This window comes from Pseudomonas sp. C7.1, from assembly GCF_056312395.1.
This window is the reverse complement of sequence record NZ_JBWDTL010000003.1, coordinates 1,714,757-2,614,567: the sequence shown is the minus strand read 5'-3', so window position 1 is coordinate 2,614,567 and position 899,811 is coordinate 1,714,757. Positions and strand designations below refer to the sequence as shown.

The 899,811-nt window shown below is 59.3% G+C and carries 827 protein-coding genes, 22 tRNA genes, 3 other RNA genes and 28 pseudogenes (2 of these 880 only partly in view); 530 read left to right on the top strand and 350 right to left on the bottom strand.

Features of this window, described 5'->3' with window-relative positions; genetic code table 11:
• The 7 genes from prfB to AC0T4W_RS15705 all read left to right on the top strand — a co-directional run.
• Positions 1-962, top strand: a protein-coding gene (gene prfB, locus AC0T4W_RS15735) for a peptide chain release factor 2 (RefSeq protein WP_476320478.1); it begins 134 nt to the left of the window's first position. Within the gene, positions 1-962 belong to an annotated coding region that runs on past the window's edge; the region does not span the whole gene.
• A gap of 52 nt (positions 963-1,014) precedes the next feature.
• Positions 1,015-2,532 (top strand): lysine--tRNA ligase, encoded by a 1,518-nt coding sequence (lysS, locus tag AC0T4W_RS15730; RefSeq protein ID WP_476320476.1) that lies wholly within the window; start codon positions 1,015-1,017, stop codon positions 2,530-2,532.
• A gap of 355 nt (positions 2,533-2,887) precedes the next feature.
• Entirely contained in the window at positions 2,888-3,601 is a 714-nt protein-coding gene (locus AC0T4W_RS15725) for a TetR/AcrR family transcriptional regulator (RefSeq protein ID WP_476320474.1), read from the top strand.
• 41 nt (positions 3,602-3,642) lie between these two features.
• Complete coding sequence (locus AC0T4W_RS15720) at positions 3,643-4,194, top strand: hypothetical protein (RefSeq protein ID WP_476320471.1); 552 nt, start codon at positions 3,643-3,645, stop codon at positions 4,192-4,194.
• A gap of 17 nt (positions 4,195-4,211) precedes the next feature.
• Positions 4,212-5,507, top strand: coding sequence for a flavohemoglobin expression-modulating QEGLA motif protein (locus tag AC0T4W_RS15715; RefSeq protein WP_476320469.1), 1,296 nt, complete (start codon positions 4,212-4,214; stop codon positions 5,505-5,507).
• A gap of 142 nt (positions 5,508-5,649) precedes the next feature.
• The gene (locus AC0T4W_RS15710; RefSeq protein ID WP_476320466.1) at positions 5,650-6,399 is read left to right on the top strand and encodes a TIGR00266 family protein; all 750 of its coding nucleotides are present in this window, start codon (positions 5,650-5,652) and stop codon (positions 6,397-6,399) included.
• A gap of 92 nt (positions 6,400-6,491) precedes the next feature.
• Positions 6,492-6,797 carry a hypothetical protein gene (locus AC0T4W_RS15705; RefSeq protein ID WP_476320464.1) on the top strand — a complete coding sequence of 102 codons (306 nt, stop codon included), beginning with the start codon at positions 6,492-6,494 and terminating at the stop codon, positions 6,795-6,797.
• Between the two features lie 2 nt (positions 6,798-6,799).
• Here AC0T4W_RS15705 and AC0T4W_RS15700 read toward each other — a convergent pair whose 3' ends face one another.
• Positions 6,800-7,141 (bottom strand): pilin assembly protein, encoded by a 342-nt coding sequence (locus AC0T4W_RS15700; protein ID WP_476320462.1) that lies wholly within the window; start codon positions 7,139-7,141, stop codon positions 6,800-6,802.
• 155 nt (positions 7,142-7,296) lie between these two features.
• Here AC0T4W_RS15700 and ppc point away from each other — a divergent pair, with 155 nt between their 5' ends.
• The 8 genes from ppc (at position 7,297) to AC0T4W_RS15660 (ending at position 15,868) form a co-directional block, all read left to right on the top strand.
• Positions 7,297-9,933, top strand: a complete 2,637-nt coding sequence (ppc, locus tag AC0T4W_RS15695) for a phosphoenolpyruvate carboxylase (protein WP_476320460.1) — start codon at positions 7,297-7,299, stop codon at positions 9,931-9,933.
• A gap of 245 nt (positions 9,934-10,178) precedes the next feature.
• Positions 10,179-10,826, top strand: coding sequence for an adenylate kinase (gene adk, locus AC0T4W_RS15690; protein ID WP_476320458.1), 648 nt, complete (start codon positions 10,179-10,181; stop codon positions 10,824-10,826).
• 195 nt (positions 10,827-11,021) lie between these two features.
• The gene (locus tag AC0T4W_RS15685) at positions 11,022-11,807 is read left to right on the top strand and encodes a 5'-nucleotidase, lipoprotein e(P4) family (protein WP_476320456.1); all 786 of its coding nucleotides are present in this window, start codon (positions 11,022-11,024) and stop codon (positions 11,805-11,807) included.
• A gap of 154 nt (positions 11,808-11,961) precedes the next feature.
• On the top strand, positions 11,962-12,642 hold the full coding sequence (gene tsaB, locus AC0T4W_RS15680) for a tRNA (adenosine(37)-N6)-threonylcarbamoyltransferase complex dimerization subunit type 1 TsaB (protein WP_476320454.1): 681 nt from the start codon (positions 11,962-11,964) through the stop codon (positions 12,640-12,642).
• 134 nt (positions 12,643-12,776) lie between these two features.
• A complete protein-coding gene (locus AC0T4W_RS15675) occupies positions 12,777-13,118 on the top strand; it encodes a hypothetical protein (protein ID WP_476320451.1) in 342 nt (113 codons plus the stop codon).
• Positions 13,119-13,260: 142 nt separating this feature from the next.
• Positions 13,261-14,121: a DUF72 domain-containing protein gene (locus AC0T4W_RS15670; RefSeq protein WP_476320449.1), complete on the top strand. Its 861-nt coding sequence runs from the start codon at positions 13,261-13,263 to the stop codon at positions 14,119-14,121.
• A gap of 13 nt (positions 14,122-14,134) precedes the next feature.
• Complete coding sequence (locus tag AC0T4W_RS15665) at positions 14,135-14,827, top strand: extensin-like domain-containing protein (RefSeq protein WP_476320447.1); 693 nt, start codon at positions 14,135-14,137, stop codon at positions 14,825-14,827.
• A gap of 252 nt (positions 14,828-15,079) precedes the next feature.
• On the top strand, positions 15,080-15,868 hold the full coding sequence (locus tag AC0T4W_RS15660; RefSeq protein WP_476320445.1) for a class I SAM-dependent methyltransferase: 789 nt from the start codon (positions 15,080-15,082) through the stop codon (positions 15,866-15,868).
• A gap of 167 nt (positions 15,869-16,035) precedes the next feature.
• Here AC0T4W_RS15660 and AC0T4W_RS15655 read toward each other — a convergent pair whose 3' ends face one another.
• On the bottom strand, positions 16,036-16,674 hold the full coding sequence (locus AC0T4W_RS15655; protein ID WP_476320443.1) for a TetR/AcrR family transcriptional regulator: 639 nt from the start codon (positions 16,672-16,674) through the stop codon (positions 16,036-16,038).
• Between the two features lie 91 nt (positions 16,675-16,765).
• Here AC0T4W_RS15655 and AC0T4W_RS15650 point away from each other — a divergent pair, with 91 nt between their 5' ends.
• From AC0T4W_RS15650 to AC0T4W_RS15640, 3 genes are all read left to right on the top strand, one after another.
• On the top strand, positions 16,766-17,887 hold the full coding sequence (locus tag AC0T4W_RS15650) for an efflux RND transporter periplasmic adaptor subunit (RefSeq protein WP_476320441.1): 1,122 nt from the start codon (positions 16,766-16,768) through the stop codon (positions 17,885-17,887).
• A 5-nt stretch (positions 17,888-17,892) separates the two neighbouring features.
• Positions 17,893-20,973, top strand: coding sequence for an efflux RND transporter permease subunit (locus tag AC0T4W_RS15645; protein WP_476320439.1), 3,081 nt, complete (start codon positions 17,893-17,895; stop codon positions 20,971-20,973).
• A gap of 245 nt (positions 20,974-21,218) precedes the next feature.
• The gene (locus AC0T4W_RS15640; protein ID WP_476320437.1) at positions 21,219-23,078 is read left to right on the top strand and encodes a DUF3857 domain-containing transglutaminase family protein; all 1,860 of its coding nucleotides are present in this window, start codon (positions 21,219-21,221) and stop codon (positions 23,076-23,078) included.
• Positions 23,079-23,698: 620 nt separating this feature from the next.
• Here AC0T4W_RS15640 and AC0T4W_RS15635 read toward each other — a convergent pair.
• Positions 23,699-24,718, bottom strand: coding sequence for an IS110 family RNA-guided transposase (locus AC0T4W_RS15635; RefSeq protein WP_476316403.1), 1,020 nt, complete (start codon positions 24,716-24,718; stop codon positions 23,699-23,701).
• A gap of 637 nt (positions 24,719-25,355) precedes the next feature.
• Between AC0T4W_RS15635 and istA (AC0T4W_RS15630) the strand changes: the two are divergent.
• Together istA (AC0T4W_RS15630) and istB (AC0T4W_RS15625) are read left to right on the top strand one after the other, a co-directional pair.
• Positions 25,356-26,876 (top strand): annotated as a pseudogene (gene istA, locus AC0T4W_RS15630) (IS21 family transposase).
• Between the two features lie 17 nt (positions 26,877-26,893).
• A complete protein-coding gene (gene istB / locus AC0T4W_RS15625) occupies positions 26,894-27,649 on the top strand; it encodes an IS21-like element helper ATPase IstB (RefSeq protein ID WP_476315466.1) in 756 nt (251 codons plus the stop codon).
• Positions 27,650-28,496: 847 nt separating this feature from the next.
• Here istB (AC0T4W_RS15625) and AC0T4W_RS15620 read toward each other — a convergent pair.
• The 3 genes from AC0T4W_RS15620 to AC0T4W_RS15610 form a co-directional block, all read right to left on the bottom strand.
• Positions 28,497-29,606 carry a hypothetical protein gene (locus tag AC0T4W_RS15620; protein WP_476320435.1) on the bottom strand — a complete coding sequence of 370 codons (1,110 nt, stop codon included), beginning with the start codon at positions 29,604-29,606 and terminating at the stop codon, positions 28,497-28,499.
• Positions 29,607-29,902: 296 nt separating this feature from the next.
• Positions 29,903-30,880: an IS5 family transposase gene (locus tag AC0T4W_RS15615; protein ID WP_476320432.1), complete on the bottom strand. Its 978-nt coding sequence runs from the start codon at positions 30,878-30,880 to the stop codon at positions 29,903-29,905.
• 40 nt (positions 30,881-30,920) lie between these two features.
• Positions 30,921-31,601: a DUF4197 domain-containing protein gene (locus AC0T4W_RS15610; RefSeq protein ID WP_476320430.1), complete on the bottom strand. Its 681-nt coding sequence runs from the start codon at positions 31,599-31,601 to the stop codon at positions 30,921-30,923.
• A 320-nt stretch (positions 31,602-31,921) separates the two neighbouring features.
• Here AC0T4W_RS15610 and AC0T4W_RS15605 point away from each other — a divergent pair.
• Together AC0T4W_RS15605 and AC0T4W_RS15600 are read left to right on the top strand one after the other, a co-directional pair.
• Positions 31,922-32,812 (top strand): annotated as a pseudogene (locus AC0T4W_RS15605) (cache domain-containing protein); the annotation flags it as partial.
• Positions 32,798-33,928 carry a methyl-accepting chemotaxis protein gene (locus tag AC0T4W_RS15600; RefSeq protein WP_476323708.1) on the top strand — a complete coding sequence of 377 codons (1,131 nt, stop codon included), beginning with the start codon at positions 32,798-32,800 and terminating at the stop codon, positions 33,926-33,928. The pseudogene AC0T4W_RS15605 and the gene AC0T4W_RS15600, both read left to right, overlap by 15 nt.
• Positions 33,929-33,985: 57 nt before the next feature.
• Here the strand turns inward: AC0T4W_RS15600 and AC0T4W_RS15595 are convergent.
• The 4 genes and pseudogenes from AC0T4W_RS15595 to plsB form a co-directional block, all read right to left on the bottom strand.
• Positions 33,986-34,582, bottom strand: a pseudogene (locus tag AC0T4W_RS15595) (methyl-accepting chemotaxis protein); the annotation flags it as partial.
• 258 nt (positions 34,583-34,840) lie between these two features.
• A pseudogene (locus tag AC0T4W_RS15590) lies at positions 34,841-35,617 on the bottom strand (CHASE3 domain-containing protein); the annotation flags it as partial.
• A 651-nt stretch (positions 35,618-36,268) separates the two neighbouring features.
• Positions 36,269-37,483, bottom strand: a complete 1,215-nt coding sequence (locus tag AC0T4W_RS15585; protein WP_476316702.1) for an IS110 family RNA-guided transposase — start codon at positions 37,481-37,483, stop codon at positions 36,269-36,271.
• Between the two features lie 356 nt (positions 37,484-37,839).
• On the bottom strand, positions 37,840-40,323 hold the full coding sequence (gene plsB / locus AC0T4W_RS15580) for a glycerol-3-phosphate 1-O-acyltransferase PlsB (protein ID WP_476320428.1): 2,484 nt from the start codon (positions 40,321-40,323) through the stop codon (positions 37,840-37,842).
• Positions 40,324-40,524: 201 nt separating this feature from the next.
• Between plsB and AC0T4W_RS15575 the strand changes: the two genes are divergently transcribed.
• The 7 genes from AC0T4W_RS15575 (at position 40,525) to AC0T4W_RS15545 (ending at position 46,597) form a co-directional block, all read left to right on the top strand.
• On the top strand, positions 40,525-40,824 hold the full coding sequence (locus AC0T4W_RS15575; protein ID WP_476320426.1) for an HvfA family oxazolone/thioamide-modified RiPP metallophore: 300 nt from the start codon (positions 40,525-40,527) through the stop codon (positions 40,822-40,824).
• Positions 40,825-40,846: 22 nt separating this feature from the next.
• Entirely contained in the window at positions 40,847-41,701 is an 855-nt protein-coding gene (locus AC0T4W_RS15570; protein WP_476320424.1) for an HvfB family MNIO-type RiPP peptide maturase, read from the top strand.
• Complete coding sequence (locus tag AC0T4W_RS15565; RefSeq protein WP_476320422.1) at positions 41,698-42,396, top strand: HvfC family RiPP maturation protein; 699 nt, start codon at positions 41,698-41,700, stop codon at positions 42,394-42,396. Before AC0T4W_RS15570 ends, AC0T4W_RS15565 begins: the two co-directional genes overlap by 4 nt.
• A 52-nt stretch (positions 42,397-42,448) precedes the next feature.
• Positions 42,449-43,048 carry an HvfX family Cu-binding RiPP maturation protein gene (locus AC0T4W_RS15560; protein ID WP_476320419.1) on the top strand — a complete coding sequence of 200 codons (600 nt, stop codon included), beginning with the start codon at positions 42,449-42,451 and terminating at the stop codon, positions 43,046-43,048.
• A 227-nt stretch (positions 43,049-43,275) separates the two neighbouring features.
• On the top strand, positions 43,276-44,604 hold the full coding sequence (locus AC0T4W_RS15555) for an OprO/OprP family phosphate-selective porin (RefSeq protein WP_476320417.1): 1,329 nt from the start codon (positions 43,276-43,278) through the stop codon (positions 44,602-44,604).
• Between the two features lie 288 nt (positions 44,605-44,892).
• Positions 44,893-46,017, top strand: coding sequence for a GNAT family N-acetyltransferase (locus AC0T4W_RS15550; RefSeq protein WP_476320415.1), 1,125 nt, complete (start codon positions 44,893-44,895; stop codon positions 46,015-46,017).
• Between the two features lie 103 nt (positions 46,018-46,120).
• Positions 46,121-46,597, top strand: coding sequence for an REP-associated tyrosine transposase (locus tag AC0T4W_RS15545; RefSeq protein WP_476320413.1), 477 nt, complete (start codon positions 46,121-46,123; stop codon positions 46,595-46,597).
• A gap of 88 nt (positions 46,598-46,685) precedes the next feature.
• Here the strand turns inward: AC0T4W_RS15545 and AC0T4W_RS15540 are convergent, their stop codons facing one another.
• The gene (locus AC0T4W_RS15540; RefSeq protein ID WP_476320411.1) at positions 46,686-48,518 is read right to left on the bottom strand and encodes an ABC transporter ATP-binding protein; all 1,833 of its coding nucleotides are present in this window, start codon (positions 48,516-48,518) and stop codon (positions 46,686-46,688) included.
• A gap of 339 nt (positions 48,519-48,857) precedes the next feature.
• On the opposite strand from AC0T4W_RS15540, the gene AC0T4W_RS15535 reads away from it, so the two are divergent.
• Positions 48,858-50,072, top strand: a complete 1,215-nt coding sequence (locus AC0T4W_RS15535; RefSeq protein ID WP_476316702.1) for an IS110 family RNA-guided transposase — start codon at positions 48,858-48,860, stop codon at positions 50,070-50,072.
• Positions 50,073-50,702: 630 nt separating this feature from the next.
• On the opposite strand, the gene AC0T4W_RS15530 is transcribed toward AC0T4W_RS15535, so the two are convergent.
• Genes AC0T4W_RS15530 through AC0T4W_RS15515 form a run of 4 tightly spaced genes read right to left on the bottom strand, consistent with a single transcriptional unit; the run spans position 50,703 to position 53,070 of the window.
• Positions 50,703-52,058 carry an IS1182 family transposase gene (locus tag AC0T4W_RS15530; RefSeq protein WP_476315485.1) on the bottom strand — a complete coding sequence of 452 codons (1,356 nt, stop codon included), beginning with the start codon at positions 52,056-52,058 and terminating at the stop codon, positions 50,703-50,705.
• A gap of 60 nt (positions 52,059-52,118) precedes the next feature.
• Positions 52,119-52,295, bottom strand: a complete 177-nt coding sequence (locus tag AC0T4W_RS15525) for a hypothetical protein (RefSeq protein ID WP_476320409.1) — start codon at positions 52,293-52,295, stop codon at positions 52,119-52,121.
• Positions 52,292-52,729 (bottom strand): hypothetical protein, encoded by a 438-nt coding sequence (locus AC0T4W_RS15520; RefSeq protein ID WP_476316030.1) that lies wholly within the window; start codon positions 52,727-52,729, stop codon positions 52,292-52,294. The genes AC0T4W_RS15525 and AC0T4W_RS15520 overlap by 4 nt, the downstream gene beginning before the upstream one ends.
• 2 nt (positions 52,730-52,731) lie before the next feature.
• A complete protein-coding gene (locus AC0T4W_RS15515) occupies positions 52,732-53,070 on the bottom strand; it encodes a helix-turn-helix domain-containing protein (protein ID WP_476320408.1) in 339 nt (112 codons plus the stop codon).
• 182 nt (positions 53,071-53,252) lie between these two features.
• Here AC0T4W_RS15515 and AC0T4W_RS15510 point away from each other — a divergent pair, with 182 nt between their 5' ends.
• A complete protein-coding gene (locus AC0T4W_RS15510) occupies positions 53,253-53,963 on the top strand; it encodes an XRE family transcriptional regulator (RefSeq protein ID WP_476320406.1) in 711 nt (236 codons plus the stop codon).
• 258 nt (positions 53,964-54,221) lie between these two features.
• Here the strand turns inward: AC0T4W_RS15510 and AC0T4W_RS15505 are convergent, their stop codons facing one another.
• The 3 genes from AC0T4W_RS15505 to AC0T4W_RS15495 are packed head-to-tail and all read right to left on the bottom strand — an operon-like array spanning position 54,222 to position 56,543.
• On the bottom strand, positions 54,222-54,776 hold the full coding sequence (locus AC0T4W_RS15505; protein WP_476320404.1) for a peptidylprolyl isomerase: 555 nt from the start codon (positions 54,774-54,776) through the stop codon (positions 54,222-54,224).
• 12 nt (positions 54,777-54,788) lie between these two features.
• Positions 54,789-55,601, bottom strand: coding sequence for an alpha/beta fold hydrolase (locus AC0T4W_RS15500; RefSeq protein WP_476320402.1), 813 nt, complete (start codon positions 55,599-55,601; stop codon positions 54,789-54,791).
• Positions 55,602-55,616: 15 nt separating this feature from the next.
• Positions 55,617-56,543 carry a PA3225 family LysR-type transcriptional regulator gene (locus AC0T4W_RS15495; RefSeq protein ID WP_476320400.1) on the bottom strand — a complete coding sequence of 309 codons (927 nt, stop codon included), beginning with the start codon at positions 56,541-56,543 and terminating at the stop codon, positions 55,617-55,619.
• 84 nt (positions 56,544-56,627) lie between these two features.
• Here AC0T4W_RS15495 and AC0T4W_RS15490 point away from each other — a divergent pair, with 84 nt between their 5' ends.
• On the top strand, positions 56,628-56,942 hold the full coding sequence (locus AC0T4W_RS15490; protein WP_476320398.1) for a 3-phosphoglycerate kinase: 315 nt from the start codon (positions 56,628-56,630) through the stop codon (positions 56,940-56,942).
• Positions 56,943-57,101: 159 nt separating this feature from the next.
• Positions 57,102-57,701, top strand: coding sequence for an FMN-dependent NADH-azoreductase (locus tag AC0T4W_RS15485; RefSeq protein WP_476320396.1), 600 nt, complete (start codon positions 57,102-57,104; stop codon positions 57,699-57,701).
• Positions 57,702-57,894: 193 nt separating this feature from the next.
• On the opposite strand, the gene AC0T4W_RS15480 is transcribed toward AC0T4W_RS15485, so the two are convergent.
• Positions 57,895-58,548, bottom strand: a complete 654-nt coding sequence (locus tag AC0T4W_RS15480) for a 7-cyano-7-deazaguanine/7-aminomethyl-7-deazaguanine transporter (RefSeq protein ID WP_476320393.1) — start codon at positions 58,546-58,548, stop codon at positions 57,895-57,897.
• Positions 58,549-58,802: 254 nt separating this feature from the next.
• On the opposite strand from AC0T4W_RS15480, the gene AC0T4W_RS15475 reads away from it, so the two are divergent.
• The 3 genes and pseudogenes from AC0T4W_RS15475 to AC0T4W_RS15465 all read left to right on the top strand — a co-directional run bounded on the left by AC0T4W_RS15475 (position 58,803) and on the right by AC0T4W_RS15465 (position 61,561).
• The gene (locus tag AC0T4W_RS15475; RefSeq protein WP_476320391.1) at positions 58,803-60,152 is read left to right on the top strand and encodes a DEAD/DEAH box helicase; all 1,350 of its coding nucleotides are present in this window, start codon (positions 58,803-58,805) and stop codon (positions 60,150-60,152) included.
• Between the two features lie 271 nt (positions 60,153-60,423).
• Positions 60,424-60,693: pseudogene (locus tag AC0T4W_RS15470) on the top strand (DUF1294 domain-containing protein); the annotation flags it as partial.
• 85 nt (positions 60,694-60,778) lie between these two features.
• A complete protein-coding gene (locus AC0T4W_RS15465; protein ID WP_476320389.1) occupies positions 60,779-61,561 on the top strand; it encodes a substrate-binding periplasmic protein in 783 nt (260 codons plus the stop codon).
• 20 nt (positions 61,562-61,581) lie between these two features.
• Here the strand turns inward: AC0T4W_RS15465 and AC0T4W_RS15460 are convergent, their stop codons facing one another.
• Entirely contained in the window at positions 61,582-63,807 is a 2,226-nt protein-coding gene (locus tag AC0T4W_RS15460; RefSeq protein WP_476320387.1) for an LTA synthase family protein, read from the bottom strand.
• A 228-nt stretch (positions 63,808-64,035) separates the two neighbouring features.
• Positions 64,036-64,224: a hypothetical protein gene (locus AC0T4W_RS15455; protein ID WP_169852821.1), complete on the bottom strand. Its 189-nt coding sequence runs from the start codon at positions 64,222-64,224 to the stop codon at positions 64,036-64,038.
• A gap of 302 nt (positions 64,225-64,526) precedes the next feature.
• Here AC0T4W_RS15455 and AC0T4W_RS15450 point away from each other — a divergent pair, with 302 nt between their 5' ends.
• Both AC0T4W_RS15450 and AC0T4W_RS15445 read left to right on the top strand, forming a co-directional pair.
• Complete coding sequence (locus AC0T4W_RS15450) at positions 64,527-65,369, top strand: CvfB family protein (RefSeq protein ID WP_476320385.1); 843 nt, start codon at positions 64,527-64,529, stop codon at positions 65,367-65,369.
• A 94-nt stretch (positions 65,370-65,463) separates the two neighbouring features.
• Positions 65,464-65,539: transfer RNA gene (locus AC0T4W_RS15445), tRNA-Thr, on the top strand.
• Positions 65,540-65,553: 14 nt separating this feature from the next.
• Here AC0T4W_RS15445 and AC0T4W_RS15440 read toward each other — a convergent pair.
• A complete protein-coding gene (locus AC0T4W_RS15440; protein WP_476320383.1) occupies positions 65,554-66,192 on the bottom strand; it encodes a thermonuclease family protein in 639 nt (212 codons plus the stop codon).
• Positions 66,193-66,377: 185 nt separating this feature from the next.
• Between AC0T4W_RS15440 and AC0T4W_RS15435 the strand changes: the two genes are divergently transcribed.
• Complete coding sequence (locus AC0T4W_RS15435) at positions 66,378-66,713, top strand: hypothetical protein (protein WP_476320381.1); 336 nt, start codon at positions 66,378-66,380, stop codon at positions 66,711-66,713.
• 126 nt (positions 66,714-66,839) lie between these two features.
• Here AC0T4W_RS15435 and msrA read toward each other — a convergent pair whose 3' ends face one another.
• From msrA to AC0T4W_RS15415, 4 genes are all read right to left on the bottom strand, one after another.
• The gene (msrA, locus tag AC0T4W_RS15430) at positions 66,840-67,499 is read right to left on the bottom strand and encodes a peptide-methionine (S)-S-oxide reductase MsrA (RefSeq protein ID WP_476320379.1); all 660 of its coding nucleotides are present in this window, start codon (positions 67,497-67,499) and stop codon (positions 66,840-66,842) included.
• A gap of 2 nt (positions 67,500-67,501) precedes the next feature.
• Complete coding sequence (msrB, locus tag AC0T4W_RS15425) at positions 67,502-68,017, bottom strand: peptide-methionine (R)-S-oxide reductase MsrB (RefSeq protein ID WP_476320377.1); 516 nt, start codon at positions 68,015-68,017, stop codon at positions 67,502-67,504.
• A 118-nt stretch (positions 68,018-68,135) separates the two neighbouring features.
• A complete protein-coding gene (locus AC0T4W_RS15420; protein ID WP_476320375.1) occupies positions 68,136-69,173 on the bottom strand; it encodes a GGDEF domain-containing protein in 1,038 nt (345 codons plus the stop codon).
• Between the two features lie 130 nt (positions 69,174-69,303).
• Positions 69,304-69,738 carry a GNAT family N-acetyltransferase gene (locus tag AC0T4W_RS15415; RefSeq protein ID WP_476320373.1) on the bottom strand — a complete coding sequence of 145 codons (435 nt, stop codon included), beginning with the start codon at positions 69,736-69,738 and terminating at the stop codon, positions 69,304-69,306.
• 201 nt (positions 69,739-69,939) lie between these two features.
• On the opposite strand from AC0T4W_RS15415, the gene AC0T4W_RS15410 reads away from it, so the two are divergent.
• On the top strand, positions 69,940-71,262 hold the full coding sequence (locus tag AC0T4W_RS15410) for a phospholipase (RefSeq protein WP_476320370.1): 1,323 nt from the start codon (positions 69,940-69,942) through the stop codon (positions 71,260-71,262).
• Here AC0T4W_RS15410 and AC0T4W_RS15405 read toward each other — a convergent pair.
• The 4 genes from AC0T4W_RS15405 to AC0T4W_RS15390 all read right to left on the bottom strand — a co-directional run bounded on the left by AC0T4W_RS15405 (position 71,240) and on the right by AC0T4W_RS15390 (position 74,449).
• Positions 71,240-72,127: a hypothetical protein gene (locus AC0T4W_RS15405; protein ID WP_476320368.1), complete on the bottom strand. Its 888-nt coding sequence runs from the start codon at positions 72,125-72,127 to the stop codon at positions 71,240-71,242. The genes AC0T4W_RS15410 and AC0T4W_RS15405 overlap by 23 nt on opposite strands.
• Before the next feature lie 357 nt (positions 72,128-72,484).
• Positions 72,485-72,811 carry a DUF2025 family protein gene (locus tag AC0T4W_RS15400; RefSeq protein ID WP_476320366.1) on the bottom strand — a complete coding sequence of 109 codons (327 nt, stop codon included), beginning with the start codon at positions 72,809-72,811 and terminating at the stop codon, positions 72,485-72,487.
• Positions 72,812-72,937: 126 nt separating this feature from the next.
• Positions 72,938-73,558, bottom strand: a complete 621-nt coding sequence (locus tag AC0T4W_RS15395; RefSeq protein ID WP_476320364.1) for a putative periplasmic lipoprotein — start codon at positions 73,556-73,558, stop codon at positions 72,938-72,940.
• 189 nt (positions 73,559-73,747) lie between these two features.
• Positions 73,748-74,449, bottom strand: a complete 702-nt coding sequence (locus AC0T4W_RS15390; protein WP_476320362.1) for a YebC/PmpR family DNA-binding transcriptional regulator — start codon at positions 74,447-74,449, stop codon at positions 73,748-73,750.
• 204 nt (positions 74,450-74,653) lie between these two features.
• Between AC0T4W_RS15390 and AC0T4W_RS15385 the strand changes: the two genes are divergently transcribed.
• Complete coding sequence (locus AC0T4W_RS15385; RefSeq protein WP_476320360.1) at positions 74,654-75,538, top strand: EamA family transporter; 885 nt, start codon at positions 74,654-74,656, stop codon at positions 75,536-75,538.
• A 4-nt stretch (positions 75,539-75,542) separates the two neighbouring features.
• Here AC0T4W_RS15385 and AC0T4W_RS15380 read toward each other — a convergent pair whose 3' ends face one another.
• The 3 genes from AC0T4W_RS15380 to sstT all read right to left on the bottom strand — a co-directional run bounded on the left by AC0T4W_RS15380 (position 75,543) and on the right by sstT (position 77,600).
• Complete coding sequence (locus AC0T4W_RS15380; RefSeq protein ID WP_476320358.1) at positions 75,543-75,794, bottom strand: hypothetical protein; 252 nt, start codon at positions 75,792-75,794, stop codon at positions 75,543-75,545.
• A gap of 152 nt (positions 75,795-75,946) precedes the next feature.
• The gene (locus tag AC0T4W_RS15375; RefSeq protein ID WP_090248458.1) at positions 75,947-76,228 is read right to left on the bottom strand and encodes a peptidylprolyl isomerase; all 282 of its coding nucleotides are present in this window, start codon (positions 76,226-76,228) and stop codon (positions 75,947-75,949) included.
• Positions 76,229-76,379: 151 nt separating this feature from the next.
• On the bottom strand, positions 76,380-77,600 hold the full coding sequence (gene sstT, locus AC0T4W_RS15370; protein WP_476320356.1) for a serine/threonine transporter SstT: 1,221 nt from the start codon (positions 77,598-77,600) through the stop codon (positions 76,380-76,382).
• A gap of 273 nt (positions 77,601-77,873) precedes the next feature.
• Here sstT and AC0T4W_RS15365 point away from each other — a divergent pair, with 273 nt between their 5' ends.
• Positions 77,874-78,533 carry a YceH family protein gene (locus tag AC0T4W_RS15365; protein WP_476320354.1) on the top strand — a complete coding sequence of 220 codons (660 nt, stop codon included), beginning with the start codon at positions 77,874-77,876 and terminating at the stop codon, positions 78,531-78,533.
• Positions 78,534-78,583: 50 nt separating this feature from the next.
• Here AC0T4W_RS15365 and AC0T4W_RS15360 read toward each other — a convergent pair whose 3' ends face one another.
• On the bottom strand, positions 78,584-78,937 hold the full coding sequence (locus tag AC0T4W_RS15360; RefSeq protein ID WP_476320352.1) for a phage infection protein: 354 nt from the start codon (positions 78,935-78,937) through the stop codon (positions 78,584-78,586).
• Between the two features lie 446 nt (positions 78,938-79,383).
• Between AC0T4W_RS15360 and AC0T4W_RS15355 the strand changes: the two genes are divergently transcribed.
• The 4 genes from AC0T4W_RS15355 to AC0T4W_RS15340 all read left to right on the top strand — a co-directional run bounded on the left by AC0T4W_RS15355 (position 79,384) and on the right by AC0T4W_RS15340 (position 83,447).
• Entirely contained in the window at positions 79,384-80,625 is a 1,242-nt protein-coding gene (locus AC0T4W_RS15355; protein ID WP_476323705.1) for a glutamine synthetase family protein, read from the top strand.
• A 196-nt stretch (positions 80,626-80,821) separates the two neighbouring features.
• A complete protein-coding gene (locus AC0T4W_RS15350) occupies positions 80,822-82,150 on the top strand; it encodes an MFS transporter (protein WP_476320350.1) in 1,329 nt (442 codons plus the stop codon).
• Entirely contained in the window at positions 82,147-82,839 is a 693-nt protein-coding gene (locus AC0T4W_RS15345) for a TIGR04283 family arsenosugar biosynthesis glycosyltransferase (RefSeq protein WP_476320348.1), read from the top strand. The genes AC0T4W_RS15350 and AC0T4W_RS15345 overlap by 4 nt, the downstream gene beginning before the upstream one ends.
• Complete coding sequence (locus AC0T4W_RS15340; RefSeq protein WP_476320346.1) at positions 82,836-83,447, top strand: TIGR04282 family arsenosugar biosynthesis glycosyltransferase; 612 nt, start codon at positions 82,836-82,838, stop codon at positions 83,445-83,447. The genes AC0T4W_RS15345 and AC0T4W_RS15340 overlap by 4 nt, the downstream gene beginning before the upstream one ends.
• Here AC0T4W_RS15340 and AC0T4W_RS15335 read toward each other — a convergent pair.
• The 4 genes from AC0T4W_RS15335 to flgA form a co-directional block, all read right to left on the bottom strand.
• Complete coding sequence (locus AC0T4W_RS15335; RefSeq protein ID WP_476320343.1) at positions 83,444-84,193, bottom strand: flagellar brake protein; 750 nt, start codon at positions 84,191-84,193, stop codon at positions 83,444-83,446. The two genes, AC0T4W_RS15340 and AC0T4W_RS15335, sit on opposite strands and share 4 nt — an antisense overlap.
• 81 nt (positions 84,194-84,274) lie before the next feature.
• Positions 84,275-84,742: a flagella synthesis protein FlgN gene (locus AC0T4W_RS15330; RefSeq protein WP_476320341.1), complete on the bottom strand. Its 468-nt coding sequence runs from the start codon at positions 84,740-84,742 to the stop codon at positions 84,275-84,277.
• An 85-nt stretch (positions 84,743-84,827) separates the two neighbouring features.
• A complete protein-coding gene (flgM, locus tag AC0T4W_RS15325; RefSeq protein WP_476320339.1) occupies positions 84,828-85,172 on the bottom strand; it encodes a flagellar biosynthesis anti-sigma factor FlgM in 345 nt (114 codons plus the stop codon).
• A 157-nt stretch (positions 85,173-85,329) separates the two neighbouring features.
• Entirely contained in the window at positions 85,330-86,088 is a 759-nt protein-coding gene (flgA, locus tag AC0T4W_RS15320) for a flagellar basal body P-ring formation chaperone FlgA (RefSeq protein WP_476320337.1), read from the bottom strand.
• Between the two features lie 73 nt (positions 86,089-86,161).
• Between flgA and AC0T4W_RS15315 the strand changes: the two genes are divergently transcribed.
• Together AC0T4W_RS15315 and cheR are read left to right on the top strand one after the other, a co-directional pair.
• Entirely contained in the window at positions 86,162-87,094 is a 933-nt protein-coding gene (locus AC0T4W_RS15315; protein ID WP_476320334.1) for a chemotaxis protein CheV, read from the top strand.
• Between the two features lie 44 nt (positions 87,095-87,138).
• A complete protein-coding gene (gene cheR / locus AC0T4W_RS15310; protein ID WP_476320332.1) occupies positions 87,139-87,966 on the top strand; it encodes a protein-glutamate O-methyltransferase CheR in 828 nt (275 codons plus the stop codon).
• 71 nt (positions 87,967-88,037) lie between these two features.
• On the opposite strand, the gene AC0T4W_RS15305 is transcribed toward cheR, so the two are convergent.
• The 6 genes from AC0T4W_RS15305 to metR form a co-directional block, all read right to left on the bottom strand.
• The gene (locus AC0T4W_RS15305) at positions 88,038-91,121 is read right to left on the bottom strand and encodes a transglycosylase domain-containing protein (RefSeq protein ID WP_476320330.1); all 3,084 of its coding nucleotides are present in this window, start codon (positions 91,119-91,121) and stop codon (positions 88,038-88,040) included.
• Positions 91,122-91,484: 363 nt separating this feature from the next.
• Complete coding sequence (locus tag AC0T4W_RS15300; protein WP_476320328.1) at positions 91,485-92,225, bottom strand: glutathione S-transferase family protein; 741 nt, start codon at positions 92,223-92,225, stop codon at positions 91,485-91,487.
• A 129-nt stretch (positions 92,226-92,354) separates the two neighbouring features.
• Positions 92,355-95,501 carry an efflux RND transporter permease subunit gene (locus tag AC0T4W_RS15295; RefSeq protein ID WP_476320325.1) on the bottom strand — a complete coding sequence of 1,049 codons (3,147 nt, stop codon included), beginning with the start codon at positions 95,499-95,501 and terminating at the stop codon, positions 92,355-92,357.
• 1 nt (position 95,502) lies between these two features.
• The gene (locus AC0T4W_RS15290; RefSeq protein WP_476320322.1) at positions 95,503-96,585 is read right to left on the bottom strand and encodes an efflux RND transporter periplasmic adaptor subunit; all 1,083 of its coding nucleotides are present in this window, start codon (positions 96,583-96,585) and stop codon (positions 95,503-95,505) included.
• Positions 96,586-96,590: 5 nt separating this feature from the next.
• On the bottom strand, positions 96,591-97,247 hold the full coding sequence (locus AC0T4W_RS15285) for a TetR/AcrR family transcriptional regulator (protein WP_476320320.1): 657 nt from the start codon (positions 97,245-97,247) through the stop codon (positions 96,591-96,593).
• A 262-nt stretch (positions 97,248-97,509) separates the two neighbouring features.
• On the bottom strand, positions 97,510-98,427 hold the full coding sequence (gene metR / locus AC0T4W_RS15280; RefSeq protein ID WP_476320318.1) for a transcriptional regulator MetR: 918 nt from the start codon (positions 98,425-98,427) through the stop codon (positions 97,510-97,512).
• Between the two features lie 267 nt (positions 98,428-98,694).
• On the opposite strand from metR, the gene metE reads away from it, so the two are divergent.
• Both metE and AC0T4W_RS15270 read left to right on the top strand, forming a co-directional pair.
• Positions 98,695-100,998 carry a 5-methyltetrahydropteroyltriglutamate--homocysteine S-methyltransferase gene (metE, locus tag AC0T4W_RS15275; RefSeq protein ID WP_476320316.1) on the top strand — a complete coding sequence of 768 codons (2,304 nt, stop codon included), beginning with the start codon at positions 98,695-98,697 and terminating at the stop codon, positions 100,996-100,998.
• Positions 100,999-101,316: 318 nt separating this feature from the next.
• Complete coding sequence (locus AC0T4W_RS15270; RefSeq protein ID WP_476320314.1) at positions 101,317-102,306, top strand: alpha/beta fold hydrolase; 990 nt, start codon at positions 101,317-101,319, stop codon at positions 102,304-102,306.
• A gap of 13 nt (positions 102,307-102,319) precedes the next feature.
• Here the strand turns inward: AC0T4W_RS15270 and AC0T4W_RS15265 are convergent, their stop codons facing one another.
• The 4 genes from AC0T4W_RS15265 to AC0T4W_RS15250 form a co-directional block, all read right to left on the bottom strand.
• Entirely contained in the window at positions 102,320-102,826 is a 507-nt protein-coding gene (locus AC0T4W_RS15265) for a DUF1993 domain-containing protein (RefSeq protein ID WP_476320312.1), read from the bottom strand.
• Between the two features lie 30 nt (positions 102,827-102,856).
• Positions 102,857-103,327 (bottom strand): MaoC family dehydratase, encoded by a 471-nt coding sequence (locus tag AC0T4W_RS15260; RefSeq protein ID WP_476320310.1) that lies wholly within the window; start codon positions 103,325-103,327, stop codon positions 102,857-102,859.
• A complete protein-coding gene (locus AC0T4W_RS15255; RefSeq protein ID WP_476320308.1) occupies positions 103,324-104,286 on the bottom strand; it encodes a lysophospholipase in 963 nt (320 codons plus the stop codon). Before AC0T4W_RS15255 ends, AC0T4W_RS15260 begins: the two co-directional genes overlap by 4 nt.
• A 72-nt stretch (positions 104,287-104,358) precedes the next feature.
• Positions 104,359-104,994, bottom strand: a complete 636-nt coding sequence (locus AC0T4W_RS15250; protein WP_476320306.1) for a substrate-binding periplasmic protein — start codon at positions 104,992-104,994, stop codon at positions 104,359-104,361.
• Positions 104,995-105,077: 83 nt separating this feature from the next.
• Between AC0T4W_RS15250 and AC0T4W_RS15245 the strand changes: the two genes are divergently transcribed.
• Positions 105,078-106,097: an IS110 family RNA-guided transposase gene (locus AC0T4W_RS15245; protein WP_476319515.1), complete on the top strand. Its 1,020-nt coding sequence runs from the start codon at positions 105,078-105,080 to the stop codon at positions 106,095-106,097.
• Positions 106,098-106,408: 311 nt separating this feature from the next.
• Here AC0T4W_RS15245 and AC0T4W_RS15240 read toward each other — a convergent pair whose 3' ends face one another.
• A complete protein-coding gene (locus AC0T4W_RS15240) occupies positions 106,409-107,764 on the bottom strand; it encodes an IS1182 family transposase (protein ID WP_476315485.1) in 1,356 nt (451 codons plus the stop codon).
• Between the two features lie 412 nt (positions 107,765-108,176).
• Here AC0T4W_RS15240 and fadD2 point away from each other — a divergent pair, with 412 nt between their 5' ends.
• On the top strand, positions 108,177-109,865 hold the full coding sequence (fadD2, locus tag AC0T4W_RS15235; RefSeq protein WP_476320304.1) for a long-chain-fatty-acid--CoA ligase FadD2: 1,689 nt from the start codon (positions 108,177-108,179) through the stop codon (positions 109,863-109,865).
• Between the two features lie 384 nt (positions 109,866-110,249).
• Positions 110,250-111,938 carry a long-chain-fatty-acid--CoA ligase FadD1 gene (gene fadD1, locus AC0T4W_RS15230; protein WP_476320302.1) on the top strand — a complete coding sequence of 563 codons (1,689 nt, stop codon included), beginning with the start codon at positions 110,250-110,252 and terminating at the stop codon, positions 111,936-111,938.
• A 59-nt stretch (positions 111,939-111,997) separates the two neighbouring features.
• On the opposite strand, the gene AC0T4W_RS15225 is transcribed toward fadD1, so the two are convergent.
• The 4 genes from AC0T4W_RS15225 to AC0T4W_RS15210 form a co-directional block, all read right to left on the bottom strand.
• Positions 111,998-112,369: a hypothetical protein gene (locus AC0T4W_RS15225; RefSeq protein WP_476323702.1), complete on the bottom strand. Its 372-nt coding sequence runs from the start codon at positions 112,367-112,369 to the stop codon at positions 111,998-112,000.
• 2 nt (positions 112,370-112,371) lie between these two features.
• On the bottom strand, positions 112,372-113,178 hold the full coding sequence (locus AC0T4W_RS15220) for a putative RNA methyltransferase (protein ID WP_476320300.1): 807 nt from the start codon (positions 113,176-113,178) through the stop codon (positions 112,372-112,374).
• Positions 113,175-114,329 carry a succinyl-diaminopimelate desuccinylase gene (gene dapE / locus AC0T4W_RS15215; RefSeq protein WP_476320298.1) on the bottom strand — a complete coding sequence of 385 codons (1,155 nt, stop codon included), beginning with the start codon at positions 114,327-114,329 and terminating at the stop codon, positions 113,175-113,177. Before dapE ends, AC0T4W_RS15220 begins: the two co-directional genes overlap by 4 nt.
• 93 nt (positions 114,330-114,422) lie before the next feature.
• Entirely contained in the window at positions 114,423-117,017 is a 2,595-nt protein-coding gene (locus AC0T4W_RS15210) for a glycosyltransferase (protein ID WP_476320296.1), read from the bottom strand.
• Between the two features lie 249 nt (positions 117,018-117,266).
• Between AC0T4W_RS15210 and tcdA the strand changes: the two genes are divergently transcribed.
• Positions 117,267-118,082: a tRNA cyclic N6-threonylcarbamoyladenosine(37) synthase TcdA gene (tcdA, locus tag AC0T4W_RS15205; RefSeq protein WP_476320294.1), complete on the top strand. Its 816-nt coding sequence runs from the start codon at positions 117,267-117,269 to the stop codon at positions 118,080-118,082.
• 106 nt (positions 118,083-118,188) lie between these two features.
• The gene (locus AC0T4W_RS15200) at positions 118,189-118,974 is read left to right on the top strand and encodes a substrate-binding periplasmic protein (RefSeq protein ID WP_476320292.1); all 786 of its coding nucleotides are present in this window, start codon (positions 118,189-118,191) and stop codon (positions 118,972-118,974) included.
• Here the strand turns inward: AC0T4W_RS15200 and AC0T4W_RS15195 are convergent.
• From AC0T4W_RS15195 to map, 7 genes are all read right to left on the bottom strand, one after another.
• Positions 118,953-119,384, bottom strand: coding sequence for a SufE family protein (locus tag AC0T4W_RS15195; RefSeq protein WP_476320290.1), 432 nt, complete (start codon positions 119,382-119,384; stop codon positions 118,953-118,955). The two genes, AC0T4W_RS15200 and AC0T4W_RS15195, sit on opposite strands and share 22 nt — an antisense overlap.
• Positions 119,381-120,586, bottom strand: coding sequence for an aminotransferase class V-fold PLP-dependent enzyme (locus AC0T4W_RS15190; RefSeq protein ID WP_476320288.1), 1,206 nt, complete (start codon positions 120,584-120,586; stop codon positions 119,381-119,383). Before AC0T4W_RS15190 ends, AC0T4W_RS15195 begins: the two co-directional genes overlap by 4 nt.
• 126 nt (positions 120,587-120,712) lie before the next feature.
• Positions 120,713-121,747, bottom strand: a complete 1,035-nt coding sequence (dapD, locus tag AC0T4W_RS15185; RefSeq protein ID WP_476320286.1) for a 2,3,4,5-tetrahydropyridine-2,6-dicarboxylate N-succinyltransferase — start codon at positions 121,745-121,747, stop codon at positions 120,713-120,715.
• 39 nt (positions 121,748-121,786) lie between these two features.
• On the bottom strand, positions 121,787-122,134 hold the full coding sequence (locus AC0T4W_RS15180; RefSeq protein WP_476320284.1) for an ArsC family reductase: 348 nt from the start codon (positions 122,132-122,134) through the stop codon (positions 121,787-121,789).
• Positions 122,134-123,345, bottom strand: a complete 1,212-nt coding sequence (dapC, locus tag AC0T4W_RS15175) for a succinyldiaminopimelate transaminase (protein ID WP_476320281.1) — start codon at positions 123,343-123,345, stop codon at positions 122,134-122,136. The genes AC0T4W_RS15180 and dapC overlap by 1 nt, the downstream gene beginning before the upstream one ends.
• A gap of 73 nt (positions 123,346-123,418) precedes the next feature.
• A complete protein-coding gene (locus AC0T4W_RS15170) occupies positions 123,419-126,121 on the bottom strand; it encodes a [protein-PII] uridylyltransferase (RefSeq protein ID WP_476320279.1) in 2,703 nt (900 codons plus the stop codon).
• 42 nt (positions 126,122-126,163) lie between these two features.
• Positions 126,164-126,946 carry a type I methionyl aminopeptidase gene (gene map / locus AC0T4W_RS15165; RefSeq protein WP_476320277.1) on the bottom strand — a complete coding sequence of 261 codons (783 nt, stop codon included), beginning with the start codon at positions 126,944-126,946 and terminating at the stop codon, positions 126,164-126,166.
• A gap of 284 nt (positions 126,947-127,230) precedes the next feature.
• On the opposite strand from map, the gene rpsB reads away from it, so the two are divergent.
• The 23 genes from rpsB to ispD all read left to right on the top strand — a co-directional run bounded on the left by rpsB (position 127,231) and on the right by ispD (position 152,932).
• A complete protein-coding gene (rpsB, locus tag AC0T4W_RS15160; RefSeq protein WP_476320275.1) occupies positions 127,231-127,974 on the top strand; it encodes a 30S ribosomal protein S2 in 744 nt (247 codons plus the stop codon).
• 183 nt (positions 127,975-128,157) lie between these two features.
• Positions 128,158-129,024: a translation elongation factor Ts gene (tsf, locus tag AC0T4W_RS15155; protein ID WP_275961184.1), complete on the top strand. Its 867-nt coding sequence runs from the start codon at positions 128,158-128,160 to the stop codon at positions 129,022-129,024.
• Positions 129,025-129,214: 190 nt separating this feature from the next.
• Complete coding sequence (gene pyrH, locus AC0T4W_RS15150) at positions 129,215-129,964, top strand: UMP kinase (protein WP_090248393.1); 750 nt, start codon at positions 129,215-129,217, stop codon at positions 129,962-129,964.
• Positions 129,954-130,511, top strand: coding sequence for a ribosome recycling factor (gene frr / locus AC0T4W_RS15145; RefSeq protein WP_476320272.1), 558 nt, complete (start codon positions 129,954-129,956; stop codon positions 130,509-130,511). Before pyrH ends, frr begins: the two co-directional genes overlap by 11 nt.
• A 16-nt stretch (positions 130,512-130,527) precedes the next feature.
• On the top strand, positions 130,528-131,283 hold the full coding sequence (uppS, locus tag AC0T4W_RS15140; RefSeq protein WP_430696843.1) for a polyprenyl diphosphate synthase: 756 nt from the start codon (positions 130,528-130,530) through the stop codon (positions 131,281-131,283).
• Positions 131,283-132,098 carry a phosphatidate cytidylyltransferase gene (locus tag AC0T4W_RS15135; RefSeq protein ID WP_476320270.1) on the top strand — a complete coding sequence of 272 codons (816 nt, stop codon included), beginning with the start codon at positions 131,283-131,285 and terminating at the stop codon, positions 132,096-132,098. Before uppS ends, AC0T4W_RS15135 begins: the two co-directional genes overlap by 1 nt.
• The gene (gene ispC, locus AC0T4W_RS15130) at positions 132,095-133,279 is read left to right on the top strand and encodes a 1-deoxy-D-xylulose-5-phosphate reductoisomerase (RefSeq protein WP_476320268.1); all 1,185 of its coding nucleotides are present in this window, start codon (positions 132,095-132,097) and stop codon (positions 133,277-133,279) included. Before AC0T4W_RS15135 ends, ispC begins: the two co-directional genes overlap by 4 nt.
• A 21-nt stretch (positions 133,280-133,300) precedes the next feature.
• Positions 133,301-134,653 carry a sigma E protease regulator RseP gene (rseP, locus tag AC0T4W_RS15125; protein WP_476320265.1) on the top strand — a complete coding sequence of 451 codons (1,353 nt, stop codon included), beginning with the start codon at positions 133,301-133,303 and terminating at the stop codon, positions 134,651-134,653.
• An 89-nt stretch (positions 134,654-134,742) separates the two neighbouring features.
• Positions 134,743-137,091 carry an outer membrane protein assembly factor BamA gene (bamA, locus tag AC0T4W_RS15120; protein ID WP_476320263.1) on the top strand — a complete coding sequence of 783 codons (2,349 nt, stop codon included), beginning with the start codon at positions 134,743-134,745 and terminating at the stop codon, positions 137,089-137,091.
• Between the two features lie 44 nt (positions 137,092-137,135).
• A complete protein-coding gene (locus tag AC0T4W_RS15115) occupies positions 137,136-137,639 on the top strand; it encodes an OmpH/Skp family outer membrane protein (protein WP_090238860.1) in 504 nt (167 codons plus the stop codon).
• Positions 137,639-138,700, top strand: coding sequence for a UDP-3-O-(3-hydroxymyristoyl)glucosamine N-acyltransferase (lpxD, locus tag AC0T4W_RS15110; RefSeq protein WP_476323699.1), 1,062 nt, complete (start codon positions 137,639-137,641; stop codon positions 138,698-138,700). Before AC0T4W_RS15115 ends, lpxD begins: the two co-directional genes overlap by 1 nt.
• Before the next feature lie 47 nt (positions 138,701-138,747).
• Positions 138,748-139,188 carry a 3-hydroxyacyl-ACP dehydratase FabZ gene (fabZ, locus tag AC0T4W_RS15105; RefSeq protein WP_476320261.1) on the top strand — a complete coding sequence of 147 codons (441 nt, stop codon included), beginning with the start codon at positions 138,748-138,750 and terminating at the stop codon, positions 139,186-139,188.
• Complete coding sequence (lpxA, locus tag AC0T4W_RS15100; protein WP_476320259.1) at positions 139,185-139,961, top strand: acyl-ACP--UDP-N-acetylglucosamine O-acyltransferase; 777 nt, start codon at positions 139,185-139,187, stop codon at positions 139,959-139,961. The genes fabZ and lpxA overlap by 4 nt, the downstream gene beginning before the upstream one ends.
• Before the next feature lie 3 nt (positions 139,962-139,964).
• Entirely contained in the window at positions 139,965-141,098 is a 1,134-nt protein-coding gene (gene lpxB, locus AC0T4W_RS15095; RefSeq protein WP_476320257.1) for a lipid-A-disaccharide synthase, read from the top strand.
• The gene (rnhB, locus tag AC0T4W_RS15090; RefSeq protein WP_476320255.1) at positions 141,098-141,694 is read left to right on the top strand and encodes a ribonuclease HII; all 597 of its coding nucleotides are present in this window, start codon (positions 141,098-141,100) and stop codon (positions 141,692-141,694) included. Before lpxB ends, rnhB begins: the two co-directional genes overlap by 1 nt.
• Before the next feature lie 152 nt (positions 141,695-141,846).
• On the top strand, positions 141,847-145,368 hold the full coding sequence (dnaE, locus tag AC0T4W_RS15085; protein ID WP_476320252.1) for a DNA polymerase III subunit alpha: 3,522 nt from the start codon (positions 141,847-141,849) through the stop codon (positions 145,366-145,368).
• 161 nt (positions 145,369-145,529) lie between these two features.
• Positions 145,530-146,480, top strand: a complete 951-nt coding sequence (locus AC0T4W_RS15080; protein WP_476320250.1) for an acetyl-CoA carboxylase carboxyltransferase subunit alpha — start codon at positions 145,530-145,532, stop codon at positions 146,478-146,480.
• Positions 146,481-147,794, top strand: coding sequence for a tRNA lysidine(34) synthetase TilS (gene tilS, locus AC0T4W_RS15075; protein ID WP_476320248.1), 1,314 nt, complete (start codon positions 146,481-146,483; stop codon positions 147,792-147,794).
• Positions 147,795-147,962: 168 nt separating this feature from the next.
• A complete protein-coding gene (locus AC0T4W_RS15070; protein WP_476320246.1) occupies positions 147,963-149,594 on the top strand; it encodes a CTP synthase in 1,632 nt (543 codons plus the stop codon).
• 3 nt (positions 149,595-149,597) lie between these two features.
• Positions 149,598-150,443, top strand: coding sequence for a 3-deoxy-8-phosphooctulonate synthase (gene kdsA, locus AC0T4W_RS15065; RefSeq protein WP_476320244.1), 846 nt, complete (start codon positions 149,598-149,600; stop codon positions 150,441-150,443).
• 145 nt (positions 150,444-150,588) lie between these two features.
• Positions 150,589-151,878 (top strand): phosphopyruvate hydratase, encoded by a 1,290-nt coding sequence (gene eno, locus AC0T4W_RS15060; RefSeq protein WP_476320242.1) that lies wholly within the window; start codon positions 150,589-150,591, stop codon positions 151,876-151,878.
• 65 nt (positions 151,879-151,943) lie between these two features.
• Positions 151,944-152,225, top strand: coding sequence for a cell division protein FtsB (gene ftsB / locus AC0T4W_RS15055; RefSeq protein ID WP_090248365.1), 282 nt, complete (start codon positions 151,944-151,946; stop codon positions 152,223-152,225).
• Positions 152,222-152,932 carry a 2-C-methyl-D-erythritol 4-phosphate cytidylyltransferase gene (gene ispD, locus AC0T4W_RS15050; RefSeq protein ID WP_476320239.1) on the top strand — a complete coding sequence of 237 codons (711 nt, stop codon included), beginning with the start codon at positions 152,222-152,224 and terminating at the stop codon, positions 152,930-152,932. Before ftsB ends, ispD begins: the two co-directional genes overlap by 4 nt.
• A gap of 138 nt (positions 152,933-153,070) precedes the next feature.
• Here the strand turns inward: ispD and AC0T4W_RS15045 are convergent, their stop codons facing one another.
• Positions 153,071-153,958, bottom strand: coding sequence for a LysR family transcriptional regulator (locus tag AC0T4W_RS15045; protein ID WP_476320236.1), 888 nt, complete (start codon positions 153,956-153,958; stop codon positions 153,071-153,073).
• 126 nt (positions 153,959-154,084) lie between these two features.
• Here AC0T4W_RS15045 and AC0T4W_RS15040 point away from each other — a divergent pair, with 126 nt between their 5' ends.
• The 9 genes from AC0T4W_RS15040 (at position 154,085) to rpoS (ending at position 162,138) form a co-directional block, all read left to right on the top strand.
• Complete coding sequence (locus tag AC0T4W_RS15040; RefSeq protein WP_476320233.1) at positions 154,085-155,197, top strand: S-(hydroxymethyl)glutathione dehydrogenase/class III alcohol dehydrogenase; 1,113 nt, start codon at positions 154,085-154,087, stop codon at positions 155,195-155,197.
• 40 nt (positions 155,198-155,237) lie between these two features.
• Positions 155,238-156,080, top strand: a complete 843-nt coding sequence (fghA, locus tag AC0T4W_RS15035) for an S-formylglutathione hydrolase (RefSeq protein ID WP_476320231.1) — start codon at positions 155,238-155,240, stop codon at positions 156,078-156,080.
• Positions 156,081-156,209: 129 nt separating this feature from the next.
• Positions 156,210-156,683: a 2-C-methyl-D-erythritol 2,4-cyclodiphosphate synthase gene (gene ispF / locus AC0T4W_RS15030; protein ID WP_476320229.1), complete on the top strand. Its 474-nt coding sequence runs from the start codon at positions 156,210-156,212 to the stop codon at positions 156,681-156,683.
• Positions 156,680-157,738 (top strand): tRNA pseudouridine(13) synthase TruD, encoded by a 1,059-nt coding sequence (gene truD, locus AC0T4W_RS15025; protein ID WP_476320226.1) that lies wholly within the window; start codon positions 156,680-156,682, stop codon positions 157,736-157,738. The genes ispF and truD overlap by 4 nt, the downstream gene beginning before the upstream one ends.
• Positions 157,726-158,475, top strand: coding sequence for a 5'/3'-nucleotidase SurE (surE, locus tag AC0T4W_RS15020; protein ID WP_476320223.1), 750 nt, complete (start codon positions 157,726-157,728; stop codon positions 158,473-158,475). Before truD ends, surE begins: the two co-directional genes overlap by 13 nt.
• A gap of 41 nt (positions 158,476-158,516) precedes the next feature.
• Positions 158,517-159,152, top strand: coding sequence for a protein-L-isoaspartate(D-aspartate) O-methyltransferase (locus AC0T4W_RS15015; protein WP_476323696.1), 636 nt, complete (start codon positions 158,517-158,519; stop codon positions 159,150-159,152).
• A gap of 24 nt (positions 159,153-159,176) precedes the next feature.
• Entirely contained in the window at positions 159,177-160,115 is a 939-nt protein-coding gene (locus AC0T4W_RS15010) for a polyprenyl-phosphate transporter (RefSeq protein ID WP_476320221.1), read from the top strand.
• A 77-nt stretch (positions 160,116-160,192) separates the two neighbouring features.
• A complete protein-coding gene (locus AC0T4W_RS15005; RefSeq protein ID WP_476323693.1) occupies positions 160,193-161,023 on the top strand; it encodes a peptidoglycan DD-metalloendopeptidase family protein in 831 nt (276 codons plus the stop codon).
• Positions 161,024-161,127: 104 nt separating this feature from the next.
• On the top strand, positions 161,128-162,138 hold the full coding sequence (rpoS, locus tag AC0T4W_RS15000) for an RNA polymerase sigma factor RpoS (protein ID WP_476320218.1): 1,011 nt from the start codon (positions 161,128-161,130) through the stop codon (positions 162,136-162,138).
• A gap of 635 nt (positions 162,139-162,773) precedes the next feature.
• On the opposite strand, the gene AC0T4W_RS14995 is transcribed toward rpoS, so the two are convergent.
• Together AC0T4W_RS14995 and AC0T4W_RS14990 are read right to left on the bottom strand one after the other, a co-directional pair.
• Complete coding sequence (locus AC0T4W_RS14995; protein ID WP_476320215.1) at positions 162,774-164,483, bottom strand: amidase; 1,710 nt, start codon at positions 164,481-164,483, stop codon at positions 162,774-162,776.
• Positions 164,484-164,569: 86 nt separating this feature from the next.
• Complete coding sequence (locus AC0T4W_RS14990; RefSeq protein ID WP_476320212.1) at positions 164,570-165,274, bottom strand: glutathione S-transferase N-terminal domain-containing protein; 705 nt, start codon at positions 165,272-165,274, stop codon at positions 164,570-164,572.
• A gap of 134 nt (positions 165,275-165,408) precedes the next feature.
• Between AC0T4W_RS14990 and AC0T4W_RS14985 the strand changes: the two genes are divergently transcribed.
• Together AC0T4W_RS14985 and AC0T4W_RS14980 are read left to right on the top strand one after the other, a co-directional pair.
• Positions 165,409-165,846, top strand: coding sequence for an HIT family protein (locus AC0T4W_RS14985; protein WP_476320209.1), 438 nt, complete (start codon positions 165,409-165,411; stop codon positions 165,844-165,846).
• A 127-nt stretch (positions 165,847-165,973) separates the two neighbouring features.
• A complete protein-coding gene (locus tag AC0T4W_RS14980; RefSeq protein WP_476323690.1) occupies positions 165,974-166,399 on the top strand; it encodes a 3-isopropylmalate dehydratase in 426 nt (141 codons plus the stop codon).
• Between the two features lie 102 nt (positions 166,400-166,501).
• Here the strand turns inward: AC0T4W_RS14980 and AC0T4W_RS14975 are convergent, their stop codons facing one another.
• The gene (locus AC0T4W_RS14975; protein ID WP_476320207.1) at positions 166,502-167,230 is read right to left on the bottom strand and encodes a substrate-binding periplasmic protein; all 729 of its coding nucleotides are present in this window, start codon (positions 167,228-167,230) and stop codon (positions 166,502-166,504) included.
• Positions 167,231-167,259: 29 nt separating this feature from the next.
• Complete coding sequence (locus AC0T4W_RS14970) at positions 167,260-167,871, bottom strand: LysE family translocator (RefSeq protein ID WP_476320205.1); 612 nt, start codon at positions 167,869-167,871, stop codon at positions 167,260-167,262.
• A gap of 620 nt (positions 167,872-168,491) precedes the next feature.
• Here AC0T4W_RS14970 and AC0T4W_RS14965 point away from each other — a divergent pair.
• Genes AC0T4W_RS14965 through AC0T4W_RS14955 form a run of 3 tightly spaced genes read left to right on the top strand, consistent with a single transcriptional unit; the run spans position 168,492 to position 170,463 of the window.
• Entirely contained in the window at positions 168,492-169,625 is a 1,134-nt protein-coding gene (locus AC0T4W_RS14965; protein ID WP_476323687.1) for a beta-ketoacyl-ACP synthase III, read from the top strand.
• Positions 169,625-170,236 carry an RNA polymerase sigma factor gene (locus tag AC0T4W_RS14960; protein WP_476320202.1) on the top strand — a complete coding sequence of 204 codons (612 nt, stop codon included), beginning with the start codon at positions 169,625-169,627 and terminating at the stop codon, positions 170,234-170,236. Before AC0T4W_RS14965 ends, AC0T4W_RS14960 begins: the two co-directional genes overlap by 1 nt.
• A complete protein-coding gene (locus tag AC0T4W_RS14955; RefSeq protein ID WP_476320200.1) occupies positions 170,230-170,463 on the top strand; it encodes an anti-sigma factor family protein in 234 nt (77 codons plus the stop codon). The genes AC0T4W_RS14960 and AC0T4W_RS14955 overlap by 7 nt, the downstream gene beginning before the upstream one ends.
• A gap of 33 nt (positions 170,464-170,496) precedes the next feature.
• Here the strand turns inward: AC0T4W_RS14955 and AC0T4W_RS14950 are convergent, their stop codons facing one another.
• Positions 170,497-171,030: a hypothetical protein gene (locus AC0T4W_RS14950; protein ID WP_476320198.1), complete on the bottom strand. Its 534-nt coding sequence runs from the start codon at positions 171,028-171,030 to the stop codon at positions 170,497-170,499.
• A 234-nt stretch (positions 171,031-171,264) separates the two neighbouring features.
• On the opposite strand from AC0T4W_RS14950, the gene AC0T4W_RS14945 reads away from it, so the two are divergent.
• Together AC0T4W_RS14945 and AC0T4W_RS14940 are read left to right on the top strand one after the other, a co-directional pair.
• Positions 171,265-172,008, top strand: coding sequence for a Crp/Fnr family transcriptional regulator (locus AC0T4W_RS14945; RefSeq protein WP_476320196.1), 744 nt, complete (start codon positions 171,265-171,267; stop codon positions 172,006-172,008).
• 134 nt (positions 172,009-172,142) lie between these two features.
• Entirely contained in the window at positions 172,143-172,847 is a 705-nt protein-coding gene (locus AC0T4W_RS14940; protein WP_476320194.1) for a Crp/Fnr family transcriptional regulator, read from the top strand.
• Between the two features lie 57 nt (positions 172,848-172,904).
• Here the strand turns inward: AC0T4W_RS14940 and AC0T4W_RS14935 are convergent, their stop codons facing one another.
• From AC0T4W_RS14935 to AC0T4W_RS14925, 3 genes are all read right to left on the bottom strand, one after another.
• Positions 172,905-174,863, bottom strand: a complete 1,959-nt coding sequence (locus AC0T4W_RS14935) for a GGDEF/EAL domain-containing response regulator (protein WP_476320192.1) — start codon at positions 174,861-174,863, stop codon at positions 172,905-172,907.
• 31 nt (positions 174,864-174,894) lie between these two features.
• Positions 174,895-175,020, bottom strand: coding sequence for a hypothetical protein (locus tag AC0T4W_RS14930; RefSeq protein WP_476320190.1), 126 nt, complete (start codon positions 175,018-175,020; stop codon positions 174,895-174,897).
• 94 nt (positions 175,021-175,114) lie between these two features.
• On the bottom strand, positions 175,115-175,414 hold the full coding sequence (locus AC0T4W_RS14925; RefSeq protein ID WP_476320188.1) for a hypothetical protein: 300 nt from the start codon (positions 175,412-175,414) through the stop codon (positions 175,115-175,117).
• Between the two features lie 455 nt (positions 175,415-175,869).
• Here AC0T4W_RS14925 and pgm point away from each other — a divergent pair, with 455 nt between their 5' ends.
• From pgm to AC0T4W_RS14910, 3 genes are all read left to right on the top strand, one after another.
• Entirely contained in the window at positions 175,870-177,528 is a 1,659-nt protein-coding gene (gene pgm / locus AC0T4W_RS14920) for a phosphoglucomutase (alpha-D-glucose-1,6-bisphosphate-dependent) (RefSeq protein ID WP_476320185.1), read from the top strand.
• Between the two features lie 123 nt (positions 177,529-177,651).
• Positions 177,652-177,810, top strand: a complete 159-nt coding sequence (locus AC0T4W_RS14915) for a DUF3309 family protein (protein WP_476320183.1) — start codon at positions 177,652-177,654, stop codon at positions 177,808-177,810.
• Positions 177,811-178,219: 409 nt separating this feature from the next.
• A complete protein-coding gene (locus AC0T4W_RS14910; RefSeq protein ID WP_476320181.1) occupies positions 178,220-178,585 on the top strand; it encodes a winged helix-turn-helix domain-containing protein in 366 nt (121 codons plus the stop codon).
• Here the strand turns inward: AC0T4W_RS14910 and AC0T4W_RS14905 are convergent.
• The 3 genes from AC0T4W_RS14905 to dksA form a co-directional block, all read right to left on the bottom strand.
• Positions 178,580-187,084 carry a GH36-type glycosyl hydrolase domain-containing protein gene (locus AC0T4W_RS14905; protein ID WP_476320179.1) on the bottom strand — a complete coding sequence of 2,835 codons (8,505 nt, stop codon included), beginning with the start codon at positions 187,082-187,084 and terminating at the stop codon, positions 178,580-178,582. The genes AC0T4W_RS14910 and AC0T4W_RS14905 overlap by 6 nt on opposite strands.
• Before the next feature lie 296 nt (positions 187,085-187,380).
• A complete protein-coding gene (gene gluQRS, locus AC0T4W_RS14900) occupies positions 187,381-188,268 on the bottom strand; it encodes a tRNA glutamyl-Q(34) synthetase GluQRS (protein WP_476320177.1) in 888 nt (295 codons plus the stop codon).
• 60 nt (positions 188,269-188,328) lie between these two features.
• A complete protein-coding gene (gene dksA / locus AC0T4W_RS14895; RefSeq protein ID WP_090251641.1) occupies positions 188,329-188,772 on the bottom strand; it encodes an RNA polymerase-binding protein DksA in 444 nt (147 codons plus the stop codon).
• A gap of 195 nt (positions 188,773-188,967) precedes the next feature.
• On the opposite strand from dksA, the gene AC0T4W_RS14890 reads away from it, so the two are divergent.
• Entirely contained in the window at positions 188,968-190,149 is a 1,182-nt protein-coding gene (locus tag AC0T4W_RS14890; RefSeq protein ID WP_476320174.1) for a pyridoxal phosphate-dependent aminotransferase, read from the top strand.
• Positions 190,139-190,846: a DNA/RNA nuclease SfsA gene (gene sfsA / locus AC0T4W_RS14885; protein WP_476320171.1), complete on the top strand. Its 708-nt coding sequence runs from the start codon at positions 190,139-190,141 to the stop codon at positions 190,844-190,846. The genes AC0T4W_RS14890 and sfsA overlap by 11 nt, the downstream gene beginning before the upstream one ends.
• Before the next feature lie 245 nt (positions 190,847-191,091).
• On the opposite strand, the gene AC0T4W_RS14880 is transcribed toward sfsA, so the two are convergent.
• The 3 genes from AC0T4W_RS14880 to AC0T4W_RS14870 form a co-directional block, all read right to left on the bottom strand.
• Complete coding sequence (locus tag AC0T4W_RS14880) at positions 191,092-192,270, bottom strand: glycosyltransferase family 4 protein (RefSeq protein ID WP_476320169.1); 1,179 nt, start codon at positions 192,268-192,270, stop codon at positions 191,092-191,094.
• A 71-nt stretch (positions 192,271-192,341) separates the two neighbouring features.
• Positions 192,342-193,073, bottom strand: a complete 732-nt coding sequence (gene cysZ, locus AC0T4W_RS14875) for a sulfate transporter CysZ (RefSeq protein WP_476320166.1) — start codon at positions 193,071-193,073, stop codon at positions 192,342-192,344.
• A 380-nt stretch (positions 193,074-193,453) separates the two neighbouring features.
• A complete protein-coding gene (locus AC0T4W_RS14870; protein WP_476317714.1) occupies positions 193,454-194,809 on the bottom strand; it encodes an IS1182 family transposase in 1,356 nt (451 codons plus the stop codon).
• Positions 194,810-194,947: 138 nt separating this feature from the next.
• Between AC0T4W_RS14870 and trxB the strand changes: the two genes are divergently transcribed.
• Both trxB and AC0T4W_RS14860 read left to right on the top strand, forming a co-directional pair.
• On the top strand, positions 194,948-195,895 hold the full coding sequence (trxB, locus tag AC0T4W_RS14865) for a thioredoxin-disulfide reductase (protein WP_476320164.1): 948 nt from the start codon (positions 194,948-194,950) through the stop codon (positions 195,893-195,895).
• 296 nt (positions 195,896-196,191) lie between these two features.
• A complete protein-coding gene (locus AC0T4W_RS14860; protein WP_476316702.1) occupies positions 196,192-197,406 on the top strand; it encodes an IS110 family RNA-guided transposase in 1,215 nt (404 codons plus the stop codon).
• A 235-nt stretch (positions 197,407-197,641) separates the two neighbouring features.
• Here the strand turns inward: AC0T4W_RS14860 and AC0T4W_RS14855 are convergent, their stop codons facing one another.
• The 6 genes from AC0T4W_RS14855 to folM form a co-directional block, all read right to left on the bottom strand.
• Positions 197,642-198,229: a putative glycolipid-binding domain-containing protein gene (locus AC0T4W_RS14855; protein WP_476320161.1), complete on the bottom strand. Its 588-nt coding sequence runs from the start codon at positions 198,227-198,229 to the stop codon at positions 197,642-197,644.
• Positions 198,230-198,414: 185 nt separating this feature from the next.
• Positions 198,415-198,759 (bottom strand): HopJ type III effector protein, encoded by a 345-nt coding sequence (locus AC0T4W_RS14850; protein ID WP_476320158.1) that lies wholly within the window; start codon positions 198,757-198,759, stop codon positions 198,415-198,417.
• Positions 198,759-199,049 carry a DUF1244 domain-containing protein gene (locus tag AC0T4W_RS14845; protein ID WP_160013515.1) on the bottom strand — a complete coding sequence of 97 codons (291 nt, stop codon included), beginning with the start codon at positions 199,047-199,049 and terminating at the stop codon, positions 198,759-198,761. Before AC0T4W_RS14845 ends, AC0T4W_RS14850 begins: the two co-directional genes overlap by 1 nt.
• Before the next feature lie 121 nt (positions 199,050-199,170).
• The gene (gene folX, locus AC0T4W_RS14840; protein WP_476320156.1) at positions 199,171-199,542 is read right to left on the bottom strand and encodes a dihydroneopterin triphosphate 2'-epimerase; all 372 of its coding nucleotides are present in this window, start codon (positions 199,540-199,542) and stop codon (positions 199,171-199,173) included.
• Positions 199,542-200,102 (bottom strand): GTP cyclohydrolase I FolE, encoded by a 561-nt coding sequence (gene folE / locus AC0T4W_RS14835; RefSeq protein WP_476320153.1) that lies wholly within the window; start codon positions 200,100-200,102, stop codon positions 199,542-199,544. The genes folX and folE (AC0T4W_RS14835) overlap by 1 nt, the downstream gene beginning before the upstream one ends.
• A 22-nt stretch (positions 200,103-200,124) precedes the next feature.
• Positions 200,125-200,835 (bottom strand): dihydromonapterin reductase, encoded by a 711-nt coding sequence (gene folM / locus AC0T4W_RS14830; protein ID WP_476320151.1) that lies wholly within the window; start codon positions 200,833-200,835, stop codon positions 200,125-200,127.
• A gap of 265 nt (positions 200,836-201,100) precedes the next feature.
• Here folM and AC0T4W_RS14825 point away from each other — a divergent pair, with 265 nt between their 5' ends.
• A complete protein-coding gene (locus AC0T4W_RS14825; protein WP_476320149.1) occupies positions 201,101-201,397 on the top strand; it encodes a DUF6482 family protein in 297 nt (98 codons plus the stop codon).
• Positions 201,398-201,402: 5 nt separating this feature from the next.
• Here the strand turns inward: AC0T4W_RS14825 and AC0T4W_RS14820 are convergent, their stop codons facing one another.
• Positions 201,403-201,828 carry a thiol-disulfide oxidoreductase DCC family protein gene (locus tag AC0T4W_RS14820; RefSeq protein ID WP_476320147.1) on the bottom strand — a complete coding sequence of 142 codons (426 nt, stop codon included), beginning with the start codon at positions 201,826-201,828 and terminating at the stop codon, positions 201,403-201,405.
• A gap of 91 nt (positions 201,829-201,919) precedes the next feature.
• Here AC0T4W_RS14820 and AC0T4W_RS14815 point away from each other — a divergent pair, with 91 nt between their 5' ends.
• Positions 201,920-202,873 carry a MerR family transcriptional regulator gene (locus tag AC0T4W_RS14815; protein ID WP_476320145.1) on the top strand — a complete coding sequence of 318 codons (954 nt, stop codon included), beginning with the start codon at positions 201,920-201,922 and terminating at the stop codon, positions 202,871-202,873.
• 197 nt (positions 202,874-203,070) lie between these two features.
• Positions 203,071-204,849 carry an acyl-CoA dehydrogenase C-terminal domain-containing protein gene (locus AC0T4W_RS14810; RefSeq protein WP_476320143.1) on the top strand — a complete coding sequence of 593 codons (1,779 nt, stop codon included), beginning with the start codon at positions 203,071-203,073 and terminating at the stop codon, positions 204,847-204,849.
• 141 nt (positions 204,850-204,990) lie between these two features.
• On the opposite strand, the gene AC0T4W_RS14805 is transcribed toward AC0T4W_RS14810, so the two are convergent.
• Both AC0T4W_RS14805 and AC0T4W_RS14800 read right to left on the bottom strand, forming a co-directional pair.
• Positions 204,991-205,596 carry a hypothetical protein gene (locus AC0T4W_RS14805; RefSeq protein WP_476320141.1) on the bottom strand — a complete coding sequence of 202 codons (606 nt, stop codon included), beginning with the start codon at positions 205,594-205,596 and terminating at the stop codon, positions 204,991-204,993.
• A 45-nt stretch (positions 205,597-205,641) separates the two neighbouring features.
• Positions 205,642-206,103: a PAS domain-containing protein gene (locus AC0T4W_RS14800; RefSeq protein WP_476320139.1), complete on the bottom strand. Its 462-nt coding sequence runs from the start codon at positions 206,101-206,103 to the stop codon at positions 205,642-205,644.
• Positions 206,104-206,215: 112 nt separating this feature from the next.
• On the opposite strand from AC0T4W_RS14800, the gene AC0T4W_RS14795 reads away from it, so the two are divergent.
• The 5 genes from AC0T4W_RS14795 (at position 206,216) to AC0T4W_RS14775 (ending at position 210,955) form a co-directional block, all read left to right on the top strand.
• Positions 206,216-206,668 (top strand): flavodoxin, encoded by a 453-nt coding sequence (locus AC0T4W_RS14795; protein ID WP_476320137.1) that lies wholly within the window; start codon positions 206,216-206,218, stop codon positions 206,666-206,668.
• 196 nt (positions 206,669-206,864) lie between these two features.
• Positions 206,865-207,647, top strand: a complete 783-nt coding sequence (locus AC0T4W_RS14790) for a class II aldolase/adducin family protein (RefSeq protein ID WP_476320134.1) — start codon at positions 206,865-206,867, stop codon at positions 207,645-207,647.
• Positions 207,644-208,528 carry an alpha/beta fold hydrolase gene (locus AC0T4W_RS14785; RefSeq protein ID WP_476320132.1) on the top strand — a complete coding sequence of 295 codons (885 nt, stop codon included), beginning with the start codon at positions 207,644-207,646 and terminating at the stop codon, positions 208,526-208,528. The genes AC0T4W_RS14790 and AC0T4W_RS14785 overlap by 4 nt, the downstream gene beginning before the upstream one ends.
• Before the next feature lie 641 nt (positions 208,529-209,169).
• A complete protein-coding gene (locus tag AC0T4W_RS14780; RefSeq protein WP_476320130.1) occupies positions 209,170-210,081 on the top strand; it encodes an SDR family oxidoreductase in 912 nt (303 codons plus the stop codon).
• A gap of 106 nt (positions 210,082-210,187) precedes the next feature.
• Complete coding sequence (locus AC0T4W_RS14775; RefSeq protein ID WP_476320128.1) at positions 210,188-210,955, top strand: crotonase/enoyl-CoA hydratase family protein; 768 nt, start codon at positions 210,188-210,190, stop codon at positions 210,953-210,955.
• Between the two features lie 377 nt (positions 210,956-211,332).
• On the opposite strand, the gene AC0T4W_RS14770 is transcribed toward AC0T4W_RS14775, so the two are convergent.
• The 3 genes from AC0T4W_RS14770 to AC0T4W_RS14760 form a co-directional block, all read right to left on the bottom strand.
• Positions 211,333-213,000 (bottom strand): hypothetical protein, encoded by a 1,668-nt coding sequence (locus AC0T4W_RS14770; RefSeq protein WP_476320126.1) that lies wholly within the window; start codon positions 212,998-213,000, stop codon positions 211,333-211,335.
• A 329-nt stretch (positions 213,001-213,329) separates the two neighbouring features.
• Positions 213,330-214,868 (bottom strand): sigma-54-dependent transcriptional regulator, encoded by a 1,539-nt coding sequence (locus AC0T4W_RS14765; protein WP_476320123.1) that lies wholly within the window; start codon positions 214,866-214,868, stop codon positions 213,330-213,332.
• 21 nt (positions 214,869-214,889) lie between these two features.
• A complete protein-coding gene (locus tag AC0T4W_RS14760; protein ID WP_476320121.1) occupies positions 214,890-215,957 on the bottom strand; it encodes an AraC family transcriptional regulator in 1,068 nt (355 codons plus the stop codon).
• A 157-nt stretch (positions 215,958-216,114) separates the two neighbouring features.
• On the opposite strand from AC0T4W_RS14760, the gene AC0T4W_RS14755 reads away from it, so the two are divergent.
• The gene (locus AC0T4W_RS14755) at positions 216,115-217,941 is read left to right on the top strand and encodes a long-chain-acyl-CoA synthetase (protein ID WP_476320119.1); all 1,827 of its coding nucleotides are present in this window, start codon (positions 216,115-216,117) and stop codon (positions 217,939-217,941) included.
• 41 nt (positions 217,942-217,982) lie between these two features.
• Here AC0T4W_RS14755 and AC0T4W_RS14750 read toward each other — a convergent pair whose 3' ends face one another.
• Positions 217,983-218,282 carry an I78 family peptidase inhibitor gene (locus tag AC0T4W_RS14750; RefSeq protein ID WP_476320116.1) on the bottom strand — a complete coding sequence of 100 codons (300 nt, stop codon included), beginning with the start codon at positions 218,280-218,282 and terminating at the stop codon, positions 217,983-217,985.
• A gap of 160 nt (positions 218,283-218,442) precedes the next feature.
• Between AC0T4W_RS14750 and AC0T4W_RS14745 the strand changes: the two genes are divergently transcribed.
• From AC0T4W_RS14745 to AC0T4W_RS14725, 5 genes are all read left to right on the top strand, one after another.
• Positions 218,443-219,372, top strand: coding sequence for an ABC transporter ATP-binding protein (locus AC0T4W_RS14745; RefSeq protein ID WP_476320114.1), 930 nt, complete (start codon positions 218,443-218,445; stop codon positions 219,370-219,372).
• Positions 219,369-220,130: an ABC transporter permease gene (locus AC0T4W_RS14740; RefSeq protein ID WP_476320112.1), complete on the top strand. Its 762-nt coding sequence runs from the start codon at positions 219,369-219,371 to the stop codon at positions 220,128-220,130. Before AC0T4W_RS14745 ends, AC0T4W_RS14740 begins: the two co-directional genes overlap by 4 nt.
• Positions 220,131-220,414: 284 nt before the next feature.
• Complete coding sequence (locus AC0T4W_RS14735) at positions 220,415-220,828, top strand: HPF/RaiA family ribosome-associated protein (RefSeq protein WP_476320110.1); 414 nt, start codon at positions 220,415-220,417, stop codon at positions 220,826-220,828.
• A gap of 245 nt (positions 220,829-221,073) precedes the next feature.
• Positions 221,074-221,544 (top strand): hypothetical protein, encoded by a 471-nt coding sequence (locus AC0T4W_RS14730; RefSeq protein WP_476320108.1) that lies wholly within the window; start codon positions 221,074-221,076, stop codon positions 221,542-221,544.
• Positions 221,545-221,669: 125 nt separating this feature from the next.
• Complete coding sequence (locus AC0T4W_RS14725; RefSeq protein WP_476320106.1) at positions 221,670-222,521, top strand: CAP domain-containing protein; 852 nt, start codon at positions 221,670-221,672, stop codon at positions 222,519-222,521.
• Between the two features lie 203 nt (positions 222,522-222,724).
• Here the strand turns inward: AC0T4W_RS14725 and AC0T4W_RS14720 are convergent, their stop codons facing one another.
• Both AC0T4W_RS14720 and AC0T4W_RS14715 read right to left on the bottom strand, forming a co-directional pair.
• Entirely contained in the window at positions 222,725-223,126 is a 402-nt protein-coding gene (locus tag AC0T4W_RS14720; RefSeq protein WP_476320104.1) for an NUDIX hydrolase, read from the bottom strand.
• Between the two features lie 29 nt (positions 223,127-223,155).
• On the bottom strand, positions 223,156-223,842 hold the full coding sequence (locus tag AC0T4W_RS14715) for a GNAT family N-acetyltransferase (RefSeq protein ID WP_476320102.1): 687 nt from the start codon (positions 223,840-223,842) through the stop codon (positions 223,156-223,158).
• A 195-nt stretch (positions 223,843-224,037) separates the two neighbouring features.
• On the opposite strand from AC0T4W_RS14715, the gene AC0T4W_RS14710 reads away from it, so the two are divergent.
• Positions 224,038-224,784: a class I SAM-dependent DNA methyltransferase gene (locus AC0T4W_RS14710; protein WP_476320099.1), complete on the top strand. Its 747-nt coding sequence runs from the start codon at positions 224,038-224,040 to the stop codon at positions 224,782-224,784.
• Here the strand turns inward: AC0T4W_RS14710 and AC0T4W_RS14705 are convergent.
• Both AC0T4W_RS14705 and AC0T4W_RS14700 read right to left on the bottom strand, forming a co-directional pair.
• A complete protein-coding gene (locus tag AC0T4W_RS14705; protein ID WP_476320097.1) occupies positions 224,726-225,190 on the bottom strand; it encodes a hypothetical protein in 465 nt (154 codons plus the stop codon). The two genes, AC0T4W_RS14710 and AC0T4W_RS14705, sit on opposite strands and share 59 nt — an antisense overlap.
• Before the next feature lie 238 nt (positions 225,191-225,428).
• Entirely contained in the window at positions 225,429-225,830 is a 402-nt protein-coding gene (locus AC0T4W_RS14700; RefSeq protein ID WP_476320095.1) for a hypothetical protein, read from the bottom strand.
• A gap of 150 nt (positions 225,831-225,980) precedes the next feature.
• Between AC0T4W_RS14700 and AC0T4W_RS14695 the strand changes: the two genes are divergently transcribed.
• The 5 genes from AC0T4W_RS14695 to AC0T4W_RS14675 all read left to right on the top strand — a co-directional run bounded on the left by AC0T4W_RS14695 (position 225,981) and on the right by AC0T4W_RS14675 (position 230,288).
• Positions 225,981-226,352, top strand: coding sequence for a hypothetical protein (locus tag AC0T4W_RS14695; RefSeq protein ID WP_476320093.1), 372 nt, complete (start codon positions 225,981-225,983; stop codon positions 226,350-226,352).
• Positions 226,353-226,474: 122 nt separating this feature from the next.
• A complete protein-coding gene (locus AC0T4W_RS14690; protein WP_476320091.1) occupies positions 226,475-226,822 on the top strand; it encodes a hypothetical protein in 348 nt (115 codons plus the stop codon).
• Positions 226,809-228,221 carry a TolC family protein gene (locus AC0T4W_RS14685; RefSeq protein ID WP_476320089.1) on the top strand — a complete coding sequence of 471 codons (1,413 nt, stop codon included), beginning with the start codon at positions 226,809-226,811 and terminating at the stop codon, positions 228,219-228,221. Before AC0T4W_RS14690 ends, AC0T4W_RS14685 begins: the two co-directional genes overlap by 14 nt.
• A 16-nt stretch (positions 228,222-228,237) precedes the next feature.
• Complete coding sequence (locus tag AC0T4W_RS14680) at positions 228,238-229,650, top strand: multicopper oxidase family protein (RefSeq protein WP_476320087.1); 1,413 nt, start codon at positions 228,238-228,240, stop codon at positions 229,648-229,650.
• Between the two features lie 320 nt (positions 229,651-229,970).
• Positions 229,971-230,288, top strand: coding sequence for a copper-binding protein (locus AC0T4W_RS14675; RefSeq protein ID WP_476320085.1), 318 nt, complete (start codon positions 229,971-229,973; stop codon positions 230,286-230,288).
• 36 nt (positions 230,289-230,324) lie between these two features.
• Here AC0T4W_RS14675 and AC0T4W_RS14670 read toward each other — a convergent pair whose 3' ends face one another.
• A complete protein-coding gene (locus tag AC0T4W_RS14670; RefSeq protein ID WP_476320083.1) occupies positions 230,325-230,696 on the bottom strand; it encodes a glutaredoxin family protein in 372 nt (123 codons plus the stop codon).
• A gap of 134 nt (positions 230,697-230,830) precedes the next feature.
• Between AC0T4W_RS14670 and AC0T4W_RS14665 the strand changes: the two genes are divergently transcribed.
• The 3 genes from AC0T4W_RS14665 (at position 230,831) to AC0T4W_RS14655 (ending at position 231,815) form a co-directional block, all read left to right on the top strand.
• Positions 230,831-231,067 (top strand): DUF3820 family protein, encoded by a 237-nt coding sequence (locus AC0T4W_RS14665; protein ID WP_476320081.1) that lies wholly within the window; start codon positions 230,831-230,833, stop codon positions 231,065-231,067.
• A 194-nt stretch (positions 231,068-231,261) separates the two neighbouring features.
• Positions 231,262-231,534 (top strand): CopG family ribbon-helix-helix protein, encoded by a 273-nt coding sequence (locus tag AC0T4W_RS14660; protein ID WP_476320079.1) that lies wholly within the window; start codon positions 231,262-231,264, stop codon positions 231,532-231,534.
• Positions 231,522-231,815 (top strand): type II toxin-antitoxin system RelE/ParE family toxin, encoded by a 294-nt coding sequence (locus AC0T4W_RS14655; protein WP_476320076.1) that lies wholly within the window; start codon positions 231,522-231,524, stop codon positions 231,813-231,815. The genes AC0T4W_RS14660 and AC0T4W_RS14655 overlap by 13 nt, the downstream gene beginning before the upstream one ends.
• A gap of 151 nt (positions 231,816-231,966) precedes the next feature.
• On the opposite strand, the gene AC0T4W_RS14650 is transcribed toward AC0T4W_RS14655, so the two are convergent.
• From AC0T4W_RS14650 to AC0T4W_RS14630, 5 genes are all read right to left on the bottom strand, one after another.
• Entirely contained in the window at positions 231,967-233,562 is a 1,596-nt protein-coding gene (locus AC0T4W_RS14650; protein ID WP_476320073.1) for a malate:quinone oxidoreductase, read from the bottom strand.
• Between the two features lie 408 nt (positions 233,563-233,970).
• Positions 233,971-234,519, bottom strand: a complete 549-nt coding sequence (gene folE / locus AC0T4W_RS14645; protein ID WP_476320070.1) for a GTP cyclohydrolase I FolE — start codon at positions 234,517-234,519, stop codon at positions 233,971-233,973.
• Between the two features lie 86 nt (positions 234,520-234,605).
• Positions 234,606-235,163: a Smr/MutS family protein gene (locus AC0T4W_RS14640; RefSeq protein WP_476320067.1), complete on the bottom strand. Its 558-nt coding sequence runs from the start codon at positions 235,161-235,163 to the stop codon at positions 234,606-234,608.
• A 377-nt stretch (positions 235,164-235,540) separates the two neighbouring features.
• Complete coding sequence (locus AC0T4W_RS14635) at positions 235,541-235,861, bottom strand: hypothetical protein (protein ID WP_476320065.1); 321 nt, start codon at positions 235,859-235,861, stop codon at positions 235,541-235,543.
• A gap of 123 nt (positions 235,862-235,984) precedes the next feature.
• Complete coding sequence (locus tag AC0T4W_RS14630) at positions 235,985-236,581, bottom strand: cysteine hydrolase family protein (RefSeq protein WP_476320063.1); 597 nt, start codon at positions 236,579-236,581, stop codon at positions 235,985-235,987.
• Positions 236,582-236,739: 158 nt separating this feature from the next.
• Here AC0T4W_RS14630 and AC0T4W_RS14625 point away from each other — a divergent pair, with 158 nt between their 5' ends.
• Positions 236,740-236,874 carry a hypothetical protein gene (locus tag AC0T4W_RS14625; RefSeq protein ID WP_476320061.1) on the top strand — a complete coding sequence of 45 codons (135 nt, stop codon included), beginning with the start codon at positions 236,740-236,742 and terminating at the stop codon, positions 236,872-236,874.
• A gap of 84 nt (positions 236,875-236,958) precedes the next feature.
• Positions 236,959-237,891 carry a 50S ribosomal protein L3 N(5)-glutamine methyltransferase gene (prmB, locus tag AC0T4W_RS14620; protein ID WP_476320059.1) on the top strand — a complete coding sequence of 311 codons (933 nt, stop codon included), beginning with the start codon at positions 236,959-236,961 and terminating at the stop codon, positions 237,889-237,891.
• Here prmB and AC0T4W_RS14615 read toward each other — a convergent pair whose 3' ends face one another.
• Complete coding sequence (locus tag AC0T4W_RS14615) at positions 237,892-241,368, bottom strand: hybrid sensor histidine kinase/response regulator (protein WP_476320057.1); 3,477 nt, start codon at positions 241,366-241,368, stop codon at positions 237,892-237,894.
• Between the two features lie 242 nt (positions 241,369-241,610).
• On the opposite strand from AC0T4W_RS14615, the gene AC0T4W_RS14610 reads away from it, so the two are divergent.
• Entirely contained in the window at positions 241,611-242,180 is a 570-nt protein-coding gene (locus AC0T4W_RS14610) for a GNAT family N-acetyltransferase (RefSeq protein ID WP_476320054.1), read from the top strand.
• Between the two features lie 31 nt (positions 242,181-242,211).
• Here the strand turns inward: AC0T4W_RS14610 and AC0T4W_RS14605 are convergent, their stop codons facing one another.
• The gene (locus AC0T4W_RS14605) at positions 242,212-243,009 is read right to left on the bottom strand and encodes a hypothetical protein (protein WP_476320052.1); all 798 of its coding nucleotides are present in this window, start codon (positions 243,007-243,009) and stop codon (positions 242,212-242,214) included.
• 64 nt (positions 243,010-243,073) lie between these two features.
• Positions 243,074-244,069, bottom strand: coding sequence for an alpha/beta hydrolase (locus AC0T4W_RS14600; protein WP_476320050.1), 996 nt, complete (start codon positions 244,067-244,069; stop codon positions 243,074-243,076).
• A 162-nt stretch (positions 244,070-244,231) separates the two neighbouring features.
• On the opposite strand from AC0T4W_RS14600, the gene aroC reads away from it, so the two are divergent.
• From aroC to AC0T4W_RS14580, 4 genes are all read left to right on the top strand, one after another.
• The gene (gene aroC, locus AC0T4W_RS14595; protein ID WP_476320048.1) at positions 244,232-245,323 is read left to right on the top strand and encodes a chorismate synthase; all 1,092 of its coding nucleotides are present in this window, start codon (positions 244,232-244,234) and stop codon (positions 245,321-245,323) included.
• A gap of 88 nt (positions 245,324-245,411) precedes the next feature.
• The gene (locus AC0T4W_RS14590) at positions 245,412-246,563 is read left to right on the top strand and encodes an MFS transporter (protein WP_476323684.1); all 1,152 of its coding nucleotides are present in this window, start codon (positions 245,412-245,414) and stop codon (positions 246,561-246,563) included.
• A 39-nt stretch (positions 246,564-246,602) separates the two neighbouring features.
• Positions 246,603-247,151: an acireductone dioxygenase gene (locus AC0T4W_RS14585; RefSeq protein ID WP_476320046.1), complete on the top strand. Its 549-nt coding sequence runs from the start codon at positions 246,603-246,605 to the stop codon at positions 247,149-247,151.
• Positions 247,152-247,227: 76 nt separating this feature from the next.
• A complete protein-coding gene (locus tag AC0T4W_RS14580) occupies positions 247,228-247,419 on the top strand; it encodes a PLDc N-terminal domain-containing protein (protein ID WP_476320044.1) in 192 nt (63 codons plus the stop codon).
• Between the two features lie 31 nt (positions 247,420-247,450).
• Here AC0T4W_RS14580 and AC0T4W_RS14575 read toward each other — a convergent pair whose 3' ends face one another.
• Both AC0T4W_RS14575 and AC0T4W_RS14570 read right to left on the bottom strand, forming a co-directional pair.
• The gene (locus AC0T4W_RS14575; RefSeq protein ID WP_476320042.1) at positions 247,451-247,957 is read right to left on the bottom strand and encodes a methylated-DNA--[protein]-cysteine S-methyltransferase; all 507 of its coding nucleotides are present in this window, start codon (positions 247,955-247,957) and stop codon (positions 247,451-247,453) included.
• Between the two features lie 56 nt (positions 247,958-248,013).
• Positions 248,014-249,084: an AraC family transcriptional regulator gene (locus AC0T4W_RS14570; RefSeq protein WP_476320039.1), complete on the bottom strand. Its 1,071-nt coding sequence runs from the start codon at positions 249,082-249,084 to the stop codon at positions 248,014-248,016.
• 119 nt (positions 249,085-249,203) lie between these two features.
• On the opposite strand from AC0T4W_RS14570, the gene AC0T4W_RS14565 reads away from it, so the two are divergent.
• The 5 genes and pseudogenes from AC0T4W_RS14565 to AC0T4W_RS14545 form a co-directional block, all read left to right on the top strand.
• Positions 249,204-250,679 (top strand): flavin-containing monooxygenase, encoded by a 1,476-nt coding sequence (locus AC0T4W_RS14565; RefSeq protein ID WP_476320037.1) that lies wholly within the window; start codon positions 249,204-249,206, stop codon positions 250,677-250,679.
• Positions 250,663-251,592: an alpha/beta hydrolase gene (locus tag AC0T4W_RS14560; RefSeq protein ID WP_476320035.1), complete on the top strand. Its 930-nt coding sequence runs from the start codon at positions 250,663-250,665 to the stop codon at positions 251,590-251,592. Before AC0T4W_RS14565 ends, AC0T4W_RS14560 begins: the two co-directional genes overlap by 17 nt.
• Positions 251,593-251,727: pseudogene (locus AC0T4W_RS14555) on the top strand (SDR family NAD(P)-dependent oxidoreductase); the annotation flags it as partial.
• 342 nt (positions 251,728-252,069) lie between these two features.
• Complete coding sequence (locus tag AC0T4W_RS14550; protein ID WP_476320033.1) at positions 252,070-252,405, top strand: ribonuclease E inhibitor RraB; 336 nt, start codon at positions 252,070-252,072, stop codon at positions 252,403-252,405.
• A 112-nt stretch (positions 252,406-252,517) separates the two neighbouring features.
• A pseudogene (locus tag AC0T4W_RS14545) lies at positions 252,518-252,679 on the top strand (type 1 glutamine amidotransferase); the annotation flags it as partial.
• A gap of 104 nt (positions 252,680-252,783) precedes the next feature.
• Here the strand turns inward: AC0T4W_RS14545 and istB (AC0T4W_RS14540) are convergent.
• Positions 252,784-253,539, bottom strand: coding sequence for an IS21-like element helper ATPase IstB (istB, locus tag AC0T4W_RS14540; RefSeq protein ID WP_476316371.1), 756 nt, complete (start codon positions 253,537-253,539; stop codon positions 252,784-252,786).
• 16 nt (positions 253,540-253,555) lie between these two features.
• Positions 253,556-255,076, bottom strand: coding sequence for an IS21 family transposase (istA, locus tag AC0T4W_RS14535; RefSeq protein ID WP_476317286.1), 1,521 nt, complete (start codon positions 255,074-255,076; stop codon positions 253,556-253,558).
• Positions 255,077-255,272: 196 nt separating this feature from the next.
• Here istA (AC0T4W_RS14535) and AC0T4W_RS14530 point away from each other — a divergent pair.
• From AC0T4W_RS14530 to AC0T4W_RS14510, 5 genes and pseudogenes are all read left to right on the top strand, one after another.
• Positions 255,273-255,830: pseudogene (locus AC0T4W_RS14530) on the top strand (type 1 glutamine amidotransferase); the annotation flags it as partial.
• Between the two features lie 284 nt (positions 255,831-256,114).
• The gene (locus tag AC0T4W_RS14525; protein WP_476320031.1) at positions 256,115-257,524 is read left to right on the top strand and encodes a circularly permuted type 2 ATP-grasp protein; all 1,410 of its coding nucleotides are present in this window, start codon (positions 256,115-256,117) and stop codon (positions 257,522-257,524) included.
• 2 nt (positions 257,525-257,526) lie between these two features.
• On the top strand, positions 257,527-258,477 hold the full coding sequence (locus AC0T4W_RS14520; protein ID WP_476320029.1) for an alpha-E domain-containing protein: 951 nt from the start codon (positions 257,527-257,529) through the stop codon (positions 258,475-258,477).
• The gene (locus tag AC0T4W_RS14515) at positions 258,474-259,277 is read left to right on the top strand and encodes a transglutaminase family protein (RefSeq protein WP_476320027.1); all 804 of its coding nucleotides are present in this window, start codon (positions 258,474-258,476) and stop codon (positions 259,275-259,277) included. Before AC0T4W_RS14520 ends, AC0T4W_RS14515 begins: the two co-directional genes overlap by 4 nt.
• Before the next feature lie 51 nt (positions 259,278-259,328).
• Positions 259,329-260,561, top strand: a complete 1,233-nt coding sequence (locus tag AC0T4W_RS14510) for an MFS transporter (protein ID WP_476320025.1) — start codon at positions 259,329-259,331, stop codon at positions 260,559-260,561.
• A 192-nt stretch (positions 260,562-260,753) separates the two neighbouring features.
• Here the strand turns inward: AC0T4W_RS14510 and AC0T4W_RS14505 are convergent, their stop codons facing one another.
• On the bottom strand, positions 260,754-261,221 hold the full coding sequence (locus AC0T4W_RS14505) for an Lrp/AsnC family transcriptional regulator (protein ID WP_476320023.1): 468 nt from the start codon (positions 261,219-261,221) through the stop codon (positions 260,754-260,756).
• Positions 261,222-261,423: 202 nt separating this feature from the next.
• Between AC0T4W_RS14505 and AC0T4W_RS14500 the strand changes: the two genes are divergently transcribed.
• Together AC0T4W_RS14500 and AC0T4W_RS14495 are read left to right on the top strand one after the other, a co-directional pair.
• Positions 261,424-264,891 (top strand): indolepyruvate ferredoxin oxidoreductase family protein, encoded by a 3,468-nt coding sequence (locus AC0T4W_RS14500; protein ID WP_476320021.1) that lies wholly within the window; start codon positions 261,424-261,426, stop codon positions 264,889-264,891.
• 158 nt (positions 264,892-265,049) lie between these two features.
• A complete protein-coding gene (locus AC0T4W_RS14495) occupies positions 265,050-266,102 on the top strand; it encodes a Glu/Leu/Phe/Val dehydrogenase dimerization domain-containing protein (RefSeq protein ID WP_476320019.1) in 1,053 nt (350 codons plus the stop codon).
• A 135-nt stretch (positions 266,103-266,237) separates the two neighbouring features.
• On the opposite strand, the gene AC0T4W_RS14490 is transcribed toward AC0T4W_RS14495, so the two are convergent.
• Positions 266,238-266,717, bottom strand: coding sequence for a GNAT family N-acetyltransferase (locus AC0T4W_RS14490; protein WP_476320017.1), 480 nt, complete (start codon positions 266,715-266,717; stop codon positions 266,238-266,240).
• A 134-nt stretch (positions 266,718-266,851) separates the two neighbouring features.
• On the opposite strand from AC0T4W_RS14490, the gene AC0T4W_RS14485 reads away from it, so the two are divergent.
• A tRNA-Arg gene (locus AC0T4W_RS14485) sits at positions 266,852-266,926 on the top strand.
• 169 nt (positions 266,927-267,095) lie between these two features.
• On the opposite strand, the gene AC0T4W_RS14480 is transcribed toward AC0T4W_RS14485, so the two are convergent.
• The 3 genes from AC0T4W_RS14480 to AC0T4W_RS14470 are packed head-to-tail and all read right to left on the bottom strand — an operon-like array spanning position 267,096 to position 269,549.
• Positions 267,096-268,265, bottom strand: coding sequence for an MFS transporter (locus AC0T4W_RS14480; protein WP_476323681.1), 1,170 nt, complete (start codon positions 268,263-268,265; stop codon positions 267,096-267,098).
• Positions 268,266-268,300: 35 nt separating this feature from the next.
• Complete coding sequence (locus tag AC0T4W_RS14475) at positions 268,301-268,549, bottom strand: DUF1272 domain-containing protein (protein WP_476320015.1); 249 nt, start codon at positions 268,547-268,549, stop codon at positions 268,301-268,303.
• Entirely contained in the window at positions 268,542-269,549 is a 1,008-nt protein-coding gene (locus tag AC0T4W_RS14470; protein ID WP_476320013.1) for a GlxA family transcriptional regulator, read from the bottom strand. Before AC0T4W_RS14470 ends, AC0T4W_RS14475 begins: the two co-directional genes overlap by 8 nt.
• A gap of 493 nt (positions 269,550-270,042) precedes the next feature.
• On the opposite strand from AC0T4W_RS14470, the gene AC0T4W_RS14465 reads away from it, so the two are divergent.
• Positions 270,043-270,816 carry a hypothetical protein gene (locus AC0T4W_RS14465; RefSeq protein ID WP_476320011.1) on the top strand — a complete coding sequence of 258 codons (774 nt, stop codon included), beginning with the start codon at positions 270,043-270,045 and terminating at the stop codon, positions 270,814-270,816.
• 47 nt (positions 270,817-270,863) lie between these two features.
• Positions 270,864-271,451, top strand: a complete 588-nt coding sequence (locus AC0T4W_RS14460; protein ID WP_476320009.1) for a hypothetical protein — start codon at positions 270,864-270,866, stop codon at positions 271,449-271,451.
• 181 nt (positions 271,452-271,632) lie between these two features.
• On the opposite strand, the gene AC0T4W_RS14455 is transcribed toward AC0T4W_RS14460, so the two are convergent.
• Positions 271,633-271,770, bottom strand: coding sequence for a hypothetical protein (locus AC0T4W_RS14455; protein WP_476320007.1), 138 nt, complete (start codon positions 271,768-271,770; stop codon positions 271,633-271,635).
• Between the two features lie 590 nt (positions 271,771-272,360).
• Here AC0T4W_RS14455 and AC0T4W_RS14450 point away from each other — a divergent pair.
• From AC0T4W_RS14450 to AC0T4W_RS14440, 3 genes are all read left to right on the top strand, one after another.
• A complete protein-coding gene (locus AC0T4W_RS14450) occupies positions 272,361-273,083 on the top strand; it encodes a hypothetical protein (protein WP_476320005.1) in 723 nt (240 codons plus the stop codon).
• A 150-nt stretch (positions 273,084-273,233) separates the two neighbouring features.
• Complete coding sequence (locus tag AC0T4W_RS14445; RefSeq protein WP_476320003.1) at positions 273,234-273,935, top strand: helix-turn-helix domain-containing protein; 702 nt, start codon at positions 273,234-273,236, stop codon at positions 273,933-273,935.
• Positions 273,932-274,522 carry a hypothetical protein gene (locus AC0T4W_RS14440; protein ID WP_476320001.1) on the top strand — a complete coding sequence of 197 codons (591 nt, stop codon included), beginning with the start codon at positions 273,932-273,934 and terminating at the stop codon, positions 274,520-274,522. Before AC0T4W_RS14445 ends, AC0T4W_RS14440 begins: the two co-directional genes overlap by 4 nt.
• Before the next feature lie 13 nt (positions 274,523-274,535).
• Here the strand turns inward: AC0T4W_RS14440 and AC0T4W_RS14435 are convergent, their stop codons facing one another.
• Positions 274,536-275,351: a hypothetical protein gene (locus AC0T4W_RS14435; protein WP_476319999.1), complete on the bottom strand. Its 816-nt coding sequence runs from the start codon at positions 275,349-275,351 to the stop codon at positions 274,536-274,538.
• 218 nt (positions 275,352-275,569) lie between these two features.
• Here AC0T4W_RS14435 and AC0T4W_RS14430 point away from each other — a divergent pair, with 218 nt between their 5' ends.
• From AC0T4W_RS14430 to mobV, 10 genes are all read left to right on the top strand, one after another.
• Entirely contained in the window at positions 275,570-275,827 is a 258-nt protein-coding gene (locus AC0T4W_RS14430) for a DUF3077 domain-containing protein (protein WP_476319997.1), read from the top strand.
• Positions 275,827-276,882 carry a hypothetical protein gene (locus tag AC0T4W_RS14425; RefSeq protein WP_476319995.1) on the top strand — a complete coding sequence of 352 codons (1,056 nt, stop codon included), beginning with the start codon at positions 275,827-275,829 and terminating at the stop codon, positions 276,880-276,882. Before AC0T4W_RS14430 ends, AC0T4W_RS14425 begins: the two co-directional genes overlap by 1 nt.
• Positions 276,882-277,061 carry a hypothetical protein gene (locus AC0T4W_RS14420; RefSeq protein ID WP_476319993.1) on the top strand — a complete coding sequence of 60 codons (180 nt, stop codon included), beginning with the start codon at positions 276,882-276,884 and terminating at the stop codon, positions 277,059-277,061. The genes AC0T4W_RS14425 and AC0T4W_RS14420 overlap by 1 nt, the downstream gene beginning before the upstream one ends.
• Positions 277,058-277,654 (top strand): hypothetical protein, encoded by a 597-nt coding sequence (locus tag AC0T4W_RS14415; RefSeq protein WP_476319991.1) that lies wholly within the window; start codon positions 277,058-277,060, stop codon positions 277,652-277,654. The genes AC0T4W_RS14420 and AC0T4W_RS14415 overlap by 4 nt, the downstream gene beginning before the upstream one ends.
• A 277-nt stretch (positions 277,655-277,931) precedes the next feature.
• A complete protein-coding gene (locus tag AC0T4W_RS14410; protein ID WP_476319989.1) occupies positions 277,932-278,606 on the top strand; it encodes a helix-turn-helix domain-containing protein in 675 nt (224 codons plus the stop codon).
• Positions 278,607-278,612: 6 nt separating this feature from the next.
• Positions 278,613-279,380 carry a terminase small subunit gene (locus AC0T4W_RS14405; RefSeq protein WP_476319986.1) on the top strand — a complete coding sequence of 256 codons (768 nt, stop codon included), beginning with the start codon at positions 278,613-278,615 and terminating at the stop codon, positions 279,378-279,380.
• Between the two features lie 351 nt (positions 279,381-279,731).
• Positions 279,732-280,127, top strand: coding sequence for a hypothetical protein (locus AC0T4W_RS14400; RefSeq protein ID WP_476319984.1), 396 nt, complete (start codon positions 279,732-279,734; stop codon positions 280,125-280,127).
• Positions 280,128-280,238: 111 nt separating this feature from the next.
• Positions 280,239-280,406, top strand: coding sequence for a hypothetical protein (locus AC0T4W_RS14395; RefSeq protein WP_476319982.1), 168 nt, complete (start codon positions 280,239-280,241; stop codon positions 280,404-280,406).
• On the top strand, positions 280,358-280,957 hold the full coding sequence (locus AC0T4W_RS14390) for a lysozyme inhibitor LprI family protein (RefSeq protein WP_476319980.1): 600 nt from the start codon (positions 280,358-280,360) through the stop codon (positions 280,955-280,957). Before AC0T4W_RS14395 ends, AC0T4W_RS14390 begins: the two co-directional genes overlap by 49 nt.
• Before the next feature lie 165 nt (positions 280,958-281,122).
• Positions 281,123-282,139 (top strand): MobV family relaxase, encoded by a 1,017-nt coding sequence (gene mobV / locus AC0T4W_RS14385; protein WP_476319978.1) that lies wholly within the window; start codon positions 281,123-281,125, stop codon positions 282,137-282,139.
• Between the two features lie 487 nt (positions 282,140-282,626).
• Here the strand turns inward: mobV and AC0T4W_RS14380 are convergent, their stop codons facing one another.
• From AC0T4W_RS14380 to AC0T4W_RS14365, 4 genes and pseudogenes are all read right to left on the bottom strand, one after another.
• Positions 282,627-283,034, bottom strand: coding sequence for a type II toxin-antitoxin system HicB family antitoxin (locus AC0T4W_RS14380; RefSeq protein WP_476319976.1), 408 nt, complete (start codon positions 283,032-283,034; stop codon positions 282,627-282,629).
• Between the two features lie 29 nt (positions 283,035-283,063).
• Complete coding sequence (locus AC0T4W_RS14375; protein WP_476319974.1) at positions 283,064-283,246, bottom strand: type II toxin-antitoxin system HicA family toxin; 183 nt, start codon at positions 283,244-283,246, stop codon at positions 283,064-283,066.
• A gap of 183 nt (positions 283,247-283,429) precedes the next feature.
• Positions 283,430-283,582 carry a hypothetical protein gene (locus AC0T4W_RS14370; protein ID WP_476319972.1) on the bottom strand — a complete coding sequence of 51 codons (153 nt, stop codon included), beginning with the start codon at positions 283,580-283,582 and terminating at the stop codon, positions 283,430-283,432.
• 109 nt (positions 283,583-283,691) lie between these two features.
• Positions 283,692-284,006: pseudogene (locus AC0T4W_RS14365) on the bottom strand (Rha family transcriptional regulator); the annotation flags it as partial.
• Between the two features lie 251 nt (positions 284,007-284,257).
• Here AC0T4W_RS14365 and AC0T4W_RS14360 point away from each other — a divergent pair.
• Positions 284,258-284,875: a recombinase family protein gene (locus AC0T4W_RS14360; RefSeq protein WP_476319970.1), complete on the top strand. Its 618-nt coding sequence runs from the start codon at positions 284,258-284,260 to the stop codon at positions 284,873-284,875.
• A 219-nt stretch (positions 284,876-285,094) separates the two neighbouring features.
• On the opposite strand, the gene AC0T4W_RS14355 is transcribed toward AC0T4W_RS14360, so the two are convergent.
• The 11 genes from AC0T4W_RS14355 to AC0T4W_RS14305 all read right to left on the bottom strand — a co-directional run bounded on the left by AC0T4W_RS14355 (position 285,095) and on the right by AC0T4W_RS14305 (position 291,080).
• Positions 285,095-285,961, bottom strand: a complete 867-nt coding sequence (locus AC0T4W_RS14355; RefSeq protein WP_476319968.1) for a hypothetical protein — start codon at positions 285,959-285,961, stop codon at positions 285,095-285,097.
• Positions 285,962-286,010: 49 nt separating this feature from the next.
• Positions 286,011-287,381: a replicative DNA helicase gene (locus tag AC0T4W_RS14350; RefSeq protein WP_476319966.1), complete on the bottom strand. Its 1,371-nt coding sequence runs from the start codon at positions 287,379-287,381 to the stop codon at positions 286,011-286,013.
• Entirely contained in the window at positions 287,378-288,163 is a 786-nt protein-coding gene (locus AC0T4W_RS14345; protein WP_476319964.1) for an ATP-binding protein, read from the bottom strand. Before AC0T4W_RS14345 ends, AC0T4W_RS14350 begins: the two co-directional genes overlap by 4 nt.
• Positions 288,144-289,016: a Pyocin large subunit-like protein gene (locus tag AC0T4W_RS14340; RefSeq protein WP_476319962.1), complete on the bottom strand. Its 873-nt coding sequence runs from the start codon at positions 289,014-289,016 to the stop codon at positions 288,144-288,146. The genes AC0T4W_RS14345 and AC0T4W_RS14340 overlap by 20 nt, the downstream gene beginning before the upstream one ends.
• Positions 289,016-289,177, bottom strand: coding sequence for a hypothetical protein (locus AC0T4W_RS14335; RefSeq protein WP_476319961.1), 162 nt, complete (start codon positions 289,175-289,177; stop codon positions 289,016-289,018). Before AC0T4W_RS14335 ends, AC0T4W_RS14340 begins: the two co-directional genes overlap by 1 nt.
• Before the next feature lie 141 nt (positions 289,178-289,318).
• Positions 289,319-289,540, bottom strand: coding sequence for a hypothetical protein (locus AC0T4W_RS14330; protein ID WP_476319959.1), 222 nt, complete (start codon positions 289,538-289,540; stop codon positions 289,319-289,321).
• Positions 289,537-289,914, bottom strand: a complete 378-nt coding sequence (locus AC0T4W_RS14325) for a DUF7673 family protein (RefSeq protein ID WP_476319957.1) — start codon at positions 289,912-289,914, stop codon at positions 289,537-289,539. The genes AC0T4W_RS14330 and AC0T4W_RS14325 overlap by 4 nt, the downstream gene beginning before the upstream one ends.
• On the bottom strand, positions 289,911-290,201 hold the full coding sequence (locus AC0T4W_RS14320; protein WP_476319955.1) for a hypothetical protein: 291 nt from the start codon (positions 290,199-290,201) through the stop codon (positions 289,911-289,913). Before AC0T4W_RS14320 ends, AC0T4W_RS14325 begins: the two co-directional genes overlap by 4 nt.
• A complete protein-coding gene (locus AC0T4W_RS14315; RefSeq protein WP_476319953.1) occupies positions 290,198-290,695 on the bottom strand; it encodes a helix-turn-helix transcriptional regulator in 498 nt (165 codons plus the stop codon). The genes AC0T4W_RS14320 and AC0T4W_RS14315 overlap by 4 nt, the downstream gene beginning before the upstream one ends.
• Entirely contained in the window at positions 290,692-290,850 is a 159-nt protein-coding gene (locus tag AC0T4W_RS14310) for a hypothetical protein (RefSeq protein WP_476319951.1), read from the bottom strand. The genes AC0T4W_RS14315 and AC0T4W_RS14310 overlap by 4 nt, the downstream gene beginning before the upstream one ends.
• Before the next feature lie 68 nt (positions 290,851-290,918).
• Entirely contained in the window at positions 290,919-291,080 is a 162-nt protein-coding gene (locus tag AC0T4W_RS14305; RefSeq protein WP_476319949.1) for a hypothetical protein, read from the bottom strand.
• A gap of 98 nt (positions 291,081-291,178) precedes the next feature.
• Here AC0T4W_RS14305 and AC0T4W_RS14300 point away from each other — a divergent pair, with 98 nt between their 5' ends.
• The gene (locus tag AC0T4W_RS14300) at positions 291,179-291,481 is read left to right on the top strand and encodes an Arc family DNA-binding protein (protein WP_476319947.1); all 303 of its coding nucleotides are present in this window, start codon (positions 291,179-291,181) and stop codon (positions 291,479-291,481) included.
• 31 nt (positions 291,482-291,512) lie between these two features.
• Here AC0T4W_RS14300 and AC0T4W_RS14295 read toward each other — a convergent pair whose 3' ends face one another.
• Positions 291,513-291,887, bottom strand: a complete 375-nt coding sequence (locus AC0T4W_RS14295; RefSeq protein ID WP_476319945.1) for a hypothetical protein — start codon at positions 291,885-291,887, stop codon at positions 291,513-291,515.
• 373 nt (positions 291,888-292,260) lie between these two features.
• Between AC0T4W_RS14295 and istA (AC0T4W_RS14290) the strand changes: the two genes are divergently transcribed.
• Positions 292,261-293,781 carry an IS21 family transposase gene (gene istA, locus AC0T4W_RS14290; protein ID WP_476319710.1) on the top strand — a complete coding sequence of 507 codons (1,521 nt, stop codon included), beginning with the start codon at positions 292,261-292,263 and terminating at the stop codon, positions 293,779-293,781.
• A gap of 16 nt (positions 293,782-293,797) precedes the next feature.
• Positions 293,798-294,553: an IS21-like element helper ATPase IstB gene (gene istB, locus AC0T4W_RS14285; protein WP_476315342.1), complete on the top strand. Its 756-nt coding sequence runs from the start codon at positions 293,798-293,800 to the stop codon at positions 294,551-294,553.
• A gap of 288 nt (positions 294,554-294,841) precedes the next feature.
• Here the strand turns inward: istB (AC0T4W_RS14285) and AC0T4W_RS14280 are convergent, their stop codons facing one another.
• The 7 genes from AC0T4W_RS14280 to AC0T4W_RS14250 all read right to left on the bottom strand — a co-directional run bounded on the left by AC0T4W_RS14280 (position 294,842) and on the right by AC0T4W_RS14250 (position 301,562).
• On the bottom strand, positions 294,842-296,173 hold the full coding sequence (locus AC0T4W_RS14280; RefSeq protein WP_476319942.1) for a hypothetical protein: 1,332 nt from the start codon (positions 296,171-296,173) through the stop codon (positions 294,842-294,844).
• A gap of 100 nt (positions 296,174-296,273) precedes the next feature.
• A complete protein-coding gene (locus AC0T4W_RS14275; RefSeq protein ID WP_476319940.1) occupies positions 296,274-297,566 on the bottom strand; it encodes a tyrosine-type recombinase/integrase in 1,293 nt (430 codons plus the stop codon).
• A gap of 169 nt (positions 297,567-297,735) precedes the next feature.
• Positions 297,736-297,809, bottom strand: a tRNA-Gly gene (locus AC0T4W_RS14270).
• Between the two features lie 94 nt (positions 297,810-297,903).
• Entirely contained in the window at positions 297,904-298,788 is an 885-nt protein-coding gene (locus AC0T4W_RS14265) for an alpha/beta fold hydrolase (protein WP_476319938.1), read from the bottom strand.
• Positions 298,789-299,188: 400 nt separating this feature from the next.
• Positions 299,189-299,881 carry a pseudouridine synthase gene (locus AC0T4W_RS14260; RefSeq protein WP_476319936.1) on the bottom strand — a complete coding sequence of 231 codons (693 nt, stop codon included), beginning with the start codon at positions 299,879-299,881 and terminating at the stop codon, positions 299,189-299,191.
• Positions 299,882-299,883: 2 nt separating this feature from the next.
• A complete protein-coding gene (locus tag AC0T4W_RS14255; RefSeq protein WP_476319934.1) occupies positions 299,884-300,093 on the bottom strand; it encodes a cysteine-rich CWC family protein in 210 nt (69 codons plus the stop codon).
• A complete protein-coding gene (locus AC0T4W_RS14250; RefSeq protein WP_476319932.1) occupies positions 300,090-301,562 on the bottom strand; it encodes a sensor domain-containing diguanylate cyclase in 1,473 nt (490 codons plus the stop codon). The genes AC0T4W_RS14255 and AC0T4W_RS14250 overlap by 4 nt, the downstream gene beginning before the upstream one ends.
• Positions 301,563-301,793: 231 nt before the next feature.
• On the opposite strand from AC0T4W_RS14250, the gene AC0T4W_RS14245 reads away from it, so the two are divergent.
• Together AC0T4W_RS14245 and AC0T4W_RS14240 are read left to right on the top strand one after the other, a co-directional pair.
• Positions 301,794-302,456 (top strand): class I SAM-dependent methyltransferase, encoded by a 663-nt coding sequence (locus AC0T4W_RS14245; protein ID WP_476319929.1) that lies wholly within the window; start codon positions 301,794-301,796, stop codon positions 302,454-302,456.
• Between the two features lie 335 nt (positions 302,457-302,791).
• Complete coding sequence (locus AC0T4W_RS14240; protein ID WP_476319926.1) at positions 302,792-303,043, top strand: DUF1145 domain-containing protein; 252 nt, start codon at positions 302,792-302,794, stop codon at positions 303,041-303,043.
• A gap of 14 nt (positions 303,044-303,057) precedes the next feature.
• On the opposite strand, the gene AC0T4W_RS14235 is transcribed toward AC0T4W_RS14240, so the two are convergent.
• Complete coding sequence (locus tag AC0T4W_RS14235; protein WP_476319924.1) at positions 303,058-303,696, bottom strand: ion channel; 639 nt, start codon at positions 303,694-303,696, stop codon at positions 303,058-303,060.
• A 432-nt stretch (positions 303,697-304,128) separates the two neighbouring features.
• On the opposite strand from AC0T4W_RS14235, the gene lapD reads away from it, so the two are divergent.
• A complete protein-coding gene (lapD, locus tag AC0T4W_RS14230) occupies positions 304,129-306,063 on the top strand; it encodes a cyclic di-GMP receptor LapD (RefSeq protein WP_476319922.1) in 1,935 nt (644 codons plus the stop codon).
• Positions 306,064-306,131: 68 nt separating this feature from the next.
• On the opposite strand, the gene AC0T4W_RS14225 is transcribed toward lapD, so the two are convergent.
• From AC0T4W_RS14225 to AC0T4W_RS14205, 5 genes and pseudogenes are all read right to left on the bottom strand, one after another.
• Positions 306,132-306,470 (bottom strand): tryptophan synthase subunit beta, encoded by a 339-nt coding sequence (locus AC0T4W_RS14225; RefSeq protein ID WP_476319920.1) that lies wholly within the window; start codon positions 306,468-306,470, stop codon positions 306,132-306,134.
• Positions 306,471-306,542: 72 nt separating this feature from the next.
• Entirely contained in the window at positions 306,543-307,151 is a 609-nt protein-coding gene (locus AC0T4W_RS14220) for a type I secretion C-terminal target domain-containing protein (protein WP_476319917.1), read from the bottom strand.
• Positions 307,081-318,072, bottom strand: a complete 10,992-nt coding sequence (locus AC0T4W_RS14215) for a VCBS domain-containing protein (protein WP_476319914.1) — start codon at positions 318,070-318,072, stop codon at positions 307,081-307,083. The genes AC0T4W_RS14220 and AC0T4W_RS14215 overlap by 71 nt, the downstream gene beginning before the upstream one ends.
• Positions 318,065-322,990, bottom strand: coding sequence for a beta strand repeat-containing protein (locus tag AC0T4W_RS14210; RefSeq protein WP_476323678.1), 4,926 nt, complete (start codon positions 322,988-322,990; stop codon positions 318,065-318,067). Before AC0T4W_RS14210 ends, AC0T4W_RS14215 begins: the two co-directional genes overlap by 8 nt.
• A 108-nt stretch (positions 322,991-323,098) precedes the next feature.
• A pseudogene (locus tag AC0T4W_RS14205) lies at positions 323,099-323,461 on the bottom strand (retention module-containing protein); the annotation flags it as partial.
• A 344-nt stretch (positions 323,462-323,805) separates the two neighbouring features.
• On the opposite strand from AC0T4W_RS14205, the gene AC0T4W_RS14200 reads away from it, so the two are divergent.
• The 3 genes from AC0T4W_RS14200 to AC0T4W_RS14190 are packed head-to-tail and all read left to right on the top strand — an operon-like array spanning position 323,806 to position 328,698.
• Positions 323,806-325,149 (top strand): TolC family outer membrane protein, encoded by a 1,344-nt coding sequence (locus AC0T4W_RS14200; RefSeq protein ID WP_476319911.1) that lies wholly within the window; start codon positions 323,806-323,808, stop codon positions 325,147-325,149.
• Positions 325,150-325,196: 47 nt separating this feature from the next.
• Positions 325,197-327,332, top strand: a complete 2,136-nt coding sequence (locus tag AC0T4W_RS14195; protein ID WP_476319908.1) for a type I secretion system permease/ATPase — start codon at positions 325,197-325,199, stop codon at positions 327,330-327,332.
• 19 nt (positions 327,333-327,351) lie between these two features.
• A complete protein-coding gene (locus AC0T4W_RS14190) occupies positions 327,352-328,698 on the top strand; it encodes an HlyD family type I secretion periplasmic adaptor subunit (RefSeq protein ID WP_476323675.1) in 1,347 nt (448 codons plus the stop codon).
• A 162-nt stretch (positions 328,699-328,860) separates the two neighbouring features.
• Here AC0T4W_RS14190 and mmsB read toward each other — a convergent pair whose 3' ends face one another.
• The 5 genes from mmsB to AC0T4W_RS14165 all read right to left on the bottom strand — a co-directional run bounded on the left by mmsB (position 328,861) and on the right by AC0T4W_RS14165 (position 334,796).
• Complete coding sequence (mmsB, locus tag AC0T4W_RS14185) at positions 328,861-329,745, bottom strand: 3-hydroxyisobutyrate dehydrogenase (RefSeq protein ID WP_476319905.1); 885 nt, start codon at positions 329,743-329,745, stop codon at positions 328,861-328,863.
• Positions 329,746-329,914: 169 nt separating this feature from the next.
• Positions 329,915-331,018, bottom strand: a complete 1,104-nt coding sequence (locus AC0T4W_RS14180) for an enoyl-CoA hydratase/isomerase family protein (protein WP_476319902.1) — start codon at positions 331,016-331,018, stop codon at positions 329,915-329,917.
• Positions 331,019-331,125: 107 nt separating this feature from the next.
• Positions 331,126-331,944 (bottom strand): enoyl-CoA hydratase, encoded by an 819-nt coding sequence (locus tag AC0T4W_RS14175; RefSeq protein WP_476319899.1) that lies wholly within the window; start codon positions 331,942-331,944, stop codon positions 331,126-331,128.
• A gap of 120 nt (positions 331,945-332,064) precedes the next feature.
• Complete coding sequence (locus AC0T4W_RS14170) at positions 332,065-333,231, bottom strand: isobutyryl-CoA dehydrogenase (protein WP_476319897.1); 1,167 nt, start codon at positions 333,229-333,231, stop codon at positions 332,065-332,067.
• A gap of 71 nt (positions 333,232-333,302) precedes the next feature.
• Positions 333,303-334,796, bottom strand: coding sequence for a CoA-acylating methylmalonate-semialdehyde dehydrogenase (locus tag AC0T4W_RS14165; RefSeq protein WP_476319895.1), 1,494 nt, complete (start codon positions 334,794-334,796; stop codon positions 333,303-333,305).
• 185 nt (positions 334,797-334,981) lie between these two features.
• Between AC0T4W_RS14165 and AC0T4W_RS14160 the strand changes: the two genes are divergently transcribed.
• Positions 334,982-335,863, top strand: coding sequence for an AraC family ligand binding domain-containing protein (locus AC0T4W_RS14160; RefSeq protein ID WP_476319893.1), 882 nt, complete (start codon positions 334,982-334,984; stop codon positions 335,861-335,863).
• A 209-nt stretch (positions 335,864-336,072) separates the two neighbouring features.
• On the opposite strand, the gene AC0T4W_RS14155 is transcribed toward AC0T4W_RS14160, so the two are convergent.
• A complete protein-coding gene (locus AC0T4W_RS14155) occupies positions 336,073-337,563 on the bottom strand; it encodes a P-loop ATPase, Sll1717 family (protein WP_476319890.1) in 1,491 nt (496 codons plus the stop codon).
• 441 nt (positions 337,564-338,004) lie between these two features.
• Between AC0T4W_RS14155 and ung the strand changes: the two genes are divergently transcribed.
• Positions 338,005-338,700 (top strand): uracil-DNA glycosylase, encoded by a 696-nt coding sequence (gene ung / locus AC0T4W_RS14150; RefSeq protein ID WP_476319888.1) that lies wholly within the window; start codon positions 338,005-338,007, stop codon positions 338,698-338,700.
• Here the strand turns inward: ung and AC0T4W_RS14145 are convergent.
• The 7 genes and pseudogenes from AC0T4W_RS14145 to AC0T4W_RS14115 all read right to left on the bottom strand — a co-directional run bounded on the left by AC0T4W_RS14145 (position 338,697) and on the right by AC0T4W_RS14115 (position 344,311).
• Entirely contained in the window at positions 338,697-339,563 is an 867-nt protein-coding gene (locus AC0T4W_RS14145) for a DUF6279 family lipoprotein (protein WP_476319885.1), read from the bottom strand. The genes ung and AC0T4W_RS14145 overlap by 4 nt on opposite strands.
• A gap of 333 nt (positions 339,564-339,896) precedes the next feature.
• A complete protein-coding gene (locus tag AC0T4W_RS14140; RefSeq protein ID WP_476319883.1) occupies positions 339,897-340,931 on the bottom strand; it encodes an AbrB family transcriptional regulator in 1,035 nt (344 codons plus the stop codon).
• A complete protein-coding gene (locus tag AC0T4W_RS14135; protein ID WP_476319881.1) occupies positions 340,924-342,432 on the bottom strand; it encodes a tripartite tricarboxylate transporter permease in 1,509 nt (502 codons plus the stop codon). Before AC0T4W_RS14135 ends, AC0T4W_RS14140 begins: the two co-directional genes overlap by 8 nt.
• A gap of 2 nt (positions 342,433-342,434) precedes the next feature.
• Positions 342,435-342,878, bottom strand: coding sequence for a tripartite tricarboxylate transporter TctB family protein (locus AC0T4W_RS14130; RefSeq protein WP_476319879.1), 444 nt, complete (start codon positions 342,876-342,878; stop codon positions 342,435-342,437).
• A 136-nt stretch (positions 342,879-343,014) separates the two neighbouring features.
• Positions 343,015-343,992, bottom strand: coding sequence for a Bug family tripartite tricarboxylate transporter substrate binding protein (locus AC0T4W_RS14125; protein ID WP_476319876.1), 978 nt, complete (start codon positions 343,990-343,992; stop codon positions 343,015-343,017).
• 65 nt (positions 343,993-344,057) lie between these two features.
• A pseudogene (locus AC0T4W_RS14120) lies at positions 344,058-344,168 on the bottom strand (OprD family outer membrane porin); the annotation flags it as partial.
• Entirely contained in the window at positions 344,150-344,311 is a 162-nt protein-coding gene (locus AC0T4W_RS14115) for a hypothetical protein (protein WP_476319874.1), read from the bottom strand. The pseudogene AC0T4W_RS14120 and the gene AC0T4W_RS14115, both read right to left, overlap by 19 nt.
• Positions 344,312-344,517: 206 nt before the next feature.
• Between AC0T4W_RS14115 and AC0T4W_RS14110 the strand changes: the two genes are divergently transcribed.
• Together AC0T4W_RS14110 and AC0T4W_RS14105 are read left to right on the top strand one after the other, a co-directional pair.
• On the top strand, positions 344,518-345,189 hold the full coding sequence (locus AC0T4W_RS14110) for a response regulator (RefSeq protein WP_476319872.1): 672 nt from the start codon (positions 344,518-344,520) through the stop codon (positions 345,187-345,189).
• Between the two features lie 16 nt (positions 345,190-345,205).
• Positions 345,206-346,621, top strand: coding sequence for a sensor histidine kinase (locus AC0T4W_RS14105; protein WP_476319870.1), 1,416 nt, complete (start codon positions 345,206-345,208; stop codon positions 346,619-346,621).
• Position 346,622: 1 nt separating this feature from the next.
• On the opposite strand, the gene AC0T4W_RS14100 is transcribed toward AC0T4W_RS14105, so the two are convergent.
• The 3 genes from AC0T4W_RS14100 to ygfZ form a co-directional block, all read right to left on the bottom strand.
• Positions 346,623-347,393 (bottom strand): substrate-binding periplasmic protein, encoded by a 771-nt coding sequence (locus AC0T4W_RS14100; RefSeq protein ID WP_476319868.1) that lies wholly within the window; start codon positions 347,391-347,393, stop codon positions 346,623-346,625.
• 68 nt (positions 347,394-347,461) lie between these two features.
• Positions 347,462-348,298 carry an HDOD domain-containing protein gene (locus AC0T4W_RS14095; RefSeq protein ID WP_476319866.1) on the bottom strand — a complete coding sequence of 279 codons (837 nt, stop codon included), beginning with the start codon at positions 348,296-348,298 and terminating at the stop codon, positions 347,462-347,464.
• Positions 348,299-348,348: 50 nt separating this feature from the next.
• Positions 348,349-349,290, bottom strand: a complete 942-nt coding sequence (ygfZ, locus tag AC0T4W_RS14090; RefSeq protein ID WP_476319864.1) for a CAF17-like 4Fe-4S cluster assembly/insertion protein YgfZ — start codon at positions 349,288-349,290, stop codon at positions 348,349-348,351.
• 250 nt (positions 349,291-349,540) lie between these two features.
• Between ygfZ and AC0T4W_RS14085 the strand changes: the two genes are divergently transcribed.
• Together AC0T4W_RS14085 and AC0T4W_RS14080 are read left to right on the top strand one after the other, a co-directional pair.
• Positions 349,541-349,795, top strand: a complete 255-nt coding sequence (locus tag AC0T4W_RS14085; protein WP_476319861.1) for an FAD assembly factor SdhE — start codon at positions 349,541-349,543, stop codon at positions 349,793-349,795.
• Positions 349,779-350,231: a protein YgfX gene (locus tag AC0T4W_RS14080; RefSeq protein WP_476319859.1), complete on the top strand. Its 453-nt coding sequence runs from the start codon at positions 349,779-349,781 to the stop codon at positions 350,229-350,231. Before AC0T4W_RS14085 ends, AC0T4W_RS14080 begins: the two co-directional genes overlap by 17 nt.
• Here the strand turns inward: AC0T4W_RS14080 and nadB are convergent.
• Complete coding sequence (gene nadB / locus AC0T4W_RS14075; protein ID WP_476319857.1) at positions 350,200-351,816, bottom strand: L-aspartate oxidase; 1,617 nt, start codon at positions 351,814-351,816, stop codon at positions 350,200-350,202. The two genes, AC0T4W_RS14080 and nadB, sit on opposite strands and share 32 nt — an antisense overlap.
• A gap of 421 nt (positions 351,817-352,237) precedes the next feature.
• On the opposite strand from nadB, the gene rpoE reads away from it, so the two are divergent.
• The 12 genes from rpoE to pdxJ all read left to right on the top strand — a co-directional run bounded on the left by rpoE (position 352,238) and on the right by pdxJ (position 362,701).
• A complete protein-coding gene (gene rpoE / locus AC0T4W_RS14070) occupies positions 352,238-352,819 on the top strand; it encodes an RNA polymerase sigma factor RpoE/AlgU (RefSeq protein WP_476319855.1) in 582 nt (193 codons plus the stop codon).
• A 31-nt stretch (positions 352,820-352,850) separates the two neighbouring features.
• Positions 352,851-353,444 (top strand): sigma-E factor negative regulatory protein, encoded by a 594-nt coding sequence (locus AC0T4W_RS14065; protein WP_476319853.1) that lies wholly within the window; start codon positions 352,851-352,853, stop codon positions 353,442-353,444.
• A 22-nt stretch (positions 353,445-353,466) separates the two neighbouring features.
• On the top strand, positions 353,467-354,414 hold the full coding sequence (locus AC0T4W_RS14060) for a MucB/RseB C-terminal domain-containing protein (protein ID WP_476319851.1): 948 nt from the start codon (positions 353,467-353,469) through the stop codon (positions 354,412-354,414).
• On the top strand, positions 354,411-354,866 hold the full coding sequence (locus AC0T4W_RS14055; protein WP_476319849.1) for a SoxR reducing system RseC family protein: 456 nt from the start codon (positions 354,411-354,413) through the stop codon (positions 354,864-354,866). The genes AC0T4W_RS14060 and AC0T4W_RS14055 overlap by 4 nt, the downstream gene beginning before the upstream one ends.
• Positions 354,867-354,948: 82 nt before the next feature.
• Positions 354,949-356,331: a DegQ family serine endoprotease gene (locus AC0T4W_RS14050; protein WP_476323672.1), complete on the top strand. Its 1,383-nt coding sequence runs from the start codon at positions 354,949-354,951 to the stop codon at positions 356,329-356,331.
• Positions 356,332-356,493: 162 nt separating this feature from the next.
• Positions 356,494-358,293 carry a translation elongation factor 4 gene (lepA, locus tag AC0T4W_RS14045; protein WP_476319847.1) on the top strand — a complete coding sequence of 600 codons (1,800 nt, stop codon included), beginning with the start codon at positions 356,494-356,496 and terminating at the stop codon, positions 358,291-358,293.
• Between the two features lie 6 nt (positions 358,294-358,299).
• Positions 358,300-359,154, top strand: a complete 855-nt coding sequence (lepB, locus tag AC0T4W_RS14040; RefSeq protein WP_476319845.1) for a signal peptidase I — start codon at positions 358,300-358,302, stop codon at positions 359,152-359,154.
• A 105-nt stretch (positions 359,155-359,259) separates the two neighbouring features.
• A complete protein-coding gene (locus AC0T4W_RS14035) occupies positions 359,260-359,637 on the top strand; it encodes a DUF4845 domain-containing protein (protein WP_476319843.1) in 378 nt (125 codons plus the stop codon).
• Positions 359,634-360,323 carry a ribonuclease III gene (gene rnc, locus AC0T4W_RS14030; protein ID WP_476319840.1) on the top strand — a complete coding sequence of 230 codons (690 nt, stop codon included), beginning with the start codon at positions 359,634-359,636 and terminating at the stop codon, positions 360,321-360,323. Before AC0T4W_RS14035 ends, rnc begins: the two co-directional genes overlap by 4 nt.
• The gene (era, locus tag AC0T4W_RS14025) at positions 360,316-361,218 is read left to right on the top strand and encodes a GTPase Era (RefSeq protein ID WP_476319838.1); all 903 of its coding nucleotides are present in this window, start codon (positions 360,316-360,318) and stop codon (positions 361,216-361,218) included. The genes rnc and era overlap by 8 nt, the downstream gene beginning before the upstream one ends.
• 45 nt (positions 361,219-361,263) lie before the next feature.
• Positions 361,264-361,962 (top strand): DNA repair protein RecO, encoded by a 699-nt coding sequence (gene recO, locus AC0T4W_RS14020; protein ID WP_476319836.1) that lies wholly within the window; start codon positions 361,264-361,266, stop codon positions 361,960-361,962.
• Entirely contained in the window at positions 361,955-362,701 is a 747-nt protein-coding gene (gene pdxJ, locus AC0T4W_RS14015; RefSeq protein WP_476319834.1) for a pyridoxine 5'-phosphate synthase, read from the top strand. The genes recO and pdxJ overlap by 8 nt, the downstream gene beginning before the upstream one ends.
• 89 nt (positions 362,702-362,790) lie before the next feature.
• Here the strand turns inward: pdxJ and cmoB are convergent, their stop codons facing one another.
• From cmoB to AC0T4W_RS14000, 3 genes are all read right to left on the bottom strand, one after another.
• Complete coding sequence (gene cmoB / locus AC0T4W_RS14010; RefSeq protein ID WP_476319832.1) at positions 362,791-363,759, bottom strand: tRNA 5-methoxyuridine(34)/uridine 5-oxyacetic acid(34) synthase CmoB; 969 nt, start codon at positions 363,757-363,759, stop codon at positions 362,791-362,793.
• A complete protein-coding gene (gene cmoA / locus AC0T4W_RS14005; protein ID WP_476319830.1) occupies positions 363,756-364,532 on the bottom strand; it encodes a carboxy-S-adenosyl-L-methionine synthase CmoA in 777 nt (258 codons plus the stop codon). The genes cmoB and cmoA overlap by 4 nt, the downstream gene beginning before the upstream one ends.
• A 132-nt stretch (positions 364,533-364,664) precedes the next feature.
• Complete coding sequence (locus tag AC0T4W_RS14000) at positions 364,665-365,060, bottom strand: protease inhibitor I42 family protein (RefSeq protein WP_476319828.1); 396 nt, start codon at positions 365,058-365,060, stop codon at positions 364,665-364,667.
• A 291-nt stretch (positions 365,061-365,351) separates the two neighbouring features.
• Between AC0T4W_RS14000 and AC0T4W_RS13995 the strand changes: the two genes are divergently transcribed.
• From AC0T4W_RS13995 to AC0T4W_RS13975, 5 genes are all read left to right on the top strand, one after another.
• Positions 365,352-366,104, top strand: a complete 753-nt coding sequence (locus AC0T4W_RS13995; protein ID WP_476319826.1) for a helix-turn-helix domain-containing protein — start codon at positions 365,352-365,354, stop codon at positions 366,102-366,104.
• A gap of 166 nt (positions 366,105-366,270) precedes the next feature.
• Complete coding sequence (locus tag AC0T4W_RS13990) at positions 366,271-366,957, top strand: methylamine utilization protein (RefSeq protein WP_476319824.1); 687 nt, start codon at positions 366,271-366,273, stop codon at positions 366,955-366,957.
• Positions 366,944-369,280, top strand: coding sequence for a putative bifunctional diguanylate cyclase/phosphodiesterase (locus AC0T4W_RS13985; protein WP_476319822.1), 2,337 nt, complete (start codon positions 366,944-366,946; stop codon positions 369,278-369,280). Before AC0T4W_RS13990 ends, AC0T4W_RS13985 begins: the two co-directional genes overlap by 14 nt.
• 2 nt (positions 369,281-369,282) lie before the next feature.
• Entirely contained in the window at positions 369,283-370,140 is an 858-nt protein-coding gene (locus tag AC0T4W_RS13980) for a DUF3034 family protein (protein ID WP_476319820.1), read from the top strand.
• A gap of 2 nt (positions 370,141-370,142) precedes the next feature.
• Positions 370,143-370,562: a group I truncated hemoglobin gene (locus tag AC0T4W_RS13975; RefSeq protein ID WP_476319817.1), complete on the top strand. Its 420-nt coding sequence runs from the start codon at positions 370,143-370,145 to the stop codon at positions 370,560-370,562.
• On the opposite strand, the gene AC0T4W_RS13970 is transcribed toward AC0T4W_RS13975, so the two are convergent.
• A complete protein-coding gene (locus AC0T4W_RS13970; RefSeq protein ID WP_476319814.1) occupies positions 370,559-371,416 on the bottom strand; it encodes an HDOD domain-containing protein in 858 nt (285 codons plus the stop codon). The two genes, AC0T4W_RS13975 and AC0T4W_RS13970, sit on opposite strands and share 4 nt — an antisense overlap.
• A gap of 444 nt (positions 371,417-371,860) precedes the next feature.
• Here AC0T4W_RS13970 and putP point away from each other — a divergent pair, with 444 nt between their 5' ends.
• From putP to AC0T4W_RS13800, 34 genes are all read left to right on the top strand, one after another.
• Entirely contained in the window at positions 371,861-373,351 is a 1,491-nt protein-coding gene (putP, locus tag AC0T4W_RS13965) for a sodium/proline symporter PutP (protein WP_476319811.1), read from the top strand.
• A 256-nt stretch (positions 373,352-373,607) separates the two neighbouring features.
• Positions 373,608-373,829: a VF530 family protein gene (locus AC0T4W_RS13960; protein ID WP_476319809.1), complete on the top strand. Its 222-nt coding sequence runs from the start codon at positions 373,608-373,610 to the stop codon at positions 373,827-373,829.
• Between the two features lie 115 nt (positions 373,830-373,944).
• Positions 373,945-374,274: a flagellar hook-basal body complex protein FliE gene (gene fliE, locus AC0T4W_RS13955; RefSeq protein WP_476319806.1), complete on the top strand. Its 330-nt coding sequence runs from the start codon at positions 373,945-373,947 to the stop codon at positions 374,272-374,274.
• 15 nt (positions 374,275-374,289) lie between these two features.
• A complete protein-coding gene (fliF, locus tag AC0T4W_RS13950; RefSeq protein ID WP_476319804.1) occupies positions 374,290-376,083 on the top strand; it encodes a flagellar basal-body MS-ring/collar protein FliF in 1,794 nt (597 codons plus the stop codon).
• Entirely contained in the window at positions 376,076-377,092 is a 1,017-nt protein-coding gene (gene fliG, locus AC0T4W_RS13945; RefSeq protein WP_476319802.1) for a flagellar motor switch protein FliG, read from the top strand. Before fliF ends, fliG begins: the two co-directional genes overlap by 8 nt.
• A gap of 25 nt (positions 377,093-377,117) precedes the next feature.
• A complete protein-coding gene (fliH, locus tag AC0T4W_RS13940) occupies positions 377,118-377,981 on the top strand; it encodes a flagellar assembly protein FliH (RefSeq protein WP_476319800.1) in 864 nt (287 codons plus the stop codon).
• Positions 377,971-379,332 carry a flagellar protein export ATPase FliI gene (gene fliI, locus AC0T4W_RS13935; RefSeq protein ID WP_476319798.1) on the top strand — a complete coding sequence of 454 codons (1,362 nt, stop codon included), beginning with the start codon at positions 377,971-377,973 and terminating at the stop codon, positions 379,330-379,332. The genes fliH and fliI overlap by 11 nt, the downstream gene beginning before the upstream one ends.
• Positions 379,333-379,335: 3 nt before the next feature.
• Complete coding sequence (fliJ, locus tag AC0T4W_RS13930) at positions 379,336-379,788, top strand: flagellar export protein FliJ (RefSeq protein ID WP_476319796.1); 453 nt, start codon at positions 379,336-379,338, stop codon at positions 379,786-379,788.
• 156 nt (positions 379,789-379,944) lie between these two features.
• Positions 379,945-380,250: an STAS domain-containing protein gene (locus AC0T4W_RS13925; RefSeq protein WP_476319794.1), complete on the top strand. Its 306-nt coding sequence runs from the start codon at positions 379,945-379,947 to the stop codon at positions 380,248-380,250.
• 14 nt (positions 380,251-380,264) lie between these two features.
• Positions 380,265-381,959, top strand: a complete 1,695-nt coding sequence (locus AC0T4W_RS13920) for an ATP-binding SpoIIE family protein phosphatase (protein ID WP_476319791.1) — start codon at positions 380,265-380,267, stop codon at positions 381,957-381,959.
• Positions 381,960-381,989: 30 nt separating this feature from the next.
• Positions 381,990-382,343 (top strand): Hpt domain-containing protein, encoded by a 354-nt coding sequence (locus AC0T4W_RS13915; protein WP_476319789.1) that lies wholly within the window; start codon positions 381,990-381,992, stop codon positions 382,341-382,343.
• A gap of 116 nt (positions 382,344-382,459) precedes the next feature.
• Positions 382,460-383,722, top strand: coding sequence for a flagellar hook-length control protein FliK (locus tag AC0T4W_RS13910; protein WP_476319787.1), 1,263 nt, complete (start codon positions 382,460-382,462; stop codon positions 383,720-383,722).
• Positions 383,723-383,955: 233 nt separating this feature from the next.
• Positions 383,956-384,483 carry a flagellar basal body-associated protein FliL gene (gene fliL / locus AC0T4W_RS13905; protein ID WP_476319785.1) on the top strand — a complete coding sequence of 176 codons (528 nt, stop codon included), beginning with the start codon at positions 383,956-383,958 and terminating at the stop codon, positions 384,481-384,483.
• Positions 384,484-384,496: 13 nt separating this feature from the next.
• Complete coding sequence (gene fliM / locus AC0T4W_RS13900) at positions 384,497-385,468, top strand: flagellar motor switch protein FliM (protein ID WP_476319783.1); 972 nt, start codon at positions 384,497-384,499, stop codon at positions 385,466-385,468.
• Positions 385,469-385,500: 32 nt separating this feature from the next.
• Positions 385,501-385,986 carry a flagellar motor switch protein FliN gene (gene fliN, locus AC0T4W_RS13895; RefSeq protein ID WP_476319781.1) on the top strand — a complete coding sequence of 162 codons (486 nt, stop codon included), beginning with the start codon at positions 385,501-385,503 and terminating at the stop codon, positions 385,984-385,986.
• Positions 385,987-385,988: 2 nt separating this feature from the next.
• Positions 385,989-386,420 (top strand): flagellar biosynthetic protein FliO, encoded by a 432-nt coding sequence (fliO, locus tag AC0T4W_RS13890; RefSeq protein WP_476319780.1) that lies wholly within the window; start codon positions 385,989-385,991, stop codon positions 386,418-386,420.
• On the top strand, positions 386,420-387,205 hold the full coding sequence (fliP, locus tag AC0T4W_RS13885) for a flagellar type III secretion system pore protein FliP (protein WP_476319778.1): 786 nt from the start codon (positions 386,420-386,422) through the stop codon (positions 387,203-387,205). The genes fliO and fliP overlap by 1 nt, the downstream gene beginning before the upstream one ends.
• 2 nt (positions 387,206-387,207) lie before the next feature.
• Positions 387,208-387,477: a flagellar biosynthesis protein FliQ gene (gene fliQ, locus AC0T4W_RS13880; RefSeq protein ID WP_275963048.1), complete on the top strand. Its 270-nt coding sequence runs from the start codon at positions 387,208-387,210 to the stop codon at positions 387,475-387,477.
• A 1-nt stretch (position 387,478) separates the two neighbouring features.
• Positions 387,479-388,255: a flagellar biosynthetic protein FliR gene (gene fliR, locus AC0T4W_RS13875; RefSeq protein ID WP_476319775.1), complete on the top strand. Its 777-nt coding sequence runs from the start codon at positions 387,479-387,481 to the stop codon at positions 388,253-388,255.
• A 3-nt stretch (positions 388,256-388,258) separates the two neighbouring features.
• On the top strand, positions 388,259-389,395 hold the full coding sequence (gene flhB / locus AC0T4W_RS13870; protein WP_476319773.1) for a flagellar biosynthesis protein FlhB: 1,137 nt from the start codon (positions 388,259-388,261) through the stop codon (positions 389,393-389,395).
• Between the two features lie 309 nt (positions 389,396-389,704).
• A complete protein-coding gene (flhA, locus tag AC0T4W_RS13865) occupies positions 389,705-391,828 on the top strand; it encodes a flagellar biosynthesis protein FlhA (protein WP_476323669.1) in 2,124 nt (707 codons plus the stop codon).
• A 15-nt stretch (positions 391,829-391,843) separates the two neighbouring features.
• Complete coding sequence (gene flhF, locus AC0T4W_RS13860) at positions 391,844-393,145, top strand: flagellar biosynthesis protein FlhF (protein WP_476319771.1); 1,302 nt, start codon at positions 391,844-391,846, stop codon at positions 393,143-393,145.
• 77 nt (positions 393,146-393,222) lie between these two features.
• Positions 393,223-394,053 carry a flagellar synthesis regulator FleN gene (gene fleN / locus AC0T4W_RS13855; RefSeq protein WP_476319769.1) on the top strand — a complete coding sequence of 277 codons (831 nt, stop codon included), beginning with the start codon at positions 393,223-393,225 and terminating at the stop codon, positions 394,051-394,053.
• Positions 394,050-394,796, top strand: a complete 747-nt coding sequence (gene fliA / locus AC0T4W_RS13850) for an RNA polymerase sigma factor FliA (protein WP_167145311.1) — start codon at positions 394,050-394,052, stop codon at positions 394,794-394,796. Before fleN ends, fliA begins: the two co-directional genes overlap by 4 nt.
• Positions 394,797-394,893: 97 nt before the next feature.
• Complete coding sequence (locus tag AC0T4W_RS13845) at positions 394,894-395,268, top strand: chemotaxis response regulator CheY (RefSeq protein WP_178091816.1); 375 nt, start codon at positions 394,894-394,896, stop codon at positions 395,266-395,268.
• A gap of 19 nt (positions 395,269-395,287) precedes the next feature.
• Complete coding sequence (locus AC0T4W_RS13840) at positions 395,288-396,076, top strand: protein phosphatase CheZ (RefSeq protein WP_476319766.1); 789 nt, start codon at positions 395,288-395,290, stop codon at positions 396,074-396,076.
• Positions 396,077-396,087: 11 nt separating this feature from the next.
• Positions 396,088-398,286, top strand: coding sequence for a chemotaxis protein CheA (locus AC0T4W_RS13835; RefSeq protein WP_476319764.1), 2,199 nt, complete (start codon positions 396,088-396,090; stop codon positions 398,284-398,286).
• 43 nt (positions 398,287-398,329) lie between these two features.
• Positions 398,330-399,442 carry a protein-glutamate methylesterase/protein-glutamine glutaminase gene (locus AC0T4W_RS13830; protein WP_476319762.1) on the top strand — a complete coding sequence of 371 codons (1,113 nt, stop codon included), beginning with the start codon at positions 398,330-398,332 and terminating at the stop codon, positions 399,440-399,442.
• Positions 399,442-400,182 (top strand): flagellar motor protein, encoded by a 741-nt coding sequence (locus AC0T4W_RS13825; RefSeq protein WP_476319760.1) that lies wholly within the window; start codon positions 399,442-399,444, stop codon positions 400,180-400,182. Before AC0T4W_RS13830 ends, AC0T4W_RS13825 begins: the two co-directional genes overlap by 1 nt.
• Before the next feature lie 12 nt (positions 400,183-400,194).
• Positions 400,195-401,064 (top strand): flagellar motor protein MotD, encoded by an 870-nt coding sequence (gene motD, locus AC0T4W_RS13820; protein WP_476319758.1) that lies wholly within the window; start codon positions 400,195-400,197, stop codon positions 401,062-401,064.
• A gap of 193 nt (positions 401,065-401,257) precedes the next feature.
• On the top strand, positions 401,258-402,046 hold the full coding sequence (locus AC0T4W_RS13815) for a ParA family protein (RefSeq protein ID WP_476319756.1): 789 nt from the start codon (positions 401,258-401,260) through the stop codon (positions 402,044-402,046).
• Positions 402,047-402,133: 87 nt separating this feature from the next.
• Positions 402,134-402,991 (top strand): CheW domain-containing protein, encoded by an 858-nt coding sequence (locus AC0T4W_RS13810; RefSeq protein ID WP_476319754.1) that lies wholly within the window; start codon positions 402,134-402,136, stop codon positions 402,989-402,991.
• A gap of 105 nt (positions 402,992-403,096) precedes the next feature.
• The gene (locus tag AC0T4W_RS13805; protein WP_476319752.1) at positions 403,097-403,576 is read left to right on the top strand and encodes a chemotaxis protein CheW; all 480 of its coding nucleotides are present in this window, start codon (positions 403,097-403,099) and stop codon (positions 403,574-403,576) included.
• A gap of 3 nt (positions 403,577-403,579) precedes the next feature.
• Positions 403,580-403,984 (top strand): DUF2802 domain-containing protein, encoded by a 405-nt coding sequence (locus AC0T4W_RS13800; protein ID WP_476319750.1) that lies wholly within the window; start codon positions 403,580-403,582, stop codon positions 403,982-403,984.
• A gap of 23 nt (positions 403,985-404,007) precedes the next feature.
• On the opposite strand, the gene AC0T4W_RS13795 is transcribed toward AC0T4W_RS13800, so the two are convergent.
• Together AC0T4W_RS13795 and fliK are read right to left on the bottom strand one after the other, a co-directional pair.
• The gene (locus AC0T4W_RS13795) at positions 404,008-404,334 is read right to left on the bottom strand and encodes an EscU/YscU/HrcU family type III secretion system export apparatus switch protein (RefSeq protein WP_476319747.1); all 327 of its coding nucleotides are present in this window, start codon (positions 404,332-404,334) and stop codon (positions 404,008-404,010) included.
• Positions 404,331-405,875 (bottom strand): flagellar hook-length control protein FliK, encoded by a 1,545-nt coding sequence (fliK, locus tag AC0T4W_RS13790; protein WP_476319745.1) that lies wholly within the window; start codon positions 405,873-405,875, stop codon positions 404,331-404,333. Before fliK ends, AC0T4W_RS13795 begins: the two co-directional genes overlap by 4 nt.
• 306 nt (positions 405,876-406,181) lie before the next feature.
• Between fliK and ccmA the strand changes: the two genes are divergently transcribed.
• The 9 genes from ccmA to ccmI all read left to right on the top strand — a co-directional run bounded on the left by ccmA (position 406,182) and on the right by ccmI (position 413,189).
• The gene (gene ccmA, locus AC0T4W_RS13785; RefSeq protein WP_476319743.1) at positions 406,182-406,817 is read left to right on the top strand and encodes a cytochrome c biogenesis heme-transporting ATPase CcmA; all 636 of its coding nucleotides are present in this window, start codon (positions 406,182-406,184) and stop codon (positions 406,815-406,817) included.
• A complete protein-coding gene (gene ccmB / locus AC0T4W_RS13780; RefSeq protein WP_090252142.1) occupies positions 406,814-407,485 on the top strand; it encodes a heme exporter protein CcmB in 672 nt (223 codons plus the stop codon). Before ccmA ends, ccmB begins: the two co-directional genes overlap by 4 nt.
• Before the next feature lie 73 nt (positions 407,486-407,558).
• Entirely contained in the window at positions 407,559-408,317 is a 759-nt protein-coding gene (locus AC0T4W_RS13775) for a heme ABC transporter permease (protein WP_476323666.1), read from the top strand.
• Entirely contained in the window at positions 408,314-408,490 is a 177-nt protein-coding gene (gene ccmD / locus AC0T4W_RS13770) for a heme exporter protein CcmD (RefSeq protein ID WP_339412084.1), read from the top strand. Before AC0T4W_RS13775 ends, ccmD begins: the two co-directional genes overlap by 4 nt.
• On the top strand, positions 408,487-408,975 hold the full coding sequence (gene ccmE / locus AC0T4W_RS13765) for a cytochrome c maturation protein CcmE (protein ID WP_476319740.1): 489 nt from the start codon (positions 408,487-408,489) through the stop codon (positions 408,973-408,975). Before ccmD ends, ccmE begins: the two co-directional genes overlap by 4 nt.
• Positions 408,972-410,945: a heme lyase CcmF/NrfE family subunit gene (locus tag AC0T4W_RS13760; protein ID WP_476319738.1), complete on the top strand. Its 1,974-nt coding sequence runs from the start codon at positions 408,972-408,974 to the stop codon at positions 410,943-410,945. Before ccmE ends, AC0T4W_RS13760 begins: the two co-directional genes overlap by 4 nt.
• Positions 410,942-411,478, top strand: a complete 537-nt coding sequence (locus AC0T4W_RS13755; protein WP_476319736.1) for a DsbE family thiol:disulfide interchange protein — start codon at positions 410,942-410,944, stop codon at positions 411,476-411,478. Before AC0T4W_RS13760 ends, AC0T4W_RS13755 begins: the two co-directional genes overlap by 4 nt.
• Entirely contained in the window at positions 411,475-411,987 is a 513-nt protein-coding gene (locus AC0T4W_RS13750; RefSeq protein WP_476319733.1) for a cytochrome c-type biogenesis protein, read from the top strand. Before AC0T4W_RS13755 ends, AC0T4W_RS13750 begins: the two co-directional genes overlap by 4 nt.
• Complete coding sequence (ccmI, locus tag AC0T4W_RS13745) at positions 411,987-413,189, top strand: c-type cytochrome biogenesis protein CcmI (protein WP_476319731.1); 1,203 nt, start codon at positions 411,987-411,989, stop codon at positions 413,187-413,189. The genes AC0T4W_RS13750 and ccmI overlap by 1 nt, the downstream gene beginning before the upstream one ends.
• Before the next feature lie 290 nt (positions 413,190-413,479).
• Here ccmI and AC0T4W_RS13740 read toward each other — a convergent pair whose 3' ends face one another.
• From AC0T4W_RS13740 to AC0T4W_RS13730, 3 genes are all read right to left on the bottom strand, one after another.
• The gene (locus tag AC0T4W_RS13740) at positions 413,480-414,232 is read right to left on the bottom strand and encodes an MlaA family lipoprotein (RefSeq protein ID WP_476323663.1); all 753 of its coding nucleotides are present in this window, start codon (positions 414,230-414,232) and stop codon (positions 413,480-413,482) included.
• 16 nt (positions 414,233-414,248) lie between these two features.
• Positions 414,249-415,547 (bottom strand): serine/threonine protein kinase, encoded by a 1,299-nt coding sequence (locus AC0T4W_RS13735; protein WP_476319728.1) that lies wholly within the window; start codon positions 415,545-415,547, stop codon positions 414,249-414,251.
• 142 nt (positions 415,548-415,689) lie between these two features.
• On the bottom strand, positions 415,690-416,262 hold the full coding sequence (locus AC0T4W_RS13730; RefSeq protein ID WP_476319726.1) for a hypothetical protein: 573 nt from the start codon (positions 416,260-416,262) through the stop codon (positions 415,690-415,692).
• Between the two features lie 106 nt (positions 416,263-416,368).
• Between AC0T4W_RS13730 and AC0T4W_RS13725 the strand changes: the two genes are divergently transcribed.
• Entirely contained in the window at positions 416,369-416,737 is a 369-nt protein-coding gene (locus AC0T4W_RS13725) for a hypothetical protein (protein ID WP_476319724.1), read from the top strand.
• Here the strand turns inward: AC0T4W_RS13725 and AC0T4W_RS13720 are convergent, their stop codons facing one another.
• From AC0T4W_RS13720 to AC0T4W_RS13700, 5 genes are all read right to left on the bottom strand, one after another.
• Positions 416,738-418,297: a glycoside hydrolase family 17 protein gene (locus AC0T4W_RS13720; RefSeq protein WP_476319722.1), complete on the bottom strand. Its 1,560-nt coding sequence runs from the start codon at positions 418,295-418,297 to the stop codon at positions 416,738-416,740.
• 105 nt (positions 418,298-418,402) lie between these two features.
• Positions 418,403-418,627: a DUF2061 domain-containing protein gene (locus tag AC0T4W_RS13715; RefSeq protein WP_476319720.1), complete on the bottom strand. Its 225-nt coding sequence runs from the start codon at positions 418,625-418,627 to the stop codon at positions 418,403-418,405.
• A 253-nt stretch (positions 418,628-418,880) separates the two neighbouring features.
• Positions 418,881-418,957: transfer RNA gene (locus AC0T4W_RS13710), tRNA-Pro, on the bottom strand.
• A 9-nt stretch (positions 418,958-418,966) separates the two neighbouring features.
• Positions 418,967-419,042: transfer RNA gene (locus AC0T4W_RS13705), tRNA-Asn, on the bottom strand.
• Positions 419,043-419,109: 67 nt separating this feature from the next.
• Complete coding sequence (locus tag AC0T4W_RS13700) at positions 419,110-420,306, bottom strand: amino acid aminotransferase (protein ID WP_476319718.1); 1,197 nt, start codon at positions 420,304-420,306, stop codon at positions 419,110-419,112.
• Positions 420,307-420,646: 340 nt separating this feature from the next.
• On the opposite strand from AC0T4W_RS13700, the gene uvrB reads away from it, so the two are divergent.
• Complete coding sequence (gene uvrB / locus AC0T4W_RS13695) at positions 420,647-422,662, top strand: excinuclease ABC subunit UvrB (RefSeq protein ID WP_476319716.1); 2,016 nt, start codon at positions 420,647-420,649, stop codon at positions 422,660-422,662.
• A gap of 100 nt (positions 422,663-422,762) precedes the next feature.
• Here uvrB and AC0T4W_RS13690 read toward each other — a convergent pair whose 3' ends face one another.
• The gene (locus AC0T4W_RS13690) at positions 422,763-423,659 is read right to left on the bottom strand and encodes an EamA family transporter (RefSeq protein WP_476319714.1); all 897 of its coding nucleotides are present in this window, start codon (positions 423,657-423,659) and stop codon (positions 422,763-422,765) included.
• 229 nt (positions 423,660-423,888) lie between these two features.
• Between AC0T4W_RS13690 and gltX the strand changes: the two genes are divergently transcribed.
• The 5 genes from gltX (at position 423,889) to AC0T4W_RS13665 (ending at position 426,141) form a co-directional block, all read left to right on the top strand.
• Positions 423,889-425,370, top strand: coding sequence for a glutamate--tRNA ligase (gltX, locus tag AC0T4W_RS13685; RefSeq protein WP_476319712.1), 1,482 nt, complete (start codon positions 423,889-423,891; stop codon positions 425,368-425,370).
• A 289-nt stretch (positions 425,371-425,659) separates the two neighbouring features.
• Positions 425,660-425,735: transfer RNA gene (locus AC0T4W_RS13680), tRNA-Ala, on the top strand.
• 63 nt (positions 425,736-425,798) lie between these two features.
• A tRNA-Glu gene (locus AC0T4W_RS13675) sits at positions 425,799-425,874 on the top strand.
• A 51-nt stretch (positions 425,875-425,925) separates the two neighbouring features.
• A tRNA-Ala gene (locus tag AC0T4W_RS13670) sits at positions 425,926-426,001 on the top strand.
• A gap of 64 nt (positions 426,002-426,065) precedes the next feature.
• A tRNA-Glu gene (locus tag AC0T4W_RS13665) sits at positions 426,066-426,141 on the top strand.
• An 84-nt stretch (positions 426,142-426,225) separates the two neighbouring features.
• Here AC0T4W_RS13665 and AC0T4W_RS13660 read toward each other — a convergent pair.
• The 4 genes and pseudogenes from AC0T4W_RS13660 to AC0T4W_RS13645 all read right to left on the bottom strand — a co-directional run.
• Positions 426,226-426,927: pseudogene (locus AC0T4W_RS13660) on the bottom strand (IS1595 family transposase); the annotation flags it as partial.
• Between the two features lie 107 nt (positions 426,928-427,034).
• On the bottom strand, positions 427,035-427,790 hold the full coding sequence (istB, locus tag AC0T4W_RS13655) for an IS21-like element helper ATPase IstB (protein WP_476316371.1): 756 nt from the start codon (positions 427,788-427,790) through the stop codon (positions 427,035-427,037).
• A gap of 16 nt (positions 427,791-427,806) precedes the next feature.
• A complete protein-coding gene (gene istA, locus AC0T4W_RS13650; RefSeq protein ID WP_476319710.1) occupies positions 427,807-429,327 on the bottom strand; it encodes an IS21 family transposase in 1,521 nt (506 codons plus the stop codon).
• A 190-nt stretch (positions 429,328-429,517) separates the two neighbouring features.
• A pseudogene (locus AC0T4W_RS13645) lies at positions 429,518-429,679 on the bottom strand (transposase); the annotation flags it as partial.
• A 185-nt stretch (positions 429,680-429,864) separates the two neighbouring features.
• Here AC0T4W_RS13645 and AC0T4W_RS13640 point away from each other — a divergent pair.
• Together AC0T4W_RS13640 and AC0T4W_RS13635 are read left to right on the top strand one after the other, a co-directional pair.
• On the top strand, positions 429,865-430,404 hold the full coding sequence (locus tag AC0T4W_RS13640) for a TetR/AcrR family transcriptional regulator (RefSeq protein ID WP_476319708.1): 540 nt from the start codon (positions 429,865-429,867) through the stop codon (positions 430,402-430,404).
• A gap of 11 nt (positions 430,405-430,415) precedes the next feature.
• Positions 430,416-431,255 (top strand): alpha/beta fold hydrolase, encoded by an 840-nt coding sequence (locus AC0T4W_RS13635; RefSeq protein ID WP_476319706.1) that lies wholly within the window; start codon positions 430,416-430,418, stop codon positions 431,253-431,255.
• Here the strand turns inward: AC0T4W_RS13635 and AC0T4W_RS13630 are convergent.
• Complete coding sequence (locus AC0T4W_RS13630) at positions 431,225-433,096, bottom strand: sensor domain-containing diguanylate cyclase (RefSeq protein WP_476319704.1); 1,872 nt, start codon at positions 433,094-433,096, stop codon at positions 431,225-431,227. The two genes, AC0T4W_RS13635 and AC0T4W_RS13630, sit on opposite strands and share 31 nt — an antisense overlap.
• 85 nt (positions 433,097-433,181) lie before the next feature.
• Between AC0T4W_RS13630 and AC0T4W_RS13625 the strand changes: the two genes are divergently transcribed.
• The 5 genes from AC0T4W_RS13625 (at position 433,182) to AC0T4W_RS13605 (ending at position 437,938) form a co-directional block, all read left to right on the top strand.
• Positions 433,182-433,862: a 6-phosphogluconolactonase gene (locus tag AC0T4W_RS13625; RefSeq protein WP_476319702.1), complete on the top strand. Its 681-nt coding sequence runs from the start codon at positions 433,182-433,184 to the stop codon at positions 433,860-433,862.
• 76 nt (positions 433,863-433,938) lie between these two features.
• Entirely contained in the window at positions 433,939-435,747 is a 1,809-nt protein-coding gene (gene edd / locus AC0T4W_RS13620; RefSeq protein WP_476323660.1) for a phosphogluconate dehydratase, read from the top strand.
• A 36-nt stretch (positions 435,748-435,783) separates the two neighbouring features.
• A complete protein-coding gene (locus tag AC0T4W_RS13615) occupies positions 435,784-436,434 on the top strand; it encodes a bifunctional 4-hydroxy-2-oxoglutarate aldolase/2-dehydro-3-deoxy-phosphogluconate aldolase (RefSeq protein ID WP_476319700.1) in 651 nt (216 codons plus the stop codon).
• Positions 436,431-436,880 (top strand): acyl-CoA thioesterase, encoded by a 450-nt coding sequence (locus tag AC0T4W_RS13610; protein ID WP_476319698.1) that lies wholly within the window; start codon positions 436,431-436,433, stop codon positions 436,878-436,880. The genes AC0T4W_RS13615 and AC0T4W_RS13610 overlap by 4 nt, the downstream gene beginning before the upstream one ends.
• A 77-nt stretch (positions 436,881-436,957) precedes the next feature.
• Complete coding sequence (locus AC0T4W_RS13605) at positions 436,958-437,938, top strand: tRNA dihydrouridine synthase (RefSeq protein ID WP_476319696.1); 981 nt, start codon at positions 436,958-436,960, stop codon at positions 437,936-437,938.
• On the opposite strand, the pseudogene AC0T4W_RS13600 reads toward AC0T4W_RS13605, so the two are convergent.
• Positions 437,915-438,046 (bottom strand): annotated as a pseudogene (locus tag AC0T4W_RS13600) (NAD(P)-dependent oxidoreductase); the annotation flags it as partial. The gene AC0T4W_RS13605 and the pseudogene AC0T4W_RS13600 sit on opposite strands and share 24 nt — an antisense overlap.
• Positions 438,047-438,203: 157 nt before the next feature.
• Here AC0T4W_RS13600 and AC0T4W_RS13595 point away from each other — a divergent pair.
• The gene (locus tag AC0T4W_RS13595) at positions 438,204-438,650 is read left to right on the top strand and encodes an Hsp20 family protein (RefSeq protein ID WP_476319694.1); all 447 of its coding nucleotides are present in this window, start codon (positions 438,204-438,206) and stop codon (positions 438,648-438,650) included.
• Positions 438,651-438,698: 48 nt separating this feature from the next.
• Here AC0T4W_RS13595 and AC0T4W_RS13590 read toward each other — a convergent pair whose 3' ends face one another.
• Entirely contained in the window at positions 438,699-441,998 is a 3,300-nt protein-coding gene (locus AC0T4W_RS13590) for a PAS domain S-box protein (protein WP_476319692.1), read from the bottom strand.
• Positions 441,999-442,101: 103 nt separating this feature from the next.
• Entirely contained in the window at positions 442,102-442,995 is an 894-nt protein-coding gene (locus AC0T4W_RS13585; protein ID WP_476319690.1) for a LysR family transcriptional regulator, read from the bottom strand.
• A 182-nt stretch (positions 442,996-443,177) separates the two neighbouring features.
• Between AC0T4W_RS13585 and leuC the strand changes: the two genes are divergently transcribed.
• The 14 genes from leuC (at position 443,178) to AC0T4W_RS13515 (ending at position 459,817) form a co-directional block, all read left to right on the top strand.
• Positions 443,178-444,605, top strand: a complete 1,428-nt coding sequence (gene leuC / locus AC0T4W_RS13580; protein WP_476319688.1) for a 3-isopropylmalate dehydratase large subunit — start codon at positions 443,178-443,180, stop codon at positions 444,603-444,605.
• 10 nt (positions 444,606-444,615) lie between these two features.
• Positions 444,616-445,263: a 3-isopropylmalate dehydratase small subunit gene (leuD, locus tag AC0T4W_RS13575; RefSeq protein WP_476319686.1), complete on the top strand. Its 648-nt coding sequence runs from the start codon at positions 444,616-444,618 to the stop codon at positions 445,261-445,263.
• 101 nt (positions 445,264-445,364) lie between these two features.
• Positions 445,365-446,447: a 3-isopropylmalate dehydrogenase gene (leuB, locus tag AC0T4W_RS13570; protein WP_476319684.1), complete on the top strand. Its 1,083-nt coding sequence runs from the start codon at positions 445,365-445,367 to the stop codon at positions 446,445-446,447.
• A 54-nt stretch (positions 446,448-446,501) separates the two neighbouring features.
• Complete coding sequence (gene asd, locus AC0T4W_RS13565; RefSeq protein ID WP_069521323.1) at positions 446,502-447,614, top strand: aspartate-semialdehyde dehydrogenase; 1,113 nt, start codon at positions 446,502-446,504, stop codon at positions 447,612-447,614.
• Positions 447,615-447,758: 144 nt separating this feature from the next.
• Positions 447,759-448,769, top strand: coding sequence for an aspartate-semialdehyde dehydrogenase (locus AC0T4W_RS13560; protein ID WP_476319681.1), 1,011 nt, complete (start codon positions 447,759-447,761; stop codon positions 448,767-448,769).
• Positions 448,770-448,923: 154 nt separating this feature from the next.
• Entirely contained in the window at positions 448,924-451,749 is a 2,826-nt protein-coding gene (locus AC0T4W_RS13555) for a motility hub landmark protein FimV (RefSeq protein ID WP_476319679.1), read from the top strand.
• A gap of 3 nt (positions 451,750-451,752) precedes the next feature.
• The gene (gene truA / locus AC0T4W_RS13550) at positions 451,753-452,619 is read left to right on the top strand and encodes a tRNA pseudouridine(38-40) synthase TruA (protein WP_476319677.1); all 867 of its coding nucleotides are present in this window, start codon (positions 451,753-451,755) and stop codon (positions 452,617-452,619) included.
• A 51-nt stretch (positions 452,620-452,670) separates the two neighbouring features.
• A complete protein-coding gene (locus AC0T4W_RS13545) occupies positions 452,671-453,291 on the top strand; it encodes a phosphoribosylanthranilate isomerase (protein ID WP_476319675.1) in 621 nt (206 codons plus the stop codon).
• 216 nt (positions 453,292-453,507) lie between these two features.
• Positions 453,508-454,392 carry an acetyl-CoA carboxylase, carboxyltransferase subunit beta gene (gene accD / locus AC0T4W_RS13540; protein ID WP_476319673.1) on the top strand — a complete coding sequence of 295 codons (885 nt, stop codon included), beginning with the start codon at positions 453,508-453,510 and terminating at the stop codon, positions 454,390-454,392.
• Positions 454,389-455,696, top strand: coding sequence for a bifunctional tetrahydrofolate synthase/dihydrofolate synthase (gene folC / locus AC0T4W_RS13535; protein ID WP_476319671.1), 1,308 nt, complete (start codon positions 454,389-454,391; stop codon positions 455,694-455,696). Before accD ends, folC begins: the two co-directional genes overlap by 4 nt.
• Positions 455,680-456,288: an SPOR domain-containing protein gene (locus AC0T4W_RS13530; protein ID WP_476319669.1), complete on the top strand. Its 609-nt coding sequence runs from the start codon at positions 455,680-455,682 to the stop codon at positions 456,286-456,288. The genes folC and AC0T4W_RS13530 overlap by 17 nt, the downstream gene beginning before the upstream one ends.
• A 122-nt stretch (positions 456,289-456,410) precedes the next feature.
• The gene (locus AC0T4W_RS13525; protein ID WP_476319667.1) at positions 456,411-456,965 is read left to right on the top strand and encodes a CvpA family protein; all 555 of its coding nucleotides are present in this window, start codon (positions 456,411-456,413) and stop codon (positions 456,963-456,965) included.
• 45 nt (positions 456,966-457,010) lie between these two features.
• Positions 457,011-458,519, top strand: coding sequence for an amidophosphoribosyltransferase (gene purF / locus AC0T4W_RS13520; RefSeq protein ID WP_476319664.1), 1,509 nt, complete (start codon positions 457,011-457,013; stop codon positions 458,517-458,519).
• A gap of 86 nt (positions 458,520-458,605) precedes the next feature.
• On the top strand, positions 458,606-459,817 hold the full coding sequence (locus AC0T4W_RS13515; RefSeq protein WP_476319662.1) for an O-succinylhomoserine sulfhydrylase: 1,212 nt from the start codon (positions 458,606-458,608) through the stop codon (positions 459,815-459,817).
• Between the two features lie 234 nt (positions 459,818-460,051).
• Here AC0T4W_RS13515 and gspD read toward each other — a convergent pair whose 3' ends face one another.
• Both gspD and AC0T4W_RS13505 read right to left on the bottom strand, forming a co-directional pair.
• Positions 460,052-462,001: a type II secretion system secretin GspD gene (gene gspD, locus AC0T4W_RS13510; RefSeq protein ID WP_476319660.1), complete on the bottom strand. Its 1,950-nt coding sequence runs from the start codon at positions 461,999-462,001 to the stop codon at positions 460,052-460,054.
• 4 nt (positions 462,002-462,005) lie between these two features.
• Positions 462,006-462,575 (bottom strand): type II secretion system protein N, encoded by a 570-nt coding sequence (locus AC0T4W_RS13505; RefSeq protein WP_476319658.1) that lies wholly within the window; start codon positions 462,573-462,575, stop codon positions 462,006-462,008.
• Between the two features lie 325 nt (positions 462,576-462,900).
• Here AC0T4W_RS13505 and gspE point away from each other — a divergent pair, with 325 nt between their 5' ends.
• From gspE to AC0T4W_RS13445, 12 genes are all read left to right on the top strand, one after another.
• A complete protein-coding gene (gene gspE / locus AC0T4W_RS13500) occupies positions 462,901-464,388 on the top strand; it encodes a type II secretion system ATPase GspE (protein WP_476319655.1) in 1,488 nt (495 codons plus the stop codon).
• Positions 464,389-464,391: 3 nt separating this feature from the next.
• Positions 464,392-465,609, top strand: coding sequence for a GspF family T2SS innner membrane protein variant XcpS (gene xcpS, locus AC0T4W_RS13495; RefSeq protein ID WP_476319653.1), 1,218 nt, complete (start codon positions 464,392-464,394; stop codon positions 465,607-465,609).
• Positions 465,610-465,612: 3 nt separating this feature from the next.
• On the top strand, positions 465,613-466,038 hold the full coding sequence (gspG, locus tag AC0T4W_RS13490) for a type II secretion system major pseudopilin GspG (protein WP_267807418.1): 426 nt from the start codon (positions 465,613-465,615) through the stop codon (positions 466,036-466,038).
• Positions 466,039-466,043: 5 nt separating this feature from the next.
• Complete coding sequence (gspH, locus tag AC0T4W_RS13485; RefSeq protein WP_476319650.1) at positions 466,044-466,586, top strand: type II secretion system minor pseudopilin GspH; 543 nt, start codon at positions 466,044-466,046, stop codon at positions 466,584-466,586.
• A complete protein-coding gene (gene gspI, locus AC0T4W_RS13480) occupies positions 466,583-466,972 on the top strand; it encodes a type II secretion system minor pseudopilin GspI (protein ID WP_476319647.1) in 390 nt (129 codons plus the stop codon). The genes gspH and gspI overlap by 4 nt, the downstream gene beginning before the upstream one ends.
• Positions 466,969-467,664 (top strand): type II secretion system minor pseudopilin GspJ, encoded by a 696-nt coding sequence (gspJ, locus tag AC0T4W_RS13475; protein ID WP_476319646.1) that lies wholly within the window; start codon positions 466,969-466,971, stop codon positions 467,662-467,664. Before gspI ends, gspJ begins: the two co-directional genes overlap by 4 nt.
• On the top strand, positions 467,661-468,626 hold the full coding sequence (gene gspK / locus AC0T4W_RS13470; RefSeq protein WP_476319644.1) for a type II secretion system minor pseudopilin GspK: 966 nt from the start codon (positions 467,661-467,663) through the stop codon (positions 468,624-468,626). Before gspJ ends, gspK begins: the two co-directional genes overlap by 4 nt.
• Positions 468,623-469,759 (top strand): type II secretion system protein GspL, encoded by a 1,137-nt coding sequence (gene gspL / locus AC0T4W_RS13465; RefSeq protein ID WP_476319642.1) that lies wholly within the window; start codon positions 468,623-468,625, stop codon positions 469,757-469,759. The genes gspK and gspL overlap by 4 nt, the downstream gene beginning before the upstream one ends.
• Before the next feature lie 2 nt (positions 469,760-469,761).
• Positions 469,762-470,277, top strand: a complete 516-nt coding sequence (locus AC0T4W_RS13460; protein ID WP_476319639.1) for a type II secretion system protein M — start codon at positions 469,762-469,764, stop codon at positions 470,275-470,277.
• Between the two features lie 125 nt (positions 470,278-470,402).
• Positions 470,403-470,478: transfer RNA gene (locus AC0T4W_RS13455), tRNA-Val, on the top strand.
• A 32-nt stretch (positions 470,479-470,510) separates the two neighbouring features.
• A tRNA-Asp gene (locus AC0T4W_RS13450) sits at positions 470,511-470,587 on the top strand.
• 100 nt (positions 470,588-470,687) lie between these two features.
• Positions 470,688-470,764: transfer RNA gene (locus AC0T4W_RS13445), tRNA-Asp, on the top strand.
• Positions 470,765-471,052: 288 nt separating this feature from the next.
• Here AC0T4W_RS13445 and AC0T4W_RS13440 read toward each other — a convergent pair.
• Positions 471,053-472,093 (bottom strand): AraC family transcriptional regulator, encoded by a 1,041-nt coding sequence (locus tag AC0T4W_RS13440; protein ID WP_476319636.1) that lies wholly within the window; start codon positions 472,091-472,093, stop codon positions 471,053-471,055.
• 230 nt (positions 472,094-472,323) lie between these two features.
• Here AC0T4W_RS13440 and AC0T4W_RS13435 point away from each other — a divergent pair, with 230 nt between their 5' ends.
• The 5 genes from AC0T4W_RS13435 (at position 472,324) to AC0T4W_RS13415 (ending at position 478,613) form a co-directional block, all read left to right on the top strand.
• Positions 472,324-474,357 (top strand): oxidoreductase, encoded by a 2,034-nt coding sequence (locus tag AC0T4W_RS13435; RefSeq protein ID WP_476319634.1) that lies wholly within the window; start codon positions 472,324-472,326, stop codon positions 474,355-474,357.
• A 126-nt stretch (positions 474,358-474,483) separates the two neighbouring features.
• Positions 474,484-474,852, top strand: a complete 369-nt coding sequence (locus AC0T4W_RS13430) for a nuclear transport factor 2 family protein (RefSeq protein ID WP_476323657.1) — start codon at positions 474,484-474,486, stop codon at positions 474,850-474,852.
• Positions 474,853-475,115: 263 nt separating this feature from the next.
• Complete coding sequence (locus tag AC0T4W_RS13425) at positions 475,116-476,486, top strand: chromosome partitioning protein ParA (RefSeq protein ID WP_476319632.1); 1,371 nt, start codon at positions 475,116-475,118, stop codon at positions 476,484-476,486.
• A 2-nt stretch (positions 476,487-476,488) separates the two neighbouring features.
• A complete protein-coding gene (locus AC0T4W_RS13420) occupies positions 476,489-477,436 on the top strand; it encodes a 1-aminocyclopropane-1-carboxylate deaminase/D-cysteine desulfhydrase (RefSeq protein ID WP_476319630.1) in 948 nt (315 codons plus the stop codon).
• A 67-nt stretch (positions 477,437-477,503) separates the two neighbouring features.
• The gene (locus AC0T4W_RS13415) at positions 477,504-478,613 is read left to right on the top strand and encodes a cyclic nucleotide-binding domain-containing protein (RefSeq protein WP_476319628.1); all 1,110 of its coding nucleotides are present in this window, start codon (positions 477,504-477,506) and stop codon (positions 478,611-478,613) included.
• Between the two features lies 1 nt (position 478,614).
• Here the strand turns inward: AC0T4W_RS13415 and AC0T4W_RS13410 are convergent.
• Positions 478,615-479,563 (bottom strand): annotated as a pseudogene (locus AC0T4W_RS13410) (DUF1853 family protein).
• 109 nt (positions 479,564-479,672) lie between these two features.
• Here AC0T4W_RS13410 and AC0T4W_RS13405 point away from each other — a divergent pair.
• From AC0T4W_RS13405 to AC0T4W_RS13360, 10 genes are all read left to right on the top strand, one after another.
• Entirely contained in the window at positions 479,673-480,569 is an 897-nt protein-coding gene (locus AC0T4W_RS13405; RefSeq protein WP_476319626.1) for an NAD(+) kinase, read from the top strand.
• Positions 480,559-481,533, top strand: a complete 975-nt coding sequence (locus AC0T4W_RS13400; RefSeq protein WP_476319624.1) for a metallophosphoesterase — start codon at positions 480,559-480,561, stop codon at positions 481,531-481,533. The genes AC0T4W_RS13405 and AC0T4W_RS13400 overlap by 11 nt, the downstream gene beginning before the upstream one ends.
• The gene (locus tag AC0T4W_RS13395; RefSeq protein ID WP_476319622.1) at positions 481,530-482,396 is read left to right on the top strand and encodes a rhomboid family intramembrane serine protease; all 867 of its coding nucleotides are present in this window, start codon (positions 481,530-481,532) and stop codon (positions 482,394-482,396) included. The genes AC0T4W_RS13400 and AC0T4W_RS13395 overlap by 4 nt, the downstream gene beginning before the upstream one ends.
• Before the next feature lie 52 nt (positions 482,397-482,448).
• Positions 482,449-482,709: a YeaC family protein gene (locus AC0T4W_RS13390; RefSeq protein WP_476319620.1), complete on the top strand. Its 261-nt coding sequence runs from the start codon at positions 482,449-482,451 to the stop codon at positions 482,707-482,709.
• Entirely contained in the window at positions 482,709-483,545 is an 837-nt protein-coding gene (locus tag AC0T4W_RS13385) for a DUF2797 domain-containing protein (protein WP_476319618.1), read from the top strand. The genes AC0T4W_RS13390 and AC0T4W_RS13385 overlap by 1 nt, the downstream gene beginning before the upstream one ends.
• 54 nt (positions 483,546-483,599) lie before the next feature.
• A complete protein-coding gene (gene pepN, locus AC0T4W_RS13380) occupies positions 483,600-486,260 on the top strand; it encodes an aminopeptidase N (RefSeq protein ID WP_476319616.1) in 2,661 nt (886 codons plus the stop codon).
• Between the two features lie 636 nt (positions 486,261-486,896).
• Positions 486,897-488,864 carry a DUF1302 domain-containing protein gene (locus AC0T4W_RS13375; protein WP_476319614.1) on the top strand — a complete coding sequence of 656 codons (1,968 nt, stop codon included), beginning with the start codon at positions 486,897-486,899 and terminating at the stop codon, positions 488,862-488,864.
• A gap of 66 nt (positions 488,865-488,930) precedes the next feature.
• A complete protein-coding gene (locus AC0T4W_RS13370) occupies positions 488,931-490,301 on the top strand; it encodes a DUF1329 domain-containing protein (protein WP_476319612.1) in 1,371 nt (456 codons plus the stop codon).
• A 195-nt stretch (positions 490,302-490,496) separates the two neighbouring features.
• Positions 490,497-491,582: a YCF48-related protein gene (locus AC0T4W_RS13365; RefSeq protein ID WP_476319610.1), complete on the top strand. Its 1,086-nt coding sequence runs from the start codon at positions 490,497-490,499 to the stop codon at positions 491,580-491,582.
• An 18-nt stretch (positions 491,583-491,600) separates the two neighbouring features.
• Positions 491,601-493,955, top strand: coding sequence for an efflux RND transporter permease subunit (locus AC0T4W_RS13360; RefSeq protein WP_476319608.1), 2,355 nt, complete (start codon positions 491,601-491,603; stop codon positions 493,953-493,955).
• A 460-nt stretch (positions 493,956-494,415) separates the two neighbouring features.
• On the opposite strand, the gene AC0T4W_RS13355 is transcribed toward AC0T4W_RS13360, so the two are convergent.
• Genes AC0T4W_RS13355 through AC0T4W_RS13330 form a run of 6 tightly spaced genes read right to left on the bottom strand, consistent with a single transcriptional unit; the run spans position 494,416 to position 501,231 of the window.
• Positions 494,416-496,056 (bottom strand): BatD family protein, encoded by a 1,641-nt coding sequence (locus AC0T4W_RS13355; RefSeq protein WP_476319606.1) that lies wholly within the window; start codon positions 496,054-496,056, stop codon positions 494,416-494,418.
• The gene (locus tag AC0T4W_RS13350; protein ID WP_476319604.1) at positions 496,053-497,813 is read right to left on the bottom strand and encodes a VWA domain-containing protein; all 1,761 of its coding nucleotides are present in this window, start codon (positions 497,811-497,813) and stop codon (positions 496,053-496,055) included. The genes AC0T4W_RS13355 and AC0T4W_RS13350 overlap by 4 nt, the downstream gene beginning before the upstream one ends.
• A complete protein-coding gene (locus AC0T4W_RS13345; RefSeq protein ID WP_476319602.1) occupies positions 497,810-498,841 on the bottom strand; it encodes a vWA domain-containing protein in 1,032 nt (343 codons plus the stop codon). Before AC0T4W_RS13345 ends, AC0T4W_RS13350 begins: the two co-directional genes overlap by 4 nt.
• Complete coding sequence (locus tag AC0T4W_RS13340; protein ID WP_476319600.1) at positions 498,834-499,328, bottom strand: DUF4381 domain-containing protein; 495 nt, start codon at positions 499,326-499,328, stop codon at positions 498,834-498,836. Before AC0T4W_RS13340 ends, AC0T4W_RS13345 begins: the two co-directional genes overlap by 8 nt.
• Positions 499,325-500,266 (bottom strand): DUF58 domain-containing protein, encoded by a 942-nt coding sequence (locus tag AC0T4W_RS13335; RefSeq protein ID WP_476319598.1) that lies wholly within the window; start codon positions 500,264-500,266, stop codon positions 499,325-499,327. The genes AC0T4W_RS13340 and AC0T4W_RS13335 overlap by 4 nt, the downstream gene beginning before the upstream one ends.
• Positions 500,267-500,271: 5 nt before the next feature.
• Complete coding sequence (locus tag AC0T4W_RS13330; protein WP_136662503.1) at positions 500,272-501,231, bottom strand: AAA family ATPase; 960 nt, start codon at positions 501,229-501,231, stop codon at positions 500,272-500,274.
• A 185-nt stretch (positions 501,232-501,416) separates the two neighbouring features.
• Here AC0T4W_RS13330 and AC0T4W_RS13325 point away from each other — a divergent pair, with 185 nt between their 5' ends.
• The gene (locus AC0T4W_RS13325; RefSeq protein ID WP_476319594.1) at positions 501,417-506,258 is read left to right on the top strand and encodes an NAD-glutamate dehydrogenase; all 4,842 of its coding nucleotides are present in this window, start codon (positions 501,417-501,419) and stop codon (positions 506,256-506,258) included.
• A gap of 115 nt (positions 506,259-506,373) precedes the next feature.
• On the opposite strand, the gene rnt is transcribed toward AC0T4W_RS13325, so the two are convergent.
• Together rnt and pyrC are read right to left on the bottom strand one after the other, a co-directional pair.
• Positions 506,374-507,048 (bottom strand): ribonuclease T, encoded by a 675-nt coding sequence (gene rnt, locus AC0T4W_RS13320; protein WP_476319592.1) that lies wholly within the window; start codon positions 507,046-507,048, stop codon positions 506,374-506,376.
• A complete protein-coding gene (gene pyrC, locus AC0T4W_RS13315; protein ID WP_476319590.1) occupies positions 507,045-508,091 on the bottom strand; it encodes a dihydroorotase in 1,047 nt (348 codons plus the stop codon). The genes rnt and pyrC overlap by 4 nt, the downstream gene beginning before the upstream one ends.
• A gap of 205 nt (positions 508,092-508,296) precedes the next feature.
• Here pyrC and AC0T4W_RS13310 point away from each other — a divergent pair, with 205 nt between their 5' ends.
• The 3 genes from AC0T4W_RS13310 (at position 508,297) to gloA (ending at position 511,305) form a co-directional block, all read left to right on the top strand.
• Positions 508,297-509,220, top strand: coding sequence for a flagellar protein MotY (locus AC0T4W_RS13310; protein WP_476319588.1), 924 nt, complete (start codon positions 508,297-508,299; stop codon positions 509,218-509,220).
• A gap of 337 nt (positions 509,221-509,557) precedes the next feature.
• Positions 509,558-510,775, top strand: a complete 1,218-nt coding sequence (locus tag AC0T4W_RS13305) for an argininosuccinate synthase (protein ID WP_476319586.1) — start codon at positions 509,558-509,560, stop codon at positions 510,773-510,775.
• A gap of 137 nt (positions 510,776-510,912) precedes the next feature.
• Positions 510,913-511,305 (top strand): lactoylglutathione lyase, encoded by a 393-nt coding sequence (gene gloA / locus AC0T4W_RS13300; protein ID WP_476319583.1) that lies wholly within the window; start codon positions 510,913-510,915, stop codon positions 511,303-511,305.
• A 425-nt stretch (positions 511,306-511,730) separates the two neighbouring features.
• Here gloA and AC0T4W_RS13295 read toward each other — a convergent pair whose 3' ends face one another.
• Positions 511,731-512,633, bottom strand: coding sequence for a crotonase/enoyl-CoA hydratase family protein (locus tag AC0T4W_RS13295; RefSeq protein ID WP_476319581.1), 903 nt, complete (start codon positions 512,631-512,633; stop codon positions 511,731-511,733).
• 116 nt (positions 512,634-512,749) lie between these two features.
• On the opposite strand from AC0T4W_RS13295, the gene AC0T4W_RS13290 reads away from it, so the two are divergent.
• Positions 512,750-513,379 carry a TetR/AcrR family transcriptional regulator gene (locus AC0T4W_RS13290; protein ID WP_476319579.1) on the top strand — a complete coding sequence of 210 codons (630 nt, stop codon included), beginning with the start codon at positions 512,750-512,752 and terminating at the stop codon, positions 513,377-513,379.
• A 200-nt stretch (positions 513,380-513,579) separates the two neighbouring features.
• Here the strand turns inward: AC0T4W_RS13290 and AC0T4W_RS13285 are convergent, their stop codons facing one another.
• From AC0T4W_RS13285 to metG, 9 genes and pseudogenes are all read right to left on the bottom strand, one after another.
• Positions 513,580-513,759, bottom strand: coding sequence for a PA3496 family putative envelope integrity protein (locus tag AC0T4W_RS13285; protein ID WP_476319577.1), 180 nt, complete (start codon positions 513,757-513,759; stop codon positions 513,580-513,582).
• A 249-nt stretch (positions 513,760-514,008) separates the two neighbouring features.
• A pseudogene (gene nth, locus AC0T4W_RS13280) lies at positions 514,009-514,645 on the bottom strand (endonuclease III).
• Entirely contained in the window at positions 514,642-515,355 is a 714-nt protein-coding gene (locus AC0T4W_RS13275; RefSeq protein ID WP_476319575.1) for an electron transport complex subunit E, read from the bottom strand. Before AC0T4W_RS13275 ends, nth begins: the two are co-directional and overlap by 4 nt.
• Positions 515,348-515,962, bottom strand: coding sequence for an electron transport complex subunit RsxG (gene rsxG / locus AC0T4W_RS13270; RefSeq protein WP_476323654.1), 615 nt, complete (start codon positions 515,960-515,962; stop codon positions 515,348-515,350). The genes AC0T4W_RS13275 and rsxG overlap by 8 nt, the downstream gene beginning before the upstream one ends.
• 29 nt (positions 515,963-515,991) lie before the next feature.
• Positions 515,992-517,023, bottom strand: coding sequence for an RnfABCDGE type electron transport complex subunit D (locus AC0T4W_RS13265; RefSeq protein ID WP_476319573.1), 1,032 nt, complete (start codon positions 517,021-517,023; stop codon positions 515,992-515,994).
• Positions 517,024-517,163: 140 nt separating this feature from the next.
• Complete coding sequence (gene rsxC, locus AC0T4W_RS13260) at positions 517,164-519,497, bottom strand: electron transport complex subunit RsxC (RefSeq protein ID WP_476319571.1); 2,334 nt, start codon at positions 519,495-519,497, stop codon at positions 517,164-517,166.
• Entirely contained in the window at positions 519,494-520,069 is a 576-nt protein-coding gene (gene rsxB, locus AC0T4W_RS13255) for an electron transport complex subunit RsxB (RefSeq protein WP_430697557.1), read from the bottom strand. Before rsxB ends, rsxC begins: the two co-directional genes overlap by 4 nt.
• A complete protein-coding gene (gene rsxA, locus AC0T4W_RS13250) occupies positions 520,066-520,650 on the bottom strand; it encodes an electron transport complex subunit RsxA (protein WP_160346121.1) in 585 nt (194 codons plus the stop codon). Before rsxA ends, rsxB begins: the two co-directional genes overlap by 4 nt.
• Before the next feature lie 233 nt (positions 520,651-520,883).
• On the bottom strand, positions 520,884-522,926 hold the full coding sequence (gene metG / locus AC0T4W_RS13245; protein ID WP_476319568.1) for a methionine--tRNA ligase: 2,043 nt from the start codon (positions 522,924-522,926) through the stop codon (positions 520,884-520,886).
• A 156-nt stretch (positions 522,927-523,082) separates the two neighbouring features.
• Here metG and apbC point away from each other — a divergent pair, with 156 nt between their 5' ends.
• Positions 523,083-524,174 carry an iron-sulfur cluster carrier protein ApbC gene (gene apbC, locus AC0T4W_RS13240; RefSeq protein ID WP_476319566.1) on the top strand — a complete coding sequence of 364 codons (1,092 nt, stop codon included), beginning with the start codon at positions 523,083-523,085 and terminating at the stop codon, positions 524,172-524,174.
• Positions 524,175-524,279: 105 nt separating this feature from the next.
• On the opposite strand, the gene AC0T4W_RS13235 is transcribed toward apbC, so the two are convergent.
• The gene (locus tag AC0T4W_RS13235; RefSeq protein ID WP_090242762.1) at positions 524,280-524,489 is read right to left on the bottom strand and encodes a cold-shock protein; all 210 of its coding nucleotides are present in this window, start codon (positions 524,487-524,489) and stop codon (positions 524,280-524,282) included.
• Between the two features lie 323 nt (positions 524,490-524,812).
• On the opposite strand from AC0T4W_RS13235, the gene dcd reads away from it, so the two are divergent.
• Positions 524,813-525,379, top strand: a complete 567-nt coding sequence (dcd, locus tag AC0T4W_RS13230; protein ID WP_325509281.1) for a dCTP deaminase — start codon at positions 524,813-524,815, stop codon at positions 525,377-525,379.
• A gap of 61 nt (positions 525,380-525,440) precedes the next feature.
• Here the strand turns inward: dcd and nadE are convergent, their stop codons facing one another.
• The 5 genes from nadE to AC0T4W_RS13205 all read right to left on the bottom strand — a co-directional run bounded on the left by nadE (position 525,441) and on the right by AC0T4W_RS13205 (position 530,464).
• Positions 525,441-526,268 (bottom strand): ammonia-dependent NAD(+) synthetase, encoded by an 828-nt coding sequence (gene nadE, locus AC0T4W_RS13225; protein WP_476319563.1) that lies wholly within the window; start codon positions 526,266-526,268, stop codon positions 525,441-525,443.
• Between the two features lie 361 nt (positions 526,269-526,629).
• Positions 526,630-529,167 (bottom strand): penicillin acylase family protein, encoded by a 2,538-nt coding sequence (locus tag AC0T4W_RS13220; RefSeq protein WP_476319560.1) that lies wholly within the window; start codon positions 529,165-529,167, stop codon positions 526,630-526,632.
• 118 nt (positions 529,168-529,285) lie between these two features.
• Positions 529,286-529,750 carry a DUF2489 domain-containing protein gene (locus AC0T4W_RS13215; protein ID WP_476323651.1) on the bottom strand — a complete coding sequence of 155 codons (465 nt, stop codon included), beginning with the start codon at positions 529,748-529,750 and terminating at the stop codon, positions 529,286-529,288.
• 7 nt (positions 529,751-529,757) lie between these two features.
• The gene (locus AC0T4W_RS13210; RefSeq protein WP_476319558.1) at positions 529,758-529,961 is read right to left on the bottom strand and encodes an SEC-C metal-binding domain-containing protein; all 204 of its coding nucleotides are present in this window, start codon (positions 529,959-529,961) and stop codon (positions 529,758-529,760) included.
• 5 nt (positions 529,962-529,966) lie between these two features.
• Positions 529,967-530,464, bottom strand: a complete 498-nt coding sequence (locus AC0T4W_RS13205; RefSeq protein WP_476319556.1) for an LEA/WHy family protein — start codon at positions 530,462-530,464, stop codon at positions 529,967-529,969.
• Between the two features lie 112 nt (positions 530,465-530,576).
• On the opposite strand from AC0T4W_RS13205, the gene AC0T4W_RS13200 reads away from it, so the two are divergent.
• The 3 genes from AC0T4W_RS13200 to AC0T4W_RS13190 all read left to right on the top strand — a co-directional run bounded on the left by AC0T4W_RS13200 (position 530,577) and on the right by AC0T4W_RS13190 (position 532,799).
• Positions 530,577-531,152 carry a hypothetical protein gene (locus AC0T4W_RS13200; RefSeq protein ID WP_476319553.1) on the top strand — a complete coding sequence of 192 codons (576 nt, stop codon included), beginning with the start codon at positions 530,577-530,579 and terminating at the stop codon, positions 531,150-531,152.
• A gap of 206 nt (positions 531,153-531,358) precedes the next feature.
• Positions 531,359-532,189 (top strand): nucleoside triphosphate pyrophosphohydrolase, encoded by an 831-nt coding sequence (gene mazG / locus AC0T4W_RS13195; RefSeq protein WP_476319551.1) that lies wholly within the window; start codon positions 531,359-531,361, stop codon positions 532,187-532,189.
• A gap of 70 nt (positions 532,190-532,259) precedes the next feature.
• Positions 532,260-532,799, top strand: a complete 540-nt coding sequence (locus AC0T4W_RS13190) for a DUF2058 domain-containing protein (protein ID WP_476319549.1) — start codon at positions 532,260-532,262, stop codon at positions 532,797-532,799.
• Between the two features lie 65 nt (positions 532,800-532,864).
• Here the strand turns inward: AC0T4W_RS13190 and AC0T4W_RS13185 are convergent, their stop codons facing one another.
• The 3 genes from AC0T4W_RS13185 to purM are packed head-to-tail and all read right to left on the bottom strand — an operon-like array spanning position 532,865 to position 535,314.
• Positions 532,865-533,581, bottom strand: a complete 717-nt coding sequence (locus AC0T4W_RS13185; protein WP_476319547.1) for a DUF3108 domain-containing protein — start codon at positions 533,579-533,581, stop codon at positions 532,865-532,867.
• Between the two features lie 12 nt (positions 533,582-533,593).
• Positions 533,594-534,244: a phosphoribosylglycinamide formyltransferase gene (gene purN, locus AC0T4W_RS13180; RefSeq protein ID WP_476319545.1), complete on the bottom strand. Its 651-nt coding sequence runs from the start codon at positions 534,242-534,244 to the stop codon at positions 533,594-533,596.
• Positions 534,245-534,255: 11 nt separating this feature from the next.
• Complete coding sequence (gene purM, locus AC0T4W_RS13175) at positions 534,256-535,314, bottom strand: phosphoribosylformylglycinamidine cyclo-ligase (protein ID WP_476319543.1); 1,059 nt, start codon at positions 535,312-535,314, stop codon at positions 534,256-534,258.
• A gap of 311 nt (positions 535,315-535,625) precedes the next feature.
• Here purM and AC0T4W_RS13170 point away from each other — a divergent pair, with 311 nt between their 5' ends.
• From AC0T4W_RS13170 to hda, 3 genes are all read left to right on the top strand, one after another.
• Complete coding sequence (locus AC0T4W_RS13170; RefSeq protein ID WP_476319541.1) at positions 535,626-536,675, top strand: DUF2066 domain-containing protein; 1,050 nt, start codon at positions 535,626-535,628, stop codon at positions 536,673-536,675.
• A 126-nt stretch (positions 536,676-536,801) separates the two neighbouring features.
• A complete protein-coding gene (locus tag AC0T4W_RS13165; RefSeq protein WP_476319538.1) occupies positions 536,802-537,893 on the top strand; it encodes an AI-2E family transporter in 1,092 nt (363 codons plus the stop codon).
• Positions 537,890-538,594 (top strand): DnaA regulatory inactivator Hda, encoded by a 705-nt coding sequence (hda, locus tag AC0T4W_RS13160; RefSeq protein WP_476319536.1) that lies wholly within the window; start codon positions 537,890-537,892, stop codon positions 538,592-538,594. The genes AC0T4W_RS13165 and hda overlap by 4 nt, the downstream gene beginning before the upstream one ends.
• Before the next feature lie 51 nt (positions 538,595-538,645).
• On the opposite strand, the gene AC0T4W_RS13155 is transcribed toward hda, so the two are convergent.
• From AC0T4W_RS13155 to arsC, 3 genes are read right to left on the bottom strand one after another with little or no spacing between them, the layout of a single operon-like run.
• The gene (locus tag AC0T4W_RS13155; protein ID WP_476319534.1) at positions 538,646-539,056 is read right to left on the bottom strand and encodes a DUF2069 domain-containing protein; all 411 of its coding nucleotides are present in this window, start codon (positions 539,054-539,056) and stop codon (positions 538,646-538,648) included.
• Positions 539,049-539,654 (bottom strand): NAD(P)H:quinone oxidoreductase, encoded by a 606-nt coding sequence (wrbA, locus tag AC0T4W_RS13150; protein ID WP_476319532.1) that lies wholly within the window; start codon positions 539,652-539,654, stop codon positions 539,049-539,051. The genes AC0T4W_RS13155 and wrbA overlap by 8 nt, the downstream gene beginning before the upstream one ends.
• Positions 539,651-540,004, bottom strand: a complete 354-nt coding sequence (gene arsC / locus AC0T4W_RS13145; RefSeq protein WP_476319530.1) for an arsenate reductase (glutaredoxin) — start codon at positions 540,002-540,004, stop codon at positions 539,651-539,653. Before arsC ends, wrbA begins: the two co-directional genes overlap by 4 nt.
• A 104-nt stretch (positions 540,005-540,108) precedes the next feature.
• Between arsC and AC0T4W_RS13140 the strand changes: the two genes are divergently transcribed.
• Positions 540,109-541,338, top strand: a complete 1,230-nt coding sequence (locus AC0T4W_RS13140) for a virulence factor BrkB family protein (protein ID WP_476319528.1) — start codon at positions 540,109-540,111, stop codon at positions 541,336-541,338.
• Positions 541,339-541,505: 167 nt separating this feature from the next.
• The gene (locus tag AC0T4W_RS13135) at positions 541,506-541,727 is read left to right on the top strand and encodes a hypothetical protein (RefSeq protein WP_476319525.1); all 222 of its coding nucleotides are present in this window, start codon (positions 541,506-541,508) and stop codon (positions 541,725-541,727) included.
• A gap of 51 nt (positions 541,728-541,778) precedes the next feature.
• Here the strand turns inward: AC0T4W_RS13135 and AC0T4W_RS13130 are convergent, their stop codons facing one another.
• Positions 541,779-542,171: a hypothetical protein gene (locus AC0T4W_RS13130; RefSeq protein WP_476319523.1), complete on the bottom strand. Its 393-nt coding sequence runs from the start codon at positions 542,169-542,171 to the stop codon at positions 541,779-541,781.
• Positions 542,172-542,310: 139 nt separating this feature from the next.
• On the bottom strand, positions 542,311-543,720 hold the full coding sequence (locus AC0T4W_RS13125; RefSeq protein ID WP_476319521.1) for a PilZ domain-containing protein: 1,410 nt from the start codon (positions 543,718-543,720) through the stop codon (positions 542,311-542,313).
• Between the two features lie 30 nt (positions 543,721-543,750).
• Here AC0T4W_RS13125 and AC0T4W_RS13120 point away from each other — a divergent pair, with 30 nt between their 5' ends.
• Positions 543,751-544,230, top strand: coding sequence for a TlpA disulfide reductase family protein (locus AC0T4W_RS13120; protein ID WP_476319519.1), 480 nt, complete (start codon positions 543,751-543,753; stop codon positions 544,228-544,230).
• 4 nt (positions 544,231-544,234) lie between these two features.
• On the top strand, positions 544,235-544,510 hold the full coding sequence (locus AC0T4W_RS13115; RefSeq protein WP_476319517.1) for an acylphosphatase: 276 nt from the start codon (positions 544,235-544,237) through the stop codon (positions 544,508-544,510).
• A gap of 356 nt (positions 544,511-544,866) precedes the next feature.
• On the opposite strand, the gene AC0T4W_RS13110 is transcribed toward AC0T4W_RS13115, so the two are convergent.
• The 3 genes from AC0T4W_RS13110 to AC0T4W_RS13100 form a co-directional block, all read right to left on the bottom strand.
• Positions 544,867-545,886, bottom strand: coding sequence for an IS110 family RNA-guided transposase (locus tag AC0T4W_RS13110; RefSeq protein WP_476319515.1), 1,020 nt, complete (start codon positions 545,884-545,886; stop codon positions 544,867-544,869).
• Between the two features lie 199 nt (positions 545,887-546,085).
• A complete protein-coding gene (locus AC0T4W_RS13105) occupies positions 546,086-547,039 on the bottom strand; it encodes a hypothetical protein (RefSeq protein WP_476319513.1) in 954 nt (317 codons plus the stop codon).
• A gap of 26 nt (positions 547,040-547,065) precedes the next feature.
• Entirely contained in the window at positions 547,066-548,781 is a 1,716-nt protein-coding gene (locus AC0T4W_RS13100) for a proline--tRNA ligase (protein WP_476319511.1), read from the bottom strand.
• A 111-nt stretch (positions 548,782-548,892) separates the two neighbouring features.
• Between AC0T4W_RS13100 and AC0T4W_RS13095 the strand changes: the two genes are divergently transcribed.
• Positions 548,893-549,303: a PaaI family thioesterase gene (locus AC0T4W_RS13095; protein ID WP_476323648.1), complete on the top strand. Its 411-nt coding sequence runs from the start codon at positions 548,893-548,895 to the stop codon at positions 549,301-549,303.
• A 65-nt stretch (positions 549,304-549,368) separates the two neighbouring features.
• On the opposite strand, the gene AC0T4W_RS13090 is transcribed toward AC0T4W_RS13095, so the two are convergent.
• Complete coding sequence (locus AC0T4W_RS13090) at positions 549,369-550,664, bottom strand: OprD family porin (protein WP_476319509.1); 1,296 nt, start codon at positions 550,662-550,664, stop codon at positions 549,369-549,371.
• 754 nt (positions 550,665-551,418) lie between these two features.
• On the opposite strand from AC0T4W_RS13090, the gene AC0T4W_RS13085 reads away from it, so the two are divergent.
• Both AC0T4W_RS13085 and AC0T4W_RS13080 read left to right on the top strand, forming a co-directional pair.
• Entirely contained in the window at positions 551,419-551,844 is a 426-nt protein-coding gene (locus AC0T4W_RS13085) for an HIT family protein (RefSeq protein WP_476319506.1), read from the top strand.
• A gap of 3 nt (positions 551,845-551,847) precedes the next feature.
• Positions 551,848-552,051, top strand: coding sequence for a SlyX family protein (locus AC0T4W_RS13080; RefSeq protein ID WP_476319503.1), 204 nt, complete (start codon positions 551,848-551,850; stop codon positions 552,049-552,051).
• Positions 552,052-552,105: 54 nt separating this feature from the next.
• Here AC0T4W_RS13080 and AC0T4W_RS13075 read toward each other — a convergent pair whose 3' ends face one another.
• The 5 genes and pseudogenes from AC0T4W_RS13075 to AC0T4W_RS13055 all read right to left on the bottom strand — a co-directional run bounded on the left by AC0T4W_RS13075 (position 552,106) and on the right by AC0T4W_RS13055 (position 555,963).
• Complete coding sequence (locus AC0T4W_RS13075) at positions 552,106-552,330, bottom strand: cold-shock protein (protein ID WP_169852850.1); 225 nt, start codon at positions 552,328-552,330, stop codon at positions 552,106-552,108.
• Positions 552,331-552,387: 57 nt separating this feature from the next.
• Positions 552,388-552,708: pseudogene (locus AC0T4W_RS13070) on the bottom strand (cold shock domain-containing protein membrane protein); the annotation flags it as partial.
• A 166-nt stretch (positions 552,709-552,874) separates the two neighbouring features.
• The gene (locus AC0T4W_RS13065; protein WP_476319501.1) at positions 552,875-553,942 is read right to left on the bottom strand and encodes a GGDEF domain-containing protein; all 1,068 of its coding nucleotides are present in this window, start codon (positions 553,940-553,942) and stop codon (positions 552,875-552,877) included.
• A gap of 282 nt (positions 553,943-554,224) precedes the next feature.
• Positions 554,225-554,695: a Dps family protein gene (locus AC0T4W_RS13060; protein ID WP_476319499.1), complete on the bottom strand. Its 471-nt coding sequence runs from the start codon at positions 554,693-554,695 to the stop codon at positions 554,225-554,227.
• Positions 554,696-554,844: 149 nt separating this feature from the next.
• On the bottom strand, positions 554,845-555,963 hold the full coding sequence (locus AC0T4W_RS13055) for an HD-GYP domain-containing protein (RefSeq protein ID WP_476319497.1): 1,119 nt from the start codon (positions 555,961-555,963) through the stop codon (positions 554,845-554,847).
• Between the two features lie 291 nt (positions 555,964-556,254).
• Here AC0T4W_RS13055 and aspS point away from each other — a divergent pair, with 291 nt between their 5' ends.
• From aspS to nadA, 16 genes are all read left to right on the top strand, one after another.
• The gene (aspS, locus tag AC0T4W_RS13050) at positions 556,255-558,030 is read left to right on the top strand and encodes an aspartate--tRNA ligase (RefSeq protein WP_476319495.1); all 1,776 of its coding nucleotides are present in this window, start codon (positions 556,255-556,257) and stop codon (positions 558,028-558,030) included.
• A 151-nt stretch (positions 558,031-558,181) separates the two neighbouring features.
• The gene (locus tag AC0T4W_RS13045) at positions 558,182-558,931 is read left to right on the top strand and encodes a YebC/PmpR family DNA-binding transcriptional regulator (RefSeq protein WP_476319493.1); all 750 of its coding nucleotides are present in this window, start codon (positions 558,182-558,184) and stop codon (positions 558,929-558,931) included.
• Between the two features lie 255 nt (positions 558,932-559,186).
• Positions 559,187-559,711 carry a crossover junction endodeoxyribonuclease RuvC gene (gene ruvC, locus AC0T4W_RS13040; RefSeq protein ID WP_476319491.1) on the top strand — a complete coding sequence of 175 codons (525 nt, stop codon included), beginning with the start codon at positions 559,187-559,189 and terminating at the stop codon, positions 559,709-559,711.
• 23 nt (positions 559,712-559,734) lie between these two features.
• Positions 559,735-560,340, top strand: a complete 606-nt coding sequence (gene ruvA, locus AC0T4W_RS13035) for a Holliday junction branch migration protein RuvA (protein ID WP_476319489.1) — start codon at positions 559,735-559,737, stop codon at positions 560,338-560,340.
• On the top strand, positions 560,340-561,392 hold the full coding sequence (gene ruvB, locus AC0T4W_RS13030; RefSeq protein ID WP_476319486.1) for a Holliday junction branch migration DNA helicase RuvB: 1,053 nt from the start codon (positions 560,340-560,342) through the stop codon (positions 561,390-561,392). Before ruvA ends, ruvB begins: the two co-directional genes overlap by 1 nt.
• Before the next feature lie 52 nt (positions 561,393-561,444).
• Positions 561,445-561,897 carry a tol-pal system-associated acyl-CoA thioesterase gene (ybgC, locus tag AC0T4W_RS13025; RefSeq protein ID WP_476319483.1) on the top strand — a complete coding sequence of 151 codons (453 nt, stop codon included), beginning with the start codon at positions 561,445-561,447 and terminating at the stop codon, positions 561,895-561,897.
• 2 nt (positions 561,898-561,899) lie between these two features.
• Entirely contained in the window at positions 561,900-562,595 is a 696-nt protein-coding gene (tolQ, locus tag AC0T4W_RS13020; RefSeq protein WP_475253270.1) for a protein TolQ, read from the top strand.
• Between the two features lie 34 nt (positions 562,596-562,629).
• On the top strand, positions 562,630-563,082 hold the full coding sequence (gene tolR, locus AC0T4W_RS13015; RefSeq protein ID WP_311091431.1) for a protein TolR: 453 nt from the start codon (positions 562,630-562,632) through the stop codon (positions 563,080-563,082).
• On the top strand, positions 563,082-564,044 hold the full coding sequence (gene tolA, locus AC0T4W_RS13010) for a cell envelope integrity protein TolA (protein ID WP_476319480.1): 963 nt from the start codon (positions 563,082-563,084) through the stop codon (positions 564,042-564,044). The genes tolR and tolA overlap by 1 nt, the downstream gene beginning before the upstream one ends.
• Before the next feature lie 26 nt (positions 564,045-564,070).
• Complete coding sequence (tolB, locus tag AC0T4W_RS13005) at positions 564,071-565,342, top strand: Tol-Pal system beta propeller repeat protein TolB (protein ID WP_476323645.1); 1,272 nt, start codon at positions 564,071-564,073, stop codon at positions 565,340-565,342.
• 66 nt (positions 565,343-565,408) lie between these two features.
• Positions 565,409-565,906, top strand: coding sequence for a peptidoglycan-associated lipoprotein Pal (gene pal / locus AC0T4W_RS13000; protein WP_304870625.1), 498 nt, complete (start codon positions 565,409-565,411; stop codon positions 565,904-565,906).
• A 6-nt stretch (positions 565,907-565,912) separates the two neighbouring features.
• Positions 565,913-566,728 carry a tol-pal system protein YbgF gene (ybgF, locus tag AC0T4W_RS12995; RefSeq protein WP_476319477.1) on the top strand — a complete coding sequence of 272 codons (816 nt, stop codon included), beginning with the start codon at positions 565,913-565,915 and terminating at the stop codon, positions 566,726-566,728.
• Between the two features lie 117 nt (positions 566,729-566,845).
• The gene (queE, locus tag AC0T4W_RS12990) at positions 566,846-567,493 is read left to right on the top strand and encodes a 7-carboxy-7-deazaguanine synthase QueE (RefSeq protein ID WP_476323642.1); all 648 of its coding nucleotides are present in this window, start codon (positions 566,846-566,848) and stop codon (positions 567,491-567,493) included.
• A gap of 1 nt (position 567,494) precedes the next feature.
• Entirely contained in the window at positions 567,495-568,169 is a 675-nt protein-coding gene (gene queC, locus AC0T4W_RS12985) for a 7-cyano-7-deazaguanine synthase QueC (protein ID WP_476319474.1), read from the top strand.
• A 57-nt stretch (positions 568,170-568,226) separates the two neighbouring features.
• Positions 568,227-568,302 (top strand) — tRNA-Lys (locus AC0T4W_RS12980).
• A 169-nt stretch (positions 568,303-568,471) separates the two neighbouring features.
• Positions 568,472-569,530: a quinolinate synthase NadA gene (gene nadA, locus AC0T4W_RS12975; RefSeq protein ID WP_476319472.1), complete on the top strand. Its 1,059-nt coding sequence runs from the start codon at positions 568,472-568,474 to the stop codon at positions 569,528-569,530.
• A 57-nt stretch (positions 569,531-569,587) separates the two neighbouring features.
• On the opposite strand, the gene AC0T4W_RS12970 is transcribed toward nadA, so the two are convergent.
• Positions 569,588-571,021, bottom strand: coding sequence for a M48 family metalloprotease (locus AC0T4W_RS12970; RefSeq protein WP_476319470.1), 1,434 nt, complete (start codon positions 571,019-571,021; stop codon positions 569,588-569,590).
• 106 nt (positions 571,022-571,127) lie between these two features.
• On the opposite strand from AC0T4W_RS12970, the gene AC0T4W_RS12965 reads away from it, so the two are divergent.
• Positions 571,128-571,379: a sulfurtransferase TusA family protein gene (locus AC0T4W_RS12965; protein WP_476319468.1), complete on the top strand. Its 252-nt coding sequence runs from the start codon at positions 571,128-571,130 to the stop codon at positions 571,377-571,379.
• Positions 571,380-571,475: 96 nt separating this feature from the next.
• Positions 571,476-572,540, top strand: a complete 1,065-nt coding sequence (locus AC0T4W_RS12960) for an AI-2E family transporter (protein ID WP_476319466.1) — start codon at positions 571,476-571,478, stop codon at positions 572,538-572,540.
• A 276-nt stretch (positions 572,541-572,816) separates the two neighbouring features.
• Here AC0T4W_RS12960 and AC0T4W_RS12955 read toward each other — a convergent pair whose 3' ends face one another.
• Positions 572,817-573,290, bottom strand: coding sequence for a peroxiredoxin (locus AC0T4W_RS12955; RefSeq protein ID WP_476319464.1), 474 nt, complete (start codon positions 573,288-573,290; stop codon positions 572,817-572,819).
• A 13-nt stretch (positions 573,291-573,303) separates the two neighbouring features.
• Entirely contained in the window at positions 573,304-573,861 is a 558-nt protein-coding gene (locus tag AC0T4W_RS12950; protein WP_275963534.1) for a glycine cleavage system transcriptional repressor, read from the bottom strand.
• Positions 573,862-574,095: 234 nt separating this feature from the next.
• Between AC0T4W_RS12950 and dapA the strand changes: the two genes are divergently transcribed.
• From dapA to AC0T4W_RS12930, 4 genes are all read left to right on the top strand, one after another.
• Positions 574,096-574,974, top strand: coding sequence for a 4-hydroxy-tetrahydrodipicolinate synthase (dapA, locus tag AC0T4W_RS12945; protein ID WP_476319462.1), 879 nt, complete (start codon positions 574,096-574,098; stop codon positions 574,972-574,974).
• Between the two features lie 17 nt (positions 574,975-574,991).
• Positions 574,992-576,110, top strand: a complete 1,119-nt coding sequence (gene bamC / locus AC0T4W_RS12940) for an outer membrane protein assembly factor BamC (RefSeq protein WP_476319460.1) — start codon at positions 574,992-574,994, stop codon at positions 576,108-576,110.
• Positions 576,111-576,197: 87 nt separating this feature from the next.
• Positions 576,198-577,067, top strand: a complete 870-nt coding sequence (locus AC0T4W_RS12935) for a phosphoribosylaminoimidazolesuccinocarboxamide synthase (protein ID WP_476319458.1) — start codon at positions 576,198-576,200, stop codon at positions 577,065-577,067.
• A gap of 194 nt (positions 577,068-577,261) precedes the next feature.
• Positions 577,262-577,351 (top strand) — tRNA-Ser (locus tag AC0T4W_RS12930).
• A 103-nt stretch (positions 577,352-577,454) separates the two neighbouring features.
• On the opposite strand, the gene AC0T4W_RS12925 is transcribed toward AC0T4W_RS12930, so the two are convergent.
• Together AC0T4W_RS12925 and AC0T4W_RS12920 are read right to left on the bottom strand one after the other, a co-directional pair.
• Positions 577,455-577,739, bottom strand: coding sequence for a type II toxin-antitoxin system RelE/ParE family toxin (locus AC0T4W_RS12925; protein ID WP_476319455.1), 285 nt, complete (start codon positions 577,737-577,739; stop codon positions 577,455-577,457).
• A complete protein-coding gene (locus AC0T4W_RS12920; RefSeq protein ID WP_476319453.1) occupies positions 577,739-578,014 on the bottom strand; it encodes an antitoxin of toxin-antitoxin stability system in 276 nt (91 codons plus the stop codon). Before AC0T4W_RS12920 ends, AC0T4W_RS12925 begins: the two co-directional genes overlap by 1 nt.
• A gap of 804 nt (positions 578,015-578,818) precedes the next feature.
• On the opposite strand from AC0T4W_RS12920, the gene AC0T4W_RS12915 reads away from it, so the two are divergent.
• Positions 578,819-579,580, top strand: a complete 762-nt coding sequence (locus AC0T4W_RS12915; protein ID WP_476319451.1) for a hypothetical protein — start codon at positions 578,819-578,821, stop codon at positions 579,578-579,580.
• Between the two features lie 56 nt (positions 579,581-579,636).
• Entirely contained in the window at positions 579,637-581,661 is a 2,025-nt protein-coding gene (locus AC0T4W_RS12910) for a BbrUII/HgiDII family restriction enzyme (RefSeq protein WP_476319449.1), read from the top strand.
• A 68-nt stretch (positions 581,662-581,729) separates the two neighbouring features.
• On the opposite strand, the pseudogene AC0T4W_RS12905 reads toward AC0T4W_RS12910, so the two are convergent.
• The 3 genes and pseudogenes from AC0T4W_RS12905 to tnpB (AC0T4W_RS12895) form a co-directional block, all read right to left on the bottom strand.
• Positions 581,730-582,209, bottom strand: a pseudogene (locus AC0T4W_RS12905) (IS1595 family transposase); the annotation flags it as partial.
• A 44-nt stretch (positions 582,210-582,253) separates the two neighbouring features.
• Entirely contained in the window at positions 582,254-583,819 is a 1,566-nt protein-coding gene (gene tnpC / locus AC0T4W_RS12900; RefSeq protein ID WP_476319447.1) for an IS66 family transposase, read from the bottom strand.
• A gap of 18 nt (positions 583,820-583,837) precedes the next feature.
• Entirely contained in the window at positions 583,838-584,197 is a 360-nt protein-coding gene (gene tnpB / locus AC0T4W_RS12895) for an IS66 family insertion sequence element accessory protein TnpB (RefSeq protein ID WP_476316920.1), read from the bottom strand.
• A gap of 742 nt (positions 584,198-584,939) precedes the next feature.
• Here tnpB (AC0T4W_RS12895) and ltrA (AC0T4W_RS12890) point away from each other — a divergent pair.
• Complete coding sequence (gene ltrA / locus AC0T4W_RS12890; RefSeq protein ID WP_476319445.1) at positions 584,940-586,130, top strand: group II intron reverse transcriptase/maturase; 1,191 nt, start codon at positions 584,940-584,942, stop codon at positions 586,128-586,130.
• Between the two features lie 50 nt (positions 586,131-586,180).
• Here the strand turns inward: ltrA (AC0T4W_RS12890) and AC0T4W_RS12885 are convergent.
• Together AC0T4W_RS12885 and AC0T4W_RS12880 are read right to left on the bottom strand one after the other, a co-directional pair.
• Positions 586,181-586,669: pseudogene (locus AC0T4W_RS12885) on the bottom strand (transposase); the annotation flags it as partial.
• An 85-nt stretch (positions 586,670-586,754) separates the two neighbouring features.
• Positions 586,755-587,798 carry a DNA cytosine methyltransferase gene (locus AC0T4W_RS12880; RefSeq protein WP_476319443.1) on the bottom strand — a complete coding sequence of 348 codons (1,044 nt, stop codon included), beginning with the start codon at positions 587,796-587,798 and terminating at the stop codon, positions 586,755-586,757.
• Between the two features lie 923 nt (positions 587,799-588,721).
• Here AC0T4W_RS12880 and AC0T4W_RS12875 point away from each other — a divergent pair.
• Positions 588,722-589,123, top strand: coding sequence for a type II TA system antitoxin MqsA family protein (locus AC0T4W_RS12875; RefSeq protein WP_476319441.1), 402 nt, complete (start codon positions 588,722-588,724; stop codon positions 589,121-589,123).
• Between the two features lie 270 nt (positions 589,124-589,393).
• Here the strand turns inward: AC0T4W_RS12875 and AC0T4W_RS12870 are convergent, their stop codons facing one another.
• Entirely contained in the window at positions 589,394-590,029 is a 636-nt protein-coding gene (locus AC0T4W_RS12870) for an HD domain-containing protein (RefSeq protein ID WP_476319439.1), read from the bottom strand.
• 59 nt (positions 590,030-590,088) lie between these two features.
• On the bottom strand, positions 590,089-590,625 hold the full coding sequence (locus tag AC0T4W_RS12865; protein WP_476323639.1) for a DUF3087 domain-containing protein: 537 nt from the start codon (positions 590,623-590,625) through the stop codon (positions 590,089-590,091).
• A 164-nt stretch (positions 590,626-590,789) separates the two neighbouring features.
• Between AC0T4W_RS12865 and AC0T4W_RS12860 the strand changes: the two genes are divergently transcribed.
• Positions 590,790-591,362 (top strand): COG3904 family protein, encoded by a 573-nt coding sequence (locus AC0T4W_RS12860; RefSeq protein ID WP_476319437.1) that lies wholly within the window; start codon positions 590,790-590,792, stop codon positions 591,360-591,362.
• Positions 591,363-591,734: 372 nt separating this feature from the next.
• Positions 591,735-592,463: a trypsin-like peptidase domain-containing protein gene (locus AC0T4W_RS12855; protein WP_476319435.1), complete on the top strand. Its 729-nt coding sequence runs from the start codon at positions 591,735-591,737 to the stop codon at positions 592,461-592,463.
• 10 nt (positions 592,464-592,473) lie between these two features.
• On the opposite strand, the gene AC0T4W_RS12850 is transcribed toward AC0T4W_RS12855, so the two are convergent.
• A complete protein-coding gene (locus tag AC0T4W_RS12850; protein ID WP_476319433.1) occupies positions 592,474-593,028 on the bottom strand; it encodes a hypothetical protein in 555 nt (184 codons plus the stop codon).
• A gap of 255 nt (positions 593,029-593,283) precedes the next feature.
• On the opposite strand from AC0T4W_RS12850, the gene AC0T4W_RS12845 reads away from it, so the two are divergent.
• The 3 genes from AC0T4W_RS12845 (at position 593,284) to AC0T4W_RS12835 (ending at position 594,744) form a co-directional block, all read left to right on the top strand.
• The gene (locus AC0T4W_RS12845; RefSeq protein WP_476319431.1) at positions 593,284-593,445 is read left to right on the top strand and encodes a hypothetical protein; all 162 of its coding nucleotides are present in this window, start codon (positions 593,284-593,286) and stop codon (positions 593,443-593,445) included.
• An 85-nt stretch (positions 593,446-593,530) separates the two neighbouring features.
• The gene (locus AC0T4W_RS12840) at positions 593,531-593,935 is read left to right on the top strand and encodes a DUF4398 domain-containing protein (protein ID WP_476319429.1); all 405 of its coding nucleotides are present in this window, start codon (positions 593,531-593,533) and stop codon (positions 593,933-593,935) included.
• The gene (locus tag AC0T4W_RS12835; protein ID WP_476319427.1) at positions 593,932-594,744 is read left to right on the top strand and encodes an OmpA family protein; all 813 of its coding nucleotides are present in this window, start codon (positions 593,932-593,934) and stop codon (positions 594,742-594,744) included. The genes AC0T4W_RS12840 and AC0T4W_RS12835 overlap by 4 nt, the downstream gene beginning before the upstream one ends.
• A 194-nt stretch (positions 594,745-594,938) precedes the next feature.
• Here AC0T4W_RS12835 and AC0T4W_RS12830 read toward each other — a convergent pair whose 3' ends face one another.
• From AC0T4W_RS12830 to AC0T4W_RS12820, 3 genes are read right to left on the bottom strand one after another with little or no spacing between them, the layout of a single operon-like run.
• A complete protein-coding gene (locus tag AC0T4W_RS12830) occupies positions 594,939-595,283 on the bottom strand; it encodes a YdbL family probable chaperone protein (RefSeq protein WP_476319424.1) in 345 nt (114 codons plus the stop codon).
• Positions 595,284-595,294: 11 nt separating this feature from the next.
• A complete protein-coding gene (locus tag AC0T4W_RS12825; RefSeq protein WP_476319422.1) occupies positions 595,295-595,486 on the bottom strand; it encodes a YnbE family lipoprotein in 192 nt (63 codons plus the stop codon).
• A gap of 15 nt (positions 595,487-595,501) precedes the next feature.
• Positions 595,502-598,090, bottom strand: a complete 2,589-nt coding sequence (locus AC0T4W_RS12820; RefSeq protein ID WP_476319419.1) for an intermembrane phospholipid transport YdbH family protein — start codon at positions 598,088-598,090, stop codon at positions 595,502-595,504.
• A gap of 149 nt (positions 598,091-598,239) precedes the next feature.
• Here AC0T4W_RS12820 and AC0T4W_RS12815 point away from each other — a divergent pair, with 149 nt between their 5' ends.
• The 4 genes from AC0T4W_RS12815 (at position 598,240) to AC0T4W_RS12800 (ending at position 601,909) form a co-directional block, all read left to right on the top strand.
• Positions 598,240-598,608: an antitoxin Xre/MbcA/ParS toxin-binding domain-containing protein gene (locus AC0T4W_RS12815; protein ID WP_476319417.1), complete on the top strand. Its 369-nt coding sequence runs from the start codon at positions 598,240-598,242 to the stop codon at positions 598,606-598,608.
• 223 nt (positions 598,609-598,831) lie between these two features.
• On the top strand, positions 598,832-599,584 hold the full coding sequence (locus AC0T4W_RS12810; protein WP_476319415.1) for an RES family NAD+ phosphorylase: 753 nt from the start codon (positions 598,832-598,834) through the stop codon (positions 599,582-599,584).
• Between the two features lie 381 nt (positions 599,585-599,965).
• Positions 599,966-600,370, top strand: a complete 405-nt coding sequence (locus AC0T4W_RS12805; RefSeq protein WP_476319413.1) for a tetratricopeptide repeat protein — start codon at positions 599,966-599,968, stop codon at positions 600,368-600,370.
• A gap of 177 nt (positions 600,371-600,547) precedes the next feature.
• The gene (locus AC0T4W_RS12800) at positions 600,548-601,909 is read left to right on the top strand and encodes a DNA recombination protein RmuC (protein WP_476323636.1); all 1,362 of its coding nucleotides are present in this window, start codon (positions 600,548-600,550) and stop codon (positions 601,907-601,909) included.
• A 99-nt stretch (positions 601,910-602,008) separates the two neighbouring features.
• Here AC0T4W_RS12800 and AC0T4W_RS12795 read toward each other — a convergent pair whose 3' ends face one another.
• The gene (locus AC0T4W_RS12795; protein WP_476319411.1) at positions 602,009-602,950 is read right to left on the bottom strand and encodes an alpha/beta fold hydrolase; all 942 of its coding nucleotides are present in this window, start codon (positions 602,948-602,950) and stop codon (positions 602,009-602,011) included.
• A 314-nt stretch (positions 602,951-603,264) separates the two neighbouring features.
• Positions 603,265-604,521 (bottom strand): MgtC/SapB family protein, encoded by a 1,257-nt coding sequence (locus AC0T4W_RS12790; RefSeq protein ID WP_476319409.1) that lies wholly within the window; start codon positions 604,519-604,521, stop codon positions 603,265-603,267.
• A gap of 148 nt (positions 604,522-604,669) precedes the next feature.
• Here AC0T4W_RS12790 and AC0T4W_RS12785 point away from each other — a divergent pair, with 148 nt between their 5' ends.
• The 3 genes from AC0T4W_RS12785 (at position 604,670) to AC0T4W_RS12775 (ending at position 607,716) form a co-directional block, all read left to right on the top strand.
• Entirely contained in the window at positions 604,670-605,383 is a 714-nt protein-coding gene (locus AC0T4W_RS12785; protein ID WP_476319407.1) for an AzlC family ABC transporter permease, read from the top strand.
• A complete protein-coding gene (locus AC0T4W_RS12780) occupies positions 605,383-605,712 on the top strand; it encodes an AzlD domain-containing protein (RefSeq protein ID WP_476319405.1) in 330 nt (109 codons plus the stop codon). The genes AC0T4W_RS12785 and AC0T4W_RS12780 overlap by 1 nt, the downstream gene beginning before the upstream one ends.
• 129 nt (positions 605,713-605,841) lie before the next feature.
• Entirely contained in the window at positions 605,842-607,716 is a 1,875-nt protein-coding gene (locus AC0T4W_RS12775; protein WP_476319403.1) for an MFS transporter, read from the top strand.
• A 108-nt stretch (positions 607,717-607,824) separates the two neighbouring features.
• Here AC0T4W_RS12775 and sugE read toward each other — a convergent pair whose 3' ends face one another.
• Positions 607,825-608,139 (bottom strand): quaternary ammonium compound efflux SMR transporter SugE, encoded by a 315-nt coding sequence (gene sugE, locus AC0T4W_RS12770; RefSeq protein WP_476319401.1) that lies wholly within the window; start codon positions 608,137-608,139, stop codon positions 607,825-607,827.
• A gap of 162 nt (positions 608,140-608,301) precedes the next feature.
• Positions 608,302-609,222, bottom strand: a complete 921-nt coding sequence (gene rdgC, locus AC0T4W_RS12765; protein WP_476319399.1) for a recombination-associated protein RdgC — start codon at positions 609,220-609,222, stop codon at positions 608,302-608,304.
• A gap of 289 nt (positions 609,223-609,511) precedes the next feature.
• Between rdgC and AC0T4W_RS12760 the strand changes: the two genes are divergently transcribed.
• The 4 genes from AC0T4W_RS12760 to AC0T4W_RS12745 all read left to right on the top strand — a co-directional run bounded on the left by AC0T4W_RS12760 (position 609,512) and on the right by AC0T4W_RS12745 (position 611,419).
• A tRNA-Val gene (locus tag AC0T4W_RS12760) sits at positions 609,512-609,587 on the top strand.
• Positions 609,588-609,608: 21 nt separating this feature from the next.
• A tRNA-Asp gene (locus AC0T4W_RS12755) sits at positions 609,609-609,685 on the top strand.
• Positions 609,686-609,873: 188 nt separating this feature from the next.
• A complete protein-coding gene (locus tag AC0T4W_RS12750; RefSeq protein ID WP_476319397.1) occupies positions 609,874-610,593 on the top strand; it encodes an FKBP-type peptidyl-prolyl cis-trans isomerase in 720 nt (239 codons plus the stop codon).
• Positions 610,594-610,963: 370 nt separating this feature from the next.
• Positions 610,964-611,419, top strand: coding sequence for a YkvA family protein (locus tag AC0T4W_RS12745; RefSeq protein ID WP_476319395.1), 456 nt, complete (start codon positions 610,964-610,966; stop codon positions 611,417-611,419).
• 12 nt (positions 611,420-611,431) lie between these two features.
• On the opposite strand, the gene AC0T4W_RS12740 is transcribed toward AC0T4W_RS12745, so the two are convergent.
• A complete protein-coding gene (locus AC0T4W_RS12740; RefSeq protein WP_476323634.1) occupies positions 611,432-612,136 on the bottom strand; it encodes a substrate-binding periplasmic protein in 705 nt (234 codons plus the stop codon).
• Positions 612,137-612,288: 152 nt separating this feature from the next.
• Between AC0T4W_RS12740 and AC0T4W_RS12735 the strand changes: the two genes are divergently transcribed.
• Genes AC0T4W_RS12735 through AC0T4W_RS12725 form a run of 3 tightly spaced genes read left to right on the top strand, consistent with a single transcriptional unit; the run spans position 612,289 to position 613,450 of the window.
• Complete coding sequence (locus AC0T4W_RS12735; protein ID WP_476319393.1) at positions 612,289-612,618, top strand: helix-turn-helix domain-containing protein; 330 nt, start codon at positions 612,289-612,291, stop codon at positions 612,616-612,618.
• Positions 612,615-612,980 (top strand): hypothetical protein, encoded by a 366-nt coding sequence (locus AC0T4W_RS12730; protein WP_476319391.1) that lies wholly within the window; start codon positions 612,615-612,617, stop codon positions 612,978-612,980. The genes AC0T4W_RS12735 and AC0T4W_RS12730 overlap by 4 nt, the downstream gene beginning before the upstream one ends.
• Entirely contained in the window at positions 612,980-613,450 is a 471-nt protein-coding gene (locus tag AC0T4W_RS12725; protein ID WP_476319389.1) for a sel1 repeat family protein, read from the top strand. Before AC0T4W_RS12730 ends, AC0T4W_RS12725 begins: the two co-directional genes overlap by 1 nt.
• 21 nt (positions 613,451-613,471) lie before the next feature.
• On the opposite strand, the gene AC0T4W_RS12720 is transcribed toward AC0T4W_RS12725, so the two are convergent.
• Together AC0T4W_RS12720 and AC0T4W_RS12715 are read right to left on the bottom strand one after the other, a co-directional pair.
• Positions 613,472-615,232 (bottom strand): bifunctional diguanylate cyclase/phosphodiesterase, encoded by a 1,761-nt coding sequence (locus AC0T4W_RS12720; protein ID WP_476319387.1) that lies wholly within the window; start codon positions 615,230-615,232, stop codon positions 613,472-613,474.
• A 95-nt stretch (positions 615,233-615,327) separates the two neighbouring features.
• A complete protein-coding gene (locus AC0T4W_RS12715) occupies positions 615,328-617,409 on the bottom strand; it encodes a carboxy terminal-processing peptidase (protein ID WP_476319385.1) in 2,082 nt (693 codons plus the stop codon).
• 128 nt (positions 617,410-617,537) lie between these two features.
• On the opposite strand from AC0T4W_RS12715, the gene AC0T4W_RS12710 reads away from it, so the two are divergent.
• From AC0T4W_RS12710 to ahpF, 3 genes are all read left to right on the top strand, one after another.
• Entirely contained in the window at positions 617,538-618,503 is a 966-nt protein-coding gene (locus AC0T4W_RS12710; protein WP_476319383.1) for an NAD(P)H-quinone oxidoreductase, read from the top strand.
• Between the two features lie 114 nt (positions 618,504-618,617).
• Entirely contained in the window at positions 618,618-619,181 is a 564-nt protein-coding gene (gene ahpC, locus AC0T4W_RS12705; protein ID WP_476319381.1) for an alkyl hydroperoxide reductase subunit C, read from the top strand.
• Between the two features lie 247 nt (positions 619,182-619,428).
• The gene (gene ahpF, locus AC0T4W_RS12700; protein ID WP_476319378.1) at positions 619,429-620,982 is read left to right on the top strand and encodes an alkyl hydroperoxide reductase subunit F; all 1,554 of its coding nucleotides are present in this window, start codon (positions 619,429-619,431) and stop codon (positions 620,980-620,982) included.
• Positions 620,983-621,046: 64 nt separating this feature from the next.
• On the opposite strand, the gene zapE is transcribed toward ahpF, so the two are convergent.
• From zapE to AC0T4W_RS12660, 8 genes are all read right to left on the bottom strand, one after another.
• Complete coding sequence (gene zapE, locus AC0T4W_RS12695) at positions 621,047-622,168, bottom strand: cell division protein ZapE (protein WP_476319376.1); 1,122 nt, start codon at positions 622,166-622,168, stop codon at positions 621,047-621,049.
• Positions 622,168-622,605: an arsenic resistance N-acetyltransferase ArsN2 gene (gene arsN2 / locus AC0T4W_RS12690; protein WP_476319374.1), complete on the bottom strand. Its 438-nt coding sequence runs from the start codon at positions 622,603-622,605 to the stop codon at positions 622,168-622,170. Before arsN2 ends, zapE begins: the two co-directional genes overlap by 1 nt.
• Positions 622,606-622,946: 341 nt before the next feature.
• Positions 622,947-623,600 (bottom strand): HAD family hydrolase, encoded by a 654-nt coding sequence (locus AC0T4W_RS12685; protein ID WP_476319372.1) that lies wholly within the window; start codon positions 623,598-623,600, stop codon positions 622,947-622,949.
• Positions 623,600-624,589 (bottom strand): ABC transporter ATP-binding protein, encoded by a 990-nt coding sequence (locus AC0T4W_RS12680; protein ID WP_476319370.1) that lies wholly within the window; start codon positions 624,587-624,589, stop codon positions 623,600-623,602. Before AC0T4W_RS12680 ends, AC0T4W_RS12685 begins: the two co-directional genes overlap by 1 nt.
• The gene (locus AC0T4W_RS12675; protein WP_476319368.1) at positions 624,586-625,380 is read right to left on the bottom strand and encodes an ABC transporter permease; all 795 of its coding nucleotides are present in this window, start codon (positions 625,378-625,380) and stop codon (positions 624,586-624,588) included. The genes AC0T4W_RS12680 and AC0T4W_RS12675 overlap by 4 nt, the downstream gene beginning before the upstream one ends.
• A complete protein-coding gene (locus tag AC0T4W_RS12670; protein WP_476323632.1) occupies positions 625,367-626,206 on the bottom strand; it encodes an ABC transporter permease in 840 nt (279 codons plus the stop codon). Before AC0T4W_RS12670 ends, AC0T4W_RS12675 begins: the two co-directional genes overlap by 14 nt.
• Positions 626,206-627,012 carry an alkaline phosphatase family protein gene (locus tag AC0T4W_RS12665; RefSeq protein WP_476319365.1) on the bottom strand — a complete coding sequence of 269 codons (807 nt, stop codon included), beginning with the start codon at positions 627,010-627,012 and terminating at the stop codon, positions 626,206-626,208. Before AC0T4W_RS12665 ends, AC0T4W_RS12670 begins: the two co-directional genes overlap by 1 nt.
• A 56-nt stretch (positions 627,013-627,068) precedes the next feature.
• Positions 627,069-628,127, bottom strand: a complete 1,059-nt coding sequence (locus AC0T4W_RS12660) for an ABC transporter substrate-binding protein (RefSeq protein WP_476319363.1) — start codon at positions 628,125-628,127, stop codon at positions 627,069-627,071.
• Positions 628,128-628,463: 336 nt separating this feature from the next.
• Between AC0T4W_RS12660 and AC0T4W_RS12655 the strand changes: the two genes are divergently transcribed.
• Complete coding sequence (locus AC0T4W_RS12655; RefSeq protein WP_304865229.1) at positions 628,464-629,180, top strand: UTRA domain-containing protein; 717 nt, start codon at positions 628,464-628,466, stop codon at positions 629,178-629,180.
• Between the two features lie 135 nt (positions 629,181-629,315).
• On the opposite strand, the gene AC0T4W_RS12650 is transcribed toward AC0T4W_RS12655, so the two are convergent.
• The gene (locus AC0T4W_RS12650) at positions 629,316-630,605 is read right to left on the bottom strand and encodes a M18 family aminopeptidase (protein ID WP_476319360.1); all 1,290 of its coding nucleotides are present in this window, start codon (positions 630,603-630,605) and stop codon (positions 629,316-629,318) included.
• 72 nt (positions 630,606-630,677) lie between these two features.
• Complete coding sequence (locus AC0T4W_RS12645) at positions 630,678-631,388, bottom strand: 4'-phosphopantetheinyl transferase family protein (RefSeq protein ID WP_476319357.1); 711 nt, start codon at positions 631,386-631,388, stop codon at positions 630,678-630,680.
• Between the two features lie 545 nt (positions 631,389-631,933).
• Between AC0T4W_RS12645 and AC0T4W_RS12640 the strand changes: the two genes are divergently transcribed.
• The 3 genes from AC0T4W_RS12640 to AC0T4W_RS12630 all read left to right on the top strand — a co-directional run bounded on the left by AC0T4W_RS12640 (position 631,934) and on the right by AC0T4W_RS12630 (position 634,802).
• Positions 631,934-632,539, top strand: coding sequence for a hypothetical protein (locus tag AC0T4W_RS12640; RefSeq protein WP_476319355.1), 606 nt, complete (start codon positions 631,934-631,936; stop codon positions 632,537-632,539).
• 206 nt (positions 632,540-632,745) lie between these two features.
• A complete protein-coding gene (locus tag AC0T4W_RS12635) occupies positions 632,746-633,423 on the top strand; it encodes a response regulator (protein WP_476319353.1) in 678 nt (225 codons plus the stop codon).
• Positions 633,420-634,802, top strand: a complete 1,383-nt coding sequence (locus AC0T4W_RS12630) for an ATP-binding protein (RefSeq protein WP_476319350.1) — start codon at positions 633,420-633,422, stop codon at positions 634,800-634,802. Before AC0T4W_RS12635 ends, AC0T4W_RS12630 begins: the two co-directional genes overlap by 4 nt.
• A 141-nt stretch (positions 634,803-634,943) precedes the next feature.
• Here AC0T4W_RS12630 and AC0T4W_RS12625 read toward each other — a convergent pair whose 3' ends face one another.
• Together AC0T4W_RS12625 and AC0T4W_RS12620 are read right to left on the bottom strand one after the other, a co-directional pair.
• Entirely contained in the window at positions 634,944-635,606 is a 663-nt protein-coding gene (locus AC0T4W_RS12625) for a glutathione S-transferase family protein (RefSeq protein ID WP_476319348.1), read from the bottom strand.
• 51 nt (positions 635,607-635,657) lie between these two features.
• Complete coding sequence (locus AC0T4W_RS12620) at positions 635,658-636,425, bottom strand: hypothetical protein (protein ID WP_476319346.1); 768 nt, start codon at positions 636,423-636,425, stop codon at positions 635,658-635,660.
• Positions 636,426-636,649: 224 nt separating this feature from the next.
• On the opposite strand from AC0T4W_RS12620, the gene AC0T4W_RS12615 reads away from it, so the two are divergent.
• The 4 genes from AC0T4W_RS12615 to AC0T4W_RS12600 all read left to right on the top strand — a co-directional run bounded on the left by AC0T4W_RS12615 (position 636,650) and on the right by AC0T4W_RS12600 (position 637,059).
• Positions 636,650-636,725, top strand: a tRNA-Glu gene (locus AC0T4W_RS12615).
• Between the two features lie 42 nt (positions 636,726-636,767).
• Positions 636,768-636,843 (top strand) — tRNA-Gly (locus AC0T4W_RS12610).
• Positions 636,844-636,886: 43 nt separating this feature from the next.
• A tRNA-Glu gene (locus tag AC0T4W_RS12605) sits at positions 636,887-636,962 on the top strand.
• Positions 636,963-636,983: 21 nt separating this feature from the next.
• Positions 636,984-637,059: transfer RNA gene (locus tag AC0T4W_RS12600), tRNA-Gly, on the top strand.
• Positions 637,060-637,187: 128 nt separating this feature from the next.
• Here AC0T4W_RS12600 and AC0T4W_RS12595 read toward each other — a convergent pair.
• Positions 637,188-637,598, bottom strand: a complete 411-nt coding sequence (locus AC0T4W_RS12595; RefSeq protein WP_476319343.1) for a PA2817 family protein — start codon at positions 637,596-637,598, stop codon at positions 637,188-637,190.
• Positions 637,599-637,668: 70 nt separating this feature from the next.
• Positions 637,669-640,116: an acyl-CoA dehydrogenase gene (locus tag AC0T4W_RS12590; RefSeq protein ID WP_476319341.1), complete on the bottom strand. Its 2,448-nt coding sequence runs from the start codon at positions 640,114-640,116 to the stop codon at positions 637,669-637,671.
• A gap of 493 nt (positions 640,117-640,609) precedes the next feature.
• Between AC0T4W_RS12590 and AC0T4W_RS12585 the strand changes: the two genes are divergently transcribed.
• The 3 genes from AC0T4W_RS12585 (at position 640,610) to AC0T4W_RS12575 (ending at position 643,162) form a co-directional block, all read left to right on the top strand.
• A complete protein-coding gene (locus tag AC0T4W_RS12585) occupies positions 640,610-641,542 on the top strand; it encodes an ABC transporter ATP-binding protein (RefSeq protein WP_476319339.1) in 933 nt (310 codons plus the stop codon).
• A gap of 11 nt (positions 641,543-641,553) precedes the next feature.
• Positions 641,554-642,333: an ABC transporter permease gene (locus AC0T4W_RS12580; RefSeq protein WP_476323629.1), complete on the top strand. Its 780-nt coding sequence runs from the start codon at positions 641,554-641,556 to the stop codon at positions 642,331-642,333.
• A 151-nt stretch (positions 642,334-642,484) separates the two neighbouring features.
• The gene (locus tag AC0T4W_RS12575) at positions 642,485-643,162 is read left to right on the top strand and encodes a PA2778 family cysteine peptidase (protein WP_476319337.1); all 678 of its coding nucleotides are present in this window, start codon (positions 642,485-642,487) and stop codon (positions 643,160-643,162) included.
• 66 nt (positions 643,163-643,228) lie between these two features.
• Here the strand turns inward: AC0T4W_RS12575 and AC0T4W_RS12570 are convergent, their stop codons facing one another.
• On the bottom strand, positions 643,229-644,512 hold the full coding sequence (locus AC0T4W_RS12570) for an NAD(P)/FAD-dependent oxidoreductase (RefSeq protein ID WP_476319335.1): 1,284 nt from the start codon (positions 644,510-644,512) through the stop codon (positions 643,229-643,231).
• A gap of 185 nt (positions 644,513-644,697) precedes the next feature.
• Here AC0T4W_RS12570 and AC0T4W_RS12565 point away from each other — a divergent pair.
• The 19 genes and pseudogenes from AC0T4W_RS12565 (at position 644,698) to AC0T4W_RS12475 (ending at position 660,138) form a co-directional block, all read left to right on the top strand.
• A tRNA-Val gene (locus tag AC0T4W_RS12565) sits at positions 644,698-644,774 on the top strand.
• A gap of 241 nt (positions 644,775-645,015) precedes the next feature.
• Positions 645,016-646,938, top strand: coding sequence for a threonine--tRNA ligase (gene thrS / locus AC0T4W_RS12560; RefSeq protein WP_476319333.1), 1,923 nt, complete (start codon positions 645,016-645,018; stop codon positions 646,936-646,938).
• Entirely contained in the window at positions 646,938-647,489 is a 552-nt protein-coding gene (gene infC, locus AC0T4W_RS12555; RefSeq protein ID WP_476323627.1) for a translation initiation factor IF-3, read from the top strand. The genes thrS and infC overlap by 1 nt, the downstream gene beginning before the upstream one ends.
• A gap of 58 nt (positions 647,490-647,547) precedes the next feature.
• Positions 647,548-647,742: a 50S ribosomal protein L35 gene (gene rpmI, locus AC0T4W_RS12550; protein WP_090241698.1), complete on the top strand. Its 195-nt coding sequence runs from the start codon at positions 647,548-647,550 to the stop codon at positions 647,740-647,742.
• A 26-nt stretch (positions 647,743-647,768) separates the two neighbouring features.
• Complete coding sequence (rplT, locus tag AC0T4W_RS12545) at positions 647,769-648,170, top strand: 50S ribosomal protein L20 (RefSeq protein WP_476319330.1); 402 nt, start codon at positions 647,769-647,771, stop codon at positions 648,168-648,170.
• 190 nt (positions 648,171-648,360) lie between these two features.
• On the top strand, positions 648,361-649,377 hold the full coding sequence (pheS, locus tag AC0T4W_RS12540) for a phenylalanine--tRNA ligase subunit alpha (RefSeq protein WP_476319328.1): 1,017 nt from the start codon (positions 648,361-648,363) through the stop codon (positions 649,375-649,377).
• Positions 649,378-649,422: 45 nt separating this feature from the next.
• On the top strand, positions 649,423-651,801 hold the full coding sequence (pheT, locus tag AC0T4W_RS12535) for a phenylalanine--tRNA ligase subunit beta (RefSeq protein ID WP_476319326.1): 2,379 nt from the start codon (positions 649,423-649,425) through the stop codon (positions 651,799-651,801).
• Between the two features lie 3 nt (positions 651,802-651,804).
• Entirely contained in the window at positions 651,805-652,107 is a 303-nt protein-coding gene (gene ihfA / locus AC0T4W_RS12530) for an integration host factor subunit alpha (RefSeq protein ID WP_003243414.1), read from the top strand.
• Entirely contained in the window at positions 652,088-652,444 is a 357-nt protein-coding gene (locus AC0T4W_RS12525; RefSeq protein ID WP_476319324.1) for a MerR family transcriptional regulator, read from the top strand. Before ihfA ends, AC0T4W_RS12525 begins: the two co-directional genes overlap by 20 nt.
• A gap of 90 nt (positions 652,445-652,534) precedes the next feature.
• A tRNA-Pro gene (locus AC0T4W_RS12520) sits at positions 652,535-652,611 on the top strand.
• A 608-nt stretch (positions 652,612-653,219) separates the two neighbouring features.
• Complete coding sequence (locus AC0T4W_RS12515) at positions 653,220-653,651, top strand: hypothetical protein (RefSeq protein ID WP_476319322.1); 432 nt, start codon at positions 653,220-653,222, stop codon at positions 653,649-653,651.
• On the top strand, positions 653,648-654,913 hold the full coding sequence (locus AC0T4W_RS12510; protein ID WP_476319320.1) for a Y-family DNA polymerase: 1,266 nt from the start codon (positions 653,648-653,650) through the stop codon (positions 654,911-654,913). The genes AC0T4W_RS12515 and AC0T4W_RS12510 overlap by 4 nt, the downstream gene beginning before the upstream one ends.
• A gap of 212 nt (positions 654,914-655,125) precedes the next feature.
• Positions 655,126-656,640, top strand: coding sequence for an IS21 family transposase (gene istA, locus AC0T4W_RS12505; RefSeq protein WP_476319217.1), 1,515 nt, complete (start codon positions 655,126-655,128; stop codon positions 656,638-656,640).
• A gap of 17 nt (positions 656,641-656,657) precedes the next feature.
• Positions 656,658-657,413: an IS21-like element helper ATPase IstB gene (gene istB, locus AC0T4W_RS12500; protein ID WP_476319214.1), complete on the top strand. Its 756-nt coding sequence runs from the start codon at positions 656,658-656,660 to the stop codon at positions 657,411-657,413.
• 245 nt (positions 657,414-657,658) lie between these two features.
• A pseudogene (locus tag AC0T4W_RS12495) lies at positions 657,659-658,076 on the top strand (PAAR domain-containing protein); the annotation flags it as partial.
• Positions 658,077-658,193: 117 nt separating this feature from the next.
• On the top strand, positions 658,194-659,174 hold the full coding sequence (locus tag AC0T4W_RS12490) for an S-type pyocin domain-containing protein (protein ID WP_476323624.1): 981 nt from the start codon (positions 658,194-658,196) through the stop codon (positions 659,172-659,174).
• Positions 659,174-659,635: a DUF6392 family protein gene (locus AC0T4W_RS12485; protein WP_476319318.1), complete on the top strand. Its 462-nt coding sequence runs from the start codon at positions 659,174-659,176 to the stop codon at positions 659,633-659,635. Before AC0T4W_RS12490 ends, AC0T4W_RS12485 begins: the two co-directional genes overlap by 1 nt.
• A gap of 78 nt (positions 659,636-659,713) precedes the next feature.
• Positions 659,714-659,989 (top strand): hypothetical protein, encoded by a 276-nt coding sequence (locus tag AC0T4W_RS12480; RefSeq protein WP_476319316.1) that lies wholly within the window; start codon positions 659,714-659,716, stop codon positions 659,987-659,989.
• Positions 659,986-660,138: a hypothetical protein gene (locus tag AC0T4W_RS12475; RefSeq protein ID WP_476319314.1), complete on the top strand. Its 153-nt coding sequence runs from the start codon at positions 659,986-659,988 to the stop codon at positions 660,136-660,138. The genes AC0T4W_RS12480 and AC0T4W_RS12475 overlap by 4 nt, the downstream gene beginning before the upstream one ends.
• A 35-nt stretch (positions 660,139-660,173) precedes the next feature.
• Here AC0T4W_RS12475 and AC0T4W_RS12470 read toward each other — a convergent pair whose 3' ends face one another.
• The 3 genes from AC0T4W_RS12470 to AC0T4W_RS12460 form a co-directional block, all read right to left on the bottom strand.
• The gene (locus AC0T4W_RS12470; protein WP_476319312.1) at positions 660,174-660,536 is read right to left on the bottom strand and encodes a histone-like nucleoid-structuring protein, MvaT/MvaU family; all 363 of its coding nucleotides are present in this window, start codon (positions 660,534-660,536) and stop codon (positions 660,174-660,176) included.
• Positions 660,537-660,550: 14 nt separating this feature from the next.
• Positions 660,551-661,534 (bottom strand): hypothetical protein, encoded by a 984-nt coding sequence (locus tag AC0T4W_RS12465; protein WP_476319310.1) that lies wholly within the window; start codon positions 661,532-661,534, stop codon positions 660,551-660,553.
• Positions 661,535-662,148: 614 nt separating this feature from the next.
• Positions 662,149-662,595: a hypothetical protein gene (locus tag AC0T4W_RS12460; RefSeq protein WP_476319307.1), complete on the bottom strand. Its 447-nt coding sequence runs from the start codon at positions 662,593-662,595 to the stop codon at positions 662,149-662,151.
• Between the two features lie 220 nt (positions 662,596-662,815).
• On the opposite strand from AC0T4W_RS12460, the gene AC0T4W_RS12455 reads away from it, so the two are divergent.
• The 4 genes from AC0T4W_RS12455 to AC0T4W_RS12440 all read left to right on the top strand — a co-directional run bounded on the left by AC0T4W_RS12455 (position 662,816) and on the right by AC0T4W_RS12440 (position 666,396).
• On the top strand, positions 662,816-663,793 hold the full coding sequence (locus AC0T4W_RS12455; RefSeq protein WP_476319305.1) for an AAA family ATPase: 978 nt from the start codon (positions 662,816-662,818) through the stop codon (positions 663,791-663,793).
• 286 nt (positions 663,794-664,079) lie between these two features.
• The gene (locus tag AC0T4W_RS12450) at positions 664,080-664,397 is read left to right on the top strand and encodes a hypothetical protein (protein ID WP_476319303.1); all 318 of its coding nucleotides are present in this window, start codon (positions 664,080-664,082) and stop codon (positions 664,395-664,397) included.
• Between the two features lie 604 nt (positions 664,398-665,001).
• A complete protein-coding gene (locus AC0T4W_RS12445) occupies positions 665,002-665,502 on the top strand; it encodes a hypothetical protein (RefSeq protein ID WP_476319301.1) in 501 nt (166 codons plus the stop codon).
• Positions 665,503-665,781: 279 nt separating this feature from the next.
• On the top strand, positions 665,782-666,396 hold the full coding sequence (locus AC0T4W_RS12440; protein WP_476319299.1) for an antitoxin Xre/MbcA/ParS toxin-binding domain-containing protein: 615 nt from the start codon (positions 665,782-665,784) through the stop codon (positions 666,394-666,396).
• A 270-nt stretch (positions 666,397-666,666) separates the two neighbouring features.
• On the opposite strand, the gene AC0T4W_RS12435 is transcribed toward AC0T4W_RS12440, so the two are convergent.
• On the bottom strand, positions 666,667-668,073 hold the full coding sequence (locus AC0T4W_RS12435; RefSeq protein WP_476319297.1) for a hypothetical protein: 1,407 nt from the start codon (positions 668,071-668,073) through the stop codon (positions 666,667-666,669).
• A 410-nt stretch (positions 668,074-668,483) separates the two neighbouring features.
• On the opposite strand from AC0T4W_RS12435, the gene AC0T4W_RS12430 reads away from it, so the two are divergent.
• The 4 genes from AC0T4W_RS12430 to AC0T4W_RS12415 all read left to right on the top strand — a co-directional run bounded on the left by AC0T4W_RS12430 (position 668,484) and on the right by AC0T4W_RS12415 (position 670,515).
• A complete protein-coding gene (locus AC0T4W_RS12430) occupies positions 668,484-668,657 on the top strand; it encodes a hypothetical protein (RefSeq protein WP_476319295.1) in 174 nt (57 codons plus the stop codon).
• A gap of 118 nt (positions 668,658-668,775) precedes the next feature.
• The gene (locus AC0T4W_RS12425; RefSeq protein ID WP_476319293.1) at positions 668,776-669,732 is read left to right on the top strand and encodes a TIR domain-containing protein; all 957 of its coding nucleotides are present in this window, start codon (positions 668,776-668,778) and stop codon (positions 669,730-669,732) included.
• 85 nt (positions 669,733-669,817) lie between these two features.
• Positions 669,818-670,027, top strand: coding sequence for a type II toxin-antitoxin system VapB family antitoxin (locus AC0T4W_RS12420; RefSeq protein WP_476319291.1), 210 nt, complete (start codon positions 669,818-669,820; stop codon positions 670,025-670,027).
• Positions 670,028-670,278: 251 nt separating this feature from the next.
• Positions 670,279-670,515, top strand: a complete 237-nt coding sequence (locus tag AC0T4W_RS12415) for a hypothetical protein (protein WP_476319289.1) — start codon at positions 670,279-670,281, stop codon at positions 670,513-670,515.
• Positions 670,516-670,524: 9 nt separating this feature from the next.
• Here the strand turns inward: AC0T4W_RS12415 and AC0T4W_RS12410 are convergent, their stop codons facing one another.
• Positions 670,525-672,468 (bottom strand): ATP-binding protein, encoded by a 1,944-nt coding sequence (locus AC0T4W_RS12410; protein WP_476319287.1) that lies wholly within the window; start codon positions 672,466-672,468, stop codon positions 670,525-670,527.
• Positions 672,469-672,791: 323 nt separating this feature from the next.
• On the bottom strand, positions 672,792-673,664 hold the full coding sequence (locus tag AC0T4W_RS12405; protein ID WP_476319284.1) for a helix-turn-helix transcriptional regulator: 873 nt from the start codon (positions 673,662-673,664) through the stop codon (positions 672,792-672,794).
• Positions 673,665-673,969: 305 nt separating this feature from the next.
• Between AC0T4W_RS12405 and AC0T4W_RS12400 the strand changes: the two genes are divergently transcribed.
• The 4 genes from AC0T4W_RS12400 to AC0T4W_RS12385 are packed head-to-tail and all read left to right on the top strand — an operon-like array spanning position 673,970 to position 681,232.
• Positions 673,970-675,442, top strand: a complete 1,473-nt coding sequence (locus tag AC0T4W_RS12400) for an ATP-binding protein (RefSeq protein ID WP_476319282.1) — start codon at positions 673,970-673,972, stop codon at positions 675,440-675,442.
• Between the two features lie 4 nt (positions 675,443-675,446).
• Positions 675,447-678,173 (top strand): Z1 domain-containing protein, encoded by a 2,727-nt coding sequence (locus AC0T4W_RS12395; RefSeq protein WP_476319280.1) that lies wholly within the window; start codon positions 675,447-675,449, stop codon positions 678,171-678,173.
• Positions 678,163-679,179, top strand: a complete 1,017-nt coding sequence (locus AC0T4W_RS12390; protein ID WP_476319278.1) for a PD-(D/E)XK motif protein — start codon at positions 678,163-678,165, stop codon at positions 679,177-679,179. Before AC0T4W_RS12395 ends, AC0T4W_RS12390 begins: the two co-directional genes overlap by 11 nt.
• The gene (locus AC0T4W_RS12385) at positions 679,166-681,232 is read left to right on the top strand and encodes an AIPR family protein (RefSeq protein ID WP_476319276.1); all 2,067 of its coding nucleotides are present in this window, start codon (positions 679,166-679,168) and stop codon (positions 681,230-681,232) included. The genes AC0T4W_RS12390 and AC0T4W_RS12385 overlap by 14 nt, the downstream gene beginning before the upstream one ends.
• On the opposite strand, the gene AC0T4W_RS12380 is transcribed toward AC0T4W_RS12385, so the two are convergent.
• Positions 681,195-681,716: a very short patch repair endonuclease gene (locus tag AC0T4W_RS12380; RefSeq protein WP_476319274.1), complete on the bottom strand. Its 522-nt coding sequence runs from the start codon at positions 681,714-681,716 to the stop codon at positions 681,195-681,197. The genes AC0T4W_RS12385 and AC0T4W_RS12380 overlap by 38 nt on opposite strands.
• Before the next feature lie 55 nt (positions 681,717-681,771).
• Between AC0T4W_RS12380 and AC0T4W_RS12375 the strand changes: the two genes are divergently transcribed.
• Positions 681,772-683,382 carry a DNA cytosine methyltransferase gene (locus AC0T4W_RS12375; RefSeq protein WP_476323621.1) on the top strand — a complete coding sequence of 537 codons (1,611 nt, stop codon included), beginning with the start codon at positions 681,772-681,774 and terminating at the stop codon, positions 683,380-683,382.
• Positions 683,383-683,708: 326 nt separating this feature from the next.
• Here the strand turns inward: AC0T4W_RS12375 and AC0T4W_RS12370 are convergent, their stop codons facing one another.
• A complete protein-coding gene (locus tag AC0T4W_RS12370) occupies positions 683,709-684,980 on the bottom strand; it encodes an IS4 family transposase (protein ID WP_476319272.1) in 1,272 nt (423 codons plus the stop codon).
• Positions 684,981-685,805: 825 nt separating this feature from the next.
• Here AC0T4W_RS12370 and AC0T4W_RS12365 point away from each other — a divergent pair.
• The 7 genes from AC0T4W_RS12365 (at position 685,806) to AC0T4W_RS12335 (ending at position 697,181) form a co-directional block, all read left to right on the top strand.
• Positions 685,806-686,687, top strand: coding sequence for a hypothetical protein (locus AC0T4W_RS12365; protein ID WP_476319270.1), 882 nt, complete (start codon positions 685,806-685,808; stop codon positions 686,685-686,687).
• 1,413 nt (positions 686,688-688,100) lie between these two features.
• Positions 688,101-690,173 carry a type VI secretion system Vgr family protein gene (locus AC0T4W_RS12360; RefSeq protein WP_476319267.1) on the top strand — a complete coding sequence of 691 codons (2,073 nt, stop codon included), beginning with the start codon at positions 688,101-688,103 and terminating at the stop codon, positions 690,171-690,173.
• The gene (locus AC0T4W_RS12355) at positions 690,158-690,991 is read left to right on the top strand and encodes a DUF4123 domain-containing protein (protein ID WP_476319265.1); all 834 of its coding nucleotides are present in this window, start codon (positions 690,158-690,160) and stop codon (positions 690,989-690,991) included. Before AC0T4W_RS12360 ends, AC0T4W_RS12355 begins: the two co-directional genes overlap by 16 nt.
• Entirely contained in the window at positions 690,988-694,008 is a 3,021-nt protein-coding gene (locus tag AC0T4W_RS12350) for a hypothetical protein (protein WP_476319263.1), read from the top strand. Before AC0T4W_RS12355 ends, AC0T4W_RS12350 begins: the two co-directional genes overlap by 4 nt.
• Positions 694,001-694,969 carry a tetratricopeptide repeat protein gene (locus AC0T4W_RS12345; RefSeq protein WP_476319261.1) on the top strand — a complete coding sequence of 323 codons (969 nt, stop codon included), beginning with the start codon at positions 694,001-694,003 and terminating at the stop codon, positions 694,967-694,969. The genes AC0T4W_RS12350 and AC0T4W_RS12345 overlap by 8 nt, the downstream gene beginning before the upstream one ends.
• On the top strand, positions 694,959-695,942 hold the full coding sequence (locus tag AC0T4W_RS12340; protein WP_476319259.1) for a tetratricopeptide repeat protein: 984 nt from the start codon (positions 694,959-694,961) through the stop codon (positions 695,940-695,942). Before AC0T4W_RS12345 ends, AC0T4W_RS12340 begins: the two co-directional genes overlap by 11 nt.
• A gap of 423 nt (positions 695,943-696,365) precedes the next feature.
• On the top strand, positions 696,366-697,181 hold the full coding sequence (locus tag AC0T4W_RS12335) for a pentapeptide repeat-containing protein (RefSeq protein WP_476319257.1): 816 nt from the start codon (positions 696,366-696,368) through the stop codon (positions 697,179-697,181).
• A gap of 232 nt (positions 697,182-697,413) precedes the next feature.
• Here AC0T4W_RS12335 and AC0T4W_RS12330 read toward each other — a convergent pair.
• Positions 697,414-697,518: pseudogene (locus AC0T4W_RS12330) on the bottom strand (IS5/IS1182 family transposase); the annotation flags it as partial.
• A 353-nt stretch (positions 697,519-697,871) separates the two neighbouring features.
• Positions 697,872-698,135: a helix-turn-helix domain-containing protein gene (locus AC0T4W_RS12325; RefSeq protein ID WP_476319254.1), complete on the bottom strand. Its 264-nt coding sequence runs from the start codon at positions 698,133-698,135 to the stop codon at positions 697,872-697,874.
• A 205-nt stretch (positions 698,136-698,340) separates the two neighbouring features.
• On the opposite strand from AC0T4W_RS12325, the gene AC0T4W_RS12320 reads away from it, so the two are divergent.
• From AC0T4W_RS12320 to AC0T4W_RS12305, 4 genes and pseudogenes are all read left to right on the top strand, one after another.
• Positions 698,341-698,979, top strand: a complete 639-nt coding sequence (locus AC0T4W_RS12320; RefSeq protein WP_476319252.1) for a hypothetical protein — start codon at positions 698,341-698,343, stop codon at positions 698,977-698,979.
• A gap of 35 nt (positions 698,980-699,014) precedes the next feature.
• Positions 699,015-699,623, top strand: coding sequence for a hypothetical protein (locus AC0T4W_RS12315; protein WP_476319251.1), 609 nt, complete (start codon positions 699,015-699,017; stop codon positions 699,621-699,623).
• A gap of 47 nt (positions 699,624-699,670) precedes the next feature.
• Complete coding sequence (locus tag AC0T4W_RS12310) at positions 699,671-700,558, top strand: hypothetical protein (RefSeq protein ID WP_476319249.1); 888 nt, start codon at positions 699,671-699,673, stop codon at positions 700,556-700,558.
• Positions 700,559-700,737: 179 nt separating this feature from the next.
• Positions 700,738-700,899: pseudogene (locus AC0T4W_RS12305) on the top strand (transposase); the annotation flags it as partial.
• A 322-nt stretch (positions 700,900-701,221) separates the two neighbouring features.
• Here AC0T4W_RS12305 and AC0T4W_RS12300 read toward each other — a convergent pair.
• The 3 genes from AC0T4W_RS12300 to AC0T4W_RS12290 all read right to left on the bottom strand — a co-directional run bounded on the left by AC0T4W_RS12300 (position 701,222) and on the right by AC0T4W_RS12290 (position 702,935).
• Positions 701,222-701,566, bottom strand: a complete 345-nt coding sequence (locus AC0T4W_RS12300) for a hypothetical protein (RefSeq protein ID WP_476319247.1) — start codon at positions 701,564-701,566, stop codon at positions 701,222-701,224.
• A 10-nt stretch (positions 701,567-701,576) separates the two neighbouring features.
• Positions 701,577-702,137, bottom strand: coding sequence for a lipoprotein (locus AC0T4W_RS12295; RefSeq protein ID WP_476319245.1), 561 nt, complete (start codon positions 702,135-702,137; stop codon positions 701,577-701,579).
• Positions 702,138-702,470: 333 nt separating this feature from the next.
• Complete coding sequence (locus AC0T4W_RS12290) at positions 702,471-702,935, bottom strand: hypothetical protein (protein ID WP_476319243.1); 465 nt, start codon at positions 702,933-702,935, stop codon at positions 702,471-702,473.
• 879 nt (positions 702,936-703,814) lie between these two features.
• On the opposite strand from AC0T4W_RS12290, the gene AC0T4W_RS12285 reads away from it, so the two are divergent.
• Complete coding sequence (locus AC0T4W_RS12285; RefSeq protein ID WP_476319241.1) at positions 703,815-705,308, top strand: ApeA N-terminal domain 1-containing protein; 1,494 nt, start codon at positions 703,815-703,817, stop codon at positions 705,306-705,308.
• Between the two features lie 341 nt (positions 705,309-705,649).
• Here the strand turns inward: AC0T4W_RS12285 and AC0T4W_RS12280 are convergent, their stop codons facing one another.
• On the bottom strand, positions 705,650-706,342 hold the full coding sequence (locus AC0T4W_RS12280) for a S1 family peptidase (RefSeq protein ID WP_476323618.1): 693 nt from the start codon (positions 706,340-706,342) through the stop codon (positions 705,650-705,652).
• 840 nt (positions 706,343-707,182) lie between these two features.
• Between AC0T4W_RS12280 and AC0T4W_RS12275 the strand changes: the two genes are divergently transcribed.
• Entirely contained in the window at positions 707,183-707,830 is a 648-nt protein-coding gene (locus AC0T4W_RS12275; RefSeq protein WP_476319238.1) for a competence protein CoiA family protein, read from the top strand.
• Positions 707,831-708,168: 338 nt separating this feature from the next.
• Here AC0T4W_RS12275 and istB (AC0T4W_RS12270) read toward each other — a convergent pair.
• Positions 708,169-708,893: pseudogene (gene istB / locus AC0T4W_RS12270) on the bottom strand (IS21-like element helper ATPase IstB).
• A 16-nt stretch (positions 708,894-708,909) separates the two neighbouring features.
• Positions 708,910-710,403, bottom strand: a pseudogene (gene istA, locus AC0T4W_RS12265) (IS21 family transposase).
• A 159-nt stretch (positions 710,404-710,562) separates the two neighbouring features.
• Between istA (AC0T4W_RS12265) and AC0T4W_RS12260 the strand changes: the two are divergent.
• Both AC0T4W_RS12260 and AC0T4W_RS12255 read left to right on the top strand, forming a co-directional pair.
• On the top strand, positions 710,563-711,369 hold the full coding sequence (locus AC0T4W_RS12260) for a phospholipase D-like domain-containing protein (protein ID WP_476319237.1): 807 nt from the start codon (positions 710,563-710,565) through the stop codon (positions 711,367-711,369).
• Between the two features lie 15 nt (positions 711,370-711,384).
• Entirely contained in the window at positions 711,385-712,302 is a 918-nt protein-coding gene (locus AC0T4W_RS12255; protein ID WP_476319235.1) for a deaminase, read from the top strand.
• Positions 712,303-712,832: 530 nt separating this feature from the next.
• Here the strand turns inward: AC0T4W_RS12255 and AC0T4W_RS12250 are convergent.
• Both AC0T4W_RS12250 and AC0T4W_RS12245 read right to left on the bottom strand, forming a co-directional pair.
• The gene (locus AC0T4W_RS12250; RefSeq protein ID WP_476319233.1) at positions 712,833-714,239 is read right to left on the bottom strand and encodes a relaxase/mobilization nuclease domain-containing protein; all 1,407 of its coding nucleotides are present in this window, start codon (positions 714,237-714,239) and stop codon (positions 712,833-712,835) included.
• 14 nt (positions 714,240-714,253) lie between these two features.
• Positions 714,254-714,616: a hypothetical protein gene (locus AC0T4W_RS12245; protein ID WP_476319231.1), complete on the bottom strand. Its 363-nt coding sequence runs from the start codon at positions 714,614-714,616 to the stop codon at positions 714,254-714,256.
• A gap of 511 nt (positions 714,617-715,127) precedes the next feature.
• On the opposite strand from AC0T4W_RS12245, the gene AC0T4W_RS12240 reads away from it, so the two are divergent.
• A complete protein-coding gene (locus tag AC0T4W_RS12240; RefSeq protein WP_476319229.1) occupies positions 715,128-715,442 on the top strand; it encodes a hypothetical protein in 315 nt (104 codons plus the stop codon).
• On the opposite strand, the gene AC0T4W_RS12235 is transcribed toward AC0T4W_RS12240, so the two are convergent.
• A complete protein-coding gene (locus tag AC0T4W_RS12235; RefSeq protein ID WP_476319227.1) occupies positions 715,429-716,172 on the bottom strand; it encodes a metallophosphoesterase in 744 nt (247 codons plus the stop codon). The two genes, AC0T4W_RS12240 and AC0T4W_RS12235, sit on opposite strands and share 14 nt — an antisense overlap.
• 390 nt (positions 716,173-716,562) lie before the next feature.
• Here AC0T4W_RS12235 and AC0T4W_RS12230 point away from each other — a divergent pair, with 390 nt between their 5' ends.
• Genes AC0T4W_RS12230 through AC0T4W_RS12220 form a run of 3 tightly spaced genes read left to right on the top strand, consistent with a single transcriptional unit; the run spans position 716,563 to position 717,770 of the window.
• Positions 716,563-717,060 (top strand): hypothetical protein, encoded by a 498-nt coding sequence (locus tag AC0T4W_RS12230; RefSeq protein ID WP_476319225.1) that lies wholly within the window; start codon positions 716,563-716,565, stop codon positions 717,058-717,060.
• On the top strand, positions 717,044-717,553 hold the full coding sequence (locus AC0T4W_RS12225; RefSeq protein ID WP_476319223.1) for a hypothetical protein: 510 nt from the start codon (positions 717,044-717,046) through the stop codon (positions 717,551-717,553). Before AC0T4W_RS12230 ends, AC0T4W_RS12225 begins: the two co-directional genes overlap by 17 nt.
• Positions 717,546-717,770: a helix-turn-helix transcriptional regulator gene (locus AC0T4W_RS12220; protein WP_476319221.1), complete on the top strand. Its 225-nt coding sequence runs from the start codon at positions 717,546-717,548 to the stop codon at positions 717,768-717,770. Before AC0T4W_RS12225 ends, AC0T4W_RS12220 begins: the two co-directional genes overlap by 8 nt.
• 67 nt (positions 717,771-717,837) lie before the next feature.
• Here the strand turns inward: AC0T4W_RS12220 and AC0T4W_RS12215 are convergent, their stop codons facing one another.
• Positions 717,838-718,023, bottom strand: coding sequence for a helix-turn-helix transcriptional regulator (locus tag AC0T4W_RS12215; RefSeq protein ID WP_476319219.1), 186 nt, complete (start codon positions 718,021-718,023; stop codon positions 717,838-717,840).
• 331 nt (positions 718,024-718,354) lie between these two features.
• Between AC0T4W_RS12215 and istA (AC0T4W_RS12210) the strand changes: the two genes are divergently transcribed.
• Positions 718,355-719,869 (top strand): IS21 family transposase, encoded by a 1,515-nt coding sequence (gene istA, locus AC0T4W_RS12210; RefSeq protein ID WP_476319217.1) that lies wholly within the window; start codon positions 718,355-718,357, stop codon positions 719,867-719,869.
• Positions 719,870-719,886: 17 nt separating this feature from the next.
• Entirely contained in the window at positions 719,887-720,642 is a 756-nt protein-coding gene (gene istB, locus AC0T4W_RS12205) for an IS21-like element helper ATPase IstB (RefSeq protein WP_476319214.1), read from the top strand.
• Positions 720,643-720,795: 153 nt separating this feature from the next.
• Here istB (AC0T4W_RS12205) and AC0T4W_RS12200 read toward each other — a convergent pair whose 3' ends face one another.
• From AC0T4W_RS12200 to AC0T4W_RS12190, 3 genes and pseudogenes are all read right to left on the bottom strand, one after another.
• On the bottom strand, positions 720,796-722,229 hold the full coding sequence (locus AC0T4W_RS12200; protein ID WP_476319212.1) for a tyrosine-type recombinase/integrase: 1,434 nt from the start codon (positions 722,227-722,229) through the stop codon (positions 720,796-720,798).
• Positions 722,230-722,560: 331 nt separating this feature from the next.
• Positions 722,561-722,662: pseudogene (locus AC0T4W_RS12195) on the bottom strand (integrase); the annotation flags it as partial.
• 110 nt (positions 722,663-722,772) lie between these two features.
• A complete protein-coding gene (locus AC0T4W_RS12190; protein ID WP_476319210.1) occupies positions 722,773-723,051 on the bottom strand; it encodes an HU family DNA-binding protein in 279 nt (92 codons plus the stop codon).
• A 210-nt stretch (positions 723,052-723,261) separates the two neighbouring features.
• Here AC0T4W_RS12190 and istA (AC0T4W_RS12185) point away from each other — a divergent pair, with 210 nt between their 5' ends.
• From istA (AC0T4W_RS12185) to ffs, 3 genes are all read left to right on the top strand, one after another.
• Positions 723,262-724,782 (top strand): IS21 family transposase, encoded by a 1,521-nt coding sequence (gene istA / locus AC0T4W_RS12185; protein WP_476319207.1) that lies wholly within the window; start codon positions 723,262-723,264, stop codon positions 724,780-724,782.
• A 16-nt stretch (positions 724,783-724,798) separates the two neighbouring features.
• Positions 724,799-725,554 (top strand): IS21-like element helper ATPase IstB, encoded by a 756-nt coding sequence (gene istB / locus AC0T4W_RS12180; protein WP_476319205.1) that lies wholly within the window; start codon positions 724,799-724,801, stop codon positions 725,552-725,554.
• A 443-nt stretch (positions 725,555-725,997) separates the two neighbouring features.
• Positions 725,998-726,094: signal recognition particle sRNA small type (gene ffs, locus AC0T4W_RS12175), an RNA gene on the top strand.
• A gap of 259 nt (positions 726,095-726,353) precedes the next feature.
• Here the strand turns inward: ffs and AC0T4W_RS12170 are convergent.
• Positions 726,354-726,641, bottom strand: coding sequence for a DUF3509 domain-containing protein (locus AC0T4W_RS12170; RefSeq protein WP_476319203.1), 288 nt, complete (start codon positions 726,639-726,641; stop codon positions 726,354-726,356).
• A 70-nt stretch (positions 726,642-726,711) separates the two neighbouring features.
• Entirely contained in the window at positions 726,712-726,933 is a 222-nt protein-coding gene (locus AC0T4W_RS12165) for a hypothetical protein (protein WP_430698360.1), read from the bottom strand.
• A gap of 465 nt (positions 726,934-727,398) precedes the next feature.
• Between AC0T4W_RS12165 and dnaX the strand changes: the two genes are divergently transcribed.
• The 4 genes from dnaX (at position 727,399) to AC0T4W_RS12145 (ending at position 731,834) form a co-directional block, all read left to right on the top strand.
• Positions 727,399-729,489, top strand: coding sequence for a DNA polymerase III subunit gamma/tau (gene dnaX, locus AC0T4W_RS12160; protein ID WP_476319199.1), 2,091 nt, complete (start codon positions 727,399-727,401; stop codon positions 729,487-729,489).
• 18 nt (positions 729,490-729,507) lie between these two features.
• Entirely contained in the window at positions 729,508-729,834 is a 327-nt protein-coding gene (locus tag AC0T4W_RS12155; protein ID WP_007162246.1) for a YbaB/EbfC family nucleoid-associated protein, read from the top strand.
• 143 nt (positions 729,835-729,977) lie between these two features.
• Complete coding sequence (recR, locus tag AC0T4W_RS12150; RefSeq protein WP_476319197.1) at positions 729,978-730,577, top strand: recombination mediator RecR; 600 nt, start codon at positions 729,978-729,980, stop codon at positions 730,575-730,577.
• Positions 730,578-730,685: 108 nt separating this feature from the next.
• Positions 730,686-731,834, top strand: coding sequence for an acyl-CoA dehydrogenase family protein (locus AC0T4W_RS12145; RefSeq protein WP_476319196.1), 1,149 nt, complete (start codon positions 730,686-730,688; stop codon positions 731,832-731,834).
• A 76-nt stretch (positions 731,835-731,910) separates the two neighbouring features.
• Here AC0T4W_RS12145 and AC0T4W_RS12140 read toward each other — a convergent pair whose 3' ends face one another.
• The 3 genes and pseudogenes from AC0T4W_RS12140 to AC0T4W_RS12130 form a co-directional block, all read right to left on the bottom strand.
• Positions 731,911-732,123 carry a cold-shock protein gene (locus tag AC0T4W_RS12140; protein WP_069516724.1) on the bottom strand — a complete coding sequence of 71 codons (213 nt, stop codon included), beginning with the start codon at positions 732,121-732,123 and terminating at the stop codon, positions 731,911-731,913.
• A gap of 475 nt (positions 732,124-732,598) precedes the next feature.
• Positions 732,599-733,483: an SDR family NAD(P)-dependent oxidoreductase gene (locus AC0T4W_RS12135; RefSeq protein ID WP_476319195.1), complete on the bottom strand. Its 885-nt coding sequence runs from the start codon at positions 733,481-733,483 to the stop codon at positions 732,599-732,601.
• Positions 733,480-735,034 (bottom strand): annotated as a pseudogene (locus AC0T4W_RS12130) (flavin-containing monooxygenase). Before AC0T4W_RS12130 ends, AC0T4W_RS12135 begins: the two are co-directional and overlap by 4 nt.
• A 115-nt stretch (positions 735,035-735,149) precedes the next feature.
• On the opposite strand from AC0T4W_RS12130, the gene AC0T4W_RS12125 reads away from it, so the two are divergent.
• Positions 735,150-735,872, top strand: coding sequence for a TetR family transcriptional regulator (locus AC0T4W_RS12125; protein WP_476319194.1), 723 nt, complete (start codon positions 735,150-735,152; stop codon positions 735,870-735,872).
• A gap of 264 nt (positions 735,873-736,136) precedes the next feature.
• Here AC0T4W_RS12125 and AC0T4W_RS12120 read toward each other — a convergent pair whose 3' ends face one another.
• From AC0T4W_RS12120 to fnr, 4 genes are all read right to left on the bottom strand, one after another.
• Positions 736,137-736,967, bottom strand: coding sequence for a metal-dependent hydrolase (locus tag AC0T4W_RS12120; protein ID WP_476319193.1), 831 nt, complete (start codon positions 736,965-736,967; stop codon positions 736,137-736,139).
• A gap of 301 nt (positions 736,968-737,268) precedes the next feature.
• Positions 737,269-738,084 carry an ion transporter gene (locus AC0T4W_RS12115; RefSeq protein ID WP_476319192.1) on the bottom strand — a complete coding sequence of 272 codons (816 nt, stop codon included), beginning with the start codon at positions 738,082-738,084 and terminating at the stop codon, positions 737,269-737,271.
• A 97-nt stretch (positions 738,085-738,181) separates the two neighbouring features.
• Positions 738,182-738,730: an adenine phosphoribosyltransferase gene (locus AC0T4W_RS12110; RefSeq protein WP_476319191.1), complete on the bottom strand. Its 549-nt coding sequence runs from the start codon at positions 738,728-738,730 to the stop codon at positions 738,182-738,184.
• 28 nt (positions 738,731-738,758) lie between these two features.
• On the bottom strand, positions 738,759-739,493 hold the full coding sequence (gene fnr / locus AC0T4W_RS12105; RefSeq protein ID WP_476319190.1) for a fumarate/nitrate reduction transcriptional regulator Fnr: 735 nt from the start codon (positions 739,491-739,493) through the stop codon (positions 738,759-738,761).
• A gap of 154 nt (positions 739,494-739,647) precedes the next feature.
• On the opposite strand from fnr, the gene AC0T4W_RS12100 reads away from it, so the two are divergent.
• Complete coding sequence (locus AC0T4W_RS12100; RefSeq protein ID WP_476319188.1) at positions 739,648-740,112, top strand: hypothetical protein; 465 nt, start codon at positions 739,648-739,650, stop codon at positions 740,110-740,112.
• A 17-nt stretch (positions 740,113-740,129) separates the two neighbouring features.
• Here AC0T4W_RS12100 and hemN read toward each other — a convergent pair whose 3' ends face one another.
• From hemN to ccoN (AC0T4W_RS12030), 14 genes are all read right to left on the bottom strand, one after another.
• Complete coding sequence (gene hemN / locus AC0T4W_RS12095; protein ID WP_476319186.1) at positions 740,130-741,512, bottom strand: oxygen-independent coproporphyrinogen III oxidase; 1,383 nt, start codon at positions 741,510-741,512, stop codon at positions 740,130-740,132.
• A 92-nt stretch (positions 741,513-741,604) separates the two neighbouring features.
• Positions 741,605-742,288, bottom strand: coding sequence for a sulfite exporter TauE/SafE family protein (locus AC0T4W_RS12090; protein WP_476323615.1), 684 nt, complete (start codon positions 742,286-742,288; stop codon positions 741,605-741,607).
• Complete coding sequence (ccoS, locus tag AC0T4W_RS12085; RefSeq protein WP_476319185.1) at positions 742,281-742,499, bottom strand: cbb3-type cytochrome oxidase assembly protein CcoS; 219 nt, start codon at positions 742,497-742,499, stop codon at positions 742,281-742,283. The genes AC0T4W_RS12090 and ccoS overlap by 8 nt, the downstream gene beginning before the upstream one ends.
• Positions 742,500-742,581: 82 nt before the next feature.
• A complete protein-coding gene (locus AC0T4W_RS12080) occupies positions 742,582-745,047 on the bottom strand; it encodes a heavy metal translocating P-type ATPase (RefSeq protein WP_476319184.1) in 2,466 nt (821 codons plus the stop codon).
• 8 nt (positions 745,048-745,055) lie between these two features.
• Positions 745,056-745,580: a FixH family protein gene (locus tag AC0T4W_RS12075; RefSeq protein ID WP_476319183.1), complete on the bottom strand. Its 525-nt coding sequence runs from the start codon at positions 745,578-745,580 to the stop codon at positions 745,056-745,058.
• 12 nt (positions 745,581-745,592) lie between these two features.
• A complete protein-coding gene (gene ccoG / locus AC0T4W_RS12070; RefSeq protein ID WP_476319182.1) occupies positions 745,593-747,005 on the bottom strand; it encodes a cytochrome c oxidase accessory protein CcoG in 1,413 nt (470 codons plus the stop codon).
• A 136-nt stretch (positions 747,006-747,141) separates the two neighbouring features.
• Entirely contained in the window at positions 747,142-748,131 is a 990-nt protein-coding gene (ccoP, locus tag AC0T4W_RS12065; protein WP_476319181.1) for a cytochrome-c oxidase, cbb3-type subunit III, read from the bottom strand.
• Entirely contained in the window at positions 748,128-748,313 is a 186-nt protein-coding gene (locus tag AC0T4W_RS12060; protein WP_476319180.1) for a cbb3-type cytochrome oxidase subunit 3, read from the bottom strand. Before AC0T4W_RS12060 ends, ccoP (AC0T4W_RS12065) begins: the two co-directional genes overlap by 4 nt.
• Before the next feature lie 6 nt (positions 748,314-748,319).
• On the bottom strand, positions 748,320-748,928 hold the full coding sequence (gene ccoO, locus AC0T4W_RS12055) for a cytochrome-c oxidase, cbb3-type subunit II (protein ID WP_476319179.1): 609 nt from the start codon (positions 748,926-748,928) through the stop codon (positions 748,320-748,322).
• A complete protein-coding gene (ccoN, locus tag AC0T4W_RS12050) occupies positions 748,928-750,385 on the bottom strand; it encodes a cytochrome-c oxidase, cbb3-type subunit I (RefSeq protein WP_476319177.1) in 1,458 nt (485 codons plus the stop codon). Before ccoN (AC0T4W_RS12050) ends, ccoO (AC0T4W_RS12055) begins: the two co-directional genes overlap by 1 nt.
• A gap of 378 nt (positions 750,386-750,763) precedes the next feature.
• On the bottom strand, positions 750,764-751,702 hold the full coding sequence (gene ccoP, locus AC0T4W_RS12045) for a cytochrome-c oxidase, cbb3-type subunit III (protein ID WP_476319176.1): 939 nt from the start codon (positions 751,700-751,702) through the stop codon (positions 750,764-750,766).
• Entirely contained in the window at positions 751,699-751,884 is a 186-nt protein-coding gene (locus AC0T4W_RS12040) for a cbb3-type cytochrome oxidase subunit 3 (protein WP_476319175.1), read from the bottom strand. The genes ccoP (AC0T4W_RS12045) and AC0T4W_RS12040 overlap by 4 nt, the downstream gene beginning before the upstream one ends.
• Positions 751,885-751,888: 4 nt before the next feature.
• Entirely contained in the window at positions 751,889-752,497 is a 609-nt protein-coding gene (gene ccoO, locus AC0T4W_RS12035) for a cytochrome-c oxidase, cbb3-type subunit II (RefSeq protein ID WP_476319174.1), read from the bottom strand.
• Positions 752,497-753,948, bottom strand: a complete 1,452-nt coding sequence (ccoN, locus tag AC0T4W_RS12030; RefSeq protein ID WP_476319173.1) for a cytochrome-c oxidase, cbb3-type subunit I — start codon at positions 753,946-753,948, stop codon at positions 752,497-752,499. The genes ccoO (AC0T4W_RS12035) and ccoN (AC0T4W_RS12030) overlap by 1 nt, the downstream gene beginning before the upstream one ends.
• Positions 753,949-754,196: 248 nt before the next feature.
• Here ccoN (AC0T4W_RS12030) and AC0T4W_RS12025 point away from each other — a divergent pair, with 248 nt between their 5' ends.
• Positions 754,197-754,898, top strand: a complete 702-nt coding sequence (locus tag AC0T4W_RS12025; protein ID WP_476319172.1) for an alpha/beta family hydrolase — start codon at positions 754,197-754,199, stop codon at positions 754,896-754,898.
• An 89-nt stretch (positions 754,899-754,987) separates the two neighbouring features.
• Positions 754,988-755,572, top strand: coding sequence for a Fe-S biogenesis protein NfuA (gene nfuA / locus AC0T4W_RS12020; protein WP_436070165.1), 585 nt, complete (start codon positions 754,988-754,990; stop codon positions 755,570-755,572).
• Between the two features lie 54 nt (positions 755,573-755,626).
• Here nfuA and AC0T4W_RS12015 read toward each other — a convergent pair whose 3' ends face one another.
• A complete protein-coding gene (locus AC0T4W_RS12015; RefSeq protein WP_476319171.1) occupies positions 755,627-756,658 on the bottom strand; it encodes an RNA methyltransferase in 1,032 nt (343 codons plus the stop codon).
• A gap of 300 nt (positions 756,659-756,958) precedes the next feature.
• Here AC0T4W_RS12015 and AC0T4W_RS12010 point away from each other — a divergent pair, with 300 nt between their 5' ends.
• Positions 756,959-757,261, top strand: a complete 303-nt coding sequence (locus tag AC0T4W_RS12010; protein WP_090256153.1) for a DUF1883 domain-containing protein — start codon at positions 756,959-756,961, stop codon at positions 757,259-757,261.
• A 65-nt stretch (positions 757,262-757,326) separates the two neighbouring features.
• On the opposite strand, the gene AC0T4W_RS12005 is transcribed toward AC0T4W_RS12010, so the two are convergent.
• Complete coding sequence (locus tag AC0T4W_RS12005) at positions 757,327-758,223, bottom strand: DMT family transporter (protein ID WP_476319170.1); 897 nt, start codon at positions 758,221-758,223, stop codon at positions 757,327-757,329.
• A 201-nt stretch (positions 758,224-758,424) separates the two neighbouring features.
• On the opposite strand from AC0T4W_RS12005, the gene aceK reads away from it, so the two are divergent.
• The 4 genes and pseudogenes from aceK to AC0T4W_RS11985 all read left to right on the top strand — a co-directional run bounded on the left by aceK (position 758,425) and on the right by AC0T4W_RS11985 (position 763,394).
• The gene (gene aceK, locus AC0T4W_RS12000) at positions 758,425-760,155 is read left to right on the top strand and encodes a bifunctional isocitrate dehydrogenase kinase/phosphatase (protein ID WP_476319169.1); all 1,731 of its coding nucleotides are present in this window, start codon (positions 758,425-758,427) and stop codon (positions 760,153-760,155) included.
• A 5-nt stretch (positions 760,156-760,160) separates the two neighbouring features.
• Positions 760,161-762,200, top strand: a pseudogene (locus AC0T4W_RS11995) (TonB-dependent receptor family protein).
• Positions 762,201-762,298: 98 nt separating this feature from the next.
• Positions 762,299-762,430 (top strand): PA1414 family protein, encoded by a 132-nt coding sequence (locus tag AC0T4W_RS11990; protein ID WP_306109729.1) that lies wholly within the window; start codon positions 762,299-762,301, stop codon positions 762,428-762,430.
• A gap of 349 nt (positions 762,431-762,779) precedes the next feature.
• On the top strand, positions 762,780-763,394 hold the full coding sequence (locus tag AC0T4W_RS11985) for a tRNA-uridine aminocarboxypropyltransferase (RefSeq protein WP_476319168.1): 615 nt from the start codon (positions 762,780-762,782) through the stop codon (positions 763,392-763,394).
• 5 nt (positions 763,395-763,399) lie between these two features.
• On the opposite strand, the gene AC0T4W_RS11980 is transcribed toward AC0T4W_RS11985, so the two are convergent.
• Genes AC0T4W_RS11980 through AC0T4W_RS11970 form a run of 3 tightly spaced genes read right to left on the bottom strand, consistent with a single transcriptional unit; the run spans position 763,400 to position 768,305 of the window.
• Positions 763,400-764,758, bottom strand: coding sequence for an HlyD family type I secretion periplasmic adaptor subunit (locus tag AC0T4W_RS11980; RefSeq protein WP_476319167.1), 1,359 nt, complete (start codon positions 764,756-764,758; stop codon positions 763,400-763,402).
• An 8-nt stretch (positions 764,759-764,766) separates the two neighbouring features.
• The gene (locus AC0T4W_RS11975; RefSeq protein ID WP_476323613.1) at positions 764,767-766,917 is read right to left on the bottom strand and encodes a type I secretion system permease/ATPase; all 2,151 of its coding nucleotides are present in this window, start codon (positions 766,915-766,917) and stop codon (positions 764,767-764,769) included.
• Positions 766,918-766,949: 32 nt separating this feature from the next.
• The gene (locus AC0T4W_RS11970) at positions 766,950-768,305 is read right to left on the bottom strand and encodes a TolC family outer membrane protein (protein ID WP_476319166.1); all 1,356 of its coding nucleotides are present in this window, start codon (positions 768,303-768,305) and stop codon (positions 766,950-766,952) included.
• A gap of 432 nt (positions 768,306-768,737) precedes the next feature.
• On the opposite strand from AC0T4W_RS11970, the gene AC0T4W_RS11965 reads away from it, so the two are divergent.
• Positions 768,738-776,309, top strand: coding sequence for a retention module-containing protein (locus tag AC0T4W_RS11965; RefSeq protein WP_476319165.1), 7,572 nt, complete (start codon positions 768,738-768,740; stop codon positions 776,307-776,309).
• 70 nt (positions 776,310-776,379) lie between these two features.
• Here the strand turns inward: AC0T4W_RS11965 and tnpC (AC0T4W_RS11960) are convergent, their stop codons facing one another.
• Both tnpC (AC0T4W_RS11960) and tnpB (AC0T4W_RS11955) read right to left on the bottom strand, forming a co-directional pair.
• On the bottom strand, positions 776,380-777,924 hold the full coding sequence (gene tnpC, locus AC0T4W_RS11960; protein ID WP_476319164.1) for an IS66 family transposase: 1,545 nt from the start codon (positions 777,922-777,924) through the stop codon (positions 776,380-776,382).
• An 18-nt stretch (positions 777,925-777,942) separates the two neighbouring features.
• Positions 777,943-778,302, bottom strand: coding sequence for an IS66 family insertion sequence element accessory protein TnpB (gene tnpB / locus AC0T4W_RS11955; protein ID WP_476316920.1), 360 nt, complete (start codon positions 778,300-778,302; stop codon positions 777,943-777,945).
• Positions 778,303-778,469: 167 nt separating this feature from the next.
• Here tnpB (AC0T4W_RS11955) and ltrA (AC0T4W_RS11950) point away from each other — a divergent pair, with 167 nt between their 5' ends.
• Positions 778,470-780,236, top strand: a complete 1,767-nt coding sequence (gene ltrA, locus AC0T4W_RS11950; RefSeq protein ID WP_476319163.1) for a group II intron reverse transcriptase/maturase — start codon at positions 778,470-778,472, stop codon at positions 780,234-780,236.
• Positions 780,237-780,322: 86 nt separating this feature from the next.
• Here ltrA (AC0T4W_RS11950) and AC0T4W_RS11945 read toward each other — a convergent pair whose 3' ends face one another.
• Entirely contained in the window at positions 780,323-781,195 is an 873-nt protein-coding gene (locus AC0T4W_RS11945; RefSeq protein WP_476319162.1) for a DUF6685 family protein, read from the bottom strand.
• 225 nt (positions 781,196-781,420) lie between these two features.
• Between AC0T4W_RS11945 and AC0T4W_RS11940 the strand changes: the two genes are divergently transcribed.
• Positions 781,421-781,642, top strand: a complete 222-nt coding sequence (locus tag AC0T4W_RS11940; RefSeq protein ID WP_476319161.1) for a DUF2835 domain-containing protein — start codon at positions 781,421-781,423, stop codon at positions 781,640-781,642.
• An 80-nt stretch (positions 781,643-781,722) separates the two neighbouring features.
• On the top strand, positions 781,723-782,751 hold the full coding sequence (locus AC0T4W_RS11935; RefSeq protein WP_476319160.1) for a quinone-dependent dihydroorotate dehydrogenase: 1,029 nt from the start codon (positions 781,723-781,725) through the stop codon (positions 782,749-782,751).
• 162 nt (positions 782,752-782,913) lie between these two features.
• Here AC0T4W_RS11935 and rmf read toward each other — a convergent pair whose 3' ends face one another.
• The gene (rmf, locus tag AC0T4W_RS11930; protein WP_090255928.1) at positions 782,914-783,129 is read right to left on the bottom strand and encodes a ribosome modulation factor; all 216 of its coding nucleotides are present in this window, start codon (positions 783,127-783,129) and stop codon (positions 782,914-782,916) included.
• A gap of 426 nt (positions 783,130-783,555) precedes the next feature.
• Here rmf and rlmKL point away from each other — a divergent pair, with 426 nt between their 5' ends.
• Positions 783,556-785,829 carry a bifunctional 23S rRNA (guanine(2069)-N(7))-methyltransferase RlmK/23S rRNA (guanine(2445)-N(2))-methyltransferase RlmL gene (gene rlmKL, locus AC0T4W_RS11925; protein WP_476319159.1) on the top strand — a complete coding sequence of 758 codons (2,274 nt, stop codon included), beginning with the start codon at positions 783,556-783,558 and terminating at the stop codon, positions 785,827-785,829.
• A 57-nt stretch (positions 785,830-785,886) separates the two neighbouring features.
• Here the strand turns inward: rlmKL and mnmC are convergent, their stop codons facing one another.
• The 4 genes from mnmC to AC0T4W_RS11905 all read right to left on the bottom strand — a co-directional run bounded on the left by mnmC (position 785,887) and on the right by AC0T4W_RS11905 (position 791,643).
• On the bottom strand, positions 785,887-787,866 hold the full coding sequence (gene mnmC / locus AC0T4W_RS11920; RefSeq protein WP_476323610.1) for a bifunctional tRNA (5-methylaminomethyl-2-thiouridine)(34)-methyltransferase MnmC2/FAD-dependent 5-carboxymethylaminomethyl-2-thiouridine(34) oxidoreductase MnmC1: 1,980 nt from the start codon (positions 787,864-787,866) through the stop codon (positions 785,887-785,889).
• An 11-nt stretch (positions 787,867-787,877) separates the two neighbouring features.
• Entirely contained in the window at positions 787,878-788,375 is a 498-nt protein-coding gene (gene greB / locus AC0T4W_RS11915; RefSeq protein WP_476319158.1) for a transcription elongation factor GreB, read from the bottom strand.
• An 86-nt stretch (positions 788,376-788,461) separates the two neighbouring features.
• Positions 788,462-790,960 carry an ABC transporter permease gene (locus AC0T4W_RS11910; RefSeq protein WP_476319157.1) on the bottom strand — a complete coding sequence of 833 codons (2,499 nt, stop codon included), beginning with the start codon at positions 790,958-790,960 and terminating at the stop codon, positions 788,462-788,464.
• Complete coding sequence (locus AC0T4W_RS11905; RefSeq protein WP_305592617.1) at positions 790,960-791,643, bottom strand: ABC transporter ATP-binding protein; 684 nt, start codon at positions 791,641-791,643, stop codon at positions 790,960-790,962. The genes AC0T4W_RS11910 and AC0T4W_RS11905 overlap by 1 nt, the downstream gene beginning before the upstream one ends.
• A 10-nt stretch (positions 791,644-791,653) precedes the next feature.
• Between AC0T4W_RS11905 and AC0T4W_RS11900 the strand changes: the two genes are divergently transcribed.
• The 3 genes from AC0T4W_RS11900 to AC0T4W_RS11890 all read left to right on the top strand — a co-directional run bounded on the left by AC0T4W_RS11900 (position 791,654) and on the right by AC0T4W_RS11890 (position 793,639).
• On the top strand, positions 791,654-792,259 hold the full coding sequence (locus tag AC0T4W_RS11900; RefSeq protein WP_476319156.1) for an arylesterase: 606 nt from the start codon (positions 791,654-791,656) through the stop codon (positions 792,257-792,259).
• A 58-nt stretch (positions 792,260-792,317) separates the two neighbouring features.
• Positions 792,318-792,599 (top strand): hypothetical protein, encoded by a 282-nt coding sequence (locus tag AC0T4W_RS11895; RefSeq protein WP_476319155.1) that lies wholly within the window; start codon positions 792,318-792,320, stop codon positions 792,597-792,599.
• Between the two features lie 86 nt (positions 792,600-792,685).
• The gene (locus tag AC0T4W_RS11890; RefSeq protein WP_476319154.1) at positions 792,686-793,639 is read left to right on the top strand and encodes a L,D-transpeptidase family protein; all 954 of its coding nucleotides are present in this window, start codon (positions 792,686-792,688) and stop codon (positions 793,637-793,639) included.
• Between the two features lie 135 nt (positions 793,640-793,774).
• Here AC0T4W_RS11890 and oprI read toward each other — a convergent pair whose 3' ends face one another.
• Complete coding sequence (oprI, locus tag AC0T4W_RS11885) at positions 793,775-794,026, bottom strand: outer membrane lipoprotei OprI (RefSeq protein ID WP_090242095.1); 252 nt, start codon at positions 794,024-794,026, stop codon at positions 793,775-793,777.
• Positions 794,027-794,543: 517 nt separating this feature from the next.
• Here oprI and AC0T4W_RS11880 point away from each other — a divergent pair.
• A complete protein-coding gene (locus AC0T4W_RS11880; protein ID WP_476319153.1) occupies positions 794,544-794,825 on the top strand; it encodes a GNAT family N-acetyltransferase in 282 nt (93 codons plus the stop codon).
• A 67-nt stretch (positions 794,826-794,892) separates the two neighbouring features.
• On the opposite strand, the gene AC0T4W_RS11875 is transcribed toward AC0T4W_RS11880, so the two are convergent.
• Positions 794,893-795,627 (bottom strand): phosphoadenylyl-sulfate reductase, encoded by a 735-nt coding sequence (locus tag AC0T4W_RS11875; protein WP_476319152.1) that lies wholly within the window; start codon positions 795,625-795,627, stop codon positions 794,893-794,895.
• A gap of 189 nt (positions 795,628-795,816) precedes the next feature.
• Between AC0T4W_RS11875 and thrH the strand changes: the two genes are divergently transcribed.
• From thrH to AC0T4W_RS11845, 6 genes are all read left to right on the top strand, one after another.
• Positions 795,817-796,434, top strand: a complete 618-nt coding sequence (thrH, locus tag AC0T4W_RS11870) for a bifunctional phosphoserine phosphatase/homoserine phosphotransferase ThrH (protein WP_476319151.1) — start codon at positions 795,817-795,819, stop codon at positions 796,432-796,434.
• 395 nt (positions 796,435-796,829) lie between these two features.
• Positions 796,830-798,452 carry a hypothetical protein gene (locus AC0T4W_RS11865; protein WP_476319150.1) on the top strand — a complete coding sequence of 541 codons (1,623 nt, stop codon included), beginning with the start codon at positions 796,830-796,832 and terminating at the stop codon, positions 798,450-798,452.
• Positions 798,453-798,497: 45 nt separating this feature from the next.
• Complete coding sequence (locus AC0T4W_RS11860; RefSeq protein WP_476319149.1) at positions 798,498-800,333, top strand: hypothetical protein; 1,836 nt, start codon at positions 798,498-798,500, stop codon at positions 800,331-800,333.
• Between the two features lie 18 nt (positions 800,334-800,351).
• Positions 800,352-802,760 carry an SAM-dependent methyltransferase gene (locus tag AC0T4W_RS11855; RefSeq protein WP_476323607.1) on the top strand — a complete coding sequence of 803 codons (2,409 nt, stop codon included), beginning with the start codon at positions 800,352-800,354 and terminating at the stop codon, positions 802,758-802,760.
• Positions 802,760-803,611, top strand: coding sequence for a phytanoyl-CoA dioxygenase family protein (locus AC0T4W_RS11850; RefSeq protein ID WP_476319148.1), 852 nt, complete (start codon positions 802,760-802,762; stop codon positions 803,609-803,611). The genes AC0T4W_RS11855 and AC0T4W_RS11850 overlap by 1 nt, the downstream gene beginning before the upstream one ends.
• A 30-nt stretch (positions 803,612-803,641) precedes the next feature.
• Positions 803,642-805,309 (top strand): hypothetical protein, encoded by a 1,668-nt coding sequence (locus AC0T4W_RS11845; protein ID WP_476319147.1) that lies wholly within the window; start codon positions 803,642-803,644, stop codon positions 805,307-805,309.
• A gap of 167 nt (positions 805,310-805,476) precedes the next feature.
• On the opposite strand, the gene pabB is transcribed toward AC0T4W_RS11845, so the two are convergent.
• Positions 805,477-806,826, bottom strand: coding sequence for an aminodeoxychorismate synthase component I (gene pabB, locus AC0T4W_RS11840; RefSeq protein ID WP_476319146.1), 1,350 nt, complete (start codon positions 806,824-806,826; stop codon positions 805,477-805,479).
• A 163-nt stretch (positions 806,827-806,989) separates the two neighbouring features.
• Here pabB and AC0T4W_RS11835 point away from each other — a divergent pair, with 163 nt between their 5' ends.
• From AC0T4W_RS11835 to AC0T4W_RS11805, 7 genes are all read left to right on the top strand, one after another.
• Entirely contained in the window at positions 806,990-809,707 is a 2,718-nt protein-coding gene (locus tag AC0T4W_RS11835; RefSeq protein WP_476319145.1) for a winged helix-turn-helix domain-containing protein, read from the top strand.
• A complete protein-coding gene (locus AC0T4W_RS11830; RefSeq protein WP_476319144.1) occupies positions 809,700-812,423 on the top strand; it encodes a helix-turn-helix transcriptional regulator in 2,724 nt (907 codons plus the stop codon). The genes AC0T4W_RS11835 and AC0T4W_RS11830 overlap by 8 nt, the downstream gene beginning before the upstream one ends.
• A gap of 233 nt (positions 812,424-812,656) precedes the next feature.
• The gene (locus tag AC0T4W_RS11825) at positions 812,657-813,091 is read left to right on the top strand and encodes a DUF6160 family protein (protein WP_476319143.1); all 435 of its coding nucleotides are present in this window, start codon (positions 812,657-812,659) and stop codon (positions 813,089-813,091) included.
• 87 nt (positions 813,092-813,178) lie between these two features.
• Positions 813,179-813,940, top strand: a complete 762-nt coding sequence (locus tag AC0T4W_RS11820; protein ID WP_476319142.1) for a C39 family peptidase — start codon at positions 813,179-813,181, stop codon at positions 813,938-813,940.
• A 38-nt stretch (positions 813,941-813,978) separates the two neighbouring features.
• Positions 813,979-814,986: a transporter gene (locus AC0T4W_RS11815; protein WP_476319141.1), complete on the top strand. Its 1,008-nt coding sequence runs from the start codon at positions 813,979-813,981 to the stop codon at positions 814,984-814,986.
• An 18-nt stretch (positions 814,987-815,004) separates the two neighbouring features.
• On the top strand, positions 815,005-816,597 hold the full coding sequence (locus AC0T4W_RS11810) for an outer membrane protein transport protein (RefSeq protein WP_476319140.1): 1,593 nt from the start codon (positions 815,005-815,007) through the stop codon (positions 816,595-816,597).
• Positions 816,598-816,606: 9 nt separating this feature from the next.
• Positions 816,607-817,755 (top strand): MalM family protein, encoded by a 1,149-nt coding sequence (locus tag AC0T4W_RS11805; protein WP_476319139.1) that lies wholly within the window; start codon positions 816,607-816,609, stop codon positions 817,753-817,755.
• A gap of 58 nt (positions 817,756-817,813) precedes the next feature.
• Here AC0T4W_RS11805 and AC0T4W_RS11800 read toward each other — a convergent pair whose 3' ends face one another.
• Genes AC0T4W_RS11800 through rloA form a run of 3 tightly spaced genes read right to left on the bottom strand, consistent with a single transcriptional unit; the run spans position 817,814 to position 820,885 of the window.
• Positions 817,814-818,800, bottom strand: a complete 987-nt coding sequence (locus tag AC0T4W_RS11800; RefSeq protein ID WP_476319138.1) for an alpha-L-glutamate ligase-like protein — start codon at positions 818,798-818,800, stop codon at positions 817,814-817,816.
• A gap of 4 nt (positions 818,801-818,804) precedes the next feature.
• A complete protein-coding gene (gene rloB / locus AC0T4W_RS11795) occupies positions 818,805-820,331 on the bottom strand; it encodes an osmotic stress tolerance membrane protein RloB (protein WP_476319137.1) in 1,527 nt (508 codons plus the stop codon).
• A gap of 5 nt (positions 820,332-820,336) precedes the next feature.
• The gene (rloA, locus tag AC0T4W_RS11790; RefSeq protein ID WP_476319136.1) at positions 820,337-820,885 is read right to left on the bottom strand and encodes a retropepsin-like aspartic peptidase RloA; all 549 of its coding nucleotides are present in this window, start codon (positions 820,883-820,885) and stop codon (positions 820,337-820,339) included.
• 301 nt (positions 820,886-821,186) lie between these two features.
• Between rloA and AC0T4W_RS11785 the strand changes: the two genes are divergently transcribed.
• The 5 genes from AC0T4W_RS11785 (at position 821,187) to prpF (ending at position 828,031) form a co-directional block, all read left to right on the top strand.
• Positions 821,187-821,942, top strand: coding sequence for a GntR family transcriptional regulator (locus AC0T4W_RS11785; RefSeq protein WP_476319135.1), 756 nt, complete (start codon positions 821,187-821,189; stop codon positions 821,940-821,942).
• On the top strand, positions 821,939-822,835 hold the full coding sequence (prpB, locus tag AC0T4W_RS11780) for a methylisocitrate lyase (protein WP_476319134.1): 897 nt from the start codon (positions 821,939-821,941) through the stop codon (positions 822,833-822,835). Before AC0T4W_RS11785 ends, prpB begins: the two co-directional genes overlap by 4 nt.
• Before the next feature lie 68 nt (positions 822,836-822,903).
• Complete coding sequence (gene prpC / locus AC0T4W_RS11775; protein ID WP_476319133.1) at positions 822,904-824,064, top strand: bifunctional 2-methylcitrate synthase/citrate synthase; 1,161 nt, start codon at positions 822,904-822,906, stop codon at positions 824,062-824,064.
• Positions 824,065-824,069: 5 nt separating this feature from the next.
• Positions 824,070-826,679 carry a Fe/S-dependent 2-methylisocitrate dehydratase AcnD gene (acnD, locus tag AC0T4W_RS11770; protein WP_476323604.1) on the top strand — a complete coding sequence of 870 codons (2,610 nt, stop codon included), beginning with the start codon at positions 824,070-824,072 and terminating at the stop codon, positions 826,677-826,679.
• A 164-nt stretch (positions 826,680-826,843) separates the two neighbouring features.
• The gene (gene prpF, locus AC0T4W_RS11765) at positions 826,844-828,031 is read left to right on the top strand and encodes a 2-methylaconitate cis-trans isomerase PrpF (RefSeq protein WP_476319132.1); all 1,188 of its coding nucleotides are present in this window, start codon (positions 826,844-826,846) and stop codon (positions 828,029-828,031) included.
• A gap of 125 nt (positions 828,032-828,156) precedes the next feature.
• Here the strand turns inward: prpF and ppsR are convergent, their stop codons facing one another.
• Positions 828,157-828,975, bottom strand: a complete 819-nt coding sequence (gene ppsR, locus AC0T4W_RS11760) for a posphoenolpyruvate synthetase regulatory kinase/phosphorylase PpsR (protein WP_476319131.1) — start codon at positions 828,973-828,975, stop codon at positions 828,157-828,159.
• 198 nt (positions 828,976-829,173) lie between these two features.
• Between ppsR and ppsA the strand changes: the two genes are divergently transcribed.
• Positions 829,174-831,549, top strand: a complete 2,376-nt coding sequence (gene ppsA, locus AC0T4W_RS11755) for a phosphoenolpyruvate synthase (protein ID WP_476319130.1) — start codon at positions 829,174-829,176, stop codon at positions 831,547-831,549.
• Positions 831,550-831,686: 137 nt separating this feature from the next.
• Positions 831,687-832,697: an alpha/beta fold hydrolase gene (locus tag AC0T4W_RS11750; protein ID WP_476319129.1), complete on the top strand. Its 1,011-nt coding sequence runs from the start codon at positions 831,687-831,689 to the stop codon at positions 832,695-832,697.
• Positions 832,698-832,887: 190 nt separating this feature from the next.
• Here AC0T4W_RS11750 and AC0T4W_RS11745 read toward each other — a convergent pair whose 3' ends face one another.
• A complete protein-coding gene (locus tag AC0T4W_RS11745) occupies positions 832,888-833,580 on the bottom strand; it encodes an XRE family transcriptional regulator (RefSeq protein WP_476323601.1) in 693 nt (230 codons plus the stop codon).
• 198 nt (positions 833,581-833,778) lie between these two features.
• Here AC0T4W_RS11745 and AC0T4W_RS11740 point away from each other — a divergent pair, with 198 nt between their 5' ends.
• From AC0T4W_RS11740 to AC0T4W_RS11730, 3 genes are read left to right on the top strand one after another with little or no spacing between them, the layout of a single operon-like run.
• Positions 833,779-834,129 (top strand): helix-turn-helix domain-containing protein, encoded by a 351-nt coding sequence (locus tag AC0T4W_RS11740; RefSeq protein WP_476319128.1) that lies wholly within the window; start codon positions 833,779-833,781, stop codon positions 834,127-834,129.
• Between the two features lie 2 nt (positions 834,130-834,131).
• Positions 834,132-834,569 carry a hypothetical protein gene (locus AC0T4W_RS11735; protein ID WP_476316030.1) on the top strand — a complete coding sequence of 146 codons (438 nt, stop codon included), beginning with the start codon at positions 834,132-834,134 and terminating at the stop codon, positions 834,567-834,569.
• Positions 834,566-834,805, top strand: a complete 240-nt coding sequence (locus AC0T4W_RS11730; RefSeq protein ID WP_476319127.1) for a hypothetical protein — start codon at positions 834,566-834,568, stop codon at positions 834,803-834,805. The genes AC0T4W_RS11735 and AC0T4W_RS11730 overlap by 4 nt, the downstream gene beginning before the upstream one ends.
• A 2-nt stretch (positions 834,806-834,807) precedes the next feature.
• Here the strand turns inward: AC0T4W_RS11730 and AC0T4W_RS11725 are convergent, their stop codons facing one another.
• Positions 834,808-835,071, bottom strand: a complete 264-nt coding sequence (locus AC0T4W_RS11725) for a hypothetical protein (RefSeq protein WP_476319126.1) — start codon at positions 835,069-835,071, stop codon at positions 834,808-834,810.
• 22 nt (positions 835,072-835,093) lie between these two features.
• Between AC0T4W_RS11725 and AC0T4W_RS11720 the strand changes: the two genes are divergently transcribed.
• The 40 genes from AC0T4W_RS11720 to AC0T4W_RS11525 all read left to right on the top strand — a co-directional run bounded on the left by AC0T4W_RS11720 (position 835,094) and on the right by AC0T4W_RS11525 (position 857,566).
• On the top strand, positions 835,094-835,441 hold the full coding sequence (locus tag AC0T4W_RS11720) for a hypothetical protein (protein ID WP_476319125.1): 348 nt from the start codon (positions 835,094-835,096) through the stop codon (positions 835,439-835,441).
• Entirely contained in the window at positions 835,434-837,482 is a 2,049-nt protein-coding gene (locus AC0T4W_RS11715; RefSeq protein WP_476319124.1) for a DNA-binding protein, read from the top strand. The genes AC0T4W_RS11720 and AC0T4W_RS11715 overlap by 8 nt, the downstream gene beginning before the upstream one ends.
• A gap of 17 nt (positions 837,483-837,499) precedes the next feature.
• Positions 837,500-838,219: an AAA family ATPase gene (locus AC0T4W_RS11710; protein ID WP_476316021.1), complete on the top strand. Its 720-nt coding sequence runs from the start codon at positions 837,500-837,502 to the stop codon at positions 838,217-838,219.
• Positions 838,219-838,830, top strand: coding sequence for a hypothetical protein (locus AC0T4W_RS11705; protein ID WP_476316018.1), 612 nt, complete (start codon positions 838,219-838,221; stop codon positions 838,828-838,830). The genes AC0T4W_RS11710 and AC0T4W_RS11705 overlap by 1 nt, the downstream gene beginning before the upstream one ends.
• Positions 838,827-839,207, top strand: a complete 381-nt coding sequence (locus AC0T4W_RS11700) for a hypothetical protein (protein WP_476316016.1) — start codon at positions 838,827-838,829, stop codon at positions 839,205-839,207. The genes AC0T4W_RS11705 and AC0T4W_RS11700 overlap by 4 nt, the downstream gene beginning before the upstream one ends.
• Positions 839,191-839,526, top strand: coding sequence for a hypothetical protein (locus AC0T4W_RS11695; RefSeq protein WP_476316013.1), 336 nt, complete (start codon positions 839,191-839,193; stop codon positions 839,524-839,526). Before AC0T4W_RS11700 ends, AC0T4W_RS11695 begins: the two co-directional genes overlap by 17 nt.
• Positions 839,527-839,536: 10 nt before the next feature.
• On the top strand, positions 839,537-840,157 hold the full coding sequence (locus tag AC0T4W_RS11690; protein ID WP_476316011.1) for a DUF3164 family protein: 621 nt from the start codon (positions 839,537-839,539) through the stop codon (positions 840,155-840,157).
• A gap of 1 nt (position 840,158) precedes the next feature.
• Complete coding sequence (locus AC0T4W_RS11685; protein ID WP_476316008.1) at positions 840,159-840,362, top strand: hypothetical protein; 204 nt, start codon at positions 840,159-840,161, stop codon at positions 840,360-840,362.
• Between the two features lie 2 nt (positions 840,363-840,364).
• Positions 840,365-840,844 carry a hypothetical protein gene (locus AC0T4W_RS11680; RefSeq protein ID WP_476316005.1) on the top strand — a complete coding sequence of 160 codons (480 nt, stop codon included), beginning with the start codon at positions 840,365-840,367 and terminating at the stop codon, positions 840,842-840,844.
• Positions 840,845-841,279 (top strand): hypothetical protein, encoded by a 435-nt coding sequence (locus AC0T4W_RS11675; protein ID WP_476319123.1) that lies wholly within the window; start codon positions 840,845-840,847, stop codon positions 841,277-841,279.
• A 12-nt stretch (positions 841,280-841,291) separates the two neighbouring features.
• Positions 841,292-841,510: a hypothetical protein gene (locus AC0T4W_RS11670; protein WP_476319122.1), complete on the top strand. Its 219-nt coding sequence runs from the start codon at positions 841,292-841,294 to the stop codon at positions 841,508-841,510.
• A gap of 13 nt (positions 841,511-841,523) precedes the next feature.
• Entirely contained in the window at positions 841,524-841,820 is a 297-nt protein-coding gene (locus AC0T4W_RS11665) for an HU family DNA-binding protein (protein WP_476319121.1), read from the top strand.
• An RNA gene (locus AC0T4W_RS11660) (hammerhead ribozyme type II) lies at positions 841,819-841,891 on the top strand. Before AC0T4W_RS11665 ends, AC0T4W_RS11660 begins: the two co-directional genes overlap by 2 nt.
• Positions 841,892-841,903: 12 nt before the next feature.
• A complete protein-coding gene (locus AC0T4W_RS11655; protein WP_476319120.1) occupies positions 841,904-842,575 on the top strand; it encodes a DUF2786 domain-containing protein in 672 nt (223 codons plus the stop codon).
• Positions 842,574-842,643: hammerhead ribozyme type II (locus tag AC0T4W_RS11650), an RNA gene on the top strand. The genes AC0T4W_RS11655 and AC0T4W_RS11650 overlap by 2 nt, the downstream gene beginning before the upstream one ends.
• A complete protein-coding gene (locus tag AC0T4W_RS11645; RefSeq protein WP_476315991.1) occupies positions 842,643-842,924 on the top strand; it encodes a hypothetical protein in 282 nt (93 codons plus the stop codon). Before AC0T4W_RS11650 ends, AC0T4W_RS11645 begins: the two co-directional genes overlap by 1 nt.
• Positions 842,921-843,133, top strand: coding sequence for a hypothetical protein (locus AC0T4W_RS11640; RefSeq protein ID WP_476315988.1), 213 nt, complete (start codon positions 842,921-842,923; stop codon positions 843,131-843,133). The genes AC0T4W_RS11645 and AC0T4W_RS11640 overlap by 4 nt, the downstream gene beginning before the upstream one ends.
• Positions 843,130-843,531, top strand: a complete 402-nt coding sequence (locus AC0T4W_RS11635) for a gp16 family protein (RefSeq protein ID WP_476315985.1) — start codon at positions 843,130-843,132, stop codon at positions 843,529-843,531. The genes AC0T4W_RS11640 and AC0T4W_RS11635 overlap by 4 nt, the downstream gene beginning before the upstream one ends.
• Entirely contained in the window at positions 843,528-843,959 is a 432-nt protein-coding gene (locus AC0T4W_RS11630) for a Mor transcription activator family protein (protein WP_476315982.1), read from the top strand. Before AC0T4W_RS11635 ends, AC0T4W_RS11630 begins: the two co-directional genes overlap by 4 nt.
• A gap of 62 nt (positions 843,960-844,021) precedes the next feature.
• Positions 844,022-844,573, top strand: coding sequence for a DUF4124 domain-containing protein (locus AC0T4W_RS11625; RefSeq protein WP_476315979.1), 552 nt, complete (start codon positions 844,022-844,024; stop codon positions 844,571-844,573).
• Between the two features lie 59 nt (positions 844,574-844,632).
• A complete protein-coding gene (locus AC0T4W_RS11620; protein ID WP_476318869.1) occupies positions 844,633-844,974 on the top strand; it encodes a hypothetical protein in 342 nt (113 codons plus the stop codon).
• Positions 844,964-845,464 (top strand): lysozyme, encoded by a 501-nt coding sequence (locus AC0T4W_RS11615; protein WP_476315973.1) that lies wholly within the window; start codon positions 844,964-844,966, stop codon positions 845,462-845,464. The genes AC0T4W_RS11620 and AC0T4W_RS11615 overlap by 11 nt, the downstream gene beginning before the upstream one ends.
• Positions 845,461-846,096: a DNA-packaging protein gene (locus AC0T4W_RS11610; RefSeq protein ID WP_476315970.1), complete on the top strand. Its 636-nt coding sequence runs from the start codon at positions 845,461-845,463 to the stop codon at positions 846,094-846,096. Before AC0T4W_RS11615 ends, AC0T4W_RS11610 begins: the two co-directional genes overlap by 4 nt.
• Positions 846,096-846,464, top strand: coding sequence for a hypothetical protein (locus AC0T4W_RS11605; RefSeq protein ID WP_476315967.1), 369 nt, complete (start codon positions 846,096-846,098; stop codon positions 846,462-846,464). Before AC0T4W_RS11610 ends, AC0T4W_RS11605 begins: the two co-directional genes overlap by 1 nt.
• Entirely contained in the window at positions 846,461-846,772 is a 312-nt protein-coding gene (locus AC0T4W_RS11600; protein WP_476315964.1) for a hypothetical protein, read from the top strand. Before AC0T4W_RS11605 ends, AC0T4W_RS11600 begins: the two co-directional genes overlap by 4 nt.
• Before the next feature lie 3 nt (positions 846,773-846,775).
• Positions 846,776-847,288 (top strand): DUF3486 family protein, encoded by a 513-nt coding sequence (locus tag AC0T4W_RS11595; RefSeq protein ID WP_476315961.1) that lies wholly within the window; start codon positions 846,776-846,778, stop codon positions 847,286-847,288.
• A complete protein-coding gene (locus AC0T4W_RS11590; protein WP_476315959.1) occupies positions 847,285-848,826 on the top strand; it encodes a hypothetical protein in 1,542 nt (513 codons plus the stop codon). The genes AC0T4W_RS11595 and AC0T4W_RS11590 overlap by 4 nt, the downstream gene beginning before the upstream one ends.
• Positions 848,826-850,403, top strand: coding sequence for a DUF935 domain-containing protein (locus AC0T4W_RS11585; RefSeq protein WP_476318873.1), 1,578 nt, complete (start codon positions 848,826-848,828; stop codon positions 850,401-850,403). Before AC0T4W_RS11590 ends, AC0T4W_RS11585 begins: the two co-directional genes overlap by 1 nt.
• The gene (locus tag AC0T4W_RS11580; protein WP_476319119.1) at positions 850,400-851,188 is read left to right on the top strand and encodes a phage head morphogenesis protein; all 789 of its coding nucleotides are present in this window, start codon (positions 850,400-850,402) and stop codon (positions 851,186-851,188) included. The genes AC0T4W_RS11585 and AC0T4W_RS11580 overlap by 4 nt, the downstream gene beginning before the upstream one ends.
• A gap of 387 nt (positions 851,189-851,575) precedes the next feature.
• Positions 851,576-851,779 carry a Com family DNA-binding transcriptional regulator gene (locus AC0T4W_RS11575; protein WP_476315947.1) on the top strand — a complete coding sequence of 68 codons (204 nt, stop codon included), beginning with the start codon at positions 851,576-851,578 and terminating at the stop codon, positions 851,777-851,779.
• A complete protein-coding gene (locus AC0T4W_RS11570; protein ID WP_476319118.1) occupies positions 851,739-852,536 on the top strand; it encodes a Mom family adenine methylcarbamoylation protein in 798 nt (265 codons plus the stop codon). Before AC0T4W_RS11575 ends, AC0T4W_RS11570 begins: the two co-directional genes overlap by 41 nt.
• A gap of 33 nt (positions 852,537-852,569) precedes the next feature.
• A complete protein-coding gene (locus tag AC0T4W_RS11565) occupies positions 852,570-853,565 on the top strand; it encodes a phage protease (protein WP_476315941.1) in 996 nt (331 codons plus the stop codon).
• Positions 853,565-854,473 (top strand): Mu-like prophage major head subunit gpT family protein, encoded by a 909-nt coding sequence (locus AC0T4W_RS11560; RefSeq protein ID WP_476315938.1) that lies wholly within the window; start codon positions 853,565-853,567, stop codon positions 854,471-854,473. Before AC0T4W_RS11565 ends, AC0T4W_RS11560 begins: the two co-directional genes overlap by 1 nt.
• A gap of 12 nt (positions 854,474-854,485) precedes the next feature.
• The gene (locus AC0T4W_RS11555; protein ID WP_476315935.1) at positions 854,486-854,911 is read left to right on the top strand and encodes an HI1506-related protein; all 426 of its coding nucleotides are present in this window, start codon (positions 854,486-854,488) and stop codon (positions 854,909-854,911) included.
• Between the two features lie 3 nt (positions 854,912-854,914).
• The gene (locus AC0T4W_RS11550; RefSeq protein WP_476315932.1) at positions 854,915-855,325 is read left to right on the top strand and encodes a gp436 family protein; all 411 of its coding nucleotides are present in this window, start codon (positions 854,915-854,917) and stop codon (positions 855,323-855,325) included.
• Positions 855,322-855,765, top strand: coding sequence for a phage virion morphogenesis protein (locus AC0T4W_RS11545; protein ID WP_476315929.1), 444 nt, complete (start codon positions 855,322-855,324; stop codon positions 855,763-855,765). The genes AC0T4W_RS11550 and AC0T4W_RS11545 overlap by 4 nt, the downstream gene beginning before the upstream one ends.
• The gene (locus AC0T4W_RS11540) at positions 855,758-856,222 is read left to right on the top strand and encodes a hypothetical protein (RefSeq protein ID WP_476319117.1); all 465 of its coding nucleotides are present in this window, start codon (positions 855,758-855,760) and stop codon (positions 856,220-856,222) included. The genes AC0T4W_RS11545 and AC0T4W_RS11540 overlap by 8 nt, the downstream gene beginning before the upstream one ends.
• Positions 856,223-856,231: 9 nt before the next feature.
• Positions 856,232-856,426 (top strand): hypothetical protein, encoded by a 195-nt coding sequence (locus tag AC0T4W_RS11535; protein WP_476319115.1) that lies wholly within the window; start codon positions 856,232-856,234, stop codon positions 856,424-856,426.
• Between the two features lie 3 nt (positions 856,427-856,429).
• Positions 856,430-857,167 (top strand): phage tail tube protein, encoded by a 738-nt coding sequence (locus AC0T4W_RS11530; protein WP_476319114.1) that lies wholly within the window; start codon positions 856,430-856,432, stop codon positions 857,165-857,167.
• Between the two features lie 51 nt (positions 857,168-857,218).
• Complete coding sequence (locus tag AC0T4W_RS11525) at positions 857,219-857,566, top strand: hypothetical protein (protein ID WP_476319113.1); 348 nt, start codon at positions 857,219-857,221, stop codon at positions 857,564-857,566.
• A gap of 100 nt (positions 857,567-857,666) precedes the next feature.
• On the opposite strand, the gene AC0T4W_RS11520 is transcribed toward AC0T4W_RS11525, so the two are convergent.
• Positions 857,667-857,807, bottom strand: a complete 141-nt coding sequence (locus AC0T4W_RS11520) for a hypothetical protein (protein ID WP_476315914.1) — start codon at positions 857,805-857,807, stop codon at positions 857,667-857,669.
• Here AC0T4W_RS11520 and AC0T4W_RS11515 point away from each other — a divergent pair.
• From AC0T4W_RS11515 to AC0T4W_RS11460, 12 genes are all read left to right on the top strand, one after another.
• A complete protein-coding gene (locus tag AC0T4W_RS11515; protein WP_476319112.1) occupies positions 857,806-860,916 on the top strand; it encodes a tape measure protein in 3,111 nt (1,036 codons plus the stop codon). The two genes, AC0T4W_RS11520 and AC0T4W_RS11515, sit on opposite strands and share 2 nt — an antisense overlap.
• Positions 860,913-861,431 (top strand): hypothetical protein, encoded by a 519-nt coding sequence (locus AC0T4W_RS11510; protein ID WP_476319111.1) that lies wholly within the window; start codon positions 860,913-860,915, stop codon positions 861,429-861,431. The genes AC0T4W_RS11515 and AC0T4W_RS11510 overlap by 4 nt, the downstream gene beginning before the upstream one ends.
• Positions 861,431-863,164: a hypothetical protein gene (locus tag AC0T4W_RS11505; RefSeq protein ID WP_476319110.1), complete on the top strand. Its 1,734-nt coding sequence runs from the start codon at positions 861,431-861,433 to the stop codon at positions 863,162-863,164. The genes AC0T4W_RS11510 and AC0T4W_RS11505 overlap by 1 nt, the downstream gene beginning before the upstream one ends.
• A complete protein-coding gene (locus AC0T4W_RS11500; RefSeq protein ID WP_476319109.1) occupies positions 863,161-863,481 on the top strand; it encodes a hypothetical protein in 321 nt (106 codons plus the stop codon). The genes AC0T4W_RS11505 and AC0T4W_RS11500 overlap by 4 nt, the downstream gene beginning before the upstream one ends.
• The gene (locus AC0T4W_RS11495; RefSeq protein ID WP_476319107.1) at positions 863,474-865,219 is read left to right on the top strand and encodes a hypothetical protein; all 1,746 of its coding nucleotides are present in this window, start codon (positions 863,474-863,476) and stop codon (positions 865,217-865,219) included. The genes AC0T4W_RS11500 and AC0T4W_RS11495 overlap by 8 nt, the downstream gene beginning before the upstream one ends.
• Before the next feature lie 8 nt (positions 865,220-865,227).
• Positions 865,228-865,977: a hypothetical protein gene (locus AC0T4W_RS11490; protein WP_476319106.1), complete on the top strand. Its 750-nt coding sequence runs from the start codon at positions 865,228-865,230 to the stop codon at positions 865,975-865,977.
• Positions 865,978-866,310: 333 nt separating this feature from the next.
• Entirely contained in the window at positions 866,311-866,799 is a 489-nt protein-coding gene (gene rraA, locus AC0T4W_RS11485; RefSeq protein WP_233685127.1) for a ribonuclease E activity regulator RraA, read from the top strand.
• A 20-nt stretch (positions 866,800-866,819) separates the two neighbouring features.
• Complete coding sequence (locus AC0T4W_RS11480) at positions 866,820-867,815, top strand: zinc transporter ZntB (protein WP_476319104.1); 996 nt, start codon at positions 866,820-866,822, stop codon at positions 867,813-867,815.
• A gap of 54 nt (positions 867,816-867,869) precedes the next feature.
• Positions 867,870-868,115 (top strand): CrfX protein, encoded by a 246-nt coding sequence (locus tag AC0T4W_RS11475; protein ID WP_090255899.1) that lies wholly within the window; start codon positions 867,870-867,872, stop codon positions 868,113-868,115.
• Between the two features lie 2 nt (positions 868,116-868,117).
• Complete coding sequence (locus tag AC0T4W_RS11470) at positions 868,118-868,933, top strand: mechanosensitive ion channel family protein (RefSeq protein WP_476319103.1); 816 nt, start codon at positions 868,118-868,120, stop codon at positions 868,931-868,933.
• A gap of 88 nt (positions 868,934-869,021) precedes the next feature.
• On the top strand, positions 869,022-869,621 hold the full coding sequence (sigX, locus tag AC0T4W_RS11465; RefSeq protein ID WP_275962586.1) for an RNA polymerase sigma factor SigX: 600 nt from the start codon (positions 869,022-869,024) through the stop codon (positions 869,619-869,621).
• 102 nt (positions 869,622-869,723) lie between these two features.
• Entirely contained in the window at positions 869,724-870,686 is a 963-nt protein-coding gene (locus AC0T4W_RS11460; RefSeq protein WP_476319102.1) for an OmpA family protein, read from the top strand.
• Between the two features lie 139 nt (positions 870,687-870,825).
• On the opposite strand, the gene cobA is transcribed toward AC0T4W_RS11460, so the two are convergent.
• The 5 genes from cobA to AC0T4W_RS11435 form a co-directional block, all read right to left on the bottom strand.
• Positions 870,826-871,563: a uroporphyrinogen-III C-methyltransferase gene (cobA, locus tag AC0T4W_RS11455; RefSeq protein ID WP_476319100.1), complete on the bottom strand. Its 738-nt coding sequence runs from the start codon at positions 871,561-871,563 to the stop codon at positions 870,826-870,828.
• Between the two features lie 295 nt (positions 871,564-871,858).
• Positions 871,859-873,526, bottom strand: a complete 1,668-nt coding sequence (locus AC0T4W_RS11450) for a bifunctional protein-serine/threonine kinase/phosphatase (protein WP_476319099.1) — start codon at positions 873,524-873,526, stop codon at positions 871,859-871,861.
• Positions 873,527-873,610: 84 nt separating this feature from the next.
• Positions 873,611-874,822 (bottom strand): nitrate/nitrite transporter, encoded by a 1,212-nt coding sequence (locus tag AC0T4W_RS11445; RefSeq protein ID WP_476319098.1) that lies wholly within the window; start codon positions 874,820-874,822, stop codon positions 873,611-873,613.
• Between the two features lie 862 nt (positions 874,823-875,684).
• A complete protein-coding gene (locus tag AC0T4W_RS11440) occupies positions 875,685-876,131 on the bottom strand; it encodes a thioesterase family protein (protein ID WP_476319097.1) in 447 nt (148 codons plus the stop codon).
• Between the two features lie 81 nt (positions 876,132-876,212).
• Positions 876,213-878,057 (bottom strand): sulfatase-like hydrolase/transferase, encoded by a 1,845-nt coding sequence (locus tag AC0T4W_RS11435; protein ID WP_476319096.1) that lies wholly within the window; start codon positions 878,055-878,057, stop codon positions 876,213-876,215.
• Positions 878,058-878,454: 397 nt separating this feature from the next.
• Between AC0T4W_RS11435 and AC0T4W_RS11430 the strand changes: the two genes are divergently transcribed.
• Positions 878,455-879,810: an IS1182 family transposase gene (locus AC0T4W_RS11430; RefSeq protein ID WP_476315485.1), complete on the top strand. Its 1,356-nt coding sequence runs from the start codon at positions 878,455-878,457 to the stop codon at positions 879,808-879,810.
• A gap of 235 nt (positions 879,811-880,045) precedes the next feature.
• Here AC0T4W_RS11430 and AC0T4W_RS11425 read toward each other — a convergent pair whose 3' ends face one another.
• The 4 genes from AC0T4W_RS11425 to AC0T4W_RS11410 all read right to left on the bottom strand — a co-directional run bounded on the left by AC0T4W_RS11425 (position 880,046) and on the right by AC0T4W_RS11410 (position 883,791).
• Positions 880,046-880,837, bottom strand: a complete 792-nt coding sequence (locus tag AC0T4W_RS11425; protein ID WP_476319095.1) for an ABC transporter ATP-binding protein — start codon at positions 880,835-880,837, stop codon at positions 880,046-880,048.
• A gap of 39 nt (positions 880,838-880,876) precedes the next feature.
• Entirely contained in the window at positions 880,877-881,728 is an 852-nt protein-coding gene (ntrB, locus tag AC0T4W_RS11420) for a nitrate ABC transporter permease (protein ID WP_476319093.1), read from the bottom strand.
• A gap of 14 nt (positions 881,729-881,742) precedes the next feature.
• Positions 881,743-883,026 (bottom strand): CmpA/NrtA family ABC transporter substrate-binding protein, encoded by a 1,284-nt coding sequence (locus AC0T4W_RS11415; protein WP_476319092.1) that lies wholly within the window; start codon positions 883,024-883,026, stop codon positions 881,743-881,745.
• Between the two features lie 447 nt (positions 883,027-883,473).
• A complete protein-coding gene (locus tag AC0T4W_RS11410; RefSeq protein WP_476319091.1) occupies positions 883,474-883,791 on the bottom strand; it encodes a transcriptional regulator in 318 nt (105 codons plus the stop codon).
• 211 nt (positions 883,792-884,002) lie between these two features.
• Here AC0T4W_RS11410 and AC0T4W_RS11405 point away from each other — a divergent pair, with 211 nt between their 5' ends.
• On the top strand, positions 884,003-884,395 hold the full coding sequence (locus AC0T4W_RS11405; protein ID WP_476319090.1) for a hypothetical protein: 393 nt from the start codon (positions 884,003-884,005) through the stop codon (positions 884,393-884,395).
• 36 nt (positions 884,396-884,431) lie between these two features.
• On the opposite strand, the pseudogene alaC reads toward AC0T4W_RS11405, so the two are convergent.
• The 3 genes and pseudogenes from alaC to AC0T4W_RS11390 all read right to left on the bottom strand — a co-directional run bounded on the left by alaC (position 884,432) and on the right by AC0T4W_RS11390 (position 887,642).
• Positions 884,432-885,657 (bottom strand): annotated as a pseudogene (alaC, locus tag AC0T4W_RS11400) (alanine transaminase).
• Between the two features lie 208 nt (positions 885,658-885,865).
• On the bottom strand, positions 885,866-886,444 hold the full coding sequence (locus AC0T4W_RS11395; RefSeq protein ID WP_160014173.1) for an ANTAR domain-containing response regulator: 579 nt from the start codon (positions 886,442-886,444) through the stop codon (positions 885,866-885,868).
• Position 886,445: 1 nt separating this feature from the next.
• A complete protein-coding gene (locus AC0T4W_RS11390) occupies positions 886,446-887,642 on the bottom strand; it encodes a CmpA/NrtA family ABC transporter substrate-binding protein (protein ID WP_476319089.1) in 1,197 nt (398 codons plus the stop codon).
• Between the two features lie 301 nt (positions 887,643-887,943).
• Between AC0T4W_RS11390 and AC0T4W_RS11385 the strand changes: the two genes are divergently transcribed.
• A complete protein-coding gene (locus AC0T4W_RS11385) occupies positions 887,944-888,987 on the top strand; it encodes an IS110 family RNA-guided transposase (RefSeq protein ID WP_476319088.1) in 1,044 nt (347 codons plus the stop codon).
• Between the two features lie 286 nt (positions 888,988-889,273).
• Here AC0T4W_RS11385 and AC0T4W_RS11380 read toward each other — a convergent pair whose 3' ends face one another.
• Positions 889,274-890,629, bottom strand: coding sequence for an IS1182 family transposase (locus AC0T4W_RS11380; protein ID WP_476317714.1), 1,356 nt, complete (start codon positions 890,627-890,629; stop codon positions 889,274-889,276).
• 487 nt (positions 890,630-891,116) lie between these two features.
• Positions 891,117-893,726 (bottom strand): bifunctional aconitate hydratase 2/2-methylisocitrate dehydratase, encoded by a 2,610-nt coding sequence (gene acnB, locus AC0T4W_RS11375; RefSeq protein ID WP_476323598.1) that lies wholly within the window; start codon positions 893,724-893,726, stop codon positions 891,117-891,119.
• Positions 893,727-894,132: 406 nt separating this feature from the next.
• On the opposite strand from acnB, the gene AC0T4W_RS11370 reads away from it, so the two are divergent.
• A complete protein-coding gene (locus AC0T4W_RS11370; protein WP_476319087.1) occupies positions 894,133-894,609 on the top strand; it encodes a DUF1289 domain-containing protein in 477 nt (158 codons plus the stop codon).
• 63 nt (positions 894,610-894,672) lie between these two features.
• Here the strand turns inward: AC0T4W_RS11370 and AC0T4W_RS11365 are convergent, their stop codons facing one another.
• The gene (locus AC0T4W_RS11365) at positions 894,673-895,536 is read right to left on the bottom strand and encodes a universal stress protein (protein ID WP_476319086.1); all 864 of its coding nucleotides are present in this window, start codon (positions 895,534-895,536) and stop codon (positions 894,673-894,675) included.
• A 242-nt stretch (positions 895,537-895,778) separates the two neighbouring features.
• On the opposite strand from AC0T4W_RS11365, the gene AC0T4W_RS11360 reads away from it, so the two are divergent.
• Positions 895,779-896,384, top strand: a complete 606-nt coding sequence (locus tag AC0T4W_RS11360) for a MiaE family protein (RefSeq protein WP_311091667.1) — start codon at positions 895,779-895,781, stop codon at positions 896,382-896,384.
• A 40-nt stretch (positions 896,385-896,424) separates the two neighbouring features.
• On the opposite strand, the gene lpxH is transcribed toward AC0T4W_RS11360, so the two are convergent.
• Together lpxH and AC0T4W_RS11350 are read right to left on the bottom strand one after the other, a co-directional pair.
• Complete coding sequence (lpxH, locus tag AC0T4W_RS11355) at positions 896,425-897,150, bottom strand: UDP-2,3-diacylglucosamine diphosphatase (RefSeq protein WP_476319085.1); 726 nt, start codon at positions 897,148-897,150, stop codon at positions 896,425-896,427.
• Positions 897,151-897,155: 5 nt separating this feature from the next.
• Positions 897,156-897,650, bottom strand: coding sequence for a peptidylprolyl isomerase (locus AC0T4W_RS11350; RefSeq protein ID WP_476323595.1), 495 nt, complete (start codon positions 897,648-897,650; stop codon positions 897,156-897,158).
• Between the two features lie 308 nt (positions 897,651-897,958).
• Here AC0T4W_RS11350 and AC0T4W_RS11345 point away from each other — a divergent pair, with 308 nt between their 5' ends.
• Together AC0T4W_RS11345 and cysS are read left to right on the top strand one after the other, a co-directional pair.
• A complete protein-coding gene (locus tag AC0T4W_RS11345) occupies positions 897,959-899,623 on the top strand; it encodes a glutamine--tRNA ligase/YqeY domain fusion protein (RefSeq protein ID WP_476319084.1) in 1,665 nt (554 codons plus the stop codon).
• 62 nt (positions 899,624-899,685) lie between these two features.
• Positions 899,686-899,811, top strand: the 5' end (the start) of a protein-coding gene (cysS, locus tag AC0T4W_RS11340; protein ID WP_476319083.1) for a cysteine--tRNA ligase. Its footprint extends 1,257 nt past the window's final position; only the first 126 of its 1,383 coding nucleotides appear in the window; it begins with the start codon at positions 899,686-899,688; its stop codon lies off the right edge, out of view.

Below are 899,811 nucleotides of genomic sequence, written 5' to 3'. Positions count from 1 at the left end.
TCTGGAACAATCCGGAGTACGCGCAGAACCTGGGCCGCGAGCGCGCTTCCCTGGCGCTGATTGTAGACACTCTGGATGACCTGCACGGCAGCCTTGCCGATTCGCGCGACCTGCTCGATATGGCCGTTGAAGAAGACGACGAAGGCGCGGTAAATGATGTTGCCGCCGAGATCGAACGCCTGCGCGAGATCCTCGAAAAGCTCGAATTCCGCCGCATGTTCAGTGGCGAGATGGACCCCAACAACGCCTATCTTGATATCCAGGCCGGCTCCGGCGGCACCGAAGCTCAGGACTGGGCCAATATGCTGCTGCGCATGTACCTGCGCTGGGCTGACAAGCGCGGTTTTGACGCCACCATCATGGAGCTGTCCGCCGGTGAAGTGGCCGGGATCAAGGGCGCGACCCTGCATATCAAGGGCGAGTACGCCTTTGGCTGGCTGCGCACCGAGATCGGCGTGCACCGCTTGGTACGCAAGAGCCCGTTCGACTCCGGCAACCGTCGCCACACCTCGTTTACCGCTGTGTTCGTTTCGCCGGAAATCGATGACAACATCGAAATCGAAATCAACCCGGCGGACCTGCGTATCGACACCTACCGTTCATCCGGTGCCGGTGGTCAGCACGTAAACACCACTGACTCGGCCGTACGGATTACCCACGTACCGACCAACACCGTGGTCAGCTGCCAGAACGAACGTTCCCAGCACGCCAACAAAGACACCGCGATGAAGATGCTCCGCGCGCGTTTGTACGAGCAGGAAGTGCAGAAGCGCAACGCCGCCTCCCAGGTGCTGGAAGACAGCAAGTCGGACATTGGCTGGGGCCACCAGATTCGCTCCTATGTACTCGATGCCTCGCGGATCAAGGATCTGCGCACCAACATCGAGCGCAGCGACTGCGACAAGGTGCTTGACGGCGACATCGACGAATACCTCGTAGCCAGCCTAAAGCAAGGCCTGTAACCCTTACCCTACCAAACCCATGTGCATTTACGCGCCAGGCAGATAAACGACCATGAGCGACCAACAACTCGACCCGCAAGCCCTCTCCCACGAAGACCAGCAGCAGGAAGAAAACAAGCTGGTTGCCCTGCGCAAGGAAAAACTTGCTGCCATCCGTGAGCAGGGCAACGCCTTCCCCAACGACTTCCGCCGCGACAACTACTGCGCCGACCTGCAGAAACAGTACGCCGAGAAGACCAAGGAAGAGCTGGCCGAGGCCGCGATTCCGGTCAAGGTGGCTGGGCGCATCATGCTCAACCGTGGCTCGTTTATGGTGATTCAGGACATGACCGGGCGCATCCAGGTCTACGTCAACCGCAAGACCCTGCCGGAAGAGAAACTTGCCGAGGTCAAGCACTGGGACATGGGCGACATCATCTCCGCCGTCGGCACCCTGGCTCGTTCCGGCAAGGGCGACCTGTACGTGGAAATGACCGACGTGCGCCTGCTGACCAAATCGCTGCGCCCGTTGCCGGACAAGCACCATGGCCTGAGCGACACCGAGCAGCGCTACCGCCAGCGCTACGTTGACTTGATCGTCAACGAAGACGTGCGCCAGACCTTCCGCGTGCGTTCGCAAGTCATCGCGCATATCCGCAGCTTTCTGATGCAGCGCGACTTCCTCGAAGTGGAAACGCCGATGCTGCAGACCATTCCCGGCGGCGCTGCGGCCAAGCCCTTCGAGACCCACCACAACGCCCTGGACATGCAGATGTTCCTGCGTATCGCGCCGGAGCTGTACCTCAAGCGTCTGGTGGTTGGTGGTTTTGAGAAAGTCTTCGAGATCAACCGTAACTTCCGTAATGAAGGTGTCTCGACCCGGCACAACCCTGAATTCACCATGCTTGAGTTCTACCAGGCCTACGCCGACTACGAAGACAACATGGACCTGACCGAGGAACTGTTCCGCGAGTTGGCCCAGCTGGTGCTCGGCACCACCGACGTGCCCTACGGCGACAAGGTGTTCCACTTCGGCGAGCCGTTTGTGCGCCTGTCGGTGTTCGACTCGATCCTCAAGTACAACCCTGAGCTGACGGCCGATGACCTGACCGATATCGACAAGGCCCGTGCCATCGCCAAGAATGCCGGCGCCAAGGTGCTTGGCTTTGAAGGCCTGGGCAAGCTGCAGGTGATGATTTTCGAAGAGCTGGTCGAGCACAAGCTGGAGCAGCCGCACTTCATTACGCGCTACCCGTTCGAAGTCTCGCCGCTGGCCCGTCGTAGTGATGATGATCCGAGCGTTACCGACCGCTTCGAGCTGTTTATCGGTGGCCGCGAGATCGCCAATGCCTACTCCGAGCTCAACGACGCCGAAGACCAGGCCGCACGCTTTATGCAGCAGGTGGCCGACAAGGACGCCGGCGACGACGAAGCCATGCACTATGACGCCGACTTCGTTCGCGCCCTGGAATACGGTATGCCGCCGACCGCGGGTGAGGGTATTGGTATCGACCGCCTGGTGATGCTGCTGACCAACTCACCGTCGATTCGCGACGTGATCCTGTTCCCGCATATGCGCCCGCAAGCCTGATGCTGAGAAGCCGCCTCCGGGCGGCTTTTTATTACCTGTTTTTTGGCCTGCCAGCCGTTGCGGCCATTCTTTATGGCTATTTACCCGTTAGGTGTTGCGCGCAATGGGTAGAGTGCGCCATACGCATCAGCGCAGGATCACATGTGTAGGTTGGGTTGAGGAGCAGCGCGACGAAGCCCAACGAGACATGCTGCGACTTGTTGGGCTTCGCTGCGCTCAGCGCCAACCTACGGCTTATTGCCTTGCAACACGCAATGGGTACAAAACCTTCTTTATTAGCGCCCAGTGGATTAATTTTGCGATTTACTGACTAAGTCATTATTAATCGTGAATTCCCGACAGAGGATCGTCAGCTGTGACAGCCAAGCCCGCCCAAGAAAGCGCCACCCTGGTGGCCAACGCCGTCGCTGAGAGTGTGCAGTACCAGGGCCGCAAAGCCAGCCGTCAGGGCAGTGAGCAGCGCCGCCAGGCTATTCTCGATGCCGCCATGCGCATTATCGTGCGTGAAGGCGTTCGTGCCGTGCGCCACCGAGCCGTAGCCGCCGAGGCCGAAGTGCCGCTGTCGGCGACCACCTATTATTTCAAAGACATCAATGACCTGATCACCGACACCTTCGCCCAGTTCGTCGAGCGTAGCGCGGCGCACATGGGCAAGTTCTGGAGCAGCACCGAAGGTTTATTGCGTGAGCAGGTCAGCCGCTTAGATGGCAGCGCCGAGGCGCGCCGGCGGTTGGCCAATGAAATTGCCCGGCTGGCGGTGGAATACGTGCGTCACCAGCTACTGACCCGCCGTGAGCACCTGCTGGCTGAACAGGCCTTTCAGCAGGAGGCCCTGCTTAACCCACGTCTGCACGGGTTATTGCGTGCCCATCGGCAGATTCTGCTGCAGGGCGTGACACACTTCTTCGAGGTGCTGGGTTCGCAGCAGGCAGAGCAGGATGCCAAGCTCTTGACGGCGATTATTGTGCGCATGGAGTATCAGGGGCTGCTTGATGGTGTCGATCATCTGGACAGTGAAGAGATGCTGGCCATGCTAAAACGCTATATGCATCTGGTACTGGGCCTATAGCAGGCCTGGCCCCCGGTCAATCCGTTCACAAGGAGAGCTGAATGAAAGCCTGGCGCGCGCTGCTTGCCGTGTCCTTCCTGTTGCTTGGTGGCTGTCTGGTGACCTTCAAAGACCCGATTCCCGCCAATGAAGCAGCCCCGATCCCCTTGCTTGGCGAGTGGTCGCGCAAAAATGAATGGGGCGAACAGCTGTACCTGCAAATCACCCGTGCCGGCTCCAACGTCTACAAGGCGCGGGCCTATGTCGACAGCCTGGACAACCTCGACAGTGTTGAAGAGTACGGCTTTACCGTGGCCCACCATGGTCGCCGCTGGTACCTTTCGGCAGGCTTGCCGAAAAGCCTGGGGGCGAACTTCGCTATCGCCGGTTTCGAGCTGACCACCAGCAATGAGCTGGTGATCTACAACCTGGATGTCGACCGTATTATCCAAGAGCTGGAGCAGGGCGCCTTGCAGGGCGAGGTGATTGACGGTGCAGAAGGCGATGGTGTGCTGATCAGCAGTCCGCTGGAACAGGTGTTTAGCTACCTCGACGATCAGGCTAATTCGGATGTATTTATCGAAGTTGCACGTTATCAGCGGACGGGCGACTAGTGGGTGATGGGGAAAGCATGAACAGTCATACCGAGTTGGACGATTATCAGTTGGTTGTACGCGCGCTGTCCGACCGTCTGGTCGAGGCGCAAACGCCGATTCGCGTGTTGGATGCGGTGAAGTGGGACGACTCGATTCGCAACGACTTTCTCAAGCACAAGGGCAAGAAACCGCCCGCCGTCGACCGCGCTTACTACGCCAACCGGCCGCTGCCCTTTGATGCGGCGGCCAAGAAGCTGGAATTCCAGAATATCGAGCGCGACATTACCCGCCAGCTCGGCCAGTTCAACCCGGTGGGCAAGATCATGCGGCGCATGTGCCGCGAGTACCGTATGGTCATCCGCATGCTCGAAGCACGCGGCACCGAGGATTTCGGCCTGATCAGCCAGGAGCTCTACGGCGCGGCTTCCGATGCCTTCCATGCCGGCGATCCGACCCTGTCCGACCTGGGCCTGATGTTTTCCGACTTTCTCAACAACATTGACAAGCGCGGCGACCTCAAGGACGAGGCCAAGACCTTGACTGCCAAAGAGGCGGTCAACCTGCTGCAGCACCGTCTGAACAAGGTGTTTGGTGAGGAGGAGGGCACCATTCGGGTGTTCGAGTCCGACGGTATTCTTGCTGATGCCGCCGCCGGCGCCGACTACATCAAGATCCGCAGCGACGCGATGTTCAACGAACGCGATGTGCGCGCGCTGGAAGTGCATGAGGGCCTGGTGCATGTGGCCACCACCCTGAATGGGCAGAATCAGCCGATTTGTACCTTTCTGGCCAAGGGCCCCCCTTCGTCCACGGTGACCCAGGAAGGCCTGGCGATCCTGATGGAAGTGATTGCCTTCGCCTCCTATCCAACCCGGTTGCGCAAGCTGACCAACCGCACCCGCGCCATTCATATGGCCGAGGAGGGCGCGGATTTCCTGCAGGTGTTCGACTTCTATCGCGAACAAGGCTTCAGCCAGGAAGACAGCTACAGCAACGCCAACCGGGTGTTCCGTGGCTCCACCCCCAGCGGCCTGCCTTTCACCAAGGATCTGTCCTACCTGAAAGGCTTCATCATGGTTTACAACTATATTCAGTTGGCTGTGCGCAAAGGCAAGCTGGAGCAGATTCCCCTGCTGTTCTGCGGCAAGACCACCCTGGAAGACATGCGCACCCTGCGCCAGCTAGTGGATGAGGGGCTGGTCGTCGCACCCAAGTACCTACCGCCGCAGTTCAGCGACCTCAACTCGCTGTCAGCCTGGATGTGCTTCTCCAATTTCTTGAACCATTTGAGCCTCGACCGCATCGAAGCCGACTACGCCAACATTCTTTGATCAAGTTTCCCCGTGGTAGTGCGTAGGAGCGGGCCATGCCCGCGAGCCTTTTTGCTTGAGTGACTTATCGCGGTCATGGACCGCTCCTACAAAACCGCGTCTCGTTCGGGCAGCCTTACCCGAATCGCCAAGGAGTTCCCGCATGCCCAGCCATCAACTCGACTACGAAATCCTCGGCGCCTCCGCGCAGAGCGTGGAGATCATTCTCGATCCGGGCGAAACGGTGATCGCCGAAGCCGGGGTGATGAATTACATGACCGACGGCATCCGCTTTGAAACGCGCATGGGCGATGGCGCAGCTACTGGTGTGCTGGGTAAGTTGTGGGGCATGGGCAAGCGCATGCTGACCGGTGAATCGCTGTTTATGACGCACTTTTCCAATGCCGGCAAAACCCCAGCGCGGGTGGCGTTTGCTGCGCCGTACCCAGGCACCGTGGTGCCGATTCAGCTGGCTGAGCATGGCGGTACGCTGATCTGCCAGAAGGATGCCTTTCTCTGCGCGGCCTACGGCACGGCTGTCGGCATCAGCTTTAACAAGCGCCTGGGCGCGGGGTTCTTTGGTGGTGAGGGGTTTATCCTGCAGAAGCTCGAAGGTGATGGCTTGGCCTTTGTGCATGCCGGCGGCACGGTGATTCGCAAGGAGTTGAACAACGAGACCTTGCGCCTGGACACCGGTTGCCTGGTGGCCTTTACCGCAGGCATCGATTACGACATCGCCCTGGCCGGCGGCCTGAAAAGCATGCTGTTTGGCGGCGAGGGCATCCTTCTGACCACGCTCAAGGGCACTGGCACGGTGTGGGTGCAGAGCTTGCCGTTCTCGCGGCTGGCCGAGCGCATCTATGAAGCGACGTTCAAGGCCCGCGAGGAAGTGCGCGCTGGCGGCAATAAATGATGCGGCAATCTGGGTCTTTGCAGGCGTAAATGTTTGCTGCAAGCTGCGCCGCCTGTGCTTAGCCCGCTAACTGAAAAATCCGAGAGCTTGTTATGAGTGAAGTAAACCCCATTCCGCTGATCCTCACCGGTATCGGCAGCATCTGCGCCACGGTGGCTGTGCTTGGCTATTACGGTTACCTGCATATCGCCAAGCCGGAAGATGCCTTGCTGCTGTCCGAGTTCACCATGCTCAAAACTGTGCCCGGTGAGGACTACAAAGTATCGCTCAAGCCTGCCAGCCAGGTCGCCCAGTGCATCGACGGCGTGCTGGTGATGTTTGATCTGGAGCAGAAAGGCCTAAGCGGCGTGCTGGTCGACCGGCGCAAGCAAGCCGTGCGCTGCAGCGAAGGCCAGTAAACTCAGTCCGCCTGCTTCTGCTGTTCGCTAAGGCGCTGCAGATGCTGGCGTGACAAGGCGAGGAAGCGCGGCGTCAGGCCGATGTCTTCATACAGCGGGTCGCCCTGCTCATCGCTGGCCACCACCTTGCTGCCCTGAACGTAGGGCAGGCTGGCTTCCAGCTCATCAAGCGCCGCGCCGAGCAATTCCCCCAGCAGTTCTTCAACGTGGTGTTTGGGGTACATCTCCTGCAGGGCCGCTAGGCGCGCTGCGGCTTCCAGGTCGAGCCTTATCTGGTAAGGCGTTGTGCTCAGCCGCCCCTGGGCATTTTCCTGCCAGTACTGAAAAAGCTCGCGAATCTTCATGATTGCCTCGTGTCTGTTCTATGCCCGCCGTTTGTTGGCCGAGCTGCATAGTTAAGACTAGTGCTTAGGCCGATAAGTGCGGTCTGTGCGTCGCGCACTTGTAAGAAGTTGGCGCGCTGGGCACTCTGGAGGCAGGATCAGCGGAGGCAACACTCATGGCAGAAATCGACGCGCGTTTGCGCGAGGACGTCCACCAGCTCGGCGAGCTACTGGGTAACACCATCAGCGTGCAGCATGGCGCTGCTTTTCTCGACAAGATCGAGCGCATTCGCAAGGGCGCCAAGGCATCACGCCGTGGTTCGCAGGAGGGCGCAGAGCAACTCAGTGCAACCCTGAACCAGCTTGATGATGGCGAACTGCTGCCGGTGGCGCGGGCGTTCAACCAGTTTCTCAACCTGGCTAATATCGCCGAGCAGTACCACCGTGTGCGCCGCCGCGCGCCGGGTGAAGCGCAGCCATTTGAAGACAATATTCTCGCAGACCTGCTGCAGCGACTGTCCAGCAATGGCCACAAAGGCGAAGCCCTGGCTCGCCAGTTTAGTCGTCTGGATATCGAACTGGTGCTGACCGCGCATCCCACCGAAGTGGCGCGGCGCACCCTGATCCAGAAATACGATGCGATAGCCGAGCAGCTGGCGGCCGGCGACCATAACGATCTCTCGGCGGCCGAGCGTGAGCAGGTCAAACAGCGTTTGCAGCGGTTGATTGCCGAAGCCTGGCACACCGAGGAAATCCGCCGTAGCCGGCCGAGTCCGGTGGATGAAGCCAAATGGGGCTTTGCGGTGATCGAGCATTCGCTCTGGCATGCCATCCCCAATGTATTGCGCAAGGCTGATCAGGTGCTGCACAGCGCCACCGGGTTGCACCTACCGCTGGATGCTGCGCCGATTCGCTTCGCCTCCTGGATGGGCGGCGACCGTGACGGCAACCCGAATGTCACCGCCAGCATTACCCGCGAAGTGCTGTTGCTGGCGCGCTGGATGGCGGCGGACCTATACCTGCGCGATGTCGATAACCTGGCTGCCGAGCTATCCATGCAGCAGGCCAGCCCGGCGCTATTGGCGCGGGTAGGCGAGAGCGCCGAGCCCTACCGCAGCCTACTCAAGCAGCTGCGTGAGCGTTTGCGCGCCACCCGCAGCTGGGCCCAGGCTGCGCTGAGTGAGCAGGTCTGCGCGCCCGCAGCCGTGCTGCAGGACAACCGAGAGCTGTTGGGGCCGCTGACCCTGTGCTACCAGTCGCTGCATGAGTGCGGCATGGGCGTGATCGCCGATGGCCCGCTGCTCGATTGCCTGCGCCGCGCGGCCACCTTTGGCCTGTTTCTGGTGCGTCTGGATGTGCGCCAGGACTCCAGTCGCCATGCCGCCGCCATGAGTGAAATCACCGATTACCTCGGCCTGGGCCGTTATGCCGAGTGGGATGAAGAAGCGCGCCTGGCGTTTTTGCTGAAAGAGCTGGAAAACCGCCGGCCGCTGCTGCCGGGGCACTTCAAACCCAGCGGTGAAACCGAAGAAGTGATGGCTACCTGCCGTGAAGTGGCCCGCGCGCCGGCGGCATCCCTGGGTTCCTACGTGATTTCCATGGCCGGTGCGGCTTCCGATGTGCTGGCGGTGCAACTGCTGCTTAAAGAAGCCGGGTTGCAACGGCCGATACGCGTGGTGCCACTGTTTGAGACCCTCACCGATCTGGACAATGCTGGCCCCGTGATCAGCCGGCTGCTGGGGTTGCATGGCTACCGCGCGCGCCTGCACGGGCCGCAGGAAGTGATGATCGGTTACTCCGACTCGGCCAAAGACGCCGGCACCACAGCCGCAGCCTGGGCGCAGTACCGTGCCCAGGAAACCCTGGTGCAGGTGTGCCGCGAGCAGGATGTCGAGCTGCTGCTGTTTCACGGCCGTGGCGGCACAGTGGGGCGCGGCGGTGGCCCGGCCCATGCGGCGATTCTGTCGCAGCCGCCCGGTTCGGTGATGGGGCGTTTCCGCACCACTGAGCAGGGGGAAATGATTCGTTTTAAATTCGGCCTGCCGGATATCGCCGAGCAAAACCTCAATCTGTACCTGGCAGCGGTACTCGAAGCTACCTTGCTACCGCCGCCTAGCCCGGAGCCAGCCTGGCGCGAGCTGATGGACAAACTGGCCAGCGATGGCGTCAGCGCCTACCGCGCGGTGGTGCGTGAGCACCCGCAATTTGTCGACTACTTCCGCCAGGCCACCCCGGAGCAGGAGCTGGGCCGCCTGCCTTTGGGCAGTCGCCCGGCCAAGCGCCGCGAAGGTGGTGTCGAGAGCCTACGGGCGATTCCGTGGATTTTCGCCTGGACCCAAACGCGCTTGATGCTGCCGGCCTGGCTGGGCTGGGAGGCGGCGCTGGATAACGCCTTTCAGCGCGGTGAGGGCGAATTGCTCGGGCAGATGCGCGAACACTGGCCGTTCTTCCGCACGCGTATCGACATGCTGGAGATGGTGCTGGCCAAGGCAGACGAGTCCATCGCCCAGCTGTATGACGAGCGTTTGGTCGAGCCAGCCCTGCGCCCGCTGGGCGAGCATCTACGCGGCCTATTGTCGCAGGCGGTGGCTGCAGTGCTGGGTTTGACCGGCCAGTCGCAGCTGCTGGCGCACAGCCCGGAAACCCTGATGTCGATCAGTGTGCGCAATACCTACCTAGATCCGCTGCATCTGCTCCAGGCCGAGCTGTTGGCGCGCTCGCGGCTGCGCGACAATCAGGCTGACAGCCCTCTGGAACAGGCACTGCTGGTCAGTGTGGCGGGTATCGCGGCTGGGCTGCGCAACACCGGCTAGGTGGATTGATGGGGTCCGTGGGGCTTTCGCTGGTGCGTATGTAGCGCGCTGGCGAAAGCACTACCCGCTAGGTGTGGTCGCAGGTGTATCCGACTTTCGGTGGCTTGTGCGCTATGGGTGCGCTGTGTATCTTGAGCGGCCTTTCGGCACTCTGGCCCAGTTTGGCAGCGCTGCTTGAACAATTTTGAGATTGGCCCCACGAGGCGAGTCCGACGATTTTTACTTAAATCTTGAGGAGCACATCGATGCGCGTGATTTTGCTGGGGGCGCCCGGTGCCGGTAAAGGTACCCAAGCTGGTTTCATCACCAAGAAATTTGGTATTCCGCAAATCTCCACCGGTGACATGCTGCGTGCTGCGGTCAAGGCCGGCACTGAGCTGGGCCTGGTTGCCAAAAGCGTAATGGACAGTGGTGGTCTGGTTTCCGATGACCTGATCATCAATCTGGTCAAAGAGCGCATCGCCCAAGCAGATTGCGCCAATGGTTTCCTCTTCGATGGCTTCCCGCGCACCATTCCTCAGGCTGAAGCCCTGAAGGAAGCCGGTGTAGTGATCGACAACGTAGTCGAAATCGCCGTGGACGACGAAGAAATCGTCGGCCGCATCGCTGGTCGCCGCGTGCACCCGGCATCGGGTCGCGTCTATCACACCGAGCACAATCCGCCGAAAGTCGCCGGTATTGACGACGAAACCGGTGATGAGCTGATCCAGCGTGAAGACGACAAGGAAGAAACCGTGCGTCATCGCCTGTCGGTCTATCACTCGCAAACCAAGCCGCTGGTGAACTTTTACCAGAAGCTCGCCGCCGCTGACGGCACGCCGAAGTACAGCGCCATCGCCGGCGTTGGCTCGGTCGACGAGATCACGGCCAAGGTGCTCGCTGCGCTCAGCTAAGCCTTAATGTAGTCAACCAACGGCTCGATTTTGCGGGCCGTTGGCGTTTGTGCGGTTGGCGCGCTGGACTCGCTAAGCGTCGTTCATAGAACAGTAATCTTGCTCGCCTAAGCTAGCATCGGTTCTGGTCTATACCACGATGAAGTGGTCGTAGACTTTAAGCCTTAACCCATACAAAGGAAGAGAGCGCATTCAATGACCAAGAAAACAGCAAAGAGTGCCATCTGGTTGGGCCTAGCGTTAGCGCTGGTGGGGAGTTCTGCAGCCTTTGCCGAGACCCCGGCGACACCCAAGACGGACTGCGCTGTAGCCGAGTTCACCATGGGCCTGCGTTTCCAGCAGCAATCGGCGGAAGTCCAGGCCCTGCAGCTGCAGGCCTACAACATCGCAACACTGAAGTTGGATGCGGCAGTGGCGGCGGCGAAAGACCCCTCCAAGCTAGCCATCGTTACCGACCTGGATGAAACCGTTATTGATAACAGCGCCCTGCTGGCGCGCGACCTGGCCAACTGCCACACCTATGACGCCTGGGATACCTGGTTGCCCTGGGAGCGCGACGGCACCCCGGTGCTGATCCCCGGCGCGAAGAAGTTTCTCGAGCACGCCGATAAGCTCGGAGTGACCATTCGCTACATTTCGGACCGTGCCGAAGAGCAGAAGAAGTACACCCTCGCCACTCTGAAAAAGCTGGGGCTGCCGCAGATATCTGAAGAAAGCGTACTGCTGCTGGGCCCACCCAAGGTCGAGCGCCGCGCCATCGTCAGTGCCGATCATCAGGTTGTGCTGCTGCTGGGCGATACGTTGCATGACTTCGATGGGCGTTTCCGCAAGACACCATTGGCTGATCAGCGCGCCACCGTCGCCGCTGAAGCAGACAAATGGGGCGCCGAGTGGATCGTCTTCCCCAACGCCAGTTACGGCACCTGGTCCAAGGCGCCTTTGCAGGGCTGGGACGCCAAGACCGTTATCGAAGCCTGGTAAGCACGCGTTGCTCAGGCAGCAGCGGGCCGATTCTGGTCCGCTGCTGCCTATGGTGCTGTAAGTCTGCTCGCGTGACAGACCCTAATGATTGGGCTGGAAAAAAAAGCCTCAAGCCGTTCTAATGCCGGTCCATTTCGTCACCTGTCCGAATGCAATGACCACTCTCCTGGCCCTGGATACCGCCACCGAAGCCTGCTCTGTTGCCCTGCTGCATAACGGCCAGGTGCTCAGCCATTACGAAGTGATTCCGCGCATGCATGCCCAGCGTTTGCTGCCGATGGTCAAGCAGCTGCTGGCCGCTGCCGGAGTGCCGTTGTCGGCGCTGGATGCGATTGCCTTTGGCCGTGGTCCGGGCGCTTTTACCGGCGTGCGTATCGCCATCGGCGTGGTGCAGGGCCTGGCGTTTGCCCTGGAACGCCCGGTGTTGCCGGTGTCCAACCTGGCTGTGTTGGCGCAGCGCAGCTTGCGCGAGCACGGCGCGCAGCAGGTGGCCGCAGCCATCGATGCCCGTATGGATGAAGTCTATTGGGGCTGCTACCGCGCCGAGCGGGGCGAAATGCGTCTGGCCGGCGTCGAGGCTGTATTGCCGCCGGAGCGCGCCGTTTTGCCAGGCGATGCTAGCGGTGACTGGTTTGCGGCGGGCACTGGCTGGGGCACCTTTGCTGCGCGTATCCCCGTTGCCGTCAGTGGGCAGGATGCCGCCATGCTGCCTCACGCAGAAGACCTGCTCAGTCTGGCGCGCTTTGCCTGGGCCCGTGGTGAGGCGGTGGTGGCTGACCTGGCGCAGCCGGTATACCTGCGTGACCAAGTGGCCACGCCCAAGGCTCCGGTTTAAACCGCTGGGCATTGGCGCACCTTCTGTCGCGCATATTGCCGCGTTGCACCGCGCTTGATTGCCAAGCCGGTCTGCGGGGGCTAAATTGCCATCACATGTATCCATCGTTGGCTAAGCAGGCCGAGCAGTAATTGATGCGTATCGACGGTTTTACCTCCTCTTATTCGCCAGACCGCAGTGCCCGCCCGGGCTCTGCGGTTACGCCGTTTCGCGAAGCACAGCGCGAGATCGAGGAAAGTCGTCAGCAGCCCGCATCCCCCGCCAGTACCCAAGGTTTCGAGCCGGTTGCCCAAACGCGCAAGGTCGAAGCCAGTAACGCCAGCAGCGACAACCTGCCGTCGCGCCTGCAAGACCAGCTGTACCAGCCGCCCCTGAATAACCGCGCCGCCCAGGCATTGGCCAGCTACAACTCAACTGCCAGTTTCGCTAGCGAGATGGATGCTCAGCAAGTGCTGGGTCTCGATCTTTACGCCTAGAAGACCGTTGCGAAACTACTGCGCTCGGCTATGCCGCGTTGATATCAGCCTCGGAATGCTCATGTACAACTCGTACACTGCGCTTCCTCGGCTGATCTCGCCTAGCCTTCGCTCGCTACATTTCTCAACGGTCTTCAAATTAATGTTGCCTTACTACCTCGGTTGCCCGTCATGGAGCGAGCCCGCCTGGCGCGGTTCTTTGTATCCGGAGGGCAGTCGCAGCGCCGATTTTCTGCCGCTGTATGCCCAGGTGTTCAACGCCGTTGAGGGCAATACCACTTTCTATGCACAGCCCTCGGCCGAGACGGTGACGCGCTGGGCTGAGCGCATGCCGGCGCATCTGCGTTTTTGCGCCAAGCTGCCCCGTGAGATCAGCCATAACGGCGATCTGCGTGAGCAACTGAGCGCCACCGAAGATTTCCGCTGCTTGCTGGCACCGCTGGGTAAACGGGTGGCGCCGTTCTGGTTGCAGTTGTCGGCGAGTTTCGGCCCGCAGCGTTTGGCGGAATTGGCCGCGTTTATCGAGCCCTGGCAGGCTGAGGAGCTGGCCGTCGAGGTGCGGCATCCGGCGTTCTTTGCCAAAGGCGAGGAGGAGCGCAGCCTTAATCGCCTGCTGCATGAGCGCGGCATCGAACGCATTTGTCTGGATTCGCGGGCGCTGTTCAGTTGTGTATCCACAGCGCCGGCGGTGTTGCATGCGCAGGCCAAGAAGCCGCGCCTGCCACTGCGGCCTACGGCTTTTAGCCAGTCACCGCAGTTGCGTTTTATCGGTCATCCCGAGCTGCAAGCCAATGATCCGTTTATGGCGCCCTGGCTGGACAAGGTGGCGGGCTGGATCGAAGAAGGTCGCACGCCTTACGTCTTTTTGCACACCTCGGACAACCGCCTGGCTCCGCAGCTGGCGCAGCGTTTTCATCAGCAATTGATGTTGCGTCTGCCGGGGTTGCTGACCTTGCCGCAGGTGCAATTAGAGGATCAGGTCGAGCAGTTGGGCCTGCTCTGATAGTCTGCGCCCCATGACTTTCTTCCGTACTTTTCTGCTTCTTTGTGTAGTGCTCGCCGGCCTGTTGCTGGCGATTTGGCGTGGCTGGCTCGATGTGCCGCCGCGTTGGAACCCATGGGCGGTGCTGGATATTCGCGAGACGCCGAACCTGCTGACCAGCTTTAAGCTCTGGCGGTTGCAGGATGATCCGGCGCTGTGCCAGCAGGTCTTGAATACCTCCTCACTGCGCTTTACCCCGCAAGCCGACAGCAGCCCGGAGGTGGCCTGTCCGCTGAATAACACCCTGCGGGTTCACAGCGCAGGCGTCGCTTTCAGCAGCAGTTTTATTGCCAGTTGCCCGCTGGCGGCGGCCTTTGCTCTGTTTGAGCAGCATGATTTGCAGCCGGCGGCTCAGGCCGTTTTCGGCCAGCGGGTGGCGCGGGTTGAGCATGTCGGTAGTTTTGCTTGTCGCACCATTGCCGGCAGTCAGCGGCGCAGCCAGCATGCTTCGGCCAATGCGCTGGATATCGTCGGCTTTCGTTTGGCCGATGGCCGGCGCATCAGCGTGCTGCAGGATTGGCCCAAGCAGGGCAAGAACGCCGAGTTTCTGCGTCAGGTGCAGCAGGCCGCCTGCAAACGTTTCAACACCACTCTGGGGCCGGAATACAACGCGGCCCATCGTGACCACTTTCATGTGGATATGGGGTTGTGGCGGATGTGCCGCTAAAAACCTGGTTCTGATCTACTGCGCGTCGGCCCTATTGCAGGCCGATTTTGTTGGGTGGATTAGCGGCGCGTTGAGAGTCGATGGTGTTTTTCTGATCCCGATTAGCGCCTAGCCCGCTTTACGTGGGGCTGAAGTCACATCGAACATGGCGAACTCGGTGCGGCTGGAAGCTGCCGGGTCTGGCAAAATGCCGCTCAAACGGTTGTCGGTCTTTCAAACGGTTAATTAAGTGATTTTTGAGCACATTTTCTGATGAGTGATGAGCGGCTAATAGCCAGAATTCGTATGCAGGCCCTGGCTCCCCATCTGCAGGCGGCAGCTGAAGCCTGGGCCACACGCCTGGGTTTACCGCTGGACGGCGACAGTGAGTTTGTTCTGCAACTGGGTGAGGGCGGCTTGCAGCTGGTGGAGCTGGGGCCGCAGGCGCCAGGGCCGGTGAAAGTGGATTTTGTCGAAGGCGCGGTGGCGCATCGCCGGCTATTCGGTGGCGGCAGCGGGCAGATGATTGCCAAGGCGGTTGGTGTGCAGGCTGGAGTGCGCCCGACTGTGCTGGATGCCACGGCCGGCCTGGGCCGCGATGCTTTTGTGTTGGCCAGCCTGGGTTGCCGCATGACCTTGATCGAGCGTCAGCCGCTGATTGCCGCGCTGCTGGAAGACGGCCTGGCGCGTGCTGCGCTGGATCGTGACGTGGCGCCGATTACCGCGCAGATGCAGTTGCGGGGCGGCAACGCCATCGAGCTGATGCGCGGCTGGCAGGGCGAGCCGCCCCAGGTCATCTACCTCGACCCGATGTTCCCGCACCGCGACAAGAGCGCGCTGGTGAAAAAAGAGATGCGCCTATTCCGGCCCTTTGTCGGTGACGACCTGGATGCCCCGGCGCTGCTGGAGGCCGCGCTGAACCTGGCCAGTCATCGGGTAGTGGTCAAGCGCCCGCGTAAGGCCCCGCTGATCGACGGTGCCAAGCCGGGCTATGCCCTGGAAGGCAAATCCAGCCGTTATGACATCTACCCGAAGAAGAAGCTACAAGCCGCCAGCGAGTAAGTTTGCTCGCCGCGCCGTGAAGTAGCCTGGAATCTTTGAGGTAAGCGTCCCTGGATTGCATCCAGGCTACAACCGGCAGAATTGTGTAGGTTGGGTTGAGGCGCGAAGCCCAACACATGCAGCGTCCTTGCGTTGGGCTTCGCACGCTCAGCGCCAACCTGCGAGGCTTAATCGGCGCGGAAGGCGCGCAGAAAGACCTCAACCGCATCGCGCACATGGGCTTCGGCTGCTGCGCCCTGCAGCGCTTCGCCGCAGCCGATCAGCAGGCGGAAGTTGGCGCCGCCCTTGATCAGGCAGAAAAACTGATCCGCCGCGCTCAGCGGGTCAGGCACGCGTAGCTTGCCGCTCTGGTCGGCGCGGCGCAGCAACTCTTCCATGCCGTGCAGCACGCGCTGCGGGCCAGCTTCGTAGAACATCCGCGAGAGCTTGGAGTCCTGCGCCGCCAGGCTCACCATCACCCGGTGCAGCTCCACCGACTCACGACTGTTGATCAGCTCATTGAAGCCTCGGCCGATATTCAGCAGCAGCTGTGCTACCGACACTTCGCCGTTCAGCTCGAACAGCAACTCTGGCAGTTGCTCCTCACATTTGGACTGCACGGCGGCGGCAAACAGCTTCTCCTTGTCGGTGAAGTGGCTGTACACCGTGAGCTTGGAGACCCCGGCTTCCGCAGCAATCGCATCCATGCTGCTACCGTCATAGCCATTGCTAAGGAATAGGGTCTTCGCTGCTTCCAGAATGGCTTTGCGCTTGGCGAGGTCTTTAGGGCGGCCGGGGCCGCTGGGGGGCAACACTTTGTTTGGCATTGGTCGTTTTTAATACTGGACTAGTGAGTTTGCTATTTTTACTATACCCGTCAGTATAAATATTCAAAAGCCTCCACAAAGGTTAGTCATCATGTTTCGTCATGCACTGTCTGTTGCGTTGCCTGTCAGTCTTATCCTGTTGCTTGGCGCTTGCGGTAATGGCGAGCCCGCCAAGGTTGCCGTGCGCCCGGCCATGGTGGTGCAGCCGCAACTGGCTGGCGACCTAATGGATGCCTACCCCGGTGAGGTGCGTGCGCGCCTGGAGCCGGAGCTGGCGTTCCGTATCGGTGGCAAGGTAGCCAAGCGCCTGGTCGATGTCGGCGCGCGGGTGAAGAAGGATCAGCCCCTGGCTGAGCTGGACCCCCAAGACGTGCGCCTGCAGCTGGAAGCCATCCGTGCCCAGGTGTCGTCGGCCGAGGCCAACCTGCAGCTGGTGCGCGCCGAGCGTGATCGTTACAAAACCCTGCTGGCGCGCAACCTGGTCAGCCGTTCGCAGTACGACAATGCCGAAAATACCTACCGCTCCGGTGAAGCGCGGGTGAAACAGGTGCGCGCTGAGTTCAACGTGGCCAACAATCAGGCCGGCTATGCCGTGCTGCGTGCCTCGCAGGATGGTGTGGTGGCGCGGCGCATGGTTGAAGTCGGCCAGGTGGTTGCCGCTGGGCAAACCGTATTTATCCTGGCGGCTGACGGCGAGCGTGAAGTGCTGATCAACCTGCCGGAGCAAGCTTTCGAGCGCTTTAAGGTCGGTCAGGATGTCGCGGTTGAGCTGTGGTCGCAGCCGGATCAGCGCTTCCCCGGTCGTATTCGCGAGATGTCGCCAGCGGCCGATCCGCAGTCGCGCACCTTCGCTGCTCGCGTGGCTTTCGTAGAAGGCAAGGTGCCGGCCGAACTGGGCCAGAGCGCCCGTGTGTTTATCGCCCACACCGGCGAAGTGCCACTGGCCGTGCCGCTGTCGGCCGTGACGGCGGAGAAGGGCCAGCCTTACGTCTGGGTGGTCGATCCGAAGAAATCCACCCTCAAGCGTACTGACGTGCGCATTGGTGCCTATGGCGAGAAAACCGTGCCGGTGCTCGAAGGTCTGCAAGCCACCGATTGGGTGGTCGCAGCCGGTGGTCAGGTGCTGCGTGAAGGCCAACAGGTGCGTCCGGTTGACCGCGACAACCGTGCGGTGCAGCTGACGGCCAAGGCCGGCCTGACGGTCGAGGAGTAAGCCCGATGGATTTCAACCTGTCCGCCTGGGCGCTGCGCAACCGCCAGATCGTCCTATATCTCATGTTGCTGCTGGCTGTGGTGGGGGGCATTTCCTATACCAAGCTGGGCCAGAGCGAAGACCCGCCCTTTACCTTCAAGGCCATGGTGGTGCGCACCAACTGGCCAGGGGCGAGCGCCGAGGAAGTCTCACGCCAGGTCACCGAGCGCATCGAAAAGAAGCTGATGGAGACCGGCGACTACGACAAGATCATCTCGTTCTCGCGCCCGGGTGAATCCCAGGTCACCTTTGTCGCCCGCGACTCGATGCACTCTGAAGACATTCCCGAGCTGTTCTACCAAGTGCGCAAGAAGGTCAGTGATATTCGCTACACCTTGCCCCAGGGCATTCAGGGGCCGTTCTACAACGACGAATTCGGCACCACCTTCGGCAATATCTACGCGCTGACCGGTGAAGGTTTCGACTACGCCGTACTCAAGGATTACGCCGACCGCGTCCAGCTGCAGCTGCAGCGCGTCAAGGACGTCGGCAAGGTTGACCTGCTCGGCCTGCAGGATGAGAAGGTGTGGATCGAGCTGTCCAACACCAAACTGGCCACTCTCGGCCTGCCGCTGGCCGCCGTACAGCAGGCGCTGGAAGAACAGAACGCTGTTGCTGCGGCGGGTTTCTTCGAGACCGCCTCGGACCGCGTGCAACTGCGCGTCACCGGGCGCTTCGAGACGGTCGAGGAAATCCGCAACTTCCCGATTCGCGTGGCCGACCGCACCTTCCGCATCGCCGATGTCGCCGAGGTTAAGCGCGGCTTCAATGATCCACCCGCGCCGCGCATGCGCTACATGGGCGAAGACGCCATTGGCCTGGCCGTATCGATGAAAGCCGGTGGCGACATCCTGGTGCTGGGCCGAGCCCTGGAAGGCGAGTTCGCCCGCCTGCAGGAAACCCTGCCGGCCGGTATGCAGCTGAACAAGGTTTCCGACCAACCCGCAGCGGTGAAAACCGGCGTAGGCGAGTTTGTGCGCGTGCTCACCGAGGCGGTGATCATCGTGCTGCTGGTGAGCTTCTTCTCCCTCGGTCTGCGCACCGGTCTGGTGGTGGCACTGTCGATTCCGCTGGTGCTGGCGATGACCTTTGCCGCCATGTACTACCTCGGCATCGGCCTGCACAAGATTTCCCTCGGCGCCCTGGTGCTGGCGCTGGGCCTGATGGTGGACGATGCGATCATTGCGGTGGAGATGATGGCGATCAAGATGGAGCAGGGCTACGACCGCATCAAAGCGGCCAGCTATGCCTGGACCAGCACCGCCTTCCCCATGCTCACCGGCACCCTGATCACCGCCGCCGGCTTCCTGCCGATTGCCACCGCGCAGTCCGGCACCGGTGAATACACCCGCTCGATCTTCCAGGTGGTGGCCATTGCCCTGTTGGTGTCGTGGATCGCTGCCGTGGTGTTTGTGCCCTACCTGGGCGCCAAGCTGCTGCCTGATCTGGCCAAGCTGCACGCGGCCAAGCACGGCGGCAGCGCCGACGGCCACGACCCCTACGGCACGCCGTTCTACCGGCGCGTGCGCACGGCGGTGGAGTGGTGTGTACGCCGGCGTAAAACCGTGATCGTGCTGACGATTGCGCTGTTTGTCGGCTCCATCCTGTTGTTCCGCTTTGTCCCGCAGCAGTTCTTCCCGGCTTCCGGCCGTCTGGAACTGATGGTCGACCTCAAGCTCAGCGAAGGCGCGTCCCTGGCCGCAACCGAAGAGCAGGCCAAGCGTCTGGAACAGCTGCTCAGTGGCCATGAAGGCATCGACAACTTTGTCGCCTATGTCGGCACCGGCTCGCCGCGCTTCTACCTGCCGCTGGACCAGCAACTGCCGGCCGCCAGCTTTGCCCAGTTTGTGGTGCTGGCGAAAAGCATCGAAGACCGCGAGAAGATCCGCACCTGGCTGATTGAGGTGCTGAACGACGAATTCCCGACCCTGCGCACGCGCATCTCGCGTCTGGAGAACGGCCCGCCCGTGGGTTACCCGGTGCAGTTCCGCGTCTCGGGCGAGCATATCGACGAAGTGCGCCAGCTGGCCCGTCAAGTCGCCGACAAGGTGCGCGAGAACAGCCATGTGAGCAACGTGCACCTGGACTGGGAAGAGCCGAGCAAAGTGGTGCGCCTGAACATCGACCAGGAACGCGCCCGCGCCCTTGGCGTCAGCACCGCTGACCTGTCGCGCTTCCTGCAAAGCTCGCTGACCGGCTCGCCAGTCAGCCAGTACCGCGAGGGCAATGAGCTGATTGAAATCCTCCTGCGCGGCACCCTCAGTGAGCGTCAGGAACTCGGCCTGCTGCCAAGCCTGGCGGTGCCCACCGACAATGGTCGCAGCGTGCCGCTGTCGCAGATCGCCACCCTGGAATATGGCTTCGAGGAAGGCATCATCTGGCACCGCAACCGCCTGCCAACTGTCACTGTACGCGCCGACGTATATGGCAAGGAACAGCCGGCCAGCCTGGTCAAACAGATTCTGCCGACCCTCGAACCGATCCGTGCGCAATTGCCAGACGGCTACCAGCTAGACGTCGGCGGTACCGTGGAAGACTCCACTCGTGGCCAGGCCTCGGTCAACGCCGGCGTACCGCTGTTTATCGTGGTGGTGCTGACCCTGCTGATGTTGCAACTGAAGAGCTTCTCGCGCTCGGCCATGGTGTTTCTCACCGCGCCGCTGGGGCTGATCGGCGTGACGCTGTTCCTGCTGATTTTCCGTCAGCCGTTCGGTTTTGTGGCCATGCTCGGCACCATCGCCTTGTCGGGGATGATCATGCGCAACTCGGTGATTCTGGTCGACCAGATCGAGCAGGACATCGCCGCCGGCATGGACCGTTGGCACGCGATTATCGAAGCTACCGTACGGCGCTTCCGGCCTATCGTGCTGACCGCCCTGGCGGCGGTACTGGCGATGATCCCGCTGTCGCGCAGCGTGTTCTTCGGGCCGATGGCCGTGGCCATCATGGGCGGCCTGATCGTGGCCACGGCGCTGACCTTGCTGTTCCTGCCGGCGCTGTACGCGGCCTGGTTCCGGGTCAAGGAAGCGGATTCACACGCGCGCTAACGCGCTAGTGGTTGCCTCCTCAAACGCCAGGCCTGCGGGTCTGGCTTTTTTATGTGCGCCCGATTAAAAACAGCTACGAATGAACGTCTTGAGATGCTCAGGTTTTGGGGTTTAGGCGTCTATCTCGGGCCTTTACAGTGAACCTGCGGGCTCAGAAAGTTGATATTTTTTGTTGCGATTGATTTTCATTGGGGCGATCATCGCCGGCCTTTCGGTGCCCGTGGCACCGTTTTACATAGGCGTTTATGCAGAGTTTTTCGTTCTACCGACCGCTGATTGGCATCACTCTGATCGCGGTTACGCACAGCGTATCGGCTGCGCTCCAGCCTTTGGCCGAGGCACCGCTGGCCAGTGATATTGATATGCACTGCCACTTCAGTCGTGATGTCACAACCGACTGCACGACCACCTATCGCTATACCATTCTCAAACCGCTGGGCCGTGAAATGCTCTCGCGCATTGATTTCAGTTATGTCGAAACCGACGAATTTGAGGTGATCAACGCCGAGTATGTGCAGCCTGGCGGCCAACCGACGCCGCTGCATGAAACGCAGATCGATACACGCACGGCGCCCAACCCTGATCAGGGTTTCTCCCGCGAAAAACAAACATCGCTGGCCTTTCCGGCGCTGCGCGTGGGTACTCAAGTTCGTTATACCGTGCGTGAGCGCAGTGCTGCGCCACCTCTGCTCAGCGAGTTCCATTACACCTTGCGGTTTGAACCCAGCGGCGTTCGCCGGGACCGTTTCAAGGCACGCTTCACCGCCGAGCAGCCTATCCAGTGGCGCAGCGAGTTGATGGACGATTTCACCATCTCTGCATCAGCCGATGGCAAGGCACTGGATATCGAACAAAGAGCGCCGGTGTTTAACAGCTACATCAATGAATCAGAGAATGCCTACATACGCCGTATTCCACGCATTGAGCTTGGCAGTACCCTGCAAGTACAGCGCTACTTTGGCGATCTAGCGCAACGCTACAGCCAAATAATCAGCGCCGAACTGCCGCCTGAAAGCGCCCTGGTAGTCGCGGCTGTAAAAGGCCTGCCGCCAGCACAACAGGTGGCCGAACTGATGCAGCATCTAAATGCGCAGTACCGCTACCTGGGTGACTGGCGGGCTTCTGAGCGCGGCTATGTGCCGTTCAATCTGCAGGAAATCGAGCAGCGCGGTTATGGCGATTGCAAGGACCTGGCGACGCTGCTGACCGCCATGCTCAGGGCCAGTGGCATTAGCGCCGAAATCGCCTGGGTCAGCCGGGGCGATGTAGTCGAATCATTGTTGATCCCAGGCACCCATGCACCCAATCATGCAATCGTGCGGGCCCAAGTTGCCGACCAGGTCTGGTGGCTGGACCCCACCAACCCCGTGTTTGCCCCTGGCCAGACAATGTCTGACATTCAGGACCGCTGGGCGTTGGTAAGCGACGTACAAGGGCAGGTGCGTGAAGAACACATTGCCCTGGAGCGTCCTGACGTCAGCATTCGTCTCGATAAACAGGCGCATTTTGATAAAGCTGGGCACGCCGTTACACAGGCCACAGTTGTATTTGCTCGCCAGGCGTTGATGCAGTTGAGCCTGGCCGATAGCTATCAAGGCGCCACCGCTTCCGATCAGAACATCTGCGACAACTTCGGGATGGAAGTCAGCGACTGCAAAGTCCATCGCGAAAGCTTGGGCTTTTTAATGCCCGAGCGCTACAGCGTCAAGGTATCAATGACCAATCAGCGGGCACTTGAGAAGCTTGACGGCGGCTACTTCTACAGGGATTCCTATCTCAACGATAAATGGGCCGACCTGCTCAACTATCGGCGCAACGATCAACATGCCGACCTCTACGTGGGCGTCCCGGACACGGTCGATTACACCGTCACCTTGACCGGTGCGCAGATGGATAAACCGATCCAGCGCTGCGAAGTTCGCTCGCCCTGGTACGACCTCGACTTGGATGGGGAAAAGACCAGCGGTGGCATTCGCTATCACTACCGCCTGACTCAGAAGGTAAGCTGGCTGGGCCACGATGAGCTGGTGAGTGAGCCCTTTGGCGCGATGCTCAGCCAAGCCCGCAGCTGCGCGGCGCAATTGGAGCAAACGGTAAAGCTCTAAACAATGGTGTATGGCGCTGGTGCGCGGCAGCGTGCTTTCGGCAACAGGTCTGAGCGCGCAGTCGAGCACCTCAAAGTAGGTAGCGCAAAAGCAAAACCAGGCTTTACGGTCTGGCTTTTTCACCTGCAGCCAACCCGTTATGCAATGCACCAACCACCGCATTGGCCCGGCTGCTTGCCATGCTAGCCGGGCTCTTGCAGATGCTGGCTTTCTGTTCGGCGACCACCACCACGGCCTCCGGCAAACTGCTGAAGCCAAACCAACGCTGCATAGGATGGGTGGAGCACAGCGATACCCATCAATCAAAACCCCATGGGTATCGCGTTGCTCAACCCATATATGGACTCCTCCCGTTTTGCCAGTGAAATACACATCCAACGAACCTAGGTACGACTGCTTCCGTATATCCGGCTTCTAATAAGGCGTTGGGTGCCTTGAGCCATGATGAATATCCGCTCATGTGTTCCTGATCGCCCTAGCGGCCTTGGTTTACAGAGGGCCTGTGGGTAAAGCAGGTTTTACACATGCCGGCTCGACCGGTTCGTCATCACTGCATGTCACTGTGCAATCGTGGTGGATCTTCTACGGTGTCACTTCATTCCTGCTTGGGTACTTCAGGTTTACGCCTCAGCAGGTTGATAGTCTTCCCCCTTGCTGAGGATTGCCCAGATGATCCGGGCATTCTTGTTCGCCAGGGCGACCGTGGCGATATTTGTGTTGCGTCGACACTGCAACTGCTGCAGCCAGGTGCTGCGTCGATCCGTCTTTTCCTTACAGGTCTTCAGCACCGCACGAGCGCCATGGACCAATAACGTGCGCAGGTAACAGTCACCCTTTTTGCTGATGTGCCCCAGACGTTCTTTGCCGCCACTTGAATGCTGGCTCGGCACTAATCCCAGCCAGGCCGCGAACTGTCTGCCCGAACTGAACTGCCGTGCATCACCCACTGCAGACACCACGGCAGTCGCGCTGATCGGGCCAACGCCCTCCACCTGCAGCAAACGCTGGACACGCTCATCCGTCTTAACCTGACGGTGAAGCATGCCGTCCAGCTGTTTGATTCGCTCATCCTGTCCCTGCAGCTCATCACGCAAGAGCTCCAGCATTTCGTGCAGCTCGCCCGGTAATGTCTGGTGTTCGTCCAGCGCCTGCTGCAGCAACGCGCGGGTGGCCGCTATTCCCTGGCGACTCGCAACCAAACCGAACTCGCCAAGCAAGCCACGTATCTCGTTAACCAACGCTGTACGCGCCCTGATTAACCGGCTTCTGATCCGGTGCACCGACTGCCCAGCTTGCTGGTCGGCACTCTTCACCGCGACATAACGCATCGTGGGTCGGCTGGCAGCCTCGCAAATCGCCTCCGCGTCGTTGGCGTCGTTCTTACCACTCTTGACGTAGGGTTTGACGAACTGCGGCGCAATCAACCGCACTTCATGCCCCAACTTGCCTAGCTCGCGCGCCCAGTAATGCGAACTACCACAGGCTTCCATCGCCACCAGGCACGGCTCTTGTTGGCGGAAGAAATCCAGCATCTGTGAACGCTTGAGCTGCTTACGGCACTTCACCTGCTCGTGGCTATCGACGCCATGAACTTGAAAAACCTGTTTTGCCAAATCGATGCCGATTCGCTTAAGTTTCATGGTGACTCCTCCCTTCGTGGCTGTTTGGTTGTGACAACCTCAGTCTGGCGCATAGACGCCGTAGGAGGGAGGAGTCCATCTCATTGTCCTACGGGGCTTCCACAATTCTGTAGGAGCGGCCCATGGCCGCGATGCTTTGTGGTTTTTGGACTTGGTCTTTGCCGTTTTTTTGCGCCGCTTATGTGTTGTGTGGCCTGCCGGTTGACTCGCTGCGCTCGCCCTGCGGGCCAGCCTGCGGCTATCACTCCGCTGCGCTTCGTTTCGCCCTTACGGCGGGTCACTTCTGGCAAACGCCCCAGAAGTAACCAAGAGGTCTTGCCCCTTGCATCCGGGTCTCGCTGCGCTCGACTTGATTCGCTTCGCTCACCCTGCGGGCCAGCCTTCGGCTGTTACTGTGCTTCGCTCTGTTTCCTCGTTCCATCATTGCTCCAGGGGTGCGGATTCCGCGCTGACTCGGACACCCATTCCACGCACATCCGGACAGTGATTCCACGCTGATCCGGACACCCATTCCACGAGCATCCGGACACTGATTCCACAGCCATCCGGACACTTTCTGGCAGGCAGCTACGCAGGATTTATTCACTACCATTGGCCTCTTTTTCGAAGCAGAGAGGTCGTCGTGGAGCGTTTATCCATGCGTAAAATCCGTGAGGTGTTGCGCCTCAAGTTCGATTGCGGGCTGTCTGTCCGTAAGATCTCCCGCAGTCTGGGCATAGGTCACAGCAGTGCCGGTGATTACCTTTGCCGATTCACGGCCTGCGGCCTCTCCTGACCGCTCCCTACTGAGTTGTCCGACGCCGAGCTGGAGCGGCGCCTGTTCCCGCCACCGCCGGAGATCCCCTCTGAGCAACGACCAACTCCCGACTGGGCCTGGGTGCATGCCGAGCTGCGCCGACCAGGCGTGACCCTGGCGCTGCTCTGGCAGGAGTATCGGCTGGGCCAGCCACAGGGCTTCCAGTACAGCTGGTTCTGCGAGCACTACCGGGCCTGGGCCGGCAAGGTCGATGTGGTGATGCGCCAGGAGCACCGCGTCGGCGAAAAGCTGTTCGTCGACTACGCAGGTCAGACGATGCCGGTGATCGACCGTCACAGCGGCGAGATCCGCCAGGCGCAGGTATTCGTCGCGGTACTCGGTGCCTCCAGCTACACCTTCGCCGAGGCCACCTGGTCGCAGTAGTTGCCGGACTGGCTGGGCTCCCATGCCCGTTGCTTCGCCTTCCTCGGCGGGGTGCCGGAGATCGTGGTGCCGGACAACCTGCGCAGTGCGGTGAGCAAGGCCCATCGCTACGAACCGGACATCAACCCCAGCTACCGCGACTTGGCCGAGCACTATGGCGTGGCGGTGGTGCCGGCGCGGGCGCGTAAGCCCCGCGACAAGGCCAAGGCCGAGGTCGGCGTGCAGGTGGTCGAGCGCTGGATCCTCGCCGCCTTGCGCCATCGCCAGTTCTTCTCCCTGGACGAACTCAACCGGGCCATCGCCGTGCTGCTGGAGCGACTCAACCAACGGCCGTTCAAGAAGCTACCGGGCTCCCGCCAGGCGGCTTTCGACAGCCTGGATCGCCCGGCCCTGCGGCCTTTACCGGAGCAGCCCTACGTCTATGCCGAGTGGAAGAAGGCGCGGGTGCACATCGACTACCACGTCGAGGTCGATGGGCATTACTACTCGGTGCCCTACCAGTTGGTGAAGAAGCAGCTGGAGGTGCGTCTGACGGCGCGCACCGTGGAGTGCTTCCACGCCAACCAGCGGGTGGCCAGCCACGTACGCTCCCTGCACAAAGGCCGGCACAGCACGCAGACCGAGCACATGCCCAAGAGCCATCGCGAGCATGCCGAGTGGACGCCGCAACGGCTGATCCGCTGGGCCGAGCAGACCGGCCCGAACACCGCCGGGGTGATCGGCCACATCCTCGAACGGCGCGTGCATCCACAGCATGGCTACCGGGCCTGCCTGGGCATCCTGCGCCTGGGTAAGCACCACGGCGAAGAGCGGCTGGAAGCCGCCTGCCAACGCGCCCTGAGCCTCGGTGCCTGTAGCTACAAGAGCCTCGAATCGATCCTGCGCCAAGGCCTGGAAAACCTGCCGCTGACTCAACAGAACCTGCCCCTGCTACCGGACGACCATGCCAACCTGCGCGGCCCCGGCTACTACCACTGAACCCAAGGAACCCCACCATGCTGCCCCATCCAACCCTAGATAAGCTCCAGACCCTGCGCCTGCACGGCATGCTCAAAGCCCTCGCCGAACAACTGAAAACGCCCGACATCGACAGCCTGAGCTTCGAAGAACGCCTCGGCCTGCTGGTCGACCGCGAGCTGACCGAGCGCGACGACAAGCGCCTGAGCAGCCGCCTGCGCCAGGCCCGGCTCAAGCACAACGCCTGCCTCGAAGACATCGACTACCGCGCCCCGCGCGGGCTGGACAAGGCGCTGATCCTCCAGCTGAGCAGCGGTCTGTGGCTACGCGACGGCCTCAACCTGATCATCAACGGCCCGACCGGCGTCGGTAAGACCTGGCTGGCCTGCGCCCTGGCCCACCAGGCCTGCCGGGACGGCTACAGCGTGCGCTACCTGCGCCTACCGCGGCTGCTGGAAGAACTGGGCCTGGCCCATGGCGACGGCCGCTTCGCCAAGCTGATGAGCGGCTACGCCAAGACCGACCTGCTGATCCTCGACGACTGGGGCCTGGCACCGTTCACCACCGAACAGCGCCGCGACATGCTGGAGCTGCTGGACGACCGCTACGGCCAACGCTCAACCATCGTGACCAGTCAGATGCCGGTGGACAACTGGCACGAACTGATCGGCGATCCGACCCTGGCCGACGCCATCCTCGACCGCCTGGTGCACAACGCCTACCGGATCAACCTGAAGGGAGAGTCGATGCGCAGGCGGGCGAAGAAATTGACGACGCCGGGCACCTCAGACTAACAATGCATATCCTGCGTCGCTGCGCTCCGACTGCCTGTCCGGATGACCGTGGAACAGGTGTCCGGATCAGCGTGGGCTGAGTGTCCGAATGGCGTGGAATCCGCATCCAGGGGCCCGCCGCGAAGGGCCATCCCTGGCCCATCGCGGCTCTCGATCCATGCCGCTCAACCCCTTCCACAACGACTCCACTCGGCCTCCTGATGGGGCGTTTGGCGTCGTCTGTGAGATTGTGGGCGAATGATAAAAAGGCTAAGCCAGCGCTTCGTAGGATGGGTGGAGCGCAGCGATACCCATCAATCAACCGCATGGGTATCGCGTTGCTCAACCCATCCTACGGGGCCTCCACAATCCTGTAGGAGCGGCCCATGGCCGCGATGCTTTGCCTTTGCCTTCCGCTCTGCTGTCCACAAATCGTCCAAACAACGCGGTCCCCGAATCCCGTCAGGAGGCCGAAACGTAGCGAATCAGGTGATTCACCGTAAAGGCGAAAGGCTGAATCACATTAAAAGCAGAGGCGGCGATAGAGCATGTGATGGTTGGTAATGAAGGCTTGAACATGCGGTGGACAAGCTTCGCGTTGTCCACCCTACGCCCCGCACATTGGTGATCCTGGCGTAGGGGGGACGCTTTTTCATCCACCGTTGCGGCGGTTGTACGGGCTACTTGCTTAGCCAGTGCTCAAAGTAACGGAACTTTGTGGACTGATAGACAGAGCCCCAGCCCTGTAGCGCTCATCAGTAAAAGACTGAATACACGCCACGGTTGCAGCATATGACCGCTACATAGGCTGGAAGAAGTTCAGTATAAGAGTGTTTGATCAGCCCTAAGCTAGTTAGGTATTTAGTATTTACTCGCCTTCATCGGAATCGAATGGCCCATCGTAAGAATCTGCCGCTTCTAAGACAGCATCAAGCGCGCGTTCAGGCGAGGCACGTCCACACACAAGCTTCATCAGGTGTTGGCGAACGTAGAATCGTGATCGCTTTTGTGGGTTCTTGATATTTTCGAGTCCAGCTTTTGAGCACCCGTTTAACGCCTCCTTTGCTTTCGCCACGAGTTCTCTGGGAGAAAGCTCAATTTCAAAAGAAAGTCGTTCATAGCACGCTGCATCAATAATCTCGTTGATCACTGACTGATGCCAGACTGTACCAATCTGTGGGTCTGCTTCTTGGGTAACGCCTAGCCTGCCGACATAGATTCCAGCCAGGATCGCAATCTCTTGTGGGAAGTAATGGGTCGTTCCTCTGATCTGAATTTTGCCATTCGGATTGTAATAAAAGACTGGAGAACCAGACATGCCACTTTTGGATGCGCTATCGATCAAAAATTTAGGCTCTCGGTTCCAGCCATTCTGAACCGATGATGCAATAGTCGCTCGTTTCCATACGGGCTGAGAGTAATAGTCCTGCACGTTATGGGGGTAACCGGGAATAAAAAGCTCTTCTGTTACATCCACAGTATCCAGCCACGACTGAGCAACATCTAAGTCAGGAATCAAGAACTTCTGAATTGGAAAAATTTCCGATTTTACTCCTAGAGCGTTTGTATCGGAGAGGCGCATTGAAATCGTATTCAGCTCTCCATCAGAGTTATACATTTCAGACTTTTGAGGCTCTCGGGGATCAAACGGAATCGCTACAACATCAACTCTTGGCCAGTTTATGGGGTGTATATAAAAAAGAGCTTTTTCATCGTCAGCCAGCGGAAGGACGATTGATATTCGGATACTTCCATACCCTTCCATATTTAGGGCAATCCCTACGACAATGTTATCCGGGACGGCCTTTGAAGCGCTCAGATGCTTCATTGTCTCAGGGTGGAGGCCTGTGACGTTGTGCCAAGCTGTAACAATGAAGTGCTGACCGTTGCGCTCGTACAACACACCAGTGCCGACAGCTAGGACGGTAGTGTTAAACCTCATCGTGAGGTGTACTACGGAATTACTAATAGCCGCCATATCTGCATCCTGCCGTTCCTAATGGAATAGGGAAATGGGGACAGATTTATTTTTCAATAAATAAAATTTCTGCCGTGCCAAAAAAGCCAGACTCAGTCTGGCTTTTTCACATCTACCAACCCCTCTTACAACGCCCCAAACACCTTCTTAGGGAAGATCTGAAGTAGTCCCGTTTTCCAAGCTGATTTTCTCAATGACTCAAAAAAACCGCGTCTCAATCGAAAATCAGGCCATTTTTCACCTTCAAATGCATAGTTTTGCCCTTGAGGGGCGCTTCGCAGGGTTTATTCCCCGCATTACAGGCGCACCTCTCCTGCAAGCATTAACTGTTTGCGCACCATCCACAGGTTCGACAGCGCAAACAGCGTGACCTGCTGGGCTGTGTTTTTCACCAAGCCGCGAAAGCGCACCTTGGTGTAGCCGAACTGACGCTTGATCACACGGAACGGATGCTCGACCTTGGCGCGCACCTGTGACTTGGCGTATTCGATCTTGCGTTTCATTCGGCCAATCAGGCTTTTCTTGCCGTGCTTTTTGTACGAACTAGGTCGGGCGGAAATCGACCAGATCACTTTTCGACCTTCATGTTCGGGGCGCTTGTGGACACCGGTGTAGCCAGCATCTCCGGCCACATGGGTTTCCTCACCATGCAGTAATTGGTCGACCTGAGTCACGTCGGCAACGTTGGCGGCGGTACCCACCACGCTGTGCACCAAGCCCGACTCGGCGTCCACGCCAATGTGCGCCTTCATGCCAAAAAAGTACTGGTTACCTTTCTTGGTTTGGTGCATCTCAGGGTCGCGCTTACCTTCCTTATTCTTGGTCGAACTGGGCGCATGGATAATCGTGGCATCGACGATGGTGCCCTGGCGCAGCAGTAGGCCGCAGTTGCCAAGGTAATCATTGATGACGCCCAGAATCCCCGTAGCCAGGTCGTGCTTCTCCAGCAACCGACGAAAATTGAGGATGGTGGTTTCATCCGGGATGCGCTCCAGCCCCAGCCCAGCAAACTGGCGCAAAATCGTGGTCTCGTAGAGCGACTCTTCCATCGCCGGATCGCTGTAGCCAAACCAGTTCTGCATCAGGTGCACACGCAAGATGGCCATCAACGGGTATGACGGCCGGCCGCCTTCACCCTTCGGATAATGCGGTTCGATCAAGGCAATCAGGCCCTTCCACGGCACCACCCGATCCATCTCGATCAGAAAACGCTCACGTCGGGTTTGTTTACGCTTGCCGGCATACTCAGCATCGGCGAAGGAGATCTGCTTCATCGGAAAACTCAGCGGGTGGAATCCGGCTATTTTGCCAAAGTCAGGAAGTCTTTTTCAGAGTTTCCTTAGGCAAACTGGTCGCCGCACCAGCCGGGTTCTCGCGGATGCTGGCTTCCTGCTCGGCGATCATGGCGAACAGGCCGTCCAGCGCTTGCTCGGTTACATAGTTCTCGATATTCGCGCTTTTCGCGTCGATCACGCCGAAGCTCGCGGCTTGGCCGGCGAAGTTGTTGTATTGCTTGGCCAGGCCGACCTGGTCGGTGGCTTGCTTGACGATGGGCAGGAACTTGGCGCGGATCTGTTCGCGGCTGGTTTTGTTCAGGTACTGGGTGGCGGAGTCTTTCGAGCCGGCGAGGATGCTTTTGGCGTCCTGCACGGTCATTTTTCTCACCGAGTCCACCAGCAGCGTCTGGGCTTGCGGCACGGCGGCTTCGGCGGCTTTGTTCATGCTGGCTTCCAGCTGCTCAACCTGCGCGCCCATGCCCATCATCTTCATGGTTTTTGCGGCTTTGCCGAGGTTGCCCGGCAGTTCGATGCGCACGTCTGGGTTGTTGCTGAAGCCGCCGGGTTTGCCCAGTTGCTGCACGGCCACTTTGGCGCCTTGAGTGAGGGCGTCTTTGAGGCCGCCGCTGGCGTCGCTTTGCGAGAGATCGGCCAGCGACAGGGCGAAGGCGCTGCTGGACAAGGCAAGGCCGGCGGCCAGGGAGATGATACGCAGCATAAAAGGCATCCTTGTGCGGTGGGGGCAATGGATGGAGCTTAACGGACTGGCGCGTACAGGCAAATGCACCTGTGCTGTCATCTGGCTGCTGCAAACCCGCACAGGTGACTGGTCCTACGCGAGTTAAGCGCCACGCCTTGCGCTTATTCATCTATAACTCACTGCATGTATCTGACATATTCATGGTCAAACGGCGCGTACGCCAATTGCATAGGCAATGGTGTATTTGCAGTACCCGATCTTGCTGGTGGAACCAGGAACGGTTCGTAAGCAGTTCTGGCAGTCCCTCTTGAGCATTCTTTCCACGCAGGAGTAATGGCATGGCTTTTGTCCCCGTCCGGTTGTCGCAGCGTTTGACCTTGGGTTGCGTCGTCCTTTTGATTCTTACCGCGCTGGCGGTGTTTGCCGTGATGGCCCTGCGTGGTCAGCCGCGTGTGGTGGCAGCCAGTGGCGAGCTGATTGAGCAGACCGGCAGCGCCATCGTACGTCAGCTGGCGCTGCAGTTAGCCAAGATAGAAGGGGTGACGGCCAGCCTGGCGCACTTGGCCGAAGTGCTGCCGCGTGAGGAGCCGCTGTACCTCAACAGCTTGCCCAATCTGATCGACAGCCAGGGTGATAAAGCGATTGCCGGTGGCGGCGTGTGGCCGGAGCCGAATGCCTTTAGTGAGGGCGCGGCGCGGCGCAGTTTCTTCTGGGCGCGCGGCGGTGATGGGCAGTTGGCCTATTCCGACGATTACAACGCCGCCGATGGCCCCGGTTACCACAATGATGCCTGGTACACCGGCGCGCGCAGCAGCAAGGCTGGCCAGTGCCTGTGGTCAGAGGCTTATCAGGATGCGGTGACCGGTGTGCCGATGGTCACCTGCAGCGTGCCTTATCAGCTTGAAGGACGCTTTGCCGGCGTGGCTACCCTGGATTTGCTGCTGGACGATCTGGCGCGCTTTCTCACCGAGCAGGGCAAGGTCACCGATGGCTATGCCTTTGCCCTCGATCAGGCTGGCAACGTGCTGCACTTTCCCGGCATGACCGGGGCCAAGGGCGGCGACATGCTCAAATTTGCCGGCCTGGCGCAGCAGCACAGCTGGCTTAAGCCGGTGCAGGAGGCGTTGGCCAGCAGCAGTTCAGGGGCGATTCGCAACCTTGATCTGGAAAACGATGAACAGCTCAAGCAGGCCAGCCGCGTCAGCCTGTTTGTGATGCCCGACACGGGCTGGGTAGTCGGCTTGGTGACCCCGCAGGAGCGGGTTACCGGCCTGGCTAGGGCACTGACCTGGGAGATTTTGCTGTTTCTGCTGCCGCTGCTGGCGGTGTTGCTGGCGCTGGCCTGGTTTGCTGGTCGTAAACTGATCGGCCAACTGGAAGAAACCACCGCGCAGATCGACTCCCTGGGCCGTGGCTCGGCCAGCCGCGATGTTGAGCTGAGCGTGGAGCGCGAGGATGAAATCGGCGCGCTGCGTCACGCGGTCAATCGCTATGCCGGGCAGTTACGTACCATGCTCCAGCGCATCGCCGAGGAAGCCGACCATTTGCAGGCCGAAGCCGCACAACTGGGCGGCCTGAGCAGCACCCTGGCCGGTCGCGCCGAGCAGCAACGCCAGGAGAACACCCAGCTGGCGGCGGCGATTACCGAGATGTCGTCGAGTGCCCAGGAAGTGGCGCAGAACACCAACGACTGCGCCAATACCGCGCAGAGCTCATTAGTGGTTGTGCAGGAGGGGCAGCAGAAGGTCGCCTCCAATAGCTCAGCCATCAAGGAACTGTCGGCGGAAATGGCTGATGCGGCCTCAGTGATCAGCCGGCTGGAGAAAGACAGCCAGCAAGTCGGCGCGGTGCTGGATGTGATCAAGGCAATTTCCGAGCAGACCAACCTGCTGGCGCTGAATGCCGCCATCGAGGCCGCCCGTGCCGGTGAGCAGGGCCGTGGCTTTGCCGTGGTAGCCGATGAGGTGCGCACCTTGGCGGGTAAAACCCAAGCCTCGGCCAATGAGATCGGCACCATGATCAGCGCTTTGCAGCAAGCTTCACGCCAGGCGGTACAGGCCATGCAGGCCGGTGAGGCGCGTACCGAGCATGCGGTGGTCGAGGCTGAAGGCGCGGCGACGGCGCTGTCCAGTACGGTGCAAAGCTTCGATGATATTTCCCAGCGCGCTCAGCAGATCGCCGTGGCGGCGCAGCAGCAAAGCCATGTGACTCAGGAGATCAACGAGTTGGCCGTGCGCATCCACAGCATCAGCGAGGAAAACGCCCGTGACGCCCAGGCGCTGGATGAGGTCAGCAGCGCCATGCAGGCGTTGTCGTCACGCTTGACCGGGTTAAGCCGAGGCTAGCCGTTGGCAGAAGAAGGACAGGGCGAGGGGGCGTGTAGCCGCCCCGCCTAGTGGGAGTTACAGGCGGAACGAAGCGACTTGCTTTTCCAGCGCCACGGCCAGGTGCTCCAGGGTTTGTGCGGTCTGCGTGGTCTCTGCGACGGCTTCGCTGTTCTGCACGGACATCTGCGCGATACGTTCGACATTGCGCGCCACGTCTTGACTGGCTTCGCTTTGTTCGCGCAGGGCCAGGGATATCTGATCGACGACGCTGACCACCCGGCTGGAGGCTTCGCGGATGCTGACGATGGCAGTACCCGCCTGATTGGCCTGTTCTACGCCGCTGTTGACCTGCCCCACGCCGACTTCCATGTTGCTCACCGCGCTGCGCGTGCCGGTCTGGATTTTCTTGATCATGTCGGTGATTTCTTGGGTGGAGTTGGCGGTGCGTTGTGCCAGTAGACGCACTTCATCAGCTACCACCGCAAACCCACGGCCCTGTTCGCCTGCGCGAGCTGCTTCAATCGCTGCGTTGAGTGCCAGCAGGTTGGTCTGGTCGGCAATGGCGCGGATCACGCTGACAATCGAAGAGATTTGGTCGGACTGCTTGCCCAACTCATCAATCTGCAGCGCAGCGCCCTGCACGGTGTCAGCGATAAGCTGCATGCTCGAGAGTGTGTTCTGGATGACCGTGCCGCCTTCGGACGACTGGCGGCCTGACTCACTGGACAACTCATGAGCTTCACGCGCGCTGTCGGCAACATGGTTGATGCTTACGGTCAGTTCCTCGACGGTCGCGGCCATGCTCGATGACGCATGGGATTGCTCCTGGGTCGAGACTGAAAGCTGGGTCGAGGCGCTGGAAATATTCTGCGCGGCACCGACCAGTTGTTCGGCGCTGGAGCGAATTTGCCCGATCATCTCGCGCAGGCGTTGTTGCATGGCGGCGAAAGCATCGAGCAGAACGCCGATTTCGTCGCGTCCGGCTGGGTCGATGCGTGAGTCAAGACGGCCCTCGGCGATATTCCGGGCAACCGTTACCGCCTGCTGTAAGCGGCCCGCAATGTTACCTGCAAGGCTATAGGCCACGACGATGGCTAATGCCGCAGCGAGTAGCCCACCGGCCAGAATGATCATCAGGGCCGTCGACTTCGCTGACTGCATGGCGGCGGTGCGCTCAGCAAGTAAGCCTTCCTCCTCTGCTTGCAGCTCACCCAGCAAGGCACGCATGGCATCCATCTTGGCTTTGCTGCTGCCTGCGCTGAAGCGTTGTACTAAGTCGTCCATCGACTGGGTGCCTGCTGTTACTTGTCTGCGCAGGTCGACGTTGGCCGTTACATCCTCGGTCAACCACTGGTTATACAAAGTATTGATGCGATCCAGGCGTTGTTGCTGGGCCGGGTTGTCCCTGGTGAGTGTGCGCAGGGCGCTAAGGTTCTGCTGCGCTGAAGCCTCGCCTTCGTTGAGTGGGGCGAGATTCGCCTCTTGGCCTGTGATGGCGAAACCGCGCATGCCGGTCTCGATGTTGATTAGGCTGCTTAACACAGCATCCGATTTGTCGAGCACACCGTAGGTGTGAATATTGAACTTAACGGCGCTATCGACCTGATCGAAGCCGCGCCAGGTCGATAGGACCAGCAGCAGGATGATCAGGAGGACAATGCCGAACCCGGCATAAAGTTTTTGCGAGATGCTCAGATTGCCAAGCATGAGGAACCTCCTGCGAGCTGCACACCAGGCTCTGCCGAGTGGCCTTATTGGATTCGTTTGTGGGGGGGGCGGTATTTGCTACAAGACATGAACACCGGCAGTTTCACCTTAGTATGTATGCCCAGTTTTGTATCGGCAGCAGGGTAAAAAACCTTTACATAAAGTTAGATTGTGTAAGGGCTTTGTATGAGATGTGAGCAGGAATCAGGCGGCGTGCACGGCTGGCCGGCGTGAGTCGGTGTGGGCTGAGATTGCCCATTCGATCGCCGTCTGGAGGGGGGAGCGCTGGCGGCCATTCAGCCCAATCTGCAGTGCGCCCGCCATTCGTTGGGGGCGCCCTCCGCTAGGAGCCTGTTGAAAAACTACCTGCGTTGCCATTGCGGCGTTAGAAACAGGCTCAAAATGCTCATTTACAGCTCGTAAACTCCGCTTTTTCGCCTGTTTTTGCCTTGCACTGGCTGCCTCGCCAACGTTTTTCAACGGCCTGCTAGGAGCCTGTCGGGCTTGACCATTCGTAGCGAGGGAAAGCCCGGATCGAGTCAGTTTTGTTGGTCTTTCGAGGCGAATAGCGAGCTATTTAGCGTGAAAGAATCCATCTGACAGACGAGCGCGAACCTGCCGGACACCAGCAAAAAAACACTCGGGGGTGGTTTAGCTCGGCAGGTAGCCGAACTTCTCCAGTGCCCTGAGCCAGCGAGCTGAATTGCGTTTGACCGACAAGGCTTCATAGTCCAGGGCGCTGTCCCGGTAGTGTTCGCGCCGCTTGAGCATGTAGTAGACGGTACGTAGCAGTTTGTGAGCCAAGGCGATGATCGCGCGCTTGTAGCCACGTCGAATCACCAGTGCCTGGAACTTGGTTTTGAATACCGATGCAGTGCGGCTGGCCGAGTGCGAGAATTCGCATAACAACCGCCGCACATGAGCATTGCCCTTACGTATCTTTCCAGGTTTGTGTTTACCTGCAGACTCGTTGTTGCCTGGACAGATGCCCACCCAGGAGGCTAATCGATCAGCGCTACCAAAGGCGTCCATGTCACTGCCGATCTCAACGATGAGTAGCGCCGCGCCGATCAAGTCAACGCCGGGCAGGGTCTGCAAAAGAGACAGGGCATTGCGCTCGCTATCGAGTTCGCTGAGCAGGCGGGCTTCGAAACGGGAAATCCGCGCTTCAAGCTCTTCAATGTGCTGCATCAACTCGTCGAGCACAAAACAGTGGCTGGCCGTCGGTTCTCCTTGCAGCGCCTCGAACAGCTCTTCACGGCTGGCCTTCAGGCGGCGCGTGGCGAACTTGAGCACTTCGTGTACGGGCTGACCCGCAATGATCGCCTTGACCATGGCCCGCGCAGAACGCCCATGCAGGTCGCTCACCACGACGCCGAGACGCACCCCGCTGTCGCTCAACACCTTGTGCAAGCGGTTCTTCTCCGAGGCCAACTGGCTGACCAGCTTCTGCCGCTGCCTGGCAATCAGGCGCAACTCGCGCAGCTTGGCCGGCGGCACAAACGAGCCACGCAAGAGCCCAGCGCGCGCCAGGATCGCCAGCCAGTGAGCATCGGCTATGTCCGTTTTGCGCCCAGGTACATTTTTGACATGCCGAGCATTGACCACCTTGGCCCTGATACCCACCGCTTCCAGGGCCGCATAGGGGCTCTTCCAGTAAACGCCGGTGCTCTCCATCACCACATCGTCCGGCTGCAGAGCCGCTACCCACTCGGCCAGCGCCCGACGATCACGCTTGAACGCGCCAAACTGACGGTGCTCGACTGTGATGCGACCATCCGTCTCTTCAATCACCGCGCAGGCAGTGATCTGGGCCTGATGCACATCCAGTCCAACCACACGTTTATAAAGGGCAATCAATTCCATACCCCACCCCTCTGCTGTCTACACTCAAGATCGGGAAGGTGGCGGTGATCGAACTGAATGAGCCTGAAGGGAACAAGTCCCCAACGGCCTATTTAGCGTTCGCTCTCGAAAGAGGCAATCCGGGGTACGAGTCAGTTCGCTGGATCATGTTAACGACGGGGTGTCTCCGCCAAAAAAACTAGCGACCTCTCACCGCCACCTTCCCTATCTATAGCTCTCTTTCATCATCAGGGGTGGCGGGGCTGCCATGACTGTTAACGAGAAAGAGCAGCAAAAATGGCCGAATCCGGATTTTCCGCAGTAGAACAGTGTTAAGTCCGACAGGCTCCTAGATCAAACCGTACCGAGCGCGGTATTTACAGCGGCTCGGCGACATCCTCGTTGCGATCCATAGTCACCTGGCGAATCGACAGGCGAAGCTCTGCCGGCAGCACGCGCTTGGCGGCGCCTTCGGCCAGTTCACTGAGTAGCGGGTGGTGGCTGAGCTTGCCGGCTTCGTCCTGACGCAGCACGCCTTGGTCCAGCAGGCTCTGGATAAAGTGGCGGAACAGGCTCTTGTCGAAGAACTCCGGCGCGTTGAGGCCGTGGAGGATCGACAGACGCTGAGCCATCACGGTGCACAAATCTTCCAGTTCTTCGGCGCTGATGGTGTTCTGCCCGGCATTGAGCAACAGGGCGGTGGCCATATAGAAGCGCTGCAGGGTTTGTACGATGGCGCGGGCCAGCAGGGTGAGCAAAACGAACTCGCGCGAGCTTGGCGCCGGGCGCACGTACATATCGCCGTCGAGCTTGAGCAAGCGCTGTTCGACGAAGGCGGCCAGCCATTGATCGACCACGGCGTCCAGCTCGTCAAGGTTCCAGCGGATAAACAGCTCGGCTTGCAGATAGGGGTAGAGCGCGCGGGTAAAGCGCAGGATCTGCTCGCGACTCATCCGTGCGCTGCTCTGGAAGAAGCTCGCCAGCAGCGCGGGCAGGGCGAAAATGTGCAGCACGTTGTTACGGTAGTAGGTCATCAGAACGGCGTTGTGCTCGTTCAGGTAGAGAATCTTGCCGAGGGCATCCTTCTGTTCGGCGAGCAGGTCCATCTTCTGCATGTATTCGATCAGCGCCTGGCCGTTACCGTCCGGCAGGGTGGTGTGCGGCGAGTAGGGCACGCTGCGCAGCAGAGCCAGGTATAGGTCAAGCACCCGCGCCAGGGCGCGCTCGTCCAGAGCCAGCTTGCTGGTGGATAGCAGCGCCAGGGCCACCAGGTTGACCGGGTTAATCGCCGCCGCCTCGTTGAGGTGCCGGGCTACGCGCTCGCCGAGGTTATTGGTGGCTTCATTGAGCCATGCCGGGCGGTACTGCGTGCCGTAATCCTGCTCGCGCCAGTCGGGTTGCTCGCTGTCGAGGAATTCGGCCAGCTTGATTGGCTCGCCGAAGTTGACCCAGACATGGCCGAAGCGCTGCTTGAGTGCGCCGATGACCTTGAAAATGTCGAAGATCGATTCTTTCTTCTTGCTCGCGCCGCGCAGCTCGCCCAGATAGGTGCGGCCTTCCAGCACCCGCTCGTAGCCGATATAGACCGGCACGAACACCACCGGCAGACGGTTGCTGCGCAAGAAACTGCGCAGGGTGATGGACAGCATGCCGGTTTTCGGCTGCAGCATGCGCCCGGTGCGCGAGCGCCCGCCTTCGACGAAGTACTCGACCGGGAAGCCCTTGCTGAACAGGGTGTGCAGGTATTCGTTGAACACTGCGGTGTACAGCGGGTTGCCCTTGAAGGTGCGGCGCATAAAGAACGCGCCGCCACGGCGCAGCAAGCTGCCGATCACCGGCATATTCAGGTTGATGCCGGCGGCAATATGCGGCGGCGTCAGGCCATTTTTGAACAGCAGGTAGGACAGCAGCAGGTAGTCGATGTGGCTGCGGTGGCAGGGTACATAAATCACCTCATGGCCCTGGGCGACGTCCTGCACCCCTTCAATGTGGTTGACCTTGATGCCGTCGTAAATCTTGTTCCAGAACCAGCTCAGCATCACTTCGAGAAAGCGAATCGCGGTGTAGGTATAGTCCGAGGCGATCTCGTTGCCATAGCGCAGGGCCTGGCTTTCGGCCTTCTCCAGGCTGATGTTTTCGCGTTCGGCTTCCTCGATGATCGCTTGGCGCACTTGCGGGCCGTGCACCAGGCCTTTGACCAGGTTGCGCCGGTGCGACACGTCCGGGCCGATCACGGCGGCCTTCTGGTTGCGGAAGTGCACCCGCAGGATGCGCTGGACCATGCGCAGGGTGCGTTCGTGGCCTTTGTTCTGCTCGACCAGCTCGCGCAAATGGATGGGCGTTGAGAACTGCACGCGGGTCTTGCGGCCGAGAATCAGGATGCTCACCAGCCGGCGCAAACGCCCAGTGACTGCCCAGCTGTCGGCGAACAGCAGCTTCCACGGGCTGGTTTCGCGGTCCGGCGATTGCCCCCAGAACACGCTGACCGGAATGATCTGCGCGTCGTCCACCGCATGCTGGCTCAGTGCGTTTATCAGGCGTTGCAGGGTGGGCGAGATGCCGCGTTTGTCCTGCCGGCCGAGCCAATCGGGCTCAGGCGTCAGGTAGAAGAAGGCGGCAGGCTCCAGCAGCTCACCCACGGCCACCGGCAACACCGGGCGCGGCAGGCCGGCTTTGCGGCATTCCGTATCGACCACCGCCAGGTCACTCATCGACGGCTGCTGTAGCACGTAGAACACCGGCTTGCTGCGGTCGAGCTTGAGGGTAAAGGCGGACTGGTTGATGGTTTCCGAGCGCACCCAGAGGTACAGCACGCGGCGCAGGGTGCCAAAAACGAGACGGCGGAGCGGGGATCGGGTCATTCGGAGTCTGCAGGCTTGAAAACGAGCATTTGCTCGGGGCGCGTAGTGTGCCGGATAGCTTGGTCGGCGGCAAAAATCTTCTAGGGTTTAGCGGAGCGCGGAAATTTTTACGGGCCATCTGTAACAGCCGCGTGTCGGCCACGTCTATTAAGCCGAGGGAGCCAATCGGCTACCACTGTGAACCACCATTGGAGAGTTGCCATGAACCATCTGAACACTGTAGTTGCATCCCTGGGCGCGGTATTGCTGAGCAGCGCGGCCTTCACCGTACAGGCCGCGAGCAACCCCTTTGCTGCGCAGGAGCTGAGCAGCGGTTACAGCCTGGCCGCCGGTGAAAAATCCGCCGAAGGCAGCTGCGGTGAAGGCAAATGCGGCGGCGAGATGAAGAAAGCCGAAGGCGAAGGCAAGTGTGGTGAAGGCAAGTGCGGTGGCGAAGCCAAGGCTGAAGGCGAGGGCAAATGCGGTGAAGGTAAATGCGGCGCCGAGAAGAAAGCTGAGTAATTACTGAGTGCAGGGGCAGAATATGCAGATGGATTTCGTCAGCGGTGCCGGGCTAGGGCTGCGTCGCGGCCTGCTTGGCGCGCTGCAGGACTGCAGCACAGAGGAGGTGGATTTCCTCGAAGTGGCGCCGGAGAACTGGATCGGCGTGGGCGGGCGCTTGGGCAAGCAGTTGCGTGCCTTAAGCGAGCGCTTGCCACTGCTCTGCCATGGACTGTCCCTCAACCTCGGTGGTTTTGCCCCGCTGGATATCGAGTTGCTCAAGGCCATCAAGGGCTTTCTTGAGCAGCATGGTGTGCGCGGTTACAGCGAACATCTGTCGGCCTGCGCGGACCATGGCCAGCTCTATGACCTGATGCCGCTGCCCTTTTCCGAGGAGTCGGTGCTGCGCATTGCCGAGCGCGTGCGCATCGCCCAGGACGTGCTGGAATGTCCCCTGATTATCGAGAACGTGTCGGCCTATGCGCAGTTGCCGGGCGAGCTGGATGAGGCGACGTTTGTCAGCGCAGTGCTGGAACAGGCCGACTGCCAGCTGTTGCTGGATGTGAACAACGTCTTCGTCAACAGCATCAATTTCAACTTCGATGCGGGCGCCTATATCGCCAGCATGCCCAGTGCGCGCATCGCTTATCTGCATGTGGCCGGGCATTACGACCAGGCCAGCGACCTAAAGATCGACACCCACGGCGCGCCAGTGATTGACCCGGTGTGGGCGCTGCTGGAACAGGCCTATGCCGTGCACGGCGTGCGCCCGACCTTGCTGGAGCGCGACTTCAACTTCCCGCCAATTGCCGAGCTGTACGCCGAGGTGGCGCAGATTCGTCAGTTGCAGGCGGCAGCGGCAGCGGCTGCCGCTGCGCATAGAGGCTACGGCACATGAGCGGCGTTGAAGCACAACGCGCCTTTGCTGCGCGGATTCGCCAACCGGTAGAGCAGCCGTTGCTGGATGGCGTTTCGACCGAGCGTATGGCGGTGTATGAAGCGCTGTTCTTCAACAATATTGAAGGCTTTATCAGCGGCGCCTTTCCGCTGCTGCACCGGCTGATCGATGCGGGTCGCTGGCAGCGCTTGGTGCGCAGTTTTATCGCCGAGCATCAGGCGCGCACGCCGTACTTTCTTGAGATCAGCCAGGAGTTTCTTGCCTGGCTGCAGCAGGGCTATGTCGCCGAGGCGGGCGATCCGCCGTTTATCCTGGAGTTAGCGCATTACGAATGGGTCGAGCTGGCGCTGGATGTCAGCGAGGCCGAATTGCCGGAGCAGGGCTGGTCGTCACTGGCCTGGCCGTTGGCGTATCAGTGGCCGGTGCAGCGCATCGGTGTCGATTTCCAGCCTGTTACGCCGCCTGATGAACCGACTTGCTTGCTGGTTTGGCGGGATGCCCAGGACAAGGTGCGCTTTATGCTATTAAGCCCCTTTGCCTATCAGTTGGCAGCGCGCCTGCAAGCCGCTGAAGCGGCCGAGCCCGCGCTGTTGGCACTGGCACAGCAGCATGGCCTGACCGCCGACACGCAGTTTTTCAACAACGCCCAGACCCTGCTGGATGACTGGCAAAGTCAAAGCATCTGGCGTCCTTAAGCCCTCGTTGTACCTGACCCTCGGCGCCAGCGCCGACTTGTGGAGATTTATCATGCTGAGCTTTTTCAATCGTCTCCAGGACGCCCTGGACGCTAGTCGTCGCCTGGATTTTCTCGGGCCGTTATTGCTGCGCTTGTATCTGGTGCCAGTGTTCTGGATGGCCGGTATGCACAAGTTGACGGATATCGACGCCACGGCGGCCTGGTTCGGCAACCCGGACTGGGGCCTAGGTTTGCCATTCCCCGAACTGCTGGCCTGGGCGGCGGCCTTGACCGAGGCGGGTGGGGCACTGCTGTTGTTGTTCGGCCTGGCGGTGCGCTGGGTGAGTATTCCGCTGATCGTCACCATGCTGGTGGCAATCTTCGCCGTGCACCTGCCCTACGGCTGGCAGGCGATTGCCGATGCCGGCGCGCCGTTCGCCAATGAGCGGGTCATGGAATCGGTGGGCAAGCTTGAGCGCGCCCGCGAGTTGCTCAAACAGCACGGCAATTACGACTGGCTGACCAGCAGCGGCAAGCTGGTGGTGCTGAACAACGGCATCGAGTTTGCCGCCACCTACCTGGTGATGCTGGTGGCGCTGTTTTTCAGCGGTGCTGGGCGCTGGTTAAGCCTGGATTACTGGGTGGGCAAGGCCTTACGCAAGCAGCGCTGAGCCGAAAATAGCCCGCCGCCGCAAGGGCGGTGGGCCGCTGGTATGACCGGTTTAGAGCGGTTGCCACTGCGTTATAGGCAAAGGAAGTAAAAAGTTCCGCTGTAATCAAATATTTATATATCGGCAATTGCCCTGAAATATCCCGCCGCCAAGATTCCCTCCAGCACGAACGAGCCCCAGCGCTCGGGTGTTTTCAACACTTAAAAGTCCATTTAGAGGAATCTTCGATGATCCGTAAGCACAGCTTTCGTGGAGTAATGGCCGGCTTCGCAACCAGCGCCCTGGCCCTGGCCGTTTCCGCCCAGGCTTTCGCTGGCACCGTTACCACTGACGGCGCCGACATCGTGGTCAAGACCAAGGGTGGCCTGGAAGTCGCCACTACTGACAAAGAATTCAGCTTCAAGTTGGGCGGCAAGCTGCAGTGGGATGCAAGCAACTTCGACGGACTGATGGCTGGTCGCCAGACTGATCCGTTTGATAGCACCTTCAATACCTTTATTCGTCGTGGTGAAATCGGTTTTGAAGGTGTGGCTTATAAGGACTGGGGCTACGGTCTGCGTGTTAGCTATGATGAGACTGACAGCACTGACTTTGACCGTGCTTACATCACCTACAGCGGCCTTGATTTTGTTGATGTAACCGTTGGCCAGTTCGGCGTTGACTATGGTCTGGAAAATACCACCAGTTCGTCATGGATTACTGCCATCGAACGCCCATTTATGTATGACTTCCTTAATGGCGACGAAGATGCACATTTCGGCGTGAACCTTATGCACGCCGGTGAAAACTACGGCCTGATGGCACAGGCTGCGAACTACGAAAAGAAAGAAAGCGACGGCAACGATGAGTTGTTCGGTTATACCCTGCGTGCTAACTGGGCCCCATACTTGAATGGCACTGACGTAGTGCATTTGGGCGCCAACTACCACAGCAATAATCCTGATGATAATAGCTCCAGCGTTCGCACCCGCATGGGTATCCGCAGCGATGACGATGCGCGTGTTGCCTTCGGTAGCACCGCCAAGACCGATAAAGATGTTGAGTGGGTGCTGGAAGCTGGCGCTCAGTTTGGCTCCTTCCGCGCTGCGGCTGAATACTTCCAGCGTCAGGTCTCTGGCGAAACCGCCGGCGGCTTAGACGCTGACGTAGACGCCAGCGGTTACTACGGCCAGGTTTCCTACATGATCGGTGGCGCTCGTGGCTATAAGGCCGGTGCTGGCAAGTGGGACAAGCCGACCGATATGAAGGGCACTTTTGAAGTGTTCGCACGCTATGAAAGCAGCACCATTGATGCCGACCAGGCTGCTGTTCCAGGTCAGTTGATGAGCGGCATCGTGGGTGTGGTTGCGCAGAACACTAGCAATGACTTCACCGCCGATGCGATGGTAGTGGGTGTTAACTACTTTGCTACTCCGGCAATCCGCATGAGCTTGAATTACGTGGACTACCAAGTTGACAACATCAATACCAACGCCAGTGTTGTGAAGAATGGCAAAACCTACAAAGTTGAAGACGACGGCCAAGCCATCGTAGGTCGTCTGCAGTATGTGTTCTAAGTAACACCGCTTAACCGCTGCTCCTACCCTTGAGCCCCGCCTAGTGCGGGGCTTTTTTTCGCACTTTATTTGTGTGGAGAAGGGCTGGTGCGCGTCTGTGTTGTTACTGATACAGGTTTGAGCCCTGTGGTCTTGGTTGCAGAAGCGCCTTGAACAGCTCCACCCGCGTCAGGCGGTGGTGGGTTGTCTGTATCAACTAGGTTTTCAACGGCCTGCCCGTAAAGCCACCGCAGCGCCAAGGCATTCGGCACTATATAGTGCTGTCTTGCCTGACTCGCCGAGCTGCTGATGTTGTTGAGCCAACTGAATTCCATCAATGAAATTGCCGCCAGTCAGTGGGACGGCCTGCTGACTGATGCGCAGCCTTTCTTGCGTCACGCCTTTCTCTCAGCGCTGGAGAACAGCGGCAGCGTCGGCGGGCGCACTGGCTGGCAGCCGGCCCATGCGCTTTTAAAAGGCGCGCAGGGCCAACTGCTGGCCGCCATGCCGGGCTACATGAAAAGTCATTCCTATGGTGAGTACGTGTTCGACCATGGCTGGGCGGATGCCTGTCACCGCGCCGGTATTGACTATTACCCCAAGCTGCTCGGCGCGATTCCCTTCTCTCCGGTTACCGGTCAACGTCTGCTGGGCACAACGGAAGCGGCCGGGCAACTGCTCGACGAGCTAAGCGCTGGTTTGGAACAACAGGGCCTGTCGAGCCTGCATATCAACTTCACCACCGAGGCTGAAAATGCCCTGCTGCAGGGCCGTGATGGCTGGTTGCAGCGCCTGGGGTGTCAGTTCCATTGGCGCAATCGCGGCTATCGGGATTTTCAGGACTTTCTCGACGCGCTCAGCTCGCGCAAGCGCAAGCAGATGCGTAAAGAGCGCGAGCAGGTGGCGGGGCAGGGCATCGAGTTTGACTGGCGTGAGGGCCATCAGCTTAGTGAGCTTGAGTGGGATTTCGTCTACCTGTGTTACGCCAATACCTACCGCGTGCGTGGCCAGTCGCCGTACCTGACGCGCGCTTTTTTCAGCCTGCTGGCCGAGCGCATGCCCGAGATGATTCGCGTGGTGCTCGCCCATCAGGCCGGAAGACCGGTGGCCATGGCGTTTAGCCTGGTCGGTGGCGACAGCCTCTACGGGCGTTACTGGGGTTGCCTGGCGGAGTTCGACCGGCTGCACTTCGAAACCTGTTTCTACCAGGGCATGGACTATGCGATTGCCCAGGGCCTGCAACGCTTCGATGCCGGCGCCCAGGGCGAGCACAAGCTGATTCGCGGTTTTGAACCAGTGATCACCCATTCCTGGCACTACCTCTGCCATCCGGGCCTGCGCGCAGCCGTGGCGAACTTCCTCGCTGAAGAACAGCTTGGCGTGCGTGGTTATGCCGAACAGGCCCGTGAGCTGCTGCCGTATCGGCAGGGCTGAGGGTTTTCGCGGGCATGGCCCGCTCCTACAGAAACTGCGTGTTGTCAGTCTATCCTCGACGTAGGAGCGGGCCATGCCCGCGAATTTCTCAAGGAGAACGCTTATGGACGAGCGTTACAGCTACCAAACACCGGGGCACGCTGCATTACGGAGTGGTAGTGCATCTATCTGCAATACGGCTTATCTGATCACCACCACAACTCAAAACCGCGAACCGCTGTTTACCCACTTTCCTGCGGCCTGCGCAGCCGCACGCTGTTTCGAAGACGCCGCCGTGCTTAGAAATAACCGCATGCTGGCCTGGGTGTTGATGCCGGATCATGCGCATTGGTTGCTTCAGCTTGGAGAGGCTGAGTGCCTCGGCGATGTGGTGGGACGGCTTAAATCCGCCAGCTCTCGCAATGCTAATCGGAGCCTGAACCGGGCGGGTTCGCTCTGGGCGAAAGCCTTTCATGATCATGCCCTGCGTGAAGAGGAGGATCTGCAAACAGTCGCCCGTTACATCGTGGCCAATCCGCTGCGTGCGGGGCTGGTCAAGCGGCTCGGGGATTATCCGTTCTGGAATGCCGTCTGGCTTTGATCCGGATCGGCGATGGTGGTGTATTCAATATCGTTTTCGCGGGCATGGCCCGCTCCTACGGGGTGGTGGTGTATCTGCGATCTGCGCTTTACTCCACCCCGACAAAACCTCCGGTCTGATGCTGCCAAAGCCGTGCATAGAGGCCGCCTGCGGCGATCAGCTCACTGTGGCTGCCGGTTTCGACGATGCGGCCCTGGTCGATCACCACCAGGCGGTCCATGCGTGCGATGGTAGACAGGCGGTGGGCGATGGCGATTACCGTTTTGCCCTGCATCAGGGTGTCGAGGCTTTCCTGGATCGCCGCTTCAATTTCCGAGTCCAGCGCCGAGGTGGCTTCGTCGAGCACCAGAATTGGTGCGTCCTTGAGTAGCACGCGGGCGATGGCGATGCGTTGGCGCTGGCCGCCGGAGAGTTTCACCCCGCGTTCGCCAATCTGCGCGTCGAAACCATGACCACCCATGCCGTCGTCCAGTAGCGGGATAAAGCTGTCGGCGCGGGCCTTGCTCACGGCGTCGAGCAGTTGCACTTCGCTGGCTTCGGGTTTGCCGTAAAGCAGGTTGTCGCGGATCGAGCGATGCAGCAGCGAGGTGTCCTGGGTGACCAGGCCGATCTGCGCGCGCAGGCTTTCCTGGGCCACCTCGGTAATGTTCTGGCCGTCGATCAGGATGCGTCCGCTTTCCAGGTCGTAGAGGCGCAGCAGCAGGTTGACCAGGGTGGATTTGCCGGCGCCGGAAGGGCCGACCAGGCCGATTTTCTCGCCGGGGGCCACGGTCAGGCTCAGGCCGGCGATCACGCCGTTGCGCTTGCCGTAATGAAAGTGGATGTTGTCGAACTGCACGGCGCCCTGGCTGACTTGCAGCGGTTTGGCCTGCGCTTGGTCGAGTACCTGGCGCGGCTGGACGATGGTTTTCATGCCGTCCTGCACGGTGCCGACGTTCTCGAAAATGCCGTTAACCACCCACATGATCCATTCAGCCATGCCGTTGATGCGAATCACAAGGCCCAGCGCCAGGGCGATAGCGCCGGTGCTGATCAGTTGCTGATCCCACAACCACAGCGCCAGCGCGCCGGTGCCGACGATCAGCATGCCGTTAAGGCAGGTCACCAAAAAATCCAGGGTGGTGATGATGCGTGACTGCAGGCGCACCTTACCGAGCAATTCCTGCATGGCTTCGCGGGCGTAGTGTTCCTCGACCTGGGTGTGGGCGAACAGCTTGAGGGTGGTGATATTGCTGTAGCCGTCGACCACCCGGCCCATGACTTTCGAGCGCGCCGCCGAAGCTGCTGCAGAGCGTTCTTTGATGCGCGGCACGAAGTACCAGAGCGCGGCGCAGTAACCGACTATCCACAGCAGCAGCGGGGCAATCAGGCGCAGGTCGGCGGCGGCAAACAGGTACAACGCGCTGACGGCATACACCAGCACATGCCACAGCGCGTCAACCACCTGCATCGTCGAGTCGCGCAGCGACGGGCCGGTTTGCATGATGCGTTGAGCGATGCGCCCGGCGAAGTCGTTCTGGAAGAAGCTCAGGCTCTGCTTGAGCACATAGCGATGGTTCTGCCAGCGGATCAGATTGGTCAGGCCAGGGTTGATGGTCTGATGGGTCAGCAGGTTGTGCATGCCGAACACCAGTGGGCGGATGACCAGCGCCACCAGTAGCATCCACAGCAGGGTGTGCTGGTGCTGCTCAAAGAACTCACCACTGGGGGTGTTCTGCGTCATATCGATCAGTTGACCGAGAAAGCTGAACAGCGCCACTTCGATCAGTGCGGCGACGAAGCCGACCACCAGCACGGCGATCATCAACGGCCAGACCTGGCGCAGGTAGTGGGCGTAGAACGCCAACATGCCGGCCGGTGGCTCGACATCGGGGCTGGCTTTGAAAACGTCGATAAGGTGTTCGAAACGGCGGAACAGCATGTCAGGCATCCTGCCTAGGTCAGTGAATAGCGCCCGATTCTAACAGGCTGTTGAAAAACTACCTGCGTTGGCAATACTGCGTTAACAGTCATGGCAGCCCCGCCACCCCTGATGATGAAAGAGAGCTATAGATAGGGAAGGTGGCGGTGAGAGGTCGCTAGTTTTTTTGGCGGAGACACCCCGTCGTTAACATGATCCAGCGAACTGACTCGTACCCCGGATTGCCTCTTTCGAGAGCGAACGCTAAATAGGCCGTTGGGGACTTGTTCCCTTCAGGCTCATTCAGTTCGATCACCGCCACCTTCCCGATCTTGAGTGTAGACAGCAGAGGGGTGGGGTATGGAATTGATTGCCCTTTATAAACGTGTGGTTGGACTGGATGTGCATCAGGCCCAGATCACTGCCTGCGCGGTGATTGAAGAGACGGATGGTCGCATCACAGTCGAGCACCGTCAGTTTGGCGCGTTCAAGCGTGATCGTCGGGCGCTGGCCGAGTGGGTAGCGGCTCTGCAGCCGGACGATGTGGTGATGGAGAGCACCGGCGTTTACTGGAAGAGCCCCTATGCGGCCCTGGAAGCGGTGGGTATCAGGGCCAAGGTGGTCAATGCTCGGCATGTCAAAAATGTACCTGGGCGCAAAACGGACATAGCCGATGCTCACTGGCTGGCGATCCTGGCGCGCGCTGGGCTCTTGCGTGGCTCGTTTGTGCCGCCGGCCAAGCTGCGCGAGTTGCGCCTGATTGCCAGGCAGCGGCAGAAGCTGGTCAGCCAGTTGGCCTCGGAGAAGAACCGCTTGCACAAGGTGTTGAGCGACAGCGGGGTGCGTCTCGGCGTCGTGGTGAGCGACCTGCATGGGCGTTCTGCGCGGGCCATGGTCAAGGCGATCATTGCGGGTCAGCCCGTACACGAAGTGCTCAAGTTCGCCACGCGCCGCCTGAAGGCCAGCCGTGAAGAGCTGTTCGAGGCGCTGCAAGGAGAACCGACGGCCAGCCACTGTTTTGTGCTCGACGAGTTGATGCAGCACATTGAAGAGCTTGAAGCGCGGATTTCCCGTTTCGAAGCCCGCCTGCTCAGCGAACTCGATAGCGAGCGCAATGCCCTGTCTCTTTTGCAGACCCTGCCCGGCGTTGACTTGATCGGCGCGGCGCTACTCATCGTTGAGATCGGCAGTGACATGGACGCCTTTGGTAGCGCTGATCGATTAGCCTCCTGGGTGGGCATCTGTCCAGGCAACAACGAGTCTGCAGGTAAACACAAACCTGGAAAGATACGTAAGGGCAATGCTCATGTGCGGCGGTTGTTATGCGAATTCTCGCACTCGGCCAGCCGCACTGCATCGGTATTCAAAACCAAGTTCCAGGCACTGGTGATTCGACGTGGCTACAAGCGCGCGATCATCGCCTTGGCTCACAAACTGCTACGTACCGTCTACTACATGCTCAAGCGGCGCGAACACTACCGGGACAGCGCCCTGGACTATGAAGCCTTGTCGGTCAAACGCAATTCAGCTCGCTGGCTCAGGGCACTGGAGAAGTTCGGCTACCTGCCGAGCTAAACCACCCCCGAGTGTTTTTTTGCTGGTGTCCGGCAGGTTCGCGCTCGTCTGTCAGATGGATTCTTTCACGCTAAAAACGGTCTCACAGCCGGAGGCTGAACGTGCTTCAGCACGGCCCCGAAGGGGTGAGCGAAGCGAATCAAATGCTCATTTACAGCACGTAAACTCCGCTTTTTCGCCTGTTTTTGCCTTGCGCTGACTGCCTCGCCTACGTTTTTCAACGGCCTGTTAACGAGTTTGCTCAGGTGGTGTAAGCGCGCGCCGCTTTTGGCACTAGTTTGCACGGTGTTTGGCACAAGCCGGGCGCGGAAAGTTGAGTCATTTTAGCGGGATGTTTGGCATTTACCTCAATGCCAAACATCCAGGCTATGTCAGAGGTTGAACGTCAAGGTAACAGCACGGACTACACCTCCCTCCCAGTCGCAGGTGTCGTATGCCCACCGCCAAGCAGTCTCTCCGTCTAGGAGCCTGTCGGACTTAACCCGAAAAGGAATGACAGCGCGGGTTTAGGTCTTTGATTGCTCGGGGTCGTTCTTTCTAAGCATCCGAGTTGACTATCGCGAACCCAGGCGGTCCGTTCGTGCACCTGAGCAGCTGCCTGGACGCGGGTGGGCGTACTTTTCGGCCGCGTTACATCGCGCGTAGCACATGCAAACGCTTGATGTTCCAGGCCATGGTCACCAGGCTCCATTCGCCCTGGGCGTTGGCCAGGCCGCGCATGCTCATCTGCCGCCAGCCCATCACTCGCTTGATGATGCCAAACACCGGTTCGACCGTCTGTTTGCGTAGCCTGTACAGCGCTCGACCTTCTTGCGTGCTCAGTCGGTGAGCCATCTGTTCGACTGGGTTACTCGTCTGTGGTAGCGGCGAGTCGGTGGCAAAGCGCTCCAGTACCGGGGTGTGGTGCGACTCGCGTTTGAGCGCCAGAAGCGGTTCGACCTTGGCTTCGTGGCAGGCGCTCACGTTGGCCTGGCTGAAGAAGCCGCTGTCCGCAATCAGGCTTTTCACCTCGCCTAATTCGGCGGGCAAGGTGGCTATGCGCTGTAGCGTGGGAACCACTTCGCGCTTGTCGTTGCAGGCCTGGGTTACATGCTGTGTGACCACCAGCATCGTCTCGGTGTCGACCCCGGCTTGAGCGTTATAGCTCTGCTCGAAGCCGCCACCGGAGACGGGCATGATGCGTGACTCTTCATCGGTCAGATTGACTTGATCGCTGTCTTTGGGGCCCGCTGCGGGCGGTTCTGGATCCTTGCCGCGTGGTTTCTTTCCAGCCTTGCGCTGGGCCTCACGCTTGGCCGTCTTGGCCTCGAATTGCTGTTGCTCAATGGCGTGTCGCTCAGCTGCACGTTGCTCGATCTTCGCTTTGGCCTGGGCTATCGCGCTGAGCCGATCTTCGCGCCGGGCAATCTCCGCCGGCACATCCATGCCATCGGGTACGGCGGCGCAGTCGCTGTTCTCGGCCAGCGCCAGCAACTGCTGGACCTCCTGGCGTAACTGCGCCTCGATCTTGTTGGCGTGCGCCCAGGACAAGGCCTTGTGCTTACTGGCGTTGGCCTCGATCTTGGTGCCGTCGAGAGCGATATGACCGAGCTTGAGCAGCTTCATCTCGCGCGCCAGCATCAGCACCTGGACGAACAGCGATTCAACCTGCTGCCGGAAACGTCGACGGAACGTAGCCAAGGTGTCGTGATCGGGGTGGGTGTTGGCCGCCAGATAACGGAACGCTACCGAGTCATAGGTCGCGCGTTCGATCTTGCGGCTGGAGTGCACGCCATTGGCGTAGCCGTATATCAGCAGCCCCAGGAGCACGGCCGGATGGTGGGCAGCTGAACCCCGCCCCGCATACTGCCCAGTCAGCTCGCTCAAATCGAGTTGCTCGATGACCTCGACCACGAACCGCGCCAAGTGATCCGCCGGCAACCACTCGTTCACCGAAGGCGGTAGTAAATACGCAGTGTCTCGGTCAGCAAGGACAAAACGGCTCATCAGCGGGGCTCTCGATTGCAGGGCCTTGATTGTCGCGAATACTTTCAGCGCAAGGAAGAGTCAGAAAGTCCGACAGGCTCCTAGCCCCACCCAATTAGGATTGAACAGCCGGTTGCGGGCCGGCCGGCCTTTGCCCTGAGCCGGTGTGCGGCCCTCGAAGCGTGCGCGGTACTCAGCTGTGCCAAAGGCCTCGCGAATCAACAGCCAGGTGCCTGGTTTGAGCAGTGAGGGCTTCATTGCTGCTCCCCCATAAGCCGCTTGAGTTCACGCGCCTGGCGCGCTGACTCATCACGGGTACGCTCCAAGCGGCCCAGTTCGGCCAGCAGAGCATCACGCCCATAGGCAACCCGGCCACCGCGCAGTGCCACCTGCCAATCAGTCAGCAGATGGCTGGCGCACACTTCTTCAAGCAGCGTTGCTCTATAGAAAGGCAGGTTGTGGTCAGTGCGGGCCGGGCTGGCCCAGGCGTCGAGCATGTTCTTGCTCACGTCGTCGCCACTCAGGCGCGACATGCGGGCGGCAATCTCATAGCGATCCAGCTCGGAGCCTTTCAGCATCTCGCTGACCAGCTCGCTTACCTGGGCGGCATAGTTGCCGCAGCCCGGCACGGTCAACACCGCTCGGGGTACTTCAAAGATGTCTAACGTGCGGTCGTCTTTTCCGTGGCGCATGTCTAGGCCTCCGTGCCGGTTTTACGGTGCCCTAGGGCACAAGCTGGGTTATTCTTTGCAGTACGCGCTGGCAGGGTTTCCGGACGCTTTGGCCGCATACGGTTTGGGGTGCCATCGGCATTCCAGCGCTCCGGCCAGAGCTTCTCAACATCAAGGGCAAGGGCTTCGGCAATGGCCCGTTCCATGCGCGGGTAGGCAGTACGCTTTACGTTCTTTACTGCTGGGCCTGAAACGCGCAGTTTTCGGGCAAGCTTGGCCAGCGACGTACCGTTGGTGCGGAGCTGGTACTTGATCCATTCCCAGCGAAGGCTTGGGTCAAGTGGGATATCGGCTGTGTTCATGCTTGGCGTCCATTGCAACCACCTGGCAGGGTGGTTTTTTGGGGTGTTTAACGTTACCTACGGCATAAACATAGAACTATAGAGCTTGAAAATCAACACCAAAGAGCTGCTTTCAAGTTTGTTTTCAACTTTAAAGTTCTAGTTGTGCGGAAAATATAGGCAGATCAAGGAGTTGAGAGAACTTGAAAGCAGAAAATAAAAGAGATAAAGCGCTTTCAGGTTCGACCCCTGGACTTGAAAGCGGAAAATTCAGCGAGCGGCTGAGAGCGGCCATTGGCTCCCAGTCGGTTCTGGCCTTCTCTAAGGAGTGCGGAATTAGCGATAGCCTGGTGAGGAAGTACCTTGCAGGCTCTCTCCCTGGTACGGATAACCTGGTGGTCATGGCAAGAGCAGCGGGAGTAAGCATTGCGTGGCTGGCCACGGGTGAAGAGGATGCGCCCCTGCAAAAGCAGCCTGCTCAGGCCCTTGAAGACGATGCTTACGCTTACGTTCCCCTCTACGATGCCCGCTGTAGCGCAGGTAATGGTGCGTGGAACGAGCGCTCCCGCGTCTTAGTGCAGCTGTCGTTTACGCGCTATAGCCTGCGCAAGAAGGGCCTGACGCCCGCTGACCTGGCGTGCCTGCGCGTAGATGGCGACTCGATGACAGGCCTGCTGGAAGACGGCGACACGGTCATGATCGACCAAAGCCGCAACACCCTTGAGGGTGAGGGTGTTTATGTAGTGATGCTTGATGAGCACCTGTATGCCAAGCGCTTACAGCGCCAGTTTGATGGCTCGGTGCTGATCATCAGCCACAACAAGGAATACCAGCCTATGACCGTGCCCAAGGATCGCCTGGCCGAGCTGCACATTGTCGGCCGCGCGGTTTGGGCAGGCGGCTGGCTGATTTGATGCGCCGCATGGAGCTGTGCCATAACCGCTGCGAAATCCGCCCAAATGGCAGTTTTCCAGTTTTGGCACTGTTCCGGCCCGCCACCCACCGCCTGCCGCCCGCAACCCCGCGCCATACTTGGCCCGCCGCCATCACCCGGCTATATCCGCCATCTTCCGGCCGACTCTCCGGGCTATGCCAATACTCCCACTAACTCACAGGTGGGTGTTGCGCAGAAAAAACGCGCGGGATGAGCAGGCCCACCCCGCGTGGGGTTATCAGAGACGCTTGGCTGCGGTGATCAGCACCGGCTCACGCGGCACATTCTGATGGCCGCCACGGTTGGCTGTCGGCACCTGGGCGATCTTGTCGACCACGTCCATGCCCGTCACCACTTTGCCGAACACGGCGTAGCCGAAATCACGCGAGCCGTGGTCGAGGAAGGCGTTGTCCTTGTGGTTGATAAAGAACTGGCTGGTGGCCGAGTCGCGTACCTGGGTACGGGCCATGGCCAGGGTGCCGCGCACGTTGTGCAGGCCGTTGTCGGCCTCGTTCTTGATCGGCGCCTGGGTGTCTTTCTGCTGCATGTCGGCATCAAAACCGCCGCCTTGCACCATAAAGCCCGGAATCACCCGGTGGAACTGGGTGCCGGCGTAATAGCCGCTGTCGACGTAGGCGAGGAAGTTGGCGGTGCTGATCGGCGCTTTCTCGGCATCCAGCTCAATCTCGATATCACCGAGGTTGGTGGTCAGCAGCACTTTCGGGTTTTCGGCCGCCAGCAGGCTGCCGGCAAACAGGATGGAGCAGGCAGCGAGGGTGAGGGTCTTGAACATACGTAGTCGTCCTTATTGTGGCGTGGCAGTGGGGGCGGCCTGTTCGACTTCGGCAAGGAAGGCCAGCAGGCTGCTGTTGAATTGTTCGGGTTGGTCCAGCGGTGTGGCGTGACGCGAATCTTCGATCACCAACAGGCGCGCATTGGCCATTTCATCAACGTAGGCCTGCTTCTGCGCCACCGGGGTGTAGTCGCGGTCGGCCGTGATCACCAGGGTCGGACAGCTGATCCGCGCCAGGCGTTCCCGCACGCCCCAACCGATAATCGCATCCAGGCTGGCAAGGTAAGCACGCTTGTCGTTCTGCGGCCAGCGTTGCAGGATTTTCTGGCGCAGTTCCTCCTGCTCCGGTTTGGGAAACAACAATTTGCCCAGGGCCTTGGCAATGGTGTCGAGGCTGAGCAGGCGCGACAGGCTCCAGCGCTTGGCAATCTCGATATAGTCGCGCGGCTTTTTCGCCTTCACTTCCGGGCCGCTGTTGACGATGCACAGGCTCTTCAGCAGCTCTGGGTGATCCACGCCCAGTTGAAAGCCGATCATGCCGCCCATGGAAATACCCACCAGATGCACCGGCGGCAGGTGCAGGTGCTCAATCAGCGCCGCCACATCCTCGGCGAAACCCTGAATGCTATAGCGCTCGCGAGGTTTGTCCGAGCGGCCATGGCCGCGCACATCGAGGGCGATAACCCGGTAGTGACGGGCCAGCTCGGGAATCTGGTATTCCCAGTCGCGGGTGCTCGAACCGAGGCCGTGGACCAGCAGCACTGGCGCACCGTGGCCGTATTCCTCGTAGTGCAGCTGGCAGTCGTCGTTATTGAAATAGGGCATCTGCTGGACTCCTTATCAGGCCGAGGGCAGGGGCGCAGCAAAGGCTGCATTCAGCGGGGCGGCATCGAAACGCTGGATCAGCTCGACCAGGATCTGTGTGGCCGGGCCCAGGGGCTTGTCCTTGTTCGAGTACAGGAAGAACAGCGGATTGCGGCTGCCGCCCTGATCCAGCGGCAAGGGTTTGAGTAAGCCGTCTTGCAGTTCGCGTTCGATCAGGTGGCGCGGCAACCAGGCAAAGCCCAGGCTGTTGCTAACAAAGGTGGCGGCGGTGGCGAGGCTGCCGACTGTCCAGCGATGCTCCGCGCCGAGCCAGCCGACATCCTTGGGTTGCTGGCGGCCGGAGTCGCGGATCACCACCTGCATCTGGGTTTCCAGATCCTGAAAGGTCACCACCCGCTGCAGGCGATGCAATGCGTGGTCGGGGTGAGCCACGGCGATAAATTCGACGGTGCTCATTTCCGCGCCGAGAAAGCCGGGGATATTCAGCGCGCTGATGGCCAGGTCGGCGCTGCCGTCCTTGAGCACGTCTTCCACGCCGGACAGCACCTCCTCGCGCAGGCGCACGCGGCAGCCGCGGCTTTGCGGCATAAAGGCAGTGAGCGCGCGCACCAGTCGGGCGTTGGGGTAGGCGGCATCGACCACCAGGCGCACTTCGGCTTCCCAGCCCTGTTCCATATGGTGAGCCAGGTCTTCCAGTTGGCTGGCCTGTTTGACCAGTTGGCGCGAGCGGCGCAGCAGCACGTCACCGGCTTCGGTCAGCACCGCCTTGCGCCCGTCGATACGCAGCAGCGGTACGCCGAGCTGCTCCTGCATACGCGCCACGGTGTAGCTGACCGAGGATTGCGAGCGGTGTAGCACCTCGGCGGCCTGGGCAAAGCCGCCGTGATCGACCACCGCCTGCAGGGTGCGCCATTGGTCGAGGGTTACGCGGGGGGCTTTCATAGTGTTTTCCCGGTTACAGGTTCTAGGGTGCAAATAGCGAGGTAATCAACCTAAACTGGCCGTCTTTTGCCGGAGACTGCCCTGATGAAAAAGCTCTGTTGTGCGCTGCTGGCCTTGCTACCGCTGGCTGTGATGGCCTATCCGATCGAGGTGGAGAAACAACTCAATGGCGCTGAAGTCTCGGCCACTACCCAGGAAATCGACCACAACATGGGCGCCGTGCAGCTGTACAACTATGGCCGCAGTGACGCCAAGTGCACGGCGCTGTTCCGCAACGGCCCGGAAGCACCGCGTTCGCGCAAGGTCAGCCTGGCTGCCGGTGAAAGCAGCAATCTGGCGGTGAAGTTCAGCCGCAGCATTATTAAGCTGCGCATCAAGCTGACCTGCGAAATCAACTAGCCAGTTGCGGCCACACGACTGTCCAGAGACTAAGCCTGGGCTGGCTATAAATCAAATTATTAGATTGATTGGCGCAGATAATTGCGCTTTTTAATCGGATTCAGCGCCCCTATTCTTTGCTCCATCGACGTTCAACAACCCTTCGGTGGAGCAAATAACATGGCAAGTGTCCTGGTAATTGAAAGCAGTGCCCGTCAGCAAGGTTCGGTTTCGCGTCAGCTGACTGCGCAGTTTATCGCCAACTGGTCGGCAGCCAACCCGGCGGATCAAATCAAGGTGCGTGATCTTGCGGTTGATCAGGTGCCGCACTTGGACGCCAACCTGCTGGGCGGCTGGATGACCCCTGCCGAGCAGCAGAGCGACGCCGAGCAGGCCGCGCTGGCGCTGTCCAATCTGCTGACCGACGAGCTGCTGGCCGCCGATGTACTGGTGCTGGCGGCGCCGATGTACAACTTCGCCATCCCGAGCACCCTGAAGGCCTGGCTCGACCACGTGCTGCGCGCAGGGGTCACCTTCAAGTACACCGAAACCGGCCCGCAAGGCCTGCTCAGTGGCAAGCGCGCCTTTGTCCTAACCGCCCGTGGTGGCATTTATGCCGGCGGCACTCAGGATCATCAGGAGCCCTACCTGCGTCAGGCGCTGGCTTTTGTCGGTATCCACGATGTCAGCTTTATCCACGCCGAAGGCCTCAACCTGGGCGGCGACTTTCTGGAGAAGGGCTTGAGCCAGGCCAAGGCGCAATTGGCCCAGGCCATCTGATTTTCCCGCTGCATCCTGTTCTTCTGGCGTCCGCTGACCCTGCACGTCTCTGCACGTCTCTGCGCGCGCTGCTGATGCAGCGCGGGTTTTTAGGTCCTGCCTTTTGTGCTGTACAGCTGTTTCAGTGGCTTGCTGTGTCGCTTTGTGGCTGTGGTCTTAACTACAAGCCAGGCGAAATGCAGGCCGCCCCTTGTCAGGCGGTCGCCTGAGCGCGCCCGGCCAGCATGCGCAAAATGGCATTGAGCAACATGCCGTACAGCGGCACGAACAGCAGCAGGCTGACCACCAGCTTGACTCCATAATCGACCGTGGCGATCTCCACCCAGTGCTCGGCCATAAACGGGTTGCTGCTGTTCCAGAACGCCACCGAGAAGAACGCGTAGGTGTCCAGCAGGTTGCCGAAGATGGTCGATACGGTCGGCGCTACCCACCACAGCGACAGCTGGCGCAGGCGATCAAACACCTGGATGTCGAGGATCTGCCCCAGCACATAGGCGAGGAAGCTGGCGATGGAGATGCGCAGAACAAACTCGTTGAACTCCAGTAATGCGCCGAAGCCGCGAAAGCTGGCTTCCTGAAACAGCACCGAGACGATGTAGGAAATCAGCAGCGCCGGCAGCATCACCTGGGCGATCACCAGGCGCGCCGTGCGTTTGCCCAGCAGGCGCACAGTCAGGTCGGTGGCCAGGAAGATAAACGGGAAGCTGAACGCGCCCCAGGTGGTGTGCCAACCGAACAGGGTGATCGGCAGCTGCACCAGGTAGTTGCTGGCGATGATGATCAGGATGTGGAACAGCACCAGTGCAATGAGCGCATTGCGCAGGCGCTGAGGGGCGGTAATTAGCATGACGGCACCTTTTTGCTGAATGGGGTTAGGGAACCCATGCCATCCGGAATTAAATGGCGGCGCGCATTCTACCGGGGTGATGCAGTGCTTGCGTAGTGGTCTGACGGGAGGCCGTCGATCCGTGTCGTTTCAGCATCCTGTTGCAGGGGCGCGAACTGGGCTACAGGCGCCGTTGGCCAGGCCGTTCGGGCTTTTAGCCGGCAGAACCGGTAATCTATGCCGCTGTATTGCTGATTTTTTGTCGAGGTATACCCGTGTTTTCCCAATTCGCCCTGCATGAACGCCTGCTCAAAGCCGTGGCCGAGCTTAAATTTGTCGAGCCCACCCCGGTGCAATTGGCGGCCATTCCGCTGGCGCTGCAAGGAAAAGATCTGCGGGTTACCGCGCAAACCGGCAGCGGTAAGACGGCTGCTTTTGTGCTGCCAATGCTCAATCGTTTGCTTGGTGATGGCGCTTCCCAGCCGCGCATGAGCGTACGCGCGATGATCCTGCTGCCAACCCGCGAGCTGGCCCAGCAGACCCTCAAAGAAGTCGAGCGCTTCGCGCAGTTCACCTTCCTCAAGGGCGGGCTGATCACCGGCGGTGAAGACTTCAAGGTGCAAGCCGCCATGCTGCGCAAGGTGGATATTCTGATCGGCACGCCAGGCCGTCTAATCGAGCACGCCAACGCCGGCAATCTGCTGCTCGATGAGGTCGAGGTGCTGGTGCTCGATGAAGCCGACCGCATGCTCGACATGGGCTTTGCCGAGGACGTGCAGCGTTTGTCCGAGCTGTGCAACGCCGACCGTCAGACCCTGCTGTTCTCCGCCACCAGTGGTGGCGCAGTGCTGCGCGAGGTGGTTGGCAAGGTGCTGAAGGAGCCTGAGCACCTGCAGCTCAACCGCGTCAGCCAGCTCAATGAAGGCACCCGTCAGCAGATCATCACTGCTGACCACAACCACCACAAAGAGCGCTTGGTTGAGTGGTTGCTGAAGAACGAGACCTACGACAAGGCAATCATCTTCACCAATACCCGCGTTCAGGCCGACCGCCTGTATGGCAAGTTGGTCGCCCATGACTTCAAAACCTTTGTCTTGCACGGCGAGAAGGACCAGAAGGATCGCAAGCTGGCTATTGACCGCCTCAAGCAAGGTGCGGTGAAAATTTTGGTGGCCACCGATGTGGCGGCCCGTGGCCTGGATGTCGACGGCCTGGATCTGGTGATCAACTTTGATATGCCGCGCTCCGGCGACGAGTACGTGCACCGCATCGGTCGCACCGGCCGTGCCGGTGCTGAAGGTCTGGCGATTTCGTTGATCTGCCATAACGACTGGGCGCTGATGTCGAGCATCGAGCGCTACCTCAAGCAGCGTTTCGAGCGCCGCAACATCAAAGACCTCAAGGGCATCTACCAAGGCCCGAAAAACCTCAAGGCGTCCGGTAAAGCGGTTGGGCCGAAGAAGAAAAAGATCGACCCGAAAACCGGCAAGAAGCTCGCCACGAAAAAGCCGGCCGCCAAGGCGCCGAAGCGCAACACCATCAACCGGCCGAAACCCGATGCGCCGGTGCTGGTCAGCCAGGACGGCTTGGCGCCGCTAAAGCGCCGCACGCCAGCCGCCGAGTAACGTCGTGGGCCGCTGGTTCTGCTGGCTTGCTGCACTGTTAATCACCGCGCAGGCAATCACCGCGCAGGCGCAGGGCGCGGTGCACAAATGCGTGCAGCCTGACGGTGTGGTGCTCTACACAGATCAGCCCTGCAGCATCGCCCACAGCAACCTGGCCTTGAGTGTCAGCAATTACGCCAGTTACCCGTCGCTGCTGCAGGGGGTTGCGCCGCTCTGGCACGAGCGGGTTCAGCCGCTACTGGTTGGGGTGAATGTGCTGGCCGTGCTGGCGCTGGTTTACGGGCTGATGAGCCTGATCTGCTATATCGCCTACTACCGCGACAAACAATTCGCCATCAAGGGCCAGCAGCGCACGCCCGAGGCGCGCCTGCATCTGTATGAGTTGCTGGGTGGCTGGCCAGGCGGGTTGCTGGCGCAGCGTCTGATCCGCCACAAGAACCGCAAACTGAGTTATCAGTTGCTGTTCTGGTTGATCGTTTTGCTGCACCTGTCCCTGGCAGGATTGGTGCTATGGCTGATCAATACGCCCGCAAGCGGCTGAAGACGGCAGTTTAGCTGCGGCCTTCAGGTTAGCCGCTACTTTTGAGGTCGACAAATTCGGATTAACCGATCTCAGTGATAGAGCAATGCATAGCCATGCCATAGCCGACTATGCTGGGCATTGGTTCAACTCGGGTATCGCCATGAAATGGTTGTGGGTCTGTTGTTTGCTGTTATGCAGCCTGACGGTGTCGGCGCAGCATGCCCTGCGCGTAGGTTTTGGCACGCACAAGCCGCCGTATATCTTTGAGAATGAAGCCCGTGGCTTGGAATACGATATTGTGATGACGGCTGCACGACAGGGCGGGCTGGAGCCCGTGGCTTATTACGCGCCGATGGGGCGGTTGAATTTGATGTTGGACAGGGACCAGATCGACGTTATTGCCACCACTAACGAGCGTAGCGGCGGCTCTATTTTTTACTCGGATGCTTATATCCGTTATCAGAACGTCGCGGTGGCCTTGCGCTCGCGCAACCTGGAGATCCAGCGTATCAGTGACCTGGTGGGCTATTCGGTCAATGCCTTTCAGCGTGCGCGTTTTTTGCTGGGCAGTGAGTTTCAGGCCATGGCTGAAAACAACCCGCGCTACCGCGAGGAAGCCTTTCAGATTGCGCGCAATCGCATGCTCTACAGTGGCCGGGTAGATGTGGTGGTATCGGATATGCGCATCCTGCGTTACTTCAATCGTGAGGTGTACACCCAGGTCGATGTGAGCCAGCCGCTGACTCTGTATCCGATTTTTGCGGCCACCGACTACAAACTGGGTTGCCGCCTGCAGGCTGATTGCGAGCGCTTCAATCAGGGCTTGGCGGCGATTCGGGAAAGTGGCGAATACACGCTTATCGAACGCCGCTACGCCATGCACTGACACGCCTGTGCATCAGCGGGTTATGGCGTGGGTGCAACCTCGTCGAGGCCCTGTTGCGCGGCCAGCAGTTCTTCTTCGGTCTGCAGCGGCGTGCTGCTGACGCTGAAATCGACAATCTCGATGGCGCCCTGACCCTGACCTAGCAGGTGGAAGGAGAACGCCTTGCGCGCTTGCGGGTTGTCGAAGGTAAAGCTGATCGCGACAGGTTTGTCGCGGGTCAGCAGCGGCAGCTGCGGGATCGCCAGGTCGACGTTGCGGTCGTATTCCTTGGTTTTCAATTGCAGCGTGGCGCCCGGTTTATCCATACGCAGGGCGCGGACTTTCAGCGTCACGGTGGTTTGCGTAGCTGCACCCAAGGTCAGGTACTGCGCACCCACCAGGTTGTCTGCCCAATCATCACTGACGCTGGGTTTGAGTTTGATGGGCTGCGGGTTGGCGAACTGGTAGCGCTGCTCGGCCTGGCCGCCGTTGCTCAGTGATTGATCAAGCAGGGCTGCTTGCTGGCTGATCAGGCGTGCCGGTTTGCCGCTGAAACGCCCCAGGTAGCGTGCGCTGTCGGCAATAAAGCCAGGGCTGGCGTAGTGTCGACAGACATTCTGGAAGTCGCACTCGGTCAGCGTACCGTTGCCGTCATGCTGGCGCAGCAGGCCGTTGGTGTAGGAGATAATCTCGCGGCCCGTGGCGTAGTCGCGCAGCAATGAGCGCCCGGCGACAGTGGCCGGCACTGGGAAGGCGAAGTAATCGAGCACCGAAGCGGTCAGGTCGACATGGCCATACACGCCTTGCTTGAGCGCAGGCAGTTGCGCCTGTTCGGGAGCCAGCAGCAGGTTGAAGCCCCAGGCCGAGGCCAGGCGCACGTTCTCCAGGCCGTGAGATTCATCCGAGGTGACAATCACCAAGGTGTCTTTCATCACGCCCTGTTTCTCTAGCGCAGCGAGGAAGTCGGCGACCGCATCGTCCAGGTAGGCAATCGCCGCCAGCTTGGCGTTGGGGTGACGGTCTAGGTAGTCCTGCGGGGCGGAGTAGGGCTGATGAGTGCCTACGGTCAGCAGGGTCAGCATCCAGGGTTGGCGATTTTTGCGCAGCTGTTGCACGTAACCCAGGGCGCCTTCGAAGTAGGCCTTGTCGTCCATGCCCCAGGGGAATTCGATATAGGGCTTGTTCTTGAACCAGTCGCGGCCGAGAGTTTTGTCGAAACCCATCTGCGGCATGATCTGGTCCTTGGCCATAAAGCGCAGGCCGGCCCCTTGTAGAAAGTGCGTGCTAAGGCCGCGTTCGCGTAGCTGCGCAGGCAGGCACTGTTCGCTGCGCGACGGGTTGTTGAGCAGTTCAACGCCCTTCGGGGTGCCCGAGTCGAGTTTGTTGTAGTCGCCGCAGAGCATGGCGTAGAGGCCGCGGATGGTCTGATGGCCATGCAGCACGTAATCGGTGGTGAGCATGCCGCGCTCAGCCCACTGGCTCAGGCGTGGCATCGGGTCTTGCCCATAGCTGCTGCCGATGGCCTGGCGACTGGCTTGCAGGTAGGCCCCGGTTACGCCTTCGAGGGTAATGATCAGCACGTTGCGAGCGCTGCCAGCCTGCTTGAGCAGCGGTGTGCCATTCAGGTCAAGTTGGTTCAGGCCGCTGATATCGGGTGGGGTATTCGGTTCATCACCCACCAGCCAGTCGGCCAGGTGTTGCTGGCCGCTATTGGTGCTTTCTGCCAGCAGCTTATGCGGCAGGTTGAACTGCAGCCATTGGTCCGCTTCGCTGGGTTTGATTTGCTGGCCGACGGTGTGCACGGCAAACAGGGCGAGCGGCAGCAGCAGCCAGGTGCGCGAAAGCGCTACGGCGCGCCGTGGGTTTTGTAGGCTGCGCAGACCTAAGTAAAGCACCACCAGTACGGCCATGGCCAAAGCCAGTAATGGCTGGCTTAAGCCGCTGCCCTGGGTTGAATGGCTGACGAACTGCGCATCGCCCAGGTATTGCAGGTCGGCCGGTTCCGGCATGCGGCCCACGGCATTGACCAGTTCAGCGGTGCTTAAGGTAAAGATGCACCAGGCCGGTAGCAGGACAACGCTCAACAGCCAGGCGCGTTGGTGCACAAGCACCACCAGCAAGCTGCCAATGGCCAGGTCTGAAAGGTAGCCATAGGTGTGCGACCAACCCAACGCGTAGCGGCTGAGCAACGGCAGTACGAGTAATAACAACGCAAGGGTAAGCAGGGTGCTGGAAGGGTGTCGCAGCCAATTGCAGGTAACGCGCACGGGTACTCCTGGGGCGATTGCCATCGTTCAACAGTGGCAATGCCGAAACAGCCGCAAGATGCGGGCTGACATGATTCTGAAACAAGGTTGTGTTAAGCGCCAGTGGGCGAGACGCAAAAGGGCAAAACAACTGATGTTGGGATGAGGGAGGGCGCGAGGGATTAAGAGGCGTTATGCACTGGCCAGCGCCTTGTCATTGCGAGCAAAGCGCTGCATGGCCAGAAAGCGTTACTTTTTGCCGATGGTGATCTGCTTGGTGGTGCCATACACCTGGCCGCTGACGCCTTTGGCAATTTGCTGAATTTCCCCGCCGGATTTCAGGAAGGCTTCGATCTGTGCATCAATCGAGGCGCTGGTTTCCACGGCTGGAGCCGGCTTGGGTTTGCTGTTGGATGCTTTTACGCGCATGACGGCCATTTAACCTACTCAAAAATTAATTTGGCCGCACATAATACTCGAAATACTTGACAATTGCTTGGTAAATAACGCCCGGATATGAAGATATACAGTAAAAATAGTCTGAATAATTGGCTGGTATGCAGTAAGTGATTGTTTTAATACGAATAGGTAGTCCGCACTCAGGCCGTATCTCGCTGCCTGATCCATCGGTCGGATTGCCCCGTAGGATCACCATGCTGGCGTGGTGCGATGGCCGGTAGGCCGAGAAATTAACAGGCGAGTCGGCTAGAATGCCGGCCTGGTAATGAGGGTAGGGCATCATGGCGGTAATTGGACGAATGAATAGTTTGCAGGTCGTGAAGCACACCGACTTCGGCCTGTATCTGGATGGCGGCGCGGATGGCGAGATTCTATTGCCCAAACGCTATATTCCCAGCGATACCCCAAGTGAAGTGGAAGACTGGTTAAACGTCTTTATTTACTTGGACAGTGAAGACAAGTTGATTGCCACCACGGAAAAGCCAAAAGTTCAGGTGGGCGAATTTGCCAGTTTGAAAGTTGTGGATATAAACCGGGTGGGCTTATTTCTTGATTGGGGCTTGCCGAAAGATTTATTGCTGCCGCACTCCGAAGAAAAACGCCCCTTGCAGGTCGGCGATTACTGCGTAGTGCATGTGTTTCTCGACAAACGCAGCAAGCGCATCACCGCCACCGCACGCCTGGATCGCTACCTGGATAACGTGCCGGCCAACTATACGGCGGGCGAGGAAGTCGACCTGTTGGTGGCCGAGTCCACCGATATGGGCTTCAAGGCCATTATCAATGGCAAGCACTGGGGCCTGATCCACAAGAATGAGCTATTCAAGTTCGTGCGCAGCGGCATGCAGGAAAAAGGCTTTATCAAGGAAGTGCGCGCCGACGGCAAAATCAGCCTGAGCCTGCAGCCGGTTGGTCAGGAAGCGGCCAGCAGCCTTGGTGAGCAAATTCTGACCAAACTGCGCGAGCACGATGGCGTACTCAAGGTGAACGACAAAAGCTCGCCTGAAGAAATTGCCGGGCTGTTTCGCGTCAGCAAGGGTAATTTCAAGAAAGCCATCGGCGGTTTGTACAAGCAGGGTCGCATCGTGATCCACGAAGACCGTATCGAACTGCCAAGCAAGTAAGCAGTACCCTACGTTCTGCTGCTGGCTTGCTAGGCTTGGAGTGACAGCTGAGTCGCGTTGCAGTTGCTGTGCTGCGCGATTCAAGCAACATCTTGCCGGTGTAGCTCAGACGGTAGAGCAGCGCACTCGTAACGCGAAGGTCGCAGGTTCGATTCCTGTCTCCGGCACCACCTAACTCAATCTGCTAACCACCACCAAACTGGGAGAACGACGCCGGTCGCCTGGGCGTGTTTTTTTGCGGCGCGGCAATTCTGCCGGCGTAGCGCCAGTCCCAGGGGGCGACTGTGTCTTCGGCGGGAAGCTGCCAGAGGCCTTTGCCCATATTTCTGGCCAGGGTCTCGGCATCTTTGAGCCGGTGGTCCTTCAGTTGTTTGGTGTAGGCCCAGGCTGCGCCCTGGGCGACCAGGGTGTGATTCACGTCAATGCCGCCGACATAGGCGCGCGCCAACGTTCTGCCGTAGCGATCCACTTCTTGCACATGCAGGACCACCTGCTTTTCCAGCACCAGATCAGCCAACGCCTGCTTGGCTTCAACGCCATAGGGTTGCTTTCTTTCCGGGGCGTCAATTTCCGCAAGGCGCACCCGCAGTCTTTTGTTTTCAGTGGTCAGGCAGCTGAAGGTGTCGCCTTCGCTAATGGTCATCACCTGGCATATGAGTTGCTCAGCAAACGTCAAGCCGGGCAGGCAAGCGAGAAGGAGTAAAGCGATACGGATAGTCATCTGGTTGGCGATGCTCAGGTGAATGCATAGCCGTTGATAGTAATAAATGCCCGCTGTGTTAAGCGGGACGGGTATCGCGAAACAGCACGGCGGGTTGTGCACAGTGCTTATCCGGTGCGGGGTAACTGGGATGGGTTGTGCTTTTCAGCGATTCGCGGATGATTGCTCAATATTTGAGCGATTAAACGGCTCGTGGATGCGCCGCCTGGATAAAGGGTCGGAACCGCAGTCGGGCTGGTGTTGCCAAACCTTCAGGTTCATTGCGCGCCGATGGCGCAGAGGTTGTGATGACGATGTGCAGATATGTGCTCAGTCTGGTGGCTTTGCTGCTGGTGACTCCGCTGTACGCCGAGCAGCAGGCGCCGCAGACGCTGCGGGTTATTCCGAAAACCTATATCAGCCCTGGTGCCAGCGGCAGCATCGGCAGCTCGCAGACCATCGAAAGCCATAACCTCTATGGCGGGCAGCCCTTACCTGACGGCCTGCAGCGCCATGAGCAGCGCTACGGCAGCCAAACGATAGAAAACCGTGGGACGATCAAGCAAACCATTGAGTACCCCAATGGCTACCGGGTGCAGCAGTATCCGGGGCAGAGCACTGAATACTACGAGCGCAGCCGTTAGCTCAGGCCGCCATCATCAGCCCCCAGCGCAGTGCTAGAAACGCCAGCAGGCCCAGCGGGCCGAGCATCAGGGTCAGCATACAGCAGTGCCCATCAACTGGCGTGTGTCTGATGATGGGCGCGGTTATTACTTCTTGCCCCAGAGTTGCTCCAGGCGTTGGTCGCGGCCGCAGCCGTTGCGGTAGTAGGTGTAGCGCAGCGGATTACGCTGGTAGTAATCCTGGTGATAGTCCTCGGCTGGGTAAAAGATGCTGGCGGCGAGGATTTCCGTGACCACCGGGGCTGGCAAGCGCGCGGACTTCTCCAGGGCCGCTTTCGATGCTTCGGCCAGTTGCTGTTCTTCTGCGTTGTTATAGAAGATCGCGCTGCGATACTGCGGCCCACGGTCGCAGAACTGGGCGTTGGCGGTGACCGGGTCGATGGTGGGCCAGAAGGCTTCTAGCAGCTTGGCGTAGCTGGTCTTGCTTGGGTCGAAGCGCACGCGCACCGCTTCGATATGCCCGCTGCTGCCGGCCGAAACCTGCTCGTAGGTGGGGTTGTCGACATGCCCACCGATATAGCCTGAGGTGGTTTCAAGCACGCCGGGCACTTTGTCGAAGTCCGACTCGGTGCACCAGAAGCAGCCGCCGGCAAAGATCGCCACGCCAGCGTTTTCCACCACCTGCGCACTGGCTTGTGGCTGGGGTGCCTGCGCGGCGGTGGGTTCACAGGCGGCCAGCAGGCCGCCCAGCGTAAGGACGCTGCTGGCCAGCAGACGGCGGCGCCAGGTAGAGGTGATGGCAGTCATATTCAGCTCCGCAGCTCAGGTAAGGCTTCGCCTTGAGGGATAAAGCGCAAGGCCACGCCGTTATTGCACCAGCGTTCGCCGCGCGGTTTTGGGCCGTCATCGAAGACATGGCCCTGATGCCCGCCGCAGCGTGCGCAGTGGTATTCGGTGCGCGGGAAGAACAGCTTGAAGTCGCGCTTGGTGCCCATGTGGCCGGCAATTGGCCGGGTAAAGCTGGGCCAGCCGGTGCCGCTTTCATATTTATCCTGGCTGGCGAACAGCGGCAGGTAACAGGCGGCGCAGAGGTAGGTGCCGTCACGTTTTTCCTGATTTAGCGGGCTGCTGCCGGGGGCTTCGGTGTCTTCTTCGAAAAGCACGGCATAGGCTTCGGGCGTGAGTAGATCGCGCCAGCCGCTATGGGGTTTATCCAGCGGCGTCACGCTAGTCGCGATGGCTTGCGCCAGGCTGAGTGGGGCGTGGCCGAGCAGGGGCAGGGCTGGCAACAGGGCCATCCCCTTGAGCAGGGAGCGTCTTTTCATGGCAGTGCTCTGTATGAGGTGTGGCCAATAGACCGAGGTGAAGTCGAGTTGTTACAGCCTAGCCGGCTGCGCGCGCGAATTTTCCTGGGCAAGTTGTAAGCAAAGATAAATCGTGCGATCAGGCGATAGGCAGGCTGCTGGTGGTATCGACGCTGTCATCGATGACGATGCAATCACGCCCGGCATTCTTGGCGCGATACAGGCGTTCGTCGGCGCGCTGCAGCATGCTTTCCCAATGTTCGTCGCGGCGCAGGATGGTCCCGCCGACTGACATAGTCACCGCTCCGCCAGGCCCGCGCAGGTGCTGCGCCACTTGTTGCTGCAGGTGTTGCGCGGCCGCCAGCAGGCCGGCACGCTCGGTGTTGGGTAGCAGCAGGAGAAACTCCTCGCCGCCGAAGCGGAACAGCCGGTCTTCCTTGCGTGATGAGCGTTTGATCAGGTCGACAAACTCCACCAGCACCTGGTCGCCGGCCTGGTGGCCGTAGCTGTCGTTGATCCGCTTGAAGTGATCCAGGTCCATCACCAGCACGCCGTAACTGTTGCCATGGCGGCGGTAGATGGAGGCGGCGATCTTCAGCTCTTCATTCATCGCCCGGCGGTTGCGGGCGCCGGTCAGCGGGTCGTGGATGGCCAGTTGCTGCAGCTGATCGCGCTGGCTGCTGGTACGGTAGGCAAACACGAAGCTGAGGATGCTGGCCATCATGCCGGTGACCAGAAATGAAACCATTTGGTAGTCGCTTTCGAACACTGCGCCGGGCTTTAACTGGCCGTAACCAACCAATGCGATGAGCACCAGAATGGTGGCAATCAAGGCCCTGGTGGGTGACACCATAAAAAAGTTGAAGAGAATCAGTGGGTAGATCCAGAACAAGCCGTTGACGCCCAGATTGATGGCGATCAGCGTTGCACCGGCAGAGAAGATGGTAGCCAGGTAAATGCCGGGTTTGATCGTGTCACCGGTGCGCCAGGAATAGAGCACTGCGAGCACGGTGGAGGCGACAATTACGGTGTCGGCGGCGCCTACCAGGTAGTTACCGGTGGCCAGTCGGTAAACGGCATAGGGGGTAATGCCAATCACGCCAAAAAGGCCCATCAAGGTAATGATGGACAACTGAAAATCGTTGCGCAGGCGCCTGAGCAACCGCGATGTCCGCATAGGTAAAGACCATTGTTGTCGTTGTTATGGGCTAAGCATGCAGAGCTTGCCCTGGCGATGGCAATAGTAAAATCCAGCAAAGTGCCAGCATGGACCGCTACCTGCCGAATGGCGCTCGGCCAATCTGGTACTAAGGTTCCAGTCCTTGGGCGAGAAGGCCTGGACACGGCGCGCGGGAGAATGCCAGCAGGCTTTTGCTGCGCTGGTAGCGGGCCAGGCGCTCAGCCAGCGGCTGCGGCAGCTCAATGCAAGGGGCAAACCCCAGGCGCAGGTAGAAGTCGTTCAGCTGCGGATGGCAGAACAGCCAGACCGGCGTGGTGCAATCGGCCAGCGCCGTTTCGATCAACTGCCGCGCCACGCCTTGCCCGCGCCGTGTGCTATCGACCAGTAGGCTGGTCAGCCAGTGGCCGTGCGCGACCTTGTGCAGGCACAGGGCGGCGACGATTTGCTGCTCTTCTGCCACCCATAGCTGGGCGCCGGCCGTGGCGCGCATGGCTGAGCGTTGGCTGCGGTAGAACTTGTCGGCAAGTGGTTTGAGTAGGGCGGGGAGTAGGTGGTAGTGCATTGCGGGTACTGTTGCTGCGGATTAGTGGGGGCTGAATATTCTGGAGCAGAACATCCCCTCGTGGTTAAGCGAGGTTGGTGTTTCGAGTCTACGCCCATGCTGCCCGATCGGTGAATACGCTGACTTGATACGACAGTGCTGGGTGGCTGCTTTGGCGTTAGGCTACATGTCTTTGCCCTGCCATCCGTTGTTGGAGTCCCCGTGAAGCCATTGTTCCTGTTGCTATCTGCCTGTTGCCTGGCGTACCAGCCGTTAAGCGCGCTGGCCTGGTCCAACCATTCGCTGGGCAGCCAGTTGGCGTTGCAGGCTGTGCCTGAGCTGCAACGCACCTTGAGTTACGAGCCGTTAGAGGCCTTTCTCGATGCCCAGGCGCCGGCCATCGAGCAGTTGCTGGATCAGCAGGAAGTCTTTGCTCGCGCACATTTTGCGGATTATCCGGCGCGCCCGGAGGCCTTGCGCTTCAACGCGGCGACAACAGCTGCGGTCGACAGGCGCCGCGCGTTTTTGCAGGCGCTGCGGGTCAATCCGCAGATTCGCCTAGCGGGTTTCGTGCAGCAATTGCCGGGGCAAGCCGAGGAAGGTCGGGCGCGACTGGCCGCTGAACAGGTGTTGGTGTTTCGCAAGATCGGCCCCTGGAGCCACTGGCGTTATCTGGCTTTGCAGCCAGGCGAGGCAGTGAGTGCGGTACAGGTGCTCAGCAGCGCCGCTGATGAGCCGGACTATGGCCACGACATCAACCTGTTCAGCGACAACCCTGGCGAAGTCGGCCAGCAATACAACTTTGGTGTGCAGCCTTTTGGCGATGCGCGCTTCGAATATTCCTCCCAGGCGCCATTCCATATCGGTTACTACCACGAGCCGGCGTTGGTGTTGCAGGCCGCGCCTTATCTGCGCCGCACGTTGCCGCACTGGCGCATCTATCAGTACACCGGCCTGGCACAGCTGGCTTTGGAGAGCGGCCATGATTACTGGGGCTACCGTTTTCTCGGCTGGGCACTGCACTACATGCAGGACCTGACCCAGCCCTACCACGCCAAGACCGTACCGGGCTTTGCCACGGCCGAGCTGATGCTGATCGCCCTCAAAGGCGCAGCCGGTTATCCCGAAGATCGTCTGGCGGCGATTGCCCGGGTCGCGGATCGGCACACGGCCATCGAGGAGTATCAGCTGGAGCGTATGCAGCAACTGATGGACGAACAGGCGTCATCGCCGCTGTTGCAGGCTTATGCACAGAACCCGCCGGGTAGTTATCCGGCCTATTCGGTGGGCTACGCGCAGCAGGTGGTGGCGGCCGAGTCCTATGCCAGTGCCGATGCCCTGGATGAGCTGATTGGCCAGTGGCTGGCGCGCAAGCCGTCGGCTGCGCCGGGTTTCAGTGGCGGTAATCAGTTGGCTCAGGTGCAAGCGGATCCGCTGCTGGAGCAGTTGCTGGTTGTGTTGTTCAAGCGCTTCGGCGCGCACACCCGCAATGTTGTGCAGACTACTCTGGCGCCGCCTGGGCCTAGCGTACCGGCGGCGCAGTGAACCACAGCTCACGCCGCTGCAAGGGCGTGGCGCTGGGCAGCAGCGGGTTATGCAGTTCGATCAGCTGACGCTGGTCGAGTTGCGCACGCCGCAGGTTGGCGGCGAAGTGCTGCTGGAACAGGCGCTCGAATGAGCCATCGGCAATTGCCTTCTCCATGCCCAGGCGCACGGTTTCTGCCAGCTCCGGGCGTTTAGGCGAGAAGAAGAAATACATCGCCGTGGGGTAGTGCAGCAGCACATGCGGGTCGACGACCAGTTGTTTGGCGCGCGGGTGCTCCAGCTCATCCCAGATTTCGATCACCGAGCGCGGAAAGTAGTCGAAACGCTGCGCCTGCAACATGCGAAACAGACTGCCGTAGCTGGATGAAACCCTGACCGGCAAACCATGGCCGCGAAGGATTGTGCTGTCCGGCCAGTCGTGACCCTGGCCGGCGGAGAACTGGCGCAGATCATCAAGGCTGCGCACATTCTTGAGCAGCTGCGCGCGGTCTTTGGGCAGCAGGGCGATGCGCCAGCCGAACAGACCCTTATCCAGCGGAATGCGCACCGGCAGCAGGCGCTGCTCGCGTTCAACGCTGGTCATGCTCCAGGCCACATCGAGGTGGTCGTTGTGTTCCAGGTTAACCAGCGCGCGCTCCTGCTCCATGCTGTAGTGCGAAGGCCTAAGACGCAGCGGGCTGCCGGCTTTATCCAGCGCCAGCTGCAGCTGCGCCAAGGCATAGACGGAGCGAAATTCATCGCCAGCAGCGCGTTTTGGGTAGCGCAGGGTGCCGCTGTCATCGGCCTGGAGTGGTGGGGTTAGCAGGCTGACCAGCAGCAGGCCGCAAAGCCAGCGCCAGGCCGGCCGCGAAAGCGTGCGAGGCATTTCGGTTAGAGTCCTTTCAATACCGGCCCTGCGTTACGTGGGCGGGCTGTGCGGCGCGCATTATGCCAGACTGGCCAGCTGCCGTTATGCCGTAGGTCGCATGCCTTGAAAGCGGGTTACACGTTGCTGCGCAGGAATTGTCCGTAGCCACGTGCAGGGCCCCGGTGACGCAATACCCCCTGTGCGCCGCTGCCATCGAAAAACAGCGTGTTCTTGATCAGTACATCGAACGTCGGCAGGCTCCTGGGCGAATGCAGTCGGCCTGTCGAGTATCGTCGGCCGTGGGCTGCGGCTGTGAGGGAGTAAGTGAACAAGCTGGGGCCTATTCCGCCATGGGCGCGTAAACCCACGAACTACTCAGGCGTTAAGGCGCCGGCGTTCGGCGCTGATTTCTGGCATGTCGGTGCGGCGCACGTAGACCCGCAGCGGTTCGCTGATGTTCAGGCGGTCATCGATGTTTTGCTCCAGCAGCAGTTGCAGGCGCGCGCGGTCGAGGTTCATCAGCTCGCCTTCAAAGGCGCGCCAGACGAATTCGCACGTAGGAGTGATGCTTTTTTCCAGCACGTCGAGGCCGAAGGAGTCTTCGGAGAAGCGCACGATATAGCGCCCGATCTTGGCATTGAAGCCGACAAAGCCCTGCAGTTGGTCGGCAGCTGCGCAGATGCTGGCAGAGGTGATGCTCATGGAAACCTCGTCGATGGCAGTGGAAGTCATCGGCATAGGCTAAGGCGCTATGGGCAGAGCGTCTTGCGATGGATCAATAAATAGCAAACAGAGGCTATGGGTTAGCCCCTGTCCGGCGGGTGCGGATTATTGCGCGCGAGGGGTGGAAAATGCGCTGATCTTGCCGAACGGCGCGCTTTGCATGCCAACCTTGACCGCCATCAGCGGCGAGTTGTTGACCCAGACATCGTCAATCACGATGGTCTGGCCGATGTCGTCGTTGTCGGCGGCCACCAGCAGGTAGTAAGTGCCGTCTTCAGTGGCTTCACCATCCCAGCTCAGGCTGATCTGGCCGACCACTGCTTTGGCGTGCGAGGGTTTGTCGGCAATTATCGCGCCGTAGGCATCCAGCAGCATGGCGCGCGGTTTCAGGGCGTATTTGCTGACGCCCATACACGGTTCGTTGCACAGCGAATGCACATTGAGGGTGTAGCGCTCACCCTTTTTCAGCTGCAGAGAAAAGATTCGGTAGTTGGAGATCGAACTGCCGAAATCCAGGCGCGGCTCATCGGCGCTGATCGGCCATTGCGGCGCCAGCAGGCCGGGATTGAGCGGCAGCGGGATGGCCTGGGTGTTGTGGATGGCCTCAAGGGCGCTCTTGGCCATCGGGCTTTTGCCCGCCTTGACCTCTTGCTGGTAGGTCGTCTGCGGGTTGCTGGCGCAGGCGCCGAGCAGCAGGCTGGCGGCCAGAATCAGAAATTTGTGCACGGTAAAACTCCTGTGTGACAACGTCCTTGTGTACACGCCGGGTGCTGGTGGCGCGGCGGGCGGCGATTCTACCTATTTTGCGCAATGCGTGGAGTAGTCAATGTGCCGGTACGACGAGCTGCGCACATTACAGCGTGCAGATCGTGGGCCCGCGACGCATCCTGCGCGGCGGGCCTGGTCCGCTTGTGCTTAGCCGGAAAGCCCGACATAGACGTTCTGCACGTCATCGTGCGCGTCGAGGGCTTCGAGGAAAGCTTCGACTTCTTCCAGTTGCTCGGCAGTCAGGCTGCTCACCGGGTTTTTCGGGATATAGCCGATCTTCGCCGAGTTGACGCTGAAGCCCTGCTCCGGCAGCGCGCGGCACACGGCGTCGAGGTCAGTCGGCTCAGTGATAAACAGGGTGTTGCCTTCATCGGCCGGCTCGAAATCCTGAGCGCCGGCTTCGATGGCAGCCATTTCCGGGTCGGCATCGCTCTCAGTGCTGGCCTCGATCATGCCGACGTGGTCGAAATCCCAGGTCACCGAGCCGGAGGCGCCCATCTGGCCCTTGCGGAACAGTACGCGGACTTCGGCCACGGTGCGGTTGATGTTGTCGGTCAGGCACTCGATGATCACCGGCACCTGATGCGGGGCGAAGCCTTCATAGGTGGCAGAGTGGAAGGTCACGGTGTCGCCCAAAAGGCCTGCGCCTTTCTTGATTGCCCGCTCGAGGGTTTCCTTGGGCATCGAGGCTTTTTTCGCCTGATGGATCGCCAAGCGCAGCTTGGGGTTCAGGTCTGGGTCGGCGCCGTTGCGGGCGCAGATCATGATTTCCTTGACCAGGCGGCCAAAGATCTTGCCTCTGGCGTTGGCGGCGGCTTCTTTAGGTTTGGCTTTCCACTGGGCGCCCATGGGGTCTCTCGTCGTTGCGGGTGGGTTGATAGGTGAGGCTGCGATTCTAGCCCTTCGAGGCGTTTGCGGCACCTATGGCGCTGCAATCTGCCAAGTAGGCATACGGTAACGCCTGCTGTACGGCTGATTTGCCGGGCCGCTGTATGGGCGTTGCGGCCGTGCTGGCAGCTCTAATAAGGCTTGGTGTGTTGTTGAGGAATGTTCATGCAACCCAAGGATTTATTACTGGCCCTGGTGGTGATCATCGTCTGGGGCATGAATTTTGTGGTGATCAAGATCGGCCTGGATAACATGCCGCCGATGCTCTTGGGCGCGCTGCGCTTTCTGTTGGCGGCTTTTCCGGCGGTGCTGTTTATCAAGCGCCCGCAAATCCCGCTGCGCTGGCTACTGGCCTATGGCGTGACCATCTCGCTGGGGCAGTTTGCCTTTTTGTTCTCGGCCATGTCGGTGGGCATGCCGGCGGGGCTGGCGTCCTTGGTGCTGCAGTCGCAGGCCTTCTTTACTCTGCTGTTTGCCGTGCTGTTCTTGGGCGAGCGCTTTCGCCTGGTCAATCTGTTCGGGCTGCTGGTGGCCGCCGGTGGGCTGCTGCTGATTGGTGCGCAGGGCAATGGCCTGATGACGCTGGCCGGGTTTCTCCTGACGCTGTGCGCCGCAGCCATGTGGGCGCTGGGCAATATCGTCACGCGCAAACTGGGCAAGGTGAATCTGATTGGCCTGGTGGTGTGGGGCAGCCTGATTCCGCCGCTGCCGTTCTTTGCACTGTCCTGGCTGCTGGAGGGGCCGGAGGCGATTGAGGCGGCGCTGCGTGGTTTCAGCCTGAACAGCATGCTGGTGCTGGTCTACCTGGCGTTTGGCGCGACCATTCTCGGCTACGGGCTGTGGAGCCGCTTGCTGTCGCGCTATCCGGCCAGCCAGGTGGCACCGTTCTCGTTGCTGGTGCCCGTGGTGGGGATTACCTCATCGGCATTGCTGCTCGATGAGCGCCTGAGCACTCTGCAGGTGGTGGGCGCGCTGCTGGTGATGCTTGGCTTGCTGCTGAATGTTTGCGGCGGTTGGTTGCAGACGCGCCTGCGTGCGCGCTGGGCCTAGGTTTTTAGCGTTTGCCCATGGCGCGGCGAGTACCACTTGGCGCCGGGCCAATCTTCTTTTCGTGGCTCGATTTGTTGCCCTTCTGGTGCCAGGGCTGGTCGTCTTGCTTGCCGGACAAGGCTTTGGCGGCACCGAACAGCGAGGCAAAGCCGGCGGCTTTAGGTGCGTTGGTGGCGGTGTTCTCGTTAGCGGACGGCGCTGCGCTGTCGGCAGGCTGCACGGCGAGGGTGGGTTCAGCTGCTGGAGTCTGGGTCATGGCAAGGTCCGCGGGTGCGAGAAGAAAAGGCCGGCGAGTATACCTGGCTATTGCCCGAGGTTTGCGCTTGTTGATCAGTGGCGCTGTGCCTGGCGGCGCAGTGCGAAACGAAGGGAATCGCCGGGCCTGGGCGGCCCGGCGAGCAAGCAGGATCAGTCCTGGCGGCTGGTCACTTCCAGTAGGTGATAACCGAACTGGGTCTTCACCGGGCCTTGCACCACATTGATCGGTGCGCTGAATACTACGGTGTCGAATTCCTTGACCATCTGGCCTGGGCCGAACGAGCCAAGGTCACCGCCGCTGCGGCTGGACGGGCAGCTGGAGTTGTCTTTGGCGACCTGGGCGAAGTCGGCACCGCCTTCGATTGCGGCTTTCAGTTCGTTGCACTTGTCTTCGCTGGCAACCAGGATGTGACGGGCAGTGGCGCGGGCCATGGGGATTACTCCATTTAAATAAGCGGGTGAATAAACGAGGGGCAAAGCCTACCGGAATCAGCCGGCTATTCAACCGCCAGGCGGCTAACGTGCGACACCCGGCGGATTTTGCAGGCTTGCCTTGTAGCAAGCCTTCTGACGTTAAGCCGCTTTAGCTGCGCTGTTCTTCGGCGATGCAGGCGGCTGCCGTGAACAGCACGTCGGTGGAGGAGTTCAACGCAGTTTCCGCAGAATCCTGGACGATGCCGATGATAAAGCCGACGGCGACCACCTGCATGGCCACATCATTGGGGATGCCGAACAGGCTGCATGCCAGTGGGATCAGCAGCAGCGAACCACCGGCCACGCCTGACGCGCCGCAGGCGCTGATCGAGGCGAGCAGGCTGAGCAGTAAGGCTGTAGGCAGATCGACGGCGATGCCCAGCGTGTGTACGGCGGCCAGGGTCAGCACCGTGATGGTGATTGCCGCGCCGGCCATGTTGATGGTTGCCCCCAATGGGATCGACACCGAGTAGGTTTCCTCATGCAGGCCCAGGCGTTGGCAGAGCTGCAGATTGACCGGGATATTGGCTGCCGAGCTGCGGGTAAAGAACGCCGTCAGGCCGCTTTCGCGCAGGCAGGTCAACACCAGCGGGTAGGGGTTGCGACGGGTCTTGAAATAAACAATCGCCGGATTGCTCACCAGGGCAACAAACAGCATGCAGCCCACCAGTACCAACAGCAGGTGCAGGTAATCAAGCAGGGCGGACATGCCCGACTCGGCCAGTGTCGCTGCCACCAAGCCGAACACCCCCAGTGGCGCCAGACGAATCACCAGTTTGACGATGCTGGTGACTGCGCCGGAGAGGTCAGCGAGCATCTGCTTGCTGCTGGGGCTGGCATGGCGAAAGGCAAAGCCCAAGGTGATGGCCCAAGCCAGGATGCCGATAAAGTTGCCTGTGAGCAGGGCATTGACCGGGTTATCCACCACATTCAGCAGTAAGGTTTTCAGCACTTCGCTGATGCCGCCGGGTGGCGACAGCTCGGCGCTGTTGCTCACCAGCGTCAGGCTGGGCGGGAAGGCAAAGCTGGCGGCTACCGCGATCAGTGCCGCGCTAAAGGTGCCGACCAGATACAGCAGCAGAATCGGTTTGATATGGGTCTGCTGGCCTTGCTGATGGTTAGCAATCGATGCCGCCACCAGCACGAATACCAGCACTGGAGCCACGGCCTTCAGCGCCGAGACAAACACCGTGCCGAGGAAGCTGACGCTCGCAGCGGCTTCAGGCAGGAACAGCGCCAGGGCGATACCGGCCACCAGGCCGATGACGATTTGCAGCACCAGGCTGGTGCGGTTTAGCAGTTGCAAAAACGGGTGTTGGGCAGTGGTCATGACATGCATCTCTACTTGGCGGGCAGGCCTGCGATCTCTTCCTATTGCCTGCCGGGCTCGGGGCGCCGGGGCTGGATGCATGGCTGCAGTGCGCGTTATGAGGTTTTTCGCGGGGGATGGAACAAGGCCACGCTGAAAAATAGCGCGCGACTTTATCACAGTGACCCGCTGTTGCGCGCTGGCGCAGTACAGGCCCCGCGCTGCGGCGCTTATGCCTATTAACCGGCCGTCAGGCGGGCTAGGCTAGAGACTTTGCGAGGTCATGAGGCTGTTATGTCCAACGAAGATACGAGCGCGCCAGCGCTTGAAACCCTGACGATCACCGAGGCGCGGGTGCTGGGTTGCCTGATTGAAAAGCAGCTGACCACCCCGGAGGCCTACCCCCTGACGCTGAACGCGCTGGTGCTGGCCTGCAATCAGAAAACCAGCCGCGAACCGGTGTTGAATCTCACTGCTGGCCAGGTTGGCCAGGCCCTGCGTAGCCTGGAGGGGCGTGAAATGGCGCGCCTGGTGATGGGCAGCCGTGCGGATCGCTGGGAGCACCGCGCCGACAAAGCGCTGGAACTGGTGGCGGCGCAGGTGGTGTTGCTCGGTCTGTTGCTACTGCGTGGTCCACAGACCCTCAACGAGCTGCTGACGCGCAGCAGCCGCATGCATAACTTTGATGATGTCGAGCAGGTGCAACATCACCTTGAGCGCTTGATCAGCCGTGAGTTGGCTTGCCTGCTGCCACGACAGTCAGGGCAGCGCGAAGACCGGTATATGCATGTACTGGGTGATCCAGCGGACCTGCAGGCGGCATTGGCGGCCAGGGCTAGCGAGCCGCAGCGTGCGACAGTGGGTGGCCAGCAGGATGAGCGCCTGGACGCTCTGGAGGCGCGCATTGCCGCGCTTGAGGAGCGCTTGGCGCAGTTGGAATCGCCCGCGCAATAAACAACAAAGGTGCTCAATTGAGCACCTTTTTGTCTTGCATATCACAGTGATTAACTAAAGCGCAGGCCAGGTGTGCGTTCTGCGCCACCTTCGGCGACGCGGTTGGCACCAGTGCGGTCGGCCCCGTCTTCGGCTACACGCAGACGCTCTTGCAGACGATCAGCACCACCTTCGGCGACGCGGTTGGCACCAGTGCGGTCGGCCCCGTCTTCGGCTAAACGCAGGCGCTCTTGCAGGCGATCAGCACCGCCTTCAGTTTGCAGGTTGCTACCAAAACCCATCAGGGTTTTTACGCTGCTGTCCTGCATTTCACCCAGCAGCGGCTGTGGGTTGTTCTGTGGCAGGGCAAAGGCACTGATGGACAGGCTGCTCAGGATCACGGCGGTAAGGATTTGCTTTTTCATGTTCAGGCTCCTCGTGAGGGCGGGTAGTAGTGAGTACGGAGCCAATAATACGCATGAAAAATTGATGAAGAAGTGCAGGTTGGGCATGGTAATCATCGATGCTATCGATAGTGGTATTAATCCTATATTAAACAGATGGTTATCTTATCTATATGGCGTTGTGAGTAAGGATCTTCAGGTGTTTTAACGCGATTATTAATATCTATTTACTTGATGTGTTTCTGGTAATGGCGGTAACCCCTGACTGTCAGTGTTGCTTTGCTTGAAATATCGAACAGCTGGTGCGTATTTTGTACGAATCGCCGTTTGACTACGGCCTCTTGCAGCTATAAGGACAACAGCAAATGAGTACCCTCGACCGCACCGCCCTGGCTGAGTTGCTGCGTGGTGTTGATGAAATCGAATGCGTGACGCCCGATCTCAATGGCGTGCCGCGCGGCAAGGTAATGACCGCTGAGGGATTTCTGGAAGGGCGTCGCTTGCAGTTGGCACGCGGGGTGCTGCTGCAATGCATCATGGGTGGTTATCCGGCGCCGTGTTATTACGGCAGTGATGACGGTGACCTGGCCTTGAATGCCGAGCCGACGCAGATCCATCGGCTGCCCTGGAGTGAAACGCCGCTTGCGTTGGCCATCTGCGATGCCGATGAGTTGGATGGACGCAGTTCCGGCTTGTCCACCCGTGGCTTGCTCAAGCAGGTGATTGCACGTTACGCCAGCCATGGTTGGCAGCCGGTGGTAGCGACCGAGCTGGAGTTTTTTGTGTTTGCCCGCAATGCCGATCCGCTACAGCCGTTTCAGCCGCCGCTGGGGCTCGATGGCCGACGTGAAGACGGCGGCTCAGCCTTTAGCGTGAGTTCCAACAACGGGCTGCGTCCGTTCTTCCATGAGGTCTATCAGTGCATGGCGGCTCTGGGCTTGCCGCGCGATACCTTTATGCATGAGATGGGCGTTAGCCAGTTTGAGATCAACCTATTGCATGGCGATCCGCTGCTGCTGGCGGATCAGACCTTTCTGTTCAAGCATTTGCTCAAGGAAGTCGCGCTCAAGCATGGGCTCACTGTCGTGTGCATGGCTAAACCACTGGCGCATACGCCGGGCAGTTCCATGCATATTCATCAGAGCGTGGTGGAGCAGGGCAGTGGGCAGAATATCTTCAGTGCGGCCGATGGTCAGGCAACGTCGGTGTTCTATCAGTTTATTGCCGGTCAGCAGGCGGCTATGGCCGACTTCACTCTGCTGTTTGCTCCGCATGTGAATTCCTATCAGCGCCTCTGCCATCCTTATGCGTCGCCGAACAACGCCTGCTGGTCGGAGGATAATCGCGCCGCCGGCCTGCGTATTCCGGCCAGTGCACCGGTGGCGCGGCGGGTAGAGAACCGTTTGCCGGGTGCCGATGCCAACCCTTATTTGGCGTTGGCGGCCAGCCTTGCGGCAGGTCTGTATGGGATTGAGCAGCAGCTGCAACCCACTGCGCCGATCCAGGGGGAGTTCGAAGTGCCGGATGAATTGGCGCTACCCTGTACCATGCATGCCGCGATTGAGCGTCTCAAGCGCAGTACGTTGGCGCTGGAACTGTTCGGCAAAGAGTTCATCGAAGGCTACATTGCCAGCAAGACGTTGGAGCTCACTAGCTTCTTTGACGAAATTACCCCGTGGGAGCGCCGCGTATTGGCGGCCCACGCCTAAGAACCTGTCTACGGTCTGCTGCGCGTCGGCCCTGCTGGGTTAAAAACAGGCTCGGAATGCTCATGTACAACAGTACACTCCGCTTCCTCGCCTGTTTTTTGCCTTGCAGGGCTCTAGCTCGCGAGATCGTAAACAGGCTCTAAAACCTGACCGCCGAACATGCTTTCGGCGGTCCTTTGGAACCATGTGCCGCCCCATGTCTGTGATCCTCAAGTCATTTAGTTCGTTATATTTCGCCACCCTGTTGATGCTGCTGGGCTCGGGCTTGTTGAGTACTTACCTGGCGTTGCGGCTGGCGGAAACAGCCGATGGGTTGTGGGTCGGCGCGCTGATGGCGGCCAACTACCTGGGGCTGGTGCTGGGCGGCAAGATTGGCCATCGCTTGATTGCCCGGGTTGGCCATATACGCGCCTATGTCGCTTGCGCCGGCGTGGTCACCGCTGCGGTGCTTGGGCATGGCTTAAGCGATTGGCTGCCCAGCTGGTTGCTGCTGCGGGTGCTGGTTGGCCTGGGCATGATGTGCCAGTACATGGTGATTGAAAGTTGGCTCAATGAGCAGGCGGAGACCAGTCAGCGCGGCCAGGTGTTTGCCGGTTATATGGGGGCTTCCTACCTTGGCCTGATCCTCGGTCAGTTGGTGTTGGTGGTGCATCCGACGCTCGGTCTTGAGTTGTTGATGCTGGTGGCGCTGTGCTTTGCCTTGTGTTTAGTGCCGGTGGCCTTGACCCGCAAACTACACCCGGCGCCGTTGCATCCGGCGCCGCTGGAAATGCGCTTTTTTATTGACCGCGTGCCATTGGCGTTGACCACCATCGTAGTCGCGGGGTTGCTGATCGGCTCGTTCTACGGTCTGGCACCGCTGTATGGCACGCGTATGGGCTTGTCCACCGAACAGATCGGTCTGTTTATGGGCTGCTGCATTATTGCCGGCCTGGTGGTGCAGTGGCCGTTGGGCTGGTTGTCTGATCGGCATGACCGTGTGCAGCTGATTCGTGGTTGCGCCGCGTTGCTGGCGTTGGTTGCACTGCCCTTGGCGATTCTGCCGCAAGCCAGCTTGCCGGTATTGTTTGCCGGCGGTTTTGCGGTGTGTGCCTTGCAATTCAGCCTTTACCCGCTGGCGGTGGCACTGGCCAATGATCATGTTGAAGCCGAGCGGCGGGTGTCGCTGACGGCCATGCTACTGGTAGCCTTTGGTGTCGGCGCCAGTATCGGACCGTTGCTGGCCGGCGTGCTGATGCGCTTTCTCGGCGCCAACATGCTGTATGCCTTTGTCTGCGCTTGCGCCTTGATTCTGGTGCTGTGTATTCGGCCGGAGCGCGCCACCCACCTGCATCAGGTCGACGACGCGCCGCTGCACCACATCCCCATGCCAGACAGCACCACCAGCTCGCCACTGACAGCGGCACTCGACCCGCGTGTTGATGAGCAGGTGGTGCATGATCAGATGCACGACAACAGCGCAGTGCAGCAGCCTGATACCGAGCCTGCAACTGAGCCGCCCACCCAGTCAGAGCCGCGTCAATGACGCCGCTGCTTAGCGTGGTGATCCCGGTGCGCAATGAGGCCCAGGCGTTGCCGGGTTTGCTGGATGATCTGGCGGATCTACGCGCCACCGGCGCTGAGTTGATCCTGGTCGATGGCGGCAGCAGCGATGGCACCTGCGGGCTGGCGCTAGGGCGGGTTGACCAATTGCTGAGAGCGGCCCCGGGCCGTGCACTGCAGATGAATGCCGGTGCGGCGGTGGCCCGTGGTGACTACCTGTGGTTTGTGCATGCCGATACGCGGATCAGTGCCGCATCACTTAGACGTTTGCAAGAGGTGCTGAGCGAGCGACCGCTGTGGGGGCGTTTCGATGTGCGTCTGTCGGGCTCCGGGCTGGCATTGCAACTGATTGGTGCGATGATCAGCCTGCGTTCGCGCCTTAGCGGTATTGCTTCGGGTGACCAGGGGATTTTTGTTGCTCGCCAGCAGTTCGAGACCTTGGGCGGTTACGCGCAGATTCCGCTGATGGAAGATTTGCAGCTGTGTCAGCGGCTTAAGGTGCTGGCACGGCCGCGTTGTCTGCGTCCTCCATTGTCGACCTCTAGCCGGCGCTGGGAGCAGCGCGGAATCTGGCGTACCGTGTTGCTCATGTGGTATCTGCGGCTGGCCTATTACTGTGGCGCCAGCCCGGACAAATTGGCTCGTCAGTACCGTCGAGGGTCGCTGCTATGAACCTGTCGATCTCATTGCATATGCTTGCGCGCGCACCTGTGGTGGGGCGTGTGAAGACGCGCCTGATTCCGGCGCTGGGCGCTCAGGGTGCCTGTGATGTGCAGCAGTTGCTGCTTGCGCACGCGCTGCAGTTGCCGGCTCATGGTTTTAGCGAGCGCTTTCTGTGGTTGGATGATTTGCCGGATGTTGATCTGCAGCAGCTGGCGCAACGCCTTGACTGGACGCTGGTCGAGCAACCCGCGGGTGATCTGGGCGAACGCATGCGCCGTATTGCTACTCTCGGGCTGGCAGAAAGTGATGCGGTGATTCTGATCGGCAATGATTGCCCGGCGCTCGACGGCGACTATCTGCAGGCCGCTTGCAGCGCGTTGCAGGAAAAATCTGTGGTGATCGGTCCGGCAGAAGATGGCGGTTACGTGTTGCTGGGGCTGCGCAGCATGGCGGCGACATTGTTCAGCGATATGCCATGGGGCACTGAGCGCGTCTTCGATATGACGCTGCAACGCCTGCAGCAACTGGGTTGGCATCCAGCGCTGCTACCTGCGTTGTGGGACGTGGACCGACCTGAGGATCTGTCGCGCTTGGCGGCCTTGAATATCCTGATCTAGAACAGCCCGTCACTCTCGAAACGTCGTGCTTCGCGCTGCAGCTGATAGACAAAACGCTCGACCAGACGCTGTTCCTGGCCATTTATGCGGTGAAAGCGTGCGCCGACAAAGGTGGTGTCGACTTTCTCTTCGTACTGCACGTGACGCATCTCAATGGCGGTGGTCATGGCGCCGAAAGGAAATCGTGCAGTAAAGCGCTCATATACCTGGCCGGCTTGCAGGCTGCTGCTGATATTGCCGGGAAAGCGCAGTTTGCAGCCAGTTGCGGAGATATCCAGCAAATGCCCAGGCATGGCTGTGCGCAATTTGTCGCCGGCCAGCTCGACCTTAATCAGTTCGCTTTGCTTGAGCGGGGCGCGGAAGGCACTGCGCCGCTGGTGATAGGTCACCTCAAGCGGCATCGGGCTGAAGTAGCAGCGCGCGCCTTCATGCTCGGTGATGCGCACGTTCTGTTCGCATTTCCAGGCCACGCGCACACCTTCATGGAACGCTTCAACATTGAACGCCTCGCCGTTGGCCAGATAGCGCTCGCCATCATTAGGCACAAACTCATCGAGAATTAGCACGTTCTTGTCGCGATCAACGTCGATCACGTAGCTCTGGAAGCGTTGGTTGCGTTCGTGGAAGGTGATGATCAGTGGGTCATGGTTTTGTTGCAGTTGGCGCAGGTTAGCAACTATCTCCACCGGTGCTTTGAGCACCTTGGGTGGCTGCGGGCCATCTTCCTGACTAAAAGGACTGGACACGGTCCGTAACTCTCCGAGCAAATGCTATGGCACTAGCATACTGGCAATATGACAGTATGTCCCCTGTGCCTTTTATAGGTTTCAGGCCTGGCTGAGCGGGCGCTGCTGGCCGATTCTAGCGGCACTGCCGCGGCTGTCATAGAGGCTGGGCGTCTCATTACCACGCAGAATGCCGAGCATGCTGTTAGCCGAGGCCTGGCTGGAGCGAATCAGTCGGCCATTACGCAGGTTAGCCGCCTGGCAGCGTTCGAGCAGGGCGTTGAGTTGGTCGCCGCGCTCAAGCAGCAGTTCGCCCTGATTAGATTGCGCGGCAAGTGCTTGTAGGCCGGCGCGGTCGGGGCTTAGCTTGAGACTGGCGAGCAGTTGACTGCGCTCCTTGCCGTGCTGGTCGAGTAGGGTAAGCAGCGGCAATTTTTCCGTCAGGATGTCCTGCAGGCGAGGGAGGTCGCGATCGCTGAGGGCCTGGAATTCGGTGTCGATCAATTCAAGCAACTGCTCGGCGGTGCCGATATCGTTGGTGAACAGTTCAAGCAGGCTGGTGTCGTGCATTGCGGGCTCTTCGGGGTAACAGACATTGCAGTGCGTGGCATGCAGTGTCTATTGGGCGGCCAATTACCCCAGCGTAGCCCGGTGACTAGCGCTGGGATTCGAAATTAAGCAGTTTGCTGGCGACACGCTGACTATCGACCTTGTAGCTGCCGTCTTCGACCGCCTGTTTGAGCTGGGCGACACGTTCTTTATTGACGGTTGGCTGATCGCGCAGCTTTTCGCTGACTTTCTGCAACTGTTGGGCCTCTCGGCTCAGCTGTACCGACTCGCCGCTCTTGCCGGCTTGTTGCGCCTGCTCGACGGGGCTGGGCACGTTGCCAGGTTGTTTAGCGCCGATGGCTTCGTTCTGGCCACCTGCCTGCGCACTGCCGGTCCGCCCCGAATTGGCTGGCGTTGCGGCATTGTTGAGCCGGTTGATGTCAATGACCATGATGCAAAACCTCGAACAGTGTATGGACGCTTGCCTAGCTTGTCGGCATTGCCCTGGAAAACTTTAGGGCAAAAAAGTGTGCGTCGGGTAACAGTCTAAACACAGTGTGGCTAATCGTCAGCTCACTGAATACACAAAGCTAAAACAAGAATCATGCCTACATTGCTACTTCAACCTGTCCAGGCCCAACAACGCGGGCCCGGATCACCCGATTGGAGCGTTGGTTGCGCACGCTGATTTGTTTGCCAATTGTGCCATCTGACAAGGCTTCGCCAAGCATGCGCACACTGATACCGCGGCTGCGGGCGCTGATCACTACTTGATCGCCTTTGCGTATGGCTTCGGCCATTTGTACATGAATTGGCGCAAGCACTTGATCGGGCAGCATGGGTCGCGTCAATTTCTTGCCGACTGCCTGCTTGAGGGCGGTGAGATAGCCTTGGTTGAGCAGGCCGACATCGCGCTCGGCTAGCACTACATCCATATCCGTCAGCAGATTGTCACGTTTGAGTGGGCGGCTGGCGATCACCACTTCGCGGTACAGGCGCACTTGTCCAGGCACGAACACTGTCCAAGGCGCAGCGCTATCGCAGCGCACGCGCAAGGTCACGCGGCCAATCGGCTCGGCAGGGCTTTCCAGGGTCGTGATCAACGGTTGTGAGCACAGCGGCAGGCGCAGGCGTGGGTCAAGCCGGTTGATTTGAATCTCATGGCGGCCAGCGATGTTGCTACGCTGTAAATAATCGCTCACCGCTTGCTCAAGAAAAACTTCGCCAGCGCCGATAAGTTGTTCAGGCCGCGTGGCATTGGCTGATGCCAAGACGCTATAGCCGAGTGCCAGCAAAGCAGGTACAACTGCCAGCCAGTAGCGGCATTTTGCGAGTGAGTGTCGGTTAGTTGTCGTTTCAGTGTTCATGTGGGTTGGGTAGCAAGGCGCGTGCCGCCTGCTACGCTGACAGCAATCTGTTACTCAAATAAGGAGTTTGGGTATGGCCGGTGTGATGGATTCGGTTAACCAGCGAACTCAGTTGGTTGGACAGAATCGTTTGGAATTGTTGCTGTTTCGTCTGAACAGCAATCAGCTGTATGGGATCAACGTATTCAAGGTGAAAGAGGTATTGCAATGCCCCAAACTCACCATCATGCCCAAATCCAGTCCGGTCGTTCGCGGTGTTGCCAATATCCGTGGCGGTACTATTCCGATTCTTGATTTGTCCATGGCCACCGGCAGTGCGCCACTGGCCAATATCGACAACAGTTTTGTCATCATCACTGAATACAACACCAAGGTTCAGGGCTTTCTGGTGCAATCGGTCGAGCGCATCGTCAACATGAACTGGGAGTCGATTCATCCGCCACCCAAGGGCACCGGCCGCGATCATTACCTGACGGCGGTCACCCACCTGGACGACAAGATGGTCGAAATCATCGATGTCGAGAAAATTCTGGCCGAGGTGGCGCCAACATCGGAAGTGATTTCCGAGGGCGTGCTAAGCGCCGAGACCCAGGCGCGGGCGGTGAGCATGCGCGTGTTGACCTGCGACGATTCTTCGGTGGCGCGCAAGCAGGTAACCCGTTGCCTGGAGACTGTCGGTGTGGAGGTGGTGGCGCTGAACGACGGGCGTCAGGCGTTGGATTATCTGAAGGCGATGGTTGAAGAAGGCAAAAATCCTGCAGAGGAATTTTTGATGTTGATTTCTGACATCGAAATGCCAGAAATGGATGGCTATACGCTGACTGCGGAGATCCGCGCTGATCCACGCATGCAAAAGCTGCACATCATCCTGCATACTTCGTTATCAGGCGTGTTTAACCAGGCCATGGTGAAGAAGGTGGGTGCGGATGATTTTCTCGCCAAGTTTCGCCCGGATGACCTGGCGGCACGTGTGGCTGAACGCATCAATATTGCGGCAGGGGACTGAGGGCTTGGCCCTCAGTGAATCATATGTTTGTCGAGGCCTCGCGAGTGTCTACAGGTAATTTGGATTTCGAGCAGTTCCGGACGTTCCTGGAAAAAGCCTGCGGCATTCTGCTTGGCACCAACAAGCAGTATCTGGTTTCCAGTAGGCTCAACAAGTTGATGGAGCAGAACAGCATCAAGAGCCTGGGTGAGCTGGTGCAGCGCATGCAGAGTCAGCCACGCAGTGGTTTGCGTGAGCAGGTGGTTGATGCCATGACCACCAATGAAACCCTGTGGTTTCGCGATACCTATCCGTTCGAGGTGCTGAAAAAACGCGTACTGCCGGAGATGATCAAGGCCAGCCCGGGTCAGCGTCTGCGCATCTGGTCGGCGGCCTGCTCCTCGGGGCAAGAGCCCTATTCGCTGTCGATGACCATCGACGAGTTCGAGAAGACGAATATCGGTCAGCTCAAGGGCGGCTTGCAGATTGTTGCCACCGACCTTTCACCGACCATGTTGATCAACTGCAAATCCGGTGAATATGACAGCCTGGCGATGGGCCGTGGCCTTTCCCAGGAGCGCCTGCAGCGATATTTCGACCCTAAAGGGCCGGGACGCTGGGTGGTTAAACCGGCGATTCGTAGCCGCATCGAGTTCCGCCCACTCAACCTGCTGGACAGTTATTCCAGCCTGGGCAAGTTCGATGTGGTGTTCTGCCGTAACGTGCTGATCTACTTCTCGGCCGACGTGAAGAAGGACATCCTCACGCGCATTCATGCCATGTTGAAACCGGGCGGTTATCTGTTTCTGGGGGCATCTGAAGCGCTCAATGGCCTGCCTAACCACTACCAGATGGTGCAATGCAGCCCTGGGATCATCTACAAGGCGAAGTAATAGTTGCAGGGTTCAAAAAAGCGGGAGGCCATTGGTCTCCCGTTTTTATTGTTGGTAGTTTTGATTCTGACCTACAAGGTGCTGGCCTGGGCCGAGGGTATGGGCGGCAAGCACTGGCTGCGGGTATCCGCCTCAAGGTAGGGCAGCAGAATTGGCGCCATGCCTTTGAGTACCTGCACCGGTAGCGCGGATGTGAAGCGGAAGCTCTCGGCAGCGCGGCCAGGGACGAAGGCGGTGAGGGTGCCGTAGTGGCGCGGGCCGAGGTAGAAGACAAAGGTCGCGGTGCGGTTCATCGCCCTCGAGCTGAGTACTCGGCCACCAGCGCCGACGGTTTCGATGCGGTTATCGCCTGTGCCCGTTTTGCCGCCGACCTTGAGGGGCTGGCCATCAGCCTGGGTAAAGCTGCCGAGCAGACGCCGCGCGGTGCCGGTTTCAACTACATCGGCGAGGGCGCTGCGCAGCGCGGCTGCGACTTGCGAAGCCATGACTCGCTTGCCCTCGGTATGGTCGCGTACCACCAGGGTTTCGTAGGGCGTATCGGCGGCGAAATGCAGGCTGTCGATGCGTGCAGTGGGTTGCCGAATACCGTCGTTCTGGATAATCCCGACGAGCTCGGCCAGCGCCGCCGGGCGGTCGCCCGAGCTGCCGATGGCGGTAGCCAGCGACGGCACCAAATGGGCGAAGGGGTAGCCGAGGTTTTGCCAGCGCCGATGGATATCGAGGAAGGCTTCTACCTCCAGCATGATGCGGATACGGCTGTCACGGGCGCTCTTGTGACGGCTGCGGAACAGCCAGCCGTAGACTTCCTGGCGTTCGTCCTGGCTGGCGGCCACCGCATTACTGAAGCTGGCCTGCGGTTGTTCGATCAGGTAGCCCAACAGCCAAAGTTCAAGCGGATGGACGCGAGCGATATAGCCCTGATCCGGCAGGCTGTAGGTGCCTGGGCCGTAGTTTTTATACAGCTCGCTGATACGCTTATCGCTGAGTTTTTCTTGGGGCAGGTATTTGCGCAAGAAGGCGGCGAAGCTGGCTTCGTCGGCTTGCGGCATTAGATAGCGGTGCACGGCAGCGAGGCGTACCGAGGTGAGGCGCAGGCCGTTGAGGAAGGTATCCAGGCGCAGTTGCTCGGGCTGGCCCTGGTACTTGCGCCAGAAGCGCAGCAGGAAGGTGGTGCCTTCGCGGTCGGCGAAGTCTTGCAGATAGGCCTGCCGGCGCGGGTCCTTATCATCCTTGAGCAGTTCGGCGCTGTTGTTCGGGCCCTGGAAGGTGCTGTAGCGCACCAGGTCGCGCATCAGGCGGATAAACGGCAGGTTAAGCGACTCACGTAGGGCTTCACGCATGCTGGCGATACGCTGGTTATCTTCACGACGGAAGTTGGCAAAGGTGTGAATGCCGCCGCCGGTGAAGAAGCGCTCGGCTGGGCTGGCGGAGTATTTGCGTTCCAGCGCCGCATCCAGCATGGCTGGTAGGCTGGCGTTGGGGGTGCTTTGCAGGTAGCCAATGGCCCAGCGGGTGAGGTTGTCCTGGGCGTTGACTGCGCGTAATTCGCTGTCGCTTTGGCCCGCGTGGCGCTGGTGCAGTTCGGCGATAATTTCCAGGTAGGTGGCCAGCACCCTGAGCTTGGCAGTGGAGCCCAGTTCCAGCTTGCTGCCTTCGTTGATGTCAAACGGCTGGTCGGTGCTGTCGGTCTGCACCCGCACCACGCTGCCGTTGCTGGTGCGTTCGAACAGGGTGAAGCTGTAGCGCACGTCGGCGGTTTTCTCTGGCGACAGCAGGCGCTCGCCAAACAGGCCGATCTGCCCGGCAAACTCCGGGTCGGCCAATTGCTGCAGGTAGTGGCTGGCGGCTTGCTGCAGCTCGTTATTCAGTGTGCTGGTGGCGCTCAGGTCGAGACGGTCGAGGTCGTACAGCGGCATATTGAGCATGGCTGACAGTCGCGCCCGCGAGACGCTAATGCCCTTGTTGCCGTCCACCATCTGCAGGTTGGGCTCTAGGGCCCAGTCGCGGTAGATGAGCGGTTGCTGTAGGGCTGCATCGCGCAGCGCTGAGTCGATCAGGCCGCCACCAGCGAGCAGGCGGATATGGCTATCGGTCAGTTCGGCCAGGTCATTGCGTCCTTGGGCCAGGTAATAGGACGGGCGGCGCTGGGCAATCATCAGCGCGAGTACCTGGCGCAGGGCCAGACCGCGCTTGGCCAGGCTGGCATCCGGTGAGCGTGCGGGGTCGAGCAGTAGGTTGACCTGGGCAAAGTCCGCGCCGAACCAGATGCGCAGGCCATCGGCCAAACCATGCACTTCGCCATGCCCTGGGGCGGCGGAGAGCGGGACGCTGTTGAGGTAGTCGCGCACGATATTTTCCCGCGCGGCCAGTGTCTGCGGGCCGCTCTGGTAGGCGCGTACGCTGGCTGACAGCATCTGCCGCAGTTTCTCCGTAGCCGATAGGGTCAGGCCGTCCGGGGAGTGGCGGTATTTCTCCAGCTGGGTGGCCAGGGTGCTGCCGCCCGCCGATTGGTCCTGCATATCCAGCAGTTTGCCGACCTGGGAGATGGCCGCCATGACAAAGCGCGGCCAGTCCACTGCGGGGTTGGCCAGTGGCTGCTCGGGGTCGAGTAGCTTGCGGTTCTCGATAAACAGCAGGCTGCCAGCTACCAGCGGCGGGATGGCGTTGAAGCTTGGGTAGCGCTGCTGTGGGTAGAGGAATTCATAGAAGGGCGTGCCGCTGCAGTCACTGATACGTAGGCCGCTCTGGATCTTTTCCGGGTAGGGCACAAATAGGCCGCGCTGGGCATAGTCGAGCAGGGCGGGGGAAAACTGCGCCTGTTGCTGCACGATAAAATTGCGCTGGCCAAGGCGTTCCAGCATTAGGGGCAGGTAGGTGTAGCCCTGGCGCTTATCGAAAGGACCTTCCTTGGGGTAGATGATCGACGGGCTGGGGCCTGGCTTGACCCGGTAGCTGAGGGTTTGCGCGTAGCGGCTGAGTTCCTGGGCCTGAAAGCGCGAGGTGCGTGCCTCCTCGACAAGCAAAAAGCCGGCGGCGATGCACAGCAGCAGAACAAGCAGCCAGAAAGTGACCTTCAACTTACTGGTGCGCTTGCGCCGGTTGGGTTGCTCGCCGGCTGGCAGGGTGCTGATGTCGAGTTGCCAAGGTGCGCCCATATTCATTTAGCCTGATGTACTCATCCATAGGTTTGACAGGTTGCTGAATAACATCAGCAGGCTTGAACACTGAGTTCCTCTCAGCTGGCCACTGCCTGCAGTTTAGCCGCTGGTCTATGGGCCGGCAGGGATGGGCTTGGCAGACATAAGTTTTCAGTATTTTTTATGCGTCAAAACGTGGGTTAAGTGATCAGCGGCAACACAGAATGCTCTGCATGGCTTACTGGCAGAAGATGGCCGTCTGTTGATCCAGACTCTGCACCCCTGGCGCGCCTGCAATGGCTGCAGGAGCCGTTGCACCCGGAGAGCGAGCAGCCGGTGTCGCTGTTGATGCTGCTGAGTTCCGAGCGCAACTGAGGTTTATCAGCTGCGGCGCTGACGGTCTTCGGCATAGCGGCGCAGTACCCACTGGCCGGCCGGGTGGGCGTGCAGCTCATCGAGAAAGGCCTGGGTCTTTTCGTCATGCCCGGCGATGTCTGCCCATGGTGTGCCGGCTGGAGTAAATAGCGGGGCGAAAAGCGCGGCGGCGCTGATGTCGGCCAGGGTCAGTTGTTCACCGACCAGATAGCGTGACGGATCGCCGTGGATGCGCGACTCGATCAGCGCCAGGCCTTCAAGCAACTCGGCCTGGGATTTCGCCACGCGCGGTGGAGTCACGCCATACAGGCGCTGCACACCGTTGATCAATACCGGCTTCATCAGGTCGCGCAGGCCTAGCATTGGGCGGTAGACCTTGAGCATGGCGTGCATCACCGAGTCCCACTGCTTGATCTGGCCATACAGCCAACGGCGTACGTGTACACCGAGGCGGTCGAACTGTTCTTCCAGCTCCAGTACCTCGGTACGTTGCGCCGCATCGGCAGGCAGCAGCGGGTTTTCTGGATAGCGCTGTTCCAGATAGAGGGCGATTTGCGTGGAGTCGCCGATCACCTGCTCGCCATCCTTGAGAATCGGCAGGGTGACGATGTCCGCCAGGTGCTTACTCTTTAGCCTATGCAGGCCGGGAAAAAGGTTGTCGACTTGAAAGTCGAGGCCCTTGTGGTCCAGGTGCCAGCGGGTTTTCTCGCAGTAATGGGAAATCGGGAACTGATAAAGCGTGCGCATGGTCGGCCCTCGGCAATGGTGCGCCGAGTGTACGGGCTGGCGGTCTGACTACCCAGTCGTAATCGGCAGTCCAGGCTTTCGTTTGGGAGGGGAGGTGTGCCCAGGCCATTGCTGACCTGGGCTAACGGTTTACGGCGTACGTTGCAACTCGGTCTTACCGCCGGCACTGGCCAGCAAGTGTTCCGGCAAGTCGAGCAGGTCATCGTCGAAGGTCTCCAGCGGCGGTGGGCGCCGCTCGAAGCGCGAGCCGAGTACCAATAGGCAAGGCGTCAGCAGCAGGGTCAGCACGGTGGCGAAGCTCAGACCGCCGGCAATCGCGCTGGACAGCTGGGTCCACCACTGGGTCGACGGCGCGCCAAAGCCCAGGCTTGGGGTGAGCAGGTCGACGTTAACCCCGATCACCATCGGCACCAGGCCAAGTACCGTGGTCACGGCGGTGAGCAGTACCGGGCGCAGGCGCAGACTGCCGGTTTCCAGCGCCGCTTCACGCGGCTCCAGGCCCTGGCGGCGCAGTTGGTTGTAGGTGTCGATGAGGATGATGTTGTTGTTCACCACGATGCCCGCCAGGGCGATCAGGCCCATCCCGACCATGACGATGCCGAACGACTGGCCGTTGACCAGCAAACCCATCAGCACACCAGCGGTGGACAGGACGATGGCCGAGAGCACCAGCAGCGACTGATAGATGCTGTTGAACTGAGTCACCAGGATGATAAACATCAGGAAAATCGCCACCAGAAAAGCCGTGCCGAGGAAGGTCGCGGCTTCACGCTGATCGGCATCTTCACCGGCAAACTTCACCTGCACATCGCTGGATACCTCGCCCATGGCCTCACGCAGGGCTTGCAGGCGTTCGTCCAGGCGCGCGCCTTCGGCTAAGTCGGCTTGCAAAGTGATGGTGCGGTTGCCGTCGACCCGGCGCAAGGTGCCGACCTTGGGCGCCTGTTGCAGCGAGACGAAGTTGCTCAGCGGAATCTGCCCGGCCGGGGTGTTCAGAGTCAGCCGGCCTAGCTGGTCGAGGGAGCGCCAGTTGGCCGGCAGGCGTACGCGGATATCCACCTCATCGGTAGCGTCTTCCGGGCGATAAGTCGCCAGTTTTAGGCCGTTGGTGACCATCTGCACGGCATTGCCCACGCTGAGCACATCCGCACCGAAACGCGCGGCGGCCTCGCGGTCGACCTTGACCCGCCATTCGATGCCCGGCAGGGCGCGGTCATCTTCGATGTCCTTGAAGCCGCCCAGGCGCTGCATCGTGGCGCGCACCTGTTCGACCCATTGATCGGCCTTGGCCGGGTCCAGCGAGCTGACTTGCAGTTTCACCGGTTTACCGCTGCTCGGGCCTTCTTCCTGCTTGCGAAACTCCAGGACGATGCCTGGGATGTCGGCGGTGCGGGTGCTCATGTCGGCGAGAATCTTGCCGGCCGAACGCCGTTCGTGCCATTCGACGAACTGAAACTGCAGGGTGCCGATCACATCCGCACCGAGCTGGCCGTCCGGTTGCGCCAGGGAGCGGGCATACAGCGCCTTGACCTCACTCATACCGAGCAGGCGTTTCTCGACCTGTTGCAGCAGCACATCTTTTTCCTGCACCGACAAGTCGCCCCGGGCGCGCAGCCAGATTTGCCCGTTCTCCGGTTCGACTTCGGGGAAGAACTCCACGCCATGATTGAAGCGGCCATAAGCGGTGTAGATCAGTGCGATCAACGCGAGCATGCCCAGCAGTGTCAGACCGGGGCGCTTCAGCAGCGTACCGAGCAGGCGGCGATAACCGATGGCGCCACGGCCCGGCTGCGTCGCTTGTGGCAGCGGCTGGCCACCGGTAACTGCGCCGAGCACCGGCAAAAACACCAGGGCCATGGCCAGGGAGGCGAGCAGGCAGACGATCACCGTGGCCGGCAGGTATTTCATAAACTGGCCCACCACACCCGGCCAGAACAGCAGCGGTAGAAACACCACTAGGGTGGTGGCGGTGGAGGCGATCACTGGCCAGGCCATCCGCGTGGCAGCGTTGGCCCAAGCCTGGCGCGGGCTCTGCCCTTGGTGCAGGTAGCGGTCGGCCAGCTCAGACACCACGATGGCGCCATCCACCAGCATGCCGGCAACCAGAATCAGGCTGAACAGCACGACGATATTCAGGGTGAAGCCGAGCATCCAGATCAGCAGAATGCCCGTGAGAAAGGCCCCCGGAATGGTCAGCCCGACCAGCAGTGCCGAGCGCATGCCCATGCTCGCCACAACCAGAATCAGCACCAGCACGATGGCGGTCATCACGTTGTTGAGCAGGTCGCTGAGCATGCTCTGCACCTGCTGCGACTGATCCATGATGTAGCTGACTTTGAGGCCTTCGGGTAGCAGCAGCTGGGCTTTGACCATCAGCGCCTTGACCTGCTCGATGGTGTCGATGATGTTGGCGCCGCTGCGCTTGGACACCTCCAGCACCACCGCCGGCTGGCCATTGATCCGCGCAAAACCGGTTGGGTCCTTGAAGGTGCGGTGAATGGTGGCGACATCGCCGAAGGTCACCACGCTGTTGCCGACTACCTTGATCGGCATGCTCAGCACGTCTTCGAGGTCTTCGATCACTCCGGGCACTTTCAAGCTCATGCGCCCAGCGCCGGTGTCTAGGCTGCCTGCGGCGACTAGGCGGTTGTTGCGGCTGACCAGGTTGAACAGTTCGTTGTAATCGATGCCGTAGCTGTCGAGCACTTGCGGGTCGACGACGATTTCCAACAGGTCTTCGCGGTCGCCGCCGATTTCCACCGAAAGTACCTCGGCGATGCCTTCGACGTTCTCTTTCAGGCGACGGGCGATGTACACCAGCTCGGTTTCGGCAATCGGCCCGGACAGGCCAATCGACAGCACCGGAAACAGCGCCACGTTGACTTCATTGACCGTAGGCTCCTCGGCCTCTTCCGGCAGCTTGCTGCGGGCGGTATCGACCTTCTCGCGCACATCGGCGAGGGCCAGTTTGGCGTTGAAGCCGGCATCGAATTCTAGGGTAACCGAGGCATGGCCTTCGCTGGCCATGGAGCGCATTTCCTTGACGCCTTCGAGGCTGCGCAGCTCTTGCTCTAGTGGCCGTACCAGCAGGCGTTCGGCGTCTTCCGGGCTTATGCCTTCAAGCGTTACCGAGACATAGATAATCGGGATGCTGACATCCGGATTGGACTCCTTGGGGATGGCGAAATACGCCGCAAAGCCTCCGAGCATAAGAAACAGCAACAACAACAGGCTGGTGCGGCTGCGATCCAGCGCCGCAGCGATCAGGCCATGCATATCAGCTACCCCCTTTGGCCAACTGGCTGATCACCTGCTGGCCCGGCTCGACAAAGCCCTGGCCGAGGGTAATCAAGGCCACTTTGTGCGGCAGGCCGCTGACCCAGGCGCCCTGGTTGTCGACGCTGATCAGCTGCACCGGGGTGAACTCCACCTGTTGCTGCTCGTTGACCCACTTGACGCCATGCCGGCCGGCTTTATCCAGGCTCAGCAGGGCAGGCGACAGGCGATGGGCCAGGGCTTCGCCGGTCTGTACGTGTAGGGTCGCGCTGGCACCTGCCAGGCGCAGGGCCTGTGGGTTATCAACCTTGACCTCGATGCGGAAGCTACGTGAGCCAGGGTCTGCTGCGGCGGCGATAAAATGCAGCTCGCCCTGCAGCTCGCGGCCATCAAGCAGTTCTATGCGTACGTTCTGGCCCAGGGTCAGTTGGGTGACTTCCTGCTGGGCGATCTGCGCGCTGACCTTGAGCTGGCTGATGTCCACCAGGGTCAGCAGGCTTTGCCCTGGCTGGACGAAGTCTCCTAGCTCGACCATGCGCTGGTCATACACCCCGGCAAAGGGTGCGCTGATCTGCGTATTGCTCAGCTGAATGCGCGCCAGGTCGAGCTCAGCGCGGGCCTTGGCCAGTTCGCTCTGCAGGCGAATCAGTTCGTTGACGGAAACCATGTTGCGCTCGCGCAGGCGTTCGGCCGCGCTGGCATCGGCGGCGCGCTGGCGTACATCGGCCTCACCCTTGGCCACCTGGGCCGGGCGGTTGTCCGTGGACAGGCTGAGCAGCAGTTGGCCTTGTTTGACGGGGTTGCCTTTGTCCTGATCCAGACGCGTCACCGTGCCGCTGATCTGTGAGCGCAACTCGACCCGGCGCCAGGCTTCGACCTGCCCTTGCACCACATGCTGGCGCTGCATAGGGCTGGCTTCCAGCCACTGCACTTCAACCTTGGTCAAGCCCTGTTTTTCCGCCGGCGCATCGGCCGTTGCGGTTTCCTGAGCCTTGAACAGCGAGCCGCTGATTAGCCAGAGTACGAGCAGCAGACTGATGGCGATGGCGATCAACCAGGGGCGTTTGGACAACTGACTGAACATGGCGGCTACTCGTGGCAATGGGGTTGAGCAAGCAGTTCGGCGGCCTGGGTACGCAGGCCGGCAATGATGAAATCGGTGACGCGGGCGAAATACTCATCCAGGGCAATCGGTTCGGCCCAGTGGGCAAAGCCACCGGAAGCGATACGCGCCATCACCCCGTTGACGCAGGCCTCAACGCCCCACAGTAGGTTCTGGCAGTCGGCCTGGCTCAGCGCCTGGTTGTTCAGGGCGACACCGAGCATGTCGCTGAAGAACAACTGGAATTCGCGCTCCATATCGAGAAACTGCCGGCGGTATGGGGGTTCCAGGCGCTCCTGAAACTCTGGGCGGTCGCAGTGCAAACACAGCTGCGCCTGGATCGGGTTGGCCAGCATCTGCTCGAAGGCGCGGCGGATCACCCGGCGCATGGCGTCCGGCGCGGGGCTGGCGGCATGCAGCTGGCGCAGCTCCAGCAGATTGGTACGGCTGAGGTCGAGCACCAGACGCGCATACAACGCTTCCTTGCTGGGGAAGTGCTTGTACACCGTGCCTTTGCCGATACCGGCTGTTATCGCCACCTCGGCAATGGTCACGCGGTCCCAGGGCTGCTCGGCAAACAGCTGACGGGCGGCATCGAGGAGGGCGTTCTCGCGTTGTTCGAAGAGTTGGTCTTGGTAGCGCATGGGTATTTATCGGAGGTTGTGACCGGTGGTCATACTATGACTGTTGGTCACGGCTGGGCAAGCCGGCAGTTGTAACAAGGCGTGGTGCCGCGTTTTGGCGGGGGCATGCTGCTGTGCAACCTGGCTCTGGTAGCCCGGATGCAATCCGGGAGCGGTTTTAAGGCCGTTAGCGCTGCCCTGGATTTCATCCGCGCTACTGGGGTGCGCTTTTCTGGTGGCGCGGCCTTGGCCGCGATGATTGTTCGCCCCTGTGGCCATTCACTCAGCGCGCCACGCTAACCCCTTCCAGATTGGCGAACGAGGTGTCTTTGGCAGTCAGCAGAAAATCACGCATAAACGGCGCGTCGAGCATATCGGTGCGGATGCCGGCATACAGGGTGGCGAACAGGCCCTTGTCGCCCAGGCGTTTGGCCGTGACGTAGCCGCGTGAGCTGTACTCATGCAGCGCCCAGTTGGGCAGGCCGCAGACGCCACGGCCGCTGGCCACCAGTTGCATCATCATCACCGTCAGTTCCGAGGTGCGCACCTGGGCCGGTTCCACATCCGCCGGTTCGAGAAAGCGGGTGAAGATATCCAGGCGGTCGCGCTCCACCGGGTAGGTGATCAGGGTTTCCGTGGCCAAGTCCTGCGGCTTGATGCAGGGTTTGCTGGCCAGGGGATGCTGATTGGCTACGGCCAACATCGCCTCATAGGTAAACAGCGGCACATAGGTGATGCCAGCCAGCTCTAGCGGATCGCTGGTCACTACCAGGTCCAGGTCGCCTCGGGCCAGGGCCGGCAGCGGGGCGAAGGAGAAGCCCGAGGCCAGGTCCAGCTCCACCTCCGGCCAGGCATCGCGGAACTGGTCGATGGTCGGCATCAGCCACTGAAAGCAGCTGTGGCATTCGATGGCCATATGCAGCCTTCCCGCCGTGCCGCCAGCCAATCGCGCCAGATCCCGCTCGGCACCGCGCAACAGCGGCAAGACGGTGTCTGAAAGCTGCAACAGGCGCAGGCCGGCGCTGGTAAAACGCACCGGCTTGGTCTTGCGCACGAACAGCTGCATGCCTAAGCGCTCCTCCAGTTCTTTGAACTGATGGGACAGCGCCGACTGGGTCAGGTGCAGACGCTCGGCGGCGTCCACCAGGCTTTCGCTTTCGCGCAGGGCATGCAGGGTTTTCAGGTGGCGCAATTCGAGCATTGGGGCCTCAGGGTGGGTCGTAGATCTGCTTTGTGTAGGAGCGAGCTGCGACCCACATGGATGTGGGAAGTGCGGTCAGCCGTAGGGAACGGCTTCCGCCTCGCGATGCTTTAACGAACCTGATCGCGAGCAAGCTCGCTCCTACAGATATGTGATTTAGCAGAACATGAGTAAAACTATAGATCAAGACGAATAGGTTGAGTTTGTCTCACGATGGCCCGTTGTCGAGAATGCTCGCCATCTTGTTGATCTATGGAGCGTTACGACATGGCCCTGTCCCATTCCCTTGGTTTCCCACGCATCGGTCGCGACCGTGAACTGAAAAAAGCCCTGGAGGCGTACTGGAAGGGCGAGCTGGATGAGGCCGGCCTGCAAGCTGTGGGTCGCGAGCTGCGCGCCGCTCATTGGCAGTTGCAGAAGGACGCCGGCATCGACCTGCTGCCGGTGGGGGATTTTGCCTGGTACGACCAGGTGCTCACTCATTCGCTGACCTTTGGCGTAATCCCCGAGCGCTTCCGCCCGGTAGACGGCAAACCGACCTTGGATACCCTGTTTGCCATGGCGCGTGGTGCCGTTGCAAACAAGAGCAGCCAGAACACCTGCTGCGGTGCTCATGCCCAAGAGATGACCAAATGGTTTGATACCAACTACCACTACCTGGTCCCCGAGTTCACCGCTGATCAGCAGTTCCAGCTGAGCTGGGAGCAGCTGTTCGATGAAGTAGAAGAAGCGCGCGCCCTGGGCCACAAGGCCAAGCCGGTGCTGATCGGCCCGCTGACCTATCTGTGGCTGGGCAAGGCCAAAGGTAGCGAGTTTGATCGTCTCGACCTGCTGGAGCGCCTGCTGCCGGTCTACGGCGAAATCCTTCAGCGCCTGGCTGCCCAGGGCGTGGAATGGGTACAGATCGACGAGCCAATTCTGGTGCTGGATCTGCCGCAAGATTGGAAAAATGCTTTCGAACGTGCCTACAACCTGCTGCAGCGCGAGCCCGGCAAGAAGCTGGTCGCCACCTATTTCGCCGGTCTGGAAGACAACCTCGGCCTGGCCGCCAGCCTGCCGGTGGATGGCCTGCATATCGACCTGGTGCGTGCCCCCGAGCAGTTTCCGACCATCCTCGACCGTTTGCCGGCCTACAAGGTGCTGTCGCTGGGCGTGGTCAACGGTCGCAATGTTTGGCGCACTGATCTGCACCAAGTTCTGGATATCCTGCAGCAAGCTCAGGAACGCTTGGGCGAGCGCCTGTGGGTGGCGCCAAGCTGTTCGCTGTTGCACAGCCCGGTCGACCTGAACCGTGAAGACAAACTGGATGGCGAGCTGAAAAGCTGGCTGGCCTTTGCCGTGCAGAAGTGCGAGGAAGTCGCGCTGCTGACCACGGCGCTTAATAACCCGCAGGATGCTCAGGTGCAGGCCGCGCTGGCTGAAAGCCGCGCCGTGCAGGCCAGCCGCGCGCAGTCGCCGCGTATCCACAAACCAGCTGTGCAGGCGCGTCTGGCGGCCATTAGCGCCGCCGATAGCCAGCGCCAGTCGCCGTTTGCCACGCGCATCGAGCTGCAGCGCGCGCGTCTGCGGTTGCCTGCGTTCCCCACCACCACTATCGGCTCGTTCCCGCAGACTGCGTCGATCCGCCTGGCGCGCCAGGCATTCAAGGCTGGCAAGCTTTCGGCGGGCGACTACACCGAGGCCATGCACAGCGAGATTCGTCACGCCGTCGAGGTGCAGGAAAATCTCGGTCTGGATGTGCTGGTGCACGGTGAGGCCGAGCGTAACGACATGGTCGAGTATTTCGCCGAGCAGCTCGACGGCTATGCCTTTACCCGTTTCGGCTGGGTGCAAAGCTACGGCTCGCGCTGCGTTAAACCGGCGTTGATCTATGGCGATCTGAGCCGCCCGAAAGCCATGACGGTGGCCTGGATCGGCTACGCGCAAACCCTGACCAATAAGGTGATGAAAGGCATGCTGACCGGCCCGGTAACCATGCTGATGTGGTCTTTTGCCCGCGACGATATTCCCCGCGAGCAGCAGGCGCGCCAGCTGGCCCTGGCGATTCGTGACGAGGTGGTGGATCTGGAAACCGTCGGCATCAAGATCATCCAGATCGACGAAGCGGCGTTCCGCGAAGGCCTGCCGCTGCGCAAAGCGCAATGGCAGGGCTATCTGGACTGGGCCGCAGAAGCCTTCCGCCTTGCTGCCAGCGGCGTGCGTGACGAAACGCAGATCCACACCCATATGTGCTACAGCGAGTTCAACGATGTGATCGAGTCCATCGCCGCCATGGATGCCGACGTGATCACCATAGAAACCTCACGCTCGGACATGGAGTTGCTGGAAGCTTTCGAGCGCTTCGACTATCCCAACGATATCGGCCCCGGCGTGTACGACATCCACTCGCCACGAGTGCCGGACACCCAGGAGATGGTCAAGTTGCTGCGCAAGGCCGCCCAGCGCATCCCTGCCGAGCGGCTGTGGGTCAACCCGGACTGTGGCCTGAAAACCCGCGCCTGGCCGGAGACCGAGGCTGCGTTGGTCAATATGGTCGCTGCCGCCCGCCAGCTGCGGACCGAGTTGGCCTGATCGGCCATTGTGTAGGTTGGTGCTGAGCGCAGCGAAGCCCAACAGGGGACTCCAGATTCTGCTCGACACTTGCCCGTTTGTTGGGCTTCGTCGCAGGCTCCTCAACCCAACCTACCCACTGTCGCGGCTAAAGCCCCTCCCACGGTTCTGATCAGCTGTAGCAGGGGCTTTAGTTGGCGCTTCTTGTCGTTATAGGGAGACCGCTCGTCCCCCTTCATCAAACTGTCACGCTTGTGTGGCAGCGCGCTCGCACAAACATCACCACACTCGCGTCTTAATGGGGTGCTGCGTTCTGCTGTCCCGGGTCTGGGTGATGTTATGCGTAGGTTGATTCTTCTCGCTGCACTGGTGTGCGGCCTGCCGGTTTTTGCGGCGCAGCGTTGTGATGTGCAGGTGCCGACGCACACGGCTGATGTGGGCGAGGTGCGTCTGGCGTACCAGAGCATTGGCCGCGACAGTGATCCGGCGCTGCTGCTGGTCATGGGCCTGGGGGGGCAGCTGATCCACTGGCCGGATGAAGTGGTGGCGCGCCTGTGCCAGCAGGGTTTTCGGGTAATCCGCTTCGATAACCGCGATGTTGGCCTGAGCACGTGGGCTGGCACCGAACCGACAATCAATCTGACCTATGAAGCCTTGCGCTATCGGCTCGGTCTATCGGTGGCTGCTCCCTATGGCCTGCGTGATATGGCGCAGGACGCCCTGGGCCTGCTGGATGCCCTGGCGGTGGATCAGGTGCATGTGCTTGGGGCGAGCATGGGCGGGATGATTGCCCAGCATATGGCCGATCTAGCGCCTGAGCGGGTGCAGAGCCTGACCTTGATCATGACCAGCTCCGGTGCCCAGGGTTTGCCGGCACCAAGCAGCGCGCTGCTGAGCCTGCTGGCCAAGCGCGAAGCGCCTAACCGCGCGATAGCGCTGGAGCAGCAGGCCGATTTGCTGGCGGCACTGGGCAGCCCAACGGTCAGTGATGACCGGCAATTACTGCTGCAACAGGCACAAGTCGCCTACGACCGGGCGTTTAACCCTGACGGTGTGCAGCGCCAGTTGTTGGCGATTCTGGCGGAATCGAGTCGGGTCGAACTGCTTAACCGCCTGCGCGTGCCCACCCTGGTGGTACATGGCACCGCCGATCCGTTATTGCCGGCGATGCACGGTGTGCATGTGGCGGCGCATATCAAAAACAGCGAACTGAAACTGATCCCCGGCCTGGCCCATCGCTTTCAGGAAGCGTTTAAGGAGCCGCTGCTGGCTGCGGTGTTGCCGCACCTGCAGGCCCATCGGGGAGATGGGCAGTGGGCGCGGCTTTAATACGCAGAGCTACTCAGCGGGTGCCGAGGAAGTCGCGTTTGCCGATGGCTACGCCGTTATGGCGCAGGATGGCGTAGGCGGTGGTGATGTGGAAATACAGGTTCGGCAGTACGTGATCAAGCAGAAAGGCTTGACCTTGGAAGTGAGTTTCCTTGTCGCGGCGCTTGAGCGTCACGGTGCGGGCTTCGCTGCCGTCGATCTGCGCCGCATTCAGGCTGGCGAGGAAAGTCAGGGTCTTGGCGATACGTGCTTGCAGTTCGGCGAAGCTGGTTTCGTCGTCGACGTGGCTCGGTGCTTCCACTTCAGCCAGCAGCGCAGCACCGGCTTTGGCGGTGTCGCAGGCGATCTGCACCTGGCGGCTTAGTGGGAACATATCGGGTGCCAGGCGCGTATTGAGAAATACGCTTTGTTCGATCCTCTTCTCTTCGGCATGGGCGGCGGCGATGCCGAGGATGGTCGACAGGTTGTTCAGCTGGCGGGTGAAGACCGCGATGGAGGCTTGGGACATGGACAGTGACATGGTGTTCTCCAGTGAAACAATAAGTGTTGCTTAGCCGATGGTGATCGGCGGCAACGTGGTCAACTCAACAGTCTGCGCTTTGCGCGGGGCGAGGATTTCCGCTTCGCCGTCTACTACTAGTTCGTCGTTCTGGTTGAACACGCGGGTGGCTACGCGTACGCGGAATTTCGGCAGTTTTTCTAGGATTTCCAGGCGCACTGTCAGGGTGTCGCCCAGTTTTACCGGTGCGGTAAAGCGCATGCTTTGGCCAATATAGATGGTGCCTGGGCCAGGTAGCTCGCAAGCCACGGCGGCGCTGATCAACGCACCGCTGAACATGCCGTGAGCGATACGCTCCTTGAACATGGTGGTGGCCGCGTATTCGGCATCCAGGTGCACCGGGTTATGATCGCCGGAGACTTCGGCAAACAGCTGGATATCGCGTTCGCTGACGGTCTTGCTGTAGCTGGCGGTCTGGCCAATTTCAAGGGCGTCGTAGGGCGTGTTGCTGCTCTGGGTCATGGGCGACTCTCTTGGCTCTGTTGGTGGCGCTGGCGCGGTTGGCTAAGGGCCTGTTGCAACCAGCCGATGATGTAGGCGGTCACTTCGTCGCGGTTGCTCTCGTTGAGCAACTCGTGGCGAGCTTCCGGATAGATTTTTATCTGCACATGCGGGTTGCCGGCGGCTTGCAGGGCATTGCCCAGGTCGTGCTGACGATGGCCGTCGCTGACCGGGTCACAGGCGCCGCCAATCACCAGTAACGGCAGGCTGTTGTCGATCTGCGCGAGGCTCTGCAGTGGGGTGATCTGTTGCAGGCCGCCGAGCAGATCGATCCACAGCTGGTTGCTGCAGCGAAAACCGCACAGTGGATCATTGATGTACTTGTCGACTTCCAGCGGGTCGCGGCTCAGCCAGTCGAAGGCGGTGCGGTTGGGCTTGAAGGCCTTGTTGAACGAGCCGAATGAGGCGAATTCGAGCAGGGCGCTATAACCCTGTGGGCCTTGCCGCCAGCGCTCGAAGCGCGCCAGCAACTGACCGATACGGTACAGCGCCACGGGCTGGTAGTTGGAACCGGAAAGAATCGCACCTTGCAAGCTGCTGCTGTGCTGCATCAGATAGGCCTGTGCGATATAGCTACCCATGCTGTGGCCGAGCAGAAAAATCGGCGTTTGCGGGTGGGTCTGGCGGATATGGTGGTTGAGGTGAGCCAGGTCATTGACCACCAGTTCCCAGCCCTTGCTATCGGCGTAGTGGCCCAGCAGGCCATGTTCGGCAGTTTTGCCATGCCCGCGTTGGTCATGTGCATACACCTCGAAGCCTTGCGCCACCAGCGCTTCAGCCAGGCGTGCATAGCGCCCGCTGTGTTCGGCCATGCCGTGGGCCACCATCAGCAACGCCTTGGGCGGCTGTTCGGCATACCAGCGGTTGACAAAGAGGGGCGCTGCATCGGTGCTGTTGAGCCAGAACGCTTGGTGGAGCATGGCGAATCCCTTAAGCCTGCAGAAGCTGCGCATTGTGCACCCCGCGCGGCGCGGCGCAAAGTGCATGCGGACTCAACGATTATGGCTGCGCAGTATTTGCATATATTCGCCGCTGCTGTGCAGGTCGCGCAGGCCCTGTTCAAACACAGCGCTCCAGTCCGGCTCGCCGGGCTTGGCGTGGACGAAGCCGACCAGCAGCGGGGTGCGCTCCAGCACATTACCGTGCCAGCTGAGCTTGCCGCGCAGTTGTTCATCGTTGGCGATCAGGTGGTTACCGACGATGCGTTCGAGCAGCACCATGTCGAAGCGCCGGGCATTGAGTTTGCGCAGGTTGCTGATGTCGTCCACGGCGCCTTCGAGGATCAGCCCAGCGTCGAGAATATGTTGCGAGTAGCCATAACCGCGCACGATGCCCAGGGTTTTGCCGCGCAGCTCCTGCAGTTGAGTGAACTGCAGCGGGTAGTCGTTACGGATAAACAACCCCAGCTCGCTGTAGAACAGCGGGCGGGAGGGCTGTAAATCTTCCTCTTTGATCTCCTTGGGCCATAGCGCCAATGCGCCCTGATAGCTGCCGTTGCCCAGCTCCATGCGCACCCGCGCCCAGGGCAGGAAGTCGATCTGCACCGGGTAGCCGCGTACGGCAAAGGCGCGGCGGGTCAGTTCGACGATGCTGCCCCCTTCAGGCAGGTGCTCAGAGCTGTAGGGCAATGAGATGGACTCCTCCCTCCTACGGCGTCTATGCGCCAGACTGAGGTTGTCACAACCAAACAGCCACGAAGGGAGGAGTCACCATGAAACTTAAGCGAATCGGCATCGATTTGGCAAAACAGGTTTTTCAAGTTCATGGCGTCGATAGCCACGAGCAGGTGAAGTGCCGTAAGCAGCTCAAGCGTTCACAGATGCTGGATTTTTTCCGCCAACAAGAGCCGTGCTTGGTGGCGATGGAGGCCTGTGGTAGTTCGCATTACTGGGCGCGCGAGCTGGGCAAGTTGGGGCATGAAGTGCGGTTGATTGCGCCGCAGTTCGTCAAACCCTACGTCAAGAGTGGTAAGAACGACGCCAACGACGCGGAGGCGATTTGCGAGGCTGCCAGCCGACCCACGATGCGTTATGTCGCGGTGAAGAGTGCCGAGCAGCAAGCTGGGCAGTCGGTGCACCGGATCAGAAGCCGGTTAATCAGGGCGCGTACAGCGTTGGTTAACGAGATACGTGGCCTGCTTGGCGAGTTCGGTTTGGTGGCGAGTCGCCAGGGAATAGCGGCCACCCGCGCGTTGCTGCAGCAGGCGCTGGACGAACACCAGACATTACCGGGCGAGCTGCACGAAATGCTCGAGTTATTGCGTGATGAGCTGCAGGGACAGGATGAGCGAGTCAAACAGTTGGACAGCATGCTTCACCGTCAGGTTAAGACGGATGAGCGTGTCCAGCGTTTGCTGCAGGTGGAGGGCGTTGGCCCGATCAGCGCGACTGCCGTGGTGTCTGCAGTGGGTGATGCACGGCAGTTCAGTTCGGGCAGACAGTTCGCGGCCTGGCTGGGATTAGTGCCGAGCCAGCATTCAAGTGGCGGCAAAGAGCGTCTGGGGCACATCAGCAAAAAGGGTGACTGTTACCTGCGCACGTTATTGGTCCATGGCGCTCGTGCGGTGCTGAAGACCTGTAAGGAAAAGACGGATCGACGCAGCACCTGGCTGCAGCAGTTGCAGTGTCGACGCAACACAAATATCGCCACGGTCGCCCTGGCGAACAAGAATGCCCGGATCATCTGGGCGATCCTCAGCAAGGGGGAAGACTATCAACCTGCTGAGGCGTAAACCTGAAGTACCCAAGCTGGAATGAAGTGACACCGTAGAAGATCCACCACGATTGCACAGTGACATGCAGTGATGACGAACCGGTCGAGCCGGCATGTGTAAAACCTGCTTTACCCACAGGCCCTCTGTAAACCAAGGCCGCTAGGAGCCTGTCGGACTTAACCCGAAAAGGAATGACAGCGCGGGTTTAGGTCTTTGATTGCTCGGGGTCGTTCTTTCTAAGCATCCGAGTTGACTATCGCGAACCCAGGCGGTCCGTTCGTGCACCTGAGCAGCTGCCTGGACGCGGGTGGGCGTACTTTTCGGCCGCGTTACATCGCGCGTAGCACATGCAAACGCTTGATGTTCCAGGCCATGGTCACCAGGCTCCATTCGCCCTGGGCGTTGGCCAGGCCGCGCATGCTCATCTGCCGCCAGCCCATCACTCGCTTGATGATGCCAAACACCGGTTCGACCGTCTGTTTGCGTAGCCTGTACAGCGCTCGACCTTCTTGCGTGCTCAGTCGGTGAGCCATCTGTTCGACTGGGTTACTCGTCTGTGGTAGCGGCGAGTCGGTGGCAAAGCGCTCCAGTACCGGGGTGTGGTGCGACTCGCGTTTGAGCGCCAGAAGCGGTTCGACCTTGGCTTCGTGGCAGGCGCTCACGTTGGCCTGGCTGAAGAAGCCGCTGTCCGCAATCAGGCTTTTCACCTCGCCTAATTCGGCGGGCAAGGTGGCTATGCGCTGTAGCGTGGGAACCACTTCGCGCTTGTCGTTGCAGGCCTGGGTTACATGCTGTGTGACCACCAGCATCGTCTCGGTGTCGACCCCGGCTTGAGCGTTATAGCTCTGCTCGAAGCCGCCACCGGAGACGGGCATGATGCGTGACTCTTCATCGGTCAGATTGACTTGATCGCTGTCTTTGGGGCCCGCTGCGGGCGGTTCTGGATCCTTGCCGCGTGGTTTCTTTCCAGCCTTGCGCTGGGCCTCACGCTTGGCCGTCTTGGCCTCGAATTGCTGTTGCTCAATGGCGTGTCGCTCAGCTGCACGTTGCTCGATCTTCGCTTTGGCCTGGGCTATCGCGCTGAGCCGATCTTCGCGCCGGGCAATCTCCGCCGGCACATCCATGCCATCGGGTACGGCGGCGCAGTCGCTGTTCTCGGCCAGCGCCAGCAACTGCTGGACCTCCTGGCGTAACTGCGCCTCGATCTTGTTGGCGTGCGCCCAGGACAAGGCCTTGTGCTTACTGGCGTTGGCCTCGATCTTGGTGCCGTCGAGAGCGATATGACCGAGCTTGAGCAGCTTCATCTCGCGCGCCAGCATCAGCACCTGGACGAACAGCGATTCAACCTGCTGCCGGAAACGTCGACGGAACGTAGCCAAGGTGTCGTGATCGGGGTGGGTGTTGGCCGCCAGATAACGGAACGCTACCGAGTCATAGGTCGCGCGTTCGATCTTGCGGCTGGAGTGCACGCCATTGGCGTAGCCGTATATCAGCAGCCCCAGGAGCACGGCCGGATGGTGGGCAGCTGAACCCCGCCCCGCATACTGCCCAGTCAGCTCGCTCAAATCGAGTTGCTCGATGACCTCGACCACGAACCGCGCCAAGTGATCCGCCGGCAACCACTCGTTCACCGAAGGCGGTAGTAAATACGCAGTGTCTCGGTCAGCAAGGACAAAACGGCTCATCAGCGGGGCTCTCGATTGCAGGGCCTTGATTGTCGCGAATACTTTCAGCGCAAGGAAGAGTCAGAAAGTCCGACAGGCTCCTAGGTTCGTTGGATGTGTATTTCACTGGCAAAACGGGAGGAGTCCATATATGGGTACTCCAGGGTGGCCATGCGCAGCTGTGGTTCGGCCTGCGCCTGTTGCGCGAAGAGAAACAGCAATATTGCAACGAGCAGAACTGTAGGCATGAAGGGCCTTAAGCGGAAGGTGCAGATTGGTTATAGGCCGCGCGGCAGGATAGTTCCACACGGAGCGGCAAGATTCAGTGCGTCAATGACGCTGCCCGGCTATTTGCCTGTATGGCGTTAGCTGTTAACTTCCAGCCAACTCCGCAGCGCGGATCAGACCATCTCAGGGCAAGAGGATAAAAATAATGCAGCCTGATTTCTGGAGCGACAAACGCCCGGCTGGCGTACCCAACGACATCGACCTGGGGGCTTACAAGTCGGTTATCGAGGTGTTCGAGCGCTCTTGTAAGAAGTTCGCCGACCGACCCGCTTTCAGCAATCTGGGTATCACCCTGACCTACGCCGAGCTTGATCGGCTCTCGGCGGCCTTTGCCGCTTATCTGCAGAAACACACTGATTTGCAGCCGGGCGAGCGCATCGCCGTGCAGATGCCCAACGTGCTGCAGTACCCGATTGCCGTGTTTGGCGCCATGCGCGCGGGTCTGATCGTGGTCAATACCAACCCGTTGTACACCGCCCGTGAGATGCGCCACCAGTTCAAGGATGCCGGCGTACGCGCGCTGGTCTACCTGAACATGTTTGGCAAGCTGGTGCAGGATGTGCTGCCGGATACCGAGATCGACTACCTGATCGAAGCCAAGATGGGTGACATGTTGCCGAGCCTGAAAGGTTGGCTGGTCAACACCGTGGTGAAGAAGGTCAAGAAGATGGTTCCCGATTACCACCTGCCGCAGGCGGTGGCGTTCAAGGATGCGCTCAAGCAGGGCCATGGTCATGCGCTGAAGCCGGTCAAGGTCGGCCAGGAAGACATCGCCGTGCTGCAATACACCGGCGGCACCACCGGCGTGGCCAAGGGCGCGATGCTCACCCACGGCAACCTGGTGGCCAATATGCTGCAGGTCGATGCCTGTCTGTCGCAGCTGGGTGATGACGGTACCCCGCTGATGAAGCAGGGCCAGGAAATCATGATTGCGCCGCTGCCGCTCTACCATATCTATGCCTTCACCGCGAACTGCATGTGCATGATGGTCAACGGCAACCACAACGTGCTGATCACTAACCCGCGCGACATTCCTGGCTTCGTCAAGGAGCTGGGCAAGTGGCAGTTCTCCGCGCTGCTGGGCCTCAACACGCTGTTTGTTGCACTGATGGATAACCCGGAATTCAAGAACCTGGATTTCTCCAAGCTCAAGGTCACCAACTCCGGCGGCACCGCCTTGGTTAAAGCCACGGCCGAGCGCTGGCAGGCGATGACCGGCTGCACCGTAGTCGAAGGCTATGGCCTGACCGAAACCTCGCCGGTAGCCAGCACCAACCCTTATGGTGACAAAGCGCGGCTGGGCACGGTGGGTATTCCGGTGCCGGGCACGGCATTCAAGGTCATCAATGATGATGGCGTCGAGCTACCCCTGGGTGAACGTGGCGAGCTGTGCATCAAAGGCCCGCAGGTGATGAAGGGCTACTGGAATCGTGAAGAGGCCACCGCCGAAGTGCTGGACGCCGAGGGCTGGTTCAAGAGCGGTGACGTGGCGGTGATTGACCCGGATGGCTTTGTGCGCATCGTCGACCGCAAAAAGGACATGATCATCGTCTCGGGCTTCAACGTGTATCCCAACGAGATTGAGGATGTGGTCATGGCCCACCCGAAAGTCGCCAGCTGCGCGGCCATCGGTGTGCCGGACGAAAAGTCTGGGGAGGCGGTCAAACTGTTCGTCGTGGCCCGCGACAGCAGCCTCAACGCCGATGAGTTGAAGGCCTACTGCAAGGAAAACTTCACCGGCTACAAGGTGCCCAAGCAAATTATCTTCCGTGATTCACTGCCAATGACCCCGGTCGGCAAGATACTTCGTCGCGAGCTACGCGATATCGCCTGATCCTCGAAGGCAGTGGCCGTTTCAGCGCTACCGCAGCCTTAACTGCGGTAGCGCTGAAATCTCTTCCGCTCCTAAGCAACGCCTGTAGCTCGCCTGTTTCAGCGAAATCAAGCAGGTGACCAAATGTTTATGGTTGGTCGCTTTTGTGACTGCTGCGGCACTTAATGGTGCTAGTCGCTGTTTGGCAAAGCTGCTACTCTCGGGCGGCTTTTTTGTGATCCGCCATCCATGGCGACCTCCCCTAACCTGGGTCGTCGCTGTACGACGTCAAAAATTGCTCCCGGCAATTTTTTTGCCGTTCAAATCGCAGAAAACACGCAAATCTACAATAAACAACCGTCTACGCACGGTGAAGATCAAGCTGTTGCTGAGGAGTGGGCTTCCATGACCGAAAACTTTTGGAAGGATAAGTATCCCGTTGGGATTGCTGCAGAAATCAATCCTGACCAGTACCCGAACATCCAGGCGGTACTGAAAGAGTCCTGCCAACGCTTCGCCGACAAGCCAGCTTTCAGCAATATGGGTAAAACCATTACCTATGGTGAGCTGTACGAGTTGTCCGGCATCTTTGCCGCTTACCTACAGCAGAACACCGACCTGCAGCCAGGCGACCGCATCGCCGTACAACTGCCCAACGTGCTGCAGTACCCGGTTGTAGTCTTTGGTGCCCTGCGCGCGGGCCTGGTGGTGGTCAACACCAACCCGTTGTACACCACGCGGGAAATGGAACATCAATTCAACGATTCCGGCGCCAAGGCCCTGGTCAGCCTGGCCAATATGGCCCATCTGGCTGAGCAGGTTTTGCCGAAAACCGGGATCAAGACTGTCATCATCACCGAAGTCGGTGACATGCTCTCGCCGCTCAAGCGCCTGTTGGTCAACAGCGTGGTCAAGCACGTGAAGAAGATGGTGCCGGCCTACAACCTGCCGCACGCCGTGAAGTTCACCGCCGCCATGGCCAAAGGCCGTGGTCAGAGCGTGAAAGAAGCAGCCCCGGGCAGTGGCGAAATCGCTGTGCTGCAGTACACCGGCGGTACCACCGGCGTAGCCAAAGGCGCGATGCTCACCCATCGCAACCTGATCGCCAACATGTTGCAGGTCAAAGCGCTGATGGGCTCGGAAATGAGCGAAGGCAGCGAAGTGCTGATCGCGCCATTGCCGCTTTACCACATCTACGCCTTCACCTTTCATTGCATGGCGATGATGCTGATTGGTGGGCACAACGTGCTGATCACCAACCCGCGTGACCTGCCAGCCATGACCAAGGACCTGGCCAAGTACAAGTTCACCGGTTTTGTCGGCCTCAATACCCTGTTCGTTGCCCTGTGTAACAACGAGGACTTCCGCAAGCTGGACTTCTCCACCCTGAAAGCTACCTTCTCCGGCGGTATGGCGCTGCAACTGGCCACCGCCGAGCGTTGGAAGCAGGTGACCGGTTGCTCGATCTGCGAAGGGTTTGGCATGACCGAAACCAGCCCTGTGGCCTCGGTTAACCCGTTCAGCAATATCCAGATAGGCACCATCGGTATTCCGGTGCCGTCGACCCAGTGCAAGGTGATCAACGACGAAGGCGTCGAGCAGCCGCTGGGTTCGATTGGCGAGTTGTGCGTCAAAGGCCCGCAGGTGATGAAAGGCTACTGGCAGCGCCAGGACGCCACCGACGAAATCCTCGATGCAGAGGGTTGGTTGAAGACTGGCGACATCGCGGTGATCCAGGAAGACGGTTACATGCGCATCGTCGACCGCAAGAAGGACATGATTCTGGTGTCCGGCTTCAACGTATACCCGAACGAACTGGAAGATGTGCTCGCCACTTTGCCGGGCGTGCTGCAGTGCGCGGCCATCGGTGTGCCGGATGAGAAGTCAGGCGAAGCGATCAAGATCTTCGTGGTGGTCAAGCCGGGTGAAACCTTGACCAAAGAGCAGGTCATGGAGCACATGCGCGCCAACGTCACTGGTTATAAAGTGCCGAAAGCCGTGGAGTTCCGCGACGTATTGCCGACCACCAATGTCGGCAAGATCCTGCGGCGCGAACTGCGTGACGAAGAGCTGAAGAAACTGGGCAAGAAGTAAACGCCCGGTTAAACCAAACCCCGCCTCGGCGGGGTTTTTTGTGTTTGTCAGCTGCTCAATTAAGTGGTGCGCCAGGTGATTTCCTCTACTCCATCGGCGCTAATGCGCATCCAGCGGTCGGCCTGCTCGTCGCTTTCTTCTTCCTGCCAGCCGCCTGGTGCGCAGCGCACTTCCACGTTCAGCGCAGCGAAGGCGGCCTGGGCGCAGGTCAGGTCGTCGGCCCAGGGCGTGGCGTCGCTTTCCAGGTACAGGCTGTGCCATTTGCCGACGGCCTTGGGCAGCCAGGTGACGGGTACGTTGCCGGCCAGGCATTTGTAGGTCTGGCCTTTCTGCTGCCAAGGTGTGCAGCTTCCCAGTGCGGTGCTCAGCCACTCGCCGATGGCGTTGTGGTCGGCGTCTTTCAGGTAAATCTCGATATCCGGTTGGCGCATGGTCATAGTCTCTCGATCCAGTCGTAGCGGATGGCAACAGTCACGTCGCAGGGTTCGGCGATCACCGCCGCACGCTTTTCGGCGCTGGCGCGCCAGCCGTGTGGGGTCATGGCCAGCAGGTCGGCGCGAGCCTCGCTGCTGGCCAGGTGCAGATTGAAAGTCAGGGTTTCGCTGTGGGACAGGCGCATGCCGTCGGGTATCAGCTCCAGGTGCTTTTGATCATCGTAGTCGCGCACCTCGTCATACAGTTTCTGCCGCAGCTCCATCAGATGCTCACGGGTCGGGCCCATACGCAGCAGGCCGCCGCCCGGTGCAAGCAGGCGCTTGGCTTCCTGCCAGTCGAGCGGGCTGAAGACGCTGGCGAGCAGTTGGCAGCTGGCATCCGCCAGCGGCACGCGGGCCATGCTCGCCACCAGCCAGTTGAGCTGGGGCGCACGCTTGCAGCCGCGCTTGATCGCCTCGCGGGAGATGTCCAGGGCATAGCCGTCGGCTTGCGACAGGGCGTCGGCGATCTGCGCGGTGTAGTAACCCTCGCCGCAACCGATATCCAGCCAGCGCGCCGGGTTGTAGCCGGCCGCCAGTTCGGCCAGGCGCTTGGCCAGCGGTGCGTAATGGCAGCCATCAAGAAAGCGCCGTCGGGCTTCGACCATGGCGGCGTTGTCGCCTGGGTCGCGGCTGTTCTTGTGCTGCACCGGCAGCAGGTTCAGGTAACCCTGACGCGCACGATCAAAGCGGTGGTTGGCCGGGCAGGTGACGCCGTTGTCGAGCGCTTGCAACGGCGCCTGGCAGATGGGGCAGATCAGACTCATGCGAGCAGATTGACCAGGGTTTGATAGTAAATCTCGGTCAGCACATCCAGATCACTGGCCAGTACGCGCTCGTCGACCTGGTGGATGGTGGCGTTGACCGGGCCGAGTTCGACCACCTGAGTGCCGAGGGTGGCGATAAAGCGCCCGTCGGAGGTGCCGCCGCTGGTCGAGGGTTGGGTGTCGCGGCCGGTGACTGCCTTGATGCTGGCGGCCACGGCGTCGAGCAGTGCGCCTGGTTCGGTGAGAAACGGCAGGCCGGAAAGCGCCCAGTCCAGGTGATAGTCCAGGCCGTGCTTGGCAAGAATCGCCTCAACGCGCTGCTGCAGACCCTCGACCGTGGATTCGGTAGAAAAACGGAAGTTGAAGATGGCCTTCAGCTCACCCGGAATAACGTTGGTCGCGCAGGTGCCGGCATTTAGGTTGGAGATCTGGAAGCTGGTCGGCGGGAAGAACGCGTTGCCATCATCCCAGTGCTCGGCGGCCAGTTCGGCCAGAGCTGGCGCGGCCAGATGAATCGGGTTGCGGGCCAGGTGCGGGTAGGCTACGTGGCCTTGCTTGCCGCGCACGCTGAGGGTGCAGCCGAGTGAGCCACGGCGGCCGTTTTTCACCACGTCACCGACCAGAGTGGTGCTCGACGGTTCGCCGACGATGCACCAGTCCAGGCGCTCATTACGTGAGTGCAGGCGCTCGACCACGGCTTTGGTGCCGTGATGGGCCGGGCCTTCTTCGTCGCTGGTGATCAGAAAGGTGATACGGCCTTTGTGGTCCGGGTATTCGGCGATAAAGCGCTCAACGGCGATGATCATCGACGCCAGGCTGCCTTTCATGTCCGCTGCACCACGGCCACAGAGCATGCCGTCTTCGTCGATCAAGGCATCGAACGGTTGATGCTGCCAGTTCTGCACCGGGCCGGTGGGCACCACGTCGGTGTGCCCGGCAAAGCACAGCACGGGGCCGTCATTCTGGCCGTGGCTGGCCCAGAAATTATCCACTTCCTCAATCCGCATTGGCTCGATGGTGAAGCCGCAGGCGGCAAGGCGGCGCGTCATCTGTTCCTGACAGCCTTCATCGAGTGGCGTGACGGACGGACGACGAATCAGCTCGCAGGCAAGCTCCAGCGTCGGGGAGAGGGGCGTGGCGTTGGCGGTCATTGCGGCTCCAAGGCGGCATCAGGCGGAAAGGCCGCCATCTTAAAGCAAAACGGCGACCATTGGCCGCCGTCTGGCATTCGGACATACCCGCGGTCAGCTGGTAGCAGCCGTTTCTTGCTGGCTTGCCTGCGGTGCTGGCAACGACGACAGTAAAGCCATGATCAGCGCAGCCAGGTAAGGCAACGACTGCACCAGCAGCATGGCCACCCAGAACTTCACATCGGCGCTAGGCAGGCCCTGAACAACGCTGATACCAATGGCCGAACCCCACAGCAACAGCATGATAAAGACTTCCTCGCGGGCCTCGGCCAGGGCCACCATAAAGCCGTGGTTGCTGGCCATTTTCGGTGTACGGAAGAACGGGATGGTCTTGGTAAAGGTGCCGTAGAGCACCGCCTTGGCAATCGTGTGCGACAGCGCCAGGCCCGCCAGTGCTGCCTGGAATGAACGCACCAGATCAACGCCCATGGCCTTGCGGTAGAGGAACAGGATTTTACCCAGCTTGAAGAAGAACAGCGCCAGTGGCGGGATGGCGAAGATCATCAGCGGCGGGTCGACCCGCTGCGGCACGATGATCATCGCCGCCGACCAGAGCAGCGCACCGACGGTGAAGAAGATATTCAGGCCATCGGCGATCCACGGCAGCCAACCCGCGACGAAGTGGTAGCGTTGACCGGTCTTGAGTTCGGAATCTTTACCAAGGAACAGGCTGCGCGCATGCCCCTTCATGATCTGAATGGCGCCGTAGGCCCAACGGAAGCGCTGCTTTTTGTAGTCGATAAAGGTGTCCGGCATCAGTCCGCGGCCGAAGCTTTCGTGGGCGTAGGCGGCGCTATAGCCCTTCTCGAATACGCGTAGGCCCAGTTCGGCGTCTTCGCAAATGGTCCAGTCGGCCCACTTCAGTTCGTCCATTACCGTGCGGCGGATCATGGTCATGGTGCCGTGCTGGATGATCGCGTTGCGGTCGTTGCGCGTCACCATGCCGATATGGAAGAAACCTTTGTATTCGGCGTAGCAAAGCTTTTTGAAGATGTTTTCGTCGCCGTCGCGATAATCCTGCGGCGATTGCACCACGGCGATCTGCGGGTCACTAAAGTGCGGCACCATGTGCTTGAGCCAGTTTTTGTCCACGCAGTAATCGGCATCGATCACCGCCACCACTTCGGCGTCTGGTGCGGTATGCGGCAGGATGTAGTTCAGCGCGCCGCCCTTGAAGCCGGCTATCGGCGCGACGTGGAAGAAGCGGAAGCGCGGGCCCAGGACCTTGCAATAGGCTTCTACCGGTTCCCACACGGCCGGGTCCTTGGTGTTGTTGTCGATGATGATGACTTCGTAATCCGGGTAATCCAGTGCGGCCAGGGCGTCGAGGGTCTGTTTGACCATCTCCGGTGGCTCGTTATAGCAGGGTACATGGATCGATACCTTAGGCCGGTAGGCGCTGTCGGCAACCACCGGCTGAAACGGCCGGCGACGGGTGCGAGTCCAGGCGGTTTCGGCCAGCTCATGAGCTTCGGTGAGCAGCACGATAAACACGCCGAAGGCGCCGATACCCAGTAGCAAGCCGACCAGGGTGCTGAACCAGGTGCTGTATTGCTGGCTGTAGTCGTAGCCGATCCACACCAGGGCCGAGCCGCCGGCGAAGGCGACAATGGTCAGGAAGGTGCGTCCGCGCTGGCGCAGGGCGCTGCCGTCGATCAGCATCAGCGCCAGGCTGAGCAGGGCCAGCACCACCGAGCCAATGGCCAGCAAGCGCCACTGCGGGATCGCCACCACGGGGCCTTCGAAGGCGAATTTGGCCTGACGTTCGAGGTTGTAAACGCCCCAATAGGCACCCACCGCGCCTTCATCGCTGGCCTTCCACGGTTGATCGAAGGCTTCGACAACAAAATAGTTGTAGCCCTTGGCGTTCAACGTATTGACCAGCGTACGCAGGTAAATGGCCTGGTCTGCTTGCGAGGCATCAGCGCCGCCGCGCATGCGGCCGTTACTCGGCCAGCCGACTTCGGACAGCAGCAGGGGCTTTTTCGGGAAAAGTTTTTTCAAGTCCTTGGCGCGCTCCAGCACGAAGTCGGTGGAGTCTTCCATCGGCACGAACTCCCAGTAGGGCAGCACGTGGGCGGCGATCAGGTCGACGTGCTGAGCCAGCTCCGGATGATCCTGCCAGATGTGCCACTGCTCGGAGGTGGTCACCGGCACCTTGACTGCCGCGCGCACGCGGTCGATGTAAGCAATCAGGTTCTCGGGCGTCACTTCACTGCGGAACACGGCTTCGTTGCCGACCACCACGCGCACCACGCTGCGTGAGTTATTGGCAATTTCGATGGCTTTGGTGATTTCTCGCTCGTTGCGTTCCAGGTCCGGACTGATCCAGATGCCCAAGGTCACGCGTAAACCGAATTCTTCGGCCAGCAGGGGGATATTGCCCAGCGGGCCGTCTACTGAGTAGGTGCGGATGTTGTCGGTATGCGTACTCAGCAGTTCCAGGTCGGCACGCATCTGCTCATCGCTGGGGTAGGTGTCCTGCTGCGGATTTTGCCCGGCGCGGAAGGGTGAGAATGAAAACCCGGAGATTTGTTCCGGCCAATCCGGTGCGGTGACCGGGCGGTTGTACAGCGCCCAAATACCGGTAAACACGGCGGCAATTGCCAGGAACATGACCAGGTTCAGTCCAAACTTACGCGAAGGCATAGTGTGCAGGTCCAGCGAAGGGGCAAAAAAGCGACGAGCGTCGGGTGGCGCATGCTACGCCGCCGCCATTGGGCTGTATAGCGCGGCGGGTCGGCCTATTGATGGGACGATAGGCAGCCTTGAAGGTTCCGCTAGTGGCGTTGTGCTACTGCTGTTCATCGGTTAGGCCGGCTCAGGCCAATACAGTGCTTGGGTGCAACTCGCCGGCTACCTATAATGCGCGCCCGCTGTGGCTTGCGAGAAAGAAGAATGCCTGTGGATGAACAACGCTTTGCCGGGATCGCCCGTCTGTATGGCCGCCAAGGGGCTGAACGGCTGGCGGCTGCACATGTTGCGGTGGTCGGGATTGGCGGTGTGGGCTCCTGGGCTGCGGAAGCGTTGGCGCGTTCAGGCGTGGGCGAAATCTCGCTGTTTGATCTGGATGATGTCTGCGTTAGCAACAGCAACCGCCAGCTGCACGCACTCGACAGTACGGTCGGTCAGCCCAAAGTCGAGGTGATGGCGGCGCGCATTCGTGCAATCAATCCGGCCTGTGTGGTGCATGCGGTGGCGGATTTCGTCACCCGCGAGACCATGGCTGAGTACATCACCGAGCAGTTGGATGCGGTGATTGACTGCATCGACAGCGTCAACGCTAAGGCCGCGCTGATTTCCTGGTGCAAGCGGCGCAAGATTCAAGTGATCACCACCGGCGGCGCGGGCGGGCAGATTGACCCGACGCAGATTCAGGTTGGCGACCTGAACAAAACTTGGAATGACCCACTGGCGTCCAAGGTGCGCTCCACCCTGCGCCGCGACTACGGTTTCTCGCGTACGCCGGGGCGCAATTACAGCGTGCCGTGCGTGTATTCCAGCGAGCAGCTGCGTTATCCCAAGCCCGACGGCACGGTGTGTCAGTACAAGGGGTTTGTTGGCGAAGGGGTCAAGCTCGATTGCGCCGGCGGTTTTGGCGCGGTGATGATGGTGACCGCCACCTTTGGCATGGTCGCCGCTGCGCGCATCGTCGATAAATTGGTCGCCGGCACGCGGCGACCGGCTGAGCGGCCGCGTGCGCCTGATGTATAGCGGTGTGTGTTGACTAATCTGTAAAACGACCGGTTAAGGTCGCTGTTCAGCAGGGATAGGCTGTTTTCCACTTTTGAGGTGTGCTGTGTTATCCCTGCTGCGTCATGTGTTACGTCAAGTCCCGAAGTCTGTGCTGCTGTTTGCAGCGCTTTGCGCCTGCCTAAGTGCCCATGCCCACCCGGTTGTGCGCATCGGCACCGGTGACTGGGTGCCCTATGTCGATCAGCAGCGTGAAGATGGCGGCGCGTTATCGCGGCTGGTTCGCCATATCTTCAAGGCGGCGAGTTATCAGGTCGAATTCGTCTACTACCCCTGGGACCGCAACCTGCTGATGCTTGAGCACGGCAGCCTGGATGCGGTGATGCCCTATTCCTGTTCAGCCCCGCGCCGGCGCATCAGTGAATGCAGTGACCCCGTGGTGCAGGGCGAGATTGTGTTGTTCCAGCGCGCTGACCAGCAGCTTAACTGGGCACGCATCGACGACCTCAAGGCTTTTAGAGTCGCCACTACCCTGGGCTATTCCTATGGCCCGCAGTTCGATGCGGCAGTTCAGCGCGGGCAGTTGCAGGTGCAGCAAAGCGGCAAGGAGGACACCGGTTTTCGTCTGCTGGAGCTGGGCCGCGTGGATTTTCATCCGCAGGACCGGGCCGTGGGCTACGCCATGTTGCGGCGGTTGTTTAGCCCTGACACGCGCTCAGTCATCACCCATCACCCGCGCGTATTGAATACCGAGCCGCTGCACCTGCTGTTTCGCAAAGGCGACGCCAAGACCGATCAGTTGCGTAAAGTATTCAATGCCGGGCTGCGTCGTTTGGCGCAGAACGGCGAGCTGGAACGTCTGCAGCAGGCCTTGTATTCCGGCAATGCCGATCAGTGGCGCGCTACGCCCTGATCGTCGGCATCGAGTAATTGCTGCATCCTCGCCAGCACGGCCTGTAGGCCATTGCTGCGTGAGGGCGACAGGTGGCGCGCCAGGCCGAGCTGGGTAAACCAGTCCGGCAGATCCAGCTGCGCCATTTCGGCCTGTTCCAGGCCATTGACCCGTGCCAGCAGCAGCGCGAGCAGGCCACGCAACAGCCGGGCATCGCTGCTGGCGCGAAACTGCCAATGCATGCCGTTGCGTTCGGTCAGCAGCCACACCTGGCTTTCGCAGCCCTGCACGCGATTGGCTTCACAGCGTTCAGCGTCACTGAGCGGAGCAAGCTGGTCGCCCCATTGCATCAACAGGCGCGCGCGTTGTTCCCAGCCGGAGCAGGCGCTAAAGGCTTGCAGCGCAGTCTGCGCGCTGGCGGGCAGGTTCACTGCAGCAGCTCCAGGGCTTGATCCAGGGCGCTGAAAAAGCGCTGCAGATCGCTGCCATCGTTATACAAACCCAGCGACACACGAATCGCTCCGCTTAGGCCGAGGCCATGCAGCAGCGGCATCGCGCAGTGATGGCCGGCGCGCACGGCGATGCCCTGTTCGGTCAGCAGGTGGGCGAGGTCGGCGTTGTGCACGCCATCGACCACAAAGCTGGCCAGGGCGACAGTGGGCGAGCCGAGCAGGCGTATGCCCTGGCGTTGTTGCAGTCCGGCGATCAGCTCGGCATGCAAGGCCGCTTCGTGGGTGCTGACGGCATGGGCATCGAGGCTGTTCAGGTAATCCAGGCTGGCGCCCAGAGCAATCACCGAAGCAATCGGCGGGGTGCCGGCCTCGAAGCCCAATGGTGCGGGGCGGAAACTGGCGTTGGCATAGTCGGTGTGCAGCAGCATCTCGCCGCCAAACTGCCAGTGCGCCAGCTGCTCTAGGGCCTGCGGGCGGCCATAAAGCAGGCCGACGCCGTCCGGGCCGTAGAGTTTGTGGCTGGAGCAGATATAGAAGTCGCAGCCCAGGGCCTGCATATCCTGGCGACCGTGTACCACTCCCTGGGTGCCATCGACTACCGTTAGCGCACCCTGGGCTTGGCCCAGGGCCAGCAGTTGCGCCAAGGGCTGCCAGCAACCCAGCACGTTGGACAGCTGGCTGACCGCCAGCAGGCGGGTGCGCGGGCCGATCAGTTGTGCGGCCTGGGGCAGGTCGATCAGGCCATGTCCATCCAATGGCAGCACCACCAGCTTGAGCTGCCGGCGCAGCGCCAGTTGCTGCCAGGGCAGCAGGTTGGCGTGGTGTTCCAGTGCGCTGATGACGATCTCATCGCCCGCCTGGAACTGCTGCTCCAGGCCATAAGCCAGCAGGTTGAAGGCTTCGGTGGCACTGCGGGTGAAGATGATTTGCTGCGCATCGGGCGCATTTATCCAACGTGCGGCTTTTTCTCGTGAGGCTTCGAAGGCGCGGGTGGCGCGCTCGCCCGGCAGGTGCTGGGCGCGATGCACATTGGCTGCGCCGCCTGCGTAATAGCCGAGCAGGGCATCGAGCATGGCCTGGGGCTTTTGCGCAGTGGCGGCGCTGTCCAGATAGGTCTGGCCTTCGGCCGCAAGGGCCAGAATGCCAGGGAAGTCAGCGCGCCAGAGGGAATGGATAGACATGGGCAGGCAATCGAGACCGTAGGATGGGTTGAGCGCAGCGATACCCATAATGAACGTGATGGGTATCGCTGCGCTCAACCCATCCTACAAAACTGCAAGCGTTCGGCTTGCAGTTTGCCGCCAGGGTCAGTTGTGCGCGTGCAGGGCTTCGTTCAGTTCAATGGCGGATTTGTGGGTCTTGCATTCCACGGCGCCGGTTTGCGAGTTGCGGCGGAACAGCAGGTCGGGCTGGCCGGCCAGTTCGCGGGCCTTGAGCACCGTGACCAGTTGGTTGTCGGCATCCAGCAGCGCCACCTTGGTGCCGGCGGTGATGTACAGGCCGGACTCCACCGTGTTGCGGTCGCCCAGCGGGATGCCGATGCCAGCGTTAGCGCCGATCAGGCAGCCTTCACCTACGGAAATCACGATATTGCCGCCACCGGACAGAGTGCCCATGGTCGAGCAGCCGCCGCCCAGGTCCGAGCCCTTGCCGACGAACACGCCAGCGGAGACGCGGCCTTCGATCATGCCTGGGCCGGCAGTGCCAGCGTTGAAGTTGACGAAGCCTTCATGCATCACTGTGGTGCCTTCACCCACGTAAGCACCCAGGCGGATACGCGCGCTATCAGCGATGCGCACGCCAGCCGGTACCACGTAATCGGTCATTTTGGGGAACTTGTCCACTGAGAAGACTTCCAGCAGCTCGCCCTTCAAGCGTGCTTCCAGTTGACGCTCAGCCAGCTCGCCAAGGTCGATAGCACCCTGGCTGGTCCAGGCCACGTTTGGTAGCAGCGGGAAGATCCCGGTGAGGTTCAGGCCGTGCGGCTTGACCAGGCGGTGCGACAGCAGGTGCAGTTTGAGGTAGGCCTCGGGGGTGCTGGTCAGCGCGCTATCTTCTGCGAGCAGGGTGACCACCAGCGGCTTCTGGCTTTCCGCCAGGCGGGTGAGCAGAGCGGACTGGGCAGCATCGACATTTTTCAATGCTTCAGCCAGATCGCTGGCCTGGTTATTGCTGATCATGATGGCCTGGTTGCCACCCTGATAGTCGATTTTCTCGACCACTTTGGCAACGAGTTCGCTGCTCGGGTTAAGCAGTGGCTGGGCGTAGAAGACTTCCAGCCAGTTGCTCTGGCGGTTCAGGGTGCCAACGCCGAAGGCCAGGCTGAAGAGGGTTGTGCTCATATTATTTTCCTTACCGCAAATTCGTGTGGGCCGACGGGTTCAAACCAATTCGGCGGCATAGCGGTCGGCCTTGAAACCAACCAGGGTCTTGTTGCCGAGATCCAGCACCGGGCGTTTGATCATCGACGGTTGGGCGAGCATCAGTTCGATCGCCTTGTGCTGATCGAGGTCGCTTTTTTGCACCTCGTCCAGCTTGCGGAAGGTGGTGCCTGCACGGTTCAGGATGGTTTCCCAACCATGCTCGTTGCACCACTTTTCCAGGTTGCCACGGTCAATGCCGCAGGCTTTGTAATCATGAAAGACGTAGCTTACCCCGTGCTCGTCGAGCCAGGTGCGGGCTTTTTTCATGGTGTCGCAGGCTTTTATGCCAAACAGGGTCTTGCTCATCAGAGGCTCTTCACAAAGTCGCGGATACGTTCGGCTGCGGCTACGCACTCGGCCAGCGGCGCGACCAGGGCCATGCGCACGCGGCCGGCGCCTGGGTTGCGGCCGGCTACGGCGCGCGACAGGTACGAGCCGGGCACCACGGTGACATGCTCGCGGGCAAACAGCTCGCGGGTAAATGTTTCATCGTCTATCGGGGTTTTCGCCCACAGGTAGAAGCCACCATCCGGACGCTGCACATCTAGCACGCCGTCAAGAATCGCCAGCACCGCGTCGAACTTCTCGCGGTACAGGTCGCGGTTGGCTTTGACGTGGGTCTCGTCGCTCCAGGCCACTACGCTGGCCAGCTGGGTTTGTACCGGCATGGCGCAGCCGTGGTAGGTACGGTACAGCAGGAATGATTTCAGAATCTCGGCGTCGCCAGCCACGAAGCCCGAGCGCAGGCCTGGCAGGTTGGAGCGCTTGGACAGGCTATGGAACACCACGCAGCGCTTGAAGTTATGTCGCTCAAGCTCTGCGCAGGCAGTCAGCAAACCAGCCGGCGGATTGCCTTCATCGAAATACAGCTCGCTGTAGCACTCATCCGCTGCGATCACGAAGTCGAATTTATCGGCCAGGGCAATCAGCTTTTTCAGCGTCGGCAGCGGAATCAGCGCGCCAGTGGGGTTGCCGGGCGAGCAGAGAAAGAGGATCTGGCAGCGCTGCCAGACGTCATTGCCGACCGCATCGAAGTCCGGGTTGAAGCCGTGTTCTTCCAGGCATGGCAGGTAGTGCGGCTGCGCGCCGGCGAGCAAGGCTGCACCTTCATAGATTTGATAGAAGGGGTTGGGGCTGACCACCAAACCCGGCCCTTGAGGTGGAGAGTCGTCACGGTTGACCACGGTCTGGGTAAAGGCAAACAGCGCCTCGCGGGTGCCATTGACCGGCAGTACATGGCGCGCCGGGTCCAGTACCCCGGCCGGCAGGCCGAAACGGCGGCCGCACCAGTTGGCGATGGCTTCGCGCAGTGCTGGGATGCCCAGCGTGGTTGGATAGACCGCGAGCTGGTCGAGGTTGGCGGCCAGGGCTTCGGCGACAAAGCTCGGCGAGCGGTGTTTGGGCTCGCCAATCGACAGGGCGATGGGCGACTTGTCCGCCGCCGGCTGGACGCTGCCGAGCAGGGCGCGAAGCTTTTCGAAAGGGTAGGGCTGTAACTGCTGCAGAGCGTTGTTCATGGCGGTTTCCTGGATACTGCGCGCGGCTGCCGGTGGTGGCCGACTCGCCGCTTGTCGCGTCAAGCTGCGGTGATCAGAAGGTAATGGTCAGGCTTTCGGTTTTCTTGCCGGGGTCGTCTGACAGTTGCAGCACTATGGCTTCCTGCAGGCGGGTGCAGAGTTCTGGGTCGGACAGCGGCTGGTTGTCGGCGTCGGTGACGAAAAAGACGTCTTCGACCCGCTCGCCGAGGGTGGCGATTTTGGCGTTTTGCAGCGACAGGTCGAAGTCGAGGAAAATTCGCCCGATCCGCGCCAGCAGGCCGGGGCGATCCGGTGCGGTCAGTTCGAGGATGGTCACCGGGCGATGGGCATCGTTGTGGATGGTCACCCGGGGTGCGAAGGCAAAGTGCTTGAGCTGACGGGCGACCCTGCGCTGGATGATGGTCGGGTAGTCGTCCGGGTTCTTCAGTGCATCGATCAGGCCTTGGCGAATTTCCTTGATCCGCGCCGGGTTCTCGCCGATTGAGTCGCCTTCGCTTTCGAGCACGATATAGGTGTCGAGGGTGAACTGGCTGGTTGAGGTGAGAATCCGTGCGTCATGGATGTTCAGGTTGAGCTGGGCCATGGCTGCCACGGTTACGGCAAAAAAGTCGTGCTGATCCTGGGCGTAGATAAAGATCTGTGTGCCGCCCTCGAACTCACGCTGGGTGGTTTCTTTGATCAGCACCAGCGGGTCGCTGTTGTTGGCGTGCTGCAGGATCGCTTCGCTGTGCCAGGCTACGTCGCTGGCCGTGTGGCGCAGGAAGTAATCGTCACCCAGTTGCGACCAGAGCTGCTCGGCGTCGTCCGGGTCGGTGCCGCCACGCACCAAAATGTCCAGCGCTGCGCTCTGTGTCACGCGAATCTGCTCTTCGCGGTCCAGTGGGTTTTCCAGGCCGCGGCGCAGGGCGCGCTTGGTTTCGGTGTAGAGCTGGCGCAGCAGGCTGGCGCGCCAGGAGTTCCACAGGCTGGGGTTGGTGGCGTTGATGTCGGCTACGGTCAGCACGTAGAGGTAATCCAGGCGGGTCTGGTCGCCGACCAGGCGGGCGAAGTCGAAGATCACCTGCGGGTCGGAGATATCTTTGCGCTGGGCTGTGGTGGACATCACCAGGTGGTGCTGGACCAGCCAGACGATCAGTTTGGAGTCCCAGTTGGGTAGCTGGTGGCGCACGCAGAAAGCTTCGGCGTCGACCGCACCGAGCTCCGAATGGTCGCCGCCACGGCCCTTGCCGATGTCGTGGTAAAGCCCTGCTATATAGATCAGCTCGGGCTTGGGCAGCTTGTCGATCAGCTTGCTGGCCAGGGGGAATTTTTCAGCCAGTTCGGTCCACTTGAACTTACGCAGGTGCTTGATCAGGTTCAGGGTGTGCGCATCGACCGTATAAATGTGGAACAGGTCGTGTTGCATTTGCCCAACAATATGGCCGAACTCCGGCAGATACAGGCCGAGAATGCCGTAGCGGTTCATCCGCCTCAGGTTGCGGTGAATGCCTTGCGGGCTTTTGAACAGCTCGATAAATAGGCTGGTATTGCGGATGTCGCGGCGGAAATCATCGTCGATCAGATGGCGGTGCTCGCGCAGCAGGCGAATGCTGTTGGCGCATACGCCTTTTACATCCGGGTGCTGCGCCATCAGCACAAAGATTTCCATGATGGCAAACGGCGTGCGCTTGAACACGTTGGGGTGCGCAGCCTCGATATAGCCATCACGCAGCAGAAAACGGCTATTAAGCGGTGTGGCCTGGCCGATTTCGCCGGCGTTGAGAATCTGCTCTTCGAAGTGCTGGACGATCAGGTCGCTGAGTTCGGCAATCGCCATCACCACGCGGTAGTACTTCTGCATAAAGCGCTCGATGGCGCGTTTTCTGTCGCTGTCTTCATAGCCAAGCAGGGCCGCTACCCGGCTCTGATGGTCGAACAGCAGGCGGTCTTCGGCGCGACCGGCGAGCATGTGCAGGGCGTAACGTACCTTCCAGAGAAACTCCTGGCTGGAGGCGAGCAGGGCGTATTCGCTCTCCAGCAAAAAGCCTTGGCCGACCATTGAATGCAGGTTCAGCGTGCCGAAATGCCGGCGCGCCACCCAGAGAATGGTCTGGATATCGCGTAGCCCGCCTGGTGAACCTTTGACGTTGGGTTCCAGGTTGTATTCGGTGTCGTTGTATTTGCCGTGGCGAGCGCGCTGCTCTTTGTGCTTGGCCAGGAAGAACTGCTTGCTCGGCCACATCTGCTCGGTGCTGGTGACTGTCTGCATGCGCTGGCGCAGACGCTCGGGGCCGGCAATGGTGCGGCTTTCCATCAGGTTGGTGATTACCGTCAGGTCGGCGCGGGCCTCTTCGGCGCACTCATCCACGCTGCGTACGCTTTGCCCGACTTCCAGGCCGATGTCCCAGAGCAGGGTGAGGAAGCGCTCGATGGGCTCGCGGAAGGTCTCGTGGTCGGCGTTGTCGAGCAGGATTAGCAGGTCGATATCGGAGAAGGGGTGCAGCTCGCCACGGCCATAGCCGCCGACGGCGAGCAGGGCGATATCGGCGTCTTCACTCCAGGACAGGCGGTCCCAGGCCTCGCGCAGGATCTGGTCGACAAACCAGGCGCGGTCCTCGACCAGGCGGCGTACATCGCGGCCGCTGGTGAAGCGCCCGTCGAGCACGTCGCGAGCATGGCGGATGGCCTTCTTGAATGCCGCGATGGGGCTGGCCTTGAGGGCCAGTTCCGCCTGGAACTGGCCGCGGTCGAACAGCTCGGGATCTACCTGCGGCATTGCGGCCTTCCTTCTATCTATACAGCAGACTTAGCGAGAGGCTCAGGCCGATGTGCGGGCAATGGTGTCATCACTGCGCAGGGTGAAAATCTCGTAGCCGTCAGCGGTCACCAGAATGGTGTGCTCCCACTGGGCGGAAAGCTTGCGGTCCTTGGTGATGGCGGTCCAGCCGTCACCCAGGGTGCGGGTTTCTGCGCGGCCCTGGTTGATCATCGGCTCGATGGTGAAGGTCATACCTTCCTTGAGCTCCATTCCGGTGCCGGCGCGACCGTAGTGCAGCACTTGCGGCTCTTCATGGAATACTGCACCAATGCCATGGCCGCAGTATTCGCGCACCACGGAGAAGCCGTTCTTCTCGGCGTGCTTCTGGATCACTTCACCGATGTCGCCCAGGCGTGTGCCGGGTTTGACCAGTTCGATACCTTTGTACATGCACTCCTGGGTGATCTTGGCCAGGCGCTCGGCCCACTCCGGCACTTTGCCCACCATAAACATCTTGCTGGTATCGCCGTGGTAGCCATCTTTGATCACGGTGATATCGATGTTGATCACGTCGCCTTCTTTCAGCGGCTTGTCATTCGGGATGCCGTGGCAGACCACATGGTTGACCGAGGTGCAGATCGACTTGGGGAAACCTTTGTAATTGAGCGGCGCAGGGATGGCCTGTTGCACGTTGACAATATAGTCATGGCAAAGACGGTCGAGCGCTTCGGTGGTGACGCCGGGCTTGACGTGCTCGCCAATCATTTCCAACACTTCGGCAGCCAGGCGACCGGCTACGCGCATTTTCTCGATTTCGTCGGGCGTTTTGATGGTGACGGTCATGTGCGGCTCTCGAACGCGAACAGAAAGGGCGTCATCTTAACAGCTACAAGTCGCCAGCCATAAGCGCCACGTAAAACTGCCGCTGAGTCGGCTGCATATGTTGCACTCTGCGAGTAGATTGCCCCTGGCTTTTATGGTATAAAACGCGCCGCTTTACGGGCTGTGTGCCCGAAAGCTTAAACCCACACACGTATCGACACGGTTTCCTGGGTGCCTTGCGACGAGTTCGCGCGGTTGGAAGCTGGGATACGTGGAGGCCTAACCCGACTTATCAAGGAACTATCATGTCCCAAGTCAACATGCGCGATATGCTGAAGGCCGGTGTGCACTTCGGTCACCAGACCCGTTACTGGAACCCGAAAATGGGCAAGTACATTTTCGGTGCGCGCAACAAGATCCACATCATCAACCTTGAAAAAACCCTGCCAATGTTCAATGACGCGCTGTCGTTCGTTGAGAAGCTGGTTTCGGGCAAAAACAAGATTCTGTTCGTGGGCACCAAGCGTTCCGCTGGCAAGATCGTTGCTGAAGAAGCAGCACGTTGCGGTTCGCCGTACGTCGATCATCGCTGGTTGGGCGGCATGCTGACCAACTACAAAACCATCCGCGCCTCGATCAAGCGTCTGCGTGATCTGGAAGTTCAGTCCCAGGACGGCACTTTCACCAAGCTGACCAAGAAAGAAGCCCTGATGCGCACCCGTGATCTGGAAAAACTGGATCGCAGCCTGGGTGGTATCAAGGACATGGGCGGTCTGCCAGACGCTCTGTTCGTAATCGACGTTGACCACGAGCGCATTGCTATCACCGAAGCCAACAAGCTGGGCATCCCAGTTATCGGCATCGTTGATACCAACAGCAGCCCGGAAGGTGTTGACTACATCATCCCAGGTAACGATGACGCCATCCGCGCCATCCAGCTGTACATGGGTGCAATGGCTGACTCGGTAATCCGTGGTCGCAACCACGCCAATGGCGGCACCGACGAATTCGTCGAGCAAGCCCCGGCTGCAGAAGTTGCAGAAGGCTAAGTAAAACGCGCACAGCGTTTGCTTAGTTCGCAAAAAGGGGGCTTGGCCCCCTTTTTGCCACCTTTAAAACCATCGCCGACGTGCAGTTGCAATCGTTTCTAGTCATCGTCGGCAATGCGTTACGAATTGAGCGCCCGTTTTTCGCGGGTGGAATGGTTAACAACCTATCCAGGGGATTTTGAAATGGCAGAAATTACTGCAGCGTTGGTTAAAGAACTGCGTGAGCGTACTGGCGAAGGCATGATGGATTGCAAGAAAGCCTTGACCAAGGCTGGCGGCGACATCGAAAAAGCCATCGACGACATGCGTGCTTCCGGCGCGATCAAAGCTGCCAAGAAAGCTGGCAACGTGGCCGCCGAAGGCGCCATCAGCATCAAGGAAGACGGCAAGACTGCCGTTATTCTCGAAGTTAACTCGCAGACCGACTTCCTGGCTCTGCAGGACGATTTCAAGAGCTTTGTTGCTGCCAGCGTCGAGAAAGCCTTCGCTGACAAACTGTCTGACGTTGAGCCGCTGATCGCCGCTCAAGAAGAAGCCCGTCTGGCTCTGGTTGCCAAGTGCGGCGAGAACGTCAATATCCGTCGTCTGGCGCGTATTGAAGGTGACGTTCTGGGTTCTTACCTGCACGGCAACAAGATCGGTGTTGTGGTTGTGCTCAAGGGCGGTACTGTCGACCTGGCCAAAGACATCGCCATGCACGTAGCGGCCAGCAATCCTGAATTCCTGCTGCCTTCGGAAGTTTCCGCTGAAGCCATCGAGCGCGAGAAAGCCGTGTTCGTCAGCCTCAACGAAGACAAGATCAAGGGCAAGCCGGCCGAAATCGTCGAGAAGATGGTTGCCGGTCGTATCCAGAAGTTCCTTGCCGAAGCCAGCCTGGTTGAGCAAGCCTTCGTTAAGGACCCGGAAATCAAGGTCGGTGCTCTGGCCAAGAAAGCCGGTGCTGAAATCGTTTCCTTCACCTACTTCAAGGTGGGCGAAGGTATCGAGAAGCCGGTCGACAACTTTGCTGAAGAAGTGGCTGCGCAAGTAGCTGCTGCTAGCAAGCAGTAAGACGGCTAACCGCTGTTGCCCCGAAGAGGCTGCCCGCTAACGCGCGCGGCCTCTTTGTCAAATTGAGGGCATAGCTAAGCTGTGGAGTGGTTGGGGCTTTGGCACCAATGACTCGGGGCGCTGTCAGAGCGCTCGATAAAAGCGAACCGAAGGTTTGCACAGAATTCAAACGCCGCAGGAGAGACTCGCAATGGCTCAGCAGATGAGTGGTCGTCAACCGCGCTACAAGCGCATTCTGCTCAAACTTAGCGGCGAGGCCCTGATGGGGTCGGAAGATTTCGGCATTGATCCCAAGGTGCTTGACCGCATGGCGCTGGAAGTCGGCCAACTGGTTGGTATCGGCGTACAGGTCGGTCTGGTGATTGGTGGTGGCAACCTGTTCCGTGGTGCGGCGCTGAGCGCGGCGGGCATGGATCGGGTCACCGGCGACCACATGGGCATGCTGGCAACCGTGATGAACGCCTTGGCCATGCGCGACGCGCTGGAGCGTTCGAATATCCCGGCCATCGTTATGTCGGCCATCTCCATGGTTGGGGTGACCGATCACTACGACCGGCGCAAGGCGCTGCGTCATCTGAAAACCGGTGAGGTGGTGATTTTCGCCGCTGGCACTGGCAATCCGTTCTTCACCACCGACTCTGCCGCTTGCCTACGCGCCATCGAAATCGATGCCGACGTAGTGCTCAAGGCAACCAAGGTGGATGGTGTGTACACTGCCGATCCGTTCAAAGACCCGCATGCCGAAAAGTTTGATCGCCTGACCTACGATGAGGTGCTCGACCGCAAGCTGGGTGTCATGGACCTCACGGCCATCTGTCTGTGCCGCGACCATAATATGCCGCTGCGCGTTTTCAACATGAACAAGCCCGGTGCCCTGCTGAACGTTGTCGTCGGCGGCGCTGAAGGCACTCTGATTGAGGAAGATAAACATGATCAATGAGATCAAGAAAGACGCTCAGGTACGCATGCAAAAAAGCCTGGAGTCGCTGGTTAACGCCTTCAGCCGAATCCGTACCGGCCAGGCCCACCCGAGCATTCTCGGCGGCGTGATGGTGCCTTACTACGGCTCCGATACCCCGTTGAGTCAAGTGGCCAATATCACCGTCAAGGATTCGCGCACCCTGCAGGTTGTAGCCTTTGAGCGCAACATGCTGGCCGCTGTCGATAAAGCGATCCAGAGTTCCGGCCTGGGCTTCAACCCGACCAACCTGGGTGAGCTGCTGCTGATTTCCATGCCGGCCCTGACCGAAGAAACCCGCAAGGGCTTCACCAAGCAGGCCCGTGATGCCGCCGAAGATGGCCGTGTTGCTGTGCGCAATATCCGTCGCGATGCCCTGAGCCAGCTCAAAGATCTGGTCAAAGAGAAGGAAATCAGCGAAGACGAAGAGCGCCGCGCCGCCGATGAAATCCAGAAGCTGACGGATAAGTTCGTCGCGGAAATCGAAGTCGCAGTGAAGCAGAAAGAAGCGGATCTGATGGCCGTTTAACGGCCAGGACATCGTCATGGAAAAGACCAAAGACGGTAGTCCGTTCGCCGTGCCGCGACATGTGGCAATCATCATGGACGGTAACAACCGCTGGGCGAAGAAGCGTTTGCTGCCCGGTGTTGCCGGCCATAAAGCCGGTGTCGATGCGGTGCGTGCGGTGATCGAGGTGTGCGCCGAGGCGGGCGTCGAGGTGCTGACGCTGTTCGCCTTCTCCAGTGAAAACTGGCAGCGCCCGGCCGAAGAAGTCAGTGCACTGATGGAGCTGTTCCTCAGTGCGCTGCGTCGCGAGGCGAAGAAGCTCGACGCCAATGACATCAGCCTGCGCATCATCGGTGATCGCTCGCGCTTTCACCCTGAGCTGCAAGCAGCGATGCGTGAGGCTGAAGCGCAGACTGCCGGCGACAAACGTTTTGTTCTGCAAGTGGCGGCCAACTATGGCGGCCAGTGGGATATCGCCCAGGCTGCTCAGCGCTTGGCTCGTGAGGTTCAGGGCGGCCATTTGCGCGCCGAAGACATCACCCCCGAGTTGTTGCAGAGTTGCCTGGTGACGGGCGATTTGCCGCTGCCAGATCTGTGCATCCGCACCGGTGGTGAGCACCGCATCAGCAATTTCCTGCTTTGGCAGCTGGCTTACACCGAGTTGTATTTCTCCGACCTGTTTTGGCCGGATTTCAAACACGACGCCATGCGCAAAGCCTTGGCCGATTTTGCTAGCCGCCAGCGTCGCTTTGGGAAAACCAGCGATCAGGTGACTGCTGAGGCCCGTAGCTGATGCTCAAACAACGAATTATCACGGCGCTGGTGCTGTTGCCATTCGCCTTGGGCGGCTTCTTTCTGCTGGATGGCGCGCTGTTTGCGCTGTTTATCGGCGCAGTGGTCAGCCTGGGCGCCTGGGAATGGGCGCGCCTGGCAGGTTTTACTGCGCAGGTGCAGCGCGTGGCCTACGCCGCGCTGGTGGCTGCCTTGTTGTTCGGTTTGTACCTGCTGCCGGCCTTGGCGCCTTGGGTGTTGTTGTTTGGGGTTATCTGGTGGGCAGTGGCGATCTTTCTGGTGCTGGGTTATCCCGCCAGCAGCCGTTACTGGACGCAGGCCCCGGTCAGGTTACTGATCGGGTTGTTGATTCTGCTGCCGGCCTGGCAGGGTCTGGTGCTGTTCAAGCAATGGCCTGAAGCAAACTGGCTGATTCTGGCGGTGATGGTGCTGGTGTGGGGCGCGGACATCGGCGCCTATTTCGCCGGTCGGCGCTTCGGCAAGCGCAAGCTGGCCCCGCAGGTTAGTCCAGGTAAAAGTTGGGAAGGGGTGTTTGGTGGTCTGTTGGCGACGCTGCTGATCTGCGTGGGCGTAGCGATTTATCGGGACTGGTCGTTTGCCAGCTTGCTGCTGGGCTTGGTCGGCACCGCCGTGGTGGTGCTGATTTCGGTGGTCGGCGATTTGACTGAAAGCATGTTCAAGCGCCAATCCGGGGTCAAGGACAGCAGCAACCTGCTGCCGGGCCATGGCGGTGTGCTGGATCGTATCGACAGCCTGACTGCCGCCATTCCAGTGTTTGCCGCGTTGCTGTGGCTGGCGGGTTGGGGCGCGCTGTGAGCCACCCGCAGCAGATTACCGTGCTGGGGGCGACCGGCTCGATCGGTCTGAACACCCTCGATGTCATCGCGCGGCATCCTGAGCGCTATCAAGTATTCGCGTTGTCCGGCTTCAGTCGTCTGGCTGAGCTGGAGGCGCTGTGCATGATCTACCGTCCGCGCTTTGCCGTGGTGCCGCAGGCTCTGCAAGCTCGCCATCTGCAGGAAGGTTTGCGCGGTGCAGGTCTGGCCACTCAAGTGCTGCATGGCCCCGAGGGCTTGTGCGAGGTGGCAGCGCACCCTGAGGTGGATGCGGTGATGGCCGCTATCGTCGGGGCGGCAGGCTTGCCACCGACCCTGGCAGCGGTCGAGGCCGGCAAGAAAGTGCTGCTGGCCAACAAAGAAGCCCTGGTGATGTCCGGCGCACTGTTTATGCAGGCTGTGCGTAAAAGTGGCGCTGTACTGTTGCCGATCGACAGTGAGCACAATGCTATTTTCCAGTGCCTGCCGGGTGACTACGCTCGTGGCCTGCAGCAGGTCGGTGTTCGGCGTATTCTGCTGACCGCCTCGGGCGGGCCATTCCGCGAAATGCCGCTGGAGCAGTTGCATGCGGTTACGCCCGAACAGGCATGCGCCCATCCGAACTGGTCGATGGGGCGCAAAATCTCGGTGGACTCGGCAAGCATGATGAACAAAGGCCTGGAGCTGATCGAGGCCTGCTGGTTATTTGATGCCACACCGGCGCAGATTGAAGTGGTGGTGCATCCGCAAAGCGTGATTCATTCGCTGGTCGATTATGTCGACGGTTCGGTGCTGGCCCAGTTGGGTAATCCGGATATGCGCACACCCATCAGCCACGCCCTGGCCTGGCCGGAGCGTATCGACTCCGGTGTGGCGCCGCTGGATCTGTTTGCTATCGCTCGGCTGGATTTTCAAGCGCCGGACGAGCAGCGTTTCCCTTGCCTGCGTCTGGCGCGTGAAGCGGCGCAAGCTGGCGGTACCGCGCCGGCCATGCTTAATGCGGCCAATGAAGTGGCGGTGGCGGCGTTCCTTGAGCGGCGCATCCGCTTTCCTGAGATCGCGAGTATGATCGAGGACGTTCTGCATGCTGAGCCCGCCCTGGCGGTTGAGAGCCTGGATACGGTGTTGGCCGCAGATGGCCGGGCCCGTGATCTGGCCGAACAATGGCTGAGTCGGCGCTGATCGCCGACGCGGAGAAGTTTGATGAGTGCGCTTTATATGCTGGTCGGCACCCTGGTTGCGTTAGGCGTGCTGGTAACCATTCACGAATACGGGCACTTCTGGGTGGCCCGTCGTTGCGGGGTCAAGGTGCTGCGGTTTTCCGTCGGCTTTGGCAGCCCCTTGCTGCGTTGGCATGACCGCCAGGGCACCGAATTTGTCGTGGCCGCCATCCCGCTGGGTGGCTACGTGAAAATGCTCGATGAGCGTGAAGGCGATGTGCCGCCGGAGCTGCTGCATCAGGCGTTCAATCGCAAGTCGGTCCAGCAGCGTATTGCCATCGTGGCTGCTGGCCCGGTGGCGAACTTCCTGCTTGCGCTGCTGTTCTTCTGGGTTGTGGCGATGCTGGGTAGTCAGCAAGTGCGCCCGGTTATCGGTGCGGTCGAGGCGGGCAGCCTGGCTGATGTGGCCGGTTTGCAGGCTGGGCAAGAGATTGTTGCGGTAGACGGCGAGCCTACCACCGGCTGGGCTGCGGTCAATCTGCAGCTGGTCAGCCGGCTGGGTGAGAGTGGCCGTCTGGATCTGGCGGTACGCGAGCCGGGTTCCTCGGTCGATAGTCCGCGGCAAATCGTGCTGGATAATTGGCTGCGCGGTGCCGATGAGCCGGACCCCATCTCCTCGTTGGGTCTTCGCCCTTGGCGCCCGGCGCTGCAGCCGGTGTTGGCGCAGCTTGATCCTGAAGGCCCGGCATCTGCCGCAGGCTTGCAGGTCGGCGATCGTCTGCTGGCGCTCGACGGTCAGTCTCTGGCCGATTGGCAGCAGTTGGTGGATCAGGTGCGTGGTTTGCCGGGCAAAAAGATTACTTTGCAGGTTGAACGTCAAGGTCAGCAACTGGATGTGCCGCTAACCCTGGCCGCGCGCGGTGAAGGCGAGGCGCTCAGTGGTTATCTGGGCGCTGGCGTGGCGGGTGGTGAGTGGCCGCCTGAAATGTTGCGCGAAGTTAGCTATGGCCCCTTCGAAGCCATCGCTGTAGGGGCCAAAAACACCTGGACAATGAGCGTTCTGACCCTTAATTCGCTGAAGAAAATGCTGTTTGGCGAGCTCTCGGTAAAAAACTTGAGCGGGCCGATAACCATTGCTAAAGTGGCGGGCGCTTCTGCTGAGTCAGGTTTGAGTGATTTTCTGAAATTTCTCGCCTACCTGAGTATTAGTCTGGGGGTTCTTAATTTGTTGCCCATCCCTGTTTTAGATGGGGGGCATCTGCTTTTTTATCTGGTCGAGTGGGTGCGTGGTCGCCCGCTGTCGGAACGGATACAGGGTTGGGGGATGCAGGTCGGCATCAGTTTAGTGATTGGGGTGATGTTGCTGGCCCTGGTAAACGACTTGAGCCGCCTGTAACCGCTGCTGAATTACGCTCTCGGTACGTACAAGACGTGTCGCACTAAGCGGCAGATTTTTTATTGTCAGTTGGAATAAGAAAGGACTTCATGAAACGTCTGCTGCTACCTGCGGTGCTTGCCGCTCTGATGATCACCGAAGTTCACGCCGAGTCCTTCACCATCACCGATATCCGGGTTACCGGTCTGCAACGCGTTTCTGCGGGCAGCGTATTCGGTGCATTGCCCCTTAACGTGGGCGCGCAAGCCGATGATCGGTCCCTGGTTGAGGCGACTCGCGAACTGTTCAAAACCGGTTTCTTTCAGGACATTCAGCTCGGTCGCGATGGCAATGTGCTGGTGGTCACCGTAGTTGAGCGTCCTTCGATCTCCAGTATCGAGATTGAAGGCAACAAGGCCATCAGCAGCGAAGACCTGCTCAAGGGCCTGAATCAGTCAGGCCTGGCCGAAGGCGAAATCTTCCAGCGGGCCACCCTGGAAGGCGTGCGCAATGAGTTGCAGCGTCAGTACGTCGCTCAGGGCCGCTACTCCGCTGAAATCGAAGCCGAAGTGATTCCGCAACCGCGCAACCGCGTGGCCTTGAAGATCAATATCAATGAAGGTTCGGTTGCCGCTATTCAGCACATCAACGTGGTGGGGAACTCGGTTTTTGCCGATGAGGACCTGATCGGTCTGTTCGAGCTGAAGACCACCAACTGGCTGTCTTTCTTCAAAAATGATGACAAGTATGCCCGTGAGAAGCTCTCCGGTGACCTGGAGCGCTTGCGCTCCTATTACCTGGATCGCGGCTATATCAATATGGATATCAGCTCGACTCAGGTATCCATCACCCCGGACAAAAAACACGTCTATGTCACGGTCAACGTCGATGAAGGCGAGAAGTTTACCGTGCGTGAAGTCAAACTCACCGGTGAGTTAAAGGTGCCGGAAGAGGGCGTCCGCGCTTTGCTGCTGGTTCAGGAAGGCCAGGTGTTCTCGCGCAAAGTGATGACCACCACCTCCGAACTGATCACTCGCCGCTTGGGTAATGAAGGCTATACCTTCGCCAACGTCAACGGCGTGCCGCAAGCCCATGATGATGGCACCGTGTCCATTACCTTTGTGGTTGACCCAGGCAAGCGCGCTTACGTTAACCGCATCAACTTCCGTGGCAATACCAAGTCGGAAGACGAAGTACTGCGTCGTGAAATGCGTCAGATGGAAGGCGGCTGGGCTTCGACTTACCTGATCGATCAGTCCAAGACCCGTCTGGAGCGTCTGGGCTATTTCAAGGAAGTTAACGTCGAAACTCCGCAGGTGCCGGGCACCGACGATCAGATTGACGTCAATTACAGCGTTGAAGAACAGGCTTCCGGTTCTATCACCGCCAGTGTTGGTTTTGCTCAGAACGCCGGCCTTATACTCGGCGGCTCGATTACCCAGAACAACTTCTTGGGCACGGGTAATAAGGTCAGTGTCGGTCTGACCCGTAGCGAATACCAGAGCAACTATAACTTCGGTTTTGTCGATCCCTACTGGACGCCAGACGGTGTAAGCCTGGGTTACAACGCGTTCTTCCGTGAAACCGATTACGACGAGTTAAATACCGACGTTTCCAGCTACTCGGTGGACAGCTACGGTGCGGGTGCCAGTATTGGGTATCCAATCAGCGATACCTCGCGCCTGACTTATGGCCTAACCGTTCAGAACGACAGTATTGGCACCGGCGTTTATACCGTTGATGAAATTTTCGACTTTATCAAGGAAGAGGGCGACAGCTACCTGAACCTCAAAGCGTCGATTGGCTGGTCCGAGTCGACCCTGAACCGTGGCGTGCTGGCAAACCGTGGGCACTCGCAGAGCCTGGTATTCGAAACCACAGTGCCGGGCAGTGACCTGTCGTTCTTCAAGGTCGACTACCGTGGCCAGATCTTCAAGCCGCTGAGCGACACCTACACCCTGCGCTTGCATAGCCAGTTGGGTTATGGCGACAGCTATGGTTCTACTTCCGATTTGCCGTTCTATGAGCATTATTATGCCGGCGGCTTCAACTCGGTGCGTGGTTTCAAAGACAGTAGCCTTGGGCCGCGCAGTACGCCGAGCAAAGGGACTAACCCTGGTACTAGTAAAGATCCGGATCAAGACCCACTGCCATTTGGTGGCAACGTGCTGATTCAAGGTGGTGCTGAGCTGCTGTTCCCTATGCCGTTCGTCAAAGACCAGCGCTCCCTGCGTACCGCACTGTTCTGGGATGTGGGTAACGTCTTCGACACCAGCTGCGGCAAGTCCCAGGACGAATGCGGCAGTATTGATCCAGGTAACTTGGCCAGTTCGGTGGGTGTCGGCTTGACCTGGATCACCGCATTAGGTCCTTTGAGTTTCAGTTTGGCCATGCCGATCATCAAGCCAGATGATGCCGATACACAGATTTTCCAGTTCTCTCTCGGTCAGACGTTCTAAGCGTCGGATTTTTGAATACCAACAGTTTTTGCAGGAGTTGCACCGTGCGTAAGTTGACTCAACTGGTTTTGTTAAGCGTTGCCTTGTTGGCAACCCCGGCCTTTGCCGAGATGAAAGTAGCGGTATTGAACTATCAAATGGCTTTGCTCGAGTCTGACGCTGCCAAGCGTTATGCCGTGGATGCCGAAAAGAAGTTCGGCCCGCAGCTGAACAAGCTGAAAACCCTGGAAAGCGACGCCAAGCGCATTCAGGACCGCCTGGTTAAAGATGGCGAAAAAATGCAGACCGCCGAGCGTGAGCGCCTGGAGCTTGAATTCAAGCAAAAAGCCCGTGATTTCCAGTTCCAGTCCAAGGAGCTGAACGAGTCCAAGGCTGTGGCTGATCGTGAAATGCTGAAAAAGCTCAAGCCCAACCTGGACAAGGCTGTGGAAGAAGTGATCAAGACCGGTAACTTCGACCTGGTGCTGGAGCGCGGCGCGGTGATTGATGTCAAGCCACAGTTCGACATCACCCGTCAAGTTATTGAGCGTATGAACAAGCTGCGCTGATCATGACGGCAATGGTTTTTACCCTTGGCCAGTTGGCCAAGCGCCTGGGTGCCACCGTGCGTGGCGACTCAGGTAAGCCGATCAGTGGCTTAGCGACCCTGCAGGAAGCCGGCTCTGATCAGCTGAGCTTTCTGGCAAATGCGCAGTACCGGAAATTTCTCTCGGGCTCTCAGGCTGGCGCGGTGCTATTGACCGCCGCTGATGCCGAAAGCTACAGCGGTAATGCGTTGGTCGTCGGCAATCCTTATCTGGCGTATGCCGAACTCTCCCATCTGTTTGACCGCAAGCCTCAAGCCTTGCCTGGCGTGCATTCCACCGCTGTGGTGGCTGCTGATGCGCAGATTGATGCAACTGCCAGTGTCGGCGCCTATGCGGTGATCGAGACTGGCGTGCAGATTGCCGCCGGGGTAACCGTCGGCGCGCAGTGTGTTGTCGGCGCGCGCTCGGTGATTGGTGAAGGCGGTTGGTTGGCCCCGCGCGTAACGCTTTATCACGACGTACGGATCGGCAAGCGGGTGGTGATTCAGTCGGGCGCGGTGATCGGCGGTGAGGGCTTCGGCTTTGCCAACGAGAAGGGCGTCTGGCAGAAGATTGCGCAGATCGGTGGGGTGACCATCGGTGACGATGTCGAAATCGGCGCCAATACCACCGTCGACCGTGGCGCGCTGTCGGACACGCTGATTGGCAACGGGGTAAAGCTGGATAACCAGATTATGATCGCGCATAACGTGCAGATCGGCGACAACACGGCCATGGCGGGTTGCGCAGGGATTTCCGGCAGCACCAAGATCGGCAAGAACTGCATGATCGCGGGTGGCGTCGGCATGGTTGGGCATATCGAGGTATGCGACAACGTGTTCGTCACCGGCATGACCATGGTCACCCGTTCGATCACTGAGCCCGGCTCCTATTCCTCGGGTACCGCCATGCAGCCGGCGGCTGAGTGGCGCAAGAGCGCTGCACGGATTCGTCAGTTGGATGACATGGCGCGACGTCTGCAACAGTTGGAAAAGCAGTTGGCCGCCGTGACCCCAGCTGCCGACACTCCATCTGATGCCTGAGCCGGTATTTGCCGGCTTCTCTTTTTCTCTTACAGGCTTCTCTGCACATGATGGACATTAACCAGATTCGCGAATACTTGCCGCACCGCTATCCGTTCCTCTTGGTGGATCGGGTGGCTGAGCTGGATATTGAAGGCAAGCGCATTCGTGCCTATAAGAATGTCAGCATCAATGAGCCGTTCTTCAACGGGCATTTCCCTGAGCACCCGATCATGCCTGGCGTTTTGATCATCGAGGCCATGGCTCAGGCCGCTGGTATTCTTGGCTTCAAAATGATGAATCTGAAGCCCTCCGATGGCACCCTCTATTACTTTGTTGGCTCCGACAAGCTACGCTTTCGCCAGCCTGTAGTGCCCGGTGATCAGCTTATCCTTGAGGCGCGTTACCTGAGCAGCAAGCGCAGCATCTGGAAGTTTGAGTGCAAGGCCAGCGTCGACGGCAAGGAAGTCTGCGGGGCAGAAATCATCTGTGCGGAACGCAAACTATGAGTTTGATTGACCCTCGCGCCATTATTGACCCCAGTGCCAAGCTGGCCGACGACGTCGTCGTCGGCCCTTGGTCGATTGTCGGGCCTGATGTGGAAATTGGTGAGGGTACCGTGCTTGGGCCTAATGTGATCATCAAAGGGCCAACCAAAATTGGTAAGCACAACCGCGTTTATCAGTTTTCCTCGCTGGGCGAGGACACCCCTGATCGCAAGTACAAGGGGGAGCCGACGCGGCTGGTGATTGGCGATCACAACATCATCCGCGAAGGTGTGACCATGCACCGGGGCACCATCCAGGATCGCGACGAGACCACCGTGGGTGACCACAACCTGATCATGGCCTATGCCCATGTCGGCCATGACAGCGTAATCGGCAACCATTGCATTCTGGTCAACAATGTCGCGCTGGCCGGCCATGTCCATATCGGTGACTGGGCGATTCTGTCCGGTTACACCCTGGTGCATCAGTTTTGCTATATCGGGGCGCACAGCTTCGCTGGCATGGGCAGCGCAATCGGTAAGGATGTGCCGGCCTATGTCACGGTTTCGGGCAACCCAGCAGGGGCGCGCAGCATGAATTTCGAAGGTCTGCGCCGCCGTGGTTTCAGTGTCGAGGCGATCGCCGCTCTGCGTCGCGCCTACAAAACAGTGTATCGCCAGGGGCTGACCATTGAGGTCGCATTGGCCGAGCTGACCGAGCCGGCCTTGCAGTTTCCTGAAGTCGCGGTGTTCCGCGACTCGATCCTGGCTTCCCAACGCGGCATTACCCGCTAACCCATGGCGGCTCTAATGCGTGTCGCGCTGGTGGCTGGCGAGGCGTCTGGCGATATTCTCGGTGCCGGGTTAATGCAGGCGCTCAAGGTCCGCTATCCCCAGATCGAATTTATCGGTGTCGGCGGCCCGCTGATGCAGGATCAAGGGCTGAGTTCCTATTTCCCGATGGAGCGTCTCTCGGTGATGGGCCTGGTCGAGATACTTGGCCGCCTTCCTGAATTACTGTCGCGGCGCAAGCGGCTGATCAACACCCTGATTGAGGCCAAACCGGACGTATTTATCGGCATTGATGCGCCGGATTTCAACCTGACCCTTGAACTCAAGTTGCGTCAGGCTGGCATCAAGACCGTGCATTACGTCAGCCCGTCCGTGTGGGCTTGGCGGCAGAAGCGCGTGCTGAAAATTCGCGAGGCCTGCGACCTGATGCTGACGCTGTTTCCGTTCGAGGCGCAGTTCTACCTGGATCATCAGGTGCCGGTGCGCTTTGTCGGCCACCCGCTGGCCGATACCATTCCACCGCAGGCGGATCGTGCTGCGGCCCGCGAGGCGCTGAACCTAGCGCAGGATCAGCTGGTGGTGGCCCTGTTGCCGGGCAGTCGGGGTGGCGAAGTGTCGCGCTTGGGCAGTCTGTTTCTCGATGCGGCAGTGCGTTTACGCACCCTGCGCCCTGGCATCCAGTTTGTCTTGCCGTGCTCCAGTCCGGAGCGCCGTGCGCAGCTTGAGCAGATGTTGGTGGGGCGCGATCTGCCGCTCACCTTGCTCAATGGGCGTTCCCATGAGGCGCTGGCGGCCTGTGATGCGGTGCTGATTGCTTCCGGCACGGCGACCCTTGAGGCCCTGCTGTACAAGCGGCCGATGGTGGTGGCCTATAAAGTTGCGCCGTTGACCTATCGCATCCTCAAGCGCCTGGTCACCAGCGCTTATATTTCCCTGCCGAATCTGCTGGCCGAGCGCTTGCTGGTGCCGGAGTTGATTCAGGATGCGGCCACACCCGAAGCGCTGGCCCAGTTGCTGGCACCATTGCTCGATAGCGGCGAAGTGCAGACCGAAGGCTTTGACGTGATTCACCGCGCCCTGCGCCGCGATGCGTCGGTGCAGGCCGCCGATGCGGTGCTTGCGCTAGTAGGGCGGGCCTGATGCAACTAGGGCTGGATTTCACCCTGGTGCAAGAGCTGGTGGCCGGCGTCGATGAGGTTGGTCGTGGCCCGCTTTGTGGCGCCGTGGTGACGGCGGCGGTGATTCTCGATCCGGCGCGGCCGATTCTCGGTCTGAACGATTCGAAAAAGCTGACCGAGGCGCGTCGGGAAAAACTCTTCGACGAGATTCGCGAAAAAGCCCTGGCCTGGTGCATCGCCCGGGCCGAGGTGGAAGAAATCGATCAGCTGAATATTCTCCAGGCCACTATGCTGGCCATGCAGCGCGCGGTCGAGGGCTTGAGCGTCACGCCCAAGCTGGCGTTGATTGATGGTAATCGCTGCCCGAAACTGCACGTGCCCAGCGCTGCTGTGGTCAAGGGTGATAGTCAGGTGCCGGCGATTGCTGCGGCATCAATCCTGGCCAAGGTCAGCCGTGATCGCGAGATGCAGCTGCTCGATGCGCAATACCCCGGCTACGGCATCGCCGGACACAAAGGCTATCCCACGCTGGTACACCTGGAAGCGTTGCGGCGCCTAGGGCCAACCCCGATTCACCGACGCTCCTTTGGCCCGGTAAAGGCGCTATTGGAAACGTAGGATGGGTTGAGCGCAGCGATACCCATCATGTTCGCGCGATGGGTATCGCTGAGCTCAACCTACGCGGCCCGACCCACTCTACCTGCTGTTGTTTGCACCTTGGCCCGGTACAATCCGGGCCTTATCGTTTTTGCGTTTTGTATAGGACTGCCATGACCGCTTCGTTCGTCCACCTGCGTTTGCATACTGAGTTTTCCCTGGTCGACGGGCTGGTACGGGTCAAGCCGCTGATCAAGTCAGTGGCGGCAGCCGGTATGCCGGCGGTAGCGGTCACCGATATGAGCAATATGTGCTCGTTGGTGAAGTTCTATAAGGCGGCCATGGGCGGCGGCATCAAGCCGATCTGCGGTGCCGACATCTGGCTGGCCAGCGCCGATGAAGATGGCCCGCTAAGCCGCATGACCCTGCTGGCGATGAATGCCAAGGGTTATCGCAACCTCACCGAACTGGTCTCGCGCGGTTGGAGTGACGGGCAGAGCAATGACCTGGTGATTATCCAGCGTGACTGGGTCAAGGAGGCGGCCGAAGGCCTGATTGCCTTGTCCGGGGCGAAGGAAGGCGAAGTCGGTCATGCCTTGCTCGATGGCGAACCGGCAGAAGCCGAGGCGGTGCTGCGCGAGTGGATGGCGGTGTTCCCCGAGCGTTTTTATCTGGAAGTGCAACGCACCAATCGGGTGAATGACGAAGAGCATCTGCATGCTGCTGTGGTCCTAGCCGATAAGGTCGGCGCGCCACTGGTGGCGACCAACGATGTGCGCTTTATCAAGCAGGACGACTTCGCCGCCCACGAAACCCGCGTGTGTATTGGAGAAGGCCGCAGCCTGGATGATCCACGCCGCCTGCGCACCTATTCCGATCAGCAATACCTGAAGAGTCCGGAGGAGATGGCCGAGCTGTTCAGCGACCTGCCGGAAGCTCTGGAAAACACCATCGAGATTGCCAAGCGTTGCAATATCGACGTGCAGTTGGGCAAGTATTTCCTGCCTGATTTCCCGGTGCCGGCGGGCCTGACCATGGACGAATACTTTCGCCAGGTCTCGTTCGAAGGTTTGGAGGAGCGCCTGGCCGTGCTCTGGCCGAAGGACACCACACCCAATTACGAAGAAAAGCGTCAGGTCTATATCGACCGGTTGAATTTCGAGCTGGATATCATCATCCAGATGGGCTTCCCCGGTTACTTTTTGATCGTAATGGACTTTATCAAGTGGGCGAAGAACAACGGTGTCCCGGTGGGCCCTGGCCGTGGGTCGGGTGCTGGTTCGCTGGTGGCCTACGTACAGAAGATCACCGACCTCGACCCGCTGGCCTATGACCTGCTGTTTGAACGTTTCCTCAACCCGGAGCGGGTTTCCATGCCCGACTTCGACGTCGACTTCTGCATGGACGGCCGTGACCGGGTAATCGATTACGTGGCCGAGAAATACGGCCGCAACGCGGTGAGCCAGATCATCACCTTCGGCACCATGGCAGCCAAGGCGGTGGTGCGTGATGTGGCGCGGGCTCAGGGCAAGTCCTATGGCTTGGCCGATCGGTTGTCGAAGATGATTCCCTTCGAAGTCGGCATGACCCTGGAAAAAGCCTACGAGATGGAAGAGCCGCTGCGAGACTTCCTCAAGGTTGACGAAGACGCCCGGGAAATCTGGGAGATGTCGCTCAAGCTCGAAGGCATTTGTCGTGGCACCGGTAAGCACGCTGGTGGCGTGGTCATCGCACCGACCAAACTCACCGACTTCTCGCCGATTGCCTGCGATGACGAGGGTGGCGGCCTGGTCACCCAGTTCGATAAGGACGACGTGGAGTCCGCCGGTCTGGTGAAGTTCGACTTCCTCGGCCTGCGTACCCTGACCATCATCAAGTGGGCGATGGAGACCATCAACCGCGAGCAGGCCAAGCAAGGCCTGCCGGACCTGAACATCGACTTTATTCCGCTGGATGACAAGCCGACGTTCAGCATGCTGCAGAAAGCTGAGACCACCGCGGTATTCCAGCTTGAATCGCGCGGCATGAAGGAGCTGATCAAGAAGCTCAAGCCGGACTGCCTGGAAGACATGATCGCCCTGGTAGCCCTGTTCCGTCCGGGGCCGCTGCAGTCGGGCATGGTGGACGACTTTATCAACCGTAAGCACGGCCGCGAGCCGATTTCTTACCCGCATCAGGACTATCAGTACGCGGGTCTGGAGCCGGTGCTGAAACCGACCTACGGCATCATCCTGTACCAGGAACAGGTGATGCAGATCGCCCAGGTCATGGCCGGCTACACCCTCGGTGGTGCGGATATGCTGCGCCGCGCCATGGGTAAGAAAAAGCCCGAGGAGATGGCCAAGCAGCGCGGCGGCTTTATTGAAGGCTGCGCCAACAACGGCATTGATCCTAACCTGGCCGGCAACATCTTCGATCTGGTGGAGAAGTTCGCCGGTTACGGCTTTAACAAATCCCACTCGGCCGCCTATGGCTTGCTCTCGTATCAGACCGCCTGGCTCAAGGCGCACCATTCGGCGGCCTTTATGGCGGCGGTGCTGTCGGCGGATATGCACAACACCGACAAGGTCGTGACCCTGATCGAGGAGTGCCGCAGCATGAAGCTGCGCCTCGATGCGCCAGATGTGAACATCTCCGAGTTCAAATTCGCGGTTAACAACGAAGGCTGGATCGTCTACGGCCTGGGCGCGATCAAGGGCGTGGGCGAGGGGCCGGTGGAGGCCATCGTCGAAGCGCGTCAAGAAGGACCGTTCAAGGACCTGTTCGACTTCTGCTCGCGGGTCGACCTCAAGCGCATCAACAAGCGCACCCTCGAAGCACTGATTCGCAGCGGTGCGCTGGACCGTCTGGGCCCGCACTTCCATGAGGAGCTGAAAGCCTACAAGGCCAATATCGACCGCAATCGCGCGGTATTGCTGTCTGCGATGGAGGAGGCCGTGCAGGCCGCCGAGCAGACTGCGCGCAGCGCCGAGAGCGGGCATATGGACCTGTTCGGCGGCGTGTTTGCGGATGCCGAGGCGGATGTTTACCTCAACCATTTGCGCGCCCGCGAGCTGACGTTGAAAGAGCGCCTCAAGGGTGAAAAAGACACCTTGGGCCTGTATCTGACCGGTCACCCGATTGACGAGTACGAGGGCGAAGTGCGACGTTTTGCCCGCCAGCGCATCGTTGACCTGAAAGCCGCACGCGGCGATCAGACGATTGCCGGCCTGGTGGTCAACCTGCGGGTGATGAAGAACAAAAAAGGCGACAAGATGGGCTTTATCACCCTAGATGACCGCTCCGGGCGCATCGAGGCCTCCCTGTTCGCCGAGGCTTTTAACAGCGCCCAGGCCTTGCTGCAGACCGATGCCCTGGTGGTGGTTGAGGGCGAGGTGAGCAACGACGATTTCTCCGGCGGCCTGCGTCTGCGTGCCAAGCGGGTGATGAGCCTGGAAGAAGCGCGCACCGGCCTGGCCGACAGCCTGCGTTTGAAGGTCGCCAGCAGCGCTCTGCAAGGTGATCGGCTACGCTGGCTGGCCGACTTGTGCGGTCGTCATCGCGGCGCATGCCCGATCACCGTCGACTACAGCGGCAGCGGTGCCAAGGCGCAATTGCAGTTTGGCGAAGCCTGGCGTATTGAGCCGGCTGACAGCCTGATTCAGGCATTGCGTGACCAGTTCGGCAAAGACAACGTCTTTTTGCACTACCGCTGATTTGCGGAGCCCAGGCTCTGCGTTTCAGTTGCGACGCCTTGAACGGCTGCACGGTTTACCTGCAGTCCGGTGTCGACCTGAATGCGCCTGCTGCTATAAGGTAGGACGCGATAACGGATACAGCTCCCGGCCACTTGGCCGTCGACGCAAGACGGATGACTATGAACCCGAATTTTCTCGATTTCGAACAGCCGATCGCCGACCTGCAAGCCAAGATCGAAGAGCTTCGCCTGGTTGGTAACGACAACTCGTTGAACATCGGCGATGAGATCGCCCGCCTGCAGGACAAGAGCAGCTCGCTGACCGAAACCATTTTCGGCAACCTGAGCAGCTGGCAGATCGCCCAGCTGGCGCGCCATCCACGCCGTCCTTATACCCTGGATTACCTGCAGCACATCTTTACCGAGTTCGATGAGCTGCATGGTGACCGCCACTTCTCCGACGACCCGGCCCTGGTCGGCGGCGTTGCCCGTCTGGACGGTGAGCCGGTGATGGTTATCGGTCACCAGAAGGGCCGCGAGATTCGCGAAAAAGTACGCCGCAACTTCGGCATGCCGCGCCCGGAGGGCTACCGCAAGGCGTGCCGTCTGATGGAAATGGCCGAACGCTTCAAGATGCCGATCCTGACTTTTATCGACACCCCAGGTGCCTACCCAGGTATCGACGCCGAAGAGCGCAACCAGAGCGAAGCCATCGCCTGGAACCTGCGTGTAATGGCGCGCCTGAAAACCCCGATCATCGCCACCGTGATCGGTGAAGGTGGTTCCGGCGGTGCCTTGGCGATTGGCGTGTGCGATCAGCTGAATATGCTGCAGTACTCCACCTACTCGGTAATCTCGCCGGAAGGCTGCGCCTCGATTCTGTGGAAAACCGCAGAAAAGGCGCCGGATGCCGCTGAGGCCATGGGCATTACTGCTGAGCGCCTGAAAGGCCTGGGCATTGTTGATCAGGTGATCGGTGAGCCACTTGGTGGCGCGCACAGCGATCCGGCGGCTGCCGCTGAGTCGGTGCGTCAGGCCTTGCTGACGCAGCTGGCAATGCTCAAGACCTTCGATACCGATGCGCTGCTCAAGCGTCGTTATGAGCGTTTGATGAGCTACGGCATCGCCTAAATGACCCTGAGCGCCAGGTTGCTGGATTCTCTGGCGCCCTGGCGCACTGCGCCGGCCTGGCATATCGCTCTGTCCGGCGGGCTGGATTCCACGGTGCTGCTGCACCTGCTGGCCAGCCTCGCGCAGCGCGAGGCATTGCCGCCACTTTCCGCTATCCATATCCATCACGGCCTGCAGGCCGCTGCCGATGCCTGGCCGGCGCATTGCCGTGAGCTGTGCGCGGCCTTGTCTGTAGCGTTGCAGGTCGAGTATGTGCAGGTGGCTCCCGGCGCGAGCCTGGAGCAGGCGGCGCGCGAGGCCCGCTACGCGGCTTTTGCGGCTCGTCTCGGCGCTGGTGAGGTGCTGCTGACTGCGCAACATCGCGATGATCAGGCCGAAACTCTGCTGTTTCGCCTGCTGCGCGGTGCGGGGGTGCAGGGTTTGTCGGCCATGCCGATGAGTCGCGCGCTGGGAGCGGGGCGGCTGGTTCGACCGCTGCTTAACTGCTCGCGCGATGAGCTGTTGGCGTATGCCCGTGAGCACAAGTTGACCTGGGTTGAAGATCCGTCAAATAGCGATGAGCGCTTCTCGCGCAATTATCTGCGCCGTCAGGTGATGCCGGCGTTGCTTAGTCGCTGGCCGCAGGCCTCGACCAATATGGCCCGTAGTGCCGCGCATTTGAGTGAGGCTGCACAGTTGCTTGATGAGTTGGCGCAGCAGGATATAGCTGCCGCTCAAGCGCCGAGTGAGTTTGCCTGGCTGCCGTTAGCAAATCTGGCGCTGCCTGCGCTGCGCAATCTGAGTGAGCCGCGCCAGCGCAATGCCCTGCGATATTGGCTACGGCCGCTAACGGCAATGCCGGATAGTGAGCACTGGGCCGGTTGGCAGGCGCTGCGTGATGCGTCGGTGGATGCCGCGCCAATCTGGAAGCTGGCGGCGGGGGAGCTGCGCCGCAGTGACGAGCGTTTGTGGTGGCTGGCTGGTGATTGGCTCTGCGCGCCCGCGCCGCTCAGTGTTGCCGTTCAAGGCAATCAGCAGCTGGCATTGCCTGCTAATGGCAGTGTGCGAATTGACGGTCAGCTGCCCGCAGGCAATTGGCAGCTGGGCTATCGCCAGGCCGGTGATCAGATGGTGTTGCTTGGGCGCGGGCACCGCGATCTCAAGCGGTTGCTCAACGAACTGCGCGTGCCAGCTTTTGTGCGTGACCGCCTGCCGTTGCTGCGTCTGGATAACCAGGTGGTGGCAATCGCCAACCTGCCAGGTATGCAAGGCGCCGCCGATGGCAGCTGGCAATTGCATTGGCAGCCGCCGACGAGTGATCAAGGTTTGAGCTGATAAGGCCTTTCCGGTAGACTACGCTCCCGTCTTACTAGAGCTTTTGTTGACTCCCCTTGGGAATCGGCAGGGCTGGCTAATTGCGGTGTATTGCAATGGGTCGCTTCACTATTCCTTCGCTTTCCCCGGCGGTACTGACCGCTTAAACGCAGACTTCTAGGGTTTTTCATGACGCGCTACATATTCGTCACGGGTGGTGTTGTTTCTTCATTGGGGAAAGGCATCGCCTCGGCTTCATTGGCGGCCATCCTGGAGGCGCGGGGCCTGAAGGTCACCATGCTCAAGCTGGACCCTTATATCAACGTCGATCCGGGCACCATGAGCCCGTTCCAGCACGGTGAGGTGTTTGTCACCCACGACGGCGCTGAGACTGACCTCGACCTGGGCCACTATGAGCGGTTTATCCGCACCACCATGACCCAGAACAACAACTTCACCACCGGTCGCGTCTACGAAGACGTGCTGCGCCGCGAGCGCCGTGGTGATTACCTGGGTGCGACCATTCAGGTCATCCCGCATATCACCGATGAGATCAAGCGCCGCATCATCAAGGGTGCCGGGGACGCCGACGTTGCCATGGTCGAGATCGGCGGCACGGTCGGTGATATCGAGTCGCAGCCGTTCCTTGAAGCCATCCGCCAGTTGCGTGTGGAAGTAGGTGCCAAGCGCGCCATGCTGATGCACTTGACTCTGGTGCCGTATATCGCCACCGCAGGCGAGACCAAGACCAAGCCGACTCAGCATTCGGTGAAAGAGCTGCGCTCCATCGGCCTGCAGCCGGATGTGCTGATCTGCCGTTCCGACCACCCGATCGATATCTCCTCGCGCCGCAAGATCGCGCTGTTCACCAACGTTGAAGAGCGTGCGGTGATTTCCCTGGAAGACGTCGACACCATCTACAAGATCCCCGGCGTGCTGCATGCCCAGGGCTTGGATGATTTCGTCGTCGAGCGCTTCGGTCTGGAGTGTGGCGGCGCCGATCTGTCCGAGTGGGACCGTGTCGTCGATGCCAAGCTCAATCCAGAGCACGAAGTCACCATCGCCATGGTCGGCAAGTACATGGAGCTGCTGGACGCCTACAAATCGCTGATCGAAGCGATGAGCCATGCTGGCATCCAGAACCGCACCAAGGTCAATCTGCGCTATATCGACTCTGAAGACATCGAGAACAAGGGCACCGCCCTGCTCGAAGGCGTGGATGCCATTCTGGTGCCGGGCGGTTTCGGTCTGCGCGGCGTGGAAGGCAAGATCAAGACTGTGCAGTACGCCCGTGAGAACAAGATTCCCTACCTGGGTATCTGCCTCGGTATGCAAGTTGCGGTTATCGAGTTCGCCCGCAATGTGCTGGGCTGGACCGACGCCAACTCCACCGAATTTGACGCCGTAGGCACGCATCCCGTGGTCGGCCTGATCACCGAATGGCAGGACGCCACCGGCGTGACCGAGCAGCGTACCGATGCCTCTGACCTGGGCGGCACCATGCGTCTCGGTGCACAGGACTGCCAGTTGCAGGCCGGTTCGCAAGTGCACGCGTGCTATGGCAAAGATGTAATAGTCGAGCGTCATCGTCATCGTTATGAAGTGAACAACAACCTGCTGCCGCAACTGATCGAAGCCGGCCTCAAGGTCACCGGTCGCTCCGGTGATGGCGCGCTGGTTGAGGTGGTGGAAGCACCGGATCATCCATGGTTCGTCGCTTGCCAGTTCCACCCGGAGTTCACCTCGACGCCGCGTGATGGTCATCCGCTGTTCAGTGGCTTCGTCAATGCGGCCTTGGCCCAGCAAGCGAAGAAGGCTTAAGGCATGACCCAGAAGATCATCAAGGTTGGCGGGATTGAAATCGCCAACGACAAACCCTTCGTGCTGTTCGGCGGGATCAACGTAATCGAGTCCCGCGATCTGGCCATGCGCGCCTGTGAAGAATACGTGCGGGTGACCGAGAAGCTCGGCATTCCCTACGTGTTCAAGGCCAGTTTCGACAAGGCCAACCGCTCGTCCGTGACCTCGTTCCGTGGTCCGGGCCTGGAAGAGGGCATGAAGGTTTTTGAAGAAATCAAAAAGACCTTCGGCGTGCCGGTGATCACCGACGTGCATGAGCCTGAGCAAGCGGCTCCGGTGGCTGCGGTGTGCGACATTATTCAGCTGCCGGCGTTTCTGTCGCGGCAGACCGATCTGGTGGTGGCCATGGCCAAGACCCAGGCCGTGATCAATATCAAGAAGGCCCAGTTCCTCGCGCCCCAGGAAATGAAGCACATCTTGGCCAAGTGCGAAGAGGCCGGTAATGACCAACTGATCCTCTGCGAGCGCGGCTCCAGCTTCGGTTACAACAACCTGGTAGTGGACATGCTCGGCTTCGGCATCATGAAGCAGACCAACTATCCGGTGTTCTTTGACGTGACCCACGCCCTGCAAATGCCAGGTGGTCGTGCCGATTCCGCTGGCGGTCGTCGTGCCCAGGTCACTGACCTGGCCAAGGCGGGTATGAGCCAGGGCCTGGCTGGTCTGTTCCTCGAAGCCCATCCGGTCCCGGACAATGCCAAATGCGACGGCCCTTGCGCCCTGCGTCTGGACAAGCTGGAGCCGTTCCTCACTCAGCTCAAGCAGCTGGATGATTTGATCAAGAGTTTTGCGCCGATTGAGACTGCCTGAAACGGCAATTCTGCGGTAAAGTGCCTTTTGTATACAATCTGACTGAATAGTCGGTACATGTTGCGCGCCGGGGCAACTTCCAGCGCCCAACGAGTGTGCAGCTCGGTACTACCCTTTTCGTCAACTTTTTGGAGTGCTACACACAATGGCAAAGATCGTCGACATCAAAGGCCGTGAGGTTCTCGATTCCCGTGGTAACCCAACTGTGGAAGCCGATGTAATCCTCCAAGGCGGCATCATCGGCAGCGCCTGCGCGCCGTCCGGTGCCTCCACCGGTTCGCGTGAAGCGCTGGAATTGCGTGATGGCGACAAGAGCCGTTACCTGGGCAAGGGCGTACTGAAGGCCGTGGCCAATATCAATGGCCCGATCCGCGACCTGCTGCTGGGCAAAGATGCCACCGACCAGAAAGCCCTCGACCTGGCGATGATTGCCCTCGACGGTACCGAGAACAAAGCCACCCTGGGTGCCAACGCTATCCTTGCCGTGTCCCTGGCCGCTGCCAAAGCTGCCGCTCAGGCCAAAGGCGTGCCGTTGTACGCGCACATCGCCGACCTGAATGGCACTCCAGGCGTTTACTCCATGCCGGTGCCGATGATGAACATCATCAACGGCGGCGAGCACGCCGATAACAACGTCGATATTCAGGAATTTATGGTTCAGCCGGTTGGCGCGAAAACCTTCGCCGACGCGCTGCGCATGGGCACCGAGATTTTCCACCATCTCAAAGCCGTGCTGAAGGCCCGTGGCCTGAGCACTTCCGTCGGTGACGAAGGCGGTTTCGCGCCGAACCTGGCTTCCAACGAAGACGCCCTGGCGGCTATCGCCGAAGCCGTTGCCAATGCCGGTTACACCCTGGGCGACGACGTCACCCTGGCCCTGGACTGCGCCTCCAGCGAATTCTTCAAGGACGGTCAGTACGACCTGGCTGGCGAAGGCAAAGTCTTTGACGCCGCCGGGTTCGCCGATTACTTGGCTGGTCTGGCCGAGCGTTACCCGATCATTTCCATCGAAGATGGCATGGACGAGTCCGACTGGGCTGGCTGGAAGGTGCTGACTGACAAGATCGGCAGCAAAGTGCAGCTGGTTGGCGACGATCTGTTTGTGACCAACACCAAGATCCTCAAGCGCGGCATCGACGAGTCGATCGGCAACTCGATCCTGATCAAGTTCAACCAGATCGGCACCCTGACCGAGACGCTGGAAGCCATCCAGATGGCCAAGGCCGCTGGCTACACCGCCGTGATCTCGCATCGCTCGGGTGAAACCGAAGACAGCACCATCGCCGATCTGGCTGTTGGTACTGCTGCTGGCCAGATCAAGACCGGTTCGCTATGCCGCTCGGACCGCGTGTCCAAGTACAACCAATTGCTGCGTATCGAAGAGCAGCTGGCTGGTAAAGCTGTTTATCGTGGCCGCGCCGAGTTCCGTGGTTGAGCTCAGGCATGTTAAAAGAGGGGCGGCGCGAGTCGCCCCTTTTTCGTTCGGAAGCTTTTTACGCTATGCGCAATAATTTCTACTGGGTATTTATCGTGCTGATTGCCGTGCTGGCAGGTCTGCAATATCGCCTGTGGGTCGGCGATGGCAGCCTGGCGCAGGTGGCCCAGTTGCAGCAGCAGATCGCCGATCAGCAGGGCGAAAACCAGCAGCTGCAAGAGCGCAACCGGATTCTCGAAGCGGAAGTGCTGGAGCTGAAAAGCGGTATGGAAACCGTCGAAGAGCGTGCACGCCACGAGCTGGGCATGCTTAAAGAGGGCGAAACCCTCTATCAGTTGGCTGAATGAACACTCCCGAACTCCCCCCTTTCTGGGCGTTGATTCCCGCTGCCGGCATTGGCAGCCGGATGCGCGCCGACCGGCCCAAACAGTACCTGCAACTGGCCGGTAAAAGTATTATCGAACACACCCTGGCGTGCTTTCTTGAGCATCCGCAGTTGCGTGCGGTGGTGGTCAGCCTGGCGGCGGACGATCCGTACTGGCCGACCCTGGGCTGCGCCCGTGACCTACGTATTCAGCGCGCCGATGGCGGTGCCGAGCGTGCCGATTCGGTACTCAGCGGCCTGCTGCGCTTAAGTGAGCTGGGTGCTCAGGAGCAGGATTGGGTGTTGGTACACGATGCCGCGCGGCCCAATCTGGCGCGCAGCGATCTCGACTTGTTGCTCAGTGAATTGACTGATGACCCGGTAGGCGGCCTGCTCGCCGTGCCCGCCCGCGATACCCTCAAGCGCGCAGGCGCCGATGGCCGGGTGCAAACGACGGTGGATCGCTCGACCATCTGGCAGGCCTTTACCCCGCAGATGTTCCGTCTCGGCGAGTTGCAGCACGCCCTGGCCGATGCGCTGACTGCCGGTGTGGCGATTACCGATGAGGCTTCGGCCATCGAGTGGTCTGGCCAGGCGCCACGGCTGATCGAAGGGCGCGCAGATAACCTCAAGGTCACACGGCCGGAAGATTTGCGTAGCCTGGCCAGCCTTTGGCACTTGAAAAACTAAGAACCTGCCTACGGTCTGCTGCGCGTCGGTCCTGCTGCGTTAAAAACAGGCTCGGAATGCTCATGTACAAAAGTACACTCCGCTTCCTCGCCTCTTTTTTCCTTGCAGTACTCTAGCTCGCGAGACCGTAAACAGGTTCTAGCGATACTCGCTGCGCTGCGCCAACCCCTGTTTAAGAAACTCCACCAGTTGCCGCACCTTGGGTGATAGGTGCCGCTGCTGTGGGTACAACGCCCACACCGCAGTGTCCGGCGGTTGCTGGTTATCCAGCAACGAGACCAGCGCGCCGCTGCGCAAATGTTCCAGCACGTAATAATCCGGTAGCTGACACAGTCCAAGGCCGCGTAATGCGGCTTCCAGCACGGCCTGGCCACTGTTGCAACGCCAGTTGCCCTGCACCCGCAGGCTCGAATCGCGGCCATCGGCCTGAAAACTCCAGAGATCCGAGCTGCCGATCAAGCAGTTGTGCCGTGCCAGTTCCGACAGTGAATGCGGCCGGCCGTAGCGTTGCAGGTACGCCGGTGCGGCGCACAGATACATTTGCCGGGGCGCCAGGCGCGTAGCCACCAAGCGTGAGTCCTGCAGGCGGCCCAGGCGGATGGCCAGGTCGAGGCCGTCATGCAGCAGGTCGAGGGTGCGGTTGCTCAGTTCGATATCCACCCGCAATTGCGGGTGTTGCACCATAAAGTCGGTGACCAGCGGCACGATAAAGCGCTCGCCGTAGGCCACCGCGCAGGTCATGCGCAGCAGGCCTTTTGGCTCGCTGCCCAGGTCGCCGACCGCGCGCAGGGCTTCCTCGCGGGCATCCTGCAGGCGCTGGCAGTGCTGTAGAAAGGTCTGCCCGGCCTCGGTCAGGGCCACGCGACGGGTGCTGCGGTAGAACAGGCGGGTTTGCAGGCGCTCTTCCAGGCGGGCGATCTGCCGGCTGACCTGGGATGACGACAGGCTCAGGCGTTCGGCGGCGGCGGTGAACTGGCCGCACTCGGCCACGGCAACAAATTCGTCGAGGCCTTCCCAGCGATTCATGGCGTGCATCCTTGGTTGTCGGTTGATTGTCCCTGTATAGCAAGAATGTTTTGTTTTTTGGCGGATTATCTATCTGGATCACTGATCTACACTCTTCGCCACCGTTGAATCCGCTGGAGAGCGACCATGATCAAGTCCCGTGCTGCCGTAGCCTTTGCCCCCAATCAGCCGCTGCAAATCGTCGAAGTCGACGTCGCGCCGCCCAAGGCCGGGGAAGTGCTGGTGCGCATTGTCGCCACTGGCGTGTGCCATACCGATGCCTACACCCTGTCCGGTGAAGACTCCGAAGGGGTGTTCCCGGCGATTCTCGGCCATGAAGGCGGCGGCATCGTCGAAGCCATCGGCGAGGGCGTGACTTCGGTGCAGGTCGGCGACCATGTGATTCCGCTGTACACCGCCGAATGCCGCGTTTGTAAATTCTGCACCTCGGGCAAGACCAATCTATGCAGTTCGGTGCGCGCCACTCAGGGCAAGGGCCTGATGCCGGACGGTACCAGTCGTTTTTCCTACAACGGCGAGCCGATCTATCACTACATGGGTTGCTCGACCTTCTCCGAATACACCGTGCTGCCGGAAGTCTCCCTGGCGGTGATCCCTAAAGATGCGCCGCTGGAGAAGGTCTGCCTGCTCGGTTGTGGCGTGACTACCGGTATCGGTGCCGTGCTCAACACCGCCAAGGTGGAGGAGGGCGCTACCGTGGCGATCTTCGGCCTTGGCGGTATTGGTCTGGCAGCAATCATCGGCGCGAAGATGGCCAAGGCCAGCCGCATCATCGCCATCGATATCAACCCGGCCAAGTTCGATGTGGCTCGTGAGCTGGGGGCGACCGACTTTATCAACCCCAAGGAATTCGCCAAGCCGATTCAGGAGGTAATCGTCGAGATGACCGACGGCGGCGTAGATTATTCCTTCGAGTGCGTGGGCAATGTGCAGCTAATGCGCGCCGCGCTGGAGTGTGCGCACAAGGGCTGGGGCGAGTCGGTGATTATCGGTGTGGCCGGTGCCGGCCAGGAAATCAGCACCCGTCCGTTCCAGCTGGTAACTGGGCGCGTCTGGCGCGGCTCGGCCTTCGGTGGCGTCAAGGGCCGTACCGAGCTGCCGAGCTATGTGGAAAAGGCGCAGAAGGGCGAAATCCCGCTGGATACCTTTATTACCCACAACATGCCGCTGGATGACATCAACAAAGCCTTTGACCTGATGCATGAAGGCAAGAGCATCCGCACTGTTATCCACTTCTGATCACGCTGGGCGGCTTTCACTGCCGCCCAATGGAGGCCCTATGACCTTGGAAAATATTTCCTGCCAGAAGAGTGCTGGTGGCTGGCATAAACGCTATCGCCATCGTTCGGCGGTGCTGGGCTGCGATATGGTGTTTGCCGTTTACCTGCCGCCGCAGGCCGAGCAGGGTGGCAAGCTGCCGGTGCTGTATTGGCTGAGCGGGCTGACCTGCACCGATGAGAACTTTATGCACAAGGCCGGCGCGCACAAGCTGGCGGCCGAGCTGGGGATGATTATTGTTGCGCCGGATACCAGCCCGCGTGGTCCTGAGGTGCCGGATGATCCAGATAAAGCCTGGGATTTCGGTCTGGGTGCTGGCTTCTACGTCAATGCCACTCAGGAGCCCTGGGCGCGGCATTACCGCATGTATGACTATGTGGTGCAGGAACTGCCGGCGTTGATCGAGGCGAATTTCCCGGTATCCGACAAGCGCGGCATCAGCGGCCATTCCATGGGTGGCCACGGTGCGCTGGTTTGTGCGCTGCGTAATCCGGGGCGCTACCAGTCACTGTCGGCGTTTGCGCCGATCAGCAACCCGAGCAATTGCCCCTGGGGTGAGAAGGCGTTCTCGCGTTACTTGGGTGATGAGCGTTCGCGCTGGCGCGAATGGGATGCCTGCGCTTTGCTTAGCGATGCCACGGAGAAGCTTCCGATTCTGGTCGACCAGGGTGATCGTGATGATTTCCTGGAAAACCAGCTCAAGCCGGATGCGCTCAAGGCGGCGGCCCAGGCTGCCGGCCACCCGTTGACCCTGCGCCTGCAGCCCGGCTACGACCACAGCTACTACTTTATCGCCAGCTTTATCGACGACCACCTGCGTCATCACGCCAAGGCGCTCATGTGATAAAAGCCTGTAGGAGCCAGCTTGCTGGCGATCAGCGCTCGGAGCAAAGCATCGCCAGCAAGAACTAGGCGTCCCCCCTGGCTCCACCATGTAGAATCATGCCCTGACTTTTTCAGGGCGTTGTTTCTTATGCGTATTGGCCACGGCTACGATGTGCACCGCTTCGGTGAGGGCGATTTCATCACCCTCGGCGGCGTGCAAATTCCCCATAAATTCGGCCTGCTGGCCCATTCCGATGGCGACGTGCTGTTGCATGCCCTGAGCGATGCCTTGCTCGGTGCGGCGGCGTTGGGTGATATCGGCAAACATTTTCCCGACACCGATCCAACCTTCAAGGGCGCGGACAGCCGCATGCTGCTGCGCCATGTGCTCGGCCTGATTCATGCCAAGGGCTGGCAGGTGGGCAATGTCGACGCCACCATCGTCGCTCAGGCGCCGAAGATGGCCCCGCATATCGACACCATGCGTGCGCGGATTGCCGAAGACCTGCAGGTGAGACTGGATCAGGTCAACGTCAAGGCCACCACTACCGAAAAACTCGGCTTTACCGGTCGTGAAGAAGGTATCGCCGTGCATGCCGTCGCGCTGTTGGTCGCCCGATGAACGAACTCGAATTGCTGGGGCCGCGCGCCTATGGCGAGCCCTGCGGTACGGCGGTGCTTAAGGCCGTGGCGGAAGATTTTCAGGTCGATGAAGTGCTGGATATTCCGCTGGCCGGCGAGGGCGAGCACCTCTGGCTGTGGGTGGAGAAGCGCGAGCTGAACACCGAAGAGGCGGCCAAGCGTATCGCCCGCGCCGCTGGCGTGCCGCTGAAGATGATCAGCTACGCCGGCCTCAAGGACCGTCAGGCCCTGACCCGTCAGTGGTTCAGCTTGCATCTGCCGGGCAAGCTCGATCCCGACCTGAGCGCCGCAGTCGACGCCAGCCTGAGCATCCTCAAGCAGGTGCGGCATACCCGCAAATTGCAGCGCGGTGCCCATGCGGCCAACGGTTTTACCCTGCGCCTGACCCAGCTGGCGGCCTACCGTGAAGCACTGGAGCAACGCCTGACGCAGATCGCCGCCCAGGGCATTCCCAATTATTACGGCTTGCAGCGCTTCGGCTTCGAGGGCGGTAATGTCGCCCATGCGCGGCATTTTGCGGCGAACAAGAGCCTGCCGGAGAAACGCAATGTGCGCTCGCGGGTGCTCTCGGCGGCGCGCAGCTACCTGTTCAACCAAGTGCTGGCCGAGCGAGTCGCTGCCGGCACCTGGAACCAGGCATTGCTGGGGGATCTACTGGCCTTTACCGACAGCCGCAGCTTCTTTGTTGCCGGTGAGGCCGAATGCAACGATCCGCGCCTGGCGATTCTCGATCTACATCCGACGGGCCCGTTGTGGGGCGCTGGTGTTTCTGGCGCCGCGGGTGTGGCGCAAACGCTGGAACAGCAGATTGGTGCGCGCGAAAGTGCGCTGGTCGACTGGTTGGCAGAAGCGGACATGACGCACGAACGGCGTATCCTGCGCCTCCCCATTGGCGGCCTGTCGTGGCATTATCCCGAGCCTGACATTCTGCAACTGGAATTCGTCCTGCCGGCTGGATGCTTTGCCACCGTCTTGGTGCGTGAGCTCGTCGATCTGTTGCCTGCAGGGCAGACGGACAACCCATGCGTATTCTGATTTCCAATGATGACGGCGTTGCTGCGCCAGGCCTTGCTGCGCTGCATGCGGCGCTGGCCGACTATGCCGAGTGCACAGTGATTGCCCCCGATCAGGACAAGAGCGGCGCTAGCAGCTCGCTGACCCTCGACCGCCCCCTGCACCCGACCACGCTGCCCAATGGCTATATCAGCCTGAACGGTACGCCGACCGATTGCGTGCACCTGGGCCTCAATGGCCTGTTGCCGCAGGTGGCGGACCTGGTGGTGTCGGGCATTAACCTGGGTGCCAACCTGGGCGATGACGTGCTGTATTCCTGCACCGTAGCTGCGGCCCTTGAAGGGCGCTTCCTGGCCCGCCCGGCCTTTGCCTTTTCCCTGCTCTCACGTCTGCCGGACAACCTGGCGACCGCTGCTTATTTCGCCCGCAAGCTTGTGGAAGCCCATGAGCAGCTCGATCTGCCGCCGCGTACCGTACTTAACGTGAATATCCCCAATCTGCCGCTGGAGCATATCCGTGGCATCCAGCTGACCCGCCTGGGCCATCGCGCTCGCGCTGCAGCGCCGGTCAAGGTGGTCAACCCGCGCGGTAAAGAGGGTTACTGGATCTCGGTGGCTGGCGATGCCGAAGATGGCGGCCCTGGTACGGATTTTCATGCGGTGATGCAGGGTTATGTCTCGGTCACCCCGCTGCAGCTGGATCGCACCTTTGTCGACGGTTTCAACAGCCTGAAACCTTGGCTGGAGGGCCTGCTGTGATCCGCCGTGAACAGGACGAATTGCACCATCGCGGCATCGGCATGACTTCGCAGCGTACTCGCGAACGCTTGATTCAACGACTGTACGAAGAAGGGCTGTCCAACGCCCATGTGCTGGAAGCCATTCGCCGCACGCCGCGTCATCTGTTTGTCGATGAGGCCCTGGCCCATCGCGCCTACGAAGACACCGCGCTGCCGATTGGCAACAACCAGACCATCTCGCAGCCCTATATGGTCGCGCGCATGAGCGAGCTGCTGCTGGCGGCCGGCCCCTTAGATAAGGTGCTGGAGATCGGCACCGGTTCGGGCTACCAGACCGCGATTCTGGCGCAGTTGGTCGAGCGGGTATTCAGCGTCGAGCGAATCCAGAGCCTGCAGGAAAAAGCCAAGGAGCGTCTGACCCAGCTCAACCTGCGTAATGTGGTATTCCGCTGGGGCGACGGCTGGGAAGGCTGGAATGCCCTGGGCCCGTACAACGGCATTATCGTCACTGCTGCGGCGGCCAATGTACCGCAAGCCTTGCTGGATCAGTTGGCCCTGGGCGGGCGCCTGGTTATTCCGGTCGGCGCAGGCGATGTGCAGGAGCTGATGCTGATCGTCCGTGAAGAAGATGGCTTCTCCCGGCATGTGCTGGATGCAGTGCGCTTTGTGCCCTTGCTCAACGGGCCCTTGGCCTGATTTCGATTGTTTACGGATGAACCCATGAAGAAGTATTTCCTGCTCTACGCCAAAGGCATCGCCATGGGCGCTGCTGACGTGGTGCCCGGTGTGTCGGGTGGCACTGTGGCTTTTATCAGCGGTATCTATGATGAGCTGCTGCGTTCGATTGCCAGTGTGCCGGTGGCCCTGGGTCTATTCCTGCGCGGGCGTGTTGTTGAGGCCTGGAAGGCTGCCAATGCGACCTTTCTGCTGGTGTTGCTGCTGGGTGTCTTGACCAGCGTGCTCAGCCTCGCGCGGTTGATCACCTATCTGCTGGTCGAACAACCGATTCCGGTGTGGTCGTTCTTCTTCGGTCTGATTCTGGTTTCCACACATTTGGTGGTGCGCGAAATCCAGTGTTGGAACTGGACGCGGGTAGTCAGCCTGGTTCTGGGGGCGGCATTCGCCTACTGGATTACCGTGGCGTCGCCACTGCAGTTGGGACATGACCCGCTGAGCCTGTTCTTCGCCGGTGCCATCGCCATTTGCGCGATGATTCTGCCGGGTATTTCCGGCAGCTTTATTCTGGTGCTGCTGGGCCTGTACAGCTTCGTGCTGACGGCGGTGAAGGGCCTGGACATTACGGTGCTGCTGATTTTTGCCAGCGGATGTCTGGTGGGGATTGTCAGTTTTGCCGGGATTCTGCGCTGGCTGTTGGCGCGTTGGCGTGACCTGACCCTCGCGTTTCTCACCGGGCTGATGATCGGTTCGCTGAACAAGATCTGGCCATGGAAGGAGACCCTGACCTGGCTTACCGACAGCCATGGCAAGCAGGTACCGTTGCTGCAAGCCAATCTCTGGCCCGCGCAGTTCGCCGAAATCAGCGGCCAGGACCCGCAGTTGCTGCTGGCAATTGCCCTGGCGATTGCCGGCATCCTGCTGGTGTTGGGCCTGGAATGGCTGGCCGGGCGTAATCCGCAAAGCGCTGGTGATAACCCATAATTGCGGCACAATGCACGCCAGTTAGATGTAAGCCGTTTTGCCCAAGGGAGATGCAGGTGAGTTTCACAGCCATTCAATTGCCGATTCGCGCCAGCAGTGCTCGTACCCTGTTGAGTGGCCTTATCCTCGGTGCGCTGCTTAGCGCCTGCGCGAGCCCACCACCGGGTGGCGTCAAGGTGGTTGACCGGACCCATGGTGGTAGCCAGGCATCGCAGCGCCAGCCAGTCAGCAGTGGGCAGTATCAGGTGCAACGGGGCGATACGCTGTACTCGATTGCTTTTCGCTTCGGCTGGGACTGGAAAGCGCTGGCGGCACGTAATGGCATTGCACCGCCTTATCTAATTCGGGTTGGCCAGATCATTCGCTTTGATGGGCAGTCTGCCAGTCGCCCGTCTGTAGTGGCGACTGCGCCAGTAGTGGTCAAGCCGTCTGGTCGACCGAGCACACCCATTCAGACCCGGCCGGTGCAAACCCAGCGGCCAACACCAGTAAAAACCACCCCCAGCGTCACCGCGCTACCGCCCACGCAGCGTTCTGCATCGGGCTGGTTGTGGCCGTCTAATGGGACTGTTATCGGGCGTTTTTCCTCAAACGGCAGTTTGAATAAAGGCATTGATATAGCCGGAGAATTGGGCCAGCCTGTTTTAGCTGCGTCTGATGGTTCAGTGGTCTACGCCGGGAGTGGTTTACGGGGCTACGGCGAATTAGTGATCATCAAACATAGCGATACCTACGTAAGCGCCTACGGTCACAACCGCAGGCTGTTGGTGCAGGAGGGGCAACGGGTCAAAGCCGGGCAGAGAATTGCCGAAATGGGTTCCACAGGAACCGACCGGGTGAAACTTCACTTTGAAGTACGCCGCCAAGGTAAACCTGTTGACCCGCTGCAATACCTGCCGCGACGTTGATCTTGCGCTAGCCTGTCTCCACCACGTGGGAGGGACAGGCTTTGGTGTAACCAGGGATTCGGTCGCCTAAAGCTTGCTGTCGAACTCAGCAAGGAAAAATAAAAATGGCTCTCAATAAAAAAGAAGCGCCGGGGTCTGACGTCGATGATGAAGTGCTCCTGATGGAGGCTGCTATTGTCCTTGACGATGATTCAGACGAAGAAGCGCAACCGCCACTTTCCCGCAGTAAAGCAAAAGCTTCCACCGCTAGCAGCAAACAGCACAAGTACATCGATTACACCCGCGCGCTCGACGCCACTCAGCTGTACCTCAACGAAATCGGTTTTTCCCCTCTACTAACCCCTGAAGAAGAAGTGTTCTTTGCGCGCTTAGCGCAGAAGGGCGACCCTGCGGGGCGCAAGCGCATGATTGAAAGCAACCTGCGCCTGGTGGTGAAGATTGCTCGCCGTTACGTCAATCGCGGCTTGTCCTTGTTGGACCTGATCGAAGAGGGCAACCTCGGCTTGATCCGCGCAGTAGAGAAGTTCGACCCCGAGCGTGGGTTCCGTTTCTCGACCTACGCCACCTGGTGGATCCGCCAGACCATTGAACGGGCGATCATGAATCAGACCCGTACCATTCGCTTACCTATTCATGTGGTCAAAGAGCTCAACGTCTACCTGCGTGCTGCTCGCGAATTGACCCAGAAGCTCGACCACGAGCCTTCTGCAGAAGAAATTGCCAACCTGCTGGAAAAACCGGTGGGCGAAGTCAAACGCATGCTCGGCCTGAATGAGCGGGTTTCCTCGGTGGATGTCTCATTGGGCCAGGATTCGGACAAAACCCTGCTCGATACCCTGACCGATGATCGCCCCACCGACCCCTGCGAGTTGCTGCAGGATGATGACCTCTCGCAAAGCATTGATCAGTGGCTGTCTGAACTGACCGACAAGCAGCGTGAGGTGGTGATTCGCCGCTTCGGTCTGCGAGGCCATGAGAGCTGCACCCTGGAAGAAGTTGGCCAGGAGATCGGTCTGACCCGTGAGCGCGTTCGGCAGATTCAGGTTGAAGCGCTTAAGCGTCTGCGGGAAATTCTGGAGAAGAATGGCCTGTCGAGTGATTCACTGTTCCAGTGAGCTTGATGCGTTAACACGGAACCCGGCCTTGGCTGGGTTTTTTGTTTTGGGGGCCAGAGGCGGTTACTTCTTTAAGGTGCATCTGCATAACGTCGGAAACCACTCTTAGCGAGTTTTGCGAGTGCTTATGTAAGCTATTGCTTACAGGCTGCGTAAGCCATTGGTGCGCAAAGCGACCAGGAAAAGGTTCTTAATTTTTTAAATTACTGATTTAAAAGATATTTGAGTCTTCAAATATAGTGTGAGCTTCAAGTGGGTGGCATTTTCGGCGCTTGTTAGGAAAGCGTAAATCGCTAGTATTACACCTGTGCTCAGGGACAAGCACAGGTTGTCAGGAAGACAATCAGGACATCGCAAGATGCGATTCATCAAGATGATGAGCTGGGAAATACAGGGACTAGGGACAAAAGAGTGGGCGGCGCGAGCCGCCCCTTTTTTGTAAGCGTTCAGCCGTCCTACCCTTCTGTGAGGCCTACCGCTTTGGTGCGTCCAGTTTCGGTACTCCAGGCTTGCTGTTTCAGGCTGTTTTCAGCCAGTGACACGCTACTCCTTGCCATCCCGGTTCACACCGCGAGTCGTTGCCCTAATTTCATATAACAAAGCCGCTCACGTGAGCGGCTTTGTTGTTTCCGGCGTTAGCCGCGCGACAGCGGTGGCGTACGTGGCGGTACCAGGCGTTTCGAGCCGGTGGACTCGAACGCGGCGGCATAGCGCAGCAGGGCGGAGTCGTCGTAGGCGCGGCCGGCGAAGGTCAGGCCTGCGGGCATGCCGATGTCGGCCATCACGCCCATGGGCACGGTGACGGTGGGCACGCCTAGGTGGCGGATGGCCAGGTTGCCGTTGGCCACCCAAACGCCGTTGCTCCAGGCGATATCGGCAGACGCAGGATTGACGTCGGCATCTGCCGGGCCGACGTCGGCGACGGTGGGGAACAGCACGGCGTCGAGGCCCAGGCTGTCCATCCAGTCTTCCAGGTCGAGCTTGCGGGTGTGTTCCAGGCCGCGCAGGCCGTCGGGCAGGGTTTCGATCTGCTCCCAGGTCTTCAGGCCGCGCTTGGCCATATTGACGTATTCATCCATGCCGGCGGCCAGATCGCCTTCGCGGTTGGGCAGGGTGCCGGGGTCGTGGGGGAATATCTGGGGGCCGTCGACGTCCGCCAGTGTGTTCAGCGTGGGATCGCCGTTGGCGCGCAGGAAGTCGTCAAAGGCCCAGCCGCTCAGTTCCCACAACTCGTCATGGAGGAACTGCGGGGTGACGATGCCACGGTTGTACACGGTCGGCGCGCCGGGGCGATCGCCTTCGCAGTTGGACACCAGCGGAAAGTCGACTTCGATCACTTCGGCGCCGGCGGCTTCCAGCGTCTTGCGCGCGGCTTTCCACAGGTCGATCACCGAGGCGCGGGTGTGGATGCGTTGGCCGGTTGGGCCGCCTATGCCGGGGTTCTCGCTGGTGCCGGCCTCTTCATCCTTGTTGATAAACATGCGTGGCACGCCAAAGCGTTTGCCGGTCAGGGCATCGGCTTTGGCGGCAAGCTCTGCATAGGCGGCTGGGCGTACATCGGAGGCTTTAGGGATTGGCACCCAGGGCTGCAGGCGCCAGAGGTCGCCACGGGTGTCCGGGTCGTCGGCGACCACGATGTCGAGCACTTCGAGCAGATCGGCCATGGTCCGGGCGTAGGGCACCACCACGTCCATGGTCGGCGTCAGCGGCCAGTTGCCGCGCACCGAGATCACCCCGCGCGACGGCGTGTAGGCGCACAGACCATTGTTCGACGCCGGCCCGCGACCGCTCGACCAGGTTTCTTCGGCCAGGCCGAAAGCGGCAAAGCTGGCAGCCGTGGCGGTGCCAGTGCCGTTGGAGGAGCCGGAGGCGAAGGGCGCGGTGAGGTAGTCGGCGTTGTACGGGCTTTCCGCCCGGCCATACACGCCGCGCTGCATGCCGCCGTTGGCCATGGGCGGCATATTGGTTTTGCCCAGGCAGATGGCTCCGGCGCCGCGCAAGCGCTCGACGGTAAAGGCATCGCGATGGGCGACCAGGTCCTTGAACGCTGGGCTGCCGGACGCGGCGGTGAGGCCCTTGACCAGGTAGCTGTCCTTGGCGGTGTAGGGGATGCCGTCGAGCGGGCCGAGGGTTTCGCCACGGGCGCGGCGTGCATCGGAGGCTTGGGCTTCTTTAAGCGCATCGGGATTGCGCACGACCACGGCGTTGAGCTGGGTTGGCGTGTCGGCACCATCGTAGGCGTCGATGCGCGCAAGGTAGGCCTGCACCAGTTCGACCGCCGTGGTCTGGCCGGCGTCGAGCGCGGCGCGCAGCTGGGCAATGGAACGCTCGGTTACCTCGATCATGCTGTCACCGCAGTCTGTTGGATAAGGTTGTTCATATCGGTTCTCGTGGCGCTTTTTACGCGTTGAATGGGTTGCTGGCGACTATTTTAGCCGCGTACTGGTGTGGCCAGACCTTTGATCACGGCCGGCCGCTCGACAAAGGCTTGCAGCACTCGCTGCACATTGCTGAAACGCTCGAATTCCACCAACTCACCCGCCTCGTAGAAGCCCACCAGATTACGCACCCAGGGAAATACGGCGATGTCGGCGATGCTGTAGTCCTCACCCATGATCCAGCTACGGCCTTGCAGGCGTTGCTCGAGCACGCCGAGCAGGCGCTGGGATTCGGCGACGTAGCGGTCGCGTGGGCGTTTGTCCGGGTAGTCCTTGCCGGCGAATTTATGGAAGAAACCGAGCTGGCCGAACATTGGGCCGATGCCGCCCATCTGCCACATCAGCCACTGCAGGGCTTCGTAGCGTGTGGCAGCGTCTTGGGCTAATAGCTGGCCGGTCTTTTCCGCCAGGTAGATCAGAATCGCCCCGGACTCGAACAGCGCCAGCGGTTTGCCGCCTGGGCCGTTAGGGTCGAGGATGGCGGGGATTTTGTTGTTGGGGTTGAGCGAGAGGAATTCATCGCTGAGCTGGTCGTTGCTGTCGAAGCTGACCAAGTGCGCTTCGTAGGCCAGGCCGGTTTCTTCGAGCATGATCGAGGCCTTAACGCCGTTGGGCGTGGGCAGCGAATAGAGCTGCAGGCGCTCGGGGTGTTGGGCGGGCCATTTGTGGGTGATCGGGTAGGCGGAAAGGGCTGACATGAGCGCTCCGGGTTAGCTGGCGAAAGGCGCAGGATAGCGGTGATTGGCCATTTGGTCAGGTCGCAGATTTTTCCCCGCGTGCAGAAATCGGTATGGTTGGGGCCTTCTCAACCCCAGCGTACTGGAGAACCCCAATGAGCCTGCACGGCGAATACGACAACCAGAATATCTTTGCCCAGATCATTCGCGGCGAAGCCCCTTGCTACAAGCTGTACGAAGATGAGGATGTGCTGGCCTTCCTCGATGTGTTTCCGCAGTCCTACGGCCATACGCTGGTGATCCCCAAGCGCGCGGCGGCGCGCAATATTCTGGACATCGATGAAGGCAGCCTGAGCAAGGTGATGGCCGTGGTGCAGAAGCTTACAGGCGTCATCATCGCCGAGCTTGAGCCTGCCGGGGTGCAGGTGGCGCAGTTTAATGGCGCGCCGGCCGGGCAGACGGTGTTCCACATCCATATGCATATCGTGCCGCGCTACGTTGGCGAGACGCTCAGTGTGCACGCCGGTGGCAAGGCGACTCCGCAAGAGCTGGCAGCGCTGCAAGCGCGTCTACTCAAGCGCATCGCCGGCTGATCAATGCCTGCTCGCGGCGGTGCAGCAGGCTGTACTTGAGGCCGGCCACGTCAGGGGCAATACTCAAGCCGTTTTAGCCGTTTCCCTTTGTTGTTTTCTGCGCCCATGGAGGGCTTCCATGCGTCATATGCGATTGATGTGTGCCGTTTTACCGCTGTTGCTGTTGGCTGGCTGTTCGTCCTGGAAGCCTGCGCCAGAGGATGTAAAACCCGTGCCGGCTGACCGCTTGCTGGGCTACCAGGCACCGCTGGTGCAGGGTGGGCAGTTGCAGGTTAATCGCGACTTTGGTGGCATGGGCGGCGGCTGCTATGTGGCGGTGTTGGTCGACCGTAAGGTGGCCGCGCGTATCGGCGTGGGTGAGCAGGTGCGTTTTCAAGTGCCAGTCGGCACGCGGGTGTTGAGCATTGGCATCGACGAGATGGACGACACTCTGTGCGGCATGGGCCGTCTGCGCCGTGAGTTGGCCGTGAAGGTTCAGCCGGGCTCGCAACAGAACTTCCGCATCGTCAGCGATAACCGCAAGGGGTTCGACATCCTGCCGCTTAGTCAGTAACTCGCAGCACACCGGTGCCTGTCGCTGAGGCGCTGGTGTTCTCGCCCGCAACGCTTTTAGACTCTGATTGAGTGCCCGCAGGCGGTATCACCGACGTATGCTTCAGCGGTAACGCGAGAGCAACTCGTCAAATTCGCCAGCCTGTTTCATCTGCACCATGGCGCGTAGCAGGGCCATGGTCGGGACATCCGGGGCGTCGCGGACGATACAGGCGATTGGTTCGGCGGCCACTTCGCCGAGGTTGTAGAGTTTCTGGTCAGGCGCTTGGTGGCGGTTGAACCAGTGCAGCGAGAGTTCGTTGCTGATGGCGTAGCGGTAGCGCCGGGCACTCAGTTTGAGTAGCACCTGCTCTTGGGTGCGCGCGTCTTCGCGCTGGATCTGCTTGCTGGCAAACAGCGGCTCCAGGCGCTGATAGGTGAAACCGAGGACGGTGCCTAAGCGTCCACTGAGCAGCTGTTCGGCTTGTAGTTCCTCGGGATTAACGCCTACCAGCACATCGCGCTGGGTCATAAATGGCAGGCTCCAGATATAGCGATGGTGGCCGCTATTGGCCCAGTTCGGGCTGATGTAGCAGCGTACATCGATTTCGCCGTTATCCAGTGCGTGCTGTACCCGCAGGCGCGGTATCACCACCAGCTCGGCCCTGCGCCCGACTTTGGCGGCTAGGCGCTGTTGCAGATCGACCAGAATACCTTCCACAGCTTTGCCGTCTTCGATGCGCGCCATGGGCATGGCCCAGCTGTCGTTGATCGAGAAGCGCAGCGCCCGCTCAGCGGCGAATGGTGAGCCGCTCAGGGTGAGCAACAGCAGGGCAGGCAACAGATTGGGCACCAGGACAGATCCTTTGCGGTGTAGGCGGTTTAACGGGTTATCGGCAGGGCTGCGCCCATCAAGGCAAACAGCCCACCGCAGCAACGGTTGAAGCCTTTGCCGCTACGTTGCAGCCAGGGCCGAACGCGATGAGCCATACGCGCCAGTAGATATTCGACGCTGCCTTCGACCACGGCAAAGGTCAGCGCCATGATGGCGAACTGCAGCCAGAGGTCACCTCGCGGATCGAGAAACTGCGGCAGAAAGGCACCAAAAAACAGGATTACCTTGGGGTTGGATAACGCCGACAGCAAGCCTTGGCGAAATAGCTTGAAGCCGCTGCGCTCGACAGTTTTCTCGGCCATGGCCAGGTGCAGGGGCGGCGCTCGCCAGAGTTGAATGCCCAGCCAGATCAGGTAGGCACCGCCAAGCCACTTGAGGAGGGTCAACGCCTGCGCTGAGGCTTGCAGCAAAGTGCCGATACCGAGCATCGACAAGGCCATCAGCAGGGTAAAACCGAGCACCCCACCGCTAACGGTAAATAGGGTTTTACGATGGCCATACAAGGCGCCATGGCTGAGCGCGAGCAGGCCGTTGGGGCCTGGGGTCAGCGACAGGCCAAATACTGCTGTAAGAAAAATCAGCCAGGTATGCAGGGCCATAAGACAGGTATCCAGAAACGGGAGAGTGCAGGGCGGGGTCTGGGTGCCTCTGTTCTTTCATGCTGTGACTGGATAGTCAAGCTGCGGGTGCTGAGCGCTACCGGTCGAGGGGGCTTGCCGATGAGGCAGGGCCGGTGTTGTCAGCGTTTAGCTTCCTTGACGTTATCGTCGGAGGGATAAGATTGCTCAAGCGCCGGCTCGCAGGCCCTGGCGGGATGTGTCTTGCGCCACGTTGTGAGCATCTTTGCCTCAATAGCCGGCAGCTTGTTGCAGTTGGCCTGACGTGCTGAGCGGACGAAGCCCCCCTGGCTGTGGCACACTCCGCAGCACGTAACAGGACGTTTCATGGATCGAGTTTGCTGAGCCTGTCAGCCGTTTTTTTGCCCACGGCCTAGGAGCCTGTCGGACTTGACACTGTTCTACTGCGGAAAAGCCGGGCTCGGCCATTTTTGCTGCTCTTTCTCGTTAAATAGCTCGCTATTCGCCTCGAAAGACCAACAAAACTGACTCGATCCGGACTTTCCCTCGCTACGAACGGTCAAGCCCGACAGGCTCCTAACCTGCCCTGGGCGTATCGCATAACTGGCCGCTGCCTGCGGCGAAGAACAAGAGGAATGACTGTGCATAACGTCGTGATCAGTGGTACCGGCCTCTATACCCCGGCAAACAGTATTTCCAACGATGAGTTGGTCGAGTCGTTCAACACCTTTGTGCAGCTGTTTAATGCCGACAACGCCGCAGCCATCGCCAGCGGTGAAGTCGAAGCGCTGAGCGAGTCGAGCAGTGGTTTTATCGAAAAAGCCTCGGGCATCAAGAGCCGCTTTGTCATGGACAAGGCCGGCATCCTTGACCCCAAGCGCATGGCGCCGCGCCTGCCTGAGCGCAGCAATGAAGACTGGGGCATCCTCTGCGAAATGGCCGTAGGCGCCGCCAAAGAGGCTATGGCCCGCGCCGGCAAAACCGCCGCCGATATTGATGGGGTGATCGTCGCGTGCTCGAATTTGCAGCGCGCCTACCCGGCCGTGGCGATTGAAGTGCAGGCTGCGCTGGGCATTCAGGGGTTTGGTTACGATATGAACGTGGCTTGTTCTTCGGCCACCTTCGGCATCCAGGCTGCCGCCAACAGCGTGCAACTGGGCCAGGCTCGCGCGATTCTGATGGTCAACCCGGAAATCTGCACCGGCCACCTGAACTTCCGTGACCGCGACAGCCACTTTATTTTCGGTGACGCCGCCACTGCGGTAATCATCGAACGTGCTGACCAGGCCACTTCGAACTACCAGTTCGATATCGTCGGCACCAAGCTGATCACCCAGTTCAGCAACAACATCCGCAACAACTTCGGCTTCCTTAACCGCTGTGCGGATGAGGACGCCAAAGAGAGCAGCAGTGCGCGCGATAAGCTGTTCGTCCAGGAAGGTCGCAAGGTGTTCAAGGACGTCTGTCCGATGGTTGCCGAACTGATTGCCGCGCACCTGGCCGAGAACAAGCTGAACGTCGGCGATGTGAAGCGCTTCTGGCTGCACCAGGCCAACCTCAATATGAATCTGCTGATCGCCCGTAAGCTGCTGGGTCGCGACGCCGAACCAGGTGAGGCGCCGGTGATTCTCGACACCTACGCCAACACCAGCTCGGCCGGCTCGGTAATCGCCCTGCACAAATACCAAGAAGACCTGCCAAGCGGCGCCCTGGGCGTGCTCAGCTCGTTCGGTGCAGGGTATTCGATTGGTAGCGTGATTCTGCGTAAGCACTAATGGATTACCCGGCCGATCAGGCGCTGCTCACTCGTCTGCGTGCAGGCGAGCAGAAGGCCTACCGCGAGCTGGTCGCCACCTATCAGGGGGCGATGCGCGCGGTGGCCTTTGCCATTGTCGGCAGCCGTAATGCCGATGAAGTGGTGCAGGATGCCTGGCTGGCCGTGGTGCGTAGCCTGGATGGGTTTCAGGCGCGTTCCAGCCTGAAAACCTGGCTGCTGACCATCACGGCCAACACCGCGAAAACCCGCCTCAAGGGCAATCGCCGCGAAGTGCTGCTCGACGATATTCCCTCGCCCCATGGCAGTATTGGCGATGAGCGTTTCAGCGCTGATGGCCATTGGTTGCTGGCCCCGCATGCCTGGCATCACGACTCCCCGGAAGCATTGCTGACCGAGGATGAATTGCGTGAATGCCTGGAGAAAACCCTGGCCAGCCTCTCCGAGCAGCAGGGCAGTGTGTTGCACCTGCGTGAGCGCGAAGGGCTGGAGTTGGAGGACATCTGTAATCTGTTGCAAGTCTCGCTCTCCAATGTGCGGGTGCTGCTGCACCGCGCGCGGCTCAAGGTATTCGCCACCTTGGAGCATTTTGAGGAGACCGGCCAATGTTGAGCTGCAAGGAGTTGGTAGCCCACTCCAGCGAATTTCTTGATGGCCAACTGGGCCTGCGCAAACGCCTGTCGGTGCGCTTGCACCTGGCCATGTGTCAGCACTGCCGGCGGTTTATCCGGCAGATGCGCCTGAGCCAGGCGGTGCTACGCCAATTGCCACCCGGGCAGAACGCCGAATTGGATGCCTTGGCGGCCAAGCTGGCCGAGTTGCGCCGTAATCATTCCTGATCGCCAGGCCGTTAGCCTGGTTCATTTCTGGTTTTATTCGGCTTCTTGCGCGGCTTTCAGCGCTTCATAAGCCGGCGCGGCGTAGATGCCCACTTCCACCGCCAATTCCATCACCCGCGCCAGGTCAGTGCTGTACACCAGCACCGCTTGCAGCTCGTCATCCAGCGGTTCGCTGAAATCCAGCAGCACATAGCCCTGGGTTTGCGGTGACAGGCTGGAAAGTTGCACCTGGATGCGGTTTAGCGCTTTCAGTGGCTCGACTTTCACCAGTTGCTTGGGCTTGAGCACAAAGCTCACCTGCGGGCCAAACGACGCGGTGATTTGCTGGAACAGGGCGTCATAGCTGTCGGCTTGAAACAACACGGTTTCCGGCAGGCTGCCGGCCACCACCCATTCGCCCAGCGGGATCGGGAAGCTGTCGTCGTAATTGATATCCGGGTTGGCGGCGAGGAAGGCCTGTGGGTCGGCGTAGGCCTGCGCCGCTTCATCGGCGATGCGCGTGATTTCTTCAGCCAGCATGCAGCCCGAGCTTATTTTGCTGATCAGTTCTTCGAGCTGGGCGTTCATTTGGGTCATCCTGCGGCATAAAAAGGCTGCCAAGAATAGCCGGAAATGCTCGTCAACGCTGTATTGAGGCCTTTCGTGGGCGCGGCGCGTGGACGTTTTGGTGTTCTGCATGGTGCCATTTGTACGGTACCGTACAGACAAAAAAACAGATTAGATTATGCTGGCGCGCGAAATTAAGGCTCTGTAGCGAGCGCGAATTTATTGCCAGCAGGCCTAAGAGTACCGGAGACAGTGATGTCCATAGCCCCCAACCCCCGACAAAACCATCTGCTAGCCGCTCTGCCCAGTGAGGTGATTGAGCGCTTGTTGCCGCACCTCGAGCTGGTGGACATGCCGCTGGGTGTGGTGCTCTATGAGTCGGGCGACACCTTGCGCCATGTCTACTTTCCCACCGACTCCATCGTCTCCTTACTCTATGTGATGGAAAGCGGCGCATCGGCAGAGATTTCCGTAGTGGGTAATGACGGGTTGATTGGCGTGGCGCTGTTTATGGGCGGAGAAAGCACCACCAGCCGCGCCATTGTGCAAAGTGGCGGCAGCGCCTATCGGGTATCCGGTAAACGCTTCAAGGAAGAGTTCAACCGCCATGGCGAGATGCTGCACCTGATGTTGCGCTACAGCCAGGCGCTGATTACCCAGATGGCGCAGACGGCCGTGTGCAACCGCCACCACTCGATTGATCAGCAGCTGTGCCGCTGGCTGCTGCTATCGCTTGATCGGCTGTCGGGCAACCAGCTGGCCATGACCCAGGAGCTGATCGCCAATATGCTTGGCGTGCGCCGCGAGGGCGTTACCGAGGCGGCCGGCAAATTGCATCGTCAGGGTGTGATCGACTACAGCCGCGGGCTGATCACCGTGCTCGACCGCGACAAGCTTGAGAGCTTGTGCTGTGAGTGCTACGCCGTGGTCAAGCGTGAAACCGACCGTTTACTGCCTTATAAAGTGGGCATTCATAGCGCTGCTTTGTTGCGTGCGTAGTTAACAGGTTAATGCCCGTGCTTGAGTGCCGCAGCGCACAGAGCGCTGCCGCTTGCTGAGGCAAGCTGCAGCGGCGAGAGCGTCAAGCACAGCTGTCGCGCCATTCTTTGGCTAGCCGTGCTCGGGACAATTGAATGTCTGTTAAAGCACCGCTGCAAATTCTCAGCCGCCTGATCGAAGGGCTGCCGAGCAAACAACGCAAACGACTCCTCGAGGGCTGTGAACCGGTGGAACTGGTTTTTGGCAGCGTGTTACACGAGGCCAATCAACCAATTCGCCATGTGTACTTTCCCCTTAGCGGGTTTATCTCGTTGGTCGCCACCCTGGAAGGGCATCAGCCCCTGGAAATGGGTCTGATAGGCAACGAAGGCATGCTCGGTGCAACCCTCGCGCTGGGTATTGGTCTGGCGCCCATGCGCGCAGTGGTGCAGGGCTCCGGCAGTGCCTTGCGCATCAGTAGTCAGTTGTTCAAGCAGGAGCTGCTTAACAGCCCTGCGCTGTTGCGCGTGCTCAAGCGCTATCTGTATGTGGTGATGGCGCAGCTATCACAGAGCGCGGCCTGCACGCGCTTTCATGAGATAGAACCGCGCCTGGCGCGTTGGTTACTGATGACTCACGACCGTGCTCACGCCGATCATTTGCACCTGACCCATGAGTTTCTTGCCGACATGCTTGGCGTGCGCCGCAGTGGTGTATCGATGGCCGCTGCAGCATTGCAGGCGCGTGGCTTGATCAGCTACAGCCGTGGGCAGATCAATATCCTTGATCGCGCCGGGCTGGAGCGTGCGACCTGTGAGTGTTATGCCGCGCTACAGGCCGACTACCACGCGCAGTTCTAGCAGGCCGCTGAAAAACTACCCACGTTGCTGATACTGCGTTGAAAACAGCAGTAGGCCTCAGGAGCCGGTTGCCTGGTACGGTGTGTTGAGCTGCGAGCTGATGCCGAGGCGCAGTAGGTCGCCGAAGCTCCCCGCGCTGACCGGGTGGCTGAACAAAAAGCCCTGGCCTTCGGTGCAGTGAAGGTCGCGCAGGAAATCCAGCTGCGCGGTCTCCTCGATGCCTTCGGCGATCACTCGCTGTTGCAGGCTCTTGCCCATGGCGATCACGACGCTGACGATAATGCCGTTGCTGTTGTGAATGCCCTGAACAAGGGAGCGATCAATTTTCAGCACATCAATGGGGAATTGGCTGAGGTAACTGAGGCTTGAGTAACCGGTGCCGAAGCCGTCCACCGCCAGTTGCACGCCTAGGGCTTTGAGCTGCTGCAGGATCGTGGCGCTGGCCTGGGCGTCACGCATCAGCACGCTTTCGGTGATCTCCAGTTGCAGCTTGTTGGGGTGCAGGGTTGTGATTCTCAGGGCGCTTTCTACGCTGTCGACAAAATCCTTACGGCGAAACTCTATGGCCGAGATGTTCACGGCTATCGAGTCCAGCGTGTAACCACAGTTCTCCCAGCGCTTGGCCTGGACGCAGACTTGCAGCAGTACCCAGCGGCCCAGTGGCACGATCAGGCCGCACGCCTCGGCAACGGGAATAAAGCGTGCCGGCAGAAGCATGCCCCAGGCCGGATGCTGCCAGCGGATCAGGGCTTCGGCACTGGTGATCTGGCCGGTTTGCAGGTCGATCTTGGGCTGGTAATGGAGGGTAAATTCGTTGTTCTCCATGGCCGTGCGCAGGTGCGCTTCGATCAACTGGCGCTCCACTGCGTGAATATTCATCTCTCGGCGGAAAAACTGGTAGTTGTTGCGGCCTTCATCCTTGGCCAGATACATCGCCGTGTCGGCATTATTGATCAGGCTTTGCGCATCCGTGGCATCGTTGGGGTAGGTGCTGATACCGATACTGGCCGTGATGTGCAGCTGCTGTTGGGCAATGCTGTGGGGCACGGCCAGGGCGCTGAGGATTTTTTCGGCCGTACGTGCAGCATCTTCGGCTGACTGATTCTCGCTCAGCAGCACGACAAATTCGTCACCGCCCAGTCGGCTGACGGTATCGGAGTTGCGCACACAGTCGCTCAAACGCAGCGCCACTGCCTGCAGCAGCTGGTCGCCGATGCCGTGGCCGAGTGAGTCGTTGATGTGCTTAAAGTTATCCAGGTCGAGAAACAGCAAGGCCAGGCTGCTGCTGCTGCTACTGCGTTCGGCCAGGGCAATCGCCTGGTTGATCCGGTCATTGAGCAGGGCGCGGTTGGGCAGGTTGGTCAGGGTATCGTGCTGCGCCAGATGGGTCATTTTCTCAGTCATCGCGTGGGTGGCGGTCATGTCGTGGAAGACCATTACCGCGCCTTTGAGGCGTTCTGCCGAGTCGTGAATCGGTGCGGCGGAGTCCTCGATAGCGGCTTCGCTGCCATCGCGGCGGACCAGTATCGTGCCGGGGGCCAGCAGTTTGCGCTCATCGTGTTGCAGTACCTTGAGGATGGGGTTGGGCACTGTTTCGCGGGTTTTCTCGTTGATCAGGCGCATCACCTCCTCAATCGGCCGGCCTTGAGCGGCGTCAAGTTGCCAGCCGGTCATCTGCTCAGCGGCGTGATTGAGGTAGTCGACGTTACCCTGCAGGTCGGTGCTTATTACGGCGTCACTGATTGAGTTGAGGGTGAGTTCGGCCCGGGCTTTTTCGAAGAACAGGGTCTCTTCCACCGCTTTGCGCTGGATGATATTGCGCAGCGATTGCGGCACCAGGTAACTGCTGAAGTGGCCCTTGGACAGGCAGCCCTGGGCTCCGCGCTGGATGGTCTCCCAGGTTTGCTGTTCGTCTTCGAGTTCGTTGAGGATCATGATCGGAATGCTGGGGGCGACGGCGAATAAGCTGTCGAAGGAGTCCATGCCTTGGCTGTCTGGCAGGCTCAGATCGACCAAGATTGCGTCTATGTGCTCCTTTTGGTGCGCTTCAAGGCGCTGCAGGGCTAGTGACCCACTCGATCAAGAAGGGACCGTCTTGCGCCCTTTCCAGCACATCCTCCAGGGTGGCCGCATCGTCAGTATTGCTGGTTATGATCAGAATGCGATTAACCATGATGTCAGTCCTCTTTGCGCAACAGTGCGCAGGGCGTTGAGGCGCTGCGTTGCCAATATGGCGGTAAGCATCGTGGATAAGTAGTGGTCTTCACTTAAAAACGCAGCTTCGGCAAAGGCGGCTCATCGTCTTGCTCAGCCTTTGCCGGTGGGCTGATCCAGCGGCTGCTTGGCAGAGGAATGCTGTCGGCACGCCCAGGCTCTTCTGCTACGGGCCACAGCCCCGCGTTATATAGACTGTTGCGCTCTACGGGCTTGATAGTTGGCGCTTGTTGCTGCTCATGGTTGGGCGCTTCAGGCGCAAACACCTCGGCATAGGCGTTGCCGGTCAGCAGTGCTAGCAGGATCATGGCGCTGTTGCGGGCTATCGCGTGGGTGTATCTAAGCCTGTGCATGCTATTTCTCGACGCTGGTGAACGTTTACCAAGTGCCTTTTTTCCAACGCACAACGTTCTGCTGCGGCGATTTGCCCGCGTTAACGTCGACAGCTGCAACATGGTGACGGCCCATTAAAAGGCGGGTGATAGTGGTTATAAAGGCGCCGCGCGACCTGTGGCTAAACCTGGCCGTTTGGGCGTGGTTATGGGGTGACCCTGGGTCGGTATGCTCATAATCACCTCTTAGGTTCTGTACGAAAGTGGCTGTGCTTTGCTCGACGACTTTTCGTACAGAACCTTATAAATCCCATACGGGCGCAAGTACGCAGCGGTAGCCATAACTATATGGATTGTTCAGGCCTTGTCAGTGCGCTATCGAACTTAAGCGCGGCGGTTAAAGCCTGCGCGACTTAGCAGGTTGGGCTGCTAGACTGGCGCACTTTTCACCGCCCGATCATTTTCTGGAGCTCGAAGTGAACCCGCGTATTCACCCTCTGGCCGGTCAACCGGCGCCTGCTTCCCTGTTGACCGATATTTCTGCGCTGCTGGCAGCCTATTTTGAGCTGCAGCCGGACCCCAGCGTGGCCAGCCAGCGCGTGGCGTTTGGCACCTCCGGGCATCGCGGCAGCTCGCTGGCTTACAGCTTCAATCAGGCCCATGTGTTGGCGATTAGCCAGGCGATCTGTGATTACCGCCGCAGCCAGGGCATCAACGGCCCGCTGTTTATCGGCGCCGATACCCATGCGCTGTCGCAACCGGCGCTGGACAGCGCGATTGAAGTGCTGGCGGCCAATGGCGTGCAGACCATGATTTCGGCAGGCGGTGAGTTCACCCCGACGCCGGCGATCAGTCAGGCCATTCTGGTGCACAACCAGGGCCGCAGTTCGGGGCTTGCCGACGGCATCGTGATTACGCCCTCACACAATCCGCCAGACAGCGGCGGCTTCAAGTACAACCCAAGCAATGGCGGCCCGGCCGACAGCGATATCACCACCTGGGTGCAGAACCGCGCCAATGCATTGCTCGAAGGCGGTTTGCGCGAGGTCAAGCGCATGCCCCTGGCGCAGGCGCGGCAGGCGGCCAATGTGCAGCAATACGATTACCTCAGCGCGTATGTGAATGATCTGGGTAATGTCATCGACTTTGCGCCGATTCGCGCCGCCGGCCTGCGTTTGGGTGTCGATCCGCTGGGCGGCGCCGGGGTGCATTACTGGGTGCGGATCGCCGAGCAGTACGGGCTGAATCTGGACGTGGTCAGTGAGATTATCGACCCGCAGTTCGCCTTTATGAGCCTGGACTGGGACGGGCAGATTCGCATGGACCCATCCTCCAGCCATGCCATGCAGCGCCTGATCGGTCTGAAAAACGGCTACGACATCGCTTTTGCCTGCGACACCGACTACGACCGCCACGGCATCGTCGCACCGAGCGTCGGCCTGCTGCCGGCCAACCACTTCCTCAGCGTTGCCATCGATTATCTGTTCCAGCACCGGCCGCAGTGGAGTGCCAGTGCGGCGGTGGGCAAAACTCTGGTCAGCAGCGCGATGATCGACCGTGTCGCTACGCGCCTGGGCCGGCCGCTGCAGGAGGTGCCGGTGGGCTTTAAGTGGTTTGCCGGCGGCCTGTTCGATGGCTCGTTGGGTTTTGGCGGCGAAGAAAGCGCCGGGGCGACCTTCCTGCGCCGCGATGGTCAGGTCTGGACCACCGACAAGGACGGCATCGCCTTGGCCTTGCTGGCCGCAGAAATGAGCGCAGTGAGCGGGCGTGACCCTGGTGAGTTGTATCAGGGCCTGAGCGATGAGTTTGGCGCGATCCATGCCGACCGCGTCGACGCGCCAGCCACACCTGCGCAGAAGAAAGCCCTGGGCAAGCTTTCGCCGGCGCAAATCAGCAGCCGTGAGCTGGCTGGCGACGCCATCACCCAGGTGCTCGACAAGGCGCCGGGCAATGGCGCGGCGATTGGCGGCATCAAGGTAATCAGCGAAGGTGGCTGGTTTGCCGCGCGGCCATCGGGCACCGAGGACATCTACAAGATCTACGCCGAGAGCTTCCGCGATGCAGCGCACCTGCAGCGCATCTTTAGTGAGGCGCAGCAGATCGTCGATGGCGCGCTGGCAGCGCAAGAAGCGTGAGCATCGTCGGTGCGATAGCGCACCGACAGTTATGGCCGTGGCGTACAGGATGAACAAGCGCTTGGGTGCCATCTCGGCACCTGCTGTTCCGGCGTGTTGCAGTGACTCATCAAGGAGAACGTCATGAGCCTGGGTACCATTCTATTGATCGTGCTGGTGCTGTTGTTGATCGGCGCTATACCGGCTTGGCCACATAGCCGCAGCTGGGGCTATGGGCCTACGGGCGGCTTGGGCGTAGTGGTGATTGTGCTGCTGGTGCTGCTGTTGATGGGCCGAATTTAAAGGCTCTATTCCAAGGCTGTGTTGCAGGCCGCTTTTGTAGGGTGGGTTAGCGGCGCAGGAGCTGGTTGTGGGCATTCACACAATTCGAGCGCCGCGTAACCCACCACTGCGGTTTGCCGGTAGGCCGCAATGGTGGGTTACGGCGCGTTGAAAGTTGATCGTGGTTGCCTGATTCCGGTTAGCGCCTAACCCACCCTACGTATTACCGCGCTCATTCAGCGTATAGCTGTGCGGGACAAGCCAACAGATAAGTCGTAAGTTGGTGTTGGGCGCAGCGAAGCCCAACAGGCTGTGACAGGTCTCGCTGGGTTTCGTCGCGTTGCTCTTCAAGCCAACCTACATACTTGGCGCTTTCGCCTGAGTTAAACAGGCGTTAGCCTGCACAGCGTATCCCCGCTGTGGTCGCCGCATGTACCGTCTCGATCTGAAAATTCGCCTGTATAACGGTTCTGCCATTGCCATCGGCCCTGGCAAGGCCGAGCTGCTGGCGGCTATTGCTCAACACGGTTCGATCAGCGCTGCTGCGCGCGCCATGGGCATGTCCTATCGGCGTGCCTGGCTGCTGGTGGAAACCATGAACTGTAGCTTCAAGCAGCCGTTGGTTAGCACCCTGGCTGGCGGCAAGCAGGGCGGTGGCACCCAGCTCACCGCCTGCGGCGAGCAGGTTCTGCAGCGCTATCACGCCATCTGCGCCGCTGCGTTGGCAACGGTGCAGAGTGGCTGTGACGAGCTGGCCGAATTGTTGGCCGAGCCTTGCGCTAACAGCGATCTATAACTCAATGCGCAGACGATGCTCGGCGCCATCCAGCGCCACTTTCAGCTGCCCTTGCGCGCACTCGATGGCTTGCTCATCCAGCCAGGCTTGGCGAATGCCTTGGCTGCGTTGCGCCGGGTTGCTTAGCTCGATCTGGTAATGACTGCCGGCCAGGGCAATACGCGCGCTAAAGCCCGGCCAATCGGGCGGGATGCAGGGGTTGAGCAGCAGCCAGTCGCCCTCGCGGCGAATGCCGAGAATCCCTTCCACGCCAGCGCGGTACATCCAGCCGGCCGCGCCGGTGTACCAGGTCCAGCCGCCGCGACCGTTGTGCGGCGCCACTGCGTAAACATCGGCGGCCAGCACGTAAGGCTCGACCTTGTAGCGCTGGCATGCCTCAGGGTTGTTGCCGTGGTTGATCGGGTTGACCAGATCAAACAGATCGAACGCCTGCTTGGCCGAGCCGAGCTGGCAGTACGCCAGAATCGCCCACATTGCCGCGTGGCTGTATTGCCCACCGTTCTCGCGCAGGCCCGGCGGGTAGCCCTTGATATAGCCAGGCTGCAGCGGGGTTTTGTCGAACGGCGGGGTGAACAGCAGGGCAATGCCGTCGTCCTCGCGGATCAACTGGCGCTGCATGGAGGCCATGGCCATATTCACCCGCAGCGGGTCGGCACTGCCAGACAACACGGCCCAGGACTGGGCAATCGAGTCGATCCGGCATTCGCTGCTGTGCACCGAGCCGAGCCAGGTGCCGTCATCGAAGGTTGCGCGGCGGTACCACTGGCCATCCCAGGCATAGGTTTCGAGCGCTAAGCGCAGCTGCTCGGCATGCGCCCGCCAGCGTGCTGCGCGGGGGCTGTCATAGGCTTCGGCGTAGGGGCTGAACAGCGCGATGGTGCGCAGCAGCAGCCAGCCCAGCCACACGCTTTCGCCCTTGCCGTGCTCGCCCACGCGGTTCATGCCGTCGTTCCAGTCGCCGCCGCCGATCAGCGGCAGGCCCAGTTCACCGGTCAGTTGCAGGCATTGGTCGAGGCCACGGGCACAGTGCTCGAACAGCGAAGCCGGCGCATCGGCCTGCATCGGCTGGAAGAACGCATCGTGCTCGCCGGCAGCCAGCAGCGGGCCTTCGAGAAAGTCCAGCTGCTCATCGAGAACCGCCGCATCACCGCTGCACTGGATGTATTGCGCGGTGGCATACGCCAGCCACACCCGGTCATCGGAGATGCGCGTGCGCACGCCCTGGCCGGAATGCGGCAGCCACCAGTGCTGCACATCACCTTCGACAAACTGACGGCTGGCCGCGCGCAGGATATGCGCGCGGGTCATGGTCGGGCTGGCGAAGGTCAGTGCCATGCCGTCTTGCAGCTGGTCGCGAAAGCCGTAGGCGCCGCTGGCCTGGTAGAACGCCGAGCGTGCCCAAACGCGGCAGGCTAGGGTCTGATAGAGCAGCCAGCCGTTGAGCATGATGTCCATGGCGCGGCTTGGGGTCTGTACCTGCACCGCGCCGAGCACGCGCTGCCAGTGCGCCTGTACCTTGAGTAGTACGGCGTCTAGATCGGCCTGGCGGTACTGCGCAATTAATGCACTGGCTTGCTGTTGGTTGGCGCATTGGCCCAGCAGCCAGAGCACTTCAACACTTTCCCCCGGTTGCAACTCCAGCTGACATTGCAGTGCTGTACAGGGGTCGAGGCCGGCACCCAGGCTGCCGCTCAGCGGTGTTTGTCGGGCCAGAGCGGCGGGTTGCGCGAGGCTGCTGTTACGCCCGATAAATTCACAGCGGTCGGCCGTCCAGCTGCTTTGCCGGCCGCCCAGGTCGCTGAATGCGCTGCGCCCGGTAAAGGCGATGCTCCAGGGGTTGCGCACCAGGATGGCGCCGGTGGCACTGTCCTGGTGGCTGACGATATACGGCGCGCTGGCCGCCCGCGTGCTGCCCAGCACCCATTCGGCATACGCGCTGACGCTTAGCCGGCGTGGCCGGCCGGAGAGGTTGCGCAGGGTCAGCCGGGAAATCTTGATCGGGTCATCCAGCGGCACGTATTGCAGCAGCTCCATAACAATGCCGCTGGCCTGATGGCTGAAGCGGCTGTAACCAAAGCCATGGCGGGCTTCATAGTGGCCGCTGTCGCGCAGCGGTTGGGCGGTGGGGCTGAACAGCGCCAGGCTGTCCTCGTCGCGCACATACAGGGCTTCGCCTGGCGGGTCGCTGACGGGGTCGTTGGACCAGGCCGTGAGCTGGTTTTCCCGGCTGTTGTCGGCCCAGGTGTAGCCGCTGCCTTCAGCCGAAACCTGAAAGCCGAACTGTGGATTGGCGATCACGTTAATCCACGGCGCGGGGGTGTTGCTCCAGGCATCCAGGCGTACTACATACTCGCGGCCGTCCAGGTCGAAGCCGCCCAGGCCGTTTGCAAACTCCAGCGGGCTGGGTGGCGGCGCGTGGGATATCGGGATGGGCTGCGCGCTATGGTTGCTGGCGCTGGCAGGCAATGGGCTTTCGCAGGGCTGGATGCGCGCCAGTTGTTCGCTAATTGATCCGCGATGGGCCACTAACAGCACCCGCGCTACCGCTTGTAGGTGTTCGCGAAATTCACCGCTGAGCAGGTCGGCGCGCAGTACGAATACCGAGCCCTGCGCCAGTTCGGCGGCAAAGCGTGGGCGCGACTGGCTGCTGCGTACGGCGGTTTCGATGGCTACCTGCAGGTCTTGCAGGTAGGAGGAGGCGTGTTCGTTGACGATCACCAGGTCCACGGCCAGGCGCTTCATCCGCCAGTATTCGTGGGCGCGCAGCAGTTGCCGCACCTGGGCGATGTCTTCGGCGTCGCTGATGCGTAGCAGGACAATCGGCAGGTCGCCGGAAATCCCCTGGGACCACAGCACCGACTGGCTGCCGAGGCCGCGCAGCAGGCTGGCGGCCGCTGCGCGAAAGCGTGCGTCGGCATACAGGATGGGCGCGGCCAGGCGTTGAAAGTCGGCGGCTTCGGCGGCGAGCATGTCGAGGTGACGCAATTGCACCTGGGCCTGGGTCCAGGCCAGGGTTTTCGCCCGTTCGAAGGCGCTGCGGTCATGGTGCTTGTCGATCAGGTCAAGCAGCGCTTCACGGGAGGCGGCCACCACCGTCCAGAACGCCACGCGGGCGATCTTGCCCGGTTCGACCAGCAGGCGCTGACGCAACGAGAAAATCGGGTCAAGCACCGTGCCGACTGTATTGGATAGGCGCTGGCCCTGGCGAATCACCGCTGCGGCGTGCAGCGCGCAACTGCGCCCGAGAAACTTCGCCCGGTCGGACTCGTACTGCGGCTCAGCGCTTAGCTCACCTTCAACCACGGCAAAGTGTGCGGCCCACAACGCGGGTTCGCTGGCGCTGCGTGGTCGGCGCGTGGCAATCAGCGCGGCGAAGGCGGGCAGGTATTCGGTGACCACAAACAGCTTGGAGAACGCCGGGTGGGCGTTGTCGCTGGCGGCGCTGGCCAGTACCAGTTCGGCGTAGGAGGTCAGTTCGATTTCCCGCGCCACGCGACCGCTGTTGGTCAGCGAGACGCGGCGCACTTCGCCGTCGTCTTCGCCGGAGACCAGCACGTCCAGGCGGGTGGTGAGGCTGCCGTCGTGGCGGCTGTAGCTGGCGTAGTCCTCGGCGAATACCACTTCGTCGTAGGGGTTGCCGCTGCTCGGCTGTGCGCCCAGGGACCAGCGCGTGCCGTTGCGGGTATCCCAAAGGAAGATAAAGGAGCCGTGCTGGTCGCGGGTACTGTCTTCCTGCCAGCGAGTGATGGCGATGTCGCGCCAGCGGCTGTAGCCCGCGCCGCTGGCGGTGAGCATGACGCTGTAACGACCGTTGCTGAGCAGGTGGGTAACCGGAGGGTTGCCATTTACATGGTTCAGGCGGCGTTCGTTGTGCAGTGTGCAGTCCGCTTCTGCGGCGCAGGCGCTGACCTCTTCGGCGCGCGGATGGGCGACGGCGACATTGCGCGGCATGCGTTCTTGCAGCAGCAGTTCACAGGCCTGGATCATCGGTTCACGGTGGAATCGTGCTCGCATCTGGCCGTCATGCAGGGTGTTGGCAATGGCGACGATGCTCATGCCCTGATGGTGGGCCATAAAGTTGCGCACGATGGCAAACGGCTGGTCATCCGGCAGGCGCGTGCGGGTGAAGTCCAGCGCTTCATAGAAGCCATAACGGCCCAATGCGCCCATCTCGGCCAGGCGGCGATAGTTGGCCAGGGCACCTTGCGGGTTGACCATGGTGGCCAGCCCAGTGGCGTAAGGGGCAATCACCCGGTTGGCGGACAAGCCACGCTTGAGGCCCAGGCCCGGTACGCCGAAGTTCGAGTACTGGTAGGTCTGCTCCATGTCGCGGGCGTTGTAGGCCGATTCGGAAATCCCCCAGGGGATGCCCTGGGCTTCGCCATAGGCGGCCTGGCGTGCCACCACCAGGCGGTTGGTCTGCTCCAGCAGGCTGCCGGCTGGGGCGCGCATCACCAGTGAGGGCATCAGGTATTCGAACATCGAACCGGACCAGGAAATCAGCGCCGAGCCGTTGCCCAGTGGCGTGGCAGTGCGGCCCAGGCGGAACCAGTGACGGGTGCTGACATCGCCCTTGGCAATGGCGAACAGGCTGGCCAGCCGCGCTTCCGAGGCGAGCAGGTCATAGCAGCTGCTGTCCAGGCTGTTGTCGGCCAGGCCGAAGCCAATCGACAGCAGTTTGCGTTCAGGCTCCAGGAGGAAGGCGAAATCCATGGCCAGGGCCATGCTGCGCGCCTGTTCGGCGACGCAGCGCAGGTCGTTGTGCAGACGTGTGCGTTGGCTATCCGTCAGTTCGGCATCCTGCTGGAGGTCGCTTAGGGCCTGGGCGAGTGCCTGCAACCAGAACAGCAGGTCGCTGGCCTGGCTGTCACTTTCGGGCGGAGTGATGCCGCTGGCCAGTTGCGCAGCTTTCTCACTCAGGCGCAGCAGGGTTGGCAGCAGGCTAAACAGCGGTTGTGCGCCATTTAGTCCGGCTTCTATCTGCTGCAGTAATGCGTGCAGCTGTTGGGCGCGTTCATCACCACCGGCAGGCAGGGCGCCGAGCGCAGTGCGGGCCAGTTGCAGGTTGTCGTCGATGCCCTGGCGGGCGTCCGCGCTGATGGGCGTTTTCAGCCATTCTTCGCAGGCGTTGGCGACCACCAGCAGATGGCCAGCCAGGTTGCCGCTGTCCACCGACGATACATAGGCCGGTGCCAGCGGGCGCAGGTCCTGGGTGTCGTACCAGTTGAAGAAGTGTCCGCGATGGCGTTGCAGTTGCGCCATGACTGCCAGTGTGGCCTGCAGGCGGGCGAGGGTGCGCTGGGTACCGGCCCAGCCGAAATCGCGAGCAGCGATGGCGGAAAGCAGGTAGAGGCCCATGTTGGTTGGCGAGGTGCGATGGGCGATGACCGGCTTAGGGTCTTCCTGAAAATTATCCGGCGGCAGCTGGTTGTCCGCAGCGTTAACGAAGGTTTCGAAGAAGCGCCAGGTGCGCCGGGCGATCAGCCGTAGTTCGATGGTTTGCGCCGGGTCGACCAGCAGGTGTTTGGCCACCTGTGGCGAACGGCTGACCAGCAGGGCAATTGCCGGTGCGCTGAGCCAGAGCAGGGCGAACGGCAGCACCAGCGGCCAGATGGCCGGCGACCAGAGTACGGCCAGGGCGCATAGCAGTAAGCCGAGCAGCGTACCGCCAGCCATGCCGGAGTAGAACCCCAGCAGCTTCAGGCGTGGGCTGATCGCCGCCTGGGCGGCGGTGGTCCATTCCAGCAGGTTGCGCCGGGTGATCACTAGGCGAGTCAGGGTGCGGCTGATCGCATCGAGCATGCGCCAGCTCTGGTCGGCGAGGAACGTCAGGTTTAGCGCGCTTTGCAGCAGGGCCAGCAGCAGGTCATCACGCAGCTTGCCCAGGTGGCTGCGCCAGCGAATACCGGCGCGGGCCGGCAGCAGGCCAAAGCACAGCGGCAACAGGGCCGGGATCAGCAAGCTCGCGATCAGCAGCAGGCTGGCAGTCAGCGCGGCCGGCAAGGGCAGCAGCCAGCTCAGGCCCAGCGCCGCCAGGGTGACGGGGGCCAGCAGGGAGCGGCGCAGGTTGTCGAGCATCTTCCAGCGGCCGATGCTTGGCAGCGCTTGTTTGCCGCGAAACGGCCCGAGAATCCACGGCAGCAGCTGCCAGTCGCCCCGAGTCCAGCGGTGCTGGCGCTTGCCGGCAACGTCGTAACGCGAGGGGAATTCCTCGACCACCTCCACATCCGAGGCCAGGCCCGCGCGGGCGAAGACACCTTCGAACAGGTCATGGCTAAGCAGGCTGTTTTCGCCGACCCGGCCGGCCAGCGCGGCTTCGAAGGCGTCGATGTCGTAGATGCCCTTGCCGGTAAAGGAGCCTTCGCCGAACAGGTCCTGATACACGTCGGACACGGCTGCAGCGTAGGGGTCCATGCCGCCGGGGCTGGAGAAGACTTTCTGGTACAGCGAGCCCTCACGCTGCAAGGGCAGCGACGGGGTGACCCGGGGCTGCAGAATCGCGTAGCCGCCAACCACCCGTTGTAGCGCTGTGTTGAAGCGCGGCTGGTTTAGCGGATGGGCCATCTTGCCGATCAGGCGCAGCGCCGCATCACGCGGCAGGCGGGTGTCGGCGTCCAGGGTGATGACATAGCGCACATCGGCCGGCACGCGCTGGCTCAGCCCTGGCACCTCGGTAAAGCTGGTATCTGCGGCGCCACGCAGCAGGCGGTTGAGTTCATGCAGCTTGCCGCGCTTGCGCTCCCAGCCCATCCAGACGTTTTCACTGGGGTTGAACTGCCGCCGCCGGTGCAGCAGGAGGAAACGGCTGCCAGCAATGCCGGGGCCGTAACGCTGATTGAGCTGGTCGATGGCGGCGCTGGCCAGCTGCAATAGGGCGTCGTCGCTGGCCAGGTGTTCCTGCTCGGCATCCAGACCATCGGTAAGCAGGGCGAAGGTCAGGTCGCCGCCCTGTCCGGCCAGGTGATGGACTTCCAGGCGCTCGATCTGTTCCAGCAGATCAGCCTCGCTGCCCAGCAGGGTCGGCACGGCAATCAGCGTGCGCAGGCTGCTGGGCACTCCTTCGCTAAGCTCCAGGCCTGGTAGGCCCATGGCGCCGAAGCTGCTGCTGACCGCGCGGTTGACCAGTGCGGTGGCCACTTCGGTCGCCGGCAGAAAGCCCAGCACGCCCAGCGCCAGCAGCCAAACGGCCGTGACGCCCTGGCTGGCCAGGCTGAACAGGGCAAGGCCCAGGAGCAGGCTGGCCAGGCCGACGATGGCGCCGACGTAGCCCGGCATGCCGAGGTGGATATGGCCACGGCTAATGCGCAGACGCAGCGGTGGGTGAAAGTCGATGCGCTGCTCCAGCGCCAGGCGGCCTTCGGCGATCAGGTGGTAGCCGGGGTCGGTGGTGCGTGGGTCGGCATGCTCGGTTTCGCGGGTCCGTTGCGTGGCCTGCAGGGCCTGTTCGGCAACCTCCAGCTCGCTGCAGGTGCTGCCACGGGCCAGTTGCTCGATGGCGCTGCGGTATTGGTTGCGGGTGGCAAAGTCCATCGCGGCAAAGTTGCTGCGCGCGCCCAAGCGGGCATCCACCAGGCTGACGTTCTCAAACAGCTGCGCCCAGTCGATGGAGGAGATCAGGCGCATGCTGTTGATGATGTTGCGCACCGTGAGGTTGGACGCGCCCTGGCGCTGCTGCGTGTGCTGCACCACTTCATCGAGGCTGCTGCCCTGTGCGCCAAGGCGTTCTTCCAGCCAGCCCAGTGCCGGCGTGGTGAGCGGGTCATGGTCACGCAGGCGCTTGGCCAGTTGCGCGGCAAAGGGTTCGCTGAGCGGTACACGGGCGCGCTCGTGCAACTCCTTGTCGAGCGCTGCGTGGGGCGCGTCTGGGCCCAGTAGGCGGCTGGCCAGGGCGTCGGCGTCGGCCCGCGCGCTGCGCCCGGTGGTCATCTGGTCGGCGAGGCGACGCAGGTTTTCGATCAGCACGATGCGCAGGGTGATGGCCACTGCCCACAGCTCGCCGATGGTCAACGGCTGGACCTGCTGATAAGCGACGATAAAACGTTGCAGGATGTCCGGGTCGAAGTGGCTGTCGGTGTGGGCGATAAAGGCCCAGGCCATGCCCAGCACCCGTGGATAGCCGGCAAAGGGCCCGCTGGCGAGTTTCGGCAGTTGGCGGTAATAGCCGGGTGGCAGGTCGTCGCGAATCTCGCGAATCTGTTCTTCGACCAGGTGGTAGTTGTCCAGCAACCACTCGGCCGCCGGCACCACGCCACGGCCGTTGGCCAGTTCGGCGGCGCTGGCGCGGTAGGCGGCGAGCAGGACCTTGGCGTTGTCATTCAACCGCCGGTGCAGGGACAGTACGGCAGGTGGCTTGCTGCTCACCGGCTGGGCTGCGGCTAGGGTGTATGCGTGTTGTTCGAGGCGTTCGATGCCGAACAGCTCTTCGCGTACCGGGGCGTGATCAAGCCATGGCGAGGGTGCAGCGGCATGGCTGAATAGAGCAGAGAAGACTGAAGTCATAGGGCGCGGTTCCAGCCGTCATTGGCATGCGCGATAGGCGTCGAGGTGCGAAACCCATCTGAGAAACCGCGACAGCGGACCTACGAAGCCACGATTGCCGTGCCCCTGTTGCTTCGCCGTGCTGATTTTGCATATTGGCCGCAGACGCTGGTGTAACCGGTCAACACCCAAGACCCGGGTACCGCGATGGCGGGGTAACCCTGCACCATCGGGAAGAATGCTGTCGCAGCATTATCGTTACCCTACTGCACGCTGTTGGCTAGCGTCTGTTCGCTAGCGGACATAGGGCGAAATGCTTAGCGAAGTTGGGTTTCGGCCAGGGTCAGGCTGCGCGCAATGCGCGTGGCATCCCAATGCTGACTGGCCCAGCGCAGCAGCTCAGCCGGCTCGCCATACTCGGCACCGTCCGGCACAACTTGGCCCAGTGCGCGCAGGGCGCGCAGCAGCAATGGCGTGGCCTGGTCGGCCGGCAGCGGTGGCGAGCGGTAGGACTTGCCCAGTTTGTGGCCATCCGGTTGGATAATCAGCGGCACGTGCAGGTAGCGCGGTTGCGGCAGGCCCAATAGCTCCTGCAGGTACAGCTGACGTGGCGTTGAATCGAGCAGGTCGGCGCCGCGCACCACATCAGTCACGCCCTGCCAGGCATCGTCGAGCACCACCGCCAACTGGTAGGCATACAGGCCATCACGGCGGCGAATCACAAAGTCGCCTACCTCACGGCCCAGGTGCTGGCGGTAATCACCTTGCACCCGGTCGACAACGTGGTAGCTCAGCTCCGGCACGCGCAGACGAATCGCCGCATCGACAAAACCATGGCCGGCATTGCGGCAGGTGCCGGGGTAAATTCCCTTGCTGCCTTCCAGCTGCTTGCGCGAGCAGGTGCAGGCGTAGGCCAGGCCCTGGCTAAGCAGGCGTTCGACCAGCGCGGCGTACTCGCTGTGGCGATCACTCTGGCGTACCAGTTCGCCATCCCATTCGAAGCCGTAGCTTTCCAGGGTGCTGAGAATGCCTTGTTGGGCGCCGGCGACTTCGCGTGGCGGGTCGAGGTCTTCCATGCGCAGCAGCCAGCGGCCATTGACCGCGCGCGCATCGAGATAGGACGCCAGGGCGGCGACCAGAGAACCGAAGTGCAGGTAGCCGCTAGGCGTAGGGGCGAAGCGACCGATATAGGCGGGTGTGTTCATGTCTGGCGCGCACAGGGAGACAGAAACAACAGAGGGTGCCGAAGCACCCTCTGGGTCAGATCAGGAGCCGATCTGTTTTTCTTTGATTTCCGCCAGCGTCTTGCAATCAATGCACAGCGTGGCGGTGGGGCGGGCTTCGAGGCGGCGGATGCCGATTTCGACGCCGCAGGAATCGCACCAGCCATAGTCGTTGTCTTCGATCAGTTGCAGGGTTTCGTCGATCTTCTTGATCAGCTTGCGCTCGCGATCACGGGCACGCAGTTCCAGGCTGAATTCTTCTTCCTGGCTGGCGCGATCCGCTGGATCGGGGAAGTTGGCTGCTTCGTCCTGCATATGGTGCACAGTACGATCAACTTCCTGCATCAATTCCAGCTTCCACTTGTTGAGGATGCCGGTGAAGTGGGCGCGCATCGGCTCACCCATGTATTCCTCGCCCTTTGTTTCTTTATAGGGCTCGAAACCACGAGTCAGTTGGCTGCTTTTTGCTTTTGCTTTGGTGGGCATGGATGACCGCCTCTCACTCTTCTAATCCACTGCGCAGGACGGTGTCCCTTGCCCGTTCTACGTCGAGTAGAACTGGCCCTGCGGCTGCAAGCGGGCGAACTTACCAGAACAACTCGGCCTGCGCCACTCCCGGTTGTCGTGGTTGTGCTGGGTATGCTTTAGAATCCGCGCCTTATCTTCCACGCAGGCAGCTTCATGGCCCAGTCCTACAGTGCGCGCAGCCGCGCCATAGAACCCTTTCACGTGATGGCCCTGCTAGCCCGTGCCAATCAATTGCAGGCCGACGGTCATGATGTGATTCACCTGGAAATCGGTGAGCCGGATTTCACCACCGCCGCGCCAATCATCGCCGCCGGGCAGGCAGCCCTGGCCGATGGGCACACCCGTTATACCGCCGCGCGCGGCCTGCCCGCCCTGCGTGAAGCCATTGCCGGCTTCTACGCGCAACGCTATCAACTGAGCATAGACCCCGAGCGTATTCTGGTTACCCCGGGCGGTTCGGGGGCCTTGCTGCTGGCTACGAGTCTCTTGGTCGATCCCGGCAAGCACTGGCTGCTGGCTGACCCGGGTTATCCCTGTAACCGTCACTTTCTTCGCCTGGTTGAAGGCGCGGCGCAGCTGGTGCCGGTTGGCCCGGACGTGCGTTATCAACTAACGCCCGGCCTGATTGAGCGATATTGGGACCAGGATAGCGTCGGCGCGCTGGTGGCATCGCCAGCTAACCCCACAGGCACCTTGCTTAGCCGTGACGAGCTGGGCGGGCTGTCGCAGGCGTTGAAAGCGCGTGGCGGCCATCTGGTGGTGGATGAGATCTACCACGGCCTGACCTACGGCGTAGATGCAGCCAGCGTGCTGGAAGTGGATGACGAGGCTTTTGTACTCAACAGTTTTTCCAAGTATTTCGGTATGACCGGCTGGCGCTTGGGCTGGCTGGTAGCGCCACCAGCCGCTGTGCCGGAGCTGGAGAAATTGGCGCAAAACCTCTATATCAGCGCGCCAAGCATGGCCCAGCATGCCGCCTTGGCCTGTTTTCAGCCGCAAACCTTGGAAATTTTCGAGCAGCGCCGCCACGCGTTTCAGCGTCGCCGCGATTTCCTCCTGCCGGCGCTGCGTGAATTGGGTTTCAAGATCGCCGTGGAGCCAGAGGGCGCCTTCTATTTATATGCCGATATCAGCGCCTTCGGCGGCGATGCCTTTGCCTTCTGCCAGCACTTTCTGGAAACCGAGCATGTGGCCTTTACCCCCGGCCTGGATTTTGGCCGCTATCAGGCCACGCAGCATGTGCGTTTCGCCTACACCCAGGACTTGCCGCGCCTGCAGCAGGCGGTGGATCGCATCAAGCGTGGCCTGATCAGTTGGCGGCCCCATGCAGTTTGAGCCGCCGCTGGAAGAAGGCCGACTGCTGCGCCGCTACAAGCGCTTTCTCGCCGATATCGAGACTGCCAGCGGTGAGCTACTGACCATCCACTGCGCCAATACCGGCTCGATGCTCAATTGCATGAGCGAAGGCGCGCGTATCTGGTTTAGTCGCAGCGATGACCCCAAGCGCAAGCTGCCAGGTACCTGGGAGATCGGCGAAACACCCCACGGTCGTTTAGCGGTAATAAACACCGGGCGCGCCAATGCTCTGGTGGAAGAAGCCCTGCGCGCCGGGTTGATCTGCGAGTTAAACGGCTTTACCCAGCTCAAACGCGAAGTGCCTTACGGCCAGGAACGCAGCCGGATCGACTTTCGTCTGGACTACCCGACAGGTGCGGCGTTTGTTGAAGTTAAGAGCGTCACTCTGGGGTTTGCCGATACTCGCGTCGCCGCCTTTCCCGATGCACGCACCGAGCGCGGCGCCAAACACCTGCGTGAGCTGGCTGCGCTGGCCCGTGAAGGGATTCGTGCGGTGCAGCTGTACTGCGTGAATCTGACAGATATCGATGCAGTGCGCCCGGCCGAGGAAATCGACCCCGCCTATGCCGCTGCGTTGCGTGAAGCGGTGAGTGCGGGTGTGGAAGTGCTGGCCTACGGCGCGGCGATCAGCGCGCAGGAAGTGCGGCTGATCAAGCGTCTGGATGTGCTGTTGTAGGCTTTGCTTCAATCATGTGTTGTATGGGCCGGTGAGTAGTCCCGAAATTGTTCCGGATGACCAGGCGTAGGTAGGTTGGTGCTGAGCGTAGCGAAGCCCAACAGGTGCATGCAGGATGTGTTGGGCTTCGTCGCGTTGCTCCTCAACCCAACCTACGCTCTGTTGTAGGAGGGGCTTTAGCCGTTAGCTTTTGCTGCTGTTTCAGATAATGCTTTTCGCGGGCATGGCCCGCTCCTACAGGGGCGTCAATGCTGCGTTCTGCCGGCCGGCAACTCCTGCACAGGCTGCATGGCGCTGCACAGGTGCTGCTCGAACAGCTCAACAATCGCCGGCCAGCCCTGGCGTGAAGCATGTAGTCGCGCATTCAGGCGTACCCGGCGCAGGCCCTCGTGGTCGGTCAGCAGCCAGCTGGCAGCGTCGATAAAGCCCTGTTGATCCTCGGCCCCCGCCAGCGCGCCGCTATGTCCGTGGCGGATATGCTGGGCGGCCGCTGCCTGATCGAACGCCACCACGCCAAGCCCTGAGGCCAGAGCTTCGAGCACCACATTGCCAAAGGTTTCCGACAGGCTGGGAAACAAAAACAGGTCACCCGAGGCGTAATGTGCTGCCAGTTCTTCACCGCGTTGCAGGCCGCAGAACACGGCGTCGGGCAGTTGCTGCTGGAGGCTGGCGCGCTGCGGGCCATCGCCGACCAAAATCAGTTTCAGCCGCCGCTGCGGGTGCGCCTGCTGTAGCGCCTGAAAGCTCTTGCTGAGCAGGGTCAGGTTCTTTTCTGCGGCTAGACGACCGACATGCAGGATGGCAATGTCCTGCTCCGTCAGGCCCCATTGTTCGCGCAAGGCCGCGCAGCGTTTGGCCGGGTGGAACAGCTGGCTGTCGACACCCCGCGAGAGCAGCTGCAGATTGTCGAAACCGCGCCGCTGCAGCTCGATCTGCTGGCTGACACTGGGCACCAGGGTCATCTGCGAGCGGTTATGAAACCAGCGCAGGTAGTTGGTCAGTGCGCGGGTCAGCAGGCTGAAGCCATAGTGCCCGGTGTATTGCTGGAAGTTGGTGTGAAAACCGCTGACCACCGTGATATGCAAGCGCCGCGCGGCGCGCAGGGCGGACAGCCCCAGCGGCCCTTCAGTGGCGATATACAGCACATCCGGGCGCTGGCGTTGCCAGTTGCGCAAGAGCTTGTGCATCGACGACTGCCCCCACTGCAAGCCGGGGTAACCGGGCAGCGGCCAACCTCGGGTCAGCAACAGATCCTGATCGACCGCACCGCGCGGGTCGACGCTCTGTCGCGGACGCACCAGCTGCACACGATGACCACGGCCGCGCAAGCCGTCGACCAGACGACCGAGGGTGTTGGCCACGCCATTGATTTCCGGCGGGAAGGTTTCAGTGATCAGTGCGACAGATAATGAGGATGTGTTCATGGCCGCAGTGTCGGCTGCGGCTATGTAGCAGTTATGACGGTAACGTTGCGGGTTTGTGACCGCTGCGTGGGCTACTCGCCGCGCTCACGCACCCAGAACACCGTGGCGCCGGCCACGGCTGCCGGCATCATCAGGATATTCAGGCCGGGCACCAGCAAGGCGGCGTAGGTGATGCCGCCAAAGCCCAGGCTCTGCCAGCGCTTCTCACGCAACCAGGCGAGCATGTCTTGCCAGCTCATCTTGTTGTTGTCCGCCGGGTAATCGATGTACTGAATCGCCATCATCCACACGCCAAACAGCAGCCACAGCGGCGCGGCGATCAGGTTGACCACCGGGATAAAACTCAGGACCAGCAGGCCAATGGCGCGCGGCAGAAAGTAGCCCAGCTTGCGCAGCTCGCGGCCCATGGTGCGCGGCACCATGGCCATCAGCTCGGCCCAGCTGAACGGCGGAAAGTCGTCCTGGCCGCGTACCACCACTTCGACCTTCTCTGCGAGAAAGCCGTTAAACGGCGCGGCGATGATATTGGCCAGCAGGGTGAAGGTGAAAAACACCATCAGTAGCACCAGCACTACAAACAGTGGCCACAGCACGTATTCGAGAAAGCTCAGCCAGCTCGGCAAGCTGGGCATAAAGGTGTCGACCCAACCGCCGAACTGCTGCATGGCCAGGTAAATCAGGCCAATAAACAGGATCAGATTGATCGTCAGGGGCAGTAGCACAAACAGCCGCAAGCCAGGGCTCAGGACCAGTTTCAGGCCCTCGCTGAGGTATTGCGGGCCGGTCAGTACGGGAGCAGGCATGGGGGTGAGTCTCCGCGAGGTTGAAGTCGCGCCGACCTTACCGGCTTTGTGTTGCAGGTGAAAGCCTCTGCAACGGGCGCTAACGATTGCCTGGGCGCGTTATAGCGCTTGCCTATGCAGGGCATTGGCAAGGCATATTTCCGCCGTGCCCTGGGCGGGCATAGGCTGCGCAGCATCCCTTTGCGGGGCTTCCGACCTTACTGCCTTCCCCTAGGAGCCTGTCGGACTTAACCCGAAAAGGAATGACAGCGCGGGTTTAGGTCTTTGATTGCTCGGGGTCGTTCTTTCTAAGCATCCGAGTTGACTATCGCGAACCCAGGCGGTCCGTTCGTGCACCTGAGCAGCTGCCTGGACGCGGGTGGGCGTACTTTTCGGCCGCGTTACATCGCGCGTAGCACATGCAAACGCTTGATGTTCCAGGCCATGGTCACCAGGCTCCATTCGCCCTGGGCGTTGGCCAGGCCGCGCATGCTCATCTGCCGCCAGCCCATCACTCGCTTGATGATGCCAAACACCGGTTCGACCGTCTGTTTGCGTAGCCTGTACAGCGCTCGACCTTCTTGCGTGCTCAGTCGGTGAGCCATCTGTTCGACTGGGTTACTCGTCTGTGGTAGCGGCGAGTCGGTGGCAAAGCGCTCCAGTACCGGGGTGTGGTGCGACTCGCGTTTGAGCGCCAGAAGCGGTTCGACCTTGGCTTCGTGGCAGGCGCTCACGTTGGCCTGGCTGAAGAAGCCGCTGTCCGCAATCAGGCTTTTCACCTCGCCTAATTCGGCGGGCAAGGTGGCTATGCGCTGTAGCGTGGGAACCACTTCGCGCTTGTCGTTGCAGGCCTGGGTTACATGCTGTGTGACCACCAGCATCGTCTCGGTGTCGACCCCGGCTTGAGCGTTATAGCTCTGCTCGAAGCCGCCACCGGAGACGGGCATGATGCGTGACTCTTCATCGGTCAGATTGACTTGATCGCTGTCTTTGGGGCCCGCTGCGGGCGGTTCTGGATCCTTGCCGCGTGGTTTCTTTCCAGCCTTGCGCTGGGCCTCACGCTTGGCCGTCTTGGTCTCGAATTGCTGTTGCTCAATGGCGTGTCGCTCAGCTGCACGTTGCTCGATCTTCGCTTTGGCCTGGGCTATCGCGCTGAGCCGATCTTCGCGCCGGGCAATCTCCGCCGGCACATCCATGCCATCGGGTACGGCGGCGCAGTCGCTGTTCTCGGCCAGCGCCAGCAACTGCTGGACCTCCTGGCGTAACTGCGCCTCGATCTTGTTGGCGTGCGCCCAGGACAAGGCCTTGTGCTTACTGGCGTTGGCCTCGATCTTGGTGCCGTCGAGGGCGATATGACCGAGCTTGAGCAGCTTCATCTCGCGCGCCAGCATCAGCACCTGGACGAACAGCGATTCAACCTGCTGCCGGAAACGTCGACGGAACGTGGCCAAGGTGTCGTGATCGGGGTGGGTGTTGGCCGCCAGATAACGGAACGCTACCGAGTCATAGGTCGCGCGTTCGATCTTGCGGCTGGAGTGCACGCCATTGGCGTAGCCGTATATCAGCAGCCCCAGGAGTACGGCCGGATGGTGGGCAGCTGAACCCCGCCCCGCATACTGCCCAGTCAGCTCGCTCAAATCGAGTTGCTCGATGACCTCGACCACGAACCGCGCCAAGTGATCCGCCGGCAACCACTCGTTCACCGAAGGCGGTAGTAAATACGCAGTGTCTCGGTCAGCAAGGACAAAACGGCTCATCAGCGGGGCTCTCGATTGCAGGGCCTTGATTGTCGCGAATACTTTCAGCGCAAGGAAGAGTCAGAAAGTCCGACAGGCTCCTAGGTATTCCGGTAAGCCCCTTTTTATTGCTGCCGGTATTGCCGGGAGGAGCTGTTGATGTCTGTCACTCGTCATGCTCGCGTGATCATTTTGGGCTCCGGCCCTGCCGACTATAGCGCTGCGGTGTATGCCGCGCGGGCCAATCTCAAACCGCTGCTGATCACCGGCCTGCAGGCCGGCGGCCAACTGACCACCACCACCGAGGTGGATAACTGGCCGGGTGATGTGCACGGCCTGACGGGCCCTGCGCTGATGCAGCGCATGCAGGAGCATGCCGAGCGCTTCGAGACGGAAATCGTTTATGACCATATCAATGCCGTGGACCTGGCCGGTAAGCCGTTCACCCTGGTGGGTGATAGCGGCACCTACAGCTGCGATGCGTTGATCATCGCCACCGGTGCCAGCGCCCGTTACCTGGGGCTGCCCAGCGAAGAAAGCTTTATGGGCAAGGGCGTTTCCGCTTGCGCCACGTGCGATGGTTTCTTCTACCGCAACCGCGAAGTCGCGGTGGTCGGTGGTGGCAATACGGCGGTGGAAGAGGCGCTGTACCTGGCCAATATTGCCAGCAAGGTCACCCTGATTCACCGCCGTGGTAGCTTCCGCGCGGAGAAGATCCTGCAGAACAAACTGCAAGCACGGGTGGCTGAAGGCAAGATCGTACTCAAACTGCATGCTGAAGTGGACGAGGTGCTGGGCGACAACATGGGCGTCACCGGTGTGCGTATCAAGTTCAAGGATGACAGCCATGCTGAGCTGAGCGTCGATGGCCTGTTCGTCGCTATCGGCCATACGCCGAACACTTCGTTGTTCGAGGGGCAGCTGGCGCTGAAGGACGGTTATCTGGTGGTCAATGGCGGCCGCGAAGGCAATGCCACCGCCACCAGCATTTCCGGCGTATTTGCTGCCGGTGATGTGGCCGATCACGTCTACCGCCAGGCAATTACCTCGGCAGGTGCCGGCTGCATGGCGGCGCTGGATGTTGAGCGTTATCTCGACGGCCAGTAAGAGGCTGCTTATAAATTACTGCGCTCGGCCATGCTGCGTTAACAGTCATGGCAGCCCCGCCACCCCTGATGATGAAAGAGAGCTATAGATAGGGAAGGTGGCGGTGAGAGGTCGCTAGTTTTTTTGGCGGAGACACCCCGTCGTTAACATGATCCAGCGAACTGACTCGTACCCCGGATTGCCTCTTTCGAGAGCGAACGCTAAATAGGCCGTTGGGGACTTGTTCCCTTCAGGCTCATTCAGTTCGATCACCGCCACCTTCCCGATCTTGAGTGTAGACAGCAGAGGGGTGGGGTATGGAATTGATTGCCCTTTATAAACGTGTGGTTGGACTGGATGTGCATCAGGCCCAGATCACTGCCTGCGCGGTGATTGAAGAGACGGATGGTCGCATCACAGTCGAGCACCGTCAGTTTGGCGCGTTCAAGCGTGATCGTCGGGCGCTGGCCGAGTGGGTAGCGGCTCTGCAGCCGGACGATGTGGTGATGGAGAGCACCGGCGTTTACTGGAAGAGCCCCTATGCGGCCCTGGAAGCGGTGGGTATCAGGGCCAAGGTGGTCAATGCTCGGCATGTCAAAAATGTACCTGGGCGCAAAACGGACATAGCCGATGCTCACTGGCTGGCGATCCTGGCGCGCGCTGGGCTCTTGCGTGGCTCGTTTGTGCCGCCGGCCAAGCTGCGCGAGTTGCGCCTGATTGCCAGGCAGCGGCAGAAGCTGGTCAGCCAGTTGGCCTCGGAGAAGAACCGCTTGCACAAGGTGTTGAGCGACAGCGGGGTGCGTCTCGGCGTCGTGGTGAGCGACCTGCATGGGCGTTCTGCGCGGGCCATGGTCAAGGCGATCATTGCGGGTCAGCCCGTACACGAAGTGCTCAAGTTCGCCACGCGCCGCCTGAAGGCCAGCCGTGAAGAGCTGTTCGAGGCGCTGCAAGGAGAACCGACGGCCAGCCACTGTTTTGTGCTCGACGAGTTGATGCAGCACATTGAAGAGCTTGAAGCGCGGATTTCCCGTTTCGAAGCCCGCCTGCTCAGCGAACTCGATAGCGAGCGCAATGCCCTGTCTCTTTTGCAGACCCTGCCCGGCGTTGACTTGATCGGCGCGGCGCTACTCATCGTTGAGATCGGCAGTGACATGGACGCCTTTGGTAGCGCTGATCGATTAGCCTCCTGGGTGGGCATCTGTCCAGGCAACAACGAGTCTGCAGGTAAACACAAACCTGGAAAGATACGTAAGGGCAATGCTCATGTGCGGCGGTTGTTATGCGAATTCTCGCACTCGGCCAGCCGCACTGCATCGGTATTCAAAACCAAGTTCCAGGCACTGGTGATTCGACGTGGCTACAAGCGCGCGATCATCGCCTTGGCTCACAAACTGCTACGTACCGTCTACTACATGCTCAAGCGGCGCGAACACTACCGGGACAGCGCCCTGGACTATGAAGCCTTGTCGGTCAAACGCAATTCAGCTCGCTGGCTCAGGGCACTGGAGAAGTTCGGCTACCTGCCGAGCTAAACCACCCCCGAGTGTTTTTTTGCTGGTGTCCGGCAGGTTCGCGCTCGTCTGTCAGATGGATTCTTTCACGCTAAAAATGGCTTCGGACTGCTCATTTACAACCCGTAAATTCCGCTTCTTCAGCCATTTTTGCCTTGCCTGACCTTCGCTCGCTACTTTTGTAAGCACCCTCTGCGCGAACTGAAAATGCAATAAGCCTCGATTGAATCGAGGCTTATTGCTGTTTGCGGTCTGCTTAAACCCAGGTATTGAGTTTCAAATCCCGCGAACTCATGCGCAGAAACTGGTCACTGGCTTTGACCAACAGAGCGTGTTCGTCGACGGTCAGTTCGCTGCTCTTTTTACCCTGGGCTTCGCTGCGATATAGGGTTCTCCCGCCTTCTTCGCGCAGGCGCTGGTAGCGCTGGCTACGCGCTTCCACTTTGAGCGTTAGCAGGTCGACATAGGCGACTTGCATCAGTTCGCTCTGCCCAGTTTCCAGGGCGCAGCGCTGCAGGGCTGGGGTGTGGGTAAAGGGGGATTCAGAGAGCATCACCTGCTGACATTCGCTGAGGTCCGGGCGTGGTTCGCCGTTGTGAAACCAGTTGCCACGGATGTCGCGCTTGAGGTTGAGGCTGCGTTGACCGTGGTTGTCGACCTTCAACCACAGGCGGCGAAAGCGCCAGCGTGGGTCGCAGCTGAGCACGTAGGTGGCGGCGATGCTGTGGCCTTGCAGGCTCTGCATCAGATTACTGGTGGCGTTGATGCCGTGTTCATCGATGTTCAGGCGCAGATTTTCCACGCCGGGGTTGTGCCATGGTTTCCATACCAAGGTTTGCTGCATCTAAGCGACTCCAAGCCAGGTAGGGGAGGAGAAACCGGGGAAGCGCGGCAATAAAGCAGCACCGAGCACCTTCCCTGGCGTTCTCGTTCAAGTAATGGCGCGCAGCATAAGGGAGTTTAAGTGTGGTGTCTGTCAGCTTTTGGCGACAGTTGCGCAAGTTCTTGCGCGCCGGCTCTGGCGAGTGATTACAAGCTGTTGCGCTGCAGCGATGGTTGCTCGAAGCGCACGCCAGCCAGGCCGGTATCCATCAACGCGCGGATATTGCCGTGGTCGCTGCCGCTCGGGGTTGCCAGCACACTGCGGTAATGTTCGCCAAAGCACAGCAGGGTTTCTTCCACGCTCAGACCTTCGAGTAGGGCCAGGCCAAGGGTCTTGCACGAGCCTTCGTTCTGTCCTGCAGGATTGTGTACGTTGCCATTGCTGAAGGCGCTGGCCTGGTACTGGTAGTGCTCAGCGATAAACGCCAGGGTTTCGGCGAAGGTGAAGTGTTCGCTGCGCAGCTTGGCGCAAAAGTCGTTGAGGCTGCTCATTACTTTTTTCCTTTGCTGAAGGCAGCCTGTTGCTCGGCGCTGGCTTCCTTCTGGTATTTGGCTTTCCACTCGGCATACGGCATGCCGTAGACCTCTTCACGTGCTTCATCCGGGGTGATGGCGACGCCGATGTCGTCGGCTGCGGCCTTGAACCACTTGGACAGGCAGTTACGGCAGAAACCGGCGAGGTTCATCATGTCGATGTTCTGCACGTCTGGGCGTGAGCGCAGGTGTTGCACCAGGCTGCGAAAGGCGGCGGCTTCAAGTTCGAGGCGTTCTTGCTCGGTCATGGCGATGCTCTCTAAAGACAGGCGGGAGTGCGTGGCGGCGATGATAAAAGCATGCCCGCCTGGCGGCAACGACCCGGCGCGGATGCGCCGGGAATCATCCAGGGATTTTTCAGCGTTCTATTTAGCGGTGCCCAGCGAGGGTGATGGACACCGATTCGGCAAAGCGCAGGGCGTGCAGCTTGTCCACTTCCACTTCGGCGTAGCGCACGTCCGGGTTGGCCATGACCAGGTCGAGAATTTCCTGGGTCATGCGCTCCAGCAGGGCGAAGCGGTTTTCTTCGACGTGGCGGATCACTGCCTTGGTGATGGTGCGGTAGTTGAGGGCGTGGTCAATATCGTTGTCACGCACCGCGTCTACTGCCGGATAAAGGATGGTCAGGTTAATCAACACGTCCTGCTTGTTATTGATCTCCTCTTCCTTGATGCCGATGTAGGTGCGCAGGCGCAGGTCCTTGACGCGGATGCGCGCCATCCCAGGTTCCAGTCGCGGCATTACTTGCTCCGTCCGATCAGTTGCAGGAATTCGTGGCGAGTGTTGCAGGATTCACGGAAGGCTCCAAGCATGACCGAGGAGGTCATCACCGAATTCTGCTTCTCCACGCCGCGCATCATCATGCACATGTGTTTGGCTTCGATCACCACGGCCACGCCGGCGGCATTGGTGACCTGCTGGATCGCATCGGCGATCTGCTTGGTGAGGTTTTCCTGGATCTGCAGGCGCCGTGCATACATGTCGACAATGCGTGCCACTTTCGACAGGCCGAGCACTTTGCCGGTGGGGATGTAGGCCACGTGAGCCTTGCCGATAAACGGCAGCATATGGTGCTCGCACAGCGAATACAGCTCGATATCACGGACGATCACCATCTCGTCGTTATCCGACTCGAACAGCGCGCCGTTGACCACTTCCTCCAGGCTTTTGTGGTAACCGTTACACAGGTATTGCATGGCCTTGGCGGCACGCTTGGGCGTATCCAGCAGGCCTTCGCGTTCGGGGTTTTCACCGACGCCAAGAAGGATCTCGCGGTAGTGGTCGGGCAGTTCTGGGGTCATTGCAGGGTCCTCTCGGCCAGGCTCATTTAAGATGGCGGCCGCCGTTGACAGTCAGTGTGGTACCGGTGATGTAGGGGTTGTCGAGCAGGTAGCGCAGGCTTTGGTAGATCACCAGTGGCCCGGGTTCGATGCCCAGTGCCGATTTGTTCAGGGTTTTGTTGCGGTAGTCGGCGTCGTCGTCCGGGTTGAACATGATCAGCGCTGGAGCAATGCCGTTGACCTTGATCAGCGGCGCGAAGCGTGCGGCAAACGACAGCGTCAGACTGTCCAGCCCGGCCTTGCTGGCGCAGTAGGCGGGCCGGTTGGCGCTGCCCTTGCGCGCCACGTCATCGCTGATATGTACGATATCGGCGGGCGTCGAACGATTTAGCAATGCTGCGCAGTGAAGGTTGATCAGGTACGGCGCGAGCATGTGCACATTAAATAGCTGCTGGAAGGCAGCGGCTTCCTCGCCCGGCGTTTCCACCAGCCAATTGGAGGCGTTGTGCACGATGGCGCGTAGGCTGTCGGTGTGCGTTTTGAGCTGTTCTATAAAGGCCAGAATGCCAGCTTCGCTGGCGAAGTCCGCCTGCAGGGCCAGGGCGCCGCGTTGCTTAAGTGCATCAATGCCATCACGTTCACTGCGGTAAGTGACGATCACGGCGTGACCGTCATCAAGCAGGCGTTCGGCGCAGTACAGGCCGATACGCTGGCTGGCTCCGGTTATCAGGATGGGGGCGGCGCTGACGCTCATGCTCAACTCGGCAGAAAGAAAAGGGTGGGTTCAGCGACGCTACGCCGGGTTACCTGACCAGTAGGACGTGGCCTCGACTGAACCAAGCATAAAGTTATACCAGCAGTTGGCTTTGTACAACCATGCGGCCTGTGCGGGTACTGGTCTATTTCAAACCATTCGCCCTATTTCATTGAGCTGTATCGCTATTTTTTGTGCAGGCGGGCTGAATAAAATTGTTTTTATTATGTACAAGAGTGGTTTTACTGTACAGGTGTGTGCCGTTATGAAGCCTTGGCAATTGAGTATTGCAGTGCTGCGCGGGCGTGTGCGCCATGTCGAGGTGCTCACCCTGCGCTGTTCTGGCTACAAGGTGCAGGTGGTCAGCACGACGGGCGGCGTGTGCACGCTGGAGTATGCGCTGGGGCGTCCGTTATGGCCTGGGCTGGCCTTGCTCAAGGCGCGCCTGCGCTGTTGCGGGGTGCGGCAGATGTTGTTGTTGCAGCCGGAAAGCCACGATGAAATTATCGGGCGCCCTGAGTTGCTTGGACCTGATCCAGGGCTGTGGATCAAGTTGCGCTGATGTTCTTAGCGCGGTTTTTTGCTGACGGTGCATGCGGCGCTTTTACAGCGCCGACTGGCGTCCGGGTGGGGCAGCCAGTCGAGGTATGGGCGTAGCCGGCAGAACAGTCGGTAGCCAAGTTCCAGCAGCGGCCGCAATGCCGGCCAGGTCAGCGGCGTGGCCCAGCGGCCAAGGCCGGCTGCGCGCCAGCTCCACAGCGTGGCATCCAGGCCGGTGACCCATTGGCCGTTAGCGAAGCGGGCATGCAGGCGGTTTTGCAGGGTTTCTCGGCTGTGGCCGACGGACTCAGGATGAAAGTCGTTGAGGCTGATATCGACCAGGCACAGACGCTGCACATCGGCGCGCTGGCGTAACAGTTGAATCTCGCGGGCGCACAGCGGACAGTCGCCATCGTAGTAGAGGGTCAAGGGCCAGCAGGGTTGCTTGTTCATGGTTTAACTCTTTGTATAGGTCTTGTACAAAGTATGCCGGAAATAGCTGAGTTACAATGCGCGCAACATTTTTTCTGTGATACCTGCGCCCATGTCCGATCATGTTGGTACTGCGTCCCTGGCTTCGAGTGCCCTCAAGCAGGAAGAGTTATTTCCTATCCGTGAGGTGGCGCGCCTGACTGGCGTCAACCCAGTCACCCTGCGGGCCTGGGAACGGCGCTATGGGCTGATCCAGCCAACCCGCACCGACAGTGGTCATCGCCTGTATTCGCAGGTGGATATCGAGTCGGTGCGCAGCATCCTGGCCTGGATCGAGCGCGGTGTGGCGGTGAGCAAGGTTGGCAAGATTTTGGCCAAAAGCAGCTCAATCAGATCCGCCAGTTCACCGGTCTATGAAGAGGTCAGCGCCAGTGAGTGGGGCGAGTGGCAAGCCCAGCTGCGCCACGCCATCAGTGTTTTTGACGAGCTGCGTCTGGACCGTCTGTACGGCCAGATTTTCTCCAGCTATCCGCTGCCGGTGGTGTTTCAGGACATCCTGATGCCGCTATGGCAGGAGCTGTTGCTGCGCCAGGACGAGTACGGCCAGACCAGCGAATGGCTGTTTCTCGATACCTTCCTACGTGCCCGTACCTTGCAGCGCTTGCAGGTGTTACGCGCTCAGGTCGAGGAGCGCGTGTTGCTGGCAGCCTTGCCAGGCCATTGCCGCGAGCTGGAGCTCTTGGTCGCCGGGTTGCTGCTAAGCAGCTCCGACACCGCCGTCAGCGTGCTGGGGCTGGGTCAGCCGCTGGAAGAGCTAACCCTGATCTGCGAAAAAATGCAGCCCCAGGCCCTGGTGCTGTTCTCCAATCAGCCGCCCAGCGATGACCTGCCCAAGGTGCTCTCGCGTCTGGCGTTGGCGCTGGATTGCCCGCTGGTGATGGCCGGCGATGGTGCCGACCTGGCCGAGGAAAGCCTCAGCGGTTCCCCGATTGCCTGCCTGGGCAATGAAGGGCGCCTGATGCAGCGCCGCCTGCAGCAGTTTCTGGCTGGCCACCTGGATACCTGATTTCTTCTATTAAGCACGCCTGAATAAGCACGGTCGCCGTTATGGCGGCTGCGTTTTCGTGTGTCTGTAATTTATTGTCGATTCCGGTTAGTTGTACAGCTTGTACAGAAAAGTGCTTGCTATCTGGGGTCTTTGGCTATACAAAAGCTCTACATTGTTTGTTTATGTATAGTTTATGCAGCGTGAGGACTAGCAACATGACTCAATACCGCGCACCCCTTCGTGACATGCGTTTCGTTTTTGACGAGGTGCTCAACGCTTATGCCACCTTGCAGTCGCTGCCTAGTCAGCGCGAGTTCGGAGACGACCTCGGTGGCGCCATTTTGGAAGAAGCCGCCAAGCTGGCGGAAAACGTGCTGGCACCGCTCAATGGCCCAGGTGACAAGCAGGGCTGCACCTATGATCCGCAGAGTAAATCGGTGAAGGCGCCGGATGGTTTCCGCGCCGCTTATCAGCAATTCGCCGAAGGTGGCTGGACCGCACTGGCCTGTACCCCCGAGTTTGGCGGTCAGGGTTTGCCCCATGTGTTGAACATGATGGTCGAGGAGATGGTCTGCTCAGCCAATCTGTCATTGGGCATGTATCCAGGCTTGACCCATGGTGCGATCAATGCGCTGACCGCCCATGGTGCTCGTGAGCTGCAGGAGCGCTACCTACCTAAACTGATCAGCGGCGAATGGACCGGCACCATGTGCCTGACCGAACCGCAGTGCGGCACCGACCTGGGCCTGATCCGCACCCGCGCTGTACCCCAGGTAGACGGTAGCTATGCCATCAGTGGTACCAAGATATGGATCACCGGCGGTGAGCACGACTTAGTCGACAATATTCTGCATCTGGTACTGGCCAAGCTGCCAGATGCACCGGATAGCGTGAAGGGTATTTCGCTGTTTCTGGTGCCCAAGTTTCTTCAAGACGGCAGCCGTAATCCGGCGTCCTGCGGCGGCCTGGAACACAAGATGGGCATCAAGGGCTCCGCCACCTGCGTAATGAATTTCGAAGGTGCTCAGGGTTGGCTGATCGGCGAGCCGAACAAGGGCCTCAAGTGCATGTTCACCATGATGAATTCGGCGCGCCTGATGGTTGGCATGCAGGGACTGGGTATTGCTGAAAGCGCCTATCAGGTCAGCCTGGGTTTTGCCAAAGAACGCTTACAGAGTCGCTCGCTGTCCGGCCCGAAAGCGGCGGACAAGCCGGCCGATCCGATCATCGTGCACCCGGATGTACGGCGCATGTTGCTGCGTCAGAAGGTGATGATCGAAGGTTGCCGCGCGCTGGCGTATTTCACCGGGCTGCATGAAGACGTCGCCCATGACCATGAAGACCCTGCCGTACGTGAGCAGGCTGATGACTTGGTGCAGCTGTTGACTCCGGTGGTGAAGTCCTTCCTCACCGATGAAGGTTTCAACTGCGCCAACGAAGGCCTGCAGGTGCTCGGTGGCTCTGGCTTCACCGAGGACTGGGGCATCGAGCAACTGGTGCGTGATTCGCGCATCACCCGCATCTACGAAGGCACCAACGGCATTCAGGCGCTCGATCTGGTCGGGCGCAAGCTGGGCCTGGGTGGCGGTCGCGCGGTGCGTAATTACTTTGCTTTGGTTGAGGGTTGGCTCAAGGCCAATGCCGGGGCCGAGCATGTGCCTGCGGTGGGTGCTGCACTCAAGCAATTGCAGCAAGCCACGCTGTGGATCGCCAGCGAGGGGATGAAAGACCCCGAGCAAGCGGGTGCGGCGGCCACGCCTTACCTGCGTCTATTCGCCCTGACGAGCCTGGCCTGGATGTGGGCGCGTATGGCTGCCGTGGCCAAGGCCAAGCTGGCGGCCGGCAGCACGGAAACCCTGTTCTACGGCGCCAAGCTGAAGTCTGCGGATTTCTTTATGGCGCGTACCCTGACTGAAACCGACAGCCTGCTGGCTGAGGTCAAGGCTGGCAAAGCCACGCTGATGGCCTTCAGCGAAGAGGAGTTTGCTGCCTAAAACGACTGCGCAATCCGATAGCCACAGGTTTCGCCCATTTTCGGTTATCGGATTTTTTTATCCCTGCTGCAGGCGTTTCGCCTGCATTTTAGGCCCGCATTATTGTGGGTCTTTTTTTGCGTGAAATAAAAAGCTCAAGGGTCAAAGCGCGGGCTGTCGCTGTTCCAGAAGGCGATGTTGCTGGTAGATGAACTGGCGCAGTTGCTCATCGCTTTGCGGGTCTAGCGTGTGCAGCTGGTAAGCCAGCAAGCCATTTTCGGTTTCGCGGACGAAAACCCCGGTTACGGCAATCGGCGTGTGCTCGTCTACCGGCAAAACCAGGTGAAAGCGCTTGGGGGCTTTGCGCCGTGCCCGATGCTCGATCAGTGCGCCATGCATCGACAGCTGATGAATCCACAGGTCGCTGGGCTGCGCGTTGGGTTTGTGCAGCGGCAGCGGTTCGGTCAGGAGCGAGCGCCAGGCGCGGTTGATGTCGCCCTCATCGAAAATCTGTGGCGCGCTGAGCTGCAGGCAGGGCGTGCTCTGCTCATCCTGGCTGAGGTTCAGGTTGAAGGTCAGGTGCTGGTTGGCAATATGCGCATGCAGGCTCAGCCGCTCATTGACGGCGCAATGCGAGAGTAATTCGCTGAGCTGTCTGCCAATATCCACAGACAACTGCAATTGGCTGCGTTGCTCGGTGGTCGCGGGGTGGTGCAGTTGGCTGATAAAGGCCAGTTCTGCCTGGGTCAGGAGTGCCTGTTCTTGCATGCTATATCAATCCCTAGATAGTTGTTGTGACCGCGGGTCTGGAAATTAGTTGCTGCCGGTCATCGCCTGAAAGCGTGCCAGTTCGGCCTTCAGGGCCGCCAGCTCGGCTTCCAGTTCCTTGACCCGTTCCTGGGCTTCGACCTGCTCGGTAACGTTCTTCTGGATGCCGATGTAGTAGGTCAACTGGTCGGCATCGTTGACCACTGGGGTGATCGACAGCTCGTTCCAGAACACGCTGCCGTCCTTGCGGTAGTTACGGATGATCTGCCGGCACGGACGGTGCGTCTTCACCGCTTCACGGATAGCGTCCAGGCCTGGCTGGTCGCGGTCGCCGGCCTGGAGGAAGCGGCAATCCTGATAGAGGATGTCTTCGCTGGCGTAGCCGGTGAGTTTTTCAAAGGCGGGGTTGGCATAGATCAGGATGTTGTCATCACCTTCCTGTTCGGCCACCACGATGCCGTCGTTGGAGGCGTTGATCACCAGTTGCAGCAGTTTGGCGTTGATCATGAGGCGATTTCCCAGTCTATGTCGGCTGCATTCTAAAACATCCGGGCGGGCTGTCTACTTGCGGCATAATGCCGGGCTTATTGATTTGCTTCTGACTGTATCGGAGTTTTGCATGAAGATCGTCATCCTTTCCGGTTCGGTGTACGGCACCGCCGAGGAAGTTGCCTGCCACGCCGCGCGCCTGCTCAAGGCCGCCGGCCATGAAGCCTGGCATAACCCTCGCGCCAGCCTGGCGGATATTCAGGCCTTTGCCCCTGAAGCGTTTCTGGCGGTGACCTCGACCACTGGCATGGGCGAATTGCCGGATGACCTGCAGCCGCTGTACTTCGCCATCCGTGACCATTTGCCCGCCTGGTGCGGCTTGCCGGGCGGGGTGATTGCTCTGGGCGACTCCAGTTATGGCGATACCTTCTGTGGCGGCGGCGAGCTGGTGCGCGAGCTGTATGCCGAGCTAGGCATCCGCGAAGTGCAGCCGATGCTGCGCTTGGACAGCAGCGAAAGCGTGACCCCGGAAACCGACGCCGAGCCCTGGCTGGCGGACTTTATTGCGGCGTTGCAGGCCTGATACAGCCCGCCCGCATGGATTGATCGGCGCGACGCAAAAGCTGGCGGGTTGTCGCTGCGCGTCGAAGCCGCCCTACGCGCGGCAATACTCCGAGCAGGTTTGACCCGCAAGGCCACCACCGCCAGAGCGACTCACCTTTGCCGCATCCCTCGCTAGACTCCTTGGCACTTCAATAACAAAAGCCGAGGAATCCATCATGACCGTTGCCCACGCACTGCCTGTCGTCAGCCTCAAGGATCAGGTGTCTGCCGCCGAATGGCAGGCCCGAATGGACCTCGCCGCCTGCTACCGGCTGATCGCCCTGTATGGCTGGGATGATCTGATCTTCACCCATATCTCGGCGAAGATTCCCGGCAGCGAGGATTTCCTGATTAACCCTTACGGCCTGATGTTTCACGAGATCACCGCCTCCAGCCTGGTGAAGATCGACCTGGCCGGTAACAAGCTGGTGGACAGCCCCTTCGACATCAATCCGGCCGGCTACACCATCCATAGCGCCGTGCACGAAGTGCGTCATGACGTGGGTTGCGTGCTGCATATCCACACCACAGCCGGTATCGCTGTCTCGGCGCAAAAGCAGGGGCTGTTGCCACTGTCGCAGCAGTCGCTGTTCGTCCTCGCCAGCCTGGCTTACCACGGCTATGAAGGCGTGGCGCTGAACCATGACGAGAAGGCGCGCTTGCAGGCCGATCTTGGCGACAAGAACTTTATGATCCTGCCCAACCACGGCCTGCTCACCGCCGCCGGCAGCATCGCCGATGCGTTTCTGATGATGTTTATTCTGCAGCGCGCCTGTGAAATTCAGGTGATGGCACAGAGCGGCGGGGCGGAGCTGATCCATATCCCCCAGCAGGTGCTCGACGGCGCCCGGGCGATGGTTGCCGGGGTGATGAAAAGCCCGCAGGGCATGGGCGGCGCACTGCCGTGGCCGGCGCTGCTGCGCAAGCTCGATCAACAGATGCCGGGTTACGCAGCATGACGGCGCTGCCAGGAATTGCCCTGGCGGATTGGCGCAGCGCGGGGCAGGACTTCAGTTTTAACGGTCATGGCATCCGCTACTGGACGGCCGGGCAGGGCGAGCCGCTGCTGCTGATTCACGGTTTTCCCACCGCCAGTTGGGACTGGCATCGTCTATGGGCTCCGTTGGCCGAGAAATACCAGGTAATTACCTGCGACATGCTTGGCTTCGGCGACTCGGCTAAACCGCGTGGCCATGCCTACAGCCTGCTGGAGCAGGCCGACCTGCAGCAGGCGCTGCTGGCGCACCTGGGTATTGCTGAGCCGGTGCATGTACTGGCCCATGACTATGGCGACAGCGTGGCGCAGGAGTTGTTGGCCCGGCACCAGGACGGGCACATTCAGCTCGCCAGTTGCGTATTTCTTAATGGCGGCCTGTTTCCGGAAACCCATCACCCGGTGCTGGTGCAGAAGCTGCTGCTTAGCCCCATTGGTCCGCTAATTGGCCGGCTATTTAGCCGCAAAAAGCTCGCTGCCAGCTTTGCCAAGGTATTCGGCCCGCACACTCAACCGAGCGCCGGTGAACTGGATGATTTTTGGAGTCTGATTGCCGCCAATGACGGCCCAGGCGTGATGCACCGGCTGATCCGTTATATACCTGAGCGCCGTGTCAATCGCGATCGCTGGGTAGCGGCGATGCAGGCCACGGTGGTGCCGATGCGAGTGATCGATGGTGCCGTTGACCCGATCTCCGGCGCGCATATGGTGGCGCGTTACCGTGAGCTGATTGCCAAGCCGGACACCGTGTTGCTGGATGGGATCGGCCATTATCCGCAGACCGAGGCAGCGAATCAGGTGCTGGTCCATTACCTGCAATTCCGTGAACGGTTAGCCGGTAGTTGAAAACCACCTCGGCAAGCCGCTTGCGACTAACGCACTTCAGCGCGACCCGAATGGCGTGTGAAACGAGTCAGGCTTATTTACAGCTCGTAAGCTGCGCTTTATTCGTTGCGCTCACCCTGCGGGTCAGCCTTTTGTTTAGGTTCTGTCCCAATAGCGTGTTGCAAGGGCGATAAGCCGTAGGTTGGGTCGGGTGGCGTTCCGTTGAGGAGCAACGCGACGAAGCCCAACGATCCTGCCCCAAGCTGTTGGGCTTCGCTGCGCTCAACGCCAACCTACCTAGGAGCCTGTCGGACTTGACACTGTTCTACTGCGGAAAAGCCGGATTCGGCCATTTTTGCTGCTCTTTCTCGTTAAATAGCTCGCTATTCGCCTCGAAAGACCAACAAAACTGACTCGATCCGGGCTTTCCCTCGCTACGAACGGTCAAGCCCGACAGGCTCCTAGGCATGCAGGCTGCAGCCGCGCAAAGCGGGGAAATCCACGCGCGCCAGCCCCATACAACACATGTCTGGGACAGAGCCTTTGTTTAGCCTGACTATCCCGCTGCTTATCGCGCACCATTCAGCGCGGCTCGTATCTATTGTGACCAGAGCGTGACTGCTGGACACTCGGGGCATTGTTAATCTGCCGAGGAATGCTGCATGAGCGACGCCATTCGTTTTCAAGATCAGGTTGTAATTGTCACCGGGGCCGGCGGCGGCCTGGGTCGCGCCCATGCGCTGCTGTTCGCCCAGCATGGTGCCAAGGTGGTGGTCAACGATCTGGGCGGCAGCACCCACGGCGAAGGTGCCAATGCGTCGGCGGCCGATAAGGTGGTTGAGGAAATCCGCGCTGCGGGCGGTACCGCCGTGGCCAACCATGACTCGGTGACCGACGGCGAGAAGATCGTGCAGTGCGCCCTGGATACCTTTGGCCGCATCGATGTGGTGGTCAACAACGCCGGCATCCTGCGCGACAAGACCTTCCACAAGATGGAAGACGCCGACTGGGACCTGGTTTACAAAGTCCACGTCGAAGGTGCCTACAAGGTCACCCGCGCCGCCTGGCCGCATATGCGCGAGCAGGGTTATGGCCGGGTGATCTTCACTGCGTCTACCTCGGGCATCTACGGCAACTTCGGCCAGTCCAACTACGGCATGGCCAAGCTCGGCCTGTATGGCCTGACGCGCACCCTGGCCCTCGAAGGGCGCAAGAACAATATCCTGGTCAACGCCATCGCTCCTACCGGCGGCACGCGCATGACCGAAGGGCTGATTCCGCCGCAGGTATTCGAGCAGCTCAAGCCCGAGCTGGTCAGCCCGCTGGTGGTGTACCTGGCCAGCAGCGCCTGCGAAGAAACCTCCGGCCTGTTCGAAGTCGGCGGTGGCTGGATGGGTAAAGTGCGCTGGGAGCGCAGCCTGGGTGCCGGCTTCGACCCGCGTGAAGGCTACAGCCCGGAAGACGTGGCGGCCAACTTTGCGCAGATTTGCGACTTCGAGGGCGCGGCCCATCCGAAGGACAATATCGAAGCGATGAAAGAGATGATGGCCAACCTGCAGAAGTTCGCCCTCTGATTGCGCCACTCTGGCGGGGAGATCGGCCAGCAGGCTGATTTCCACCGCGCAGGGCTTTAAGGTGAAGGCCGGCTATGCAGGCCTTTGGCTTTTTAGGGAGTGGTTCATGAGCGTCATCATCGAAAAAAACGGCCCGGTCACCACCCTGACTATCAATCGCGCCGAGGTGCGCAACGCGGTTGACCGGCCGACTGCCGAGGCGCTAGCGGCGGCCTTGCGCGCCTTTGAAGCGGACGAGCAGGCGCGGGTAGCGGTATTGGCCGGGGCGGGCGGGAGCTTCTGCGCCGGTGCTGACCTGGGCGCGGTGGCCGAGGGTGTCGAGCGCGCCAACCGCCTGGAAATCGAGGGTGATGGCCCGATGGGGCCGAGCCGCATGCAGCTGAGCAAACCGCTGATCGCCGCCATCGAAGGCCATGCGGTGGCTGGCGGCCTGGAGCTGGCGCTGCTCGCCGACCTGCGCGTGATGGCCGATAACGCTGTGCTCGGGGTGTTCTGCCGGCGCTTTGGCGTACCGCTGATCGACGGTGGCACCGTGCGCTTGCCACGGATTATCGGCCAGGGCCGCGCGCTGGATCTGATCCTCACCGGCCGCTCGGTATTGGCCGAGGAGGCGCTGAGCATGGGCCTGGTCAATCGGGTGGTTGCAGCCGGCAACGCGTTGGCCGCCGCGCAGCAACTGGCGCTGGAGATCGCCGGCTTCCCGCAACGTTGCATGCTCGCCGACCGCGCCAGCGCCTACGCGCAGTGGGACCTACCGTTTACCCAGGCCATGACCAACGAATTTACCGGCGGCATGGCAGTGGTCGCCAGTGGTGAAACTCAGGCTGGTGCGCAGCGGTTTAAGGAGGGTGTAGGACGTCACGGTAAGTTCTGAAACGTGGTATTCGCGGCGATTTCTTAAGGCTATGTCTGAGTACGTAGGATGGGTTGAGCTCAGCGATACCCATCACGTGATCGTTCGAGTCGTTGGGTGACGCCCTTAAACCGAAGATTGCATTTATTACCAAGGGCAGTTTTGTTTGGCTTATCTGCTGCTGATGGGTATCGCTGCGCTCAACGCCATCCTACCGCTCCGGGCTTTTCCAGCGGGAGTGACTGGCGGACTTCTGCCGTGTACCGATAAACAGCTATCAGGCTTTGCCCGCAATCCCATATTTGCGCAGACGCATGGCAATCGCGCTAGTTCACTTCAACATGGGATGGGTGCACATTGGCCTGGGTTGCGCAGGTATAGCTGATGATCTCTGCGTGCTAGGGCTTTTGCAGCCGTTCTAGCAGGCTACTCAGCCAGTTCGGACGTGAAGTGGACTGGTCGTTCTTGCCAAAGAAGGCATCCAGGATGTAGCGGTTCTGCCCTTGACCCATATCGGCTGCGGTAGGACGGTGCGATGTGCCAATCACCTGGTCTAGCGTGATGCCCGCCGCCTTACCTTTCTCTGTCACGGACCAGACACCGTTGACGTTGGTGATGTCTGGCTGGAAGGGCTTGAGTTTCACGTCCTTGGACGCGATCAGCACAATGTTGTCCTTGATGCTGGTAATCGGTGTGTAGGTTGTGAACTGGCTACCGAGCGCAGATTGCGTTGCGCTTTCGTTGGAGAACTTCGTCACCATCTGTTCGAGGAAGCCCAGGTCGCTGGTGTTGCTCAGTGCGCCATAACCCGGATTGAGGATGTGGCGCAGAAAGCTCTGGTCAAGACGGGTGCTGTTGATTGCCGAACCGCTCAGAATGCGTGAGGCGGTGGCTGCGTCCTTGTCGTTAAAGCTGACCGTGAGCTGATGCCCATCAATGTCATAGTGGGTGCCGTTGTTGAAGTTCGAGCGCAGGCGACCACTGTCGTGTTGGCGGTAGTCGCCGAGCTCGTCGGCCAGGCGATCTACATAGGTCAGGTCGGCACCTTCGTCCTGTGCATAGGCGTACATTTGCGCTAGTAAAACGCGATCCTCGCGGGTGAGAAATTCATAAGAGCTCCTGCCAATGTTGCTGGTGCTCATGCCTTGGGTCCCGTTGGCCACCGCAGGATCTTTGCCACCGAATAGGCGAGAGACCATGAGATCGTAACCGGACCCGGGTGCACGGGCTGTGGATGCTGTCGGGTTAGCCGCACTGGTGGGCTGCGCGGTTGCAGTGGTTTGCGCTGCCGTGGTTGAGGACGTGCTATCCACTTCCTTGCGGCGGTGGAGGCCTGCGGCGGCCAGTTGCTCGATCAAGTGGGTAGGGCTACTACCCTTGTCATCGGCCTGATAGCTCATGTAGTTGGCGTCGAAACCGTTCATCTCCCGCAGTTTGCTGGTGTAATTCTCGGGATACTGGGCCTGCACGATGGTGGGCAGGCCTTCGTAATGTTCGCGCACCTCAGTGAGGAAGTTGGTCAGCTTGCTGGTGCGGTTGTATTCGTCCATGGCTTTGCCGACGGTTTTCTGCCTCCAAGCCTCTTCCTGGCTGTAGGACTCTTCCCACGCTGCGCGCCGCTCATTGACGGTGAAGGTGCCGCTGTCGTCGTAGGCAATCAGAGCCAGTTGATCGCGGGACATGCTTTTGAAGGGGTTGCTGTCGGAACCGTTGACGAAGTTAGTTGCCTGCTTGGCGCGGGCCATTAGGCTTGGGTCGTTGGTGCCGGGTATCTCGGTATCGTGCTGCGCCTTGTTGGCGAAATAGCTGTCGCCCGTAATCTGGTCTAGCAGCGCAGAGGCCTTCTTGCCGAGGTTCGTAAGATTGAGACTGGCATCGCGAGTTTCGGCGCGAGTGGCGGCATCGCTCAATTGGCTGGCCATGGCTGAGACTGTGCTAGCGCGGCCTGTGGATGGGGTGGCATCGGTCTTGTCATCAATGGACAGAGCTTGAGGCTGCTTCGTGGCACTGGTAGCGCCCGCCAAACGGCTGCCGAACATCGATGTGTAGGTAGTGATGCTAACCATGAGTGCTCTCCATGCGCATGTGGCTGCGAAATTGCTATCCGTACAGACCAATATTCAATGAGTACTGGTTCATCGGCCGCAGAATGAAAAACCTTATCGTTATCCGTAATGGGGAGTATCAAGTGAGCGTGCGAAGCATGTGCCTCGCAGAGTAGAAGGTAGTCACACTCGACCGGATAGATCGTGAGGCTTCTACACCTGTTAGTAGTTATAGCGGAAGGTCGCGGGGTCTTTGCCGGCGAGATAGTCAGGTTGCTGGCCATCTTGCATCCGGTGCCGGATGAGTTTGGCAGGATATGCGCAGTGGGATTTACCGTTTACGCAGGCAATCATTTTTTGCCCGGAATCCCGTATTTGCGCAGACGCATGGCAATTGCGCTGTGCGAGGTGTTCAGGCGGGTTGCCAGTTGCCGGGTCGAGGGGTGGCTGGGGTAGAGCTTTTCCAACAGGGCCTTTTCGAACTGGTCCACCGCAGCTTCCAGGCTGCTGACTTCACCCTCGGCCTGCTGTGCGGCCACAGCGGTGCCGGCGATATCCAGATCATCGATCTGCACCAGGTTGCTTTCGCAGATGGCCGCCGCGCGGAAGATCACGTTCTGTAGCTGGCGCACATTACCTGGCCAGCGGTTGCCCAGCAGCGCCGGGTAGGTGTCCGGTGTCAGGCGGCAGGGCAGGCGCTGGATTTGCGCGCAGGCTTGCTGCATAAAGTGCCGCGCCAGCAGCAGGATGTCCTGGCCGCGTTCGCGCAACGGCGGTACTTCCAGGTTGAGCACATTCAGGCGATAGAACAGATCCTCACGAAACGCGCCTTCGTTGACCATTTTTTCCAGGTCGCGGTGGGTGGCGCTAAGAATGCGCACATTGACCTTGACCTCGCTCTGCCCACCGACCCGGCGGAAGGTGCCGTCGCTCAAAAAGCGCAGCAGCTTGGCCTGCAGGTAGGGTGACATCTCGCCGATCTCATCGAGAAATACCGTGCCCTGGTTGGCCAGCTCCAGCAGCCCCGGCTTGCCACCGCGCTGGGCCCCGGTAAAGGCGCCAGGGGCGTAGCCGAACAGCTCGCTTTCGGCGAGGTTCTCCGGCAGGGCCGCGCAGTTCAGCGCGAGAAAGGGCGCGTTGCAGCGCGCACTGATGGCATGGCAGCCGCGCGCCACCAACTCCTTGCCGGTGCCGGTTTCCCCCTGAATCAACAGCGGCGCATCCAGGCTGGCGACGCGCAGTGCGCGGGTCTTCAGGGTGCGGATCGGCAGCGATTCGCCGAGCAGCGAATCGAAGCCCTCGGCGTGATCATGGTGCAGCGCCGCCAGGCGTTCGCCGATGCGGCTCGGCGCGTACAGGCTGAGCAGGCCGCCGGCCAGGTGACGGGCAGCGCCGTCAACGCCCTCGGTGATCGGCTGCGCATCCAGCAGCAGAGCCTGGCCTTTGAGGGTGACTTCGCGCATCGGCAGGCGGAATTTTTGTTCGAGCAGTTCTGTCTGCAACTGCGTGTCGGCAAACAGCTCGCCAATCCCCAGCCCCTCGGGCTGCTGGCCACAGAGTTCGATCAGCGCCGGGTTGGCCAGCAGCACGCGGCCCTGGCTGTCGACCGCCAGTACCGGATCGGTCATGGCGGCGAGCAGGGCGTCGAGCTGCAGATGGCGGCGCTGGCCGGGAAGGATGTCGACGATGGTCACCGCCTGCACACCGCGCACCTTGAACAGCGCCTCGCGCAGCTCGTCGAGCACTTCGGGGCTCAGGGTCGGCGCGTCGATATACACGTTGGGCGGCACCATCTCTACCGCATCCAGATTGAGATTGCGCCCGCCGAGCAGGGCCAGCACTTCCTGGGTGATGCCAACGCGATCGATAAAGGTGACGTGAATACGCATGGAAACGGGCGGCCGACTGGTTTACAGGTGCGCCAGTATGCCCGGTCTGCCTGGCTTAGTTAAATCTGTCGACTCGTCAGCAGCCTGTTGTTGGTAGGCTTTCGGCGACAGGCCAAACCAGCCCTTGAAGGCTTTGTAGAAGGCACTCGGCTCGCTGAAGCCCAGTTCGCGGCTGAGCGCCTCGACCCGGCAGCCGGGCTGCTGCAAACGTTGCAGCGCATGTTGGCGGCGAACGTGGGCCAACAGTTCAGAGAAGCAGCAGCCTTCTTCACGCAGGTGGCGGTGCAGGGTTTGCCGGCTGATGGCCAGGTGCCGCGCTACACCGTCTGCCGACAGATCACCGCTGAGCAGGTTTTGCTCGATCAACTGCAACACCTGCAGGCGGGTGCTGTGCTGTGTCGGCAACTGAGCCTGCATGGCGCTTACCCGTTGCTGCATCAGGTCCTTGAGATAGGTATTGGCCCCCAGTACCGGTAGCTGTAGGTCGCTCTCCAGCAGGTCGAGGTAATCGAAGGTCTCGGTAAAGCGTGGCGGCACCCCGAACACCTGCCGATAGATCGCAGGTGTTGCCAGTGGTGCATGACGAAAGCCCACGGCCTGCGGCATCACTCGCACCCCCGTGAGTTGACGCGCCCAGCACAGCGCGGAACTGAGGCTGTGCTCGCTGACTACGGCGTGGCCGAGCAGCGGTGCATTGAACAGAAAATGGATGCGCACCCGCCCGGCAAATGCTTCAACGCGCAGGTTCTCGCCTTCGCTCATCACCGGGATATAGCGGCGAAACAGTTCGATGGCCTCACCCAGCGTGGCGCTCTGCGCGGCCAAATGGGCAACCGGCCCACGGGTGTGCAGGCCGCGCTGCTGGCCGACCAGCAGGCCGATTTCCGCACGCGCACCACGGCTGGCCGCGCGCTGCCAGAGGTGCAAGGCCCAGCGCACCGGTACGCGCATCTCCAGATTGTTCAACTGCTCCAGCTCGACGCCCAGTTCCTGCAGGTCATCCGGCCCGATCAGGCCGAACTCCTGCAGTGACAGGTACAGATCGAGTAACTGTGAAGCGGTCGCGCTAGGTGTGTGGGTCAGTGGCATGGGGCGTCCTTTTCCAACCAGGTCCCTCGATTGTGCGCTGCCGGTGAGACAAATTGCCAGTGCGCTGCAACTTCTGGCTATTAAACGCACCGCAGCGAGGGACTAGATTGACCGGCAAACAACATCGAGTGCCACGCACCGCCTGGAGTACTGCACCATGAGTCATGCCGACCTGATCACCTTGCCCCGCTTGCTGTCTCGCTTGCCCCGTCTGCTTGTGGCCCTGCCCGCTATCGTCAAGGGGCTGCATATTGGCAACCGCAGCCGTGGCGCTTACCCCGTCAGCCTGGCCAGTTGTATCGAGGCCGCTGCGCGCAACAACCCAAATGGCGTGGCCTTGATTCAGGGCGACGAGCAGCTCAGTTACGCCGAGTTCGATCGCTGGGCCAACCAGCTGGCGCACTACCTGCGTGCTCAGGGCCTGCGCCAGGGCGACAGCGTGGCGCTGATGTTCGAGAACCGCTTCGAGTTGCTTGCCGGAGTCGTCGCCTGTGCCAAGCTCGGTGCGGTCAGCGCGCTGATCAACAGCAGCCAGCGCGGCCGGGTGCTGGCCCACAGCATCAGCCTGGCAGCGCCGCGTATGGTGCTGGTGGGTGAGGAGCTGCTGGACGCCTTCAGCGAAGTCGCCGCCGAGGTAGCGCTGCCCGCCGATGCCTGCCACTACTTTGCCGACCGCCCGACTTGGCGCGATCCGGGCGAGGCACCGGCCGGTTGGCCGCACCCGGCTGCCGTGCTGCATGATTACCCCGTCGATGCGCCGTTGCTGGAACGCGCAGTGCGCGCCGACGATCCCTGTTTTTATATTTACACCTCCGGTACCACCGGCCTGCCGAAAGCCGTGGTGTTCAATCACGGGCGCTTTATGAAGGGCTATGGGGCCTTCGGTTTCGCCGCCGTACGCCTGGGCCGCGAGGATCGTATGTATGTCAGTCTGCCGTTCTATCACGGCACCGCCATGGTGGTGTGCTGGGGTTCGGTACTGGCCGGCCAGGCAGCGCTGATCATGGTGCGCAAGTTCAGCGCCAGCCGTTTCTGGGATGAGGTGGAGCGGCATCAAGCGACCGCCTTCGGCTATGTCGGTGAGCTGTGCCGTTACCTACTCGACCAGCCATCGCGTCCCAGCGATGCGGATAACCCGATCCGCGTGATGGTCGGCAATGGCCTGCGTCCGAGTATCTGGCAGGCGTTCAAGCAGCGCTTTGCGGTCGAGCGGGTGGTCGAGTTGTATGCCTCCAGCGAGGGCAATGTCGGCTTTACCAACCTGCTTAATCTGGACAACACCGTGGGCTTCTCGCCCTATCCCTTCGCCATCGTCCGTTATGACCCGGAGCGCGAGGCACCGCTGCGCGAGAACGGCCACCTGCAGCGGGTGACCAAGGGCGAGACGGGTCTGCTATTGGGCAAGATCACCGACAAGTCGCCGTTCCATGGTTACACCAGCGCCCGCGACACCGAGCGCTGCATCCTGCGCGATGTATTCGAGCTGGGCGACGCCTGGTTCAACACCGGCGACCTGATGCGCGACATGGGCTTTCGCCACGCCCAGTTTGTTGACCGCCTGGGTGACACCTTCCGCTGGAAGGGCGAGAACGTTTCCACCACCCAGGTCGAGGCTGTGCTGGATGGCGTTGCCGATGTCAGTGAGACCGTGGTCTATGGCGTCGAAGTGGCCAACACCAATGGCCGCGCCGGCATGGCCTGCATTCGCCTGGCCTGTACGCCAGAGGATTTTGATTTCCAGGCCCTGCTTACGCACCTGCGCCAGGAACTGCCGGCATATGCCGTGCCGCTGTTCTTGCGCTTGAGTGCAGAAATGGAAACTACCGGTACCTTCAAGCACAAGAAAGCCCCGTTGAAGGAGCAGGCCTATGACCTCGACCGATGCAGTGACCCGCTGTACGCCTGGCTGCCCGGTGCTGACCGCTACGTACCGCTGACCCGCGAGCTGCAAGCGGCTATCGCCGCCGGTAGCTACCGTTACTAAGGCCTAACAACCTGGCACGCGTTTTCGCGTGTCAGGGGCGCTCAACCGCAGGTCAGGCGGATAATCACTTCGCTCTCATCGATATCGATATTCAGGCGCTGCGGGTTGTAGTCCATGGTGGCGGCGTCGCCGGGGGCGAGGACGCGCAGGGTTTTGGCGTTGGCTTGCTGCTGGATCTGCTCGACCAGCTCGGCGCTGGCGGTTTTGCCAAGCACGCCGTGCACCTGCTCGACACTACAGTCTCCGCTGATATCAGCGGCTTGCTGAGCCGGTGGCTGCGAGCTGCAACCTGCCAGCAGGGCCAGCAGGCTGAGGCTGGCGAGGTGGTGACGAAGAGCCATGGTCTATTTCCTTGTCTGCATAAAACCTGCCCCAGCCTAGCAGCCGCAAGCGCTGTAGCTCAACGTTGGTCTGGAAAATCAGCCAGGTTGCTGCATCAGCATTTCCGCAAGCCCGGGCAACTTCCCTACAATTGCGCTTTTCCCCAGAGCAGGAGGTTCTGTGCAAGCGGTGATCTCGATTCAACAGCTGAGCAAGACCTACGCCAGCGGCCATCCGGCGCTGCAGGACATCAATCTGGACATTCGCCAGGGCGAGATTTTTGCCCTGCTCGGGCCCAACGGCGCGGGCAAGACCACCCTGATCAGTATTATCTGCGGCATCGTCAACCCAGGTGGCGGGCGGGTGCTGGTGGGCGGCAAGGACATCATCCAGGACTACCGCGCCTCGCGCTCGCAGATCGGCCTAGTGCCCCAGGAGCTGGTCAGCGATGTGTTCGAGACCGTCTGGGCGACGGTGAAATTCAGTCGCGGCCTGTTCGGCAAGAAACCCAATCCGGCCTACTTGGAGCAGCTGCTTAAGGACTTGTCGCTGTGGGACAAGCGCGACGCGAAGATTTTCGAGCTGTCCGGCGGCATGAAGCGCCGGGTGATGATCGCCAAGGCGCTGAGCCACGAGCCGCAGATTCTGTTTCTCGACGAGCCCACCGCCGGCGTCGACGTCGAGCTGCGCCGCGATATGTGGAACATGGTGCGGCGTCTGCACGAGCGCGGGGTGACCATCATCCTCACCACCCACTATATCGAGGAGGCCGAGGAAATGGCCGACCGCATCGGGGTGATCAGCAAGGGCCGGATCATTCTGGTGGAAGACAAGCAGGCGCTGATGCACAAACTCGGCAAGAAACAGCTAACCCTGCATTTGCAGCAGCCCCTGGCGAGCATTCCGGCGGAGCTTAATCGCCACCGCCTGGAACTGGTGGATGAGGGCCACGCCCTGGTGTACACCTTTGACGCGCAGAGCGAGCACACCGGCATCGCCGAATTGCTCAAGGACCTGGCCCAGTACGGCATCGACTTCAAGGATTTGCAGTCCAGCCAGAGTTCGCTGGAGGAAATCTTTGTGTCTTTGGTCAAGGAGTCACGCGCATGAATGTCCATGCCATCAAGGCCATCTACCTGTTCGAACTGGCGCGCACCTGGCGCACCTTGTTGCAGAGCATCGCCACCCCGGTGATCAGCACTTCGCTGTATTTCGTGGTGTTCGGTTCGGCCATCGGTTCGAGCATGACCCAGGTGCAGGGCGTCAGTTACGGCGCGTTTATCGTGCCGGGGCTGATCATGCTGGCGCTGCTGACCGAGAGCATTTCCAACGCCTCGTTCGGCATCTATATGCCCAAGTATTCGGGGAGCATCTACGAGCTGCTGTCGGCGCCGGTGTCCTACCTGGAAATCCTGATCGGCTATGTCGGCGCGGCGGCCACCAAGTCGATCATCCTCGGCCTGGTGATCCTGGTCACGGCGCGGCTGTTTGTCGATTTCGAGATTCTCCACCCGCTGTGGATGCTGGCGTTTCTGGTGCTGACCGCGCTGACCTTCAGCCTGTTCGGTTTTATCATCGGCGTCTGGGCCGATGGCTGGGAGAAACTGCAGGTGGTGCCGGCACTGATCGTCACGCCGCTGACTTTCCTCGGCGGCGCGTTCTACTCAATCAGCATGCTGCCACCGGCCTGGCAAACGGTGACCCTGTTCAACCCGGTGGTGTACCTGATCAGCGCATTTCGCTGGAGCTTCTACGGCGTCTCCGACGTCAATGTCGGCCTCAGCCTGGCGATGATTTTCGGCTTTCTGCTGCTGTGCATTTTGGCCGTGGGTTTTATCTTCAAGACCGGTTATCGGCTGAAAAGCTGAGGCGCACTTGATGCGTCAAATTGAACCGATTCAGGCTGCGCGGCAGGAGGCTTGTGCAGCCATGCCGGGCGACATGGAGAGTGGAAAGATTTTGTTCGATTTGCAGCCCTTGTCGTGTAACTCACGGGGCACAAGGGGTGGAGCGTGATTGATGCGCTTGCGTTGCACATTTGTGGCTAAAACCAACGTCTTAGGGCTTGCCTAAAGGGGGGCTTAGTGGCGTAGTCTGGAGTTGTCGCCTTGGTAGGCGACGCTTTCGCGAACAGCTGAAGAAGGAAAGCTTTATGCAAATCCAAGTTCACAGCGATAACCACATCGAAGGCAGTGCTCGTCTGGTTGAGTGGGTGAGTGCCAGTGTTGCCAGCAAGCTGGAGCGCTTTGATGATGAATTGACCCGCATCGTTGTCCATCTGCATGACGACAACGGCGCCAAAGCCGGCGCGCACGACAAACGCTGCCAGATCGAAGCACGGCCAAAAGGCCTGCAGCCTATTTCTGTTACCCACAAGGCCGAGTCATTGGAGCAGGCCATCGACGGCTCCATCGAAAAACTGCATCACGCCCTTGAGCATCAATTCGGCAAGCTGCGCAGCAAGCGCGCCACGCCACTGCACGCTAACGAAGCGAGCGATATTCCCGGCCAAGACGCATTGCTGGAGGAGGACTTCCTCGCCGAGGAGCAGCTGCGCGCCGTTTAACTAAATATCACGGGTAGCCGGCCAGGCTGGTTGCCCATCAATTCCTTGCTCGCGCCCCCGCAGGTTTCTGCGGGGGCGCTGTCGTTTCAGAGCTTGCCCATAGCGGCAAATGCCCGCCTGTCGCGGCAACGCACATCCCCTTCGCTCAAGGCTGAATGGACGAGAAGCCCGGCTTTACTGGGCTGTAGATGGTTGGCCCATATTCTGCAGAAATGCCTGCCAGCTGACCTATGCAGGGATTCGCTATGACCAGTATTTCCAACAACTCGCCGCTGGCGAGCTACTTTGCCAACACCGCCAAGCCCAGCACCACTGGGGCTACAGGCAGTGACAACAGCACAGATAAACCGAGTGCCGCCACAGACCCACTTGCAGAAATCCGCCGTTTTGCCAGCGGCATGGTGGCTAACAGCCGTGGCGGCCTGCTGCGCGCGATGCAGGCCGAAAGCAGCGGTGCCAATAATGCCATTGCCAGTGATCGCTTCCGCCCGGTCGCCGAACAGGCCAGCGATAACTCGAAAATTACCCTGCCGGATGTCGCCGAACTGGACCGCGAAGACGCCGCCAAGCTGCTGGCGCAGATCAACAAGTTGGTCGACGCCGGCCTGGGCAAGACCGACAGCTTTGTTGGCTATAACGGTGATCAGCAGACCGACTCGCTGACCACTTACCGCGATTGGTTGCAGGCGAGAGGCGGCGTCAGCATTTACGTTTAAGCCCTTACGTCTGAGCTCTGCGCACACTGCTTGCATTGGGCTGGTTTCAGCGCGCGAGGTGCGCCAAGATCACCCGACAACAGTTGTGGGTATGCCGCATAGGCATGCTCAGGTCGAGGGGATTTATGGCTAGCAAAGGGTTTATTCGGGCGTTCGCCGCTCTGGGGTTGGCGCTGTCTTGCGCTGCGGGTGCGCAGGCCGCCGAGGATGCGCAGCTGGTCGGGTTGATCAACAGCTACCGTAGCGAAGTACAGCGTTGTGGCGATCAGGCCTCCGCCGAGTTGCCGCCGCTGACGGTCGATCCGCGCCTGGTGCAGCCGGTGGGGCGCTCGGGGGATTTGCAGCAGGCCATGAGCGCGGCGGGCTATCCGATGGTCAACGTGCAGGCTATCAGCCTGTCCGGCCCGCGTGATGCGGTGGCCGCGCTGAAGGTGCTACAGGAGAGCTTCTGCAAGATTGTATTGGACCCACAGTTTGTCGATATTGGCGTTAATCAGCAGGACCGTGAGTGGCGCATCCTGCTGGCCCGGCCGCTGCTAGCTGCGCGACTGGGCGATTGGCAAGCGGAAGGGCAGAAACTGCTCGAACAACTCAACGTCGCACGCGGCACCGCGCGCCAATGTGGCGGCCAGTCCTTTGCCGCCGCCGCACCGCTGGTATGGAATGCCACCCTGGGCAGCACCGCTGAAGCCCACAGCCGGGCCATGGCCAATGGCAATTTCTTCGATCATCAGGACCCTGATGGCCGTACCCCCGGCGACCGTGCGGAATTGGCCGGCTACAGCGGCCAGCTCGTCGGTGAAAACATCGCCGCCGGCCTGGATAACACCCGCAAAGTCATAGACGGCTGGCTGGCCAGCCCCAGCCACTGCGCCAACCTGATGAACCCGCAGTTCAGCGAGCTGGGCGCCGCCTACGCCAACGATCCGAAGAGCGATGCGGGGATTTACTGGACGGCGCTGTTTGGCGCGCCGTAAGGGTGGTAATGCCGATTTAATCCGTTATTTGATCGGCGGGCGGCCCCTGGTTCTGGCCGTGGTGCGCGCAGCCAGGCTTATCAACTGCTGAAACTTCGGGCACTGCAGATGGTTTTCCGCCTGGCAGGAGGCGGCGTGGCAGCACCTACGTAAGATTCTGCTCGTGGCGGGCGATATCGGTCTCGATAATATCCGCCTTGAGGTTATTGAACTGCGGGCCATAGCAACGGCAGCACATGCTCGCGCAGCAACGGCGCCAAATTTGCTGGTGGCACTTCGTCCTGTGCGAGCCAGCGCAGTTCCTCCAGTTCAGCGGCGGCGCTGACGCTGTGCGGCAGGTGGGCCTGGAACACGCTGGCGTCGATCCAGGTGTTGGCCTCGTTGGCCGCCGCCGCGTGGAACTGGCCGAGCGGGCGCAATGCGTTGGCTGGCAGGCTGAGGTTGAGTTCTTCTGCCAGCTCGCGGGTCAGGGCGGTGATGGCATCCTCACCGGGCTCGGCCTTGCCGCCGGGCAGCATAAAGGCCTGGGTGTGGCGTTTGCGTACCAGCAGCAGGCGGCCGGCGTCGTCGATCAGGCAGGCGGCGGAAATGGTCAGGGTGGTCATGGGCTCTTCGCTTGGGTGTGGGGCGGGTTTCAATGCACGGTAAGGCGTTCACGGACCAGCGCCTGTGCGTGCTGGGCCATCTGGTCGAGCAGGCGGTCGCGCTGTTTCTCCGCCTCGCTCATGGCCTTCTTGCCGTGCTGCTTCACCAGGTAGGCGTGAATTTGCCGAACTTCCGTGGAGCGGAAAATCGGCGTCAGATCCTGCACAGCCAGCATGCCGTTCGAGCTGTGACTGTGGGTATTCATCAGCACCTGCGGCCCACGCGCCGTCAGCACTTGAAATCCCATGGCCTCGAAGGTCGGCACTTTGCTGGCAACACAGGCCAGTTCGGCATGCGGGTGCTGGGTGATCATCTTCTGCAGCATGGCCCGGGCTATCCCGCGCCGGCGTTGGCTGGCCTGTACGGCCATATAGGCCAGGCTGCAGGCCTCGGGGTCATCTTTGGTCGGCAGATACAGGGCAAACCCTAGTACCTGGGCCGGGTCGAGATCGTCCAGGGCCAGAATCAGCTGCGCGCTGGTATCCAGGGCGCTGTCCATAGCCTGCAGGTACAGGTGTATCTCGTAGCCAATCACGTACTGGTACAGCTGATAAAGGGGGTTGCTGGGCGTCAGTGACACCGGGCTGATGTCGCTGAGGTAGTCCACCACCATCTGCAGAACCTGGCTTTTCAGCGACTCGGGAGGCGGGGTGTTCAGGTGTGCAAGGGTGAACATCGTCAGTCTGGCTCCGGGCGTGCGCGATTGAGGCGTCGGTGTGGGCGGCATTGTAACGCTCTCGGCTTGGTGCGTTTGCATGGGCTGCTGGGTTGATTGTTGCGCCACGTCCGGCCGGTAGGATCTACACGGGCCTGGCCAGGCTTGGGCTATGATGCGCGCCCGCAAAAGCTGCTTGCCAGTCATCAGGTCACTATGTCCGTTAATGCCCTCTACACCGACCTTTCTGATTATTACGATCTTATGTGCGCCGATATCGACTACCAGGCGCAAAGCCACTGCATTCATCGGCTGCAGCAGCTGTTCGGCAACGCCGGCCTCCGTCACCTCGATCTGGCCTGTGGGACGGGACCGCATGTGCGCCATTTTATCGATGCCGGCTATATCAGCAGCGGCCTGGATATTAATCAGCCGATGTTGGACAAGGCCGCGATTCGCTGCCCGCAAGCGCACTTCGCATTGCAGGATATGTGCAGTCTTACCGTGAGCGAGCGACAGGACCTGATCACCTGCTTTCTCTATTCCATTCATTACAGCGGCGGTATCGAGCGGCTAAAAGCCTGCATCGCCAGCGTGCATGCGGCGCTCGCAGTCGATGGTTTGTTCTGCTTTAACGTGGTCGACAAGGGCAAGATCGACAACAGCCTATTTGCCGCGCACAGCGCCCAATACGCTGACGGCCAGTTCACCTTCAGTTCCGGCTGGCATTATGCCGGCGAGGGCGAGCAGCAGGTGTTGCGGCTACGCATTGAAAAGACCACCGCCGATGAAACCCAGGTGTGGCACGACGAGCATCCGATGGTGGCGGTGAGTTTTGTTGAGCTGCAGGCGCTGTTGCAGCCGTACTTTGATGTGCATGTGTTTGAGCATGATTACCAGAAGCTCATTGCGTGGGATGGGGTATCCGGGAATGCCATTTTTGCCTGCGTAAAGATCGGTTGATCGTCCCCATGCATGAGAGTTCGCGGACAACGTTACCGGCGAACTCTAACTGAGCGGTGGAAACATCGTTGAAGGTCGTTTCAATATCCGCTGGTTGCGCCTGATTCAGCTTGGCAACCAATCTGTCGAGCCCAGCGTTCAACTCGGCGGTCAGCGGGGTCATGCTGTACACCAAGGTGTTATGCGGGTTGTGTGCCAGCAGCGGTTTGCCGTCTTTGATGACATTAATCCCGCTAACGCCCACTTGCTTAACCAGTGCTTTACCGGCGTCGCTCATCTTCGCGTAAACGTGCCCCGTCACCCTCGGCAGAGGTCCATCGCGCAGCGGTGCCAAAATAGCTGTGGCAGCGGCGCGCTGGTGGGCGTTGTGGCTGGTAATTTTGTTGTGCGGCGGGGTGCTGTGCACCAGCGTGGGCGCTTCCGGGGTGATTGGTCACGAAGTGGGTAAAGACGACAAGAAAAATAGCCTGAGCATATAGATGTTTTAGCGCTCATACCGCGAGTGTTGCGGGTTTGATCCGGATGGGTTGAGCTGTGCGATACCCATGGCTTTGCTCTAAAGCCCTTGCCACGTTGAGCGAGGCTGAGCAGCGCATTGGCGCACACCTGCTGACTCTGTCACATACCCACCGTCCCCCAGCCCCTCAGATATCCCGAAACAGGTCATGGGCGTTAAGCAGGTCGTAAGCGATTTCCGGGCGTTTCTCCAGGCCGCGACGGATGGAGGTGGGGATGGCCTGGCGAGTTTTGCGGCAGAGGCCGGGGAGTTCGTCGATATCGATTTTGATACCGCGCATGCTGCGCACCTCATTAAAGCCTGGGGCGATGGCTACGCGCACGCCGAGTTGCTCGTAGATGCGCCGTTGTAGCTTTTCCAGGTCCGCCAGACTTTCAAGGTTTTCCAGGCGCTCTAGCAGGCGCTTTTCCTCGGTACGGGTGAGCAATAGGATGCGTACATCGCTGTTTGCTTGCTGCAACAGCTGCTCGCGCCTGCAATCGCAGGCACCGGGTGGGCAGGGTTGACGCAATGGCAGGGTATTGGTCATGGGCACCGATCATAGCCAGCTACGGGGGCATTTGCCCATGCTCGGGTGTGGACAAATGGCCTATCGGGTGGATAATCCGTCCATCGACCGTGCTGAAGACTAAATCGCGCCATGGGTAAAACGCTGCGTACCGCCCTGATCTGGATGCTAATGCTCGCCCTCCCGGCGCAGAGCATGGCGGCCATCAGCATGCAGTTATGCGCGGTAACCCAGCAGAGCGCGATGGCTCAGGTTGATTCGCAGATGGCGGCGCATCATCCCGGCGCGATGCTGATGGCTCAGGCGACTGATGCCTCTGCCCATGGCGAACATCACGCCAGTGACAATTCCCCAAATGCGACCTCCGCCGATAACAGCCTGTGCAGCCTCTGCGCTTTTTGTGTCGGCGCGGTGGCCCTGAGCACTGTGGTTGCCAGCAATCCGCCACTGCAAGCGGTCGAGCTATCCCTGGCGCGACTGGATCAGTTTGTCGGCTTTATCGCCGAAACCCCCGAAAGACCCCCACGCCTGTTTCTCGCCTAAGCCAAACCGTGCGTTGACGCACCTGGCGCAGTTGCTGCCCAGGCTCGCTTGACGCGTATTTAGCTATTGGTCGGTGTTTGCCTGCGAAATGCAGGCAGCGCCGCTGCACGCGAGACTATTCGATGAAGCGTTTTCCCTTTACCCGCCGGCGGGCTCTCGCCTGTCTGGTTCTGTTGGCGCTGCCGGTCAGCGCCTGGGCCGAGTTGCCCGACCCACTGGATGCCCAGGCCGCCACGCTGGCTGTGCGCTATCAATCGCCGCTCAAGGCCTACCAGGGCTTTAGCGAGCAACCGCTGCAGGACTGGCGCGAGGCCAATGACCTGGTCGGCCGTATCGGAGTCTGGCGCACCTATGCCCAAGAACCGTATGCCCAGCAGCCTTATAGCCAGGAAGCCCCGGTGCCGCAGCCCACCGAGCCGATTGTCATACCGTCGGCCAAGCCAATGGAGCAGCACCATGACCATCACTAAGCAAGGTGGAAGTGCGAAGCGCGCCGGTCTTTGCGCAGTGGTGGTGCTACTCAGTGGTTGCGCCAGCTTTAGCCAGGATGGCGGTTTTACTCAGATCGAGCAGGCCGGCCAACAACTGGACAAGCAGCTCACCTGGGTGAAAACCTCCGAGCAGCGCAGTCAGGTAGCCGAGCGGGTCACCGAGTTGCTGGCCGAACCGCTGATGGTGGATGCCGCCGTACAGGTGGCGCTGCTGAATAACCCCGGCCTGCAAGCGAGCTTCGACCAGTTGGATATCAGTGAGGCCGAACGGGTGCAGGCCGGGCGTATCCCTAATCCTGGCTTTTCCTTCGGCCGGTTGGAGAAGGGCAGCGAGGTGGAGTACGAGCGCGGCCTGCATATCAATCTGGCGCGCTTGATCGCCATGCCGCTGACCTCCGGCATGGAGGCCAAGCGTTTCGAGCAGGTGCAGCGGCAGACCAGCCTGGCGGTGTTCGAACTGGCCAGCCAGACCCGCAAGGCCTGGTACCGTGCGGTGGCGGCGCAGGAGAGCCTGGCTTATATGCAGCAGGTTATGCAGGCGGCCGAGGTCGCGGCTGAGCTGGCCCGGCGGCTGGCGGCAGTGGGCAACTACAGCACCTTGCAACGGGCTCAGGAGCAGAGCTTCTACGCCGATGCCGGGCTTAACCTGATCCGCGCCGAGCAGGCGCGGGTGCAGAGCCGCGAGCAACTGACCCGCCTGCTTGGCCTGTGGGGCGCGCAGCTCGACTTCCGCTTACCCGAGCGCCTGCCTGAGCTACCGGCCACGGCCGATCAGTTGCCGGATGTCGAGCGTCTGGCTATGGCCCAGCGTCTGGATATCCAGGCCGTGCGCCTGGACGCCGAGCGCCTGGCCAAGAACCTGGGGCTGAGCAAGGCCACGCGCTTTATCAATGTGCTGGAACTGGGGGTGGTGAATAACCGTTCCAATGAGGAACCGACTCAGCGCGGCTACGAGATAAGCGTCGAACTGCCGCTGTTCGACTGGAGCGGGGCCAAGGTGGCCAAGGCCGAGGCGCAGTACCGGCAGATGCTCAACCGCGCAGCCGAAACTGCGATCAATGCCCGCTCCCAGGTGCGCGAGGCCTACCTGGGTTACCAGGCCAGCCATGACATTGCCCGGCATTACCGTGACGAGGTGTTGCCGCTGCGCGCGCGTATCGCTGAGGAAAATGTCCTGCAGTACAACGGCATGTTTATCAGCACCTTCGAGCTGCTGGCCGATGCACGCAAACAAATCCTTGCCGTTGACGGCTATCTGCAGGCGCAACGCGATTTCTGGATCGCCAAGGCCGATCTGGATATGGCCCTGCTGGGCGCGCCCAGCCTGTCATCGAGCACACCGGCTATGGCCGCCACCGACGAGCCCGCCGGGCACTGATCAAGGACAACTTCCCATGGTTTCACGACGTGATTTCTTTCTCGGTGCCAGCGCCATCGGCGCTGTCGTAGTGACTTCGGCGGTCAGCCGGGTGTCCCAGGCCGGCGTACCGGAGGTGGTGTCCCAGGGCAGCGCCGATACTCAGCCGCCACTGCAACCGCAGAACGGCCGACCGTATAACCCGGTGGTCACCCTCAATGGCTGGACATTGCCGTGGCGCATGAACAACGGCGTAAAGGAGTTCCACCTGGTCGCAGAACCTGTGGTGCGCGAGCTGGCACCGGGCTACAAGGCCCATCTGTGGGGTTATAACGGCCAGTCGCCGGGGCCGACCATCGAGGTGGTGGAGGGCGACCGGGTGCGCATCTTCGTCACCAACAAGCTGCCCGAGCACACCAGCATCCACTGGCACGGCCAGCGCCTGCCCAATGGCATGGACGGCGTCTCCGGCCTGACTCAGCCGGCGATTCCGGTGGGCAAAACCTTCGTCTACGAGTTCGTCGCGCGCCGTCCCGGCACCTTTATGTACCACCCCCATGCCGACGAGATGACCCAGATGGCCATGGGCATGATGGGTTTCTGGGTCACCCATCCCAAGGCGCATCATCCGTTGATCAGCGAGGTGGATCGCGATTTTTGTTTCCTGCTTAACGCCTACGATATCGATCCGGGTGCGGCCACGCCGAAGATCATGACCATGCTCGACTTCAACCTGTGGACCTTTAACAGCCGCATCTTCCCCGGCATCGACCCGCTGGTGGTGCGTAAGGATGATCGCGTGCGCCTGCGCGTCGGCAACCTGACCATGACCAATCACCCGATCCACCTGCATGGTCACGAGTTCGAGGTGACTGGTACCGATGGCGGACCGACGCCAATAGGTTCGCGCTGGCCGGAGGTGACCACCGATATCGCCGTGGGGCAGATGCGCCAGGTCGAGTTCCTCGCCGACGAGGAGGGCGACTGGGCCTTCCACTGCCACAAGAGCCACCACACCATGAACGCCATGGGCCATGACGTGCCGACCCTGATTGGCGTCGACCACCGCGATATGACCCGCAAGATCGCCAAGCTGATCCCCGATTACATGGTGATGGGCGAACGCGGCATGGCCGATATGGCGGAAATGCAGATGCCGCTGCCGGATAACACCGCGCCGATGATGACCGGCGACGGTCCCTTCGGCTCGGTGGAAATGGGCGGCATGTTTACCGTGCTCAAGGTGCGCAAGGACCAGCCGGCGGGTGATTACCGTGACCCGGGTTGGTTTAAGCACCCGGCCGGCACTGTGGCCTACGAGTGGCAAGGCGAGCTGGCCAAACCGGCGCGCTCAAGCGAGGTGGGCGGGCAGTCCATGCCGCTTAAACAGCCAATCAGCGAGCCGGTTGAGGTGCAGGTGCGTAAACCTAGCGGCCATGCTGGCCATTGAACCGATATTTGATCGTTGATGCGACACGAGTGCCACAACGGGCTTTCACTGTCGCAAACCTGCAGGCGCACGCCATGGGTGCGAACCGCTGGTGCGGCGGAGTGTCGCCCAGTCGCTCTTATCAAAAAAAATAACTCATTGTTTTATATAGATAAATTAAAACCGCACAAAGACCTGTAGGAGCGGGCCATGCCCGCGAAACGCATCGCGGGCATGGCCCGCTCCTACAGGTACCTACAAGCCGAAAGATGCAGCTGCCTCCAGTTTGCTGCGCGACGGGGGATCTCCTACACCCCATAACCAAGCAAGAGGATTAACCATTGAAGACGTTACTGAGTGTTATCGCCCTGACCAGCCTGCTGGCCGGCCCCGTAATGGCTGACCAGCACAGCGCCGCGCCGGCCAGCAGCGCTGCAGCCACAAGCCAGGGCGAGGTACGCAAGATTGATACGGCTAACCAGAAAATCACCCTGCGCCACGGCCCGCTGGCCAATCTGGGCATGCCGCCGATGACCATGGTGTTCAAGGTGCAAAACGCCGCCCAGCTTGAAGGGCTCAAGGTCGGTGACAAGGTGAGTTTTGTGGCGCAGCAGCAGGGCAGTCAGTTTGTCGTGAACGACTTGAAAGCCGCGCAATAGCGAAAAAGGGGCCGCGCTGCGGCCCCGATTGCCCGATCAGGCTGCAGCGAAGCGCTCGTCGAGATAGGCGATGATTGCCTTGGACTCATACAGCCAGGTGCTTTGGCCGTTTTCTTCGATGCGCAGGCACGGCACCTTGATCTTGCCGCCTTGTTGCTCCAGCTCGCTGCGCGCCTGGGCGTCGTTCTTCGCGTCGCGCAGGGCCACTGGCACATTGAGCTTGTGCAGGGTGCGGCGGGTTTTGACGCAGAACGGGCAGGCGTGGAACTGGTACAGCGCGAGGCCCGCGGCGCTTTGCTCGACCGCAGCCTGAGCTGCTGGGGTGCGTTTAAGTTTGGCCGGGCGGCTGATCCAGTCGAGGAAGATGATCAACTGGCCGAGGCCGATGCGCAGTGCCTTGATAATCATGCGGGGCAAACCTTGGGTCGATAAACAGGGGCACGCAGCTTACCCGAGTTTCCCCAACTTGGCGTCGGCGCTGGTCTGGCTCTGCGCCCAACGGCATAATCCGCGCTCGATTGCCGAACCCTGCCGAGCCTGCGATGAAACCCGAAGACCTGCTGTTGCTGGTAACCCGTGAGATGCCTTTCGGCAAACACAAGGGCCGTTTGCTCGCCGATCTGCCGGGTAATTACCTCAACTGGTTTGCCCGCGAAGGCTTTCCCCAAGGTGAGATCGGCCGTTTGCTGGCGCTGATGCAGGAGATTGACCACAACGGCCTGTCTGACCTGCTCGACCCGCTACGGACCAAGCCAAGGGTGCCGTTCAAGGGGCAGTAGGCCAAACACCAGGCAATGGGGTGAGTTGCGCCGCGTTCCGAATGGTGTGATCCCTGGCAATCGCGACATGCGGCTAACCCTCCCTACGAAAACTGCGTGCAACAATTATCCGCATCCTTGGATGCATGGACAGATAAGTCGGACGGCTGATACTTTATCTAGAGGTAATACCTTTAGATAACGAGGGTCCGATTATGGCCACTTCTATCAAGATTGATGACGAGTTGAAACGTCGCATTCAACATCTGGCGGGTCTGCGTCAACGTTCGTCGCACTGGATTATGCGCGAAGCGATAGCGCAGTACGTTGAGCGCGAAGAAGTCCGCGAGGGATTTAAGCAGGAAGCCTTGGCGTCGTGGGCTGCGTATCAAGAAACGGGGCGGCATCTGACCGGTCAAGAGACCCGTGCCTGGCTCAACACCTGGGGCACCGAGGCTGAGGTGGTGCTCCCCAAGTGCCACGATTGATTATTACCGAAGGTGCTGCCCAAGGACTGGAGCGCTGTCGTCAGTTTCTTGTCGAGAAGGGTCCGCAGATAGCGCGGCGAGCAGCCCAGGCGATTGAGCGACAATTCGCTCGACTGGAAGAAGGTCCAGAAGTAGGTCGCCCACTCCCAGATCTACCGGAGCTGCGTGAGCTGGTCATCGAGTTTGGTGATTCCGGATATGTTGCGCTCTATCGGCATGAGCCTACGGGTGATGCTGTCTATGTATTGGCTTTTCGGCATCAAAAAGAAGCCGGCTACTGAAAGTTGCTTTCTGCCGGGGCGGATGATGCCGCCGATAGGTTGGCTCACAAGTGGCCGGTTCTTTGTTGCGTGCCATCCATGGCTGCAGGGTGTTTCGCTGTTAGGCGACGGTAGAAAGTGCTTCTGGCAATCTGCATTGCCTGCAGGCGCTTTACTGTGCCTGGCTGACCTCTGGGGTGAGGGCCAGCGGTGGCACTTCAACGAACTCCAGTTGTAGGCGTTCGCTGCTCCAGGCGCGGGTCTGATTGGTCAGCGCCAGGTCGTCGTTCAGCTTTTGGCCGTAAGACGGGATGATTTCTTTCAGCCTGGTTTGCCACTCAGGGCTCTGCATTTTGTCCTTGAAGGTTTTCTCCAGCACCGAAAGCATGATCGGCGCGGCCGTCGAGGCACCTGGCGATGCGCCAAGCAGGGCGGCGAGGCTGCCATCGGCGGCGCTGACCACTTCGGTGCCGAACTGCAGGATGCCGCCATGTTCGGCGTCTTTCTTGATGATCTGCACGCGCTGGCCGGCCTGGATCAGCTCCCAATCTTCTGACTTGGCATTGGGGAAGTACTCGCGCAGCGAAGCCATGCGATCTTCCTGGCTGAGCATCAGCTGGCCCATCAGGTAGGTGCTGAGCGAGAAGTTATCGATGCCAGCGTGGGCCATCGGCAGGATGTTGTCGGTGGTCAGGGCGCTGAACATATCGAGCAGCGAGCCGTTCTTCAGGAACTTGGTGGAGAAGGTGGCAAATGGTCCGAACAGCAACACCTTCTTGCCATCAATCACGCGGGTATCCAGGTGCGGCACGGACATCGGCGGCGAACCGACCGAGGCTTTGCCGTATACCTTGGCCTGATGTTGGGCGACGAGTTCCGGGTTGCTGGTGGCCAGGAACGAGCCGCCAACCGGGAAGCCGGCATAGCCTTCGCCTTCATTGATGCCGGACATCTGCAGCAGCTTGAGCGCGGCGCCGCCGGCACCGATAAATACGAACTTGGCGTTGATGGTTTTCTCTGCGCCGCCATTGGCCAGGTCGGCCACCCGCACGTTCCAGGTATTGTCGGCGTTGCGCTCGATGCCGCGCACTTCATGCTGCAGGTTGAGGCTGACGTTGTCCTGTTGGCTTAGCGAGCCGAACAGCTGGCGGGTGATTTCACCGAAGTTGACGTCGGTACCAATCGATACGCGGGTCGCGGCGAGCTTCTGCCCAGGCTCGCGGTCTTGCATTATCAGCGGCACCCACTGCTTGATCTGCGCCGAGTCTTCTGAATATTCCATGCCACGGAACAGCGAGCTGGCTTGCAGGGCGGCGTGGCGCTTCTTGAGGAACTCGACGTTGTCGTCACCCCAAACAAAGCTCATGTGCGGCACGTTGTTGATAAACGAAGGCGGGTTGTTCAGCACCTTGCGCTCAACCTGATAGGCCCAGAACTGTTTGGAAATCTCGAAGGATTCGTTGATCGCCACCGCTTTGCTGATATCGATGCTGCCGTCAGCCAGCTGCGGGGTGTAGTTCAGCTCGCAGAAGGCCGAGTGGCCGGTGCCGGCGTTGTTCCAGGCGTTGGAGCTTTCATCGGCGACGCGGTCGAGGCGTTCGTAGATATCGATGCTCCAGCCGGGCTCTAGCTCGTTGAGGTAGGTGCCCAGGCTGGCACTCATGATGCCGCCGCCAATCAGCAGAACATCCACGGATTTTTCCGGCTCGGGGTGCTTGGCGCAGCCGATCACGCTCAGGCACAGCAGAATCAACAGGAGCTTTTTCATTAAACCAACTATCTTATCGGTGAAGTCAAAATGACGACCTGGGTGACACGGGGTCAGGCGTGTGCAATAGCCAACGTGCCCGTCGGCGGACGACAGGCGCGGGGCAGGTGTACAGGGCGTCGTGTGCGTAACGGCAGTGGCTCAGGGCACAGGTGGCGAAGCACTGCGCAAGCGTTGCAAGGCGTGGAGCGACTGCCGTTGTCAGGCATATCGCAAGAAACATGCCCGCCACTGCAAAGCGTTGGACTGCGGCGCGCTGCCGCAGTTGTACTGGATGTCTGGGCGGTTCTCGGTGGCGTGATCTCGCCATCTCCTGGCGGATTCTTTGCGGCTTTTGGCGGAATCTCGCCAGGCTGCAAACAGAAAAAAACCGGCGCTAGGCCGGTTTCTGGTGTCGCAGGGGCTTGATCAGTTATTGACCAGGCTAAGGAACTCGCTGCGCGTAGCGGCGTTTTCGCGGAACTCGCCAAGCATCACCGAGGTGACCATGGAGGAGTTTTGCTTCTCCACGCCGCGCATCATCATGCACATGTGCTGGGCTTCGATCACCACCGCAACCCCGAGGGCACCGGTGACCTGCTGGATGGCTTCGGCGATCTGCCGGCTGAGGTTTTCCTGAATCTGCAGGCGGCGTGCATACATATCGACGATGCGCGCGACCTTCGACAGGCCGAGCACCTTGCCATTGGGGATATAGGCGACATGGGCCTTGCCGATAAAGGGCAGCAAGTGGTGTTCGCACAGCGAATACAGCTCGATGTTCTTCACCAGCACCATTTCGCTGGCGTCGGAGCTGAACAGCGCGCCATTGGTGACCTCTTCGAGCGTCTGCTGGTAGCCCTTGCACAGGTACTGCATGGCTTTGGCGGCGCGCTTGGGCGTGTCGAGCAGGCCTTCGCGGGAGACGTCTTCGCCAAGTTGGCCAAGGATCGCGGTGTAGTTCTGTTCCAGGGACATGGACAATCTCGTAGGTCTTTCTAAAGGGCGCAGGTTAGGCCGAGAGGGTCGGGCTGGCAAGTGCGCAGCCCGCTAGCCACAGGGGCTTATTCGTCGCGGCCATCCATCATGGTGCGCTTGAGCATCACGTACACCGCGCCGGTGCCGCCGTGCTTGGCCAGGCAGGAGGTAAAACCAAGTACCTGCGGATGCTGGCGTAGCCAGGTATTGACGTGGCTTTTGATCATTGGCTTACGGCCGTCCATGCGCACGGCTTTGCCATGGGTGATGCGCACGCAACGGACCTCCAGCTTGTTGGCCTCGGCGATAAATTCCCACAGGGTGTCGCGGGCTTTTTCCACCGTCATGCCGTGCAGGTCGAGGCTGCCTTCGAAGCTGATCTGCCCCAGCTTGAGCTTGCGCATCTGGCCTTCCTGCACACCGTTGGCAGCCCAGTACAACGGGTCTTCGGCACCGACATCGATCACGAACTGATCGGACAGGCCGTCGACCTTGATACTGTCCACGCGCGCCGTGGCGGCCTGGCGCAGGGTGGCCAGCTGGGCACGGTTGGGTTTCGGCTTGCCGGTGTCGGCGCGGTCATGCTTGATCGGCTTGACGCCGCGCAATTCGGCTTTAAAAAGAGAAAAATCGTCGTCTTGCATTAGGGTCTGTTACCGTTTTGTTCGCGGCCGCGCCGGAGCCTGTTTTAGCGCGAGGCAAGGCACGAGACGCGAAGTTTGTTCAGCACATCCATGTGCTTCACCCCTTCGGGGCTGACGCGCAAAAACGCTCCCTGCGTTTTTGTGGTTGTTCCAAATGAGTGTCGAGAAACGCAGTATCGCGCTAAAACAGGCCCGGCCCTTCGGGTTGCGCGAAAAATCTCGCCATGCGGTGTTGGAGGACTTGGCAAGGGAGCGACCATTACCTGCGTCCTCCGCCTAGCCTGGCGAGATTTTGCGCTGCAACGCGGCTCGCGACAAAACGGTAACAGACCCTAGGCCTCCGCGAAGGCCGCTAGTGTACCCAAGCTACTTGGCACTCAGTCGCGCTTTTTCATCAGGTGTGGCGCCATGCTCAGGTCGCTGGGGCGGCGCAGGCGGCGCCGACAGCGGCGCCAGAGCATCACGCCAGCGACCAGTAACAGCAGGCCAATGACGATAAATACGCTGGCCGCGCTAGGCGATTCGTTCAGCGGGCCGAGTGCGACAGGCTGGCCGAGCAGCGTAGCGGTACCGGCCATGCTCAACAGTACGCCGAATGTGGCAAACAGCGCTGCCAGGCCAGCCCCCAGGCGCAGACGCCAGTTGCCGGTATTGTGTGGCCGCAGGCGGCGTGCATCAAAACCATCGGCGTGTTTCATTCCGATTTCCTCATGCCAATTTCCTCGGTGGCTATCGGCGCTATGACCGACGTGTGCTGGCGTGGTTCAACTGTGGCGTGCAGCCCTTGCGCACGTTGCGAACTGCTGCGCGCCTGCGCTTATTCAGATTAGCGCGCTGGCGCGTGGTACCACGGCGGCAAAATTGTCGGCCAGGGCGATCATTTCGGCGCGGTGCATGTCGGCAGCGCTGATCACCTGACCGTCGAGTGTCGGCAGGTCGCGGGTAGCGCAGGCGGCATCGACTACGGTGCAGCGGTAACCATAGTCCTTGGTGGCGCGCACCGTGGTGCTGATGCTCGAGTGGGTCATAAAGCCGCAGACGATCAGGTCCAGATGCCCCAAGGCTTGCAGGCGCTCATGCAAGTCGGTGCCGTTAAAGGCGTTGGGCATGCGTTTCTCGACGATGATTTCCCCCGGCAGCGGCGCCGCTTCAGGCAAGTGCAAGCCGCGTGGGCCACGGGGGTCGAGCAGGCCATCGGGGATGCCAAGGTGTTTGATGTGAACAATGGCGCTGCCTTGGGCGCGGGCGGCTGAGAGCAGTTTGGCGATTTCTTCCAGCGCGGCATCCAGGCCTGGTAGTTGCAACGCGCCGCTGCGGTATTCCTCTTGCGCATCAATGACCAGTAAGGTCGCATTGCTCAGGCTGGCGGGTGCATGGCTGCGGCCGGTGAGGGCGAACATCGTTTTGGGGGCGGACATGGCGGGAACTCCAGGCTGGCATGGACAGTCCACCTATTGTCCGCCTGTGCTGTGCTGCTGTGAACCTTTGTGGTCGGTGATCTTGCATTGCTGCCTATGCGGCGAGCAGAATCGAGGGGCTGCCGAGGGACGGCGATTTCAAGCAAAGGAGGTGTGCTATGAGCCTGATCACCCTGTTTTCCGAACACTTCTGGTTGTTGTTCGCCGTGGCGATTTCTATCGCTGTGCTGCGTGAGCTGCACATCAAACGTGACGAGTCGCCCTCCAGTGAGTCGCGCAGGAACAACCCTTAGCCGTTAGCGGCGTCATGCCACTCTGGAGCCTTTAGTCGGGCGCGCAATGGGCTAGAATGCGCGCTTTATCTGCGGAGAGCTGCCGTGACCGACGCAACACATGCCCACCCAACCCGCCTGCGCAGTGTGCGCGACTATATTCGCTGGGCAGTCAGTCGGTTTCATGGCGAGGAGTTGTTCTTCGGCCACGGCACCGACAACGCCTGGGATGAAGCCCGCCAGCTGGTGCTCGGTGCCCTGCACCTGCCTTACGAAATTGCCGACAGCTACCTCGACTGCCGCCTGGAGAACGACGAGCACGCGCACTTGCATGCCTTGCTCGCACGGCGCATCGACGAGCGCGTACCGACTGCTTACCTGCTGGGCGAAGCCTGGTTCTGCAGCATGCCGTTTATTGTTGATGAGCGTGTGCTGATTCCTCGTTCACCGATTGGCGAACTGATCGAGCAGCACCTAGAACCCTGGCTGGCCATAGAGCCGGCGCGGATTCTTGACCTGTGCACCGGCTCGGGCTGTATCGGTATTGCCTGCGCCTATGAGTTCCCCGAGGCCGAAGTGGTGCTCGGTGATCTGTCCTATGAAGCGCTGGAAGTGGCCAACCAGAATATCGAACGCCATGGCCTGGATGAGCGCGTGTACACCGTGCAGGGCGATGGCTTTGCTGGGCTGCCGGGGCAGCGTTTTGACCTGATCGTCTCCAACCCGCCCTATGTGGATGCCGAAGATTTCGCTGATATGCCGGCCGAATACCAGCACGAGCCTGAGCTAGGCCTGGCCTGCGGTGAAGATGGCTTGAACCTGGTGCGGCGCATGCTCGCCGAGGCGGCTGATCATCTGACTGAGAAAGGCGTGCTGATTATCGAAGTCGGCAATAGCCAGGTGCACGTCGAGGCGCTGTACCCGGAAGTCGATTTCACCTGGCTGGAATTCGAACGCGGCGGCCACGGTGTATTCCTGCTCGCGGCCGCGCAATGCCGTGAGCACCAGGCACTGTTCCGTCAGCGCCTGAGTGGTTGATCAACGTAACGTTAAATGACGGCTAATCAGCGCGCGCAATGCTGCCGGCTTGACCGGCTTGGGTAGGAAGTCGAGGCCGGCGGCATGCACTTGAGCGATCAGCTCGGGGCGGCCGTCGGCGCTGATCACCACGCCCGGTAGCGGCTCGCCCAAACGGGTGCGCAGCCAGGCCATCAGCTCGGTGCCGGTTTCGCCATCATCCAGGTGAAAGTCCACCAGCGCCAGTCGCGGGTGCACGTTCTCACTCAGCAGGTGTTCGCACTCCAGGCGATTGCGCGCCGTCCACACCTGGCAACCCCAGCGTGACAGCAGGCTGTGCATGCCAGCGAGGATGCTGTCCTCGTTGTCGATGCACAGCACCTGAATGCCGGCCAGCGCCTCGCCGTTGTGCTCGGGCTGGCTGAGCACAACGGGCGGCTCGGTGCGCAAGGCCAGGGGAATGGTGACGCTGAATACGCTGCCTTTGCCCGGCCAGGAGCGTACTTCCAGTTGGTGGCCAAGCACTCGGCACAGGCCATCGGCAATCGCCAGGCCCAGGCCCAGGCCTTTTTCGGCGCGGGTCTGGTGGCTGTCCAGGCGCTTGAATTCTTCGAAAATCACCTTGCGCTTGTCCTCGGGAATCCCTGGGCCGCGATCCCAAACTTCCAAGCGCAGGTGCTGGCCCTGACGGCGCACGCCAAGCAGCACGCGGCCCTTGGCATAGCGGAAGGCATTGGTGAGGAAGTTCTGCAGGATGCGCCGCAGCAACTTGATGTCGCTGTCGACCCGCAGGCGGCTGCCGCGCAGGCGAAAGTCCATGCCGTGTTCGGCGGCCAGTACCTTGAATTCTGCACCGAGGGTGTCGAACAGGTTGTTCAGCACAAAGGCGTGGCGATCCGGGGTGATGCGGCCGTTTTCCAAACGAGAGATATCCAGCAGGTCGCTGATCAGGTCTTCGGCCGAGCGCAGCGAGCTGTCCAGGTGACGCACCAGCTCGCGGGCGTCGGCGGGCAGGGCGTCATCCTGATGGGACAGGGCGGCGGAGAACAGCCGCGCGGCATTTAACGGCTGCATCAGGTCGTGGCTGACTGCGGCAAGAAAGCGGGTTTTCGATTGGTTGGCGGCTTCTGCCACGCCCTTGGCTTCAGTCAGGGCCTGATTGAGTTGTGATAGCTCAAACGTACGTGCGGCTACTCGTTGTTCCAGGCCTTCGTTGGCGTCCTTGAGTGCGCGCTCGGCTTCGCGGAATTCGGTGATGTCGGTGAAGCTCATAACAAAACCGCCGCCGGGCATGGGGTTGCCGATCAGCTCGATCACCCGGCCATTGGGGAACAGCCGCTCGGAGGTGTGCGCGGTGCCCTGGCGCATCCAGTACAGGCGCTTGCTGACGTGCGCCTCGATATCGCCGCTGCCGAGCAAGCCGCGTTCGGCGTTGAAACGGATCAGCTCGGCCACCGGGCGGCCGACATATACCTGGCCCTCGGGGTAGTTGAATAGCTCGATATAACGGTGGTTCCAGGCCACCAGGCGCAGTGACTGGTCGACCACGCTGATGCCTTGGGTGATGTTCTCGATGGCGCCCTGCAGCAGCGCGCGGTTGAACTGCAGCACCTCCGAGGCTTCGTCGACGATGCGCACCACATCCTCGACTTGCATCTCGCGGCCTTCGATGGCCGCCTTGACCACCGCGCGGGTCGACGAGGCCCCGAGCACACCGGCCAGCAGGCGTTCGGTGTGGGCGATCCAGTCGCTGTTGGCGGTCTGGTTGGGGTCGAAGGCTTTGCCCTGGCGGAAGGCAAAACGCATAAAGCTCTGCCGCGCGCGGTCTTCGCCGACAAAGCGGTTGGCCAGCAGCAACAGGTCGCCGACCTGCACCGCGAGCATGCTGCGGTTGCTCGGCTTGTTGCCCAGGTCGTGGCCGATAAAGCGCCCGGCCTGCCAGTGCTCGGCCACGCGGGTGCGCGAGAAGTAGGAGACCCAGGCAAACAGCAGGAAGTTGCCAGCCAGCGACAGCACCACACCACGGGTCAGCGGGTCGACCTGAAAGCCAATCGGCCCGTACAACAGGGTTTGCACGCCGGGCAAGGCATCCGCCGGCCAGCCCAGACCGCGCGCTACCAGCGGCATGACCAGGGTGTAGAACCAGATCAGCGCGCCCACGAACAGCCCGGCAAACACGCCCTGACGGTTGGCCTGCTTCCACACCAGCGCGCCGAACATCGCCGGGGCCAGCTGGCCGATGGCGGCAAACGACACCTGGCCGATGGTTGCCAGGCTGGCGTTGGAGCCCAGCAGGCGGTAGCACACGTAGGCCAGCAGCAGGATCACCACGATGCTCACCCGGCGCGCGGTCAGCATCCAGTGGCGGAAGGCCTCGAAGGGCCGCTCGGTGTTCTGCCGGCGCAGCAGCCAGGGCAGCAGCATGTCGTTGGAGATCATGGTAGAGAGCGCCACTGAAGCGACAATCACCATGCCGGTGGCTGCCGATGCGCCGCCGATAAAGGCCAGCATCGCCAGGGCCGGATGCGCCTCGGCCAGCGGCAGGCTGATCACAAAGGAGTCTGGGGTAACACCGGCCGGCAGCAGCATTTGCCCAGCCAGGGCGATGGGCACCACAAACAGCGCGGCGAGTACCAGGTAAGCGGGGAACACCCAGCGCGCCAGACGCAGGTCCTTGGGTTCGATGTTCTCCACCACCGTTACATGGAACTGCCGTGGCAGGGCGATGATGGCGATCATCGCCAGTCCCGTTTGGGTCATCATCGCTGGCCAGTTGACTGTTTCTGCCCAAAAACCCTCTAGCCCGGTGCTGGCTTTGGCCTGGCTGAATAGATCGCCAAAGCCGTTGTACAGGCCGTAGGTGACAAATGCGCCGACGGCGAGGAAGGCCAGCAGCTTGACCAGTGACTCGAAGGCAATCGCCAGGACCATGCCACGGTGGTGTTCGGTGACATCCAGGTTGCGCGTGCCGAACAATATTGTGAACAGCGCCAACACCAGCGAGACGATCAGTGCGGTGTCCTGGGCGCCGGTGCCATTGGCGCCTGCGCCAGCGCCGCTGAGCAGGTTGACCCCGAGCACGATGCCTTTGAGCTGCAGGGCGATATAGGGCAATACGCCGACCAGACAAACCAGCGCGACCACCACCGCCAGGGCCTGGGATTTGCCGTAGCGTGCGGCGATAAAGTCAGCAATCGAGGTGATGTTTTCCTGTTTGCTGATCATCACCATCTTCTGCAGCACCCAGGGCGCGAAGAGCAGAATGATGATTGGCCCCAGGTAGATCGGCAGAAACGACCAGAGCTGTTCGGCGGCCTGACCCACTGCCCCGAAAAACGTCCAACTGGTGCAGTACACCGCCAGCGACAGGCTATACACCCAGGCGCGAATTTTCGGCGGCATGGGCGCGGCGCGGCGGTCGCCGTAGAAGGCGATGGCGAACAGAATGGCCATGTAAATCAGCGCAACCGCAGCGATCAGCCCGCTAGACAGGGTCATGCAAACTCCGAAAACAAACTATAGGGGGCTGCCGGGGTCATATCTGGCAGCGCAGCGGCTGCCCAGAGCCTACTGCATCAGCGTCCACGGCAGATGATGGGTGTCAGTTTCGCAGCAAAGTAGCGGTGCGTCAGGCACGACCAAGGTCGCACTGGCATATAACCTGTTGCTGTTGTGGATTGTGCCCGCTTGCCGGCCCTGTTAGCGTGTCGCGCCTGCGACTCTGTCCGAGGAGGGACCCTATGTTCAAGCCGCAACTGATTACCCTGCAACGTGGTGGATTGCGCATCGAGCCCATGGTGGATGCGGATATCCCTGCGTTAATCAGCCTGGCCGAAGCCAATCGCCAGGAACTGATCTACATGAGTGGCAGCCAGCGACTGGACTGGTACCGCCTAGGGCTGCTTGATCAGCGCGAAGGGCGAGCCTTGCCCTTTACTATCCGTCTGGGCGAGCAGCTGGTCGGGACCACTCGTTTCGGCGACTTTATGAGCACCTTGCCTGCAGCCGAGATTGGCTGGACCTGGCTGGACCGCAGCCAGCACGGCACGGGCCTCAATAGCACCATCAAGTACCTGATGCTTAAGCATGCCTTTGAGAGCTGGCGCATGGTCCGTGTGCAGCTGAAAACCGCTGCCAGCAACCTGCGTTCGCAACGCGCCATCGAAAAGCTCGGGGCGCAGCGTGAAGGCGTACTGCGCAATCACCGCCGGTTGGCCGATGGGCGTCTGGATGACACCGTGCTGTACAGCATCACCGACCATGATTGGCCGACCATCAAACAGCAGTTGGAGGCGCGTTTCAGCGCTTGAGTGATGGCGGACGCCAGATCAGGGCCACTCGCTAGCGCGTGGCCATCCAGATCAGCAACCCCGCCTGGAACACGCAGAAGGCCACCAGGCAGGTGATGGTAAAGCGCAAGCCGCCGTCTTCGCGCTTTAACACGTCAATACGTGCTTCCAGTTTGCGCACTTTCGCTTCCTGCTCGCGTAGGCTCTGGTCAGCTTGCTGCAGCATATTGGCGGCGTCCAGCAGTTCAACGATTTGCACTTTTTCCGTATGCCAGTCGCCATGCAGCGCGCTGACCCGTGGCGCGCCGCACTGGGCTTTGATCTTCAGCGGGTCGAGGTATTCGACGACAAAGCCCTGAGCCTGCAGGCAGTGATCGCGGCGAGCGCGGGCTTCTTCACTGAAGGCGTCCTTGCTGGGCAATGTGGTGTTTGCCACTTGATAGTGAGCGAAGTGCTGGCGTGCCCAGACAATGCCCTGGGCCAGCATAAAGCGTCCCAGGCCACGGTTTTCCGGTTGTACCAGCAGGCCACTTTCGGGGCCGAAGCTAAGCAGACGCTGCTCGTGATCGGCCCAGACTTCGAGGATGTTCTGCTCCTTGCGCACGCGTTGGCCGGGCAGCTGCAAGGTCAGGCGCAGCAGGCTGTGCTGCTTGCCCAAGCGCTCGACGCTGCCGAACTGGATAAACCGCAGCGGCCGCGCGCCGGTATGGCGGTCGGTGGGCAGGGCGGCTAGGCGCAATAGATGAAAGTGTTCGGGGGCCAGCTCGGCCCATGGGTGAGCTGGCTCGACGACTTCCTGCGGGGCGGTGTCGGTGTCTGCGCCGGTTTGCGGCGCGGAGTTGTCGGTCATAAGCGCGAGTCCTGTGCGCGACATCTTCAGGTGTCGCCTGATGCGCTTATCGGCCGCCGCTCGGCTAACTGGAGGCTGGCTTTTTGCCGCTGCGCTGGATGAACTGGGCGATCTGCTCGCCCAGCCCCTGTGCCAACGGTAGCCGAGGATTGTCGTAGCTGGCCAGTTGCGCCGCTAAATCCAGCGCGCTGATGCGCAGCATATGGTTCATCCCTGGGATGATCAGCAGCTCGGCATCCGGCTTGGCCGCTTGCAGCGCCTGTGCATCGGCGACGCTGACCTGAATATCATGGCTGCCCTGCACAATCAGCGCCGGGATCTTCAAACGGGCAAAGGCCTCGCCTGGGTTCTGCCGCAGCAGTGAGATCAAATAGGGCTGCACGCTGGGGCGAAACAGCACCTGTAGTTTTTTCGGCACCTGTGGGCTGAGTTGCCCAGCCACCAGGCGGTCGAGCAGATAGTTGCTTTGTGCCAAAAGAGCCGGCGGCAAGCGTGCGGCCAGTTGTTGGCGTAATAGCTGATCAATCGGTCGCGAGCTGCCGGCAATCGCCACCAGGGCGTCGGCCTGGGCCTGTTCGGCAGCCAGGCTGGCAATCAGCGCGCCTTCGCTGTGGCCGATCAGAATCAGCCGGTCAAACGCCGGGTTGGCCTTGAGCAGCTGCGCCCAACCCACCGCATCGCTGACATAACCCTCGACGCTAAGATTTCGCTCATCCGGCGTGGCAGCGCGGCTGGCGGCCACCCCGCGCTTGTCGTAACGCAGGCTGGCGATGCCCTGTTTGGCCAGGCTTTGGGCCAGACGCTTAAGGCTGTCGTTATGCCCACCTTCCGGGTTGTTACCGTCACGGTCGGTAGGGCCAGAGCCGGCAATCAGCAGCGCGACGGCAACCGCTTTAGTGCTGCTGGGCTTGAGCAGCGTGCCATACAGCGTGCCCTGGTCTGTGTGCAGGCGCATCGGTTGTTGCACGCTGCTGTGTACGGTGCTGTTTGACGCGGCATGCGCTGGGGCGTGTAACAGGGCGCTGCACAGAAGTAGGGGTAACAGCAGGGATCGGATCATGAGTAGGGACTGCCAGAGGTGAGCGGGTTGGACGTTTATCCGCCCTGAAGGTTCGAGGATGATCTGTACGGATGCCACGGGTATACTCGCCGCCTTTACTCAAGTGGGGTTTTGCGCCGGCTGGCGTAGCCTCGGAGCTGATTTTCGCGGAGCGTTCTGCACATGTCCGGCAATACCTACGGCAAGCTGTTCACTGTCACCACCGCTGGCGAAAGCCATGGCCCGGCGTTGGTCGCTATTGTAGATGGCTGCCCGCCGGGGCTGGATATTAGCCTGGAAGACCTGCAGCGTGATCTTGATCGGCGCAAACCCGGCACCAGCCGGCACACCACGCAGCGCCAGGAAGACGACGAGGTGGAAATTCTCGCCGGCGTTTTCGAGGGCAAGACCACCGGTTGCTCGATTGGCCTGCTGATCCGCAACACCGACCAGAAGTCCAAAGACTACTCGGCGATCAAAGACTCCTTCCGCCCGGCTCATGCCGATTACACCTATCACCACAAGTACGGCGTGCGTGACTACCGTGGCGGAGGCCGCAGCTCGGCCCGCGAGACTGCCATGCGCGTGGCAGCTGGGGCCATCGCCAAGAAGTACCTGGCCACCCAGGGCATCGTCATTCGCGGTTATATGAGCCAGCTCGGCCCGATTGAAATCCCCTTCAAGAGCTGGGAATCGGTTGAGCAGAACGCCTTCTTCTGCCCCGACCCGGACAAGGTGCCAGAGCTGGAAGCCTATATGGACCAGCTGCGCCGTGATCAGGATTCGGTTGGGGCGAAGATCACCGTGGTTGCCGAGGGCGTGATGCCGGGGCTGGGCGAGCCGATTTTCGACCGCCTGGACGCCGAGTTGGCCCATGCGCTGATGAGCATCAACGCAGTCAAGGGCGTGGAAATTGGCGCAGGGTTCGACTCTGTGGCGCAGCGCGGCACCGAGCACCGTGACGAAATGACCCCAGAGGGTTTTCTCTCCAACAATGCCGGCGGCATTCTCGGCGGGCTTTCCAGCGGCCAGCCGATTATTGCGCACCTGGCGCTCAAGCCGACCTCAAGCATCACCACACCGGGGCGTTCGATTGATATTCACGGCAACCCGGTGGATATCATCACCAAGGGCCGTCACGACCCCTGCGTGGGCATCCGCGCCACGCCAATCGCCGAGGCAATGATGGCCATCGTGCTGATGGACCACCTGCTGCGCCACCGCGCGCAGAATGCCGATGTGCGCGTCAGCACGCCGGTGCTGCCACAGCTGTGAAGGCCCGCGTAGGTTGGGTTGAGCGCAGCGATACCCAACAATGCGCGCCCTGGGTATCGCTCTGCTCAACCCAGGCTACGACCAAACCATGAACGGCGCATTGCCTTACTGGCGGCTGTCCGGTTTCTATTTCTTCTACTTCTCACTGCTCGGCGCCACCGCGCCGTTTCTCGCGCTGTATTTCGACCACCTGGGGTTTTCTGCCGCGCGGATCGGTGAGCTGATTGCCATTCCCATGCTGATGCGCTGCATCGCGCCGAATATCTGGGGCTGGCTGGGTGACTACAGCGGACAGCGCTTGGCCATCGTGCGCTTTGGCGCGATCTGCACATTGCTGTGCTTTGCCGGCATCTTTATCAGCCAGAGCTATGCCTGGCTGGCGCTGATCATGGCGCTGCATGCGTTCTTCTGGCATGCGGTGTTGCCGCAGTTTGAGGTGATCACCTTTGCCCATTTGAAGGAGCAGGCGGCGCGCTATAGCCAGATCCGCTTGTGGGGCAGCATCGGTTTTATCGTTGCGGTGGTGGGATTGGGCAAGTTGTTCGAGGTGCTTAGCCTGGACGCCTATCCCTGGGCGCTGATTCTGATCATGGGCGGCATCGTGCTGAGCAGCTGGTGGGTGCCCAATGCGCAGCCGCAGATGCGCCCCAATACCTTGGAGCATGGCGGCTTTCTCCAGCAACTGCGGCGGCCGGGGATTCTCGCCTTTTACCTCAGCGCCGGGCTGATGCAGCTGAGCAACGGCCCGTACTACACCTTTCTCAGCCTGCACCTGGAGGCTCTCGGTTATTCGCGCGGGGTGATCGGCCAGCTGTGGGCGCTGGGTGTGGTGGCTGAGATTGTGCTGTTTATGGTTATGGCCCGGTTGCTGGCGCGCTATTCCCTGCGTACCGTGCTGCTGGCGAGCTTTCTGATTACTGCCGTGCGCTGGCTGTTGCTGGGCAACCTGGCCGGGCATTTGCCGGTGCTGCTGTTTGCTCAGTTGATGCATGCCGCGACCTTTGGTGCCTTCCACGCGGCGGCCATGCATTTTGTTCAGCGCAGCTTTGCCGACCGCCAGCAGGGCCAGGGCCAGGCTCTGTACGCCGCATTGGCGGGCGTCGGTGGCGCGCTGGGTGCGTTGTATTCCGGCTATAGCTGGCACAGCTTGGGTGCGGCTTGGACCTTTGCCATCGCCAGCTTGATTGCCCTGGTGGCTGCAGTGATCACCGCGCGTTATGTACGAGATGAGCAGCCCTAGTTTTTATTTGTTGAATTGAACCGTACGAGAGCCCTGACCATGAGCAGCCTGACCGTCTACCACCAGTCTTCGCCCGAGTACCCGAACAAGCTGCTGACTCACGTCGAAGATATCGCCAGCACCTTGGCTGCCGTTGGTGTGCAGTTTAGTCAGGTACCGATAGAGCAGCCAGTTACCGCCGGCACTGCCAGCGATGAACTGATGACGGTCAGCCGCGTACAAGTTGACCAGCTTATGACCGCGCATGGCTACGCCAGTGCCGAGGTCCTGAGCCTGTGTGATGAGCGCGGCGAGGGCAGTGAGCTGGCTCGTGGCCTGCGTTCAGAGCAAAGCTGCCAGCCGGCCCATCTGCATTACTACCTGGCCGGGCGTGGCGTGCTGGCGCTGCATATTGGCGAGTACGTTTACAGCTTGTTGTGTGAGAAGGGCGATCTGTTGCTGATGCCCGCCGGCACTGCGCATTGGTTTGATGGCGGCGAGCACCCACGCTTTGCCGTATTGCGCTTATTCGATAGCCCGCAAGTGCCGGGCTTTGTACTGGTAGAGGGTGATTTTGCCGCAGCGTTTGCCGGGCTGGATGACTGCTGAATCATCAAACTGCTGAACTCTTTTAGCGAGCGGCTATCCTAGCTAGGCGATTTCTTCGCATTAGGAGCGTCAAACTATGGGTTCAGCATTCAACGGTTTACTGGGACTGGTCATTCTGGTTCTGGATATTTGGGCGATTCTCAGCGTGATTAAAAGCAACGCCGAAACGGGCATAAAGGTGTTGTGGATATTGTTGATCGTCTTGCTGCCGGTGATCGGCCTGATTATTTGGGCGTTGATGGGGCCGCGTGGCACGGTCAAGTTTTAGCCACTGGGCGTGGTTTGCAGCGGCGCAGCGGTTAAAAGCCCTGCAGCGGTAGTTGCGCTGGTTGTAATAGCTGCGCCCCTTCCAGTTTGAGCAACAGCGCCTTGCGTGGCAGGCCGCCGGCATAACCGGTGAGGCTGCCGTCGCGGCCGATAACCCGATGGCAGGGAATGATCACGGCAATCGGGTTGGCGCCATTGGCCGCGCCTACTGCACGCACCGCCTTGGGCCTGGCGATCTCGGCAGCGAGGGCGCTGTAGCAACTGGTGCGACCATAGGGGATGGTTTGCAGTGCCTGCCACACAGTCTGTTGAAATGCCGTGCCTTGCGGCGCCAGGGGTAGTTCGAAACGTTGCCGCCGCCCGGCAAAATACTCATCCAACTGGCGGCACACTTCATCCAACTCATCCGTTGCTGCGCGCCAGTGTTCGCCGATGCGCCAGGGCTTACTGTCGATATCCATCAGCAGTTGTTGCAAGCCGGCTTCGTCAGCAGCCAACAGCAGGCGGCCGATTGGGCTGTCGTGGTAGCGGTAAAACATCGGTTCAGCCCTCCGAGCGGCTGATAGCTCAATAACAGGGGGGTTGGCTGTTTGGCTCATGGCTGAACAATAACCGCAGCGCGACTGACTGTCAGTGTAGGACTGACTTTCAAACTCTGGCGGTACTGGCCAGGCGTGAGGCCTTTCCAGCGTTTGAACGCATGCAGAAAGTTCGACACTTCGCTGTAGCCCAGGCGTTCGGCAATCTCCTCCTGGCTCAGGCTAGTGATGGCCAGTAGTTCTTCAGCCAGGGCCTGGCGTACTTCTTCCTGCAGTTGGCGAAAGCTGCTGCCCTGTTGTTCCAAGCGACGGCGCAGGGTGCGGCTGCTGATATTCAGCTCGCCGGCGATCACTTCCATATCCGCCAGCCGCCCCGGTGTGCTCAGCAAGCGATCACGAATCTGCCCGGCCAGACCGCTGCGTATCTGGCGTTTGGCCAGCAAGGCCTGGCACTGCAGCTCGCAGAGCTGGGCGCTGTGTGGGTTGGCGCGGGGCAGCGGCAGGTCAAGCAGCTGGCGCGGGAAGCTGATGCGGTTATGGGCGCAGGCAAACTCCGGCAGCAGGCCGAACTGCTCGATAAAACGTGCAGGATCAGCGGGTGCCGGCATGCTCAGTTGCACCCGACTCAGCGGCACCTTGGCGCCGGTCAGTTCGCGCTGAATCACCATCACCGCCACTGCGTCGCGCAGCAGCAGGAAATTGCGCACCTGGTCTGGTAAATGGCTGCCATCCAGCTCCAGATGCGCGTGACTGGCGTCTTCAAGCAAGGTGATGCGGTTGAAGGCAAAGGTCAGGTCCAGGTAGCGCAGGCCAAGGTCGGCGGCCTGGCGAAAGGTTTGGCTGCTGAGCAGGGCGTAACCCCAGATGCCGTAAGTGGTCAGCTGATAGCGCAGACCGGCCTGCAGGCCCAGATCGTAATGCGCGGGCAGGGCCTCGATCAGGTTGCGGATCAACTGCAGTTCCTGCTCGCCGTCGATTTCGCTGTGCAGCTCGGCCAGTTGCGGGGGGCTGAGGCCGGTGTTGAGCAGGCAGCGTTCGACGCTTAGGCCTTGGTCGAGGCCCAGTTGGGTTAGCAGTTGCGCGCTGGTGATGCTGCGCCGTGGCAAGGTGTAGTGGGCGGCTGCCATGCAGTTGTCCGGTAGTTTGTCCGAAAGTCACAATCCGTTGGCCGACTATGCCATAACCTGCCGGGCGGCTGGCTAGTAGCATCCTGGCATCCGCACTGTTTGCGGTTGGGGATAGCACAATGAATAACACCTCCCAGAATCAGGCTTCCTTGCGCGTGCTGATTATAGGCAGCGGCTTTGGCGGCTTGGGCATGGCCATTCAGTTACAGAAGTCCGGTATTGAGGATTTTCTGATCCTGGAAAAAGCCGCTGAAGTCGGCGGCACCTGGCGTGATAACAGCTATCCGGGCGCGGCTTGTGATGTGCCGTCGCACCTGTATTCGTTTTCCTTCGAGCCGAAAAGCGACTGGAGCCGCAAGTTCGCGCCCCAGGCGGAAATCCACGGCTACATGCTGCATTGCGTGGCCAAGTACCAGCTGCGCTCACGTATTCGCTGTAATGCCGAGGTGGTTTCGGCCGTATTTGATGCGGCGGCAGCGCTGTGGCGGGTGACGCTGAGCAATAGCGAAGAGCTCTGTGCCGAGGTGTTGATCAGCGCCTGCGGTCAGCTCAACCAGCCGGCCTATCCGGCGTTGCCGGGTATCGAGCAGTTCGCCGGTGAGTCCTTTCATTCGGCGCGCTGGCGGCATGATCTGGACCTGACCGGCAAGCGTGTGGCGGTGATCGGCACCGGCGCCTCGGCGATTCAGTTTGTCCCGCAGATCCAGCCCAAGGTGGCGCAGCTGCAGCTGTTCCAGCGCTCGCCGGCCTATGTGTTGGCCAAGCCTGATCGCGCCTATCGGCCGTGGGAGCTGGCGGTAATGCGTCGGCTGCCCTGGCTGCAGCGCCTCGACCGTGGCCTCAAGTACTTGCAGTATGAGATGCGAGGCCTAGCGTTTATCAGCCTGCCGTGGCTGATGAAGCTGATGCGTTTCACCTTTGACCGGCATTTAAACAAGCAGGTCAGTGACCCGCAACTGCGCACCCAGCTGCAGCCGAATTACCCCATGGGCTGCAAGCGTATTCTGATTAGTAACGACTACTTCCCGGCCCTGGCGCAGCCCAATGTGACAGTGATCAGCGAGGCGATCAGCCGCGTCAGCGAGCGCGCAATCATCACCGCCGATGGCCGTGAGCATCCCTGCGATGTGCTGATCTACGGCACCGGCTTTGCCGCCACGGATTTTCTCGCGCCGATGCAAGTTCGCGGGCTCGGCGGTCTGGAGTTGAATCAGGCCTGGCAGGGCGGCGCCGAAGCCTACAAAGGCATCAGCGTCAGCGGCTTTCCCAACCTGTTTATCCTCTATGGGCCCAATACCAATCTGGGCCATAACTCGATCATCTACATGCTGGAAAGTCAGTTCCGCTACGTGCTTGGCTGTATTGATTTGCTGCGCGAGCAAGGTGCCCGTTATGTCGACGTAAAAGTCGCAGTACAGCAGCGCTACAACCAGCAGATTCAGGCCAGCTCACATCGCACGATATGGGAGCAGGGTTGCTCAAGCTGGTACAAAACCGCCTCCGGCAAAAGCACCAACAACTGGCCTGGCTATACCTTTACCTACCGCCAGCAGACCCGCGCACCGGAGCTTGATGACTATGAATGCACCCGTTGAATTCAGCGCGCCGGTGGCCGATCAGGCGCTGCTGCGCAGTGTGCTGCGTACCAGCCTGCGCCTGCTGTTCCGTGGTCTGGTGCGCCCGCCGATGCCGATTGTCGGGCAGCGTGCGGTGTTGCGCCTACTGACTGCCGCCAGCCCGGCGCCGCGTGGTATCACCCGCAGTGCCGGCACCCTGGGCGGGCGACCCTGCGAGTGGCACAAACCGCAGAGCGGCCGTGGCACGGTGCTGCTGTACCTGCATGGTGGCGCTTACCTGATCGGCGGGCCGAATACCCACAGGGCGATTTGCTCCAACCTGGCCAAGCGCGGGCAGATGGAGGTCTGCGCGCTGGATTACCGCCTGGCGCCGGAACACCAATACCCAGCCGCTCGTGACGATGCGTTGTCCGCGTTTCAGGAGCTGCTTACGCTGGGTTACACGCCCGAGCAGATCGTGATTGGCGGCGACTCGGCTGGTGGCAACTTGGCGTTGATTACCAGTTTGCGTTTGCGCGACCTGAACCTGCCGCAACCGGCGGCGTTGGTGTGTTTTTCTCCCGTCACTGACTTTACCGGCACGCAGCTGCACGAGCCGCCAGCCGGTGATCCGCTGATCAATCGCAAATGGGTGGAACAGGCCCTGGCGCTGTATTGCCCGGCGGGCTTGGCTCATGACGACCCTGGCCTGTCGCCGCAGTTTGCTGACCTGCAGGGCCTGGCCCCTATGTTAATACAGGTCGGTGAAGACGAGATTCTGCGTAACGACAGCCTGCGCTTTGCCGACAAGGCCAAGGCGGCGGGTGTAGATGTACGCCTGCAGCGCTATCCGGGTTTGTGGCATGTATTCCAGGCACATGCCGGGATGCTCAACGCCGCCGATTTTGCCCTGGCCGAAGTGGTGAGCTTTCTGCGTGAGCGGGGCTGCTGAGTGAACAACATGCTGATTACCGGTGCCGCCTTAGGGATTGGTGCGGCCACCGCCAGGCTGTTTTATCAACACGGCTGGCAGGCTGGCCTGTTGGGTATCAACCACCAGGCACTGGCCAAGCTGGCCGGTGAGCTTGGCAACGTCTGACATGCCGTGCTGGATGTGGCCGCGAATAGGGCTGAAACAACTTTTGCTGGGCAAACACTGATTGATAGGGCTAGTCTGCAACCAACGCTTCTGACTTGTTCGCCCTGGACAAGCCTGCGTTGGCCAGCCCTGGTCTCAGGTCTGGCTTATGACATATCAGGCAGCACATCGCTTGATTCTCGGGCGGCACTGCAATCGGTGCCGCAACACCGCTGATGCTCTGGCGGTCGCAATGGGAAAGCGTTTATCAGGTCGTTGCACTGCAGTATCGACACCTAGTTGGTTCTTTAGCGTCCTGTAAATTTGTCCATCGCCTGAGGAGGTCACCTTATGAACACAGCCTTGCACGATGATGTCAGTAACGGAGTTTTACGGCGGATGAAGGAAGGTGGCTTCGACTTTGCCAGTTTCCATCCCATCGAGTTCTACGCCTTATTCCCGGATGAGGAGCGGGCCCGTATGGCTACCCGCAAATTTCGAGGTGAGTCCTTACACGCTCTGGTGACCGAGCGTGATGACGGCGTCTGGCACCTGCAAGTCAGTAAAGTAATGTTCGCGACATACCACGGTATTGACGACTTCGAGCATGACCTGGAGTCCGTCGTGGCGCCGCTTGGCGGCAAGCTGGATGGGTGGGGCGTAACCCAGGAGGTCAGGCAGCCATAAAGTCTGAACACTGGCCAGCCATAAGCTGGCCAGTGTCATTTTCAACCTCCGCAAACTATCTCTAACCAATCGTTCCTCGACCCCAGCCTGCGCTTTGTTTCAGACTTGGCGTATGACCGATATCCTGATTTTTACCCATATTGACTACTGCCCACCGGGCCACCTGGGCAAGGTGCTGGAACAGGCGGACCAGCCATTTACCGTGCTGCGCGCAGACCTCGGCGAGTTGGACGGCATTGATCTGGACCGGCCCAAAGCCGTGGCCATCATGGGTGCGGATTCCACGCCATTCGGACACTCAGCCCACGCTGATCCGGACACCTGTTCCACGGTCATCCGGACAGGCAGTCGGAGCGCAGCGACGCAGGATATGCATTGTTAGTCTGAGGTGCCCGGCGTCGTCAATTTCTTCGCCCGCCTGCGCATCGACTCTCCCTTCAGGTTGATCCGGTAGGCGTTGTGCACCAGGCGGTCGAGGATGGCGTCGGCCAGGGTCGGATCGCCGATCAGTTCGTGCCAGTTGTCCACCGGCATCTGACTGGTCACGATGGTTGAGCGTTGGCCGTAGCGGTCGTCCAGCAGCTCCAGCATGTCGCGGCGCTGTTCGTTGGTGAACGGTGCCAGGCCCCAGTCATCGAGGATCAGCAGGTCGGTCTTGGCGTAGCTGCTCATCAGCTTGACGAAGCGGCCGTCGCCATGTGCCAGGCCCAGTTCTTCCAGCAGCCGCGGCAGGCGCAGATAGCGCACGCTGCAGCCGTCCCGGCAGGCCTGGTGGGCCAGGGCGCAGGCCAGCCAGGTTTTGCCGACGCCGGTGGGGCCGCCGATGATCAGGTTGAGGCCGTCGCGCAGCCACTGGCCGCTGCGCAGTTGCAGGATCAGCGCCTTGTCCAGCCCGCGCGGGGCGCGGTAGTCGATGTCTTCGAGGCAGGCGTTGTGCTTGAGCCGGGCCTGGCGTAGGCGGTTGCTCAGGCGCTTGTCGTCGCGCTCGGTCAGCTCGCGATCGACCAACAGGCCGAGGCGTTCTTCGAAGCTCAGGCTGTCGATGTCGGGTGTTTTCAGTTGCTCGGCGAGGGCTTTGAGCATGCCGTGCAGGCGCAGGGTTTGCAGCTTGTCCAGGGTCGGGTGAGGCAGCATGGTGGGATTCCTTTGTTCAGTGGTAGTAGCCGGGGCCGCGCAGGTTGGCGTGGTCGTCCGGTAGTAGGGGTAGGTTCTGTTGAGCCAGCGGCAGGTTTTCCAGGCCTTGGCGCAGAATCGATTCGAGGCTTTTGTAGCTACAGGCACCGAGGCTTAGGGCGCGCTGGCAGGCGGCTTCCAGCCGTTCTTCGCCGTGGTGCTTGCCCAGGCGCAGGATGCCCAGGCAAGCGCGGTAGCCATGCTGCGGATGCACGCGCCGTTCGAGGATGTGGCTGATTACGCCGGCGGTGTTCGGGCCGGTCTGCTCGGCCCAGCGGATCAGCCGTTGAGGCGTCCACTCGGCATGCTCGCGATGGCTCTTGGGCATGTGCTCGGTCTGCGTGCTGTGCCGGCCTTTGTGCAGGGAGCGTACGTGGCTGGCCACCCGCTGGTTGGCGTGGAAGCACTCCACGGTGCGGGCCGTCAGACGCACCTCCAGCTGCTTCTTCACCAACTGGTAGGGCACCGAGTAGTAATGCCCATCGACCTCGACGTGGTAGTCGATATGCACCCGCGCCTTCTTCCACTCGGCATAGACGTAGGGCTGCTCCGGCAACGGGCGCAGAGCCGGGCGATCCAGGCTGGCGAAAGCCGCCTGGCGGGAGCCCGGTAGCTTCTTGAACGGCCGTTGGTTGAGTCGCTCCAGCAGCACGGCGATGGCCCGGTTGAGTTCGTCCAGGGAGAAGAACTGGCGATGGCGCAAGGCGGCGAGGATCCAGCGCTCGACCACCTGCACGCCGACCTCGGCCTTGGCCTTGTCGCGCGGCTTACGGGCCCGCGCCGGCACCACCGCCACACCATAGTGCTCGGCCAGATCGCGGTAACTGGGGTTGATGTCCGGTTCGTAGCGATGGGCCTTGCTCACCGCACTGCGCAGGTTGTCCGGCACCACGATCTCCGGTACCCCGCCGAGGAAGGCGAAGCAGCGGGCATGGGAGCCCAGCCAGTCGGGCAACTGCTGCGACCAGGTGGCCTCGGCGAAGGTGTAGCTGGAGGCACCGAGCACCGCGACGAACACCTGCGCCTGACGGATCTCGCCGCTGTGCCGGTCGATCACCGGCACCGTCTGGCCGGCATAGTCGACGAACAGCTTCTCGCCGACGCGGTGCTCCTGGCGCATCACCACATCCAGTTTGCCCTGCCAGGCCCGGTAGTGGTCGCAGAACCAGCTGTACTGGAAGCCCTGTGGCTGGCCCAGCCGATACTCCTGCCAGAGCAGCGCCAGGGTCACGCCTGGTCGGCGCAGCTCGGCATGCACCCAGGCCCAGTCGGGAGTTGGTCGTTGCTCAGAGGGGATCTCCGGCGGTGGCGGGAACAGGCGCCGCTCCAGCTCGGCGTCGGACAACTCAGTAGGGAGCGGCCAGGAGAGGCCGCAGGCCGTGAATCGGCAAAGGTAATCACCGGCACTGCTGTGACCTATGCCCAGACTGCGGGAGATCTTACGGACAGACAGCCCGCAATCGAACTTGAGGCGCAACACTTCACGGATTTTACGCATGGATAAACGCTCCACGACGACCTCTCTGCTTCGAAAAAGAGGCCAATGGTAGTGAATAAATCCTGCGTAGCTGCCTGCCAGAAAGTGTCCGGATGGCTGTGGAATCAGTGTCCGGATGCTCGTGGAATGGGTGTCCGGATCAGCGTGGAATCACTGTCCGGATGTGCGTGGAATGGGTGTCCGAGTCAGCGCGGAATCCGCAATGGGTGGGCCAATGAGCGTCAACGACCCGCTGCCCTGGTTGCAGACCGAAGTAGCCGCGCTGCAGCATTTTATTCGCCGCGATATTCCGCTGATCGGCCACTGCCTGGGTGGCCAGCTGCTGGCCAAGGCCTTAGGCGCGGAAATTAGCCGCATGCCCTACACCGAAAGTGGCTGGCAGCCGCTAAGTCGCCTGGATCAAGCCGCGCCCAGCCCCTGGTTGCAGCACCTGCCAGAGCAGTTCCCGATGTTTCAGTGGCATGGCGATAGCTTCGCCATTCCGGTTGGCGCACAGCCTTTGCTGAGTAGCCCCTGGTGCAGCAACCAGGCGTTTGCCTGGGGCGACAACGTGCTGGCCCTGCAAGGCCACCCGGAAATGAACGAAGCCCTGGTGCGCCAGTGGCTCGGCGACTGGCATCACCTGCTGGATGAAACCCAGCCCAGCCAGCAGAGCAGGGCGCAGATGCTTGATGAGCTGCCGGCCAAAATCGCCGAGCTGAACCGCGTAGCCGAAGGCTTCTACCGGCACTGGCTGCGTCTGGCCGGGCTCTGAAACTCGGGTAGGGTGGATGACGCTTTACCCATCCACCAGCAGTTGCCCTGTGGTGGATAAAAAGATCGTTATCCCTGCGCGACGGCTTTTGCGCGAGAGGGCCGCAAGCCTCATTTATCGCACGCCTTAAAATGGCGCATCTTGCGACCTGGCGGTCACGATTTCGCCCTGGCTTGGTGCGCTGCTTACTTATAAAGTCATCAAGTCATTGATTTAAAACAGTTATGTTGTATGGCGCGGGCCTTGCAAAGCTGACTCCATGTCCGGGTGACAAGGAGTACGGCATGGCCCGCACCTTTTATGATGAGATGTACGATGCGAGTGGCGCTGTCCGCCCGCATTACCAAGCTTTTTCCCGCTGGTTGGCGGATACGCCGGATGAACTGCTGGCCCAGCGCCGCCGTGAAGCCGATCTGCTGTTCCACCGAGCTGGTATCACCTTCACCCTGTACGGCGACGATCAGGGCACCGAGCGGCTGATCCCGTTCGACATCATCCCGCGCAGCATTCCCATCAGTGAATGGCGAATGGTCGAGCGCGGCTGCAGCCAGCGGGTGCAGGCGCTGAACATGTTCCTCGCCGACCTCTATCACGACCAGCGCATCATCAAGGCCGGCATCATCCCCGCCGAGCAGGTGTTGGCCAATGAGGGCTATCAGATCGCCATGCAGGGCCTTAACCTGCACCGCGACCTTTACGCCCACATCGCCGGCGTCGACCTGGTGCGTGACGGCGACGGCAGCTACTACGTGTTGGAAGACAATCTGCGCACCCCGAGCGGCGTCAGCTACATGCTCGAAGACCGCAAGATGATGATGCGCCTGTTTCCCGAGTTGTTCGCCGCCCAGCGCGTGGCCCCCATCGATCACTACCCGAACCTGCTACTTGATACGCTCAAATCCTCCAGCCCGCTGGATAACCCCAACGTTGTGGTACTGACGCCAGGGCGCTTCAACAGTGCCTATTTCGAACACGCCTTTCTCTCCCGCGAAATGGGTGTGGAGCTGGTCGAAGGCGCGGACCTGTTTGTACGCGACGACAAACTTTTTATGCGCACCACCGCCGGGGCCAAGCAGGTGGACGTGGTCTACCGTCGTCTCGACGATGCCTTCCTCGATCCTCTGGCTTTCAACCCGGACTCCATGCTCGGCGTGCCTGGCCTGCTGGCCTGCTACCGCAGCGGCAATGTGGTGCTGGCCAATGCCATCGGCACCGGGGTGGCGGATGACAAATCCATCTATCCCTATGTCGACGAGATGATCCGCTTCTACCTCAGTGAAGAGCCGATCCTGAAAAACGTGCCGACCTTCCAGTGCCGCAAACCTTCCGAGTTGTCCCACGTGCTGGCCAACCTGGAGCACCTGGTGGTCAAGGAAACCCAGGGCTCCGGTGGCTACGGCATGCTGGTCGGCCCAGCGGCCACCAAGGCAGAAATCGAAGACTTCCGCGCCCGCCTGATAGCGCGGCCCGAGGCTTATATCGCCCAGCCGACCCTGTGCCTGTCGACCTGCCCAACCTTTGTCGAGCGCGGCATCGCTCCACGGCATATCGACCTGCGGCCGTTCGTGCTGTCCGGCAAGGAAACCCGCATCGTCCCCGGCGGCCTGACCCGCGTCGCGCTGCGCGAAGGCTCGCTGGTGGTCAACTCGTCCCAAGGTGGCGGCACCAAAGACACCTGGGTGGTGGAGGACTAATCATGTTGAGTAGAACTGCCTCTGATCTGTACTGGATGTCGCGCTACCTGGAACGTGCAGAAAACCTCGCGCGCATGCTTGAAGTCAGCTATTCGCTGTCGCTAATGCCCCAGGACGGGCGCGGAGATGGCCTGGAAGAGCTGGCCCTGCCGCTGCTGATTACCGGCACCCTGGATGATTACCTGGAGCGCCACGGCCCGCTGCATGCCGAGCGCATGCTGCATTATTTCGCCCTCGATGCGAGTAACCCGGCGAGCATCTACTGCTGCCTGCAGGGCGCGCGCAGCAACGCCCACGCCGTGCGCGGGCGGATCACCGCTGACATGTGGGAAAACATCAACGCCACCTGGCTGGAAATCCACGGCATCGCCCAGCAAGGCCTGAGCCGCTACGGCATCAGCCGTTTCTGCGAATGGGTCAAGGAGCGCTCGCACCTATTCCGTGGTGCTACTTTCGGGACCATCATGCGCGGCGATCCGTACCGCTTTATTCGCCTCGGCACCTTTATCGAGCGCGCCGACAACACCCTACGCCTGCTCGATGCGCGCTACGAAATGCTCGGCGAAGATATCGACGAAGTCGACGGCCGCCCGGCCCGTAGCTACTACCAGTGGACTGCGCTGCTGCGTGCACTGTCTTCGTTCGAGGCCTTTGCCGAGATCTATCGTGGCTCGCCCGGTACGCGCAAAGTCTCCGAACTGCTGCTGTTGCGCGCCGACGTGCCACGCTCGCTGCGCGCCTGCATGGACGAACTCAATCTGATGCTCGCCAGCCTGCCCGGCGACAACGGCCGCCCAGCTCAGCGCCTGGCCGCCGAACTGGAAGCACGACTGCGCTACACCAGCATCGAGGAAGTACTCGACGAAGGCCTGCACGCCTGGCTAACCGATTTCATCCTGTTGGTTCGCCAGCTGGGTCAAGCCATTCAAAGTTCCTACCTGGAGGTCGCATGAGACTGTCCATCAGCCACGACACCACCTATCGCTATGAAGACCAGGTGCGCACCAGCATTCAATACCTGCGCATGACTCCTCACGACAGCGAGCGTCAGCGCGTACTCAGCTGGGAGTTGAGCCTGCCGCGACCGGCGCGCGCGCAACTCGACCCTTACGGCAATATCCTCCATGTGTTGACCATGGACGAGCCCCACGAGTCCATCGTCATCGGTGCCCGTGGCCAAGTAGAAATCGACGAATCGCGCGAGGCCGAGCACGAAAACCAGTCGGCGCTGCCGTTTCTGCGCTTTACCCGCCTGACCGAAGCCGACGAAGCCCTGCGCGAGTTCGCCAAGCTAGAGAGCCGCAGCCGGCCGGACCGCAGCGGCCTGATCGACCTGATGCACGCCCTCAATGCGCATATCCGCTATCTACCGGGCTCAACCGCCGTGGAGACCAGCGCCAGTGAAGCCTTCGCCGGCGGCAAGGGCGTCTGTCAGGATCACGCGCATGCCTTTCTCGCCTGCGCGCGCAGCCTGGGCATTCCGGCACGCTATGTGTCGGGCTATCTGTTTACCGACAGCGAGGATCATTTGGCCAGCCACGCCTGGGCCGAAGCCTGGCTGGATGACGCCTGGTACAGCTTTGACGTGACCAACTGCCTGGCCCGCCCGGAGCGGCATTTGAAGTTGGCGGTGGGCCTGGATTATCTGGATGCTTGCCCGGTACGCGGCATGCGCCGAGGTGGCGGCATCGAGCAGATGCATGCCCAGGTTGAGGTGGAGGTTGCACCGTTGGTGCGGGTGCAACAACAATAGAAGCGCTGCGCAGCGCTTTAATAGGGCACTGCCCACGAAGAGAGGAACCCGATGAACGCCCGTCGCTTAACCCTGCTGCTGTGCGGCGCGGAAACCCTGGGGATGGCCGGCTTTGCCTTGTTCGCCGCGTTGCTGCCGGACTTTCAGGCGCTATGGGGGTTCTCCAATACCGAGGCCGGCTGGATCGCTGGCGGCTTCTTTCTCGGCTATATGGTCGCGGTGCCAATCCTTACCGGGTTGACTGATAAATACGATGCGCGGCTGATCTACCTGGCGGCGATGCTGCTGACCGCCGTGGCCAATGCCGGCTTTGTCTTCGCCGATGGCTTTTGGTCGGCCCTGGCCTGGCGGATGCTGGCCGGTGTCGGCCTGGCCGGCACCTATATGCCGGGGCTCAAGGCATTGTCCGAGCGCATCGAAGGGCCGGCGCAATCCCGCGCGGTGGCCTTCTATACGGCGAGCTTCGGTTTGGGCTCCGCGCTGTCGTTTATTCTCGCCGGCGAGCTGGCCAAGTTCGGCGGCTGGCAGTTGCCGACCCTGCTCAGTGGTATCTGCGCTTTGCTGGCCTGGGCCATGGTCTATTGGGGCCTGCAGCCCAAGGCTGTGGTGCAGCATGCCCCGCGCAAACTGCTGGACCTGGCGCCGCTGAAAAACCGCGCGATTGCCGCCTACTGCCTGGCCTATGCGGTGCACAACCTTGAGCTGTTTGCCCTGCGTGCGTGGGTAGTGGCCTTTGTGGTGTTTTCCGGGCACTTGCAGGGCAGCGATCCCTGGTTGTCCGGCACCTGGGTGGCGATGTTGGGGACCCTGATCGGCATGCCAGCGAGCATTTTCGGCAACGAATTGGCGCTGCGTTTCGGTCGGCAGCGCTGGTTGATCGCGGTGATGCTCAGCTCAACCTTGCTGGCGCTGTTGATTGGCTTAAGTGCAGCGCTGCCGTTCTGGCTGATGTTGCTGCTGGTGCTGCTCTACAGCATCACCGTCACCGCTGACTCCGCCTCGCTGACGGCGGGATTGATTGCCGCTGCGCCGGCTAGTCATCGGGGAGCTGCCATGGCGATTTATTCCTGCACCGGCTTCAGTGGCGCCTTTCTCGGCCCGCTGCTGTTTGGCATCAGCCTGGATGTGTTGGGCGACAAGAGCCTGCTCGGTTGGTGGGCGGCGTTTGCCATGATCGGGGTGATTTTGCTGCTCGGCCCACTGGCGTTGTGGTGGGCGGGAAGGGCGCAGAGCGAGACGAATAACATGGTGGTGATGCCCGCAGAGCCAGCTCGGGTGGGTTAGCCGCCTACCGTACTTACCAGGCGTTATGCGACTTTGGGCGCAGCGTAACCCACCATCGGCGCAACGCGTTCGATTGCTTGGTGGGTTACGCGTCGCACTGCTATCGAAGTTGGATTTTCGAGTGGTGTTCGGCGTCGCTAACCCACCCGAGGCTGTCGCCGCCCGGCCCCTCCCACAATATTCAAGCCATTTTCAATCCAACGGCAATTCAGTGGTGCGCTTCACCTCGCTCATGGCGATATGTGAGTGCGCTTCGAGCACATGCGGGCGTTGCAGCAGGTGGTCGCGCAGGAAACGCTCATAGCTGGCGATGTCCTTGGCCACCACCTTGAGCAGGTAATCCGAGCCCCCGGCCATGGTGAAACACTCCAGCACTTCGGGGTAACCGACTACCGCTTGCTCGAATTCTTCCAGGTTGCTGCGGCCATGGGCCGAGAGTTTGATATCGACAAACACGGTGATGCTGAAGCCCAGTTGTTTGTGGCTGAGCAGGGCAACTTTGCGCTCGATAATGCCTTCTTCCTGCATGCGGTGAATCCGCCGCCAGCAAGGCGATTGTGACAACTCCACCTTTTCGGCGATATCGGCGGCGGAGAGGTCGGCGTTGTGTTGCAGTAGGCGGAGAATCTTGCGGTCGATAGGGCTGAGTTTTTCTTGCATGACTGTTCCGTATTTTTTGTTCTTGTTGGATTAATCATGCGCAGTATCTGCAAATCGGCCAGCAAAAAGAAATAAAAAAGCCGCGCCCTCCGTTCATATTCTTGGCCATGCGCCTTGTGGGGTGATCCCGCACTAGGCTTAACAAAGGGTGGCATTTACCGTTGCCAACCCAGCTCTCGATAAAAATAACAGGAGCACCACTATGTCTCTGGCCGAGATCCGCCTGGATGACAAGTACCGCCTTGCTACCGGTCACCTGTACCTCACCGGCACCCAGGCGCTGACCCGCTTGCCCATGCTGCAGAAGCAACGCGACGCAGCCCATGGGCTGAATACTGCGTGCTTTATTTCCGGCTACCGTGGCTCGCCGCTGGGCAACCTCGACAAGAGCCTGTGGGACGCCAAGCAGTACCTCAAAGACAACCACATCCACTTCCAGCCGGGCGTCAACGAAGAGCTGGCCGCCACCTCGGTGTGGGGTAGCCAGCAGACCAGTCTGTTCCCCGGCGCGCGCTACGACGGTGTGTTTGCGATGTGGTATGGCAAGGGTCCGGGTGTGGATCGCTGCGGTGATGTGTTCAAGCACGGCAACTCGGCCGGCGTTTCCCAGCATGGCGGCGTGCTGCTGCTGGCTGGCGACGACCATGGCTGCAAATCTTCGAGCATCGCCAACCAGAGCGAGCATGCGTTTATCGCCGCCTCGATCCCGGTGCTTAACCCGGCCAACGTTCAGGAAATTCTCGACTACGGCATCATCGGCTGGGAGCTGTCGCGCTATAGCGGTTGCTGGGTGGCGCTGAAAACCATCGCCGAGAACGTCGATTCCTCTGCTGTGGTGGATGTCGATCCGCTGCGTATGCAGGTGAAAATTCCTGCGGACTTCCAGCTGCCGGAAGACGGCGTGTATATCCGCTGGCCGGACCCGCCCCTGGCCCAGGAAGCGCGCCTCAATACCTACAAAATCTACGCCGCCCGCGCCTTCGCGCTGGCCAACAACCTCAACCAGATCAAACTCGATTCGCCTAACCCGCGCCTGGGCATTATCACCACCGGCAAGTCCTACCTCGACGTGCGTCAGGCCCTGGATGATCTCGGCCTGGATGAGGCACTGTGCGCTCAGGTCGGCCTGCGCGTGCTCAAGATCGGTATGAGTTGGCCGCTGGAGCCGGTGTCGGTGCATGAGTTTGCCGAAGGCCTGGACGAGATTCTGGTGGTCGAGGAAAAACGCGGCATCATCGAAGATCAACTGACCGGGCAGCTCTATAACTGGCCCGTGGGTAAGCGCCCAGTGGTGGTTGGCGAGTTCGATGAAGCCGGCCATTCGCTGTTGCCGAACCTCTCCGAACTGACCCCGGCGATGATCGCCCGCGCCATTGCAAAGCGTCTCGCGCCGATCTATAGCAGCCCACAGATTGAGGAGCGTCTGGCCTTTCTTGCTGCCAAGGAAGCCTCCCTGGCAGCGCCCAAGCACCACACCGTGCGCACCCCGCATTTCTGCTCCGGCTGCCCGCACAACACTTCGACCAAACTGCCGGAAGGCAGCCGTGCCCAGGGCGGTATCGGTTGCCATTACATGACCCAGTGGATGGACCGCAACACCGATACCTTTACCCAGATGGGCGGCGAGGGCGCGACCTGGATCGGCCAGGCACCGTTCACCGACACCGCGCATATCTTCCAGAACCTGGGGGACGGCACCTACTTCCACTCAGGCCATCTCGCTGTCCGCGCCGCCGTGGCCTCCGGGGTGAATATCACCTACAAAATTCTCTACAACGACGCGGTAGCCATGACTGGCGGCCAGCCGATTGACGGCGAACTGCGTGTCGATCAGCTCAGCCAGCAAGTGTTTTTTGAAGGTGTTAAGCGCATTGCGCTGGTGACAGATGAGCCGGAGAAATACCCGGATCGCAGCACCTTCGCGCCCATCGTCACCTTCCACCACCGCCGTGATCTGGATGCCGTGCAGCGGGAGCTGCGCGAGTTCCAGGGCTGCTCGGTGATCATCTATGACCAGACCTGCGCCACCGAGAAACGCCGTCGGCGCAAGCGCGGCAAGCTGGTTGACCCGCAAAAGCGCGCCTTTATCAACCCGGCGGTGTGTGAGGGTTGTGGCGATTGCAGCGTCAAGTCCAACTGCCTGTCGGTGCTGCCGTTGGAAACCGAACTGGGGCGCAAGCGCGAGATTGACCAGAACTCCTGCAACAAGGATTTCAGCTGCGTTGAAGGCTTCTGCCCCAGCTTTGTCACCGTGCACGGCGGCAGCCTGCGCAAACCCACGGCTGTTGGCTTGGGCGCGCTATTTATCGCGCTGCCGGAGCCGCGCCAACCGGCGCTGGATCGTCCGTGGAATATCCTTCTGCCGGGTGTCGGCGGCAGCGGCGTGACCACGGTTGGCGCGCTGCTCGGCATGGCTGCGCATATTGAAGGCAAGGGTTGCAGCGTGCTCGATCAGGCCGGCCTGGCGCAGAAGTTTGGCCCGGTGATCACCCATATCCGCATTGCCGCCAAGCAGGACGACATCTTCGCCGTGCGCATCGCCGCCGGGGAAACCGATCTGCTGCTCGGCTGCGATCTGGTGGTCGCTGCCAGCGAAGAGGCCCTAGCCAAGCTGAATGACAAGATCGCCCATGCGGTGGTCAACAGCCATGAAGCCGCCACCGCCGAATTCACCCGCAATCCCGATGCCCAGGTGCCCGGCGCGGCCATGCGTGAGGCGCTGATCGAAGCGGTGGGGGCGAGTAAAACCCACTTCGTCGATGCCAGCCGCCTGGCCACCCGCTTGCTCGGCGACAGCATCGCCACCAATATGTTTATGCTTGGTTTCGCCTACCAGAAGGGCATGGTGCCGGTTTCCGCCGAAGCCATTAACAAAGCCATCGAGCTTAACGGCGTGGCCGTGCAGCTCAATCAGCAAGCATTCCTTTGGGGTCGTCGCGCGGCCCACGATGCAGTTGCGGTGGAACGTCTGGCCAAACCAGACGTGATCGAAGCACCGCATTGCCAGACCCTGGACGAAATCATCGCTGACCGTGTGGTGCGCTTGACCGCCTACCAGAACGCGGCCTACGCCGAGCGCTACCGCGAGCAGGTGGCACGCGTGCAGCAGGTCGACAAGAGTGCTGACCAAGCCCTGAGCAAGGCCGTGGCGCGCTATTACTTCAAGCTCTTGGCCTATAAAGACGAGTACGAAGTGGCGCGGCTGTACAGCGATGGCAGCTTTATCCGCCAGCTGGAGGCGCAGTTCAGCGGCGATTACCGTCTGGAGTTCCACCTGGCCCCCAGCTGGCTGAGCAAGCCAGATGCCGGCACCGGCGAGCCGCGCAAGCGTCAGTTTGGAGCCTGGATGCTCAAGGCTTTCGGCGTACTGGCCACGTTCAAGTTCCTGCGCGGCACTCCGCTGGACCTGTTCGGCTACAGCGCCGAGCGCAAGCTGGAACTGCAGTTGATCGACGACTACGAGCAGGATCTGGAGTACCTGCTCAAAGAACTCAACACCGACAACTACCGCACCGCGCTGGCTCTGGCAGAGCTGCCGGAGCAGATTCGCGGCTATGGCCACGTCAAAGAACGCAGCCTAGCCAAGGTGCGCGAGCAGAGCAGCCAGCTCAAAGCGCGCATGCTGGTTAGCGAGATTCAGGCGGTGCAGCTGTTCGAGCCCGCTGCCTGACAACCAATCCCCTGTAGGAGCCAGCTGTGACCCACATGGATGTGGGGAATGCCGCAAGGCGTAGGGAACGACTGCGGCCTGGCGATCTTCTGGCATCAGTGACACGCCATGACCGCCAGCAAGCTGGCTCCTACACAAGAATCTTTCAAGGAACTCCCATGTCCGTGTTTTCCCATATCGATTTCGACCACCACGAACAGGTGATCTACGGCCACGACAAGGCCAGCGGCTTGAAGGCGATTATCGCCATTCACAACAGCAACCTCGGCCCAGCCCTCGGCGGCTGCCGCATGTGGCCCTACGCCAATGACGATGAAGCGCTGCGCGATGTGTTGCGTCTGTCGCGCGGCATGACCTACAAATCGGCCCTGGCCCAATTGCCGCTGGGCGGCGGCAAAGCGGTGATCATCGGCGACCCGCATAAAGGCAAGAGCGCGGCGCTGTTCCAGGCCATGGGTGATTTTGTCGACAGCCTCGGCGGGCGCTATATCACCGCCGCTGACTCCGGCACCGGCGTGGCGGAAATGCAGATCATGGCCGAGCGCACCCGCCACGTATCCGGCGCCGAGCTGCGCGAAGCCTTCGCTGGCGGTACGCGCAATGGCGACCCGTCACCGGCCACCGCTTACGGGGTGTTTATCGGCATCCAGACCGCAGTCAAACACCGCCTGGGCCGTGATGATCTGCACGGTTTAAAAGTGGCAATTCAAGGGGTAGGGCAGGTGGGTTTCGACCTGGCGCGTCAGCTGAAAGCCGCCGGCGCCGAGCTGTGGGTAACCGATATCGTCGAGGCCAATGTGCGTCGTGCGGTCGAGCAACTGGGCGCAACGGCCGTGCCGCAGCAGGCGATTTTCGGCCTGGATGTGGATGTATTCGCGCCGTGCGCCATGGGCGGCATTATCAACCAACAAACCCTGGAAGCCCTGCGCGCACCGATTATCGCCGGGGCCGCCAACAACCAACTGGCCGACGCCAGCCTGGCGGAAACCCTGCGCCGCAACGAGTGCCTGTACGCCCCGGATTACGCGATCAATGCTGGCGGCATTATCGATGTCTGCTACGAACGCACCGGCGGCAGCGCTGCACAGCTCAAAGCACATATCGAAGGCATCGGTCCGACCCTGCAACAGATCTTCCAACGCGCCGATGCAGCGAGCAAAACCACCGTAGAAATCGCCGATCAATTAGCCGAAGAGCGGTTCGGCCGTTAAAAACAGCGCACTACCGGCAGTCTTTGCAAAACCCGTAGGAGCGGGCCATGCCCGCGAAGCTTTTAGGTCAACATCGATTCGCGGGCATGGCCCGCTCCTACGTCTGACAACCGGCATAGCTTTAGAAATGGCCTCTTAATCCAGCATCAACGCCAAACTAACCCCATGCGGCTTAAAACCCAGGTTGGCATAAAACGCATGGGCAGCTTCACGGCTCTGGCTGCTGGATAGCGCGACCTTGTAACAACCCCAGGCGCGGGCGCGTTCGATGGCTTTGCCCATCAGCGCCTGGCCAACCCCCAGGCCGCGCGCCTCAGCATCCACCACCACATCTTCCAGAATCGCCGAGCGAGCGAAGTTGTGCGCCAGGTGCTCAATCAGGTTGACCGTGCAGGTGCCGAGCAACTTGCCGTCGCGCTCGGCCACCAACACCACCCGGCTCACCGGCAGCTCGCTCAGGCGCAAGGCCAGCAGCTTGGCATCGGCGCGGGGCTCATCGGGCGCAAGCTGCTGCAGCAAGGCTGCCAGGGCGGCAGCATCATTAACGCTGGCAGCACGTAGGTGGAAATCGGCAAAAGGCGAATCCGGCAGATGGTGCGAAGCAGCGGGGCGCATGGCGATCTCCTCTCCTTATAACGGCCGGTTGGCTGTCGGTTGGCAGTATGGTGCGCAGATAATGGCAGCTGCATGACAAAACCGCCCATCCTCGCTAAGATGCCGCCGGCTGGTGGCCCGTCTATCCAGCCTCGGTTCCCATAGTTCAATGGATAGAATAAGCCCCTCCTAAGGGCTAGATACTGGTTCGAATCCAGTTGGGAACGCCATCTACCTCAGCCCGTCAGGTTGTTAGCAAATGCCTGGCGGTGTGCTCGCGCTGCTCAGTGCCTTACGCCGTTTATCCCTGAAAGCAAAAAGCCCCGAAACAGCTTGGTTTCAGGGCTTTGACTTCTGCGATGTGGCGCGAGTGACGGGTTTCGCTTTTATCAACTCATCCTACGAGCTGACTTGCAGGCGGTGTTTGGCCGGTAGCAGCATCAGCAGGGCGAGGCCGACAAAGGGCAGGATCACCAGATTCAGCGCGCTCCAACCGAGGCCGCTGATCAACACGCCAGCACTGAACGCGGCGCCGGCGGCGAGTATGCCGTTGAGTAACTCCATCAAGCCTTGGGCCTGGCCGCGCTGAGTCTCGTCATGCCCTTCGGCAAGCAGCGTGGTGCCGGCTACCAGCATCAGGTTCCAGCCCAGCCCGAGCAGCAGCGAACTGAAGAGAAAGTGCAGCTGTTGCAGACCGCTGAGGGCGATGCTGGCGCTGCCCAGCAGAATCAAGCCGCCTAGCAGAGCCACCCGACGGCTACCGAGACGATCAACCAGTGGCCCGGCCAAAAAGGCAGGCAGGAACATGCCGAGCATGTGCCACTGGATCACCTTGGTGCTACTGTCCAGGGCAAAGCCGCAAAAGCTCATGGCCAGGGGCGTGGCATTCATCACCAAAACCATCAGGCCATTGCCAATCGCGGTGGTGGCGATGGCAGCGCGGATCACCGGGTTGCGCAAGAGCTGCCGCAGCTTCTGGAAACCGGCCTTGGCTTTGGGCGGTGCAGCGCCTTCGCGCAGGCGGCTCATCAGCAGCAACGCAATCAGGGCAAAGGCGGCAATCAGCAGGTAGGCGCTGACAAAGGGCGTGTCCAGCAGGCTTGCGGCGCCCTGCAGTGCGCTGGGTACCAGCAGCGCCGCCAGTACACCGCCACCCACCACATAGCCGCTGGCGCGGCCCTTTTCATTGGTCGCGACGGCTTCCAGCGCCGCAAAGCGGTAGTACATCGCCGAGGCTTGATATATGCCGATGGGTAGTGCGCCCAGGCAAAACAGCGTGAAGTCGCCGAGCCAGACACCCAGCGCGCTAAGCAGACCACCGACTACACCGGCGCCCGCGCCGAGCATCAAGCCGGGGCGCCGGCCATGGCGTTGCATAAACCGCGATAAGGGTTGCACGCTGAACAGGTTGCCGAGCATCCATATGCACAGTGGCAAGGTGGCCAGACTATTCAAAGGCGCCAGTTGCAACCCGACCAGTGCGGTCAGGGTGATGCCGATCATTGAGCACGACCAATACAGCGCCTGGCCGGCGAATAACAGGCGAATCGATGGATTGCGTAACAGCAACATAAGAAGACTCTCGCGAAGTACAGGCGTTGACGTTAGGACGCGGTGCTGCAGCCGGCAGGGTTGTGCACCCGCTCACGTGAAGCTGGAGCACCGTCCAACTTTGCCGCTGGACGAATGGGACGGCGCAGCAGTTCACCACCACAGTTCGGGCAGTGGCCCTGCAAGTGGGTGTCGGCGCAGTCACTGCAGAAGGTGCACTCGAACGAGCAGATGCGCGCATCCAGCGCATGCAGGGGCAGGTCACGGTCACAGCATTCGCAATTGGGGCGTAGCTCAAGCATGGTGAATCTCCCGGCCGAAGCGCTCGGCATATTCCAGGGGGCTGACGCAAAGGTGCTTATGGAAAACCCGACGCAGGTTTTCCGGGTGGCCAAAGCCGGTGAGCCTGGCCACCGTGCTGATCGAGGCCTGGGCGTCTTGCAGCAGGGCGCGGGCCGCCTCCAGGCGAATGCGCTCTACATAGCGTGCAGGTCCGGTGCCCAGCTCTTTGGCGAACACCCTGGACAGCGTGCGCGGCGTCAACCGGGCCTGCTCAGCCAGCGCCTCCAGGGATAAATCCCCGCCCAGGTTGCAGGGAATCCAGGCCAGCAGCTCGGCAAGACGCGGAGTGCGGCTGGGTTCAGGGACGAGCAGGGCGCTGAATTGCGCCTGACCACCGGGGCGGCGCAAAAACATCACCAAACGACGGGCCACGGCCAGCGCCATGCTGCGCCCGAGATCGGCTTCCACCAAGGCCAGGGCCAGGTCGATACCCGCCGTTACCCCAGCAGAGGTAAACAGATGGCCCGCGCGACTGTCGCCGGGGTCATAGGTGTGCAGACAATCGGCGTCCACCTGTAACTGCGCATGCTCGCGCAAGCTATCGACATCGGCCCAGTGAGTGGTAACGCGCTGACCGTCGAGCAAGCCGGTACGGGCCAGGATCAGCGCCCCCGAGCAGACCGAGCCAAGGCGGCGAACGTGCGGTTCAGCACGGCGTAACCAGGCCAGCAAAGCCAGGTTCTCGCACTGCAGGGTTTCGCCAACACCGCCGGGTATCAGCAGGGTGTCCAGCGTGCTGGGGTCGCAGTCCGCCCAACGGGCGTCGGCCAGTAAACGCATGCCGGCGGAGCTGTTCACCGGGCCGGCGTGTTCGCCCAGCAGCAGCAGGTGATAAGCGTCGCCCAGGCCCTGCCGATTACGCTCGACGTTGGCCGAGGCGAAAACTTGTAGCGGGCCAACGACGTCCAGGCTCATAAAGTCCGGGTAGATCAGGGCGGCAATGCATTTGCGGGTGTCCATGGCGATCTCTGCGAGCACGATGGACAAAGTGTGGCCCTGCGCAGGTCTGGCGACAACGACATTAACCCCACAAGTCTCGCCACTTTCTGTGCGTGAGCCGCCCACTTTCGGCCCAGCTATACCCCAAAAAGTAAAAAGCCCCGGAACGGGTTGGTTTCGAGGCTTTAGAAACTGCGATTTGGCGCGGGTGAGGGGAATCGAACCTTCTGTTTCAGTCTGCGTTATCCCGCAAAGCCTTGCTATTCCTGGGCTCTAGCTGACTCATACCTGCTTTGATCCGCATTTATTCGCTGTGATTTCGACACGGCCTCTCTCATACCTTGCGCCTTCCCTGCGCCTTTGTGTATACCTCTAAAATGGTGAAAAAGCGTCACATGTGGCCGTCAACTACGCCTTGTTACATACGCTACTTTCTAAGTAATTGAGAAAATTACCTTTTCTGATTTGTAGACTTTTTTTGGAGTTATATCGATCTTCTCACCACAGGCTTAGTATGGAAAATGATCTAGTTACTTTTATACAACGTAAGCCATTCTTTACCCATCGTTCAATACGAGAATATATGGCGCGGGAGGGGGCTTTTAAGACGCTTTCCGAAAAGTATCAGACAGACGAAGGATTAATTTCTTGCAGGCATATCAAGGTTAGATATAGCGCGGAGGGATATGATCTTGTTTTCTTCGAGAATCCAGACGTTGAAGTATTTCCTGTGCCTGAGTCTGATTTTGTCGTCAATGCTCTGGTGGTTCGGCCGGATCTTTGGTCTCATGCATCTGCTCGATTCACTTACCACCCCTCAATCTCAGGGGCTGCACCGATGTTTGGGGTTCCATTTCGCCGAGCAATCGAGCTTGCGAAGAAATCAGGGCATGAAAAGTCAAAATATTTCCTGCCGGAGCTTCCTTTTGATCAAGGTTATCCATCTTTGCTACTTCATATACGACCAGTTGACGACGTTAGAGGGGCTTTGATGCAAATTGAGGCGTTGCAATATACGCCTGGAAATAATTACGCACATTACTTGCACGCTATGTCGCCGGACTTTGAGGCAGACGTCGTTCATTTAGATGGAGCTATCATACGGTACTCTCATCGCGAACTTGATACGCTTCTGCAAGACAGTAAGAAGGTTAAGGGAGTCGAGTATCGGAAGCACTTCCGAATAGATGGGGACTTTAAGGTTAATGACATGCATGCGCTGGCCACGGCATTCTTGCCTGGAGAAAGGTTATATAACGAGGCTCTCGGTGTAGAGTTGTATGAATAACAATTTAGAAAAGGAATTTCTTGTTCCTCTTTCTCAGAGGTTTTTGCGTGAGTGTGCTGATGGCCCAAGATAGTGTGCTAATCGATTCAGTTGAAAAACGTGCCAGTGAGTTGCTCTCTATTGCTGAAAGCTTGTTCGGCCCTATAACATCAGAATGGAAGTACACAGGGGTTGTGTTCAATGATCAACCTCCACATCTTCACTACTTTCCTGATGATGGCTCTGTAAAAATCTCCTTGAGCTTGAATGCAGTTAAAGATGATTCACAAAGGGATTTTCAGCTTGCTCATGAAATATGCCATTTGCTCTATCCCTCCATTGATAAGTTTAATATCAAACAGCCTCGTACTATCGTCCTTAATGAAGGTATATCGACCTTTTTCTCAGTGATTATTGCTGGCGTTTATCACGGTGAAGAATGTCAGGAGGCAGTGTTAGGATCTCTCAAGCAGAATTCTCCTAAATACTTCAATGCATTCAAGCTTGCGTCAGAGTTGATTCAGCTGGATAAGGACTCTGTTAAGAAGTTGAGGGTCATTCAGCCAATGATAAATAAGATAACTAAAGAAGATTTTGACTCGGCAAATATTGAACTGGATAGCGAAAAAATAATTGCACTTACTGAGTACTTCTAAGTCAGTTGATGACTTCTTGCATGGTTGGCCTGGTCGATATCTACTGTTTTTTACACATTATGTGGCCCGATGCTTGATTAATAGCCTTGCACTCAGGGAGTGCTAAAACTATTTGTTCTGAGGAAAGCATGATTTCACATCGCCGGCGAATGATTCTAATGCTGGCAGGTTGGAATGGCGGTTAAGGGAATGCCGGTTTTTGCCCAGGTGCTGCCCATGTATTTGAGGGGCGTTTTCTGTAGTAGTTACGTGGCTTCTTTTTGCTAGCTGACATCGCTACTGCAATGCCGACTACTAAGGCAATAAAGAAAAACTTCATCTGCTCTCCTTGCTTACTGGCTTTGAGTCCTTTCCTTACGGGCGTACCAGCGTCTAGTCTCTTCCTGAGTGATCGCTATCCCGACCTCTGGGACGATCTGCCCTCTGCCCTCTGCCCACGCACTATGCACATTTGGCTGCGGCCAAACCCAATAGCCGACCCACTTCCGAGCAAGCCACACCCCAGAAAGCAAAAAGCCCCGAAACCATATGGTTTCGAGGCTTTAGATTCTGCAATTTGGAGCGGCGATGGGAATCGAAGTATTCAGTATTTACGGGGGCTTTAACCATTTAAAAAGTTACGCCATACATCACGCCATACACGGCGCCGGCTGCTGGGCTGTTGTTGCGTCGGGCGAAGCGCTCCACCTGAGTAGAGGGAGTGGGCGCGTGAGCATGTCAGTACAGCCACTTTGGGAAAGTCGCGGCGAAGGGGGGAGGGCAGCCCGCTCATCATGGCCTCTTAGGTTCAGGAGGACATACCCATGCAGCAGCCCCACAATCACCAGGCTCAACCCGAACAAGTGCGTGAAGACGCGCGGCATGCTGGCTTCTTCGGTAGCTGGTCGCTGGCCAGCCAGAGCTCCCGCCATGTTTGAGCCCGTCAAGGCCGGTCTCGGCGAGTTCATGCAGGGCTTCTATCGGGAAGTCGTGCCGACCACCAAGCCGTTGCAGGAGTTCGTGGCGCGAGGCTTTCCGTACTGCGTCGCCTGGGCACCAACGCGCATGGTCGATAAGGTCGAAGACATGCTGTCGGCCTGGCAGCGCAACGACACCGATCAGGGGCCGACCAAGCCACCTAAACTGCCGGTGATTCTGGTGGCGGTGGCCAAGGATTACACGCCGACCGGTCGCGACTTTACTACCCAGATTGCCGACCCGGTTGACGTGATGATCCCAGGCGACGACAAGGCGCGGTATTTCCAGATGAAACTGATAGCTGGCGACGTGCGCGCCCAGCTGGCCATCATCGCCACGGATGAGCCTAGCGCCAAAAGCCTGGCTGCCCAGTTCCTGCTGTACATGGACTCGCCAAGCCGGCGCAGCTTTGACGCCCGCTACCCGTTTGCCGGCATGGATCATGAGTTCCCCGTGCAGATTGAGGCACCAGACAACCCGGCCATGAACATTGATACCGGCACCAAGAACCTCACCGTTTTGGCCGTTGATCTGACCCTCAAGTGCTCCGTTCCGCTGTTCATTGCGCCGAAAGAGGGCGAGGCGAACGACGGCAAGGGCGTGCCAGGCACTGCCGACCCGGCAGGCTTTCCGCTGGTTGGGCAGGTCGACACGGCCGCCAAGGAGGTCAAATGATTCGGCTTCAGGCCAATATCGGCAGCTTTTCGAGTAGACCCAAAAAACACTGTCCAAAAACACACATGAGCGCTGGTATTTGGTAGCGTGATAGCTCGCCCGTCCTTGAATTTTGCAAGCGGGCAGGTCGCCAGGACAGGGGAATTTGCAGTGGATCTCAATGAGTCAAGCTTCGACGATGTGAATCTGGCGTTTCTCGGTTCGGGCGCTGTCGCGAGCCTGGCAGTCAGAGCTGTGCGCCCTGGACTTAGGTTGCGCGCAGCGGGCTGGGATAAGCCGAGCCTGCGAGAAGAGGCTGCGTTAAACCGGCTCATCGGTGCTCGAATCTGTGAGGCGCGCGAACTGGCCGGCTTCAACGCGGGAGAGCTTGCGCAGCTTATAGGCCTGGCAACGGTCGATATGGTCGATCTGGAGGCTGGGCGTGCAGAGGTACCTGTTTGGCTGCTGAGGCGAATCGCTGACCGGTGCGTAACCACAGTGGATTTCCTGGTTGGCGACACGGAAGAGTCTGAGCGCGGCGAGATTACGCCGACCCTACGTGATCTACTGGTTCGACAGCAGCAGCACAACGACCGTCTGAGAATGGCCGAAGTCCTCGAGCAGGACAGCCTGCGTACTCGCCTGGACGTGCTTGAAGGCCTTGCGGGCCTTTTCCATGCTGCCGCTCAAGAGGCTGAGCGGGCGCTGCAACGGGTGACAACGCTAAATCCAGAATGGCCGGATATGCGCGGAGGCTCGAAGCTGCAAGACGGCGTGGCGCGCTGTGCTGTCGTGGCCGGCCGACTGGGCCGCCGCATGGCGCGGCTCAAGGCGGCAAAAGCGGCCCAACACAGTCCCTTGGTGCCGGCATGAACAGCGCCGAACGACTGAGTATCTTGACCGCTATTTTTTTCGGCAAGCCTGACGCCAGCCCACGCACTCTACTGATCGCCATACGACGCCTCTGCCGTGTCTACCTTGATGAGCTGGAAGTCATAGCCGATGAACGCCAAGCGCTGCGCCGCAAGGCTGCATATCTTGGCCAGTTCAAGCCGTTCACCGCTGGCCAGGTGATTGACTTTGAGTTCTTCGCCAAACACCACCGGACGCATCACGGACTCAGCCTGCGCGAGGAGCTGGCAGAGATTGGTCGGCATGTGCTGACCGATTCCATAAAGGCTTTCTCCACGCTGGGCTTCGATGGCGTGTGTGACGTGCTAAATGTTAGCCGGGAGCAACGAGAGCGATACCGAGGTGGCGAGCATGTAGACAGCTTAGCCGGCCTCGTGTTCGTGTGGGAGCTGGAGAACTCCAGCGAGACAAAGGGTGCCGGCTGGGCTCAGCGTGGGCCGCTGTACGCTGCCTGTAGCGCGGCCATGCAGGTGGCCAGCCGGCAGCGTCCTGATGTTTTGTATGCGGTGGAAGCCCCGCGGGGGCCGAGGCTATCGCGGGTCAAGTGATCCACGTTGCGCTTTAACGCATCCGGGCGTACTTCCAATCGGCCTGATCCCAAGCGGTCAGGGTACTGAAGGTGATCGGTAGCAGTAGTTCGACGAAACGCCCCAGTTTGTCGACGCCCGAGTGTAACGGGACGCTGATAGTCTCGATCACCAATGGGCCGTAAATGCGGCCCTTGTAGCGAATGCTCAGCAGTGTTGGAGCCTCAGAGGGTAGAGTGGCCTCCATAATGGTCTTTGTTCCTGCGAGGTATTCAAGTGCGCCGCTTAGCATGGTGCCCTCCGGTGCCAGATACTTCGGCAGTGCCCATTTCATCAGTTGGTCAAGAGGGCGCTCCACCTCCAGCCCAGGGTCGCGCCATGCGCGCAGCAAGAGCTGTGCCTGAAACTTGATCGGTGGCGCTCCGCTGAAGACCTGAGTTGAGTTCAGCTTGGTCATGCCGGTGCGCCCGCGCGCCTCATCTACAGTGACCGCCGCGTTCCGGATCTTGTCACCAGCGCCCGTCCCAAGTGCCCTATCGACAACCTTCGCCCCTGCCTCAAGAAGCGGCTGAATGGCTCCCGACTGAACCATGGCCATCACTGTTGGGGCTTTGCTTTCTGGGCCGGCGCTTTCAAAAGGAGACTGCCAGTTAAAGGCCGCCTCCATGGTGAAGTCGCCTGACGGGGCTGCTCGAACGACTGTATCGCCGACTGGGTAGCCTTTGTGGTCAACCTCGAAGATCGAGGCGATCAGGTGCGGGTTGAGTCCATCCCATAGCGAGCCGATCCGGTCGGTCGTATTGGTCGACTTTCGTCCTTGGGTAATCAGCAGGTTCTTCTCTTGCGACATGGTGTTTTCTCGGCAGGATCGGGAGTTTGAGCTGAAATTGTCCGACGCTGTTCCCCGGCCGGCGGTGTGCTTTTCCTACAACCCAAGCATGGAAAGACCTAATCAGGTTTGATTAGGTGGAATCAGGCCTGATTAGGCCTCAAAGTCGGAAAATCCGACCAAGGGCGCGTTCCCTGACACATCAACATGGACTCCATCAATTACCGGGAGCCCATGCCATGCCTCGTACAGCCAAAACCTGCCGCACCCGCTTCAGTGAAATCACCCAAGGGTGCGAGCTGTTCTCCGTAAACGCTGGAGTACCCGCCGAACAGGCCCTGCATCGCGCCGGGCACCTGCTTGATTCCGTGACGGCAGAGTTGGCAGAGGCTGCCATGGGTGAACCCATGACACCTGATCGCGCCTTTCTACTCATGAACGCCGCAAGCGCCGCCCACGCCATCGTGGTGGGCTGCGCAGAAGGGATGGCCGAGTAATGCTTCCCGTCCTGGGCCGACTTGCCGGCGCAACATCTGAGGCCAAGGCGCTAGCCAAGGCTGAGGCAGCGGCACGCAAGACCGCCCCGCGCATTCTCAGCCCGCGCGACATGCAGGGCGATTACGACGCGGCCCGGCTGATTACCACCACCCTCAACAGCTCAGACGGGAAGCCTCGACCGCTGACCGACGATGACCTGGCTGCTTTCCGGCAGAACGCTCGCGCCCTGGGGCAGCGTTTCAAGGGCGGGATAACCGCGCGCCAGATCATTGATATGTCGCTGGCTATCGATCGCAAGCGCGCCCGCGAAGAAATCACCATGGCGGTGCCGGCGGCCGCGCGCGGCACCAAGGACGCTAACCGCAAGGTGGATCGTCTGGAAGTGCGCTTCATCACCAACGCCAGCAAGAAGTACGGCGCGACCCGCCACCACGTCATGGTCGAGTTCCTGGGCTATTCGACCGCAGTGGCCTCCGGCGCTATGTCGGCGACCAAGGCGGCCGCGCTCATGCGCAAACAGAACGTCCGCTTCGACTGCGACTGCGGCCATCACCAGTACCGCCGCCGCTATATCGCCACCATCGGAAACTTCAACGCTGGCCGATCTGAAAACGGCTTTCCGAAGATCACCAACCCTGGCTTGACTGGCGTTGCCTGTAAGCACGTCCTACGAGTCATGGCTGAGGTTGAAGGTGCCGGCCTGGTGCAGGGCTTTCTGGCCCGCGCCATCGAGAAAGGGCGAGCCAGCGAAGACGGTTCCGGCTCTATCCGCACCAGCCAGAAGGAGGCCGACAAACAGGCGGCCAAGCAGGCAGGCCGGCCCACGGTGCGCGGTGCCAGTAGCGGAGACCGCGACTTCGACCGCTCCCGCGCTGCGCTGCGCAAGGCAAGTAGAGCAACCAAGACCGCAGCACCCAAGCGCGTGGCCGGGGGCAGTAAGCGCGTGGCTGCCCTGGCTAACGAGCCGGCCGCCAAGGACATGCTGCTGGGGATCATCAGCCAGCTCGGAATCACACGCGAGCAAGCCATAGCCATCCTGAAAGGGGCGAATTAATGCCCGCTCACCGTCTACAGCTCCGCGTCGAGTTGTGCCGGGTGCAAAAGCGCCTGCTGGCACTCTCGCGCGTACCGGTATCACTCCCACAGCGCCTACGCCTGATCCAGCAGGCCAACCAAATTCATGCCGAGCTGAAGGCCGGCACCGTTCACACCACCAACGAGGAAAGACCATGACCACCGACCCGAAACAGCTGCTGGCCGACGCCGAACTGGTAGACCTGGCGACATCCAAGCCCGATGAGTTCACGGCAATCATCAGTCGCACTCGGCAGACCACGCTGCAACTGCTCCGAACCTGCTCGCAGCCTCAATGGGTTGCGGCTGTCCGCCAGCATGGCAGCGAGCGTGACGCACTGGCCGCCGCCCGCGCTGAACTGGCCGACGTGACCTGTCGCCTGGAGGTTGCCCAACAGGCGCAAGAAGCGCTTCGAGAAGGCAAGACGCGACTGCGCGCCGACGCCCGCTTGCACGACGCCAAGGCGGTGCTGGTACAGAAGAGCCTGGATCACAGTGCGCAGTGCCGGACGCTGGAGAGCGCGATTCAGCAGGCCGAGCGGAGTCGTGACGCCAAGGTGCGCGCCCTTATCGATGACGGTGTGCCGGAGGCGACAGCCCTGTCGGTTGCCCGTCCGAACCTGGGCGAGATTGAGCGCCTGAAAGAAGAGCACGAAGCTATTCCGGCCCAGCAAGCCGAAATCAGGAGACTGGTGGGTATTTCCGCCAACCTGGTTCGTCACGTTTATGCGGAGTTAGGCGAGACCGCGTGAAACCATACAGCGAAGCCGCCACCCCGGAACAGTGTGGCGGTTTTGGAACAGGGTAATCCGAGACAAGAAGGTAAGTCATGAGTATCCCAGCCACTGTAACCACCAGCCGCGGTAAGCAGGCGAAGCCAGACGCCGCCGCACTCAGGGACTACTGGCGTGACCTGCGCGCAGCTGCCGACGCTGGAGACCTTGGCGCCAAGGCGATCCTGATAGCACTGGCCGAGGGGCGCCCGTTGATAGCTGCCCAAGCTGCTCCTAAAGCGGGGGGCCTAAAGCCATGAACGGGGAGCTTCAGGTAGTTAATATGCCCAACCGGCAAGAGCAGGCCGTGCTTGCCCGTCACGTCGGTGAGCGCCTACGTGAATCACGCGAAATGGCAGGGCTTAATCAGCTCACTGCTGCTGGTCTGTTCGGTTACGCCAACAGCTCCAAGCTCGCCAAGATCGAAGGCGGTAAAGATTCCTCCCAGATACCTCTGTGGGTTATCAAGCGCGCCTCCTGCCTGTACGACGTAGCGGTCGACTACCTGCTTGGTAACACCGAAACCATGGAGACGGAAGCCGGTCGCCATGCAGCCCTGCGTGAAACGATGGTGCATATGCGAGAGCACTGGGAGCGCCTACTGGAACGTAACGTGACTATTCAGCGGGAGACGCTTGAGCGGATTGTGGCCGTCGAGCAGGTGCTGGCCGAGATGGGCGCTGCGGCAGTAGACGCGCGTGCGGCCATGGCCAGGATTGCCGAGATAAACCCAGAATGGCAAGACATGCGCGGCGGCTCCCGCCTGCTCGGTGCCATCGAGCGTATCGCTTCTGCCAGATCGCAGCTGGACAGCCTGAGGTTCCCAGAAAATGGACGTCGGCATGGCCGAGAAAAGCTAAATCACGGACACAAAAAACGAGGGGAATCTCGCCGGCCAGCGTACGACAACCGGCAGCCATGCAGTAAGTGAGTAGCCATGAAACTAACCCCGGAACAATGGAATGACGCCCGCCGAGCGTGGGAGGAAGACACGAGAGACGGCTTCACTTGGCTGGTAAGAGAACTGGCCCTTACCGTGTCAGCTCCCGCTGTGCGCAAGACCGCCACCAAGCAAGGCTGGGCGAAGTCAATTGGAGCAGCAGAGAAACCGGCCAGGAAACATCGCGTTGAAGTTATCGAGGCTCCGAAGGCAAAGGTTTCTGTAGCCAAACCAGAGAAACCTGCCAATGGCAGAGAAACCGCCAGAGAAACCACGGATGGGCCGGCACTGACGCCCAAGCAGGAACAGTTCATTGCCGCGTACCTCGCATGCGGCAACGCCTCCGAGGCTTATCGGACGGCTTACAACTGTTCTGGCGCGAGTGATGGGACGATTCAGCGCGAGGCATCCAGGCTGCTCGACCACCCCAAGATTGCCCCAAGGCTGAGTGAGGCCAGAGACCGGGCAGCCGACGCCGCCAGCATCACCCTGATGGGACACTTAGGCGACCTGCTGACGCTTCGTGAAGAGGCGCGCCAGGCGGGCCAGTTCAGCGCCGCCATCGCCGCCGAGGTTCACCGGGCGAAGATCGCCGGACTGGAGCCCGCAAGGCCGCAGTCAATTATTGCCCTAGTCGACAAGCAGGCCATGGACGAGATCTACCGCAACGCCCTGGTGAAGGCTGCCGAGACGCAAGAGCGCATGATGGGCAGGGCCGAGCGACTGGGGCTGATCATGGAGGGCGCTCTGGACGATGGCGACTGACCTGCAATCACGGAAAACCGCGCTTCTCCCCGGTGTGCTGCGTGGGCATTCTGTGGGTGCTGATCTCCAGCAGGGGGCAAGTCGGCAAGTGGCGTACGAAGTAACACCGACAGCTTGCGCGCGGCCCCTTAGATCTTTCCTTGGCGTCGGTGGCCGGCAAAGCCAGCATGGTTCGCCCAGCTGGCTTTTTACTTTTCTGAGGCTATCGCCATGAAACAACCGCCCATCATCAGGTACAACTTACGGGATAGAGGCCGCAAGCGACTTGGTGTAGAGCGCCACTACGATATCGACGCCATAGTCGCGGCGATCAACTCGCCTGAGTGCCAGGAGCGGGTCAGGCGTGGGCTGATGTTGGGCTACCTTGAGCACCGACCGCGTGAGCGCTTCGGTCTGGAGCCTGGTCGGGTTTCCAAACATGTGACGCCAGCAGTGGTTACCAGGCTTTTGCACGCGCACCCAGACGGCACGATCAAGCACCAGACGATGTTTCTCCCGACAGCGCCTGGGCATATTGCAGCGCGTATGGACGCCAGTCGCGTGGGTGGCTTCAGCTTCGCTATTGACGTGAACCGGCCCGAGTTCTTTGGCTTCGACTGGGTGAGCGATCCGAACTACAGCACCAATCGGGGCTATGACCTGAATCTGGATAGCGCAGATTCGCCAGGGGATGCCGAGCAGCGCATTCAGCGCTTTAATGACGACGAATATCGTCGCCTCTACCGTCAGTCCGTGCGCTGGTCGTGAGGAATGCCCTAGCCCCTGAGCGGGCTTGTTGCTGCTGTGGGTGAGAGCGTGCTGGCTGGAAGTGTCTGATAGCCAGTAGAGTGCCCCTACATACCTGCCATGGAGGCACCCATGCTCAAGATTCTCGCCGCTCTCTCCTTATCCCTGATTCTCGGCATGCCTGCCGCGCAGGCCGATAACGACCCGCTGGTGGCCGGCTTCTTCGCCACCCACCTTGAGGGGCTTATTCTATGGGTAACGGCCAGGGCATGGCCTACATGGGCTACGCCAACGACATGATTCTGGTGGTAGACGGCCGATCTATCGACGCACGGGTCGACTCGATAGACCTGAAGAATAAGTCGGTCAACTTCACCGTCATCCGTGGCGACCAGCCAGAGCAGATGACCTTCAAACGGGCGCTCAGCTTCGGGATCATGACCATGGGCGACGGCAGTACCGTGAACATGCGCTATGTTCGGCGCCTGACGGATGCTGACGTTGAGGTGGTCAAGAGGGCCCGCCGCGGCGGCGCAGCAGCGCCCGCACAGGCCGCAGCGACATCGACCAAGCCCAGCTTCGACTGCGTCAAGGCCTCGACAGCCGTTGAAGGCATGATTTGCGGCAACGCCGAGCTGGCCGATCTGGATAGCCGCCTGGCATCGGCCTACAAAACGGTGCGCGCTGGCACCGATGATTCCGCAGTGATGCGTGCCGAACAGGTTCAGTGGATCAAACAGGTGCGCAACGCCTGCAAGACGATGGACTGCCTCCTGCAAGGCTACGGGGAGCGCGTCGAGGATCTGGAGCAGATGGCGCGCTATCTGTCGAAGCCGGCCGAGTTTCGCTGATTCGAGGCGCACCGCGCCGTGGCTTGCTCTTACCGCCGGAGGCCGAACAACCTTGGAACAAGGTGTAGTGAGTACACAAGCCAGAAGGCTTGTGGTGGGGCTTGCGCCCCCTTTTGCTCCACCCGCACGCTGAAGATAGACACATTCAGCGCGGAGGAGGCTCACATGCCGTACGCGATTCTAAGAATAAAAAAGCTGAAGAGCATGGCTGGGGTATTTGGCTCAGGTCGACACACGTTTCGGGAAATTCCCACGCCGAACTCAAACGGTGCGCCGAATCTCCATCTCTCCGGAGCAACCAGCGCAGGGGAGCTTGCCGACCGGGTGCGCGCCATGCTTCCGGAACGGCGCCGCAAGGATGCCGTCCTGTGCATCGAATACCTCATCACGGCCAGTCCGGAAGCATTCACCCGGCACGGTGGTCACCTCGACGATAGCGGCCGACAGCCGGGGCAGAGCATCGGCTATTTCGAGCGAGCCATGGCCTGGTTGAAAGCCCGGCACGGCGGCCAGAACATCGTCTGCGCCATCAGCCATCTGGACGAGCAAACGCCGCACCTGGTCGCCTACGTCGTGCCCATGACCAGGGACGGTAGGCTATCCGCGCGGGAGTTTCTCGGTGGCTCAGCCAAGCTGCGCAAGATGCAAACCGATTTCCACCGCCAGTGCGGCCAGCAGTTCGGCTTGAGCCGTGGCGTCGAGGGCTCGAAAGCCACTCACCAGAGCGTAAGTCGGTACTACCAGGCCCTTGAATCGGCTGCTGCTGCTCCAACGCTGACACGGGCGGACTGTGCCGCGGCGGCGGCGGGTGTCTCCACTGCCAACTTCCTTGCGGTCAAAGCTGCGACGGAGGCCGCCTCAGCCATGCGGGCACAGGAGCAGGCGAATAGCCGGGCTATCGAAAGCCGGCGCGCTGCGCTGGTGACTAAGGAGGCCGAATTGCTGCGGCAGCGTCGCGAGCTGGACGAGCTCGAGGCGAGGCTTGAATCTCAGGCTGCGCTGCTTGGCGAATTTGACCGCGAGCTGACGAAGGCACAAGACGCAGCGGAGCGGTATCAACGTGAAGCCGGTCAAGCCCGGGCGGAGGCGGACAAGCAGCGGAGCCGGGCCGACCGGCTCTTGGAAAGGCTCAAGGCGCTCTGCCGACGCCTCGGGCTTGGTCTGGACGCCCTGGTACCTTGACGTTTCGTACGGTATGGCGAAACGTTATCCTGCACGCGGCCAGGTAACGGATGGGCACGGCCTGCAATACGCCTGGGCAAAAGAAAGGCCTCCGATACCCCCGGGGACGAGCCAGGGACGGAAGCCTTTCCGGGCAGCGTTCCCGCCACCCTTGAGTCCACTCTAGAAGACGATAGCGGCGGAATCAACATCGTCATCCTGAAGGTCATCGACAAGGCCACCGGGCAGCGGCTGAGCGAGCTGGAGGATGTTTCGCCGGAAGCTGAAGCGCCCTCGGCGACGAATGTCGACGACCCAGCCGAGGCCGCAGCAGCTGAACAGCCAGTCGAGTTCGTCACGCCGGACGAAAACCAGCTGGTCATTGCGCCTGAAGGCATTGCCAACACCGTCATGACCGCACGCTACCCAAGCGCCTCGCTGAGCCGTTCCAGCGCTATCTGGCTGTGATAGACCAGCTCAGCAGCTGACCAACCACACCTACGCCATGTCAGGGCCCTTGGAGCGCCCTCAGAGCGGCCTCTGCCAGGAAGCCTGAGCGGCTTTTCTGCTCGGGGTGGTTCTTCACATAGGTGTCGATTCTGGCCACCAAGTACCCTGGCAAGGTGATGTTCAGCTTTTCAGCCTTGCCCATGTACCTGGTCACGTCGACCTCAACCAGCGCCCAAGTACAGCCCGCATGCTCCGGGTTGCTTGCGTGGGCGGTCACACTCCCGGCCTGTGGGATAGGAGCACCATCTTCGGCCAGTATCTCCAGATGGCCTTCAATGGCTTCGCGCGCCATGACCATGGCGTCATCAAGGGTATCGCCAGCAGAGAAACAGCCGGGAATATCTGGCACCTCGACGCCCCATGCGTGCTGGTCATCGCCGGGGGTGATCGCTATCGGGTAGAACATGGCTTTGACTCCTTATGCGTGGTGTGGGCCTATTTGAGCCCGGCCTGTTTCAGGATGCTGCTGGCGGTCTTCGGCAGTAGATCCTTCTTCGGGTGGGGGATTGTCACCAGCCCCGGTTTAATCGGGTGCTTGTAATGGTGGTGACTGCCCTTCACTCGCGCCAGACTCCAGCCGTCGGCCTCGATGAGTTCTATCAGCTGCCGGCTATTCACTGGCGTCTCCCGATTCGCTGGCTTGATGGTGGTTATCATACCTACCAAATATGCGCCGCGCACGTTCTTTCAGGGTACATCCAGGCGCTCGATGAGGTCTGACCGGCAGTGCGTCGAAAACTCTAGATACACGGAGTTCGGGGTATGAGACTCAGCGCTACCTGGCCGTTTTGGCGGACGCACTTAATTGTGAGCCCGGATCACTAACCCCAGCAGCCCTTTTGCGGCCAGAGCGTTCGCCTTTTTGCGGAACTCGCTGTGCTCGATGAGCAACAGGTCGGCCAGCTGTTCACTGGTCATCGTGACGGATGGGGCTGTAATCATAAGGGCGGTCATAGCCCACCACTCCTCGCCAGGCTATCCCGGTATTCCTCAATCTGAGGAATACCTATAGCCGGGGGGGGATCGCCGTGTTCATCCCCCACTGGGGGGCGGACAATTCCCGCGGCTGAGCCTGCCGTGCCTCCAGTTCCTGCCAGCGGTCGACCAGGCGGGCGGTGACCTCAGGGCAGAGCTGAGCGACTACCACGATGCTGTCGCGCTTGCCGCGCTCGCCAGTGAATTGGTAGACCTGAGTGGCTCGACTGCGCCCCATGGTGTCGGCCGATTGTTCGCCCGCCATTGGCGGTTGGACAATTACCTCGCGCCCAACAAGCCTTTCGATGGATCTCTTAACATCGTCATGTCGCGAACCAACCAGCTCCGCAATCTCGCGACTCGACATGCTGACGTTGCCAGACAGTTGCACCAGGGCGGTCATAGCGCACCACCCTTCGCCAGGCTGTCCGGCGTGACGCTTTCCAGGCTGCGGCGTGACGGGTGGATGAGTGCGCGGATGTTTTCTTCCACAGCGGCCCAGCTCCGAGCCATATAAACCGTTATTTTTGGGTGCACGTGAACTGATACGGTCTGGTTGTGCGTGTTTAGGCATTGTCTGATTGATAAATGACACCCAAAGTGAAACACTGTTAAGGAAACGCCTAAATTGATACACCCACAGGGGACGCTGCCATGTTCATTCGCGCATACCTTCGAGCCTCAACCGCCGAGCAGGACGCCAGCCGCGCCCGTGAGATCCTGGAACGCTTCGCCACCGAGCAGGGCAAGGCCATTGCCAGCGAGTATCTGGAGAACGCCAGTGGTGCCAAGGCAGACCGACCCGAGCTGCTGCGCCTGCTGAAGGATGCCCGCAAGGGGGACGTGCTGCTGGTGGAGAGTATCGACCGCCTGTCACGCCTGCCCGCTGAAGACTGGCAGAAGCTCAAGGCTGCAATTGATGGCAAGGGGCTGCGGATCGTTGCGCTTGATTTGCCGACCAGCCACCAGGGCATGCAAAACACAGGTGCCGACGAGTTCACCGGTCGAATGCTGGCGGCGATTAACAGCATGCTGGTAGAGATGATGGCTGCCATCGCTCGCAAGGACTACGAGCAACGCAGGGAGCGCCAGGCACAGGGCATTGAGAAGGCCAGGGCAGCCGGCAAGTATCAGGGACGCCCAGTGGATGAAAGCCTGCACAGGCGCGTTCAGGAGCTGCTGAACGCAGGCCTTGGCATTCGGGCAACGGCAAGGCATGCGAACTGCTCCACCACCACAGTGTTGCGTATCCGAGACCTCGCGACAGCGTGATGGGCTGCGTATCAGGTCGCAAAGGCGGCCCAGCCTGTTGGACACGACTAGGCGGCGCTCAAGGACACCTTGCAGCTTCAAGCCGCCGCGCATGCCACCAATGTCAGGGTATGCACTTTCATCCTCTAACGAGCCTCCTGGGCGGCCTGTGAGCCATCATGGCAACGCCAATAAGCTCCAGGGCATCCAGGCGGCCAGTCTGCATAGTCGGCTCCAGGCTCAGCCAATCAGGTTATCCAGGATGGCCTCTGCCTCGTCACTATCGCGGCGGTCGCCGTACATCAAATGGTGGAACACAGCTTTGGCCTCATCACGGTTGCGCGGCCGTATCTCAGCCATTAGGCCGAACACAAACCACTCGCGCGAAGTTGCCTCGGGCGGGCCTTCGCCGTCCCCTGCGAATTGGCCTGCCGCTTTTCTCAGTCGGTAGAGTCGGTGCCAATAGTCCAGTTCGTGCAAGCAGTCGGCCAGGGTGTGCGGCCGCAGTTCGGGGCAGGCCTTGAATCGCTCGGCTACCTCGTCTTTGTCATAGCTGATAATGCTCGAGTCCAGGCCGGCCAGCGTCTCGATGCAGAATATCTCGGCATCGGTGGCGGCCAGCAGCTCGTCACCAAAGCGCGCAGCCCCCTCGGCCTGTAGCCGGTGCTTCTCGATGGCGCTAGCCGCCAGTGACTCCAGGTCGGCGAAGCCGAACGATGCGAATGTGGCAAAAACGTTACCCGGGTTGGTGGCGATCAGGTGTTGCGTGTAGCGTTTTTCCAGCACCTCGAGCGGGGTCTTGATCTTCTTGGCGGCCTTCAGCGCTGTCTCGATCAGCGCAGCCTGACCGGTGGCGATCACGCTCCGCAGCCAGATGACCGCGTCGACTTCCTTGTCACCTGTGCCGGCTTCCTGCGGCGGCAGCGCCGGCACGCTCGGCAACGTCTCGCCGTTTTCACGGATCGGTGGCAAAGTGAACAGGGCGTGGTGGTTGGTGTTGTCGCGAAATACCCCTGAGCGTGAAACCAGGGTCTTCACTGTGCCCAGTGGCAGGCCGGTGGCTGCGGCCACTTCTCGCAACGAATGCCGGCGGCGTAGGTCGATCACCTGCTGTCGTGTGGTTTCTGAAACCCTCTGTTTCACTGCTGGCCCCCTGTTAATACGCATTGCTGAATCGCCCGGCGAAGCCACGCCCAGTCTCGTCCGAACTAACCTCGCGCATGCCGGCGAAGCCGACGAAGCCGACGAAGCGAGCATATTGTCCCTGCTGTTGGACTAAGCATGAGCCTACCGGGGCATGCCGGCACTTGGTCATCAACAGCTCGGTGACACCGTTCTGGCCCTGCTCGGTGTCCATATCGCGGTGAACCATGATGATCATGTGAGCGTCAGCCTCAATCTCGCCTGAGTCCCGCAGATCGCTTGAGACAGGCTTCTTACCGACGCGCTTGGTGGGGTCGCGGTTGAGCTGCGATAGGAGGATCACCGGCACGCCAAGTTCCTTGGCCAGATTCACCATGGCTTTGCTGATCTTCCCCACCTCTTCCGCGCGGCTGCGACCCTTGGCGTCACCCGGCACCAAACCCAGGTAGTCCACCATCAGCACGTCTAAGCCATGAGCCTTTTGCACCTGACGGGCAACGGAGCGGATTCGTGCCGGCGTCATGCCGGGGCGGTCGCAAATGTAGAGGGGCCTGTCCTTCGCTCTGGATACGGCGGCAGTGATACCGGCCCAATCGGCGTCATGAAGATCGGTGCCAATGTCCAGCCGGCCGATATCGACCGAACCCAGCGAGGCAATGACACGCTGTCCAAGCTCCTCTTCCGGCATCTCCAGGCTGAACACCAGGCCGACGCCAGCGCCGCTGATTGCGACGTGCTGGGCGATTTGCAGCCCGAGGGTCGTCTTGCCGCTACCTGGAAGACCAGCAATCACGTTGACAGTACGAGGGCGCAAACCACGGATGAGCTTGTCCAGATCTGGCAGGCCGGTGGCAAGGCCGTTCGCCTGCTTGCCGTTGAACTTGGCATCAATGGTGTCGATGTTCTTGCTCAGTACCTCATCAAGGCGCTTGTAATCCGGCTCGCCGTCTTCCAAGTCGCGTAGATCGGCCATCGCCTGCTGGGCGCTGGCGATGATCTGCGCAAGAGGAAGATCTTCGCTGGCCATGTCGGTGACGGTCGCCGCGGTGGCCACCAAGCGGCGAAGAACCGCCCTCTCGCGAACAACTTTGGCGTAGGTTGCCCAGTTCGCCACGCTCGGCACCTTGCTAGCGATCTCCCCGGCATAGGCGATGGTCGAATCGCCGCTGGGCAGGCGTTCGCGGAATGTCCCGACGGTTACCGGGTCGATGGGCTGGCCGGCTGCGTGGCAATCAATAATCGTCTGGTACAGCGCAGCGTTTTCAAGATCATGAAAGTCGGCCACCGCGACCTTGCCGCTGATTTCGTCAAACAGGCTCGGGTCGAGCATCATTGCGCCGATAACGCCGTGCTCGGCCTCATCGCTGAACAGCTCGCGGCTCATTGGTGGGCTCTCCGCGCGGAGGGCCAGCGGAACACTACGACGAAGCCTTCGTTCTCGCGGAACCGGTCAATCACCCGATCACCAAGGCAAGCCGGCAGCTCCGTCGGGCCGAGGTTGGAGATGATCACGGTTGGTAGGACATGCCCGTATCGGCCATTCACCACTTCAAACAGCGCGTTACGCTCGAAGTCGGTACCGTGCTGTACGCCAATCTCATCAATGATCAGCAGGTCGAAACGCATCATGTCGTTGTAAATCTGTTGCTCTGTGCGGGTAGAGTCGCGGCTAAAGCTGGCCTTGATGGCTCGAATCAGCTCGCTGGCAGAGATATAGCGCACCGTGGCACCCTGGCGCACTACACCAGCGGCAATGGCGGCTGCCAGGTGGGTCTTGCCTGTACCTACCCCTCCCAACAGCATCAAGCTTCGGCCGGCGCGGTAGTGCTGCTCGAACAGCTCGGCATACTCCCGGCAGGCTGCCAGAGCATTTGCCTGCTCGTCGGTGTCGGCGCGATATCCGTCCAGGGATTTGGTGCGGAAGCGCGGGGGTAGACCGATGTCCAGCAGGGCAGCGTTAAGCCGACGGGCTTGTCGTTGAGCAATTGCCGGGGCAGAGACAGCCGGATCAGCCGCATTCGCGGCATCGAACAGGCAGCGCGGGCAATCGCTCCATTGCGGCTCGCCTGCGAAGGCCTCGATCAGCTGATTCTCGAACTGGCCATGGTGCGGGCAGCAGTCAGTCCGGCTCTTCAATGCATAGGCGTTAGATGCGGTATGAGCCATCAGGGCGGCGCTCCATTCCTGCGGTGTAGTCGATGCTATCGAGGTTGGTGATCTTCGACGGGTGTAGTGGGTGGACATTGGCGGCGGGCTTCACCTCATCTTCCCAGCGCCTGCCGTTCAGCCAGGACGCGGGGTGCGGGATGAACTGGCCGTTGTCCTTGAGCCATTCGTGGCTCAGGCAGTGCTTGGCGAGCGACTGGGTGATCTTTGCGGCCAGCTCGGCATCCGGCTTGAGCTTTACCCAGGCCTTGGTGGCGTTCGCCTTGGCGGTCTTGCGCGGATACTTCTCCCAGAATGCCTCGAAGCCTTCCGGCTGCTCGAACTTGGCCTTTTGTCTCTCAGGCTGGTCAGGTACAGCTGGCGCCTGACCAATTTGCCCCGGCACTGTGGCGCTGGCGCTTTCCCCCTGGGGGGGTAGGGGGGTATTGCTTTTACTCTTCTCTCTTCTTCTCTTCTCTTCTCTGGTAGACGGGTCGGTAGACGATGAACCGTCTACCGATTCGTCTTTCCCCTGTCTCCACCTGGCCTGTCTGGCATTTTTCAGGGCTCTTTCTTTCGCAGATTGGCCGTTGTGGCGGTCATGGTTGGGAACTTCCACCCAGTCTTCTCCAGTCAGCAGCCAGCCGACCTGCACCAAGGCATCGGCAAAACCCTCGCCGCGAACAACGTCATCCACAAGCAGAGACGACGCACCGTCTACACGACCGTCTACGGCGTGCTTATCAGCCCATGCCCAGAAAGCATGCAGGCGGCCGACAACAGAAAACCTGTCGAGCTTCAGCACGCTGGCGATCTTGAAGACTGCGGGGTCGTCACTCAGATCACTGCGCATCTTGATCCAGTCGCCGGCCATCACTCACCCCCTTGGTCGGTATCGGCCTCAGTGGCAATTTGCTCGGCTTGGCGGATCAGCAGCAGCGTGTCCGTCGCCTTGTGGTAAATCTGCATGGCCCATTCGCTGGCCTGCGCCCGATCAATCTGTCCTGTGAGGATAAGGGCATCGAACCAGCTCATGGCCTTTAGTCCTTCGCGCTCCACCTCGCGGGGGCTGGTGGCCCTGGCTACGTCGCTAAGTGAGAGCTGGAAGAGCTGGTGAGGCGTCAGGCAAACCGAGGCCGTCACCGTCTGTGGACGGCACCGAAAGTCATCCATTGATCAGCCCCCCAAGAGTTCGCGGCGACGAGATTTCGCCTGCGTGGCAAGGTGTTCGATGGCCTTTTTGTACTGATTCCGCCCAATTGCCCCTGAGGCATGCAGTGCATACACAGCGCCACGGGCGAATATTTCGTTATTCCGGAGCCCATCAAAGTCAGCGGTACTTTCCACGTCGAGGATTACAAAACTGATGATGTCGGCGGACTGGAGACGGATGCTCATGCTTCCCTCCAGGCGCGACGGTCGCGCTCAGTAGTCCAGGCAGCCTTCAACTCATCCCAGATTGCGCAACCATCCTCGATCAGTTGGTGAACCTCCTTCTCGGGACACTGATCCATGGCCAAGACGGCCATGCAGTCCTGCCACAGCGCGTGGTCGAGAAGGCGAAGGTCGACCAGGCTGAAAGGGTAGGCCGAGCCGTTATACAGGCCCAGCAGGAGGCGGCCACAGACGCGGCTTTGGCCGGTGTCGCGTTGGGCTACGTCGACCAGACGACGCAGGGCTGGGAGACCAGCAGCGCGAGCAGCAGCGGTTCGGGCCCGCTGCTTGGCGAGCAGCTCGGTGATGTCGATAACGGGGATGTCATCGTTGATCATCGCGCGCCCTCCACATCAACCATTTCCGCCAGATCTTCGCCGCGCTCCGCCAGTTGGCCGGCAATGAGCTGAACGGCGTCAAGAAGGCCGCTCAGGGCGGAAGGGCTAAGGAAGTCGCTACCATCCTCAGTCTCAAGTCGGGTGGTGTTCTCGCTGATGAGGGCTGCGATCTCTCCCAAGGCGCGGCCGGAGCGCAGCATTAGGCCGGCATCGCTCGTGGCATGGGCTTGAAAATCCACAACAGGCTGAGTTGGCATATGTGTCTTCAGTTGGGCTACTGTGCTCATTTGGCACCCCCTTCGACAGCTGCGGCTGCTTCGATCAAGCTGCGGCCGAGCTCGGCGGCTGCGGCGGCGCTCAGATGAGCGTTGAACAGCGGGCCAGAGCTGAGATAGACCGTCCCTGCATTGGTCGCCCAGAGATCCACAGTTATGCCGTCAAGCGTACCGGCGGTGCGGTACAGCTCGCTTTTCACAAGTGGTGCGCGGGGATTCAGCGCGTTTGGGCTGTCCTTTCTGGACTTTCTGGGGGGAGGGGGGCTCGGTGCTACCGGCATCTGAGCCGCCGGCTGACTCTTCGGCCCGGCATTGACACGGGCATTGATTGCCAGATTTTCGGCCCAGGCCTCGACCTCATGCCGCACCCAGGCAACTGCACGGCTGCCAAGGGAGACCTGCGCGGGGAATTCACCATCCTTGATCAGGTCATAGATCTTGGTGGTGCCGAGGCCGGCGATCTTCTTCACCTCGGCCAGGCGGATGTACTCGATTGGGGAGCTCATTGGGCCACCCCCATAGCTTCCAGGGCACGAGCCTTGGTCATTGCGGCGTTGTAGCGAGCCAGGCGGATATTCACCGGCGCGCTTTCGCGAAGAGCGGCGACGGCCTTTGTTTTGAGTGCGACAGCTTGAGACGCTGGCGTGCTATGATTTTTCATGACGTTCATTTCCTCGTTGGGTTGTGACGTTGTCCAGCGCCCCACGTGTTGCAGCACGTGGGGCTTTTTTACGCCTGCTTATTGGGTTCATCTCGTTGCATTGCCTCTTCCAAGAGCTTTCCAATCAGCCAGTTCTGGCTCCGCTCTTCCTGCTTCGCTTTGCGCTCCAGCCATTCCTTCGCTACCGGGTTGATCCTGATGACTAGCTGGGCCATCTCGCGGACTTTCATATGCTCTCCTTAAAAATGAACCACCGTGGTTCCTGTGGGGTTGATTAGATCACCGTGGTTCCATTGCCGTCAACACCACCGTGGTTCATTATTTCGCCATGAGTAGAGAAGACGCACAGTTCAAGCTGCGATTGCCTGCGGAGCTGCGGGAGCAGATAGAGCAATCGGCAAAAACCAATCGACGCTCCATAAATGCGGAGATAGTGGCTCGCCTGGTGGAAAGCTTTCCTGGGCAGCCTGAAAGCGAAGGGAGTGGTACCGCGCAAACCGTTGCGCCGTTCAGTGAGCAAGCGCTAGAGCGAGCTGTGCTGAAAGCGATTCTGGCTGTTGAGGGGCGGCTTGCCCTGCGGGCATCGCCCGAGACCGAGCCGTTGCCAGCGAAAGGCAAGCCTAAGGGATAGCTTTCGGCTGAACTGGTGAGCTGGCCGGAAATCATGCAGCGACCCCCAGGCTTCTGCTATCCATCATCCGCACCAAGGCCTTGCGCGCACGGTCGTGCTGGCTTTCCGGCAGGCGGTGGCGAACTACGCGGGTCAGGCCGCCAAAGCGGTTGGGTACCTGCTCTGGCGTGCTTTGGAATAGCAGACCGTAGCGGCTTGCCAGGGCGCTGATAGTGCTTGGCAGGCAGTGATCACCCAGGAGTTCGGCTTCGAAGCGATTCAGCGAACCGCCGGACAGAAGGTTGGCCAGGATGCGAGATTGCTTGCTGAACGAATGGGCGGCTGCCAGAAGGTCGCTCAGGCTGTTATGATCGATTTGCGTTTTCTTTGGGCTGGCCTGTTGGTCGGCCTTTTTTGTGTTTGTCATTTTAGGCAACCCTCGCCTGTAGCTTGCACTGCTGCCAGCTGGCAATCTCAGTTGCTACGAAGAAAGCGCGCGCGGTTCTGGCTTCACCATCCTTGAGGCGCCGCGGAAAGGTTGGATCGGAATTCATCAGCCGGTAGAGACCGGGGCGCGACTTGCGAAGCAGGCCGCATATGCGGATTCCGCGCTGACTCGGACACCCATTCCACGCACATCCGGACAGTGATTCCACGCTGATCCGGACACCCATTCCACGAGCATCCGGACACTGATTCCACAGCCATCCGGACACTTTCTGGCAGGCAGCTACGCAGGATTTATTCACTACCATTGGCCTCTTTTTCGAAGCAGAGAGGTCGTCGTGGAGCGTTTATCCATGCGTAAAATCCGTGAGGTGTTGCGCCTCAAGTTCGATTGCGGGCTGTCTGTCCGTAAGATCTCCCGCAGTCTGGGCATAGGTCACAGCAGTGCCGGTGATTACCTTTGCCGATTCACGGCCTGCGGCCTCTCCTGGCCGCTCCCTACTGAGTTGTCCGACGCCGAGCTGGAGCGGCGCCTGTTCCCGCCACCGCCGGAGATCCCCTCTGAGCAACGACCAACTCCCGACTGGGCCTGGGTGCATGCCGAGCTGCGCCGACCAGGCGTGACCCTGGCGCTGCTCTGGCAGGAGTATCGGCTGGGCCAGCCACAGGGCTTCCAGTACAGCTGGTTCTGCGAGCACTACCGGGCCTGGGCCGGCAAGGTCGATGTGGTGATGCGCCAGGAGCACCGCGTCGGCGAAAAGCTGTTCGTCGACTACGCAGGTCAGACGATGCCGGTGATCGACCGTCACAGCGGCGAGATCCGCCAGGCGCAGGTATTCGTCGCGGTACTCGGTGCCTCCAGCTACACCTTCGCCGAGGCCACCTGGTCGCAGCAGTTGCCGGACTGGCTGGGCTCCCATGCCCGTTGCTTCGCCTTCCTCGGCGGGGTGCCGGAGATCGTGGTGCCGGACAACCTGCGCAGTGCGGTGAGCAAGGCCCATCGCTACGAACCGGACATCAACCCCAGCTACCGCGACTTGGCCGAGCACTATGGCGTGGCGGTGGTGCCGGCGCGGGCGCGTAAGCCCCGCGACAAGGCCAAGGCCGAGGTCGGCGTGCAGGTGGTCGAGCGCTGGATCCTCGCCGCCTTGCGCCATCGCCAGTTCTTCTCCCTGGACGAACTCAACCGGGCCATCGCCGTGCTGCTGGAGCGACTCAACCAACGGCCGTTCAAGAAGCTACCGGGCTCCCGCCAGGCGGCTTTCGACAGCCTGGATCGCCCGGCCCTGCGGCCTTTACCGGAGCAGCCCTACGTCTATGCCGAGTGGAAGAAGGCGCGGGTGCACATCGACTACCACGTCGAGGTCGATGGGCATTACTACTCGGTGCCCTACCAGTTGGTGAAGAAGCAGCTGGAGGTGCGTCTGACGGCGCGCACCGTGGAGTGCTTCCACGCCAACCAGCGGGTGGCCAGCCACGTACGCTCCCTGCACAAAGGCCGGCACAGCACGCAGACCGAGCACATGCCCAAGAGCCATCGCGAGCATGCCGAGTGGACGCCGCAACGGCTGATCCGCTGGGCCGAGCAGACCGGCCCGAACACCGCCGGGGTGATCGGCCACATCCTCGAACGGCGCGTGCATCCGCAGCATGGCTACCGCGCTTGCCTGGGCATCCTGCGCCTGGGCAAGCACCACGGCGAAGAACGGCTGGAAGCCGCCTGCCAGCGCGCCCTAAGCCTCGGTGCCTGTAGCTACAAAAGCCTCGAATCGATTCTGCGCCAAGGCCTGGAAAACCTGCCGCTGGCTCAACAGAACCTACCCCTACTACCGGACGACCACGCCAACCTGCGCGGCCCCGGCTACTACCACTGAACAAAGGAATCCCACCATGCTGCCTCACCCGACCCTAGACAAGCTGCAAACCCTGCGCCTGCACGGCATGCTCAAAGCCCTCGCCGAGCAACTGAAAACACCCGACATCGACAGCCTGAGCTTCGAAGAACGCCTCGGCCTGTTGGTCGATCGCGAGCTGACCGAGCGCGACGACAAGCGCCTGAGCAACCGCCTACGCCAGGCCCGGCTCAAGCACAACGCCTGCCTCGAAGACATCGACTACCGCGCCCCGCGCGGGCTGGACAAGGCGCTGATCCTGCAACTGCGCAGCGGCCAGTGGCTGCGCGACGGCCTCAACCTGATCATCGGCGGCCCCACCGGCGTCGGCAAAACCTGGCTGGCCTGCGCCCTGGCCCACCAGGCCTGCCGGGACGGCTACAGCGTGCGCTACCTGCGCCTACCGCGGCTGCTGGAAGAACTGGGCCTGGCCCATGGCGACGGCCGCTTCGCCAAGCTGATGAGCGGCTACGCCAAGACCGACCTGCTGATCCTCGACGACTGGGGCCTGGCACCGTTCACCACCGAACAGCGCCGCGACATGCTGGAGCTGCTGGACGACCGCTACGGCCAACGCTCAACCATCGTGACCAGTCAGATGCCGGTGGACAACTGGCACGAACTGATCGGCGATCCGACCCTGGCCGACGCCATCCTCGACCGCCTGGTGCACAACGCCTACCGGATCAACCTGAAGGGAGAGTCGATGCGCAGGCGGGCGAAGAAATTGACGACGCCGGGCACCTCAGACTAACAATGCATATCCTGCGTCGCTGCGCTCCGACTGCCTGTCCGGATGACCGTGGAACAGGTGTCCGGATCAGCGTGGGCTGAGTGTCCGAATGGCGTGGAATCCGCACCGCATACGTCGTTGATGGTGAGCCACTGATCCAGCCCAGGGACATGGGTTGGAATTTCTTGAAGAGTTGTATCGGTATGCATCGCCTTGTCTCCAGTTGTTCGGCGATGCAGATATTCGGGCTTGAAGCATCCTCGCCCGCAAGTGTCCCCCTATCCCCTTTTTATGGGAGGGGGAGGCTGGTCAGGCTTGATTGGCGACCTTTCCGGCTGCTCTTAAACCTTCCCAAGCTTTTTCGAAGGTACCCGAGCTGACGAAGAGGTCTTTGCGGGTCTGGAGCAACGCGTCGCGTACTTCAGCTTTAACACTGCGGACGCCTGGCTTGAACACAGGCAATGCGCTTGCGGTATGTCCGCGATCCTCAAGCGCTTTAATGATCGCATCCTCTTGAAGTTGCCCCTTGGGCTTATGCTTAGCTACGCCAGTTACCGGCATGGCCCGCAACAAGTCCTGTTCGGCAAAGTGGCCTACTGCACTTTCTAAGCTACCCGAGTCGCATGGGTTTTCTGCCGTGCATTCACCAGCAGGTTTGGCGGCGTGTGGAGCTTCGGTGGATCCGGCAACTGCGGATGCCTGTGAAGACCACCGGCCTGGCCCGACAGTCATTCGGGCGATTTCTTCAATTTCTGCGGGCTTGAACAAGGGCTCGTAATCTTGAGCCGGAGATATTCGCCATGAGCAGTTTTGTTCCTGCCAGCCGTCGTCGTGGCCTCCTATAAACTCAACTGGCCCGCACAAATAGGTATCTTGCCCTGCCGCTACCAAGGGCGTAACAACTTGGCATATTCCGAGGCCGCGCACGGTTTGCTGAGGAAGGGGCCGATACTTCACCTCGGTTTGTCCTTCCAAGCCTAAAGCGTCGACGTACATTGAACAGTTGCCGAACTCAGCCATTGCATAGAGATAGCTGTCTTCCACTGCCGAGCCGGAGATTATCTCAATCCAGTCAGCTGCCTGCTCCAAGGTAAGCCATTCGAGACTGCGGTATGCCTGAACACTTGATTGGAATGTTTCGTCTTCGGCAGGCGCAGCATTGGGGTTGAGATACCGCTCCAAGGATGATCTGCGAACGACCCAGCGTGCATCCTTGGGCAGCTTTTTTGCTTTTGTGCCATCGGCGTTGAGTAGTTCAACGATTCGATGGAGACGGTTGGTCTTGAAGTGGAGACCTTCAGGTAGAGCATTCCCCGTGTCGTCGCGCCCAATTTGCAACTCGCCGTCGACGATCTCAAATATTTGGCTCGACTCAGCCCAGAGATCAAGGACACCAGAGATTCTCTGGCTGCGCGGAGCTTCCCCATAAGTGATTTTATGCCCGGGCATGCTTATGAGGGCTTCGACTCGGCCGTGATTGCACTTCGCCGCGGACAGGAGCTCGGCAGAAAGCGTTATATGGCCGTTTCTGGCCTCCTGAAAAATATCCAGCTTCTTGAACTTTCTTCCGGTACGTTCCGTTAAAAACTTGGCCGCCTCCTTGATCGGGAGATAATCTACAGCTCTCGTTGAACCTTTCACTTTCTCTCTTCCCCAAGAGCCCCAGACTACGAAAAGAACGACCGGCCTCGCAGGTGGGGTGCCTGCTTTTCGGGAGCTACCCTAGGCCGGCCGAAACCGGTTACGCCCGCTTCACCAGCTCGACGACGTTACTTTCAACTGTGTTGATACGGCGATCAAAGTCCGCGCGTTGGGTTGGTGTTATGCCGTCGGCCAGGCATTCGAGATAGTCGGCATACCACTGCATCATGGCGCGGCGCTGCGGTAAGTACTGGGCCTGGTTGTAGATGCCGGCCACTCCTTCTTCCTTGTGCGCCAACTGCGATTCGACGTGATCCTTCTCCCATCCATGCTCGCGCAGGAGGGTGCTTGCGGTGTGGCGGGTGCCGTGGCCGACCAGCTTGCCCTTGTAGCCGACCTTGGTCAGCGTCAGGTTGATGGTATTTTCACTGATGACTGGCTTCTTGGCACCGATGCCTGGGAACAAGTAGCGCCCTCGCCCGGTTACCCGCTGGAGCTCGCGCAGGGCATCCAGGGCCTGTCGGGAAAGCGGCACCACATGGTCACGGCGCATCTTCATCTTGTCGGCCGGGATCGTCCAGGCCGCTGTGTCGAAGTCGATTTCCGGCCACTCGGCCCACCGCACCATGCCCGGCCTGGATGCCGTCCACAGGCATAGCCAGGTGGCAATTCTGGCCGGCGCCCGGCTGGTACTACCCTTTAACGCATTCAAGAAGGTGGGCAGTTCTGGTTCGAGCAGGTGAGGGTAGGGTGTGGCCTTCGGTCGTTTGGTGGCAATGGTGCCCAGCTCTGAAGCAGGATTGAACACGCAAAGGCCTCTGGCTATTGCCTGGCTGAAGATCTGGCGTAACGCCGAGCGGATCTTGTCACGGGTGTTGGTTGCTCCCCTGGCCTCGATCTTCTCTTGCAGGGCGGCGCAATCCCTTGGAGTTATTTCGTTGACTGGTTTATTGCCCAGGGCAGGCAAGATGTCGTTGTCCAGATAGCCGCGCATCAGCGTTAAGGTACTTTCGGCCAGGCCGTCGTCTACTTTGCGTTGGTACCAGTACGCGGCGGATTCGCGGAAGGGGTTGAGTGTCGCAGCTTCCCGGGCAGCTTTTTGAGCGGCTTTGTGTTGCACCGGGTCAATGCCATCGGAAACCAGATTTTGCGCAGCCTGGGCTTTTTCGCGTGCCTTCTTGGCACTCACGTCTGGGTAGCCACCAAGGCCGTGCCAGCCCCACTTGCCGTTGTCTTTCTTGTAACGAACTTCCCAGCGCTTGCGGCCATTGGCGCTAACCACGAAGTACAGGCGGTCAACGCCATAGGACTCCCGGTACTCTTTGGCCTCTGGCTCCAGAGTTGAAAGCACCGTATCGGCCAGGGGGCGACGCTTGATGTCTGATCGTTTCATGGCATTTTTGTATGGGAAAGTTCGTGGTTTTTCGAACCATACACAGGGCCATACAGAATTTACAAGGATAAGCCGAGACAAGAGCGAACAGGCAGATACAAAAAACCGGCTCTAATGGCCGGTTTCTATGGGCTTGCGAGACATTTCGAGACAAGCCAGAACAAGGAAGTGGAGCGGGCGATGGGAATCGAACCCACAGCTCTAGCTTGGGAAGCTAGGGTATTACCACTATACGACGCCCGCAGCGGGTGCCTTTATACCGGAAGTCTTGGTTGAAATGAAGCCCGCGCCCCGGTTATCTGCAATAACGCGGTGCGGGCGCGGGTGTGTACGGGCTTCATACGGCCAGCGCGTGCAGCACGTCCATCTGTGGGCGGTAGTGGGTTTGGCGCAGTGGCTTGCTCTGCAGGAAGCCCAGTAGTGCGGCCTGGCTCTGCAGCCATGCGGCTTTGTGCTCCATGTCGAGGAAGTGCCCGGCGTTGTCGATGGTGACGAACTGGCAGTCGTTCAGGTGCTTGGCGAACAGGCGCACGCCGGCTGGCGAGGTGTAGGCGTCGTGTTCGCCGTTGACGAATAGCAGCGGGATCTCGATGCCTGCCAGGCACTGCATCTGGCAATGGGCGTCGAGGTGCAATACCTGGTGCACATGGGCATGCATCTGCTGGTATTCGTGGTTGTCCAGGCTGCTGATATGGCGATGGTTGTAGCGCTTGAACAGCGAGGGCAGGTAGCGCCCGATGGTGCTGTTGACCAGGTGACCGAGTTGGTCGCCGTCGAGGGCGTGCAGATGGGCCAGGCCTTGCTCCAGGTAGTCGACCATCGGCTCGTTGAGCAGCGGCGAGAAGGAGGTGATGACCGCCTTTTCAATACGCGCCGGGCGCTGGGCCAGGGCCAGCATGGCGGCGACGCCACCCCAGGAGAACGACATCAGGTAGTCGGCGCGGAACGCCTCGATCAGTTCGAGCAGGATGCTGGCTTCGTCTTCCTTGGTGATCGGCTGGTGGTGATGGTTGTGCGGCTTCGACTGGCCGGAATAGGGCTGGTCGTAGAGCACCACATTGCACTGGGTGCGCAGGTATTTGACCGTTTGCGCGAACGCTGCGGTGGTGGAGAGTGAGCCGTTAACCAGGATGATGGTCTTGCGCGCGCTCGGATTGGCGTAGAACTCCGTGTAGATCTTGTAGATCCCGTGAACATCGACGACAGCGGTGGCTGGCTTCATGTCGTTTTCTCCTGGCGCAAAAATGGGCATGGCCGACGGCGGTGCCGTTGAACCGGGCTAAGCAGGACAATCAGGAAAGCGCCTGGACGTGACAGCAAGATGTCAGGCTGGAGGATTTTATAAGTTATTTATTTTCAATCAGTTAGGGCTGAAATAGAGCATTCGTCCACGGCCCTTTGACAGGTGTAGAGCGGCGTCTTTGACCAGGCAGGAACCCATTTCGCGCAGTGCGCAAGTAACCGATGGAACGCTTGGATGGCTTTCGTGACTATTTGGTCACGATAAGACTTTATGGTTCGATTTAAGCAACCGCGTTCGGGCTGGGGCAAGTGAATATTAGAATATCGAACAACCGTTTGTCGGTTAGCTAGCTAAGTATGTGACTTGAGCAAGGGGCTTCTCAGATGCCGGCGATTTCGGCGCTGTTGAGCGGGCGGTACTGGCCTGGAGCCAGCTGTGGGTCGAGCTGGATGGCGCCCATGCTCAGGCGGTGCAGGTCGATGACCTTGTTCTGGAAGTGGCCAAACATGCGCTTGACCTGATGGTAGCGGCCTTCGTGCAGGGTCAGCAGGGCGTTGTGGTTATCGAGAATGACCAGCTCGGCGGGCAGGGTGGTGAGGTCTTCATAGGCGAAGTACAGGCCACGGGCGAACACGTCGATGTACTCAGGGCTGATTGGCTGTTCGGTTGTTACCCGGTAGACCTTGCCCAGGCGGCTGCGCGGTTCGGTCAGGCGGCGTGACCATTGGCCGTCGTTGGTGATGATCAGCAGGCCGCTGGTATTCAGGTCCAGGCGGCCGGCCAGGTGCAGTTCGGCTTTATCCGGCTCATCAAGTAAATCCAGCACGGTGCGGTGTTGTTCATGCGCGGTGGCGCTGACCACTCCGATGGGTTTGTGCAGCATAAAGTAGCGTGCGGCTTTGCCGGCCTGCAGCAGCTCGCTATCACGCTCGATACGGCTGAACTGGCTGACTTCGTACAAACCATCGCACACCACATGGCCGTCCACCCGTACGCGACCGCTGGCCAGCAACTGGCGCGCGGCTTGACGGTTGAGTTGGGGCAGGTTGCTGAGAAAGCGGTCGAGGCGCATGGCTAATCGGTTGAGGGCTCAGGCGGCAGGCCCTGAGCGCAGCGTGGGCACAGGCAGCTGCGGTTGCGCTGCTCGGGCGGCAGCTTGGTCAACTGCTCGGCATCGACCGCCACGCTAAAACACCAGCACGCGGTCACCGGCGCGTCGGTGCCAGCCTGCGCGCACTGGTTGAGCTGCCCGCAGCAGGGGCAGCGGTGGGTGTCAGTACTCACGCGGTTTCTTCACACAGGCGGTTGCGACCGCCCTGTTTGGCCCGGTAGAGGGCGCGGTCGGCGCGGGTGATCAGCTGCTCCAGTGACTCACCGACCTGCAGTTGCGCCAGGCCGATGCTGGTGGTGATGTGCAGGTGCACGCCGTTGAAGCTGATGCTGTTTTGCTCGGTTTGCTGGCGGATTTTTTCGCCCAGCTCGCGGGCCTGCTCGGGTGTGGTGTCCTTGAGCAGCAGGATAAATTCCTCGCCACCCCAGCGGCAGATGATGTCGGACTGGCGCACGGTGCTGCGCAGGTCGCTGGCAAAGCGGCGCAGCACTTCATCGCCGGCCATATGGCCCTGGCTGTCGTTGAGCAGCTTGAAGTTGTCCAGGTCGAGCATCAGAGCGCATAGCGCGCTTGGGCTGCGACGTACTTCCTGCACGGCCTGGTTGGCTAGTAGGTCGAAGCCACGGCGGTTGGGTAGCTCGGTGAGCTGGTCGGTGGTGGCCAGGGCGCTGATGCGCCGTTGATAGCGGCGCAGCACCAGGCTGACCAGGCCGATGACAATCACGGTGACCACCAGGCAGATCAGCAGGTTGAGGTACAGCGACTTGCGGATACCGGCGACTGCGCCGTCTTCGTGTTTGTCGACAAACAGGTACCAGTTCAGCTCGGGGATAAAGCGCACATTGAGGAAGTGGTCGCGTCCGTGTTCCTGATACTCGAAGTTGCCGCTTTGCGGATGGGGCAGCTTGGCCTGTAGTTCTTCCAGGCCGGGTATTTCGCTGAGCGACTGGCCAACCCGTGCGCCCATCGGCCCGCCGCTGGCGCCGGTGAGGACCAGCAGGCCATTGGTGTCGACGAAAAACACGCTGCGCTCGTAGCGCTGCTGGTAGGTGTCGATCAGTTTGACCACCGCATCCACGGTCAGGCCGACGCCGGTGGCGCCGATAAAGCGCTGCTGGTAATCGAACACCTTGTAGTTGATAAATACGGTCATGCGGTCGTCGTTGGCCATGTCGACGTCGACATTGATCTCGTAAGGCTCCTGCATGTCGCGCACACGGAAATACCAGTCATCGCGCAGCTCATCTTCCTGCACCTGCTTGAGCACGCCCTTGGCCTGGTAGTAGGTATGGGTTTTCTCCGAGACGAAAAAGCTGGTGACCGTGGCGTAATGATCCTGCACCTCGCGCAGGTAGCGGGTGATCTGCTCGGGGTCTTTCTCGCCGCCCAGTACCCAGTCGCGCACGTAGGTATCGCGGGACATCATCGAGGAAATCAGGATGGGCCGAACCAGGTCCTTCTGGATTTCCGAATAGACGTTATCCGAGGTCAGCGGCAGCTCGGTGTTGATAATCCCTGCGCGGATCGATTCGAGGGCGGTGTAGTAACTGGCCAGAGAGGTGGCGAGGAAGCCACAACCGAGCAACACCAGCAGAAGCACAATCAAGGACCATTGACGGGGCAGCGGGGATGGATGAGGCATGCAAGGCTCTGCTGGTTAACTAATCGCCGCATTGTAGCCGTCGGCACCGGCTCGCGCTGCTGAAACATCGGTACCTGGCCGATTTGCCGGCAGCCATGGCGCTTGCTGCACCAGGCCTTGAGGACTAAGGTGCGGCAACACGAAGAGTCTCCTTGGTGACCCGCACCGCCGCCCGGCGTGCGCCTTGCTGATCTGCCCCTGACCGCAGTCCTTTCAGCACACCGAGCCCCCATGCCCAGCGCACCTGCCAGCTATCGCATCAAATATTCCACCCTGAGCATTGGGCTGGAGGACTTTCATCTGTGCTCGCTGCGCGACAAGCTGCAGTTCGCAGACAGTGATGGCCTGGCGGAAAAAGCCGGAATTTCTTCAGCCACCTGGTCGCTGTTTGGCCAGCTATGGCCTGCCGGTGAAGTGCTGGCGCAAACCCTGAGCGGCATGGCGGTAGAGGGGCTGCGCATTCTTGAGTTGGGCTGCGGTTTGGGGCTGACCAGCCTGGTGCTGCAGCGCCTGGGGGCGGATATCACCGCCAGCGATTACCACCCGCTAGCCGGTGAGTTTTTGCTGCGCAATGCCGCGCTCAATCAACTGGCGCCAGTGCCCTATCAGAGCTGCGACTGGGCCGAGGAGTACCTGCAGTTGGGCCTGTTTGATCTGGTAATCGGCAGCGACCTGCTCTACGAACGCGACCACCCCAGATTGCTGGCGGGGTTTATCGCCCGTCATTGCAACCTCCACGCAGCGGTACTGATTGTCGACCCTGGGCGTGGTAACAGCGCACGGTTCTCCCGGCATATGTTGGCGCACGGCTACCTGCAGCTGGCCGATAGCCTAAACCTACTGGATAACCCGGATGCGCCGTTTAAGGGGCGCATCCTCAGTTATCGGCGCTAGTCGGCAGCTATGATCGCGGGCCTTCAATTACTTATTATCAGGTGCAACGCTACCCGGTTTATGTGGTACCGCAGCCGCAGCGCTATAGGACCTATCATCATGACGGGCGATGATCGGCGCGATGAGCGCAAGGGGTGGGAGCGGCAGCGCAACAGACCCTAGGTGCGTTGCGCATCCGGCGCGCTCTCAAGTCACCGGTTTGCAGATTGCCCTGACGCTGCGTCGAGTATTGCTCCTCACTCAACCCGACCAAAGTGCGGACGTACTTGAGGCGCTATCAGGGCAGACTGATCAGGTTTTTCACCTTGCTGACGGACCTGATTAAGGAGTGACTTATGCCTGTTCTGATATTCGCCAAAGGCGCGCTGGCTGCCTTCTGGTTGCTGGCGCTGCTCAACGTGCTCTACCCCATGGGCGAGGGCTGGTACCTGGCGGTCAACCTAGTTGCCGGCGGTATGCTGCTCGCCCATATCGGCGAGATGCTGCTATTCAAGGCGCGCCTAGTCGGCGTGCCACAGCCCTGGTTGCAACGGGTGCAGGTGCTGCTATTTGGCTTTGCTCATCTGCAGGGCTTGGCCAAGGCCTGATCCGTGTTTACCTGCTAGACCTCGTCGTCGCTGTCGTTCATCAGCATTAGGCTGCGGGCCACGGCGATGGCGATAAACATCACCCCGGCCACCGCCTCAGCGCCTGCCAGCAGGCGAGCGGCGGGTGCCAGGGCGTGGATGTCGCCATAGCCCACCGTGGTCAGGGTAACCAGGCTGTAGTAGACGAAATCATGCAGGTGCAACGCGCCGCGGGCATTCCAGAACGCCTCAGGTACAAAGCCATTGATCACTTGGTAGGCCATGGCAAATGCCATTGCCAGTTGCAGGTACAGGGCCAGTAAGCCGTAGATCAGCTCACCGGTAACCGGTCGCTCGTGGATCACGCGGTGAAACAGCGAGGCCATCATTGCCAGGTAGAACACCACCAGACCCAAGCCGTTGCTCAACGGTGCAGGGAGGTTGATCAGTTTCTCCAGCGCTAACAGCAGTAGGTTGGTCAGCCCCAAGCCCAGCAGCAAGGCCATAAAAAGCCGCTTGTGACGCAGGGTATTGATGCCGGCGAGCACCAGCAACAACAAGGCTCCCCATTCCGGCCATAACGTCAGCTTTGGCCAGCCCATGATGCAGGTCAGCAACAGGCTTGCGAAGAACAGCAGACGCAAGCGGTAGTGCAGCAAAAAATTGTTGAGCACGTGGCATTCTCCAAATCAGGTTCGGCAGTCTGAACATGCCGGTTTGGTGGTGTCCAGCGTGGTGCGCCGGTGATTGTGTTTTGCCCCCTTGGCCCTCACCATTACGCTCGTCAGTAGGGGCTGTGGATCAATTTTACAAAATGACTATCGCCCTCGCTTCTGGCTCGGCAGGCTCTGTTATGAGTCTTTGCTGGTCGTTGTAACCGCTGAGTTCAAGGCCCTAGGAGCCTGTCGGACTTGACACTGTTCTACTGCGCAAAAGCCCGACAGGCTCCTAGCTGCACGCATCAGCTGCCGTTATGCCGCATGATTTTTAACTGCCAGGGTCGACGAGCCGCTGGTTGATCGTCAACAGCTGTGGCCTGAGCCACGGTTGCTGAAAAATATTCGGGAAACTGGCTCTTATTGAGGCCCGCCCGACAGGAGTGGTTGATGTCGTTGTTCAAGCAGCTGTTTATCGCCATCTGTGTGCTGATGCTGGTGAATTTCACCGGCAGCTTTCTGGTCAGCGTCGAGAGCTCGCGCGAGCAGCAGGTCAACCAACTCCGCGCCCATGCCCAGGATGCCGCAACAGCTCTGGGCTTGTCGCTCAGTCCGCATGTCAATGACATTGCGATGATCGAGCTGATGGTCAGCTCGATTTTCGACAGCGGCTACTTCGAAAGCATCCGCGTAACTGATCCTGCGTCCGGTAAGTTGCTGGTCGAGCGCACTGGTGTGCCAGTCAGCGGCGAGGCGCCGCAGTGGTTTGCCCAGCTGGTTGATCTGGAGGCCGCGCAGGGCGATGCGATTGTCAGTGATGGCTGGCGGCAGGCCGCGCAGGTTCAGGTGATCAGTCATCCGCTGTTTGCTGTCGGCAAGCTCTGGCAGAGCACCCTGGGCAATCTGATGTGGCTGACCCTGAGCGGCGTGCTGTGTATTGCGCTGGGTGTGCTACTGCTCAAGCGTCAGTTGCGCCCGTTGGACTATATGGTCGAGCAGTCCAATGCCATCGCCCGTCGTGAGTTTCTCAGCTTGCCGGAGCTGCCGAAAACCCCCGAGTTTCGCCGGGTGGTCAACGCCATGAACCAGATGGTTGGCAAGCTCAAGGCGTTGTTTGCCGAGGAGGCAGCGCGCAGCGAGGTGTTGCGCGCTGAGGCTTATCAGGACAGCCTGACCGGGTTGGCCAATCGGCGCTATTTCGATTTGCAGCTGCATGCACGGCTTAATGTTGAGGAACAGGCCTGCAGCGGTTACCTGCTGTTGCTACGGGTTAATGACCTGAACGGCCTCAACCAGCGGTTGGGCGGTCAGCGCACCGATCAACTGCTGGTCAGCATTGCCGAACAGTTGCAGCAGCTTAGCCTGGGCCGTTTTGTCGTAGCACGTAACCGTGGGGGTGAGTTTGCCTTGCTGGCACCGGGGCTTGAGCGCAGCGATGCACTGCAACTGGCCGTTCAACTTGAGCAGACCCTGCACAGCCTGCAGCAGACCGGTGCCAGTGACTGCCTGCCGGTGGCTCACATCGGCTTGACCAGTTTTGTTCCCGGTGCTGCGGAAGATGAGCTATATCGCGCGTTGGATGCTGCCTTGGCACTGGCCGCCAGCCAGGCGCAGCCGAGCTGGGCATTCAATGAACTGGTCGAGCAGTCACTGGCCGTGGATGAAGGGCAAAGCTGGTATCGCCTCCTTGACCAGGCGCTGGAGCAGGGCCGTATTCAGCTGTTCTTCCAGCCGGTGGTGGCGGCTGATGAGCCCGCGCGGGTGTTGCACCACAAGGTGCTGGCGCGGGTGATCGATGAGCAGGGTGCGGTGATTCCCGCCGGGCGTTTTCTGCCCTGGGTGGAACGTTTCGGCTGGGCGGCGCGCTTGGATAGGGTCATGCTCGGTCTGGTGCTGACACAACTGCAGGAGCATCAGGCGGCCGTGGCGCTGAGTCTTTCCGGCACTAGCATTCGCGACCCACAAACCTTGGCAGCGTTGTATGCCCAACTGCAGCAACATCGGCAACTGGGACCGCGCCTGACTCTGGAACTGGATGAAGATCAATTGCCCGATCAAGCCGCGCTGGAAAGTCTGACCCAGCGCCTGCGCGGGCTCGGGTTTGGCCTGGGGCTGCAGCACTTTGGCGGGCGCTTCAGCATGATCGGTAACCTGGCCAAGCTTGGTCTTGGTTATCTCAAAGTTGATGGCAGCTATATCCGCGATATCAATCAGGAAAACGACAAGCGCCTGTTTATCGAAGCCATGCAGCGCGCAGCTAACAGCATCGACTTGCCGCTGATTGCCGAACGCGTGGAAACCGAAGGGGAGTGGCAAGTGCTGCGCGCCATGGGCATCAACGGCGTGCAGGGGCGTTTGTTTGGTGAGCCGGGGCCGTGGCGCTGAGAGCAGCTTTTGTAGGAGCGGGCCATGCCCGCGAGCGGTTGCTAGCCTGACGTATCACTGGTCTTGGATCAGATCAGCTCCGACTCATCGTCATTGATCAAGCGATGCAACCCGCCCAAGGCATCCCGCGCCTTGCTACGGCCGACCAGCTTGCTCTGCGCCGCTTCCGGTAGATCGGTGATCCGTACCACACCCTTGCGGATCAGGACGGTGATCAGATCCTCCAGTACCCGGATCATGTCCAGGTCACTCTGCTTGAGCTGCAGCAGGCTGCTTTCTACTGTCTGATTGGCATACCAGGCTTCTGCTTCCTGACTATCAGCCAGTAACTCGCCATCCATGCCTTCGAAAGGCGCTGCTTCCACCTGCTGCAAATTGCCCCAGGCATCCCGCTTTACATACAACATCGACCGCTCCTTGCCTTGTTGGCCGCCCTGAATAAACAACCCCGCTTCCTTATGGTAGCGGGGTTGTGGTCATCAGCTATGGTCGACTTTGATCGTTGGGTCGGTACCGGCGATCAGTGAGTTGATCATCTGCGAGGAGGTCGAGCCGTAGCTGGAAAGATCGACCGCTGCGCCGTTGTTTTCCAGAGTGATGGTCACGTCCGCTGCGGCGCCCTGAGCAAACTCGCCATGGCTGCTGACTTCCAGCTTGGTCACTCCACCCGTGGTTATCACGCGTAGGAAGTCACCGATGTTGTTTTCGTTCTCGCCTTGGAGCAGATCGCGCAGGTCGATGGTGTCGCTCTCGGCGCCGCTGAGGGTGAAGTCCTTGATGGTGTCCTTGCCGGTATGACCTGCGTGCCAGGCGAAGGTGTCGGCACCCGTGCCACCGTAAAGGATGTCGTCACCTTCGCCGCCGATGAGGATGTCCATGCCTGCGTCACCATTGAGGGTGTCGTTGCCGGCCTTGCCTTCCAGATGGTCGTTGCCCGCATTGCCGTTCAGTGTGTCGACACCGATGCTGCCGAGAATCACATCATTACCGGCGGCACCATTCAGCGCCCCGCTGCCGCTAATTGGCGTGGGAGGGGTGTAGGCGGTGTTGCCGATATTGATGACTGAAGTTGGCGGTATCGCTGTCACCGTCAGGCTGGCTCAGGGTGTAGGTGAAGGTCTCGCTCCTGCCGACGTTGCTGTAGTTGGCGTTTGGCGTGTAGGTGTACGAGCCATTGGCTGCGATGGACAGCGTGCCGTACTGGCCAGTGATGTTGGTGCTTCCGCTACTCGCCACATTGAAACCGTTGACCGCGCTGATCAAGGCATCTTCCTGGCCGACGCTGTCCACTGAACCCCAGGCATTGGTGCTGTCGATGTGGTTATTGACGTCGGTGCGCACATTGCCTTCGGCTGCGGCTGCCTCAATGATCGGTGTTACCAGTGCGGTGACCAGCGCGATGTCGGTCAGAGTGGCTGTTGCATTTCCGCTCCAGTTGTTTCTGTCCAGAACATACAAACGGATTCGATAGGTGCCGGCGGCTAGATTGCTGATGCTGTTGTTACCGCTCTGCAGATCCGTATAGCTGCCGGTAGTCCAGCTGGTGCCATTGCTGTTAAGTGTTTCCAGCGCATACCGGTAGTAGTCGTTGTTGCCTCCGCTAAGGGCGGCGTTGAACGTGATAGTGCCGGTGCCGCCAGAAACGGTCATGGATCCGCTGGTCACCACAGAAGACCCTTCATTGGGGTCAGTATCGCCGCCAAAACTGCGGGTATCGACCACTGAGAACCCGGCCACATTCGTTATGGCCGTGGTTCTTTGGGTTAACACTGCCTGGGCGAAATTATCATTTGCCACCGGTGCTGAGTCCCTATCCGCCTGCAGGTTGATGGTCAGCGTGCTATTGAACGCATCACCATCTTTGTCACTTACGGTGTAGTTGAATGTCGGGGCCGGTACCGGTGTGCCTGCTTGGACTAAGGCATAACCTTTCTCGTTGAGGACGAAGCGGTAACCGCCGTCGGCGCTAGTGGTCAGGGTGCCGTATTCATTGCTCAGGTTGCCCCAGGTCACACTACCGAAACCGTCTGCACCGGCGCTGCCGGCAACGCTGCCCGAGACGCTCGGCATGGACAGGGTGGTGTTTAGGCTGCCGTAGATCTCGAAGGAGTTGCTAGCGTTCTCATTGGTGTAGATGGTGTTGACGATATTGCCGCTGCTGTCCTTGAAGCCCTCAAGCTTGAACGAGTAGGTCTGGCCATTCAGCTCAACGAGTACGTTCTGGCTGGGCAGATTGATGATGTCGCGCGAGGCGATGGGGTCGCTGCCGTTGGTTGTTTCCGTATGATCGAGCAGTACGGTGAATGGCACCTTGACCAAGGTGCCATTGATGACCACATCCATGGTCATGGTCATGGTGATGGTGTCCAGCGACGCTATCGAACCGTTGACTGGCTGATTTACATGGGTGAAGTCCGCTAGTTTGAACAGCGTGCCTGCAGCGATTGTTTGGCCGGTACTGCTGGCCAGTGTGGAGTCATCCACCAGCTCGTAGCTGGAGCGACCGTTGGAGTCGCCCCAGCGGATGGCGTCGACAAGGCTGTCGGAGTCATTGTTGGTGACTTTTGTGACGGACTGGGTGCCGGAGCCGAAGGTCTCATTGTTCCAGCCGCCCTGCAGGTTCTTGATGATGATAGTGTCGACCGATACCTCCAGCGTGCGCACAATAGAGTCGCTCGGCATATCATCTTCAACAACGACCGTCAGGGTGGACGATGTGGAAAGAGCACCATCACTAACGGTTACCCCGACGCCTATTTGCAGTATGTCCTCGACGTTAGTGGTGCCATGATCTAGCGGCTTAGACAGCGTAACTGTGTAGCTACCACTATTGTCGATGCTGACGCGAATAGCTTCATTCGCTGGTACGGCTGACCCGGCATAACCAATAAGCAAACCTGTTCCGGTACCGACCCATGTAATAGCCTGACCGCCAGAGGTCAAGCCAGTAGTTGGTGCATTCAAAGTGACGGTAAGCGCATCATTTTCAGTGTCCTGAATTACCATTTGTCCCGTGATGGTTTTCGCATTACTGAGGTCAGAGACACCAGTAGTGTCAGGACGACCGCCAGCGAGGCCTTCCTCGGATACACGTGCAGTGCTTACCAAAACAATTGGGGCATCGTTGTTGCCATTGATGGTGATGGTCAGGGTAGCGGTGGTGGTTGAACCGTCACCGTCCGTCAGGGTGTAGGTGTAGCTGTCGGTCAAGCTCTGGCCGTTGTTCAAGGCATTAACAGCAGTATTGCTGTTGTTCAGCGCGTAGCTGTAACTGCCGTCGCTGTTGAGGGTCAGGGTGCCGTACCCGTTGGCGCTGGTGAACACACCGGCAGTAACCGGGGTGGCATTGGCATCGGCACCGACGGTGTCGGCACCTGCACCGGTGAGGACATTGCCAATAACGGTGACGGTGTCTTCGGTGATGGCGTTCGTGTCGTTGACGGCGACCGGTGCGGTGTCAGTGATGGCGATGTCGAGGCTGTTCGGTGCACTGGACTGGCCATTGGCGTCGGTGACGCTGATAGCGATGCTGTCGACGATGGCCGTGCTATTGGTGTGGGCCAGTACGCTTGGGTCATAGGTGTAGCTGACCACGCCGGCGTTGAATCCGGTGAGTACCAAGGAGCCTTCACCGGTATTGATGATGACAGGCGTGGTGCCCAGGGCATTGAGCTGGGCGAGGGTGACGGTTGTACCACCCACCGAGAGCGAAGTGATCCCGGCTTCAGCGGCGACAGTGAACGAGCCGGTGGTGGCACCTGCAGTTTCCGGCAGGGTGGTGTCGGTGGTGTTGCCCGCACCATCGGTGTCCGGAACGGTCACGGTAGGCGCACCGTCGGTGCGGCCATTGATGGTGATGGTCAGGGTGGCGGTGGTGGTTGAACCGTCACCGTCCGTCAGGGTGTAGGTGTAGCTGTCGGTCAAGTTCTGGCCGTTGTTCAAGGCATTAACAGCAGTATTGCTGTTGTTCAGCGCGTAGCTGTAACTGCCGTCGCTGTTGAGGGTCAGGGTGCCGTACCCGTTGGCGCTGGTGAACACACCGGCAGTAACCGGGGTGGCATTGGCATCGGCACCGACGGTGTCGGCACCTGCACCGGTGAGGACATTGCCAATAGCGGTGACGGTGTCTTCGGTGATGGCGTTCGTGTCGTTGACGGCGACCGGTGCGGTGTCAGTGATGGCGATGTCGAGGCTGTTCGGTGCACTGGACTGGCCATTGGCGTCGGTGACGCTGATAGCGATGCTGTCGACGATGGCCGTGCTATTGGTGTGGGCCAGTACGCTTGGGTCATAGGTGTAGCTGACCACGCCGGCGTTGAATCCGGTGAGTACCAAGGAGCCTTCACCGGTATTGATGATGACAGGCGTGGTGCCCAGGGCATTGAGCTGGGCGAGGGTGACGGTTGTACCGCCCACCGAGAGCGAAGTGATCCCGGCTTCAGCGGCGACAGTGAACGAGCCGGTGGTGGCACCTGCAGTTTCCGGCAGGGTGGTGTCGGTGGTGTTGCCCGCACCATCGGTGTCCGGAACGGTCACGGTAGGCGCACCGTCGGTGCGGCCATTGATGGTGATGGTCAGGGTGGCGGTGGTGGTTGAACCGTCACCGTCCGTCAGGGTGTAGGTGTAGCTGTCGGTCAAGTTCTGGCCGTTGTTCAAGGCATTAACAGCAGTATTGCTGTTGTTCAGCGCGTAGCTGTAACTGCCGTCGCTGTTGAGGGTCAGGGTGCCGTACCCGTTGGCGCTGGTGAACACACCGGCAGTAACCGGGGTGGCATTGGCATCGGCACCGACGGTGTCGGCACCTGCACCGGTGAGGACATTGCCAATAGCGGTGACGGTGTCTTCGGTGATGGCGTTCGTGTCGTTGACGGCGACCGGTGCGGTGTCAGTGATGGCGATGTCGAGGCTGTTCGGTGCACTGGACTGGCCATTGGCGTCGGTGACGCTGATAGCGATGCTGTCGACGATGGCCGTGCTATTGGTGTGGGCCAGTACGCTTGGGTCATAGGTGTAGCTGACCACGCCGGCGTTGAATCCGGTGAGTACCAAGGAGCCTTCACCGGTATTGATGATGACAGGCGTGGTGCCCAGGGCATTGAGCTGGGCGAGGGTGACGGTTGTACCACCCACCGAGAGCGAAGTGATCCCGGCTTCAGCGGCGACAGTGAACGAGCCGGTGGTGGCACCTGCAGTTTCCGGCAGGGTGGTGTCGGTGGTGTTGCCCGCACCATCGGTGTCCGGAACGGTCACGGTAGGCGCACCGTCGGTGCGGCCATTGATGGTGATGGTCAGGGTGGCGGTGGTGGTTGAACCGTCACCGTCCGTCAGGGTGTAGGTGTAGCTGTCGGTCAAGTTCTGGCCGTTGTTCAAGGCATTAACAGCAGTATTGCTGTTGTTCAGCGCGTAGCTGTAACTGCCGTCGCTGTTGAGGGTCAGGGTGCCGTACCCGTTGGCGCTGGTGAACACACCGGCAGTAACCGGGGTGGCATTGGCATCGGCACCGACGGTGTCGGCACCTGCACCGGTGAGGACATTGCCAATAGCGGTGACGGTGTCTTCGGTGATGGCGTTCGTGTCGTTGACGGCGACCGGTGCGGTGTCAGTGATGGCGATGTCGAGGCTGTTCGGTGCACTGGACTGGCCATTGGCGTCGGTGACGCTGATAGCGATGCTGTCGACGATGGCCGTGCTATTGGTGTGGGCCAGTACGCTTGGGTCATAGGTGTAGCTGACCACGCCGGCGTTGAATCCGGTGAGTACCAAGGAGCCTTCACCGGTATTGATGATGACAGGCGTGGTGCCCAGGGCATTGAGCTGGGCGAGGGTGACGGTTGTACCACCCACCGAGAGCGAAGTGATCCCGGCTTCAGCGGCGACAGTGAACGAGCCGGTGGTGGCACCTGCAGTTTCCGGCAGGGTGGTGTCGGTGGTGTTGCCCGCACCATCGGTGTCCGGAACGGTCACGGTAGGCGCACCGTCGGTGCGGCCATTGATGGTGATGGTCAGGGTGGCGGTGGTGGTTGAACCGTCACCGTCCGTCAGGGTGTAGGTGTAGCTGTCGGTCAAGTTCTGGCCGTTGTTCAAGGCATTAACAGCAGTATTGCTGTTGTTCAGCGCGTAGCTGTAACTGCCGTCGCTGTTGAGGGTCAGGGTGCCGTACCCGTTGGCGCTGGTGAACACACCGGCAGTAACCGGGGTGGCATTGGCATCGGCACCGACGGTGTCGGCACCTGCACCGGTGAGGACATTGCCAATAGCGGTGACGGTGTCTTCGGTGATGGCGTTCGTGTCGTTGACGGCGACCGGTGCGGTGTCAGTGATGGCGATGTCGAGGCTGTTCGGTGCACTGGACTGGCCATTGGCGTCGGTGACGCTGATAGCGATGCTGTCGACGATGGCCGTGCTATTGGTGTGGGCCAGTACGCTTGGGTCATAGGTGTAGCTGACCACGCCGGCGTTGAATCCGGTGAGTACCAAGGAGCCTTCACCGGTATTGATGATGACAGGCGTGGTGCCCAGGGCATTGAGCTGGGCGAGGGTGACGGTTGTACCACCCACCGAGAGCGAAGTGATCCCGGCTTCAGCGGCGACAGTGAACGAGCCGGTGGTGGCACCTGCAGTTTCCGGCAGGGTGGTGTCGGTGGTGTTGCCCGCACCATCGGTGTCCGGAACGGTCACGGTAGGCGCACCGTCGGTGCGGCCATTGATGGTGATGGTCAGGGTGGCGGTGGTGGTTGAACCGTCACCGTCCGTCAGGGTGTAGGTGTAGCTGTCGGTCAAGTTCTGGCCGTTGTTCAAGGCATTAACAGCAGTATTGCTGTTGTTCAGCGCGTAGCTGTAACTGCCGTCGCTGTTGAGGGTCAGGGTGCCGTACCCGTTGGCGCTGGTGAACACACCGGCAGTAACCGGGGTGGCATTGGCATCGGCACCGACGGTGTCGGCACCTGCACCGGTGAGGACATTGCCAATAGCGGTGACGGTGTCTTCGGTGATGGCGTTCGTGTCGTTGACGGCGACCGGTGCGGTGTCAGTGATGGCGATGTCGAGGCTGTTCGGTGCACTGGACTGGCCATTGGCGTCGGTGACGCTGATAGCGATGCTGTCGACGATGGCCGTGCTATTGGTGTGGGCCAGTACGCTTGGGTCATAGGTGTAGCTGACCACGCCGGCGTTGAATCCGGTGAGTACCAAGGAGCCTTCACCGGTATTGATGATGACAGGCGTGGTGCCCAGGGCATTGAGCTGGGCGAGGGTGACGGTTGTACCACCCACCGAGAGCGAAGTGATCCCGGCTTCAGCGGCGACAGTGAACGAGCCGGTGGTGGCACCTGCAGTTTCCGGCAGGGTGGTGTCGGTGGTGTTGCCCGCACCATCGGTGTCCGGAACGGTCACGGTAGGCGCACCGTCGGTGCGGCCATTGATGGTGATGGTCAGGGTGGCGGTGGTGGTTGAACCGTCACCGTCCGTCAGGGTGTAGGTGTAGCTGTCGGTCAAGCTCTGGCCGTTGTTCAAGGCATTAACAGCAGTATTGCTGTTGTTCAGCGCGTAGCTGTAACTGCCGTCGCTGTTGAGGGTCAGGGTGCCGTACCCGTTGGCGCTGGTGAACACACCGGCAGTAACCGGGGTGGCATTGGCATCGGCACCGACGGTGTCGGCACCTGCACCGGTGAGGACATTGCCAATAGCGGTGACGGTGTCTTCGGTGATGGCGTTCGTGTCGTTGACGGCGACCGGTGCGGTGTCAGTGATGGCGATGTCGAGGCTGTTCGGTGCACTGGACTGGCCATTGGCGTCGGTGACGCTGATAGCGATGCTGTCGACGATGGCCGTGCTATTGGTGTGGGCCAGTACGCTTGGGTCATAGGTGTAGCTGACCACGCCGGCGTTGAATCCGGTGAGTACCAAGGAGCCTTCACCGGTATTGATGATGACAGGCGTGGTGCCCAGGGCATTGAGCTGGGCGAGGGTGACGGTTGTACCACCCACCGAGAGCGAAGTGATCCCGGCTTCAGCGGCGACAGTGAACGAGCCGGTGGTGGCACCTGCAGTTTCCGGCAGGGTGGTGTCGGTGGTGTTGCCCGCACCATCGGTGTCCGGAACGGTCACGGTAGGCGCACCGTCGGTGCGGCCATTGATGGTGATGGTCAGGGTGGCGGTGGTGGTTGAACCGTCACCGTCCGTCAGGGTGTAGGTGTAGCTGTCGGTCAAGTTCTGGCCGTTGTTCAAGGCATTAACAGCAGTATTGCTGTTGTTCAGCGCGTAGCTGTAACTGCCGTCGCTGTTGAGGGTCAGGGTGCCGTACCCGTTGGCGCTGGTGAACACACCGGCAGTAACCGGGGTGGCATTGGCATCGGCACCGACGGTGTCGGCACCTGCACCGGTGAGGACATTGCCAATAGCGGTGACGGTGTCTTCGGTGATGGCGTTCGTGTCGTTGACGGCGACCGGTGCGGTGTCAGTGATGGCGATGTCGAGGCTGTTCGGTGCACTGGACTGGCCATTGGCGTCGGTGACGCTGATAGCGATGCTGTCGACGATGGCCGTGCTATTGGTGTGGGCCAGTACGCTTGGGTCATAGGTGTAGCTGACCACGCCGGCGTTGAATCCGGTGAGTACCAAGGAGCCTTCACCGGTATTGATGATGACAGGCGTGGTGCCCAGGGCATTGAGCTGGGCGAGGGTGACGGTTGTACCACCCACCGAGAGCGAAGTGATCCCGGCTTCAGCGGCGACAGTGAACGAGCCGGTGGTGGCACCTGCAGTTTCCGGCAGGGTGGTGTCGGTGGTGTTGCCCGCACCATCGGTGTCCGGAACGGTCACGGTAGGCGCACCGTCGGTGCGGCCATTGATGGTGATGGTCAGGGTGGCGGTGGTGGTTGAACCGTCACCGTCCGTCAGGGTGTAGGTGTAGCTGTCGGTCAAGTTCTGGCCGTTGTTCAAGGCATTAACAGCAGTATTGCTGTTGTTCAGCGCGTAGCTGTAACTGCCGTCGCTGTTGAGGGTCAGGGTGCCGTACCCGTTGGCGCTGGTGAACACACCGGCAGTAACCGGGGTGGCATTGGCATCGGCACCGACGGTGTCGGCACCTGCACCGGTGAGGACATTGCCAATAGCGGTGACGGTGTCTTCGGTGATGGCGTTCGTGTCGTTGACGGCGACCGGTGCGGTGTCAGTGATGGCGATGTCGAGGCTGTTCGGTGCACTGGACTGGCCATTGGCGTCGGTGACGCTGATAGCGATGCTGTCGACGATGGCCGTGCTATTGGTGTGGGCCAGTACGCTTGGGTCATAGGTGTAGCTGACCACGCCGGCGTTGAATCCGGTGAGTACCAAGGAGCCTTCACCGGTATTGATGATGACAGGCGTGGTGCCCAGGGCATTGAGCTGGGCGAGGGTGACGGTTGTACCACCCACCGAGAGCGAAGTGATCCCGGCTTCAGCGGCGACAGTGAACGAGCCGGTGGTGGCACCTGCAGTTTCCGGCAGGGTGGTGTCGGTGGTGTTGCCCGCACCATCGGTGTCCGGAACGGTCACGGTAGGCGCACCGTCGGTGCGGCCATTGATGGTGATGGTCAGGGTGGCGGTGGTGGTTGAACCGTCACCGTCCGTCAGGGTGTAGGTGTAGCTGTCGGTCAAGTTCTGGCCGTTGTTCAAGGCATTAACAGCAGTATTGCTGTTGTTCAGCGCGTAGCTGTAACTGCCGTCGCTGTTGAGGGTCAGGGTGCCGTACCCGTTGGCGCTGGTGAACACACCGGCAGTAACCGGGGTGGCATTGGCATCGGCACCGACGGTGTCGGCACCTGCACCGGTGAGGACATTGCCAATAGCGGTGACGGTGTCTTCGGTGATGGCGTTCGTGTCGTTGACGGCGACCGGTGCGGTGTCAGTGATGGCGATGTCGAGGCTGTTCGGTGCACTGGACTGGCCATTGGCGTCGGTGACGCTGATAGCGATGCTGTCGACGATGGCCGTGCTATTGGTGTGGGCCAGTACGCTTGGGTCATAGGTGTAGCTGACCACGCCGGCGTTGAATCCGGTGAGTACCAAGGAGCCTTCACCGGTATTGATGATGACAGGCGTGGTGCCCAGGGCATTGAGCTGGGCGAGGGTGACGGTTGTACCGCCCACCGAGAGCGAAGTGATCCCGGCTTCAGCGGCGACAGTGAACGAGCCGGTGGTGGCACCTGCAGTTTCCGGCAGGGTGGTGTCGGTGGTGTTGCCCGCACCATCGGTGTCCGGAACGGTCACGGTAGGCGCACCGTCGGTGCGGCCATTGATGGTGATGGTCAGGGTGGCGGTGGTGGTTGAACCGTCACCGTCCGTCAGGGTGTAGGTGTAGCTGTCGGTCAAGTTCTGGCCGTTGTTCAAGGCATTAACAGCAGTATTGCTGTTGTTCAGCGCGTAGCTGTAACTGCCGTCGCTGTTGAGGGTCAGGGTGCCGTACCCGTTGGCGCTGGTGAACACACCGGCAGTAACCGGGGTGGCATTGGCATCGGCACCGACGGTGTCGGCACCTGCACCGGTGAGGACATTGCCAATAGCGGTGACGGTGTCTTCGGTGATGGCGTTCGTGTCGTTGACGGCGACCGGTGCGGTGTCAGTGATGGCGATGTCGAGGCTGTTCGGTGCACTGGACTGGCCATTGGCGTCGGTGACGCTGATAGCGATGCTGTCGACGATGGCCGTGCTATTGGTGTGGGCCAGTACGCTTGGGTCATAGGTGTAGCTGACCACGCCGGCGTTGAATCCGGTGAGTACCAAGGAGCCTTCACCGGTATTGATGATGACAGGCGTGGTGCCCAGGGCATTGAGCTGGGCGAGGGTGACGGTTGTACCACCCACCGAGAGCGAAGTGATCCCGGCTTCAGCGGCGACAGTGAACGAGCCGGTGGTGGCACCTGCAGTTTCCGGCAGGGTGGTGTCGGTGGTGTTGCCCGCACCATCGGTGTCCGGAACGGTCACGGTAGGCGCACCGTCGGTGCGGCCATTGATGGTGATGGTCAGGGTGGCGGTGGTGGTTGAACCGTCACCGTCCGTCAGGGTGTAGGTGTAGCTGTCGGTCAAGTTCTGGCCGTTGTTCAAGGCATTAACAGCAGTATTGCTGTTGTTCAGCGCGTAGCTGTAACTGCCGTCGCTGTTGAGGGTCAGGGTGCCGTACCCGTTGGCGCTGGTGAACACACCGGCAGTAACCGGGGTGGCATTGGCATCGGCACCGACGGTGTCGGCACCTGCACCGGTGAGGACATTGCCAATAGCGGTGACGGTGTCTTCGGTGATGGCGTTCGTGTCGTTGACGGCGACCGGTGCGGTGTCAGTGATGGCGATGTCGAGGCTGTTCGGTGCACTGGACTGGCCATTGGCGTCGGTGACGCTGATAGCGATGCTGTCGACGATGGCCGTGCTATTGGTGTGGGCCAGTACGCTTGGGTCATAGGTGTAGCTGACCACGCCGGCGTTGAATCCGGTGAGTACCAAGGAGCCTTCACCGGTATTGATGATGACAGGCGTGGTGCCCAGGGCATTGAGCTGGGCGAGGGTGACGGTTGTACCACCCACCGAGAGCGAAGTGATCCCGGCTTCAGCGGCGACAGTGAACGAGCCGGTGGTGGCACCTGCAGTTTCCGGCAGGGTGGTGTCGGTGGTGTTGCCCGCACCATCGGTGTCCGGAACGGTCACGGTAGGCGCACCGTCGGTGCGGCCATTGATGGTGATGGTCAGGGTGGCGGTGGTGGTTGAACCGTCACCGTCCGTCAGGGTGTAGGTGTAGCTGTCGGTCAAGCTCTGGCCGTTGTTCAAGGCATTAACAGCAGTATTGCTGTTGTTCAGCGCGTAGCTGTAACTGCCGTCGCTGTTGAGGGTCAGGGTGCCGTACCCGTTGGCGCTGGTGAACACACCGGCAGTAACCGGGGTGGCATTGGCATCGGCACCGACGGTGTCGGCACCTGCACCGGTGAGGACATTGCCAATAGCGGTGACGGTGTCTTCGGTGATGGCGTTCGTGTCAGGCATTAACAGCAGTATTGCTGTTGTTCAGCGCGTAGCTGTAACTGCCGTCGCTGTTGAGGGTCAGGGTGCCGTACCCGTTGGCGCTGGTGAACACACCGGCAGTAACCGGGGTGGCATTGGCATCGGCACCGACGGTGTCGGCACCTGCACCGGTGAGGACATTGCCAATAGCGGTGACGGTGTCTTCGGTGATGGCGTTCGTGTCGTTGACGGCGACCGGTGCGGTGTCAGTGATGGCGATGTCGAGGCTGTTCGGTGCACTGGACTGGCCATTGGCGTCGGTGACGCTGATAGCGATGCTGTCGACGATGGCCGTGCTATTGGTGTGGGCCAGTACGCTTGGGTCATAGGTGTAGCTGACCACGCCGGCGTTGAATCCGGTGAGTACCAAGGAGCCTTCACCGGTATTGATGATGACAGGCGTGGTGCCCAGGGCATTGAGCTGGGCGAGGGTGACGGTTGTACCGCCCACCGAGAGCGAAGTGATCCCGGCTTCAGCGGCGACAGTGAACGAGCCGGTGGTGGCACCTGCAGTTTCCGGCAGGGTGGTGTCGGTGGTGTTGCCCGCACCATCGGTGTCCGGAACGGTCACGGTAGGCGCACCGTCGGTGCGGCCATTGATGGTGATGGTCAGGGTGGCGGTGGTGGTTGAACCGTCACCGTCCGTCAGGGTGTAGGTGTAGCTGTCGGTCAAGTTCTGGCCGTTGTTCAAGGCATTAACAGCAGTATTGCTGTTGTTCAGCGCGTAGCTGTAACTGCCGTCGCTGTTGAGGGTCAGGGTGCCGTACCCGTTGGCGCTGGTGAACACACCGGCAGTAACCGGGGTGGCATTGGCATCGGCACCGACGGTGTCGGCACCTGCACCGGTGAGGACATTGCCAATAGCGGTGACGGTGTCTTCGGTGATGGCGTTCGTGTCGTTGACGGCGACCGGTGCGGTGTCAGTGATGGCGATGTCGAGGCTGTTCGGTGCACTGGACTGGCCATTGGCGTCGGTGACGCTGATAGCGATGCTGTCGACGATGGCCGTGCTATTGGTGTGGGCCAGTACGCTTGGGTCATAGGTGTAGCTGACCACGCCGGCGTTGAATCCGGTGAGTACCAAGGAGCCTTCACCGGTATTGATGATGACAGGCGTGGTGCCCAGGGCATTGAGCTGGGCGAGGGTGACGGTTGTACCACCCACCGAGAGCGAAGTGATCCCGGCTTCAGCGGCGACAGTGAACGAGCCGGTGGTGGCACCTGCAGTTTCCGGCAGGGTGGTGTCGGTGGTGTTGCCCGCACCATCGGTGTCCGGAACGGTCACGGTAGGCGCACCGTCGGTGCGGCCATTGATGGTGATGGTCAGGGTGGCGGTGGTGGTTGAACCGTCACCGTCCGTCAGGGTGTAGGTGTAGCTGTCGGTCAAGTTCTGGCCGTTGTTCAAGGCATTAACAGCAGTATTGCTGTTGTTCAGCGCGTAGCTGTAACTGCCGTCGCTGTTGAGGGTCAGGGTGCCGTACCCGTTGGCGCTGGTGAACACACCGGCAGTAACCGGGGTGGCATTGGCATCGGCACCGACGGTGTCGGCACCTGCACCGGTGAGGACATTGCCAATAGCGGTGACGGTGTCTTCGGTGATGGCGTTCGTGTCGTTGACGGCGACCGGTGCGGTGTCAGTGATGGCGATGTCGAGGCTGTTCGGTGCACTGGACTGGCCATTGGCGTCGGTGACGCTGATAGCGATGCTGTCGACGATGGCCGTGCTATTGGTGTGGGCCAGTACGCTTGGGTCATAGGTGTAGCTGACCACGCCGGCGTTGAATCCGGTGAGTACCAAGGAGCCTTCACCGGTATTGATGATGACAGGCGTGGTGCCCAGGGCATTGAGCTGGGCGAGGGTGACGGTTGTACCACCCACCGAGAGCGAAGTGATCCCGGCTTCAGCGGCGACAGTGAACGAGCCGGTGGTGGCACCTGCAGTTTCCGGCAGGGTGGTGTCGGTGGTGTTGCCCGCACCATCGGTGTCCGGAACGGTCACGGTAGGCGCACCGTCGGTGCGGCCATTGATGGTGATGGTCAGGGTGGCGGTGGTGGTTGAACCGTCACCGTCCGTCAGGGTGTAGGTGTAGCTGTCGGTCAAGTTCTGGCCGTTGTTCAAGGCATTAACAGCAGTATTGCTGTTGTTCAGCGCGTAGCTGTAACTGCCGTCGCTGTTGAGGGTCAGGGTGCCGTACCCGTTGGCGCTGGTGAACACACCGGCAGTAACCGGGGTGGCATTGGCATCGGCACCGACGGTGTCGGCACCTGCACCGGTGAGGACATTGCCAATAGCGGTGACGGTGTCTTCGGTGATGGCGTTCGTGTCGTTGACGGCGACCGGTGCGGTGTCAGTGATGGCGATGTCGAGGCTGTTCGGTGCACTGGACTGGCCATTGGCGTCGGTGACGCTGATAGCGATGCTGTCGACGATGGCCGTGCTATTGGTGTGGGCCAGTACGCTTGGGTCATAGGTGTAGCTGACCACGCCGGCGTTGAATCCGGTGAGTACCAAGGAGCCTTCACCGGTATTGATGATGACAGGCGTGGTGCCCAGGGCATTGAGCTGGGCGAGGGTGACGGTTGTACCACCCACCGAGAGCGAAGTGATCCCGGCTTCAGCGGCGACAGTGAACGAGCCGGTGGTGGCACCTGCAGTTTCCGGCAGGGTGGTGTCGGTGGTGTTGCCCGCACCATCGGTGTCCGGAACGGTCACGGTAGGCGCACCGTCGGTGCGGCCATTGATGGTGATGGTCAGGGTGGCGGTGGTGGTTGAACCGTCACCGTCCGTCAGGGTGTAGGTGTAGCTGTCGGTCAAGCTCTGGCCGTTGTTCAAGGCATTAACAGCAGTATTGCTGTTGTTCAGCGCGTAGCTGTAACTGCCGTCGCTGTTGAGGGTCAGGGTGCCGTACCCGTTGGCGCTGGTGAACACACCGGCAGTAACCGGGGTGGCATTGGCATCGGCACCGACGGTGTCGGCACCTGCACCGGTGAGGACATTGCCAATAGCGGTGACGGTGTCTTCGGTGATGGCGTTCGTGTCGTTGACGGCGACCGGTGCGGTGTCAGTGATGGCGATGTCGAGGCTGTTCGGTGCACTGGACTGGCCATTGGCGTCGGTGACGCTGATAGCGATGCTGTCGACGATGGCCGTGCTATTGGTGTGGGCCAGTACGCTTGGGTCATAGGTGTAGCTGACCACGCCGGCGTTGAATCCGGTGAGTACCAAGGAGCCTTCACCGGTATTGATGATGACAGGCGTGGTGCCCAGGGCATTGAGCTGGGCGAGGGTGACGGTTGTACCACCCACCGAGAGCGAAGTGATCCCGGCTTCAGCGGCGACAGTGAACGAGCCGGTGGTGGCACCTGCAGTTTCCGGCAGGGTGGTGTCGGTGGTGTTGCCCGCACCATCGGTGTCCGGAACGGTCACGGTAGGCGCACCGTCGGTGCGGCCATTGATGGTGATGGTCAGGGTGGCGGTGGTGGTTGAACCGTCACCGTCCGTCAGGGTGTAGGTGTAGCTGTCGGTCAAGCTCTGGCCGTTGTTCAAGGCATTAACAGCAGTATTGCTGTTGTTCAGCGCGTAGCTGTAACTGCCGTCGCTGTTGAGGGTCAGGGTGCCGTACCCGTTGGCGCTGGTGAACACACCGGCAGTAACCGGGGTGGCATTGGCATCGGCACCGACGGTGTCGGCACCTGCACCGGTGAGGACATTGCCAATAGCGGTGACGGTGTCTTCGGTGATGGCGTTCGTGTCGTTGACGGCGACCGGTGCGGTGTCAGTGATGGCGATGTCGAGGCTGTTCGGTGCACTGGACTGGCCATTGGCGTCGGTGACGCTGATAGCGATGCTGTCGACGATGGCCGTGCTATTGGTGTGGGCCAGTACGCTTGGGTCATAGGTGTAGCTGACCACGCCGGCGTTGAATCCGGTGAGTACCAAGGAGCCTTCACCGGTATTGATGATGACAGGCGTGGTGCCCAGGGCATTGAGCTGGGCGAGGGTGACGGTTGTACCACCCACCGAGAGCGAAGTGATCCCGGCTTCAGCGGCGACAGTGAACGAGCCGGTGGTGGCACCTGCAGTTTCCGGCAGGGTGGTGTCGGTGGTGTTGCCCGCACCATCGGTGTCCGGAACGGTCACGGTAGGCGCACCGTCGGTGCGGCCATTGATGGTGATGGTCAGGGTGGCGGTGGTGGTTGAACCGTCACCGTCCGTCAGGGTGTAGGTGTAGCTGTCGGTCAAGTTCTGGCCGTTGTTCAAGGCATTAACAGCAGTATTGCTGTTGTTCAGCGCGTAGCTGTAACTGCCGTCGCTGTTGAGGGTCAGGGTGCCGTACCCGTTGGCGCTGGTGAACACACCGGCAGTAACCGGGGTGGCATTGGCATCGGCACCGACGGTGTCGGCACCTGCACCGGTGAGGACATTGCCAATAGCGGTGACGGTGTCTTCGGTGATGGCGTTCGTGTCGTTGACGGCGACCGGTGCGGTGTCAGTGATGGCGATGTCGAGGCTGTTCGGTGCACTGGACTGGCCATTGGCGTCGGTGACGCTGATAGCGATGCTGTCGACGATGGCCGTGCTATTGGTGTGGGCCAGTACGCTTGGGTCATAGGTGTAGCTGACCACGCCGGCGTTGAATCCGGTGAGTACCAAGGAGCCTTCACCGGTATTGATGATGACAGGCGTGGTGCCCAGGGCATTGAGCTGGGCGAGGGTGACGGTTGTACCGCCCACCGAGAGCGAAGTGATCCCGGCTTCAGCGGCGACAGTGAACGAGCCGGTGGTGGCACCTGCAGTTTCCGGCAGGGTGGTGTCGGTGGTGTTGCCCGCACCATCGGTGTCCGGAACGGTCACGGTAGGCGCACCGTCGGTGATGTTGTCCGTAAATGTGATGAGCACGCTGTCAGCGCCTGCTTGCTCATCCACAGCCTGACTAGCAAAGCCTAGTCCTCCCGTTTCGAATCCAATAGTCGGGTCTAGACGCTGCCCAGTTTCCCCTAGCAGTACAAAACTATGCCCGCCGCCTGCTGCGCCGCCATTACCGCCGGAGCCTGGACCAGCAGCTGGGGCCTCGAGGTCGACGGTGGGGTCGAATCCGGCAGCCAGGGCTTGTTCCAAACCAGAAGTGGGTTCGGCTCTATTATCTTCAGCCTGGACTTCGCTGGTGGGGGCCTGCCAGTTGCTGTTTTGCGCCACATGGACCAATTCACCGCTGGCCAATTGCAAGGTCACTTCGCCGCCCAGGCCGGTGAGGATCTGTTCGCCCATGAGCAGGCGCTCGCCTTCGAACACTTGGCGTTTGAGGCCGTCGAGAGAAACGGCAAAAACCTGGCCAACAAGACTTTTTACGATGGCGACGAGAGTGCTCATATAACGGGCTCCGGAGTGGGCGCGGTAAAATCGTTAAACACGGTGAAGCAATGTTTTGATTTAAAGGCTGATAATCTGACAGAATATTGTCGTCATAAATTTGACTTATTCCATTGTGGAATTGCAGGCATGCCAAACTATTGACCGAGTGCTCGCGATAATAAACAATGCGCGCGCTGATGTCACTTTGATATTGGTTTGTCTCTACTGTGCTGCGTGTCACGCGCTGTAGGCTGTTTATGCATCCTGCGCCACTTTCTATGCATTCTGCGCCACTTTGCGTCAAACACGTCGCCTCTTCGTTGCTCCAAGTCACTAGCCCAGTCTGAAAGGAATTTCATTCAATGCGTTTTTTTGCACTGTTCCCTCTTGCTCTAGCGGTATCGATGGCTGCCCATGGCCAAACGCTTAATGAAGCCATGCAAAGTGCCCTTGAAGTGCATCCAGAGATTCAAGCGGGGATCAATGCGCGTTTGTCCGTTGAAGAGCAGATGAAGGCTGCCAAGGGCGGTTACCTGCCACGGGTTGACCTGCTGGCCGGCTATGGCCGTGAAGGCACCGACAGCCCAGGTACGCGCGGGCAGAGTCACAACACCGAGACCCTGACTCGCGGTGAGTCTAGTCTGCGTTTGCAGCAGATGCTGTTCGATGGTTTTGCCACCAGCAGTGAAGTGGGTCGCCAGCGTGCCACGGTAAATGCCCGTGCTTATGAACTGCTGGGTACCGCCGAGCGCACCGCGCTGACAGTAGCGCAGGTGTATCTGGATGTGCTGACCCGTCAGGAACTGGTGCGTCTGGCCGAGAGCAACTTGGCTAGCCACGAACGTATTTACGACCAGATCACCCTGCGTAGCGAGAGTGGCGTAGGGCGTACTGCTGACCTCGATCAGGCCGAGGCGCGTCTGGCCCAGGCACGCAACAACCTGATCACCGAGCAGACCAACCTGGCGGATGCGCGGGTCAACTATTTCAGTGTGGTCGGTCGTGATGCCAGCGAGCTAAGCCCGCCGCCTGGTTTGGCGGGCCACCTGCCGGAAAGCCTACCAGCAGCGCGCCAGGAAATGCTTGCCAACAACCCCTTCCTGAGTTCGGCCGAGGCCGATGTGCAGGCCAGCGAGCAGCAGTATGAAGCGGCCAAGTCGAGTTTCTACCCGCGCTTTGATGCCGAGCTGTCGCGCGGCATGGACAACAACATCGATGGTGTCAGCGGTCATAGCAACGAGTGGCAGGCCATGCTGCGCATGCGCTACAACCTGTTCGCCGGTGGCAGTAACAAGGCGGATCTGCAGTCCAAGGCCTATCAGACCAACCAGGCGATGGACATCCGCAACAACGCCTTGCGGGTATTGAATGAGGACCTCGGTCTGGCCTGGAACGCGATGGAAAATGCCCGCCAGCAATTGCCGATTGCCCAGCAGTACGTGGACTACAGCAGTCGCGTGCGCGAGTCCTACCAGAAGCAGTTCGGCCTGGGTGACCGTACCCTGTTGGATCTGCTCGACAGTGAAAACGAGTTGTTCACTGCCTCGCGCCGTCTTGAGGAAGTGCGTTACACCGAGCTGTTTACTCAGTACCGGATCAAGGCCACCATGGGCTCCCTGCTCAAGAGCCAGGGTGTAGTCGCGCCGATGGCCGCCGCACCACTGGATGAGATCAAGGCCCAGGCTAATTTGCCGGGGCTGAACTGAGCCCAGTCGTTGATGAGTAAAACCCAGTGGCAGTAGACCCAAGCCCGATGCAAACCCGTAGCGATCCGCGTGATCGCTACGACGACCCTCTGCTCGACAGCCTGTTGTCGCTGTGCGGCCTGCACCAGAAGTCGGTCAGCCGCGCCATGCTCACCGCAGGCCTGCCGCTGCCGGAACAGCGCCTGAGTGCCGAGTTGCTGCCGCGTGCGGCGGCGCGTGCGGGGTTGCAGGGGCGCTGGTTACGCCGAGGCCTGGAGAAGATTCCGGCCCTGGCCATGCCGGCCTTGCTTCTGCTGCACGATGGCCGCAGCGCCATTTTGCTGGGCTGGGATGATCAGGGCCGTGCGCGCATCATGCCCAGCGAAAGCGAGGGCGGTGAGGTGCGTGTCAGTGCTGAGGCACTGGCCGAGGATTACAGCGGGCGGGTGTTCTTTGCCCAGCCGCAGCACAAGTTTGATTTCAACCGTGGCGAGCTGATCCCGCGCGCCACCTCCTGGTTTCGTGACACCCTCAAGCGTTCGCGCTGGTTGTATATCGATGCCATCGCGGCAAGCTTTCTGATCAACCTGATTGGTCTGGCTACGCCGCTTTTTGTGATGAACGTGTACGACCGCGTGGTGCCTAACCAGGCCGAAGCCACCTTGTGGGTGCTGGCGATTGGCATCACCGGGGTGTTCTTCTTCGATCTGTTGCTCAAGACCTTGCGCGGCCTGTGCCTTGATCTGGCGGGCAAGAAGACCGACCTGATCATCTCCGCCACGCTGTTTGAACGCATCGTCGGCATGGCCATGAAGTTCCGACCGGCGCGGGTCGGCAGCTTTGCGCAGAATATTCATGAGTTTCAGAGCCTGCGTGATTTTCTCGCCTCGCTGACCCTGGCCAGCGTCATCGACTTGCCGTTTACCCTGCTGATTCTCGCGGTGATCGCTATGATCGGCGGCCATCTGGTGTGGATTCCCGTACTCGCCTTTCCGCTGGTGGCCTTGATCGGCTGGGCCTTGCAGCGCCCGCTGGCCGAGACCATGCAACGCACCATGGCCCTGGCCGGTGAGCGCCAGTCGAGCCTGATCGAGAGCCTGGCCGGGCTGGATGCGGTCAAGGTCAATAACGCCGAGAGCGAGCGCCAGTATCTGTGGGAGCAGACCATTGGCACCCTCAGCCGCCTGGAGCTGCGCGCGCGCATGCTCTCCAGCCTGGCGATGAACGCCACCATGCTGCTGCAGCAATTGGCGGGCGTGATTGTGATCGTGCTCGGCGTGTACCAGATCATCGACGGCAACCTGAGCATGGGTGGGCTGATTGCCTGTTACATGCTCAGCAGTCGCGCGCTGGGGCCGTTGACGCAGATTTCCGGTTTGCTCACGCGCTATCAGCAGGCGCGTGTGACCCTTGAATCGGTCAACCAGATGATGGAGCTGCCGCAGGAACGTCACGCCGATGAGCGCCCGCTCAAGCGCCAGTCGCTGCAGGGCGCCATCGAGTTCCGTCAGCTGGAATTTCATTACCCGGATCAGCAACAGGCCGCTCTGCTGGGCATCAATCTGGTGGTTCGCCCCGGTGAGAAGATCGGCATCATTGGCCGCAGTGGCTCGGGCAAAAGCTCGCTGGCGAAGCTGATTGTTGGCCTGTATCAGCCTGATGGCGGCAGCCTGCTGGTCGATGGCATTGATGTACGCCAGCTGGATGTCAGCGATCTGCGCCACAACATCGGCTATGTGCCGCAGGATATTCAGCTGTTCAGTGGCACCCTGCGTGACAACCTGGTGTCCGGTGCGCGCTACGTCGAAGACGAGCTGGTGTTGCAGGCCGCCGAATTGGCCGGCGTACACGAGTTCGCTCGGCTACACCCGAAAGGCTACGAGCTGCAGGTCGGTGAGCGCGGGCAAAACCTCTCCGGTGGTCAGCGGCAGAATGTCGCCCTGGCGCGTGCGCTGTTGCTCGATCCGCCGATTCTGCTGCTTGATGAACCCACCAGCGCCATGGACAACACCGGTGAAGAGCGCCTCAAGCAGCGCTTGTCGGCGGTAATCGGCACCAAGACCCTGCTGCTGGTCACCCACCGGGCCTCGATGCTCAGCCTGGTCGATCGGTTGATTATCGTTGATCGTGGGCAGATCATCGCCGATGGGCCGAAAAGTAGCGTGATGGAAGCGCTGAAGAAGGGGCAGATCAGTGTCAGCTAACGCGCCCGAGAAAAGGAGCCTGCGTCAGGCCGTTGCTGCTTATTTCGGCAGCCACGATGAGCTGGGCGATGAACCGCTACCGGAGGTCAACAAGGCGTTGATCGAGGACGCACCACGGGTGGTGCGTCTGACCATCTGGGGGCTGATCGCCTTTGTGGTGTTCTGCCTGCTGTGGGCTAATTTCGCCGTGGTCGATGAAGTGACCCGTGGTGATGGCAAGGCGATTCCGTCCTCGCGCCTGCAAAAAATCCAGAATCTGGAAGGCGGTATCGTCGCCGAGCTGTTTGTCCGGGAAGGGCAGATTGTTGATGCCGGTGATCCGCTGTTGCGTCTGGACGACACCCGCTTCGCCTCCAACGTCGGTGAAACCGAGGCCGATCGCCTGGCCCTGCTGCTGCGTGTGGAGCGCCTGAGCGCCGAAGTACAGGACCGCGAGCTGGTGGTGGCCGATGAGGTGCGCGAGAAAGTGCCGAAGCAAGCGGATAACGAAATCCAGCTGTTCAACAGCCGCAAACAGCAATTACTCGATGAAGTGGCCGGCCTGGAAGAGCAGTTGATTCAGCGACAGCAGGAGCTGCGTGAGTTTGCCTCCAAGCAGGGGCAGTTCCGCAATAGCTTGAGCCTGTTGCGTCAGGAAATTCAAATGTCCGAGCCGCTGGTGGCTCAGGGCGCGATTTCCCAGGTTGAAGTGCTGCGCCTTAAACGTGCAGAAGTGGAGGCGCGTGGCCAGCTTGAAGCCACCACTCTGGCGATACCGCGCGCCCAGTCGGCGATCAAGGAAGTCGAGCGCAAGATTGATGAAACCCGTGGTCGTTTTCGCAGCGAGGCGCTGACCGAGCTGAATGAGGCGCGCACCGAGCTGAGCAAAATTCAGTCAACCGGCAAGGCGCTGAAAGATCGGGTCAACCGCACTCTGGTGATTTCACCGGTGCGCGGCATCGTCAAACAGTTGCTGGTCACCACCATCGGCGGGGTGATTCAGCCGGGCAGCGATCTGGTGGAAATCGTACCGCTGGGTGAGAACCTGCTGGTCGAGGCGCGGATTCGCCCGCAGGACATCGCCTTCCTGCATCCAGGGCAGGAGGCGATGGTCAAGTTCACTGCCTATGACTACACCATCTACGGCGGCCTCAAAGCCGAGCTGGAACAGATCGGCGCCGATACCGTGACCGACGATGATGGCAACAGCTTTTATGTGATCAAGCTGCGTACCAACAAAAGCCACCTGGGTACCGAGGAAAATCCGCTGCTGATCATCCCCGGCATGGTTGCGTCGGTGGATATCATCACCGGCAAGAAAAGTGTGCTCAGTTATCTGCTCAAACCGATTATCCGTGCGCGCAGCGAGGCATTGCGCGAGCGCTAGGTAGCAGATTCTGCCCACAAAAAAGCCGCAGCTCGATGCGGCTTTTTGTTGTTTGCGGGTTAACCAGTTATCGACGTAGGAGCGGCCCATGGCCGCGATTGAAAGCTTCGCGGGCATGGCCCGCTCCTACGGTTTAAGCCCTGCGGGCCAGCAAAGCCGCGTTTATTCAACAAACAGCTGCTGCACCACCGAGAAGTCCTGTTTACCTTTGCCTTGTTTGAGCAGCAGGCGATACAGCTGCAACGCCAGCGCGCCCATGGGTGTGCTGCTGCCGCTGGCCTGGGCCGCTTCCTGGGCCAGGCCCAGGTCCTTGGCCATCAGCTCGGCCATAAAGCCGCCGCTGTAGCCTTTGGACGCCGGGGCGTTTTCCATCACGCCGGGCCAGGGGTTGTACTTCTCCAGCGTCCAGTTGCCACCCGAGCTTTGACGCATGATCTCGGCCAACACGGCCGGCTCCAGGCCGTTGGCCACGCCCATGGCCATGGCTTCGGCGGTGGCGATCATCTGCACCGCCAGCACCTGGTTATTGCACACCTTGGCCACCTGGCCGGCACCGTCGGGGCCGGCGTGGAAGATATTTTTGCCCATGGCCTGGAAGATCGGTTGAGCCTTTGCCAGCGTTTCTGCGGCGCCGCCGATCATAAAGGTCAGGGTGCCGGCCGCTGCGCCGGCGGTGCCTCCGGATACCGGTGCGTCAAGCAGTTCGATACCTCGCTCGGCGGCCGCCTGGTGCACTTTGCGTGCGGCTTCCGGGGCGATGGTCGAACATTCCAACACCAGGCTGCCCGGCTTGAGCGCCTTGATCAGGCCGCCGTCGCCCAGGTACAGGTCTTCGACGTGGCGGCTGGCCGGTAACATGCTGATCACTACCTCGGCATTGTGGCTGGCCTGCAGGGCGCTGGTCGCGGTCTGCGCGCCTTCCTGGGCTAGCTCGTCCATCGCTGCCTGCACCAGGTCGAACACCTGTAAGTTGAAGCCGGCCTTGAGCAGGTTGCGCGCCATGGGCAAGCCCATATGGCCGAGGCCGATAAAAGCGATTGTGGTCATTGTTAGGCTCCTTATCTGGGGCGCTCTCACTGGGTTGTGTGGGGGCGTAGGATGGGTTGAGCGTAGCGATATCCATGCTGCTTGATGGGGCGTGTTGGTGGGTTACGGCGCGATTAATACGCGCGTGTGGCCGATGTCCGTGCCGCGCGCTTAACCCACCCACAACCTGTTACAGATCCGCTAACGGATGTACGCCATCCCATGCCGGGGCGAAGTGTGCGTCGATTACTTGCTGCGGGATGCTCGCTACATCCGGCCAGTGCCAGCGTGGCGCGTGGTCCTTGTCGATCAGTCGCGAACGCACGCCTTCGGGGAATTCCGGGTGGCGGCAGCAGTTCAGGCTGATGGCGTATTCCATGCGAAATACTTCGGCCAGAGACAGCTGCTTGGCGCGCTTGATTTGCTCCCACACCAGATGTCCGGTCAACGGGCAGCCGCCGGCCAGGGTCTTGGCGGCGCGGGCCATGAGTGGGTCGCTATCGTCGTGTAGGGACATGATGGCTTGCCAGGCCTGGGGTAGCTCGGCCACATCCAGCAATTCGTCTATACGGGCGCGGCGCGGCAGCCACTGGGCTTGTGGCAACTCGGTGAGGGCCTGGTTTTCCAGGGCCTTGAGCAGGCTGTGCAGTTGCTGCGGGCTTTGCTCTTGCCAGTTGAGCTGGGCCAGGCCGTTGAGCAGGTCATCCTGCTGGCTGTCGAGCAGTACGCGGTCGGCCAGGTCCAAGTCGAGGGCATCGCGGGCGTTGATGCTGCTGGCGGTCAGGCCGAGGAACAGGCCGAGCTTGCCTGGCAGGCGGGCGAGAAACCAGCTGCCGCCGACATCCGGGTACAGACCGATATTGATCTCCGGCATGCCCAGTCGGCTGCTGGGGGTGACGATGCGCAGGCCAGCGCCCTGCATCAGGCCCATGCCGCCGCCCAGCACATGGCCGTGAGCCCAGCAGATAAAGGGTTTTGGGTAGGTGTGGATGCGGTAGTCGAGGCGGTATTCGTCAGCAAAGAAGCGCCGGGCCAGGGGCGGGATTTCACCCGGATGTTCGCGGCACTGATGCACCAGCTGCACCACGTCGCCGCCGGCGCAGAAGGCCTTGGGGCCGTTGCCGCGCAGCAGTACGCAAGCGATGCTCGGGTCGTCCGCCCAGGCCTTGAGCTTGGCGTCCAGCGCTTCGATCATCGGCAGCGACAGGGCGTTGAGGCTTTTCTCGGCATCCAGGCTGGCGATGCCGATACGGTAGCCGTGTTGGGCGGGGCGTTCTTCGAATTGCACGTTCATCAGGCGTTTCCATCGTAGGGTGGACATGCCGTGGAGCGGCTTGTCCACCGGTAGTGATGGTGGGCAAGGCTGCGCCATGTCCACCCTACGGATTATTTAGTGCGCGGCTATTTATTGCGCCACTGCGGGTCGCGTTTTTCCAGGAAGGCGTTGACCCCTTCGCGGGTGTCGTCGGCGTCGAATAGGTCGACAAAGCGCTCGCGCTCTTCACTCAGCCAGGTATTCGGGCTGCGTTCGCGTGCGCCCTGGATCAGCGGTTTGATGGTGCGCACCGCCACCGGGCTCTGCCGCGCGACTTTGGCCGCCAGCAGCAGGGCATGGCCACGGGACTCGCCGCTGTCGACTACTTGCTCGACCAGGCCGATACGCAGGGCGGTTTCTGCGTCGATGCGTTCGCCGCAGAGGATCATGCGTTTGGCCCAGCCTTCGCCGATCAGCCAGCTCAGGTGCTGGGTGCCGCCGGCGCAGGGCAGCAGGCCCACCGTTGCTTCTGGCAGGGCCATTTGCGCCTGACGCTCGGCAATGCGGATATCGCAAGCCAGGGCACATTCCAGGCCGCCGCCCATGGCGTAGCCGTTGATCGCGGCAATCGATACACCACGGAAATCGCGCAGCGCCTCGAAGGCTTCGCCGAAGCGCCGGGCCATCTCGCGGGCGCGGGCCTTGTCGCCGTCGGCGAACAGCTTGAGGTCGGCCCCTGCGCTGAAGAACTTGCCGCCCTGGCCGGTGATCACCAGGGCGTAGATGTCATCGTCGTGGTTGAGGTGTTCGACTAACTGCTTGAGGCCGATCAGCGAGTCGTGGTCCCAGGTGTTGGCCGGCGGCTGGTTGATGGTGATCAGCGCGGTATGGCCGTGCTTTTCCACGGTGAGTTTGTGGGTCAGGTCGAATACGCCGGGGTGGTAGGCTTCGATGGCGTTGCTCATGGTGTTCCTCGTCTTGTGCAAAGGCGCGAGCGTTATGCGATTACCGTAGGAGCGGGCCATGCCCGCGAATTGCATCGCGGGCATGGCCCGCTCCTACGATTATTCACAGTCCCTAGGTATTTACAGCAAGCGATCCAGCATGCCGCCTTGGTCGAGCAGGCGGCGGGCGATGATCACCCGCATGATTTCGTTGGTGCCTTCCAAAATCTGGTGTACGCGGCTGTCGCGCACCCAGCGCTCCAACGGGTAGTCGTTGAGGTAGCCGTAGCCGCCATGCAGCTGCAGGGCTTCGTTGCACAGGGTGAAGCAGTGATCGGTGGCGAAGCGCTTGGCCATCGCGCAATACAGGCTGGCTTCGCTGTGTCCGTGGTCCAGCTTGTGTGCGGCCAGGCGCACCATCTGCCGGCTGGCGGTCAGGTCAGTGAGCATATCGGCGAGCTTGAATTGCAGGGACTGGAAGTCGCTCAGCGGCTTACCGAATTGCTTGCGCTCCTCGACGTAGCGCAGCGATTGCTCCAGCGCCGCTTGCGCCGCACCCAGGGAGCAGCTGGCGATATTGATGCGCCCACCATCCAGGCCCTTCATCGCATAAACAAAGCCTTGGCCCTCCGGCCCGATACGGTTGCCCGCCGGAATACGCACGCCTTCAAATGTAATGGTGCGAGTGGGTTGGGCGCGCCAGCCCATCTTCAATTCGTTGCGCCCGTACTTCACGCCCTCGGCGTCGGCCGGCACCAGGAAGCAGGACACGCCCTTGGCGCCGCTGTCCTCGCCGGTGCGCGCCATGACGATCAGCACATCGGTGCTGCCCGCGCCAGAGATAAAGCATTTACTGCCATCCAGCACATAGTCGTCGCCATCGCGCTTGGCGCGGGTGCGCAGGTGCGCGGCGTCAGAGCCAGCGTCCGGCTCGGTCAGGCAGTAGGAGGCGAGCAACTCGCCGCTGACCAGGCGCGGCAGCCAGGCATCTTTCAACGCTTGATCGGCGAAGGAGGCGAGCATCCACGAAGCCATATTGTGGATGGTCAGAAACGCCGTGGTGGCGATACAGCCAGCCGACAGCTGCTCGAAGATCAGCGAGGCGGACAGCCGTGATAGGCCCAGGCCGCCGTCGTCTTCCTTGATATACAGCGCCAGATAGCCCTGCTCGGCGGCGCGCTTGATCACATCCACCGGGAAGTGGTGGTCGCGATCCCAGTCGGCGGCATGCGGCGCTAGCTCCCTGGCGGAAAAGGCGCGGGCGCTGTCGACCAGCAGGCGTTGTTCTTCGCTGAGTTCAAAATCCATGGTCAATCCTTAGCGGGCTGGTGTTCCCGATGGTCAAGGCCAGGCCGACTTGTGATCAACCTGGCGTTCGATTATTTAAGCTGAATGGTCATGTTCGCCCCGGCCACCGAGTCTTCATCGAACCAGCGGCTGGTCACCGTCTTGGTTTCGGTGAAGAAGCGCACGCCCTGTTTGCCGTAGGCGTGCAGGTCGCCGTAGAACGAACCCTTCCAGCCGGTAAAGGAGAAGAACGGCAGCGGCACGGGCACCGGTACGTTGATGCCGACCTGGCCGACTTCCACCGCATGCTGATAATGCCGTGCCGCGCCGCCGGAGCGGGTGAAGATCGAGGTGCCGTTGCCGTAGGGGCTGGCGTTGACCAGCTCGATGGCTTCTTCCAGCGTATCGACCTCCATGCACACCAGCACCGGGCCGAAAATTTCCTCGCGGTACAGGCCCATCTTGGTCGTTACGCCGCGAAACAGCGTGGCGCCGATCCAGTTGCCGTTGGGGTAGCCCTCGACCGCGCAGTGCGAGCCGTCCAGCAGGCATTCAGCGCCCTCGGCCTTGCCCTCGGCGATCAGCCGTAGCACGCGTTGTTTGGCCTGCTGGCTGATCAGCGGGCCGAAGGCGGCGTGGCCATCGGTCCAGTAGCCGGGTTGCAGGTCGGCCATCTGCGCCTGCAGCTCGTCAATCCACTGCTTCGACTCACCGACAAATACCGCCACGCTGATCGCCATGCAGCGCTGCCCGGCCGCGCCGCAACTGGCACCGACCAGGTTGCTCAGCACCTGCTGCTTATTAGCGTCGGGCATGATCACCATATGGTTCTTCGCCCCGGCAAACGCCTGCACGCGCTTCAGGTGAGCGGTGCCGGTGCGGTAGATGTGCTGGCCGACCGGCACCGAGCCCACAAAGGAAATGGCGCGGATATCCGGGTGGGTGAGCAGGCTGTCGACCACTTCACGCGCACCGTGCAGCACCTGCAGCACACCCTTGGGCGCGCCGGCTTCGATAAACAACTCAGCCAGGCGGTTAGGCGTCAGCGGGTCCTGTTCGGACGGTTTGAGAATAAAGGTGTTGCCGGCGGCGATGGCCAGGGGAAACATCCACAGCGGAATCATCGCCGGGAAGTTGAACGGGGTGATGCCGATGCACACGCCGAGCGGCTGAATCCAGCTGGCGGTGTCGATGTCGCGGGCCACGTTCTCCATGGTTTCGCCCATCATCAGGCTGGCGATATTGCAGGCCTGCTCGACCACCTCGATGCCGCGCCAGACATCGCCCTTGGCATCGGCCAAAGTCTTGCCGGTTTCGCCTGCGAGAATTTCCGCCAGCTCGTCATGGTGTTCCTTGAGCAGGTGCTGGTAACGCAGCATCACCCGCGCACGATCCGATACAGGCACTTCGCGCCAGGTCAGGAAGGCTGTCTTGGCACTGGCAATCGCCGCTTCGATTTCCTCGGCGGTGGCCTTGGGGGCCAGGGCCAGAACCTCCTGGGTCGCCGGGTCGGTGACTTCGATAAATTCGCGGGCGCGGCTTTCGCGCCATTCACCGTCGATCAGCTGTGGGATTGCCTTGGCCATGCCTTCCTCCGGCGAACCTCTGTGTGGGTTCGATTGTTGTTTTGTCAGTGTTATAGCCGCCTTGCTTGGCTTTGTGGATTGACGATCTTGGCCTGCGGATGGACTATCTTGGGATTTAATGTCTAGTCCGGATGCAATCCGGGACCCTTTCTCCCGGATGGCATTCGGGCTACTTGAGTACCGCAATGCGCGCTTTTGTCGATACCTCCAACTGGCCTTTGCCGGCCAATGGCGTGCGCTTTATCACGCCGCCCAGGCTGCGCCGCCTGTTGACAAAGCATCCCTTGGGGCAAGGCTGCTATCCCTTGGCCCTGGGGTACTACCCCGAGGCGCTGGGCCATCGCATGCAGCGCCTGGTGCCGGAGGATTATCTGCTGATCTATTGCCGCGCCGGGCAGGGCTGGTTAGAAACAAAGGATGGACGATTAGCTGTCAGTGGTGGCGATCTGCTGCTGTTGCCAAAAGGCGTGATGCATGCCTACGGCGCGGACGTGGACAAGCCTTGGACGCTGTACTGGGTGCATTTTGACGGCGAGTTGGTAACGGACTTTCTCAAACCCTTGGGCAAGGGGCCGTTGTGGCGCATCGGCGTGCAGCCGCGCTTGCTGGCCGAGTTCGACGCCTTGCTTCACCTGCGCAAACAGGGCTTGAACCTGGCGCACTTTATCCATGCCGCGCATCAGCTGCAGGTGCTGCTCACCTCGCTGGCGGTGCTGCCGGCGCGCGCCACGCTGAAATCCGGGCGGGTGCTGGATGTGGACGCGGTGCAGGCGGTGATGCGTGCCCACCTGCATGACTCGCTAAACCTCGACGAGCTGGCCGCGCAGTTCAAACTGTCGCGCTTTCACTTCGCCAAAACCTACCGCGCCCTGACCGGGCATGCGCCGATTCAGGACTTTATCCAACTGAAAATGGCTCACGCCTGCCGCCTGCTCGACGAAGGGGAGCAGGGCATCCGCCAGGTGGCTGAGCAGCTGGGCTATGACGATGTGTATTACTTCTCGCGGCTGTTTCGCAAAGTGGTGGGCATGGCGCCCAGTCATTACCGGGCGTTGCATCAGGGGTGAAGTTGAAATGAGTCAGGAATTGGTGGCCGTTTTCGGCCCAGAGCGTGGCCGCTGAAAATAACAGCGGCGTAGGATGGGTTGAGCATAGCGATACCCATCACGTAGTCGTGTGAATTATTGAGCGATGCCTCTTAACCGAAGATGCCATTTAACACTGGCGACACTTCTGCTCGGTTTACCTACGAGCTCATCGTTGAAGAGCATTATTTCTAGACTGCTTTTCCTTGAACTAAATCAAGTGCGTCGCGATATAAAAATGGAACCCAGTAAGTTGCAATATTCTTCTCGTTACGTGCTTCAAAGAAACCAGCTCCAACTAACTGGTCCGCCAGAGATTGGGCTGCGTCCAATGATTCCCCCCAGATTCGCGCAAGGGTATCAACTTTTTGCTCAGCCTTTTCATTTTTAAGTAGCTCGGTATATTTTTTTAAATCAGGGTATTCTGCGCAAAGAGTTTGTGTATACCTCACTGTAGATACCGTGGCCAGTGACTCTTTGAAAACCGCACGATCAAACAATATTTCGGATTCCGGCTCAGGTTTTCCTTGTTCAAACTTTTTTACTTGATTGGAAATCAAACATTCAAGCATGTGAATTATTTCTCGAGGGGCAGTCTTTTTAGTGCCATCTTGTACTCGTGAAATTATCCAGTCAAAGGCGTCAGGGTTTTTTCCCGTATCGACCTTGTCAGGAAGTATTCTTTTGATGATTTGTTCTTGCTTGCTGGCATCACTTATAATTTCAGCTTTTTCGACATTTAAATAATCAATTAGTGTTTGGTTGTTCAGCAGGCGATTAACAACAAGATTTAGCAGGCCGTCACGATCCCATTCAATGGTGTCAGTTTTTATGATGTGGCTAGCTTCGCGGAAACCACCTTCCGTAATTCGTTCCCAAATATCCTTTCGAACGAAAATCTTCGCCTTTATGTTCTCGAGTGGTTTTAAATCAGCGTAGACCCTAAAGAGGGCGCGCAGTGCGGCTCTTTCTAGTTCTGGCGAAGAAGAAAATGAAACGTCAAGTCGATCAAACAGCAGCCATACCTGCAATGAAATTTCGGCTAGCCCTTCGTTGGCAAAACTCAGAAGATCATTTACTGGGACGCTAGATAACCGCGCTTTTGTATCAGTAGGTCCGTAGCTTGCTTTTCTAGTGGCTGTCGGCATGCCGGAAATAGGATCTAATCCGATATTATATTCAACATCCGTCGGATTCTTCTCCGCGAAGCTCTGAACATAATTTTTCGCTCGGGCGAATAAAGAGGCCAGTGTGAAAGACTTAGGGAGTAAGCCTGCCACTTCTAATGCTGAAATAAGTTTACTAGCTACATCGCTTGCAATTGATGCTTTACGCAATTCTGCGGATATCAGCTGAAGAATATAAAGCTTCCAAATGTAATTAAGGTCTGCTTCGTTGTCGGTGTTGTCGTCGATCAGGCCTTGGAAGGCTGATGCCCCTAATGGGTTCTCTGCAGGAACCAACAAAATATTTCGGTCTAAAAAATCTGCAGCATTGTTTGTCAATAAGGAATAAAGCGCACTTTTCCCTGTGCCTTTTGCTCCATAAATTATGTCGATTTCACCGTTTGCTAGCTTGTTCCACTGAGATGTTTTGACGAAATAATTAGCTAATTCATTTTTCTCGTCCTCGGCAACGCGATGACCAATCCGGATAGCACTTAACAAGCTTTTCTTGTTCAAAATATGACTTCCTTGAATATTTCAATACCAAAATTTTTGCCGCGCTCCGGCACATTATCTCGACCCTCGTGAATAATGCCCCGTCGAAGAGAAAAACTGAAGGGAATATCTAAAAAGGTACCCTTCTAACCAAGTGCGAGATGCAGCTTCGGGATGGAAGCTGCTTCACGACTGAGCATCTACTTTCTGGCCGCTAGCCAAAGCTCTTGCTCTCTGCCGCTGATACATGCTCGCATACTAAAACAATATTGGGAAAACAACGGTTTTCGGAAGGTTTAGTCGTGGTCTGTCTCCCGTTTTCTTCCCAAATCCGCACACCCCCCCCACCGTTGGGCTTCGCTGCGCTCAACCACAACCTACGCGGCCATGTGCCGTTCGCCTTGACTTGCCCCGGTGCCTTCCTTAGCGTGCCGCTTCCGTTGAGATAAGCAGGACACAGGCATGAGCGCTGCCGATAACGTCAAACTGGAAGCCGGCTGGAAGGCCGCTCTGCATGAAGAGTTCGAGAAGCCCTATATGCGTGAGCTGGGGGATTTTCTGCGGGCCGAGAAGGCGGCTGGCAAGCAGATTTATCCGCCCGGCGCGCTGATCTTCAATGCGCTCAATTCCACTTCGCTGGCGCAGACCAAGGTGGTGGTGATCGGCCAGGACCCTTACCACGGCCCAGGTCAGGCCCATGGTCTGTGCTTCTCGGTGCAGCCTGGGGTGAAGACGCCGCCGTCGCTGGTGAATATCTATAAAGAGCTCAAGCGCGACCTGAATATCGACATTCCCGACCACGGCAATCTGCAGCATTGGGCAGAGCAGGGTGTGTTGCTGCTCAACACTTCATTGACGGTCGAGCACGGTATCGCCGGCTCCCACGCCAAGATCGGCTGGCAGAGCTTTACCGATAAGGTGATCGAGGTGGTCAGCCAGCAGCAGGAGCGTCTGGTGTTTTTGCTCTGGGGTGCCCATGCGCAGAGCAAGGAAAAGCTGATCGATACCAGCAAGCATCTGGTGCTGAAATCCGTACACCCATCGCCGCTGTCGGCGCACCGTGGCTTTATTGGCAACGGCCATTTCAGCCGTACCAACAAGTTCCTGCAGCAGCATGGGTTAAGCCCGATTGACTGGCGTTTGCCCGAGGCGGCTTAAACGCTGCACTGCTGCTCGGCCAGGTCGCGGCGCAGGTCGCGCAAGCGGTGACTCAGTCGCTCGCGCTGCGCCTCATCGCTGTTGCTCAGCAACTGACTGAACAGTGTGGCCAGCGCCTGGCGTGAGCGGCCATAACTGGCGCGGTATTCGTCGCTATAGAAGCGTTCGCGTTGCTGCAGCAGAGGGGTTAGCCGCTCGGCAAAGTCGGCGCTGCCCCGTTCGGCAACCACCTTGCGCAGCTCGGCTTGCCACAGTTGTCGATTCTCCAGCCACAGACGGTTCTGCTCGCCCAGGTTATTAGCCCAGGCGGCGATATGTTCTGTCTGTGCCTGGTTCAGGCGGCCCAGCCAGGAGCGCAGGCGTTCCTGCATACGTGTCTGCCGTTCGCTGATTTGGGTGGCCAGGGGCGGGTCGAGAAAGTCCTGGCGATCTTCCAGATTGTCTTCATCCAGCGCGGCGTAGAGTTCGCTGACTTGTTGTTCGCTCAGGCTCTGCAACAGTTCGATAGCGGTGGGGGTGATCTCGACGCTGATGCGTTTTAGTGCGGCATCAAATTGGGCAAATTGCTCCAGCAGCTGGGCGCTGTCCGGCTGCGGTTGGGCGAGGATGCTTTTGGTGGTTTGCAGCCAATCGATATAGCGCGGCAGCTCGGCGCTGCAGTGCCATTGCAAGTGGGTTTGCAAACGGGGTTTGAGCCAGGCCTGCTGCTGTCTATCGAGGTTCAGGTAGTCGTTGAGCCGCCAGGGCACCAGCCAATCCAGATTGCGGTACGCCAGGCCGGCGCGGCTGCAGGCGGTGACCAGCAGGCTCAGGCAGAGCAGTAGCAGCAGGGTTTTCACGGCGGGCCAGCGCAGTTCGCTCATTTCAGGGTGCCTCGTTAGATCAGGCCTGAGAGTAGCTCTGAGGAGTGTGCCTGGGTGGCTGCGGACATATTCGTTAAACAAAAACTGCCACGCCGCGGCTAAAAAGAGCCCGCACACGACGTAATACCGTTCACTTAAACCACCTGGACGGGATTTTTCCGTAGATCCTATGTGCATGTGTAAGGTCTACAGCCTCGTAGGGTGGACATGCCGAAGGCTTGTCCACCTTCCGGATACCAGTGGCGGACAAGGCTGCGCCATGTCCTCCCTACCAGCGCCCCGTAAGCAAAAAAGAGCCCGCACAAGGCGGGCTAAACGTGGTCGTCAAAAGTGTTATGCGTTGCGCTGCCAAAGCCTGAACAAGGGCTCGGCGAGAAACATCACCAGAAACAGGCGCAGCACCTGCAGGGCGGTGACCAGCGCCACCGAGAGTTGCAGGGCTTCGGCGGTCAGGCAGAGTTCGGTGATGCCGCCGGGCATCATGCCGAGCATCAGCGCATTCTGGTTCTCCCCGGCCAGCCAGCCCAGGCCCTGACCCAGTGCGGCGGCGGCGAGCATGGCGAGCAGGCAGAACAGCAGGATGCGCGCGAGAAATCCCGGTGCGCTGCGAAAGAAGGCGCGGTCGAAGTGGCAACCCAGGGCGCAACCGATCAGCCATTGGCCAACTTGGCCCAGGCCATCGGGTAAGCCCAGGTGCAGATCGAAGGTCACACTGGCCACTGCGCAAACGGTCAGCGGGCCAAGCATCCAGGGGTTGGGTTGACCCAAACGCCCCCACAACCAGGCCAGCAGCGCGCCTGCCGGTAGCAGCGCTGCCAGCCAGGGCCAACTGACGGCAGCGGGTGCCGGCGGTGCGATGGGCGGTAGGCTCCAGGTGAAGATTGCCGGAATCAGCAGCACCACCAGCAGCAGACGCAAGCTATGGGCGGCGGCCACCTTGGCGGTTTCGGCGTTGTGCCGCTGGGCCAGGTTAACCATCTCGCTGGCGCCACCGGGCATGCTGGCAAAGAATGCGGTGGCGCGATCCAGGCCGGCGCGGCGCAGCACGATAATGCCGATCAGGCTCAGCAGCAGGGTGAGCAGGGCGCCGAGCAGGATCACGCCGAAGTGGCTGAGCAGTTGGCCGAATACTTCGCTGGTGAAGTGCAGGCCGATGGCACTGGATACCAGCCATTGGCCGGTCTTGCGCCCGCCGGGTAGCTCTGTGATCAGCCAGCCGCTGCAGCGGGCGGTGATGACCGCCAGCAGCGAGCCGATGATCCACGGCAAAGGCCAGCCGATCAGGCTGGCCAGATAGCCGCCTAACAAGCCGACCAGGGGCGTGGGCCACCCGCTTTGCCAGCCGGTGAGCACGGGCAGCTTAGGCATTGGCCAGTTGCGCCGCACGGCGCGCACGCCACCAGCGCAGGCCTGGCAGGGCCAGCATCAGCGCGGTGAGTGCCCACAGGCACAGGCTGATTGGGCTGTTCCAGAGGATGTTCAGGTCGCCGGCAGAGATCGACAGGGCGCGGCGCAGGTTGTCTTCCATTAGCTCACCGAGGACGAAGCCGAGGATCAGTGCCGACAGTGGGAAGTCTAGCTTGCGCAGGATATAGCCGAAGACGCCGAGGCCGATCATCAGCACCAGGTCGAAGGTGGTGCTGTGCACCGCGTAGACGCCGACCATGCTGATCACGGTGATCGCTGGCACCAGCACCCAGTTGGGTACGCTGAGCATGCGGGCGAACAGGCCGACCAGGGGAATGTTCATCACCAGCAGAATCACGTTGCCGATAAACAGCGAGGCGATCAGGCCCCAGACCACGTCCGGTTGCTGTTCGAACAGCAGCGGGCCAGGGGTGATGTTGTACAGCGTCAGCGCGCCGATCATCACTGCCGTGGTGCCAGAGCCGGGTACGCCAAGGGTCAGCATGGGGATCAGCGAGCCGCAGGCCGAGGCGTTGTTCGCCGCTTCCGGGGCGGCCAGGCCGCGCAGGTCGCCGTCACCGAACTTGCCGCTGGGGCCGGCCATGCGCTTTTCAGTCATATAGGTCATGGCGCTGGCGATGGTCGCGCCGGCACCTGGCAGTACGCCGATGACGAAACCGGCCACAGCGCTGCGCACCATGGTCCAGAAGGTGAAGCAGAACTCTTTGAAGTTGAACAGCAGGCGGCCGCTGGCCTTCACGGCTTTCTGGCCGTTGTGGGTTTTTTCCAGCATCAGCAGCACTTCACTGACGCTGAAGAAGCCGATGACCACGATGACGAACTGGATGCCGTCCGACAGGCTGACACTGCCGAAGGTGAAGCGATACACGCCGGTGGTCGAGTCCACGCCAACGGTGGCCAGGGCCAGGCCGATCAGGGCAGCCATCAGGGTTTTAACCGGTTTGTCGCCGACCATGCCGCCCAGGCAGGCGATGGCGAAGATCATCAGCACGAAGTATTCAGCCGGACCAAAGGCCACCGCCCATTTCGCCAGGATTGGGGCGAACAGCACCACGCCGCAGGTGGCGATGATGCTGCCGATAAAGGAGCTGACGGCCGACAGCGACAGGGCGATCCCTGCCTTGCCCTGGCGGGCGAGCGGGTAGCCGTCGAGGGTGGTCATCACCGCTGCGGCATCGCCCGGTACGTTGAGCAGAATCGCTGAGATACGTCCGCCGTATTCACAGCCCAGGTACACGGCAGCGAGCAGGATTAGTGCGGTTTCTGGCGACAGGCCGAGGGCGAAGGCCAGTGGCAGCAGCAGGGCCACGCCATTGATTGGGCCCAGGCCCGGCAACAGGCCGACGATGGTGCCGACAAAGGCACCGAACAAGGCCACTAAGAGGTTTTCCGGTCGGGTCGCGACTTCGAAGCCTTGCATCAAGAAATTCAGGGTTTCCACTTTCAGCTCTCCACGAAGGCTTCGAACAGGCCGAGGGGCAGCGGCACATCCAGCAGGTAATCAAACAAGCCGTACAGCAGTACACCCATCAACACGGCGCTGATGGCGCAAGGTAGTGGGCGACCGGTAAACAGCAGACCAAGGGCGAAGGTGGCCAGCGTGGTGCTGATGACGAAGCCGAGCACTTCGAACAGCAGCGCATAGGCCAGCAGCGTCAGTACGCACAGCACAGCGCGTATAGCAGCGCGGGTATTCAGCGTCTCTTCAAGCTGGCCGGGCTTGAACACCAGCCACAGGCTGCCAGCGGCCATAAGGCTCAGCAGCAGCAACGGATAGGCGCGCGGCCCGACCGGGTCATAGGCAAAGGGTGCCTGGAAGCCCCAGGCAATGACGGCGAGAACGGCGCAAAACAGCAGCCAGCTCGCGGCGAACAGGCGAACGTACATGGCGGATTACCTAGTCGAGGGTCAGGGAAAGACCGTGGAACCGTAGGATGGGTTGAGCGCAGCGATACCCATCAATAGGGGGCTGGGCGATGGGTATCGCGATGCTCAACCCATCCTACGAATGCGGCGTGGCCGCTTATTGCATCAAACCGAACTCGCCAGCCAGCGCCTTGTATTCTTCAACTTGCTTAAAGACCAAGGCTTTCAGCTCGTCGCCAGTCACCGAAAGCGGCAGTAGGTCGCGCTGTTCACGCAGGGTGGCGAAGTCTTCACGGGCAAGCAGGCTGTCGAACTGCTGTTTCCACCAGTTGTACTGCTCATCGCTGACCTCTGGACCCATGTAGAAGCCACGGATTACCGGCCAGCTGATGTCATAGCCCTGTTCCTTGGCGGTGGGGATATCGGCCAGCTTGCCTGGCAGACGCTCATCGGAGAGTACGGCGAGGATGCGGACTTTCTTCGCTGCCAACTGCGGGGTGACTTCACCCAGGCCGCTGGAGGTGGCCTGCACATGGCCGCCGAGCATGGCAGTGAGGGTTTCGCCGCCGCCTTCAAAGGCCACGTAACGCAGGTTTTTCGGGTCGATACCCGCCAGACGGGCGATCAGCGCAGTTTGCATCCAGTCCTGGCCGCCGATGGTGGCGCCAGCGCCGAAGACGATGCTCGATGGATCTTTCTTCAGCGCTTGTACCAGTTGATCGAGGTTCTGGTAGGGCGAGTCGGCGCGTACGGTGATCGCGCCGTAGTCGGTGCCCACGGCAGCCAGCCAGCGCACGCCGGTTTCGTCGTAACGGCCGAACTTGCCTTGCGCCAGGTTGAGCAGGGAACCGCTGGAGAACGCGGTGATGGTGCCTGGATCATCGGCACGTTGGGCAATTACGGCGTTATAAGCCACCGCGCCGACACCGCCGGGCATGTAGGTGACGCGCATCGGTTTTTTCAGCAGGCCGCTGTCTTTCAGGCCACTCTGGGCCAGCTTGCAGGTCAGGTCGAAGCCACCACCGGGCTTGGCCGGGGCGATGCATTCCGGGCGCTTGGGTTCGGCGGCCAGCAACTGGCCGGCAAAGGCCATGCAGGCGGTGGCCAGGGCGATGCGGGTAAAGGCAGTTTTCATGGGGTATTCCTCTGAGCTCTTATTGTTTACCAGATCGGCAGGGTGTAGCCGACGATGACGCGGTTCTCGTCCGCATCGCGGGCGAAGTCGTTGATCTGCACAAAGTTGACCAGAAACGGGGCGCTGCCATCGATGTAGGCGTAACCGGTGTCGCCGCTCATGTGCTGAAAGCCCAGGCCCAGGGGCTGGCTGGTGAGCAGGTCGAAGAAGTGCTGTCGGCGACACAGTCGGCGTGGGCAGCGGGGGCGAGCAGTGCGGTGGTGATTGCCAGGCTAAGCAGATGAGCAGGCGCAAGTGCCTGATGAGATGCAGTCGGCATCCTGTGGTCTCCATTGTTGTTTTTGTCACGGCTGCGCACCACTGCGTCAGCCGTTCAGGTCGGTGGATCGAGCCACCTGAAACCGATGCTAGGGCCGCAAGCTTTCACCAGGCTTTCAGTTTGAAAGAAAAGTGCAGGGACGTTCGTAGCAGCCCTTGCCCCGTTACACTGGGCGCATAACAACAAGTTCGTGGAGTGCCATTACCGTGCGAATTCTGCTGGTCGAAGATCATGTGCAACTGGCGGCCAGCGTGGCCCAGGCATTGAAAAGTGCCGGCTGGACGGTTGACGTGCTGCATGACGGCGTGGCCGCCGATCTGGCCCTGAGCAGCGAGGATTACGCCTTGGCGATTCTCGATATCGGCCTGCCGCGCCTGGACGGGTTTCAGGTGCTGGCGCGCCTGCGTGAGCGTGGCAATACCCTGCCGGTGCTGATGCTCACCGCCCGTGGCGAGGTTAAGGATCGTGTGCATGGTCTTAACCTAGGCGCCGACGACTACCTGGCCAAACCCTTTGAATTGAGCGAGCTAGAGGCGCGGGTCAAGGCGCTGCTGCGCCGTACCGTGCTCGGTGGCGAACGCCAACAGCGCTGCGGCAATTTGCTGTATGACCTGGATACCCGGCGCTTTACCCTGGCCGATACTCTGCTGACCCTGACCTCCCGCGAGCAGGCGGTGCTGGAAGCGATGATCGCCAGGCCTGGCAGGGTGATGAGCAAGGAGCAGCTGGCTGCCCAGGTGTTTGGTCTGGATGAAGAGGCCAGTAGCGATGCCATCGAAATTTACGTGCATCGCCTGCGCAAGAAGCTCGAAGGCGGTGGGGTGCGCATCGTGACCTTCCGTGGTCTGGGTTATCTATTAGAGGCAGTCGGTGACTGAGGGTTGGAGACAGTCGGTGACTGAGCGCGACAAACCCGGTGAAAACCAGCCGGGTAGCCTGCGCGGACGGCTGATTCTCCGCCTGGCACTGTTGCTGGCGCTGATTCTGCTGGTCAGCAGCCTGAGTGCCTACTGGAGCGCCCGGCATGCTGCCGATACCGCCTATGACCGCACCCTGCTGGCCTCGGCACGGGCGATTGCCGATGGGTTGTACACCACCGCAGAACAGCTAAATGCCAATGTGCCTTATGTAGCGCTGGACACCTTTGCCTATGACAGTGCCGGGCGCATCTACTACCAGGTGCTGGATGTGCAGGGTGCGCTGGTGTCCGGTTACGAAGACCTGCCGCCACCACCACCCGGCACCAAGCGCACCGAGGATTACCCGGCGCTGGCGCGCTTCTACGATGCCGAATACCGCAACCAGGGCGTGCGGGTGGTCAGCCTGCTGCAGCCAGTCAGTGAGCCGGGAGTCAATGGCGTGGCGGAAATTCGCGTGGCGGAAACCCAGGGCGCGCGTGAACGCATGGCCCGCGAGCTGTTGCTCGGCACCCTGCTGCGCATGGGCGTGCTGTCGCTAAGTGCCTTGCTGTTGGTGTGGCTGGCGGTAAGCGCTGCGCTGCGCCCGCTGGAGGCCCTGCGCCGCAGCGTAGCGGCGCGTACCAGCGACGATTTGCAGCCCTTGTCGGATGTCGGCATGCCGCGCGAGTTGCGCCCACTGATCGATGCACTGAACCAGTTTAATGATCGACTGCGCAACCTGTTCGAGCGCCAGTCGCAATTTATCGCCGATGCCTCCCATGAGCTGCGCACCCCACTGGCGGCGCTTAAGGCGCGGGTCGAGCTGGGCTTGCGCGCGCAGGAACCGGAAACCTGGCGCAGCACCTTGGAAGAAGCGGCGCAGAACACCGACAAACTGACCCATCTGGCCAATCAATTGCTCTCGCTGGCGCGTATCGAAAGCGGTGCGCGGGCGATTGCCGAAGGCGGCGCGCAGCGTTTGGATCTCAGCCAGCTGGCGCGTGAACTGGGCATGGCGCTGGCGCCCCTGGCCCATGCGCGGGGTATTGCTCTTGCTTTGGAGGCAGAGCAGCCGGTGTGGGTCAGCGGTGAGCCGACCTTGCTTAACGAGCTGCTGTGCAACCTGCTGGATAACGCCCTGGCGCACACTGCAGCCGGCGGTACTGTGATTCTGCGGGTCTTGCCGGCCAGGGTGCTGGAGGTTGAAGACGACGGCCCGGGGATTCCCCCAGAAGAGCATCAGCGAGTGTTTGCGCGCTTCTATCGGCGCAGCAATAAGGGCTCAGGGGCGGGATTGGGTTTGGCGATTGTTGGCGAGATCTGCCGTGCGCATCAGGCCGAAATCAGCCTACACCAAGGCCAGCCACAGGGTTTGCTGGTGCGTGTCGCGTTCGCCAGCGCGGACGCTTGAATCAAGGCGCCAGGCTGAGCGGTCGCTGGATTTCCAACAGGTACTGGGCGATCTTGCCGCTTTCGCGCAGTTGCGCGAGGCCCTGATTGAAGCGGGCGATCAGCTCGGCATTGCCGGGTACTTCCCGCGAGAGCAGCAGGTGCAAGCTGTCGCTGCGCAGGGGTTTGGGGTGAAAGCTCAGTTGCGCGCGCTCGGCGGCGCTGAAGTGCTGGTGTAGCGTGTCGAAGCCAACCATCTTGTCCACCGGGAATAGATCGACGCGGCCAGCAATCAGTTGGCGAAATGCAGTTTCATCACTGGTCACTCGGTTGACCCGCAGCTGCCCGCTGGCTTCGGCTTGCTGAAAGGCCTCACCGTAGTCATAGCCACGGGTGCCGACCAGGCGCTGACCCTGCAGGTCGGTCACCTGTTGCCAGTCAAAGTTGTAGCCCTTGCGGTGGAACAGGTAGTAACCGCTTTCCATCACCGGGTCGCTGATAAAGAATTTCGCTTCACGCTCGTCGCTATGCAGCCATACCGCGCTGCCGTCGCGTTTGCCGCGCTCGGCCAACTGCAGAGAGCGCGCCCAGGGGTGGAACTCCCAGGCCACGTTGATCCCTTGCAAGGCAAAGGCCTCGGCGACGATACGCGAGGCGACACCCTTGTGCGGCAGCTGTTCGCCCAGATAAGGCGGCCATTCACCGTTGGTCAGGCGCACCTCTTGCGCAGCGGTAAAACCTGCGCAAAACAGGCTGAGCAGGCTGAGCAGGGTGGATAACAGCAGAGTACGCATGAGCCGTATGCCAAGTACGGGGGCTGTGTTCAGGCTAGTCGCATTCGGCTGCATGCGCGTGAAGGGCTCTACTGGAGCATGCTCATGGCGGCTTCCATGGCAGCGGAAAGGTCTTCGTCTTCGTTCAGGTCCTGGCTTGGATCAAGGCCAAGCTTGGCGAACGCCGGGATCTGGCTCCAGTCCAGTTTGGTGTAGGGGTGCTCGCTGCCGATGTAGCTCTGCAGGGTGGCGACCTGGACTATATCGACATAGTCGACCTTGGCGCTGTCGCGGGTAAAGTCCAGGTACTGGCCGGGCACCATGGCGATCAGCTCGGGGAATTCCCAAGTGCGCAGAATCTTGTCACCGATGATCGGGTGGATCTGCTCAATTACGTGGTTGAGGCTGATAGAGTCGGCCAGTAGCTCGTTGTGCTCTTCGGCGTAGGTGAGGATCGGCAGCACGCCGATCTGATGCACCAGGCCGGCAAGGGTCGCCTGGTCCGGCAACAGGCGGGTGTAGTGCTTGCATAGAACGTGGCAGATGCCGGCGATTTCCGTGCTTTTGTTCCACACTTCACGCATTTTTCGGTCAACCACATCACTGGTGGCCTGGAACATCTGCTCCATCGCCAGGCCCGTCGCCAAGTTACAGGTGTAGTTGATGCCGAGGCGGCCGACGGCCATCTGCAGGTCGGTAATTTCCTTGTTGGTGCGCAGCAGTGGGCTGTTCACCACTTTGATAATGCGCGCGGTCAGGGCTGCGTCATTGCCGATCACTTTGCTCAGCTGCGGGATGCCGATGTCCGGGTCCTCTGCCGCCTCGCGGACTTTCAGCGCGACCTCTGGCAGGGTCGGCAGTACCAGTTCATCGTTCTCGATGGCCTGGATCAGTTCCTTTTGGACTTTCTCGGCAAGCTTGCTCATGGGCAATTCTCTTTAGGCGGTCAGGCAGTAGTAATAAGTGTAGTAAGTGCTTAGCGCTGTATTTCGCGGTCTGAATCCAGTGTATACGGCAAATCGAGCACGCTCAGCGTGCTGCCATCGGCAGAGCCCAGGTGAACAACGCCATTCAGCGCGGCTTCGTCCTGCAGCACGGCGAGCAGTTCGACGCCAGCCTGGCTGCGCGCCGCCAGCACCACTTCGCCGACGCTGGACGCATGCGTGGGCGAAAACAGCGCCGTGGCCGGCTCTGGTACTTGGCTGTCATGCAGCTGCAGGCGATACAGGCGGCGTTTGAGTTTGCCCAGGTACTGCATGCGCGCAACGATTTCCTGGCCGGTGTAGCAGCCTTTCTTGAAACTCACACCGCCCACTGCTTGCAGGTTGATCATCTGCGGAATAAACAGCTCGCGGGTCGTGCCCATAACCTGGCCGATCCCTGCGCGCACTTGTGCGAGTAGCCAGTCATTTAGTGGTGCTTGCGGCAGTTGTGCTGCGATCTGAGCTTTCACCGCATCGGCCTGGGCTGCCGGTATCCAGAGTTCGGCGCGGCCATCGCTCAGGCGCAGGGCCAGCAATTCATTGTTGCGAGCGACGCTGTCGACGACTTCTGCGAGCTGCAAACCAAGGCTGCGCAGGGCCTCATCGCCGCCACTCAGGCCGATACGCAGCCACTCATGGCTTTCATCGGTGAGTTTGGATTTGCTGAAGACGGCGTATTTTTTCAGGTCAGTCAGTTGCGCTTCCAGCAAATCGCTGGCCATCGCCAGCAAGTAGCCGTCACTCACGCTGAGGATGCGAAAGCTCGACTGCATGCGACCCTTGGGGGTGCAGCGTGCGCCCAGGCTGGAGTGGCTGTCGCTTAGGTAGTTGAGGTTGCAGGTGACCTGGCCCTGGAGGAACTTGTTGGCGTCCGGGCCGCGCACGGCGAGGATGCCTTCGTGGCTGAGGGTGCAATAAAACGCGGTATCGGCCATGGTGGATTAGCTATCGCTGGATAAAAGTTAGGGGGCTTATCATAGAGCGCGCCTCGCGGCTTGTCAGTGCTTGCGGCTGCTTCGCTTGAGGGTATTGCCTGGTCGGGTGATGTGTACGGTCAACAGAGGCGTCTTTCATCGGTATACTGCGCGCCTTATTTATGGCCTGTCATTCGTGGCGGCCACCCTTCGGGCCGTCGCTGAGCGACGCTAAAAATGGCTCCATGCCATTTTTTCAAGGAGCATCCCCATGGTCGACTCGGTTGAACTTAATCGCCTGTTTTGGCACAGCCGCCGTGGCATGCTGGAGCTGGATGTGCTGCTGGTGCCGTTCGTCAGAGAGGTGTATCCGCACCTCGATGAGGCTGACCGCGAGCGTTATCGCAAGCTGCTTGAGTGTGAAGACCAGGATATGTTTGGCTGGTTTATGCAACGCAGCGAGCCAGAAGATGCCGATCTCAAGTACATGGTTCGGATGATTCTGGACCGTGTCCAGCCCAAGTGAGGTCTTCGACTGTCAGTGGCAGCCTTCACGGCAGCTGCTGGTTTGCTATGCCCTGATCCAGAGCTTGGCGCTGCTCAGTCTGGCGTTGGTGGATATCCCGCTGTGGGCGCGTTTGCTCGGGATTGGCTTCTGCCTCGCCCACGCCGCTTGGGTGTTGCCACGGCATCTGCTGTTGAATGCGCCGCAAGCCTACCGGGCCCTGCGCTGCACGGCCGATGGTTGGCAGGTGCACAGTACGGCGCAGGGCTGGCAGGCCATTGAGTTACACCCCGATAGCCTGGCCTTGCCGTTGATTGTGTTGCTGCGCTTTCGTCTGATTGGGCAGCGCCGTGTGCGTTCAGTCTGCATCGCCCGCGACAGCTTGGCGCGGGATCAGCATCGACGCTTACGGGTGCGGTTGAAATTCAGTCGCCATAGGTGGGCGGCAGCAGAATAGTGTCCTTGGCCTCGGCCAGCTGCTGTGGGTAGTCCAGGGTGTAATGCAGGCCGCGACTTTCGTGGCGCAGCATGGCCGAGCGGATCATCAGTTCGGCGACTTGGGCAAGGTTACGCAGCTCGATCAGGTCGCGGCTAACCTTGTAGTTACTGTAAAACTCGTGAATTTCGTCGAGCAGCAGGCGCACCCGATGCTCGGCACGCTGCAGGCGCTTGTTGGTGCGCACGATGCCGACGTAGTCCCACATAAAACGCCGCAGTTCGTCCCAGTTGTGCGCAATGATCACGTCCTCATCCGAGTCGGTCACCTGGCTGGCATCCCAGCTGGGAAGGTTGCTCGGCATGCTGACCTGTTCCAGCTGGGCGATGATGTTCTGCGCCGCCGAGCGGGCATAGACGAAGCATTCCAGTAGCGAGTTGCTGGCCATGCGGTTGGCCCCGTGCAGGCCGGTAAAGCTGGTTTCGCCGATGGCATACAGGCCGGGCACGTCGGTGCGGCTGTTCTGGTCGACCAACACGCCGCCGCAGGTGTAATGCGCGGCCGGTACCACCGGAATCGGCTCTTTGGTGATGTCGATGCCGAAGTCCAGGCAGCGTTCATACACGGTGGGAAAGTGCGATTTCACAAAGTCAGCCGGTTTATGGCTGATATCCAAAAATACGCAGTCGATCCCCAGGCGCTTCATCTCATGGTCGATGGCGCGGGCGACGATATCTCTTGGTGCCAGTTCGGCGCGCTCATCGAAGCGTGGCATAAAGCGTTCGCCATTGGGCAGCTTGAGCAGTGCACCTTCGCCGCGCAGCGCCTCGGTGACCAGAAAACTCTTGGCTTTGGGGTGGTACAGGCAGGTCGGGTGGAACTGGTTGAACTCCAGGTTGCCGACCCGACAACCGGCACGCCAGGCCATGGCGATGCCGTCGCCGCAGGCGCCATCCGGATTGCTGGTGTAGAGATAAACCTTGGCCGCGCCGCCAGTGGCGAGAATTACAAAGCGCGCGCTAAAGGTGTCGACCTCGCCAGTGCTGCGATTGAGCACATATGCGCCCAGACAGCGTTGGCCCTCCAGGCCGAGTTTGCGCTCGGTGATCAGGTCGACGGCGACGCGCTGCTCCAGCAGTTCGATATTGCTGCGCTGTCGGGTTTGTTTCAGCAATGTGTTGAAGATCGCCGCGCCGGTGGCATCGGCCGCGTGAATGATGCGCCGATGGCTGTGGCCGCCTTCACGAGTCAAGTGGAACTCGAAGCCGCCGTCCTCGCGAGCAGTCTGATCGTCGCGGGTAAAGGGCACGCCCTGGTCGATCAGCCACTGGATGGCTTCGCGGCTGTGCTCCACGGTGAAACGTACAGCATCTTCGCGGCACAGGCCGCCGCCGGCATTGAGCGTATCCTCGACATGCGATTCGATAGTGTCGGTATCATCCAGCACCGCCGCCACACCGCCCTGTGCCCAGTAGGTCGAGCCGTTGGACAGGTTGCCCTTGCTCAGTACGGCTATACGCAGGTGTTCAGGCAGCGTGAGGGCCAGGGTTAGGCCTGCTGCACCGCTACCGATAACCAGAACGTCGTGTTGGTAATGTTGTGTCATGTCCGAATTCCGCGAAAGGCGGCCCCTGGGGTCTGTTTCCGTTTCGTTCGCGCCCGCGAGGAAGCGGGAACAGACCCTAGTATATAGAGGGGCTGGGCGGCACAATAGCTAGCTTATGACCAACTGCGTTGCTCAGGAACTTTTTAAGTGCTTTGGGTTCCATAGGCGGTTGTTTAGATGGGAATTTGGCCTGTGTCAGGCGGCGTTGCAACGGGCCTGCGGTTTTTGCCTAGCCGGCGGGCAAACCAGACTACAAGCGCAGCAGTGGAGTCCCTTTGCTGCGCTGTTCCGTGCAGGATTTTTAAGTGTTCTGCAGGACGCATGTTTGAAGGAGAGAACTTTTGCGCAATACCCCAGTCTACTTTGGCAGACCGAGTAAAGGGTTGGTGTTGCGCTCCTTCAGACCTAATGAGGAGTTTTCATGCTAACCCAGGAAGATGATCAGCAACTGGTCGAGCGCGTACAGCGTGGCGACAAGCGTGCATTTGATCTATTGGTGCTCAAATATCAGCACAAGATTCTCGGGTTGATCGTGCGTTTTGTGCATGACACCCATGAGGCACAGGATGTTGCGCAGGAAGCCTTCGTTAAGGCGTACCGGGCGTTGGGTAATTTCCGTGGTGACAGCGCGTTCTACACTTGGCTGTATCGCATCGCCATCAACACGGCAAAGAATCATCTGGTATCACGTGGTCGGCGCCCGCCAGACAGTGATGTAAGTGCTGAGGATGCCGAGTTCTACGACGGCGACCATGCCCTCAAGGACATCGAGTCGCCGGAGCGCGCGTTGTTGCGCGATGAGATCGAAGCCACCGTACACCGCAGCATTGAGCAGTTGCCTGAGGATTTACGCACGGCCCTAACCCTGCGTGAATTTGATGGTCTGAGTTACGAGGATATTGCCAGTGTCATGCAATGCCCGGTTGGTACTGTGCGGTCGCGAATTTTCCGGGCGCGTGAGGCCATTGATCGATCCCTGCAGCCGTTGTTGCAGGACACCTGAGACAGCGCCGTCAGTCAAGAGAGGAACCGCCATGAGTCGTGAAACCCTGCAGGAATCGCTGTCCGCAGTGATGGATAACCAAGCGGATGAACTTGAGCTAAGGCGAGTGTTGGCTGCCAGTGATGACCCTGAGCTGCGTGCAACCTGGTCGCGTTATCAGATCGCTCGGGCAGTGATGCATAAAGAGCTGCTGGAGCCGCGTCTGGACATTGCTGCTGCTGTGTCCGCAGCTCTGGCTGATGATGTCGCGCCGGTTGCACCTCAGGTGCAGCGTGGTCCTTGGCGCACTGTGGGTCGCCTGGCTGTTGCTGCTTCGGTTACCGTGGCGGTGTTGGCGGGTGTGCGCTTATATAATCAGGATGACATTACTGGTGTGCAGCTGGCTCAGCAGTCCAATCAGCCAGTGTTGAGTATTCCCCAGGTCAGCGGGCCGGCTATGCTGGCAGGCTTCAATACCTCCGCAGAGCAAGCTGCTCCAGCGGCCAGCGCCGTGGGTCAAGGTCAGCCGGGCTGGCATGAGCAGCGTCTGCCGGCCTATCTGCGCCAACACGCACAACAAGCCGCTATGAGCACCAGTGAAGGTGCACTGCCTTATGCGCGCGCGGCCAGTTTGGAAAATCGTTAACGGTCCGTTGTTAAGGAGTCGCATGCGCTTTGTTTCTTTAGGCGTTCTGTTACTGGGTAGCTGGCTGGCGCTGCCGGCAGTTGCCGATGAGGGGCGGGCCTTGCTGTTGCGTTTGGCGGATGCTGAGCGCACACAGAGTTTTCAGGGCACCTTTGTTTACGAGCGTAACGGTAGCTTTTCGACGCACAGCATCTGGCATCGGGTTGGCGAGGGTGGTGCGCAACGCGAGCGCCTGTTGCAACTGGATGGTTCCGCGCATGAAGTGTTGCGCGTTAATGGTCAGGTGCAGTGCGCCAGTGGTGCATTGGCTGACCAATTGATCGACAGCCAGCTATGGCCCGCTCGGGCACTGGATGCCGAGCAGCTGGGCGAGTGGTATGAACTGCGTGTGCTCGGTAAGTCCCGCGTGGCGGGGCGAGCTACCAGCATATTGGCGCTGGTGCCACGAGATCAGCATCGCTATGGCATTGAGCTGCACCTCGATCAGCAAACCGGCTTGCCGCTCAAGTCCTTGCTGGTAAACGACAAGGGGCAGTTGCTTGAGCGCTTCCAATTTACCCATCTACAAACCGAAGCCCCCGCAGCCACTAACCTTGAGCCTGGTGCAGGGTGTCGGCCGGTGCGTTTGCCTACCGCGCAGAGTGAAGCGGTCGAGGCCTGGCGTTCAGATTGGCTGCCACCAGGTTTTAGCCTGAGTTCGGTTACCCAGCGTCGCAGCCCTGCATCGGATGAGCCTGTCGCCTGTCAGGTGTATGGCGATGGCCTGGCGAGTTTTTCGGTCTTTATGGAGCCGCTGCGTGGCGCGGCAGTTGAGGATGTTCGCACTCAGCTTGGCCCGACTGTCGCTGTTTCACGCCGACTGAAGACAGAAGATGGCGACGTTATGGTCACCGTAGTCGGTGAAATACCTTTGGGCACGGCCGAGCGAGTGGCTTTGTCGATGCGTTCGGCAGCCGAGGTGGCGCAGTGATTGAAGAGCAGGGGCGAGTCGTGGCGGTTGAGTCCGGCGCTGTCTGGGTCGAAACCCTGCGCAAAAGCACTTGCTCCAGTTGCTCAGTTAAAGCCGGTTGCGGTCAGGGTTTGCTTGAGCAGCTCGGGGCAAGCGGTCGTCGTGGTTATGTGCGTGCGCTGTCTGATCTGCAGCTGAGTGTTGGCGATGCGGTCATAATCGGTGTGCGCGAGGATTTGCTGGTGCGCGGTTCGCTGCTGGTATATTTGCTGCCGTTGCTCGGGTTGTTTGCTGCGGCTGTGCTGGCTGAGCAAATGGGTTTGAGTGAGCCCTGGGTGATACTCAGTGCGCTGTTTGGTTTTTTGTTTGCCTGCTGCGCAGTGCGCTGGCGCAGCCGTCTTACGGCCGGTGATCCGGCGTTGCAACCTGTGGTGTTGCGTGCATTGCTTGGCGGTGCCGTAACAGCGTTTTAAGACTTTTGCTGGCCTGATGGGGAGTTGTATGTCTAAGCCTGGTCTGAAATCTTCATTTACTGCTTTGTTTGCCGTGCTGCTGATGGGGCAGGCTCTGTTTGCTCAGGCAAGCCTGCCGGATTTCACCGAGCTGGTTGAGCAAGCGTCACCGGCGGTCGTCAATATCAGTACCCGACAGAAGGTGCCGACTCGCGCAGTGGCCGGCAACGGTCAACTTAATATGCCTGACCTGGAAGGCATGCCGCCGATGTTTCGCGAGTTCTTCGAGCGCAATATCCCTCAGGTGCCGCGTGCGCCTGGCGGTGGTCGTCAGCGTGAGGCCCAGTCGCTGGGGTCGGGTTTTATCATTTCCGCCGATGGCTACGTACTGACCAATAATCATGTGATTGCCGATGCCGATGAAATCATCGTGCGCCTGTCGGACCGCAGTGAGCTGGAAGCCAAGCTGATCGGTACTGATCCACGTAGCGATGTTGCGCTGCTTAAGGTTGAGGGCAGTGGCCTGCCAATCGTCAAGCTGGGGAAGTCGGAAGAGCTGAAAGTCGGTGAGTGGGTTTTGGCGATAGGTTCGCCATTCGGCTTCGACCATTCGGTGACCGCCGGGATTGTCAGCGCCAAAGGCCGCAGCCTGCCGAACGAGAGTTATGTGCCGTTTATCCAGACTGACGTGGCGATCAATCCGGGTAACTCCGGCGGCCCGCTGTTCAATCTGGCCGGCGAAGTGGTGGGTATCAATTCGCAGATTTTCACCCGCTCCGGCGGCTTTATGGGTTTGTCGTTTGCCATCCCCATGAGTGTGGCCATGGATGTTGCCGATCAGCTCAAGACTGAGGGCAAGGTCAGCCGTGGTTGGTTGGGTGTGGTGATTCAGGAAGTGAATAAGGATCTGGCCGAGTCCTTTGGTCTGGAAAAGCCAGCCGGCGCCTTGGTAGCGCAGGTGTTGGAGGAGGGGCCGGCTGCCAAGGGTGGTTTGCAGGTAGGTGATGTGATTCTCAGCCTGGATGGCAAGCCGATCATCATGTCCGCCGATCTTCCGCATCTGGTCGGTGCGCTCAAGCCAGGCTCCACCGCTGAGCTGGATGTGGTGCGTGATGGCGCGCGCAAGAAGCTGAAGTTGAGCATTGGTGCGCTGCCTGAAGACGGTGAAACCTTGGCCGGTACTGCTGCGCCAGGGGTTGAGCGCAGCAGTAACCGCCTGGGCGTCAAGGTGGTTGAGCTGACTGCCGAGCAGAAGAAAAGCCTCGACCTTAAGGGTGGTGTGGTGATTTCCGAAGTGCAGGATGGCCCTGCGGCGCTGATTGGTCTGCGTCCGGGTGATGTGATCACCCATCTGAACAACCAGGCGATCAATTCGGCCAAGACCTTTACCGAGGTGGCGCAGGCGCTGCCGAAGAATCGTTCGGTGTCGATGCGCGTACTGCGTCAGGGGCGCGCCAGTTTCATCACCTTCAAGCTGGCCGACTAACGGCATTGCTTGGCTAAAAGGGCGACTTCGGTCGCCCTTTTGCATGCGGTTCTTTTGCCCGGCGGCGCGGTGCGGCCTTGATGACGTGCAAGGTGGCTTTCGGGTACACTTCGCGGCTATTTTCGGCGGGCAGTCGCCTGCGACCTTTTTGAGTGTTGATCCGTGAGTGATTTGAGTCATATCCGCAATTTCTCCATCATCGCCCACATTGACCACGGCAAGTCGACCCTGGCCGACCGGTTTATTCAGATGCGTGGCGGCCTGGCCGACCGTGAAATGGAGGCCCAGGTACTGGACTCCATGGATCTGGAGCGCGAGCGCGGGATCACCATCAAGGCGCACAGCGTCACGCTGTATTACAAGGCCAAAGACGGCATCACCTACCAGCTGAACTTTATTGACACCCCAGGGCATGTCGACTTCACCTATGAGGTCAGCCGTTCCCTGGCGGCCTGTGAAGGCGCGCTGTTGGTGGTCGATGCCGGTCAGGGCGTGGAAGCGCAGTCGGTGGCTAACTGCTACACCGCTATCGAGCAAGGCCTTGAGGTCATGCCGGTGCTGAACAAGATCGACCTGCCTCAGGCTGATCCGGACCGGGTCAAGGAAGAGATCGAGAAGATTATCGGCATTGATGCCACCGATGCCGTGACCTGCAGCGCCAAAACTGGCTTGGGCGTCGATGAAGTGCTTGAGCGCCTGGTGCATACCATTCCTGCGCCGACCGGTGATATTGAAGCGCCGCTGCAGGCGTTGATCATCGATTCCTGGTTCGATAACTACCTGGGTGTGGTCTCGTTGGTGCGTGTGCGCCACGGTCGGATCAAGAAGGGCGACAAGGTGCTGGTCAAATCCACTGGCAAGGTGCACCTGGTCGACAGCGTTGGCGTGTTCAACCCCAAACACACTGCCACGGTAGACCTCAAGGCCGGTGAAGTGGGCTTTATCATCGCCAGCATCAAGGATATTCACGGGGCGCCGGTGGGCGATACCCTGACCCTGGCGGCCACGCCTGATGTGGAAGTGTTGCCCGGTTTCAAGCGTATCCAGCCGCAGGTGTATGCAGGCTTATTCCCGGTCAGTTCCGAAGATTTCGAAGATTTTCGTGATGCGTTGCAGAAGCTGACGCTGAACGATTCGTCGCTGCAATATTCGCCGGAAAGCTCTGATGCCTTGGGCTTTGGCTTCCGTTGCGGCTTCCTCGGCATGCTGCACATGGAAATTATCCAGGAGCGCCTGGAGCGCGAATACGACCTGGACCTGATCACCACCGCGCCGAGCGTAATCTTCGAAGTACTGCTCAAGACCGGTGAGACGATCTACGTCGATAACCCGTCCAAGCTGCCGGATATTTCCTCGGTTGAGGACTTCCGTGAGCCGATCGTGCAGGCCACCATTCTGGTGCCGCAAGAGCACCTGGGTAACGTAATTACCCTGTGCATCGAGAAGCGCGGTGTACAGCGCGATATGCAATTTCTCGGCTCGCAGGTTCAGGTTCGCTATGACCTGCCGATGAACGAGGTGGTGCTCGATTTCTTCGACCGCCTGAAGTCCACCAGCCGTGGCTATGCCTCGCTGGATTACCACTTTGATCGCTACCAGTCGGCCAATCTGGTCAAGCTGGATGTGCTGATCAATGGCGACAAAGTGGATGCGCTTGCCCTGATCGTGCACAAGGACAACGCCCACTACAAAGGTCGTCAGTTGACCGAGAAAATGAAAGAGCTGATTCCACGACAGATGTTTGACGTGGCGATTCAGGCTGCAATAGGTGGGCAGATCGTTGCGCGGACCACGGTCAAGGCGCTACGCAAGAACGTATTGGCCAAATGCTACGGTGGTGACGTCAGCCGTAAACGCAAGCTGCTGGAAAAGCAGAAGGCCGGTAAGAAACGCATGAAGCAGGTCGGTAACGTGGAAATTCCACAGGAAGCCTTCCTCGCTGTGCTCAGGTTGGATAGTTAAGGTCCTATGTCGATCAATTTCCCGCTGTTACTGGTTATCGCCGTCGCCGTTTGTGGCGCGCTGGCGCTGTTCGACCTGATCTTTCTGGCCCCGCGCCGGCGAGCGGCCATCAGCACTTACCACGGCCAGGTCAGTGAGCCTGATGAGGCAGTGGTGACGCGCTTGAACAAAGAGCCGCTGCTGGTGGAGTACGGTAAGTCGTTCTTCCCGGTGCTGGCAATTGTGCTGGTGCTGCGCTCGTTTCTGGTCGAGCCCTTCCAGATTCCATCCGGCTCGATGAAGCCGACTCTGGAAGTGGGGGATTTTATTCTGGTCAACAAGTTCGCCTATGGCATTCGCCTGCCGGTGCTGGACACCAAGGTGATTGACGTGGGCGATCCACAGCGTGGCGATGTGATGGTGTTTCGTTATCCAAGCGATCCAAACATCAACTACATCAAGCGCGTGGTGGGCCTGGCCGGTGACCGTATTGCCTACAGCAGCGATAAGCGCCTGACCATCAATGGCCAGTCAGTGGCTCAGCAGTTGATTGGTGATGAGCCTGGCAGCCTGGGCAGTGCGGCGTTGTATAGCGAAAAACTCGGTGAGGCCGAGCACCAGATACGTAAAGAAATGCAGCGCTATCGGGTTGAGCCTGGCCGCGAATGGGTCGTGCCGCAAGGGCATTACTTTATGATGGGCGACAACCGCGACAACTCCAACGACAGCCGCTACTGGAATGATCCAGCCATCCCCAAGCCGCTGCTGGGCATGGTGCCGGACCAAAATATCGTCGGCAAAGCCTTCGCCATCTGGATGAGCTGGCCGGACCCGAAGTCGCGCAACCTGCCGAACTTCTCCCGCGTAGGTCTGATTTACTGACCTGCTGACGAATTTGCGACGCTGTTAAATGCAGCGTCGCAGGCTATATATAGTCTTGCCTCCAGCCGTAATGGCTTTCACATAACTCGAATCTTGGGGACAAATATGAAATCTGTGCATTCGCAGAAAGGAATGTCGATTCTTAGTTGGTTGATGGTGCTGGCTATTATTGCCTTTTTGGCCAGTGCGGCATTCAAGGTGTTGCCACATTACTTCGACTATATGTCGTTGGAAAAAATGATTACGTCGGTTGAAACCGACAAAGCTGGCGACGTTCGTAGCATTAGCGACTTCTATAGCCATATCAGCAAGGGGATGCAGGTCAACAGCATCCGCGATCTGGATATGCAGGAGGCGATTAAAATCAAAATCGAAAACAACGAATTCCGCGTGCACATGAAGTACGAGAAGCGCGAGCCGTTGATCGAGAACATCGATCTGGTCGTGCGTTTCGATAAAGAATTCCGCGTGCGTATGCCGTGAGTGCGTCGTTAGCCCGTCTCGAGCGGCAGCTCGGTTATACCTTCAAGGACCAGGAGCTGATGATCCTGGCCCTGACCCACCGCAGTTTCGCCGGGCGCAACAATGAGCGCCTGGAATTTCTCGGTGACGCCATCCTCAACTTTGTCGCTGGCGAAGCGCTGTTTCAGCGCTTTCCCTTGGCTCGCGAAGGGCAATTGTCGCGTCTACGTGCGCGCCTGGTTAAAGGCGAGACCTTGGCCATTCTGGCCCGTGGTTTTGATCTGGGTGAGTACCTGCGCTTGGGTTCCGGCGAGCTGAAAAGTGGTGGCTTTCGCCGCGAGTCGATTCTGGCTGACGCACTGGAAGCGCTGATCGGCGCCATCTACCTGGACACCGGGATGGACGCGGCGCGCGAGCGGGTGCTGGCCTGGCTGACCACCGAGCTGGACAGCCTGACCCTGGTTGACACCAACAAGGACCCGAAAACCCGCCTGCAGGAGTTTCTGCAGTCGCGCGGCTGTGAGCTGCCTCGTTATGAGGTGGCGGATATCCAGGGCGAGCCGCACTGCCGGACATTCGTGGTCGAATGTCAGATTACCTTACTGAACGATAAAACCCTGGGGCAGGGTGCCAGCCGGCGCATCGCCGAGCAGGTTGCGGCGGCTGCCGCGCTGATCGCCCTGGGTGTGGAGAATGGCAATGACTGATGCACCTGTTACACGCTGTGGCTATGTCGCCATCGTCGGCCGGCCCAACGTGGGCAAGTCGACGCTGCTTAACCACATCCTCGGCCAGAAGCTGGCGATCACCTCACGCAAGCCGCAGACCACGCGGCACAACATGCTGGGGATCAAGACCGAGGGCGAGGTGCAGGCGATCTATGTCGACACCCCCGGCCTGCACAAGAACAACGAGAAAGCGCTTAACCGTTATATGAACAAGAACGCCTCGTCGGCGCTGAAGGATGTCGACGTGGTGATTTTTGTGGTTGATCGCACCCGTTGGACCGATGAAGACCAGATGGTGTTGGAGCGTATTCAGTACGTCGAAGGCCCGGTGATTCTGGCGATCAACAAGACCGATCGCATCGAAGACAAAGCCGAGCTGATGCCGCACCTGGAGTGGCTGGCCACCCAGTTACCGAAGGCCGAGATCGTGCCGGTGTCGGCCCAGCATGGGCATAACCTCGACACCCTGGAAAAGCTGGTGGGCGAGCATTTGCCGGAAGGCGTGCACTTTTTCCCGGAAGACCAGGTTACCGACCGCTCCAGCCGCTTCTTCGCCGCCGAACTGGTGCGCGAGAAAATCATGCGCCAGCTGGGTGCCGAGCTGCCGTATCAGATCACTGTGGAAATCGAGGAATTCAAGCGCGACGGGCGCATCCTGCATATCCACGCGCTGATTCTGGTCGAGCGTGACGGCCAGAAGAAAATCATCATTGGCGACAAGGGTGAGCGCATCAAACGCATCGGCCAGGAAGCGCGCAAGGATATGGAGGTGATGTTCGACTCCAAAATCATGCTCAACCTCTGGGTTAAGGTCAAAAGTGGCTGGTCGGACGACGAGCGCGCGCTGCGCTCCCTGGGTTACGACAACATCTGAGTCGCCGCGGGCGCGCCCCTGCGCCCGCTTGCCTGAGTAAGCCCCATGCTTGCCCCTAGCCAGCCCGCCTTTGTCTTGCACAGCCGTGCCTACCGCGAAAGCAGCGCGCTGGTGGACTTTCTCACCCCACAAGGTCGCCTTCGCGCGGTGTTGCGCGGTGCGCGGGGCAAGGCTGGCAGCCTGGCCAGGCCTTTTATCCCGCTGGAAGCCGAATTTCGCGGACGTGGTGAGCTGAAGAATGTCGGCCGCCTCGACCCTGCAGGTATCCCCAATCTGCTGGTGGGCGAAGCGCTGTTTAGCGGCCTGTATCTCAACGAACTGTTGATTCGCCTGCTACCCGCCGATGACCCGCACCCCGCCGTTTTCGAGCACTACGCCCTAACTGTGCTGGCTTTGGCCCAGGGTCGCGCTCTGGAGCCCTTGCTGCGTTCTTTTGAATGGCGTTTGCTGGATGAGCTGGGCTATGGTTTCGCCCTGGATCTGGACAGCGAAGGTCAACCCGTATCCCCGGCTGGTCTGTATCGACTGCAGACCGAAACCGGGCTAGTGCCGGTTGGGCAACTGCAGCCCGGCGTTTTTCAGGGAGCCGAGCTGCTCGCCATGGCCGAAGCTGATTGGGCAGCACCCGGTGCTCTGGCCGCCGCCAAGCGCCTAATGCGTCAGGCTCTAGCCCCCCATTTAGGCGGTCGACCGCTGGTCAGCCGTGAACTGTTTATGACGCTCAAGGAGCCAAGCCGTGACTGATGCCAATCGTATTCTGCTGGGTGTGAACATCGACCATGTCGCCACTTTGCGCCAGGCCCGTGGCACTCGTTACCCGGACCCGGTTAAGGCCGCGCTGGATGCTGAAGAAGCCGGTGCCGACGGCATTACCGTGCACCTACGTGAAGACCGCCGGCATATCCAGGAGCGCGATGTGCGTTTGCTCAAGGAGGTCATGCAAACGCGGATGAACTTCGAGATGGGCGTCACCGAGGAGATGCTCGCCTTCGCCGAAAGCATCCGTCCCGAACACGTCTGCCTGGTGCCGGAAACCCGTCAGGAGCTGACCACTGAAGGCGGTCTGGATGTCGCCGGGCAGGAAGCGCGGATTCGCGCGGCGGTGGAGCGCCTGAGCAAGATCGGCTGCGAGGTGTCGCTGTTTATCGACCCAGACGAACAGCAGATCGCCGCCTCCAAGCGCGTCGGCGCGCCGGCCATCGAACTGCATACCGGCCGTTATGCCGATGCGCATACGCCTGAGGAAGCGGCGCGCGAACTGGCGCGGATTCGCGACGGCGTGGCCTGCGGCTTGGCCCATGGTTTGATCGTCAATGCCGGCCACGGCCTGCATTACCACAACGTCGAGCCGGTGGCGGCGATTGCAGGGATCAATGAGCTGAATATCGGTCACGCCCTGGTGGCGCATGCGCTGTTTGTTGGCTTTAAGCAGGCAGTGGCAGAAATGAAAGCGCTGATCGTTGCGGCGGCCAATCGCGGTTAAAACGTAGGATGGGTTAGCCGCGCAGCGGCGTAACCCATCGATCCGGTGATGGGTATCGCTGCGCTCAACCCATCCTACGTCCTGCTACGTTAGGGTTTGCGTGCAATCAATACGGCGCGGCAAGGCGCCGGCAGGCCTTCCACGGTGCGGCTATGGTCGGCGGGGTCGAGGAACTCCGGCAGTGACTGGAAGCGCATCCACTCGGTCGAGCGCTGTTCGTCCACGCTAGTGGTACTGACATCCACGCAGCGCACATCGACAAAGCCGGCCCGGCGAAGCCACAGCTCCAAAGCCGGTACCGAGGGCAGGAACCAGACGTTGCGCATTTGCGCGTAGCGGTCTTCGGGCACCAGCATCTGCTGGGCATCGCCCTCTACCACCAGGGTTTCCAGTACCAGCTCGCCGTTCTTAACCATGCAATCCTTGAGATCGATCAGGTGATCGATGGGCGAGCGGCGGTGGTAGAGCACGCCCATGGAAAATACCGTATCGAAGCCTTGCAGCTTGCCGGGTAGTTCTTCGAAGGCCAGCGGCAGGTGCCAGGCGGGCAGGTCGGGCAGGTAGTTTTTCATCGCCAGGAACTGGCAGAGGAACAGCCAGTTGGGGTCGATGCCCACCACGCTGTCCGCGCCGGCACCGAGCATGCGCCACATGTAGTAGCCGTTGCCGCAGCCCACATCCAGCACGCGCTTGCCTTTGAGATCGAGGTAGGGCGCGACTCGTTGCCACTTCCAGTCCGAACGCCATTCGGTGTCGACATGCACGTCGAATAAGTGGAATGGACCTTTGCGCCAGGGAATCAGGCCCTGCAGAGCGCTTTTCAGCGCGGCGCGGGTCGGCTCGTCGCAGGGGCCGTTAAAGCTGAAGTTATGCAGCAGTTCCAGTTGTTCGACGTTCAGCTCTGGCAGCGTTTGCACCGCGCCATACCAGCGCGGCAGGTCGCCGTGGCCGATGGCCAGTTTGGCGTCGATCTGCCCAGGCAGGTCGGCTGACCAGTCTTGTAGTGGGGTGCCGGCAAGCGCGGCTTGTAGGGCGTCGAGGTTGAGGCGGTTGATCATGGCAGGGCAATCAAGGAGGCGAAGTTAAGGCACTGGAACCACGGCACCACTTGGCGGAAACCAGCGGCCAGTAGGCGTTCGCGGTGCTGTTCCAGGCTGTCGGGCAGCATGACCTTTTCGATGGCGCTGCGTTTCTGCGCTATTTCCAGCTCGCTGTAGCCGTTGGCGCGTTTAAAGGCGATATGCAGCTCGCCCAGCAAAGCGTGCTGCTCGGCGTCTTCGAATTGCAGTTTTTCCGAGAGAATCAACGCACCGCCGGGCAGCAAGGCCTGGCGAATCCGCGTGAGTAATGCGAGGCGTTGTTCAGGTTGGATAAATTGCAGGGTAAAGTTCAACGCCACCAGCGAGGTTGGCTGAAAGTCGAGGTTGAGAATGTCGGCCTCGATCACCTCAACCGGCAGCAATTCCTGAAACATCGAATCCTGCGCATGCAAGTATTCGCGGCAGCGTTCGACCATGGCGCTGGAGTTGTCCACGGCGATCACTCGGCAATCCTCAATCTGCACATGCCGGCGCAGCGCCTGGGTCACTGCGCCCAGGGAGCTGCCCAGGTCATACAGCACGCTGTGCGGCTGGGCAAACTGGCCGGCGAGTACGCCGATATTCTCGACAATGGTCGGGTAGCCCGGCACCGAGCGCTTGATCATATCGGGGAAGACCCGCACCACGTCCTCGTTGAACACGAAGTCCGGCACTTGGGCCAGGGGTTGGGCGAAAAGACGGTCGGGCTGTTTGCTCACGATGGCTACGCACTGGTCAATAAAGCCGGGCATTTTAGCCAAGTGCGCGGTATAGCCAAACCTTGATTACCGCTATTGGTCGCAAATCTGCATGGGCGATGGCTCAGCGGGGGTGTTTAAAGGCCGAGGCGGCGATGGCGAACATCGTCCCGCCCGTGGCCAGGGCTAGCGAGCCTTAAGCGTGCAGTTAAAGCGCTGAGCAGGCACCACGCCGACTTCCCAAGGGCGTTCATAGGTCAGGGCCAATTGGCCTTCGCCTGCCTGGGCGACCTCAAAGCGCCAGGTGGAAACTCCGGCGCTGCCGACCAGGCCGGCGTCTTCCGGGTTGCTGTAGACCTCGGGGCCGAGGCTTTTCAGTACCTGCGGTGCGGAGTCGCGCAGCAACCAGCGGAAACCGGTGGTGGGGTTGCTCGGCAGGCGCAGGATAAATTGCTGACCAACGTGCAGCGACAGCGGGCATTTGCTCTGCTGGTTCTGCTCCAGGGTGACGCTGCTGGGCTTTTGCGCGCAGGCGGCGAGCAGTGCAAGGCTGAGTATCACTGGCAGGCGAAGGGCAAGCATGGTGAGCTCCTGACGAATATCGAGGCTGCCAGCATAGCCGTTAGGATTGCTGTGCGGGAGCCCGCCGAGCCTGTATGACGCAGGAGCTAAGCTGGCAACCCCCAGCACACAACGTAAAACCACGGCCTCAAGCGTTGTTGATCCCTGGGCGTCTGACGTTCGCCCTGTCTGTTGACGTTATAAGTGAGGCTGGCAGTTTGCGAGCGAGCACCGCCCATTTGTCGTGCGGGGTGCAGTTTTACCGGGCAACGGGTTAAAGTTGCACCTCTGTTTTCCAGGGTTGCACTTTTCATGTTCAACGCGCGTTTAATGCGTCTTGATGACCAGGCCCACGAGCACACCCATGACCATCATCAATTGGTGTTGTCGCTGGCCGGGCGCGCCGAATTTGAAGTGAATGGTCGGGGTGGCGAGGTGTGTCGCATGCGCGCCTGTCTGGTGCCGGGGGATGCCGGTCACCAGTTCGCTGGCATGGGCGATAACCGCATGCTGATCATCGACCTGGATGAGCAGGGCACCTCCAGCGAAGACCTGCAACTGTTGACGCGCCTGTTTGAAACCCCGCGTTACCCGCAACTGGATGCCGACTTTCAGAACCTGCTGAGCTATGCCGGCGCCGAGCTGGAGCGCTATGGCACCGATCCGCTGCTGCCCCGCGCGCTGGGCGGCGTACTGCTGCGCGCCTTGCACCTGCGCCTGTTTGGTGAGCCCCATACGCGGCCTGTAGGTGCGCTGAATCTGGAAAGAATCGACAGCTACATCGTCGAGCACCTGGCGCGACGTATCAGTGTGGCCGAGTTGGCGCAGGTGGCCTGCTTGAGCCCCAGTCATTTCCATGCGCAGTTCAAGGACAGTGTCGGCCTGACGCCGCACCAATACTTGCTGAAAACCCGCCTGGACCGTGCGGTGCGGCTGTTGCGCGAGAGCGGCCTGCCGCTGATTCGCATCGCGGAAGAGTGTGGCTTCTCCAGCCAGAGCGCGCTGACCACCGCCATGCGCCGCTACCTGGGCCTGACGCCGAAACGCCTGCGTAGCGCCGAGTAAACGCACGCTTACCGCCTTGGCTGGCGGTGCTTAGCAGGCGAGGGTTGCCGATCAAACGTGAACTTCTTCACGCTGGCGACTAAGCTGTGGCGCACAGAGATATTTACTGTGTCTGGGCCGGATGCTGTCCAGAGTCAAGTGTGCCCCTAAAGTACGAGTCGTCTTGATGAGCAAACACCTGCACCCATTGTTCGCGTTTTCGCTGCTCGGCATATTGCTGCTCAGTACGCGGTTACACGCCACCAACTTGCAAGCCGAGGTGGTGGATAGTCAGGGGCAACCCTTGGCCAATGCCGTACTCAGTTTGCGTAGCGCGGTTGCACCAGCAGTTGCGCCTGCTGCTGCGGTGATGGATCAAATCGCGCAGCAGTTCGCGCCAAATGTGCTGGCCGTGCGCAGCGGCACTTCGGTGTCGTTCCCTAACAGCGACAACATTCGCCATCACGTCTATTCGTTCTCCCTGGCCAAGCGCTTTGAGTTGCGCCTGTACCAGGGCACGCCGAGCGAGCCGGTGATTTTCGACACGCCCGGTGTGGTGGTGCTTGGCTGCAATATCCATGACTGGATGGTGGGTTATGTGTATGTCACCGACGACCCCTGGTTTGCCGTCAGCGATGCGCAGGGCAAGCTCAACCTGGAGCAGCTGCCAGCCGGCACCTATACGGCCAGCCTGTGGCACCCGCACGCGCCGGAGATGTTGCCGCAGGCTGCGGGTCAGGTGCAGCTGACCGATGCGGGCAACCAGCAGCGCTTTACCCTGACCCTGCAAGCCCCCGTCAGCCAGGCAGCGCCGAGTGCGCCGGCCAGCGCCTTTGGGGATGCGTTCAAGAAGGCTCGCGATGCTGCGCAATAGTTTTCAGGCACGGATTGCCGGCGTGCTGGTACTGCTGCTGTTGGTGGTGATCGGCGCACTCTATGCGGCGGTACAAACCGCCACCAATGCCGCCGTACGCAGCCAGGCCCGTGAGCAGCTTGATGTAGGCAGCTTGGTGTTTCAGCAGCTGCTCGAGGTGCGCGGCCGCCAGTTGCACGATGCGGTGCAGGTGCTGGCTGCCGATTTTGGCTTTAAAGATGCTGTGGCCAGTGGCGACAGCGAGACCATTCGCTCGGCGCTGGCCAATCATGGCGCGCGGATCAACGCCAGCGCGGTGATGATGCTGGGCTTGGATGGCAATCTGGAAGTCAGCAGTGATCGGCAGATCAGCGGTGAGACAGCCCAGCGCTTGAGTGCTCAGGTGATGCAGCGTCAGCGCGAAGGCGTGCATATTTTTCTGATGCCGATTGCCGACAAAATCTACCTGCTGGTGCAGGCCACGGTCACTGCGCCTTTGCCGATTGCCCGGGTGATGATGGGGTTTCAGGTCGATGATGTGTTTGCCGCCGAGTTGCGCGAGTTAACCCATCTGGACCTGACCCTGCGAGCGACCCAGAACGGTGTGGCCGATATCTGGATCAGCACCCTGCAGCCCGCGCAACGTGAGCAGCTGCAAAGCAGCATGGCCGAATTGGGCAATGATGCGATAAGCCTGATCGGTGACGAGTCCTACCTTAATCAGACCCTGGTGCTGGCCAGTGGTGACGGCTTTGAAGTGCACGCGCTGCTGCACAAGTCCCTGAGTCAGGCTCAGCAGGCGTTTGCCCCGCTTGATCAGGATATTCTGCTGATTGCTTTGGTGGCGCTGGCCGCCTCCCTGGTTGGCGCCTTGTTGCTGGCGCGCTCGGTGTCGCAGCCCGTGCAGCAACTGGCGGCCGTCGCTGAGCGGGTGCGCCAGGGCGATTACCAGGCCAGCTTGTACCTACAGCGCGGCGATGAGCTGGGGCGTTTGGCCACCGCCTTCAAGGCCATGCAGCAAGGCATTGCCGAGCGTGAGCGGCAGCTGGCGCACAACGCGCTGCATGATGCGCTGACCGGCCTGCCCAACCGCACTTTGGTGCTGGAACGCCTGGGCAGTGCGATCACCGCTGGGCGGCCGACGGCATTGCTTTACCTGGGTGTGGCGAATTTTCGTGCGGTCAATGAAAGCCTCGGCGCGGAGGGCGGTGATTTGGTGCTGCAGCAGCTGAGCCGGCGCCTGCAGGCGCTTCTGCGCCCTGGCGATAGCGTCGCGCGGATGATCGGTGATGAGTTTCTCCTGCTGCTGGAAAACGCCGACAGTGACAGCGCCGTGGGCGTCGCCGACAAGGTGCAGCAGTTGCTGCTCAAGCCGCTGCGCGTCGCCACCCATGAGTTCGTCCTGGATTGCCGTATCGGCATTGCCAGCTATCCGGTGGACGGTAACGCTCCTGAAGAGCTGCTACGGCGGGCGGGCATCGCCATGCAGGATGCCGCTGGCATGGCCAGCCACCTGCAGGTCTACCAGCGTGGCCGTGATGATGCCCAGCAGCGACAGATCCGCCTGATTCGTGATCTACGCCATGCGCCAAGCAAGGCCGAGCTGCTGTTGCACTATCAGCCGAAGCTAGACATTGCCGCCGGCCAGGTGCGGCAGGCCGAAGCCTTGCTGCGTTGGCAGCATCCGGAACTGGGCATGGTCTCGCCGGGAGAGTTTATTCCGCTGGCCGAGCGCACTGGCAGCATCCAGCTGCTGACCGCCTGGGTGATCGAGGAAGTCCTGCGCCAATTACGTGAGTGGGCCGAGCGTGGCCTGCGTGTGCAGGTGTCGTTGAATATCTCCACCGAAGACCTGATCGACCCGCAGTTGCCGGCACGGGTCAGCGCGCTGTTGACCGAGTACCAGGTGCCGGCCGAGCAGCTGATCTTCGAGATCACCGAAAGCGGGGTGATGCTTAATCCCGAGCTCGCTTTGCAGGTGCTGCATGGTCTGCGTGCATGCGGCATCAGCCTGTCGGTGGATGACTTTGGCACCGGTTACTCGTCGCTGACGCAGCTCAAGCGCATGCCGGTGCAGGAATTGAAGATCGACCAGTCGTTTATCCGCGACCTGGACGATGCCAGCGAGGATTCGGTGATCGTGCGTTCGACCATCGAAATGAGCCACAGTCTGGGCCTCAAAGTGGTGGCCGAGGGCGTCGAATTCGAGCGCAGCCTGCAGCTGCTTGGGCGCTGGCAGTGCGATACCGCCCAAGGCTACCTGATCAGCCGGCCATTGGCGGCGCAAGCCTTTGAAACCTGGATGGCGCAATACATCCACGCCTCCGCGACCCTGGTGCATTGACCATGACTCAACTGCAATGCTGCATTGCCCTGATGCTCGGCCTGCTGGCCAATCTGGCTTGGGCCGATGGCCGCTTGCTGGCCACCGGTGGCGCCAGCAGCATTGAAGGCGCAGCCGGTGGCGGGATTACGCCCTGGGCGGTGCTTTCCGGCTATGGCGAGCGCGGCGAGTGGGGCGCGGACGTATTCGCCACACGGGTGGAAACCGGCGATTACCGCCTGGATGTGGCCGGTATTGGCGTCGCGTTCGATAACCGTATCGAACTGTCCTACGCCCGCCAGCGTTTTGATCTGGGCACCCTGGCGCGCAACCTCAGCCTGCCGGAAAGCAGTCTTAGTCAGGATATTTTTGGCCTTAAACTGCGCCTGTTTGGCGACCTGGTTTACGACCAACTGCCGCAGGTGTCGCTGGGCATTCAGCACAAACGGCAAAAGGATTTTCTGATTCCCAGTCTGGTGGGCGCCCAGCGCAGTGAAGACACCGAAGGCTATATAACCGCCAGCCGACTGATACTCGGCGGCGCCTTTGGCTACAACCTGCTGCTTAACGGCGGTGTTCGTTATAGCCGGGCCAACGAGCTGGGTTTGCTGGGTTTTGGTGGCGAGCGACGTGATCGTCATTCCGTGCTCAAGGAAGGCTCCGTGGCCGTGCTGTTCAACCCGCGCTGGGCGCTGGGCGTGGAGTACCGAGAGAAGCCGGACAATTTAAGCTTTGCCGGCGAAAGCGATTGGGCCGACCTGTTTCTCGGTTATTTCCCCAACAAGAACCTGGCCGTGGTGCTCGCCTATGCGCGTTTGGGGGAAATCGCCACGCTGGATAATCAGGACGGCGTTTATCTGTCTGTCCAGGGGAGTTTTTAAGCATGCGCAGTCTGCTATTGGTCGCTGCGCTCACCCTGACGGCCTGCGCCCAGCAGCCGGCCAAGGACGACAGCCTGTACCGTGACCTGGGCGAGCAGGTCGGGATTACCCGCATCATCGAAGGCATGCTGCTGAATATTGCCGCCGATCCACGCATCGTCCGCCACTTCGAGAATGTCGACATCGTGCGCTTGCGCGACAAGCTGGTGGAGCAGGTCTGCGTTGAAGCCGGCGGCCCCTGCACCTACACCGGCGACAGCATGGAAGAAAGCCACAAGGGCCAGCATCTCACCCCCAGCGACTTCAACGCCCTGGTGGAAAACCTGCAGGATGCAATGAGCGCCCAGGGCGTGCCCATGCCTGCACAAAACCGCCTGCTGGCGCGGCTGGCAGCGATGCGTGCGCAGGTGATTGATCGCTAACGTAAGGTCTGCGCGATTGCCAGAATATCGGCGCGGTGGCTGATCACCAGGCTGAGTTCGCCGTTCTCGCCGATAAAGTCCAGGGGTGGCATCAGTTTCTGGTAGGCGGCCAGTTCCTGCAGTGGCGGCAGTTCGGCGTCTGGGGTGCGCTCCTTGATGGCGTGGTAGAGCGCCAGGTTGACCAAGTCGAGCAATTGCAGGCTATGCCCGGGGCTGCGCTGCCAGTTGCCGGTGTCGCGGATGATCTCGATATATTCGTTATGCACCGACCATTTCTTCAGCACGATGACGCCGAGTGATTTGCTGTATTCGCGGCACAGCTTGGAATACAGCTCGCTGGAGGGCGTGACGCTTTCATTTCTGAACGCCGAAAGCACGGCGAGTGTCCCCACTTCGCTGAGCAGGCTGGCCAGCAGGGCATGCTCAGCCGTGCCATGGCCCAGCAGGCGGGCGAGCATGGCGCTGGTGCTTGCCTTGATCACCAGACGCTCCCAGGCATCGACAAACAGTCGCTTATGCCCTGGGCTGTGCAGGGTGAACAGGCTTTTAATGCTGTGCACCATGGTGATTCGATCAACTTCCGTCATGCCGAGCAGGCTGATTACTTCGCGCAGGGTCTTGGGCGCCAGGCTGTGGCGATACAGTGCGCTGCACGCATGTTTCATCAGCATGGCGCTGAGGGCCGGGTCGCGGCTGATCAGGCGCACCAGGGCATTTAGCGAAATATTCGGATTACCCAGGGCGCGGCGAATATCCAGGGTAATGGTCGGCAGGCTGGGCAATTGTTCTTCGCCTTGCATCAACTGCGAGACGACGCGCCGGTAGATTGAGTAATCGGATGCTTCGCTCTGCAACGCACACCTCCAACCATATGGGTGCAGTCTAGATGGCCGTTGCCCGCTCGCTATATGCAGCGATGGATGGCTGTGATTGGTGTGGTCTGTGGTCTTGTGCTTTAAACGGCTGTTTGCAGGAAGTTCCGCGCCTGGAGTTTTTTGCAAAAACTCCAGAGCTTTTTGTAAGAAGCGGTCATGCCTCTGCCACTAAATTCCGTGCTCGATTCACCCAGTGCGCAGTTTTTGGCCAGGTTGCCTTGGTCGTAACCGCACGTTTGCGCGAGCGCTATTGCCAAACAGCCGTCGTATGAATGAATACTTTCATGTGTCGGCTAAGCTCTATTGCATGTTCCGCCACCGGCACGCGTGCGTTTGGCTGGTGGTTTCAAAGCAGTGGCTGCATACCGTGGCCGCTTAAAATCAGAATCACGGTCCGAGCCGTGCCAATACGAGAACAACAAGATGAACGAGCAGAACGTTTTTGTTGTAGGGGTGACCTTCGTGGTCTACCTGATACTGATGCTGTGGTTGGGCCTGGTAGCCTATAAGCGCACCAGCAATCTGTCCGACTACATCCTGGGTGGCCGCTCCATCGGCCCGACCACCGCTGCTTTGTCGGCGGGTGCTTCCGATATGAGCGGTTGGCTGCTGCTGGGTCTGCCGGGCTACGCCTTGGTTGCCGGTTTTGAAGCCACCTGGATCGCCGTCGGCCTGCTGGCCGGCACCTGGTTGAACTGGCTGTTCGTTGCCCAGCGCCTGCGTATTTACTCGCACACGGCAAATGACTCGGTGACCATGCCGTCGTATTTCGAAAACCGCTTCAACGACAAATCCCGCGCTCTGCGGGTGGTCTCGGCGTTGATCATTCTGACCTTCTTCCTGTTCTACACCAGCTCCGGCCTGGTGGCGTCCGGCAAGCTGTTCGAAACCGTGTTCGGCCTGAACTACACGGTCGCCGTGGTGATAGGTACCTTGGCGGTGGTTTCCTACACCCTGTTCGGTGGCTTCCTGGCGGTGGCCTGGACTGACGTGGTGCAAGGTTTGTTGATGGCTGCAGCGCTGGTGTTAGTGCCGGTATTCGCGCTTAACGCCGTGGGCGGCGTGGATGCCGCATATATGGCCATTCAAGCGAAGAACCCGGAACTGCTGACCTTCTTTAATGATGCCAAAGGCCAGCCACTGGGTATCATCGCGATTCTTTCGCTGCTCGGCTGGGGGCTTGGTTATTTCGGCCAGCCGCATATTCTGGCGCGCTTCAAGGCCATCGCTGATGACAAGGACATGCCGACTGCCCGTCGCATCGCCGTCAGCTGGACTGCTCTGACCCTGGTTGCCGCACTGGCCATCGGCTGGGTTGCCGTAGGTTACCTGGACACCGAGCTGGCTGACGCCGAAACCGTATTTATGGTGCTGGTCAACAGCCTGTTCCACCCCGTAGTGGCCGGTATTCTGATGGCTGCGGTACTGGCAGCCATCATGTCGACTGCCGACTCGCAACTGCTGGTCAGCTCGTCGGCCCTGGCTGAAGATTTCTACAAAGCCATCCTCAAGAAAGATGCCGGCGACGCCGAGTTGGTCTGGATCGGTCGTGGCGCGGTGGTGCTGATCGCCGTTATCGCCCTGGTGCTGGCATTGAACCCGGATAACACCGTGCTGGGCCTGGTGTCCTACGCCTGGGCTGGTTTCGGCGCCGCCTTCGGCCCGGCCATCCTGTTGTCGCTGTACTGGAAGCGCATGAACCGTAACGGCGCCCTGGCCGGCATCATCCTGGGTGGCGTAACCGTGGTGATCTGGAAACAACTGGCCGATCTGGGTGGTGTGTTCGGTCTGTACGAAATTATTCCCGGCTTTATCCTGGCGACCATTGCCATCATCGTCGTCAGCCTGCTGACCGAGGAGCCGGAGGCCGAACTGCAAGCGCAGTTCGACGAGGTGAAGCGCAAGCTGGCCTGATGGAAGTATCCGCACCTGCAGTTGATCGTCTGCAGGTGTGGCAACCGAGTCAGGATTTTATGCTGATGCTCGACTCGGCCCCCACGACGATCCGATAGTGCTTCGCCGGCCCACACCTTTGGTGTTGGGCCGGCTTTTTTATGGTTCACCGTCCATGGCCGGCCACCCTTCGGGCTGTCGCTACGCTTTCGATTGGCCACTGGTTTGGCTAAGGTGGCGGGGTTTGCCCTAATCGAGTTGTCCGTACAGGTTCTGCATGACTCAATCACCGAAAAATCCGCTGCATGGCATCACCCTCGAAGCCATACTCAATAGCCTGGTCGAGCGCTTCGGCTGGGATGGCCTGGCTGAGCGGATTGATATCCGCTGTTTCAAGAGCGACCCCAGTATCAAATCCAGCTTGACCTTCCTGCGCAAGACGCCCTGGGCGCGGGAGAAGGTCGAAGCCCTGTATATCCGCTCACAAGCGCGTAAATAGCCGCTGAAAGCAGGTTCGGTAATCTGGCACTCTTGTTGCAACACCTCAGCAAACGCCGCGAAGCGTCAAAAAATGGCCGGGAGCCATTAAATTAACGCGGCCAGTGGAGGTAGTGATGAGCCAGGGTGTTGAATTCAATCGTTTGATGCTGGAGATGCGTTCCATGCAGGCCGACGCCATGGCGCGTCAGAAGCCTGTCACCAGCACGCCTGAACCCGGTGCGCCGAGCTTCTCCGAGATGCTCGGGCAGGCGGTGAGCAAGGTCAGCGAAACCCAGCAGGCCTCCAGCAAGCTGGCAACCGCCTTTGAAATGGGCACCAGTGGCGTGGATTTGACGGATGTGATGATCGCATCGCAGAAAGCCAGCGTCTCCTTTCAAGCCATGACCCAGGTACGCAATAAACTGGTCCAGGCTTATCAAGACATTATGCAGATGCCGGTTTAAGGGTAGGGCTGAATCATGGCTGAAGCCGTTGCTGCAAACGTACCTGCCACCACCGGTGGGGGTGAGCCGAAAAAACCACTGTTCGGTTTGACCTTTCTGGAAAACCTTGCCGATATGTCGATGCTGCGCCAGATCGGCCTACTGGTCGGTCTGGCTGCCAGCGTGGCCATCGGCTTTGCTGTGGTGCTGTGGTCGCAGCAGCCGGATTATCAGCCGCTGTATGGCAGCCTTGATGGCATGGACGCGTCTCAGGTGATGGAGACGCTGTCCGCCGCCGACATCAAATACACCGTGGAACCCAATTCCGGCGCGCTGCTGGTCAAGTCCGATGACCTGGCCCGCGCCCGTATGCGCCTGGCGGCTGCTGGTGTAGCGCCGAAGGACAATAGCGTTGGCTTTGAAATTCTCGACCAGGAGCAAGGCCTGGGCACTAGCCAGTTTATGGAAGCCACGCGCTACCGCCGTGGCCTGGAAGGCGAGTTGGCCCGCACCGTTTCCAGCCTGAACAACGTCAAGGCGGCTCGCGTCCACCTGGCGATCCCCAAGAGTTCGGTGTTTGTGCGTGATGAGCGCAAGCCCAGCGCCTCGGTGCTGGTCGAACTATATTCCGGGCGCGGTCTGGAGCCCAGCCAGGTGATGGCCATTGTCAATCTGGTCGCCAGCAGCGTGCCAGAAATGGACAAGGCCCAGGTCACTGTGGTCGACCAGAAGGGTAATCTGCTCTCGGATATTCAGGAAATGTCTGAGCTAACCATGGCCGGTAAACAGTTCGATTACAGCCGCCGGATGGAAAGCCTGTTTACCCAGCGCGTGCACAATATCCTGCAACCGGTGCTCGGTTCGGGCCGCTACAAGGCCGAAGTGTCGGCGGATGTGGACTTCAGTGCGGTGGAATCCACCTCGGAAATGTTCAACCCTGACCAACCGGCGCTGCGCAGCGAACAACAGGTTAGCGAACAACGCACCAGTAGCCTGCCGCCGCAGGGCGTGCCGGGTGCTCTGGCCAATCAGCCGCCCGGTGCTGCTGCAGCCCCTGAACAAGCTGGAGGCGCAGCTGCTGTGCCGGGGCCAATCGCCGCAGGGCAGCCGCTGCTGGATGCCAATGGTGCGCAGATTATCGACCCGGCTACCGGCCTGGCCATGCTTGCGCCGTATCCGGCGGACAAACGCGAACAGTCCACCCGCAACTTTGAACTGGATCGTTCGATCAGCTACACCAAACAGCAGCAGGGCCGTCTGCGCCGGTTGTCGGTGGCAGTGGTGGTGGATGATCAGGTCAAGATCGATGCGGCCAGCGGCGAAACCACTCGGGTGCCGTGGAGCAGTGATGACCTGGCGCGCTTTACCCGCCTGGTGCAGGACTCGGTGGGCTTCGACGCCACTCGGGGTGACAGCGTCAGCGTGATCAATACGCCGTTCTCCGCTGTGTTGGGCGAAGATATTGTGGCGCTGCCTTGGTATCAGAGTGAGTTGTTCCTGCTTGCTATGGGGGGGCTCAAGCAACTGATGCCGGCGTTGTTGATCTTTATATTGGTCTGGTTTGTATTGCGCCCGGTTATGAAGAACATCACCGGTGGTGGCGGAGGCCAGGGTGATGGTCGTGATGGCGATGTTGAGCTGGGTGAAATGGGCGCGTTGGGTGGCGATCTGGCCGAGGATCGAGTAAGCCTGGGTGGCCCGCAAAGCATCCTCCTGCCGAGCCCAAGTGAGGGGTATGATGCACAATTGAACGCCATCAAGAGCCTGGTTGCTGAAGACCCAGGCCGCGTAGCCCAGGTTGTAAAAGAGTGGATTAACGCCGATGAGTGACAATCGAACTGCCACTAAATTGAACAAAGTCGACAAGGCCGCGATTCTGCTGCTTTCACTCGGCGAAACCGACGCGGCTCAGGTACTGCGCCACCTTGGGCCGAAGGAAGTGCAGCGGGTCGGCGTAGCCATGGCCGGCATGCGCAATATCCAGCGCGAGCAGGTTGAGCAGGTGATGGGTGAATTCGTCGACATCGTCGGCGATCAGACCAGCCTGGGCGTCGGTGCCGACGGCTATATCCGTAAAATGCTCACCCAGGCGCTGGGTGAAGACAAAGCCGGCAACCTGATTGACCGCATCCTCCTTGGTGGTAGCACCAGCGGTCTGGACAGCCTGAAATGGATGGAGCCGCGCGCAGTCGCCGATGTAATCCGCTACGAGCACCCGCAGATTCAGGCGATTGTGGTGGCCTATCTTGATCCCGATCAAGCTGGTGAGGTGCTGGGCCACTTCGACCACAAAGTGCGCCTGGATATCGTTTTGCGCGTGTCGTCGTTGAACACCGTGCAACCGGCGGCGCTGAAAGAACTCAACCTGATTCTTGAGAAACAGTTCTCCGGCAGCTCCAACACCACCCGCGCCGCGCTCGGCGGGGTCAAGCGCGCCGCCGACATCATGAACTTCCTCGACAGTTCAGTCGAAGGCCAACTGATGGACTCGATCCGCGAGGTCGACGAAGACCTGTCCAGCCAGATCGAGGATCTGATGTTCGTCTTCGACAACCTTGCCGATGTCGACGACCGTGGCATCCAGGCGCTGCTGCGCGAGGTGTCTTCGGACGTGCTGGTGCTGGCGCTCAAGGGCGCCGACGAGGCAATCAAGGAAAAAGTCTTCAAAAACATGTCCAAGCGGGCCGCCGAGCTGCTGCGCGACGATCTGGAAGCCAAGGGTCCGGTGCGTGTCAGCGATGTGGAAACCGCGCAGAAGGAAATTCTCACCATCGCCCGGCGTATGGCCGAGGCCGGGGAAATTGTCCTGGGCGGTAAAGGCGGCGAGGAAATGGTTTAACCCATGGCCGGTAATGGTTTGACGCATGGCCAGTAAAGAGCCGCACAGCGAGCTGATTCGCGCCAAAGACCTCAAGGGCGTTGATGTGTGGGCGTTACCCAGCTTCGATCCGGAGGTGGAGGCGCCTGAGCCTGGCGAAGAAGATCAGGCGTCCGAACCGCCTGTTGATGCAAACGAACAGGCGCCGGCCGAAAGCGAAGAGGTGGCCCTGGAAGACGTCAAACCCTTGACGTTGGATGAGTTGGAGGCAATCCGCCAGGACGCCTACAACGAAGGTTTTACCACCGGCGAGAAGGACGGCTTCCATGCCGGCCAGCTGAAAGCCAAGCAGGAAGCCGATATGGCCTTGGCCGCTAAAATGGCCGGGTTGGAGCAGTTGATGACTCAGCTGTTTGAGCCGATTGCCGAGCAGGACCAGCAGCTTGAAGAGGCCATGGTCAGCCTGCTCGGGCAGATAGTGCGCCAGGTGATTCAGCGCGAGCTGGTTAGCGACTCCAGCCAGATACGTCAGGTGCTTAGCGAGGCACTCAAGCTGCTGCCGATGGGCACCGGCAACATCCGCATTCACCTCAACCCGCAAGATTTCGAGATGATCAAAGCCCTGCGCGAACGTCACGAAGAGAGTTGGCGAATCCTTGAAGACGCTTCCCTGCTGCCCGGTGGTTGCCGGGTGGAAAGTGAGCTCAGCCGTATCGATGCCACCGTGGAAACCCGCCTGGATCAGGCGATCAAGCAGCTATTCGAGCAACAGCGCGAACAGGCGGCGCACCCGCTGGAGGCTGACTTGCATACCGACTTGGATGCCCCGCCCGTGGACGCTCCTCAGATGGATGCCCCTCAGATGGAAGCGCCCAAGATGGATGAGCAGGCGAGCCCGGATGCGCCTTGATCGGGTGAGTTTTGCCAAGCGCCTGGCCGGCTACAGCGAGGCTGTGGCGCTGCCGACTCAGCCGCTGGTCGAAGGCCGCTTGTTGCGTATGGTCGGCCTTACCCTGGAGGCCGAAGGCCTGCGCGCCGCCCTGGGTAGCCGCTGCCTGGTGATCAACGATGACAGCTATCACCCGGTGCAGGTCGAGGCCGAAGTGATGGGGTTTTCCAATGGCAAGATCTTCCTGATGCCGGTCGGCAGCCTGGCCGGTATCGCCCCCGGCGCTCGCGTGGTACCACTGCCGGACACCGGACGTTTGCCCATGGGTATGTCGATGCTCGGTCGGGTGCTCGACGGCACCGGCCGCGCCCTTGATGGCAAAGGCGGCATGAAGGCCGAAGACTGGGTGCCGATGGACGGCCCGGCGATCAACCCGCTCAACCGCCACCCGATCAGCGAACCGCTGGATGTCGGCATCCGCTCGATCAACGGCCTGCTGACGGTGGGGCGTGGTCAGCGCCTTGGCTTGTTTGCCGGTACGGGTGTGGGTAAGTCGGTGTTGCTCGGCATGATGACGCGCTTTACCGAGGCCGACATTATCGTGGTCGGGCTGATCGGTGAGCGGGGCCGTGAAGTTAAAGAATTTATCGATGAGATCCTCGGGCACGAGGGTCTCAAACGTTCGGTGGTGGTGGCCTCGCCGGCTGATGATGCGCCGCTGATGCGTCTGCGCGCGGCGATGTATTGCACGCGAATTGCCGAGTACTTCCGCGATAAAGGTAAGAACGTGCTGCTGCTGATGGATTCGCTAACCCGTTTCGCCCAAGCCCAGCGCGAGATCGCCCTGGCGATTGGCGAGCCGCCGGCGACCAAGGGTTATCCGCCGTCGGTGTTTGCCCGCCTGCCCAAGCTGGTGGAGCGCGCCGGTAATGCGGAGAAGGGCGGTGGTTCGATTACCGCGTTCTACACCGTGCTCAGTGAAGGTGACGACCAGCAGGATCCAATTGCCGACGCCGCCCGTGGTGTGCTCGATGGCCATATCGTGCTGTCGCGTCGTTTGACCGAGGAGGGGCATTACCCAGCCATCGATATCGAAGCCTCGATCAGTCGGGTAATGCCGCAGGTGGTCAGCGCCGAGCACCTGCGCCTGTCACAACGCTTCAAGCAACTGTGGTCGCGTTATCAGCAGAGTCGCGACCTGATCAGCGTCGGTGCCTATGTGCCCGGTGGCGATGCTGACACCGACCTGGCCATCGCCCGCCAGCCGGCCATGGTCAAGTACCTGCGGCAGAACCTGCAGGACAACGAAAGCCTGGAAAGCAGCAGCGCGCAGTTGGCGGCGACCTTCAACCCCGCTGCAACGGGCGCGTAAGCCATGGCGCAAAGCCGCGCCGCGCGGCTGGCCCCAGTGGTCGATATGGCCGAGCGTGCCGAGCGTGAAGCGGCCCTGCAGCTGGGCCACTGCCAGGGGTTGTTGCGTCAGGCCGAAGTGCAGCTGGGGGATCTGGAACGTTACCGTGGGGATTATCAGCAGCAGTGGATCAGCGAAGGCCAGCGCGGCGTCTCCGGGCAGTGGCTGATGAACTATCAGCGCTTTCTCACCCAACTGGAAACCGCCATCGGCCAGCAGCGCAACAGCGTTGATTGGCACCGCGCGAATATGGACAAGGTGCGCGAGGTCTGGCAGCAACGCTACGCGCGCCTTGAGGGGCTGCGCAAACTGGTTAAGCGCTATCAGGATGAAGCACGCCTGGCCGAAGATAAGCGCGAGCAGAAACTGCTTGATGAACTCGCGCAGCGCATAACCGCCCGTGATTCGCACTTTTAAGCGCGAATTGCCGTTTACTTGAAACCGAAGACGACACATCAACACAACCTAAAGAGTTGCTGCATGGGCATTGCGATGCTACATCTTGATCATGCATAACCTGCGTCTGGCCCACCTGAGCGTGCGGCCTGGTCTTTTCGTTGATAGGAGTAATTCATGGCTATCACCTCGCTGCCCTCATCCGATGGGCAAGAGCTGACCATTCTGATTCAGGGACGCTTCGATTTCGGTGCGCATCTGGAGTTTCGCAATGCCTACGAGCGCGTCAATAGCACCCCACAGCGCTATGTCGTAGACCTCAAAGACACCACCTACCTGGACAGCTCGGCGCTCGGCATGCTGCTGCTGCTGCGTGATCACGCTGGTGGCGACAGTGCACAAATCCAGCTGCTTAACTGCAACCCGGATGTACGCAAGATTCTGGCTATCTCGAATTTCGAGCAGCTGTTCAAAATCGCCTGACTGAGGCGCGTGCCATGCCAGAGCGTCTGTCCATTCTGATCGCCGAGGACAACGCGGCTGATCGCATGCTGCTGTCGACTATTGTCAGTCGTCAGGGGCACCGCGTACTGACCGCCAGCAATGGTCTGGAGGCGGTGGCCCTGTTTGAGCAGGAGCGTCCTCAGCTGGTGCTGATGGACGCCTTGATGCCGGTCATGGATGGCTTCGAGGCCGCTCGGCGGATCAAACAGGTGGCCGGTGAAGAGCTGGTGCCAATCATCTTTCTTACCTCACTGACCGAAGGCGAAGCCCTGGTGCGCTGCCTTGAAGCCGGCGGTGACGATTTTCTCGCCAAGCCTTATAACCGAGTCATTCTTGAAGCCAAGATCAACGCCATGGACCGCCTGCGGCGCCTGCAGGACACCGTGCTGCAGCAACGTGATCTGATTGCCATACACAACGAACACCTGCTCACCGAGCAGCGCGTGGCCAAGGCGGTGTTCGACAAGGTGACTCATTCTGGCTGTCTGGACGCGCCCAATATCCGTTACCTGCAGTCGCCCTATGCGGTGTTTAACGGCGATCTGCTGTTGGCTGCGTTCAAACCGTCCGGCGGCATGCATGTACTTTTGGGGGACTTCACCGGTCACGGCTTGCCTGCGGCGATAGGTGCGATGCCGCTGGCTGAGGTGTTCTATGGCATGACGGCCAAGGGCTATTCCCTTGCCGAAGTGCTGCGCGAGATCAACGCCAAGCTCAAACGCATCCTCCCTGTCGGGGTGTTTTGCTGCGCTACCGTGCTGAATATCAGCTTCCAGCGCCAGGTGGTCGAGGTATGGAGCGGCGGTCTGCCGGATGGCTATCTGCTGCGCGGCAGCGGCGAGCGTTTGTCGCTGGTGTCGCGGCATTTGCCCTTGGGCGTGCTGGAGCCGATTGCCTTCAACGACAAGTACGAGGTTTATCCACTGGCGCTTGGTGATCGGGTTTTCCTGCTTTCCGATGGCGTGCTGGAGGCTTGTAACAAGCAGGGCGAGTTGTTCGGCGAGGGGCGCTTGCTTGAGGTGTTCGCGGCTAATCGCCAGCCTACGGCGCTGTTTGCTGAAATCCAGCAGGCCTTGGTGCATTTCAGTGGCGAGCAGCAGGATGACGTCAGCCTGCTTGAGGTCAGCCTGGTCGATGACGCCGAGCTGAACCGGCCGCAGCTGGCTTTTGCCGACAATGGCCAGAGCCATTCACTGGACTGGTCGGCCAGCTTCGAGTTTCGCGGAGAAACCCTGCGCCATTTCAATCCGTTGCCGTTCCTCTTGCAGTTGCTGCTGGAGGTGCAGGGCCTGCGGCCCCAAGGTGGGGCCTTGTTCAGTGTGCTCGCCGAGTTGTATTCAAATGCCTTGGAACACGGTGTGCTGGGCTTGGACTCGGCGCTCAAGGCGAATGCCGAGGGGTTTGCCGAGTACTACCGTCAGCGCAGCGTGCGCCTGGCCGTGCTGACCGATGGTTTCGTACGCTTTCATCTGCAATTACTGCCTGAGGGGGCGGGCGGTCGCTTGATCGTCAGGGTCGAAGACAGCGGCTCGGGCTTCAATGCGCAGCAATTGCCAGTCGAACCCCGCGATGCCTATAGTTTGAGCGGTCGCGGGCTAGCACTGGTCAGGCAGTTGAGTGAGCGCTGCAGTTGGGGCGACGGCGAACCGGGGGTGCGCGTAGAGTTTTCCTGGTTGCCTGGGGCATAATCCGAGGCAATACGCCAGGGGAGCGAGCCGTTGTCCGATATTCACCTTGATAGCGCAGTGCTGGTGGCCTTGCAGGACGTCATGGAAGATGAATACCCGGTGCTGCTGGACACCTTCCTGATTGACTCCGAAGAGCGCCTGTTGGTGCTGCGTCAGGCTGAGCAAGCAGCCGATGCGCAGAGCCTGCGATTGGCGGCGCACAGCTTTAAAGGCAGCTGCAGCAATATGGGTGCATTGATGCTGGCTGGGCTGTGCAAACAGCTAGAGGAGGCCGGGCGGCGCGAGCAGCTGGAACAGGCCCCTGAGCTGGTCGAGCAGATCGAGCGTGAGTTTGCCATAGTGCGCATCTTGCTTAAGTCCGAGCGTCAGCGTTATCGGCACTAGTCTTGCTTTTTCTGCCCCTGTATAGCTGCATTTCCCCCCGCTAAACCTGCCTGCCAACAAGTTGGCCCGCGCCTTGCAAAACTCTTCGCACAACCAACCCCGAACGGAGAGTATCCATGTCCGTTGCCCCCGATCTGCTGCTCAAGTCGGCACCTGAAGTAAAGCCCCGGGCTGCTGCATCAAAACCGCCGGAAAAACCCGCGCAGCCTAATAGAAATGAGGCTTCCAGCTTCTCTCAGGTGTATGCGAAGGAGCGTCAGGCCAAGGCGGCAGAACGCAGTGATGCGCCTGATAAGCCTGCGCGTGAGAGCAAGGTTGATAAAGATGAGCCAGAAGATGCTCAGGCGCAGGCTGCCGCTGGACAGGCCGAAGTTGCCGATAGCGGCAAGCCTTTGCCGACTGACCCGGCAAGCGAGGGTGCGGTGCTCGATCCGCTGCTGTTGCTTGGGATAACTGGCGAGTTGCCGGCGGCGGAGGATGAGGCGTTGGCGCTCGACACCGAGCCTGCGCCACTGCTGGTGACCAGCGGCAACCTGGCCAGCTCAGGGCCGGCAAGCATGACCGAGGCCAGCTTCGATGCTGAGCTGGATGTGCTCAACCAACTGCCGGCAGTGCGCATGGCATTGGAAATGGGTGCGAAGGAAAAAGCGCTGGCCGAACAGGCCGCAGCACCCTTGGCTCAGGCCAGTCTGGCGACGCAGAGTGCAAGTCAGAGCCTGTTGGCCAGCCAGGTAATGCAGGATGAAGTGCCGGTGGAAGGCGATGCCCTAGAGCTACCGGAATTACAGCTCGAAGCCCTCACCGGCAAAAGCCTTGAAGCGCTGAAGGAAGGTACGGCGAATAGCACGCCGGAGAATTTTGTCAGCAAGCTTAATGCACTGACTCAGGCGATAACTCAGCAAGCCACCCAGGCGCGCGCGCCACTGCTGGCAGGCCCGCCGGTGCCTATGCAGCAGGGCGGCTGGAGCGAAGCGGTGGTGGATCGGGTGATGGTGATGTCTAGCCAGAACCTCAAGTCCGCCGAGATTCAGCTTGATCCTGCCGAGTTGGGCCGTTTGGAGGTGCGCATCAGTGTCAACCAGGAGCAGAGCCAGGTCACCTTCGCCAGCCCGCATGCCGGGGTGCGTGAGGCGCTGGATGCGCAGATGCACCGCCTGCGTGAGCTGTTTGCCCAGCAGGGCATGAACCAGCTGGATGTGAACGTCTCCGACCAGTCGCTCAGTCGCGGTTGGCAAGGGCAGGAGGGCAATGGCGGTAAAGGTCGCGGTGGCTCCTCCAACGAGTTGCTCGGCGCAGATGAGGAGCTGCATTCAAGCACTGTCGAATCGGCCCGTGCGACGTCTGTAAGTGCCCGTGGCTTGGTTGATTACTACGCATAGCGTGCTTGCTGCTGTAGTTGCTTGCCCCACTGATCTAAACTGCATTTCGCCCGGCTCCCATGTGTGGGAGTCGGGCGATTTTGTTTGGGGCGTGCGTTTACCTGATGCCTTGGCCACATCACCCTCCGGTGCTGGGTCACCCGCATTGAGCAGGTTTGTTGACAGACTGGCATAACACTTGCTCTTAACCCTTTGAAAACGGATAGAACTCCGAATAACGACGGATTATTGGCATGGCTAAGAAAGAAGCAGCACCTGCAGCGGAAAATGCCGAGGCGAAACCAGCCGGCAAAATGAAGCTGATCATCATCATCGTTATTGTTGTGCTGCTGGCTGTGGGCCTTTCCGTTGGGGGCACCTGGTTCTTTCTGAACAAGAAGGATGCCGGCGCTGATGAGGCCAAGGCAGACGCCAGCGCTGAGCCTGCGGTGCCAGTCAAGCAGGCGGCGATCTATGAAGAGTTGTCGCCGGCCTTCGTGGTGAATTTCAACCATCAGGGCCGTGCCCGTTACATGCAGGTCAGCGTGGCCTTGATGACCCGTGATCAAGCGGCCCTGGATGCGCTCAAGGTGCATATGCCCGTATTGCGCAACCGCCTGGTGATGCTGTTTTCCGGTCAGGATTTTGCTTCCCTGATCACCCCGGTGGGCAAGGAAATGCTGCGCCAGCAGGCGACCGCCAGCGTGCAGGAGCTGGCCGAGAAAGAGACCGGCAAGGTCACGGTCGAGCAAGTGCTGTTCACCAACCTCGTGTTGCAGTAATCAGGAGCCGTATATGGCTGTGCAAGACCTGCTTTCCCAGGATGAAATCGATGCCCTGTTGCATGGCGTCGATGACGGCTTGGTTGAAACCGAGGACGAAGCCGAACCGGGAAGCGTCAAACAATATGACCTGACCAGCCAGGACCGGATTGTCCGTGGGCGCATGCCAACGCTTGAGATGATCAACGAGCGTTTTGCCCGCTATACCCGCATCAGCATGTTCAACCTTCTGCGCCGCTCCGCCGATGTGGCCGTGGGCGGCGTGCAAGTGATGAAGTTCGGCGAGTACGTGCACTCGCTGTATGTGCCAACCAGCTTGAATCTGGTGAAGATGAAGCCGTTGCGCGGCACCGGCCTGTTTATTCTCGACGCCAAGCTGGTGTTCAAACTGGTGGATAACTTCTTTGGTGGTGACGGCCGTCACGCCAAGATCGAGGGGCGCGAGTTCACACCCACCGAGCTGCGTGTAGTGCGTATGGTGCTGGACCAGGCGTTTATCGACCTCAAGGAAGCTTGGCACGCGGTGATGGATATCAACTTCGAGTACGTCAACTCGGAAGTAAACCCGGCGCTGGCCAACATCGTCAGCCCCAGTGAAGTGATTGTGGTGTCCACCTTCCATATCGAGCTGGACGGCGGTGGCGGCGACCTGCATATCACCATGCCCTATTCGATGATCGAGCCGATCCGCGAGATGCTCGACGCCGGCTTTCAGTCCGATGTCGACGATCAGGACGAGCGCTGGGTCAAGGCGCTGCGCGAAGACATTCTCGGCGTCAGCATACCGCTGGGCGCGACTGTTGCCCGTCGTCAGCTCAAGCTGCGCGACATTTTGCATATGCAACCCGGTGACGTGATACCGGTGGAACTGCCGGAAAGCGTGGTGCTGTGCGCCAATGGCGTGCCCTCATTCAAGGTCAAGATGGGGGCGCACAAAGGCAAGCTGGCTTTGCAGGTGCTCGGCCCCATTGAGCGTAACCGCTAATTCCCCTATTCAACGCCAGCCGAGGAAAAACGATGGCAGACGAAAACGAAAATGTAGACGAAGGCGAAGAAGCAAGCTCCCCGGAGGAGCAGGCACTTGCCGATGAGTGGGCGGCTGCATTGTCTGAGGCCGGCGATGCCGGACAGGATGATATAGACGCCATGCTCGCCGCCAGCGACCCGGTGCCGGCGGCGCCGCGTGCGCCAATGGAAGAGTTCGACAGCGCGCCGAAAATGAATTTGCCGGTTAACCTCGATGGGCCGAACCTGGATGTGATTCTGGATATCCCGGTGTCGATCTCCATGGAGGTCGGCAGCACCGACATCACCATTCGCAACCTGCTGCAGCTCAATCAAGGGTCGGTCGTTGAGTTGGATCGCCTGGCAGGGGAGCCGCTTGATGTGCTGGTCAACGGCACCCTGATTGCCCACGGCGAGGTGGTGGTAGTGAATGAGAAGTTCGGCATTCGCCTGACTGACGTGATCAGCCCAAGCGAACGCATCAAGAAGCTGCGCTAACCATGCCTAGAACCCTTCTGCTGGGCCTGGCTCTACCCTTTGCTGCAATGGCTGCCGAGCCGGCAGCGCAAACGGCCGTACCCCTTGCCGGAACGGGCATGGGCGGGCAACTTGTGCAGTTGCTGCTGGGCCTGCTGTTGGTGATTGGCCTGATCTTTCTGCTGGCCTGGCTGATGCGCCGGGTGCAGCAGATCGTGCCGCGTGGCGGCCAGGTGATCAAAGTGCTGGCAACCCAGGCCTTGGGGCCGCGTGATCGCCTGGTGCTGGTGCAGGTGGGTAATGAGCAGGTGTTGCTGGGGCTGACGCCAGGCAACATCACCTCATTGCATGTGCTGAAAGAACCGGTGCATTTGCCGGATGCCGAGCCAGCCTCGACCGAGTTTGCCCAGCGCTTGATGGAGCTGTTGGGCAAGGACCAGAAGGACAAGCCCTGATGCTGCGTTTGTTGCTGGTATTGGTTTTTAGCCTGGGTGCTTCGCTGGCGCTCGCTGCAGATCCGCCGACTGCCAGCACCTTGATTCAGTCGGGCAGCAACCCGCTGTCGATTCCGGCAATTACCCTGAGCACCGACGCGGCTGGGCAGCAGGAGTATTCGGTCAGCCTACAGATTCTGCTGATCATGACTGCGCTGAGTTTTATTCCAGCGTTTGTCATGCTGATGACCAGCTTTACCCGGATCATCATTGTCTTCTCGATTCTGCGTCAGGCCCTGGGACTGCAGCAAACGCCTTCGAACCAGATTCTGGTCGGTCTGGCGCTGTTTTTGACCATGTTTATCATGGCCCCGGTGTTTGATCAGATTAACCGCGAGGCATTGCAGCCCTATTTGAACGAGCAGATGCCGGCGCAGGAAGCGATTCTCAAGGCCGAAGGGCCGATCAAGAACTTTATGCTGGCGCAGACCCGTGAAAGCGACCTGGAGCTGTTTGTACGCCTGTCCAAACGCACCGATATCGCCAGCCCGGAAGAGGCGCCGCTGACTATTCTGGTGCCGGCGTTTGTCACCTCCGAGCTGAAAACTGCCTTCCAGATCGGTTTTATGATCTTTATCCCGTTTCTGATCATCGACATGGTGGTGGCCAGTATCCTGATGGCAATGGGCATGATGATGCTCTCGCCGCTGATCATTTCCTTGCCGTTTAAGATCATGCTGTTTGTCTTGATCGATGGCTGGGCGCTGATTATGGGCACCCTGGCCGCCAGCTTTGGAGGGTTTTAGGCATGACCCCTGAAGTGGCAGTGGACCTGGTGCGTGGAGCCCTGTGGCTGACCGCCAGCATCGTGGCGATCATTGTGGTTCCCAGCCTGATCGTCGGCTTGCTGGTTGCGATGTTCCAGGCCGCGACCCAGATCAACGAGCAAACCTTGAGCTTTCTGCCACGTCTGTTGGTGATTCTGGTGGTTCTGATCATTGCCGGGCCCTGGCTGGTGCGTGAGCTGATGGAGTACACCGAGAACCTGATCATGAACATTCCGCTGTTGATTGGCTGATATGTTCGAGCTAAGCAACGAGCAGATAGGGGCCTGGGTGGGCAGCTTTCTGCTGCCGCTGTTTCGCATTGCCGCGCTGCTGATGTTTATGCCGATCATCGGCACTCAGCTGGTGTCGACGCGCGTGCGTCTGTATCTCTCTCTGGCCATCTGCCTGGTGATCATGCCGACCCTACCGCCGATGCCGGTGATTGATGCCATCAACCTGCAGGCATTTATCTGGATCGCCCAGGAAATACTCATCGGCGTGATGCTGGGCTTTGTGCTGCAGCTGCTTTTCCAGGTTTTTGTAATTGCCGGGCAAATCGTGGCGATGCAGATGGGCCTGGGCTTTGCCTCCATGATTGACCCAGCCAACGGTATTTCGGTGCCGGTGATTGGCCAGGTATTCATGATTCTGGTGACCCTGCTGTTTCTCGCCATGAACGCCCATTTGGTGGTCTTCGAAGTGTTGACCGAGAGTTTTTTCACCCTGCCAGTGGGGGGTGGTTTTCTGGTGCAGAACTACTGGGCAATTGCCAATAAGCTGAGCTGGGTGCTGGCTGCTGCCTTGCTTATGGTATTGCCGGCCGTCACCGCGCTGCTGGTGGTCAATCTGGCATTCGGGGTCATGACCCGCGCTGCGCCGCAGCTGAATATTTTCTCCATCGGTTTTCCGTTGACCCTGGTGCTGGGCATGGTGATCGTCTGGATCGGCATGGCCGATATCCTTGCGCAGTACCAGGTGTTTGCCACTGAGGCTTTGCAATTTCTTCGTGAAATGGCGGGGGCGAGTTAGGCGATGGCCGAATCCGAAAGCGGTGCCGAAAAAAGCGAGGAGCCCACGGAGAAGCGCTTACGCGAATCCCGTGAAAAGGGTCAGATTGCTCGTTCCAAAGAGCTTAATACCCTGGCAGTAACCCTCGGCGGTTTTGGTGGCATGCTGGCTTTTGGCGGCAGTATCGCCAATGCCATGTTCGACATCATGCGTGGCAACTTCGCACTGCCCCGTGACGTGATCATGGATGAGCGCAGCATGGGGCTTTGGCTGGCGGCTTCCGGGCAGGTTGCTATGGAGGCCTTATTCCCGTTGTTTATCCTGCTGCTGATTGTCTCAATTGTGGGGCCGATTTCTCTCGGCGGCTGGCTGTTCTCTGCCGAAGCCATGGCGCCCAAGGCCAGTCGGATGGACCCGCTGGCCGGGCTTAAACGGATGTTCTCCGTGCAAGCGCTGGCCGAGCTGCTCAAAGCCCTGGCCAAGTTCATCCTGATTCTGCTGGTGGGGATAGCGGTGCTGTCTGCTTGGCAGGATGATTTGCTGGCGATCGTCCATGAACCGATTGAGTCAGCCATCTTGCACGCCGTTACCGTGGTGGGCTGGAGCGCGTTGTGGATGTCCTGCGGGTTGATTCTGATTGCCGCTGTGGATGTGCCATTTCAGCTCTGGAGCAGCAAGCAGAAGCAGATGATGACCAAGCAGGAAGTGCGCGACGAGTACAAGGACAGCGAGGGTAAGCCTGAGGTCAAGCAGCGTATTCGCCAGCTGCAGCGGGAAATGGCCGAGCGGCGCATGATGCAGTCGGTGCCCGACGCCGACGTGGTCATCACCAACCCGACGCATTTTGCCGTGGCCTTGAAGTACGACCCTGCCAAGGGCAGTGCGCCGGTGCTGCTGGCCAAGGGTGGCGATTTCACGGCCTTGAAAATTCGAGAAATCGCCAATGAGCATAAGGTCATGGTGCTGGAGTCGCCGGCCTTGGCGCGAGCGGTGTTCTATTCCACCGAGCTGGATCAGGAAATCCCCGCCGGCCTGTACCTGGCCATCGCCCAGGTACTGGCTTACGTCTACCAGCTGCGCCAGTACCAGGCGGGCAAGGGCAAGCGCCCGGGGCCGTTGCCGGATGTGCCAATCCCGCCGGATTTACGCCGCGATGAATAGCGCGAACTGTAGGATGGGTTGAGCGAAGCGATACCCATCGAGCGATTGATGCTCGCCGACTGGCAGGTGGTTTTTCAACGGCCTACTAGTTTCTCGCCCCGCGAGTAGGTTGGGCTAGCAGGCCCGCGCAGCGACGGGTTGCGCCGCCCTCAAATAGTGGCATTGAGCGATTATCGGCTCAGCGGCTAACCCTTCCTGCGCGACTCATCCCTCACCCCGCGCGGGCAAAGTTGGACAGCTTCTTGCAAAACCCTTCCCAAAGGCGCGGTCGCGTCAAAAGATTGAATTGGCTGGGGTAGTGGTGTGGCAATAGATCGCTCACAAATGATCGGTGATGTGCGCAGCAACCTGTCGGGGTTGAAGCAGGGCAATCTGGGCATACCGCTGATGCTGCTGGTCATGCTCGGCATGGTCATGCTGCCGATTCCGCCGTTCCTCCTTGATGTGCTGTTCACCTTCAGTATTGCCCTGTCGATTGTGGTGCTGCTGGTGGCGATCTACGCCTTGCGTCCGCTGGATTTCGCCGTTTTCCCAACCATTCTGCTGGCGGCAACCTTGTTGCGTTTGGCCCTCAACGTCGCCTCCACGCGGGTGGTGCTGCTTAATGGCCAAGACGGTAACGACGCTGCCGGTAAGGTGATCCAGGCCTTCGGCGAGGTGGTGATTGGCGGCAACTATGTGGTCGGTATCGTGGTGTTCGCCATCCTCATGATTATCAACTTCGTGGTGGTGACCAAGGGCGCTGGGCGTATCTCCGAAGTCAGCGCACGTTTCACCCTGGATGCCATGCCTGGCAAGCAGATGGCCATCGACGCCGACCTGAACGCGGGGCTGATTGATCAGGTTGAAGCCAAGAAGCGCCGTTCTGAGGTGTCCCAGGAGGCTGACTTCTACGGCTCCATGGACGGTGCCAGTAAGTTCGTGCGCGGCGATGCAATTGCCGGTTTGCTGATTCTGTTTATCAACCTGATCGGCGGTATCGCCATCGGCATGTTCCAGCACTCTCTGAGTTTTGTTGATGCCGGGCGCATCTACACCCTGCTGACCATCGGTGATGGTCTGGTGGCGCAGATTCCTTCGCTGCTGCTGTCGACTGCCGCAGCGATCATGGTGACCCGCGTATCCAGTTCGGAAGACATGGGTGCCCAGGTTAATCGGCAGATGTTTGCTTCGCCGCGCGCGCTGGCGGTGACGGCTGCGGTCATGATTGCCATGGGCCTGGTGCCCGGCATGCCGCATTTTTCCTTTATCAGCCTGGGCCTGGTGGCTGCTGGCGCTGCTTACTGGATTGCCAACAAGCAACGTGCGACCAAGGAAAACGAGATCAAGGAAGTGCAGCGTCAGCAGGAATTGCTGCCGGCGCAGAAGAGCCAGGAAGTCAAGGAACTGGGCTGGGACGATGTGACGCCGGTGGATATGGTCGGTCTGGAAGTGGGCTATCGCCTGATTCCGCTGGTGGATCGCAATCAGGGTGGCCAGCTGCTGGCGCGGATTAAGGGCGTACGCAAGAAGCTCTCCCAGGAGATGGGCTTTCTCATGCCCTCGGTGCATATTCGCGACAATCTCGATCTGCAGCCCAATGCCTATCGCCTGACGCTGATGGGCGTCAGTGTGGCCGAGGCTGAGGTGTATCCGGATCGTGAGTTAGCGATCAATCCTGGCCAGGTGTTCGGCCCGCTTAACGGCATCGCCGCCAAAGACCCGGCCTTTGGCCTGGAGGCGGTGTGGATTGACCCGACTCAGCGCGATCAGGCGCAGTCACTCGGCTACACCGTGGTGGACGCCAGCACCGTGGTCGCCACCCACCTCAACCAGGTGCTGCACAAGCACGCTCATGAGCTGCTTGGTCACGAAGAAGTACAGCAGCTTATGCAGCTGCTGGCCAAAAGTTCGCCCAAGCTGGCCGAGGAGCTGGTGCCGGGGATGATTACCCTGTCGACCTTACTCAAAGTGCTGCAGACCTTGCTGCAGGAGCAGGTGCCAGTGCGCGATATCCGCACCATCGCCGAGGCCATCGCCAATGTCGCGGTCAAGAGTCAAGATCCCGCCGCGATGGTGGCGGCGGTGCGTGTCGCGTTGGCCCGTGCAATCGTGCAAAGCATTGTGGGACTAGAGCTGGAGCTGCCTGTGATCACCCTTGAACCCAGGTTGGAACAGATATTGCTCAACAGTATTCAGAAGGCCGGTCAAGGCTCCGAGGAGGGCATCCTCCTGGAGCCTGGCATGGCCGAGAAGCTGCAGCGTTCCCTGGTGGAAGCGGCGCAGCGCCAGGAGATGCTCGGCAAGCCAGTGATACTGCTGGTGGCCGGTCCGGTCCGGGCGATGCTCTCGCGATTCGCGCGGCTGGCGGTTCCGAGTATCCATGTACTGGCATACCAGGAAATTCCGGATAACAAGCAGGTCACCATCGTTGCCACGGTGGGGCAGAACTAACCGAGGTTACAGGCCATGCAGGTCAAACGCTTTTTCGCCGCCGATATGCGTACCGCCATGAAGTTGGTGCGTGATGAGCTGGGTGCCGATGCCTCGATCATTGGCAATCGCCGGGTAGCCGGCGGTGTCGAACTGACCGCCGCGCTGGATTATCAGGTGCCTGCCGCACCGGCCCGTCAGCCAAACCCTGCGCTGGAAGCCGAGCTGCGCAAGACCCAGGCAAAAATCGCCACGGCCCAGGCCGAGCTGACCACCCGCACCCAGGTTGATGCCGGCAAGGACCGCCAGCTGTTTGGCGCTGCCGACAGCCTGCCTGCTGACAGCTTGGCTGCCGTGATGCGCAAGTCTCAGGTTGCGCCTGCTGCGGCAACCGATCAGCGTGCCCTGGACGCCATGCGTTTCGAGTTGCATGGTCTGCGTGAGTTGATCGAAGTGCAGTTGGGTTCAATTGCCTGGGGCCAATTGCAGAACCGCCGCCCGCAGCAAGCCAATCTGTGGCGCCGCCTGCAGCGCATGGGGCTGTCTGCCGAGCTGTCGAAAGCCTTGCTGGAGCGTGTCAACACCCTGACAGAGCCCCGCCAGGCCTGGCGCATGCTGCTGGCGCATCTGGCTCACGCGATCAAGACGCCGAAGCAGGAGCCGATGGAAGAGGGCGGTGTGATCGCTCTGGTCGGCCCGGCCGGCATGGGTAAAACCACCACCCTGGCCAAGCTGGCTGCGCGTTACGTGCTCAAGTACGGCGCGCAGCATATTGCCCTGGTTAGCCTGGATAGCTACCGCATCGGTGCTCAGGAGCAACTCAAGACCCTGGGGCGCATTCTCAATGTTCCGGTGACCCTGGTCGATCCGGGGCAGTCTTTGACCCAGGCTCTGGCCCCGCTGGCGCGCAAGCGTGTGGTGCTGATCGATACAGCCGGCCTGCCGGCTAACGATCCGGCCTTGCGCATGCAGCTGGAAACCCTGGCCAGCCGCGGCGTCAACGCAAAAAATTATCTGGTAATGGCCGCTACTAGCCAGGGCCAAGTGCTAAAAGCCGCCTACCATAGTTATAAGCGCTGCGGCTTGTCTGGCTGCATCCTGACCAAAGCAGATGAAGCCACCAGCCTGGGTGAGGTTTTAGGACTGGCTATTAGCCAGCGTCTACCGGTAGCCTATCTCACTGATGGGCCACGCATTCCCGATGACCTGCAGATACCTCGCAGTCATCAATTGGTTAGCCGAGCTGTAGGGCTGCAGGCGACCCAGGATCCAAGTGAGGATACGATGGCGGAGATTTTTGCCGGCCTTTACCAGCAACCCGCACGGCGCGTCAGCTAAGCGTCAGGCTGTTGGGATTGAACCGCGCTTAGCCGGCCAAGTGGCTCCAGTCGAAGTTAGACAAGGTGTTTAGAAATATGGGTATGCATCCCGTACAGGTGATTGCGGTGACTGGCGGCAAAGGTGGCGTCGGTAAGACCAACGTCTCGGTGAACTTGGCGTTGGCCCTGGCTGATCTCGGCCGCCGGGTGATGCTGATGGACGCCGACCTGGGCTTGGCCAACGTCGATGTGCTGCTTGGCCTGAGCGCCAAACGCACTCTGGAAGACGTCATCAGTGGCGAGTGCGAACTGCGTGATGTGTTGCTGCAGGGGCCGGGCGGCATTCGTATCGTACCGGCAGCGTCTGGTATTCAGAGCATGGTGCAGTTGACTCCGATGCAACATGCGGGGCTGATCCAGGCCTTCAGCGATATCAGCGACAACCTCGATGTGCTGATTATCGACACCGCAGCCGGCATCGGTGATGGCGTGGTTAGTTTTGTGCGCGCCGCCCAGGAAGTACTGGTGGTAGTGTGTGATGAGCCGACCTCGATCACCGACGCCTACGCGCTGATTAAGCTGCTCAACCGTGACCACGGCATGAATCGTTTTCGCGTATTGGCCAATATGGCCCACAGCCCGCAGGAAGGTCGCAACCTCTTTGCTAAGCTAACCAAAGTCACTGATCGTTTTCTCGACGTTGCCCTGCAATATGTAGGTGCGGTGCCTTACGACGAGTCAGTACGCAAGGCCGTGCAGAAGCAGCGTGCGGTCTACGAAGCCTTCCCGCGCTCGAAGTGTGCGCTGGCGTTTAAGGCGATAGCCCAGAAAGTCGACGCTTGGCCGTTACCGGCCAACCCGCGCGGCCATTTGGAATTTTTCGTTGAGCGTCTGGTGCAGCAACCGATCGCAGATACGGCCATATGACAGCAGCCTCTGGACTTCGTATGTATAGCAAGGCGCAGGCGCAGGACTCCCAGCACCAGTTGATCGAGCGCTACGCGCCTCTGGTCAAACGCATTGCCTATCACCTGTTGGCCCGGCTACCGGCTAATGTGCAGGTTGACGATCTGATTCAGGCCGGGATGATCGGCCTGCTCGAAGCGTCAAAAAAATACGACTCCAGTAAAGGCGCCAGTTTCGAGACATTTGCAGGTATTCGTATTCGCGGCTCTATGCTTGATGAAGTGCGTAAAGGTGATTGGGCACCCCGTTCGGTGCACCGCAATAGTCGCATGGTCAGTGATGCGATTAGAAAAATTGAAGCCAGAACCGGCAGAGACGCTAAAGATCAAGAGGTTGCGGCCGAACTCCAATTGAGTCTCGAGGATTACTACGGCATTCTTGGCGACACTTTAGGCAGCCGTCTGTTCAGTTTCGACGACCTGTTACAGGACGGTGAGCACGGTGGGCTGGGTGAAGACGCGGGCAGCAACCACCTTGAACCTTCTCGTGATCTGGAAGATGAACGCTTTCAGGCGGCCCTGGCGGATGCCATTGCCAACCTGCCGGAGCGCGAGCGTCTAGTGTTAGCGCTATATTACGATGAAGAATTGAATCTTAAAGAGATCGGCGAGGTGTTGGGGGTTAGCGAATCTCGTGTAAGCCAGCTACACAGTCAGTGTGCCGCTCGTTTACGCGCTCGTTTGGGTGAGTGGCGCGCACATTGAACAGCATTCGTTATCGCTAGGCCGGTTTCACGATTAAAAGCGCATGCAGGTTGCTGGGTGCGTTTGGGACTGTACGGAGGTCGACTTGGACAAGAACATGAAAATCCTCATCGTTGATGACTTTTCAACGATGCGACGGATCATCAAGAACCTCCTGCGTGACTTGGGGTTCACCAACACAGCGGAAGCCGATGATGGCGTCACTGCGCTGCCCATGCTGCAAAGCGGCAGTTTTGACTTTTTGGTGACGGACTGGAACATGCCCGGCATGACCGGTATTGACCTGCTGCGCGCGGTGCGCGCCGATGAGCGCTTGAAAACTCTGCCGGTGTTGATGGTTACCGCAGAAGCCAAGCGTGATCAGATCATCGAGGCAGCCCAGGCTGGGGTTAACGGTTATGTGGTCAAGCCGTTCACCGCCCAGGTACTGAAAGAGAAGATTGAAAAGATCTTCGAGCGAGTCAACGGCTGATGTCTGCCATGAGGGTGCTATGGAACATAAAGATTCCGTTCAGGGTGATCTTGAGTCGACTCTGAAACACAACGCTCGCCAACTGGTAGACAGCCTGGAACAAGGCAAATTTGGTGAAGCGGTAGAACTGATACATGAGCTTAACAAGGTGCGTGATCGTGGCCTGTATCACGAGGTCGGTAAGCTGACCCGTGAGCTGCATAATGCCATCGTCAATTTCCAGCTCGACCCCCGTATGCCGCATGCCACGGAGGTTTCGCAAATCACCGATGCTACTGAGCGTCTGAATTACGTGGTAACGATGACCGAAAAAGCGGCCAATCGCACCATGGATCTGGTCGAGCAGAGTGCGCCGTTGGTTAACGACCTCAGCGATGAAGCGCAAAGCCTGAGTGCTGACTGGGGGCGCTTTATGCGCCGCGAAATGAGCGCCGATGGCTTCCGTGAACTGGCCAAGCGTGTTGAGCTGTTTCTGGCGCGCAGTGAGCGCGATGGTGCCAAATTGTCTGGGCACCTCAACGATATTTTGCTGGCTCAGGACTATCAGGACCTGACCGGTCAAGTGATCAAGCGTGTCACGCAGCTGGTGACTGAAGTGGAAAGCAATCTGCTGAAGTTGGTGTTGATGGCCAGTCAGGTGGACCAGTTTGCCGGCATTGAGCACAACCATGAGTTGCTCCGCGCCGAGCAAGAAAAACAAAAAGAGCCTTCCAGTGGTGAAGGTCCGCAGATTCATGCCGATAAGCGTGAAGACGTCGCATCCAATCAGGATGATGTCGACGACCTGCTTTCCAGCCTGGGATTTTAGGAGCACGTCTTATGAGCTTCGGCGCCGATGAAGAAATCCTCCAGGACTTCCTGGTAGAGGCCGGCGAGATTCTTGAACTACTGTCCGAGCAGCTCGTAGAGCTGGAAAGTCGCCCGGACGACATGAATCTGCTCAACGCTATTTTTCGCGGGTTTCATACCGTCAAAGGTGGTGCCGGTTTTCTCCAGCTCAACGAGCTGGTGGAGTGCTGCCATATCGCAGAAAACGTCTTCGACATCCTGCGCAAGGGTGAGCGGCGCGTCGATTCCGAGTTGATGGATGTGGTGCTCGAAGCACTGGATGCCGTCAACAGCATGTTCACCGAGGTGCGTGAACGCACCGATCTCACTCCCGCCACTCCAGCGCTGCTGGCCGCTTTGGCTCGCCTGGCTGAGCCTGCAGGTGCCGCTGAGCCCGTGCCTGTTGAAGCCGAGCCTGAACCAGAAGTGGAGCAAGCTGCAGGCGATATCACCGACAGTGAATTCGAACACTTACTGGGCGCCTTGGATGAGTCGCCAGCACAAGCACCTAGTGCTGCCAGCAGTGATGAAATCACCGATGATGAGTTCGAGTCTCTGCTTGACCAACTACATGGCAAAGGTCAGTTCGTAGCGTCTGACGTTGCAGCCGCACCTACTGCTCCTGTTGCAGCCAAGCCTGTAGCGGCACCCGGTGATGAAATCACTGATGATGAGTTTGAATCGCTGCTCGATCAGTTGCATGGTAAAGGCCAGTTTGTTCCGCCGCCTGCTGTAGCAGCGCCTGCCGCACCTGCGGCCAAAGCTGAGCCAGCTGCTGCGCCGAGCGGTGATATTACCGACGATGAATTCGAAGATTTGCTTGATCAACTGCATGGTAAAGGCAAATTTGTCGAGCCTGAAGCGATCAAACCTGCTGCACCAGCGCCTGCCGCCAAGCCTGCTGAGCCCGCCAAGGCCGCCGCAAAACCCGCCGCAAAACCTGCTGCCAAGGCGGAACCTGCCAAGGCGCCTGCTGCTCCGGCCGTCGCGCCTATAGCCGAGAAGGCTGCACCGCCTAGCGAGGCGGAAACCACTGTACGGGTCGATACCGCACGGCTGGATGAAATCATGAACATGGTCGGCGAGTTGGTGCTGGTGCGTAACCGCTTGGTGCGCCTGGGAGCCAGCAGCGGCGATGAGGCCATGGCTAAAGCTGTGTCCAATCTGGATGTGGTAACGGCTGACCTACAGACTGCGGTAATGAAAACCCGCATGCAGCCAATCAAAAAGGTCTTCGGGCGCTTCCCGCGCCTGGTCCGCGACCTGGCGCGTCAGCTCAAGAAAGAAATCAACCTGGAGCTGGTCGGTGAGGAAACCGACCTCGACAAGAACTTGGTCGAGGCCCTAGCCGATCCGCTGGTGCACTTGGTGCGCAATGCGGTCGACCACGGTATCGAGATGCCGGAAGAGCGCGAAGCCTCGGGCAAGCAGCGTGGCGGCAAGGTGATACTGTCCGCCGAGCAGGAAGGTGATCACATCCTCTTGTCGATCTCTGACGACGGCAAGGGCATGGATGCTGACCAGTTGCGTGCCAAGGCCGTGGAAAAAGGCCTGCTGGATAAAGACGCTGCTGACCGTCTCAACGAATTCGAGTGCTACAACCTGATCTTTGCACCGGGCTTTTCGACCAAGACCGAAATTTCCGATGTGTCTGGTCGCGGTGTGGGCATGGACGTGGTGAAAACCAAGATTTCCCAGCTCAATGGCACGGTCAATGTGTTTTCGGTCAAGGGCCAAGGCTCGAAGATCATCATCAAAGTGCCGCTGACCCTGGCGATCATGCCGACGCTGATGGTGATGTTGGCCAATCAGGCATTTGCCTTCCCGCTGGTCAATGTCAACGAAATCTTCCACCTCGACCTGTCGCGGACCAATGTGGTCGATGGCCAGGAAGTGGTGATCGTGCGTGATAAGGCCTTGCCGTTGTTCTACCTCAAGCGCTGGCTGATCGGCAGTGCCGCGCATGTGGAGCAGGGCGAGGGTCATGTGGTGATTCTTACCGTTGGCAGTCAGCGTATCGGCTTTGTGGTCGATCAACTGGTCGGTCAGGAAGAGGTGGTTATCAAACCTCTGGGCAAAATGCTGCAGGGCACTCCAGGCATGTCAGGTGCGACTATCACCGGTGATGGACGTATTGCCCTGATTCTTGACGTGCCGAGCATGCTTAAACGTTACGCCCGGCGTATTTGATTGTTAGCGGCGCAGCTATCTGTCGCGTCGTTTAGGAGTGTTTATGGCTGTTAAGGTGTTGGTGGTTGATGACTCCGGCTTTTTTCGTCGGCGCGTATCGGAAATTCTTTCAGCCGACCCGAATATTCAGGTAATCGGTACAGCCACTAACGGCCGTGAAGCCATCGAACAGGCGCAGGCACTCAAGCCCGATGTGATCACCATGGATTACGAGATGCCGATGATGGATGGCATCACGGCTGTGCGGAACATCATGCAGCGTTGTCCTACGCCGGTTCTGATGTTTTCCTCGCTGACCCACGAAGGCGCACGCGTAACCTTGGATGCGCTTGAAGCCGGTGCTGTGGACTTCCTGCCAAAGAATTTCGAGGATATCTCGCGCAACCCGGAGCGGGTCAAACAGCTGCTCTGCGAGAAAATTCATACCATTGCCCGCAGTAACCGCCGTAGCCTGAGCCCGCCTCCTATGGCGGCTCCTGCCGCGAGCCTGGCAGGGCAAGCTAGGCCAGCCGCGCGTCCTGCAGCCACCACCAGCGCGCCGGGTCGCCCCGCTGCTGCAGCACCGACGGTTGCCAGTGCTGCGCCCAAACGCAAATCCTATAAGTTGGTTGCGATCGGCACCTCAACAGGTGGGCCGGTGGCGTTGCAGCGTGTACTGACCCAGCTGCCGGCTAATTTTCCGGCGCCGATTGTGCTGATTCAGCATATGCCAGCAGCCTTTACCAAGGCCTTTGCCGAACGCCTCGATAAGCTGTGCCGCATCAACGTCAAGGAAGCTGAAGATGGTGATGCCTTGCGTCCGGGCTTGGCTCTGCTGGCACCTGGCGGCAAGCAGATGATGATTGATGCCCGTGGCGTGGTAAAAATCCTTCCGGGTGATGAGCGCCTGAACTACAAACCCTGTGTGGACATCACCTTCGGCTCGGTGGCCAAGTCTTATGGCGACAAGGTGCTGGCTGTGGTGCTGACCGGCATGGGCGCAGATGGCCGTGAAGGCGCGCGTCTGCTCAAGCAAGGCGGCAGCCAAGTGTGGGCGCAGGACGAAGCCAGTTGCGTGATCTACGGCATGCCCATGGCCATCGTCAAAGGCAACCTGGCTGATGCGATTTACCCGCTTGATGATATTGGCAGGCACCTGGCCGAGACCTGCATTTAATGGATGTACTGAGCCTTATTGGGGTCATCCTGGCCTTTGTCGCCATCCTCGGCGGCAACTACCTCGAAGGGGGGCATGCCGGAGCTTTACTCAATGGGCCTGCTGCGCTGATTGTGATCGGTGGCACCCTGGGGGCGGCGTTTTTGCAGGCGCCGATGAATGTGTTCAAGCGGGCTCTGGCCATCATCAGCTGGATTTTCTTTCCGCCACGGGTGGACTTGGCCGGTGGCATCAACCGAGTGGTTGGTTGGAGCCTGACCGCACGCAAGGAAGGCCTGCTTGGCCTGGAAGCGGTGGCGGATGTTGAAGCCGACCCATACGCCCGCAAAGGCTTGCAGTTGTTGGTCGATGGCGCGGAGCCTGAGGCTATTCGCAGTATTCTCGAAGTCGATCTATACACCCAGGAAGGCCGTGATATTCAGGCTGCCAAGGTGTTTGAAAGCATGGGCGGCTACGCGCCTACCATTGGTATTATCGGCGCCGTAATGGGCTTGATTCATGTGATGGGCAATCTGGCTGACCCGAGCATGCTCGGCAGTGGGATTGCCGTGGCCTTTGTGGCCACCATCTATGGCGTGGGGTTTGCCAACCTGTTGCTGTTGCCAATTGGCAATAAACTTAAGGCCATTGCCCAGCGTCAGTCGCGTTATCGCGAAATGCTGCTCGAAGGCATCCTGTCGATTGCCGAGGGTGAAAACCCGCGCTCCATCGAGTTAAAGCTGCAAGGCTTTATGGATTGATGGGGACACCACATGGCCCGCAGGCGTCATCAAGAAGAACATGAAAATCACGAACGTTGGCTGGTTTCCTATGCCGACTTCATCACCTTGCTGTTCGCGTTTTTCGTGGTCATGTATTCGATTTCATCGCTCAACGAAGGTAAGTACAAGATTCTTTCTGACAGCCTGACCGGGGTGTTCAATCAGCCTGATCGGGCGATCAAGCCGATTCCGGTGGGTGAGGAGCGGCCACGTATCACCGAGCCGGAGCGCTCGCAGGTGGATGAGGAAAGCGCGCAGTCATCTGCTGATGATTTGCAGAATATTGCCGGCAGCGTGCGTGAGGCATTTGGCGACTTGATTCAGTCCGGGCAGCTCAAGGTCAGTGGCAATGAGTTGTGGATCGAGATCGAACTCAGCTCCAGCCTCTTGTTTACTAGCGGCGATGCTATTCCCAACAATGCGGCTTTCGACATTGTCGAAAAAGTAGCCAAAATTCTGACACCTTACGAGAATCCGATCCATGTGGAGGGCTTTACCGATAATCTGCCGATTCAGACGGCCCAGTTCCCGACCAACTGGGAGCTGTCCACCGCGCGGGCTGCCAGTATCGTGCGTATGCTGACAATGGATGGAGTCAACCCCAATCGTCTGGCGGCAGTGGGTTATGGTGAGTTCCAGCCCGTAGCGGATAACACCACCGCAGAGGGGCGTGGGCGCAATCGTCGGGTGGTGTTGGTGATTTCGCGCAATTTAGATGTGCGCCGTAGCGTGAGTGGTGTGGGCAGTGCCAATGCCAAACCCGATGCGGCCTTGCAGCGGGCTGGCACGCAACCTGCACCAGCACCGGCAGCGCCGGCCCCGCAAGCGGGTGCCGTCAATCCCCCGTCGCCGGCCCCATAACAGGCCGTTGAAAAGCGTAGGCGAGGCAGGCAAGACAAGGCAAAAGCAGGAGAGGAAGCGGAGTTTACTGCTGTAAATGAGCATTCCGAGCCTGCTTTTAACGCAGTATTGCCAACGCAGGTAGTTTTTCAACGGCCTGATAGGGTGGCCCTGTTCTCGGTCTGGCAGCAGCTGTACCGGGAGGATGATAACGATGAGAGTCTGGGCAGTAGCCAATCAAAAAGGTGGGGTCGGCAAGACCACCACATCAATCGCTCTGGCAGGCCTGCTGGCTGATGCCGGCAAGCGTGTGGTGATCGTCGATCTCGATCCCCATGGGTCGATGACCAGCTATTTCGGTCACGACCCGGATAGCCTGGAGCACAGCAGCTTCGATCTGTTCCAACATAAGGGCAGCGTGCCGCGCGGCTTGCCGCAGCAATTGCTGTTGTCTACCAGTGATGAGCGTATTTCCCTGCTGCCGTCGAGCACTGCGCTGGCTACCCTGGAGCGCCAATCGCCTGGGCAGAGTGGTCTGGGCCTGGTGATTGCCAAGAGCCTGGCGCAGCTTTGGCAGGATTTCGATCATGCGGTGATCGACAGTCCGCCCTTGCTCGGCGTGCTGATGGTCAATGCCCTAGCTGCCAGCCAGCAGCTGGTGATTCCGGTGCAGACCGAGTTTCTGGCCGTCAAAGGTCTGGAGCGGATGGTCAATACCCTGGCGATGATCAACCGCTCGCGTCAGCAGGCGTTGCCTTACACCATTGTGCCGACCCTGTTCGATCGGCGTACCCAGGCCTCTATGAGCACGCTGAGGGTGTTGCGCAACAGTTACCCTGAGCATCTGTGGCCTGCGTACATTCCAGTGGATACGCGTCTGCGTGATGCCAGCCGTGCAGGGCTTACGCCGTCAAAGTTCGACAACAATAGCCGTGGTGTAATTGCCTACCGGGCGTTGCTCAAGCATTTACTGTTGCAGCAGATTGCCGCACAGGTCGCCTGAGATGAACGGCTATGCTGAAGATATACGCTCAAGTCTGCCGCTAGCGCGGCCGATAGTCTGTACAGATTGTTATTGCGGGTTGTATTCATGAATCGTCCCCTAACCACCGCTACACGTCCGCAACTGGCCTTGCAGTCCTATCTGGACGGCTTGCTGCAGGAGGCTGCGAGTGAGTTGGATTTGGCCGAAAGCATCACCCTGGATGAGTTCGAGGCGGCGGTGCTGGAGGAACAGGTGCGCGATGCGCGCAGTCTGCCGCAGCTACAGATGCAGGTTCAGGCCACCACGCTCAAACCTGTGGTTGAACTGGCGCCGCGGCCGTTGGTGCTGCCCACTATCGAGATACCTGCGCCGGACATTGAGGTCCACGTCGAGCCGCCGCAAGAAGTGCTTGAAGCGGCCGTAGTAGCCGAGGCGGAGCAGCCTACGCCGCAGGTGCTAGTGGTGCCTGAGCCCGTGCTGCAGGGCCGGCCTGAGTGGGCTCAAGAGCCATTTGAATGCTTGTTGTTTGATGTGGCCGGGCTGACCCTGGCGGTTCCGCTGGCGTGTTTGGGCTCGATTTATCCTCTGGACGGTCAGGAACTTACGCCATTATTTGGTCAGCCGGACTGGTTTCTCGGCATACTGCCGTGCCAGGCCGGCAACCTGAAGGTGCTGGATACCGCGCGCTGGGTGATGCCGGATCGTTACCGTGATGACTTTCGCGAAGGGTTGCAGTATGTGATTTCCGTTGAGGGCTATGAATGGGGGCTGGCGGTTCATCAAGTCAGCCGCTCGATTCGTCTAGATCCCAACGAGGTCAAATGGCGCAGTCAGCGCACCCAGCGTCCGTGGCTGGCGGGTACGGTTATCGAACATATGTGCGCCCTGCTAGATGTCGCATCCCTGGCGGAGTTGATTGCCAGTGGTGCGGCCAAGCGCATGGCTGCCAACCAGATGCATTGAATAACGCCGGGCTGTGCGATGTGCTCAGCTTTGCAACTATAGTAATCACAGCGGGGTATACACCCGCGATCGCCGCCGCGAGCGGTTCATGACGAGGCTAGGGACATGAAGAAGAGTTCTGCACAAGGTTCTGATGATCCGATTCTGCAGTGGGTAACGTTCCGCCTGGACAACGAAACCTATGGCATCAATGTGATGCAGGTTCAGGAAGTCCTGCGCTATACCGAGATTGCCCCGGTGCCGGGTGCTCCGAGCTATGTGCTGGGCATCATCAACCTGCGCGGCAACGTGGTGACCGTGATCGACACGCGTCAGCGTTTCGGCCTGGACTCCACTGAGGTGACCGATAACACCCGTGTTGTGATTATCGAGGCCGACAAACAAGTGGTTGGCATCCTGGTCGATAGCGTGGCCGAAGTGGTTTATCTGCGCCAATCGGAAGTGGAGACCGCGCCGAATGTTGGCAACGACGAGTCTGCCAAGTTTATCCAGGGTGTTTGCAACAAGAACGGTGAGCTGCTGATTCTGGTTGAGCTGGATAAGATGATGAGCGAAGAAGAGTGGTCCGACCTGGAGAGCATCTAAGCGATGCTCGACGCGCTGCTGATCGGGCTGGCCTTGGTTTGTTTGGGGCTGATAGGTGCATGCGTCTGGCTGACCCGGCAGCTACGCGATGCCATACAGCTGCAAGGCGAGCGTGATGCAGTGCGTGACCGGCGGCTCAAGGAGCTTAGCCGGCGTCTGGATGCCTACCTGACCGGCAGCGTACAGATGGGCGAGGAATTGCATGAATTGCGCCGCATTGTCGCGCCTTTACCGGACAAACTCAGTCAGATTGAGCAGCGCGACCCTAGCAGTCTGTCGTTCACCCAGGCCGCGCGCTTGGCCGGCATGGGCGCCAGCGTAGATGATTTGACTCAGTCCTGCGGCTTGAGCAAGGCCGAGGCTGAGCTGGTTAGCAAGATGCAGCAGGCCAAGCTGCAGCGTTCCTGATTTTCCCAATCCTCAAACAGCCCTCAATGTGCGGGGCCTTCCAATAGGCGCAGCGGTGGGGTGATATCCGTATCGCGTTCACTGCCGGCCGGCGATTTACCTTTCAGGTACCAGGCAAAGGCAATGATTTCCGCGATACAACGATACAGCTGCTCGGGAATCGCATCGCCCAGCTCCAGTCTCGCCAACAGGCGCACCAGTTCGGCATTTTCGTAGATAGGTACTTCGTATTCGCGGGCGATGGCGAGAATGGCTTCGGCCAACTCCTCATCGCCTTTAGCGCTGAGTACGGGCGCATTCTGACCGTCGTAGGTGAGGGCGATGGCTTGGCGGGGGGCGGTCTTCTTCATGCGGTTTCATCCACCCAGCGTTGTTCTAGAGTCGTGCGCGGCCCTCGGGGCGGTGTGCCCTGGCTGCAAACCAACTCACCCACCTGCACGCCGGCGCCGTTCAGACGCTGACGCAGGTTATCCAGCTCTGCTTCAATCAGGCTGACGGTGCTGCTGCGTTCGGCCCACAGCTGACTGGACAGGCGACCGAGGGCCAGTTGCGCCTGCACTTGTAAAGGCCCCAGGGGATCAAGATCGAAGGCCAGCTCGACTTTCCACAGGGTTTCCTTTTTCTCGGGTTTGCCTTGCGGGTTACTTTCATCGCGCTGGATTTTTACCTGCAACGGCACCAGTTCCTGCTGGTTGCGCATGGGCAGCTCCAGTTGCCAGGTGGTGAGCAGGTTGCCATCCGGGCCGACCTGGCTCTGTGCCAGGCTGGAGAGCTGATGGGTCTGCAGACGCGAGATGGCGGCAGCGGCCAGCTTCAACAAGGTTTCCAGGTCGGCTTCACCTTCCATTGCCTGCAACAGGCGCGAGGGCAGGGGGAAGTTCAGCGCTTGCTGACGACTCGTAGCTTTACCCAGACTGCTGAGCAGGTCGCGGGCCAAGGCTGGCATCGCCTGGGCCAGGGCTGAGCCAGCATTGGCAGCAGACAGTGGTGTGCCGGCTGACAGATTAGGTAGCAATTGGGTGATCAAGCGCAGCAGGTTGGCTTTCAGGTCGGTTGGCAGCGCTTGCCCCTGGCCGCCAAGCAATTTGCTTTCCAACAGGATGCCGCTGTTTTCCAGGGCCATGGCCAGGCCTTTGGGGCTGCTCAGTTGAGCTGCATCGGGCAGGGCGCCGAAGAGTTTGTCGATGCTGGTGCGCAGGCCTTCACTCATTTGGGCATTGCCGCGCAGCCCTTGCAGGGCGCTGAACAAACCCTCCAGTGAGCCTTGGCGGCTGCTTTGGCTGCCCAGTTGCTGGCTCAGGGCGAGTTGATCGAGACGGCCGCTCAGCGGCAAGAAGTTTAACGACTGACTGCCTTGCACTTGGGCGCTGAGCAGGCTGCCCACAGGCAGTGCCAGCGGGGTTTCCAGAGACAGCTTGCTGCCCGCCATGGGGGTGTTGAGCAGGCTGACCAACACCTTGTAGATGACCTGCTGCGAGCGCCCCTGCAGCAGTTGCTCGCGAGCCACCACCTTGCCCTGCAGCAGAGTGCCAACCGGCAACTGGTCGAGGTTCAGGCTGGTCAGGGGTTTTTCGCCGCCCATCAGTACCGACAGGGCCAGGCGCGTGTCTGACAAGGCTGTTACTGCCAGTGAGGTGCCCTGGGCAAGCGGGCGTGGGCTGCTGGCTTCAAGGGTGGTCTGGCTGCCGTTGTTCAATGTCAGCTTGAGCAACATCTGGAAGCTTTGTGCCACTTCCTTCATGGCAATGACTTCGGCCTTGGCGGTTTCGCCGCTGGCCAGTAGGCCTTGCATGGGCTGCAGCAGTTTTACCGCCAGATCAGCCGCTATGGCGTTGGGGCGAGTGCTGGGGGGCGTTGGCGCAATAGGCCGTGGACTGCTGATTTCGCTCATTGGCGGGTTACACCCTGTCGAAAATGCCCGCTGCGGGTAGCGAGGCTGGGCATGTATAATCGCGCCCCGTCTGAGAGGGTGCTTACAAATTATTGCGCTCGGCCATGCTGCGTTGAAATCAGTCTCAAAATGCTCATGTACTACTCGTACACTCCGCTTTCTCGACTGACTTCGCCTTGCCTGGCCATCGCTCGCTACTTTTGTAAGCACCCTCTGTGCTCGCTGCGCATTCCACTTGCGTCAGTATAGCGGCCAAGACTCTGCCGACTTGAACAGCTTTTGCCATCCATTTTAGGTGCCGATGCCTTGACCAGTCCTCTTCTCGAAACCGTGGCGCTCGCCTGTGAGCGAGACTGGCGCATGCTCTTCGAGCGTTTGGAGCTGCGTCTGGTTCCCGGTGAGATGCTGCAGGTGGCTGGCCCCAACGGTAGCGGCAAGACCAGTCTGCTGCGTTTGCTGGCCGGGTTGATGCAGCCGACTGCGGGTGAGATTCGCCTGAACGGCCGCCCGTTGACGGCGCAGCGCGCCGAGCTGGCGCGCAATCTGTTATGGATCGGCCATGCCGCCGGCATCAAGGGCTTGCTCACCGCCGAGGAGAATCTCGCCTGGCTCTGCGCCCTGCATCAGCCCGCCGAGCGTGATGCCATCTGGCAGGCGCTGGCGGCGGTGGGGTTGCGCGGGTTTGAGGATGTGCCCTGTCACACGCTATCCGCCGGGCAGCAGCGCCGTGTCGCGTTGGCGCGTTTATACCTGCCTGGACCGCCGCTGTGGGTGCTGGATGAGCCATTTACTGCGCTGGATAAAGCGGCGGTGGCGCAATTGGAGAATCATCTGGCCGCGCATTGTCAGCAGGGCGGCCTGGTGGTGCTGACCACCCACCATGAATTGACGGTCAAACCGGCCGGTTACCGCGAGCTTGATTTGGGGCAGCATCCTTTATGAGCAATGTCTTTAGCCTATTGCTCGCTCGCGAGGCGCGTTTGTTGTTCCGGCGTCCGGCCGAGCTGGCCAACCCGCTGGTGTTCTTCGCCATCGTGATTGCGTTGTTTCCGCTGGCGGTGGGACCGCAGACGCAGTTGTTACAAAGCCTTTCGCCCGGGCTGGTGTGGGTCGCGGCCTTATTGGCCGTGCTGCTCTCGCTGGACGGGCTGTTTCGCAGTGATTTTGAGGACGGCTCGCTGGAGCAGTGGGTCCTTTCGCCGCACCCCCTGGCTCTTCTGGTTCTGGCCAAGGTGCTGGCACACTGGCTGTTCTCCGGCCTGGCGCTGGTACTGCTGGCGCCGTTGCTGGCATTGATGCTCGGTTTGCCAGGGCGCTGCCTGCCGGTGCTGCTGATCTCCCTGCTACTCGGTACGCCGGTACTGAGCCTGCTAGGTGCAGTGGGTGCGGCGCTGACCGTGGGCCTCAAACGCGGCGGTCTGCTGCTCGCGTTGCTGATTTTGCCGTTGTACATCCCGGTGCTGATTCTTGGCAGCGGTGCGTTACAAGCCAGCCTGCAAGGATTGCCGGCGGTCGGCCACCTGTTGTGGTTGGCCAGCCTCACCGCATTGGCGGTGACCTTGACACCTTTTGCCATCGCCGCTGGTCTGACGATCAGTGTCGCTGAGTAGACAATAAGCCTAAATGGCCGGTTGATCCGGGTGCCTGCCTGCGCTCTGATCAGCCCTAGCACTGATGAGTAACCTGATGAACTGGACGTGGTTTCACAAGCTCGGCTCGCCCAAATGGTTTTATGAAATCAGCCGCCGCTGGCTCCCGTGGTTGGCCCTGGCCGCTGCAGTGCTGCTGATGGTCGGTCTAGTCTGGGGCCTGGCCTTTGCGCCGCCGGATTACCAGCAGGGCAACAGCTTTCGCATCATCTATATCCATGTGCCGGCGGCGTTTCTCGCTCAGTCGATCTACGTAATGCTGGCGGTGGCCGGCATCGTCGGCCTGGTGTGGAAGATGAAACTGGCCGACGTCGCCCTGCAGCAGGCCGCGCCCATCGGCGCCTGGATGACGGTAATCGCCTTGGTGACTGGGGCGGTATGGGGTAAACCGACCTGGGGCACCTACTGGGTGTGGGATGCGCGTCTGACTTCGATGCTGATTCTGCTGTTCCTGTATTTCGGCGTGATCGCCCTGGGCAATGCCATCACCAACCGTGACAGCGCCGCCAAGGCCTGCGCGGTGCTGGCGATTGTTGGCGTGGTGAATATCCCGATCATCAAATACTCGGTGGAGTGGTGGAACACCCTTCACCAGCCCGCCACCTTCAGCGTGGTATCCAAGCCGGCCATGCCGTTCGAGATGTGGATGCCACTGCTGATTATGGTGCTGGGTTTCTACTGCTTCTTTGGCGCGGTGCTGCTGATGCGTATGCGTCTGGAAGTGCTCAAGCGCGAAGCGCGCAGCAGCTGGGCAAAAGCCGAGGTGAAAGCGCAGGTGGAGAAAGGCCAATGAGCTTTGCCAGCTTTAGCGAATTTATCGCCATGGGCACCCACGGGCCTTATGTCTGGTCCTGTTATGCCATCAGCCTGGCTGTGCTGGGGCTGAATGTGGCGCTGCCAATCCTGGCGCGTCGCCGTTATCTGCAAGACGAGGCGCGTCGTTTGCGCCGGGAGGAGTCGAAGTGAACCCCGTGCGTAAAAAGCGCCTGTATATCGTCCTGGCCATCATTGCTGGTGTCGGCATCGCCGTGGCTCTGGCCCTGAGCGCGTTGCAGCAGAACATCAACCTGTTCTACACCCCCACGCAGATCGCCAACGGTGAAGCCCCGCAGGACACCCGCATTCGTGCCGGTGGCCTGGTTGAGGAGGGCTCGGTGAAGCGTTCCAGCGATTCGTTGGACACCGACTTCGTCGTCACCGATGGCGCCAAGAACGTGACCATCCGCTTTACCGGCATTCTCCCGGACCTGTTCCGCGAAGGGCAGGGCATTGTCGCCATGGGCAAGCTCGACGCCAGTGGCGTGCTGATTGCCGATGAAGTGCTGGCCAAACACGATGAAAACTATATGCCGCCAGAAGTCATGCAGGCTCTGGAGCAGAGCGGTATGCAGCAGAAACACGACGCGGCCAAAGCGGCCAAGCAAGCGTCCCCATCGGAGTACGCACAATGATCCCCGAACTCGGCCATCTGGCCATGATTCTGGCGCTGTGCATGGCGCTGGTGCAGGCGACACTGCCGCTGATTGGCGCCTGGCGCGGTGACCGACAATGGATGAGCCTGGCGCAGCCAGCCGCCTGGGGGCAATTCAGCTTTATGCTGTTCGCCTTTATCTGCCTGACCTACGCCTTTATGGTCGACGATTTCACCGTCGCCTATGTGGCCAATAACTCCAACAGCGCGCTGCCCTGGTACTACAAATTCAGCGCCGTGTGGGGCGCCCACGAAGGTTCGCTACTGCTCTGGGGCCTGATCCTCGCCGGTTGGACCTTTGCCGTATCGATCTTCTCGCGCCAGCTACCGGAAGAGATGCTCGCCCGCGTGCTGGCGGTGATGGGCATCATCAGCATCGGTTTTCTGCTGTTTTTGATCATCACCTCCAACCCCTTCGAGCGCTTGCTGTTCGATACCCCCGCTAATGGCCGTGACCTCAATCCGCTGCTGCAAGACTTCGGTCTGATCATTCACCCGCCGATGCTCTACATGGGCTATGTTGGCTTTTCCGTGGCCTTTGCCTTCGCCATTGCCGCCTTGCTTGGCGGCAAATTGGACGCCGCCTGGGCGCGCTGGTCGCGGCCGTGGACCATCGTTGCTTGGGCCTTCCTTGGCATCGGCATCGCGCTAGGCTCCTGGTGGGCCTACTACGAACTCGGCTGGGGCGGTTGGTGGTTCTGGGACCCGGTGGAAAACGCCTCATTTATGCCCTGGTTGGTCGGTACCGCGCTGATCCACTCCCTGGCCGTGACGGAAAAACGCGGCGTGTTCAAGAGCTGGACCGTGCTGTTGGCCATCGCCGCCTTCTCCCTCAGTTTGCTGGGGACCTTCCTGGTGCGCTCCGGCGTGCTGACCTCGGTGCATGCCTTCGCCAGCGACCCTGAGCGCGGCGTGTTTATCCTGGCGTTCCTGCTGTTGGTGGTGGGCAGCTCGCTGGCGTTGTTCGCCATTCGTGCGCCGGTGGTGAAAAGCCAGGTTGGCTTTGCCTTGTGGTCGCGGGAAACCCTATTGCTGGTGAATAACCTGATTCTGGTGGTGTCTGCGGCGATGATTCTGCTCGGCACCCTCTATCCGCTGGTGCTAGACGCCATGACCGGCGCCAAGCTGTCGGTCGGGCCGCCGTACTTCAACGCCTTGTTTGTGCCGCTGATGGGCCTGCTGATGGCGATGATCGCGGTCGGCGTGCTGGTGCGCTGGAAAAATACCCCGCTGCAGTGGCTGCTGAGCATGCTCGCGCCGGTGCTTATTGGCAGCGTGGTGCTGGCCGTGATCGCAACGTTCCTGGTAGGCGACTTCAATTGGGCGGTGCTGGGCGTGTGCCTGTTGTCTGCCTGGGTAGTGTTGGCTGGAGTGCGCGATATTGTCGAGAAGACGCGCCATAAGGGTCTGTTCAAGGGCTTGCCGAGCCTGACCCGCAGTTACTGGGGCATGCAGACCGCGCACCTGGGCATGGCCGTGTGCGCCATTGGTGTGGTGTTGACCAGCGTTGGCAGTTTCGAGCGCGATATGCGCATGGCGCCGGGCGAGTCGGTGGAAATCGGCGGGTATCAGTTTACCTTCGAGGGTGCCGAGCACTTTGAGGGGCCGAACTTCACTTCCGACAAAGGTACTGTGCGTATCTTCGAGGATGGCAAGCAGATTGCCGTGCTGCACCCGGAGAAGCGTCTGTATACCGTGCAGCAGTCGGTGATGACCGAGGCGGGCATTGACGCCGGCATCACTCGCGACCTATTTGTCGCCCTGGGTGAGCCGCTGGAAAACGGCGCCTGGGCGGTGCGTGTGCACATCAAGCCCTTCGTTCGCTGGATCTGGTTCGGCGCGCTGTTGATGGGCCTGGGTGGTTTTCTGGCAGCCGCCGACAAGCGTTATCGGATGAAGGTGCGCACCCGCGTGCGTGATGCATTGGGCATGGCGGGGGTGCAGGCATGAAGCGCTTATTGCTGCTGTTACCGTTGCTGGCCTTTCTTGGCGTGGCGGTGTTTCTCTACCGTGGGTTGTTCCTCGATCCCACCGAGCTGCCTTCGGCGCTGATCGGCAAGCCGTTCCCGGCGTTCTCTCTGCCCGCAGTGCAGGATGGCGAGACGCTCACCGAGGCTGATCTCAAGGGCAAACCTGCGCTGGTCAATGTCTGGGCCACCTGGTGTGTGGCCTGCCGGGTTGAGCACCCGGTGTTAAACAAGCTGGCCAAGCTGGGCGTGAGCATCTACGGGGTCAACTACAAGGACGACAACGCCGCCGCGCAGAAGTGGCTAGTGGAGTTCCATGACCCCTACCAACTAAATATCAATGATGCGCGCGGCACTCTGGGGTTGGACTTGGGCGTGTACGGTGCACCTGAAACCTTCCTGATCGATAAGGACGGCATCATCCGTCACAAGTTTGTCGGGGTGATTGATGAGCGTGTCTGGCGCGAACAGCTGGCTCCCTTGTATCAAGCGTTAGCCGATGAGGCCAAGCCATGAAGCGCTTGCTGACTGCAGTCGTTCTGGGCCTGGCGTTGCTCGGCACCGCTCAGGCCGCTATCGACACTTACGAATTTGCCACTGAGGCTGAGCGCGAGCGTTACCGCAATCTGGTGGAGGAGCTGCGCTGCCCCAAGTGCCAGAACCAGAACATTGCCGACTCCGATGCGCCGATTGCCATGGACCTGCGTGCGCAGATCTTCCGCATGCTTGAGGAGGGTCAGAGCAATGAGCAGATCATCGATTTTTTGGTCAGCCGCTATGGCGACTTCGTGCTCTACAAGCCGCCGGTAACCGCGCGCACTGTGCTGTTGTGGTACGGCCCGGCTGCTTTGCTGGCCGGTGGTTTTGTCTTGCTTGGAGGCATTCTGTTGCGCCGTCGCAGCAAGCCGGGCGTTGTCGCCAGTGGCCTGTCTGCCGATGAACAGCAGCGTTTGGCTGCATTGCTGAATCAGCCGCCATCCGGCCAACGTCCCGCCAATCAACCGCCTGTGGATAAGAAAGACTGATGATTGAATTCTGGTTATGCGCTGGTTTGCTGTTGCTGACGGCTCTGGCGTTTTTGCTGATCCCGGTGTTGCGTGCGCGCAAGGTTCAGGCTGAAGAGGACCGTACGGCCCTTAACGTGACTCTGTATCAGGAGCGTCTGCTGGACCTACAAGGCCAGCACGAGGCGGGTGCACTGAATGCTGAGCAATTGGCCAATGGCCGTGATGAGGCCGCCCGCGAGCTGCTCGCTGATACCGAAGGTGCGCAGGTTCAGCTGACCCGGCGCACGCTGGGCAGCAAGATTCCGCTGCTTGCCGCGCTGCTGATGCCGCTGTTGGGCTATGGCCTGTACCAGCAGTGGGGGGCCATTGATGACGTCGAGCGCGCGCAAGCCTTTGCCCAGCAGCCGAAAACCATCGAGGAAATGACCGCACGCCTTGAGGCGGCAGTAAAGAACAATCCTAAGTCGGCGGAAAGCTGGTACTTCCTCGGTCGTACCTATATGGCACAGGAGCGTGCCGCCGATGCCGCAGTGGCCTTCGAACGCGCCGTCGAGGTGGCTGGGCGTGAGCCTGAGTTGCTCGGGCAGTGGGCGCAGGCGCTGTATTTTTCCGCAGGCAAACAATGGAATGAACAGCTGCAAGCGCTGACCGATGAGGCGCTGAAGGCTGACCCTGCGGAAGTCACCAGCCTCGGCCTGCTCGGTATTGCCGCCTATGAAGCCGGGCAATTCCAGCAGGCGATTGATCGCTGGCAGCAGCTGGTGGCGGTTCTACCAGCCGAAGACCCTTCGCGCATGGCGATTCAGGGCGGGATTGATCGCGCCCGTGAGCAGCTTGGTGCGTCTGCAGCTGATGCCGCGCCAGCCGCCAGTCCGGGCTTGACCGTACGTGTTGCTCTGGCTGCCGAGTTGCAGGCCAAGGTGCAGCCGGGCGATGCAGTCTTCGTCTTTGCTCGCGCGGTTTCCGGGCCGCCGATGCCGCTGGCGGTCAAACGCCTGAGTGTGGCCGACCTGCCGGCTGAAGTCAGCTTGTCAGACCGCGATGCGATGATGCCGCAGCTGAAAATCTCCGGCTTCGAACAGGTACAACTGGTCGCACGTATCTCCCGCAGCGGCAACGCCACGGCCGGTGAGTGGATTGGCAGCAGCCAGCCTTTGGCCAGCAAGACCACCGCGCTGCAGCAACTGCTGATCGACAGCGCTGACAGCAAGGCGCCCTGAGACCCTTAATCTAGGTTACACCGCCATTCGCGATAAATCGTAGGTTGGTGTTGAGCGCAACGAAGCCCAACAGGCAGTGGCATGTTGGGCTTCGCTGCGTTGCTCCTCAACCCAACCTACGGCAGTTTACGCGCAGGTCGCAGCGGCCAAAGTCAGTGCAGTGGCGCACGGTCTCACTGCTAACAGCGGCGGCTTTGGCCAGTTGGGTTACGGGTTTAATCAATCTCCAGAATCGACAAAGGCCGCGCCAGGCTAAAACCTGGGGCGGCCTTTGGGTCAATCTCGCAGATTTATTCGGCGATCTGCAGCTTGCGCGCCTCGTGGTAAACGAAGCGAATCTTCTCGTACTCGAACGGCGAGTTGAGCTGGCCGTAGCGGAAGTTCACCGTGGAGCGCTGGTCGACGACTTCCAGTAGGGTGATTTCCGGGTGGCTGACGCTGGCTTCGGCAACATTCAGCCAATTGATCTGGCTTTTCGCCGCAAAATCTGCAACCAGTCCGCCGGTATCACGCAGGTTCGACGGCCCGAGCAGCGGCAGAATCAGGTAAGGGCCTGCGGGGGTGCCGTAATAGCCGAGGGTCTGGCCAAAGTCTTCGCGCTGTTTGGGCAGGCCCATGCGCGTGGCAGGGTCCCACAGGCCGGCGACGCCCAGTGTGGTGTTAAGCAGCAGACGCCCAGTGGTTTGCAGGGTGCGCTTGCCCTTGAGCTGCAGCGCACTGTTGAGCAGGTTGGGCACATCACCCAGGTTGCTGAAGAAGTTGCTGACGCCGCTCTGCACCAGGTTGGGGGTGATGTAGCGGTAGCCATCGACAATCGGCAGGAACACCCACTCATCGAAGCGGTAGTTGAAGTGATAAACGCGACGGTTCCACGACTCCAGCGGGTCGTAGACTTGCAGCGCGCTGAGGGTCGAGCGTTCGAACTCGCGCTGATCCAGCCCTGGGTTGAACTGCAGGTGCTGCAATGGCTGTTTGAAGCCATCGTCATCAACGGCGTTTCCTGCGTGCGCCAGGCTGCTGCCCAGCAACAGGGTGAAGAACACAGTAAGGGAAATGGGCTTAGCCACGGAAGAACTCCAGCATAGCGTCGCTATTGACGCGGTAGTTGAGGTTGCCGCAATGGCCACCAAGCGGGTATACGGTCAGGCGGTCGCCCAGGGTGGTGCGTAAAAAGCCCAGGTCACCAGGGCCGAGGATCAGGTCATCGGCGTTATGCATAACGGCGATCTTGCTGCTGTTTTTCAGGTAGTCGGCCACGGCATACAGGCTGACCTGATCGATCAGCTGAGTCAGGCTGCCGCCATCAGTGCGCGCGCGCCACATGGGGATCAGCTGTTCGGTCAGGTAACAGTCGAAGTCACACTGCAAGGCACGGCGAAAGAAAGGAGTGAGGCTGGTGCCCTGGGTGATCGGGTGGTCGACCGGGGTGATCAGGCCACGGCGGTTGATCAGGTCAGAAGTGAAGGCAATGTCGGCAGAGGAGAAGCGAAAAGCCGCACCGATCAGCATGGCCATCTGCTCGTCACTGAGCTGCTCACCCGAGTTCTGGAAATCATAAAGCAGAGCGTCGTTGATATCGATGTAGCCTTTGTTCTGGAAATAGCGGGTCAGCTTGCTCAGCACCAGCTCATAAAAGGTGGTGCTGTTGGTGATGCCCTCAACCTTGGTTTGCACCATGCGGTCGAGGTTGGTGATCGAGGTGTAGAGGTTGACCGGTGGGTTGAGTAGCAGCACGCGCTTGAAGTTGAAGCTGCGACGGGTTTCATCCAACTCGCTGACAAAGGCTGCCTGCAAGGCGCCCAGGCTGTAGCCGGTGAGGTGGTATTCGCTGACTTTCAGGCGTGGGTGCTGCGCCCGTACGGCCTGCATGGCGCGGTACAGGTCGTCGGCGTCTTCGCGGGTAATGCCGGGTGTGGCAAAGCGCGAGGCCGAGGTCATAAAGTCATAGCTGGTGGGCGACGACAATTGCACGACGTGATAGCCGGCGCCGTAGAACAGCTTTTTCAGGTACTCCGGGGTGCTGCTGGCGTAGTGCGCGCCCGTGCCGGCGATGATAAAAATCAGGGGTGCTTCGCCGGATTGCTTAGCCATGCGATAGCGCATCTTGGTGACTGACCAGAAGTTGTCCGGCAGCTCGAACTCGCGCTCTGGGCGCAGCTTGACCTGATAGTCGTCTTGGTTGATGTCGGCATCTGCCGGTAACTCTGGGCGCAGCTCTGGCGGGGTAGTTGCCAGGGTGGCTTCGAAGGGGTTGCTGATCGGGTAGCCGTAGCTGCTGGCGTCAATATCGGCGGCGCTGACGGGGCCGATAAGAGCTATGCAACTGAGAAAGGCAAGCAAGCGAGGGACGTGTGACATGGCTAAATCTCTATAGAGCTAGGGCTGGTGCTGATGCAGCGAGTCAGATGCGGAACGATTTGACCACATAAGTCATGCTAAGTGCCGTTTAGTTATAGAGGAATTGGTTTTCAGGCGTAAGCGCCCTGTCAAAGCTAATGTGCTACGGCAATACAACCAATTGCTCGACCCAAATCAGCTCACAGGCACCGTCACCGGTGTCTTCGCGGCTAAGTGAGCTGGTCCAGTTATAGCCATCGTCGCCGTCGATTTGCACCAGTTGCCCGCTCAGGCGAATCTGCTGGCCTTCTTTAAGCCCGGCCAGGGTGCTGGCTACCTCAGGGTTGGCGGGTATCAGGTGCATATTGGCACAGTGGGTCTCGATCTGCCGACGTTCAATCGGCAATTGCTCGGTGCGCCAGAAGTACCAGCGGTTACGCTGGCTGATGCTGATATGGCGCAGTACCTCGGGGTCGGCCATCGGCCCCCAGCCGAGCGCCAGATCAGTTGGCGAGAGCTTGGCGCCACGGTCGAAGTAGTAGTCTTCACGGCTCAGGATGCGCGCTTCCAGCTGGAAACTCTCCAGCCTGCTGACCGTGTGCTCTGCCACGCGCCAGCTGCCACTGGACAGCGGCGTACTGGGCGGTAGGTAGCTGGGGGCAGGTAACAGGATGACCCACAGCATCCAGAGGCCGAGCAGGCTTGCGGCGATCAGTACCAGGCGACGTATCAGCATGGCTGGATTCTAGCTGGAGACACCGCAAGGGGCGATCTCGGGGGAGGTGTTATCCATGATGTGACGGCTTATCCTACGCAACCTTTTTTATCTGCCAGAGTTGCCCATGTCCCGTTATCTGCCTTTGACTGCTCTGCTGATCGCTGCAGCCCTGTGTCTGGCGATGAGCTTTGCCCTGCGTTACCAGTTGATGGAGGGCGCGCAATGGGTTGGCTTGTGTGTCGACGCCCCGCAGCAGCTGGCTTGCCAGGTGCGCGCGAGCCTCGGCTGGTTGATCCACTTCCGGGTATTGGCCTGGGCTGCGCTGATTATTGCCGTGCTGGCGTTTGTGCTACCGGGTGCCTGGGGCAAGCGCCTGGCAGTACCGGCATTGCTACTCGCTCTGCCGGCGCTGGTGTTGTACAGCGCCAGCCTCGCGGTATTTGCCGTGGTGCTGGCGCTGCTGCGTTGGGTGCGTGCGCCGCAAACCGCCTGATCAGGCGTTTTGCGCGTTAACCCGCAGGCTGCGCCACAGCGCTGCCACCAGTAGCACGCAGGTCATGGCCCAACCCAGAGCCTGCCAGTTGCTCAAAGTTTCCTGGTACAGCTGCGGCGCAATGCACGCGCCGATCAGCAGGGCGAGCAGGGCGATTTCACGGCGGTAGCCGCCCACCGGGCGGCATAGATAGACCAGTGCCGGCAGCAATAGCGCCGCGCTGGGGAAGCTGCGGTAGCGCGCATCCACCACCAGAGCGAGCATCAACACCGCTCCGGCAAAGCCGCTCAGCGCCAGCCAGAGTGCGCCCTTGCTGTGCAGCCAGTTAAATAGACGCACGCGCCAGCCGTTACGGCTGCTTAGTAACAACGCCGCATGGCTCAGTACCAATAGGTTCAAGGCCAGCAGCGCACCAGCCCAGAGCCATTCGCCGAAGTAACGGCTGGTAACCAGCGTCAGCTCGGCAAACAGGCCGATACAGCCGGCGCCCAGCGCCGCCAGCAGTGGCAATAGCAGCGCGGCACGTGGCGAGTGTGGCCGGCCGGCGAGCAGTAGAGTGGCCGCTGCAATGATCAGGCTGAAGGTCAGCCATACCGGCCAGTGCGGCAGGTTGGATACGGGGCCGGCGAGGATCGATTTGTCCTGGCGATCAGCGTCATACAGACCCCAGTAACCGCCCACGGCGCCTTCGCTGACGCGTTTCCACGGCTGGTCAAACGCCTCGATCAGGTTGTAGCGCCAGCCGTTCTGCTCGGCCATGGCGACAAAACCTCGGATGAACTTAGCCTGGTTAACCAGGCTTGGCACGGCAGTTTCACGCTGACGGCCTTCGCTCGGCCAGCCGGTTTCGCCGATCAGGATGTCCTTGGGCGCGTAGGCATTACCAAAGGTCTGGCGTACCTCGGCGACCTCATGCAGCGCGCTTTCGATGCCGGCGGGGTTGTCTTCCCAGTAGGGCAGCAGGTGGATGGTGATGAAGTCCACTGCCGGGGCGACTTCTGGATGCTTGAGCCAGAACTCCCAGACATCGGCATAGGTTACCGGCTGCTCGATCTGCGCCTTGACCTGCTCAATCAGCGCTACCAGTTGCTGCGGGGTGACTTCCTTGCGCAGCAGCGCCTCGTTACCGACGATTACCGCCTGCACCACGTCCGGGTGGGCGTTGGCTGTTTTCACCAGCCCAGCGATCTCAACCGCTGTATCGGCCGGGTTGCGGCTGACCCAGGCCCCGACAATCAGTTTCAAACCATGTTTGCGCGCCATGTTCGGCAGCTCTTCCAGGCCGGTCACTGAGTAGGTGCGCAGGCACTCGAAGCGTTCGGCCAGCAAGGCCAGATCCGCTTCCATGCGTTCGGGGCGCAGCTGCATCGGCTGATCGAAGGGCGATTGGTCCTTGTCGAACGGCGTGTAGGACGCGCACTGCAGTTTGTGCGTGGGCGTTGCGGCATCCGCCAGTTCGACCGGTTGGCCAATGCCAAACCACAGGCCGAACAGCGCCAGCAGGCCAAGTAGACAGGCAAACACGTAAGGAGCAGCAGGGAAGCGAGACGTAGCAGGCATGATCGGACGCGTGTGGTGGCTGAGCCGCGCATGGTAGCGGATTGCCCCCGCACCTCGCTGGCTGTTTTTACACCCGGTTAAATGGTTTTAACCTGACCGCAAACCTTATGCCTGGTGATGCAGCCAGGCATGCTTGGGGCGAGCAGCGGCAGTTGTCGAGCGGCCTTCGATGCGCTGCCAGACCTTCTCGTGGAAGTAAAAGCCCACCGAATTGCACAGCGGTTCGATGGCGGCAACCAGGCCGCTGGCCGCAATGCTGCCGGTCAACGCATACGTGACGCCGAAGGCGATGCAGAAATGCATCAGGGTGAACGTTATAGTCTTGAGCATGGCGCACCTCGAGTGAGAATTATTCTTCATTGAGGTGCAGCCTAGTGGCTCAAGGTTGATTGTGGAAATGTTGCGCTTGAATGGCTTTGATAGTTTTTGATGATTGATGCGCTGAGCCGCCCACGCAGCCGTTCACAGGCCGAGTCAATAAAAGCTGGGAGAAGTTTTTAGCATCACGTAGCGACGGCCCGAAGGGTTGCAGCCATGTGGTAGGCAATAAAAAACCCGCGCTAGGCGGGTTTTTTACTTTAAATGGTCGGGGTAGGGGGATTCGAACTCCCGACATCCTGCTCCCAAAGCAGGCGCGCTACCGGACTGCGCTATACCCCGATGTACTACTGGCTCCGCGACCAGGACTCGAACCTGGGACCCAATGATTAACAGTCATTTGCTCTACCGACTGAGCTATCGCGGAACAACTGCGCGCATCCTACTGATTCACAAAGGGAAGTCAAGCATATGCTGACTTCCCATCAGCTGTTTTACAGTACCTGAGCAATCGCCTGAGTGACGGCCGGCAGGTTGCGCTGGTTCAGTGCGGCGACGCAGATACGCCCGGTGCTGACGGCGTAGATGCCAAACTCGGTTTTCAGGCGCTCGACCTGCTCGGCGGTAAGGCCCGAGTAGGAGAACATGCCGCGCTGCTGGGCAACGAAGCTGAAGTCGCGTTTGCAGTTGAGGGCCGCCAGCTGCTCAACCATGGCCATGCGCGTGCCGCGAATGCGCTCGCGCATGCCGGCCAGCTCTTCTTCCCACAGGCCACGCAGTTCGGGGCTGTTAAGCACGCTGGCTACCACGGTGGCGCCATGGGTTGGCGGGTTGGAGTAGTTGGTGCGGATCACGCGCTTGGCTTGCGACAGCACGCGGCCGGCCTCTTCCTGGCTGTCGGTGATGATCGACAGCGCGCCAACACGTTCGCCGTACAGCGAGAAGGATTTGGAGAACGAGCTGGAGACGAAGAACGGGATGCCGGAGGCGGCAAACAGGCGCACAGCAAAGGCGTCCTGCTCGATACCGTCGCCAAAGCCCTGGTAGGCGATGTCGAGGAATGGCACATGCTCGCGCTCGCGCAGCACTTCCAGTACGGCTTTCCAGTCGTCCAGCGACAGGTCAACGCCAGTCGGGTTGTGGCAGCAAGCGTGCAGCACGACAACCGAGCGGGCTGGCAGGTTTTTCAGGTCTTCGAGCATGCCGGCGCGGTTGATGCCGTGGCTGGCTGCATCGTAATAGCGGTAGTTGTGCACCGTGAAGCCGGCGGACTCGAACAGCGCGCGGTGGTTTTCCCAGCTTGGGTCACTGATCGCCACCACAGTGTTGGGCAGCAGGCGCTTGAGGAAATCTGCGCCGGTTTTCAGTGCGCCAGTACCGCCCACGGCCTGGGTGGTGATCACCCGGCCAGCAGCGATCAGTTCGGAGTCGGCGCCCAATAACAGCTTCTGCACGGCGCTGTCGTAGGCGGCAATGCCTTCAATCGGCAGGTAACCACGCGGGGCGTGGGCTTCAATGCGGGCTTTCTCGGCTTCGGCTACGGCGCGCAGCAATGGGATGCGGCCTTCCTCGTTGTAGTAAACGCCCACGCCCAGGTTGACCTTGGTCGCACGGGTATCGGCGTTAAATGCTTCATTGAGGCCCAGGATGGGATCGCGCGGAGCCATTTCGACGGCAGAGAACAGACTCATGGATGCGGCAGCTCTGAAGAGGAGAAGTGAGTATCAGGCAACACCCGGTTAGGAGCCTGTCGGGCTTGACCGTTCGTAGCGAGGGAAAGCCCGGATCGAGTCAGTTTTGTTGGTCTTTCGAGGCGAATAGCGAGCTATTTAACGAGAAAGAGCAGCAAAAATGGCCGAATCCGGATTTTCCGCAGTAGAACAGTGTTAAGTCCGACAGGCTCCTAGGGGTTGCGTAAGTGCGGCGGTAGTATACCGACGCATAACCTGTGCTGCGACAGCAGGCACACGCTTTTCACCGGTTTTGACGTAGGCTTTCAGGCCGCGTCACAGTCGCTTGTCGAGGTTCGTCATGTCCGAGTTTCAATTGGTCACCCGTTTCCAGCCGGCAGGCGATCAGCCGGAGGCGATTCGGCAGATGGTCGAGGGCCTGGAGGCGGGCCTTTCGCACCAGACATTGCTCGGCGTAACGGGCTCGGGCAAGACCTTTTCCATCGCCAATGTGATCGCGCAGATTCAGCGCCCGACCCTGGTGCTGGCGCCGAACAAGACCCTGGCCGCGCAGCTGTACGGCGAGTTCAAGAGCTTCTTCCCGAACAATGCGGTGGAGTATTTCGTTTCCTACTACGACTACTACCAGCCGGAAGCCTATGTGCCGTCCTCGGATACCTTTATCGAGAAAGACGCCTCGATCAACGACCATATCGAGCAGATGCGCCTGTCGGCGACCAAGGCGCTGCTGGAGCGGCCGGACGCGATCATTGTCACCACTGTCTCCTGCATCTACGGTCTGGGCAGCCCCGAGTCGTACCTGAAGATGGTATTACACGTCGATCGTGGCGACAAAATGGACCAGCGCGCCTTGCTGCGTCGCCTGGCCGACCTGCAATACACCCGCAACGACATGGATTTCGCCCGCTCCACCTTCCGCGTACGCGGTGATGTGATCGATATATTCCCGGCTGAATCGGACCTGGAGGCTATTCGCATCGAGCTGTTCGACGATGAAGTGGAAAGTATCTCGGCCTTCGATCCGCTGACCGGCGAGGTAATCCGCAAACTGCCGCGTTTCACCTTCTACCCCAAGAGCCACTACGTCACCCCGCGCGAGGTGCTGCTGGAGGCGGTGGAGAAGATCAAGGTCGAGCTGGTCGAGCGTCTGGAGTACCTGCGCAGCAATAACAAGCTGGTGGAGGCCCAACGCCTGGAACAGCGCACCCGTTTCGATCTGGAGATGATTCTGGAGTTGGGCTACTGCAACGGCATCGAAAACTACTCGCGCTACCTCTCTGGGCGCGGCCCCGGTGAGCCGCCGCCGACGCTCTACGACTACCTGCCGGATCAGGCGTTACTGGTGATCGATGAATCCCACGTCTCGGTGCCGCAGGTCGGCGCGATGTACAAGGGTGACCGCTCGCGTAAGGAAACCCTGGTCGAATATGGCTTCCGCCTACCGTCGGCGCTGGATAACCGCCCGATGAAGTTCGAGGAGTGGGAGGCGGCCAGCCCGCAGACCATCTTCGTATCGGCCACGCCGGGTAACTACGAAGCCGAGCATGCGGGGCGGGTGATCGAGCAGGTCGTGCGGCCAACCGGCCTGGTCGACCCGCAGATCGAGGTGCGCCCGGCGCTGACCCAGGTCGACGATCTGCTATCGGAAATCGGCAAGCGTGTAGCCATTGAGGAGCGGGTGCTGGTCACGACCCTGACCAAGCGCATGGCCGAGGATTTGACCGATTACCTGGCCGATCACGGCGTCAAGGTGCGCTACCTGCACTCGGATATCGACACGGTGGAGCGGGTCGAGATTATTCGCGACCTGCGCATTGGTGCGTTCGACGTGCTAGTGGGGATCAACCTGTTGCGCGAAGGCCTGGATATGCCGGAAGTGTCGCTGGTGGCGATTCTCGATGCCGACAAGGAAGGCTTCCTGCGCAGTGAGCGTTCGCTGATCCAGACCATCGGCCGCGCCGCGCGTAATCTCAATGGCCGGGCGATTCTCTATGCCGACCGCATGACTGGCTCCATGGAGCGCGCCATCGGCGAAACCGAACGCCGGCGCAATAAGCAGATCGCCTTCAACGAAGCCAATGGCATCACCCCCAAAGGCGTGTTCAAGGACGTGCAGGACATTCTTGAAGGCGCAGTGGTGCCCGGCTCACGCAGCAAGAAGCGCAAGGGCATGGCCCAGGCCGCCGAAGAAAGTGCGCGCTACGAGAACGAGCTGCGCTCACCGAGCGAGATCACCAAGCGCATTCGGCAGCTGGAAGAGAAGATGTACGCCCTGGCCCGCGACTTGGAATTCGAAGCGGCGGCGCAGCTGCGTGATGAAATCCAGAAGCTGCGTGATCGATTGCTGCAGGTTTGATTGAGTGTCGTCGGATGATGAGGTGAACAACCTGTAGGAGCCAGCTTGCTGGCGATCATTGGATCAAGAGCATCGCCAGCAAGCTGGCTCCTACGTTTTATCAGCGGCGGCCGAAGATGATTAACACCACCCCGCCCAGGGTAATGCCACAGGCCAGCATCGCCAGCAAACTGAGGCGTTCACCCAGCAGCAGATAACCCAGCAGCAGCGCCACCACCGGGTTGACGAAGGCGAAGGTCGACACCAGGCTCGGGCGCACCTCGCGCAGCAGCCAGAAATACGCCGGATACACACCGAGGCTGACCGGCAGCGCCAGATAGGCCAACCACAGCCAGGCATTGCCACTCATGGCGCGCAGGTCCAGCGCCTGCCAGTCGCCATGCCACAGGCCGAGCAGGGCCAGCAGCAGTGCACCGATCAACATCTGCAGGCTCAGGCCAAACCAGCTGGAGCGAAACGGTGGGCGTTGGCGCATTAGCCAGGCGCCGCCAGCCCAGAGCAGGGTGGCCAATACCACCAGCAAACCGGCGAACCACTGCTCGGTAGAGGCGCTGTGGTCCAGGCCGTTATTCATCAGCAGCACAATTCCACTACAGGCCAGCGCTAGGCCGCACATCACCCAGAGTGGCGGGCGCTCACCGAGTAGCCATTCCAGGGCCACGCTCCACAGTGGCAGGGTGGTGTAGAGCATCGCCAGCATGCCGGTCGGCAGGTACTGATTGGCGTAGATCAGCGCACCCTGGCCGACCGCAATCAGCGCCAGGCTGCCAATCAACACGCCGCCCCAGTCGCTGCGCTGCATGCGCAGTTGGCCGCTGAGTATCACCCAGGTCAGGGCGAGTAGGCCGGCAATCGAGAACCGCAGGCTGCCGATGACGAATGGCGGCAGCTCCAGCAGCAGAAAGTGGTTGGCCAGGTAAGTGGTGCCCCAGCCGATATAGATAGTGGCAAAGGCGACGATCAGCAGCAGGCTGCGGGTGCGTGATGGGGTAGGCATGGCGATCTGAGCTGACGAGGGCGAGGCGGGTGGCTGAAAAGCGGCGAGGCCCGCAGTAGAGGGCGTCAGTCTAAGCGGGCTGGCGTTGTTGTCCAGCTTGCTGCGCACTACAGGATCAAGGGTTCGCCCGCTGTTGCTGAAATGGCCGCGCTTCTGGAGCCGACGGCGGCCAGCCTGTTAATATCGCTGCCTTGAAAGATTGCCCGTTGCACATTCTCTGAGAGCCGCCATGACCACCGTTCGTACCCGTATCGCGCCGTCGCCCACTGGTGATCCGCACGTAGGCACCGCCTATATCGCCCTGTTCAACCTGTGCTTTGCCCGTCAGCACGGTGGCGAATTTATCCTGCGTATCGAAGACACCGATCAAGTGCGCTCGACTCGCGAGTCGGAACAGCAGATTTATGACGCCCTGCGTTGGCTGGGTATCGAGTGGAGCGAAGGTCCGGACGTTGGCGGCCCGCACGGGCCGTATCGGCAGAGCGAGCGCGGCCATATCTACCAGAAGTACAGCGCCGAGCTGGTGGAAAAGGGCCATGCCTTCCACTGCTTCTGCAGCGCCGAGCGCCTCGATAAGCTGCGCGCCGAGCAGATGGAAGCCAAGCAGACGCCGCGTTACGACGGCCACTGCATGCATCTGCCAGCCGCCGAAGTGCAACAGCGTCTGGCTGTTGGCGAGCCGAACGTAGTACGTATGAAGGTGCCGACTGAGGGCGTGTGCGTGGTGCCGGATATGCTGCGTGGCGAAGTGGAGATCCCCTGGGATCGCATGGACATGCAGGTGCTGATGAAGACCGATGGCCTGCCGACCTACTTCCTGGCCAACGTGGTCGACGACCACCTGATGGGCATCACCCACGTGTTGCGTGGCGAAGAATGGCTGCCGTCGGCACCCAAGCTGATCCTGCTCTACGAATACTTCGGCTGGGACAAGCCGCAGCTGTGCTATATGCCGCTGCTGCGTAACCCGGACAAGAGCAAGCTGTCCAAACGCAAGAACCCGACCTCGATCACCTTCTACGAGCGCATGGGCTTCCTGCCCCAGGCCATGCTCAACTACCTCGGCCGCATGGGTTGGTCGATGCCGGATGAGCGTGAGAAGTTCAGCCTCGACGAGATGGTTGAGCACTTCGACATCAATCGGGTTTCCCTCGGTGGGCCGATCTTCGATCTGGAGAAGCTGTCTTGGCTCAATGGCCAATGGATGCGCGAACTGAGCGTCGAAGAGTTCGCCGCCGGCGCGCAGAAGTGGGCGTTCAACAGCAACTACCTGATGCAGATCGCTCCCCATGTACAGGGCCGGGTGGAAACCTTTAGCCAGATCGCGCCATTGGCCAGCTTCTTCTTCGCCGGCGGCGTGACTCCGGATGCTGCGCTGTTCGAGCACAAGAAGCTCTCGGCCGATCAGGTGCGTCAGCTGATGCAACTGATCCTGTGGAAGCTCGAAGCGCTGCGTCAGTGGGAAAAAGACAAGATCACCGGCTGCATTCAGGCGGTGGTCGAGCACCTGGAGCTGAAGCTGCGTGACGCCATGCCGCTGATGTTTGCCGCCATCACCGGCCAGGCCAGCTCGGTCTCGGTGCTCGACGCCATGGAAATTATCGGCCCTGACCTGACGCGCTTCCGCCTGCGTCAGGCCATCGAGCTGCTTGGCGGCGTGTCGAAGAAAGAGAACAAAGAGTGGGAGAAACTGTTGGCGGCAATCGCCTAAGAACCTCCTTCGGATCTGCTGTGCGTCGGCGATACTGCGTTAAAAATGGCCTCGGAATGCTCATTTACAGCCCGTAAACTCCGCTTCCTCGGCCATTTTTGCCTTGTCTCGCTCTAGCTCGCGAGCTCCGAAGCAGGTTCTAAGCAGCTGAATGCCCCGTCCGGTCGTCGTTTTGGCGCGCCGGGATGGGGTAAGTGGTTGTTCTGTCAGCATAAAGAATGCTGATGCCGGTAAAAATTGTGTTGACAGGTGCGGGGCGCGCTCTTAACATGCGCCCCGTCCTTGAGATGGGGCTATAGCTCAGCTGGGAGAGCGCTTGCATGGCATGCAAGAGGTCAACGGTTCGATCCCGTTTAGCTCCACCATCTTCAAAGCCGTAAGGCTTGCAACAATCAGCTCTAGCAGCTGGTTGGTTGTAGAAGGGTTACGTCCCCTTCGTCTAGTGGCCTAGGACACCGCCCTTTCACGGCGGTAACAGGGGTTCGAGTCCCCTAGGGGACGCCAGTTTGAAAAAGCAGTGCTGGTTTGGGCTGTGAGCCGAGAGGCGATAAATCTGGGGGTATAGCTCAGCTGGGAGAGCGCTTGCATGGCATGCAAGAGGTCAACGGTTCGATCCCGTTTATCTCCACCAATTTTGCAGTCGTTACAACTGCCACGGGGCCAGCGTAAAGCTGGCCTTGTTCTTCGAAGGTTTCGTCCCCTTCGTCTAGTGGCCTAGGACACCGCCCTTTCACGGCGGTAACAGGGGTTCGAGTCCCCTAGGGGACGCCATTTTTGCCCGCTCTGCGGGATTTTGAAGGGTCATTCTTTATTGAATGCCCCTTTTGTTTTTTCGGCCTGAAAAGACTCTCCTGATTAGAAATGATGCTCAGCCATGCGAACCTCCCGCAAGGGTTGCGGGGCGCAGGTAGCGGCGGCCACGATTAATCGCATGTGCAGCGTACTCAGGTCGAAGCGTCGATTAAATCGGTACGCAAATGCGCCCAAATATCGGGCGGCATATTTACTGAATTTGAAGGCGTGATGGCTCCCACTCAAACTGGTTTTGAGGTTGCCGAGAACCGTATTGACCCACTGAAACTGTGGCAGTTCTTTAGGTTTGCGTCCGCCGACTACAGTTCGCTCATGGATACATCCTGCGGCAGTAACTGCGCCGAAGCAGGCCAGACCATCGGAGTGAACGCAGGAGCATTGGGCCAAGCTGGACTTGGCCCAATGCTCAATGGCTTTGGTGCTGAAGCCCGACACGGGGGTCAGCTTAGCGCGCAGGGGATGGCCGTCTTTGCTCAGTGAGACGGCAGCAACAAAAGGGGTCTTATTCTCAGACCCTCTACCGGCTTTACCGCCGCTGTTCTCGCCGCCGAGGTAGGCGTCATCAATCTGAACATGGCCCCCAAGAACATACATTTGTTCACGCGCGGTCATTGCCTGCATCAACTTGTGCTGAACCAGCCACGCTGTTGGATAGCTCACCCCAAGAGAGCGCTTGAGTGCGAGCGCCGAGAGCCCGGTTTTGGCCTGGCTAATAAGATAAATCGCCAGAAACCATAAGGTCAGCGTGCGGATTCCACGCCATTCGGACACTCAGCCCACGCTGATCCGGACACCTGTTCCACGGTCATCCGGACAGGCAGTCGGAGCGCAGCGACGCAGGATATGCATTGTTAGTCTGAGGTGCCCGGCGTCGTCAATTTCTTCGCCCGCCTGCGCATCGACTCTCCCTTCAGGTTGATCCGGTAGGCGTTGTGCACCAGGCGGTCGAGGATGGCGTCGGCCAGGGTCGGATCGCCGATCAGTTCGTGCCAGTTGTCCACCGGCATCTGACTGGTCACGATGGTTGAGCGTTGGCCGTAGCGGTCGTCCAGCAGCTCCAGCATGTCGCGGCGCTGTTCGTTGGTGAACGGTGCCAGGCCCCAGTCATCGAGGATCAGCAGGTCGGTCTTGGCGTAGCTGCTCATCAGCTTGACGAAGCGGCCGTCGCCATGTGCCAGGCCCAGTTCTTCCAGCAGCCGTGGCAGGCGCAGATAGCGCACGCTGCAGCCGTCCCGGCAGGCCTGGTGGGCCAGGGCGCAGGCCAGCCAGGTTTTGCCGACGCCGGTGGGGCCGCCGATGATCAGGTTGAGGCCGTCGCGCAGCCACTGGCCGCTGCGCAGTTGCAGGATCAGCGCCTTGTCCAGCCCGCGCGGGGCGCGGTAGTCGATGTCTTCGAGGCAGGCGTTGTGCTTGAGCCGGGCCTGGCGTAGGCGGTTGCTCAGGCGCTTGTCGTCGCGCTCGGTCAGCTCGCGATCGACCAACAGGCCGAGGCGTTCTTCGAAGCTCAGGCTGTCGATGTCGGGTGTTTTCAGTTGCTCGGCGAGGGCTTTGAGCATGCCGTGCAGGCGCAGGGTTTGCAGCTTGTCCAGGGTCGGGTGAGGCAGCATGGTGGGATTCCTTTGTTCAGTGGTAGTAGCCGGGGCCGCGCAGGTTGGCGTGGTCGTCCGGTAGTAGGGGTAGGTTCTGTTGAGCCAGCGGCAGGTTTTCCAGGCCTTGGCGCAGAATCGATTCGAGGCTTTTGTAGCTACAGGCACCGAGGCTTAGGGCGCGCTGGCAGGCGGCTTCCAGCCGTTCTTCGCCGTGGTGCTTGCCCAGGCGCAGGATGCCCAGGCAAGCGCGGTAGCCATGCTGCGGATGCACGCGCCGTTCGAGGATGTGGCCGATCACCCCGGCGGTGTTCGGGCCGGTCTGCTCGGCCCAGCGGATCAGCCGTTGCGGCGTCCACTCGGCATGCTCGCGATGGCTCTTGGGCATGTGCTCGGTCTGCGTGCTGTGCCGGCCTTTGTGCAGGGAGCGTACGTGGCTGGCCACCCGCTGGTTGGCGTGGAAGCACTCCACGGTGCGCGCCGTCAGACGCACCTCCAGCTGCTTCTTCACCAACTGGTAGGGCACCGAGTAGTAATGCCCATCGACCTCGACGTGGTAGTCGATGTGCACCCGCGCCTTCTTCCACTCGGCATAGACGTAGGGCTGCTCCGGTAAAGGCCGCAGGGCCGGGCGATCCAGGCTGTCGAAAGCCGCCTGGCGGGAGCCCGGTAGCTTCTTGAACGGCCGTTGGTTGAGTCGCTCCAGCAGCACGGCGATGGCCCGGTTGAGTTCGTCCAGGGAGAAGAACTGGCGATGGCGCAAGGCGGCGAGGATCCAGCGCTCGACCACCTGCACGCCGACCTCGGCCTTGGCCTTGTCGCGGGGCTTACGCGCCCGCGCCGGCACCACCGCCACGCCATAGTGCTCGGCCAAGTCGCGGTAGCTGGGGTTGATGTCCGGTTCGTAGCGATGGGCCTTGCTCACCGCACTGCGCAGGTTGTCCGGCACCACGATCTCCGGCACCCCGCCGAGGAAGGCGAAGCAACGGGCATGGGAGCCCAGCCAGTCCGGCAACTGCTGCGACCAGGTGGCCTCGGCGAAGGTGTAGCTGGAGGCACCGAGTACCGCGACGAATACCTGCGCCTGGCGGATCTCGCCGCTGTGACGGTCGATCACCGGCATCGTCTGACCTGCGTAGTCGACGAACAGCTTTTCGCCGACGCGGTGCTCCTGGCGCATCACCACATCGACCTTGCCGGCCCAGGCCCGGTAGTGCTCGCAGAACCAGCTGTACTGGAAGCCCTGTGGCTGGCCCAGCCGATACTCCTGCCAGAGCAGCGCCAGGGTCACGCCTGGTCGGCGCAGCTCGGCATGCACCCAGGCCCAGTCGGGAGTTGGTCGTTGCTCAGAGGGGATCTCCGGCGGTGGCGGGAACAGGCGCCGCTCCAGCTCGGCGTCGGACAACTCAGTAGGGAGCGGCCAGGAGAGGCCGCAGGCCGTGAATCGGCAAAGGTAATCACCGGCACTGCTGTGACCTATGCCCAGACTGCGGGAGATCTTACGGACAGACAGCCCGCAATCGAACTTGAGGCGCAACACTTCACGGATTTTACGCATGGATAAACGCTCCACGACGACCTCTCTGCTTCGAAAAAGAGGCCAATGGTAGTGAATAAATCCTGCGTAGCTGCCTGCCAGAAAGTGTCCGGATGGCTGTGGAATCAGTGTCCGGATGCTCGTGGAATGGGTGTCCGGATCAGCGTGGAATCACTGTCCGGATGTGCGTGGAATGGGTGTCCGAGTCAGCGCGGAATCCGCAGTAAACGACCCCTTCGCAGCGGGGGCAACGAAAGCCCTGAGGCCAACGCACTTGCTCCAAGGCTGCTGAGCAGTCTGGCTCGGTTCCGAAATGCTTAAGAAACTCAGGCAGAGATAGACCGAGTTGGAACTGGATATGATTCATGGCCATGATGCTCACTCCTGATACTGGCTGTGCATACAGTATAGTGATAATTGGGCTCATGGCATCCCAGCTGAAGATCGTTGCTAATCAGGAAGACTCTTACCCGAATGCAGCCGACCAGTGGCCGCGATTGGCGCTTGCGTAAAATTATTACGAGCGTAATATTACCATTGTAATATTCGGAGGCGGCTATGAACGACAAGAAAGCTCAGACCCGTGAACGGATTCTCGCTGCTGCCAGCGCTGCGTTGTTGCAGCGCGGTCCGGCGGAACCCAGCGTCGGTGAAGTGATGGGCGCGGCCGGGCTGACGGTAGGCGGGTTCTATGCCCATTTCGAGAGCAAGGATGCGCTGATGCTGGAAGTGTTCCAGCAGATGTTGTGCCAGCGCCGCGAGTTGATTGAGCAGATGGACAGTCAGTTGCCGGCCGAGGAGCGCCGCGCGTTGTTGGCGGCCTTCTATCTTTCGCGCACGCACCGTGATGCCAGCGAGCAGGGCTGCCCAATGCCCAGTTCGCTGGGTGAGCTGGCACGTCTGCCGGATGGTTTTCGCGCCACGCTGGCAGAGCATATCGAGCGGATGAGCGCGCAGCTTGTGGACAGCCCTGAGGAGACTGATCAGGCGCTGGCCGATATCGCCTTGATGGTTGGAGGGCTGGCGCTGGCACGCGCGCTGGGCCCTGGCGAAATGTCTGATCGAATCTTGCGTGCCGCTAAATCGGCAGTCGTCTGAGGAGAATAGCAATGAACAGCATGAGCTGGGTTCGTGGTTTCAATGCATCGATTGGTCTGCTGGCGCCATATGTTTTGGCCAGCAAGTTGCGCCGGGAGTTTATGACGCCGCATACCTCGCCACCGCGTGACTGGGAGTTGCCGTTGCTGGCGCAGGCCGAGCGCATCACCCTGCGTTTCGGGCTGTCAGCGCTGCGTTGGGGCAGTGGGCCGGCGGTGTTGCTGATGCATGGCTGGGAAGGGCGGCCGACGCAGTTCGCCGTGCTGATCGAGGCCTTGGTCAATGCCGGTTACGGCGTGGTGGCACTGGATGCCCCAGCCCATGGTCGCTCGCCTGGGCGTGAAGCTAATGTGGTGCTGTTTGCCCGCGCCTTGCTGGAGGCCGCCAGCGAACTGCCGCCGCTGAAAGCGGTGATTGGTCATTCCATGGGCGGTGCCAGTGCCTTGTTAGCGACCCAGCTGGGTTTGCGCACTGAGGCGCTGGTGAGCATTGCCGCGCCCAGCCGGATTCTGACCATGCTGCGGCGGTTCTCGCACTATATGGGCTTGCCGCGCCAGGCGCGTGCGCACTTTGTTCGGCTGGTTGAGGAGAAAGCCGGGATTCCCGCTGGGCAGCTTGATAGCGCGCACTACCTGCTGGATTTCCCCGGGTTGATCGTGCATGCGGTGGACGATCCGATGGTGCCTTTCAGCGAGGCTGAGGCGATTCATCAGAGTTGGCTCGACAGTCGCCTGCTGCGTCTGGAAAGCGGCGGACATCAGCGAGTATTGGCTGATCCGCGTCTGTCGCAGGCGGTGTTGGAGCTGCTGGACTCGCTGAGTCAGACTTCGTCCAAGGCGCTGGCCTCATAACCGATAACCTTGTTGCGCCCGGCGGCTTTGGCCCGATAGAGCGCCTGGTCGGCGTGGCGTAGCAGCTGTTCGCGATCACTGCCGCTATTCGGGATCAGCGCATAGACACCGATGCTCAGGCTCAGGTCGATACGCAAACCCTGGTGCAGGCAGGGATGACTGGCCAGGTCTGCGCGCAGCTGTTCGGCCAGATCCATCGCGCCAGAGGGGTCGGTGTCGCAGAGCACGGCGGCAAACTCTTCACCGCCAAAACGTACCAGCAAATCGTTACTGCGCATGCGCTGTTGCATGCGCAGGGCTGCGTGCTGTAGGCAGGCGTCACCGACCAGATGGCCGTGCTGGTCGTTGACCTTCTTGAAGTGGTCCAGGTCCATCATCAGCATGGCAATCGGCTGCTGGCTGCGTTTGGCCTGGGCGAGCATGCGCTCCAGCTCTTCGTTGAGCACCTGGCGGTTGAACAGCCCGGTCAGGCTATCGCGACGGCTGAGTTCGGCCAACTGGCGGTTGGCGGTGGAAAGCTCCTGCAGGGCTTGCTGCAAGGAGGCGGTGCGCTCCTCTACACGGGCTTCCAGGCCTTGGTTGATCTGTTGCTGCAGATCCAGGCTCTTGGCCTGTTCCATGCGCAGTTGATGCTCTTTGGCAAACAAGCGTGCCTGAGCGAGTTGCTGTGCGCTTTGCGCCAGGCGAATGCGTGAGCCGAGGGCAATCGAGAAAATCACCAGCTCAAGCAGGCTGCCGATTTGCTGGGCATGCAGAGTTAGCAGCGAATTGGCGATCAGACCTGTGCCGCTCAGCACGCTGAACAGGCTGGCGATAATCAGGGCTGACCAGCCAAGGGCGAATAACTTGGCTGGCGGGTAGCCGTCGCGCCAGCGCAGCGTGGTGAAGATGCAGCCGAATATCGCGCAGACCAGCAGCAGCACGAAACTGCCGATCAGTGACACGAGATAGGGCGCAACCAACGCCAGCGCCATCACCAGCAGGCTGCTGCCAATCAGGCCACGGCAGATCCAGCTGTAGGCCGGGTGCTGGTTCTTGAGGTCGAGTACGCCGTGGGCAAATAACACGCCGAACAGGGTCGCCAGCGCCGAGCTGAACGGGAAACTCATCTGCTGCCAGGTCAGTGACTCGGGCCAGAGCCATTGCAGGGCAAAACCCAGCTGGATGAATTGGTAGAAACTGAAGCTGGCAACAAACAGGCTGTACCAGAGGTAGTTGCGGTCGCGGGTGATGATAAAGATCGACAGGTTGTAGATCATCATCGCCAACAGGGCACCGAAGAACAGCCCCTGTAATAGCAACATCAGTTGTTCGTGCTGGTTGAAGGCCTGGGCACTCATTAGGCTGGCGCTGAGGTTGGCCGAGCCGTCGGTCTGCATGCGCAGGATCAGCTCACGTTCTTCTCCGGCGGCCAGGCTGAATGGCAGCACCAGTTGGCGGTGCTTGACCCAGCGTTGGTGGAACGGCCGCTGATCGCCAGCCTGATACACTCGGCCGTTGTCCAGGCCGTAGGCGTCCAGGCTGTCGAGCAGCGAATTACCGATCAGCAGCACCCAGTTGATGGTCTTATCTGTCGGGTTGTGCAGGCTTAAACGCAGCCAGTAGGCGTGTCCGCTGTAGCCAAAACTGGCATCGCGACGGGCCACCGGTTGCCAGGCTGACTCAGGCAGTTGGCGAACGCTGTGGATGTCCGCCAGGCCCTCGGGGTCTGCCCAGACCTGCATGGCGGGGCCAGGCAGCAAGGGTGAGTCGCTATCGTGTAGGGACAGGCTGGTGGCCTGCGCCAGTGCCGGCAACAACAGTAGAAGCAGTACGCGCAACAGCAGGATCAAAACAGGCATTCCATGGCAAGGATGTTGGTGAACACGACAAAGGTGCATTATTGCGCGGCCTTATGACATACCGATAGCTTAGCCGGGGTTGCTTATGAGCCAAAATTTGCTGCATTGCCATGCCCAGCGCCACGTGTGTTTGCAAGCGCTGGCTGCCGACCTGTTGGCGCAGCTCCAAACCACGCTGGCGCAGCAGCCCCGCGCCGGGCTGATCCTGCCCGGCGGCAGTAGCCCGCAAGCCTTGTTGCCCTTGCTGGCGCAGCAACTGGATAGCCAGCGCATCGACCTCAGCCCCAGTGATGAGCGCTGGGTACCGGCGCAGGCAGCCGAGAGCAATTGGCAGCTGCTGCATCAGGGATTGCCCACAGCCAATTGCCTGGACCCACGCCAGGGTGCGACGTTGGCGCAGGCGGCCTTGAACTGGGGCGAGCAGCTGGCGCAGTGGCCGCCTTTTAGCGCGGTGCTGCTGGGCATGGGGGAAGACGGCCATATCGCCTCACTGTTTCCCGGTATGCCTGGTCTGGCGGGTGCGCTCGATCCGCACGCCGAGCCTGCAGCCCTGCCGGCCCTGGCCCCGCAGGAGCCGCGCGAGCGTCTGTCACTGAACCTGGCCATGCTGCAGCGTGGTCAATGGCTGGGCTTGCTGGCGTTTGGCGAGCGTAAGCGCGAGTTGATTAATGCCGTACTGGCCGACCAGCCGGCGGCGCGTGAGTTACCGCTGTATGCCTGGCTGCAACGCAGCCCGTTGCCGGTCACTATCTACTGGGCTCCCTGAGCACCTGCTGCGTTAAAGCCAGCTTTAAGCCGTTACACTGTAGGCCTGTACCTCGCCGATAAAGGAACCCGTCATGTTGCATCCGGTTATTGAGCAGGTTACCGCCGCACTTGAAGCGCGCTCGGCCAAGCGCCGTGAGCGCTATTTACAGCGCCTGGCGCTGGCGGCTGGGCGCACCGCGCATCAGGCCCTGGGGTGCTCCAACCTGGCCCATGCCCTGGCTGCGCAACCTGAGGATGCGCGGCTGATCATGAAGCAGGGCGGCTCGCCGCATGTGGCGATCATCTCCAGCTACAACGATCTGCTTTCGGCCCACGCGCCGCTCAGGGAGTATCCCGAGCGTCTCAAGGTAGCGCTGGCCAAGGCTGGCGCGACCTCGCAGTTCGCCGCCGGGGTGCCGGCCATGTGCGATGGCATCACCCAGGGCGAGGGCGGTATGCAGCTGTCGCTGTTCTCCCGCGACTTGATTGCCCAGGCCGCCGCTATCGGCCTGACCCATGGCATTTTTGACGGTGCTTTGTACCTTGGAGTGTGCGACAAGATCGTCCCAGGCCTGCTGATCGGGGCTTTGCACTTTGGCCATCTACCGGCTGTGTTCGTGCCGGCAGGCCCGATGCAATCCGGTCTGCCGAACAAGGAAAAAGCCGCAGTGCGTCAGCGTTACGCCCGTGGCGAAGCCAGTCGTGATGAGCTGCTGGCTGCCGAACTGGCCGCCTACCACCAGGCCGGCACTTGCACCTTCTACGGCACCGCCAATACCAATCAGTTGTTGATGGAAGCCATGGGCCTACATGTGCCGGGCAGCGCCTTTATCCACCCTTACACGCCGCTGCGCGATGCGCTGACTGATGAAGCCGCGCGCCTGGTGGCGCACAACAGCCGCCAGGGCGAGCGCTATCTGCCGGTCGGTCAGCAGATTGATGCGCGGGCGCTGATCAACGCGGTGGTGGCGCTGCTCGCCAGTGGTGGCTCGACCAACCACACCCTGCACCTGCCGGCCATTGCCCGGGCCGCCGGCTATGAGCTGAGCTGGGATGACTTTGCCGCCCTGTCCAAGGTGGTGCCGTTGCTGGCGCGGGTCTATCCCAATGGCGCGGCGGACGTGAATCAGTTTCAGGCTGCCGGTGGTCCGGCCTGGCTGTTGCGAGAGCTGCTCGGCGCCGGCTTGCTGCATGACGATGTCGCCACCGCAGCCGGGCATGGTTTACGCGCTTACACCCGTGAGCCCTGGCTGGATGGCGAGCGCCTGGCTTGGCGCGAGCTGCCGGCGCAGAGCCCGGCGTCCGATATTGTTCGGCCGGTGAGCGAGCCGTTTGCCGAGGAGGGCGGGCTGGTGTTGCTGGCGGGCAACCTGGGCCGCGCCATCCTGAAAACCTCGGCGGTGGACCCAGCCTTCTGGCACATCCGCGCCCAGGCGCGCATCTTCGATTCGGAAGCGGCCGTGCAGGCCGCCTACAGCGCTGGCGAACTGCAAGGTGACCTGGTGCTGGTGGTGCGCTTCCAAGGCCCACAAGCCAATGGCATGCCCGAGCTGCACAAACTGATGCCGCTGCTGGCCAATCTGCAGCAAGCTGGCCAGCATGTCGCGCTGATTACCGATGGGCGCATGTCCGGCGCATCCGGACAGGTTTCCACTGCCCTGCACGTAACTCCGGAAGCGGCGGCAGGTGGCGTTTTGGCGCGCTTGCAGGACGGTGATTGGCTGGTGCTGGACGCGCAAAACGGGCTGCTGCAGGTGGAGCTGAGCGAGCAGCAACTGGCCGCGCGGCCATTGGCGTCTGCCAGTGCCGAGCTGGAATTGGGCTATGGTCTGGAAATGTTCGCCGCACAGCGCCGCTTGGTTGGCTCGGCCGAGCAGGGCGCCAGCAGCCTGTTTGAAGACTGAATGCAACGATTGAATCTTGAGAGCGGGGAGCAAGGCATGAGCCTGACGATGGATGTGGTGCTGCAACAGGCCCGCCCGGTGTTGCCGGTGTTGGTGATCGACGATATCAGCCTGGCAGTGGACCTGGCCCGCGCGCTGCACGCCGGCGGTATTCGCGTGCTGGAAGTGACCCTGCGTACCCCCGGCGCGCTGGATGCCCTGGCGGCGATGCGTAAGGAGCTGCCGGACCTGTTGATCGGCGCCGGCACGGTGATCCACGCCGAACAGTTTCTCGAAGCCCGCGATGCCGGTGCCCAGTTCGCCGTCAGCCCTGGCTGCACTGAACGCCTGGCCGCTGCGGCAGAAGATTCCGGCTTGCCGTATTTACCCGGGGTGATGACGCCGTCCGAGGTGTTGCTGGCGCTGGAATACGGCTACCGCTCGTTGAAGCTGTTTCCGGCCGATGGAGCCACCAGCATCAAAATGCTCAAGAGTTTCAAAGGCCCGTTTACCGGTATTCGTTTCTGCCCAACCGGTGGGGTAACCCCGGACAACCTGTTGGGCTTCCTGCGCCTACCCAACGTCGCTTGCGTCGGCGGCACCTGGATCGCGCCAAGCAACCTGGTACGCGCCCGCGCTTGGGACCAGATCACTCAGTTGGCGGCCGAGGCCCGCGCCCTGGCCGGTAGCCTGGAACAACCGGCATGAGCTGGGACCTGAGCAATCCCTTTGTGATCGATATCCAGGTTACGGCAGAGGATATCGACGGCCTCGGCCACGCCAATAACGCCGTTTATGTCAGCTGGCTGGAGCGCTGCGCCTGGCGGCATTCGCAATTCTTAGGGCTGGATCTAGCCGAATACCGCCGCCTCGACCGCGCCATGGCGGTGCTACGCCATGAGATTGATTACCTGGCCAGCGCCTACGAAGACCAGCAGCTGCAGATGGCTACCTGGATTGTTGAGTCCGACCAGCGCCTGAAGATGGATCGGCGCTTCCAACTGATTCGCCCGGCAGACGGCGTGACCCTGTTGCGGGCGAAAACCACCTTCGTCTGCATCGAGCTGTCCAGCGGCAAACCCAAACGCATGCCGCCAGAGTTTGTCGAAGGGTATGGTGCGGCGTTGCAGCCAGTTTTCCCTATGGAACTCTAAGCGCCGTTGGGCCGATGCCTGGCTGTTGATCCGCCGCGCCGCGTACACTACGCGGCGTTTTTCTGAGAGCTGAATTTATGCAAATCGCCCTGGCCCCGATGGAGGGGTTGGTCGACGAAATCCTTCGCGATGTGCTCACCCAAGTGGGCGGCATCGACTGGTGCGTGACGGAATTTATTCGGGTGACCGAGCGTGTGCTGCCCGTCAGCACCTACGAGAAGCTCGCCCCTGAATTGTTCAGCGGCGCGCAAACGGCCGCCGGTACGCCGCTGCGTGTGCAGTTCCTCGGTTCCGATCCGGCCTGCCTGGCGGATAACGCCGCCTTTGCCTGCACCCTCGGCGCGCCGGTGATCGACCTCAACTTCGGCTGCCCCGCCAAAACGGTGAACAAGTCCCGTGGCGGCGCGGTGCTGCTCAAGGAGCCCGAACTGCTTCACTCCATCGTCCGCGAGGTGCGCCGTGCGGTGCCGGCAGCGATTCCGGTGACGGCGAAGATGCGCTTGGGTTTCGATCACAAGGACTACGCCCTGGACTGCGCTCAAGCCCTGGCCGATGGCGGCGCAGCGCAGATCGTGGTGCACGCGCGGACCAAGGTCGAAGGCTACAAACCGCCGGCGCATTGGGAGTGGGTGGCGCGGGTGCAGGAAGCGGTCAAGGTACCGGTATTCGCCAATGGCGAGATCTGGACCCTGGATGACTGGCGGCGTTGCCGTGAGGTCAGTGGTGTTGAGGACATCATGCTCGGTCGTGGCCTGGTGGCGCGCCCGGACCTGGCCCGGCAGATCGCCGCCGCCAAGGCCGGGCAGGACGTAACACCGATGAGCTGGGCCGAGCTGCAGCCGCTGCTGGCTGATTTCTGGCTGCAGGCACGGCGCAAGATGTCACCGCGTTATGCACCGGGGCGGCTCAAACAATGGCTGGCGATGCTCACCCGCAGCTACCCCGAGGCCACCGAGTTGTTCAACCTACTGCGCCGCGAAAACGACTGCCTGCGTATCGATGGGCTGCTCGGTCTCGATTTTGCCGAAGCGGAGCCTGGCCAGCAGGCGAGTGCTTAGGACGACCGCGCCTTTGGCCGCCGCGTAGTCGATATATTCCCCTGGTGCGCCAAGCCGTGCAGCCACTGAGGATGGGTTGACGATAACGCCGCCGTTACCGCCCTGGCGGCGCTGATCAGCATGACTTTTTCCATCAATCTCCCCTCCCTGTAAGAAAATTTTGCAGAGGCTTGAAATCTATTTGAGTAGCCACATTTTCAGTGATGTGGGATGCCGAAGTCGGGTCCCTCGATTGACTACTCGCTGAAACTCAGGAGATTTAGACATGAGCACTGCATTTTCCATGACCCCGCTGTTTCGCCAGTCCGTTGGTTTCGACCGGTTTAATGATCTGTTCGAGTCGGCCATGCGCAATGAGTCTGGCAGCAGCTACCCGCCCTATAACGTCGAAAAGTATGCCGATGACCGTTATCGCATCGTAATCGCCGCCGCCGGTTTCCAGGAAGACGATCTTGAATTGCAGGTCGAGCGCGGCGTGCTGACCGTTACGGGCGGCAAGCGCGACACCAGCGCCGAGAACGTCACCTACCTGTACCAGGGCATCGCCCAGCGCGCGTTCAAGCTGTCGTTCCGTTTGGCTGACCATATCGAGGTCAAGGCTGCCAGCCTGGTCAACGGCCTGCTGAATATCGACCTGGTGCGCATCGTGCCGGAAGAGGCCAAGGCCAAGCGCATTCCAATCGGGGCCAGCCGCGCTGTACTGCAGAGTTAAGCAGCCACGTTGTTAGCAACAAGGGCACCTGCGAGTGCCCTTGTTGTTTTACAGGGGCGCCGGTATGAAGTTGTCGTGCAGCAACTGGCGGAACTGCTCCAGCGGCACTGGTCTGCTGAACAAGTAGCCCTGGTAGTGGTGGCAGCCCTGTTGCTGGAGGAATTCCAGCTGGTCGGTTTGCTCGACGCCTTCGGCAATAATGCCCAGGCCCAGGCTGCGCGCCATGGCGACAATGGCGCGGATGATTTCCGCATCGTTGGCATCCAGGGTGGCGTCGCGCACGAAGGATTGGTCGATCTTCAGCACATCCACCGGCAGGCGCTTGAGGTAGGTCAGCGAGCTGTAGCCAGTGCCGAAATCGTCCATGGCGAAGGTCACGCCGATGCGCTTGAGACGATTCATCTTGGCGATGGTGTCGTCGATGTTCTGGATCACGATGCCTTCGGTGATTTCCAGCTTGAGCATATGCGGCGGCAGGTGGCTGCTGGTCAGGCTGCGTTCCACCAGTTCGACAAAGTCATTCTGGCGGAACTGCCGAGGGCTGATATTCACGCACAGGCTGAACTGCGTGACGTTGACCATGCCCTGCTCAAGCAGCTGGGCGCAGGCGTGGCAGGCTTCGGCGAGGACCCAGCCGCCGACTTCGAGAATCAGCCCGCTTTCTTCGAGAACATGGATAAATAGCGCCGGCGACTGGGCGCCCAGTGTCGGGTGCATCCAGCGCAGCAGGGCTTCGGCGCCGATAACCTGGTTGTTGCGCGCATCCACCTGGGGCTGAAAGTGCAATTCGAACTCGCCTCGCGCGAGCGCCAGGCGCAGATCATTTTCTAGGCGCAGGCGTTCGCTGGCGGCCTTTTGCATGGTGTTGCGAAACAGCTGGATGCAGTTGCGCCCCGAGTCCTTGGCCCGGTAAAGGGCAATATCGGCGCGCTTGAGCAGGTCCGAGGGGGTATCACCATGGTCGGGAATCAGGGCGATGCCGATGCTTGGGGTAACTTGCAGTTGGTGGCCGTCGAGCTGCATCGGCTCGGCCAGCAGATGGCGCAGTTTTTCCGCTAGGGTGCGCACCTGCTGCACCACCTCTGAGCGTTTGCCTTCCAGGCCGGAAATCAGTACGACAAACTCGTCACCGCCCAGGCGCGCCACAGTGTCTTCCTGGCGCACGCTGGCCTCCAGGCGTGCGGTAACCAGCTTGAGCACGGCATCACCGACGGGGTGGCCGAGTGAATCATTGATGTGTTTGAAGTGGTCGAGGTCGAGAAATAGCAGGGCGCCGCGCAATTCGTGGCGTTTGAGCAGGGATATCTGCTGGGTCAGACGGTCGAGCAACAGCGCGCGGTTGGGCAGGTTGGTCAACGAGTCGTGGTAGGCCAGGTGCTGCACCTGGGCCTGCGCCTCCTTGAGTTCACTGATATCTCGGGCGGTGAGCAGCAGGCAGGGCGTGTTATTGAGTTCGATGGGCTCGACCGATACCTCGACCAGCTTGACCGTGCCGTCGCGGTGCTTGCCGTGCATTTCCATGTGGTAGACATGCCCGTCGCGCTGGAGCTTCTGCACCATCACCTCACGTTCGCAGATATCGGCCCAGACGTTGAGCTCTATGGAGCTGCGGCCGATCACCTCGTCGATGTTGTAGCCGGTCAGGCGGCCGAAGCCTTCATTGACTTCGATATAGCGGCCCGTATCGCGCTCGGTGATGGTGATGGCGTCGGGGCTGGAGTGGAACGCCAGGGCGAACTTCTCCTGGCTGGCCTGTAGCTCGGCCTGAGCTTTCTGCCGCTCGCTGATGTCGCGGAAGGTGGTGAGGATGCAGCGCTGGTTGCTGACAAGTACTACCCGAGAGGAAACCACGCAGGTAATGATGCGGCCACCTTTGGCGCGGTAGTCTGCAACTTCGTTGTGCAGCACTTGGTCGCGTTTAAGCTTGCCGGCTAGGTTATTGCGTTGCTGGAGGTCGGCCCATAACTGGAGATCGGTCATCCTTTTTCCGATCACCTCTTCCGGTTGCCAGCCAAAGGTCTGGCTGAAGCTGGCGTTGATCTCCAAGGCCAGGCCTTCTGGCAGAGTGGTTAGGGTGATCGGGTCTGGACTGGACTGGAACAGGCTGGCGAACTTGGCTTCCGAGGCGGCCAGGCTTTGTTCGCGTCGCACTCGTTCGCTGATATCAATAAGAATGCCGGCCATGCGCTCGGGCTTACCATCGGCGTCGCGGTAGAGTTTGGCGGTGCTTTCCAGGTAATGCACTTTCTTGTTGCCATACACCGCCCTGTAGGTGACCTGATAATCCTCGGTCAGGCCCAGCGCCAGGTTGTTGAAGTGCTTGCGCATGGCGTGGCGGTCTTCCATCGGGACAAAGCTGAAGAACTTGCGGAAATCGTCATGGAAGGGTTCTTCCGTCAGACCGTGCAGTTTGGCGGCACGGGCCGAGCCAAACAGCATATTGCTGGGGATGTGCCAGTCCCAGGTGCCGAGGTCGGCGGAGTCCAGGGCCAGATTGAGGCGCTCCTGGCTGTCGTGTAGTGCCTGCTCCTGCTGGCGTTGCTGAGTAATATCACGCAGCGACAGCACCAGGCAGGGCAGGCCTTCCAGAAGTATTTCACCGCCGAACAGCAGGTTTCTACGAGTGCTGCCATCGCGATGGTAAAGATGTACTTCTAGGCCGTTAAGGGCGTTGTTCTTTACGGCCTCGACCATCCGTTGGCGATCTTCGGCGCGCGCCCAGATGCCCATTTCCAGGGAGGTACGGCCTAGGGTTTGCTTGCTGCTCCAGCCGAACTGGCGTTCGAAGCCGGCGTTGACCTCGATAAAGCGCCCGCTGGCTTTGTCGGTAATTACCACAGCATCGGGGCTGTAATTGAAGGCCTTGGCGAATTTTTCCTCGCTGCTGCGTAGCGCCTGCTCGCGGATTTGTTGGCTGGTGATATCGCGGATAACGCCGATTACGCGCTGTTTGCCTTCGGCATCCAGTTGCAGGCTGCCGCTGATTTCCAGCCAATGCAGGCTGCCGTCTGGCCAGCGAATACGGTGGCGAAAGGCGCGATTGCTCGGGTTGCCGGCGAGCAGTTGTTCGAACAGGCGCATTACACCTGGGCGGTCTTCGATGGGGATCAGCTCGATATAGTCGATGCGTTTTTCCAGCGGCTGCTTGGGGTCGAGGCCAAACAGGGCCTGGGCGCCGCGTGACCAACTGACTCGGCCGCTTTCAATGTCCCAGTACCAGGTACCCAGCTTGGCACCGTTGAGGGCGCGCAACAGGCGTGGGGCATCGTTCCAGGTGCTTTCGAATTCGGCAGGGTCCAGTGCCGGGATAAACGGCAGTGGTGGACGGCGATCACTGGATTTAGCCACGACCCACTCTTCCTTTATCTGCGTCGGTTTCATGGCCTTGGGCTGAACAGCTGGGCTGAGTCATGCAGAAACCTTTCTTATCGTTATAAACCCACGTTAGCCCCTAGTCCCTGGCCATTGCAAGGCCATCACGCTGGGCATCCAGCAGGTTCATAAAGGCCCGCGCAGCGTTCGAAAGGGTGCGTTCGGTGTGGCTGATATAGCCCAACTGGCGGGACAACTGGATGCCCGGTAACGGTAGGCGCGCCACCTGTTCGTCGAGCATGGTGCGCGGCAGCACACTCCAGGCCAGTCCGATGGAGACCATCATCTTGATGGTCTCCAGATAGTTGGTGCTCATGGCGATATTCGGTGTCAGCCCTTGGGCTTCGAATAAGCGCCGCACGATATGGTGGGTAAAGGTGTTGCCGCCGGGAAATACCGCCGGGTGATGCGCCACATCGGCCAGGCTGATCACACCACTACGTGCTAGCGGATGCTCGGGGGCGGCGACGAAGTCCAGCGGGTCGTCCCACACGGCCACTGCATGCACCGGCTCACGGGTTTCCGGGGCCAGGGTGATCACCGCCAGCTCGGCGCGACCATGCAGCACTTCTTCATAAGCCACTTCAGAGTCGAGAAACTGGATATCCAGCGCTACTTGCGGGTGCGCCCGGGTAAAAGCGCGCAACAGCGGCGGCAGGCGATGCAGGCCGATATGGTGACTGGTGGCCAGGGTCAGGCGACCGCTGATCTCGCCATTCAGGTTGGTCAGTGCACGGCGCGTATCATCGAGCACATTGAGAATCTGATAAGCGCGCGGCAGCAGGGCGCGGCCGGCTTCGGTCAGGCTCACCTCGCGGCCCAGTCGGTCAAACAGGCGCACACTCAACTGCTGCTCTAGGCTGGCGATGCGCTTGCTCACCGCCGGTTGGGTCAGATGAAGGCGCTGCGCCGCTTCAGAGAAGCTGCCCAGCTCGGCGATGGCGATAAAGGCATTGAGGGTGGCGAGATCCATGGGGCTGTTCCTGGCAGTGGCGGGGCGCAATGCGCGTTGCTTAAGCTTACTTGTATTCCATTGAGGAATCCTTTGGATGAAAAATATGAATTTGAGTAATTTAATTCAAGCCCATAGGATTACCCCATAAGCCAAAGGGCTATTTGCCCCAGGCATAGAAACAGGTGATGAGGGAACCGCTGATGGCCGGCAAAACGCTGTACGACAAGCTCTGGGAAATGCACGAAGTGAAGCGCCGCGACGATGGTTCGTCGTTGATCTACATCGACCGGCATATCCTCCACGAAGTGACCTCGCCCCAGGCCTTCGAAGGGCTGCGTCTGGCCGGTCGTAAGCCGTGGCGCATCGATGCCAACATCGCCACCCCGGATCACAACGTGCCGACCACCAAGGCCGAGCGTCAGGGTGGCCTGGAGGCCATCGCCGATGAAGTGTCGCGCATTCAGGTGCAAACCCTGGATGAGAACTGCGATGACTTCGGCATTCTTGAATTCAAGATGAATGACATCCGTCAGGGCATCGTTCACGTCGTTGGCCCGGAGCAGGGCGCCACCTTGCCGGGCATGACCGTGGTCTGCGGCGACTCGCACACCTCGACCCACGGCGCCTTCGGCGCGCTGGCCCACGGCATCGGCACCTCGGAAGTCGAGCATGTGCTGGCGACCCAGTGCCTGGTGGCGAAGAAGATGAAGAACATGCAGGTGTTGGTCGAAGGCCAGCTGCCGTTTGGCGTCACCGCCAAGGACATCGTGCTCGCAGTGATCGGCATGATCGGCACCGCCGGCGGCAATGGCCACGCGCTGGAGTTCGCCGGCAGCGCGATCCGCGACCTGTCCCTGGAAGGGCGCATGACCATCTGCAATATGTCCATCGAAGCTGGCGCCCGCGTGGGGCTGGTGGCGGTGGATGAGAAGACTATTGCTTATGTTGAAGGTCGTCCGTTTGCTCCGAAAGGCGCCGATTGGGCCGCCGCCGTGGCGCAGTGGCAGGATCTGGTGTCCGACGCCGACGCGCATTTCGACACCGTGGTTGAGCTGCGCGCCGAAGACATCAAACCGCAGGTCAGCTGGGGTACTTCGCCAGAGATGGTGTTGGCCGTGGATCAGAACGTGCCGGACCCTGCGGTTGAAAGTGACCCGGTGAAGAAGGATTCGATCACTCGTGCCCTGAAATACATGGGCCTCAAAGCCAATCAAGCGATCACCGATATTCAGCTTGACCGGGTATTTATCGGCTCCTGTACCAACTCGCGGATCGAAGACTTGCGTGCCGCTGCTGAAGTTGCCAAGGGCCGCAAGGTCGCCAGCACCATCAAGCAAGCGCTGGTGGTGCCAGGCTCCGGGCTGGTTAAAGCCCAGGCGGAACAAGAAGGGCTGCACCACATCTTTATCGAAGCCGGCTTTGAGTGGCGCGAGCCGGGCTGCTCCATGTGCCTGGCGATGAACCCGGACAAGCTCGGCAGTGGCGAGCATTGCGCCTCTACTTCCAACCGCAACTTCGAAGGGCGTCAGGGCGCCGGCGGGCGTACTCACCTGGTCAGCCCGGCGATGGCTGCTGCTGCTGCGGTGACAGGTCGTTTTATCGATGTGCGCGAATTGATCCAGGCCTAAGGAGCTGACGATGAAAGCTTTTACTCAACACACCGGCCTGGTCGCTCCTTTGGATCGCGCCAACGTCGACACCGACCAAATCATCCCTAAGCAGTTCTTAAAGTCGATCAAGCGCACCGGCTTTGGCCCCAACCTGTTCGATGAGTGGCGCTACCACGATATTGGTCAGCCGAATCAGGACAACTCTCAGCGCCCGGTCAATCAGGACTTCGTGCTGAATTTTGCGCGTTATCAGGGCGCAAGCGTGCTGCTGGCGCGGGAGAACTTCGGCTGCGGCTCATCCCGCGAGCACGCGCCCTGGGCGCTGGAAGAGTACGGCTTCCGCACGATCATCGCGCCGAGCTTTGCTGACATTTTCTTCAATAACAGCTTCAAGAACGGCTTGCTGCCGATCATCCTCAAGGAAGATGAAGTGGGTGCTCTGTTTGAGCAGGCCGAAGCCACGGTTGGTTATCAGCTGACCGTTGACCTGGCTGCGCAAACTGTGACCCGCCCGGATGGCGTGCAGTACAGCTTTGAGGTCGATGCCTTCCGCAAGCATTGCCTGCTCAACGGTCTGGACGATATCGGCCTGACCTTGCAGGACAGCGAGGCGATCAAGACCTTTGAAACCACCTATCAGCAGCGCAGCCCCTGGCTGTTCGGCGCAATCAAGTAAATGAAAGGGTAGGGTGGATGACGCTTTATCCATCCACCTAGTGGCTTTCGGTGGATGGAAGCTGCGCGTTCCGATCTACCCAACCAAGTGTTGAGGATGTAATGAGCAAACAGATTCTGATTCTCCCCGGCGACGGTATCGGCCCGGAAATCATGGCCGAAGCGGTCAAAGTGCTGGAGCTGGCCAACGACAAGTACAACCTGGGTTTCGAACTGAGCTTCGATGACCTCGGTGGTGCGGCCATCGACCGTTACGGCGTACCGCTGGCGGATGAAACCCTGGCCCGCGCCAAGGCAGCCGATGCCATTCTGCTCGGCGCCGTCGGCGGCCCGAAGTGGGACGCCATTGATCCGGCTATTCGTCCAGAGCGCGGCCTGTTGAAGATTCGCTCGCAGCTGGGCCTGTTTGGCAACCTGCGTCCGGCGATTCTCTATCCACAACTGGCCGATGCCTCCAGCCTCAAGCGCGAAATCGTTGCCGGTCTGGATATTCTGATCGTGCGTGAGCTGACCGGCGGCATCTATTTCGGCCAGCCGCGCGAGAGCAAGGTGCTGGAAAACGGCGAGCGCATGGCCTACGACACCCTGCCATACAGCGAAAGTGAAATACGCCGTATCGCCCGCGTCGGCTTCGACATGGCCCGTGTGCGCGGCAAGAAGCTTTGCTCGGTGGACAAGGCCAACGTGCTGGCCTCCAGCCAACTCTGGCGCGCCGTGGTGATTGAAGTGGCCAAGGATTACCCGGACGTCGAACTGAGCCATATGTACGTCGACAACGCCGCGATGCAACTGGTGCGCGCGCCCAAGCAGTTTGACGTGATGGTTACCGACAATATGTTCGGCGACATTCTCTCGGATGAAGCCTCGATGCTAACCGGCTCCATCGGCATGCTGCCGTCGGCGTCTCTGGACGCCAACAACAAGGGCATGTACGAGCCGTGCCACGGCAGCGCGCCGGATATCGCCGGGCAGGGCATTGCCAACCCGTTGGCGACCATTCTGTCGGTGTCGATGATGCTGCGTTACAGCTTCAATCAGACGGCTGCAGCCGATGCCATTGAACTGGCCGTAAGCAAGGTGCTGGATCAAGGCCTGCGTACCGGTGATATCCATAGCGCGGGTACGACCAAGGTCGGCACCGCTGCAATGGGTGATGCGGTGGCCTCCGCGCTGCGTAGTCTGTAATCTTCCAGCCCCGCTGGGGTTGTCCGGTGGGCTGTTTATAAAGGTGTAGTGGTTATGAAACGTGTAGGTCTGATCGGTTGGCGCGGTATGGTCGGTTCCGTGCTGATGCAACGCATGCTGGAAGAGCAGGATTTCGACTTGATCGAGCCGGTGTTCTTCACCACCTCCAATGTCGGCGGCCAGGGTCCTGCGATTGGCAAGGAAACGGCGCCTTTGAAGGACGCCTACAGCATTGACGAGCTGAAAAGCCTCGACGTGATTCTGACCTGCCAGGGCGGCGACTACACCAGCGAAGTCTTCCCCAAGCTGCGCGAAGCCGGCTGGCAGGGCTACTGGATCGATGCCGCCTCGTCGCTGCGCATGGACGACAGCTCAGTCATCGTGCTCGATCCCGTCAACCGCAAGGTGATCGATCAGCAGCTGGATGCCGGCACCAAGAACTACATCGGCGGCAACTGCACCGTCAGCCTGATGCTGATGGCCCTGGGCGGTCTTTACGAAGCCGGCCTGGTCGAATGGATGAGCGCCATGACCTATCAGGCGGCTTCCGGCGCGGGTGCGCAGAATATGCGTGAGTTGATCAAGCAGATGGGCGCGATCAACGCCTCGGTGGCTGATGAACTGGCTGATCCGGCCAGTGCCATCCTCGATATTGACCGCAAAGTGGCTGAAGCCATGCGCGGCGAGTCCTTCCCGGTCGACAACTTCGGCGTACCGCTGGCCGGCAGCCTGATTCCCTACATCGACAAGGAACTGCCGAACGGTCAGAGCCGTGAAGAGTGGAAGGGCCAGGCGGAAACCAACAAGATTCTCGGTCGCTTCAAGAACCCGATCCCGGTCGACGGCCTGTGTGTGCGCATCGGCGCCATGCGTTGCCACAGCCAGGCGCTGACCATCAAACTGAACAAGGATGTGCCGCTATCGGACATCGAAGGCCTGATCAGCCAGCACAACCCCTGGGTCAAGCTGGTGCCAAACCAGCGCGAAGCGAGCATTCGCGAGCTGGGTCCGACGGCTGTAACGGGCACCCTGAGCGTGCCAGTCGGTCGTCTGCGCAAACTCAATATGGGTTCGCAGTACCTCGGTGCGTTCACCGTCGGTGACCAACTGCTGTGGGGTGCGGCTGAGCCGTTGCGGCGTATGCTGCGCATCCTGCTGGAGCGTTAACCGCGCTGCGCTGATACGCAAACAGGCTGTTCAAAAGGGGCGGGCTGTTGGGTGTTCGAGTCAAATCGAGCGCTCAGCAGTCCGCTTCTTTGCATTTGGCGGGTGCAGCTATACAGTGCTGGGCTTATTTCTTCGAGCCTTGTCATGACCCGTACCTTTGATATTGCCGTAATTGGCGCCACCGGCAGCGTTGGCGAAACCCTGGTGCAGCTGCTGGAAGAGCGCGAGTTCCCAGTGGCTAATCTGCATCTGGTGGCCAGTGGCGAGTCGGCCGGGCGCTCGTTGTCCTACAAGGGCAAGAACCTGCGCGTACGTGACCTGGAAACCTTCGACTTTGCCAGTGTGCGGCTGGTGTTCTTGGCTGCCGGCAGCAAGGTGACGCAAAAGTACGCGGCGCAAGCCGCTGCGGCAGGCTGCGCGGTGATTGATCTGGCCAGCGGTTTGCCCGCTGCGCAAGCGCCACGGGTGATCCCTGAGGTTAACCCGGCCGTATTGGCAAGCCTGACCGCGCCCTATCTGCTGACCAGCCCAAGTGCTCCGGGTATTGCGCTTGCTGCAGTGCTGGCGGCGTTGCCTGAGCAAGTCAGCATTCGCCGGGTGAGTGTGACGGCCTGTCTGGCTGTCTCCAGTCGCGGGCGTAAAGGCGTCTCCGAGTTGGCGCGACAGACCGCCGAGCTGCTCAATGGCCGTGCGTTCGAGCCGCAGCTGTTTGATCGGCAAATGGCCTTTAATCTGCTGGCGCAGGTTGAGCAGACCGATAGTGCAGGGCACGCAGCGCTGGAGCGGCAGATTGCCGCTGAGCTCAAAGAGTTGCTGGGGTTGCCTGAGTTGCAGGTTGCGGTGACCTGTATTCAGGTTCCGGTGTTTTTTGGCGACAGTCTGAGCGTTTCGCTACAAACCGAAGCGGCCATCGACCTTAAAAGCGTGTATGCCGCGCTGGATACTGCTCCGGCCTTGGAGTTGGTGGAATTGGATGATTATCCAACTGCCGTTGGCGACGCCGTCGGCCAGGATGTGGTCTATGTTGGCCGAGTGCGCGCAGGTTTGAGTGATCCAGCCGAACTCAATTTGTGGATTACGTCTGATAACGTGAGAAAAGGCGCGGCGCTAAATGCTGTGCAATTAGCCGAGTTGTTGATAAAACACTATCTGTAAAAGATACTTACCTAGAAATTTGAAGAATCTTTCGAGCTTGGCAATACTGGCTGAGTTGATTGCTGAATGGGGTTGCGTCTTTGGACGTAGCAGGCAGCAATGTTCAACATCCTCTCGCTGGTCGAGAAAAAAAGATAAAACAAGGGATAACGCTATGGTTCGGGTTCGCAAACTGGTGCTGGCAATCGCAGCTGCTTCGGCGCTGTCATCCGGTATGGCGCACGCGCTGGGGCTGGGTGAAGTGACCCTGCAATCGGCGCTCAATCAGCCGTTGGTAGCTGAGATTGAGTTGCTGGAGGTGCGTGATCTGGCTTCCAATGAAGTTATACCGACCTTGGCGTCCCCGGAAGCATTCACTAAAGCCGGCGTTGATCGTCAGTTCTTCCTGACTGACCTGAAATTCACCCCGGTACTCAAACCCAATGGCAAAAGCGTCATTCGGGTGACCTCTAACAAACCCATGCGTGAGCCTTACCTGAATTTCCTGGTTGAAGTGCTCTGGCCGAATGGCCGTTTGCTACGTGAATACACCCTGCTGCTCGATCCACCGCTGTATACCCCGCAAAGTGTCACGCCTGCTGCTGCACGACTGCCTGTAGCTGCACCGGCTCCGGCACCACGTGCACAAACTCCAGCTCCTGCCCCGCGCCCAGTAACTGCTGCAGCTCAACCAGCAGCCCCAGCTGCGCCCGCCGCTCCAGCCGCCAAGCCCAAGCCGCTGGAAGGCAATGAATACAAAACCACTGCCAACGACACGCTCTGGGAAATTGCCCAGCGTGCGCGTGCTGGCGGTAGCGTGCATCAAGCCATGTTGGCGATCCAGGATCTGAACCCGGATGCCTTTATCGACGGCAACATCAACCGCCTGAAGAAGGGTCAGGTGCTGCGCCTGCCGGATGCACAGCAGGTCAAGAGCCGCGCACAGGGCGAGGCCATCGCTCAGGTTGCCGAGCAGAACGCCGCTTGGCGTGAAGGGCGCAGTGTTGCCGCCAGCGCGCGTCAACTGGATGCCACTAAGCGCACCAGCGCCGCAGCAACTCCGGCCAAGGTTGAGGCGGGTGATAGCCTGAAGCTGGTTGCTGCTGATAGCGGTAAAGCTACCGCCGGCAGTGACAAAGGTGCAGCCGACAGCAAAGCGCTGACTGACAAATTGGCTGTGACCCAGGAAAGCCTGGACTCCAGCCGTCGTGAAAACGATGAGCTGAAAGGCCGTATGACGGACCTGCAGAGCCAGCTCGACAAGCTGCAGCGCCTGATCCAGTTGAAAGACGACCAGATGGCCAAGCTGCAGGCTGATCTCGCTGCGCAAGGCCAGGCTCCAGCTGTTGCGCCTGCCGTCCCAGCAGCCCCTGTAGCTGAAGCCCCGGTTGCTCCAGCTGAGCCAGCTCCTGAGGCTGCGCCGCAAGAGCCAGCTGCTGCTACTCCTGTAGTACCTGCCACAACTGGCGAGACGGATTTTAATTACAGCGAAGAGCCTGCCGCTCAGCCAGAAGCCGTTGCGCCAGTAGCGGTACCTGAACCGGCACCTATTGCCGCGCCTGAGCCTGCTCCGGCAATACCTGCTGCGCCGGTTGTCGAAGCGCCGGTAGTGGCCGAACCACCTGCTGAAAGCAGCACCCTTGATGACTTGTTGGCCAGCCCGATGTTGCTGGGCGCCGCAGGCGGTGGTGCGCTGCTGATATTGCTGGTGGCGCTGATGATGCTGTCGCGCCGCAATGCCCTGAAAGAAGCCGAATTACAGGAAAGCCTGGCCGCCGATGATGGCTCGTCCGATCTGGGCGCTGGCCTGGATCTGTCGGAGGACAGCTTTGCCGGTATGGCGGATGACCTGGATGGTCAGCAAAGCGACCTGCCGAACGAAGAGCGTGTGACTGCGCAAACCGGTGATGCGCTGGGCGAAGCGGATATCTACATCGCCTATGGCCGCTTCCCTCAGGCTGCTGAACTGCTGCAAGGGGCCATCAACGATGAGCCGCAGCGCAGTGATCTGCGCCTGAAGTTAATGGAAGTCTATGCCGAGATGGGTGACCGCAATGGTTTTGCCCGTCAGGACAACGAATTGCGCGAGATCGGCGGCAGTGCTGCTGAGCTTGATCAGATCAACGCCCGCTACCCTGCCATGGCAGTTGTTGCCGGCGCCGGTTTTGCTGCTGCCGCCGCTGAAGAAAGCCTGGATAGCTTTAGCCTGGACGATCTGGCCCTGGACGAGCCGAGCCCGAACGCCGTCACCGGCGATCAAGACGATGCATTCGATCTGAGCCTGGATGACCTTGAGTCCGAGCTGGATCGTGGTTTGCAGGCTGCCGGTAACAATGCGTCCCTGGATGATCTGGACAGCCTGTCGCTGGATAGCGACCTGGATTTCAGCTCGCCCGTTGAGCAAGCCAATAACAAGGACGACGATCTGGGTTTTGATCTGAGCCTGCCTGATGGCGATGATAACGATCTCGATCTAGGCGGCGACCTGGCTGATTTCAGCCTAGATCTGGATGAGCCTGCCAAGCCTGCGGCAGCTGCTGAAGATGACTTCCTGCTGAGCCTGGATGATGAGCCAAGTGCCGCGCCGGTCGTGGCTGAGTCAAGTTTTGACCTGCCGGATGAGCAAGCGGGTGGCGACTTTGATCTGTCGGCTGATTTTGATCTGGCGCTGAATGATGAGGCGCCTGCGCCGCCATCGAGTGACAGTTTCGCGGCTCAACTGGATGAAGTCAGCGCTGAGCTGGATATTCTGTCTGAGGATCTGGATCAGCCTGCTGATCTGGGGGCGCCAGCAGGTGCCGCCTCGCCCAGCCTGGATAATGACGATGACTTCGACTTCCTCTCGGGTACCGACGAGACGGCAACCAAGCTCGATCTGGCTCGCGCCTACATCGACATGGGGGATGCCGAAGGTGCTCGCGATATCCTCGATGAAGTCATCACCGAAGGTAACGAAGGTCAGCAAAATGAAGCGCGTGAGCTGATCGCTAAATTGGTCTGATACATGTCTGATGGTCTTACTACAACGGCAGCCGAATCGGCTGCCGTTGGCGTTTTCAAGATAGCCCTGGGTGTCGAGTACAAAGGTTCGCGCTATCGCGGTTTTCAGCGCCAGCGTGCCGGCGTGCCTTCAATCCAGGAATCGCTGGAAAAAGCTCTGGCGAAAGTCGCTGGCGGTGTTCCCGTTACCTTGAGTTGCGCCGGGCGTACCGATGCGCTGGTGCATGCCAGTGCCCAGGTGGTGCATTTCAATACGCCGGTCGAGCGTTCCATGCATGCCTGGGTTATGGGCGCGAATATGAACCTGCCCGGTGATATAAGCGTGACCTGGGCCAAGTCCATGCCAGCGCACTTTGATGCGCGTTTTTGCGCTCAAGCGCGGCGCTACCGTTATGTGATTTATAACGATCAGATTCGCCCGGCGCATATGGCTGAAGAAGTGACCTGGAACCATCGGCCACTGGATGTCGAGCGCATGCGTCAGGCGTCCCGTGCATTTATTGGCACCCATGATTTCAGTGCCTTTCGCGCGCGTCAGTGCCAGGCTAAGTCGCCGATCAAGACTGTGCATCACCTGGAGTTGCTGCAGTACGGGCGGTTTATCGTGCTGGATATTCGCGCCAACGCCTTCCTGCATCACATGGTGCGTAATATCGCCGGGGTGCTGATGACCATAGGGGCGGGCGAGCGGCCGGTTGAGTGGGCGCAGGAAGTGCTGGAAACCCGCGTGCGGCGTACGGGCGGAGTGACTGCCCATCCCTATGGCTTGTACCTGGTTCAGGTCGATTACCCCGAGGAATTCGACTTGCCTAAGCGCTATCTGGGGCCACACTTTCTTTCCGGCTTGCCCGATGTGGCGGCTGACGCCTGAAAGGCTATTTGTTAGCATCCGGCTCTGGTCGAATTTCTTGAGGTCATCCCGTTGTCAGTCGTTCGCAGCAAGATTTGTGGGATTACCCGCATAGAAGACGCATTGTCGGCTGTCGAAGCGGGCGCTGATGCGATTGGCCTGGTGTTCTATGCCAAGAGCCCGCGTGCCGTTACGGTTCAGCAAGCGAGGGCGATCATTGCCGCTTTGCCGCCTTTTGTGACCACGGTGGGCCTGTTTGTCGATGTCAGTCGCTGTGAGCTGGGCGAGATTCTCGATGCAGTGCCGCTTGATCTGCTGCAGTTCCATGGCGACGAGAACCCTGAAGACTGTGATGGCTACCACCGGCCTTATATCAAGGCGCTGCGGGTCAAGCCAGGTGATGACATTGCCGCGCAGGTGGCGCTGTACAGGAATGCCAGCGGTGTACTGCTGGACACCTATGTCCCTGGTATTCCGGGTGGCACGGGCGAGGCATTCGATTGGTCGCTGGTGCCACAAGACTTGAGCAAACCGGTGATTCTGGCCGGCGGTCTGACGGCTGAGAACGTCGCGCAGGCCATCGCCCAGGTGCGCCCCTATGCCGTGGATGTCAGTGGTGGTGTGGAAATGGCCAAGGGCATCAAGGATATGGAGAAGATTCGTGCTTTTATGCAGGCAGTAAAGGCTGCTTGAGGCGCTTGGTTGATGTGACGGCGCTGCGGCCTTTGCCGTCCATAACCCTGTTGCAGGTTGGATAAACGCTGCAGGCGGTCGTTCGAGGCGGCGGGTGCGTGAGAGTTGGTAGCAGTGCGCCGGCCCCTGAAACGACTGTACCTATGAATTTTTCCGGATAGGCCTGGTCGCATTTAGCGCAGCCCCTCCGGTTAACAGCTTTGGAGAGTCAAGAGCATGAGCAACTGGTTGGTAGACAAACTGATCCCATCGATCATGCGTTCCGAGGTCAAAAAGAGTTCGGTGCCCGAGGGCCTGTGGCACAAATGCCCGTCTTGCGATTCGGTGCTGTACAAGCCTGAACTGGAGAAGACCCTGGATGTTTGCCTCAAGTGCAATCACCACATGCGTATCGATGCCCGCTCGCGCCTGGATATCTTCCTTGATGCGGAAGGACGTGAAGAGCTGGGTGCCGATCTTGAGCCGGTTGATCGCCTGAAATTCCGCGACAGCAAAAAGTACAAGGACCGCCTCACAGGTGCGCAGAAGCAGACCGGTGAGAAAGATGCTCTGGTGGCCATTCGCGGCACCCTGGAAGGCATGCCGATTGTGACCTGCGCCTTCGAGTTCTCTTTTATGGGCGGTTCGATGGGCGCGATTGTCGGTGAGCGCTTTGTGCGCGCCGCCAATGCCGCCCTGGAGCAGCGTTGCCCGCTGGTGTGCTTCTCTGCATCCGGTGGTGCGCGGATGCAGGAAGCGCTGATCTCGCTGATGCAGATGGCCAAAACGTCGGCTGTGCTGGCGCGTCTGCGTGAAGAAGGCATTCCGTTTATTTCTGTGCTGACCGACCCGGTATACGGCGGCGTATCTGCCAGCCTGGCTATGCTCGGTGATGTGATTGTCGCCGAGCCTCGTGCATTGATCGGTTTTGCTGGCCCACGCGTAATTGAGCAAACCGTGCGCGAGAAACTGCCGGAAGGCTTCCAGCGCAGTGAGTTCCTGCTGGAGCACGGCGCCATCGACATGATCATTCACCGCGCCGAACTGCGTCCGCGCCTGGCGCGTTTGCTGGCCCAGTTTATGGGGCTGCCGTCGCCTGTAGCCTTGCCGGCGACTGCATGACCGAGCGCTCCCTTGCCGACTGGCTGAGCTATCTGGAACAACTGCACCCCAGCGCCATTGATATGGGGCTGGAGCGTCCCCGGGTAGTGCTGCAGCGCCTTGGCCTGGCCACGTTGGCGCCGCAGGTGATTACCGTCACCGGGACCAACGGCAAGGGTTCGACTTGTGCGTTTATTGCCTCGCTGCTGCAAGGGCAGGGGCTCAAGGTTGGTGTTTACAGCTCGCCGCATCTGCTGCGTTACAACGAGCGGGTGCAGGTCGCGGGCGTTGAAGCCACTGATGCTATGCTCTGTGAGGCCTTCGCCGTAGTCGAGGCCGCGCGCGGCGACACCTCGCTGACCTATTTCGAAATGGGCACTTTGGCAGCGTTCTGGCTGTTTCAGCAGGCTGGTCTGGATGCTCTGGTGTTGGAAGTCGGCCTTGGTGGTCGGCTGGATGCGGTCAATCTGCTAGATGCCGACATCGCCCTGGTCACCAGTATCGGCATCGATCATGCCGACTGGCTGGGTGATACCCGTGAGTCGGTTGCCTTCGAGAAGGCCGGTATTTTCCGCGCCGGCAAGCCTGCTTTGTGTGGTGATCTTGAGCCGCCGCAGCCTCTGCTTGATCAGGTGGCGCTGCTCGACGCTCCATTCTTCCTGCGTGGTCGTGACTATGACCTGAGCATTAATGCGCAGGGTTGGTCCTGGTCCGGCCTCAATCATCAGGGTGAGGTGCTGCGCCTGGCGCACTTGCCACTGCTTGATCTGCCCATGGAAAACGCTGCCCTGGCTCTGCAGGCGTATGCGGTGATGCAATTGCCCTGGCAGCCCGAGTTGATCAGTCAGGCACTGCAGCAGACGCGAGTGACCGGGCGGCTGGATCGCAGAATGCTCAATTGGCAGGGTAAGTCACTCACGCTGCTGCTTGATGTTGGGCATAATCCCCATGCTGCCGAGTACCTTGCACAACGCCTGGCTAGCCGGGCGTTGTCAGGCAAGCGCCTGGCCGTGTTTGGTTTGCTGGCTGACAAGGACCTGCCCGGTGTGGTGGCGCCTTTGTTAAGCGAGGTGGACAGTTGGGCGGTGACGGCTTTACCGACCAGTCGCACCCGTGCTGCCGCCGAGTTGCAGGCGCATCTGCATAACAGTGGTGCGCAAGTCGCCGCTTATGCCAGTGTGCAGGCAGCGCTTGAGGCTCAGTGTGAGCAGGCTTCGGATGGCGATGAAGTGCTGTTGTTTGGATCTTTCTACTGCGTGGCCGAGGCCCTGGATTGGCTGGCCCGCCAAGCCAATGGGGGCGTGCAGGATGGCTTTGCTGGATAAGGGATTGAAACAGCGCATGGTGGGTGCGCTGGTATTGCTGGCGCTGGCAGTGATTTTCCTGCCGATGCTGCTGTCGCGTGAAGATGAGTCGCAGCGGGTTCAGGTCGATGCACCGGCAATGCCAGTGGCCCCTGAGGCCCCTGAGTTCGAATTGCAGCCGGTGGCCGTGCCTGAGCCGCAGTTATTGTCCGACGAGCCGATTGGCGCCGAAGCTGCGCAAAGTCTGGCGCCAAGCGAGCCTGTTGTGAGTGAGCAGCCGGCTGCGCCAATCACCTCAACGACGCCAGTGGCCGCGCCTAAGCCTGTGGTAACGCCGCCTCAGCCTGCGCCGAGTAAGCTGGATGCCAATAGCCTGCCGATCAGTTGGTCGGTGCAGTTGGCCAGTCTGTCCAGTAGCGACGGTGCGCAGAAGCTGCAAAAAACCCTGCGCAGCCAAGGCTACAACGCCTATATCCGCAGCGTTGATCGCATGAATCGGGTGTTTGTCGGGCCGCTGATTGAGCGCGCCGAGGCGGATCGTCTGCGCGACCAGCTCAATCGTCAGCACAAGCTCAATGGCTTTGTGGTGCGTTTTCAACCCGAAGCGGGCTGAGCCAAGCTGCCCGGCCCGCCACTTGGCGGGCCGGGCATTTCAGCAGTTGGCGAATCCTTTGCTTACGCCTCGCACAGGTGCTCTGCTAAAATGCAGCGCCTTTCTCGTCGGTAACCTGCATCGTGGCATTCACCTGGGTCGATTGGGCGATTATCGCCGTTGTCGCCGTTTCAAGTCTGATCAGTCTGAGCCGAGGCTTCGTCAAGGAAGCCTTGTCATTGCTTACCTGGATCATTGCTGGCGTGGTCGCCTGGATGTTCGGTGGCGCACTGTCGCAGCACCTGGTGGGTTTTATCGAAACGCCTTCGGCGCGCGTAATTGCAGGTTGCGCGATTCTATTTGTGGTCACCCTGTTGGTCGGAGCCCTGGTCAATTACCTGATTGGTGAATTGATTCGGGTGACCGGGCTGTCGGGGACCGATCGTTTTCTCGGCATGGTCTTCGGCGCGGCGCGCGGTGGCCTGCTGGTGGTGGTGCTGGTTGGTCTGATCAGCCTGGCGCCAGTGCAGCAAGACAGCTGGTGGCAGGAATCAGCGCTTGTACCGCATTTTCTGATGGTTGCTGATTGGTCGAAGAACCTGATCCTGGGTCTGTCCAGTGAGTGGCTGGCCAGCGGCGTTACTGCGCCGGTGGAGTTACCGTTCAAAGAGGCACTGCAGCAGCCTAAACTGCCGTAAGTGCATTGCGAATCATCGTGTTTCATTGAGTAGGGGTTGCGTCACATGTGCGGCATTGTCGGTATCGTCGGTAAATCGAACGTCAATCAGGCGCTGTATGACGGGCTCACCGTCCTCCAGCACCGCGGCCAGGATGCTGCCGGTATTGTCACCAGCCATGATGGCCGCCTGTTCCTGCGCAAGGACAACGGCCTGGTGCGTGACGTGTTTCAACAGCGCCACATGCAGCGCCTGGTCGGCCATATGGGCATCGGCCACGTGCGCTACCCGACGGCGGGCAGCTCCAGCTCGGCCGAGGCGCAGCCCTTCTACGTCAACTCGCCGTATGGCATCACCCTGGCGCATAACGGCAACTTGACCAACGTCGAGCAGCTGGCCAAAGAGATCTACGAGTCAGACCTGCGTCACGTCAACACCAACTCCGATTCGGAAGTGCTGCTCAACGTATTCGCTCACGAGCTGGCCCAGCGCGGCAAGCTGCAGCCGACCGAGGAAGATATCTTCGCTGCGGTCAGCCAGGTACATGAGCGTTGCATCGGCGGTTACGCGGTAGTCGCGATGATCACCGGTTACGGCATCGTCGGCTTCCGCGACCCCAACGGTATCCGCCCGATCGTCTTCGGTCAGCGTCACACCGACGAAGGCGTGGAATATATGATCGCCTCGGAGAGCGTGTCCCTCGACGTGCTCGGTTTCACCCTGATTCGTGATCTGGCGCCGGGCGAAGCGGTGTACATCACCGAGGAAGGCAAGCTATTTACCCGCCAGTGCGCGGCGAACCCGAAGTACGCGCCGTGCATCTTCGAGCACGTCTATCTGGCGCGCCCGGATTCGATCATGGATGGCATCTCGGTGTACAAGGCGCGCCTGCGCATGGGCGAAAAGCTCGCCGATAAAATACTGCGTGAACGTCCGCAGCATGACATCGATGTAGTCATCCCGATTCCGGATACCAGCCGTACCGCAGCACTGGAACTGGCCAACCACCTGGGAGTGAAGTTCCGCGAAGGTTTCGTCAAAAACCGTTACATCGGCCGCACCTTTATCATGCCGGGCCAGGCCGCGCGCAAGAAATCCGTACGACAGAAGCTCAATGCCATCGAGCTGGAATTTCGCGGCAAGAACGTCATGCTGGTGGACGACTCCATCGTGCGCGGCACCACCTGCAAACAGATCATCCAGATGGCCCGCGAGGCCGGAGCGAAGAACGTGTACTTCTGCTCGGCGGCGCCGGCGGTGCGTTACCCGAACGTTTACGGTATCGACATGCCCAGTGCCCATGAGTTGATTGCGCACGGGCGTACCACTGAGGAAGTCTGCGAGCTGATCGGCGCCGACTGGCTGATCTACCAGGACCTGCCGGACCTGATCGAAGCAGTCAGTGGCAGCAAGAAGGTCAAGATCGACAACTTCGATTGCGCGGTGTTCGACGGCAAATACGTGACCGGCGATGTCGACGCGGCTTACCTGGAGAAGATCGAGCAGGCGCGTAACGATGCCTCGAAGGTCAAGTCCCAGGCTGTCAGCGCGATTATTGACCTGTACAACAACTAAGCCCGTAGCCTGGATGCAATCCAGGGGAAGCTTGTTCAATACTTCCCGGATTGCATCCGGGCTACGTTTGATCATGAGGTAGCGACATGACACTGGAATGGGATGCCGGGCGGCTGGACAGCGACCTCGATGGCGTTGGCTTCGATACCCTGGCAGTGCGCGCCGGTCAGCACCGCTCGCCGGAAGGTGAGCACAGCGAGGCGATCTACCCGACCTCCAGCTATGTATTCCGCACTGCAGCCGATGCGGCTGCACGCTTTGCAGGTGAAGTGCCGGGCAACGTCTACTCGCGTTACACCAACCCCACGGTGCGCGCCTTCGAGGAGCGCATCGCTGCCCTGGAAGGCGCAGAGCAAGCGGTGGCGACCTCATCCGGCATGTCGGCGATCCTGGCTATTGTTATGAGCTTGTGTAGCGCCGGTGACCATGTATTGGTGTCGCGCAGCGTATTTGGTTCGACCATCAGCCTGTTTGAGAAGTACCTCAAGCGCTTCGGCGTGCAGGTCGACTACGTACCGTTGGCCGATCTCGACGGCTGGGCTGCTGCATTCAAGCCCAACACCAAGCTGCTGTTTGTCGAGTCGCCGTCCAACCCATTGGCCGAGCTGGTGGATATTTCCGCCTTGGCGGACATCGCCCACAGCAAGGGCGCACTGCTGGCGGTGGATAACTGCTTCTGCACCCCGGCGCTGCAACAGCCGCTGAAGCTCGGTGCCGACGTGGTGATGCATTCGGCAACCAAATACATCGATGGTCAGGGCCGCAGCATGGGCGGCGTGGTCGCAGGCTCGGCCAAGTTGATGACCGAAGTGGTGGGCTTTCTGCGGACCGCCGGGCCGACACTCAGCCCGTTCAACGCCTGGATCTTCCTCAAAGGCTTGGAGACCCTGCGCATCCGCATGCAGGCGCACTGCGCCAGCGCGCTGCAACTGGCGCAGTGGCTGCAGCAACAGCCAGGCATCGAGCATGTGTACTACGCCGGTTTGCCCAGCCACCCGCAGCATGAATTGGCCAAGCGCCAACAGAGTGCCTTCGGTGCCGTGGTCAGCTTTGAGGTCAAAGGTGGCAAAGAGGCGGCCTGGCGTTTTATCGATGCCACGCGGGTGATCTCGATCACCACCAACCTCGGTGATACCAAGACCACCATCGCCCACCCGGCGACCACTTCCCATGGTCGTCTGAGTCCCGTCGAGCGGGCCAACGCCGGAATTCGCGATAATTTGATCCGTGTGGCGGTCGGTCTGGAAGACCTGGCTGATCTGCAAGCCGATCTGGCTCGCGGTTTGGCGGCGCTCTAAGCGCTTTTAAGCGACATTATCAGCGCTATACAAGGGGCCCTGCTTTTATTAAGCAGGGCTATTGCTGGGGGTTTATTCACGCAGATCGATAGCGAGTAGGTTGGGTTGAGGAGCAAAGCGACGAAGCCCAACAAAGCATGCCGCTGTTTGTTGGGCTTCGCTGCGCTCAACGCCAACCTACGATTTGCCGTCTCGCCCACGCAATGGGTAAAGAGTCTTTTATTACTGGAGGGTTTATTCACGCAGATCGATAGCTTCAGGCGCGCCCTGGTCGAACAGTTGCACCGGGTCGCGCGGCAGGATGCCGGGGCGGTAGTTCTCGCGGATGTCGCCCAGCACGCGGATGTCGCTGTATTTCTTCCCAGACAACGCTGCCATCCCGGCCGCATCGCGGATCACGGTGGGGCGCAGGAAGACCATTAGATTGCGCTTGATGCGGGTTTCCTTGGTCGAGCGGAACAGTCGGCCGAGCAGTGGAATGTCGCCGAGCAGCGGCACCTTGGAGTCGGTCTCGGTCACGTCATCCTGAATCAGCCCGCCGAGCACGATGACCTGGCCGTTCTCGGCGAGGATGGTGCTCTTGATCGAGCGCTTGTTGGTGATCAGGTCAACGGCATTCACGCCCTGGCTGGTGGGCGCGATGGAGGAGATTTCCTGTTCGATTTCCAGGCGCAGGCTGGCGCCATCATTGATATGCGGGGTGACTTTCAGTGTCACACCAATGTCCTGGCGCTCGATGGTGGTGAAAGGGTTGTCGGCGCCCGAACCGCTAGTGGTAAAGGAGCCGGTCTGGAAGGGTACGTTCTGCCCGACCAGAATTTCCGCCTTCTGGTGATCGAGGGTCAGCAGGCTCGGTGTCGACAACAGGTTGCTTTTACTGTTGGCCGACAGTGCGGTAATCAGCACGCCGAAACTGTCGGTGCCCAGGCCGATGATCGCGCCGTCCGGCAGGTTGCCCAGGGTGTTGTTATCAGTCTTGCTGCCGCTGTCTTGAATGGCTTGCAATACCCGGCCGACTGACAGCCCGGTGCCGCTGAAGTTGGTGCCGCCCAAGCCGCCCGTGCTGCCACGGCCATCCACGGCCCACTGCACGCCGAGGGCGTCGGTGATGTCGCCGGAAACTTCGACAATCGCTGCTTCAACCATCACCTGGGCGCGCGGTACGTCGAGCTGGCGCACGATGTCTTCCAGGGTTGCTACCACATCGGGCTCGGCCAGCAGCACCAGGGCGTTGAGGCTTTCATCGGCGCGGATTAGCACGGTCTGCGGCTTGCCGGTGGTTTCCCCGCCGGCTTCCGGTTTGAGTTTTTCGGAAATTTCTCCGAGGGTTTCCGCCAGGCTCTTGGCATCGCCATGGCGCAGACGGATGACGCGGGTATTGGCTGAGCGACTGGTGGGGGTGTCCAGTGATTTCGCCAGGGCCACCAGTTTGGCTCGCGCTGCCGGAGGGCCGAGCAGGATCAGGCGGTTGGTGCGCCCGTCGGCAATCACCTGGGTGCCAGATGCCCCCTTGGCCTGGCCACGGTCCACGGCATTGCGCAGCACTTCGGCGGTGTCCATGACCCAGGCATGCTGCAGGTTGAGCACGCTGTAATCGTTCTGGCCTTTCTGGTCGAGCTGACGCAGCAAGTCTTCGATGCGTTCGATATTGGCCGTACGGTCACTGATGATGATTGCGTTGGCGCTGCTGATCGCCGCCAGGTGGCCGTACTGCGGTACTAGCGGGCGAATCAGCGGAATCAGCTCAGTGGCCGAGCCGTGTTGCACCTGGATCAAGCGGGTTTCCAGGCGGTCCGGCGCATTGCGCCCAGCATCCGCATCGGCTTTGGCCTCGGCGTTGGGTACGATACGCGCCTGGTCGCCTTGGGTAATCACGCTGAAGCCGTGGGTGGCCATCACCGAGAGAAATAACTGATAAACCTCGGTCAGCGTCAGCGGACTGTTGGACACCACGCTGACCTGGCCCTTGACCCGTGGATCGACAACAAAGGTTTGTCCGCTGATCTGCGCGACCTGGTCGATAAATTCGCGGATATCAGCGCCCTTGAGGTTGATGGTCCAGCTTTCTTCCTGCTGGTTGGCACTTGGCGCCACGGCGGTAACGGCAGCGCTCAGCGGCAGCGAACTACAGATAAGGCCAGCGGCCAGCAGGGCGAAGGTAAGGCGCGAGAGAGTCGGAGTCATCGTGTCAGTTTTCTTCCATGGGCTGTTCGGTGGGTTCTGCAGCACCCGGCAGGCTGCCGGAGTCCTGCATCTGCTGGCGTAGAGCATCCATACGCTCACGCAGTTGGCTCAGGTCATCGGATTCCATCTCGCTGAGCTGCTCAAGCGGGTCGGCCATCACTTCCTGGGCATTGCTCTGCAGGCTGCCGGCACCCGAGCTATTGAGCGGGAAACTGAGGCTTTCGCGGCGGCCATCACGCAGCAACTCGACGCGGTCGACGGCCACCGAATGCAGACGTACACCGCTGCTGATTTCGCTGTTGATGCTGTAGCGCTGGGCCGTGCTGCCCTCGCTGAGGATGATTGCAGTGGAGCGCTGCGGGTCGGCATGCACAAAGCTGCCGAGCAGGGTCAGGCGCAGGTTAGTGCTGGGGGCGGGGCCATCATTGGCAGCTCTGCTGGCGCCGAACAACTGGCCGATCTCGGGATTAACTGCCGCCACTGGTGCTTCGTCGGTGCTGCTGTTGCTGGTCGCCACTGGCGCACGCAGTAAACGCAGCCAATCGGCACTCTGCCAAGCCAGGCTGACGCTCATAACAAGAATCAGCGCGATGCCAGCAAGAGAGGTCGCTTGACGTTGTAACCAGCGTTGTGGGGCCAAAGGTTGCAAAGGGGGCGTCACTCCGTAACTTATTATTATGTGGTGTGGTTCGCGCGCTGATCATAGACATTTGCCAAGCATTTGGCAGCCCCGGGTTGAGGTAGTGTGTAGACCAGTTCAATGTGCTAAAGATAGCGCGCTGTTTTTCGCTCTATTGCAGCCAACTTACAACAACTATGTTGCAAAACCCCAGTTTTTGAGCTTCCGCTTGATATTCTTGGGTTCACCATCAGCTTTCTGTGCTTAAGGCATATTACGGATGAATGCGCTGCTTACAGAAGTGCCATCACGGCGTTTACCCTTCAGCTTTGCCAGGCGTCACGGTGTGGTCCTCATCGCGGAGGGCGGCGTACCTTGCCTGGCTTATCGGGTCGGCGTCGAACTGGTGGCGCTGGCCGAGGCGCAGCGTTTTGTTGGTGCGCAGCTGCCGTTGCAGGCGCTGACGGCCGAAGCCTTCGAGCAGGCTCTGGGCAAGGCCTATCAGCATGATTCGGCGTCTATGCAACTGGCCGAGGACATCGGCGGCAGTCTGGATCTTGCGGCGCTGGCCGAACAGGTGCCGGAAACCGAGGACCTGCTGGAGCAGGAAGACGACGCACCGATTATTCGCTTGATCAACGCCATCCTCGGCGAGGCGATCAAGGAAAACGCCTCGGATATTCACCTGGAAACCTTCGAAAAACGTTTAGTCGTACGCTTCCGGGTGGACGGCATTCTGCGTGAGGTGCTGGAGCCCAAGCGTGAGCTGGCCGCTCTGCTGGTGTCACGGATCAAGGTCATGGCGCGGCTGGATATTGCCGAGAAGCGCATTCCTCAGGACGGGCGGATTTCCCTGAAAGTTGGCGGCCGCGAGGTGGATGTGCGGGTCTCGACCCTGCCGTCGGCCAATGGCGAGCGGGTGGTGCTGCGTCTGCTCGACAAACAGGCTGGCCGCCTCAACCTGCAGCACCTGGGCATGAGCGCCCGCGACCGCGATCAGATGGAAGCCACCGTGCGCAAGCCCCACGGCATTCTGCTGGTCACTGGGCCCACCGGTTCGGGTAAGACCACCACGCTGTACGCCAGCCTGGTCAGCCTGAATGACCGCACACGCAATATTCTTACCGTTGAAGACCCTATCGAATATCACCTCGAAGGTATCGGTCAGACCCAGGTTAACTCCAAGGTTGATATGACCTTTGCTCGCGGCCTGCGCGCCATTCTGCGTCAGGACCCGGACGTGGTGATGGTCGGCGAGATCCGCGACAAGGAAACTGCTGAAATCGCCGTACAGGCATCGTTGACCGGTCACCTGGTGCTCTCGACCCTGCACACCAACAGTGCCATCGGTGCGATTACGCGTTTGGTGGACATGGGCATCGAGCCGTTCCTGCTGTCGTCGTCCTTGCTCGGCGTATTGGCCCAGCGTTTGGTACGGGTGCTCTGCCCACATTGCAAAGAGGCTTATCAAGCTGACGAAGCTGAGTGCAAATTGCTCGGAATGCCGTTCGCCCAGTCGCCGACTTTGTACCGCGCCCGTGGCTGCGCCGAGTGCCATCAGCAGGGTTATCGTGGCCGTACCGGTATCTATGAGCTGGTGGTGTTTGATGACCACCTGCGCACCCTGATTCACAACGCCGCTTCCGAGCAGGACATGACCCGCCACGCCCGCACCCTCGGCCCGAGCATCCGCGAAGATGGCCGGCGCAAGGTGTTGGAAGGGGCGACCACGGTCGAGGAAGTGCTGCGCGTGACGCGAGAGGAATAGCGCGTGGCAGCCTTCGAATACCTCGCCCTAGACGGCAAAGGCCGCCAACAAAAAGGCGTGCTGGAAGCCGACAGCGCGCGCCAGGTGCGACAAACTCTGCGTGAGCGGCAGCTAGCCCCGCTGGATGTCAAAGCCACCCGTACTCGTGAAAATGCTGGAGCAGGCTCGCACTTCAGTTTTGCTCGCGGTATTTCCGCTCGCGATCTGGCCTTGATCACCCGGCAATTGGCGACACTGGTGCAGGCGGCGCTGCCGATTGAGGAATCCCTGCGCGCAGCGGCGGCTCAGGCCAGTTCGCCACGGATCCAGAGCATGCTTCTGGCGGTGCGCGCGCGTGTGCTGGAAGGCCATGACCTGGCCAGCAGTCTGAAAGAATTTCCTTCGGCTTTCCCTGAGTTGTACCGCGCTACGGTGGCCGCGGGCGAGCATGCCGGCCACCTTGGCCCGGTGCTGGAACAGTTGGCCGATTACACCGAGCAACGCCAGCAGTCGCGGCAGAAAATCCAGTTGGCGCTGCTCTATCCGCTGATTTTGATGTGCGCGTCCTTGCTGATTGTCGGCTTCCTGCTCGGTTATGTAGTGCCGGACGTGGTGCGGGTGTTTGTCGACTCCGGGCAAACCCTGCCGGCGCTGACGCGCGGCCTGATTGCCTTGAGTGACTGGGTCAAAGGTTGGGGTTGGCTGGCGGTTATTCTCGCCATCCTGGGCGTGTTCGCCCTGCGCTGGGCGCTGCGTGATGATGCGGTCAAGGCGCGTTGGCACGGCTTTCTGCTGCGCATCCCGTTGGTCGGGCGCTTGATTCGCGCCACCGACTGCGCGCGTTTTGCCTCGACCCTGGCGATTTTGACCCGCAGCGGCGTACCGCTGGTGGAGGCCCTGGGTATCGGCGCACAGGTGATCGCCAATCGGGTGATTCGCGCTGATGTGGTGATTGCCGCGCAGAAGGTGCGCGAGGGCGGCAGTCTGACCCGCGCGTTGGAAGCCAGTGGGCAGTTTCCGCCGATGATGCTGCATATGATCGCCAGCGGTGAGCGCTCGGGTGAGCTGGACCAGATGCTGGCGCGCACCGCGCGCAATCAGGAAAACGATTTGGGTGCCCAGGTGGCGCTGCTGGTGGGGCTGTTCGAGCCTTTTATGCTGGTCTTTATGGGGGCGGTGGTGCTGGTGATCGTGCTGGCCATTCTGCTGCCGATTCTGTCTCTCAATCAGTTGGTGGGGTAAACAGTGAACAAGCGTCAAAAGGGTTTTACGCTGATCGAAATCATGGTGGTGGTGGTGATCCTCGGCATTCTTGCCGCTCTGGTGGTGCCGCAGGTCATGAGCCGGCCCGATCAGGCCAAGGTCACCGTGGCCAAGGGTGATATCAAGGCCGTGGCGGCCGCGCTGGATATGTACAAGCTGGATAACCATGCCTACCCAAGCACCCAGCAAGGTCTTGAGGCGCTGGTGAAGAAACCTTCCGGCAACCCGCAGCCGAAGAACTGGAACCGCGATGGCTACCTCAAGCGTCTGCCGGTCGATCCGTGGGGCAACGTCTATCAATACCTGGCGCCGGGCACCAAGGGTGCTTTTGACCTGTATTCCCTGGGCGCCGACGGCAAGGAAGGCGGTAGCGATCAGGATACCGATATCGGTAACTGGGACCTCTGACCCTCATGCGTCAGCAACCGAGCCAGGCTGGGGGCTTTACCCTGATCGAACTGCTGGTGGTGCTGGTGATTCTTGGCAGCCTGATCGGTATTGCGGTGCTCAGCGTGGGCATCGCCGGTCCTGGGCGCGAGCTGCATAACGAAGCCGAGCGGCTGGCCGGCCTGATTGGCGTGCTGGCCGAGGAAGCCGTGCTGGATAACCAGGAGTACGGTTTGCTGCTCAGTCGTGAGGCATACCAAGTGTTGCGTTACGACTCGGCGAAGCAGAGCTGGCAGGCGCTCTCGGCCAAACCCCATAAGCTGCCGGGCTGGGCCGAGCTGAGTGTCGAGCTGGAAGGCGCGGCTTTGGAGCTGCCGCAGCCAGAAGGTGAAGAACCGAGCAAAGGCGCACTGACGCCCCAGCTACTGCTGCTGTCCAGCGGGGAGATCAGTCCGTTTCGCTTACGCCTGGCCGAACGCCGCGCCGATGGTTTGCGCCTGCAATTGGTCAGTGATGGTTTTCAGTTACCCAAGGTCGAGAGCGAGCAGCCGGCAGGACGCAAAAAATGAGGCGTGTTCGCGGTTTTACCCTGCTTGAAGTGCTGGTTGCCCTGGCAATTTTCGCCCTGGTTGCCGCCAGCGTGTTGACCGCTACAGCGCGCAGCCTGCAAACCGCCTCGCGTCTGGAAGAAAAGACTCTGGCCATGTGGATCGCCGATAACCAACTGGCTGAGCTGCAACTGTCGAAGACCCCGGTTGCTGATGGCCGCGACCAGGGCGAGGTGGAGCTCGCCGGGCGACGCTGGCAGTGGCAGAGCGAGGTGCAGGCCACCAGCGAGGCGGATATGCGCCGCGTCACCCTATGGGTTGCACCCGCAGAGCAGGGGCGTTTGGGCGGTGATGTGCGCGAGCGTGCGGCAGTCAGCCTGAATGGTTTTCTTGAGGTGGTGCAATGAGGGCGGCGCGCGGCTTTACCTTACTCGAGTTGCTGATTGCCATCGCCATCTTTGCGTTGTTGGGATTGGGCACCTATCGCATGCTCGACAGCGTGCTGCAAACCGACAAAGTCACCCGCGCCCATGAAATGCAGTTACGTGAGCTGGTGCGCGCTATGGCCGCATTCGAGCGCGATGTGCTGCAGGTACAAGCCCGGCCCACGCGCGATCCCTTTGGTGATCCACGTGCTGCTTTGATTGGTGAAGACCTAGATAGCCCGGCTCTGGAGCTGACTCGCAGCGGCTGGCGCAATCCGCTAGGGCAGCCGCGCTCCGGCCTGCAGCGAGTGCGCTGGCAACTCAGTGGCGAGCAGTGGCAGCGCCACTACTGGACGGTGCTGGATCAGGCGCAGGACAGCCAGCCGCAGGTGCAGCAAGCGCTGGATGGGGTGACCCGACTGCAATTGCGTTATCTGGATCAGGAGGGAACCTGGCAGACCAGTTGGCCGCCGCTGGGCAATAACCCGGACGATGCCCTAAAGCTATTACCGCAGGCCGTTGAGCTGGTACTGGAGCATCGTCGTTATGGCGAGCTGCGCCGTGTACTGCGCCTGCCAGAAGGCTTGCCGGAGCGCCTGCAGCAAGCGCCTGAACCTAGCCCGGAAGATCCCGCTGAGCCGGGTGGCGATATTCCCGAGGAGCCGCGCACATGAGTCGCCAGCGCGGCATGGCCCTGATCACCGTGTTGCTGGTGGTGGCGGTGGTGACTGTGGTCAGCGCCGGGATTATCGCCCGCCAGCAGCTGTCGATCCGCAGCAGTGCCAATCAGCTTCATGTGCGCCAAGCCTGGCATTACGCTCTGGGCGGCGAGACCCTGGCCAAAGCCATTTTGCAGCGCGACCTGCGCGAGGGCGATCCGCGTGCCCCGGTGGATCATCCCGACGAGGTCTGGGCCAAAAGCCGTGCGCCTTTTGCACTGGATGAGGGCGGCGCATTGCGGGTGCAGATCACCGACCTGACTGGGCGTTTCAACCTCAACAGTTTGCTGCGCCAGGGCCAGCCCAATCAGGCCGCCGTGGCGCAACTTCGTCGTCTGTTGCTGGGGCTGCAGATCGAAGCGCCCTACGCCGAACGCCTGCTCGACTGGCTGGATGCCGACGATCAGCCCAGTGGCGGTTACGGTGCCGAAGACAATCAATACCTGCTGGCGCAACCGCCTTATCGCTCGGGTAACCGAGAATTGAAGGATGTCTCCGAACTGCGCCTGTTGCTGGAAATGACCGAGGCGGATTACCAGCGCCTGTCGCCCTATGTCAGCGCCTTGCCGGCGGATGTCACGCTTAACGTCAATACCGCCAGCGCGCGGGTGTTGGCCAGCGTGGCTGAAGGGCTGCCACTGAGCACCGCCCAGGGCCTGGTCGCCGCACGGGGCACTGAGGGCTATCGTGATTTACCGAGCTTTACCGCGCAACTCAGTGGCCTGCAGGTACAGAGCCAGGGGCTAGCGGTGGGTAGTCAGTATTTTCAGGTGCTTAGTGAAGTCACTGTCGGTGAGCGTCGTCAGGTTCTACGCAGCACCTTGCAGCGTGCCAGTGATGGCAAGCTGTATGTTCTAGCCCGTGATTTGGGGCAGGGCGGTATGCCGCTCGCGCCCGTTGAGGAAGTCCAACCATGAGTCAGACCTATGTATTTCTGCCGCCCGCCGCCTGTGCCGGCGCGCAGGTGGATCTATCCGTGCAGTGGGTGGCCGATGGGGTGAGTGAAACCCTGACATTTGATGATGCGCAGACGCAGCTTGGCGGAAACTGGACCCTGGTTCTGCCCGTTGAGGCGGTAACCTCCTGCGCGGTCAACCTGCCGACGCGCAAAGCCCGCTGGTTGCGCCAGGCCCTACCGTTTGCTGTGGAAGAACTGCTCGCCGAGGAAGTCGAGCTGATGCACCTGGCGCTGGGCGAGCAACTGGCCGATGGCCGTCATCGGGTGTTTGCCGTGCGCCGCAGCTGGCTGGCCGGCTGGCTGGCGTTGTGCCCCACAGCGCCGCAGGCGATTGCCGTGGATGCCGATCTGTTGCCTGGGCAGGGCACTGCGCTCTTGCCGCTGCACGGTCGCTGGTTGTTGGGCGGTGAGAACGTCACGCGTATGGCGCTGCAGGCGCAGGACTGGCCGCAGCTGAGCCCTTTTTGCGCGCAGCCGCAGGTTGCCTGGTGTGATCCGCAGCATCCTGCGCCACAACCGGTCGATGAAAGTATGGTGGTGGCCGATCCCTTTGTTTGGCTGGCTCAGCAGCCGCTGCGCACTAACCTGGCCCAGGGCGAGTTCGCTGTGCAAAGCAGTAATGGTCAATGGCAACGCTGGCGGCCTTTGCTGGGGCTGGTCGGCATGTGGTTGGTGCTGCAGTGGGGCTTCAATTTAGCGCAGGGTTGGCACCTGCAGCGTCAGGCCGATGAATACGCCGCCGCCAGCGCCGCGTTGTACAAGGAGCTGTTCCCCCAGGACAGCAAACTGGTCAACCTGCGTGTGCAGTTTGATCAACATCTGCAGGCCGGCGCGGGCAGCGGACAAACCCGCTTGCTCGGCTTGCTTGCTCAGGTCAGCGGCGCGCTGGTGGCTGAGGGCGGCCAGGTGCAGATCAGTCAGGTGGATTTCAGCGAGGTGCGCGGCGATCTGGCCATGCAGGTGCAGGCAGCGGGGTTTGCCGAGCTGGAGCGTTTACGCGAGCGTTTGCAGGAAAGTGGTTTGGCGGTGCAGCTGGGCTCGGCCAGTCGAGAAGGTGCCGGCGTCAGCGCGCGCGTGGTGATCGGAGGATGAACATGGTTTCGCAAGGCAAGGGCTTTACCGTGCAGCTGGACAATTCGCTGTTGCTGCAACGCTGGCGTGCGCTGGCGCCGCGTGAGCAGTTCTCGCTCGGCAGTTTGGGGGCGTTTCTGCTGCTAGTGCTGCTGTACCTGACACTCTGGCAACCGACCCAAGAGCGCCTGGCCGCAGCACGTAGTGCGTTTGAAACGCAGCGCGAATTGAACGCCTACCTGCATAGCCAGGCACCTGCGGCGCGCAACCTAGCCAGCACCCCGCAGCAGGCGATTGACCCCGAGCGGCTGCAGGGCACGGTTACGGCCACGGCCGCAACCCAGGGCTTGACCATTGAGCGCTTGGACAACGCCGGCGATGGCGCCGTGCAGCTCAATTTGCAACCAGCCCCATTTGCCCAGTTGCTGCGTTGGTTCACTGTGCTGCAGGAGCAGGGCGTGCAAATCGCCGAAGCTGGGTTGGATCGCGCCGAAGACAATAAGGTTGCTGCTCGGCTCAGTCTGCGGGTGGCGCAATAATGGTGCGGCGTGCCCTGTGATAGCACCTGACAAGGGCAGCGCTTTTTACACTTTTTTAGAAAAACTTGAAGCAGGGTGTTGACTTAGGTGCGGCCCTTGCGTAAATTTCGCGCCTCGCAAGCAGCGGGTGATTAGCTCAGCTGGGAGAGCAGCTGCCTTACAAGCAGCGGGTCGGCGGTTCGATCCCGTCATCACCCACCACTCTTGTGAACCGGACGAAAGTCCACCGACGCGCAGCGGTAGTTCAGTCGGTTAGAATACCGGCCTGTCACGCCGGGGGTCGCGGGTTCGAGTCCCGTCCGCTGCGCCATATTTTCCAGTTTGAGTTCACTCAGGCTGAGATGAAAAAGCCCTCGAAGGCGATTTCATCAGATGAAGCAAGAGTTGTACGGACGCAAGTCCACCGACATGCAGCGGTAGTTCAGTCGGTTAGAATACCGGCCTGTCACGCCGGGGGTCGCGGGTTCGAGTCCCGTCCGCTGCGCCATATTAGAAAGCCCGCTGATAGCGATATGAGCGGGTTTTTTATTGCCTGCAGTTTATGGTCGTCATCCTTGGATATGCCACGCGACAACCTGTCATCTTGCCTTCATCTGCCTGCTCTAGCTTGATTGGCATGCTCCTTGTTTATGCAATGAGCAGTCACTGACATATCGAGTGGGAGGAATAGGCAATGGACGATTATCAGGAAGAACTGCTGGAAGCCCGCGCCGTCGAGCAGGATGTGCCGGAGCGTGACGAAGACGCTACCGAGCTCTGATCCCTATCAGGGCGGCTAAATCGCTCGGCGTTGCTCGCGGCGGTATTCGCCTGGGGTTTGTTGATTCCAGCGTTTAAATGCGCGCTGGAAGGCTTCGGCTGAGGCAAAACCGAGCAGGTAGGCGATTTCGCCGAAAGCCAGTTCGGTGTCGCGTATGTAAGCCATGGCCAAGTCGCGGCGGGTGTCGTTGAGGATGCTGCGAAACTGCGTGCCTTCCTCGGCGAGCTTGCGCCGCAGGGTCCAGGTCGGTAACTGCAGGCGCGCCGCCACTTCTGCCAGATCCGGTTCGCGACCATGTAGCAGCGGGCCGAGCAGCTGAGTAATGCGCTCGCGCAGGTTGCGGGTGCGGGTCAGCTGCGTCAGTTCCCGTTCACAGATTTCCAGCAGGTGCCGCCAGGTGCTTGGGCAGTGCTCGGGGTTACGCATATTCAGGCTCTGTTGGCTCAGGCGCAGCTGGTTGTGCTCGCTGGCAAACTCCACTGGGCAGTTAAACAATTCGCCGTACTGCGCCGCATAGTCAGGTGCAGGAAATTCAATCTGCACTTTCTCCACAGGCAGCTTTTGTTGCGCCAGCTTGCTGAGCTGTTGCGCCCAGCTGGCCAGCACTGAATCGACGACAAAGCGGTTATAGGCGTTGTACGGGCTGATCGAATAGAAGCGCAGCCAGGCGCCCCGATTGTCTTCATGCAGGCTGGATTGGCCACGGTAATTGCTGGCATAAAGTGGCTCGAAGCGAATCAGTGCGCGCGCCGCCTCGCGTACCGTTGGTGCCTGCATGGTCGTGACGCCGGCCAGGCCAAGTTGGCTCAAGCGGCTGGTTTGCCCCATCAGCAGGCCCAGGCCGGGTTCGCTACATTGCTGGATAGCGCTATGGCCCAAGCGCATATAGCGCGGGATCGACAGTCGTGCTCGCGGTTCGGCCAGGCGTGCGGCATCCAGGCCGTAGCTGTCGAGTAGTGGTTGTGGGTCCTGGGCGCAATAGCGCATGGCATCGGCCAGGCTGTCGACAAAACCCACCGACAGATCGCCGAGCTTGACCCGTGTGCTTTTCAGCATTGCGTCGTTATTCCGTCTGCGCCCATTCAGGGTTGGGCGTTTAGCTAAGGCGCAAGGGTAGGTGGGTGCTTGGGATTTGCCAAGGGCTGCTGCTGTTTTTGATCATTAGGTTGTTACTTTGAGTCATTGAGCTGTTCGGCGTTGCTGATTATCGTCTAGACCCTATTCGACCGCGACCCGCCAAGAGGCTGCGGCATCCGTGAAAGCCAACACCCGATGTGGAGATTTCCATGACTGCTCAGTACCCCAATCTGCTGGCCCCGCTCGATTTGGGCTTCACCACGCTAAAGAACCGCACTCTGATGGGTTCGATGCATACCGGGTTGGAGGAGAAGCCAGGCGGCTTCGAGCGCATGGCGGCCTATTTTGCTGAGCGCGCCCGTGGTGGCGTTGGCCTGATGGTCACCGGCGGTATCGGCCCGAATGATGAGGGCGGTGTGTATTCCGGTGCGGCCAAGCTGACCACTGCCGAAGAAGCCGAGAAACACAAGATCGTTACCCGCGCAGTGCACGAAGCAGATGGCAAGATCTGCATGCAGATCCTCCACGCCGGTCGTTATGCCTACAGTCCGAAATCGGTAGCGCCGAGCGCGATTCAGGCACCGATCAACCCGTTCAAGCCGCGCGAGCTGGACGAGGAAGGCATCGAGAAGCAGATTCAGGATTTCATCAACTGCTCCGTGCTCGCTCAGCAGGCCGAGTACGACGGTGTAGAGATCATGGGGTCGGAAGGTTATTTCATTAACCAGTTCCTCGCCGCCCACACCAATCACCGCACCGACCGCTGGGGCGGCAGCTACGAGAACCGCATGCGTTTGCCGGTGGAGATTGTGCGCCGCGTCAGGGAAGCAGTGGGGCCGAACTTTATCATCATCTATCGCCTGTCCATGCTCGACCTTGTCGAAGGCGGCAGCACCTGGGATGAAATCGTCCTGCTGGCCAAGGCCATCGAAAAGGCTGGTGCGACCATCATCAACACTGGCATCGGCTGGCACGAAGCACGTATCCCGACCATCGCCACCAAGGTGCCACGCGCCGCGTTCACCAAGGTCACCGCTAAGTTGCGTGGCGAAGTGAGCATTCCGCTGATCACCACCAACCGAATCAACACCCCGGAAGTGGCTGAGCAGGTGCTGGCTGAAGGCGACGCCGACATGGTCTCCATGGCCCGTCCGTTCCTCGCCGACCCGGACTTCGTCAACAAGGCCGCTGCCGGTCGCAGTGACGAAATCAACACCTGCATCGGTTGTAACCAGGCCTGCCTGGATCACACCTTTGGCGGCAAGCTGACCAGCTGCCTGGTTAACCCGCGCGCCTGCCATGAGACAGAGCTGAATTACATCGCCACCACTGCGGTGAAGAAAATTGCCGTGGTCGGTGCTGGCCCTGCCGGTCTGTCCGCTGCCACTGTTGCCGCTGGGCGTGGCCATAGCGTGACCCTGTTCGACTCGTCCAGCGAAATCGGCGGCCAGTTCAATGTGGCCAAGCGCGTGCCTGGCAAGGAAGAGTTCTTTGAAACCCTGCGCTACTTTAAGCGCAAGCTGGAAACCACCGGCGTTGATTTGCGCCTGAATACCCGTGTATCGGCCGATGATTTGGCCAAGGGCGGCTTTGACGAAATCATCCTGGCCACCGGTATCGCCCCGCGCACCCCTGCCATTCCCGGAATCGAGCACGCCAAGGTGATCAGCTACCTGGACGCCATCCTGCAGCGCAAGCCGGTCGGTCAGAAGGTTGCGGTGATTGGCGCTGGCGGTATCGGCTTTGATGTATCGGAATTCATCACTCATCAGGGTGAGTCCACCAGCCTCAATCGCGAGGCGTTCTGGGAGGAGTGGGGCATTGACGGCGCGTTGGAGGCCCGTGGCGGCGTGGCGGGTATTCAGGCGCATCCGCACCCGGCAGCCCGTGAGGTGTTCCTGTTGCAGCGCAAGAAATCCAAGGTTGGCGACGGTCTGGGCAAGACCACTGGCTGGATTCACCGCACAGGCCTGAAGAACAAGAACGTGCAGATGCTCAACTCGGTGGAATACCTCAAGGTTGATGACGCTGGCCTGCATATCAGCATCGCCGGTGGCGAGGCGCAGGTATTGCCGGTGGATACGGTGATCGTTTGCGCAGGCCAAGATCCGCTGCGCGAGCTGCAGGAAGGCCTGGAAAACGCCGGGCAGAACGTACACCTGATTGGCGGCGCCGATGTGGCCAGCGAGCTGGATGCCAAGCGCGCAATCAACCAGGGCTCACGCCTCGCTGCCGTACTTTGATAGCAAGCGCCCCGCCTAATGCGGGGCGTTTTGTATATGGCTCACAACAATAAGGAAAAGCCAGTGTCCGAGAACCCTCAACTACAACCGGCTGCTGCCGCCACGCTCGCGCAGTGGCATGGTCTTATGCAGAACAATGATCTGAGGTCGTTGCCTGAGCTGCTGCACCCGCAGGCGGCGTTCCGTTCGCCCATGGCGCACAAACCCTATGCCGGCGCGCCCATGGTCTCGTTGATTCTCAATACCGTGAGCAAGGTGTTTGTCGACTTTGCCTATCACCGTGAGCTGGTCAGCGCCGATGGTCTTAACGTGGTACTGGAATTCAGTGCCAAGGTGGGTGAGCGTGAGCTCAAGGGCATCGACATGATTCGCTTCGATGAGGCCGGCAAGATCGTCGACTTTGAAGTGATGGTTCGTCCCATGAGTGGTCTGCAGGCCTTGGGTGAGGAAATGGGTCGGCGTCTGGCGCCGTTCCTGGCTGCCGCCAAAGCCTGAAGCGTTGCACCAAATCCATCACAGTTTCGCCCTGTAAGCCGGGTTTTAGCGCTTGGCTGGCAGGGCGACTGCCAACCCAGTCACATTGCTGGGCTTGGCTTTTCCCCTAGACTGGCCCGAACAAGGGCATAGCGCCTGTAACATGGCTTTTGCTTCGCCCGTCAGAGTGTTGGCAGTCTTGCTATGTGCGCCATCTTTTGCACAGCATAAGCAAGGTAAGTCACCGCTGAGCGGAGCGTCCGTTTCGGCCTAGAGGAAAAGCGATGAGCATGCAGAACAAGCCGCAGATGGTCGAGGCCGTACTGTTCTTCAGTGAGCGCGGCGGCATCTGCAAACAAATGTTCTTCCCCGAATTCGAAGCCTTGCTCGATGGCGTGGTGAATATGCCGGAGTTCGCCGACGAGCAGATGCGCGTGGCATATGTGCTGATCAACCCGCGCTTGCTGATCAAAGCGCTGGTTTTTTTCTATCTGGATTTTGATGAAAAGGGTGCGCCGGATTCCGGTTGGAACATCCCCTTGCAGGCGCTGGCCGAGCGCGCCGGGCGCGGCCCTGACCTGGGCGCCGGGCCTATTCGTCTGGCCTGCCGCAGCCAGTGCCCGGTGTCCTGGCACCAGATGCACCTCTGGGACCCTAGCCTGACTCCAGGTAATAACGACCTGGCGCTGCTGCGCGATGTGGTCAAGCGCAACAGCCTCGGTTTGTTGGCCGAAGACGAAAATGCCCAAGCAGTTGCGCCAGAGCGGTTGCAAATGGCCTCGGAGGATAAGTGGTACGCAGCGGACCCGGCCCAGGAAGAAGCCGCCAAAGCCACCGAAAAGCTTGACCAGGAACAGCGCCTGAAAGCCGCGCAGCTGATTAAACAGCAGCGTTTGCGTATCAGCAGCCTGACCCAGCAGCACGAAGAAGAGCTGGCCAAGTTCAAATTGGCCAGCGATGAACAGAGCAAGAACCTGCAGGCGCAAATCCATGGCTTGCATCAGGCCTTGCGTCAGCAGGAAGAGCACAACGCTGCGCTGAAGGCTCAGTTGGCTGCTCAAGCAGCGAGTTTTCAGACCGCCCGTGAAGAGATGACTGAACAACTGCGTGGGCTGGAGCGTGATGGTCGCAGTGAGGGTGATAGCCTGCGTGCGCAGTTTGAAGGCGAGATGCAGGCCAAGATCGCCTCGGCACTGGCCGAATACAAAGAGCAGATTGCCATTCGCGATGTCGAGTTGGCGTATCGCAGTGAGCAGGACACGCAAGCACTGCAGGAGATCAATCGTCTCAAGCGCGCTTACGCCGACCTGGCCAGCCAGGGGGGGGATCAGATACTCGAACGCCTGGCCAAGCTTGGCGTGGTATTTGTGGTCTATCACCCAGGCGCGGGTCACCTAACCATTGCGCTGCAGGATATCGCCATCTACCAGGACAACCCGTTGGCCTATGCTGCGGCCAAGTGTTTTGTCAGCGAAGAGCAATACCGCCATTGGCTGGTGCACTATCAGCAGCCGAGTTGCGAAGCCTCACTGCCCAGTGGTGAGCGCTGCGCTATCCCGATTGATCGTATTGATACCCCCAGCCGTTTTGCCCTGGGTGAATCCAATTGCTGTGCGCGGCACAAGGCCAGTAGCCGTTTGCGTACTGTCAGTTAGCCTTGGCTGTTGTCCTGCCTGACTGGGCGCCCCATGCCCCTTTGCAGTGTTTTGCGCTGGATTGGTCAGTCGCCGCCGGGGTTGAACTAGCGGTGCTACGCCTGGATCTGCTTGATCCGCTGATCAGCGGTAATAAATGGTTCAAACTCTCTCATCATCTACGTGCCGCAGAGGCCAGTGGCGACTCTGGCGTGATCAGCCTGGGCGGCGCGCATTCCAATCACCTGCACGCCCTGGCCGCCGCCGGTAAGCGCTTCAATTTTCAAACGGTCGGGCTTTTGCGCGGCCACCCGCAGCAGACGCCAACTGTGGCTGATCTGCAGGCCTTTGGCATGCAGCTGCACTGGCTGGGTTACGCAGGTTATCGCGCTCGGCATGCAGTCGACTTCTGGTTGCCCTGGCTGGCGCAGTATCCGGGGTTCTATCCGTTGCCGGAGGGCGGCGGTGGTCTGCCGGGAGCCTTGGGGTGCATAAGCCTGGTGCAACAGGTTCGCCAGCAGCTGCCAAACCTCGGTTGGGCTGATTACGACGCCTGGTGGCTGGCTGCAGGCACGGGCACGACCCTGGCCGGTTTGCTGTTAGGTGAGGCCGGCGTGCATCCTGTCTACGGGGCGTTGGCTGTACCGGCCGATCATGGTGTCGAGCAGCAGGTGCAAGCGATTGTCCAGGCTGCCGGCATGCCCGTCGGGCGCTATCAGTTGCACGAGGCCAGTCGTGGTGGATTTGCCAAGGTGGATGCCGAGTTGCTCGATTTTATGCAGGCGGCAGAAGCACAAGGCGGCGTGCCGCTGGAGCCGCTGTATACCGCCAAGGCATTAATGGCGTTGCGCCAGCAGGTCGAGGCCGGTTACTTTGCTCGCGGCAGCCGCCTGGTGTTTGTCCACACGGGCGGCTTGCAGGGCCGCGCTGCGGCAATGCTGCAGGCGGCTAAAGCTTGCTCGGCCGGTTAACAGGTGGTTTTTCAACAGCCTGTTAGCCCGGCTACACTCAACCTGACCAGCGGAGCCTGGATATTCCATGAGCGAGCCCCTTAAACCCGAACAGCTACGCAGCTTGACGCCACTCAACGTGCTGTCTGAACAGCAGTGGCGCGAGTTGCGTGCGCAATTGGTGCCGCAGCCGCTGCTCGCGGGGCAGTTGCTGTTTCGTCCGGGGGATCAGGCACGCTTGACCTACTACCTCTTGGCGGGCGAGTTGCTGCTGCAATCGGCCGACGGCCAGGAGCAACGCTTGCAGGCCGGCAACGAGGCCAGTTGTCACCCATTGTCGCCAAGCCTGCCGCGCTTGCATGAGGCGCGTGCGCTCACCGACGCCAGCGTGCTGGTGCTGGACACCGCAACCCTCAATCGCCTGCTGACCTGGCGTCTGGCCTATCAGGATTTGTTGCTGGAACTGGGGCAGAACCATGCCGAAATCGAGTGGCTGGAGCGCCTGTTGGAAAATCCGCTGTTTGCCAAGGTGCCACCGTCCAACGTGCGCGCCATGCTGGAGCGTTTGCAGCGTATCGAACTGACTGCCGGCAGCACCGTATTGCAAGAAGGTGATGTCGGTGACAGCTGCTACTTTCTGAAAAATGGCCGGGCTGAAGTGATCCGTGGTTCGGGCAGTGCGCAGCAGGTATTGGCTGAGCTGGAGATCGGCGCCTGTTTTGGTGAGGAGGCCTTGCTGGCTGACAGCCCGCGCAATGCCACGGTGACCATGCTGGAAAACGGCGCGGTGCTGCGCTTGGACCGTCAGGACTTCTTCGCTCTGCTCAAGGCCCCGGTGGTCGATGAAGTATCGCTTGGCGAAGCATCGCGTTTGCTGGCAGCCGGGGCGCAGTGGCTGGATGTGCGCCTGCAGGAAGAATACGAGCGGGCCCATGCGCTGCAATCATTGAATATGCCGCTGCAACTGCTGCGTCTGAAAGCGCGCCTGCTGGATAAGGCGCGCACTTATCTGTGTTACTGCGACAGTGGCAAGCGCAGCAGCAGTGCAGTGTTTCTACTTTCGCAGCTTGGCTATCGCGCCTATGCGCTGCGTGATGGCGTGGATGCCTTACCGGCGATCCAGCGTGATGCGCTGCTGTGTGAGAGTGGTTCGGGCTATCTGGCGCGTTCGGGCGGGCGCACCGAACGCAGTTTGTGAGCTAGCCGGCCGGTTGCGCTGGCCAATGATCATTCACTAGAAACACTCGCTCGGCTTCCAGCCAGTCATTCTTTTGGCCTTCAATCAGGCGTACGAGCAACTGCGCGTTGGCATCGCTCGGTAGCGTCGTGAGCCATTGATTGAACTGCTCGTGCGACCACAGATGCTCTTCTTCTATTCGCGCTGACGCCAACCAGGCATGCCGTGCTAACGGCTGCCAGTGACCTGGGTTGTGCCCGGCAAAACGTGACCATTGCGCGCGATGCAACCAGCGCCCACGCAAGTGCGTTGGGTTGCCATCCGCTGGCGCGGCATAGGCTGGCTGCAGCCAGGAGTAGAACAGATAACCGCCCAACCACAGCGCCGCTTGAGGTTGCTGAATGTCCAGTTCGGCCAAACGCTGTTGGGCTTCGCTGCGTGCTGATAGTGGCAGTTGATGCTGGCCCAGATGCGCCAGTTTGATGTCCAGACGGTCATGGCTGCCTGGGCCGAGCCAGTGCGCCAGCTCAGTGCCACTGCACTGCGGCTGGCCCAGATACAGCTTGATCGCCAGTTCCAGGTGATGCACACCTTCTTCATCGCGCAGCAGCATATCCAGCTCGCCCAGGGTATGACCCTGCTGGCGAATGGGCAGGTTGGCCGCCAGCACCTCGACACCCGGCGCGGCATGCAGGGCAAACTGCCATAGGCGTTCGTAGTACAAACCCAAGCGGCGCACTGAGCTTTGGCTGAGCCACTGCTGCAGGGCATGGCTATCGGCATCCAGGCCCAGTAACCAGTCGGCCAGCGCGCCGGGGTGCTTGTTCCAGTTACTGGCTTTGAGCGGATGACGTTGTGGTCAAGGGCGTATGTGCCAGTAACGGCGGCGCAAGCAGCGCCCAGGCCAGGTCGCGTACGGCGGGCTGGCGCAGCTGCGAGGGCAGATCGGTGAGCATAGGAAAGGGCGTCATGTTGCGAGCATAGCGTTTAACCGCCGTCATAGCAGGTCAGCGGTTTGCCGCTGCCATGGGCTTTCGCCCATAATCTGGCTCATTAGATTTAGAGCCTGGCGGGAGCACCATGGAGCAGTTTCGTAATATCGGCATCATCGGTCGGCTGGGCAGCACCCAGGTACTCGACACCATTCGCCGGCTGAAGAAATTTCTGCTCGCTCGTCATCTGCATGTAATCCTCGAAGACACCATCGCCGAAGTGCTGCCGGGCCATGGCCTGCAGACTTCCTCACGGAAGATTCTCGGCGAGGTGTGCGACCTGGTGATTGTGGTCGGTGGTGACGGCAGCATGCTCGGCGCTGCCCGTGCTCTGGCGCGGCATAAGGTGCCGGTGCTGGGCGTCAACCGTGGCAGCCTGGGCTTTCTCACCGATATTCGCCCCGATGAGTTAGAGGTGAAGGTGGCCCAGGTGCTCGAAGGGCATTACCTGACCGAGAACCGCTTTTTGTTGGAGGCCGAAGTGCGGCGCAACGGTGAGGCCATCGGTCAGGGTGATGCGCTTAACGATGTGGTGCTGCATCCGGGTAAATCCACGCGGATGATCGAGTTCGAGCTGTTTATCGATGGTCAGTTTGTCTGCAGCCAGAAGGCCGACGGCCTGATTGTCGCCACACCGACCGGCTCCACGGCCTATGCGCTGTCCGCTGGTGGGCCGATCATGCACCCCAAGCTGGATGCCATCGTTATCGTGCCGATGTACCCGCATACGCTGTCCAGTCGGCCGATTGTGGTGGACGGCAACAGCGAGCTGAAAATCGTCGTGTCCAAGGACCTGCAGCTGTATCCGCAGGTGTCCTGTGACGGGCAGAATCACTTCACTTGCGCCCCTGGCGACACAGTTACCGTGGCTAAACGGCCGCAGAAGCTGCGCCTGATCCATCCGCTGGACCACAACTATTACGAAGTCTGTCGCAACAAGCTGGGCTGGGGTAGCCGGCTCGGTGGGGGGCTTGATGCAGCTTGATCCTGCTCGCGGCTACGACCTGATCGGCGATATCCATGGCTGCGCGAAAACCCTGGAGCATCTGCTGAGCACCCTGGGCTATCGCCAGCAGGCCGGTGTATGGCGGCATCCGCAGCGTATGGTGATCTTTCTTGGCGATCTGGTCGACCGTGGCCCGCGTATCCGTGAGGCGCTGCACCTGGTGCGCGATATGGTCGTGGCTGGTCAGGCGCTTTGCATCATGGGCAACCATGAGTTCAATGCCCTGGCCTGGAGCACGCCGGCAGCACCCGGCAGCGGTCGGCAGTTTGTCCGTGAACATACGCCACGGCATGCGCGGCTGATCAAGGAGACCCTGGAGCAGTTCGAGGCTTACCCTGCGGAGTGGCAGGCATTTCTCGATTGGTTCTACGAGTTACCACTGTTTATCGATGCCGGGCGTTTCCGCGTGGTGCATGCCTGTTGGGACGACAGTCTGATTGAGCCGCTACGTGCGCAGTTTGCCGATGGCTGCATTGATGAGCATTTTCTCCAGGCGGCGGCTGTGCATGGCAGCTTTGCCAATACCGCGCTGGATCGCCTGCTACGCGGCACCGACATGCGTCTGCCGCATGGCATGACCTTGACCAGCGATGACGGTTTTACCCGCGCGCACTTTCGCACCAAATTCTGGGAAGAAGACCCGCAAACCTACGGCGATATTGTCTTCCAACCCGACGCTTTACCCGAACTGGCGGCGCAGATGCCGCTCAGCGAAATGCAGAAAACCGAATTACTTAAATACGGTGTCGACCAGCCGCTGTTGTTTGTTGGCCACTACTGGCGCAGCGGCAAACCAGCGCCGATTCGCAGCAACCTGGCCTGTCTCGATTACAGTGCTGTGCTCAACGGCAAGCTGGTGGCGTATCGCCTCGACCAGGAAACGCGCCTGGATGCCAGCAAGTTCGTTTGGGTTGATGTTGAAAGCCCGGAGGCAAGGCCATGAGTGCGGTAGCAGCAATGCGTTTGCCTGAGCAGGTCGACTTGAGCGGCTTTATTACGTTGCTGCAGCGCTTGCAGGTGCCGCACCGTGTTGCGGAGGAGGCGGGCGAACAGGTGCTTTGGGTGCCTGGCGAGCAACTGGCCGAGCAGGTGCGCGAGCTGTATGGGCGTTATCCGCAGGGTGATGCCGAGGCGTTGCTTGAGCCAGCACCGGCTTCTGTCGATGCCGCGCCGGGTTTTGTTCAACAGCTGAAAGGCAGTCGCATGACGGCTGTTGTGCTGTTGCTGACCTTTATTGCCGCCGCCATTACCTTGCTGGGCGATAACCTGGCGACGGTTAGCTGGTTGAGCTTTGTCGACTACCGTGTGCAGGGCGATTACATCTACTTCAGCTACCTCAACGACACACTGGCCAGCGGTCAGTGGTGGCGGCTGCTGACGCCGATGTTGATTCACTTCGGTATTCTCCATCTGGCGATGAATAGCCTGTGGTACTGGGAGCTGGGCCGGCGGATTGAGGCGCGCCAGGGTGCCGTGATGCTGTTGGGGCTGACCCTGCTGTTTAGCCTCGCGGCCAACTTCGCCCAGTACCTGCATGCAGGCCCCTCGTTGTTCGGCGGCCTGTCTGGGGTGCTGTACGGCTTGCTCGGGCATTGCTGGATTTTCCAGCGTCTGGCACCGACGCCTGCCTATCGGCTGCCGCCGGGCGTATTGGTGATGATGCTGGCCTGGCTGCTGATCTGCATGACCGGTATTTTCGAGTTGCTGCAATTCGGCGCTATTGCCAACGCGGCGCATGTTGGCGGTCTGCTGGCTGGTTGCCTGACTGGGCTGGTGGGCGGTGCGCTGGCGCGTCGCTCTCGGTAAACTGCCACTTTGTATTTGCAGGGCTGTGTAACGGCCCTTATTTGGAGGCGCTATGTCGTCCTTTCTCGAAGCGATCGAAAACATCACCCCCGAGATCTACCAGAGCCTCAAGCTGGCCGTGGAAATCGGCAAATGGCCGGATGGCCGCAAGCTGAGCCAGGAGCAGAAGGAGCTGACCCTGCAGGCGCTGATCGCCTGGGAAACGCACAATCTGCCGGAAGAAGAACGCATTGGCTATATGGAACAGCAGTGCGAGTCTCACCCTGCACCCAAGCTTGATCTGTTGTTCAAATCCTCGGATACCTTGCACTGATGAGTGAGTTGGCCCGTGGTGCCCTGAGCAAAATGGCCGCGCAGTTGGATGCGCCGGTGCAATACAGCTTTCGCTTGGGCGATGAACTGCTGCCGGTTAATCCGCTGATCGGCAAAAGCCTGCGTCTGGAGTTTTTGGGCGCTATCCATTGCACCCATTGCGGACGCAAAACCAAGAGCAGCTTCAGCCAGGGCTATTGCTACCCCTGCATGCAGAAGCTGGCGCAGTGCGACATTTGCATCATGAGCCCGGAGCGTTGCCACTATGAGGCCGGCACCTGCCGCGAGCCGACCTGGGGCGAGCAGTTCTGCATGACCGATCATGTGGTTTACCTGGCCAACTCCAGTGGCGTAAAAGTCGGCATCACCCGCGCCACGCAGATTCCTACCCGCTGGATCGATCAAGGCGCGACCCAGGCGCTGCCGATTCTGCGGGTCGCCACCCGTCAGCAGTCCGGCTTTGTCGAAGACCTGTTGCGCAGCCAGGTGGCGGATAAAACCAACTGGCGCGCGCTGCTCAAAGGCGACGCCGCACCGGTGGATCTGCTCGCCGTGCGCGAACAGCTGTTTGCCAGTTGCAGCAGCGGGCTCACCGAGTTGCAGCAGCGTTTTGGCATTCAGGCCATCCAGCCGCTTAGCGATCAGCCGGTGGTGCAGATTAGCTATCCGATTGAGGCTTATCCGGCGAAGATCACCAGCTTCAATCTTGACAAGATTCCGCTGGCCGAGGGTACGTTGCTGGGCATCAAGGGCCAGTACCTGATGTTCGACACCGGCGTGATCAATATCCGCAAGTACACCGCTTACCAGTTGGCCGTTCACGAACTGGCCGCCTGAGTTTTCTATTCGCGAATCCGGCGCCCGCGCGCCGCAGACATAGGGCCACAAGCCATGCGCACCGAACAGCCGAAAATGATCTACCTCAAGGACTACCAGGCCCCGGATTATCTGATTGATGAAACGCACCTGACCTTCGAGTTGTTCGATGACCACGCCTTGGTCCATGCGCAACTGGTGATGCGCCGTAACCCGGCAGCGGGCGAAGGTTTACCACTGCTGATGCTGGACGGTCAGCAACTGGAGCTGCTCAGCGTGGCGCTCGACGACCGCGAACTGAGTACCGGCGATTACCAGCTGAGCGACAGCCATCTGACCTTGCAGCCAACTGCGGCTAGCTTCGTCATCGACAGCAGCGTGCGCATCCACCCGGAAAGCAACACCGCCCTGGAGGGCCTGTACAAGTCCAGCGGCATGTTCTGCACCCAGTGCGAGGCCGAGGGTTTTCGCAAAATCACCTATTACCTCGACCGCCCGGACGTGATGAGCAAGTTCACCACCACCCTGAGTGCGGCGCAGCATGACTACCCGGTGTTGCTGTCCAATGGCAACCCGATTGCCAGTGGCCAGGAAGAGGGCGGCCGGCATTGGGCGACCTGGGAAGACCCCTTTATGAAACCGGCCTACCTGTTTGCCCTGGTCGCCGGTGATCTCTGGTGCGTGGAAGACTGCTTCACCACCATGAGCCAGCGCGAGGTGGCGCTGCGCATCTATGTCGAGCCGGAAAATATCGACAAATGCCAGCACGCCATGGACAGCCTGAAGAAATCCATGACGTGGGATGAAGAGGTTTACGGCCGTGAGTACGACCTGGACATCTTTATGATCGTCGCGGTCAACGACTTCAATATGGGCGCCATGGAAAACAAGGGCCTGAATATCTTCAACTCCAGCTGCGTGCTGGCCAAGGCCGAAACCGCCACCGACGCCGCTCACCAGCGCGTTGAAGCGGTGGTAGCCCACGAGTATTTCCACAACTGGTCGGGCAACCGCGTGACCTGCCGCGACTGGTTCCAGCTGTCGCTCAAGGAAGGTTTTACCGTCTTCCGCGATGCCGAGTTTTCGGCCGATATGCACTCGCGCACGGTCAAGCGCATTGAGGATGTGGCCTACCTGCGCACCCACCAATTCGCAGAAGATGCCGGCCCCATGGCTCATCCGGTGCGCCCAGATGCCTTTATGGAAATCTCCAACTTCTACACCCTGACCGTGTACGAAAAGGGTTCGGAAGTGGTGCGCATGATCCGCACCCTGGTCGGTGCCGAGGGTTTCCGCAAAGGCAGTGACCTGTATTTCGCCCTCCACGACGGCCAGGCGGTGACCTGTGATGACTTTATCCGCGCGATGGAAGAGGCCAATGGCATCGACCTGACCCAGTTCAAACGCTGGTACAGCCAGGCCGGCACGCCGCGCCTGGAGGTTAGTGAAAGCTATGATTGCGCCGCTAATAGCTATCGCCTGCACTTTCGCCAAAGCTGCCCAGCCACTCCAGGCCAGGCTGAGAAGCAGCCGTTTGTTATCCCTGTGGAGCTGGCCTTGCTCGATGCCCAAGGTTGTGAGCTGCCGATGCAATTGGTCGGTGAAGATACTGCGGGTGAGCTTTGCCGTGTGTTGCAGGTGACCGAGGCCGAGCAGGCCTTCACCTTTGTCAATCTGGCGGAAAAGCCGCTGCCTTCCTTGCTGCGCGGCTTTTCCGCGCCGATCAAGCTGAGCTTTCCCTACAGCCGTGATCAGTTGATGTTCCTGATGCAGCACGACAGTGATGGCTTCAACCGCTGGGAGGCGGGGCAACAATTGTCGGTGCAGGTGTTGCAGGAGTTGATTGGCCAGCATCAGCGTGGTGAGCCTTTAGTGCTCGATCAGCGCCTGGTCGAGGCCTGTCGTACTCTGCTGGCCGATAATTCGCTGGATCAGGCCATGGTCGCCGAGATGCTCTCGCTGCCAGGCGAGGCCTATCTGGCGGAAATCAGTGACGTGGCCGATGTCGAGGCGATCCACGCCGCCCGTGAGTTTGCCCGTCAGCAACTGTCGACGGCGCTGTTCGATCTGTTATGGGCGCGTTACCAGGCCAACCGTGAGCTTTCGCGAGGCACGGCCTATATCGCCGAGGCCGAGCATTTTGCCCGGCGTAGCCTGCAGAACATCGCCCTGTCTTACCTAATGCTCAGCGGCAAGGCAGAGGTGTTGGCTGCGTGCCTGGAGCAGTTCGAGAACGCCGACAATATGACCGAGCAGCTGACGGCGTTGGCCGTGCTGGTCAACTCACCGTTCGAAACCGAGAAAGCTACTGCCCTGGCCAGCTTCGCCGAGTTCTTCAAGGACAACCCGCTGGTGATGGACCAGTGGTTTAGCGTACAAGCCGCTTGCGCCTTGCCCGGTGCGTTGCAGCGCGTTGAGCAACTGATGCAGCACCCGGCGTTTACCCTGAAAAACCCGAACAAGGTGCGTGCCTTGATCGGTGCCTTTGCCGGGCAGAACCTCTTGGGTTTCCATCAGGCCGATGGCAGTGGCTATCGCTTCCTGGCCGACCAGGTGATTACCCTGAATGCCCTCAACCCGCAGATCGCGTCGCGCTTGCTGGCACCGCTGACTCGCTGGGGCAAATATGGCAGTGAGCGCCAGGCGCAGATGAAGGAGCAACTGCAGCGCATTTTGGCTTCTGGCGAGCTGTCCAGCGATGTATATGAAGTGGTCAGCAAGAGCCTGGCTGGTTAATAAGTGAGCGGTAACAGTGTGGGGTGGCGCCACCACCCTATATAAAGTGGTCGAGTGCGTTTGATTGATTTTTGATCAATGCGTTAACACTAAAGGCCGATCCTGCGGATCTATGTGCAATGCATAGGGTTACAGGTTCTTCGCCGAGCTCTTCTATCCGTATAAAAGTGTTACCCGGTCGAGCCGGGTAACACTTTTATGTTACCTGTCTAAGGGGTAAGCAAAGTTTGCGTAGGTGAGATTGTGTTGCTCGGCTTGACCTTGCTTGATTTTTTTGAGTCAAGTTAAGCGCTCTATTCTGGGGCTGGTAGCGAATCACGCCATATCGTAGGACAAAAAAGGATGAGAGCAGTATTGCTGTCTGTTATTTGTGCGCTGAATGACCAGTCACAATATGGCTGCCTGGATTCTTCCTTGTGAGGTTGATTTTTTATACGGTTGTTTGAATTGGCACCATGGTTGCAGTGCATAAGCTGATATGAGCACTCTGATGGTGCGTTTCTGGCTGAGTAGCGAATGTTGCTCGTTAGAAAAAGTACCCAGTTGACGACTAAAGCTGCCGTTAGTGTGGCTTAGGTTTGTGCCCGAATCCGGGTACGCCAAATAAAAACGATCTGTCCACGGAGTAAGGCCACGATGGAAATTAAATCCCGTAATCCTATGCTGAGCTTTGCGCCGGCTGCTGCCGGCTTTGCTTTCGCAGGCATTTTACCCTTTCTGGTTGCGGCCCAAGCCCAGGCTGTAGAGTTCAGTTTCGCTGACAATGAAATTAGCGGCTCAATCGATACCACCGTGTCGTATGGCCAGCTCTGGCGCGTGCAGGGGCGCGACAAGACTAAAAACGACGTCAACACCAATGATGGCAATCGTAACTTTGATACTGGTCTTGTTTCCGAAGTGTTCAAGCTCACTTCTGACATGGAAGTGACCTATCAGAATTATGGTCTCTTCGTTCGCGGCAGCGCTTTCTATGACACCCAAATCATGGACAAGCGTAACGATTACCTGAGCAATAATAATCCGTCTCAGCCAAACCAGAACCCTTCGCGGCCGAATAGTTTTACCTACGAGACGCGTCATTCGGCCGGTCGTAATGCTGAAATTCTCGATGCCTATGTTTATGGCAACTGGGATGTGGCTGATATGCCGGTGACGGCGCGTGTGGGGCGCCAGGTATTTAACTGGGGTGAGGGGTTGTTCTACCGTGGTGGTATCAATACCACCAATCCAGTTGATGCAGGTAAGTTCAGGCTGCCGGGTGCTGAGTTAAAAGAAGTGCTGGTTCCGGTTGAGGCATTCAATTTAAATATTGGCTTGACCGATAATCTCTCGATGGAAGCGTTTTACCAGTGGAACTGGAAAGAAACAACCATTGACCCGGTGGGTACTTTCTTCTCTGAAACCGATTTGTTTGCGGCCGGTGGTAGCACTGCTTATACAACGGTCAAGGCGCTGAGTAGTCCTACGTTCCAGTCACTTTATCCGACGCTGGCAGGGAGTAATTTCGGCGGGCTGCAGGGCACTGAATACCTTGATTCGAATGGTGTGTTTAAAGTAGCTCGCGTTGGTTCGGACATTAATGCGAAGAACGATGGTCAGTATGGTGTCGCCTTCCGCTATATAGCCGAAGAGCTGAACTCTACAGAATTTGGGTTCTTCTTCGTAAATTATCATTCTAAAGAACCGACGATTTATGCCGATCTGAATCGTAGCTATGCGGGCTTGGATATTGATGGGCTTGCCGGTCTAGGCGGCTTTTCCAGCTACGATGACTTGGTTGCCGCAGGTGCTTTGGGTAACCCGCTTGCTGAACAAGTGCTTGGGCTTGTGAATGGTGCGGCAGCAGTCGATGTGGCGAATCAGGTCAATGCTCGCCGTGAGTATGCAGAAGATATTCGTATGTACGGCTTAAGCTTCAACACTACGATTGCTGATGCATCGGTATTTGGTGAATTGTCTTATCGTCCGAACATGCCAATTGGCATCGCTTCGACTAACGATCTTCTTGGTGATCTGCTGGGGCAGGCTGCTTTGCTAGCTGACGGTCGCACAGTGAATATCGGTGGTCAGGATGTAGTGATTACTGATGAGATTCATAATGGTACTCGTGTTGAGGCGTTTAATTCCTCGTTGGGTACTATTTATAATTTTGGTCCAACTTTGGGTTTTGACTCGTTGTTTGGTGTGGCTGAGTTGGCCTCTGAGCACATTCGTGGTGATAGCCTGCAGTTTACTGCGTATGACGGCACTAACCGCTATTATTCGGGCCGCCCAAATGGCTCTTATGTATCTGGTTATGGTCGTGATGATCAAATCAACAAAAATTCGTATGGCTACACCCTGGTTCTTTCTGGTACGTGGAACGATATTTATGCAGGCGTGAACCTGTCGCCGTTCGCTGTTTATAAGCACGACTTTGAAGGTAACTCACATCAGACAGGTAATTTTATTGAGGGGCGTCAGGCATATACCCTTGGTATGCGTGCGAACTACCTGAATAGTCTTGAGGCCGAGGTTCAATACACCGAATTTTATGGTGCTGGCCAGAATAACTCGGGTACAGACCGCGACAACATCGGCCTGAACGTCAAGTATTCCTTCTAAACATAACTAGAAAATATCGAGTGCCTGCGGGCACTCGGTTGATGACTTTTTTCACGGAGAATCAAGATGCTGAAGAAGCACACGCTGATGGGTGCTGCCATTGCGCTGGCACTGTCCGCTGGCAGCGCGTTCGCTGCAGTTTCGCCTGCGGAAGCGGCCAAGCTGGGCGCAAGCCTTACCCCGTTCGGTGCCGAGAAAGCCGGCAACGCAGCGGGTACCATCCCTGAGTGGACCGGTGGTATTACTCAGGTGCCTGCGGGTTACAAGACTCCGGGCCAGCACCACGTAGACCCATTTGCTGCTGACAAGCCGCTGTTCACCATCACCAAAGCCAACCTGGATCAGTACAAAGCCAACCTGACCCCAGGTCAGGTTGCGATGTTCAACACCTATCCAAACAGCTACCAGATGCCGGTCTACCAGACCCGCCGCTCCGGTTCTGCGCCGCAGTGGGTGTATGACAACACCATCAAAAACGCCAGCACGGCCAAGTTGATTGATGGCGGTAACGGTTTCTCCGACGCTTACGGCGGCATCCCGTTCCCGATCCCGCAAAATGGCGTTGAAGCGCTGTGGAACCACATCGCACGCTACCGTGGCACCTACATCGTGCGCCGCGCTTCGGAAGTGGCGGTACAGCGTAACGGCAGCTACTCCCTGGTGACCTCGCAGCAGGAAGCCATGTTCAAGTTCTACAACCCGAAAGGGACTGCCGCTGACCTGAACAACATCATGTTCTACTACCTGTCCTTCACCAAGAGCCCGGCGCGTCTGGCCGGTGGTGCGGTACTGGTGCACGAAACCCTGGATCAGGTAAAAGAGCCGCGTCAGGCCTGGGGCTATAACGCTGGTCAGCGTCGTGTACGTCGTGCGCCGAACCTGGCGTATGACACCCCGATCGCTGCCGCTGACGGCCTGCGCACTGCAGACGACACCGACATGATCAACGGCTCGCCAGATCGTTATGACTGGAAGCTGATCGGCAAGAAGGAAATCTACATTCCTTACAACAGCTACAAAGTCACCAGCCCAGAGGTGAAGTACAAGGACCTGCTGCAAGTCGGCCACTTGAACCCAGCCTTTACCCGTAACGAGCTGCACCGTGTGTGGGTAGTCGAGGGCACGCTGAAGTCTGGTTCGCGTCACATCTACTCCAAGCGCACCCTGTTCCTCGACGAGGATAGCTGGCAAGCAGCAGTGGTTGATCAGTACGACGGTCGTGGCGAGCTGTGGCGCGTTTCGATTGCCCAGTTGAAGAATTACTACGACCTGCCAACCACCTGGTCGGCGCTGGATACCTTCCACGACCTGCAAGCTCGTCGTTACCACGTGCAGAACCTGGATAACGAAGAGCCAAGCACTATCGACTTCAGCCAGGCTGTGCCGGATGACGGTTACTTCAAGCCTGCTGCACTGCGTCGCCGTGGTACGCGTTAATCCGCGCGTAGCTTGAGCAAAAGGCCGCTACTGTTGTAGCGGCCTTTTGCTATTTGTCAGTCGAACAGGGCATGGTAGACGGGCGGGTTTAACAAAACATAACGTCGCGCCGATTGTCAGGCCTTTTAAAAGCTCAGTAGGATAGGCCCACTGCTAAAAGGGTAGTGCTATCTATAAGAATAAGGGGGAAGGTATATGAGTGAGCCCGTTATGCGGCGCACCCAGGCCGGTCGTGTTGTGGGCTCGTCCCGCGCACCGGCGCTCCGCGTCCACTCACCGATAGCCACAGCGCTGTCGTTGTGCGGTGTGCTGTCCGTGCTGATGTTTATCAGTGCGCCATTGCAGGCTGCTAGCGATGACGCCAGTCATTACTCGATAGCCTCTGCCAAAGCCCAACACAGCTTGCTGCTGGATGTGGCCAGCCTGGGCAAACGTCTGGTCACTGTTGGTGATCGCGGGCATATCCTCTACTCCGACGACAACGGCGCAAGCTGGGTTCAGGCCAAGGTGCCGACCAAGCAGATGCTCACTGCCGTGTTCTTTATCGACGACAGCCATGGCTGGGCGGTGGGTCACGATGCGCAGATTCTCGCCAGCACCGATGGCGGCGCTACCTGGGTCAAGCAGTTCGAAGACCTTGAGAGTGAAGCGCCGCTGCTGGATGTGTGGTTCAAGGACCGCAACAACGGTTATGCCGTAGGGGCTTACGGCGCCTTGTTGGAAACCACCGATGGTGGCGCCAACTGGGAAGATGTCAGCGACCGCATGGATAACGAAGACGCCTACCACCTCAACGCGATTGTCGAAGTAAAAAACTCCGGCCTATTCGTTGTGGGCGAGCAGGGCGCGATGTTCCGTTCTGCGGATTGGGGGCAAACCTGGGAAACCTTGGAAGGCCCTTACGAGGGTTCGCTGTTCGGTGCCCTGGGCACCGATGAGGCCGGTGCGCTGCTGGTCTATGGCCTGCGTGGGCATCTATTCCGTTCGGCAGATTTTGGTACGACCTGGCAGGCGATCAGCCTGAATACCGCCAACAATGGCCCTCTGGAGTTTGGTCTGGCTGACGGCAATCGTCTGGCCGACGGTTCCATTGTGGTGGTTGGGCATGGCGGCACCGTACTCAAGAGCACCGACAACGGCCGCAATTTCAGTGTGACCAATCGTGCCGACCGGCTTTCGCTGGCAGGCGTTGCAGCAATGGAAAACGGCAATCTGATTCTGGTAGGGCAGGGTGGCGTTCACGCTGCTGCGCCTACTGGCGCCGATCTGGGCCAACAATAATAAGCCGGGAGCCTTTGCATGAGTAAGCATCAACAACAACCTGCCTCCTTCCTGGAGCGGTTGATCTTCAACAATCGTCCGGCCGTGATTCTGCTGTGCTTGTTGATCAGTCTGTTTCTGTTCTTCCAGGCGGCGCAGGTGCGTCCGCAGACCAGCTTCGAGAAGATGATTCCGCTGGGACATCCGTATATTCAGAAGATGCTTGAGCACCGCAACGACCTGGCGAACCTGGGTAACACCGTACGTATCTCGGTGGAAGCGGTGGATGGCGATATCTTCAGCAAGGAATACATGGAGACGCTGCGTCAGATCAACGACGAAGCCTTCTATATTCCAGGCGTCGATCGTTCCGGCCTGAAGTCGCTGTGGAGCCCAAGCGTGCGCTGGACCGAAGTGACTGAAGAAGGTTTTGCCGGCGGCGAAGTGATTCCGCAAACCTACGACGGCTCTTCCGAAAGCCTTGAAGAGCTGCGCAGCAACATTCTCAAGTCCGGGCAGATTGGCCGTCTTGTGGCCAACAACTTCAAGTCGAGCATCGTCGATTTGCCGTTGCTGGAAAGCTACGCCGACCCTGAAGACCAGAGCAAACAGATCCCGCTGGATTATCAGAAGTTCTCCCACGAGCTGGAAGAGAAGATCCGCGAGAAGTATCAGGCGCAGAACCCCAACGTTAAAATTCACATCATCGGTTTCGCCAAGAAAGTCGGCGACCTGATTGATGGTCTGATGGGCGTGGCGCTGTTCTTTGCCGTGGCAATCGCCATCACCTTTGTGCTGTTGCTGTGGTTCACCCACTGCTTCAAGAGCACTCTGGCGGTGGTGCTGACTACGCTGATTGCGGTGGTTTGGCAGCTGGGCTTGTTGCACACCCTGGGCTTCGGACTTGACCCGTACTCCATGCTGGTGCCGTTCCTGGTCTTCGCCATTGGTATTTCCCACGGCGTGCAAAAGATCAACGGTATTGCCATGGCCTCGGGTGAGGCGACCGATTCGCTGTCCGCCGCGCGTATGGCCTTCCGTCAGCTGTTTATCCCCGGCTTGGTGGCACTGCTGTCGGATGCCGTGGGCTTTATCACCTTGCTGCTGATCGATATCGGCGTGATCCGTGAGTTGGCCATCGGCGCATCCATGGGTGTGGCGGTGATCATTCTGACCAACCTGATTCTGCTGCCCGTGATGATTTCCTATGTCGGCATCAGCAAGAAGGCGGTGAGGATCAGCCGTGAAGACGCGGCTAGAGAGCATCCGTTCTGGCGCTTCCTGTCCAAATGCGCACACCCGATGGTGGCGCCGATTTCCGTGGTGGTGGCCGTCGTCGCTCTGTCCGGTGGCGTGTGGTACGGGCAGAACCTGAAGATCGGTGACCTCGATCAGGGCGCGCCTGAGCTGCATCCGGATTCGCGCTACAACCTTGATAATGACTTTGTCATCCGTAACTACTCCACCAGCTCTGATGTACTGGTGATCATGGTTAAGACGGCGGCTGAAGGCTGCTCGACTTACCCGACGCTGTCGGCCATGGATGAGCTGATGTGGAAGATGGAGAACACCGAAGGCGTGCAGTCGGCCATTTCCATGGTCACCGTGTCGCGTCAGGTGATCAAGGGCATGAACGAGGGCAACCTGAAATGGGAAACCCTGTCGCGTAACCAGGACGTGCTGAACAACTCCATTGCCCGGGCCGATGGCCTGTACAACGGTGATTGCTCGGTGGCTCCGGTGCTGGTATTCCTCACCGATCACAAGGCGGAAACCCTGACCAGCGTGGTTAACGTCGCCGAAGACTTTGCCAAGGAAAACAACAAGGACGGCCTGGAGTTCATCCTGGCAGCGGGTAACGCGGGTATCGAGGCGGCCACCAATGAGGTGATTGCAGCGTCCGAAACCACCATGCTGATCGCGGTGTATGCGGCCGTGAGCATCATGTGCCTGCTGACCTTCCGTTCGTTGGCTGCCACCCTCTGCGTGATCCTGCCGCTGGTACTGACCTCGGTGTTGGGTAATGCGCTGATGGCCTATATGGGCATCGGTGTGAAGGTGGCAACGCTGCCGGTAATCGCTCTGGGTGTGGGTATCGGTGTCGACTACGGCATCTATATCTACAGCCGTTTGGAGGCTTACCTGCGGCAGGGCCTGTCACTGCAGGATGCCTACTACGAGACGCTCAAGTCGACCGGTAAAGCGGTGCTGTTTACCGGCGTCTGCCTGGCGATCGGTGTGGCCACCTGGATCTTCTCGGCGATCAAGTTCCAGGCCGACATGGGGCTGATGCTGACCTTTATGTTCCTCTGGAACATGATCGGCGCAATCTGGCTGCTGCCGGCATTGGCTCGCTTCCTGATCAACCCAGAGAAGCTGCGCAACAAGGCCTGAGCCTGATACGCAGTAGCAACACTAAAACCGCGGCCCTTGGGTCGCGGTTTTTTATGGTTCTGTCCCAATAGCGTGTTGCAAGGGCGATAAGTCGTAGGTTGGGTTGAGGAGCAACGCGACAAAGCCCAACGATCCTGCCCCAAGCTGTTGGGCTTCGCTTCGCTCAGCGCCAACCTACCTATGCATGCAGGCTGCAGCCGCGCAAAGCGGAGTAATCCACGCGCGCCAGCCCCATGCAACACATGTCTGGGACAGAACCTAGGTTGCATATGATTTTGTAGGCGCTGGCTTGCCCGCGCTGCTACAGAACGCCGTACTTCTGCACAAATAGATGAACCCAGCGCATCCCCCGGTCTGTGCTATGTCAGATGCAATGAACATTTCCCGGGTTTCATCCGGGCTACGGGCTAACCCACCCCACAAAAGCTGTGCGCGCAGGCTTTTGGGGGAGGCAGTGCGGTTAACGTGGATACAGCGGAGGCAGGGCGCTGGTGTCCGGGTTGGCGCTGCTTTCGAGGTCTTCTGCGGCGGGGAGGCTGCGAATAGCCAGCCATAGGTTGCGGCCTTGCCAGTGTTGGCCGCTTTCGCTGTAGAGCGCGCCATTGAGGCCGTCGAGGGCTTCGGACAGTGGGGTAAAGCGTGCGGCCATATCGGCGAGGGTTTCCGGTTGCTGGCGGGCCCAGGCGTCCAGCGCGTGGCGAGTGGCTTGTGAGTCGTTGGCCAGGCAGCTGCGTTTGAGGTCTTCGATCAGGTTGCGTGGGCTGGGACCGGTCTGCTGGCTGGGCAATACCGCAGGCTGACGGCGCGCGCGCCACCACAGGGTAAAACCGAGCAGGGTGGTCAGGCCCAGCAGCGCGGTGCTCAGTTGCCAGGGCCAGAGTTGTACGGTGGCGGCCTCGCCGACTATTGGTCGTGCCGCTTCAACTGGCAGGGTTTCCAGGTTTGGGTTGGCGGCCACCTGCAGGTTGCGCGCGGGCAAGCTGCTGCGTTCCAGTTGATCGGTCGTGGTGTTCCACCACAGCACCTCGATTGCCGGCAGGACAATCTCGCCTTCACGAGTGGCCACCAGTGCTTCGCGCTCTTCACGGCTGGCCAGCAGTCCGTTGTCGCTGGCCTGGTTGGCCAGTTGCGGCTGATCGGGGTAACGGCGCAGGCCGGCAACCTGGGTCGCCGGCAAGGGCGGCAGTTGTGCGCTGGCCAGGCCTTCTACCTTGAGCAGCAGGCTGCGGGTCAGTGAGTCACCGACGCGAGCGGTTTCCGGCTGCGGGCTCCACACTTCACTCAGGCTTAGCGCACGCGCGGGGAGCCAGGGGGCATCGGCTGGGTAGCTGGTCGGTTTGGCTTTTACCGTCAGCGGGATTTCCGGCGAGCGGACCCGCACCACTTTGCCTGGGCGTGGGCCGAATGGGTTGTAGGCATTGCTACCGGAGCGATCAACCGCAGTGGCGGTAAAGGCTTGTGAGGGGATCAGCAGTTCGCCACTTTCCTGGGGGAATATCGCGTAGCGCAGTTCGATCACGCCATGGCGCACGCCGTTGATGTCTTTCTCGTAGGTGCGCGGCTCGCCAAGGGCCTCAACGCGCGCTTGGGGCATGTCCAGTTGGGTCAGGCTGCTGTCGTCGTAAAGCGACACGGAGTGGTAGATGCGCAGCGTCAGCACGGTTTGCGCCTGCACGTAGACGCTTTCCTGATCCAGACTGGCGTCGATAAACACCGGGGCCAGGCGACTGTCGTCGGCGCTGGAAGCCTGCTGTACGTGCAGGGTGATTGGTTCGCTTTGCAGCTGGCCGAGGCTTAGCGGCGGTATCACCACATAACCGCTGTGCTTGGGCTGCAGGGTGACGATCCAGCGGGTGCTGGCCTGGGCGCCAGTGCTGCCGCTGGTCAGGCGGTTGACCTGACGGGTGCCGAGCACCTCGAACAGCTCATTGAGTGGCTGCAGGTCGGGTTTACCGAACAGCGTGGCGTCATCCGATTCCAGGGTCAGTTCAACGCTCTCGCCGGCATCCAGGCGGGTGCGGTCGACGCTGGCGGTCAGGCTTTGCGCGCTGGCGTTCAGGGCCAGCAGGCCAAGCAGAAGGGTACAGAGCAGTCGGCTCATTGCAGTTGTTCCTGGCGCTGTTGTTGTTCCAGCCTGAATTTACGCCGCAGCAGCTCGCCCGGATCGTCGGGGATCTGCCGCAGCCATTGTTCCAATGCCTGGCGCCGTTCGCCGTCGAGGGCTGGCTCGGCGCTGGCTATCTGTTCTTCGCCGCTATCGCTGTCGTCTTCTTCTGGTTGTTTCGGCGGTGTGTCCGCGTCTTCGTCGGCGCCAGGTTGTGCGGGTTTTTCACCCTTGTCCTCTGGCTCTGACGGCTTGGCCGGCGATTGCTCCTGCTGCTGGGCGTTTGGGTCGGGTTGCCCGGCTTGCGGCTGGCTGCTGGGCTGATTCTGTTGTTCGTTGGGTTCTTGTGGGTTGTCGCTTTGATTCTGCTGTTGTTGCTGTTGATTCTGGCGCAGCAGTTCTTCGATCAGGGCTTTGTTCTTTTGCGCCTGGGCCAGGTCGGGTTGCTGTTCCAGCGCCTGGGTGTAGGCATCGATGGCGGCTTCCAGTTCATTGCTGCGCGCCAGGGCGTTGCCACGGTTGTAGTGGTCGCTGGCGCTTTCGCCATTGGCGAAGCGTTCGGCGGCTGCAGCGTAATCGCCGGCTTGGTAGAGCGCCTGGCCTTGCCAGCGCGCATCGTTGAAGCGCTGCGCCGCTGCCGCCGGCTGCTGCGCCTCAAGCAGGCGCTGGCCTTGCTGATCAGCGCGCAGCCAGAGATCGTCGAAGCTGAAGGCGTAGCTGTTCTGCGGCAGGCCCAGCAGTAACAACGGCAAGCACAGCAGCCAGCCGCGACGGGCGGCGCAGGCAGCGAGCAACAGCAGGGGCAGAAGCAGCCAGTGGCTTTGGTCGGCCCAGGCTTGCAGGCGCGTCAGCTCGCCATCACGGCGCAGCTGTTGCGGCGCATCGAGTAGGCCCAGGTTGCGCAGGTCGCGTTCATCCAGGGTGACGCCCTGGTACTGACCGCCCAGCTCATCGGCAAAGCGTTTAAGGCCGTTGCTGTCCAGGCGCGGTAACAGGATGGTGCCTTGGGCATCCTTGAGGAATGAGCCGTCCTCCTGAATGATCGGTGCGCCCTGGGTGCTGCCAATGCCGAGAATACGCAGCCGTTCACCACGGCTGCCGAGGGCCTGGCTAATCGCCTGGCGTTGCGCTTCATCGAGGCTGCTGGTCAGCAGCAGCAAACGGCCATTGCCCTGGGCGCCTTGTGCGAGCAATTGCAGGGCTTTGGTCACGGCCAGGTCGGCGCGTTTACCCGGCTCCGGCATGATTCCTGGGCTCAGTACATCAAGCAGGTTACGGCTGGTGGCCAGGTCGTCGGACAGCGGCACCAGGGTATGTGCGCTGCCGGCATACACGACGATGGCGGTTTGCGCGTCCTGGCGCGCTTCTAGCAGGTCGAGCAGCTTGCGTTTGGCCTGCGCCAGGCGATTGGGTGACGCGTCGCTGGCGAGCATTTCCGGGGTTAACTCCAGCAGCACCACCAGCGGGTCGGCTGGCTTGGGGTTCTGCTGTTCGATGCGTTGCCAGCTTGGCCCGAGCAACGCCAGCAGGGCGAGCAACCATGCCAGGCCGAGGGCCAGCCAGGGCAAGCGGCTGTTGCGCCCGCCAGTGACGGTCAGCAGTGCGGCCTGAAAGGCGGCCGGCAGCAAAGCTTGCCAGCGGCCCGTGCGTTTTTCCCGGTGCCAGAGCTGCCAGAGTAGAAAGCCCAATAGCGGTATCAGCAGTAGCCAGAAGGGCCGTTGCCAGTGCGGCCAGAAGCTGGTCAGTTCGCTCATGACTGTTTCCCCCGCAGCAGTATCAGCTGATTGCGCCAGCGTTGTTGCAGGTTCGGCCAGAGCGTTTGGCTAACCAACAGCAGGCTGAGCAATAGGGCTAGGCCCAATGGCCAGGGATAGAGCGGCAGTGTTGGCCGCGCCAGGGTCGGCTTCTGCGCCACCGGTTCCAGGCGGTCGAGGGTGGCTTCGATGGCTTGCAGCTCTTCGCTGTCGCGGGCGCGGAAGTATTCGCCACCGGTTGCATCGGCAATTGCGCGCAGGCTCGGTTCGTCCAGATCGATACTAGGGTTGAAGCCGAGCATGCCGAGCACGCCGCCTTGTTTGGGTTCGGCACCGATGCCGATGGGGTAAATGGTGATGCCTTCCTCGGCGGCCAGGCGCGCGGCGGTCATGGGATCGATTTCACCGGCATTGTTGGCGCCGTCAGTCACCAGTACCAGCACGCGGCTTTGCGCCGGGCGCTCACGCAGGCGTTTGACCGCCAGGCCAATCGCATCGCCGATGGCGGTCTGCGGCCCAGCGATGTTCAGCTGCGCTTCATCCAGCCAGGTGTGCACGGTCTGCCGGTCGAAGGTCAGCGGCGACTGCAGGTAGGCGCGGCTGCCGAACAGAATCAGGCCGACCCGGTCACCCTGGCGACCGTCGATAAACTCGCCGAGCAGGTGTTTGACCAGGGCCAGGCGGCTGACTTCCTGACCCTCCCAGGTCATGTCGGCGTAATCCATGGAGCCGGACACATCCACTGCCAGCAGCAGGTCGCGGCCGCTGGCCGGCAACGGCAGTGGCTCACCCAGCCATTGCGGGCGCGCACAGGCGAGCAGCAGCAAGAGCCAGATCAGTGCAAACGGCGCCTGTTGCCGTAGGGCTGGCAGCCGCACGCGAGCGCGGCGCCCGCTCAAACCTTCCAGCTCGGCCAGAAAGCTGATTTTCAGCGCTGCCTCGCCGCTGTCCGCAGGTGGTAGCCAGGCCCGCAGTAGCCAGGGCAGAGGGGCGATAAGGAAGACCCAGGGCCAGGCAAACTCAAACATGTTTGCGAATCCAAACCGCCACCGCCTGATTGAGCCCGGCGATGGCCTTGTCATCCAGGCTGCAGCGTGGGCGGTAGGCGCCTTCCACCAGGATCATCCAGCGGGTCAGGCCGGCGGCTGGGCAGCGGCTGTCGAGGAAGGCCAGCCAGGCGCGACTGCTGAGGGTATGGCTGTTGCTTTGCGGGTAACGCTCGCGGCACAGACGTTTGAGGATGGCATTGAGCTGCTGCAACCAGGGGCCGGCATCGACGCCGTCGTAGGGTTTGCTCAGGCGTTCGAGTTCGTTCAGCGCGGCTTGGCGCAGCGGGTCGAGGGGCGCTTCGGCCGACTGCCCGGCAGCCTTGCGGGGCAGGCGTTTAAGCAGCTTGAACGCGCCCCACAAAAGCAGCGGCAACAACACCGCGAGCAGCCACCAGCCGGGTGCCGGCGGCCACCAGCTGATCGGCGCCGGGGCGATCAGCGGTTCGAGTTGGTCCAGCGGGTTCACAGGGTTTTCCTCGGCCGCTGGGCATTCAAGTGTTCACGCAGCTGTTCGATCATCTCGCTCTGGGTGTTCAAGGCCAGCAGCGGCACGCCGAGTTTCTGCGCCAGGCGCTGCCAGCGTGCCTGGCGTGCATCGGCCAGGTTGCGGTAGGCCTGGCGCAACTCGGCGTCCTGGGTGTCCAGCTCCAGTTGTGCGCCGTGTTCGGTAAAGCGCAGCAGGCCAGCGTTGGGCAGGGCATGGTCGAGCGGGTCGGACAGCGGCAGCAGCAGCAGGTCGGTATGCCGGGCGAGCAGCAGCAATTGCTGTTCGCTGCTGTCGCTCAACGTGCGCTCGTCACACAGAATCACCACCAGGCTGCCAGGGCGCAGCACTTCGCGGGCGCGGCGCAGGGCCAGGCCGAGGCTGTCGCGGCCGCCCTGGCTGTCGTTGGTCAGGGCTTGATTGGCCTTGGCCAGGCGGCTGAGCAATTGCAACAGGCTCTGCTTGCTGCGCCGTGGTTTGATTTCGTGGTGTTCCAGATCGCCAAATACCAGGCCGCCGATGCGGTCGTTATGGCCCAGCGCAGCCCAACCGATCAGGCTGGCGGCCTGGGCGGCGAGTACCGATTTGAACATCAGCCCGGAGCCGAAGAACAGCCGCTTGCTCTGTTCGACCATGATGTAGATCGGCCGCTCGCGCTCTTCATGGAACAGCTTGGTGTGCGGCTCCTGGGTGCGTGCGGTAACGCGCCAGTCGATGGTGCGCACGTCGTCGCCGGGCTGATAGACGCGCACTTGGTCGAAGTCCACACCGCGCCCGCGCAGTTTGGAGTGGTGCAGGCCAATCAGCGGGCTGCGCCGTGCCGGCGTGGAAAACAGCTGCACCTCACGCACACGGTGGCGCATCTCGATCAGCTCACCGAGGCTGACGCGAATGCCGGGTTGCGTGGGTTGCTCGTGCATGGGGGTTAGGCGACCGCTACGACGTCGAGAATGCGCTGCACCACGCGGTCCTGATCGATGCCGGCGGCTTCCGCCTCGAACGACAGGATGATGCGGTGGCGCAGCACGTCGAACAGCACCGCCTGGATATCTTCCGGGCTGACGAAATCCCGCCCGGCCAGCCAGGCGTGGGCGCGCGAGCAGCGGTCCAGGGCAATTGAGCCGCGTGGGCTGGCGCCATAGGCAATCCACTCGGCCAACTCCGGGTCGAACTTGGCCGGGGTGCGCGAGGCCATCACCAACTGCACCAGGTATTCCTCCACCGCATCGGCCATATACAGACCGAGGATTTCCTGGCGTGCGGCAAAGATTGCCTGCTGGCTGACCAACTGCTCGGGCTTGGTTTCGCCGTTGAGCGCTTCGCCACGGGCCTGGGCGAGGATCTTGCGTTCCACGCTGGCGTCGGGGAAGCCGATCTTCACGTGCATCAGAAAGCGGTCGAGCTGGGCTTCGGGCAGCGGGTAGGTGCCTTCCTGCTCAATCGGGTTCTGCGTGGCCATCACCAGAAACAGCGGCGACAGATGATAGGTACTGCGCCCTACGCTGACCTGGCGTTCGGCCATGGCTTCGAGCAACGCCGATTGCACCTTGGCCGGAGCGCGGTTGATTTCATCGGCCAGCACCAGGTTGTGGAAGATCGGCCCCTGCTGAAACACGAAGCTGCCGGTCTCTGGGCGGTAGATCTCGGTGCCGGTGATATCCGCCGGAAGCAGGTCAGGGGTGAACTGAATGCGGTGGAATTCGGCCTCGATGCCTTCGGCCAGCTCCTTGATCGCCTTGGTCTTGGCCAGGCCGGGAGCCCCCTCGACCAGCATGTGGCCATCGGCGAGCAAGGCAATCAGCAGCCTTTCGATGAGTTTTTCCTGGCCGAGGATCTGACTTGAAAGAAAATGTCGCAGCGCGACAAGCGCTTCACGGTGTTCCATCGTTAAGCTCACCCAGCAAATGTGACCAGCGAGTCTTGAATCTCGCCAGAGTTAAGTGGCAGCCACTTTAATGCAATCACTGCCTCCTAGACTAACGTTGAACAACAAGGTTGTGGCGGAGGTCATTACTCGCGACTGCCTTGATCGAGTCCCCTGTCGAATAACAAGCCAAACGGAGCAAACCCATGGCGTTCTTTACGGCGGCCAGCAAAGCCGATTTTCAGCATCACCTGCAAACGGCCCTGGCGCAGCACGTCAGTGAACAGGCTCTGCCACAGGTAGCCCTGTTCGCCGAGCAATTCTTCGGCATCATCGCCCTCGAGGAGCTGACCCAGCGTCGCCTCTCTGATCTGGTCGGCTGCACCTTGTCGTCCTGGCGGTTGCTGGAGCGTTTCGAGGCGGTCAAACCCGAAGTGCGGGTATTCAACCCCGATTATGAAAAACACGGCTGGCAGTCGACCCACAGCGCTGTGGAAATTCTGCACAGTGATATTCCGTTTCTGGTCGACTCGGTACGCATGGAGCTGAACCGTCGCGGTTACAGCATCCACACCCTGCAGAACAGCGTGTTCAGTGTGCGCCGCAACAAGAGCGGCGAACTGCAGGAAATTCTGCCCAAAGGTGCCCAGGGCAAGGATGTGCAGCAGGAAGCACTGATGTTCCTGGAAATTGACCGCTGCTCCAGCGCCGGTGAATTGAAGGCCCTGGAAAAAGACCTGCACGAAGTATTCAGCGATGTACGCCTGAGCGTTGCCGACTTCCAACCGATGAAAGCCAAGGCCAAAGAGCTGCTGGCCTGGCTGGACAAGGCCAAGCTCAAGGTTGAAGGCGCCGAGCTGGAAGAGATCAAGGTGTTTATGAGCTGGTTGCTCGACGACCACTTCACCTTCCTCGGCTATGAAGAATTCACCGTCGCCGACAGCGCTGGCGGCAGCAGCATGGTGTACGACGAGAAGTCCTTGCTGGGCATGTCCAAGCGTCTGCGCAGCGGTCTCAAGACCGATGAACTGCATATCGAGCCTGAAGCGGTAGCTTACCTGCGTGAGCCGCAGCTGCTGTCCTTCGCCAAGGCCGCCGTGCCGAGCCGCGTGCACCGTCCGGCCTACCCTGACTTGGTGTCGATTCGCGAGCTGGACGCCAAGGGCAATGTGATCAAGGAATGCCGCTTTATGGGCCTGTACACCTCTGCGGTGTATGCCGAAAGCGTATGGAGCATTCCGTTTATCCGCCGCAAGGTGGCGGTGATCAAGCAACGTTCCGGTTTCGACAGCAGCGCGCACCTGGGCAAGGAGCTGGCTCAAGTCCTGGAAGTGCTGCCGCGTGACGACCTGTTCCAGACCCCGGTGGATGAGCTGTTCAATACCACCATGGCGATTGTGCAGATCCAGGAACGCAACAAGATTCGCGTGTTCTTGCGCCGCGATCCTTATGGCCGCTTTTGCTACTGCCTGGCCTATGTGCCGCGCGATGTGTACTCCACCGAAACCCGGATGAAAATCCAGCAAGTGCTGATGGAGCGCCTGCAGGCCACCGATTGCGAGTTCTGGACCTTCTTCTCCGAGTCGGTGCTGGCGCGGGTGCAGTTCATTCTCAAGGTCGACCCGAAAAACCGCGTGCAGATCGATCCGCTGCGCCTGGAAAAGGAAGTGATCCAGGCCTGCCGTTCGTGGAAAGACGACTACACCAGCCTGATCGTCGAAAGCCTCGGCGAAGCCCAGGGCACAGAAGTGCTCAGCGAATTTCCCGGCGGCTTCCCAGCCGGCTATCGCGAGCGTTTCGCCCCGCACTCGGCGGTGGTGGACATGCAGCACCTGCTCAGCCTGAACAATGAGCGCCAGTTGGTGATGAGCTTCTACCAGCCGCTGACCCAGGCCGGTCAACAGCTGCACTGCAAGCTGTACCACGCCGATACGCCGTTACCGCTGTCGGACGTGCTGCCGATTCTGGAAAATCTCGGCCTGCGCGTGCTGGGCGAGTTCCCCTACAAACTGCGCCGCAATGACGGCCGCGAGTTCTGGATTCACGACTTTGCCTTCACTTACGCCGAAGGCCTGAATGTCGACATTCAGCAGCTCAATGACACCTTGCAGGGCGCCTTCGTCAACATCGTCGGTGGTACAGCGGAGAACGACGGCTTCAACCGTCTGGTGCTGATGGCGGCCATGCCGTGGCGTGATGTAGCGCTGCTGCGTGCCTATGCCCGTTACCTCAAGCAGATTCGCCTGGGCTTCGACCTCAGCTACATCGCCAGCACCCTGGTCAATCACGCGGATATCGCCAAGGAGCTGGTGCGCCTGTTTAAAACGCGCTTCTACCTGGCACGCAAGCTCACCAGCGAAGACCTGGAAAGCAAGCAACAGAAGCTCGAGCAGGCGATTCTCGCCGCGCTGGACAACGTTGCGGTGCTCAACGAAGACCGCATCCTGCGCCGCTACCTGGACCTGATCAAGGCCACCCTGCGCACCAACTTCTATCAAGCCGACGCCAGTGGCGCGCCGAAGAGCTACTTCAGCTTCAAACTCAACCCTCGGGCGATTCCGGAGATCCCACGGCCCACGCCCAAGTTCGAAGTCTTCGTTTACTCGCCGCGAGTCGAGGGTGTGCACCTGCGCTTTGGTGACGTCGCCCGTGGCGGCCTGCGCTGGTCGGACCGCGAGGAAGATTTCCGCACCGAAGTACTCGGCCTAGTCAAGGCCCAGCAGGTGAAGAACGCGGTGATCGTGCCCATGGGTGCCAAGGGCGGCTTCGTGCCACGTCGTATGCCGGTTGGCGGCGGCCGTGATGAAGTGCTGGCTGAGGGCATTGCCTGCTATCGCATCTTTATCTCGGGCCTGCTGGATATCACCGATAACCTGAAAGACGGCGCCGTAGTGCCGCCGGCCAACGTGGTGCGCCACGATGGCGATGATCCTTATCTGGTGGTGGCGGCGGACAAAGGCACCGCGACCTTCTCCGATATCGCCAACGGCATTGCTGCCGAGTACGGTTTTTGGCTGGACGATGCCTTTGCTTCTGGTGGTTCGGCCGGTTACGACCACAAGGGTATGGGTATTACCGCCAAAGGCGCCTGGGTCTCGGTGCAGCGTCACTTCCGCGAGCGCGGCATCGACGTGCAGCAGGACCACACCACGGTGATCGGCATCGGCGATATGGCCGGTGATGTATTCGGCAACGGCTTGCTGCTGTCGGACAAGCTGCAGCTGGTGGCCGCCTTTAACCATATGCACATCTTTATCGACCCCAATCCGGATGCGGGCAAAACCTTTGTCGAGCGCCAGCGTCTGTTCGACCTGCCACGTTCCAGTTGGGCCGATTACGATACCGCGCTGATCTCCCAGGGCGGCGGCATCTTCCTGCGCAGCGCCAAGAGCATCGTCATCAGTGCGCAGATGAAAGAGCGCTTCGATATCAGTGCCGACAAGCTGGCGCCGAATGAGCTGCTGAACGCTTTACTCAAAGCCCCGGTAGACCTGCTGTGGAACGGCGGTATCGGCACCTATGTCAAATCGAGCAAGGAAAGCCATGCCGATGTTGGCGACAAGGCCAACGACTTGCTGCGCGTGGATGGTCGCGAGCTGCGCGCCAAGGTAGTGGGCGAGGGCGGTAACCTCGGCATGACCCAACTGGGTCGCGTCGAGTACGGCCTCAATGGCGGCAAGAGCAACACCGACTTTATCGACAACGCCGGTGGTGTGGACTGCTCCGACCATGAGGTGAACATCAAGATTCTGCTCGGCGAAATCGTCGGCGCTGGTGATATGACCGGCAAGCAGCGCAACAAGCTGCTGGTGGAAATGACCGATGCGGTTGGCGGTCTGGTGCTGGGCAACAACTACAAGCAGACCCAGGCGTTGTCGCTGGCCGAGCGCCGTGCTCGCGAGCGGGTGGGCGAATACAAGCGCCTGATGAGCGCCTTGGAAGCGGCCGGCAAACTGGACCGCGCTCTGGAGTTTCTGCCCACCGATGACGAGCTTAACGAGCGCGCCGCCAATGGTTTGGGCCTGACCCGGCCAGAGCTGTCGGTATTGATCTCCTATAGCAAGATCGACCTCAAGGAATCGCTGCTCAAATCCCTGGTGCCGGACGATGAGTACCTGGCGCGCGAGATGGAAACCGCCTTCCCGCCGCTGTTAGCGAAGAAGTTTGGCGAACAGATGCGTCGCCATCGCCTCAAGCGCGAGATCGTCAGCACGCAGATCGCCAACGATCTGGTCAACCATATGGGCATCACCTTCGTGCAGCGCTTGAAGGAGTCCACTGGTATGAGCGCGGCGAATGTCGCCGGTGCCTATGTGATTGTGCGTGACCTGTTCCGCCTGCCGCATTGGTGGCAGCAGATCGAAGCGCTGGACTACAAAGTGCCTGCCGAGCTGCAGTTGCAGTTGATGGACGAGCTGATGCGTCTGGGCCGCCGTACTACCCGCTGGTTCCTGCGCAACCGCCGCAATGATCTGGACGCTGCCCGCGATGTGGCGCATTTTGCGCCGCGCATCGAAGCACTGGTCGGCCGTCTGGACGAGCTGCTCGAAGGTCCGGCCCGTGAACAGTGGCTGGCGCGCTTCCAGGCGTATGTCGAAGCCGGCGTGCCAGAAGAGCTGGCGCGCGTGGTCGCCGGTACCAGCCATCTGTACACCCTGCTGCCAATCATCGAAGCGTCGGACGTGACCGGGCAGGAGCCGGATCGGGTCGCGGCGGCGTACTTCGCCGTTGGCGGGTCGTTGGAGCTGTCCTGGTACTTGCAGCAGATCACCAGCCTGCCGGTGGAAAACAACTGGCAAGCGCTGGCCCGTGAAGCCTTCCGCGATGACCTGGACTGGCAGCAGCGCGCCATCACCGTGTCGGTCCTGCAAATGGCCGAAGGCCCAGCGGATATCGAAGAGCGCGCCGCCGTGTGGCTGGATCAACACCGCCGTCTGGTGGACCGCTGGAAGGTCATGTTGGGCGAACTGCGCGCGGCCACCAACACCGATTACGCCATGTACGCCGTGGCTAACCGCGAGTTGATGGACTTGGCGCAAAGCGCCTGAGAGAAGCAGCGCAGGCCTGGCCTGCGCTGCTCCTGAAGCAATAAAAAGCCCCGCCAAGTGCGGGGCTTTTTATTGGGCAGGGCCGACGCGCAGCAGATCGTTGCCTTGCACCTACTTACTCGTCGAAGTCCATCCAGCCGCCCATCTCCTTCCAGCGATTGACGATGCCGCAGAACAGCTCGGCAGTCTTTTCGGTGTCGTAACGAGCCGAGTGTGCTTCCTTGCCGTCGAAGTCGATGCCGGCGGCTTGACAGGCCTTGGCCAGTACGGTCTGGCCGTAAGCCAAGCCGGCCAGGGTGGCGGTGTCGAAGCTCGAAAAGGGGTGGAAGGGGTTGCGCTTGATCTCGCAACGGGCCACTGCCGCGTTAAGAAAGCCCAGGTCGAAACTGCTGTTGTGGCCGACCAGAATCGCCCGTTTGCAGCCGTTGGCTTTCAACGACTTGCGCAGACCACGGAAGATTTCCGTCAGTGCATGTTCTTCGCTGACTGCCATACGCAGCGGGTGGTCAAGTTTGATGCCGGTGAAGTCCAGCGCCGCCTGTTCGATATTTGCGCCTTCAAACGGTTCGATGCGGAAAAATTGGGTGTGCTCCGGATAAAGAAAACCGCCTTCGTCCATGCCGATGGTGGTGGCGGCAATCTCCAGCAAGGCATCGGTGGTGCAATTGAAGCCGCCGGTTTCCACATCCACGACTACCGGCAGGTAGCCACGAAAGCGCGCGGCCATCGGGTGGCGCGGGGCTGAATGGCTATTGTTCTCGGTTTCGTCGTCGTACAGGTCTTCACTCACGCTTGGCGCTCCAGCAAACGCCAGCGCAGGGTTTCACCGGCGCGCAGCGGGATAACGGTTTGATCGCCCAGCGGCAAGCTGGCCGGTGCGGTCCAGTCTTCACGCACCAGGGTGATGGTGTCGCTGTTACGCGGCAGGCCATAGAAATCCGGGCCGTTGAGGCTGGCGAAAGCTTCCAGTTTGTCCAGCGCATTGCGCTGTTCGAAGGCCTCGGCATACATCTCGATGGCCGCATAGGCGGTGTAGCAGCCGGCGCAGCCGCAAGCGGCTTCCTTGGCGTGCTTGGCGTGCGGCGCCGAGTCGGTGCCGAGGAAGAACTTGGCGTTACCACTGGTAGCCGCATCCAGCAGGGCGTCCTGATGAGTGTTGCGCTTGAGGATCGGCAGGCAGTAGAAGTGCGGACGAATACCGCCAACCAGCATATGGTTGCGGTTGTACAACAGGTGGTGGGCGGTAATGGTCGCGCCGACGTTGGCCGAAGCGCTTTGCACAAACTCAACCGCATCGCGGGTGGTGATGTGTTCGAACACCACTTTCAGGGTCGGGAAACGCTCCACCACCCGTACCAGATGCTCATTAATAAAGGCCTTCTCGCGGTCGAATACATCGATCTCGCTGCGCGCCACTTCGCCGTGCACCAGCAGCGGCAGGCCAACTTCGGCCATGGCTTCGAGCACCGGGAAAATCGTGTCGATGCTGGTTACGCCAGAGTCGGAGTTGGTGGTCGCGCCGGCCGGGTAGAGCTTGGCCGCATGGACAAAGCCCGAGGCCTTGGCCGTGCGCACATCGTCAGGCTGGGTCAGGTCGGTGAGGTACAGCACCATCAGCGGCTCGAAGCGGCTACCGGCAGGTCGGGCGCTGAGAATGCGCTGGCGATAAGCATCGGCTTCGCTGGCGTTGCGCACCGGCGGCACCAGGTTGGGCATGATGATGGCGCGGCCGAAGGTGCGGGCTACATCGGCGACGGTATACGGCAGAACGCCACCGTCGCGCAGGTGGATGTGCCAGTCGTCGGGACGCAGCAGGGTAAGGCGGTCAGTCATGGAAGCTTCCAGGCGGGCAAAACGTGGCGAGAATGCTACCGGAAAAGCCCCCAGGCAGCACGCTGAAAGCGGGCATGGCGGGTAAAGCTGACTGAAGGCAGGGTTGTACTGTGGCCCTGTCTGTACAAGCGGTATAAAGCGCTGCTCAAGTTTTCCGCCGTGGCACCGATAGACAGAGGGTAAGCCGTATTCCCTGGAGTCTGTCGTGCGACCCTATCCGCTCGTGGTTTTTTGCCTGCTGGCAAGCCAGCCCGTCCTGGCCATCAGTTTCCAGACCCGCCTGGAGAAGATCGAGTGGCAGGTCGAAGGCGATCAGTTCGAGTGCCGTCTGTCGCAACCTATCACCGATTTCGGCTCCGGGGTGTTTGTGCGTCGGGCGGGCGAACAGGTCACTTTCAGCCTGAAAGCCCGTGAACGCTGGCTGGGGGCCGGTAATGCTACCTTGCTGGCAGCAGCGGCGCCCTGGCAGCCAGGGCGCGGTGATATCAACCTAGGCTCGGTCAACGTGGTGCCCGCCGAGGTGCTCTTCAACAGTTCCCAGGAGCAGGGCGCACGTTTGCTCACCGGCTTGCTGGAAGGGCGCAGCCCCGTGGTGAAACATCGCGCCGCCGTGGGTGGTGATGCGGTTGAGGTGCGTTTGCTGCCGGCCAAATTCAACAAGGCTTACAACGAGTACTTAGCGTGCACGGCCAAGTTGCTGCCGGTGAATTTCGATCAGGTCCGCAAGAGTCAGGTCGGCTTTCCGGGCGGCGGTATCAATCTTGAACCGCTGGCCCAGGCCAAGCTGGATATTATTCTGAGCTTTCTCAAGGCCGACCCCAGCGTTAATCGCATCCAGCTCGATGGCCATGCTGACAATAGCGGCAATCGCCTGACCAACCGCGACTTGTCGCGCCGCCGCGCGCTGGCGGTGATGGAATACCTCAAGGCCAGCGGTATTCCCGCCGAGCAGATCACCCTGCGTTTTCATGGTGAGCGCTACCCGGTGGCGCCCAATAACAATGAAGCCAATCGGGCGAAGAATCGCCGGGTAAGCATTCTTCTCGACCGAGTGCCGGAAGCGGCAGTGCCCCCTGCGCCGACCACCGAGCCTGGGCCTGCTGCGGCTGACCCTGCTGCCACCTCCTAGGCGGCCGTTGAAGAACTACCTATGTTTTCAACGACCCTCTAGGAGCCTGTCGGACTTGACACTGTTCTACTGCGGAAAAGCCGGACTCGGCCATTTTTGCTGCTCTTTCTCGTTAAATAGCTCGCTATTCGCCTCGAAAGACCAACAAAACTGACTCGATCCGGACTTTCCCTCGCTACGAACGGTCAAGCCCGACAGGCTCCTAGCGCCTGCTACGCCTCTGTTGTCCAACAATTATCCGTCGCTTGGTCGTCACAAGCTGTCGCGCCTCTGTAAATCAGGCGGCATGGGCAGTAGAATCACGGGTTTTCCCGCACAACCCCGTGGAGTTGATGGCATGGCCGACGTAAACAAGGTAGTCCTGGCATATTCCGGTGGCCTGGACACTTCCGTGATCCTCAAGTGGCTGCAAGACACCTATAACTGCGAAGTGGTGACCTTCACTGCGGACCTCGGCCAGGGTGAGGAAGTCGAGCCGGCCCGCGCCAAGGCTCAGGCCATGGGCGTTAAAGAAATTTACATCGACGACCTGCGCGAAGAGTTCGTGCGCGATTTCGTCTACCCGATGTTCCGCGCCAACACCGTCTACGAAGGCGAGTACCTGCTGGGCACCTCCATCGCCCGTCCGCTGATTGCCAAGCGCCTGATCGAAATCGCCAACGAGACCGGTGCCGACGCCATTTCCCACGGCGCCACTGGCAAGGGCAACGACCAGGTGCGTTTCGAGCTGGGTGCCTACGCGCTCAAGCCCGGCGTAAAAGTGATTGCCCCGTGGCGCGAGTGGGACCTGCTGTCGCGCGAGAAGCTGATGGACTACGCCGAGAAGCACGCCATCCCAATCGAGCGTCACGGCAAGAAGAAGTCGCCGTACTCCATGGATGCAAACCTGCTGCACATCTCCTATGAAGGCGGCGTGCTGGAAGACACCTGGACCGAGCACGAAGAAGACATGTGGAAATGGACTGTCTCCCCCGAGGCAGCGCCAGACGCACCGACCTATATTGAGCTGACCTACCGTGCCGGTGACATCGTCGCCATCGACGGTAAGGCAATGAGCCCGGCAACCGTGCTGGCTGAACTGAACCGCATCGGCGGCGAGAATGGCATCGGTCGTCTGGATATCGTCGAGAACCGCTTCGTCGGCATGAAGTCCCGCGGCTGCTACGAGACCCCCGGCGGCACCATCATGCTCAAAGGTCACCGCGCCATCGAGTCGATCACCCTGGACCGCGAAGTCGCGCACCTGAAAGACGAGCTGATGCCCAAGTACGCCAGCTTGATCTATAACGGTTTCTGGTGGAGCCCTGAGCGTCTGATGCTGCAACAGATGATCGACGCCTCCCAGGCCAACGTGAACGGCGTAGTGCGCATGAAACTGTACAAGGGCAACGTGATCATCACCGGGCGCAAGTCCGATGACTCGCTGTTCGACGCCAATATCGCCACCTTCGAAGAAGATGGCGGTGCCTACAACCAGCAGGACGCAGCCGGCTTTATCAAGCTTAACGCCCTGCGCATGCGCATCGCGGCGGGTAAAGGGCGCAAGATGCTCTAAGGCTGTTGTAGGAGCGAGCTTGCTCGCGAAGCGATCGCGAGCAAGCTCGCTCCTACAGACGAAGCTCACAGCCCCGGCCATAAGCCGGGGTTTGCATTTATAAGCCCGCAAGATGGGCAATGATGAGGAGACACCTGATGAGACTGCTGCACACCATGCTGCGCGTCGGCGATATGGATAAATCCATCGCGTTCTACACCGAAGTGCTGGGCATGACCCTGTTACGCCGTAAGGACTACCCAGAAGGGCAATTCACCCTAGCCTTCGTCGGCTACGGCGATGAAGCGCACAATAGCGTGATCGAGCTGACCCACAACTGGGGTGTGGACAGTTACGAACTGGGCAGCGGCTACGGCCATATCGCCCTGGAAGTAGCCGACGTGTACAAGGCTTGCGAAGACATCCGTGCCCGTGGCGGCAAGATCACCCGTGAGCCGGGGCCGATGAAGCACGGCACCAGCATTTTGGCGTTTGTGGAAGATCCGGATGGCTACAAAATCGAGCTGTTGTCGCCATCGCGCAAGGACTGAGCGACTCCCTGCTTCATCGGGAAACTCGGTAGGTGGACTCTGGGGTTTTTGGCAAAATTAGGACGCCTTTCTCCGGGCGTCTCTACTCGTCCATCTCCAGCTCGAAACGAGCCAGCGTGCGTCTGATCTCATCCCGCTTCTCAGTGGAAATCGGTGTGTCACGCCTCACCGTCACGCGCCTTGCGGTAGGGTCGTTACATCGCACATGTGCGCCCATCAGCAGGTCATCCATCAGCGCTTGTCCAGACCGTGATGGTATGCAGGAGCTGTTGTTGGATGAGGCAGTAGACATCAACGTATCTCCGTCCTTTTGAAGGGATTAACCGCTGCACAGCGGCAGGCCGAAGAAGGCCGCTATGATGACGCAGCGATCAGGATGGCCGACTACTGGGCCTTGTATCGGCCAGGGAGGTGGTGGCGCAGGGTTACTGATTCAATCGTGCCTCCAGCTCCTTGATCAGTTCACGAGCCTCCCCCCGCTCAGGGATCGGACGCCCGCTATCGCGCCACTGTACGGCGGCCTTGAATCCTTCCGCCTGGGCGTAGCGGCGGAACCAGACGCCTTCCGGGTTGTGCCGGGTGATGCCATCGAAGACGGTGGCCATCATCTGGGTCTGCTCCAGCCCCATGGTCAGCATCACCTGGTTCACTACCATCTTGTGCATGGCCAGATGCGACTTGGGAACACCGGCAATTCGCTCAGCAAGTTTCATGGTCGCTGCGTCCAGGTCCTCTCTCGGCACCACTTCGTTGGCCAGCCCCCAGGCGGCAGCCGTGAGTCCATCGATGGGATCGCCCGTGAACATGAGCTGCTTGGCCCTCGCGAAACCGAGGCGGAATGTCCACATGGCAGTGGTCGGGCAGCCCCAGACACGGGTCGGCATGTAGCCGATCTTGGCGTCCTCGGCCATCACCAACAGGTCGCAGCAAAGTGCAATGTCGCTGCCTCCGGCCACAGCGTATCCGTGCACCTTGGCGATGGTCGGCTTGCTGCACCTCCAGAGGCTCATGAAGTCTTCCGTGTTGCGCTTCATGAAGGCGTAATCGACCATTGGGTCCCAAGGGCTGCTTTCCTGCTGGCAGGGATGCTCAAGCATCTGCTCGGCGGAGTCGGCAAGATCGTAGCCACCGCAAAAGCCTTTCCCCGCGCCCTCCACGATAATCACGTGGACCTCGTCATTGGCCTCCGCCCACTCCACGGCCGCCCGAATGTCACGCGGGGTCTGGTCAGTAATTGCGTTGAGTCGCTCCGGACGATTGAGGAGCAGCCGAGCAACTCCTGGGGCTTGAGCATCTTGTGCGATGGAGACAGTGGAAAAAGTTGGCATTTGCGGCTCCGCAGAGTTGGTGGATAGATCAGAAACAGTCAGAATTGACTGTATGTGTCGTCACCAAAACAGTCAATGCTGACTGAACCGATCATTCACCGAGTAAATGCAGGCTTATGCAAAATATGATTAGCGCTTCTGGGTTGACTCTCACCTCGAAAAAGCAAGGCACTCGGCAGCGCCTGCTTGATGCGGCGGTGTCATCGTTGATTGAGCTAGGTGTGGCCAAGACAACCACGCTAGAGGTGCAGCGGAGATCAGCTACCAGCCGAGGGGCATTGCTACATCACTTCCCTACGCATGCGGCCCTGCTCTCTGCCACCATCGAGGAGCTCGTTCGCCGCAATGATGACGCCGTGTGCCGGGCCGAAACGACCATGACCGCGGTTACGAATCCCATCGAGCGTGCGATACGCATACTCATGTCAATGAGTCTCCAGCCTGCGTTCATGGCAGAGCTTGAGCTGTGGGCAGCGTCCAGGACGGATAGTGAACTCCAGGCGGCCATACGCAGTGCCGAGCGCCAAGCGCGAGGGGAACGCGAGCGGGTCATCGCAGGCCTCTTCTCGGCGGTACGGCATCATCCCAACCTCGAAGCCGTTATTGCTTTGAGCATTGAGTTCTTACGGGGCATGGCGCTATCGAGTGTGTTAGTGACGAATCCGGAGCATCACGAGGAACTGGTCACTAAATGGATCTGGGCCATGGATATCTTGCTCCAGACCAACACCACAGATGTTGACTGAAGCAACCGGCCCCTTTGAAGACGTGACAAGAGGCGCGCGCCCTCGTGACGGCCCTCTGATTTCTACAATAACGACCTTACTTGCGCCAAAGCCTTCTTCGAGGTGCTGCTCAACCCGAATGCTCAGCTGGATACTCGTCACCGCAGGTGAGCAACAAAAAAGCCCCGCAATGTAACGGGGCTTTGTTGTTGCTGGCAGGGCTAAAGGTCGAAGTTGTATTCGGCCAATTGCTTGTGCAGACGGCGCTCTTCGAGGAAGTTGTCGATGATGCGACGCTTGGTCAGGTTGGTTTTGGCAACTTCTACCGGTGCTTCGGCTTCATCCGCTTCTTCGGCAACAAAATCTTCGTCGAGCTCAAGTTCTTCTTTATCAGTGCTCATAAATTCACTCCAGGCTACCAGGGCCATTCAGCTGCTGTGAAAACTACTGCGCTCGGCCATGCTGCGTTGGAAACAGACTCACACTGCTCATTTACAGCTCGTAAACTCCGCGTGTTCGCCTGTTTCCGCCTTGCCTGACCTTCGCTCGCTACGTTTTCACACAACCTGATTTGCGCACCTTATAGCGGCAAAACCTGAGCGGGTAAAAAAGATTTTTTCAATGAGCTGATTGAGCGGCTGAATAGCGGCTCAATCGTCGGAGGTTTTTTGTTTGTATTCGCACAAATCTTCGATACGGCAGCTGCCACAGCGCGGCTTGCGCGCCTGGCACACGTAGCGACCGTGCAGGATCAGCCAGTGGTGTGAATCGAGGAGAAATTCCTTGGGCACGAATTTCATCAGCTTTTTCCACCTCCAGCACATTCTTGCCAGGGGCGATGCCAGTGCGGTTGCTGACGCGGAAAATATGCGTGTCCACCGCCATGGCCAGCTGACGGAACGCGGTATTGAGCACCACGTTGGCGGTCTTGCGGCCAACGCCGGGCAGGGCTTCGAGGTCTTCGCGGTTATCCGGTACCTGGCTGCCATGCTTTTCGATCAGCAAGCGGCAGGCCTCAATGACGTTCTTTGCCTTGCTGTTGTAAAGGCCGATGGTCTTGATGTACTGGCTTAGGCCTTCGACGCCCAGGGCGTAGATCGCCTCGGGGGTATTGGCGACCGGGAATAGCTTGGCGGTGGCCTTGTTGACGCTGACGTCGGTGGCCTGTGCGGACAAGGTGACCGCTACCAAAAGCTCGAACGGCGAACTGTAGGCCAGTTCGGTTTTTGGCTCGGGGTTGTCTTCATGCAGGCGGCGGAAGATCTCGTAGCGCTTGGCGGCGTTCACTCGATGACTCCGGTCACCCGCACGCGGCGGCTCTGTACCGGTGTATCGACCTGTTGCGCCTTGGCTCGCTCGGCCAGCACTTCGTCCACGCGGTTTTTGCAGGCGATCAGTAGGCCCAGCACGATAAAGGCGCCGGGCGGCAGGATGGCCAGCAGAAAGCCCTTGTATTCGGGGATCAGCGTCAGCTGCCAGTTGGCGGCGATGGGGCCGAACAGCAGGTGCATATTGGCAAACACTGCGCCGGTGCCGAATAGCTCGCGCAGGGCGCCGATCATCACCAGCACCACGCCGAAGCCCAGGCCCATCATCAGACCGTCATAGGCGGCGCGGGCCGGATCGTTCTTCGCGGCAAAGCCATCGGCGCGGCCGAGGATCACGCAGTTGGTGGTGATCAACGGGATAAAGATGCCGAGAATTTGGTACAGCTCGTAGGTGAAGGCCTGCATCAGCAGTTCGATGCAGGTGGTCAGGGCGGCGATGATCATCACAAAGGCCGGCAGCCGCACAGCAGTGTTGACCACGTCGCGCACCAGCGACACGGCGGTGTTGGAGCAGACCAGCACCACGGCGCTGGCCAGGGCCAGGCCGAGGGCGTTGACCGCCGAGTTGCTCACCCCCAGCAGCGGGCAGAGGCCGAGCAGTTGCACCAAGGCCGGGTTGTTCTTCCACAGACCATTGAATGTGATCTCGCGATAGCTGGGACTAGCCATTGGACTTTACCTGGGCTGCGAACAGCTGCTCTTGATTGGCATCGAAATACTGCAAGGCTTTATGTACCGCCTTGACCACTGCGCGGGGGGTAATGGTGGCGCCGGCAAACTGGTCGAACTCACCACGATCTTTCTTCACCGCCCAGCCATCTTCGGCTGGGTTGCTCAATGACTTGTCGTCGAAGCTGCGAATCCAGGCGCTCTTGGCCAGTTCGATCTTGTCGCCCAGGCCGGGGGTTTCCCGGTGGCCGAGCACACGCACACCGGCCAGGCGACCATCGGCCTGAATGCCGATCAGCAGGTGGATTGCGCCGCTGTAACCGTCCGGCGCGGTGGCGCGCAGGATCACAGCGCTGGGCTGGCCATCTTTCAGGGCGATATAGGCGGTCTGCGGCGACTTGCTGCCAAGCAGCGGGTCGTGCAGCTGGATGCTGTTATCCAGCAGGTGGTTGTCATAGCTGCCTTGCGGCAGGATCTCGCTCAGGGCGCGCACCTGGGCTTCGCGCTCGGCGTTGGCGATGCGTCCGGCGGTGGCTTGCTGCAGCACGGCCACCAGGCCCACAGTGACAATGGCAAACAGCCCGAGCACCAGGGCGTTTTTCAGCATCGAGCGGCTAATTTCAGGCAGGGCCACGGTTACTCTCCCAACTTGAAGCCGCGAGTCGGCTTGCGGTGGCCATAGGTGCGCGGCCGCGTGTAGTAGTCGATGGTCGGGGCTGCCAGGTTCATCAGCAACACAGCGAAGGCGACACCGTCGGGGTAACCGCCCCAGGCACGAATCACGTAGACCAGCACGCCCACGCCGATGCCGAAGATCAGCCGACCGAGGTTACTGGTGGCGCCGCTGACCGGGTCGGTGACGATAAAGAAGGCGCCGAGCATGGTTGCGCCGGTTAGCAGATGAAACAGCGGCGAGCCATGGGAGTCCGAGCCTGAACCGTTCCAGAACAGCAGGCTCATCACGGCCAGGGCTGCGAGCATGCCGACCGGCGCATGCCAGGTGAATAGGCGCTTGTGCAGCAGGTACAGACCGCCGGCGAGGAAGGCCAGGTTGACCGCCTCGGTGGCGGCGCCGCCGAGGTAGCCGAACGCCGGGTTCTGCGCCCACAGCTCATCGATGGTCAGGCTCTTGTTGACCTTGAGCGCGTCCAGGGCGGTGGCCTGGGCCCAGCCATCAGGCAGATTGGCGATGCCGAGAATCTGCTGCAGACCTTCGAGCAGGCCGACGGTATGCGGCGTTGGCCAACTGGTCATCTCGACGGGAAAGGAGATCAGCACCACCACATAGCCGAGCATGGCCGGGTTGAAGGGGTTCTGCCCCAGGCCGCCATACAGCTGCTTGCCGAACAGCACGGCAAAGCCGATGGCCACCAGCGTCAGCCACCAGGGCGAGTAGGGCGGCAGCGCCAGGGCCAGCAGCACGGCGGTGACCAATACGCTGTAATCCTTGAGAAAGAACAGCACCGGGCGCTTGCGCAGCGCCAGGATGGCTGCTTCAAAGCCCAAGGCGCTGACGCCGGCCCACAGCAGATTGATCAGGGTGCCGGCACCGAACAGCCAGGTCAGGGCCAGGATGCCCGGCACCGTAGCCAGCAGCACCTGCAGCATCACTTGCTGGGTGCGATTGCTGCCCTTGGCGTGGGGCGATGTGATGCGGGGCAGGGCCATTGGCGCTCCGGTTGAACAAGCTGTTGTAGGGTGGGTTAGCCGCGTAGCGGCGTAACCCAGCAACTGGCCGTCAGACCAGCGGTTATGGCAGTCCGGCTGCCTTTGGTGGGTTACGCCTGCGGCTAACCCACCCTACGAATTTACGGGCTTTGGTGCTCTGCTAACTGCTGCTCTGCTTCGGCCAAGCGCTGGCGTGCGGCGGCCAGGGCATCGGCGGGACTGTCGGCGTCACGTTCGAGTTTGCGCAGGTCCGCGCGGGCAAAGGCCACTTCGGTTTTCAAGGCGCGGGTGGTTTCGTCGATTGGCTTCTTGTCGGTGCGCACCAGCTCTGGCGCGGGCTTGCCGGATGCATCCTCGGCCTGGTGCAGTGCCTGCTCGGCCGCCGCCAATGCTTCGCGTAGGCTGCCAAGCGCGGCTTCATCGCTGCCGGCTTTCTCGGCCTTTTTCAGTTCGGCGCGTTTCATCGCCAGTTCGATCTTGGCTTTTTTCAGCGGATCGGGGGCTTCTGCAGCAGGCGCTTTTGCGGGAGCTGCCGGCGCCTGGGCTTCCAAGCTGGCCAGTAGTTTTTCGGCGGCTTCCAGCTGGCTGCGCAGTTGCTGCAATTCGCTTTGCTGCTCATCGCTGGGTGCTTCAAGTTTTTCCAGCTTGCGTACTTGGGCGCGGAGCATGGCCGCGTCGATTTTGGCTTTTTTCAGTGCGCCATCGTCAGCAACTGGGGCAGCGGCCGGGGCCGGTGGGTTGGTGGCCATGGCGCTGTCTAGGGCTTGTTGGGCAATGGCTGCAGCGCGGCGCAGTTCGTCGACCTGGGCCTGCAGCTCGGGGCTGGCGTGGGTGGCCAGTTGCTTCTCGGCCTTTTTCAGGGCGACCTGGGCCATGCTGGCTTCAATCTTGAGTTTCTTCTGCTCGTCACTTAGGCCGGCCGGTTTTGCCGCTGCTGCATCGCCGCTGGCGGCGGGTGCGGCTTGAGCCTGGGCGGCCTTGGCTTGCGCCGCTTTGGCGGCGCGGGCCTGGCGTTCGGCTTCCTTTTGTTCTTCGGCGCGGCGCAGGCGTTCCTGGCGCAGCTCGAAGCGCTGCTTCGATTGTTCGGCTTTGAGCTGCTTTTGTTCCAGGTCGCGAATCTCGCCCTTGGCGGCGCGGTAGTACTGCACTAACGGGATGCTCGACGGGCAGACATAGGCGCAGGCACCGCACTCGATACAGTCGAACAGGTTGTGCGCCTTGAGCTGTTCGTGTTCCTGGCCGATGGCGAAGAAGTGCAGCTGCTGCGGCAGCAGGCTGGCCGGGCAGGCTTCGGCGCATTCGCCGCAGCGGATGCACGGCATAGCCGGCGGCGGCGGTGGCAGCTCAGCGGTGGTCGGGGCCAGCAGGCAGTTGGTGGTCTTGATCACCGGCACGGCGAAGTCCGGCAGGGTGAAGCCCATCATCGGCCCGCCCATAATCAGGCGATTGAGCTTGCCTTGATCGAGGCCGGCAAACGCCAGCAATTCACCGACCGGGGTGCCGAGCAGCACCTCGACGTTCATCGGCTGCGCCAGGGCTTCACCGGTGAGGGTGGTGATGCGCGAGATCAGCGGTTTGCCGTGGTTCACCGCGTTGTGGATGGCCACGCAGGTGCCGACGTTCTGGCAGAGCATGCCGATATCCGCTGGCAGGCCGCCGCTGGGCACTTCCACGCCGGTGAGAATCTGGATCAGCTGCTTTTCGCCACCGGACGGGTACTTGGTGGGGAAGACTTTGAGCTGATAACTACGCTCATTCAACGCGCCACGCACGGCGGCGATGGCTTCGGCTTTATTGTCTTCGATGCCGATCAGCACCTGATCCGGCTGGATCAGCTGCACCAGAATGTCGATGCCGCTGATCAGCTCGCTGGCGCGCTCGCGCATCAGCAGGTCATCGGCGGTAATGTAAGGCTCGCATTCGGTGCCGTTGATGATCAGGGTGTGGATCTTCTGCGTTGGCCGCGCATTGAGTTTTACCGCCGTGGGAAAGCCAGCACCGCCCAGGCCGCTGATGCCTGCCTGGCGAATCAGCTCAACCAAGGCGCTGTTTTCCAGATGGCGGTAGTCAGGCTGTGGGTTCAGCTCGGTCCATTCATCCAGCCCGTCGCTGTCGATCACGATGGCCGGGGCGAGCATGCCGGAAACATGCGGGTAGGGTTGCGGGCCAATAAAGCTCACGGTCCCGGAGGTCGGCGCATGCACCGGTACGCTGACAAAGCCATTGGCGGCGGCGATCAGTTGGCCTTTCAGCACGCGCTCGCCCACCGTCACAACCGGTTCGGCCGGCGCGCCAATATGTTGGTTAAGCGGCAGCGTCAGGCGCTTGGGCAGCGGGGCCGGTTGGATTGGCGTGCGGTTGGACAGTTCCTTGCGCTCGGCTGGGTGAATACCGCCCGGAATGTCCCAGATTTTCATGGCGTCAGCGCGGCTTGCCCGCGCTGCGTCCATGTCGTTTTTCGACATGGCACTCATGCTGCTTGCTCCCGGTCGCTGGCAATCAGTTGGCCGGGTAGCAGGGGTTTTTCCCATTTCCAGCTTTGTACCGTACTGCCCACTTCGATCATGTCGATGCAGTCCACCGGGCAGGGCTCGACGCACAGGTCGCAACCGGTGCATTCGCTTACGATCACCGTGTGCATCTGCTTGGCCGCGCCGACGATGGCGTCCACCGGGCAGGCCTGGATGCACTTGGTGCAGCCGATGCATTCGGCTTCGCGGATATAGGCGACCATCTGCGGCTTTTCGCCTTCCACGGCGTCCAGCGGCTCGGCTTCAACGTCGAGCAAGTCGGCCAGTGCCTGGATGGTTGCTTCGCCGCCGGGCGGGCATTTGTTGATCTTGTCGCCGCCAGCAATTGCCTCGGCGTAGGGCTTGCAGCCCGGATAGCCGCACTGACCGCACTGGGTTTGCGGCAGCAGGGCGTTGATCTGCTCGGCAATCGGGTTGCCCTCGACCTTAAAGCGCACGGCCGCGAAGCCGAGGATGGCGCCGGCCACCAGGCACAGGGCGAGCAGGGCAAGAACGGCGATCAGCACCAGGCTCATAGCTTGATCAGCCCGGTAAAGCCCATAAAGGCCAGGGACATCAGCCCAGCGGTGATCATGCCGATGGCCGCGCCCTGGAAGGATTTCGGCACATCGGCAATCGCGATGCGTTCACGCATGGCAGCGAACAGCACCAGTACCAGGGAAAAGCCCAGGCCGGCGGCAAAGCCGTTGGCGGTGGCGGTTATAAAGGTGAATTCGGCTTTGTTGGCGTTGAGCAGAGCGACGCCGAGAACGATGCAGTTGGTGGTGATTAGCGGCAGAAAGATGCCCAGCACGCGGTAGAGCAGCGGGCTGGTCTTGTTGACCACCATCTCGGTGAACTGCACGGTGACCGCGATCACCAGGATAAAGCTGATGGTGCGCAGGTATTCCAGATCCAGCGGCTTGAGCACGTACTGCTGCACCAGATAGCTGCACATGGCGGCCAGGGTCAGCACGAAGGTGGTGGCCAGGGATAGGCCAATGGCCGTCTCGATTTTCTTCGAGACGCCCATAAAGGGACACAGGCCAAGGAACTGGACCAACACGAAGTTGTTGACCAGGATGGCGCTGACCATGATCAAAGCGAGTTCGGTCATTGCGGGTTCCATGGATGGACGGGCAAAGGCCATTTCCCTCATCCGGCGCTGCGCGCCACCTTCTCTCAGAGGTAGAAGGCTAAAAGGATGACGTCGCTGCGCGACTTACTATGTTTGGGGGTGGCTATTATCGGTAAGCCGACCCTGGCATACAAGCCGGCCCAGCCTTCCTGAAGTGTCGTTATAAGGCTAGCGCAGCCTGATCGAGGTGGCTGCGCTGTTGGGTCGCAGGTTTATTTAACCCGCTGGCCCGGCTTGGCGCCGCTGTCCGGGCTTAGCAGGTAGATCTCTTCACCGCCAGGGCCGGCGGCCAGCACCATACCTTCGCTGACGCCGAACTTCATCTTGCGCGCGGCCAGGTTGGCCACGTACAGGGTCAGGCGACCTTCCAGCTTGCTCGGGTCCGGGTAAGCGCTCTTGATGCCGCTGAACACGTTGCGCTTGGCATCGCCAATATCCAAAGTCAGGCGCAGCAGCTTGTCGGCACCTTCGACGAACTCGCATTTCTCGATCAGGGCGATGCGCAGGTCGACCGCTGCAAAGACGTCGAAGGCGATTTCGGCGGCCAGTGGGTCTTTAGTCAGCTCGCCGTTGCCTGGAGTGGCAGGTGCGGCTTCGCTGGCGGCCAGGTCTTCTTTGGAGGCTTCGATCATGGCGTCGATTTTCGCAGGCTCGATACGGGTCAGCAGGGCGCTGAATGGGTTCAGCTGGTGGTTGGCCAGCAGTGTTTGGTGATCGTCCCAGGTCAACGGCGCGATATTGAGGAAGGCCTCGGCGTCGCTGGCCAGTTGTGGCAGTACTGGCTTGAGGAAAATCACCAACTGGCGGAACAGATTGATGCCCAGGGCGCAGATGGCCTGCACTTCGTCCTGCTTACCGTCCTGTTTGGCCAGCGACCAGGGCGCTTTGTCGGCGATCCAGGCGTTGGCGCGGTCGGCCAGGGCCATGATTTCACGCATGGCGCGGGCAAAATCGCGGGCCTCATAGGCTTCGGCGATGCTCGGCGCGGCGGCCTGGAAGGCCTCGGTCAGCTCGGGCGCGGCGTTACCAGCCACCAGCAGGCCGTTGTTACCTTTGTGAATAAAGCCGGCGCAGCGGCTGGCGATATTCACCACCTTGCCCACTAGGTCGGAGTTGACCTTCTGCACAAAGTCTTCCAGGTTCAGGTCCAGGTCGTCCACGCCACGGCCCAGTTTGGCCGCGTAGTAATAGCGCAGGTATTCCGGGTTCAGATGATCCAGGTAGGTGCGCGCCTTGATAAAGGTGCCGCGCGATTTGGACATCTTCTGCCCGTTCACCGTCAGGTAGCCGTGCACAGCCACGGCAGTAGGCTTGCGCAAGCCCGCACCTTCGAGCATGGCCGGCCAGAACAGGGCGTGGAAATTGACGATGTCCTTGCCGATAAAGTGGTATAGCTCGGCGGTCGAATCCTTGCCCCAGAACGCGTCGAAGTCCAGCTCCGGGCGCTTGGTGCAGAGGTTCTTGAAGCTGGCCATATAGCCGATTGGCGCATCCAGCCAGACGTAAAAGTACTTGCCCGGCTCGTCGGGGATCTCGAAGCCGAAGTACGGCGCGTCGCGGCTGATGTCCCATTCCTGCAGGCCGGAATCCAGCCATTCGGCGATCTTGTTGGCCACGGCATCCTGCAACGCGCCGCCACGGGTCCAGCTTTTCAGCATGGCCTCGAAGTCCGGCAGCTTGAAGAAGAAGTGCTTGGAATCGCGCAGCTCTGGCACCGCGCCCGAGATGGCCGAGCGCGGGTTTTTCAGCTCGGTGGGCTCATAGGTGGCGCCGCATTTTTCGCAGTTGTCGCCGTACTGATCTTCCGCTGCGCACTTGGGGCAGGTGCCTTTGATAAAACGGTCGGCGAGGAACATGCCCTTTTCGGGGTCGAAGTACTGGGTCACCGAACGGGTAGCAATGTGGCCGGCGTCGCGCAGTTTCAGGTAGATGGCCGCCGACAGCTCGCGGTTTTCATCCGAGTGGGTCGAATGGTAGTTGTCGAAATTGACCCCGAAGTCGGCAAAGTCGGCGGTGTGTTCAGCCTGCACATTGGCGATCAGTTGTTCCGGGGTGATGCCTTCTTTCTCGGCGCGCAGCATGATCGCCGAGCCATGGGCGTCGTCGGCGCAGACATAGATGGCCTGGTTGCCGCGCAGCTTCTGGAAGCGCACCCACATGTCGGTCTGAATGTACTCGAGCATATGGCCAAGGTGGATCGAACCGTTGGCGTAGGGCAGGGCGCTGGTAACGAGAATCTTGCGGGCTTGGCTCATGGGATCGGCTGCACTGGTAACTCAGGGAAGCCGGCAACTATATAGGGGCGGTGGATATTTTTCATCCTTACGCGGGCAATGCCTGGCGGTGTGCGCCGCTGGAGTCAGCCTGGGGTAATATGCCCGCCTGCTTTACTCAGCCTTTCGGAGCCTTCCATGAGTGTCGTTACCCGCGCAGCGGTCGAAGCCGCCCTGTCCCAATACACCGACCCGCATCTGAATCAGGACCCAGTTAGCGCTGGTTGCCTGCGCGAGGTGGATATTCAGGGTGGGCAGGTCAAGGTGCGTTTGCAGTTGGGTTACGCGGCTGGGCTGTTCAAGAGCGGCTGGGCGCAGATGCTGCAGATTGCTTTGGAAAACCTCGACGGCGTCGAGCGTGCCCAAGTGCAGGTCGATTGTGTAATCGAAGCGCACAAGGCGCAGGATCAGGTGCCGGCGCTGGCCAATGTGAAGAACGTGATTGCCGTGGCGTCCGGCAAGGGCGGGGTGGGCAAGTCCACCACGGCGGCCAACCTGGCGCTGGCGCTGGCCCGCGAAGGCGCCAAGGTCGGCATTCTTGATGCGGATATCTACGGGCCAAGCCAGGGCATCATGTTCGGTATCCCGGAAGGCACGCGGCCGCAGGTGAAAGACCAGAAGTGGTTTGTGCCGCTCAAGGCCCATGGTGTGGAAGTGATGTCCATGGCCTTTCTCACCGATGAGAACACCCCGGTGGTCTGGCGCGGGCCGATGGTGTCCGGCGCGCTGCTGCAGTTGATCACCCAGACCGCCTGGGATGACCTGGATTACCTGGTGGTGGATATGCCGCCAGGCACCGGTGATATCCAGCTGACATTGGCGCAGAAGGTGCCGGTAGCAGGCGCGGTGATCGTCACCACGCCGCAGGACTTGGCACTGCTGGATGCGAAGAAGGGTGTGGAGATGTTCCGTAAGGTGAATATCCCGGTACTCGGCGTGGTGGAAAATATGGCCGTGCATATCTGCTCGAACTGCGGGCATGCCGAGCATCTGTTCGGTGAAGGCGGCGGTGAGAAGCTGGCGGCACAGTTTGGCGTCGATCTGTTGGCATCGCTGCCGCTGTCGATGGCTATTCGCATGCAGTCCGATGGCGGCAAGCCAACTACCATCGCCGATCCGGAAAGCCAGATCGCCATGATCTATCAGGAAACGGCGCGTAACGTCGGTGCACGTATCGCTCAGGGCGCGGCGCAGCAGGCGATGCCGAGTATCGTGATATCAGAAGACTGAGGTATCAGCGCCGTGCAGTTAGTGCGCGGCGGCTTCTGCAAAAATAGCGAGCATAAAAAAGCCCCGCACTAGGCGGGGCTTTTTATCAAGCTAGGTTAGTGCAGGTTATACAACCTGAACTTCCTCAGCTTGCATGCCTTTCTGACCACGGGTAGCGACGAAAGTCACTGCCTGGCCTTCTTTCAGGCTCTTGAAGCCATCGCTCTGGATAGCTTTGAAGTGTACAAAGAGATCGTCACCGGATTGTGGGGTGATGAAGCCGTAGCCTTTTTCATCGTTAAACCACTTGACGGTGCCATTCTGACGATTCGACATGTTATGTCTCCTACTAATTTTATTAACAGCCCTAGAAAAGCCCAGGCCGGGACTGAGTGCAACGGTTACTAGGAGTCGGACGATGTTTGGATCGAAATCTAGGCATCAAGTAGCGATTCGCGGTGACACATGCAGCACAGTGGAATCACCATACTCGCTTTTAACGCTAAGCGCGAATGCTCTGTGCATCTTTCTGTTATTTGGCGTTAGGTAGCCGGTTTGCCATTTTGCGTCCTGCGCGCGTTCAAGAGCCTTTGAACCCTGTCGCTGGCCCCGGTAAGATGCGTGCACTTTTCACCCTTTGTTATAGCAGGACAGCCGCCATGAGCATCAAATCGGATAAGTGGATTCGCCGCATGGCTCAAGAGCACGGCATGATCGAGCCCTTCGTTGAGCGTCAGGTACGCGCCGAGGGCGCACAGCCACTGATTTCCTATGGCGTTTCCAGCTACGGCTACGATGTGCGCTGTGCCGATGAGTTCAAAGTGTTTACCAATATCAACTCGGCCACAGTCGATCCGAAGAACTTCGATGAGAAGAGCTTTGTCGATGTGAAAAGCGATGTATGCATCATTCCTCCGAACTCCTTCGCCCTGGCGCGCACCGTGGAGTTCTTCCGTATTCCCCGCGATGTGCTGACCATATGCCTGGGTAAGAGCACCTACGCGCGTTGCGGCATTATCGTCAACGTCACCCCGCTGGAACCGGAGTGGGAAGGCCATGTGACGCTGGAGTTCTCCAACACCACCACTTTGCCGGCCAAGATCTACGCTAACGAGGGCGTGGCGCAGATGCTGTTCCTGCAGTCCGACGAGCCTTGCGAAGTGTCTTATAAGGACCGTGGCGGCAAGTATCAGGGGCAACTGGGTGTGACGCTGCCAAGGGCCTGATTGGCTGTTTTGATAATAAAGAAGCCGGGCGATGCCCGGCTTTTTCATGTGTATCAGAAACTCAGGGCACCAACGGCAATTCGCGCTTATGGCGGGTGTTGTCGTAGGTGCGCACGATGATGGCGTAGGCCTCATCGCGCACCTGTTGACCATGCAGAAAAGCGTCGATCTCGGCGTAGCTCACGCCGTGGGCTTCTTCGTCCGGTTTGCCAGGGCGCAGCTCTTCCAGATCAGCAGTGGGCACCTTGAGCACCAGGTTCTCCGGGGCGCCGAGGTGTTTGGCGATGGCCCGTACCTGATTTTTCACCAGACCTGAAAGTGGGGCCAGGTCGCAGGCGCCATCGCCGAATTTGGTGAAAAAGCCCATCACCGCTTCGGCAGCATGGTCGGTGCCAATCACCAAGCCGTTATTGGCGTTGGCGATGGCGAATTGGGCGACCATGCGGATACGTGCCTTGATATTGCCGGTGACGAAGTCGCGGCGGGCATCGCTGAGCTTTTGCAGGTGAGTCACCTGCTCGCCGAGGCCCGTTACGCTGCCTTCGATATTCACCGTGTCTTCTTCGTCAGCGCGAATAAATCTCAGCGACTCCTGGGCGTCATGCTCGTCGTGCTGAGTGCCGTGGGGCAGGCGTACGGCGATAAAGCGATAGGCATCGTCGCCGGTTTCTGCGCGCAGTTCTTCCACGGACAGCTGGGCCAGGCGGCCGGCGGTGAGGGAGTCGACGCCGCCGCTGATGCCCAGCACCAGGACTTTTAAACCGGAGTTCTTCAGGCACTGCTTGATAAAGGTTTTGCGCTTGTCGATCTGTGCGACCAGGGAGGCGGTATCGGTGAACGGCGGCACCACGTCGAGAGCGGCGGCAATTTCAGCTTGGCGGTTGCTCATTTCAAAGTCCTCACGGGGAGCAGAACACATGGCTTATGCGGTCGCGCGGTAGAAAACCCCGGCTGTATGGCATCAAGCGTTATCAAAGCGTAAAGCTTACGTTGAACCGGCTGCAAAGTGCACGCTAGAGCTGCATATCTTGGTTAGGCGGGGCGAGTCGCAGGCAAAAAATTGCCGAGAGCTATTTTAAACGTCGCGCAGCGATGACCCGAGGGCGGTCAGAAATAGCAGGCAAAAGAAAGGGCGCTAAAAGCGCCCTAAAACGATGATGATCAATGGAGTAAGTCCATTTGTTCGGAGCGGCCACCGTTGAATTGGTTCAGTGGCGACCGACGAGCGGTCGTTCAGTTGTGGCTGCGCGTCAGTTCGCGGGCATCAGCAGCAGGCGTTTGGTGCCATACACCTTGTCGAGGTTCTGCGACTGGAAGGGGAAGCTCATGTAGCTGCCCTTGAGCCAGGCATCGATGCCGTCGGCGTAGTGTTTGCTGGCGGGGTTGCCGGATTGTCCGGAGCTGTTGAGGCCGATCAGCGGCTCTTCACGGCCGAAGTCGACGACGATGCGCATGGCTGGAATGAGCCAGGTGTCGAAGTTCTCGCCCCAGTTGTAGGCCGCCACGTTCAGCGTGCTGTGGTCACCGCCCGCCGGGTAGGGGCCGCGATCCAGATGGCCCTTGATGGCGTTGATGCTGGTGCGCTGGCTGGCGCTCATGTACTGCGCCAGTTGGCTGGTTTCAGTGGTCCAGTTGTAGGTGTGCAGCTTGCCCCACTGCCAGGCGCTGCGTTCGCTGCCCAGCTTGCTTTCCAGCAGGGCGACTGCGCCCGCCAGGCTGCGCGCGAGAATGGCGGCTTTGTCTTCTTTTTGCGCAGTATGGCGGTCATTCCAGAATGGGCTGTCTTCGCGGCCCAGTAAGTGGTCGGCCTGGGCCGAATAGGAGCTGTTGGCGGTTTCGACAAGAGCCTTCCAGGCAGGTGTGCTGTCCGGGCCGAGTTCGTCGAGGAAGGTGTCCCGCGCACTCTGGTAAAGGAAGGCGCTGTACAGCGCAGCGTCCGCCGAAGTGGCGGTCATTTTGCCGTCGAACTTCATCAGTCGGCTGTGCGCTTCGCGGGCTTTGCTGCGCTCTGCTTTCGGTAGAGCATCGATAGCCGCTTGCATGCCTTCGGCCATGCCGGGGGCGCTGAACATGCTTTGCAGCTTGGCGGCAAAGGGCGAGGTCTGGTCGTGCTGCATGGCGATCATGCTCTGGGTGTCATGCCGGCCGGTTGCTGCCAGCGCGGCGATGCGTTCGGCGCGCTCCGGGTAGAACCAGGAGTTGGACAGCTGCATGCCATAACCACGCGGTACGGTGCGCTGGTTGGCGGTGCCCAGCCAGCCTTCAGGCGGGTCCTGGTCGTAAGGGTGCAGCATCGGGTCGGCGAAACCGTCCCACTCGTACTGGCTATCCCAGCCGGGGGAGGGCATCAGGCCCAGACCGGCGCGGCGATTGGGGAAGTGCCCGGTGACTTGCCAGCCGATATGCTGGGCATCGGCAAACACGATGTTCAGCGGCATGGCGCGCACTTCTCGGATGGCCTCAAAGGCCTGCTCGACCGACTGGGCGCGCGACAGGTCGAAGAAGGCATCCAGGGTCTTGTCTGCTTCGAACTGGGTGGTTTTCAGCGCCAGGCCATAACCGCTGTTCAGCTGCATGGGCTGCAGCGGGTGCTTGCGTTCCCCTAGCACCGAGTTCAGCAGCGGGCCGTGGCGGGTTTCGAAAATGGTTTCGCGGATCGGCCGCTGGCCTTTGATAAAGAAGGTTTCCTGGCGCTGTTGGGCGGGTAGCCATTTGCCGTCGACTAGGTACAACAGTCGGCCGTTTTCCCGTTTGATCTTTTCCAGAAACAGATCCTGATTGTCGCCCATGACCATGGTCATCCCCCAGCCCAGTTTGCCGTTGAAGCCGGCCACCACCGCCGGTACGCCGGCAATCGACACGCCAGCGGCCTGGTATTTGGGTGAGCGGATCTGCACGAAATTCCACACCGAGGGCATGGACAGCGGCAGGTGGGTGTCGTTGGCCAGCAGGCTTTTACCGCTGCGCGTGCGCTGCGGGGCAAAGGCCCAGTTATTGGACGCCGCCACGCCGAGCATATGCGTATCGGCAAATTGGCTGACGGCTGCGCTGACGTTGCTCAGACCGGCCAACTGGCCATTGAGGTTGAGCCCTTTGAGTTTGGCGGCTTCCTCCAGTGGCAAGGGCTCATCGGGGTAGGTCGGCAGCAGCCAGGCCAGCTGCTCGCTGCCAACTTTCTGTGCGAGTACCACTGAGGCGATCTCTTCCTGCAAGTTGACCGACAAGCCGAAGTTCAGTAGGCAGAACACCAGCACCGAGTCTTCGGCCTTCCAGTACGCCGGGCGATAGCCGGATTCGGCGAGGTCCCTCGGCAGCTTGTCGCGGTAACGGAACAGGTAGGCGTTGACCCCGCGCGCATAGACCTCGAAGAAGCGTTTAATCCGTGGTGAGGCGCTGCTGTAGAGCACCTCAGCGCTCTTCTTCAGGTTTACCGCGCGCATAAAGCGATCCATTTCCAACACGCCAGGGCCGGCCATTTCAGCCAGTCGGCCTTCGGCCATCAAGCGCAGGCCGACCATCTGGCTGAGGCGGTCGCTGGCGTGCACGTAGCCCAGGGCGAACAACGCATCATGGAAGGTGGTGGTTTCGATTAGTGGCATGCCCAGCGGGTTGCGGCGGACCACCACGCTTTGCGCCAGGCCTCTGACCCGGACGATGCCCTGGTCTGGGTGCACGCTTTCGCTGTAACGGCTGTTCAGTAATGACTGGCAGCCTGTGAGCGCGACGAGGGCCGTCAATACGGCGGCGAGGCTGAGGTGGGCCATGGGGCGTAACGCGCGCGCTAGCATGCAGCAGGCTCCTTGCAGGTGGAAACGGTCGGTTGAGGCGTACGCTTTTAGGTGCGTGGGCGCGGACGTACTACGTTAGCCAGCGGCTATGCGCCAGACAAGGCGCATAGCGAGCGAATCAGGCGCTTTGCCGCAAGGGTGGCAAGGCCTCGTCAAGCAGCCAGCGTGCTGCGGCGCGAGCGGCTGCCTTGTGCTGCAGCTCCAGTTCGCTGAAGTGCTGCTCATGCTGGCGGCGCACGCTTCTCTCCAGAGCCTTCCATTCGGCGTGGGTCGGCACCTGGGCGGTTGCCGCGAACAGCAGGTGAAAAACCTCACAGCGCGGGTCCTGACTCAGGCTGCTGTCGTAGTTATCCAGCAGTACCTTGATCCGAATGGCACCCTCAATCAGCGGTAACTGACCCTCCAGCAAGCTGCTGGCAAGGATCTGCAGGTCGCCGCCGATGCGTTCGCGCTGTGCGTTGATCGCCTCGGTCTGGGCTTTTTCTTGGGCCCAGACGCGTCGCCACAGCTGCAGGGCGTAGAGCGCCAATGCGGCAATCAACACGGCGCTGCCGATCAGGATGAGTAAAGTGAGGCTATTGATCACACGCTTATGCGCCGTGGCATTTCTTGAATTTCTTTTCGCTGCCGCACGGGCAAGGATCGTTGCGGCCTACGTCTTTTAGAGCGTTGCGCGCCGGTTCCTGATGGCCGTGGTTGCAGTGCGGGCCATGCACGTGACCGTGATCATGGGTGTGCGTGTGATCGTGGTCGTGATTGCAATCAGGGCCGTGGACGTGTTCTTGCTGGGTCATGCGAGTTACTCCGGGATGTAATCGCCGGGAATTATCTCGCCATTGCGCGACATGTGCACGCTCCGTCCGAACATCCAGCCGGTTTTTACTGTGCCTTGCAGCCGATAAGGGATGGGTTCATCCGGGTTGTCCAGGGCTTTGACGATTTGCCGCAGGTGTCGCCAGAGATTGGTGCGCACCGGAACACTGAAGCTATGGTGACTGTGCGCAGGCACCGTGAAGGATGCGTTCGACTCACCTTCGGCCAGTTTTGCCTGATTCAGGTGCACCACGTAGTCTAGCCCGCGCACCGGCAGGCTGAAGTTATTGGGGTTGTCGATGCGAAAGCGCAATGTGAACTGCTGCTCCAGCAGTTTGGCTTTTATTACATCGACTTTGACCAAGCGGACTTCAGGATCTTTAAAGTCACCTGATGACCAAGAGGAACAGCCGCCAAGGCCAGAAATAAGGCCAAAAAATATCGATAGGCTGAGAATTCTTATCGTTTGCGCCTGATAAAACATTACATACTCCGAATGACGCATCAGTGTAACAAGCAACTGCTTGGCTGCAAGCTGTTGTTACGGTAAAAAAACCTGCGCCATACTGAGCAACGAATAGGACAGGAGTATGACCATGGCTCGCTACGAAATTGCCTTTAGTGCGAAGTTGGTCTCGGGTGCCCAGCTGGAGTTGGTGAAGGCCAACCTGGCCAAGTTGTTCCAGGCCGATGAGCAGCGTCTGGCGCTGTTGTTCTCCGGGCGGCGTATCGTGATCAAAAGCAACTTGGATGCAGCCGGGGCAGAAAAATACCGCTCAACCCTGGAGCGCGCGGGGGCTGTGGCTGAAGTGGTTTGCCTGGATGAGGAAGTCGAGGAAATCGAGTTGGCCGCGCCGCCTGCTGCGACTTCAGACCCAATGGCTGCGCCAGTTGCCACACCTGTGCAGGCGGCGGCCGGCAGCACGCCGGCGGAGCGCCTGCAAATCGCGCCGCGAGATGAATATATGGCCGCGTTTGCGCAAGTGGATGCGCCGGACTTCGGCATTGCGCCGCTGGGTGATGATGTGCAGGACGGTAAACCGCAGGTGCAGGCTCCTGCCCTGGATTTGTCGCAGTTCAGCCTGGCACCGCCCGGCAGCGACATGGGCGAGGCGAAAAAAGCCCCGGCCGGGCCGCCACCGGATATCTCCCATCTGAAGCTGCAGGATTAGCCTGTGTAGCGCATCCCGAACGATCACCCGCTACGTCCGTCCCGCCTTGCGGCAGGTGATCTACACCATCCGCTCCGGGCGGCAGCTGGTCGGGCAGATTGATTTCACCTTGCCCCCTCGATGGGTTATGCGGCCTAGCAAATGTGGCTTTGCCCAACTCCCTTTGGGCTGCTAACCCATCGCAGATGTAATCACCGGAGTTTGTCATGTATCAACTCGACGACCTGCTGCACCTGATGGCCCGGCTGCGCGATCCGCAGCACGGTTGTCCGTGGGACCTCAAACAGAACTACGCGACCATCGTGCCGCACACTATCGAAGAAGCCTACGAGGTGGCCGATGCCATCGAGCGCGGCGACTTCGATCACCTGCCCGGTGAGCTGGGTGATCTGCTGTTTCAGGTGGTGTATTACAGCCAGCTGGCGCGCGAGGAAGGGCGTTTCGAGTTTGCCCAGGTTGTTGATGGCATCACCACCAAGCTGATTCGACGCCATCCCCATGTGTTTCCCGATGGCGATCTGTATGGCGCAGTGGACGTGGCCAAGTTGGAGGAGGCCGCAGTCAAACAGCGCTGGGAAGCGATCAAGGCCCAAGAGCGTGCTGAGAAAGCTACGGCTCCTGAGCAACTTTCATTGCTCGATGATGTGCCCACGGCCCTGCCGTCTCTGAGCCGGGCGATCAAATTGCAGAAACGCGCCGCCCAGGTTGGTTTCGACTGGCCGGAAGCTTTGCCGGTGGTGGACAAGGTGCGTGAAGAGCTGGATGAAGTGCTCGAAGCCATGAGCGAGAATAACCCCGAGGCGATTACCGAAGAAATCGGCGACCTGCTGTTTGTGGTCAGCAACCTGGCGCGGCATCTGAAGGTTGATCCGGAAACCGCCCTGCGTGCGGCCAATGGCAAGTTCGAGCGACGCTTTCGTTTTATCGAGCAGGCATTGCGCGAAGTGGGGCGCAACATGGAAGATTGCGCCCTGGACGAGTTGGACGCGCTCTGGGGCGAAGCCAAAAAGTTGGAAAAGCACACCCCGAGTTGTTGAGTTTGCGGGTGCGGTCTGCCTGCTGATGGTGGGTACGCCCGCTTTAAATTGATGGTTGGAAAGGTAGGTTATGGCTCTCTCACTACGCGATCAGCTGCTCAAAGCCGGGCTGGTCAACGAAAAGCAGGCCAAGCAGGCCGGTAAGCAGCAGCAGAAACAGCAGCGCCTGGTGCAGAAGGGTCAGGTCGAGAAGGATGAATCGCAAAAGCTCGCCGCTCAGCAGGCCATGGCCGAGAAGGCCGCGCGCGACCAGGAGTTGAACCGTCAGCAGCAGGAAAAGATCGAGCAAAAGGCCCGTGCCGCGCAGGTCAAACAGCTGATTGAGGCCTCGCGCCTGCCCAAACTGGCCACCGAGGATTACTACAATTTTGTCGACGACAAGAAGGTCAAGCGTCTGTCGGTGAACAAGCTGATGCGCGACAAGCTCAGCAGCGGCTCGCTGGCCATCGTGCGTCATGGTGGCGGCTACGAAGTGATCCCGCGCGAAGCTGCGCTGAAGATCCAGGAGCGCGACCCGCAGCGCGTGGTGCTGCTCAATACGCCGACCGAAGCGGCGGATGCTGATGATCCGTATGCGGCTTATCAGGTGCCGGATGATTTGATGTGGTGATGGCGGGCAAATCAGCGCAATAAAAAACCGAGCCACTGGCTCGGTTTTTTTAAGCTGAAGCTTACTCAGTCGCGGCGGCCTTCGACCGGCTTACCATCGACCGTGCCTTCTTTAAGCATGATCTGATATTCCTTGCCGTCGGTTTCCACCTGATGCAGGCGCACCAGCAGGAATTCCCAATCCTTGGCAAACCAGAGGGTGGTCTTGCGGCTGCTTTGCGTCGGGTCGCGCACGCGCTCGACCTTGATCGCGTCGATCAGGCCGGTCTGGGTGCGCACGGTTTCTTCGCCCAGTACGCGGAAATCGTAGGTTTCCACTTCATCGCCATCGACCACTTGATAGCTCATGCTTTTGGTGCCAGCGGCCACGTCGTACTGCAGGGCCAACTGGTAGGTTGACTTGTCCAGCAGGCCACGGTTTAGCGGTAGGCGCACCGGTGTGCCACGGTCACTGCCGATGACCTGCTTGGCGCTCCAGTCGAAGTCATGCTCGATTTTTTTGCCCTTGCCCAGGCCGCTGCGCCGGTACAGGTAGGTCTGCGGCAGGAGTACTTCTTTATCCACCCGCAGGGTGCTTTGTTCGGTCAGGCTGGCAACCAGCATTGAGGCTTCGAAATTCAGCTGCCATAGCCCATTGTCCAGGGCTTGCAAGCTGCGCTCGGCGCTACCGCTGACGGGCAGTTGCTTCCAGTCGGCGGTGTAGCTGGCGGAAAAGGGCTTCAGCTCGACGGCCAATGCCGGCAGGCAGATAAGCGATAGTGCGAACAGTAAGGCGCGACCCATGGTGTCTCCTGATTACGTTCGGATGAGGTGTCCGGTGCTCGGTAGCAGTTGCTCGTCCAACATGGCCCCTTGCGCTGTCAGTTGCAAACGGCCCTCGGCAAACCAGCGTACGGCCAGCGGGTAAATCACATGTTCTTGCTTGTGTACGCGCTGCGCCAGGCTGATCGGCGAGTCGTCTGACTGTACCGGCACCACTGCCTGTACGACCAGTGGTCCGCCATCGAGTTCCTCGCTGACGAAGTGCACGCTGCAGCCATGCTCGTTGTCACCGGCGTCCAGCGCCCGCTGGTGGGTGTGCAGGCCTTTGTATTTCGGCAGCAAGGACGGGTGGATATTCAGCAGGCGACCGGCGTAATGACGGACGAAACCGGGGGTGAGGATGCGCATAAAGCCTGCAAGCACCACCAACTGCGGATTAAACGCATCGATGGCCTCGACCAGCGCGGCGTCGAAGGCTTCACGGCCGTCGAACTGCTTGTGGTCGAGCACGGCAGTGGCGATGCCGGTCTGTTTTGCGCGCTCCAGGCCATAGGCATCTGCGCGGTTGGCAATCACCGCGCTGATGCGTGCCGGATTGCCGTCATGGGCGATGCTGTCGATCAGCGCCTGCAGATTGCTGCCGGAGCCGGAAATCAGCACCACCACATTGCAGTCAGTTGACATCGGTGCCGACATTAGTGCTGTTTCAGGTTGTTCAGCACGACTTGTGCGGCGCCTTCGGCAGCTTCGCCGATCTGGCCGATTACCCAGGGCTGCTCGCCAGCGGCGGTCAGGGTTTGCAGGGTGATCTCGACCTGGTCCTGAGCCACGCAAATAACCATGCCCACGCCGCAGTTGAGCACGCGGTGCATCTCATGCTCATCCACATTGCCTTTTTCCTGCAGCCAGTCGAATACAGCTGGGCGGGTCCAGCTGGCCACGTCGACCACGGCCTGAGCACCTTTTGGCAGCACGCGCGGAATGTTGTCGAGCAGGCCGCCACCAGTGATGTGGGCCATGGCTTTGACAGCGCCAGTGTCCTTGATCAGCTTGAGCAGCGGTTTCACGTAGATGCGGGTCGGTGCCATCAGCAGGTCGGTCAGCGGCTTGCCGTCAACCTGGGTGGTTTCGATTTCAGTGCCGGACACTTCGATGATCTTGCGGATCAGCGAGTAGCCGTTGGAGTGTGGGCCGGAGGACGGCAGGGCGATCAGGGCGTCACCAGCAGCGACTTTCGAGCCGTCGATGATCTCGGCCTTTTCCACCACGCCGACGCAGAAGCCGGCCAGGTCGTAGTCTTCGCCTTCGTACATGCCGGGCATTTCAGCAGTTTCACCGCCAACCAGGGAGCAGCCGGCCAGTTCGCAACCGGCGCCGATGCCGGTAACTACGGTGGCGGCCACATCCACATTGAGCTTGCCGGTGGCGTAGTAGTCGAGGAAGAACAGCGGCTCGGCACCACACACCACCAGGTCGTTAACGCACATGGCGACCAGGTCCTGGCCGATGCTGTCGTGCTTATTCAGGTTCAGCGCCAGGCGCAGCTTGGTGCCCACGCCATCGGTGCCGGAGACCAGTACTGGTTGTTTGTAGCCAGCCGGGATCTCGCACAGTGCGCCGAAGCCGCCCAGCCCACCCATGACTTCAGGACGCGCGGTGCGCTTGGCCACGCTTTTGATGCGTTCGACCAGAGCTTCGCCCGCGTCGATATCTACACCTGCGTCCTTGTAGCTGATGGAGGGTTGCTTGCTCATAGATCCAGGCCTTTAGGGGAAATTCGGATTGGCACCGGCGCTTTTGGCGGCGGTCTGCGAAGGCGCGCGATTTTATCAGGCTTACCCGGCAGCGGCCACCCGCTCAGGTTGCGGCTGTTGGGGCGGCTGTTTAAGCTCGCAAGCGGGTTGCTGTTGACAGTCTGCGGCTGAAAAGGGCTTTGGTATGGGCCTTAACAGCACCTAAACTCGCAAGCTTGAGCCACTGCCGCCTGCCTTGTGTGGCATGAATTGGCCGCAACTGTTGTTAAACCTGGCCTGCGCGCCACTTTCCGTCCGTCGAGAATCCATCCATGCGTTTGACCGCTCGCCTGCTTCTAATCTTTTTGTCGCTGTCCGGCCTGCCGGCGTTTGCCGCGCCAGTGAGTAATCTGTACCAAGTCCGCGAAGCGGTCAGCAGCCAGCAAGCGGAAGAACGCACTGCCGCCTTGAGCCGCGCGCTGGATACCTTGGTGCTGCGCCTGACCGGCAAGGCCGATGCCGCGCAGAGCCCGGCACTGGCGGCGCTGCGCAAGGACCCGCAACAGATCGTCAGCCAATTTGGCTATGAAGATGACCAGCTGCTGGTCGATTTTGACCCGCTGAGCACCGCGCGCAGCCTGCGTCAGGCGGGCCTGGCGCTGTGGGGGGCGAATCGTCCGAGCATTTTGCTCTGGTGGCTGAGTGATGCCAGCGACGGCAGCCGTCTGCTCGGTGACGGTCAAGCCGCTGCCGCATCGCTCAATCAAGCCGCGCAACACCGTGGTCTACCGCTGCGCCTGCCGTTGGCTGATCTCTCCGAACAACTGGTCGCCGTGCCGGAAAACCTCACCGCGAATGATCCTGCCGCCTTGCGTGAGGCTTCCGAACGTTACGCCGCCGATGCCTTACTGGCCGTTATGGCGCGTGAAGCAAACGGTCAGTGGCAGGCCGAGTGGCGCCTGTGGCTGGGTGACGAGCGTGAGCAGGGCACTGTGCAGGGCGCCGATCAGGCTGCGTTGGCCGACGCCATCCTGCTGGCCGTCCACCAACGTCTGGCCCCTCGTTTTATTGTGGCTGCCGGCGCTGCCAGTGGTTTGACCGTGCACGTGCAGGGTGTCGACCTGACGCGCTACGCCGAATTGCAGCGCATTCTTGAGCCGTTCGCGGCGCAGCTGCTTAAGGTTCAGGGCGACACACTGACCTTTGCCGTCAATGCTAATGTCGAGCAGCTGCGCGCACAGCTGAGCCTGGCACGTTTGCAGGAAGTGCCAGCAGAGGCGCCTGTGCTCGATGCCAGCCAGACGATTACACCACCCGCCACCGGTGCTGAGCCTGCGGCGCAGGCCACGCCGCGTGACAATGTGCTGAGGTTTCGCTGGTAGACTGCGGCGATTGCAACCTGTGCCCTGATTTGAAACCGCAGCTATCGAGCTGCGGTTTTCTTATATAGCGGGCCTCGCACGGTTGAGCATTTTCTGGATAAAACGTTGGCATATGGAGCGCAGGGCATGATTGATTCGCATCGTTGGATATGGATAGTCGGGGCGTTGCTGCTGTGCGGCTTGTTGTACCTGCTGGCGCCAATTCTCTCGCCATTTCTGATCGGTGTTCTGCTGGCTTATATGGGCGACCCGCTGGTCGACCGTATGGAGCGCTGGAAACTGTCGCGGACCTGGGGCGTGGTGGTGGTCTTTGCCCTCATCACCCTGGTCATGGCCATCCTGCTGCTGGTATTGGTGCCCATGCTGGGCAAGCAGTTGGTGCGCCTGTATGAGTTGATCCCGGAAATGCTCGACTGGGCACAGAACCAGGCCCTGCCATGGGTTCAGCTCAAGCTCGGTTTGAGTGAAGGCTTCTGGCGGTTTGATCAACTGAAAAAAGCATTTTCGGGGCAACTGGATAAAACCACCGATATTGTCGGCATGCTGCTGTCCACAGCCACTTCTTCAGGTTTGGCGCTGCTGGCTTGGTTGGCCAACCTGGTGCTGATTCCAGTGGTGAGTTTCTACCTGATGCGCGATTGGGACCTGATTGTCGCCAAGCTGCGCAGCTTGCTACCACGCGGCCGCGAAGGACTGGTTGTGAAACTGTTCGGCGAATGTCATGAAGTGCTCGGCGCTTTCCTGCGTGGTCAGTTGCTGGTGATGCTGGCACTGGGCGTGATGTATGCCACCGGCTTGATGGTGATTGGTCTGGAGCTCGGGCTGCTGATCGGCGTGCTGGCGGGTTTAGCCAGCATCGTGCCGTACCTGGGCGTGGTGGTCGGCATCGGTGCGGCATTGACGGCCGGCCTGTTCCAGTTCGGCATGGACCCCTACCCACTGGTGGCCATCGCTGCAGTCTTTATCATTGGGCAAATGCTCGAAGGCATGCTACTGACGCCGATGCTGGTGGGCGACCGCATTGGCCTGCACCCGGTTGCCGTGATCTTCGCGATCATGGCCGGTGGTCAACTGTTCGGCTTCACCGGCATCCTCCTGGCCCTGCCGGTGGCGGCGGTGATTATGGTGTTAGTGCGTCATCTGCATGATTTCTATAAACTTTCCGATCTTTACGGTGAGCCAGCCAGCGGTTCCGACGAGCCGCCCAACCCAGCATGACACCCATACAACTGCCTTTAGGTGTGCGTCTGCGTGATGACGCCACTTTCGCCAATTACTACCCCGGAGCCAACGCTGCGGCGCTGGGCTATGTCGAGCGTCTGTGCGAGGCCGATGCCGGCTGGACGGAAAGCCTGATCTATCTCTGGGGCGGTGAGGGCGTAGGGCGTAGTCACTTGTTACAGGCGGCTTGTTTGCGTTTTGAGCAACGAGGCGAGCCGGCGGTTTATCTGCCGCTGGCCGAGGTGGTCGAGTACGGCCCGGCGACACTGGACAATCTGGAGCAGTGCGAACTGGTCTGCCTGGATGATCTGGATGCAGTAGCCGGGCGCAGTGACTGGGAAGAGGCGCTGTTTCATTTGTTCAATCGTCTGCGCGACAGTGGCCGGCGCCTGTTGCTGGCCGCCAGCAGCTCGCCGCGCGAGTTACCGGTGCAACTGGCTGACCTGCAATCGCGCCTGACTCTGGCGCTGGTGTTTCAACTGCAATCGCTGTCGGACGAAGACAAACTGCGTGCCCTGCAGCTGCGTGCATCAAGGCGCGGCCTGCATCTGAGTGATGATGTCGGGCGTTTTATCCTGACTCGCGGCGAGCGCAGCATGAGCGCGTTGTTCGAGTTGCTTGAGCGCTTGGATCAGGCATCGTTGCAGGCCCAGCGCAAGCTGACCATTCCCTTCCTGAAAGAAACCCTGGGCTGGTAAAGCGCGCTATAAAACGCTGAGCCTGCGTGCAGCCAGACTCAGCGTTGCCCCCTAGTTTTCCCCAGCCAATTTGCGCTCGTATTGAAAACGCCAGCGGGTAAACATCAGCGCGGCGCAAAACAGGCTGAAGCTCAGCCCTGTCAGTAGCCAGCCGTACAGCGCCTTGCTTGGGTCGAAGGCGGCGAGTACGCCCTGGATAAAGTACAGATTGACCACAAAGCAGGCCCAGGCGTGGGCGCGGGCGTTGCCGAGGATCAGGCCGGGGGCGAGCAGTAGCAAGGGGGCCAGTTGTACACCGAGGATCACCCAAAGCAGTTTGCTGGGCACGTTGGCGAACCACAGGTTCCATACCAGCAGCGCGGCGGCCAGACCAAAAAAGCTCAGTAAGCTGGCGATACGGCTGAGCTTTAGGCGCGGCTCTAGCCATTCCAGGGCTGGCAAGGGTTTGGCGGTTTTAGCCACGGGTGCTCTCCAGTTTTGCCGCAGTTTGCGCCAGGCGCTGGCCGAGTGCGCGGCACAGGGCAATTTCATGTTCATCAAGAGCGCGTTTGCCGTCGGCACCGGCATGGTGGCTGGCACCATAAGGCGTACCGCCGCTACGGGTTTCCAGTAGTGCGGCCTCGCTGTAGGGCAGGCCGGTGATCAGCATGCCGTGATGCAGCAGTGGCAACATCATCGACAGCAGGGTGGTTTCCTGGCCGCCGTGCAGGCTGGCGGTTGAGGTAAATACGCCGGCAGGTTTGCCGACCAAGCCGCCAGTCAGCCATAGGCTGCTGGTGCCATCGAGAAAGTACTTGAGTGGCGCGGCCATATTGCCGAAACGAGTCGGGCTGCCAAGTGCCATGCCGGCGCAGTTTTTCAGGTCATCCAGGCTGGCGTACAGCGCGCCTTCAGCTGGAATATCCGGGGAGACCGCTTCACATTCGGTCGATACTGCGGGCACTGTGCGCAGGCGCGCTTCCAGGCCGCCCATCTCGACGCCACGGGCAATTTGCCGGGCCATTTCTGCGGTGGCGCCATGGCGGCTGTAATACAGCACCAGAATGTAGGGTGCGCTCACGGCAGAATCTCCAGAATATTTTCAGGGGGGCGGCCGATGACGGCCTTGTCGCCGACAACCAGAATGGGCCGCTCAATCAGTTTGGGCTGCTCGGCCATGGCTGCGATCAGCTGTGCGTCAGTCAGTTGTGGGTTGCTGAGGCCAAGAGTCTTGTATTCATCTTCACCAGTGCGCAATAGCTGCCGTGGGCTGATGCCGAGCTTATCGAGTAGCGTCTGCAGCTGGGCGGCGCTCAGGGGTGTTTCCAGGTAGCGCACGATGGTTGGGCTGAGCCCGCGGTCTTCCAGCAATTGCAATGCGCTGCGCGATTTTGAGCAGCGCGGGTTATGGTAGAGCGTCATAGCGGTCATGTTCGGGTCGCCTGTTACCTTCGATGGCGGCTATTCTAACCGCTAACGGTATCCGCGCCTGTGCCTGTAGCAGGTGCCTGGGTACAAATGGTTAAGGAGAGGGCATGCTGCAGCGCGTTAAAAATCTGTTGGAGTTCTGGCGTTTTTTGTTGCAGCGCTTTATCGCCGATAAAGGGACCAGCAATGCGGCGGCTTTAACCTACACCACCCTGTTTGCGGTGGTGCCGATGATGACGGTGACTTTTTCCATGCTCTCGGCCATTCCGGCGTTTCAGGATACTGGCGAGCAGATTCAGAGCTTTATCTTCCGCAACTTCGTGCCTTCTGCCGGTGAAACCCTGCAGCAATATCTGCGCGATTTCACCACCCAGGCGCGGCAACTCACCTGGATTGGTGTGGGGGTGTTGGCTGCGACGGCGTTCTGGATGCTGGTGACCATCGAGAAGACCTTCAACACCATCTGGCGCGTGCGTCAGCCGCGCCGTGGTGTGTCGAGCTTTCTGCTGTACTGGGCGATTCTCAGCCTGGGGCCGCTGCTGCTTGGCGGTGGCTTTGCCATCAGCACCTACTTTACCTCGCTGTCGTTGATTTCCGGGCCAGATGCCTTAATCGGTGCCCAAGTGGTGCTGAAGTTTATGCCGCTGCTGTTTAGTGTGGCGGCGTTCACCTTGCTGTATGCCACGGTGCCGAATGCTCAGGTGCCGGTTCGCCATGCGCTGCTGGGTGGCTTGTTTGCGGCCATCCTGTTCGAAGTGGCGAAGATGCTGTTCGGGCTGTATGTACGTCTGTTTCCCGGTTATCAGCTGATTTATGGCGCGTTTGCCACAGTGCCGTTGTTTCTGTTGTGGATCTATCTGTCCTGGCTGATTGTGCTGTTCGGTGCGGAGTTGGTTTGCAACCTGGGTTTCTCCCAGCAATGGCGCAAGCGTGCGGTGCCGCGTCTGTTGATGGCGCTTGGCGTGTTGCGGGTGTTCTACGAGCGTCAGCAGTCGGGTTTGAAAGTACGCTTGTTGGATGTGCAGCGTCAGGGCTGGTCGCTGGCGGAGCATGAGTGGGAAGAGATTCTGGTGTTTCTTGAGCAGCAGAAGCTAATCGCCCCAACCGGTTCTGGCACCTGGGTGTTGAGCCGTGATCTTGGCCATTATTCGCTGCAGCAACTGCTTAGCCATAGCCCTTGGCCGCTGCCTAGGGCGGAGAACCTGCCTGAGGAACTCGATGAGGTCTGGTATCCGGCGCTGCGCAGTGGCTTGGTGCAGTTGCAGGAAGAGCAGGAGACGCTATTTGGTGAAGATCTTGCGAAGTGGCTGCAGCCAGAAGCTGAGCCGGCAAAGTGACGTAAAACGTCAGTTTGCGGCGTTGTGCTGATGGCGCATGATGGCACCGATGACCATGAAGGTCGCCAAACGCGGTTAAAGGGAAGCTGGCACGCTTCTGGCTATCTGTCTTGCAGATAGCGATCAGGTTGCCAGCAGGGCAGGGATTGGCGGAGTGTGAAGGCGTTATGAAAGCCAATAAAGGCAAAGTGATTCATCTGTACCAGCGTGACCCGCAAGAGGCCCTTGAGCGCCTCAATCGCATCACTGGCCTGCGTTTTAGTAGCTGGCCGCAATCGTTGGTCAATTCCAGCCCATCTGAACAGCCCGGTATTTCTGGCTTATCTGAATGCGTTGTGCAGCCTGATTCCAGCTCCAAGTGCGGGCCCGCAGGAATGCTCTCGGGCTAAACGCAAAACCCCGCGTCGGTGCGCGGGGTTTGTGTGTGGCTGGGGGCTCTATCAGGCGAGTGCTTGGCGGCTATCGGGCTGTGGTAATTCGACCGCTTGCACAAATAACTCCTCTACCACCAGGCTGCTCGCCGGCACGGCAGAGCGTAGGCGCACCTGCATGTCCTCGATCTTCAGCTTCACCGGCAGGCGGGCCACGCTGGAAAGCAGGATCTTGCTGTGCTGATTGACCTTGCCGTGGTCGACCATCACTTCACGGCGGGTGGTGCCGTCGCGGTAGCTGATCAACAGGGATACAGGCAGATTTGCCAGCCCCGGCAGGTGCAGCCAGGCGGCTACGTTGAACTCAGCAACCCGCCCTTCGTATGGAGTGACCTGTAAGCGGGCGAGATTGACGATGGCAGATGGCACGGGGCCGACCAACTTATCGAGGGCTTGAGTCATGGTTGTGTTCCAGGCTAATAACGGATCGCATCAGGCGTGAGTGCGATGAATTATAAGCGTGGCCCACCCGATGAAACTGTGCGCTCGGCCGATGTTCGGCGTGACCGTTCTCGCAGTTTTGACGTACTGGTAATAGCGCCTAAGCCAGCTGCATCGGGTAGCGGGTGACTGATGCGGTGAGCAGATTGGCAGTCGGCAGCGGCAGGATCGCCTGGTTGTGTGCGCTGGCCAGTTGCAACCAAACATTTTCCCCTTCAACAAACTGCCCGTTTGGCAGCCATAAGCCGTGATGCCAGCCGTTACCCGGTGCTGGGGTGCTTTGCAGTACGCCAGGGTGAGTCTGGGCGCTGGGCGCGCGACGCAACCACACCGGACGCGGCAGGCCTTTCAGGTAGCGCAGGCCCAGGTGCAGGCCTTCACTGTTCAGATGTCGCCAACGCACCAGGGCCAGGGTCGGCGTATCACTGCCGGTGATCAATAGCACAAGCTGGCCAACCGAGAGTTGCACGGCTTGGTCGGCATTACACAGCAAGCGTGCGCCGCCTGCGCTTGCATCCAACATCTGCGCGCTGGTGCGCAGTGGTCGTTGTTCCAACAGCTGGGCGTGAATAGCGGGCAGACCGACCACCAGGTTGCATTCCGAGCTGTGGTCGGCGCGCGTATGCCGACGTTGCTGGCGCCCCAGCCAATGCTGTTGCACACGCTCCAGCAACTGGCGTTCTGCTTTGCTCTGTAGCGGTGCTGGCTCATGCAGCGCTACCAGCAGGGCGCCCAGTTCAAAGCGGCGCAAATAGTCAGCACTGCCTTCTGGTATCTGGATATAGCTCAGGCAGGGTTGCGCTTCTGTCAGGTCGATGGTCGGCCCTTCGATCTCATCGTCTTCATCCCAGGGCAGCAAGCGCGCCAGCCCGGCCAGCGGTGAGAGCGCACCGAACAGCAGTGCACATTCGCCCTCGGCGAGATGAAACGGATTACTCAGCGCGAGCAGCAGCATCTGCTGGTAGATGCCGCGCATGGTATTTGCCGGTTGCGGGGTAAAGGCTGCAGCCACCGGCTCGTCCAGGCAGTCCTGATGTTCGCCGATCCAGTACAGCAAATGGCTGTCACGCCACAGGCTCGGCGGCGGTTCCTGATACAGCTGATAGTGGCGCAGCAGGCTTTGCGCGAGAAAATGCTGAGCCATATACAGACACCAGGCCAGGTGCGGGCGTGATGGCTGGCGGCCTTGCAGGATTTGCAGCAGCAGACGTTTAAAACCGATGGCCAGCTCACTGCACAGGTGCACAAACAAGGCTGTAGGGGGACTTTCGCCTTGATAGGCCTTGGTGTAATGCCGGTACTGGTCGCTGAAGCTTTGCAGTGCGCGCTGCCTTTCGAGTAAGGTCATGGCGCTGCGGTTCAGCCTGAAGAGCAGGCCAAGCGCTTGCTGCAAGGCCAGCTCTGGCGATTGCAGGCGGGCCTGAGCCAGTTGTTCGTTGAGGTCCGCCAGCGGCGCGACCTCGGTTTCGAGGATGTCTGGCACTTCCAGGCGCAAGGCATCTAATGTCATATCAACCTTATGGAATCAGGGAGCGAGTGCATGGGAATGCGTTTCCAGGCGATCATTCGTGCTGTTGCGGGCGTAGGCATAGGTCTGATTCTGGCCGGTTGTGCTGAAGACATAGGCGTCGATCAATATGGACGAAAGGTAGCGGTTGAGCGCCTGGAAGGCCAGTGGTTAGTGATTAATTACTGGGCCCAGTGGTGCGCGCCTTGCCGCACCGAGATTCCCGAACTCAATGCCCTGGAAAAACAGCTCAAGGAGCAGTCCGTGCAGGTGCTCGGGGTGAATTTTGATGCGCTGCAGGGCGAGAAATTGAGCAAGGCGGCGCAAGACATGGGCATTACCTTTACCGTGCTGGCGCAGGACCCGGCCGAGCGCTATCAGTTGCCGCGTGCTGAAGTACTGCCGGTGACCTATATCGTCGATGATCAGGGGCGCATGCGTGAGCGTCTACTGGGTGAGCAGACGGCGGCCGGTCTGACCGCTCGCCTGGCTGCGCTCAAGGCGGAGGGCTAGAACCATGGCGCGTATCTGCAAGCATGGTTACGTTAGCGGCCGTGTTCAGGGTGTAGGTTTTCGCCAAACGACTGCGGCGCAAGCTGAGCGTCTTGATCTCGATGGCTGGGTGCGCAATCTGGCTGACGGGCGCGTTGAGGTGTTGTTTGAAGGTGAGGAAGAGGCAGCAGCCGAGCTGGCAAGTTGGTTGGAACAGGGACCGCAGGCTGCCGAAGTGACCGCGCTGGAGCTGCAGGAGCAAGCGTTGCAGGGGGTTGCCGGATTTATCGTACGGCGCTGAGTCGTTGATGGGCTACGCGGCGTATAGAGTTTCCTGCTGTGCTTGCGTCTTGTACTTCACGCCGCTAACCCATATATGGACTCCTCCCGTTTTGCCAGTGAAATACACATCCAACGAACCTAGGTACGACTGCTTCCGTATATCCGGCTTCTGATAAGGCGTTGGGTGCCTTGAGCCATGATGAATATCCGCTCATGTGTTCCTGATCGCCCTAGCGGCCTTGGTTTACAGAGGGCCTGTGGGTAAAGCAGGTTTTACACATGCCGGCTCGACCGGTTCGTCATCACTGCATGTCACTGTGCAATCGTGGTGGATCTTCTACGGTGTCACTTCATTCCAGCTTGGGTACTTCAGGTTTACGCCTCAGCAGGTTGATAGTCTTCCCCCTTGCTGAGGATCGCCCAGATGATCCGGGCATTCTTGTTCGCCAGGGCGACCGTGGCGATATTTGTGTTGCGTCGACACTGCAACTGCTGCAGCCAGGTGCTGCGTCGATCCGTCTTTTCCTTACAGGTCTTCAGCACCGCACGAGCGCCATGGACCAATAACGTGCGCAGGTAACAGTCACCCTTTTTGCTGATGTGCCCCAGACGCTCTTTGCCGCCACTTGAATGCTGGCTCGGCACTAATCCCAGCCAGGCCGCGAACTGTCTGCCCGAACTGAACTGCCGTGCATCACCCACTGCAGACACCACGGCAGTCGCGCTGATCGGGCCAACGCCCTCCACCTGCAGCAAACGCTGGACACGCTCATCCGTCTTAACCTGACGGTGAAGCATGCTGTCCAACTGTTTGACTCGCTCATCCTGTCCCTGCAGCTCATCACGCAATAACTCGAGCATTTCGTGCAGCTCGCCCGGTAATGTCTGGTGTTCGTCCAGCGCCTGCTGCAGCAACGCGCGGGTGGCCGCTATTCCCTGGCGACTCGCCACCAAACCGAACTCGCCAAGCAGGCCACGTATCTCGTTAACCAACGCTGTACGCGCCCTGATTAACCGGCTTCTGATCCGGTGCACCGACTGCCCAGCTTGCTGCTCGGCACTCTTCACCGCGACATAACGCATCGTGGGTCGGCTGGCAGCCTCGCAAATCGCCTCCGCGTCGTTGGCGTCGTTCTTACCACTCTTGACGTAGGGTTTGACGAACTGCGGCGCAATCAACCGCACTTCATGCCCCAACTTGCCCAGCTCGCGCGCCCAGTAATGCGAACTACCACAGGCCTCCATCGCCACCAAGCACGGCTCTTGTTGGCGGAAAAAATCCAGCATCTGTGAACGCTTGAGCTGCTTACGGCACTTCACCTGCTCGTGGCTATCGACGCCATGAACTTGAAAAACCTGTTTTGCCAAATCGATGCCGATTCGCTTAAGTTTCATGGTGACTCCTCCCTTCGTGGCTGTTTGGTTGTGACAACCTCAGTCTGGCGCATAGACGCCGTAGGAGGGAGGAGTCCATCTCATTGTCCTACGGTTTGACGTACCAGCCCGTAGGATGGGTTGAGCGCAGCGATACCCATCTGTGTTGCCGCATAGGCTGGTGCAGCCGTATCGCAACCAGGCGCTGTCGCATTGGGCGTCAGTCGTTGCCAGGGTCGGCGACTAGGCGGCCGGCGTCTGTGGTCAGGGCTTGTAAGAAGACTTTCTGCAGTTCCGGATCATTACGGGTCAGTTCGATCAGGCTCTGTTCCAACTCGCTGGCCTCTTCCTCAAGGCCCAGCTCCGACAGACGTTTGACTCGATGCACCCACTGGGCCACATCGTCGCCCTCGAGGTCGGCGTAGATCAGCTCATGGGCCTCCTGCAGCTTGCCGCGCAGCGTGCGGCTGACCAGCAGTGATGCATCGGCGCGTGCTGAGCCCTGATCATCTTCGACGGTCAGCAGCAAGGTGCTGATGCGCGTGACATCTTCGTCGGCAAACGGGCTGTCGAGCAGGTTCAGGCGCAGGATGCCGTTACGGTCGGTTAGCAGTTCATGGCTCTGCTCGCCAGCTTTAACCAGCACTGGGCGCTCGGCCCAGGGCAGGCTGGAGTACTCCATGCGCGCATCCTGGCGACGCTCTTCAAGGCTGGCGAGGTTTTGCTGCGAGCGACCGTTGGATTCGACGTTCATCGCCGGGTTGAGGCCGGCGAAGCCGTAGCTGATCCAGTCCTTGGTTGCACTGTCCGGCAGGCTGCCAAGCAGCACCACATTGAGCACATTGGCACCGATACCGCCGACCACCGCCAGCGCGCCGAGGGGCACTTCATACAGCTCGCGCCAGGGCTGGTAAGGGGTGTAGCGGTCATAACGGCGCGTCACGTCAAACGCCGTGACCTCGAAGGTCTTCTGTTCATGCACACGTACGCGGCGTTGTGGCAACTCCAGCACGCGTGGCTCACCGACATCGATCTGTAGGCTGTGATCGAGCAGTTTGCGCTCGACGCGTTCCTCGTGTTCGCTGCGCTGCGGCAACTGGTTGGCGCAGCCGCTGAGCAGCAGAGGGCCACCCACGAGGGTGGCGATAAGGCTGAGGGTGCTTCGCTTGAACATGACGACTCTTGCTAAAAAGGCTGAGATCAGTGGCTGATGCGGGCCTGGATAAAGCTCAGGATGTCGACCACAGGCACGGCCTGGGCGTCGGTTTCCTTACGGCTCTTGTATTCCAGGTTGCCTTCGGCCAGGCCGCGATCACTGACGACGATGCGATGCGGGATGCCGACCAGTTCCATATCCGCGAATTTGATGCCCGGGCTGGTCTTTTTGTCACGGTCATCGAGCAGTACTTCGTAGCCAGCAGCGGTCAACTGCGCATACAGCGTGTCGGTGGCTTCGCGCACGGCGTCAGTCTCGTAACGCAGCGGCACCAGAGCGATATGGAACGGCGCCAGAGCATCATTCCAGAGGATGCCACGGTCATCATTGTTCTGCTCGATGGCTGCTGCCACCACACGGGAAACGCCGATGCCATAGCAACCCATGGTCAGGATCACCGGCTTGCCGTTCTCACCAAGAACCTGACAGTTCAGTGCTTCGCTGTACTTGGTGCCCAGCTGGAAGATGTGCCCGACTTCGATGCCGCGCTTGATTTCCAAAGTACCTTTGCCGTCCGGGCTTGGGTCGCCAGCCAGTACGTTGCGCAGGTCAGCAACTTCAGGCAGCGGCAGGTCGCGCTCCCAGTTAACGCCGAAATAGTGCTTGTCATCGATGTTGGCACCGGAGGCGAAGTCGCTCATCAGCGCTACCGAGCGGTCGATGATGCAGGGGATCGGTAGATTGACCGGGCCCAGCGAGCCAGGGCCTGCGCCGATAGCCGCACGAATCTCGGCTTCGCTGGCGAACACCAGTGGGCTGGCAACCAGCTCCAAGTTGGCGGCTTTGATTTCATTGAGTTCGTGGTCGCCACGTACGATCAAGGCGACCAGGGTGCCTTTCTTAGCGCCATGCACCATCAGGGTCTTGATGGTTTTTTCGATGGCCAGGCCAAAACCCTGCACCAGCGCGTCGATGGTCTTGGTGTCCGGTGTCTCAACCATGCGCATGCTTTCAGTCGCTGCACCACGGCTGCTTTCGCGCGGAACCGCTTCGGCCTTTTCGATATTGGCGGCGTAGTCGGAGCTGTCGCTGAAGGCGATATCGTCTTCGCCGGAGTCAGCCAGTACGTGGAATTCGTGGGAGCCGGTGCCGCCGATAGAGCCGGTATCAGCCTGCACGGGGCGGAAATTCAGGCCCAGGCGGGTGAATACGTTGCAATAGGCCTGATGCATGCGGTCATAAGTTTGCTGCAGCGAAGCCTGGTCGACGTGGAAGGAGTAGGCGTCCTTCATGATGAACTCGCGGCCACGCATCAGACCAAAGCGCGGGCGGATTTCGTCGCGGAACTTGGTCTGAATCTGATACAGATTGATCGGCAACTGCTTGTAGCTGTTCAGCTCATTGCGCGCCAGATCGGTGATCACTTCTTCATGGGTCGGGCCTGCGCAGAAGTCGCGGCCGTGGCGATCCTTCATGCGCAGCAGCTCGGGGCCGTACTGTTCCCAACGGCCGGATTCCTGCCACAGCTCTGCCGGTTGAATACCGGGCATCAGCACTTCCAGCGCGCCGGCGGCATTCATTTCTTCGCGCACAACTCGCTCAACCTTGCGCAGCACGCGTAGGCCCATGGGCAGCCAGGTGTACAGGCCGGATGCCAGCTTGCGGATCATGCCGGCGCGCAGCATCAACTGGTGGCTGATGACCACGGCATCGGATGGAGTTTCTTTCAGAGTCGAGAGCAGGAACTGGCTGGTACGCATATTTGGCTGTTCTGTCGGTTGCAAGAGATTTTCAATGGCCGGCATTGTACGGTGCCTGTACAGATGCGTACAGGATGCTGACGTGTGCATATAAAGGAGGGGAGTGTGTCGATATTAACGGCAGAGCAGGTGCAAGCACTGATTCGGGCAGGATTGCCGATAGCAGAGGACATCAACTTGTGTATCGACCGGCTGGATGCCAGCGGTGCGCTGGTACGGGTGCCATTTCACAGCAAATTGGTGCGTCCCGGCGGCACCTTGTCCGGGCCAACCATTATGGCGCTGGCAGATGCTGCGATGTATGCGGTGGTGCTGGGTCGTATCGGGCGGGTGGAAATGGCCGTGACATCTAATTTGAATATCAACTTTCTGGTTAAACCCAAACCAGTTGATCTATTAGCCGAGGCGCGAATATTAAGATTGAGTCGCAGGCAGGCTGTTTGCGAGGTGTCGGTTTACTCGCAGGGCAATGAAGATGAGTTGGTGGCGCATGTGACGGGGACTTATGCGTTGCCGTTGTAGGTTTTTAGCAGGCAAGAAAAAGCCCGACCTAGGTCGGGCTTTCTTTACCTGCTAAACGGTCTGAATTACAGAACGCTCAGTGGGTATTCAAGGATCAGGCGGAAGTCATTGACGTCACCCTGAGCGTTGTCACGATAGAAAGCGTTACGAACGCGGAAGGACAGATCTTTAGCTGCGCCTTCCTGGATTACGTACTTGGCTTCGAGATCCAGTTCGCGCTCTGTGTAGCTATCATCGGCGGTGCCACGGATGTAGCGGGTCATAAAGCTCAGGCCCGGAACACCGAAGGAGGCCATATTGATGTCGTAGCGAGCTTGCCAAGAATTTTCATCTTTTTGGTTAAAGTCGGAGTACTGAACCGAGTTGGCCAGGAAGATGGAACCGCCACCGTCTTCACCGTAGCGATAGCCATCATCGCCTGTGCTGCGCTGGTGAGCCAGAGTGAAGGTGTGAGCGCCGAGAGAGTATGCGCCCGCCAAGCTCCAAATGGTGTTGTCGCGGCTTTCACGAATACCTGGAGTTTTAACGCTACCGTCGTCGTTGAACTTCGTGGTGTATGCTTCAACGTAGCCTTTGTCGTACTTTGACTTATAAACATTGAAGTCAAAGTTCATAGATTGCTCTTCGGCAATCGGCAGGTTGTAGTTCAGATTGGCATAGTACTTCTTGTAAAGATCTTCAGCGTCGGACGCATGCAGTGCACCGCTGAAATTGTCAGTGAAGCTGTAGTTTGCACCGACAATATTGATTCCTTTCAAGCCTGTGCTATCGGTGCCAGTATTTTCTTGAGAGCTTAAGGCTGTGAAGCGACCAGCGCTCAGCTCAAGGCCTTCGATCTCATTGCTGACCAAGTAGGTGCCGGTAGCAACTTCTGGCAGGATACGGCTGTCGTCAGTAGCGAAAACAGGGCTGCCGGTAAACATGTTGCCGTATTTCAGGACGGTATCAGATACGCGGAACTTAATAGCGCCGCCGACTTCGGTCTGGGTGTCGTCACCACGACCGTCGTCAGTTTTACCGAATTGGCCAGTGCCGACACGGCCGCGGCCGCTGTCGAGCTTAATGCTGCTCAGGCTATGAGCGTCGAAGCCCACACCTACGGTGCCTTGAGTGAAGCCGGACTCCAGCAGCAGGCGGATGCCCAGGCCGAACTCTTCACGGTAACCAGCTGGGTTAGCGGAATTGCTCGATGGGTTTGGACCATTGCGGAAATCACGGTTCATGTAAAGGGCGCGATTGAAGATATTGAAGCTGCTGTCTTCAACAATGCCCTTAGACTCAGACTGGCTGGATGCCACTGCCATTTGGGTGGTGCCCGCTGCTACTGCGAGGGCGATTACGCTCCACTTCATCACTTGCATCGTGATTGCTCCTTGGTTTAGAAAAGTTGCGCCATCCGGCTGGTTGTTGTATGGACGGCTCTTTCTTTTTGTGTCGGCGGTAACTTATAGCACGCTGCCAATGTTGGCGATAGTTGCAATCTATTCCTTGCGATTTCTTCACGGCTGTGTCGCAAAAGCTTATGAGTCATGTCGCATTTTTGTGGATGCTGCCTGCGTGCTAGGAGTCAATGCTAACGTATTTTTGCGCTTGCTCGTAGGTTGCCTTCGGCAGCCAAACGGTGCAGTGCTATTCGTCACGGATTGCTTAGCAATAGTCGTGCACAAAAGCCTGAAAGCCAATTTTTTATCCTCGATTTGAGCCGTGTGGTCAAGGTTCTCGGGGTTTGCATTGGTTTATCGTGCATTTTTCAGCGGTTTTTTCTGTTTTTATGGCCGTGGGTGGGCGTTTTTGCGGTCGCTTTCTGCTCTGTTTATTAGTTGCTTGCCGCCTCGTGGCAGCTGCGTAGCATTTTGTCGCTGCTTGGTATTACCGAAGGGAACAGTTTTGGTGCGTGCGTTTGGGGTGGTGATGTCGAGTGCTGTCTATTGGTGCGCAGTGGCGATGGCTTGATCCTGGGTGTCGGGTTTGCTGCTTCGGCGTATCCTGCGCGGCGGGTGTTAACTGGTTATGCTTTGGCGGCCAGTTGATGGCCCCTGTATCAGGTGCTGCTGCTTGGCTTGTTCGATTTATGTCAAAAACCGAGTGGATGGGTTGTCTTAAAGGTAGATCGTTATGTTTGTTCTGGATTCGCGGTTGCAGCAAGACACTGTCTGGGTGGGTGATTACCCATTGTGCAGCCTGCTATTAATGAACGATGCGCAGTACCCCTGGTTTATCCTGGTGCCGCGTCGTGAAGATGTTAGTGAGTTGTTTCAGTTGGATGCGCTTGATCAGCTGCAGCTCTGGGGGGAAACCAACAACCTTGCGCAGGTGCTCAAGGACTGTTTTGCGGCAGACAAAATGAATGTCGCGACCTTGGGCAATGTGGTTAGTCAGCTGCATATGCATGTCATCGTGCGGCGTCGCGAGGATGCGGCCTGGCCGGCGCCCGTTTGGGGCAAGCGCCCGGCGCAGGCGTATACTGCTGAGCAATTGGCCGCACTGAAAGCCCGTCTACGCCTGGTTTTGACCAGGGATTTTTGTTTTGCAGAGAGTTGACTGGTGAAACTAGAAGAGCGCATTAACGACTTGCAAAGCCGGCTGGCTTTTCAGGACGACACTATTCAGGCACTCAACGATGCGCTGGTGGCACAACAGCGGCTTCTGGAGCGTCTGCAGCTGCAGGTGGCTGAGTTGATCAAGCGTCAGGATGAGGTGAATTCGCAGTTTGGTATAGCTGAGGATGAGGCGCCGCCGCATTATTGATCGGCTGTGAAACGCAAAAGGCCCGCTGTGTGCGGGCCTTTTGCGTTTTTGCGATTAACGTCGCGCAGGCAGTGCGGCGATGACGTCTTCGGCTTGCAGACCTTTGTCGCGTTGCATTACGGCGAACTCGACCCGTTGGCCTTCAACCAGTACGCGGTGGCCTTCACCGCGAATGGCGCGAAAGTGCACAAAAATATCGTCACCTGAATCGCGCGAGATAAAGCCGAAACCCTTGGAGGTGTTGAACCACTTAACGGTGCCTGTTTCGCGGTCGCCCAAATCCTGCGAGCTTGCGATGTTGCGTGATTTAAGACGCAGGTTGGCTGCCAGGTGCACGGCGACGGCGGCGGCGATGATCAGCAGGCTAAACAGGATGGCCGGTTGTTCGGCAATTTTTGGTAACGGGGCGAGCAGAATCAAGGCTTGTAGCAGCGTGCCGAGGACCAGGAGGGCAGAAACCAGGTTTTGTGCTTGATGGCGCAGGCCGGCGTGCCAGATGGGTAGTTGGGGTGCAAGCAGTAGGTTTAGCAGGCCGAACAGGGCAAGGCACAGGGCGCTGGGTTGTTCTAAGGATGACTGTGGTGTGTCGCCAAAGTGTGGGGCAAAAGAAAGTAGCAGGGCGATAGCGCCCGTCAGAAGGTGGACAATTTTCAACATGTTCGATGAGCTCGCTTAATTTAAAGAGTCAACAGGAAGAGCTGGCTGCGCGTATTGGGTGCTGCAGGGTAGGGATAAAAGCGCGTGGTACCAGCCTGTGCGCCAAACCATGGAGGCGGTTCAGCGGCACGGGGCGTATTTAACAGCAAAGAGGTGGGGTTCTCAATCAGGCACTGAGTGCTGTTTCGCTTGGGTTGGGGCTTACTTGGTTGCGCCCGTCGCGCTTCGCTTGATAAAGCGCGTCATCGGCGCGGGTGAGCAGGGTTTCCAGAGTATCGCCTTGCTCTGCAAGGGCGAAGCCGAAGGAGGCGGTAATACTGTCGAGAACTTCGTCGGTGCGGCGCACTTTGATGCGCAGCGACTGGATCTTTAGACGCAGCTGTTCGGCAAAAGCGTATGCCTTGGCGTTGTCATTGCAGTCACGCAGGATGATGCAGAACTCCTCACCGCCATAACGTGCGGCCATCGCGCGAGCGGGCAGCAGGTCGCGTAGCAGTTGGCCGACGTGCTGCAGTACGCGATCCCCCAGGGGGTGGCCGTATTGGTCGTTGAACTGTTTGAAATGGTCGATATCTAGCATTACCAGAGCAACGCCATTATGTCCGCTGCTCAGCGTCTGCTCCATCAGCCTGCTGAAGGCATTGCGGTTGAATATCTGAGTCAGGTTATCCAATGTTGCTGCGATATGCGCGCGTTCTAGCTGGCTGCGCAGGCTCTTGATCTCTTGCTGGGCGGCATTCAGACGATAGAGGAATTTATCCTGCTGATCTTGCATCAGTAGCGTGCTTTGCTGCAGTTCGTTCAGAACATTAGGCAGATCATCGATGATTGGCTCCTGCAATGCAGCTAGGCCATGATCTAGACTGGCCTGGTAGTTACGGCTGCCGATGATACTGCGCGATACGTTGCCTTCGATGTCATCGACCAGCTCAATGACTTGCTGCTGACCGGCGCGGGCTTCTTCGAGCTCGCCATGGATGATGTAATCGCGAAACAGCTTGGCTGCGGTTTCCTGTGGGAAGCTGTCAAAGTCGCTGACGGTCTTGTCCAGGCGACGATTGAGCTCGGGCTCCAGGCCTTTACTGTAGGTGTACCAGAGAGCGTAATGCACCGGATTGGGCGGGATATCGTGGCGCATCATCAGTGGTACCGCCTTCTTCAGAAGCGCCGCAGCGTCGCGGGTTTCCTCGGGGTACAGTTCCAGAATGCTGGGGGCTTTAGCGGGTTTGTTCATGCACGTCACTGTGACCAAGTTGCAATTGGTCAAAGCATAGAACAGCTGCTGGGCAAGCGCCTAGCAAAAGGCCCGTGAAGGCGGACCTTTTACGTGATGTACCTATTTACCCATGTATCTAGGAGCCTGTCGGACTTAACACTGTTCTACTGCGGAAAAGCCGGACTTGGCCATTTTTTCTGCTTTCCCTCGTTAAATAGCCAGCTATTCGCCTCGGAAAAGCAGAAAAACTACCTCAAGCCGGGCTTTCCCTCGCTACGAACGGTCAAGCCCGACAGGCTCCTAGGCTGCCAGCAGGCTGCGCAGCATCCAGGCGGTTTTCTCGTGCACTTGCATGCGCTGGGTCAGCAGGTCCGCAGTCGGCTCGTCGCTGACTTTGTCGAGCAGCGGGAAGATGCCGCGAGCGGTACGCGTGACGGCTTCCTGGCCTTGAACCAGTTGTTTGATCATGTCTTGTGCGTTCGGCACGCCTTCCTCTTCCTTAATAGAGGAAAGACGGGTGTAGGCGGCGTAGGTACCGGGGGCCGGGAAGCCAAGGGTGCGAATACGTTCGGCAATCTGGTCAACGGCCAGTGACAGTTCGGTGTACTGACCTTCAAACATCAGGTGCAGGGTGTTGAACATCGGGCCGGTGACGTTCCAGTGAAAGTTATGGGTTTTCAGGTACAGGGTGTAGGTGTCGGCCAGTAGGCGCGACAGGCCTTCAGCGATGGCGGCGCGGTCCTGCTCGGCAATGCCGATATTGATTTCCATACCATTTCTCCTCTCAGGTGGCTCGGGGCTTGGCTGCCCGCGTGATGGGCAGAGCCTACCATGGGTGTTGCCGAGCTTTATCGTGGTTTATATCAATGAAAGTGATGGTTAGAGGCTATTACTTGGTCTGGGTTCAATTTTTCTAGGGTTTAGCGATGCGCAAGTTCTGGATGTTGCTGCAGTGTCTGATTGAACAATTCGACCCAGTGCTCGCTGAACTGCCGTCCGGCCAGGTTGTTGATTTCCAGGATGGCACGCAGCAGTGGGCGTTTGTTCAGGGTTTGATGGGCGCGCTCATGGGTGCGGGCGTCAAAAGTGTCGACAATGTTAATAATCAGGGCGCCGGGGCTGGTTTCGACTTCTTTCAAACCTTTGGGGTAGCCGCTGCCGTCGACGTGTTCTTGGTGTTGCAAGGTGATCTCCGCAGCGGCATCCCAGCGCGGCATACGCTTGAGCAGGTCGTGGGCGAGTCGCGGGTGGGATTGCATCTGTCGGCGTTCTTCGCGATTGAAATGCGCTTTCTTATGCAGCATTTCCAGGGGCAGAAAGGCCATGCCCAGGTCGTGCAGGCAGATGGCTGCCGCCAATTGCTCGGGTTGCTCCGGGTTGCCGCCCAGCTGGTTGATCGCTAGGGCCAGGTCGAGCTGACGCAGGCCGCGCCCTTGCCAGAAGCGTGAGCGGCGTTCGCTGGCTTGCATCAGGTCGACAAAAAACAGCAGGTCGGCATCGGGCTCGATGCCGTAGCGTCTGAGCAGGTCTGCGGCGGCGGGTTCGTCTGTGGTAATGACTACGGGCGGTTTTGAGCTGGGGTCGAGTTGTTGCAGCAGTGCACTGCGAATGCCGGTTTGTTGCGCCGCTGGGGCCATTGCCAGGGTGCTGAGTGCCTGACTAAGCGCCTTGCTTTGGGTTGCGTCAAGTTGTGCTGGCGCGCCGCCGAGTGCGTGCTGGATCAGCTCTTTCAGATGATCGAGGGTTAGTAGAAGGATATCGCCAAGTAGGCTATCGAAATGCAGCTGGCCTTCGCGCAGGCACGACAGGACATCTTCCATTGCTTGCGGCACGCTCATCAGCGTATCCAGGCCGATATAGCCCAGGTTGCCCTTGAGTGTATGCACCAGACGAAACAGCTCGCGCAGGCGCTCGCGGTCATCGGGTGCGTGCTCAAGTTCGATTAACAATTGCTCACAACGCTGGAATTGTTCGCTGGATTCCAGGCGAAAGTCTGCCAGCAAATCGCTGGGTATTTCAGCCAGGGTTGGCGTGGCCATAAGCCTCTCCACTATTCGACGGTCAGAGTGCTGCATGGGTGAGTATAGGAAGGCCTGGCAAAAGCGCGTGGGGCGGCGGCTGCAAGTGGCGGCTTAACCATATATAATCCCGCGCTTTGCCGCGTTTTGTTGGGCGAGCAGTTGGTTGCGTAGGCGCCGCTGATCGTTTTATGCCCCTTAAAGGCAGCACAATTGCGGAAAATGGCGCATGCGCCAGCCGGTTGCCCGGCCAACGAGCGTCGCAGCCATGCGACCCAACGAATTCAAGACTCAAGAGAAGCGACCACCACCATGATGCGCAGCCATTATTGCGGCCAACTGAACGAGAGCCTGGACGGCCAGGAAGTCACCCTTTGCGGTTGGGTACATCGCCGTCGTGACCATGGCGGGGTGATTTTCCTCGACATTCGTGACCGCGAAGGTCTGGCCCAGGTGGTATTCGACCCAGATCGTGCCGAGACTTTCGCCACTGCCGATAAAGTGCGCAGTGAATATGTGGTGAAGATCACCGGTAAGGTGCGTGTGCGTCCCGAGGGTGCGCGCAACGCCAATATGGCATCCGGTGCTATTGAAGTGCTGGGCTATGAGCTGCAAGTGCTGAATGAAGCGGAAACCCCGCCATTCCCGCTTAACGAATACACCGACGTCGGCGAAGAAACCCGCCTGCGCTACCGCTTTATCGACCTGCGCCGTCCGGAAATGGCTGCCAAGTTGAAGCTGCGTTCGAGCATCACCAGCAGCATCCGTCGCTATCTGGATGACAACGGCTTCCTCGATGTGGAAACGCCGATCCTCACCCGTGCCACCCCAGAGGGCGCGCGTGACTATCTGGTGCCGAGCCGCACCCACGCCGGCAGCTTCTTCGCCTTGCCGCAGTCGCCGCAGCTGTTCAAGCAGCTGCTGATGGTCGCTGGCTTTGACCGCTACTATCAGATCGCCAAGTGCTTCCGCGACGAAGACCTGCGTGCCGACCGCCAGCCGGAATTCACCCAGATCGACATCGAAACCAGTTTTATGGATGAGGCCGATATCATGGCCATCACCGAGAAAATGGTCCGTCAGCTGTTCAAGGAAGTGCTGGACGTCGAGTTCGGTACGCTTCCGCACATGACCCTGGCCGAAGCCATGCGTCGTTTTGGTTCGGATAAGCCGGACCTGCGTAACCCGCTGGAGCTGGTGGATGTTGCCGATCAGCTCAAGGATGTCGACTTTAAAGTCTTCGCCGGCCCGGCCAACGATCCCAAATGCCGCGTCACCGCGCTGCGCGTACCGGGTGGGGCGAGCATGCCGCGCAAGCAAATTGACGACTACACCAAGTTCGTCGGCATCTACGGCGCCAAGGGCTTGGCCTATATCAAGGTCAACGCACGCGCCGCTGGTGTGGAAGGCCTGCAGTCGCCAATCGTCAAGAACATCCCGCTGGATAACATCAATGTGATTCTCGATCGCGTGGGTGCGGTCGATGGCGACATCGTTTTCTTCGGTGCCGACAAAGCCAAGATCGTCAGTGAGGCCCTGGGCGCACTGCGCATCAAGCTGGGTCACGACCTCAACCTGCTGACTTGCGAGTGGGCGCCGCTGTGGGTCGTCGACTTCCCGATGTTCGAAGAGAACGACGACGGCAGCCTGACCGCCATGCACCACCCGTTTACCGCGCCGAGCTGCAGCCCTGAGGAGCTTGCGGCCAACCCGGCGGCCGCGCTGTCGCGGGCTTACGACATGGTCCTGAACGGCACCGAGCTGGGGGGCGGTTCGATCCGTATCCACGACAAGTCGATGCAGCAGACGGTGTTCCGCGTGCTTGGCATCAGTGAAGACGAGCAGCAGGAGAAGTTTGGCTTCCTCCTCGACGCCCTGAAGTTCGGCGCGCCGCCCCATGGTGGCCTGGCCTTCGGCCTGGATCGCCTGGTGATGCTGATGACCGGCGCGCAGTCGATCCGCGAAGTGATCGCCTTCCCGAAAACCCAGAGCGCGGCCTGCGTCATGACCCAAGCGCCGGGTGAGGTGGATAACAAGTCGCTTCGCGAACTGCATATTCGCCTGCGCGAGCAGCCAAAAGCGGAATAACGCGTCACAAGAAGCCTGGTTTTCCAGGCTTCTTTTTTAGTGATAGTCCCGTAGGAGCGGCCCATGGCCGCGATCTCCCTTTCGCGGGCATGGAGCTAGGCGTCCCCTCCGCTCCTGCCGGTGAATTGAACTGAAACAAACGGAGTGAGTTATGGCTGGTCATTCCAAGTGGGCCAACATCAAGCACCGCAAAGGGCGTCAGGACGCCAAGCGCGGCAAAATATTTACCAAGCTGATTCGTGAGCTGACGGTTGCCGCCAAGCATGGCGGGCCGCTGCCGGCGGACAATCCACGTCTGCGCCTGGCGGTGGACAAGGCGTTGACGGCCAATATGTCGCGTGACGTCATCGACCGCGCCATTGCCCGTGGTGCCGGTAACGACGAAGCCGACAATATGATTGAGCTGACCTATGAAGGTTACGCGCCGAGCGGCGTGGCGATCTTCGTCGAGGCCATGACTGACAACCGCAACCGCACCGCAGCCGAAGTACGCCATGCCTTTACCAAGTGCGGCGGCAACCTGGGTACCGATGGTTCGGTGGCCTATATGTTCGACCGCAAGGGTCAGCTCAGCTTCGCCCCAGGCGTTAGCGAAGATGCCCTGATGGAGGCGGCGCTGGAAGCCGGTGCCGATGACGTGGAGATGGCCGAGGATGGCTCGGCGCTGGTGTCGACCAGTTTTGTCGATTTCCATGGGGTCAACGAGGCCCTTGGTGCGGCCGGTTTCAAGGCTGATGAAGCGGAAATCGCCATGATTCCTTCGATCAGTGCGCCGGTTACTGATCTGGAAACCGCGCAAAAAGTCATCAAGCTGATCGATATGCTCGAAGACCTCGACGATGTGCAGAACGTCTACCACAACGCCGAAATCCCCGACGAGATCATGGATCAGCTTGGCTGAGTGCGCGGTATCAATACAAAGCCGGAGGTCTTCAGGTGCATGTCTGATCGCTTCCGGCTTTTTTGTGTCCCGCCATCCATGACGTTCATCCTCGGGGCTGCGGGGCTGCAGAAGTGCGATGTCAAAATTTGTTCCCGACGATCTTTTATAAGTGCGCCTGGGTGACGCCGAAGTGGCCTGGCCCTATACTCGCCAACTGGATAAATAGACAGTGTGTCGGCCAGGTTGGCAGGCACCTTGAGTGAGCGGTAGGGCATGACCTTGATTCTCGGTATTGACCCAGGCTCACGCATCACCGGTTACGGTGTGGTGCGTGATAACGGGCGCAATTGCGAATATGTCGCCTCTGGCTGCATTCGCACGGGCAATGGTTCGATGCCGGAGCGTCTGCAGGTGGTGTTTCGCGGCGTGCGCGAGGTCATCGAAACCTACGGGCCGGTGACCATGGGCATCGAACAGGTGTTTATGGCACGCAATCCGGATTCCGCGCTCAAGCTCGGCCAGGCGCGTGGCGTGGCCATAGTCGCGGGGATGGAAGCGGGGCTGGATATCGCCGAATACACCGCGACCCAGGTCAAGCAGGCGATTGCCGGCAGCGGTGGGGCGGACAAGGAGCAGGTGCAGCTGATGGTTATGCACCTGCTCAAACTGGTGCAGAAACCGCAGATCGATGCATCGGACGCCCTGGCCATTGCCCTGTGCCACGCCCACCATCGGCAGAGTCTGATTCCCCATGGCCTGGTCGGCGCCAAGCGGCGCGCCGGTCGCCTTCGTTTGTAACGTAAATTTTAAGGAAAGCAGCGGTGATCGGACGTTTGCGCGGCACCCTGGCGGAAAAGCAGCCGCCCCATGTGATTGTTGACATAAATGGTTTGGGTTATGAGCTGGAAGTGCCCATGACCACCCTGTACCGTTTGCCCTCGGTGGGCGAGCCGCTGACCTTACACACCCATCTGGTGGTGCGTGAGGATGCGCATCTGCTCTATGGCTTCTTCGAGAAGCGTGAGCGTGAGCTGTTTCGCGAGCTGATCCGCCTCAATGGCGTGGGCCCGAAACTGGCCTTGGCCTTGATGTCCGGCCTTGAAGTCGATGAGTTGGTGCGCTGTGTGCAAGCGCAAGATACCTCGGTGCTGGTGAAGATCCCTGGCGTTGGCAAGAAAACCGCCGAGCGCCTGCTGGTTGAGCTCAAAGACCGCTTCAAAGCCTGGGAAACCGTGCCCGGTATGTCGCACCTGGTGGTGGAACCTCGCGGCGGCGCTGCAGTCTCAAGCGCGGAGAATGATGCGGTCAGTGCACTTATTTCGCTCGGTTACAAACCCCAGGAAGCCAGTCGCGCCGTCTCAGCTATTAAGGAAGACGGTTTGAGCAGTGAAGATATGATTCGTCGAGCCCTGAAGGGAATGGTCTAGTGCTAGAAGCAGATCGCCTGATTACCGCAGCCCCCCGTGACCGTGATGAGCAGGTTGACCGTGCCATTCGCCCGCTGAAACTGGCCGAATACATTGGCCAGCCCAGCGTGCGTGAGCAGATGGAGCTGTTTATCCAGGCGGCCCGTGGCCGTAGCGAAGCGCTTGATCACACCCTGATCTTCGGTCCGCCCGGTCTGGGCAAGACCACCCTGGCCAATATCATCGCCCAGGAAATGAATGTTTCGATCAAAAGCACCTCGGGGCCGGTGTTGGAGCGGCCGGGTGATCTGGCCGCCTTGCTGACCAATCTTGAGCCAGGCGATGTACTGTTTATCGATGAAATCCATCGCCTTTCGCCGATTGTCGAAGAAGTGCTGTACCCGGCGATGGAGGACTTTCAGCTCGATATCATGATCGGCGAAGGCCCGGCCGCGCGCTCAATCAAGCTTGATCTGCCGCCCTTTACCCTGGTCGGAGCCACCACCCGCGCCGGCATGCTGACCAACCCATTGCGTGACCGCTTCGGTATTGTCCAGCGTTTGGAGTTTTACAACGTTGACGACCTGACCACCATCGTCATGCGTTCGGCGGGGATTCTCGGCCTGCCCATTGAACCTCATGGTGCCTTCGAGATTGCCCGGCGCGCGCGCGGTACGCCGCGCATCGCCAACCGCTTACTACGCCGGGTGCGTGATTTTGCCGAAGTGCGTGGAACGGGCGAGATCACCCGTGAAATCGCCGACCTGGCGCTGAACCTGCTGGATGTCGACGAGCGCGGCTTCGATCATCAGGACCGCCGCCTGTTGTTGACCATGATCGAGAAGTTCGACGGTGGTCCGGTGGGTGTCGATAACCTCGCCGCTGCCATCAGCGAAGAACGTCACACCATCGAAGATGTGCTGGAACCCTATCTAATTCAGCAGGGCTATATCATGCGCACCCCGCGTGGCCGCGTGGTGACCCGGCATGCCTATTTGCACTTTGGCCTGAACGTGCCCAAGCGCATGGGTGAACTCCCAACAGCTGACCTGTTCGTGAGTGATGATGATTAAGAAAAAATACTTGTCGAAGACGATTGGCAAGATCAGGGGCTGGCTCTAGAGTATGCGCGCGCAAAACGGAGTTCTGCCGTTCACCCATCGCTGTCGGGTTTATTTCGAAGACACTGATGCGGGCGGTATCGTCTACTACGTCAATTACCTCAAATTTATGGAACGGGCTCGCACCGAGCGCCTGCGTGATCTGGGTTTTCTCCAGTCGACGTTGGCCGAGGAGGGCCTGTTGTTTGTTGTGCACTCGGCGCAAGCGCGCTATCACGCGCCTGCCAAGCTCGACGATGAGTTGCTGGTAAGCGCTGAAGTAATTGAATTAAACCGTGCCAGCCTGCGTTTTCGTCAACAGGTCAGGCGGGCAACGGATGATGTGCTGCTCTGTGAAGGGCAGTTTATGGTGGCCTGTGTGCGCACCGACAATTTGAAACCCCGGGCCATTCCCCAAACTCTGCGCGCGGCCTTTGCCGGGCAGGGCGGCGCGGGTACATCTGAAGCAGGAGAGTAAGCGTGGAAGCCAACGCCGTAGACCACATGTCGATGTGGAGTCTGATCAGCAACGCCAGCCTGGTGGTGCAACTGGTAATGCTGACGCTGGTGGCCGCATCGGTCATGTCATGGGTCATGATTTTTCAGCGCACTGCGCTGCTGCGTGCGGCCAAGCGCGCGCTGGATAACTTTGAAGAGCGCTTTTGGTCGGGGATTGATCTGTCCAAGCTGTACCGCCAGGCGGGCAGCAACCCGGACCCGGATTCTGGGCTGGAGCAGATTTTTCGCGCCGGTTTTAAGGAGTTCTCGCGTCTGCGCCAGCAGGCCGGCGTTGATCCGGACGCGGTGATGGACGCCGTGGCTCGCGCCATGCGTGTGGCCATCTCCCGTGAAGAAGAGAAGCTCGAACAAAGCCTGCCGTTCCTCGCCACCGTCGGTTCCACCAGCCCCTATATCGGCCTGTTTGGTACTGTGTGGGGCATCATGAACTCCTTCCGTGGCCTGGCTCAGGTGCAGCAAGCCACCCTGGCCACTGTGGCGCCGGGTATTGCCGAAGCGCTGATCGCCACCGCCATCGGCTTGTTCGCTGCGATTCCTGCGGTAATCGCTTACAACCGCTTTGCCTCCCGTGGCGAAATGCTGATTGGTCGTTACTACACCTTCGCCGATGAATTCCAGGCGATTCTGCACCGCAAGGTGCACACCAGCGACGACTAAGCCTTAGGCATTCTCAATACAGGTTTCTCAAGCCATGGCCAGAATTCGCAATAGACGCAAGCCCGTCGCCGAGATGAACGTAGTGCCCTACATCGATGTGATGTTGGTGCTGCTGGTGATCTTTATGGTGACCGCACCCATGCTCAACCAGGGGGTCAAGGTCGATCTGCCGCAAGTCAGCAGTGAGGTCTTACCGCAGGACAATAACGCCCAGGTGCTGACCATCTCGATCAAGGCCGACAAGACCTATTTCTGGAATATGGGCACCGAAGTCGATGTCGATACCGTGCAGGATCAGGCGCTGACGCTGGAAGAAATGACCCGCGCAGTGACTGCGATCATTAGTCAGAGTCGGGCGACTGGTAAACAGGTGCAGGTGTTTGTGCGCGGCGACAAGACCGTTGATTACGGCACTATCATGGCGGCGATGGGCGGCTTGCAGCAGGCTGACGTGGGTAACGTCGGGCTGATTACCGAGGCCCCCTGATGCACGACCAGCGCGAGCGTTCGCCCTCGGAAAGTCTGTTCTGGCCAGTTGTCTGGGCTGTGGCGCTGCACGTCATCATGTTTGCCATGCTGTTCGTCAGCTTCGCCTTTGCCCCGGAGCTGCCGCCGGCCAAGCCGGTGGTGCAGGCGACCTTGTATAAGCTGCAGTCGCAGAGCCAGGCCACTACCCAGACCAACCAGAAAATCGCTGGCGAAACCAAGAAAACCACGGCTCCGGTGTATGAAACTGAACAGCTTGAGCAGAAAAAGGCTGAGCAAGAGAAAGTAGCGGCCAAGGCAGCGGAACAAAAGAAAGCTCAAGAGGCTCAGAAGGCGGAGGCTGCAAAAGCGGAGGCTGCTAAAAAGGCCGAGACCGATAAGAAGGCCGCCGAGCAGAAGAAACTCGCCGATGTAGCCAAAAAGAAAGCGGCGGATGAGGCAGCCAAGAAAAAGGCCGCTGAAGACGCCAAGAAAAAAGCAGCAGAAGAGGCGAAGAAGAAAGCCGCCGCTGAAGCTGCGAAGAAGAAAAAGGCTGATGACGCCAAGAAGAAAGCGGCAGAAGCGTCGCAGCGTAAAGCTGTAGAAGATAAGAAGGCGGCAGCTCTTGCTGAGCTGCTCTCTGATGATGTAGGGCGGCAGCAAGCTGTTGCGGATACGGTAGGCGACCAAGTGGCGGGCAACTTTGATGATCTCATTCGGTTGCGCGCAGCTCAGGGCTGGTCACGTCCGCCTGGTACCAATAGCAGCATGCGCGTTGTACTGCAGGTCAATATGTTGCCTGATGGCACCATTACGAATGTAAGCGTCGCTAGTTCAAGTGGCAGCGGGCCATTCGATAGTTCAGCGGTAGCGGCGGTCAGAAACATTGGTCGTCTTGTCGAGATGCAAGGCTTGAGTCCAGCAGACTTCAATCCTTATCGTTCATTCAAGATGACTTTCACTCCTGAGGATTTAGCATTGTGATCAAGATTCTTCGAAACTCTCTTCTAATGTTCCTCTGCATTGCCTCTGTGGCGATTGCTCAGGAAAAGAACATTGCTGTCGTCAGTGGTGCGGACCGGGCGATTCCAATTGCCGTCGTACCCTTCGGCTGGCAGGGCGGCAATGTGTTGCCCGAGGACATGTCTGACATCATTGGCAAGGACCTGCGCAACTCCGGCGTGTTCGAGCCAATCCCTCGGCAGAACATGATCAGCCTGCCGACTCAGGCGGCTGAAGTGATCTACCGCGATTGGCAGGCTCTGGGCGCACAGTACGTGCTGGTCGGCAATATTGTGCCGAACGCCGGTCGTCTGCAGGTTCAGTTTGCCCTGTTCAACGTCACCACTCAGCAGCAGGTCATGACTGGCAGCGTGGGCGGTGGTGTCGATCAGTTGCGCGATATGGCGCACCATATCGCCGATCAGTCGTACGAGAAGCTTACCGGCGTCAAGGGGGCGTTCTCCACGCGCATGCTGTATGTCACCGCCGAGCGTTTCTCTGTCAGCAACACTCGCTATACCCTGCAGCGCTCGGACTATGACGGTGCCCGTGCAGTGACCCTGCTGCAGTCGCGCGAGCCGATCCTCTCGCCATCGTTTGCTCCGGATGGTAAGCGTATTGCCTATGTCTCGTTCGAGCAAAAGCGTCCGCGCATCTTTGTGCAGCACATCGACACCGGTCGTCGCGAGCAGGTCACCAATTTTGAAGGCCTCAATGGCGCACCGGCCTGGTCGCCGGATGGCAACCGCCTGGCCTTCGTGTTGTCTAAGGACGGCAATCCGGAAATCTACGTGATGGACATGGGCACTCGTCAACTGCGTCGGGTAACCAATCAGGCTTCCATCGATACCGAACCTTTTTGGGGTAAAGACGGTCAAACTCTCTACTTCACCTCGGATCGCTCCGGCAAGCCGCAGATCTACAAAACCAATATCAATGGCGGTTCGGCAGAGCGTGTGACCTTTATTGGTAACTACAACGCTAACCCTAAGCTTTCCGCTGATGAGAAGACCCTGGTGATGATTCACCGCCAGGATGGTTACACTGTTTTCAAGGTGGCGGCACAAGACCTACAGCGCGGCAATTTGCGGATACTTTCAGACACCAGTCTGGATGAGTCGCCCACTGTTGCGCCCAATGGCACCATGGTAATCTACGCCACCCGCCAGCAGGGTCGGGGAGTCTTGGTATTAGCGTCCACCAATGGACGTGTGAGGCTCCCTCTTCCTACCGCTCAAGGCGAAGTTCGAGAGCCTTCTTGGTCCCCTTACCTGAACTGATGCGGCGCTATACCGTTGTTGTTTGAAATACTGCTTAACACACTGGGGTTCATTAGGAGTTACATGATGGAAATGCTGAAATTTGGTAAGTTCGCCGCGCTGAGTCTGGCTCTGGCTGTTGCAGTTGGTTGCTCCTCGAAAGGCGGCGACGCTGCTGGCGAAGGCGCTACCGATCCTAACGCTGGTTACGGTGCCAACACTGGCGCTGTTGATGGCAGCCTGAGCGAAGAAGCTGCTCTGCGCGCTATCACCACCTTCTACTTCGAATACGACAGCTCCGACCTGAAGCCAGAGGCCATGCGCGCTCTGGACGTGCACGCCCGTGACCTGCAAGGCAATGGCGCTCGCGTAGTTCTGGAAGGCCACGCTGATGAGCGCGGTACTCGTGAATACAACATGGCTCTGGGCGAGCGTCGCGCCAAAGCTGTGCAGCGTTATCTGGTACTGCAGGGCGTTTCCCCGGCTCAACTGGAACTGGTTTCCTACGGTGAAGAGCGCGCAATCGCCACTGGCAACGACGAGTCCTCGTGGGCTCAAAACCGTCGCGTCGAACTGCGTAAGTAATTCGATATGCGTACGTGCCGCCGTGCTTTAACCGTTTTGGCGCTCAGCCTGCCGCTTGCGGCGTGGGCTGAGGTTCCCGTGGTGGATAACAATGCCGGTTACGGCAGCAGTTACCCGCCTGCTGGTTACGGTACGGCCGGCACCTCCGTCGCGACAGGGGCTGCGGCCCCTGTCACGGCGCAGGGCATGCTGTTCAACCAGTTGCAGCAGATGCAGGGAGAGATCGCGCAGCTGCGCGGTACGCTGGAAGAACAACAGAATGAGATTCAGCGTCTGAAACAAGAAAGCCTGGAGCGTTATCAGGATCTTGATCGGCGTCTGAGTAGTGGTGCAGCAGGTGCTGCGACCAACCAGAATTCTTCAGCCGCTGGCGCGATCAATGCCGGCGGTACGCCAACTCCGTCAGCGGCGGGGCAGGCGCCGGCCAGTAATGAACCGGCTGATCCCGCCAAGGAAAAGCTGTTCTACGAAGCCGCCTTCGACCTGATTAAGGCCAAGGATTTCGACAAGGCCAGTCAGGCCTTTGCCGCCTTCCTGCGCAAATACCCCAATAGCCAGTATGCCGGCAACGCGCAGTACTGGCTGGGCGAGGTGAATCTGGCGCAAGGCGATCTGCAAGGTGCAGGGCAGGCTTTTGCCCGGGTCAGTCAGACTTACCCGAGCCACGCCAAGGTGCCGGACTCGCTGTTCAAGCTGGCGGATGTCGAGCAACGCTTGGGTAGCAGCGACAAGGCCAAAGGTATTTTGCAGCAGGTGATTGCACAGTATCCGGGTAGCTCGGCTGCTCAGCTGGCGCAGCGTGATTTGCAGCGTTTGCCTTAAGAGCTGAATGCTCGACCAAGAAACCCGCGCTTTGCGCGGGTTTTTTCGTTAGAATCCGCGCCCCTTTTCCCGCAACGGAGGCGGACGGCCTGTTCAGCTGTCACGCCCGTGGCTGATATGCAAGAAACCCTGCGCATTACCGAGATTTTCTACTCGCTGCAGGGCGAGACGCGCACCGCCGGCTTGCCGACTGTGTTCGTTCGCCTGACCGGCTGTCCCCTGCGTTGCCAATACTGCGACACCGCCTATGCCTTCAGTGGCGGCGAGATCATGTCGCTGGACGCCATTATCGAACAGGTTGCCGGCTACAAGCCGCGTTATATCTGCGTGACCGGTGGCGAGCCGTTGGCGCAGCCCAACTGCATTCCTTTGCTTAAGCGTCTGTGTGATGCCGGCTATGAAGTGTCGCTGGAAACCAGTGGCGCGCTGGATGTGTCGGCGGTCGACCCACGGGTGAGTAAGGTGCTCGACTTGAAAACCCCAGGCTCAGCCGAAGTGGCGCGTAACCGCTACGAGAATATCGAGCTCCTGACGCCCAATGATCAGGTCAAGTTCGTCATCTGCTCCCGTGAGGACTATGGCTGGGCGGTGAGCAAGTTGATCCAGTACCGCCTGGATGAGCGCGTTAGCGACGTGCTGATGTCGCCCAGTCACCATGAGCTGGATGCGCGCTCGTTGGCGGAGTGGATCATTGCCGACAACCTGCCAGTTCGCCTGCAGATGCAGCTGCACAAGATTCTCTGGAATGATGAGCCGGGACATTGATATGAGCGATAAAAAAGCGGTAATCCTGCTGTCAGGCGGCCTGGATTCGGCCACCGTGGTGGCATTGGCCAAGGCCGATGGCTACAGCTGCTACACCATGAGCTTTGATTACGGTCAGCGTCATCGCTCCGAGCTGCACGCGGCCGAGCAGGTGGCGCGGCAACTGGGTGTGGTCGAGCACAAGGTGATCGGCTTGAACCTCAATGGTATGGGCGGCTCGGCGCTGACCGACAGCAGCATCGCCGTGCCGGAAAGCCCGACCGAAGGCATTCCAGTGACCTACGTGCCGGCGCGTAATACGGTGTTCCTGTCGCTCGCGTTGGGTTGGGCTGAAGTGCTGGGTGCGCGGGATATTTTTATCGGTGTGAACGCGGTGGATTATTCCGGTTACCCGGATTGCCGTCCGGAGTTTATTGAGGCCTTCGAGCGCATGGCCAATCTGGCCACCAAGGCTGGGGTAGAAGGGCAGGGCTTCCGTATTCAGGCTCCGCTGCAGGCTATGAGCAAGGCTGAGATCGTTCAGGCTGGCGTTCGGCAGGGGGTTGATTACGCGCTGACCGTTTCCTGCTACCAGGCTGATGATCAGGGCCGCGCCTGCGGTAAATGCGACAGCTGCCGTCTGCGCGCTGCGGGTTTTGCGACCGCCGGGCTGGTAGATCCCACCCGTTATTTCTAAAAATTTTTCGCGAAGTGTTGAATTCCTGAATTAAATCAGTATCATGCGCCTCGCGTCGGGTCGTTAGCTCAGTTGGTAGAGCAGTTGGCTTTTAACCAATTGGTCGTAGGTTCGAATCCCACACGACCCACCATATTTCCTTCCTCGGAAGGTCAAGAAGCCTGAAAGTTCTGATTAAGGAATTTTCGGGCTTTTTTGTATCTGTAATTTTTACCGTCTGTGCTTGATTGCACGCTGCCTGCTCTAGCGCTATCCAGGCGGGTATACTCGCTGCACTGAAAGCATATTCAGAGCCTGATGACATGACCCAGATTTCCGAACGCCTGCTGGTGCAAGCCCACCTCGATGCCAAACAGCCCAAGCCGCTGACGCCTGAGCAAGAGGCTTTTTACCGTGCTGAAATCGCAGCCGAGCTGAAAAAGCAGAATGCCGTGCTGGTGGCGCACTATTACTGCGACCCGGTGTTGCAGGCGCTGGCCGAGGAAACCGGCGGTTGCGTTTCCGACTCGCTGGAAATGGCACGCTTCGGCAATCAGCACCCGGCGCAAACCGTGCTGGTGGCTGGCGTCAAATTTATGGGCGAGACGGCGAAAATCCTTAACCCGGAAAAGCGCGTGCTGATGCCGACGCTTGAAGCGACCTGCTCGCTCGACCTGGGTTGCCCGGTGGACGAGTTTGCGGCGTTCTGCGATCAGCATCCGCAACGTACTGTGGTGGTGTATGCCAATACCTCGGCTGCGGTGAAGGCGCGCGCCGATTGGGTGGTGACTTCCAGCTGCGCGGTGGAAATCGTCGAGCACCTGATGGACAACGGCGAAAGCATCATCTGGGCGCCGGATCAGCACCTAGGGCGTTATATCCAGAGCAAGACCGGCGCCGATATGTTGCTCTGGGACGGTGCCTGCATCGTCCACGAGGAGTTCAAGGCCAAGCAGTTGGAAGACATGAAGGCGCTGTATCCGGATGCCGCCGTGTTGGTGCATCCCGAGTCGCCAACGGCGGTGATCGATCTGGCTGATGCGGTGGGTTCCACCAGCCAGCTGATCGCAGCGGCGCAGCGTTTGCCGAACAAGACCTTTATCGTCGCCACCGACGCCGGCATTTTCTACAAGATGCAGCAGCTATGTCCGGACAAGGAATTTGTCGCCGCCCCAACGGCCGGTAACGGCGCGGCCTGTCGCAGCTGTGCACATTGCCCATGGATGGCGATGAATACCCTGCAGCGCACCCTGGAGTGCCTGCGCGAAGGCAGTAACGAGATATTCGTCGACCCTGCACTGATCCCCAAGGCGATCAAGCCGCTTAAGCGCATGCTCGATTTCACCCAGGCGGCGCGCCTCAAGCTGAGTGGCAACGCGTAAACGAGTTGTATAGAAAAGCCAGGCATCGACCTGGCTTTTTCTTTTCTAGCGGCCTGCTTAGCGCAGCATCTGCTCAATGATGCGTTTTTCTTCCATCAGCTCGCGTTGTCTGGCGTCGATGCGTGAGGCCAGCTGGAAGTTGTTGTTGGCGCGGCGTTTAGCGAAGTCGAGTTGTTCCAGGGCCTGCTTATAGTCGCCGACCAGGGCGAAAAACTCCCCGCGAGCCTGGTGCAGGCCGATTGTGTTGCCGCTCAGGCCGCGTACCTCTGCCACCTGGTACCAAATATCCGGATCTTTGCTGCGGCGCTTCAGCATTTCGTCGAGGGCGAGTTCAGCCTCTTGGGTACGAACCTGTTTCATCAGCAGGTCGATATGCGCCTGGTTGACCGGGTAGTTATTCGGATAAAGGGTTAGCAGCCGGCTGATGCGACTTTGCGCATCGTTTAGGCGGTTGGCGGCCATGTCCAGTTCAACTTGCGCCAGGTTGTAGGTCACGTCGTTGGGTGAGTTCGCCAGCAGCGGTTGCAAGGACTCGCGGGCCTCTTTGTACTGGCCGCTTTTGATCTGCGCAATCGCTAGGCCATAACGGGCGGCTTCAAGCTTTGGGTTTTCGTCGAGCATATTGCGAAAACGCTTGGCGGCGACCCCTGGGGTTTCTTCATAGGTCAGCTGCACGCGTGCGCGCATCAGCTGGTAGCGCACGCTGTCGGTGATACCTGCGGCTTTGTACTGTTCGGCACGGTTGCGGGTGTCGGCGATACGCGACTCCGACACCGGGTGAGTGAGGAGGAACTCCGGCGGCTTACGGTCATAGCGGTACTGGCGCATCAGGCGCTCGAACATGCTGGGCATGGCGCGTGGGTCGAAGCCGGCTTTTTCCAGATTGACCAGGCCGATGCGGTCGGCTTCCTGCTCGTTTTGCCGAGAGAAGCGCCGCTGCTCCTGCACCGCCGCAGCCTGGGTCGAGGCGATGGCCGCGATGCCCAAGTCGCCAGCGCCGGCCGCCGCTGCGATGATACCGGCAAGTAGGCCGGCCATCACCGGGATCTGCATGCGCTGCTGCGCCTCCAGGCCGCGAGCGAAGTGACGTTGCGACAAATGCGCCAGTTCGTGGGCCATCACCGAGGCGTATTCGGCTTCGGTCTGGGCATACAGAAACAGTCCGCCGTTGACCCCGACAATCCCACCGGGTGCGGCAAAGGCGTTGATCTGCGGGCTGTTGAGCAGCACGAACTCCAGGCGGCGATCCTGCAGCTGGCTGGTTTCGCTGAGGCGGTAAACGCTGGTTTCGACGTAGTCCTTGAGTTGCGGGTCGTCGAGCTGGCTGACCTGGCCGCGCACCAGGCTCAGCCAGGCGCGGCCCAGTTGGTGTTCTTGCTGAGGTGAAACGATGGCGGAACTGGCATCGCCAAGGGAGGGTAGGTCACTGGCCATGGCGGGGGCTGCCAGCAGGCAGGCCAGCGTCAACAGGGTAGGGCGCAGAAGGCTCATGCACAAAGCTCGTGTCGAACAAAGGCGCTACTGTAGCTGGCTGGCGGCTGTGCTGGCCAGGGTTGTGCAGCCTTGGGTATCCTTGCGACCTTCCTGGAGTGGCTCAATGACTGATATGCAATGGCGTGCCGAGAACTTCGACGCGCAACTGGACGCCTGCGGGCTGAACTGCCCGCTACCTTTACTCAAGGCCAAGCTGGAACTCAATCGTCTGGCCAGTGGTGCTGTGCTCAAGATAGAGGCCACCGATGCCGGCTCGCAACGGGATTTCCGTGCCTTCGCCAGCCTGGCCGGGCATAGTCTGCTGCGTGAAGAGGTCGATAATGGCGTGTACCGCTATTGGCTGCGTAAGGCTTAGGATTTGCTGCGCTAAATGCGGATTGTGAGGCGGCCTATCCTGTATAGGTGCTGCCCAGCTAGCAGGTAGTTTTCAACAGCCTGCTAAGGAGCCACGATGTTCAAGGTTTTTCAAGATTGGTTTCATCGCTATTTTTCCGATGAGCAAGCGGTGGTGCTCGCGGTGCTGTTGGTGCTTGGGTTTGCCGCGATCCTGAGCCTGGGCGGCATGCTGGCTCCGGTACTGACGGGCCTAGTGCTGGCGTTTCTGATGCAGGGGCTGGTAAATGCCTTTGAGCGTTTGCGCTTGCCACAGGTGGTGGCAGTGTGGCTGGTGTTCACCCTGTTTCTAAGCATGCTGGCGCTGTTTCTGCTGGTGTTGATGCCACTGCTTTGGCAACAGTTGAGCACCTTGTTCAATGAACTACCGCGTATGGCTACGGAGTGGCAGTCGGTGTTCTTGCTGCTGCCCGAGCGCTACCCGAACCTGATTACGGATGCGCAGATCGTGCAGCTGATTGACAGTATGCGTGGCGAGGCTGGCAAATTCGGCCAATGGGCGCTGTCGTTCTCCCTGTCCAGTCTGCCGATGCTGCTGACGATCATGATCTATCTGGTGTTGGTGCCGATTCTGGTGTTCTTCTTCCTTAAGGATAGGGAGCTGATCGGCGCGTGGTTTCGCGGCTATCTGCCGCGTGAGCGTGCGCTGATTACCCAGGTGGCCGAGGAAATGAACAAGCAGATCGCCAACTACATCCGTGGCAAGGTGATCGAGATCATCATCTGCGGTGTAGTCACCTATATCGCGTTTGCTTACCTGGGGCTCAACTATGCGGCGCTGCTGGCCTTGTTTGTCGGCCTGTCGGTGGTTGTGCCGTATATCGGCGCGGTGGTGGTGACGGTGCCGGTGGCGCTGATCGGGTTGTTTCAGTGGGGCTTTAGTGATCAGTTCATCTACCTGATGGTGGTTTACGGGATCATTCAGGCGCTGGACGGCAACGTCCTGGTGCCGCTGCTGTTCTCCGAAGCGGTCAACCTGCACCCGGTGGCGATCATCTGCGCCGTGCTGCTGTTTGGCGGTATGTGGGGCTTCTGGGGCGTGTTCTTCGCCATCCCGCTGGCGACCTTGTTCAAGGCAGTGATCGACGCCTGGCCACGCAGTGAGCAGGTGGCTGCGCAATAGTGCGCGGCTAATAAACAGTTATACGGCGCATGAAGTGCGGTAATGCGTAGGGTGGGTTAGGCGCGATCGGGATCAGGCACCCACCATAGGCTCTCACGCGCCGTAACCCACCATGGCGGCCTTACCGATAAACCGTAATGGTGGGTTACGCGGCGCTCTAATTGCATGGAGCTCCCTATAACCCGCTCCAGCGCCGCTAACCCACCCTACAAAGGACGGTTTGGGGCGCAGGCAATAAAAAGCCGGTTAATCGACCGGCTTTTTTTCGCGCGCGCTTCAGGCCTTGTTCAGCGCCTGAGCTGCGGCCAGTACCGCATCGACATGCCCTGGTACTTTCACGCCGCGCCATTCCTGGCGCAGTACGCCGTCTTTATCGATCAGAAAGGTGCTGCGGTCTACGCCCAGGTATTCCTTACCGTAGAGCTTCTTCAGCTTGATCACATCGAACAGCTGGCAGACGGCTTCGTCCTTGTCGGAGATCAGCTCGAAGGGGAACTCCTGCTTGCACTTGAAGTTTTCGTGAGATTTCAGGCTGTCGCGCGATACACCGAAGATCAGCGTGTTGGCCGCCTGAAACGCCGGGTATTGATCACGAAAACCCTGGCCCTCGGTGGTGCAGCCTGGGGTGCTGTCCTTCGGGTAGAAGTAGATCACCACGTGCTGGCCCTTGAGAGCGGACAGCGTGACGGTCTGGCCGCTGGTGGCCTGGGCCTGGAAGTCTGCAACTGGGGTGTCGAGTGCTACGGCCATAACGTGCTGCTCCTTATGGGTTCTGTGGACGCCAAGGTTCGATCAACGCATCCAAATTTAGGGCATCAGCAAAGTCGAGAAACTGATCGCGCAACCAGCTGATCTGCGTGCCGGCTGGCAGAGTCACGGTCAGGGTGGCGTTGAGCATGGTGCCGCCAGTCTGCGGCGCCTGGTAGGTGTCGCAGGTGAGGTTTTCCAGCTCGACGTGATGGTCGAGAAAGAACTGGCACAGCTCATTGAGGATGTCCGGGCGGTAGGCCGAGCTGACATAGGCCACATAAGGCAGCGCCTGGGGGCGGCTTTCCGAAGCGGCGCTGCGAATCACGTTGACCGAGAAGCTGTGCTTCTTCGCCAGCGCCGGCAGGCTCGATTCCAGTCGGGCCAGGGCATCCCAGCTGCCGGATATCTGCAAGACCAGTGCGCTGTACTCGCCATGCCGACTGAGGCGGGTGCTGACCACGGCGCAGCGGTTCTCGTGACTGGTGCGGCAGAGCACATTGGTCAGCTCCATGGCGTTGGGGCCAAGGGCGCTGATAAGCAGGAATTGTTCGCGAACTAGGGGGGTGGACATGCAGCCTTCCTAAACGATAAGCGGTCGGCCCGTGCATACAGCACCGACCAAAGCCGGAAGGGTAGCGAAAAGCACCGCTCAGGGGAATGCCGACGGGGCCGGGCGGTGTGTAATGTGCCGCGTTTGGCCGAGAAAGATTGTATACGCGTTGCATCACAGCCTCGGTACTTCGCTTGTGCAAGGCAGGTGGCCCCAGTACCATTACGGCTCTCTTTTTCCGGCAGGAGCGGTTGCATGATTGCGGGCAGTATGGTGGCACTGGTTACGCCCATGGATGCGCAAGGTGGTCTTGATTGGGACAGCCTGAGCAAACTGGTGGATTTCCACCTGCAGGAGGGCACCAATGCCATCGTCGCAGTCGGCACTACCGGCGAGTCGGCGACCCTTGAGGTGCCTGAACACATCGAAGTGATCAAGCGCATTGTTGATCAGGTCGCTGGGCGCATTCCGGTCATCGCCGGCACCGGTGGCAACTCCACCCGTGAGTCGGTCGAACTGACCCGCGCTGCCAAAGACGTTGGTGCCAATGCCTGCCTGCTGGTTACCCCGTATTACAACAAGCCGACTCAAGAAGGCTTGTACCTGCACTTCCGCCACATCGCCGAATCGGTGGCCATCCCGCAGATTCTCTACAACGTGCCAGGCCGTACGGTCTGCGACATGCTGCCGGAAACCGTCGAGCGTCTGGCCAAGATCGACAACATCATCGGTATCAAGGAAGCCACGGGCGACCTGCAGCGCGGCCAGGAAGTGCTGGATCGCGTGAGCAAGGACTTCCTGGTCTATTCCGGTGATGACGCCACCGCCGTCGAGCTGATGCTGATGGGCGGCAAGGGCAATATCTCGGTCACCGCCAACGTTGCCCCGCGCGCCATGAGCGATCTGTGTGCGGCGGCCATGCGTGGTGAGGCAGCGATTGCCCGGGCGATCAACGACCGCCTGATGCCGCTGCACAAAGCGCTGTTTATCGAATCCAACCCGATTCCGGTGAAATGGGCTCTGCACGAAATGGGTTTGATGCCAGACGGTATCCGTCTGCCACTGACCTGGCTCAGCCCACGTTGTCATGAACCGCTGCGTCAGGCCCTGCGCCAGTCCGGCGTATTGGTTTAATTGAGGAATTACTACGCATGAAGCGATTCACCGGACTCTCCGCCCTGGCCCTGATCATCGCTGGTACCAGCGGTTGCGGCTGGATCTATGGCGAAAACGGCTATTTCCGTGACCGTGGCAGCGACTACCTCGAAGCCCGTCAGACGGCCACGATGCAACTCCCGCCCAACGTCGACGCCAAGCGCATCGACCCACTGCTGCCCGTACCGCAGCAGGTCGCGACCACCACCGATACCGGCGAATTTATTGTGCCGCGCCCGCAAGCCCTGGCTGTGGGCAATGATGCCAGCGAGTTCAGCCTGCAAAAGAGTGGCGAATCGCGTTGGGTTGTGGCGCAGCGCGTACCGGCCGAAGTCTGGCCAGTGGCGCGTCAGTTCTTTGCTGACAACGGTTTTCAGATTGCCGAAGAGCGCCCACAAACCGGCGAGTTCAGCACCACTTGGCAGCGTTTTGATGCCCTGTCCGAATCCATGGCGCGTCGTTTGAGCAGCCGTGTATCTGGCGTCAATCCTGATGCCGAAACCCGTGTGCGGGTGCGTATCGAGCCAGGCGTGCAGCGCAACACCAGCGAAATCTTCGTGGTCAGCGCCGAGCGTCCAGCCGGCAGCACCGCCGATGTCGCCTTCACCAACCGCAGCAGCAACCCAAGCCTGGATGCTGCGCTGCTTGATGAAATGCTCGTAACCCTCGCGCGCAGCGCTGAGCAGGGCGGTTCCGTCTCCCTGCTGGCCGCTCGTGATTACGATGCACCGAACCGCGTCAGCCTGTCCGAAGACGGCAACGGCAATCCGGTGCTGAGCCTGGGTGCTGATTTCGACCGCGCCTGGTCCGGCGTGGGCCGCTCCCTGGAAATGGCCGATGTGCGCATCGACGACATCAACCGCAGCCTGGGCGTGTACTACATCAACCTTGCCGAGCGCGCGCAGAAGCCGGACGACAAGCCGGGCTTCTTCGGCAGCGTATTTGGCAGCGCGCCAAGCAAGGAAGAGATCGACGCCCGTGCCGAGCGCTATCAGGTACGCCTGACCGCCGTTGGCGACAGCGTGCAGGTCACCGTGGAAAAAGACCTCAACACCATTGCCCCGTCCGAAGTGGCGCGCAAGGTGCTGGACCTGATCCAGGAAAACCTTGGCTGACAGCAGGCAACTGCTGCACCGGCACTACCAATAGGCGAAACCCGGCGGGTTTCGCCTGTTTTGTTTACCAAAGGCGGAAATTCCGACATGAGCACAGCCACCACCCTGAGCCTGAAGAAAATCTATTCGGGCAAAGTCCGTGATCTATACGAGATCGACGACAAACGCATGCTGATGGTCGCCACCGACCGCCTTTCGGCATTCGACGTGATCCTCAACGAGCCGATCCCGGAAAAGGGCAAGATCCTCACCGCCATCTCCAACTTCTGGTTCGACAAGCTCAAGGACCTGGTGCCCAACCACTTCACCGGCGACAAGGTTGAAGACATCGTCCCGGCCGCCGAACTGCCGCTGGTGGAAGGCCGTGCAGTGGTCGCCAAGCGCCTCAAGCCAGTCGCGGTGGAAGCCATCGTGCGTGGCTATATCGTTGGCTCCGGCTGGAAGGAATACCAGAAGAGCGGCACCGTCTGCGGCATCCAACTGCCAGCGGGCCTCAAGGAAGCGGCCAAGCTGCCGCAGCCAATCTTCACCCCCTCGACCAAGGCTGCTGTGGGCGACCACGACGAGAACATCAGTTTCGCGCAGTGCGAAGCCATCATCGGCGCAGAGCTGGCCGCCAAAGTGCGCGACACCTCCATTGCCCTGTACAGCGCAGCAGTCGAGTACGCAGCCACGCGCGGCATCATCATCGCCGACACCAAGTTCGAGTTCGGCCTCGATGAAGACGGCACCCTGACCCTGATGGACGAAGCCCTGACCCCAGACTCCAGCCGCTTCTGGCCGGCGGATAGCTACGAAGAAGGCAAAAACCCGCCAAGCTTCGACAAACAGTTTGTGCGCGACTGGCTGGAATCCACCGGCTGGAACAAAGAGCCACCAGCCCCCGCAGTGCCCGTTGACGTCGCACAGAAAACCGCCGACAAATACCGCGAAGCCCTGACGCGCCTGACCGTCTAAAACGCTGCAATACGCGGGTAACCGCGACAAGAGGGGCGCTGCGGCGCCCCTTTTTGTGGGCGATTGTTTGGCCTCCCGCCAGCCAGGTTCCACAGTCGCTCACCCCTTTGATCGCAAGCACCTGAAAGTATGTGAAAAATTTCAAAACTGGGGTTCGCCAAACGCACGTCAGCTGTTATCATGCGCGCCGCCACGGGAAGATGCCGGAGTGGCCGAACGGGACGGATTCGAAATCCGTTGTATCAGCGATGGTACCTAGGGTTCAAATCCCTATCTTCCCGCCATACGTAAAGCCTAAGCCCCTGAAACTCATAGAGTTTCGGGGGCTTTTGCTATCTGCGGCATGCAAAGTGTCGCAGACGTGCCTAAAGCTGGTTGAGTTGCAGGCTAGCCCTGGAGCGGGGGCCACATTCTGGCGACATGCACCAGGGCGAGAATCCAGACCACGTCACTCTCAGTCTGATAAACCAGGCGGTAGTTTTCGTGGGGCATCAGCTCACGGGTACCGGCAACCGTCCCCAGTCTGCCCTTGCCGGGAAAGTCAGCGAGGGTGGACGCAGCTGCGCTGAACAGCTCATCCATGTGCACGGCGGCTAGTGGGTTATCGGCGGCTATGTATTCCCAGATATCCAGACGATCCTGCAGGGCCTCGGGTGCCCAAATAACCTTCATTAGTTGCCCTGAGCGTTAGCACGGCGAGCAGCGAATTCCGCCTCGACATCATCATTGGATCGACCACGACCGGCCTCTATCGATGCTCTGGCAACAGCAACCTTGCGTTGCACGAACTCATCATGCTCCTTGGCCTGTTGCTGCTGGCGGATGAAATCACGCATAAGGTCACGCATGACCTGAGAGGCCGGTAGGTGCGCGGCTTGAGCGGCTGCCATAAATTTTTCACGTAGCTCGGGCTCCAGCTTCAAATTGAAAACGGCTTCTTTGGCCATGGCACATCACCTATAAGTTAATTCGTACTCACGACGTATATACGTTGTATGCATGCTAAGCAATGGACGTAGGACGGGAAAGCACCCGTCGACGGATATGGTTAAGGGTTGATGATGCCGAGCAATGTGGGCGCTCTCGCGGGCTTGTTCCTGGGCAAGCTGGGAGGCCGGCGGGTCGTCTGCAACTATCTCCGCTAAAGCTTCATCTATAGAAAGGTGGCATTCCTGGCGAGAGTCGCCACAGAGGCAGCGGTGCCAGCGCTTTTGACGGGGTTTGCCCTTTCATGGCGCAGGCACGCGCGGTGCCATAGGTAAGGCCGTTGCGATCCGCCCAGGGTTTGATGGTTCCAGCTCTTCCAGTTCCAGGCTTGTTCGGTCACTATTCGTGTTGGCAAATGGCTATTACGTTGAAGTCGTATTAACTCCGAGGTGAAGGCCGCTCCCGTGGTGTGTTGGAGTAAATAGTGCATCGATTTAAATTTTGTATATGGAATAAATAAAAGATAGAACCGTTCTATTGGTTCGCATGGCTGGGCCCAAAGCACTGAGTCAGCTGGGGGATACGAATCACGAACGCTGGAAAACATAAGCAAGGGCGCCATCCGGATGGGCACGGACGAGATTGCTGTGGTAGTAAAATGTACCCGCAGTACGCCTTGTGGCTGGCCAGTGGGAATACAGCGTCGGAAGTAGGACAAACGAGCCCTGAGTACGATAAAGAAAATTCAAATTTGCCCAATCAAAACGCGGGATAATGAACACAAAAAAGTAGTTAGACGCTGGTACGTCTGGAAGGATCCATAAATGAATGAGCTACTGATAGATACCCATTGCCCGGTAGTTTCAATTGGCGATTTAATAAAAAAAGTTTCTAGCCTAGACTCTGAAATAACCTGCTCTTTACAGGGCGGGTCTTTTTGTTTGGTGAATATGGAAGTGTCACCTATTGAATTCCTTTGCCAAGCAGAAGAAGATTTCTTGGGTGGCGGTCTTTCGGCAGCTATAAACTGTATAACGAATTCAAAAAGAGCAATAATAAGCCAGGTTGACCAAATTCTATTTTCGTTTGGTTATGAATCCAGTCGGTGGGATACAGAGCGGAAGCTAACAAAGCTAAAAGAGCTAGGTGTGTTAGCTCCAACAGTATTAAGAAAGTTAGTTGATGCGAGAAATTTGCTAGAGCATGAATATAAACTTCCAACCAAAGAGCAGGTGGAAGATTACTTGGATATCGCAGCTATTTTTGTGCTAGGAACTGCATCCCAATTTCACCCGTTCTCGGATGAGATAGATATTTATTTTAGTGACAAATTTAAATTAGTTGGAAGCTTAGAGTTCTGTATTTTTCGCGAGGATGGCCGTATTGCTTACGGAGCTTACGGCTTCGTATATGACGAAAACATGAAGAAGTCCCTGGTTGGTGAGGCTTTCGTAGAGAACAAGTCAAAGCTGTTTTGTGCTCTAACTAAAGCGTGCTCGTCTCTGGAGTTGAAATACAAAGTTCAAGATTCGACAGAAAAATTAAAGTTAAAGATTAAATCTGCGTTGGGCAGTTGCGCCCCTTGATGGGGCCAGGATTTATAAAATCTATTAAGTAGATATAAATATAAAAGAGGTGTGCAATGGATGCAGTTGTCGAGAGTGGACTTAAGGGCGATTTTTTTCAAATCGAGATTGATCTTAATGTTCTTAATCATCTTGGAATAGGGCTTTACAGCAGCACTCCAGCAGTAGTCACCGAGATTGTTGCTAATGCGTGGGATGCGGATGCTTCCGAGGTTAAGGTTTATATTGCCGAGGACCAGATTACCGTTGTTGATGACGGCCATGGAATGGGCTCGGAAGAGTTGCAAGCGCGTTTTCTTAGAGTTGGATATGCGCGTAGAGATCAGGGAAAGGGGAATAAGAGCGATACACGTGAAAGGCCTGTAATGGGCCGAAAAGGTATTGGGAAGCTAGCAATGTTCTCACTAGCTAATCAGATTGATATCTGGTCGAAGATGGATGGTAAAGAACCTGTAGCTGTGCGTATTAATGTTGAGCAGTTGAAAAAAGATATCGCGATAGATAAACGGTATAACCTTGAAAAGCTTGATGCTGTGTACGATTGGGGAGAAAAAAGTGGTACTCGAATTGTACTTTCAAAATTGACATCAGGCACTGATAAAACTGAGAGTTTTCTACGCCCAAGAATAGCTAGAAGATTTAGTGTTCTTGGTGCCTTACACGATTTTAAAGTACTTATTGGTGGTAATGAAATCACCACAAGCGATCGAGGTTACCATTCTGATATACAGTTTTGGTGGGATCTTGATGATGAGACAAGAGAAAGCCAGGTTCCATTATTGAAAAATCTGGCATCTGATGAAAAAAATGAGAAATGCATAGCTAGGTTAAATAATGTAGTGGTTTCAGAGGGGCGTGCATATAATGTATCAGGTTTTATAGCCACCGTTGTTAAACCAAAAAATTTAAAGAAAACTGACGACAATATTAACCAGATATCACTTTTTGCAAATGGGCGCGTGTTTCAGGAGGATATGCTAAAGGATATTGGTAACGCCAAAATATTTAATAGCTATATAGTTGGTGAGGTTCATGCAAATTTTCTTGACGCGGACTCTATAGATAGAGCAACAGCAAACCGTGAAGCAGTTAAAACTGGAGATCCCTTAGTTACAGCCGTGCGAATTTGGCTGAAAAGCACGTTGGAAATTATCGCGGATCAGTGGGATGATTGGCGTCGACAGCAGAATATTGAAAGCGATGATGAGCGTACACAGTTGGCGTTAGAGGCATGGTACGCGTCTCTTAATGACGCTAGAGACAAAAAATTGGCTCAAAAATTAATTAATCCAATTCTTTCAACTGATCACTCAAATGATGAAAACAAGAATAAAGAAATAAAACGAGATTTAATAAGAAGTGCAATAATTGGGTTTGAAAAAATCAGAATACGTAAGCAGCTTGATAAACTTGAAAGTGTAACTGATGTTATGTCTGTTGAATTTCAGAAATTATTTCATAGTCTTGATGATGTGGAAGCGACTCATTATCATGAAATTACTCGGTCAAGGCTGCAGGTTATAGAGAAATTTGAAAAAGAGATTGTAGATACTGCGTCTTTGGAGAAAGTTGCCCAAGAGTACCTTTTCGATCATCTATGGTTACTTGATCCCACCTGGGGGCCGGTAGGTGAAAGTAAAGTAATGGAGCAGACATTAACTGCTGAGCTACTCATGGTTGCGCCTGATGCCGAGACTGGCGCGAGAATTGACATTGCGTATAGGACGTCATCAGGTCGCCACGTAATTGTTGAGCTAAAGCGGCCGGGACTAAAGTCTGTCGATGTTAATGATTTGATTAAGCAGGGTAAAAAATATAAAGCGGCTGTTACACAGTATCTTACTAAGCACCCAGATATTGCCTCGTTTAATGGTAGAGTGCCGCCAATTGATGTTTGTTTTGTAACGGAAGAATTGCCGAAAACAACGTACGGGGATGCTTTGGATGATTTAAGAAATAGTGATATGCAGTCGTTTACTTATAAAGGCATGATAATGAACGCCCGGCGTGCATATAATGAGTATCTAGATGCTGTGCCCAATGTGTCTAAAATTGATGATATAATTTCAAACATAATCTGAGCTAAGTATAAATAACCCGTTACTTCGCCAAATTTAATTTTTTGGTGGTGTAGTGGGTTTTTTAATGGCTATGTCTGAGTTAACTGTTGCGTGGCCCTATATCCCAGCGACTCACCCAAGCAAATCAACGGGTTGAGCTGCGTTTTGTAGCGTTCAAGCAGGCGCCGCCAGCCTAAATAATTCGTCAGGTATTTGGTGGCCACACCATGAAAAGGAATCATCCAGCTCTTGAGCCGACTATCGTAGGCGTTCACGTTCTGGATGTGGAAAGCGCCATCAACTCGGCGTTTCTGACTCGGGTTGATCGGTCGATGAGTAATGCCCTCTGCTTTGGCAAAGTGGGCATAGACACCTGCGCTGTCGGTGCAAAGAATCGCGTCCGCGTCTATCAGCGGGCGCAGTCGCTCCCCGATGTGGCGTGCATCAAGCTTTTCCAGCTTGAAGTCAGCCTGCTGGCCACTACGATCTCTCACCACCAACACTGGGATCTGCTCGGCAGACAACCCGCGCCGCTTGGCACTTCCACCGCGCTTACGAGGTGGGCGGGGCCTAAGCGCTCCATAAACCGCGTCTGTCAGGACAAGGTCTGTTTTCAGGAGGCTGGGGCTGGCGAGCAGTTCCACGGCAGCAGTGCTTCGTAGTCCTCGACGGTATTGGCCAGTGGCAGGCGTTCGAGGATGTGGCGCAGGTAAGCGTAGGGCTCCCGGCCGTTGGCCTTGGCGGTTTCGATCAGGCTGTAGATTTGCGCACTGGCGGTGGCGCCCTTCGGCGTATCGCTGAACAGCCAGTTTTTGCGGCCGATTACGAAGGGGCGGATGGCGTTCTCGGCGCGGTTGTTATCGATCGGCAGGTGGCCGGCTTCTGCGTAGCGTTCAAGCCGGCTCCAGTTGCTGGCTAGGTAGTTCACCGCCTTGCCCAAGGCGTTCTGCGCAGTGACCTGGGGCTGGGTTTTCTCCAACCAGACCTTGAGTTGAGCGAGGATCGGTAAGCTGTGCTGTTGACGGCCCTGATGACGGTGTTCGGCGCTGACGTCCTTGAAGTCGCGCTCGATGCCGTACAGTTTGTTGATCAGGCTCAGCGCCACGTCGGCCCGTCCGGTTTTGCCCTTGGGCTGCACCTTCTGCGCTTCGATAAATTTACGCCGCGCATGGGCCCAGCAAGCCAGTCGCTCAACACCTGCCTGCGCGGCCACGGCGTTGTAACCGGCGTAGTCGTCGGTCATCAAATAGCCGCGATAGCCAGCGAGCAGGCGCAGCGGTACGTCCTGCGCACGGCTGGTGGTGTAGTCGAAGAGGATCAGTGGCCTGTCTGGCGGGCCTCCGGTTTGTACCCACATCCAGGATTGGCTGCTCGGCTCGCGCCCCGGCTCTTTGAGCACTTGCACACGGGTCTCGTCGCAGTGCAGCACCGGATAGTCCAGCAGCATGTCGCGCATCAGGTTGAGCAAGGGTTGCAGGTGCTCACCGCACTGGATCACCCAACGCGCCAGGGTCTGGCGGGGGATGTCGATGCCATGTCGATGGAGGACTTTCTCGAAGCGATACAGCGGCGTGCCGTCGACATACTTGGTGCTCAGCAACATCGCCAGCACGCTGGGGCTGGCCAGGCTTTTTTCGATCAGTTGCGCCGGTTTGTCGGCGGTTACCAGGGCGGATTCGCAGCCCTTGCAGGCATAGGTCTTGCGGATGTGTTTGATCACCCGGATCTGCATCGGGATGATGTCCAGCTGTTCGCTGGTTTCCTCACCGATCACCTGCTTGCGGCAACCGCAGGCGCAGGTCAGTTCGTGCTCGGGCAGCTCATGGATGACTTCGACGCGGGGCAGCTCGGCCGGCAACGGCTTGCGCTTACCACGACGCTTGGTCGGCGCGACGTCCTCTTCTTCGACCTCAGCGGCCGGAGCTTCAGGCGCCGCTTCGGCGAGGCTTTCGGCCTCGTTGAAGATCTCCAGCTGCGGCGAGTCAGGATCGGCACTTTGCTCGGATTTACGGCCGAACAAGCGCTGGATCAGCAGTGCGTTTTGTTCACGTAGGTGCTCGATCTGTCCGTCCTTAACCAGCATCTCCTGATCTTTTGCAAACACCTGTTCATGCAGCGACAGCAGAAGCTGCTTCAGCAAAATAGGATCGTCAGGAAGGCTTTCGGGCATGGAAATCATGCCGTGGATTATACCGGCTCACGTGACGAAACGGGGCGTCAGTACCTTGTGCGGTTGGTTGCCCCAGAGGTCGATGCCCTCCAGTAATTGGTTCAACTCGCGCACCGTCAGCTCAATGGCTTCATCACCCGCATCCGGCTTGGTCTTGAACCGCTCAGCCTCCAAACGCTTGAGCCACAGACAGAAGCCGTTGCGGTGCCAGTACAGGATTTTCACTTGGTTGCGCGTGCGATTGAGGAAGACGAACAACACAGGGTCGAATACCGCGACCTTGATATCCAGCTCGACCAGGGCCGCCAGACCATTGATTGATTTGCGGAAATCGACTGGCTTGGGATAGAGGTAAACGGCTTTGACCCTGGGGTCGGGACGCATCATGAGCTGGCTCCAGAAAGATATCGGGAGCACAGCATCGGGTCGTGCCGGGATCATTTGAAGGTGGAGTTTATGGAGCGCTTAGTGCGCCAGTTAAAGCTGGCGGAGGATAGTCGATGAAAGTTCGATACTGGTAAGAAATGGCGAATCAACCAGACCCCGAGTCATGCATGTTGCACCGTGAGGTGCAGGGTGAAGCGTTGACAGGGGAAACCGATGGGCCAGCCATTGAGCCGCGTAATCACAAGTTCGGGATGCCGATGCTGTTAAGCGAAGCAGAAGGCAACACGGAGCATGGCGTTTTACGCCAGTCATGCTCTGATCCCGCGCGGTCGGAGACCCTGTGCACGTCGGGAAGTCCTTCGCACAGAAACTGGGAGATCTCAGCGGTGCCCGGTGCGCAGGCACCGGGCGGAGCAGGAAAGGCCAAAAGCCATAACCCTGCTGCTCACGTCGCTGAGAAGTCGGATACGTCCGTAGTACCTGAGAAGCCATCGAACAAAGGGCCTGGCCCTGCGGAGATAGTGGAGGAAAGGGGCGTAGCCAAGGGAAACACCGATAAGAACCCCGTGCCCCGGACACTGAGCCGGATCAGTTGCACGTTGATGGGACTTGAAGGTGTACGTGAAGCAGCCCGAAGGAACAAGGGCATGCAGTTCACGGCGTTGCGCACCACATCACACCGCAGTTATTGGCGCAGAGCTTTTATGCCCTGCGCCGAGATGCCGCGGTGGGCGTGGACGGCATGTCGTGGCGAGAATATGAGGAAGGTCTTCTCCAGCGGGTAACCGTTTTGCACGCAAAGCTCCACAGCGGAGCCTATCGGGCAACACCATCGCGGCGGGTCTACATTCCCAAAGCCGATGGCAGGCAGCGCCCGTTGGGCATTGCCTCTTTGGAGGACAAGATCGTACAACAGGCGGTTGTTACCGTTCTAAATGCGATCTATGAAGAGGACTTCCTGGGATTCTCGTATGGGTTTCGACCGGGACGCAGCCAGCACGATGCGCTGGATGCGTTGACGGTCGCGCTGAAGGGTCAGAAGGTGAACTGGATATTGGATGCGGATATCACGTCGTTCTTTGATGAGATCGACCATGAATGGATGCTGATGTTTCTGGGACACCGGATTGCAGACCGGCGCATGCTCGGACTTATCTGCAAGTGGCTTCAAGCGGGTGTAATGGAGGATGGCCGTAGGGTGGCTGCGACCAAGGGGACTCCCCAAGGTGCAGTGATATCGCCGTTGCTGGCGAATATCTATCTTCACTACGTGCTGGATCTGTGGGCAAGGCAGTGGCGCCAGCGGCATGCCCGTGGCGATGTGATTGTCGTGCGTTACGCGGACGACAGCGTGGTGGGTTTCAGGACGCAATGGCAGGCTCAGCAGTTTCTGGTGCAGTTGCAGGAGCGGTTGGCCAGGTTCGGATTGTCCCTCAATGCCTCGAAAACACGACTGATTGAGTTTGGTCGTTTTGCTGCGAGAAATCGTAGGGTACGAGGTCTAGGCAAACCGGAGACGTTTGACTTCCTGGGCTTTACGCACTGTTGTAGTACCAACAGAAGCGGTGGTTTTCAAATTCTGCGACTGACGGTCAAGAAGCGAATGCGTGCGACGCTGCTGGCTATTCGGGATGAGCTGAAGCGTCGACGCCACGAGTCTGTTCACGTCGTAGGTCAGTGGCTCACCCGGGTGGTCAGGGGCTACTTCAACTACCACGCGGTGCCGGGGAACCTGATACGTCTTGGCGGTTTTCGTTCGGCGGTTTGCCGTCTATGGCGGCAAGCCCTCATGCGACGCAGTCAGCGTAATAGGCTCCAATGGTCACGCTACGGTCGCCTCGCCGACCTCTACATACCTAAACCCAGAAATGCACATCCGTACCCTGAGGATCGCTTCGCGTCACATACCCAAGGCAGGAGCCGTATGCGGTAGTTCCGCACGTACGGATCTGTGCGGGGGGCGGCAGGTAACTGCCGTCCCTACCGCGACCGGCGGGGCAGCTCTCTCTGGCCCTTGAAGGACTCCAGAAAGAAGGTCTCATCCGCCTCGACAATGCCCGATGCATGCCGGGCCTGGTGATCAGCAATTCGAGAGAGAAACCGGTGCCGCCACAGGAAAGCCGTGTTCTTGCTGACGCCACAATGGATTGCGGCCTTGCGTACGCTCAGGCTTTGGGTCAACGCCTCGGCATAGTCTTGCCACAGATGACGCTTTCTCAATCGCGCCATAGGAGTGCCCGTCAGAGCATTACTGGTTTTGCCACACGCTTTGCAGCGATACCGAGGCAGGTCGCCACTGGTGCCCCACGGGCGCAGTTCTTTGGACTGGCAATGTGGGCAGTGGCTGGGGGCTTTGATTACGTCCTGCGCAATCACGCCAGTGTGCGAAAGGCTGGTGCTCAACTGACGACGCTGCTCTGGCGTTAGGGTGGGCAGCTGGGCTACCCACCGTGAAAACTGAATCGCTTTCATGATCAATCCCTCGCATTCGGAGACATCACAACTCAGTTTAGACCATCGCAACAGTTAACTTAGACATAGCCTTTTTAATTGGCTATCAACTAGTAGATAGTTCTTTAAGATGGCGTTGGATACTTAGGCCGATAATCTCGCCTAAACGTACAGGAACCGCATTGCCAATCATGCGGCCAACAGCCTTGAAGGTAATGTTTTCAGGCGGCATGAATTTGTAATTTTTCGGGAAGGATTGCAGCGTTGCTGCTTCGCGTAACGAGATTGCTCGATCTTGGCTCTTATCGTAATGGCCAAAACGACCGTTACCAAAGCCGTAGCAAAGTGTAGTCATGGTCGGGCCAGGTTCATCCCCGCGCATGCGCCCATAAACGCTTGGGTAGGTTTTACCGCTCGCTTTGCGGTGGCAGTCAGCGCGCAAGTGCTCTGGCCAATCATTCCATGTGCCACCTGGCTCCGACAGCATGATGCGCTGTAGGTTGATCGGTGTTAGCGATGCTGCTCGATGCAGTGGATCTTTAGGGTCACATTCTCCGGCCGCTAGCTTAGGAAGCTTGCCGATTGCCTCTTTGACGGTCACAGGCTTGCTGTGGGTCTTGGGGATCATGGTGATTGGGCCGAGCTTGGAGGCGAGCAGTACATGACGACGGCGATGTTGGGGAAGACCGTAGTCGATGCAGCGAATTGTGTCTGCCCAGATGTGGTAGCCCTCATCCTCAAGCCCTTTGACAAAGTCATTGTAGACCTGGTGCTTGGTCACATCCGGAACGTTCTCCATGGTGACGAGCTCAGGTTTGATGCTTTTGATAAGCTTTTCAAAGGAGTAGAGCAGGGGCCATTTAACATCTGTGGTAGTGTCACGGCCTTGGTTGTAACTTGAGAATGGCTGGCATGGAGCGCAGCCTGCCAGTAGCTTCAGGCGATTTGGGCGATACCAGGCAGCAACGTCATCAGCTTTTACAAGGGCGACACTTTCGGCGATGAATTCCGCGCCGTTATTGGTCTTGTAGGCATATTCGCAATTGAGATCAATGTCGTAGCCGGCACGTACGCTAATACCGGTCTTGAGTAGGCCTGCGGTCAGCCCGCCAGCACCACAGAAAAGGTCAACGGCGTCAATGTCTTGCATAGTAATGGTCTCCTGGCGGAGCTCATTCTAACGGTTTGGTCGTAAAAGATCGAGCACGAATACTGAAAATTTATACATGCTTTTGACCATTCTCAAGCGCTTTTTCGAGGTCTTTGAGGCGCAATCCTCGTGGCATATGGTGTCATCCTGGGTGTCGGTTTAGCGACTACACGGGTGCTGATCGCGGTATTTGCCAAGCTAATCGTTATCGACGTTAACCAGCGTAAGCAGGCCATCCGTGTTGGCGGTCAACCGATATTCAGCGAGTAGTCGGCTCAAGCCTACAGCGAGCCTCACATGGCGAGCGAGCTACGACAATGATCGCAAGGATCATAGTGATCGAATGAAACAGCGCTATTGTTCAGCATCGAGCGGTTTTAGTCCGATGGGGTAGGCCTTGCGGCCGGTATAGCCTGCTGTACTCGGCGGCGAAGGCTTGCAAAGTAGTGGCGGTCAGCAGGCAGTGTGGGCGTTGACGCTGCCCCTAAGAGAAGTTGGTCGCGCAGCCGTGTTTGCACATCGTTTTTCATAAAACCCCGCATTGATGGAATTAACCTAAAAGGTTATTTTTGGCTCTCCCCCGGACATGTGTTGCGTGGGGCTGGCGCGCGTGGATTACCCCGCTTTGCGCGGCTGCAGCCTGCATGCCTAGGTAGGTTGGCGTTGAGCGCAGCGAAGCCCAACAGCTTGGGGCAGGATCGTTGGGCTTCGTCGCGTTGCTCCTCAACCCAACCTACGACTTATCGCCCTTGCAACACGCTATATGGGATAAGACCTATTTTTGCCCTATGGAAAAGCGTAAACCCCATATCAAGCTAGAGCTAGTGATGCAGGCCGTAGTCGAGTAGCGTTATCACTTGACCCGCGAGGCCCTGGAGGCGGCGATGAGCTGAGCTGATCGTACCCTTTAAGGAGAAGTGACCATGAAATGTCCAGTATGCGGCGGGGCGGAACTGGTTCACGGCGCCCGCGATATGCCCTTCACCTACAAGGGGCAGGCCACCCAAATTAGTGCAGTAGAAGCCGATTGGTGCGATGCCTGCGGTGAGTCGCTGACTGGGCCGGCAGAAAGTGAGCGCGTTATGCGGGCCATGAATGAGTTTCGCCAGCAGGTGAACGCCCAGGACGGTAATCAGGAGCTGATTCGCAGTGTGCGCAAGCAATTGCGCTTGAGCCAGCGTGAGGCTGCCGAACTGTTCGGCGGTGGGCCAAATGCGTTTTCTCGCTACGAGCGCGGCAGCACAGAAGCCCCGCAATCGCTGGTGCAGTTGTTCAAAATCCTGGGGCGGCATCCGGAGTTGATCAACGAGCTGCGTACGAACTGAAACGCCCACAGACGGATTCAGAATCCACATCTTCCGCCATATCGAAATTTACTCAGTCCCTGAACTCGTCATAGATTCAGGGGCTTTTGGGGCTCTTTCTCAGCCATGTGTTGTGAGGTATGGATGGCTTAGCCCCTCACCCTAGCCGGGCGCCCCTAGCCCTCTCCCGGAGGGCGAGGGGACTAATCGGTGGAAGCCGACAATCGTGCAACAGTTAACGGGTACACAGCTTTTGCTTTTGGGTTAACGCAAGCAACTCCTCGTTTGCGCTTATCCAATCGCCGCCAGCAGATTGACCCTGGCCTGTTGTTCGTAGCGGTCCCGGAAGTGGCTTGTGCTGTATAGGTGGGTGCGGGCGAGGAAGTGTTTGAGCACGGCCTTGCGTTTGATGCGGTACAGCAGGCCGGGCACCCAGCTGTATTCCGCGCGCACCTGGCGGTCGTATTCGCTAAAGCGCTCAGGGGTGGCGCCGAGTATGGCCAGGTCGATGTCGACGAGCAGTTGCTGATCGGCATCGCTGGGTGTGGCGTTATGGCGGGTGGCCATGATCAGGTTGTGAACCCGCGTTTGCACCTGGGTTGTGGCTGCGCTTGCTGCCAGCGCCTGCACGGCCCAGTCGGCGCTGCGCAGTTCATTGTCTGAGCCGCGCAGTGCGTAGATCGCATCGTGAAACCACAGCGCGATTTCCACTTCACCCGGCTCGGTTGCTAGGGCGAGCGCTGCGTCGAAATGTTCGAGGCATTCCATAAGGTGCTGTTGGCTGTGGTAGTGGCGGTGCGGTTCGTTATAAGCGGCCAGCAGCTGCTCGAACAACCCGGCCGGGGCGGGCAGTTTCAGGTTGCGCCAGGCGCGTTGCCAGGATTGGCTGAGGTAGCCATGTGCTGCGGGCGTGTCGAATGGGTTCATTACGGTTCTCAGCCTAAATCGTTTCCGAGAGCTGCTAGTTAACCTCAGCGCTAGCCAGCTTAGCGCGGCAGTGGCTGGATCTTTTTCACGGCTTCAAGCCAGTCAGGGTTGAGGCGCGGCTGGTCGGTGTCCAGGCCCAGCTCTTCCATGCGTTCCTTGTGTTGATTGATCTCCGCTACGGCCTCACTGAGGGCGCTGGTGTTGCCGTCCAGTTGGTGCATTTGGGTCAGGCCTTGATGGTAGAAGCGCAGCAGTTGCATGGCGACGGGGTCGCGGGCGGCTACGCCGGCTTTGACGTGGTGCATCAGGTTGGTGATGCGCATCAGGCTGCGTTTCAGGCGCCAGCCATATACGGCGGCGGCCATAAAAGGTTGTGGCCAGAGCAGCATGCGTACCAGGGCTACGGTCAGCGCTAAGGCGGCGATAACCCCGCCGAGGTTCCAGCGGAAGTTGTCGCCGCCTGGGGTGCCGAATAGCAGCACGGCGCTGCTCGACAGCAGCATGGCCAGGGCGACGAAGATTGCCGCGATGGTCAGGGTGCTGCGGCGGGTTTGCTGGCGGTAGATTTCAGGGGTGCGCTGCTGGATTTCGAACATCGGGGCCACGGGGATTCTCACTTGTGCGGGTACTTGTGCGGGTGATAGCGGCGTTGCTTAAGGGGTTGCCGAGGCATGTAAACGCTGCAAATTATGCGCGATTGCCCGGCAACAGGTATCTTCGCCCATCCGTTGACCGCATCGCTTAAGGATTTACCGGGTTTATGAGCCGTACTGTGTTTCAGGCTGTGATTATGTGCGTGGCAGCGCTGTGTTCGAGCGCCGCGTTGGCCAAGGTTGAGGTGCAGGCCGGGCAGCATAAGAGCCTTGGGCGGACTCTTGTCGCCAAAGTCTCTGAGGATATTACGCCGGGTGATTACGAAGTGCTGCTCAAGGGCATCAAGGCCAACCCCGGCACGTATGCGAAGAAGATCGTCATGCTCGACAGCATCGGCGGCAGCGTAGGCGAGGCCATGCGTATGGGGCGCTTGCTGCGGGAAACCGGCTTCGATGCCATGGTGCCGTCCACTGGGGTGTGCCAGGGCAGTTGCGTGTACCTGCTGGCGGCGGGGCATACTAAAACCGTGCGCGGTTATGTGGGTATTCATCGGCCGTACTATGCGGGCAGTGATTCGGTGCATTCGGCATCTACCTTTGGGCCGAGCCGGGCAACTCAGGTCGCTTATTTCAAGGAAATGCAGATGCCGCCGGAGCTGCTTGAGGCAATCAACAGCACCGAGCCACGGCGCATGCGTGTGCTGACGCCGGCGGAGCTAACGCGCTACCGCTTGCAGTGAGTCGGGCGCTTGGCGGTGTTCGCGCATTGCCCGGCGTGCTGCCATTTACGAGTCTTTGGTGCGGTTGGTTGGCGTCCTCGCGGGGCATGCCAGTGCGCTGTTGCACCAGTTTGGTCAGTTTATGCATGGCGCTGACGGCGTTGATCTGTGCGTTCAGGCTTATCTCGGACCTTGCAGTCAGCGATGTCGGCAAGTGGTCTGCTTATGCGCGGCACGCTGCTGGGCTGTTATGTGGGCCTGCGAACCGACGCCTTGCTGGCGCGCCGCTAGCCTGCTGGCCGCGTTACAGCTGATGTGGCGTGGCAATTGCTCAGCTTTGGACCGCATGAGCCTTTTCTGGCATGCCTGCCGTCAACTCAAGGATATGCTGCGATGTCGATGATTGAACCTGTGCTGCTGGCTGCTGCGCGTGTCTGTACCTTTGTTGGTCAACAGCTGTTGACCAATGCCAGTGGTTTTTTCTTCGCCCGTGATGAGCGCCTGTTTCTGGTGACCAGTCGGCACGTGATGATTGATGAGCCGAGCCAGCATTTTCCGGACCGTATCGAAATCGAAGTGCACACCGATTTGCACAATGTGGCGCAGACCACCGGCTTCTCCATGCCGCTCTATCGCGATGGTCAGAGCCTCTGGCGGCAAGGCTGCGATGGCGCCGGCGAGGTTGATGTGGCGGTGTTGGAGATCAATCGAGCGGCGCTGCCGGCGAGTATGGTTTATCACGCCTTTACCCCGGCGCACCTGTTGCAGCCGCAAACCCCGGTGGAGGTTGGCACCTCACTGCTGGTAGTGGGCTTCCCCTTGGGTTTTCACGACACTCTGCACCATGTCGCGGTGGTGCGGCATGCCGTGGTGGCGTCGTCGTTCGGTTTGCGTTTTCAGGGCCAGGGTTACTTTCTTACCGATGCCCGCACGCATCGCGGCACCAGTGGCGCGCCGGTGGTGATGCGCGCGCCGGGCACTGGCGAGGATGGCTTGCCCTGGGTGCTGCTGGGTGTGCATTCGGCGCGGCTTGACCTGGGCAATCGTGATCTTGAGCTGGACGAGGCTCTGGGTCTCAACTGCACCTGGTATGCCGATATTCTGCTGACACTGACTCAGTAAGGTCCTGCTCTCAGCGTGGCGTCTGCAGCCCTGTAGCGTCGGCCATGTTGATGTCCTTGACCAAGCCTGAAGTGGCCTTGATTACTTCACGGGCCATGCGGGTTTCCTGCTCATTGTGGGTTTGTGCCACCAGCACCACATCACCATGAGTAATGGCGTTGTTCACCAGCTTGGCAAAGCGCCCGTTATGTTGCCCGGCGCCCGATGACGCGCCGATCACACTGCCGAGAAAGCCGCCGATAAACCCTCCCATACCCATCAGGGAGAAGGGTGCGAGCATCGGGCTGGCATGGAACAGGCTGGCTTCGCTGACAATCATCGCCACGGCGATCAAGGCACCGGTGCCGATACCAATGCCTGCACCAATGGCAATGTCGACCAGCATGTCCTTCAACACCTTGTTGCTTTTGGCCTGTGGCGCAGGGGCGGGCGGAGCATCGGCGTTGCCGGCAACGATGTGCAGTTGTTCGGTGTGCATGCCGCGTTCAAGCAATTGGGCCTGCGCCTGCTCAGCGGTGCTGCGTTGGGTAAAAAATCCTGATACGTGGTGGCGGTAGAGGTCCATTTTCCTGCTCCTAATCGTGAGCCGTCGCCGACGGCCGAACTGCCAGATTAGGTAGCGTGGATGGCCATGTCTGTGCGCCTGCATACGCAGGGACGAAAGTGTTTGGGTGAATTATTTGCTTATGCGCGACAGCGTACCGACAGGCCTGGGTATCGCTGCGATTCTTCTCGCTGCGAGCTGCATGCGTGGCGTAACAGCAGCGTTTAAAGCTCGAAATTCGCGCGTATCGCCTGAAATGGCTTTTGGAGATGTGCGATGAAAATCCACTACCGCCCGCTCTTGCTGGCGTTTGCTATTGCCTATGCCGGTTTGGCTGTGGGCAACCTGATGATTGCCATGAGCCTGGCGCAAAGCGTCACGCCCAGCTGCGTCGCAGGTGATTGCCCTGGCGATCGAGAATGCTGTCTGCCGCGCTGATAGGCGCTGCGGCTTAGCCCATCTGGGCCCGTGCGCAGCTTAGTCTGCCGCGTGCTCATCCGTAATTGTTTCTGAGGACATCCCTATGAATAGGACTTCATCCATCGTTGATGGTATGGCTGCGTTGCGTCTGGCCGGTCTGTGTGCCGGGCTGCTGGTACTTAGCGCCTGCGCTTCACCACCCCTGCCACCAAGCCAGGCGTTGCAGGCTGCCGAGTCGGCTATTAAAAGTGCCGAGCAGGCACGTGTTGCTGACTACGCCTCGCCGGAGTTGGGCGTTGCGCGGGAGAAACTTTCCGCTGCCAACCTGGCTGTACAGCGCGAAGAAATGCTCCTGGCCGAGCGCCTGGCTAATCAGTCGCGGGTTGAGGCTCAGCTGGCCCTGGCCAAGTCTCAGGCGACCAAGGCCAAAGTGGTCAATGACGAAATGCAGAAAAGCACCAACAGCTTGAAGCAGGAAATGCAACGCAACACTGGAGCTCAACAATGAACCTTGCCCATAACGTTCAGCACTTGCTGTTGGCCACCGCGATCAGCCTGGCCCTGGTCGGTTGCGCCGCGCAACCGAGCATGCCGCAAGGCGCCGCCGATGTCCGCAACAAGCTCACCCGTCTGCAAGCTGATCCGCACCTGAGTACCCGTGCGCCGGTAGCGCTCAAGGCCGCCGAAGATGCGGTGATCGTTGCCGAGCAGCCGCGCAAGGATGAGGAAGAAGAGCAGGCCCTGGGCCAGCATCTGGTGGTGATGGCTGACCGCAAGGTGGAAATCGCCATGGCCCTGGCGCAGACACGCTTCTATGAAGACCAGCGCAAAATCCTCAGCCAGCAGCGCGAAGGCGCGCGCCTGGACTCGCGTACCCGCGAGGCCGATCAGGCGCAGCGGCAGAACAGCCTGCTGCAGCAACAGATTGATGAGCTCAATGCCAAAGAAACCGAGCGTGGCCTGGTGATGACCCTGGGCGATCTGCTGTTCGCTACCGGGCGTGCCGAGTTGCGTGCGGGTACGGCGAACAATCTGGGCAAACTGGCGATTTTCCTCAATCAGAACCCTGAGCGTCAGGTGCTGATTGAAGGGCATACCGACAGCGTTGGCAGCGAGGAAACGAACCTGAGCCTGTCGCAGCGCCGCGCTGACTCGGTGATGCATTATCTGATCAGCCAGGGTGTTTCCCCAAGCCGTCTGGGTGCTTCCGGTAAAGGCGAGAGCATGCCGGTTGCCGGTAATGAGTCGGCTTCAGGTCGGCAGATGAATCGGCGGGTGGAAATCATCATCAGCCAGAACATGGCGTCGCAGCGCTGATGCCCGCTAGCTGATCTGCAGCCCTTGCAGATCAGCTAACAACAACAGGTCGGAGCAGTTCGACCTGTTGTTGCATGGCCAGCAGTATGGCTGTGGTTTCAAATGCTCAGATGAGCTGCACTGGGCAGCGCTAAATGCTGGCGTGTAGAACAAAAAAGGAGCGCAGTGCGCTCCTTTTTTGTTCTTGCGGCAAGTTATTTACGCTGCCACTTACCCTTCAGCTGGATGTATTGCCCGGCGGGGGTTTTATCCAGGGCTTTCTGCCCGGCAATGGTTTCTACATCCGTTAGCTGGATGCCGTTCTGCGCGGCCAGCTTCTGGTATTCGGCGCGGCGGGCCTGGTTTATCAGCTGTGCGATTTCTGCGGCTTGGCCGCCAGGGCTGACAACTCCCAGATAGCCGTTAGGCATTTCGCCCAATTGGCCGCTGGCTTTGGCGTCGCCCAGGGCCGGCATGGCTTCGTTAAGGTTCAGGGCTACGGCCGGCAGGCTTAGGCTGAGCAGCAGTAACAGGCTGGCGATGCGCTTAGAGAGATTCATGTTCGGGCTCCTTAGAACAATCCGCTGGATTCGCTGAACATGTTGTCCAGGGCTTTATCCACCTTGATATAAATTTCGTGCTCGATCTTCACATTGAGGTTGATGTTGATCGGCTCATTGGGCATCGCCAGCTGCACGGTTGGGGTGCAAGCCGTGCTGAGCAGCCCTAGTAGCAGGACGGCGAAATAACTACGCAAGCGCATGGCGCTTCTCCTTGGTCATGGCTCTGTCGGGGCCGTTTTGGCATTGCGCTCCAGCATACGCTGTTGCACGCGTTGCTTGATGATGTCGCTGACTTTGTCGGTCAGTTGCAGGCTGGCCAGCAACGTCGGAATATCTTCTTCCAGGTTGATATTGAAGTGAATCGGCCGGCCTTGTTCGATGGCCGGGTTCTGTCCCTCCAGGCGCATGGCCAGGGTTAGCTTGCCTTGCTGATCGTAGTTGACCTGGCTGCTGAGGGTAGTAAAGCGAAAATCCTCCAGTGATTGAGTCACCAATTGCATCGCCGGGTTACTGCGGCCCAGGGCGCGGATGCGTGCTGAGTGAAACTGCAGCTTGCCGCCAGGTTTACGCGCGCTTAGCTGGCCTTGTTCAATGGTGACGCCCTGGCTGCTGATCTGCAGCGGCAAGTTGCCATCGAGGGTGCCTGTGCCGGCTAAACCTTCTGTGGGATAGAGGATAAACAGCTGCTCAAGTTCCAAACCCTGCACCCGCACGGGGAACACCAATGACTCGGCGGCTAGGCTCCACTTACCTGGCGCAAGTTGCAGCGTGCCGCCCATTAGCGCCGCTTCGGCGTGCTGCAGGTGCAGTTGGCCCTGGCCCGGTGTGTTTAGCGCGGCGCTGTAGCGGCCTTTAAGTTGGAGCGGTCCCAGTGGCATGCCGGGGTTGGCCTGGGCCAGACGCAGCTCACTTAGTTCAAGCTGCAGCTGCTTGGGGTCGACACGCACATTCAGGCGGCTGTCCAGGCCCTCCAGCGCGGTGCGGTCATAAATCCCGCCAAGGCCCTTGCCGGTAATTTCGAGCTTGATCGTGGGCAGTTGCTGGTCGCTGGCCAGGGTCAGGTTGGCATTGCCATTCAGGCGGCCATTGTTCAGCTCCAGCAAGGCTGGCCAGGCGCTGAAGCTGCCTTGCAATGGGTTGCCGCCGCGCAGAAACAGTTCCGTCAGCTGTGCTTGCAGGCTCAGACCCTTGGCGCTGTTGTGTTGCGCCTGCAGCTTGAGTTGCAACCCCGCATCGTTACGCAACGTGCCGTTCAGTTCCGCCTGCTGCTGGCTGGCATTCACCGGGCCTTGCCAGTACCAGCGTTGGGGCTGCAATTGCGCATGCTGCAGGTGCGCACTGAGGTCGAGGGGGCCTTGCAGCTGCCAGTCTTGCAGTGCGCCTGCCACCAGTTGTGCCTGCAGCTTTAGCCCGCTGCTGCTGGCCTTGAGTTGCTGCGCGCTGATCTCGCCGCTGTGCAGATGCTCAAGGCTGAGCTGTGAGCCTTTACCGAGTGCGAGATTCAACTGCTGTGGGTCCAGATAGGCGTCGAGTTGCACTTGCGTCTGCAGCGCACCGATCTTCCAGCTGTCCAGCTGCAATGCCGGGCTGGATGCGCTAAGGCTGGCGTCCAGCAGTTGCAGCCCCCAGGGCAGGCCATTGGCCAGGATCAGCATGCCCTTTAACTCGAACGGGCTACGGCCCTTGCCGGTGAGTTGCAACGTTAACGGCAGGGCGCGGCCGCTCAATTGTTCGGCAATAGCAGCAGGCGTTTCTGTGGCCTGGATAGTTAGCTGCAGCGCTTCGGGATGCAGTTCTACCGGTACGCCGCTGATAAGGTCATGGGCAATCTGCTTGAGGCTGAGGTCGGCGCTCAGGCTATCAGCCAGCCACTGTCCATCCAGCGCCTTGGCGGACAGGTCGAAGCTGCCCTGCAGTTCGCCGATAGCGGGAATTGGCCAGGGTTCTGGCAGGTTGGCATTGGCCTGTAATTGGCCACTGGCCTGTTGCAGCTGCGCCACGCTGAGTGGGCCAGGGGCAAGCTGCAGTTGCCAGCTGGCCTGTAACTGCGCTGCTGCCGGCGTATCTGGCAGCGTGCCTGCGGCGTTGGGCAGCCATTGGCTTAGCCAGCTGTGCAGCGCCTTGCTTTGCTGCAGGTCGCCGGTGAACTCACCTTGCCAGCGTTGCCCAGCGGCATTTTGTTGCAGGCTGCTGCTGAGCTGCAGTTGCGGTTGTTGATTGATCGCCAGGCTCAGTTGCAGCGCTGCAGCTGTGGGGTCGCCCTGTAGCTGAGCCTGCCAGCGCAATTGGTCCTGCTGGTGCTGCAGATTGAGCTGCACATCAAGCTGTGCGGCGTCTTTGCGTAGCAGCAGATCGCCCAACAGATGGCAGCGCGTATCGGCGCAGGGCAGCTCGACCTGCAGTGCATCGATATGCACGCGCTGCGGTAACAGGCTGACAAAAGCTGCGATCTGCTCAAGCGGCAGCACAAAATCCGAGCTGTCGCCAGCTGCTGGTGCTGGTTGAGAGGGCAGATTGAGTTGCAGGCTCGTGACCTGCACCTGCTGCCAGAAGGGCAGCGCCAGGCTGAAGCCACTCCAGCGCAATTGCACCTGTTGCAGCTGCACTGCGCCGCTGGGGTGCCGCAGGCTGAGCTGATCAAGCTGGATACTCTGGGTGGATATTCCCAGGCCCTGCCACTCGAAGATTTCGATCTGCTCGCGCTCAAGCAGGCGGCTCAGGCTCAGATAGCCGTAAGCGCCAAGTAGGGCGAGCAGTAAAACCAGGCAACTGATAAGTCGCAGCCAGGTGCGCCGGCTGGGCATAAGCACTGATCCATAGTGAGGGGAGTTACGTGGCAGGACGGTAACCCATGTCTGGCAAGCTGCCAATCATAGGTTATTCTGTTCTGTGTAATTACAGCATTTAGTGATAGCTTTGCTGTAAACACACATTGTGAAAGTAGGAGGTCGTGATGAGCGCATTGATTCGACCGGTTGCCGACGCGGATGCGGTGCTGGCCAAAGCGCTACTCAACACCCGTGAACAGCTGGGCCTGACTCAGCAAGAGCTGGCAGACATCATTGGCGTACACCGCACGGCCATCTCGCGCTGGGCCGAAGGTGGCCTGCGGGTGCATAGCAAGACCGGTGAACTGGCCCTATTGCTGATTCGCGTATACCGCTCACTGTTTGCCCTGTTCGGCGGCAATCTGGTGGATATGCAGCATTTTCTGCGCACCGATAACCGCCATCTGGATGCGCCGCCTCTGTCCCTGATGCTGCAGGTTCAGGGGCTGGTGAGGGTTGTTGAATATCTTGATGCGATTCGTGGCAAAGGCTAGAAGCTGTTTATGACCTGCTGCGCGTCGGCCCTGCTGCGTTGAAAGCAGGCTCGGAATGCTCATGTACAAAAGTACACTCCGCTTCCTCGCCGCTTGACCAGCCGGAGGCTGTTACTAACGTAGCGCCTTGCATGACTCTAGCTCGCGAGGCCCTAAAGCAGCTTCTCAATATCAAGCTACAAGGCGGCACCCAACAATAATAAAAGTTAAGGACAACACCACCATGGATATCTGGCAACACTGCCAAGGCCCTGCCCAGATCAAGCCATTGCGCGGCCGCCTGGTGCGTTTGGTGGAAAGCCAGGCCCAGGTCGCCACGTTGCAGCTGGTTGACACCCTCGCCGAGCAGGCGCTGCTTGAGGAGTTGCTGGAAACCAGCAAGCCACCGCTGCCGCAGAGTGCCGAACCGCTGCATTATCTGCTGAAAACCCCGTTCCGTTATCCACCGCTGCGCTGGGGCTCGCGTTTTGGTTCGGTGCATGAGCCGAGCCTGTTCTATGGCGCGCTGCGTATCGAAACCGCCATGGCCGAGGCCGCGTATTACCGCTTTCTGCTCTGGGACGGCATGAGCATCGCGCCGCCGAGTGGGCGCATCCTTTCCGAGCATTGCACCTTCGAAGCGCGCTACCAGGTTGAGCGCGGCATTCAGTTGCAGCGCCCGCCGTTTACGGATTTCCAGGCTGAGCTTTGTCATGCCAGCGCCTACCACGCCTGTCAGGCATTGGGCGCAGCCATGCGCAGGGCAGGGGTGGAGGCGTTCGAATACCGCTCAGCGCGCTGCCCGCTCAAGGGCAACAATGTTGCGCTGTTCGTGCCAGCGGCGTTGGCCGAAAAACGCCCGCGCAACCTGCTGAGCTGGTTATGCGAAACCACCGACGACTATGTCGCCTTCAAAAATGCCCAAGTGCCGGATACCCCGAAGGTCTTTCGCTTGGCTGCGTATCAGGTCGATGGCCGCCTGCCGCGCCCGGCTTAGCTGGTACGGCATTTTCAAGGTGTTTTGCCCTGAAAAAGAGCAGTGCGACGGCGTGACGCAGCGACTTGTGCACAATTGCGATGCGCCTTGTCAAGCTGCATGCAGTGCTTGACGTAAACCCTTGATTCTTTTTATTGATTTTATAAGTCAATGAAATATATGGATTTTTTGTGCTGGTGAAAAAATCACCAGTTTGACCTTGGGCCCCACGCCATAGGCGCTGAGGCCGCTTGCTCCCATGTTATCCACGAAGTTATCCACAGCTTCTGTGGATTAACCCGAGCGCTTGCTCTAGACCGCTGGTTGGCGCTTTTTTGCAAGCCTTTACCTTGGCGAAAAAAGGAGTAGAGTTGCGCGCCTTCCCGGCTGCCGCTGCTTCTTATGCCTCGCGTAATCACTCGACTACCTATCGCTGCAACCACTGCCCCTCGTCTGCCCACCCGTGTGGCGCTTTGGCTACTGGACAGTCCTCGCCTCGGGCATGCTGCCAGCGTCAAACGCTTTGCTGGCCATCTGCTCAAGCAGCCCGCCTTGCAAGGCGTGGTTCAGGCGCAGAGCCGACTGGGGCAAATGCTCTGCCGCGATTGCGGTAACCCCCGTGATCGGCGCATAGGCTTTGAGCTGCTGCGCCAGGCCGCTCGTGCTGGTGATATGGGCGCCCAACTTGAGCTGGGCCAGCTGTATAGCCAACCGCGCAACAAAGAACCGCAGCAGGCTCGCCATTGGCTGGAGCTGGCTGCGGGGCAGGGGTCGCTAGAGGCGCAGCAACTGCTTAAACAGCTCTGACGCAGCCAGAGGTACTGGTTATACTGCCAGTACTTTTCAGCGGAGCCGCTTATGCCCATCGATCTGCCCGCCGCGTTGGCGCCTGCACTGCTCGGTTTTGCCGCTGCGGTACTTCCCCTTCTTTATATGGCTTGGTCGCTGCAGCGCCGCCTGGCCAGTCAGCAGCTGGAATGCAGCCTGCTACAAGAGCGCCTGAGTAACGTACAGCTGGCCCAGACCGGCCTCGCGGCGCAGTTGGATGATTGCCGTGATGAGGTCGCCGAGATCAGCGAGATCAAGGCCGATCAGCAGGCTGAGCTTGCGGCGCTACGCCGTGAAGCTGATTTGCTGCAACAGGAGCGGCAGATCGCTCGCGAAGCCGCCCAGGCCTGGGGCAATCAACGCGAACAGCAGGAAGCTGAAATCCGCCGCCTGGATGCCCAGCGTGCAGCCCTTAGCGCCGAACTCAAGGAACAGCAAGACAGCCATCAACAGCGCCTGAGCGACCTGCAAGGTTCGCGTGATGAGCTGCGCGCGCAGTTTGCCGAGCTGGCTGGAAAGATCTTCGATGAGCGCGAGCAGCGTTTTGCCGAGACCAGCCAGCAGCAGCTTGGTCAGTTGCTTGACCCGCTCAAGGAGCGTATCCAGTCCTTCGAAAAACGTGTGCAAGAAAGCTATCAGCAGGAAGCCCGCGAGCGCTTTTCCCTGGGCAAGGAGCTGGAGCGCCTGCAACAGCTCAACCAGCGCCTGGGCGATGAAGCCACCAACCTGACCCGCGCCCTCAAGGGCCAGAAAACCCAGGGCAACTGGGGCGAGCTGGTGCTGGAGCGGGTGCTGGAGCATGCAGGTCTGGAGAAGGGCCGCGAATACCAGACCCAGGTCAGCTTGAAGAGCGCCGATGGCGAGCGCTTCCAGCCTGATGTGCTGATCCAGTTACCCGGTGACAAGCAGGTGGTGGTGGACGCCAAGGTCAGCCTGACCGCTTACCAGCACTATATTGCTGCTGAAGACGACGCCAGCCGGCAGCAAGCGCTCAAGCAGCATGTGCTGTCACTGCGCAGCCATTTGAAGGGCTTGTCGCTCAAGGATTATCAGCGCCTGGAAGGCCTACACAGCCTGGATTTCGTGCTGCTGTTCGTGCCGATCGAGGCGGCTTTTGCTGCGGCGTTGCAGGCTGATCCTAGCCTGTTTCAGGAGGCCTTTGATCAGCACATCGTTATCGTCAGTCCGACCACACTGCTGGCCACCTTGCGGGTGATCGACAGTCTGTGGCGCCAAGAGCGACAAAGCCAGAACGCCCGCGAGATCGCCGAGCGCGCCGGGGCGCTGTACGACAAGTTTGTCGCTTTTATTCAGGACCTGGATGAAGTGGGCGCGCGCCTGCAGCAACTCGATAAGGCCTATGCCGGGGCGCGCAACAAGCTCTGTGACGGGCGCGGTAATATCATCAGCCGGGTGGAAAACCTCAAACTGCTCGGCGCCCGCGCCAGCAAGAGCTTGCCTGCCGAGCTACTTGAACAGGCGGCTGGGGTGATGGTGCTGGACGAGACCAGCGAGTAACGCATCTATTGCCCCCCGTAGGAGCGGGCCATGCCCGCGAGCCGCGCTGATGGATTATTTCGCGGCCATGGGGCTGGGTCTTCCCGTCACTCCTGCGGCTTACGCGCTTGTTGGCCTTGTCTGCGCAGCCGCTTGGATGTGTGCGGTGAACTCACGCAGCCACTTGGCCAGTTGTTGCGGCTCGGCCAGCAGTTGCCAATGCCCGGCATTGACCTCGCGCCGTTGCAGCCTGGGCGCCCAATGTTGCAGCTGATCAAACAGCTGCGGCCGTACGAAGCGGTCGCGGGTCGGCACGATCAGCTGCACCGGCACCTGGGTATGACGCAGGCGTGGCCTGAACAGGCTGCGGATAAAATTGGCGCGGTACAGCTTGACCCCATGCACACCGTCGGAGCGTTGGCTGCTGCTGATCGGCACATTACGCAGCCCTTCGACCTTGCGCAGCAGCTGTGGCCAGGCGCGGTCCAGGCCCAGGCGCCAGGTCAGCTCGGGCAGCAGTGGGGTGTGAAACAGGGCGATGTACCAGGAACTGAGCAGTTGCCCGAGTACCTGCAGCAGCGCACGCGGAGTCTTCTGCTTGAGTGTGTCGCGCATCCAGTGGCCGACATGGTCCAGGCAGGGGCCGGAGATGCTGGTATAGGACGCTAGCAGTGGCTGAATGCGCGGTTCGGTGACCGCTTCCCAGGCCTGAATCGAGCCCCAGTCATGGGCCACTAGATGTACCGGCTGGTCGGGGCTTAGGGTCTTGATCACGGCTTCCAGGTCATTGGCCAGCTTTGCCAGGTGATAGTCCAGGCGCTTGTGCGGAATATCCGATGCCCCAAAGCCACGCACGTCGTAGGCAATGATCTGGTAATCGCCTGCCAGCTCGCGCACCAGTGGCAGCCAGATTTCGTGGTTGTCCGGATAACCATGTACCAGCAGCAGAGTTGGGCCGTTTGTTTTGCCCCAACGATAGGTCGCCAGCTGCACGCCATCGCCTTGAATCCGCAGCTGCTCGGCTTGCAGCCCATCGTTTGGCAGCATTGCTGGTGCGTTCATGCGCGTAGCCGCAGAGCGCGTGGCTTTAAGCTTTGTTGGAAGATTGCGGCGTGGTCGATGGGCATGCGGTGTCTCCGGAGTATCATGGCTGGCCGTTGCATCATGTGATGCCACGGTTATTGTTGGATGCTCCGGGCGCATCTGCCTAGCCAGCGTCAGGGTTATCTGCCGAGTCAGTCGCGGTGTTACTGATTCGGCTTTAAACCATATGAGACGTGGCGTTGCACTGTTTTACCGAGGCGGGATTCGGGGGATTGCAAGGTAAGTCCAGCCCTTAGTTGGGCGGCCAACTGCGAGTTGAGCGCGCCAGCGATTCAAAACAGCAGTAATACCGCTGCACCCGCCAGCAGACCGGCGGCCATTACCGGCAGGGTCATCAGCGCCAGCTTGCGGCCGCCGATCAGCGCGACCAGAAAGCCTTTGACCAGGCTGTTGCTTAGTGCGGCGAGAAATATCCCCTGTACCGCCACCTGGGCATCCAGTTCGCCCTTGGCGCTGCGGGCCAGCGACAGGGTGATGGCATCGACATCGGCCAGCCCCGAGAGCAGCGCCACCAGGTAGACACCGACATCGCCGAGCCAGTGCTGTGCGGCTTCGACCAGCAGCAGGATCAACGCCAGTAACGCGGCAAAACGCAGCGCGGGCCCCAGCTCGAAAGGGTTTTTTAGCGGCGGCTCGGCCTGTTCTTCACTCTCGGTGCCGGCGCGGCGGAAGTACAGCAGCGCGCCGCCGGTGTATACCAGAGTGGCGATGCCCAAGGGCCAGGCCAGTTGCGGCAGCAGGCTGGCGTTGACCAGACCGACCTCCAGCAACACCCTTGGAAACATCAGCGCCGAGGTGGCGAGCAGGCCGCAGGCCAGAATCGCCTGCAGGTTGCGTCCTTGGGCCAAACGCGCAAGGGTCACGGTCATGGCGGTGGACGACACCACGCCGCCCAGCAGTGCGGTAATCAATAAACCGTGGCGCATCCCTACCAGGCGAATCGCCACATAGGCGGCAAAGCCGATGCTGGCGATCAGTACCACCATCCACCAGATGGCGTAGGGGTTGAATGCTTGCCAGGGGCCGTAGCCCTGGTTGGGCAGCGCCGGCAGCATGACCAGGGAAATAAATAGCAGCTTCAGCGCACCGGACAGTTCCGCCTCGCTAAGCCGCTGCAGGGCGCCGTGCAGTGATTGTTTGAGGCTCAGCAACAGCGCAACCGCCACCGCGCCGGCCGCCGCCAGCCCGGCATAACCAGCCATGGCCAGGCTGCCGAGTAGGAAGGTGATCAACAGCGCCACTTCACTGGTCAGGCCCAGGTCGCCCAGACGCTGCAACTCGCCAAAGTAGGAGGCCACCACCAAGAGGGCAAAGCCACTGAAGATTACTGCCCAGGCGACTACGCCGAAGTGCTCACCGAGCAGCATGGCAAAAGCGCCGAGCAGGCTGCTCAGGGCGAAGGTGCGGATTCCCGCAACCAACTGGCTATCCTCGGTATTACGCCCCTGCCAGCCTCGCTCGGCACCAATCAATAGGCCGGCGGCCAGGGCGCTGGCGAAATTCAGCAGGGTGTCGAGGGCTTCCGGCATGGGGGCATCCTGAGTGAAAGGTGTTGGCAGTTTAGTCAGTGAGCAGTGGCGCGTATTGCGGCAAGTCAGTCTGTGGCTGTGTTGATACGCAAGATTGTGCAAGACGCTGTGATCGCGATGCGGCAGGCTATGCAGCAAAGGAGGGCACATGAGCCGTATGCAGCAGTTTTTTTATGGAGTTCGCGACAGTATCCCGATGATCGTCGGCATCCTACCGTTTGGTCTGATCTACGGCGCGCTGGCCAGCCTGGCCGGGCTTAGCCTGGGGCAGGCGGTGGGTATGTCCTTGCTGGTGTATGCCGGCTCGGCACAGTTTATTGCCATCAGTTTGCTGACCCTGGGCAGCGGTGCGGTGGTGATTCTGCTCACCACGCTGGTGGTCAACCTGCGCCATGTGCTTTACAGCGCGGCGCTGCAGCCTTATGTCGGGCGCTTGTCACAGCGCTGGCGGGTGCCGTTGGCGTTCGGTTTGACCGATGAAACTTTTGCCGTGGTGCAGCGCCGTTACCTGGCTCGCGGTATGACTGAGCATGGCCAGTGGTATCACGCTGGCGTGGCATTGGCGCTTTATCTGTCCTGGGTATCCAGCTCGCTGGTCGGTGCGTTGTTTGGCCAGAGTGTGCCTAACCTCGCAGGCTGGGGGTTGGATTTCGCCATGCTGGCGACCTTTATCGGCATCGTGGTGCCAGCATTGCGCAACCAACCGCAGATTGCTGCGGCTCTGGTGGCCGGCGCGGTGGCGCTGCTGTGTCATGCCTGGCCGTACAAGTTGGGGCTGATGGCGGCTGCCCTCAGCGGCATTACAGTCGGCGTATGGCTGGAGCGCGGTAAAACACCGGTGACTGTCGGGGAGGGCGCGTGATGGCTATCTGGCTGCTGATTCTCGGTATGGCACTGATCACTTTTGCGATTCGCTACAGCCTGTTTGCCTTTCCCGAGCTGCGTTTCCCGCCGCTGGTGCGTCAGGGCCTGCATTACGTGCCGACCGCTGTATTGAGCGCCATCGTGCTGCCGGGCATGCTGATTCCCGATGGCCAGCAGTGGGCGTTCAGCCTGGACAATGCCTACCTGCTGGCGGGCCTTGCGACCATTGCCATTGCTGCGCTGACCCGGCATCTGTTGGCTACCATTGGCGGCGGTTTGCTGGTGTTCTTTATAGTGCGCTGGTTATTGGGGCAATTGCCCTTGTAAGCAGGGTTATTTGCCGCCTGCATTTGTAGAAAATGCAGCAAAAGGCATGTTTCGCTGTGGCTTTGTGAGGTGTTCTTGCAGTCAAATGCCTGACAACCCGCTTGGCCACTGCAGACAGGTACACGGACGATGACCGAACAATCACAATTCGCATTGCTGGGTAAAAAGCGCTTTTTGCCGTTTTTTATCACCCAGCTGCTGGGTGCTTTCAACGACAACATCTTCAAGCAATCACTGATTCTCGCCATTCTGTTCAAGATCAGCTCCGGGGCCGATAAGGCCTTGCTGATCAACCTCTGCGCCCTGCTGTTTATCCTGCCGTTCTTCCTGTTCTCGGCCCTTGGCGGCCAGTTTGGTGAGAAGTTCGCCAAGGACTCGCTGATCCGTAAGATCAAGTTCGCCGAGATCGTGATCATGCTGCTCGGCGCTGTCGGGGTGCTGCTCGGCAACCTGCCCATGATGCTCGCGGTGCTGTTTGCCATGGGCACCCAGTCGGCGCTGTTCGGCCCGGTTAAATATTCGATCCTGCCGCAGCACCTGCGTGAGGAGGAGCTGGTAGGCGGCAACGCGCTGGTGGAAATGGGCACGTTTTTGGCCATTCTCGCCGGCACCATTGGTGCGGGCATCATTATGGCCAGCAGCGGTTACGCGCATATTGTCGCGGCCTGTGTGGTGCTGGTGGCGGTGCTGGGTTATCTGGCCAGTCGCAGTATTCCCACCGCATCAGCGGCGATGCCGCAGCTCAAGCTGGATTGGAACATCCCGCGCCAGTCCTGGTTAATCATGAAACTCGGCCTGGGCCAGCGTCCGGCGGTATCGCGCTCGCTGGTGGGTAACTCCTGGTTCTGGTTTCTCGGCGCGGTATACCTGACGCAGATTCCGGCCTATGCCAAAGAATGGCTGTACGGCGATGAAAGCGTGGTGACGCTGATTCTGACCGTGTTCTCGGTGGGCATTGCGTTGGGTTCGATGCTCTGCGAGCGCATGAGTGGGCACAAAGTGGAAATCGGCCTTGTGCCGTTCGGCTCGATCGGCCTGACCCTGTTTGGCATTCTGCTGTGGTGGTTTTCCGGCGGTTTCCCCGAGGCGGCGGTGGCGCATGACTGGCTGGCGGTGCTGAGCATTGACCAGGCCTGGTGGATTCTTGGCTCGATCCTCGGTATCGGTCTGTTTGGCGGTTTTTATATCGTGCCGCTGTATGCGCTGATCCAGTCGCGCACCGTGGAGCATGAGCGGGCGCGGGTGATCGCGGCCAACAACATCCTTAATGCGCTGTTTATGGTGATTTCGGCGATTGTCTCGATCCTCTTTCTCAGCGTTGCCGAGCTGTCGATTCCGCAGCTGTTTCTGACCATTTCGCTGATGAACATCGCGGTCAACAGCTACATCTTCAAGATCGTCCCCGAATTCAGCATGCGCTTTATGATCTGGCTGCTCAGCCACTCGATGTACCGGGTTGAGCACAAGGGGCTGGAGGCGATTCCGGATGAAGGTTCGGCGGTGCTGGTGTGCAACCACGTGTCGTTTGTCGATGCGTTGCTGATCGGCGGCGCGGTGCGCAGGCCGGTGCGTTTTGTCATGTACTACAAGATCTACAACCTGCCGGTGCTCAATTTTATCTTCCGCACCGCCGGCACCGTGCCGATTGCCGGGCGCAATGAAGACCTGCTGATCTATGACGCAGCGTTCAAGAAAATCGCCGAATACCTGCGCAATGGCGAAGTGGTGTGCATCTTCCCGGAAGGCAAACTGACCACCGATGGCGAGCTGAATGAGTTCAAGAACGGCATCGAGCGCATCGTCGAAGCCAACCCGGTGCCGGTGATTCCCATGGCGCTGCAGGGCTTGTGGGGTAGCTTTTTCAGCCGTGATCCGCACAAGGGCTTGTTCAAACGCCTGTGGTCGCGCATCACCCTGGTAGCCGGTACGCCGGTAGCGCCCGAGCTGGTCAAGCGCGAGCTATTGCAGGCCCGGGTGGCGGAGCTGCGCGGGGAGTGGCGCTGAGGATGCAGCGGTGCATACGGTGGGTAGGAGCGGGCCATGCCCGCGAACCGCTATCGCGGGCATGGAACTAGGCGTCCCCCACGCTCCTACGGAGACACCGCGCGGCTGCTAGTGACTCAGCTTGAGGCCCACCAGCCCGCAGACGATCAGTGCCACGCTGGCTATACGCAGCAGCGTCACGGCCTCGCCAAACAGCATGATGCCGGCAATCACCGTACCCACGGCGCCGACACCGGTCCAGATTGCATAGGCGGTGCCCAGGGGCAATTCCTTCATGGCCAGGCCGAGCAATGCCAGGCTGACGATGATCGCCGCAACAGTCAGGAGGGTGGGGAGAGGGCGGGTAAAACCGTCGGTGTATTTCAGGCCGACAGCCCAGCCAACCTCAAACAGGCCAGCCAGCAGCAGAATGATCCAGGACATAAAAACCTCCTATTACAGATAGAGGGTCGTCCCGAGGTAATCACGTGCGCAGTGGTGAGGTCGTCCTCACGCTGTGCAGTATTTTGCACATTGGCAGGGTCAGGGCAAGCCGCAGAGGACCAGTGGGCTGTTTCTTTGGTTCCTCTACGGCTGTGCAGTGGTTTAGATCCCCTGGGGAGTCTCTTCGCCGCCCAGGGCTTCGAACAGCGCCGGGAGGAAGTCCACCAGGGTCAGCATCATCAGCGTAAAGCTGGCGTCCTGCTGGCCGAGGTCGTCGTCGCCACCGTCCTGTTCGGCCTGATCTTGCAGCAGGTCTTCGAAGCGCAGGCGCTTGACCACCAGCTTGTCGTCGAGCACGAAGGACAGCTTGTCCTGCCAGGCCAGGGACAGTTGAGTCACCTGCTTGCCGGCGGTCATGTGCAGCTGGATTTCATCGCTGGTCAGGTCCTGGCGCTTGCAGCGCACGACGCCGCCGTCTTCGTGGGTGTCGCGCAGTTCGCACTCATCGAGCACATGGAAGTCTGGTGCGGCTTGCTGAACTTTGACCCAGTCGGTGAGGGTGGCGCTTGGCGCGATCTTCACGGTCAATGGGCGTACTGGCAGCGAGCCGATGGCTTCACGCAGGGTCGACAGCAGGTCTTCGGCGCGTTTGGCGCTGGCCGAGTCGACCAGGATCAGGCCCTGCTTGGGCGCGATGGCGGCGAAAGTAGCGGATTTGCGGATAAAGGCGCGTGGCAGGAAGGTCTGCACGATGTCGTCCTTGAGCTGGTCGCGCTCCTTCTTGTAGACCTTACGCATCTGCTCGGCTTCGATCTCATCGACCTTGTCCTTCAGTGCATCGCGCACCACGCTGCCGGGCAGGATGCGTTCTTCCTTGCGTGCGGCGATCAGCAGGAAATCACCGCTGACGTGCACCAGCGGCGCATCGTCGCCTTTGCCGAAGGGCGCGATAAAACCGTAGGTGCTGAGTTCCTGGCTGGCGCACGAGCGGGCCGGTTTGGCTGACAGCGCCGTTTCGAGCGCCTCGGCATCAAACGGGATGTCCTGGGTGAGGCGATAAACCAGCAGGTTACGAAACCACATAAGGGGGTGACTCTCCATAAACGTACAAGTCGCGAAGCGACGCCATCCTAATGCCCTTCTCCCGCCGGGAGAAGGTGGCGCGCAGCGACGGATGAGGGAGGCGGGTACGGCGTATGGCTCAGGGAGCTTCTCGCGGCGTATCCGTCAACGCAAAGCGCGCATTATTCCCCTCCTTGGCATCTCAGGCCAACCCTGCGCTAAGCCTTTGCTGCATCAATAAAAAATTTTAAAAACAGTGCTTGCCAAGGTGCAGATGGCTCTCTAGAATGCGCCCCACTTCGAGAGTGAAGGGTGATTAGCTCAGCTGGGAGAGCATCTGCCTTACAAGCAGAGGGTCGGCGGTTCGATCCCGTCATCACCCACCAACTCGCTTTTTGAAGTTACGCGCAGCGGTAGTTCAGTCGGTTAGAATACCGGCCTGTCACGCCGGGGGTCGCGGGTTCGAGTCCCGTCCGCTGCGCCATTTTTTCCTCGCTTCATCCCCTCTGTGACACATCGCTTTCCTCGCAAAATCCTTTCTGAATAATCCGCTAAACATCTGAACTTATACGCATTTTCTGCCTCCTAACACGGTAGCCAGTGATCGCGGCAGCCTGCTAAGCTCGCCCATTCACACCATTAGCCCTAGGGCGCACCGGACAAGGAACAAGCATGAAACAGCATCGTTTAGCGGCGGCGGTCGCCCTGGTAGGGTTGGTTCTCGCAGGTTGCGATTCGCAAACCAGCGAAATCGCCTTGGAAACCCCAGCGCAGAAAGCGTCGTACGGCATCGGTCTGAACATGGGTAAGAGCCTGGCTCAGGAAGGCATGGATGACCTGGATTCCGACGCCGTTGCCCAAGGCATCGAAGACGCCATTGGTAAGAAAGAGCAGCGCCTAAAAGACGAAGAGCTGATCGAAGCCTTTGCCTTCCTGCAGAAGCGTGCCGAAGAGCGCATGGTTGCGCTGAACGAAGAGTCGGCCAAAGCCGGCAAGAAGTTCCTCGAAGACAACGCCAAGCGTGATGGCGTGGTCACCACTGAATCCGGCTTGCAATACGAAGTCGTGAAGAAAGCTGATGGCGCTCAGCCGAAAGCCACCGACGTGGTGACTGTTCATTACGAAGGCAAGCTGACCGATGGCAGTGTGTTCGATAGCTCGGTTGAGCGTGGCAGCCCGATTGACCTGCCGGTTAACGGCGTGATCCCAGGTTGGGTTGAAGCCCTGCAACTGATGCACGTTGGCGAGAAGTACAAACTCTACATTCCAAGCGAGCTGGCGTACGGCGAGCAGAGCCCGACTCCGGCGATTCCAGCCAACTCGGTGCTGGTGTTTGATCTGGAGCTGATTGCGATCAAAGATGCAGCCGCTGACGCTGCCGCTCAAGAGTAATTTCTAGCGTTTCATGCAGCGCCCCGTCTCGACGGGGCGTTGCCGTTTCTGCGGGTCACAATTTGCACTTTTCGCTTGACTAGAGAGTCTTAAAGGGCCTGCATAGCGAGTGTGGTGTTACGGTTATGCACATTTACTAGGTTGACCGTGACGGGTTAGCGTAACTCTCTTGAAGAAACCCTTTGCCATTTTTAACTTGTTGATTTATATGATTTTTTACTGTGTGGGCAAAAAATGTCCGATCTGTGGCGAGGCCGCATGGGCCGGGCGTTTGCCAGGGTTATCGAGAAACTGTTCACAAGGTTATCCACAGCTTTAGTGGATAACCATGGCCAGCCCTGCGGGCACGCGGGGTTGCCGGGAGAGGGCGATGAAAACACCGAAAAATTTCGCGCGTTACCAGTTTTTAGCCAAGCGTTTCCTTAAGGCCGGACGGTTACCTGCATTGCTGTTATCGGTCGCACGAAAGCGTGAAAAACTGGGCAAAGGCTTTGCCGAATTGACCGATCAACTGAAGTTGCTGCAGGCGCTTTGCCTAGCCTGGTGGCGCGGTGAGTATCGGGCAATCGATTCCCGAGCGTTACTGGCGGTGGTGGCGGCCTTGCTGTACTTCGTTACGCCGATCGATGCCATACCGGACTGGTTGTTTGGCATTGGTCTGGTTGATGACCTGGCTGTGCTGGCCTGGGTGCTACGTACCTGGCAGGAAGAGCTTGCGGCGTTTCAGCAGTGGCGAGCGGCGCAGGCTCCGGAGGTGCTGCGAGTTGTTGAGCGGCTGCCAGAGTTGGATGAGTCGCTGGCACCGTTACAGGGTAGCGTGGAGTAGTTGGGCGACAATTCAGATTTCGTTGAGCATCTGCTCAATCAGGCCTTGGTCGCGCAATTGCTGCAGGGTTTTGTCCAGTCGTTCAGCGTCGACGGGTAATTGTGGGCTGTAGATGCAGTGCATGTCGTAGCGATCAATTACCCAGGGGTTGATCTGCAGCGGCGCACCCGGACGTTTCGCCAGTTTGAAGTTCATTGGCCTGCGCATATCGATGATCGCGTCCAGGCGTTGTTTGCGTAGCAAGTTAAGCCCAGCGCTATGATCGCGCAAATCCTGGCGGATGATTTGCTGCTTGGCGAATGCCTCCATCAGTTCGCTTTTGTAGACATAACCCAATTGCGTGCCGAGGGTTTTGCCGTGAAGATCGTACAGGCTGGTGATCGGCGCGTGCTGGCGGTGTAGTAGCAGCACGTCTTCTTCACTGTAGAGCGGTGCAGACCAGTGATAGCGCTCGGGTTTGTCCATCCATTGCGGGTTGCTGTTGCAGATCACATGGATGCGTCCGCGCTGCATAAATTCATCGATACGCTTGTTCGGCGTTTCGATAAATACGGCCTCAAAGCCCAGTTGCTGGCTGGTCAACTGGCCCAGCTTGTGGATAAAACCACCGCGTAGTTGCTGCTCGTGCACATCGACATAGGGCATCCCGTCAGCCGGGGCGAAGCCCCAGCGCAGTTCGTCTGCGCAGGCCCAGCCACTACAGCCGATTAGCAGCATTGCTATCAGTGTGCGCACAGCATGTCCCCACGTGCCGCTCAATAATTTGGGAGCAGTATAGATCACGCTCTTTATCGTGCTGGGCTGCTAAGATGGCCGCCTGTTCTGGAGTTGCTGAGAGTGATGGAAGTGCTCTGCATGGAGATTTACAGATGAATGTGCAAGTGATCGAGCGCGATGGTCAGCCGGAGTACGCGGTGCTGCCCTGGGCGCAGTACCAGGCCTTGCTGCAGGCCGCCGGGCGCGCACCTCACGTTGCTGCTGTGGCCACGGCGGAGGTTGATGTCAGCAAGCCGGCCCTGAGTCAGCTAAAGGGCCTGCGCGAGGCTAAGGACATAAGTGCCGAACAGTTGGCACGCAATGTCGGCATCAGCCCGCATTACCTGGGAATGATCGAGAGCGGTGAGCGCCAACCGGACGCTGCTATCCAGCGCGCACTGGCCTGGCATCTTGGGGTCGATGGATGGGAGGCGCAGCCTTGAGCGTTAGCATCAGTCGACAGCATTGGCAGGCATTGCTCGGTGAGCTTGAAGATGCCCAGCGTCAGCGCCACTTGCTGACTTATCGCGCACTGATTGAGCGCCTGGCCCTACCTAGTCCGGCCATGCAGACGTTGGCCGCCGCACTGGAGCACCTGGCTGCACTGGATGCACGCGCCGAGCGCCCGCTGCGCAGTGCGTTGGTGATCAGTCAGGGTGCCAGCCGTTTGCCGCGCACCGGTTTCTTTGAGTGTGTCAGCCGCTTGGGGCGCTTTACGGGGGCTTCCGATGGTATCGCCGCAGCCTCCTGGCATGCGGCCGAAGTGGCCCGCGTATTCGAGTTCAGCTACCCGGAAGGCACCTGATGTTCGGCGCGCTGCGTGCGCGTATCGGCTACCTGCTGGCGCGCCGCCTGTTCCACTGGGCCTGGCTGGTTAAGCAACCGCGAGCCTGGCGCTGGCTGGAAGGGCAGTTCGCCCGTATGGCCAAGCGCGGTGATCGCCAGGCGCAAAGCTTCTACGGGCATATCCTGCTGTTTCGCGGTCAGGGCCTCGGTGCGCGCAATGAAGGTCGGCGTTTGCTCGATTTGGCAGCTAAGGCCGGCGATGCCAAGGCTGCTTATCAGCTCGGCGTTTTGAGCCTGTCCGGTGATACCCAGCAGGCGGCGGATGCGCTGAAGGCCATTGAGTGGTGGACACTAGCCGCGCAGGCAGGCCACCCGGCTGCTGCCTATCGCTTGGCTGAGTTGTACCGCAACGGGGCTGCAGGTGTTGCCGTCGATGCAGCGCAGGCTGAGCATTTCGCCACGCTTTCCAATCGCCTCAGCGGCCTCTGATCTAGCATCTAATTCCCGCCATCAGGCCGCCGAATCAGCCTGGGTGTCGATGATATGCAGGCTGTAACCCGGCACTGCCTTGGCGTGGCGCTTGGCCTCTGAGGCCATCGCCGCCAGCTGGCTGGCATCCAGTTGTACGCATTGCTCGGGGTGCACATGCACCACCCCCAGAGACAAGGACAGCAACGCATATTCCTGGCGTTTACCGTTACGGTCATGGGCGACAAAGCAGCCTGCATGCAGGTCTTCTTCACGGTAAAAGCGCCGGCACTGGCTCTGGAAGTCCTCCAGCAGGCGATTAAGTCGCGCGCGCCAGTCCTGCGAGCCGAGCACCAATAGAAAATCATCACCGCCGATATGGCCAACAAAGTCCCGCGTTGGGTCGACCCGATCATTCAGGCACTGCGCCAGGCTGAGCAGCACCTCATCGCCTTTGGCGTAGCCGTAGATGTCGTTGAACGGCTTAAAGTTGTCGATATCCACATAGCACACCACGGCTTCGCGGGCCTGCTGTAGCAAGCGAGTCAGGCACTGCTGGATCGGTACATTGCCCGGCAGCAGGGTCAGCGGGTTGGCGTAGCGAGCCTGCTGAATTTTCAGCTCGGTGATCAGCTTGAGCACGTCGATCACTCGGCCGAGCCCGATATAGCGGCCGTCTTCAATGATGATGAAGTCTTCCTCGATACGCTGGCGCGCGCGGCTGGTGAGCAGGCGGCTGACCTGCTGCAGCGACTGGCTGGACTCCACCGCCAGGTAATCATCACTCATCAGCCGGCTGATCGGTTTGCGGGCGAACAACTCGTTGGCGAAGGGCTTGAGCAAGGCTTCGGCCAGTGAGTGGCGATGCACGATACCGACGGGTTGCTGCGTTTGGTTGAGCACCGCCAGGGAGTTCAGGTTGGCCTGGGCGCGAAACATTTCCAGCACCGCGCTGGTGGGTGTGCTCAGGGCCACGGCTTGTTGCGTATTGAGTAGGCCGTGCAGGTCGCCGGCTTCTTCGCTCAGCGTGTTGCCGGTGGTGGTGTTGGGCAGCAGATTGACTACATCACGCGGCGGCTGCTCCTGCGGGCGACAGAGCAGGTAACCCTGGATCAGGTCGACGCCCATTTCCGCGAGCACGGCGAGTTCTTCGGGCAGTTCGATGCCCTCGGCGATCACCTGGGCGCGGGAGGCTTTGGCCATTTTCAGGATGGAGCCGACAAACTCGCGTTTGACCGCGTCCTGGTGGATGCCATCGATAAAGTGGCGGTCGATCTTTACGTAATCCGGGCGCAGTTCTGACCACAGGCGCAGGCTCGAATAGCCTGCGCCGAGGTCATCCAGGGCGATGGAAAAGCCCATGGCGCGGTAGTGGTGCAGGGCGGTGTCGAGCAGGGCAAAATCGTCGGTGGGTGATTGTTCGGTCAGTTCGATTACCACCTGGCTCGGCGGAATGCCCAGGGTTTGCAGCAGCTGCAGGGTGCGCCCCGGCTGGTGTTTGGGCTCCATCAGCGAATCCGGCGAGACGTTGAGGAACAGCTTGCCTTCAAGGTTGAGCTGGCTGAAGCGCTGGCAGGCATTCTTGCGGCAGAGCAGCTCCAGTTCGCTCAGCCGACCCGCGCTGCGCGCCACGGCAAACAGGTTGATCGGTGAATGCAGGGCGCTGTTGGACGGGCCGCGACTGAGTGCTTCATAGCCGAGAATGCGTCGTTCGGAGAGCGAGAAAATTGGTTGAAACAGGCTGTGCAGGTCGCCATTGGCGAGGATGGTGTCCAGCGCGCTGAACTGCTCGGTGACGATCATGGCGGCTCTCTGTGGCATAAAAAAACGGGGACTGGCATTACTACCAGTCCCCGCATTTCACGACAGATTGATGACCCTTTGATGATGCGCGCTGTTTACTGTTTGGCCAGGCGCGTATTCAAGCCGAGGTAGTCGAGCAGGATGCGCCCGCTTTCGGCGAGATAGGCATCATCTTCCGGCTTGGTTTTTTCATCTTCGACTGGCAGTGCGTCTTCGTCTTCTTCCTTGAGTTTGTTCAGCAGTGCTTCACCTTTGGCTTTACGACGGCTGTTCTCGATGGCCAGTTGCTGGCCTTCGATATCCGTCTTCTGGGCGCGGCGCATGGTTTCATTGAGGCTGACGGTATTTTCTTTCATCAGCTTCTGTGCCAATTGCAGGCGCTCGCGAGCGAAGGTGAAGTCCGGGTTTTGTGCGGTGCGGTTCTCAAAGCGGCTTTGCAGCTCGGCAAGGAACGGCTTGATTGGGTCCAGCGCCGGCTTGATCGCCGGCTTGATGCTGTCCCATGGCATGGCCTCGGGCAGGGCGCTTTCGCCAATTTCCTTGGTGTCCATGATGTCTGGGTACTGGATATCGGGAATCACGCCCTGGTGCTGGGTGCTTTGCCCGGAGACGCGGTAGAACTTGGCCAGGGTCAGCTTCAGCTCGCCATGGTTGAGCGGCTGGATGGTTTGCACGGTGCCTTTGCCGAAGGTCTGGCCGCCGAGAATCAGTGCGCGGTGGTAGTCCTGCATGGCGCCAGCGAAAATTTCCGAGGCCGAAGCCGACAGGCGATTGACTAACACGGCCAGCGGGCCTTTGTAGTAGATGCCGCTGTTCTCGTCGGCCAGTACATCAACGCGGCCATCGCTGTTACGCACCAGTACGGTAGGGCCTTGGTCGATAAACAGACCGGTCAGTTCGGTGGCTTCTTGCAGCGAGCCGCCGCCGTTGTTGCGCAGGTCGATCACCACGCCGTCGACGTTTTCCTTCTCCAGCTCAGTGAGCAGGCGTTTGACGTCACGGGTGGTGCTTTTGTAGTTCGGATCGCCAGCACGGAAAGCCTTGAAGTCCAGGTAGAAGGCCGGAATCTCGATAACCCCGAGCTTGTAGTCACGGTTATCGTGCTTAAGGTTGAGGATGGATTTCTTCGCGGCCTGCTCTTCCAGCTTGACCGCTTCACGGGTGATAGAAACCACTTTGCTGGTTTGGTCGTTCGGTGCATTGCTCGCCGGAATCACTTCCAGGCGCACTTGCGAGCCTTTCGGGCCGCGAATCAGCTTGACCACTTCATCCAGGCGCCAGCCGATCACGTCGACCATTTCCTTGCTGCCCTGGGCTACGCCGATGATCTTGTCGGCGGGGGCGATCTGCTTGCTCTTTTCCGCCGGGCCGGCCGGCACTAGGCGTACGACCTTGACGTGTTCGCTGTCGCTTTGCAGTACGGCACCAATACCTTCGAGAGACAGGCTCATATTGATGTCGAAATTTTCCGCGTTGTCCGGGGAAAGGTAGGTGGTGTGGGGGTCGTAGGACATGGCAAAGGCGTTGATATAGGCCTGGAACACGTCTTCGCCACGGGTCTGCTTGAGCCGTGCGAGCTGGTTGTTGTAGCGCTTGGTCAGCAGCGTTTGAATCGCCTTGGGCTCTTTGCCAGCGATTTTCAGGCGCAGTACTTCATCTTTGACGCGCTTGCGCCAGAGGTCGTCAAGCTCGGCAAGATCTTTGACCCAGGGCGCGTTCTCGCGGTCGATCAGCAGGCTTTCGTCACTGTCGAGATCAATCTTGTCGACGCCTTCTTCGAGCATGTTCAGGGTGAATTGCAGGCGACTCTGCAAACGCTCCAGGTGGCGCGTGTAGATGGCAAAGCCGGGTCGCAGGTCGCCGTTTTTCAGCAGGTCGTCAAAGCGCGTGCGCCATTGATCGAACTCGGCGATGTCGGAGGCAATAAAGTAGCTGCGCGAGGGGTCGAGCATCTTCAGGTAGCCCTGATAGATCTTCTCCGAGCGCTCGTCATTCAGCGGTGGCTTGTTGTAGTGATGGCGCTTCAACAATTCCACGACGTTGAGGCTGGCGATGACCTGCTCGCGGTCAGGTTGCAGGTATTCCCAGGGATCGTCACTGGTGGTTTTCGCCGCGAGCGGCAGGGCGCTCAAGGCAAACGAAAAGGCGAGGGTGACGCTGAGTAGGGATCGCTTCATGCTAATTCGACGTGTGGGCAGTTGATAACGCATATTAGGCCGTCTTTAAGGGCGCCGGGTTCCATCGGCGCAATGCAAAAGCCCGGCGGTCAGCGTCGGGCTCGGTTCAAATGCACTATGGAGGCAGCGTGAAGGCATTGCAAGGCGTTGAAGGCCGTGTGGAATGGGCGCAGCACCCCGCGCCGGTCTGTGATGTAGGGGAAATTCGCATCCGTGTAGCTGCGGCCGGGTTGAATCGTGCTGACTTGTTGCAGCGTGCCGGGCTGTATCCGCCACCGCCAGGCGCCAGTGAGGTGCTGGGGCTGGAATGTGCCGGTATCGTTAGTGAGGTGGGCGCCGGTTGTGACTGGAAAGTAGGTGACCGGGTCTGCGCGCTGTTGAGTGGCGGTGGTATGGCCGAAGAAGTGGTGGTCGATGCGCGTCACGCGCTGCCGGTCCCGGAGGGCATGACGCTGGCCGAGGCAGCAGTATTGCCCGAGGTGTACGCAACGGCTTGGCTCAATCTGTTCCAGCTCGCAGCGCTGAAGCCCGGACAGAAGGTGCTGTTGCATGCTGGCGCCAGCGGGGTGGGGTCGGCGGCTATTCAGTTGTGCAAAGCCTTTGGCAGCCCATGTTGGGTCAGCGTTGGTTCGGCTGAACGCTTGGCCTACTGCGAAAGCTTGGGTGCTCAAGGCGGTGTGCTGCGCGGTGAGGAAGAGCTGCAGGCGTTGCGCGATTTCGCCCCGTTCGATGTGATTCTCGATCCAGTAGGCGGCAGCTACGCCGCACTTAACTTGGAGTTGCTGGCAGTGGATGGACGCTGGGTCAACATCGGTTTGCTTGGCGGGCGCAAGGCTGAGTTGGATCTGGCGGCGGTGCTGGGCAAGCGCATTGCGCTGATTGGCTCGACCCTGCGCAATCGCGATGAACAGTTCAAGGCCGATCTATTGCGCGATGTGCAGCAGTTTGTCTGGCCGCTATTTGCCGAGGGGCGGCTCAAGCCGCAACTGCAGCAGGCTTATGCGCTCAAAGATGCCGAAGCCGCCTTTGCGGCGTTGGCGAGCAATCGGGTCAACGGCAAGCTGGTGTTGGTGATAGATTCGGCATTGGCTTGACATGACGTTCGATTGACTTACTCAATCGGATTGATGGCAGCAATCAATAAGCTTTTTTCGATTATGGGGCTAAAATGGGCCTCGTAAATTTCTAACCCTCAAAAGGAATCAGAGATGAATCTCATCAACACCCAAGTTCAACCGTTCAAGGCCAACGCTTTCCACAACGGCAAATTCATCGAAGTGACCGAGCAGTCCCTGAAAGGCCAGTGGTCGGTACTGATCTTTATGCCCGCTGCGTTCACCTTCAACTGCCCGACTGAGATCGAAGACGCTGCCAACAACTACCCAGCGTTCCGCGAGGCCGGCACCGAAGTTTACATCGTCACCACCGACACCCATTTCTCCCACAAGGTCTGGCATGAAACTTCGCCTGCTGTAGGCAAGGCGCAGTTCCCGCTGATCGGTGATCCGACTCACGCCCTGACCCGTGCTTTCGGTGTGCACATCGAAGAAGAAGGTCTGGCCCTGCGTGGCACCTTCCTGATCAACCCGGAAGGCGTGATCAAGACCGTTGAAATCCACTCCAACGAAATCGCCCGTGACGTATCGGAAACCCTGCGCAAGCTGAAAGCTGCTCAGTACACCGCTGCTCACCCAGGCGAAGTGTGCCCAGCCAAGTGGAAAGAAGGCGAGAAGACTTTGGCTCCTTCCCTGGACCTGGTTGGCAAGATTTAAAAACGGTCGTAAAGCTGCTGCGCTCACGCTGGCGGCGTTGGGGTCAGGCTCGGAATGCTCATGTACAGTCGTACACTCCGCTTCTTCGCCTGATCCCGCCTTGCCAGCCTTTCGCTCGCGAAGCTTTCCACTCCGTTTTCTGCTAGACGCGCTAAGGCTGTTACCCAGCCCTTCAGTGCCGGACGCCCGGGCGCGATCCGCCCGGGCGTTTTTGTGTCTGAATTTCGTTAAAAAGGATACCTGAATCATGTTGGACGCCACGCTTAAAGCTCAATTGAAGGCCTACCTGGAAAAGGTCACCCTGCCGTTCGAGATCGTCGCGTCCCTCGATGACAGTGCGAAATCCCAGGAGCTGCTTGAGCTGCTGCAAAGCATCGTCGGCCTGACCGACAAGATCACCCTGAAGACCGATGGCAGTGACGCTCGCCGTCCGTCGTTCTCGCTTAACCGCCCCGGTGCGAACATCGGCCTGACCTTCGCCGGCATTCCCATGGGCCACGAGTTCACCTCGCTGGTATTGGCACTGCTGCAGGTGGGTGGTCACCCGTCCAAGCTGGATGCCGAGACCATCGAACAGATCAAGGGTATTGAGGGCTCCTTCGAGTTCGAGACCTACTACTCGCTGTCCTGCCAGAACTGCCCGGATGTGGTTCAGGCGCTGAACCTGATGGCGGTGCTCAACCCGAATATCCGTAACGTCTCCATCGACGGTGCGCTGTTCCAGGATGAGGTTGAGCGTCGCCAGGTAATGGCCGTGCCGAGCATCTACCTGAACGGCGAAGTGTTTGCCTCCGGCCGTATGGACGTGAAGGAAATTCTCGCCAAGATCGATACCGGTTCTGCCAATCGTGATGCCGAGAAGATGAGCGCCAAAGAAGCCTTCGATGTACTGGTAATCGGTGGCGGCCCGGCCGGTGCCGCAGCGGCTATTTATGCCGCGCGCAAAGGTATTCGTACCGCGATTGCTGCCGAGCGTTTTGGCGGTCAGGTGCTCGATACCATGTCCATCGAGAACTTTGTCTCGGTGAAGGAAACCGAAGGGCCGAAGCTGGTACGCGCCCTTGAAGAGCATGTGCGTGAATACGAAGTCGACATCATGAACCTGCAGCGCGCCAGTGCATTGGTGCCGGCGAGCAGTGAAGGCGGCTTGCATGAGGTGAAGTTCGACAATGGCGCGAGCCTCAAGGCCAAGACCCTGATCCTCTCCACCGGTGCCCGCTGGCGCGAGATGGGAGTGCCCGGCGAGCAGGAATACAAGGCCAAGGGCGTGTGCTTCTGCCCGCACTGCGACGGCCCGCTGTTCAAGGGTAAGCGCGTGGCGGTGATCGGCGGCGGTAACTCCGGCGTTGAGGCGGCGATTGACCTTGCCGGTATCGTGGCGCACGTGACCCTGCTGGAGTTCGCCGACACCCTGCGTGCCGACGCCGTGCTGCAGAAGAAGCTCTACAGCCTGCCGAATGTCACGGTGATCAAGAGCGCGCAGACCACCGAAGTCAAAGGCGATGGTCAGAAGGTCAATGCACTGGTGTACAAGGACCGCACCACCGAGGAGCTGCACAGCGTCGAGTTGGAAGGCATCTTCGTGCAGATCGGCCTGCTGCCTAACACGGATTGGCTAAAGGCCAGCGTAGAGCTGTCGCGTTTCGGTGAGATCATCGTCGACGCCAAGGGCGCCACCAATATCCCGGGTGTGTTTGCCGCCGGTGACGTGACCACGGTGCCGTACAAGCAGATCGTGATTGCCGTGGGCGAGGGGGCCAAGGCCTCCCTGAGCGCCTTCGATCATCTGATCCGCAGCTAATAAGCTCTGCGCTGCAAAAAAGCGGAAAACCTTTAGGGGGTGTCCGCTTTTTTTTGTGCAGGCTTTAAGCACCAAAACGCTGCAGCTGCATTTCTTGTAGCCGGCTCAGGGTGCGGCGAAAGGCGAAGCTCAGGTAGCCCACGGTATAGAGTTCAGCCAGCGGCACCTGGGCTTCGAGGTACAGTGTTACCTTGCGGTCGTAGCACTCGTCCACCAGGGCGATAAAGCGCCGCACGCTGTCGTCCTTGACCGACAGGGCGGGTAGTTGACGGTCGCCTGCTTGTACGCGCTCGACGCCATCCTCGGTGCCACGGGCGATTCTGGCCGCGCGTTGCGGGCTGCTCAGGTTGGGTACTTCGCTGAGCAGAATGGCCTGGAAGCGGTCGCACAGGGCGATAAAGTCCGGCGCGGCCAAGGGCTGCTCACACAGATCGGCAAAGCGGCACCAGAGCACGCCGTCGCAGTGACGCAGGGGCCGCACGCTGCGGTTGCCGAGCGTGAGCGGTTGGTCGCTGCTAGGCTGGCCTGCGGCCAACTGGCTGAAATGTCGGCTTAGCACACTGGGCAGCCCAGGCGTGGCGACCCAGTAGCGGGTATGCACGGTGCCTGGGTGCAGGCGATGGTCTTGCTCGCCGTTGATGCTGACCACCTGCATATGTAGCTGCAGAGCGGCCACTGCAGGTAAAAAACGCTCGCGGTTAAAGCCTTCGGCATACAGCAGTTCAGGCGGCTGGTTGGAGGTGGCGACTAGCACCACGCCCTGTTCGAACATCACCTGAAACAGCCGGCCGAGAATAATTGCATCGCCGATATCGCTGACAAACAACTCATCGAAGCACAGCACGCGCACCTCAAGGCTCAGCTCCACGGCCAGGGCCTGCAGCGGGTCCGGCGTGCCAGTGAGTTGAAACAGGCGTTGATGCACCCAGCGCATAAAGTGGTGAAAGTGCTGGCGCCGCGCCGGGACTTTCAAGCCTTTGTAGAAGCTGTCCATCAGCCAGGTCTTGCCACGCCCAACCGGCCCCCACAGATACACCCCGTTGATCGGCTGCGCGGGTGTGTCCTGATGCAGGGCCTGGTGACAGTCGTGCAAAGCCTGGGCGGCCTGCCACTGCGCCGGGTCGGATTTAAAACCGTCGCGGTCGATGGCCTGCTGGTAGGCGCTGAGCGGGGAGCTGCAGTCCATCAGCGCGCCTCGATCCGCTTGTGCATGCACACCGCGCTGGCGGGGCAGAGGCTGGAGAACTCGGCTGTCTGGCGGATTGCTTCAGGCACGTCGGTTCGCGCGAGGCTGCTGTAACCACGGCGGCTGAAGAAGGCTTCCGCGCTGTTGGTCAGCAGGTACAGCTCACGTACGCCCAGTTGCTGCGCATAGGCTTCAATCTCGGCCACCAGTGCGCCGCCATAACCCGTACCGCGCGCCGCAGGGCTGACCACCAGTGAACGCAGCAGCGCCACCTCACCATAAGGCTGCAGGCCGATCAGTGCTTCGGGCGCGTGCGCCGCTGGGCCTGCGGCGATAAAGTGCGCAAAGTGTTCGGCTGCAAGGTCGGCCGTTGGCAGGTCGGCAGCGGCCAGTAATGCCTTGGCGGCTGCAGCCGGTGGGTGGCGGTAAAAATTCATGGAAATCCATTTGGGCGAGACAATCGGATACGTGTCGCGCCCACACTTTAACCGAGTGTTTAGCAAAGGTTATATCTGAGTTGGCGGCTGCCAACAGGCTTGGCTTTTGTAGGCTTGGACGGGATGCGCAGCCCCATGCCCGCTATCTACTCATTGTTTTATATAGAAATTAACTCTGAACAAAGACCTGTAGGAGAGGGCCATGCCCGCGAAGCGCATCGCGGGCATGGCCCGCTCCTACAGGTACCTACAAGCTTACAGACGCAATTGCCCCCGGACTGCGCTGCGCTTGTTCGGGCTACGTGCTATGCCCAGGCTGCGTGCCAGAGCTTGCTGGCCAATCAACGCCAGCTCAGGATCGGCCAACCGGCCTGCTGGGCGTGCGCAAGCAGAGTCGGATCGGGGTTGACCACATAAGGGTTGTCGACCACCTGCAGCAGTGGCAGGTCGTTGCGTGAGTCGGAGTAGAAGTAGGCGCCGTCGAGGACTTCGCCGTGCTCTTGCAGCCAATCACGCAGGCGCGTGACTTTGCCTTCGCGGTAGGTCATCACGCCCTGAGTGCGGCCGCTGTAGTGGCCGTGCTGGACTTCCAGGTCGATGGCCAGTACTTCTTCGATTTTCAAGCGTGCGGCGACGGCGCTGACCAGAAAATGCGCCGAGGCGGAAATCACCAGCACCCGATCACCGGCGGCGCGGTGGTTGGCCAGGCAGCGGGTGGCATCGCTGTAGAAGATCGGTTCGATCACGTCCTCAACGAAAGGCTCGACCACATGGGCGACTTCTTCCGGCGTGCGGCCTACCAGCGGCGATAGGGTGAAGGCCATGTAGTCTTCCATGGCTAGGCTGCCGGCGGCGTATTGGCGCATCAGCTCTTGTTCGCGGGCGATAAAACTCTCGCCATCAGCCCAGCCCAGCTTGACCATTTCCTGGGTCCACAGGCTGGCGCAGTCGCCGCCGATTAGGGTTTCGTCCAGGTCGAAAATTGCCAGGGCCATCAGGCCACCTCACAGATTGCGTTGTCTTCAATGTTCAGGTTAATGCGCTGCCCGCGGGCATGTAGATCCGCCGGGGAACGGTTGAGCACGTCCACCAGCAGTTCGACGCCGCGCGCCTCAATGCTGTAACGGATCACGTTGCCGAGCAGGCTATGGCTGCGAATCTGCCCTTCGATATTGCCCTGGGGGCCGATCTGGATAGATTCCGGGCGGATCGCCACGCGGCTGTTGATCGGGCGCAGCAGCAGGCGGCTGGCAGCATCGGCATTGAGCAGGTTGTAGTTGCCGATAAAGCCGGCGGCAAAGGCATCGGCGGGGGCGGTGTAGAGGGTTTCCGCATCGCCGCTCTGGACGATTTTGCCGGCGTTCATCAGGAAGATACGATCGCTCATGACCAGCGCTTCTTCCTGGTCATGGGTAACGAAGATGGTGGTCAGGCCCAGCTCCTGCTGGATGCTGCGGATCTGCTCGCGCAGGTGTTTGCGAATCCGCGCATCCAGCGCCGACAACGGCTCGTCGAGCAGCAGCAAGCGCGGACGGGTGACCAGCGAGCGGGCCAGGGCCACGCGTTGGCACTGGCCGCCAGACAGTTGCTGCGGATAGCGGCCGGCGAAGTCATTCAGCTCCACCAGCTCCAGCACGTCCTTGACCCGCTGCTGGGCTTCGCTGCCTTTGACCTTCTGCATGCGCAAGCCGAAGGCGACGTTCTGCTGCACGGTCATATTGGGGAACAGCGCGTAGCTCTGGAACACCATGCCGATGCCGCGCTTTTGCGGGGCGACGGGCACTAGATCCTCGCCGTCGAGCAGAATCTGCCCGCCATTGACCCCGGTCAGGCCGGCGATACAACGCAGCAGGGTGGATTTGCCGCAGCCGGAGGGGCCGAGCAGGGTGATGAATTCGCCCTTGGCGATCTCGCAGTTAATATCGCTGAAAATCGCGGTATCGCCGTAGCTCTTGTGCAGGCCTTGAATACTCAGATAACTCATGACTTGTCCTTATTCAGGCGATTGGCCGCCCAGGTCATCAGCAGCACGAACATAAAGTAGGAAATCACCAACGCGCTGGTGAAGTGACCGCTGTCGTTGCGCATGTTGTAGAGGTACACCTGCAGGGTTTCATAGCGGCTGCCGACCAGCAGGTTGGCGAAGACGAACTCACCGAACAGGAAGCTAAAGGAGAGAAACACCGAAACCATCAGGCCCTTACGCAGGTTAGGCAGCACTACCATAAAAGCCGCGCGCCAGGTGCTGGCACCTAGCAGGTGGGCGGCGTCCATCAGGTCGCGCAGGTTAATCGCCTGCAGGTTGTTGCTGATGGCCCGGTACATAAAGGGCAGGGCGATAGTGAAGTAGCAGCCGATCAGAATCCACGGCGTACCGAGGATTGGCAGCGGGCCGCCGGCGAACAGTTGCATCAGACCCACTGAGGACACCACCGGCGGGATGGCAAACGGCAGCAGGATCAGCACGTTCATCAGCGCGTCGAGCTTGGGGAAGTGATAACTGACCACAAACAGCAGCGGCAGAATCAGCACCAGCGACAGCGCCAAAGCGGCAAAGCACACCAGCAGCGAACGGCCGAACGCGGCAAGAAAGCGCGCATCACTCCACAGCGCCAGGTACCACTTGAAGGTCAGCCCGCTGGGCAAAACGCTGGCTGACCAGCTTGTGGAGAATGAGTAGAGCAGGGTGCCGAGCAGCGGCAGCAGGAGGATCAGCAGCAGGCTGTAGACCACCAACTGGTGGAACAGCGGTGAGCGGTTTTCAGCGTGGGACATGGTAGCTCCGGCGCAGCAGCCATTGATGGACGATGGTGATCAGGGTCATCAGACCAACCAGAATCATCGCCAGGGCACTGGCCATATTCGGGTCGAGGAAGATGTCGCCGGAAACCATGGCGGCAATCCGAATCGGCAGGATATTGAAGTTGCCGGTGGTCAGCGCATACACCGTGGCGTAGGCGCCGAGGGCGTTGGCCAGCAGAATCACGAAGGTGCCGAGCAGCGCAGGGGTCAGCACCGGCAGGCCGATATGCCGCCAGAACTGCCAGTTGCTCGCGCCCAATAATTCAGCCGATTCGCGCCAGTCTTCACGCAGGGCATCGAAGGCTGGGTATAGCAGCAGCACGCCGAGGGGAATCTGGAAGTAGGTGTAGAGCACGATCAGGCCGGTTTTCGAGTAGAGGTTGAAATCCTCGATGATTCCCGCCTGCTTGAGCAGGATGGTCAGCGCGCCGTTAAAACCCAGCAGGATGACAAAGGCAAACGCCAGCGGTACGCCGGAGAAGTTGCTGGTCATGTTGGAAAACGCCATGACGAAGTCGCGCAGCTTACTGTCGACCTGGCGCAGCGAGTAGCTGCCGAGAATGGCGATGCTGATACCGATCAGGCTCGACCAGAACGCCACTTCCAGGCTGTGACGTATGGCCTGACGGTAGAACGGCGAGGCGAAGGCCTGCTGGAAATTGCTCAGCCCCCAGCCCTCTGCGGTATGCAGGCTGTTGCTGGCCACCCATAGCAGCGGGGCGATCTGAAAGGCGATAAAAAATAGGGCAAAGGGCAACAGGCACAGCAGCGCCAGCCATTTGCCGCGCAGGGCAGGTATCACAATAAAAGCTCCCGGCAGACAGGTTTGTCGTGGGCCACACCGAGCAGTTCACAGACCGTGCCGCACAACTCCAGCTGCTTCGGCTGGGCGTTGGGGTTCAGGCTGAAGGCGTTGCCGAGTACCAGCAGTGGCACTTGGCGTTCTTCCGGCAGCAGGCCGTTGTGGCTGCGGTCGTTGTTCATGCCGTGGTCGGCGGTCACCAGGATCTGGTAGCCGGCGTTGAGCCAGGGCTGGATATATTCGGCCAACAACACATCGGCCATGCGCGCGCTGTTGCGGTACTGCGCGCTGTCGAGGCCGTGCTTGTGGCCAGCGTCGTCGATATTCATCGGGTGCACCAGCAGCAGGTTGGGCGCATGGCGCAGGCGCAGGCTTTCTGCGTCCGCGAACAGGTGCGAATCCGGGTAATGATCGGCGTAGTAGAAGTGGCCGTACTGAATTGGCAGCGTGGCGTCTGCCGTATGGCGGTCGCGCGCAGCCTGGAATGGCGAGCGGTTATACAGCTCGCTGACCCAGTGATAGGCCGCTGCTGCGGTAATCAGCCCGGCGTCGCGGGCGTAGTGGAACATGCTGCGCTGTGTCGACAGGCGCGATACATCGTTATTCACAATGCCGCTGTCGATGGGCGCAACACCGGTCAGAATCGCTTCATACAGCGGGCGTGACAGGGCCGGGAGTTCACAATCGAGCTTGTACAGCGCGGCGCGTCCAGCCTGGCAGTAAGCCTGCAGATGCCCCAGCGCATGCTGAGCCACCTGATAGCTCAAGCCATCCAGAACCACGAGGATGACGTTGTGCGACATGATTGAAAGCCTTAGCAACCGAATCGGCCCCGGAGTGTATCCGGGGCCAGATTGCATTAGTTCATATTGATGATGACGTGTTCCTGCCACAGGCGCGGCAGTGCTTTGGAGGTGGCTTCCCAGGCAGCAGCATCCTTGATCGGCTGAACCTTGGCGTACTGCTCTTGCGGCAGCAGCTTGGCTTGCACTTCGGCTGGCAGGGTCAGGTGTTCGGCGCGGATCGGCCGGGCGTTACCTTTGGCCAGGTTGATCTGGCCGGCGTCGCTGAGGATGTACTCACGCGCTAGTTTGGCCGCGTTGGGGTTTTTCGCCCACTTGTTGATGATGGTGCTGTAGCCGGAAATCACCGAACCGTCAGATGGGATCAACACTTCGAAGCGCTCGGGATCGATCTGGTCGCGGTAGGAGAGGCCGTTGAAGTCCCAGACCACGCCCACTTCCACTTCGCCTTTTTCCAGGGTCTGGATGGTTGGGTTGGCCAGCGACAGACGGCCTTGTTTGGCCAGCTCGCCGTAGAAATCCAGCGCCGGTTGCACGTTGCTTTCGTTACCGCCCATGGCGATGGCGGCAGCCAGTACGCCGTTAACGGCTTGTGCGGCGGTGCTGACATCACCGGCGGAAACTTTGTAGGTGCCGGTTTTCAGGTCAGCCCAGGAGCGCGGGATGTCCTTGACCAGTTGCTTGTTGACGATAAAGGCGATGGAGCCGGTGTAGGCGAGCATCCAATGGCCGTCGGTGTCTTTGGCCCAGGCTGGAATCTGTTCCCAGGTGCTCGGCTTGTAGGGTTGGGTAACACCCTGCTGCACGGCGATGGGGCCGAAGGCCGCACCGACGTCGCCGATATCGGCGGTGGCGTTGTCTTTCTCGGCGGCGAACTTGGCAATTTCCTGGGCCGAGCTCATGTCGGTGTCCATATGCTTCAAGCCATACAGCGTGTTCAGGTCGGCCCAGGTGTCCTTCCAGTTGGCCCAGCTGTCCGGCATGCCCACACTGTTCACCGCGCCTTCAGCGCGCGCGGCCTTTTCCAGTGCTTGCAAATCCGTTTCAGCAGCCATGGCCGAGGTGGCCAGGGTGATGGCTGAGCCTATCAGTGAAGCCAGCAGCAGTTGTTTCATTGGAAACTCCCTTGCGAGTTAGGTGCGGTGATTGTCTGGTCTAGATCAGCAAGACCCAGGCCAATTTAGGCTTGTTATATGACAGTTTTATGTAAATTGGTCATTTACCGGCTTAAGCCGGTTTGCACAAACTGGCGCACCACTAGCGTAGACCATCAAAAAATTCAGTTATGTATGACCTGCAGGCCAAGTTTTATCAGCTTTTGCTGCTGCTGAAAGAAAGTTGTCATGGTGCAGTCATCAAGACTGCTTAAACTTGAAACATGGTTTTTACCGCTGCACTCACAGGTTGATGCCCCGAAATGGGGCTGGACTAGTCCAATTTTGGAGGTCTTGATGCGCGATGAAGCGCCGCGGGCAGTCACCGCTATATGCCGGGCATTGGAGGAGCAGATCGAGCACGGCCTGCTGCCGTCGGGAAGTCAGTTGCCGGCCGAGCGCAAGCTCAGCGAGGTGTTCGATACGACCCGCATCACCCTGCGCGAAGCGTTGGGCCAGTTGGAGGCCCAGGGTCTGATCTACCGTGAGGAGCGTCGCGGCTGGTTTGTTTCGCCGCCACGGGTGGCCTACAACCCGCTGGTGCGCAGCCACTTCCACGCCATGGTCGGCGAGCAGGGCCGGGTGCCCGCCACCGAAGTGCTGAGCGCGCGGCTGATTCCGGCCAGCGCCGAGATCTGCCAACTGCTGGCCTTGCCAGCGCTGTCCAGTGTGTATCAGATCCGCCGCGCACGACGTATCGACGGGCGGTTGGTGCTGTATGTCGAGCACTACCTCAACCCAAATTACTTCGCCGGCATTCTGGATTTCGACCTGACCCGTTCGCTGACCGAGCTGTACGCGAGCGAATACGGCATTCATTACGGCCGAGTGCGTTTCGATATGGTGCCTACGGCGTTGCACAGCGAAGCCGCATCAGCATTGAAGGTGGCGGTGGGCAGCCCAGCGCTGCGTATCGTGCGAATCAACCGCGACCAGCATGGCCGGTTGATTGATTGCGACCTGGAGTTCTGGCGCCACGACGCTCTGCATGTGAGCGTCGAGGTGCCGGAGTAGAGCTGCCGTTCGTAGGATGGCGTTGAGCGAAGCGATACCCATCAAGGCATCAGCAGGTGCACCGCCCTATGGGCTAGGAGTTGCGCTTTTGTAGGGCGGACAAGCCTTCGGCATGTCCGCCCTACGGGGCGGCGGTCAAGGCAACTCGACGCTCGCGTAGAAGGCCGTCAGCACTTTGACCAAATGCGCCAGGTCATGGCTGCCGGCCAGTTCGCGGATCGAGTGCATGGCGAAGGTCGGCAGGCCGATATCCACGGTGCGCACGCCCAGCTGGCTGGCGCTGATCGGGCCGATGGTCGAGCCGCAAGCCATGTCGCTACGGGTGACAAAGCTCTGCACCGGCACTTCGTTTTCCAGGCACAGGTGGCGGAAGAAACCGGCGGTTTCGCTGTTGGTGGCGTAACGCTGGTTGCTGTTGATTTTGATCACCGGGCCGGCGTTGAGCTTAGGGCCGTGGTTGGCATCATGCTTGTCGGCATAGTTGGGGTGTATGCCGTGGGCGTTATCAGCCGAGACCAGCAGTGAGCGTTGGATGGTCCGCACGAAGGCATCACCGTCCGGCAGCACGCGGCGCAGCACCTGTTCGAGCATCGGGCCGTCGGCGCCGCAGGCCGAGCAGGAGCCGACTTCTTCGTGGTCGGTGCACACCAGCACGCAGCTTTCTTCATCGGGCGCGGTCAGCAGTGCCTGCAGTCCGGCGTAGCAGGAGAGCAGGTTGTCCAGCCGCGCGCCGGCGATAAAGTCGCCATTCAGGCCAATCACCGCAGCACTCTGGGTGTCGTAGAAGCTCAGCTCGTAATCGAGCACCGCATCGGCGCTGAAATCGTGCTCGCGGGCTAGTTGGTCGGTGATCAGCGCGCGGAAATCGGCCGGCTCGTCGCCTGATAGCTGCGCGAGGATCGGTGGCAGCTCGATCTGCTGGTTGATCGGCCAACCCTGGTTGGCTTCACGGTTGAGGTGAATGGCCAGGTTGGGAATGATCGCAATCGGCTTCTGGAAGTCGATCAGCTGACTTTCCACCTTGCCGTCGCGGCGGTAGGTCACCCGTCCGGCCAGCGACAGGTCGCGATCGAACCAGGGCGCCAGCAATGCACCGCCGTACACCTCCACGCCGAGCTGGAAAAAGCCTTGTTGCTGCAGCTCCGGTTGCGGTTTTACCCGCAGGCACGGGCTGTCGGTGTGTGCGCCGACCAGGCGAATACCGCCTTCCAGCGGTGCGCGCTTGCCCAGCTTGAAAGCAATGATCGAGGAGTCGTTGCGCATGACGTAATAACGCCCGCCGGCCTCGGTGTGCCAGCTGTCGCGCTCGTCCAGATGCTGAAAGCCGGCCGCTTCAAGGCGTAGTGCCAGGCTGGCGGTGGCATGAAAAGGGGTCGGCGAGGCCTTGAGGAACTCGATCAGGCCTTGATTCAAATCTTCGCGCATAGGGCACTCCAGACGACAATCGGCCGAGTTTAGCGGATTTGCCGAGCGCTTTGGGCTGCAGCGCTCGGCAGATCAGCGCGCGATGCTGATCAGGCTCAGCAGATAACCGTCGAACTCGGTGAACTGGCCATGCAGTTCGCTGCCGGCTGGCCAGTCTGCATGCAGGTCAATCAGCAGGCGCATGTGCACTTTATTGTCAGCGTCGACGCTGAGCAGTTCGGCGTCGTGAAAATAGAAATGGCGCAGCACCTGGGGGTAGAGCGCCTTGAACAAACTTTCCTTGAGCGAGAAAGTCAGGCTGGTGCGTTGCGCGCGCTGTTCGGCAGGCAGGCTTTCTAGACGGAACAGCTCGGCTGGCGTCAGAATTTCCGCTGCCAGGCGTTCGGCGCGGCTGGCTGGCATGATCTGCTCGATATCCAGACCCAGGCCGCGCCAATCCGTGCTGTTGCCCACCACTGCGCCGGCCCAGCCGCTGCCGTGGGTGATTGAGCCAAGCGTGCCGGCCGGCCACTGCGGCGCGCGATCCTCACCGCAGGCCGGAACCGATGCTGTGCCAGTCACGCGCATCAAAGCCTCACGCGCACACAGCCTCCCGGCTAGGTATTCGGCCTGGCGTTTGGCTACGCCGCGCACCGGCTCGACCCCGCAGCGGCTGAAATCCGCTGTGTCGAGCAGCTCGGACTTAAAGGTGGTGCTGATCAACTGCACGGACGGTAGTTTGTGCGGCAGCGGCCAGTGGTCATTCAGCGGGCTGCAGCAGAACGGTAGGTAGGCTGTATTCATTGGTCTATTCTGCCGCGCGGCGCTGTACACGGCCAGCCGACGCGAGTGTTTACATTTCTTTGCAAAGCGGTAACAAAGCTAAACGGAGTTGCCGAGGCTTTTTTGCAACACTACTGCATGCGTTTCCTCGGGGACGCAGGTGAGGTTGTAGCTGGCGCAGGCGTGAGGCTTGTACCGGCATTTCTCTGAGAATGAGTACGGGAGCCCGTTTGGGCGCCCGTTTTTTTTTGCGCTGCATTTTCCACTGCGCGCAGCAGTCGTACTGCTCGTATTGAGCACAACAACTATGCATCGCGCGCAAAGCCGGCTCGGCTGGCTGGCGATGCAACCGGTATTGGCCGGGCTGTTTGTGGCGCAGGGGGCCGTGCGCGCAGGCGGTAAGGGTTTCGCGAGCATGGGTTAGGCGCCCACACCGCTACTGCATAAAGCTGGCAGGCAGCAGGTGGTTCAGCGTTTGTTCAGCAAGGGTTCAGTGGGCGTTCAGCTAGGGGTAGGCAACATGGAGCTCGAGTTAAGCAACACCGACTAACCACTGAGGACACACCATGAACCGCACTATTGGAAAACTGGCCCTGGCTGCTTCCCTGACCTTCACTGCTGCTGCAGCCAATGCCGGCGACAACTTTGTTGGCCTGACCTGGGGTCAGACCGATAACAACATCCAGAAATCCAGCTCTCTCAACAGCAACCTGAACAGCCCCAAACTCGGCAAGGTAATCAACGACACTGGCACCTGGGGCGTGCGCGCCGGTCAGGTCAGCGATGCCGGGCGTTACTACATGACCTACGAGAATGTCTCGGACACCGATAGCGGCAACAAGCTACGTCAGCAGAACTTGCTGGGTAGCTACGATGTGTTCTTGCCGGTTGGCGACTACAACACCAAGCTGTTCGGTGGCGCCACTGCCGGCCTGGTCAAGCTGGAGCAGGAAAGCAAAGGCTTTAAGCGTGACAGCGATATCGGTTACGCCCTCGGCCTGCAGGCTGGCATTCTGCAGGACATCAACCAGAATGCTTCGATTGAGGCCGGCTACCGCTACCTACGCACTAATGCCAGCACCGAAATGGCGCCACACGGTGCGGGCAAGGCCGGCTCGCTGGACCTGCACAGCAGCAGCCAGCTATACCTGGGTGCCAACTACAAGTTCTAAGAACCTGCCTCGGACCTGCTGCGCGTCGGCCAAACTGCGTTGAAAACGGCCTCGGAATGCTCATTTACACCTCGTAAACTGCGCTTCCTCGGCCGTTTTCGCCTTGTTTGGCTCTAGCTCGCGAGATCCGATTCAGGTTCTAAGCAGCAGCTAGGCCAAAAGGGCCGGGCACCATGCCCGGTCGCTTTATTGGAGGAATTTGCACGATGAAACTGTTGGTCGTGGAAGATGAAGCGCTGCTGCGTCACCACCTCTATAGCCGGCTTGGCGAGCAGGGCCATGTGGTCGATGCTGTGGCCAATGCCGAAGAAGCGCTGTACCGCGCAGCCGAATACAACCATGACCTAGCGGTGATCGACCTCGGTCTACCCGGCATGAGCGGGCTGGACCTGATTCGCCAGTTGCGCAGTCAGGACAAGAGCTTCCCCATTCTGATACTCACCGCCCGTGGCAACTGGCAGGATAAGGTCGAAGGCCTGGCCGCCGGGGCTGATGATTATGTGGTCAAGCCCTTTCAATTCGAAGAGCTGGAGGCGCGCCTGAATGCCTTGCTGCGCCGCGCCTCAGGCTTTACCCAGGCGAGTATTGCTGCTGGCCCGCTGCTGCTCGACCTCAACCGGAAACAGGCGACGCTGGATGGCGAGGGTCTGCAGTTGACAGCCTACGAGTACCGTATTCTCGAATACCTGATGCGTCACCAGCAGCAGGTAGTGCCCAAGGAGCGGCTGATTGAGCAGCTTTATCCCGATGACGATGAGCGCGACCCCAACGTGATCGAAGTGCTGGTTGGTCGCCTGCGCCGCAAGCTTGAAGGCCAGCTGGATTTCAAGCCGATTGAAACCGTGCGCGGCCAGGGCTACCTGTTTACCGAGCGCTGCCGATGAGGGAGGCTGAGCTGAGCAAACCGGCCACTCGCCGTCGCGGCGAGTCCTTGCGGCTGCGCCTGATGCTCGGCACGGCGGTGCTGGCCGTGCTGTTTATGCTGGCGCTGCTGCCGGCCTTGCGCGGCGCGTTTGTGATTGCCCTGGAGCAATCCATCGAAAAACGCCTGGCCTCGGATGCTGCCGGTTTGGTTTCTGCCGCGCGTAACGAGCAGGGCCGGCTGAGCATGCCAGACAAACTGCCGGCCGAGGAATTCGACAGCCTGGAAGCCAAGCTGCTGGGTTTTATCTACGACCGCCAGGGCACGCTGGTTTGGCAGTCGCGCTCCTCCCTGGATGAAAGCGTCAGCTACCGCCCGCGCTACGACGGCCGTGGCCACGAATTTCTGCGTATCACCGATGGCCAGGGCCGTGAGTTTTTCGTCTATGACGTGGAGATCGACCTGCTGCGCGGGCAGAGCGCCGCCTTTAGCGTGGTGACCATGCAGCCGGCCAGTGATTACCAGGCCATGTACGACGGCTTTATGGGCCAGCTCTACCTCTGGCTTGGCGGCGCGCTACTGGTGCTGCTCGGGCTGCTGTGGTTTGGCCTGACATGGGGCTTTCGCAGCCTGCGCGGGCTTAGTGCCGAGCTGGATCAAGTCGAGGCGGGGACCCTTGAAGCCCTGAGTGAACAGCACCCGCGCGAACTGCTGCGCCTGACGGGCTCGCTCAACCGCCTGCTGGAAAGTGAACGCCAGCAGCGCGAACGCTACCGGCATTCGCTGGATGACCTCGCGCACAGCCTGAAAACCCCCTTGGCTGTGCTGCAAAGCGTGGCTGAAGTGATCGACAACCAGCCGCAGAACCGCGAGCAGTCGCAGGTGCTGCAACAGCAGATTGAGCGCATGAGCCAGCAGATCGGCTATCAACTGCAGCGTGCCAGCCTGCGCAAAAGCGGCCTTATCCGCCACAGCGCATGTCTGACGCCCTTGCTCGATAACCTCTGCGGCGCGCTGGACAAGGTCTACCGCGACAAGCAGGTGCAGGTGCTGCGCGACTTTACCTCTGAGCAGCACCTGCCGATGGAGCACGGCGCGCTGCTGGAATTGCTCGGCAACCTACTGGAAAACGCCTACCGCCTGTGCCTTGGCCAAGTACGCGTCAGCGTGCGGCAGCAGGGCGGCACGCTCGAACTCTGTGTGGAGGACGACGGTCCCGGCGTGCCGACTGATCAGCGCGAACGCATCCTGCGCCGTGGCGAACGGCTAGATGCCCAGCATCCCGGGCAGGGCATTGGCACGGCGGTGGTCAAGGACATTATCGAGAGCTACGGCGGCGAACTGTTTTTGGAGGATTCGCAGTTGGGTGGGGCGAGTTTTCGGGTGCGGCTGAGCGAGTGAGGCATAAGCGCCGGCCAGCTCACTGTGCAAAATCACCTCGGCATTGCCTGCAGAGGTGTTTGTCGAGCCCACTGACTACTGAGGTTGCCGAGGTGAAAGAGCCCGGATCAACCGTGCTCTTTGCTGGCTGGTGCTTTGCATTCAGGCCTTGGCGGCCATCTTGGCGAGCATCTTCAACTCACCTGGCAATACGCTTTGCACTGAGTCGCGCGCGGTGATTCGGGCATAGTGCGTGCTCAGGTTGGGCCAGCGCTGCGCGTCCAGTTGCTCATCGCCATGCTGCATATTGATTAGCTGACAGGCCAGGGCCAGGTCGGCCAGGGTCAGGCTGTCGCCGACCAGGTATTCGGCCGAGCCAAGGGTCTTTTCCAGATAGTCGAAGTGTGCAGGCAGCTTCTCGTGCAGGGCTGCCTGCACGGCGGTCTCGTCGCAGCTCTGGCCCATGCTGGGTTTCAGTGCACGGTTGCGGAACACGGTGAAGGTGCACAAGGGCGCCAGTTCATAGTCGGCATATTTCTCCAGCCAGCGCACCTGTGCGCGTTGTTCAGTATTCTGGCCAAGCAGGCTAGGACGATCTGGGTGCTTGTCGTCCAGGTATTGGCAGATCACGCTGGAGTCGGCGAGGGTGAAGTCGCCATCCTTCAGGGCCGGAATGCGCCCCAGTGGGTTCATCTCGCTGTACCAGGCCGGCTGGCCGAACGGCAGGATGATTTCCAATTGGTAGTCCAGCTTCTTTTCAGCCAGAAACAGGCGAACTTTACGGACGAAGGGCGACAGCGGGGCACCGTAAACAGTCAGGCTCATGTGCGGTACTCGTAGGCAGGGCGGTAGCGCGCAGGCTGCGCGCCGGGGGGGTTAGTCGTAAATGTTCTTCTTCTTCCACTCGTCGCCGCCGAGAGACTCCAGGCCGGCATCCAGTTCACTGTCTTGTTCGGTGGCGGGCTTATTGCTTTCCAGCACCATGGCGTTGGCGCGTGCCAGTTGCTCTTCGAATTTCTTCAGGGCGTTCTGGTAAGGGGCGGGGTCGGGTTGTTTACGCAGGTATTGCACGCCGCGCTCGAACGCCAAGCGCGCCTGGCCTGGCTGGTTCTGCTGCAGGGCTTGCTGGCCGAGATTGCCGAAAAATTCGATATGCACCTGGGTCAGCATGTGGCGTACTTCTTTGAGCCAGTGCTTGGCCTCGTTGGCCGCGATAATCCCGTCTTTAGCACAGCGGGTCAGTTGGCTGTGTAGGTTTTCCAGTTGGAAGCGCACTTCCTTGGCCTTGGCTTCATTTAGGATGGGTTGCGGCGGGTTGTTTACGGGAATCGATTCGCCTTGGGCGATAAGCTTGCGCAGCTCTTCAATACGCGCCTTAAGGGCGTTATTTCCTTTGTCCAAAGGCAGCATATGTTCACTGAAGTGCAGCTGCAGGCGGCTGAGCATTAACTTCAGCGCTGGGCTCATCAGTTGGCCGGGAAGGGCTTCAGCGAGGTCTGTACAGCGGCGCAGGCGATCATTGAGGTCGGCTTTGAGGCGCGCCTTTTCTAGTTTGTTGTTCTCGACCATATGATTGATGTACGCAATGGCGATCAATACGACGATGCCAGAAACAATCAATATGGTAATCACGAGTGGGGACATGGGTGGGGCCTCTTGATCACCGGTTTTTCGTCCGAGTGTAGTGCCTTAGCCGGAAGGCTGATAGAGCAGCCTCACATTCGGGGTAGAAGTCTTTGATTTATAAAATTTTTTATACAGAGGTTGACGGGCCTATCAAGGCTCCATAGAATGCGCGCCACTTCGTAGCGCAATGCCTCACGGCAAAACGTGTAGAAGCCGGATAAAAGTTGTAGTTTCCGGGCTGCGTCCCCTTCGTCTAGTGGCCTAGGACACCGCCCTTTCACGGCGGTAACAGGGGTTCGAGTCCCCTAGGGGACGCCACTTCTTTAAGGAGTGTGCTGATTTGAGTTAGGTTGTTAAAAAGCGGGAATAGCTCAGTTGGTAGAGCACGACCTTGCCAAGGTCGGGGTCGCGAGTTCGAGTCTCGTTTCCCGCTCCAGATTCAGGTTATTTGCTTAGGCAGTTAACCGACAAGTTCCAAGGTCCCCTTCGTCTAGTGGCCTAGGACACCGCCCTTTCACGGCGGTAACAGGGGTTCGAGTCCCCTAGGGGACGCCATTTTTAGTACCAAGCTGTATTGCGGGAATAGCTCAGTTGGTAGAGCACGACCTTGCCAAGGTCGGGGTCGCGAGTTCGAGTCTCGTTTCCCGCTCCATTTTCTTTCAATAGAAAGTAATAAAAACGCCGCTCACTGAGCGGCGTTTTTATATCTGCAGTTTTTTCCCCACATTAAAAAGCCCGCACGGTAAGAACCGTGCGGGCTTTTGTGCGTTTGGTTGTTGCTTAGTGCGTGCCGCCTTGAGCAGGCATGGCCAGTAGGTGTTTCTCCCGGTTCCAGTCGAAGGGTTCGTCGTTTTCTTCGGCGTAGAAGCGGCGTTCTTCCAAGGTTTGATACATCTCGATTTCTTCGTCTGGCATAAAGTGCAGGCAGTCGCCGCCGAAGAACCACAGCAGGTCGCGGGGTACCAGGTGGGCGATTTGCGGGTAGCGCTGGAAGATCTGGCTGATCAGGTCTTGGCCCAGGTAGAGGCTGGCTTCCGGATCGCTCGGCAGGTCGCTGAGCAATTCGTCGTAGCGCTCCAGGTACATGGCGTGGCTGTCATCGAGAATCTGCTCGGCTTCGCCCAAGGCCACCAGAATGGTGCGCAAGTGGTTGAGCAGGGCAAGGTGATGGTCGATGTGGGTGTTGGCCATGGGGCAATCCTGTAGGTAAAACGGGCGCGCAAGTATAAGGCTCGCGCCGCCCGCTGTCCTACTTGCTTATTTAGCGCACCTTGCCGGGGCTAAGAATCAGTTCTTCCTTGGCGAAGTCGTCGACATCGATAACCACCCGGCGCGCAGTCTCGGCCTGGTGCAGGCTGTGCGCTTCATCGGCGCTGAGTACACCAGCCGCCAGTGCGGCATCAATCAGACTTTGCCCGGGCAGTTCCTGTACCTGGCCCGCTTTGGCGGCCTTGTGCAGTTTCTTTTGCAGGCCCTGAACGCCCTGCAACAAGTTCATCGCATGTTGCAGGGCACCCACGGAGTCCTGCTCGGCTTGCGGGCGGTAGCAGCCTTCGAGCAGCTCTTCCAGCGCCGGGTCACCGCTGTTGCGGCCGATAATGCCGGCCACTTCGGCGTCCAATTCATCGCTTGGGCCCTTGTGGCGACGGCCCAGTGGCAATACCAGCAGACGCAGGGCGCAGCCGAGCACCTTGCTGGGGAAGTTGCTGAGTAGCTCTTCCAGCGCCTGTTCGGCCTTGCCCAGGCTTTCTTCTACGGCCCAGCGCAGCATGGGCTGCGAGTGTTCCGGGTAGCCCAGATCGTGGTAGCGCTTGAGCGCCGCCGAGGCCAGGTACAGGTGGCTGAGTACATCACCCAGGCGTGCGGACAGGCGTTCGCGGCGTTTCAGCTCGCCGCCTAGGAGCATCATGCTGGTGTCGGCGAGCAGGGCGAAGGAGGCCGCCAGGCGGTTGAGCGCGCGGAAATACGGGCGGCTGATACGGTCGCCGGGTACCTGGCTAAATACGCCAAAGCCGAGGCCGAGCAGCAGGCTGCTGGCAGCGTTGCTCACGGCGAAGCCGATATGTTGCAGCAGCAGTTCATCGAACTCTTGCAGCGCCTGGTCCTGGTCTTCGCGACCGGCCAGGGCCATTTCCTTGAGCACATAGGGGTGGCAGCGAATCGCACCCTGACCAAAGATCATCAGGTTGCGCGAGAGGATATTGGCCCCCTCCACGGTGATAAAGATCGGCGCCCCTTGCCAGGAGCGCGCCAGGTAGTTATTCGGGCCCATGACGATGCCCTTGCCGCCATGCACATCCATGGCGTGGCTGATGCATTCGCGGCCGCGTTCGGTCAGGTGGTACTTGAGAATGGCCGAGAGCACCGAGGGCTTTTCGCCCAGATCCACCGCATTGGCGGTGAGAATGCGTGCGCTGTCCATCAGCCAGGCATTGCCGCCGATGCGCGCCAGGGCTTCCTGAATGCCTTCGAAGGCTGAAAGCGGCACGTTGAACTGCTCGCGGACCTGGCTGTACTGGCCGGTGGTCAGGCTGGTGAACTTGGCTGCGCCGGTGCCGACTGCCGGCAGGGAGATCGAGCGGCCCACGGACAGGCAGTTCATCAGCATCATCCAGCCCTTGCCGAGCATCTTCTGACCGCCGATCAGGTAATCCAGCGGGATAAACACATCCTTGCCGGAGTTCGGGCCGTTCATAAAGGCGGCGCCAAGGGGCAGATGGCGACGGCCGATTTCCACGCCAGGTGTTTCAGTGGGCACCAGGGCCAGGCTGATGCCCAGGTCTTCCTCGTCACCCAGCAGGTGCTCGGGGTCGTAAGCCTTGAAGGCCAGGCCGAGCAGGGTGGCGACCGGGCCCAGGGTGATATAGCGCTTTTCCCAATTCAGCCGCAGGCCGATGACTTCTTCACCTTGCCACTGGCCCTTGCAGATGATCCCAGTGTCCGGCATGGCGCCAGCATCGGAGCCGGCGAGGGGGCCGGTGAGGGCGAAGCAGGGGATGTCTTCACCGCGCGCCAGGCGCGGCAGGTAGTGGTCGCGTTGGGCGTCAGTGCCGTAGTGCAGCAGCAGCTCGGCCGGGCCCAGAGAGTTGGGCACCATCACAGTGGAGGCCAGGTCGCCGGAGCGGGTGGCCAGCTTCATTGCTACCTGGGAGTGGGCGTAAGCGGAAAAGCCCTTGCCGCCGTACTGCTTGGGGATGATCAGGGCGAAGAAACCGTGTTCTTTGATATGCGCCCAGGCTTCGGCGGGCAGGTCCATCTGCTGGCCTATCTGCCAGTCGCTGACCATGGCGCAGAGTTCTTCGGTGGGTCCGTCGATAAAGGCCTGCTCTTCCTCAGTCAGTTGCGCCTTGGGGTAGGCGAGCAGGGTGTCCCAGTCCGGCCGGCCGCTGAACAGCTCACCGTCCCACCACACCGTGCCGGCTTCAATGGCGTCTTTCTCGGTGGATGACATCGGTGGCAGTACACGTTGGAACCAGGTAAACAGCGGCGCGGTGAACAGGCTGCGGCGCTGTTGCGGCAGCAGCAGGGGCAGTGCCACGGCCAGCAGTAGCAACCAGAACAGGCCCATCAGCCAGACGGGCGCATGGCTGAACACACCCATCAGAATCAGAAAGCCGGCCACTATGCCCAAAGCGAGTAGGGGGGCGGTGCGCCGGTGGGCGAGAAAAGCCGTGCCGAACAGCAGGGCGAGTAACCATAAAGCGAGCATGCAGAATCCTCCATGATGACAGTGTGCTTAGTGCGCACCATCACAAGCGTAGTCGTCATTGCTGGCGACAGGGTGGTGAGCTTGGCCGAATCACCATGATACTGGCCGGACACGCCTTGTAAAACCGGCTTCTCCGTCATGCAGAAGTCCTGATGCATGGAGACTTTTGAGTCCGGCGGCCATCCCCGATAGTGACCACTCAGGGCTGGCTGAGTTCGCAGAAAATTTTTGCGAGGTCAGTCGCGGTCTGCGTGAACAGGCCGCGGGCTGGATTCCGTTGGCTGGTGTATCGATAGGGCTGATAAGTACCATCGGCAACTTCCGAGTTTATTCTGTGCTTGGCGCTGGTAGGCTGCTGACCAATCGTTGGGCGGCAGTTTTGCGCGCAGATACTGCGATGGCGATGTCTCAAACGCTAGACTTGGGCCACTTCGCGCTGCGTGATGCAGCCCCTCTTGAATTTCTTTCTATCTAATCAGGTGCGCGCATTTTTATGAGTACCGCTCTGTCCATTCGCCAGTTGACTAAGACCTATGGCAACGGCTTCCAGGCACTGCATGGCATCGATCTGGATGTGGCTGAGGGCGATTTCTTCGCCTTGCTCGGCCCCAACGGTGCCGGCAAATCCACCACCATCGGCATTCTTTCCACGCTGGTGACCAAGAGCCGCGGCACGGTCAATGCGTTCGGCCATGACCTGGACAAGCAGCCCTCGACGTTTAAACGCTGTTTGGGCGTGGTGCCGCAGGAGTTCAACTTCAACCAGTTCGAGAAGGCCTTCGACATTGTCGTGACCCAGGCCGGTTACTACGGTATCCCGGCAAAAATCGCTAAGGAGCGCGCCGAGCAGTACCTCAACCAGCTCGGTTTGTGGGGCAAGCACAATGTGCCGTCGCGCGAGCTGTCCGGCGGCATGAAGCGTCGCCTGATGATCGCCCGCGCTCTGGTGCATCAGCCGCGACTGTTGATTCTCGATGAGCCCACCGCCGGGGTGGATATCGAGCTACGCCGCTCGATGTGGAGCTTTCTCACCGAGCTGAACCAGCAAGGCATCACTATTATCCTGACCACCCATTACCTGGAGGAGGCCGAGCAGCTGTGTCGCAACATCGGCATCATTGATCATGGGCGGATAGTCGAGAACACCAGCATGAGGGGCTTGTTGAAAAAACTGCATGTGGAAACCTTCCTGCTCGACCTGAAGGAGTCGCTGCTGGTCGCGCCACAGCTGATCGGCTACCCGGCGCAGTTGCTCGACGGGCATACCCTGCAAGTGCAGGTGGACAAGGCTCAGGGCATTAGCGAATTGTTCCGCCAGTTGGCTTTGCAGAATGTCGAGGTGCTCAGCTTGCGCAATAAAACCAATCGCCTGGAGGAGCTGTTTGTCTCCCTGGTGGGTAAGAACCTGGCGAAGGAGGCGGTATGAGCACGGCTTATCTGAACTCCGAATTCACCGCCAACATGGTCGCGCTGCGCACCATCGTTTACCGCGAAATCCGCCGCTTTACCCGCATCTGGCCGCAGACCCTGCTACCGCCGGCGATCACCATGGTTTTGTACTTTGTTATCTTCGGCAACCTGATTGGCAGCCAGATCGGCGATATGGGCGGCTTCACCTATATGGAGTACATCGTGCCGGGGCTGATCATGATGTCGGTGATCACCAACGCCTACGGCAACGTGGTGTCGAGCTTCTTTGGCAGCAAGTTCCAGCGCTCCATCGAGGAGTTGATGGTGTCGCCGGTGTCGCCGCACATCATCCTTATTGGCTATGTCACCGGCGGCGTGCTGCGCGGCCTGGCGGTGGGGTTTATCGTCACTCTGCTGTCGCTGTTCTTCACCCACCTGCAGGTGCATCACCTCGGCGTGACCGTGCTGGTGGTGGTGTTGACCGCGACCATCTTCTCTTTGGGCGGCTTTATCAATGCGGTATTTGCGCGCAATTTCGATGATATTTCGATTGTCCCGACCTTTGTGCTGACGCCTCTGACCTACCTGGGTGGGGTGTTCTATTCGATCACCCTGTTGCCGCCGTTCTGGCAAACGGTGTCGCTGGCCAACCCGGTGCTGCATATGGTTAACGCCTTCCGTTACGGCATTCTAGGCGTCTCGGATATCCGCATCGGCGTGGCTATTGGTTTTATGCTGGTCGCCACCGCCGTGCTGTATGGCGTGTGCATCCGTTTGCTGGTCAGTGGCCAGGGCATGCGCCAGTAGCCGACAGTCAACATAGGGAAACGTTTTTGCTCATGACTTGCCGCAGCTTGCCGGTGAATCTGGCATTTTGCGCTGATGGGTTGGGTCGCCAGCACTTCATCGTTATGCTCTGCGCCACAAACAAGCCAGTGGGTGAGTGATGTTTCAGTCTGTGCGTGTCGTAAAATTTTTGCCGATTGCCCTGTTTTTTCTGCTCGCGGCCTGCGCCAGTGGGCCGCAACTGCTGCCTGAGACTCAGCGCTTGCCTGAGCGAGTCGAGCTGGCCGATGTGCCGTTCTTTCAGCTCAGCGATGCCCAGGGCGGGCCTTCGGCGTTGGCGGCGTTGCTCAATCATCATGGGGTGATCACCAGCCCAGGTTTGGTGGATGAGCGCATTCAGCAGTTGGCCAAAGGGCAGAGTGCGCAAGCCGGGCTTGAGGCTGTGGCGCGTTCTTATGATCTGCTGGTTTATCCCTTGCCCGGTAATCTGGATGCGCTGATGCAGCAGGTGTCCGCAGGGCATCCGGTGCTGGTGATGCAGGATCGTCTATTTGGCGGGCCGGGCTCGCAGTTTGCGCTGCTGGTGGGCTATGACCAGCGCGAGCGCACGCTGGTGATGCGTTCTGGCAATAGCCGGCGCTGGTACACCAGCTTTGCTAGCTTCGACGATGCATGGGGCGAGGCGGGGCGTTGGGCGGTGCTGGTTATGCCGACCAATCAATTGCCAGCACAGCCGCTCAAGCAAAGTTGGCTGGCCGCCGCTCAGGCGCTAGAGCAGCAAGGTCGAGCGGCTGCCGCGCAGCGGGCGTTGCGTACGGCGCGTCAGGCTTGGCCGGACGCGCCGCTGTAAAGTCGCTGACAGGTAAAACGCAAAACGGCACCTATTGAGGTGCCGTTTCTGTTTGCGGGTTGTGCTTTAGACGCCCAGCTTGTCCCGCAGGGTGTAGTACCAGGCGCCCAGTGCGCTGAATGGCACCTGGAACAGGCGGCCACCCGGGAACGGGTAGTGCGGCAGGTCGGCGAAGGCGTCGAAGCGTTCGGCCTGGCCGCGCAGGGCTTCGGCCAGCACTTTGCCGGCCAGGTGGGTGTAGGTCACGCCGTGGCCGCTGCAGCCTTGTGAGTAGTAAATGTTGTCGCCCAGGCGGCCGACTTGTGGCAGGCGCGACAGGGTTAGCAGGAAGTTGCCGGTCCAGGCGTAGTCGATCTTCACATCCTTCAACTGCGGGAAGGCCTTGAGCATCTTCGGGCGAATGATCGCTTCGATGTTTGCCAGGTCGCGTGCACCGTAAACCACGCCACCGCCGAAGATCAGGCGGTTATCACTGGTCAGGCGGTAGTAGTCGAGTAGGTAGTTGCAGTCCTCGACGCAGTAATTCTGCGGCAGCAAGCTTTTTGCCAGTTCAGCAGAGAGCGGCTCGGTGGTGATCACCTGAGTGCCGCATGGCATCGACTTGGCCGACAGCTCGGGCACCAGATTGCCCAGGTAGGCGTTGCCGGCAACGACCACGAACTTGGCTTTGATTCGGCCATTAGGGGTATGCACAACAGGATTAGCGCCGCGCTCGATACGGATGGCGGGCGATTGCTCGTAAATCACGCCGCCCAGCGACTCGACGGCTGCCGCTTCACCCAGTGCCAGGTTGAGCGGGTGGATATGCCCGCCACTCATATCGAGCATGCCGCCCTTGTAGATGTCGGTGCCTACCACTTCGCGAATGCGCTCGGCATCCATCAGTTCCAGTTGGGTGTGGCCGTAGCGTTCCCAGAGTTTTTTCTGCGACTCCAGATGCTTCATATGCTTGGGGGTGTTGGCGGCGAATACGCCGCCGTCCTTGAGGTCGCACTGGATGTTGTACGTGGCGATGCGCTCACGAATGATCCGGCAGCCCTCAAAGGCCATGTCGCCCAGCAGTTGCGCCTGTTTGGGGCCGACGCTGCGTTCTATTACATCAATGTCGCGGCTATAGCTGTTAACGATCTGCCCGCCATTGCGGCCCGATGCGCCGAAGCCGACCTTGGCTGCTTCGACGATGCTGACCTTGAAACCGTTTTCGAGCAGGGCGATGGCCGTGGACAGGCCGGTATAGCCCGCACCGACGATGCACACGTCAGTATCGACGTCACCATTCAATTCAGGGCGCGCCGGCACCGGATTGGCGGAGGCCGCATAATAGGATTGTGGATAAGCTGTGTGCGCCATTTTGCAACCTCTGTTCTTTATTTTTTACGAATGGGCGGATGCTACCTGAGTTGAAAATGCCCGGCTAGTGGCCTGTGCGAAATACTAAACGTCTTGTAGAACAGTAAAAAATTCAGTTATTCAGGCAGTTAGCGAAAAAACCTGTTGACAGTTTTTTACGTCGCCGTAGAATGCGCACCCATCGTAGGCACGTAGCTCAGTTGGTTAGAGCACCACCTTGACATGGTGGGGGTCGTTGGTTCGAGTCCAATCGTGCCTACCAAATTTGGTAGAAAAAGGGTCGCTTAGGCGGCCCTTTTTTATTGGGTTCTTGCCAGCAAGCCCGGCTTTCTGCAAGCATCCGTGCGGTTAATCGTTGTTTCAAACCTCCAGTGACTCCGGTTCGGTTTTGGTTGGCTGAAGAGCTCCTGTCACTGTATGGCGGGTATACCGCCGAATCGCTTACTGGCTCATCCCAACCCATGTGGCCTTTGGTAGAGGTCACCACTAGGAGAGGAGGCGCCATGCCCATCATTACTCTTCCCGACGGCAGTCAGCGTTCGTTCGATCACCCGGTATCCGTACTCGAGGTGGCGCAATCTATTGGTGCTGGCTTGGCCAAGGCTACGGTGGCCGGCAAGGTCAACGGTAAGCTGGTTGATGCCTGTGACCTGATTGATAGCGATGCAACCCTGCAAATCATTACGCCGAAAGATCAGGAAGGCCTGGAAATCATCCGCCACTCCTGTGCGCATTTGATTGGTCATGCGGTCAAGCAGTTGTTTCCCACTGCCAAGATGGTGATCGGCCCGGTCATTGAAGAAGGCTTCTACTACGACATCGCCTCTGAGCGTCCTTTCACTCTAGATGATGTAGCGGCCATCGAGCAGCGCATGCAGCAGCTGATCGAAAAGGACTACGACGTCATCAAGAAAGTGACGCCGCGCGCTGAAGTTATTGATGTGTTCACCGCTCGTGGTGAGGAATACAAGCTACGTCTGGTTGAAGATATGCCGGACGAGCAGGCCATGGGCCTTTACTACCATGAAGAATACGTCGACATGTGCCGCGGGCCGCACGTGCCGAATACGCGTTTTCTCAAGGCGTTCAAACTGACCAAGCTGTCCGGTGCCTACTGGCGCGGCGATGCCAAGAACGAGCAGCTGCAGCGTGTGTATGGCACGGCCTGGGCCGACAAAAAGCAGCTGGCGGCTTATATCCAGCGCATTGAAGAGGCTGAGAAGCGCGACCATCGCAAGATCGGCAAGCGCCTTGATCTGTTCCATACCCAGGAAGAAGCGCCGGGCATGGTGTTCTGGCACCCCAATGGCTGGACCATCTATCAGGTGCTTGAGCAGTACATGCGCAAGGTGCAGCACGAGCACGGTTACTTAGAGATCAAGACGCCGCAGGTGGTCGACCGTTCGCTGTGGGAGAAGTCCGGGCACTGGGCCAACTACGCCGAAAACATGTTCACTACCGAGTCGGAAAGCCGCGACTACGCCATCAAGCCGATGAACTGTCCGTGCCACGTGCAGGTGTTCAATCAGGGGCTGAAGAGCTACCGCGAGTTGCCGATGCGTCTGGCCGAGTTCGGTGTTTGTCACCGTAACGAGCCGTCCGGCGCGCTGCACGGCATCATGCGCGTGCGCGGCTTTACCCAGGATGATGCGCATATTTTCTGCACCGAAGAGCAGATGCAGGCCGAGTCGGCTGACTTCATCAAATTGACCCGGGCGGTGTATTCCGACTTCGGCTTTACCGATATCCAGCTCAAGCTCTCGACCCGCCCGGAAAAGCGTGTGGGCTCCGATGACCTGTGGGATCGTGCAGAAGCAGCGCTGGCCAGTGCCCTGGATGACGCTGGCCTGCCCTATGATCTGCAGCCGGGCGAGGGCGCCTTCTACGGGCCGAAGATCGAGTTCTCGCTGAAGGATTGTCTGGGGCGGGTCTGGCAGTGTGGTACCCTGCAGCTTGATTTCAACCTGCCGGTACGTTTAGGCGCCGAATACGTTAGCGAGGACAACAGCCGTAAGCATCCGGTGATGTTGCACCGCGCGATTCTTGGCTCCTTCGAGCGCTTTATCGGGATTCTGATCGAGCACTACGAGGGTGCATTCCCAGCCTGGCTGGCGCCGACCCAGGCGGTGGTGATGAATATCACCGATAAACAGGCTGAATTTGCCCTCGAAGTAGAAAAAATCCTCAATCAAAGCGGTTTTCGTGCCAAGTCTGACTTGAGGAACGAGAAGATAGGCTTTAAAATCCGCGAGCATACTTTGCTCAAGGTTCCTTATCTCTTGGTTATCGGAGATCGGGAGGTTGAGACGAAAACTGTCGCTGTGCGTACCCGTGAAGGTGCTGATCTGGGCTCCATGCCCGTCACTCAATTCGTTGAACTTCTCGCGCAAGCGGTTTCCCGGCGTGGTCGCCAAGATTTGGAGTAATCATTATTAAGCGTGAAATGAGACAAGATAAACGAGCTGCACCGAAGGCCCCGATCAACGAGAATATCTCGGCACGCGAGGTTCGGTTAATTGGAGCTGAGGGTGAGCAGCTTGGGATTGTGTCAATTGAAGACGCGCTTCTTAAGGCCGAAGAGGCCAAACTGGATCTGGTAGAAATTTCTGCCGATGCAGTGCCCCCTGTTTGCAAGCTGATGGACTACGGCAAATCGATCTTCGAAAAGAAGAAGCAGATTGCTGCTGCAAAGAAAAACCAGAAGCAGATTCAGGTTAAAGAAATCAAGTTTCGTCCAGGGACGGAGGAAGGGGATTACCAGGTAAAACTACGCAACCTGGTACGTTTCCTTTGTGATGGGGACAGGGCCAAGGTATCGCTTCGATTCCGCGGCCGTGAGATGGCGCATCAGGAGCTGGGCATGGAGTTGTTGAAGCGGGTTGAAGGTGACCTGCTTGAATACGGCACCGTTGAACAGCATCCAAAGATGGAAGGACGCCAGCTGATCATGGTCATCGCCCCCAAAAAGAAGAAGTAACCACCAGGGCACGGCAGGCCTTGCGGTTATGTTTATCAACTGAATGCGGAGTACGAACATGCCAAAGATGAAAACTAAGAGTGGTGCAGCCAAGCGTTTTCTCAAAACCGCTAACGGCTTCAAGCACAAGCACGCTTTCAAGAGCCACATCCTGACCAAGATGTCCACTAAGCGTAAGCGTCATCTGCGCGGTAGCACCATGGTGCACCCGTCTGACGTAGCAAAAGTGGCGCGCATGCTGCGCGTTCGATAATCCGGTCAAGATAGAGGAAATTACTCATGGCTCGTGTAAAGCGCGGCGTTATCGCTCGCAAGCGTCACAAAAAGATTCTGAAACTCGCTAAAGGCTACTACGGCGCACGCTCACGCGTATTCCGCGTTGCCAAGCAGGCTGTGATCAAGGCAGGCCAGTACGCCTACCGTGACCGCCGTCAGAAAAAACGTCAATTCCGCGCTCTGTGGATCGCTCGTATCAACGCTGGTGCTCGTGTTAACGGTCTGTCCTACAGCCGTTTCATTGCCGGCCTGAAAAAAGCGTCCATCGAGATCGACCGTAAGGTTCTGGCTGATCTGGCAGTGAACGAAAAAGCGGCGTTTGCTGCGATTGTCGAGAAAGCGAAAGCCGTACTGGCTCAAGTCCCCGACAATCACCGGGCTCGCCCGGTGCAAGAACGGGCCTAAGGTCGTCGCGAGCGACGGTCAGGCAAGGCGGAAGACGGCGAGGACGCGGAGTTTACGAGTTGTAAATGAGCAGTCCGAGCCGGCTTCCAACACAGCATGACCGAGCGCAGTAGACCTTAAGCTTGTTCGAAACGTCACCAATAGGGGAAGAGCCTTTGCTCTTCCCCTATTTCGTATCTGGAGTCTGTAAATGGAAAATCTGGATGTGCTGGTCTCGCAAGCGCTTGAGGCCGTTAGCCACACCGACGATGTGAATGCCCTGGAGCAATTGCGGGTTCACTATCTGGGCAAGAAAGGCGAACTGACTCAGGTGATGAAGACCCTGGGCAATCTGTCGGCAGAGGAACGCCCGCAAGCCGGTGCGTTGATCAATGCCGCCAAGGATCAGGTTCAGGATGCCCTGAACAGCCGTAAGGCAACTCTGGAACACGCCGCGCTGAGCGCCAAGCTCGCCGCCGAAAAAATCGACGTGACCCTGCCGGGCCGTGGTCAGGCCTCTGGTGGTCTGCACCCGGTAACCCGTACGCTGGAACGTGTTGAGCAGTTTTTCACCCGCATTGGCTACGGCATTGCCGAAGGCCCGGAAGTGGAAAACGATTATCACAACTTCGAGGCACTCAATATCCCTGGCCACCATCCGGCGCGGGCGATGCATGACACCTTCTATTTCAACGCGAATATGTTGCTGCGTACCCACACCTCGCCGGTACAGGTGCGCACCATGGAATCCCAGCAGCCGCCGATTCGCATCGTCTGCCCCGGCCGCGTGTATCGCTGCGATTCCGATATCACCCATTCGCCGATGTTCCACCAGGTCGAAGGCCTGCTGGTCGACGAAGGTGTGAGCTTTGCTGACCTCAAGGGCACCATTGAAGAGTTCCTCCGGGTGTTCTTCGAAAAGCCTCTGGGCGTGCGTTTCCGCCCCTCGTTCTTCCCGTTCACCGAGCCATCGGCCGAAGTCGATATGCAGTGCGTGATGTGCAGCGGCAAAGGCTGCCGCGTGTGCAAACAGACTGGTTGGCTGGAAGTCATGGGCTGCGGCATGGTGCACCCGAATGTGCTGCGCATGTCGGGCATTGATCCGGAAAAATACTCCGGCTTCGCCTTCGGTATGGGTGTTGAGCGTCTGGCCATGCTGCGTTACGGCGTCAACGATTTACGGCTGTTCTTCGATAACGATCTGCGGTTCCTGGCGCAATTTCGCTAGCGCCCTCGCATTCCGTAATCGAATTGGTTCAGGAGAACAGACAGTATGAAATTCAGTGAACAATGGCTGCGCAGCTGGGTAAACCCACAGGTCTCGCGTGACGATCTGGTTGCCCGCCTGTCCATGGCCGGTCTTGAAGTCGACAGTGTATCGCTAGCCGCCGGCGTATTCAGCGGCGTGGTGGTGGGTGAGGTGCTGAGCACCGAGCAGCATCCCGATGCCGACAAGCTGCGGGTGTGTCAGGTCAGCAATGGCGCAGAAACCTTTCAGGTAGTGTGCGGCGCGCCGAATGTGCGCCCTGGCCTGAAGATTCCGTTCGCCATGATCGGTGCCGAACTGCCCGGCGACTTCAAGATCAAGAAAGCCAAGCTGCGCGGTGTCGAGTCCAATGGCATGCTCTGCTCGGCTTCTGAGCTGCAGATCAGCGAAGACAATGACGGCTTGATGGAGCTGCCAGCTGACGCGCCGGTGGGGCAGGATATTCGTGTCTATCTGGATCTGGACGACGCCAGTATCGAAGTCGACCTGACCCCGAACCGTGGTGATTGCCTGTCGCTGGCTGGCCTGGCGCGTGAGGTTGGCGCTTTGTACGCCGCTCCAGTCGCCCGCCCGGTCGTTGAAGCGGTTGCGCCAAGCCATGATGAAGTGCGCCCGGTTGAGGTTCTGGCTGCGCAAGCCTGCCCGCGTTACCTCGGTCGAGTTGTGCGCAATGTTGATCTGTCCAAGCCGACGCCGCTATGGATGGTCGAGCGTCTACGCCGCGCCGATGTGCGCAGTATCGATGCAGCGGTCGACATCACCAACTACGTGATGCTTGAGCTGGGCCAGCCGCTGCACGCGTTCGATCTCGCCGAAATCAATGGCGGCATCCGTGTGCGTATGGCTGAGGAGGGCGAAAAGCTTGTCCTGCTTGATGGTCAGGAAGTCAGCCTGCGCAGCGATACGCTAGTAATTGCCGATCACAGTCGTGCCCTGGCCATTGCTGGGGTGATGGGTGGTGAGCATAGCGGCGTCAACGACAAGACCCGTGATTTGTTCCTTGAGAGCGCGTTCTTCGACACCATTGCCATCGCTGGCAAGGCTCGCTCCTATGGTTTGCACACTGACTCTTCGCATCGTTTCGAGCGGGGCGTGGACTGGCAGTTGGCGCGCGAAGCCATGGAGCGGGCGACTGCGCTGTTGCTGGACATCGTTGGTGGCGAAGCCGGGCCGATCATCGAAGTTGTCAATCAGGAGCAGTTACCGAGCGTTGCGCCGGTCACGCTGCGTGCTGAGCGCATCGAACAGATGCTCGGCATGAAGATGGATGATGGGGAGATTGTTCGCCTGCTGACTGCTTTGGGCTTGGGTATTCGTGCCGATGGCGACGGGCAGTGGCAGGTGAGTGTGCCAAGTCACCGATTCGATATCAGCTTGGAAGTTGACCTGATCGAAGAGCTCGCCCGTTTGTATGGCTATAACCGCTTGCCGGTTCGCTATCCGCAAGCGCGTCTGGCTCCGCAGGCCAAGGCTGAAGCTGCCGTCGAGCTGCCTGCGCTGCGTCGTTTGTTGGTTGCCCGTGGTTACCAGGAAGCGATTACCTACAGCTTTATCGATCCCAAGCTGTTCGAGCTGTTCAATCCAGGCGTTGCGCCGCTGATGCTGGCTAACCCAATTTCCGCAGACATGGCGGCGATGCGTTCTTCTTTGTGGCCGGGTCTGATCAAGGCGCTTGAGCACAACTTGAACCGTCAGCAGTCGCGTGTGCGCCTATTTGAAAGTGGTTTGCGCTTTGTTGGGCAGCTTGAAGGTTTGAAACAAGAGCCAATGCTGGCTGGCGTGATTTGTGGCGGTCGCTTGCCTGAAGGCTGGGCGCATGGTCGCGATAATGTCGACTTCTATGATGTAAAAGCCGATGTTGAAGCATTGCTAGCCAGCGCGGGGGCGGGCGATAGCTTTGCCTTTGTGCCAGGCGAGCACGCTGCGCTGCATCCGGGCCAGACGGCGCGCATTGAGCGTGATGGGCGAGTCGTCGGTTACCTTGGGGCTCTTCATCCCGAGCTGTCGAAAGCCCTGGGCCTGGATCAGGCAGTCTTTATGTTTGAGCTGGTACTGGCTGAGATCACACAGGGCGTCATGCCCAAGTTTCAGGAACTGTCGAAGTTTCCCGAAGTGCGCCGTGACCTGGCTGTGCTGGTTGATCGTGACGTGCCGGCGCAGGATTTGCTCGGTGCGATTCGTGAAGCGGCAGGCGAGTGGCTGACTGACCTCAAGCTATTTGACGTGTATCACGGTAAAGGTATTGATCCTCATAGAAAAAGCCTTGCCGTTGGCTTGACCTGGCAGCATCCATCGCGCACTCTTAATGACGATGAGGTGAGTACCACAACGCAAAATATTCTCACCTCCCTGGAACAAAGGTTCAACGCCACGTTAAGGAAGTAGCGTATGGGGGCTCTGACGAAAGCTGAGATGGCGGAACGTCTGTATGAAGAGCTAGGCCTGAATAAACGGGAAGCCAAGGAGTTGGTGGAGCTGTTCTTTGAAGAGATCCGTCAAGCGCTGGAGCTCAACGAACAGGTCAAGCTCTCGGGGTTCGGCAATTTCGATCTGCGCGATAAGCGTCAGCGCCCCGGTCGCAATCCAAAAACAGGAGAGGAAATTCCAATCACGGCTCGCCGTGTGGTGACTTTCCGTCCAGGCCAGAAACTTAAAGCCAGGGTCGAGGCGTATGCTGGAACCAAGTCATAACGACGAATTACCCGTCATACCCGGCAAGCGCTACTTCACCATTGGTGAAGTGAGCGAGCTCTGTGCCGTTAAACCTCATGTGTTGCGTTATTGGGAGCAGGAGTTCTCACAGCTTAATCCGGTCAAGCGGCGCGGCAATCGCCGCTATTATCAGCGCCAGGATGTGCTGATGATTCGGCAGATTCGCGCGCTCTTGTACGATCAGGGCTTTACCATCGGGGGCGCTCGTCAGCGTCTTTCTGGTGATGAAGCTAAAGATGACAGCACCCAGTACAAGCAGCTGATCAAGCAAATGATTACTGAGCTTGAAGATGTGTTGTTGGTGCTTAGAAAATAGTCGCCTTATTCAAAAAAGTTTCCACATTTCAGAAGCTTAATGTATAGTTCGCAATGTTTTCGGGTTGCCGGAAATGGATTCACGCCTAGTCGGGGCGTAGCGCAGTCCGGTAGCGCACTAGCATGGGGTGCTAGGGGTCGAGTGTTCGAATCACTCCGTCCCGACCATATAATCCTTGAAAATCCAGTCACTTAGCAGTGACTGGATTTTTTTATGGGTGGAATTTTTAGGGTCCAGCAGCTTTAGGGTCCACATAGGGTCCAGCGCCGCTCAGGGTCCGATTCGGGCCAGTAGCGGCCACCGGTCATGTACCCATGCCTGTTCCTCGGGCGCTTCGGTAGTGATCACGTAGACACGCTGCTGTTCACGCTCTCCGATCACAAGCCCCTCAATCACCTGGTTCTCTTCTAGCTCGAACCAGTGGCTCACTTTCTCTTGATCCTTCTCCATAAATTTTGCGGCAGGGATATGGACGCGTGTCGGCCCATATTTCTCCCATCGACCTTCCTCAACTGACGACAATCTCGCCCAGCCGCCCTGTGGGCCTTTCCCAGGCTACTCGCGCCTTCTTCCCCACGGCACCCATACCACCTCCTGGCTTTCGTTGCCGAGTACGGGAAGGGCTGCCCGTGGGTTCGGGAAATAGATTTTCAGTTGCTCGCCCGTTCTCGTGTACCGGCCAGAAATTTCTACACCGCCGCACATCGTCACCTCCGCTTGGAGTTCAGAAAAATCTCACTATACTGTTTATCTATACAGTATTTTGAGCGTACCGATGAACACTGCATTCTTGACTCCCGGCCGCCGCATCGAGCGCCTGTGCCTCTCACCTGAGAAGCTAAAAATTACAGGCTTTCAGAGCCCTGCTGGCGATCATGAGCAAGGCCCTCTGAGCATCGACGAGTATGTGGGATTGGGCGCACCCCATATTTGGCTCTGGATCGCTGACAGCGATGCTCTGGCGGGCCTGGGGATATACCAGCACGACGTGCTCGTGGTGAACCGAGTTGGCCAAGCAGCCCCAGGCCGCGCAGCAATCGTCATCATCGATCACGAATTCAAACTCTGCTCGATACTCACAGACGCCGAGAAAAAGCGCTCTCTCGTCACCATAGACCACCTGGGCGAGTGCCAGCACCTGGCTGGACAAGATGAAGTGATCTTGTGGGGCATCGTTGATTTCTTGTTTAGAGACATGCGCCCATGAAGCGCGTGTACGCGCTGATCGACTGCAACAGCTTCTACGCAAGCTGTGAGCGCATCTTCCGCCCCGAGCTTGCGACCGTGCCTATCGTGGTGCTCAGCAACGACGGCTGCGTCATTGCTCGCACACGCGAAGCCAAAGCTCTCGGCATAGGCATGGGCGAAGCATTCTTCAAAATCCGTGATCAACTTCGTGAGCTGGGCGTGCTGGCCTTTTCGAGCAACTACGCGCTTTACGCTGACGTATCGAACAAAGTCATGCGCTGCATCCACAGCCAGGTGCCGGACATTGAGGTGTACTCGATTGATGAGTCATGGGCTGACCTGACCGGCATGCAAGGTGACCTCGCCTTCATCGGTAAAGGCATAAAAGACCGCGTATGGAGTGAATGCGCGATGCCAGTTGGTGTAGGCATAGGCCACACGAAAACGCTCGCAAAACTCGCCAATTTCGCTGCAAAGAAGTGGCAGAAGACAGGAGGGGTTGTAGACCTCACTGACCCTGTGCGCCGCGACAAGCTGCTTCGGATCGCGCCCGTCGATGAGGTATGGGGTGTTGGTCGCAGGCTCACGCAAAGCCTGGAAGTCTTGGGTCTCAAAACGGCTTGGGATCTAGCTCACGCTGATTTATCAATGATCCGAAAGACTTTTGGCCGAGTCTTGGAACGCACAGCGAGAGAGCTTCGTGGCGAAGAATGGATACGCATGCACCAATCTCCAGATATCAAAAAGGAAATCTGCTCGTCGAAGATGTTCGGCACGAAGCTGAAGCAGATAGAGCCGATCAGGGAAGCCCTGGCGAGCTACGTTGCTCGTGCTGCCGAAAAGCTGCGAGAGCAGAACAGTCTGGCCGAACAGATGGTCATCAACCTGCAAACCAGCGGTTTTGTCGAAGACCGGGAGCGCTACTTCAACAGCGCCCGGTGCATCCTGCCTCACCCTACAAACGACACGATGCTGATGACGCAGGCCGCAAACCAAGCGCTGTCACGCATCTTCAGGAAGGGATACGCGTACTCGAAAGTCGGTATTTTGCTGACAAACCTTGTGCAAAGCGATGGATACACGCCAGACATGTTTGCGGAGCCGCCCAGGAAGAACGTTGGGCGGCTGATGGAGACGATTGATGTGCTGAACAAGAGGTACGGGAGAGGGGCGGTCAGGATCGGGACGGTGTGGCCTGGCGGGCGAGACTGGGAGATGAAAAGGGGGATGCTTTCGCCTGCTTATACGAGCAGTTGGCGGGAGCTGCCAAGAGCTGGGTGAGATCAGTCTGCGGATTCCACGGTCATCTGGCCACCCATTCCATGAGCATCTGGCCACCGATTCCACGGTGATCCGGCCACCCAGTCCACGCGCATCCGGCCACTGATTCCACGGCCATCCGGCCACCCTCTCAGGCAGGCAGCAACGCAGGATTTCTTCACTACCATCGACCTCTTTTTCGAAGCAGAGAGGTCGTCGTGGAGCGTTTATCCATGCGTAAGATTCGCGAAGTACTACGTCTCAAGTTCGAGGTCGGACTATCGGCTCGCCAGATTGCGGTCAGCGTGCAGGTCGGTCGTGTCACCGTCGGCGACTACCTCAACCGCTTTGCCGCCAGCGGCCTCAGTTGGCCCTGTTCGTTACCCGATGCCGAGTTGGAGCGACAGCTGTTTCCACCAGCCCCGCCGGCACCCAGCGAGCAGCGCCCGCTGCCCGACTGGGCCATGATCCACGCCGAGCTGCGCCGACCAGGCGTGACCCTGGCGCTGCTCTGGCAGGAGTACAAGGCGGCTCAGCCGCACGGCTTCCAGTACAGCTGGTTCTGCGACCACTACCGGGCCTGGCAGGGCAAACTGGATGTGGTGATGCGCCAGGAGCACCGCGTCGGCGAGAAGCTGTTCGTCGACTACGCCGGCCAGACGGTGCCGGTGATCGACCGCAGCAGCGGGGAGATCCGTCAGGCGCAGGTGTTCGTCGCGGTGCTCGGTGCCTCCAGCTACACCTTCGCCGAGGCCACTTGGTCGCAGCAGTTGTCGGACTGGCTGGGCTCCCATGCCCGCTGCTTCTCCTTCCTCGGCGGGGTGCCGGAGATCGTGGTGCCGGACAACCTGCGCAGTGCGGTGAGCAAGGCCCATCGCTACGAACCGGACATCAACCCCAGCTACCGCGACTTGGCCGAGCACTATGGTGTGGCGGTGGTGCCGGCGCGGGCGCGTAAGCCCCGCGACAAGGCCAAGGCCGAGGTCGGCGTGCAGGTGGTCGAGCGCTGGATCCTCGCCGTCCTGCGCCATCGCCAGTTCTTCTCCCTGGACGAACTCAACACGGCCATCGCCGTGCTGCTGGAGCGGCTCAACCAACGGCCGTTCAAGAAGCTGCCGGGCTCCCGGCAGTCGGCCTTCGCCAGCCTGGATCGTCCGGCCCTGCGCCCGTTGCCGGAGCAGCCCTACGTCTATGCCGAGTGGAAGAAGGCGCGGGTGCATATCGACTACCACGTCGAGGTCGACGGGCATTACTACTCGGTGCCCTACCAACTGGTGAAGAAGCAGCTGGAGGTGCGCCTCACAGCGCGCACCGTGGAGTGCTTCCACGCCAACCAGCGGGTGGCCAGCCACGTACGCTCCCTGCACAAAGGCCGGCACAGCACGCAGACCGAGCACATGCCCAAGAGCCATCGCGAGCATGCCGAGTGGACGCCGCAGCGGCTGATCCGCTGGGCCGAGCAGACCGGCCCGAACACCGCCGGGGTGATCGGCCACATCCTCGAACGGCGCGTGCATCCGCAGCATGGCTACCGCGCCTGCCTGGGCATCCTGCGCCTGGGCAAACACCACGGCGAAGAGCGCCTGGAAGCCGCCTGCCAGCGCGCCCTGAGCCTCGGTGCCTGTAGCTACAAAAGCCTCGAATCGATCCTGCGCCAGGGCCTGGAGAACCTGCCATTGGCTCAACAGAACCTGCCCCTGCTGCCGGACGACCACGCCAACCTGCGCGGCCCCGGTTACTACCACTGAACCCAAGGAACCCCACCATGCTGCCCCATCCGACCCTGGACAAGCTGCAAACCCTGCGCCTGCACGGCATGCTCAAGGCCCTCGCCGAACAACTGAAAACCGCCGACATCGACAGCCTGAGCTTCGAGGAGCGCCTCGGCCTGCTGGTCGACCGCGAGCTGACCGAGCGCGACGACAAGCGCCTGAGCAGCCGCCTGCGCCAAGCCCGGCTCAAGCACAGCGCCTGCCTCGAAGACATCGACTACCGCGCCCCGCGCGGGCTGGACAAGGCGCTGATCCTCCAGCTACGCAGCGGCCAGTGGCTGCGCGACGGCCTCAATCTGATCATCGGCGGCCCCACCGGTGTCGGCAAAACCTGGCTGGCCTGCGCCCTGGCCCACCAGGCCTGCCGGGACGGCTACAGCGTGCGCTACCTGCGCTTACCGCGGCTGCTGGAAGAGCTGGGCCTGGCCCATGGCGACGGCCGCTTCACCAAGCTGATGAGCGGCTACGCCAAGACCGACCTGCTGATCCTCGACGACTGGGGCCTGGCGCCGTTCACCGCCGAACAACGGCGCGACATGCTGGAGCTGCTGGACGACCGCTATGGCCAACGCTCGACCATCGTGACCAGCCAGATGCCGGTGGACAACTGGCACGAACTGATCGGCGATCCGACCCTGGCCGACGCCATCCTCGACCGCCTGGTGCACAACGCCTACCGGATCAACCTGAAGGGCGAATCGATGCGCAAGCGGGCGAAGAAATTGACGACGCCGGGCACCTCAGACTAACAATGCCACCCCTGCGTCGCTGCGCTCCGACTGCCCGGCCGGATGGCCGTGGAACGGGTGGCCGGATGTGCGTGGAAATCCCGGCCGGATAAGCGTGGACTGGGTGGCCGGATGGCGTGGAATGCGCAATCAGTCCCAAATTTGGGCAACGGTCATTCATTTGCGCGCAAATTTTGGCACGTTGTAGCCCTTTAAGAACAGCAAGGAAGCATGTTTATGCTTGTGGCAATCTCTAGGGGTCGAGAATGATCCCAGTTTCACGTCTCACAGATTCGCATTCCTGTCCGTTGCCCGGACACGGCACAACTCCCGTAAATTCCGCCTCCGGTGACACTATCTTCAATTTTTCTGGGTGCAGCTCGGGTTGGAGATGTGTGCGGTTGCGGAGCTGTCATTACGACGGGATTCCCGTCTATAAACGTCAACGGCAGACCTCTGGCACACCTTGGCAGCCCCACAAGCCATGGTGGTGTTATTACCTCTGGCAGCCCTGATTCGTTCGGCGGATTCCAAGGTGGCGGGGCAGCGGGGCCAATCGTGAATTTTGCGATGATGGGCGCGATCAGGCCTGACGGCTCAGTTAACGAAGTTCGCATGAATCAGCTCATGTCTGACCCTGCCAACACAGCGCTTATGGCTCAGCGAGTGGGTGCGCTCGTTGAAGAGAAGGATTGTGTCTTCGCAAAGTCGTGCCTAGTTCCAATCGACTCGACAGAGGCTGGTACAGGCGTCGAACCTGCATCGAATTTTGGTCGTGCAGTAGTTCTTGGATCTGTCGCGATGCCGGCTTCGGCTGGAGGCGGGGTAACGCTCGGGCATGTTGCTGGCCAAGCCACTGTTGCCGAGGCCATTGGAACTTGGAGTTTGCGAGGTGCCGCAGCGGCTGCTGGTACTGCTGCGAGTACGCTATTGCTTGCTTTGTGGTCAACGAGCATGGGTGATTCGACGCTCACTGAAGAGCAGCTGCGCGGGATGATAGTGGCTCCCACCCGCGTGCGCTTTCAGTTCCGCCGTGATGCTGAAGGCATCATGAGGGTGTATGGCATTCATACAAGCGCCACGTCTGGTGAAGATCGTGTGCCGGTCGTGCAAGCTGAATGGAACGCTGAACACAGCGAAATGCATGCAGGCGTGGGCGGTGCGACAATAATCTGGACGCCGAACAGTGGGCCGGTGGTGCAAGCGCCTACGGCGTACCCCGGCGCTACAGACGAGCTAGAGAAAATTCTGGTTCACCCGATCCCGGAAGGTATAGACACCCAGATCGAGACATACCCAGGCGAGGATGTGACCTGGCAAGACAGCATCATTGTCTTCCCAGCTGACTCTGGTGTGCCGCCGCTGTATCTGGTCTTTGCTAAGCCGGCAGTGAACCCGCTCGAAGTAGGCACTGCAAGCGACTTGCAGAGCAGAAGCAAAAGGGATGGTCTTGATATCGACCACATGCCTTCACAAAAAGCGCTTGAAACGCATATATGGGCAAATAACCCAGGCGCGACATATGATGAAATTCAGTTTGCATTGAAAAATGCGCCGAGTATGGCGATTCCCAGAAAGGTGCATCAGAAGTACAGCGAAACTTATGGCGGTCGAAACTCAAAAGCACAGCAAGAGAAGGATGCTGCTAACCTTGAAAGTGCGGTAAACCGAAATCTCGATGCAATAAAGCCATACTTACTAGAAGAAGGTTATGGTGATACGGATATCGAAAAGTCTAGGGAAGAGCTACACAAATTGCATAGAGAGCAGGGGTGGTACTGATGAATTCAGATAATGTTGTTCAAGTAATTAAAGGTCTTGGCGAGAGATACGATACTCTTGTTGCGCTCGGAGTAATTCCGGATAAGCCGCTCGAAGAAATGTACAAGGGGCGTGACAAGCTGTACATGCTCGTTGAAGCAGGATTCGGACTTGACTTTGATGCGCAAACAAGAAAGCTTGAGCGTGCTTACATTACGCTGATCAAGACGACGCCCGCAGGTAATGAGTATGTCGGTGAGCTTCCTGCTCCGTTTGCGCACAAAATGACGCAAGCACAGGTGAGAGCCGACTTTGGCAAGCCTAGTGCTTCCAAGGGGGTGATGAAGATGCCAGGAATTGGTGAGATCGGCGGTTGGGATGAATACACACTCGATGAGCGCACAAACAAAGGTGCGCGAGTGGTCTTGAAATACACGACAGGGCTACAAGCAAGCTCAATAGTGTTCAGCTTAATTGATTAATAAAAAGGCTGTCATTGACAGCCATTTTTATTTGGAGATTCTGAAAGCCTCACTATCCTTATAAAAAAGGAGAAAGAGGTGAACGAATATCGACCGCTTATTAAACAATCTCAACACAGTAAACACGGCGATGAGTCAGTTATTTTTATGCGCTTGTGCGTGACTGCTGATACGTTGCTTGATACTGCGGGATATAGAGCAAAAGCGGCTATAGGCATACTGAAAGCATTCAGTATTAGAGAGGACTCTGATTCTACTGGAGATATTACTAGGTCAGCGAAGCTTCTTTTAAGTGATGCAGTTTCTCTTTTCGAAGTCGCATACATGAAGCAAATTATGGAGATGGAGCAATGAGAATTACGGCAGAGATTGATGATAGCTTGCTTGAGAGAGCCATTGAAGCAGCCGCAATTGCTGGTATTGCCGGAGAGAAAATTCTTGAAGAGGCGCTGAAGACGTTTGTGTTGGCAGTAAAAATGGATGCTGAGCGGCACGTTGCCTGATGTCCAGGATATGCCGCGCCAGCATTCATTAAGGCTTATTGCTGAAGCCAAGACTCGACAGCTTCAGCACCAAACTCTTCTTTCCAGGCCTTCAGTACCTTTTGGTTGCCGCCTTTTGTCTCAACACGCTCGTTGTTGTGCGGATTGATGTAGACCTTGAGCTGACGCTCTTTGCGGGGATTGGCAGCAGCGGCTGGGGCACGCTCTGCACTAGCGTGTGGGTCTAGGATCAGCTTCACTTCACGTAGCGAGAAGCTGTACTCAGCCATCAGCGAACGAAGCTTGCTTTCAAATTCGATTTCTTTCTTTAAGCCATCGTCGTTTTTCATGTTATCGAGAGCCGCAAGCTGCTCTGCGAGCTGCGCTTCGAGTGCTTTGAATTCTGCGAGTTTGCTCATTTTGTCCCCAAATTTTATGTGTTGGTGAATTCGATTGAGTCGATAGCCTTGATTTTATTTACTACTGAGTTGCGGCGTGTTTCGACCTCACTGTTCGACATTGTAATGTAGTTATCCTGAAAGTCACTGAGCAGGCTTACTTCAACCTCAATTTGATCTTCAACGACAGCTAGGTCCTTTTTGAGTGACACTAGGGCTGGGCCAAGTGCGGTCTTGATCTGGAGGCGGAGGCGGGTGGCGCGATTCCGCAGACGCTTAAGATAGCGAAGCTGGAGATGAATGAGGTCGAGCTTGCTTTCGCCTTGCTGGATCTGGTCGCGGCAATACTCGATGATGCTGGTGAAGTACGCATGGCGCTCTTCGTAGGACTTCTTGGCTCGGCCGATGCCTTGGTCTCGATCTTCGCCCTGATCTGAGTCGCGGATGAGATCGCGTCGCTTGTAGAAAGCAGTATGCATCTGTCTGTCGAGGGTGCCGAGGATGTCTTTGCCGGGACGTCCGATCTGATTTTTGCCATGCAAGGCGCGTAGAGAGTCGATGTCGGATGGCTGATCTCCGAATTCGGCCTCCATTGCCTTTAACTTTTCAAGCTCTTCTTCTCGCTTGATTTCAATACGAGCCAGCTCTAGCTCCTTGGGCATCTTCGGCTTGCCTGGAGCCAGGCGTTTCTCTGCATCAGGGAGGGAGTTCCAGGCTTCCTCTGTGAAGCCTTGAGGGCGAAAGAGGTTCAGCTTCTTACGAATGGATTTCGCTTCTGCTGAGCGTCCAGCATGCTCATGAATAGCTACGTCACGAGCAAAAGAAAGGCGCTGGCTGAAAGTGCTCAGCAGTAAAGGAGCCTCTGACTCCTCAGCGGCATCATGCCCAGACGCTTCAGTGATCTGGAGTTCAAGGTCAGCGCAGTTCTCGAAGAGGCGGGCGACCAGTCGGCGCTGCTTTTCCACGGGGTTGAGTGACGGGCGGCCGTGAGATTTTGCCGTTGACATTTGTTCATTCATAAGGTTTGTCTTGACTAGATCAATTAATATGTGGCATAATAGCGAAAAAATTGGGCGGGTTCAACAGCTTGAAAAGCCGGAAGGATCTCGGGTGCGGTAGGGGTAGCTAGGTCAGCGGCGAGGTCACGGATGCTGTGGCAATTGCTTTGGGCTGGCATGAGCAAAAGGAAGAAATGCTCAGAGTGCACAATCTGTATTTTGTCTTTCGAGATACTGAATGCGTATGACGCATCAGTAGTTGTATTTCACTAACAGATCAAGATCGGTAATAGGTGTGCCGTTGAAAAGAACCCATATACGCGAATCCATATGCTCTAGCCTGAGTTTCTTCGGCTTGTGTCGATACGCGAACACATCGCTATTTTTATAAAAGATGCTCTCATCTCGCTCACTCGCACGAGACTATCTCTCTATTTTCCGAACAGATTCGTAGGTTTATCGGTCTGTCAGCTGCAAGATGAAGTGGTGCAGGTGGAAGGGGATCGCTAACATAATTATTACTTTTTAATAATGACATGCTGAAAAAATAATAGTCTCAGTATGATGTATTTAGCTGTGTATTGATGGGTGGCCCTCATATAGAAAATAAAGTGGGATCTATATGAGGGTTGTTGTTACTGATTGCTATCTGGTCCTTTGAAAGATCTAGCTCTACCTTGGGGGGTGGGAAGTGCTATGAAGAGTGTCAAGTTTGAAGCGTTGATGTCTTGATCGTCGGTACCGGCGGTAAGGTCTAGATTAATATTTTCAAGGGATGAAAGCTCGGTGCTAGAGCTTGTTATGTATATTTTAGCATTGGAGTCATTAAACTCGTATTGCCCATAGTTCGAGCCAAATACTTCGCGTGTCCCTATGGTTTCAATATTGAGGCAAGTATTGTCGTACTCAATTCTGGTTAGAATGGTAGCTTCCATAAATTCAATTACATCATCGTCTCCATGGTAAAACAGCTTTGTTACGTCAGTTGTGATCTTCCAGTCGTGATCTCCCAGTGATGTTATGGCGATCTGATTTATGGCTGAGTAGTATTCGTTAAAGTTTTCTATTTGAGATTTAAACATTTGTAGCTCCTTATTGGTTTGTTGTATGTATATTAAAAACAGAAATGGATTTGTCAATAGTTATTGTTGGTTTATTTTATTGATATATCTGGTGCGCTTGACAGTTTTAAAACTGTTTGTATCTTTAAGGCTAAGCCATTGAATTTATGGCAATGCATCGATGGGCGCGAAAGTCAGGCGATCAGTTTAGGCTGCGGATGATTAAAATTTTGGAGTAATTATGGATTTTAGTTTGAGTTATGCTGATGTGATGTCGAGTTCAAGCATGAGGTCGCTTGTTGAGTGTGCAAAGGCTCCGATTAATTGGATGTTCGAAGGTCTTATTGAGGATGATCGTGCCAAAGGACATCAATGGTTGATTACAGGGGAGCCTAAATCCGGGAAGTCTCGCCTAGTAATGCAACTCGCAAAGGCTGCGGCGTCAGGAGGGGACTTTCTCGGTTTTAAGTCAACTAGAAAAAATAAGGTTCTTTACTTTAATTTTGAGCTAGCTCCTGCCGTGATCGGGCGTCGGACACTGGAATTTTTTGGTAGTGAGGAGGCTGTTCTAGGTTGCGAGGGGAGGCTTGCAGTGAACAGCCTTTGGAGTGCGGTCGATGTCAATGATCCGCAATGGATGGATTATTTGAAGGGTCTTATTAAATTTGCTGACCCAGATCTTGTGATCTGGGATGTGATGAGGCGAATGACCAATGTAGACGAAAATAGCAACGTAGAAATGAGTAAGGTCATGCGTTCGATTCGAGAGATAAATTCGCAGCGTACCCACATTGTCGTACATCACTCAAAGAAAGAACTCTATGAGCGAAATAGTGGCGCTAGAGGGGTTAGAGGCGCTTCAGCAATTCACGCTGAAGTGGACGGTGTGATTTCGATTGCGAAAATAGGTAAAAAGCACACTCTGAAGTTTTCAGTTAGAGCTGTTCCGGGTCTAAATGAGCTTAGCCTTGAGGAAGATGGAGTCTCATTTACACTTTCTAAAGCTGAAAGCTCCGAGGTGAAAAAGGAGGTAGTCGATATCGGATTGGCCTTTAAGGACGTGGAGCATCGGAGTCGTCAGGAGATGCTTGCATTCGTTAAAGAACACATGGGGCTTGAAGAGTCAGCGACGGACCGGAAACTGGATGCTCTTGTTAGGTTTGGGAAACTTATTAAGGAGAAAAAGGGTCGGGAGGTTGTATTCAAGTCGGGCCTGTAGCAATCGTCTTCATTGTAGTCGTTTTCATGTATATAGAATGACGACGATGATTATAAAGCGGGAGTTGTTATTGAGTATACATATTCCCCATTCCCCCTTTTTAATCCCCCTTTCAATCTTTCCATGATTTGATTTAATGAATCGTCAATCAGATTGACGATTTTTTTTTGAAATCAATATACCCGATGCGAAGCATCGGAAATTAACCAGGGGATTAAGATAATGGTTGACACTTCTATTTCTGTTGTTAATCTTCTGGGTGTTGGTAAATTAAACAGGGGCTTATATGAATTGTAATATTGCAGAAATGGATAAGGTTTTTTTTAGAGCTTGTTCTATGGAGGAGGGTGGCGACTATGACAGAGTTGGTCAGTTCCTGAGTCAAGATGAAAGAAATGAGTTTGAAAAAACTATGATGGATAGTGCCCTAATGGGGATTAATTCGTTTTTTAATTCTGAGTCAATGGATGCTGTATATGATGAGTATCGTCTCGGTTTGAGACGGTGGACAAATGGCATTTCCGCAAACAGAAAAATTGCCATATTGATCAGCGTATACGGTGTGGAGGGTTTTAGTCAGCTAGTGGGCGGTGGCAGAGCGTAAGTTCGCTAGCCGGCTCACATAGCTATCGATGCTCTTATTGCGCTGGCTGTAACTTCTGGAAGCATGCGTGCTTCCTCAGCAGCTGGCCGGTAGGGGTGTAGAAAGCTGCGCTCGAGCCCAAATCTGCTCAGATGGTGGGGGAGAGTTAAAGCAGTGATTATTTCAGTCGACCACTGGGTGGATTCTCGCGGCGCGAGGTTATAACTTTCTTGTGGTCAGCCCCCTAGCTTCTATGCCCAGCTGGAATTGGAAGACAGGACTGAATTTTCTAAGTGTTCCAATTCTTCAAGTTCTCAATGTTTTATGCTTTTTGTGGTGGCGGCTAAAGTGTTTGAGCCGTGCGGCCATTTCTATATTTGGAAGTTTCCGATAACAGGAATTATCGGAAGTAATAAAAATTTATAAAAATGGAGTCAACATAATTAATATCATGCAGGAATTAAGCGGTCAATAAAAAATAATAAATTTCTTGACTTGCATGTGCGCTTGAATTTAAAAATGTACTGCTACAAGAGTGATGCTTGTCGAAATTCGAGGTGGAGTAGATGTATGCGAAGCCTTGTTCGCGTAATTAAAAATAGGGTTAGAGCGAGGGCTTAAATCTATGTCGGACGATGATCAGACATTTGCCGGTTTGCGAGCACGTATAGCAACCCATCCCGATTGGGTTCGGGTGCAAGATGCCAAGGACAAATTTTCTAAACTAGCTCAAGAGTTTTATGAGCAACGCTATCCAGGATGCGAAGTTTCTTTTGGTGTCCCGAATCGTGAAAACATTCGTTTTCACTGCAATAAAGCGTTGGATGTATATTTTCGTGTGCAAACTAGCGGTGCAAGCTGGCCCGAAGATACTTTAGTAATAGCCAATGTTTACAATGTGTACGACATTGAGAGTAAGGATCCATTGTCGGAGTTATTTGATTTTATAATCATGGCTCAAGAAGAAGTAGGGTACTTTAATTTGGGGTTTGAGTTTCCCGGAAGGCGTGAAGCACCATTGATGAAAAAATTTGGATTTACAGAGCTAGAGCACTTGTCAAGGTACTGGACTATTTCAGTAGCAGCGCTGAAAGAGGTCATTGACGCTGGATCTACATGTCGCTAGGGATGATCTGGAAACTGAGGATTTTTACTATGTATGAAGAGTTTGACGCTCTGCTGTGTGCCAGGTCATCGAGTTCGATCACTGGTACATGATTGAGACCGTTGATCGCAATCTGCTTCTGCTGGTGAATTTTCATTCATGCGGTGGGCGAAAATCGCTGATGTTCTTGCTGGAGTTGTTCGCCAGCTCTGTCATGGTCGGGTCGCGGTACTGCGTACATTGATAATGTGAGGTCGAACCGGGTGTCACCTGTGACTTGCTAAGGAGATTGCCGAAATCATGCATGAACAACTCGACGCTATGCTGTGTACGCGTTACCCGGCCATTTTTTCAGCTAGGGAATCGGGTAATCAACGGTTGTTCGGCTTCGAATGCGGGGACGGCTGGTTCACGCTCATCGAGGCCGCCTGTAGATTAATTCAACATCACATCAACTTTACTGGCACCGAGCAACTGATGGCTTCGCAGGTGAAAGAAAAATTCGGCGGGCTACGCTTCTACTGTCGGCGCGCAAGCGACTATGCAACTGCGGTGGTGGATCTCACCGAGTTGCTATCGCTGCATGTTTGTGAAGTGTGTGGTGCCCCCGGCAGGACGATCTCTCGCTCGGGCTGGATGCGGACGCGCTGTCCGGAGCATGGAGGGACGACGGCTTATGATGAACGAATCATGAAAACCACCTTGGAGGACATCCTCCAGTCTCCCTCGATTGCCGATGTGATGGAGGCCTCCTTGGCATTCTTCGCGCTTGATAGTCAATCAGCGGCTCGCTGGCTAACTCAGCCAGCGATGGCGTTAGGGCATGCCGTACCGTTGCAGCTGGCAAGGTCTGCTGACGGTCAGCTTCAGGTGTTGACGTTAATCGGGCGTCTTGAGCATGGCGTCTCTTCGTGAGGTCGCACCGTAGCTAATTCTTTACGACGTTAGATCGAGGTCTTCATGAGCCTCTCGACAGCAGTCCAAGCTGCCCTTGAACAATGCTCTCAATCGTAAACCTACCTCTTTGCGTAAACAGAGCAGGTTTACGCAAAGAGCAGGTTTACGTTGGTGGTGATGCCGGTATGCCAAACGTTCCCATCAGGCTCAAGTAGTTATGGACGAGAAAGAACGGAAAGACGCCGGTAGTCAGCGGAGGGTAGTCCATCAGATATGGCCAAGGTAATTTCAGTGAAGCACTTGCGTCCTGACATTTTCGAGGAGTAAGGGCTCTGTTTGCGTCGGGGGAGTACGGGCGTGACGGAGTTCCTCTGCTATGTTGGTTGCCTGCTGTAAGGCGACGCTGTCAAGAAATGGAGCGTTCAGATCAAATGTGATGGCAGCGTCATCCCAGCTTTCTTTGATCGAGTATGGGCCGTACAGGATGTCGTTACTTCCCTCGACGTGGGGCTGGAAGCGCGACAGGGGATTCCGGCTGTCGTTCCCATTGTGAATGGCAATAGAAGAACCATTGTCGCTGTACATGTCGCGCAAGACGGAATGATTACGATTGCCGCCAATCCACTCTCGGGCTGCGGTAGAGTCGCCCTCCGTGATTAAAGGTACGTGCATCAGATAAAGCACCTGTCCGACTTCCTGAAGTCGGTTGAAGGTCGCCCGGTAGTCTGGAGACTCGCTCAACACGCAGTCGATATCAATCTGCACGTCGAAGAACGCGACTTTTCCGGCATTCGCTCGTACGTCGTATAGGAATTCCAGAAGTTTCGGGTTGCTTTGGCCAGCCGTCGTCGGGCAGAACGTATACCAACCTGAAATCACAGGCATTTTTATGCTTTCTGGTGCGGCCGCAATCGCTGGCACCACCAGAGGAGGAATCGTCTGTACGGAGTTTGCTGCATTGAGAGGCACCGAAGTGCTTGGAGCGTGTGATTCGGAGGAAACTGCATTGACGGGTGACGAGTTGTGATTCCACCGCTCCAATAGCGCCGGCACGGTAAAGCCTGACAACGTCGCCAGGATGCTCGGCAGGTTCAGTAGCGTGGTCAGCCCGGTAACAATAATAGCAATGCCGGTCGTGATCTGCTTTGTCAGCGATGGTTTGGCGCTGATGAGCGTCGTGTAGCCTGAGAGCTGGCCGCAGGTACATAACACCCAGCTTCGAAACATGAGCCATCGCATCCTGATACGGTCAGAGTAATAATCCGACTGGTCAACAACATTTGATGCGCGACAGCAGCGGGCGAAGTCGTGCACTACGATGTCGAGCCATTTAGCTGTGGCAATATCCGCTGGGCTGTCGAAGATGCCCCAAATAATTGGCTTCTCCTCGCTTTGAGACGTGCCATAGGGATAAATGAGAGCCGCGACATGGCCGTATGTGCTGTCCTGAGACAGTACGAGCGCAGCGCCACCTTCCATTCTGATAGATCCGTCATTGCTCCTCGAGATAGGATGATTGCCGGCGTGCAGTCGGATTGTCCGTCGACCATCATCACGGTGGACGTACAGGTATTCAAAATAGTCGTGCCGTGCTTCTTCGGCGGCTGTGCGCATGTGCTGTTCAATGGCTGGGGCGTGCTTGGCCCAGATGCGTAGACGGGTATTCGGCGTTTGCCGCCCAACAAAAACGCTCATCATATCCCCAGGGTTTCGAGTCGGTTTGCTGGATTTTATTACAGATCGCATTTTGGCAAAGCATAGCGACAGTCGTTAGGCCGGTTCATCTGCAAGTATTTTCGACATGCTTCGCCGCAGCTCGGACCAATTGACGGTTTTAGGTGCGCATTTTCCTGTCAACTCTGGTTAAGCGGGCGTTTGCCATCCGCTGCTATAGGCTGATCTCTGCCGGTCGTGAACGACAGCAGTCTAGACACCTGAACCGCCGTATATGGAACCATACGTACGGTGGTGTGAGAGGACAGCGGTTGTGAAACCGCCTCCTACTTAATCGACCATTTTAATTTTACGTCTAATGAGAAATTTTTGCGGAGCGGCGGTCGCTCAACTTCATTAGTCTGTGAAATGGCAGGCCCCAGATACGAGGCTTGCAGATAGTATTGTTGTTGATGCTGGTTGTCGCCAAAGGCTACGTTGCACTCCTGTTGCGCAATGAAGCTATTGCGGCCTACCTCAACCGTTTCGAACCGGATCTCGGTCGAGAGCTGGCGGTGGTGATGGAGGCGGTCACTGCCGATGCCCGCAGTCTGGAGCGTGAGTAATCCGGTTTTGTCTTCACCCGTTGATCGACCGTTCCATGCCATGTTGGCGCGGGCTACTGATGAAGTGCGTCGAGGTAGTCGGTAGGATGAGCTGAGACCGATGGATTCGAGGCTGATTATGGCGAAGCTTGTTTTTTCTTACTCGCATGTAGATGAAGCGTTACGTAACGAGCTTGAAATCCATCTCGCTTCGTTGAAGCGCCAGGGGGAGATTGAAACGTGGCACGACCGCCGAATTCTTGCTGGGCAAGAATTTATTGGCGAGATCGACAAGAATTTCCAGGAAGCCGAAATTGTTCTGCTCCTCGTGAGCCCGCATTTCATTGCGTCGGACTACTGCTTTGATGTGGAAATGGCTCGTGCCTTGGAGCGGCATGAGGCGGGCGAAGCAACGGTGATCCCGGTAATTCTCCGACCCTGCCATTGGCATGATCTTCCCTTTGGGAAGCTCTTGGCCGCTACACCTGATGGCAAGCCAGTGAGTCAGTACCCCTCGCTGGATGATGGTTTCTATCAGGTTGTCGACGCCATCAAGAAAGCGATTCGTGCACGGCCTGCCTCGGCAGCTGTCGTTTCGAGTTCGGGCAGGGCTGTTGCTGGTCTCGCGACCGTGCGCGTGGCCCCTGAAGTGCGATCTAGCAATCTGCGGGTCAAGCGTGCTTTTACAGATCACGATAGAGACCGGGCCCGACACGAGTGCTTCGAATATGTCGCGCGTTACTTCGCTAACTCACTCCAGGAGCTGGAGGTGCGCAACCCAGGGATCAAAGCAGATTTTCGGCAACTGGATGCTCAGAGCTTTGAAGCCTCGGTCTATGTGGATGGCGACCGGGTGACCCGGTGTGGCATCTGGTTGGGAAACGAAAGCTGGGGAGGAGAACTCGTCTACAGCTCCAGCGGTGTAACCCGTGGCAGTTTCAATGAAAGCATGTCCCTAGATGACGATGGTTACGCGCTTGGCTTCAAACCTATGGGTATGGGGGCATTTTCCAGTCATGCACGAGCGGGGTTACTGGGTTTTGAGGGGGTTGCGGAGTATTTTTGGGAGATGCTCATTCGGCCCCTGCAACGCTGATTGACGGGCGCGCGTGGAAAACCGTCGTACGCTAAGTGCGTCCCGTCTGCTCATGGAAATGCGTGAAGCCAGTGAGGAGAATGTCATGCGAACCACCATCCAGATTGACGATGTGCTTTTCCAGCAGGCGCTCGAATTTGCCGAGCCCGGCATGAGCCATGCGGACCTCATCTGTAAAGCGGTCGAGGTGTTTGTGCGTGTGCGTGCCGGTCATCGGTTGGTCGCACTTGGCGGAGCGGTACCCGAGATGGAGGCTGTGCCCCGTGAGCGGCGGCACGATGAACCGCGCCGCTAGTGGGGGATCGGGGCATCGTGGTTTCCTCATCGGCGATGCAAGTCTACGGCGGTCGTGTTGTTGGCCGCTGGGCGTAATTTGACCTTATGGTCAATCGCCCCCCTCATGTAACCCGTGCCTGGCGAGAGTCCCAACTGGGACTGGTGACCAGCACCCCGGTCGTTGGTCGACCGGAAGGGGGCCAGCAGGTTGAGGCGCGCTTCGACCACTAGCCTGAGTCGTCAGGGCACGGGCGGTTGGGGCGAGAAGAAATGAAAAAAGCGGTGGAGCAGGACACGCTGGTGGCGCTGATCGAGAGCGGCGCGGCGCGGGAGTTTCGGGCGACGCGTGGGCCGGGTGGCGAGGGCTGGAGTTTGAGCACGCGGCTGGGTCGGTTCTGGTTGCCGGTGCGCTCGCGACGGGAGTCGGTCAGGACGTGGGCAAGCCTGACCGCACTGGGACGGTTTTGCGAGACGGTGGGCATCCGCAGTCTGACAGTGGAAATGTGAATTCCCTGATTACTGCGGATCCGCTTCAACCATTAGATCGCCTTGGCGAACCGGCACCGGCTTCAAAAAGCTGGCGAGTTGCTCTTGCTGTTCGAGCAGGAATGGAGCGTCCTGGACTCTAGAGTAAAGGTTCAGAAGGCGCTTTTCGGCCCGAGTGAGGATGGTGTCGTAGAGCATGGGAATGATCTTGACCTCCTCGCCATGGGAGGTCGGATCATCTTCACCTTGTTCGATGATACTGCCGAGAATGAAGCCATCCACCCGCGTGTGCTGACGAATATGCCCCTTCGCTTTCAGTTCCTTCACGTACTTCCAGACCTGATCCTTTTCGCGGGAGCCGAGCGGCAACTCAGTGGTCTTGAGGTCCACGATCACGACGTGCGCCGCACCATTCTCGTTGTAGTCCTCGTCGTAGGACGATCTGGCATAGAAGCTGACGCTGCAATCTGGCAGGGCCACAAAATCTGGGCGGTTGCGGCTGCCGTTACCCTGGCTGTCGCCGAACAGTTGGCGGATGACGGTGGTCATGCCCTTGTTGGAGGTGAATTCGATGGACTCGAACTGGGCACCAAACATCCATAGGCCGCGCTCGAACAACGGCTGCAATTCGTGCACTTCGTCGATCCCGGCGACCTGAATCTTTGTGCGAAGCTCTCCGATGAGTTTCAGGCGGTTCTGGATCTCGTCGAGTACGAGCTTGGCCATGCTGACCGTCCATTCAGAGAGGATGGTGTGCAGAGTGTCGTAATCGTTGGGCTCGCATTTGTGCAAGAGATCGAGCAGGCCATAGCGTGACTTGGCCTTTTCCAGCTTGGCCAGGATCGTCGAGAGCTGAACAATCTCCTGTTCGCCAAAGTTGGGGCAGGTATCCACTACTTCGTCGATGAAGGCCTCGACGCGATCCTTGCTGCTGGGAGATAGGGCGTTGACGGTATTGCCCACACGCTCAATCACGGCTGCACGCTTGGCTTCGCGCTCACTTTCACCACTGCCGTGAATGATCTGTCGGATGCGATCCTGAACGGCTTCGCGGGTGGTGCGCCAGGCCGGGTTGTCGTCCTTGAACCCGCTCCAGTCAGGGGTGACTGCGTCATGCTGATTCAGGAAATCGGCCTGGACGATGAAGGTGAAGCGCTTAGCCTCGGATGTGCGGCCATCGAGCACGCGCTCGTAGTCGCTGCGACTCCACTTGCAGTCGCCAACGGCACGCGTTTGTACCCACCAGGCGATGCCATGCTGCTTGGTGGTTCGGTCAGCCTTTTTTGTGTCGATATGCAGGATGGTCACATTCCCTAGATCAGGGATTTCAATCTCCTCGCGGGATAGCAGCTCAGGAATGTCACTGAAGGTGATCGGGTTTCCGTTGATCGAAACCGTGAAGGCTGGATTCGCCAGAAAGCGGCTGCCGATCAGCTCGCGGGCTTGTTCTTCGCTGAACCTCAGGGGCGGAATGCTGCCGTTACCCGTGATCTCCGTGCCGTGACCTTCGACGCCCTCGGCCTTGAAGGATATCTCTTCCAACACGAGTGGCTCGGTCAGCGTTCGATGAACGCGGCAGACGAATTCCTGGCCATTTTTGCGTGAAGTGATCAGGTATTCATCGGCAAAACAGAAACTGGCAAATCGGCCCTTACCGTTCTTACCAAAAACAGGCCGGGGCAGCCCTTCAACGTCTTGCGGAGGTGCGGCGATAGCGCCCTGAACCGAGAGTCGGTTGTAGGCAATGGTGCGCCAGATGTGCTGGAACTCGTCACGGGTCATCCCGTGTCCATTGTCCTTGATCCTAAATTGTCGACCTGAATCAGCTGCTGGCCAGGCAATCTCCACCTGGGTGGCGTAGGCATCCCAGCAGTTGGCGACTAACTCGACGACGGCTGTTGCTGGGTCGGTGACAATGGCCCCCGCGTAGCTTTCGAGAAAGCGGGCATCGTAGAGAAGAGATCGTTGCTCCATGTTGTCATCCTTGGGCTGATGCAATCGATTTCAAACGCCGCTGGCAAGCAATCCATGCGTCGTATTTCGAAAGATAGTATGCGAGTAAGGTGCCCCCCTGCATCAAATAGTAGAGGTCGTGCATGACCTGTTCGAAAACCTTACATGTGAATAGGCGACACAAAAAGTGGGACGGCCAGAGGTGTCGTCTTCTAAACCAAGGCTCGGATAGTAAGCACCAGAATGTTGTCGGGGTCGAAGGGGGGGCTGCTGGCTGTGGTGGACGCTCTCATCTCGCCGCTTGAACGTGGGCTGGCAGTCTGAAGCAACAGGTTTCCTTCCTGTCAGTCATAGAGCCAGCAGCTCAGGTCATCGAGGTTGGCGACAATGATCTGCTGGGCGCTGGCCTTCGACTGCACTTTGTGTGGGTCAATTTGGTAGCGCTGCAATACGTATTGCACAAGTGCGCCTCGGCTTGGCACGAGCAGTTGCCCATCCTGCATCCCGAAGTCGATCTCAATTAACTCTCTTTGCTCGGGTTTCAGGCGCGGATCAGGTTCAATAATCACGAATACTTCGGTCATCCAACCTTCATCGCTCTCTCTGCCGTTTTCTGATTTGTCCAAAACATCCGGTTCACCGCGCAAGCGGCTGAGTACGAAGTCGCGGTAGTCACGATTCTTCTCGCAATAAGCGCGGGCGTGCCAGCGCATGCCGGTATACACCAAGGTGTGAGGGGCAATCAGGCGGGTTTCGGCTAGTGGATTGGCAAGGGACACGTAGTCACATTCAAGGCGTAGGCCGTCGCGACAGGCGCGTAGCAGTGGTCGCAATATCTCTGGGCGTACCGTTCGATCCGGTACTTTAAGAACCTCCGTGTGTGCGTAGGCCAGTGCCAGTCCATCGATATGCGGGGCGCGCTCATGATTTTGGTTGAGTAGATGGAGGTACGCACTCGCGCTTTCATCGATGAATAAGGGCTGGAAATGCCGGCTGGGTACATAACCTTTGAGGTGCTTGTCATAGGTCAGATTTTTTGGTGCATGTTCATTGATATAGGTGTTGATGTCTTTGGACGCTTGCTGGCGGCTGATACCAAAGCTTTGCATCAGATGGCCAGTTGTGAGCCGACCCTCCCACCAAGAGACGGTCTCTATCAATCGGTAGCGCAGGGCTAAATCCCAGCGGACTTGCTCGATTGATTGCTTACGCTTCATGTGGTCGCCATCTGATCGAAAACTTTACCTGTATATGTCTACAGAGTAGATCTGTCGTGAAATTCTACATATTTTAGGTAATAGCTGACTGCGTTGGGAAGCCCTCTGTGCAGCTGGTCGAATGAGTAGTCTTGCAGTGTCTGGGCGTAGAGCTAGGTGCTGGATGGCTTTACCATCGGGCCATACGTGGATAATGTGACCTTCGTCTCGAATGCTCAACGCATAGCTCATAGGGGCGATTTTGTGCTGGTCAAACCGTGGCGCTTTTGATGAACAAGAACTCCAGCTGGATGGGGATTGGGGCAATGGCTGTGAAAAAGCATGAGCGAGTTGCGCCTCGAGCAGCTGTTCTCATCGAAAGCATGAGAGATATTGGCTATTCGTTGCAGACAGCTTTAGCCGACATTATCGATAACTCCATCACTGCGGGGGCAAGCAATATCCAGCTTTTGGTTGATACGACCGCTAGCACACCTTGCTTTGCAATACTCGATGATGGTGAGGGTATGAGCGGTAAGCAGTTACTTGAAGCAATGAGGCCTGGTACTAGAAGTCCTCTTGAGGAAAGAAGCAGCAAGGACCTAGGTCGATTTGGACTTGGCTTGAAAACAGCATCATTTTCCCAATGCAGGCGGTTGACGGTTGTTTCAAGAGCCAACGGGAAAATGTTCGGTGCTCGTTGGGATCTTGATGATGTTGCAAAGTCGGACGACTGGTTGGTCGAGGTGTTTGATGACCCCCATGACATACCTTGGATAGATCAGCTTGGGGAGCGCGGTACTTTAGTTGTCTGGGAGAAGCTTGATCGGCTTGCGGATCGTGATGGTGCGGGGCGCTCAAGCCTTATCGATCATATAGATCAGGCCGCTGATCATATCGAGCTTGTGTTTCACAGGTTCCTTTCGGGCGAAAAGGGGCTTTCAAAAGTCTCGATATCTTTGAATGCGAGAAGATTACAACCATTCGACCCTTTTCACTCCACTCATCCTGCAACCCAGGCTGGGCCTGTCGAGACGATTCGCATTGATGGCCACGATATGACCATTCAAGCGTTCACCCTACCTCATCATAAAAAAGTTTCAGCTGATGAATGGAATAGGTACGGAAGAAAGGAAGGCTACCTCAAGAACCAGGGATTCTATGTCTACAGAGGAAAGCGCCTAATCATTCATGGTACTTGGTTTGGTCTGGCTAGACAGGCAGAGCTGACAAAGCTTGCGCGAGTTCGAATCGATATGCCCAATGGCTTGGACTCTGACTGGAAGATCGATGTTAAAAAGGCTTCAGCTCATCCCCCTGCAAAGGTTAGGGAAAGGCTTAGGCGAATCATCGAAACGATAGGGGCAACGTCAAAGAGGGTGTATACCGAGCGCGGAAGAAAACTCGTCAGTGAGAGTCGGATTCCTGTTTGGGTTCGAGTCCAAGAAAAGAACGAGATTACCTACCGTCTCAACTCTGAGCATCCAGTGCTTACGGAGTTCGAGTCCAACCTCACAGATGAACTTAAACGTGACTTCAGGCGGATTCTCGAGTTGACGGGAGCTAGCATGCCAATTGATTCGCTTTTTGCTGATATTGGCTCTACACCCGATCAAGTTGGAAGTGGCTCTATGTCAGATGACGGCCTGATTAGTGTGCTGGAAACAACATGGAGATCACTTCGCTCAGGAGGTTTTGCTCCGAACGATATTAAAGACATGCTTCAAGTTACCGAACCATTTCGTTCAACGTGGGAACGGGCGTCATGGAAGATAGAAGAATTAATGAGGGAGATTTGACGAAATGCATGATGGTCTAAAAACACTTGAAACCATGGTCGGTGCGCAGCTTGCCAAGGAGCCGCTTCCAAGCCCCGAGAGAATTAGGGAGCTAATCGGCCATGTGAGAGCATTACCATTTTGTGCTGATGTAACAGACCTTGAGGCCGAGGCGATGGCCCGAGAGTTTGAGTCCGTGCATGGCGTCACCATGAGAATTGGATCTGTACTTGAGGATCAGAAGCATGAACCATGGCTGGATGCGGCCCGTGCTGGAATTGCGCCTTATTATTGGGATCGTTATCGAAAGCTTCTTACTGCGAAGGGCTTTTCAGGCCAGGTGCTTGCTACGCTAGATGAGGTGACAGACCGTATTTTGGGGCTGCTCGAGAACCCTGCGAAAGCAGGTCCTTGGGACCGCAGAGGGATGGTTGTTGGGCATGTTCAGTCCGGAAAGACAGCGAATTATACTGGTCTGATTTGCAAAGCGGCTGACGCAGGCTACAAGCTCGTTGTAATTATTGCGGGCATTCACAACAACCTTCGTAACCAGACACAGCTGCGAATTGATGAGGGTTTTGTCGGGCGAGATAGCTCCCGACTTCTATCTAACAAGGATGATCCAGCTCAGAAATATATCGGCGTAGGATGCTATGACAAAACGCGTAGACCAGTAACTTTTACCAATTCTCTTCGGGATTTCAGTAAAACGACTGCATCAGGTGTTGGCGTTCCCTTACAAAATCTTAACGAACCAGCTGTTTTTGTCATTAAAAAGAACTCAAGCACGCTTAAAAATCTTCTTGAGTGGCTTGGGGAACACAACTCAAAAACTGGCGCAGATGCTATTGATGTTCCTATGCTTCTTATTGATGATGAAGCCGATAATGCCTCAATTAACATCCGTAAAGGTCCTGACGAAGTATCAAAGATTAATCGTCAACTTCGTGAGTTGCTGAGGCTTTTTAGTAGAAGTTGTTATGTGGGTTATACGGCCACTCCATTTGCTAACATTTTCATTGATCCAGCCAGTGCAACTGAAATGCTCGGGGCGGACCTGTTTCCTCGAAATTTCATTGTCAACCTAGAAGCGCCTGATAACTATTTTGGTGCGCGCAAGGTTTTTATTGAAAATTCAGATTCGATTATTCGTCATATCGATGATAACCAAGATCTTTTGCCGATACAGCACAAGAAAGATTACCCAATTGTTGGCCTACCCAATAGCCTTCAGAAAGCAGTCAGGGTTTTCATCTTGGCAAGAACTATTAGGCTCGCGCGCGGCCAGTTAAATAAGCACTCTTCGATGCTTGTAAACACCTCCCGCTTTACCGATGTTCAGCGGCAGCTCAGGAATGAAATTCATGAGTTTGTTGAGCGTATTCGTAAGAGTGTGCGACTTAATGGTGCTTTACCCGAAATTAAGGCTCTTGCTGATCCAGAAATAGCAGCTTTGCATGATTCTTTTGACGAGTTTTCTCAGACCTGTGAGTTCACATGGACTGAGATCCAGGGGCTTCTTCTCGAGAGTATTTCCCCGATCAAAGTTGTTGAGGTAAACAGTCGTTCCTCAGGGGCTTTGAATTATGCGGAAAATGAAAAAAATGGATTGAACGTGATTGCTGTTGGCGGTTTTTCGCTGTCGCGGGGGCTCACTCTTGAGGGGCTTATCGTAAGCTATTTTCTACGTAACTCGATGATGTACGACACCCTGATGCAGATGGGTCGCTGGTTTGGATATCGCCCTGGATATGAGGATCTCTGTCGTATTTGGATGCCTGAAGAGGCTGAGGGCTGGTATGCACACATCACGGAGTCTATCGAGGAGCTTAGGGATGAGCTGACAAGAATGGAGGCTGCCAATGCCACTCCGGAGGTCTTTGGGCTGAAAGTCAGAAGCCACCCTGACACGCTCATTGTGACAGCTAGGAACAAGATGGGGAGCGGTGAAAAATTAGTTGTTTCTATCGGGCTCGCAAACAGATTTATAGAAACAGCAACATTGAGGCGTGACGATATTAGTTTGTCATCAAACTATAATGCGGCCCTAAAGCTCGCTAATGATTTGGCAGCTAGTGGCCATTCCTTGGTGCATGCAAAGTCTATCCGTGGAGGATATTTGCTCCAAGCCGTGCCTGTTGGTCCGGTTTTAAGTTTTATTTCATCATTTAGGAATCATCCTGGTTCAATGCTTACAGAAACTGAACCAGTCAAACGTTACATTGGAGAGCGTGCGGCTACTGAACTTGAGCGTTGGGATATTCTTTTCGCGGGAATCAAGGAGCAAGACCCTAAAGGTCTCCTCAATAGTGAATTGGGCGTTGCTATCAACTGTCAACGCCGTTCGCCTGGAACCAGCGATGATAAATCTACTTTGCGAATCAGTAAGCAACGTGTTTCATCTCGCGGGGTTGAAAAGGCGGGGCTCGAAGATGAAGAGATTAAAAGTGCGGAACAAAAATATAGATTAAGTGAAGGTCTCGAAGCAGGGTCGGATAAACGGGTTAATTATCCAGACCGAATTTATCGTGCTGTTCGTAGTAGGCCGTTATTAGTTGTTCATTTGCTTGCGATTGGGGCCGAGGATGATGATTTAAGTGCCTTGCAACCAATAGTGGCTTGGAGCATTAGTTTTCCTGGTACATCTCTAGAGGAGAAAAAAGTCGAATACGTAGTGAATACGACTTGGGTTAGAGAGAATTTCGGCCTTGACCTCGATGATGAAGAGATGGACGGCGATGATGATCAATAGTAGTGATCCTTGGGAGGGGATTGAGACTCCGACTGTCAATGGCCTATCAAATGGGAAGCGAGTTGATGCAAAGCAGACTTGGAGCTTTTACTGGGCAAAGGGTTCCGACTCTCAATGTCTTCTTATTTTAAAGCACACTGTTCACCCTTTTCCGAAAACGCTATTACCTAAGCTGAGGGGCCTTGAAATTCGGAATTTTGAGGTTGGTGACGGTACAGATTCGAACCTAATCATCAGTCTCTTGGATCCTACGCAGCGTGATATTTTTCATCGACTTTGCATTGATATTATTGAATCGGCGGAGCGCGTAACGTCTCAAGACAAGGCAGTCAGCATTTTCTTGGCAAGAACTTGGCGTTGGCATTACCTCCTTAGTGGGGGGCGAGACGGAAAGCTTTCATCGGAAGAGCAAAAAGGACTGATAGGGGAACTCAAGGTTTTAGATAACCTATTGTTACCTGTGCTCTCTGCGCGTGATGCACTTTTGGCTTGGACTGGGCCTTCCGGTGCCCCCAAAGATTTTGAAATAGGTCGGATTTCCATCGAGGCCAAGGCTAAGCGGGGTGGAGCAAGCCCATTTATTAATATTTCGTCTGAGTTTCAGCTTGATACTAAAGGAGTTGATGCTCTCTTTCTTCATGTTGTCGAACTTGGTGTCGCTCCTGCTGGCGCTGAAAATGCATTTTCTATTACAGATATTGCTTCTCGTGTTCGAAACCGGATAGCTATTCATGAGCCTGAGGCCTTGCAGATATTTGACTCTAGGCTTTTTGAGTATGGTTTCCGCTGGGAGGATGATTACGGTGAGTACATGTGGGTGGAGGGTAATAGCCAAGCTTTTGAGGTTCGTGATGCTTTTCCACGAATTGAGTCAACGGAGATACGAGTGGGGGTCAGAAATGTCGGTTATTCGATTGGGCTCAAGGAGTGTGAGCCATTTCATGTAACCACCGATTTCATTCACCGCAGACTAAAGGAAGTGGAGTGTGGTCATGTCAGTGGATGATTTCTACGGGGATTTTTTTCAAGACATTGTTTCCTCGGCAGATGTGGACGGAGCCTTTTTGGAAGACTCCTTTTTTGATTTGTTTTGTGACTACCTTGTAGAAGCAGGAGAGCTTGAAACTGCTGATCGCTCTGTCTATATCCGTCCGATGGGCGGCGTTCGGGTCGATGGCTATGGGGGAGACCCTCTGGACAGTGAGGGAGTTTTAAGTCTTATTATTTCTGACTTTAATCAGGCTCCGAATATAGTGCGTCTTACACAGACGGAAATGGATTCCATATTTAAACGGCTTGAGAATTTTTTAAATAAGTCACTAGATAGCAAGTTCAGGAACGGATTAGAGGAGACAAGCCCAGGTTTTGGTCTGGCAGATATGATTGCAGCCCGATGGGCTAATATTGTGAAGGTTAGACTGTTCTTAATTAGCAATCGTCTACTAAGCGATAAAATTGTAGGGCGTGAGTCCGATGAGTTTGAAGGCCGCCAAATTGTCTATAGCGTATGGGATATCGGTCGACTTAGCCGTCTTGCAGCATCGGGTCGTGGTAGAGAAGAGGTTGTCATTAATCTTGCGGCGGAGCATGGCGGGCCAATAGCGTTGCTTCCCGCGCATTTGCCTGAGGCTGGGTATGAGGCTTACTTGGCTGTATTTCCCGCCGCCAAGCTTGCGTCTATATATGACCGTTGGAGTACAAGGCTACTAGAGCAGAATGTACGTGTTTTCCTTCAGGCTAAAGGTGGTGTAAACAAGGGTATCCGAAATACCATTGAGAACGAGCCGGAAATGTTCTTTGCGTATAACAACGGAATAACTGCCACCGCAGAAGCTGTAGAAACATTAGTGGTGGACGGTGTATTGCAACTGGTTTCTGTTCGTAACCTTCAAATCGTAAACGGGGGGCAGACAACGGCATCCATACATGCGGCTTATTTGAAAAAGACGGATCTGTCGAAAGTTTTCGTTCAGATGAAGCTTTCCATCGTAGACCAAGAGTGTTCGAATGACGTTGTTCCACGTATATCCGAGTACGCAAATAGCCAGAACAAAGTAAACGCTGCTGATTTCTTTGCCAATCACCCCTTCCATGTCCGCATAGAGGATTTTTCGAGGCGTATGTTTTCTCCATCATCTGATGGATCGTTCCGAGAAACCAAATGGTTCTATGAGCGCGCGCGCGGGCAGTATCAAGATGCTCGAGCACGTCTTTCGACGTCGCAGCGGAAAAAATTCGATAACGAATTTCCGAAGGATCATCTCTTTTCAAAAACTGATCTTGCGAAATTTTTAGCAGTATGGCGAGGCAGCCCTGAAATTGTTTGCAAAGGGGCCCAGAAAAACTTCGCACATTTTGCCGGGGCAATGGGCAAGGAATGGGACAGACAACCAGACGATATTAATGAATCTTTTTACAGGCATGCTATTTCCAAAGCCATTGTCTTTCGCAGAACTGAACGCCTTGTAACTGAGCAGCCTTGGTATCAGGGCGGGTATCGAGCACAGGTGGTCGCTTATACAATTGCAAAATTGGCTAATGATGTTGAGGCTAGGTCGAAATTTGTGGATTTCGATGGTGTGTGGCGGGCACAAGAAGTTTCAGAGGCGATGACCGAAGCTCTAACCGTTGTATCCAGTAGGGTGCATTCGGTTATTACTGACCCAATATCAGGAGTTAGTAACATTACTGAATGGGCAAAGCATCAGGCTTGCTGGGCGCGGGTTAAGGCACTCAAAATTGATCTTCCAGCAGTGTTCATAGCTGAACTGATTGATCGAGAGGAAGAGAAAGGTCTAAAGCGTTCAGCTGTAAAAGATCAGCGCATGTTAAACGGTATCGAGGCTCAGGCTAGAGTGGTCAAGCTTGGCGCAACATTCTGGAGAGGGATTTTGGATTGGGGGCTTGAAAGGTCACTTCTGTCGGAGTTTGAGAGGGATATTCTCCGAGTTGCTGCCTCGATCCCACACAAATTGCCATCTGAGAAGCAATCCATCAAGGCGGTTGAGATTCTTGTGCGGCTCAAGGTCGAGGGATTAAAGCTCGAGGCAATTGTCTGAGGGGAGAGCCTCCGCTTTGCTGGTAGAGGGGCTGAGTAGGCGATGCGAGGACAGGCCAAGAAATATATCTTTGGCTAGAGTCGGGGATCGCCTCTATCAGCCATTGCAGCTCCTCATGTGGTTTTCGAATCCCGCATTCCCAGATCTCGATGACACGCCATCCACGCAGGAGCAGCTCACCCTGGTTTCTGTCATCACGTACCATATTTTGGTCGAATTTTGTAGCCCAGAAATCTTCGCGCGTTTTCGGTGTGGTGGAGTATTTGCACCCAGGGTGCCTATGCCAAAAACAACCCTGAACGAAAATGCAAACTCTGTAGCGAGGCAGTATTATGTCAGGTTTTCCGGGAAGCTCACTGGGGTGTAGCCGGTACCTGAAGCCGTTGCGGTGCAGTAGCTTCCTGACCCTGATTTCTGGCGATGTGTTTTTGCTGCGTATAGCCGCCATCATCTGAGATCTGACTTCTTTGCTGACGATATCCATTACAGGCGCTCAAGTGACCTTGCCTTTAAAGCAGAATACATTCTCCGAAGGTGATATCACGCCTTCCGAACCTATTCAAATAGTCGATCTTTTTGCCGGGCCAGGTGGGCTTGGAGAGGGTTTTGCCTCGTTCGATGACGGTCAGCGCTTCAAAATCGTGGTTTCTGCCGAGATGGATCCCCATGCCCGCGAAACTCTGAAGTTGCGAGCTTTTTATCGACTCCTCAGACTGAAAAAACCAGAGTGTTTGGTTGATTATTATAATTTTTGTAATGGGCGAACTGAGAAACCATGGGCGCCAAGGAGCCAGCTTGAATGGGATGAGGCTGACGAGGAAGCGCGTCGCATAACGCTGGGCACTCCAGAGGGTGATGAAGAGCTTGATAAGATTCTTGATAGCCGGCTTGACTCTAAGCGTCCTTGGGTATTAATCGGAGGGCCACCTTGCCAAGCTTATTCTATAGTTGGTCGTGCCCGTAATCGTGGGAAAATTGGCTACAGTGCTGAAAATGACCATCGCCATTTTCTTTATAGAGAGTATTTAAGAATTATACAGGAGAGAAAACCTGCCGTTTTCGTCATGGAGAACGTTAAGGGAATTCTTTCTTCTAAGGTGAGTGGGGAAGGAATTTTTTCACGGATCCTCGAGGATCTGTCTGACCCTGATAGGGCTCTTGGATACTCCAGTTCAGGTAGGAAATATCGTATTTGTTCTCTCGTAAGTGATGAGTCATATGGTATTGGTAGTGCGTTAAGTGACGTTGATCCCACAGGTTTTATTATTCGGGCGGAAAATTACGGAATACCCCAAGCTAGGCATCGTGTGATTTTGCTCGGGATTGCTGTAGACGATAGTGGTGAAGTTCCTTCTTATGGACGGCTGAGTGAAGAACAAAAGATAGCAGTTGGTAAGGCTATCGGAGCGCTCCCAAAAATCAGGAGTCGTCTGACTAAGAAGGCTGATGGTAACCAAGCTTGGTATTTAGAAGTTATCGATCAATTGGATGCATTGAGAAGTAGTGTTGATCGTGATTCAGATCCTCGGCTTTCTGTCGAGTTGGATATTGTGCGGAAGGGTTTCTATTCGGCTTCGCTCGAAACAGGTGCCCTAAGGGTTAGGCGCTCAAACGATGATGGTAAGACCGGAGATCCTACTTTAGATAGTTGGTTTTTGGATGATCGTTTAGAGTGTTGGCTCAATCATGATGCGCGTGGCCACATGGCTTCTGATTTGCGGCGATATTTGTATGCCTCAATATTTGCACGAGCTAAAGGGTACTCGCCCAAAGGGCATCAACAATTTGATCTTCCCGGTTTAGCTCCAGCCCATAAGAATTGGGAGACCGGGAAATTTAGTGATCGGTTCAGGGTTCAGCTCAAAAATGAGCCATCTTCAACAATCACCAGTCATATTTCCAAAGATGGCCATTACTTCATTCACTATGACCCATTTCAGAGTCGGAGCTTGACGGTTAGAGAGGCAGCCAGACTTCAGACTTTTCCGGATAATTATTTCTTTCAAGGAAATCGCACCCAGCAATACCAGCAAGTTGGAAACGCAGTTCCACCACTTTTAGCGTCGAAGATTGCCTCGGTGGTTTCTAACATGATCATGGGGGCGGCGGGTGAAGCTAATCTGGATAGATTGTTCAATGTTGTGAGCTGAATGCCGCAGGTTTTCTAGGTTTTGGCCTCTAAAAGGTATGGAAGCTAGTGTCTGTGCAGAATGCAAAAGGGGCTGCCATTTGGCCAATGTCATCAACTTAAGCCCCCAGCCCTGCCTGGAGCAAGCAAACCCCGGGCTTGAGCGCTCGGTTGCAGCAGCACCGCCACCGGTTTTGCTCCCCGATTCAGCGCTTATGTAACCGTGGCGGCAGCTTAATGGACGTCAATTCGCTTTAGCGAGCGGGTTTCGCATTTTCCAGGCGAGCGCGTGCCGGCCGCTTCTGGCCAGCTTTTTTTGCACGGAGGTTTTGGCGGTGGTGCGGGTTCTCAGCGCGTTGGTTTGGCCCCCTCGCAGCCGCGGCTGGCCGGGCGCTTACGCTTGCGCGGGAAGCTGCGCCCTGGACGCACGGCGCTGAGACTGTTGGTCATCAACTCCAGCAAGTGCGCCAGGCCCCGCGCACAGGGGCGCGCCAGCAGTTCGACCAAGGTGTTCTTGAGGCGCGACACCCCTTGGGTGAAGTTGACCTTCCAGCGTAACTTGCGGCCTTTGTGGCGCTGCTCAATGACCGGTTGCAGCAGGTAGTTCATCAGCAGCCCCAGATTCTTCAGCAGTTGCCCGGCGTGAAAGCCCTGCTTCACGGCCACCACGCTGCGGCCGCTGAAGTTGTCCAGACTCAGGGTCTGCTTGAGGCGGCGGTAGTCCGTCTCGATGCCCCAGCGGCGGTGGTAGAGATCCGCGAACACCTCGGCCGGGAAGGTCTGCCGATCCAGCAGCGAGGTCAGCAGCACTTCGCTTTCACCGCTCGCCAGCTCGACCCGGATCAAGCGCAACTTGATCTGGCTCGCGGGATCGACGCCCGCCTCTGTACAAAACAGGCGCGCTTCGGGATGACTGGCAGCGAAGAGCTGCGTGTCTTCGACCTGACCCGAGTGGAGAAACTGTTTGACCTGCGCGTTGTAGCCGCACGGCAGGCGCATCAGGAAATGCCGCCGTTGCTGCTCGAACAGTGCGAACAACCAGTGTCCAGGGTAGCCGCGATCAAACAACGTCAGGCTGTCAGCGGGCAGGTGCGCGAGGTGCAGGTGGGCGCAATCGCGCTCACCGACCTCACCGGGCACGATCAGGCTGTGCAGCGTCTGGCCATCGGCGACGTCGTAGAGCATGGACAGGCGGGCAACGGGAAACTCGCTGTGACTGCCAAAGAAGCGCGTCATGGCCGGCTCCAGTGGTAAATGAACGGTGGAGCCATCTACGGCGAGTACACGTAGTCCGCGCCACGTCTGGCGCAGCCCGAGGCTGTCGATCTGGTGTTGAAGGGTTTGGTTGAGGCTCTCGAATACCTCGGGCTTGAGTTTGTTGCGAGCCTTGCTGAAGGCCTGCGCGGTGACCACCTGGGACTCAAGTGAGGCCTGGTTGAGCACGCGGTAGAACTGATCGAGTTCGGTTTGCAGGGCGGTGCGTGGCTGATTCAACAAAAACAGGACGAGGTTCTTGAAGGTCAGTTGGCGTCGGCGGGTAAAGTCTTGAGGATGCTGGCGGTGGGTATCGATGAAGGCGGGACAATCAAGCGAGCTGGTTAATTTTTGTACAATTTTCAAGCCAGGGTTTGCTGGACGGTGTCAATAGGTGTGGAATGAGGGGCCAAAAGGGTTTCTCCTATGCGCTGATTTGAGCGCTAATTATATGATATTTATAGAGAAATTTCTTAAGTTGATGACATTGGCCATTTGGCAGCCCCTTTTTGGTGCATCCGTTTCACGCTTAGTGAGAAACTTTCACGGCCTAGCGATTTTGAGCGGCGGTGTTCGATGTTCTTTGGTTCAGTTGCTGGGGAAAAAGCTTGACATGACATATAATTACCGGCATAATATGAGTATATGGAGGGCGGTACGCTAGGGTTGGCGAGAAAAGCCATCACAGATGGATGAGGTTGATGTAAGCCGCCGAACAGGTGGTTTTGTGGTAAGCCGCCGAACAGGTGGTTTTGTGGTAAGCCGCCGAACAGGTGGTTTTGTGGTAAGCCGCCGAACAGGTGGTTTTGTGGTAAGCCGCCGAACAGGTGGTTTTGTGGTAAGCCGCCGAACAGGTGGTTTTGTGGTAAGCCGCCGAACAGGTGGTTTTGTGATACGCCACCGAACAGGTGGCGATGGGGGTGCCACCGTTTAGGTGGTGCCCCTTTTTTATTTGTCTAGTGATTGTGCTGAGGTTTCTTAATTGCATTCGGAAATCCAACTATTCAGATTAGATCCCAGTAAATAATTCAACCTAACCCAAGGCTAATGGATAAGGCGGTATAATTTATTAAATATCAATATTGTTTGAAGGTTGTAAATGATTGGCTGATCGTGCTTATGGAAAAAATTAAATAATCAGTATAAAAATTAAAGTGCTTGATTTTCTGCAAGGCTCATCGGTTGGGGGTTGTGAGAAATTCAACAAAAAAAGTTAAATTGTCGATAAAAATATTTGTTGCAAGTTTAAAAAATGATTGTCAGATTGCTGTTCCGTTAACCCTTAACGGAGATATATTTGAAATGAGCTATGTATTTATATTGGGAGCAAGTGATCCGGAAATGAGTGCCGTAGAAAAGGTATGCAAAATTACGGGGCATTCAATAATTTATGCTAATGCCGGAGGGCGGCGCGTTCATGCTGGCAATGCATATAATGCTGACTCAATTAGCCTGGCTGATTATGCAGGGCTAACTCCGGTGTGGATAGAGTGCCGGTCTGACAATTTTGATTCTGGGCACCTTGTAATTGACCATCATCATGAGGGTGATCCTGGCTTCGGCTGTCCGCCGGATGAATACTGGCGAGGAAGTAGTATCGGGCAACTCTGTAATTTGCTTGGTTATGAAAGAACTAATGAGCTTAGTATCGTCGCAGCAGCAGATCACTGTCTTAGTCATGCATATAAAGGAAAGTGTCCAGGTGTTGTTCCTAGTGAACTAAGAAAATGGAGGACTTCCAGCAGAGCTGCTTACCAGCGAGTACCAGTTAAAAAAATCGAAGATGATATTGCGTTGGCGATTTCAGTTTTGAGCCGGCGACCATATATGAGTGTGGGCGGCAGAAGTTTTATTGATGGTCGGGGTGTTGAACTCAGAGAGTTTGCTGAGGCAGCAGCTATTCTTGGTGAGTCTGTGATCTATTCGATTTATTATAAGAGTATCAATCGGACTAAGATTGGGGTGCTAGGCGGTAGCGCCGATGAGATTTCTGTTTGGATGGAGTGGGCAAAAACTTCACTTGTCGATTGCTATGGTGATCCTGAGCGAGGATATGCCGGCGGCTATTGTTAAGGGCGTCTAAATATAGATATTCTCTCGAGTAAAATTGCTATTTTTATCGACTAGAAGCATGGCCTGATTGTATTTCCAGAGTTTAGAGTGTTCCCTGAACATTAATAAAAGAGCTGTGTTTAATTATGAGGTGATTGTTTATGCTGTAGCTGAATTGTAGATGGTAAGAAAGTTTATTGAGCGAAAACGTATTGTGATCGATTCATCTAGCTCCGCGTTGGAAATATGCATTGAGTGCACGTCATTCAATGTCTGGAAATCGAACTCGGAATTTAGTACAAAGGCCTTTGCCAAAGGGAACCAAGATGTGCTCAGAATTTCATTCTGGGATTTTGAGGATTTAACCTGATCTACGATCTCCAGTAGACATGTCGGTATGTACGATTACTGCATCATGATCTCTGTCGAAGAGCTGAGCGCACTGCGTATAGCCCGCCAGTTGGCGACATGGCCACGATGACTATCACAAAGAGCTGGGGCGCACAGGAGCATTCTGCGTGCTGATTTAGACATCGCGTCGAGCGATGCTCGGCTACTGAAAGAACTACCGCTTGTGAGTTGATTATCGAAATTACACGGTCGTGTAATTGGGTGAACACGAATTATGCGTTTTTTAGTGATCATTGTGGACGGTGCCCTAGTTACACGACCGTGTAATTGGGTGAGCGCTCAGCCGACTCACGTGTCATCAAGCCAGGCGGTTTTTTCAAGTTCTGTAACTCATGAAAACAACTCAACATCCGGGTCTAGGTAAGAAATTTGCACCCACCAGGTATGAAATTTAACCCTGGGTTTACCCACTGAAACCGGTAATTTGCAGCTTTCTGCCCTCTACAGGCCCCAGAATCAGGGCGTGTTCAAATTTCTTACTTTCCAAGATATCAGGTATGAGAATTGTCCCTGCCTTCCTTGAACCCAGAAAATCCGGGGCTTTCACGAGCGGCGTGTCTAAATTTCTTACCTGCCATGGTTAAATTTCATACCAAGTGGGTTCAAATTTCATACCTCCGCATCGTCAAATCGCACCGCAACGCCGTCATTCATGGCTTCAGGCCAGAGAGCATAGGCCGGGGATGTCTACCTGAGTGGGGGTAGTCCATGTGGGACTCAATTGTGTCTATCAAACCAGGGACTATTCAATAAGCCGCTGGCTGACTTCCGCTTGCGGGTGTCATTGGTGGCCAAATCTCCCATTGTCAGACGTCTTGGTGTGCCTGCGTATTTGGAATGTAAACGCTCCATAAACCCCACTTCCAAAAGATCCCAGCGCGACCTGATGCTGTGCTCCCGATTTCGTTCTGGAATGCGCTGCCGCTTAAGTGAAGCTGTTCATGCTCTTGCACCGTTAGCCTTGAAACATCAGAGCTAGCGCTGCAAGCTGCTGGCCTTTGAAAGCCAACAGGGAAGATAGGCATGTTCACGGACGCGAACGCGACCCACATTGCCCTCACAATTGAGGGAATCGCCACTGATTTGCAAGTGCTTGAGTTCACAGGACAAGAAACCCTCAACAAACCCTACCGTTTCGATATTGAGCTGGTCAGCGAATCGCCTGATCTGGATCTCGAAGCCCTGATCTACCAACCCTGTTACCTAGCCTTCGGCCCTGCCGGCAAGGGTGTACATGGCGTGGTGTATGGGATCAAACAGGGCGACTCCGGCAAGCGCCTGACGCGCTACCAGATCACCTTGCGCCCGCAGCTGACTTACCTGGCGCACCGTTTCAATCAGCGTATTTTCCAGCACCTGACTGTTGAGAAAATCATCGGCCAGATCCTCGAAGAGCATGGCATCCAGGGCGACGCCTATAGCTTCCAGCTGGGTTCGATTTACCCCGAGCGTGAGTACTGCGTGCAGTACGACGAATCCGATCTGCACTTTATTCAGCGCCTGTGCGAGGAAGAAGGCATCAGCTTTCATTTCCAGCACAGCGAACAGGGCCATGTGTTGGTCTTTGGTGACGATCAAACGGTATTCCCCAAGTTGCCTGTGCTGGCATATCAGCAGGACAGCGGCATGGCTGCCGAGCGCGAAGTGGTACGGGCCTTCAGGGTGCGCATGGAAACCCGCAGCACCCAGGCCAGCTACCGCGATTACGATTTTGAAAAGCCCAAGCTGCTGATGGAGGGCGGCTACAGCGCGGAGTTCTTCCCGACGCTTGAGGTCTACGACTACCCCGGCCGTTTCACTGAGCGCCCGCGCGGCAAGCACTTAGCCAAGCGCGCGTTGGAGCGCCTGCGCAGCGACTATGAGCTGGCCGATGGCAAGAGCGATGCCAGCCTCAGCTGTGGCCACTTCCTCGCCCTGAGCCAACACCCCCGCGAGCAATGGAATGACCTCTGGCTGCTCACCGAAGTCATTCACGAAGGCAAACAACCCCAGGTACTGGAAGAGTCGGTGACCAGCGACACCCAGGCCAGCGACGGCTTTACCCAGGGCTACCGCAACAGCTTCAGCGCCACGCCCTGGGATATTCCCTTCCGCCCGTTGTTGGAACATCCAAAACCCAAGGTGCTGGGTAGCCAGACCGCCAAAGTCACCGGCCCGGCGGGCGAAGAAATTCACTGCGATCAGTACGGCCGCGTCAAAGTCCAGTTTCATTGGGACCGCGAAGGCCAGGCCGACGATAAAACCAGCTGCTGGCTGCGCGTCAGCTCCAGCTGGGCCGGCGACCGCTACGGCGGCATCGCCATTCCGCGCATCGGTATGGAAGTACTGGTGACCTTCCTCGAAGGCGACCCCGACCAACCCCTGGTCACCGGCTGCCTGTACCACGCCGAACACGTTGTGCCGTATCAGTTGCCGGCGAACAAAACCCGCAGCGTCTTCAAAACCCTCAGCAGCCCTGGCGGTGGCGGTTACAACGAACTGCGTATCGAAGACAAAAAGGGTGCTGAACAGATCTACCTCCATGCTCAGCGCGACTGGGATGAAAATATCGAGCACGACCAGAAAATCCGCATCGGCAACGAACGACACGACACCGTTGAGGCCAACAGCTACAGCGAATTCCAGGCCGAAGAACACCGCACCACCCACGCCGACCGCAAGGTGGAAGCCCGCAGTGACGACCACCTCACCGTCGGTACGACCCAACATGTAAAAGTCGGCGTCGGCCAATTCGTTGAAGCAGGCAACGAAATCCACTACTACGCCGGTAGCAAAGTGGTGATCGACGCTGGCATGGAACTCACCGCATCAGGCGGTGGCAGCTTCCTCAAGCTCGACCCAGGCGGCGTCACCCTCAGCGGCGCGACCATCAAGATCAACTCCGGCGGTGCACCGGGTAAGGGCTCTGGCATCCAGATACTCGGGCCGGTGATTCCGGGGGCGGCCGACAAGGACAAGGCGGGGGCATTACTTGCGCCAGGTTTGCGCAACCCCTTCATGTTTCAGAGTAAGCGCGGGGAGCCCTTGGTGGCGGCCTGCGGTAAGCAATCCAATGGCGTTTGCAGCCGGGAGGATTGCCCATGTCTACGTGGTTAACCTGGTTCCTGGCACAAACGCAGTGCGCCGAGCCTTGGCAGGGCGAGGAGCGCACCTTGTACATGCTGATCGATAGCGTGCGTCAGCCGCGCGTCGAGGAGCAGTTGTTTCAGCTGAGTGAGGCTGTGGAAATTGAGCCGCTTTTTCAGGGCACTGCCTTTGCTGAGCTGAACGATGTCAGCCCGCTTTGGGTGCGGTTGCCTGCGGGCGGTGCCGTGGCAGCTAAAGCGGCGCAACTTTGTTTGGATAACCGTTCCGGCATTCTGCTGGCCTCAATTGCTGACGCCCAAAGCAGCCTTGCCCATGCACGGCGTTTGTTGCAGATGCGCTCTGCGGAATATGGCCTGGCGCTGGCGCGCTTTTATGATCCCGCTTTTTGGAGTGCGCTTGCGCTGACAGTGCCGGCGCAAGCGCTATTCGGGCCATGGGAGGCGGTCTTTACCCCTCCGGCCAACCCAAGCGATAGCGGCTGGCGAGTGTGGCAGCGTGAAGAGCAAGACCAAGAGGGGCTGGCCGATACGGGTTATCCGTTGAGCTTGCAAACCAGCACGCTGGCGGCCGTGGATGAGTTGCGCTGGTGGTATTGGGTGCGTGCCCTTGAAGCCGAAACCTCGGGGGCTCTGACAGATGCCCAGTTGCCGCTGGTGCTTGCGAACCTGCGCATGCTGATCGAGCACGGCATCGAAGAAGGGCGCCATCTACAGTCGCTCTTGCCTCATCTGCAACAGCAACTAACGGAGCGACCTGGGGTCATGGAGATGTTGCGCAGGGATCTGCCGGCATACGAAAAAGCACAACGTCTGGAAGGTTTGGTATGACAGGTACGTCGGCAACACAAGAAAGCAAGGAGCAACAAACCCCAGTAGTGCTGCCGGCCGATGCGCCCGCAGCGCCGGTCAATAGCGAGGTGTTCTGCAAAACCACACAGCCCGCATGCAGCCAGCGCTATCACGACATTGTCTACGTGACTGGCCAGCGCAAATTTTGGCTGTTGCCCAAGCGGCTCACTGAACAGCTTGGTGAAGCTGCTGCGACTTTGCAGCAGAAGACCGTCGATACAGATAAAGCCTCGCGCATGAGCCGCATCGCCGAATCGGGGCTGATGGACTATTTCATTACGCCAGGGCCTGACGCTTTCCTCGACGCCAGCGACGAGAACAGTGGTGAGCGCCGCCGCTACCTGGAAGCCAAGGATGCGTTGGCTGAAGAGCAGCAAGTTCAGGAGGACGCGCGCACTCGCTGGAACCTGTCCCGCAGTCAGGGCGACAGCACGGCGGCCATGCGCGCCGAGCGTGAGCTGTTCCACAGCCAGCAGCGTGTGCAACAGCTGGAAACTGAGGTAGCGCAGCTCGAAGCCATTTCAAATGAGCGCGCTGAGGGGCTGGGCTATGTCCGTGAAAACGGCACCTTCTACACGCCGCGCGCTTTGCAGGCCCGCGATGCGGTCGATACGTATATCGCCGAGCGTGACAAGGCCCTTGCCCACGGCTATGAAATGTTCGACCCAGGCAACCGTAAGGTCGCCACGGCCTGGGAGCATCTGCGCGACTACAAGACGCTTTATCAGCAGTTGGCACAGACCGGTGAGATCGACAGCCGAGCCTTGCGTGGTACGCGGATCAACATCCTCAACCTCGAAGGTCTGCTGGCCCCCTACATCAATGCCATCGTCGAGCTAGCCGAGTGCGGTATCGCCGTAGCTGAGTTTGCTCTTAGCCCTGATGACCAATACCAAGGCACTGAAGAGTTCCAGGCCTATGTTCGTTTGTTGGGCAGCCGCCGTTCCCTCGAACAGCGTATCGAAGCACGCTATACGCAGTGGACTTCAGCTACCGGCGGCAAAGCGGCACCGCCCGGCATGCTCTTCGCCGAGCTGCAAGAGGCCTGGCACCAGCTCAACGATGAGGCCGAGCGCATCAAGGCGACTGCCGAAGCCCGTGTGCGTGAGCATTTACCGCCACGACTGTTTCTCTGGGAGCCGGAGAGCTACCAACCCAAACCCATCGAACGGCTCGCCAAGGCCAACATCCCATTGCGTGAGTTCAGCCTCGCCTCGGCCAGTCAGGCGCTGCAACACCTCAGCCTTGTGGACTTGGCCAAGCAGGGTGCCAGCGAGTTGGGCCAAGCCTTGAAAGACCTCAAAGCCCTACCCAAAGCGGTGGCGAAGCAGGCCGATTCGGATAAGGCGTTCAGCGATTGGCTTACGCAGGAGGGGGCGCATTCGTTCGAAGAGCAGGGGCAGTGGTTCGACGAGGATGGCCTGTTTCTGCGGGAACGCTTCTTCGCCGTCCTGGACAGTCAGGGTTTTGAGGTTGCCAGTCTGCAAGGGGGCGATGCACGCACCCGCTGGGGCGATACCCTCAAGGCGATGATCTTCGAAGACCGCCAGCTCAGAAAATTGATGCTGTTCGATAACAGTCCCCAGGCGCAGTTCGTGCGCTGCCTGTTGCCCGCCGGCTCCAGCCTGCACCAATCGACTGCTGTGGAAGGGCCGCAATGGCACAAGGGGCCTATTGCCCTGCGCGCCAGGGCCTACCTGGAGGTGGCAGCGTGGCGTGGCGAAGTGGATTTGCTCAGCTTCACCGTGCCCGAGCGCAGCCAGGCCACGCCCTTCGAGCCAAGCTACACGGCTTATGACGGCAGCCAGCGCACCTTCAACTTTGGCAAGTTGTCGTTCAGCTTCAGCGCCAAAGCCTGGGGCTTTGCCGGGGCCAGCCTGATGCTCACCCGCGAGTTCATGCTGGATCAGAAAACCAACTACACCAGCCTGGTCGGGGTGGATATCGCCGAGCGTAGCGGGGAGTTGGGTAAGTACGACCTGTTCGTCGGTGCCCAGGCCGGTTGCCGGATCAAAGGCCAGCTCGACTGGTGCCCGCCACCCAGCGTATTGCCGCCGGCCCCGGTGCCCAACCGTACGCAGGTCGATAATTGGCAAACCCTGGCCAAGCTCGATGTGGAGATGGTGGCAGCCGTGGGTGCTAACGCTTCGGGGCACCTCTATGTGCAGTTACGCAACGGCCGCTTTTTGCTGTCCATCAAGGGCAGCCTGATATGGGGCGGGGGCTTCAAGGGTTATGTGACCTTCGAGGTGGGTTACCAGGGCGTGGTTGCTCTGTTGGAATTGTTACGGGTGGAATTGGCTATCAACCGCAACCAAACGCCCGCCTGGATCGAGAACGAGGCCTTTAAATTCGCCAAAAGGCTCAGCCTGTTTGGTGCCGTAGGCATGGACGTGCCTTTCCTCTATGTGCGTGGCTACGCAATGGTCAAAGACCTTTACAGCCGGCTAACGGATGGTGGACGGGGCGGGGCAATCGCATACACGCTGATGCGTCATCAACAGCAGAACACGCTGAAGAACTGGGTTCGTAAGCTACAGCCTGCCGCCTTTGGCCCTCTGTTGATGGCGTTAAGCAGCACGCCAAAGGCGTTTTCGGTGGGGGAGGGGAATGGCCGAGCGGACTTCAACGAGACACAAGCCCATCTTGTCCAGCAGCAGGCCATTGAGCGTTGCCTGAGTTGGGTGGCGGACGACGTCAATGCCGACCGCCAGTTTGAGGACGCCGTTATGCTGATGAATCGCGATGGCATCAAGCCAGAGAATGCGGGCCAAGCCTACTGCGAAAATCGGCTGCGGTTGGATTCGTTTATGGCTGAACGGGTCTTTGGGCTGGTTGCCGCTAACAACAATATGCGTGCTAAGTACCGCGCATGCGTCGAGCGATTGGGAGCCCGCCTGAATGGCTACTGCGAATACCGTAGCGAATATGGTGCTCCAGCCTTTGCGCCTGTTCACAGCATTAAAGCCTATTACAAGGGACCGAACATTGATTAAGCAACTCACTATCAGCCTGGCGCTGGTGCTGGCATTAGTCAGTGCCGCCTTCGCGCAACTCACGCCTGAGCAGCAGGTCGCTCGTGATAAGGGACTGGAGTTGTACCAGCAGCATATGGGGGTGTCCGCTATCGAGCCGCTACGTATTGCGGCAGAGGCCGGTGACAAAACAGCCCAGTATTACCTGGGTGAAACCCTGCGCCTCAACAACATGTTTATGACTGCCGAAGCCCGCAAGTGGTATGAAGCGGCTGCCGAACAGGGTGACCTTTTTTCGATGCTGCGGTTGAGCGACAGCAGCGATCTATGCCGCGAGCTAGGCACCTGCGCTCTCAACAGTGCAGAGTGGCGCGAGAAGGCACTGGATCTCGCATACGAGCGCGCAGAGCAAGGCGATACGCAAGCCATGCACGCCCTGTTCAATGCCAATCAGGGTATCGGCTGGTTGGAAAAAGCCGCTGAAGGTGGGGATAGCACTGCCCAGCGACTCTTGGCTGGTTTATATCAGGATGGAGAAGGCTGGTTTTTCCTCCCCGGCAGTCGCGAGGAAGCCATTGAGAAATGGTTCAAGGCTTCAGCCGAGGGTGGGTTTCCAGAGGGGATGATGCATTACGCAAACTACCTGTATGAAAACAACGGCAGTAAAGAAGATATTCGTTATTGGGTAAAAAAGGCCGCTGAAGCGGGCCTTATAAGTGCGGTAAGTACATATGCACTCAATGTCGCGCATAACCCTGATGATCTGGGATATCCCTTGGATTTGGTAAAGGGTTATGGACTTAACTATTTGTTGTCGAAGCTACAGGGCGGCGGGACTGGGCCTGAAGATGGCCAGAGAGCCCTGCCAGAAATTGCTAAGAAAATGACCGCCGAACAAATCGAACAGGCAAAGCTATTTGCCGCCGAGTGGGAAAAGACTCACCCGCCGTTTTCATATTTCGTGCCTGTGTATGGCTTTTAGGCCGAGTGTGGTTAAGCGGTTCGCCATTAGCTTAGTGCTTACACTGGCATTAATTAGTGCCGCCTTTGCGCAACTCACGCCTGAGCAGCAGGTTGCTCGTGATAAGGGGCTGGAGTTGTACCAGCAGCATATGGGCGTGTCCGCTATCGAGCCGCTGCGTATTGCGGCTGAGGCCGGTGACAAAACAGCCCAGTATTATCTGAGTGAAACCCTGCGCCTCAACAACATGTTTAAGACTGCTGAAGCCCGTAAGTGGTACGAAGCGGCAGCCGATCAGGGGGACCTTTTCTCAATGCTGCGGTTGAGTGATAACAGCGATCTATGCCGCGAGCTGGGCACCTGTGCCCTTAACGGTGCTGAGTGGCGTGAGAAAGCACTAGACCTTGCATACGAGCGCGCAGAGCAAGGCGATACGCAGGCCATGCATGCATTGTTCATTGCCAACCAGGGCATTGGCTGGCTGGAGAAGGCTGCCGAAGCGGGCGATAGTTTTGCGCAGCAGCTACTCGCTGGCTTTTATCAAGATGGTGAAGGTTGGTTTTTCCTGCCTGGCAGTCGCGAGGAGGCTATCGCGAAGTGGCTTCATGCTTCAGCCGAGGGTGGGATTCCGGTGGGGATGATGTGGCATGCCGGGGCTCTTTATGAAAAGGGAGACTACGCGGCGGCTTTTCATTGGCGAAAAAAAGCCGCTGAAGCAGGGTTTATCAATGGGTTTTTTGCTTATGCCAAAGATCTGCTCAACGAAGAGGGTGTATTCGATATAGAGCCCGATCCTATTAAAAGCTATGGGTTGTTTTATTTGATTGCTCAGTTGGATGGCGGGGGTGGCTCTCCAGAGTATGCGCAATGGGAGCTTGATGAGCTGGACAAAAAACTTGCGCCTGAGCAAATCGAGCAGGCAAAGGTATTCGCAGCTGAGTGGGAAAAGACCCATCCTCCACTTTCGTATTTCGTGCCTGTGTATGGCTTTTAGGTGACGTGTGGTTACTTTGCCGAGGTGGCTGGAGAGTTGGTTAGTTTGCTGGAGGTTTCGCAGTTTGCCTGTTACGCAGTGTCGGTTTAGCGTTTGGTCGCCTGTGGACTGAAGAAATAACTTGGTAGGGGCGATACAGGTGCTGTGTTGCGGAGTAGCTACGAGAGCGAAGTACGCATTGAGGGTTATGCAGAGCTTCTAGGCGCGCTTGCTCAAGCGGCCCTGCATCTGTCGATATTTTGCCCACAGGTGCTTGACCAGCTGGAAAAAATTTATCATTCTGGTGCACAACGTCATGACGGTGGCGTACAGCTCTAGTTGAGTGAAGCACCTTTTGCACCGTTTCAGTCTCCCGCTTGCTATGTAGCCACCTTGATTGGTCGGCGACTACTAGAGCTTCGCTGGCCATGAGAGATCTGGCCTATGAAAACTTCTGATATCACCCCCTCTTTGGCCTGCTTCAAGGCTGATGCAAAATCGCTTCAGAAAGAAGTAATCGAAAAAAAACATCTCGCGTTGAGTCGTCTAAGGCTAAGTGGTGTTAGTGATTTCGAGAATGGGATTTACACGACCTGCCTAAAGGTTATTGCCAAAGAATATGGATATGATCACAGACGCATCATATTCAATGAAAAATTAATTTCAAAATATATTGATCACTCGTTCGCGAAAGGATATTGGAAGATGCCCTATGAAGGTAAATATCATCGTGCCCGATTTTCTCTTCAATTTGACGCTATCGTAGAGACTTTGCGTGAGGGAGTGCCTCTTGCTAAAACTTCCTTCGCAAGAAGCGTGGATTTTTCTGGTTTCCATTTCAGCTCTTTGTTATTTTCGAGAGTATCCTCTGTTTTGCGGAAAAAGAAGCTGCCTGATTTTAGTGGGATTCAGGCACCTGGAAGCTTGATCGAAATGTCGTGGCTGCAAGACGTAGAGAGCTTGCAAAACGTTAACTTCAGGGACGCAAAGTTTTACTGTGTTACTAGTGATCCGTTAGTCCGACCAGGTGCTCATTGCTACAGAGCTGATTTTAGTGGAGCAGATCTGCGCGGTGTGGATTTTCGGGGGGCATATCTTCGAGGGACGAGCTTCGTGCGTGCCCAGTTGGACGGTGCTGATTTCAGGAATTCCAATATCTACGAATGCAATTTTACTGGAACAGAAGGTCAGTTTATAACTGGGAATGTCGATGACGAAGACTGGTGTGTTGAGCCGGCCGCTAAGTATAAAGCGTATTAGCGCACGAGCAACTGGCTTAGCTGAGCTAGGTCAGTTTCTAGTATCAGGTGAAGTGTGAGATGCAGAAGGTGATGGGTTAGTTAGGGAAGCTCTGAAGAAGTCATGTATTTTTTGCTGACTTAAGCCTCCGCCGATTTTGGAAGCGGCAAATCGATCCAAAGCGTTCAGATCACCAGCTTACTCCTGTGTTTTTAGCCGCCGCGAGCACCTCGCGGCGGCCATTTCCCGCATACAGGCGTACCTCTCCCTCATTCGTCAGTAAATGTCTGCGCGCCATCCATAGGTTCGACAGAGCGAACAGTGTCACAAGTTGCGCCATGTTCTTTGTCAGACCACGGAGCACGTTACCAGGAACGCTGGCCGTGGCTGAGGCGAGTAGAGGGGGAGGTCTATTGTGAGAATACGTACCCAGACGCGCAATACAAACAAACGCTCTGGGTACGACACCACACTCGCGCTACTACTCAAAAAATTGTTAGAAGCGGCCGGCACGCACTGGCCCGGCAACCTCGGAACCTGACCGGGAAGATGAACCGCGACCACCAAGCCCGCATCAGCAACGCTTGTTGCCCGATGAAGCGGCATGAAAGCCGGCTGCACCAGGCAAGCCCTCACCCTGGGTGCTTTTCTTGAGCTGGACCAGCGGCTTATGACAATGACATTGCCGTTCTGCCCCCATATTTGACTATGTCACGACAGTCCTTGCTCGCTTGTAATCAACAAATGGCTCACTAGCTTTCGAATCAGTTGATGAGGGTCTGCCCCCAGTCGCTGGCAGACATCAAGCAGCTCGATGACATCAAGTCTGCGCTCCCCACGCTCGTACTTTGAGACGAAAGACTGCGGCTTTCTCAAGCAGGCAGCGAGCTGGGTCTGAGTGAGCTGGGCTTCCTTGCGTGCATCTATGAGCAGCTCAAGCAGAAACTGGTACGAGTCGGAGTAAGTAGACGTCAAAGGTGCGTCGCCAATCTGATTAGACGACGACGTTAGTAAACCTAATTGAGGATTATCCCAAAAGGGGTTTATCCCAATTTGGGTTTGTGCGATGCTTGATGGCAGACCGCCACCCGACTCATCGGGGGGCTCTACTCTACGGCTAAGAGGCGAGGACGCTTCTCGTGCTTACCGAATTGGCGACTAACTTGAAATTGGTGTGTGAATGGTTTTGCGGACGGGAATCTACGAAGTTCTTACTTCAGAGCAGGCTAGCTCAGTGTACGGGGATTATGAAAGTATCCAGACGTCTCACGAAAAGCAGGGATGGATTAAGAATTTAGAAACTCAAAATGTAAGTAGAGTTGTATTGACTAATTTCTCTATGCCGTTAGTCCCTGGAAGGAAAATAGGTATTTCGTTTTTAAATGGTCAGATTATCGCGTTTAAGCAGTCTAAAGAGATCCCTGTTGAGGATCCGGTTGGTTTAAAAATGTTACGCAACACCCCAGTGGCTATTTTGGTGGCTCTGTTAATTGCGCTCATATTTAGTATTCCACTTTTTGGATATATATTGGGTGCGGTTTGGGGGGCGTACTCACTCATGACAGGGAATTACGTGCTAGGACGCTATAAAAAGTTCCGGGGGAACCGGTGGTACGGTTTGTTTTTGCTAGTTATGAGCTTGTATGCATGGATTCCGGCTCAACTACCTAGCGTCAATCTAGAGTCAATTTATAGTATCTATATTGGCATGGCGATGTTTGTGGTAGTGGTTACGGTAATTGCGCAGGTGATTAAGGTAAGTGCGGAGAAAAAATACTACGCACAGGCCGTCACTGAGCTGAATGAAGCTTGGCGATAATAATCATCAATATGTTATTTTTTGAGGGGCAGTAAATGAGTGCAGTATTGGTTGTATCCACAATAAATTATTTAAGGCTTGCTGCTTTTTCAATAGCGCTAATGCCAACGTTAGCATTTGCAGATTTTTGCGATATTTTGACTGGAAGTGGTGCGCCTAGCTGTCGAGTGAACGCAGAAAAAATGGACGCGAGTATCTTCGGGAGTTGGCTCAGAATCAAGCCGGAGCCAGCTCAATCAAGCAGTGGAAAGAAAGGCTATTACGCTTCCGGAACTACTATGACTGTAAGTACGCTCGGCAAAACACAAAAGTGGAAGTTTAAGCTAACGACAGAGTGCTTTGCTGGAGAGCGGTCTATGACTATCCAGGCAATGCCGTATATGTTGGGCTTAACAAATGGTGGTATTAAGGCTTTCGACCTAACTTTTAAAGTTGACAATAAACCTAAGTTTACCGAAACGTGGCCGTTGAATTGGAAACACGCTGAACTGCAAGCCCCCCAAGGCAGTCGCCTTGCTACAGCCCTCCAAGGGGCGCGTGATTTGGTTGTGAACACCAAGGGAGTAATTGGTCAAAATTCACCAGTCGGATATATTTACAAAGTTGATGGATTCGAAGAAATGAGTTCGGGGCTTTGCAAATAATCCAGTTCTATTAAAATATTCATTAACTGAACGGTAGGTACTCTCGCATGAGTAGGCAGCTTGGCGTATTTGGGAAGTGCGTTGTAACGGTTATTAATATATCAATCGTTGCATTCATGTCAGGGTGTTCTGATGAGAGTTCCAAAGCTCTTGAAGACAATAAGACTGTAGCGGAGATTAAGCCCGAGGCCATGGAGCAGGTCCCAGCTGAGCCAACTCTGGCTGAGCAAGGAGTCACCGTTCTAGAGTCTCCTGATTCACCTCCACAGGGGGACGAATATTACGTAGTTAGTCGTGGAATGGACCTGCTGTATTTGTATAATGCGAATACTTCCGGTGAGGTGGATGTGTTAAAAGAGCTTGATAAGATATCCGGTATAACAACCAATGGTTTGGGCGATGAACAATTAACAAGGCTTCATGCTAAATACGCATCTGGTGATCAATTTGAGAAAAGGGAAATCGCCAAAGAAATTGAACCGATCCTGAAGAACAATATAGCCAAAGTAACAGGGGTGAGATATTTATCAGTTGATGTGCAAAGTGCGATATCTCTGGGTAAATACGATTTTGATAGGCAGGGTTATTTGGTAAGTAGTGGGCTGGATGAGGAGAATGACCAGGATAATCCTGTCCCATATAATCGGTCATCATTAAGCTATGATGATGCAATAAAATACAAGTTGTCTTTTTTGAATACGTCAAAAATCAACTTTATTCATATGCCTGACGAAGATACTGCCAAGAAAGTTAATGAATATCAAAAGCAAAACAACGTATCATTCAGGATTTATGGATATATACATTCTGTCGCAGAGGACATAAGTAACAGTTATCTGCCTCGATATGTGGTGATCAAAGCTCAGAAAGTAGAGGTCGCTAGTTCAATATATGACGAAAATCCAAGGCAAGTCTTTGCGACAATGGATTTTTAATGTGGTCCGGGGGCGAAGCTAACTTCGTAACTGTAATAATACTTAATTAATACAGCGCAGAGGAAGTTAGTCGAGTATCAGGACGGGGCCTGCGCTGAGTCTACCGAGGCTTAGGGGAATCCTGAAGAAGACTTCCTGATTTTGGCAAAATGCCCGGATTCCACCCGCTGAGTTTTCCGATGAAGCAAATGACCTTCGCCGATGCCGAGTACGCCGGTAAGCGCAAGCAGACTCGCAAGGAACTGTTCCTGTTCGAGATGGATCGGGTGGTGCCATGGAAGGGCATGATTGCCCTGATCGAGCCACATTACCCGAAGGGTGATGGTGGTCGTCCGGCCTACTTAAGACCATCCCTAGCAGAGTGGGTGGCCGTTAATAACTACATCGACAGCAGCAGCGTATGCGCCAACCATCGCAAAGGCTCAATCGACCTGCCGCGAATACCGCGAATACCGCAAAGCCGCCAAACAGCACTACCACGAAGAATGCAGAACATGGCGAGCCCGCTACGACAATGATCGCAAAGACCATACTGATCGTATGAAGCAGCGCTATTGCTCAGCGTCGAGCAGTTTTAGTCCAATGGGATAACGTAGAGCTAACCGGCTTTGCGTGTCTTCATTGCGCAGCGTCCATTTTGAGCGCAGGCTTAGAAGTTTGGCGCTAAACAACTGCCGCAATAATCCCTGAAAAAGTATCTCTCAGGACTTTCATAATTGCATTGATTGCTTTCTGTACTGCATCAAGCGTGAGTTGCGTAACTGCAACTAGAACAGACTCGCAAGCAGTTCGTTGCATCTTAAAAAGAATTTTTCCGGTTTGAGGGGAATAGCCTTGTGTGCTGTCAGCTTTGTATAAGGCTACGTTCGCAATAATTTCCATCAATTGGACAGACATTTTTTTGAATTCGGCGGGTGCGTATGTTTTTACCGCTTGCCAACCACTCGTGAACGCACCCTCGGCTGCATCAGTAATCTTGATAAAAATTTCGTCTGCGGTAATGCTCATGATGTTCTCCTCATTGTTTTTTAGCGGTTTCAACTATGGATACAGCGTTGATTGATTGATTTGCAATACTAAGCGTGGTCTTTGCTGTTGCGGGTCTTAGGCAGGTTAACTTCTTTTCACCGCACTTATCAGTTTTTCGGTGTATTTCTCTAACCGCTAAAAGTTGGTTTTTAACAAGAACCAAGAGCTTCTCATTGCAACCATCTGAATTTCCTGCCTGAGCGGTGTCACTTGACTGCATTTCGGCAGGTAAGTCGGCCTTAAGTAAAGATTTAACTCGATCAAATACCTTTTTTTCCAACTTGCAGCCTTTCCCTTCTGATGCCGAAGATGCTCTTGAAATCATTACCTCAAGCTTTGACTCCAAGGCGTTGTAGGTTTTCAGGTTAGCGTCGTAAGTTCCATTGGGGGTTCCGGCTAGATCACCCATATTCTTTACATGAGTGTTGAACTGCTCAGCAAACTCAGTAATTCCCTTGTCAATTACTTCGTCGTAATCGCTTATGAGCTTGATCCCAGAGCAGCCGCTAAGGACGAGAGTAGTTACTATAGCAATGGTTAGTTTCTTCATGATTTCCTCACTTGTAAGTAAAAACTTATATCGCTTAGTTTGTCATCGATAACGTCTAGCGCCCGCAGCATGTGCGGCTTTGAAATGTAGGCGCAGCCACGATGGAAAATCTGTCGATGAGCCTGCGGTTGTTAAGTTTTATTGTCGCTAGGCTTAGGGAAATAATACCCAATTATAAGGCCTACAATTCCTGAATATAGCGCCCCCCAAGCTTGCAAATGTGGCGTGGACTCTGACGCAGGATATCCGCCAAGTATAGGTGCCAAGGCGATAACTACTGTGACCAATAAAAAAACCGTAACCACCATTATGCTAATGATTGCCTGAACTTTACTAACCGACATTTTTTTCTCCCAAAACACTAAGTATCATATTCATAATTTCAGTTGCCCTTGCCTCATTCTTTGGTGTGTAGAAAACCTCCCACTGAAAGTTCGAGTTTTTACGGTGGAATGTTGTTGCATAGACCTCAAGTACAGATTGTCCAGCAGTACCATTTGGCCTAATAAGTATCGTAAACCTCGTTTGCTCTTGCCACTTATGTTTCCACCATAGAGCCCCATGCTCTTCACCCTCATACATTTTAGGTGCTGTTTCTATTCGACTGCCTTCATTGAGGCGTACTCTCAAATTAAGGGGTTCCATTTGGATAATTTCTATCAGGCTGGTATTTAGAGAGTTACTATATGCATAAGCCAATAGAGAACTAGAATCAGCTGACACATCTGTATTCAAAGAAGAACATCCGGTGAATAACCCTATTATCGTTGCCAAACACAAAAGCTTTATAGTCCTCATGCTGACTCCTAAAAAATCATTAAACTTAACAGTAATTAGATGGGGTTCTGCATCAATCTATTACATAAGAACTCAGTCTAATCCCGTATGTCTGCTATGGTCTTGTATCTGAAATCTGCCCGAATCAACACCTTATGGCGAACCGTCAGAGACTTCGGGTGTTATACGAAACTCCGCTTTTGCTGCCGGCATTGGTACTGGATGTTTATACATACAATGATCCTTTGTTTGCGGGTTACATGCATGACTGTGCGGGTAACCATAGCTAAATACCGGCGAGTTGCAGGCTGGATGTGTTTAGCTGTTTCGAAAACACTGCGACGAATCGAGCCCAAATGAGCAGGTGAGGGGAGCGGAAGGCCCGTATTAAGCGGGTTTGGAACGGACTGGAAAGCTTAAGGAACCTCTGAAAAAGCCCGAATTTTGTGATATGGAAGCTCTGTAAGTCGCATGGATACTGGGCTGTTTTTTTCGAAGGAGGGCTTTTTCAGACCATTGGGAGCACGGTGGCCGGTTACGAACCGCCAGGAATGAATGCAGTTGAGATCAGATGCAACCGCAGCACTGGCAGCTGCTTGGAGGCATATGCCACGATCCTCCATCATGACGAAGGGGAAGACCTGGAAGCCTAGGTGTACAACTACGAAGTGGTGGCGCTGCCGGCAGGCTCCGCCTCCCTGGAGCTGCTGCCGAAGGGCGATGACTGCGAGTTCGATGCCAGCGCCGCTATGTTGGTGGGTGACCCGCTCTAGCCCGTTACCAGGCATGGTCAGACCAGTAGTGGCAGTGGTGCAAAAGGCAACAACCGGCCAGGAGCGGCCGGTCTACCCTATAAATAAATCCGCCCTCTTTTCCGCTCATTCGTGGAGAGCTTTTTCAATGTCGCATTCAAATAATTTGTTTTGCTGCTTTACAATCGATGGTGACCAGTTTCTAGGGGAGTTGAGTCTAAATGGCGGCGAAACAAATCTGCGATTGAATAGTCGGCGTGACATTCCTTACAATCCAGAGCCGCACTCGCTTTTTGGAGAGTCGCTGGAACATGAGAAGATCAGCTTATTTCAATGCGTAGGTAACTCTCCCAACCCAGAGGGAACATATCCAAAATTTGTATTTAAACGTAACACCTTCCCCCATTATGCACTGTTAGGGCAAAAGCACTTCGCCGAAGACGATAGAGCATTCATGTCTATTTCATTTCAAGCGGATGATTTGGCGCTCATATTTTCAAAAAATGGGACGTTTGGTGTAGCCCAACCTAACCCCGAAAAGCTCACAGAAATGTTGGAGAGCGCTTCTCCAATTAGGAAAGTAACGATTGGTCGATCACCTGCGGTGTTTTACTTCTCAGGAGACCAAAATAATCCCGCAGTAGATATTGGAATTGGTATGTTCTCGACCAATATCGAATTCAACTCAAAAGTTAGCGATCATTCCGGCATATCATGCCCTAGCAAAACTATTGCAAAGCTAGATTTCGAACACGCCAAAACCTTTGATGAGGTCATCGATGATCTCAGTTCAATATTGCATTTCTTGGCAGTTATCGCGGGTCGACCCCAAGGCGTAGTTAACATTAAGCTGACCTCATCCGAGGCCGATTCGGATGCAGGGGTAATTCCCGAGGGAGAAACTTCTGTATATTGGAGTTTAGCTCCTCGCCTCGGCAAGGCAGAAGCCTGCACTCATAGAGACATGCCAATTACACCTGACATGGACAGTGAGCAGTTTTTCCGGATATTCGGAAATTGGTTGCGCAGACATGATGAGTGGCTGTTAGCCAGATTAAGAATTCTTAACTGGCAGAAAAACGGTCGAGAATACGATGAAAACAGATTAGTTGCAGCCGCCAATGCTTTCGACATATTGCCCTCCTCAACTTACGGTAAAAATCTTGGCAAGTTGTCAGATGCAGTGGCCGAAGCTAAAAAACAGTGCAACAAGATTATCCGCGCGCTAGAGCCAGGTCCGGAACAAGCCCAAGCTTTAGGCACCTTACAGTTTTGGGGAGGGAAAACGCTTAGAAACAAAGTTCTCGGCAGGACAAAAATAATACATGAAGGCTTTGGCAATCACTTTGAAGATTTAGATTCTGTTGTGACTGTTGCGATCTTAGCAAGAAACTATTTCGTGCATGGTACTGATTCATTCGGCTACAAATATTTTGACGCCTTGATGCCATTTTTAATTGATACTCTTGAGTTTATATTTGTAGCTTCCGATTTAATTGAGTGCGGTTGGGACGCGATGCGCTGGGGAAATCGTCGCCCAGGATACTCCCACCATCTGGCCTCATACTTCAGCACCTACGAGTTGGAAATTCCTAAGTTTTATGCGGCCCAACAAGAAGCCGAGCAATTGAAGAGGAAATAAAATCCAATCACTCTAGCAGTAACTGTATTGAGGCGAATTAGGTGCTGATTATTCTATTTCTGATCTAAGTGAAATGCCCCGCCAGTGCGGGGCATTTCCTTCAGGGAATTTCGAAGGCTCTATGAAGCTCTATAGAGGCTGCTCCGATATCCGAATTATTCAAGTTTCTCCTTTGGCAACGGCAGCTTTGGGTCGATAGCGGTCACTCGCGAACGGCTCCGACGACTCATTGTGGTCATTCTGACCAATACCCCGTCATCACGAAAAGCCAGAGGAATGAAAAACCGATTTCAGGACAACGCGACCTGCAAACGCCAACTTACAAATAGCGTTTAGACGATCTATCCATCAAAAGACATCATTCCAATGTCGACCAGTTCAGCTACTGTTGTAAAAGTTTCTTTGGCATCAATAGAAGTGAGGACTCCATCGACTTTCAGATCATTGAGAAGATAAAGCGGTGTGATGAAAGATAATCCCTCATCTTCATAGCCAGTGCTATTCACGCCGACCACTAGTCCGCGTGAATTAAAAACAGGGCCGCCGCTCGCGCCTCCATGTACGAAGATCGAGGTTTGCAAGCAAGGGCCTGGAAGCATCACTCTGTCTCGACCTTGTAGAAAATGCTCCTGCACCTCACCTTTGAAGAATTCCCCCCAAAGATAGCCGGCCTGACTTACCTCTCCAGGCTGGAACACGGAGCGGGGGTAGGCATACGTCACTACGACTTCACCCACTTCTGGAATCTTCGCTGACAGTGTTGCAACTGGGTTTTTGAGCTTACCGCGAGTCTGGCTATTCATTGGCGCAACGCGCCCAATACAGATATCTGCTTTTGGATGCTTGTGCGCGCTCAAGATTGGACGCTTAACGTAGGAGTCACCTGCAATGACTTGGATGATCAGCGGCATTCCATCAGCGGAACCGTCGTCTGCGACGAACTCATCCATAACATGACTTGCAGTCGCGAAAATCCCTTCGGGTCCCACAAAAAAACCGGTACCTACTAAGCTATATATTCCCGTCTTCGACATTTTGAGGATTGGGAATATCGATGTTGATGGATCGACTCGGACGCCATCTTGATCCGTAGCCCAAAAGTCACCCTCTGCTGATGCACCTCTCAAGTCTTTCCGTGGAACATGCGGGTGGTCTCGCATCTATAAAATCCCCTATTGGGTCGCCGGGCGGTCTTCGTAACGCAGTAAGGATGGAAATTTTTGTGAGCATATCAAGCAACCTCCATCAGGTCAGGTGCCGTGGTAAAAGCTTGGCCATCCACCTCATGCTGAACGACCGGCGTATATCGGCCACAAGCTGGCATTTACCTCAGTTGTATTGAGGGATTGTTCACCGGCCCACGCCAAAGCGCTAATCCGGCGGAATCTTGCCGGCTTGATCCTGCTCAGCAGTCGTGAATTACAGCGTCCATGACTGAGCTGGCAGTCGCTCCTCGCCTATCCGCTGCGCAGTGGCGTGAGGTTGTCCAAGAATGACGATGAAGTAGTAGTTGGTAGTGGGAGCCACTGGAGGGCGCTCATCTCCCACACAGGCGAGGATCTTGGAAATCGCTAGTACGCCAACTGCTACCAGGTGGAGGATACTGATCAACTGCTTGTTCATTTGGGGTGTCCCGCTTGATTTAAGGGACCCCCATTTAATGGCCACTTTTCGCGTGCCAGTACCACCTGCAAAAATTTCGTCAGGCCTCAGATTGGGATCTGAGATTGGCGCAATGCACACCTTTTAGCGTGTCACCAGGCAGCTTCAAAATATTATTCGGTTCGGAATCAGCGGTGGAAGAACTGGGATGACTGCTGGCTTACCGGTGGTAGATTGGAGGGGGTGACTCGGCTCAAGGACAGATCGATCCGATGTATCTTGCACGCACCAATGACGGCAGGCGTATTCCTGCGACTCGGGATGAGAGCGGCCATTGCCCCAGCTGCAATGAGCAGCTAACCGCGAAGCTGGGCGATATCTACGAGTGGCACTGGAGCCATAAACCCGGCCAGGCATGCAGCTATCGGAAGACATCGACCTTCTGGCAGTACGGCTGGATCCGTCATTACCATGCCTCCGGCGAATGGGAAATGGAGACACACGTCGATGGGGTCGATTTCGACGGCGTCCATCCACAGAAGCGCCTCGCCCTGATGCTCGCTCACAAGCTGGATCTGATAACGCTCAATGCATTCATCGATACGGCAGCCCAGCGCGATCTCAAGCCGACGGTGATCTTCAATGCCAAAGCCTTTGAGCGATTCCAGCTTGAGAACTATCGCTTGAAGCACCCCAGGCGCGCAGACAACGGCTGGATTTTCTTCTTCTCCCACGCCTTTCGTGGGCACGCTCGCACGGCCTCTCTATGGATGGACATCGAGCAGGACAAACATCCTCACTTCGGACTGAAAAGCGGGGTCTACAATCTGACCTATTCAGCCGAATGCCACGGCGCTATTACCGTGCATCCCGTCCCTCGACAGAAATCAGTTGTCAGGCGCTGCCCGCCCAACGCCTGACGACTTCACGGAATAGGATTCCCCTGTTACGAGCGCAGATCACCACTCGCGATTTGCGACTTACCCCGTCTAGCTCAGGGCCGTCTGGATCGTCTCTGAAATTTCACACTGCAAGATCAGCAATTACGGCGAACGCATCTACTCTTTAACCGTTCATTTCCCCGCTAGGAAGGCGTCAGCGGTCACCCAAGGAGGATACGGCGATGCGTATGCGGATTCCACGCCATCCGGCCACCCAGTCCACGTTTATCCGGCCGGGGTTTCCACGCACATCCGGCCACCCGTTCCACGGTCATCCGGCCGGGCAGTCGGAGCGCAGCGACGCAGGGGTGGCATTGTTAGTCTGAGGTGCCCGGTGCCGTCAATTTCTTCGCCCGCCTGCGCATCGATTCGCCCTTCAGGTTGATCCGGTATGCGTTGTGCACCAGGCGGTCGAGGATAGCGTCGGCCAGGGTCGGATCGCCGATCAGTTCGTGCCAGTTGTCCACTGGCATCTGGCTGGTCACGATGGTCGCGCGTTGGCCATAGCGGTCGTCCAGCAGCTCCAGCATGTCGCGGCGCTGTTCGGCGGTGAACGGCGCCAGGCCCCAGTCGTCGAGGATCAGCAGGTCGGTCTTGGCGTAGCTGCTCATCCGCTTGGCGAAGCGGCCGTCGCCATGGGCCAGGCCCAGTTCTTCCAGCAGCCGTCCCGGCAGGCCTGGTGGGCTAGGGCGCAGGCCAGCCAGGTTTTGCCGACGCCGGTGGGGCCGCCGATGATCAGGTTGAGGCCGTCGCGCAGCCATTGTCCGCTGCGAAGTTGCAGGATCAGTGCCTTGTCCAGCCCGCGCGGGGCGCGGTAGTCGATGCCTTCGAGGCAGGCGTTGTGCTTGAGCCGGGCCTGGCGCAGGCGGCTGCTCAGGCGCTTGTCGTCGCGCTCGGTCAGTTCGCGGTCGACCAGCAAGCCGAGGCGTTCCTCGAAGCTCAGGCTGTCGATGTCGGGTGTTTTCAGTTGCTCGGCGAGGGCTTTGAGCATGCCGTGCAGGCGCAGGGTTTGCAGCTTGTCCAGGGGCGGGTGAGGCAGCATGGTGGGATTCCTTTGTTCAGTGGTAGTAGCCGGGGCCGCGCAGGTTGGCGTGGTCGTCCGGTAGTAGGGGCAGGTTCTGTTGAGCCAGCGGCAGGTTTTCCAGGCCTTGGCGCAGGATCGATTCGAGGCTTTTGTAGCTACAGGCACCGAGGCTTAGGGCGCGCTGGCAGGCGGCTTCCAGCCGTTCTTCGCCGTGGTGCTTGCCCAGGCGCAGGATGCCCAGGCAAGCGCGGTAGCCATGCTGCGGATGTACGCGCCGTTCGAGGATGTGGCTGATTACGCCGGCGGTGTTCGGGCCGGTCTGCTCGGCCCAGCGGATCAGCCGCTGCGGCGTCCACTCGGCATGCTCGCGATGGCTCTTGGGCATGTGCTCGGTCTGCGTGCTGTGCCGGCCTTTGTGCAGGGAGCGTACGTGGCTGGCCACCCGCTGGTTGGCGTGGAAGCACTCCACGGTGCGGGCCGTCAGGCGCACCTCCAGCTGCTTCTTCACCAGCTGGTAGGGCACCGAGTAGTAATGCCCCCGTCGACCTCGACGTGGTAGTCGATGTGCACCCGCGTCTTCTTCCACTCGGCATAGACGTAGGGCTGCTCCGGCAACGGGCGCAGAACCGGGCGATCCAGGCTGGCGAAGGCCGACTGCCGGGAGCCCGGCAGCTTCTTGAACGGCCGTTGGTTGAGCCGCTCCAGCAGCACGGCGATGGCCGTGTTGAGTTCGTCCAGGGAGAAGAACTGGCGATGGCGTAAGGCGGCGAGGATCCAGCGCTCGACCACCTGCACGCCGACCTAGGCCTTGTCGCGGGGCTTACGCGCCCGCGTCGGCACCACCGCCGCGGTAGCTGGGGTTGATGTCCGGTTCGTAGCGATGGGCCTTGCTCACCGCACTGCGCAGGTTGTCCGGCACCACGATCTCCGGCACCCCGCCGAGGAAGGCGAAGCAGCGGGCATGGGAGCCCAGCCAGTCCGACAACTGCTGCGACCAGGTGGCCTCGGCGAAGGTGTAGCTGGAGGCACCGAGTACCGCGACGAATACCTGCGCCTGGCGGATCTCGCCGCTGTGACGGTCGATCACCGGCACCGTCTGCCCTGCGTAGTCGACGAACAGCTTTTCGCCGACGCGGTGCTCCTGGCGCATCACCACATCGACCTTGCCGGCCCAGGCCCGGTAGTGCTCGCAGAACCAGCTGTACTGGAAGCCCTGTGGCTGGCCCAACCGATACTCCTGCCAGAGCAGCGCCAGGGTGACGCCGGGGCGGCGCAGCTCAGCGTGGATCATGGCCCAGTCGGGCAACGGGCGCTGCTCGGAGGGTACCGCCGGCGGTGGCGGAAACAACCGCCGCTCCAACTCAGCATCCGACAGGCCCTCTGGCAAGGGCCAGGAAAGCCCGACAGCGTTATAGCGAGCCAGATAGTCGCCAATGGTGGCGCGGCTGACCTACACGCTGGCAGCAACCTGCCGGGCGGACAGGGCGACCTCGAACTTGAGGCGTAGTACCTCTCGAATCTTACGCATGGATAAACGCTCCACGACAACCTCTCTGCTTCGAAAAAGAGGTCGATGGTAGTGAAGAAATCCTGCGTTGCTGCCTGCCTGAGAGGGTGGCCGAATGGCCTTGGAATCAGTGGCCGGATGCTCATGGAATAGGTGGCCGGATGGCCACGGAATCCGCAGATGCGTAAATCTGAGAGCGGTGAAGTCCTGCGCGTGCGAGCAATTGCAGGAACCTACGTGGTGGTGTTGGCTTGGGACTTCACCCCAGAAAGCGAGCACAAGAAAGAAGGCCTTATGGGCTTCGCCATTGAACGAGAGGAGCTGGAGGAAGGAGAGACTGTCGAGCGGTACTGGTTGACCGGTATCAAGCGCTTCAAAGACGTCGAAAAGGGCCTTCCTCCTGGCACTCCAGTGAGCAGCGCTCGCCATCCCATTCAGAGCTTTCAATGGGCTGACTACACGGCCCAAACCAACCGCACCTACTGCTATAAGATCGTTCCCGTCTACGGGAAGATCAAGCTATTGAAACTCGACGAGTCCTCTTCCGTAACGGTCGAAATCTCTACGGAGATCGAGTATCTGCTGCATCCGGACAAGCGCAACAATGAAGCTGCCCACGACGTCTACTTCAATCGTGGCGTCATCGGGTCACAAGCGTATGCGCGCAGATTTGGGAATCGAGAACCTGACCGTAACAACCCTGAATCCGAGGAAATGGTCTGGCTCTCCCGAGGCCTGTTCGAGGCGCTCACAAGCTTCATTGGCCTCGCCGAAGACGGCCAGTTCGCCCTGCGTGCCGCCTTTTACGAATTCCAATACCAGCCAATCGCCAACGCCTTTGCCAAAGCTGTGGAAGCAGGTGCCGATGTCCAGATCGTTTACGACGATGAGAGCGACTACAAGAAACACAACCGGGAAACGATTCAGAACGCCCGCCTCGACGAGATGAAAGCGGTTATCCCACGCACAGTCACAGAGGGGATCTGAATCGGTGGAGGACTCATGAAAGAAAACACTCAGAACACCGGGGACAATCGGGTGTTTATGCAGCTTGCCATAGAACTTGCTTCAAGCTGTGTGAGCGAGGATGGGAAGGTATCACCGAAGGTTGGTGCGGTCGTTGCCCGTGACGGTGTGATTCTAGCTTCCGCATATCGAGGCGAACTCAAAGCTGGCGAGCATGCGGAGTACACACTGCTCGAGCGGAAATTAAAGGGGGTGGACTTGGAGGGCGCTACGCTCTATTCGACCCTCGAGCCCTGTACTCACAGAAATCACCCGAAAATATCGTGCACTGACAGAGTAATTGAAAGGAAGCTGAAGCGTGTCGTCATTGGGACGCTGGACCCTAACCAGACAATCCGGGGGCTTGGTGAGCTTCGACTACAGGACGCTGGTGTGGAAATCACCCGCTTCGAACCTGATCTTGTACTTCGCCTTCGCGAGCTTAATCAAGAGTTCGCCGCGCTGCACCCAGTAAGGGGTATCCAGAGGGATGCATCGCAAATGGTTGATCCGATCAAACCGGGTGAAATTGGACCTAATGGTCACAGAATTGGCTACAACGAAGACGGCGACAAAGTAGAGTGGATACCATCCGACGATGAGGATGGGTTCTGGGCATTGGTTCTCCGTCGTAACGACGCGTCGATTCTTAGCGAGTACAACGATCTGTGGGATAAAGTTTGGTGGAATCGTCATCAGAATTGGTTGTACAGGCTTGCTAGCGGGCAGGAAACACTCAAGCCAGAACAAGAAGATGTATTAGCAGCAGCCAAGAGAGCGGCGTTGCGAATCGAATCGAAATTCGGCAGGGGCAATCTTGGTTGGGACGATTTTGAATGGGGACTGCTGAGCGGGAGGATGTCCGCATTGAGTTGGGTACTCGGCTCAGAATGGGACGAGTCACTTGATACTTGATACTTGATACTTGATACCTGATACCTGATGGCTACGGAACGGTCTCAACCTTTAATTAGCGACCTAGGACCGACCTGCTGATCAATCCAAGGTGCTCGCCAATGTTGAGAATCCCAGGGTGCTTAACAAGAAACAGTCACTAATAGTATTCTAGCTAATTAAGTTTTCCACAATGAGAAATGACTATAAACTATCAGCATTAAACCGTTTAATACTATATTCATTGAGTTGATTGTAAAATTGTTATATGATTAGAAGAATGAGTGATGATGAGTTGTTGGCCAACCAATAACCATGATTTCTGACTGCTGGGAAAGTCCAGTGGCCTCGCTTCTCTTCATTCTTTTTTTGGAAGCAACTATGGCATGGATGCCTGGAAGGAATCATTCTCTCGAAAGTTATGATTCCTCCACTAATTTTTGGATGCAAACAAGTGCTAGAATATAGTTGAGTGCTAAGCCCCTACCGTTTGAGTTATCGCGTTGGGGCTTATTTTGGTAATCTTGGGTAATTGAGTAGCAATAAGTACATCAAGTAGTGAGGCTGATTGACTCAATCATTGACTGGCGCTCATTGTAAAAGCACTGAGATGCAATGTTTTTAAGCTGTTTCTTGCATTGTTCAGAGATCTCAAGGTCAGCTGAATTGTCTAGCATTTCGTGATTTAAAGGTGCATTAACCTTTAATGCAGTATCAGATAAATCATACACATCAGCATCATAGTCAATGCTTACTTCGAACATAGAAAATATTGCTTTCAATATGTTTTCAACAATCTTCATGGCTTCATGTATCAGTTCCGCTTGCTTTCGCTTTTCGATCTCTGCTTCTACTTCATGTTTCGTAAGCTTGCGTTGATAGAAATTGATGCCTACATTGAATCCTAGGTTGTAGTTTTGTTTATCGCCAAAAAAGTCATACTTACTTGACCGATTACGCACATATTTGTTGAGATCTTTCTTTGGTTTCTCAATGGTTACGTAGACTCGGTGTAACGCAACAAATTTTGGTGAAGGAGTAAGGTCTGGTTGAGACATGCCGAGCCCCTTGCCTAGCTTTGCATCATCACGGAAAGGAGAATAGTTAACTCCGTTAGCTTGTAGTCCCGGCCAGGACAGTTTATCCATAACCGTACTGCCTGGAATCCATCTGCCGTCTTGCCTATCGAGCCGCAGCACTATTCCTCTAATTTCGCCGCTTGCACGCTCTGACAACTTTAATTGAATCCCGCGCTCTGCAAATCGATCAACAAGCTGTGACATTGTGCGAGGCCTGTTAGACGCCTTAAATATATCCTTGGAAATGCCACGCATGATATGGGCTTGGTTTTTATCAGGATCTGCGTAGCGAGGAATCTCTTTTGTCCAGCCATCGGTTTTTGGGGTATTAAGATCGTATTTGTGCTCAATTCCGCGAGCGGCACCCATGCCTTTATGTCTGTCGTTACTGTCAGGGACGAGTTGGAAATTCGCTCCCAGCGCAGAACGCGGGCTGCTGGCATCACGCTCTACGAGACGCACTCGTGATGTAACGATGTGAATGTGCTCTTTGTCAGTGTCGCGATGAATCACTGCTACGTACTTTGTTGACTCGTCATAGCCCAGGTCACGCATGTACTTGTGAACTGTATCGAGCCAAGCCTGACTAGTTAACTTTTCGCCAGCGGCGAGTGAAAGGATATAGTGGCCGCACAATTTCTCGCTATCACCCCGATACATAGCTGTGTGCTGTTCAAATTCTTGGATAATGGGTTCGGGATCGACAAAGACCTTTCTCTCACCATTCTCACTGAATTCGTAATACGGATTGGCAGAAATCAGGTTTCCGCCCAAAAACTCGACATGCTTTATTTTTTCTTTATCGCATTTTCTTGCGGCAAGCTCGTAAATTATGCGACTTCTAAATTCTTTGGAAAATTCATTGATTTTACTGATCATAAATCACCTTTTTATTATTGTTTTGAGTTGATGTATTTGTTTAAATTTCTAATTTTGTCTTGAGCCGCTCCTGAAAGAATGAACGCAGCCTCGGGCATCCCGGGTTGGCTTGCAATATGATGCAGAGAACTAATATCAGACGACAAAGAGCCGAGCTGTGCTGCGATATAAGCCGACTTAGCATCGAGCCCAAGGCTCTGTTGCTTAATAAAGGAAAATGCTGCTGCACGCAGGAATTGGGACAGGTAGGGAATTGCGAGAAGCTTTCCAACAACTCTTAGCTCTTCAGCTTCGTCGGGAGTTAAATAGACTTCTGAAATTATTGTTCTTGGATTGTCTTTTTTTGGGCGGCCGCCCTTGTTCTTTATCTTTTCCATGGTTTCACCTTTCTTATTGTTTTTATTGGTGCTTATTGAGTACTCGCGCAGAACCCACCGGGTTTGAGCACAAGCCGTTCAAATCTCTCCGAAAGCCGAGGAACGAGGTTTTTGGAGGGGGTTGAACATAGCTTGCAAAGAGTTTTCTCTTATAAAGTGATTATATCACTAATTAATATCACTTATTGCTTACGGTATTAAATTTGAATACTGTTTTCAGTAGCACGTGTTGGTGTGTTACCTAGAACAAGATTTTTGGTAAAGATATGTGCTAAGTAACATGCTGAGTGTTGAATCATGTTATCAGTAACATGTGTTTGTGGTTTGTGTGTAACGCAGAACATGCCATCATCTTCTAGCATGTAATCTAGAACATGGTGAGTGTGATTGGCGTGTAATCTAGAACATGCTGCTCATGAAATTTATGTGATCTAGAACATATATGTCATGTGCTGTATAGTTAAACCCGCTACGCTGAATCTAGCCAGTGTTATTATTCTTGGAGGCTTGAGTGGTAAAGGAAGATCGAGAAGCAGGAAGCTTAGGCGAGTTTTACGAAGGCTGGCAGCAATATGCTGATGCTTTTCAGCAAGCATGCAGGGATGCTGGCGTGAAACTTTTGGGAGTGAAAGCCTCACACGGCTATCTGAGAATAGATATCGGAGGAGGTCCATGGCACTTGGTTGTGCTTGCAGATGCGGTAGAGCGGGCAACGGATGGTATTTGTCAGTTCTGCGGATCTACGAATGCAGTAGAGCGCGTAGAAAAGGGCTGGATCTGGAAGCTTTGTGGTGCGTGCTATGAGAAGCGCTCTACGGCTCAATAATTAAGTCTGGTTCGAACCCAGTAGTTTCGCCTGGGTAACCGCGCTGGTTGGATATTACCCGAGTGCCATTTGCGTCATAGTCAGCAGATATATGCGTGTGACCATGAATCCACAAATCAACCAGATCTCCTGTTACGAGATCCTTCCAGTCGTTTGCAAAGGCAGCCTCCAGGTGTGAGCGCGCATGAGGACTGTGTTCAAGTGATTGCATCACTGGTGCATGATGAGTGATTACAACGGTTTTTCCGCAAAACTCTTCATTGATCTTTGAGCGCAACCAAGATTTTGCTTTTGCACATATCTTAATTAAATCTGCTGGGCGAATATTTCTATAATTATCGGTGCGTATTAAGTTGAAATCATTCAGCATCTGCTGAGCGAGCAGCGCTGCAAGTGCTGAATCTCCAGTAGATGCAAAGTCTGTCCATGCTGTTGCCCCGAGAAACCGTACATCGCCTAAAACTAACTCACCCATGTCCAGAACTTTAACCTTGTTGCTGTTGAGTTTTTTCATGTCATCCAGCATGTGATCTAAATGATGTCGATAGTACTCGTGGTTTCCAGGCACATAAATAACAGGGCAATTAAACACCTTGTCAGCCCACTCGATCCCTTTTAGTCCTATATCTATATCCCCGGCAAGGATCACTACATCCGCTTCGCTCGCGGCAGGGCCGGGAACGTACTCATCGAACTCATTATGCAAATCAGAAAGAATATGTAGTTTCATGGCAATTACCTCAGTGTTTCGTTTATTCGTCAGACAAAGTAGCAACAGACACCGGAAGAGCATCAGCATGCATATCACAGCCCAGCCTGTCCAACTTTTCTAAATCGTTACGCCCCTAGGGCGTAAGGCATTCCGCTCAATATCATGCCGACAATCACGACTTAATCCAGTAATCATCAGGATTTCAGGAACAAACCCATTACACTTGCCGTCATGTGTACGGGATTTGTTCTAAAGGCCGCCAAATCACCCCAGCTGGCCGAATTAGCCGAAGGCTGAAAAAATATTTGAGTTACATGCTGAGTCGTGTTATCTGAGGCGTTTTTAGTACTATAATAAAGCTATGCAGTAAATAGTTATTGCCAATAAAAATAATAAGAATAGGCATATATGGATAATCAAGATAAAGGCTGGGTGTGGATTAGAGAGATCGCGACCGCTGTTTCATTCTATCGAGTCAAATACGGTGAAAAGAGAGAGCGAGTTATTACTGTTCCGTACGATCAGGTCATAAGCAGTCAGCACGAGATCCGCAAGCATTTCACCAGCGTTGCTAATACGAACAAGCTGATTAAGTACTTTTCAACATTTGAGTGTCGTCACAAAAATAGATTTTTTGAGAAAAAGAAATATCTAAACCAAGAGCAGATTTCAGAAGCAATGCAAGCAATTGAAGAATCTCTTGCTGAGTTAGTAAAAGCAGACCCGAAATGCGCAAAGCCAGAGAACCAGCAACTGGCATACGAAATCTGGAAGGCCTGGACTCCTATCCGCCAGCTCATCAGCAACGCTAGCGGCTGGAAAATCAAAGAATCTGACTCCCAGAAAGCCCTTGGCTGGGGAACTGCCGGAAAGAAAGAGGACTATCAGGATGAAACAACCACCTAAACCACCGCTTTTCGGCAGCGTCACAGGCAAGCTCACCGAAGACTTCGACGCCCTTGGCCAAGCCGAGGGCGATCCTGGGGTCGAGTTGGCAACAACAAAGGAAGGGGAGGGCAAGCGCTGCCAAGTCTGCGACTTCCCAGCTATCGCGGGGCACGTCCATGGCGAGGTCGATGGCGAGCGGTACAGCTTGTTGATCTGCCAAAACTGCTTGCAGTATGCCGTCCTGTGTCTGCGTGATAGTCATCGGCAGTGTCGGCTATTCGATGATGACTTTGAGATTTCGGAGCTTTATGGCTTCGGAAAAGTTTCCCCACGCCTTGATGCTGAGGCTGCTGAATGGGAGCAGATGAAGCCGGTTGGGCGAGAATGGGGTTCTCATGAGGATGATGCACAGCAAGCACAGGGCATTCTTGAGCGCGTAAATACAGGCGAAGAGCAGGTATTTTCTGTTGAAGAGGTGGCGAAGGATCTGGGGCTCGACAAAGATGAGTGAATTGCCACGTCGCGTCATGCGTCTCAAAGAAGTCATGCATGTGAGCGGTCTCGGACGAAGCTCGATCTACAGCTACATCGCTGCCGGTAAATTCCCAAAATCCAGGTCACTTGGTGGTGGAATCGTCGGTTGGGACAGTATTGAAGTCCAGCGCTGGGTAGATGCGGTTTTGGATGGCCGTGATTGGAAGCCTTTTGCTCCGGATGCAGGCAATTAGAAATGAAAAAAGGCACCTGGTGAGGGTGCCTTCTATAAGTCGGTGGTCATGAGACCTCCTTCAATTGCTACCTTGCGGACATCCAGCCGTTTAGATCGCTAAGCCTCCATGCCACACTTTTGCTGCCAAGCTGTACGCGCTTTGGAAATTTCCCTTCCTGCTCCATCCTCCAGATTGTGCTTCTAGACAGGCCTATCATTTCAGCCACTGCCCCAAATCTCAAAAATCTTTCTTGTCGTACCGCTTCCGCCATGACTACCCCCGTTATTAATATAGCAGATATTATATGGCTATAGTTTCTAACTGTCAACGCTGTGTATTTTGTCAACAAATTATTTTTGAGTAATCACGTAAAAATAGGGGGCGACAATGGTATTTTCTGCGGATTCCACGGTCATCTGGCCACCCATTCCATGAGCATCTGGCCACCGATTCCACGGTGATCCGGCCACCCAGTCCACGCGCATCCGGCCACTGATTCCACGGCCATCCGGCCACCCTCTCAGGCAGGCAGCAACGCAGGATTTCTTCACTACCATCGACCTCTTTTTCGAAGCAGAGAGGTCGTCGTGGAGCGTTTATCCATGCGTAAGATTCGCGAAGTACTACGTCTCAAGTTCGAGGTCGGACTATCGGCTCGCCAGATTGCGGTCAGCGTGCAGGTCGGTCGTGTCACCGTCGGCGACTACCTCAACCGCTTTGCCGCCAGCGGCCTCAGTTGGCCCTGTTCGTTACCCGATGCCGAGTTGGAGCGACAGCTGTTTCCACCAGCCCCGCCGGCACCCAGCGAGCAGCGCCCGCTGCCCGACTGGGCCATGATCCACGCCGAGCTGCGCCGACCAGGCGTGACCCTGGCGCTGCTCTGGCAGGAGTACAAGGCGGCTCAGCCGCACGGCTTCCAGTACAGCTGGTTCTGCGACCACTACCGGGCCTGGCAGGGCAAACTGGATGTGGTGATGCGCCAGGAGCACCGCGTCGGCGAGAAGCTGTTCGTCGACTACGCCGGCCAGACGGTGCCGGTGATCGACCGCAGCAGCGGGGAGATCCGTCAGGCGCAGGTGTTCGTCGCGGTGCTCGGTGCCTCCAGCTACACCTTCGCCGAGGCCACTTGGTCGCAGCAGTTGTCGGACTGGCTGGGCTCCCATGCCCGCTGCTTCTCCTTCCTCGGCGGGGTGCCGGAGATCGTGGTGCCGGACAACCTGCGCAGTGCGGTGAGCAAGGCCCATCGCTACGAACCGGACATCAACCCCAGCTACCGCGACTTGGCCGAGCACTATGGTGTGGCGGTGGTGCCGGCGCGGGCGCGTAAGCCCCGCGACAAGGCCAAGGCCGAGGTCGGCGTGCAGGTGGTCGAGCGCTGGATCCTCGCCGTCCTGCGCCATCGCCAGTTCTTCTCCCTGGACGAACTCAACACGGCCATCGCCGTGCTGCTGGAGCGGCTCAACCAACGGCCGTTCAAGAAGCTGCCGGGCTCCCGGCAGTCGGCCTTCGCCAGCCTGGATCGTCCGGCCCTGCGCCCGTTGCCGGAGCAGCCCTACGTCTATGCCGAGTGGAAGAAGGCGCGGGTGCATATCGACTACCACGTCGAGGTCGACGGGCATTACTACTCGGTGCCCTACCAACTGGTGAAGAAGCAGCTGGAGGTGCGCCTCACAGCGCGCACCGTGGAGTGCTTCCACGCCAACCAGCGGGTGGCCAGCCACGTACGCTCCCTGCACAAAGGCCGGCACAGCACGCAGACCGAGCACATGCCCAAGAGCCATCGCGAGCATGCCGAGTGGACGCCGCAGCGGCTGATCCGCTGGGCCGAGCAGACCGGCCCGAACACCGCCGGGGTGATCGGCCACATCCTCGAACGGCGCGTGCATCCGCAGCATGGCTACCGCGCCTGCCTGGGCATCCTGCGCCTGGGCAAACACCACGGCGAAGAGCGCCTGGAAGCCGCCTGCCAGCGCGCCCTGAGCCTCGGTGCCTGTAGCTACAAAAGCCTCGAATCGATCCTGCGCCAGGGCCTGGAGAACCTGCCATTGGCTCAACAGAACCTGCCCCTGCTGCCGGACGACCACGCCAACCTGCGCGGCCCCGGTTACTACCACTGAACCCAAGGAACCCCACCATGCTGCCCCATCCGACCCTGGACAAGCTGCAAACCCTGCGCCTGCACGGCATGCTCAAGGCCCTCGCCGAACAACTGAAAACCGCCGACATCGACAGCCTGAGCTTCGAGGAGCGCCTCGGCCTGCTGGTCGACCGCGAGCTGACCGAGCGCGACGACAAGCGCCTGAGCAGCCGCCTGCGCCAAGCCCGGCTCAAGCACAGCGCCTGCCTCGAAGACATCGACTACCGCGCCCCGCGCGGGCTGGACAAGGCGCTGATCCTCCAGCTACGCAGCGGCCAGTGGCTGCGCGACGGCCTCAATCTGATCATCGGCGGCCCCACCGGTGTCGGCAAAACCTGGCTGGCCTGCGCCCTGGCCCACCAGGCCTGCCGGGACGGCTACAGCGTGCGCTACCTGCGCTTACCGCGGCTGCTGGAAGAGCTGGGCCTGGCCCATGGCGACGGCCGCTTCACCAAGCTGATGAGCGGCTACGCCAAGACCGACCTGCTGATCCTCGACGACTGGGGCCTGGCGCCGTTCACCGCCGAACAACGGCGCGACATGCTGGAGCTGCTGGACGACCGCTATGGCCAACGCTCGACCATCGTGACCAGCCAGATGCCGGTGGACAACTGGCACGAACTGATCGGCGATCCGACCCTGGCCGACGCCATCCTCGACCGCCTGGTGCACAACGCCTACCGGATCAACCTGAAGGGCGAATCGATGCGCAAGCGGGCGAAGAAATTGACGACGCCGGGCACCTCAGACTAACAATGCCACCCCTGCGTCGCTGCGCTCCGACTGCCCGGCCGGATGGCCGTGGAACGGGTGGCCGGATGTGCGTGGAAATCCCGGCCGGATAAGCGTGGACTGGGTGGCCGGATGGCGTGGAATGCGCAGTATTTTCTGGCTGTTGGCCTTGTTTTACGTAGTTTGCGACCGTTCGTCGGGCTTCTTGTAGTATTTCTTCACTAGTGCCAGCATGCCGATCTCATCGTCTGGCTCGAGCAGGTAGTCCTCGTCTAGTTCTTTGATGAATGCCTCGCCGTCAGGGCCTGTGATTACGGATAGTGCTTCGCTGAGCAGATGCCATGCTCGCTTCATTTCTTTCTCGTAATCGTAGTGATGGTAGGTAGCCCTCACTTTATTATCCTCTACGTGGTTCAAGCACCGATCAGACACTTCTGTGGAAATACCGAGCTGTTGCATGAGCGTCGAGCCCGAGCGGCGCAGGTCGTGCGTTTTCCATTGTTCGCCACCAACGAGCAGAGACTGGGTTTGCACTGTTCTTCCGTTTGTTGGCTCTTTGCCTGCCGGAAGCTGACGATCACGGGCGTGGTTCGTCGCGGCTTTTCGGTTGATAGGTTTTGTCTCATCCCGTCCTGGATAACACCATGGTGTGTGCCCGGTCAGAGATTGAAGCTCGCGGAACAGGCTCATCGAGTACGCCGAAAGGTTCACTTCAATCGAGCGTCCAGATTTTGACCTCGACTCTGGAATGGTCCAGGTCCGCTTGCTCCAGTTCAATTCCGACCAAGCGGCTTGGCAAAGCTCGTTGATCCGGCACGTCATCGAGACTTGGAGCATATAGATGATGTGCGTGACACGATTCAGGCTCGATGCATGCAGGGCTTGGTCAAGCTCACGAAGCTCCCGAGGGCTCAATACCCTGTCGCGGGGCTTTGTTGTTTTTCCTATGCTCTTCTTGCTAATCGTAGCGGCTGGGTTTTCACGGATCACTAATCGATCAACTGCGAAAGCAAACATTTGCTTCATATCGCTGAATGTCGATTGAGCTATGCGGTTTACGCCACGAGACAGGATGGTGTCAGTAACGTGGAGGATGTCCGCACGGGTTATGTGATTCATCTCTTTGTCGCCGATGAGAGGAAGGACATCTTTTTCGAACTGGCGACGAAGCTCTTTCCCCTTATCTTTTCGGCCTACTGGCTTGTCGGATTTCATCCAGCGTTCAAAAAAGTCGCAGACAGTCACGCGAGATGCATCTTCTCTAGCTTTCGCCTCAATCTCTTCAGCGCGCCGATCAGCCTCGGCTTTGCGTTCGCCCACAGGGTCAGCGCCACGGGCAACGTCAGATTTCACCTGCTGTGCTGCTTTGCGGGCTTCGGTGACAGTAACCTCAGGAAACAGGCCGAGAGGGAGGCGGTTTTTTACCAGGTTTTCGCCTGATCCCACGCTGTATCTCAGCGCCCACGCTTTTTTGCCGCTGGGGTTGACCCTAAGCTGTAAGCCAGGGATCTTCGAGTCAATCAGCTCGTATTGCTTCTCTTCCGGCTTCGCATTTCTGCAAAACGTCGCAGCGCGTTCAGTGTGTTCAGGGATCTTCTCTCTAGCCATGCCGCCTCCAGGTTCGTTGGAGGCTAAGTCTAGGTCACTAGTCCGGCATCTCCAATAATAGGGTCCGTATAGGGTCCATTGGATGACACGAAACCGGGTAGTTCGTAGTGAAACAAGAAACTCTTAAAGCCCATGGCATACGGCCTTATAAGCCGCTTGTCGCTTGGTCAGGATGATCTTTTTTGATCCGTCGCGAACAGGTAGATACCTAGCATGGGGTGCTAGGGGTCGAGTGTTCGAATCACTCCGTCCCGACCATATAATTCAAGCCTTAGAGCCTGGTCAGTGATGGCCAGGCTTTTTTGTGTCAGGGACTTTTGCGGGACTTTTCTCATCCTGTCTTCCTCCTCCGTATTGTCAGCGCCGGCCCGCGTGAGTCGGTAGCCGAAATCTTGTTGGCTTCATCAATCAACTTGCCCAGGTCTGCCCCCGAAGGTGTGTTTCTTTCACCACCGTAATCGGAGGTCTCCTATGCCGCTGCGCAGCGAAAAACTTAGAAAAGATTCTGCAGTTAAGGCGCGCTCTTAAGAGTGCACAGAATGCTCAGTTAATTGCGTCGCTCAGCGCTTTAGCCGGCACATATTTGACGACTTTCTTTGCTGCAATCTGCAAGGTTTGGCCTGTTTGAGGGTTGCGGCCGTTGCGTGCAGGGCGTTCGCTCACTTTAAATTTGCCAATACCTGGGAGGGTGATTTCGTCACCGTTTTCCAGTGCGTCGCTGACAATTTCGCTTAGTTGTTCGAGCGCCAAGCGTACGGTGCGTTTCGGTGTGTCTATGGCTTCTGCAATATCGCTGATCAGTTGGTCTTTGGTCATCGCCATGGTGCTATTGCGGATTCCGCGCTGACTCGGACACCCATTCCACGCACATCCGGACAGTGATTCCACGCTGATCCGGACACCCATTCCACGAGCATCCGGACACTGATTCCACAGCCATCCGGACACTTTCTGGCAGGCAGCTACGCAGGATTTATTCACTACCATTGGCCTCTTTTTCGAAGCAGAGAGGTCGTCGTGGAGCGTTTATCCATGCGTAAAATCCGTGAAGTGTTGCGCCTCAAGTTCGATTGCGGGCTGTCTGTCCGTAAGATCTCCCGCAGTCTGGGCATAGGTCACAGCAGTGCCGGTGATTACCTTTGCCGATTCACGGCCTGCGGCCTCTCCTGGCCGCTCCCTGCTGAGTTGTCCGACGCAGAGCTGGAGCGGCGCCTGTTCCCGCCACCGCCGGAGATCCCCTCTGAGCAACGACCAACTCCCGACTGGGCCTGGGTGCATGCCGAGCTGCGCCGACCAGGCGTGACCCTGGCGCTGCTCTGGCAGGAGTATCGGCTGGGCCAGCCACAGGGCTTCCAGTACAGCTGGTTCTGCGAGCACTACCGGGCCTGGGCCGGCAAGGTCGATGTGGTGATGCGCCAGGAGCACCGCGTCGGCGAAAAGCTGTTCGTCGACTACGCAGGTCAGACGATGCCGGTGATCGACCGTCACAGCGGCGAGATCCGCCAGGCGCAGGTATTCGTCGCGGTACTCGGTGCCTCCAGCTACACCTTCGCCGAGGCCACCTGGTCGCAGCAGTTGCCGGACTGGCTGGGCTCCCATGCCCGTTGCTTCGCCTTCCTCGGCGGGGTGCCGGAGATCGTGGTGCCGGACAACCTGCGCAGTGCGGTGAGCAAGGCCCATCGCTACGAACCGGACATCAACCCCAGCTACCGCGACTTGGCCGAGCACTATGGCGTGGCGGTGGTGCCGGCGCGGGCGCGTAAGCCCCGCGACAAGGCCAAGGCCGAGGTCGGCGTGCAGGTGGTCGAGCGCTGGATCCTCGCCGCCTTGCGCCATCGCCAGTTCTTCTCCCTGGACGAGCTCAACACGGCCATCGCCGTGCTGCTGGAGCGGCTCAACCAACGGCCGTTCAAGAAGCTGCCGGGCTCCCGGCAGTCGGCCTTCGCCAGCCTGGATCGCCCGGCTCTGCGCCCGTTGCCGGAGCAGCCCTACGTCTATGCCGAGTGGAAGAAGGCGCGGGTGCACATCGACTACCACGTCGAGGTCGATGGGCATTACTACTCGGTGCCCTACCAGCTGGTGAAGAAGCAGCTGGAGGTGCGCCTGACGGCCCGCACCGTGGAGTGCTTCCACGCCAACCAGCGGGTGGCCAGCCACGTACGCTCCCTGCACAAAGGCCGGCACAGCACGCAGACCGAGCACATGCCCAAGAGCCATCGCGAGCATGCCGAGTGGACGCCGCAACGGCTGATCCGCTGGGCCGAGCAGACCGGCCCGAACACCGCCGGGGTGATCGGCCACATCCTCGAACGGCGCGTGCATCCGCAGCATGGCTACCGCGCTTGCCTGGGCATCCTGCGCCTGGGCAAGCACCACGGCGAAGAACGGCTGGAAGCCGCCTGCCAGCGCGCCCTAAGCCTCGGTGCCTGTAGCTACAAAAGCCTCGAATCGATTCTGCGCCAAGGCCTGGAAAACCTGCCGCTGGCTCAACAGAACCTACCCCTACTACCGGACGACCACGCCAACCTGCGCGGCCCCGGCTACTACCACTGAACAAAGGAATCCCACCATGCTGCCTCACCCGACCCTGGACAAGCTGCAAACCCTGCGCCTGCACGGCATGCTCAAAGCCCTCGCCGAGCAACTGAAAACACCCGACATCGACAGCCTGAGCTTCGAAGAACGCCTCGGCCTGTTGGTCGATCGCGAGCTGACCGAGCGCGACGACAAGCGCCTGAGCAACCGCCTACGCCAGGCCCGGCTCAAGCACAACGCCTGCCTCGAAGACATCGACTACCGCGCCCCGCGCGGGCTGGACAAGGCGCTGATCCTGCAACTGCGCAGCGGCCAGTGGCTGCGCGACGGCCTCAACCTGATCATCGGCGGCCCCACCGGCGTCGGCAAAACCTGGCTGGCCTGCGCCCTGGCCCACCAGGCCTGCCGGGACGGCTGCAGCGTGCGCTATCTGCGCCTGCCACGGCTGCTGGAAGAACTGGGCCTGGCACATGGCGACGGCCGCTTCGTCAAGCTGATGAGCGGCTACGCCAAGACCGACCTGCTGATCCTCGATGACTGGGGCCTGGCACCGTTCACCAACGAACAGCGCCGCGACATGCTGGAGCTGCTGGACGACCGCTACGGCCAACGCTCAACCATCGTGACCAGTCAGATGCCGGTGGACAACTGGCACGAACTGATCGGCGATCCGACCCTGGCCGACGCCATCCTCGACCGCCTGGTGCACAACGCCTACCGGATCAACCTGAAGGGAGAGTCGATGCGCAGGCGGGCGAAGAAATTGACGACGCCGGGCACCTCAGACTAACAATGCATATCCTGCGTCGCTGCGCTCCGACTGCCTGTCCGGATGACCGTGGAACAGGTGTCCGGATCAGCGTGGGCTGAGTGTCCGAATGGCGTGGAATCCGCAGTGCTATTCCTTGGTGGTCGAGAGAGGTCGTGCTGCAAGTGTGCCATAAGCCGTTGAAGCGAGGTGTTGCAGGAGGCGAAGCTGTGTGTTTTGCTCTACCGATTATGCTGTTGGCGGTTTATGGGTGTTCTGGTCCATTGAAGCGGCGCAAACCTCTGAACAGAGTGCTTGGGTCAGTCAGCGGGTATCTGAGTTGTCGCATGGTTTGAGTGCGCTGGTTGGCCCGTTTCGAGTGTAGTGAGTGTTTCGCAGGGCTAAGTGTTTGAAACGGTTGTAACTTCGATTTAAGCCGGTACAATGGCGCGGCTCGCTTCTGGTGAGCTGCGTTATGGTGGCCCTGCCGGTCCCCTCGCAACGATCAGCCGTGAACCCGGTCAGGCCTGGAAGGGAGCAGCCGCAGCGGTGACATTGTGTGCCGAGGTGTGGCTGGTGGGGCTGCCTCCAGTCTTTCTGTGTATCGACTTATTTTATTGGGCCGATCCACAACTCTGCTAAAACCCATTACCGAACGCTGGCGTACTCGCAGATTGTTGAGTCGCGTCGTGTTGTCGTCCATTGCCCAGTGCTGATGAGCTGAGTTGTCGATATCTTGGCTTAGGCCGTTGGCCGACTTGCGTTCGGCGGCGCAGTGGTTTTAATTGAGCGGGAATGTCGAAGCTGGCCGCCCTGCTGTCCGGCAGGGCGGCTAAGGCGCTTAGCTTGTGTGGTAGCTAAGCACGCTGTCTTGTTCCTTCAGCGCCTTGCGCATATCCGCTGGGATGTTGCCAGAGCGCATGGCAAGCTCCAGGCGGATGTCTTCCAGGCTTTGGGCGAAGGCTTGCGGGTCTGTGCGTTGAGCTGCACTGAGTACGCGGCTGTATGCGGTGGCGTCACTGGCATCCAGTAAAGAGAGGACGACCCCGCCATCGGGGCGGGGTGGACTGAATGTGGCGCGCAGCGGGGCAAACAGCTGTTCGACGAGTTCGCGGTTAATGTTGTCCATGACCATGCTCCATCCTGAGGGTGATAGTGTCAGACCCCAAAGATGCTTGATGGTTCGCTGTCCTTGGCAATCAGGCTGCGAGTGACTGGCGAGCGCGCTCGATAACCTGTTCAAGGTGGGCGCCGCTGTACTGGCCTGGGTACAGTCGCTGGCTATGTTTGGCAATACCGGCATCGTTAACAATGGTGAAGCTAAAGCTGCCTTTGCGGGCGGCCAGGATGCGGCAATCGAACGGTGCAAATGCACTGGAGAGGGTGCGAATGGCATCCTGAATTTGGTGTTGGGTATTCATTTATCTGGTATTTCCTAAAACAACAGGCGCGTCATTGCGCTAAATAGAGCTCCAGGCTGTCGACTTATTTAGTGGTCGATTGCATGTGCAGATAGGAGCGGGACTGCGCGCACAAGTTCCCATAGTGGTTACGTTGTGCGGGTCGGTACGTCGGAGGCGGGCTTGAGTCAACGCTTGCGCGGGACGGCCAAATCAGTCAGCAGGTTGGGATATGGGTTAGAGCTGTGCGGCATTACCCGTGGGTGATGCGCTCTTACCTGGAAACCATCGAGGGGGCCAAAAGGCCTAATTGACTTACAGCGTGGTACGAACGGGACGGATCATACTCGCCTGGTTATTTTTTCGCCAGCTTATTTGCAAGTAATGCTGCAGGTTGGCCATTAGTGGGCTGCACATCGGATGCAATTTGCCCCATGCTCCGTTAGGATTAGCCCCACTTTTGCTTTCCTCTCGTGACGGGTTTCGATGAGTTATCAGGTTCTTGCACGCAAGTGGCGTCCGCGCTCGTTCAACGAAATGGTTGGCCAGACGCATGTGCTCAGGGCGCTGATCAATGCGCTCGATACCCAGCGCCTGCACCATGCCTATTTGTTCACGGGTACTCGTGGTGTAGGCAAGACCACGATTGCACGGATTATTGCCAAGTGCCTGAATTGCGAAACCGGCATCAGCTCTACGCCTTGTGGTGTGTGTTCGATTTGCAAAGAGATCGATGAAGGTCGCTTTATCGACCTGATCGAGGTCGACGCTGCCAGCCGAACCAAGGTCGAAGACACCCGCGAGTTGCTCGACAACGTGCAGTATTCGCCGAGCCGTGGACGCTTCAAGGTCTACCTGATCGACGAAGTGCACATGCTTTCCACCAGTTCCTTCAACGCGCTGTTGAAGACTCTGGAAGAGCCACCGCCCCACGTCAAATTCCTTCTGGCGACCACTGATCCGCAAAAGCTGCCGGTCACTGTGTTGTCGCGCTGCCTGCAGTTCTCACTGAAGAATATGCCACCGGAGCGGGTGGTTGATCACCTCACCCATGTGCTGGCTGCAGAAAATATCCCGTTTGAAAATGACGCGCTCTGGTTGCTTGGTCGCGCGGCCGACGGCTCAATGCGCGACGCCATGAGCTTGACCGATCAGGCGATTGCCTTTGGTGAGGGTAAGGTGCTGGCCGCGGATGTGCGCGCCATGCTTGGTACGCTCGACCATGGGCAGGTTTACGGCGTGTTGCACGCTCTGCTGGAGGGTGATGCGCGCGCTTTGATTGAAGCCGTGCGGCATTTGGCGGAGCAGGGCCCGGACTGGAATGGTGTGTTGTCCGAGATGCTCAACGTGCTGCACCGGGTAGCGATTGCCCAGGCGCTGCCCGAGGCGGTGGATAACGGCCAGGGTGATCGTGAGCGGGTGCTTGAGTTGGCCCGAGTTCTGCCCAGCGAAGACGTGCAGTTCTATTATCAGATGGGCTTGATAGGGCGGCGCGATCTGCCGTTGTCGCCCGACCCGCGTAGCGGCTTCGAGATGGTGCTGTTGCGTATGCTGGCCTTCCGCCCGGCGGATACCCACGATGCGCCGAGGGTGGCGCTAAAGCCGCTGGGGATTAGCCAGGCCACTGCTGATCCCGCGACCAACCCAGTGGCCGGCGCGGCTATAGCTGCACCGGGCAGTGTTTCTGTTGCGACTTCTCCTGCACCGCAGCCGGCCCCTGTTGTAGAGGCGGCCCCTGACGCGCCGGTGGAGGTGTCTGAGATACCGGCTGCCGTCATGCCGCACGTGCAGGCAGAGCCTGAGGTTGTCGAGGAGGTTGCGGCGCAGCCTTTGCCGGCCGAAATTGCGCCAGCGCCAGCGCCAGCGCCAGCGCCAGCACCTACCGCCGCCGCTGTTGATTTGCCCTGGGAAGAGCAGGTTCGAGTGCCGGTTGATGAAGTGATAGAGCCTGTCGCGCCTATTGCTCCGGAAGTTATTCCTGAAACGGCGCAGCCCGCAGTACTTGAAGCCCAGCCGGTCGAGCCTGTGCCGCTAGCTGATGCGGATGACGATGAACCGCCGCCGGGCGACTACGACTATGTGGAAATGGACGCAGAATCCATTGATTACGATTTTGATGCGATCGAGCGTGCGGCATCCAGCGAGCCTGAGGTCTTGCCGGCAGCGGAGCCTGCGACCGGGCTAGCGGCTGATTGGCTGGAGGTGTTCCCAAAGCTCGGCTTGTCCGGGATGACCGGCAGCATCGGGGCCAACTGCACTCTGATCAGCGTTGACGGCGATAACTGGTTGCTGCACCTGGACCCTGCGCATTCCGCACTGTTCAACCCCACTCAGCAACGACGCCTGAATGACGCGCTCAATCAGTTTCACGGGCGCGAACTCAAGGTGTTGATTGAGTTGTGCAAGCCTGAGCAGGAGACCCCGGCGCAGGCTGCCGCGAGTAAGCGAGCTAATCGCCAGCGCGAGGCGGAGGCCACGATCCATCGGGACCCGGTTATTCAACAAATGATTCAGCAGTTCGCTGCGGTTATCCGCGCGGATAGCATTGAACCCCTAGATACTCCCGTTAACCCCTAATTACCGAGGACTTACACCATGATGAAAGGTGGCATGGCCGGCCTGATGAAGCAGGCGCAGCAAATGCAGGAAAAAATGCAGAAGATGCAGGAAGAGCTGGCGAATGCCGAGGTAACCGGTCAATCCGGTGCTGGGCTGGTCAGTGTGGTTATGACTGGGCGTCATGACGTCAAGCGTGTCAGTCTGGATGACAGCTTGATGCAGGAAGACAAGGAGATCCTTGAAGACCTGATCGCCGCAGCGGTAAACGATGCCGTACGCAAGATCGAGCAGAACAGCCAGGACAAGATGTCTGGTATGACTTCTGGCATGCAGTTACCACCAGGCTTCAAAATGCCGTTCTAAAAAGTATCGGATCAGCGCATATGGCTGCGCTGCAAACAGGTGTGGGAATCCTCTGCCCGCGCCTGATTGGGCCTTTACCTGTCAGGGCCCAATAGCCTTGCAGGGTTTTGTTGGTAAGCGTTGTAGTCGTCGAGTACCTCCCCATGAGTTTCAGCCCGCTGATCCGCCACCTGATCGATTCTCTACGCATTCTTCCCGGTGTAGGGCAGAAGACTGCTCAGCGTATGGCCCTGCAAATGCTCGAACGTGACCGCTCCGGCGCTTTGCGCCTGGCCCAGGCGCTGACTCAGGCTATGGAGGGAGTTGGGCATTGCAAGCAGTGCCGCAGCCTGAGTGAGGACGAGGTGTGCCAGCTGTGCCTGGACCTGCGGCGCGATGACAGCCTGTTGTGCGTGGTTGAAGGGCCAATGGATGTGTATGCGGTTGAGCACACCGGTTTTCGCGGGCGCTACTTTGTGCTCAAGGGGCATTTGTCGCCGCTCGACGGCCTGGGTCCAGAAGCGATTGGCATTCCCGAGCTGCTAGCGCGGATCGCTGCAGGCAGTTTCACCGAGGTGATTCTGGCTACCAATCCAACGGTGGAGGGCGAGGCCACCGCGCATTACATTGCTCAGTTGCTGGCGGGTAAAGGCCTGATTGCCTCACGCATTGCCCACGGGATGCCGTTGGGGGGCGAGCTGGAGTTGGTTGACGGTGGTACCCTCGCGCACTCGATTGCTGGGCGTCGTCCTATTCAGCTCTAGGCCCACAACTTGCGGGTGGCTTGATCGCCTTTGTGCATGGCGTAATCCTCTCCTTGTAAACCAAGCAAGCGCTTGGTAATTTCCCTGAAACCTCAGTGGAAATACCTCATGTCTGTCTTTCAGGAATATTTCGACGAATCCCATCAGTTGGTGCGTGATTCTGTCAGGCGTTTTGTCGAGCGCGAGATTCTGCCAAATATCAATGATTGGGAAGAAGCTGAGGAGTTTCCTCGTGAGCTCTATCTCAAGGCCGGTGCTGCGGGGATTCTCGGGATCGGCTACCCGGAGGCTTTTGGCGGTAGCCATGAAGGCGATGTGTTCGCCAAGGTCGCGGCCAGTGAGGAATTGATGCGCTCAGGCTCTGGTGGGCTGGTGGCAGGGCTTGGTTCGCTGGATATCGGTTTACCGCCTGTAGTGAAGTGGGCTAGGCCGGAGCTACGCGAGCGCATCGTGCCGCAGGTGCTGGCTGGTGAGAAAATCATGGCGCTGGCGGTGACCGAGCCGTCCGGTGGTTCGGATGTGGCTAACCTGAAAACCCGCGCGGTGCGAGATGGCGACTTCTACCGCGTCACCGGTAGCAAAACCTTTATCACCAGTGGTGTGCGTGCGGATTACTACACCGTTGCCGTGCGTACAGGTGGCGATGGTTTTGGCGGCGTCAGCCTGCTGCTGGTGGAGAAGGGCACACCAGGCTTCACCGTGGGGCGCAAGCTGAAGAAGATGGGCTGGTGGGCGTCGGATACGGCGGAGCTGTTCTTCGATGATTGCAGGGTGCCGGTAGGTAACCTGATCGGTGCCGAGAACATGGGTTTTGCCTGCATCATGGCCAATTTTCAGAGCGAGCGGCTGTCGCTGGCGGTCATGGCCAATATGACGGCGCAGTTGGCGCTAGAGGAAGCACTGAAATGGGCCAAGGAGCGCGAAGCGTTCGGTAAGCCTATCGGCAAGTTCCAGGTGCTCAAGCATCGCTTGGCGGAGATGGCGACCCAGCTGGAAGTGTCGCGTGACTTTACCTATCGGCAAGCGGCGAAGATGGCAGCGGGTAAAAGCGTGATCAAGGAAATATCCATGGCCAAGAACTTTGCCACTGATGTGGCTGATCGGCTGACCTACGATGCGGTGCAGATCATGGGGGGCATGGGTTACATGCGCGAAAGCCTGGTGGAGCGGCTGTACCGCGATAACCGCATTCTGTCGATTGGTGGTGGCTCGCGTGAAATCATGAACGAGATCATCAGCAAGCAGATGGGTTTATAGAGCAGCTGAGTTTTCCAAACAGTAGATAAAACAAACCCCGCGGCCGCGGGGTTTGTTTTAAAAGCAGGACAGGGGCTTAAGCCACCTGTACCTCTTCAGCTTGCATACCTTTCTGACCGCGAGCGGCCACGTAGGTAACAGTCTGGCCTTCTTTCAGGCTTTTGAAACCGTCGCTTTGGATGGCTTTAAAGTGAACGAAGAGATCATCGCCGCCGTTAGTCGGGGTAATGAAGCCGAAGCCTTTCTCATCGTTGAACCATTTGACGGTGCCAGTTTCGCGATTTGCCATGGTGTGTCTCTTAAATCGATACGAAGTGCGGTGCCAGAGTGCTCATAGCACCTATGCGGTTTTGCTGATAACTACAAGTCAGCTCAGCCATAATAGGCCGTTTTTACGAGAAGTGTTGGGTTTAACGTTAATTATTCATAATTTTCTCTACTTCTAACCCCTCGAAGCCCTATTTTCCTGGGCTGTAGCGCGGTTAAGCATCGACTAAATGTTGTTGCCGTTGATGGGTTTTGCTCGGTTTTACCCGCAAAGCCTGTAATCGGACCGATGAAAGACGCCTCGGTGCTCTTGAAAAGAGCCGGGGCGTTTGTGTTTCAGCCTGCTGCCAGAGGTCGATTTTTAGCGGAGAAGGGCGCACGGCTGCTGCTTGGCGGGCGGTAACGCGGATTACCGCCGCTTGGACGTGATCAGCCAAGGATGGCAGGCATAAAAAAGCCCCAGACGCCTGCGGCGCTGGGGCTTAGGCGGTAGCCGATTATTCCACGGCTGCCTGGGCTTTCTTGCTTGAGCCTTTCGGTGCGAAGCGTGCGGCCAAACGCATGGAGGCGGTAACTAGGCGCTGGTAGAGCGCCGGCCAGAGGCGCTGCATGCCATCCAAGGCGTAGGCGTCCGGGCCGATCAGGATGCGCCGCTTGTTCGCCAGTGCGCCGTTGATGATCACCTGTGCGGCTTTCTCCGGGGTGGTGCGCAGCAACTGGTCGTTGAACTGCTGGCGTGCCTTGTCGGCATCCTGGCCGGTGACGCTGCTGAGGCTGGCGTTCATCCGTGCGGTCTTGGCGATATTGGTCTTGATGCCGCCCGGGTGCACGCAGCTGGCCGATACGCCGCAATCGGCCATGTCCAGCTCCTGGCGTAGCGACTCGGTAAAGCCGCGCACAGCAAACTTGCTGGCGTTGTAGGCGCTCATACCCGGCTGAGCGAACAGGCCGAAGACGCTGGAGACGTTGACGATATGGCCCTGGCCGCTGGCCTTGATATGCGGCAGAAAGGCCTTGGTGCCGTTGACCACGCCCCAGAAGTTGATGCTCATGATCCACTCGTAGTCGGCGTAGTCATTGCCTTCGACAGTGCCGCCCTGGGCCACGCCGGCGTTGTTGAAGATCGCGTTGACCCGGCCGAACTCGGCCACCACCTGATCTGCCCAGGCATGCACCGCTTCACGGTCGGCGACGTTGACCAGGGTTTCGCTGACCTTCACCCCAAGTTTGCGCGCCTGGGCGACCGTCTCGGCCAGCCCTTCGGCATTCACATCGCAGAGCGCCAACTGGCAACCCTGACGAGCCAGGCCGAAGGCCAGGGCACGGCCAATGCCGGAACCGGCGCCGGTGATGGCGGCTACCTTGTTTTCAAACGACTTCATGCGCTGGCCTCCTGGGCAGTCAACTGAACGGCGCTGTTCTGCGCCGGGTGTGCCGCGTGTTTACGGCTGAAATGATAGGACGCTGGGTCAAAGGTGCGCGTCAGCAGGCGGAAGCGCCAGGTAAAGCCGGGCCATACCGTGCAGTTACGACCGCTTACCGGGTGCAGGTACCAACTGGTGCAGCCGCCGGCATTCCACACGGTGTTGCCCAGGCTGCCCTGCAGCTTGCCGTTGAACCGGTCCTGCACTGCCTGTTTGACCTCCAGGCTCTGCAGCTCTTGCTCGCCAACTAGCTTGAGCGCACCGAGCACGTAGTGGATCTGCGACTCGATCATATAAACCATCGAATTGTGGCCAAGGCCGGTATTCAGGGCCCATCAGGAAGAACAGGTTAGGGAAGCCGGCGGTCAGGGTGCCTTTGTAGGCCTGCGGGCCTTCTGGCCAGGTGTCAAGCAAGTCGACGCCGCCACGGCCAAACACTGTTCCACGCGGCAGCGGATCGCTTGGGGTGAAACCGGTGCCGAAGATGATCGCGTCGATCTCGCGCTCTTTACCGTCCATGGTGCGGATGCTGCCGCTGCGGATTTCCTCGATACCGTCAGTGATCAGGTCGACGTTGGGCTGGGTCAACGCCGGGAAGTAATCGTTGGAGATCAGTACGCGCTTACAGCCCATCAGGTAATCCGGGGTGACCTTGGCGCGCAGGACCTGGTCCTTGATCTGCTTATTGATGTGCCACTTGCTGACTTTCTGGGCGAGGGTCATCACCTTGGGCAGCATGGCAAAGCCGATTACCCGGCTTTCCAGCATGGCATAGATGGCGCCGCGCCAGAGTTTCTGCAGCAATGGGAAGCGCTTGAAGCGGCTGCGCTCGCGCTCGCTGATGGCGCGATCGGGCTTGGGCATGATCCACGGCGCGGTGCGCTGGTACAGATCGAGTTGGCTGGCCTGCTTCTGGATTTGCGGCACGAACTGGATTGAGGAGGCGCCGGTGCCGATGACTGCGATGCGTTTTCCGGTGAGGTCATAGCTGTGATCCCACTGCTGTGAGTGGAAGATCTTGCCGGTAAAATCGCCCAGGCCCTTGAGCGCCGGAATCGATGGGGTGGACAGCGCACCCATGCCGGATACCACGAACTGCGCGCTGTAATGGTTACCGGCGCTGTCACTGATCTGCCATCGCTCTTGCTGTTCATCCCAGGCCATGCGGGTTATTTCGGTGTTCAGCTGGGTGTGGTTCTGCAGGTGGTATTTGCTCCAGCAGCCTTCCAGATAGCCCTGAATTTCCGGCTGCTTGGCGAACATACGTGTCCAGTCGGGGTTCTGCTCGAACGAGAAGGAGTAGAGGTGTGATTGCACGTCACAACCGCACCCTGGGTAGTTGTTCACCCGCCAGGTGCCGCCGACGCCGGCTTCTTTCTCGAACAGCAGGAAGTCATGTTCGCCGGCCTGCTTCAGGCGGATGGCCATGCCCAGGCCAGAGAAGCCCGTACCGATAATAGCGACCTTGCAGTGGCGGGTGGCAGAAGGGGGTGAGGCGGGTGCATTCATGGCCAAGCTCCTGTTATGTTTATTGCTGGCGTATACAGCTGTATACCAAAGTAGACAAATGTATACTCGCCAGCAAGCGTCATGCTCACAAGCCAACTTTTAGGTAGAGTTCGTCATGCAAACAGCCGCCGACGAGCAGCCACCGGCTGCGCAAAGAGCCACCGAGGCCCCGGGCAAGACCCTGTTACTGGAGGCCGCGTTACGTCTCACCTCAACCAGCCGCAGCCTGAGTAATCTGGGCCTGCGTGAGCTGGCCCGTGAAGCCGGGCTAAACCCCAATACCTTCTATAGGCACTTCAAGGATGTGGATGACCTGGGCCTGACGGTGATCCGCCAGATCTCCACCCAGCTGCGCCAACCGCTGCGCGACCTACGCCGGGAAGCGGCGGAGCGGGCGGTGCAGTCGGCTCAGGCAAGCTCGCCGATGCTGTTTGGCATCGATCTGCAACGCGGCAGGCGGGTGTGCCATGAAACCGTGCAGCTGTTCTTTGATTTCGTCGCGCAAAACCCCGAAGCCTTTATCCTCGGCGTGCGCGAACTGCATGGCGCCTCTGCCGTATTGCGGGCGGCACTGCAGGAGGTGATGGATGAGTTTGGCGCGGACATGGCCGAGGACATCATTGCCTTCAAACTGCTGCCGGAAATGGTCAATCCGGCGGTGGTGCTGCAGGTGTCGAACCTGATCAGCCGCAACCTGTTCCAACTGTCGTTGGACTATATCGGCCAGCCCGACCGGCAAGCGGCGATCTGCGCGCTGGCCGAAGAGCAGGTCGTGATGTTGTTCACCGGGGCCAGCGTACTGCAGGGCCTGGGGCAGCTTAAGTTGCCGGTTGAGTAGGGCAGTATCGAGCCAATAAGAAAACCGGCAGATGCCCAATGCTGTTCACTTAAGTTGAGCAGCTTTCCGGCCCACTGTGCGGCGAATTTTGAAGTCTGCAACTGGGCGGTAGTCCAGGCAGATGGATTGGCACCTAGGCGGCCCCACCTATCCTAGGGCTCTGGGCACAAAAAAATGCCGCTTTCCTGGCAAGGGAGAAGCGGCACTTCTCTTATGTGAACAGCATTACGGCTAATGCCGGGTTTTCTTTTACTGGGCTGATAATCAGTTGTTAAAGCCCAAACGCTGGCGCCAGCGCTGTTCCAGCGCCTTGCTGTCATGGTCGAAGGGGTGGAAGCCGGGGCGGTAGTAGTCCAGGTACGGCAGGATCAGCTTGGTCAGAAAGCCGTTACGTGGGCCGAACAGGGTTTTCAGGCCTTTACCCCAGCTGCGCCAGTTGAACAGTTGGCCGTCCTTGCGTAGCAGGTGTACCTGGAACCAGCCGATCACGCTGAAGAAGATCACCGTGGAAATCGCCATCATGCCCACGCGGGTGAAGTAGCCGCCGTAAACCTGCTGGTACACGTCGTAGCAGACCGCCTTGTGCTCGTTTTCCTCGATCGCGTGCCACATCCACAGCTGATAAAGCTTGGGGTCGTTCATCTGGGTGGTCAGGTCTTCACGCTGCAGCAATTGCTCGGCCATGGTTGCGGTGAAGTGCTCCAGAGCGCAGGTGGCTGCCAGGCGCTGCTTCTTGGTGGTGATCTTGGTCACCCACTCCAGCAGCACCTTAATGCGCAGTTCCAGCAGTTCCAGGTCGATGTTGTGTTCGGCGGCGTAGTCGTTATAGGCCGCGTGCTCCTTGGAGTGCATGGCTTCCTGGCCGATAAAGGCGCTGATGTCCTTCTTCAATTGCGGCTCGGTGACCTGCTCGCGCACGGCACGCACGCTGTCGACGAAGAATTTCTCGCCATAGGGAAACAATGACGACAGGTTGTTCATGAAGTGGCTCATAAACGGGTCGCCGGCAAACCAGAACTTCTGGCTTTCGGCGAAGCTGAAGTCCATGCGGCGCACCGGAAAGCTGGCGGTTGGGGTGCTGGTTTTGGCTGTCATAAGGGCGACTCCTCGGCATATTGGTCGCGGTTCGCGACCGCTCTTGTTATGGGGCTTGGGACGACAGGCTGGGCTGTCTTAGGCCGTGATTTATCTTTAGCCGTGGACGCTTTAGGCGCGAGGTCATTCCTGGCCAGAGCGGCTGGAATTGGACCAACTTATGGATAGTTGTCGGACAGTTCGTCAGGCTCAGGCCCTTTCGGGCGGGAGCTAGCCACGAGAAGGTAGGTCATGGCGTAGGTCAGTACTGCATCGCGGTCGGGCGATGCAGTACTGATGCGCGGTCTTGCAGTCGTTGGCCTCAGCGCTGCTGGCGCAACTCGGCCACTTCGCTGCGCAGAGCGCGCAGTTCATCGAGCAGCAGTTGCTCGGTGGGCGAAGGTGGCGCCAGTTTGGCTTCCTGTTCATGGGTGGTCTGCATGGCATTGACCACCACGGCGATAAACAGGTTAAGCATCATAAAGGTGGCAATCAGGATAAACGGCAGGAAATACATCCACGCCAGCGGGAACTGCTCCATCACCGGGCGCACGATACCCATCGACCAGCTTTCCAGGGTCATCACCTGGAACAGGGTGTAGAGGCTGGCGCCGAGGCTACCGAACCACTCGGGAAAGGCTTCACCGAACAGCTGAGTGGCCATCACCGCCGCTACGTAAAACACCAGACCGAGCAGCATGGCGATGCTGCCCATGCCCGGCAGCGAGGACAGCAGGGCCTCGACCACCCGGCGCATATTCGGGTTAATTGAGATCAGCCGCAGCACACGCAACACGCGCAGCGCACGCAGTACGGCGAATGGCCCGCTAGACGGCACCAGAGCCACGCCCACCACCAGGCAATCGAATACCGCCCAGGGATCGCGCAGCAGGCCCAGACCACGGGCGATAAAGCGTAGCGCCAATTCCAGGATAAATACCGCGAGAATCAGTTGATCCAGCGCCAGCAATAACTCGCCCCAGTCAGCCATCAGGCCGGGGTAGGTCTGGATGCCGAGAATCGCCGCGTTGAGCACGATCAGGGCGGTCACCAGGCGGGTGACGGCTGTGCTTTCCATCAGCGCGCCGAGGCGCAAGCGCCAGTGGCTGGACGTCGGGTTCATGGGTATTTCATTCATGGTCTGTGGGGTACTTGCGTAAGCGGTGGGCGAGTGAGTTCGTACAGGTCAGCCAGGCCCGGACATGCAGCGCTGCCGTCAGGGCCTTGGGGCGGATTTATCGGTCGGTGAGGGCGAAACGGGTCAGGGCGAAGGTGGGGATGCCGCTGTCTTGCAGCTTTTGTGAGCCGCCCAGCTCGGGCAGGTCGATGATTGCGGCGGCTTCGATGATGCTCGCGCCCATGCGTCGTACCAGTTGTGCAGCGGCTAGCAGGGTGCCGCCGGTGGCGATCAGGTCATCGAAAATCAGCACCTTGTCGCCTTCACAGAGGCTGTCGGCGTGCACTTCCAGTTTGGCTTCGCCGTACTCGGTCTGGTAGCGCTCGCTGAGCACGTCGGCGGGCAGTTTGCCTTGTTTGCGAAAGAGGATCAGCGGCTTGTTCAGCTCATAGGCAATGATCGAGCCGATCAAAAAACCACGCGCATCCATGGCGCCGATATGGCTGAACTCGGCCTCGACATAGCGCTGGATAAAGCTGTCAGCCACCATGCGCAGGGCGCGGGGTGACTGAAATAGAGGGGTGATATCGCGAAAGATTACCCCCGGCTTGGGAAAATCCGGCACCGGGCGGATCAGGGTTTTGATAGTGAATTCGTCGAAGATCATCGGCAAGGTCCTGCGCTGTGCGGGGCGATCAGCCGTCGAGGTTGCCGCCGGCCAGGGCGCACAGCTCGATGGGGTCGAGAATATGCACTTCTTTACCTTCGGCTTCGAGCAGCTTGTTCTGTTGGAAGCGGGTAAATACCCGCGATACGGTCTCCACCGCAAGGCCCAAATAGTTACCAATTTCGTTGCGCGACATGGCCAGGCGGAACTGATTGGCCGAGAAGCCGCGCGCGCGGAAGCGTGCCGAGAGATTGACCAGGAAGGTGGCGATGCGTTCATCAGCGGTTTTCTTCGACAGCAGCAGCATCATTTGTTGATCGTCGCGGATCTCCCGGCTCATGACGCGCATCAGTTGGCGGCGCAATTGCGGCAGTTGCACCGACAGCTCGTCAAGGCGCTCGAAGGGGATTTCGCACACCGAGGTGGTTTCCAGCGCCACCGCCGATACGGGGTAGAGTTCGCTGTCCATGCCGGACAGGCCGACCAGCTCGCTGGGCAGGTGGAAGCCGGTGATCTGCTCATCGCCGCCGTCGCTTAGGCTGAAGGTTTTTAGCGCGCCGGAACGCACAGCGAACACCGAGTTGAAGACATCGCCCTGGCGGAACAGGAATTCGCCTTTCTTCAACGGGCGGCCGCGTTTGACGATTTCGTCGAGCGCGTCCATGTCTTCCAGGTTCAGGGACAGCGGCAGGCACAAGCTCGCCAGGCTGCAATCCTTGCAGTGGGCCTGATGTGGAGTATGCAACTTGATGTTTTCGGACATCGCTGGCGATCCTGAGGGTAAGCACGTAATAGCGTCAAGGTTACAGCAGGGCGCAGGGCAGGGCCACCAAGTCGCAAGTTTGATCGATTGTTCAAGTTTTATCTTGTGCGGCCGATAAGCCATGCGGCTTTCAATATCTGCAAGGAGCATTCGCATGCGTCTGGAATCGACCCACTTGAGCGCCCGCATAAACCTGGCGCTGGAGCACAAGAATGCTATGGCCGAAAACGCCGTGGAGAGCCGCGAGGGTGATCAGCAGGCGCTGCGTGACAGCCTGCGGGTGAGCCTGTCGCAGCTGGGAAAGGCGCGTTCCGCTGCCGCACAGAAGAATAAGGACATCGATGAGAGCAGCTTGCCGGATGCGCTCAAGGTTATTCTCAAGATGATTCGCGAGCTCAAGGCGCAGATCGCGGCGAAGAAAGCCGAGCTGGAGGAGGTGATGAGCGATCAGAGCCTAGACCCCGAGGCCAAACGCATAAAGATAGAAATGCTGCGCGGCGAGCTGGCCTCGCTGCAGGGCGCATTGAGCAGCGCCAGCGCAACGCTGATCAAGACCATGCGTGAGCAGAACCTGAGCGATCAGCAGATGCAGGAAGTGTCCAGCTTATTGATGAAATAACCCCGCCAGCAGGCCTGCTAGATCACCCGGGAAAAGCGCTGCTGATTCAGCTCGCTGAGGTAGCGATCAAATAGCATGCACAGCGAGCGCACCAGCAGGCGGCCCGCTGGCCGCACCTCGATACCTTGGGCAGTCAGCTCGATCAGCCCATCACTGGCCATCTGCTGCAGTTGCGGCCAGACCTCGGCAAAGTAACTGCGAAAATCGATGGCATAGGCCTGTTCGATATCGGCAAAGCGCAACTGGAAATGACAGATCAGCTGCTGGATCACCGCCCGACGCAAACGATCGTCGGCATCGCAATGCAGGCCGCGCACGGTGGCCAGTTCGTTATGAGCAAGGCTGTCTTGGTATTTACTCAGGTCGCTATTGTTCTGGCAGTAGAGGTCACCAATCTGGCTGATCGAGGACACCCCTAGACCGATCAAGTCGCAATGACCGTGGGTGGTATAGCCCTGGAAGTTGCGTTGCAGGCTGCCATCCTCCTGGGCGCTGGCCAGCTCGTCGTCGGGCAGGGCAAAGTGATCCATGCCGATATAGCGGTAACCCGCCGCGTTCAGCTGCTCGATGCTGGCCTGCAGCATGGCCAGCTTGTCGCCTGGGCTGGGCAGCTCGCTGGTATTGATCCGCCGCTGCGGCATAAAGCGCTCCGGCAGGTGGGCGTAGTTGAACAGCGACAAGCGATCAGGTTGCAGGGCAATCACTTCGGCCACGGTGCGGGCGAAACGCTCGGGGGTTTGCAGTGGCAGGCCGTAGATCAGGTCGATATTTACCGAGCGGAACTGCAGAGTGCGTGCGGCTTCGACGATGGCGCGGGTTTCTTCCAGGGTCTGCAGGCGATTGACCGCTCTTTGCACGGCCGGGTCGAGGTCCTGCACGCCCAGGCTGACGCGGTTGAAACCCAGCTCGCGGAGCAGGCCCATGGTCGACCAGTCGGCTTCGCGCGGGTCGATCTCGATGCTGTAGTCGCCTGTGTCGTCATCCAGCAGGTTGAAGTGCTGGCGCAGGTGGCCCATCAGATGGCGCAGTTCATCGTGGCTGAGAAAGGTCGGCGTGCCGCCGCCAAAGTGCAGCTGCTCGACCTTCTGCCGCTTGTCCAGATGGCGGCCGATAATCTCGATTTCGCGCTCAAGCTTTTCCAGATAGGGCGGGGTGCGGCCACGATCCTTGGTGATTACCTTGTTGCAGGCGCAGTAGTAGCAGATGTGCGCACAGAACGGGATGTGCACGTACAACGACAGTGGCCGCTGAGCTTGGCGACTGTCACGCAGGGCATGCAGCAGGTCGAACTGGCTAACCCGCTCATGGAACTGCACGGCGGTCGGGTAGGAGGTGTAGCGGGGGCCGGCCTGGTCATAGCGACGGATCAGGGTGCTGTCCCACTGGATGGCGTTGAGCATACGGGTATTCCCGGTTTGGCCTTCAATACCGGGGAGTCTAAGAGTGGCGCGCCTGGGGTGTTTTGACCTGTATCAACGCGGCCGGTTATCGCTCAGTGGCCCATCAGCCAGTGCTGGTGCGGGCCGGGCAGGGTCCACAGGCCAAACAGAATCACCAGAATACCGCCTGCCATGCGCACGCCTTGCTTGCGCAGCAGGGCGGTCAGGCGTTCGGCAGCCATGCCGGTGGCCAACAGCACCGGCAGGGTGCCGAGGCCGAAGGCAAACATCAGCGCCGCGCTGCTCAACGCATTGCCTTGGCTGGCGGCCCACAGCAGGGTGCTGTAAACCAGGCCGCAGGGCAGCCAGCCCCACAGGCTGCCGAGCACCAGGGCGCGCGGCAGGCTGGTGACCGGCATAAAGCGGCGGGTCAGCGGTTGGATATATCGCCACAGGCCACGGCCGAGGGCTTCAATACGGGTCAGGCCGCTCCACCAGCCGGCCAGGTACAGGCCCATGGCAATCAGCAACAGCGCGGCCACCACACGCAGACCGGTTACCAGTGGGCTATTGGCGACTGCCCAGCCGGCCAGGCCAAGCAGCAGGCCTGCCAGGCTGTAGCTGAAAATGCGCCCCAAGTTGTAGGCCAGCAGCAGTTGAAAGCGTTGTGCGCGCCGCTCGGGCGGGATGGCCAGGGTCAGCGCGCCCATCAGGCCACCGCACATCCCTAGGCAATGACCGCCGCCGAGCAGGCCGAGAATCAGTGCCGAAACCAGCAGCGGCAGCAGCTCAAGCACCGGGCTTGTCACCTGAGTCCTTGAACTGATCCTCTTGTTGCACTTGATTGACCGCAGCCTGGTGCTTGGGGTCTTCGTCGTCGAACAGGATGCTGTGCGCGGGGCCGTCGAGGTCGTCGTACTGACCGCTGTCCACCGCCCAGAAGAACAGCCAGATGGCAAAGCCCACTAGGGCGATGGCGACCGGGATCAGGATATAGAGGGCGGGCATGGAGTCTCCGGGTGAGTCTGGGTATTGAACGCTGTGCCGCGTAGGTTGGTGCTGAGCGTAGCGAAGCCCAACGTGTCGTGGCTCAGACCCTATCAGCGGTCTGGATATGTTGGGCTTCGTCGCTACGCTTCTCAACCCAACCTACGGGACGGACTCGAGTCAGGCGCAGGGCGTTAACCACCACCAGCAGCGAGCTGACCGACATACCCAGCGCGGCCCAGATCGGGGTGATCCAACCGATGGCAGCGAAGGGCAGCACCAGGCCATTGTACAGACTGGCCCAGGTGAGGTTCTCGATGATAATGCGGCGGGTTCGTTGCGCCATGTGTAGCGCCTGCACCAGGCTGCTCAGTCGGTTGGACAGCAGTACCGCATCGGCGCTGGTTTTCGCCAGATCGGTGGCGCTGCCCATGGCCACACTGATATCGGCGGCGGCGAGTACCGGCACATCATTAACCCCGTCGCCCAGCATCAGTACCCGGCGGCCCTGGCTGTGCAGTTGCTTGAGCACCGCCAGCTTGGCATCCGGAGTGAGGCCACCACGAGCATCAATGATGCCCAACTGACGCGCCACTTCGCCGACCATGGGCGAGCTGTCGCCGGACAGCAGCATAATTTGCCAGCCTTTGGTCTTGGCCATATCGATCAATTGCGGCGCATCGTCGCGTAGGCGGTCATTCAACACGAACCAGGCCAGCGGCCCTTGCTCATCGCCCAGCAGCAACCATTGGCCGTGTTCGCCGCTAATCGTAGGGGCGGGGTGAGTGCTGAGTGCGCAGACAAAATTGGCCTCGCCGATCCGCAGCACCCGGCCGCCGACACGCCCTTGCAAGCCCAGGCCCGGATGGCTGTCGACTGCTTCTGCGGCCTCCGGTGCCTGGCCGAAGGCGCGGGCGATTGGATGTTCGGAGCGGTTTTCCAGGGCAGCGGCCAGGGCCAGGCAGCTGTCGGCATCCAGCTCACGCAACGGATGGATGGCGCTGAGGGTCAGGCGGCCTTCGGTGAGGGTGCCGGTTTTGTCCAGCACCAGGGTGTCGATCTGGTTGAGGCCTTCCAGCACATGACCACGGGTCAGCAGCATGCCCAGCTTATGCAGTGAGCCGGTGGCGGCGGTCAGCGCCGTGGGCGTGGCCAGGGCCAGTGCGCAAGGACAAGTGGCGACCAGCAAAGAAAGAACGATCCAAAATGCACGTGAAGGATCGAGTTGCCACCAGACCAGGCCGACGATGGCCGCCACGATCAGCACGATGAGCAGGAACCACTGTGCGACCTGATCAGCCAGTACTGCCAGGCGCGGCTTGTCGCTCTGCGCCCGCTCCAGCAGGCGGACGATGGCCGACAGCCGGGTGGCGTCGCCAAGGGCCTGCACCTGCACGGCCAGCGGGCCTTCGACATTGAGAGTGCCGGCAGTGACGCTGTCGCCGACATTACGCGGCTGCGGCAGGTATTCGCCGGTGAGCAGTGATTCATCGACGCTCGACTGGCCCTGCACAATTCGCCCGTCAGCGGGCAGTAGGGCGCCAGGCGGCACCAGTACCTGATCGCCGACGTGCAGCTCGCTCAGCAGAATGCGTTGGCTCTGGCCGTCGACATCTAGGCGTAGGCATGAGGCCGGCAGCAGATTGACCAGTTGCGAAGTGGCGGCCGCCGTGCGCTCGCGGGCGCGGCGTTCCAGGTAGCGGCCGGCCAGGAGAAACAGCGCGAACATGCCCACGGCATCGAAATACAGTTCACCCTGGCCGGTTACAGTCGACCAGATGCCGGCCACATAGGCCCCGCCGATGGCCAGGGACACCGATACGTCCATGGTCAGGTGGCGGGTGCGCAGATCGCGCAGCGCGCCCCGGAAGAACTGACCGCAGCAGTAAAAGACAATCGGCGTGGTAAGAAACAGGCTGACCCAGCGCAGGATCTTGTCCAGCTCGGGGCTGAGGTCGATATTGAATTCCGGCCAGGTGGCCATGGTCGCCATCATCACCTGCATCCACAGCATGCCGGCTACGCCCAGCTCGCGCATGGCGCGGCGGTTCTCGCGTTGCAGCTGTTCGGCGGCGGCATCGGCTTGCCAGGGGTGGGCGGCGTAGCCGATCTTGCGCAGCGCCTTTAGCAGGCTGCTGAGCGGCAGCTGGCTGTCGGCCCAGCGTACCTGCAGGCGGTGGTTGGACAGGTTGAGGTGCGCCTCGCTGACGCCGGGCAGGCCGCGCAGGTGCTTTTCAATCAGCCAGCCGCAAGCCGCGCAGCTGATGCCTTCGATCAGCAGGCAGGTTTCACTGAGTTCGCCGTCATGCTCGACGAAGGGCTGCTGCACGTCGCTGCGGTCATACAGCGCCAGCTCATCGGGCAGGGCTTGGGGCAGGTTTTGTGGGTTGGCGGCGCTTTCGCTGCGGTGCTTGTAGTAGTGCTCCAAACCGCCGCTGACGATGGCTTCGGCCACTGCCTGACAGCCCGGGCAGCACATCTCGCGGGTTGCGCCCAGTACCTGAGCCTGGAAACGGCTGCCGGCGGGTACCGGCAGGCCACAGTGGTAGCAAGGAGTCGGGCTGGCCATCGGTGTGCTTATTGAGCATCCCCGAGGCTGATGGTCTGCCCGCCTTTCACGTTTTCTTCTTCGAAGAGGCGCCAGTCCTTGCCACCTTCCTGGCCGATCAGCTCGACAAAACGTCGGCCTGCTACTGCGTCGATCATCTGTCCGCTGTAACTGCCATCAGCCTGCGGTTGCAGAATCACCCGGCGGTCACGCTCCGGCTGGGTCGGCGAGATCAGGTTAAGCACCAACTGCTGCGGACGGCTGTTGCCGCTCAACTGCAGAGTGGCGGTGCCGTTGTCATCGTTGAGCACCAGGCTGGCGTGCAGCTTGAGGCGAATGGCGTGGTTTTCTCGCTCCAGGGACTGGTTAATGCCTTTGCCGACATCGTAATAGTCATCGGAGATCAGCCCCGGCGGGTTCTTCGTGGCGATGGTCAGCAGGGTCAGTCCCTGGACCACTGAATAGGCCAGCAGGCCAATCAGGAACCAGGGCCAGAATTGCTTGTACCAGGGCTTGATGATCTCGGGGTTCTTTTCAGCTATGGGTTCAGACATGGGCTTCTCTAATCAGCGCACGCTGGGGCCGATAAAGCGGCTGGCGGCGTCGGTTTTGATACTTGGGTCATCCACCGAGTGCAGTCGGAAGGTGATTTCATTGGTGCTCGAAGGCAGTTTTTCTGGATCGATGGACAGCTCGACCGGCAGCGACAACACTTCGCCGGCAATCGCCTTGATCTCGCGTTTGCCTTCGTAGACCAAGCCGTCGAGGCCATCGGCTTCGATCAGGTAAGTGACCTCGTGCTGGGCTTTGTTCATGATCTTCAGGGTGTAGACGTTCTCGATCCGGCCTTCTTCGTTCTCGCGGTAGAGCACGCGGTCTTTGAGCACGTCCAGTTCCACCAGCGAGCGGTCGGCGATGGCCCAGGCGAAGACGCAGAACATTGCCAGCAGGGCAATGGCGTAACCGATCAGGCGCGGACGAACCAGCTGGGTCTGCTGCCCGGAGAGGTTGTGCTCGGTGGTGTAGCTGATCAGCCCTTTGGGGTAGTTCATCTTCTCCATGATGCTGTCGCAGGCGTCGATACAGGCGGCGCAGCCGATGCACTCGATCTGCAGACCATCGCGGATATCGATGCCAGTAGGGCAGACGTGCACGCACATCTTGCAGTCGATGCAGTCGCCCAGGCCTTCAGCCTTGTAGTCGGCATCGCGCTTGCGCGGGCCGCGGCTCTCACCGCGGCGCGGGTCGTAGGAAACGATCAGGGTGTCCTGGTCGAACATCACGCTCTGGAAGCGCGCATAGGGGCACATGTAGATGCACACCTGTTCGCGCAGGTAGCCGGCGTTGCCGTAGGTGGCGAGGGTAAAGAAACCGACCCAGAATAGCGCCCAGCCGCCAGCTTGCAGGGTGAACAGCTCGGGGATCAGCTCGCGAATCGGCGTGAAATAGCCGACGAAAGTAATCGCGGTAACCAGCGATACACCGACCCAGATGCCGTGCTTGGCCAGCTTGCGCAGTAATTTCTGCGAGGTCATCGGCGCCTTATCGAGTTTCATGCGCTGGTTGCGATCACCTTCGGTGACCTTTTCCGCCCACATGAAGACCCAGGTGAATACGCTTTGCGGGCAGGTATAGCCGCACCACACGCGGCCGGCGAACACGGTGATAAAGAACAGGCCGAAGGCGGCAATGATCAACAGCGCCGAGAGCAGAACGAAATCCTGCGGCCAGTAGGTGGAGCCGAAAATATAGAACTTGCGCTCCGGCAGGTTCCACCAGACGGCCTGACGGCCATTCCAGGTCAACCATACGGTGCCGAAGTACAACAGGAAGAGGGCTGCGCCACCGAGCATACGCAGGTTGCGGAAGATGCCGGTGAAGGAGCGGGTGTAGATTTTCTCGCGGTTGGCGTACAGGTCAACAACTTCGACCTTGGCCGGGGCAGGGGTGACGTCTTTAACTGGAATCTGTGCACTCATCAGTGTGTACCACGGCGGTTGATTGGCTGCCCTGGTCGATACGTGCCGGCCGGGGTCATACGGGCTCTTGCGCTATGGTACGCCTGACGATTGCCTGGCAGGTGCGACCTGCGGTCGCGCCTGCCGGGCTGGAGAATTACTTCTCGGGTTTTGCTTGCGACAGGCTGTACACATAAGCCGCCAGCAGATGCACTTTATCGTTGCCCAGGAAGTCAGCCTGGGCTGGCATCTTGCCGTTACGGCCATAGCGCAGCGTTTGTTGTACCTGAGCGAAGCTGGAGCCGTAGAGCCAAACTTTGTCGGTCAGGTTGGGTGCGCCCATGGCCTGTTGGCCCTTACCTTCAGCGCCATGACAGACTGCACAATTGCTCGCGAAGATGTCTTGACCTGCGGCAAGGTCAACCGCGATACCTTCCGGGTTTTTCAAACCGGACAGGCTGCGGATGTAGCCTGCCACGTTGCGGATACCTTGCTCGCCCAGTGCATCCAGTTGTGCAGGCATCATCCCCTGGCGACCGGCCATAAGGGTGGTCTTGATGGTTTCCGGCTCGCCGCCATACAGCCAATCCTTGTCGGTCAGGTTCGGGAAGCCATAGGCGCCCTTGGCGTCGGAGCCGTGGCAAACCGAGCAGTTGGAAGCAAACAGGCGGCCGCCCATTTTCAGCGCTTGCTCGTCTTGGGCCACTTGCTCGATTGACATGGCAGCATATTTGGCGAAGATCGGCCCGTACTGAGCGTCAGCCTTGGCCATTTCCTTTTCCCACTGGTGCACGCCGGTCCAGCCTGCATTGCGCTCTACACCACCGGCAATTTGGATAGTGGTGGCGAAGGGCGTTTCGGCCTTGGTGTCGAGGTAGTCGTAGCCCGGCAGCAAACCTTTGAAGTTACCCAGGCCCGGGTAGAGCACCAGGTAGCCGAGGGCGAAGATGATGGTGGCGAGGAACAGCATGAACCACCACTTGGGCAGCGGGTTGTCGAACTCTTCGATACCGTCGAAGGAGTGGCCGACGGTTTCTTCGGTGGTTTCTTCGCGCTGGCCCTTGCGGGTGCCGAAGATCAGCCAAGTCAGGGCAAAGATGGTGCCCAGAGACAGAATGGTTACGTACCAACTCCAGAACGTGGTCATTGGTTATTGCTCCTGGAAGATTGCTCGTCACGATCAACGGGTTTGGGATCGTCGGCGAAGGGCAGGTTAGCGGCCTCGTCGAAGCTGGATTTACGCTTGCTGCTGTAGGCCCAGAGCACCACGCCGATAAAGGCGATGAACACCACTGCTGTGCCTATGCCACGAATAGTCCCGATGTCCATCGCGCGTTACCGTTTGTTCTTGATGGATGTGCCGAGAACCTGCAGGTACGCCACAAGCGCGTCCATTTCGGTCTTGCCTTTTACTGCGTCCTGGGCCCCTGCGATGTCTTCATCGGTGTAGGGGATGCCAAAGCCACGCATGACTTCCATCTTCTTGGCGGTGTCCTTGCCGTCGAGCTTGTGCTCGACCAGCCAGGGGTAGGCCGGCATCTTCGACTCAGGCACTACGTTGCGCGGGTTGTACAGGTGCGCACGTTGCCATTCATCCGAGTAACGACCGCCGACGCGAGCCAGGTCCGGACCGGTACGCTTGGAACCCCACAGAAACGGGTGGTCCCAGACGCTTTCACCAGCAACCGAGTAGTGGCCGTAGCGTTCGGTTTCAGCACGGAACGGACGAATCATCTGCGAGTGGCAGCCGACACAGCCGTTGGCGATGTACACATCGCGGCCTTCGAGCTCCAGCGCGGTGTAGGGCTTGAGACCCTCTACGGGCTCGTTGGTCACGTCCTGGAAAAACAGCGGAACGATTTGAGTCAGGCCGCCGATGCTGACGGCCAGAACCATCAGCAGCGCCATCAGGCCAATATTCTTCTCAATGATTTCGTGTTTCATCAATGCGCGCTCCCTGCAGTGAGTTGGGCGGCAGGAATCTGTGCAGCTGCTTCGTATTCAGACGCGTTGGCGGCTCGCACGGTGCGGAAGGTGTTGTAAGCCATCAGCAGCATGCCTGCGACGAAGAATGCGCCACCAATCATGCGCACCACGTAACCCGGGTGGCTGGCTTCCAGTGCTTCTACAAAGGAGTAGGTGAGGGTGCCGTCTTCGTTGACTGCACGCCACATCAGGCCCTGGGTGATGCCGTTAACCCACATCGAAGCGATGTACAGCACGGTACCGATGGTGGCGAGCCAGAAATGCACGTTGATCAGGCCAACGCTGTGCATTTGTGTGCGACCGAAAACCTTAGGAATCAGGTGATAGAGCGCACCGATGGAGATCATCGCTACCCAACCGAGGGCGCCTGCGTGTACGTGACCGATGGTCCAGTCGGTGTAGTGGGACAGGGCGTTGACGGTCTTGATTGCCATCATCGGGCCTTCGAAGGTCGACATGCCGTAGAACGCCAGCGATACCACCAAAAAGCGCAGGATTGGGTCGGTGCGCAGCTTATGCCAGGCCCCCGACAGGCTCATCATGCCGTTGATCATGCCGCCCCAGCTTGGCGCCAGGAGAATGATCGACATCGCCATACCCAGGGACTGTGCCCAATCCGGCAGTGCGGTGTAGTGCAGGTGGTGCGGGCCGGCCCAGATGTACAGGGTGATCAGCGCCCAGAAATGCACGATGGACAGGCGATACGAGTAGATCGGACGTTCGGCCTGCTTGGGTACAAAGTAGTACATCATCCCCAGGAAGCCCGTGGTCAGGAAGAAGCCCACGGCGTTGTGGCCATACCACCACTGAATCATCGCGTCAGTTGCACCGGCGTACATCGAGTACGACTTGAACAGGCTGACCGGAACCGCTGCGCTGTTGACGATGTGCAGCATGGCGGTAACCAGGATGAAGGCACCGTAGAACCAGTTACCCACATAAATGTGCTTGGTCTGGCGCTTCATGATGGTGCCGAAGAACACCACGGCATAAGCCACCCAGACGATGGTGATCAGCACATCGATCGGCCACTCGAGTTCGGCGTATTCTTTGGAGCCGGTGAAACCCATTGGCAGGGTGATCACCGCTGCGACGATTACCGCTTGCCAGCCCCAGAACACGAATGCCGCTAGGCCGTCGGAGATCAGGCGGGCCTGGCTGGTGCGTTGCACCACATAGAACGAGGTGGCCATCAGTGCGCAACCGCCGAAGGCGAAGATCACCGCGTTGGTGTGTAGCGGGCGCAGACGGCCGAAGCTCGTCCATTCCATACCCAGGTTGAGTTCAGGCCACACCAATTGTGCGGCGATGAAAACACCCAAGGCCATGCCAATGACTCCCCAAACCACCGTCATCACGGCGAATTGGCGAACCACCTTGTAGTTATAAGCAGTCGGACTGATTGCTGTGCTCATTATGGGTTCCACGGTTAATGGAGTTTCTAGGGGGCAAAAATCGGCGGCAAGTATGGAGAAAGCAGGTGTTCATTGCAACGACACAAGCCGGCGCGATAAGGCTTTCAGGGCTGTTGGCAGGCATGCATGACCACTTGTACGGGGCATTGCCGCGAGCATAAAACGCCTTAAACAGGCGTGGCGCAAAGAAAGGGATCGCCTTGGAGTTATGACAGGTGGCGACTGTCGACAAGATTAGCTCAAGTCAAACGTCGCGCGTGCACTTGGTCGCACGGGTGCGACCTTGGGTCGCATGGCTCGGACGGCTGTCCGGGCGCGGGGGCTTGGTTAAGTGGCTGGCGACTTGGGGTCGCCAGCCGGGTGCTGCGCTTTTAGCAGCTACTGCGCTGCGTTGCTTTGTTGTTGCTGGCTAAGGCTCAGTACATAAGCGGCCAGCAGATGCACCTTGTCGTTGCCCAGATACTGCTCTTGAGCCGGCATCTGGCCGTTACGGCCGTGGCGGATGGTCTGCTGCAACTGCACCAGGCTGCTGCCGTAGATCCAGCCAGCAGGGCTGGTTAGGTCCGGCGCACCGAGCATGGCCATGCCTTTGCCTTCTGCACCGTGGCAGGCCAGGCAGTTGGCGGCGTAGATGGCGGCGCCTTTTTCCAGATCAACGCTTTTGTCGGCTGGCAGCGGCAGGCCGGCCAGGCCCTTGCGCACATAAGCGGCAACCTGTTGCACGCCATCTTCGCCGATTACCGCCGTCCAGCCCGGCATCGCACCCATGCGGCCATTAAGGATGCTGGTTTTGATGTCGGCAGGCGCGCCGCCCCAGCGCCAATGGTTGTCGGCCAGATTAGGGAAGCCCACTGCACCTTTGGCGTCGGAGCCGTGGCAGACCGAGCAATAAGTGGCAAACATGCGGCCACCCATTTTCAGTGCTTGCTCGTCTTTGGCCACTTCTTCCAAGGGCATGGCCGCGTATTTGGCGAAGATCGGCCCATACAACTCGTCAGCGTTGTCGACTTCGCGCTGCCATTGCTTGACCTGGGTCCAGCCGTCGTCATAGCCCGGCAGCACGCCTTTCCAGTTGCCTAAGCCTGGGTACAGCACCAGGTAGACAATCGAGAAAATGATGGTGCCGACAAACAGCATGAACCACCACTTGGGCAGCGGGTTGTCATATTCCTCGATGCCGTCGAAGGAATGGCCCATGGTTTGCTCGGTTTCGCTTTTGTGAACTTCACTCTTGCGGGTGGCGAAAATCAGCCAGAACAGGGCGAGCAGGGTGCCGACGGTCAGCACTGTGATGTACCAGCTCCAGAACGTGCTCATGGGGTTTTGCTCCTTGGGGCAGCCAGCTTGGGTTCATCGGCAAAGGGCAGTAAGGCGGCCTCATCGAACGCCGTGCGGCGCTTGCCGCTGTAAGCCCACAGGGTGACGCAAACAAACGACAGCAGAACCAGTGCCGTGCCGATGCCACGCAGGGTGCCGATCTCAATAAATTCGAATGACATGGCTCTACCTCTTGTTCTTCACGGCAATGCCGAGCACTTGCAGGTAGGCGACCATGGCGTCCATCTCGCTCTTGCCTTTCACGGCATCGGCAGCCCCGGCGATGTCTTCCTCGCTGTACGGCACGCCGAGAAAGCGCAGGGCCTGCATCTTCTTAGCGGTGTCCAGGCCATCCAGGTTGCTTTCCACCAGCCAGGGGTAGGCCGGCATCTTCGACTCCGGCACCACGTTGCGCGGGTTGTACAGGTGAGCGCGGTGCCATTCATCCGAGTAGCGACCGCCAACGCGGGCCAGGTCTGGCCCGGTGCGCTTGGAACCCCAGAGGAACGGGTGGTCGTAGACGCTTTCGCCGGCCACCGAATAATGGCCGTAGCGCTCGGTTTCGGCGCGGAATGGGCGAATCATCTGTGAATGGCAGCCTACACAGCCTTCGCGGATATAGATGTCGCGGCCTTCCAGTTGTAGCGCGGTGTAGGGCTTGAGGCCGGCCACTGGTTCATTGGTAACGTCCTGAAAGAACAGCGGAACGATCTGCGTCAGGCCGCCGATACTGACGGCCAGGACCATCATCAACGCCATCAGGCCGATGTTCTTCTCGAGTATTTCGTGTCTCATCAGTGGGCTCCCTCAAGCGAAAACTGCGCGGCGGCGTCCATCTCTGCTGCCTTGGTATGGCGCACGGTCTGCCAGACGTTCCAGGCCATCACCAGCATGCCGGCGAAGAAGATCGCGCCGCCGATTACCCGCACCACAAAGCCGGGGTGGCTGGCTTCCAGTGCTTCTACAAAGGAGTAGGTGAGGGTGCCGTCTTCGTTGACTGCACGCCACATCAGGCCCTGGGCGATACCGTTGACCCACATCGAAGCGATGTAGAGCACGGTGCCGATGGTGGCGAACCAGAAGTGCACGTTGATCAGGGCGATGCTGTGCATCTCGTCGCGACCGAATACCTTGGGCAGCATGTGATACAGCGAGCCGATGGACACCATGGCCACCCAGCCCAGCGCGCCAGCGTGAACGTGGCCGATGGTCCAGTCGGTGTAGTGGGACAGAGCGTTGACGGTCTTGATCGCCATCATCGGCCCCTCAAAGGTCGACATGCCGTAGAACGCGAGGGAGACGACCAAAAAGCGCAGAATCGGGTCGGTGCGCAGCTTATGCCAGGCCCCCGATAGGGTCATCATGCCGTTGATCATGCCGCCCCAGCTGGGTGCCAGCAGAATCAGCGACATCACCATACCCAGGCTCTGCGCCCAGTCAGGCAGCGCGGTGTAGTGCAGGTGGTGCGGACCGGCCCAGATGTACACGGCAATCAGCGCCCAGAAGTGCACGATGGACAACCGGTAGGAGTACACCGGGCGCCCGGCCTGCTTGGGCACGAAGTAATACATCATCCCCAGGAAACCGGCGGTGAGGAAGAAACCTACGGCGTTGTGCCCGTACCACCACTGGATCATTGCATCCGTTGCCCCGGCATAGGCCGAGTAGGATTTGGTCAGGGTGACCGGCACTTCCAGGTTATTGACCAGGTGCAGGATCGCCACGGTAAGGATAAAACCACCAAAGAACCAGTTGCCGACATAGATGTGGCTGACGTTACGCTTGGTGATCGTGCCGAAGAACACCACGGCGTAGCTGACCCAGACAATGGTGATCAGAATGTCGATCGGCCATTCCAGCTCGGCATATTCCTTGGAGCTGGTCCAACCCATGGGCAAACTGATGGCCGCCAGAACGATCACCAGTTGCCAGCCCCAGAAGGTAAAGGCGGCCAGCTTGGGTGCGAACAGGGTGGCCTGCGAGGTGCGTTGCACCGCGTAATAACTGGTGGCGAACAGCGCGCAACCACCGAAGGCGAAGATCACCGCATTGGTGTGCAGCGGGCGCAAGCGGCCAAAGCTGGTCCACGGCAGGTTGAAGTTGAGCTCGGGCCAGGCTAGTTGCGCGGCGATAAACACGCCAAGCCCCATCCCGACAATGCCCCACACCACCGTCATAATGGCGAATTGGCGAACCACCTTGTAGTTGTAGGCGGAACTGGTTGCTGTGTTCCTGGTTATGTTCATTTCAGGGGCTTCCATCCACGGTTATAGACCGATCATCGAAAATCCACGGCTGCGCACCTGTACTATCAGCGCCGCAGTCCAATGGATTCTTAAAGAACCTACTTACGATTTGCTGCGCGTCGGCCCTGCTGCGTTAAAAACAGGCTCGGAATGCTCATGCACAACTCGTACACTCCGCTTCCTCGCCTGTTTTTGCCTTGCATGGCTCTAGCTCGCGAAATCGTAAGTAGGTTCTAAGCGAGGCAAGCATGAGCAAAGGGCAGGTTGCGGGTATTGACGGGGATCAATACGTGCAAGGGCAGGGTGATAGCGACTGGCTGTGGACGCGGCCCGTGGATGAGCCGCGCGCCACGCTTATTCTGGCCCACGGGGCCGGTGCGCCGATGGACAGCGACTTTATGCAGCAAATGGCGCAAAGCCTTGCAGCACGTGAGATTGCCGTACTGCGCTTCGAGTTTGCCTATATGGCGGCGCGGCGTCTGGACGGCAAAAAACGCCCGCCCAACCCTCAAGCCAAACTGCTCGAGCAGTGGCGTGAGGTCTATGACCGGGTGCGCCAACAGGTCGCAGGGCCGCTGGCCATTGGCGGCAAGTCCATGGGCGGGCGCATGGCCAGTCTGCTAGCCGATAAATCGGGTGCTGATGCGCTGGCATGCCTGGGTTATCCCTTTTATGCCGCCGGTAAACCGGAAAAACCGCGTGTCGCGCACCTGGCCGATCTACGCACGCCGACGCTGATTATTCAGGGCGAGCGTGATGCCCTGGGTGATCGGCAGACGGTGGCGGGCTACACGCTATCTGAGGCGATCAAGTTGCACTGGCTAACCGCCGGTGATCACGACCTCAAGCCGCTGAAAAGCTCAGGCTTCACCCATCAACAGCACATGCAAACGGCGGCCGATGTGATTGCGCAGTTCCTCTGTGCACTGCCGGCGAAGGCTGACGTTTAGTGAATAAGTACTATTCCTACTAAAACACTAGGACTTTGCCCGCGTGGTGGGAGTGGCGTACACTGCGCCCATGTTTGCGAGGAGTTGCCATGAGCACCATTACCATTACCGACGCTGCCCACGATTATCTGGCTGACCTGCTGAGCAAGCAGAGCACCCCGGGCATCGGCATCCGCGTATTTATCACCCAGCCGGGCACCCAGTACGCCGAAACCTGCATCGCCTACTGCAAGCCGGGCGAGCAGAAGGCCGAAGACACTGCATTGGGCCTGGCCAGCTTTACCGCCTGGATTGATGCCGTCAGCGAGCCGTTTCTGGAAGACGCCGTGGTCGACTACGCCACCGACCGTATGGGCGGCCAACTGACCATCAAGGCGCCGAACGCCAAAGTGCCGATGGTCAACGAAGACAGCCCGATCAACGAGCGCATCAGCTACTACCTGCAGACCGAGATCAACCCCGGTCTGGCCAGCCATGGTGGCGAAGTCAGCCTGATCGACGTGGTTGACGACGGCATTGCCGTGCTGAAATTCGGCGGCGGTTGCCAGGGCTGCGGCCAGGTCGACCTGACCCTCAAGGAAGGCATCGAGAAAACCCTGCTTGAGCGCATTCCCGAGCTCAAAGGCGTGCGTGACGTGACCGACCACAGCATCAAGGAAAATGCCTACTACTAAGTAGCGGCGCTGTAGTCAGTAAAATGTGCCCGCGATCTGCGGGCATTCTCGTATTTACGTGCGTGGTTTGCGCCGATCCAGCACCTCGGTCGCCCGCGCGCGTAGCTGGCCGCAGCCGCCATCAATATCCTGCCCCGCCGAGTTGCGCACCTTGGTCAGCACGCCACGGCTATGCAGGTAGCGCACGATCTGCACAATGCGCTCGCCATCGGGGCGCTGAAACTCATCGTCTTCCAGGCTGTTGTAGGGGATCAGATTCATGATCGCGTACTTGCCCTTGAGCAGGCGCAGGATGCCGTCCATTTCGGCCTGGCTGTCGTTGATGCCCTTGAGCAGCGTCCACTGGTACTGGATCGGGTAGTCGATCTGCCGCGCGTAGGTTTCACCTAGCGCCACCAGTTCTTCAGGGTCGATACGCGGCGCGCGCGGCAGCAGGGCCTGGCGCAGCTCGGTATCGGTGCTGTGTAGCGACAGCGCTAAAGCTGGCTTGATCTGCTGTTGCGGTAACCGCTCGAATACTCGTGGGTCGCCGACGGTAGAGAACACCAGATTACGCTGGCCGATACCGCCCTCGGTGCCGAGCAGGTTGATCGCTTCAAGCACGTTATCCAGGTTATGCGCCGGCTCGCCCATGCCCATAAACACCACTTTCTTAACCGCGCGAAAGCGCCGTGCCAGAGCCACCTGGGCGACGATCTCGGCGGTGCTTAGTTGGCGCAGCAGGCCGCTTTTGCCGGTCATGCAGAATACACAGCCCACCGCGCAACCAACTTGGCTGGACACGCACAGGCCATCGCGCGGCAGCAGCACGCTTTCCACCATCTGCTTGTCGGCCAGCTCTACCAGCAAGCGCGCCGAGCCGTCCGTCGCCGGGTGTTCGGAGCTAAGGCGGGCCAGCCCATCCAACTCGCGGCTTATCTCGGGCAGGGCATTACGCACCGCCAGCGGTAGGAAGTTTTCGGTTTTCTGATTACGCGTACCGGTATCCAGCGGCATGCCGCGCAGCCAGGCACGGGTAATCCGCCCGATGTGCATGGGCTTGGCACCGAGGTCGGTGAGGCGTTGCTGGAAGTTGTGAATATGCATGGGGCGCGCATGCTACCACCGGCCAGGTTGCCGTGGTATGCGTTGCGGCGGGCAGGCGCCGGAGGCGCAAGCAAAATCGCTTAGCAGGCCGTTGAAAAACGTTGGCGAGGCAGTCAGCGCAAGGCAAAAACAGGCGAGGAAGCGGAGTGTACGAGCTGTACATGAGCATTCCGAGCCTGTTTTTAACGCAGCAATGGCAACGCAGGTAGTTTTTCAACAGCCTGTTAGTCTTTGCTCACGCCGCGCCGGGCACTCATACTAGTGGCCTGATTGGCCTGACCCAGCTGTGCGGAGCGGTAGATGAAATTTATACACCAGCGCGAACACCTCAACGAAGACGACGTCGTTGTGATTGAGTGCTCGCAAACCTGCAATATTCGCCTGATGAGCGATGCCAACTTCCGCAGCTTCAAGAATGGCGGTCGGCACACTTACCACGGCGGTGCGTTCGACACCTTCCCGGCGAAGATCACCGTGCCCAGCAGCGGTTTCTGGAATATCACAATCGACACGGTCTCGCGTAAAGCCATCAGCGTAACGCGCAAGCCGACCCTCAAGCATTCGATCAAGATCGTGCGCAAGTCGACCTCGCGCCTGAGCTGATACTTGGTTTGACCTTGATCCCCCGAAGCCCGCTTAGATAGCGGGCTTTTTCTTGACGGCGCGAATCAGCTCGGCTTGGCTGTTGCGCTCGGACGCACCACCAGCCATAACGCGATGGCAATCAGCACGCCGCCATACAGGTAGGCCCAGGCCAGCGGCTCGTCTAACAGCAATGCGCCCCAGAGCACGCCAAATGGCGGAATCAGGAAGGTGGTGGTACTGGCCTTGATCGGGCCGACATCGCTGAGCAGGCGGAAGTACAGCACGTAAGCGAATGCGGTGCAGATAAAGCCCAGCCCGGCCAGAGATAGCCAGACGTCGAGCCCGCCCCAACTGGTAGGTGGTTGAATGATCAAGGCGCCGCCGAACAATGGCAGCAGGAACAAGCTGGCACCGCATAGGCTGGCGAAGGCGGTTAGACGGTTATCCAGGCCGCCTTGCTGGCCGATCCAACGCCGTGTGAGAAAACCGGCAAAACCGTAGCAGGCGGTGGCCACCAGGCAGGCGGCGGCGCCCCAGAGCAAAGTCATATCGAACTCCACCGGGCCGGTGCGGGTCAGTACGGCTACGCCAAACAGGCCGATGGCCACCCCGGCGGCCTTGCTCCAGGTCATGGCTTCGGCAAAAAACAGCATGCCGATCAGCACGCCCATCATTGGCGTAGTGGCATTCAAAATCGCCGAATAGCCGGCCGGCAGCACCAGTGCAGCCATGCAGTACATGGCCGAGGGCAGGCCAGCGTTGATCACCCCGAGGATCAGGCAATGCTTGAGCTTGCCGTTGAAATCCCAGCGCACGCGCATCAGCAACAAAATCGCCAGCAAGCCGAGCATGCCCAGGCTGGCGCGGAAGAATGCGGTCGGCATACTGCCCAGTACCGGCGCGACGATGCGCATAAACAGGAAACTGGCGCCCCAGATGGCAGCCAGCAACAGCAGACGGATCAGGTCGGCAAGACGCACAACGAACTCCACGACGGTGAAAAGGGCGAGCAGTGTTGCCGGGCGCATCCGCCAAGGCAATTCGAAATGCGCTTTCAACGCCGTTGATTAGCAATATTTCGTGGTAGATAAACGCGTATCCAGGCAATGCCAGCTTTTACTTGGCGCGGCCACTGGATAAGCTCGGCGGATTGTCCGCTCTTCATCCGCAGGGGTTCGTTTATGCCACAGCAATGGCCAGCCAGCGCGATTGCCGCGCTTATCCTCGAGGGCTTCGACGACTATCGCGAGCAGTTCCGGCAGATTACCAACGGCGCACGGGTGCGTTTCGAGCAAGCACAATGGCAGGATATTCAGCAGGCTTCAGCGGCGCGTATTGCTCTGTATGAAGAGTGCGTAGGCGCGGTCAGCGCGCGCCTACGTGAGGTTTACGAGGCTGAGGCGCTACTGGATGTGGCGCAGTGGCCGCTGGTCAAGGCGGCCTATATCGCTTTGATCGACCTGCGTTACGACGATGAACTGGCGGAAACCTGGTTTAACTCGATCTTCTGCGGGCTGTTCAGCCACGACCAGATCAACGATGGCTGCATGTTTATCCACACCACGCGCCCGGCGCTGCGGGTGAATGAGCGGGCGCCGCAAACGCGCTTGTACGAACCCAAGGGCAATGTTGAACAAGCGCTGCGCCAGGTCTTCGAGGATTTCAGCTTCGAAGTCGGCTACGAAAATCTTGAACGTGACCTGGCGCGGCTGCTCAAGCAGCTGCACGCCAACCTGCCGGATTGGGTGTGCAAGGACCCGGACCTGCGCATCGAGCTGTTCGCCTCGCGCCTATACCGCAACAAGGGCGCGTACCTGGTCGGGCGCATCTATACCCGCGACGAGCAATGGCCGCTGGTGATCCCGCTGTTGCACCGTGAAGGGCAGGGCATCCAGATCGATGCGCTGATCACCGACGAGGCGGAGGTGTCGATCATCTTCTCCTTTACGCGCTCCTATTTCATGGTGCGGGTCGGCTATCCGGCGGAGTTTGTCGGCTTTCTCAAGCGCATTCTGCCGGGCAAGCATATTGCCGAGCTGTACACCTCGATCGGCTTCTACAAACACGGCAAGTCGGAGTTCTACCGCTCGCTGATCAACCACCTGGCCACCACCGATGACAAGTTCGTCATGGCCCCCGGCGTTCGCGGCATGGTGATGAGCGTGTTCACCCTGCCGGGCTTCAATACTGTGTTCAAAATCATTAAAGACCGCTTCTCGCCGTCGAAGAACGTCGACCGCAACACGGTGATCGAGAAGTACCGCTTGGTGAAAACCGTCGACCGGGTAGGGCGCATGGCCGATACCCAGGAGTTTGCCGACTTCCGCTTTCCGCTGAGCAAGTTCGACCCGGAATGCCTGGCCGAGCTGCTGGAAGTCGCGCCTTCAACCGTGGAGGTCAAAGGCGACACGGTGTTGGTGCGTCACTGCTGGACCGAGCGGCGCATGACCCCGCTCAACCTGTATGTGGAAAGCGCCAGTGCAGCCCAGGTGCGCGAAGCGCTGGACGACTATGGCCTGGCCATCAAACAGCTGGCGGCGGCAAATATCTTCCCCGGTGACATGCTGCTGAAGAACTTCGGCGTTACCCGTCACGGTCGCGTGGTGTTCTATGACTACGACGAGATCTGTTTTCTGACCGAAGCCAACTTCCGCCGTATCCCCCAGGCGCGTTACCCGGAGGATGAAATGTCCTCTGAACCCTGGTACTCGATAGCCCCGATGGATGTATTCCCCGAAGAGTTTCCGCCATTTCTGTTTGCCGATATGCAGCAGCGCAAGCTGTTCAACGAACTGCATGGTGAGTTGTATGACGCCGATTACTGGAAAAGCCTGCAGGAGGCCATTCGCGCCGGCAAGGTTATTGATGTGTTCCCGTATCGGCGCAAGGACCAGGCCGATAAGGAGTATTGAACGGCGTGCGCCTGTCGTTTTGCACTATTGCTGCTGGAGCCTGGCTGCTGGCGGATAGCGCCGTTGTTACGGCTGCCGGACCTGGAGATTCAGCAGTCGAGCTGGCGCCGTTACTGATCACCTCGCCGCGCAGCAGCACACGCTGGTTGAGTACGCCGGCTGCGGTGACGGTGGTTGATGCCGGTGCCGCGCCTGGTGAACAGAATCTCGCGCTGGATGCTTTGCTGGCGCGCGTGCCGGGTGTGTTCAGCCTCAATCGCTACAACATCGCTCAAGGTCTGCGCCCAGCGATTCGCGGCTTTGGCGCGCGCGGCAATTTCGGTGTGCGCGGCATTCGCGTGCTGGTCGATGGCGTGCCTTTGACCATGCCCGATGGCCAGACCGAACTCGACGGCCTCGACCTGGGCCTGGTCGAGCGCATGGAAGTGCTGCGCGGCCCTGCTTCGGTGCTGTATGGCAATGCCGCTGGCGGCGTGCTGGCCATCGAAACCCGCGAGCCGCCGACGCTACCCACAATGCAGTTGGACCTGAGTGCGGCAGGGCTGGGTTACCAGCGCATGCGCGGTGAAATCGGCGGCAGCGACGGTAACCTGGGTGGTTTGCTGGCCTTTAATAGTACGGTTCTAGAGGGCTATCGCAAGCACAGCCAGGCGCACACCAACAGCCTCACTGGCAAGCTGAACGGGTATGCGCCGACTGGACGTTTACGCCTGAGCTTCAACGCCATCGACAACCGCGCCGAAGATCCGGGAGGCCTGACAGCGGCTCAGGTCAAGGAAAATCGCCGCCAGGCTGCACCTGGAAACCTACTTTTTGACGCCGATGAATATATCCGTCAGCAGCGCCTGGGGCTGGTCTGGGATGGTTACGCGGCCGGTGCCGATGAGTATCAGCTGCGCAGTTACCTGGGGCACCGCGAGTTTGGCAATCAGCTGGGCTTTGCCAGCAGCGGCCAGACGACCTTCAAACGCTATTTCAGCGGGGTTGGCGGGCAGTACAGCCATCACCGCGAGCTAATCGGCCTGCCCCATAAAATCACCACCGGTTTCGACCTTGAGGCGCAGCGCGATGATCGCCGACGTTACGACAGTCCGCTCGGCGAGCGTGGACAGTTACGCCAGCAGCAGGATGAGTCGGCGCTGAGCCAGGGGCTGTTTATCGAGGATCAGATTGACCTGAGCGAACGGTGGCAGGCCACGCTTGGGTTGCGTTATGACCAGGTGCGTCTGGCGGTGGATGACTTCTATCTGGCCGATAATCGCGATAATTCAGGCTCGCGCAACCTGGAGGACTGGAACTATAGCGCGGGTCTGAGTTATCGCCTTACCCCGCAGCAATCGTTATATACGCGGCTGGCCAGCTCTTTTGAGACGCCCACCATCAGCGAACTGGGCAACCCACAGGGCGGTGGCTTCAACAGCGCTTTGCAGCCGGCCCAGGCGTTCAGCCGCGAGCTGGGCATCAAAGGCGAATGGCCTTCGCTGCGTTACGCTCTGGCGCTTTACCGAATTGAGCTGGAGGATGAATTGGTGGGCTTTAGTCTGCCAGACCAGCCTGGGCGTAACTTCTATCGCAATGCCGGACAGTCGCGCCGCGATGGCCTGGAGCTAAGCCTGGATTGGCAGTTTGCCGATGCCTGGCGCTGGTCTGCGGCCTATGCCTACAACCGTTACCGGTTTGAGGACTATTAAACCACAGCGGGCGATTTTTCCGGCAAGCGCATTCCGGGTATTCCACGGCAAACCTTGTTCAGCGAACTGGCCTATGAGCATCAAGGCGGCTATGTGCGCCTCGGTGTTACGGCTCAGGCGCGGGTGTATGCCAATGATGCCAATAGCCAGTCGGCCCCCGGTCATGCCCTGTTTGATCTGCGTCTTGGCAAACGTTTTCAGCTAGGAGAGCAAAGCCTGGAGCCTTACCTGGGAGTTGATAATCTGCTGGGGCGAAAGTATTTCGACAACCTACGCACCAACAATGGCAGTGAACGTTACTTCGAACCAGGGCCGGGGCGTACCCTGTATGCAGGTTTGCGTATGCTGTTTTAGCCAGGGCGACGAAACAGCCGGCAGTTTCGAGTAGCCTGAACTAGGATGATTTAAGGTGTTTAAGCACCTAATCGATATCCTTGGTTGGAGGCTACTTTATGAGCGCCAAGTTGCAGAATGCCTTGCTTGATCTGTTGGTTGCCCTTGGCCTGTGTGAGCGGCCAAAACTGCAGCCAATCCCTGTACGCAGCAATTCGCCTGACTCCAAAGCGGTTCCCCCTCGACGTTAGTTGTCGGTCTGTGCGCACGCGCGAGTCGACCGAGCAGATCCATCGGATTATTTCTTCACTTTGGCGGAGCGCTTCAACCGCTAGGTCATCGAATGTTTGCATGCTTATCGGCCCACTTTACCCATGAGGTGGGCCGATTCTATTTGGCGTATGGCAAACTGCGCGGCTGAGGACCTGTTTACGATTTAGCAAGCTAGAGTCCTGCAAGGCGCTACGTTAGTAACAGCCTCCGGCTGGTCAAAACGGCGAGGAAGCGGAGTGTACTGTTGTACATGAGCATTCCGAGCCTGTTTTTAACGCAGCAGGGCCGACGCGCAGCAGATCGTAAATAGGTTCTGAGGAGAAACCGATGCCACGCCCGCAATGTCCACGTTGTACCCGTCCTGTCGAGCGCTGTTTGTGTGCGCTTATTCCCTGTCTAGCGAGTCGGACTCGAGTGCTGATTTTGCAGCACCCGAGTGAGGTCAGGCATGCGCTGAATACCGCACGCCTGGCGGCTCTTGGTTTGAGTAATGCTGAACTGCTGGTGGGTGAGGTCTTCGAATCTTTGGAGGCGCTGTTGCAGCAGCCTGGTTATCGCGCGTGTTTGCTATTTCCTGGTGAGCAGGCGCAATCGGTGATGCAGTTTGCTGGGCAGCACAGCGAGTTGCCGCTGCTATTGGTGGTGCCCGATGGCACCTGGCGCAAGGCGCGCAAGCTGTTGCACCTCAATCCGTTGTTGGCTTGCTTACCAAGAGTGGTGCTTCCTAAAGACTTGCAATCACGTTACCGCTTGCGCAAAGCACCGATGCCCGGTGCGTTATCCACCATCGAGGCTATTGTTACCGCGCTGAATACAGTCGAGACGCCGGCTTGTTTCGATGCCTTGCTCAAACCCTTCGAGGCGTTGATCGAGGGGCAGATCGAGGCGATGGGGGAGCAGACGTTCCAGCGTAATCACGGCAAGCTGAATGCCTCGGCCTAAGTCTTTCAACGCTCACGCATGGCTTCCGAACGAGCCTTCAGCACCGGTTTGAGCAGGTAGTCGAGCACACTTTTTTCGCCGGTGATGATGTCCACGGTGGCGACCATGCCGGGGATGATCAGTAGCGGGTGTTCCTCGCTGCCCAGATGACTCTTATCGGTGCGTACCTGGATCAGGTAGAAGCTGTTGCCTTCTTCGTCGGTGATGGTGTCAGCGCTGATCAGTTCGAGGTTGGCCTTGAGTCCGCCGTAGATGGTGTAGTCATAGGCGGTGAATTTGACCATGGCTTTTTGCCCTGGGTGCAGGAAGGCGACATCCTGCGGCCGTACCTTGGCCTCGATCAGCAGGCTGTCGTCCAGCGGCACGATCTCCAGCATGTCATTGCCAGGCTGCACCACGCCTCCAATGGTATTGACCTTAAGTTGCTTGATCACCCCGCGCACGGGGGAGACGACGGTGGTGCGGCTGACACGGTCATCAATCGCCACGCTGCTTGCGGTGAGCTTTTGCAGCTCGGTGCGGATTTCATTGAGCTCTTTGAAGGCGTCAGAGCGAAAGCTCAGCTCGGACTCTTCAATCTTGCTCTTGATTTCATCCATCGCCGATTCGGCCCTGGGGATCGCCAGGTTGGTGGCGTCCAGCGAGCCGCGTACTTCCACCAGGCTGCGGCGCAGGCGGAGGATTTCCACCTGGGAAATCGCACCGGTTGCCACCAGCGGTTGCGACATATTTAGCTCTTGCTGCAACAGGCCCGCACTGGAGCGGTATTGCTGGGCCTTGGCGCGAAACTCAGCCAGCTCCTGGGTTTTTTGCCGCAGTTGCTCGCCGAGGGTGCGTTGTTCGCTTTGCAGGCGATTTTGCCGCGACTGATAAAGCGCCAACTCATCCTCGGCCAGCTGTGGCGCTTCGCGCAGGATATCCGCAGGCATGCTGATAGGGCGGCCTTCAGCTTCAGCGGTCAATCGTTCGACCCGTGCCACCAGGGCCAGTCGATCGGCTTCGGCTTCACCACGGTTGGAGAGAAAACGTGTGTCATCCAGGCGCAGCAGCACGGCGCCTTTTTCGACGATCTGGCCTTCGCGTACAAAGATTTCGCTGACGATGCCACCTTCCAGGTTCTGGATGACCTGGATCTTGCTTGAGGGTATGGCTTTGCCCTCACCGGTGGTGACTTCTTCCAACACGGCAAAGTTGGCCCAGATCAATGCCACGATCAGGCACGCGCTGATCACCCAAACGGTGATGCGAGTGAACCAGGGGGAGTCTTCGAGAATGGCCCCGTCGACCTCCGGCATGAACTCTGTGTCCTGCTTGCGCTGGCGCATGCTGGCGAAGTAGTCGCGAATCGAGGTGCTTATTTGCATGACCGTTCCTATACCGCAGCAGGGCCAACTCGACCTTTGCGTAGCGCTTCAATCACTGCTTCTTTCGGGCCATCGGCAACAATATGGCCGTTATCCAGCACCACCAGGCGATCAACCAGGCTGAGCATGGAGGCGCGGTGCGTGATCAGTAGCATGGTTTTGCCTTGTGCCCAGGTTTGCAGGCGGTTGCGCAGGATTTCTTCGCTGGTGTTATCCATCGCGCTGGTGGGTTCATCCAGCAGCAGAATAGGTGGGTCGAGTAACAGCGCGCGGGCCAGCAGTACAGCCTGGCGTTGCCCACCGGAAAGCAGTTGGCCGCGCTCGCCCACGGGGCGGTCAAAGCCTTGCGGATGTTGCCGGGCCAGCTCGACCACGCCGGTCAGTTCGGCCACTTCGAGCATGCGTGCATCGCTGACATAGCGCGCACCCAGCGTCAGGTTGTCGCGCAGGCTGCCGGCCAGTAGCGGGAGGTCGTGGGCGACGTAACCAATCTGATGGCGTAAATCGGCTACATCGAGCTGTCGCAGGTCGAGGTTGTCCAGCAGGATTTGTCCTTTGTCGGGGCTGTAGAAGGCCATTACCAAGCGCGCCAAGGTGCTCTTGCCTGAGCCGCTGCGGCCGATAATGCCGATGCGTTCACCCGCCGTCAGACGCAGGCTTATACCAGCAAGCGCCGGGGTACTCTGTCCGGGGTAGTTGAAGGTGACGTCGCGTACATCCAATGCGCCGTGCAGTTGGGTGCGGTCCAGTGGGCGTTGCTTGGCCTGGCGCTCCTGCGGTAGAGCCATCAACGCATCGGTGCTGGTCATGGTTAAGCGTGCTTGCTGGTAGCGGGTGATCAGCCCGGCAATCTGCCCCAGTGGCGCGAGAATACGGCTGCCCAGCATGTAGCAGGCCACCAGCGCACCGACGCTGAGCTGGCCAGCGATGATGATGTAGACCCCCGCGACGATGGTAGCCATGCCGGCGAACTGCTGCAGAAATAGCGTGCCATTGGTGGCGATTGCCGCCAGTGAACGGGCGTGGATATCCAGGCGGGTGAGGGCGCCGTGGGTTTTTTCCCACTGATGCTGGCGTTCACTTTCCGCGCTGCAGGCTTTTAGGGTTTCCAGGCCGCCAAGGGTTTCGATCAACAGCGCTTGGCGTTGCGAAGCCAGTTGCAGGCTTTTTTCCACGGTATCGCGCAGGCGCGCTTGGATGATAAAGGCGAAGAGGGCGGTGATCGGGAACGCCAGCAGAGGGATAACCACCAGCCAGCCGCCGATCAGCCAAATCACCGTGATCATCAGAAATGAGAAGGGCAGGTCGATCAGGCTGGTGAGAGTGACTGCGGTAAGAAATTCACGCAGGCCCTGAAAATCATGAATGCTTTGGGCAAAGCCGCCGATGGTGGCCGGGCGGGCGGTCATCGACATGCCGGTGATGCGTTCAAACAAGGTGGCCGACAGCACTACATCGGTTTTCTTGCCTGCAGTATCGAGCAGGTGGGCGCGCAATATTTTCAGCAGTAGTTCGAAGCCCATGGCGATGAACAAACCGATGGCCAGCACCCAGAGTGTCGCGGTGGCCTGGTTGGGCACGACGCGGTCATAAGTCTGCATAACAAACAACGGCACCATCAGGCCAAGCAGGTTGATCAGTAGGCTGGCGAGGATGGCATCGGTATACAGCCAGCGCGACAGCTTTAGAGTGTCGCGAAACCAGGCTTCGATACGTGGCACGAGTGGTGAGCGTGCCTCTTCCAGCTCATGCCGTGGCCTGGCAAAGAAGGCCTGGCCGTTGTATTCGTTATCCAATTGCTCGCGGCTGACCCACTGCTCGCCGCCGTCGGCTTCGCAGGGCAGTATCTGCGCCTGGTTCTTCGGGCCCCATTGACGCAGCACCGCGCTACGGCCATTTTTCAACAGCAGCAGCACAGGAAGGTTTAGGGCTGAGATGCTGGCCAGATCGCGTTGCAACAGACGCCCTTGCAAACCCGCCCGCGCTGCAGCGCGGGGTAGCAACTCAGGCGTCAAGCACTGCTCTGGCAGCGGCAGGCCTGCGCTCAAACTGCCACGGCTGGCTGAGCAGCCGTGGAGTTTGCAAAGAATCAACAAGCCATCAAGCAGCGGGTCGTCGTGATTGACACGCGGGTCGCTGGATGACCCCGGCCGCTCCATGGTGGTCAAGGTTACTACTCCTTATGCCGGTTCTATTTCATGTCCGGCAGACGGGCCTCGCTCTTCACTTCAGTGAGGGCTACAGCTTCTGCCGGTACGACCACTTGCTGCTGACGCAACAAGTCACCCATCGCTGCGGTTACCCGGTACATCGAAAACTCTTCGCTAAAGCGTACTTCGCTGTAGCGGCGGTTTGCGGTAAATAGCTCGTTTTCACTGTCCAGCAGGTCGAGCAGGGTGCGTTGGCCCAGGCCGAACTGTTGTTGGTAAGCTTCGCGAACTCGTGAGGTGTAGTCGGCGTAATCACGGGCCTTGGGGGTTTGTAAACGGGCGTTTTCCATGGCGTTCCAAGCCAGGGAGAGGTTTTCATTGAGCACGCGCAGGGCGTTGTTGCGGATGTCCATCGACTCATTGATCTGGTGGGCAGTCGATTGCAGGCGCGCTTTGTCACGCATGCCGTTGAATAGGTTGTAGTTCATTACCACGGCTGCACGCCAACCGTTGTTGTGGCCTTCGTCGCCCTGAGTGTTGTTATCAGCATTGGTTGCCAGCTCAAGGTCTACGCGCGGATAGAAGGTCGATTTGGCAACTTCATATTGCTTCTCGGCTGCTTGCACATCGGATTGTGCAGATTTCAGGAAGGGGTTGTTGTCTATGACCGCCCGCCGAGCTTCAGTGAGGTTTTCCGGTAATGAGCCTTTCAGTGAGGCCGGAGAGACCAACTCGTCGGGCATACGGCCAACGGCACTGAAGAAGTTGGCTTCGGCGTCGGCTAGGTTTACTTGCTCGGTGTAGAGGTTGTTTTCGGCCAACGCCAAACGCGCTTCGGATTGGTCAAGGTCTGCCGTACTACCAACGCCTTGCTGGCTACGCAGGCCTATCTGATCATTGATACGCAGGTGGGCTTGCAGGTTATTGCGCGCCAGTTCGACCATTTCACGGCGCATCAGTAAATCTAGGTAAACCTCGACGGTACGCAGGGCCAGGCTCTCCGAGGTGCCCAGCAGGCGATAGGCCCGTGAGTTCACCACGGCTTTGGTGCGTGCGACTTCGTTGGGCGTATTAAAGCCATCGAAGAGCATTTGCCGCAGGCGCAGCTCGGAGGTGCCGTAGTTGAGAGTTTCGGTGTTGTGATTGCCCAGTGCTCGGGTGCTCGGGCTGTCGGTGTTTTCGCGACCGTAGCCCATCAACAAGTCGACGGTTGGCAAGTAACCACCTTTAGCAATTTTGACTTCTTCATCCGATGAAAGGCGGCTGTTGGCCCCAGCATGAACCTCTGGGTGGTTATCCAGCGTGCTCTGGATCGCCTCCGACAAGGTGATGCCTTGTGCCTGGGTACAGATCGCTGCCAGTACGATGCTGCTCCATAAAGGGTTGAGTGCGCGCATCTGATAACTCTCCTTTTAGGTTTTCCAAATCCAGTCGCCAAAAAAATGGCTTATTTTGTCAGTGGATTGCATCTAGTCTGTAACATCACAGCTAAGAACACTTTTCAGCGTAGCTAATAAAAAATTGTTACAAGCTCTATAAGAAAAAAATCTTATGAAGTTTGAGAAAAGCAGCACATTGTTTTTATCCATAAGCCGCGCATTTTGTGCTCTTGGGTAGCGTGCGCGGCTAAAACAGATGGTTGGATGCAAATAGGGGCGGGATCTTTCTGGTGCGACGAGCGACGCGGGTCAGGGTGACATTTTTTTGTCGTTTTTTGTTTTTGAATGTGGCGTCGTGTAATCAGCCAGTGGTTTGTTCTCTCCTTGAAGGGTATCTCAACCTTTTTTGGCATACGTGTCGGCGGTGGTCGGCAGTTTGAGGATGGAGTCATGGCTACTTTGATCGGTGTCGTCAGCCAAGTTATCGGCGAAGTCTATGCAGTAGCTGGCGACGGAACGCGTCGACCACTTAGTGAAGGTGGTCGGGTTTTTGCAGGGGAGCAAATCGTTACTGGGGCCGCTGGATCTATTGCGGTTGCCATGAGCAATGGGCAGCAACTCACTCTGGGCCGCGACAGTAGCTTGAACCTCACCGAGCAAATGCTCGCAGGCAGTTCCAGTCAACAAGCACCTAGCGCCGAAACGCCTCCGGTTACGCCGAGTGATGCTGACCTGACCGATATTGAGCAATTGCAGGCCGCCATTGAGGCTGGTGTCGACCCGACGCTTGAAGGCGAAGCAACCGCAGCTGGCCCAGGTGCCGGCGGGGCAGGCGGTGCTGGTGGGGCGGGAGGCGGTCACTCCTTTGTACTGCTAGGTGAAACTGGCGGCGCGCTTGACCCGATCATTGGCTTCCCAACCGAAGGGTTGAACACTGGGCCGGAGTTTCCCGATCCTGAGCCAGTGGTTGCTGATGAGGCAGAGGCTGCACCACTGCCACTCAATGGTTTGCCAGAAGCGTTCGACGATACTAATAGCATCACGGAGGATACATCCGAAGCAGTGGTGGGCAATGCTCTGTCGAATGACGACCCAGGCCCCGATTTGCCTCTCAGCTTCGTTTCCTGGAATAGCCCAAGCGCTGTCTACGGCACCTTCACTGACACCGGCAATGGCACTTACAGCTATACGCTGGATAACGCTAACCCACTGATTCAGGCACTGGATGAGGGCCAGAGCCTGACTGAAACCTTCACCTACACCCTGCAAGATGCAGATGGTGATGAAAGCAGCGCAACGCTGACCATTACCATTCAGGGCACCAACGATGTACCGGTGATTACGGTCACCGGTGATCCGCAAGCTGGAGGCAGTGACGGCATCGTCTACGAGTCCGGCCTGCCCGCCGGCAGCCAGGTATCGCCCAACAGCCTTGTTGCGGTGGGTAGTTTCAGCCTGAGCGATGCCGATGGCCTGGACGACCTGGTGTCGGTGACCCTCAACGGCGGCAGCCCGATTTTGATGGCCAATCTGTTGGGGGCAACCGTTCTGGGTGCTCACGGCGCGTTGAAGATCACAGGCTACGATGCCGCAACCGGCCAGGGCACCTACAGCTACACGCTGACTGACGCGACCACGGATGTGGATGGCGTGGCCGAAACTGACGTATTTAGCCTGATTGTGTCTGATGGCAGCACGAACTCTGCGTCGGCGTCGATCACCATTGAGATTGTCGATGACGTGCCGCAGGCCGTTAACGATATGGGTGGCACTGTTGTGGAAGATGGTGTCAGCAGCCTGTCGGGCAACGTGTTGAACAACGACATTGGTGGCGCCGATGCGCCCAAAGCGTTCGTCAGCTGGGGTGCAGCGGACAGCGCAGCCATTGATGCACTTAACACCTACGGGACACTGACCCAAAACAATGACGGGACCTGGGGCTACGAGCTGGATAGCACAGGTGCGGCCACTCAAGCGCTGGGGAATGACTTCAATCAGAGCTACACGCTGAACTACACCCTGCAAGATGCAGATGGTGATGAAAGCAGCGCAACGCTGACCATTACCATTCAGGGCACCAACGATGTACCGGTGATTACGGTCACCGGTGATCCGCAAGCTGGAGGCAGTGACGGCATCGTCTACGAGTCCGGCCTGCCCGCCGGCAGCCAGGTATCGCCCAACAGCCTTGTTGCGGTGGGTAGTTTCAGCCTGAGCGATGCCGATGGCCTGGACGACCTGGTGTCGGTGACCCTCAACGGCGGCAGCCCGATTTTGATGGCCAATCTGTTGGGGGCAACCGTTCTGGGTGCTCACGGCGCGTTGAAGATCACAGGCTACGATGCCGCAACCGGCCAGGGCACCTACAGCTACACGCTGACTGACGCGACCACGGATGTGGATGGCGTGGCCGAAACTGACGTATTTAGCCTGATTGTGTCTGATGGCAGCACGAACTCTGCGTCGGCGTCGATCACCATTGAGATTGTCGATGACGTGCCGCAGGCCGTTAACGATATGGGTGGCACTGTTGTGGAAGATGGTGTCAGCAGCCTGTCGGGCAACGTGTTGAACAACGACATTGGTGGCGCCGATGCGCCCAAAGCGTTCGTCAGCTGGGGTGCAGCGGACAGCGCAGCCATTGATGTACTTAACACCTACGGGACACTGACCCAAAACAATGACGGGACCTGGGGCTACGAGCTGGATAGCACAGGTGCGGCCACTCAAGCGCTGGGGAATGACTTCAATCAGAGCTACACGCTGAACTACACCCTGCAAGATGCAGATGGTGATGAAAGCAGCGCAACGCTGACCATTACCATTCAGGGCACCAACGATGTACCGGTGATTACGGTCACCGGTGATCCGCAAGCTGGAGGCAGTGACGGCATCGTCTACGAGTCCGGCCTGCCCGCCGGCAGCCAGGTATCGCCCAACAGCCTTGTTGCGGTGGGTAGTTTCAGCCTGAGCGATGCCGATGGCCTGGACGACCTGGTGTCGGTGACCCTCAACGGCGGCAGCCCGATTTTGATGGCCAATCTGTTGGGGGCAACCGTTCTGGGTGCTCACGGCGCGTTGAAGATCACAGGCTACGATGCCGCAACCGGCCAGGGCACCTACAGCTACACGCTGACTGACGCGACCACGGATGTGGATGGCGTGGCCGAAACTGACGTATTTAGCCTGATTGTGTCTGATGGCAGTGCGAACTCTGCGTCGGCGTCGATTACCATTGAGATTGTCGATGACGTGCCGCAGGCCGTTAACGATATGGGTGGCACTGTTGTGGAAGATGGTGTCAGCAGCCTGTCGGGCAACGTGTTGAACAACGACATTGGTGGCGCCGATGCGCCCAAAGCGTTCGTCAGCTGGGGTGCAGCGGACAGCGCAGCCATTGATGCACTTAACACCTACGGGACACTGACCCAAAACAATGACGGGACCTGGGGCTACGAGCTGGATAGCACAGGTGCGGCCACTCAAGCGCTGGGGAATGACTTCAATCAGAGCTACACGCTGAACTACACCCTGCAAGATGCAGATGGTGATGAAAGCAGCGCAACGCTGACCATTACCATTCAGGGCACCAACGATGTACCGGTGATTACGGTCACCGGTGATCCGCAAGCTGGAGGCAGTGACGGCATCGTCTACGAGTCCGGCCTGCCCGCCGGCAGCCAGGTATCGCCCAACAGCCTTGTTGCGGTGGGTAGTTTCAGCCTGAGCGATGCCGATGGCCTGGACGACCTGGTGTCGGTGACCCTCAACGGCGGCAGCCCGATTTTGATGGCCAATCTGTTGGGGGCAACCGTTCTGGGTGCTCACGGCGCGTTGAAGATCACAGGCTACGATGCCGCAACCGGCCAGGGCACCTACAGCTACACGCTGACTGACGCGACCACGGATGTGGATGGCGTGGCCGAAACTGACGTATTTAGCCTGATTGTGTCTGATGGCAGCACGAACTCTGCGTCGGCGTCGATCACCATTGAGATTGTCGATGACGTGCCGCAGGCCGTTAACGATATGGGTGGCACTGTTGTGGAAGATGGTGTCAGCAGCCTGTCGGGCAACGTGTTGAACAACGACATTGGTGGCGCCGATGCGCCCAAAGCGTTCGTCAGCTGGGGTGCAGCGGACAGCGCAGCCATTGATGCACTTAACACCTACGGGACACTGACCCAAAACAATGACGGGACCTGGGGCTACGAGCTGGATAGCACAGGTGCGGCCACTCAAGCGCTGGGGAATGACTTCAATCAGAGCTACACGCTGAACTACACCCTGCAAGATGCAGATGGTGATGAAAGCAGCGCAACGCTGACCATTACCCTTCAGGGCACCAACGATGTACCGGTGATTACGGTCACCGGTGATCCGCAAGCAGGAGGCCGTGACGGCATCGTCTACGAGTCCGGCCTGCCCGCCGGCAGCCAGGTATCGCCCAACAGCATTGTTGCGGTGGGTAGTTTCAGCCTGAGCGATGCCGATGGCCTGGACGACCTGGTGTCGGTGACCCTCAACGGCGGCAGCCCGATTTTGATGGCCAATCTGTTGGGGGCAACCGTTCTGGGTGCTCACGGCGCGTTGAAGATCACAGGCTACGATGCCGCAACCGGCCAGGGCACCTACAGCTACACGCTGACTGACCCGACCACGGATGTGGATGGCGTGGCCGAAACTGACGTATTCAGCCTGATTGTGTCTGATGGCAGCACGAACTCTGCGTCGGCGTCGATCACCATTGAGATTGTCGATGACGTGCCAAATGCTGTGGATGACGGCAACAGTGTGGTCGAAGACGCTGTTGCTCCGATCACTGGCAACGTGTTGACCAACGATCTGCATGTCAGTAATCAACCGGGCGCAGATACCCCAATCAGCTTCGTTTCCTGGGCGAGTACCGCAGCCACTTACGGCATCTTCACTGACACCGGCAATGGCACTTACAGCTATACGCTGGATAACGCTAACCCACTGATTCAGGCACTGGATGAGGGCCAGAGCCTGACTGAAACCTTCACCTACACGCTGCAAGATGCAGATGGTGATGAAAGCAGCGCAACGCTGACCATTACCATTCAGGGCGCCAACGATGTACCGGTGATTACGGTCACCGGTGATCCGCAAGCAGGAGGCAGTGACGGCATCGTCTACGAGTCCGGCCTGCCAGCCGGCAGCCAGGTGTCGCCCAACAGCATTGTTGCGGTGGGTAGTTTCAGCCTGAGCGATGCCGATGGCCTGGACGACCTGGTGTCGGTGACCCTCAACGGCGGCAGCCCGATTTTGATGGCCAATCTGTTGGGGGCAACCGTTCTGGGTGCTCACGGCGCGTTGAAGATCACAGGCTACGATGCCGCAACCGGCCAGGGCACCTACAGCTACACGCTGACTGACCCGACCACGGATGTGGATGGCGTGGCCGAAACTGAAATATTCAGCCTGATTGTGTCTGATGGCAGTGCGAACTCTGCGTCGGCGTCGATCACCATTGAGATTGTCGATGACGTGCCGCAGGCAAATGACGACGCACCGGCCTGCATCATTCAAGCGCCCTTGCCGCTCGTTAATGTGACACTGGTGTTGGACACCTCTGGCAGCATGAGTGGGGCAAAACTTACTGCACTCAAAGCAGCAGTAGCTAATTTGGCTCAAGCCTATGCTGCGCTGGATGCCCCCATTCACGTCAATTTGGTGACATTCGCCACCAACTCAGTAAACGTTGGCGACTACAGCTTTAATACAGTCGGTGATTCGGGTTATACCGATCTGATAGATGATGTAAATGATCTTGTTGCAAATGGGTGGACAAATTATGCGGCAGCACTAAGTACTGCCGAGGCGCAAATCCTGCTTGATGTGAATGCCCCGGGTGCGAATGCTGCCCAGCAACATAAGCTCTATTTTATCTCTGACGGTAACCCGGAGCCTAACGCAACAAATCAGGTGCCGGCTATAAATGCCTGGAACGACTTCATTGAAAACGGAAATATCGACGGTGATGGTTTGCTGGCGACCAATGCTTTCCAGGCATACGCTATTGGAATCAATGTTAACAGCGGTCAATACCTTAATCCGATTGCAAGCAGTGGGGCCTATATTCTCGCTACGCCGGAAAATCTCTCCGCTACGTTGGTGGATCTGGTCAGCGTTGGCGGTGTTGTAGCTGGTAATGTATTGGTAAACGATGCACTAGGGGCTGATGGTGTAGGGCAGATTGAATCTGTCGCCGTGGGGACGCAAAACTTTGCTCTCAATGCCGGGGGGGCGGATATAGATGTATTGGGCGCTGGTCCGGTCACCTACAGTTTTGATGCCTCCAGTAAGATGCTTACGTTGATTACCGAGCTGGGCACTTTGAAGATCAATTTGCAGGGGGCGAATGTTGGTGAATACAGCTTCGCCGCTAAGGCCAACCTATCACCCACGATCTTTGGCGATGATGGCAAAGTTGGGCAGTTGTTCACCTACACGTTGGTAGATGGTGATGGTGACAAGGATTCGGCCAATCTGGAAATCTGTATTCGCAGCGACCAGTCGGTTTTGGTGGTCGGCACGAACTTCAACGACTATGCCGACTCGGATGTTGCACATTTCATTTCCAGCCCGTTCGACACCTCTCCTGGAGGAGTGATCCAGGGTGTAGGCGGCAATGATGTGTTGATCGGTGATGCGGGTGGTGCTACTCAAATCCCAGGCCAGAAGGCAAACATTGCTTACGTATTGGATACCTCGGGCAGCATGACAACTAATATTTCGTTCACGAATTCGGCCGGGGTGACCAGCAATATCAGCCGCTCGGCAGCCATGAAACAGGCGGTTATTTCGTCACTTAATGGTCTCTATAATTCGGGTGCCAGTGATGTAAAAGTGCACTTGATTAAGTTTGACACTAATGCGGCTACAGGCTCTACGTTTACGTTGACCTCAGGTGGCGTTGATAACGCCGCACAATTAGTTGCAGCTATTGCGTTCGTGAATGATTTGACTGCCAATGGCTATACGAATTATGAGGCGGGTTTGGTTCGTGCCAATGACTGGGTTGAGTCAGGTGAGCCTATTCTCGGCGCTGATGTTAATAGAGTTCTGTTTGTTTCTGACGGCGCTCCGAATCGGGCGCTAAATAATTCAGATGGCGTAGTGAGTGTCACCTCGGCTCAGGCAATGCAACACGTTCTTGGTACTGGTAGTGGCGACACTGTTAGTGAGGTGGCTCTTGTCGAGACTGCGGGGCCGAGTGCTGCTCAAGCATTCACCATAGAGTCTGTTGGTATTAATGTGTCGGCTGGTGCGTTGACTCTGCTAAGTCAGGTTGAAGGCGCGGGCGGTAGTGCAGATAACGTCACTACAGCAAATCAGCTGACTTCAGTTATTGGAACCATTGCTGGAGGGTCTACCAATGTTGCAGGTGTCGGTGATGATATTCTGAATGGCGGTGACGGCAACGACATCATCTTCGGTGACAGCATTTATGCTGATAATGCCGATGGTGGTTGGGCTGCTTTTGTTGCCGCGCATCCGGGCGCAACTAGTAGTCAGCTCAGTGCCTTGATTGCTGCAGACCATGCCACTTTCGGCCAGGAGGGCTCAGTAGGCGGCAGCGATATTCTCAATGGCGGTTTTGGCAATGACATCCTCTACGGTCAGGGCGGGAACGACACGCTGATTGGTGGAGGCGGTGACGATTTGCTAGTTGGCGGTAGCGGCAACGATGCCTTTGTTTGGCTGGCTGGTGATGGCGGTAACGACACCATCACTGACTTCGTCAACGGTGTGGACTCAATTGACTTGTCAGATTTGTTGGTGGGTGTGACGGCTACGTCCAACCTGGAGGATTATCTGAGCTTCTCGTTTAGTACTAATACTGTGATTACTGTAGATGCCAATGGTGCGGGAAGCGGCTCCGTTGGGCCAACTATCACCCTGCAAGGGGTTAATCTGGAGGCGACTTATTCTGTTAGTGGAGCGTCCGCTGTCATTAGTGAAATGCTTGGTGACGATTCGCTTAAGGTAGTCTGATTTTCTTGAAAGGCCCGCTACCTCAATGTAAGCGCTCCATAAACTGCGCCCGCTAGGACAAGGTCTGTTTTCAGGAGGCCATGGCTGGCAAACAGTTCCAGGGCAGCAGCGCCTCATAGCCTTCAACGCTGTTGACCAGAGGCAGGCGTTCGAGGATGTGGCGCAGGTAGGCGTAGGGTTCTTGGCCGTTGGCCTTGGCGGTTTCGATCAGGCTGTAGATTTGCGCACTGGCAGTCGCGCCCTTGGGCGTGTCGCTGAACAGCCAGTTTTTGCGGCCGATTACGAAGGGGCGGATGGCGTTCTCGGCGCGGTTGTTGTCGATGGGCAGGTGGCCGGCCTCAACGTAGCGCTCCAGTCGGCTCCAGTTGCTGGCCAGGTAGTTCACGGCTTTGCCCAGGGCGTTCTGCGCCGTGACCTGGGGCTGGGTTTTCTCCAGCCACGCTTTGAGTTGGACGAGAATCGGCAGGCTGCGCTGTTGACGACCTTCATGGCGTTGCTCGGCGCTGGTTTCCTTGAAGTCGCGTTCGATGGCGTACAGCTTGTTAATTAGGTTCAGCGCCACGTCGGCGCGCCCGGTTTTGCCCTTGGGCTGCACCTTCTGCGCTTCGATAAATTTACGCCGCGCATGGGCCCAGCAGGCCAGACGTTCGACGCCAGACTGTGCGGCCACGGCGTTGTAGCCGGCGTAGTCGTCGGTCATCAGATAGCCACGGTAGCCGGCGAGCAGGCGCAGCGGTACGTCCTGCGCACGGCTGGTGGTGTAGTCGAAGAGGATCAGTGGCCTGTCTGGCGGGCCTCCGGTTTGCACCCACATCCAGGATTGGCTGCTCGGCTCGCGCCCCGGCTCTTTGAGCACTTGCACGCGGGTTTCGTCGCAGTGCAGCACCGGGTAGTCCAGCAGCATGTCGCGCATCAGATTGAGCAAGGGTTGCAGGTGCTCACCGCACTGGATCACCCAGCGCGCCAGGGTCTGGCGGGGGATGTCGATGCCATGGCGATGGAGCATCTTCTCGAAGCGATACAGCGGGATGCCGTCGACATATTTGGTGCTCAGCAACATCGCCAGCACGCTGGGGCTTGCCAGGCTTTTTTCGATCAGTTGCGCCGGTTTGTCAGCAGTGATCGGGGCAGTTTCACAGGCTTTACAGGCGTAGGTCTTGCGGATATGGCGGATCACCCGGACTTGCATCGGGATGATCTCTAACTGCTCGCTGGTCTCTTCGCCGATGATCTGCTTGCAGGCGCCACATTCGCAGGTCAGTTCGTGCTCGGGTAGTTCGTGGACGACTTCCACGCGTGGCAGCTCGGCCGGCAACGGCTTGCGCTTGCCACGGCGTTTAACCGGCGCGACGACTTCTTCCTCAACCTCATCCGCCACTACTTCAGGCGCCGCTTCGGCGAGGTTTTCGGCTTCGTTGAAGAACTCCAACTGCGGCGAATCAGGATCAGCGGTCTGCTCGGATTTGCGGCCGAACAGGCGCTGGATCAGTAGCGCGTTCTGTTCGCGCAATTGCAGAATCTGCCCATCCTTCTCCGACACCTGTTCATGCAGCGACAGCAGAAGCTGTTTCAGCAAAGTAGGATCGTCAGGAAGGGTTTCGGGCATAGAAATCATGCCGTGGATTATACCGGCTCACGTGACGAAGCGCGGCGTCAGCACCTTGTGCGGTTGGTTGCCCCACAGATCGATCCCCTCCAGTAGCTGGTTCAACTCGCGCACCGTCAGCTCGATGGCTTCATCACCCGCATCCGGCTTGGTCTTGAACCGCTCGGCCTCCAGACGCTTGAGCCAAAGACAGAAACCATTGCGATGCCAGTACAGAATCTTTACTTGGTTGCGCGTGCGATTGAGAAAGACGAATAGCACCGGGTCGAACACCGCGACCTTGATATCCAGCTCGACCAGGGCCGCCAGACCATTGATTGATTTGCGGAAATCGACTGGCTTGGGATAGAGGTAAACGGCTTTGACCCTGGGGTCGGGACGCATCATGAGCTGGCTCCAGAAAGATATCGGGAGCACAGCATCGGGTCGTGCCGGGATCATTTGAAGGTGGGGTTTATGGAGCGCTTAGTGCGCCAGTTAAAGCTGGCGGAGGATAGTCGATGAAAGTTCGATACTGGTAAGAAATGGCGAATCAACCAGACCCCGAGTCATGCATGTTGCGCCGTGAGGTGCAGGGTGAAGCGTTGACAGGGGAAACCGATGGGCCAGCCATTGAGCCGCGTAATCACAAGTTCGGGATGCCGATGCTGTTAAGCGAAGCAGAAGGCAACACGGAGCATGGCGTTTTACGCCAGTCATGCTCTGATCCCGCGCGGTCGGAGACCCTGTGCACGTCGGGAAGTCCTTCGCACAGAAACTGGGAGATCTCAGCGGTGCCCGGTGCGCAGGCACCGGGCGGAGCAGGAAAGGCCAAAAGCCATAACCCTGCTGTTCACGTCGCTGAGAAGTCGGATACGTCCGTAGTACCTGAGAAGCCATCGAACAAAGGGCCTGGCCCTGCGGAGATAGTGGAGGAAAGGGGCGTAGCCAAGGGAAACACCGATAAGAACCCCGTGCCCCGGACACTGAGCCGGATCAGTTGCACGTTGATGGGACTTGAAGGTGTACGTGAAGCAGCCCGAAGGAACAAGGGCATGCAGTTCACGGCGTTGCTGCACCACATCACACCGCAGTTATTGGCGCAGAGCTTTTATGCCCTGCGCCGAGATGCCGCGGTGGGCGTGGACGGCATGTCGTGGCGAGAATATGAGGAAGGTCTTCTCCAGCGGGTAACCGTTTTGCACGCAAAGCTCCACAGCGGAGCCTATCGGGCAACACCATCGCGGCGGGTCTACATTCCCAAAGCCGATGGCAGACAGCGCCCGTTGGGCATTGCCTCTTTGGAGGACAAGATCGTACAACAGGCGGTTGTTACCGTTCTAAATGCGATCTATGAAGAGGACTTCCTGGGATTCTCGTATGGGTTTCGACCGGGACGCAGCCAGCACGATGCACTGGATGCGTTGACGGTCGCGCTGAAGGGTCAGAAGGTGAACTGGATATTGGATGCGGATATCACGTCGTTCTTTGATGAGATCGACCATGAATGGATGCTGATGTTTCTGGGACACCGGATTGCAGACCGGCGCATGCTCGGACTTATCTGCAAGTGGCTTCAAGCGGGTGTAATGGAGGATGGCCGTAGGGTGGCTGCGACCAAGGGAACTCCCCAAGGTGCAGTGATATCGCCGTTGCTGGCGAATATCTATCTTCACTACGTGCTGGATCTGTGGGCAAGGCAGTGGCGCCAGCGGCATGCCCGTGGCGATGTGATTGTCGTGCGTTACGCGGACGACAGCGTGGTGGGTTTCAGGACGCAATGGCAGGCTCAGCAGTTTTTGGTGCAGTTGCAGGAGCGGTTGGCCAGGTTCGGATTGTCCCTCAATGCCTCGAAAACACGACTGATTGAGTTTGGTCGTTTTGCTGCGAGAAATCGTAGGGTACGAGGTCTAGGCAAACCGGAGACGTTTGACTTCCTGGGCTTTACGCACTGTTGTAGTACCAACAGAAGCGGTGGTTTTCAAATTCTGCGACTGACGGTCAAGAAGCGAATGCGTGCGACGCTGCTGGCTATTCGGGATGAGCTGAAGCGTCGACGCCACGAGTCTGTTCACGTCGTAGGTCAGTGGCTCACCCGGGTGGTCAGGGGCTACTTCAACTACCACGCGGTGCCGGGGAACCTGATACGTCTTGGCGGTTTTCGTTCGGCGGTTTGCCGTCTATGGCGGCAAGCCCTCATGCGACGCAGTCAGCGTAATAGGCTCCAATGGTCACGCTACGGTCGCCTCGCCGACCTCTACATACCTAAACCCAGAAATGCACATCCGTACCCTGAGGATCGCTTCGCGTCACATACCCAAGGCAGGAGCCGTATGCGGTAGTTCCGCACGTACGGATCTGTGCGGGGGGCGGCAGGTAACTGCCGTCCCTACCGCGACCACCTCAATGGGGTAGCGGGCCTTTATATTTACAAATGCTGCAAATACCCCACCACATCCGGCGCGCCCGCCAGACGCAGGCCTTCCCCCAGGGCTGTAGCTTCGGCTGAGTGTTTGGGTAGCAAAAGGAATTCTGGTGAGCCAGGACCGTCCAGCAAGGATAGGCGCGCATAGGGCAGGCCGTTATCCAGCAGCAACGCCATAAACGCCGGGTCGCTCCAGGCTGCATTGGGCATGCCCAGTACGTGGTAGTGCTGCTGCAGGTCAGCGAGGCCTTGATTGCTCAAGCGGTAATGGCTCAGTTCGGCCGGCAGGTTGACCTCCAGCCCGCGCCGGCGGGCGTAGGCAATGGCGCAGGCGAAGGCTTCGCTATGATGCTCACCGGCCCAGAATACGCGTTCGCCACGCCAGCTGGCTTGACGCAGGATGATGCGTTCGCCAGCAAGAAAGCGCGGTAACGCCAGGCTGATAGCTTTGACGAAATCCTTGTAGCTGATGATGCGTACCTGGCGGCAGGGCTCGCTGGCAGCGAAGACTTCGAAACTGGTATGGCTGGCCTGCTGCGCATTGCAGGTCGACAGGCCGTCGATCATGCGCAGGTCGAACGATGTCAGTTGCTGCTCTTGCGCTTTAATCACCCGCACCAACATGGCGTGGGCTTGTGCTTTGTCCTCCTGGACTGGGCCGGAGAGTGCGCTGCGCGGTAGATCTATCAGGCGATGTAGCTGTGGGCCGTCTTGCCAGCAGATGCTTTCACGCCGTTGCGGCAGGGGGTTGAAGGGTAGGCGAAGCTGGCTGGCGCGCTCGAGTATTTGGCGTTGCCCGCGGCCAATAAGGCCTAGCCGTTGCGCTAAGGCGCCGAGGCGTGAGCTGAGGGTGGAAGGCTGCTCAGACAGACTCATGGCCAGGTACGAACTCCAAAATTACCATCGCCAGTTTGGCAGAGCTCATACGGCCCTGCACAGGCTTTATCGGCTATAGAGACAGGTTTTTTATGGCCTGCCATCCCTGGAAGCCACCCTTCGGGCCGTCGCTGCACGACGTTAAAAATGGCTCCCAACCATTTTTTACCTGATCTGCACGCGGCGTATGGCAAGATTGCTGCAGTCAGTTGCAAAGGTGCCTCCATGCCCAGTCTGGTGTTTGATATTGCGTTATCGGCCGAGCGCTTGCGGGTGGTCTATCAAGGGCGTGCCAACCGGATATTAGTGCAAAGTCGTGATGGGCGGAGTGTCAGTGTGCCGGCCCATCATTTTCGGCCGTTTCTGACCCATGAAGGTGTCTATGGTTCCTTCGCGCTTGAGTTCAGTGCGGCCGGTGAGTTGCTCAGCCTGCGCCGCTTGGGCTGATAGCGCCGTGCGCCTCGCCTATCAGGCACGCAGCCGGCTATAATCGCGGCCTTTGTCACTTTATCGAGCTAAGCCTGCCCATGTATACCCTGGCCCGCGAGCTGCTGTTCAAACTTTCCCCCGAAGCTTCCCATGAACTGTCCATCGACTTGATCGGTGCCGGGGGACGTTTGGGGCTTAACGGTTTGCTAACCAAGAGCCCGGCTGCGGTGCCGGTCAAGGTTATGGGGCTTGAGTTTTCCAACCCGGTCGGGTTGGCTGCCGGCTTGGACAAGAATGGCGACGCCATTGATGGCTTTGCTCAGCTGGGCTTCGGTTTTGTGGAAATCGGCACAGTGACGCCGCGTCCGCAGCCGGGCAACCCCAAGCCTCGCCTGTTCCGTTTGCCTGAGGCTGAGGCAATCATCAATCGCATGGGTTTCAACAACCATGGTGTTGACCACCTGTTGGCCCGCGTTCAGGCGGCCAAATACAAGGGCGTGCTGGGTATCAATATCGGCAAGAACTTCGATACGCCGGTCGAGAATGCCGTTGATGACTACCTGCTGTGTCTGGACAAGGTCTATCAGCACGCTAGCTACGTCACCGTTAACGTCAGTTCACCGAATACGCCTGGACTGCGCAGTCTGCAGTTTGGCGACTCGCTCAAGCAGTTACTCGAAGCCCTGCGCAAGCGCCAGGAAGATCTGGCTGCGCAGTATGGCAAGCGTGTACCGCTGGCAATCAAGATCGCGCCGGATATGAGTGATGAAGAAACCATCGAAGTGGCCAACGCGCTGGTTGAAGCCGGCATGGATGCGGTGATCGCCACCAATACCACGCTGGGCCGCGAAGGGGTGCATGGTCTGGAATGTGCCGATGAGGCGGGCGGATTGTCCGGTGCGCCGGTGCGCGAGAAGAGCACACATATCGTGCAAGTGTTGGCTGGTGAGTTGAAAGGGCGCTTGCCGATCATCGCAGTGGGCGGCATTACCGAAGGCAAGCATGCGGCTGAGAAAATCGCCGCAGGTGCCAGCCTGGTGCAGATTTACTCCGGTTTTATCTACAAGGGGCCGGCATTGATTCGCGAAGCGGTCGATGCCATTGCGGCGCTGCCGAGCAAATCGTAGGCAATAAAAAATGGCCTGGAGCCATTTTTAACGTCGCGTAGCGACGGCCCGAAGGGTGGCCGCCATGGATGGCAGACCATAAAAAGGGCTCCCTAAAGGAGCCCCTAGGCTTGCGCCCGCCGCTCGGATGGAGCGCGCATGGTGAGTCGGTAGGTTCCTGGATCAGCCGACAGCGTGAAGTTCGTTGAGTCGATGGATGCCGGCGGTGCCGGTCATGCCGTCCCAGTTGTCACCGCGGCCTTCGCGCCAGCCGTTTAACCAGGCTTGGCGGACAGAGGGGAGGGTGAAGGGGCAGAGTTCGCGGGATTTACCACTGATGCCGTATTGATAGCCGCGCAAAAAAGCTCTTTCTAACGGATCACGCTTAAGTCTTCTCATAGGGTGAAGCCCTCAATGTTGACTGTTATGTCCCTTAGACCTTGTAGCAAGGTCAGGCAGAAACGTTCTGCCTACGGAGTCCGCTGCCGGCGTCGCGAGCCTCCTTGCCTGCACTGTTGCAGTGCTGGCCTGGGTAGATTTCTAACCAATGCGCGGGTGCCTGTGAATGATCGTTTCGTCATAAGGACGTAACATTTTTGCGGGTCAGGCCATAAGACATTGTGGCCGGCTGCTGATTCTTCACTCCGAGGCCTATGCTGTGGGCATATGCGCCGGATGTGCTGGTATTTTGCTATCGCGAATGAATTGCGATTGAGACTGTTGTTTATTCCGACGAAGGGTCGCACTGCGACGCTTTGTCACTTATTTTGGGCGTGCTGATTTTGCTGCACGCCGTTTATTGCCTTAGGCACACTGGAAGCTCCCATGTCGGATCGTTACGAACTCTTTCTCACCTGCCCCAAGGGTCTCGAAGGCCTGCTGCTCGAAGAAGCCAGCAGCCTCGGCCTTGAAGACGCGCGTGAGCACACCTCGGCCATCCGTGGCATGGCCGACATGGAAACTGCCTACCGTTTGTGCCTGTGGTCGCGCCTGGCCAACCGCGTGCTATTGGTGCTCAAACGCTACAGCGTGCAGGACGCCCAGAGCCTCTACGAAGGCGTGCTGGAGGTCGACTGGTTCGAGCACCTGGAATCCACTGGTAGCCTGGCCGTGGAGTTCAGCGGTAACGGCTCGGGTATCGACAACACCCATTTCGGTGCCCTGAAGGTCAAGGACGCCATTGTCGACAAGCTGCGCCTTAAAGACGGCACGCGGCCATCGGTCGACAAAATCAACCCGGACCTGCGCATTCACCTGCGCCTGGATCGCGGCGAGGCAATTCTCTCTCTCGACCTCTCCGGCCACAGCCTGCACCAGCGTGGTTACCGCCTGCAGCAGGGCGCTGCCCCGCTGAAGGAAAACCTCGCCGCTGCCGTATTGATTCGCGCCGGTTGGCCACGTATCGCTGCCGAAGGCGGCGCACTGGCTGACCCGATGTGCGGCGTCGGCACCTTCCTGGTTGAGGCAGCGATGATCGCCGCCGACATCGCGCCGAATATGATCCGTGAGCAATGGGGCTTCAGCAAATGGCTGGGTCACGTGCCAGCCTTGTGGAAGAAACTGCATGCCGAGGCCGAAGAGCGCGCAGCAGCAGGTATGGCCAAACCGCCGTTGTGGATTCGCGGTTACGAAGCCGACCCACGGCTGATTCAGCCAGCGCGCAATAATATCGAACGCGCGGGCATGAGCGATTGGATCAAGGTTTATCAGGGCGAAGTGGCGACCTTTGAGCCGCGTCCGGATCAGCACCAGAAAGGCCTGGTGATCTGCAACCCACCCTACGGGGAGCGTCTGGGTGATGAAGCCAGTTTGCTCTACCTCTACCAGAACCTTGGTGAGCGCCTGCGTCAGGCGTGCATGGGCTGGGAAGCGGCGGTGTTTACTGGCGCCCCGGATCTGGGCAAACGCATGGGTATTCGCAGCCACAAGCAGTACGCCTTCTGGAACGGCGCGCTGCCATGTAAGTTGCTGCTGATCAAGGTGCAGCCCGAGCAGTTCGTTACCGGCGAGCGTCGTACCCCCGAGCAGCGTGAACGCGAGCGCGAACAGGCTGAGGCCGATAAGGCACCGCTTGAGCCGCTGGAGCGCCAGTACAACAAGAATGGCAACCCAGTTAAACCGGCTCCTGCACCTGCACCGGTGCTCGAACAAGCGCGTCTGAGTGAAGGCGGGCAGATGTTTGCCAACCGCCTGCAGAAGAACCTCAAGCAGTTGGGCAAGTGGGTGCGCAAGGAAGGCGTTGAGTGCTACCGCCTGTACGACGCAGATATGCCGGAATATTCCATGGCGGTGGATTTGTATGGTGACTGGGTGCATGTGCAGGAATATGCCGCCCCCAAGTCCATTGATCCGGAAAAAGCCAAGGCGCGTATGTTTGACGCCATCGCTGCGATTCCGCAGGCGTTGGGCGTCGACAAGAGTAAAGTCGTGATCAAGCGCCGCGAACGTCAGAGCGGCACCAAGCAGTATCAGCGTCAGGCCACCCAAGGCCAGTTTATGGAAGTCAGTGAGGGCGGCGTAAAGCTGCTGGTTAACCTCACCGATTACCTGGATACCGGCCTGTTCCTCGACCACCGTCCGCTGCGTCTGCGTATTCAGAAAGAGGCCGCCGGCAAGCGCTTCCTCAACCTGTTTTGCTACACCGCCACGGCCACCGTGCATGCGGCTAAGGGCGGCGCGCGTACCACCACCAGCGTTGACCTGTCGAAAACCTACCTGGACTGGGCGCGGCGCAACTTGTCGCTTAACGGCTACTCGGACAAGAACAAGCTGGAACAGGGCGATGTGATGGCCTGGCTGGCCGAGGATCGTGGCGAGTACGAGCTGATCTTTATCGATCCGCCGACCTTCTCCAATTCCAAGCGCATGGAAGGCATCTTCGACATCCAGCGTGACCACGTGCAGATGCTCGACCTGGCCATGGCGCGCCTGACCAAGGACGGCGTGCTGTATTTCTCCAACAACTTCCGCAAATTTGAGCTCGATGAGAGCCTGGCGGCGCGTTATCAGGTTGAAGACATCAGCGCATCGACCCTCGATCCAGACTTTGCCCGTAACCCGAAAATCCACCGCGCCTGGCGCTTCAGCCTGCGCGGCTGATGATTGTGCACGCGCGTAGGGCGGAGATGGCGAAGCCTTGTCCGCCTCGATTCGGGATCAGAACTTATTGCGGATCAGAGCGCGCAAGGCGAAACGATTGGGATGGCAGGCCTGCGCCACATCGGCAGGCACGGGCAGCGGCTCGTTATTCAGCCAGGCAGCGATCAGCTCGCCGGACAGCGGCGCGGTGATCAGGCCGCGTGAACCATGCCCGCTGTTGATATACAGACCATCAAGCCAAGGGCAGGGCGTGTCCGGCACCTGACGGGCATCCTTGCCTAGCACCGCATAGGCCTCGTTGAAAGCTGCTGCTTCGGCTAAGGGGCCGACAATCGGCAGATAGTCCGGGCTGGTACAGCGAAACGCGGCGCGGCCTTGCAGTTGCTCGGGGTCTAGTTCAACGGTGTTTAGCTGATTGGCTAACTCAGGCGATATTTCTTTCAATAGCTGCAGGTTGCTTGCGTGATCGGCGCTGCTCAGCGTCAGGTCGTCACTGTTGAAGTCAAAGCTCGCGCCCAGCGTATGTTCATCCTGGCGTACCGGCGCAACATAACCCTCGGCGCACACCACCGTGCTTAGTGCGCGGCTGGCGGCCGTGGCCGGCAGGCGGCTTATCTGCCCGCGAATACGCTTAAGCGGCAAGTGCGCAGCCTGACTAAAACTCTTGATCTCGGCAGCGCTGGCCAGCACCACCACACTGGCGCTGGCCAGCAGTTGCTCACCATTCCAGGCCTGCCAGCTATCACCGTCACGGCTTAGCTCCAGAGCTTCCTGATGCAGTTGCAGTTGGATATTGGGGTGCTGGCTAAGCAGTGCACACAGTGCCGGCGGATGCACCCAGCCGGCCTCGGGGTAGAACAGACCTCCGGCCGGTAAACTGATGCCGGCTTTGTCCTCGGCAGCGCTTCTGTCCAGGTTTGTCAGCAAGTCGGCCGGAAAGGCCGTCGCCAGCTGCGCCTGGCGTTGCGCTTCCTTGGCGTCGAAAGCCAGTTGCAGCACGCCGCAGTTGTCCCAGTCCTGGCCTTTTTGCAGGCGCTCCAGTTGTCGGCGAGTGTGGCCATAACCGCTAACGATCAGGCGTGACAGAGTGGTGTGATGGGCCGAAAGCTTGAGGTAAAGCACGCCTTGCGGATTGCCAGAGGCTTCCTGGGCGATTGCAGGGTGACGCTCCAGCAAAGTGACCTGCCAGCCGCGTTGGGCCAGGCTGGCGGCAGTGGCGCAGCCGGCAAGACCTGCACCAATCACAACGGCGGTACGCGGGCCAGCAGGCTGTGGCGGGCGAGCAAACCAGGGCTTTTCGGTCGCCTCAGCGGTGCCGATAAAGCCGCCTTTAAGCACTTCCCATTTCTTGCCCAGGCCCGGCACGCGCTTCATCTTGAAACCGGCATCATTCAGCCGGCGGCGTACATAGCCGGTGCTGGTAAAGGTGCCCAAGGTGGTGCTGGCGTGGGACAGCCTGGCCAATTCGGCAAATAGCTCTGGCGTCCACATATCTGGGTTTTTCGCCGGGGCGAAACCGTCGAGAAACCAGGCATCTACCTGGCCATCTAGCTGCCCGAACAGCTCAAGCGCATCGCCGATCAGGAGGGTCAGAACGATACGCCCGCCGGCAAACGCCAGGCGCTGAAAACCCGGGTGCAGCGCCACGTATTGCGCCAGCAACTGTTCGGCGTAGGGCGCCAGTTCCGGCCACAGCTCCAGCGCACGTTGAAGGTCGGCTTTGTGTAACGGGTATTTTTCCACGCTGACAAAATGCAGGCGCGCACCCGCCACGGCGTGTTGATCGAACAGCTGCCAGGCGCAAAGGAAATTCAGCCCGGTGCCGAAGCCGGTTTCGCCAATGACCAGTTGCTGATCGGCCGTCAACGCGGCGAAGCGTTCCGGCAGCTGGTTGTTGGCGAGAAACACATAACGGGTTTCCGCCAGCGCGTTCTCATTGGAGAAATACACGTCGGCGAATTGGCTGGACAGCGGTTGGCCCTGCTCGTCCCACTCAAGGCGGGCTTGCTGGTGTGGCGCGTCATGGTCGGGGAGCATGTTCTGTTCGGTCACGGGTAGTCGATCGCGACGATGTACCAAGTCTTCTCGCCGGTTGGGGTTTGCACCCGTACTTCGGCGTCCAGGCTTTTACCGATCAGGGCGCGGGCCAGGGGCGAGTCGATGCTGATCAGGTTGTTTTTCAGGTCCAGCTCATCCGGGCCGATGATGCGGTAGCGCGACTCGTTGCCGTCTTCATCTTCCAGGGTGACCCAGGCGCCGAAGTAGACCTTGTCCGGGTCGCTGGGGCGGGCGTTGACGACCTTGAGGTTTTCCAGGCGCTTGGTCAGAAAACGTACGCGGCTGTCGATCTCACGCAGCATTTTCTTGCCATAGGTGTACTCGGCGTTTTCCGAGCGATCACCCTGGGCGGCGGCTTCACTGACCGATTGAGTAACCTGGGGGCGGCGCACATGCCACAGCTCATGCAGCTCGGCGCGCATGCGGGCCTCGCCCTCGGGGGTGATCAGGGCAGTGCCGGCGGAGCGGGGTGGGCGGTAGCGACTCATAAAAACCTGTTCAACGTCTGCTGCGCGTCGGCCCTGCTGCGTTAAACAGGCTTTCAGACGGCTAAGAAAAGTGGTGCGCGAGTCTATCAGCCCTCGCGCAGCACCGTCAGCGGGCTGATATTCAAGGCGCGGCGGGTACCGAGAACGCCAGCCGTGCCCACCAGCAGCGCACCGATCAATGGCAGCAACAGCAGCCAGGGGTGCGGTTGCCAGGCGAGATCGAAGGCAAAGCGATAGAGCAGGAAGCTGATCAGCTCACAGCCAAAGGCTGCCAGCAACCCGCTCGATGCACCGAGCAGGCCGAACTCGGCGCGGCGCGCTTTGATCAGCAACTTGCGTTCGGCACCTAGGGCGCGCAGCAGAGCGCCCTGACGGATACGCTCATCCAAGGTGGCTTGTAGCCCGGCGAACAGCACTGCCAGGCCGGCGGCCAGAACGAACAGCAGGACGAACTCAATGGCCAGGGTGACCTGGGCAAGGATGCTGCGCAGTTGTTCCAGCAGCGCTTCAACCTGCAACAAGGTCACGGCCGGGAAAGCGCGCGACAGTTCGACCAGTTGCTTTTCGTATTGCGGCGGCAGGTAGAAGCTGGTCAGGTAGGTCACCGGCAGATCCTGCAGGGTGCCGGGCTGGAATATCATGTAGAAGTTGGGCTGGAAGTTGTTCCAGTCGACTTCACGCAAGCTGCTGACCACCGCATCGCGGTTAAGACCGCCAACGCTAAAGCTCAGGCGGTCACCCAGTTTCAGTTGCAGACTTTCGGCCAGTTCGGATTCCACCGATACGCCCGGTAATTCGTTTGTGTTGGCGTCCGTCCACCAACTGCCGGCGATCAGATTGTTATCTGCTGGCAAATCGGCGGCCCAGGTCAGACTCAGGTCACGGCGAATCGCCCGTTCACCCTGGGATTCCTTGCTGACGATCTGCCGTACCGGTTCGCCATTGATCATCACCAGTCGCCCAGGCACCACGGGGAACAGTGGGGCAGGGTGCGGTGATAGTTCGTTGAGGCGAGCTGCGAAAGCGTCCTTGTCCGCCGGCAGGATATTCAGGGCGAAGTGGTTAGGTGCATTTTCGGGCAGCTGATCCTGCCAGGTGTCGAGCAGCTCACCACGCAGCAAGGCGATCAGCGCCATGGCCAGAATAATCAGGCCAAACGCCAGCGATTGCCCAGCGGCCGCGAGTGGGTGACGCAGCAATTGGCCCAACCCCAGCCGCCAGGGCAGCGAAGCGCCGGCCAGCATACGGCGCAGGCTCTGCAAGCCGAGCAGTAACAGGCCACCGAGTAGCAGGGCGGTGACCAGGCCGCCGCCGAGTAGGGCGAAGGTCAGTTGTATATCGAGGCTCAGACGCCACATGATCAGGCCCAGCGCCAGCAATGCTGCGCCATACACCAACCAGGAGCTGGCCGGCACGGGCAGCAGATCGCGGCGCAATACCCGCAGCGGCGGCACGCGGCCCAGCGCGGCCAGTGGCGGCAAGGCGAAACCGGCCAGCGCCACAAGTCCGGTGGCCATGCCGGCCAGCGCGGGCCATAGGCTGCCAGGCGGAATCTGTGCTGGCAGCAGCTCCTGCAGCAGGTTGAATAGCGCAAGCTGCGCCAGCCAGCCCAGCAGGGCGCCGATCAGGCTGGCGGTGATGCCCAACAGTGCCAGTTGCAGGCTGAACAGGCCGAGTGCCTGGTTGCGTGACAATCCCAGGCAGCGCAGCAGTGCGCTGGCATCGAAACGCCTGGCGGCAAAGCGTGCCGCCGACAAGGCCACCGCAACCCCGGCCAGTAGCACGGCGGCCAGGCTGGCTAGATTCAGATAACGTTCGGCGCGTCCCAGGGCGTTACCAACCTGGCGATTGCCATCTTTGGCGTCTTCCAGGCGCTGGTTGGGGGCGAGGGTGATGCCCTGGCGATACTGTGCCAAGGCATCCGCTTCGCCGCGCCACAGTTCCTGATAGCGCACGCGGCTGCCGGGTTGCACCACGCCTGTGGCGGCCAGGTCATCCGGGTGCATCAGCAGGTGCGGGGTCAGGCTGTAGAAGTCGCCGGCTTCATCCGGGAGGAAGGTCAATACGCGGGTCAAACGCAGGGTTTTCGCGCCGACCTCGACGCTGTCACCGGGTTTGAGGTCGAGGGCGACAAACAGGCGGGCTTCGGCCCAGGCTTCACCGGGCTGTGGGCCGGCGCCGGTTTGTTCGACGTCATACAGCGCGGCGGCACTCTTTAGTTGGCCGCGCAGTGGGTAGGCGCTGTCCGCTGCTTTGATGCTGGCCAGCTGGATGCCGGCATCGCTGGCCACCACACTGGAAAACTCGACCAGCTGGGCATGCTCCAGCCCCAGCTGCTTGCCGCTGCTGATTTGCTCGGGTGCGCTGGGCGAGCTGCCGGTCAGGCGCAGGTCGGCGGCGAGAAACTCGGTGGCGCGCAGCAGCATGCCGTCGTTTAGCCGTGCGCTGAAATAACCGATAGCCGTGCTGGCAGCGACTGCGATCAGCAAGGCGAAAAACAGCACACGCAGCTCGCCGGCGCGGGCATCGCGCAGCATCTGACGGCTGGCCAGTGATAACAGGCGGGTAAAGGGTAAATGGTTCATCAGGGTTCCACGTGGTCGACCAGGTGGCCGCCTTCCAGGCGGATCAGGCGTTGGCAGCGGTGCGCTAGGCGCTCGTCGTGGGTGACCAGCACGAGGGTGGCGCCGCGCTCCTTGTTCAGCTCGAACAACAGATCACTGATGCGCTCACCGGTATGGCTGTCGAGGTTGCCGGTGGGCTCGTCGGCAAACAGCACTGCAGGCTCGGCGGCAAAAGCGCGGGCGATGGCTACGCGTTGCTGCTCGCCGCCGGAGAGTTGGCGTGGGTAATGGGTCAGGCGCTGGCCCAGACCGACGCGGTCGAGCAGGGTGCGGGCGCGCTGGCGGGCATCGGCATGGCCTTCAAGCTCCAATGGCAGCATGACGTTTTCCAGGGCATTCAAACTGTCGAGCAGCTGGAAGGATTGGAAGACGAAGCCGACGTGCTCGGCGCGAACCCGTGCGCGCTGATCTTCATCAAGGCTGGCCAGGTCGTTACCGGCCAGCACCACGCTGCCACTGCTGGGTAGATCGAGGCCGGCGAGCAGGCCGAGCAGGGTGGATTTGCCCGAGCCGGAGCTGCCGACAATCGCCAGACTGTCACCGGAAACCAGCTCCAGCGACAGATCATGAAGTATGGTGAGTTCGCCTTCCGTGCTGGGAACCACTTTGCTAAGGTTTCGCGCGGTGAGAATACTTGAGCTCATGGAGAATCCAATGCGTAAGTGGTTGATCGGTACTGCTCTGAGCCTGCTGCTGTGGGGGCCTGCGGCATTCGCGGGTACCGTACTGGTCGTTGGCGATAGTATCAGCGCAGCTTTTGGCCTGGATACACGCCAGGGCTGGGTCGCTTTGCTGGAAAAACGCCTGATCGAGCAGGGTTTTGATCTTCAGGTGGTCAACGCCTCAATCAGTGGCGACACCAGCGCAGGCGGCGCCGCACGGCTGCCTGCGCTACTTGCAGAGCATCAGCCGGAGCTGGTGATTATCGAGTTGGGAGGCAATGATGGCCTGCGTGGTCAGCCTCCAGCGCAATTGCAACAAAACCTTGCGGCCATGGTGCAGGCATCGCAGCAAGAAGGCGCCAAAGTGCTAATCCTTGGCATGCAGCTACCCCCTAATTACGGTGTGCGCTACACCACTGCGTTCGCTGAGGTGTTCCCCAAGGTAGCGCAGGAACATAACGCTGCCCTGGTGCCTTTTGTGCTGGAGGGCGTAGGTGGCGTGCCTTCGCTGATGCAAAACGATGGCATTCACCCCACAGCAGAGGCACAACCCAAGCTGCTGGAGAACGTTTGGCCGACCCTGAAACCTTTGCTCTGACAGGCTTTTCTGTACCGTGCCTTTCGGCTAATGTGGCGCCCCCGCACTGGAGCCCTCAATGCCGCGTCCTGCCTGGTCGTTGTACGCCTACCAACTGATCGAACCTGACGAGCAGCTCGACCTGTTCGCCTGTCGAGAAGCGCGCGTGCACTTGTTGGCGCGCCAGCTTGAATTGGGTCAGTTTGCCGACCGTACATTGTGCGGCGGCTTGTTGCCTGCGCAGCCGGTATGGCGCGATCTGGATAAGACGATGCTGCGCGACAAGCGTTTATGTCCGGCCTGTCGGGCGACACTCGAAGCAGAAAAGCGTGGCGATCGGCCTCTATTGCCGGGGCGTTGAGCTATCCCGGCGCTTGATCAACCGGTGTACAATCGAGCCCTATCATTACCCACCTGTTAACCACCATTTTCGTCAGGAACTACCGGATGTTGTCGCGTGCCATTGCCGTCACCCGCTGCCTGCCGCTTGCCGCTGTCTTCGCGGTAGCGTCTGCCAGTGCGCTTGAGTTTCCGTTGCCGCTGCCTGGCGAAGATATTGTCGGTGAGGTTCAGGTGATCCAGGCCAAATATGAAGACACCTTTGCGGATTTAGGTGTGGTCAATGACCTGGGTTACCTGGAAATGGTCGTGGCCAACCCAGGGGTTGATCCTTGGCTGCCGGGCGCCGGCAACGAGATCATTCTGCCGACGCGCTACATTCTGCCACCCGGCCCGCGTGAAGGCATCGTGATCAACCTCGCCGAGTACCGCCTGTACTACTACCCGAAAGGTCGTAACGTGGTTTACACCTATCCGTTGGGTATCGGTCGTGAGGGCTGGAGTTCGCCGGTTGCCAATGCGCGTATTACTGCCAAGACGCCGAATCCGGGCTGGACGCCACCGCAGTCGATTCGTGATGAGCATGCTGCCGAGGGCGACCCGCTGCCAGCTTATGTGCCGCCAGGCCCGAATAATCCATTGGGTCCATACAAGCTGGGCTTGTCAGTGCCGGGCTACCTGATTCATGGCTCGAACAAGAAGTTTGGTATCGGTATGCGCGTTAGCCATGGCTGCTTCCGCATGCTCAACCATAACGTGCTGAAGTTGGCTTCGATGGTTTCGGTGGGCACCCCGGTACGCATTATCAACGAGCCATACAAGTTTGGCCGTAGCGGCGGCAAGGTTTACCTGGAAGCGCACGCACCTCTGGATGATACCGGTGACGCTTCGGTAGTCGATAAGCACACAGCGGTAATCAATGCGCTGCTGAAGAACGATCAATTCGCCGATCTGCGCCTGGATTGGGAAATGCTGCGCGAAGTAGTCGCCGCTGAAGATGGCTTGCCGATTGAAATTGCTCAGCCTGATCAGGCCATAGTGGCGACTGAGCCGGCTATCTGACTTCGCTGTTCTAAAAGCCCGTTATGCGTAAGCGCTGACGGATTTTTTATTGTTTGTCGAGTAGTGGGTACTTCGCTTGGCAATAAAAAAGCCGACCCAGAAACGGGGTCGGCTTGTTCATAGCCTTGTGGGCTATTACTTGCGGCTGGCTTTTTCCAGCATACGCAGAGCGCGCTCATTGGCTTCGTCAGCAGTTTGCTGAGCCTTCTGAGCAGCAGCCATAGCGTCATCAGCCTTGCGATAGGCTTCGTCGGCACGGGCTTGAGCGCGAGCGGCTGCATCTTCAGTTGCAGTCAAACGAGCTTCAGTTTCTTTGGACATGCTGCTGCAACCGGTAGCCAGAACTGCGGCCAATGCCAGAGCAGAGAATTTCAGAACGTTGTTCATCGTGTTCCCCTTGAGGTGGAGTTTTTCCATAAAAGCAATTTCCTAATAGTAGGAAATTAGCCGGCGTACATACTACCCGTAACGTGTAGTAAGTAAACGGAGGCAAGGCAAGCCACACAGGTTTTTTTCTACGAACACTGTGGCTGGTCGAATACTGGGTATCATCTGGTTAAAAAACCATCAGCCTTGGACTGGTCGGCAGTTATTTGCGCAGTGCTTATTGTCACGTTGGCATTACGCCGAGTGTTGAGAGTAGCTGCAAGGTTTTGCGGTATTTCCCTCGCGGGTGAGTTGTTGGGTGAAGCCGGAACGAAATGCGCCTCTGGCAGCAGCAATGCTCGGCTGTGCTGGCGTGCAAATGCCCTGGCGTGTGATCTAAGTCATTGATTCGCGTGACCTCACAGGTTTTGGCCTGATAAGCTCGTGATAATTGCCTACAACTTAATAGGTGCAAGATGCTGCAACTCGATTGCTACACAAGCGCGAGCGGGTTGCGCGAGTTAACAGAGGAATTGCGATGAGCGAGGCGTTGTCCATTCACCATGATCTGGCAGGCCATCAATTCGAGACCACAGTGGATGGTGATCGTGCATACCTGGCTTACATGGATCTGGGAAAGCAAACCCTGGATATTTACCGCACCTTCGTCCCCAGCACGTTGCGTGGGCGCGGAATCGCAGCGGCATTGACTGAACATGCACTGCAGTATGCCGAACGGCTGGGTTATACGGTGATTCCTTCGTGCTCTTACGTAGAGCGTTATATGGTGCGCCGTCAGCGCCAGGCGGATAAAAGCTGAGCGGTGCGGACAAGAAAAAGGCCAATTGATGATTGGCCTTTTTTGTATCGGCTTTACGTCTTCGCCATCAAATTCTGGTGATCAGATTGCCAGCGTGCAGGCCGCATTCTTTCTGTGTGGCTTCTTCCCACCACCAACGGCCTTCGCGCTCGTGCTGATTTGGCAGTACCGGACGCGTGCAAGGCTCGCAGCCGATGCTGATAAAACCGCGTTCATGCAGGCTGTTGTAGGGCAGCTCCAGCATGCGGATATAGGCCCAGATGTCTTCGCTGCTCATCTGCGCCAGCGGGTTGAACTTGTACAGGATGTTGTCGGGCGTCGAAAAGGCCCCGTCGACTTCCACCACGGCAACCTGGCTGCGTGTGCCTGGGCTCTGATCGCGGCGTTGGCCGGTGGCCCAGGCTTTTACCGTAGCAAGCTTGCGACGTAGCGGGGCGGTCTTGCGGATGCCGCAGCATTCGCCGTGGCCATCCTTGTAGAAGCTGTACAGACCTTTTTCTTTAACGAAAGGCTCCAGCGCGGCGGCCTCCGGCGAGAGTATGTCGATGCTGATGGCGTAGTGCTCACGCACTTGATCGATAAAGCGGTAGGTTTCCGGGTGCAGGCGGCCGGTGTCGAGGCTGAAAACCTTGACGTTTTTGTTGAGCTTCCAGGCCATGTCGACCAGCACCACATCTTCCGCGCCGCTGAATGACAGCCACAACTCATCGCCAAAATGCTCAGAAGCGAGTTTGAGAATGTCCTGAGGCGACTTGTTGGCGTAGCTCGCCGCCAGTTCGGCTGCATCGAAGGGGTGGCTCATCGGCTTGAATTCCTAGTTATGGTGACGTCGGCGCGTCTTGTGTGGCGATGGTAGCAAAAGCTGGTTATGCGACTAAATAACCAAGTTGCTTGGTAGACCTTCTATTTGGGTATAAGAGTCTGCGTTGCAGACCCTTGGGGTAGCCGCTAGAGTGCCGCCTCTCACATAAATCCAAGCTAGGAGTGTCCTGTGGAAATCGCGTGTCTCGACCTGGAAGGTGTGTTGGTCCCGGAAATCTGGATCGCCTTCGCGGAAAAAACTGGCATCGAATCGCTAAAAGCGACCACCCGGGATATTCCGGACTATGACGTGCTGATGAAGCAGCGCCTGCGCATTTTGGACGAGCATGGCTTGAAGCTGTCCGATATCCAGGAAGTGATCGCCACACTCAAGCCGCTGGACGGCGCGGTGGAGTTTGTTGACTGGCTGCGCGAACGCTTTCAAGTGGTAATTCTTTCCGACACTTTTTACGAGTTCTCCCAGCCGCTGATGCGCCAACTGGGTTTCCCCACGTTGCTGTGCCACAAGCTGATCACCGATGGAACCGATCGGGTGGTGGATTACCAACTGCGCCAGAAAGACCCCAAGCGTCAGTCAGTCCTCGCGTTCAAGAGCCTCTACTACCGCGTGATCGCCGCCGGTGACTCGTACAACGACACCACCATGCTCAGCGAAGCCCATGCCGGCATCCTGTTCCATGCGCCGGACAACGTGATTCGCGAATTCCCGCAGTTCCCGGCGGTGCACACTTATGAAGACCTTAAACGCGAGTTCCTCAAGGCGTCCAATCGTCAGCTGAGCCTGTAGCCTATTGGCTGTAAAGCCCGTATACAGGCGGTGTAAAATCTAGCCGTCTGTGTGGAGCATTAACAAAAATACCCGCATCGAGAGATGCGGGTATTTTTGTTAATGCTCTATATCCAGCGGCCACGCGTGCAGTTAACTTATTCTGTTACCTCAGACGGTCAATGAAAGGTATCGCCAAACAATCTATGGCGCCCATTCATGGGTGACTATATTGCAGGCATCGCAATCAGCGACCGCTCAGGAAGAGACTGGAACCCAGCAAAGGACTGCCCTGGCCGCAAGTAATGCTTCGCCCCTGCCTGTAAGCCACGGCCTGTACCTCTGATTTCATTGATTTCCTTCTTGGCTTTTCTACTAGCAGCCACTGCTGCTTTCGTCGAGAAAAGGAGGATCTCATGTCTGCCGTCCCCTATCGTTTGAATACGCCCTTTGAGTTATCCCTGCGCAATGACACTGATCTGAACCTTGTGGTGGTGCAGGTTTCCCGCCTGGAGCGCGGCGGCCTAGTACTCGCTCCCGATAGCCAACGGCTGGGGCTGGGCGACGGTAGCGTGGTGCTGGCGCCGCACGCGCAAGCACGGGTCGCGTTGTCAGCAGGGCCTCAGGGCATTGTCCTGGCGGACGCCACGTCACTGTTCCCCGTGGCCAGCGGGGTATTTGATCTTGAAGCCAGTCCGGGTCAGCAACTCGCCCTGGGCCAGACGCAAGTCAGGGCCATGGGCCAGGCTCTGAACCTGGTGCGCAACCTGATGGCGGCCCCCAGCTCGCAATTGGTCAGTGACCTTATCGACAACCTGCAAGCCAGCCTGAAAGCCCCAGATATTGACGCCGATGCGATCCTGCGTGGGTTCTTCGACGCTCATCCACCATTCCAGACAATCGATGCCACCCAGCTCGGTCTGGTCCTAAGCTGGGCGCGCAACTATGCCTATCTCTGGAGCATGGCCATTGATGGCGCACCGGGCCTGGATTATGACCTGCAAGCGGCGCCTTACCTGGGGGTTGCCACGGCCTCCTTGGGACGTATCAGTTTTCGCAGCAAGGTTGTAACGACTACTGCTGAACCGAGTGACTCCACCAGCGGCCTGCAGTTGCAATGGACCCTGTCGGGGGGCAGTACAGCGAGGCTGAACTATGACAACGGCTGCCTGAGTGATGGTGGCGCGTTGACGCTAATAGGTTCGTTCGTAGCTGCCGGGTGGGTCTCTGGGCCAGCGGCGGCAGGGCTGTTGCCGGTGCTGGTGGGTAGCCTCGACGGTCAACGGGTGATCGCCGTCCCGAGCAATGCCGGCATCGGTTCATCGGTCGTCGCCCCCGGCGCTGTTGCAGCACCCGCCGAGCGTATGCAGGACCTCGATGCCCTGGATATCTCCAATCTGACCATAAGCCTGATCGGCCTGGTGTCCTCGGTGGTGACCATCGTCGGTGCGGTGATCGCGGTGGTCGGCTACTTCAAGGCACGCCGCGCCGCCAATCAGCCGATCGACCAACGCGTGGTGATTGATGCTCAGGCTGTGGCACAGGAGGTGAGTGAAGCACTGCGTAGTGCATTGCGTGAAGAGCTGGCCGGCGTATTCGCATCGTTGCCAATGCTCGACGACCTTCAGTGCGTGGTGCAGCGTTTGCGCGACAGCATCCCCGAGACCCTCAAGGAAGTTGTCCGCGAGCAGTTGGGCGACACCCTGAACCAGCTGCAGGAGCAGGTACGTGAGTTAGGCGCAATAGAGATCACCAGTCGGCTGCAGGAGGTGCAGAGCAACCTGGTCGAGGCTCGGGTGAGCTTACGCAACGACCTGCCGCGCGCCACTCAGGAGCTGCTACAAGCGCATCACGATATTCCTCAGGTGATTAGCGAGATGGGTGCACAAGTGAGTCGCCAACTGGGTGAGCAGATCAAGTCCGAGCTCGAAGTGACGCGGGAAACCTTGAAGGTCAGCGAGCAAGTGCAAGAGGACATGGAGGATGTCCGCGAAGGCAAAGAAGACGTCGTGGAAGTGAAATCACCGGTCGAGAAATAAGCCCCGCGCCCCGCGCGATCAATAACGCAATGGAGATGCTTTGAAATGGCTGCCACTTATCCAATTCAGGTCAACAACACCACATCCGAGGCCCTGGACGTCTACACCACGATGTCGCCGGCGCAGACCGATCCGCCCTCGACCAACCCCGCTGACTATGTGCCGACCTACACCCTGCTGGGCTCGGTGGCGGCCAATGACAACGCCAGTTTTACCACCAGTGAGGCCCTAGCCCGTGTGGTAGTGACCCGCCACAGCGACCAGTTTCCGCTCAAGGTCGCGGTCAGCAATGCGCTGATTCCCGACAGCAACCTGATCGACCTCGGCAGCACCGACATTAATGTGGCCACCTCCGGCTGGACTTTCTACCAGTCCTTTGCCAGCCAGCCGTACAGCCCTGCTTCGCTGAACTTTGCCGCGCTGGTCGAGCAAACACCGGTAACCTCGTTGAACGCCGCTGCGCAGACTTTCTTTCAGGACAACGGTGCTCCCGGTTTGACCTTTGGCCTGTATTCGGCCATCGGCTATTGGGCCACCAACCAGCTGTATGCCTACCCTGGTAGTTACTACTGCTACGAGCCGCCGAGTGGCAGCTCCATGGGCTTCATCCTGCCGAGCACTACCGTAGGCACCCTGACCATCGCCAACGGCGTGGCCAGCTATACCCCGGTCACCGGTACTACGCTGAGTTTGGATTTCTTTGCCAGTAGTCTGTCCAGTGCGGGCGCGACCGCCCAGGGTGGCCTGCTAACCACCGCGATCATCCGTGATCTGGCCTGGGAGGGTAATCCCGACACCATCACTTGGGGCTTTGTCGGTACCCTTGATGGCCAGCAGTTCATCGCCCAGTCCTATGCCAACCCGCAGATACCCTGGTACGCCGTGGCCTACGACATGGTCTACGGGGCGTTCTTTACCGTGCAACTGGCGATGACCCTGGACGCCGCGATCAACTTACTCGGCAGCGTCGCCAACGGCCTGCAATGGCTGGGACAGAACGTCTCCAAGCTGGCCAGTAACATCCAGAGCAGCCTCAACAGCACGGGTGATATCGCAGGCCCCGGAAGTGGTGTTGGCGACAGTGCCGACCCGGTCAACGTCGATATTGATATCGATGTGGACATCGATGTGGATGTGGATGTCGACATCGATATTGATATCGATGTGGACGTCGACGTGGATATCGATATCGATGTGGATGTGGACTTCATCGCCGTAGTGGACGTTGATGTGGACGTGGATATCGACGTGGACATCGACGTGGTCACCGACACCGAGACGGACATCGACATTGACGTCGACACGGATATCGACACCGACGTCGACGTGCAGCCGGGTGCGGTGATGAAGGTGCTCAACAGTATTGGTAGCTGGGTTATGACTAAGGCGCTGCCGACCCTGATCGAAGGGGCGGTGATTTACGTCGCCTTCCAGAGCGTTAGCAAGGTCCTTGACGCCTGGAAGAGCCAGGACGAGCAAGACATCGCCAGCCTGCAACCTCGCCAGAGCACGGGGCTGGGCTTGCTGATCAACTACATGCTGCAGGACAACACGCCAGTGGCTAAGCGTTGGGAGACCTTCAGCGAGTACGTGCAGGACGTCTATGCCAACAGTCAGGACACCGGCCACGTCAAAACTTTGCAGGTGACCCTGTCCTCACTGCTGCAGACCGGCAACACCCAGGCCGACAACGAGGCGGCGAGCTGGCGTTGGTCTGATCAGGACCAGGCCAATGTCGTCGCCAGCATGCAGGCGGACAGCGGCAACAACACCTACCTGGCATTCCAGGTACTTGGCAATACCACCTATCAGGGCAAGCCCCTGCCGGTGAAAGTCGGGGCCACGGTGGCCATGAATTACCTGGCCACGCAGAGCGCGTGAAGGAGAGCCACAGTGAGCATGACTACCCCACGTCCACAGCCCTTCGAGAGCGGCTACCCGGATATCGAAAGCCATCGCCGACGCTGGCGCAAACTGGCCCGCGAGATCGCTGCCCGTGGCCCGCTGGTCACCGACGACGCTTTGCTGCTGACGCCGCCAGCGCGCCCCGGCACCTTGGAGATCCTCGGCTCCGGCATCGAAGCCTCGGGTTTCACCCGTAGCGACGAAGCGCGGATCCAGGCGGCCGACCATGTCTTCTATTGTGTCGCCGACCCGGCCACGAAAATCTGGATACTGTCCGAACGCCCGGATGCCTATGACCTGTACGTGCTCTACGACGACAGCAAGCCGCGTTACCTGACGTACATGCAGATGACCGAGGCCATGCTGCACTATGTGCGCGAGGGCGCCCATGTGGTGGCGATTTTCTACGGCCACCCCGGCGTGTTTGTCCTGTCCACCCACCGTGCGGTGACCATCGCCCGGCGCGAAGGGCACCAGGCAACCATGCGGGCGGCGGTCAGTGCGCTGGATACATTGTGCGCCGACCTGGGGGTCGATCCCAGCCAGCCGGGGATGCAGATGTATGAAGCCACCGATATGCTGATCCGCCGTCGTCAGCCAGATCCCGGCCTGCACCTGGTGCTGTGGCAGGTGGGGTTGATCGGTGAGTTGGGCTATCGACGGCAGGGTTACCTGAACAGCAATTTCGCCGTGCTGCTGGACTACCTCGAAGACCTGTATGGTCCTGACCACCCGGTGATCAACTACGTGGGGTCGCGATATCCCGGAATCGACCCGCTGATTGACCACCAGACCCTGGCCAGCCTGCGTGACCCGGCGGTGCAGTCGTGGGTTACTGGCATCTCGACCTTCTACCTGCCACCACGCTTGGCGGGGCAGTCCGACCCCGTGATGCTGGAGCGGCTGGGGTTGATTCGCCCCGGCCAACCGGTACGCGCTGCCACCGAGCCGTTGCGGGTGATCGACCGCTACGACAAGCGCGAGAGGCGGGCATTCAGTGACTTCGCCGGTTTCGATGTGCCGGCCAGTTACCAGTGGCAGCCAGACACCGCCGCCGGGCGCTTTGTCTTGGCCCTGAGCGATGATGCCGGGCTGCGCGAACGTTACCGCGCCGACCCCCATGCCGCCCTGTTGGCCTGGGGGGGCGGCCTGGATGCGCGCGAGCGGCATCTGCTGGCTCAGCGCGAGCCGGGGGCTGTGCAACTAGCGGCCAAGGGCACCGAGACCCGGCGTCATCCGGGCAACCGCGAGGCACTGGAGCACCTGCTGACCTACTCCTCGGCGAGCGCTGCACTGTCGCGGGTAATCAACAACGCCTCCCCTGGCAGTTTGCGCAGCGCAGCTGCGGCCTGGTCACGTAAGGCTGGCCTGACAGTGGATTGGCCACGCATGACTGGCGAACTGGGGGCGTTGCTGCAATCGAGCCTGGCACCCTGGACCGGCTTTTACATGGACAGTGCCCGGCAGCTGACGCTATCGGTGTTCTGCCGGATCAAGAACGCGGGCCTGCGCCTGGACCTCAATGGTCAGCGCCTGATCGGCGTGCGTTACCAGGCTGGGGTGTTGACCTGGAAGGCCGAAGCCGGCAACCCGAGTTCGGGCTACCTGCAATCGGACCTTTCGGTACCTGGCCTGCGCAGCTGGATCGGACTGATCTGGCCAGCGGGGGAGAGCGCCGGCAGTCAGTATAAGGTAGCGTTACGCGGCCAGTCGCTGGCACGCCCGGCGTGCCTGGCAGTGGGTGCTTACCAGGTCAGGGGCGCGCACTTGCGGATTGTTCCTGCGCCCCTTGCTCCACAGGGGGTGGTCGTCCTGCGCGATGGCCAGCCGCTGGAGCAGGACCTGGCCTTCAATGGCAGAGAGACCCTGATTGGAGACCTGCGCCTGCCGTTGTCGGCACGACGCATCGACGATTTGCTCGGCTGGGCCGTGGGCGACTATCGCTTGCGTCTGGTGCATGGCCGCCTGGCGGAAATGCTGACATTGCGTCTTACCCATAGCAGCCTGGAAATCGCAGGTGTGGTGGTGACGCTCAACCTGGAGCGCGGCCGTATTGCCTGGACCGACGGCCCGCCAGAGCTGGCTTCGGGCGAGCTGGAGATCGTATACGACCCCATCACCCTCAAGCCGCTGCTGCATGGCGATGGACGTTCGGCGGCAGATCACCCGATTCGCCTGCGCGGTATGGCGCTGCTTGACTCACAGGACACTGCCCAGCTATTGGCCAACCCGAGGTTGGGGCTGCCCGCCTGGTCCTGGGGCCATCTAGTCGGGCAAATGGTCGAGGCCAGCGACAAGGGCGGGGTGTTTCTCTGGCACGGCTATGACCGTGCGCGCACCAACCTGCGGTTGTTGCGCCAGGTGCTCGAACGTCTGCGCCAGGACGATACGGAGGCCTTGTGATGTTGCAAACGCCACCCCTGACTGCCGGAGTCGACCGCGCCGCGCTGGTGGCGGCGGCCGGTGCGCGGCCGCAACGTAGCTGGTTGCTGCTGAACTACGATACCCGGCGCTATCCCTTTGCCGCCTTGCTGTCGCGGGACGTGTTCAAGGTGCAGCGTTTGGCGTTGCTGCATCACTACCTGCAACAACAGCAGGCTGCGGCGGGCAGCCAGGAAGGGCGCTTGCGACCGCGGGATAACCTGGCACTGACCGGCATGATGGAGCGCCAGCCAGCCGATGCCGCGTTCTACCGGCTCTACCACAGCTTCATGCTGCAGTGGTTGGCGCCGCTGGTGGGGCGTGGCATTTCATACACCAGTCACCCGAAATTGCGGGTGCACCTGGCAGGCACGCCGAGCGTCAGCTCCTTTCACCACGATATTTGCGTCACCGAACGGATCGATCAGGTGAACTTCTGGATGCCCTTCACCGATGTTCAGGAGGGCGCCACGCTGTGGCTGGAAAGCGACTATGGCAAGTGCGATTTCGCGCCAGTAACAGTGCGTTACGGACAGATTCTGGTGTTTGATGGGGGCTACCTCGGGCATGGCTCGATGCGCAACGATAGCGGGCGTACACGAGTCAGCCTGGATATGCGTTTTTCCTACAAGAAAGCCACGACCCGTGTCGAGGGCGTGGCCTTGCTCGATCATCTGGCGCGGGTGCTTGAGCCCGCTGCCTCACCTATGTGGATTATGCAGGCACCCGCTTTGGCAGCGCCGGTAAGCCCACGGGTGGAACCGTCGTCGTTACCCAGTATCAAGCAGGCGTGCGTAGCAGTACGGCCTGCGTGGCCTTTTGAAAGCGTTTGACCCAACCCTACGTACGACAAGGAGAGCACTGTGGACATCAACAAGACCGTTAAACTGAGCAACGCTTCAGGCGTCAGCGTCGTGGTTCTAAACGCCTACAATTCTTCGACCAATGTGGCCAAGAACTCGCCCCAGCAGGGCTATCTGCAAGACCTGGATATTCTGCCTCTGGCCAGCGGAAAGTCCCTGAATGACGACGCCACCACCACCGCTACCCTGGACGGCACCTACGTCGACTCCAAGGGGCAGACTAAGCCGACTTACATCTACAATTTGCTGGTCTCCAAGACCGACTCGTTGTTTCCGGTGATGGCGGTAGGTGAGTCGCTGAACTTCAACACTATGGCCTATCCCGACATCGCCATTACGGCAGATGCAGCGAGCAACATGCAAAAGGCCCTGAGTTTTTGCACCAATATCATGACCGCGCCGTCCTCGAAGATGTCGGTGGCGTTCCAGGCGACCCTCAACGATGCGTTCACCACCGGAACTGTGGCCGATGGAGAAGCCAAGGTCGCGTCTTTCTTCAACCAGTACGACATGTTCAAGGGCCTCGACTTTGTCAGCTATGTGGCTGTCAGTACCTGGCTGCGCGGTTTTGCTTACCTGTGGGGGATGAACGAAAAGGGGCAGCCGGGCATGACCTACTACGTGTATTCGGCTGCCGCGCAAGGCAATACCGGTACTACGTCCGAGGGCACCATCACTTTTGTGCGTAGCACCAGTGCGCCGTCACCGGCCGATCCCACGGACCGGCAAAGCGCCTACACAATTACCCTGACGTCCACCAGCGGTATCAAGACTGCGCTGACATTCGACAACGGTCAGTTGATCGATAGCCAGGGTGCGGTAGCCCTGAATTGTTCGTTCGGCTACAAGGGCACCTTTACCGGCAAGGACACCGACACCACGGCTATTACCATCTTCAGTGGCACCATGCTCAACAAGCAGGTGATGGTCGTGCCGATGGCTCCCGAGTCGGGTTGGGACAAGTTCTGGACCTCGCTGTCGTTCCAGAAGCTGCTCAGCTATTTTATGGAGGCTATGGGCCTGTGGATGGCCGTGGACTTTCTCAAGCAGAAGCTCGCCGGCAAGAACGAAAAGCTGGAGAACGACAAGGCCAACGAGAACCAGGGTAAGGAGCCTACTGACGATCAGGTCGCAGACGCGAAGCAATCTGGCGAGAGCATCGGCGACCAGGCGCAGCAAGCTGACCAGAACGCCGCCGATCGTGTATCGCCAAGCGAAAGGGTCGATGTTCCGGCCAACGAAGCAGAGTTCTCCAGTGCGGTGACCGAAGTGCGTGCCAGTGGGGCTTCGGCGTTCAACCAGGTAGCCACCGATAAGGCTACGGGCGCGATCGACAGCGGCGCCGAGCAGGTCAGCGATCTGGCAGAGATAGAAATGACTGAAAGCCTGCAAGAGGCCGAAGGTAACCTGCTTGATGCCAAGGAGAGCTTGAGCAAGGGCGATATTTCCTCTGCTAATGAGAGCATTGGCGATGTGAATGAAGCGCTACCGGGAATTGTCGAAGAGATGGGCACGGCAGTCAGTACCGAGCTCAAGGCGCAAGTGGAAGAAGCAGTGAAGGTGCAGGAGGAGGCGACTGAGATCTCCGAGGAAACAAATGAGAGCTCCGAAAAAACTGGTGAGGGCGAAGAGGAACCGTTCGAAGACACCACTATTCCGGAGATTTGATCTACCACAGTGAGCACGGTGGTCGTGTTGCGGCGGCCACCGCGCGCTTGTTAGCAATGAGACCGTTACCTGCACCTGACGGCTTCACGCATCCCGCATTCGCGGGCTTTTTTGTACCGGACCGATTTGTGTCTGGCAGGCGCTGGAAACGCCTTGCGTGATCGTTTTCAATCACAAAACTGCTCCAGGGTCTCCAGCAATACTTTGACCTTGGTGATGGACTCCTGATATTCGGCCTGGCCGTTGGAGTCCGCGACGATGCCGCCGCCGCCCCAGCAACTGATCTGCCCGTCCTTGGCCAGCAGGCTGCGGATGGCGATTGAGCTGTCCATTTCGCCGCGTACATCCAGATACAGCAGCGAGCCGCAATACAGTGCTCGGCGGGTTGGTTCCAGCTCGTCGATGATCTGCATGGCGCGGATTTTCGGCGCACCGGTAATCGAGCCGCCGGGGAAGCTACCGGCGATCAGGTCCAAGGCATCCTTGTCGGACGCCAGTTCGCCGGTAACGGCGCTGACCAGGTGATGGACATTGGGGTAGCTCTCCAGGGCGAATAGCTCCGGGACCTTGACCGAGCCGACCGTGCAGCTACGGCCAAGATCATTGCGCAGCAGGTCGACAATCATCAGGTTTTCCGCACGGTCTTTCCGACTGCTTAGCAGGGCGTCGGCCTGGGCCTGGTCCTGCTGTGGGTCGGCATGCCGTGGGCGGGTGCCCTTGATTGGTCGCGTTTCCACCTGGCCTGCACTGATGCGCAGAAAGCGCTCCGGCGACAGGCTGATGATTGCACCGCCGTCTGGCAGCGCCTGATAGCCCGAGAAGGGTGTCGGACAGGCGGCGCGCAAGGCCTGGTAAGCGGTCCATGGCGAGCCCTGATAGCCCGCGCGAAAACGCTGGGCAAAGTTCACCTGATAGCAGTCACCTGCCTGGATATAGGCCTGAATACGCGCAAAGCACTGCTGGTACTCGGCTTCGCTGGTGTCAGATTGAAAGCGCCCTAGCAGCTTAAACGGTTGCGGTGCAGGCGCTGTTGACGTTGCAAACAGCGCACTCAGGCGCTGGCGCTCGGTTACGTTCAGGCTTGGGTGAAACATCAACTGGCTGCGTTGTTGCTGGTGGTCGGTGATCAGGGCCCAGGCATATAGACCAAAACGAGCGTCGGCCAGATTGAGGTCATCAATGGCCTGGGCTGGCAGCTGTTCCAGCCTGCGGCCGAAGTCGTAACTCAGGTAGCCAATCAGCCCGCCGACGAACGGGAGTGGATTATCCGTTGGTGGCTGGCACTCGCCGAGGCCTGCAAGGCTCTGGCGCAGGCGTTGCAAGAAAGCGTTGGCCGTGTCGTCAGGCGTCGGCGCCAGCTCTGCCAATGGCCAGGCGCTGATAAGGTCATAGCGTCCACGCTGCGCGGTTGGTCGCCCCGCATCCAGCAGGACGGCGCCGGGAGCGTGCATAACGCTGCTGAAGTAACGCGAAGGGTCTGCGTGGTAGGGCAGAGCCTGTACAAGACAAGTAGGCATATGACACGTTCAAGGTGCGCGGATGCCGATTGTAGAACGTCGCCAACATTCATCCTAGAGCTTGCGCATGGGTTTACTCGGGACGCTGCTGCTCATTAGTATGGAGAGGTCCCCCGATGTTCGATGTGACTCATAAAACAATAATTACTACGGGATCAAGGCCATGGATGAAGTAATGGATCTTGCCGCTGGGAGCCTTTTGCGCGCCAAACTGATGCCGCCCCAGGCCTCGATGGATTACCTGGTCAGGCCGCAGCTTGAAGCGGCCTTGTGTGCCAATCCTCATGCGCGCGTGTTGTTATTGGCCGCTCCGGCAGGCTTTGGTAAAACCAGTGCGCTGGTCGCGTTGGCACAAGCCCGTGAGCGCAGTGGTCAGGCTGTGGCCTGGTTGTCAATCGGGCCTGGTGACGATGAGCCGTCGCGTTTTTTGTTGCAGTTAATTGAGGCGCTTGCCAGCCTGCTGCCAGGGTTTGGCGCAGAAGCCCTGGCCTACCTGCAAAACACCATGCGAGTACCCGTCTCCGCCGTAATGGAAAGCCTGCTGGTAGACCTGGCGCAGCTGGAAAACCCGCTGCTGCTGGTGCTCGATGACCTGCACCTGATTCAGGACGCCGAGTTGATCAGCGCGTTGAATCGCCTGATCAAATTTGCCCCCGAAGTGTTTACCCTTGCGATCGGCAGCCGCTCGCAACCGGCATTGAACCTGGCCACCCTGCGCGCCAAGGGCCTGCTAGTTGAGATCGGCGAGCAAGAGTTGCGCCTGAGCAAGGCGGAAGCCCGTGATTATCTACAGCGTTGTGGCCTGCAGCTGGATGCTGTGGCGTTTTCTGCGCTGTACAGCCAGACCGAGGGCTGGATGGTCGGTGTGCACCTGGCCAGCCTCTGGCTACGCCATCAACCCCAGGCTGCTGCGCAGATCGCCGATATGGGCACTGACCAGGCTGCCGTAGGTGCTTACCTGCTACGCAGTGTGTTCGAGCAGTTGCCGGCCGACAAACAGGAGCTGCTATTGGCGTTGGGTGTGGCGCAGCAACTCAGCGGTGACCTGGCCAATGCGCTGACCGGACGACATGACGGTCAGCAGTTGCTGGAAGAACTGGAAGCTATGCAGCTGTTCCTCCTGCCGCTGGACCGCGAGCGCCAGTGGTATCGCTTTCACAATCTGTTTGCCGAATTCTTGCGTGGCCGCCTAAAAGAGCGCGATCTGGAGCGGTTTAAGCAGCTGCATTTCAATGCCAGTCTGTGGTTCACCAACCACCACATGCAGAATCTGGCCATCGAGCATGCCTGCCTGGCCGAGGATCCGCAAATGCTCGCGGCGCTGGTTGACGGTTGCGGCCTGGAGCTGATTAATCGCGGCCAGCTCAACCTGATCTACAAGTGGCGTCAGCAGGTGCCTGATGAAATCGCCGAGCGTTACCCCGTGCTGGTACTCGCCGATGTCTGGACCCGCGCGGCCGAGCTGGGCCTGGTAGAAGCCAATCGCATGCTCGATGAGCTGATCGAGCGTTGGACTGAAGCGAAACCCGGCGCGCCGTTGAGCAACAAGCTGTTGGCGACCCTGGCGATCAAGTCAGTTATCGCCTTGCAGAAGGATGACTTGCAAACCTGCATTACCTTGGCGCGTCGGGTTGAAGTGCAGTTGGGCCAGCACACCGCCTTTCTTGAGGTGGCGATACTTATCGTTGGGGCGCTGGCTAATGTGATGATCGGCCAGCCCGAGCAGGTCAAGCGTTTGCTGGCCTTGGCGCAGCAGCGCAATCACTTCCTCGAAGGGCGCTATCTGGACATGCAACTGGCCAACGTCGAAGTGCTGCTGAGTCTGGAACAGGGGCAGATCCGTCAGGCTGAGTTGCTTTTTGCGCAATTACGCGCGCGAGTGATTCCCTGGTTTGCCGACCGATCACGCGCCTTGGCGTTGCCGACTATCACAGAAGCCCTGATTGCCTATAACCAGGGGCGCCTAGATGGCATCGAGGAGCGTCTGCGCTGGGCCTTGGCTACGGTCGATGTGATTAATCCGATCGACCTGTACGCCCAAGGCATGCTGTGCATGGCCCACGTACAGCGCATGCAGGGCAACCCCAAGGATGCTTACGCCAGCCTGGTACTGATGCAGAACCTGGCAGCGCGTAACCAGTCCTGGCGTTTCTACGCCCAGGCGGTGGCCGATGAGGTGGTGCAGATTCTTCAGGAACCGGCGGCGGATCGGCTCAAACGCGCCGAGCAACGTCTTAAGACCGTGGATTGGAACAAGCTGGCCGAGCATTACCAGCACATGCGCTTCAACCCGGTGTTATGGGTGCGCGGCTTGACCCGCATTCGCTTGCAGCAGGCGCGCGGCCATTACAGTGAAGCGCTGCACGAGATCACCCAGCTGCGCGGCATGCTGCTGGATAACTGGCATGGCCTGCAGCGTTTGCGTCTCGACCTGCTGGCGGCGCTCAGCTACCAGCGGCTGGGCTATCAGGAGCGTGCGCAAAGCGTGTTGGTGCAATGTTTGATCGGTGCTGAGCGCGAAGGTGTACGCAGCCTGTTTGTTGAGGAAGGCGAAGCCATTCGCCAGTTGCTGCAGCAACTGGAAGCTGCCGAACGTCAGCCGGCGTTACAGGGTTTTATCCGTGGCTTGCTGGCCATTTGGCCGGGCAATAGCGCGCGGCAATCGCTGGAAGTGCTTGAGGAAGGGCTGACCGAGCGCGAGCGCGAGGTGTTGTGTTTGGCGGCTCAGGGCATGTCGAATGATGAGATCGGTCAGCAGCTTTCACTGGCGCTGGGTACGGTCAAATGGCACCTGCACAATATTTACGAAAAACTCAAGGTGCGTAACCGCACGCAAGCCATCCGCCGTGCGCGCGAACTGGGCCTTCTCGACCATGAATAGTCAATCGTTGCTGCGTCAGAGCACGTTGCCATTACTGCGCACCAAGTTGTTTCCCGCAGAGTCTGCCGGGCGACCTTTACTGGCACGTGCCGCCTTGCTTGATCGGCTGTTCAGTGCCCGCGAACAACGCCTGATTTTGCTCAGCGCGCCGGCTGGTTTCGGCAAGAGCACGGTGCTCAGCCAATTTCGTCTGCGTTTGCTGGAGACCGGCGCGCGGGTGGCCTGGTTGTCCTGTGATGAAGCCGACAGCGAGCCGCAACGCCTGCTGCATTACCTGATCGCCGCCATTGAGTCGCAGCTGCCGGGCTTTGGCGCGAGCACTGCACGCTTGCTGCGTGATGATCTGAGCGTGCCCAATGAGGTGCTGCTGGATTCGTTTATTGGTGACCTGAAGAGGGTTCAGGGCGATCTGTACCTGATCTTTGATGATTTTCATCGGGTGCGGCATGTCGACCTGGGGCCGTTGGTCAATTACTTCGTCAAACGGGTACCGGCCAATGTGCGGATGATCGGCAGCACCCGCTACAAGCCTCACTTTCTTGATGAGCAGCCGGTCATTTCGCCTTGGGCGCTGTGGATCAAAGCGGATGAGTTGCGCCTTACGCGTAGCGAGACCGAAGCCTATTTCCATGAGCTCAAACAACTGCAGTTGAGCAGCGCCGAGCTGGATTTGTTGCAGCGGCGTACCGAGGGCTGGATTACTGCATTGCACCTGGTGGCTTTGGCGTTGGCACGACATCCCGAGCGCAGCGGTTTTCTGGCCGGGCTTTCTGGCACCGAGCGCAATATCGCCGATTACTTGGCCGAGGATGTGCTGGACCACCTGCCGCAGGATCAACAGCAATTTCTCGATCAGACCTCGGTGCTTGATGAATTCAATGCCGAGTTGTGCAATGCCCTGACTGGTCGCACGGACGGCGCGCAGATGCTCAAGCGCTTGCAAACCGCTCAGCTGTTTATCATCGCGCTGGACGAGCAGGGTGAGTGGTTTCGCTACCACCATCTGTTTGCCGAGTTTCTCCAGGGCCGTCTGAGCCGTGCGGGCGATCCGACTCATTTGCTGCATGCCGCTGCGCGCTGGTGTGAAAGCCATGAGCTGACTGATAAATCGGTCAAATACGCCTTGCGTGCCCGTGACTACGCCTTTGCCGCCGAGCTGCTGGAGCGCCAGGGCGCGGCACTGATTGCGGGTAATCAGGTGTACGGCATTTTGGCGATCCTCAAGGATGTGCCGTCGGAAGTGATTCGCGAGCACCCGGTGTTTCAAATTTTCTATGCCTGGCAACTGGCCTTCGAGCAGAAGTACGCCGAGGCCGAAGCGCTGATTGAGGAGGTCAGCACGCGCTTGATGCAGGGTCGTGGCAAACCGTTGCACTTTGGCCTGGCGGTGCTGCTGGCGGTGGCCCAGGTACTGAAGGCCTTGGTGCTGCTGTATCAGGACAAGCTGGAGGGCGCGCTGAAAGTGGCGCGGCACTGGCTGGCGTTAGTGCCGGATAACCAGCCGATTTTTCGCGCCAGCATGTCCTGCATTCAAGCCGCAGCTTACGCATTGCTGGGCGAGTTTGGCGATGCGGCCAAGTCGATTGCGGTGGCGCGTGACAACCTGGAGCAGGCCGACAGTGAATACCTGCATGCAGTGGTCAGCCTGATCGAAGCGCTGATTTGTAAGGAAATGGGCCAGCCAGAGCGTGGTCGCGTGTTAGCAGAGAGTGCCCGGGCGCGGGTCGAGCAGGTGTTCGGCCGGCGCAGTCGGGTTGGTGGGCCGTTGGCCCTGGCTTATGCGGACTTGCTGTATGAGCAGGATCGGCACGCGGCGATTCTCGCCGAATTGCCACTGGCGACAACCTGGCGCGATGTAGCCACGCCGATTGAGCTGATCAGCCGCAGCAAACTGGTGATGGCCAAAGCGCGTTTCTTTGCGGGCGAGGGCGAGTCGGCCTTGGCGGAGCTGGATGAATGGCTGGCCGGCTTGCACGGTCCGGGATATGAGCGGGTCTACGCCCTGGGCATGAGCAGCAAAGTGCAGTTTCTGCTGTGGCTGCGTAAACCCAATGAGGCCGAGCGCACCTGCCTGCAGCTGCAGCGTCATCTGGCGGTATTGCCGCCGGGCCGTTATGCCGATGCCGAAACGGTGCAGGTGTTGTCTGAAGCGCGCCTGGCCTTGTCCGAACGCCGTGCGGACAAGGCGCAAACGCTGCTTGAGGCTTGCCTGGCCAAACAAACGGCCGAGCATCAGCGTGATCGGCGCCTGCGTCTTTGCTTGTTACTTTCTGTGGCGTACTGGCGCAAAGGTAACAGCGACAAAGCCTTTGTCTTGTTTAAGGCGACGCTTGAAGATGCCTGGGCAAGCGGTTACCGGCGCATGTTTCTGGATGATGCACTCTGGCTGTTACCGCTCTGGTACGCCTGGCACGCGGCCGAGCCTAAGCGTGCAAACACTTGGCAGGGGCTGGCCGAACAACTGCGCGAGCAATGCTCTAGGTTGTCTGTCGATCTAGAAAATTTCGATGAGAATCAAGATGTTAGCCATCGAGAGCGAGAGATTCTGCGCTTTGTTGCGGCCGGTCTGTCGAACCGCGATATCGCCCAAGCGGTGCATTTGTCAGAGGCGACCATCAAATGGCATCTGCACAACCTATTCGCCAAGCTGGGCGTGCGCAGCCGTACGCAAGCGGTATTGAAGGGCAAGAGCCTGGGTTTGTTGAGCGAGGCCTGAGGTTTGTCTGCCAGATAGGCGTTCCATCCCTTGGATGGGCTGGCAGCTAGGGCCTGCCCCAGTAGTTTTAACACCAGGACGAGAAGCATGGTGCTTCACGATTCCAAGCCTGGCGCGAATAGGGAAGCAGTGCCAGACCTGGTGAGCGGCGCACGCCGCTGTAGCTGAGACGGACAGGAGTCCAGAGCAGCCTGCCGGGGACAACCCATTAGCGAACTGTGGAGACAATAACAATGAAAACCCTCAAGCAACTGGCTTTGGCCACCGCTGTTCTGGCTGTTCCTTTCATGGCTCAGGCTGAACTCAAGGCCATGGATGACACAGCTCTGGCAACCGTAACCGGCCAGGATGGCATCAGCATCTCCGGTAGCTTCAACGGCACCATCGGTAGCCTGGTTTACACCGACGGCGACACTGGCGGCGGTTCGCTGCGCATGGAAACCGTTTCCTTCACTGGCTTCAACATTGACGACAACGCCCCGGTCATGGTTGACGTGGTCACCAATGGCAGCGGCACTCAGCAACTGCAAATCAGCCTGCCGACTATTACCGGTCAGCTGAGCGTCGGCGCGATCAAGATTGGCGATACCTCGGCCGCAAGCATTGGTTCTCTGGCGATCAACGACATGAACATGGCGGGCACCACCGTAAAAGTCTGGGGCCACTAAGTTCGCTTAATCGTTGCGTGTGTTGAAAAGTCTTACCGGTTTTTGCCGGTAAGGCTTTTTCTTGCCGGATAGGAGTGCGGTTGGCTGATGATCGAGATTCTGCTGGGCAGTCTGATCGGCGTGTGGGGCTTTACCGAAGCGGTGGATACCAAGCCGCCTGCGCCAGGCACGGTGCATATCAATCAGCACTTGCTACCAAACGGACCTTTGCGTGAGACGGTGACGCTTGAGCCGATGAGCCAGTTGCAGTTTCGCAATGTGATTCGTCAAGCCTATGACTACAGCTGTGGTTCGGCTGCTTTGACCTCACTGCTGGATTATTTCCTCGGTCGCAACCTGCAAGAGCGCCAGGTGATGGAAGGCCTGTTGCAGTTTGGCGAGGCGGACAAGATTGTTGAGCGGCGCGGTTTTTCCCTGCTCGACATGAAGCGCTTTGTCACCGCGCTGGGTTACAAGAGCGGTGGTTTTCGCGCGGGTTTTGCCGACCTAGATGCCCTGGAACACCCGGCCATCGTGCCGATCGAATATGCCGGCTTCAAACACTTTGTGGTGGTGCGTGATGTGTACAACGACCATGTGTTTGTCGCTGATCCCGCACTCGGCAATATCAGCTTTACCCGTACCCGTTTTGAGGAAATCTGGGATCAGAACGTGCTGTTCGTGATCTTTCCCAACGGTAATGAACCACCAAATGCGCTGGCCTTGAGCGAGCAAGATTTGCGCATCATCGATGATCGCACCACCAGCTTGCTGGCATTTCGTGAGTTTCCGCAGATGACCAAGTTCACCGAGAACCAGGCCACAGAGCTGGGTTCCGATGGTGATATTCGCTACATCCGACGCAAGTAAAACGCCCGGCATAACAATAAATATTTGGGGGCTGCGCCATGAGAGTTTTGCATTATGTATGGCTGGCCATGCTGGCAGGGGCTGCCAGTTCAACGGTGTTTGCCGACGATCCAACTTCGGTCGAGCAGGCGCGTGAGGCTTTGAGCAAGCAAGAAGACGACGCCGATAGCGCCAAGGCGCTGGAGGAGGTGTTTCAGGCTGCGGAAAAGAGCTACACCTTGCTAAAAAAAGGTGAGCGAACCCTGACCTATGGTTTCGATTACTCGTTGCTGCGCGATACGGTTATCGAGACTGTGCGCACCGGTAACAACGTATTCAGTGTGATTGGCCAGAGCGAGGCACAACACACCTTCACCAACTCGTTCACCTTCGATTATGGCGTGTGGGACAACCTGACCTTCAGCGTGCGCCTGCCTATGGTCGCCAAGTACGACACCGAACGTGATCTGAATGCTTACAGCCTGGGCGATATCTCTGCCAGCCTGCGTTGGCAGCCGTGGACATCCTTGCGGGGTAAACCGGTAACTACCCTGTACGCGACTCTGGGTTTGCCGACCGGCAATAGCCCTTATGACATCAATACCCAGAGCGATCTGGCCACGGGTAGCGGCACCTACAGCCTGGGCGTTGGTGCGAATATGTCCTACGTGATCGACCCGGTCGTGCTGTTTGGCTCGGTCGGTTACACCTACAACATGCCAATCACCGGCATTGGCCAGGTGCGCGGCGGTCGCTTACTCGAGGAGGTTGACCCCGGTTCGTCATTCTCGCTGAGCATGGGTTTTGCTTATGCGCTGTCTTATGACGTGTCGCTGGCAACTTCCTATCAGATGTCGCATTCACTGAAACCGACCTTTACCTTCGCTGACGGCGACGCCGAAGGGCGTGGGCAGACCAGTGCGGTGATGAACTTCTCGCTGGGCTTGCGTACTTCGCCGGAGCGCATCGTCAACGTCAACGCCGGGTTTGGTATGACCGAGGATTCGCCAGATGTGCTGTTGGGCATCTCCATGCCTTTGGATATCAAAGGCCTGAAGGCCCAATAGACGCGAGCGAATTTTCCTATGAATACGCGAATTTCGCTGCTTACGCAGGCGATTTTTTGGGCAGTCTCGCTCTGCTCCGGGCTCGCCCAGGCACAACTGGCGCAGAACCTGACTATCGGCAGCCCAAAGGCGATGGCCCTTGGGAATGCGGTGACGGCAGACTTTGTCGGTATCGACTCTGTGCATTACAACCCGGCAGCCCTGAGCAAACTCAAGGGGCGGCAGACGACGGTCAAATTCATCACCGGGATGATGGATATTCGCGCCGATTTCGATGCCCCTGATGATTATGGCAGCCGTTTCATGAGGCTGAGTAACGACCCGGTGGCCAATTCATCCAGCCGCGCTGGAGCCGCGATGATGTACCTGCCCGGTGTGGGGGGCGCTACCGAGTTGCCGATGTTGTTTGCGCCATTGGCTGGGTTGTCCATCACGCCGCCAGGCTCAAAGCTGACCTTCGCCACCAATATGTACACGCCACAAGCGTTGGGTTTTGCCCGTGATGATGACGACCCAGGGCGCTATCAGGGCAAGGAACTGGTGATTCAGCGTCTGACCTATTTCTCGCCCTCACTGGCGTATCAGGTCAACGATGAGCTGTCGCTGGGTTTGTCTATCGGCTTTTCCCACCAGGCCATGGCGCTCAACCAGGACTTCCGTGCACCGGGAATACTTACCGGCTTTGTTGGGGTGGCTCAGGATGCGTTGTGCTTGGTTGATAACAACCCGTTCGAAATTTTTCTGAATATTTGCGGGGGGGAACTGGGCCCCTTTACCGACATTGCCAATATCGATATCGATATGCAGCAGACCCTTTCACCCACCTGGAACGTCGGTTTTCTATGGGAACCGAACGATTGGTTTGCGCTGGGCGCGGTGTATCAGAGTGAGGCCAAAATGCGCTTGAAAGGGCGCTATGTGGTGGACTACTCGGAGAACTGGCAGGGCTTCTGGCAGGGCTTGGACAGCTCGTTTATCGGCGCGGTGTTCAATACCCTGACGCCCGATGGCTTGTTTGATAAGGAGCAGGGCAACGTCTCGCTGAACATGACCTACCCGGCGCATTTTGCTACGGGTATCAAGTTCAAGCCGCATGAACGCTGGCAGATCAACCTGGATGTGAAGTGGACCGACTATGCAGCCTGGGACAAGTTCGAACTGGAGTTTGATCGCCAGCTGGATATCCTGACCATCGCCAGCTTGTTCTCTCCGAAGAACGCTACCTCGACCAGCATCATTCTTGATCGTGGCTATGAGTCCGTTTGGAGTTGGGGCGTTGGGGTCGAGTACCAGGTTAACGACCGGTTGAGCCTGCGTATGGGCTATGAGCCACGCCCGTCAGCCATTCCCGGCAACAAGGCCGACGTGCTGGCGCCTTTGGGGGATGCCAAGCTCTATGGTCTGGGGTTGGGTTACCAGTGGGATAAGGACACGGTGATTGACCTGGGTTTCAATTATTTGGTCAGCAAGCAGGATATCCCGGCACGCTCCAGCTGCAATATCAACTGCTCATCCATCGACAGCATGGTGTACAACCCCTATGCCGATCTGGATGTGAAAACCAGCGTCAAAGCCTATGTGCTGGCGTTGACCTACCGCACCACTTTCTAGGGTTCAGTCATGCGCATTGTGCTGATGCTGATAGGGTTTTTGGCGGCGATGCAGGCCAGCGCCAGTGGCCGCTACCTGACCTGGGTCGATGACCAGGGGCGGGTACACAACAGCTTTGTCGACAATCGCTATATGGCTCATCAACGCACGGCTGCCGGCAATATTCAGTGCAGCGACCAGGCGCGTTTAAATGAAGGCGAGGCAGCATCCTGGCCTGGCAGCAAGAGCAGCGGTGAGAGCAAGCGGCGTTATTTCACCTGGGTAGACGCCAGCGGCAATCTGCAGAACAGCTTCTATGCCGGCCAGCAGGTGCAGGCCGGCGGCAATGAAATTCTCCTGGGTACAGGTGAGCGCTCCAGCGCTTACATCAGCTCGGACGTACTGGAAGGGCGCGATTTTGCCCGTGATGAGCAAGATGGCCGCTACTTCACCTGGGTCGATGAGCAGGGACGCATGCGTAACTCTAAGGTGCCGCCCAAAGGAGCCAAACCCCCGACGCCTACCCTGAACACTGTAGCGTTGACTCAGGGGCGGGAAGTTACCTTTGACGCCAAACCGCAGGCCTTGCCGGGCCTGGATGGGCAACCCACTGCCGCGATGCAGGCGCTGCTGGCCGGCACCGAGACGAGGGGCGAGGGACGCTATCAGGCGCTGGTCGAGCGTTGCTGTGGGCAACTAAGTGAGGAGGACTTCACCCCCATCAGCGCTGATGAACCACGTTATGAAGAGCTGAACCGTTTTTCTCCCAGTCTGGATTTCCCTATGGGCAAGAGCTACTACGCCGCCTTGAAATTGCCGCGCTCGCAGTACGACTTCGGCCTGCGTATTCGCAGCTTCGCCAATAAGCAGGTGGCTTATCCCTCTTTGTTGTTCCTTGATCAGGCCAAGCAGCCGACACGCCTGGTCAGTGATGCGGTCTATCAGCTGCACGCAGAAACTTGGTATCGCTATGCCTTTATCGAAGGGACTGTGCCGGTGAGAGCCGCCGCCGGCGAGCACTACGTACTGCTGTTAACCACGGATGAAGATCGCAGCCTGCAAACCCTGGACAACAAACCCTTCAAGCGCCCCTTGCAGGCGTTGGCGGTCGATGAAGCCGGTATGCAGGCCCATGCGCACAGTGATGAAGGCGCGTTTGAGCTGGCGATTGTGCGTTAGCAAACCAAACAGCCATAAAAAACCCGGACAAGTCCGGGTTTTTTATTCATCAGACTGATCAGATCTGCGCGGTCGAAACATGGCCAAACAACTCTTGTGAGAAGCGCATGCGCTCTTCGGCTGTTTCGACTATGCCTTTTTTCTGCAGTTCGGCTATGCGGGCTTCGACTGCATGGGCACGGAGGGTGAGGCCGCAATCGTTGGCGATCTGGATGTTCAGGCCGGGGCGGGCGTTGAGTTCGAGAATCAACGGGCCTTTTTCCTGATCCAGCACCATGTCCACGCCGATATAGCCCAGGCCGCATAGCTCATAGCAACCTGCAGCGAGCCTCATAAAGCCATCCCAGTTCGGCAGCTGCACGCCGTCCACCGCATTGGTGGTGTCCGGGTGCTTGCTGATCTTATTGTTCAGCCAGGTGCCGCGCAGGGTTATCCCCGTGGCCATATCCACGCCTACGCCGATGGCACCCTGGTGCAGGTTGGCCTTGCCGCCGGATTGACGGGTTGGCAAACGCAGCATGGCCATCACCGGGTAGCCCATCAGTACGATGATGCGGATGTCCGGCACGCCTTCGTAACTGATGCTCTTGAAGATTTGGTCCGGGATGACGCGGTATTCGATCAGTGCGCGATCCCGGTGGCCACCCAGTGAGTAGAGGCCAGTCAGGATGCTGGAGATCTGATGCTCGATCTCTTCATGGCTGACGATCTTGCCCGAGACGGTCCTGTATTTGTCTTCGAAGCGATCAGCAATCACCAAGATGCCATCACCGCCCGCACCCTGCGCCGGTTTAACCACGAAATCCGGGCGGTCGCCAATAATGTCGCGCAACTTGTCGATGCCTTTTTCGGTCTCGATCACACCGTACATCTCGGGCACATCGATACCTGCTTCGATAGCCCGCTCTTTGGTGATGATTTTGTCATCGACGATCGGATACAGGTTGCGTTTGTTGTACTTCAGCACATAGTCCGCGTTGCGCCGGTTAATGCCCATGATGCCGTGGGCTTCCAGGGCTTTCCACGTCTTGATCAGGCCGAACATGGCGTTAGTCCTTGAGGAAGGCTTTAAAGCGGAAAAGTTCGGTCAGGCGGTAGCCGCGGTAGCGACCCATCGCCAGCATAAAGCCCACCAGAACCATCAGCACGGCCGGGAAGGTGAAGATAAAGTAGTTCAGCTCCGGCACGCTCATCAGCAGGTGTGCCAGGGTGGCGGCGAACAGCGTGCCGATAGCCACTTTAAAGGCATGGCCACCACCGCGCTCTTCCCAGGTGATCGACAGGCGCTCGATGGTCATGGTCAAAATCACCATCGGGAACAGTGCCACCGACAGGCCGCGCTCAAGGCCCAGCTTGTGGCTGAACAGGCTGATGGTAGCGATCAATACCACGACGAAGGTCAGTACCACCGACAGACGCGGCAGCATCTGCAGTTTCAGGTGTTCCAGGTAGGAGCGCAGCGAAAGACCCAGGGCGGTGATGATGGTGAAGAACATAATGCCGTAACCCAGTTGCATCTCGCGGAAGGCCAGGGCAATCAGTACTGGGGTGAAGGTGCCCAATGTCTGCAGGCCACCGAGGTTGCGCAGGATCAGGATCGCCAGCACGCCGATCGGGATCATAACCATGATCATAAAGGTCTGCTGGGTTTGCAGCGGCAGGCCATACAGGCTGTATTCGAGGAAGTCAGCGTCGGTATTCTCATCCGTCAGTTTGGCCAGACGAATGGCGTTCATTTCGCTGTTATTCAGGCTGAAGCTGACTTGCACCTGCTTACCGCCTTCCAGGGTGACCAAGCTGTCATCACCGATCCACCACACCAGGCGATCAGCCGGCAGGCCTTGCTCGCCGCTTTCCGGGTTGTAATACAGCCACTTGTCGCCGTTGAAGCTGCGTAGCCAGAGTTCCGGGCTTTGCTGAATATCGGCCGCCAGACGAATGGTGTGCACGCGCTCCATCGGTACGTGGGCGATGGACAGCAGCAGCTCGATGATTCTGGCTTTATTGGGGGTAGAGGCATCGCCGCCCAACAGCAGTTTGACGTTGTCGTCATTGCTATTGTTGACCCGTTTGATGGTCTCGCTGATAAAGGTTTCGACGTCCGCCGAGTGCTGGCGAATCGGAGCGAGCAGCGCTTCGGCGGCGATCTTCTCGGCACCTTCAACCGGGATACTGTCACGGAAGATCGGGCCTTTGGCCTTGGTTTGCTCGCCGCTGTAGCGCTTGGTCAACACCAGGCGGTAGTAGAGGGTCTGTTTGCCACTGGCGCGCCGGGCGGACCAGGTGACTTTGCGGTTGCCGTTGGCGCGGTTGATGCTCACACCATAGTTATTCGAGATAAAGCTCTCATTCAGGCTGACGTAATCCTGGGCCAGGGGCGGCACGAACATCTGCAGCTTGACCGGCTCGCGTGGGCTGGCCTGGAACTCGACTTTGGCGTCGATATTCCACAGGTCATCAGTCTCGTCTTCGGTCATCGGGATGCCGAGGATGAAAATCTGATAAGCCGTAATCAGAACGCCCAGACTCACGAGGAGTATGACCAAGACTTTCAGATGGAGGTTAAGAGAGCGCATGGGATTTACTCATCAAGGGCGGCGCCAAAGTTTGCGTCAGGGGCACAAGCAGGTTTGCCTGCTGCGTATTTAAGACTCGGATCGACCAGGGCCGAAAAACGTTTTAGCGCTTCGGAGCCTATCAACAACGGGTATTGGAAAGCACTGCGGTCGGTCAAGTTCACTTCAATTGTGCGTAAAGCATTGCCCATGCACACATCCATTTCGATCACGGGGCGTGCGGTATAGGTTTTTTCTTCCTGTGGATCATAGTCGCCCGCGCGGCGTTTGATCTTGCTGATGCGCGCCAGGGGGCGTTCGATCGGACTGCTGTGCGCCTCGTCGAGGGCCAGGTAGAAGCGTACCCAGGTTTCGCCATCGCGCTTGAAGCGTTTGATGTCGCGAGCACTGAGCGATGCGGTCTTGGCGCCGGTGTCGAGTTTGGCGGCAAGCTTCAGGTCGAGGTCGAATAGTCGGACGTATTCATTGAGCCCATAGACCGCCTTCTCTGCGGCAAAATTCAGGCCGGGAGCGAATAGCAGGCATAGCAGCAGGATGGAGGGCTTTAGTGTCATAAGTCCTGAGGCATGGTGTTGATGATGGGTCGAGCAAGTGCCGGTGGCGCGTGTTGCAGCTGGCGCACCTGGGGTTGGAGTCTAGCAGGCAGGCGGAGATTCCTCTGCGGCGTTAAACGGCTGCATTCTACCATGGGCTTTTTCAGTCAGGACAGGCGCTTATAGGCGTTTATGCAAGTAAGGTCGCGCCTGCAGTCGACTAAAGTAGCGCTGGCTAGTGTCAACAATCTAGTAAGGTTGTTTGACATCAATGCCTTCTGGGCGTAGTTTTCAAGCACTTAATTTTCGTAGTGTCGACAATATGCTTGATGCAGTTGAGCCGCTTGAGTCCAGTCAAGAAGACTCGGAAACCCTTTCTGAACAGGTCTTCCGGCGTATTCAGGCGGCCATCGTCAAGGGTGAAATTGCACCCGGCAGCAAGATTTCCGAGCCGGAGTTGGCGCGTACCTATGGCATCAGCCGTGGTCCGCTGCGCGAGGCGATTCACCGTCTGGAAGGTCAGCGCCTGCTGGTGCGCGTACCGCATATCGGTGCGCGGGTGGTGTCGCTTGGTCACGCCGAGCTAATCGAGCTCTATGAGATCCGTGAATCGCTGGAAGGTATGGCTTGCCGCCTGGCTGCCGAACGCATGACCCAGGCAGAAATCGATGAGCTGCGCGCGGTGCTCGACCTGCATGAACAGGACGCGGCCTTTAAAGCTGGCGTCGGCTACTACCAGCAGGAAGGCGACTTCGACTTTCACTACCGAATTATCCAGGGCAGCGGCAATAAAACCCTGACCCAGATGCTCTGCGGTGAGCTGTATCAGCTGGTGCGCATGTACCGCCTGCAGTTTTCTGCCACGCCGAACCGGCCGCATCAGGCATTCGCCGAACACCACCGCATTCTCGATGCCATTGCCGACCGTGACGGCGAGCTGGCCGAGTTATTGATGCGCCGGCATATCGGTGCCTCCAAACGCAATATCGAGCGCCACTATTCCATGAGCGCCGCCAGTGCCATGAGCATGGGGCAGGGCGCGCCGACCAAGACAGCCAAAACCCGAGGTGAGTCATGAGCCAGTTTTCTATCCCGAGCAGTCCAGGCCAGCGTTTCCGTGATGCTGTTGCCGAAGAGCACCCGCTGCAAGTTATTGGCGCGATCAACGCTAACCATGCGTTGTTGGCCAAGCGCGCAGGTTTTAAGGCGATCTATCTGTCCGGTGGCGGCGTGGCGGCGGGCTCTCTCGGGCTGCCGGACTTAGGCATTACCGGCCTGGATGACGTGCTCACTGATGTGCGCCGTATCACCGACGTGTGCGATTTGCCGTTACTGGTGGATGTCGACACCGGTTTCGGCGCCTCGGCGTTCAACGTCGCACGCACGGTCAAGTCGATGATCAAGTTCGGCGCAGCGGCGATTCATATCGAAGACCAGGTTGGCGCCAAGCGCTGTGGCCATCGCCCGAATAAAGAAATCGTCACCCAGCAGGAGATGGTCGACCGCATCAAGGCCGCCGTCGATGCCCGCACCGATGACAGCTTCGTGATCATGGCGCGCACCGATGCCCTGGCGGTTGAGGGCCTGAATTCAGCGCTGGACCGTGCGGCGGCCTGTGTCGAGGCCGGTGCCGACATGATCTTCCCGGAAGCCATTACTGAGTTGGCGATGTACAAGATTTTTGCCGACCGGGTAAAGGCGCCGATTCTGGCCAACATCACCGAGTTCGGCGCCACGCCGCTGTACACCACCGAAGAACTGGCCTCGGTGGATGTCGGTCTGGTGCTGTACCCGCTATCGGCCTTCCGCGCCATGAACAAGGCGGCCGAGAACGTTTATATGGCCGTGCGCCGCGACGGCACCCAGAAGAATGTGGTCGACACCATGCAAACGCGCATGGAGCTGTACGAGCGCATCAATTACCACGCCTTCGAGCAGAGCCTCGACGCGCTGTTTGCCGCCAAAAAATAACCGGAACGCAGGTCTTAGCCGCCTGCTTAAAGGTACGACCGACCGGATCGGATGAGGAGAGATAAGCGATGACTGCGACCCCAGAAACCACCCCAGGCTTCAAACCAAAAAAATCCGTGGCCCTGAGCGGCACTGCCGCCGGCAACACCGCGTTGTGCACGGTCGGCCGCACTGGCAACGATCTGCACTACCGTGGTTATGACGTTCTCGATTTTGCCAACCACTGCGACTTCGAGGAAATCGCCCACCTGCTGGTCCACGGCAAGCTGCCCAACGTGGCCGAGCTGGCTGGCTACAAGGCCAAGCTCAAGGCGTTGCGTGGTTTGCCTGCGGCGCTAAAGGTGTCGCTCGAACAACTGCCGCCGTCCGCCCACCCGATGGATGTGATGCGCACCGCTGTTTCTGTCCTCGGTTGTGTGTCGCCGGAAAAGGACGACCACAACCATCCGGGTGCCCGTGATATTGCCGACAAGCTGATGGCATCCCTGGGTTCCGCCTTGCTGTACTGGTATCACTTCAGCCACAACGGCAAGCGCATTGAGGTTGAGACTGACGACGACTCCATCGGCGGTCACTTCCTGCACTTGCTGCATGGTGAGAAACCGCGCGAATCCTGGGTGCGCGCTATGCACACCTCGCTCAACCTGTATGCCGAGCACGAGTTCAATGCCTCCACCTTTACCTCGAGGGTGATCGCCGGCACCGGCTCGGATATGTACAGCTGCATCGCCGGTGGCATCGGCGCGCTGCGTGGCCCGAAGCACGGCGGTGCCAACGAAGTCGCCTTCGAGAGTCAAAAACGCTACGACAACGCCGATGAGGCCGAGGCCGATATCCGTGCTCGCGTGGAGAAGAAAGAAGTGGTGATCGGCTTCGGACACCCGGTTTACACCGTGAGCGATCCGCGCAACAAGGTGATCAAGGATGTGGCCCGCGAGCTGTCGGTGGAGCAGGGCAATATGAAGATGTATGACATTGCCGAGCGCCTGGAAAGCACCATGTGGGAAATCAAGAAGATGTTCCCCAACCTCGATTGGTTCAGCGCCGTCAGCTACCACATGATGGGTGTGCCGACCGCCATGTTCACCCCGCTGTTCGTGATTGCCCGCACTTCCGGCTGGTCCAGCCATGTGATCGAGCAACGCATCGACGGCAAAATTATCCGCCCGAGCGCTAATTACACAGGCCCCGAAGACCTCAAGTTTGTGCCGCTCAAGGACCGTCCATGATCAGCATAAACAGCCAATACCGTAAGCCGCTGGCCGGCACCGCGCTGGACTATTTCGACACCCGTGAGGCCATCGACGCCATTGCACCCGGTGCCTACGCCAAGCTGCCCTATACCTCCCGCGTGCTGGCCGAGCAGCTGGTGCGCCGCTGCGAGCCGGCCGCATTGACCAACTCGCTCAAGCAGTTGATCGAGCGCAAGCAGGACCTGGATTTCCCCTGGTATCCGGCGCGGGTGGTCTGTCATGACATTCTCGGTCAGACCGCACTGGTCGACCTCGCTGGCCTGCGCGATGCCATCGCTGAGAAAGGCGGTGATCCGGCCAAGGTCAACCCGGTGGTGCCGACCCAGCTGATTGTCGATCACTCACTGGCGGTGGAATTCGCGGGTTTCGATCCGGATGCCTTCGAGAAAAACCGCGCGGTTGAAGAGCGCCGCAACGAAGATCGCTTCCACTTTATCGAGTGGACCAAAACCGCGTTCAAAAACGTCGACGTAATCCCGGCTGGCAACGGCATCATGCACCAGATCAACCTGGAGAAAATGAGCCCGGTGATCCAGGCGCGCGGCGGTGTGGCATTCCCGGATACCTGCGTCGGCACCGACAGTCACACCCCGCACGTCGATGCCCTGGGCGTGATTGCCATCGGCGTTGGCGGTCTGGAAGCAGAAACCGTGATGCTGGGTCTGCCGTCGATGATGCGCCTGCCCGACATCGTTGGCGTGCAGCTCACCGGCAAGCGCCAACCTGGGATTACCGCCACCGATATCGTACTGGCCATTACCGAGTTCCTGCGCAAGGAGCGCGTGGTCGGTGCCTGGGTCGAATTTTTTGGTGAGGGTGCCAGCAGCCTGACCATCGGCGACCGTGCGACCATCTCCAACATGTGCCCGGAATACGGCGCTACGGCTTCGATGTTCTATATCGATCAGCAGACCATCGATTACCTCAAGCTCACCGGTCGTGAGCCGGAGCAGGTGGCCTTGGTGGAGAACTATGCCAAGACCACCGGCCTGTGGGCCGATGCCCTGGTCAGCGCCGAGTACGAGCGGGTGCTGAGCTTCGATCTGTCCACCGTGGTGCGCAACATGGCCGGCCCGAGCAACCCGCACAAGCGCCTGCCGACTTCGGCGCTGCAGGAGCGCGGCATTGCCGACGAGGCCAAACTGGCCGCCGGCAAGGTTGAAGAGGCTGCAGGCCAGCTGCCCGATGGCGCGGTTATCATCGCGGCCATCACCAGCTGTACCAATACCTCAAACCCGCGCAACGTGGTGGCTGCCGGCCTGTTGGCGAAAAAGGCCAATGCCCTGGGTCTGCTGCGCAAGCCCTGGGTGAAAACCTCCTTCGCCCCGGGCTCCAAGGTGGCCAAGCTGTACCTGGAAGAGGCCGGTCTGCTGTCCGAGCTGGAACAGCTGGGTTTTGGCATCGTCGCCTATGCCTGCACCACCTGTAATGGCATGTCTGGCGCGCTGGACCCGGTGATTCAACAGGAGATCATCGACCGCGACCTCTATGCCACCGCCGTATTGAGTGGTAACCGCAACTTTGACGGGCGCATCCATCCATACGCCAAGCAGGCTTTCCTGGCTTCGCCGCCCTTGGTGGTGGCTTACGCCATTGCCGGTACGGTGCGTTTTGATATCGAGCAGGATGTGCTCGGCCACGACCAGCAGGGCAACCCGGTAACGCTGAAGGATCTGTGGCCGAGCGACGAAGAAATCGACGCCCTGGTTGCTACCTCGGTGAAGCCTGAGCAGTTCAAGCAGATCTATATTCCGATGTTTGATCTGGGCACGGTCACTGAAGCTGAAAGCCCGCTGTATGACTGGCGTCCGCAGTCCACCTATATCCGCCGTCCGCCTTATTGGGAAGGAGCCCTGGCTGGCGAGCGTACGCTCAAGGGCATGCTGCCGTTGGCAATCCTGCCGGACAACATCACCACCGATCACCTGTCTCCGTCCAACGCCATCCTGCTGGACAGCGCGGCCGGTGAATACCTGCACAAAATGGGTTTGCCGGAAGAGGACTTCAACTCTTACGCGACTCACAGGGGCGATCACCTGACCGCACAACGCGCCACCTTTGCCAACCCGCAACTGGTTAACGAGATGGCCGTGGTCGACGGCGTGGTGAAGAAGGGTTCGCTGGCCCGCGTCGAGCCGGAAGGCAAAGTCATGCGCATGTGGGAAGCGATCGAAACCTACATGAGCCGCAAGCAGAACCTGATCATCGTCGCCGGGGCTGACTACGGTCAGGGCTCGTCCCGCGACTGGGCGGCCAAAGGCGTGCGCCTGGCGGGTGTGGAAGTGATAGTCGCCGAAGGTTTCGAACGCATTCACCGTACCAACCTGGTCGGCATGGGCGTGCTGCCGGTCGAGTTCAAGCCTGGCACCACGCGCCTGACCCTTGGCCTCGACGGCACAGAAACCTATGACATCGAGGGCGATGTGTCGCCGCGTGGCGACCTGACCCTGGTCGTCAATCGCCGCAACGGTGACGTGTTCAAGGTGCCAGTGACTTGCCGTCTGGACACGGCTGCCGAAGTGCATGTGTACAAGGCGGGCGGCGTGCTGCAGCGTTTTGCTCAGGACTTCCTCGAAGGCAGCGTGGCCTGATTCGTAGGGCGGACATGGCGAAGGCTTGTCCGCCGTTGTGCCATGTCCATACCTCTGATGCCGTAGGTTGGCGTTGATCGCAGCGATACCCAACAGGTTCTACATGGGTATTGCTGCGCTCCACCCATCCGAGGTGTTCGATCACAACCTTTAGGACACTTAAGATGGTTCACCTGCCCCAAATCAAAATCCCCGCCACCTATATACGTGGCGGCACCAGCAAGGGCGTATTTTTCCGCTTGCAAGACCTGCCGCAGAGCTGTCAGGTACCAGGTGCTGCGCGCGACAAGCTGTTTATGCGGGTGATCGGCAGCCCCGATCCCTATGCCGCGCAGATCGATGGCATGGGCGGCGCCACCTCTAGCACCTCCAAGTGCGTGATCCTCTCGAAAAGCAGCCAGCCTGATCACGATGTCGACTACCTCTATGGTCAGGTCTCCATCGACAAGGCCTTTGTCGACTGGAGCGGCAACTGCGGCAATTTATCCACCGGGGCCGGGGCTTTTGCCATTCATGCTGGGCTGATCGATCCCGCGCGTATCCCGGAAAACGGCGTGTGCGTGGTGCGTATTTGGCAGGCCAATATCCAGAAAACCATCATCGCCCATGTGCCGGTCAGCAATGGCCAGGTGCAGGAAGCCGGCGATTTCGAGTTGGATGGGGTGACTTTTCCGGCGGCCGAAATCGTGCTGGAGTTTCTCGATCCGTCCGATGACGGCGAGGAGGGTGGTTCGATGTTCCCCTCCGGCAATCTAGTCGATGAGCTGGAAGTGCCAGGTGTCGGCACCTTTAAGGCGACCATGATCACCGCCGGCATTCCGACCGTGTTCGTTAATGCCGAAGATATCGGCTACAGCGGCACTGAGCTGCGCGAGCAGATCAACGGCGACCCCGAGCAACTGGCGCGCTTCGAGAAGATTCGCGTGGCTGGCGCCTTGCGTATGGGCCTGATCAAAACAGCGGATGAGGCGCTGACCCGCCAGCACACGCCGAAGATCGCCTTTGTCGCCAAGCCCAAGGACTACGTCTCGTCCAGTGGCAAGACAGTGCAGGCGGGTGAAGTCGATCTGCTGGTGCGCGCGCTGTCCATGGGCAAACTGCACCACGCCATGATGGGGACTTGTGCTGTGGCCATCGGCACGGCGGCGGCGATCCCCGGCACTCTAGTCAATCTGGCGGCCGGCGGCAGCGCGCGGGAGGCGGCGCGTTTTGGTCACCCGTCCGGCACCTTGCGCGTTGGCGCCCAGGCGGCGCTGGTGGATGGGCAGTGGACGGTGACCAAGGCGATAATGAGTCGCAGCGCACGGATCTTGATGGAAGGATGGGTGCGCGTACCGGGCGGCTGTTTCTGAGGGCCGCGTAGGATGGGTTGAGCGCAGCGATACCCATCATCTGTAGGCGTGAGCCATTGATGGGTTACGCGGCGCGCAGGAGGGGTGGTGGCTTGGTTAATGCTGTTTCGCGCCGCTAACCCATCCTACTTCAGGCGCCGCTCGACACCTTTTTCCACCAGAATCTTTGCCGAGATTTCCTCAACCGAAAAATGGGTGGAGTTGATATAAGCGATGTTCTCGCGGCGGAATAGATTTTCTACTTCGCGTACCTCAAATTCGCACTGGGCGAAGCTGGCATAACGGCTGTTGGGCTTGCGCTCGTGACGGATGGCGGTAAGGCGATCCGGGTCGATGGTCAGGCCGAACAGCTTGTCCTTGTACTTCTTTAGCGAGGCCGGCAGCTGTAAACGCTCCATGTCGTCTTCAGTCAGCGGATAATTTGCGGCACGAATGCCGTACTGCATTGCCATATACAGGCAAGTCGGGGTTTTGCCGCAGCGCGATACGCCGACCAGAATCAGATCGGCCTTGTCGTAGTAGTGGGTGCGCGCGCCATCATCGTTGTCGAGGGCGAAGTTCACCGCCTCGATACGTTCCATATAGTTGGAGTTGTGACCGATAGAGTGGGACTTGCCGACCGAGTAAGAGGAATGCGAGGTCAGTTCCTGCTCCAGAGGAGCGAGAAAGGTCGAGAAAATATCGATCATAAAACCATCGGACTCGGCCAAGATGTCACGAATATCCTGGTTGACGATGGTGTCGAAGATGATCGGGCGAGAGCCGTCTTTCTCTGCCGCAGTGTTGATTTGTTGTACCATTGCGCGCGCTTTTTCCACGCTGTCGATGTAGGGTCGCGTGAGTTTGGTAAAGTCGATGGTTTCAAACTGTGCCAGTAGACTCTGGCCCAGGGTTTCGGCGGTAATGCCGGTGCCATCGGAGATGAAAAAAGCGGTTCGTTTCATTTGCACCATGGGCCTTAAGCTGAGGACGAATCTTGGCTATCATAGGCCCGACTTTGCAGGGCCGATCTGGCCGGCATTGTTACTTATTTTCCAGGGCCAGGCCACAATCGTGCGGGCATGTCTGCCGCCGAGCTCCCCAGCCCCTAGAGAGCCTTGAATGGGTTCTGAGCTTTTCCAACATTTAGTGGAGAGATCACCTTGGTAGAGTACGTAGTTTCCCTCGATAAGCTCGGCAATCACGATGTTGAGCACGTAGGGGGCAAGAACGCCTCCCTGGGCGAGATGATCAGCAACCTTGCCGGTGCCGGAGTTTCGGTACCCGGTGGTTTCGCCACCACAGCTCAGGCCTACCGGGACTTTCTCGAGCTGAGCGGCCTGAACGAGCAGATCCATGCCGCGCTCGATGCCCTTGATGTCGATGACGTCAACGCCTTGGCCAAGACCGGTGCGCAGATCCGTCAGTGGGTGATGGACGCCAACTTCCCTGAAGAGCTGAACACCCAGATCCGCACCGCCTTCGCCGAAATGGCCGGTGGTAATGACAATATGGCCGTTGCCGTGCGTTCCTCGGCCACCGCCGAAGACCTGCCGGACGCCTCGTTTGCCGGCCAGCAGGAAACCTTCCTGAACATCCGTGGCGTGGAAAACGTGATTCGTGCGGCCAAGGAAGTGTTTGCCTCCTTGTTCAACGACCGCGCCATCGCCTATCGCGTGCACCAGGGCTTCGACCACAAACTGGTCGCCCTGTCTGCAGGCGTACAGCGCATGGTGCGCTCAGAAACCGGCACCGCTGGCGTGATGTTCACCCTGGATACCGAGTCGGGCTTTCGCGACGTGGTGTTTATCACTGGCGCCTACGGCCTTGGCGAAACCGTAGTGCAGGGTGCGGTCAACCCTGACGAATTCTATGTGCATAAGCAGACCCTGGAAGCCGGTCGCCCCGCCATTCTGCGTCGTAACCTGGGCAGCAAAGCGATCAAGATGATCTACGGCGATGAAGCCAAGGCCGGTAAATCGGTCAAGGTGGTCGATGTCGACCGTGCCGAGCGCGCGCGCTTCTGCCTGACGGATGCCGAGGTCAGCGAGCTGGCCAAGCAGGCGATGATCATCGAGAAGCACTACGGTCGTCCGATGGACATCGAGTGGGCCAAAGATGGCGACGACGGCAAGCTGTATATCGTCCAGGCGCGCCCGGAAACAGTAAAAAGCCGCACCAATGTCAATGTAATGGAGCGCTACCTGCTCAAGGAAACCGGCACCGTGCTGGTGGAAGGTCGCGCTATCGGTCAGAAGATCGGTGCAGGCCGCGTGCGGGTGATTCATGACGTGTCCGAAATGGACAAAGTTCAGCCTGGCGACGTGCTGGTCTCCGACATGACCGACCCAGATTGGGAGCCGGTGATGAAACGCGCCAGCGCCATCGTCACCAACCGTGGCGGGCGTACCTGCCACGCCGCGATCATTGCCCGTGAGCTGGGTATTCCGGCGGTAGTGGGCTGCGGTAACGCCACTCAAGTGCTGAAAGACGGCATGGGCGTGACGGTTTCCTGCGCCGAAGGCGATACCGGTTTTATCTTCGAAGGCGAGCTGGGCTTCGACATTCGCAAGAACTCGGTCGATGCCATGCCGGATCTGCCGTTTAAGATCATGATGAACGTCGGTAACCCAGATCGCGCCTTCGATTTCGCTCAGTTGCCCAATGAAGGGGTTGGCCTGGCGCGTCTGGAGTTCATCATCAACCGCATGATCGGCGTGCACCCCAAAGCACTGCTGAACTTCGCCGGCCTGCCGCCGGAGATCAAGGACAGCGTCGAGAAGCGCATCGCCGGTTACGACGATCCGGTCAATTTCTACGTCGAGAAGCTGGTCGAGGGCATCAGCACCCTGGCCGCAGCGTTCTGGCCGAAGAAGGTCATCGTGCGCCTGTCGGACTTCAAGTCCAACGAATACGCCAACCTGATCGGCGGCAAGCTCTACGAGCCGGAAGAAGAAAACCCGATGCTGGGTTTCCGTGGCGCTTCGCGTTATATCAGCGAATCGTTCCGCGACTGTTTCGAGCTGGAATGCCGCGCGCTGAAGAAAGTGCGCAATGAGATGGGCCTGACCAACGTCGAGATCATGGTGCCGTTCGTCCGCACCCTGGGTGAGGCCAGTCAGGTGGTTGATTTGCTGGCTGCCAACGGTCTGGCTCGCGGCCAAGATGGCCTCAAAGTCATCATGATGTGTGAACTGCCGTCCAACGCGATTCTGGCCGAGGAGTTCCTTGAGTTCTTCGACGGTTTTTCCATCGGTTCTAACGACCTGACTCAGCTGACCCTGGGCCTGGATCGCGACTCCGGCATCGTCGCGCACCTGTTCGATGAGCGTAACCCGGCGGTGAAGAAGCTGCTGAGCAACGCTATCCAGGCCTGTAACAAGGCCGGTAAGTACATCGGTATCTGCGGCCAGGGTCCTTCGGACCACCCGGATCTGGCGCGCTGGCTGATGGAGCAGGGCATCGAAAGCGTGTCGCTGAACCCGGATTCGGTGCTTGATACCTGGTTCTTCCTGGCTGAAGGCCAAGCGCCAGCCTGATAGCGCTTTAAATCTCTATTCAAGGGCGGGTTGAACCTGCCCTTTTTTGTGTTCAGCCATCCTTGGCGACCGGCCTGCAGGTCGTCGCCAGCGACGTGAAAAATTGCCCCGGCAATTTTTTATACCAGAGCGAGAAGATGCAAAGCAGCAGTGAGCTTTTCCCCGTCGCCTTGATCAGCGCCGAGTTGCGTGGCGACTTGAGCGAGGATGTCTATCGCCTCAAGCCCGGCAACAGCCCGGACAGCAGTGTCGAATTGGCACTGACTCGTCTCGGCCGTGCCGGGCATGAGTCGGAGCGTGGTGTGCCGGTGATTCTCATCCCCGGCAGTTTTTCCAACCGCCGTTTCTGGTATTCGCCCAAGTGCATTGGCCTGGGGCCTTACCTGGCGCGTGCAGGGTTTGATGTGTGGATCGCCGAGATGCGCGGTCATGGTCTGTCGCCGCGTAATCGCGACTATTCACGCAACACGGTCAGTGATTACGTACGCTACGACCTGCCGGCGATTGCCGATTTTGTTTATGAACAGAATCCGCAGAAGGCTCACTGGTTGGGGCATTCGCTCGGCGGAATTACGCTTGCAGGTGCGCTTGGTGGGCATTACTTGAGTGAAAGTAAAGTCGCGACCGCCGTGTTGTTCGGCAGCCAAGTCAGTCGGGTTTACTGGCCGCTGAAGTTGCCGCCATTGGAGTGGGGCAGTCGCTTGCTGCTTAAGCGCTTCTCGGTGATTTCCGGTTCGCGGCTCAAGCGTGGTCCGGAAGATGAGCCCATTGGCCTGGCGGTCGAAAGCCTGCGTTGGCATGGCTTGTTCGGCCGCTTTGGCGACGCTGATCGCGATTGGTGGGCTGGCTTGGCCGAGGTGCGCGTACCGGTTATGGCCGTGGCTGCGTTGGGCGATCATCAGGACCCAGCATGGGCCTGCAAAAAACTGCTCAAGCAATTTGCTTCACCCTTGAGCGAGTTTCTTTGCCTGGGTAAGAAGCATGGTTTCAGTGGTGATTTCGGCCACGTTGAAATGCTGGTCAGCAAAGAAGCACAGCTTGAGGTCTGGCCTTTGGTCGAGCAGTGGTTGCGCAAGAGCCCACAGGTGGCTGCCGAGCTTGAGCAAGCCGAGTTAGAACGCAATAAAGCCGTTTGTACTGTGAGTTAGTGGGAGTATTGGCATAGCCCGGAGAGTCGGCCGGAAGATGGCGGATATAGCCGGGTGATGGCGGCGGACCAAGTATGGCGCGGGGTTGCGGGCGGCAGGCGGTGGGTGGCGGGCCGGAACAGTGCCAAAACTGAAAAACTGCCATTTGGGCGGATTTCGCGGCGGTTATGGCACAGCTCCATGCGGCGCATCAAATCAGCCAGCCGCCTGCCCAAACCGCGCGGCCGACGATGTGCAGCTCGGCCAGGCGATCCTTGGGCACCACGATCTCTCGATACTCCTTGTTGTGGCTAATGATGCGTACCGAGCCATCGAAGTCGCGCTGTAAGCGCTTGGCGTACAGGTGCTCATCAAGCATCACTACATAAACACCCTCACCCTCAAGGGTGTTGCGGCTTTGGTCGATCATGACCGTGTCGCCGTCATCCAGCAGCCCGGTCATTGAGTCGCCATCAACGCGCAGGCACGCCAGGTCAGCAGGTGTCAGGCCCTTCTTGCGCAGGCTATAGCGCGTGAATGACAGCTGCACCAGGACGCGGGAGCGCTCGTTCCAGGCACCGCTGCCAGCACTGCAACGGGCGTCGTAAAGAGGGACATATGCATATTCGCCATCCTCAATGACTTGAGGTGACGACTGCCGATCTAATTCGCTTCCTTCCCCAGTCATAAGCCAGAGAAGGCTTACGCCAGTGCATTCAGCTAGCGTTATCAGCATTTTGCGCGTTGGTTCACCACCCTTGAGATAGCGCTGTATCCCGCTCTGAGAGATGCCTGTTCTTTTCGCTAAAGCGTTAGCGCTACCCGCTATGTGAACAAGCTTCTGGAGGCGTTCCTGGAACGGATCAACGCTTTCAGGTTCAGGGCCTGAACCTGAAAGCCGCATGCCTTCGTCAGTTTCAAGTTTCAACTTCGCGTAACCTATTGATTTTAAAAGGGTAACCTTTTAGAGAACGGAATCTAACGCGATTAGGCGCAACACCTAACCTGAAAGCGTTTACTTTCAACCTCTATAGCGCTATGTTTATCCGTAACAGGCAGTTAGACAGCCTAAAAAAACCACCCGCCAAGATGGTTGTTACCGATGAACATTACCGAAATGCCACGCGACCCAGCCCAGCGCTGGGAGTGGATCAAGTACCAACTGCGCATCCACGGTTGCGCCCCCGCCGAACTGGCTCGCCAGCTCGACATTACCGACCGGGCTATCCGTGCGGTGAAGCATGCGCCGTATCCGCGTATCGAGCGGGCCATTGCCGAGCGTTTGGACGTGAAGCCGATGCAGCTCTGGCCCGAGCGCTGGAACCTGGATGGCACGCCACTACGGCAACGGCCGAACAGGGCCGAATCTTTGATGGCGTATCACTGTACCGATCGTGCAAAGGATAGCCGTAACTCTCCTGTTTCGCACCGTAAAACCGGCACGGAGGCCTAGACATGCGTCACGGAAAAGACGACCGCACGTTAGACATCTTTGAAGTACCCCGAGCGGTGTTGACCGTGCCGGGCTGCGGCAACTATGCCGCCCAGGTAAGCGAGCTGGTCAGCGAGATGCTGAAAGGCTCCGAGCTGGATCGCTATGAGATTGCCGCCCGCATGTCGCGCCTGAGTGGCGACGACGTGAGCAAGAACATGCTCGACGCCTGGGCCAGCCCGGCCCGCACTGACCACAACCTGCCTTTCTATAGAGCAACGCTGCTTGAAGAAGTGTGCGCCAGCCATCTGCTGACTGATTGGCAGGTGGCACTGCGCGGTGGCCGGGTTGCCTATGGGCGTGATGCTCTGCTGGCCGAACTGGGCCGCTTGGAGCGTACCCGTGATGAGTCAGCGCGCCAGGCGCGTGAACTCAAGCGGCTTATGGGGGAGCAGCAATGAAGCCCTCACTGCTCAAACCAGGCACCTGGCTGTTGATTCGCGAGGCCTTTGGCACAGCTGAGTACCGCGCACGCTTCGAGGGCCGCACACCGGCTCAGGGCAAAGGCCGGCCGGCCCGCAACCGGCTGTTCAATCCTAATTGGGTGGGGCTAGACGGGGCAGATGACAACGGTATCGCGTTTATCAGCGATTACGAGCTGTCGCGCCGTGGGCGGTTACTGGGAGAGCAGCAATGAACTCAGTGCCCGTTCGGTTTTTCTGGCTTGCGCTTGGCCAGGTCCTTGAGGTGCTTGGCCGCGACAGCGAAGTGGTCAATCGCCCAGTTCAGCCTTTCCAGATCAACGTCCCTGTATTCGGCCTGAAAGGCATCCGGCTCGTGGTTAAAACCGTGAGCGAGGTTCGGGGATGGAAGGTCGCCTTTCGCTACTGCGCGCAAATTTTTGTAGTGGGTCTCCAGCTCTTCCAAGTATTTGGCCACGGTTTCATTTCTGTAGATCGCCATTGCTCATTCTCCGAGGTGTTTTATGTCTGATTCGACTATGCCACAGGGCGCTATTACCCGCATTCGCCTGCTGCGCGCTGAGCTTCGGCCGCGCTACGAAAGCCTGCGCAATGCAATGGCTGCGCTGCCGGACGGAGATGAATTAGCCGAGGCTCGTTTTGACCTGGCCCTTGCTGACGTGATTGCGCTGGTTGGTCTAATCCGCCGAGATAAAGAGGTCCGCGAATATGCCGACCGTTATCGCTACCTGCGAGACCTTGGCACTGAAGCCAGCGTAGTCAGTTGTGACGGCGTGTCGCTAGACGGCACCGACCTGGATGACGCGATCGATACCGCGCTGAGCTACCTGGACGATCTGCCCCATGCGTAAGTGGTTCACCGCCCAGGAACTGGTAGGCCTACCGGGAATGCCTGGCACTGTTCAGGGGCTAAATCTCCGCGCCAAGCGTGATGGATGGGAAGCCCAGCTCCGTTTAGGACGCGGTGGTGGCCAGGAGTACTCCTTCACCGTGCTACCTGCCGAGACTCAGGCCGGCTTATTGGCTCGCCTGGTGCAGCAGGAACAACCGCAGGCCGATACCGTTCCGAGCGTAGTACATACGCTCAATGTGCCTAAGCGTGATGCCGTTTCAGCGTCACGCTTAAACGATGATCAACGCGATGTGATGGGTGCGCGGGTGGTGCTCATTCGCGAACTTGAGCGCATGAGCCAGATGGTCAGCCAGCAACGGGCCATCATGACCCTGGTCGGCCTGGCCCGTGATGGGCAGCTTAGCCCCTACCTGGCTGAGCGTGTTGAGCGTGCCAACGACCGCAAGAACCCTGACCGCAGCCTCAGTGAGCGCACCCTCAAGCGCTGGCTAGCGGACTTTCGCAAGCATGGCGAGATTGCTCTGGCACCGGCCCGGCGCAAGCCAGATATGAGCATGCCGACCTGGGCCCCAGCTTTCCTCAAACACTACCAGCGTCCACAAAAGCCCAGTGCCGAAGCTGCCTATGCCGCGTTTAGCGCTGAGAATCCAGGCTGCCCGAGCATTCATGCGGTGCGGCGGTTTCTGGCCAAGCTTAGCCCCGAGGCTCGCGAAGCCGGCCGCATGAGCCCGCAGGAGTTGAAGTCGCTCCAGGCATTCCACCGCCTGGGCAGCGACCACCTGTGGCCGAATGATGTATGGGTGGCGGACGGCCATAAGTTCGACGCCGAGGTCATTGACCCGAGAACCGGCAAAGCCTTCCGGCCAGAGATCACCACCTGCCTGGACTGGCGCACCCGCCGCGTCGTGGGCTACGCCATCAACCTGGCCGAGTCGGCGCTGGCCACGCTGGACATGCTGTGCAGCGGCATTGCCCGTTGCGGCATGTTCCGCGAGTTCTACGTGGACAACGGGTCGGGCTTCGACAACGCCCAGGTGCGTGAGGTGATTGACCGCCTGGGTGGTGGCATGACCAACGCACTGCCCTACAACAGCCAAGCCCGTGGCGTTATCGAGCGCTCGCACAGAACCATCCTGGTGCGCCTGGCGAAAGAATTCGACAGCTATATCGGTGCTGATATGGACAAGCAGGCGGGTACTCGCGTGCACCGCATCAGCCGCAAGGCACTCAAGGCCGGTGAGCAGCCGAAAGAAATCCCCACCCTGTTCGAGTTCTGGCCGCGCCTGGCTGCCGCCCTGGATGCCTACAACGACCATCCACACCGTGGCCTGCCGAAAACCCGCGACCCGCAGACCGGAAGGGTGCGCCACCAAACGCCGAACGAAGCCTGGGCCGCAGCCGTGATGGAAGGTTTCGAGCCGCTGACAGCATCGCTTGACCTGGTGACCTCGCTGACGCGGCCGCAAGAAGTGCGGTTTGTTGACCGAGGCCAGGTGCGCATTAACGGCGGCATCTACTTTCTCCAGGATCTGGTGGCCCTGCATGGCGAGCAAGTACGCGTTGCTTGGGATTACCGCGATGCCAAGCAAGTGGGCATTTTCAGCCTGGACGGCGAACACATTGGTGAGGCCGTACTCAACGGCAATGTGCGCCCCGTGTTCACCAAGCTTGAGCGTAAACAGGACACACGCATCAAGGGCCAACTGGCACGACTGGGCACCAAGGGCGAAACGCTCACCGGCAAAGAGGTCGAGGTGCGCGTGATTGAGCGGCCTACCTCCGATGACGGGATTTACCAGCAGCGCCTAGTCGAGGCCAAGGAATACACCGCCCGACTGGGGCAGGCCGAGCCGGAGTTCGTGATTCCCGGCGACTCCATGGCCCGCTACCGCCTCTGGGAAGAACTCGACGGACGCCAGGCCACTGGCGGCGAACTGACCGACGACGAAGCGCGTTGGCACGCCAACTACCCCAAGCACCAAGACTTCAAATCCATTCAACGCATGTATGAATTCGCGGACGAACAGGCCCGCGCTTGACCAAGGGAGCTACAACAATGAGTGTTTCTAAAATCGTACCTTTGACCAATGTGGGCCTGCTGGCCAGCGCCATCGAGCGCGCCATGTTGCGTCCGCAGGGCTTGCCAGGCTTGATCGTGATGTATGCGGCCAGCGGCCTTGGTAAGTCGGTGGCTGCCACCTGGGCGGCGAACCAACACCGCGCGTACTACGTTGAGTGCCGCGACACCTGGACGAAAAAGGCCTTTCTGCTGGCCATCCTTCGCGACATGGGCATCCTGCCAGGACGCACCCTGAGCGAGATGGTTGACCAGATCGCCGAGCAACTCAGCCGCAGCGGTCGCCCGCTGATTGTTGATGACGTGCAGTACCTGCTGGACAAGGCCGCCGCCAACGTCCTGACCGACCTCTATAACGCCAGCCAGGGCACCATCGTGCTGATCGGTGAAGAGCGCGTGCCCGCCAGCCTGGCCAAGCTGGAGCGCCTGCATAACCGCGTGCTGGAGTGGGTACCAGCCCAACCTGCCACGACAGTGGATGTGCAACAACTGGCCCGCGTTAGTTACCCGAAAGTGAGCATGGCTGACGATTTGTTGGCCGACCTGCACCGCGAGGTCAAAGGCTGCCTGCGCCGCGTGGCGGTCAACCTGTACCGCGTCCACAGCGAAGCCCAGGCGCTGGGTCTGAACAGCATGGACTTGGCCACCTGGGCTAAGCGTGGCTGGTACAACGGTCAGCCGCCACGGAGGGGGGTGTAATGGCGACAGGACGCAAGCCCGCTGACCTGCAAATGCTGGGCGGCAAAAGCAACCGCCAGCGCATTTGGGAAGCCCTGCGCGAGTGCCGTGACGGTGCCAGCGTGTACAGCCTGGCCCGAGCAGCAAAGGTTGAAGACGACACCGTGCTGACCTTCCTGCGTTGCCTGATTGCTGGTGGCTACGTGCTGAAGAACGGCAAAACTTACGCTGCTGCGACCTACACCTTGCAAAAGGACGTAGGAGCCGAAGCACCGAAGCTCAACCGCGACGGCACGCTCAACACTCAAGGGCGCGGGGTCGAGGCCATGTGGCGCAGCCTACGCATCCTGCGTGAAGTGGACGCCCGCGACCTGGTGCAGAGCACCCTTGCCTGCGGCGAGGCCGTGAGCCTGAACACGGCCAGGTCTTACCTGCAATGGCTGCATAAAGCCGAGTACCTGGTGCTGGTTGTGGTCGGTAAGCCCGGCACTCCTGCGACCATGGCGCGCTACCGCCTGGCCCATGGTGCAGACACCGGCCCACGACCGCCGATGATCCAGCGCGTTGGTCAGGTGTTCGATCCCAACCTGGGTGAAGTGGTTTATCGCCAGCCAGCCGAGGTGGACGAATGAACGCCGTCCGCCTTGAAGCCTGGGGCGAGCAGCCCCCGCTGTTTGTGCAACTGCTGGGGGCCGAGGTGGCCCGCAGCAACATGACCAAAACCGGTCAGCGCATCGGCATGAGCCGCACCGCTGTAAGCCTGGTGCTCGCCAACCGCTACCCATCACCCAGCACGGCTGGCGTTGAACGCCGCGTAATGGATGTGCTGGGCCGTTTGGACTGCGTGGCCCTGGGCGAGGTTGTCACCAGCGCGCAGTGCCAAAGCTACCGCGAAAAAGCAGCGCCAACCCACAACCCCAGCGCGATGCAGCACTGGCGCGCCTGCCAGTTCTGCGCAAACAACCCCACCTGCACCGCCCAGGAGAACGCCCATGCACGCATCCACTGAACGGCCGTTGAAAGTGCTTACCAAGGACCACCGCGCCCAGGTCGCCAACTTCAACCAAGCCTGCCGCGAATTACAGCGCCAGGGCGTACGCCTGCACCGCATTGACCTGCAGGGCAACCGCCTGGAAATCGACCACGAAGCCGGCCGCCGTCTGGTGAGCCAGCGCCAGGTGCTTGGGCTCACACGCCGCGCAACGGCGGGCAGCACCGCCTTCACCGCGCTGTTTCAGGGCGTATTTCTGGAATGGCGCGAACCCATTAGCTACCGCGACAACCTGAACACCGCCGCCCCGGCTGGCATCGACCTGACTTTTCACTGAGGACAATTACATGCAAGCACAACAAATTCAGATCCCCGAAGGCTGGGTGCGCAACGCCGTAGGCGGCTTGGTGCACGAAACCGAGATCCGAGAGCAGGACAAGCTGCGCGATGGAGTTGTGACCGAAATCGCCACCATGGCAGTGACCCTTAGCGCCGCACTCAAGGTGCTGAAAGCCAAAGCCCTGGCTGATATTGATGACCTCATCAGCATCGCGGGCGAGAAGTACGACATGAAGCTTGGCGGGCCGAAGGGCAACGTCACGCTCACGAGCTTTGATGGCAGCTACAGGGTGCAACGGGTCTCCGCAGACCGCATCACCTACACAGAGGAAATGGAGGTCGCCAAGGCCAAGGTATTCGAGTGCATCCGCTCCTGGAGCGATGAATCGAACAAGCACCTGGTCACCATCGCTACCAATGCATTTCGCCTCAATCGCCAGGGCGAAATCAGCGTTTCCCGCGTTGCCGAAATGATGCGGATAGAGATCGATGACCCCGAGTGGAAAAAGGCCATGGAGGCGGTCAAGGACAGCCTGGCCGTATCTGGCAAAGCGATCTATGTCCGAGTGCAGGAGCGCCAGAAAGACGGGGCTTACAAGACGGTCAGCCTTGATATTGCGGGGGTGTGAGATGGGACTTCTGACGAAAATGACCTGGCCGAGCACCTCTTTGCTCAATCTGCTTGATGACGCTGAAAAAAGCGAGGCGGATGTCTTCGACGTAGTGCACCTGGAGTTGAACAGCGGTAGCGATTACCTAGTGACGGTTATCACTGGCCCGAAGGCTGAGAAAGCGGCCGAATTGCTTGAGCGCCTGCGTTCCGAGGAGGACTAAACATGAGCTTGGAATACATCCGCACCAACTACCACGTCGCGGCCAAAAAAGGCGGCCGGGTCAATGCCTACGGCAAGCCTGGAACGATTACCGGCGCCAGCGGCTCGCACTTGCTGATCAAGCTGGACGGTGAGAAGCACAGCAACCCGTACCACCCACGTGATGGTATCGAATACCTGGATCAAGCCGTCGAGCCTAAGCCCAGTACCGCCAAAGTCATCGCCTATTGCTTCGCCTCCGGGCACATCCAGTTCGGCTCGTCTGTGCCCGATGGAGCCATCGGAATCGCCACGGGCACAGACCAAAAGGTCCGCGACACCATCGAGGTCACGGCGCGCTTATCTCGTCACGACAACGAAACGCTGTTCGTGCCTGGTGTCCCTGAGGCAGCGAGTCAGCGTGAAGGGATGACCGCTCTTGCTCGCTACATCCAGTACCTGGGCGAACGCAATGGGCCGGGTTTCCGGGCGCTGGGGGCTTGAATGCAGCGCTACAACGAAACTCACAACCATCCACTGCCGCAGCGTTCCGCGCATCTGGAAAACGAGGCACTGCGCATTGAACAGGCCACCGAGGCGTTTCTGGCCAAGGGCGGAAAGATCGAGCAGATCGGCTACCAGATGAGCGATGCGCCAGCGGTATTCGTCATCAACGCCGAGAAGACGCCTGTCTACGCCCACCTGTTCCAGGCGGCACCAGCATCAACGGCACCTGCAACGGTTGAGCCTGCTAAGCCGCAGCCTGAACCAGCACCAGATACGGCCAGCGACCTAGAAACCAAGCAGGCCGCGCAGATCATGGCGCGCGCCGCCCTGGGCGAACCGCCGAAGTGGATCGCCAAGCAGCTGCACATGACCGAAAAGACCGTGCGCCAAAGGGCTCGCGATTATCACATCAGCTTCAAACACCAACGCTAGGAGGCCGACGCCATGGCTCAACACACCATCACCATCAACGACCTGGACGGTGGGATCTCCATCCGCCACGAAGGCAGCGGCGAAGAAACTGCCGCTGCGCTGCTCGCCAAAGGCCTGGTCGAGGTCGCCCAAGGAATATTGAACAAGGCAGCCAAGCGGCCGTGCCAGTGCCCGAAGTGCCAGGCCAAGCGCGATGCAACCACCACCGAACCCAAACCAACCCTGCACTAAGCGAGGAATCACCATGCAACTGACGCAAAAAGACCTGATCGACACCATCACCCAGGAAGTGGGTGTAAGCGGTACGCCGATCAATAAAACCCAAGTCGAGGCGGTGCTTAACCGTCTGTCCATCATCGCCACCCGCACCCTGAAAGAAGGGAGCGACGTTCCGCTGCCAGGCCTCGGCAAACTCAAGGCCAGCCAGCGTGCCGCCCGTACTGGTCGCAACCCGGCAAGCGGGGCGGCCATCGATATTCCGGCCAAGGTCACGGTCAAGCTGGCCATCGGCAAAGCCCTGGACGAAGCGCTGAACCCCTAAGCGAAACCGCCCCGGCCTAGCCGGTGGTGGTCTGCCCAGCGTGGTTGCTGGGCACTGATGAGCAGCCGAGTACGGAGAGCAACATGGATCACAAGAAAGCCCTGGACAAGATCAAGAAGTGCTTGAGCCTGGCCAATAGCAGCAACCCGCACGAAGCCGCTGCAGCAATGCGCCAGGCCCGCGCGCTGATGGAGAAGTACCAGCTCGAACAGTCGGACGTGGACATGATCGACATCGAGGAGCACGGCACCCGGAGCGGCTCGAAAATGAAGCCCGTGCAGTGGGAGGCGAACTTGGCCGGCACGGTGGCTAAAGCCTATGCCTGCCGCCTGCTGTTTATGGCTGGACTCGGTGAGTGGCGCTTTATCGGTGAAATGGCCGAGCTGGCCAGTTACACGATGGCAGTGTTGCTACGTCAGGTACGCCAGGCGCGTCGCGACTACATCGGCACGGCGCTCAAGCGCTGTAAGTCGACAACCAAAACCAAGCGCGCCGATCAGTTCTGCGAGGCCTGGGTGTGGGGAGTCAGCTCCAAGGTCTCCGAGTTCGCAGGGGCTGAGCCATCGCCTGCCGCTGATGCGTACATGCTCAAGCACCACCCCGAGATCGAGAAGGGCAAGACGGTGGATCGCAATGCCAAAACTAAGGCTTTGAGCCAGCGCGCCATGGGCGATGCAGCTGCTGGGTTATGTGCTGCCAGCGATGTACAGCTTAACCATGGTGTCCAGGGGCAAGCGCCACTAGCACTGCACTAAGCGAAACCTCGCCCACCAGGGCGACGGTCTGCCGGGTGTGGTTGCCCGGTACTGATGAGCAGCCAAGATGAGTAAGACAAAACGGACGGAGCGCATCCGCAAGCAGGATGCCGACCGCCAACAGGACAAGCGCAACCGCGACGCGGCGCATCGAGAGCGTGTGGGCGCGGAAGTGACAAAACTGACCACCTACCGGGGCACCCGTGCCGACTGGGCGCTGATGCAGCAGGTTGGTGAGTATGAGGAAGTCGAGGAAGTGATAACGCTTATGACCCGCTACATGGCGGGCATGGCCAGGCGCGACCCGCAGGCATTCCGCGATGCCATGAACCCGAGGAACCCGGTATGAATGTTCAACCTGCCGATTATGCGACGCCCACTCAACGAGCCGCCTGGTATGGCCCGGAAAAGCTATGCAGCAAGTGCAGTGAATACTGGCCTGCTGACGAAGAGTTCTTTTTCCGGGAAACGCGGAGAAAGGACGGCTTAGCCGCCCATTGCAAGGCGTGTTACTACGAAACTCCGTCAGTTCTGAAGCGTCGCGGGCGGCTGCAATGAGCCTGGCTAAAATCCATATTGCCAAGCAGCAGCTCGGCCTCGATGACGACACCTACCGGGCGTTGCTGTTTCGCATTGCCCGCGTGCGTTCGGCAAAAGACCTGGACAAGCGTCAGACCAGTGAGGTTCTGGCCGAGTTTGAGCGCCTGGGCTTTAAGCCAGCCCCTGCGAAGAAAGCCCGACGCGCAGCCCCCAAGCCAGCACCTGACCGTGCCGCCCAGGTATCCAAGATCGAGGCCTTCCTAGCCGAAGCTAATCGCCCCTGGAGCTATGCCGATGCGATGGCCCTGCGCATGTTCAAGGTTGAGCGTGTCGAGTGGTGCGACGCCGACCAGCTGCGCCGCCTGATTGCTGCACTGACCTACGATGCCAAACGCCACGGGAGGCCTGTACAGTGAATATTGAGCAGGTACGCGAGTTGTTGCCGGAGACTGTCCGCCGTATTGCCGACATTGCAGGGCTACCAGCGGCGATGAAGCTGGTAGACGAAATTGGCGGCACGTCCTGGTTCTTTGCCAAAGGCTTTGGCCCATCGGGGCAGGCGCGGGTTGCCGCCTTGGCCGATATTGTGGGCGAAGAGGCCGCGCAACGGCTGACACAACTCATGCCAGAGCGTGATGATGTGTACATTCCCCGGTGTGACGTGGCACTACGCCGGTTGCGCGATCTTGAAATGCATCGCCAGTTTGAACAGGCTGTGCGTGACGGTGTTTCCGCTAATACGGTGGTTGCAGAGCTCGCCCGCACGTATCGTCTGAGTGATCGCCGCGTCTGGATTATTCTCAAGCAGCCTTTGAGCAGCAGCCAATCAGGGTTGTTCGATTAGCCGCCTGCTTGGGTTGCGAGGGGTCTCGCGTTAAAGTTGCATTGACTGTTAAGGAGGGAACCATGCGTCTATTGCTTGCTCTACTGTGCTGTACAGCGCTGCCGGCTCAAGCGGCCACCGTGTTCAAATGTGTGGATGCTTCAGGAAAAGTGACATTTACTCAGCAGCAGTGCCCGGACGGAAAGGTGCTGGCCGATGTGGTGCGGGCTCACAATGCTGCCCCCAGTGGTAGCAGCACACCGTCAACGATGGCACCGGAGCCAGGCAGTCGGCGAGACTTACTGCGCCAGGAGTTCAAGCAACTGGCCGATGATATGCGAGCCCCCCGGCCTACCTCTGGAGGGGTTACGGTGGTGGGTGGATCAGTCGCGCCGCCCCCTTGCTCTACAGGGTTGTCTGATCGCGATCTACGCACCGCGAAAGTGCGTGGCGAGGTGGTGCCTGGCATGACTCGCAAGGATGTGGAAAGCATGTATGGCAAGCCCAACAATGATGGCGCGCAGGGTGCCGGTAGCAGCACCTACTGGAAAGATAAGTACCTTGCTGTCACTCACGTAAGTTATGACAGCAATGGTTGTGCACGCTCCAGCTATCAATCCGGCCATAAACCCTAGCCGCACCGCTGAACCCCATCCTCTAAAGCCTCCCCTCTCATGCCGCCGACTATGGCGGCATGAACATTCAAGCCCCCGTATCCCAGCCCAACCCGCGCGACCTGGCCGCCGCCATTCTGGCCGAGCCGGTGTTGGCGCAGCGCCAATTGATGATGGAGCGCTGCCCAGCCGAGTTGCGGCCGTTGGTAGAGGAATACGTGCGGATTGGCTTTGCCAAGGTCAAGAGCTACCGGGCACACATCGACCGTCGCGCGCAAAGCGCACGCGAAAAGCCAGCAGCGGCCCCCCGTCGCGAAGCCAAAAACAGCGTCATTCACCACACCAGTTCCGCGCCTGAGTTCGGCAATCAGCGCCTGGCCGAGCTACGCGCGCTGATCGGAGGTGCACCCCGTGGGCATTAAAAGCCGCATCGCGCTGGCAATCGTTGCCGCCACACCCGTTGTCGCCCATTACGAAGGTCGCAACCTGCTGGCGTACCTCGACCCTGTAGGCATCCCGACAATCTGTGAGGGCTGGACGTATGGCGTGCGCCTTGGCGACGTGGCGACAGATGCCGAGTGCGACCAGAAAACCCAGCTCGCGCTCCAGGAGGCAGCGGAGGTTTTTGAACGCTGGGTGCCCATCAAGGTTATCGCGAGCATGGATATCAAAAGCATCGCGGCCTTTCTGTCCTTTATCTACAACGTCGGCCCCGGCAAACCGGGCGTAAAAGACGGCTTTGTCTGGCTCAAGAGTGGCCGCCACTCGACCCTGCTGCTGCATCTGCAGGCTGGCCGTATCCAGCCAGCCTGCGCACAGCTCAGTTACTGGGTGAGCGCCGGTGGTCGCAAACTGGGTGGGCTAGTGCTTCGCCGTGCGGCCGAGCGCAAGCTTTGTGAGGCGGGCCTATGAGCGCTTTCAGCTCGACCTGGTTCAAGGCAGGCTTGGGGCTTGGCCTATTACTTCTTGCACTCTCGTTCTTTCTGTCAGCTCTGCAAGATGCCTACGACCAGGGGCATGCCCAAGCCAAAAGTGACGGCGCGCTGGCCCTAGAACAGCTGCGTCTGGAGCATGCAGGGGCGCAACTTGATATGACCCGCCGCGCTGCCGCCAGTGCCAAAGCAGCCGCCAAACGCCTGCAGGAAGAGCAAGCCCACAACGACAAGCTAGCCGCCGACCTGGCCGAGCAGCAGCGCACCCACCGAAAAACCACAGACCGCCTTACAGGGGAGATTGCCCGTGTTAACGACCTCTATCGTGACGCCCTCGACGCGCCGCCTAAGCCTCTGCCTGCTTGCGTGTTCACTGCTGGTTGGGTGCGCGTTTATGACGAAGCAACCGGAGCCGCCGCCCCCGGAATGCCCACGGCCTCAGATACCGGCCGAGCTGCTGCGCAAGTCGCCGAAGGCCGAGCCGCTGAGCAACTCGATTCAGGCATCAGCCAGCGCGACGTCCTGGAGCACCACACTCGCTACGCCGAGCAGTGCCGCAACACCGCCGCGCAGCTTGACCTTCTGATTGATGCCGTACAGGAGACGCACTGATGCAAATGGATTTAGGCACCGCCGCCACGTTGATGGGTGTGTTCGCCACGATCATCACCGGGCTGGTCAAGTTGCTGCTCTGGCAGTTCGAGAAGCGTCTTGGTGAGCGTTTCGCTGGCCAGGATGAGGCGCGAAAGATCGCCAGCCAACACTGGGAAGATAGCTTCGCCAAGGTATTGCAGCGTCAGGACAAGGACGCGGAAGCATTGCAGAAACTGGACCGCGCGTTCCTCCACTTCAAGGCTGAACTGCCGCTGGAATATGTCCGGCGCGAGGATTGGGTGCGTGGCCAGTCTGTGATCGAGGCCAAGCTGGATGGCTTGGCGCTCAAGTTTGAAAACATCCTGCTCAAAAGGAACGCGCAATGATCGATGCAGCCAAAGCACGCCGGGAAACCCTGCGCTGGTACATCCTGCTGACCCTGAATACCTCGCGCCCGGTTGACCCGCATGAGGCGGTGGTGCTGTCTACCATCCAGGGAATCTATCCAGACGCCACGCAGCTGGAGCTGCGCCGCGAGCTGGACTACCTGCACGACCGCCGCCTGGTAACGCTGAAGAAACAGCCGTCCGGCCCGTGGGTCTGTGGCCTGACCCACTATGGAGTGGATATCGCCGAGTACACCATCGAATGCAATGCAGGCATTGCTCGCCCGGAAAAATACTGGAGCGCTTGACCTATGCCACCTAGAAGCAAGGTGCTGGCGCTCCCGCCCGAGGTAAAGGCGTGGCTTGACCAGGCGTTGATCGAGAACAATTTCAGCCAATACGAGCTGCTGTCCTCTGCCTTGGCTGAGCGCGGCCACAGCATCGGCAAATCAGCGCTGCACGAATATGGCCAGAACTTCGAAGGCCGCCTGGCCGCGTTGAGGACAGCCAGCGAGCAGGCAAAAGCCATGGTAGCGGCCGCCCCTGATGATGAGGGTGCAGTCAACGAAGCGTTGATGCGCCTGGTGCAGGAACAGATTTTCAACAGCCTTATGGCTCAGGACGGCAAGGTCGATCTGGCGAAGATGGCCAAGGCCGTGGCCGAGCTGGGCCGCGCATCCGTTGTGCAGAAAAAATGGCAAGCCGAGGTGCGTGAGCGTGCCGAAGTCGCCGCTAATGCCGTGGAGAAGATCGCCAAAAAAGGAGGCCTCACCGCCGATACCGTGGCCGAGATGCGCCGTGAGATCCTTGGGGTGGCCAAGTGAACCTTGCCGAGCAAATCCCCAATACCGCCGACCTGGATGTGCCGGCCGTCCTGCTGCCGTACCAGCAGGAGTGGCTCGCCGAGCAAGGCCCGCTGGTGGTCATCGAGAAAAGCCGGCGCACCGGCCTCACCTGGGCCGAAGCGGCAGACGATGTGCTGCTGTCCGCCTCGGCCAAGGACGCGGGCGGGATGAATACCTACTACATCGCCTACAACCAGGACATGACCATTGAGTACATCCAGGCCTGTGCAATGTGGGCGCGGATGTTCAACCACGCCGCCAGCGAAATTGAGGAAGGCATCTGGGAGGATGGCGACAAGCACATCAAAACGTTCGGCATTGCCTTCCCAGGCAGCGGCCACCGTATCGTGGCGCTGACCAGCCGGCCGTCCAACCTGCGCGGTCGACAAGGTCGGGTGGTGCTCGATGAGGCGGCATTCCACGAACAGCTTGATGAAGTGCTAAAAGCCGCCCTGGCGCTGCTGATCTGGGGCGGCCAGCTGCGCGTTATCTCGACCCATAACGGGGTGAAGAACGCCTTTAACACCCTGATTCAGGACATCCGCGCGGGTAAGCGCAAGGGCGTGGTGCAGCGCATTACCTTTCGCGATGCGGTGGCCCATGGGCTGTACCGGCGCGTGTGCATGCGCCTGGGTAAAGAGTGGACGCAGGCCGCCGAGGACGCCTGGGTCGCTGATGTGTATGCGTTCTATGGCGACGGTGCGGCCGAGGAGCTGGATTGCATCCCGGCCGAGTCGGCAGGCGCTGCACTGTCGCGCGCCCTGGTCGAGTCGCGCATGGTCGAAGCGCCAGTGGTGCGCCTGAAAATGCCGGATGAGTTCACCCACTGGGATGAGCGCCTGCGTGAGGCCGAGATTCGTGACTGGTGCGAGCGCGAGCTGCTGCCCCTGCTCAAGCTACTCGATCCGCAGCAGCTGCATGCCTTTGGTGAAGACTTCGGCCGTACCGGCGACCTGACTGTGATCGCGCCCTATGCGGTCGGCCTCGATCTGCGTTGCCGTGTGCCGTTCCTGGTCGAGCTGCGCAATATGCCGTATCGCCAACAGGAACAGGTGCTGTTCTACATCGTCGACCGCTTACCACGCCTGATGGGTGGGGCCATGGATGCCACCGGCAACGGCGGGTATCTGGCCGAAGCCGCTGGCCACCGTTATGGCGGCTGCATCCAGCAAGTGAAGCTCTCCGACCGCTGGTATATGGACAACATGCCAGCGTTTAAGGCGGCTTTTGAGGACGCCTTGCTGGAGATACCGCGCGATGCCCTGGTGCTCGATGACTTGCGAGCGCTGCAGATGATCGACGGCATCCTCAAGCTCGGTAAGAGCCGCACCCAGGGCGAAGGTGGCCAGCGCCACGGCGACGCCGCGATTGCTTTGGCACTGGGTTATGCCGCCACACGTCTTGAAGTTGAAAGCTATGGCTATGAACCCGTGCGCCCTGACCGCAACAACAAACCCGGATTCGATGATGACAACGCCGACCCGGTGAATACCTGGGCGGCTGGAGGTGTTCTGTAATGGATGAGTCGCCAATCCTGGACGCGAGCGGTAAGCCGTTCCCGAAAAAGTCCATGCTGCAAGAGGTGATCCAGGCCACTACAACCGGCGTTCACCAGGCCTGGGGCGTTGATTCGGTATCGTCGTCGCTCGACCCGGCGCGCCTGCGCACCATCCTGCAGAACGCTGCTACCGGCGACATCCTGGAGTACCTGGTACTCGCCGAAGAGATGGAAGAGAAAGACCTGCACTATGCCTCGGTGTTGGGCACCCGTAAGCGGGCTGTAGCGGGCGTGCCGGTCAGTGTTGAGGCCGGTGGCGAGGATGCCCGGTCAGAGGAAATCGCCGACGCTGTGCGCAAGCTGGTAGATGCCCCGGAGTTTTCCGACCTGGTGAGCGATCTGCTCGATGGTTTGGGTAAAGGCTTCTCGGCTGTAGAGCCCGGCTGGGAGCTGAAAGGCGAGCAGCTGTGGCCGGTGAAATACGATCACCGTGACCCGCGCTGGTTCCAGTTCGACAAACTGACCGGCCGTAAGCTGCTGATCCGTGAGGAAGCCGGCGAAGGTCGCGAGATTCCGCCCGGCCGGATGATTATCCATATCCCCAAGTTAAAGTCGGGCCTGCCGATCCGTGGCGGGTTGGCGCGCCTGGTGGCCGTGTCGTATATGTGCAAGGCATTCAGCCTCAAGGACTGGATGCGCTACACCGAGCTGTTTGGCATGCCGCTGCGCATTGGCCGCTATGGCCCAGGTGCTAAGCCGGACGATATTGCCGTGCTACGTCGCGCAGTGGCCCAGCTCGCCGCCGACGCGGCGGCCGTGCTGCCGAAAGAAATGCTCATCGAGTTTCAGGAGATCGCCAACTCAACAGGCGGTGCCGAACTGTTCGCGCGCCTGGCCGAGTGGCTGGACAGGCAAGTCAGCAAGGCCGTACTCGGCCAGACCATGACCACCGATGACGGGTCGAGCCAGAGCCAGGCCACCGTGCACAACGATGTGCGCCTCGACATTCTCAAGGCCGACGCCAAACAGCTGGCCGCAACGATTAACCGCGACCTGGTGCGCGTGTTTGTCGATTACAACTTCGGCCCGCAGGAAAACTACCCGAGCGTTGCATTCCAGGTCACTGAGCCAGAGGACTTGAAGGCCCTGGCCGATGCCCTGACGCCGTTTATTGATCGCGGCCTGCAAGTCGAACAGTCGGCGATTCTTGAGCGCTTCGGCCTGTCCGCCCCGGCTGATGGCGCACAGCTGCTCAAGCCAACGGGCCAGCAGCCTGTTGCCGGGCCTGCCCTCAATACCGAGCAGCGTTGCAACTGCCCAGCGTGTGGTGGCCACCGCCAGGCACTCAACCAGGAACAGAAAGCCCGCGACAGCCTGGACACCCTGGTTGATGAAGCCGCCGCCGACTGGGTGCCCGTGATGCGGCCGGTGCTCGACCCGGTGTTGCAGTTGGCGCAGGACTCCGACGACTTCGATGCGTTCCGGGCTGGCCTGGCCGGCTTGCTTGAGCAGATGGACGATAGCGTCTTGATCGAGCAGCTCGCCCGTGCGGCCTTTAAGGCGCGCGGCCAAGGCGATGCAGGCGACGCACTGTGAGTGGCCCAACCAAGGAACATGTGCCCGTACCAGTGCCAAAGGATGCGCTGGAGTACTTCCGCGCCAAGGGCATCAAGGTTGGGTTTGATCACCGCGACGTATGGGCCGAAGAACACGTCACGGCCTGGACGGTGGCCAAGGCCATGCGCCTGGACATCCTGGAAGCGATCCGCTCGCACGTTGATGAAATGATCGAATCAGGCCAAACCTTTGCCCAGTTCAAGCGCGAGTTACAGCCGCTGCTGGAGAAACTCGGATGGTGGGGGCGTGGCGAGCTGCTCGATCCGCTGAGCGGCGAAACCCGCGAGGTGCAGTTGGGCAGCCCGCGCCGTTTGCGCACCATCTATGACGTGAACCTGCGCCAGGCCCATGCGGCCGGCCAGTGGCAGCGCATCGAGCGCACCAGGGCAACGCAACCTTATTTGCTGTACCAGTTGGGGCCAAGCCGCGAGCACCGGCCGGAGCATGTGGGTTGGGCCGGGATCATCCTGCCAGCTGACCACCCGTGGTGGCAGTCGCACTTTCCACCCAACGGCTGGGGCTGCAAGTGCTGGGTGCGCCAGATCAGCAAGCGCGAGGCCGAGCGCCTTATTGGCACTGGCAAGTACATGACCGAAGCGCCCGACCTGGGCATGCAGGAGTACATAAACCAACGCACCGGCCAGGTAGTCAGCGTGCCCAAAGGCATCGAGCCAGGCTGGGACTACAACCCCGGAGCCGTGTCCAGGAAGGCCAGAGCACAGCAGCTCCTGGAAGAAAAACAGCCGGAAACTAACACCGCCTAAAACGCCGTCTAAGCGCTGTTTGGCGGCGAGGGAGCCACCAAGGTGTGGGGTTGGTGGCGTTTTGCGTTTCTAACGGGGGTCTAACGCCCCTTGTGATCGTTCAGGCGAGAGACGCTGGTATGCAATATCGAAGGAACACGCCTCGCACTTGCTGGGCGAACTAAAGGAGAACGCAGTATCGGGGGACGCCTTGAGTGGCGTGAAGAACAACTAGAAAGGCTGGCCGCCCTTAGCGGCCATAAGAAAGGGCCGACCGGCCGAGGTGTTCCACCACCTTGGCCGGCCGCCGAACCGCAGAACCAGCCTGCAAGCCCAGCTAAGGCCCCCGCCTCGTCGACGAAGCGCGGGCAAATTAACACTGTTTAGACATACAGTTAAAGGCTTGCCGTGATTGATATTCGCTGCGGTGGCTGTGGCCGTTTACTGGCCAAAGCCGCTGGCTTCACTTTGTTGCAAATCAAGTGCCCGCGTTGCCGGGTCATCAATAGTCAGACAGCCGTGAGCTGCCCGAATCCAGAGCGCCTTAGAGCGCCTCGATCCGAGGTAGCTCATGGCGACAAAGAAAGACCATCACCCAGCCCAGCCGGGTGAGTACACACCGCCGACCACTGACCAGGTCGGCTATTTCAATGGCCAGTTGGCGCTTGCAGGCTTTGGATGCAGCGCCTTCTATATCGCGTTGATCCCGCGCGCCGAGGCAAACCGCATCATCATTGCCAATCACTATTCAGGCCGCATCGTAATGAACTCCTACATCCACTTGGGGGTATGGGTCGAGGGTGTGATGCGCGGCGTGTTGCAGTTTGGCTATGCGCTAAACCCGGTGGCCGGTGCGCAAAAGATCGTGGCAGGGACCCAGGTTGATCAGTACCTGGAGCTAAACCGCATGTGGCTGGATGACATAGCGCCGCGCAACAGCGAAAGCCGCGCCCTGAGCTATGCGTTCAAGCTCATCAAGCGGGCCTGCCCAAAGGTGGCCTGGGAGCAATCGTTTGCTGATGAGCGCTGTGGTGGCTGGGGCGTGGTGTACCAGGCGGCCAATTTCCTGTACCTGGGCCACCACCGCACCAGCTTCTATGAGCTGGACGGTGAGGCCTATCACCCGATGCTGCTCACGGCCCATAAGAAGGCTGGCCAGCGTGGGGAGTACTTGCGGGGCAATTTGCACCGTGCTGTGCGCCGGAACTTGTTGCAGTTCCGTTATATCTATCTGATCAAGCCCGGCTGGCGGGCTAGATTCAAGAAGGAACCGCTGCCATACCCGAAGCCTGGGCAGCCCTTGCCGGATCGCAGACGGCGTAACGCCCCGCTTACCAGCCCTAGCCAGTTACTGAACCCCTTCCTCTAATCCCGCCCCCGTCATGCCGCCGAAACTAGCGGCATGAACACACAAAACGCCCCACACAATCGCGCCACTTCCACAGCCCTCTGCTTTGAGCTGAGCGCTGATGTGCCTGAATGGGTCGAGGTGCTTCCGCCTGGCCCGTCCGTAGTTGGCCGCGACAGCCGCACCTGGACGTATGACCCGGCCGAAGTAATGGCCAACACCCTGGCGCATAGCAAGGGCGCTGACCTGCCGTTTGACTACCTGCACGCCACCGAGCTGAAAGCCCCCCAGGGCGATGATGCCCCGGCATCCGGCTGGGCGCGGGAGTACCGGGTAAATGAGCGCGGCGCGCTTGAAGCCCGCGTGGACTGGACGGCCAAAGCCCGCAACGCCATCAGCGAACGCGAATACCGCTACCTGTCGCCCGTCTTCACCTATGACGACACCGGGCGCATTCACCGCTTCTCCAGTTTCGGCCTAACCAACAAGCCGAATCTGTTGATCAAGGCGCTTAACGCCGAACAAGTCCCATCAATGGAGAAACCCCCGATGCTCACAGAAGCCATCCGGGCAGCCCTCGGCTTGCCTGAAAACGCCACGGAGGAACAAGCCGTGGCGGCAATTCAAGCGCTTAAAGATGCCAAAGAAACGGCGTTGAACAGCGAGAAATCCCCGTCCCTGCAACTGTTTGTGCCGCGTGGCGATTACAACGCCCTGGAGCAACGCGCCAAAAACGCCGAGCAGGCCCTGACCCAGCGCGACGAAAAAGAGCTGGAAACCGCCATCAATAGCGAGATCACCGCCGCGCTCAAGGCCGGCAAGATCACCCCTGCCACCAAGGATTACCACGTCAAAGCGTGTAACCAAGAAGGCGGTCTGGAGCGCTTCCGCGAGTTCGTAAAAGCCGCGCCATCCGTCACCGAGCAGGTGCTCAGTGATGAGCTGCCAAAAACCACCACTGCTCTCAACTCCGAGCAAAAGGATGCCGCGCGCCTGCTCGGTATGTCCGAGGCGGAATACCTCAGCTTGATCAACCCGGAGGCTAAATAATGGCCGTTGTAACCCCCGCACTGCTGCAAGCATTGTTTGTCGGCTACCGCGCTGACTACCAACGCGGCTTGGCGTCTGCGCCAGGTCTGTTCAAAGAAATTGCCACGGTGGTGCCCAGTACCACTGCGAGCAACACTTACGGCTGGCTAGGCCAGTTCCCGAAACTGCGTGAATGGATTGGCGCGCGTGTTCTCAAGGACATGGCCGCCCACGGCTACTCCATCACCAACAAGAAATTTGAAGGCACCGTGGCCGTTCCACGCACCGCCATTGAAGACGACGCCGCAGGCATTTACCGCCCGATGTTCGAGGAAATGGGCCGCGCTGCTGCTAGCCACCCGGACGAACTGATGTTTGCCCTGTTGGCCGCGGGCTTTAGCACGCTGTGCTTTGACGGCCAGAATTTCTTCGACACCGACCACCCGGTATTCCCGGAAGTTGACGGCACAGGCTCGGCCGAGTCGGTCAGCAACGTCGATATTCCCGGCGCTAGCCCTGGCCCTGCGTGGTTCCTGCTGGATACCACCCGCGCCATCAAGCCGCTGATCTACCAGGAGCGCATCAAGCCTGAGCTTGAGAGCAAAACCGACCCGACCAAGAGCGATCACGTCTTTGACCATGACGAATACGTGCATGGCGTGCGTGCCCGTAACAACGGCGGCTTTGGTTTCTGGCAGATGGCCTACGCCTCGCGTCAGCCTCTTACCGGTGAGTTTTATGGCAGCGCCCGCGCCGCTATGGGTGAGTTCAAGGCAGACGGTGGCCGCCCGCTAGGCATTACGCCAAACCTGCTGGTGGTTCCGCCGCGCCTGGAAGGTGCCGCGCGCAAGCTCCTGGAGAAGGATACCGACGACGGCAACGAGTGGTATCACACCGCCAAGGTGCTCGTTTGCCCGTGGCTCGCATAAGGGGTCGCCGCCATGATCATTCGTATCACCTCGAAACTGGACGGCTTCCGCCGCTGTGGCATCGCCCACAGCAAAGTCGCCACCGATCACCCGGCCGACCGCTTTACCGAGGCCGAGCTGGAGCGTTTGCAGGCCGACCCGGTGCTTACCGTTGAGCTGCTCGATGGTGAGCTGGCCGAGCCGGACGCTGTTGGTGGCTCTACCTCGGCTGACCCTGGCAAGGATGCCAAACCAGCGGCAGCGGCCAAGCCCGCGAAGGCCCCAGCCGCGAAAGCGGCCAAGGCTGGAGGCAGTGCCAAAGCAGCCGCGAAAAAGCCGGCCGCCAAGGCAGCGGCTAAACCCGCAGCGGCCCCCGCTACTGAGCCTCCACCTGCCTCCAAGGACGGCGAGCAGAAAGACGACACGCCGCCAGCTGACCCTCAGGGCGGCGAGGCTTAACCCATGGCCTACGCAACCCTGGCGGGCTTTATCAAGCAGTACGGCGAAAACGCCGTGCTGCTGGTGGCCGACCGTGATGATGACGGGGTGATTGATGCTCTGGTGGTTGAGGACGCACTGGCCCGCGCCAGTGCCGAAATCGACAGCTACGTCAGCGCCAAGCATCGCTTGCCGTTGCCGGTGGTGCCTGAGCGCTTCCCCGGCCTGGTCGGCGATATCGCCCTGTACCTGCTTTCGAGCGAGGGCGGTGCGCTGACCGAGGACAAGCGCAAGCGCTATGAGGACGCCATCAGCTACCTGCGTCGGGTGGCATCGGGTGACGCAGGCCTTGGCCTGCCAACCCCGCCCGAGCAGGCAAGCAGCGGCGAGGCCTGGTTTGAAAGCCAGCCCAAGCGCTTTGGTGACCTGCTGTGACTGGGGCCGCCATCAGCACCAACCTAGCGTTTGAACCACGCCTGGCTGGCCGGCTGGAGCGCTTGGCACAACTGGACACCGCGCCGCTCCTGGAAGGGATCGGCGCAGAGGTCGAGAGCCAGACGCGGCGGCGCATTGCGGTTGATAAAGCCAGCCCAGGCGGCCAGGGATGGCCGGACTGGTCGCCCGAGTACGCCGAAACCCGGCACAGCGGCCAGAGCCTGTTGCAAGGCAATGGCCACCTGCTGGACAGCATCACGTACGAGGTGCAGGGCGACAGCGTGTTGGTGGGTAGCCCGCTGATTTATGCGGCCACACACCAGTACGGCGACCCAGACCGAGGGATCGAGCAGCGCGAGTTCCTGGGCCTGGAAGGCCAGGATCGCGATGACGTTGTGGGTTTGATTGATGACTACCTAGAGAGCCTGGCCAATGACTGAGTTAACCGCTGACCAGGTGCTGCAAGGCATCGAAGCCTGGACCGCTGAGTTGTACCAGGGCGTTACGCCCAAGGTTGAGGTCGCGCTGCATGGCGGGCGGTTCAGCCCGGCCGACCTGGAGCGCTACGCAACCAAAGCCCGCGCCTGCCGCATTGCCCTGGAAGGGCTCAAGTTTGAACTGAATGGCCGTGGTCAGTTGATCGCCTACGGGCACGCCGTTGCGGTGGTGCTGGCCGGTGATGCCAAGGGCCTACCCCGTGCCCTGAATGTGCTGCAGGTGGCCAGCACCCTACAGGCAGCGTTGCCGGGCAGCCGATGCGGCCTGGCGCTTGAGGACAGCATCAACGCCAAGGATGTGCGCGCCGCCAACCTTTACCACGCCGGGCTGGATAAAGCCGGCACCGCCGCCTGGGTGCTGACCTGGCCGGTGAAATTTGAACACCCACGCACCCGCTAGGAGGGGCACATGGCAACTGAAGCAAAAGCCGCAGACAAGGCGAAACCAGACGAGCCAGCCAAGGTGAAGGTCAAGATCACCCGCAAGGATGGCCACCGCCACGCCGGCAAGAAGCACTCCGAGGGCAGCGTCCTCAGTGTCTCGCCGCGTGACGCCGAAATCATCGTCAGCCTCAAGGCTGGCGAACCAGTGAAGGGGGAATAACCCATGGCAGCACCCAAGGTTTTTAAGGGCATCGGCATCGTGCATGCCCAGCGCCGCAGCGTGGCCAATGCACCCCTGCGTGATCTGGGCGACGTCGAGCAGTTGAAGGTGGCCCACCGCAATAACCAGTTGGTGTGGAAGCAGCACCGCAAACCAGGCGGCGGCAACCTGGCCACTCTGGACACCCCGGACGGTGTGAGCCTCGACGTGCAAATGCAGGAATGGACGGACGAGAACATGGCCATGAACCTGCAGGGCAAGGTGGTGCAGTTGGCGGCGGAAACCGTCACCGGCGAGGCCATCCTGCTGCAGCCAGGCAGCCTGTGCCTGACCGAATTTCCAGGCCCTACCGCCATCACCCTGACCAAAACCAGCGACAGCAGCGATATCCCGCTGGTGGCCGTCACTGTGTCGGCGGCCGGCGTGCGTGTACCGAATGACAGTACGGAGATCACCGAACCTACCCCGGCCACCATCGCCTACACCAGCACCGCCGCCACGCGCATCGAGCCGCTGGTGGAAGCCGGCGAGGAATACCGCCTGGTGTTTGACGGCCTCAACGAAGCCGAAGGCAACCGCCCTTGCATTGTCGAGGTTTACCGCTGGAAGGCACCGCCCGCCGAGGAACTGGCCCTGATCGACGCCGAGAACCCCGGCAAGCTGCTGGCCAAGGGCGAGGTGCTGGCCTACCCGGATGCACCGGCCGGCGAGTCACCGTTCTACCGCATCACCTGGCTGTAACTACCCACCTGCACGCCGGGCCGTAATGGCCCGGCCCTGGAGCCTGCACGCATGAGCATGACCCTGACCAAAACCATCAGCCTGCCCGACCTGGTGGTAATCGTTCGCGAGCTGACCGTGGGTGAGATTCGCGCCTGGATGAAACGCCTGGCCGAGGGCGGGCACGAACCCATAGACGACACCCTGCTGCAGGAAATCAGCCTGGCTGACCTGTACAGCATGACCGACCTGCCACCGGGCCAGGCCGAGAGCCTGACGCCTAGCCAGTTACGCGAAGTGTTTGAAGGCTGCAAGGAGGTGAACCCGGATTTTTTCGCCCTACGGGATCGGATCGAAAGCGCCGGTCGCCAGATCCTGGAAAGGCTCTCAACCGACTTGAGCGAAACGCCAGCGCCCTAAGCAGGCACGGCCATAGCCAGGTCTGGACATATCCCTGGGGCACCTTTCTGGCGGCGTTGGATGAAGCGACTAGCGCGGCCGAGGCGGCGCAAACAAGACGTTAATGAAGTTTGGGCAGAGAAAACCCGACCAGCGCAACCAACAGGCCGATAGCAGCGATCAGCAGCGCCGCGCCGATGAATGCAGCCGGCCAGTAAAACAGCAGCAGTGCCAACACCAGCATAATCAGGGTTGTTTCCATGAGTGATGTACGCCTCTCCATTTCAGTCGATGCCCGCGATGGTCGCCGTCAGTTGCAGGACTTTCGTGCCGGCTATCAAGAGTTGGTGGAACGCCTCAAGCAGCCGCTAGGGCAGATCAATGCCTTTCGGGATATGCAATCCAGCCTAGCTGAGAACCAGGCCCAACTCAACGCAACCCGCGCACGCATCCGCGAGCTTGCCGATGAACTGGTCCGCGCCGAGAAGCCCACCAGGGCGCAGCAGCAAGCCTACCGCGCAATGACGGGCGAAGCGCGGGCAATGGAGCAGGCCATTGCCGGGCAAAAAGGCCAGCTCGCCCAGTTGTCCGGCGCGCTGAAAAGCGCGGGGGTGGATACCAGCCGCCTGAGTAGTGAGCAGAAGCGTTTAGCGGCTGATTTGGCACAAGCGAGCCAGGCCGCTGACCAGCAAGCGCGCATTGCCGGTGCGCGCCAGGCGCTGAACGTGCGACCACACCGCGAGATCCGCAACGAGGTCGTGGCGCTACAACAGCAGTACCGCGTGTTAGCCACCCAAGGCGGGCTGAGCCTGGCCGAATTGGCGCAGGCCAAGGTGCGGCTACGCCAGCGTACCGCCGAACTGGTATTTCAAACCAATGGTTGGACAGCTGCCCTAGGGCAAGCCCGCATGGCGGGGGCTGTGGCCTTTGTCGGGGTCTATGCCGGCATGGCGGCGGCGCTGCGGGGTATCGAGGGGCTGACCACTACCGTGGATGCGTACCAGTCCATGCTTGGACGCTTGCGCCTGGCCACCAGCTCACAAGAAGAGTTCAACAGCACCTTGGCCAACCTGGAGGGCATCGCACAGCGCAGTGCTGCGCCGGTTGACTCTCTGGTGACCCTTTACGGCCGTATCAGCCGGCCACTGAAAGAGGCGGGGCGTAGTCAGGACGACATTCTCAAGCTGACGGAAACCGTGGCGCTGTCGTTTCGCGTGTCCGGTGCGACGGCCGCCGAGGCACAAAATGGCGTAATTCAGTTTGCCCAGGCACTGGGAGCCGGGGCGTTGCGCGGTGACGAATTCAACAGTGTGGCCGAGCAGGCACCACGCCTTATGCAAGCGCTGGCTGCGGGCTTGGGCGTGCCTATCGGTGCGCTTCGCAAGATGGCAGCCGAGGGCGAGCTAACTGCAGCAATGGTAACCGACGCGCTGGTTAGCCAGTTCGATGTGATTCGCGCCGAGTCTCAGGGGCTGCCAGACACCGTGGGCGCAGCCATGACCCGGCTGCGCGATGCAGTAAGCAAGGCGCTTTCCGGTGCTGATACCAGTGGGTTGATTCAGGCGATCAATGATCTGGCTGCCACTATCAGCGATCCGCAAGTCTCCCAAGGGCTGGTTGACCTTGCGCAGCAGTTGTTACGCCTGGGACAAAGTGCGGTAGAAGTTGCCGCATTTTTCGCCCAGCTAGATCCCGCCGTCCGGAATACCACGCTGGCAGTGGGTGCTATGGCCACCGTAGTAGTGCCGCTCGGGTTAGCGGTACGCGGGTTGATAAACCCGTTGCTGCTGCTAGGCGGGCACTTGGGCAAGCTGCCCGCCGTGAGCGGCGCAGGCCGTGCCGCGCTGGGGGCGATGGGCATTGAGGCAACTGGCCTGATCCCCAAACTAAAGAACCTGGCGGACGTGGCCAAGCTGGCCAAGGGCGCACTGGCCCTGGGCGTGGTCGCCTGGACGGGCGGCAAGCTGGTCGAGCTGTACGACACCATTGATGGCATCCGCGAGCTGCAAAAAAGCCAGGCCGATTACCAGGCTAGCTTGCAGGCCACAGTGACGAAAACCACCGAGTATGCCGATGCGGTGATTCTGCCGGCCGAGTCGCTGGCCCGCATGACCGATGCCGAGCGCAAAGCGTATGCCGAGCGCCTGCGCCTGGCCGAGGAACACTACCGCGCCCAGGGCGAGTTGATCAGCCGGCAGGACACCTCCGACGAAATCAACCAGGACGCGCTGGCGTCACAGCGCAGGGCCAGTGATTACCGCAAGGCGTTGGGCGCAATCAAAGATGAGCACGCCGAGCGCGAGGCCGCCGAGGGTCGCCATTCGGCAGCTGTAGCCAAGATCAAGGCCGACAACCTCAAAAACATCCAGGACGCGCTGGGCAAAGAAATCCTGGCTTACGAAGCGGCCAACAAACAGTTAGAAGCGGCCAACCAGAAAACCCAGGCCGCGATGAAGTCTCGCGCGGACTTGGCAAAAGAGTTCGAGCAGCTCGTCAAGGATATGCGCGCCCCGGCTGCTGATGACGGTCCGGCCGAGTTCGGCGACGTAACAGCACTGAAGGCAGGCGCGCGCCAGTCGCTGGTGGCGGGCGACACTGAGGAGGCTATTCGCCAGGCTCGCGAGGCAGGCGAGATCCTGCGCGAGCTGAAAGAAGCAGGGGCCAATAGCTATGGCTTTGCAGGCATTGCCGCCGAGTTGGCCAAGATCGGTGACGAGGCCAAGGCCCTGGAGGGCATGCAAGCCGACGTCGAGCGCATCGATGCTCAGGCGAGGGTGGACGAAATCAAGGCAGGCATGGATGAGCTGCTGGCCCAGGCCGAGGCATTCAAGCGAATCAATATCGAGTTTACGGGTTTCGAGCAGTCCGCCGAGTACCTGGAACAACAGGCCAAAGAGCTGGCCGAGCGCCTGAAAAAGTACATGGTGATCCCGGTCAACTACATCGGCGCGGGAGCAGATGCCGCGAAAGCATCCGGCGCAGCCAATGACCAGGCTGCAGAAATCATCACCGGCAAACCGATCAAACGCGCCACGGGTGGCTGGATCGACGGCCCCGGTAGCACGGTGAGTGACAGCGTCCTGGTCGCCGCATCGCGTAAAGAATTCATGCTCAACGCCCGCTCGGCCCAGCGCCTGGGCGCGGCAAACCTCGACTACATGAACCGCACAGGCGAGCTGCCGGGCCGCGAGCCATTCGTGCCCGACTTCCCCGCATTGCCGCAGAGCCTGGAGCGCATGGGCGAGCGTCAGCCCGTCAATTTGGCCATGCCATGGGGCGGCTCCTATGCCCTGGAAGGCGCACCGAATGAGGTGCAACGCTTCCAGGATGACCTCGACACTGCGCGGCTGAAATTTGGGGGCAAGAAGTGAGCGAGATCACCCCTATGGTGCTGGGCGGCGTGCCTATCACACCATCGAGCGGGCCGATCCGCCAGCGTTATGAGCCATTCGGTGGCAGCACCGAACAGCGTATGGCAGACGGCACCGGCTACAAGCAAACCCACTGGCGTAAAACCCGTATTACCTCGGCTGGCAGCGGCCCGCTCGATCCGGCCCTGGAGCAACTGGACTACTCACGCCCGCTGGAGCTTTGGTGCGTCAAGCCTATCGGCGTCAGCGGTACAGCCCTGGCCTATGAACTGCCGCCCATTGCCAAGCGCCGGCCCGATGTTGCGCCGTGGGCCTGGGCACAGGTCGGTGCCGGTTGGGTTGAAACACCGCTGACGTTGCTAGGCGACATTGCCACCGTCAACGCTGTACCAGGTGCACTCAGCTACCGGGTGAGCTGGCTGCCTCGCTACATGGTGCTGACCGATGGCGTTATCAGCGACTTTGACGAATCACGCGGCCTGTATGACTGGTCGCTTGAGGCGAGGGAGCGCTGATGCAACTCAACGGTGCAGGCCTTAACAGTGTTGCGCTCAATGGTGGCGCGCGCCGTGCCAGGCGTCAGGTGGAAGTCATCGAACTGGCGGACAGCGTCCGCTGGCGACTTCGGGTTGAACTGGCCGGGGTCGATATTTCCGCACGGCTGACAGGCCGCCTCACTATTGAGCGCGACGAAGGCGCGGCCCGTGTGACGAAGCTGTCTTTACTGCCGCCATCCGGGCCGCTCGACCTCGACTCAATGACAGGTAAGCACTTACGTGTGTACCGCCAGCGCCTGGAGGGTGAAGACGTCGCCACCGAGCAGCTGCGCTTTGCGGGCCAAACAATGCGCCCAGGCCTCGATGCCAGCTCCAAGCTGGTTAGCCTGACAGCGACGTGCGACATACAAAACCGCATTGAGCAGATGAGTACCGCGCAGATCACCGCACTGGTGCCGGGCAGCTACTGGGCCGAGGCGGTGTTCGGTGAGCTGGAATCACACTGGAAGTATTGCCAGGATCGCTGCGCGACAGCCCCCGGCAACCTGGACTGTGCGCCTGATGGAACCATTCGCTTTACCCCCTGGGCGGCTGCAACTGTACCGCACTTCAGCTTTGGCCCTGGTGAGGTTATCGATGGCAGCCTCGCTATCGAGCCGGCTGATGTTGGGCAACTGGTCAACCAGGTGGAACTAACGCTGGAGTATCGCTACACCCGGTTGCGTCATCGACCCTACGCGATTAGCTGGAATCACCCGACTGATAACTTCTGCGAGTGGCTGGCCGAAGGCAGCACCGAGCTGCCAACCGAGAGCATGCTGCTTGAGGCTATTGAGCAAGGTGGGTGGCACCTGGTTGGTGAGCTGAGCTCGGTCGAGCTGCCGCCATCAATGGACGACCCGTGTGGGTTTGGTGGTTTCTGGAAAAACACGTTTACCGCAGACCCGCATATGCTGAGTTTTGCGGTTTCTTTGGCACAGCGCACCTCCCAAACCCTGACCGAGCGCTACACCCTGACGCTGAGCGCCACCGGGTCAATTGCAGCATTCACGCTGCAGCCTGATCGCGAGCGTTACAGTGACGAAGTCGAGTTCGATGCGGGCAGCTGGGAAGACTTGCCGCCCACCTCGGAGCCAGCCGGCGCTGTTCTCGACGAATCGGGTGACCTGGTTATCGATAAGGACGAAGGCTCCCGCCGCGATAACTCATTGGTGACGGCCCTGCATTGTGAGGCCGTGCGCATCCGCGCCAGCCACCGCAAGTCTCGGGTGTCATTCCTGACGCCCATCACTGATGCCGTTTACGACACGTCCCACACCGTTTACCTCGCGTGCCTGGGCGTTCGTGCCCAGGGCAAAGTGGCCCGTGTCTTGGAGGCTTGGGACATCGATGCCGGCTCGGAGACTGCAGCCATTTTACTGGCCATCAGCCGTGGCGGCGACCAGGTTGTTGCCGATGCTCTAGTACCCCCTGCCAAGGCGGTCTTTGACTTTGGCACGCCACCACCCCACAGCGTTGCATTGGCGACACAGCTGGGTGGCCGGCCGAGCGCGCCTGTCTTTGATGAAGAGCTGGACGGCTTCTCGGGCAATTACAGCGTGAAAATCGCTGGTGCTGAGCAGTACCCACGCCGCCTGCAATTCACGACCCCCGACATTGATGAGCGCTATCGCGACCCCACCGAGGGTGAGTCTCTGGCCAGCTACCAGATCAATGTGCCCACTGACCTGCTGATCACGGAGGTGCCATGAGCAGTAAAGACCTGGTCGGTTCCCTAAACGCGCTGCTCAACCCACGACAGCGCAAAACGCTGAAAACGGTTGAACCACGCGGAGCATTGCGGGGCAAGCGTGCGAATGCGCTTTATACCCCGCCCGCGACTGGCGGTGGCATCGCCAGCCCGCTGACTGAAACTGACTACGCGCTGCGCGAGTTTCACGCTGCTCGCTACTTCACGACCGTCGACGGAATCTTTGTGTGGCAGATAGACCCACCGAAGAAATTTGTAATGCAGGGTGCAAACGGCGCACCGGTCGAGCAGGTGTTCGCGGAGCCTACTGATGGATGAGTTCACCCTGCTGTTTGGTAGGCACCGCGTTCTGGGCTGTCCGTGGCACGGCCGAGTACAGGCCGGCGTCTTAACGCTCCCAAACACCACAACACTCAACGGTTTTGGGGTCGGCTCGCGCGGGTCGTTGCGATTACAGGTGCCGGGCACTCCCTCCATTGTTCGCACTCCAGACGAGGCCGCTGCCGATAACATCGCGGGCCGTCAGTGGCGCACTGATGTCGTGATCGCGTTGCGCGACAGCCCCACTGATCTATATCTGTACGGGGCACGACGGATCACCGCGCAGCTGATCTATGCAGTCGGCCCTGGTAAATGCTGGGGCGTACAATTGCCCTCCAGCGTGGTTGCAAACAGCGCCAGAACTGCGCTTGTTGAGCCAGCCCCGTTCAGGCTGATCAGCCGCCTAGACTACCTGCCTGAGGAAGATATTCAGAGCGTACCCGTTGCCCTGCAGGGGTATGCCGCAGACTCTATTGCTGACCCGGCCTGGGCGCAATTTACGTGGGACAGCCTACCTGACGGAAGTAAGGCTGTACTGGGCCTGGATAGCGGGAACTCGCGATTTGGATACCCGATGCCATGGGAGCTTACGGGGTTTGCAGAGCTTCGCTGTTCGGGCCAAGGCACCCCGGAAAGTCCCTTTGCTGCGGTGCTTGAGTTGCTGTCCGGCGTCAATGGCGTTGCTGAGCAAAGCTCCGAGGACAATATAACAACCTGGACGGGTGTCTGGGGTTGGCGTTTCACCGTTGATCGGGATTATTTCGAGGTGCCGGGGCAGCCCTGCCCGAGCATCCGCGAGACTTATAGCGAGTCAAATTTCTATCTCGATCCCGACGGCATTCCTTCTCAGAATACGCCAGCCACAAGCATTACCACTGGTAATCGTAAGGCCTCAGTCAAGGGCTATGTGCTCGGCTACTGGTACGCCCCCAGTGGGGAGCGTCAAGCGGTAACCCTCGATGTAACTTATGACCTGAACTCTGATTTTGCAGCAGAGGGGCTTGGCACCGGATCACCACCCAAGGTTATAGAGGTCGAGCAGGCGCTTGGCGCGGGCAGCGTTTGCGCGCCCACAACTGCCGTAGAGCTAATTGAGGAAGGTAACTACGACTGGCAGTGGGAAGCGACCCATACGACCACCGAAGATCTGTTGATAGTGCTGCGGGTCGGCGGCACTGAGATTGACCGCCACGCCATGCGCTACGAGTACAGCCAGGTACAGGAATACAAGAAGCGCGGCCCAACCGGCGTGAACAATGGTCCAGGCGCATCCGATGGCACGCTGACGACTGAATCCAGGCTATTACTCAATGGCGAGGTTTTTGACAGTGTAAGCGCTGAAAGCCCTAGTGGATCAGGGCTTTCAGCCTTCTTGTCACCCGTGCGCCGGATCGATCCGATCTCGCGCTTTGACAGTGGCCCACCAAACGGATGGCTAGCTGGCTTGAGCACCACAGACATTCGTCTTGGGGATGGCTATACGCACATCTGGCGCTGCTATGTGCACTGGTGGAGCAATCATCTGGTGTGCCTGCGTGAAGAGACACGGAGCCTTCCTGCACTGCGAATCAATGACCGCTACGGGTACACGGCTTATCCAGGCGGCGTAACCGGGAGCCGGCTTGCATCGAACGCGCCCGATGAATTTGCGCACGCACCACCACTTTATGGCTCCCATGACCCACTCACCGGCTTGGTTGAGCTTGGGGCTGCTCAACAATTTTCGTTTGTATAGGAGACAACATGCAGCGGTTTATCAATAACTGGTCGGCAGCATTAACGGCATCGGCAGTGGCAACAGATACGCAGCTGAGCATTGATCCTACTGATGCCGCAAAACTTGTGGGGCTCGGGGGCGACAGTTTTTATCAGCCGACACTGGTTGAGTTCTCGACTGTCGACGGTGTGATTAACGAAAGTGCTTGGGAAATTATCAAGATCACTGCAGCCGAGGAAGGTTTGATCACAGTTGAGCGAGGACTAGAAGGTACGGAGGCGCGCGATTGGCCTGTGGGCGCATTTATCGGTTTGCGAGTCACCGCACAGTTGCTTAGCAGCATCCTTGGTCGGCTGGAGGCTCTAGAAGCCACTGAGGTTCCTCCTCAAGGTGATGTAGTCGTTCTGACGGTGACAGTAGCTGACTCAACGAATGGTTCCTTCGGGTGGTCTTCCTATGGTGGGTTCGATGGTGCTAGCTGTGACCCAGTGTCCTTTACTCTTCCGGCCCCATTCGGTGAGGTAACAGTCACGGACGTATGGGTACAGACATACACCGATGAGTTGTCGCCAAGATCAATACTTCTGTGCCTCGCCCATGAGTTTACCGGCTCTCAATTGGCCTCAATTGAGGTCGAGGGTATTGGTAAGTTCTTGGGCTCTGAGGCGCTTTCCGTTGAATTCCTAGACGGAGAGACTGCTTGGCGGTGGGCATACGACACCTGCGACTGGGAGGGAGGTGTAGTCCGTGCTGTTACCTTGACGTTCAACCTCTGACATAGCCTGGATGTTTGGCATTGAGGTAAATGCCAAACATCCCGCTAAAATGACTCAACTTTCCGCGCCCGGCTTGTGCCAAACACCGTGCAAACTAGTGCCAAAAGCGGCGCGCGCTTACATGTACTGAATAAACTTGCGGCTAGCAGGCCGTTGGAAAACGTAGGCGAGGCAGGCAAGACAAGGCAAAAACGACCGAGGAAGCGGAGTTTACGAGCTGTAAATGAGCATTCCGAGGACGTTTTTAACGCAGTATTGCCAACGCAGGTAGTTTTTCAATGGCCTGCTAGTATCGCCCTGTCAGCAAACCCACAACATACAAGGAGCTTTGCCATGCATTACATCACTCCCGATCTGTGCGATGCCTACCCGGAGCTGGTGCAGGTAGTTGAGCCGATGTTTAGCAACTTTGGCGGTCGCGATTCCTTTGGTGGCGAGATCGTCACCATCAAATGCTTCGAGGACAACTCCCTGGTCAAGGAGCAGGTCGACCAGCCAGGTAAAGGCAAGGTGCTGGTGGTTGATGGTGGCGCTTCCATGCGTCGTGCGCTGCTGGGCGACATGCTCGCTGAGAAAGCCGCGAAGAATGGTTGGGAAGGCATTGTCGTGTATGGCTGTGTGCGTGATGTCGATGTACTGGCGCAGACCGACCTGGGCATCCAGGCCCTGGCCAGTCACCCGATGAAAACTGATAAGCGCGGTATCGGTGACCTCAATGTTGCGGTGACCTTTGGCGGCGTGACCTTTCGACCGGGTGAATTTATCTATGCCGACAATAACGGTGTGATCATCTCGCCGTCTGCGCTGCAGATGCCGGAGTAGGGCGCTTGCAGGAAACTGTTATGCACGAAGGTGACAACGCGCAATGGGGCCTGGTGCACGCCTTTGTCCTCAATGGCTTGGGCGGCGCCCGCAGTATTGCTCGGCAAGAACTGTACGGGCTGGTGCTGGCTGAGCAGGAAAGCCTCTGGCTGCATTGGGATCGCAGTCACCCGCAGACGCACACCTGGCTGCGTACAGCGAGTGGTCTGAGCGCTTTTGCTTGCGACCTTTTGTTGGAAGAAAACACCCGCCCGCGTCTGTTGGCGTTGCCTGATGAACAGCTGCTGCTGTTTCTGCGCGGCCTGAACCTTAATCCGGGGGCAGAGCCCGAGGATATGGTGTCGGTGCGCATCTTTGCCGATAACCAGCGCGCAATTTCCCTGCGCTTGCGGCCGTTGCGCGCGACTGAGGACTTGATTGAGGACCTGCTGGCGGGCAGGGGGCCAAAAACCTCGGCTGAACTGATTCTGCGTCTGGCACATTACCTGACCGATAAGATCGAGCGTCTGGTCGGCGAGTTATCCGAGAAGGTCGACGATCAGGAAGAACGTGCCGAAGCGTTGGAAAGCCAGGCGCCTGATCATGCCGCACTGCTGCAAATCCGTCGACGCGCCGCCAGCCTGCGGCGTTTTCTGTCGCCGCAGCGCGATATTTACGGGCAGCTCACGGCCAGCGCCCAGGCCTGGCTGGTCGGTGCCGATAGCAGCTATTGGAACGAGCTGAATAACCGCCTGACGCGCTACCTCGAAGAGCTGGAGTTGAGCCGTGAGCGGGTCAACCTGCTGCTGGAAGCTGAAAATCGACGCATGGATGAGCGGATGAACCACACCATGTACCGCTTCGGCATCATCACCGGAATTTTCCTGCCGATGAGCTTTCTCACCGGCTTGCTCGGCATCAACGTTGGCGGTATTCCAGGTTCGCAAAGCCCTCATGGCTTTCTTCTGGCGTGTTCGCTGATGGCCGCCGTGGCGTTGGTGCAGTGGCTGCTGTTTCGGCGCTTGCGCTGGATCTGATGTGACTTGCCCTGAACTCGTCTCGTCTAGCCGACACATCCTGTGAGGTGCGCCATGCACGATCCCTTTGAAGAATCACTGCGCGATTTGCTCAAATCGCCCACCTCAAGCCACGACGATGACGCCTGCCTGCATCGTGTGCTGAAAACCGCCAACCGCCAGGTCGGCGCCGGTGATCTGTTTGCGCTGATGGGCCACTGGGCGGGCGCACTGATGCTGGCGCTGAATAATGGCTCGGCGCATGTGGCGCCGGTCTCGCGTCGTAAAACCACCGATTCAACTGTTAATAAGGCTGACTGAGCATGGAATTTACTCAAGTTCTGGTTGATGCGATGGCCAGCGTTTGGACCCCGATTGCCGCCTTTATCCCGCGCCTGTTTGGCGCCATGGTGGTGGTATTGCTGGGTTTCGTAGTGGCCAAGTTCCTCGACACACTGCTGTCGAAACTGCTCGGTAAGATCGGCCTGGATCGCCTGATGGCCGGCACCGGCCTGACCAAGCTGCTGAGCCGTGCTGGCATCCAAGTGCCGGTATCGACCCTGATCGGCAAGATCGTCTACTGGTTCGTGTTGTTGATCTTCCTAGTTACGGCCGCCGAGTCTCTGGGCCTGGAGCGAGTTTCTGCGACGCTTGATGTACTGGCCTTATACCTGCCTAAGGTCTTCGGCGCCGCCCTGGTGCTGCTCGCTGGTGTGCTGCTGGCACAGCTGGTCAGCGGCCTGGTGCGCGGCGCGGCGGAAGGCGTCGGGCTGGACTATGCAAGTGGCTTGGGCCGCGTTGCTCAGGGCCTGGTGATCATCATCAGCATCTCGGTGGCGATCGGTCAGCTTGAAGTGAAAACCGATCTGCTTAACAACGTGATCGCCATTGTGCTGATCTCGGTAGGTCTGGCGGTTGCCTTGGCGCTGGGCCTGGGCAGTCGCGACATTGCCAGTCAGATTCTGGCCGGCATTTATGTGCGTGAGTTGTATGAGGTTGGGCAACACGTGCAGGTTGGCGCGGTCGAAGGGCAGATTGAGGAAATCGGTACGGTCAAAACCACGCTGCTGACGGAAGCTGGTGAGCTGGTTTCAGTGGCTAACCGTACGTTGCTCGAACAGCAGGTAAGCAGCCGCTAAGGCCAATCCCTGTTATTGTATGCGGCCAATCCGCAGCCTGATTTGCAGGCTGCGTTGGCTTATGTCCTGACTGTCGGCCCGACTCGTTTTGAATAAAGCCCACTCTGCATCCCTGCGCTATGACCCCCGCGAACTCTCGGACGAAGAGTTAGTGGCGCGCGCCCATGACGAGTTATTCCACATAACCCGCGCTTACGAAGAACTGATGCGTCGTTACCAGCGCACTTTATTCAACGTGTGCGCGCGTTATTTAGGTAACGATCGTGATGCGGATGACGTCTGTCAGGAGGTCATGCTCAAAGTTTTATATGGCCTAAAAAACTTTGAGGGCAAATCAAAGTTTAAAACTTGGCTGTACAGCATTACCTACAACGAATGCATTACCCAATACCGTAAAGAGCGACGTAAGCGCCGTCTTATTGACGCCTTAAGTTTGGACCCGCTTGAAGAAGCCTCCGAAGAAAAGGCGCCAAAGCCCGAAGATAAAGCGGGTCTTGATCGTTGGCTGGTGCATGTCAATCCGATTGATCGGGAAATTTTAGTGCTACGTTTTGTCGCAGAGCTGGAGTTTCAAGAAATTGCCGACATTATGCACATGGGCCTGAGCGCCACAAAAATGCGCTATAAACGTGCCCTTGATCGCCTGCGCGATAAATTTTCTGACAGCACTGAAACTTATCTAGAATAAAGCCATCATAGCTAACGGTTGATTCTGTTAGAATCAGCCGGCTGAGTTGTCTTGTGTTTGTCAGACAACTTACTGACCACCAAGATTAGGGAATAATTAGTAATGAAATTGAAAAACACTTTAGGCGTTGTCATTGGCTCGTTGTTGGCCACATCCTCCCTCAGCGTTCTGGCTCAGGGTCAAGGCGCTGTCGAAGTGGAGGGTTTTGCTAAGAAAGAGATGTTCGACAGCGCCCGTGACTTCAAAAACAACGGCAACCTGTTCGGCGGCAGCATCGGCTACTACTTGACTGATGACGTTGAACTGCGTCTGGCCTACGACGAAGTGCACAACGCTCGTGGCGAAGATGGTCGCAACATCAAGGGCTCTAACACCGCCCTGGATGCTCTGTACCACTTCAACAACGTTGGCGACGCACTGCGTCCTTACGTTTCTGCAGGTTTTTCGGATCAGAGCATCGGTCAAACCGGTCGCAATGGTCGTAATGGCTCTACCTTCGCCAACGTTGGCGGCGGTGCCAAGTACTACTTCACTGACAACTTCTATGCCCGTGCTGGCGTTGAAGCTCAGTACAACATCGACCAGGGCGACACCGAGTGGGCTCCAAGCGTCGGTATCGGCATGAACTTCGGTGGCGGCAGCAAGCCGGCTCCGGTTGTTGCTGCTGTTGAACCGACTCCTGAGCCAGTAGCTGCTGAAGAGCCGATGGAACAGGTTCGTGTTGAGTTGGACGTTAAGTTCGACTTCGACAAGGCCAGCGTTAAAGAAGAAAGCTACGGCGATATCAAAAACCTGGCTGACTTCATGAAGCAGTACCCGCAGACCACCACCGTGGTTGAAGGTCACACTGACTCCGTTGGTAGCGATGCTTACAACCAGAACCTGTCCGAGCGTCGCGCAAGCGCTGTTCGTGAAGTACTGGTTAATCAGTACGGCGTAGAGGCTAGCCGCGTTAACGCTGCTGGCTACGGCGAAGCCCGTCCGGTTGCTGATAACGCTACCGACAGCGGCCGCGCTGTTAACCGCCGCGTAGAAGCTGAAGTAGAAGCTCAGATCCAGCAGTAATCGATCTGGCTGTATAGAAAACCCGGCTTCGGCCGGGTTTTTCTTTATGGCCGCCAGCCATGGCGGCCATAAAGAAAAACCCACGCAAAAAAAGGCCCGCTTGTGGCGGGCAAGGGGAACTTCGCGGAGCGCGAAGCGGTTAGGCGCTGATAGCAGCGAGCTGCATGTTAGCTTGCCCGGCGACCTCGCCAATCACCAGAATGGCCGGGCTTTTCAATTGGAAGTCGTGAGCGGCTTGCTGCATGGCTGCAAGGTTGCTGCGGCACTCGCGCTGGTGTGGCAGGGAGGCGTTCTCGATCAAGGCCACGGGCATGTCAGCGCGCATGCCACCTGCCAGCAGGCTTTCGCGAATTTCTGCCAGTTTGGCCACGCCCATATACACCACCAGGGTGGTGCCGCTTTGGGCCAGGGCTGACCAGTTCAAGCTGCTGTCATCCTGGGTGTGGGCGGTAACCAGGGTCACCCCTCGGGCTACACCGCGCAGGGTCAGAGGGATGCCGCAGTTGGTCGCTCCGGCCAGACCTGCGGTGATGCCGTTAACCATTTCCACCTCGATACCGTGTTCGCTTAGCCAGTCGGCTTCTTCGCTGCCACGGCCGAAGATGCAGGGGTCGCCGCCTTTTAGGCGCACCACGCATTTGCCCTGGCGCGCATAGCGCAGCATCAGGCGATGGATAAATGCCTGCGGGGTAGAGCGGCAGCCGCCGCGTTTGCCCACCGGCATGATCCGCGCGTTGCGGCAGTGCTCCAGTACGGCGGGGTTGACCAGGTCATCGATCATCACGATCTCGGCCTGGTTCAGGGCCTTAACCGCCTTGAGGGTCAGCAACTCCGGGTCACCGGGGCCTGCGCCTACCAGCCAGACTTTTGCGCTCATTTTGATCTCCTCAGGCGTTGTGCATCTCGGCTGGCCGTCACGGATGGCCAACCAAAAAAAGCGTCCCGCTAGTCACCTAGCGAGGACGCCTTTGTCCAAATCCCGTTCTATCGGGAAGTGCAGCCTGCTTCGTTGAGGCCGCGCTTTATTAAATTGTGTAATCGACAATGCAGGGCCTGTGCCAACTTGCGTGATGCATATTTATAAGGTTTATCAGCGAGTTACAGATTATTTGCGAAGTATTTACGCACCGTTTAAAGGCGTCCTGCGCAGTATTGGTGCGCAAGTGGCGGATTTAACGCAGCAGCCCGATCAGCAGGAGCAAATTCAGCAGCAGCGAAAATAACGCCACGCTACGCCAGACCAGCAACGGCTCGCGCTCCAGTAGCGGGCGCGGTCGGCTGCTGAGGGATTTGCGTTCCGTTTGCTCCAGGTTGAGCAGCCATTCTTCGGCGGTTTCATAGCGCTGTTTCGGCTCGGCAATAAGGGCGCGATTGAGGCTATCGTCGACCCAACTGGGTAAATCTGGCCGATAACGGCTGGCTGGAGTCGGTTGGCCGAAACGAGGATGCTGGAAGGCTTCAATCTCGCCGTAGGGGAAGTGCCCCGTGAGCAGGAAATACAGGGTAACACCGGCGCTGTAGATGTCTTGCTGCGGGCTGGGGGCGACGCCGGTAAAGGCTTCCGGGGCGATGTAACTGGGGGTGCCGGGTAGTTCGCAGGCTTGATCACGGGTTAGTCCGGGGCAGTAGGCCAGGCCGAAATCCAGCACACGCAGCTCGCCGTCATCGCCCCGTAGGAGGTTTTCCGGCTTGATATCGCGGTGCAGGATATTGCGTCGGTGCAGCATACCGAGGGCTTTGATCAGCTGCGGGGCAATGTCCAGCCATTCCGGCAGGCCCAGCGGGCCGCTCAGGCGCAGGTGTTCGGCCAGGGTTTGCCCGGCATATTCACGCTGTACGTAATACAGGTGCTGGCGCTGCGGCAGCGGGTGCACTTCGGCGAAGAAGCGCCCGGCCACGCGGCGCAGAAACCACTCTTCGAGCAGCAGCGCGGGGCCGGCTTGCGGCTCATCGTCGCGACTGGGAGGCAAGGTTTTCAGCAGCCAGCGCCGCGCCTGGGCATCGCGCACCCGGTAGACCAGCGATTGGCGTGATTCGGCCAGCAGCCGTTCGACCTCCCAGCCTTCGAAGTTCTGCCCCTCACGCAGTTTGGGCGGCAGCGGCCAGTGCTGCAGCTGCGCCAGGGTGTCGGCCAGATCGCTTTGCGGCAATGCCTCGACGCGCAGCAGCAGGGCGCTGGCGTTGTCCTGGCTGCCGGCCAGATGTGCGGCATTGACCAGCGCACGGCTGGCGGCGGGCAGGTCCTGTTCATCGTGGAGGATGCGCTGAATGCCCGCGTCGCCCAGGGTGGCCCAGATGCCGTCACTGACCAGCACAAAACATTCGCCCTGACGGAGCTCGCCATTCAGATAATCCATCACCAGGTGCTGATCCAGGCCCATGGCGCGTTTGAGCACATGCTGCATGCCTGGTTGTTCCCACACATGGTCTTCGCTGAGGCGCTCAAGCGTGCCGTCCAGCCAGCGATAGGCCCGGCAATCGCCAACATGCGCCAGGGTAAAACGCCGACCGCGCAGGATCAGTGCGCTCAGGGTGGTGAGCAACGGCTGACCGCCGCCATTGGCTTGTAGCCAGCGGTTGTGCGCAACCAGTACGCGGTCCAGCGACTGGGTCACCGCCCAGGTTTCCGGGGTGCAGTAGTAATCCAGGGCCAGGGCCTGCAGGGTGGCGCGCGCCGCCAGGCCGCCGTCGGCGCACTGGCTGACGCCATCGGCGAGTGCGAACAGGTAGCCCTTACTGGCCGCGAGCGCCGGCACCGGGGTGACCACGCGAATGGCATCCTGATTCTCGCTACGCGGGCCGGTGGCACTGGCTTCGCCGAAGGTCAGTTGCAAGGCCATGCTGAAGTTCCTGGGTCTGTTGCTGAATAGGTCTGTTGTTGAAGAAGCGCTGAGGCAAAGGCAGCATCCCCGGCGTTCGTGCAATTACACCCGCGCCGCAGTCACTGCGGCACTGCCCCAGGTGGTGCGCCAGCGCATCTTGACCCCATACAGGCCGAACCAGGCCAGCACGCCGAGGCTGGCGAACAGCCACAGGCCAAGCTGGTAGTCTCCGGTCTGCTGCTTGATGGTGCCCAGACCCGCAGCGAGGAGGAAGCCGCCGATGCCACCGGCCATGCCGATCAGCCCGGTCATCACGCCGATTTCTTTGCGAAAGCGCTGTGGCACCAGTTGGAATACCGCGCCGTTACCGGCGCCGAGGCCGAGCATGGCGGTGACGAACAGGGTTAGTGCGGCAGCCGAGCTTTCCAGGTTGAAGCCCACTGCGGCAATGCTCAAAGAGGCCAGGGTGTACATCATCAGCAGCGAACGGATGCCGCCGATACGGTCGGCCAGTGCGCCGCCGAGTGGGCGCATTAGGCTGCCGGCGCAAACGCAGGCGGCGGTGTAGTAGCCGGCGGTCACCGGGCTCAGGCCGTACTGGTCGTTGAAATAGCCGGGCAAGGCGCTGGCCAGGCCGATAAAGCCGCCGAAGGTGACGCTGTAGAAAAACATAAACCACCAGCTGTCGCGGTCACCCAGGGCTTTCAGGTAGTCAGTCAGGGCTTTGGGCTTGGGCCGCTTCGGGGCGTTTTTTGCGAGCAGGGCGAAGATCAGCAGGGTCGCCAGCAGCGGGATCAATGCCCAGCCGAAGACGTTCTGCCAACCGAACAGCGCCGCCAAACCAGGGGCGAACAGCGCGGCCAGCACGGTGCCGGAGTTGCCCGCACCAGCAATGCCCATGGCTTTGCCTTGGTGCTGCGGCGGATACCACTGCGAGGCCAGCGGCAGAGCAACGGCGAAGGCGGCGCCGGCAAAACCTAGGAACAGGCCGAGCAGTAGCGCCTGCTTATAGCTGCTGATACCGATCTGCCAGGCGCAGAACAATGCCACGATAACGACTACTTGGCCCATCAGGCCGGCGGTTTTGGGCGACAGGCGATCAGCCAGAAAACCCATCAGCAAGCGCAGTATGGCGCCAGCGAGGATCGGCGTAGCGACCATCAGGCCGCGCTGTTGGGCGCTCAGGTCAAGATCGGTGGCGATCTGCACAGCCAGCGGGCCGAGCACGTACCAGACCATAAAGCTCAGGTCGAAATACAGAAACGCGGCGAACAAGGTTGGGGTGTGGCCGGATTTCCAGAAACTTGTATTCATCGAAAACCTCATTCAGTAAAAAAGGGTCCCGGTGGGGTGCGGTACGCCATGGTCGTGGACATGGCGGCCGCAACCCATCGGGGAGGTGGTGTACTTGTGGTACGCCACCCTGAGGAAGAGGGTCTGTTGACGCTTCGACGCGGCTCGCGGCGAAACATCAACAGACCCTCCGCCACAGCAGGGTTGAGAGGATTACCAGCGCAAGTCCTGGATCACAGGGCAGGGCCAGCCCCAAACGCTGGGGCGTAAAACGCAAAACGCCGCATAACCGAACGCCCTGGGGCGTGGTTTATGCGACGTCTTTGTCGTTTGTTGAGCAGCCGCCATTGGCTACCTGTAACAGGGCTATAGCAAGAGCTGCGCCAACCGGATAAAGCCCTGTATTCGCTGGGTTTTCAGCTATTGGATGGCGGCAGCAGTGCTGCAAAAGGAGGCGTTAGCGGAGGGCTTGCCCTTGAATAGGGCGCAAAGCGTATTCCCGGTTCTGGCAAACCAGGCTGGGTAAGAACAGGATGCGAGGAGCCTTGGCTCGAGGGCTTTAGCTATTGCGCGTTAGCGCGCTGCAGCCTAAGCCACTTGGTCTGGTGTCGGTGACTGTGTGTGCAGCCTGGGTCGGTAAGGGAAGGGTTAGGAGGGCCAGAGCGAGTAGGTTGCTCAAGAGCCCGGCGTGGCGGACATGGCTGCGCGTGGTCGGCATAGCAATTCCCCTGCTTTTGTTGTTATGCCTAAGGCGTAGCAGAGGATGTGCCAGCTGTCACGATTACAGCCAAATAATTGCGCAATTAAGGTGCATTCGGGTCGTATTGCCGCGATCAAGCGTGATCCATCCGGCAATTACCAGCTTTATGTCGGTAAGCCCAGGTTACTTGCTCAGCCAGTTGACCTTGCTGAATTTGCCGCTGAAAGTGGCCGGCATCTGCACCACCTTGCCCAGTTTGTAGTTGAAGAACACAAAGCCAGACTTGGCCATGGCCACCATCGCGCCGTCGGCGGGGCGGGTGATGCGAAAGGTGATGTCGCCGCCGTAGGTGTTGAAGTCCATCACGCCAACCTCGAATAGCAACTGATCGCGGGCGTGGGCTTCAGCGCGGTAGGTGGTGGCAAGGTCGGTGACGATAATGCCGGTACCGTCTTCCTGGGTTTCTTCGATGCCGAACTCAAACAGAAAACGCGCCCGTGCCTCGGAAATCATCGAGATCATCGAATCATTGCCCAGGTGGTTGGCGGCATTGATATCGGTTACCCGTACAGTCAGGTGGGTGCTGTAGCAGAACTGGTCTTCGGGAAATTCAAGGGTTAGGCGGGCCATGGGCAAGGTCGCAGTCGAGAAAGACCGCCAGTTTACTCAATAGTGACGGGCGCCATCCATGGCTGCACACGCCCGTGCTATTTAATGCGCGAGAAAGCGGCGAATACTCTGCAGTTCGCTGCGTATCACCGGCATGACCAGTGGCAATAGCCGCGAGGCATCGGCAATCGGCCGATCATCGGCGTGGCTGGTTTGCATGGCGGTGAAACTGCCGCTGGAAAACGGCAGTACCACCTTGTGCTGGCCGTCCATAAAGGCCAGTCGGTCCCAGTCGCCGGCAATCAGCATGCGCTTGGCGCTGGGTTTTAACAGGCTTTGGCCGATGCTGTAGTCACGCGCTGGATTATTCACCCCAAGCAGTGGCAGCAGGGTTGGAAGTAGGTCGACATGGCTGGTCGGCAGTACTTCGCGATGCGCCGCCTGACCAGGCACCCAGAGCACCAGCGGAACCTTGATCTGCTCATCAACAAAGGTCGAGTTGTGGCCCCAGCGGCCTTTTTCCATAAATTCTTCGCCGTGGTCGCCGGTGATCACGATCAGCGTGTTGTCGAGCAGCCCCTTGGCCTGCAGATGCTCAGTGATGCGCGCTATCTGGCTATCGAGGTGGTGCACCGAGTTGAGGTAGCGCTTGTAGATGCCCTGAATATCCCGCTCCAGATCCATGCTGGCGTAGCTGAAGTCCGCTAGGTAGTCAGGTTCGATGACCGACTCAGGAGGGAATTCGTAGTTGGCATGGGGTGACTCGAAAAACATAAAGGTCATAAAGGGTTTGGCGGGGGCGCGCTGGTCAATGAACTGCAGCAGGTCATCGACATTCTTGCGGTCACGCTGCCAGCTGTGGCCCTGGTCAAAAGCCTGCATCTGCTCTGCGGGGACTTTGACGAACAGGGTTTTGTCGAACTCCGGGTAGCTGAATTTGACACTGGTAAACAGCTTCATCTGGTACTGCTGCTGTTGCAGCACATCGATCAGCGGACTGCCGACTCGCGCATCCAGTACCGGGAACCAGAGGTTGGCCGGCAGCCCGTAGAACTGGCTGAACATGCCGATGCGTGTGCCGTTACCGCCGGAAAAGTGATTGTCGAAACGCTGCGCGCGTTCGGCGAATGCGTGGGTCTGCGGCATTACCCGTGGGTTGAGGCTGTCCGCCCGCCAGGATTCGGCCACCAGCCACACCACATTCAATGGCTTGGCCGGCGGTTCGATACGCAAGGGGGCTTGTGGATAGGCCAGCTGACCTTTCAGCGCGACATTTTCCACTTCCATACGCTGCGGGCGCTCCAGGCCCAGGCGTTTTTCGAGGAAACGGCGCATGGTCAGGGGCTGGTAAAACGGCATGCGCTGGGCGGTTTCCAGCAGTGGGCTGTAGCCATAGAAATGGCTGAGCGCATAGCTGGTTCGTTCACCTAAGGTCAGCAGGATAAACAGCGGCAGCACCCAGAGTAGGCGCGGTACCGGCACGCCGTGCACCTTGCGAGCTAGGCCTGCGGCCAGCAGATAGAGCGCGCCTTGGCCGGCGACTATGGCGAGGGCAATCAAGGCAAAGCCGCGCTCGCTGGATTCTGATGAGCCCAGGGCTGCGATACCGCCGGGGGTGGTCAGAATGTTCCAGACAAAACCGTTGAGGTGAAAGCCATAGAGCTTCCACAACAGCATGTCGGCGTAAATCAACAGTTGCAGCGCACTGGCCAGAGCAATCAGCAGGACGATGCGCGCTGCCCCCAGCCAACGCCCGCACAGCCGGCATAGCAGCCAAAGCGGACTGATAAACAGCAAGGCATAGCTGCCGATCAGCGCCCCTTGATACACCCACATACCCAGCGACTCTGCTGGTTCGAACAGTTGGCTAAGATGGACGGCTGCGGCCAGCCAGGTAAACAGCCAATACAACGCGTCAACGCGGCGAGCGGGCGCAAAGGGGGGCATAGACAGTTCCTTATTAGGGGTGTGGCACGAAGCGTTGCAGCGTAAGGCTGTTTGCTTAAGCGGGGCTTAACGCCGACGAGGGGTTAGCGATGCCTGCTGTCGAGCCAAAAGAAGGTCACTCTGCCGCCCCGCTGGAGGGGCCACTGTGATCCTGGATGTAGGCGCCAGCCTTGAAATACAGCTGCTGGCTACCCCCGTGCGTACTCAACTCCCTATGCAGGCCGCCATTGTCGCCATCGCTGCTGCTGACACTGACTGCTAGCATGCCGCTGGGACTGAGGCTGGGGGCGCAGATCATAGCCGAAGCGCTCGCCTAGGAGCCTGTCGGACTTTCTGACTCTTCCTTGCGCTGAAAGTATTCGCGACAATCAAGGCCCTGCAATCGAGAGCCCCGCTGATGAGCCGTTTTGTCCTTGCTGACCGAGACACTGCGTATTTACTACCGCCTTCGGTGAACGAGTGGTTGCCGGCGGATCACTTGGCGCGGTTCGTGGTCGAGGTCATCGAGCAACTCGATTTGAGCGAGCTGACTGGGCAGTATGCGGGGCGGGGTTCAGCTGCCCACCATCCGGCCGTGCTCCTGGGGCTGCTGATATACGGCTACGCCAATGGCGTGCACTCCAGCCGCAAGATCGAACGCGCGACCTATGACTCGGTAGCGTTCCGTTATCTGGCGGCCAACACCCACCCCGATCACGACACCTTGGCTACGTTCCGTCGACGTTTCCGGCAGCAGGTTGAATCGCTGTTCGTCCAGGTGCTGATGCTGGCGCGCGAGATGAAGCTGCTCAAGCTCGGTCATATCGCTCTCGACGGCACCAAGATCGAGGCCAACGCCAGTAAGCACAAGGCCTTGTCCTGGGCGCACGCCAACAAGATCGAGGCGCAGTTACGCCAGGAGGTCCAGCAGTTGCTGGCGCTGGCCGAGAACAGCGACTGCGCCGCCGTACCCGATGGCATGGATGTGCCGGCGGAGATTGCCCGGCGCGAAGATCGGCTCAGCGCGATAGCCCAGGCCAAAGCGAAGATCGAGCAACGTGCAGCTGAGCGACACGCCATTGAGCAACAGCAATTCGAGGCCAAGACGGCCAAGCGTGAGGCCCAGCGCAAGGCTGGAAAGAAACCACGCGGCAAGGATCCAGAACCGCCCGCAGCGGGCCCCAAAGACAGCGATCAAGTCAATCTGACCGATGAAGAGTCACGCATCATGCCCGTCTCCGGTGGCGGCTTCGAGCAGAGCTATAACGCTCAAGCCGGGGTCGACACCGAGACGATGCTGGTGGTCACACAGCATGTAACCCAGGCCTGCAACGACAAGCGCGAAGTGGTTCCCACGCTACAGCGCATAGCCACCTTGCCCGCCGAATTAGGCGAGGTGAAAAGCCTGATTGCGGACAGCGGCTTCTTCAGCCAGGCCAACGTGAGCGCCTGCCACGAAGCCAAGGTCGAACCGCTTCTGGCGCTCAAACGCGAGTCGCACCACACCCCGGTACTGGAGCGCTTTGCCACCGACTCGCCGCTACCACAGACGAGTAACCCAGTCGAACAGATGGCTCACCGACTGAGCACGCAAGAAGGTCGAGCGCTGTACAGGCTACGCAAACAGACGGTCGAACCGGTGTTTGGCATCATCAAGCGAGTGATGGGCTGGCGGCAGATGAGCATGCGCGGCCTGGCCAACGCCCAGGGCGAATGGAGCCTGGTGACCATGGCCTGGAACATCAAGCGTTTGCATGTGCTACGCGCGATGTAACGCGGCCGAAAAGTACGCCCACCCGCGTCCAGGCAGCTGCTCAGGTGCACGAACGGACCGCCTGGGTTCGCGATAGTCAACTCGGATGCTTAGAAAGAACGACCCCGAGCAATCAAAGACCTAAACCCGCGCTGTCATTCCTTTTCGGGTTAAGTCCGACAGGCTCCTAGACGGATGTTTTCCGCAAGATTGGCAAAGCACCCGCAGGTTTGCGGGTGCTTTGCCATCAGTTAGTTCAGGCAGCCGGGCGCTGCTGGCGTTGGTAAAGGAACTCCAGCACAGCGGTACGATAGGTGTGGTACTGCGGGTCGTTGGCCAGGGCCAGACGATCGCGTGGGCGCGCCAGGTCGACTTTGACGATATCGCCCACGGTCGCCGCCGGGCCGTTGGTCATCATTATGATGCGGTCGGAGAGCAGTACGGCTTCGTCGACATCATGGGTGACCATCACCACGGTGCTATGGGTTTCGCCGACGATGCGTAGCAGCTCGTCTTGCAGGTGCGCGCGGGTCAGGGCGTCCAGCGCGCCGAAGGGTTCGTCCATCAGCAATACCTTGGGCTCCATCGCCAGGGCGCGGGCGATGCCGACACGCTGCTTCATGCCGCCGGAGATTTCATTGGGATGCTTGTAGGTGGCATGACTCAGGCCAACCATGGCCAGGGCTGCTTCGGTGCGCGCCTTGAGCTGGGCCTTGCTTTCCTTGCCAGCGAAGACTTTTTCAACCGCCAGGTAGACGTTGCCGTAGCAGGTCATCCAGGGCAGCAGGCTGTGGTTCTGGAACACCACACCGCGCTCGGGGCCGGGGCCGTCGATTTCGCGGCCATTGCAGATCAGGCCGCCTTCGCTGGCTTCCAGCAGGCCGGCGATCAGGTTGAGCACGGTGGATTTACCGCAACCCGAGTGGCCGATCAGGGTGACGAACTCACCCTTGGCAATGCTCAGGTTGACGTTGGTGAGGGCCTGGAAGCGGCCTTTCTTGGTGTCGAAATACTTGCCGACCTGGGTCAGCTCCACGAATTTATCCATGTTGCGGCTCCTTAAACTGGCGTAATCAGCTGGCCTGCTTTAACTGGCGTAGTCGAAACGTTTGGCCAGCAGCAACAGCAGTTGCTCCAAGGCCAAGCCGACCAGGCCGACGATGATGATGGCGATCAGGATGTGCTCGACGTTAAGGTTGTTCCACTCATCCCACACCCAGAAGCCCAGGCCAGTACCACCGGTAAGCATCTCGGCGGCGACGATTACCAGCCAGGCCACGCCAATGGCCAGGCGGATGCCGGTCATCAGGTGCGGCAGTACGGCGGGAAACAGGATGCGGGTGAGCACTTTGAACTCTGACAGCTTGAGCACCCGCGCCACGTTCAGGTAATCCTGCGGCACGCTGGCCACGCCAGCGGCGGTGTTGAGGATGATCGGCCAGATCGAGCTGATAAAAATCACCCAGATTGACGCAGGTCCTGCCGCTTCGAACACCAGCAGACCGATGGGCAGCCAGGCCAGCGGCGAAACCGGGCGCAGCAGGCTGATGATCGGCCAGAGCATGCCGGCCAAGAAGGCAAAGCGGCCGATGGCAAAACCCAGCGGAATGCCGATCAGCGCCGCCAAACCAAAGCCGATACCAACGCGGCCCAGCGAATGCAGGATGTTCCAGCCGATGCCCATGTCATTCGGGCCGTTGTCATAGAAGGGGTTGGCAAACAGTTCCAGCGCCGCCGCCCAGGTACTGATCGGGCCAGGCAGGCCCTCACTCTTGGTCGCAATCAGTGCCCACACGCCGATAAACAGCAGGATACCGAGCAGCGGAGGCACCACCGCCTTGAGCAGGCTGCTTAGCGCTGCCACGCCTGGCAGAGTCAGGCGTGGCGCTTTGCTGATCGGCGCAGACAACGGCAATGGGGTTTTCAGTGGTGCGTTCATCACGAACCTCCCAATCAGGCTTTAATCGCAAAGGAGTTGGCATAGGCCGCCGGGTCGGAGCCGTTCCACACGTTCCCGTCGATCAGCGTGCTGCTGCGCAGCGAGCTGGCCGGCACGGGGATGTTCAGCGCACTGGCGGCTTCCTTGTACAGCGCAACCTGGTTGACCCCAGCGGCGACGGCGGCGTAGTTCGGGTCTTGCTTGATCAGGCCCCAGCGCTTGAACTGGGTCATAAACCACATGCCGTCGGAGTGATACGGGAAGTTCACCGTGCCGTTTTTGCAGAAGGCCATGGCGTGTTCGTCCTTCCAGCTGTTGCCCAGGCCGTCCTCGTAGTGGCTGAGGAAGCGCGGCTCGATCACCTTGACCGGCGCATTGACGTAGGCCTTGCCGGATATCAATTTGGCCGTGCTCTTGCGGTTTTCCTCGCTGGCCTCAATAAACTGGCTGGCCTCCAGCACGGCCATGATCAGCGCACGGGCCGCGTTGGGGTATTGCTCGATAAAGGCGCGGGTGGTGCCGAGGACCTTTTCCGGGTGATCCGGCCAGATCTGCTGGCTGGTCACGGCGGTGAAACCGATTTTGTCGGCAATCGCCCGCGCGCCCCAGGGCTCGCCGACGCAGAAGCCGTCCATATTGCCAACGCGCATATTGGCGACCATTTGCGGTGGCGGCACGACGATGGTTTTCACATCGCTCATCGGGTTGATGCCCACGCTCGCCAGCCAGTAATACAACCACATGGCATGGGTGCCGGTGGGGAAGGTCTGAGCGAAGGTCAGCGGGTTACCGCCTTTTTTCACATGCTCGGCCAGTTGCGCACCGTTGTTGACACCGGCCTCTTTGAGCTGCTTGGAAAGGGTGATGGCCTGGCCGTTCTGGTTCAGGCCCATCAGTACCGCCATGTCCTTTTGCGGCCCGGCGATACCCAGTTGTGCGCCGTACATCATGCCGTACAACACGTGGGCGGCATCCAGCTCACCGGTATTCAACTTGTCGCGCACACCGGCCCAGGAGGCTTCCTTGCTCGGGGTGATGGTCAGGCCGTATTTCTCGCCAAAACCTTGAGTAGCGGCGACCACTACCGATGCGCAGTCGGTGAGTGGGATAAAGCCAACTTTTAGCGCAGCCTTTTCTGGCGCATCGGAACCGGCGGCCCAGGCCACGCTACGCAGCGAGGCGGGCGCGCTAAGGCCAAGGGCGGCGACACCGCCGACAGTGCCGGCGACGGCAATTGAGGTTTTCAGGAAGTTACGGCGGCTGTGCAGGCTGGGGTGCTTCGAATCACGATCAGTCATAGGTCTGTCCTTTCTGGCCGATAAAACGGCTGAAACAAAAAACGGCGTACGCCAGGCCACCTCAAAAAGGGGACCTGACGGACGCCGTTGTCCGTGATCCGCGGCTCACCGCCGTTGGTGGGCTGCGCAGGAATCTTGTGAGGACAACTGCAAGGGGCTTGCCAGCTTTGCTGGAGAACAGTGGCTAACAGCGGTCGGGGCGCGTTGAAAACGGCTCGAACGAGCCTTAGGTTGGCAGGCTTAAACGCTATAAATCATAGGGTTAAGCGCGGTATTGAATGTTGGCTAACACATATTTTTTTGGCCGTAGCGGGGCGTCATACCATGGCCCAGCAGCGCTTTCAGCAGGCTTATTGAGCCAATGCTGTGCATGGCCAAGGCGCTGACAAGCGCTTTTGCTTCGCCTTGGTGCCGGGCGAGCACTGGGCTTGATCGTGGCCCACAGCCTTAGCGCGAGAGCGTTTTGCCCTGGGCTTCCTCGACAAACTCCCTGAGCCAGCGCAGTACCTCCACCGCCTCCCAGCGCGAGGGGTCGAACATGGCATAGGCCAGGCCTTGATAGCCGACTACATCCAGCTGACGGTGATAGCCGGCACGCTGCAACAAGGCTTCGATCTCGGCAAAACAGGTGTTGAAGTGCACCCGGGAAAACGGCGTCTTGCCCTCGGTAACGATGCCTTCAAGCTGCAATTCATTGACGGTAGCCCGGACTTTCTCCAGGGACATGCGGTTGATGCTGTGTTTCAGCTGCAGTACGTCGAGCATCTGGGTACTCCTGATAACGCCTTGTATGAGCCCGATCTGCCGGGCGGCATGGTTGGCTGGATGGCATGACCAAGGGTAATCGAAAAATACTGTACAAATAAACAGTATTCGATAATAGTAAGCCCAAGGCCTTAACCGGCACCTACTCGATCACTCGCGCCATCTGCCCGCAAAGCCAATGGCCACAGGCACTGCAGAGGAGTCACTAACAATGCAACAGATGCTGATGACAATTGTACTGTTGGGTCTTTTGGCTGGTTGTGCGCAACCGCAGCTTGATCAACCCAGGGCCAATGGCACCTATCTGGTGATCGAGAACGGCCAGGCCTGGGCCGTGCTGGTAGCCGACGGCAAACGCGTGGAAGAGCAGGGCACGGTGGTGGATGTGATCAAACTGCCCAGCAAGGATTCTGCAGTAGCGGCCAGTTATGTGATCGAAACGGCCAATTGCGGCCGTGTGCAGTGGCTGAGCGAACGCTCGGATGCAGCGGATGGTATGACCAACCTGATGTCGCTGCACAGCAATAATCAACTGGGGCAGAGCGGCTGCGTAATTACCAGTGGTCTAAGCAAGGTTTGGACGGTGCTGGATTACTCCGGCTGAAACCAAAGAGGGCACCCTAAGGTGCCCTCTGTTCGTTTACTCGTCGGCTTTGGCCTTTTTGCCGGGTAACAGGCCATCGGCACGGAACATTGTTTTGATCCCGCGAATCGCTTGACGGATGCGGTCCTGGTTCTCGATCAGGGCAAAGCGTACATGGTCATCGCCGTAATCGCCGAAACCGATGCCCGGTGACACGCAGACCTTGGCCTCCAGCAGCAGCTTCTTGGCGAATTCCAGCGAGCCGAGCTGGGCGTACTGCTCGGGAATCTTCGCCCAGACATACATCGAGGCTTTCGGGTTCTCGACCATCCAGCCCAGCTCGTGCAGGCCTTTGACCAGCAGGTTGCGGCGCTGGCGGTATTGCTCGGCGATATCACGAACGCATTGCTGATCACCTTCCAGTGCTGCAATCGCCGCCACCTGCAGCGGAGTGAAGGTGCCGTAGTCGTGGTAGCTCTTGATCCGCGCCAAGGCGCTGACCAGCTCCTTATTGCCGACCATAAAGCCGATGCGCCAACCGGCCATGTTGTAGCTCTTGGACAGGGTAAAGAACTCCACGGCAATGTCCTTGGCGCCCGGTACCTGCATGATCGACGGGGCTTTCCAGCCGTCGTAGACGATATCGGCGTAGGCCAGGTCGTGAATCACCAGCACATCATATTGCTTGGCCAGGGCCACCACGCGCTCGAAGAAGTCCAGCTCCACGCACTGCGCGGTGGGGTTGGAGGGAAAACCCAAGATCATCATCTTCGGCTTGGGGATCGACTCGCGAATTGCCCGCTCCAGTTCGGCGAAGAAGTCCACGCCGGGAATCAGCGGCACCGAACGCACCTGGGCGCCGGCGATTACCGCGCCATAGATGTGGATCGGGTAGCTGGGGTTGGGCACCAGCACCGTGTCGCCATGGTCCAGGGTGGCCAGCATCAGGTGCGCCAGGCCTTCCTTGGAGCCGATGGTGACGATGGCTTCGCTTTCAGGATCGATCTCGACTTCGTAGCGGTCCTTGTACCAGCGCGAGATGGCGCGGCGCAGGCGCGGAATGCCGCGCGAGGTGGAATAGCCGTGGGTGTCTTCACGCTGGGCGACCTGCACCAGCTTTTCGACGATATGCGGCGGCGTGGGGCCATCGGGGTTGCCCATGCTGAAGTCGATGATGTCTTCGCCACGGCGACGCGCGGCCATCTTCAGTTCGGCGGTGATATTGAAAACGTAGGGGGGAGTCGATCGATGCGCGCAAAGCGGCGCGAAGCTTGGTCAGCCATGCTTTCCTCGGATACGTAAGCGCCCGGAACCGTCCGAGCGACGTTGGCCAGTGCGCTGGCCAGGCGGCGAAGATAAGCGGCGCGCAGCGATACTGTCTAGAGCAGTTTCCGTGAAACTCGCCAGTACAGCTGTAGGCGGGTAGGTCGTAGCCCGGATGCAATCCGGGGGGCGCAATCCCCGGATTGCATCCGGCAACAGGAGCGGTGGTTATCCGCCGAGCATGTCGTGCATGGCGATGATCTGCTCGGCCACCTGCGCGAGCTTCTGCTGACGGCTCATGGCCTGGCGGCGCATCAGGGTGTAGGCCTGTTCCTCGTCGCAGCTTTTCATTTTCATCAGCAGGCCCTTGGCCAGTTCGATGCGTTTACGTTCGGCCAGCTGGGCATCGCGGGCCTGCAGCTGCGCGCGCAGCGCCTGGTCGCTCTCGAAGCGGGCCATGGCCACGTCGAGAATCGGTTGCAGACGCTGGGCGTGGATGCCCTCGACGATATAGGCGCTGACGCCGCTCTGAATCGCTTGGCGCATTACGCCGGGGTCGTGCTCGTCGGTGAACATGACAATCGGCCTTGGCTGATCGCGACTAACCAGCACCACCTGTTCCATCACATCGCGGCTGGGCGATTCGGTGTCGATCAATATCACGTCAGGGCGTACGGCCTCGACGCGCTCCGGCAGGTCGATGGTCAATCCGGATTCGTCGATAACCTCAAAGCCGGCCTCGGTCAGGGCGGTTTTCAGACGGCCGACTTTCTTTGCCGTGTCATTGATCAGCAGGATGCGCAGCATGTTAGCGACTCTCCTGTTGGGCGCCGATGGATGCATCGGCCAGGGCGTGCAGGGCAAAACTGCGCGCGTAACCGGCCGGGTCGCTGCCATCCCAGATTTGGCCGTCGAGCAACTGGCTGCTGCGCATATCGCCTGGTACCTCAATGCCGAGTGCTTCGGCAGCCTGGCGGTAGAGGTCGAGTTGTTGAACCTGGCGGGCAATAGCTAGGTAGTCTGGGTCTTCGCGCAGCAGGCCCCAGCGGCGGAACTGAGTCATAAACCACATGCCGTCGGACAGGTAGGGCTGGTTGACCGCGCCGTCTGCGTGAAAACGCAGCGGGTGAGCATCCTGCCAAGCGTGGCCAAGGCCGTCCTGGTACTGGCCGAGAAAGCGCGGCTGGATGGCCGACAGTGGCGCATCGACATACTCACTGCCGCTGAGCAGTTGCGCGGTGCTGCGCTGGTTTTCCTCGCTTTCATCGATAAATCGGCTGGCTTCCAGCGCCGCCATGATCAGCGCGCGGGCGCTGTTGGGGTGCTGTTCGGCAAACTCGCGAGTGCAACCCAGGACTTTCTCCGGGTGATCGGGCCAGATCGCCTGGCTGGTGGTCAGGGTGCAGCCCATCTGTTCATCCACTGCCTGGGCGCTCCAGGGCTCGCCCACGCAAAAACCGTCGATGCGACGGGCCTTGAGGTGGGCGAGCATCTGCGGCGGCGGCACGACAACACTGTCGACATCGCTCAGCGGATGAATGCCCTGGCTGGCTAGCCAGTAATTCAGCCACATGGCGTGGGTGCCGGTGGGGAAAGTCTGGGCGAAGGACAGTTTTGCGCCAGGCTGGTGCGCGCGTTGCGCCAGTGCGCTGCCAGTGCTCACGCCTGCAGCTTGCAAAGCGGGCGACAGGTTGATGCTCTGACCATTCTGATTGAGGCCCATCAGCACCGCCATATCGGTTGTTGGTGCACCGCCAAGGCCGAGTTGCACGCCGTAAATCAAGCCGTAGAGGCTATGGGCTGCGTCCAGTTCGCCGCTCAGCAGCTTGTCGCGCAGGGTGGCCCAGGAGGCTTGGCGCTGCAGGTTAAGCGTCAGCCCATGCTTCTCTGCGAAGCCCTGGGTGGCGGCCACGATGACCGATGCGGCGTCTGTGAGGGCCATAAAGCCGATATTCAGTACCGGTTTTTCCGGTGTGTCACTGCGGCTGATGTCGTGCTCATTCATGGTGCGTTTCCTGTGCCCACACAAAAAGGTGCCGTACCAAGCGCGGCCTTCAGCCTGCGATCAGAACGACACCATTGTCTATTTCAGCCGTTTCCGCCGTTGGAAAGGCCTGATGGCTTAAGCCAAAGCAAGGCATATGCCATCTGTCTGCGGGCGGCTGCAGCGGAAAGAAAAAGCTATGTCCCAATTATGAATTGCATGCCGATTTTGTAGGGCAATGAGATGGACTCCTCCCTCCTACGGCGTCTATGCGCCAGACTGAGGTTGTCACAACCAAACAGCCACGAAGGGAGGAGTCACCATGAAACTTAAGCGAATCGGCATCGATTTGGCAAAACAGGTTTTTCAAGTTCATGGCGTCGATAGCCACGAGCAGGTGAAGTGCCGTAAGCAGCTCAAGCGTTCACAGATGCTGGATTTCTTCCGCCAACAAGAGCCGTGCCTGGTGGCGATGGAGGCCTGTGGTAGTTCGCATTACTGGGCGCGCGAGCTAGGCAAGTTGGGGCATGAAGTGCGGTTGATTGCGCCGCAGTTCGTCAAACCCTACGTCAAGAGTGGTAAGAACGACGCCAACGACGCGGAGGCGATTTGCGAGGCTGCCAGCCGACCCACGATGCGTTATGTCGCGGTGAAGAGTGCCGACCAGCAAGCTGGGCAGTCGGTGCACCGGATCAGAAGCCGGTTAATCAGGGCGCGTACAGCGTTGGTTAACGAGATACGTGGCTTGCTTGGCGAGTTCGGTTTGGTTGCGAGTCGCCAGGGAATAGCGGCCACCCGCGCGTTGCTGCAGCAGGCGCTGGACGAACACCAGACATTACCGGGCGAGCTGCACGAAATGCTGGAGCTCTTGCGTGATGAGCTGCAGGGACAGGATGAGCGAATCAAACAGCTGGACGGCATGCTTCACCGTCAGGTTAAGACGGATGAGCGTGTCCAGCGTTTGCTGCAGGTGGAGGGCGTTGGCCCGATCAGCGCGACTGCCGTGGTGTCTGCAGTGGGTGATGCACGGCAGTTCAGTTCGGGCAGACAGTTCGCGGCCTGGCTGGGATTAGTGCCGAGCCAGCATTCAAGTGGCGGCAAAGAACGTCTGGGGCACATCAGCAAAAAGGGTGACTGTTACCTGCGCACGTTATTGGTCCATGGCGCTCGTGCGGTGCTGAAGACCTGTAAGGAAAAGACGGATCGACGCAGCACCTGGCTGCAGCAGTTGCAGTGTCGACGCAACACAAATATCGCCACGGTCGCCTTGGCGAACAAGAATGCCCGGATCATCTGGGCGATCCTCAGCAAGGGGAAGACTATCAACCTGCTGAGGCGTAAACCTGAAGTACCCAAGCAGGAATGAAGTGACACCGTAGAAGATCCACCACGATTGCACAGTGACATGCAGTGATGACGAACCGGTCGAGCCGGCATGTGTAAAACCTGCTTTACCCACAGGCCCTCTGTAAACCAAGGCCGCTAGGAGCCTGTCGGACTTAACCCGAAAAGGAATGACAGCGCGGGTTTAGGTCTTTGATTGCTCGGGGTCGTTCTTTCTAAGCATCCGAGTTGACTATCGCGAACCCAGGCGGTCCGTTCGTGCACCTGAGCAGCTGCCTGGACGCGGGTGGGCGTACTTTTCGGCCGCGTTACATCGCGCGTAGCACATGCAAACGCTTGATGTTCCAGGCCATGGTCACCAGGCTCCATTCGCCCTGGGCGTTGGCCAGGCCGCGCATGCTCATCTGCCGCCAGCCCATCACTCGCTTGATGATGCCAAACACCGGTTCGACCGTCTGTTTGCGTAGCCTGTACAGCGCTCGACCTTCTTGCGTGCTCAGTCGGTGAGCCATCTGTTCGACTGGGTTACTCGTCTGTGGTAGCGGCGAGTCGGTGGCAAAGCGCTCCAGTACCGGGGTGTGGTGCGACTCGCGTTTGAGCGCCAGAAGCGGTTCGACCTTGGCTTCGTGGCAGGCGCTCACGTTGGCCTGGCTGAAGAAGCCGCTGTCCGCAATCAGGCTTTTCACCTCGCCTAATTCGGCGGGCAAGGTGGCTATGCGCTGTAGCGTGGGAACCACTTCGCGCTTGTCGTTGCAGGCCTGGGTTACATGCTGTGTGACCACCAGCATCGTCTCGGTGTCGACCCCGGCTTGAGCGTTATAGCTCTGCTCGAAGCCGCCACCGGAGACGGGCATGATGCGTGACTCTTCATCGGTCAGATTGACTTGATCGCTGTCTTTGGGGCCCGCTGCGGGCGGTTCTGGATCCTTGCCGCGTGGTTTCTTTCCAGCCTTGCGCTGGGCCTCACGCTTGGCCGTCTTGGTCTCGAATTGCTGTTGCTCAATGGCGTGTCGCTCAGCTGCACGTTGCTCGATCTTCGCTTTGGCCTGGGCTATCGCGCTGAGCCGATCTTCGCGCCGGGCAATCTCCGCCGGCACATCCATGCCATCGGGTACGGCGGCGCAGTCGCTGTTCTCGGCCAGCGCCAGCAACTGCTGGACCTCCTGGCGTAACTGCGCCTCGATCTTGTTGGCGTGCGCCCAGGACAAGGCCTTGTGCTTACTGGCGTTGGCCTCGATCTTGGTGCCGTCGAGGGCGATATGACCGAGCTTGAGCAGCTTCATCTCGCGCGCCAGCATCAGCACCTGGACGAACAGCGATTCAACCTGCTGCCGGAAACGTCGACGGAACGTGGCCAAGGTGTCGTGATCGGGGTGGGTGTTGGCCGCCAGATAACGGAACGCTACCGAGTCATAGGTCGCGCGTTCGATCTTGCGGCTGGAGTGCACGCCATTGGCGTAGCCGTATATCAGCAGCCCCAGGAGTACGGCCGGATGGTGGGCAGCTGAACCCCGCCCCGCATACTGCCCAGTCAGCTCGCTCAAATCGAGTTGCTCGATGACCTCGACCACGAACCGCGCCAAGTGATCCGCCGGCAACCACTCGTTCACCGAAGGCGGTAGTAAATACGCAGTGTCTCGGTCAGCAAGGACAAAACGGCTCATCAGCGGGGCTCTCGATTGCAGGGCCTTGATTGTCGCGAATACTTTCAGCGCAAGGAAGAGTCAGAAAGTCCGACAGGCTCCTAGGGCGATCAGGAACACATGAGCGGATATTCATCATGGCTCAAGGCACCCAACGCCTTATCAGAAGCCGGATATACGGAAGCAGTCGTACCTAGGTTCGTTGGATGTGTATTTCACTGGCAAAACGGGAGGAGTCCATATATGGGTTAGCGGCGCAGGAGGCGGTTGTGGGAGCGTCACGCAATTCGAGCGCTGCGTAACCCACCATTGCGGTTTGTCGGTAAACCGCAATGGTGGGTTACGGCGCGTTGAGAGTTGATAGTGTTTGTTTGATCCCGGCTCGAGCCTAACCCACCCTACGTATTACCGCGTTTCATGCGCCGTATAGCTGTTCGGGACGACTCATAACTGGCGCACCAAAGAAAAAGCCCCGCACGAGGCGGGGCTTTCTTGTTGCGGGTAACGCTTAGACCTGAACAGCAGGGATCTGGGCGTTTGCAGCAGCTTCACGGAACTCGGCGATCTGGTCGAAGCTCAGGTAGCGGTAAACGTCCGCTGCCATGGTGTCGATTTTCTTCGCGTAGACCATGTATTCCTCAACCGTCGGCAGTTTGCCGGTGATAGCGGCCACCGCAGCCAACTCGGCCGAGGCCAGGTAGACGTTGGCACCATCGCCCAGACGGTTGGGGAAGTTACGGGTGGAGGTCGACACCACGGTGGAGTTCGCCTCAACGCGTGCCTGGTTACCCATGCACAGCGAGCAGCCCGGCATTTCCATGCGCGCGCCAGCTCTGCCGTAGATGCCGTAGTAGCCTTCTTCGGTCAGCTGATGCTGGTCCATCTTGGTCGGCGGCGACAGCCACAGACGCGTCGGCAGGGTGCCTTCGACTTTTTCCAGCAACTTACCGGCAGCGCGGAAGTGGCCGATGTTGGTCATGCACGAACCGATAAACACTTCATCGATCTTCTCGCCCTGAACGCTGGACAGCAGACGCGCATCGTCCGGGTCGTTCGGTGCGCAGAGAACCGGCTCGTTGATCTCGGCCAGGTCGATTTCGATGATTTCGGCGTACTCGGCGTCCTTGTCGGCCTCCATCAGCTTCGGATCGGCCAGCCAGGCTTCCATCGCTTGTGCGCGACGTTCCATGGTGCGCGCATCGCCGTAGCCTTCGCTGATCATCCAGCGCAGTAGGGTGATGTTCGAACGCAGGTATTCGGCGATGGCCTTTTCCGGCAGTTTGATGGTGCAACCCGCAGCGGAACGCTCGGCCGAGGCGTCGGACAGCTCGAACGCCTGTTCAACGGTCAGCTCGTCCAGACCTTCGATCTCGAGGATGCGGCCGGAGAAGATGTTCTTCTTGCCTTTCTTCTCGACGGTCAGCAGGCCTTTCTGGATGGCCACGTAAGGGATGGCATGCACCAGGTCACGCAGGGTGATGCCCGGTTGCAGTTTGCCCTTGAAGCGCACCAGTACCGACTCCGGCATGTCCAGCGGCATAACGCCGGTGGCAGCGGCGAAGGCAACCAGGCCGGAACCGGCCGGGAAGGAGATGCCGATAGGGAAGCGGGTGTGCGAGTCACCACCGGTGCCGACGGTATCCGGCAGCAGCATGCGGTTCAGCCAGCTGTGGATGATGCCGTCGCCAGGACGCAGGGATACGCCGCCACGGGTGCGGATGAAATCCGGCAGGGTGTGGTGGGTGGTGACGTCGATTGGCTTCGGATAAGCCGCGGTGTGGCAGAACGACTGCATCACCAAGTCAGCGGAGAAGCCCAGGCAAGCCAGGTCTTTCAGCTCGTCGCGGGTCATCGGGCCAGTGGTGTCCTGGGAGCCGACGGTGGTCATCTTCGGTTCGCAGTAGGTGCCAGGACGTACGCCTTTACCTTCTGGGAGGCCGCAGGCCTTGCCGACCATCTTCTGCGCCAGGGTGAAACCCTTGGTGCTGGCAGCGGGTGGCTCAGGCAGCTTGAACAGGTCGGTTGGGCCCAGGCCCAGTTCGGCGCGCGCTTTCTCGGTCAGACCGCGACCGATAATCAACGGAATACGGCCACCAGCGCGGACTTCGTCGAGCAGTACCGGGGTCTTCATTTCGAAGGTGGTCAGTACTTCGTCGGTGCCGTGCTTGCAGACTTTGCCAGCATGCGGGTACAGGTCGATCACATCGCCCATGTGCATGTTGGACACGTCGAATTCGATTGGCAGAGCGCCGGCATCTTCCATGGTGTTGTAGAAGATCGGAGCAATCTTGCTGCCGAAGCAGAAGCCGCCAGCGCGCTTGTTCGGCACGTTAGGGATGTCGTCGCCGAAGAACCACAGCACCGAGTTGGTGGCTGATTTGCGCGAGGAGCCGGTACCGACTACGTCACCGACGTAGGCAATCGGGAAGCCTTGGCCGCGCATGGTTTCGATCTGCTTCATCGGGCCGGTGACGCCTTGCTCGTCCGGCACGATGCCGTCGCGGGCCATTTTCAGCATGGCCAGGGCGTGCAGCGGGATATCCGGGCGCGACCAGGCATCTGGAGCCGGGGACAGGTCGTCGGTGTTGGTTTCGCCGGTGACCTTAAATACGCGCAGGCTGATCTTGTCGGCCAGGGTCGGGCGGTTCTTGAACCACTCGCCGTCAGCCCAGGATTGCAGCACGCCTTTAGCGTGAACGTTGCCGTTCTTGGCTTTTTGCGCGACATCGTGGAAGGCGTCGAACATCAGCAGGGTGTGCTTCAGTTGCTCGGCAGTCACGCCAGCCAGTTCGCTGTCGTCGAGCAGTTCAACCAGAGTGGCGATGTTGTAACCGCCTTGCATGGTGCCCAGAAGCTCAACGGCGTGCTGCTTGTTGATCAGTGGGGAAGTGGCTTCGCTTTTGGCAAGGGCAGAGAGAAAACCGGCCTTAACGTAGGCGGCTTCGTCGACGCCTGGCGGTACGCGGTTGGTGATCAGGTCGAGAAGAAAGGCTTCTTCGCCGGCTGGCGGGTTTTTCAGCAGCTCGATCAGGCCTGCGGTTTGTTCGGCGTTCAGCGGCTGGGGCACGATACCCTGAGCGGCACGCTCTGCTACATGTTTGCGATAGGCTTCAAGCACAGTTATTACCCTCATCAGTGGTCCCAAAGGGTTGTCCGGGACGCGATCCAGAAAACAACAAACCAGGCGCTTCGTGGCTTTATGGGCCGCTCAGCCGAGGTTGTGCTGCTTTCTTGCAGAAGCTGTTTTCAAAGTTTTACGCCGGCAGGACGGTTTGGATGAGGGCTGGTGCAGACACTTGAAGGGGGGCTCAAGGGTCGGCACCAACATCGAACCTGCAGGATTGACTGTGCTCGTGACGCTTTGAAAACAGCTTCCAACGGACGTTGCTGCCTTTAAAAGGCCGGCCGATTCTACTGGAAAGCTTTGATAAAGTTAAGCCAAAGGCCCTGTTTATATAGGGGTGATCTGCCTTAGACAAAGGGCTAAGATGCCAGCCTGTCCGCCAGTACCCATGCCTTTCGTTATGTCTAACCAACGCATCAAAACCCCTTGTGTCGGCCTGTGCTCTACGGTTTACGGCGATTTGGTCTGCCGTGGCTGCAAGCGCTTCCACCATGAGGTGATCAACTGGAACGGCTATAACGACGCGGAAAAGCGCGCCGTGTGGCTGCGCCTGGAGGTGCTGTTGGTGCAGGTGATGGCGGCCAAACTGGAAGTTTTCGATGCCAATCGCCTGCGGATGCAGCTGGAGCAGCGCAAGATTCGCTTTGTGCCGCAGCAATCGCCGTATTGCTGGGCTTATCAACTAATTGCTCGTGGCGCGCGGGTAATCAGTCAGTTGGACGCCTATGGCATGGTGCTGCTGCCAGAGTTTCGCGACTGGGACTTGCCGCAAGTGCGTGATGCGATTGATCGCGAGTTCTTCTTGCTGTCCGAAGCGCACTACGAGCGCTATATCGCGCCTCGCTTTCTGCTCGAAGGGCTTGAGATACGCGTCTGAACTTATCGTCCAAATGAAAAAGCCGCCTATAAACAGGCGGCTTTTTGTTGCGTGGTAGAAGGGTCAGCGCTGGGCGACCAGCTCTTCCAGGTGGCCGATGATGTCATCTGGCTTGAGCACCAGGATGTCGCTTTCCAGAGAGTCGAGAATCACCTCGGCGGTATTGCCGATCAGTGCGCCGGAAATGCCGGTGCGCGCCACGGTGCCAATCACCGTCACGCCAGCGTTGAGCCGATGTGCGGCCTGCGGGATCAATACATCGGCTGGCCCTTCGGCGATATGCAGGCGCTCATCACTGATTTCGTATTCGGCCTGGAACGCCTTGCATTGCTCGCGGTAGCGCGCCTCGATGGTTTCCTTGAGCTGAAAGGTCGGGTCGGCAGCCGAAAGCATGGGCGCCGGGTGGGCGCTGATCACATGCAGCTCGGCCTTGGCCAGGGCGGCAATATCAAAGCCATGGCTGATGATGCTGGTGTGCAGGGTGCGGTGTTCGCTGTCGGTATTACCCACATCCACGGCTGCCAGGATAGCAGTCCCCGCCCAGGGTTTTTCGGTTTTCACCAGCAGCACCGGTGCCGGGCAGTAGCGCAACAGCTTCCAGTCAGCGGGGGTGAGCAGGGCTTTTTTCAGCGGATTCTCGGGGAAGTGCTGCTTAATCACCAGGCCGCAACCTTCGGCCTGTTGCACGTTGATGATGGTCTGGTGCTGGTTTTCATCCCAGGCCTGCTGGCTAGAGGTGCTGAACCCTTCGCTGTTGAGCAAGCCGGTAAGGTCGCGCAGGTAGCCGGTGTGATCACTTTTCTTGTCGCATACCAGCAAGTGCAGGTGCGATTGGGTGACACCGGCAATCAGTTTGGCGCGTTTCAGGGCCAGGTCTTCCGTGCGATTAGGCTCCATTACCACCAGGATGCTGCGAATAGCTTGCATGATCATCTCCATGTGCAGTCAGTTGTACTGTTTATCACTATAGATCGCTGCCACTGTCTTAGTGCTTGATCGGCGTCAATCGAGTAGCTGTTCGTGCGCTCATTCGTATAATGGCGGCCTTGTAGCTGCCCCCTCAAGCCCGCCCCTTTTTGTGAATTTATGTATCTGTTAGCCGAAATCGATCGTTTGCTGCGTTGCGCCATTCTCCAGCCCCGGCATAGCCGGATGTTGAGTGTGCACCGATGAACCTGCCTGAGATTCACGAGTTTCTCGGCTGCCGCACGCCGGATGCCTGGATCACCGCCGCCCTGGCTGACCAGCAGACTTTGTTGATTGACCATAAGAACTGCGAATTCAAAGCCGCTAGCACAGCGTTGAGCCTGATGGCCAAGTACAGCACCTATGTCGACCTGCTCAACGCCATGTCGCGTCTGGCCCGTGAGGAGCTGGTGCACCATGAGCAGGTACTGCGCATCATGAAACGCCGCAAGATCGGCCTGCGCCCCGTGTCGGCGGCGCGCTACGCCTCGGGCTTGCGCAAAGTGGTGCGCACCCACGAGCCGCACAAGCTGGTGGATACCCTGGTGGTCGGCGCGTTTATCGAGGCGCGCAGTTGCGAGCGCTTCGAGGCATTGGTGCCGCATCTGGATGAAGAATTGGGCAAGTTCTACTTCGGCTTGCTGAAAAGCGAGGCGCGGCATTTTCAGAACTACCTGAAGCTGGCTTATCAGTACGGCGATGAACGCGACGTAAACCAGGCCATCGAGCGGGTGAGGGCAGCGGAGCGCGAACTGATCGAGTCGCCGGATACCGAATTTCGATTTCACAGCGGTGTGCCGCCGCTCTAAGACCTAATATGTGCCTGCCTTAACGCAGGCTCACAGAGGCCTAAGCCAGATCGAAAGCGCTTTGCTGCAAGCCTTGGCGGTCTGCTTGCAGTGCCCAGCCCTGTTTGTCCCAGTCACCGAGCACGATGCGTTGCGCGGCCTGGCCGTTGACTTGCAACTGATGGGTGGCGGGGCGATGGGTATGGCCGTGAATCAGCGTACGCACACTGTGCTCGGCCATGATGCGCAGCACTTCGTCTGGGGTGACGTCGACAATCTCGCTGGCTTTCATCCGCGTTTGCGTGCGGCTTTCGTTGCGCAGCTTGCGCGCCAGTTTTTGCCGGGTGCTAAGCGGCAGGTTGCGCAGGATAAACATCGAAATCGGGTGGCGCAGCCAGCGGCGCAGCTTCATATAGCCGATGTCTTGAGTACACAGGCTGTCGCCGTGCATCAGCAGCACACGCTCGCCATTCAGTTCAATCACGCATGGGTCGGGCAGCAGGGTGCAGCCGGCTTCGCGGCAAAAGGCTTTGCCGATCAAGAAGTCGCGATTGCCGTGCATCAGGTAGATGCGCGTGCCGCGCTCTCTGAGTTGGCGCAGGGCCTGGGCAATCGAGCGTTGAAAAGGGCTGATGGCGTCGTCGCCGATCCACACTTCGAAGAAGTCGCCCAGGATATACAGCGCCTGGGCCTGGGTTGCGCGGGTTTCGAGAAAGTGCAGAAACGCCCGACTGATGTCCGGGCGCTCCTGTTCTAAATGCAAATCTGAGATCAGTAAGATACTCATCTAATCTATTCGACGATCTCGGCACGCTCGATGATCACGTCATCAACCGGTACATCCTGGTGACCGGATTTGCTGGTGGTGGCTACGGCCTTGATGGCGTTGACCACGTCCATGCCTTCAACCACTTCGCCGAACACCGCATAGCCCCAACCTTGTACGGTCGGCGCGCTGTGGTTGAGAAAGCTGTTGTCGCCCACGTTGATAAAGAACTGCGCGGAGGCCGAATGCGGCTCCATGGTACGGGCCATGGCCACGGTGCCGATCTTGTTGGCGACGCCGTTGTTGGCTTCGTTTTTGATGGTGGCACGGGTGGTTTTCTGCTTCATGCCCGGCTCGAAACCGCCGCCCTGGATCATAAAGTTACTGATTACGCGGTGGAAAACCGTGTTGTCGTAATGGCCTTCTTTGACGTACTGCTTGAAGTTGGCCACGGTTTCCGGGGCTTTGTCTTCGAACAGGTTGAGGGTGATAACGCCGTGGTTGGTGTGCAGCTTGATCATGTAGGTGGTCGCTCTGTCGATAAAACCGTGAGCCGCTGAATTTCCAGCAAAGGGCATTGCAGCGATTCTTGGGCCTGTCAGGGGGTTGACAGCTTCGGCTATGATAAGCGCTTTGTATAAGCCGGCCTACCCTGAGAGCCTGCTCAAAGTCTGCTGCGCGTCGGCCCTGCTGCGTTAAAAACAGGCTCGGAATGCTCATGTACAACTCGTACACTCCGCTTCCTCGCCTGTTTTTGCCTTGCATGGCTCTAGCTCGCGCAACTATGAACAGGCTCTGAATCGCGCCCCGCACACTCGCCAAGGACACCATGAGCAAGCCTACCGTCGAAAAAGCCGCCAACTTTCTGCGCCCCATCGTCCAGGCCGATCTGGACAGTGGCAAGCACGCCAAGGTCATCACCCGTTTTCCGCCGGAGCCCAATGGCTACCTGCATATTGGTCACGCCAAGTCGATCTGTCTGAACTTCGGCTTGGCCCAGGAGCTGGGTGGCGAGTGCAACCTGCGCTTTGACGACACCAACCCGGCCAAGGAAGACCAGGAATATATCGACGCGATCAAAAGCGACGTGCAGTGGCTGGGCTTTCAGTGGGCCGGCGAGGAGCGTTACGCCTCCAACTATTTTGACCAGCTGCATGCCTGGGCCATTGAGTTGATCAAGGCTGGCAAGGCCTTTGTCTGCGACCTGAACGCTGAAGAAATGCGCGCTTATCGCGGCAACCTCACCGAGCCGGGCAAGAACAGCCCGTTCCGTGAGCGCAGCGTCGAGGAGAACCTCGACCTATTCGCCCGCATGAAAGCCGGCGAGTTTGCCGATGGCGCCCGTTCGCTGCGCGCGAAGATCGATATGACTTCGCCGAACATCAACCTGCGCGACCCAATTCTGTACCGCATCCGCCACGCCCATCACCACCAGACGGGCGACACGTGGTGCATTTACCCAAGCTATGACTTTACCCACGGTCAGTCGGACGCCATCGAAGGCATTACCCATTCGATCTGCACCCTGGAGTTCGAAGACCACCGCCCGCTGTACGAGTGGTTCCTGGCCCAGCTGCCAGTGCCGGCGCAGCCGCGTCAGTACGAATTCGCCCGCCTTAACCTGAACTACACCATCACCAGCAAGCGCAAGCTCAAGCAACTGGTTGACGAGAAGCACGTCAATGGTTGGGACGACCCGCGTATGTCGACCCTGTCGGGCTTCCGCCGCCGTGGTTACACCCCGGCTTCGATCCGCACCTTCTGCGACATGATCGGCGTCAACCGCGCCGGTGGTGTGGTTGATGTGGGCATGCTCGAGTTCGCCATCCGTGATGACCTGGATGCCAACGCAGGACGCGCGATGTGCGTGCTCAAGCCGCTGAAAGTGGTTATCACCAATTATCCTGAAGGCCAGGTTGAGAACCTCGAACTGCCGCGCCATCCCAAGCAAGATATGGGCGTACGCGTGTTGCCGTTCAGCCGCGAGATTTATATCGACGCTGGCGACTTCGAAGAAACCCCGCCGGACGGCTTCAAACGCCTGATTCCTGGTGGCGAAGCGCGTCTGCGCGGCAGCTACGTGATCCGCGCCGACGAGGCGATCAAGGATGCCGACGGCAATATCGTTGAACTGCGCTGCAGCTACGACGAAAACACCCTGGGCAAGAATCCTGAAGGCCGCAAGGTCAAGGGCGTGATCCACTGGGTACCGGCGGCTGAAAGCGTCGAGTGCGAAGTGCGCCTGTACGACCGCCTGTTCCGCTCCGCCAACCCGGAGAAGGACGAAGAGGGCGGCAGCTTCCTCGACAACATCAACCCGGACTCGTTGGTGGTGCTCACCGGTTGTCGCGCCGAGCCATCGCTGGCCGAAGCGCTGCCTGAAGAACGCTTCCAGTTTGAGCGCGAAGGCTACTTCTGCGCCGACATGAAGGACAGCAAGCCGGGTGCGCCAGTCTTCAATCGCACAGTGACGCTGCGTGACTCCTGGGCCTAAGGCCCAGGCGCTCTGAATAAAACCGGGCCGGTACGCCGGCCCGTGGTTTCCAAGGAACTGCAATGCTCTCGATCTACAACACGCTGACCAAAAGCAAAGATGTCTTTAAACCGCTGGTAGGTAACCAGGTGCGCATGTATGTGTGCGGCATGACGGTTTACGACTTCTGTCATATCGGTCATGCGCGG

Coding starts and splice junctions, on each gene's coding strand:
- ppc (WP_476320460.1), top strand. CDS start 7,297: ATGGCAGAAATCGACGCGCGTTTGCGCGAGGACGTCCACCAGCTCGGC.
- AC0T4W_RS12435 (WP_476319297.1), bottom strand. CDS start 668,073: ATGAGCGTTTTTGTTGGGCGGCAAACGCCGAATACCCGTCTACGCATC.
- AC0T4W_RS15270 (WP_476320314.1), top strand. CDS start 101,317: ATGCGTAGGTTGATTCTTCTCGCTGCACTGGTGTGCGGCCTGCCGGTT.
- AC0T4W_RS13085 (WP_476319506.1), top strand. CDS start 551,419: ATGTTTGTTCTGGATTCGCGGTTGCAGCAAGACACTGTCTGGGTGGGT.
- AC0T4W_RS14215 (WP_476319914.1), bottom strand. CDS start 318,072: ATGCCTGACACGAACGCCATCACCGAAGACACCGTCACCGCTATTGGC.
- AC0T4W_RS14310 (WP_476319951.1), bottom strand. CDS start 290,850: ATGAAAAATCATAGCACGCCAGCGTCTCAAGCTGTCGCACTCAAAACA.
- AC0T4W_RS14995 (WP_476320215.1), bottom strand. CDS start 164,483: ATGATCGAGGTAACCGAGCGTTCCATTGCCCAGCTGCGCGCCGCGCTC.
- AC0T4W_RS11785 (WP_476319135.1), top strand. CDS start 821,187: ATGCTTGATGCAGTTGAGCCGCTTGAGTCCAGTCAAGAAGACTCGGAA.
- AC0T4W_RS13960 (WP_476319809.1), top strand. CDS start 373,608: ATGACTCAATCACCGAAAAATCCGCTGCATGGCATCACCCTCGAAGCC.
- AC0T4W_RS15315 (WP_476320334.1), top strand. CDS start 86,162: ATGGCCGGTGTGATGGATTCGGTTAACCAGCGAACTCAGTTGGTTGGA.
- AC0T4W_RS13435 (WP_476319634.1), top strand. CDS start 472,324: ATGACTGCTCAGTACCCCAATCTGCTGGCCCCGCTCGATTTGGGCTTC.
- frr (WP_476320272.1), top strand. CDS start 129,954: ATGATCAATGAGATCAAGAAAGACGCTCAGGTACGCATGCAAAAAAGC.
- AC0T4W_RS13210 (WP_476319558.1), bottom strand. CDS start 529,961: ATGACCCAGCAAGAACACGTCCACGGCCCTGATTGCAATCACGACCAC.
- AC0T4W_RS15365 (WP_476320354.1), top strand. CDS start 77,874: ATGTCCAACGAAGATACGAGCGCGCCAGCGCTTGAAACCCTGACGATC.
- AC0T4W_RS15715 (WP_476320469.1), top strand. CDS start 4,212: ATGAACAGTCATACCGAGTTGGACGATTATCAGTTGGTTGTACGCGCG.
- AC0T4W_RS12295 (WP_476319245.1), bottom strand. CDS start 702,137: ATGAAGAAACTAACCATTGCTATAGTAACTACTCTCGTCCTTAGCGGC.
- hda (WP_476319536.1), top strand. CDS start 537,890: ATGACACCCATACAACTGCCTTTAGGTGTGCGTCTGCGTGATGACGCC.
- AC0T4W_RS14770 (WP_476320126.1), bottom strand. CDS start 213,000: ATGGTTAGCATCACTACCTACACATCGATGTTCGGCAGCCGTTTGGCG.
- ispD (WP_476320239.1), top strand. CDS start 152,222: ATGAACACTCCCGAACTCCCCCCTTTCTGGGCGTTGATTCCCGCTGCC.
- AC0T4W_RS12745 (WP_476319395.1), top strand. CDS start 610,964: ATGAAAACACCGAAAAATTTCGCGCGTTACCAGTTTTTAGCCAAGCGT.
- AC0T4W_RS14905 (WP_476320179.1), bottom strand. CDS start 187,084: ATGACTTCAGTCTTCTCTGCTCTATTCAGCCATGCCGCTGCACCCTCG.
- AC0T4W_RS13415 (WP_476319628.1), top strand. CDS start 477,504: ATGAGCGAGCCCCTTAAACCCGAACAGCTACGCAGCTTGACGCCACTC.
- AC0T4W_RS11985 (WP_476319168.1), top strand. CDS start 762,780: ATGCCACGCCCGCAATGTCCACGTTGTACCCGTCCTGTCGAGCGCTGT.
- AC0T4W_RS14670 (WP_476320083.1), bottom strand. CDS start 230,696: ATGATTATCAAGGCACTGCGCATCGGCCTCGGCCAGTTGATCATCTTC.
- ccmB (WP_090252142.1), top strand. CDS start 406,814: ATGAGCAATGTCTTTAGCCTATTGCTCGCTCGCGAGGCGCGTTTGTTG.
- AC0T4W_RS14450 (WP_476320005.1), top strand. CDS start 272,361: ATGTTTGAGCCCGTCAAGGCCGGTCTCGGCGAGTTCATGCAGGGCTTC.
- AC0T4W_RS11685 (WP_476316008.1), top strand. CDS start 840,159: ATGGGACTTCTGACGAAAATGACCTGGCCGAGCACCTCTTTGCTCAAT.
- sstT (WP_476320356.1), bottom strand. CDS start 77,600: ATGACCACTGCCCAACACCCGTTTTTGCAACTGCTAAACCGCACCAGC.
- AC0T4W_RS12455 (WP_476319305.1), top strand. CDS start 662,816: ATGGATTTTAGTTTGAGTTATGCTGATGTGATGTCGAGTTCAAGCATG.
- AC0T4W_RS14380 (WP_476319976.1), bottom strand. CDS start 283,034: ATGTTCTACCCGATAGCGATCACCCCCGGCGATGACCAGCACGCATGG.
- AC0T4W_RS13990 (WP_476319824.1), top strand. CDS start 366,271: ATGAGCAAACACCTGCACCCATTGTTCGCGTTTTCGCTGCTCGGCATA.
- AC0T4W_RS13130 (WP_476319523.1), bottom strand. CDS start 542,171: ATGACTCAAGCCCTCGATAAGTTGGTCGGCCCCGTGCCATCTGCCATC.
- AC0T4W_RS11855 (WP_476323607.1), top strand. CDS start 800,352: ATGACTACCCCACGTCCACAGCCCTTCGAGAGCGGCTACCCGGATATC.
- uppS (WP_430696843.1), top strand. CDS start 130,528: ATGGAAAAGACCAAAGACGGTAGTCCGTTCGCCGTGCCGCGACATGTG.
- AC0T4W_RS12920 (WP_476319453.1), bottom strand. CDS start 578,014: ATGGCCAAAGAAGCCGTTTTCAATTTGAAGCTGGAGCCCGAGCTACGT.
- AC0T4W_RS13845 (WP_178091816.1), top strand. CDS start 394,894: ATGAAAATCCTCATCGTTGATGACTTTTCAACGATGCGACGGATCATC.
- cmoA (WP_476319830.1), bottom strand. CDS start 364,532: ATGCCCGGCTTTATTGACCAGTGCGTAGCCATCGTGAGCAAACAGCCC.
- AC0T4W_RS14855 (WP_476320161.1), bottom strand. CDS start 198,229: ATGCAGCAAACCTTGGTATGGAAACCATGGCACAACCCCGGCGTGGAA.
- AC0T4W_RS15620 (WP_476320435.1), bottom strand. CDS start 29,606: ATGGCGGCTATTAGTAATTCCGTAGTACACCTCACGATGAGGTTTAAC.
- AC0T4W_RS14575 (WP_476320042.1), bottom strand. CDS start 247,957: ATGTTTTACCGCTACCACGACAGCCCAATCGGCCGCCTGCTGTTGGCT.
- AC0T4W_RS15645 (WP_476320439.1), top strand. CDS start 17,893: ATGGATTTCAACCTGTCCGCCTGGGCGCTGCGCAACCGCCAGATCGTC.
- AC0T4W_RS12465 (WP_476319310.1), bottom strand. CDS start 661,534: ATGAATGAACAAATGTCAACGGCAAAATCTCACGGCCGCCCGTCACTC.
- ccoP (WP_476319176.1), bottom strand. CDS start 751,702: ATGAGCACGTTCTGGAGCTGGTACATCACAGTGCTGACCGTCGGCACC.
- istB (WP_476319205.1), top strand. CDS start 724,799: ATGCTGCCTCACCCGACCCTGGACAAGCTGCAAACCCTGCGCCTGCAC.
- adk (WP_476320458.1), top strand. CDS start 10,179: ATGCGCGTGATTTTGCTGGGGGCGCCCGGTGCCGGTAAAGGTACCCAA.
- flgM (WP_476320339.1), bottom strand. CDS start 85,172: ATGGTCATTGACATCAACCGGCTCAACAATGCCGCAACGCCAGCCAAT.
- istB (WP_476319214.1), top strand. CDS start 719,887: ATGCTGCCCCATCCGACCCTGGACAAGCTGCAAACCCTGCGCCTGCAC.
- AC0T4W_RS15355 (WP_476323705.1), top strand. CDS start 79,384: ATGACCGCTGAGGGATTTCTGGAAGGGCGTCGCTTGCAGTTGGCACGC.
- ccoN (WP_476319177.1), bottom strand. CDS start 750,385: ATGAGCACAGCAATCAGTCCGACTGCTTATAACTACAAGGTGGTTCGC.
- tnpB (WP_476316920.1), bottom strand. CDS start 584,197: ATGATGCGTCCCGACCCCAGGGTCAAAGCCGTTTACCTCTATCCCAAG.
- AC0T4W_RS14345 (WP_476319964.1), bottom strand. CDS start 288,163: ATGGCTCATACCGCATCTAACGCCTATGCATTGAAGAGCCGGACTGAC.
- AC0T4W_RS11435 (WP_476319096.1), bottom strand. CDS start 878,057: ATGCCCCCCTTTGCGCCCGCTCGCCGCGTTGACGCGTTGTATTGGCTG.
- AC0T4W_RS12845 (WP_476319431.1), top strand. CDS start 593,284: ATGAAAATCCACTACCGCCCGCTCTTGCTGGCGTTTGCTATTGCCTAT.
- AC0T4W_RS11740 (WP_476319128.1), top strand. CDS start 833,779: ATGAACATTACCGAAATGCCACGCGACCCAGCCCAGCGCTGGGAGTGG.
- AC0T4W_RS14960 (WP_476320202.1), top strand. CDS start 169,625: ATGGATTACCCGGCCGATCAGGCGCTGCTCACTCGTCTGCGTGCAGGC.
- AC0T4W_RS15650 (WP_476320441.1), top strand. CDS start 16,766: ATGTTTCGTCATGCACTGTCTGTTGCGTTGCCTGTCAGTCTTATCCTG.
- AC0T4W_RS14085 (WP_476319861.1), top strand. CDS start 349,541: ATGGTCGACTCGGTTGAACTTAATCGCCTGTTTTGGCACAGCCGCCGT.
- AC0T4W_RS15530 (WP_476315485.1), bottom strand. CDS start 52,058: ATGAGCCGTTTTGTCCTTGCTGACCGAGACACTGCGTATTTACTACCG.
- gspJ (WP_476319646.1), top strand. CDS start 466,969: ATGAGGGCGGCGCGCGGCTTTACCTTACTCGAGTTGCTGATTGCCATC.
- ahpF (WP_476319378.1), top strand. CDS start 619,429: ATGTTGGACGCCACGCTTAAAGCTCAATTGAAGGCCTACCTGGAAAAG.
- AC0T4W_RS14340 (WP_476319962.1), bottom strand. CDS start 289,016: ATGGCCGGCGACTGGATCAAGATGCGCAGTGATCTGAGTGACGACCCC.
- AC0T4W_RS12225 (WP_476319223.1), top strand. CDS start 717,044: ATGAAACAACCACCTAAACCACCGCTTTTCGGCAGCGTCACAGGCAAG.
- AC0T4W_RS13835 (WP_476319764.1), top strand. CDS start 396,088: ATGAGCTTCGGCGCCGATGAAGAAATCCTCCAGGACTTCCTGGTAGAG.
- AC0T4W_RS15555 (WP_476320417.1), top strand. CDS start 43,276: ATGATCCGTAAGCACAGCTTTCGTGGAGTAATGGCCGGCTTCGCAACC.
- dapC (WP_476320281.1), bottom strand. CDS start 123,345: ATGAACAACGCTCTGCAGCAGTTACAGCCCTACCCTTTCGAAAAGCTT.
- AC0T4W_RS12390 (WP_476319278.1), top strand. CDS start 678,163: ATGATCAATAGTAGTGATCCTTGGGAGGGGATTGAGACTCCGACTGTC.
- AC0T4W_RS11875 (WP_476319152.1), bottom strand. CDS start 795,627: ATGAGCCACCCCTTCGATGCAGCCGAACTGGCGGCGAGCTACGCCAAC.
- AC0T4W_RS11645 (WP_476315991.1), top strand. CDS start 842,643: ATGAGTAAGACAAAACGGACGGAGCGCATCCGCAAGCAGGATGCCGAC.
- AC0T4W_RS12645 (WP_476319357.1), bottom strand. CDS start 631,388: ATGAATACAGCCTACCTACCGTTCTGCTGCAGCCCGCTGAATGACCAC.
- AC0T4W_RS11945 (WP_476319162.1), bottom strand. CDS start 781,195: ATGAGTCTGTCTGAGCAGCCTTCCACCCTCAGCTCACGCCTCGGCGCC.
- AC0T4W_RS13800 (WP_476319750.1), top strand. CDS start 403,580: ATGCTCGACGCGCTGCTGATCGGGCTGGCCTTGGTTTGTTTGGGGCTG.
- AC0T4W_RS13715 (WP_476319720.1), bottom strand. CDS start 418,627: ATGCTCAAGACTATAACGTTCACCCTGATGCATTTCTGCATCGCCTTC.
- putP (WP_476319811.1), top strand. CDS start 371,861: ATGAACGAGCAGAACGTTTTTGTTGTAGGGGTGACCTTCGTGGTCTAC.
- AC0T4W_RS13560 (WP_476319681.1), top strand. CDS start 447,759: ATGACCCGTACCTTTGATATTGCCGTAATTGGCGCCACCGGCAGCGTT.
- AC0T4W_RS12315 (WP_476319251.1), top strand. CDS start 699,015: ATGAGTGCAGTATTGGTTGTATCCACAATAAATTATTTAAGGCTTGCT.
- AC0T4W_RS11595 (WP_476315961.1), top strand. CDS start 846,776: ATGCCACCTAGAAGCAAGGTGCTGGCGCTCCCGCCCGAGGTAAAGGCG.
- AC0T4W_RS12725 (WP_476319389.1), top strand. CDS start 612,980: ATGTTCGGCGCGCTGCGTGCGCGTATCGGCTACCTGCTGGCGCGCCGC.
- rsxG (WP_476323654.1), bottom strand. CDS start 515,962: ATGCTGAAAAACGCCCTGGTGCTCGGGCTGTTTGCCATTGTCACTGTG.
- AC0T4W_RS15700 (WP_476320462.1), bottom strand. CDS start 7,141: ATGAAGATTCGCGAGCTTTTTCAGTACTGGCAGGAAAATGCCCAGGGG.
- hemN (WP_476319186.1), bottom strand. CDS start 741,512: ATGCTCAACGCCATCCAGTGGGACAGCACCCTGATCCGTCGCTATGAC.
- AC0T4W_RS11675 (WP_476319123.1), top strand. CDS start 840,845: ATGCAGCGCTACAACGAAACTCACAACCATCCACTGCCGCAGCGTTCC.
- AC0T4W_RS11475 (WP_090255899.1), top strand. CDS start 867,870: ATGCACGATCCCTTTGAAGAATCACTGCGCGATTTGCTCAAATCGCCC.
- AC0T4W_RS14420 (WP_476319993.1), top strand. CDS start 276,882: ATGCCCGCTCACCGTCTACAGCTCCGCGTCGAGTTGTGCCGGGTGCAA.
- AC0T4W_RS12865 (WP_476323639.1), bottom strand. CDS start 590,625: ATGTTCGAAATCCAGCAGCGCACCCCTGAAATCTACCGCCAGCAAACC.
- AC0T4W_RS12475 (WP_476319314.1), top strand. CDS start 659,986: ATGAGAATTACGGCAGAGATTGATGATAGCTTGCTTGAGAGAGCCATT.
- AC0T4W_RS14425 (WP_476319995.1), top strand. CDS start 275,827: ATGCTTCCCGTCCTGGGCCGACTTGCCGGCGCAACATCTGAGGCCAAG.
- AC0T4W_RS13170 (WP_476319541.1), top strand. CDS start 535,626: ATGCGTTTGACCGCTCGCCTGCTTCTAATCTTTTTGTCGCTGTCCGGC.
- AC0T4W_RS15490 (WP_476320398.1), top strand. CDS start 56,628: ATGAAAAAGCTCTGTTGTGCGCTGCTGGCCTTGCTACCGCTGGCTGTG.
- asd (WP_069521323.1), top strand. CDS start 446,502: ATGAAACGTGTAGGTCTGATCGGTTGGCGCGGTATGGTCGGTTCCGTG.
- AC0T4W_RS13200 (WP_476319553.1), top strand. CDS start 530,577: ATGGCTCGCTACGAAATTGCCTTTAGTGCGAAGTTGGTCTCGGGTGCC.
- istA (WP_476319710.1), bottom strand. CDS start 429,327: ATGCGTAAAATCCGTGAAGTGTTGCGCCTCAAGTTCGATTGCGGGCTG.
- ccoG (WP_476319182.1), bottom strand. CDS start 747,005: ATGAGTGCACAGATTCCAGTTAAAGACGTCACCCCTGCCCCGGCCAAG.
- AC0T4W_RS13100 (WP_476319511.1), bottom strand. CDS start 548,781: ATGCGTACCAGCCAGTTCCTGCTCTCGACTCTGAAAGAAACTCCATCC.
- AC0T4W_RS11730 (WP_476319127.1), top strand. CDS start 834,566: ATGAAGCCCTCACTGCTCAAACCAGGCACCTGGCTGTTGATTCGCGAG.
- AC0T4W_RS13920 (WP_476319791.1), top strand. CDS start 380,265: ATGCCAGAGCGTCTGTCCATTCTGATCGCCGAGGACAACGCGGCTGAT.
- AC0T4W_RS13205 (WP_476319556.1), bottom strand. CDS start 530,464: ATGTTTTATCAGGCGCAAACGATAAGAATTCTCAGCCTATCGATATTT.
- fliH (WP_476319800.1), top strand. CDS start 377,118: ATGGCCAGTAAAGAGCCGCACAGCGAGCTGATTCGCGCCAAAGACCTC.
- AC0T4W_RS12965 (WP_476319468.1), top strand. CDS start 571,128: ATGACTGATATGCAATGGCGTGCCGAGAACTTCGACGCGCAACTGGAC.
- AC0T4W_RS13385 (WP_476319618.1), top strand. CDS start 482,709: ATGAGTGAGTTGGCCCGTGGTGCCCTGAGCAAAATGGCCGCGCAGTTG.
- AC0T4W_RS11530 (WP_476319114.1), top strand. CDS start 856,430: ATGGCAGCACCCAAGGTTTTTAAGGGCATCGGCATCGTGCATGCCCAG.
- AC0T4W_RS14625 (WP_476320061.1), top strand. CDS start 236,740: ATGAGCCTGATCACCCTGTTTTCCGAACACTTCTGGTTGTTGTTCGCC.
- AC0T4W_RS12660 (WP_476319363.1), bottom strand. CDS start 628,127: ATGAAACAACTGCTGCTGGCTTCACTGATAGGCTCAGCCATCACCCTG.
- AC0T4W_RS12635 (WP_476319353.1), top strand. CDS start 632,746: ATGAAACTGTTGGTCGTGGAAGATGAAGCGCTGCTGCGTCACCACCTC.
- AC0T4W_RS14175 (WP_476319899.1), bottom strand. CDS start 331,944: ATGAGCAACGCCATCGAAGCCTACCACCCCGGCGTATTCGACCTGACC.
- AC0T4W_RS14000 (WP_476319828.1), bottom strand. CDS start 365,060: ATGCTTGCCCTTCGCCTGCCAGTGATACTCAGCCTTGCACTGCTCGCC.
- AC0T4W_RS13065 (WP_476319501.1), bottom strand. CDS start 553,942: ATGAACAAACCCGCTAAAGCCCCCAGCATTCTGGAACTGTACCCCGAG.
- eno (WP_476320242.1), top strand. CDS start 150,589: ATGGCAAAGATCGTCGACATCAAAGGCCGTGAGGTTCTCGATTCCCGT.
- AC0T4W_RS12110 (WP_476319191.1), bottom strand. CDS start 738,730: ATGATCTTCGACGAATTCACTATCAAAACCCTGATCCGCCCGGTGCCG.
- AC0T4W_RS11900 (WP_476319156.1), top strand. CDS start 791,654: ATGCGTAAGTGGTTGATCGGTACTGCTCTGAGCCTGCTGCTGTGGGGG.
- rnhB (WP_476320255.1), top strand. CDS start 141,098: ATGCAACTAGGGCTGGATTTCACCCTGGTGCAAGAGCTGGTGGCCGGC.
- AC0T4W_RS12935 (WP_476319458.1), top strand. CDS start 576,198: ATGAGCACAGCCACCACCCTGAGCCTGAAGAAAATCTATTCGGGCAAA.
- AC0T4W_RS11600 (WP_476315964.1), top strand. CDS start 846,461: ATGATCGATGCAGCCAAAGCACGCCGGGAAACCCTGCGCTGGTACATC.
- tnpC (WP_476319447.1), bottom strand. CDS start 583,819: ATGATTTCCATGCCCGAAAGCCTTCCTGACGATCCTATTTTGCTGAAG.
- lpxB (WP_476320257.1), top strand. CDS start 139,965: ATGGCGGCTCTAATGCGTGTCGCGCTGGTGGCTGGCGAGGCGTCTGGC.
- AC0T4W_RS12115 (WP_476319192.1), bottom strand. CDS start 738,084: ATGAATGAAATACCCATGAACCCGACGTCCAGCCACTGGCGCTTGCGC.
- gspL (WP_476319642.1), top strand. CDS start 468,623: ATGAGTCAGACCTATGTATTTCTGCCGCCCGCCGCCTGTGCCGGCGCG.
- rsxA (WP_160346121.1), bottom strand. CDS start 520,650: ATGACCGAACTCGCTTTGATCATGGTCAGCGCCATCCTGGTCAACAAC.
- AC0T4W_RS12955 (WP_476319464.1), bottom strand. CDS start 573,290: ATGGCCGTAGCACTCGACACCCCAGTTGCAGACTTCCAGGCCCAGGCC.
- AC0T4W_RS14495 (WP_476320019.1), top strand. CDS start 265,050: ATGTCCGTGTTTTCCCATATCGATTTCGACCACCACGAACAGGTGATC.
- AC0T4W_RS14915 (WP_476320183.1), top strand. CDS start 177,652: ATGAGCCTGGGTACCATTCTATTGATCGTGCTGGTGCTGTTGTTGATC.
- AC0T4W_RS14415 (WP_476319991.1), top strand. CDS start 277,058: ATGACCACCGACCCGAAACAGCTGCTGGCCGACGCCGAACTGGTAGAC.
- AC0T4W_RS12145 (WP_476319196.1), top strand. CDS start 730,686: ATGTCTGTCTTTCAGGAATATTTCGACGAATCCCATCAGTTGGTGCGT.
- AC0T4W_RS15390 (WP_476320362.1), bottom strand. CDS start 74,449: ATGGGCGCCCAGTGGAAAGCCAAACCTAAAGAAGCCGCCGCCAACGCC.
- bamC (WP_476319460.1), top strand. CDS start 574,992: ATGAAGCGATTCACCGGACTCTCCGCCCTGGCCCTGATCATCGCTGGT.
- rseP (WP_476320265.1), top strand. CDS start 133,301: ATGAGTGCGCTTTATATGCTGGTCGGCACCCTGGTTGCGTTAGGCGTG.
- AC0T4W_RS13430 (WP_476323657.1), top strand. CDS start 474,484: ATGCAGAACAATGATCTGAGGTCGTTGCCTGAGCTGCTGCACCCGCAG.
- AC0T4W_RS14060 (WP_476319851.1), top strand. CDS start 353,467: ATGCGCTTTGTTTCTTTAGGCGTTCTGTTACTGGGTAGCTGGCTGGCG.
- purN (WP_476319545.1), bottom strand. CDS start 534,244: ATGTCAACTGACTGCAATGTGGTGGTGCTGATTTCCGGCTCCGGCAGC.
- ahpC (WP_476319381.1), top strand. CDS start 618,618: ATGAATCTCATCAACACCCAAGTTCAACCGTTCAAGGCCAACGCTTTC.
- rpoE (WP_476319855.1), top strand. CDS start 352,238: ATGCTAACCCAGGAAGATGATCAGCAACTGGTCGAGCGCGTACAGCGT.
- ccmD (WP_339412084.1), top strand. CDS start 408,314: ATGAGCTTTGCCAGCTTTAGCGAATTTATCGCCATGGGCACCCACGGG.
- AC0T4W_RS13290 (WP_476319579.1), top strand. CDS start 512,750: ATGCAAAATATGATTAGCGCTTCTGGGTTGACTCTCACCTCGAAAAAG.
- mazG (WP_476319551.1), top strand. CDS start 531,359: ATGTATCAACTCGACGACCTGCTGCACCTGATGGCCCGGCTGCGCGAT.
- AC0T4W_RS14430 (WP_476319997.1), top strand. CDS start 275,570: ATGCCTCGTACAGCCAAAACCTGCCGCACCCGCTTCAGTGAAATCACC.
- AC0T4W_RS11605 (WP_476315967.1), top strand. CDS start 846,096: ATGCAAATGGATTTAGGCACCGCCGCCACGTTGATGGGTGTGTTCGCC.
- AC0T4W_RS13610 (WP_476319698.1), top strand. CDS start 436,431: ATGAGCTGGGACCTGAGCAATCCCTTTGTGATCGATATCCAGGTTACG.
- AC0T4W_RS14820 (WP_476320147.1), bottom strand. CDS start 201,828: ATGAACAAGCAACCCTGCTGGCCCTTGACCCTCTACTACGATGGCGAC.
- AC0T4W_RS11620 (WP_476318869.1), top strand. CDS start 844,633: ATGAACATTCAAGCCCCCGTATCCCAGCCCAACCCGCGCGACCTGGCC.
- AC0T4W_RS15405 (WP_476320368.1), bottom strand. CDS start 72,127: ATGCCTCGCACGCTTTCGCGGCCGGCCTGGCGCTGGCTTTGCGGCCTG.
- AC0T4W_RS14470 (WP_476320013.1), bottom strand. CDS start 269,549: ATGGACACCCGCAAATGCATTGCCGCCCTGATCTACCCGGACTTTATG.
- AC0T4W_RS14165 (WP_476319895.1), bottom strand. CDS start 334,796: ATGGCCAAGGCAATCCCACAGCTGATCGACGGTGAATGGCGCGAAAGC.
- AC0T4W_RS11535 (WP_476319115.1), top strand. CDS start 856,232: ATGGCAACTGAAGCAAAAGCCGCAGACAAGGCGAAACCAGACGAGCCA.
- AC0T4W_RS11550 (WP_476315932.1), top strand. CDS start 854,915: ATGGCCTACGCAACCCTGGCGGGCTTTATCAAGCAGTACGGCGAAAAC.
- AC0T4W_RS13815 (WP_476319756.1), top strand. CDS start 401,258: ATGAGAGTCTGGGCAGTAGCCAATCAAAAAGGTGGGGTCGGCAAGACC.
- AC0T4W_RS14740 (WP_476320112.1), top strand. CDS start 219,369: ATGAATGTCCATGCCATCAAGGCCATCTACCTGTTCGAACTGGCGCGC.
- AC0T4W_RS14590 (WP_476323684.1), top strand. CDS start 245,412: ATGAACGGCGCATTGCCTTACTGGCGGCTGTCCGGTTTCTATTTCTTC.
- AC0T4W_RS11825 (WP_476319143.1), top strand. CDS start 812,657: ATGAAAACCCTCAAGCAACTGGCTTTGGCCACCGCTGTTCTGGCTGTT.
- AC0T4W_RS13365 (WP_476319610.1), top strand. CDS start 490,497: ATGAGTGAGCCCGTTATGCGGCGCACCCAGGCCGGTCGTGTTGTGGGC.
- AC0T4W_RS12630 (WP_476319350.1), top strand. CDS start 633,420: ATGAGGGAGGCTGAGCTGAGCAAACCGGCCACTCGCCGTCGCGGCGAG.
- rdgC (WP_476319399.1), bottom strand. CDS start 609,222: ATGTGGTTTCGTAACCTGCTGGTTTATCGCCTCACCCAGGACATCCCG.
- sugE (WP_476319401.1), bottom strand. CDS start 608,139: ATGTCCTGGATCATTCTGCTGCTGGCTGGCCTGTTTGAGGTTGGCTGG.
- AC0T4W_RS14335 (WP_476319961.1), bottom strand. CDS start 289,177: ATGAGCTGGTTCGATGCCCTTATCCTCACAGGACAGATTGATCGGGCG.
- ltrA (WP_476319163.1), top strand. CDS start 778,470: ATGTTGCGCCGTGAGGTGCAGGGTGAAGCGTTGACAGGGGAAACCGAT.
- AC0T4W_RS14140 (WP_476319883.1), bottom strand. CDS start 340,931: ATGCCTAAGCTGCCCGTGCTCACCGGCTGGCAAAGCGGGTGGCCCACG.
- AC0T4W_RS14455 (WP_476320007.1), bottom strand. CDS start 271,770: ATGAAGTTTTTCTTTATTGCCTTAGTAGTCGGCATTGCAGTAGCGATG.
- fliK (WP_476319745.1), bottom strand. CDS start 405,875: ATGAGCGAAATCAGCAGTCCACGGCCTATTGCGCCAACGCCCCCCAGC.
- tilS (WP_476320248.1), top strand. CDS start 146,481: ATGACCCTGAGCGCCAGGTTGCTGGATTCTCTGGCGCCCTGGCGCACT.
- AC0T4W_RS15400 (WP_476320366.1), bottom strand. CDS start 72,811: ATGAGCATCACCTCTGCCAGCATCTGCGCAGCTGCCGACCAACTGCAG.
- queC (WP_476319474.1), top strand. CDS start 567,495: ATGAGCGATAAAAAAGCGGTAATCCTGCTGTCAGGCGGCCTGGATTCG.
- AC0T4W_RS12350 (WP_476319263.1), top strand. CDS start 690,988: ATGACAGGTACGTCGGCAACACAAGAAAGCAAGGAGCAACAAACCCCA.
- arsC (WP_476319530.1), bottom strand. CDS start 540,004: ATGACCGCTATGACGCTCTACCATAACCCGCGCTGCTCAAAATCGCGC.
- AC0T4W_RS14650 (WP_476320073.1), bottom strand. CDS start 233,562: ATGAAAAAGCTCCTGTTGATTCTGCTGTGCCTGAGCGTGATCGGCTGC.
- cysZ (WP_476320166.1), bottom strand. CDS start 193,073: ATGCCTGCTCCCGTACTGACCGGCCCGCAATACCTCAGCGAGGGCCTG.
- AC0T4W_RS14260 (WP_476319936.1), bottom strand. CDS start 299,881: ATGCGCCTCGACCGCTTTCTCAGCAACCTGCCCCAACTCAACCGTCAA.
- AC0T4W_RS13350 (WP_476319604.1), bottom strand. CDS start 497,813: ATGAGCGAACTGACCAGCTTCTGGCCGCACTGGCAACGGCCCTTCTGG.
- fghA (WP_476320231.1), top strand. CDS start 155,238: ATGACCTTGGAAAATATTTCCTGCCAGAAGAGTGCTGGTGGCTGGCAT.
- AC0T4W_RS11860 (WP_476319149.1), top strand. CDS start 798,498: ATGGCTGCCACTTATCCAATTCAGGTCAACAACACCACATCCGAGGCC.
- AC0T4W_RS12385 (WP_476319276.1), top strand. CDS start 679,166: ATGTCAGTGGATGATTTCTACGGGGATTTTTTTCAAGACATTGTTTCC.
- tsaB (WP_476320454.1), top strand. CDS start 11,962: ATGACCACTCTCCTGGCCCTGGATACCGCCACCGAAGCCTGCTCTGTT.
- AC0T4W_RS14890 (WP_476320174.1), top strand. CDS start 188,968: ATGGCCCAGTCCTACAGTGCGCGCAGCCGCGCCATAGAACCCTTTCAC.
- leuC (WP_476319688.1), top strand. CDS start 443,178: ATGGCCGGCAAAACGCTGTACGACAAGCTCTGGGAAATGCACGAAGTG.
- AC0T4W_RS14790 (WP_476320134.1), top strand. CDS start 206,865: ATGACCGTTGCCCACGCACTGCCTGTCGTCAGCCTCAAGGATCAGGTG.
- AC0T4W_RS13235 (WP_090242762.1), bottom strand. CDS start 524,489: ATGTCGAATCGTCAGAATGGCACCGTCAAGTGGTTTAACGATGAAAAA.
- AC0T4W_RS12910 (WP_476319449.1), top strand. CDS start 579,637: ATGGATGCAGTTGTCGAGAGTGGACTTAAGGGCGATTTTTTTCAAATC.
- AC0T4W_RS14685 (WP_476320089.1), top strand. CDS start 226,809: ATGACCATCACTAAGCAAGGTGGAAGTGCGAAGCGCGCCGGTCTTTGC.
- AC0T4W_RS12805 (WP_476319413.1), top strand. CDS start 599,966: ATGCCTCGCGTAATCACTCGACTACCTATCGCTGCAACCACTGCCCCT.
- ihfA (WP_003243414.1), top strand. CDS start 651,805: ATGGGGGCTCTGACGAAAGCTGAGATGGCGGAACGTCTGTATGAAGAG.
- AC0T4W_RS12840 (WP_476319429.1), top strand. CDS start 593,531: ATGAATAGGACTTCATCCATCGTTGATGGTATGGCTGCGTTGCGTCTG.
- tnpB (WP_476316920.1), bottom strand. CDS start 778,302: ATGATGCGTCCCGACCCCAGGGTCAAAGCCGTTTACCTCTATCCCAAG.
- AC0T4W_RS12420 (WP_476319291.1), top strand. CDS start 669,818: ATGCGAACCACCATCCAGATTGACGATGTGCTTTTCCAGCAGGCGCTC.
- AC0T4W_RS15010 (WP_476320221.1), top strand. CDS start 159,177: ATGAAGAAGTATTTCCTGCTCTACGCCAAAGGCATCGCCATGGGCGCT.
- AC0T4W_RS14795 (WP_476320137.1), top strand. CDS start 206,216: ATGAAGATCGTCATCCTTTCCGGTTCGGTGTACGGCACCGCCGAGGAA.
- AC0T4W_RS12460 (WP_476319307.1), bottom strand. CDS start 662,595: ATGTTTAAATCTCAAATAGAAAACTTTAACGAATACTACTCAGCCATA.
- AC0T4W_RS14245 (WP_476319929.1), top strand. CDS start 301,794: ATGCCCAGCGCACCTGCCAGCTATCGCATCAAATATTCCACCCTGAGC.
- AC0T4W_RS15265 (WP_476320312.1), bottom strand. CDS start 102,826: ATGTCACTGTCCATGTCCCAAGCCTCCATCGCGGTCTTCACCCGCCAG.
- AC0T4W_RS14195 (WP_476319908.1), top strand. CDS start 325,197: ATGCAAACCCGTAGCGATCCGCGTGATCGCTACGACGACCCTCTGCTC.
- metR (WP_476320318.1), bottom strand. CDS start 98,427: ATGCTCGAATTGCGCCACCTGAAAACCCTGCATGCCCTGCGCGAAAGC.
- AC0T4W_RS12290 (WP_476319243.1), bottom strand. CDS start 702,935: ATGAGGACTATAAAGCTTTTGTGTTTGGCAACGATAATAGGGTTATTC.
- AC0T4W_RS15655 (WP_476320443.1), bottom strand. CDS start 16,674: ATGCCAAACAAAGTGTTGCCCCCCAGCGGCCCCGGCCGCCCTAAAGAC.
- nadB (WP_476319857.1), bottom strand. CDS start 351,816: ATGACACAACATTACCAACACGACGTTCTGGTTATCGGTAGCGGTGCA.
- AC0T4W_RS14825 (WP_476320149.1), top strand. CDS start 201,101: ATGAAGCCTTGGCAATTGAGTATTGCAGTGCTGCGCGGGCGTGTGCGC.
- tsf (WP_275961184.1), top strand. CDS start 128,158: ATGGCAGAAATTACTGCAGCGTTGGTTAAAGAACTGCGTGAGCGTACT.
- AC0T4W_RS11990 (WP_306109729.1), top strand. CDS start 762,299: ATGAGCGCCAAGTTGCAGAATGCCTTGCTTGATCTGTTGGTTGCCCTT.
- AC0T4W_RS12750 (WP_476319397.1), top strand. CDS start 609,874: ATGAAACAGCATCGTTTAGCGGCGGCGGTCGCCCTGGTAGGGTTGGTT.
- AC0T4W_RS11665 (WP_476319121.1), top strand. CDS start 841,524: ATGCAACTGACGCAAAAAGACCTGATCGACACCATCACCCAGGAAGTG.
- AC0T4W_RS13640 (WP_476319708.1), top strand. CDS start 429,865: ATGAACGACAAGAAAGCTCAGACCCGTGAACGGATTCTCGCTGCTGCC.
- istB (WP_476316371.1), bottom strand. CDS start 253,539: ATGCTGCCTCACCCGACCCTGGACAAGCTGCAAACCCTGCGCCTGCAC.
- pyrC (WP_476319590.1), bottom strand. CDS start 508,091: ATGACTGACCGCCTTACCCTGCTGCGTCCCGACGACTGGCACATCCAC.
- AC0T4W_RS12190 (WP_476319210.1), bottom strand. CDS start 723,051: ATGGCGATGACCAAAGACCAACTGATCAGCGATATTGCAGAAGCCATA.
- AC0T4W_RS14680 (WP_476320087.1), top strand. CDS start 228,238: ATGGTTTCACGACGTGATTTCTTTCTCGGTGCCAGCGCCATCGGCGCT.
- era (WP_476319838.1), top strand. CDS start 360,316: ATGACTGATGCACCTGTTACACGCTGTGGCTATGTCGCCATCGTCGGC.
- dapE (WP_476320298.1), bottom strand. CDS start 114,329: ATGACCGCCAACGCCACGCCCCTCTCCCCGACGCTGGAGCTTGCCTGC.
- AC0T4W_RS14870 (WP_476317714.1), bottom strand. CDS start 194,809: ATGAGCCGTTTTGTCCTTGCTGACCGAGACACTGCGTATTTACTACCG.
- AC0T4W_RS12860 (WP_476319437.1), top strand. CDS start 590,790: ATGAGCCGTACTGTGTTTCAGGCTGTGATTATGTGCGTGGCAGCGCTG.
- AC0T4W_RS12655 (WP_304865229.1), top strand. CDS start 628,464: ATGCGCGATGAAGCGCCGCGGGCAGTCACCGCTATATGCCGGGCATTG.
- AC0T4W_RS15190 (WP_476320288.1), bottom strand. CDS start 120,586: ATGTCTATCCATTCCCTCTGGCGCGCTGACTTCCCTGGCATTCTGGCC.
- AC0T4W_RS13275 (WP_476319575.1), bottom strand. CDS start 515,355: ATGGCTAGTCCCAGCTATCGCGAGATCACATTCAATGGTCTGTGGAAG.
- AC0T4W_RS14605 (WP_476320052.1), bottom strand. CDS start 243,009: ATGACCGACAACTCCGCGCCGCAAACCGGCGCAGACACCGACACCGCC.
- zapE (WP_476319376.1), bottom strand. CDS start 622,168: ATGGACTGCAGCTCCCCGCTCAGCGCCTACCAGCAGGCCATCGACCGC.
- AC0T4W_RS15045 (WP_476320236.1), bottom strand. CDS start 153,958: ATGAATCGCTGGGAAGGCCTCGACGAATTTGTTGCCGTGGCCGAGTGC.
- AC0T4W_RS13690 (WP_476319714.1), bottom strand. CDS start 423,659: ATGCCTACCCCATCACGCACCCGCAGCCTGCTGCTGATCGTCGCCTTT.
- AC0T4W_RS14295 (WP_476319945.1), bottom strand. CDS start 291,887: ATGACAAACACAAAAAAGGCCGACCAACAGGCCAGCCCAAAGAAAACG.
- dksA (WP_090251641.1), bottom strand. CDS start 188,772: ATGCCCACCAAAGCAAAAGCAAAAAGCAGCCAACTGACTCGTGGTTTC.
- AC0T4W_RS12870 (WP_476319439.1), bottom strand. CDS start 590,029: ATGAACCCATTCGACACGCCCGCAGCACATGGCTACCTCAGCCAATCC.
- gloA (WP_476319583.1), top strand. CDS start 510,913: ATGAGACTGCTGCACACCATGCTGCGCGTCGGCGATATGGATAAATCC.
- AC0T4W_RS11835 (WP_476319145.1), top strand. CDS start 806,990: ATGGATGAAGTAATGGATCTTGCCGCTGGGAGCCTTTTGCGCGCCAAA.
- AC0T4W_RS14560 (WP_476320035.1), top strand. CDS start 250,663: ATGAATGCACCCGTTGAATTCAGCGCGCCGGTGGCCGATCAGGCGCTG.
- AC0T4W_RS12165 (WP_430698360.1), bottom strand. CDS start 726,933: ATGAATACCCAACACCAAATTCAGGATGCCATTCGCACCCTCTCCAGT.
- tolB (WP_476323645.1), top strand. CDS start 564,071: ATGTTCCTCTGCATTGCCTCTGTGGCGATTGCTCAGGAAAAGAACATT.
- AC0T4W_RS14180 (WP_476319902.1), bottom strand. CDS start 331,018: ATGAACGTGCAATTCGAAGAACGCCCCGCCCAACACGGCTACCGTATC.
- AC0T4W_RS15070 (WP_476320246.1), top strand. CDS start 147,963: ATGACGCGCTACATATTCGTCACGGGTGGTGTTGTTTCTTCATTGGGG.
- trxB (WP_476320164.1), top strand. CDS start 194,948: ATGTCTGTCACTCGTCATGCTCGCGTGATCATTTTGGGCTCCGGCCCT.
- AC0T4W_RS15635 (WP_476316403.1), bottom strand. CDS start 24,718: ATGAAACTTAAGCGAATCGGCATCGATTTGGCAAAACAGGTTTTTCAA.
- AC0T4W_RS11670 (WP_476319122.1), top strand. CDS start 841,292: ATGGCTCAACACACCATCACCATCAACGACCTGGACGGTGGGATCTCC.
- fliI (WP_476319798.1), top strand. CDS start 377,971: ATGCGCCTTGATCGGGTGAGTTTTGCCAAGCGCCTGGCCGGCTACAGC.
- AC0T4W_RS14435 (WP_476319999.1), bottom strand. CDS start 275,351: ATGTCGCAAGAGAAGAACCTGCTGATTACCCAAGGACGAAAGTCGACC.
- AC0T4W_RS12960 (WP_476319466.1), top strand. CDS start 571,476: ATGTTCAAGGTTTTTCAAGATTGGTTTCATCGCTATTTTTCCGATGAG.
- flgA (WP_476320337.1), bottom strand. CDS start 86,088: ATGAACACTGAAACGACAACTAACCGACACTCACTCGCAAAATGCCGC.
- AC0T4W_RS15705 (WP_476320464.1), top strand. CDS start 6,492: ATGAGTGAAGTAAACCCCATTCCGCTGATCCTCACCGGTATCGGCAGC.
- AC0T4W_RS15720 (WP_476320471.1), top strand. CDS start 3,643: ATGAAAGCCTGGCGCGCGCTGCTTGCCGTGTCCTTCCTGTTGCTTGGT.
- AC0T4W_RS15610 (WP_476320430.1), bottom strand. CDS start 31,601: ATGCTGCGTATCATCTCCCTGGCCGCCGGCCTTGCCTTGTCCAGCAGC.
- AC0T4W_RS14730 (WP_476320108.1), top strand. CDS start 221,074: ATGACCAGTATTTCCAACAACTCGCCGCTGGCGAGCTACTTTGCCAAC.
- AC0T4W_RS13585 (WP_476319690.1), bottom strand. CDS start 442,995: ATGGATCTCGCCACCCTCAATGCCTTTATCGCCATCGCCGAGCTGGGC.
- AC0T4W_RS13345 (WP_476319602.1), bottom strand. CDS start 498,841: ATGTTTGAGTTTGCCTGGCCCTGGGTCTTCCTTATCGCCCCTCTGCCC.
- fliQ (WP_275963048.1), top strand. CDS start 387,208: ATGACCCCTGAAGTGGCAGTGGACCTGGTGCGTGGAGCCCTGTGGCTG.
- AC0T4W_RS11810 (WP_476319140.1), top strand. CDS start 815,005: ATGAATACGCGAATTTCGCTGCTTACGCAGGCGATTTTTTGGGCAGTC.
- gspE (WP_476319655.1), top strand. CDS start 462,901: ATGAATGCGCTGCTTACAGAAGTGCCATCACGGCGTTTACCCTTCAGC.
- AC0T4W_RS12235 (WP_476319227.1), bottom strand. CDS start 716,172: ATGAAACTACATATTCTTTCTGATTTGCATAATGAGTTCGATGAGTAC.
- accD (WP_476319673.1), top strand. CDS start 453,508: ATGAGCAACTGGTTGGTAGACAAACTGATCCCATCGATCATGCGTTCC.
- AC0T4W_RS12320 (WP_476319252.1), top strand. CDS start 698,341: ATGGTTTTGCGGACGGGAATCTACGAAGTTCTTACTTCAGAGCAGGCT.
- AC0T4W_RS11405 (WP_476319090.1), top strand. CDS start 884,003: ATGCAACAGATGCTGATGACAATTGTACTGTTGGGTCTTTTGGCTGGT.
- AC0T4W_RS12620 (WP_476319346.1), bottom strand. CDS start 636,425: ATGTCCCCACTCGTGATTACCATATTGATTGTTTCTGGCATCGTCGTA.
- AC0T4W_RS14390 (WP_476319980.1), top strand. CDS start 280,358: ATGGGTAACGGCCAGGGCATGGCCTACATGGGCTACGCCAACGACATG.
- AC0T4W_RS13390 (WP_476319620.1), top strand. CDS start 482,449: ATGTCGTCCTTTCTCGAAGCGATCGAAAACATCACCCCCGAGATCTAC.
- AC0T4W_RS12735 (WP_476319393.1), top strand. CDS start 612,289: ATGAATGTGCAAGTGATCGAGCGCGATGGTCAGCCGGAGTACGCGGTG.
- dcd (WP_325509281.1), top strand. CDS start 524,813: ATGAGCATCAAATCGGATAAGTGGATTCGCCGCATGGCTCAAGAGCAC.
- AC0T4W_RS15435 (WP_476320381.1), top strand. CDS start 66,378: ATGACGATGTGCAGATATGTGCTCAGTCTGGTGGCTTTGCTGCTGGTG.
- AC0T4W_RS12440 (WP_476319299.1), top strand. CDS start 665,782: ATGCATGAACAACTCGACGCTATGCTGTGTACGCGTTACCCGGCCATT.
- AC0T4W_RS14690 (WP_476320091.1), top strand. CDS start 226,475: ATGAAGCGTTTTCCCTTTACCCGCCGGCGGGCTCTCGCCTGTCTGGTT.
- AC0T4W_RS13735 (WP_476319728.1), bottom strand. CDS start 415,547: ATGTCACACGTCCCTCGCTTGCTTGCCTTTCTCAGTTGCATAGCTCTT.
- pal (WP_304870625.1), top strand. CDS start 565,409: ATGGAAATGCTGAAATTTGGTAAGTTCGCCGCGCTGAGTCTGGCTCTG.
- AC0T4W_RS14410 (WP_476319989.1), top strand. CDS start 277,932: ATGAACGGGGAGCTTCAGGTAGTTAATATGCCCAACCGGCAAGAGCAG.
- AC0T4W_RS14750 (WP_476320116.1), bottom strand. CDS start 218,282: ATGGCTCTTCGTCACCACCTCGCCAGCCTCAGCCTGCTGGCCCTGCTG.
- AC0T4W_RS14200 (WP_476319911.1), top strand. CDS start 323,806: ATGCGTTTTTTTGCACTGTTCCCTCTTGCTCTAGCGGTATCGATGGCT.
- fadD2 (WP_476320304.1), top strand. CDS start 108,177: ATGCAGCCTGATTTCTGGAGCGACAAACGCCCGGCTGGCGTACCCAAC.
- fadD1 (WP_476320302.1), top strand. CDS start 110,250: ATGACCGAAAACTTTTGGAAGGATAAGTATCCCGTTGGGATTGCTGCA.
- AC0T4W_RS14580 (WP_476320044.1), top strand. CDS start 247,228: ATGGGTTCAGCATTCAACGGTTTACTGGGACTGGTCATTCTGGTTCTG.
- AC0T4W_RS14785 (WP_476320132.1), top strand. CDS start 207,644: ATGACGGCGCTGCCAGGAATTGCCCTGGCGGATTGGCGCAGCGCGGGG.
- tnpC (WP_476319164.1), bottom strand. CDS start 777,924: ATGATTTCTATGCCCGAAACCCTTCCTGACGATCCTACTTTGCTGAAA.
- AC0T4W_RS13055 (WP_476319497.1), bottom strand. CDS start 555,963: ATGGCCACGCCAACCCTGGCTGAAATACCCAGCGATTTGCTGGCAGAC.
- AC0T4W_RS14715 (WP_476320102.1), bottom strand. CDS start 223,842: ATGTTCACCCTTGCACACCTGAACACCCCGCCTCCCGAGTCGCTGAAA.
- AC0T4W_RS14130 (WP_476319879.1), bottom strand. CDS start 342,878: ATGTACGTTCGCCTGTTCGCCGCGAGCTGGCTGCTGTTTTGCGCCGTT.
- AC0T4W_RS14635 (WP_476320065.1), bottom strand. CDS start 235,861: ATGAAACACGCCGATGGTTTTGATGCACGCCGCCTGCGGCCACACAAT.
- AC0T4W_RS12060 (WP_476319180.1), bottom strand. CDS start 748,313: ATGGACATCGGGACTATTCGTGGCATAGGCACAGCAGTGGTGTTCATC.
- AC0T4W_RS14985 (WP_476320209.1), top strand. CDS start 165,409: ATGAGCCTGCACGGCGAATACGACAACCAGAATATCTTTGCCCAGATC.
- uvrB (WP_476319716.1), top strand. CDS start 420,647: ATGTCCGAGTTTCAATTGGTCACCCGTTTCCAGCCGGCAGGCGATCAG.
- AC0T4W_RS11490 (WP_476319106.1), top strand. CDS start 865,228: ATGCAGCGGTTTATCAATAACTGGTCGGCAGCATTAACGGCATCGGCA.
- AC0T4W_RS15240 (WP_476315485.1), bottom strand. CDS start 107,764: ATGAGCCGTTTTGTCCTTGCTGACCGAGACACTGCGTATTTACTACCG.
- AC0T4W_RS15170 (WP_476320279.1), bottom strand. CDS start 126,121: ATGCCGCAGGTAGATCCCGAGCTGTTCGACCGCGGCCAGTTCCAGGCG.
- cobA (WP_476319100.1), bottom strand. CDS start 871,563: ATGAGCGCAAAAGTCTGGCTGGTAGGCGCAGGCCCCGGTGACCCGGAG.
- AC0T4W_RS13285 (WP_476319577.1), bottom strand. CDS start 513,759: ATGAGCACTGATAAAGAAGAACTTGAGCTCGACGAAGATTTTGTTGCC.
- AC0T4W_RS12740 (WP_476323634.1), bottom strand. CDS start 612,136: ATGCTGCTAATCGGCTGTAGTGGCTGGGCCTGCGCAGACGAACTGCGC.
- AC0T4W_RS14930 (WP_476320190.1), bottom strand. CDS start 175,020: ATGGTTAATCGCATTCTGATCATAACCAGCAATACTGACGATGCGGCC.
- fliN (WP_476319781.1), top strand. CDS start 385,501: ATGGCAGACGAAAACGAAAATGTAGACGAAGGCGAAGAAGCAAGCTCC.
- fliG (WP_476319802.1), top strand. CDS start 376,076: ATGAGTGACAATCGAACTGCCACTAAATTGAACAAAGTCGACAAGGCC.
- AC0T4W_RS13720 (WP_476319722.1), bottom strand. CDS start 418,297: ATGCCTGCTACGTCTCGCTTCCCTGCTGCTCCTTACGTGTTTGCCTGT.
- AC0T4W_RS12410 (WP_476319287.1), bottom strand. CDS start 672,468: ATGGAGCAACGATCTCTTCTCTACGATGCCCGCTTTCTCGAAAGCTAC.
- AC0T4W_RS15585 (WP_476316702.1), bottom strand. CDS start 37,483: ATGGAATTGATTGCCCTTTATAAACGTGTGGTTGGACTGGATGTGCAT.
- folE (WP_476320070.1), bottom strand. CDS start 234,519: ATGTCCCTGGAACAGAACTACACCGCGATCCTTGGCCAACTTGGCGAA.
- apbC (WP_476319566.1), top strand. CDS start 523,083: ATGAGTGTCGTTACCCGCGCAGCGGTCGAAGCCGCCCTGTCCCAATAC.
- mobV (WP_476319978.1), top strand. CDS start 281,123: ATGCCGTACGCGATTCTAAGAATAAAAAAGCTGAAGAGCATGGCTGGG.
- AC0T4W_RS11820 (WP_476319142.1), top strand. CDS start 813,179: ATGATCGAGATTCTGCTGGGCAGTCTGATCGGCGTGTGGGGCTTTACC.
- AC0T4W_RS11480 (WP_476319104.1), top strand. CDS start 866,820: ATGCACGAAGGTGACAACGCGCAATGGGGCCTGGTGCACGCCTTTGTC.
- AC0T4W_RS11935 (WP_476319160.1), top strand. CDS start 781,723: ATGTATACCCTGGCCCGCGAGCTGCTGTTCAAACTTTCCCCCGAAGCT.
- AC0T4W_RS12415 (WP_476319289.1), top strand. CDS start 670,279: ATGAAAAAAGCGGTGGAGCAGGACACGCTGGTGGCGCTGATCGAGAGC.
- AC0T4W_RS14250 (WP_476319932.1), bottom strand. CDS start 301,562: ATGCCTCATCCATCCCCGCTGCCCCGTCAATGGTCCTTGATTGTGCTT.
- metE (WP_476320316.1), top strand. CDS start 98,695: ATGGCCCTGTCCCATTCCCTTGGTTTCCCACGCATCGGTCGCGACCGT.
- AC0T4W_RS13335 (WP_476319598.1), bottom strand. CDS start 500,266: ATGCACGAGCAACCCACGCAACCCGGCATTCGCGTCAGCCTCGGTGAG.
- AC0T4W_RS12405 (WP_476319284.1), bottom strand. CDS start 673,664: ATGAAGCGTAAGCAATCAATCGAGCAAGTCCGCTGGGATTTAGCCCTG.
- AC0T4W_RS14955 (WP_476320200.1), top strand. CDS start 170,230: ATGTTGAGCTGCAAGGAGTTGGTAGCCCACTCCAGCGAATTTCTTGAT.
- AC0T4W_RS11495 (WP_476319107.1), top strand. CDS start 863,474: ATGGATGAGTTCACCCTGCTGTTTGGTAGGCACCGCGTTCTGGGCTGT.
- AC0T4W_RS14860 (WP_476316702.1), top strand. CDS start 196,192: ATGGAATTGATTGCCCTTTATAAACGTGTGGTTGGACTGGATGTGCAT.
- AC0T4W_RS15500 (WP_476320402.1), bottom strand. CDS start 55,601: ATGCCCTATTTCAATAACGACGACTGCCAGCTGCACTACGAGGAATAC.
- aspS (WP_476319495.1), top strand. CDS start 556,255: ATGATGCGCAGCCATTATTGCGGCCAACTGAACGAGAGCCTGGACGGC.
- AC0T4W_RS11365 (WP_476319086.1), bottom strand. CDS start 895,536: ATGCAAGCTATTCGCAGCATCCTGGTGGTAATGGAGCCTAATCGCACG.
- istA (WP_476319207.1), top strand. CDS start 723,262: ATGCGTAAAATCCGTGAAGTGTTGCGCCTCAAGTTCGATTGCGGGCTG.
- ltrA (WP_476319445.1), top strand. CDS start 584,940: ATGTCGTGGCGAGAATATGAGGAAGGTCTTCTCCAGCGGGTAACCGTT.
- AC0T4W_RS14720 (WP_476320104.1), bottom strand. CDS start 223,126: ATGACCACCCTGACCATTTCCGCCGCCTGCCTGATCGACGACGCCGGC.
- nadA (WP_476319472.1), top strand. CDS start 568,472: ATGACCCAGATTTCCGAACGCCTGCTGGTGCAAGCCCACCTCGATGCC.
- AC0T4W_RS14710 (WP_476320099.1), top strand. CDS start 224,038: ATGTCCGTTAATGCCCTCTACACCGACCTTTCTGATTATTACGATCTT.
- AC0T4W_RS13295 (WP_476319581.1), bottom strand. CDS start 512,633: ATGCCAACTTTTTCCACTGTCTCCATCGCACAAGATGCTCAAGCCCCA.
- AC0T4W_RS14505 (WP_476320023.1), bottom strand. CDS start 261,221: ATGCAAGAAAAACTCAGCCCTATCGACCGCAAGATTCTCCGCCTACTG.
- AC0T4W_RS15600 (WP_476323708.1), top strand. CDS start 32,798: ATGCCCGACACGGGCTGGGTAGTCGGCTTGGTGACCCCGCAGGAGCGG.
- AC0T4W_RS11725 (WP_476319126.1), bottom strand. CDS start 835,071: ATGGCGATCTACAGAAATGAAACCGTGGCCAAATACTTGGAAGAGCTG.
- AC0T4W_RS14305 (WP_476319949.1), bottom strand. CDS start 291,080: ATGAAAGTCCGCGAGATGGCCCAGCTAGTCATCAGGATCAACCCGGTA.
- AC0T4W_RS13635 (WP_476319706.1), top strand. CDS start 430,416: ATGAACAGCATGAGCTGGGTTCGTGGTTTCAATGCATCGATTGGTCTG.
- rmf (WP_090255928.1), bottom strand. CDS start 783,129: ATGAGAAGACTTAAGCGTGATCCGTTAGAAAGAGCTTTTTTGCGCGGC.
- AC0T4W_RS13220 (WP_476319560.1), bottom strand. CDS start 529,167: ATGCTAGCGCGCGCGTTACGCCCCATGGCCCACCTCAGCCTCGCCGCC.
- AC0T4W_RS14925 (WP_476320188.1), bottom strand. CDS start 175,414: ATGCACAGGCTTAGATACACCCACGCGATAGCCCGCAACAGCGCCATG.
- AC0T4W_RS13555 (WP_476319679.1), top strand. CDS start 448,924: ATGGTTCGGGTTCGCAAACTGGTGCTGGCAATCGCAGCTGCTTCGGCG.
- AC0T4W_RS12640 (WP_476319355.1), top strand. CDS start 631,934: ATGAACCGCACTATTGGAAAACTGGCCCTGGCTGCTTCCCTGACCTTC.
- rpmI (WP_090241698.1), top strand. CDS start 647,548: ATGCCAAAGATGAAAACTAAGAGTGGTGCAGCCAAGCGTTTTCTCAAA.
- rplT (WP_476319330.1), top strand. CDS start 647,769: ATGGCTCGTGTAAAGCGCGGCGTTATCGCTCGCAAGCGTCACAAAAAG.
- AC0T4W_RS11525 (WP_476319113.1), top strand. CDS start 857,219: ATGAGCATGACCCTGACCAAAACCATCAGCCTGCCCGACCTGGTGGTA.
- leuD (WP_476319686.1), top strand. CDS start 444,616: ATGAAAGCTTTTACTCAACACACCGGCCTGGTCGCTCCTTTGGATCGC.
- AC0T4W_RS13375 (WP_476319614.1), top strand. CDS start 486,897: ATGGAAATTAAATCCCGTAATCCTATGCTGAGCTTTGCGCCGGCTGCT.
- lapD (WP_476319922.1), top strand. CDS start 304,129: ATGTCGTTGTTCAAGCAGCTGTTTATCGCCATCTGTGTGCTGATGCTG.
- prpB (WP_476319134.1), top strand. CDS start 821,939: ATGAGCCAGTTTTCTATCCCGAGCAGTCCAGGCCAGCGTTTCCGTGAT.
- AC0T4W_RS15550 (WP_476320415.1), top strand. CDS start 44,893: ATGTTGTTGAGCCAACTGAATTCCATCAATGAAATTGCCGCCAGTCAG.
- pabB (WP_476319146.1), bottom strand. CDS start 806,826: ATGCCTACTTGTCTTGTACAGGCTCTGCCCTACCACGCAGACCCTTCG.
- AC0T4W_RS11700 (WP_476316016.1), top strand. CDS start 838,827: ATGAACGCCGTCCGCCTTGAAGCCTGGGGCGAGCAGCCCCCGCTGTTT.
- AC0T4W_RS12525 (WP_476319324.1), top strand. CDS start 652,088: ATGCTGGAACCAAGTCATAACGACGAATTACCCGTCATACCCGGCAAG.
- AC0T4W_RS14630 (WP_476320063.1), bottom strand. CDS start 236,581: ATGTCCGCCCCCAAAACGATGTTCGCCCTCACCGGCCGCAGCCATGCA.
- AC0T4W_RS12010 (WP_090256153.1), top strand. CDS start 756,959: ATGAAATTTATACACCAGCGCGAACACCTCAACGAAGACGACGTCGTT.
- AC0T4W_RS11910 (WP_476319157.1), bottom strand. CDS start 790,960: ATGAACCATTTACCCTTTACCCGCCTGTTATCACTGGCCAGCCGTCAG.
- map (WP_476320277.1), bottom strand. CDS start 126,946: ATGACCGTCACCATCAAAACGCCCGACGAAATCGAGAAAATGCGCGTA.
- ccoO (WP_476319174.1), bottom strand. CDS start 752,497: ATGAGACACGAAATACTCGAGAAGAACATCGGCCTGATGGCGTTGATG.
- AC0T4W_RS12015 (WP_476319171.1), bottom strand. CDS start 756,658: ATGCATATTCACAACTTCCAGCAACGCCTCACCGACCTCGGTGCCAAG.
- msrA (WP_476320379.1), bottom strand. CDS start 67,499: ATGACTGCCATCACCTCTACCTGGCGCCGCCGTCTGCTGGCCAGCAGC.
- AC0T4W_RS14695 (WP_476320093.1), top strand. CDS start 225,981: ATGCTCGCCCTCCCGGCGCAGAGCATGGCGGCCATCAGCATGCAGTTA.
- dapA (WP_476319462.1), top strand. CDS start 574,096: ATGATTGCGGGCAGTATGGTGGCACTGGTTACGCCCATGGATGCGCAA.
- AC0T4W_RS13910 (WP_476319787.1), top strand. CDS start 382,460: ATGTCCGTTGCCCCCGATCTGCTGCTCAAGTCGGCACCTGAAGTAAAG.
- thrS (WP_476319333.1), top strand. CDS start 645,016: ATGCCCATCATTACTCTTCCCGACGGCAGTCAGCGTTCGTTCGATCAC.
- AC0T4W_RS15710 (WP_476320466.1), top strand. CDS start 5,650: ATGCCCAGCCATCAACTCGACTACGAAATCCTCGGCGCCTCCGCGCAG.
- AC0T4W_RS12450 (WP_476319303.1), top strand. CDS start 664,080: ATGAATTGTAATATTGCAGAAATGGATAAGGTTTTTTTTAGAGCTTGT.
- AC0T4W_RS13325 (WP_476319594.1), top strand. CDS start 501,417: ATGGCGTTCTTTACGGCGGCCAGCAAAGCCGATTTTCAGCATCACCTG.
- AC0T4W_RS12040 (WP_476319175.1), bottom strand. CDS start 751,884: ATGTCATTCGAATTTATTGAGATCGGCACCCTGCGTGGCATCGGCACG.
- AC0T4W_RS13425 (WP_476319632.1), top strand. CDS start 475,116: ATGAGCATGCAGAACAAGCCGCAGATGGTCGAGGCCGTACTGTTCTTC.
- AC0T4W_RS14950 (WP_476320198.1), bottom strand. CDS start 171,030: ATGAACGCCCAGCTCGAAGAACTGATCAGCAAAATAAGCTCGGGCTGC.
- AC0T4W_RS12170 (WP_476319203.1), bottom strand. CDS start 726,641: ATGGACAACATTAACCGCGAACTCGTCGAACAGCTGTTTGCCCCGCTG.
- AC0T4W_RS14350 (WP_476319966.1), bottom strand. CDS start 287,381: ATGAGCCGCGAGCTGTTCAGCGATGAGGCCGAGCACGGCGTTATCGGC.
- folE (WP_476320153.1), bottom strand. CDS start 200,102: ATGACCCCAGAACTGCCCGACCACTACCGCGAGATCCTTCTTGGCGTC.
- AC0T4W_RS14725 (WP_476320106.1), top strand. CDS start 221,670: ATGGCTAGCAAAGGGTTTATTCGGGCGTTCGCCGCTCTGGGGTTGGCG.
- AC0T4W_RS12200 (WP_476319212.1), bottom strand. CDS start 722,229: ATGGCTAGAGAGAAGATCCCTGAACACACTGAACGCGCTGCGACGTTT.
- AC0T4W_RS13750 (WP_476319733.1), top strand. CDS start 411,475: ATGAAGCGCTTGCTGACTGCAGTCGTTCTGGGCCTGGCGTTGCTCGGC.
- metG (WP_476319568.1), bottom strand. CDS start 522,926: ATGAGCCAAGCCCGCAAGATTCTCGTTACCAGCGCCCTGCCCTACGCC.
- gspH (WP_476319650.1), top strand. CDS start 466,044: ATGCGTCAGCAACCGAGCCAGGCTGGGGGCTTTACCCTGATCGAACTG.
- AC0T4W_RS11940 (WP_476319161.1), top strand. CDS start 781,421: ATGCCCAGTCTGGTGTTTGATATTGCGTTATCGGCCGAGCGCTTGCGG.
- AC0T4W_RS14775 (WP_476320128.1), top strand. CDS start 210,188: ATGAGCGTCATCATCGAAAAAAACGGCCCGGTCACCACCCTGACTATC.
- AC0T4W_RS13355 (WP_476319606.1), bottom strand. CDS start 496,056: ATGAGCCGACTGCTCTGTACCCTTCTGCTTGGCCTGCTGGCCCTGAAC.
- AC0T4W_RS12665 (WP_476319365.1), bottom strand. CDS start 627,012: ATGTCGCACAACGTCATCCTCGTGGTTCTGGATGGCTTGAGCTATCAG.
- AC0T4W_RS14330 (WP_476319959.1), bottom strand. CDS start 289,540: ATGAGCATCCGTCTCCAGTCCGCCGACATCATCAGTTTTGTAATCCTC.
- AC0T4W_RS13140 (WP_476319528.1), top strand. CDS start 540,109: ATGCTGCAGCGCGTTAAAAATCTGTTGGAGTTCTGGCGTTTTTTGTTG.
- AC0T4W_RS14510 (WP_476320025.1), top strand. CDS start 259,329: ATGAACGCCCGTCGCTTAACCCTGCTGCTGTGCGGCGCGGAAACCCTG.
- AC0T4W_RS15330 (WP_476320341.1), bottom strand. CDS start 84,742: ATGCACGACACCAGCCTGCTTGAACTGTTCACCAACGATATCGGCACC.
- AC0T4W_RS14980 (WP_476323690.1), top strand. CDS start 165,974: ATGCGATTGATGTGTGCCGTTTTACCGCTGTTGCTGTTGGCTGGCTGT.
- ygfZ (WP_476319864.1), bottom strand. CDS start 349,290: ATGGCCGATACCGCGTTTTATTGCACCCTCAGCCACGAAGGCATCCTC.
- AC0T4W_RS12355 (WP_476319265.1), top strand. CDS start 690,158: ATGTCTACGTGGTTAACCTGGTTCCTGGCACAAACGCAGTGCGCCGAG.
- AC0T4W_RS14490 (WP_476320017.1), bottom strand. CDS start 266,717: ATGCGCCCCGCTGCTTCGCACCATCTGCCGGATTCGCCTTTTGCCGAT.
- AC0T4W_RS14660 (WP_476320079.1), top strand. CDS start 231,262: ATGGCCACTTCTATCAAGATTGATGACGAGTTGAAACGTCGCATTCAA.
- purF (WP_476319664.1), top strand. CDS start 457,011: ATGTGCGGCATTGTCGGTATCGTCGGTAAATCGAACGTCAATCAGGCG.
- AC0T4W_RS15245 (WP_476319515.1), top strand. CDS start 105,078: ATGAAACTTAAGCGAATCGGCATCGATTTGGCAAAACAGGTTTTTCAA.
- AC0T4W_RS14525 (WP_476320031.1), top strand. CDS start 256,115: ATGGCCCGCACCTTTTATGATGAGATGTACGATGCGAGTGGCGCTGTC.
- AC0T4W_RS11690 (WP_476316011.1), top strand. CDS start 839,537: ATGCAAGCACAACAAATTCAGATCCCCGAAGGCTGGGTGCGCAACGCC.
- rsxB (WP_430697557.1), bottom strand. CDS start 520,069: ATGAGCCTGGTGCTGATCGCCGTTCTTGCCCTGCTCGCCCTGTGCCTG.
- AC0T4W_RS12215 (WP_476319219.1), bottom strand. CDS start 718,023: ATGGCGGAAGCGGTACGACAAGAAAGATTTTTGAGATTTGGGGCAGTG.
- AC0T4W_RS12625 (WP_476319348.1), bottom strand. CDS start 635,606: ATGAGCCTGACTGTTTACGGTGCCCCGCTGTCGCCCTTCGTCCGTAAA.
- AC0T4W_RS15340 (WP_476320346.1), top strand. CDS start 82,836: ATGAACCTGTCGATCTCATTGCATATGCTTGCGCGCGCACCTGTGGTG.
- AC0T4W_RS15495 (WP_476320400.1), bottom strand. CDS start 56,543: ATGAAAGCCCCCCGCGTAACCCTCGACCAATGGCGCACCCTGCAGGCG.
- AC0T4W_RS13730 (WP_476319726.1), bottom strand. CDS start 416,262: ATGCTGATACGTCGCCTGGTACTGATCGCCGCAAGCCTGCTCGGCCTC.
- rloA (WP_476319136.1), bottom strand. CDS start 820,885: ATGACACTAAAGCCCTCCATCCTGCTGCTATGCCTGCTATTCGCTCCC.
- AC0T4W_RS11445 (WP_476319098.1), bottom strand. CDS start 874,822: ATGAATACAAGTTTCTGGAAATCCGGCCACACCCCAACCTTGTTCGCC.
- AC0T4W_RS12230 (WP_476319225.1), top strand. CDS start 716,563: ATGGATAATCAAGATAAAGGCTGGGTGTGGATTAGAGAGATCGCGACC.
- AC0T4W_RS11970 (WP_476319166.1), bottom strand. CDS start 768,305: ATGCGCGCACTCAACCCTTTATGGAGCAGCATCGTACTGGCAGCGATC.
- istA (WP_476319217.1), top strand. CDS start 655,126: ATGCGTAAGATTCGCGAAGTACTACGTCTCAAGTTCGAGGTCGGACTA.
- rraA (WP_233685127.1), top strand. CDS start 866,311: ATGCATTACATCACTCCCGATCTGTGCGATGCCTACCCGGAGCTGGTG.
- AC0T4W_RS15040 (WP_476320233.1), top strand. CDS start 154,085: ATGATCAAGTCCCGTGCTGCCGTAGCCTTTGCCCCCAATCAGCCGCTG.
- AC0T4W_RS14570 (WP_476320039.1), bottom strand. CDS start 249,084: ATGGCAGCCGCCCACTACACCTTGCCACGGCGCAGCATCACCAGCGCG.
- AC0T4W_RS15540 (WP_476320411.1), bottom strand. CDS start 48,518: ATGCTGTTCCGCCGTTTCGAACACCTTATCGACGTTTTCAAAGCCAGC.
- AC0T4W_RS13805 (WP_476319752.1), top strand. CDS start 403,097: ATGAAGAAGAGTTCTGCACAAGGTTCTGATGATCCGATTCTGCAGTGG.
- AC0T4W_RS11560 (WP_476315938.1), top strand. CDS start 853,565: ATGGCCGTTGTAACCCCCGCACTGCTGCAAGCATTGTTTGTCGGCTAC.
- recR (WP_476319197.1), top strand. CDS start 729,978: ATGAGTTTCAGCCCGCTGATCCGCCACCTGATCGATTCTCTACGCATT.
- sfsA (WP_476320171.1), top strand. CDS start 190,139: ATGCAGTTTGAGCCGCCGCTGGAAGAAGGCCGACTGCTGCGCCGCTAC.
- lpxA (WP_476320259.1), top strand. CDS start 139,185: ATGAGTTTGATTGACCCTCGCGCCATTATTGACCCCAGTGCCAAGCTG.
- dnaE (WP_476320252.1), top strand. CDS start 141,847: ATGACCGCTTCGTTCGTCCACCTGCGTTTGCATACTGAGTTTTCCCTG.
- mmsB (WP_476319905.1), bottom strand. CDS start 329,745: ATGACCACAATCGCTTTTATCGGCCTCGGCCATATGGGCTTGCCCATG.
- AC0T4W_RS13530 (WP_476319669.1), top strand. CDS start 455,680: ATGGCTTTGCTGGATAAGGGATTGAAACAGCGCATGGTGGGTGCGCTG.
- AC0T4W_RS15135 (WP_476320270.1), top strand. CDS start 131,283: ATGCTCAAACAACGAATTATCACGGCGCTGGTGCTGTTGCCATTCGCC.
- AC0T4W_RS12855 (WP_476319435.1), top strand. CDS start 591,735: ATGTCGATGATTGAACCTGTGCTGCTGGCTGCTGCGCGTGTCTGTACC.
- AC0T4W_RS11880 (WP_476319153.1), top strand. CDS start 794,544: ATGAGCGAGGCGTTGTCCATTCACCATGATCTGGCAGGCCATCAATTC.
- AC0T4W_RS15485 (WP_476320396.1), top strand. CDS start 57,102: ATGGCAAGTGTCCTGGTAATTGAAAGCAGTGCCCGTCAGCAAGGTTCG.
- greB (WP_476319158.1), bottom strand. CDS start 788,375: ATGAGTCGCTACCGCCCACCCCGCTCCGCCGGCACTGCCCTGATCACC.
- AC0T4W_RS13305 (WP_476319586.1), top strand. CDS start 509,558: ATGGCCGACGTAAACAAGGTAGTCCTGGCATATTCCGGTGGCCTGGAC.
- AC0T4W_RS12260 (WP_476319237.1), top strand. CDS start 710,563: ATGCGTAAATCTGAGAGCGGTGAAGTCCTGCGCGTGCGAGCAATTGCA.
- AC0T4W_RS14845 (WP_160013515.1), bottom strand. CDS start 199,049: ATGACCGAGCAAGAACGCCTCGAACTTGAAGCCGCCGCCTTTCGCAGC.
- AC0T4W_RS12445 (WP_476319301.1), top strand. CDS start 665,002: ATGTCGGACGATGATCAGACATTTGCCGGTTTGCGAGCACGTATAGCA.
- AC0T4W_RS12340 (WP_476319259.1), top strand. CDS start 694,959: ATGGCTTTTAGGCCGAGTGTGGTTAAGCGGTTCGCCATTAGCTTAGTG.
- AC0T4W_RS14610 (WP_476320054.1), top strand. CDS start 241,611: ATGTTCAAGCCGCAACTGATTACCCTGCAACGTGGTGGATTGCGCATC.
- AC0T4W_RS12815 (WP_476319417.1), top strand. CDS start 598,240: ATGAGCGCATTGATTCGACCGGTTGCCGACGCGGATGCGGTGCTGGCC.
- bamA (WP_476320263.1), top strand. CDS start 134,743: ATGAAACGTCTGCTGCTACCTGCGGTGCTTGCCGCTCTGATGATCACC.
- AC0T4W_RS11975 (WP_476323613.1), bottom strand. CDS start 766,917: ATGGAGCGGCCGGGGTCATCCAGCGACCCGCGTGTCAATCACGACGAC.
- AC0T4W_RS13760 (WP_476319738.1), top strand. CDS start 408,972: ATGATCCCCGAACTCGGCCATCTGGCCATGATTCTGGCGCTGTGCATG.
- AC0T4W_RS12515 (WP_476319322.1), top strand. CDS start 653,220: ATGAACACTGCATTCTTGACTCCCGGCCGCCGCATCGAGCGCCTGTGC.
- arsN2 (WP_476319374.1), bottom strand. CDS start 622,605: ATGAATTTTTACCGCCACCCACCGGCTGCAGCCGCCAAGGCATTACTG.
- fliE (WP_476319806.1), top strand. CDS start 373,945: ATGAGCCAGGGTGTTGAATTCAATCGTTTGATGCTGGAGATGCGTTCC.
- AC0T4W_RS13265 (WP_476319573.1), bottom strand. CDS start 517,023: ATGGCCCTGCCCCGCATCACATCGCCCCACGCCAAGGGCAGCAATCGC.
- AC0T4W_RS12590 (WP_476319341.1), bottom strand. CDS start 640,116: ATGCTCGCTTTATGGTTACTCGCCCTGCTGTTCGGCACGGCTTTTCTC.
- AC0T4W_RS14405 (WP_476319986.1), top strand. CDS start 278,613: ATGAAACTAACCCCGGAACAATGGAATGACGCCCGCCGAGCGTGGGAG.
- AC0T4W_RS12680 (WP_476319370.1), bottom strand. CDS start 624,589: ATGAGTTATCTGAGTATTCAAGGCCTGCACAAGAGCTACGGCGATACC.
- ccmI (WP_476319731.1), top strand. CDS start 411,987: ATGATTGAATTCTGGTTATGCGCTGGTTTGCTGTTGCTGACGGCTCTG.
- istB (WP_476315342.1), top strand. CDS start 293,798: ATGCTGCCTCACCCGACCCTAGACAAGCTGCAAACCCTGCGCCTGCAC.
- AC0T4W_RS12425 (WP_476319293.1), top strand. CDS start 668,776: ATGGCGAAGCTTGTTTTTTCTTACTCGCATGTAGATGAAGCGTTACGT.
- AC0T4W_RS14500 (WP_476320021.1), top strand. CDS start 261,424: ATGTCTCTGGCCGAGATCCGCCTGGATGACAAGTACCGCCTTGCTACC.
- AC0T4W_RS11440 (WP_476319097.1), bottom strand. CDS start 876,131: ATGGCCCGCCTAACCCTTGAATTTCCCGAAGACCAGTTCTGCTACAGC.
- AC0T4W_RS13810 (WP_476319754.1), top strand. CDS start 402,134: ATGAATCGTCCCCTAACCACCGCTACACGTCCGCAACTGGCCTTGCAG.
- ccoP (WP_476319181.1), bottom strand. CDS start 748,131: ATGACCACGTTCTGGAGTTGGTACGTAACCATTCTGTCTCTGGGCACC.
- rloB (WP_476319137.1), bottom strand. CDS start 820,331: ATGCGCTCTCTTAACCTCCATCTGAAAGTCTTGGTCATACTCCTCGTG.
- AC0T4W_RS14970 (WP_476320205.1), bottom strand. CDS start 167,871: ATGGCCCTGCATACCTGGCTGATTTTTCTTACAGCAGTATTTGGCCTG.
- AC0T4W_RS12395 (WP_476319280.1), top strand. CDS start 675,447: ATGCATGATGGTCTAAAAACACTTGAAACCATGGTCGGTGCGCAGCTT.
- AC0T4W_RS14945 (WP_476320196.1), top strand. CDS start 171,265: ATGTCCATAGCCCCCAACCCCCGACAAAACCATCTGCTAGCCGCTCTG.
- AC0T4W_RS14780 (WP_476320130.1), top strand. CDS start 209,170: ATGAGCGACGCCATTCGTTTTCAAGATCAGGTTGTAATTGTCACCGGG.
- istB (WP_476316371.1), bottom strand. CDS start 427,790: ATGCTGCCTCACCCGACCCTGGACAAGCTGCAAACCCTGCGCCTGCAC.
- AC0T4W_RS11815 (WP_476319141.1), top strand. CDS start 813,979: ATGAGAGTTTTGCATTATGTATGGCTGGCCATGCTGGCAGGGGCTGCC.
- AC0T4W_RS11345 (WP_476319084.1), top strand. CDS start 897,959: ATGAGCAAGCCTACCGTCGAAAAAGCCGCCAACTTTCTGCGCCCCATC.
- AC0T4W_RS12785 (WP_476319407.1), top strand. CDS start 604,670: ATGAGCCGTATGCAGCAGTTTTTTTATGGAGTTCGCGACAGTATCCCG.
- AC0T4W_RS12950 (WP_275963534.1), bottom strand. CDS start 573,861: ATGTCCACCCCCCTAGTTCGCGAACAATTCCTGCTTATCAGCGCCCTT.
- AC0T4W_RS12300 (WP_476319247.1), bottom strand. CDS start 701,566: ATGAGCATTACCGCAGACGAAATTTTTATCAAGATTACTGATGCAGCC.
- AC0T4W_RS13840 (WP_476319766.1), top strand. CDS start 395,288: ATGGAACATAAAGATTCCGTTCAGGGTGATCTTGAGTCGACTCTGAAA.
- AC0T4W_RS11450 (WP_476319099.1), bottom strand. CDS start 873,526: ATGGCCTTGCAACTGACCTTCGGCGAAGCCAGTGCCACCGGCCCGCGT.
- AC0T4W_RS14550 (WP_476320033.1), top strand. CDS start 252,070: ATGAACACAGCCTTGCACGATGATGTCAGTAACGGAGTTTTACGGCGG.
- pepN (WP_476319616.1), top strand. CDS start 483,600: ATGCGCACCGAACAGCCGAAAATGATCTACCTCAAGGACTACCAGGCC.
- fliO (WP_476319780.1), top strand. CDS start 385,989: ATGCCTAGAACCCTTCTGCTGGGCCTGGCTCTACCCTTTGCTGCAATG.
- AC0T4W_RS15255 (WP_476320308.1), bottom strand. CDS start 104,286: ATGCTCCACCAAGCGTTCTGGCTCAACAGCACCGATGCAGCGCCCCTC.
- AC0T4W_RS15225 (WP_476323702.1), bottom strand. CDS start 112,369: ATGCGCCAACCGGATATCGAGATTTACCTGAAAGACGCCGACCACAAC.
- AC0T4W_RS13725 (WP_476319724.1), top strand. CDS start 416,369: ATGTCCCGTTATCTGCCTTTGACTGCTCTGCTGATCGCTGCAGCCCTG.
- AC0T4W_RS13060 (WP_476319499.1), bottom strand. CDS start 554,695: ATGGAAATCAATATCGGCATTGCCGAGCAGGACCGCGCCGCCATCGCT.
- AC0T4W_RS13135 (WP_476319525.1), top strand. CDS start 541,506: ATGAAAGCCAATAAAGGCAAAGTGATTCATCTGTACCAGCGTGACCCG.
- AC0T4W_RS15385 (WP_476320360.1), top strand. CDS start 74,654: ATGCAACCCAAGGATTTATTACTGGCCCTGGTGGTGATCATCGTCTGG.
- AC0T4W_RS13185 (WP_476319547.1), bottom strand. CDS start 533,581: ATGGGTCGCGCCTTACTGTTCGCACTATCGCTTATCTGCCTGCCGGCA.
- AC0T4W_RS12880 (WP_476319443.1), bottom strand. CDS start 587,798: ATGCAAGACATTGACGCCGTTGACCTTTTCTGTGGTGCTGGCGGGCTG.
- AC0T4W_RS13190 (WP_476319549.1), top strand. CDS start 532,260: ATGGCTCTCTCACTACGCGATCAGCTGCTCAAAGCCGGGCTGGTCAAC.
- AC0T4W_RS13605 (WP_476319696.1), top strand. CDS start 436,958: ATGCAAATCGCCCTGGCCCCGATGGAGGGGTTGGTCGACGAAATCCTT.
- AC0T4W_RS13625 (WP_476319702.1), top strand. CDS start 433,182: ATGAGCCAAAATTTGCTGCATTGCCATGCCCAGCGCCACGTGTGTTTG.
- AC0T4W_RS12825 (WP_476319422.1), bottom strand. CDS start 595,486: ATGCGCTTGCGTAGTTATTTCGCCGTCCTGCTACTAGGGCTGCTCAGC.
- AC0T4W_RS11500 (WP_476319109.1), top strand. CDS start 863,161: ATGAGCAGTAAAGACCTGGTCGGTTCCCTAAACGCGCTGCTCAACCCA.
- folM (WP_476320151.1), bottom strand. CDS start 200,835: ATGAGCGTCAGCGCCGCCCCCATCCTGATAACCGGAGCCAGCCAGCGT.
- istA (WP_476319217.1), top strand. CDS start 718,355: ATGCGTAAGATTCGCGAAGTACTACGTCTCAAGTTCGAGGTCGGACTA.
- AC0T4W_RS15560 (WP_476320419.1), top strand. CDS start 42,449: ATGCTGAGCTTTTTCAATCGTCTCCAGGACGCCCTGGACGCTAGTCGT.
- AC0T4W_RS11695 (WP_476316013.1), top strand. CDS start 839,191: ATGCACGCATCCACTGAACGGCCGTTGAAAGTGCTTACCAAGGACCAC.
- AC0T4W_RS12820 (WP_476319419.1), bottom strand. CDS start 598,090: ATGCCCAGCCGGCGCACCTGGCTGCGACTTATCAGTTGCCTGGTTTTA.
- AC0T4W_RS15210 (WP_476320296.1), bottom strand. CDS start 117,017: ATGCCTTCGCGTAAGTTTGGACTGAACCTGGTCATGTTCCTGGCAATT.
- AC0T4W_RS13755 (WP_476319736.1), top strand. CDS start 410,942: ATGAAGCGCTTATTGCTGCTGTTACCGTTGCTGGCCTTTCTTGGCGTG.
- AC0T4W_RS12380 (WP_476319274.1), bottom strand. CDS start 681,716: ATGGATATCGTCAGCAAAGAAGTCAGATCTCAGATGATGGCGGCTATA.
- AC0T4W_RS14880 (WP_476320169.1), bottom strand. CDS start 192,270: ATGAACACATCCTCATTATCTGTCGCACTGATCACTGAAACCTTCCCG.
- AC0T4W_RS15220 (WP_476320300.1), bottom strand. CDS start 113,178: ATGAGTCTGATCTGCCCCATCTGCCAGGCGCCGTTGCAAGCGCTCGAC.
- AC0T4W_RS13795 (WP_476319747.1), bottom strand. CDS start 404,334: ATGAAGAAGACCGCCCCCCGCCAAGCCATCGCCCTCACCTACGACGGT.
- rsxC (WP_476319571.1), bottom strand. CDS start 519,497: ATGAGTGCCATGTCGAAAAACGACATGGACGCAGCGCGGGCAAGCCGC.
- pyrH (WP_090248393.1), top strand. CDS start 129,215: ATGGCTCAGCAGATGAGTGGTCGTCAACCGCGCTACAAGCGCATTCTG.
- kdsA (WP_476320244.1), top strand. CDS start 149,598: ATGACCCAGAAGATCATCAAGGTTGGCGGGATTGAAATCGCCAACGAC.
- AC0T4W_RS15570 (WP_476320424.1), top strand. CDS start 40,847: ATGCAGATGGATTTCGTCAGCGGTGCCGGGCTAGGGCTGCGTCGCGGC.
- AC0T4W_RS15375 (WP_090248458.1), bottom strand. CDS start 76,228: ATGGCCCGCGCCACTGCCCGTCACATCCTGGTTGCCAGCGAAGACAAG.
- AC0T4W_RS12595 (WP_476319343.1), bottom strand. CDS start 637,598: ATGGCCAACACCCACATCGACCATCACCTTGCCCTGCTCAACCACTTG.
- truA (WP_476319677.1), top strand. CDS start 451,753: ATGTCTGATGGTCTTACTACAACGGCAGCCGAATCGGCTGCCGTTGGC.
- AC0T4W_RS12810 (WP_476319415.1), top strand. CDS start 598,832: ATGGATATCTGGCAACACTGCCAAGGCCCTGCCCAGATCAAGCCATTG.
- AC0T4W_RS14095 (WP_476319866.1), bottom strand. CDS start 348,298: ATGAGCAAGCTTGCCGAGAAAGTCCAAAAGGAACTGATCCAGGCCATC.
- AC0T4W_RS11715 (WP_476319124.1), top strand. CDS start 835,434: ATGCGTAAGTGGTTCACCGCCCAGGAACTGGTAGGCCTACCGGGAATG.
- AC0T4W_RS11735 (WP_476316030.1), top strand. CDS start 834,132: ATGCGTCACGGAAAAGACGACCGCACGTTAGACATCTTTGAAGTACCC.
- prpF (WP_476319132.1), top strand. CDS start 826,844: ATGGTTCACCTGCCCCAAATCAAAATCCCCGCCACCTATATACGTGGC.
- queE (WP_476323642.1), top strand. CDS start 566,846: ATGCAAGAAACCCTGCGCATTACCGAGATTTTCTACTCGCTGCAGGGC.
- AC0T4W_RS15260 (WP_476320310.1), bottom strand. CDS start 103,327: ATGACCCAGAGCAGCAACACGCCCTACGACGCCCTTGAAATTGGCCAG.
- AC0T4W_RS14520 (WP_476320029.1), top strand. CDS start 257,527: ATGTTGAGTAGAACTGCCTCTGATCTGTACTGGATGTCGCGCTACCTG.
- AC0T4W_RS12275 (WP_476319238.1), top strand. CDS start 707,183: ATGTATCTTGCACGCACCAATGACGGCAGGCGTATTCCTGCGACTCGG.
- AC0T4W_RS12970 (WP_476319470.1), bottom strand. CDS start 571,021: ATGAGCCTTCTGCGCCCTACCCTGTTGACGCTGGCCTGCCTGCTGGCA.
- AC0T4W_RS12850 (WP_476319433.1), bottom strand. CDS start 593,028: ATGGACCTCTACCGCCACCACGTATCAGGATTTTTTACCCAACGCAGC.
- AC0T4W_RS15015 (WP_476323696.1), top strand. CDS start 158,517: ATGACTTCGCAGCGTACTCGCGAACGCTTGATTCAACGACTGTACGAA.
- AC0T4W_RS11710 (WP_476316021.1), top strand. CDS start 837,500: ATGAGTGTTTCTAAAATCGTACCTTTGACCAATGTGGGCCTGCTGGCC.
- AC0T4W_RS12925 (WP_476319455.1), bottom strand. CDS start 577,739: ATGAAGGTTATTTGGGCACCCGAGGCCCTGCAGGATCGTCTGGATATC.
- AC0T4W_RS11460 (WP_476319102.1), top strand. CDS start 869,724: ATGAAATTGAAAAACACTTTAGGCGTTGTCATTGGCTCGTTGTTGGCC.
- prpC (WP_476319133.1), top strand. CDS start 822,904: ATGACTGCGACCCCAGAAACCACCCCAGGCTTCAAACCAAAAAAATCC.
- AC0T4W_RS15565 (WP_476320422.1), top strand. CDS start 41,698: ATGAGCGGCGTTGAAGCACAACGCGCCTTTGCTGCGCGGATTCGCCAA.
- AC0T4W_RS14360 (WP_476319970.1), top strand. CDS start 284,258: ATGTTCATTCGCGCATACCTTCGAGCCTCAACCGCCGAGCAGGACGCC.
- AC0T4W_RS14265 (WP_476319938.1), bottom strand. CDS start 298,788: ATGAAGCCAGCCACCGCTGTCGTCGATGTTCACGGGATCTACAAGATC.
- AC0T4W_RS13105 (WP_476319513.1), bottom strand. CDS start 547,039: ATGTTCAAGCGAAGCACCCTCAGCCTTATCGCCACCCTCGTGGGTGGC.
- ung (WP_476319888.1), top strand. CDS start 338,005: ATGAGCGCTGCCGATAACGTCAAACTGGAAGCCGGCTGGAAGGCCGCT.
- fliM (WP_476319783.1), top strand. CDS start 384,497: ATGGCTGTGCAAGACCTGCTTTCCCAGGATGAAATCGATGCCCTGTTG.
- AC0T4W_RS12285 (WP_476319241.1), top strand. CDS start 703,815: ATGTCGCATTCAAATAATTTGTTTTGCTGCTTTACAATCGATGGTGAC.
- AC0T4W_RS11750 (WP_476319129.1), top strand. CDS start 831,687: ATGCAAAGCAGCAGTGAGCTTTTCCCCGTCGCCTTGATCAGCGCCGAG.
- gspD (WP_476319660.1), bottom strand. CDS start 462,001: ATGACTCCGACTCTCTCGCGCCTTACCTTCGCCCTGCTGGCCGCTGGC.
- AC0T4W_RS13115 (WP_476319517.1), top strand. CDS start 544,235: ATGGCGCGTATCTGCAAGCATGGTTACGTTAGCGGCCGTGTTCAGGGT.
- AC0T4W_RS11585 (WP_476318873.1), top strand. CDS start 848,826: ATGGATGAGTCGCCAATCCTGGACGCGAGCGGTAAGCCGTTCCCGAAA.
- AC0T4W_RS14585 (WP_476320046.1), top strand. CDS start 246,603: ATGAGCAGCCTGACCGTCTACCACCAGTCTTCGCCCGAGTACCCGAAC.
- AC0T4W_RS13700 (WP_476319718.1), bottom strand. CDS start 420,306: ATGAGTCTGTTCTCTGCCGTCGAAATGGCTCCGCGCGATCCCATCCTG.
- AC0T4W_RS12715 (WP_476319385.1), bottom strand. CDS start 617,409: ATGAAGCGATCCCTACTCAGCGTCACCCTCGCCTTTTCGTTTGCCTTG.
- AC0T4W_RS11570 (WP_476319118.1), top strand. CDS start 851,739: ATGGCGACAAAGAAAGACCATCACCCAGCCCAGCCGGGTGAGTACACA.
- AC0T4W_RS11360 (WP_311091667.1), top strand. CDS start 895,779: ATGAACCTGCCTGAGATTCACGAGTTTCTCGGCTGCCGCACGCCGGAT.
- AC0T4W_RS15350 (WP_476320350.1), top strand. CDS start 80,822: ATGTCTGTGATCCTCAAGTCATTTAGTTCGTTATATTTCGCCACCCTG.
- AC0T4W_RS12685 (WP_476319372.1), bottom strand. CDS start 623,600: ATGGCCCTGGCAATTTTCGACCTGGACGAAACCCTAATCGGCGGCGAC.
- AC0T4W_RS15420 (WP_476320375.1), bottom strand. CDS start 69,173: ATGCGGACATCGCGGTTGCTCAGGCGCCTGCGCAACGATTTTCAGTTG.
- AC0T4W_RS15295 (WP_476320325.1), bottom strand. CDS start 95,501: ATGCATGGCCTGATCGCTGCGGCGCTGGATCGCAGCCGCACCAGCCTG.
- AC0T4W_RS13925 (WP_476319794.1), top strand. CDS start 379,945: ATGGCTATCACCTCGCTGCCCTCATCCGATGGGCAAGAGCTGACCATT.
- truD (WP_476320226.1), top strand. CDS start 156,680: ATGAACGAACTCGAATTGCTGGGGCCGCGCGCCTATGGCGAGCCCTGC.
- AC0T4W_RS13440 (WP_476319636.1), bottom strand. CDS start 472,093: ATGCTGAAAAGCACACGGGTCAAGCTCGGCGATCTGTCGGTGGGTTTT.
- AC0T4W_RS13615 (WP_476319700.1), top strand. CDS start 435,784: ATGAGCCTGACGATGGATGTGGTGCTGCAACAGGCCCGCCCGGTGTTG.
- AC0T4W_RS14615 (WP_476320057.1), bottom strand. CDS start 241,368: ATGACCCTGTCTAGCGGGCTGATCGCTGCGGTTGCGCTGATTTACATG.
- AC0T4W_RS12100 (WP_476319188.1), top strand. CDS start 739,648: ATGCGTCTGGAATCGACCCACTTGAGCGCCCGCATAAACCTGGCGCTG.
- AC0T4W_RS13825 (WP_476319760.1), top strand. CDS start 399,442: ATGGATGTACTGAGCCTTATTGGGGTCATCCTGGCCTTTGTCGCCATC.
- AC0T4W_RS12510 (WP_476319320.1), top strand. CDS start 653,648: ATGAAGCGCGTGTACGCGCTGATCGACTGCAACAGCTTCTACGCAAGC.
- AC0T4W_RS15660 (WP_476320445.1), top strand. CDS start 15,080: ATGAGTGATGAGCGGCTAATAGCCAGAATTCGTATGCAGGCCCTGGCT.
- AC0T4W_RS12835 (WP_476319427.1), top strand. CDS start 593,932: ATGAACCTTGCCCATAACGTTCAGCACTTGCTGTTGGCCACCGCGATC.
- AC0T4W_RS15575 (WP_476320426.1), top strand. CDS start 40,525: ATGAACCATCTGAACACTGTAGTTGCATCCCTGGGCGCGGTATTGCTG.
- flhF (WP_476319771.1), top strand. CDS start 391,844: ATGCAGGTCAAACGCTTTTTCGCCGCCGATATGCGTACCGCCATGAAG.
- AC0T4W_RS14170 (WP_476319897.1), bottom strand. CDS start 333,231: ATGGATTTTGAACTCAGCGAAGAACAACGCCTGCTGGTCGACAGCGCC.
- AC0T4W_RS15380 (WP_476320358.1), bottom strand. CDS start 75,794: ATGACCCAGACTCCAGCAGCTGAACCCACCCTCGCCGTGCAGCCTGCC.
- AC0T4W_RS14125 (WP_476319876.1), bottom strand. CDS start 343,992: ATGAAAACTGCCTTTACCCGCATCGCCCTGGCCACCGCCTGCATGGCC.
- AC0T4W_RS12140 (WP_069516724.1), bottom strand. CDS start 732,123: ATGGCAAATCGCGAAACTGGCACCGTCAAATGGTTCAACGATGAGAAA.
- AC0T4W_RS15525 (WP_476320409.1), bottom strand. CDS start 52,295: ATGAAGCCCTCACTGCTCAAACCAGGCACCTGGCTGTTGATTCGCGAG.
- AC0T4W_RS11385 (WP_476319088.1), top strand. CDS start 887,944: ATGAAACTTAAGCGAATCGGCATCGATTTGGCAAAACAGGTTTTTCAA.
- AC0T4W_RS12080 (WP_476319184.1), bottom strand. CDS start 745,047: ATGGCCAGCCCGACTCCTTGCTACCACTGTGGCCTGCCGGTACCCGCC.
- AC0T4W_RS12125 (WP_476319194.1), top strand. CDS start 735,150: ATGCAAACAGCCGCCGACGAGCAGCCACCGGCTGCGCAAAGAGCCACC.
- AC0T4W_RS14735 (WP_476320110.1), top strand. CDS start 220,415: ATGCAAATCCAAGTTCACAGCGATAACCACATCGAAGGCAGTGCTCGT.
- AC0T4W_RS12120 (WP_476319193.1), bottom strand. CDS start 736,967: ATGACAGCCAAAACCAGCACCCCAACCGCCAGCTTTCCGGTGCGCCGC.
- AC0T4W_RS11540 (WP_476319117.1), top strand. CDS start 855,758: ATGACTGAGTTAACCGCTGACCAGGTGCTGCAAGGCATCGAAGCCTGG.
- oprI (WP_090242095.1), bottom strand. CDS start 794,026: ATGAACAACGTTCTGAAATTCTCTGCTCTGGCATTGGCCGCAGTTCTG.
- AC0T4W_RS11640 (WP_476315988.1), top strand. CDS start 842,921: ATGAATGTTCAACCTGCCGATTATGCGACGCCCACTCAACGAGCCGCC.
- AC0T4W_RS15665 (WP_476320447.1), top strand. CDS start 14,135: ATGACTTTCTTCCGTACTTTTCTGCTTCTTTGTGTAGTGCTCGCCGGC.
- AC0T4W_RS13125 (WP_476319521.1), bottom strand. CDS start 543,720: ATGACATTAGATGCCTTGCGCCTGGAAGTGCCAGACATCCTCGAAACC.
- AC0T4W_RS13330 (WP_136662503.1), bottom strand. CDS start 501,231: ATGGAACACCGTGAAGCGCTTGTCGCGCTGCGACATTTTCTTTCAAGT.
- AC0T4W_RS14440 (WP_476320001.1), top strand. CDS start 273,932: ATGAACAGCGCCGAACGACTGAGTATCTTGACCGCTATTTTTTTCGGC.
- ybgC (WP_476319483.1), top strand. CDS start 561,445: ATGCGCGCGCAAAACGGAGTTCTGCCGTTCACCCATCGCTGTCGGGTT.
- AC0T4W_RS15670 (WP_476320449.1), top strand. CDS start 13,261: ATGTTGCCTTACTACCTCGGTTGCCCGTCATGGAGCGAGCCCGCCTGG.
- AC0T4W_RS11425 (WP_476319095.1), bottom strand. CDS start 880,837: ATGGATAAATTCGTGGAGCTGACCCAGGTCGGCAAGTATTTCGACACC.
- AC0T4W_RS14565 (WP_476320037.1), top strand. CDS start 249,204: ATGAATAACACCTCCCAGAATCAGGCTTCCTTGCGCGTGCTGATTATA.
- AC0T4W_RS15515 (WP_476320408.1), bottom strand. CDS start 53,070: ATGAACACAGCCGATATCCCACTTGACCCAAGCCTTCGCTGGGAATGG.
- istA (WP_476317286.1), bottom strand. CDS start 255,076: ATGCGTAAAATCCGTGAAGTGTTGCGCCTCAAGTTCGATTGCGGGCTG.
- motD (WP_476319758.1), top strand. CDS start 400,195: ATGGCCCGCAGGCGTCATCAAGAAGAACATGAAAATCACGAACGTTGG.
- fliJ (WP_476319796.1), top strand. CDS start 379,336: ATGGCGCAAAGCCGCGCCGCGCGGCTGGCCCCAGTGGTCGATATGGCC.
- cmoB (WP_476319832.1), bottom strand. CDS start 363,759: ATGATCAACCGCCTCAACCTCGACGCCCTACAAGCCGCGCTTGCCGGC.
- AC0T4W_RS11680 (WP_476316005.1), top strand. CDS start 840,365: ATGAGCTTGGAATACATCCGCACCAACTACCACGTCGCGGCCAAAAAA.
- gltX (WP_476319712.1), top strand. CDS start 423,889: ATGACCACCGTTCGTACCCGTATCGCGCCGTCGCCCACTGGTGATCCG.
- AC0T4W_RS11380 (WP_476317714.1), bottom strand. CDS start 890,629: ATGAGCCGTTTTGTCCTTGCTGACCGAGACACTGCGTATTTACTACCG.
- AC0T4W_RS14600 (WP_476320050.1), bottom strand. CDS start 244,069: ATGATCCGATCCCTGCTGTTACCCCTACTTCTGTGCAGCGCCCTGTTA.
- AC0T4W_RS14465 (WP_476320011.1), top strand. CDS start 270,043: ATGGAAAATGATCTAGTTACTTTTATACAACGTAAGCCATTCTTTACC.
- AC0T4W_RS14315 (WP_476319953.1), bottom strand. CDS start 290,695: ATGAGCTCCCCAATCGAGTACATCCGCCTGGCCGAGGTGAAGAAGATC.
- AC0T4W_RS12250 (WP_476319233.1), bottom strand. CDS start 714,239: ATGATCAGTAAAATCAATGAATTTTCCAAAGAATTTAGAAGTCGCATA.
- AC0T4W_RS13165 (WP_476319538.1), top strand. CDS start 536,802: ATGATTGATTCGCATCGTTGGATATGGATAGTCGGGGCGTTGCTGCTG.
- AC0T4W_RS11555 (WP_476315935.1), top strand. CDS start 854,486: ATGATCATTCGTATCACCTCGAAACTGGACGGCTTCCGCCGCTGTGGC.
- AC0T4W_RS11655 (WP_476319120.1), top strand. CDS start 841,904: ATGGATCACAAGAAAGCCCTGGACAAGATCAAGAAGTGCTTGAGCCTG.
- AC0T4W_RS14035 (WP_476319843.1), top strand. CDS start 359,260: ATGAAATCTGTGCATTCGCAGAAAGGAATGTCGATTCTTAGTTGGTTG.
- AC0T4W_RS12830 (WP_476319424.1), bottom strand. CDS start 595,283: ATGAATCTCTCTAAGCGCATCGCCAGCCTGTTACTGCTGCTCAGCCTA.
- AC0T4W_RS11635 (WP_476315985.1), top strand. CDS start 843,130: ATGAGCCTGGCTAAAATCCATATTGCCAAGCAGCAGCTCGGCCTCGAT.
- AC0T4W_RS14850 (WP_476320158.1), bottom strand. CDS start 198,759: ATGAGCAGCCTCAACGACTTTTGCGCCAAGCTGCGCAGCGAACACTTC.
- AC0T4W_RS15535 (WP_476316702.1), top strand. CDS start 48,858: ATGGAATTGATTGCCCTTTATAAACGTGTGGTTGGACTGGATGTGCAT.
- AC0T4W_RS11610 (WP_476315970.1), top strand. CDS start 845,461: ATGAGCGCTTTCAGCTCGACCTGGTTCAAGGCAGGCTTGGGGCTTGGC.
- AC0T4W_RS12875 (WP_476319441.1), top strand. CDS start 588,722: ATGAAATGTCCAGTATGCGGCGGGGCGGAACTGGTTCACGGCGCCCGC.
- AC0T4W_RS13405 (WP_476319626.1), top strand. CDS start 479,673: ATGGAGCAGTTTCGTAATATCGGCATCATCGGTCGGCTGGGCAGCACC.
- AC0T4W_RS13360 (WP_476319608.1), top strand. CDS start 491,601: ATGAGTAAGCATCAACAACAACCTGCCTCCTTCCTGGAGCGGTTGATC.
- AC0T4W_RS15480 (WP_476320393.1), bottom strand. CDS start 58,548: ATGCTAATTACCGCCCCTCAGCGCCTGCGCAATGCGCTCATTGCACTG.
- folC (WP_476319671.1), top strand. CDS start 454,389: ATGACCGAGCGCTCCCTTGCCGACTGGCTGAGCTATCTGGAACAACTG.
- nfuA (WP_436070165.1), top strand. CDS start 754,988: ATGAGCACCATTACCATTACCGACGCTGCCCACGATTATCTGGCTGAC.
- ppsR (WP_476319131.1), bottom strand. CDS start 828,975: ATGAAACGAACCGCTTTTTTCATCTCCGATGGCACCGGCATTACCGCC.
- AC0T4W_RS11415 (WP_476319092.1), bottom strand. CDS start 883,026: ATGACTGATCGTGATTCGAAGCACCCCAGCCTGCACAGCCGCCGTAAC.
- AC0T4W_RS12025 (WP_476319172.1), top strand. CDS start 754,197: ATGAGCAAAGGGCAGGTTGCGGGTATTGACGGGGATCAATACGTGCAA.
- AC0T4W_RS14815 (WP_476320145.1), top strand. CDS start 201,920: ATGTCCGATCATGTTGGTACTGCGTCCCTGGCTTCGAGTGCCCTCAAG.
- aceK (WP_476319169.1), top strand. CDS start 758,425: ATGCCACAGCAATGGCCAGCCAGCGCGATTGCCGCGCTTATCCTCGAG.
- lpxH (WP_476319085.1), bottom strand. CDS start 897,150: ATGAGTATCTTACTGATCTCAGATTTGCATTTAGAACAGGAGCGCCCG.
- AC0T4W_RS13515 (WP_476319662.1), top strand. CDS start 458,606: ATGACACTGGAATGGGATGCCGGGCGGCTGGACAGCGACCTCGATGGC.
- AC0T4W_RS14225 (WP_476319920.1), bottom strand. CDS start 306,470: ATGTTGTATGTAAAGCGGGATGCCTGGGGCAATTTGCAGCAGGTGGAA.
- AC0T4W_RS11890 (WP_476319154.1), top strand. CDS start 792,686: ATGTTGTCGCGTGCCATTGCCGTCACCCGCTGCCTGCCGCTTGCCGCT.
- AC0T4W_RS14300 (WP_476319947.1), top strand. CDS start 291,179: ATGAGTAGAGAAGACGCACAGTTCAAGCTGCGATTGCCTGCGGAGCTG.
- recO (WP_476319836.1), top strand. CDS start 361,264: ATGCTTGCCCCTAGCCAGCCCGCCTTTGTCTTGCACAGCCGTGCCTAC.
- AC0T4W_RS11895 (WP_476319155.1), top strand. CDS start 792,318: ATGCCGCGTCCTGCCTGGTCGTTGTACGCCTACCAACTGATCGAACCT.
- AC0T4W_RS13995 (WP_476319826.1), top strand. CDS start 365,352: ATGTTCAACGCGCGTTTAATGCGTCTTGATGACCAGGCCCACGAGCAC.
- AC0T4W_RS15520 (WP_476316030.1), bottom strand. CDS start 52,729: ATGCGCCACGGAAAAGACGACCGCACGTTAGACATCTTTGAAGTACCC.
- ccoN (WP_476319173.1), bottom strand. CDS start 753,948: ATGAACATAACCAGGAACACAGCAACCAGTTCCGCCTACAACTACAAG.
- AC0T4W_RS11830 (WP_476319144.1), top strand. CDS start 809,700: ATGAATAGTCAATCGTTGCTGCGTCAGAGCACGTTGCCATTACTGCGC.
- AC0T4W_RS11720 (WP_476319125.1), top strand. CDS start 835,094: ATGTCTGATTCGACTATGCCACAGGGCGCTATTACCCGCATTCGCCTG.
- ccoS (WP_476319185.1), bottom strand. CDS start 742,499: ATGCCCGCCCTCTATATCCTGATCCCGGTCGCCATCGCCCTAGTGGGC.
- rpoS (WP_476320218.1), top strand. CDS start 161,128: ATGGCTCTCAATAAAAAAGAAGCGCCGGGGTCTGACGTCGATGATGAA.
- gluQRS (WP_476320177.1), bottom strand. CDS start 188,268: ATGAACACACCCGCCTATATCGGTCGCTTCGCCCCTACGCCTAGCGGC.
- fnr (WP_476319190.1), bottom strand. CDS start 739,493: ATGTCCGAAAACATCAAGTTGCATACTCCACATCAGGCCCACTGCAAG.
- ispF (WP_476320229.1), top strand. CDS start 156,210: ATGCGTATTGGCCACGGCTACGATGTGCACCGCTTCGGTGAGGGCGAT.
- AC0T4W_RS14805 (WP_476320141.1), bottom strand. CDS start 205,596: ATGCAAGAACAGGCACTCCTGACCCAGGCAGAACTGGCCTTTATCAGC.
- AC0T4W_RS14115 (WP_476319874.1), bottom strand. CDS start 344,311: ATGCCGACTGCATCTCATCAGGCACTTGCGCCTGCTCATCTGCTTAGC.
- AC0T4W_RS15300 (WP_476320328.1), bottom strand. CDS start 92,225: ATGCGCACGCTTTATCAGTTCCCGATTTCCCATTACTGCGAGAAAACC.
- AC0T4W_RS14400 (WP_476319984.1), top strand. CDS start 279,732: ATGTTGGGCTACCTTGAGCACCGACCGCGTGAGCGCTTCGGTCTGGAG.
- AC0T4W_RS14240 (WP_476319926.1), top strand. CDS start 302,792: ATGCCTGTTCTGATATTCGCCAAAGGCGCGCTGGCTGCCTTCTGGTTG.
- AC0T4W_RS14475 (WP_476320015.1), bottom strand. CDS start 268,549: ATGCTTGAGCTACGCCCCAATTGCGAATGCTGTGACCGTGACCTGCCC.
- AC0T4W_RS13595 (WP_476319694.1), top strand. CDS start 438,204: ATGAGCACTGCATTTTCCATGACCCCGCTGTTTCGCCAGTCCGTTGGT.
- AC0T4W_RS12790 (WP_476319409.1), bottom strand. CDS start 604,521: ATGCCGGAAGCCCTCGACACCCTGCTGAATTTCGCCAGCGCCCTGGCC.
- AC0T4W_RS15455 (WP_169852821.1), bottom strand. CDS start 64,224: ATGGCCGTCATGCGCGTAAAAGCATCCAACAGCAAACCCAAGCCGGCT.
- AC0T4W_RS11350 (WP_476323595.1), bottom strand. CDS start 897,650: ATGATCAAGCTGCACACCAACCACGGCGTTATCACCCTCAACCTGTTC.
- AC0T4W_RS15450 (WP_476320385.1), top strand. CDS start 64,527: ATGGCGGTAATTGGACGAATGAATAGTTTGCAGGTCGTGAAGCACACC.
- AC0T4W_RS15345 (WP_476320348.1), top strand. CDS start 82,147: ATGACGCCGCTGCTTAGCGTGGTGATCCCGGTGCGCAATGAGGCCCAG.
- leuB (WP_476319684.1), top strand. CDS start 445,365: ATGAGCAAACAGATTCTGATTCTCCCCGGCGACGGTATCGGCCCGGAA.
- fliA (WP_167145311.1), top strand. CDS start 394,050: ATGACAGCAGCCTCTGGACTTCGTATGTATAGCAAGGCGCAGGCGCAG.
- surE (WP_476320223.1), top strand. CDS start 157,726: ATGCGTATTCTGATTTCCAATGATGACGGCGTTGCTGCGCCAGGCCTT.
- AC0T4W_RS13505 (WP_476319658.1), bottom strand. CDS start 462,575: ATGAGCGTCAGCCTGGCTTGGCAGAGTGCCGATTGGCTGCGTTTACTG.
- rlmKL (WP_476319159.1), top strand. CDS start 783,556: ATGTCGGATCGTTACGAACTCTTTCTCACCTGCCCCAAGGGTCTCGAA.
- AC0T4W_RS12490 (WP_476323624.1), top strand. CDS start 658,194: ATGCCGGCTTCGGCTGGAGGCGGGGTAACGCTCGGGCATGTTGCTGGC.
- ybgF (WP_476319477.1), top strand. CDS start 565,913: ATGCGTACGTGCCGCCGTGCTTTAACCGTTTTGGCGCTCAGCCTGCCG.
- AC0T4W_RS13630 (WP_476319704.1), bottom strand. CDS start 433,096: ATGCCTGTTTTGATCCTGCTGTTGCGCGTACTGCTTCTACTGTTGTTG.
- AC0T4W_RS15675 (WP_476320451.1), top strand. CDS start 12,777: ATGCGTATCGACGGTTTTACCTCCTCTTATTCGCCAGACCGCAGTGCC.
- gspK (WP_476319644.1), top strand. CDS start 467,661: ATGAGTCGCCAGCGCGGCATGGCCCTGATCACCGTGTTGCTGGTGGTG.
- tcdA (WP_476320294.1), top strand. CDS start 117,267: ATGCCTGTGGATGAACAACGCTTTGCCGGGATCGCCCGTCTGTATGGC.
- AC0T4W_RS12780 (WP_476319405.1), top strand. CDS start 605,383: ATGGCTATCTGGCTGCTGATTCTCGGTATGGCACTGATCACTTTTGCG.
- dapD (WP_476320286.1), bottom strand. CDS start 121,747: ATGAGCACAACCCTCTTCAGCCTGGCCTTCGGCGTTGGCACCCTGAAC.
- AC0T4W_RS14755 (WP_476320119.1), top strand. CDS start 216,115: ATGAGTCATGCCGACCTGATCACCTTGCCCCGCTTGCTGTCTCGCTTG.
- tolR (WP_311091431.1), top strand. CDS start 562,630: ATGGCCAGAATTCGCAATAGACGCAAGCCCGTCGCCGAGATGAACGTA.
- istB (WP_476315466.1), top strand. CDS start 26,894: ATGCTGCCCCATCCAACCCTAGATAAGCTCCAGACCCTGCGCCTGCAC.
- AC0T4W_RS12470 (WP_476319312.1), bottom strand. CDS start 660,536: ATGAGCAAACTCGCAGAATTCAAAGCACTCGAAGCGCAGCTCGCAGAG.
- AC0T4W_RS14665 (WP_476320081.1), top strand. CDS start 230,831: ATGAAACCCGAAGACCTGCTGTTGCTGGTAACCCGTGAGATGCCTTTC.
- AC0T4W_RS11850 (WP_476319148.1), top strand. CDS start 802,760: ATGTTGCAAACGCCACCCCTGACTGCCGGAGTCGACCGCGCCGCGCTG.
- AC0T4W_RS14325 (WP_476319957.1), bottom strand. CDS start 289,914: ATGATCAACGATGACATCCCCGTTATCGACATCACCGAGCTGCTCGCC.
- AC0T4W_RS13045 (WP_476319493.1), top strand. CDS start 558,182: ATGGCTGGTCATTCCAAGTGGGCCAACATCAAGCACCGCAAAGGGCGT.
- fabZ (WP_476320261.1), top strand. CDS start 138,748: ATGATGGACATTAACCAGATTCGCGAATACTTGCCGCACCGCTATCCG.
- AC0T4W_RS15290 (WP_476320322.1), bottom strand. CDS start 96,585: ATGTTCAGTCAGTTGTCCAAACGCCCCTGGTTGATCGCCATCGCCATC.
- mnmC (WP_476323610.1), bottom strand. CDS start 787,866: ATGCTCCCCGACCATGACGCGCCACACCAGCAAGCCCGCCTTGAGTGG.
- AC0T4W_RS14765 (WP_476320123.1), bottom strand. CDS start 214,868: ATGCGTATTCACGTCACCTTTATCGATCGCGTTGGCATCACCCAGGAA.
- AC0T4W_RS14100 (WP_476319868.1), bottom strand. CDS start 347,393: ATGCGTACTCTGCTGTTATCCACCCTGCTCAGCCTGCTCAGCCTGTTT.
- tolA (WP_476319480.1), top strand. CDS start 563,082: ATGCACGACCAGCGCGAGCGTTCGCCCTCGGAAAGTCTGTTCTGGCCA.
- AC0T4W_RS11805 (WP_476319139.1), top strand. CDS start 816,607: ATGCGCATTGTGCTGATGCTGATAGGGTTTTTGGCGGCGATGCAGGCC.
- flhB (WP_476319773.1), top strand. CDS start 388,259: ATGGCCGAATCCGAAAGCGGTGCCGAAAAAAGCGAGGAGCCCACGGAG.
- AC0T4W_RS14370 (WP_476319972.1), bottom strand. CDS start 283,582: ATGACCGCCCTTATGATTACAGCCCCATCCGTCACGATGACCAGTGAA.
- lysS (WP_476320476.1), top strand. CDS start 1,015: ATGAGCGACCAACAACTCGACCCGCAAGCCCTCTCCCACGAAGACCAG.
- gspI (WP_476319647.1), top strand. CDS start 466,583: ATGAGGCGTGTTCGCGGTTTTACCCTGCTTGAAGTGCTGGTTGCCCTG.
- AC0T4W_RS15180 (WP_476320284.1), bottom strand. CDS start 122,134: ATGAGCAAGACCCTGTTTGGCATAAAAGCCTGCGACACCATGAAAAAA.
- ccoO (WP_476319179.1), bottom strand. CDS start 748,928: ATGAAACACGAAATCATTGAGAAGAATATTGGCCTGATGGCGCTGCTG.
- AC0T4W_RS14990 (WP_476320212.1), bottom strand. CDS start 165,274: ATGTCAGCCCTTTCCGCCTACCCGATCACCCACAAATGGCCCGCCCAA.
- AC0T4W_RS13985 (WP_476319822.1), top strand. CDS start 366,944: ATGCTGCGCAATAGTTTTCAGGCACGGATTGCCGGCGTGCTGGTACTG.
- AC0T4W_RS12310 (WP_476319249.1), top strand. CDS start 699,671: ATGAGTAGGCAGCTTGGCGTATTTGGGAAGTGCGTTGTAACGGTTATT.
- fleN (WP_476319769.1), top strand. CDS start 393,223: ATGGGTATGCATCCCGTACAGGTGATTGCGGTGACTGGCGGCAAAGGT.
- AC0T4W_RS14760 (WP_476320121.1), bottom strand. CDS start 215,957: ATGCCACTGACCCACACACCTAGCGCGACCGCTTCACAGTTACTCGAT.
- AC0T4W_RS15080 (WP_476320250.1), top strand. CDS start 145,530: ATGAACCCGAATTTTCTCGATTTCGAACAGCCGATCGCCGACCTGCAA.
- AC0T4W_RS12720 (WP_476319387.1), bottom strand. CDS start 615,232: ATGATCGTCACCGAGCAGTTCAGCGCGCTGGACACCATCCTCGCCAAT.
- fliF (WP_476319804.1), top strand. CDS start 374,290: ATGGCTGAAGCCGTTGCTGCAAACGTACCTGCCACCACCGGTGGGGGT.
- AC0T4W_RS14700 (WP_476320095.1), bottom strand. CDS start 225,830: ATGACCAATACCCTGCCATTGCGTCAACCCTGCCCACCCGGTGCCTGC.
- AC0T4W_RS12795 (WP_476319411.1), bottom strand. CDS start 602,950: ATGAACGCACCAGCAATGCTGCCAAACGATGGGCTGCAAGCCGAGCAG.
- AC0T4W_RS13975 (WP_476319817.1), top strand. CDS start 370,143: ATGCGCAGTCTGCTATTGGTCGCTGCGCTCACCCTGACGGCCTGCGCC.
- AC0T4W_RS13400 (WP_476319624.1), top strand. CDS start 480,559: ATGCAGCTTGATCCTGCTCGCGGCTACGACCTGATCGGCGATATCCAT.
- AC0T4W_RS11470 (WP_476319103.1), top strand. CDS start 868,118: ATGGAATTTACTCAAGTTCTGGTTGATGCGATGGCCAGCGTTTGGACC.
- AC0T4W_RS12220 (WP_476319221.1), top strand. CDS start 717,546: ATGAGTGAATTGCCACGTCGCGTCATGCGTCTCAAAGAAGTCATGCAT.
- nadE (WP_476319563.1), bottom strand. CDS start 526,268: ATGAGCAACCGCCAAGCTGAAATTGCCGCCGCTCTCGACGTGGTGCCG.
- AC0T4W_RS12135 (WP_476319195.1), bottom strand. CDS start 733,483: ATGAAGTCGTTTGAAAACAAGGTAGCCGCCATCACCGGCGCCGGTTCC.
- AC0T4W_RS15685 (WP_476320456.1), top strand. CDS start 11,022: ATGACCAAGAAAACAGCAAAGAGTGCCATCTGGTTGGGCCTAGCGTTA.
- AC0T4W_RS11980 (WP_476319167.1), bottom strand. CDS start 764,758: ATGCAAATAAGCACCTCGATTCGCGACTACTTCGCCAGCATGCGCCAG.
- AC0T4W_RS15415 (WP_476320373.1), bottom strand. CDS start 69,738: ATGCACTACCACCTACTCCCCGCCCTACTCAAACCACTTGCCGACAAG.
- pheT (WP_476319326.1), top strand. CDS start 649,423: ATGAAATTCAGTGAACAATGGCTGCGCAGCTGGGTAAACCCACAGGTC.
- AC0T4W_RS13830 (WP_476319762.1), top strand. CDS start 398,330: ATGGCTGTTAAGGTGTTGGTGGTTGATGACTCCGGCTTTTTTCGTCGG.
- rpsB (WP_476320275.1), top strand. CDS start 127,231: ATGTCCCAAGTCAACATGCGCGATATGCTGAAGGCCGGTGTGCACTTC.
- fliL (WP_476319785.1), top strand. CDS start 383,956: ATGGCTAAGAAAGAAGCAGCACCTGCAGCGGAAAATGCCGAGGCGAAA.
- AC0T4W_RS13980 (WP_476319820.1), top strand. CDS start 369,283: ATGACTCAACTGCAATGCTGCATTGCCCTGATGCTCGGCCTGCTGGCC.
- AC0T4W_RS12155 (WP_007162246.1), top strand. CDS start 729,508: ATGATGAAAGGTGGCATGGCCGGCCTGATGAAGCAGGCGCAGCAAATG.
- AC0T4W_RS13460 (WP_476319639.1), top strand. CDS start 469,762: ATGGTTTCGCAAGGCAAGGGCTTTACCGTGCAGCTGGACAATTCGCTG.
- AC0T4W_RS11705 (WP_476316018.1), top strand. CDS start 838,219: ATGGCGACAGGACGCAAGCCCGCTGACCTGCAAATGCTGGGCGGCAAA.
- AC0T4W_RS11515 (WP_476319112.1), top strand. CDS start 857,806: ATGAGTGATGTACGCCTCTCCATTTCAGTCGATGCCCGCGATGGTCGC.
- aroC (WP_476320048.1), top strand. CDS start 244,232: ATGTCCGGCAATACCTACGGCAAGCTGTTCACTGTCACCACCGCTGGC.
- AC0T4W_RS14810 (WP_476320143.1), top strand. CDS start 203,071: ATGACTCAATACCGCGCACCCCTTCGTGACATGCGTTTCGTTTTTGAC.
- AC0T4W_RS12485 (WP_476319318.1), top strand. CDS start 659,174: ATGAATTCAGATAATGTTGTTCAAGTAATTAAAGGTCTTGGCGAGAGA.
- AC0T4W_RS15465 (WP_476320389.1), top strand. CDS start 60,779: ATGCATAGCCATGCCATAGCCGACTATGCTGGGCATTGGTTCAACTCG.
- AC0T4W_RS15640 (WP_476320437.1), top strand. CDS start 21,219: ATGCAGAGTTTTTCGTTCTACCGACCGCTGATTGGCATCACTCTGATC.
- AC0T4W_RS11865 (WP_476319150.1), top strand. CDS start 796,830: ATGTCTGCCGTCCCCTATCGTTTGAATACGCCCTTTGAGTTATCCCTG.
- AC0T4W_RS12675 (WP_476319368.1), bottom strand. CDS start 625,380: ATGTCCCACGCTGAAAACCGCTCACCGCTGTTCCACCAGTTGGTGGTC.
- AC0T4W_RS11390 (WP_476319089.1), bottom strand. CDS start 887,642: ATGAATGAGCACGACATCAGCCGCAGTGACACACCGGAAAAACCGGTA.
- AC0T4W_RS12245 (WP_476319231.1), bottom strand. CDS start 714,616: ATGGAAAAGATAAAGAACAAGGGCGGCCGCCCAAAAAAAGACAATCCA.
- AC0T4W_RS14395 (WP_476319982.1), top strand. CDS start 280,239: ATGCTCAAGATTCTCGCCGCTCTCTCCTTATCCCTGATTCTCGGCATG.
- AC0T4W_RS14800 (WP_476320139.1), bottom strand. CDS start 206,103: ATGATCAACGCCAAACTGCTGCAACTGGTGATCAACGCCTCCAACGAC.
- purM (WP_476319543.1), bottom strand. CDS start 535,314: ATGAGCAAGCAACCCTCCATCAGCTACAAGGACGCAGGTGTAGATATC.
- fliP (WP_476319778.1), top strand. CDS start 386,420: ATGCTGCGTTTGTTGCTGGTATTGGTTTTTAGCCTGGGTGCTTCGCTG.
- AC0T4W_RS11905 (WP_305592617.1), bottom strand. CDS start 791,643: ATGAGCTCAAGTATTCTCACCGCGCGAAACCTTAGCAAAGTGGTTCCC.
- AC0T4W_RS15285 (WP_476320320.1), bottom strand. CDS start 97,247: ATGCGCTACCAAGACCAACTCTTCGAACAACGCGAGAACGCCCTCCTC.
- AC0T4W_RS13120 (WP_476319519.1), top strand. CDS start 543,751: ATGGGAATGCGTTTCCAGGCGATCATTCGTGCTGTTGCGGGCGTAGGC.
- AC0T4W_RS14145 (WP_476319885.1), bottom strand. CDS start 339,563: ATGAGCGAACTGCGCTGGCCCGCCGTGAAAACCCTGCTGCTACTGCTC.
- AC0T4W_RS14160 (WP_476319893.1), top strand. CDS start 334,982: ATGCGCGCTTTTGTCGATACCTCCAACTGGCCTTTGCCGGCCAATGGC.
- AC0T4W_RS12280 (WP_476323618.1), bottom strand. CDS start 706,342: ATGTCGAAGACGGGAATATATAGCTTAGTAGGTACCGGTTTTTTTGTG.
- AC0T4W_RS11395 (WP_160014173.1), bottom strand. CDS start 886,444: ATGCTGCGCATCCTGCTGATCAATGACACGGCAAAGAAAGTCGGCCGT.
- AC0T4W_RS12335 (WP_476319257.1), top strand. CDS start 696,366: ATGAAAACTTCTGATATCACCCCCTCTTTGGCCTGCTTCAAGGCTGAT.
- AC0T4W_RS11625 (WP_476315979.1), top strand. CDS start 844,022: ATGCGTCTATTGCTTGCTCTACTGTGCTGTACAGCGCTGCCGGCTCAA.
- AC0T4W_RS14640 (WP_476320067.1), bottom strand. CDS start 235,163: ATGCAAGACGACGATTTTTCTCTTTTTAAAGCCGAATTGCGCGGCGTC.
- AC0T4W_RS12585 (WP_476319339.1), top strand. CDS start 640,610: ATGAGTACCGCTCTGTCCATTCGCCAGTTGACTAAGACCTATGGCAAC.
- pheS (WP_476319328.1), top strand. CDS start 648,361: ATGGAAAATCTGGATGTGCTGGTCTCGCAAGCGCTTGAGGCCGTTAGC.
- AC0T4W_RS14320 (WP_476319955.1), bottom strand. CDS start 290,201: ATGAGCACAGTAGCCCAACTGAAGACACATATGCCAACTCAGCCTGTT.
- ftsB (WP_090248365.1), top strand. CDS start 151,944: ATGCGCAATAATTTCTACTGGGTATTTATCGTGCTGATTGCCGTGCTG.
- AC0T4W_RS11505 (WP_476319110.1), top strand. CDS start 861,431: ATGCAACTCAACGGTGCAGGCCTTAACAGTGTTGCGCTCAATGGTGGC.
- lepB (WP_476319845.1), top strand. CDS start 358,300: ATGTCGATCAATTTCCCGCTGTTACTGGTTATCGCCGTCGCCGTTTGT.
- AC0T4W_RS14065 (WP_476319853.1), top strand. CDS start 352,851: ATGAGTCGTGAAACCCTGCAGGAATCGCTGTCCGCAGTGATGGATAAC.
- AC0T4W_RS14910 (WP_476320181.1), top strand. CDS start 178,220: ATGTACCGTCTCGATCTGAAAATTCGCCTGTATAACGGTTCTGCCATT.
- AC0T4W_RS11370 (WP_476319087.1), top strand. CDS start 894,133: ATGTCTAACCAACGCATCAAAACCCCTTGTGTCGGCCTGTGCTCTACG.
- AC0T4W_RS15545 (WP_476320413.1), top strand. CDS start 46,121: ATGGACGAGCGTTACAGCTACCAAACACCGGGGCACGCTGCATTACGG.
- folX (WP_476320156.1), bottom strand. CDS start 199,542: ATGCCGCGACTGGAACCTGGGATGGCGCGCATCCGCGTCAAGGACCTG.
- AC0T4W_RS12360 (WP_476319267.1), top strand. CDS start 688,101: ATGTTCACGGACGCGAACGCGACCCACATTGCCCTCACAATTGAGGGA.
- AC0T4W_RS11565 (WP_476315941.1), top strand. CDS start 852,570: ATGAACACACAAAACGCCCCACACAATCGCGCCACTTCCACAGCCCTC.
- ruvC (WP_476319491.1), top strand. CDS start 559,187: ATGACCTTGATTCTCGGTATTGACCCAGGCTCACGCATCACCGGTTAC.
- AC0T4W_RS11745 (WP_476323601.1), bottom strand. CDS start 833,580: ATGCGGCTTTCAGGTTCAGGCCCTGAACCTGAAAGCGTTGATCCGTTC.
- AC0T4W_RS14050 (WP_476323672.1), top strand. CDS start 354,949: ATGGGGCAGGCTCTGTTTGCTCAGGCAAGCCTGCCGGATTTCACCGAG.
- msrB (WP_476320377.1), bottom strand. CDS start 68,017: ATGAAAAGACGCTCCCTGCTCAAGGGGATGGCCCTGTTGCCAGCCCTG.
- AC0T4W_RS15305 (WP_476320330.1), bottom strand. CDS start 91,121: ATGGGCGCACCTTGGCAACTCGACATCAGCACCCTGCCAGCCGGCGAG.
- AC0T4W_RS15360 (WP_476320352.1), bottom strand. CDS start 78,937: ATGAAAAAGCAAATCCTTACCGCCGTGATCCTGAGCAGCCTGTCCATC.
- AC0T4W_RS12650 (WP_476319360.1), bottom strand. CDS start 630,605: ATGCGCGAAGATTTGAATCAAGGCCTGATCGAGTTCCTCAAGGCCTCG.
- AC0T4W_RS15505 (WP_476320404.1), bottom strand. CDS start 54,776: ATGTTCAAGACCCTCACCCTCGCTGCCTGCTCCATCCTGTTTGCCGGC.
- AC0T4W_RS14940 (WP_476320194.1), top strand. CDS start 172,143: ATGTCTGTTAAAGCACCGCTGCAAATTCTCAGCCGCCTGATCGAAGGG.
- istB (WP_476319214.1), top strand. CDS start 656,658: ATGCTGCCCCATCCGACCCTGGACAAGCTGCAAACCCTGCGCCTGCAC.
- AC0T4W_RS13370 (WP_476319612.1), top strand. CDS start 488,931: ATGCTGAAGAAGCACACGCTGATGGGTGCTGCCATTGCGCTGGCACTG.
- AC0T4W_RS14275 (WP_476319940.1), bottom strand. CDS start 297,566: ATGAAACGATCAGACATCAAGCGTCGCCCCCTGGCCGATACGGTGCTT.
- dnaX (WP_476319199.1), top strand. CDS start 727,399: ATGAGTTATCAGGTTCTTGCACGCAAGTGGCGTCCGCGCTCGTTCAAC.
- plsB (WP_476320428.1), bottom strand. CDS start 40,323: ATGACCCGATCCCCGCTCCGCCGTCTCGTTTTTGGCACCCTGCGCCGC.
- AC0T4W_RS13395 (WP_476319622.1), top strand. CDS start 481,530: ATGAGTGCGGTAGCAGCAATGCGTTTGCCTGAGCAGGTCGACTTGAGC.
- AC0T4W_RS12775 (WP_476319403.1), top strand. CDS start 605,842: ATGACCGAACAATCACAATTCGCATTGCTGGGTAAAAAGCGCTTTTTG.
- fliR (WP_476319775.1), top strand. CDS start 387,479: ATGTTCGAGCTAAGCAACGAGCAGATAGGGGCCTGGGTGGGCAGCTTT.
- ntrB (WP_476319093.1), bottom strand. CDS start 881,728: ATGAACGCACCACTGAAAACCCCATTGCCGTTGTCTGCGCCGATCAGC.
- AC0T4W_RS11800 (WP_476319138.1), bottom strand. CDS start 818,800: ATGTTCGGCCTGATCAAGACGTGGAAAGCCCTGGAAGCCCACGGCATC.
- AC0T4W_RS14515 (WP_476320027.1), top strand. CDS start 258,474: ATGAGACTGTCCATCAGCCACGACACCACCTATCGCTATGAAGACCAG.
- AC0T4W_RS11520 (WP_476315914.1), bottom strand. CDS start 857,807: ATGGAAACAACCCTGATTATGCTGGTGTTGGCACTGCTGCTGTTTTAC.
- AC0T4W_RS12075 (WP_476319183.1), bottom strand. CDS start 745,580: ATGTCTGAACCCATAGCTGAAAAGAACCCCGAGATCATCAAGCCCTGG.
- AC0T4W_RS11965 (WP_476319165.1), top strand. CDS start 768,738: ATGGCTACTTTGATCGGTGTCGTCAGCCAAGTTATCGGCGAAGTCTAT.
- AC0T4W_RS13110 (WP_476319515.1), bottom strand. CDS start 545,886: ATGAAACTTAAGCGAATCGGCATCGATTTGGCAAAACAGGTTTTTCAA.
- AC0T4W_RS12570 (WP_476319335.1), bottom strand. CDS start 644,512: ATGGCGCACACAGCTTATCCACAATCCTATTATGCGGCCTCCGCCAAT.
- AC0T4W_RS13090 (WP_476319509.1), bottom strand. CDS start 550,664: ATGCAAGTGATGAAGTGGAGCGTAATCGCCCTCGCAGTAGCAGCGGGC.
- AC0T4W_RS11430 (WP_476315485.1), top strand. CDS start 878,455: ATGAGCCGTTTTGTCCTTGCTGACCGAGACACTGCGTATTTACTACCG.
- AC0T4W_RS11410 (WP_476319091.1), bottom strand. CDS start 883,791: ATGCTCGACGTACTGCAGCTGAAACACAGCATCAACCGCATGTCCCTG.
- AC0T4W_RS15615 (WP_476320432.1), bottom strand. CDS start 30,880: ATGAAGCAGATCTCCTTCGCCGATGCTGAGTATGCCGGCAAGCGTAAA.
- AC0T4W_RS12400 (WP_476319282.1), top strand. CDS start 673,970: ATGGCTGTGAAAAAGCATGAGCGAGTTGCGCCTCGAGCAGCTGTTCTC.
- AC0T4W_RS12255 (WP_476319235.1), top strand. CDS start 711,385: ATGAAAGAAAACACTCAGAACACCGGGGACAATCGGGTGTTTATGCAG.
- AC0T4W_RS12915 (WP_476319451.1), top strand. CDS start 578,819: ATGAATGAGCTACTGATAGATACCCATTGCCCGGTAGTTTCAATTGGC.
- istA (WP_476319710.1), top strand. CDS start 292,261: ATGCGTAAAATCCGTGAGGTGTTGCGCCTCAAGTTCGATTGCGGGCTG.